The sequence below is a fragment of the Streptomyces rubradiris genome (genome assembly GCF_016860525.1).
GTDB classification, from domain to species: Bacteria; Actinomycetota; Actinomycetes; order Streptomycetales; family Streptomycetaceae; genus Streptomyces; species Streptomyces rubradiris.
This window is the reverse complement of record NZ_BNEA01000015.1, coordinates 3,324,257-4,235,481: the sequence shown is the minus strand read 5'-3', so window position 1 is coordinate 4,235,481 and position 911,225 is coordinate 3,324,257. Positions and strand designations below refer to the sequence as shown.

The window sequence follows — 911,225 nt, the reverse complement described above, 5'->3', positions numbered from 1 at the left end:
GTTCCCGGAAGTGAGTCGGTCATCTCCATGCCACCGCCTGGCAATGCCCAAAGATCGTTGTCCCGTCGGCGCTGAAGGAGAATGCGTCCTTCGTCGTCGGTCACCACGGCGGACGCGGCGACCACCATGCTGTTCGGCTCCGGTGCCGCCGGGTCGTCGTAGTACTCGGTCCTGGCCATGGTCATCCTTCTTCGCTTATCGGCGTCGCGGTTTCCCACACCGCGTCGAAGCTGCTGGCGTAGGTATCGAACATGCCGCCCTCCCCGCTGCGGCGCAGATGCCACACGGGAGCACCGTAGGCGTTCACGCCCCAGACGTGGGCATTGACCAGCGCCTGGTCGTCCGCGCGATAGATCGAGTTGTAGAGCGTGGTGGCATGGGTCCGGACCTCGATGCCGGCGACTTCGGCCAGTGGGCGATAGTGCATGAGGGCGAGTCTGCAGCGGGATTCGATCCCATGCCCGAACTTCTCTTCCTTACCTCGCTGCTGAACGTTCGTGCTGTCCGGGTCGCCGACTGCGATGCGGATCGCGCACCCATCGGCAGCTCGTTCTCGCAGCAGGTCGTTGAGCCGCGGGTACGCCTCGTGCAGGAAGACGGCGGCATACACCAACACGTCGATCCGCTCGCGGGCCTGAGTCAGCATGTCCACGAAGGTCGACACGGGGATGTCTGCCCGCTGGTCGTAGAGGGCCACAAGTTCCGGGCTGACGGCGCGGGCGGGGCGTGCCTGCCGGAGCGCAGGCCATAGAGCGTGCACGTCTTCTCCTAGTGTTTCCGCTGCCAGCATGGCCGTGGCTCGACGCGGCGTACGCCCCAGATTGACCCACCGTTCGACGGACTTGGGATCGACCTCGACCTTGTCCGCGAGGGCGGCGTACGTCCATCCGCCGGCGACCATGGCAGCACGTAGCCTCTCGTTCGGCATCCCAATCTCTCCTAATACGCGGGGACGGCACTAGGGACGTTCTACCCGACGCAGGACGTCCCAAAGTGGGGTGCGTCGGGGGTTCTGGCGTCCCGCTGAGTGGCGGGATGCTCTGCCGCATGGCGAGCAACCAGCAGACCAGACCAGGCATCGGTGAACTGGCGAAAGACACTGCCAGTGGACGGATCGGCGTCGTCATGGATGAGGTCGGCGCCAGGGTGCAGATAAGGCCCATCGGCGGCGGTGTCGAGTGGGACGCCCTGCCGAACAACCTGGTGGCGCCCACCGCGCGGGAGGAACTGAGCGTCCGCCTTGCCATCAAGAACGGCAACAGCCGGGGTGGCCTGTGATGCGCGCCATCGGCCGGTTCGCGAGGGGTCTTTCGTCATCGTGGTCAGTGGGTCCTGCGGCCTGGTGATCGGTATGGCCCTCGGTATCAGCCAGTAGACCGGCCGCCCCGAACGGGATGACACCTTCCTTGGCTCCCCCTCCCCCGTTCGGGGCCGGCCTTCCAATCCCCCGGTGGCCCGTGGTCCACGCCTCGGCGACCGGTGCGGACGCAAGTGCCAGAGCACAGCGACACTCAAGGAGCTCGCATGACGGCAACGGCCAACGACCAGAAGACCGGTCGCGCGGTGGCTGGTGAGGAACTGCTCGACAGCCTCATCCACTTCTTGGTGGTCCACAACGGACAGCCGCACGAGCGCGCCGAGCGGATCGCGGACCAGGCGGTGGCCTTCGTGGTGACCGCGGCGACCGCCACCGTGCCCATGGTCCCGTCGGACGATGTGGACCTCGGCCTCCATGCGCTCATCCTGCACACCAAGGAGTACGCCGAACTGTGCGATCGGTTCGCGGGCCGCTTCCTCCACCACAACCCCAAGCCGGGTGAAGGGGCGCGTGATCCGAAGAAGGTCGCCGCCTCCGCACACGCGATGAAGGCGGCCGGGTTCATGGTCTTCGACGACCTCTGGACCGTGGACGGCACGAACCTCGCGCAGTGCGACGCGGACTGCGGCCGTCCGTACGGTCAGGCATAGGGACACGACACCAGCGACGCGGCCGGCCTCGTGTACGTCGTCGGCCGCGTCGCTCGGAAGGAGAACAGACGTTGCCTGGGACACCCCCCGAACTGCCGATCGTCGTGCTCGACGCACTCATGCCCACGGCTCAGCGCCTGGTCCTCAATCGTCGGGGCTCCATGGTCTGGGAAGTCGAAAGCCATCGTGGCCACTACGCCGTGAAGGTCGGATACCCCATCGAGGCAACGGCCGACTGGCCGGCCCAGCCCTGGACGGCGCTCGCACCCGCACGCGAGGGCGCCGTGCTGTACCGCCTCGGCTTCCACGACTTCGCGTACGGCGAGTGGGACGGCGGCACCTGGAACTTCCAGCCGTGGCGCGAGGGGCCGGACCTCTATCGGCGGTGGGAACCTTGCCGCGATCCGGAGTCGCGCATCGAACCGGACCCCAGCGTGGCTCTGGGTTGTGTGGAAGCCCTGGCCGAACTGCACGCGAAAGGCTGGGCCCACGGTGACGTACAGCCCGCGCACTTCATCATCGGTCCGGATCGAACGCACCTGATCGACCTGGCGTTGGCGAGCGGTGGTCGCGTGCCCGAGGGGTACGACTTCCCGTTCCGGGGTTGCCTCGTCCACTACGAAGCACCGGAGATCGCGCGCAGGGTGCTCGCGACCGGAGTGGCAGAGCCCACGCGCGAAGCCGACATCTATGCGCTCGGCGCCGCACTGCTCATCTCCGCCACGGGTTGGCGGGCGGTCGACTACCCGGACGACGCCCCGCGCCCCGTGCAGCGAAAGGCCGTGGCGGACGGCAAGCGCCGACCCGTCAAGGTGCAGGGCGAGATGGGGGAACTGATCGAGGCCATGCTCAGCCACGCGCCCGGGGACAGGCCGACGATCTACGAGGTCGGCAAGGCCCTGAGCTGAATCCAGGGCCAGGCGCTTCCCAACGCCGCCATCCCACAACGAGACCCAGTCGTCCAAAGACCGGACCACCCCTCAGCCTGGACAGCATTCCGGGTGGTCCGGTCGCGGAAGCCCTGATCAGGACCCCGATGCCGATGGTACCGGGGCGATTGGCGCGCTCGGATGCGGGCGCCGCCGCACCCCGGGCCCTTGTCAGTGCACTGGAGAGGGGCCTTGACATGAGCCACCGAAAGTCGACCACGACGGTGGGTGCGCCGAACGAGCACCCGTCACGTGTGTCTCCAGCAACCCCGTACCGGCCTCAGCCACGCTTCTTTCGTGCGTCGCGGCCCATGCCCCGATCCTGCCTGGGCGTTGGTGACACGGCCGGGCAACACGGCACGACCTGTGGTTCGCGGTCCCTGCGGCTCTGAATCGGCGAGCGGTTGAGGGGAGTGATCGCGCCTGGCGCAAGGTCGGCTTGCTCCTGGTGCTCGGACTGGTCGAGACGCTGTTGGCGAGCAAGGGGAACGTGGACGGCACCTGAAGGCGTTCTTCGGCTGCCTCTACTACGCGGCCAACCGCCCTGGGGAGGCGGCCAACCTCCGGGAAGAAGACTTCACCTTGCCCGAAGAGGGCTGGGGGGAAGTACTGCTGTCCACGAGCACGCCCCGCGTCGGTTCCGGCTGGACCGACACGGGCGAGTCGTTCGACACACGCGGCCTGAAGAAGCGGGCCCGCAAGGCGACCCGGCCTGTGCCGATTCCGCCCGTCCTCGTGCGCCTGGTCCGTGAGCACATCAAGGAGTTCGGCACCGCTGAAGACGGCCGGCTTTTCCGTGCGGTCCAGGGTGGTGGCCTGCTGTCCAAGGAGTACGGGGAGGTCTGGAAAGCGGCTCGACTCGCGGTGCTGACAGAGTCCGAGGCTGCCTCACCGCTGGCAGACGTGCCGTACTCCCTGCGCCACGCGGGCGTATCGCTCTGGCTTGAGTCCGGTGTCTCCCCGGCCGAGGTCGCGCGCCGGGCCGGACAGAGCATCGCGGTTCTGTTCCGGTTCTACGCCAAGGCGATTCACCGCAACCAGCAGCGCTCGAACGAACAGATTGAGCGGGCGCTTGACGCTGCCGACGAAGAGTAAGCCAGTTCGAAGCACAGACAGCGCCACCTTCTGCCCGCGTCGGGCAAGGTGGCGCCTTCACGTCCTTCGGTGGCCCATCCGCGTTGAGCGGGACTCACCCGAGCTTTGAGGGACAGGCCGCCCCGCTAGACGGACTACTTCCGTAGAAGCTCCTCCAGAAGAGTCACCACCGCGATGGCTGTTCCGAGCGCTGCCCCTATGGCCGGGTCCTCCAAGACCAAGTAGACCGTGAAGACCCCAGCGAACAGGAGTAGAAGAGTGCGCGTGCTGATCTGATCCATGTACCTCTCCAAGTAGATGCCCTGGAATCAGCTTCAGCAGTGGTCAGCTTCAATTGACGGCTTCTGACAGTCGCTCATGATCTCTTACAGTCCCTGACAGTGCATGACGCTAGGTGACATCATGGGCAAGCCATGTGGGGCGACAGTCAGGGGGTAACACATGCCACAGTGGCTTAGGCCAAAGCTTCCTGAAGGACCCCTCCGGGTCTTCAATCGCGAACTGCATGCGCTGCACGGCAAGGCGGGATACCCCTCAGCCCGAAAGCTCTACCTAGCCGTAGGGAAGGTCGTCAGCCACACGAACATCCACCACGCCTTTGTGAAGCCCGCTCTGCCGTCGTGGGGTGTGGTTGAAGTGGTGGTGGAACAGCTGGCTCAGCTAGCCAGACCTCGGCTTGCAGCTGAAGCAGAGGTCAACCGCTTCAAGGCTCTCTGGGACCAAGCCCATGCCGCGGTCCAGCTCTCGTTGGCGCCGACCAAAGCCCCTGGGCCACAGTCAGCGAGCAACCACGGGTCTCCGCCTGACGCAGCTCGCCCGGCCTTGACGGCCGGTGCTTTCTTCAGCAACCGAAATGCTCTGATCTTTCAGGCGATCGTTGATCTCCATCGAGCGGGGGGGCCGGTAAGCGTGCCCCAAGTCGCTGCAGAGCTCCAGAGACGCGGCCAACTCGAACTTTGCGGCGGTGAGGACTACCTGTTCGAGTGCGTGAAGGCCGTCATCCAGGGGGCCTACGAGGCAGGCATGAGCGTGCACGAGTTCGGTGTCCTGAGCGCGCGGAAGGTCCGTGCAGCCGCAGACGCTCGCGAGCGACTGGTGACCTCGCGGGTCGAACCAGTCCCGTACGCCGGCCGCGTGCAGAGGACAGTGGACCAGGCAGCCAAGCCACATCCGCACCGGGCAGGCCAGCAGCCTGAAAAAGCCACATGATCCTGACTCCCTCCTCCTAAGGCACCCGATCAAGAGGATCGAGCTTCGACACGCTGACGATTCTGGGTCTTGCAGCCTCACCCCGCCTCGACGGGGCGAGGCTGTTGCGTTTCTGTAGTTCGTTTCCGAACTGCCTTGAGTTGAGCCCTAGTTTCCAGTCATACGCTATGCTCTTGGACGTGCCCACGGTGGAGCTGCGAACTCCTGTGAGCACCAAGCAAGATCACTCTTGCCGTTCTTGGCCTGTGATCCGCACTCGATGTGCGGGGAGTTCCAGGTCAGTGGGCGGGCTGTCGAGTGGGTTAGTCCCTTCGAATGGAGGTGAGGCCCGCTCATCCGATGTCGGCCAGCCGTAGCGGTGTGTGATCACGCTTGCCCACAGCATCAAACCTTGATCATCACCCTATTGATTCACGGCGGGGCTCAAGACCTGCCGACTGAGATACCCGGCGATACGTCGGACGCAGGGCTTCTCAGTTCGACCACTCACGCAGTGGCCGAGCTGACGAATGCCCTGTGCATGAGCCAAGGCTCGGTCACGTTACCTCGGAAGGTACTGAGACCGTTGGACACGGCTGTGACGATCGCAATCACCACTGTGGCCGCGATTCTCATCGCGCTGAAAACCACCCTTGATCAACTTTCGGGCCTGCTCGAATCAGCTGCCCAGACTCGCGACGCATGGCGGCGTTTCCGCGACAAGGAGACCCGGACGTCGCAGAGCAACGAGCAAGCTCCCCCGACGGACCAGGGAGAGCCACCTGCCGCCGCATGATGCCGTTGTGACGTCGCTGTCGCTTCAGACGGTGGAACCTTGGTCCACACCTGGTCCACACACAGTGATCCACAACGCTACAGAGCTGGGTCAAGGTGAGACAGGCCCCACCTAGAAGGGGTGTCCCTCAAGAGGGGCACCCCTTCTGACCTGCATGCTTATGACCTCTGCGGAGGCGGTGGGATTTGAACCCACGGTGACATCGCTGCCACGACGGTTTTCAAGACCGTTCCCTTCGGCCGCTCGGGCACGCCTCCCCGCGCCGGCGGAGACCGACGGCGCGGGTACAGATTACCGGCCCGCCGGCCGCGGCGGGCGGCCCCGTCAGCTGTCGCCCTCGCGCGCGCCCAGCGTCAGGTCCGCCGTGTGCTCCTGGCCGCCCCGCTTGTACGTGATCTTGACCTTGTCGCCGGGCTGGTGGGTCCAGATCTCGCCGATCAGGGTGGGGCCGCTGTCGATCACGTGGTCATCGAGCTTGGTGATGACGTCGCCGGGCTTCAGGCCGGCCTTGTCCGCCGGGCCGCCGGACTCGACCGCGGCGGCGCCGCCCGTGCCCTGATCGGTGATCTTCGCGCCGTCGGAGGAGTCCTCCAGGGAGACGGACGCGCCGATCTTGGCGTACACCGGCTTGCCGGTCTTGATCAGCTGCTGGGCGACGTACTTCGCCTGGTTGATCGGGATGGCGAAGCCCAGGCCGATCGATCCGGACTGGCCGGAGCCGAAGCCGCCGCTGCCCGAGGACTGGATCGCGGAGTTGATGCCGATGACCGCCCCGGAGGCGTCCAGCAGCGGGCCGCCGGAGTTGCCCGGGTTGATGGACGCGTCGGTCTGCAGGGCGCTCATGTAGGACGCCTTGCTGGTGGAGCTGCCGTCGCTGGAGGCCACCGGACGGTCCTTGGCGCTGATGATGCCCGTCGTCACCGTGTTGGACAGGCCGAAGGGCGCGCCGATGGCGATGGTCTCGTCGCCGACGGCCACCTTGTCGGAGTCGCCGAGGGCGAGCGGCCGCAGGTCGGAAGGAGCGTTCTTGAGCTTGATGACCGCGACGTCGTAGCCCTGTGCGTGGCCGACGACCTCGGCGTCGTACTTCTTCCCGCTCGGGAAGGTGGCGGTGAGCCGGCCGCCGTCCACCGCCTCCGCGACCACGTGGTTGTTGGTGACGATGTGGCCCTGGGTGTCGAAGACGAAGCCGGTGCCGGTGCCGCCCTCGCCGTCGCTGCTCTCGGCCTGGATCGTCACCGTGCTGGGCAGCGCCTTGGCGGCCACGTTGGCGATCGTGCCCGGCGCGCGCTTGACCTGCGTGGCGCTGTCGGGGGCGGAGACCGTGGTGGAGCCGCGGTCGTCCCGGTCCTTGGCCAGGGTGTAGCCGAGGCCGCCGCCCAGACCGCCCGCGACCAGCGCGGCCACCAGGACCGCCGCCACCAGGCCGCCGCGTCCGCCGCGCGGCTTGGGCGCGGGCTGCTGCCAGGAGGCTCCCCAGCCGGCGCCCGGGCCCCCGGCGTCACCGCCGTAGGACGGACCGCCACCGCCGTACGCGGCTCCGTCGCCGTAGGAGCCGTAGGAGCCGTAGGAGGGGCTGGCCTGGGGCGGGGGCGGCCAGGAGCCGTCGGGGGCCGGACCCGCCGGCGCCGCACCCTGGCCCGCCGGGGCCGCTCCGTGGGCGGCCGGGGGCTGGTCGGACGCGGGGGCGGCGGGCGGGGCCGCCGGGTTCTCCTGGGGCACGGACGAGCGGGTCGCCCCCTGGGCGTTCCCCTCGGGCGCGGCGCCCTGCGGGGAAGCGTCGGGAGAGGCCACCGGCACGGGAGGTGCGGACGGCGCCGGGGGTACCGCGTTGCCCTCGTTCTCGGTGCTCACAGCTCTTCTCCTCGGTCCACGCCTGTTGTCGTCGGTCGCACTGGTCTTGCGGTCAGCTTTTCCCACGGGCCGTCAGAGCACCATAAGCCGTGGCTGTGGGTCCGGCAGTCCTCTTTATATAGGATCTGTTGGGGCATTCACCTTAAAAGTTATATAAGCGATCAGGGCACCGCTCGTTCGTCGCCCGGTCGCCTCCGTCCCGCCCCGTTCGCCCGGCGACGATGGCACCATGACGCGGTGACCCACGCACCACAGCGCTCCATCCAGGTCGTCGCCCACCGCGGTGCCTCCGAAGACGCCCCCGAGCACACCCTCGCCGCCTACCGGAAGGCCATCGAGGACGGCGCCGACGCCCTGGAGTGCGACGTACGGCTGACCGCGGACGGCCATCTGGTCTGCGTCCACGACCGACGGGTGAACCGTACCTCCAACGGCCGCGGCGCGGTCTCCGCGCTGGAACTCGCCGACCTGGCCGCTCTCGACTTCGGCTCCTGGAAGACGCGCGAGGCCTGGCACGGGCGGGACGAGGAGCCCGACTGGGAGCACCGCCCGGAGGACCGCGAGGCCACCTCCGTCCTCACCCTGGAGCGACTGCTGGAACTGGTCGCGGACGCCGGCCGGCGGGTGGAGCTGGCCATCGAGACCAAGCACCCCACGCGCTGGGCGGGTCAGGTCGAGGAACGGCTGCTGGCCCTGCTGAACCGTTTCGGCCTCGCCGCGCCGGCCTCCGCCGCCGAGTCACCGGTCCGGATCATGAGCTTCTCGGCCCGTTCGCTGCACCGTGTGCGCACGGCGGCTCCGATCCTGCCGACGGTCTATCTGATGCAGTTCGTATCGCCCCGGCTGCGCGACGGCCGGCTCCCGGCGGGCGTGGGCATCGCGGGGCCCTCGATCCGCATCGTGCGCAACCACCCCGCCTACGTGGAGCGGCTGCGGCAGGCCGGCCATCAGGTCCACGTGTGGACCGTGAACGAGCCCGAGGACGTCGACCTCTGCGTCGAGCTGGGCGTCGACGCCATCATCACCAACCGCCCGCGCGCGGTGCTCCACCGGCTGGGCCGCTGAACCACCGCCCCCACCGGCGAACGGCAGTGTCCGGGACCCGTCACACGAGACCGTCAGGTCCGCCGCGGCGACCGGCCGGCTCCGTCACGCGAAACCGTCGGGGCCGCCACGCGAAGCGTCGGGCCCCGTCACAGGGAGTGCACCGGCGCGTTCGCCGCGTGTCCGGCCGTGCCGAGTGCGTCACCGGAAGAGGACTGGCCGGTTTCCGGTACAGGCCAAGAGGGCATCCACACCGTGGCGTGGGGCGAAGGAGGTCTCGGGGGTGGCGTTGGTGGTGGCACAGGAAGTGCCCACGTCGTCGAGCATGGCCGTACCCCATGGCCCTGCGGGCGTGGGGGAGGCGCGGCACCGGATGCGGGCGCAGCTGCGCGGCGGGGGCGTGGCGGAGTCGGTCATCGACGACGCCGTACTGATCCTTTCGGAGCTGTTGAGCAATGCCTGCCGGCACGGGCGGCCCCTGGGGGACGCGCCGGCCGGAAACGGCGACGTCCGCGCCGCTTGGCGGGTCGACGCGCGCGGGCGGCTCCTCGTGGAGGTCACGGACGGCGGCGGCCCGACCCGCCCGGCACCGGCGACGCCGTCGGTGACCGCGCACGGCGGGCGCGGACTGAACATCATCACGGCGCTCGCCGACGACTGGGGCGTCCGGGACGACGTCGAGGGCGAGGTGACGGTCTGGGTGCTGGTCCACGGGGACGTCCACGATCCTGATGCGGGCCACTCCCATGACGCGTTCGCTACGCGCGTCACCCGGCCCAGGACAGGGAAGACACCGCTCCCGGACCTGGCACTGCCGAGCGTGGCGACGACCTCCGAGGTCGCACTGCCGAGCGTGGCGGCGGCCTCCCAGGCGGCGCTGCCGGGTGCGACGGCGGTCTCCGGGGCGGGCCTGCCGGGTGCGACGGCCGGTGATGTGGCACTGCCTCCCCTGCCCGCCGCGAACGGCGCGCCGCCGGACGCGTCCGGGCGGGACGCGCCCGGGCGGGACGCGCCCGTGCGGGACGCGCCGCTCACGGGCATATCGGAGGCATCCCTGCCGGGCATACCCGACACGACGACGCTGGATACGGCCCTGACGGCCGCTTCGGATACGGCGCTGACGGGCATGACCGCCCCGGACGTGCCCTTGTCCGGCCTGACCGGACCCGGCCTGACCGGACCCGGCCTGGCCTCCCCCGGTCCGTCCCTGCCGGACCTGTCCGGTCTGGACTTCGCCGACGCGTTCGAGGACTTCGAGGACTTGGACTGACCGTTACCGGCACGGCGACGACCGCCCAGGGCGCACGTCGGCAGCCCCCGGCGGGCGACGACGGGCACGGACGCACACCGGCACGCGTCCACCGCCGGGCACCGGCGGCACGCGGGCGGGAACCAGCAGGCCCCGGCCCGCTGTTCCCCCGTATCCCCTTCCCTCATCCCCCTCCCAGCCGTCGAGCGCCCGTACGTTGTCCACAGGTTCCCGTCGGTCATGGCCCGAACGGCTAGGCTCCCGACGTACGAGAAGCGCCGTAACCGGGAGACACCCACCATGGCCAAGAAGCGCCCCCAGACGAAGGCCAAGCCGCAGCTGATCGACGGGGAGATCCCGGTTGTCGGCGCTCGCGAACCCTGCCCCTGCGGCAGCGGCCGGCGCTACAAGGCCTGCCACGGCCGGGCCGCCGCGCACGCCGTGACCGAGCTGGTGCACCGCCCGTTCGAGGGACTGCCCGGCGAGTGCGACTGGGTCGCGCTGCGCGAGCTGGTCCCGGCCGCGACGGCCGAACTGACGCTGCGGGACGGCCTGCCCGAGGGCGTCCCGTCGGTCACGCTCGCCACGGTGCTGCCGATGGCCTGGCCCGCGCTGCGCCGCGACGACGGCTCGGTCCTGCTCGGCCTGCAGAACGACACGGCGTCCGGCGACATCAGCCGCGACCTCGCCGACACCCTGCTGCGCGCCCTGGAGGCCGAGCCGGGCACCCCGGTGCAGGGCCGCCGCGCCCCGGCCGAGGGCCCGCGGCTGCAGGACCTGCTGGACCCGGAGGGCGCTTTCCAGCCGGCCGTGCACAGCGGCTTCGAGTTCTGGGTGCCGGACGCGGAGAACGCCACCCCGGAGGTGGCCGCCTCTCTGGAGCGGGCCAACGCCGCCGCGATCCCGACCGTGCGGCTGTCCGGCGTGGACGCCGCCTACTGGTGCGAGACCCCGGAGAAGAACCACCTGCGCTGGGTCATGCCGCACCCGGAGGAGCAGCTTCTGGACGCTCTCGCGCGACTGCACGCGGCGGGCCGCTCCAGCCTCGGCGAGGGCACCCGGCTCGTGGGCTCCTTCCGTGCTCACGGCCTCACCGTGCCGGTCTGGGACCTGCCGAGCGCCATCTCGGCCAAGGACGTGGAGCGGCCGGCCACCGAGTTCGCCGAGCGTCTCGCCGCCGCCCTCGCCGTGACGGAACCGCTCACTCCGGAGGAGCGCCGGGCCCGCGGCGGACTGACCAACCGGCAGGTCACGCTCAGCTGACGCGCCGTACGCGGGGAGGCCCGGGCGGCCGGCCGGCGAGCCGTGCCGCCGGGCCGCGCGGAGGGTGACTCGTGTCACAACTCGGCGCATCTTCCGGAAAATCGGTGTCCGAATCGGCAAGACCGAATTTGCGAACCGCCGATCTCTTGTTACGGTTCCTGTAGCCCGGTTGCTGGTGCATCCCCCGTCGCCAGCAACCGGGCCTTTCCATGCCCGCGGCCATGCTCCCGGCCTCTTCCGCGCCGGTGTACGGAGCCGGGCGGAGCGTCAACTGCCCGGCAAGCCTCAGGTGTTGCTGCCCGAGCGGAGCAGCAGCGCGCCCCTGCCGCCGCGCTCGGCGAACTCGGTGACGGCCGTGTAGGCGTCCGGCCGGCCCCGCAGGCGTTCGCGCGGTGTCTCACAGGTCGCGGGCTCGTCGTCGGTCCCGGTGGCGCAGCGCGTCTGGACCGTCCGGCCGCCCGGCCCCATCAGGCTCAACAGCGAATCCAGCGCTCTGCCGGTGGCGTTGCGGTAGTAGGTGCGCGCCCAGGTGTCCTCGCCCTGCGTCAGCACACAGGTCTGGGCCTCGATGCCGTCCGGCGAGGTGAGGGCCGGGCCGCAGCGGGCGGCGGTGGCGAGCCCGATGCCGAGCAGGAAGGGGGAGCGGCGGGCGCCGTGCGCGCCGGTCTTCGCGTCGGCCCGGACATCGGCCGGTACGGCGGTCCGGCCGGCCTCGCCCACCTGTCCCGCGGACGCCACGGTCAGCGGCAGCGCGGCCGCGGCCGCCACGACGGCACCGAGGGAGAGCAGCAGCCGCGGCCTGCGCGGGCGCTGCCCGCGGTGGCGCGGCTGTGGGGCGCGGTGGCCACCGGAATGACGCAGCATGCCCGGAAGATAACGAGCGGGCGGGCCCCGCCCGCCCCGGCCGCGCCCGACACCCCTACAACTCCGGCGCGCTCACACCCGTACGAGTGAGGGCGTCGACCACGGCGTCCACCACGGCCTCCACGTCGGGCACCCAGGGCGCGGCCGAGCCGGGCAGCGGGGCGCGCTCCCAGCGGACGGCGCCCTGGCCGGTCTCGGACGGGGGCAGGGCGAGATAGCCGCCCTCCCCGTGGAAGCGCAGGGAGCCGGGGACGAAGTCCTTGGCGTAGAGCAGTTCGCCGAGCTGCTCCATGGAGTACGGCTTCACCAGCAGCGCCCAGCGGGTGGGCGAGGCGACCACCGGGCCGAGCCGCATGCCGCGCCGGTCGAGCAGGGTGAGGGCGCGGGAGGCGGCGAGGGCCGGCAGGCTGACCGCGCAGGGCGCCCGGCCCCCGGTGGCCAGGATGACGGGAGCGCTCGGCCGGTTGGTCCACCACCAGCGCACCATGCGCGCGTCGGTGGTGGCGGCGAGCAGACCCGGGTCGAAGGGGTGGGCACCGGGCACCGTGCACTCCGGGTCGGGGCAGGCGCAGCGGGCCCGCCCCTGCGGGTCCGGCGCCACACCGGGGAGTACCGGCCACTGCCATTCCGTCGCGAAGGTCAGGGCCGCGCCGAGCTGCTCGGGCTTCCCGCCGTTCCGCCTCCGCCTGGACAGGAGCCTGCGTCGCCTTCCGAGGATCTCGCGCATGAGCGCTCGTTCCTTTCCGTTGCACCGCTGGCAACACCGTGGGCTACATCACACCATGTGTCGATCACTTCACTGTGCGTACCTGATGGCGCATCACACCCCGCTCACGGCATGGGTACCCCAAGGGGGTCGAGCGTGGGCCGCGTCCGCGTCCATAGTGCGTCTATCAAAAGCACGGCCGCGGCGTGGGGTGGCGAAGTCTGGCGTTTTGCGTCGCGCGTGTTTCTCTCCGCCTCCGCCACGGGAGGATGGGGCTCGGCCGTCGGTGGCTATGACGCCCGGGTCCGTCGCCAGGTTCCGGGTGGCCCCCAACCACCCCTGGCCTTCTCCGAGTACGTACCCATCACGACCGTTGTGACGCTCCGTGGAGCAAGGCCAGTCGACCGCAATGGACCGATACCTGAGGCAGTTTTCAGCCAACTCGGCGGTAAGGCAAGGGGTTCGGGCAAAACCGCTCCGACCTCTTGGACACCAGGAATCCCGGCAGGACAATGCTGGACATCTCCTCACGAGTGCGTGTACATGTGGAGACACTGCTAGCGGCGCAGAATGACATGGGGGTTTGCGATGCTTTCCAGCAATACGCGCCGGTCTGGAAGCCGGACACCATGAACGCCCCGCACCCTCCGAAAGTGGCTGGAATCGATTCAACAGTTCCCACGCCCGCCCACACTGCGCCGCCAGCCCCTCCCGCCCCCGGCGCCCCTTCCGTCCCAGGCACCGCCGCCGTTCCCGCGCCCCACTCGCCCGCCCCCGGCACCCTGCTCCAGGACCGGCTGGCCGGCTGGGTCTCCGATCTGACGACCCTCCACGAACTCACCGAGCGCCTCTCGCGCACCAGCGCCCTCGACACCGCCCTGCACGAGCTGCTGCGCGCCGGCGCCACCCTGGTCGACGCCCCCCGCGGCCTGGTCGCCCTGGACCCCGCCGACGGCCTCGGCCCCCGCACCAGCCTGGGCCTGGGCCTGGGCCGCGCCGACCTCGGCCACCTCGAGACCGTGCCGCGCGGCTCACTCCCGTACGACACCGGCGGCACCGCCGAGCTGGTCCGCCCCGACCTGCTCGCCGAGGAGGGCCTCGACCCGCGCCACCGCGAGGTGGCCGTCCGCCTCGGCTACGCCGCCAGCTACGCCCTGCCCCTCGTCACCGGCTCCGCCGGCCGGCTCGGCGCCGCGGTGTGGTTCTACGACGAACCGGCCGAGCCGAACGAGCGCCGCCGCCATCTGGCCGGGCTGTACGTCCGGCACGCCACCGAGCACCTGGCCCGGCTGCTGGAAGTGGAACGCACACGCGCGTGCGTGGCGACCCTCACCGACGGACTGCTGCCCACCCGGCTGCCCCGGGTGCCCGGCGTGCAGCTCGCCGCCCGGCACCGCACGAGCGCGCGCGGCGGCGGCGACTGGTACGACGCCCTGCCGCTGCCGGACGCCGCGCTCGGCCTGTCCGTCGGCTCGGTCACCGGCTCCGGGCCCGGCGCGGTGGCCGCCATGGGCCGGCTGCGTGCCTCCCTGCGCGCGTACGCCGTGATGGAGGGCGAGGACCCGGTCGCCGTCCTGTCCGACCTGGAGCTGCTGCTGCGACTGACCGAGCCCGCCCGCTCGGCCACCGCCCTGTTCGCCTACTGCGAGCCCGCGCTCCGCCGGATCACCCTGGCCGGCGCCGGGCACAGCCCGCCACTGCTGATCGGCGAGCGGCGCACCGAGTTCGCCGAGACCTCCGTCTCCGCGCCGCTCGGCATGCTCGCCTGCTGGGAGGCGCCCAGCGCCGAGGTGCAGACGGAGCCCGGCGAGACGGTTCTGCTCTACACCGACGGGCTGCTGCACCGTACCGGCGACCCGATGGACCGCGCCTTCGCCCGGCTGCACGCCGCCGCCACGGGCGTTCCGCGCGCGCTGCGGCACGACCCGGGGGCGGTCGCCGACCACGTCCTGCGCACGGTCCTGCCGGACGGCCTGGACACGGCCGACAGCGAGGAGGACGTGGTCCTGCTGGCGGCCCGCTTCGACTGACGGCCCCGGCGACGGTTCCGGCCGACCGGTATGACCGGGCATAACAGGTCATCCGGCCCCGCCCGCTCCCGGTACGACCGTACGATGATGGAGGCCCCGCTCGGCCACAAGCAGGAGCGCACGGGCCCCGGGGGAGATCACTGGCGTATCGAGGAGGATCACGTGTCCGACGAGCTCAACCCGGCTGTGCCCGACTCCGCTACCGCGGAGGGCCCGGAGACCGAGCCCGAGGAGCCGGTCAAGCAGCGGAAGAACGGCCTGTACCCGGGCGTCTCCGACGAGCTGGCCGAAAACATGAAGTCCGGCTGGGCCGACACGGAGCTGCGTGACCTGGAGCCCGTCGAGCAGGCCGCGCACACCGCGCGCCGCCGCGCCGCGCTCTCCGCCCGCTTCCCGGGCGAGCGCCTGGTCGTCCCGGCGGGCAACCTCAAGACCCGCTCGAACGACACCGAGTACCCCTTCCGCGCCTCCGTCGAGTACGCGTACCTCACCGGCAACCAGACCGAGGACGGCGTCCTGGTCCTGGAGCCCAAGGGCGACGGCCACGAGGCGACGATCTACCTCCTGCCCCGCTCGAACCGGGAGAACGGCGAGTTCTGGCTCTCCGGCCAGGGCGAGCTGTGGGTCGGCCGCCGGCACTCCCTCGCCGAGTCCGAGGCGCTCTACGGCATCCCGGCCGCCGATGTGCGCGAGCTGGCCGACAAGCTCCGCGAGGCCACCGGCCCGGTCCGCGTGGTGCGCGGGTACGACGCCGGCATCGAGGCGGCCCTGACCGACAAGGTCACCGCCGAACGCGACGAGGAGCTGCGCGTCTTCCTCTCCGAGATGCGCCTGGTCAAGGACGAGTTCGAGATCGGCGAGCTGCAGAAGGCCGTCGACTCCACCGTGCGCGGCTTCGAGGACGTCGTGAAGGTCCTCGACAAGGCCGAGGCGACCTCCGAGCGCTACATCGAGGGCACCTTCTTCCTCCGCGCGCGCGTGGAGGGCAACGACGTCGGCTACGGCTCCATCTGCGCGGCCGGCCCGCACGCCTGCACCCTGCACTGGGTCCGCAACGACGGCCCGGTCCGCTCCGGCGACCTGCTCCTGCTGGACGCCGGCGTGGAGACGCACACGCTGTACACCGCCGACGTCACGCGCACGCTGCCCGTCAACGGCTCCTACAGCGAGATCCAGAAGAAGATCTACGACGCCGTGTACGACGCCCAGGAGGCCGGCATCGCGGCCGTCAAGCCGGGCGCCAAGTACCGTGACTTCCACGACGCGGCCCAGCGCGTGCTGGCCGAGCGGCTCGTCGAGTGGGGCCTGGTCGAGGGCCCGGTCGAGCGCGTCCTGGAGCTGGGCCTGCAGCGCCGCTGGACCCTGCACGGCACCGGGCACATGCTCGGCATGGACGTCCACGACTGCGCCGCCGCGCGGACCGAGACCTACGTGGACGGCACGCTGGAGCCGGGCATGGTGCTCACCGTCGAGCCGGGTCTGTACTTCCAGGCCGACGACCTGACCGTGCCCGAGGAGTACCGGGGCATCGGCGTCCGGATCGAGGACGACATCCTCGTGACCGAGGACGGCAACCGGAACCTCTCCGCGGGGCTGCCGCGCCGCTCCGACGAGGTCGAGGCGTGGATGGCCACGCTGAAGGGCTGATCCGCCGGCGAAGGACCCCTCACGCTCACGCGGTGAGCAGCGAGGGGTCCTTCGTCCATTTGAGGATCTTGTCGAAGCTGACCACCGTCCCGCCCAGACCGGGCTTCGCCCCGATGTGGACGTGGTCGGTCAGTTCCTGGATCAGGCACAGGCCGCGCCCGTGCTCGGCGTCCGCACGGGTCGGCCGGAAGTCCTGGGCGCGGGGCAGACCGGGCCCGGAATCGGCCACCTCGATACGGCACTTCTCCCCGTCGAGGTAGGCCGTCACCCGGTAGGCCTGCGAGGCGCCGGGCGCGGCGTCCCCGCCGTGCTCGACCGCGTTCGCGCAGGCCTCGGTGAGGGCCACCGACAGGTCGTAGGAGATGTCCGGGTCGACGCCCGCCGTCTCCATGGTGCCGATCAGCAGCCGTCGCGCGAGCGGCACGCTCGCGGCCTCGCGCCGCAGATGGAGTGACCACCAGATGCTCATGCTCCAGCCTCCTGGCCGCGGCTCGACATACCGTTACGTATTGCCACGCCTGGGCGACCATAAGCACTCCGCCGGCGTCGCCGGGCCCATATGGCCGATGCGCTGGGGCCGGAATCGGTGTATGGGCGGGGCGAACCGGTGATCGGCGACGGCTCGGCCGACCTGCCGTAGGCAGCGGACAGGGGCAGTGGGATGATGAGCCCGCCATGACTGCCCCCCACCCGCGCACGGCGCGTCCCGGAGCCGGGCTCCGGACACTGCGGGCCGCGGTGTTCGCCGCGGCCTGCGTCGCGCTGGCCGCGGGCGGGCACATTCTGGCCTCCTGCGCGGGCGTGCCGCTGTGGACGCTCGGCGCGGGCTTCCTCGGCTGTCTGCTGCTCGTGGCCCCGCTCGCCGGGCGGACCCGCTCGCTGCCGGGCATCGCCGCGCTGCTCGCCCTCGGCCAGACCGTGCTGCACACGCTGTTCGGGCTGGGCCAGCACGGGGCGATGGCCGCGCCGACGGCCGCGATGACCGCCGGGTCCACCGGCTCGGCGCTCAGTGACCGCGCGCTGGTGGAACAGGCCACCCGGCTCCTGTGCGGGTCGACCCCGTCGTCCCTCACCCCCGGGCACGCCTACCGGCTGCTGCTCGACGCCCGGCTGATCGACCGTTCGGCCCGGCCGACGCCGGCCCTGGGCACCCTGGAGCACGTCCACGGCGCCGCGGGCGCCCCGGCCGGTCTGCTCCCCTCGCTGCCGATGCTGCTCGGCCATGTGCTCGCGGCGGTGGCCGCGGGCTGGCTGCTGCGCCGCGGGGATCTGGCCGTGCTGCGGCTGATCGAGCTGTCGGCGCACGGAGCCCACGGAGTCGCGGAGACGGCACTCATACGGTCTCTGCGCGCCGCGCTCGCGCTGGTGCGCGCCCTGTGCGCCGGGCTGCTGCCCGACGCCGGGCCCGGCCCGCGCGGCCACCGCCCCGAGCGGGACGACACCCCGGCCCCGCACACCGCCGTACTCCAGCACACGGTGATCCGGCGCGGCCCGCCCGCCGCCGCCTTCCTCCTCGCCGCCTGACACGACGCGACGACCACCGCCACCGGATCCGAGAGAGCCGGGCGGGAGGCGCCGCCGTCGTGCGGCACACGCGCGTGCGCACACCGGTACCGGCCGCTCCGAGCGGCACGGCCCGCGCACGCGTACTCCCGATCACCCACGCATCTCACCCGGAGTGGAGTACTCCCTGCCATGAAGGCTTCTCGTATCGCCGCCGCCACCGTCGCCGCCGGCTCGGCCGTCCTCGCCCTGTCCGTCCCCGCGTTCGCGCACGTCACCGTGCAGCCCGAGGGCACCGCGGCCAAGGGCGGCTACGCGGTCGTGAACGTCAAGGTCCCGAACGAGCGCGACGACGCCTCGACCACCAAGGTCGAGCTCAGCCTGCCGGCCGACCACCCGATCGCCTCGGTCATGCCGCAGCCGGTGCCCGGCTGGAAGGCCACCGTCACCAAGGCCAAGCTGGACAAGCCGCTGACCATGCACGGCGAGAAGATCGACGAGGCCGTCAGCAAGGTCACCTGGACCGCCGACGGCAAGGGCATCGAGCCCGGTTTCTTCCAGAAGTTCCCGCTCTCCCTGGGCGCCCTGCCCGAGAACACCGACCAGCTGGTGTTCAAGGCCCTCCAGACCTACTCCAACAAGGAAGTGGTGCGCTGGATCGAGGTCCCGCAGGAGGGCCAGGACGAGCCGGAGAGCCCCGCGCCGGTGCTGAAGCTGGCCGCCGCCGAGGACGAGCACGGCTCGGCGAGCGCCGCGAACGCCACCGACAAGTCCGGCAAGACCGAGGAGACGGCCGCCGCGGACTCCGGTGACGGCACCGACACCACCGCGCGCGTGCTCGGCGTGGCCGGCATCGTCATCGGCATCGCGGGCGTGGCCTACGGCGTCTTCGCGGGCCGCCGCCGCACCGCCGCCTGATCCTCGTTCCACAGCGTGTACCGGGCGTCGCGCGGGGCCGTCCCCGCGCGGCTCCGCGCGACCCCGGTGCGCGCCGGAGTTCACACATCTGGGACATTTTCCTATGCGCAAGAAGACGTTCGCCGCGGCGGCGCTGCTCGCCGCCGCCACCCTGACCCTCTCCGCCTGCGGCAGCGGGAACGACGACAACGCACCGATCGCCGTGGTCTCGGGCGGCACCGAATCGAACAAGCCCGCCACCGTCCTCGACCAGCCGTTCGACAAGCCGGCCCTGGTCCTCACCGACAGCCACGGCGAGAAGTACGACCTCCGCAAGGAGACCAAGGGCCACCCGACCCTCGTCTACTTCGGCTACACCCACTGCCCGGACATCTGCCCGGCCACGATGAGCAACATCGCCGTCGCCAAGAAGGCGCTGCCCAAGGCCGAGCAGGACGCCCTGAAGGTCGTGTTCATCACCACCGACCCCGACCGCGACACCCCCGCCGAGCTGGGCAAGTGGCTCAAGGGCATCGACCCCGGGTTCATCGGGCTGACCGGCGACTTCGCCAAGGTGCAGGCCGCCGCCCGGTCCCTCGGCATCGCCGTGGAACCGACGAAGAAGGACAAGAACGGCAAGCTCGTCTCCATGCACGGCACCCAGGTCGTCGCCTTCTCCCCGAAGACCGACGCCGGTTACGTCCTCTACGGCGAGAACGCCTCGGCGGACGACTACACCAGGGACCTGCCCAAGCTCGTCAAGGGAGCCAACCCGTGAGGCGCCGGGCCGTCCTGACCGCGGGCGCGCTCGCCGCCGCGCTGGCCCTCACCGGCTGCTCCGCCTCCGCGGCGGACTCGGACTCCAAGGCGGCGCGGTTGTCCGTCAGCTCTCCGTACATGCCCCAGCCCGTCTCCGCCGACATGGCCGCCGGATTCCTGACGATCACCAACGAGGGCGGGGCCGGCGACGAGCTGACATCGGTCAGCAGCGATGTCGCCGGGCAGGTCACCATGCACAGCACCACCGGCGGGGCCATGGCGGAGGAGTCCTCCTTCCGCATACCGGCGCACGGCCGGCTGGTGTTCCGCAGCGGGGGCAACCACCTGATGTTCGAACAGCTGAAGCGTGCGCCGAAGCAGGGCCAGACGGTCAGCGTGAAGCTCACCTTCGCCAAGTCCGGGCCGCTCACCGTCGAGATGCCGGTGAAGTCCGCGACGTACAACCCGTCGACCGGCCACTGAGGGAGGGACCACCGTGAACCGGACCACCGCCCCCCGTCTGCGGACCCTGCTGCTGCTCCTGCTCGCCGTCACCGGCGCGCTGCTGGCGGGCGCCTCACCCGCCTCCGCCCACGCGGCGCTGACCGGCAGCGAACCCGCGCAGGGGGTGGTGGCCGGCACGGCACCCAGCCAGGTGTCGCTCACCTTCTCCGAGACGGTGGCCATGGGCGACGACTCCGTGCGCGTCCTCGACCCCCAGGGCAAGCCGGTGCAGACGGGCAGCCCCGCCAACGTGAGCGGGACGACGTACGCCGTGAAGCTCAAGAGCGGCCTGGCCAAGGGCACCTACACCGTCACCTACCAGGTCGTCTCCGCGGACAGCCACCCCGTCGCCGGCGCCTTCACCTTCTCCGTCGGCGCGCCCTCGCAAACCGTCGTGACCGGCACCGCGCCGGCCGCGGGCGGCGGGGTCGTGGGCGGGCTCTACGCGTTCGGCCGGTACGTGTCGTACGCCGGTTTCATCGTGCTCGCCGGCGGCGCGGCCTTCGTGCTCGCCTGCTGGCGGCGCGGCGCGGGGGTACGGGCCGTGCAGCGGCTCGTCGTCGGCGGCTGGATCGCGCTGACCGCGGCCACCCTGTGGCTGCTGCTCCTGCGCGGCTCGTACACCACCACCGGAAAGTTCGCCGACGTCTTCGACCTCGACCTGCTCGGTCAGGTGCTCCAGACCAAGACCGGGGCCGCGCTGGTCTCCCGGCTGCTGCTGCTCGCCGCCGCCGCGCTGTTCGTCGCCGTCCTCTTCGGCACCTACACCCGGCGCGAGGACGCCGCCGAGAAGCGCGACCTGACCTTCGGGCTCGCGGTCGGCGGAGTGGTCGTCGCGGCCGGGCTCGCCACCAGCTGGGCCATGGCCGAGCACGCCTCCACCGGGCTCCAGCCGGGCCTGGCCATGCCGGTGGACGTCGTCCATCTGCTGGCCGTCGCCGCCTGGCTGGGCGGGCTCGCCACCCTGCTGACCGCGCTGTACCGGGCGCCCGCCGAGCACCCGGTCGAGGCCGCCGCCGTCCGGCGCTTCTCCCGGCTGGCCTTCGGCTCGGTCCTCGCGCTGGTCGCCACCGGCGTCTACCAGTCCTGGCGGCAGCTCGGCTCCTGGTCGGCGTTCACCGAGACCCGCTACGGGCAGCTGCTGCTGGCCAAGATCGCCCTGGTGGTGGTGCTGGTCGGCATCGCGGGCCTGTCCCGCCGGTGGACGGGACGGCTCACCGACCGGAGCGCGGACGCGGAGCGGGCGCGCACGGACCGGGTCCCGGCCGCCACGCCGACCGGTGGCGGCGGCGCGGAGGAGAACGCCGGTGGCGGTGGCTTGGAGGAGAACGCCGGTGGCGGTGGCTTGGAGGGGAAAGCCGACGAACCCATCGGTGACGGCAGCGCGGACGGGAAGGCCGGTGACCCCACCGGCGGCGGCGCGGACGGGACGGCCGGTGACCCCGGTGACGCCCGGCGGGCCGCCCAGCTCGCCCGGCAGCGCGCGGCCGTCGACGCCGCCCGGCGGAAGCGGCTGCGCGACGCCGACGAGAACCGCTTCGGACTGCGCCGCTCGGTGCTCGCCGAGGCCGGTGTCGCCCTGGTACTGCTCGCCGTCACCACCGCGCTGACCCAGACCGAGCCGGGCCGTACCGAGCAGGAGGCCAAGGCGGCCACCTCGTCCTCGGCCGGCTCCGGCACCTCGGCGGCCTCCGGCGCGCTCACCCTGGACATGCCGTTCGACACCGGCGGCACCGACGGCAAGGGCGTCGTCCGCGTCGACCTGGACCCCGCGCGGGTGGGCGGCAACACGATGCACGTCTACGTCCAGCGGCCCAACGGCCGGGCCTTCGACGTCCCGGAGGTGAAGATCTCCTTCACCCTGGAGGCACAGAAGATCGGCCCGCTTCCCGTGAACCCGGACCACATCACCACCGGCCACTGGTCGGCGAACGGGGTGCAGCTTCCCGTGGCCGGCGACTGGAAGATCTCCGTCACGGTCCGCACTTCCGACATCGACCAGGCCACCGTCTCCAAGAACGCGCAGATCGGCTGAACCGCACCATGCCCGACCAGTCCCTCTCCCAGGTCCGCACCCCCGACGCCCCGGCGGCGGAGCCCGTGGCCCGCGCGAGCGGTGTCTCCCGGCGCGCGCTGCTCGGCACCGCAGGCGCCACCGGGCTCGTGCTCGGCGCGGCCGGCGGGGCCGTGGGCTATGCCGCCGCGCCCGCCGGGGCCACCCCGCTGACCGCGCTCGGTGCCGGCCGGGCGATGTTTCACGGGAAACATCAGCCCGGCATCACCGAGGGCCTCCAGGCACGTGGCCATCTCGTCGCGTTCGACCTGGTGGCGGGCGCGGGCCGCAAGGAGGCGGCGGCCCTGCTGCGCCGCTGGTCGGCCACGGCCGAGCGGCTGATGGCGGGCGAGCCCGCCCCGCACGACGACACCGATGTGGCCCGGGACGCGGGGCCGTCCTCGCTGACCGTCACCTTCGGCTTCGGGCACAGCTTCTTCGGCAGGACCGGGCTTGAGAAGCAGCGGCCGGCCGCGCTGGACCCGCTGCCGGACTTCTCCTCCGACCGGCTCGACAAGGCCCGCAGCGACGGCGACCTGTGGGTGCAGATCGGGGCGGACGACGCCCTGGTCGCCTTCCACGCGCTGCGCGCGATCCAGAAGGACGCGGGGTCGGCCGCCCGGGTGCGCTGGCAGATGAACGGCTTCAACCGCTCCCCGGGGGCCACCGCGCACCCCATGACGGCCCGCAACCTCATGGGCCAGCTCGACGGCACGGGCAATCCGAAGCCGTCGGACGCCGACTTCGACAAGCGGATCTTCGTGCCCGCCTCGGGCGAGCCGGCGTGGATGGCGAACGGCTCCTACGCCGTCGTACGCCGCATCCGCATGCTCCTGGACGACTGGGAGAAGCTGTCGACCACGGCCCAGGAGCAGGTCATCGGGCGCCGCAAGGCCGACGGGGCGCCGCTGTCCGGCGGTGGCGAGACGACCCCGATGGACCTGGAGAAGGCCGACGCCAACGGTGACTACCTGGTCCCGCTCAACGCGCACGCCCGGATCACCCGGCCCGACCGCAACGGCGGCGCGGCCATGCTGCGGCGGCCCTTCTCCTACCACGACGGCATCGACGCGGACGGCACCCCGGACGCCGGTCTGCTCTTCATCTGCTGGCAGGCCGATCCGCTGCGCGGCTTCGTCCCGGTGCAGCGCAAGCTCGACCGGGGCGACGCGCTGTCGCAGTTCATCCGGCACGAGGCGAGCGGACTGTTCGCGGTGCCGGGCGGGGCGGCGAAGGGCGAGTACGTGGGTCAGCGGCTGCTGGAGGGATGACCGCGGTCGACTGAGGCTGCCTGAGGACGCCTGCGGACGCCTGCGGACGCCTGCGGACGCCTGCGGACGCCTGCGGACGCCTGCGGACGCTCGGATGGCCGAACCGAGGCCGCTTGGGGGACTAACCGGGTTCAAACCACCCGGCCGAGTGGTATTCCCGAGACACCCGCGACGGGTCTCCCCGCGGCCATTAGGGTGAGGACCATGCCAGCCAGCTATGCCTATCTCGGCCCGGAGGGCACCTTCACGGAGGTCGCCCTGCGCACGCTTCCGGAGACGGCCACCCGGGAGCTGATCCCGTACGTGTCGGTGCAGTCGGCGCTGGACGCGGTCCGGGCCGGCGAGGCCGAGGCCGCGTTCGTGCCGATCGAGAACTCCGTCGAGGGCGGCATCACCACCACCCTGGACGAGCTGGTCGCGGGCGAACCGCTGATGATCTACCGCGAAGTACTGCTGTCGATCACCTTCGCGCTGCTGGTCCGGCCCGGCACGAAGCTCGCGGACATCAAGACGGTCTCCGCCCACCCGGCGGCCCAGCCCCAGGTGCGCAACTGGATGCGCGCCCACCTGCCGGACGCGGTCTGGGAGTCGGCCGCCTCGAACGCGGACGCCGCCCGCCTGGTCCAGGAGGGCCGCTACGACGCGGCTTTCGCGGGCGAGTTCGCCGCCGCCCGGTACGGCCTGGAGGCGCTGGAGACCGGCATCCACGACGCGGAGAACGCGCAGACCCGTTTCGTGCTGGTCGGCCGACCGGCCCGGCCCGCCGCGCCCACCGGTGCCGACAAGACCTCGGTGGTGCTGTGGCAGCGGGACGACCACCCCGGCGCGCTGCGCGACCTGCTCGGCGAGTTCGCCTCGCGCGGCATCAACCTGATGCTGCTCCAGTCCCGGCCGACCGGAGCGGGCATCGGCAACTACTGCTTCTGCATCGACGCCGAGGGCCACATCGCCGACCGGCGGGTGGCGGAGGCGCTGATGGGGCTGCGGCGGATCTGCCTCCAGGTGCGTTTCCTCGGTTCCTATCCGCGGGCGAACATGACGCCGGGCGAGGCCCGGCCGACCCTGCCGGGGACGTCGGACGAGGAGTTCATGGCGGCGGCGGACTGGGTGGCGCGCTGTCAGGACGGCCGCTTCTGACCGGTCGTACGGCCTGACGAACGTTATCCACAGAAGTTATCCACAGGTGCCCTTCTCGACCTGGGGACAAGTCGACAGCGGGCGGGCACAGGGTCGACAAATCGCCCTACCGCGGCCGGTCGAGGTCATCGCTCCCTGACCCGCTCTTCGTCCACCCGTTTCCACTGGTTCATCTTTCAGGGCGACCGTTTTCCACCCGAACGTGGGCGTCGACGACGTTTGACCCGGGAATTCTTCGGCCCGCCGAGACTTTCCCCAGTGATCAATTCCGGAGTCCACAGATCTTCCACACAGCCTGTGGATAACTCTTGGGAGGGTGTGGATCTCTGTGGACAACCGGCCCGCCAAATCCCGTTCTCCACAAGGGAATCGGGTCAACCGGACACCCGCGCCCTGCTCCGTCCCAGGGAGTGAGACACTTTCGGCTTGACCTGCGGCGCACCGGAGGGAACACCTCCGGCAATTACCGCATAACGGAACGTAAGCCTCGAATGCGAACTCACCGTAATAGTGATTCGTGAGCCGAGACCCGGCACCGGTAGCCTTGGCCTCGTGATTGACCTTCGCCTGCTTCGTGAGGACCCCGACCGTGTGCGCGCGTCCCAGCGCGCCCGTGGAGAGGACGTCGCGCTCGTCGACTCCCTCCTGTCTGCCGACGAGCGGCGCAGGTCCTCCGGCGTCCGCTTCGACGAGCTGCGCGCCGAGCAGAAGCAGCTCGGCAAGCTGATCCCCAAGGCCGCCGGCGAAGAGAAGGCAGAACTCCTCAAGCGTGCCGAGCAGCTGAAGGCCGACGTCAAGGCCGCCGACGCCGAGCGCGACGCGGCCGACGCCGAGACCCAGGAGCTGCTGCTCCGGCTCGGCAACCTCGTCCACCCCGACGTGCCCGTCGGCGGCGAGGAGGACTTCGTCACGCTGGAGACGCACGGCACGATCCGCGACTTCGCCGCCGAGGGCTTCGAGCCCAGGGACCACCTGGAGCTGGGCCAGCTGCTCGGCGCGATCGACGTCGAGCGCGGTGCCAAGGTCTCCGGCTCCCGCTTCTACTTCCTCACCGGTGTCGGCGCCCTGCTGGAGCTGGCCCTGGTGAACGCGGCGATCGCGCAGGCGACCGCGGCCGGCTTCACCCCGATGCTGACCCCCGCGCTGGTGCGCCCGCAGTCCATGGCGGGCACCGGCTTCCTCGGCCAGGCCGCCCAGGACGTCTACCACCTCGACAAGGACGACCTGTACCTGGTCGGCACCTCCGAGGTCCCGCTGGCGGCCTACCACATGGACGAGATCATCGACGCCGACCGGCTGCCGCTGCGCTACGCGGGCTTCTCCCCGTGCTTCCGCCGCGAGGCCGGCTCGCACGGCAAGGACACCCGGGGCATCTTCCGCGTGCACCAGTTCGACAAGGTCGAGATGTTCTCGTACGTCGCCCCCGAGGACTCCCAGGCCGAGCACCAACGCCTGCTGGAGTGGGAGAAGCAGTGGCTGACCTCGCTGGAGCTGCCGTACCGCGTCATCGACGTCGCCTCCGCCGACCTCGGCTCCTCGGCCGCCCGCAAGTTCGACTGTGAGGCGTGGATCCCGACCCAGGGCAAGTACCGCGAGCTGACCTCGACCTCGGACTGCACCGAGTTCCAGTCCCGTCGGCTGTCCATCCGGGTCCGCGACGGCAAGCAGGTCAAGCCGCTGGCCACGCTCAACGGCACGCTGTGCGCCGTGCCGCGCACCATCGTGGCGATCCTGGAGAACCACCAGCAGGCCGACGGCTCCGTCCGCGTCCCCGAGGTGCTGCGCCCGTACCTGGGCGGCCGCGAGGTCCTGGAGCCGGTGTCCCGGTGAGCTTCCCGTACGGGCTCATCGCCACCGACCTCGACGGGACGCTGCTGCGCTCCGACGAGTCGATCTCGCAGCGCACCCGTGACGCGCTCGCCGCGGCCACCGCGGCGGGCGCGGCCCACATCGTCGTCACCGGCCGCGCGGTCCCCTGGACCCGGCACGTCCTGGACGACCTCGGTTACGACGGTCTGGCCGTCTGCGGCCAGGGCGCCCAGGTGTACGACGCCGGCGCGCACCGCCTGCTGACCTCGGTCACCCTGGACCGGCAGCTGGCGGGCGTGGCCCTGGCCAAGATCGAGGCCGAGGTGGGGCCGCTGTATCTGGCGGCCAGCCGGGACGGTCTGGACGGCGAAGTGCTGGTCGGCCCGGGCTACGCGATCACGGGCCAACTGCCCGGCACCCCGCTCACGGACGCCTCCGACCTGTGGGCGGCGCCGCTGAACAAGATCTACATACAGCATCCGACGCTGGCCGACGACGAGCTGGCGGAGGCGGCCCGGCAGGCGGCCGGCGGCTTCGTCACGGTGGTCATGGCGGGCGCGGGCATCGTGGAGCTGCTCCCGCTCGGCCTGTCCAAGGCCACGGGTCTGTCGCTGGCGGCCCGCCGCCTGGGCCTGAAGGCGGCCGACACGATCGCCTTCGGCGACATGCCCAACGACATCCCGATGTTCGCCTGGGCGTCCCGGGGCGTGGCCATGGCCAACGCCCACGCGGAGCTGAAGGCGGTGGCCGACGAGATCACGGCCTCCCACGACGAGGACGGCATCGCGGTGGTCCTGGAACACCTGCTGGCGTAGCCCGTCGGCCGACAGCGCCCGAAGGGGCGCGGGCCGTGTCCGACATGCGGCTCCGCCGCGTGCGCGTGCCCGGCCACAGGGGTCCCGCATCAGACAACGAACCCCGGCCCGGGCAGGCGCGCCTCTGAAGGAGCGCGGGACTGTGTCCGATGTGCGGCTCCGCCGCATGGGCGCGCTCGGCCGCACCACCCTGCACTGGGCAACGAACCCCGGCCGAGGCGGCCGAGCCCCAGTGGCAACGTCTCGCGGAGGATGCACGGATCGAACGTGCGCGGGCTTTCCAGCCCGACCACGGCTTAGCAAGCCGGTGCCTTGCCACTCGGCCAATCCTCCGGGTGGGCGGCCTCACGCGAGCGTGGTGCTCGCGTGCTCGAAGCGGCCGCCCCGGGCGGTTCCCTGGCTCTACGGAGAGATGGCGAACTACTCCGGAGCCGGCCTCGGGCCGCCCTGACGGGAGCCGGGCGTACTGCCGTGCATGGACATCGCCCACCTCCACTCCCGGTTCATGTCGCCGGGGCGGTCCCGGCGGACGGTGCACGACCACTGTGCCCCGCCGCCGAAACGGACGCCACCGAATAAAGGACGCGTGGAGAAGGGCCGGACAGGAGGCGGCTCCGGCTTGCTCACTCCTCGCCGGCGAGCGTCAGCGACCGCAGCTTCTGACCGGCGTACCAGGTGGCCAGGACGGTCACCGCCACCAGCAGCACGGTGGCCGTCGGCAGGCCCACGTCGGAGGTCACCAGCGGTCCGTCGGCGATCTTGTGGGCGACGGCCAGCGACCACTGCTGGACGCTCAGGGTGCGCGCGCCCGGCACCAGGGATCCGAACAGCGCTTCCCAGACCAGGGCGTAGACGAGCCCGAACACCACCGCGTGCCGGGAGACCGTGCCCAGCAGCAGGAACAGCGCCGAGTAGGCGATGGAGGAGACCAGCGCGGCGACCGTGTAGGCGACGGCGACCTGCTGGCCGTTGCCGTTCAGGATCAGGCCCGCGATCAGCGTCGGCACGGCCGAGAAGACCATGGTGACGGCGATGGCGACGATGAGCTTCGTGAAGATGATCGTGGGCCGCTTCAACGGCTTGGACAGCAGATAGACCACGGAGCCGTCGTCGATCTCGGGGCCGATCGCGCCCGTGCCCGCGATGACGCCGATGATCGGGACCATGGTGGCGAGTGCGAAGCCGCCGAGGACGTCGGAGGCGGTCTGGTCGTCGGCCCCGGTCAGGGCGCGCACGGCCACGGAGATCACGATCAGCAGCAGCGGCAGCGCGCCGAGGATGAGGGCCCGGCGACGGCCGAGCAGGGCCCGGTAGGTGAGCCGGGCGACGGTGGGGTCGTACATCTTCGGCCTCCTACGCCGCGACCAGGTACGAGAAGACGGACTCCAGGGACTCGTCGGACGGCGAGACCGTGAGGAGCCGGATGCCGTGGTCCCTGGCGACCTTCGGCAGCAGGGCGGTGAAGCGGCCGAAGTCGACGGCCTGGATGCGCAGCGCGCCCTCGGCGTGGTCGACCTCGATGCCGGCCGTGGAGGGATCGGCGATCAGCGCGGCCGCGAGGGCGCGGTCGTCGCTGGAGCGCACCAGGTAGCGGTGCGGGCGGTCGGTCATCAGACGGCGGATCCGGCGGAAGTCGCCGCTGGCCGCGTGCCGTCCGGCGACGACGACCTCGATGTGCCGGGCGAGCTGCTCGACCTCTTCGAGGATGTGCGAGGAGAACAGCACCGTGCGGCCCTCGTCGCCCATCTTGCGCAGCAGGTCCATCAGTTGCATGCGCTGGCGCGGGTCCATGCCGTTGAACGGCTCGTCCAGCAGGAGCAGCGACGGGTCGTGCACCAGGGCGCTCGCCATCTTCACGCGCTGCCGCATGCCCTTGGAGTACGTGGCGATCTTCCGGTCCTGCGCGTACTCCATCTCCACCGTGGCCAGGGCGCGCTGGGCGGCCTTGGCGTCGAGGCCGTGCAGTTCGGCGTTGGCGAGGACGAACTCGCGGCCGGTGAGGAAGTCGTACATCGCCTCGCGTTCGGGGACGATGCCGATGTGCCGGTAGATGGCCTCGTTGCGCCACACCGGCTGGCCGTCGAGGGTGACGCTGCCGGTGGAGGGGGCGAGGAAGCCGCCCATCATGTTGATCAGGGTGGACTTGCCGGCGCCGTTGGGGCCGAGCAGTCCGGTGACACCGGGGCCGATGGTCATGGTGATGTCGTTGACGGCGACCACGTTGCCGAACCAGCGGGAGACGTGGTCGATGTTCAGGGTGGTCACAGTCCCACCTTGCGGTAGCGGCGGACGAGGATGCCGTAGCAGGCGGCGATCAGGCCGAGGACGAACAGGACGTGGGCCACGCCCTGGCCGGCGGAGGGACCGCTGCCGCCCGGATAGGCGGAGCTGCCGCCGAGGAACGCGGACTGCACGCCGTCGATCAGCGTGATCGGCGAGAACAGCCCGATCCACGGCACGGCGGAGCCGCTGCCCTGGGTGTCGGCGATGGCCTGGAGGGTGGAGACCGCGCCGTAGGAGATGGTCAGTACGGCGATCACGGCGGCGATGCCGAAGCCACGGCGCGGGGTGAAGGCGGCGATGACCAGACCGATGCCGGCGAAGAGCAACGAGAGGAGGGCCACGGAGACCAGTCCCTGGGCGAATTCCTTGGTCTGATGGGCGAAGTCCATCTTGGACAGCAGCGCGCCCACGTACATCACCAGCAGCGGGGCGCCGGTGAGGATGAAGAGCGCGGAGGCCAGCGCCGCGAACTTGGCGCGGACGTAGTCGGCGGTCTCGATGGGCCGCGAGAAGTACAGCGGCACGGTCTTGAAGCGCAGGTCGCGGGAGACCGCCTGGGGTGCCTGCGAGGCGACGTACAGGCTGATCACGGCCTGGGTGACGATCGCGTACCGGGTGTAGGACACCGGCAGTTCGTGTGCCTTGGTGACGACGGCGACGGCCACCATGATGGCGGCCGGCACGCACATCACCGCGAACAGCAGCATCGGCAGCACCTTGGACTTCACCGAGCGGCCGAGGCCGTAGGCGCCGCGCAGGGACTGCGAGTACAGCGAGCGGCGGGCGTAGGAACGGCCGAGGCGGGGGCCGTCGTAGCCGCGGTAGCCGATGTCGTGGATGCGGCTCTGGTCGCCGGCGGGCGTTGCCGGGGGATGCTCAACGGCCATGGCCGACGGCCTCCTTCCGCTGTTCGTCGCTGCTGGTGAAGACCTCGGAGATGTGGTGCCGGCGCTGCTCCATGCGCACCAGGCCGAGGCCGAGGTCGGCGACCACGTCGCGGACCAGGTCGTACGTCTCCTCGCCGGTGGCGGTCAGCAGCAGGATGTGCCCGGCGCCGGGCAGTCCGCCGGCCTCCGCGTGGGCCACGGCACCGCGCGCGTGCAGCGCCTCGCGGAGCGCGCGGGTGCCGTCGGGGTGTGCGTCGCTGTCGGTGACCTCGATCGCGAGGGTGGTCGTGGTCTGGGTGAAGTCGGTGGTGGAGCTGGAGCGCAGCAGCTTGCCGCCGTCGATGACGACGACGTGGTCACAGGTGCGCTCCAGCTCGCCCAGCAGATGCGAGGTGACCAGGACCGAGATGCCGAAGTCGCTGTGGATGCGGCGGATCAGACCGAGCATCTCGTCCCGGCCGACCGGGTCGAGTCCGTTGGTCGGCTCGTCCAGGAAGACCAGCTGGGGGTCGTGCACCAGGGCCTGGGCGAGCTTCACGCGCTGCTTCATGCCGGTCGAGTAGCCGCCGATGGGGCGGTAGCGCTCCTCGTACAGCCCCACGTGGCGCAGGGTGTCGGCGGTGCGCTCGCGTGCGGCGGTGGGCGGCAGGCCGGACATGCGGGCCATGTGGACGACGAACTCGGTGGCCGAGACGTCCGGCGGGAGGCAGTCGTGCTCCGGCATGTACCCGACGCGCTCGCGGATGGCGGCGCCCTCGCCGGCGACATCGAGGCCGAGCACCTCGGCCCGGCCCTCCGTGGCGGGGGACAGCCCCAGCAGGATCTTGATCAGGGTGGACTTGCCGGCGCCGTTGGCCCCGACGAGTCCGGTCACACCGGGTCCGATGTCCACGGACAGCCGGTCGAGCGCGGTCACCCGGGGGAACCGCTTGCTCAGGCTTTCGGTCGCGATCACAGTCACGCCTTCGACGGTAGTGATCCGGACCACGTTCGTCGTCAGACCTCAGAGCCGTTTCCTCGTCCGCCCCAGGTATTACGGGACCCTAAGGGTCACCCACCCAGGGGGGCACGGGCGCGGCGGACGGCCGTGGTCCACGCCCCTTGATCCCGCCTATTGACGCCGCCTCTAACAAGTGCCAGATTCGCGTGTGTCAAGTTACGGACGCGTAGCGCGCTCGACGGGACGGGGCGGCATGACGACGGCAGTGAGCAGCGAACCCTCCGTGGACCTGCGGGGATTCAAACGGGTGCAGCGCCTGGCCTACGAATGCGCGGAGGCCGTCGCGGCCCGGCTCGAACCGGGGGTGACCGAGCGCGAGGCGGCGCGGATGCAGCGGGAGTGGCTGCGCGAGCGCGGGGTGCGGGACTGGTTCCACCTCCCCTTCGCCTGGTTCGGCGACCGCACGGCCTTCGCGCACTTCCGCATACCGCTCCAGTTCTTCCCCACCGACCGCGCCCTGGAGCCGGGGATGCCGTTCATCCTGGACCTGGCGCCGGTGTACGAGGGCTACCCGGCGGACGTCGGCTACTCCGGCTCGCTGGGCGTGAACCCGGTGCAGGACCGCCTGATGGCCGACTTGGAGGCACACCGGGAGCTGATCCTGCGCGAGGTGCGCGAACGACGCCCGCTGCGCGAGATATACCAGGACGTGGACCGGCTGATGGTCCGCCAGGGTTACGCCAACCGGCACCGCGCCTACCCCTTCGGGGTGATCGCCCACAAGGTGGACCGGGTACGGCCGCGCCGCTGGTCGCCCCATCTGTTCGGCTTCGGCACGCAGTCCCTGAGGGGCCTGGCCTCCGACGCGCTGCACGGCCACCGCGAGGGCTGGTCGCCGCTGTGGTCGCCGTACCGCTTCTCGGACCACCCGCCGCAGCCGGGCCTGTGGGCGGTCGAACCGCACCTCGGCTTCCGGGGAACGGGCGCGAAGTTCGAGGAGATCCTGGTGGTCACCGACTCCCGGGACGCCGAGGAGAGCGCGTTCTGGCTGGACGACGATCTGCCGCACGTGCGGCGCTGGGCGGAGGAGAAGTGACCTTGGAGGGTGCACGCGAGCGCCGGGTGCGTACCGGCGGGGTCGACCTGTGCGTGGCCGAGCTGGGCGACCCGGCCCAGCCGACCGTCGTACTGGTGCACGGCTATCCGGACAGCAAGGAGGTCTGGTCGGAGGTGGCCGTACGGCTCGCCGAACGCTTCCACGTGGTGCTCTACGACGTCCGCGGCCACGGCCGCTCCACCGCGCCACGACCCCTGCGCGGCGGCTTCACCCTCGCCAAGCTCACCGACGACTTCCTGGCCGTCGTGGACGCGGTCAGCCCGGACCGGCCGGTGCACCTCGTCGGGCACGACTGGGGCTCGGTGCAGTCCTGGGAGTTCGTCACCGTCGGCCGCACGGAGGGCCGCATCGCCTCGTTCACCTCGATCTCGGGGCCGTCCCTGGACCACTTCGGGCACTGGATCGACGCGCGGGTGAAGCGTCCGACGCCCCGGCGGGTGGGCCAGCTCCTCGGCCAGGGCGCCAAGTCCTGGTACGTCTACCTGCTGCACATCCCGGCCCTGCCCGAACTGGCCTGGCGCGGCCCGCTCGGCAAGCGCTGGCCCGGGATCCTGGAGCGGGCCGAGGGGGTCCCGGCCGGCGACTACCCGACCGCCTCCCTCCCCTCGGACGCGGCGCACGGCGCCTGGCTCTACCGGGACAACGTCCGCGCCCGGCTGCGCCGGCCCCGCCCGGACGCCTACGCCCACGCGCCCGTGCAGCTCATCACCCCCCAGGGGGACGTGTTCCTGTCGGAGCGGCTGTACGACGACCTGGACCGGTGGGTGCCCCGGCTGACCCGCCGCACGCTGCCCGCCGGGCACTGGGTGCCGCGCACCCGCCCCGATCAGCTGTCGGCGTGGATCGAGGAGTTCGTCGTGTCCGTGGAAGGCGGCAGGCCCGTCCCGCGGCCCACCGGCCGGCACGCCGAACGGTTCGCCGGGCAGCTGGTGCTGATCACGGGCGCGGGCAGCGGCATCGGACGGGCCACGGCGTTCGCCTTCGCGGAGGCCGGCGCGCGGGTGATCGCCGTCGACCGCGACGCCGAGTCCGCGGCCCGCACCGCCGAGCTGTGCCGGCTGGTCGGCGCGCCCGAGGCGTGGGCCGAGCCGGCCGACGTCTCCGACGAGCAGGCCATGGAGAAGCTCGCCGAGAAGGTGCACCGCGCCTACGGCGTGCTGGACGTGCTGGTCAACAACGCGGGCATCGGCCTGTCGGGCTCCTTCTTCACCACGACGACCGACGACTGGCGCTCGGTGCTGGACGTGAACCTGTGGGGCGTCATCCACGGCTGCCGGCTCTTCGGGGCCCGCATGGCCGAGCGCGGCCAGGGCGGCCACATCGTCAACACTGCCTCGGCCGCGGCCTACCAGCCCTCCCGCCTGCTGCCGGCCTACAGCACCTCCAAGGCGGCGGTGCTGATGCTCTCCGAGTGCCTGCGCGCGGAGCTGGCCCCGAGGGGGATCGGGGTCACGGCGGTCTGCCCGGGCATCGTCAACACCAACATCACCGCCACGGCCCGCTTCACCGGCGTGGACGCGGCCGAACAGCGCCGTCGCCAACAGCGGTCCGCCCGCCTGTACGGCCTGCGGAACTATCCGCCGGAGAAGGTGGCCGACGCGATCCTGGACGCCGTCGCCCGCGACAAGCCGGTGGCTCCGGTGACCCCGGAGGCCAAGGGTGCCCATCTGCTGTCCCGGCTCGCGCCGGGGCTGCTGCGGAGGATCGCGCGGGTGGAACCGAGGCTGTGAGGGCGGGGGACGGGTGCCCCCGGGCGTCACGTCCCCGCCGGTTGTCCACAGTTTCGTCAATTCGCCTGTGGATAACCGCACTTCGTTGTGGATCAAACCTGCGGCCGGGAAAACCCGCGTGATCTGCGTCTCCTCCGGCGGCTCCCTCACGCGCCCCCGCGCGGTGACTGTTTTCGTCCGACACCGACGGGCCCGCTTACGCTCGGACCCATGAGTCTGCGTCTGAGCACCGTGATCCTTCCGTACCGCCGCTGGCACGAAGGCGCCCGTTCGGCGTGGGTGCGCGCCGAGCAGCTCGGCTTCCACGCGGCGTACACCTACGACCACCTGTCCTGGCGCAGCTTCCGTGACGGCCCCTGGTTCGGTGCCGTCCCGACCCTGACGGCCGCCGCCGCGGTCACCGACCGGCTGCGCCTGGGCACACTGGTCACCTCGCCCAACTTCCGCCACCCGGTGACCCTCGCCAAGGAACTGATCTCCCTGGACGACATCTCCGGCGGCCGGATCACCCTGGGCATCGGCGCGGGCGGCACCGGTTTCGACGCGACCGCCCTCGGCCAGGAGCCCTGGAGCCCGCGTGAGCGCGCGGACCGGTTCACCGAGTTCGTCTCCCTCCTCGACCGGCTGCTCACCGAGGACGCGGTGACCTACGAGGGGCGCTTCTACTCGGCCCACGAGGCCCGCAACATCCCGGGCTGTGCACAGCGGCCCCGGCTGCCGTTCGCCGTGGCGGCGACCGGCCCGCGCGGTGTGAAGCTCGCCGCGCAATACGGCCAGGCGTGGGTGACCACCGGCGACCCGAAGCTGTACGAGACCGGCACGCCGGAGCAGTCCGTCGAGGCGCTGCGCGGCCAGATCGGCAGGCTGGCCGAGGCCTGCGAGGCCGCCGGGCGGGACGTGGCCGGACTGGACAAGGTGCTGCTCACCGGCTTCACCCCGGACCGCGGCCGGCCGCTGTCGTCCCTGGACGCCTTCGTGGACTTCGCCGGCCGCCACCGCGAGCTGGGCTTCACCGAGATCGTGATCCACTGGCCCGTCCCGGACTCCGGCTTCGCGGCGGACGAGAAGGTCTTCGAGCGGATCGCCATGGAGGCGCTCGCCCAGCTCGACTGACGGGGGAGGCGGGCGCTTCCGCCCCTCTCCGGCACGTCGCGTGTGTCTCATCCGTGCGCGGTCGCGCACGGCCGTGCGGACGCCTGCGCGAGAATGGCCGGGTGACCTCAGCGACCAGACAGCCCGGGACCCCTGCCGCCGCCCTGCCGGCGCGGCTGATCGCCACCGACCTCGACGGCACTCTGCTGCGCGACGACAAGTCGGTCTCCGCGCGGACCGTCGCCGCGCTGGCCGCCGCCGAGGAGGCCGGGATCGAGGTCTTCTTCGTCACCGGCCGGCCCGCCCGCTGGATGGACGTGGTCAGCGACCACGTCCACGGCCACGGCCTGGCGATCTGCGGCAACGGCGCCGCCGTGGTCGACCTGCACGGCGGCCCCGGCGCCCACCGGTTCGTCAAGGTCCGCGAGCTGGCCCGGGAGAACGCCCTGGCCGCCGTACGGCTGCTGCGCGAGGCGGCCCCCGGCACGGTGTTCGCGGTCGAGCAGACCTACGGCTTCCACCAGGAGCCGGACTATCCCAAGCTGCACATGGAGATACCGGACACCGTGCTGCCCGCCGAGGAGCTGCTCGCCACCGACGGCTCGACCGCCGACCAGCCGGTCCTCAAGATCCTCGCCTACCATCCCTCCCTCGACCCCGACGCCTTCCTCACGCTGGCCCGCCTGGCGGTCGACGGCCACGCCAACGTCACCCGCTCCAGCCCCAGCGCCCTGCTGGAACTGAGCGGCCCCGGCGTTTCCAAGGCCAGCACCCTCGCCCTGTGCTGCGCCGAGCGCGGCATCTCGCACGAGGAGGTCGTGGCCTTCGGGGACATGCCCAACGACGTCGAGATGCTGACCTGGGCCGGGCGGTCGTACGCGATGGGCAACGCCCACCCGGACGCCGTCGCCGCCGCGTCGGGCCGTACCGTCGCCAACAACGACGACGGCGTGGCAGTGGTGATCGAACGGCTCCTCGCCGACCGCGGGTAGCCGGCGGACGCGCCGGTCCGCGCCACTCCCACACCGCCCGGCACGCGTCAGCGCACCCCGCCGGCGCCTCCCGCGATCCGTGACGGCACGCCTCAGCGCGTTCCCGCCAACGCCTCCGTCTCGGACTCCCGGACGGCCATCTCCCGCAGCGGACCGTCCTCGGCCAGCAGCCGCCGGTACGGCCCGCGCTGCACCACCCGGCCCGCGTCGAGCACGATCACCTCGTCCACCGCGTCGAGCCCCGCCAGCCGGTGGGTGATCAGCAGCGTGGTGCGGCCCTCGGTCGCGGCCAGCAGATCGGCGGTCAGCGCGTCCGCCGTCGCCAGGTCCAGGTGCTCCGCGGGCTCGTCCAGGACCAGCACCGGGAAGCCGGCCAGCAGCGCCCGGGCCAGCGCCAGCCGCTGCCGCTGCCCGCCGGACAGCCGGGCCCCGTGCTCGCCGACCAGCGTGTCCAGACCGTCGGGCAGCGACCGGACCCAGTCCAGCAGCCGGGCCCGGGCCAGCGCCTCGCGCAACTCCGCCTCGGTCGCGTCCTTCCTGGCCAGCAGCAGGTTCTCGCGCACCGAGCTGTCGAAGAGGTGCGCGTCCTGCGCACACAGTCCGACGAGCCGCCGTACGTCGTCCCCCGCCACCGCGCACGCGTCCACCCCGGCGAGCGTGTACGAGCCCGCCTGCGGTTCCAGGAACCGCAGCAGCACCTGCGCGAGGGTCGTCTTACCGGAACCGGAGGCCCCCACCACCGCGATCCGGCGCCCCCGCTCCAGCGTCAGGTCCAGCCCGGCGAGCGCCTCCCGCCGCTGTCCCTCATACCGTGCGACCACGCCCTTGAGGACCACTGGGAACGGTGTGACGGGCGCCGGCCGGGGCTGCTCCGGCTCGCGTACGGGCTCGGCGGCGTCCAGGATCTCGTACACCCGCTCCGCGCTGCGCCGCACCCGCTGCCGGTGCCGCACGGCGAGCGGCAGCCCCAGGACGGCCTCGAAGGCGGCCAGCGGGGTCAGTACGACCACGGCCATCGCCACGCCGCCCAGCCGGCCCGCCGCCACCGCCTGGGCGCCGAAGACCGCGGTGGCCGTGACGGTGAGCCCGGAGATCAGCGCGGTCAGCCCGTCCCCGAGCCCGGTGACGGCGGCGGCGCGCGCGGCGATCCCGGTGAGGACGCGGTCCGCTCGCCGTGCCGCGTCCGTCCGGGCCGGCAGCGCGCCGGCGACGGTCAGTTCCGCGGTGCCGGTGAGCAGATCGGTCACCCGGGTCGCGAGGACGCCACGGGCGGGCGCCAGCCGCCGCTCGGTCCGCCGGGCCACGGCAGCGGTCAGCAGGGGCACACCGGCGCCCGCCGCCAGCAGGCCCGCCGCGAGGACGGCGCCGGCCTCGGGCAGCAGCCAGGCCGTGAAGCCGACGGAGGCGGCGGAGACGGCGACGGCGGCTCCGGCGGGCAGCAGCCAGCGCAACCAGTAGTCCTGGAAGGCGTCCACGTCCGCGACCAGCCGGGTGAGCAGATCGCCGCGCCGGGTGCCGCGCAGCCCCGCCGGGGCGAGGCGTTCCAGGCGCCGGTACACCGCCACCCGGGTGTCGGCCAGCATCCGCAGGACGGCGTCGTGCGAGACCAGCCGCTCGGCGTAGCGGAAGACGGCCCGCCCGATACCGAAGGCGCGGGTCGCGGTCACGGCCACCATCAGATACAGCACCGGGGGCTGCTGCGAGGCCCGCGAGATGAGCCAGCCGGAGGTCGCCATCAGCCCGACGGCACTGCCCAGCGCCAGACTCCCCAGCAGCAGCGCCACGGCCAGCCGCCCCCGGGCTCCGCCGCCCAGCGCGCGCACCCGCGCCAGCACACGCCGCCCCCACAGGCCGGCATCGCCGTCCAGCCGACCTTCCCCAGCCGCTCCCCCAGGGCCGCCTTCCGGCAGGCCGAGCAACGACTCCCTCGGTTCACCTTCCAGCCCACCGATTCGGGTGGCGGGTGGGCGAGGACAGGGGTCCAGGGGACGGAGCCCCCTGGAAGTCCGGCCGGCCCCCGCGGGCTCCGCGCCATCCGCCCCACCCAGCCGTACGACCCTGTCGGCCACCCCCAGCAACGCGGGCCGGTGCACGACCAGCAGCACGGTCCGCCCGGCGGCCAGCCTGCGCACCGCCGCCACGACGTCCCCCTCCGTCGCCCCGTCCAGCGCGGCCGTCGGCTCGTCCAGCAACAGCACGGGCCGGTCCGCGAGGAACGCCCGGGCCAGCGCGAGCCGCTGCCGCTGCCCCGCCGACAACCCGGCCCCGTCCTCCCCGAGCACGGTGTCGACCCCGTCCGGCAGCGCCGCCACGAACTCCCAGGCGCCCGCGTCCCGCAACGCCCGCCGCACGGCACCGTCATCGGCCCCGGGCCGGGCCAGCCGCACGTTCTCCGCGATGGTCCCGGCGTACAGGTGGGGCCGCTGCGGCACCCAGGCGATCCGCGACCGCCACTCCTCCAGGTCCAGGCCGGCGAGGTCGGCGCCCCCGACCCGCACCCGCCCCCCGGTGGGCCGTACGAATCCCAGCAACACGCCCAGCAGCGTGGATTTGCCCGCCCCGCTCGGTCCGACCAGCGCCACGGTCTCACCAGGTTCCACCCGGAACGACACACCGGTCACCGCGTCCGACGAGCGCCCGGGATAGCGGACACTGACGTCCTCGAAGGCCACGGCGCCCGCCGGCACCGGGCCCGTACCCGACGCCGGAACCGGCGTCTCCAGCACGGAGAAGATCTCCTCCGCGGCGGCAAGGCCCTCCGCCGCCGCGTGGTACTGCGCCCCCACCTGCCGCAGCGGCAGATACGCCTCGGGCGCCAGCACCAGGATCACCAGCCCGATGTACAGATCCATGTCCCCGTGGACGAGCCGCATCCCGATCGTCACGGCGACCAGCGCGACGGACAGCGTGGCCAGCAGTTCCAGCGCGAAGGAGGAGAGAAAGGCGATCCGCAGGGTGCGCAGCGTGGCCTGCCGGTACTCCCCGGTGATCCGCCGGATGGACTCGGCCTGTGCCTTGGCCCGGCCGAACACCTTCAGCGTCGGCAGGCCCGCGACCACGTCCAGGAAGTGACCGGACAGCCGGGACAGCAGCCGCCACTGACGGTCCATCCGGGACTGGGTAGCCCAGCCGATCAGCACCATGAACAGCGGAATCAGCGGCAGGGTGCCGACGATGATCGCCGCCGACACCCAGTCCTCCGTGACGATACGCGCCAGCACCGCCACCGGCACGACCACGGCCAGCCCCAGCTGCGGGAGATAGCGCGAGAAGTAGTCGTCCAGGGCATCGACCCCGCGCGTGGCCAGGGTGACCAGCGAGCCGGTCCGCTGCCCGCTCAGCCACCCCGGGCCGAGCGCCGCCGCCCGGTCCAGCAGCCGTCCGCGCAGCTCCGACTTGACCGCCGCGCCGGCCCGGTGTGCCGCGAGTTCGGTGAGCCACGCGACCAACGACCGTCCGACCGCGACGGCCGCCAGCAGCAGCAGGGGGGTGCGCAGGCCGGCGGCCGACTCACCGCGCTGGAACGCGCCGACGACGATCTCGGCGACGAGCATCGCCTGCGCGATGACCAGCCCGGCCCCCAGAGCCCCCAGGCCGATGACGGCCACGAGGAAGAGACGGGTGGCGCGGGCGTACCGCAGAAGGCGTGGGTCGATTGATTTCACGTGAAACATGCCCTTCGGTCCAGAGGGTGTGTTTCACGTGAAACACACCCTCGGCGGACTCAGTGAGCGGCGTCGGGAGCGATGTGCTGCGTGCCGATCCGCTTGCGGAACACCCAGTAGGTCCAGCCCTGGTAGAGCACGACGAGCGGGGTGGCGATCGCCGCCAGCCACGTCATGATCTTGAGGGTGTAGGGGCTCGACGAGGCGTTGGTGACCGTCAGGCTCCAGTCCCCGTTCAGGGTGGACGGCATGACGTTCGGGAAGAGCGAGAAGAAGAGCACCGCCACGGTGGCCACGATGGTGACCCCGGAGAGCGCGAACGCCCAGCCCTCCCGTCCGGCCTGGTTGGCCACCAGCGCGGCGGCCAGGGCGGCGACGGCCAGGATCACGGCGACCAGACTCTTGCCGTCACCGCTGTCGGCCTGCGTCCACAGCAGGAAGGCCAGCGCCACGATGGTCGCCACCAGACCGACCCACCGGGCCAGCTTCCGCGCCCGCACCCGGATGTCGCCGACGGTCTTGAGCGCGGTGAAGACCGCTCCGTGGAAGGTGAACAGCGTGAGCGTCACCAGGCCGCCGAGCAGGGCATAGGGGTTGAGCAGATCCCAGACGTCACCGACGTACTCGAAGTGCTGGTCGATCTTCACCCCCCGCACGATGTTCCCGAAGGCCACGCCCCACAGGAACGCCGGGAGGAGCGAGCACCAGAAGATCGCCGTCTCCCAGTTGCGCTGCCACTTCTCCTCGGGCCGCTTGACCCGGTACTCGAAGGCGACACCCCGGACGATCAGGCAGACCAGGATGAGCAGCAGCGGCAGGTAGAAGCCGGAGAAGAGGGTGGCGTACCACTCGGGGAAGGCGGCGAAAGTGGCGCCGCCCGCGGTGAGCAGCCACACCTCGTTGCCGTCCCAGACCGGGCCGATGGTGTTGATCAGCACCCGGCGCTCGGCTCGGTCGCGCGCCAGCAGCTTGGTGAGAACGCCGACTCCGAAGTCGAAGCCCTCCAGGAAGAAGTAGCCGGTCCACAGGACGGCGATCAGGACGAACCAGACGTCGTGAAGTTCCATGACTGTTCCCCCGGCCTAGTACGAGAAGGCCATCGGCTTGTCGGCGTCACGGGTGTCGCCGCCGATCTTCGTGGGCGGGTTGAGGTCGGCCTCGGTGAGGTCGGGCGGGCCGGCCTTGACGTACTTCGCGAGCAGCTTCACCTCGACCACGGCGAGGATCGCGTACAGCGCGGTGAAGACGGCCATCGAGGTGAGGACCTCGCCCTGGGAGACACCGGGGGAGACCGCGTCCCGGGTCCGGAGGACGCCGTAGACGACCCACGGCTGGCGGCCCATCTCGGTGAAGATCCAGCCCCAGGAGTTGGCGATCAGCGGGAAGGCCATCGTCCAGGTCGCGATGCGCCAGTACCAAGGGGTGAGCTTCGGACCGAGCGCCTGGTTCTTGAACAGCACCAGGTGCGGCACCTCGTCCTCGCCGACCCTGAGGTGCTGCGGCAGCATGAACTTCTTGCGGGTCAGCCAGAGTCCGGCCAGCCCGATGGCGAAGGAGGCCATGCCGAAGCCGATCATCCAGCGGAAGCCCCAGAAGGCCACCGGGATGTTGGGCCGGTAGTCGCCGGGCCCGAACTTCTGCTGCTCGGACTTGTTGACGTCGTTGATGCCGGGGACGTACGAGGTGAAGTTGTCGTCGGCGAGGAAGGAGAGCAGGCCCGGGATCTCGATGGCCACGCTGTTGTGGCCCTTCTCCACGTCGCCGTAGGCGAAGATCGAGAACGGCGCGGGCTTCTGGCCGTCCCACAGGGCCTCGGCGGCGGCCATCTTCATCGGCTGCTGCTTGAACATCACCTTGCCGAGGGTGTCGCCGCTGACCGCGGTGAGCAGACCGGCGATGGCCACGGTGATGAGACCGAGCCGCAGCGAGGTCTTCATCTCGCGGATGTGCTTCTTGCGGGCCAGGTGGTAGGCGGATATGCCCACCATGAAGGCGCCACCGGTCAGGAAGGCCGCCGAGAGCGTGTGGAAGGCCTGAGTGAGGGCGGTGTTCTGGGTCAGCACGGCCCAGAAGTCGGTCAGCTCGGCCCGCCCCCTGGCCTTGTCGATCTTGTACCCGACCGGGTGCTGCATCCAGGAGTTGGCCGCGAGGATGAAGTACGCCGACAGGATCGTGCCGATCGAGACCATCCAGATGCAGGCCAGGTGGATCTTCTTCGGCAGCTTGTCCCAGCCGAAGATCCACAGGCCGATGAACGTGGACTCGAAGAAGAACGCGATCAGCGCCTCGAAGGCGAGCGGGGCGCCGAAGATGTCACCGACGAAGCGCGAGTAGTCCGACCAGTTCATGCCGAACTGGAACTCCTGCACGATGCCGGTGACCACGCCCATGGCGATGTTGATCAGGAAGAGCTTGCCCCAGAACTTGGTCGCTCTGAGGTACTTCTCCTTCTCCGTGCGCACCCAGGCCGTCTGCAGCCCGGCCGTGAGCGCGGCCAGGGAGATCGTCAACGGAACGAACAGGAAGTGGTAGACGGTGGTGATGCCGAACTGCCAGCGCGCCAGTGTTTCCGGCGCCAAAGCCAGGTCCACGTCGTCACTCTCCTTACTACGGCGTGGTCAGCGGCGGTTTGCCCCAGTTTGGTGCTCACATACAGGAGCAAACGGGACGCGCTTGTGAACGCGTTCACATTCACAAGCCATTATGACGCACTGATTCTCGGCTGAACCAGGGGGGTCCCCCCTATCGCCGTGGTGTCAAGACCTTGGCAGTGACTTCAACATCTTGTTGAATTGCCCGCCATGCAGATACGCATTTCCTGGCCCGCGGGCAGCATCACCGCGAGCCTCGACGCAAGCACCCCGACCGCGCAGGCCCTCGCCAAGGCGCTGCCCCTCGCGTCGACCGCGAGCACATGGGGTGAGGAGGTGTATTTCGACACAGGCGTCTCCGTTTCACGTGAAACGGACGCCCGTCAGGTCGTGGAGCCGGGCACGGTGGCCTTCTGGACGGAAGGCAACGCCCTTGCCCTCCCCTACGGACCCACGCCGATCTCGCACGACGGGGAGTGCCGGCTCGCGAGCCCGTGCAACATCCTCGGCAGCCTGGACGGGGACGCCGGCCTCCTGGCGACCGTACGAGCCGGCGACCCCATCCGTCTGGAACTGATCGAGGACTGATCCCGCCGCGGGATCACAGTTCCTTGTGGCGCTCCCGCGCCACCGGGGAGCCACAGCTCCCACGGCACCGGGCGCTACCGCCGAGTCACCGCTCCTTGCGGAACGCCTCCGCCACCTTCAGGAAGATGTCGTTCGCCTCGGCCTCGCCGACCGTCACCCGCACACCCTCGCCCGGGAACGGCCGGACCACCACCCCGTGCTCCTCACAGGCTTGCGCGAACGCGACGGTGCGCTCCCCCAGCCGCAGCCACACGAAGTTGGCCTGCGTCTCCGGGACCGTCCAGCCCTGGCCTCGCAGCGTGTCGACCACACGCGTGCGCTCACACACCAACGAGCCGACCCGGCCCAGCAGCTCGTCCTCGGCCCGCAGCGAGGCGATCGCCGCCTCCTGCGCGAGCTGACTCACCCCGAACGGCACCGCCGTCTTGCGCAGGGCCGCCGCCACCGGCTCATGGGCGATCGCGAAACCGACCCGCAGCCCGGCCAGCCCGTAGGCCTTGGAGAAGGTCCGCAGCACACAGACGTTGGGCCGCTGCCGGTACAGCTCCACGCCGTCGGGCACCTCGGGGTCACGGATGAACTCCCGGTAGGCCTCGTCCAGCACCACCAGCACATCCCGGGGCACCCGGTCGAGGAACCGTTCCAGCTCGGCCCGCCGCACCACCGTGCCGGTCGGGTTGTTGGGGTTGCACACGAAGATCAGCCGCGTCCGGTCGGTGATCGCGTCCGCCATCGCGTCGAGGTCGTGCACATCGCCCGGCGTCAACGGCACCTGAACCGGCCGGGCGCCGCTGATCCGCGTGATGATCGGGTACGCCTCGAACGACCGCCATGCGTAGATCACCTCGTCACCGGGGCCACTGGTGGCCTGGAGCAGCTGCTGGGCGACCCCCACCGAGCCGGTCCCGGTCGCCAGGTGGGACAGCGGCACACCGAAGCGGTCGGACAGCTCGTTCATCAGCCCGGTGCAGGACATGTCCGGGTAGCGGTTGAGGTCACAGGCCGCGGCGGTCACGCTCTCCAGCACGCCCGGCAGCGGCGGGTACGGGTTCTCGTTGGAGGACAGCTTGTAGGCGACCGGACCGTCGGCCGCGGCCGGCTTGCCCGGCTTGTAGGTGGGGATACCCTCCAGCTCGGCGCGCAGCTTGGGGCTTGTCTCGCTCACCGCAGTCCTCCTCGCGACCACCGGCGGACCGTCGACGCCGCCGGCTTCCAATACTCCTCACCATAAGAGGATTCGGCCCGGCTGAGTACCGGCACGGTGCTGCCGGAACCGCAGCGCCCCGGCCCGGGGAAGGCGCGGTTCGCGCGGCTCCCGTCGGCATCGGGGGCATCACCGCACGAAGACGCGCGTTTCGGGGGCGCGCCGTACATATATCTATGCGCCGGTGGCTTGCGCCCTGGCGCGCGTCGCCCGTGCAGGTGAGTTGAGACCTCTTCGAAACATCGGGCGCTTGGCAGGTCCGTACGCCTCGGCAAGTCGCGTCTTACCCTGAGAACACCGAACAACCTTTGTTTCTAAGGGACTTGACACCAAATGCCCATGCAGAAACGTGCCTCCCGAGGTGTGCATATGCGTCCGCACCACCCCACCGTGTGAGCCCTACTATCGGCTCGCCATGACAGCAGCAGGGAAGCACCAGGTGAGCCGCGCGGAAACCTCACGTCGAGGCAGTCGGCCGGGCCGGGCGGGCATCAGAGACGTCGCCGCCGCCGCCGGGGTCTCCATCACGACCGTGTCCGACGCCCTCAACGGCAAGGGCCGGCTCCCCGATGCCACCCGGCGCCACGTCCGCGAGGTCGCCGACCGCCTCGGGTACCGGCCCTCGGCCGCCGCCCGAACCCTCCGTACGGGCAAGTCGGGCCTGATCGGCCTGACCGTGACGACCTACGGGGATGAACCTTTCACCTTCACGGAGTTCGCGTACTTCGCGGAGATGGCCCGGGCCGCCACCTCGGCCGCGCTCGCGCGCGGCTACGCGCTGGTCATCCTGCCCGCGACCTCCCGGCACGACGTCTGGTCCAACGTGGCCCTGGACGGCACGGTCGTCATCGACCCCTCCGACCAGGACCCGGTCGTCAGCGAACTCGTCCGGCAAGGACTGCCGGTCGTCTCCGACGGCCGCCCGGCCGGCTCCCTCCCCGTCACCGCCTGGGTCGACAACGACCACGAGGCCGCCGTACTCGGCATCCTCGACCATCTCGCCGACGCCGGCGCCCGCCGCATCGGCCTGCTCACGGGCACCTCGACGGACACCTACACCCATCTGTCCACCACCGCCTACCTGCGCTGGTGCGAACGGGTCGGCCAGGACCCGGTCTACGAGGCGTACCCGGCGCACGACCCGTGCGCGGGCGCCGTCGCCGCCGACCGGCTGCTCGCCCGCCCCGACCGGCCCGACGCGGTCTACGGGCTGTTCGACCCCAACGGCACCGATCTGCTCGCCGCCGCCCGCCGCTACGGCCTGCGCGTCCCCGACGACCTGCTGCTGGTGTGCTGCAGCGAGTCGACCATGTACGCCAGCACCGAGCCACCCGTCACCACGCTGTCGCTGAAGCCACGCCGCATCGGCACCGCCGTCGTCCAGCTCCTCATCGACGCGATCGAAGGCGTCGAGTCCGAGCAGCCGGTCGAGCAGGTGATACCGACCGAACTGATCGTGCGCACCTCCTCCCAGCGGCGGTCGCCGCGCACGACGGTCAGCCCGCCGCGCACCCCGGACGACCGGTAGCGGCCCGGACACCCGGGGCGGCGCGGGGCCCGACGGACGCGGCACGGGGCGCGTCCGGTGCGGCACGAGAACGGTCGGCCGGAGGATCGACCGGTCGACAGCCAGTCGAACATCTGCCCAAACAGGGCGAAAGCCGCGGTGAACCGGAGTCTTGTTCCGATTCACCACCCCTGGGTCATCACACGGCGCGACGCGCATTCCTATGATGGGCCCCACGACACCGCGGACCGCTGCGACCAGGCAGTCCGAAGCGGTGCAGATGCGGCGCGATGGTGGAGGGGTCTGATGACTCAGGGGGCCGGTCAGGGACCCGAGGCGGAGCGGACGGCGACGCTGCGCGACTTCCGGGTACCCGCGTACGTGCACGAGACCGGTCCGTACGCCGGCGGCACCCACCCCGGCAACGCCGTCCCGGCCGGTGACGAGACGTACCCCGAGGGCTACACCCCCACCCAGCGCGACCTGCCGGTCATCAACCGCGGCGACACCCTCCAGCTCCCCGTCGAGCCGGTCCCCGCCCCGCCGGCCCCACAGCCCGCGACCGGGCCCGGACCGCTCTACGTCGTCGGCGACGTCCACGGCTACCTGGACGAGCTGGTGGCCGCTCTCCAGGAGCAGGGCCTGATCGACGCCTCGGGCCAGTGGTGCGCCGGTACCACCCGGCTGTGGTTCCTCGGCGACTTCACCGACCGTGGCCCGGACGGCATCGGCGTCATCGACCTGGTCATGCGGCTGTCCGCCGAGGCCGCCGCGGCAGGCGGTTACTGCAAGGCCCTCATGGGCAACCACGAACTGCTGCTGCTCGGCGCCAAGCGGTTCGGCGACACCCCCGTCAACTCCGGTGCGGGCACCGCCACCTTCCAGGCGGCCTGGTTGCTCAACGGCGGCCAGAAGACCGACATGGACCGCCTCCAGGACCACCATCTGCAGTGGATGGCCCGGCTCGACGCCGTGGAGGTGGTCGACGGTTATCTGCTCATCCACTCCGACACCACCGCCTACCTCGACTACGGCGACTCCATCGAGGCGGTCAACGACACCGTCCGCGAGACCCTGACCCGTAACGACGCCGACGAGGTCTGGGACCTGTTCCGCAAGTTCACCAAGCGCTTCTCCTTCCGGGACGAGGGCGGTGCCGAAGCCGTGCGCACCCTCCTCGACACGTACGGCGGCACCCGCGTCGTTCACGGGCACAGCCCCATCCCCTACCTCCTGGGCGAGGTCGGCTCCGAGGACGGCGAGGAGGGCACCGGCCCGGTCGTCGAGGGTCCGCACGTCTACGCCGACGGGCTCGCCATCGCCATGGACGGCGGAGTGACCATGGCCGGAAAGCTGCTGGTCCAGCAACTCCCGCTGAACGACTGAGCGTTCCCAGGCAGGCGTCTCCCGGGGCGCGTACGCGCGGCCCCGAGCCCTACGGAGCATCGGGGGACGCGGACCGGTCCTCGCCGTACTGGTGCCCGTCCTCTCCGGACAGCCGCGACGGTCTTCCTGGTCGTCGGCTACGTCCTGCGGGCGGTGAGCTCCGGGCAGCCCGGCCGCGTACCGGCGTACCCCTGCCGGACACCGGCCTGGCCCGGCCGTACACCGGGCCACCCGGTCGCGCACCGCGCACGGCCGAGCCGACGCGGTGCGCTCACGGTGGGCCGGTTCAGTCGGCGATGGGCAGGTACACCCGGTTGCCGGCCGCCGCGAACTCCTGTGACTTCTGTGCCATGCCCGCCTCGATCTCGGCCCGGCTGCCGCCGTGCTCCCGCCGGATGTCCTGCGAGATCTTCATGCTGCAGAACTTCGGACCGCACATGGAACAGAAGTGGGCCGTCTTGGCGGGCTCGGCCGGCAGGGTCTCGTCGTGGAACTCCCGTGCCGTGTCGGGGTCCAGGGCGAGATTGAACTGGTCCTCCCACCGGAACTCGAAACGGGCGTCGGACAGCGCGTCATCCCACTCCTGCGCCCCGGGATGTCCCTTGGCGAGGTCCGCCGCGTGTGCGGCGATCTTGTAGGTGATGACGCCGGTCTTGACGTCGTCCCGGTTGGGCAGGCCCAGGTGCTCCTTGGGCGTGACGTAGCAGAGCATCGCCGTACCCCACCAGGCGATCATCGCGGCACCGATGCCGGAGGTGATGTGGTCGTACGCCGGCGCGACGTCCGTGGTCAGCGGGCCGAGCGTATAGAACGGGGCCTCGTCGCAGATCTCCTGCTGAAGGTCGATGTTCTCCTTGATCTTGTGCATCGGCACGTGCCCGGGGCCCTCGATCATCGTCTGCACGCCGAAATTCCTGGCGATCCGGTTGAGTTCGCCGAGCGTCCGCAGCTCCGCGAACTGCGCCTCGTCGTTGGCGTCGGCGATGGAACCGGGCCGCAGGCCGTCTCCCAGCGAGTACGTGACGTCGTAGGCGGCGAGGATCTCGCACAGCTCCTCGAAGTTCTCGTACAGGAACGATTCCTTGTGGTGCGCCAGGCACCACGCGGCCATGATGGAGCCGCCGCGCGAGACGATGCCGGTCTTGCGGTTGGCGGTGAGCGGGACGTACGGCAGCCGGACGCCCGCGTGGACGGTCATGTAGTCCACGCCCTGCTCAGCCTGCTCGATGACGGTGTCCTTGTAGATCTCCCAGGTCAGTTCCTCGGCCTTGCCGTCGACCTTCTCCAGCGCCTGGTAGAGCGGCACGGTGCCGATGGGGACGGGGGAGTTGCGCAGCACCCACTCGCGGGTGGTGTGGATGTTGCGACCGGTGGACAAGTCCATGACCGTGTCGGCGCCCCAGCGGGTCGCCCAGGTCATCTTCTCGACCTCCTCCTCGATGGAGGACGTCACCGCCGAGTTGCCGATGTTGGCGTTCACCTTCACCAGGAACCGCTTGCCGATGATCATCGGCTCGATCTCCGGGTGGTTGACGTTGGCCGGCAGCACGGCCCGGCCCGCCGCGATCTCCTCGCGGACCACCTCGGGCGACACGTTCTCCCGGAGGGCCACGAACTCCATCTCCGGGGTGATCTCACCCCGGCGGGCGTACGCGAGCTGCGTCACCGCCTGACCGGCGCGCCCCCGCCTCGGCTGGCGCGGGCGGCCAGGGAAGACCGCGTCCAGGTTGCGCAGCCCACCGCGCGGCGAGGTGTGCTTGATCCCGTCGTCCTCGGGACGGACGGGCCGGCCCGCGTACTCCTCGGTGTCGCCGCGGGCGATGATCCAGTTCTCGCGCAGCGGCGGCAGACCCCTGCGGACGTCGGTTTCGACGAGTGGATCGGTGTACGGGCCCGATGTGTCGTACAGCGTGACCGACTGCCCGTTGGTGAGGTGCACCTGACGGACCGGCACCCGGAGGTCGGGGCGTGAACCCTCGACATACGCCTTGTGCCAGCCGATGGACTTCCCGGCCTCCGTGGACTTCTCGTCCTGAGCGGAGGCAGGCGTGCGTGCGTCCTTGTTGGTCATGAGACCTACTCCCTACGCCGGCATTACCCGGTAACAGGTTCGGCGGTCGACGCAGCGGTTTCCGTCGGCCGACATCCCCCGCGGAACATCGCTCGTTCCACGTGAAACATCGCAACCACGGAGGTCAGCGCCCTCTCAGCCCGGTGCTCCGAGCTCCCGCGTGTGCAAAGGTGCCTCCACGCTAGCGCCATGTATGGCGCGGTGAACAGTGGGCCCCCCTGCGTTCTTGGGATGATCGGGCGGTGACCAGCATGGAGCAGTACCCCTATCAGCCGCCCGAGCCGCACCGCCGAGACGGCGCGGCACAGGGCACCGGGCACGGTCACGAGGCCGCCGGGACCGGCCATGGAGCCGCTTCCGGACACGGACACGCGCACGGCCACAGCCACAGTCACGGCCCCGCCGCTCCCGTCTCCCAGCACCTGCGCAAGGTCATCGCGGCGATCCTGGTCCCCTTCACCGCGGCGGTCCTGGTCGGTCTCGTGGTGCTCTGGCCCGGACAGGCCCCGGCCCACAAGCGCACCGGCGTCGGCTTCGACCGGCAGACCCAGCAGGCCACGGTCACCCGGGTCGTCGAGCTGAGCTGCGCGTCGGCGAACGCCTCCGGTGTGCCTCCGACCGGCGACACCTCCACGGCCGAGGGCAGTTCGGCGCAGCAGCGCGCCGACGGCACCTGCAAGAAGGCCACCATCCGGGTCGACACCGGCAAGGACAAGGGCCGTACCTTCACCGAGATCGTGCAGCCGGACCAGTCGCGCCAGCTCCACCAGGACGAGAAGGTCGTCGTCGCCTACGAGCCCTCGGCACCGAAGGACCTGCAGTACGCGGTGACCGATGTGAACCGGAAGTTCCCCATGACGCTGCTCGCGGGGGTCTTCGCGGTGGCCGTGGTCCTGGTGGGCCGGCTGCGCGGTGTCATGGCGCTGATCGCGCTGGCCGTCAGCTTCCTGCTGCTGACGCTGTTCATCCTGCCGGCGATCCTCGAGGGCTCGAACCCGCTGCTGGTGGCCGTGGTCGGGTCGAGCGCCATCATGCTGATCGCCCTGTACCTGTGTCACGGGCTGTCGGCCCGCACCTCGGTGGCGGTGCTCGGCACGCTGATATCGCTGGCGCTGATCGGTGTGCTCGGCTCGCTGTTCATCGGCTGGGCCGCGCTGACCGGCAACACGGACGACAACACCGGTCTCATCCACGGCCTGTATCCGTCGATCGACATGAGCGGTCTGTTGCTGGCCGGGGTCATCATCGGTTCGCTCGGCGTCCTGGACGATGTGACGGTGACCCAGACTTCGGCCGTCTGGGAGCTGCACGAGGCCAACCCGTCGATGGGCTGGCGCGGGTTGTACCGGGCGGGCATCCGGATCGGCCGCGACCACATCGCGTCCGTGGTCAACACCCTGGTGCTCGCCTACGCCGGTGCCGCGCTGCCGTTGCTGCTGCTGTTCTCGATCGCGCAGAGCAGTGTCGGGACTGTGGCCAACAGCGAGCTGGTGGCCGAGGAGATCGTGCGCACGCTGGTGGGCTCGATCGGTCTGGTCGCCTCCGTCCCGGTCACCACGGCGCTGGCCGCGCTGGTGGTGTCGGCCGACCGCGCCGCCCCGGACTCCGGAGTGGCCGGGGCATCCGCCGGGGCCCGGCCCGCGCCGGCGGGGGCCGGGGCATCCGCCGGGGCCCGGCCCGCGCCGGCGCGCGGCGGCCGGGGACGGCGCCGGAAGCGGTGAGCGCCGCCGGGACCGGCCCCGGCGCGCAGAAGCGTTCCTGCGGCGCACCGCGCGAAACCGGCGGTGCGCCCCTCGCGGGTGACGCTTCAGCCGGCGCTCTGCTCCTCGGCCAGGATGCGGTCCAGGGCCTCGTCCAGATGTGCGTCGAAATCGGCCAGGGCGCCCTCCTGTCCGAGCGGCACCAGCTTGTCCGTGCGGTCGAGGAAGGCCACCAGCGGGGGTGCCGACGAGCGGAAGACGGCGTGGTCGCCGCCTACCTGAAGGCGGATCAGCACCTCGCCCAGCACCTCGGAATCGGCGGGGGAGATGCGCACGTCTCCCTCCCCGCACGGACGGCCGACCCCGTCGACCAGCAGCTCGCGCCCGAAGGCCCAGGTCACCGGCGCGTCGCCGGGCAGATGAAAGGTGAGCCGCACGGCATAGGGATCACTGGTTTCGTAGCGCAACTCCACCGGGATGCGGAAGGAGAGCTCCTCCGACACGAGAAAGCTCATCATGACTTCTGCCTGTACGGACTCGCGCATTGACTACCCCGTCATATGACGTCGACTGGCCGGGATCGATCCCTCTGACCGTGCTCAAATCTTGCTGAAAGTACACAGTGGATTACAAGGAGTGAGTTTTCAGATACTGATAGCGAGCGTGAGCGACCCCAGGTGACGCCCGATCTCCGTCTGGAGCCGGCGGGCGGCGGGCAGCAGCCGGTCGGCCTGGTGGGCGGGGAGCGAGATGGCCACCGTGGCCGCGGTGGCGCCGACCGTGATGGGGACCGCCGCGCAGACCGTCCCGACGGCGTACTCCTGACGCTCCACCGTCGGTTCCATCCGGCGGGTCCGGGCCAGCCGCCGTAGCAGCGCGTCGTCGTCCCGCACGGTGTACGGCGTGATGGGCCGGACGGGATAGCGCGCGAGATGGTCGCGCCGCGCCTCCTCGTCCAGCTGGGAGAGCAGACACTGTCCGATGGCGTGGGCATGGCCGGTCTCGCGGAAGTCCGCCCATTCCTCGACCGCCGGTGCCTGCCGGGAGGCGGAGACGCACATGACCTCGATCTCGCCGTCCCGGTACATCGCGTAGTAGACCGGCACACCGATGGAATCGCGCCAGTGCGCGAGCGTGTCCGCCACCATGCTGCGACGTTTCTGCTGTGCTCCGCCGCGGGCCAGACGTTCCGCTGCGTCACCGAGGAAGAACAGCCCCTTGTCCCGGTGCAGATAGCCCTCGTGCACCAGGGTGCGCAGCAGGTGGTAGGTGGTGGGCAGGGCGAGCCCGGTCTCGCGGGCGAGTTGTTTGGCGGGGGCGCCGTAGGGGTGCGAGGCGACGGTCTCCAGCAGTCGCATGGCGCGCTGGACGGAGCCGATGAGCGTGCCGGCGGGCGCGGCCGCGGACCGCGGTGCCGGCCGGCCGGCGGAGGACGGTGGCCCGCAGGCATCCGCGCCGGGCGGCAGGCCGGGGCTGTCCGCCGTGTGCGCGCCGCCCTGTCCGGGGACGAGCGGGGACGGCGGTCGCTGGAGAGGAGGTCCGCAGGGGCGCGGTGCGACGGCGGGTGCGGGGGGTGCTGCCGGTGCGGTGTCGACGATGGCCAAGGGGGTCACTCCCGAAGCGCGAGGGGGGGAGCCCGTGCGAGAGGACATGCACGGGGTTGGCGCCGCCCACGGAGCCGGAGCCGGTGGGGGGTTCCGGACTTTAACCGTCCGCCACCGCGCCGGGACCGCTCCGGACCGAAACTTCCCTCCCCCGAGGGAACCGCCCTGTCACCGCTGACCGATGACCGGGTGCCTCACCACCCGCTGCGCGACGAGGAGTTGCCGGTGAACTTCCGCACGATGTAGATCAGGCCGCCGACCAGCGCGACGAAGACCAGCACCTTGAACAGCAGGCCGATCACGAACCCGACCACGCTCGCTATCAGGCCGCCGAACACGACCAGGGCGATGACCGGCACCGCAACCCACTTCACCCACCACGGCAGCCCCGCGAAGATCTCTCGCATCGCCTCGTCCTTTGCGCTCTCGTGCGTCGTCTGTGGTACGCACTCGATGCTAGGGCCGCGAAGGTTCCGGACGGGGGCCCGGCAACCCTTGTCCTGCCCTGATCCGTCCCCTAGGGAACCCGGGGAACCCGGCTCACGCCTCGGGCGGAGAGAACACGACGAGCACCCTGAGGTCCTCGCTGATGTGATGGAACTTGTGCGGGACCCCGGCGGGCACGTACACGACGCTGCCCCGCGCCACCTGCGTCGTCTCCAGGCCGACCGTGAGCGAGGCCCGGCCGCTGACCACGAAGTACACCTCGTCCTGGTTGTGCGGCTTCTGCGGGTCGTGCTCACCCGCGTCGAGGGCGTACAGACCGACCGACATGTTCCGCTCGCGCAGGAACTGCAGGTAGGCGCCCTCGTTGGCGACGCGTTCCGCCTCCAGGTCATCCAGTCGGAATGCCTTCATCGCCGCTGCCGTCCTCGCTTCGCTGCTCACCGTTGCCCTGCTCCTCGCGGTCCCGCCGGCCACCGTCCGGCCGGGTTCCGCCCGGTCTGCCACGATCAGACACATGAGGAATTTCCTAGTCAAGACGATCGCCAACGCGGGCGCCCTGGCGGTCGCGGTATGGGCTCTCGACAAGATCACCCTGACCGGTGACAGCACCGCCAAGAAGGCCGGCACGCTGATCGCCGTCGCGTTGATCTTCGGCTTGGTCAACTGGCTGGTCAAGCCGATCGTGAAGGTACTCACCTTCCCGCTGTTCATCCTGACCCTCGGCCTGATCACCCTGGTCGTGAACGCGCTGATGCTGCTGCTGACCTCCTGGGTGTGCGGCAAGCTCGACCTCAGCTTCCATGTGGAGGGCTTCTGGACGGCCGTGCTCGGCGGTCTGATCGTCTCCGTCGTCTCCTGGGCGCTGCACGTCGTCCTGCCCGACGAGGACTGAGCGCACCATGACCTACCGCGTCTGTTTCGTGTGCACCGGCAACATCTGCCGCTCCCCGATGGCCGAATCCGTCTTCCGCGCGCGCGTGGCGGAGGCCGGTCTGGAGGATCTGGTGGTGGTCGACAGCGCCGGCACCGGCGGCTGGCACGAGGGGGAGCCGGCCGACCCGCGCACCGTCTCGGTCCTGGAGGAACACGGCTACGACAGCGAGCACACGGCCCGCCAGTTCCTGCCGTCGTGGTTCTCCCGGCTCGACCTTGTGATAGCCCTCGACACCGGCCACCTCCGGGCCCTGCGCCGTCTCGCGCCCACCGAGGAGGACGCCTGCAAGATCCGCCTGCTGCGTTCCTACGACCCCGCCGCCGGCCCCGACCTCGACGTACCCGACCCGTATTACGGGGGCCGGGAGGGCTTCGAGGAGTGCCTTGAGATGGTGGAGGCGGCGAGCACCGGGCTGCTCGCCGCCGTACAGGACGAACTGGAAGGACGGGCCGCATGAGCGAGGGCACGAAGGACGAGGGCCGCACGGGCGACGGCACGCGCGCGGTACGGGCGGGGCTGCCCGAGCCGGCCAAGAACGAGCCGACCCTGCCCGGCCCGGTGTTCGCGGCACACTTCCACCTGCCCGGTGAGGTGGCGGGACCGTACTCGTACGGCCGTGACGACAATCCGACCTGGACCTTGCTGGAGCGGGCCATAGGCGAGCTGGAGGCGCCGGGGCGGGAGGACGTCGAGACGCTGGTGTTCGCCTCCGGCATGGCGGCGATCTCCTCCGTGCTGTTCTCGCAGCTGCGCGCCGGAGACGCGGTCGTGCTGCCCTCCGACGGTTACCAGGTACTGCCGCTGGTCCGCGCCCAGCTGGAGGCCTACGGCATCGAGGTGCGCACCGCGCCGACCGGCGGCGATGCCCAGCTGGAGCTGCTGGACGGGGCGCGGCTGCTGTGGATCGAGACCCCGTCGAACCCCGGGCTCGACGTCTGCGACATCCGGCGGCTGGCCGATGCGGCACACGCGCGTGGCGCGCTGGTCGCCGTGGACAACACCCTCGCCACCCCGCTCGGGCAGCGCCCGCTGGAGCTGGGCGCCGACTTCTCCGTGGCCAGCGGCACCAAGCAGCTCACCGGGCACGGTGATGTCCTGCTGGGCTATGTGACCGGCCGCGACGCCGAGGCGATGGCCGCCGTGCGCCGCTGGCGCAAGATCGTCGGCGCGATTTCCGGGCCCATGGAGGCCTGGCTCGCGCACCGGTCCATCGCCACGCTCCATCTGCGCGTCGACCGGCAGAACGCCACCGCCCTGGCGGTCGCCGAGGCGCTGCGGCAGCGGCCCGAGGTCTCCGGTCTGCGCTACCCGGGTCTGCCCGACGATCCCTCGCACCCGGTCGCGGCACGGCAGATGCGCCGCTACGGCTGTGTCGTGTCCTTCACGCTGCCCACGCGCGCGCGTGCCGAGCGTTTTCTCGCGGCCCTGCGTCTGGTGGAGGACGCGACGAGCTTCGGCGGGGTGCGCTCCACGGCCGAGCGGCGACGCCGCTGGGGCGGGGACGACGTCCCGGAGGGCTTCATCCGGATGTCCGTCGGCGCGGAGGACCCGGAGGACCTGGTGGCCGACGTTCTGCGCGCCCTGGACGAGTCCGCCGAGTAGCGCCTTCCGCGGTGGCCGACCACCGGTTCCCGGACGGTCCGAGCCTCCCCCCCTCGTGGCTCGGACCGTCTGCGGCCTGGGTGGAAAGACCGCCCGGACAAGGCTAGTTGACTCTGCGTCAGTGTCCAATCACAGTAGCGACAGGGACGTATCGACATATTTATAGTTGGTGCCTGCCTGGCGGCCGGCGGAAGGGCGAGGAGGGCAGGGACAGGGAGGGCACGCCATGGATCTGGCCTTGCTGCGGACCTTCGTCACCGTGCACAGGGCTGGTTCCTTCACCCGCGCCGCCGCTCTGCTCGGCCTCTCCCAGCCGGCCGTCACCTCGCAGATCCGCACGCTGGAGCGCCAGCTCGGCAGGCCGCTCTTCCTCCGCCAGGCGCGGGGAGTGACCCCGACGACCATCGGTGACGAACTCGCCCACCGGGCCGCGCCCCATCTCGACGCCCTGGTGGAGATAGCGGAATGCGGACTGGACGACGACTCCTCGCCCCGGACGCTGTACCTGGCCGGCCCTCCGGAGTTCACCACCGAACGCGTGCTGCCCGTCCTCACCGGGCTGACCGGCGAGGACGGCCAGGGCTTCACGTTGCGCGTCTCCTTCGGCACGGCGGAGGAGACGCTGGAGGGACTGGCCTGCGGCCGGCACGACCTGGCCATCAGCACGACCCGACCGCGCGGGGCCCTGCTGTCCGCCACTCCGCTGTGTGACGAGGAGCATGTGCTGGTCGCGGCCCCGCGCTGGGCGGAGCGGATCGGCGCGGACACCGTACGGCTGAAAGGCGCGCCGGCCCTGGAAGACATGCCCGTGATCGACGTCCACGAGTCGCTGCCGTTCGTCTCGCGCTACTGGGCTTCCGTGTTCGACTGCACCCCGGCCGCCACGGGCACGGTGATCGTCCCGGATCTGCGGGCGGTGCTGTCCTGTGCAAGCGCCGGGACCGGGCTGGCGGTGCTTCCCCGCTATCTGTGCGCGCATGCGCTGGAGCAGGGCACGGTCGTCACCCTGCTCGACCCGGTGGTGGCGCCGTTGCGCACGTACTTCCTGGTGGTGCGGACCGGAACACTTCCCCTGCCGCATGTCGCGCGGGCTCACGAGTGGCTCCAGCGTGCGGCCACGGCCTGGTGCTGAGGCCGCCGGGGTGGGGTGCACGCACGGCGGTCGGCTCGTGGCGCTTTGCGATGTTTCACGTGGAACCAGCGGGGCCACATTTCTCCCATGACCGTCCGACCCGTGGTCAAGCGCACCGCCCGTGCCGTTCTCCTGGACGGTGACGACCTGATCCTGATCAAGCGCACCAAGCCCGGCGTCGATCCCTACTGGGTCACTCCCGGTGGCGGGGTCGAACCCGGGGACTCGACCGTCGTGGACGCCCTGCACCGAGAGGTGTACGAGGAACTCGGCGCCAAGATCACCGATGTGGTGCCGTGTTTCGTGGACACGGTGGAGCACATCGGTGAGGACGGCGGCGCGACCGGTGTGAAGGTGCAGCACTTCTTCGTCTGCCGGCTGGAGTCCATGGACCCGGCCCTGCGCCACGGCCCCGAAGTGGAGGAGCCGGCTGGTGAGTACGAGATCGTCCGGGTCCCGTTCACCCGCGTCGGCATCGCCTCCGTCCACCTCGTCCCGCTGTCCCTGCGCCACTACCTGGACGGGAACATCGAGGGAGTACGGGCCATGCACGCCCCCGACCTCGGGTAAGCGGGGTCAGCGAACAGGAGCGCGACTCCGGGTGCCGGAACACGTCCCTTGGGACTACTGTGCCGGCCCGACCAGTTCATAGGCTTCCCACAGGTCCCGTCCCGAGTAGGAGTGGGTGGCGAGGTCGGCCACGTGGGAGTCGGCGTTGACCGCCACGGACACCGGCACGGCGGCGAACAGCTCCTTGTCCGACGCCGAGTCGCCGTACGCCACGCAGTCCGCGCGGGTCACGCCGAATTCCGCGCAGAGCCGTTCCGCGATGACCACCTTGGCGGCGGCGTTGAGCACCCCGGACGGGTCGACGGGCTCGGTGAACGGTACGGCCGGGAAGCGGGAACCGTGCGCCGCGTGGGCACCCCACTCCAGGAGGCGTTCGACGAAGAAGGAGGGCGAGAGGGACACCACCGCGCAGTATTCACCCGCGTTCCTGATCTGCGCCCACACCTCGCGGATCCGGGCCAGCCAGGGAGCCGCCTCGAACGCGGCCCGCACATGCGCGTCGGTCAGGCCGGCCCACAGGTCGTACACCTGCGCGGCATACTCCGGCGGCCCGATCCGCCCGTCCGCGATCGCCCGTTCCAAGGCCACCGTCTCGCGCTCCAGGCCCAACTGGCGCGATATCTCCAGCGGAGCGGTGGTCCCGTGCAGCAACGTCCCGTCCATGTCGAACAGATGAAGTCTGGTCATGACGCCGAGGCTAGTGAGGCTGCGCGATGTTTCACGTGAAACACCGCACAACTGTCCGAGGGCTGTACGGATGGCCATGAGATGGCCAAAAGCACGTGCGTCTGCATCGAAACAGGTGGACGGCAGGGGCGCCGTTCGGACAGCCTGACCTGCGTGCCAACTCCTTCCCTCGCCCATCTGCCCATCCGCCGTCTGACGCTTCGCGATCTCACCGCCTGCGCCGACCTGTCCGAAGACCGGGGGTGGCCACGCGAGGAACACAAGTGGGGCTTCCTCCTCACCGCCGGGAAGGGATACGGCATCGACGACCCCGAGGGCGGCCTGGTCGCCGCGTGCGTCGTCACGGAGTACGGCGGGTGGGGGCGGCCGGATCTCGGCGCCATCGGCATGGTCCTGGTGGCCGAGCGCCATGCCCGTCAAGGGGTCGGCCGCCGTTTGATGCGGCACGTCGTCTCGGTCATGGGAACCACCCCGCTGACCCTGCACGCCACCCCCAACGGGCGTCCCCTCTACGAGGAGCTGGGCTTCAAGGTGACGGGCCGGGCCGAGATGCTGAGGGGCCGCTTCACTCCCGGCGGCCCGGAGTCCGCGGTCGTCACGCGTGCCGCCACCGCGGAGGACCTCCCGGCGATCGTGCGCCTCGACGAGGAGGTGTTCGGCACCGATCGCACGCCTCTCATCACCCGGTTGCCCGCCTTCGCCGATCAGCTGCGGGTCGCCGAGGAGGCCGGCCGGCTCATCGGCTACACCGCCGCGTGGCCCAACATGGACACCCATGTCGTCGGCCCGCTGATCGCCCGGGACACGGAGACCGCCAAGGCGCTCATCACCTCGCTGGCGGCCCGTACCGAGCGCCCCCTGCGCACCGACATCGACGTGCGCCACGAGGAGCTGCTGACCTGGGCCAAGGAGCGGGGGCTGGCCTCCGTGGCCTTCAACTCGGTGATGACCTACGGCATCCCGGACCTGCCAGGGGACTGGACCCGGCGGTTCGCACCCCTGACCGTCGCCGCGGGCTGACCCGCGTAGGGACGTGCGCCGGCCCCGCCGCCCGGGGCGGCGGGGCCGGCGTCGCGAGGTCGGCTACCGGGTCAGGCGAGCGCCTCCACGGCCGCGGTGGCGAACCCGTGGTCCTGCTCCGGCGCACCGCCGCCGACGCCGATGGCGCCGATCAGCCGGCCGTCCCGGCGGATGGGGACACCGCCCGCGATGAACAGCAGGGGCCGGTCGAGAGCGGTGGGCAGGGTGTGGAAGAGGCCGCCGGGCTGGACGGCGTCGACGAGGTCGGCGGTGGGCGCGTTCAGCTGGAGGGCCGTGTACGCCTTGCGGGTGCTGGTCTCGCCGGAGATCAGCACGGCCCGGTCGTCCCGGCGGAAGGCGAGCAGGTGGCCACCGGCGTCCAGGACGGTGACGCTGACGGTGACTCCGGCGTCCTCTGCCGCCCGGCGGGCCGTGGCGACGAGCAGTTCGGCGTCCTCGATGGTGAGCGGGGCGACGGCGGTGGTGCTCATGGAGCTGTCTCCTTGGATGGTGCTTGGGGTTGGTGCTTGGCCGTACCGGGACGCAGGCCCGGTACGGACGTCTGTGGGGTCGCGGGGAGTGAGGCGTCCGGAGTGCGGGCGGCTCAGTGGTGGACGGTGGTCCGCCGCTCGGCCGGCGTCCCGGAGGCGATCACGGTGCCGGGCGTACCGTCCCGGCGCTCCAGGGCGGCCGAGAGGAAGGCGAGGAGCAGCGCGGCGGCGGCGAGGACGGCACCGACCCAGTTGGGGGACGTGTAGCCGAAGCCGGCCGCGATCACGACACCGCCGAGCCAGGCGGACAGGGCGTTGCCCAAGTTGAAGGCGCCGATGTTCACGGCGGACGCGAGCGTCGGAGCGCCGTGCGCCTGGTCGAGGACGCGCTTCTGCAGCGGCGGCACGGTGGCGAAGCCCAGGGCGCCGATCAGTGCGATGGTCACCGCCGCCGCGATCTTGTTGTGGGCGGTGAGCGTGAAGAGCGCCAGGACGACGGCCAGGGCGCCCAGGGAGATGTACAGCATCGGCATCAGGGCGCGGTCGGCGAACTTGCCGCCGACGAGATTGCCGCCGACCATGCCGAGGCCGAACAGGACCAGCAGCCAGGTGACCGATCCGTCGGAGAATCCGGCGATGTGGGTCATCATCGGCGCGATGTAGGTGATGGCCGCGAAGACACCGCCGAAACCGAGAACGGTCATCGCCATGGCGAGCAGCACCTGGGCGTTCTTGAAGGCGGCCAGTTCGTGGCGCAGCCGCACGCCCTCCGGGCGGGGCAGCTCGGGAACGAGCTTGGCGATACCGGCGAGACCGACGACGCCGAGCGCGGCGACGATGCCGAAGGTGACGCGCCAGCCGACGCTCTGCCCGATGAGCGTGCCCAGCGGTACGCCGACGACATTGGCGACGGTCAGGCCGGTGAACATCATGGCGATGGCTCCGGCCTTCTTCTCCGGTGCGACCAGTTCGGCGGCGACGACCGAGCCGATGCCGAAGAAGGCACCGTGGGCGAGGGAGGCGATCACCCGTCCGAGGAGCATGATCGCGAAAGCCGGGGCCACCGCGGAGAGCAGGTTGCCGGCGATGAAGAGGCCCATCAGCAGCATCAGCATGCGCTTGCGCGGGACCTTGGTGCCGAGCACGGTCATGATCGGCGCGCCGATGACGACGCCGAGGGCGTAGCCGGTCACGAGCAGGCCCGCCGTGGGGATGGAGACCCCGAAGTCGCTCGCGACCTCGGGCAGCAGTCCCATGATCACGAACTCGGTCGTTCCGATTCCGAAGGCCCCGATCGCGAGGGCCAGAAGCGCGAGAGGCATGTGGGGGTACACCTTCCCAGAAGATTGCAAGAGCGCTTAGCTTGCGCCCACAATAGTTGCAGACGCTGGCTAATTGCAAACGCCGACTATTGCGTCAGTGCTCTACCCTTGTGGGAGCCGCTCCGGACGGAGGAAACGCCAATGACAGCGACGGACCCAGCGCTCACCGCCCTCGCCCAGGGCTGGTGCGCCCTATCTGCGCTGCACGGAAGGATCGAGGCGCACATCGAACGCGCCCTGCAGGCCAAGCACGATCTGAGCGTGCGCGAGTACTCGCTGCTGGACGTGCTCAGCAGGCAGCACGCCGGCGAAGGCGGACATCTGCAGATGAAGCAGGTCGCCGACGCGGTCGTACTCAGCCAGAGCGCCACCACCCGCCTGGTGAGCCGGCTGGAGGACCGCGGCCTGCTGGAGCGCTACCTCTGCCCCACCGACCGCCGAGGCATCTACACCAACGTCACCCCGGCGGGCCTGCGCCTGCTGGAAGAGGCGCGGCCCACCAATGACGCCGCCCTGCGTGAGGCCCTGGACGACGCCGCGAAGGTCCCCGAACTGGCTCCGCTGGTCCGGGTGGTGGAGTCGCTGAACGTGTCCGCATAGGGTGCGCGCATGGGAGATCTTGAGATACGCGCCGCGACCGCCGACGACCTTCCGGCGATCGTCGCGATGCTCGCTGATGATCCGCTCGGCGCCCAGCGCGAGTCACCGGACGACCTGACGCCCTACCGGACCGCGCTGGCACGCCTCGCCGCCGATCCGAACCAGCACCTGGTCGTCGCCGTGCGCGAAGACCGTGTCATCGGCACCTTGCAACTCACGATCATCCCCGGACTCTCCCACCGGGGAGCCACCCGCGCGCTCATCGAGGCCGTGCGCATCCACGCCGACGAACGGGGCAGTGGGCTCGGCAGCAGGCTGATCGAGTGGGCGATCGACACCTCCCGGCGGCTCGACTGCCGGATGGTGCAGCTGACGTCCGACAAGACCCGCACCGACGCCCACCGCTTCTACGAACGGCTGGGCTTCACGGCCTCGCACGAGGGCTTCAAACTGCGGCTCTGACCGCGCACCGGGGCGCCGCCACGGTCAAAGGGGTGTGTTTCACGTGAAACACACCCCGGTCGGCCGAGGGTCAGCCGATGCCCCGCCACCCCTGCGCGTCCACGCCTCCGGGCACCGCGGCCTCGGGGTCGTACGGCTGCCGAGTGAACACAAACGAGCCGAGGTCGAGATGGCTCAGGGAGCCGTCCAGGCGCCGCACGGGCCGCAGCAGTTCACCGGCGTAGTAGCCCTCCAGCCCGGTCCAGGTACCGTCCCCGTTCCCGCGGAAGCGGGCCCTGCGGCCTCCCCCGGTCAGCGGCGCCAGGAGGAGCAGCCCGTCGGCGGTCGCGCGCAGGCCGAAGGCGTGCGTCCCCCAGTACCACTGCCCCACCAGTTCCAGCACCGCCGGATCGACCTCGCGCAGCGGCCGCCAGGGCTCGGGGATGCGGGGTTCCGCCTCGGCGACGATCCGCACCAGGTCCGCCGCCACCGCACCCGGCAGCGGACCGCTGGTGCAGTTGGTGAGCACCACCGCGGCGACATCGTCCGCGACGCTGATGGTGAGACTTGCCAGGAAGCCCGGCAGCGAACCGGAATGCCCGACGAGCAACCGGCCGTTCCGGTGCTGGATCTGCAGCCCGAGGCCGTACGTGATCCCGTCCACCACGTCCGCGCTCTCAGCCGGTGCCGCGGGCCTCCGCATCTCTGCCACCGACTCCGCACCGAGGACCCGGTCGTCTCCCCGGGCCAGAAACACGGCGAACCGCGCCAGATCCCCGGTGGTCGACCAGAGCTGACCGGCCGGCGCCATCCGGCCCAGGTCCTCCAGCGGCTCGGGCAGCAGCGCGTCGGCCCACGGATGCACGGCCCAGCCGCCCGCGTGCGGCGCCCGCGGTCGCGTACTCGTCCGGTGCAGACCGAGCGGCTCCAGGATCTCCGCGCGCAGCACCTCCTCCCAAGGGGCGCCGCGCACCTCCTCCACCAGGGCACCGAGCAGGGCATAACCCGGGTTGGAGTAGTGGTGCCGCCGTCCGGCGGGATGCAGCAGGGGCTGCTCGCCCAGCACATCGCTCAGCTCGGGCCGCAGCGAACCGGGCGTGCGCTCCCACCAGGGCGCGGGCGATTCTGCCGCCAGCCCCGCCGTGTGGGCGAGCAACTCCGCGATGGTCGCCTCCCCCACGCCGGTGCCCGGCAGATGCTTCTCCAGCGGATCACCGAGGTCGAGCAGGCCCTCGTCACGCAGCCGCAGCACCAGCACGGCGGTGAAGGTCTTGGTGATGGACCCGATCCGGTACTGCACCGTCTCGTCCGGTCCGTGTCCGTCCACCGAGGTCCGTGCCCCGTGCCACACGGCCCGTCCGTCCCGCACGACGGCGGCCACCAGCGACGGAGCCCGCCCCTCGGTCTGCGCGACGGCGATCCGGTGCAGCAGCGCACGCCGGGTGCCCGGCAGCAGCGATTCCTGATGTGTCGTCATGGGCCCAGTCCACCCCGTGCCGACGGCGGCCGTCGAATCATTGATCCGTGCCGGGCCGCCGTGGCGCCTCCTGCCGTCGTACGGCTCGTCGCGTTCGCGGGCCGCTCAGTCCAGGCAGAACTCGTTGCCCTCGATGTCCTGCATCACGATGCAGGAATCATGGCCGTCGTACAGCAGTCGCTGGCGCACCGCCCCGAGCGGGACCAGTCGCGCGCACTCCGCTTCGAGCGCGGCCAGGCGCTCTTCACCGACGAGCCCGGTGCCGACCCGTACGCACAGGTGCACCCGGTTCTTGACGACCTTGCCTTCGGGAACGCGCTGGAAGAACAGTCGCGGCCCCACGCCGGAGGGATCGACGCAGGCGTACCGCGAACCCTGGACCTCGGGCGGAAGCGAGCGGTCGAATTCGTCCCAGCTGGTGAAACCCTCCGGGGGCGGCGGCACGACGTACCCCAGCACCTCACACCAGAAACGAGCGAGCCGCTCCGGTTCCGCGCAGTCGAAGGTGACCTGGAACTGCTTGATCGACACCATCGGGCCACCATAGTGGCGTGCACGGTGTGCCGGAACCCTGGAGCGTCATCGCCGCCGGGCCGAGACCTCGCACGTCACGAGGACGTCAGGTCTGGGCCATGTCCACGAAGCGGGAGTAGTGGCCCTGGAAGGCGACCGTGATGGTGGCCGTGGGGCCGTTTCGGTGCTTGGCGACGATCAGGTCCGCCTCGCCCGCGCGCGGGGACTCCTTCTCGTAGGCGTCCTCGCGGTGGAGCAGGATGACCATGTCGGCGTCCTGCTCGATGGAACCGGACTCACGCAGGTCGGAGACCATCGGCTTCTTGTCGGTGCGCTGCTCGGGGCCACGGTTGAGCTGGGAGAGCGCGATGACCGGGATCTCCAGCTCCTTGGCAAGCAGCTTGAGGTTACGGGACATGTCCGAGACCTCCTGCTGACGGCTCTCGGCGCGCTTGGAGCCGCCGGACTGCATCAGCTGGAGGTAGTCGATGACGACGAGCTTCAGGTCGTTGCGCTGCTTCAGGCGCCGGCACTTGGCCCGGATCTCCATCATCGACAGATTCGGGGAGTCGTCGATGTAGAGCGGCGCGGCCGACACGTCCGGCATCCGGCGGGCGAGACGCGTCCAGTCCTCGTCCGTCATCGTGCCGGACCGCATGTGGTGGAGGGCGACCCGGGCCTCGGCGGACAGCAGACGCATCGCGATCTCGTTGCGGCCCATTTCGAGCGAGAAGATCACGCTCGGCAGGTTGTGCTTGATGGACGCGGCCCGGGCGAAGTCCAGCGCAAGCGTCGACTTGCCCATGGCGGGACGGGCGGCGATGACGATCATCTGCCCGGGGTGGAGGCCGTTCGTGAGGGAGTCGAAGTCGGTGAACCCGGTGGGCACGCCCGTCATCTCGCCGCTGCGCGAGCCGATCGCCTCGATCTCGTCGAGGGCGCCCTCCATGATGTCGCCGAGCGGGAGGTAGTCCTCACTGGTGCGCTGCTCGGTGACGGCGTAGATCTCGGCCTGGGCGCGGTTGACGATCTCGTCCACGTCACCGTCGGCCGCGTAACCCATCTGTGTGATGCGCGTACCGGCTTCGACCAGGCGGCGCAGGACGGCCCGCTCGTGGACGATCTCCGCGTAGTACTCGGCGTTGGCCGCCGTCGGGACGGTCTGGACGAGGCTGTGCAGATACGCGGCGCCGCCGACCTTGTTGATCTCGCCGCGCTTGGTCAGCTCGGCGGCGATGGTGATCGGGTCCGCCGGCTCACCCTTGGCGTAGACGTCCAGGATGGCCTGGTAGATCGTCTCGTGCGCGGGCTTGTAGAAGTCGTGGCCCTTGAGGATCTCCACGACGTCGGCGATGGCGTCCTTGGACAGCAGCATGCCGCCCAGCACGGACTGCTCGGCATCCAGATCCTGCGGCGGCACCCGCTCGAAGGAGGAGGCTCCGCCGTCCCAGCCGCCGGACTCACGGCCACGGTCGTGCTGCTCGTCCCGGCCCCGGCCGCCGTCACCCCGCCGACGGGAGGCCGGCAGACGATCACTGGGTCCGCTGTCGGCCCACGGATCGTCCAAGGGCTCGGAAATGCTCACCGAGCCACCTCCTCCCGTCCGCACGGCGGACCTCGCCGTGGCCTCTTTTGTACGCCACGACACTGACAAATCGAGAAGCCCGACTCCGGTTCTCGCGCGTCGGATTTGTGACCGTTCCCAGGCCGGAAGAGGGTCTCTCGCCGGGCCGTGGGAAGGAGCGGGCGCCGCACCACGGTAGGCCCGTCGGCACCGTCAGCCAATCTGGTTATCCACAGGCCATGTGGACGACGGGCCCGATGCTGTGGAGAACTCGCCGAAACCTGTGCACGACCCGGTGGACAGCCCTGTGAACAAGCCCTCGATCTTCCCGGCATCACGTCCCTGACCTGGGCGTTTACGATCCACCGGCTGTGCAGAAGAAAAACTTCCCCGGTCGGGCCAAGATCGCTTCGAACGGTACCCGAAACAACACCGCCCGAGACGAGAGGTAAGGAGCAATAGACAGTTGCATCACTTACCTGTGGACGATTAGATTGATGCGCATGACAGAGGCTCCTGACATACCCAAGGCCACCCGGCGGCGGCACGACCGAGAAATCGTCGCGCTGGCCGTCCCGGCCTTCGGCGCCCTCGTCGCCGAGCCTCTTTTCGTCATGGCCGACAGCGCGATCGTCGGCCACCTCGGGACCGCCCAACTGGCCGGCCTCGGCGTCGCCTCGGCGCTCCTGACCACCGCCGTGAGCGTGTTCGTCTTCCTCGCCTACGCCACCACCGCCGCGGTGGCCCGTCGCGTGGGCGCCGGCGATCTCCCCGCGGCGCTCCGACAGGGCATGGACGGCATCTGGCTGGCGCTGCTGCTCGGCATCGCCGTCATCGCCGTATTCCTGCCGCTGGCCCCCGGTATCGTCGACCTCTTCGGCGCCTCGTCCACCGCGGCCCCCTACGCCACAACCTATCTGCGCGTCTCCGCGCTGGGCATCCCCCCGATGCTCGTCGTCCTGGCCGCGACCGGCGTACTGCGCGGCCTGCACGACACCAGGACCCCGCTCTACGTCGCCGTCGCCGGCTTCGTCACCAACGCCGCCCTCAACGCCGTACTGGTCTACGGCGCCGGACTCGGCATCGCCGGCTCGGCGTGGGGCACGGTCATCGCGCAGTGCGGCATGGCCGCCGTCTATCTGACGGTGGTCGTCCGCGGGGCCCGTCGGCACGGCGCCTCCCTGCGGCCCGACGCCGCCGGAATCCGTGCCTCGGCGCAGGCCGGCGTACCCCTCCTGGTCCGTACGCTCTCCCTGCGGGCGATGACCATGATCGCCACGGCGGTCGCGGCCCGCCTCGGGGACGCCGACATCGCCGCGCACCAGATCGTCCTCTCCCTGTGGAGCCTGCTGTCCTTCGCGCTCGACGCCATAGCGATCGCGGGGCAGGCCATCATCGGGCGCTACCTGGGCGCTGAGGACGCACAGGGAGCCCGTCAGGCCTGTCGTCGCATGGTCCAGTGGGGCATCGCGACCGGTGTCGTCCTGGGCGTGCTCGTGGTGGTAGCGCGTCCGCTCTTCCTGCCGCTGTTCACCGGTGACTCCGGGGTGAAGGACGCCGCGCTGCCGGCCCTGCTGCTCGTGGCGCTCGCACAGCCCGTCTGCGGAATCGTCTTCATCCTGGACGGTGTCCTGATGGGCGCGGGAGACGGTCCCTATCTGGCCGGGGCCATGGTTCTCACCCTGGCGATATTCGCGCCGGTGGCCCTGCTGGTGCCCACGCTCGGCGGCGGCCTCACCGCGGTCTGGGCGGCGATGGCCCTGATGATGACGGTCCGCATGCTGACGCTGTGGCTGCGCACCCGCTCGGGCCGCTGGATCGTGACGGGCGCTACCCGCTGACTGATCCGCACGGCTTCCTTCCGTTTCACGTGAAACATGCCGCGGTGACCACCCCTGACCCGGGACGCACGGTCATGCGAAAGGGGCCGCACCCTTCACGGATGCGGCCCCTCTCAAGGGCTCAAGCGAGCACTGCGATCACGCGGCGATCAGGCCGCGACGACCTCGATGTTGACCTTGGCGGCAACCTCGGGGTGCAGACGCACGGACGTCTCGTGGGCGCCCAGGGTCTTGATCGGAGCACCGAGCTCGATGCGGCGCTTGTCGACCTCGGGGCCACCGGAGGCCTTGATCGCGGACGCGATGTCGGCCGGGGTGACGGAACCGAAGAGACGGCCGGCGTCGCCGGAGCGGACGGCCAGGCGGACCTTGACGCCCTCGAGCTGGGCCTTGACCTGGTTGGCCTGCTCGATGGTCTGGATCTCGTGGATCTTACGGGCGCGGCGGATCTGCTCGACGTCCTTCTCGCCACCCTTGGTCCAGCGGATGGCGAACTTCCGCGGGATCAGGTAGTTGCGAGCGTAACCGTCCTTGACGTCGACGACGTCGCCCGCGGCACCGAGGCCGGAGACCTCGTGGGTGAGGATGATCTTCATGAGTCGGTCACCCTTCCCTTATCGCGCGGTGGAGGTGTAGGGCAGCAGCGCCATCTCACGGCTGTTCTTGACGGCCGTGGCGACGTCACGCTGGTGCTGCGTGCAGTTGCCGGTCACGCGGCGGGCACGGATCTTGCCGCGGTCGGAAATGAACTTCCGCAGCATGTTCGTGTCCTTGTAGTCCACGTACGTGACCTTGTCCTTGCAGAAAGCGCAGACCTTCTTCTTCGGCTTGCGCACAGGCGGCTTCGCCATGGTGTTTCTCCTGTGTGATCAAGAAGTGGGGGTACGACCCGCCCTCGGCCCGGACCGGCCCGGAAGGCCTGGCCCGAAGGCTTAGAAGGGGGGTTCGTCCGAGTAGCCGCCACCGCCGCCGGAGCCGCCGCCCCAGCCGCCGCCACCCTGGTTGCCACCGGCGGGAGCACCGCCGGTCGCCCACGGGTCCTCGGCCGGAGCGCCGCCCTGACCGCCACCGGGGCCACCGCCCCAGCCGCCGCCCTGGCCGCCACCGCCGCCGTAACCGCCCTGGCCACCGCGGCCACCGCCACCGGCGGTCTTGGTGACCTTGGCCGTGGCGTTACGCAGGCTGGGGCCGACCTCGTCGACGTCCAGCTCGTAGACCGTGCGCTTGACGCCCTCGCGGTCCTCATAGGACCGCTGCTTCAGCCGGCCCTGCACGATGACGCGCATGCCTCGCTGGAGCGACTCGGCGACGTTCTCCGCCGCCTGGCGCCAGACCGAGCAGGTCAGGAAGAGGCTCTCGCCGTCCTTCCACTCGTTCGTCTGGCGGTCGAAGGTGCGGGGAGTGGACGCGACGCGGAACTTCGCGACCGCCGCACCGGACGGGGTGAAGCGCAGCTCGGGGTCGTCGACAAGATTGCCGATGACCGTGATGACGGTCTCGCCTGCCATGGGGGAACCTCTCGGCGGGTTTGCTGCTCTGGCTGCTTGGTTGCTGCTACTCGAATCCCGGGATCAGCTGAGCGCGGGGCTCAGTGGGTCTCGGGACGGAGGACCTTGGTCCGGAGGACCGACTCGTTCAGGTTCATCTGGCGGTCGAGCTCCTTGACGACCGCAGGCTCGGCCTGCAGGTCGATGACCGAGTAGATGCCCTCGGGCTTCTTCTTGATCTCGTAGGCGAGACGACGACGGCCCCAGGTGTCGACCTTCTCAACCTTGCCGCCGCCGTCACGGACGACGGACAGGAAGTTCTCGATCAGCGGGGAGACAGCGCGCTCCTCGAGATCGGGGTCGAGGATGACCATCACCTCGTAGTGACGCATGTGGAACCCACCTCCTTTGGACTCAGCGGCCACGGTCGTTCCGTGGCAGGAGGGTTGTGATGCGTACGCAACGGTATCGGCCGCCACTGACAATCGGGGTTCCCTCAGGGGAGCCGGTCGGTGTGACCTGGAAAGGTCTGGGCAGACACCAGTGCAGACGGTACAGACTACCCGCACACCCGCTTCCGGTTGAAATCCGGCCGCCGGGCCGGACAATCTGTACACAACGGGTGCGTACGGCGCTACGATGCGCCGCCTTCCGCAGGAGGTGCCCATGGCACAGGCATTGCAACCCAACACCGCCGGTTCCCTCTTCGCCACGGACGGCAAGCCTCATCCGCTGCAGGACGCCCTGATGGCGGTGACGCTCGTCCTGGGCGTGCTGTCCTTCATCACCGCCTTCTTCCACGGCCTCCACCTGCTGACCTCGTGGGCGGGCCTGGTGGCGCTGTGCACCGGCGCGTACGGCCAGTGGATCTCGGTGACCACGCGGGAGCGGTTCGGCCTCATCCTGGGACTCGGTGCCGCGGGGGTCGGCTTCCTGATCGGCATGGCGCACGGTGGTCTGTTCGGCGGTGTCGTCGGCTGACTTCCCGGCCTCCAGGCCCGTATGCCCAGTCGGGGCGCTCGCGAGGCGCAGTAGGCTTCGGCGCGAGAGCCGGAGCCCCTGAACCCATGGGGACACACCAGCCCGAGGAGCGCCCCGAATGAGCCTGACCCTGAGGACCATCAGTCGCGAGCAGCATCTGGCCTTCATCCAGAGCCTGCCGGCGGCGAGCCACATGCAGGTCCCGGCCTGGGCCGATGTCAAGGCGGAGTGGCGCTCGGAGAACCTCGGCTGGTTCGACAAGAGCGGTCACCTGGTCGGCGTCGGTCTGGTCCTCTACCGCCAGCTGCCGAAGATCAAGCGTTACCTCGCCTATCTGCCCGAGGGCCCGGTCATCAACTGGTACGCCCCGAACCTGGACGACTGGATCCAGCCGATGCTGGCGCACCTGAAGCAGCAGGGTGCCTTCTCCGTGAAGATGGGCCCGCCGGTGATCATCCGCCGCTGGAACGCCGACACGATCAAGCGGGGCATCCAGGACCCGGACGTCAAGCGGCTGCGCGACATCCAGGCCGACTACATCGAGCCGCGTGCCTTCGAGGTGTCCGACAAGCTGCGCCGCATGGGCTGGCAGCAGGGCGAGGACGGCGGCGCCGGCTTCGGTGACGTGCAGCCCCGGTACGTCTACCAGGTGCCGCTGGCCAACCGCTCCCTGGAAGAGGTCCACAAGAACTTCAACCAGCTGTGGCGCCGCAACATCAAGAAGGCGGAGAAGGCGGGCGTCGAGGTCGTCCAGGGCGGCTACCAGGACCTGCCCGAGTGGCAGCGGCTGTACGAGATCACGGCCGTCCGTGACAAGTTCCGGCCGCGCCCGCTGTCGTACTTCCAGCGCATGTGGACCGCCCTCAACACCGAGGACCCCAACCGCATGCGGCTGTACTTCGCGCGCCACAACGGCGTGAACCTCTCCGCGGCGACGATGCTGATCGTCGGCGGGCACGTGTGGTACTCCTACGGCGCCTCCGACAACATCGGACGCGAGGTCCGGCCGTCGAACGCGATGCAGTGGCGGATGCTGCGCGACGCCTACGCGATGGGCGCCACCGTCTACGACCTGCGCGGTATCTCCGACTCCCTGGACGAGACCGACCACCTCTTCGGCCTGATCCAGTTCAAGGTGGGTACCGGCGGTCAGGCGGCCGAGTACCTCGGCGAATGGGACTTCCCGCTGAACAAGCTGCTCCACAAGGCGCTCGACATCTACATGTCGCGCCGCTGAGCCGCCGGCGTTTGATTCCATAGCCTTCACAGCTCTTCCCTCTCTGATCCACCCCAGCCACGAGAAAGGTCCCGGGTCCGGCCATGGCGCTCACGCTCTACGTCGACACCGCGCGCTGGCGGGCGCACCACAAGCACGTGCAGGAGCAGTTCCCAGGGCTCGTCCCGGTCTGCAAGGGCAACGGCTACGGCTTCGGGCACGAACGGCTGTCGGAGGAGGCCACACGGCTCGGCTCCGACCTGCTCGCGGTCGGCACCACGTACGAGGCCGCGCGCATCAAGGACTTCTTCGGCGGTGACCTGCTGGTGCTGACGCCGTACCGGCGCGGTGAGGAGCCCGTCCCGCTGCCCGACCGGGTGATCCGCTCGGTGTCGTCCGTCGACGGCGTCTACGGCCTCGTGGGCGCCCGTGTCGTCATCGAGGTGATGTCCTCGATGAAGCGGCACGGCGTCAGCGAGCACGACCTGCCGCAGCTGCACCAGGCCATAGAGAACGTCCGGCTGGAGGGCTTCGCCATCCACCTGCCGCTGGACCGCACCGACGGCTCGGACGCCGTCGAGGAGGTCATCGGCTGGATGGACCGCCTGCGCGCGGCCCGGCTGCCGCTGCACACGATGTTCGTCAGCCACCTCAAGGCGGAGGAGCTGATCCGCCTCCAGCAGCAGTTCCCGCAGACCCGGTTCCGCGCCCGTATCGGCACGCGGCTGTGGCTGGGGGACCACGATGCCACGGAGTACCGCGGCGCGGTCCTGGACGTCACCCGCGTGGCGAAGGGCGACCGATTCGGCTACCGGCAGCAGAAAGCGGCTTCCGACGGCTACCTGGTGGTCGTGGCGGGCGGCACGTCGCACGGGGTGGGCCTGGAGGCCCCGAAGGCCCTGCACGGCGTCATGCCGCGGGCCAAGGGCGTCGCCCGGGCCGGCCTGGCCACGGTCAACCGGAACCTCTCCCCGTTCGTCTGGGGCGGCAAGCAGCGCTGGTTCGCCGAGCCGCCGCACATGCAGGTGTCGATCCTGTTCGTGCCCTCGGACGCCCCCGAGCCGCATGTGGGCGACGAGCTGGTGGCCCACCTGCGGCACACCACGACCCAGTTCGACCGCATCGTGGACCGCTGAGGCAGGTCACGACGGCGGGAAGGCCGTACCCGGAGTCCCGGGTACGGCCTTCTGCGTGCCACGCCGACGGGCGCGCGGTGCTCTCAGAGCGGGCGGTCGTGGGACGGCGGGCCGGGGCGGCCCCAGTCCACCGGCGGTGCCCCGAACCGGGTATCCCGTTCCGGCGGCCCCTCTGCCGCAGCCCCGAGCGCGAAGGCGTCCGGCGCCCCGTCGAGCACCCCGCCGGAGGGATCGTCGTCCCCGGACCGGCGCACCACGTCCCGCTCCGGCATGAGGATGTCCCGTACGACGACGGCGCACAGGTACAGCGTGCCCAGCAGGTGCACCACGATCGCCCAGTGGTAGCCCTGCGTCGGCAGTCCCTTGTGGGCGTCTCCGCTGGTCGTGTAGGCGAGGTACATCCAGATGCCCAGGAAGTACGCCACCTCGCACGCCTGCCAGATCAGGAAGTCCCGCCACCTGGGCCGGGCGAGGACCGCCAGCGGCACCAGCCACAGGACGTACTGCGGCGAGTAGACCTTGTTGGTGAGGACGAAGGCGGCCACCATCAGGAAGGCGAGCTGGGCGAAGCGCGGCCGGCGCGGGGCGGTGAACGTCAGCGCGGCGATGGCGAGGAAGCACAGCGCCACCAGCACGGTGGCCGCGTTGTTGATGAAGCCGGTGGTGGGCGGGTCGCTGGAGTTCTGCGCCCAGATCAGCCAGAAGGAGCCGAAGTCGACACCGCGCTCCTTGCTGAAGGTGTAGAACTTCGCCCAGCCCTCGCGGATGTGGAAGCCCGACGCGTCGTGGGCGAGCATCACCGGCAGGTTCACCACGAGCCAGGCGCCCACCGCGCCCGCCAGGGCCTGGAAGAACGCGCGCCACTTCCCGGCCCGCCAGCACAGCACCAGCAACGGGCCGAGCAGCAGGAAGGGATACAGCTTGGCGGCCGTGGCGAGGCCCAGCAGGATGCCGAAGGCGAGGGCCCGGCCCCGCGACCACATCAGCATCGCGGCGGCCGTCAGCGCCACGGCGAGCAGGTCCCAGTTGATGGTCGCGGTCAGGGCGAAGGCGGGCGCCAGGGCGACCAGCAGGGCGTCCCAGGGGCGCCGGCGGTGGGTACGGGCCACGCTGACGGCGATGACGGCGGCGCACGCCATCAGCATTCCGGCGTTGACGAACCAGTACCACCGCTCCTGGTGCTGGAGGGAGCCGCTGTGCGGGGTCAGCCAGGAGGCCACCTCCATGAACACGCCGGTGAGCACCGGGTATTCGAGGTAGTCCATGTCGCCGGGGATCTTGTCGAAGTACGGCACGAGATCGTCGGCGAATCCGCGGCCCTGGTAGAGGTGCGGGATGTCCGAGTAGCAGGAGTGGGTGTACTGGCTGCTCGCGCCGAAGAACCAGGCGTTGTGGTAGCAGGGTGCCTTCTGGACCAGGCCGAGGGCGAACATGCCGATGGCCACGAGCGCCACGATCCGCACCGGGGTCCACCAGGAGGACCCGGGCAGGGCGCGCCGTCCCAGGGGACCGCCGATCAGCTCACTGCCGACGGCGGCGACCTCGTCCTCCCTGGTCGGCGGCACCGGTTCTGCCACGGCGGCCCGCACAGGCTCGGGCTCGTGCTGACTCGAGGGCGTCGTCTCTGCACTGGGCATGGGGCACATCCTGCCGTACCTGCCTGGGAAGCCGTACCCGTCCAGGAACACGCCGAGGGCCGCCGCACCTCGTGGGTGCGACGGCCCCTGTTTCACGTGAAACGCTCCGGGCAGGCTGTACCGCGCCAGCCGGCCGGAACCGGTCTAGCCCTCCTGCCCCGCGAACCAGCCTCCGCCGTCGCTGCCGTTGCCATTGCCCCGGCTGTTGCCGGGCCGGGTGGTCTCCGTGCCGGTGGGCGTCGGGAAGGTGCCTCCGTCGGTACCGCCCGTGTCCGTGCCTCCGATGCCGTCGCCGCCACCGTCGGCGCCGCCGATGCCGCCACCGTCGCCGTTGTCACCGCAGTCGTCGCCCCACCCGAAACCGCAGGTCGCGCTCGCGGAGGGGGTCGGCGTGGGCGTCGTCTTGCTGGGAGTGGGGGTCGGCGTGGCGCTCGGGGTCCGGCTCGGAGTGGGGGTGAAGCTCGGGGTCGGCGAGGGAGCCCCCGCCTGGTCCTGGACCGTGCCGATGGGGGTGGCCTTCGGGAAGCCCGGGTCGTTCTGGCCCTTGAGCGCCGCCTTCATGTAGTCGGTCCACACCTGCGTCGGGATGTCACCGCCGTGGATGGAATCCGTGTTCGCGGTGCCCTTCATGGGCAGCAGCCTGTGGTCCTTGGGGTTCTCGCGGAACATCGCCACCGAGGTCGACAGCTGCTGGGTGTAGCCGACGAACCAGGCCGACTTGTTCTCGTCGGTGGTACCGGTCTTGCCCGCCGCCGTACGACCGAGAGCAAGGGCCTTCTTGGCGGTGCCGTTCTGGATGACGTTCTCCAGGACGTCCGTGACGTTGTTGGCGATGTTGGAATCCATCGCCTCCTTGGGGGCGGGCTTCGGCTTGACGAAGCTGGGCGCGTCGGTGCCGTTGTGCTTGACAGCCGTCACGGAGTACGGCTCCGTCTGCTGACCCGACGCGGCGAAGGTCGCGTAGGCGTCGGCCATGCGGATCGCGCTGGGTGTGGACGTACCGATGGCGAAGGACGGGTTGAGGTCCTGCGACATGCTCTGGGGGAGGATGCCGGCCGCCTTGGCGACGTCGCGGACCTTGGACATCCCCACATCGACGCCGAGCTGCACGAAGGGTGTGTTGACGGACTGCTCCATCGCCTTGCGCAGGGTGATGTAACCCCAGGGATGGTCGCTCTCGTTCTCCTGGAAGAAGTAGGAGTTGTCCTTGTTGAGGTAATACGTCCCATCCGGCTTGCGGACCTTGAGATGGTCGTCGCCGTTGTACTTGCTCAGCGGGGAGACGCCCTGCCCGCCGGACTTGTACGTGCCGTGCTCCATGGCCGCGGCGAGCACGAAGGGCTTCCAGGTCGAGCCCACGGGGACGCCGGAGGTGTCGGCGTTGTTGGTGAAGTGCCCCTTCTCGTAGCCGTCACCGCCGTACAGCGCCACGATCGCGCCGTCCTTGGGCTTCACCGAGGCCGCACCGAACTGGACGTACTTGTCCAGCTCCCGGTGTTCCGGGTCGAGCTTCTCCTCCTGCACGTTCTTCACGGCCTCGGCCAGCGCGCTGACCTTGTCCCTCTCGAAGGTCGTGTAGATCTGGTAGCCGCCCCTGTCGAACTGCGCCTCCGTGATGTCGGAGTGGGCGAGGACGTACTTCTTCGCCGTGTCGACCAGGTAGCTGATCTGGCCGACCATGCCCCTGGTCGCCTTGCGGCCGTCGGGCTTGGGGTACTGGGCGATGGCTTCCTTGTACTCGGCGTCACTGAGGTGCTTGTCCTTGTGCATCTCGCCGAGGATCCACGCCCAGCGCTCCTTGGAGCGCTTCTCGTTGGCCTGCGGGGTCGCCGTCTTGTCGAGGTCCTGGTTACCCGCGGGGTCGTAGTACGTCGGGCCCTTGAGCAACGCGGCCAGGACGGCGCACTCGCTCGGCTTGAGGTCGACGGCGTTCTTGCCGTAGTAGGTCTGCGCCGCGGCCTGGATGCCGTACGCGCCACGCCCGAAGTACGAGGTGTTCAGATAGCCCTGGAGAATCTGGTTCTTGTCGAGCTTCGTGCCCACCTTTATGGAGATGAACATCTCCTTGAACTTGCGGGTGACGGTCTGCTCCTGGCTCAGGTACGTGTTCTTCACGTACTGCTGGGTGATCGTCGAGCCACCCTGCGTCTGACCGCCCCGGGCCATGTTGGCCATGGCGCGCGCGATGCCCATGGGGTCGACGCCGGAGTCCTGGTAGAAGGACTTGTTCTCGGCGGAGATCACCGCCCACCGCATCGCCTCGGGGATCTGGTCGATGCTGACGTTCTGCCGGTTGACGCCGGTGCCCGTGGCCACCATCTGGGTGCCGTCGGACCAGTAGTAGACGTTGTTCTGTGACTTCGCCGCGTCGTTCTCATTGGGGATCGACACCATGGCGTAGCCGACACCGACCATCACCACCAGGCCGCCGACGAAACCGACGAACAGCCCGCTGACCAGCTTCCAGGACGGCACCCAGCGCCGCCAGCCGCCCTTGCCGGCCCGGGGATAGTCGATGAACCGCTTCTTGCCGGGTGCCGTCGCCGCGCGGCCCCTGCCGCGTCCGGGGCCGGTGTTGTCGGCCCCTCTGCGCCGGCCGCCTCTCTGCGCCGCACGGCGCGCCTCGGCCCGGCCGCCGTAGGGCCGCTCCTGGCCCCCGGGGCCGGCGGAGTCCGGCTCATGGGAACGGAATCCATAGGAGTCGGCAGGAGACCCGGTGGCGCCTCGCGGTGCCGCACGGCGGCCGGAGGACGAGCCGGACTGGCCGCGTCGGGCCGCGGCACGTCCGCCTCCCTGCGGCTGCGGCGGTTTGCGACGGTGCTCGCTCATCGAACGATTACTCCTCGGGCAGGCGCACCCGTGCGCGCCTGGAACGGCGGCTGGTTTCCGGTCCCCCCGGAGTACGGATGTGGTCGGTTCCGCATTCACCCGTACTGCACCGGGGACGAGGACGCTCCCCAGGCGTCACGCGGTTCCCGGTGGTGTCCATGCCGCACAGACTACGCAGCGCCAAAACCCACCGAGCCCCGAAGTTCACCCCAAACCACGCAACTTGCCTCCTACGAATCGGTGATGTGATCCCGTTCACCGCCGTCCCCCTTGTCGCATGTGACGGGCCGTTCTATCGTCGTGATGTATCGAACCGATACATCAGCGCGAGATAAAGCGCTGACAGGCACTGCGAGACCTGCGGGACCGCCCCGCGGGGCCGGGAGGAGGCGACGATGAGCCGGCGCTCCGGCATCCTCGAGTTCGCCGTGCTCGGCCTGCTGCGGGAGTCCCCGATGCATGGCTATGAGCTGCGCAAACGGCTGAACACGTCGCTGGGTGTGTTCCGTGCGTTCAGCTACGGGACGCTCTACCCCTGCCTCAAGACGCTGGTCGCCAACGGCTGGCTGATCGAGGAGCCGGGCAACACCCATGACGACGCCCTCGCCGCTCCCCTCGCCGGACGCCGCGCCAAGATCGTTTACCGGCTGACGGCGGAAGGCAAGGAACACTTCGAGGAGCTGCTCTCGCAGACCGGCCCCGACGCCTACGAGGACGAACACTTCGCCGCGCGGTTCGCCTTCTTCGGGCAGACCTCCCGCGATGTGCGCATGCGCGTCCTGGAGGGCCGGCGCAGCCGCCTGGAGGAGCGCCTGGAGAAGATGCGCGCCTCGCTGGCGCGCACCCGGGAGCGACTCGACGACTACACGCTTGAGCTCCAGCGCCACGGGATGGAGTCCGTGGAGCGCGAAGTGCGCTGGCTGAACGAGCTCATCGAGAGCGAGCGGGCCGGGCGGGACCTGAGGGGTTCCGCGTCCGGGGGGGCCGCTCAGCAGGACACCACCAATGGATCGACGGGCGGCCTGCCCCGTCGCGGGGAGGCCCCCCGCACGGATACGCCCGACGACACCGCCACGTGAGACCCGGTCAGGGCCTCACTCGTACACACAGGGAGCAACCGGAATGGGTTCGGTTCGCGTAGCCATCGTCGGCGTGGGCAACTGCGCCGCGTCGCTGGTGCAGGGAGTCGAGTACTACAAGGACGCCGACCCGGCGTCCAAGGTCCCCGGCCTGATGCACGTGCAGTTCGGTGACTACCACGTGCGCGACGTCGAGTTCGTCGCGGCGTTCGACGTCGACGCCAAGAAGGTCGGTCTGGACCTCGCGGACGCCATCGGCGCCTCCGAGAACAACACCATCAAGATCTGCGACGTGCCCAGCACCGGTGTCACGGTCCAGCGCGGCCACACCCTCGACGGCCTCGGCAAGTACTACCGCGCCACCATCGAGGAGTCCGCCGAGGAGCCGGTCGACGTCGTCCAGGTCCTGAAGGACAAGCAGGTCGACGTCCTGGTCTGCTACCTGCCCGTGGGCTCCGAGGACGCGGCGAAGTTCTACGCCCAGTGCGCCATCGACGCCAAGGTCGCCTTCGTCAACGCCCTCCCGGTCTTCATCGCCGGCACCAAGGAGTGGGCGGACAAGTTCACCGAGGCCGGCGTGCCGATCGTCGGTGACGACATCAAGTCCCAGGTCGGCGCGACCATCACGCACCGCGTCATGGCGAAGCTGTTCGAGGACCGCGGTGTCATCCTCGACCGCACGATGCAGCTGAACGTCGGCGGCAACATGGACTTCAAGAACATGCTTGAGCGCGAGCGCCTGGAGTCCAAGAAGATCTCCAAGACGCAGGCCGTCACCTCCCAGATCCCCGACCGGGACCTCGGCGAGAAGAACGTCCACATCGGCCCGTCCGACTACGTGGCCTGGCTGGACGACCGCAAGTGGGCCTACGTCCGCCTGGAGGGCCGCGCCTTCGGTGACGTCCCGCTGAACCTGGAGTACAAGCTGGAGGTCTGGGACTCCCCGAACTCCGCCGGTGTCATCATCGACGCCCTGCGCGCCGCGAAGATCGCCAAGGACCGCGGCATCGGCGGCCCGATCCTGTCGGCCTCCTCGTACTTCATGAAGTCCCCGCCGGTCCAGTACTTCGACGACGAGGCCCGCGAGAACGTCGAGAAGTTCATCCGCGGCGAGGTCGAGCGCTGAGGCGCTGAGGACCGCTCGCACGAAACGCTCCTGCCAGGGCAGTGAAGGTCCCCGGGTCACGTGACCCGGGGACCTTCCGCATATGTGAGGCTGTCGCCCATGCCCGTCGTTCGTGACCTGCGCCTGCTGTGGAGCCTGCGGCGTTTCCGGCACCTGCTGTACGTCCGCCTCCTGTCCCAGGGCGCCGACGGTGTCTACCAGGTCGCGCTCGCCGCATACGTCGTCTTCTCCCCGGAGAGACAGGCCTCGGCCGCCGCCATCGCCTCGGCCACGGCCGTCCTGCTGCTCCCCTACTCCCTGGTCGGCCCCTTCGCCGGTGTCCTGCTGGACCGCTGGCGGCGCCGGCAGGTCTTCGTGTACGGCAACCTGCTGCGGGCCCTGCTGGCGGCGGCCACCGCCCTGTTGATCACGAGCGGAGCTCCCGACTGGCTGTTCTACGTCTCCGCGCTGTGCGTCACGGCCGTCAACCGCTTCGTACTCGCCGGGCTCTCCGCCGCCCTGCCCCGGGTCGTCGACGACGAGCGCCTGGTGCTGGCCAACTCGCTCTCCCCGACGGCCGGCACCCTGGCCGCGACCGCCGGAGGGGGTCTGGCCTTCGCGGTCCGGATGGTGGCGGCGGACTCCGACGCGGCGGTGGTCCTGTGCGGAGCCCTCCTGTACCTGAGCGCGAGTCTCGCGTCCCTGCGTCTGCCCCCCGGCCTCCTCGGCCCCGACCGGCGCCCGGCCCGTCCCCGTCTCGGCACGGCGCTCGCCGTGACCGCGCGCGAGCTGCCGGCGGCCCTCCGGCATCTGACGGCACCCCGGCGCCGCGAGGCGGCGTGGGCGCTGGCCGCCATGACGCTGATGCGCTTCTGCTACGGGGCGCTGCTCGTCCTGCTGCTCATGCTCTGCCGCCACGCCCTGGCCGACACCCCCGAGGAAGGGCTACGGCTGCTGGGGGTGGCGCTGGCACTGTCCGGGGCCGGGTTCTTCGCGGCGGCCGTGATGACGCCCTGGGCGGCGGGACGGCTCGGACCCCGCCGCTGGATCGTGACGTGCTCCGGTGCGGCCATGGTGCTGGAGCCCGCACTGGGGCTTCCGTTCGCCACCGGACCGCTCATGGCCGCCGCCTTCGTCCTGGGGCTGATCACCCAGGGAGCCAAGATCGCCACGGACACGATCGTCCAGGCGTGCGTGGAGGACGGCTTCCGCGGTCGTGTCTTCTCCGTGTACGACGTCCTCTTCAACGTCGCCTTCGCCGGTGCGGCGGGGGTGGCCGCGCTGATGCTGCCTCCGGACGGCCGCTCGGCGCCGCTGGTGGTGCTCGTCGCCCTCCTCTACGGCGTGATCGCCGCGGCCCTGGCCCGCTTCGGGCGACGGTGAGCCGACGAGCCGCCCGGAGCCCCGGCAGGACAGAGCGAGGGCCGATGTTTCACGTGAAACATCGGCCCTCGGTGCCACCGTCCCGGACGGATGTTTCACGTGAAACACCGCCGGGGCCCGGCTCAGCTCTGTGTGGACCACCACTCCTTGAGGGCCGCCACCGCGGCATCGTGATCCATGGGGCCGTGTTCCAGGCGCAGCTCCAGCATGTGCTTGTACGCCTTGCCGATGGCCGGCCCCGGGCCGACCCCGAGGATCTCCATGATCTGGTTGCCGTCGAGGTCGGGACGGATGGCGTCCAGCTCCTCCTGCTCCTTCAGCTGGGCGATCCGCTTTTCCAGGCCGTCGTAGGCCCGGGACAGCGCCGCCGCCTTCCGCTTGTTGCGCGTGGTGCAGTCGGAGCGGGTCAGCTTGTGCAGCCGGTCCAGCAGCGGACCCGCGTCACGGACGTAGCGGCGGACCGCCGAGTCCGTCCATTCCCCGGTGCCGTAGCCGTGGAACCGCAGATGAAGTTCCACCAGCCGGGAGACGTCCTTCACCAGCTCGTTGGAGTACTTCAGGGCGGTCATGCGCTTCTTGGTCATCTTGGCGCCGACCACCTCATGGTGGTGGAAGGAGACCCGGCCGTCCTTCTCGAAGCGGCGGGTGCGCGGCTTGCCGATGTCGTGCAGCAGCGCGGCCAGCCGGAGAGTGAGGTCGGGACCGTCCTCCTCCAGCGCGATCGCCTGCTCCAGGACGATCAGCGTGTGCTCGTAGACGTCCTTGTGCCGGTGGTGCTCATCGCTCTCCAGGCGCAGTGCCGGCAGCTCGGGCAGGACGTACTCGGCGAGCCCGGTGTCGACCAGCAGCGTCAGCCCCTTGCGCGGGTGCGCGGACAGCAGGAGCTTGTTGAGCTCGTCCCGGACCCGCTCCGCCGAGACGATCTCGATCCGCCCGGCCATCTCCGTCATCGCGGTGACGACCTCGGGGGCCACCGTGAAGTCCAGCTGGGCGGCGAACCGGGCGGCCCGCATCATGCGCAGGGGGTCGTCCGAGAAGGACTCCTCGGGCGTGCCCGGCGTCCTCAGCACACGGGCCGCGAGGTCCTCCAGGCCGCCGTGCGGATCGATGAAGGTCTTCTCCGGCAGCGCCACAGCCATCGCGTTGACCGTGAAGTCGCGGCGGACCAGATCCTCCTCGATGGACTCGCCGTACGACACCTCCGGCTTGCGCGAGGTGCGGTCGTACGCCTCCGACCGGTAAGTGGTGATCTCGATCTGGTAGCCGCCCTTGTGCGCGCCGACCGTACCGAAGGCGATCCCCACCTCCCAGACGGCGTCCGCCCATGGCCGGACGATCTTCAGGACGTCCTCGGGGCGGGCGTCGGTGGTGAAGTCCAGGTCGTTGCCGAGCCGGCCGAGCAGCGCGTCCCGGACCGATCCGCCGACCAGGGCGAGCGAGAACCCGGCCTCCTGGAAACGGCGGGCGAGGTCATCGGCGACGGGGGCCACCCGCAGCAGCTCGGCGACCGCGCGCTGCTGCGCCTGGCTCAGGGCAGAGGGAGTGTCTTCGTTGGGGTTCGGCACAACAGAAGAGGGTACGTGCCCCGCGCGTCCGGAGGCGGCCCGGCCGGGGACGGTCATCGGCGTGCGCCCGCGCCGGAGCACCTCGTCGGGACAGGGGGACGGCTCCCGGCATACCCACCGCAAGCACAGCTCTCGCGGCGTACGGCCGCTCTCCCCCGATACTGGATATAGAGGACGCGGCACGACTGTTCGCCGATCTTGTGAAGGAGACCGCGGCACTTCCGTTCAGCGCGCATCGTTACCATGCGTGGACGCACATTCCGACGACCACTGACGACGACGAGGGACGGGCGAGCGCGTGGCCGAGGCGGCTGACTTCCAGGGGACCAGTGCCTCACCTGCCCGCCGGTGGCTGCTGCGCGCCGGAGCACTGCTCACCGGAGCGCCACTGCTGGCCGGTCTGCTCCAGCTGCCCGTCACCGCGCCCGCTGAGGCCGCCTCCTCCGACACGGTGTCCGTCTCGTTGGACTCCCTCACCCCCAGTGCCCCCACGGACGGCGACACCCTCACCGTGTCCGGCACGGTGACCAACAACGGCAAGCAGGCCGTCACCGACGCCCATGTGGGCCTTCGGGTCGGCCCCCAGCTGACCACCCGCTCGGACATCGACTCCGTCGCCCGGCACTCCGACGATCCGCAGGGCAGCACCGGCTCCGAGATCGGCGACAAGTACGAGGAGAAGTTCGACAAGCTCGCCCCGGGCGTCGCCCAGCACTTCAGCCTCTCCGTCCCCGTCGACAAGCTCGGCCTCGACGACGACGGCGTCTACGAGTTGGGGGTCGCCCTCTCCGGCGAGACCTCCGCCCGGCCCTGGCCCCGGGTGCTCGGCATCCAGCGGACCTTCCTGCCGTGGCAGCCGTCGGACGCCGGGACCAAGACCAAGACGACGTTCCTGTGGCCGCTGCTGTCCACGGTCCACATGACGGCCAAGACCGGCGCGGGCGACCTCCAGACACCGGAGTTCCTGAACGACGACCTAGCGAAGGAACTGGCACCCGGCGGCCGGCTGGCCCAGATGGTGGACCTGGGCAAGGACCTCGACGTCACCTGGGTGATCGACCCGGACCTGCTGGCCTCGGTCGACGCGATGGCCGTGGGCAACTACCGGCTCCAGGCCGCCGACGGCACCAGCACGCCCGGCCCGCGCGAGCACCAGGCGCTCGCCAAGCAGTGGCTGGCCGCCTTGCAGAAGGCGGTGGCCGGCAAGGAGGTCGTCGCCCTGCCCTTCGCCGACCCCGACCTGGCCTCCCTCGCGCACAACGGCACCAGCGTCACCGGCTCGCTCAGCCACCTCAAGGACGCCACCGACGTCGCCGCGACCACCGTCAAGACCGTGCTCCACGTCACCCCGAGCACCGACTTCGCCTGGCCGGTCGACGGCGCCGTGGACCGCTCGATCATGAAGGTCGCGACCTCCGCCGGGGCCGATCGGGTGATCGCCCGCAGCGACAGCCTCCAGGAGACCGCCGGGCTGCCGTACACGCCGTCCGCCGCCCGCCCGGTCGGCGGGGGCACCACGGCCGTGGTCGCCGACAGCCGGCTGTCCACGGCGTTCGAGGGCGATCTGACGAAGGCGGGCGCGGCCACCCTGGCCGTGCAGCGGTTCCTGGCCCAGAGCCTGGAAGTGAACTCGCAGACCGAGAAGCAGCGCAGCATTCTCGTCGCTCCGCAGCGCATGCCCACGGCGAGCCAGGCGCAGGCGATGGCGGCAGCCGTGAAGGCACTCCAGGGCGGCGCCTGGTCCCAGCCCCAGGACCTCACCGCGACCGCCAAGGACAAGCCCGACCCGGCCGCCACCACCCGCATCCCCCCGGCGTCCGCCTACCCCTCCTCGCTGCGCCGGCAGGACCTGCCGCGCACGGCCTTCGAGCAGATCGCCCGCACCCAGGGCAAGCTCGACAACTTCCGCGTGATCCTCAGCGACCAGTCCCGCGTCGTCACCCCGTTCGGGCGGGCCATAAACCGGGACATGTCCACGTCCTGGCGGGGCCACCGTGGCGCGGCGGAAGGGTACCGGGACGGCGTGGAGGCCTGGCTCGACGAGCTGGCCGACCAGGTCAAGCTGATCGACAAGTCCGAGACCAAGCTCTCGGGCCGCAGCGCCACCATCCCGGTCACGGTCCAGAACAACCTGGTCCAGCCCGTCGGCCACCTGGTGCTGCGCCTGGAATCCACGATGCCCACCCGGCTGGAGATCGGCGGCAAGGCCTACTCCGAACAGCGCGTGGAGATCTCCGGCGGGCACAGCCAGTCGGTGAAGTTCACCACCTCGGCCAACGCCAACGGCCGCGTCGCGGTCACCGCCCAGCTGTACACCGAGGACGGCCGCAAGTACGGCGAACCCGTCACCTTCGACGTGAAGGTCACGGAGGTCACCCCCACCGTGATGCTGGTCATCGGCGGTGGCGTCCTGCTCCTCGTCCTCGCCGGCTTCCGCATGTACACCCAGCGCAAGCGCGCCGCCGCCCGGCAGCCCGAGGACGACGGCCCCGGCACTGCGGCTAAGGGCCCGGACGAGCCCGGGAACCCCGGGGCGCCCGAGGGCCGTCTCCCCCAGGAGTCCGATTCCGGCTCCGGGGCAGCCGACCCGGAGCAGCCGAGTGACCCTGCGCCGGACACCGCACCGGAAAGCACCGACCCGTCCGGGACGGGTGAGAGAGTGGACCGTTGAGCGATGTCGTGGCCGGTGGGCCCGGGACGATGAGGTGGGGTAAGCATGAACGCGCCGTACGACGGTGACCGCGGCCAGGGCGCGGCCGGCTCGGGCTACCCCGAGCCGCCGCCCGAGCCCGGCCAGGTGCCGCCGCAGCACGCGGCGGACATGTATCTCCAGGACGCCTACGAGCAGGACCCCTACCGGGCGCACGACCTGGCCGCCCAGGACCCGGTCGCCGAGGCGCTCTACGACCGTGCCGCGCACCCGCCACCGCCCCCGGGCTCGTACGAAGCGCAGCAGCCGCTGTACGCACCGCCAGCCCAGTCGCCCTACGCGCCCGACCCCCGCGTGTGGGCGCAGCCGCCCGCGCCCGAGCCGGGCGCCACCCAGTACCTGCCGTACGGCGAGGACCCGCGCACGACCCAGTTCGTGGGCGTGGACGATCTGGTCACGCACTCCGGCGAGGAGTACCACGAGCCGGACGCCTTCGCGCATCTCTTCAAGGACCAGCAGCACGGCGGCGGACACGCGCCGATGGATCCCCCGGCCGTCCACGGCCAGTACCCGCAGCAGTACGGGCAGAGCCCGCAGCAGGGCCACGCGTACGCCGGCGGGTACCCGGCCGGTCCCGCGGCGCCCGGTTATCCGGCGCAGTCCACGGACCCCGCGCCGGCCGTCGCCGCGGACTCCGGCTCCGTCCAGCCGGAGGTCCCCGCGTCCGGTGACACCCCCTCCGGTGCCGTGGCTCCGGTGGCACCGGTGGCTCCCGCCAAGAAGGGCGGGAAGGCCGCCGGACTGCTCAAGTCCAGCGCCGTCATGGCGGCGGGCACGATGGTCTCCCGCCTGACCGGTTTCATCCGCTCCGCGCTGATCGCCGCCGCGCTCGGCCTCGGCTTCCTCGCCGACTCCTTCCAGGTGGCCTACCAGCTGCCGACCATGATCTACATCCTCACCGTCGGCGGCGGCCTGAACTCGGTGTTCGTGCCCCAGCTCGTGCGCTCCATGAAGGAGGACGAGGACGGCGGCGAGGCCTTCGCCAACCGGCTGCTGACCCTGGTGATGGTCGCGCTGGCCGCGCTGACCGGGCTCGCGATGTTCGCCGCGCCGCTGCTGGTGCGCCTGCTGGCCAACCCCGTGGCCAGTGACCCCGCGGCCAACGAGGTCGCGGTGACCTTCACCCGCTACTTCCTGCCCTCGATCTTCTTCATGGGCATCCACGTGGTGATGGGGCAGATCCTCAACGCGCGCGGGAAGTTCGGCGCGATGATGTGGACCCCGGTCCTGAACAACATCGTCATCATCGTGACGCTCGGCATGTTCATCTGGGTCTACGGCACCGCCGCCAACTCCCACATGGACGTCACCAGCATCCCGCCGGAGGGCCAGCGGCTGCTCGGCGTCGGTGTGCTGCTCGGCTTGGTCGTCCAGGCCCTGGCGATGATCCCCTACCTGCGCGAGACCGGTTTCCGGATCCGGCTGCGCTTCGACTGGAAGGGCCACGGCCTGGGCAAGGCCGCCATGCTCGCCAAGTGGACGGTCCTGTTCGTCCTCGCCAACCAGGCGGGCGCCATGGTGGTGACCCAGCTGTCGACCGCCGCCGGCTCGGACTCCGGCGTCAAGGGCACCGGCTTCGCCGCCTACGCCAACGCCCAGCTGATCTGGGGCCTGCCGCAGGCCATCATCACCGTGTCCCTGATGGCCGCGCTGCTGCCGCGGATCTCGCGCTCGGCCTCCGAGAACGACACGGGTGCCGTCCGCGACGACATCTCCCAGGGCCTGCGCACCACGGCCGTCGCCATCGTGCCCATCGCCTTCGGATTCGTCGCGCTCGGCGTCCCGATGTGCACCCTGATCTTCGGCTCCGCCGGCACGGGCGCCGCCACCAACATGGGCTACATGCTGATGGCCTTCGGCCTCGGCCTGATCCCCTACTCCGTGCAGTACGTCGTCCTGCGCGCCTTCTACGCCTACGAGGACACCCGCACCCCCTTCTACAACACGGTCATCGTGGCCGCCGTCAACGCCGGCGCCTCGGCCCTGTGCTACTTCGTGCTGCCGGCGCGCTGGGCGGTCGCGGGCATGGCCGCCGCCTACGGCCTCTCCTACGCCATCGGGGTGGGCATCGCCTGGCGCCGGCTGCGCAAGCGGCTGGGCGGCGACCTGGACGGGTCCCGGGTGGTGCGTACGTACGCGCGCCTGGGCATCGCCTCGGTGCCGGCCGCCCTGCTCAGCGGCGCGGCCTGCTACGGCGTCGGGCACACTCTGGGCCTGGGCGTCGTCGGCTCCTTCGCCGCGCTGATCGCCGGCGGTGCCGTCCTGGTCGGCGTCTTCTTCGTCGCCGCCCGGCGGATGCGCATCGAGGAACTCAACTCGCTCGTCGGAATGGTGCGGGGACGTCTGGGGCGCTGAGGCGGGGGTAGGCGCACAACCATCGTCCGCCGCCGTGTGTCGTGCATAGCGGCGGACTGTGGGCACAATTGGTTTCGGCGTCGGACAGCGTGCAACGGATGGGGAGGCAGGGACGACGGTGGCGGAACGGAGCACGGCTGCCGTCGACGTGGCAGACAACAGCGGTGAGCAGCCGCTGACCGCCAAGGCGGACCAGGCCACGGCCGACGGGGTGGCCAAGAACCCGGAGCGGGACACGGACAGCGACGAGGCACAGGGGAGCGGCGCCACTGAGGGTCCCGGACGGAAGACCTCCACACCGGAGTTGCACAGCGGTCACAAGCTCGCAAGGCGCTACCGGCTGGAAGAGTGCGTCACCCGTCTGGACGGGTTCAGCAGCTGGCGCGCGGTCGACGAGAAGCTCCGCCGGGCCGTCGGCGTCCACGTCCTGCCCGCAGACCACGCCCGGGCCCGCTCCGTCCTCGCCGCCGCCCGTTCCTCCGCACTCCTCGGCGACCCGCGCTTCGTCCAGGTCCTCGACGCCGTCGAGGAGAACGACCTCGTCTACGTCGTCCACGAGTGGCTGCCCGACGCCATCGAGCTGTCCACCCTCCTCACCGGCGGACCGCTGGAGCCGCACGACGCCTACCAGATGGTCAGTCAGGTCGCGGCGGCCATGGCCGCCGCGCACCGGGAGGGCCTCGCCCATCTGCGGCTGAACCCGAACGCCGTCCTGCGCACCTCCACCGGCCAGTGGCGCATCCGCGGCCTCGCCGTGAACGCGGCGCTGCGCGGTATCAGCTCCACCACCCCGCAGCGCGCGGACACCGAGGCGATCGGAGCCCTGCTCTACGCCGCGCTGACCCAGCGCTGGCCGTACGAGAACGACGCCTACGGCCTGGCCGGCCTTCCCAAGGACATCGGTCTCATCCCTCCGGACCAGGTGCGGGCCGGTGTGCACCGCGGGCTGTCCGAGCTGACCATGCGCGCCCTGGTCAACGACGGTGCCACGGCGTCCCGGCACGAGGCGCCGTGCACCACGCCGGAGGAGCTGGTGAAGGCGATCGGCGAGATGCCGCGCATCCGCCCGCCCGAGCCGGCGTTCACGGCCCCGCCGGACTACCAGCGCACGACCTACCAGCAGGGCAGCTACGGCCGCCCGGCTGCGCACGCCGGTGTCACCCAGCCCATCGTGCCCCCGCCGCCCCCGTTGCAGAGCCGCACCGGCAAGGCCCTGAAGTGGGCGGTGTCGGCCCTGCTCATCGCCGCGCTGGGCCTGGGCAGCTGGCAGCTGGCGGACGCCCTGATGGACCACGGCGACAAGTCGGACGACACCAACAAGAGCCAGACCACGGACGGCGGCGGCAAGAACGCCGTGAAGCCGAAGCCGGTGCCGATAAAGATCCAGAACGGCCAGGAGTTCGTCGCCAAGGGCGAGCTCCAAAGCCCCGGGAACGTCCCCAACACCTACGACGGTGACGCGTCGACGTACTGGAAGACCAAGAGCTTCAACGAGGGCCCGCCGATCGCGCCGTTCAAGCCCGGTGTCGGCATCGTGTACGACCTCGGCTCGGCCAAGAAGCTCAGCACGGCCACCCTCGACCTGCGTTACGGCGGCGACCACACCACGGTCGAGCTGTACGCGGCGGACTCGCTGTCGCCGGCCTCCCTGGACTCCATGACGAAGATCGGCGAGGGCACGACCACGGGCACCACCGCCACGGTGAAGGTGACCAAGCAGCTCAAGACGCAGTACGTCCTCGTCTGGCTGACGGCCGTGCCGAATTCGGGCTACGACTCCACCCTGTACTCCCGTGCGGGTTACAAGCAGGCCATCGGCGAAGTGAAGTTCACGGGCTGACGTCTCACCCGGACCGGAGGGGGCAGATGGCGGAGGGCGCCGGATACGACGGGGTGAGCGACCGGGACCTGCTCGCCCGCCACGTGGACGGCGACCCCGAGGCCTTCGGCGAGATCGTGCGACGGCACCGGGACCGGCTCTGGGCCGTGGCCCTGCGGACGCTGGGGGACCGTGAGGAAGCGGCGGACGCCGTGCAGGACGCCCTGGTGTCGGCCTACCGGGCCGCCCACACCTTCCGTGGCCAGGCGGCCGTCACGACCTGGCTGCACCGGATCACGGTGAACGCCTGCCTGGACCGGGCGCGGAAGGCCGCCTCCCGCAAGACGGCTCCGGTGGACGACACCGAGCGACTGGAGCAGCTGCTGGAGCCGCACGAGTCCGCCTCGGCGCCGGCCGAGCGGAAGGACGTGCACCGCCAGCTCCTCGAAGCGCTCGGCATCCTCCCGCCGGAGCAGCGCGCCGCTCTGGTCCTGGTGGACATGCAGGGTTACCCCGTGGCGGAGGCAGCGCGGATGCTGGATGTGCCGACGGGAACGGTGAAGAGCCGGTGCGCGCGGGGCCGGGCCAGGCTGCTGCCCCTGCTCACGCACCTACGGCCCGAAGGCGGCGGAGATCCACGGCCAGGCGGCACCGGGGGCGCGAAGGAAAACGCCCCGGGAGGGAACCGGCGGCAAGGGCCGTCCGTCCCACCGGCGACGGGGTCACCGAGCGGACATTCCGAGGGCGCGGGACCGACCGATTCAGCGGTAGTGAAGGGCGGAGGTGGGCGAGCGTGACATCGACGACGGACACGACCGGGCACCCGGACGTCGCGGAGATCTCCGACCTCACCGAGGGCCTGCTCGCACCGGACCGGGCCAGGGACGTGCGACGCCACCTGGACGGGTGCGCCTCATGCGCGGACGTGTGCGCCTCGCTGGAAGAGATCCGGGGCCTGCTCGCTTCCCTGCCGGAGCCGGAGCGCATGCCGGACGAAATCGCCGTACGCCTCGACGCCGCCCTTGCCGCCGAGGCCGCACGGAACACCGGTGCCGGGAACGCGCACAGTGCCGGTACCGAAGACGCCACGGGTCATGTTTCACGTGAAACATCGCTCACCGCGGACCACCGTGCCGACCGTCCAGCCGATCAACCCGCCGACCGCCCCGCAGGGCGCCCCCGTGCGGCGACCGGACCGGGGCGGAAGGGCACCGAGCGCGGTCGGCGACGCGGCAGGATCGCCCTGGGCGCCGTTCTCACAGCCGCGGTCCTGGGCGCCGGAAGCCTGCTCGTGACGGCCCTGTCCGGCACCTCCGACCACTCGTCGGCCCATGGGACACCGACCGCCTCGTCCGGCGTCTTCTCCGGCGACAGCGTGGCGAACCAGGTCCATTCCCTTCTCACCGCTGAGAAGACGCTGCCGCACGGTGGCGACAGGCCCCGGCAGCGCCCGGACGACGAGCCCCGGTCGTTCGGGTCCACCGACGGGCCGCACACCTTGATCCAGACCGCTGTCCCGGTCCCCGACTGTGTCCGGCAGGCGCTCCGGCAGAGTTCCGACGTGCTCGCGGCCAAGACGGGAACGTACGCGGGCAGGTCGGCCTACCTCGTCGTGGTGGCCGACGCCCGTGACAGCGCGCGGGTCACGGCCTATGTGGTCGAAGCGTCCTGCGTGCAGCACCAGCCCCCGTCGGCCGGCAAGGTCCTGCTCAAGCAGTCCCTCGCGCGTCCCTAGGCCGCTGGACCACTCCTTCGGGCGCCCCGGGGCAGGCGTGTGCCCGGACACACCGGGAATGCACGCCCCGTAGGATCCGTTGGGTGGGGTGAGAGTCCCGAAAGGGGCTCCCACCGGTCGACTGACGCAGACCAGAGACGAGGAATCAAGCCGTGAGCGATGTCCGTAACGTGATCATCATCGGCTCCGGGCCCGCAGGCTACACGGCGGCGCTGTACACCGCCCGTGCATCGCTGAAGCCCCTGGTGTTCGAAGGGGCCGTCACCGCGGGCGGTGCGCTGATGAACACCACCGAGGTCGAGAACTTCCCGGGCTTCCGCGACGGCATCATGGGGCCGGACCTCATGGACAACATGCGCGCCCAGGCCGAACGCTTCGGTGCCGAGCTCGTTCCGGACGACATCGTCTCCGTCGATCTGACCGGTGAGATCAAGACCGTCACCGACACCGCGGGCACCGTGCACCGGGCAAAGGCCGTCATCGTCACCACCGGCTCCCAGCACCGCAAGCTGGGCCTGCCGAACGAGGACATGCTTTCGGGCCGTGGTGTCTCCTGGTGCGCCACCTGTGACGGGTTCTTCTTCAAGGAGCACGACATCGCCGTGATCGGCGGCGGCGACACCGCGATGGAGGAGGCCACGTTCCTCTCGCGGTTCGCCAAGTCGGTCACGATCGTCCACCGCCGGGACACCCTGCGCGCCTCCAAGGCGATGCAGGAGCGCGCCTTCGGCGACCCGAAGATCAAGTTCGTCTGGGACAGCGAGGTCGCCGAGATCCAGGGCGACCAGAAGCTCTCCGGTCTGAAGCTGCGGAACGTCAAGACCGGCGAGCTGTCCGAGCTGCCCGTGACGGGCCTGTTCATCGCCATCGGCCACGACCCGCGCACCGAGCTGTTCAAGGGCCAGCTGGACCTGGACGAGGAGGGTTACCTGAAGGTCGCCTCGCCGTCCACCCGTACCAACGTGACCGGTGTGTTCGCCGCCGGTGACGTGGTCGACCACACCTACCGCCAGGCGATCACCGCCGCCGGTACCGGCTGCGCCGCCGCTCTGGACGCCGAGCGATACCTCGCCGCCCTCGCGGACGAGGACCAGGCGGAGCCCGAGAAGACGACTGTCTGACCTTCCCCTTCCCCGCCCCACCGCGTAACCGAGGTAAGGAGCCCACTGTGGCCGGCAACGTGAAGACCGTGACCGACGACAACTTCGAGGAGGAGGTCCTCAAGAGCGACAAGCCCGTTCTGGTGGACTTCTGGGCCGAGTGGTGCGGTCCGTGCCGCATGATCGCCCCCTCCCTGGAGGCGATCGCGGCCGAGCACGGCGACAAGATCCAGATCGTCAAGCTCAACATCGACGAGAACCCGAACACGGCCGCCAAGTACGGCGTCATGTCCATCCCCACCCTGAACGTGTACCAGGGCGGCGATGTCGCCAAGACGATCGTGGGTGCCAAGCCGAAGGCGGCGCTCCTGCGCGACCTGGACGAGTTCATCACGAAGTGATGTTTCACGTGAAACACGATGGGGCCGATCCGCTGGGGTCGGCCCCATCGCTATAACGGCCTCGCGCTAGAGCGGCCTCGCGCTAGAGCGGCCGCAGCGCGGGTTCCTTCTGGACCGCTCCCAGAAGCCGGTCCAGTGCCATCTCCACGTCTTCCTTCCAGGAGAGCGTGGACCGCAGCTCCAGCCGCATCCGCGGATGGGTGGGATGCTGCCGGACCGTCTTGAAGCCGACGGCCAGCAGGTGATCGGCGGGCAGCAGGCAGGCGGGCTGCTCCCAGCGGGCGTCTCCGAACGCCTCGACCGCTTTGAAGCCCCGGCGCAGCAGATCCTTGGCGACCGTCTGCACCAGCACCCGGCCCAGCCCCTGCCCCTGATAGGCGGGCAGAACGTACCCGGTGATCAGCTGCACGGCGTCCGGCGCCACCGGGCTCGTGGGGAAGGCCGTCGAGCGCGGCACGTAGGCCGGCGGGGCGTAGAGCACGAAACCCGCCGGGACGTCGTCGACATACACCACCCGGCCGCACGATCCCCAGTCCAGCAGGACGGCGGAGATCCAGGCTTCCTTCTCCAGCGCGGTGGTGCCCGCCGCCACCGCCGCCTCGCCGCTGACGGGGTCCAGCTCCCAGAAGACACAGGAGCGACAACGATGGGGAAGATCCTGAAGGTTGTCCAGCGTGAGCGGCACGAGCCGACGCCCCATGAAGGCTGATCCTCGCTTCCTTCGCCCGCCGCATCGCGAGCGGCTGTCAGCTGCTGACCGGTGGATATGCCCTAGCTGATCGCATCGTATCCACGATCCGATTCACTCGATACCGTGCCAAAGCAAAGAGCGGGCCGTGTTCCGGTACACACCGGACACGGCCCGCTCCACTGCCCCGAAGGACACGAACGACCGGGAATCAGTCCTGGCTCTCGTCGCCGTCGCCGTCCTGAAGGCTCTTCTGCAGGGCCAGCTTCTCGCCCGGGGCGAACGTGCTGAGGATCCTTTCGAGGTCCTCGGCGGAGGCGAACTCGACGGTGATCTTGCCCTTCTTCTGTCCCAGCTCGACCTTCACCCGCGTCTCGAACCGGTCCGAGAGCCGGGTGGCCAGCTCGCTCAGCGCCGGGGAAGGCACGGAACCGGCCCGGGGCCCCCGGGACCGCGAGGCCTTCTGAGACCGTGAGCCCATGAGGGTCACGATCTCTTCCACGGACCGCACCGACAGTCCCTCGGCGACGATCCGGTGGGCCAGCCGGTCCTGTTCCTCGGAGTCCTCCACAGCCAGCAGCGCCCGGGCGTGACCGGCCGAAAGCACCCCGGCGGCCACCCGCTTCTGCACGGTCGGCGACAGCTTCAGCAGACGCAGCGTGTTGGAGACCTGCGGGCGGGAGCGCCCGATCCGGTCGGCCAGCTGGTCGTGGGTGCAGTTGAAGTCCTTCAGCAGCTGGTCGTAGGCAGCGGCCTCTTCGATCGGGTTCAGCTGCGCACGGTGCAGGTTCTCCAGCAGCGCGTCCAGGAGGAGCTTCTCGTCCTCCGTGGCCCGCACGATCGCCGGGATGGCCTCCAGGCCGGCTTCACGGCACGCGCGCCAGCGGCGCTCGCCCATGATCAGCTCATACCGGCCGGGACCGAGCTGCCGCACCACGACGGGCTGCAGCAGGCCGACCTCCTTGATGGAGGTGACCAGCTCCTGAAGCGCGTCCTCGTCGAAGATCTCGCGCGGCTGGCGCGGGTTCGGTGTGATGGCGTCCAGGGGGATCTCGGCGAAGTGGGCGCCCAACGGGGGTGCCGGCACCTCGACGGCGGGGCTCGCCGGAACCGCCTCGATGTCCTGTGCGGCGGGCGGCAGCGTGGCCACCTTGGCCGCGGCCACTCCGCGGTCACTCGTCAGTACCGGGACGGCCGCGGGGGAGGTGGAGCCTCCACCCCCCAGCGCGGCGGAGGCCGGCGTCCTCTCGGTCGGGGCAGCGGGGATCAGTGCGCCGAGACCACGGCCCAGCCCCCTCCGTCGCTCGCTCACTGAATCCCCTCCACCATGCTCTGGTCTTTCTGGGCGCCGATGTGGGCCTGGCTCGCGTCATAGCTGATGCCGACGCCCCTCAGCGCGATTTCCCGGGCCGCCTCAAGATAGGAGAGGGCGCCGCTCGATCCTGGATCGTAGGTCAGCACCGTCTGCCCGTAACTCGGCGCCTCGGAGATACGGACCGAGCGGGGAATGCTCGTCCGCAGCACCTCGTCACCGAAGTGGCTGCGCACCTCTTCCGCGACCTGGGAGGCGAGACGCGTCCGGCCGTCGTACATGGTGAGCAGGATGGTCGACACATGCAGGGCGGGGTTGAGGTGCCCCCGCACCAGGTCGACGTTGCGCAGGAGCTGACCGAGGCCCTCCAGCGCGTAGTACTCGCACTGGATCGGGATCAGCACCTCGGCGCCCGCGACGAGCGCGTTGACCGTCAACAGGCCCAGCGAAGGCGGGCAGTCGATGAGGATGTAGTCCAACGGCTGCTCGTACGCCTGGATGGCCCGTTGCAGCCGGCTCTCCCGGGCCACCAGGGACACCAGCTCGATCTCCGCACCTGCGAGATCGATGGTGGCCGGAGCGCAGAAGAGGCCCTCGACGTCGATGACGGGCTGGACCACCTCGGCGAGAGGCTTGCTCTCCACCAACACGTCGTAGATGGATGGGACTTCGGCGTGGTGGTCGATCCCGAGGGCGGTGGACGCGTTGCCCTGCGGGTCGAGGTCGATCACCAGGACCCGGCCACCGTGCAGGGCCAGCGAGGCGGCAAGGTTGACGGTCGTCGTCGTCTTGCCCACGCCGCCCTTCTGGTTGGCGACCACGATGACTCGGGTCTGCTCCGGTCGCGGCAGGCCTGCGCCGGCGCGGCCGAGAGCCTCCACCGCCAGTTGGGCCGCTCGACCGATGGGAGTGTCGTCCATCGGGGGCGGTGTTTCACGTGAAACATCCGCTCCCATCGACTCGGTACGGGGACCGGGGACCGGATCGGTCATCGGTCCCGCGATGTTGGCGTCGGACCGCAAGGATTCACTCTCCTCGACTTCAGGCTCGCGATGAACAGAGCCTCCCATGTCTTCGGGGTCGTGAACCAGTGAGGTCTGACCATCTGTGGAGAAATCCACCTCTGTGGACAACTCCGTGCCCCTGGAGAGGGACGCAGTCTCCGAGGAGCGGTGCGTAGCCTCCGGGGCACGGGGCGAGGGCTCCGGAGGGCGAGGCGAAGCCCCCAAGGAGCGGGACAGGACCTCCGGGGAAACGGGATCCTCCCCGAGCGCACCGAGGGGCTTCCGGTCGCGAGGTTCGGCCGCAGCGCGGCCACGACTGATGATGCCGTGCAGCAGTGAGCGACGTTTCACGTGAAACACGATGCACAGCCGCTGCGACCCGGCCTTTGCGACACTCCGGCTCGCCTGGGTCCGGCAGCTTGTGTGGAGTACGTCCCGTCGTCAGGACGGGTCAGCGTCGGCCGGCCCCTCCGGCCCGCCGACGCCCACCCGTCCTCCGGCTCACCGGCGTCGGCGAGCCCGACCCGTGCGGGCGGCCTTGGCTCGCTTGGCAGCGAAACGCACACCGCCCGGGCTCTCGCCGACCTCTACCCGTACGACGGTGGACAGCGGGTCCACCACGCCCTCACCCACATGCAGAATGGACGTCTCCACCGCTCCGAGCTTGCTCAGCGCGGTGGCCGCCGCCTTCAGCTCGTCCTCGGCGGTGTCCCCCTTGAGCGCGAGCATCTCGCCGTACGGGCGCAGCAGCGGAATGCCCCAGGTGGCCAGACGGTCCAGCGGAGCCACGGCCCGTGCCGTCACCACATGGACCGGCGGCAGCTTGCCCATGACCTCCTCGGCCCGGCCGCGCACCACGGTGACATGGTCCAGGCCGAGCAGCTCGACGACCTCGGTGAGGAAGTTGGTGCGCCGCAGCAGGGGTTCCAGCAGGGTGATGTTGAGGTCGTCGCGGACCAGGGCCAGCGGGATACCCGGCAGCCCCGCACCGGAGCCGACGTCGCAGACCGTCACCCCCTCCGGAACGGCCTCGGAGAGCACCGCGCAGTTCAGCAGGTGCCGCTCCCACAGGCGCGGCACTTCCCGCGGACCGATCAGGCCGCGCTGCACGCCTGCCTCGGCGAGCAGCTCCGCATAGCGGACCGCATCGGCGAAGCGCTCACCAAACACTTCCCGCGCCTGCTCGGGCGCGGGGGGAAGCTCCGCTGCCTCCGTCACGGGGACCGTCCTTCCGTACAGCGCCGGCGCTTCGCGCACCGGCCACCAGAACTACCAGGCTGACAAAGTTCGGCCCCGCCTGCTCAACAGACGGGGCCGGTGGAACGGGGGCCGATCAGGCGGGCAGCACGACGACGAAGCGCTGCGGCTCCTCGCCCTCGGACTCGCTGCGCAGCCCCGCGGCCTTGACCGCGTCGTGCACGACCTTGCGCTCGAACGGGGTCATCGGCTTGAGCTTCACGGGCTCGCCGGTGCTCTTCACCTCGGCGGCGGCCTTGGCGCCCAGCTCGGACAGCTCGGCGCGCTTCTTGGCGCGGTAGCCCGCGATGTCCAGCATCAGCCGGCTGCGGTCACCGGTTTCCCGGTGCACGGCCAGCCGCGTCAACTCCTGCAGTGCCTCCAGCACCTCGCCGTCCCGGCCGACCAGCTTCTGCAGGTCGCGGCTGCCGGTGTCGCTGATGATCGACACGGAGGCGCGGTCGGCCTCGACGTCCATGTCGATGTCGCCGTCGAGGTCGGCGATGTCCAGCAGACCCTCCAGGTAGTCCGCCGCGATCTCGCCCTCCTGCTCCAGGCGGGTGAGGGTGTCTGCACCCTCGGCAGCGGCGGAGGTGGTGCCTTCCGTCACGGGATGGGCTCCTTCTTACTTCTTGGACGGGGACTTGGGCCGCTGCGGTCCACCCTTGCGCTGGCCGGACTGGGCCTTGCTGCGGGTGCCGGAGCCGGGCTTCTGGGGCTGCTTGGCAGCCGCGGGCTTGGCGTCCTGCGGCGCGTCGGACTTCTCCAGCGACGGGGCGTCACCCGCCTTGGTCCCGCCGGACTGACGCTGGGACTTGCTCTGGCGCTTGGGCTGCTGACGCCGGGGGGCGGTGGCGGTGGCCGTGGCGGTGCCGACGGCGGCACCGTCCTCGGACTGTGCCGCGGCCTGGGCCACGCTCTTGGTCACGGTGCCGTCGGGCTGGGCGGCGAGACCGGCCTTGTTGAGCGCGTTGACGAACTTGCGCTCGGACTCGTTGCGGTCGCGGCCCTTGGCGACGATCGCCTTCACGATGGCCTTCTCGCTGCGCCGACGGATCTTGCCGTGCTGCGTGACGTGCTTGGTCAGGCGCTCCAGGTAGGCGGCCTGGGCCTTGGAACCCGGGGTCGGGTTGTTGTGGATGACGTACATCTGCTGGCCCATGGTCCACACGTTGGTGGTCAGCCAGTAGATGAGGACACCGACCGGGAAGTTCACACCGAGGACGGCGAACATGACCGGGAAGATGTACATCAGCATCTTCTGCTGCTGCATGAACGGCGTCTTCACGGTGGTGTCGACGTTCTTCGTCATCAGCTGGCGCTGCGTGTAGAACTGCGACGCCGACATCAGCACGATCATGATCGCGGTCACGACGCGGACGTCGGTCAGCGAGGCGTGCAGGGCGCTGACCTGGCTGTCGCTGCTGAAGAACTTGGCGGCCAGCGGAGCGCCGAAGATGTGCGCGTTCCGCGCGCTCTCGAGCAGGCCGGCGTCGATGACGCCGATCTTCTTGCCCGACGCGATGGCGGCGAGCACGTGGTACAGGGCGAAGAAGAACGGGGACTGCGCCAGGATGGGAAGGCACGAGGAGAGCGGGTTGGTGCCCGACTCCTTGTACAGCTTCATCATCTCTTCGGACTGACGCTGCCGGTCGTTCTTGTAGCGCTCCTGGATCTTCTTCATCTCCGGCTGGAGCGTCTGCATCGCGCGGGTCGCCTTGATCTGCTTCACGAAGAGCGGGATCAGGCAGATGCGGATCAGGATCACCAGGGACACGATGGACAGGCCCCAGGCCCACCCGGTGTCAGGTCCGAAGATCGCCCCGTACACCTTGTGGAACTGGACGATGACCCAGGAGACGGGCCAGGTGATGAAACTGAAAAGGCTGGCAATCGTGTCCACTAATCATGCTCCTTGGGCATGGGACGAGGTCTCTGCGGCCGGGCTCGAAGGAGACTCCGTTGGTGGCTTCGCTTCGGTGGCCGTTTCGGCGGCGGAGGACCCGCCCCTGCGTGCGCGCCAGGCGTCGCGCAGCATTTCGTGCCACCGCGGACGCTTGCGCGGCGGAACATGGTCCACGCCACCCGGCGACCACGGATTGCACCGCAGGATGCGCCAGGCGGTCAGTGCGGTCCCTTTGACTGCACCGTGCCGGTCGATGGCCGTGTAGCCGTAGTGGGAGCACGACGGGTAGTACTTGCATACCGGCCCCAGCAGCGGACTGATCGTCCACTGGTACAGCTTGATCAGAGCCAGCAGCGGGTACTTCATCGCGCGCCCCCTCCCAGGAGCCGCTGAAGAGCGGCGTCCAGGTCTCGGGCCAGCTGTGCGTGGTCTGCGTCGCCCGCTCCGGGCAGCGCTCGTACGACTACCAGGCTACCGGGGGGGAACAGGCCGACTCGGTCACGCATCAGGTGGCGCAGTCTGCGCTTCACTTTGTTGCGCACGACCGCGCCACCCACGGCCTTGCTGACGACGAAACCCGCACGCGTCGGGGGAGCGCTCTCCCCAGGCGCGTGCGGGTCCGTGGCACCGCTTCGAAGGTGGACGACGAGCGTCGGGCGGCCTGCCCGGCGGCCTCGTCGGACCGCGGTCGCGAAGTCCTCGCGCCGCCTCAGCCGGTTCTCGGTGGGCAGCACGATGTCATGACCTGACCGGGATCAGGCGGACAGACGGGCGCGACCCTTGCTACGGCGGGACGCGAGAATCGCGCGGCCGGCACGGGTGCGCATACGCAGCCGGAAGCCGTGGGTCTTCGCGCGACGACGGTTGTTCGGCTGGAAGGTGCGCTTGCTCACTCGGGGGCTCCAGAAAATCGGTAGTGGCGGGGTGCCGTCCTGGCTGTCACCGTGCGCCCACGAGTAGCTCGCGTCACGCCCGAGTGCACCGCTTCCCGATCACCTGACGTGACCTGTGCCCATCGGAGGCAGGCGGCAGCAGCCATCGACAACTCGACCTGGTTACGGTACGCGGGGCCGAGCCGTCCGGTCAAACCGAGGGCTGCCGGGAGACACTGTCCACAGGCTGGGGACAACAACTTGAACCGCAGCCGTCGCGCTGACTACCGTGGCTGGACTCCGATTCGTTCCCTTATCCCCGCCCGACCGATTTTCATCCCGACCCGTCCCCGAACCACACGTTCGTGGGACCTGTGAGAGAGCGTGCCCTGTGGCTGACGTACCTGCCGATCTTGCCGCAGTGTGGCCGCGAGTACTGGAACAGCTGCTCGGTGAGGGCCGCGGACAGGGTGTGGAGGCCAAGGACGAGCACTGGATCCGGCGCTGCCAGCCGCTCGCGCTGGTCGCGGACACCGCCCTTCTCGCCGTGCCGAACGAATTCGCGAAGAACGTTCTGGAGGGCCGTCTGGCGCCCGTCGTCAGCGAGACCCTGAGCCGGGAGTGCGGCCGTCCCATCCGGATCGCGATCACCGTGGACGACTCCGCGGGCGAACCCCCGGCGCCTCCCGTCCAGCAGCCGGCGAAGCCGCGCTACGAGGAGCCGGAGCTGCCCTCGGGGCCGTACGAGGGCTACGGCCGGCCCCGTGGCGGGGAGCAGCCGGGCGGCGATCAGCACTCCGAGCAGCACCCGGCCGGCCGCCCCGACCAGCTCCCCACGGTCCGCCCGGTCTACCCGTCCGAGTACCAGCGGCCCGAGCCCGGCGCCTGGCCGCGCCCCGGGCAGGACGACTACGCCTGGCAGCAGCCCCGGCTCGGCTTCCCCGAGCGGGACCCGTACGCCTCGCCGTCCTCCCAGGACGGCTACGGCTCCGGCGCGGACCCGTACGGCGCGCCGTCCCAGGACTACCGCCCGCAGGGCATGGACCGGCCGCCATACGAACAGCCGCGCGGCGAGTACGACTCCGCGCGGGGCGAGTACGACCCGTCCCGGACCGAGTACGACCAGCGCGACCCGGTCCGCCGTGAGCTGCCCGACCCGGCGGCGCACCGCGGCGGCCCCGGCCGTCCGGAGGGGCCCTCCACCGGCGCCCCCGGCCCGCTGGCCGCGCAGCCGGCGCCCGCGAGCGGCCCCGGCGAGCCGACCGCGCGACTGAACCCCAAGTACCTGTTCGACACGTTCGTGATCGGCGCCTCCAACCGCTTCGCGCACGCGGCGGCGGTCGCGGTCGCGGAGGCGCCGGCGAAGGCGTACAACCCGCTGTTCATCTACGGGGAGTCCGGGCTCGGCAAGACCCATCTGCTGCACGCCATCGGGCACTACGCGCGCAGCCTGTACCCGGGCACGCGCGTGCGGTACGTCAGCTCGGAGGAGTTCACCAACGAGTTCATCAACTCCATCCGCGACGGTAAGGGCGACAGCTTCCGCAAGCGCTACCGCGAGATGGACATCCTGCTCGTCGACGACATCCAGTTCCTCGCGGACAAGGAGTCGACGCAGGAGGAGTTCTTCCACACCTTCAACACCCTCCACAACGCCAACAAGCAGATCGTGCTCTCCAGCGACCGGCCGCCCAAGCAGCTGGTCACGCTGGAGGACCGGCTGCGCAACCGTTTCGAGTGGGGCCTGATCACCGACGTCCAGCCGCCCGAGCTGGAGACGCGGATCGCGATCCTGCGCAAGAAGGCGGTCCAGGAGCAGCTGAACGCGCCGCCCGAGGTGCTGGAGTTCATCGCCTCCCGGATCTCGCGGAACATCCGTGAGCTGGAGGGCGCGCTGATCAGGGTGACGGCGTTCGCGTCGCTCAACCGGCAGCCGGTGGACCTGGGCCTGACCGAGATCGTCCTGAAGGACCTCATCCCCGGCGGCGAGGACAGCGCGCCGGAGATCACCGCGACGGCGATCATGGGGGCCACCGCGGACTACTTCGGGCTGACGGTGGAGGACCTGTGCGGCACCTCGCGCGGGCGCGCGCTGGTGACCGCGCGGCAGATCGCGATGTACCTGTGCCGCGAGCTGACGGACCTGTCGCTGCCGAAGATCGGTGCGCAGTTCGGCGGCCGGGACCACACGACCGTGATGCACGCCGACCGGAAGATCCGCGCGCTGATGGCCGAGCGGCGCTCGATCTACAACCAGGTCACCGAGCTGACCAACCGCATCAAGAACGGCTGAGCCGGCCGTACGCGGGCGCGCAGGGCGCTCCGGGGCACACCACCGCCTCCGGGGCGCCCTTCGCCGTTCCGAGCCCCACCAAGCCCCACCAAGCCCCACCGGGCCGTGCCCACCAAGCCCCACCGGGCCGTGCCCCGCCAAGCCCCACCGGGCCGTGCACCACCAAGCCCCACCGAGCCGTGCCCGCCGAAACGCCCCGGCCGACTCCGGCGCCGCCAGGCACCCCGCGCGGCCGCACACCCCCGCTGAGGCCGCTGAAGGGCGTCCGAAGGGGCGTTGGAGGGCTGCCGGGTGAGTCGCGAAGGACTGCTGGAGGGGGCGCGGCATGGGCCTGGCTGCGTCCGGCGCCCCGGATGCGGCGCTGCGGGCCGTTTCCTCCCCGTCATCCCTTGTTCGATTACCTGCCTGGTTACGGCCTTCCTCCACAGATTCGGCGACTTTCTTCCGTCCACAGACTGGGGACTGCGAAGTTGTCCCGAACTGTGTCCACAGGGAGGCTGGCTCCAGGACATCCGCCCAGTTCAAGGGCCTGTGGATTCGTGGACGAACGATCTCCACAGACTGTGGATAACTACGTCGTCCCCAGGCCGGGCGTCGCGTTTTCCACCGGTGCCCCACAGGCTGGGGGCGGTTGTCCCCAGCGAACCCGGGCTTCTCCACATGGCTGTCCACTGTTCGGCAACCCGACGCTCCCGCTCACCGCGTCGAGTGAAAGGCGTCACAGGAAGCTGCCGGATTGGGCTGTGGGAAACCTGGGTATTCCTGGGGACACAGCTGGGGAGAACTGCCCTCAGCCTGTGGGCGGTGTGTGCAGAACTTTCCGTTCTCCACAGAGGGCCCAGGTTGTCCACTGCCTCCACCCACAGGGCCAGTGGATAAAAAACCCGCGCTGAGCTGGGCAAACGTGGTTATCCACCGTATCCACAGGCCCTACTACTACTCCCGACTAGAGAGAGCTCGGCAATCGTTTTGAAGCGGGGGCTGTGCACAACTCGCCCTCTCGCGCCCGGCTGCCGCTCGGACCGACTTGACCCCGACGGGCACCTACTGTCAGTGCCGTGCGTCAGACTGGTCCCCGGTGTCCTTCCCGTCCCAGGCGGCGGTGACACCGAGTCGGAGGACTCAGTAGCAACAGCAGGAGGCGGCTTACGGTGAAGATCCGGGTGGAACGCGACGTACTCGCGGAGGCAGTGGCCTGGGCGGCACGCAGCCTCCCGGCCCGTCCGCCGGCGCCTGTCCTCGCCGGCCTGCTGCTCAAGGCCGAGGACGGCCAGCTGAGTCTGTCGAGCTTCGACTACGAGGTCTCCGCGCGGGTGAACGTCGATGCGGAGGTCGAGGAGGAGGGCACCGTCCTCGTCTCCGGTCGGCTGCTCGCCGACATCTCGCGCGCCCTCCCCAACCGGCCGGTGGAGATTTCCACAGACGGTGTACGGGCGACCGTGGTCTGCGGCACCTCCCGGTTCACCCTCCACACCCTGCCCGTGGAGGAGTACCCGGCCCTGCCGCAGATGCCGAACGCGACCGGCACCGTCCCCGGCGAGGTCTTCGCCGCGGCCGTCTCCCAGGTGGCCATCGCCGCCGGCCGTGACGACACGCTGCCGGTGCTCACCGGTGTGCGCATCGAGATCGAGGGCGACACGGTCACCCTGGCCTCCACCGACCGCTACCGCTTCGCGGTCCGCGAGTTCCTGTGGAAGCCGGAGAACCCGGACGCCTCCGCGGTCGCCCTGGTCCCGGCCAAGACGCTGCTGGACACCGCCAAGTCGCTGGGCGCCGGGGACAGCGTCACGCTGGCGCTGGCCGGTGCCGGTGCCGGCGAGGGCCTGATCGGTTTCGAGGGCGCCGGGCGGCGCACGACCACGCGTCTGCTGGAGGGCGACCTGCCCAAGTACCGGACGCTGTTCCCGACCGAGTTCAACTCCGTCGCCGTGATCGAGACCGCGCCGTTCGTCGAGGCGGTCAAGCGTGTGGCCCTGGTCGCCGAGCGGAACACCCCGGTGCGGCTGAGCTTCGAGCAGGGCGTGCTGATCCTGGAGGCCGGGTCCAGCGACGACGCACAGGCTGTGGAAAGGGTCGACGCCCAGCTGGAGGGCGACGACATCTCGATCGCCTTCAACCCGACGTTCCTGCTGGACGGCCTGAGCGCGATCGACTCGCCGGTGGCGCAGCTGTCGTTCACCACGTCCACGAAGCCCGCGCTGCTCAGCGGGAAGCCGGCGGTGGACGCGGAGGCCGACGACGCGTACAAGTACCTGATCATGCCGGTCCGGCTCAGCGGCTGACGTTTTCCACAGGTGTGCACGGCGCCGGACGTCCCTGTGGATGCCCGGCGCCGTGACCGGATGGGTGCCGCGGCCCCCGCGCGCGGGGTGGACCGCGACCGCTCCTGGCCACGTTTCCCCAGGTCAGCGCGGGTCTCGCATGAGCGCGTATGCCCACAGCTGTGCGTGAGCGGCCGGGTTTAGGCTCGGCTCGGCACCTCGGTGCCTCTCATGCCACACAGCAACCTAAGGAACACAACTGATGGAGCTCGGTCTCGTCGGCCTCGGCAAGATGGGCGGCAACATGCGCGAGCGGATTCGCCGCGCGGGCCACACCGTCATCGGGTACGACCGCAACGCGGACGTCGCGGATGTCCACAGCCTGGAAGAGCTTGTGGGCAAGCTCAGCGGCCCGCGCGTGGTCTGGGTGATGGTCCCGGCGGGCGAGCCCACCCAGTCGACCATCGACCGGCTCGCCGAGCTGCTGGAGCCCGGTGACGTGGTCGTGGACGGCGGGAACTCCCGCTGGACCGACGACGAGCGGCACGCCGAGGAGCTGGCCGCCAAGGGCATAGGCTTCGTCGACTGCGGTGTCTCCGGCGGCGTGTGGGGCCTGGAGAACGGGTACGCGCTGATGTACGGCGGCGACGCGGAGAACGTCGCCAAGGTGCAGCCGGTCTTCGACGCCCTGAAGCCGGAGGGTGACTTCGGCTCGGTGCACGCGGGCAAGGTCGGCGCGGGCCACTTCGCGAAGATGGTCCACAACGGCATCGAGTACGCCATGATGCAGGCCTACGCCGAGGGCTGGGAGCTGCTGGAGAAGGTCGACTCCGTGGAGAACGTCCGCGAGGTCTTCCGCTCCTGGCAGGAGGGCACGGTCATCCGGTCCTGGCTGCTGGACCTCGCGGTCAACGCCCTGGACGAGGACGAGCACCTGGACGCCCTGCGCGGTTACGCACAGGACTCCGGTGAGGGACGCTGGACGGTGGAGGCGGCCATCGACAACGCCGTGCCGCTGCCGGCGATCACCGCCTCGCTGTTCGCGCGGTTCGCCTCCCGGCAGGAGGACTCGCCGCAGATGAAGATGATCGCCGCGCTGCGCAACCAGTTCGGCGGTCACGCCGTAGAGAAGAAGTAATCCGCAGCACAAGCAGGGAGGTCGGCGGGACGACCATGCACGTCACGCATCTTTCGCTGGCCGACTTCCGCTCGTACGCCCGGGCCGAGGTTCCGCTCGACCCGGGCGTCACCGCCTTCGTCGGCCCCAACGGGCAGGGCAAGACCAACCTGGTGGAGGCGGTCGGATACCTGGCCACGCTCGGCAGCCACCGGGTCGCCTCCGACGCGCCGCTGGTGCGCGTGGGCGCCGAGCGGGCGATCGTGCGGGCCCAGGTCCGCCAGGGCGACCGGCAGCAGCTGATCGAGCTGGAGCTGAACCCCGGCAAGGCCAACCGCGCCCGGATCAACCGGTCCTCGCAGGTCAGACCGCGGGACGTGCTGGGGATCGTACGGACCGTGCTGTTCGCGCCAGAGGACCTCGCCCTCGTCAAGGGCGACCCGGGAGAGCGGCGGCGGTTCCTCGACGACCTGGTCACCGCGCGGTCCCCGCGGATGGCGGGCGTGCGCTCCGACTACGAACGGGTGCTCAAACAGCGCAACACCCTGCTGAAGTCGGCCGCGCTCGCGCGCCGGCACGGTGGTCGGTCCATGGACTTGTCCACGCTCGACGTGTGGGACCAGCATCTGGCGCGCGCGGGCGCCGAGGTGCTCGTCCAGCGGCTCGACCTGATCGCGGCGCTTCAGCCGCTGGCCGACAAGGCGTACGAGCAGCTGGCCCCCGGCGGCGGCCCGGTCGCGCTGGAGTACAAGCCGTCCGCGCCGGGCGAGGCCCACACCCGCGAGGAGCTGTACGAGCAGCTGATGGCGGCCCTCGCCGAGGCGCGCAAGCAGGAGATCGAGCGGGGCGTCACCTTGGTCGGTCCGCACCGGGACGACCTGGTGCTGAAACTCGGCCAGCTGCCCGCCAAGGGCTACGCCTCGCACGGCGAGTCCTGGTCCTACGCCCTCGCCCTCCGGCTGGCCTCCTACGACCTGCTGCGCGCGGAGGGCAACGAGCCGGTGCTGATCCTGGACGACGTCTTCGCGGAACTGGACGCCCGCCGCCGGGAACGGCTGGCGGAACTGGTCGCCCCCGGCGAGCAGGTGCTGGTCACCGCCGCCGTGGACGACGACGTACCCCATGTGCTGGCCGGCGCTCGGTACGCGGTGGCCGGCGGGACGGTGGAGCGCGTATGAACGCCGAGGACCCGGCGGCGGGCACCCCTCGGGCGGCGCGGGCCCCGGGCCCGAAGGAGCCCTCCGGTGTCGACCTCGCGCGCGTGGCGTTGCGCGCCGCGAAGGAGCAGGCACGCGCGCGTGGGGACGCGGCACGGCAGAAGAAGCAGGCCCGGCGCGGCGGCGGCCTGCGTTCCGGTGCCCGCGCCGACGGACGCGACCCGCTGGCGCTGGGGGCGGCGATCAACCGGCTGATCACCGAGCGCGGCTGGGAGACGCCCGCGGCGGTGGGCGGGGTGATGGGCCGCTGGCCGCAGATCGTCGGCGAGGACCTGGCCAAGCACTGCGTGCCGCAGCGGTACGACGAGGACGAGCGGGTGCTGGTCGTGGCCTGCGACTCCACGGCCTGGGCGACCCAGCTGCGGCACCTCGCGCCCGCGCTGGTGGCCCGGCTCAACCAGGATCTCGGGCAGGGCAGCGTACGGATGATCAAGGTGCTCAACCCGGGCGGCCCGGCCCGCCGCTACGGCCCGCTGCGGGCGCCGGGCAGCACCGGTCCCGGCGATACGTACGGGTGACGTACCTCACGTCCGCGAGGGTGCGCGGGAAGGTCGCCGCAGCCGTACGAGGCAGTGGTGACCGGGCCCGGATCGTCCCCGGACCGCCTTCTGACCCGCCAGTAGCCACGGGTTGACGGCGCGAAGCGCTGAGTGCCGCTGTGAGCCCCTTGGAGCCCCCATCCGCATATCGGGACCCGCCCGAGACCGGTTCAGGGCGGCACATGGGAGCTCAGGTGCCCGCAAACCCCCATCGATGTCAGTGCTACCGGTAGACTGGAAGACAATCCCGCCCCAACGTGGGGACCGCCCGGGAAAAGCTGAGCAACGCTGATCAAGGCTTACCAACGCAACATGCCGCAGCCGCTCCGGCAACCTGCCGACGAGCCCGGCTCGTGCTGTGCCAGAAAGGGCGCTTCGTGGCCGATTCCGGCAACCCCAACGAGAACATCCCGTCCACCGACGCCGGCGTGAACGGCGAGGCCACCGAGTCCGGCGCGGCCTCAGCCTCGTACGACGCCAGCGCCATCACCGTGCTCGAAGGGCTGGACGCGGTCCGCAAGCGGCCCGGCATGTACATCGGCTCCACGGGCGAGCGCGGTCTGCACCACCTGGTGTACGAGGTCGTCGACAACTCGGTCGACGAGGCGCTGGCCGGCTACGCGGACACCATCGACGTCACGATCCTCGCCGACGGCGGGGTGCGCGTCGTGGACAACGGCCGTGGCATCCCGGTGGGCATCGTGCCCTCCGAGGGCAAGCCGGCCGTCGAGGTCGTGCTGACCGTGCTGCACGCCGGCGGCAAGTTCGGCGGCGGCGGCTACGCCGTCTCCGGCGGTCTGCACGGTGTGGGCGTGTCCGTGGTGAACGCGCTGTCCACGAAGGTCGCCGTCGAGGTCAGGACCGACGGCCACCGCTGGACGCAGGACTACAAGATGGGCGTGCCGACGGCCCCGCTGGCCAAGCACGAGGCGATCGAGGAGACCGGCACGTCGGTCACCTTCTGGGCCGACCCGGAGATCTTCGAGACCACCGAGTACTCCTTCGAGACGCTGTCCCGGCGTTTCCAGGAGATGGCGTTCCTCAACAAGGGCCTGACGATCCGGCTCACCGACGAGCGCGAGTCGGCCAAGGCCACCAGCGGCGCGGACGAGGCGGGCGCCGACGAGAAGGCCGAGGTCAAGACCGTCACGTACCACTACGAGGGCGGCATCGTCGACTTCGTGAAGTACCTCAACTCCCGCAAGGGGGACGCGGTGCACCCGACGGTCGTCTCGCTGGAGGCCGAGGACAAGGACAAGAGCCTGTCCCTCGAGGTCGCCATGCAGTGGAACAGCGGCTACAGCGAGGGCGTGTACTCCTTCGCGAACATCATCCACACCCACGAGGGCGGCACCCACGAAGAGGGCTTCCGCGCGGCGCTGACCAGCCTGATCAACAAGTACGCGCGCGACAAGAAGCTGCTGCGCGAGAAGGACGACAACCTCACCGGCGACGACATCCGCGAGGGCCTGACCGCGATCATCTCGGTCAAGCTGAGCGAGCCGCAGTTCGAGGGCCAGACGAAGACCAAGCTGGGCAACACGGAGGCCAAGACCTTCGTGCAGAAGGCGGTCTACGAACACCTCAACGACTGGCTGGACCGCAACCCGGTCGAGGCCGCGGACATCATCCGCAAGGGCATCCAGGCGGCCACCGCGCGCGTGGCGGCCCGCAAGGCGCGCGACCTGACCCGCCGCAAGGGTCTGCTGGAGACGGCGTCGCTGCCGGGCAAGCTGGCCGACTGCCAGTCCAACGACCCGGCCAAGTGCGAGATCTTCATCGTCGAGGGCGACTCCGCCGGCGGCTCGGCCAAGTCCGGCCGGAACCCGCAGTACCAGGCGATCCTCCCGATCCGCGGCAAGATCCTGAACGTGGAGAAGGCGCGGATCGACAAGATCCTGCAGAACCAGGAGATCCAGGCGCTGATCTCGGCCTTCGGCACGGGTGTGCACGAGGACTTCGACATCGAGAAGCTCCGCTATCACAAGATCATCCTGATGGCGGACGCCGACGTCGACGGCCAGCACATCAGCACCCTGCTGCTGACCTTCCTGTTCCGCTTCATGCGGCCGCTGGTCGAGGCCGGGCACGTGTACCTGTCCCGCCCCCCGCTGTACAAGATCAAGTGGGGCCGGGACGACGTGGAGTACGCCTACTCGGACCGCGAGCGCGACGCGCTGATCGAGATGGGCCGCCAGCGCGGCAAGCGCATCCGCGAGGACTCCATCCAGCGCTTCAAGGGTCTCGGCGAGATGAACGCCGAGGAGCTGCGCGTGACCACCATGGACCAGGAGCACCGGGTCCTCGGCCAGGTCACCCTCGACGACGCCGCCCAGGCCGACGACCTGTTCTCGGTCCTCATGGGCGAGGACGTGGAGGCCCGCCGCCAGTTCATCCAGCGCAACGCCAAGGACGTCCGCTTCCTCGACATCTGAGTCGGTCTCAGCTGACCGCACCAGGAAGGATCTTCACCAGCAATGGCCGACGAGAACACTCCCGTCACCCCGGAAGAGGGCGGCGAACTCGCGATGCGTGTCGAGCCCGTCGGGCTCGAGACGGAGATGCAGCGTTCGTACCTCGACTACGCGATGTCCGTCATCGTCTCCCGCGCGCTGCCGGACGTCCGGGACGGTCTCAAGCCCGTCCACCGCCGCGTGCTGTACGCGATGTACGACGGCGGCTACCGCCCCGAGCGCGGCTTCTACAAGTGCGCCCGCGTCGTCGGCGACGTCATGGGCAACTACCACCCGCACGGCGACTCCTCGATCTACGACGCCCTGGTGCGCCTCGCCCAGCCGTGGTCGATGCGGATGCCGCTGGTGGACTCCAACGGCAACTTCGGCTCCCCGGGCAACGACCCGGCGGCGGCCATGCGCTACACCGAGTGCAAGATGGCGCCGCTGTCCATGGAGATGGTCCGCGACATCGACGAGGAGACCGTCGACTTCACGGACAACTACGACGGCCGCTCCCAGGAGCCGACCGTCCTGCCGGCCCGCTTCCCGAACCTGCTGATCAACGGCTCGGCCGGCATCGCGGTCGGCATGGCCACCAACATCCCGCCGCACAACCTGCGCGAGGTCGCGGCCGGCGCCCAGTGGTACCTGGAGAACCCGGACGTCTCCCACGAGGAGCTGCTGGACGCGCTCATGGAGCGCATCAAGGGCCCGGACTTCCCGACCGGCGCCCTGGTCGTGGGCCGCAAGGGCATCGAGGAGGCGTACCGCACCGGGCGCGGCTCCATCACGATGCGCGCGGTGGTCGAGGTCGAGGAGATCCAGGGCCGTCAGTGCCTGGTGGTCACCGAGCTGCCGTACCAGGTGAACCCGGACAACCTGGCACAGAAGATCGCCGACCTGGTGAAGGACGGCAAGATCGGCGGCATCGCGGACGTCCGCGACGAGACGTCGTCCCGTACCGGCCAGCGCCTGGTGATCGTCCTGAAGCGGGACGCGGTCGCCAAGGTCGTGCTGAACAACCTGTACAAGCACACCGACCTGCAGACGAACTTCGGCGCCAACATGCTGGCGCTGGTGGACGGCGTGCCGCGCACGCTGTCGCTGGACGCGTTCATCCGGCACTGGGTGACGCACCAGATCGAGGTCATCGTCCGCCGGACCAGGTTCCGGCTGCGCAAGGCCGAGGAGCGGGCGCACATCCTGCGCGGTCTGCTCAAGGCCCTGGACGCCATCGACGAGGTCATCGCGCTGATCCGGCGCAGCGAGACGGTCGAGATCGCGCGCGGCGGCCTGATGGACCTGCTGGAGATCGACGAGATCCAGGCCAACGCCATCCTGGAGATGCAGCTGCGGCGCCTTGCGGCCCTGGAGCGGCAGAAGATCGTCCAGGAGCACGACGAGCTCCAGGCGAAGATCAACGAGTACAACGAGATCCTGGCCTCGCCGGTCCGCCAGCGCGGGATCGTCAGCGAGGAGCTGGCCGCGATCGTCGAGAAGTACGGCGACGACCGCCAGACCAAGCTGATCCCCTACGAGGGCGACATGTCCATCGAGGACCTGATCGCCGAGGAGGACATCGTCGTCACCGTCACGCGCGGCGGTTACGTCAAGCGGACGAAGACGGACGACTACCGGGCGCAGAAGCGCGGCGGCAAGGGCGTGCGCGGCACGAAGCTGAAGGAAGACGACATCGTCGACCACTTCTTCGTCTCCACCACGCACCACTGGCTGCTGTTCTTCACCAACAAGGGCCGGGTGTACCGGGCGAAGGCGTACGAGCTGCCCGAGGCCGGCCGGGACGCGCGCGGCCAGCACGTGGCGAACCTGCTGGCCTTCCAGCCGGACGAGGCGATCGCGGAGATCCTGGCGATCCGGGACTACGAGGCGGCGCCGTACCTGGTGCTGGCGACCAAGTCCGGTCTGGTCAAGAAGACGCCACTGAAGGATTACGATTCGCCCCGCTCCGGCGGTGTCATCGCGATCAACCTGCGCGAGCGCGAGGACGGCGGCGACGACGAGCTGATCGGTGCCGAGCTGGTCTCCGCCGAGGACGACCTGCTGCTGATCAGCAAGAAGGCGCAGTCGATCCGGTTCACCGCTTCGGACGAGTCCCTTCGCCCGATGGGCCGCGCCACCTCGGGTGTCAAGGGCATGAGTTTCCGCGAGGGCGACGAGCTTCTCTCGATGAATGTCGTCCGACCCGGTACGTTCGTGTTCACTGCCACCGACGGTGGGTACGCGAAGCGGACCGCCGTCGACGAGTACCGCGTCCAGGGCCGCGGCGGCCTCGGCATCAAGGCCGCCAAGATCGTGGAGGACCGCGGTTCGCTCGTCGGCGCGCTGATTGTCGAGGAGCACGACGAGATCCTCGCGATCACCCTCTCCGGCGGTGTGATTCGCACGCGAGTCAGCGAGGTCAGGGAGACGGGCCGTGACACCATGGGCGTCCAACTGATCAACCTGGGCAAGCGCGATGCCGTGGTCGGTATCGCACGTAACGCCGAGGCCGGGCGCGAGGCGGAGGAAGTCGACGGCGACGTGGCCGTGGACGAGACCGCCGAGGGTGCCGCGACCACCGGCACGGACGAGGGTGAGGCACCCTCGGCCGAGTAGCACGAGGAGTGAGTCATCGTGAGCGGAGCCACGGGCGCCGGATCGGCCGGTACCTCCACGGGTACGGAAACGGACGGCGGCGGCCGTGGCTCCGCCGCGCGTGCGGCGAGTGCGAGCGACCCGCACACGACCAACCTGAAGCCGGTGAAGGGGTCCGAGGCGGACTCCTCCCGTACGACTGGATCCCAGGGGGGAACGGTGACGGACACCCGAGGCCCGGCCGGCGAGGCACGGGAGGCGTCGCCGCTGCCCGGCGAGCGGCACCCGGAGCAGCCCGCCGGCCCGTACCACCCGCCGCAGGCCTACCCGGCGCAGGGCGCGGTCCGCAGGCCGCGCACGGGGGTGCGGCCGACCGCGCCGCGCACGCGCAAGGCGCGGTTGCGGGTGGCCAAGGCCGATCCGTGGTCGGTGATGAAGGTCAGCTTCCTGCTCTCCATCGCGTTCGGCATCTGCACGATCGTCGCCTCGGCGGTGCTGTGGATGGTGATGGACGCCATGGGGGTGTTCTCGACGGTCGGCGGCACGATCTCGGAGGCGACCGGCTCCAACGAGGCCAACGGCTTCGACCTCCAGGCGTTTCTGTCCCTCCCGCACGTCCTGACGTTCACGTCGGTCATCGCGGTCATCGACGTGGTCCTGGCGACCGCGCTGGCGACCCTCGGCGCGTTCATCTACAACCTTTCCGCCGGCTTCGTGGGCGGCATCGAGCTGACCCTCGCGGAGGACGAGTGACGCGCCGACCAGCGGCGTCCTGACGGTCCCCCGACAACCGATTTTGGGACTCGCGGTGTCGTGCGCTAATCTTCAGGAGTCAGCGCGCGGGACACACACCGCAAAGCGCGGCGGGGCTATAGCTCAGTTGGTTAGAGCGCATCCCTGATAAGGATGAGGCCACAGGTTCAAATCCTGTTAGCCCCACCAGCGAGAAGACCCCCGGTCCATTGGGCCGGGGGTCTTCTGCTGTTCCGGGGCGCGGTGCGGGAACGGAAAAGACCCGACCGCTGGCGACGGGGGATGCACCAGCGATCGGGCTATGGCCAAGGGTAACAAGGTTGGCGGGTGTGTGGGGCCAAGTCCAGGGAAAATCAAGCGGGTTGGCTGATCACTGGGCGCACGGGGGGTCGTAGGAGAGGCGTGGGAGGTACTCCTGCCAGCGCTGCTTCGTCAGGACGCCCCGGGTGACCGAGCAGATGTGGCGGATCGCCGTGTCCGCGTCCAGGCTCCACAGGCGGACCGTGTCGGTGCCGCTGGAGACGCCGAGGACGTGACTGTTGGGGCTGAAGGAGAGGAAGTGGCCGGTCTTGGCGTTGGGGCTCATGGACTGGCCGATCGGGGTCGTCCGGGCCGGGTCGGTGACGTTCCACAGGCGGACCGTGTTGTCGTTGCCGCCGCTGGCCAGGGTGTGGCCGACGGTGCTGAAGGTCAGGGACGTCACCGCCTCGCTGTGGCCGGTGAGCGGCCTGCCGAGCGGCTCGGCGTGTCCGGGGTCGGCGACGTTCCACAGGCGGACCGTGTCGTCGTCGCTGCCGCTGGCCAGGGTGGCCCCGTCGGCGCTGTAGGCGAGCGCGTTCACCGGGCCCGAGTGCTCGGCCAGCGGGGTGCCCAGGGGGACGGCGCGCGCGGGGTCGGTGACGTTCCACAGCCGGATCTCGCTGTCCGCGCTGCCGCTGGCCAGGGTGTGGCCGTCGGGGCTGAAGGCGAGCGCGTTGACGTAGCCCCGGTGACCGGTGAGCGGTCTGCCGAGCGGTACGGCGTGCGCGGGGTCGGTGACGTTCCACAGCTGGATGGTGCGGTCGTCGTAGGCGGTGGCCAGGGTGCGTCCGTCCGGGCTGTAGGCCAGCGCGTCCGGTCCCATGAAGCGGGTCCGCAGGGCCAGCGGTGGGCCCGCGGCGACCGGGCGGGCGGGGTCGGAGACGTCCCACAGGTGCACCGTGCGGACACCGGTGAGGACGGCCAGGGTGCGGCCGTCGGGCGAGAACACCATGGACCGCTGGTCGCCGTCGGCCCGCATGAACGGCTCGCCCAGCAGTACGGGGCGGCCGGGCCGGGTCACGTTCCACAGCCGCAGCCGGCCGTCCCGGGCGGCGGTGGCCAGCACCCGGCCGTCCGGACGGAACGCCCCGCTGCGGCCGACCATGTCGGAGGTCGGGACCGACCACAGCCGCACCTTGCCGTCCCCGCTGCCGGTGGCGAGGGTACGGCCGTCCGGGCGGAAGCCCAGGGCGTACATCTCCCCGCTGCTGCCCGCGAGCGGCTCGCCGACCTGGGACGGGGACGCGGGGTCGCCGACGTTCCACAGGCTGGCCGTGCTGTCCGCGCTCGCGGCGGCCAGCCGGTGCCCGTCCGGGCTGAACGCCACCGACCAGATCGGCCCGGTGTGCCCGGTCAGCGGGGAGCCGAGCGCCCTCGCCCGGTCGGGCCGGCGCACGTCCCACAGCCGGATGGTGTCGTCCGCGCTGCCGCTGGCCAGGGTGCGCCCGTCGGGGCCGAAGGCCACCGAGTGCACCAGGTCCGTGTGCCCGCGCAGGGTCTTCAGCGGCTCCGGCCGGCCCGGGTCGGCCACGTTCCACAGGCGGATCGAGTTGTCGTCGCCGCCGGCGGCGAGGGTGCGCCCGTCCGGGGAGAAGGTCACGCAGCGCACGGCGGCGGTGTGCCCGCGCAGGGTCGTGAGCGGCTTCGGCCGGCGCGGGTCGGTCACCTGCCACAGCCGTACCGTGTGGTCCTCCCCGGCCGAGGCCAGGGTGCGGCCGTCCGGGCTGAACGCCACCAGGTAGATCGTGCCTCGGTGGCCGGTGATCGGCTCGCCGAGCGGCACGGGGTGCGCGCGGTCGGTGACGTCCCACAGCCGGATCGTGCCGTCGTCGCCGGCCGAGGCCAGGGTGTGGCCGTCCGGGCTGAACACGGCGCTGCTCACCCAGCTGGCGTGGCCGGTCAGCGGCTTGCCGAGCGGTTCCGGGCGGTTCGGGTCGGCGACGTTCCACAGCCGGACCGTGCGGTCGTAGCTGGCCGTGGCCAGGGTGCGGCCGTCGGGGCTGAAGGAGGTGAGGTAGACCGCGCCGGTGTGCCCGGACAGCGGGGTGGCCAGCGGAGCGTTCACGATCGACAGCAGGCGGCTGTACGTGCCCTCGTCACCGGGGCGCAGCTGGTGCGCGACCAGGTCCAGCTGGGCGGCCAGCGACGGGTCGGTGTGCTGGACCCGGTCGGCCTCGGCGAGGACCTGCTCGAACACCGCGTCGTCGCGCTGCTTCCAGGCGATCACGGCGGAACCGGCGGCCAGCACGGCCAGCACCACCAGCGCCGCCACCGCGGCCCGGCTCAGCCACACCGTCCGCTTGCGCAGCCGCACCGAGGCGGCCAGGAACTCCATCGCGCTGCGGGTCAGGTAGGTGTCCCCGGCGGACCGGGCCCAGCTGCGGGCCTGCTCCAGCCGCGACCCCCGGTACAGCAGCGAGCTGTCCCGGCCCGAGTCCTCCCAGGCCCGGCCGTCCTCCTCCAGCCGCTGGCGCAGCAGATGGTCGCCGCGGCCCTCGTCGATCCAGTGCCGCAGCCGGGGCCAGGCGTGCAGCAGCGCCTCGTGGGTGATCTCCACGGTGTCCGCGTCCAGCGTCACCAGCCGGGCCCGCACCAGGGCCTCCAGCGACTCCTCCGTCTTGCCGGGGTCCGCCGACTCCTCGGCCAGCTGCCGCCGGGTGCCGCGCCGCCGGGTGGCCTGGGTGTCCTCGCCCAGCCGGACCAGCCGCAGCAGCAGCAGGCGGGCGGCGGTCCGGGCCGCCGGGTCCAGGCCGGACCAGGCCCGTTCGGCGGTCGCCGCGACCGCGCCCTGGATGCCGCCGGCCGCGCGGTAGCCGGCCAGGGTCAGCTTTCCGGCCTTGCGGCGCTGCCAGGTGGCCAGCAGGGCGTGCGACAGCAGGGGGAGCACGCCCGCGTCGTGCGCCCCGCGCGGGCCGTCGGCGCTCACCTCGCGCACGATCAGCTCGGTGAGCCCCGGCTCCAGCTCCAGGCCCACCGCCTTGGCCGGTCCGGTCACCGCCTCGCGCAGCTCGGTGCTGGTCAGCGGGCCGAGCACCATGTGCCGGTGCTGGAGCGCGTCGGCCAGGTCCGGGTAGCCGAGGCACTGCTCGTAGAAGTCGGCCCGTATGCCGAGGACGACCCGGACGGGCGCGGGGTCCGCGGAACCGGCCGGCGGGGTGCAGGCGGCGTGCAGGAACTGGATGAAGGAGCGCCGGTCCGCCTCGTCGGCGCAGAGGGTGAACGCCTCCTCGAACTGGTCCACGATGACGACCGGCCGGGTGCCCGGGGTGAACGCCCGGCGGGACCAGGCCGCGACCGCCGCGCGCACGGCCCGGGTGATGTACGGGGCGTCGCTGCCCGGCAGCGCCGGGTTCCGCGCCGCCTCCCGCTCGGCCCGCCGTGCCTCGGCGGCGACGGCGGCCAGTTCGGGGATCCGGCGGACCAGCTCGCCCAGCGGATCGGCGCCGGGGACGAGCTGGAGGACGGGCTCGGGGGATTCCGAGGGCTCAAGAGGATGGGGGGACTCGCCGGTGGCCGGTGGGTCCTGCGGGGCGGGGGCCGTGCCGTCGTGCAGGGCGCCGTCCCGGATCGCGGGGACGAGACCGGCGTTCAGCAGGGACGACTTCCCCGCGCCCGAGGCGCCGACCAGCATGACCAGGCCGCCGGACCGCTCGGCCGCGCGGAGCTGGGCGACGAGGGCCTTCGTACTGCGTTCCCGGCCGAAGAACCACCGGGCGTCCTCGCGGCGGTACGGGGCCAGCCCCCGGTACGGGCACACGCCCCCGGTGACCGGCGGCGCCTGGGCCGGGGGCCGCCGGTTCTCCTCCGCGGGCGGCGCGGCCCGGTCGCCGACCGGACCGGTCAGGGCCAGCTCCCACAGCCGCTGCCAGTGGGCGAGGTCGTACAGGCCGGCCGAGACGGGGGTGGGCCGCAGCCGCCGGGCCTCCGGGATCAGGATGTGGAGGACCGCCGCGAGGGCGGCGAACTGGGCCGGTACGTTCCGGGCCCGCCGCCAGTCGCTGATCCGCTGCGCGGACACCCGTACGGGCCGGCCGCGCTCGTCGACCCGCTGGAGCCGTACGACGGCCTGGGCGACGCTTTTGAGGGGAGGATTTCCGGCCTCCTTGTAGAGCAGCGCGAGCCGCTCGGCGAAGGCTGTGCGTGCCCCTGAGTCGGAACTCAAGGTTCCACCCCTTACTTCCCCCGCGTGTCGGATGTCCGGACCGGAAAACTCACCCTATACGTCTGACCTGCGGTTAAGGGGTGGATCGGGGTCCGGAACCTCCCCGTCGGCGATGACAAATGGCAGGATCCGAACCCGGTAGCGGACTCGTCACACACCGTCCGGACAGGCCACCGGCCCGGTGCTCGCAGAGGCAGCCCATGGCGCCGAACGTTCTCGGTCAAATTCGGCCACTCCGTGCCGCGCCCGGGTGGACGAGTCCGCGAGCGCCCTGGAAACCGTCCTCGCACTTCGACCCGCGCCGCGCCGACATGGCGTGGGTCGACGTTCCCGCACCGTTCGGCACCGGTCCCCGCGAGGGGAGGGACCGGTGCCGGGCGGGCGGGAATCGGAATCAGTCACTCCGCACGGTGGGCTGCCCGCTGGGCCGGGCCGTGAGCACGATCACCGGGCCGGGTATCCGGTGGGGCCGGTCGCCCGGCCGGGCCGTCCGGTCGCAGGCGCTGCGGGACCGCCCGCCGTGGACCCCGTCCGTGCGTCCGCCCCGGCCGCCGCCGCTTCCCGTCCGCTCACCCTCCGGGCGCCATGCCGGCCCCGGAGAGACCAGGCACGCGGGGAGACCAGGCACGCGCGCCGGCGGGAGGCAGCGCACACCCTGGAAATCTGACGGTACGTCAGCTACGGTCGCCTCGCCGGCCGTTCCCGAAGGGGTGAGTGCCCATGCAGAAGCAGCGTCCCCGGTGCCCGCGACCGCCCGGCGAGCCGCGCTGGGTCGCGATGTTCCGGAGTCCCGACGGGGAGACCTGGACGGTGGGCGCGCAGTCCCCCTACCGGGAACCGGTGCTGTACGCCGTCGGCGACATGACCCGGACCCTGCGCGCGCGGGGCGATGAGGTGGCGGTCGCGCTGTGGGGGCCCGAGAACGGCGCCTGGCGCCTCTTCGACACCCCGTCCGCTCCGACACGCGCCCCCGCCCCCGCGCCCGAGCCGTCCGCTCCGCCCGCCGCACCGGAACCGGAGCGGCTGGCCGAGCGCATGACGGACCGCCGGCACCAGGTGCTGCTGGCCGGGCTGGACCGGGCGGGCCTGTACGACCTCGGTCCGGAGGACGGAGAGGCGGTCCGCGTCCTGGCCGACCGGCTCGACGAGCCCACCGTCCGCCGGGTGGCCCACTGGCTGGCCGCCGCGGGCGGGCGGCCGTAGGTCCCCGTCGGCGGGTTGGGAGGGCGGTCCGGCGGGCAGTGACGTCCTGAAGGTCACCGCCGACGGCTGGAGGACGTATGGAGGTCTCCGTCGACCGCGCCCTGTGCTACGGCTCGGCCGAGTGCGCGCACCGGGCACCGGACGTGTTCGCGTTCGAGGACGGCTACGGCGTGGTGCGTCCCGGAGGCGTCCGGGCCGTCGGGGAGCCGCGGATACGGGAGGCGGTCCTGGAGGCGGCGGAGAAGTGCCCGTCGCAGGCCATCACGCTGCGGGAATAGGCCGCCGCGCCAACCGGCCAGGCCGCCGCTAGGCGGACGCGGCAGGCTCGGGGGCCGTCGGCGGGTAGGTCCAGCCGAGGCCGGCGAGCGCGTGGGCCCGGGCCTCGGCGACCGCCGTACGGGCCGCCCGCTCGGTGGGGTCGACGTGGGCCGCCTGGCCGGTGACCTGCCCGTCCCACTTGCGGTACAGCAGACCGGCCCGCGCCGAGAACCAGCCGCGGCTCACCGCGTCCAGCGCCAGCAGCAGCCCGGTGTCCTCGGAGGCCGGCAGCGCCATCCAGCCGCCCAGCGCGAGCAGCAGTTCGCGCCGTACGCACAGGGTCGCCGGATGGACCGGCAGGCGGAAGTCGTTCCGCTTCCAGTGGCCGAGGACGGTGCCGCGCTCCAGCGGGCCGTCGTCGGGGTCGCCCGGGAAGCCGGCCGTGGTGCCGTCGGGCAGCAGGTCCAGCACGCCGGAGGTCGTCCAGCCGACGGCGGGACGCGCCTCCAGCACGGCCAGGTCGCGGGCGAGCGCGCCCGGGGTGAGCCGGTCGTCGGCGTCCAGCACCTTGACGTAGGCGCCGCGGGCGCGGGACAGCGCGATCGTCCGGGCCACGCCGGGACCGCCCGGCCGGCCCTGGCGGAAGGACACCCGCGCGTCGTCCGGGACGTACGGGCGGACCTGGTCCGTCGTCCCGTCCTCCTGCACGACCCACTCCCACTCCCAGCCGTCGGGCAGCCGCTGCGCGCACAGGGACGCGTACGCGTCCGGCAGGAACCGGGCGGACGGGCCGTGGACAGCGGTGACTACGGTGACGCGCCGGCTCACGGCAGCGCTCACCACCTTTCCGTGCGGTCGGAGCCTGTTGTCGCTGCCAGCATGGCGTACGACGGGTCGGGGCACCCGGCGGGTCCCGGGAACAGCGCGAGACCCCCGGCCGGGGCGGCCGGGGGTCTTCCGTGTCGACTGGTGCGTACGCAAGTCGCCTTGTTGTCGAGACGTTGCGGTACTGCGGCGGGGCGGGGCTCAGCAGTCGAGCGCCGCCGGGGCGTGGTCGGGGCTCTGGGTCTCCGCCTCGGCCCGTGTCCGGGGCCGGGTCTGTTGCTGGAGTTCCGTCTCGCTCTGCTGGGTCTCGGTCAGCGGCCGTTGCCGGCAGCTGGGGGACTTTCCGTGGGCCTCGGCCCGGATCCGCTGCTTCATCGTGGGGGGCAGGGCCCTGGCGCGGGACCAGGCCCAGGGATGTGTGACCGGGATCGTCGGGAGGGTGCGGTGCGCGGTGCCGGTGCCGGCGCTCTCGGTCCGGGGTCCGGCCGGGGCGGCGGTGGCGGTGGCGGCGCCGGCGGAGACGAGGCCGAGCGCCGTGCACAGCGCGAGGAAGGCGGTGACGATGGCGGTCCACATCTTCATGACCTTGGTACGGGCCATGATCCCCTCACTTTCGGGTTGGGCGATTTGCGTACTTTGTTCATGATGTGTATGAGGGTCGCGATGTGGTGGACCGACGCCCGTGGCGCGTCGATGTTCCGATGAACACCACTCGGATGGCCGCAAGGAGGGAGAAAACCCTCTAAAAGGCGATGAGTGCGTCCGAAGGGGGAGCAAATTAACCGTCCGTGGGGGCCCGGTCACGCTCCGGTCGGTACGGCGTCCGGCCCCGCCTACTGCGCCGCCGGGTGCGGGAGTTGGGCGCCGACGCAGGTCACCGACCGATATCGGGCGGTGTGTATAGTCGGGCGCCAGAGGTCCCCTACGTCAAGGAAAGACGAGGTCGCGCGGTGAAGAAGCTGCTCCTGGTCGCACTGGCCGCCATCGGCGGGCTCCTCGTGTACCGCCAGATCCAGGCGGATCGCGCCGAGCAGGACCTGTGGACGGAGGCGACTGACTCCGTGCCCACGGGTTCGTGAGTCCCCCTGTCGGAACCGATACCGAATCTGTACAGACCCCGGTCGCCCGAGCGGCCGGGGTTCTGCGTTGTCGGGGGCGTCGCGGGGGCGCCCCCGGGTTGCGGGGGCTCGCGGGCCGGGGTAGCCGGGGCCGTACGTGGCGCCGCGGGGGCCGGACGTTTCGGACGGGTGTACCCGTTGCCCGGATGGCGCAGGGCCGGCCGGGGAAGGATGGAGCCCGCGACGCGGTGCGGTGTCCGACGAGTGGGGGTGTGGCGCGTGCGGGGCCGAGGGGGTACGGCGCGGGGGCGCGGGGGCGCCGCCGCCCGGTGCGCGGTGGTGGTGCTGCTGCTGGGACTCTGGTCCCTCGTCGCCCCGACGGCCGCCCCGACGGCCGCCGCGCGGGCCGATCCGCCGGCCGGGGACGCCTACGCCTTCACGCCCGGTGCCCGTACCGTCGTGGGCGCGCCGGACACCGCGGGCGCCGTTCTGCTGGACGCCCGCCACACCTACCGCAGCTCCCTCCCCCGTGCCGCGAGGCTGTACTACCGCCTCCGGCTCACCGCCGCGGAGACGGCGTACGTCCCCGTCACGGCCGTACCGCCCCCCGACGCGGCCGTCTCCGCCACCGACGGCATCCGCGTCTCGCTCCGGAACGCGAACGGCACCTCCTGCTCCTACGCCTCCGCGCGCTTCGGCGCCGGGATCAGCCCGCGCCCGGTCACGGCCCTGGGGCAGCGCGAGACCGGCAAGGCGCTGTGCCAGGGCAGCGGCACGTACTACCTGCTCGTCGAGCGGCTCGACACCGGGCGGGCGGACGCGACGGCCGGGGCCGCGCGGTGGGACCTGGAGATCGCGCCCGTCACGGAACCGGGCCTGGTCCGGGCCGGCTCCACGACCCCGCCGCGCGACTGGGACTCCGCCAGTCCCGAGCCCCCCTCCGGCCGGCCCCGCGAACGCTCCGGCGGCACCGGGTTCGCGACCGCGCGCACCGTGGGCCAGGGCGTCTGGCGGACGGCGCTCTCCCCCGGCGAGACCCGGTTCTACAAGGTCCCGGTGGACTGGGGCCAAAGGCTGCACGCCTCCGCCGAGCTGGGGGGCGCCCAAGGCCACGGCTACGTCGGCGGGGCCCTGACCCTCTCCCTCCACAACCCCGTCCGCGGCGCCGTCGACGACTCCTCCGCCGGCTACACCGGCACCGCCAAGCCCACCGCGCTCGCCCCGCTGCCGCCGGTGGAGTACGCCAACCGGTACGCCGTACCCGCCGGGGTGACCTCCGTACGGTTCGCCGGTGACTACTACCTCGTCGTGCACCTCAGCACCCGGCTGGCCGAGCCGTTCGGGCAGGGGCCGTACGAGGTGACGCTGCGGGTGCGGGTGGACGGGCGGGCGCACGCGGGTCCCGCGTACGACGGCGGGCCCGTGCCAAAGGACGTCTTCGAGATCAGCGACGCGGACCGCGCCGCCGCGCTGACCGGGGGCCTCGGGAGCGTGGTCACCCCGGCCGCCGAGGGGCGGGGGGACGGGGACGGTGACGGGGTGATGCGGCTGGTCGCCGTCGGGGGGATCGGCTCGGGGACCGCACTGCTGCTGGTCCTCGGCGGCTGGACGGTGGCCGCCCGGCGAGGGCACGCGCGGGCCCGGTGACGGCGGGACCGGTGCCTGCTCAGAGCCGGGTCAGCGCCCAGAAGCCCACCGCGTAGCAGACGAGCGCCAGCAGCAGGAGGGGGATCACGGCCTTCGCCGGGGGGCCCGGACGCCGGAGCGCCCGCCGCCCCCGGTGACGCCGGCCGGGCGCGGGTGACGGGGCCGGGAGGGGCGGGGCCGGGTGCGGGGCGCGGGCGGTGTAGGCGGCGGTGGTGGTGTCGACGGGCGGGACCGGTAAGGCGTTCGGCATTGGTCCGGGCACCTGGACCGGGGGCGTGTACAGGGGCGGGGGCGGGGGCGCGGGTGCGGGCGGGAGGGGACGGGAGCCGGGGGCCGGGTCCGGGGGCTGCTGGGGCGGGGGGATACGGAAGCTTCCGGTGTCCGACAGGGAGCCGGTGGGGGAGGAGACGCTGGGATCCGTATCGGTACGTGAGTCCGTACCCGTGCCTGGTCCCGTACCCGTGCCCGTGCCCGTACCTGTGCCCCCCGCGCCCGTACCTGTGCCGGTGTGCGGGTCCTCCCGCGGGGCTGTGCCGGCGGGCGGGGCCGGGGTGCTGTCGCCGTCGGGGAGCAGCTCCAGGGCGACGCCGGGGGCCTGCCGGAGGGGGCCCTCGGGGCCGAAACCGGGGGGCAGGGGGCCGAGTTGGTCGAAGATCTCGATGAGTTCGTCGTCGATGCCAGGCTCCGGCAGGAGTTCCGCCGCGGCGGCGAGCGCCTTGCGCGCCCCCGTGGCCGTACGGAACCGGTCCGCGGGATCGGGCTGGAGCAGCGAGGCGACGACCTGCCAGAGCGGTTCCGGGATGCCCTTGGGCGGGCCGGGCGTGCCGTTCTCCAGGAAGTACCGCACGAGCGCCTTGGTGTCCGGCTTGGCGCCTTCGAGGAGATAGAGGGCGACCAGCCCCACGGCGAACAGATCGGCCGGGAAGTCTGGTTCGGCGCCCAGCATCTGTTCGGGGGCGAGGTAACCGGGCGTGCCCACCACGAGGTTGGTCTCCGTCAGCCGGGGCTCGCCGAGCCGCATCGCGATGCCGAAGTCGGACAGCCTGAGCCGGGGGCGGCCGGTGCCGGTGGCTTCGAGGAGCACGTTGGCGGGCTTGATGTCCCGGTGGACGACGTCCTCGGCGTGCACGGCGGCGAGCCCGGACAGCAACTGGTCGAGCAGCGTGCACACGAAGGCGGGCGGGAGGGGGCCGTAGTCGCCGACCAGGTGGACCAAGGAGCCGCCGGTGACCAGGTCCATGGTGAACAGCACCTTGTCGTCGTCGGCGGCCCAGCTGGCCGGGGCGAGGACGTGCGGATGGTCGATGCGCAGCCCCTGCTCCCGGACGAAGCGGAGCAGGGAGTGGGCGTCGCGCTGCTGAAGGACCTTGGCGGCCACGTAACGCCGCCGGCGGTGGTCCCAGGCCCGCCACACGGCGCCCACGCCACCGCGCCCGATCGGGTCGGCCAGCTCGTACCGGCCGGCGAAGACCTCACCCATGCAGCCGCCGCTCCCCTCGTGGCCCTGTGCGCCCCGCTGGTGATCTCGTACCCCGTACCCGGTGCACCGTGCCCCGGCCGGCCCGCCCCTCCCGGTGCGCCGGCCCGTGGGTCAGCTCTGGTGGGACTGGTAGTGCGCGACGGCGTCGGCGGTGCGGCCGGCACCGTAGACGCGGAGGAACTCGGCGAGTTCGGGGTGGCTCGGCGCGAGGGCGTCGGCGGCGTCGATGATGTCACCGGCGGCGGCCACCGAGCGGAGCAGCGACTGGATCTCCCGGACCACGCGCTTGACCGTGGGCGCGCCCGAGCTGCCGGCGGTCTGGGTGGTGTTGCTGAGCACGGAGCCTCCCTGTGACTTCTTGATCTCCTCCATGCGCTCGGTCGCCTCGGCGGCGCTGACGCTGCCGTCCGCGACCTGGGAGGCCAACTCCTGCAGCAACTGGACACGCTGGACGACGGCGGGGTTGCCGATCTTGGCGCGCTGGCCGCTCATCAGCTGGGAGAGCATCGGAGCGGACAGGCCGAGGACCGCCGCGAGCCGTGCCTGGTTCAGCCCGAGATCGTCGATGAGCTTACGGAAGAGCGCCCCCAGCGGCTCCCCGTACCAGTTCCGCTGCAGCTCCCGCGCTCTGGCGGTGGCTTCCTGCTGTGCGGCGTCCATTGCGTCTCCCCATCGCTTCCCCTGAAAACCGCGGTTCGCTGTAGCGAACCACGTCGAGCATCTTACGGAGAGTGGTCATCCGCGGGGACCCCCAATCTTTTTGCGGGATACGGGGGGTGACCCGGTACTCTGGTCTGCGGCACGCGCCGGATACTGACCCTTCCGGCCGGCCGCTGCTTTCCCGGGGCCTTAGCTCAGTTGGTAGAGCGCCGTCTTTGCATGGCGGATGTCAGGGGTTCGACTCCCCTAGGCTCCACTTCTTCAGACCCCCTCTGACCTGCGGAAACGCTGGTGAGAGGGGGTTTTGGTCATTCTGGTGTGCGCACCGTGTGCGCACACGGGGTCGGACCCGGTGCTGTGAGGTCGTCGCACCGCCCGGTGGGGTGAGGCGCGATGCTCGCCCTGAGACGGGGCGATGCCCAGTGGTTCCGGGCTCCGGGGAGTGTGGTTGCTCGGCTGGTACCGCTCGCCGAGCCGGGCCGCCGAGGGCTGAGACGGGACTTCTGCCCGGCCTCCCGCTTGCCGCGCGCCCGAGATCTTCACCGACCGCGTAGCTGCCGAGCGCTTCCGGGGCCTGGTGAACGGACACGGTCAGCGGTGGCCTCCCGGCTGGATACGCGGCCATGGGTTCGTGAGCGACCCGCGGAGTCCGCAGGAGATGTTCGAGCCCTTCGCCCTGAAGCGGATTGCTCACCGGTGTCCAGGGTGCCACCAAGGCGAAATACCGGCGGCTGGTCGAGCAGAACATGGCGCCGTGGTCCAAGAGCCGCTTTGTTCGGGACGGAGAAGGCGGTATCACCCGCGAGATGGTCCAGCAGTGGGTCAACGACCCCTCCGCCGGAGCACCGGCCCGCACGGCGGCCGCGCGACCTGCGCCGCCGCAATGGCCGTCCCGCTCTCGCTCAAAGGCTGGGTAAAGATGCAGGACGGAGCATCGCCCTCTTCGGGTCCGACTCCCGGGGCTCCACCTGTTACGGCCCATCTGACCTGTGGAAACGCGGTTGGAGGGGTCTCTTCGTCCCGAATTCGTCTGCTGACGTGTCAGACGGGTGGTGCCGACGTGGGGCCTCAAAAGCCCGATTTCCCGGGGCTGTGGGAAGGGGGCGCTCCCCCGTGGAACCCCTAGGCGGATGTGCCTGGGCCGGCACTTGCTCAGCGGGACCGCAGGGGGTGCGCCGGCAGTCAGTCGAGGAAAGTCACCGTCTCGTCGAGCGGGGCACGGTCCACGCGGACGCACGGTCCGGTCGGATCCGCATGACCCACCGATACGCCGCAGAAGAGGACGAGTGGCTCGGCGGGAGAGACGATGTCGGCAACCGTGCGGTGATACACCGACCATGCCATCTGCGGGCAGCTGTGTAGTCCCTCAGCCCGCAGCAACAGCATGACGGTCTGAAGGTACATGCCGACATCGGCCCACTGGGACGGTCCCATGTCCTGGTCGATGTAGGAGAAAAGAGCGGCGGGCGCGCCGAAGCAGTGCCAGTTCGCGATGACCGCCTCGCGGCGGGCGGCTCGGTCGTCGCGGGAGATGCCGAGAGCGCCGTACCGCTTCTCGGCGGCGGCCCAGCGGCGCTCTCGATAGGGAGATTTGAGATCACGTGGGTACATCTCGTACTGCGGTTCGTCTCCTGGATCCCCCGCTGCAGCTCGCGCGACGGCCTGTTCCTTGAGCTTCTCCAGTCGCTTACCGGTCAGGACATAGGTGTGCCACGGTTGTAGATTCGCTCCGGACGGCGCCCTGGATGCGGCCGAGAGCACTCTCGTGAGCACTTCCTTGGGGACGTGCTCAGAGGTGAATTTCCGCACAGCCCGACGCGTGGCCACCGCATCGTAGACATCCAACGGCCGCACCCTCCTGTGTCGCCTCACCGCCATCAGGCTGCTCCCTGTGCCTGGCAGCAACCCACCTTCTCAACGGTTCGAAGCGCTCAGAGGTGACATCCGGGCGGTGGAATCCGGCCTCATCCGCCCACGACGTAGCGGTCCGACGTGCGGACGTAGTCCGCGGCACCCATGCGGCCGACGGATCCCAGTCGGTCCAGGTCGACGTGGAAGTCGACTTCGTCGATCAACCCCTCCTCCGCAGTGACGTGGACCACCTCTCCGATGACGACGAAGTGGTCCCCGACCGGGACCACCGCGGACGTCCGGCATTCGAAGGCGATGGGGGACCCTTCGATACGGGGGCAGCGGACTCTCCGGCCGGGCAACGGCCGCAGCCCAGCTGATTCGTACTCCGATTGTCCGTACGGCAGCGGTCTCGCGGAGGCGGTGGCGGCCTCGGCATGCTTTTCGATCAGCACATTGATGGTGAACTCTCCGGTGCCCCCTTCGGCCGGCACCCGGGCATTGCGGCACGAGTCCTTCTCGCTGCCGTCGGCCCGACGGCCGACACAGAAGAGCAGGGCCATGGGGGAGTACCCCACAGCCGTGTAGTACGAGAAGGGGGCCAGGTTGATCGCCCCGTGCGAGGAGACCGTACTCACCATGGCCACCGGCCGGGGGACCACGCTCCACAGCAGCAACCGCTCGCGCTGCCGCACCGTCATGTCCGCTACGTCGATGTCCATCATGGATCAGCTGTTCTCGCCGACGGGGGGCCGTACCGGGCCGGCAGCCCGAAGGCTGTGCGGCCGCAGGTCCGTCCACTCACGGTCTATACGGGAGAGACACGCGTCCAGCGTGCTGGTGATTCCTACGGGCGACCAGCCTGCCGGGACGGCCTGGTCTGCCGGCCAGACCGAGTACTGCTGCTCGTCGTTGACGACGACGTGATGGAGGCCGGGGGTCTCGTCCGCTGTCATGAAAACCGCCTTCGTCTCGTGGGGACAGAGTGAAAGTCCCGGTGCCGTGCGTGTCACGCCGGGCTGGCGGCGAGTTCCTCAGCGTGCAGGGCGCCGCGCAGCCGCCGCAGCTCGGGGAAGGGCAGAGTGATCCTGCGCATGAGGTACTCCTCACCGGTCGTTCCACCGGTGCCCCGCTGGCCTCCGACCATCTTCGACATCAGGCCGAGGTGGGCCACCTTCCAGCGCCAGTAGCCGTTGCCGACGTCGAGTAGGGCCTCGGCCACCCGGTGCAAGCCGCCACCGGTGATCCCGAGCCGGCAGACTTCGGCCACGGTGCATCCGTGGTGGTCGGCGCAGTCCTCGAACGCCCGGTACAGTTCGCCCTCCTCACCGCTGTCCCCGAGCAACTCGCCGACCGTCATGAACTGCTGTGACTGCGCCCCGCTGGCCGTGCCGAGATAGGGCCGGAACCGGACAAAGTGGCGCAGTGGGAGGCGTTCCAGGGCGAGTACCTGTTCGTGCAGGACGCGGAGGAGTTCTGCGGACCGCTGTAGGAGTTCCACGCTGGTGTCCACCGTGTCGGCAGGCCGGCCTGTGGAGGACAGCAGGTCCCTGGCCAGGCTCAGGTCCGCCACGACCTGCTTGAGCCACAGCTCGCAGGACTGGTGGGCGACGATAAAGAAGTGCTCGGCCAGGACCACGGTCCGGTCGGCTGTCGCGGGTATCCGTGTCCTCTGGAGCGACAGCAGCACGTCCGTCTGGAGGTAGGAGGAGTAGTTCAACTCGGCCATGATCAGCTCCGCGTCAGTGAGTCCGGGTGGAGTGCGGTGTCGAGGAAGGCGGTGATGTCGGCGAGAAGGTGTTCGGCGTCCTGGAACGGATGGAAGTGGTGCCCTTCCCGTTCCCGCAGGCTGAACGGTCCGGTGGTTACCGAGGCCCAGCCGGACAGCAGGGTGGTGTCCACGAGCGGATCGCGGATGCCGTGGTAGCAGCGGAGCGGGCAGGACAAGGGTGTGGTCGCAGGCTCCGGGCGGTACTCCTCGTGCGCTGTGATGTCCGCACGCAGTACCGGCAGCAGCACTTCCACCAGTTCCGGTTCGTCGGCGACTGCGGGGTCGATCCCGCCCAGGGAGCGGATGAGGGACCATAGTTCGCCGTCGGACACGCCCCTGGCCCTGATCCGGCCCCGCGTGCCGGGAGCCGGGCAGCTCGACACCAACAGACCGCTCGGGGCCCGGCCCAGGGTGCCGAGGGTCAGGGCGGTCTCGTAGGCGACAAGGGCACCGAGGCTGTGCCCGAACAGCACAGTGGGCAACGGCGGCAGGCGCAGCAGTGCGGAGGCGAGTTCCGCACCCAACGTGCGCACATCGGTCGACAGTGGCTCGCCGAAGCGGTCGCCGTGTCCCGGGTACTGCGCCGCGAGCAGCTCTACGCCCGCCGGGACCCCGGCGGCCCATGCTCCATATCCGGCTGCGGTACCGCCGGAGTGCGGAAGGCAGACGATCCTTGCGGTGGGGGCGGACGCTTGGACCAACGTCCGCAGGCAGTGATCCCGGCGTGCAGGAAGCATGAGGTGCTCCTCCGGTTCGGATGTGTTCGTAAGTTCTCACGGCTCACCCGGGCAGGCAGAGCAATCTTTCGTGTCTCCGTCATCACCCCGGGCGCCACGAAAGACTTCTGACACAACTGAAGCGGACCCGTCCGGCCGTCTGTGACGATCTGCTCACCGGAGCCGGCGCCAGGCACTGCGAGCAGTGTGTTTCCCGTCTTCAGTGGGGATTGCGGAAGATGAGCCGAACAGTGGTCGCTTCGCTCGACCTGACCGACGCGCGTACCTTCATGGAGCACGATCCACTCGAATTCTTCGCCGAGGTGAGGGCGAGCGAGCCCGTGTACTGGCACGCGTCCTCGGACGGTCGCCCCGGTTTCTGGGTAGTGACCGGATACACCGACGTCGTCTCCTGTTACGGCGCCTCCGACGCCCTCGCTTCGGGCCGGGGCACGGTACTCGACGTGCTGCTGCGCGGTGACGACTCCGCCGGTGGCAGGATGCTGGCCGTCACCGACCGGCCGCGCCACCGGGAGCTGCGGGCCCTGATGTGGCGCGCCCTGTCGCCGAAGGTGCTCGGCACAGTCGCGCTGAAGATCGAGGAGCGCACAGCCGCGCTCGTCGAAGCCGCCCTCGGCCCGGAGCCCTTCGACTTCGCCACCCGGGTCGCGGAACACGTGCCCATGAACACGATCTGCGACCTGCTGTCGATCCCCGACGCGGACCGGCCCGATCTGCTCCGATGGAGCAAGGGGGCGCTGACCGGCGCCGATGAACTCGACTCACTGGAATCGCGCAACGAACTCCTCCTGTACTTCATGGACCTGGCCCAGCGGCGGCGCGCCGACCCCGGTGACGATGTGATCAGCACGATCGCCACGGGGCTGATCCAGGGGGAGCCGCTGAGTCTCGAAGAGGTCGCGCTCAACTGCTACAGCCTGATCATCGGGGGCGACGAGTCTTCGCGGGTCTCCGCTGTCAGTACGGTCAAGGCCCTCGCCGAGCACCCTGGGCAGTGGCGGGCCCTGCGGGCCGGCGACGTCGATCCGGACACGGCCGTGGAGGAGGCCTTGCGCTGGGCGACGCCCTCGTTCCACTTCGCTCGTACCGCCACCCGCGACCACGTCATCGGAGGCCGGCGGATCCGGGCGGGGGACATCGTGACGCTGTGGAACATCTCGGCCAACAACGACGAGCGGGCGTTCGCCGAGCCGCGCACCCTCGACCTGTCCCGCTCCCCGAACAAGCACGTAGCCCTGGGCCACGGACCCCACTACTGCCTGGGCGCCTTTCTGGGCCGGGCCGAACTACGCGCCCTGCTCAGCGTCCTCGCCAGGACGGTCCGGCACGTGGAGATCACCGGGCCGGCCACCCGGATCGAGTCCAACTTCCTCAACGGCTACCGCTCGCTGCCGGTGCGCTTCCTCCCGGGGTGACGGCACGGCGGCCAAGGGGACGGAAATGCGAACTGAGAAGAGGAACGACATGCGTGTGACGGTCGACCAGGAGCGCTGCATCGGCTCGGGAATGTGTGTCCTCGCCGTGGGTGAGGTGTTCGACCAGCGGGAGGAGGACGGTGTTGTCCGCCTGCTGCGGGAGGATGTGCCGGACGAACTCCGGGACCGGGTGCGCCGTGCCGCCGCGGTCTGTCCCTCACGGGCGATCACGGTACGGCGGGACGCGGAGGCGCAGGCGGGGTGACGGACGCCGTTTCCCCGCGGCCGTACTGCTGCTCGGACGGCTGGCGATGTGATGCGGACTCCCTGCCGTATCGGGTGAGTTGACGGCCGGAATCCTGTTCGGACCGTCAGTGCTCGGCCGGTTGTCCTCCGCTCCCACACCACTGGCTGGGGATGGCACTGACGTCCCAGGCTCATCTCCTGGACGCGGTGTGTCGGTTCGGTGTCGTCCTTCTCGTCGGGACGACCGCCTTGGAGACGGGCACGTCTCGGACGGGAGAGGGTCCTGGCGGGCGTCTCCTGAGGAGACGCCCGGCTCCGTCCTACGCGGTGAAGGCGGCGAAGTCGATCGCGGCTAGGCGTTCCGGGTCGAGCAGGATCTGAACCTGCGAGATCCGGTCCTCGCGCACGGCGAAGCCCATCACCGACACCGGTACGCCGTCCCGGTCGACCAGGACGCCGGGAGATCCGTTGACGAGGACGGCGGTCACCGTCACGCCGGGCTGACGGAACAGCGCGGCCCGCTCCGCCACGAGCCGGGCGCCACGGATCGCAGCCGTGGCGGAGGCGAGCGCCAGGCCGCCGTCCGCGCGAAGCTCGACATCCGGGTCCAGTACGGACACCAGCCCATCGAGGTCGCCGTTTCGCGCCGCGGCGAAGAACGCGTCCACCAGCGTGCGGCGAGTGGCGAAGTCGGCGCACGAATCCGCCTCGCGGGCGTGTTTGACCCGCCGCCGCGCCCGGCTGGCGAGCTGCCGGGTCGCCACCGTCGTACGCCCGATGGCGGTCGCGATCTCCTCGAAGGTCAAATGGAACATGTCGTGCAGCACGAAGGCGACCCGTTCTGCCGGGGCGAGCGTGTCCAGCACGATCAGCAGAGCGAGGCTGACCGAGTCGGTCAGCAGCGCCTCGTCCTCGGGGCCGTGGGACGGCTCTTGCCCGACGACGGGGTCCGGCAGATGCACGCCGACCGGATCCTCCGGGCGCGCGGCGCGTGACCTCAGGACATTCAGACAGATTCTGCTGATCACAGTGGTCAGCCAGGCGGGGAGGTTGTCCACCTCGTCAGCGTCGCTGCGGCTGAGTCTGATCCACGTCTCCTGCACGGCGTCCTCGGATTCGGCATGCGAACCCAGCATTCGGTACGCGACATTCCTCAGGTGCGGCCGGAAGCTCTCGAACCGATCCGCCAGCTGATCGTCGTCGTGCACGGTCACACTCCTCGGTCGTCACGGGTCATCAATAGTGAGCGGTCAACCGACGCGCTGCGTGTGGACCCGACTTGGAGCACGAATGATCACTTCTTCATTGCATATCACAAGGACTTCGCCGGGGTGGTTGACATGAGTCTTTCCCTGACCGAACCGCGGCGGCGCAGGCTGACCCTGTTCGCGATGTGCATGGCCACGTTCATGACCTCACTGGACCTGACCATTGTCAACGTGGCCCTGCCGTCGATGCAGAGTGAACTGCGCATGAGTGCCGCGGAGCTGGAGTGGGTGATCAGTGCGTACTCACTGAGCCTGGCCGCGATCATCCCGGCAAGTGGGGCGCTCGGCGACCGATACGGCCGAAAGCGGGTCTTCCTGACCGGCATGGTCGTCTTTCTGGTCGGCGTGATCGCCTGTGCCGTGGCCTGGAACGCCGCCTCCCTCATTGTCTTCCGCGCCGTGCAGGGCGCAGGCGGCGCCGCGATGCTCGCTCTGGGACTCTCGATCATCACGGAGACCTACCCGAAGGAGCAGCGGGCCGGCGCCATCGGGGCCTGGGCGGCGATCGGAGGCACCGGGTTCGGTGCCGGCCCGGTCGGCGGCGGGATTCTGCTCACCTACTTCACGTGGCCGTCGGTGTTCTGGATCAACCTGCCCTTCGCGGCCCTGGGCATCGTCTGCACGGCTGTCGCGGTGCGCGAGTCGCGCAATCCCCAGGCCCGCGGGCTGGACCTGCCGGGGATGTCACTGAGCTCGCTGGGACTGGTCTGCCTGACGCTGGGCTTCGTCGAATCATCCGACCAGCCGTGGAGCGCCCCCCTGGTGGCGGGGCCCCTGGCCGGCGGGGCGGGCCTGCTGATCGCCTTCTTCTGGTGGGAGCGCCGTGCCCCGCATGCCATGCTGCCGCCGTCCCTGCTGCGGGCACGGAGCTTCGTGAGCGCCTCGGGCATCTACATGCTGACCTACGGCGGGATGAGCGGCGCGCTCTTCTGGGTGACGCTGTACTTCCAGAACGTCGCGGGCTGGTCGGTGATGCGCACCGGACTGTCCTGGCTGTTCATGAACATTCCCTTCCTGACCATGGCGCAGTTCGGCGGACGGCTGGACTCTCGCTTCCGGTCGTCAGTGGTGGCGACCTGGGGAACGCTGGTGGCCGCGGTCGGCGTGTTCCTGCTCAGCCGCGCGGGGACCACTCCGTTCGCCGTCAGCGCCCTCGGCTACGTGCTGTACGGAGGGGGCTTCGGTACCTTCGTGCCGGCCGTGACCCATGTGGCGATGCGCGACGTGCCTTCCGGTGTCTCCGGCGCCGCCTCCGGAGTGCTGAACGCGTCGCGGCAGATCGGCTCCTCGGTGTGTCTCGCAGTGCTCGGCACCGTGGGTGTGAACGCGGCCACCTCCGCCTGGCAGGGCAGGGTGTCCGGGCTGGACGGGGCGGACAAGAGCGCGGCACTGGGGCAGGGCCACAACGTGGGCGGCGGCCGGGTGCACACGGTGGTGGACACGCTCGGCAGCTCTTTCCGGCAGGCCACCGTCGACTCCTTCCTGCACGGCTACCAGCTGGCCGTGGGGATCGCGGCAGCCTGCACCGCCGTGGCCGCGGGTCTCGCCTGGACGGGATTCCGGCACCGAGCCGTGCAGCCGGCGGACGGCGCCACGCACCCGGAGGCGGTGAGGGAAGAGGACGAGGCCACCGTGACCGGAAATGAACCCCATCGGGCCAGCCAGTGATGCGCATCAGAATGGGCTGGAGAGCCGTGGGGGAAGGATGGAGGTGATCCATCCGCCAGGGCGGCGTGCCCGCGCCGCGTGACGGCGCGGGCACGCCGCCCTGAGCCTGCCTTGACAACAGCGTCAGTGAGAACAGGCGACCGGTGCCGGGACCATCCGTGCGAGGACGCTGGCGAGTGCCTGACACAGGCAGCACCGCTATGACGCCTTTGCTATCCCGGCGACATCCCCTCGCCGAGCCCAGAGGCAAGAACCGCAGCATTGCCTGTTTGCCACGGGGAGACACCCTTGAGTAGTCGCGTCAAGTTAATACGCTGGCCAGTAGAAGCCGAGGCGCGTAATTACTGCAGAAGAGCTGGAATTCCCAGGCTGTTGGTCGTGGAGGCCGGCAACGACGCTCCGGTCTGTGTCGACCCCACGGAGGACTGGATACGAGCACCGGCACCCCGAGGCGATGTCGAGGCGCGGATCCAGGCACTGGCACAGCGTGCCTACGGGCGGCAGACACCCACCCTCGACGCCACCGGCATCCTTTACTTCGGCACGGATTCCGTGGCCATCTCCGATACCCAGATGGGAATCATGGAGCATTTTGTCGCCCACTACGGCGAGGTGGTCTACCGGTCGGAGCTCGAACAACAGGTGTCCAAGGCCACTGGAAAGATCACCAGGAACGCCCTTGATCTGCAGATCATGCGGCTGCGCCGCCGCATCGCCTCGGTCGGCCTCAGCATCTGCACCGTCTGGGGCCGGGGCTACATCCTTGAGGCTGCCACCACCTGACGCGCATCGCGCCTTCCCGGCAGTAGCCGGCCGCTCCGTGTGCCCTCTGCCCGTACGTCACACGGGCAGAGGGCGTCCACGGCGGGGCTCCGTGGCTCAGGAGGCCACGAGCGAGGCCTGGACGTCCAGGGAGATCCGCACCGTCTCACCCACCACGGCGGCGGGAAGGTGCGGGGCGAGACCGAAGTCCGTCCGGTCGACCGTCACCGAGGCGCTGACCCCGAGTACCGGTACCTTGCGCACCGGGTCGGTACCGAACCCGCCCGGTTCGGCGACCAAGGTGACGGCCCTGGCCACTCCCCGCATGCTCAACTCGCCGTCGACCAGGAACCGGTCCTCATGCCGACGCACCCGCGTGGACCGGAACAGCAGTTCCTTGTGCTGGTCGGCCGCCAGGACGTCCGCGCCGCGGATGTAGCCGTCGCGGGCCGCGTACCCGGTGTCGATACTGTCCGCCTCGATGCGGGCGGTCACCGAGCACTGGTCGACGCTCTCACCCGTGATGATGGTGCCGCCGAAGGCGTTGAAACGACCATGTACCCGCGTCACCCCCAGATGACGGACGGTGAAGCGGACCTCGGAGTCGGATGTGTCGATGGTCCAGGTCCCCGGGGTGTAGCCAGGAATGGTTTCCGAAATGGTTTCGGACATACCGCCTCTCCTCATCGGTTGCGCGTCACACAGCGCGCGATTCACGGGTCATGAGTACGACGAACCATGACCCGGAAAGGTGACCGATGGACGCGCGTCAATCCTTGGCGGATTGCTTCGAGGAGAACCGCAGGGCCCTGCTCGCACTCTCGTACCGAATGCTCGGCTCCCATGAGGAGGCGGAAGACGCGGTGCAGGAGACCTGGCTGCGCCTGGACCGTGCCGACACGACAGCGGTACGCAACCTGCCGGGTTGGCTGCGCACTGTCACATCCCGTGTCTGCCTCGACATGCTGCGCAGCCGCCAAGGGAGGCGCCAGGACCATGGGGAGGACGACCTCGGACCGGCCAACGTGGCCACGGGCGAGGGCGACCCCGAGCACGAGGTGCTCGAAGCCGAATCCGTCGGCCTCGCCCTGCTCGTCGTGCTCAACACGCTGAGCCCCGCCGAGCGCGTGGCGTTCGTGCTGCACGACATGTTCGGCGTGCCGTTCGACGAGATCGGCGGAATCCTGGACCGCAGCCAGACGACCGCCAAGAAGCTCGCCAGCCGCGCCCGGCACAAGGTGCGCGCCCCGCGTGAGCGGCATCTGGTGGAGGTGGACCAGCACCGCGAGGTCGTGGCCGCCTTCCAGATCGCGGCCTGCACGGGGGACACCTCGATCATTGCCTCCCGTCTCGCCCCGGACGTGGTGCGGCGCGCCGACACGGCAGCCCTGTCTTCGGGCCGCCCGGCCAGGCTGCACGGCGCCGGCTCGGTCGCTCATGAGATCAGCCGGTTCGGGGGCGCCGCACGTCACTCGGATCTCGCCCTGATAGACGGCAGGGTCGGTCTGCTCGTGGCACCCGGGGGCCGGCTCCGTCTAGCCGTGTGCTTCCGCATCGAGGGTGGCCTCGTGAAGGAGTATGAGCTGGTGGCAGACCCCGCCCGGCTCAAGTGTCTGTGCATCAGGCTGCTTCCCGCATCGTGAGTGCGGCCCGCCGCCGTTCGGCCGGCCGGCCGGAGTGTTCTTTCGTAAATCTTTTTCTGCCGGACGGTCCTGCTGCGGCCCGTGCAAAAGTCTGCGTGCAACGTCCAAGGATCTGGCCGCACCCATCAGGACGGAAAACATGATCAAGGACATAGTGATCGTCGGCGGTGGGACCGCCGGCTGGATGACAGCCACGTACCTCAAGGCGAGCTTCGGTGACCGACTGGCTGTCACGCTCGTCGAGTCGAAAGCGGTCTCGACGATCGGCGTCGGCGAGGCCACCTTCAGCACGGTACGGAACTTCTTCCGGCACCTCGGGCTGAGCGAGCCGGAGTGGATGCCCCGCTGTCACGCCTCGTACAAGCTGGCCATCCGGTTCGAGAACTGGCGGGAGAAGGGCCATCACTTCTACCACCCCTTCGAGCGTCCCCGAGTGGTCGACGGGTTCTCCCTCGCCGACTGGTGGCTGCACGAGGAACCGAGCGACCGCTTCGACCAGGACTGCTCGGTGCTGGCCGCGCTGTGCGAAGCCAAGCGCTCGCCCCGCCGGCTCGGCGGAGCTCTGTTCGAGGAGGTCTTCGAGGCCGGAGAGGCCCAGGACATGGCCCGGGCAGTCCCGAAGGGCCTGGGGACGCAGTTCCCCTACGCCTACCACTTCGACGCCACCCTGCTCGCCCAGTTCCTCAGCGAGTACGGTGTGGAACGCGGCGTGCGGCACATCCAGGACGACGTCCTCGATGTGCGCCTCGACCAGGACGGCTTCGTCTCCGAGGTGTTGACCAAGGACCACGGGCCCCTCGCCGGTGACCTGTTCGTCGACTGCACCGGCTTCCGCGGACTGCTGCTGAACAAGGCTCTGGGCGTGCCGTTCGTCTCCTACCAGGAGTCCCTGCCCAACGACAGCGCGGTGGCACTGCGCGTCCCCGTGGACGTCGAGAGCCGCGGCATGCGGCCGTGCACGACCGCCACAGCCCAGGACGCCGGCTGGATCTGGACGATCCCCCTGCTGGACCGGATCGGCACCGGCTACGTCTACTCCAGCGCCTACACCACGCCCGAAGAGGCGGAACGGACGCTGCGGGCGTTCGTCGGGCCCGAGGCTGCCGACCTGCCCGCCAACCACATCAAGATGCGGATCGGCCGCAGCGCCGAGTCCTGGGTGAAGAACTGCGTGGCGATCGGGCTCTCCAGTGGCTTCGTCGAGCCGCTGGAGTCGACCGGAATCTTCTTCATCCAGAACGCCGTCGAGCAGTTGGTCAAACGTTTCCCCTCCACCCGTGACGACGAGTCGCTACGGCGCTCCTACAACCGTCAGGTCGGCGACGTCATGGACGGCGTCCGGGAGTTCCTCTTCCTCCACTACTACGCTGCCGCCCGCTCGGACAACGCGTACTGGCGGGACGCGAAGACCCGCGCCATGCCCGACGGCCTGGCCGAACGCCTCGAACAGTGGCGCTGCGCGCTGCCCGACGAGAACTCCGTCTTCCCGCGCTTCCACGGCTTCGAGCCGTACTCGTACACAGCCATGATCCTCGGCCTCGGCGGACTCGATGTCCGGCCGCTCCCCGTGCTCGGCCGGCTGGACGCGACTGCGGCGCGCCGCGAGTTCCAACGGGTCCGCGACCAGGCATCCGCACTGATCGACCGGCTGCCCAGTCAGCACGAGTACCTCATCCACCAGGCCGCCGGATTCGACGACACCATGACCGGACGCCTGGTACCCAGTGCCTGACGGCAAGCCAGGAGGTGCCTTGTCCATGCTCAGCACCAGGGCGGACCCCGACGACCGCACCGCGGCCGAACCGGTCTCCGCAACCGCGTACCGAACGATGATGGCAGCCTTCCCGGCCGGCGTCGCGGTGGTCACCGCCGCCGACGAGGACGGACAGCAGTACGGGATGACCTGCACCGCCGTCTCCAGCGTGTCCGTCAGTCCGCCCACGCTGCTGGTCTGCATCCAGCACTCCAGCCGCACCCTCGCCGTCCTCAGCAGAACCGGCACCTTCGCCGTAAACCTGCTGGACGACCGAGCCCGCGCGGTCGCCGAACTGTTCGCCGCCCGGAGGCCGGACCGCTTCCAGCACGTGGCGTGGACCGCGCGACCGGGATGCGGCGGACCGCATCTCGCCCACGACGCCCACTCCATCGCCGACTGCCGCGTCACCGGCTCGGTGCCTGTCGCCGATCACGTGGTCGTCTTCGGTGAGGTCTTCGGGGTCACCGGCAAGGACGCACCTCCACACCCGCTGGTCTACGGAATGCGCGAGTACTGGTCCCTCGCCCACACCGGTGACGCTCACCATGCCGCCGCGCGGCCTGGCAAGGCGTCGACCTCGGACCCGGAGAGGAAAACATGACGAGCTACGGGATATCGCTGCTGCCGGACACCGTCCCCCAGCAGCGCAGCGCCAAGGACTACTACGCCAATCTGCTGACGGTGTCCGAGCTGTCCGAGGACCTCGGGCTCGACTACGTCAAGATGACCGAGCACTACCTGCACTCCTACGGCGGGTACTGCCCTGACCCGCTTGCCTTCCTGTCGGCCGTCGCCGCACGCACCAGCACGATCCGGCTGATGACAGGAGGCATCCAGGCCTCCTTCCACCACCCGATCCAGCTCGCCGCCCGCACCGCCCAGCTCGACGCGCTCAGCGGCGGCCGGCTGGACGTCGGCTTCGCGCGTGCCTTCCTGCCCTACGAGTTCGACTCCTTCGGCATCGAGATGGACGGCAGTACGGAGCGCTTCCGCGCCACCGTGGACGCCGTCGTCCGGCTGTGGACCGAAGCCGACGTGAGCGAGGACACGCCCTACTTCCGCTACCAGGACGCCAACTCCCTGCCATTGCCGACCCAGGACCCGCACCCGCCCGTGTGGGCCGCCGCGCTCCTGACCCGTTCCAGCTTCGAGTGGATCGGCGACTCCGGCTACAACCTCCTGATCGCATCGGCGCCCAGCCGCGAACAGGTGCACCAGGTGCGCGAAATGATCGAGGTGTACCGCAGCAGGTTCAGCGCGGCACCGAAGAACGCCGGCAAGCAGCCCCGGGTGGCGATCAGCGTCGCGCTGTATCTGGCCGACTCGCACGAGGAAGCGGTGGAGCAGGGCACCGCGGCACTGCGTCGGCACTGGGACACCTTCGGTTCGGCCGCCACCTCGTGGCGCAGCCGCACCTCGACGTCGTATCAGGGCTACCGCGAGGCCATGGTGGACAAGCATCGGGCCGGCCCGAGCGAGGCCGCTGGACTGGCGGTGATCGGTTCGCCCGACCGGGCGGTCGAGCAACTGCGGCAGATCGAGAGCGAACTCGGCGCGGACATCGTGCTGTTCCAGCTCGACTACGGTCAGCAGTCCCTGGAGTCGATGGAGCGCAGCCTGAAGCTCTTCGCGTCCGAGGTCCGCCCTCACCTGGGCGGGCCACGGTGACCGCGAGGCCGACCGGCCGCACGGTGCCCGAACTGTTCGAGGCACAGGCGGCGCGCTTCCCGGACGCTCCGGCCGTCCTCTACAAGGACACCTCGCTCACCTACCGCGCGCTCAACGAGCGAGCCAACCAGCTGGCCCGGCTGCTGATAGACCGGGGCGTGGGCCCCGACCGCCTGGTCGCGCTGGCCGTGCCACGCTCCGCGGACCTGATCGTGGCCCTGCTGGCGATCCTCAAAGCCGGTGGCGCCTACCTCCCTCTCGACCCCCGCTATCCGGCCGCCCGCAAGGCGTTCATGGTCCAGGACGCCGCCCCGGCCCTGCTCCTGCGGGCCGGAGCGGGCTCGGCCGAGGGCGCGGAACTGGACGAGGTCGTCCTCGACTCAGAGGCGTGCATCGAGTCCTGCTCCCGGTACAGCAACGCGGACGTGCGCCAGGCCGAGCGCATCGAGCCACTGTCGGACCTGCACCTCCTGTACGTGATCTACACCTCCGGCTCGACCGGGACACCGAAGGGTGTCGCGGTCACTCACGAGGGCGTCGCCGACCTGGTAGCCACCCAGGCGGACCGCTTCCGGCCGGCTCCGGGCGAGCGCGTTCTGGCCTGGGCCTCGGTCAGCTTCGACGCGGGATTCTGGGACTTCGCGCTCGCCCTGCTGCACGGAGGCACCCTGGTGGTGGCCGACGACGAGGACCTGCTGCCTGGCGACGCCCTGCACGCGACCCTGCTCAAGCACGAGATCGATCACGCAGTGCTGCCCCCTGCTGCACTGAGCATCACCGACAGCCAGGGAGTGCTGCCCCAGGGCACGATCATGTCCACCGGCGATGCCTGCACCCCGGCGCTGCTGCGCACCTGGGCGGTGGGCCGGCGCATGTTCAACGGCTACGGCCCGACCGAGGTGACGGTCGGCTGCACCATCGCCGGCCCGGTCACCGAGTCGGACGGCGTCGGTATCGGCATTCCGTGGACCGGGGCCCGGGTGTACGTGCTGGACGAGCGGTTGCGACCGGTCGCCGACGGCGAGGAGGGTGAGCTCTACCTCGCCGGCTCCGGGCTGGCCCGCGGCTATGTGGGCCGTCCGGGGTTGACCGCAGCGCGGTTCCTGCCCGACCCTTTCGGGCCGCCCGGCAGCCGCATGTACCGTTCCGGCGACCGCGGCCGACGGGACGCCGAGGGCAGGTTGCACTTCGCGGGCCGGATGGACGGCCAAGTGAAACTGCGGGGATTCCGCGTCGAACCCGGGGAGGTCGAGGCTCGGCTCACGCAGGAACCGGACATCGATCTGGCGGCCGTCGTCGTCGAGGGAGAACTCGCCGACGCCCGGCTCGTCGCGTACGTCACCGCCCGCCCCGGAGGCTTCGTCGACCCCTCCGCTGTGCGGGCCCGATTGGCCGCCGCCCTCCCGGAATTCATGGTGCCGACCCGCATCGAGGTGCTCGACGCCTTTCCCACACTGCCCAACGGCAAGGTCGACCGAGGCGCCCTGGCGACCCGGGGCGGCACCGTCGCACGGCCGCGGACCCGCACCTTCCAGGAAGTCGGCACGCTGGAGGACCGGCTGTACGACACGGTCGCCCGGCTGCTCGACCTGCCGACGGTCGCCCCCGATGCGAACTTCTTCGACCTCGGCGGCAACTCCCTGCTCGCGGGCCGGCTGATCGGCTCGCTGCGCGAGGAGCTGGGTGTGCGCGTGCCCATCCGGGTGGTGCTCGGCGCACGCGACCTGCGGGAGATCGCCCAGTCCCTGAACGGGTGACACACCAAGGACGGCCGCACCGGGGCCGCAGCCCCGGTGCGGCGGAAATGGAGAGTTCCGTGTCCCAGAAGCTGGTCCAGTTCCCGATCCTGAAGGAGCCGGCCTGCCCCTTCGACCCGCCGTCCGCCATGCGTGCGCTCGACGACCCGGTGCAGGTCAGGCTCTGGGACGGCAGCACGCCGTGGCTGGTCACCGGATACGACCTCGGGCGCAGGCTCCTGGTCGACCCCCGGGTCAGTGCCGACTCGACCAGGCCCGGCTATCCGCACTTCGACCTGGGTAGCCGCGAGCGCCGCAAGGACGGACGTTCGTTCGTGGCCATGGACGATCCCGAGCACGCCCGGCAGCGCCGCATGGTGGCCTCGCCGTTCGCCATCCGCCCCATCGAGGCCCTCAGGGGCGATGTCACCGACATTGTCAACGGACTGATCGATGATCTGCTCGCCGGGCCCAACCCGACCGATCTGGTCAGCCGGTTCGCCTTTCCCACCTCCACCCAGGTGATCTGCCGGATGCTCGGGGTGCCCTACACGGACCATGAGTTCTTCCAGGAACAGAGCACCCTGATGCTGCACCGGGACAGCTCGCCGGAGATGGTGGTGAACGCCCAGGAGGCCCTGCGCGGATATCTCCGGGAACTGATCGACCGGCAGATGAAGGAGCCCGCGGACGGCCTGATCTCCTCGGTGATCGAGACCCAGGTGCGCACCGGCGCGTTGAGCCCCGAGCAACTGTCGTACATCTCCATGACGCTGTTGGTCGCGGGCCTGGAGACCACCGGGAACATGATCGCCCTGGGCACACTGGCCTTGCTGCGCAACCCCGACCAGCTGGCGCTCCTGCGGGAGACCGATGACCAGGAGCTGGTCAACCGTGCGGTCGACGAACTGATCCGCTACCTCAACATCTCGCACTCCGGCCGTCGGCGGGTGGCCCTGGAGGACATCCCCCTCGGAGACATCACGATCCGCGCCGGAGAGGGGATCATCCTGGCCAGCGAGCTGGCCAACCGGGATCCGGAGCACTTCCCCGACCCCGACCGGCTGGACATCACCCGCGACGCCGCGCACCACTTGGCCTTCGGTTTCGGCCCTCACCACTGCCTCGGTCGCCCCCTCGCCACCCTCGAACTCCAGGTGGTGTACGGCACGCTCTACCGGCGTGTCCCCACCCTGCGTCTCGCCATCGATTTCGCCGACGTCGCGTTCAAGTACGACGGTGTGGCCTATGGCGTCCGTGAGCTTCCGGTGGCCTGGTAGCCGGACCTGTGTCCGTCCTGTCTCAGGAGGAGCCCAACATGCACGACCCGCGCACCGCCGCGCCCCAGAGAAGGAACGGCATCGTAGTGCTCGGGGCGGGACTGGCCGGTCCGGTCGCCGCGATCTACCTGGCCCGGCGGTTCGGCCGGGTCACCGTGCTGGAACGGCACGCCGACACCCGTCACACCCCGGCCGGGCAGGGCCGGTCACTCATGGTGATCCTTTCGCACCGAGGGTGGCGCGTGCTGCGCGAACTCGGTCTGGAGGAGGCCGTACGCCGGATCTGTGTCCCGCTCACCGCCCGCTGCGGTCATCTGCCGGACGGCAGCACCGTGGTGACTCCGTACAGCCGAGACGGAGCACCCATCTGGGCGGTGGAACGGAACCGGCTGCACCGCCTGCTGCTGGATGCGGCCGAGGCCGAGCCAGGAGTGGACCTCCACTTCGAGCGCCCCGTCCTCGCCGTCGACCTGGACACTCCGGCGTTGCTGGTCCGGGCCGGCACCGCCGAGCGGTGGATCCCCTGCGGGCACGTCATCGGTTGCGACGGCGTCCACTCGGTAGTCCGCGCAGCCCTGGTCGAGCAGGGCGCACACGAGCAGGTGAGCACCCTGGAACTGGCTTACCAGGAGATCGTTCTCGACCTGCCCTCCTGTGATCGTGGGCTCATGCACTACTGGCCGGCCGGTGACGCCCTCTTCGGAGCGTTCCCCCTGGTGTCCTCCCCGCTGTTCGCGGGTTCGGTGTTCTTCCGCAAGGACGGCCCGTGGCCTTCGTACGCCGCCGTGACCGGCGCTCGGGCGCTGGCCCGGCAGTTCACCGACGTCTTTCCGGCCCTGGCCGCCGGCATTCCGGATCTGGAGCAGCAACTGGCGACCAAACCGGTGTCCACGGTGAGGCTCACCCGCTGTGACACCTGGACCTCGGGTGGTCGGGCCGTGCTTGTCGGCGATTCCTGCCATGCCATGGCTCCGTTCATGGGGCAGGGCATGAACTGTGCCTTCGAGGACGTCCGCACGCTCGTGCGCTGTCTGGACCGGGAAGGGGACTGGCAGCGTGCGCTCACGGCCTACGAGCGGTCCCGGAAGAACGACGGCGACGCGATAGCCGACATCTCCTACCAGCACTACCGCACCATGTCACGGCTGCCAGATCCGCGGCAGGAGGCCGAAGAAGCCGTGGCCCGACGGCTGGTGGCCCTGATGCCCGACCGGTTCGTGCCGCTCTACGAGCGCTGCGCCTTCAGCGAGGAGAGCTACAGCTCCGCGCTCGCCGAGGAGCAACAACTGCGCAGCCTGGCTCGCCGGATCATCAGTCAGTACGGTTCCACCGCTGTCGACCTGCCGGATCCGATGCTACGCGCATCCGTCGCGGCCCACTGAGCCGGTGCCGCGCGTCACATGTATTCAACGTCAGAAATTGCCGGGAGGGCACAGTGATTCTCGTCGTCTTCAGGTCGCGTTTCTCCGAACAGGTCGATGACGCGTACGGAACGACTGAAGAGCATCTGGCGAAGAAGGTAAGGGAAATGGCAGGGGACGACCTGGTCCATCTGAAGAACTACGTGGCCGAGGACGGCGAACGGCTGGCTCTGGTGTGGTGGCGGAACCCCGAGACGCTGGAGAAGTGGCGCAACGACCCCGAGCACCAGGATGCCCAGCAGCTCGGCCGGGACAAATGGTATGAGTTCTTCGAGCTCAGCGTCGCCGAGGTCGTTCGCACCAGCTCCAGCAAGGACCCCGAAGAGTACCCGGCACCCTGAGGGCGGGGACCGCCCGTCAGAGGGAGGCAAGCACCGCCTGGGTCACTTGCCGGGTACTCAGTGAACCCCCCAAGTCAGGAGTGACTCGCCCGGCCGCGATCGATCCGGCGACTGCGGCGTCGATCGCGGCCGCCTCGGCCTCGTGCCCCAGATGCCGGATCAGTAGAGCCGTGGTGAGCAGACACGCGAAGGGGTTCGCCACGCCCTTTCCTGCGATGTCCGGAGCTGACCCATGGACCGGCTCGAACAGGCCGAACCCGGTCTGGGGATTGAGACTTGCCGACGGCGCCACACCGATTCCGCCGGCCAGCGCCGCCGCCAAGTCGCTGAGAATGTCGCCGTAGGAATTGCTCGCGACGATCACGTCGAAGCGGTCCGGTTCGGTGACGAGCTTCATCGCGGCAGCGTCGATGTAGAGGTGCCTGGTGGCCGTGCCGGGATGCCGCTCCGCGGCGTGCCGCCAGCACTCCTGCCACAAGCGTCCGCCGGCCCGTACCGCATTGGCCTTGTCCACGAGACAGACCTCGCGGCGCGCCGTCGAGAACGCGAAGTCCAGGATGCGGGAGACGCCGTGCCAGGTGTTGACGTCCGCGTCGATGGCCACCTCCTGGGGCGACGACGCACGAAGGTTGCCACCGATGCCGCTGTACAAGCCCTCCGTGTTCTCGCGAACAATCGCACAGTCGAGCATACGACGCGCGGGATCCCGCAGCGGGCTGAGCCGGTCATGCATCAGCCGGACAGGCCGGTAGTTCGCATACAGGTCGAAGCTGATTCGTAGGCGCAGCAGAACATCGCGTACGTAGCCGGTCTCTTCCACATCGGGCCGTCCGACGGCCCCTAGCAGGACAGCGGAACTCGCGGATATGCGGGAGAGATCCGCCTCGCTCAGTGCCTGTCCTTCACGGCGGTAACGATCGGCATGCACGTGGTCGAGGACATCGATCGACAGGCCGGCATCAAGGGCATCCAGCACCTCTAACGCACACTCGACCACCTCAGGACCGATACCGTCGCCAGGGATGACGGTGATGGAATCCAATGGTCACCTTCTCTGGAGTTGGGAAAGAGAGCATCCGCCGACCGCTGTGTGACTGGGCGCGGCGTAGGGCCAGGGTAGGTTTCGTATTGCTTCGGCCGCCTGCTTCTGTCACGGATCGTTCATTCCGGCAACGGCTTACCCATGCGTGCTGACATGTCAGCACGGAAGGTAACAATTTCTCGACGTAGTACACGCTCTCCTTGAGAGAACGCGCCTTCTCGTAGTCCGAAGCGAGCCGGAGCCCGGTCACTGCTGGCGGACGACAGCCGCTCCGTCCACGGACTGGAGATGCTGACCAGTGATCACTGGTTCGACGGCACTCCGCTGTGGCGGGACCTGGGCCTGCTCCCGGGCCCCGCTTTCGACGGCTCCTTCACCGCGCCGGGCAGCGGGGCGGCAGCCGGCCCACCGAGGCGTACGGTCCTCGGCACCCTTTACTCTCCGGTCGACCAACCGGCGGGCGGTGGGCGATAACGTCCCGCGCGGGCCTTCCGGAGGCATGCCATGAGCTTGGTCAACCTGTTCGACGCGGCCTCGGCGCTGCCCGGGGCATGGAGCTCGCGGCTGCTCGGGGAGATCGGGACCGCTGCGGTGAAGCTGCTGCGCATGGACGGGACGCCGGTGCGGGAGGAGGCGCACGGCACGGCCGAGATCCTGATCGTGCTCGACGGCCGGATGGAACTGGTCGTCCAGGGCGACCCGGTGTCGGTCGGGCCGGGGGAGATGTACCGGGTCCCGGCCGGGACGGCGCACGCCGTGGGTCCGGGCAGCCACGGCAGCCTTTTGATCGTGGAGGTCCCCGAGACGGCCCGATGACGGTCCCGATGCTCATCCTGCTCGCCACCACCAGCGAGGAGTACGCGCGCGACCTCGTCGCCACCGTCCGAGCGGTCCGGGGCTACCGGCGGACGCCCTCCAGCGCCGGGGCCGCCTCGCGCAGGGCCTCCTCGGGGGTCAGACGGGTGCCGTCGGCGAAGGACCGGGTGAAGGCCGCGTCGCCCAGCGCGGCACGGGCCGCCCGCTCGACGCGGTCCACGTCGGTGCGCTCGGCCGGCGGCAGCGGCGCGCCCACGCTGCGCCGGGCCGCGTCGGCCGCGCCGAGCAACAGGGCCGCGCCGGCCGCCGCGGCCCGGGTGCCCCGCAGGGCCGCCGCGCCCGCCAGGCCCTCCAGGGACAGCGCGAGCGCCCGCGGCTCGTCTATCGCACGGGCCACGTCCAGGCCGCGCAGATGGTGCGCCGCGGCCGTGCCGGCGTCGCCGCGCAGTTCGGCGACGAAACCCAGCTCGGCCAGCAGCAGATGATCGCCCGCCTGCGAGGACACATCGGCGTACCCCTCGCGCAGGTGCCGCAGGTGCGCCTCGGCGGCGTCGAGGTCGCCGGAGCGGCGGGCGCCGAGCGCGAGGCCCATCTCGGCATGGATCTCGCCGTATTTGTAGCCCTGTTCGGCGGCGCTGCGCCGGGCCTGTTCGTGCAGGTCGCGGGCGCGGTCCCAGTCGTGGGCCAGCAGCGCCAGACGGCCCAGCCCGGACAGCCGGGCCGACACCTCGGCCGCGAGGCCCAGTTCACGGGCGATCCGCAAGCCCTCGTACTGGCGGTTGACGGCCTCCTCGTACTCGCCCTTGATCTCCGCGAGCGCCGCCAGCGGTGACACCGTCTGGAGTTCTCCCCAGCGGTCGCCGAGTTCGCGGAAGAGCGCGGCACTGCGCCGGCCGTCGCGGCCCAGCCCGGCGAGGTCGCCGCGGACCAGCGCGAGCGTGGCCCGCAGGCCGAGCGCGGCTGCCGTGCCCCACTGGTCGTCCGCGGCGGTGAACAGCGTCAACGCCCGGTCGTTCAGCTCCCCGCTGTCGGCCACCGCACCCGCGCTGAACAGGCCGTACGCGCACAGCCACAGCGACCGGGCCCGTCGTTTCGGGCCAGGCCCGGCGGTGTCGTCGGCGAGCGCGGTGCCGTGGGTGACGGCGGTGTCGTCGGGCAGGGCGGTGGCCGGGTCGCGGTCGCCGGTGAGCAGGGCGAACGCGGCGTGGAGCAGGGTGAGTTCGCGGCGGTCGGCGGCCGTCGTGGTGTCCAGCACCGCGCGCAGGCTGCGGCGGGCCTGGGCGAGCCGGCCGCGCAGCAGCCACCACCAGGCCAGCGCGGTGGCCAGCCGTGCCGCCTGGTCCGGGTCCCCGGCGGCGGCCCGGCGCACGGCCTCGTCCAGGGCCGAGCGCAGATTGCCGGACTCGGCGTCGAGCCGGGCCAGCCAGGACCGCTGCCCGGGGCCGCGCAGCTCGGGTTCGGCGCGTTCGGCGAGCGCGAGGTAGTGGCGCAGATGCCGGTCGCGTACGGCGGCGAGGTCCTCCATCTCGTGCAGCCGCTCGGTGGCGTACGCGGCGACCGACTCCAGGAGGCGGTAGCGCGGGCCGGTGGGCCCGGCCACCACGACCACCAGGGAACGGTCGACCAGCCGCGTCACCAGGTCGGGCACCTCGGCGGAGGCGACCCCGTCGCCCGCGCACACCGCCTCGGCCGCCCTCAGGTCGCAGCCGTCGCTGAACGCTGCCAGCCGGCGCAGCACGATGCGCTCCGGCGCGCTGAGCAGCTCCCAGCTCCAGTCGATCACCGCGCGCAGGGTCTGCTGGCGCTCGGGCGCGCCGCGCCGCCCCGAGGCCAGCAGCTGGAAGCGGTCGCCGAGCCGGGCCGCCAGCTCGCGTACACCGAGCGCGCGGACCCGGGTCGCCGCCAGTTCCAGGGCGAGCGGGATGCCGTCCAGGCGGCGGCAGATCTCGGTGACGGCGGCGCGCTCGGAGTCGTCGCCGGCGTCGGGGGCGAGCGAGAAGCCGGGGGCCGCGGCGGCGGCGCGCTGGGTGAACAGCCGTACCGCGTCGTCGGGGGGCAGCGGCTCGACCAGGAACACCTCCTCGCCCGGCAGGCCCAGCGGTTCCTGGCTGGTGGCCAGCACGCGCAGACCGGGCGCGGTGCGCAGCAGGAGGGTGGTGAGTTCGGCGGCGGCGTCCACGACATGCTCGCAGTTGTCCAGGACGAGCAGCGTGCGGCGGTCGCGCAGGACGGCGGCGAGATGGTGCGCGGGGGACCGGGTGCCGGTGCCGGAGACCGGTACCGCGGAGGGCGCGTGGTCGCTGATGCCGAGGGACGCGGCGACGACCTGGGCGAGGTCGGCGACGGCCCCGCCGCGGACGCCGGCGAACTCCACGAACCAAGCACCGTCGGGGAGTTCAGGCGCGGAGGCGGCTCCGAGGAGGGCGTCGGCCGCCGCCACCGCCAGCCGGGTCTTGCCCACGCCGCCGGGGCCGGTGAGGGTCACCAGGCGGGCGGCGCCGAGGAGTCCGGTCACCCGGTCGAGCGCGTCGCGGCGGCCGATGAGGGGGGTGAGGGACGCGGGCAGGTTGGAGGGGGCGGGCGTCGGGGGCGCGGCGGGCGCCTCGGCCTCCCCGGGTGCGGCTTCGGCGGTGCGCGGTGCGACCGAGAGCGCGGGGTCCTGGCGGAGCACCGCCTGGTGCAGCGCGGCGAGTTCGGGGCTCGGTTCGACACCCAGCTCGGCCACGAGCCGGGCGCGCAGGTCCTCGTAGGCCGCGAGGGCCTCGCTCTGCCGGCCCGCCGCGTACAGCGCCCGTATGAGGAGCGCGCGCAGCCGTTCCCGCAGCGGGTGCCGGGCCACCAGGTCGGCCAGCTCCCCGGCGAGCAGCACGTGTTCGCCGGCCGCCAGGCGGGCCTCGGCCTGCTCCTCCAGCACTGACAGCCGCTGGTCGGTCAGGCGCCGTGCCGCCGCGCGCGCGAAGTCCTGGTCGGCGAAGTCGGCGTAGGCCGGTCCGCGCCACAGTCCGAGGGCCTCGGTGAGCAGCGCGACCCGGTCGCCCGGGGCATCGACGGCGCGAGCCCGGTCCACCAGGTCGCGGAACCGTACGGCGTCCACCTCGTCGGTGTCGTCCAGCCGCAGCCGGTAGCCGGCCGGCTGGAGCTGTACCCGGTCCCGGCCCAGCACCCGGCGCAGCTGGGAGACCTTGGCCTGGAGGGCGCCGGCGGGCCGGCCCGGCGGGCGGTCGCCCCACAGGTCGTCGATCAGCCGGTCCGCGGAGACCGGGCCGCCGTCGTGGGCGAGCAGGTCGGCGAGCAGCGCCCGGACCTTCGCCTCGGGAACCCTGACGGCCACCCCCTCGTCGTCCCACACCGTCAGTGGGCCGAGCACCCCAAACCGCATGCGCGTCACTGTACGTCACGGTGCCGATCCGTTGGGGGGACCGTTCGGGCGTGCGGCGGCCACCAGCGGTCTCGCCTATCGCCGGGTGTTCCGCCCACCGGTCGCCCACCGGCCGTGAGCCGTAGGCCGGCCGGTCCCGGGTGCCCGTGAGCCACCCGTGAGCCGCACGTCAGCCGGTCCGGACCGCTCGTGAGCCGGCCGTGAGCCGTCCCGAAGGTTTTCCGAAGCGCCCGGGCGCAAGGTCGTTCCCACCGAGCCGTTGTGGCAGGTGCGGCGCAGGAAGAGGAAGCAGCATGACCAAGTACGCGGGCCGGACGGCCGTAGTCGTCTCAGAGGCCACCGCCATCGGACTGGCCGTGGCCAAGCGTCTGGTGGAGGGCGGCGCCCACGTCGTGCTGACCGCCCGGACCGCGACGGAGCGGGACCGCCTGGGCGGGGAACTGGGCTCGGCGGCCCGGGTCGTCGCGCCCTCCGACGTGACCGCCTGCCTGGGGCCCGGCGGCGATGTAGACCTGCTGTTCGCGGATGTCGTGACCACGGCCCGGCCGCTGCTGCCGCGGCTCAGGGACGGTGGCGCGGTCGTGCTGATGACCCCGGCGCCCTCGCCCGCCGCCGTGCACGCGCTGGCCGACGAGCTGGTCTCCCGGGGTATCCGCGTCAACGCCGTGGCGCCGGGCTGTATCGAGGCGCCGGGCGGCGACGGGGTGCCCCTGCCGCCCCTGGGCCGCCTCGGCGCCGCCGAGGAAGTGGCCCGGGCCGCGCTGTTCCTCGCCACCGACGCCACGTTCACCACCGGGGCCCGCCTGCCGGTCGACGGGGGCCTGACCCGGCCATGACGGCGTACCGGACCCGGCCGACGGACCGGAGGCGACGGCCGGCGTACCAGCGGTCCCGGCCGACGAGCCCCCGGCCTCCCAGAGCATCCGGTGCACCCGGCTCCCCGGCCCCACCCCGAGCGTTCACCCACTCCGTCCCCGACCCCCTGGAGCACATTTCATGAGCACCACACCCGATACCGCGGCCGGTTCGCCCGTGCGGACCGGCACCGAGGCGACCCCGGCGGGCGCCGGTGAGCGGCAGAAGCTGCCCATGTTCGCCCTGCTGGCCCTCGCGACCGCCGTGTTCATCACGAGCCTCACCGAGACCCTGCCCGCCGGTCTGCTCCCGGCGATGAGCGACGACCTGCACGTGAGCGAGTCCGCGACCGGGCAGACCGTCACGATCTACGCCCTCGGCACCGCGCTGACCGCGATCCCGCTGACCGCGGCGACGGCCGGCTGGCGGCGCAAGCGGCTGCTGCTGACCTCCATGGCCGGCTTCGCCGTCGCCAACACCGTCACCGCGCTGTCGTCCGTCTACGGGCTGACCATGGTGGCGCGCTTCGTCGCCGGTGTCGCGGCGGGCCTGGCCTGGGCGCTGCTCGCCGGGTACGCGCGCCGGCTGGCCCCGGTGCCGTTGCAGGGCCGGGCGATCGCGGTCGCGATGGCGGGCATCCCCGTCGCGCTCTCCCTCGGTGTGCCCGCCGGCACCTTTCTGGGCAAGGTGACCGACTGGCGCGTGGCGTTCCTCGCGATGACCGCGCTGACCGTCGTCCTGCTGGCGTGGATCGCCGCCGCCGTACCGGACCACCCGGGCCAGGAGCGCGGCGAGCGGCCGAAGATGCTGCACGCCCTGCGGGTGCCCGGCGTCGTGCCGGTGCTGTTCGTGACGCTGGTCTTCGTCCTGGCGCACACCATCATCTACGCGTACATCGCCACCTTCCTCGACGACCTCGGCATGGGCGGCAACACCGACCTGGTGCTGCTGGTCTTCGGCGCCGCCTCGCTGGCGAGCATCTGGATCGTCGGCGCGCAGATCCACCACCGGCTGCGCGTGCTGACGATCGCCAGCTCGCTGCTGGTGGCGGTGTCCGCCGCGGTGCTGGCGGTGCTGGCGGACCAGACGGCGTTCGTCTACCTCGCGGCCGTGCTGTGGGGCCTGGGCTGGGGCGGGGTGCCGACCCTGCTGCAGACCGCGGCCGGTGACGCGGGCGGCGAGAAGGCGGCCGACGCGGCCCAGGCCATGCTGGTGACGCTGTGGAACGTCGCCATGGCGGGCGGCGGTGTCATCGGCGGTGTGCTGCTCGACCTGAACGGCAGCGACTCGCTGCCGTGGAGCGTGCTGCTGTTGATGCTGCCGGTGATCGCCGTCGTCGTGCTGGCCCGCGGCCACGGCTTTCCCGCCAAGCGCCCGGTGGCGTAGGCGCGGCGTACGGCGGCGGGGACGGCCGGCTCTCCCCGCCGTACCGTCGTCACCGCCCCGCCGCCACCGCCCTTGAGAAGGGCGTCCACCGGCGCGACCGCACCGGCCCGGCCCCGCGCGACCACCTGGGCCCGCCGCCCGGCCCGGAGCGCACCCCATACCTCCGGAGCGCACCCCCTATCTGAGGAGACCCCGTGACCGCGCCCCCGCTGCACCTCGCCGTCGCCCTGGATGCCGCCGGCTGGCACCCGGCGGCCTGGCGCGCCGACGACGCCCGCCCCGCCGAGCTGTTCCGCGCGGACTACTGGGCGGACCTGGTCACCGAGGCCGAGCGCGGCCTGCTGGACTTCGTCACCTTCGAGGACGCGCTCGGGATGCAGTCGGCCGCCTTCCACCGGCCCGACGACCGCGTCGACCAGGTCCGCGGCAGACTGGACGCGGTGCTGCTGGCGGCCCGGGTGGCGCCGCTGACCACGCGTATCGGGCTGGTCCCGACCGCGAACGTCACCCATACCGAGCCGTTCCACGTCGCCACCCGCATCGCCGGCCTCGATCACGCGAGCACCGGCCGGGCCGGCCTGCGTCCGCAGATCGCCTCGCGCGCCGCCGACGCCGCCCACTTCGGCCGCCGTACGACCCCGCAACTGACCGACGAGGACGTGCGCGACCCGGAGCGGATCGGCCGGCGGCTGAGCCCGCTGTTCGTCGAGGCCGCCGACGCGGTGGAGGCCGCCCGGCGGCTGTGGGACAGCCGGGAGGACGACGCGGGGATCGACGCCGCCACCGGCCGCTTCATCGACCGCGACAAGGTCCACCACATCGACTTCGAGGGCGAGCACTTCAGCGTCCGCGGCCCCGCGATCACCCCGCGCCCGCCGCGGGGACGGCCACCGGTGATGAGCCTGGCGCACGCCGACGTGCCGTACGAGTTCGCGGCGCGCGCCGTCGACGCCGTGTGGGTCACCCCGCACGACCGGGCCGGAGCGGCGGCGATCCTCGCCCGGGTGGACGCGGCCGTGCGGCGCACCGGCCGGGACACCCGCGCCCGGCCGCTGCTGCGGTTCGCGGAGGTCCTGGTCTTCCTGGACGCCGAGCGGGGCGCCGCCGCCCGCCGCAAGGCCCGCCTGGACGACCTGGACGGCGCGGAACTCGGCTCCGACGCCGAGGTGTTCACCGGCACCCCCGGAGAACTGGCCGACCTGCTGCTGGACTGGCGCGAGGCCGGGCTGGACGGCTTCCGGCTGCGCCCCGGCGCGCTGCCGCACGACCTGCTGGGGATCACCCGCGGTCTGGTGCCGGAGCTCCAGCGGCGCGGGGTGTTCCGCACGGCGTACGACGCGACGACCCTGCGGGGCCACCTGCGCCTGCCGCGCCCCGGAAGCCGCTACGCGCGGCCGAGCGGAACCGGCCGGTGAGCGCACACGACCCCGGCAACCCCTGAGCGGACGACCGCGGCCACCGGCACAGCCGTCGGCGCGGAGCCCACCCGGCGCCGGCGATCGTCCCGGTGGTGCTGCTCATCGGCGCCCCGGCAGCCCGGGAGGCGCTCCGGCGGCCCGGGAGGCGCTCCGGCGGCCCGGGAGGCGCTCCGGCGGCCCGGGAGGCGGCCCGGCGGCCCGGGAGGCGGCCCGCCGGGACACCCCCGGGCGCCCGGGAGAAGAAGGTGCCGACGAAGAGCACGCCGACGGCCACCCGGATCGTCCTTGCCGTAGGGCGCCACGCGCGCGCCGAGCCGGCATCGCGGCGTACGCCGAGCGGTGACACGGAGGAGCCCCCGCCCAAGGGGTGGGGGCTCCTTTGGGGCTCAGGACTCGTCGTCCTGGTCGGTCGCGTCCTGGTCGGCCTGCTTGGCCCGCACCTCGGGGTCGAGCTCGCCGGGCTCGGTGCCGTCCACGGAGGCGAGCCGGGGCGAGTCGGCGGGTACCTCGGTCGGGGCGGGCGGCTCGACCAGCCAGTCGGGGTTGGCCTGCTTGTCCCACCACTTCCAGGCCGCGAAGGCGCCGCCCGCCAGGACGGTCAGCACCGCGCAGATCTTCACGGTCCGGCCGGTCCGGGACCGCCGCTCCTGGCGCCGGACCAGCTTCTGGATGTCCTCGGCCGAGACCTGTCCGCGCAGCGCGGCCATCGCGGCGGCACCGCGCGCGGCGGCCTCGTCACGCACGGGCGCGGTCGCGGCCACCGCCTGCTCGATCTTCGGACGCGAGTACAGGGCGGCCTGCCGGGCCGCCTTCCGGGCACGCAGGGCGGCCTCCTGGGCGGCGAGGTCGACCTTCGGCGGCACATGGGTGAGCGCCTGCTCCAGGCGGGGGGCGAGCCGGGCGTCGTACTGCACGCGGGCCTGCTCCGCGGCCTGCGACACCACGGGCGCCAGCCGTACGCGTGCCTCCTGCGCGTAGTACGCGGCACGCTCCTTGGCCGTGTCGGCGTAAGGCGCCACCACTTCCGCGGCGTGCAGCACGCTGTCCTTCGCCGAGCCGGTCGCGGCGCGCACGCTGTCAATGCGGGTCACGGGTTCCTCCTCCTCGGTGGCGTACGGTATTTCGACTTTCCACCCTTTTACGGATCATGCCTTCAGGAGGCCGGTGCGGCACGCGCGGGCGGGCATATGGGTGCCGGTCGCCTTTCCCGGCGGTATCCGGGCGGTGGCGGCCGGGCGTCGGGCGGGCGGCAGCGTGGAAGGATCGGAGCACCGCGGCGGAACGACGACGGAAGGCGGACCGTGGCCGAGCAGCTCTACGCCACCCTGAAGACCACTTTCGGTGACATCGAGATCCGGCTCTTTCCGTCGTACGCGCCCGTCACGGTCAGAAACTTCGTGGAACTGGCGCGCGGCGAGCGCGAGTGGACGCATCCCGGTACCGGCGTGCGCAGCAGTGACCGGCTCTACGACGGCACGGTCTTCCACGCGGTGATGGGCGGCTTCATGATCCAGGGCGGCGATCCCCTGGGCAACGGCCTCGGCGGCCCCGGCTACGGCTTCGAGGACGAGTGCCATCCCGACCTGGCCTTCGACAGGCCGTACCTGATGGCGATGGCCAGCGCCGGCCCGGGCACCAACGGCTCGCAGTTCTTCATCACCGTCACCCCGAGCACCTGGCTGAACGGCAAGCGCACCATCTTCGGCGAGGTCAGCACCCCGGCCGGCCGCAAGGTCGTGGACGCCATCGCGCGCGTGCCGACCGGGCGCAACGACCGGCCGCTGTCCGACGTGGTGCTCCGCACGGTGCTGATCGAGACCCGCGCGGAGTGAACGCCGCCCGCCCCGGACCGCCCGCCCCGGACCGCTCGCGCGGGGAACCGGACACCGCGCTCGTCCGTAAGGATGAAGGGGGCAGGATAGTGCCGTCAGGCACGGACACGACCACGGACACGACGAGCAAGGGGATCTGATGGAGCAGCCCGCAGGGAGCGCGCAGGACGCCCACAGCGCGCCCGGGTGCTACCGGCACCCGGACCGCGAGACCGGCGTGCGCTGCACCCGCTGTGAACGGCCCATCTGCCCCGACTGCATGGTCAGCGCCTCGGTCGGCTTCCAGTGCCCGGACTGCGTCCGCGGCGGCACCGGCGAGGGCCCCGCCCCGCAGGCGTCCCGGCCCCGTACGCTCGCCGGCGGCACGGTCACGGCGGACCCCCGGCTGCTCACCAAGATCCTGATCGGGATCAACCTCGCGGTGTTCGTCGCGATCAAGGCCGATCCCTCGTTCCTGAACGACGTCTGGCTCTACGGCGGCTGGCCGAAGGCGCCGTTCAGACCGGCATCGGGAGTCGCGGGCGGCGAGTGGTACCGCTTCCTGTCGTCGATGTTCGCGCACGAGGCGTACTGGCACATCGGCTTCAACATGCTCAGCCTGTGGTGGGTCGGCGGCCCGCTGGAGGCGGCCCTGGGCCGGGCCCGCTACCTTGCGGTGTACTTCGTCTCCGGGCTGGCCGGCGGTGCGCTCGCCTATCTGCTCACGCCGCCCGATGCGGCCGTGCTCGGCGCCTCGGGCGCGCTGTACGGCCTCTTCGGCGCCACCGCCGTGCTGATGCGCCGGCTCAACTACGACATGCGGCCGGTCGTCGCGCTGCTGGTGATCAACCTGATCTTCACCTTCAACGGGTCCCTGAACATCTCCTGGCAGGCGCACATCGGCGGGCTCGTCGCCGGTGTCGTCACCGGGTACGCCATGGTGCACGCCCCGCGCGAGCGGCGGGCGCTGGTGCAGTACGGCACCTGTGCCGTGGTCCTGGCGCTGGCCCTGGCGCTCGCGTTGATCAGGACCGCCCAGCTCACCTGACCGGGCTGGGGAACACGCTCTCCCCGAACCGTTGTCCACAGCTTGTGCCCGATCTTGTGCACACCGTGCGGGCACAGCTGTGCCCCCTGTCGCTCGGATGTGTTTCCGCAGGTAGGACAGGGGGCGAACGGATGTCTGAACGGTGTTGTACCAGTCACACCGGCGTCAACATCCGGCAGGTTATCCACAGATCGTCGTTCTTTTTCCCCACTGTGGACAACGGCTGTGGATAACTCAGTGGATAACCCTGGGCAGAGCTGTGGGCGGGGCTACTTCCACTGCGTGGAGACACCGAACCCGGCGGCGATGAAGCCGAAGCCGACCACGATGTTCCAGTTGTCCAGGCTGTCGACGGGCAGCGAGCCGTCCGTCACATAGAAGACGACGATCCAGGCCAGGCCGATCAGGAACATGGCCAGCATGACCGGTGCGACCCAGGCCCGGTTGGTCAGCCTGATGGCCTGCGCCTGCTTCGCCGGCGGCGGCGTGAAGTCGGCCTTCTTGCGGATACGTGACTTCGGCACGAGGGTCTCTCCTGTCGATGCGCTGCGTGGCCGCGCAGGGAACTGGGTCGGGCTCGGGGCAGCGTACAAGGGGCCAACATGACGACTCTGTGTGCTCCCCCGGACGTCCGTTAGCGTAGTGCTTCCGTGGCGCCGAAGGAGATAAGGGTACGTTGAGCAATTCTGCCGACTCCCCCGGGACGGGAGCAACGGGCTCCGGCCCCGCCCGCAGGCCGCGCCTCCGTCCGGTGCGGATCCTCACGGCGGCCGTCTTCGCCCTCGCCGGACTGATCTTCTTCACCAGCTTCGACACGGCCAAGGGCACCGACATCCGCCAGGACGCCTCCCTGCTGAAGCTGTCCGACCTGATCCAGGAGCGCAGCCGCAAGAACAAGGGCCTGGACGAGTCCAACGCCACCCTGCGCGACAGCGTGGAGTCGCTGGCCGAGAGCGACGACGGCAGCACCAAGGCCGAGGACGAGAAGCTCAGCGGGCTGGAGAAGAGCGCGGGCACCCACGAGCTGACCGGCAAGGCCGTCACCGTCACCCTGAACGACGCCCCGCCCGACGCCACCGCCAAGCTCCCCGGCTACCCGGAGCCGCAGCCCGACTACCTGGTCATCCACCAGCAGGACCTCCAGGCCGTCGTCAACGCGCTGTGGCAGGGCGGCGCCAAGGGCATCAAGGTCATGGACCAGCGGCTGATCTCCACCAGCGCGGTGCGCTGCGTCGGCAACACCCTGATCCTCCAGGGCCGCGTCTACTCGCCCCCGTACAAGATCACGGCGGTCGGCGACCCGGACCGGCTCAAGCAGGCCCTCGCGGACAGCAAGGCGATCCAGACCTACATGGTCTACGTCAACGTCTACGGCCTCGGCTGGAAAGTCACCGACGACGGCACGGTGACTCTTCCCGGCTACTCCGGCACAGTGGACCTGCACTACGCGAAGCCAGTGGGGTAGCCGTCCGTCCGGGAGCCGCCGGTGCGCGTGATCGTCAGAAGCCTCAGCGAACTGTGCATCACCGCCGGCACCCTGATCGTGCTCTTCGTCGGCTACGTCCTGTTCTGGACCGGCGTCAGGGCCGAGGGCGCGATGAACGACCAGATGGACCGACTGCACGCCGAGTGGTCGGGGGAAAGCGGCCGGGCCCGTCCCGTGGCGGAGGCGGCGCCGAAGCCCTACGAACCCGGCGAGCCCTTCGCCATCATGTACGTCCCGCGCCTCGGCGCCGCCTGGCACAAGCCGGTCCTTCAGGGCACCGGCACCGGCACCCTGAAGAAGGGCCTCGGCCACTACGCGGGCACCGCCCGGCTCGGGGAGACCGGCAACTTCGCGGTCGCCGGCCACCGGCGCACCCACGGCGACCCCTTCAAGGACTTCCCGCTACTGCGCCCCGGCGACGCCGTGGTGCTGACCGACGGGACCACCTGGTACACGTACCGGATCGACAAAGGGCCGTACCGCACCGTGCCGACGGACGTCGCGGTGATCGATCCCGTGCCGCGCGTGCCGGGGTACGCCCGCCCCGGCCGCTATCTGACCCTGACGACGTGCGACCCGGAGTGGGGCCACAGCCACCGGCTGATCGTGTGGGCGCATCTCGATGCCACCCAGCCTGTGGACACCGGCCAACCGGAGGCCCTGCGCCGCTAGTCTGGTGACGTACGGCGTGGGTCTGGTGCCGTAGGGGATACGGAAGGGACGGCATGTACGGCTGGATCTGGCGGCATCTGCCGGGGAACGCGTGGGTGAAGGCACTCATCTCGCTCGTACTGATCCTGGCCGTGGTCTACGTCCTCTTCCAGTACGTCTTCCCGTGGGCCGAGCCACTGCTGCCCTTCAACGATGTGACGGTGGACAACCAGTGAGTGCGCGGATTCTCGTCGTCGACAACTACGACAGCTTCGTCTTCAACCTCGTGCAGTACCTGTACCAGCTGGGCGCCGAGTGCGAGGTCCTGCGCAACGACGAGGCGACGACCTCCCACGCCCAGGAGGGCTTCGACGGCGTCCTGCTCTCCCCCGGGCCCGGGACGCCCGAGGAGGCGGGCGTGTGCGTGGACATGGTCCGGCACTGCGCGGCCACCGGTGTGCCGGTCTTCGGCGTGTGCCTCGGCATGCAGTCGATGCAGGTGGCGTACGGCGGCGTGGTCGACCGGGCGCCCGAGCTGCTGCACGGCAAGACCTCGCTGGTCGAGCACGAGGGCAAGGGCGTCTTCGCCGGGCTGCCCAGCCCCTTCACGGCGACCCGCTACCACTCCCTGGCCGCCGAACCGGCCACGGTCCCGGCCGAGCTGGAGGTGACCGCCCGCACCCAGGACGGCATCATCATGGGCCTGCGGCACCGGGAGCACCGCGTCGAGGGCGTGCAGTTCCACCCCGAGTCGGTGCTGACCGAGCACGGTCACCGGATGCTGGCCAACTGGCTGGCGGAGTGCGGTGACCACGAGGCCGTGGCACGGTCGGTGGGGCTCGCCCCGGTGGTGGGCAGGGCCACGGCGTGACCGCGCTGCGCCCCGAGCGCGAGGACGTGTACGGCGGCGGGAGCCCGTACGAGCCCTCCGCCGGTGCGCGACCGCACCCGCCCGTCCGCCCCACCGGGCGGCCCGCCGACCCGCCGACAGCCCCCTTGCCCCCACTGACGGACGACGCCCGGACGGCTCCGCTCCCCCGGGTGACCGGGGAGCCCACGCCCGCCCGTCCGCCCCGGGCGGCCGGGGAGCCCCGGACGGCGCCGCGGCGCCCGGCGACCGCCGGCCGTGGGAGCGCGCCGGGTGCCAGGGCGGCCGAAGACCCCGCGACCGCACCGATGCCCCGGGTCACGGACGAGCCGCCGGCGGCCCCGTTTCCGGCCGTCGACGACGAGACGATGGCGCTGCGAGTGGTGCCGGGGCGGGCGGGCGAGTCCGTGGGTGCCTCTGCGGCCTCCTCCGCCCCGGCGGCCGCTCCCGTCACACCGGGCGGCCGTGCGGCCCGCAGAAAGGCCGCCAAGCGGCGTGGCGGGCGCCGGACCGGTGCCGGGGCCCGGACGGCGTCGGCGCCCCCCGCCGAACGGGACCCGCAGCGCCCCCTGACCCGGGTGGAGGCCCGGCGCCAGGCCCGGCTGCGCAAGCCCAGCCCGGCGACCCTGGCGAGCCGGGCCATCGGCGAGCTGTTCATCACCACCGGCGTGCTGATGCTGCTGTTCGTCACCTACCAGCTGTGGTGGACCAACGTCCGCGCGCACGCGCAGGCCGGCAGCGCCACGCACCGGCTCCAGGACGACTGGGCCAGCGGCAAGCGCAGCCCGGGCGTCTTCGAGCCGGGCCAGGGCTTCGCCATCCTGCACATCCCCAAGCTGGACGTGGTCGCCCCCATCGCGGAGGGGATCAGCAACAAGCGGGTGCTCGACAAGGGCATGGTCGGGCACTACGGCGAGGCCCCGCTGAAGACGGCGATGCCCCAGGACAAGACCGGCAACTTCGGTCTCGCGGCGCACCGCAACACGCACGGCGAGCCCTTCCGGTACGTCAACCGGCTCACACCCGGTGACGCGCTCGTGGTCGAGACCCAGGACACCTACTTCGTGTACGAGGTCACCTCCTCGCTCCCGGTGACCTCGCCGTCCAACATCAGCGTGCTGGACCCCGTCCCGCCGGGCTCCGGCTTCACCCGCCCCGGCCGCTACATCACCCTCACCACGTGCACACCCGAGTTCACCAGCAAGTACCGGCTGATCGTCTGGGGCAAGATGGTCCAGGAACGCCCGCGCGCCAAGGGCAAGCCGGACGCGCTCATCGAGTAGGGCTCACCGAGTAGGGGCAGAGGAACTGTGGCAGCGACCGCCGACGAGACCGAAGAGACCACGGACGCGCCCGGACCCGGCCCGGCCCCGCGACGCCGACGCCCCGGCCGGATCGCCCTGGCGGTCAGCGTCTTCGGCGAACTCCTCATCACGGCGGGTGTGCTGCTCGGCCTGTTCGTCGCCTACTCGCTGTGGTGGACGAACGTGATAGCGGACCGCAAGGCGGACCAGAAGGCCGACAAGGTGCGCGAGCACTGGGCGCGGCAGCGGGACACGGGCCCGGGCGCGCTCGACACCGGTGACGGCATCGGCTTCCTGCACGTCCCGGCGATGCGCAACGGCGAGGTGCTGGTCGAGAAGGGCACGGACACGGACGTCCTCAACGACGGCGTGGCCGGCTACTACACGAAGCCGGTCAAGGCGACGCTGCCCACCTCCGGCAAGAACGGCAACTTCACCCTCGCCGCGCACCGGGACGGCCACGGCGCGAAGTTCCACAACATCGACAAGCTGGAGAAGGGCGACCCGATCGTCTTCGAGACCCGGGACGAGTGGTACGTCTACAAGGTTTACTCGATCCTCCCCGAGACCTCGAAGTACAACGTCGGGGTCCTCTCCCCGGTCCCCGGCGGGTCCGGCCGGAAGCAGCCCGGCCACTACATCACCCTGACGACCTGCACCCCCGTCTACACCTCCCGCCACCGCTACGTGGTCTGGGGCGAACTGGTCCGGGTGCAGAAGGTCGACAGCGAGCGCACCCCGCCGGCGGAACTGCGCTGACACCGGCCCCGGAACGGCGCGTGGCCCCGCAGGGATGCCGGCGGGGCCACACGGAGGCGGGGGGGGGGCGTCAGTTGCCCCAGCCGCCGAAGAAGTCCGTCCCGTTGTCGCCGTCGTCGTTGTTGCCGTTGCCGTTGCCGTTGTCGCGGCCGCGGCCGAACCCGACCGTGGTCAGCGTGACCGTGGTGCCGTTCGGGTCGGCCTGGCTGTTCGGCGACGGGTCCTGCTGGGTGACGATCGCGTTGTCGTCACCGGAGCTGCCGGGCGCGAACTGGATGTTGTTGAAGCCGGCCTGCTGAAGCATCTGCCGGGCCTCGTTCACCCGTCGGCCGACGACACCCGGCACCGACGACTGCTGCTGCTGGGCCTTGCCGACGTTGATCACCACATTGGTGTTCTTGACGACCTGCTGGCCCGCCGCCGGGTTCGTGTTCTGCGCCTTGCCGTCCTGGGCGGGGTCGGTGACCGGGGTCTCGGTGCAGCTCGGCACCAGACCCTGGGCCTGGAGCGTGGCCTTCGCCTCGTCACAGGACTTGCCGGTGACATCGGGAACCGCGATCTTCTCCTCCGGCTTGGCGACCGTGAGGGTGATCGTGGTGCCCTTCTCCTTGCTGACACCGGGCTCCGGGTCCTGGGTGATGACGACGCCCGGCGTGCGGTCCGACACCTCCAGCTTCTTCTCGACCTCGAAGCCCTTCTCCTTGAGCTGGGTCTCCGCCTGGTCGAACTGGGCCCCGCGCACGTCCGGCACCTGGACCTTGGGCGCGCCCGTGGAGATCACCAGGTCGACCGTGCTGTTCTTGTCGACCTTCTCACCCTGCTGCGGGGTCTGCGAGCACACATTGCCGGTGGCCTGGTCCTCGCACTCCTTCTTGCTGATCGACACCTTGAGGTCGACGTTGGCGGCCATCTTCTCGGCCGTCTGCTGCGGCTTGCCCACGAACGCCGGCACGGGCACCTTGCCGTCGCCCGTGTTCTTGCCGCCGAACGCGTACATGCCGATCAGGATCGCGCCGACCAGCACCAGCAGGCCCGCGATCACCAGCAGGACCGTGCCGGTGCTGGACTTCTTCTTCTGCTGGCGGCGGCGGTCCGGGCGGTCGTCGTAGCCGTAACCGCCGTCGTCGGGGTTCATCGGCGGCAGCACGGTGGTCGCGCCCGCGTCCGCGCGCAGCGCGGTCGTCGCCTGTTCCTCGGGGTAGCCGCCGTAACCCACCGCGCCCAGCGCGGCCGTGGCCGCGACCGGCTGGCCGTCCAGGCACGCCTCGATGTCGGCGCGCATCTCGTCGGCCGACTGGTAACGGTAGTTCGGGTCCTTGACCAGCGCCTTGAGGACGATCGCGTCCATCTCGGGCGTGATCTCGGGGTCGAAGACCGACGGCGGCTGGGGCTCCTCGCGCACGTGCTGGTAGGCCACGGCCACCGGGGAGTCGCCCACGAAGGGCGGCCGTACCGTCAGCAGTTCGTACAGGAGGCAGCCGGTCGAGTACAGGTCCGAGCGGGCGTCGACCTGCTCGCCCTTGGCCTGCTCCGGGGAGAGGTACTGGGCGGTGCCGATGACCGCGGCGGTCTGGGTCATGGTCATGCCGGCGTCGCCCATGGCGCGGGCGATGCCGAAGTCCATCACCTTGACCTGGCCGTTGCGGGTCAGCATGACGTTGGCCGGCTTGATGTCCCGGTGGACGATGCCGCTGCGGTGCGCGTACTCCAGGCCCTGGAGGATGCCGATGGTCATCTCCATCGCCCGCTCGGGCAGCAGCTTGCGGCCGGAGTGCAGCAGCTCGCGCAGCGTGGAACCGTCGACGTACTCCATCACGATGTACGGGATGGAGACCCCGTCGATGTAGTCCTCGCCCGTGTCGTAGACCGCCACGATCGCGGGATGGTTGAGCGAGGCGGCCGACTGGGCCTCCCGGCGGAACCGGGCCTGGAAGGACGGGTCGCGCGCGAGGTCCGCGCGCAGCGTCTTCACCGCCACGGTGCGGCCGAGCCGGGTGTCGTGCGCGAGGTAGACCTCGGCCATGCCACCGCGGCCGAGCACCTGGCCCAGCTCATACCGGCCGCCGAGGCGACGCGGCTCTTCCATAGCTACCTACCAGCCCTCTCCGTCGGTCTCGGCCGCGCCCCTGTGCGCGGCCGGAGGCGCTGCCGTCCGGGCCTACCGTACCCGGCTCGCTCCGTGTGACCTGGCCAAGCCCGTAACCCGATACAGGACCGGTATCGCAACGTGCGACTATGTGAAAGACGTGTGAGCGGCGTCACTTGAGGGGCCGCTCACCGCCGGGGCCGGTCACTTCTTGGCGTTGACGACCGCCTCCATGACGTTCCTCGCGATCGGCGCGGCCAGGCCGCCACCGGAGATGTCGTCGCGGTTGGCGCTCTCGTCCTCGATCACCACGGCCACCGCCACCGGCGAACTTCCGTCGGACAGCTTGGCGTAGGAGATGAACCACGCGTACGGGTTCTCGCTGTTCTCCACGCCGTGCTGGGCGGTACCCGTCTTGCCGCCGACCTTGACGCCGTTGATCCGCGCGTTCGTGCCGGTGCCCTTCTCGACCACCGTCTGCATCATGTCCTGCAGGATCTGCGCGTTCTTCGGCGACAGCGGCCGGCTCAGCTCCTCCGGCTCGGTCTTGGCGACCTCGTCCAGGTTGGAGGACTGGAGCGTGTCGACCATGTACGGCTTCATCAGCTTGCCGTCGTTGGCGACCGCCGAGGCCACCATCGCCATCTGCAGCGGGGTGGCGGCGGTGTTGTACTGGCCGATGGAGGACAGCGCGGTCTGCGACTGGTTCATGTCGTCGGAGAACACCGAGGCGGTGGCGCGGACCGGGGTGAACTGCTCGGAGTCGAAGCCGAACTTCTTCGCCTCCTCCAGCATCTTGTCGTTGCCGAGGTCGGAGCCGATCTTGCCGAAGACGGTGTTGCAGGAGAACTGGAGCGCGACCCGCATGGTCGCGTTCTCGCACGGGATGTTGCCCTCGTTCTTCAGCTCGGTCCTGGTGCCCGGCATGACCCAGGGCAGCGGCGTGTCGGTCCGCTCGTCGGCCGAGGTGTACTTGCCGTTCTCCAGCGCGGCGGCGGCCGTGACCACCTTGAAGGTCGAGCCCGGCGGGTAGGTCTCGCGCAGCGCCCGGTTCAGCATCGGGTCGTTGGGGTCGTATTTCTTCTGGAGCTTCTTCCAGGCCGCCGCGTCGTCGTCGGTGTTGCCCGCGAAGGACGAGGGGTCGTACGACGGGTAGGAGGCCAGCGCCAGGATCTTGCCCGTGGAGGGCTCCAGCGCGACCACCGCGCCCTTGCCGCCCTGCTTCTTCAGGCCGTCGAACGCGGCCTTCTGCGCGGCGGCGTTGAGCGTGGTGACGACGTTGCCGCCCTGCTGCTCCTTGCCGGTGATCATGTCCAGGGTCTTGCGGAAGAACAGCCGGTCGTCGTTCCCGGTGAGGATGCCGTCCTCGAGGGCCTCCAGCTGGGTGGCGCCGAAGGCCTGCGAGGCGTAACCGGTGACCGGCGCCCACATGGGGCCGTTCTTGTACGTCCGCTTGTACTTCAGGTCGTTCAGACCGCTCTTGCTGGTCTCGGTGGACCCGGTGATCGGATCGCCGCCGACGATGATGTCGCCGCGCGGGTTGGCGTAGCGGGCGATCGTCACACGACGGTTCTTCGGGTCGTCCTTGAGACTGTCGGCCCTGACGTACTGGAGGTAGTTGTCCCGCAGCAGCAGGGTCAGCACGAGCAGGCCGCAGAAGATCGCGATGCGGCGCAGGGGCTTGTTCATGACGGGCGGACCACCTGGGTCATCTCGGCGTCGGGGCTGCTCGCGGGGGCGGGCGCCGGGCGGCGGGCGGTGTCGCTGATCCGGATCAGGATGCCGATCAGTGCCCAGTTGGCCAGCACGGACGAACCACCGTACGCGAGGAACGGCATGGTCATACCGGTCAGCGGGATGAGCCCCATGACACCGCCGGCCACCACGAAGACCTGGAGGGCGAAGGCGCCGGACAGGCCGATGGCGAGCAGCTTGCCGAACGGGTCGCGGGCGGCGAGGGCGGTGCGCACACCGCGCTCCACGATCAGGCCGTAGATCAGCAGGATCGCCATGATCCCGGCCAGGCCCAGCTCCTCGCCGAAGGTGGCGAGCACGAAGTCGGAGTTGGCGGCGAACCGGATCAGGTCCGAGTGCCCCTGACCCCAGCCGGACCCGAGGGTCCCGCCGGAGCCGAAGGCCCACAGGGCCTGCTGGAGCTGGTCGGAGTGTCCGGTTTGGCCCTGACGGCTGAGGGTGTACTCCCTCATCGGGTCGAGCCAGGCCTGGACGCGGCTCTTCACGTGCGTCTCGACGCTCGCCACACCGACCGCGCCGACCGCGGACATCAGCAGACCGAAGACGATCCAGCTGGTCCGCTCGGTGGCGACGTACAGCATGATGACGAACATCCCGAAGAACAGCAGCGAGGTGCCGAGGTCCGTCTCCAGGACCAGGATGAGGATCGAGACCGCCCAGACGACCAGGATCGGGCCCAGGTCGCGGCCGCGCGGCAGGTACAGGCCCATGAAGCGGCGGCTGGCGAGGGCCAGGGCGTCGCGCTTGACCATCAGGTAGCCGGCGAAGAAGACGGCGAGGACGATCTTGGCGAACTCACCGGGCTGGAGGGAGCCGAGACCGGGGATGTTGATCCAGATCTTCGCGCCGTAGATGTTGGCCCCGAGGCCCGGCACCAGCGGCAGGATGAGCAGCACCAGGGCGCTGAACATGGAGATGTAGGTGTAGCGCTGGAGGACGCGGTGGTCCTTCAGGAAGATCAGCACCACGACGAACAGCGCGATGCCGAGCGCGGTGTACAGCAGCTGGCGGGGCGCGGCCGTGACGAAGTTCGGCAGTGACTGGAGCAGCTTGGACTGGTCCAGCCGCCAGATCGCGACCAGCCCCAGCCCGTTGAGCAACGTGGCCAGCGGCAGCAGCAGCGGGTCGGCGTACGGCGCGAACTTCCGTACGGCGAGATGGGCGACGCCGGCCAGCAGCCCGAGGCCCAGGCCGTAGCTGAGCAGCCCGGACGGGACCTGGTCGCTGATGGCCAGGCCCACGTTGGCGTAGGCGAACACCGGGATGGCCACGGCGAAGACCAGCAGGGCCAGCTCGGTGTTGCGGCGGCTCGGCGCGCCGATGGCGCCGATCGTGGACGTGTGATGCGTCGGCGAATTCGTAGAACTGCTCATCGTGTGACGGGGCCTCTCACGGCTTGCCTACTGCTTACCGCACAGCGAGACGACCTTCTGCTCATCCTCCGAGAGAGTGGGGCCGGGGCTGGGGGTCGCGGACGGGGTCGTGGACGGAGACTTCGAAGGGACCGCCGGGGCCGTCTTCGAGGCCGACGGGTTCGGGGCCGGGGTGGCCTTCGTGACGAGGGAGACCCGGTCGAGGGTGACGACCGGCGCGGCGGGGTCCCCGGCGAACGCGGCGCGCGTGCCCGTACCCGCGGTGGTGCCGGTACCGGTGCCGGTACCCGTGGTGCCGCCGGTTCCCGTGGTGCCGCCGTTGCCGGTGCCGCCGGTTCCGGCGGTGCCCTTGTCGGCGTCGGTGCCGGCGGTCCCGCCCTTGTCGTTCTTCGCGTCGCGCGCGGCCTCGTCCGCGGCCTTGCGCTCGGCCTGCTTCCGGCATGCGGAGGCCTGCACGGCCAGCTCTTGGACCTTCGTCCGGGCCGCCTCCAGACCGCCCTCCGCGATCGTGGCCTTCACCTGCTTCTGCTGGTACGGCGGCAGGTACTTGAGTTCGATCTCGGGGTGGTCCTTCTCCACCTCCGACAGCGACACCCAGGCCAGGTCCTGGCTGATCCCGCGGTACAGCGCCACGTGCTCGTCCTTGACGCCGACGTAGTACTGCGTCTGCGTCCAGCGGTAGCCGCCGTACAGACCGCCGCCCACGACGGCCAGGGCGAGGGCGCCGTACAGGGAGGTCTTCAGCCACCTGCGCGGCTTGCGCCCCTTGGTGAAGTCCTCGTCGCCGTACTCGCCGAAACCGCCGGCCGGGAGGTAACCGGTGTCACCCGAGCCGGGCGGCCCGAACTCGCCGCCGCCCTGTCCCCGCCGGCCCAGGTGGGCGGCGCGGCCGGCCGGGGTCTGCATGATCCCGTTGTCCTGCGGGTGGTGCTGGTTCTCGGCGACCGCGCCGACCACCACCGGCTGGTCGGACAGCTGACCGGCGAGGGTGTCGCCCTGGTCCAGGTCCAGCACGTCGGCGACGATGACCGTGATGTTGTCGGGGCCGCCGCCGCGCAGCGCGAGCTGGATCAGCTCCTGCACGGTCTCCTGCGGGCCCTGGTAGCTGGCGAGGGTCTCCTCCATCGTCTGGTGGGAGACCACCCCGGACAGGCCGTCCGAGCAGATCAGATAGCGGTCGCCGGCGCGGACCTCGCGGATGGAGAGGTCGGGCTCGACGTGCTCGCTGCTGCCGAGGGCGCGCATCAGCAGGGAGCGCTGCGGGTGGGTGGTGGCCTCTTCCTCGGTGATCCGGCCCTCGTCGACCAGCCTCTGCACCCAGGTGTGGTCCTGGGTGATCTGGGTGAGGACGCCGTCGCGCAGCAGATAGGCGCGCGAGTCGCCGACGTGGACCAGGCCGAGCCGCTGCCCGGTCCACAGCAGGGCGGTCAGGGTGGTGCCCATGCCCTCCAGCTGCGGGTCCTCCTGGACCATGGCGCGCAGCTGGTCGTTGGCGCGCTGCACGGCGGTGCCGAGGGAGGTGAGGAGGTCGGAGCCGGGCACGTCGTCGTCGAGCGGGACGATGGTGGAGATCACCTCGGAGGAGGCGACCTCGCCGGCCGCCTGGCCGCCCATGCCGTCGGCGATGGCCAGCAGGCGCGGGCCGGCGTAGCCGGAGTCCTCGTTGTGCCCGCGGATCATGCCCTCGTGCGATCCGGCGGCGAAACGCAGTGACAGACTCATGCGCACCTCGCCCGTCGGCTCCGAATGCAGCCGGTCGTGTCGAGCCACACTGCCCACCCTCCGGTCGGGAGCGCGCCGGAGACCGGGTGGCGGCCTGCCGCGGCGTGCTCGCTCCGCTCGCGCTTATTCATGACGTGGCACTACTTCCGCAGCTCGATCGCGGTCTTGCCGATGCGGATCGGCTTGTCCAGCGGGATCGGTGTGGGGGACGTCAGCCGGGACCGGTCCAGGTAGGTGCCGTTGGTGGAACCGAGGTCCTCGATGATCCACTGGCCGCTCTGGTCCGGGTAGATCCTGGCATGGCGGCTGGAGGCGTAGTCGTCGTCCAGCACGATCGTGGAGTCGTGCGCCCGGCCCAGGGTGATGGTCTGTCCCTGGAGCGCGACGGTGGTGCCGGTCAGTGTGCCCTCGGTCACGACCAGCTTGGTGGGGGCGTTGCGGCCGCGCCGGCCGCCGCCCTGCTGGCCGCGCTGCGGCGGCGGGGCGGCCTGCTGCCGGGCCTGCTGCCGGGTCTGCTGGCGCCCGGACTGCTGCGGCCGGGCCGCCTCCCTACGCGATCCGCGCTGGGTGACGCGCGTACCGAACAGGTCGCTCCGGATGACCTGCACGGCCACGATCACGAACAGCCACAGTACGGCCAGGAAACCCAGCCGCATGACCGTGAGGGTCAGCTCTGACATTGCCCCCGCTTCACCCTTCGGCTTGCCTATAGATAACGGTGGTGCTGCCCACGACGATCCGCGAGCCGTCGCGGAGCGTAGCGCGGGTGGTGTGCTGCCCGTCCACCACGATGCCGTTGGTGGAGCCGAGATCCTGGATCGTCGAGGGCGTTCCGGTCCGGATCTCGCAGTGCCGGCGGGAGACGCCGGGGTCGTCGATCCGCACGTCGGCGTCGGTGCTGCGGCCCAGCACCAGCGTCGGGCGGGAGATCTGGTGGCGGGTGCCGTTGATCTCGATCCAGTAGCGGGTGCGCGCGCCGCTCATCGGTGCCGCGGCGGGCCGCTGGGTGGCGGGCTGCGGATAGCCGTAGCCGCCGGGCCGGGCGCCGGGCGGCGGCGTCGACGGCATCGGGGGCGCGCCGGCGGGCGGGGCGGCCGGCGGGTAGCCGTAGCCACCGGGGGCACTGGCCGCGGGGCGGCCGGGGGCCGGGGCGGGCGGCGCCTGCTGGCCCTGCTGGCTGCTGGAGGAGGCCAGGGTGCGCGAGCGCACCCGGTACAGGCCGGTGTCCAGGTCGTCGGCCTTCTCCAGATTGACCTTGATCGGTCCCATGAAGGTGTAGCGCTGCTGCTTGGCGTAGTCGCGCACCATGCCGGCCAGCTCGTCGCCGAGCTGCCCGGAGTAGGGGCTGAGGCGCTCGTAGTCCGGCGCGCTCAGCTCCACGATGAAGTCGTTGGGTACGACGGTGCGGTCGCGGTTCCAGATCGTGGCGTTGTTGTCGCACTCCCGCTGGAGCGCTCCGGCGATCTCCACGGGCTGGACCTCGGACTTGAAGACCTTGGCGAAGGTGCCGTTCACCAGACCTTCGAGACGCTGCTCGAACTTCTTCAGGACTCCCATGGGGCACCTCCTCCGTCCCTGCCGTCGTCTTGCCTTGCTCTGTGCCGCTGCCTTGCCGGGGTACTGCTGGGTACTGCTTACTGATCGTATCTACGCGCCCGCCAATCAGCCGGTTCCCCCAGCGGCTCCCCTTCGAACTCCGGGTGCGTGTCCTGCTGCCCCTGGATCGTAGAGGCGGGCGAAGACCAGTGTCCCGCACCGGGCTGTGCGCCCGGCCCGCCTTCGGGGGAGACGGCCGGGACCGGTACGAGGTTGATACGTGAACCGCGTCTCCCTGAGACGGACGGGCACGGGCGGGACGCGTGAGGGCGCGGGCACCGGCCGCCGCGGGGGCGCGCCGGCGGCGGCCGCGGGGGGCGCCCGGGAAGGGATGTGAATCCACCCCGGACGGCGTGCTAATGTTCTCGATGTCGGAAGGGGCCAGCCCGAAAGGGAAGGGACCGGAAGACACACCCAATGCGCGGGTGGCGGAATAGGCAGACGCGCTGGATTCAGGTTCCAGTGCCCGCAAGGGCGTGGGGGTTCAACTCCCCCCTCGCGCACAACGAATGAGCGGCATCGTGATTACGGTGCCGCTCATTTCTGTTTCCCTCGGATGTGATGCCCGTCTCGGGTAAGGGCGAAGCGGACCATCGGCGGCTGTGGGTCGTCGATGGTCCGCTTTCGCGTGGTGGATCTTGACTGGGCGGTGGTCGGGACGAGCGAGGTTGTGACGAAGGTCTCAGGTCGGGGTGGCGAGGCCCTTGGGGGTCCAGGTGCCGAGCGCTGGTGCGCCCCCAGGCAGTGATCGCCCGGGGACCCGAGGGCCCGGTCACGCCACCGACGGAACCCGAACGGACGAAGAGCATGGAAGAGCACGCGGAGCCGGCGGGCTGGATCGAAGCGGTGGGCTGGTTCAGCCTGAGCGTGGCCTTCGCCCGCGCGCACCGGCGGTCGAGGAGCGCGGCATGCCGGACCCGGACAAGCCGCCGGACTGGAACGTCCAGTCCAAGGCGGTCAGCCACTGCGGAGCCGGCTGCGCCCTCGGCGACATCGCCGCCGAACGGCTGGTCTTCGCGACCTCGCTCACCCTGGCCGGCAAGGCCCTCTTCGCGGACTTCGCCCTGGACCTCGCCTTCGCCTGGATTCTGGGCGTCGTCTTCCAGTACTTCACCATCGTTCCTTGGCGGAGCCAGGTGCTCCAGTCGGTCGGGCCGGAGCGCGTTGCCGGTCACCGGCCGGATTGGCTAACCTCCCGGGGCCGCACACCGTCAAGGACGCGTCAACGGGTGCGGCCCAGGAGTGGGGGAGGAAGTGGTGGCGGAGTCGGACCCGGCCGAGTACCTGCGCGGGTACGCGGGGCTCCTGGCCGAGGTCTGTGCCACCGGGCGCCGGCTCACCCGGGCGGAACTGGACGAGCGCCGCGCCCTGGGCGAGCGGGCCGCCGAAGCCGGGCTCAGCCTGCGCGGCCTCGTGCGGCTGCACCTGGCCGAGACCCGGGTGTCCTGGCCCGGCCGGACGGCACCGGACGCGGTGGAGGGTGTGCTGGCCGCCGTCGAGCAGGCCGTCGACGCCTTCGCCGAAGGGTACGAACGGGCGCAGCGGCTGGCGGTGCGGCAGGAGGAGGGCGCGCGCCGGGAGTTCATCGACGATCTGCTGTACGGGCGGAGCGACCTGGGCCGGCTCGCCGAGCGGGCGGAGCGCTTCGGTCTCGTCCTCTCCCGCGCGCACGCGGTCGCGGTGGCCGCCGGGCCCGAGGCCTACGAGGACACCTCCCCGGTCACCCGCCGGGTGGAGACGGCGGTCAACGCCCGGTTCGGTGACCGGCGCGTCCTGCTGGCCACGAAGAACGGTCAGCTGATCTGCATCGCCCCCGGCGATCAGGAGGAGGTCCTGACGTACTTCGCCAAGCAGGCGCACGCGGTGACGGACGGCAACCGGGTGGCCATCGGCCGGCCCCAGCCCGGCGCGGGCGGCGTGGTGCACTCCTACGAGGAGGCGCTGGGCACCCTGGAACTCGCCGACCGGCTGGACCTGGACGAACCGCTGGTGCGCGCGGCCGATCTGCTCGTCTACCCCGTGCTGACCCGTGACCGCCAGGCCATGGCCGACCTCGTGCTCAGCGCCCTGGGACCGCTGCGGGGCGCCCGCGGCGGGGCCGAGCCGCTGCTCAGGACGCTGGAGGTGTACTTCGACACGGGGTGCGTCGCGGCCGAGGCGGCACGCCGGCTGTCGCTGAGCGTGCGCGCCCTCACCTACCGGCTGGAGCGCATCCACCAGCTGACCGGGAGCAATCCCGCCGATCCCCCGCACCGCTACAGCCTGCAGACCGCGGTCATCGGGGCCCGGTTGCTGGGGTGGCCGGCGCAGGAGATCTGAGCCCGCACGCGACGGCGTGCCGTGCGGGTCCCGCCACCTCGGGGGGCGGTCCCGCACGGCGGCCGGGTGCTCAGGTGGTGATCTCGATCTTGCCGTTGGGCCGGGTCGTCGGCGCGGCGGGCTCGCTGCCGGAGGTCTGCCGGGTCAGGCCCTTCAGCAGCTCGGTCAGGTCGACACCGGTGGTGGAGCCGAGCAGCTCCAGGCCCTGGGCGACGTTGTCGGCGACCGCCCGCGGCAGCCGGCCCGCGCCGTCGGTGGAGATCACCGTCATCTTGTCCACGGCGCTGAGCGGCTCGGACGCCTTGGCCACGACCTGGGGCAGCACCTCGACGAGCATCTGGAGGATCGCGGCCTCGCCGTACTGCCCGTAGGCGTCGGCCTTCTTCCGCATCGCGTCGGCCTGCGCACCGCCCTTCGCCGCGATCGCCGCCGCCTCGGCCTCGCCCTCCAGCCGGACGGCCTCCGCGATCGCCGCACGCCGGGACCGCTCGGCCTCGCCCTGCTTGATGCCCTCGATGGCTTCCGCCTCGGCCAGCGCCGACCGGCGCTGCTTCTCGCCCTCACCGGTCAGCCGGGACCGCTCGGCCTCCGCCTGCGCGGCGGCGATCCCGGCCGCCCGCTCGGCCTCGGCCTGCTTGACCCGGGCGACCCGCTGGGCCTCCGCCTCCTGCTCCGCGGCGTAGCGCTGGGCGTCGGCGGGCTTGCGGACCTGGGTGTCGAGCTGGCGGTCGGTCAGGGCCGCCTGCCGCTCGGCGACCTTCTCCTGCTCGGTGAGGATCTCCTGCTGCCGCGCCGCCTCGGCGAGCGGCCCGGCGGCGTTGGCGCGGGCGGCGGCCTGGTCGGTCTCGGCCTTGATCTCGGCCTGCCGGAGGTAGAGCGTGCGCTGCGCGACCGCGATCTCCTCCTCCGCCTTCAGCCTGGCCTGCTCGGCGGCCCGCCGCGCCTCGGCCTCGGCGATGTCGGCCTCCTGCTTGGCCCGCGCGGCCTCCGGGCGGCCGAGGTCCTCCAGATAGGAGCCTTCCGTGGTGATGTCCTGGATCTGGAAGGCGTCCAGCACCAGGCCCTGCCCGGAAAGGCTGGCCTCGGCCTCCTCGGCCACCTGCCCGGCGAACGCGGCACGGTCGCGTATGACGTCCTCCACCGACATCCGGCCCACGATCGCCCGCAGCGCTCCGGAGAGCACCTCCTGGGTGAAGCCCACGATGCCGTCCTGCTGCATCAGGAACCGCTGGGCCGCCGCGCGGATGGCGTCCTCGGTCCCGCCGACCTTGACGATCGCGACACCGTCCAGGTTGGCCTTCACGCCCCGCAGGGTGACCGCGCCGCGCACCGCGACCGGGATGTGCCGCGAGGACAGGTCGAGGGTGAACTTCTGCTGCACGAACGGCACGACGAACACGCCGCCGCCCACGACCACCTTCTGCCCGCTGTTGTCGGTGAAGATCCGGCCGGTCTCGGGATCGGTGGCTTTCTTGCCGCGCCGGCCGGTGACGATGAACGCCTCGCTCGGACCGGCCACTTTGTAGCGGCTGGCGACGACCAGCGCCAGCAGGACGAGAAGGACGACGACTCCGACGACGGCGAAGACGACAGGATTCATGACATGCCCCCAGACACGTTGCACCCCGGAGGGTAGGAAGGAGCCCCGGACGGGGCGGCGGGCAGACGGGCGGCCGGAGCGGGGTGACCGCTCAGCGGTCGACGGGACGTATCAGCGGTCCATGGGACGTATCAGCGGTCTACGGTTCGTATCAGTGGTTTACGGGACGTACCAGTACGCAGCTCGCGGACTGTACGGCCTCCACCCACACCTCGGCGCCCCGGGCCACCGGCGCGGCAGCCCGCGCGGCGAACTTCGCGGGCTGGCCCGCGAGGTGCACGATGACCTCGCCGAACCCGCCGGCCGGGATCGCGGTCACCACCTTGCCGGAAGCGCCGATCAGGTCGTCCCCGGTGGGCGCCAGGGCCGTCTGGGCGCGCATGAGGGCACGGCCGAAGCGGTACGTCAGCCACGCCGTGCCCACCCCCGTCAGCGCGCCGACGCCGGCGGCACCCGCGAAGGGAACACCCAGGGCCGCCTGGGCGATGACCCCGCCGAACCCGGTCATCGCCAGGAACCCGGCGATCACCGGCAGCGACAGCCACCCGTCGAGGCTGCCGCCCAGCGCACCGTCGAACGCGCCGTCCAGCAGCCCGTCGAAGACGAGCGACAGGGCGAGCAGCACGACCCCCGTGATGCCGAGTCCCAGGAACCAGGCCATGCGTGCCGTCCCCCTCTCACCCGTCGCTCGTCTCCGGCTGGACGGATACTCACACGGTGCGGCGCGGCCTTTCATTTCCTGGTTCCGGCAATCTTTACGCGTCTTTAATGCCGACCTTCGCCGTGCCGGCCCGTACGGGCTTCATCGGTGTCGGCGACGCAAGCCCACATGATGAAGGAGGTCACAGGGCTCGTCGGCAGGGCTCGGGCGGCCGATGCGGGCGGCGCCGCGGCACCCGTCGCCGCACGGCACACGGCCGCGAACGCGCGCCTCCGGCAGCGAGGGCTGTCCGCCCGCGGAAGAACGGCGACTGCCGGCGTGCGCGGGCCCAGCGGCCAGCGTCATCGCCTATCGGGCCCGCCCTGGGCCCGTCCTGAGCTCGTTCTGGGCCCGTTCTGGGCTCGTCCTGGGCTCGTCCTGGGACCGCTCGCACGGCGCCGCGACCCGGCCGGGCAGCCGGCCGGTCAGAGGCGGAGTCCGCCGAGGCGGTCCAGTGCCCGGGCGAACAGGGCCGTGAGGCCCGGTTCGCCGTCGTGCTCCGCCCAGTACATGAGCGTCTCGGTGGTCACCGCGACGAGGACGGCGGCGCCCAGCCGGACCTCGTACGCGTCCGCGTCCCTGCCCGCGCGGCGGGCGAGCAGTGCCGCCGTGTGCGCCACCTGCGCTTCCTGGTGCTGCCACAGGCGTGCGCGCAGCGACCGCACCCGCGCGGCCAGCCTGAGCCGCGCCAGCGTGGTGTCCGGGTCCGGGCCGACGCGCCGGGCGAGCAGGTCGTGGAGCGTGGCCCGCACCGCGTCGGTCATCGGCGGCTCCGCAGGATCGCCCGCGTCGGCCGGCTCCGGCTCCTCGGGGTACGGGCCGGGGTCGTCCATGAGGACCACGTCTTCCTTGGCCGGGAAGTAACGGAAGAACGTGCTCGGCGAGACGTCGGCCGCGTCACAGATCTGTTCGACGGTGGTGTGGTCGTACCCCTGCGCCACGAAGAGACGGAGGGCTTCCTGCTGGAGAAGGCGGCGGGTCTTGGCCTTCTTCCGCTCCCGCAGGCCGGGTCGGGTGGTCATGGGCCTGTACCTTCCTGACGCATGCGGCCGCCGCCCATTGTCCCACCGGCGTCGCGGCGATCGGGGCCGGTCAGCGGCCGGTCAGCGGTCGGCGGGGCCTGGTCGACGGCGTCGACGTCCGGTCGGCCCAAGCCGTCCTCGGGGCCACCGGTTGTACCGTCTCCCCGAGTTGATGTTCGTACCTACGTCCGTTCGAGGGCGTGCGGGGCAGTGCGGGGAGGCGGTCGCGGTGACCGGGAGCGGTGAGCCTGTGGCGGGCACGGCGGGCCGGGGCGCGCGCCGACTGCCCCCGGTGCGGGGGTTCGCTTCCTGGCCGCCGCGGGGGGAGCCGGGCGAGGCGGCGGGGCCGGGTGCGGAGGGTGCGGCAGGTACGGCGGATTCCGCGGGTATGTGTGGTTCGCCGGGTTCGCCGGGTTCGCCGGGTTCGCCGGGTTCGCCGAAAAAAGAGGGCAAGGCTTTGCGGCGGAGTGTGCCGCGTTCCGCCCACCGCGCGTTCGACCCGGACCCCGGCCGCCCCGACGCGGTGACCGCGGTCCGGGAGTCCGGCGCCGGGCGCATCCCCGAGCTGATCCCGCTGCGTGTGGGCCGGATGGCGGCCGGACCGTTCGCCTTCCTGCGCGGCTCGGCCGGTCTCATGGCGTACGACCTCGCCCGCACCCCCATGACCGGGATCGCCACCCAGATATGCGGCGACGCGCACGCGGCCAACTTCGGCCTGTACGGCGACGCCCGGGGCGACCTCGTCATCGACCTCAACGACTTCGACGAGACCGCGCACGGTCCCTGGGAGTGGGACCTGAAGCGGCTCGCGGCCTCCCTGGTGCTGGCGGGGCGGGAGACGGGCGCCGACGAGGACACCTGCCGCGCGGCGGCCCGCGACGCGGCCGGCTCCTACCGCCGCACCATGCGGCTGCTCGCCAGGATGCCCGCGCTCGACGCCTGGAACGCCATCGCCGACGAGGAACTGGTCTCCCACACCGACGCCCACGACCTGCTCGGCACCCTGCGGCGGGTCTCGGAGAAGGCCCGGTCCAACACCAGCGGCCGGTTCGCGGCGAAGTCGACGGAGCCCGTCGCGGGCGGCGGGCGCCGGTTCGTGCCCGCCCCGCCGGTGCTGCGTGACATACCGGACGCCGAGGCCGCGGCGGTCGCCCTGGCCCTGGAGGAGTACGTCGGCACGATCGGCGAGGACCGCCGTCCGCTGCTCGCCCGGCACGCCGTGCACGACGTGGCCTTCCGGGTGGTCGGCACCGGCAGCGTCGGCACCCGGTCCTACGTCGTCCTGCTGCTGGACCACCGCGGGGAGCCGCTGATCCTCCAGGTGAAGGAGGCCCGTCCCTCCGCGCTCGTCCCACATCTGGCCACGGCCGGTTTCCCGGTGCGGCCGGTGGCGCACGAGGGCCGCCGGGTGGTCCTCGGCCAGCAGCGGATGCAGGTGGTCAGCGACATCCTGCTGGGCTGGACCACCGTCGAGGGGCGCCCGTACCAGGTGCGGCAGTTCCGCAACCGCAAGGGCAGCGTCGACCCGGCGGCCCTCCCCGCCGACCAGCTCGACGACTACGGCCGGATGACCGGCGCCCTGCTGGCCCGCGCCCACTCCCACAGCGCCGACCCGTGGCTGATCGCCGGCTACTGCGGCAAGAACGAGGAACTGGACGAGGCCATCGCCACGTTCGCCGTCGCCTACGCCGACCGCACCGAGTCCGACCACGCCACCCTCCTGACCGCCATCCGAGCAGGCCGCATCGAGGCGGAGACGGGTGTATGAGCCTCGTTCCGCACGCACGGGGAATTCCCGGGGGCGCGGGGGACTGCGCGCCCAGCCCCTACGCACCCGCACTCGGCAGTACACCCGCACTCCTCCGGCGAGAGACCCCGCCCACCTCCGTCCGGGCCGGGCTGCCGAGAGCCGGGCGGCAAGCCTCGGCCGGGTCCGGCGGAGCGATACGCTGAACGCGTGACCACCCCCGAAGCCGGCCAGTTCCAGGCGCCGCGCCCCGAAGAGCGGCTGGAACAGGCCGTCCGGGCCGCCGAGCAGGCGCTGATCGAGTACGAGATCGCCGTGGAGACGTTCCGCGTCGAGGTGGAGAACTTCTCCCGCCTGCACGACCAGCGGCTCGGCCCGCTGTACTCCCGGATCGAGGAACTGGACGCGCAGATCGCCGAGGCGCGGGCCGCCCGCACCGGCGATCCCGAGGACGTCCGCCGCGCCGCCGAGGCCCGCGCCCGGGTGCTGCCGCTCCCGGACGTGGAGGAGCTGATGCACGGCTGGATGGACGGTGACGGCCTGTTCCCGGAGGCCACCGCCATGCTCACCGGCCAGGCGGTACGGCCCCCGCAGCGGGTGCGCCCCAGTGAGCAGGCCCGCAAGCTCTACCGCGACCTCGCCCGCAAGGCCCACCCCGACCTGGCCCAGGAGGAAGCGGAGCGCAAGCGGCGCGAGGAGTTCCTCAGCCGGGTCAACGCCGCCTACGCCCGTGGCGACGAGGCCCTGCTCACCGAGCTGGCCGCCGAGTGGGCCGCCGGTCCGGTGCCGCCCGAACGCCGGCCGAGCCCCGCCGAGGAGCTGTACGCCCGCCTCGAATGGCTCGCCCAGCGCAAGGAACTGATCACCCTCGTCGCCCGCGAGCTGGAGGAGGGCGCGATCGCCGGGCTGCTCCGGCTCGCCCCGGACGACCCCGACGCGCTGCTCGAGGAGATCGCCGGCCGGCTGCGTGCCGACATCGCCCAGCGGGAGGCGGAACTGGCCGGGCTGCTGGGACAGGGCTGAGCCGGGCTTCGGGTAGCGTCGGAGCCATGAATTTCGGAGCTGGTGTGCCCACGGTCCAGGTGACGGACGTCAAGGACGGTGCCTTTCTGCTGGATGTCCGCGAGGACGACGAGTGGCAGGCGGGCCACGCCGAGGGGGCGCTGCACATCCCTCTCAGCGAGTTCGTGGCCCGCTACGGCGAGCTGACCGAGGCCGCCCCGCAGGACGGCCGCGTCCACGTCATCTGCCGCTCGGGCGGCCGCTCGGCACAGGTCACCATGTACCTGGTCCAGCAGGGCGTCGACGCGGTGAACGTCGACGGCGGCATGCAGGACTGGCAGCGGGCCGGCCGCCCGGTCGTCACCGACGACGGCACCCCGGGATTCGTCGCCTAGCCGTCCCCCGGGTTCAGCCGTTCCCCGGCGGGAGCTGTCCGTCAGCCGAGCGGATGGGTGGCCAGCAGGTCCCCGAGCCGCTCCTCGTACGCCGCCGCGGGACCGAGCGCCAGTTCCAGGTGCTTGGCCCAGGCGTGGTAGCGGTGCAGCGGGTAGTCGGTGTCCGCGCCGAAGCCGCCGTGCAGATGCTGTGCCGTCTGCACCACCCGCCGCACCCCCTCCGCCGCCCAGATCTTGGCCACGGCGACGTCCCCGGCGGCGGGCAGCGTCCCCGGCGCACCGGAGGCGATCCGCCAGGCAGCCTGCCAGAGGGTGGCCTCCATGGCCCGCAGGTCGATGTACCGGTCCGCGGCCTGTACGGCCACCGCCTGGAACGTCGCGATCGGGTACCCGAACTGCTCCCGCCTGCCGGTGTACTCGCCGGTCATCCGCAACACCCGCTCGCCCAGCCCGAGCGCCAGCGCGCACGTCCCGGTCACCAGCAGCGCGTGCAGCCACTCCCAGGCGCCCTCGGCCTCGATCACCTCCTCCGGTCCGACCCGGACCGACCGCAGTCGCAGCTCGGCCAGCCGCTCACCGCTGGTGGAGACCTGCTCGGCCGCCTCCAGCCCGTCCGCCCCGCGCGGTACCAGCGCCAGCACGGTCCGCTCGCCACCCGCACTCCCGAGGTGCGCCGGTACGACGATCAGGTCCGCGTCGAACGCCCACGGCACCGCCGTCTGCACGCCGTCCAGCAGCCACGCCCGCCCGTCCCGCCGCGCGACGACGGCCGGCTCGGCCGGGTCGTGGCCGGTACGCCCGTTCGCCGCGACGGTCAGCACCAGCTCGCCCCGCCCCGCCCGGGCCAGCAGCCGCTCCGCCTGCTCCGGACCGCCGTGGCGCTGCACGGCCGCCATGGCGGCGCTGTGCTCCAGCAGCGGCACCCGGGCCAGCACCTTGCCGGCCTCGCGCAGCACCAGGCACAGCGCGATGGCGTCGAGCCCCGCCCCGCCGTGCGCCTCGGCCGACAGCAGACCCAGCAGATCCGCCTCGGCGAGCCGGGACCACAGCGCACGGTCCAGTCCCTCGGCCACGGCACCGGTGGTGAGTGCGGGGCTGGGCACCTCGTCCGGCGCCACCCCGGCGAACACCCCCCGCGCCGCCTCGGCCGCCGCCTGCTGCTCCTCGGTGAAGGTGAAGTCCACGGCCTGTCCTCCCGGCGGGTACCGTCGTCTGACGGTCCGTCAAGATAGAACAGGTTCTAGGAGAAGGGAACGGGCGGTACGGCGGCGGCCGGAGCCGGCGGGTCAGCGGTCGAAGTCCAGCTCCACTCTTTCCGTCAGCGGATGCGACTGGCAGGCCAGCACATATCCGGCCTCCGTCTCCTCCGTCTCCAGCGCGAAGTTGCGGTCCATGCGCACCTCGCCCGCGACCAGGAAGGCCCGGCAGGTCCCGCACACCCCGCCCTTGCAGGCGTAGGGCGCGTCGGGCCGGTTGCGCAGCACCGTCTCCAGCAGCGACTCGCCCTCCCGCACCGGCCAGGTGCCGCCGCGCCCGTCCAGCCGCGCGGTGACGGTGCTGTGCGCGGGAGCCGACACCGTCGCCGCGGGGGCCGAGCCCGCGTCCACGTGGAAGATCTCCTGGTGGATCCGGTCACGTGCCACGCCCAGGTCGCGCAGCGCCCGCTCGGCGCCCGCCACCAGCCCGTACGGCCCGCACAGGAACCAGCCCGCCACCTCCTCCACCGGCAGCAGCGCGGGCAGCAGCCCCGCCAGCCGTGCCCGGTCGAGCCGGCCCGACGGCAGGCCCGCCTGCTGTTCCTCCCGGGAGAGCACGGTCACCAGCTGAAGCCGCTCGGGATAGCGGTCCTTCAGGTCGGCGACCTCCTCCAGGAACATCGTCGAGGCGGCCGTCCGGTCGCTGCGTATCAGACAGAACCGGGCCCTTGGTTCGCGGGCCAGCAGCGTGGCGACTATGGACAGCACCGGGGTGATGCCGCTTCCACCGGCCACCGCCGCGTACCACCCCGGTGCCGGATCAAGCGTGAAGCGGCCCGCCGGGGTCATCACGTCCAGCTCGTCCCCGACGTTGATCTCCTTCAGCGCGTACGTGGAGAAGGCCCCTCCCTCCACGAGCCGGACCCCCACCCGCAGGGTGGCCGGCCCCTCGCCCGCCGGATCGGGGGCGGGGGAGCAGATCGAGTAGGTGCGGCGGAGCTCCGTGCCGTCCACCCGGCGGCGCAGCGTGAGGTGCTGGCCGGGCGCGTGCCGGTACTGATCGCGCAGTTCCGGCGGGACGGACAGGGTGAGGGCGACGGAGTCGTCCGTGATTCGGTCGACCGCGGCCACCGGGAGCGGGTGGAAGCGCGCCATCACAACTCCTTGAAGTGGTCGAACGGTTCGCGGCAGCTCAGGCACCGGCGCAGTGCCTTGCACGCGGTCGAGGAGAACCGGCTCAGCAGCTCGGTGTCGGCCGAACCGCAGCGCGGGCAGCGGACCGGTTCGGTGCCGGTCTCCGGGGACGGGGCCGCGCTCGTGGCCGAGTTTGTAGTTGTATCCGTGGCCGTGCGGGCGTTCGTGGCCGTGGCCCGTGTGCGGGTCGGGCCCAGGGGCAGCGGGACCGGGCCGGTGGCCCGCCGGGTGCGGGGCGGTGCGATGCCGAACTCCCGGAGCTTCTCGCGCCCTTCGGGGGTGATGTCGTCGGTCGACCAGGCGGGGCTGAGCACCGTGCGGACGGTGACCTCGCGCATGCCGTGGGCGCGCAGTACCCGCTCTATGTCGACACTCATCGCCTCGATGGCGGGGCAGCCGGTGTAGGTGGGAGTGAGATCGACCTCCACCGCGTCCGTGCCGTGGACGTGCACCGCGCGGAGCACGCCCAGCTCCCGCAGCGTGAGCACGGGCAGCTCGGGGTCGGGCACCGCCCCGGCCAGCTCCAGCAGTTCCGCCTCCAGGGCGGTGCCGGTCACCATGTCGCCCCCGGGTGGCTGCGGTGCAGGTGCTGCATCTCGGCGAGCATCCGGCCGAACGGCTCGGTGTGCAGGCCCTGCCGGCCGGCCCCCGCCGACCAGGCACCGGTGCGCGACCCCTCGGGCAGGGCGAGGGTGGCACGGGTCAGCACGTCGGTGATGGACTCCAGCCACCGCTCCTCCAGCCGCGCCCAGTCGGCGGCCAGGCCCTCCACCGGCTGGAACATCTCCCCGGTGTACCGCCACAGCGCGGCGCATGCCCGGGTCATCCGCTCGTGGCTGGTCTCCGTGCCGTCGCCCAGCCGGAGCGTCCACTGCTCGGCGTGGTCGCGGTGGTAGGCGACCTCCTTCACCGCCTTCGCGGCCAGCGGCGCGAACGGGCCGTCGCCTGCGGCCAGGTCGGCGTAGAGCAGGTGCTGGTACGTGGAGAAGTACAGCTGGCGGGCGATGGTGTGCGCGAAGTCGCCGTTCGGCTGCTCGACCAGCTGGAGGTTGCGGAAGGCCCGTTCCTCGCGCAGGTAGGCCAGTTCGTCCTCGTCGCCGGCCAGCGACAGCAGCACCCGGGCCTGGCCGAGCAGGTCCAGGGCGATGTTGGCGAGGGCGACCTCCTCCTCCAGGACGGGGGCGTGCCCCGCCCATTCACCGAGGCGGTGGGAGAGCACCAGGGCGTCGTCGCCGAGGGCGAGCGCGGCGGTCACCGGGACGGTGGCGGGGCCGGTGGCGGTCACAGGTGTTTCACCCCTTCCGGGATCTCGTAGAAGGTCGGGTGCCGGTAGGGCTTGTCGGCGGCCGGCTCGAAGAAGGGGTCCTTCTCGTCCGGCGAGGAGGCGGTGATGGCGGCGGCCGGGACGACCCAGATGGAGACGCCCTCGCCGCGCCGGGTGTACAGATCGCGGGCGTTGCGCAGGGCGAGCTCGGCGTCGGGTGCGTGCAGGCTGCCGGCGTGGGTGTGGGACAGGCCGCGCCGGGAGCGTACGAAGACCTCCCACAGGGGCCAGTCGGTGGTGCTCATGCTCGCGTCGCTCCCGTCCCACCGGTGTCGCCGGTGTGCTTGGCCGCGTAGGCCGCGGCGGCTTCCCGTACCCACGCGCCCTCGTCATGGGCGCGCCTGCGCTGGGTGAGGCGCTGTTCGTTGCAGGGGCCGTTGCCCTTGAGAACCTCCCAGAATTCCGTCCAGTCGATCGGGCCGAAGTCGTAGTGCCCCCGCTCCTCGTTCCACCGCAGTTCCGGGTCGGGGAGGGTGAGGCCCAGGGACTCGGCCTGGGGGACGCAGATGTCCACGAAGCGCTGGCGCAACTCGTCGTTGGAGTGGCGCTTGATCTTCCACTCCATCGACTGCGCGGAGTGCTGGGACTCGTCGTCGGGCGGGCCGAACATCATCAGCGACGGCCACCACCAGCGGTCCACCGCGTCCTGGGCCATGGCGTGCTGCTCCGGTGTGCCCTTGCTGAGCGCCAGCAGCAGTTCGTAGCCCTGGCGCTGGTGGAAGGACTCCTCCTTGCAGATCCGGACCATCGCGCGGGCGTACGGGCCGTAGGAGCAGCGGCACAGGGGGACCTGGTTGGTGATCGCGGCGCCGTCCACCAGCCAACCGATCGCTCCCACGTCGGCCCAGGTCAGGGTCGGGTAGTTGAAGATCGAGGAGTACTTCTGGCGGCCGGCGTGCAGTTTGTCCAGCAACTCGTCACGGCTGGTGCCTAGCGTCTCGGCCGCGCTGTACAGGTACAGGCCGTGGCCGGCCTCGTCCTGGACCTTGGCCATCAGGATCGCCTTGCGGCGCAGGGAGGGCGCGCGGGTGATCCAGTTGGCCTCCGGCTGCATGCCGATGATCTCGGAGTGCGCGTGCTGGGCGATCTGCCGGACCAGGGTCGCGCGGTAGGCGTCCGGCATCCAGTCGCGCGGTTCGACGCGCTCGTCGGCGGCCACGGCCGCGTCGAAGGCGCGCTGGTAGGCCGTCGTGTCGGCGGTGTCAGGCGCGCCGTCCGCCCCGGTACGGGCCGTGCGCTGCGCGGCTGCTGTGGCCATGCGGTCCCCCTGACCTCGGCTTTGCGGTGAACACTGTCCTTCCCGCCCGGCCCGACCGATCGTTCGGTCCGTGCGCAATCCATGGTGTGCCGGGCCGCCGCGGGGTGTCAACCGCTGTGGAAAACTCCCGCCGCGACCTGTGGACAACGTGCGGTGAGGCGGTGTGCGGGCCGGTCCGAGCGGTGGCGGGAGACGTCGCGAGGGCTGGGAGAGAGGTGCGGGCGTGCCTCGGCGGGGGATGGCGGGAGCCAGAGCCGGCAGAGGGGCGTGCCTCGGCGGGGATGGCGGGAGCGAGGGCTGGGTGGGCAACAGCGGTGACGGCGGCAGGCCGTGCCCGGTCACCGCGTCGGGCCGAAGCGCCGGAGCAGTGTCCGCCGTGCTCGGTCACCGCGTCGGCCGAAGCGCCGGAGCAGTGTCCGCCGTGCTCGGTCACCGCGTCGGCCGAAGCGCCGGAGCCGTGTCCGCCGTGCTCGGTCACCGCGTCGGCCGAAGCGCCGGAGCCGTGTCCGCCGTGCTCGGTCACCGCGTCGGCCGAAGCGCCGGAGCAGTGTCCGCCGTGCCCGGTCACCGCGTCGGCCGAAGCGCCGGAGCCGTGTCCGTCCTGTTCCCGCGGGGCGCCCGTGGGGTGGGCCACGTCCCCGGTTCGTACCCGGGGCTGCGCCCGGTGCCCCCGGCTGAGTACCGTTCCGTGCGGGCGCCGAGAGGCGGCGCTCGTGCGGCATGCGGCGCCTGTGACGAACCCGGCGTCGACGGCCGCCCCCGCCCGGCCGACGCCGGGCGGACGAGACCGAGCGGAACGACCGGGCCGAACGACGATGAGCCGAAACGGGGGACGGGACCCAATGGACGCGTACGACGAGGACTCGCGGGAACCACAGGCTCCCGACGGGCCGGCCGGGACGCGTCTCCCGGAACAGCCACCACGACCGGCCCCGCCACCGGCCGCCACGCCCGAGCCCCGTCCCCCCGCGTCCACGCCCGAGCCCCGTACGCCCGCGTCCACGCCCGAGCCCCGTACGCCCGAGTCCGGCGCCCGCGCCGCCGGCACCGGTTCCCGCGCCGACGGGCCGACCGCCGCGCCCCGCGCTGATGTCACCTGGCCTGATGCCCGTGCCGGTCTCCCCGCGTCCGAGTCCCGCGTGGGCGTCGCCGGGACCGGCCCCCGTACCGCAGTGCCCGCGTCCGAGGCCCGCGCCGGTGTCGCCGCGGCCGAGGCCGACCCGCGTACCGGTAGGACCGTGCCCGGTCCCCGTACCGGCGTAGCCGCTCTTTCCCCTTGCTACCAGGTCGTCGCCGCGCTCGCCCTCGCCGTGGTCGCAGTGGGCGCCTGTGTGCATCTGCTGATGGTGTTCCTCACCCTCACGCCCTCCAACACCGTGACGAAGCGGCACGGCGAGGCGATAGAGGACTGGGTCTACCCCGAGTTCGAGCAGAACTGGAAGCTGTTCGCCCCGAACCCGCTCCAGCAGAACATCGCCGTACAGGTGCGCGCCGAGGTCCGGATGCCCGACGGCGGGCTGCTCACCACCGGATGGACCGACCTGTCCGCCCAGGACGGCGCCGCCATCGACGGCAATCCGGCGCCGAGCCACACCCAGCAGAACGAGCTGCGCCGGGCCTGGGACTTCTTCGCCGGCACGCACGGCGCCGACAATCGCGCCATCGGTATGCGCGGCTCGCTGTCCGAGCAGTACCTGCGCCGGATCGTGGTGATGCGCCTGTACCGGAGCGATCCGGCGAGCAGGGAAGGCGTGATCCAGCGCGTGCAGGTCCGTTCCAGGACCACCAATGTGCAGCCGCCGCCCTGGAGCCGTGAGCGCGTGTCCGACAAACCCGTCTACCGCCTGCTGCCCTGGTGGTCCGTGACGTCCGACGAGGCCGCGGGAGGCGTGCGGTGAACCGTCTGTCCCTGACGCTGTCGCGCGGTGTCGCCCAGGTCACCGGCGCGGCCCTCGGGCCGTACCAGAGCGCCGTGATCCGGATCGGGTTCGCCGGGACCTGGCTGCTGTTCCTGCTGCGCGAGTTCCCCCACCGCCAGGAGCTGTACGGTCCCTCCGGACCGTGGGGCTGGAACCTCGCCAAGCAGCTGACCGCCGACAACCACGCCTTCTCGGCGCTGCTGTGGTCCGACGGGCGGCTCTGGTTCGAGATCTGCTACGCGCTGGCCGTCCTCGCTTCCGCGGCCCTGGTGCTCGGCTGGCGTACCCGGACCGCGTCCGTGCTGTTCATGATGGGCGTGCTGTCGCTGCAGAACCGCAGTGTCTTCGTCGGCGACGGCGGTGACAACGTCCTGCACCTGATGTCGATCTACCTGGTGTTCACGCGCTGCGGACAGGTGTGGTCCCTGGATGCCCGCCGCGCGGCCCAGGCGGACGCGGCACGCGCGCGGGGCGAGCGGGTGCCCGCCGACCTGGTGGGGCCGGTGCTGTGGGCGGTGCTCGGCCTGGCGCTCGGTACGGCGACGCTGACCGGGCGGTTCGACAACAACGGCTGGCAGATGCCGGTGCTGCTGTGGACGGTGTGGGCGGGGCACGCTCTGCGGTGGGCCGTCGAACGGTGGTCGGCCCGGCATGACCCCCGGCTCCTGCTGGACGTCATCGCCAACGTCCTGCACAACGCCGCCCTGGTCGTGATCATGGCCGAGGCGTGCCTGATCTACGCCACGGCCGGCTGGTACAAGGTCCAGGGCTCGCGCTGGCAGGACGGCACCGCCGTCTACTACCCGCTCCACCTGGACTACTTCTCGCCCTGGCCCGCGCTGGCGGACCTGATGTCCTCCAGCGGCACGATCATGATGATCGTGGCCTACGGGACGGTCATGGCGCAGGTCGCCTTCCCGTTCACCCTGTTCAACCGGCGCGTGAAGAACGTCCTGCTGGTGGTGATGATGGCCGAGCACGCGGTGATCGCGGTCGTCCTCGGACTGCCGTTCTTCTCGCTGGCGATGATCGCCGCCGACGCGGTGTTCCTGCCGACGTCCTTCCTGTGCCGGATCGGCGGCCTGGCGGCACGCGCGCGGGGGCGGCTCGTCCGGGGTGCCGGCCGCGCGGTCCCCGCACCGCGTCCCACGGAAGAGAGCACGGCCGACCACGTAGGGTTCACCGCATGACCGACCCGCTGAGCCGCTGGCGCGCGCACGCTCAGGGCGCCGTCCTGCTCGACGGTTTCCACGCCCTCAAGCACGCGCTGCGCTTCGGCGCCGAGGTGCCGGTCGCGGTCACCACCGACCGGCGGGCCGCGCTCGCCCTCGCCGAGGAGCTGGCCGGGGACGTCCGCGACACCCTGGACGGCCTGCTGACGGAGGTGTCCGGGCCGGAGTACGCCGGCCTCGTCCCGCGCCCGCATCCGACCGGTGTGGCGGCCCTGGCCGTACGGCCGTCCCGCGCGGCGCAGCTGCGCGCGCTCGCCCGTACGCCCCGCACCGCCCCCGTCGTGGTCCTGGACAACCCGCGCAACCTGGGCAACGCCGGTGCCGTGATCCGGCTCGCCGCCGGGTTCGGGGCGACCGGGGTGGTCACCACGGGCACGCTCGACCCCTGGCACCCCACTGTGGTGCGCGGCGGCGCGGGTCTGCACTTCGCGACCGCCGTGGAGCGGCTGGACCTCGACGACCTGCCCGCCGGGCCGCTGTTCGCGCTCGACCCGGAGGGCGAGGACATCCGTGGCACCCGGCTGCCGGACGACGCCGTCCTGGTCTTCGGCTCGGAACGCACCGGCCTGTCGGCTCCGCTGCGCGCCCGCGCCGACCACCTGCTGCGCCTGCCGATGCGCCCCCAGGTCTCCAGCTACAACCTCGCCACCAGCGTGGCGATGACGCTGTACCACTGGAGCGCGACCGGGGGCGTGCCACTGGTTTAGGCCGGGCTCAGGCCTCCCGCCGCACCTCCACCATCCGGAAGCGGCCGGCCACGAAGGCGCTGTCGGTCAGGGCCGCGTTGGCCGCCGGGTTGCCGCCGGAGCCGTGGAAGTCGGAGAAGGCGGCCGTCTGGTTGACGTAGACCCCGCCGGTCAGGTTCAGCGAGAGCTGGGCCGCCTCCTCCAGGCAGGCCTCCTCGACGGCCTGCTCGGTCACGGCGTCCGTGGTGTACGCGCCGACCGTCATCGCGCCCTTCTCCCGGACGGTGCGGCGCAGCAGCTCCACGGCGTCGGCCGCCGAGTCGACGGCTACCGCGAAGGAGACCGGGCCGAAGCACTCGCTCATGTACGCGGCCTCGTCGTCCGGCTTGGCGCCGTCCAGCTTGACGATGACGGGGGTGCGCACCACCGCGTCCGGGAACTCAGGGTTGGTGATCTCGCGGGAGGCGAGGGCGACTTCGCCGAGACCGGCCGCTGCCTCCAGGCGGGCCTTGACGTCCGGGTTGACGATCGCGCCCAGCAGCGCGTTCGCCCGGGCGTCGTCACCGAGCAGGCCGTCGACCGCGCGCGCGAGGTCGGCGGTGACCTCGTCGAAGGACTTGTGGCCCTGGTCGGTGGCGATGCCGTCGCGGGGGATGATCAGGTTCTGCGGGGTGGTGCACATCTGGCCGCTGTACAGGGACAGCGAGAACGCCAGGTTGGACAGCATGCCCTGGTAGTCGTCCGTGGAGTGCACGATCACCGTGTTGACGCCGGCCTTCTCCGTGTAGACCTGCGCCTGGTGGGCGTTGGTCTCCAGCCAGTCGCCGAACGCCGTCGACCCCGTGTAGTCGATGATCTTGATTTCGGGGCGCAGCGCGAGGGTCTTGGCAATGCCCTCGCCGGGTCGCTCGGCGGCCAGGGCGACCAGGTTCGGGTCGAAGCCGGCCTCGGCGAGCACGTCCCGGGCGATCCGGACGGTCAGCGCGAGCGGCAGCACCGCGCGCGGGTGCGGCTTGACCAGGACCGCGTTGCCGGTGGCCAGGGAGGCGAACAGGCCGGGGAAGCCGTTCCAGGTCGGGAAGGTGTTGCAGCCGATGACCAGGCCGATGCCGCGCGGGACCGCGGTGAACCGCTTGGTGAGGACCAGCGGGTCGCGCTTGCCCTGCGGCTTGGTCCACTCCGCCTGCTCCGGGGTGCGGATCTGCTCCGCGTACGCGTACGCCACCGCCTCCAGGCCGCGGTCCTGGGCGTGCGGACCGCCCGCCTGGAACGCCATCATGAACGCCTGGCCGGAGGTGTGCATGACCGCGTGCGCGAACTGGTGCGTGCGGTCGCTGATCCGCTTCAGGATCTCCAGGCAGACCACGGCCCGCAGCTCGGGGCCCGCGTCCCGCCAGGCGCGCTGCCCGGCCCGCATGGCGGGCAGCAGCACGTCGATGTCCGGATGCGGGTAGGTCACGCCCAGCTCGATGCCGTACGGGGAGACCTCCCCGCCCACCCAGTCGTCGGTGCCCGGCTGGTCGGTGAGGTCGAGGCGGTTGCCCAGCAGGGCGTCGAAGGCGGCCTTGCCCGCCGCCGCGTCCAGGCTGCCGTCCTCGCCGTACGCCTTCGGGTGCTCGGGGTGCGGGGACCAGTACGCGCGCGTGCGGATCGCTTCCAGCGCCTGGTCGAGCGTGGGCCGGTGCTTCCGGAGCAGCTCGTGGGCGGTCGGTTCGGCGGCCATGCGGGACCAACTCCTCGTCTGGAGAGCCTCTTCGTCGAGTCCGTGACCTGGGCAGGGACTGCCCGTCAGAGCTAGAGTAACCGAACGATCGGTCGGGACAAGGGGGTCCGCCGCATCTGTGGAAAACGTCGTGCGGGAGGATCGCGCACATGACAGCACTCGACCTCAGCAGCCCCGTGGCCGTCGTCGGCACCGGCACCATGGGCCAGGGCATCGCCCAGGTCGCGCTGGTCGCCGGCCATCCCGTACGGCTCTACGACGCCGTACCCGGGCGGGCCCGGGACGCGGCCGAAGCGATCGGCGCCCGGCTCGACCGGCTCGTGGAGAAGGGCCGGCTCTCCGCCGGCGCCCGGGACGCGGCCCGCGCCCGCGTCACGCCCGCGGACGGCCTCGCGGAGCTGGCCGACTGCGCCCTGGTGGTGGAGGCCGTCCTGGAACGGCTGGACGTCAAGCAGCGGCTCTTCGGCGAGCTGGAGGAGATCGTCGCCGAGGACTGCCTGCTGGCCACCAACACCTCCTCGCTGTCGGTGACGGCCATCGGCGGCGCCCTGCGCCACCCGGGCCGCTTCGTCGGCCTGCACTTCTTCAACCCGGCGCCGCTGCTGCCGCTGGTGGAGGTGGTCTCCGGGTTCGCCACCGACTTCACGTCGGCCACGCGCGCGTACGAGACCGCCCGCGCCTGGGGCAAGACCCCCGTGGCCTGCGCCGACACCCCCGGCTTCATCGTCAACCGCATCGCCCGGCCCTTCTACGCCGAGGCGTTCGCCGTCTACGAGGCCCAGGCCGCCGACCCCGCGACCATCGACGCGGTCCTGCGCGAGTCGGGCGGTTTCAAGATGGGCGCCTTCGAACTGACCGACCTGATCGGCCAGGACGTCAACGAGTCCGTCACCCACTCGGTGTGGCAGTCCTTCTTCCAGGACGTGCGCTTCACTCCTTCCCTGGCCCAGCGCCGGCTGGTGGAGTCCGGCCGGCTCGGCCGCAAGAGCGGGCGCGGCTGGTACGACTACACCGAGGGCGCGGAGCGGCCCGAGCCGCACACCGCCGACAAGGAGCGCCCGCCCGCCCACGTCGTCGCCGAGGGCGGCCTGGGCCCGGCGGCCGAGCTGCTCACGCTGATCCGCGAGGCGGGCATCGAGGTCCGCGAGGAGGACGAGAACGAGGGCACCCGCCTGGTGCTGCCCGGCGGCGGCGACCTGGTCCTGGCCGACGGCCAGACCTCCGCCGAGTTCCGGGACGTCGTCTACTTCGACCTCGCCCTGGACTACCGCGCGGCCACCCGCGTCGCCCTGTCCGCGTCCCCGGACACCTCGCCGCGGACCCTTGCCGAGGCCACCGGGCTGTTCCAGGCGCTCGGCAAGGACGTCAGCGTCATCGGCGACGTCCCCGGCATGATCGTCGCGCGCACCGTCGCCCGGATCATCGACCTCGCCCACGACGCCGTCGCCAAGGGCGTGGCCACCGAGGAGGACATCGACACCGCGATGCGCCTGGGCGTCAACTACCCGCTCGGGCCCTTCGAGTGGGGCCGCAGGCTCGGCCGCGACTTCGCCTTCGACATCCTGGACGAGATGCACGAGCGCGACCCTTCCGGACGCTACGCGCCCTCCCTCGCGCTCTACCGTCACGCCTATGCCAACGACCGGCGGGAGAGCACCTCATGACCACGGGCAGACGCGACACCTACACCCCCGAAACGCTGCTCTCCGTCGCCGTGCGGGTCTTCAACGAGCGCGGCTACGACGGCACCTCCATGGAGCACCTGTCCAAGGCGGCCGGCATCTCCAAGTCGTCGATCTACCACCACGTCAGCGGCAAGGAGGAGCTGCTGCGCCGGGCCGTCAGCCGCGCCCTGGACGGGCTGTTCGCCATCCTGGACGAGGAGCACGCGCGCGTGGGGCGCGCCGCCGACCGGCTGGAGCACGTCGTGCGCCGCATGGTCGAGGTGCTCACCGCCGAACTGCCCTATGTGACGCTGCTGCTGCGCGTGCGCGGCAACACCGAGACCGAGCGGTGGGCGCTGGAGCGGCGCCGCGACTTCGACCACCGGGTGGCCGAGCTGATGAAGGCCGCGGCGGCCGACGGGGACATACGCGGCGACGTGGAGGTGCGGCTGGCCACCCGGCTGGTCTTCGGGATGATCAACTCCATCGTGGAGTGGTACCGGCCGGAGGCGCGCGGCGCGAACGGCCCGGAGATGGCCGACGCCGTCGTCCGGCTGGTCTTCTCGGGACTGCGCCGGGGCTGACCTCAGCCCTCCGGCTCCAGGTCCTCCTCCTCGAACACCAGCAGCGTGCGGGTGCTGAGCACCTCGGGGATCGCCTGGAGCCGCGTCAGCACCAGCTCGCGCAGCGCCCGGTTGTCGGGCGTGTGCACCAGCAGCAGCACGTCGAAGTCGCCGCCCACCAGGGCGATGTGGGAGGCGCCGGGTAGCTGCCGGAGCTGTTCGCGGACCGTGCGCCAGGTGTTCTGCACGATCTTCAATGTGATGTACGCGGACGTGCTGTGGCCTGCCCGTTCGTGATCCACGCGGGCGCTGAAACCCCGGATCACCCCGTCCTCGACGAGCCGGTTGATCCGCGCGTAGGCATTGGCGCGCGAGACGTGTACGCGTTCGGCGACGGACCGTATCGAGGCGCGGCCGTCGCCCTGGAGGATCCTCAGGATGTCCTGGTCGATGGCGTCCAGCGGGCGCGGGGGCGGCGGCGCGCCGCCACCCTGCGGTCCGTAGGCCATTTGTTCAGGCGCCATGTCCCCCCGCTTCCTCGCCGTGGACGTCCTGCGCTCATTCCAGGCTGTGGAAAACCGTTTGTCCACAGCCCTGGGCCGCCTGTAGCCAAAATGCGCCGTCAACCGAACAATCGGTAGGTGAGACGGGTCACAGCCGCCCCGTCTCCTCAGCCACTCCCACGAGGAGGTGCCGTCATGACGGTTCTGGAGCAGCGGGGCGCGTACCGGCCGTCGCCGCCGCCCGCCTGGCAGCCCCGTACGGACCCCGCGCCGCTGCTGCCCGACGCCGAGCCCTACCGCGTCCTCGGCACCGAGTCGGCCGCCAAGGCCGATCCCGGCCTGCTGCTGCGGCTCTACGCCCAGCTGGTGCGCGGACGCCGCTACAACGCGCAGGCCACCGCGCTGACCAAGCAGGGCCGGCTCGCCGTCTACCCGTCCAGCACCGGCCAGGAGGCCTGCCAGATCGGCGCCGCCCTGGCCCTCGAGGAACGCGACTGGCTCTTCCCCAGCTACCGAGACACGCTCGCCGTCGTCGCCCGGGGCGTGGACCCGGTCCAGGCGCTCACCCTGCTGCGCGGCGACTGGCACAACGGCTACGACCCCTACGCCCACCGGGTGGCCCCCCTCAGCACCCCGCTGGCCACCCAGCTGCCGCACGCCGTCGGCCTCGCCCACGCCGCTCGCCTCAAGGGCGACGACGTGGTGGCGCTGGCCATGGTCGGCGACGGCGGTACCAGCGAGGGCGACTTCCACGAGGCGCTGAACTTCGCCGCCGTGTGGCAGGCCCCGGTCGTCTTCCTGGTCCAGAACAACGGCTTCGCCATCTCCGTCCCGCTCGCCAAGCAGACCGCCGCTCCCTCCCTGGCCCACAAGGCCGTCGGGTACGGCATGCCGGGCCGGCTGGTCGACGGCAACGACGCCGCCGCCGTGCACGAAGTCCTCGCCGAGGCCGTACGGCACGCGCGCGCGGGCGGCGGCCCGACCCTGGTGGAAGCGGTGACGTACCGCCTGGACGCCCACACCAACGCCGACGACGCCACCCGCTACCGACAGGACGCCGAGGTCGCGGCCTGGCGCGCGCACGACCCGGTCGAACTGCTGGAACGCGAACTGACCGCCCGCGGACTGCTGGACGAGGCCGGCATCGAGGCCGCCCGGCAGGACGCCGAGACCATGGCCGCCGCCTTGCGCGAACACATGAACCGGGACCCCGAACCCGACCCCATGGACCTCTTCGACCACGTCTACGCGGACACCACCGCCCAGCTGCGCGAACAGCGTGCCCTGTTGCGGGCCGAGCTGGAGGCCGAGCAGGAGCAGTCCGGCGCCGGCGAGCGGCCCGGGGCGCGGGAAGGCGGCACCCGATGACCACCGTCGCCGTCAAGCCCGCCACCCTGGCCCAGGCGCTCAACCGCGCCATGCGCGACGCCATGGCCGCCGATCCCGCCGTGCACGTCCTGGGCGAGGACGTCGGCACCCTCGGCGGGGTCTTCCGCGTCACCGACGGGCTCGCCAAGGAGTTCGGCGAGGACCGCTGCACCGACACCCCGCTCGCCGAGGCCGGCATCCTCGGCACCGCCGTCGGCATGGCCATGTACGGCCTGCGCCCGGTCGTGGAGATGCAGTTCGACGCCTTCGCCTACCCGGCGTTCGAGCAACTGGTCAGCCATGTCGCCCGGATGCGCAACCGCACGCGCGGCCGGATGCCCCTGCCGATCACCGTCCGCGTCCCCTACGGCGGCGGCATCGGCGGCGTCGAGCACCACAGCGACTCGTCCGAGGTTTACTACATGGCCACCCCGGGCCTGCACGTCGTCACCCCGGCCACCGTCGCCGACGCCTACGGACTGCTGCGCCGGGCCATCGCCTCCGACGACCCGGTGGTCTTCCTCGAACCCAAGCGGCTGTACTGGTCGAAGGACACCTGGGACCCCGAGCGGCCCACGGACGTGGCGCCCATCGGACGCGCGGTGGTGCGCCGCCCCGGCAGCGGCGCCACACTGATCACCTACGGCCCCTCCCTGCCGGTCTGCCTGGAGGCGGCCGAGGCCGCGCAGGCCGAGGGCTGGGACCTGGAGGTGATCGACCTGCGCTCCCTGGTGCCCTTCGACGACGAGACGGTCTGCGCGGCCGTCCGGCGCACCGGCCGCGCGGTCGTCGTCCACGAGTCCACCGGATTCGGCGGCCCGGGCGGCGAGATCGCGGCCCGGATCACCGAGCGCTGCTTCCACCACCTGGAGGCACCGGTGCTGCGCGTGGCCGGCTTCGACATCCCCTACCCGCCGCCCATGCTGGAGCGGCACCACCTGCCCGGCGTCGACCGCATCCTGGACGCCGTGGCCCGGCTGCAGTGGGAGGCCGAGGGCTGATGGCTCAGGTGCTGGAGTTCAAGCTGCCCGACCTCGGCGAGGGGCTCACCGAGGCGGAGATCGTCCGCTGGCTGGTCCAGGTCGGCGACGTGGTCGCCGTCGACCAGCCGGTGGTCGAGGTGGAGACGGCCAAGGCGATGGTCGAGGTGCCCTGCCCCTACGGCGGCGTGGTCACCGCCCGCTTCGGCGAGGAGGGCACCGAACTGCCCGTCGGCGCACCACTTCTGACGGTCGCCGTCGGCGCACCGGAGGACGGCCCCGAGGGCTCGGGCAACGTCCTGGTGGGCTACGGCACCCAGGCACCGGCGGCCCGTCGGCGCCGGGTCCGGGCGGGCACGGCCGCCGCCGACGGACAGGCCCGGAAGCAGGGAACCGCCGAACACGCCCCGCACGTGCGCGTGGCCGCGCCGACCCCGGCGGCCGCCCCCGCACCCGTCGGGGGGCCGGTCCCCGTGATCTCCCCGCTCGTGCGCAAGCTCGCCCGGGACAACGACGTCGACCTCAGGCAGCTGACCGGTTCCGGCCCGGACGGCCTCATCCTGCGCGCGGACGTCGAGAACGCCCTGCGCACCCGGACCGCGCGCGCGGGTACGGCCGCAGGCCCCGCCGTACCGACTCCCGCCGGTACGGCGGGCGAGCAAGCCGCGGCGGCACCCCGCGCCGAGGACGGGGAACGCATCCCCCTCAAGGGTGTCCGCGGCGCCGTCGCCGACAAGCTCTCCCGCAGCCGCCGGGAGATCCCGGACGCCACCTGCTGGGTCGACGCCGACGCGACCGAACTCATGCGTGCCCGGACCGCGATGAACGCCACCCCGGGCGCGAAGATCTCCCTCCTCGCGCTGCTCGCCCGGATCTGCACCGCCGCGCTGGCCCGGTTCCCCGAGCTGAACTCCACCGTCGACACCGAGGCCCGCGAGATCGTCCGGCTCGACCGCGTCCACCTCGGGTTCGCCGCCCAGACCGACCGGGGGCTGGTCGTGCCGGTCGTCCGGGACGCCCACACGCGCGACGCCGAGTCCCTGACCGCCGAGTTCGCCCGGCTCACCGAGGCCGCCCGCACCGGGACGCTGACCCCCGGGGAGCTCACCGGCGGCACCTTCACGCTGAACAACTACGGGGTCTTCGGCGTCGACGGCTCCACGCCGATCGTCAACCACCCCGAGGCGGCCATGCTCGGCGTCGGCCGCATCGTGCCCAAGCCGTGGGTGCACGAGGGGGAGCTGGCAGTCCGGCAGGTCGTGCAGCTCTCGCTCACATTCGACCACCGGGTGTGCGACGGCGGCACGGCGGGCGGCTTCCTGCGCTACGTGGCGGACTGCGTGGAACAGCCGGCGGTGCTGCTGCGCACCTTGTGAGAGAGGGGCGTGCGCGTCCTGTGACCCACACCCGGTCCGGAAGCAGGGGCCAGCGGGACATACTCGTGGGGTGACCGATGCCGCACCCGCCGCCCCCGGGACCGCCGCCCCGTACGACGCCGTCGTACTGGCCGGCGGTGCCGCCAGGCGGCTCGGCGGGGCCGACAAACCAGGTGTGCGGGTCGGCGGCCGGGCGCTGCTCGACCGGGTGCTCGCGGCCTGCGCGGACGCCCGGACGACCGTCGTCGTGGCCGCGCCCCGGCCCACCGCCCGCCCGGTGCGCTGGGCCCGCGAGGAGCCGCCCGGCGGCGGGCCGCTCGCCGCGCTGGCGGCCGGACTGCGGCACACCACCGCCGGGCACACCGTCGTCCTCTCCGCCGACCTGCCCTTCCTCCGGCCCGGTACGCTCCGGCGGCTGCTGTCCGCCCTGCGGGACACCGGTGCCGACGGTGCGCTGCTCACCGACGCGGACGGCCGCGACCAGCCGCTCGTGGCCGCCTACCGCTCCGCCGCCCTGCGCCGCGAGCTGGCCGCTCTCGCCGCCGACGGTCCCCTCACCGGGCTCCCCCTGCGCCGGCTGACCGGAACCCTCCGCCTCACCCGTGTCCCGGACCCGCTCGCGTCGTTCGACTGCGACACCTGGGACGACATCGCCGACGCCAGGGCACGCATCAGGGAGCATGGGCACGTGTTGGATGAATGGATCTCCGCAGTCAAGGACGAGTTGGGCATCGACCTGGACGTCGACACCGGCGTCCTGCTCGACCTGGCCCGTGACGCCGCCCACGGCGTGGCCCGTCCCGCCGCCCCGCTGACCACCTTCCTCGTCGGCTACGCGGCGGCCCGGGGCGCGGGCGGCCCCGAGGCCGTCGCCGAGGCCGCCCGCAAGGCCGCCGCGCTGGCCCTGCGCTGGCAAGAGGAGGACGACGCGGCCGGGAAGAGCGCGAGCGGCGGGGGCCCGAGCGCCCCGGACGCCGGATGACCGCCTCCGGCACCCCGGCCGGGGCGCCCGCCGCCGACACCGACGACCTCGACGTCGAGGAGGCCCTGGCGCTGGTGCGGGAACCCCACCGGGAGCCCCAGGACGACGGCGCCGCCCGATCGCCCGGTGGTCCGGCCGCCCGGCAGCCCGGTGAGCGGCCCGCCGGGCACCACTCGGCCATCCCTTGGCCCCACGCCCGCGAGATCGCCGCCCGCGCAGCCCGGTCCGTGCGCGCCCACGGCCGGCAGAGCACGGCGGACAGCCCCGCCGGGGACCGGCGCGCCCCCGTCTCCGTGCCCCTCGGCGACGCCCTCGGACTGGTGCTGGCCGCCCCCCTGGACGCGCTCACCGACCTGCCCTCCTTCGACACCTCCGCGATGGACGGCTGGGCGGTCGCCGGGCCCGGGCCCTGGCAGGTACGGGAGGAAGGAGTGCTCGCCGGGCACGCCCAGCCCGAGCCGCTCACCGACGGCACGGCGGTCCGCATCGCCACCGGCGCCCGCGTTCCCGCCGACACCACCGCCGTGCTGCGCACCGAGCACGGCCGGACCGACGCCCAGGGCCGGCTGCACCCCACCCGCGAGATGTTCCACGGCCAGGACATCCGGCCCCGGGGCCAGGAGTGCCGTACCGGCGACCAGTTGCTGCCCGTCGGCACCCTCGTCACCCCCGCCGTCCTCGGCCTCGCCGCGGCGGCCGGCTACGACTCGGTCACCGTCGTTCCCCGCCCCAGCGCCGAAGTCCTGATCCTCGGCGACGAGTTGCTGACGGAGGGCCTGCCGCACGACGGGCTGATCAGGGACGCGCTCGGTCCCATGCTGCCGCCCTGGCTGCGCGCGCTCGGCGCCGACGTCGTGGCCGTGCGCCGGATCGGCGACGACGCCCGGGCGCTGCGCAAGGCGGTCACCGCCTCCCGGGCCGACCTCGTCATCACCACGGGCGGCACCGCCGCCGGACCCGTCGACCACGTCCACCCGGTTCTGGAGCGCCTCGGCGCCGAACTCCTCGTGGACGGCGTCAAGGTGCGGCCGGGCCACCCCATGCTGCTGGCCCGCACCAAGGAGCACCAGCACCTCGTCGGCCTGCCCGGCAACCCCCTCGCGGCCGTCTCCGGCCTGCTCACGCTCGCCGAACCGCTGCTGCGGACCCTCGCCGCCCGCCCCGCCCCCGAGCCGTACACCCTGCCCCTGAAGGAGGCGGTACAGGGGCACCCGTACGACACCCGTCTCATCCCCGTGGTGCTGCGCGGCGACCACGCCGTGCCGCTGCACTACAACGGCCCGGCGATGCTGCGCGGCATCGCCGCCGCCGACGCGCTGGCCGTCGTACCGCCGGGCGGGGCCCGGCAGGGCGAGGAGGCGGAGCTGCTGGACCTGCCATGGGCGACCGCCGGAATCGGGGTGTGTTTCACGTGAAACTTCCGGGCCATGACGCCATCGCCCGCCAAGCGGACGAGCATCTCGTGACCCATCGGGTGAAACTCCCGAGAAAAGTGGTGGAGCGCCCGATCCGCCAGGTTGTCAGGCGACTGCTCATGGCGTTGGCGGTGCTGGTGGCCACCGCGTTCATCGTCTACGCCGACCACGAGGGCTACAACGACAACGCCGACGGCTCCGTGGACCTGCTCGACGCGTTCTACTACGCGACCGTGACCCTCTCCACCACGGGATACGGCGACATCACGCCGGTCAGCGACGGCGCCCGGCTCACCAACATCTTCCTCATCACGCCCCTGCGCGTGCTGTTCCTGATCATCCTGGTCGGCACCACGCTGGAAGTCCTCACCGAACGCACCCGTGAGGAATGGCGCCTGAACCGCTGGAGGTCCGTCTTGCGCGATCACACCGTTGTCGTCGGCTTCGGCACGAAGGGGCGGTCGGCCATCCAGACCGTCTGCGCGACCGGGCTGAAGAAGGAGCAGGTCGTCGTGGTCGACCCCAGCTCCAAGGCGATCGACGCGGCGACCGCCGAGGGGTTCGCCGGGGTGATAGGCGACGCCACCCGCAGTGATGTGCTCAAGCGGGCCGAGGTGCACAAGGCGAGGCAGATCATCGTCGCCCCACAGCGCGACGACACCGCGGTCCTCGTCACCCTGACCGCCCGCCAGCTCAACCGCGGCGCCAAGATCGTGGCCGCCGTCCGCGAGGAGGAGAACGCCCCGCTGCTGCGGCAGTCCGGCGCCGATGCCGTCATCACCAGCTCCGGCGCGGCCGGCCGGCTGCTCGGCCTGTCCGTGCTGAGCCCGGCCGCCGGCATGGTGATGGAGGACCTCATCCAGCAGGGCAGCGGCCTGGACCTCATCGAACGGCCGGTGGTGCGCGGCGAGGTGGGCAAGACGCCCCGCGAGACGGACGACCTGGTGGTGAGCGTCGTACGCGGGCACCGGGTGCTGGGCTACGACGACCCGTCCGTCGGCACCCTTGAGCTGACCGACCGGCTGATCACCATCGTCCGGGCCACCCCGGGCAACCAGGTCACTCCGGACACCCGCCCCCTGCCACACGGCTGACCGGGCCGGCGGGGAGTAGCGTCACCGGCATGCATGCGATCACGATTCCCCAACCCGGTGGTCCCGAGGCCCTGGTGTGGACGGACGTCCCCGATCCGGTGCCCGGCGAGGGCGAGGTGCTGGTCGAGGTGGCGGCCAGCGCCGTCAACCGTGCCGACATCCTCCAGCGCCAGGGCGCCTACTCCCCTCCGCCCGGCGCCTCCCCCTACCCCGGCCTGGAGTGCTCCGGCAGGGTCGCCGCGCTCGGCCCCGGCGTCTCGGGCTGGGCCGTCGGCGACGAGGTGTGCGCGCTGCTCGCGGGCGGTGGCTACGCCGAGAAGGTCGCCGTACCGGCCGGGCAACTGCTGCCCGTGCCCGAGGGACTGTCCCTCCGGCAGGCGGCGGCGCTGCCCGAGGTGGTCTGCACGGTCTGGTCCAACGTGTTCATGATCGCCCATCTGCGGCCGGGCGAGACGCTGCTGGTGCACGGCGGCTCCAGCGGCATCGGCACCATGGCGATCCAGCTGGCCAAGGCCCTCGGCGCCAGGGTCGCGGTGACCGCCGGAACGAAGGAGAAGCTGGAGCGCTGCGCCGAGCTGGGCGCGGACGTGCTCATCAACTACCGCGAGCAGGACTTCGTCGCCGAGATCAAGCAGGCCACCGACGGCGCGGGCGCCGACGTCATCCTCGACAACATGGGGGCCAAGTACCTGGACCGCAACGTCCAGGCCCTCGCCGTCAACGGGCGCCTGGCGATCATCGGTATGCAGGGAGGGGTGAAGGGCGAGCTGAACATCGGCGCGCTGCTCGGCAAGCGGGGCGCGATCAGCGCGACCTCGCTGCGCGGCCGGCCGCTGGGCGAGAAGGCGGCCATCGTCGCCGCCGTCCGCGAGCACGTGTGGCCGCTGCTCGCCGCCGGGGACGTCCGGCCGATCGTGGACCGCGAGCTGCCGATGCCGGAGGCGGCCGAGGCGCACCGGCTGGTGGAGGCGAGCGGTCACATCGGCAAGGTGCTGCTGGTGGCGCCGTAGCGAGAGCCGGACGGACCCCGCCACGGCGGGGCCCGACCGGTCAGCTCCTGCGCAGCCTCAGACCCAGCAGGGCCAGGCCGAGACCCAGGCCGATGAGCACCAGGCCGCTGCCCAGCGGCAGAATCCGCAGGACCGGCTCCGTCACGGCCTCGCTCTGCCGGCTCGCCTGCCGGGTGCCGGGCCGCGGCGCGGGCGGGGTGGAGCCCGGGCCGGCCTCCTGGACCGGCTCCTCCGAGGCGGCGGGCACGTCCATCGTCTCCGGTTCCGCCGGCTGGACGGCCGGGGTGGCGGCGGAGTCGTCCTCGTCCTCCGTCTCCGCGTCGGGCGGGTCCGGCCGGCCCGGGCGCATCCGCCCCTCGCCGGCCCGGCTGCCCGCCCGGGTGGGTTCGGTCCAGGCCAGGGAGCGATAGGGGTGGACCGAGGCCGAGGCGGAGTCGGACGGCATGGGCACGGGGGTGGCGGAGTCCTTCTGCGCGGGGCCGGCGGAGGCGGAGGGCCCCCGGCCGGGCCGGTCATGGCCCGGGTGGTCCTGGCCTTGGTGGTGCCGGCCGGGCTGGTCGGGTTCCGCGTCGTCCCGCTCCCCGTCGTGCCGTTCCGTGTGGTTCCGGTCCGCGTCGTCCCGTCCCGTGTGGTCCCGGTCCGGGCGCTCCTGCGCCGGGGTGTTGTGGTCCGCGTCCGGAGGCCGGTCGTGCGGGGGCGCCCCGGCGGGCTGGGCGCCGGTGGAACGGGCCCCGGCGGAGTGGCCCGGGGACGGGTGCTCCGGCACCGCCCGCACCGGTGGCGCGTCCCGGGCGGGTCCCTCCCGCCTCTCGCCGTGGCTCGGGGCGGACGCGGTGGCCGGGCCCGGTTCGGCGGCGTGCGCGGGCGGACCGCCGTGTACGACGGCGATGCCGCACCACGGCAGCGTCGCGGCCGTGAGGACGGCCGGCAGCCGCAGACAGCGCGACGTGAGTCGCAGGCGTGGAGTCACGTCGGTGACCTCCCGGAGCCCAGGTGTCGTGACCGATGGATAACCGACGGGAACCAGCCTCACATCCCCTCCCGAAGAGGGCATTCCGGATTGGTCCGTCGGGACGAAACGGCGGATCCGCGCCACGCGGGGGCACCACGGTGGTGAGGTGGTGGCGTGCGAGAGAATGACGGCATGGAGATGCCGAGGAACGAACGGTCGCCGGAGAATCCCCAGATCCTCGTCGTGGGTCAGGACGGGATGGCACTCGGCGGCGGGGACGAGGACTCCCGTGAGACCCCGGTGACCGAGCAGGTGGAGCAGCCGGCCAAGGTCATGCGGATCGGCAGCATGATCAAGCAGCTGCTGGAGGAGGTGCGGGCGGCTCCCCTCGACGAGGCCAGCCGGGTGCGGCTGAAGGAGATCCACGCCAGCTCCGTGAAGGAGCTGGAGGACGGACTGGCCCCCGAGCTGGTCGAGGAACTGGAGCGGCTCTCCCTGCCGTTCACCGACGACGCCACTCCGAGCGACGCGGAACTGCGGATCGCTCAGGCACAGTTGGTGGGCTGGCTGGAGGGCCTCTTCCACGGGATCCAGACGACGCTGTTCGCCCAGCAGATGGCCGCGCGGGCCCAGCTGGAGCAGATGCGCCGCGCGCTCCCGCCGGGTGTGACCGGTCACGAGGGCGGCGACGAGCCCCACGCGGGCGGCCGTTCGGGCGGGCCCTACCTGTAACCCGTCGTACCCCGCGTGATCCGCGCCCGGAGCGGCCCACGCGATCCGATCCGACAACGGAAGGGCCCGGCGGACGACCGCCGGGCCCTTTTCATGTTCCGTGACCGCGGGCGCGTGTGCGCGCGAGAGCCGCGCGCTGCCTGCCCGTCACCGCGGGGGCGGGCGGTGCTGCCGGCCCGGCGGGGGACGGTCCGGGCCGTCGGGAGCGGCCGGGGCCCGGCCGACGGCTACTGCGGGGGATTGCCCGTCGACACGCCCAGCTCGATGGTGCCCACGTCGTCCGGGTCGACATCGGTGCCCTGGGCGGGGAACTGCTTCAGGACGGTGCCGTCTCCCCAGGTGTTGTCGTCCTCTTGGTTGATCTTCCACTTCCAGCCCGCGGCCTGGAGGCACTCCTTCACGGAGTCGATGTCCTTGTACCGGAAGTCGGGCAGCTCGATCTTGGACGAGTCCTGCCATGACTCCTGCGGGTCGGTGCACTCGCTCTCGTCGATCCGCCGGGTGTGGTCCGGCCCGCGGTAGCCCGCCCGGTGGGGCGCGGACGCCGAGGGGACGGCCTCGCCGCCCTCGGCGTCCGTTCCGTCGTCCTTCAGCGTCAGCGCGGCGGTCACCCCGGCGACCACGATGGCCGCCACCGCGACCGAGGCGATGATCACCGGCCGCCTGCCGCGCCCGGAGCCGCCGGCCGGCCGGGACGGCTGGGCCGGCCGGGGCGCCATCGTGTACGGCGGCGGGGTCTGGGCGGCGGCGCCCTGCGGGCCGTAGGCGGCGGGCGGGGCCGGGTAACCGGTCCGCGGCGGGTAGCCGTAGGCCGGGGCGGGCGGTGTCGGCGAGCCGTACGGGTGCGGTGCCGGTGCGGGCGCCGGCTGGTACGGCGTCAACGGCTGCCCCTGCGGCGCCGGGTTCGCCCGGTCGACCGGCGGGAACACCGCGGCACCGACGCCCGAACCGCTCTGCCGCGGCCCGGCGTCCGGCACGATGCTCGGCGTCGCCGCCTGGAGGGAGGCCGCGACGCGCAGGCACTCGGCGCGCATGGCCTCGGCGCTCGGGAACCGTTCGTTCGGGTTCTTCTTCAGCGCGCGGGCGACCAGCGCGTCCACGGCGGGCGGCAGCGCGCGGTTGACCGAGGAGGGCGCCACCGGCTCCTCCTGCACATGCGCGTACGCGATCGCCAGCGGCGAGTCCGCGTCGAACGGCAGCCGGCCGGTGACCAGTTGGAACAGCATGATGCCGACCGAGTACAGGTCGGAGCGGGCGTCCACGCCACGGCCGAGGGCCTGCTCGGGCGAGAGGTACTGCGGGGTGCCCACGACCATGCCGGTCTGCGTCATCGAGGTGACGCCGGACTGCATGGCGCGGGCGATGCCGAAGTCCATGACCTTGACCACACCGCGCTTGGTCGTCATCACGTTGCCCGGCTTGATGTCGCGGTGGACCAGCCCCATCTCGTGGCTGATCTCCAGGGCGGCGAGCACGTCGGCGGTGACCTTCAGCGCCTTGTCGGCGGGCATCGCGCCGTACTGCCGGACGTCCTCCTCCAGGACCGAGCCCAGCGGCCGGCCCTCGACGTACTCCATGACGATGTACGGCGTGGCCATGCCGTTCAGCTCGTCCTCGCCGGTGTCGAAGACGGAGACGATGTTGGTGTGCGTGAGCTTGGCCACGGCCTGCGCCTCGCGGCGGAAGCGCTCGCGGAACGCCTGTTCCCGGCCGAGTTCGGTGTGCAGGGTCTTGATCGCGACCGGACGGTCCAGCACCGTGTCGTGCGCCAGGTGCACCGAGGCCATGCCGCCCTCGCCGAGCAGGTCGCGCAGCTGGTAGCGGCCCTGGGCCAGGGCCTGCCCCGCGTACCGGCCCGGTGCGCCGTGCTGGCTCATCTCTCCGCGTCCCCCACTGGCCGTCCGGCGCCGTGATCCAGCGAACAGGCCTTGATCGAATGTCTCATTCCCGGCCAAGTCTGCCGGAGGGCACCGACACGTCAAGCTCGGTGCCCGTTCCGTGACCGTACGCGCAGGAAGCGTCGCGCAAGCGTTACAGGGGACGTACGACCGGCGCACAGAATTTGCACGACAGCGCCTGCTGGAGGTTTCATGACCGGTCCGTCTCGGGTCCGTCCCGGTTGCGGTTCCGGACCGGCGGCCCCCACGAAGGCTGTAGCGTGGCCGACGGAGACCGTAACAACACCGCGCGCACCGCGGGCAGAAACGACGGCGAGGACTGATGGCACAGACGCAGCGCTCTCAGGGCCCGTCCGACCCCGAGGCGACTGGCGGCGGCATGTCGGACGCGCCGGAGCTGTGGGGCAACGGCGGGCTCGTCGGCGACGGGCGGTACCGGCTCACGCACCGGCTCGGCCGGGGCGGCATGGCCGAGGTGTTCGCCGCCGAGGACGTCCGCCTGGGCCGCACGGTCGCGGTCAAGCTGCTCCGCGCGGACCTGGCCGAAGACCCGGTCTCCAAGGCGCGGTTCACCCGTGAGGCGCAGTCGGTCGCGGGGCTGAACCACCACGCGATCGTCGCCGTGTACGACTCCGGCGAGGACATGGTGGGCGGCCAGTCCGTGCCGTACATCGTCATGGAGCTGGTCGAGGGCCGCACCATCCGCGACCTGCTGATGAACGCCGAGGCGCCGGGCCCCGAGCAGGCCCTGATCATCGTCTCGGGGGTGCTGGAGGCGCTCGCCTACTCGCACCAGCATGGCATCGTGCACCGTGACATCAAGCCGGCGAATGTCATCATCACCCACAGCGGTGCCGTCAAGGTGATGGACTTCGGCATCGCCCGCGCCCTGCACGGCGCGTCCACGACGATGACGCAGACCGGCATGGTCATGGGCACCCCGCAGTACCTCTCCCCGGAGCAGGCGCTCGGCAAGGCCGTCGACCACCGTTCCGACCTGTACGCGACCGGCTGCCTGCTGTACGAACTGCTCGCGCTCAGGCCCCCGTTCACCGGCGAGACGCCGCTGTCCGTGGTCTACCAGCACGTCCAGGACATGCCGGTGCCGCCGTCGCAGGTCGTCGACGGCACCTGCCCGCCCGAGCTGGACGGCCTGGTGATGCGCTCCCTCGCCAAGGACCCCGACGACCGGTTCCAGACGGCCGAGGAGATGCGCGGCCTGGTCCAGTACGGCCTGCAGATGCTCTACGAGCAGGGCGGCCACACCGGCACCTGGAACACCGGCCTGGTGGAGGCGCCCGACGCCCGGCACACCCCGTCGGCCGGCTTCGCGGGCACGACCGTCATGCCGCACCCGGTGGACGCGGGCGGCACCGCGCAGATCCCGCAGCCGATCCTGCCCACGGGCTACGGCAGCGGTGACGACGGCGCCTTCGAGGGGCACGGCAACCGGGGCAGCGGACGCGGCAAGCTGTGGATCCTCGCCGTCCTCGCGGTCATCGCGATCTCCGCGGGCGTGGCGCTGGCGTTGAACAGCGCGAACGACGACGGAGGCAAGGGCGGGTCCGACACCAAGCCGTCCGCGACGCACTCCAAGAACACCGAGAAAGAGTCGCCCTCCGCGACCCCGACCGACGAGGACACCGGCGAGCCGTCGGACACCTCGGCGGGCACCGGTGAGTGGAACACGAGCGGCGGCGGCTCCGGCGGGGTGCCGGCGACCACGCCGTCGTACACCCAGTCGCAGTCGGCCTCCCCGCCCCCGAGCAAGCAGCCGTCGAGCCCGCAGACCACGCCGTCGCAGCCGACGGGCACGGTGAACGGCGGCACCGACGCCGGCACCGGTGACGGCGGCACGGACGAGGGCACCAGCGAGGGCAACACCGACGAGGGCACCACCGAGGGCGACAGCACCGAGGGGACCACGACCGTCGGCACCACCACCGGCGACTCCGCCGGTTGAAGCGCACCGGCGACGACCGGGCCGGCGACACCCTGAGGTGACGCCGGCCGCTCACCGCGCGCATTGAGGTGACGCCGCCTGTTCACCGCGCGGATTGAGGCGACGCCGGCCGTTCACCGCGCGGGGGCGGCGTCGGCCGTTCATCGTACGAACGCGTCGCACACCGCGTCGTACTCGCGCGTCCACCACACCGCGAGCGCCGACGCGGCCGGGAACTGGCAGTCCGCGCGGGTGTCGCCGCGTTCGTAGTGCCAGCGCAGCATCCAGAAGTCGTTCAGCCGCTCCCACCACACCCGGTGCACGGCCGCCGCCAGCTCCGAGGGCGTGGCACCGGCCGCGCGCCGGTACGCGCGCGCGTAGGCCCGTACTTTCGGCAGGTGCAGCCGTCCGGAGGGCCGCACGAAGAAGATGGCGGCGGCGCGTACGGCCTCCTCCGCGCGCGGCTGTACCCCGAGCCGGTCCCAGTCCACGATGGCGGCCGGGGCGTCGTCCTTGTAGAGCAGGTTGAACGGGTGGAAGTCGCCGTGCACCCAGCCCACCGAGCCGCCGCGCGGCGGGCGCCGGCCCGCGTGCTGCTCCAGCAGGGCGCGGCGCTCCAGCAGCCGGTGCCGGGCGAGTTCGTCGAAGGCGTCGGCGGGCCGGTGCCGGCGCACGTGCGCCAGCAGGTCGTCGATGAGGGCGAAGGTGTCGGCCGGGTCGGCGCTCTCCACGGGGTGCGGGCTCGTCGCCGGGCGGGTACGGCCCTTGGGCGGCATCACCCGCTCCAGACAGGCGTGTACGGCGCCCAGGAGCGCGCCGAGGCGGGCGCTCTCCGCGCGGGTGAGCTGACCGCCGTGGCGGTGTCCGCCGTCGATCCAGGGGTGCAGGGCGTAGGCGTGGCCGCCGACGACCGCGACCGTGCGGCCCTCGCGGTGCGCGAGCGGCGGGGCGACCGGGACACCGAGGTCGGCCAGGCGCTGGGTGGCCCGGTGCCGGCGCTCGATGGCGGCCGGGTCGGCGGTGTCCGGATCGAAGTGGTGCTTGAGGAAGTAACGGCCGCGGGTCGTGCACAGCCGGTAGCCGCGGTTGAGCAGCCCCTGGTCGACCGGCTCGCAGGTGAGGGCGGTACCCGCGGCGTACAGGCGCAGCAGGGCGCCCAGAGGGGGCGCGTGAGGCACGACAGGTGGTACACATGAGCGCGGCACGCGCCAGATGTTAGGGCACGCGCGGAGCCCGTGAGCTGGGCGTTGTCACAGGCAGTCGCCGACGGTCGCTTTCGGTCATGGCTCGGGCATGTGCTCGTACATCCGGGTGACAGTGAAGACTTCCCGGTAACGCCATCGCTTTCCGGCCCCGGGTAACCGGGCGGTAATAACGGGATTTCTCCTGCTTCGCCTACGAGTCCCGTCTCACATTGAACTCTTCCCGTGACCTGGGTCGGCGGGATAACGTGCGCTTGCTCGGGCCTGTCGCAAGGCTGTGACCAGCATGCTTTCCCATCCCCTCGATTTACTTGGAAATCCAAGCAAAATCGCAGGTCAAACGGGGTTTCACAGAAATGTGGGGCACTGGGTAACGTGATGGTTGCAGGGCGCTCGCCGGGGCACCTGTCACGCCTGTTCCCGGCCGAGTGGCACCCACCCCGTGCCCGGTGGTCGAAACAGGTGAGCCGCACTGGCCTACCGGCAACCCCGGGGGCCGGAACGACGGAGGAGCACACGTGACCGTGGAGAGCAGTGCCGCGCGCAAGCCGCGACGCACCGCCGCAGGCAAAGCCGGCACCACCGGCGGCAAGACCGGAACCACCGGCACCAAGCGCACCACCCGTACCACCCGCAGTACCGCGAAGAAGAGCACCGAGCCCGACCTCGTACAGCTCCTGACGCCGGAGGGCGAGCGGGTCGGGAACGCCGAGTACGACGCCTACGTCGCCGGCATCACCCCCGAGGAACTGCGCGGCCTGTACCGCGACATGGTGCTCACCCGCCGCTTCGACGCCGAGGCCACCGCGCTGCAGCGCCAGGGCGAGCTGGGCCTGTGGGCCTCCCTGCTGGGACAGGAGGCCGCCCAGATCGGCTCGGGCCGCGCCACCCGCCCGGACGACTACGTCTTCCCGACCTACCGCGAGCACGGCGTCGCCTGGTGCCGCGGCGTCGACCCGACCAACCTGCTCGGCATGTTCCGCGGCGTGAACAACGGCGGCTGGGACCCGAACAGCAACAACTTCCACCTGTACACGATCGTGATCGGCTCCCAGGCGCTGCACGCCACCGGCTACGCGATGGGCGTGGCCAAGGACGGCGCGGACTCGGCGGTCATCGCCTATTTCGGTGACGGCGCCTCCAGCCAGGGCGACGTGGCGGAGTCGTTCACGTTCTCCGCGGTCTACAACGCCCCCGTGGTGTTCTTCTGCCAGAACAACCAGTGGGCGATCTCCGAGCCGACCGAGAAGCAGACCCGCGTCCCGCTGTACCAGCGCGCCCAGGGCTACGGCTTCCCGGGCGTCCGGGTCGACGGCAACGACGTGCTGGCCTGCCTCGCGGTCACCAAGTGGGCGCTGGAGCGGGCCCGCAACGGCGAGGGCCCCACCCTGGTCGAGGCGTACACCTACCGCATGGGCGCCCACACCACCTCCGACGACCCCACCCGCTACCGGGGCGACGAGGAGCGGCTGGCCTGGGAGGCGAAGGACCCGATCCTGCGCCTGCACCGCTATCTGGAGGCGTCGAACCACGCGGACGAGGGATTCTTCGCGGAACTCGAGGCCGAGTCCGAGGCGTTGGGCAAGCGAGTGCGCGAAGCGGTCCGCACCATGCCCGACCCGGACCGGTTCGCCCTCTTCGAGAACGTGTACGCGGACGGACACGCGCTCGTGGACGAGGAGCGCGCCCAGTTCGCTGCCTACCAGGCGTCGTTCGCCGATGAAGGGGGTCACTGAGATGGCCGAGAAGATGGCGATGGCCAAGGCCATCAACGAGTCGCTGCGCCGCGCCCTGGACGCCGACCCCAAGGTCCTGATCATGGGCGAGGACGTCGGCAAGCTCGGTGGTGTCTTCCGGGTGACGGACGGCCTGCAGAAGGACTTCGGCGAGGGCCGGGTCATCGACACTCCGCTGGCCGAGTCCGGCATCGTCGGCACCGCGATCGGCCTGGCCCTGCGCGGCTACCGCCCGGTGGTGGAGATCCAGTTCGACGGCTTCGTCTTCCCGGCCTACGACCAGATCGTCACCCAGCTGGCGAAAATGCACGCCCGCTCGCTGGGCAAGGTCAAGCTGCCCGTCGTCGTGCGCATCCCCTACGGCGGCGGCATCGGCGCGGTCGAGCACCACTCCGAGTCGCCGGAGGCGCTGTTCGCCCATGTGGCGGGCCTGAAGGTGGTCTCGCCGTCGAACGCCTCGGACGCGTACTGGATGATGCAGCAGGCCATCCAGAGCGACGACCCGGTGATCTACTTCGAGCCCAAGCGGCGCTACTGGGACAAGGCCGAGGTCGACCCCGAGGCCATCCCGGCCCCGCTGCACAAGGCGCGCGTGGTCCGTGAGGGCACGGACCTGACCCTGGCGGCCTACGGCCCGATGGTGAAGCTGTGCCAGGAGGTCGCGGCCGCGGCGGCCGATGAGGGCAAGCACCTGGAGGTGCTGGACCTGCGCTCGGTCAGCCCGCTGGACTTCGACGCGATCCAGGCATCCGTGGAGAAGACCCGCCGCCTGGTCGTGGTGCACGAGGCGCCGGTGTTCTTCGGCTCCGGCGCGGAGATCGCCGCGCGGATCACCGAGCGCTGCTTCTACCACCTGGAGGCACCGGTGCTCCGGGTCGGCGGCTACCACGCCCCGTACCCGCCGGCCCGGCTGGAGGAGGAGTACCTGCCCGACCTGGACCGCGTGCTCGACGCCGTCGACCGCTCGCTGGCGTACTGAGGAGGGGACGTGACGACGATGACGGATGCGTCCGTACGCGAGTTCAAGATGCCCGACGTGGGCGAGGGGCTCACCGAGGCCGAGATTCTCAAGTGGTACGTCCAGCCGGGTGACACGGTCACCGACGGCCAGGTGGTCTGCGAGGTGGAGACGGCGAAGGCCGCCGTCGAGCTGCCCATCCCCTACGACGGCGTGGTGCGCGAGCTGCGCTTCCCCGAGGGCACCACGGTGGACGTGGGCACGGCCATCATCACCGTCGCCGTGGGCGGCGGCGCCGCGCCCGAGGCCCCCGAGGCGCCCGCCGAGCAGCCCCGGGCGGAATCCGCGCCGGCCGCGGAGGAGCCGAAGCCGGAGGGCCGCCAGCCGGTCCTGGTCGGCTACGGCGTGGCCACCACCTCGACCAAGCGCCGCCCCCGCAAGGGCCCCCAGGCCGATGTGCCGCCACCGGCGCAGGCGATCCAGGCCGAGCTGAACGGCCACGGCGGCACCCTCGCCGAGAAGCCGCGCCCGCTGGCCAAGCCCCCGGTGCGCAAGCTGGCCAAGGACCTCGGCGTCGACCTGGCCTCGATCACCCCGTCCGGCCCGGACGGCGTCATCACCCGCGAGGACGTCCACGCGGCGGCCGCCCCGCGCGCCGCCGAACCGGTCACCGAGGCCCCGGCCGCCGCACCGGCGGCCCCGGCCGCCGCCCCCGCGGCCCCGGTGCCCGTGGCGTCGTACGACACCGCGCGCGAGACCCGCGTCCCGGTCAAGGGCGTCCGCAAGGCCACCGCGCAGGCGATGGTCGGCTCGGCGTTCACGGCACCGCACGTCACCGAGTTCGTGACGGTGGACGTGACCCGCACGATGCGACTGGTCGAGGAGCTGAAGCAGGACAAGGACATGCAGGGCCTGCGGGTCAACCCGCTCCTGCTCATCGCCAAGGCCCTGCTGGTCGCCATCAAGCGCAACCCGGACATCAACGCCTCCTGGGACGAGGCCAACCAGGAGATCGTGCTCAAGCACTACGTCAACCTGGGCATCGCCGCGGCCACCCCCCGCGGGCTGATCGTGCCGAACATCAAGGACGCGCACGACAAGACGCTCCCGCAACTGGCCGAGGCGCTCGGCGAACTGGTGACGACGGCCCGCGAGGGCAAGACCTCACCGGCGGCGATGCAGGGCGGCACGGTGACCATCACCAACGTCGGCGTCTTCGGCGTCGACACCGGCACGCCCCTGCTGAACCCGGGCGAGTCCGCGATCCTCGCGGTCGGCGCGATCAAGCTCCAGCCGTGGGTCCACAAGGGCAAGGTGAAGCCGCGTCAGGTCACCACCCTCGCCCTCTCCTTCGACCACCGCCTGGTCGACGGCGAACTGGGCTCCAAGGTCCTGGCGGACGTGGCGGCGATCCTGGAACAGCCGAAGCGGTTGATCACCTGGGGCTGAGGCCCCGTCGGTGGGTAACCTCCGACAGATGAAGGGGACGGTCGCAACCAGCCTTCGCGACCGCCCCCTTCGTCATTCAGTGCCGGTCGGGCTTGTTCGAGCACGTCAGGTCTCGGCCCCACTTTCTCCCTGCACTTTCTACCTGCGGAAATGCCGAGACCGTAAGCTCCACTCACGGTTTTGAACGTCTTTCGGTGCTCTAGGGGCATGCGGTCGGCGAGAGCCTTCCGGGTGTTGCTGTGCCCGGGTTCCTTGCAGACATCCACCGCCGGCGACCAATGGCTTCCGTCCGGCATGGACCGGCGAAGCGGCCCGGTCAGTCGGTGGACGGCCGGGTGCGGAGGGTGTTGAGGAGGGCCGCTCCCCGTTCCGCGTCGTCCACGCTGACTGCGAAGTCGGCGCGGCGGCCCCGGGGCCGGATGACCAGGCAGTCGCCGGCGCGGAGCATGACCGTCGTGCCGAGGCCGCTGATCCGGTATCCCCAGCCGCCGACCTGGGACGGCCGCCGCTGCTCGGCGCGGGCGGTCTCGATGGCGTCCGGGGACCAGCGGCGGACGGGCCAGCCCAGCGGGCCGAACGACACCTCCAGGCCCGCCTCCGACACCTTCGCCTGGACCGAGGAGAACGTGGCGCAGCTGAGCGAGACGACGACGGACGCCGCGCACGTCGTCCCCAGCCCGGCGGGGCCGGCCAGACCCATGGCCAGGGCGACCAGCGCGACGACGGCCACCAGCCCGGCGACCGCCGCCAGCAGCCCCAGCCAGGGGTTGGCCGTCCGGGAGAACCACACCAGGCGTTCGCCCTCGGGCACCTCCAGCGTGGGCGCGGCGGCCGGGCCGGCGGCGGGCCGCGGGGCGAGCCGCCAGGTGGCCGCCACCGCGACCGCCGCCAGCGCGCCGATCAGCACCACTCCGAGCACCGGCTGGCGGGCCTGGTGCCAGTCGGTGTGGTCCAGGTTCGCCCGGACGACGGACACCTGGGCGCCGACGAGCACCGCCCCCATGGGCGCCAGCGTCATCGCCCGCCAGGGGTGCGCGGTCGTGCCGGAGCGGCGCGGGCGCACGCTCGTCGCGAGGACGGCCAGCAGCCAGACGCCGGCCGGGACCAGGCAGGCCGCCCACAGGGGGAGCGAGCCGTCGGGGGTGCCGCCACCGCTCCAGTGGGTCGCCGGCCGGTCGGGCAGCCGGTCCCGCAGGGCCCAGGGCAGTCCGGCGAGCACGGCCGTGACGCCCGCCGTCGCGCCGATCGGCCACCATCGCGCGGTACGGCTCCGGGACACCGGCCCGGTTTCCCCGCCCGTCATGTCAACCCCCGGATCATCTCGATGACATCGGTCCGGCTGTAGCCCAGCCGGGACGCTTCCGCGACCAGCTCACGCACCCTGATCTGGAGGCCGGAGCGGCGGGCCGCCCCCTGGGCGACCGTGATGCCCCGGCCGCGCCGGAACTCCAGCAGGCCCTCGTCGCGCAGCTCGCGCAGTCCGCGCAGCACGGTGTTGACGTTGATGTCGAGGGCCGCGGAGAGGTCCCGGGCGGAGGGCAGCCGATCGCCGGCGCGGCACTCGCCCTCGGCGATGGCCCGCCGGACCGCCGCGGCGACCTGTTCGTGCAGCGGGCGGGTGTCGGACGTGTCCAGACGCAGCAGCATGGTGCCAATGAAACTAGCACCATGCGTGCCAATGAGGAACCGGGTACAGCGAGAAGGGGGCCCGCCGCGGCAAGCGACGGGCCCCCTACGGGCGAGTGGGACGGTGTCAGCCCAGGCGGGCGAAGCCGTAGTTGAGGAGCTTCTTCGCGTCCGCCTCGCGGTTGGCGATGGAGGAGGAGGCGAGGACGGTGCCGATGACCGTCTTGTTCTTCCGGGTCGCGGCGAAGACCAGGCAGTACTTGGCCTCCGGGCCGGAGCCGGTCTTCACGCCGATGGTCCCGCTGTAGCTGCTGAGCAGCCCGTTGGTGTTCTTCCAGGGGGCCATCGTGCGGGTGCCGCCCGACTTGGTGCGGGTCTTGGCGGTGTACGTCTTGGTCTTGACGATCGCGCGGAACGTGGAGTTCTTCATCGCGCTGCTGGCGATCTTCGTCAGGTCGCGCGGCGTCGAGTAGTTGCTGCCGTTGCCGATGCCGTCGAAGGAGTCGAAGTGGGTGTTCTTCAGGCCCAGGTTCTTGGCGGCGGTGTTCATCTTGCCGATGAAGTTCTTCACGCGCGCCGCCCGGGTCGAGCCGGAGCCGTACTTGTCGGCGAGCGCGTAGGCGGCGTCGCAGCCGGACGGCAGCATCAGGCCGTACAGCAACTGCCGGACGGTCACCTGGTCGCCGACGATCAGATGGGCCTGGGAGGCGTTGTTCTTGACGACGTAGTCGCTGTACGCCTTCTGGATCGTGACCTTGGCGTCGAGGTTGAGGTTCGGCTGGGCGAGCACGACCTTGGCGGTCATGATCTTCGTGGTGGAGCCGGTGGAGAGCCGGGTGTCCGCCTTCTTGCCGTACAGCGTCGAGCCGCCCGCGTTGTTCATCAGGTACCCGCCCTTGGCCACGATCGAGGGCGCGGTGACGGCCTGCGCGGGCGCCGCGGTGAGGGCGCCGGTGGCGGCCAGCGCGCCGGCGGTGACGGTGACGACGGCGGCCCTGCGGAGACTGGTGCCCTTAATGCCGGTAATCAACTGATGTACCTCGAATGTGTTGAATGCCCCTGATGTGCGGCCGAGTTGAGGTGGGTGCGCAAGAGGGCCGCATGTGTGTGACACGTAAGTAGCACAGATGGTTGTGCGGTCGCCGGGGGAGGGACGTTTCCAGGCCGCGGGGGTCCGCATGGTGGACGGCCCACCACTTGCGCACGTGTTGTATCTATCCTGTGGGCATGAGAACGGCCGTCGAGCATCCCGCGTCCCAGTCCCTCAAACAGCCACCCGCCGCCGAACGCGTGTACACCCACGTCAAGCAGGGCGTGCTCGACCGCCGCTACGAGGGCGGCACCCTGCTGACCGAGGGCGAGCTGGCCGAGGCCGTCGGGGTCTCGCGCACGCCCGTCCGGGAGGCGCTGCTGCGCCTGGAGGCCGAGGGCCTGATCCGCCTCTACCCGAAGAAGGGCGCCCTGGTCCTGCCGGTCTCCGCGCAGGAGATCGCGGACGTGGTGGAGACCCGGCTGCTGGTCGAGGAGCACGCGGCCCGCAAGGCGGTACCCGCCCCGCCGGGTCTGCTGGAGCGGCTGGCCGAGCTGCTGGAGCGGCAGAAGGCGCAGGCCGCCGCCGGGGACCTGGCCGCCGCCGCGGTCACCGACCGCTGCTTCCACGCCGAGATCGTGCGCAGCGGGGGCAACGAGATCCTCTCCCGGCTCTACGACCAGCTACGCGACCGCCAGTTGCGGATGGGCGTCGCCGTCATGCACTCCCATCCCGACCGGATCGCCAAGACGCTCGCCGAGCACGAGGAGATCCTGGACGCGCTGCGTGCCGGGGACGCCGAGACGGCCGTCGGGGTCGTGCACCGGCACGTGAGCTGGGTCTCCAACCTCGCGCGGGGTGAGGTCCGATGAGCGCCCCGGGGCGCGACGCCACCCTCCCGGGCGACCCCCCGGGCGGCCGCCGGGCGGTCGTCGTCTGGTCCATAGGCGTGGCGGTCTACTTCGTCGCCGTCATCTTCCGCACGTCGCTGGGGGTGGCCGGGCTCGACGCGGCCGACCGCTTCCACGTGGGCGCCTCCGCCCTCTCCACCTTCTCCATACTCCAGCTGCTGGTCTACGCCGGCATGCAGATACCCGTCGGCCTGCTGGTCGACCGGCTCGGCACCAAGAAGGTGCTGAGCATCGGCGCGCTGCTGTTCACCGTCGGACAGCTGGGCTTCGCCTTCTCCCCGTCCTACGGCACCGCGCTCGCCTCCAGGGCCCTGCTGGGCTGTGGCGACGCGATGACCTTCATCAGCGTGCTGCGGCTGGGCACCCGCTGGTTCCCGGCCCGCCGCGGCCCGATGGTCGCGCAGCTCGCGGGGCTGGTCGGCATGGCGGGCAACCTGGTCTCCACCCTGGTCCTGGCCCGGCTGCTGCACGGCGTCGGCTGGACCCCGGCGTTCGCGGGCAGCGCGCTGGCGGGCGCGCTCGTCCTGGTGCTGACCCTGCTGTTCCTGAAGGACCACCCCGAGGGCATGGAACCGGAGCCGTCCCCGCACCGGGGCGCCGCCTACGTCCGCGGGCAGATCGCCGCCGCCTGGCGCGAGCCGGGCACCCGGCTGGGCCTGTGGGTGCACTTCACCACCCAGTTCCCGGCGATGGTGTTCCTGCTGCTGTGGGGCCTGCCGTTCCTCGTCGAGGCGCAGGGGCTCAGCCGGGCCACGGCGGGCGAGCTGCTCACCCTCGTCGTGCTGTCCAACATGGTGATCGGCCTGGTGTACGGCCAGATCGTGGCCCGGCACCACGCGGCGCGGCTGCCGCTGGCGCTGGGCACGGTGGGCGCGACCGCGCTGCTGTGGGCGGCGACCCTGGCCTACCCCGGGCGGCACGCGCCGATGTGGCTGCTGCTGGTGCTGTGCGCGGTGCTCGGCGCGTGCGGGCCGGCGTCCATGCTCGGCTTCGACTTCGCCCGGCCGGCCAATCCGCCCGAGCGGCAGGGCACGGCGTCCGGCATCACCAACATGGGCGGCTTCATCGCCTCCATGACGACGCTGTTCGCGATCGGCGTGCTGCTGGACGCGACCGGGGACGACTACACCGTGGCCTTCGGCTCCGTGTTCGTGCTCCAGGCGCTCGGGGTGAGCCAGATCCTCCGGCTGCGGGGGCGGGCGGCCCGGCGGGAGCGGGAGCAGTTGATCTCCAGCCGCATAGAGACGGTGCACGTGCCCGCGTAGCCCTACGGCGAGAGTGCGCTTTTGGTGGCAGGGCTTACGGGGTGACCGCGAAGTTGCGCAGGATGGCCGCCGCCAGCTCCTGGTCGCCCTCCGTCTTCACCCGGTCCGCCACCGCCTCGGGGGAGACCCGGCCGCAGGCCAGGCGGACGTAGGTCTCCCAGTCGAGGGTGAGGGTGGCGGCCGGGCCGAGGGCGGGGACGGTCTCCACGGTGCCGCGGCCCTGGATGTCGACGCGGACGGTGCGCAGGAACTCGACCGGGCCGTGCACGTCGAACACGATCGCCGAGCTGCGCGGGGCGTTCGCGTCCCGCGCGACGACCTTGGGCAGCGCATCGAGCAGCACGTCCCGGGTGACGTACGCGCCCGGCGAGTCCAGGCTGCCGGGGCGGCCGAGGGCCGTGCGCAGGTCCTGCTCGTGCACCCACACGTCGAACGCCCGCATGCGGTAGGCCTGCTCCAGGGTGATCTCCTTGCCGAGCGGGCCGCGCACCAGGGTGCCGGGGTCCCGGGACTCGCCCCGTATCTGGCGGTTGCGGCGGATGACCGTGTACTCCAGCTCGGCCGTCATCTCCGGCGCGGTGTGGTGGCGGCGGACGTCGACCTGCATCTCCATGTAGCGCTGGTGCTCGGTGGCGACGTGGAAGAGGTCGCGCGGCAGGGCGTGGATGGGGCGCGGGTCGCCGAGCATCTCGCAGTCCATGCCGATGACGTGGGAGATGATGTCGCGCACCGACCAGCCGGGGCACGGGGTCCGCCGGTTCCACTCGCCCTCGACGAGTGACTGGGCCATCTCGGATATCGCTTCGATGGAGTGCGTCCAGGCGTCGGCGTAGGGCTGGAGAGTGGGATGCAGACTCACGGAACGGGACCCCTCGGCGGTCGGTACACGGGCGGGTTTGCGGCGGTTTCACCGGCGGACGGCGGCTGCACTTCGGCGGGTGTCTTGAGACGCTAAGTTACGCTGCGGAAAGGCACCCCGGCAGTGCTTTCGTGTGACGATCGTAGGCCCGTATGGACGACTCGAATCCCAGGACGGTGGTAGTGTGCGCGCCTCGCTGATCCAAGCAGCCGTGGACGAGCGGGAACCGGCCGACTCCCGGCGCCGGCGCCTGGCCGCGCTGGTGCGCGAGCAGAGCGGCGCCGACCTCGTCGTCCTGCCGGAGCTGTGGACCACCGGTGCCTTCGCCTACGAGGAGTTCGGCCGCGCGGCCGAGCCGCTGGAAGGGCCGACGTACGAGGTGATGGCCAAGGCGGCGAGCGACGCGGGCGTGTGGCTGCACGCGGGCTCCATCCCGGAACGCGACCCCGAAGGCCCCCTCTACAACACCTCGCTCGTCTTCTCCCCCTCCGGTGAACTGGCCGCGGCCTACCGCAAGATCCACCGCTTCGGCTTCGACAAGGGCGAGGCCGTGCTGATGGGCGCGGGCCGGGACCTGGTGACGGTCCGGCTGCCGGAGACCACGCTCGGCCTGGCCACCTGCTACGACCTCCGTTTCCCCGAACTCTTCCGCGCGCTGGCCGACGCGGGCGCCGAGACGCTGGTGATCCCGGCGGGCTGGCCCGAGCGGCGACGCGCGCACTGGACGCTGCTGGCTCAGGCGCGGGCGGTGGAGAACCAGGCGTTCGTCCTCGCCTGCGGAACGGCCGGGACGCACGCCGGAGTTCCCCAGGCGGGTCACTCGATCGTGGTGGATCCGTGGGGCGAGGTGCTCGCGGAGGCCGGCCCCGGCGAGGAGGTCCTCACGGTCGACATCGACCCGGTGAAGCCGGCCGCGACCCGGGAGCAGTTCCCGGCGCTGAAGGACCGCGTCCTGGGCCTGGAACCGCCCCGGCACCGGGCCTGAGCCTCCTCGCGGCCGGGGCCGGGCCCCTCTCGTGGCCTCGGTCGGGCCCCTCCCGCGGCCGTAGTCAGTCCTCTCCCGCGGGGCCGGGATCAGTACTCTCTCGCGGCCGGTATCAGTCCTCCTCGCCCTCCTTCTCGGCGAGGTGGATCACGCACACCGCGACCGCGATCAGCAGTGCCGGATCGGCGTCGTCCCGGACGACGTCCACGCCGTAGGTGTCGCGGACGGTCAGCCAGCGGCGGGTGATCACCGCCAGGAGTTCGCCGTCGTACTCGACGGCGAACTCGCGGTCCAGGACTCTGCCGCTCACGTCCAGCTCGGTGCCGTCCGCCAGGGCGACCCGGTAGTGGTTGCGGAGCAGGGACAGCCGCTTGCGCCGGACGCGGGCCAGGGCCTCGCCGTCCCGTTCGATCACCATGGTGTCGCGCAGCGCGAACATCTTCTGGTGGATGTCGATCAGGACCCGCCCCTCGGTGTCCTTCAGCTCGAAGGTGTCCCGCAGCCGCATGGCCTTGCCGTCGACGAGGTAGGTCTTCCGGCCGTGCTCGTCCTCGATCCACCAGTCGTCACCGATGCCGAGGATCCGGTCGCGTACGAGGAATCTCATACGGTGCATGCTTCCCCGGCGCTGGGCGGTCGTCACAAAGCCGTCATACGGGCACGGCCCCCTCTCCCGGCACCCCGCCGAACCGCTTGCGGTACGCCGACGGGCTCAGCCCCGTCTGGCGGCGCAGCCGGGCGCGCAGGTTGGCCGCCGTGCCCAGGCCGCTGCGCGCCGCCACCACGTCCAGCCGCTCCTCGCCCCGCTCGATCAGCCGGCAGGCCAGCGCCACGCGCTCCCCGGTGAGCCAGGCCAGCGGTGTCGTGCCGAGCTGGCTGCGGAAGCGGCGGTGCAGGGTGGCCGGCGAGACGGCGGCGCGGGCGGCGAGAGCGGCGACGGTCAGCGGCTCGCCCAGGCGTTCCTGCGCCCAGGCCAGCAGCGGGCCGAGGGACTCGTCGGGCACCTCGGGCACCGGGCGCTCCACGAACTGGCGTTGCCCGCCGTCGCGGTGGGCGGCGAAGACCAGGCGCCGGGAGACGGCGTTCGCCATCTCCGCCCCGTGGTCGCGGCGCCAGATGTGCAGCCCGAGGTCGAGCGCCGCGGCGCTGCCCGCCGCGGTGAGGATGTCGCCCTCGTCGACGAACAGCACATCGGGCTCCAGCCGCACCGCGGGATGCAGGTCCCGGAAGGTCTCCGCCCACATCCAGTGGGTGGTGGCCCGGCGGCCGTCCAGCAGCCCGGCCTCGGCGAGCGCGAAACTGCCGGTGCAGAAGCTGACGACGCGGGCGCCCCGCGCGTGGGCGCGGCGGATCGCGGCCAGGACGTCCGGCCCGCGCGGCACGACGTTGTCCGGGCGGCCGGGCACGATCAGGGTGCCGGCGGTGTCCACCGCTTCCAGGCCGGACAGGCCGCCCATGGTGAAGAAGCCGTGGTTCATCCGGATCTCGGGGCCGGGCGCGCACAGCGTCACCTCGTAGAGGGGCCCGTTCAGGCCCAGTTCGGGGCGGGGCAGCCCGAACATCTCGGTGGCGACACCGACCTCGAACGGGTTGGTGCCCGCGTCGACGAGCACCGCCACCCGGTGCGGGGCCTGAGAGGATTCTTGCGGCATATGCGATTCCTAGCACTCGTACGGCGGCCCGGCCACCCGCACGATGAGCGCATGGCACACACGGAACACACAGCACCGGTCCTCCTCGCGCAGGCCCTCGCCTCCTTCACCGAGCAGTGGAGCCCCCGCATCGTCACCACGGTCAACGACTACGACGTGCGCGTGGCGAAGGTGGAGGGCGAGCACCTCTGGCACGTGCACGAGAACACCGACGAGTTCTTCCTGGTCCTGTCCGGGGAGCTGCACATAGGTCTGCGCGAGCCGGCCGGCGAGCGCACGGTGGTGCTGCCCAGGGGCTCGGTGTTCACCGTCCCGCGCGGCACCGAACACAAGCCGTACGCGCGCGTGCCCACCGAGATCATGCTCTTCGAGCCCGCCGGCACCCTCACGGTGGGCGACCGGCACGAGGAGGTACCGGACCACGTGGACGTCACCGCGGGCCACGCCCTCGGCTGACCGGGCGGTGGAATCCACCCGGCGTCGGAGCGGCGGGCCGGTGAACTTCTCGCGTTGTCACGGAAGTCGCCCAACCAAGCGGGAGCAGTCCGAGTCGGAAGGTGCGTAAGACGCACGGTCGCGCACGTCCTCTCGGAGGTTTGCCATGCTCGCTCGTCCCGCCCGCCGCCGGGTGCTCCGCGCCGTCCCGGTGACGGCCCTCGTCCTCGGTACGGCCCTGGCCGTCCCGCTCACCCTGGCCGGCCCGGCCGGTGCCGCGCCGGCTCCGGCCACCGCCGAGGTCAACCAGTACGACTGGCAGCTCGCCTACAAGGCCGCCGCCGGCCAGGCCAACAAGGTCACCGTCACCGCCTCGCTCACCGCCGACCGCACGGGCATCACCTATCTCATCGACGACGTGGTGCCGGTCGGGGCGGGCCACGGCTGCGGCCACCCCGTCGCCGCGGACCACACGAAGGTCTCCTGCACGGTCACCCTCGTGGACAGCCAGGACCCCTACGCCGCCCTGGTCATGGACCTCGGCGACCGCGGCGACACGGTCGCCTACAAGAACGCCACCGACCAGATCTACTCCTACGCCGAGATCTCGCTGGGCGCCGGCGACGACAAGGCGACCGACTCGGGCCGCCTCGACGGCGCCTACGTTTCGGGCGACGCGGGCGACGACACCCTCACGGTCGGCAAGGAGGGCCTGGCCTGGGGCGGCGACGGCAACGACACGATCAACGCGGCCGGCGGCGGCAACATCGCGCAGGGCGGCAAAGGCAATGACACGCTGCGCGGCGGTGCCGGGTCCCAGTCCCTGTCCGGCGACGACGGCAGGGACACGATCACCGGCGGCACCGGCGCCGACGAGCTGTACGGCGGCAAGGGCGACGACGTCCTGTACGGCAACAGCGGCAACGACAAGCTCTACGGCAACAGCGGCAACGACCGGCTCTACGGCGGCCCGGGCCGCGACACCCTCTCCGGCGGCCCCGGCCGGAACGTGGTCCGCCAGGACTGAGGGCGCCGGGCCGCCCTTATCCACAGCCGGGTCGGGCCGGCAGAGTTGTCCACAGCCGGGCCGGCCCGGAAACAGTGACGGGAACAGTTGTCCACAGGCGCCGGAACGTCCGTCGGCGCGAGGTGGCACCCTGGATCCATGACCGACCCCGCACCCCGACGCACCCGAGTACGCGCCCCCGAGCTGATCGGCAAGGGCGGCTGGCTGAACACGGGAGACCAGCAGTACACCCTTGCCGACCTGCGTGGACGCATAGTCGTCCTGGACTTCTGGACCTTCTGCTGCATCAACTGCCTGCACGTCCTGGACGAGCTGCGCGAGCTGGAGGAGAAGCACCGGGACACGCTCGTGGTGATCGGGGTGCACTCGCCGAAGTTCGTGCACGAGGCCGACCACCAGGCCGTCGTGGACGCCGTCGAGCGCTACGGCGTGGCGCACCCGGTCCTGGACGACCCGGAGCTGGCCACCTGGAAGCAGTACGCGGTGCGCGCCTGGCCCACCCTCGTGGTGATCGACCCCGAGGGCTACGTCGTCGCCCAGCACGCCGGCGAGGGCCACGCGCACGCCATCGAGCGGCTGGTCGAGGAGCTGGAGGCCGAGCACGAGGCGAAGGGCACCCTGCGCCGCGGCGACGGCCCCTACGTGCCGCCGGAGCCCGAGCCGACGACGCTGCGCTTTCCCGGCAAGGCGCTGCTGCTGCCCTCGGGGAACTTCCTGGTCAGCGACACCACCCGGCACCAGCTGGTGGAGCTGGCCGAGGACGCCGAGACGGTTCTGCGGCGGCTCGGCACCGGCACGCGCGGCTTCGCCGACGGCGGCCCGGACCAGGCGTCCTTCAACGAGCCGCAGGGTCTCGCCCTGCTGGACGACGGCTCCGTGGTGGTCGCCGACACCGTGAACCACGCCCTGCGCCGCCTGGAGCTCGCCACCGGCGAGGTGACCACCCTGGCGGGTACCGGCAGGCAGTGGTGGCAGGGCTCGGCCACCTCCGGCCCGGCCCGCGAGGTGGACCTCTCCTCCCCGTGGGACGTGGCGGTCTTCGGCGGCAAGGTGTGGATCGCGATGGCGGGCGTGCACCAGCTGTGGACCTACGACCCGGACGGCGGGACGGTGGCCGTGGCGGCCGGCACCACCAACGAGGGCCTGGTGGACGGTCCCGGCGCCGAGGCCTGGTTCGCCCAGCCCTCCGGCCTCGCGGCCACCGCCGACCGGCTGTGGCTCGCCGACTCCGAGACGAGCGCCCTGCGCTGGGTGGACACCGACGGGCACGTGCACACCGCCGTGGGCACCGGGCTGTTCGACTTCGGCCACCGGGACGGCGCCGCCGGCCAGGCGCTCTTGCAGCACCCGCTGGGCGTGACCGCCCTGCCGGACGGCTCGGTCGCCGTCGCCGACACCTACAACCACGCCCTGCGCCGCTACGACCCCGCCACCGGCGAGGTCACCACGCTCGCCACCGATCTGCGCGAGCCCAGCGACGCCGTCCTCGTCGGCGAGGACATCGTGGTGGTGGAGTCGGCCCGGCACCGGCTGACCCGGCTGCGGCTGCCCGAGGAGGCGGTGCGCGTGGAGTCGGTCGCCCACCGCACCCGGCGGGCGGCCACCGAGGTAGCCCCCGGCCGCCTTCGCCTGGACGTGATCTTCCAGGCCCCGGCCGGCCAGAAGCTCGACACCCGCTACGGCCCCTCGACCCGCCTGCTGGTCTCCGCCACCCCGCCCGAGCTGCTGCTCAAGGGCGAAGGGGCGGACACGGACCTGTCCCGCGAGCTGGAACTGAACCCGGCCGTGTCCGAGGGCGTCCTGCACGTCTCCGCGATGGCCGCCAGCTGTGACGACGACCCCGCCACCCAATACCCCGCCTGTCACGTGCACCAGCAGGACTGGGGTGTCCCGCTGCGCCTCACAGCGGGCGGGACGGACCGTCTGCCGCTCGTCCTGGCGGGCATGGACGAGCAGTAGGCGGACGGCGCGTCAGACGCCGTAGCCGTCCGAGTAGCCGTCGACGCGGTGGTGGCGGTGGGGCTCCTCCTCCACCACCGGTGTCGTCGGCGGGACGACCACGCGGCGGCGGCGGGCGATCCCGCTGAACGTCGCGACGCCGATCAGGCCCACAGCCATCAGGATCAGGCCGACGACGGTGACGTTGACGCCCTTCATGTGCCAGTCGGTCGCGAACGTCAGAATGGCCCCCACGCCGATGAGGATGATGCATCCGCCGAGACCCATGAGACCTCGCCTCCCCTTCCGGTTCCGGAATCTCCGGTGCCGTCCGGGTACCCGGCGGGGTCCCGGCTAGGCCCTGGGGGCAGGACCTAGCCCTCCAGGAAGGCCGTCAGGGCGTTCGCGAGGAGGAACGGGTCGTCCGCGCCGCACAGTTCGCGGACGCTGTGCATGGACAGGATCGCCACGCCGATGTCGACGGTGCGGATGCCGTGCCGGGCCGCGGTGATCGGGCCGATGGTGGTGCCGCACGGCATGGAGTTGTTCGACACGAAGCTCTGGAAGGGCACGCCCGCCTTCTCGCAGGCGGCGGCGAACACCGCGCGGCCCGAACCGTCGGTCGCGTAGCGGTTGTTGACGTTGACCTTGAGGATCGGTCCGCCGTTGACCCGCGGGTGGTGCGTCGGGTCGTGCCGCTCGGCGTAGTTGGGGTGCACGGCGTGACCGGTGTCGGAGGACAGGCAGACCGAGGCGGCGAAGGCGCGGGCCCGGTCCTCGAACGACCCGCCGCGCGCGAGCACCGAGCGCTCCAGGACGGAGCCGAGCAGCGGGCCGTCCGCGCCGGTGTCCGACTGGGAGCCGTTCTCCTCGTGGTCGAAGGCGGCCAGCACCGGGATGCGGGTGAGCGGGGCGCCGGAGGCCGCGACGGCGGTGAGGGCGGCGGCGCCGGCGTGCACGGACAGCAGGTTGTCCATGCGCGGGCCGGCGACCAGCTCCCGGTCCCGGCCGAGGTAGGCCGGCGGCTCCACCGGATGGGTCATCAGGTCCCAGCCGGTCACCGAGCCCTCGGTCAGCCCGGCCTCCTGCTCCAGGAAGGCGATGAGGTCGCCGTCGCCCACCTGGTCGCCGAGGCCCCACACCGGCTGGAGGTGCCGCTGCTTGTCGAGTTTGAGCCCCTCGGTGCCGACCGAGCGGTCCAGGTGGATGGCGAGCTGCGGCACCCGCAGCAGCGGCCGGTCCACGTTGACCAGGACGGACGAGCCGTCGCGCAGGGTCAGCCGGCCGGCCAGCCCGAGGTCCCGGTCCAGCCAGGAGTTGAGCAGCGGGCCGCCGTAGATCTCCACGGCGACCTGACGCCAGCCGTGCGCCCCGCTGTCCGGGCGCGGCTTGACCCTCAGGCTGGGGGAGTCGGTGTGCGCGCCGATGATGTGGAAGGGGGTGTGCGCCTCGGCGCCCTCGGGCACGTACCAGGCCACGATCGCGCCGCCGCGCAGCACGTACTTGCCCCCGTGCGTCCCGTCCCAGGCGTCCGTCTCCGCGACCTGCCGGAAGCCCGCCTTCTCCAGCCGCTCGGCGGTGTTCGCCACGGCGTGGTACGGCGACGGGCTCGCCGCCAGGAAGGACATCAGGTCGTCGGTGTGGCCGCGGTCGAAGGTGAGAGGCGCGCGCGCAGCGCTCGCTGAAGGGGCGGCGTCGGGTGACGGGCGGGATGGTGCGCTCATGGGATTCACCTTAACGACGTGCACGGGCCCGCTCCCGGAAAGAGAGCGGGCCCGTGCGAGGAATCGACGGGGACGTCCGGAACGTCGGGAAACCGGGCGCCCGGGACGCCGGGGCCTAGAACGCGGCCTCGTCCAGTTCCATCAGGTCCAGCTCCACGTTGCCGGCGACCTTGCGGGCGAGGGTGACGCCCGGCAGGACGTTCGCCGCGAAGAACTTCGCCGCGGCGATCTTGCCGGTGTAGAAGGCCTTGTCCTTCGCCGAGGCGGTGGCCAGCTTCTCGGCGGCGACCGCGGCGCCCTTGAGGAGGAGGTAGCCGACGACCACGTCACCGGAGGCCATGAGCAGGCGGGTGGTGTTCAGGCCCACCTTGTAGATGTTCTTGGTGTCCTGCTCGGTGGCGGCCAGGTCGGTCAGCATCAGGCCGACGATCGCCTCCAGCTCCACGGCCGCCTTGGCCAGCTGCTCGCGGGCGCCGGCCAGCTCCTCGCCGCCGGTGCCGAGCGCCAGGAACTTCTTGATGTCCTCGGCGAGTGAGTTCAGCGCGGCGCCCTGGTTGCGGACGATCTTCCGGAAGAAGAAGTCCTGGCCCTGGATCGCCGTGGTGCCCTCGTACAGGGTGTCGATCTTGGAGTCCCGGATGTACTGCTCGACCGGGTACTCCTGGAGGAAGCCGGAGCCGCCGAAGGTCTGCAGCGACTGGGCGAGCTGCTCGTAGCCCTTCTCGGAGCCGTAGCCCTTGACGATCGGCAGCAGCAGGTCGTTCAGCGCGTGCTCGGCGGAGGCGTCCTCGCCGTTCGCCTCCTTGATCTGGATGGCGTCCTGGACCGAGGCGGTGTACAGCACCAGGGCGCGCATGCCCTCCGCGTACGCCTTCTGCGTCATCAGCGAGCGGCGCACGTCGGGGTGGTGGGTGATGGTGACCTTGGGCGCGGTCTTGTCCATGAAGTTCGCCAGGTCCGGGCCCTGGACGCGCTCCTTGGCGTACTCCAGCGCGTTCAGGTAGCCGGTGGACAGCGTGGAGATCGCCTTCGTGCCGACCATCATGCGGGCGAACTCGATGATGCGGAACATCTGGCGGATGCCGTCGTGCTTGTCGCCGATCAGCCAGCCCTTGGCGGGGTGCTGGTCGCCGAAGGTCATCTCGCACGTGTTGGAGACCTTCAGGCCCATCTTGTGCTCGACGTTGGTGGCGTAGACGCCGTTGCGCTCGCCCAGCTCGCCGGTCTCGAAGTCGAACAGGTACTTCGGCACGAGGAAGAGGGACAGGCCCTTGGTGCCGGGGCCGGCGCCCTCGGGACGCGCGAGCACGTAGTGAAGGATGTTCTCCGACATGTCGTGCTCACCGGAGGTGATGAAGCGCTTCACGCCCTCGATGTGCCAGGAGCCGTCCTCCTGCTGGACGGCCTTGGTGCGGCCGGCGCCCACGTCGGAGCCCGCGTCGGGCTCGGTGAGCACCATGGTGGAGCCCCACTGCTTCTCGGTGGCGATCTTGGCGATGTGCTTCTGGACCTCGTTGCCCTCCTCGAAGAGGATGCCGGCGAACGCGGGGCCCGAGGAGTACATCCACACGGCCGGGTTGGCGCCCAGGATCAGCTCGGCGTAGGCCCAGATCAGGGAGCGCGGCGAGGTGGTGCCGCCGATCTCCTCGGGCAGGCCGAGCCGCCAGTACTCGGAGTCCATGAAGGCCTGGTAGCTCTTCTTGAAGGACGCCGGGACCGGCGCGGTGTTGGTCTCGGGGTCGAAGACCGGCGGGTTGCGGTCGGCGTCGGCGAAGGACTCGGCCAGCTCGTTCTCCGAGAGGCGGGTCATCTCCTCCAGGATGCTCTTGGCGGTGTCGACGTCCATCTCCTCGAACGGGCCGGTGCCGTACACCTTGTCGCGCCCGAGTACTTCGAAGAGGTTGAACTCGATGTCGCGGAGATTCGACTTGTAGTGCCCCATGGCGACGGCTCCGTAGAGGGATCGGCGAGGCACTGACTCCTCGCACCTAGTTCACGTACCAACAAGTAGCTACGATGATGCTACCCGTCGGTAATAAGACGCAACCCCGATCCGGGCATCTGTGACGCGTCTCAAGTGGCGCTGAGGGCGCCTTGTACATGCCAGGTGCATGCCCCCTGAGCGCCCCGTGAACACCCCCGCGCGCCCTCGCCGTTCGGGTGGGGCCGGTGCCCGGCGCTCCTCCCCGGCCGGCGCGCGGAGTTCCTGTGCCGTAGTCCATCCGGGTGGCGGGGCGGCTCGGTACGCTTCTGCTCATGTACGGCTACGACCAGAACGTGGGCGCTCAGCAGCAGTACGCCCCGCCGCAGCAGCAGATGCCGGGCGGTGTCGGCGGGTACGGCCAGCAGCCGCCGCTCTATCCGGAGCCGTCCCCGCCCTCGCTCGCGGACGCGGTGCGCGCCTTCACCACCGGGCAGATGGCCGCCGAGGACTTCCAGCAGATCTTCGCCACCTCCAAGGTGTACTGCCCGCGCGGCGACACCCCGGGCTTCCTCGCGCTGCACAACACCCAGCAGCCGGTGATCCCGATGTTCACCTCGCTGAAGGAGCTGCGCCGGTACGCGGGCAAGGAGTCCAAGTACTTCGTCATCACCGGCGCCGAGGTGATCGACCTGCTGCCCACCGGTTACGGCTTCGTCCTGGACATGGAGGGCGAGCACCGGATCGTGTTCGACGCCAAGGCGGTCGAGCAGATGGTCGACTTCGCGATGCGGCGCATGTACGGCGGCGGCTGAGCGGTCACCCGGACGCGGTCCCGGAGGGAATTCTCTCCGGGCCTCTTCTGTTGTGGGCGACAAGAAGTTCAACGCTCAACTAAAGTGGGCGTACCAAGGAGGTACCCGCCATGCCCGCAGTGACCGTCGAGAACCCGTTGACGCTGCCCCGTGTGACCGCTCCCGCCGATGCCGTGGCACGTCCCGTGCTCGCCGTCACGACCGCCCCGAGCGGTTTCGAGGGTGAGGGATTCCCGGTGCGCCGGGCGTTCGCCGGGATCAACTACCGCCACCTCGACCCGTTCATCATGATGGACCAGATGGGGGAGGTGGAGTACGCGCCGGGCGAGCCCAAAGGCACCCCCTGGCACCCGCACCGCGGCTTCGAGACCGTCACCTACATCATCGACGGCGTCTTCGACCACCAGGACTCGCACGGCGGCGGGGGCACCATCACCAACGGCGACACCCAGTGGATGACGGCCGGCTCCGGCCTGCTGCACATCGAGGCCCCGCCGGAGTCGCTGGTCGTGTCCGGCGGCCTCTTCCACGGTCTCCAGCTGTGGGTGAACCTCCCCGCCGAGGACAAGATGATGGCCCCGCGCTACCAGGACATCCGCGGCGGCAACGTCCAGCTGCTGACCACGCCCGACGGCGGCGCGCTGCTGCGTGTGATCGCCGGTGAGCTGGACGGGCACGCCGGGCCCGGCGTCACGCACACGCCGATCACGATGATCCACGCGACGGTGGCACCGGGTGCGGAGGTCACGTTGCCGTGGCGGGAGGACTTCAACGGGCTGGCGTACGTCCTCGCGGGCCGCGGCAGCGTCGGCAGGGAGCGCCGGCCGATTCACCTCGGCCAGACGGCCGTCTTCGGCGCGGGAGGCTCGCTGACCGTGCGCGCGGACGAGCGGCAGGACTCCCACACCCCGGACCTGGAGGTCGTCCTCCTCGGCGGCCGGCCGATCCGTGAGCCGATGGCCCACTACGGCCCGTTCGTCATGAACACCCGCGAGGAGCTCCAGCAGGCGTTCGAGGACTTCCGCAAGGGCCGCCTGGGGACCGTTCCGGCCGTGCACGGGATGACCGAGGGCGGAATGTAGGAACGGGCTCCGGCGGCCGGGTACCGAGGACGGGAGGCGACCGGTCGGCACCGGCTCTCCGGGGACGTGAGCGGAAACGCTCCGCTTCCCGCCTACTCCGCGCGGTGCGGCTTGTGGCGGGTGACGTGGAGGCGTACCTCCGTGGGCGGGTCGGGCCGGCCGGTGGACCGGCGAGCGGTGCGGAGGGGGCCTTCGCAGAGGGCGCCGAGGGTGGCGCCCGGCGCGGCCCCGGGAGCGAGGGTGAGCCCGACGCGGGTGTGGTGGCGGGCGGGCCGGCCGGTGATGCGTACGGTCGCGTGGTCGACCCCCGGCAGGGCCCCGGCCTCGGCCGCGATCGCGTCGCTCAGCGCCCGGTCGCGCAGTTCGACGCCTTCCTGCGGGGGTGTGCCGCCGACGGGCAGGGAGCCGGGGCGGCGCCGGCGCAGCTGGGCGAGCAGCCACCACAGGGCGAGCAGGGCGACGAGGGCGAGCGCGGCGATCACCGCGGGCCACCACCACCAGCCCTGGCCGCTCCAGCGGGTCCGGTCGGCGGACCCGAGCAGGACGTCGGCCGGGGCGGTCAGGGGCCAGCCGTCGGGCGGGACCAGACCGCGCCGCCGGTACAGGTCCAGCCCGGCGAAGAGGATCAGCAGCCCGCCCCCGAGCAGGACCAGTCCGGCGAGGCCCAGCAGACTGCGGTTGAGGATGGATCGCGGCGTCATGACGGGCTCCGGTGCTGCGTCGGTCAGTCGGTGCGTCGCCGCACGCGTACGGCGACGCGGGGAGGACGGGCGAGGGCCAGCCGGTCGCACTCCTCGTCGAGGGCGGCGGTGAGGTCCTCCTTCACCTGCCGGGGGTCTCGGAAGCGGACGTCCGCGCGGGCTTTGACGCGGTGGCGGCGTACCCGGACGCGCGCCGCGCCGACCCCGGGGACCCGCGTCGCGGCGTCCCGCAGCAGGGCGGCGGCCCCGTCCCGGTCCAGGGCGGCCCGCAGCCGGGGGCAGTCGGCGGGGCGGCGCAGGGGCAGCCAGTGCCGTAGACCGGGAGTGAGGGCCAGGACGAGCAGCCAGACGCCGGCGGCGGCGGCCACGGCGGCGCCCGTGAGCATCCACACGTCGTCCACGGGGCGGGTGGCCAGCGCGTCGGCCAGGTGCCGTCGCCACGCCGCCGCCGGGCGTCCCGCCCGTACGGCGATGACGTCGGCCAGCGCCGCGACCGCCGCGACGACGACCACCGCGGCGACCAGCGCGGCCGGGACGCGGCGCGCGGACCACGGCCGGCGGGTCCGGCGCCCGCTGCCGCGCCCACCGCCCGGCACGTCGCGTCCGGGCGGAGCGGGCTCCTTCGTCAGCGGCACCGTGGCACGCTGCGCGGAGCGGTCGGGGCCCGGGTCGGGTGTCATCGGGCTGCCCCTTCCCGCGTGGCGCGCCCGGTGGCCGGGACCGCCGTGCGGCCGGTCACCGGACCCGCCCCCGGCCCGTTCCGGCGGCGGTCACCAGCCGCCGGACGGTGAGGGTGACCTCTCCCACCCGCAGGCCGGTCAGCTGGGCCACCCGGTCGGCGACGTCCCGCCGGATTCGCGCACAGACCTGGGGGATGTCGGTGGGATAGGGCAGGTCCAGGGCCAGGTGCAGGCGCACCGACCCGGTACGGACGGCGGCGGTGGCGCTGGGTGCCGTCGGCCCGCCACGCTCCGGCGGTACGGCGGCGCGCCGGGACTGGGCCGTGCGCGCGGCCTGGGTCGCGATACGGGCGACCACCCGGTCCGGGATGACGGTGGCGCCCCGGTCGGCCGGAGGCGGCAGACCGGCACCCGGCGCCGGTTCCCCCGACGCCCCGCCGGGGGAGCCGCGCCCGGTCCTCACCGCTGCCTCCGGGCCCGGAGGTCGAGGTCGCCCTGTACGCCGAGACCGGCGAGCAGCCCCACCGCGCCCAGGACCAGCACCAGCAGAAAAGCCCAGAAGCCGCCGAAGTAACCGGCGAAGCCCAGGGCCATGCCGGCCGCGAGGCCCGTCGTCGCTGCGTTCATCGTGTACTCACCTCACGCGGCCCTCGTCCGGTTCGGCCTCTTCCTCGTCGTCGGGCAGCCGGACATCGTCGACGGCGACGTTCACCTCGACGACCTCCAGGCCGGTCATCCGCTCCACGGCGCCGATGACGTTGGTGCGGACGTTGCCCGCGACGTCGACGATGGAGACGCCGTACTCGACGACGACGTCCAGGTCCACCGCGGCCTGACGCTCGCCGACCTCGACCTTCACTCCCCGTGTGACGGCTCCCGCGGCTCCTCCGGGGACGCGTTCCCGCATGGCGCCGAAGGCGCGGGCCATCCCCGCTCCCAGGCTGTAGATGCCCGGCACCTCGCGGGCGGCCATGCCCGCGATCTTGGCCACCACGCCGTCCGCGATGGTGGTCCTCCCCCGTGTCTCGGCCGGAGCCCCGGCTCCGGTACGGCCCTTGAGCGCGCTCACGCCCGTGTCGGGCCCGCCGCCCCCGCCGACGCTGGTGATGTTGTCCGTCATGGCGGTCGCCTCGATCGGTCGCTCGGTCGGACACCGGTGTGGCGCCCGTCGCAGAGTTGGACATAACGGGCAGCGCGTTCCTCACGCGAATGAAGTGTGACGTGCATCACAACTCCCTCCCGGGTACCCGGACGGCCCCGAGCCTCGTGCGGGGCGTCATGATCGAACGCACTGTCCCACCACCACCGGAACCCGGCCTGCCAGTGCGCGACCTGCCGGACGGCTTGCTGGCCGTACGGGCGGCCGAGGGGGACGAGGACTCCTTCGCCGTTCTCGTCCAGCGGCACGGCCGGCCCCTGCTGGCCCTGGCCCGCTGCATGCTCGGCGACCCCCAGGACGCCGAGGAGGCCGTTCAGGACGCCTTCGTCAGCGCCTGGCGGCGGCTCCCGGAATACCGCCACGGCGCGGAGTTCCGTACCTGGATGCACCGGATCACCGTCAACCGCTGCCTGACCATGCGCCGTCGCCGGCCGTCACCGCTCCCGCTGGACGCCGTCGCCGAGCCCGCGGCGAAGGACGCCTGGAGCCAGCCCGCCCGGTTCGCCGAGCAGGACGCGGCCACCGCCGCCCTGTGCCGCGCGCTCGGCGATCTGGCCGCCGGGCAGCGGATCTGCTGGATCCTGCGGGAGGTGCAGGGCCTGTCCTACAAGGAGATCTCCCAGGTGACCCGGACCAGCGAACAGACGGTGCGCGGCCGGCTGTTCCGGGCCCGCCGGTCCCTCCAGGAGGCGATGAGCCCATGGCGCTAGACGGCCCGCGGACGCGGCCTTCCGAACCGCCCGCCGCCGACGGACCTCCGTTCGAGGGCGATGAGGTACTTTCCTGCGGCCGGCTGCTCAGCCGGGCCTGGGAACAGGCCCGGGACGCGGTGCCGGCCGCCGATCCGCACACCCGCTCCTGCCCCCACTGCCGTGAGGCCGCCGAGGGACTGGCCGCGGTGAGCGCGGCCACCCGGGCGCTGCGCGCCGAGGACCCGCCCGGCCTCCGCGCGCTCGCCGCACGCGTCATGGACACCGTCAGGGCGGAGGTACGGCGCGGCCGGCTGCTGCCCGTGGCCGGCCCCGGCCGGGAACCGCGCATCGCCGAGAGCGCCGCGGCGAAGGTGCTCCGGCGGGCCGCCGACACGGTCCCCGGTGCCAGGGCCGCCGCCTGCCGGCTCGTACCCGTGGGCGACGGCATCGGCGTGCGGGTGACCATGACCCTGGCCGCCGCTCTCGACCACCCGCTGCCCGAGCGGGTCCACCAGGTGCGCCGGACGGTCCTCCGCTCGGCCGGACAGGACCTGGGCATGGCGGTCACGGCCGTCGACATCGCCGTGATCGACGTTTTGGAGCCGGAGCCGGTGTGGGAGCCGTTCCGCCGTCCCGGCTCCCCGGGTGGCGGTGGTACGTGACGACCGGGGGCGGCCGGCCCGGCCCCGTTCGGCGGAACAGCGGGCGGTGCGCGTGATCGGCTGGGACGGTGCTCCCGTTGCCCACCCGTGCGCCGGCTCGCCGCTTGGTGCGTTGTGCTGCTGCTCGGCGCGCGGCCTGGCCGCCGGCCGCGCCCGGCAGTTAGGCGTGCCGCCGGAGCGGGCGGAGTTCTTCCAGGGCTCCCTGGCCTCCACCGGGCTGCCCTCCCGGTACGCGGACGGCCTGGTCTGCGTAGACGCCATCGGGTTCGCGCGGGACCGGCGCGCGGTGCTGGAGGAGAGCCGGCGGGTGCTCAAGCCCGGCGCCCGGGCGGTCCTCACCTCCGGTCGCAACCGGACCCGGCCGGTCCTGCCACCGTGGAAGGAACAGGCGGCGGGCACCGGGCTGATCCTGGACGCCGAGGAGGAACGGCAGCACGAACCAGCGATGTGGCAGCGCCTCTACCAACTGTGGATCGAGCACGAGGCGGAGCTGCGCGCCCAGCTCGGCAACGACCAGGCGGACAGCATGCTCACGGAGGCCAGGACGCGCGGGCCGGCTCTCGCGGGCCGGCAGGCGGTCACGGTTGCATTGAGGCGCCCCGAGGACTGAAGGAGTCACCCTTATGTCTCGTCGCGTTGCCGTCTACGGAGCCGGATCGTGGGGAACCGCGTTCTCCCTCGTCCTGGCCGACGCCGGTTGCGACGTCACCCTGTGGGCGCGGCGGGCGGACCTGGTGAATGCCATCAACCGAACGCACGATCCGTAGCGTCGGCAGTACCCCTGATCCGCGTGCCCTGTTCTCGCCTGCGAGCGGGAGGGGGCCTTTCACCGTGCCCGGTACCCTGCCCGCATGATTCGCGCTGTGATCTTCGACGTCGGGGAGACACTCGTTCGAGACGATCGGTACTGGGCATCGTGGGCTGACTGGCTGGACGTCCCCCGCCACACGCTCTCCGCGCTCGTCGGAGCGGTCGTTGCGCAGGGCCGCGATAACGCTGACGCCCTCCGCCTCGTCCGACCCGACATCAACGTCACAGCCGAGTACCGGGCACGGGAGGCCGCCGGCCGTGGCGAGCACCTGGACGACAGTGACCTGTACGACGACGTCCGGCCCGCACTGGCCGAGCTGCGTCGACTCGGCGTCCGGGTCGTCATCGCCGGGAACCAGACCGCCCGCGCTGGTGATCTGCTTCGGGCCCTTGACCTGCCGGCGGACGTGATCGCGACGTCCGGTGAGTGGGGCGTAGCCAAGCCGCAACCGGAGTTCTTCCAGCGGGCCGTCGAGGCCGGGCAGGCCCCGGCCGAGGAGACGCTGTATGTCGGCGACCACCCGGCCAACGACGTATTCCCCGCGGCGGCAGCCGGACTACGGACCGCGCACCTGCGCCGGGGACCATGGGGGCATCTCTGGGCCAGTGACCCGGACGTCATCGCGACGGCGGACTGGCGAATCGACCGACTGACCGACCTGGCCGCTATCGTCAGCGACTGAATCGCCACTCTCAGCCGGGGCAGGGGCCGGGGCTGTTCCGCCGTCCCGGACTCCCGGGCGGCCGGGGTACGTGACGGCCGGGGGCGGCGGGGCCCGAGTCCTCCCGAGGCCGGCGGGCGTGCCTCGCCCGTACGGCCCCGTGCGGCTGCCTCGCCCGTACGGCCCCGTGCGGCGGGACAGCGGGTGGTGTGTGTGTTCGGCTGGGACGGTGCTCCCGCTGCCCGAACCCGTGCGTCGCCTCGCCGCCTGGTGTGTCGTGCTGCTGCTCGTCGCGGGGGTGGGCTGGGTCGGCGTACGGCTGTGCGGTGAGCTGCGGACGGCCGTCACGCCGGTGCTGCTCGCCCTGCTCGGCACCGCGCTGCTCGGACCGCTGTACCGGCGGCTGGTGCGGGCGGGGGTGCGGGCGTCGGTGGCGGCCGGGCTTACCTGTGCCGCCGTCGTGGCCGTCGTCGGCGGCGCCGTGTACATCGTCGTCGCCGCGCTCGTCGACAGCGGCGCGGAGATCAGCGCCTCGCTGCGGGACGCCGCCAAAGGGGTCGCCCGGCACTTCGGGGCCGCGGGGGCCGGCCTGGACGACCTCGTGGCCAAGGCGCCCGAACTGCTGCGCAGGTTCGGCGGGACGGCCGTGTCCAACGTCGTCAGCGGGGTCGGTGCGGTCGCCGAGGGCGTCGCCATGGCCGTCCTCGCACTGCTGCTCGTCTTCTTCTTCCTGCGCGACTCCCGCCGCGCCCTCGTGGCCCTGCGCGCCGTCGCGCCCGGTGGCAGCGCCGACACCCTGGAGGCCATCGCCCGGCGGGCCTTCGCCGCGGTGGAGGGGTTCATGCGCGGGACGACCTTCATCGCGCTCATCGACGCCCTGTGCATCACCGTCGGCCTGCTGGTCCTCAGGGTGCCCGGCGCGATCGGGCTCGGCGCGCTCGTCTTCGTGGGCGCCTACATCCCCTATCTCGGTGCCTTCATCTCCGGCGCGGTGGCCGTGCTGGTCGCCCTCGCCGACCGGGGCCTGGTGATCGCCCTGTGGGCGCTCGGGGTGGTGCTCGCGGTGCAGGTGCTGGAGGGGCATGTGCTGCAACCGGTGATCCAGAGCCGGACCGTGCAGATGCACCCGGCCGTGGTGCTGGTGGCGATCACCGCGGGCGCCTCCGTCGCGGGCATCCTCGGCATGCTCCTCGCGGTACCGGTGACCGCGGCGGCCTTCGGGGTCTGGGCGGAGCTGCGGGACCGCCGCGGCGAACCGCCGGACCGCCCGGAGCAACCGCCGGGCGGCCGGCCGGGCGACCGCTAGCGTGCCTACGGGACGTACGAGCCCGGCGGGGTCCCGGGCGCTTTCGCCCCCGTCCGTTCCCCCAGTTCGAACCAGATGCTCTTGCCCTCGCCCCGGGGGACCACCCCCCACGTGTCCGCGAGGAGTTCGATCAGCATCAGGCCGCGGCCGGAGGAGGCCAGTTCGCCGGGGCGGCGCTTGTGCGGGAGGTCGTCGCCGGTGTCGAAGACCTCCACCCGCAGCCGCCGCCCGCCCTCGCCGCAGAGGACCTCGGCGAGCAGCAGCGCGTCGGCGTCGGTGTGCACCAGCACGTTGGTGACCATCTCGGAGACCAGCAGCACCGCCGAGTCCACCTGCTCGGGCGAGGCCCAGTCGTGCAGCAGCTCGCGCAGGTGCTGGCGGGCCTCGGCGATCCGGTCCGGCTCGTCCTGGGCCACCGACAGCAGGGTGCGCCGCACCGGGGGCCCGGCCGTGGCGGTGCCGTCGCGTCCGCAGGCCGCGGCCGGCCGGCACAGCAGCACCAGCGCGATGTCGTCCTCGCGGCGGTCGGCCAGCGGGCCGGTGGTGTGGTGCGAGGACGGCCCGTGCACCGCCTGCACCAGCGCGTCGGCCAGCTCCTCCAGGTCCTCCTGGCGGTACTCCCCCGGGCGGTGGTCCTCCAGCAGCACCCGCAGCCTGCGCCAGCCGCTCTCCAGGTCGTGCCCGCCGGTCTCGATCAGGCCGTCGGTGCACAGCATCAGCGTCTCGTCGGGTTCGAGGGTGAACCGGGTCGTCGGGTAGTCGGCGTCCGGGTCGACGCCCAGCGGCAGCCCGCCCGCCGTCGGCCGCATCATCACCGTGCCGTCCGCCATCCGGATCACCGGGTCCGGGTGCCCGGCGCGGGCGACCTCCAGCAGGCCGGTCACCGGGTCGGCCTCCACGTACAGGCAGGTCGCGAAGCGCGGGTCGGCGGGGGCGCCGGGCCCGGAGCCGTCGGTGACCCCGTTCAGGAAGCGGGAGGCGCGGGAGAGCACGGCGTCCGGCCGGTGTCCCTCGGCGGCGTAGGCGCGCAGCGCGATCCGCAGCTGGCCCATGATCCCGGCGGCGCGCACGTCATGGCCCTGGACGTCCCCGATGACCAGGGCGAAGCGGCCGGAGGGCAGCGGGATCATGTCGTACCAGTCGCCGCCCACCTGGAGTCCGCCGCCGGTCGGGATGTACCGGGCGGCGATCCGCATCCCCGGGACCTCGGGACCCAGCGACGGCAGCATGGAGCGTTGCAGGCCCTCCGCCAGCTCCCGCTCCGACTCGGCGGCACCGGCCCGGGACAGCGCCTGGGCGAGCATCCGGGCGACCGTGGTGAGCACCGCGCGCTCGTCGGGCGTGAACGCCACCGGGTAGGTGAACGCGGCCATCCAGGCGCCCATCGTGCGCCCGGCGGCCGTCAGCGGCAGGAACGCCCACGAGTGGCGGCCGAAGCGCCGGGCGAGCGGCCAGGTGGCCGGGTAGCGGTCCCGGTACTCCTCCGGGGAGGACAGGTAGACGGCCCGCCCGGTGCGGACCACCTCGGCGGCCGGGTAGTCGGTGTCCAGCGGCATGTTGGAGAAGGGGTTCATGTCGCCGGGGTGGTGTCCGTGCTGGCCGGTGATCGTCAGCCGGTCGCCCTCCACGCCGTAGACCACGAGCCCGTCCGGGGAGAAGCCGGGCATCGACAGGCCCCCCGCCACCCGCAGCACCTCGGCCGTGGACCGCGCCTCGGCCAGCGCCCGGCCCGCGTCCAGCAGGAACGCCTCCCGGGAGCGCCGCCAGTCGCCGGTGACCGCGCTGCGGGCCGCGGCCGTGCCCGGGGCGGGCTCGGTCACCTCCTGGAGGGTGCCGAAGAGTTCGTAGGTGCGCCGCTCGGGGTCGAAGGACGGCTTGGAGCGGCTGCGGACGACCCGCAGGATGCGGCCGTCGGCGTCCATGACCCGGATGCGGACCTCGGCGAGGGTGCCCTCGGCGGCGGCCAGCCGCACCACCCCGGCGACCTCGTTCCAGTCGACGGGGTGCAGCCGGGCCCGGGCCTGGGCCTCGGTGAGGGTGACCGGCCGCGCGGGCAGCCCGAGCAGCCGCGCCGCCTCCGCGTCCAGGGTGACCAGGCCGGCGGCCGTGTCCCAGTGCCACAGCCCGGTCGCGAGGGCGGCGAGGACCTCCCCGACGGACGGCAGGGGCTCGCCTGTGCGCATTGCCCCACTTTATGGATAGGTGTCCGATGGGTGCCACCTAGGCGGTCGGACAGTAATCCCGGGGAGCCGTTCATGGGGTGCCCGGTACCCTTGGGATGGCCTAGGCCGTACCCGCCTGGCGACACCCGATCCGCACAGACTGGATGAACGACGATGCATCGGTACAGGTCCCACACCTGCGGCCAGCTCCGCGCCTCTGACGTCGGCACCGACGTCCGGCTGAGTGGCTGGCTGCACAATCGGCGCGACCTGGGCGGCATCCTCTTCATCGATCTGCGCGACCACTACGGCATCACGCAGCTGGTCGCCCGCCCCGGCACCCCGGCGTACGAGGCCCTGGACAAGATCTCCAAGGAGTCCACGGTCCGGGTCGACGGCCGCGTGGTTTCACGTGGAACCGAGAACGTGAACCCCGACCTGCCCACCGGTGAGGTCGAGGTCGAGGTCGCCGAGGTCGAGCTGCTCGGCGCGGCCCAGCCGCTGCCCTTCACGATCAACACCGAGGACGGGGTCAACGAGGAGCGGCGCCTGGAGTACCGCTTCCTGGACCTGCGCCGCGAGCGCATGCACCGCAACATCATGCTGCGCACGGCGGTCATCGCCGCCATCCGCCAGAAGATGACGGCGCTCGGCTTCAACGAGATGGCCACCCCGATCCTGACGGCGACCTCCCCCGAGGGCGCCCGTGACTTCGTGGTCCCCTCCCGGCTGCACCCGGGCAGGTTCTACGCCCTGCCGCAGGCCCCGCAGCAGTTCAAGCAGCTGCTGATGATCTCCGGCTTCGACCGCTACTTCCAGATCGCGCCCTGCTTCCGCGACGAGGACGCCCGCGCCGACCGTTCGCCGGGCGAGTTCTACCAGCTCGACGTCGAGATGAGCTTCGTCGAGCAGGAGGACGTCTTCCAGCCGATCGAGCGGCTGATGACCGAGCTGTTCGAGGAGTTCGGCGGCGGCCGTCACGTCACCTCGCCGTTCCCGCGTATCCCGTTCCGCGAGGCGATGCTCAAGTACGGCTCCGACAAGCCGGACCTGCGCGCCAAGCTGGAACTGGTGGACATCACCGACATCTTCGAAGGCTCGGAGTTCAAGGCGTTCGCCGGCAAGCACGTGCGCGCCCTGCCCGTGCCGGCCGTCCAGGACCAGCCGCGCAAGTTCTTCGACCAGCTCGGCGACTTCGCCGTGTCGCTGGGCGCCAAGGGCCTGGCCTGGGTCCGGGTCGGCGAGGACGGCACGCTGACCGGCCCGATCGCGAAGTTCCTCACCGAGGAGAACGTCGCCGAGCTGACCAAGCGCCTGTCGCTGGCCCCCGGCCACGCCGTCTTCTTCGGCGCGGGCGAGTTCGACGAGGTCTCCAAGATCATGGGCGCGGTCCGCGTCGAGGCCGCCAAGCGCGCCGGCCACTTCGAGGAGAACGTCTTCCGGTTCTGCTGGATCGTCGACTTCCCGATGTTCGAGAAGGACGAGGACACCGGGAAGATCGACTTCTCGCACAACCCGTTCTCGATGCCGCAGGGCGGCATGGAGGCGCTGGAGACGCAGGACCCGCTGGACATCCTGGCCTGGCAGTACGACATCGTCTGCAACGGCGTCGAGCTGTCCTCCGGCGCGATCCGGAACCACGAGCCGGACATCATGCTCAAGGCGTTCGAGATCGCGGGCTACGACCGCGAGACCACCGAGCGCGAGTTCGCGGGCATGCTCCGCGCGTTCCGCTTCGGCGCCCCGCCGCACGGCGGCATCGCCCCGGGCGTGGACCGCATCGTCATGCTCCTCGCGGACGAGCCGAACATCCGTGAGACGATCGCCTTCCCGCTCAACGGCAACGCCCAGGACCTGATGATGGGCGCCCCCACCGAGCTGGAGGAGTCCCGCCTGCGCGAGCTGCACCTGGACATCCGCAAGCCGCAGCCGAAGTAGGCGAAACCACCGGGGCTCAGGCGCCCTGATCGTCGGACGGCGCGTCCGGGGACGCGCCGTCCTCCAGCAGCCGTTCGGCGATGTCGTCGGACCAGGCTTGCGCCCAGGCGCGCAGGGCGGCGATGTCGTCCTCGGCCAGGCCGTACCGGAGGAAGTCCCGGTCGGCGTAGAAATCCGTGCCCGTCAGCCGCGACTGGAGGGTGGGCAGGTCGAACGGGTCGTGGGCGTGCCGGCGGCCCAGTTCCTCCAGGTCCGGCAGCGAGAAGCGGGCCGCGCAGGCGCGGGCGTCGACGAGGTCGACGGCCGCGCCCCGGTCGTACAGCGCCCGGATCTTCGTGCCGACGGCGTCCGCGAGGCAGAGCGCCGGGCCGTAGCCGGTCGGCTCCGGCGGCTGCCAGAACGTCTCCTTGTGCAGCGCCAGCGCGCACGGCTCGCCGGTGGGCGGATCGGTCACCGTCAGCCGCATGGTCAGCGCGGTGACCGCGCCGGTCGTCACCCGCCGCCCCCGCTCCTGAAGGGCCGCGCCGACGGCGGCGGCGATCCGCTCCATGGGCTCGGCGCTCTCGGTGGCCAGGTCGACATCGGCGTGCGGGCGGCTCAGCAGACCGTGCGCCTGGAGGGCGTAGCCGCCGGCCAGCACCAGACCGTACGGGCCGCCCGCACAGGCGGCGTCCGCGAGGAGCCGGCGATGGGGTTCGGGGATGTCCACACGGACGATTCTCCGGCCTGCCGGCCCCGGGGCGCGACACCTGACCAGGCCGTACGGGAAATTCCCGCGCCGACGGCAACCTCCCGGCGCCGGGCGGCCACTGAGGAGTCGTAAGGCTTGTACGACAGAACCTAAGGACTCCTCCGTGGCAGCTCCCTCCCACCGCCGGTCCCTCCGCAAGCGGCGCCTCGCCGTCGTGTCCGCCGCCGTCGTGGCCGCGGGCGTGGGCGCCGGGGTGTTCGTGCTGAACGCGAACGCCGACGGCGTCGACCTGTACCACCAGACCCTCCCCGCCAAGGACGGCTGGGCCGCCTCCGGCACGGGGACCACCGGCGGCGCGAAGGCCGACTCCGCGCACACCTTCACCGTCTCCACCCGCGCCCAGCTCGTGAAGGCGCTCGGCTCGGCCTCGGACACCACGCCCCGCATCATCAAGGTCAAGGGCACGATCGACGCCAACACCGACGACAGCGGCAGGAAGCTGACCTGCGCCGACTACGCGGCCGGCACCGGCTACTCGCTGTCCGCCTACCTCAAGGCCTACGACCCGGCCACCTACGGCCGCTCCAAGCTGCCCTCGGGCACCCAGGAGAAGGCCCGCGCCGCCGCCCAGGCCAAGCAGGCGAAGACCATCGTCTTCAAGGTGCCGGCCAACACCACGATCGTGGGTGTGCCCGGCACCAATGCCGGGATCACCGGCGGCATGCTCCAGATCCAGAACGTGGACAACGTCATCGTCCGCAATCTGACCTTCTCCGCCACCGAGGACTGCTTCCCGCAGTGGGACCCCACCGACGGCGACGACGGCAACTGGAACTCCGACTACGACTCGGTCACCCTGCGCGGCGCGACCCACGTCTGGGCGGACCACAACACGTTCACCGACGCCCCCCACTTCGACAAGGCCAACCCGAAGTACTTCGGCCGCGAGTACCAGATCCACGACGGGGCCCTGGACATCACCAAGGGCTCCGACCTGGTGACCGTCGAGCGCAACCGGTTCACCGACCACGACAAGACGATGCTGATCGGCTCCAGCGACAAGGACAGCACCGGCAAGCTGCGCGTGACGATCCACCACAACGTGTGGAAGGGCATCGTCCAGCGGGCCCCGCTGGCGCGCCTCGGCCAGATTCACCTCTACAACAACGTGTACGACACGACGACCGTCAACGGCTACGCGCCCCAGTACAGCGTCAACTCCCGCGCGAAGGCCCAGGTGGTCGCGCAGGCCAACTACTGGACGGTGCCGAGCGGCGGCAAGGTCGCCAAGCTGCTCAGCGGCGACGGCACCGGCTCGGTCGCGGGCAGCGGCAACCTGGTCAACGGCACGGTCACCGACCTGGTCGCCGCGTACAACGCCGCGAGCTCCAAGAAGATCAAGACGACCGTGAACTGGACCCCGGCGCTCACCGCGGGCCTTGAGACCTCGGCGAAGAACCTGCCGGCGGAGCTGGAGAACACCACCGGCGCGGGCGTGCTGAAGTAACCCCGCCGTACGCGAAAGGGCGCCGGGCCGCGAACGGCCCGGCGCCCTCCTCACGCGGACGGGGGCGGCGGGGTCAGCCCTCCTCGCCGCCGAAGCGCTCCTTGTACGCGGCCAGGTCGTCGTCCGTCAGCTTGGCGAACAGCACCGGCGGCACCGTGAACGGGGTGCCGGCCGGGACGGCGGCCAGGGCCTTGGCCTCCTCGGCGGTGACCCAGGCGGCGGTGTCGTCCGGCAGCGCGAAGGCGCCGCGCATCGCCGCCGAGGTGGCCGGGATCAGCGGCTCGGAGACCACCGCGTACAGGTGGATCAGGTTCATCGCCGTGCGCAGGGTGAGGGCGGCGCCCTCCTTGTCCGTCTTGATCTCCAGCCAGGGGGCCTTCTCCTCCAGGTAGGAGTTGCCGGCCGACCACAGGGCGCGCAGCGCGGCGGCGGCCTTGCGGAACTGCAGGGCCTCCATCTGCTGCTCGTACTCGGCGAGCAGCCGGGCGATCTCCTCGCCGAGCCGCGCCTCCGCCTCGCCGGGCTCGCCGCCGGCCGGGACCTCCTCGCCGAACCGCTTCTTGCTGAAGGACAGCACGCGGTTGACGAAGTTGCCGAGGGTGTCGGCCAGGTCCTTGTTCACCGTGGCGGTGAAGTGCTCCCAGGTGAACGACGAGTCGTCCGACTCCGGGGCGTTGGCGATCAGGAAGTAGCGCCAGTAGTCGGCGGGCAGGATGTCCAGGGCCTGGTCGGTGAAGACACCGCGCTTCTGCGAGGTGGAGAACTTGCCGCCGTAGTACGTCAGCCAGTTGAACGCCTTGACGTAGTCGACCTTCTTCCACGGCTCGCGCACGCCCAGCTCGGTGGCCGGGAACATCACCGTGTGGAAGGGGACGTTGTCCTTGGCCATGAACTCGGTGTAGCGGACGGTGTCGTCGGCGTCGTACCACCACGCCTTCCAGTCCCGGTTCTCCGGGTCCTGGTCCGCCCACTCCTTCGTCGCGCCGATGTACTCGATCGGGGCGTCGAACCAGACGTAGAACACCTTGCCCTCGGCGGCCAGCTCCGGCCAGGTGTCCGCCGGGACCGGGACGCCCCAGTCCAGGTCGCGGGTGATCGCGCGGTCGTGCAGGCCCTCGGTCAGCCACTTGTGGGCGATGGAGGAGGCGAGCTGCGGCCAGTCCTTGTCGTGCCGGGAGACCCACTCGCGGACCTCGTTCTCCAGCTTGGACTGGAGCAGGAAGAGGTGCTTGGTCTCGCGGACCTCCAGCTCGGTGGAGCCGGAGATCGCCGAGCGCGGGTCGATCAGGTCGGTCGGGTCCAGCACACGGGTGCAGTTCTCGCACTGGTCGCCGCGCGCCTTGTCGTAGCCGCAGTGCGGGCAGGTGCCCTCGACGTAGCGGTCCGGCAGGAAGCGGCCGTCGGCCGGGCTGTAGACCTGCCGGATCGCCCGCTCCTCGATGAAGCCGTTCTCGTTCAGCTTGCGGGCGAAGTGCTGGGTGATCTCGACGTTCTCCGGGCTGGAGCTGCGGCCGAAGTAGTCGAAGGCGAGCGCGAAGCCGTCGTAGACCGCCTTCTGCGCGTCGTGCGCGCGGGCGCAGAACTCGTCCACGGGCAGGCCCTGCTCCTTGGCGGCCAGCTCCGCGGGGGTGCCGTGCTCGTCCGTCGCGCAGATGTAGAGGACGTCGTGGCCGCGCTGGCGCAGATAGCGGGAGTAGACGTCCGCCGGGAGCATGGACCCCACCATGTTGCCCAGGTGCTTGATCCCGTTGATGTACGGAAGGGCGCTGGTGATGAGGTGTCGAGCCATCGTGGCTGCTCCCAGGTCGCTGCTTTTCTGCGGTTTCGAACCTTCAAATCGTAGCCGACACGGGTGGGCCGCCCGCTTCCCGTTTCGCTGGGTGGGAAGGGGCGGCCGGGTCGCTACGGTGCGTTACGGGCGCCAGTCGGCGAGGACACCCTCGTACAGCTCGGCGTCCGTCAGCTCGCGGGGGGTGGGGCCGGCGTGGAAGAAGGACGCGTTGGGGGTCTTCAGCCTGCGGAGGTAGTCGAAGGCCTTGTTGTCGTGGTCGCCGAAGGCGACGAAGGAGAAGAAGACGCCCGGGTGGGTCTTCGCGGCCTCGGTGAGGGCCTGGGTGGCGGGGGTCTTGGCGTCGGGGGCGCCGTCGGTCTGGAAGACGACGAGGGCGGGGACCGTGTCGCTGTTGACGTTGACGTTGACGTTGACGTTGAGGTGCGTGTCGTAGTGGTCGAGTACGGCGGCCACGGCGGCGTGGTAGCTGGTGCGGCCCATGCGGCCGAGGCCGGCGTGCACGTCGTCGATCTTCGTGTCGTGGCCGGGGGCGAGGGCGAGGTCGGTGGTGCCGTCGACCTCCGTGGAGAAGAAGACGACGTGGACCGAGGGGTCGGGGCCGGGGTCGAGGTGGGCGGCGAGGGCGAGGGTCTGGTCGGCGAGGGACTGGGCGGAGCCGTCCTTGTAGTACGGGCGCATGCTCGCGGAGCGGTCCAGCACGAGGTAGAGCTTCGCTCGGGTGCCGGTGAGGTTCTTCTTGCGGAGGGTGGTGGTGGCGGCCTTGTAGGCGGTGGTGAGGGCGGGGGTGCGGGACTTGACCCTGGTGAGGGGGGTGGCGGGTTTGGGCTTCGGGGCCGCGTCGGCTTCGCCTTCGGCGGTCGTGTTCCCACCCGCACCACCCGTGCGGGTTGCGTGGTCGCGTGCGGGTGGCCCCTGTGGGGCGGTCTCGCCGTCGGCGGCCTGCGGGTCCGTCTCCGCCGACGGTTCGGGCTGCGGGTCCGCGGGGGCCGCCGCCTCCGCCTCCGGCGCGGGTGCGGCTTCCGTCTCCGGTTCGGCTGCTGCCGCCGTGGGCTCCGGCTCGGCTGCCGCCTTCGGCTCGGGCTCGGATTCGGCTGCTGCCGCTGACACGGGCTTCGGGCCGGCTGCCGTCTTCGGCTCCGGTTCGGCCGCTGCTTCCGCCACGGGCTCCGGGTCTGCTGCTTCCGGCTCCGGCTCCGGCTCCGGGTCTGGCGCGGCCGTCGCCTTCGGCTCCGGTTCGGCGGCTGCTTCCGGCTCCGGCTTTGGCTCGGCCGTCGCCTTCGGCTCCGGTTCGGGGGCGGCTGCCGTCTCCGTCGCTGCTTCAGGCTCGCGGCCGGTCTCCGTCACGGTTTCCGGCTCGCGGCCGGTCTCCGTCACGGCTTCCGGCTCCGGTTCGGTCGGGGCCGTTGTCTCCGGTGCCTCCTCCGGCTTCGGGGCCGTCTCGGCCTCTGCCTTCGGCTCCGGTTCAGGTTCGGCTGTTGTTTCCGCGATGGGCTGCGGCTCGGCTGCCGTGTTCGGCTCCGTCGGTTCCGGCTCGGCTGTCGGCCTCGGCTCGTTCGTCTCCGGCTCCGCCGGCGGCTTCGGCTTCGCCGTTTCCGGGTTCGTGGTGGGGGACTCGTCGGTCCGCTGATCCGCCGGAGGCGTCTGGTGGGGGACCTGGACCTTGTCGAAGGCCGCTGCCACCAGGTCGTGCTCCTCGGCCGGGGACCGGCGGGGCTCCGGGACCGGGGGCTGCTCGTGGGACTCGGAGGTCTCGGAGGTCTCGGGGGTCTCGGGGGTCTCGGGGGTCTCCAGGGCACCCTCCGGCTCGGTGGCTCGTGGCTTGCGTGAGCGGCCGAACGCGTTCCGCAGGAGAGTGAGAATGCCCATGTGCGCAACCCTTCGCGTGAGTTGTAGCCCGTCGATCGCTGGCCAGGACGGACACGTAAGGTTAGCGGCCCACTGCTGTGGGACCGCTCAACGCGGCGACGTGATCGAGCGGGCCGCCGCCACCTCCTGGCGCAACGGTTCCAGCACACTCTCCGCCGGCCCGGTGAGATCGCTGCGCACGGCGGTCAGGGTCCGCGCCCGCCGTACGCCTTCGGCCAGCTCCCGCAGTTGCAGGGTCACCTGAGCGATCTCCGCCGGTGTCGGGGGCGCGGCGCCGTGCTTGACGCGGACCCGGGCCGCCGTCGTGGCGTCGACGATGCGCTCCACCGCCACCACCAGCGGCCACCACGCGGCGGCCCGCCGGCCGGTCGGCGGTGGCTCGGTCAGAGCCCGCTGGAACTCCGTGCGGATGACGGACAGGTCCCGGTAGAGGCGGCGGCGCATCCGGGCCCGCGCGGCCGGATCGACGCCGGGGCCGAACGCCCGCTCGACGTAGAGCGCCGTGTCGGCCACCGCGTCGGCCAGTCGGTCGCCCACCCGGGTGTGCCAGCTCTCCGGCCAGCACAGGTAGCCGGCCGTCAGGGCGATCGCGCAGCCCAGCAGCGAGTCGTTCAGCCGGGGCAGCAGCAGGGCTGTGCCCTGGCGGTTGAGGACGTCGGACAGCAGGAGGATCACCGGGGTGATGGCCGCGGTCTGGTAGCCGTAGCCCCGCGGGGTCAGGGCGGGGATCAGGGGCGCGAGGAGGAACAGGACCGGCACGTCCCACCAGCCCAGGGGGACCTCGGCGAGGACCACCGCCGCCACCACCAGGCCGGCCACTGTGCCCACGGCGCGCATGAGGGCGCGGGAGAACACCGAGCCGAAGTCCGGCTTGAGGACGAAGGTGACGGTCAGCGCCACCCAGTAGGAGCGGGGGACCGGGACCAGGGAGACCAGCGCCTGGGCGAGGCCGATGCAGAGCGCCAGCCGGACGCCGTAGCGCCAGGAGTTGGCGGACAGCACGACGCTGCGCGCGGCCCGGGCCGTGCGGACGCCGAGCGTGGCCGGGCGGCCCAGGCGGTCGTCGATGCCCCGGGGGTCCACGTCGGGCGCGGCGACGACCTCGGCGGTGTGGCGCAGGGCGTGGTCCACCGCACGGGCCGTCTCGGTGGCCGGCACGGGAAGGTCCAAGGGAGGCGCGGGAGCCGTGCCCGCCGCCACGTCGCGGGCCAGGGCGCGGACCGCTTCGGGGAACCGCGGGGGCAGTGGGCGGGCCGCCAGGTGGGCGGCGGGGGCCGCCTCGATCACCGGGGTGATCGCGTTCAGCTGGGCCAGCAGCCGGGTCAGGTCCGGGCTGCGGCCGTGGTGGCGGGCGCGCCGGGCGAGGATCAGGTCGTAGGACTCGTTCAGGGACTGGGTGACCGTGCGGCGGGCCTCCTCGTAGGCCTCGGTGCGGTCGGTGCCGGCGGTGGCGAGCAGGTCGGCGACCGCGCGGTAGGTGGCGGCGACCGCGGTCCGCTCGGGGACCCCCGCGCGCAGCGGCCAGGCGAGCAGGGCGAGGAGCAGGACCAGCAGGCCGCCGCCGGTCATCAGGGCCGGGGCCAGCCACCAGGGGGAGGGCAGCGGCAGGCCCGCGCCGACCACGCAGTTCAGGAGCAGCAGCAGGCCGGAGACCGAGGCCACCGCGCCGATCGTGGAGATCATGCCGGAGACCAGCGCGACGCCGGTGACGGCGGCGACCGCGTACCAGCCGTGCCCGTACACCAGGGTGCCCAGGGTCACCCCGACCGCGCCGAAGAGCTGGGGGACGGCGATGTTGAGGATGCGCATCCGGTAGGCGTCGGCGGTGTCGCCGATGACCCCGGACAGGGCGCCCATGGAGGCGAGGGCACCGTACGCCGGGCGGTCCGCGGCGAGGCCGACGGCCAGCGGGAGGGCCATGGCGACGGCGGCGCGGGCCACGGCGGCCCAGTTGACCGGCGCCTGCTGGGGTCTGAGGTTCCGCACCAGCCAGTCGGGAGGGGTCAGGCCGATGGGGAACTCTCGGGGCATGGGCCCATTATGGGGGAGTGGTGGTTTTTGGGGCGTTTCCCGCCGGGCGGGGGGCGGGCCCGTGGGCCGTCGGACGAGGGCCGGGGCGGGGCTACGCGGTCTCGTCCAGGCGGGTCAGGAACGCGGCGAGGTGCCGGTTGAACTCCTCGGGGCGCTCCAGGTTGGGCAGGTGGGCGGCGCCCTCGACGACGTGCAGGACCGAGTCGGGCAGGGCCGCGTGCATCTCCTCGGCGTCGGCGACGGGCGTGTAGGTGTCGTCGGCGCCGACCAGGACCAGGGCGGGCACGGTGACCCTCGTCAGCAGGGCGCGGTAGTCGGGGCGTTCGGCCCGGCCGCGCAGGGCCGCCGCGGCGCCCTCGGGCGGGGTGGCCGTCATCATGCGGTGCACGTGCGCCTTGACCCCGGCGTCGGCGTAGGGGGCGACCATCTTCTCCAGCACCTCGTCGGCGTAGCCCCGCATGCCCTCGGCCAGCAGCCGGTCCGCCATGGCGTTGCGGCCCCGTTTCCCCTCGGGGGTCTCGGCGGCGGGGAAGGTGTCGGCGAGGACCAGGCCGCGGATCCGGTCGCCGAAGCGGTCGTGGCACTCCATGACGATCTGGCCGCCCATGGACAGACCGGCCAGGACGAAGGAGTCCACGGCCAGGTGGTCCAGCAGCTCGGCGATGTCCTCGGCGTGGCGGGAGAGCGGGACCGTGCCGGGGGTCACCGGTGAGGCGCCGTAGCCGCGCAGGTCGGGGGCGATCACCCGGCGGCCGGCGGAGAACTCCGCGAGCTGCGGGTCCCACATCGTGCGGTCGAAGGGGTGGCCGTGGACGAGGACGAGGGGGACCCCGGGAGAGTTTTCGGGGCCTTTGTCGGTGTATGCGAGGAAGGGGGGCATGGGCACGACCCTAGGTGTGGCCCTTCGCTCGGCGCAATAAGATCTTTGCCCTCGGTGCAATCCAACGCGCCGGAGAACAGGGGGACTTGTGGACGACTACCGGCGCATCGCCGACCGGATCGCGGCCGACATCACCGGCGGACGGCTCCGCCCCGGCCAACGGCTGCCACCACAGCGGGCGTTCGCCCGGCGGCGGGGCATCGCGCCGTCCACGGCGGGGCGGGTGTACGCCGAACTCGTGCGCCGGGGGCTGGTGGTGGGCGAGGTCGGGCGCGGCACGTTCGTCCGGGCCACCGCGCCGGACGGACAGCCGGGGCTCGCCCTCACCGAGGCGGCCGGTGCCCCGCTGGTGAACCTGGAGCTGAACTACCCGTCCGCGCCCGGCCAGGCCGAGCTGCTGGCCCCGGCCCTCGCCACCCTGCTGCGGCCGGACGCCCTCGGCCAGGCGCTGCGGCCGGCCGCAGCCGCGGGCACCCAGGCGGCCCGGGAGGCGGTCGTCGCGCTGCTGGCCCAGGGCGGGCTGCGGGCCGGGCCGGAGCGGATCGTGTTCACCGGCAACGCCCGCCAGGCGATCGCCGCCGCGCTCGCCTCGCTGGTGCGGCCCGGCGGCCGGGTCGGGGTGGAGCCGCTGACGTATCCGCTGGTCAAGGAGATCGCGGCGCGCCTCGGCCTGGTCCTCGTGCCGCTCGCCACGGACGCCGAGGGGCCGGTGCCCGAGTCGGTGGCCGACGCCCACCGCGCGGCGCCGCTGTCGGCCCTCTACCTCCAGACCGCCCTGCACAACCCGACCTCGCTGACCACGAGCGCCGGGCGGCTGCGGCAGCTCGCCGACTGTGTCCACAGGCTGGGGATACCGGTGGTGGAGGACCGGATCTGGGCCTTCCTCCAGCCGGGCGGCACACCTCCGCTCGCCGCGCTCGCGCCCGGCCTGGTGCACCTGGTGGACAGCCTGTCCAAGCGGATCGCGCCCGGCCTCACCGCCGGTTTCGTCGTCGCGCCCCGGGACCGCGCCGAGGCGGTGGCGCGGGCCGTCCGGTCCGGCGGGTGGAGCGCGGGCGGCTTCGCGCTGGAGGCGGTGGTGCGCTGGCTCGGCGACGGCACGGTGGACCGGCTGGTGACCGCCAAGCGGCAGGACGCCCGGCGCCGCCAGCGGCTGCTCGCCGAGAAGCTGGCCGGGTTCGCCGTACGCTCCGACCCGGCCGCCTACTTCGCCTGGTGGGAGCTGCCGGCGCCGTGGCGGGCGGACACCTTCACGGCCGCCGCGCTGGACCACGGGATCGCCGTCACCCCAGGCACGGCCTTCGCCGTCGGCACCGGCCGCGCCCCGGACGCGATCAGGCTCGGCCTCGGCTCGGCACCGGAACGGGAACTGGCGCGGGCGCTGGCGACGCTGGCCGGGGTGGCGCGGGAGGGGGTGGACGGGGGTGGTGGGTGAGCCGGGGACGCTGTCGGTACCGGTCAGGCTTGTGCTCGGGTCGGGGCCGGGGCGGGGGCGGCCGGTGCGGGTGCCGGTGCCGATGCCGGTGCCGGTCGGCGGTGTCGTGCGGGGCGGGGCAGCCGTAGCCGGCGGGTGAGCCAGACGGTGAGGGCGACGGCGAGGCCGAGGCCGAGCAGCAGCCAGGCGGCCGTGCGCAGGGAGCCGGTCAGGGCGTCGTAGACCGCGCCCGCGGCGCCGTGCGACACGCCGGCCGGCAGGTCGGCCAGGGTCAGGGCGCGGCCGACGCGGAGGGCGAGCACCAGCAGCGCGCCGCCCAGGGCCGTGCCCAGGGCGGTGGCGGCCACCGCCCGGCGGCGCCGGACGGCGAGCGCGATGCCGCCGACGGCGAACGCCACGGACGCGGCCGGCAGCCAGGTACCGGCGACTTCGAGCACGTGGAACCCCTTCCGGAACGCGGCCAGCCGGTGCGCCGGGAGCACGGCGACCGCGGTGTGCTCCACCGGGATGCGCGCGGCGAGCGGCACGTGGTCGCGGGCGAGCTGACGTTTGACCTGGGCGGTGACGGGGGCCAGGTCGACGGTGACGGCGCCCTCGTCCCCGGCCCGCAGGGCGCGCAGCACGGCGTCGTGGGTGACCCGGTTGCCGGTGTCCCAGGCCAGCCGGAACGCCCGGGTCTGGGTGAAGGAGCGCACCGCGTCGCGCACGAACGGGCGCACCGTGCCGGGCGCCGGGCGGACGTCCAGGCGCTGGTCCACCGCGCGCAGGAGGCCGTCGCCGACGGTGTCCGCGACGGCCTCCCGCACGGCCGGGTCGGTGGCGAGCGGCGCCATGGCGGTGACGTACCGGCCCGTGTCGGCCAGCCCGTACGCCGCCCAGGCCGCCAGCGCGCCGAACGGGGCGAGGAGGCAGGACAGGGTGATCAGCACGGCCGACAGGGCGCTCCTGAGGCGTCGTGAGGGCACATGTCCAGGCAAGGGCCCCTGGGGCCGGGGCGCGAGCGGGAGCACTGCGTTCGGGCGGCGGGACGACCCGCTCGGCGCAATCGCGGGTCCGCTCGGCGCGATCGCGGGCCCACCTGGCGTGATCGCGGGCCGCTCGGCGTGAGCGCGGACCTTGCCTGGCGGAACGCCGGACCCGCGGGACGGCGCGGAAGGGGCCGGCCTCCGGTCCTCCGGTGGAGAGTTCACCCGGACGGGTGTTTGCTGGTGCGGGGTGGTTCCGGCGCGGCCGGCTTCTCATGGGTCGTGGAGCCGGACCGGGCCCGGAACCACGCCCGCGCACGCCGGGGCGTACGGCGCCCAGCGGCCGCGTGCGTCCAGCGCGGGGGCGCCGCTCAGCGGATCCGGCGTCCGAAGGCGTCCTCCCGCGTGTAGTAGCGGTAGAAGAACGCGATGAAGGTGGCCGCCGCGATCAGCAGGGAGATCAGGATCGTCCGGAGCACCGGCCTGCCGCTCTGGGCGTACAGGAAACCGAACGCGCAGCCGACGAACGCCGTCCACAGCAGCGCGTGCGCCTCCCGGATCATCCGGGGCCCCAGCGCCAGCAGCGCCATGCACAGCACCGCGAACACCAGCGCGCTGACGAAGCCGAGCAGCAGGTTCCAGCCGGTGATCGGGCCGCCGGAGCGGTTGTTGGCCGCGACCCAGTAGCCGTAGACCAGGCCCAGCACGACCGGCACGACGATCCGGGCCAGCTTGTGGGTGCGGGCGTCGAAGACGTCGGGCGGGCGGGCCCGCACATCGCTCGCCCGGCCCTCCACCTCGGGCGTGCGGCCGGGCCGGGACATGCCGCCGGGCGCGGGTGTGGCGTGAGCCATGAGGGCACTCCTCTCTCCTCGCCCCCGATCTGCCTCCGCTACCAGGGCACACCGGCCCGCGGGGCCCGGCAACTCGGCCGGGAGAGTGCCGGGTTCCCGGATGCGTCCGGTTCTCCCCCGTGCTTCGCTGAGGACATGGAGGGCTGCCGGCCGTGACATGGATGGAGTACGGACGGCGACCGCTGCTGCGGGTGGGCGGGCGGAGCGTCGCCTGGCTGCTCCCGCTGCTGCTCCTCGCCGGCGTCGTCGTGGCGGACTTCACCACCGGCGAGAGACTGCGGATGATCTCCTGGATCGTCCTGGTCCCGGGCATCTCCTCGGCGATCTGCGGGGCGTGGACGACGGCCGGGTACGGGCTGCTGGCGGTGGCCACGTACGTCTTCGTGGACACCGCCTGGCCCGAGCAGTACCAGGCCGGGCTCGGCGACTTCATCCTGGTCGCCGTCGGCGGCGCCCTGGCCACCCTCGCCGCCGCCGTGCGCGTGCGCCGGGAACGGCAGGTCGTGCACATCCGGGACATCGCCGACACCACCCGGCGCACCGTGCTGCGCCCGCTGCCGCCCGACTGGGCCGGGCTGGAACAGGCGGGGGTGTACCTGGCCGCCGACGTCGAGGCCCGGGTCGGCGGCGACTTCTACGACATCCAGCCCAGCCCGCACGGCACCCGCGTCCTCGTCGGCGACGTGCAGGGCAAGGGACTCGGCGCGGTGGAGGCCGCCGCCGCGCTGCTCGGCACGTTCCGCGAGGCCGGGTACCACGAGAAGGATCTCGCGACCGTCGCCGAGCGGCTGGAGATCCGGATGCTGCGGCACCGCTCCCACACCGTCGCGCTCGGCGGGGCCGACGGCGACCGGTTCGCCACGGCCGTCCTGATCGCCTTCCCCGGGGACGCGCCGCAGACCCTGGAGATGGTCAACTTCGGCCACGAACCGCCGCTGGTCGTCGGTCCGCGCGGGGTCCGCGAGCTGCCCAGCGGCGAGGGCCTGCCGCTGGGCTGCGCCGATCTCGCGGGCGGCCTGCTGCCGCCGGTGCGCCGGGTGCCGCTGGCGGTGGACGAGACGCTGCTGCTGGTCACCGACGGGGTGACCGAGGCCCGCGACGGGCCCGGCGACTTCTACGACCTGACCCGCGAGGTCGCCCGCGCGGTCCGCGCCGACCCGCGCCGGGCCGCCCCGCACCGGCTGGTCCGCCGGGTCCGCGACGGCGTGCTGCGGCACAGCGGGGGCCGGCTGGAGGACGACACCACGATCTTCGCGGTGCGCCGGCTGCCCGGCGGCGGGGGCCCGCCGGGCGAAGACCTCGAACAGGGACGTTTGCGGTACTGAGGCCCCGGTGCGCGGTGCCAGCGGTTACGGTGCTGGCTGGAGAGCGGATCTACGGAGCCTCGGGACCGACGGGGCCCACGGGGTGACAGGGGGAGGCACGATGCCCGGAACCGTGCTGCTGCTCGCGGCCTCGCCGGTGGGCCGGGGGCGCCTGGTGGACGCGGCCGGTGTCCTGCCGGTGCTGGCGGCCGTCGCCCCCGCCGTGCTGTCCGGCGCCGACACCGCGAACGTCGTGGAACTCGCCGACCCGCTGGAGCCGCAGGCCGTCCTGACCCGGCTGCGGGCCGCGGCGGCGGCGCCCGGACCGCTCACCGTGTACCTCACCGGGCAACTGCACCTGGACCGCCGCCAGCACCGGCCCCACCTGGCCCTGGCCCGTACCACGGCGGCCACCGTCCGCTACACCGCGCTGCCCTGGCACTGGATCCGCGAGGAACTGCGGCTGCGCTCGGCCGCGGACACCGCGCTCGTGGTCGATCTGCACGCCGACGCCGAGACCTGGAAGCACATCACCGAGCGCGGCCTCGACTGCGGCCCGTACACCGCGGTGTACGGCCGTGTCGCCCCGCCCGCCCGGCGGGGCCTGGCCGAGCCGGTGTACATGAAGACGGTCGCCACCCTGCTGCGCAGCGGCCACCGTCCCCCGCTGGGCACCCTGCACGAGCAGGCCCTGAGCCGGATCCCGGAGGAGACCCGGGGCAACTTGCTGCTGGCACACCCGGGAGGCCGGGCGGTGGGACCGGCAGCGCCGCCGGCTCCGGGAGGCCAGGCGGTGGGCGGGGCAGCACCGCCGGCCCCGGCCGGGCTCGCCGTACCGCCCGGCGCGGGGCCGGCCGGCGGGGTGCCGGGATCGCAGGTGCCGGGGTTTCCAGCGCCGGGACCGTCGGGGCCGGGACCGTCGGAGCCGGGGCTGTCGGGGCCGGGGCTGCCGACGCCGTGGGGTCCGGCCGCAGACCGGCCCGACGACGGGCTCGACGACGGGCTCGGCGATCCGTCCGGGGACCGCCTCGACGGCCGCCCCGGTGATCCCTTCCCCGTCCCGTCCGGCGAGCCGGCCGACCGGCCGCCCGTCGGTCCCGATCCGCACGCCGCCATCAGCGCCGCCGTTCAAGGTGGTCTGCACGGCGAGGCGGACGGGCTGGCCGCGCGGTACGAGGAGGCCGCCGTGCGGGCGTACGGTGCCGGGTCCGAGGAGGCGTTGCACTGGCGGGAGGTGCGGGCCGATCTGGCGATGTTCGCCGGGGACCCGGTGCGCAGTTGCCGGGCCTGGCTCGCGGTGGCCGAGGCGCGGCTGGCCGCCGGGCAGGCGGCGGACGCGCCCGCCGTGGAGGCGGCCGTGGACCGTGCCCACCACCAGTGGGGTCGCATCGACGATCCCGCGCGGGCCCGCGAACTCGGCCCCGCGCTCGCGCGGTTGCGCCTCAGGGTGCCCGGACGCAGGCGCGGCGCGCTGGAGAACATCCAGCGGCAGCTGGGCCGGCTCCAGGCCGCACCGTAGGCCGCGAGCCCGCGCTCAGGCCGTCCAGGAGAAGACGGCCGCCATGCGCTGGTCCGACGGGGCCGGCCGGTGTGACAGGTCGCGCCGGGCCCCGGGCCGGCGCGGTTCTTCACCCCGCGCACTGAGACGGACCGGCCCCGCGTCCGTACCGCTTGGGTGTCCGGGCCCGCGTACCGCCGTGCGTCCGGGCCGACGACGGAAGATCCCCGGCAGGAGGCATGGTGCGCTTTTCGCGGAACGCGACCGGAACGCTGTTCGTGGGCGGTGCGATGGCCCTGACCCTCGCCGCGCTCGCCTACCCGGCCATGCTCGGCCTGAGCCAGGTCTCCGGCGCCCCGGACCGTGTCATCGCGAGCACCCGGTGGGGGCCGCTGACCGAGCAGGACCGGGACTTCGTGGTGAAGGTGCGGGCGGCGGGGCTGTGGGAGTACCCCGTCGGGCAGATCGGGCTGCGCAAGGGCGGCTCCGAGGCGGTGATCACGGCCAGCCGGCACCTGGTCGACGGACACGCGGCGCTCGACACCACCTGCCGCGCGATCGCCCCGCTGCTGAACATCACGCTGCCCGACGAGGCGAGCCCCCAGCAGCGGGGCTTCGTGCGGCAGCTGGACGGGGAGAGCGGCAGGCGGTTCGACACCGACTTCGCCAACATCCTGCGGATGACGCACGGTTCCATCTTCAACACGGTGGCGAAGATCCGGTCCACCACGAAGAACTCGCTGGTGCGGGCCCTGGCCGACCAGGCCAACGACACCGTGCTGGACCACATCTCCATGATGGAGAAGACGGGCCTGGTGGACTTCGACCGGACCCTGTTCCAGCAGACCACCTCGCCCAAGCTGCCCGACTCCGACCTGACCCCGCCGCCCCCGGCCGCCGGCCGGCCGGAGGTGGTCCTCACCCCGCCGCCGTCGGCCACCTCCACCCCGGTGGACATCGACGCCCTCGCGGGCGGCGGCACCGGGGCGGGACCGAGCCCGGCCCCGCCGGCCGGCTAGCCGCGGCGCGGCCGGGCGGTCCTAGGCCAGCCACACGGTGGTGTCCGGCGGCAGCACCCCGCCGCCGGGCAGCGGGGTGCTGCTCAGCAGGACCTCGCCGGGCGGCAGCGGCACCGGCTCGGTGCCCAGGTTGGTGACGCTGCGCCAGGCCTCGGTGCGGGTGAAGTCCAGCACGCCGGCCGGGGCGCCCGGGGTCCAGGTCAGCGTCTCGCCGTCCAGCAGCTTGCGGCGCAGCCGCAGGGCCGTGCGGTACAGCTCCAGCGTGGAGCCCTCCACACCGGCCTGCGCCTGGACCGCGTAGCCGGCGAAGGACGCGGGCTGCGGCAGCCAGCCGGCGCCGGGCCCGAAGCCGTAGGACGGCCCGGACGTCGTCCACGGCAGGGGCACCCGGCAGCCGTCGCGGCCCTTGCGGGTGTGGCCGGTCTGCTCCCAGATCGGGTCCTGGAGCACCTCCGTGGGCAGGTCCGCGACCTCGGGCAGGCCGAGTTCCTCGCCCTGGTACAGATACGCCGAGCCGGGCAGCGCCAGCATCAGCAGGGTCGCCGCCCGGGCCCGGCGCAGCCCGGCGGCCGGATCGACGGCGGGCGCCGCGCCGTGGGCGAGCAGCCAGGACTCCGGGTCGGTGCCGGGCGGCAGCATGAGCCGGGAGGCGTGCCGTACGACGTCGTGGTTGGACAGTACCCAGGTCGCGGAGGCACCGGCCGCGCGGGCCGTGGCCAGCTCGCCGGCGATGATCTCCCGCAGCTCGTCCGCGTCCCAGCGGGCCTGGAGGTACTCGAAGTTGAAGGCCTGGCCGAGTTCGTCGGGGCGGGCGTACAGGGACCGGCGGCCGCCCGGGACCCAGGCCTCGGCGACGGCCATGCGGGGCGGGCGGTAGGCGTCGAAGATCTTGCGCCAGTCGCGGTAGATCTCGTGCACCTCGTCCCGGTCCCAGTACGGGTGGCTGCCCGGCGGCAGGTGCAGCAGGGCCGCCTCGCCGGCCGTGCCGAGGGTGCCGAGGTCCCGCAGCGGCTCGGTGAGGTCCTTGGCCAGGCCGTGCGCGACGTCCACGCGGAAGCCGTCCACGCCCCGGTCGCACCAGAACCGCAGGGTGGTGCGGAAGTCGGCGCGGACCTCCTCGTTGTCCCAGTTCAGGTCGGGCTGCTCGGGGGCGAACAGGTGCAGGTACCACTCCCCGTCGGCCACCCGCTGCCAGGCGCTGCCGCCGAACACCGACTGCCAGTCGGTGGGCGGCAGTTCCCCGTGCGCGCCGCGTCCCGGCCGGAACACGTACCGCTCGCGGGCGGCCGATCCGGGCCCGGCGCGCAGCGCCTCCCGGAACCAGCGGTGCAGATGGGAGGTGTGGTTGGGGACGATGTCCACGACGACCTTCAGGCCCAGCCGGTGCGCCTCGCCCACCAGGGCGTCGAAGTCGTCCAGCGTGCCCAGGCGTTCGTCGACACCGCGCGGGTCGATGACGTCGTAGCCGCCGTCGGCGAGCTCGGAGGGGTAGAAGGGGCTCAGCCACAGGGCGTCGACGCCGAGCGTGGCGAGGTGCGACAGCCGCTGGGTCAGGCCCCTGAGGTCACCGAGACCGTCACCGTCGGCGTCGGCGAAACTGCGGGGATAGATCTGGTAGATGACGGCCTGGCGCCACCAGTCGGGGTTCCTGGACGAGAGGTCCGGCGGACGGTCTGCCATACGGGCTCCCATGGGACGGACGGCGGTACGGATGGGTATCTGTCCACATTGCCCGAAAGGGAACCTTTTCCGGGGCGATCAGGCGGCGCAGTGCTCCAACAGGCCCCTCACGTCCTCGTCCACCACCCGATAGCGCACCACGCGCCCCTCTTTCTCCCCCGCCACGACCCCGGCCGCGCGCAGCAGCCGCAGGGCCTGCGAGACGGCCGGGTCGTTCATGCCCGTGGCGATCGCCAGGTCCGAGACGGCCAGCGGCCCGGTCCGGTGCAGGGCGAGCAGCAGCGCGAGCCGGTTGGCGTCGGCCAGCAACGAGAAACGGTCGGCCCAGGTGCGCAGACGCCCCGCGTCGCCGATCGCGGCGATCGCCTCGCACACCCGGTGACCGTCGATGGTGCGACGATCGGCCCGGTCGGCAGGAACGAGATGCATGCCCCCATCCTGGCAGGCGGCGATGTGATCTTGCATACCTGCCCGACTGCGCAGCTATGCAGGCAACCGTGTGCCCCTCTACCGTGGGCGGGCCGTGGTGTTCGGGAAGCCGGTGTGAGACCGGAGCGGCCCTCGCCACTGTGATCGGGGAGTTCCCGTTCCGTCCGGCACCCGCCGGGCCACTGGTCGAAAGGCCGGGAAGGCAGGAACGGCGGACGCGTGACCCGTAAGCCAGGAGACCGGCCACGGCAGCTCACGAAGTGATCCACGAGGTGCTGGAGCGTGAACCCGATGGCTGATGCCGCTTCTTTCCGCTGGCGACGCGAGGACACCGTCAAGACGGCGGGGCTGCTGGTGGTGATCCTCGCCCTGCATGTCGTCGCCTTCGGGATTCTCTGTCTGCTGGTCGCCCCGCGGCACTTCGAGGTCGGTTCACAGGTGTTCGGCGTGGGGCTGGGCATCACCGCCTACACCCTCGGCATGCGCCACGCCTTCGACGCCGACCACATCGCGGCGATCGACAACACCACCCGCAAGCTGATGGCCGACGGCAAGCGGCCGGTGTCGGTGGGGTTCTGGTTCGCGCTCGGGCACTCCAGCGTGGTCGTGCTGCTGGCCCTGCTGATCGCGGGCGGCACCTCGCTGGCCGGGAAGGTGATGAACGAGGGCTCCACCACCCACCAGGTGCTCGGGGTGGTCGGTACGACGATCTCCGGGTCCTTCCTCTACCTCATCGCCGCCCTGAACCTGGTCGCCCTGGCGGGCATCCTGAAGGTGTTCCGGGCGATGCGCGCGGGCGGGTACGACGAGACGGAGCTGGAGAGGCACCTGGAAGGCCGCGGGTTCATGAACCGGCTGCTGGGGCGGCTGACGAAGTCCGTGTCCCGGCCGGGGCAGATGTACCCGCTGGGCTTCCTGTTCGGCCTCGGCTTCGACACGGCCACCGAGGTCAGCCTGATGGTGATGGCCGGCTCGGGAGCGGCGGCCGGCCTGCCCTGGTACGCGATCCTGTGCCTGCCGCTGCTGTTCGCCGCCGGGATGAGCCTGTTCGACACCCTCGACGGCACGTTCATGAACTTCGCCTACCAGTGGGCGTTCGCCAACCCCGTCCGCAAGGTCTTCTACAACCTCGCCATCACCGGTCTGTCCATCGCCGTGGCCTTCTTCATCGGCACGATCGAACTGGTCGGCGTGCTGCACGAGAAGGCCGGCCTCAGCGACCCGGTGACCGGCTGGGTGGCCGGGCTGAACCTGGACAGCGTCGGCTATCTCATCGTCGGCCTGTTCGTGGTGGTGTGGGCGGCGGCGCTGGCGTACTGGCGGCTGGCACGGGTGGAGGAGCGCTGGTCGGTGCGGGCGGCGCCGTCCGACTGAGGCGGCGGGCGAGCGCGGCACAGACCACCAGCTGGAGGGTGTGGTAGAGCATCAGCGGCAGGACGGTCATGGCGACCTCGTCCGCGGGGAACAGCACGGAGGCCATCGGCAGCCCGCTGGCCAGGCTCTTGGTCGCCCCGCAGAAGACCGCCGTCACCCGGTCCTCGCGGGGCAGCCGCAGCGCCCGCGCGGAGCGGTCGGCGAGCAGCAGCGCGGCGGCGAGCAGGACCGCGATCAGCACGCCGAGCAGGACCAGGCGGCCGGGGGACACCCGCTGCCAGATGCCGGTGGTCATGCCCCGGCTGAACGCCGCGTAGACGACGAGCAGGATGGAGCCCCGGTCGCAGAGCCCGATCACCTTGCGGTGCCGGCCGAGCCAGCCGGAGATCCACCGCCGCACCGCCTGTCCGGCGGCGAACGGCAGCAGCAATTGGACGGCGATGTCGACGAGTTGACCCGCGCCGATCGGGATTCCGCCGCCCTCGCCGCCGCCGATCAGCGCGACGGCCAGCACCGGGGTGAGCACCACGCCCAGCACCGTGGAGAAGGACGCGGAGCACAGGGCCGCGGCCACGTTGCCGCGGGCCAGGGAGGTGAGGGCGATGGAGGACTGCACGGTGGACGGCAGCACGGCCAGGAAGAGGACACCGGCGGTCAGTTCGGCGCCGAGCCACCCGTCCGGCAGCAGCCGCGCCGCCAGGCCGAGCAGCGGGAAGGCGGCGAACGTCAGGGCGAGCACCGGGAGATGCAGCCGCCAGTGCCGTACGCCGTCCAGCGCGGCCTGCGGGGAGAGCCGGGCGCCGTAGAGGAAGAACAGCAGGCCGATCGCCAGCTTGGTCAGCCACGAGACGGCCTCGGCCGCCGTGTCCTCGGCCGGGACGAGCGCGGCGATCCCGATCGCGCCGAACAGCGCGACGATGTACCAGTCGACACGGCGCGCCAGACCGCGGACCGAGCCTGTGAGCGTCTGAGACATGCGCTCCTGCCTTGGAAGCGGGTGGCATGGGACGGGGGATGCCTCTGTGGGCCTCACCCATGGGTTTCGTCCATGGGGTTCGTCCATGGGGTTCGTCAACCGGTGGGGCCCGCGTGCCGGCGGCGCGCGGGCCCCTGTGGTGGATCAGGTCACGCCGGGGTGTGCACGTGGTGCCGGCTGATGTTCTTCTCCAGCAGGGCCAGGCACTCGGCGACCCCCACGCTGTCCGGCCCGGTCTGCGGCAGGCGGCCGTCGGCCTCCTTCAGCTCGGTCAGGGCCCGGTCGATGGCGGTCTGCGCGGCGAACAGGCAGGGCGTGCTGTAGATGGCGACGTCGACGCCCAGGTCGGACAGCTCGCTCAGCGACAGCCGCGGCGACTTGCCCCCGGCTATCTGGTTGAACAGCAGCGGCTTGTCCCCGATGACCTTGCGCACCTTGTGGATCCAGTCCACGCTGCGGACCCCGTCGACCAGCACCACGTCGGCGTCGGTCGCGGCGAGCGCCTTGGCGCGGCGCAGGATCTCGTCCTCCTCGGTGGCGTCGGTGCGGGCGACCACCACCAGGTCGCGGCGGGACTGCAGGACCAGTTCCAGCTTCTCCAGGTACTCCTCCAGCGGGAGTATCTGCTTGCCGTCGACGTGTCCGCAGCGCCGGGGCCGCTTCTGGTCCTCCAGGATGACGCCGGAGGCGCCGACGGCCTCCAGGTTCTGCACGACGTGGCACGCGGTCTCCGGGTCCACGTAGCCGTCGTCGATGTCCACCAGCAGGTGCTGCGCGGGGAACGCCATGCGCAGGCGCTGGACGAAGGCGATGATGTCGGGCCAGGCGATGAAGCCGATGTCGGGCAGGCCGTAGTGGGAGGCGGCGAAGCCGAAGCCGGAGACGAACATGCCGTCGTAGTGCTGCGCCGCGACGGACGCGGAGAACATGTCGAAGACGCCGATCAGAGGGGTGGTGCCGTCCGAGTGAATGGCATCGCGTAGCCGGTTGGGGTGGCTCACGGTATCCTCCGTGGTTGCTGGTTGCGTGGGCTGTGCGCCGCTGCGACCGTCTGCCCGCCAAAGCTGTTGGCCGCGCGGCATGTTCCGCACCAGACCGGCCGGGTGCCCTTCCTCGTGAGAGGCGCCCGGTCTACAGCTGTCCAGCCCGGTGGCCCGAAGATTAGGAAACCCTTTGCCGAGCCACAACCATCTCTTTGCGTTCGCGGTCTGAAACGTGCCGTTCCGGAACGCCCGTTCAGGCACATGAACGCCTGCTCACCCATGTGATCGACCGGCTCCCGACCGGACCGAGGGGCCGTACGATGGCCGAATCGGGTCTCCCCGACGAGCCGGACACCCTTTTTGTAAAGGGCGTTGCATTGATCCGGCTCGGGTGAGGGGCGTTGCCGCGGCCCGGCCCGGCGGACGCTAGGGCCGTGCCACCGTCTCCAGGTACAACTTCACGTACCGCTCCACGTCCACGTCCAACGCCACGTCCACCAGGGCCCGTTCGGAGTCGTCGGCGTGGAACTCGGCCTCGCCGGGGCCGGGCCGGAGGTCCACGACGGTCTGGCCGCGGGCCGGGCCGGGCGCCAGGCAGACCTCGACCGGCAGCAGCCGGGTGGTGAGGCCCGCCGGATCGGCCACCGCGCACACCGCGCCCGCGTCACCGAGGCCGCCGGCCTCCTCCGCTCCCGGCGCACGGCCCTGCCGGGTCGGCCGGCACGCGAGGAGGTCCCCGGCCAGCCGGGCGCCGGGCTCGTCGCTCGCGCGCAGCCGGCGCACCTCGGCGCCGGGTACGACGACCCGCCGGAAGACGTCCAGGCCGTACATGGTGATCGGCACCCCGGCCGTCAGCAGCACCGCCGCGGCCTCCGGGTCGTGCCAGACGTTGAACTCGGCGACCGGGGTGGCGTTCCCGGTGGTCACCGCCCCGCCCATGAACACGATCCGCTCGATGTTCCGGGTGACCTCCGGGTGGGTGCGCAGCAGCAGCGCGATGTTGGTCAGCGGGGCGGTCGGAACCAGCGTCACGGGGCGCGGGCAGGCGAGGATCTCCCGGCGCAGCAGGGTGACCGCGTCCACGTCCGCCGGGCCCCGGGCGGGTGCCGGCAGCCCCAGGTCGCCCATGCCGTCGGCGCCGTGCACCGGCGCACGGCGGGCCGGCTCGATCAGCGGGCGCTCGGCACCCCGCGCCACCGGGACGGCGGGGGCGCCCGCCCGCTCCAGCACGGTCAGGGTGTTGCGGACCACGCCGTCCACGCCGGTGTTCCCGGCGACACAGGTCACGGCCCGCAGATCGAGCCCCGGGTGGCGCACGGCGAAGAGCAGGGCCAGGGCGTCGTCGACGCCGGTGTCACAGTCGATGATCACGGGCACGGGCTGACCGGCCACGGCGGCCTCCTTTCCGTCCAGCCGACCTTAGAGCAGCGGGTCCCCGTCCCACAGCGCGGTGGAGTGGGCCGCCACCCGTGCGGTGATCCGGCGCAGCAGTTCCGGGGCCGGCAGCGCGCCCGGTCGCCGTCCGTCCCGCAGCCGCAGGGCGGCCAGTCCGGCGCCGGCCTCCCGGGGGCCGATCACCGCCTGGTACGGCACCAGCCGCGCGGCCCGGATCCTGGCCCCTAGGGTGCCCTGGGCGGGCCCGGCGAGTTCGGCGCGCAGGCCGGCCGCGACGGCCTCCCGGACCAGCGGCTCCGCCTGCTCCAGCTGGTCCTCGGTCACCGGCAGGACGACCAGCTGGACCGGTGCCAGCCAAGCGGGGAAGGCTCCGCCGTGGGTCTCGACGAGGTGGGCGACGGCCCGCTCCACGCTGCCGATGACGCTGCGGTGCACCATCACCGGCCGGTGCCGGGCGCCGTCGGGGCCGGTGTAGCGCAGGCCGAAGCGGGCGGGCTGGTGGAAGTCGATCTGCACGGTGGACAGGGTGGACTCGCGGCCCGCCGGGTCGGCGATCTGTACGTCGATCTTCGGACCGTAGAACGCGGCCTCGCCCGGCGCCTCCTCGTACGCCACCCCGGCCTCGGCCAGGACCTGCCGCAGCAGCGCGGTGGCCCGCCGCCACAACCCGGGGTCGGCGACGTACTTGCCGCCCGCGCCGGGCAGGGAGAGGCGGTGGCGTACGGCCTTGATGCCGAGGTCGGCGTAGGCCCGGCCGATCAGCTCCAGGGCGGCGCGGGCCTCGGCCACCGCCTGGTCCAGGGTGCAGAAGACGTGGGCGTCGTTGAGGTGGATGGCGCGCACCCGGGTCAGGCCGCCGAGCACCCCGGACAGCTCGGCGCGGTGCATGGTGCCCAGCTCGGCGATGCGCAGCGGCAGTTCCCGGTGGCTGCGGGCGCGGGAGCGGTAGATCAGCGCGTGGTGCGGGCAGAGGCTGGGCCGCAGGACGGCCTCCTCGCCGCCGAGCCGCATCGGCGGGTACATGTCGTCGCGGTAGTGGTCCCAGTGCCCGGAGATCTCGTACAGCTCCCGTTTGCCGAGCACGGGCGAGTACACGTGCCGGTAGCCGGCCCGGCGTTCGGCCTCCCGGATGTACTCCTCCAGGGCGTGCCGCACGGCCGCGCCGTCGGGCAGCCAGTACGGCAGTCCGGCCCCCATCAGCGGGTCGGTGCCGAAGAGGCCGAGCTCGCGGCCGAGACGGCGGTGGTCGGGGCGGTCGGGTCGGCCGCAGTGGTCGGGCTGGTCGGGGTGGCCGGGCTGGTCGGGGTGGCCGGGCTGGTCGGGCCGGTGGTCCATGGGTGTCCTTCCGTCGGGGTGGACGGGGGCGGACGGCCCGGGACACGCGGAAGCCCCGGGGCGTGCGCCCCGGGGCTTCGGTGCTGGTCAGGTGTCAGCGCGCCGGGACGGTCTCCGGCGTCGTCGTGCTCGACGGGCACTGCGGGGCGCGCTGCATGGACGGGACGGTAACAGGGGCCGTACGGGCCGCTCCACGGAATTTCCCCGGGTGCCCGGCGGCACACCGGCCGTACCCCTCACCCGTACGGCTCCGAGCGCTGGTGGGCCGCCCGGCCCGGTGGTGCCGTGAGACCAGGCACCCCGGCCGCCACGCAGTCCAGGAGGCACCGATGTCCCCCGCGATATCCCCGCGCGTCCCCCGCCTCCCCCGTGCCGTCGCACTGCCCCTCCTCGCCACCGGCCTGCTGCTCGGCGGCGGCTGCGCGGCCCTCGGGCTGAACCATCCGGCGAGCGCCCCGCACCCGCTGCCCACGCCCGACCGGCCGGCGCCGGCGTCCGCGGCGCCCCGGCGGGCCGACGGCTCCACGCTCAGCGACGAGCAGGCGCGGGCCGCGCTGATCACCCCGACCGACCTCGGCGCCCCCTGGACCGCCACGCGCGGTGCGGCCACCTGGCGGGACGGGCTGCTCAAGAGCCGCACCACGGCCGGGGAGTGCCAGCGGCTGCTGGACGCCCTCTACAGCGACGAACTCCTCGGCGCCCCGGCGCGCGTCGCCGTCGGCCTGGACGACACCGGCACCGAGGCCCAGCTCCGGTTCCAGATCGGCGCCCGCCGCCCGGCGGACGTCGACGCCGTGCTGGCCTGGCTGGGGGAGATGCCGGTGCGCTGCGCCCGGTTCACGGCCACCACGCAGCTGGGGCTGCTGGAGGACGTGCAGGTGCGCAGCGCCTTGCTGCCGGAGGTCGGGGACGCGCGCCAGGGGTTGCGCATCACCTGCGCCGCTACCGACCCGGAGGGGCGGCGGTCCCTGCTCACGATGGACGTGGCCGCCGTCCGGGTCGGCGAGGACGCCTTCGCGCTCACCAACGCCGGCCTGGGCGACGTACCGAACGAGGCGACCCAGGCCGCCGTCCAGATCGGCGCCCTCCGGCTGGCGGACATCCGCCGCCAGGGCCGCGCGGAGGTGTGAGGGTCACAGCGGATACCGGTCCGGGGCGGGGGTGCGGATCACAGCGGGTACCGGTCCGGGGCCGGGGGCGCGGGCCACAGCGGGGGCTGGGCCGGGGCCGGGCCCAGGGTGGTGGTGCCGGGGGCGGTGCGGTGGCCCAGGCCGGTGCGGTAGGCGTCCAGGGCGGCCTCGGTCCGGCCGGTTCGGCGCAGCAGGTCCCCCAGCAGCCGGCACAGGTCGGCGAGGTCACCGGCGGCGCCCGCGCGTTCCAGGAGGCTGAGGGCGCGCACGTAGTGCTCCTCGGCGGCCTCGGTGTCCCGGGCGTCCTCGGCGATGATGCCGAGCAGGCGGTGCGCGGCGGCGGCGTGCACGGCGCCGCGCTCGGAGGAGAAGTCCCCGAGGACCCCCTCCAGCAGCTCGGCGGCCTCCGCGGAGCGGCCCCGGCGGTGCAGCACGTCGGCGAGTTCGACGGCGGCCTGGCTGCGGTACAGGGCGGCCCTGGTCCGCGCGAGCATGGTGTGCGCCTGGCGCAACTCCGTCTCGGCCCGCTCCAGTTCGCCGTTCTGCGCGCAGACGTAGCCGCGCATCCAGTGGCAGTTGGCCAGCTCGGTGTGCAGCCGCAGCTGGGCGTACAGCTCGGCCGCCTTGGCCAGGGAGGCGTCGGCCTCGGCGACGCGGCCCTCGGCGAGCAGGGTGCGGGCGACCGAGCGGTGCATCCGGGCGATCAGCGCGGGGTCGCCGGCCCGGGGGGCGAGCGCGAGGGCGAACTCGGCGGCCTGGGCGGCGCGGGCGTGGGCGCCCATGTCCATGTACGGGCCGATGACGCTGGCGTAGAGCAGCAGCAGCGCGTCCGGGTCGTGCAGTCCGCCGCGGTTCAGTTCGTCGAGCGTGGACTCCAGGAGGTAGACGGCGTACCGGAGTTCGCCGGCGAGGTAGTGGGCGACGGCCCGGCCGCGCACCGCGGGCACCCGTACCGGCAGGGCCTGGCCGGCCAGGTGTTCCTCGGCCCGTTCGAAGCAGTCCCGCGCCTCGCTCAGCGCGCCGGTCTCCAGGGCGCATTCGCCGAGGCCGAGCAGCGCGTCGGCCTGTTCGCGCACGAGCCCGTGGGCCGCCGCCTCGGCGCGCACCAGGCCGTACTGGACGGCGGCCTCCTCGGCCCGGCCGTCGGCGAGGATTCGCTGGGCCTCGGTGAGCCGCAGCCTGAGGCCGGTGGCGAGGTGGGCGGGGCGGCCGACGGCCAGCTCCTCGAAGCTGACCCCGAGCCGGTCCGCGATGTGCCTGAGCGCCTCGTCGGAGGCCCGGACCCGGCCCGCCTCCAGGGTGGAGATGTAGGCGGGGGTGTACGCCGGTTCCGCCAGCTGCCGCTGGGTCAGCCCCCGCTGGGCGCGCAGTCGCTGCACCCGCCGCCCGACGACCTCCGGCTCGTCCCGCTCCCGCATGCCCGCCCGCCCCCCAACTCGGCCTGCCGCCCTTGCCGTTGGGCGGCGACAGCACCTAGGTTAAACGGCGGATTAAGCATGCTTGACACTCCGCTGTTGTGTTGCGAGGTCGCCGTGTCCGGACGTACATCCGCACCCTACGCATCCCACACCCGCCCCCGCGTCCGTCCGTCCGGACGGGGCTCCGCCGCCCGGGGCGTCACCGCGGCCGTGATAGCCGCGTCCGGTCTGCTGCTGGCGGCCAACGTGGGCCCGGCCGGCGCCGCCGACACCCCGCAGGCACCGGCGTCGGTGGTCCGGCAGGCGGGCGGCTGAGACCGCGGTGGCCACCCCCTGGGGGTCGCCCTTGCGAGTGGCCGGGAGCGTTCGCCCTGCGGGGAGTGACGTTGTGGGCCAATATGGGGACATTGGCCGCATCGCTCTCTTCCAAGGGGGCCTTTATGGCTGTGGACACCCCTCCGCTCGTCAAGACGTCCCGGCTCAGGAGCCGGGGCGGTCTGCTGGGCGAGTGCATGGCGGAGTTCCTCGGGACCTTCGTCCTCATCTCCTTCGGCTGCGGCGTGGTCGCGATGGCGGTCGCCGCGCTGCCCGGTTCCGGCCGGGCCGCCACCTCCACCACGATCTTCCTGGCGGCCGGTGACTGGCTGCTCATCGCCTGGGGCTGGGCCTTCGCCGTCATGTTCGGCGTCTACGTCGCCGGCGGGATCAGCGGCGCCCACCTCAACCCGGCGGTGACCCTGGCCATGGCCCTGCGCCGGGGTTTCTCCTGGGCCAAAGTGCTGCCGTACTGGTTCGCCCAGTTCGTGGGCGCCCTCACCGGCGCGGCGCTGGTCTACCTCGTCTACCACGACGCGATCAACGCCTTCGACCGCACCGTGGCCGGACCGAAGGTGAACGGGCACACGAACACCACCTTCTCCATCTTCGCCACCTTCCCGGCCCCCTACTTCCACGGTGGCGTCTGGGGCCCGCTGATCGACCAGATCGTGGGCACGGCCTTCCTGCTGATGCTGATCGCCGCCGTCATTGACCTGCGCAACCAGGCCGTGCGGGCCAACCTCGGCCCCCTGATCACCGGCCTCGTCGTCGCCGCCATCGGCATGTCCTACGGCGCGAACGCGGGCTACGCCATCAACCCGGCCCGCGACTTCGGCCCCCGCCTGTTCACCTACGCGGCGGGCTGGGGCAGCCTGGCGTTCCCGGGCAGCGTGTCCGGCGCCTTCAGCGGCTACTGGTGGATCCCGATCGTCGGCCCGCTGATCGGTGGCGCGCTCGGCATCCTGCTCTACGACCTCTTCATCGGCGACGTCCTGCTCGCCCGCACCGAACTGGCCCAGCTGCCCCCGCCGGGCCGCTCCACCCCGTCCCGCACCCGCCCCGAGCAGTGAGCACCGGCCCCTGCCCGCGGCGGCCGGCTAGGTGCCGGTCCCGGTGATGGTGATCCGGGTGCCGACGGAGGTGTGCTCGTACAGCCAGCGGGCGTCGTCGGTGCGCAGCCCGATCACGCTCAGTGTGGACGGGCGGCGCCCGGGGACGTCGGTGGCGGTGTCGTCGGCGCCGTAGAGGTAGTGCGGCTCCCGCTCGGGGCCGCTGAAGGCCATCACCCAGTCGTGCCGCCGGATCTCGCCCGTCGGCGAGACGCTGAACCGGGCGTGCCGCAGGCGTTCGGTGACCCGGGCGACCGCGGCACCGCGGAACGGCCGGTTCATACCGGGCGCGGAGATGGGGAACGTCCTTCCCCCGGCCCGCAGTTCCAGTGCCGTGAGGTCGATGCGGATGTCGTCGACGGCGGTGTCGCCGTCGGGGGACGGGGGCGGTGCCGGGGCGGTGGTGGAAGCGGTGGCGGCGGGCGGCGCGGGCCGTTCGGCGCCGCCCAGCAGGGTCGTGGCGGTGAGGACGGCCGCGCCCGCGACGACGAGGCCCGCCGACACCAGCCCGGCCCGGCGGGTACGGCGGCGCAGCACGGCCCGGCGGCGCACGGCGGCACCCGGGCCGGGCGCGGGGCGCCGGCCCTGCTCGGCGACCTCGCGCAGCGCGTGCGTCAGCCGGTCGGCGCTCTCCCCGGGCGCGGCCGGGCCCGTCGGGTCATGGGGCATGCGTGGCCTCCTTCGTCCCGGTCATGGTCTCGGCCTCCTCGGGCGACAGATGACGGGCGAGCGCGGCGCGGCCCCGGGCCAGCCGCGCCTTGACCGTGCCGGCGGGCGCGCCGGTCTCCGCGGCGATCTGTTCCACGCTCAGGTCGCACACGTGGTACAGGACCACGGCCAGCCGTTGCGCCGGGGGGAGGGCGCGCAACGCGGCGACGAGGGCGACGTGTTCCGGTCCGGGCCCCGGGACCTGTTCCCGGGGGGTGTCCTTGCGGACGAGTTCCAGCCAGCGCCGGGCGCGCCGGAACCGGCTGACCGCGAGCCGGGTGGCCACCGTGCGGATCCACGCCTCCGGCGCCTCGGCCGAGTCGAAGGACGTCCGCCGGTCCCAGGCCCGTACGAACGCCTCCTGCACGACGTCCTGCGCCTCGGCGTGGTCACCGGTGAAGGCGTAGAGCTGGCCGACCAGACGGGGGAAGGCAGCCGTGTAGAAGGCGTCGAACTCCTCCTCCGTCATGCCGGCTCCCGTGCTGTTCGTCCCGAAAGGGTGCATCCTACGGCGCGTGAGGCGCCGGAGATTTCGCCCGGTCCCGATGCAACCCGGGCGCCGCGCCGTGCGTACAGACCATGTCCGTACGCATCCCAGGGGGGACCTTCCGTGTCCACGCACGCGCATCGCTCACGTATCCCGCACGACCCGTCAGCCCGCCCGGCCACCGGCCGCCCGACCGCCGGCCACCGGGCCGTCCGCCGTCCGAAAGCCGTCGCCGGTGCCCTCGCGGCGGCCTGCGCGCTGGTGCTCGCCGCGACCGGCTGCGGGGCCACCGCCTCCACGGCCGCGACCGAGCCGGCCGTCCCGGCCGCCGCACACACCTCCACCGCGCCCCGTCCCGCCGTGCCCGCCGTCCCCGAGCCGGCCGCGCTCGCCGACGCGGAGGTCAACGTCGGCGAGGGGGCCACCGTGGGCGTGGGCATGCCGATATCCGTCACCTTCCCGCGCCCGGTGCCGCGCTCGGAGCGGGCCGCGGTCGAGCACTGGCTCGGTGTCGCCACCCAGCCCGCCGTCACGGGCGCGTGGAGCTGGGTCAAGGACCGCAACCTGTTCGACGGACAGCGCGTCGACTACCGCCCGCCGTCCTACTGGAAGCCCGGCACCCGCGTCACCCTGCGCGTCGGCAGCCACGCCGTACGGCACTTCTCCATCGGCCGTTCCCTGACCGCGACCGTCGACGTGCGCACCCACACGATGACCGTCACGGAGGACGGCAGGCCCGACACCCGCATCCCGGTCACCGCCGGCCGCCCCGGCCTGGACACCTGGAACGGCACGATGGTCGTGATGGACAAGCAGCCCAAGGTCTACATGGACTCCCGGACCGTCGGCCTCGGCGACGCCTACCACGGCTACTACGCCTGGGCCGTGCACACCACCGCGTCCGGCACCTACGTCCACCAGAACCCGGCCGCGAACACCCACGCCGGCCGGGCCAACGTCACCCACGGCTGCGTCGGCCTCGCCACCGACGGCACCGCCGAACGCTTCTACCGGCGGGTGATCCCCGGTGACGTCATCCGCGTCACCGGTTCCAAGGAGACGGTCGAGGCCGGCAACGGCTACGGCGACTGGAACCTCACCTGGTCCGAATGGCTCGCCCACAGCGCGACCCGGCACGGCGGCGACGGCCGGTGAGACGCCGAGGCACGGCGGGGGCACAGGACGAGCCGGCGGGGGCCACGGGGCGAGCCGCCTGGGCTCACAGGGCGAGCAGCAGCGCGGTCAGCGCGGTGCAGCCCGCGCACACCGCGAGCACCACGGCCAGACAGCGCCGCCGCAACTCCTGGTAGCGGTGCTCGTACTCGGCCCGCAGCGACACGCAGCGGGCCGCGACGCGCTCCAGGTCGGCGCGGGCCCGGCGCAGGCTGTCGGCGGTGTACTGCCGCTCGACCTCCTCGCGCTGGGCCGTCGTCAGCCAGTCCAGGGGCCCGGTGAACTCGCGGGCGCGCTGCTCCGCCTCCGCGACCCGGGCCTGCCACAGCAGGTAGCCCTCGACCTCGTTGCCGAGGTCGCCGCCCGTTCCGGTCCCCCGCTTGCGCAGGCCGCTCATCCGCGGGGCCGGTCGCTGGTGGCGATCTCGTAGCCCTCCTGCTCCCGCGCCGCGATGTCCGGGTGGTGCAGGTCGAAGGCCGGGGATTCGCTGCGGATACGGGGCAGGGTGACGAAGTTGTGCCGGGGCGGCGGGCAGGAGGTGGCCCACTCCAGGGAGCGGCCGTAGCCCCACGGGTCGTCCACGCCGACCGGGGTGCCGAACCTCGCGGTCTTCCACACGTTGTAGAGGAACGGCAGCATCGACAGGCCCAGCAGGAAGGAGCTGATGGACGACAGCGTGTTCAGCACGGTGAAGCCGTCGGAGGCCAGGTAGTCGGGGTAACGGCGGGGCATGCCCTCGGCGCCCAGCCAGTGCTGGACCAGGAAGGTGCCGTGGAACCCGACGAACAGGGTCCAGAAGGTGATCTTGCCGAGGCGTTCGTCGAGCAGCTTCCCGGTGAACTTGGGCCACCAGAAGTGGAATCCGGCGAACATCGCGAAGACGACCGTGCCGAAGACCACGTAGTGGAAGTGGGCGACGACGAAGTACGTGTCGGAGACGTGGAAGTCCATGGGCGGCGAGGCGAGGATGACGCCGGTCAGCCCGCCGAACAGGAACGTCACGAGGAAGCCGGCCGCCCACAGCATCGGGGTCTCGAAGGAGAGCGAGCCCTTCCACATCGTGCCGATCCAGTTGAAGAACTTCACCCCGGTCGGCACGGCGATGAGGAAGGTCATGAAGGCGAAGAAGGGCAGCAGCACCCCGCCGGTGACGTACATGTGGTGGGCCCACACCGTGATGGACAGGCCGGCGATGGCGATCGTCGCGGCGACCAGGCCCATGTAGCCGAAGATCGGCTTGCGGGAGAAGACCGGGATGATCTCGGTGATGATCCCGAAGAACGGCAGGGCGATGATGTAGACCTCGGGATGCCCGAAGAACCAGAACAGGTGCTGCCACAGCAGGGGGCCGCCGTTGGCCGGGTCGTAGACATGGGCGCCGAAGATGCGGTCGGCCGCCAGGGCGAACAGGGCGGCGGCCAGCACCGGGAAGGCCAGCAGGACCAGCACACCGGTCAGCAGCACGTTCCAGGTGAAGATCGGCATGCGGAACATGGTCAGGCCGGGGGCGCGCATGCAGATGATCGTGGTGATGAAGTTGACGGCGCCGAGGATCGTGCCGAACCCGGAGAAGGCCAGGCCCAGAATCCACAGGTTCCCGCCGAGCCCGGGGGTGCGGGTGGCGTCCGACAGCGGGGTGTACGCGAACCAGCCGAAGTCGGCCGCGCCGTTCGCGGTGAGGAAGCCGCCGACCGCGATGAGCGAGCCGAACAGGTACAGCCAGTAGGCGAACATGTTCAGCCGGGGGAAGGCCACGTCGGGCGCGCCGATCTGGAGCGGCATGATCCAGTTGGTGAACCCGGCGAACAGCGGGGTGGCGAACATCAGCAGCATCACGGTGCCGTGCATCGTGAACATCTGGTTGAACTGTTCGTTGGAGATGACCTGGAGGCCCGGACGGGCCAGCTCGGCGCGCATGATCAGCGCCATTACCCCGCCGAACAGGAAGAACGCGAACGACGTCGTCAGATACAGGGTGCCGATCGTCTTGTGGTCGGTGGTCGTCAGCCACTTCACCACGACATTGCCGGGCTGCTTGCGCCGGACCGGCAGCTCGTTCTCGTACGACTCCTCGGCCGCCGCGCCTCCGCCCTGGGGTTCGTTCAGGATGCTCACAGGTCGTCCGTCTCCCGGTCCTCGCGTCCGCCCGTGCCGTGACGGCGCTCCATCCGCCATCCTCACCGCACGGGCACGCACCAGGGGGCTTCTGAGCGCCCGATATGCGGCCGTCCGGGTGACCGATACACCCGGACGCAGCAGCGCACCGCCCGCCGGACCCCGCCGGGGCGGTCCCGGCGGCGCCGGGCCGCACACTCTGTGCGGCCCGGCACCGGGTTGCCTTTCAGGCGTTTCGCCGGACGGGGGTCAGGCGGGGTTGAGCGTCCAGGTGGACGTCGAAGCCGGCCCGCCCGCCCTGCGGCATTCAGCCCGCCCGGTCCGGTTCAGCCCGCCCAGTCCAGGAGGCGTTCGCCCGTTTCGGGGGCCCGTAGCCGGAGGAGGGACTCCTTCTCCAGCTGGCGTACGCGTTCCCGGGTCAGTCCCACCCGCTCGGCCACCTGTTGGAGGGTGCGCGGGTGCCCGTCGTGCAGCCCGTAGCGCAGGCTGAGGATCATGGCCTCGCGCGGGGCCAGCACGCCCAGCGCGTCCCGGAGGTCCTCGGCGAGCGCGCGGTACTCGGCGACCTGGGGCGCCTGGAGGACGTCGGTGGCCGGGATGAGGTCGCCGACGACGGTCTCGCCGGTGTCGTCCACGGGTGTGTCCAGGCTGATCGTCTGCCGGCCGACCCGGCGCAGCCAGGCGACCCGGTCCTCGGCGAGGCCGCTCTCCCGCGCCACCTCGTCGTCCGACGGCTCGTGCCCGATGCGCAGCTGGAGCTGCCGCTCGACCTTCGCCAGCTTCTGCAGCTGCTCCACGACGTGCATGGGCAGCCGGACGGTACGGGCGTGCTGGGCCAGGCCCCGCTCGATCGCCTGGCGGATCCACCAGGTGGCGTACGTGGAGAACTTGAAGCCCTTGGTGTGGTCGAACTTCTCCACGGCCCGCATCAGCCCGAGGTTGCCCTCCTGGATCAGGTCCAGCAGGGGCACCCCGCGGTGGGCGTGCCGTTTGGCGATCGACACCACGAGCCGCAGATTGGCCCGGATCATGTGGTCCTTGGCGTGCCGGCCGTCGCGTACGGCCGCCTCCAGCTCGTGGCGCCGGTGCGCCGGGAGCCGGTGCGCGGCGTCCCGCTCCAGTTCCCCGGCGGCGTACCGGCCGGCGTCGATGAGCCCGCCGAGGCGGACCTCGTCCTCGGCGTCGAGCAGCGGGGTCGCGGCGATCTGGTTCAGGTACTGGCCGAGCAGATCGGCCTCGTCACCGGTTTCGGGGACCCGGCTCCGCGGGCGGGCGGACCGGGCCGCGGTACGGCGGCGCTGCCGCGGGTCGGCCGTGGTGGTGCGTGCCGGACCAGGCATTGTCTCCGGCCTCCGACTCCTGTCGCTTCGGCTCTGTGCACCAGAGCCCCGGGCTTCCAGCGACCGCCGGGTACCCGGCCCCGCTCCCGGGATGCGCACCGGTCGCCTCGGCGGCGGGTGGCACCGGCGGGCGCGGGACGGACAGGGCGTGCCGCGGACCGGCGAGGGGACCTAGCCCAGCGGGGTGTCCGCCCAGGGCAGGGCCGAGGGCTCGCGGTGCTCCGGCGGGCGGGGCGCCGCGGCCTCGTGGCAGGTGAAGCCGAGCCTGGTCAGCGCCCGGCTCACCTCGGCCGCCGTGAAATCGCGGCGGTCCTGTCCGGTGATGACCTGCCCGACCTGCTTGACCGGGTAGACCCGGCTGCCGACGGTCACGCAGACGCCGACGGCGGGCTCGGGGGAGACGCCCTCCATCGACTGCTCGACCTCGGACTTGGTCAGGTCGAAGGGGAAACGGGCGATGACACAGCGCATGGTGCCTCCAGCGGAGCGGTCGGGTGGGGACGGGGCCGCCGGGGGCGCGAGTCCGCCCGGCGGCACGGGGTGCGTGCGGTCAGCGGCCGCCCTCGGCGGCGGGACGCCCGGACGGGGCGCGCCGGGCTCCCCGGCCCCGCCGGGACCGCCCGCCCCGGCCACGCCCGGCGGACCCGGCGGCGCCGGTGCGCTGGGGGCGTTCGGCGGCCGGTACGGCGACGGTGACGGGCACTCCGGAGGGCGTGCGGGCGCCGGTGATCCGGTGCAGCTCGGGCTCGCCCGGGCGTACGCGGGTGGTGTGCGCGGTGACGCCGGCGGTGCTCATGAGGCGGTCCACGGCGCGCCGCTGGTGCGGCAGCACGAGGGTGACGACCGTGCCGGACTTGCCGGCGCGGGCGGTGCGGCCGCCACGGTGCAGGTAGTCCTTGTGGTCGGCGGGCGGGTCGACGTTCACCACGAGGTCGATGTCGTCGATGTGCAGGCCGCGGGCGGCGACGTTGGTGGCCACCAGGACCGTGACGTGGCCGTCCTTGAACTGGGCGAGGGTGCGGGTGCGCTGCGGCTGGGACTTGCCGCCGTGCAGCGCCGAGGCCCGTACGCCCACCGACAGCAGGTGCTTGGCCAGCCGCTCCGCCGCGTGCTTGGTGTCCAGGAACATGATCACCCGGCCGTCGCGGGCGGCGATCTCGGTGGCGGCGGTGTGCTTGTCGTCGTCATGGACGTGCAGCAGGTGGTGTTCCATCGTGGTGACCGCGCCCGCCGACGGGTCGACCGAGTGCACGACGGGGTCGTGCAGGTACCGGCGCACCAGGAGGTCGATGTTGCGGTCGAGGGTGGCGGAGAACAGCAGCCGCTGGCCGTCCGGGCGCACCTGGTCGAGCAGGGCGGTGACCTGGGGCAGGAAGCCCATGTCGGTCATCTGGTCGGCCTCGTCCAGGACGGTGACGGCCACGCGGTCCAGGCTGCAGCCGCCGCGGTCGATGATGTCCTTGAGCCGGCCGGGGGTCGCCACGACGATCTCGGCACCGGCGCGCAGCGCGGCCGTCTGGCGGCCGATCGACATGCCGCCGACCACGGTGACCGAGCGCAGGCGCAGCGCCCGTGCGTAGGGTGCCAGGGCGTCGGTGACCTGCTGGGCCAGTTCCCGGGTGGGTACGAGGATCAGGGCGAGCGGCTGCCGGGGCTCGGCCCGCTGTCCGGCCAGGCGGGCCAGCAGGGGGAGACCGAAGGCGAGGGTCTTGCCGGAGCCGGTGCGGCCGCGGCCGAGGACGTCCCGGCCGGCCAGCGTGTTCGGCAGCGTCGCCGCCTGGATGGGGAAGGGCGCGGTCACGCCTTCGGCGCGCAGCGCGTCCCGCAGGGGCGCGGGCAGGTCCAGCTCGGCGAAGTCCTCCGCCGGCGGCAGCGCCTCGGTGAGGGTGACGGGCAGGGTGAACTCACCGCGGGGTGCCCGGCGGGCTCCCGGGTTCTTTCCCTGCGGGCCCTTCGCGCGCGTGGTGGTCCGGGCGGACCGGAAAGGGGCGGAGTCGTTGCCGGTACGGCGACCGTTACCGCTGTTTCCTGCGGCGCCACGGGTACGACGGGCGCGGTTCATGATGAGGAACCTCCTCGATGTGCACGGCACGTGTCGAGGAATTCCTTTCGGCGGTGCGCAACCGCGGCAGAATTCACAAGAATGAGCCGAAGAAAGAGCCGGAAGGCCAGGAGAGGGCCGGTCGGCGGGTAAAAGGGGGGCCCGGCGTCCGCCGGGCAAACGGACCGGGGCCCGCACCCCAAGAGCGCGGGCCCCGTCCTCGTAGAACGCGTCAGCGTCAGGCGGGAACGATGTTCTCGGCCTGCGGGCCCTTCTGGCCCTGCGTGACGTCGAAGGTAACCTTCTGGCCTTCCTGAAGCTCGCGGAAGCCGGTGGTGGCGATGTTCGTGTAGTGCGCGAACACGTCGGCGCCGCCGCCGTCCTGCTCGATGAAGCCGAAGCCCTTTTCCGCGTTGAACCACTTCACGGTGCCAGATGCCATATTGAATCTCCCTAGGGGCATGCCGTGTCCCGCACTGTGCGGGTCACGAGTTGCCGCGATGATCACCCCTTAGGGGCCGGAAAATCCGGAAATCAAAACTGCAACTGTTATCACGGTAGCACGGCCCGGCCCGATGCACCCAGCTTTTTCGTCTTTCGGCCCCGGCGGGGGCGATATCCTCAAGCGGCTCCGCCGGAAAACCTTTCGGCGCGCTGCGGGCAATTCTTCAGCGGCGAGGACAGATACGCGCCGTGCTCAGCGGCCGTCGCCGACGCCGGGCCCGTCCAGCCGGCTGCGCAGCTCCTCGTTGTCCCGCAGCGCCTCGCCGAGCCGGTCCTCCAGGTCGATGATGCGGCACGCTGCCTCGATGGGGGTGCCCTGGTCGACCAGCTCGCGGGCCCGGGCGGCGATGCGCAACTGCTGGCGGGAGTACCGCCGGTGGCCGCCCTCCGAGCGCAGCGGAGTGATCAGCCCCGCCTCGCCGACGGCCCGCAGGAACGCGGGCGTGGTGCCGAGCAGGTCGGCGGCGCGGCCCATCGTGTAGGCGGGGTAGTCGTCGTCGTCCAGATGGCCGGCGGGCGGGTTGTCGGGCATGGCACCTTCGGTTGGGGGCCGGGGTCCGTGTGGTCCCCCGGTACCTCCAACCCTAACGGCGGCGCGTACGCGTATGTGAAGCCGCCGCGACAGATTTGCGGTGTGCGGCCCCGGCGCGGCTCACCGGCACCGTCCAGGGCGGCCGGCGCCCGGCTCGCCGGGCACCGCCGCGCGCACGCGGAACCGCCGCCCCGGGGGAGGCTGCGCGGCCCCCGGAACGGCGGTTTCCGGTCTCTTGCCATCTGTTTCCGGTCGTAGCAAGATCAAACTCTTGGCAGATACACCCAATATCGCCCCACAATGCCTTCGAGTATGAGGCTGGAGTTACTGGGCGGTACGGCTGAGTACCCCACTCACGTTCACGACCTCGTGGCACCCCTGCGCCTGGCGCCCGGAGGCCGGAGTGCCGGGCTTCTCGCAGGTCACTTCGACGGTCACGGTGTCGTTCTCGGGGATCTTGATGGGGGTCACCCAGTGGTAGTCCTGGTTGCGGAAGGTCTCCAGCGCGATGGTGGTGATCTTGCGGTCCCCGAAGCTGATGGTCATCAGGCCCTCGTCACCCTGGAAGTTGGCGATGACGATGTCCGTGACCTCGAAGACGCTGTCCTCGGGCACCGGATAGGTGCCCGGCACGGTCTGTCCGCGGTTCGACTTCACGTCGATGGTCTGCGAGATCTGTCCGCCGCCGACCCCGGTGCCGTTGCGGGCCGACGTGCCGGTACCGCCCGTCCCGCCCGGACCGCCCGTGCCCTGGCCCCCGGAACCGGCGCCGGGTGCCGTGCCCGTACCCGCGTTCGGGCCCGTACCCGTGCCGGGAGCGGTGCCCGGGGCCTGCCCGTCCGCGCCCTGTTCCCCGGCGGGTGTGGGCCGCGGCTGGACCGCCTCGGTGGCCGCTTCCTGGGCGGCACTGCGCACCGCCGGACGGACCAGCATGAACCAGGCGAGCAACAGCGCGAGCAGCGCCGCGAGCAGGGCGAGCAGCCACTTGGGGAAGATCGGGATCTGGACGAACTCGGCGTCCAGCGGGGCCCGTACAGGGGGCTCCTCCGGCCGGGGGGCGTCCTGCTCACCGGTCTCGGAGACCTCGGCGGCGTCCACGGTGAACGGCCACACCACCGGGGCGCCGAACCACACCGGCTTGCCGGTGCGGACCCGCAGCCCGATCTCCGCCGACTCGCCCGGCTCCAGCGGGTGCCGCTCCGGGGTGAAGGCGAACGCCAGCTCCTCGCCCGCCTGTCCGGCGGTGAAGCCGACCCGCACGGGGGTGTTGCCCTGGTTGCGCACCGCCAGCCGGTACCGCCCGCGCAGCCAGCCGCGCCGCCTGCGCGGGGCCAGCTCGCTGTGCAGCTCGTGGAACGCCCCGATGCGCACGGTGGTTTCCAGCACGCGCACCGACTCGGGGTGCTCGGCCGGCAGCACCCGTACGCCGAGGGGCACCTCGCCGGCCCGGACCTCCGGGGACCGCGGTGGCTCCAGCCGGAGCGTCACCGTCTCGGACGTGCCCGGATACAGGGAGACCCGCGCGGGCTCCACGGTGGTCCAGGCGGCGCAGTCCCCGACGATCTCCAGGCTGTACGCCTCGACGATGTCGCTGTCATTGCGCACGGTCACGGTGGTCGTGGCGATGTCCCCCGGCGCCACGGTCACTTCCGGGATGTCGAGTCCGGGAGCGCCGGGGCTGGAAGCGGCTGCAGAAGGCGTCACGCCAGCACGGTAGACCGGGCCCGGCCACGCGAGGAGAAGCGCGAGGGCAATGCCCGGGCAGTCCCGGTGCCCCTGAGGTCACCCATCAACTCCCCGAGGGCAGCGGACCGTTGAGCGGCCGTTGCCCCGGGTGCGCCGTACCGCGGCGCTTGTCCCCGCCCCTGCGACCTCCGACCAGTACTCATCAGACAGGTACCCCTTATGTCCAGCTCTGAACAAGCCGGGCCGGCCATGCCCGCCGCCACCTCCCCTGGGCCGGCCCCGGCCTGGGCCGCGCACCGCACCCCGACCGCCGACCGTTCCGAACGGGTCACCGTGGCCGTGTACGCCGCCGACCCGGTGCTGCGCCTGGGCGTCGTCCAGCAACTGCGGCAGCGCCCCGAGATCGACCTGCTCGCCGACGCCGACGCCGAGCGGGCCCAGGTGTCGCTGGTGGTGGTGGACCACGTCGACGACGACGTGGCCGCGCTGCTGCACCGGCTGCGGCACAACACCGCCACCCGTACCGGCCTGGTGGTCGCCACCCTCGGCTCCGGCTCGCTGCAACGCGTCATCGAGTGCGGGGTCGCGGCGGTGCTGCGGCGCGCCGAGGCCGACCAGGACCAGCTGCTGCGGCTCGTGCTGGCCATAGCCAACGGCGAGGGTGTCCTGCCCGGCGACCTGCTCGGCAAGCTCCTCAGCCACGTGGGCAGCCTCCAGCGGTCGGCGCTCGATCCACGGGGGCTGTCCCTGTCCACGCTGACCACCCGGGAGGCGGACATGCTGCGGATGGTGTCGGAGGGCCTGGACACCGCCGAGATCGCCCGCAAGACCTCGTACTCCGAACGGACCGTCAAGAACATCCTCCACGAGGTCATCACCCGGCTCCAGCTGCGCAACAGGGCCCACGCGGTCGGCTACGCCCTGCGCAACGGGCTGATCTGACGGAACGGCCCGCCCGCACAACGGTTGATCCGACGGAACGGCCCGCCCGCACAACGGGCTGATCCGGCGGTACGTCCGGCCGGGCAACACGCGCTGCCCGAAAGCGCACCGCGTGTTTCCCCCGGGTATGGCCCCGCCGCCCTCCCGCGCCGCGCGCGCCCGGGACAGGGTGGCGGGGGCACACCCGGATTGCCGCACCAGACTGCGAGGGGGACCTTGATGGGAACCGCTGGCCCCGGCGGGCGGTACCGCCTGGGGCGGCTCGGCGCGACGGCGCTGTTGCTGATCCCCCTGCTCGGCGCGACCGCGGCCTCCGGCGAGAACGGCACCGTCGACGCCTCGCCGCGGGTGGCCACCACGGCCGCGGAGACCCGGATCGCGTTCGCCGGCACCCGGCACCGCAGTCTCGGCGCGTCCACCTCCGACAGCAAGAAGAGCGCCCCGCTGTTCGACGACGGCCCGGCCCACAACGACATCCAGCCGTCCGCCATGGGCGAGCAGATGGTCTTCGCCAGCCGCCGTGACGAGAAGGACCCGCAGATCTATCTGCGGGCCGCGGGCGGCCAGGTGTCCCGCCTCACCACAGGCATGGACGCGGCCCACCCCCGGCTGGCGCCGGACGGCGCCTTCGTGGTCTTCGACGCGGCCGGGCCCGGTGGCCCGGACGGCAAGAAACAGCGCGACCTGTGGCGGATCGGCACCGACGGCAAGGGACTGAAGCAGCTCACCGACACCCCCGCCGACGAGACGTACCCGACGGTCTCTCCGGACCTGAAGCAGCTGGCGTACTCCAGCAACGAGGACGCGGCGGTCGGAGCGCAGATCTACGTACGGCCCCTGGAAGGCGACACCGCCCCCCGCCGGGTCACCGAACGCGCGAACGGCACGGCCACCGAGCCGGTGTGGAACCCGGTGAACGACGATGCCCACCGCGGCCTCATCGTGTACACCGCCACCAAGGGCGACCGGTCCCACCTGAGGGAGACGAACGGCCCCGGCACGACCGACGGGCCGCTGCTCGGCGGCGGCCGGGAGGAGTGGCGGGCGCACGCCCCGGCCTGGATGCCGGGTGGGGACGAGGTGCTGTTCCTCAGCCCCGAGATCACCTGCCAGTGCGAGGGCAACTACGACCACGTGTTCCGGGCCAAGCGGCACGACACCGGGACCCCCGGGCTGGTGCTGGACGAGGACCGGGACGTCTCCTCGCCCGCCTGGCTCGGCCCGCTGGACGGCGGCCGGGCGGTGGTGGAGCACCTCACGGCCGACGGCCCGCACACCGTGACGCTCCAGGACATCCGGGCGGACGGGGCCGACCCCCGCGACCTGAACCTGACGATCCTGAACGAGGACCCTGAGGCCGACACCAATATCGACCCGAAGAAGGACCCGCTCTTCCAGCCCCGGCCCGACTACGACCCGTGGACCGAGCGGCAGAGCTACACACCGGACGGCCGCCGGATCGTGGTGACCCGTTTCCTGGGTGAGCGTGGCAGCCGCGTCGAGGAGATCTGGCTGGCGGACGCCGACGGCACCCACCCGCAGGCGCTGAAGCTCGACGGACGCGGACCGCGCGACCGGGACACCGACCCGGCGTTCTCCCCGGACGGCAAGTACCTCGCCTTCACCCGGATCTCACCGGGCACCGACGGGGCCGCGACCACCAGCAAGGTGCTCATCGCGGACGTCGCCTCCGGCAGGATCACCGGCGAGATCGTCCCGCCCGACGAAGAGCTCAAGGGCCAGGACGCCCAGCCCGCCTGGTCCTCCGACGGCACGATGCTGGCCTTCACCCGCAACGAACTGGTCTACGGCACCGGCGGCAGCAAGCACATCTGGACCGTGCCCGTGAACGACCTGGGCAAGCAGGACGACCTGAGCAAGAGGATCTGCCCGGGTACCTGCGCGGTCATCGACGACAGCCCCGCGTTCTCCCCCGACGGAAGCAGCATCGCCTTCAACCGCAAGAACGATGCCTCCCGGATCGACGAGCGCAACGGCATCATCGTGACCTCCGTGTCCGGCAAGGACTGCCGGGTGCTCCTCCCCGGCTCCGCCCGTGACGTGAACGACGCCTGCCGCCGCGAACTGCCGGAGAACCCCGGCCCGTTCCAGCCCCGGGACGCCGCCTGGACGCCCGACGGCACGTCCCTCGTGCTCAGCTCCCGCCCCAGCCAGCCGGTCAACAGCCCCGAGAAGCTGAAGGTGCTGAACGTCGTGACCGGCGAGCTGACCAAGCTCACCAACGACCTGCCGGGCCGGCACAAGGAGCCCAGCGTCCAGCAGTCCGTCGACCTCGCCGTCCGGGCGCCCGGCACCGTCCCGGACGTGACCGTCGGCGACTCCACCACCGTCCGCGTCGAGGTGGTGAACAACGGCCCCGCCGCCTCTCCCGGCACCCGGCTCACCATCGCCCCGCCCGCCGGGGTCACCGTCACCCGGATCACCAAGCCCGACGGCTCTTGCGTCCCCACGTCCCTCCAGTGCGGCCTGGGCGTGGTGCGGCCCGGTACGACGGTCCCGGTGGACGTCACCCTCACCGGGGTCACGCCGGGGGACGCGCCGGTCGGCTGGTCGGTCGACGGTACGGTCCTCGACCCGCGGCCCAGCGACAACGCGGGCCGGACCGTGGTGCCGGTGCGCACGCCCCCGCCGCCGACCCCGACCCCGACCCCGACTCCCACGCCTACCCCGACCCCGACCCCTACCCCTACCCCGACCCCCACCTCGCCCCCGGCTCCCACTCCGAGGCCGACACCGCCGCCCACCGTGCCGCCGGTGCCGCCGCAGCCGCCGGCGCCGAAGGCCGGGCCCGGCGTGCGCGTCACGGCCCAGCCGAACCCCGGCTACGTCGGCGGACGGGTCGTGGTGACGTACACCGTCAGCAACGGCCGCAACGCGCTGGCCACCGGACTGCGGCTGCGCATCGGACTGCCCGCCGGCATCCCCGACAGCGGGCCCCCGCCGGGCTGCGACGCCTCCTGGCTGTGCGCGCTGCCGGACCTCCAGCCGGGCGCGAGCACCGTCGTACGCGTCGTCCTCAGCCCCAAGAAGGCGATGACCGGCCAGGTCACCGGCGTGCTCACCACCACCGGCACGGACGCCGACCGCGGTGACAACACCGCCCGGCAGCGGCTGCGCATCCTCCAGCCGCGCATCGTCGCCGTACCGGACATCGGCAAGCCCGGCTTCGTCACCTCCGTGCGCGGCAAGGACTTCCCGCCCGGAGTCCCGGTGCGCTTCACCTGGAAGCCGGGGATCACCGCGGCGGCGGCGCCGACCATCCCCAAGCCCGACGGCACCTTCATCGGCCAGCTGCTCATCCTCGCCAAGGACCAGACCGGGCCGCGCGTCATCATCGCCAAGGGCCCCGGATTCTCCCCGGTGCAGACCGACTTCCTGGTGGTCAGCGGCAGCATCCAGCCGCCCGACGAGGTGACCCGCCGGTGATCCACGAGGTCGACGAGGGGCTGCGCCGGCTGCTCGGCGAGTGCGGCCTGGAGGCGTCGGGCGTCGAGATCGTCTTCGACGCCCCCACCCGGGACTGGGCCGCGCGCCGCAGCGCGCCCACCGTGTGTGCCTTCCTGTACGACATCCGGGAGGACGCCACCCGGCGCGGCAGCGGCGCGGGGGAGGTGTACGACGCGGACGGGCAGCTCGTGGCGCGGCGCACCCCGCCCCGCTGGTTCGACCTGACGTACCTGGTCACGGCGTGGGCGAGCCGCCCGCAGGACGAACACCGGCTGCTGTCGCAGGTGCTCTCCTGCCTGGTGGCCGTCGACACGCTGCCCGCGCGGCTGCTCACCGGCACGCTCGCCGAACTGGGCCTGACCGTGGGCCTGGACGTCGCCGGGGCCGCCACCGACGTACCGGCCGCCGCCGATGTGTGGTCGGCGCTCGGCGGCGAACTGAAGGCGTCGCTGGGCGTACGGGTACGGGCGCCGCTCGCCGGGGCGGTCACGGCCGTCGCGCCGCCGGTCACCGAGGGACTCGTCGTACGTTCCGCCGCCCGGCGCGCGGACGGGCAGGCGGACCCCGGGCGCAGGCTGCGCTACACGGAGGTGAGCGACCCCGGCCCGCAGGGCTTCGCCGGCCCCCGCGAACGGGGCCCGGCCCCCGCCCGCCGCCGCCACCGGGGGGACCGCCAGCCGTGACCCGCAGGACCGGGACGACCGGGACGATCGACACCCGCGACAACTCTGAGACCGCCGAGACCGCCGAGACCGGCGAGACCGGCGAGACCGCCGAGAGCACCGAGAGCACCGAGACTTCCGTGTCGCACCGCGCCGCCGCCGAGCCGCCCGTGGAGCCGCCCGTGGAGCCGGGCACCCGGGTGGACGCCCTGTGGGAGCGGCTGCGGGCCGTGGAGGAGCGGGTGCGGTGGGCGGTGCAGGAGCGGCGGGCCGGGGACCCCGACCCCGACGACCCGTACCGGGGGCAGTACCTCACCCCCGACGCGGCGGCGCGCATCCTGGACGAGCCGGGCGGGCTCGGCCTGCCCGGCACCGACGCCTGGCAGCCGCCGGCCGGTTCCGTCCTCGCCCCTCTCGCCGCGCGGTTCGGGCTGTCACCGCTGGATCTGGACCTGCTCCTGGTCGCGGTGGCGCCCGACCTCGACGCGCGGTTCGAGCGGCTCTACGGCTACCTCAACGACGACCTGACCCGCCGCCGGCCCACCGTCGGACTCGCCCTGGAGCTGTGCGGGCTCGCCGGGGCGGCACCCGCGCGGTTCCGGCTCGCCCCCGGAGCCCCGCTGGTCGCGGGCGGCCTGGTGGAGGTCACCGAGCCGGACCGGCCCCCGCTGTCCCGCGTCCTGGTGGTCCCCGACCGGGTCACCGCCCACCTCCTCGGCAACGCGAGGCCCGACGCCCGGCTGGCCGGCGTGCTCGACGAGGCCCGCGAGGACCCGACCGCCGAGCCCGAGGCGGTGCGCCGCACGGCGGCGGCCGCCCGGACCGGCACCGGCCTGGTCCACCTGCGCGGCCGGGGCGACACCGGCGGCCTGGCCGTCGCCGCGCTCGGCGCGGCGGGCCTGCGCCCCCTGGTGCTGGACGCGGCGGCGCTCGCCCGGCGCTCCGGCGACGTCCCGGAGCTGGCGCGGGTGGCCGCCCTCGAAGCCCGGCTGACCGGCGCCGGAGTGGTCCTCGGCCCGCTGGAGGCGCTGCCCGACGAACCCGCCGAACGCGCCCGCACGCTGCGGACGCTGTGCTCGGCGCTGCGCGGCATCCCGCTGCTGACCCACGGCATCCCCGGCTGGGACCCGCTGTGGGCCGCGGACACCCCCGTCGTCCTGACCGTGCCGGCCCCCTCGCCCGAGCGGCAGGCGGCACGCTGGCGGCACGCCCTGGAGCGGGCCGCCGGTGACGGCTCGGTACCGGGTGACACCGAGGACCTCGCCCGTGCGGTGGCCGCGCACCGCCTGGACTCCGGGCAGGTGCGCCGCGCCGCCGACGTGGCCGTGCGCACCGCCGCCCTCGCGGGCCGCCCGGTCCACCCCGACGACCTGCGCGCCGCCGTGCGCGCCCAGAACGGCGCGGGCCTGGACCGGCTGGCCCGCCGGGTGGAGCCCTCGGTCGGCTGGGACGACCTGGTGCTGCCGCCGCTCACCCACCGGCGGCTGCGCGAACTCGCGCTGCGCGCCCGCCACCGGGAGCAGGTCCTCGGGCAGTGGGGGATGCGGCCCGGCGGCGGACGCGGGCGCGGGGTGATCGCGCTGTTCGCGGGCGAGTCGGGCACCGGCAAGACCATGTCCGCCGAGGTCGTCGCGGCTGACCTGGGCATGGACCTGTACGTGGTGGACCTGTCCACGGTGGTCGACAAGTACGTGGGCGAGACCGAGAAGAACCTGGAGCGGATCTTCACCGAGGCGTCGGCGGTCAACGCCGTGCTGCTCTTCGACGAGGCCGACGCGATCTTCGGCAAGCGCTCGGAGGTGAAGGACGCGCACGACCGGCACGCCAACATCGAGTCGGCGTACCTGCTCCAGCGCATGGAGTCGTTCGACGGGATCGCGGTGCTGACCACCAACCTGCGGGCCAACCTGGACGAGGCGTTCACCCGCCGGCTGGACGTGATCGCCGACTTCCCGGTGCCCGACGCCGGCCAGCGGCTCGCCCTGTGGGAACGCTGCCTGGGCGACCGCCTGCCCCGGGCCGGCGACCTGGACCTCGGCTTCTGCGCCGACCGCTTCGAACTGGCCGGCGGCTCGATCCGGGCCTGCGCGGTGACCGCGGCCTACCTCGCGGCGGAGTCCGGCGCGCCGCTCACCATGAGCCAGCTGGTGACGTCGATCGCCCAGGAGTACCGCAAGCTGGGCCGCCTGGTCCTGGAGACCGAGTTCGGCCCGTACCTGTCGGAGGCCGTGCGCGCCTGAGGAGCGGGGGGGCCGGGGGAAGCGGTTCCCCTCGGACACGGGCCGCCGCAACTCCCCAGGGGCGCGGGCCGTACCGATATGCGGCTCCGCCGCGTGGGCGCGACCGGCGACAGCGCACCCGTACCCGGCAGCGCACCGGCACCCCTACGGCGAGACCCGCGTCAGCGGCCCGTCGGCGACCCAGTGCACCGCCCGGGTGTCCGGCATGTCCAGGGGCGTAGGGGCAGAGCCGGGGCAACGGGTGAGGGCGGGTGGGCGGTCGGGGCGGGATGGGAAAGGCAGCGGTCCTGCCCCCGGTCGGGTCCGCAGGTCCCTGTCCCCGCGCCGCATCCACCCCGCAGACTCGGCCTGGACACAGGTGACCCACCCGCAAGGACCCCGAAGGAGCGAGCATGCCGACGTACCTCACCCCGGGCGTGTACGTGGAGGAGGTGCAGTCCGGTGCCCGACCGATCGAAGGAGTCGGCACCGCCGTCGCCGCGTTCGTCGGGTTCGCCGAGACCGGCCCGTTCCACACCCCGACGCTGGTCACCAGCTGGGACCAGTACACCCAGCTGTTCGGCGGCTTCACCGAGGGCACCTACCTGGCCCACTCGGTCTACGGCTACTTCGCCAACGGCGGCGGCGCCGCCTACATCGTGCGCATCGGCGGTTCCGCCCAGGACGCCTCCGCCCCGGCGGCCGGCGCCGGCGGGCGGCGCGAGGCGCGGGCGGCCCAGCCGGCCGAGCTGGGCGGCTTCCTGATCGCGGCCCGGCCGGGCGTCACCGGCGTGTCGGTGGAGATCGCCGACGCCGACGGCGAGAACCCGCCGGAGGACCGCTTCAAGCTGCTGGTCCGCCAGGGCGACCAGGTCGCGGAGACCTACGAGGCCTCCACCCGGAAGAACGTCAAGGGATACCTGGTCACCCAGGCCCGCGGCTCCCGGCTGATCGAGGTCACCGAGCAGCAGGGCGCCACCCAGTCCCGGCCCGCCAACCAGACCGTGCCGCTCGCCGAGGCCCCGGCCGCGCCCGCTCCGGCCGGCTCCGGCGCGGTGGCCCGCCTCGACCCGTCCGAGTACGTCGGCGACGCCGCGGCCCGCACCGGGTTCGGCGGCCTGGAGACCATCGACGAGATCACCATGGTCGCGGTGCCGGACCTGATGAGCGCCTACCAGCGCGGCGACATCGACGCCGAGGGCGTGCGCACCGTGCAGCTCGCCGTGATCTCGCACTGCGAGCAGATGGGCGACCGGGTCGCGGTCCTGGACACCCCGCCCGGGCTCAACGCCCAGCAGGTGCGCGCCTGGCGCAACGACGAGGCGGGCTACGACTCCCGGTACGCCACCCTGTACTACCCGTGGGTGCGGGTCTTCGACCCGGCCGCCGGACGCAACACCACCGTCCCGCCGAGCGGTCACATCGCCGGTGTGTGGGCGCGCAGCGACGCCGAGCGCGGCGTGCACAAGGCGCCCGCCAACGAGGTGATCCGCGGCGCGGTCGACCTGGAGCTGCGGCTCAGCAAGGGCGAGCAGGACCTGCTCAACCCGATCGGCGTGAACTGCGTACGCGCCTTCCCCGGCCGGGGCATCCGGATCTGGGGCGCCCGCACCCTCTCCTCCGACCCGGCCTGGCGCTACCTGAACGTGCGCCGGCTCTTCAACTACCTGGAGGAGTCGATCCTCCTGGGCACCCAGTGGGTGGTCTTCGAGCCGAACGACGACCGGCTGTGGTCGAGCATCCGGCGCAACGTCACCGCGTTCCTCACCGAGGAGTGGCGCCGGGGCGCGCTGTTCGGCCGCACCGCCGAAGAGGCGTTCTACGTCAAGTGCGACCGCGACAACAACCCGCAGGAGTCCATCGACCAGGGCCGGGTCGTCTGCGAGATCGGCGTCTCGCCGGTCAAGCCCGCGGAGTTCGTGGTGTTCCGGCTGGCCCAGTTCTCCGACAGCACCAGTCTCATCGACGAGTGAGACGAGCCAGACCAGTGACCCGCGGGTCCAGCAACGGAAGGTGACAGACAGTCATGGCAACGGGCGATGCTCTTTCCACCCACGTCTTCGGCGTGCAGCTCGGTGGCTACCTGGTCGAATCGATCCAGGAGATCAGCGGGCTGACCGTCGAGGAGGACGTCGTCGAGGTCAAGCAGGTCACCGCTGAGGGCAAGCAGATCATCCGCAAGCAGCCCGGCGGCCGGCAGGCCGGCGAGATCACGATCACCCGGGGACTCGACCAGAGCAGCGAGTTCACCAACTGGATCAAGGAGACCCTGAACAACGGGGCCGTGAACGCCGCCCGGCAGAACCTCACCATCGAGATCAAGGACACCGAGGGCAACACGGTCCGCCGGATCCAGCTGATGCAGGGCTGGGCCTCCAAGTGGGAGGGCCCCTCCCTCAAGGCCGGCGAGTCGGCCGCGGCCACCGAGTCCGTCACCATCGTGTTCGAGGAGATCATCGTCGAATGAGGCGTCGTACCGTGACGGCGGGCAACCTGGAGGAGATCCTCCAACTGACGACGCCCGCCCCGGCGACCGAGCAGGCGGCGGCGGCACCCCCCGCCGCCGCTCCGGCCCCGCCGCCCCGCGAGGAACCGCACGGGCTGCGCACCGAGTTCGAGTTCGTGCTGCCGCGCGGCTACGTCGACGAGGCGGGCACGGTGCACCGCGAGGGCGCGATGCGCCTGGCCACGGCCCGGGACGAGCTGCGCCCGCAGATCGACCTGCGGGTCAAGGAGAACCCGGCGTACCTGAGCGTGGTGCTGCTGAGCCAGGTGATCACCCGGCTCGGCACCATCACCGACGTGCACGCCGGGATCGTGGAACGGATGTACGCCACCGACGTGGCCTTCCTCCAGGACTTCTACCGCCGTGTGAACAGCGAGGGCCACACCCGGGCGGCGGTGACCTGCCCGCACTGCGAGGGCGGCTTCGAGGTCGACCTCTCGGGTGGGCGCCTGGGGGAATCGTGACGTACGCCCTTCCCCGGCTCCGGGAGGAAGTCGCGTACATCGCCTATCACTTCCACTGGTCGAGGGAGGAAGTCCTCGACCTGACGCATGACGAACGACGGCAGTGGGTGGCCGAGATCGCCCGTATCAACACCCGCGTGAACGAAGGCGGTTGAGCACATGGCATGGCGGGACAGGCTGCGCCGCCGGTCCGCCGGGACGGGGGGAGTGCGGCGCGGGGAGCGTGACGGCGCCCCGGCCGCCGCCGTGCCCGGTGCTCCGGCCGCCGCCGCGCCGGACGCGCCGGCCGCCTCCGTGCCCGCCGACTGGGACGGCGGCTGGCGCCGTACCGCGCCGCCGGAGCTGACCGTGTCCCGGGCGCCGCTCGGCGTCAGCGACGGTCTCGCCTTCCGGTCCGGCCTCGCCGCCTGGCAGAACCCGTCGTTCGACTCCGGCCTCGCCCACGCCCTGCTGCCCACGGCCCCTACGGGCCTGGTGCACGGCGTCACCCACCGCCCGGCCACCCCCCGGGCCGCCCGCACCGAAGGCGGCCCGCTGCTGCTGCGGGCGCTGCGGCGGGAGGGGGACCGGGAGGCGCCGGACGGGCCGACGGCGGCTGCTCCGGCTCCGGCTTCCTCGGGCTCGACGTCGTCGGGTTCGGCCGCTCCGGTCGTACGGCCCGGGGCTTCCCGTGCTTCCCGTGGTGGCGCCGCGGGGGAGGGACGTACTACGGGGGGCGCCTCGCCGAGCCGTGGCCTCGCGTCCGGTGGTTCCCCCGCCGTGTTGTCCTCGTCGTCCCCCGCCGTCCAGCGGTCGGTCGGGCCCGGCGCCGGTCCGGTGGTGGCTCCGGCCGAGGCAGGCCATCGGCCCGCCGCGCCGGAGATCCCGGTGGTGCGCCGGGTGACGGCGGTCCCGGGCGCGGTCGTCGGTACGGCCGCGTCGGGCGGGTCCGCCACTCAGGCGCGGTCCGGCTCCGGAGGCGGTGCGCGGGCACAGGCGTCCCGTGCCCCCGGCTCCGACGTGCCCGACGTGCCCCGGCCGACCGTCCGGCCCCGCCCGACGAGCCCCTCCCTGACCGTGGCCCGCCGCCCGGCCGGCCCCGTGCGCCGCGTTCCCGTACTGCGGCCTCCGGCTCCGGCTCCGGTCAAGGGCACGCAGGCACCGGCCCGCCCCGCCGCCGACAAGGCGCCCGAGGCACCCGGCGGCCATTCCGCCCCATCCGCCGGGGCCGGGACGCGGGCGCGCCCGGCCGACCCCGCGCAGGGTACGGCGACCCGTGCGCCCCTTGGCGCCCCGCTCACCGAACTTCCCTCCACCGCACGTCCGTTGACCGACGACAGTCCGGTCCAGCGCGCCACGCCCGGCCCCGCTCCGGCGCTCCCCGTCGTGCAGCGCCAGGCCGAGGGCGGGTCCGGTACCCCGGGCTCGTACGACGGCGGGTCCAAGGGCACGGCCCAGCGCGCCCCGGACGGCCCCGCCGGTGGCCCGGGCCGGTCCCCCGCCCGCGGCGGGGCGCGCGCACGCGGCGGCCTGGGCGCGCCGCTGCCCGCGCTGCCGCCGAGCGCCGACATCCCGGGCGGCCGGGGTGACCGGCGTGCTCGGGCACGGCAGGACCGGGCACCCGGAGCCACGCCGGACCAAGCACGTACGCCCACCGGGGCCACGCCGCCCGCGACCGGAGGAAACGGCACGGGCGCACCGCTGCCGGGCCCCGGCGCCGTGCAGCGCCGCCCGGCGGACGCCCCCGGCGCCGGGAGCGCGCCGGGGGCCGGTACCCCCGCGCACCCCGGGAGCGGCCCGGACGCGCCGCTGCTGGGCAAGGGCGCGGTGCGGCGGAGCCTGGCGGCGGACTCCGTCGGCGGGAGCGCTCCGGAGGCCGGTAGCCGACCCGAGAACGGCCCGACCGCACCGTTGTCGGGCAAGGGTGTCGTGCAGCGGAGTGCGTCGGCGGACCCGGCCGACGGGGGCGTGCCGGAGGCCGGTACCCGTGCCGGAAGCGGCCTGCACGCGCCGCTGGTGGAGAAGCCCACCGTGCAGCGAAGCGCCGTGGGGGACACGGGCGCCCGGGAGACCGGCCGGCCGTCGCGCTCGGGCGGCGCTCAGGACGCGCCGGCAGCCGAGAAGGGTGCCGTACAGCGTCGTTCGGCGGGGGGTGACTCCGGTGCCGGTATGCCGTCGCGTTCGGGCGGTGCTCAGGGTGCGCGGTCGGCTGAGGAGAGTGTCGTACAGCGTCGTTCGGCGGGGGGTGACTCCGGTGCCGGTACGCCGTCGCGCTCCGACGGTGGTCCGGACGCGCCGCTGCTGGGCAAGGGCGCGGTGCGGCGGAGCCTGGCGGCGGACTCCGTCGGCGGGAGCGCCCCCGAGACGGTCGCCCACTCCGCGGACGGTCCCGCCACGCCGCTGGTGACACCGTCCCAGGGCCCGGCCGCCGCCTCCCAGGCCCCCGCCACGCCGTCTCCGACGGCGGCGTCCCCGGCGGGAGACACGCGACGCCCCGGTACGACCCCCGGCGGGCCGCGGCGTGCCGGCTCCGCCGCCGAGACCCCCGTCGTCGTCGCGCGGGCCGTGTCCGAGGGCACGCCCGGTGCCCCGGGCGCTTCGGGCGCCAGGCGTCCGGGAGCGGCCGGGCAGCCCCCGCTCACCGTGGCCCGCTCCGCCCCGGCGGCACCCCGTACCCTCTCCCTGCTCGCCGCGCGCCCGCTGACCCTGAACACCCGGCCCGCGGCGGGAGCGGCAGCGCCCGCCGCGCCCCGCCCCGTCGGCCGTCCCGTGGTGCCGGTCCGCTGGCCCGGCACCCCGCACCACCGAGGTCCCGCCGCCCCCGCCCGGTCCGGTCCCGCCCCCACGGCGCCCGCCGTCCAGCGGGCCCCGGCCGCGCCGGCCCCCGGCTCGCCGGCCCCCGTTCACCGTGCCTCACCTCCGGCGGCCGTACGAAGCACCGCCCCCGCGCACTCCGGCCCGCAGCCCTCGGCCACGGTCCAACGGGTCCCCGTCGTCCGCCCGGCCCCGCCCCGCGCGGAGTCGTCCGGGCCCGGCGCCCCCGCCACCTCGGCGCCCTCCGCGCCCGTACCCGCGCGGGCCCTTCCGGTGACCGCCCCGCAGGCGCCGCCGGTCGCGGAGCGCCCGCCGGCCGGGCCGGCACCGGCGCCCGCGGTGCCCGTGCCCGTGGTCCGGTGGCAGAACCCCGCGCGGGCCGGTGCCACGGCGGGCAAGGCGCCCGTGGTGCAGCGCGCCGGTGACGGCACCAGCCCGGACGCGCCGACGCGCGGCCGTCAGCGGTCGGCCTCCGTGTCCGGCACGTCAACCGGTACGTCATCCGGCAGGCCGTCCGGCACGTCGTCCGGCTCGTCCGGCTCGTCGTCCCGTTCGTCGTCCGTCGGCAGGAACGAGAGCCGGAACGCGACCCGGCGGCCGACCGAGAACCCGCCCGACCCCGGTCTCGACCTGGACGACCTGGCGCGCCGGCTGCTCGACCCGGTGGCCCGGCTGCTCCGTGCCGAACTGCGGCGCGGCCGGGAGCGCACCGGCCGTCCGCACGACGGGCGCCGCTGAGACCACGGAAACGGATGAGGCGACCCGATGTACGACGCCACGCCAACGAAAGCAGGCCCGCCCGAGGCCACGGAACGGATGACGGACCAATGACGGACAACATCTTCGCGACGAGCGTGTTCTTCCGGCTCGCGATCGGCGGCAACGACCTGGGCGCCTTCCACACCTGCTCCGGCATGGGCGCCGAGGTGGAGATCGAGAGCTACGCCGAGGGCGGCAACAACGGTTTCAACTGGCAGCTGCCCGGCCGCGTGACCTGGTCGAACATCACGCTCACCCGGCCGGTCACCGCGGACACGGTGAAGATCGGCCGCTGGCTGGACGACACGCTGAAGCGGGTGGAGCGCAAGGACGGCGAGATCGTGGCGCTGCGGCCGGACCGGACCCCGATCATCAGCTGGCAGGTGTTCGGGATCGTCCCGGTGCGCTGGCAGGGACCGTCCTTCGACCCCAACAGCTCCGAGGCGGCCGTGGAGACCCTGGAGATCGCCCACGAGGGGTTGCGCCCGTCCTGACCCGCCTGCCCCGACCTGCCCGCCCGATGAGCCGTACCCGCCCGTGCCCGTGAGAAAGGAAGTCCCGGCGCATGTCCCCAGCGTTCCGTTCCAGCCGGGCCAGGGCCCAGCTGACCCTGATGGAGCCCCCGGCCTCGGTCGGCGCCAAGCCCGGCGGCACGATCGCGCGGCTGAACCTCCAGTTCAACCCCTCCACCCTGGAGCTGCGCAAGACCACGGAGTGGCGGCGCACCCCCTCCCGGATGGCGGGGCAGTCGGCGCTGCCCGAGTTCGTCGGCAGCGGCCCGCGCGAGCTGAGCCTGGAGGTGTTCCTGGACGCCACCGCCACCCACGACAACTCCGTGGAGCAGGCGGTGGAGAAGCTGATGAAGGGGTGTGTGCCGACCCCGGCCAGCCTGGGCCGGAAGAAGCCGGCCAGCCCCTGGGTGCGGTTCGAGTGGGGCACCGCGCGGACCACCTCGTTCGACGGGGTGCTCTCCAGCCTCTCGGTCACGTACACGCTCTTCGACGTGGACGGCAAGCCGCTGCGGGCCACCTGCGCGCTGTCCATCGAGGAGGCGAGCGTCGACCCGGCGGGCCAGAACCCGACCTCCGGGGCGCGCACCGCCCGCAGCACGCACACGGTGGTGGCGGGCGACAGCCTGGCGATGTTGGCCTGGCGGGAGTACGGCGACCCGACGGCCTGGCGGGTCATCGCGGAGGCGAACGGAATCGACGACCCGATGGCGCTCGTGCCCGGCACCGAACTGGTGGTGCCGGGACTGCGGGACGCCGGCGGTGAGGAGGAGCGGTGAGCACATCCGAGGCGGCGCGGGGCGGCCGGTCGTTCGCGGCGGACCCCGTCATCGAGACGCCCGGCGAGCTGCCGCAGGTCTGGGCGGCCCAGCTGGTGAGCTGCGTGGTGGACGAGAACGTGGGCCTGCCGGACGCGGCACAGCTCACCTTCCGCGACCCCGACCACGAGTTCCTGCGGGCGGTCGGCATCACCATCGGCACCCCGCTCAGGGTGTCGGTGGTGACGGTGAACGGGCAGGCCCGCGAGCGGCTGTTCGACGGTGAGGTGACCGCCCTGGAGGTGGACCGGGACCGTACCGGCTCGTTCACGGTGGTGCGCGCCTACTCCAAGGCGCACCGCCTCCAGCGCGGCCGGAAGGTGGTGGCGTACCGGAACATGACGGCGGCGGCGATCGTCCGCAAGGTGGCCGCCGGGGCCGGGCTGGCCTGCGGCACCGTGGAGGCCGCGCCGGTCACGTACAAGCAGCTGTCCCAGGCGAACGTGTCCGACTGGGACTTCCTGCAGTACCTCGCGGCCGAGAGCGGGGCGCAGGTACGCGTGGACGACAAGGGTGTACTCCAGTTCACCCGGCCGAAGAAGGCGTCCGGGGCGCCCGCGCCGTCGACGTCGGCCACCCGGAACCCGATGGTGCTGGAGTACGGGCGGAACCTGCTGGCGCTGCGGGCCTCGCTGTCGGCGGCGGACGGCGCCGCGCAGGTGGAGGTGCGCGGCTGGGACGTCACCACCAAGCGCCCGCTGGTGGCCCGGCAGCCGTCGGTGGACAGCGACACGGTGGTGCCGGGGCTGAGCCCGGCGTTCGCCGCCCGGTTCGGCAGGCAGTCCAAGCTGACCGTCACCGACACCCCGTACCGCACCCAGGCGGAGACGACCGCCGTCGCCGACGCCGTGGCCGCGCAGGTGAGCGCCGGCTTCGGGGACCTGGAGGCGGTCGCGGAGGGCAACCCGCGGCTGCGGGCGGGCAAGCCGGTCGCGCTCGGCAACGTCGGGCCCGCGTTCTCCGGCAAGTACACGGCGACGGCCGTGCAGCACGTCCTGGAGCCGCACGGCGGGTACCGGACCACGGTGTGGGTGAGCGCCAGCCCCGACCGCTCCCTGACCGGCCTGGTGACCGGCGCCAACGCGCCGAGCCGGGGCCCGCGCATGCCGGGGCTGGCGATCGGCGTGGTCACGGACGTGCGCGAGCCGGGCGGCGCCGAGAGCGGCGCGGTGAAGCTGCGGTTCCCCTGGCTGGACGACACGTACACCACCGACTGGGTGCGCACCGTGCAGTGGGGCGGCAAGGGCGGCGGGGGCGTGGTGAGCCCCGAGGTCAACGACGAGGTCCTGGTCGGCTTCGAACAGGGCCTGCTGGACAGCCCGTACGTCATCGGCGGGCTGTACAACGGCGTCGACAAGCCCTCGCCGCACGACGTCCCGCTGATCGACGGCACCACCGGCAGGGTCAACCGGCGCTCCCTCGTCTCCCGCTCCGGGCACCGGGTGGAGCTGCTGGACGCCAGGGCGCCGGGCCCGTCCGGGCTGCGCCTGCGGACCGCCGACGAGCGCCTCGAAGTGTTCCTGGACGACCGGCGCGACCGGATCGAGCTGACGGTGTACGCCCGGGGCCGGCAGCCCCTCACCTCCGTCGTGCTCGACGGCAAGGGCATCACCCTGGACGCGGGCCGGGGCGATGTGAGCGTGTCGGGCCGGAACGTGGACATCCAGGGCCGGGCCGGGGTGAAGGTCGGCGGCCGGTCGGTGAGCGTCACCGGCAGCTCGGACGTCACCGTCGACGGCGGCCTGCTCGGCGTCCTGAAGGCCAAGCTCATCCGCATCAACTGACCCGCCACCACCCGCAGTCAACCGAAACTCCCGAGGAGCAACGCATGCCGGCCGCAGCCCGTACCGGTGACCCCAGCAGTCACGGCGGTGTGATCACCACCCCGCCGCCCGGCGCCGCCGCGACCGTGGCCCGCGTGCTGATCGGCGGCCGGCCCGCCGCCGTCGTCGGCAGCCAGCACACCTGCGCGATGCCGCCGCACGCGGTCATGGGCCCGGCCAACGTGATCATGCCCAACCCGGTGGCGGCCACCGTCCTGATCGGCGGGCTGCCGGCCGCGCGGGCGCGCGACAAGACCTCGTGCGGCGCCACGATCCTGACCGGCGCCCCCAACGTCCTGATCGGGGGCCTGTGATGAGCGAGCGGTTCATCGGCCGCGGCTGGGCGTTCCCGCTGCGGGTCGGCCCGACCGGCGGCATCGCCCTGGTCGACCGGGAGCGGGAGATCGAGGAGGCGATCCGCCTGGTGCTCGGCACCGCGCCCGGCGAGCGCCCCATGCGCCCCGAGTTCGGCTGCGGCATCCACGACTACGTCTTCGCCCCCGGCGACGGCGCCACCGCCGGACGCATCGCGCAGCAGGTGCGCGAGGCCCTGGAACGCTGGGAGCCGCGCATCTCGGTGGACGACGTGGTCGTCGCCTTCGACGCCGTCGAGGACGGCACCCTCTACATCGACGTGCACTACACCGTGCGCTCCACCAACGACCGGCGCAACCTGGTCTTTCCCTTCTACACCATCCCCTCCGAGGAGGGGGCCGAGGACAGGGGCACGGACTGATGGCACTGCCCTCCCCGAACCTGGACGACCGGCGCTTCCAGCAACTCGTCGACGAGGCCAAGCGGTACGTGCAGCAGCGCGCGCCGGAGTGGACCGACCACAACGTCTCCGACCCGGGCGTCACCCTGATCGAGACGTTCGCCTACCTGGTGGACCAGCTGCTGTACCGGCTGAACCGGGTCCCGGACAAGAACTACACCGCCTTCCTCGACCTGCTCGGCATCCGGCTGTTCCCGCCGGCCGCCGCCGTCGCCGAGGTCGACTTCTGGCTGTCGGCACCGCAACCCGACACGGTCGAGCTGCCCACCGGCACGGAGGTGACCACCGCGCGCGGCGAGAGCGACGACTCGGTGGTCTTCACCACCACCGACCACCTGGACATCCTGCCCAGCGAGCTGACCCGCCTGGTGACCGCGCACCGCACCGGCGAGCAGACCGACCGGACCGGGACGCTCTCCGAGGGCCGCGACATCCCCTGCTTCCAGGCCGCGCCCGAGCCGGGCGACGCCCTGCTGTTCGGCCTGCCGACGGCCGTGCCCCGGTGCATCGTCGCCGTGCGCCTGGACAGCCGGGTGGAGGGCGTCGGCGTGGACCCGCGCCAGCCCCCGCTGGTGTGGGAGGCGTGGGACGGCGGCGGCTGGCGGGTGTGCGAGACCGGCGCGGACACCACCGGCGGGCTCAACCGGCCCGGCGAGGTCATCGTGTACGTCCCGGCCGGGCACACCGCCTCGGTGATCGGCGGCACCCGGGCCGGCTGGCTGCGCTGCCGGGTCACCGAGCCGGAGCCGGGCCAGCCGTTCTACTCCGAGTCCCCGACCGTGCGCGAGGCCGCGGTGTTCACCGTGGGCGGCACCATGACCGTGGAGCACGCCGAGACCGTCACCGACGTGCCGCTCGGCACCTCGGAGGGGGTGCCCGGGCAGACGTTCCGGCTCGGCCGCCCGCCGGTCCTGCTCGACCGCGAACCCCCGGTCGTGGAGGTGTCCACCGCCGAGGGCTGGCAGCGCTGGGAGGTGGTCGAGCACTTCGGCCGCTCCGGGCCCGACGACCGGCACGTCCGGGTCGACGCCACCACCGGCGAGTTCGGCTTCCCGCCCGCGCTGCGCGAGCCGGACGGCACGCTGCGCCTGTGCGGCGCCGTGCCGCCCAAGGGCGCGCAGATCCGGGTGGCCCGCTACCGCACCGGCGGCGGCCCGGCCGGCAACGTCGCCCGCGGCGCGATCTCCGTGCTGCGCAGCTCCGTGCCGTACGTCGCCCGGATCACCAACCGGGAGGCGGCGCGCGGCGGGGTCGCCGGGGAGACCGTCGAGAACGCCAAGCTGCGCGCCCCGCAGGCGCTGCGCATGCAGGAACGCGCGGTGACCGCCGAGGACTACGAGATCATCAGCCGCCAGGCGGCGCCCTCGGTGCGCCGGGTGCGCTGCCTGCCCGCCGCCGAGGGCGCGGGCGCGGTACGGGTCCTGGTGGTGCCGGACGCGGTCGCCGACGAGGGCGACGACCGGCTCCGCTTCGAGCAGCTCATCCCCTCCGACCAGGTGCTCCAGGCGATCACCGCGTCCCTGGACGAGCGGCGCCTGATCGGCACCCGCCTGGTGGTGGAGCCGCCGGTCTACCAGGGCGTCACCGTGGTGACCCGGCTCGCCGCGGCCCCGGGCGACACCGACCGGGTGCGCGACGCGGCGCTCGCCGCGCTGTACCGGCACCTGAACCCGCTGCACGGCGGCCTCGACGGCACCGGCTGGCCGTTCGGGCGGCCGGTGCAGTACGGCGAGCTGTTCGGCGTGCTGCAACGCGCCGTCGGCAACGCGCTGGTGGAGGAGATCCGCCTCTTCCCCGCCGACCCGATCACCGGCCGGCGCGGCGCCCCGACGGACCGCATCGACCTGGCCCAGGGCGCGCTGGTCTTCTCGTACCAGCACCAGGTGGTCGTCACGGCCGTGGACCCGGAGGGCGGACGATGAGCCGCGCCGCGGTCCCCGGCCTGCCGAGCCGTCACCCGATCGGCGAACAGCTGCCGGCCCTGTACGCCGACGACGACTTCGCCCAGCGCTTCACCGCCGGCCTGGACACCGTCCTGGCCCCCGTCTTCCTGACCCTGGACACCCTCCCCGCCTATCTCGACCCCCGGCTGGCCCCGGCCGACTTCCTGACCTGGCTCGGGTCCTGGGTGGGCGCCACCGACGACCCCCAGTGGCCGGAGGAACAGCGCCGGGAGGCCGTCACCCGCGCCGTGGAACTGCACCGCTGGCGCGGCACCGCCCGGGGTCTGACCGAGGCGCTGCGGCTCGCCCTGGGCGTGCGCGCGGAGGTGACCGGGGCGGGCGGGGCGACCTGGTCGGCGACGCCGGGCGCGGACCTGCCGCCGGAGTCCGCGGCGGGGCCCGTGGTGCGGGTGTGGCCGGCGGAAGGGGGCGCCGACGGGCCCGGGGTGGACCCGGCCCGGGTCCGCGAGATCGTCCGGGTGATGTGCCCGGTGCACACCGACTGCCGGGTGGAGATCCTGTCCGGCCCGCCCACCGACGAAGGGAGGTGACGCCGTGCGCGCGTGTCCCTCGTGCGGGGCGTCGAACGGCCCCACGGACGACTTCTGCGGCAACTGCGGCACGTACCTGGGCTGGTCGGACTCCGGCCCGGCGACGAGCACGCCCGCGCGGCCCACTCCCCCGGACCCCGGCCCGGACCCGGACCCGGAGCCCCCGGCCGCCGGCCCCGCACCGGACCCCGCCCCGGCGGACGAGCCGGCGCGTCCCGCACCGCCGCCCCGCGCCTCGTCGCTGCGCTCCCGCCTGACGGGCCGGGCGCGCGGCGAGACGAAGCCGGAGGAGCCGGGGCAGGGGCGGCCGGGGCAGGAGGAGGCGAGGCGGGAGGAGGCGAGGCCGGCCGGGGCGAGGGCGCAGGAGCCGAGGCCGGCCGGGAGCACCCGCCCCGAGGGCGAGCCCCCCGCCACCGCCCCTGACCGGACCGAGTCCGCGAGCGCGCCGACGGGCGGGTCCAGCTCCACGTCCCGCACCGAGCCCCACGGTTCGGGGGCGACGGGCACGGGTACGGCTGCCGACGCCCGCCGTTCGACAGCGGCGTCCGGCGAGTCCCCGGCGGACACGCGGGGTTCGACCGTCCCGCCTGCCGCATCCCCGTCCGCCGCCGGTGGCCCGGCGGCACCCACCGACTCCCGGGCCGGCACGCGAGGGTCGTCGCCGGCGTCCGCCGACTCCCCGTCCGGCGCCCGTGGTTCGGCGGCCGGACCCACCGAGTCCCCGACTGGTACGCGGGGTTCGTCGACCACGCCCACCGAGTCCCCGACTGGCACGCGGGGTTCGTCGACCACGCCCACCGACCCCCCGGCCGACAAGCGTGGTTCGTCCGCCACGCCCGTCGACTCCCCGGCTTCCCGTCGCCGTTCGGCAGCCGCACCCCCCGCCGCCCGCCCGGCACCCGCGCCCGACGACGGCCCCCGCCGCCCCGAACGCACCACCCCCACCACGGCGGCCACACCCCCGGCCCAGCCCCGGCCCCCGCAGCCCCCGGCGGCGGCGCGGCCCTCCGTCGGGCCCCGCGTGCCGTCGGCACCGGACGCACCGGGCCCGCGCTCCCCGTCCGCGCCCGCCCCGGAGGACCCGGCGCCGGAGGCCGTGCTTCCCGTGCGCCCGGCGAAACCGGTGGCCCCGCGCCCCGTCGTACGGCCCGTGGAGGCGCCGGAGGAGGTGGCGGGCAGGCCCTGCCCGTCCTGCGGCACGCCCAACCCGCCGGGCCGCCGTTTCTGCCGCCGCTGCGCGGCCGAGCTGAACCCGGCGGTGAAGCCGGCCCCGCTGCCGTGGTGGCGGACGGTGTGGCCGCTGCGCCGCCGGGTGCGGGCCGGCTCGGGCCGCGGCGTGCGGCTCCTGGTGATCCTGGGACTGCTGGTGGCGCTGTGCGCGGCCGGTCTCTTCCTGCTGCCGGCCGGACGTGCCCTGTTCGAGGACACCCGGGACAAGCTGGGCAAGCCCAAGGCCGTGACCCCGGTGGGCATCAAGGCGAGCGCCGAGGTGCCCGGACACCCGGCACGGAACACCACGGACGAGGTGAGCAACCACTACTGGGGCGCGCCGGCGCCGGGCGCGTCGGTGACCTACACCTTCGGGGAGCCGTTCCGGCTGATCGACGTGATCATCACCAACGGCGCGTCCAAGTCCCCCGAGGCCTACGCCGACGAGGCGCGCGCGCTCCGGATGGACATGGAGGTCACCACGCGGGACGGCGAGGTGCACCGCAAGCAGATCACCCTCGCCGACAAGCCGGGCCCCCAGACGATCCACACCGGATTCAGCCATGTCACCACGGTGCGCCTGGTCCTGAACTCCCCGGCCGGCCTGTCCCCGGGCCGTCACCTGGCCCTCGCGGAGGTGGAGTTCTTCGCCCGGAGCTGACCCGGAAACCCTGCCCGGAGGCCCAGCAAGGGAGTTGCAAGGAGACTGCAAGGAAAGTGCCCTCCGGGCCGGGAAATCCCCTGTCGACCGCTGAACGCGGCGACGAGCGATGGGGGATCGCATGTCCGTCAGCACCACGAAACCAGCACTGATCGAGCAGGGACACTGGCTGACCGTACGAGACTGCAAGAGGGTATTGGTGGTCGTCCACACCGTGACGTTCGCCCAACGCCTCCAGGAAGTCTTCGGTCTGCTGGAGTCCGACCTGCGCGTCCAGCTGGTCTTCACCGCCGCCCCGCACGCCTTCGGCAGCGGGGTCACGCAGTACCTGCACGAGCTGGGCATCACCACGGTGCCCTGGGAGGAGGCCCTACGGACGGAATTCGACCTGGCGTTGGCCGCGGGGTCCCGCGGAGTGCACGAACTGCGCGCTCCGGTCCTGCGCGTCTCGCACGGGGCGGGACACATCAAACTGCTCACCGACGTCAGCGGGCTCGCCCCGGGGGAGCACCGGGCGCCGGGGATGCTGAGCAGGCAGCACCTGCTGCACGAAGGCCGCCTCGTCCCGGCGGCGATCGCCTACGCCCACGAACGGGACGTGGCGGAACTGGCGCGGTCGTGCCCGGAGGCGCTTCCGGCCGCGCACGTGGTGGGCGACCCGTGCGTCGACCGGATCACGGCGGGCCTGCCGCTGCGCGAGGACTACCGCCGGGCACTGGGGATCGAGAGCGGGCAGCGGCTCGTGGTCGTCACCTCCACCTGGGGGCCGGCCTCGACGTTCGGGCGGCTCGACGCCCTGCTCCCGCAGTTGCTCGGCCGGCTGCCGGACGACGGCTACCGCATCGCGCTGCTGGTCCACCCCAACGTGTTCGCGGGCCACGGAACGTGGCAGGTGCGCGGTTGGCTGGCCGGCTGCCGTGACCGGGGTGTCGCGCTGGTGCCCCCGGAGGCGGACTGGCAGGCCCCGCTGATCGCGGCGGACTGGATCATCGGCGACCACGGATCGCTGACCGTGTACGGCGCGCTCACCCAGGCCACGCTGCTGCTCACGCCCGGTCCTCGGCGGGAGGTGTCCGCCTCCTCCCCGACGGCGCTGCTCACGGCCGTCGTGCCCGTGCTCGCCCCGGGGTATCCGCTGGCCGAACAACTGGAGTACGCGGCGCGGTTGCGCCGCCCGGGGCAGTACGACGAGGTGACCGCCTCGCTGTCGTCGGCGCCGGGCGAGTTCCACCGGCGGATGCGCGCGGTCGTCTACCGCCTGCTGGGCCTGGGCGAACCCGCCCTTCCGCCGCTCGTCACCCCGCCCCCGCCGCCGCCTTCGCTGCGGCAGTGGGAGATCCCGGCCGGACGGGGAGCGGAGCGGTGATCCGCCGGTCACCGTCCCCCCGGGTGCACGCGTCGCCTGCCCGGGGCGGGGAGCCGGGGGCCGCGTGGGCCACCGTCTGTTTCCGTCCGCCGCTCACCGGTGCCCTGCCCCGGGAGGCGGGCTTCCGGGGCGGGCCGGCGCTCGTCGTCTGGCGCACGCGGGCGGCGCACGGCCCGGCCCTCGTCCGCTGCGACGCGCTGCCGGTCACGGAGCGGGGGTGTGCGTACCGGCACCCTTCCCCGTGTCTCCACCCGCCCGGCCGGCTGCCGTGCGACACGCACCTGTGGGCGGACGCGGACGGGCCGGCGGAGCTGAGAGAACACGCCGACGTGCTGGTCGGCCGGGTGCCCCGGGCGGTCACCGAGGCCCGGCGGCGGGTGCGGCTGCTGCTCGCGGAGCACCCGGGGTGTCTCGCCGCCGTCGTGCCCGGCTTCGGCGCGGGGTGCGTGGTCGGGGTGCGGCGGGCGGCGGGTGGCCCGTGGTGTGCCGGGCTGGAGCGGGGTGGTTCCCGGGCTCCGGCCTCGCCCCAGGCGGTCGCCTCGGTGGTGCACGCCTGGGTGGCCGCCGGGGGCGCGCCGGACGCGCTGCGCGCCGTCGTACCGGGGTTCCCCGGTTGACGCGGGGGTGGTCGGACGGGCCGGCCGCGGCGGAGGATCACCGCTGCCGCAGCCGGCTCTCCAGGCGGTCGGCGTCGGCCGGGCTGAGCCGGCGCAGGAGGTCCCGGGCCGCCTCGTAATGGCGGGCCGCTTCCGCCGGGTCGCCCCGCGACTCGGCGGCCAGCCCCAGCCACTCCAGGCAGCGCGCCTCCCAGTGCTCCGACCGGGCGCTGCCCGCGCGGAAGCGGGGCAGCGCCTCCCGTAACAGCCGGGTGCCCTCCTCCAGGTCCCCGGCACGGACCAGGACGTGCCCGAGGAGGGCCAGCACCCGGGTGGCTTCGTAGGTTTCTCCCAGCGCGTCCAGGTCCGCCCGCGCCCGCCGCAGGTGGGCGGCGGCCGTGTCCGGGTCGCCGGCGGTCAGCGCGGTCTCGCCGAGGCGCCGCCGGGTGAGCGCCGCCCCGCGCCGGTAGCCGATCGACTCCCGCAGCCGCAGCGCCTCATCGAAGTGGCCGCGCGCCTCGTCGAGCCGGCCGGTCAGCAGGGCGATGTGCCCGAGACCGCTGAGGGCCTGGGCCTGCTGCCGTACGTCCGCGTCCGCGGTGGCCATCTCCAGCGCCCGCCGGTACCAGTCGGCCGCCTCCGCGTACTGACCGGCGTCGCGCAGGCCGATCGCGCCGGAGGTGAGCATGCGGCCCTCCCCGGGCCGGGAACCGCTGCGGCGGGCCGCTTCGAGACCGAGCCGGTGTGCCTCGATCCACATCTCCGTGGGGCGGAGCCGTAGGAAGAGGGGCCAGATGAGGTCCGTCAGCCGCCAGCAGTGGGTGTGCCGGCCGGTCCGCGCGCAGTGCCGGACGGCGCCCATCAGCCCGTTGCGGTGGGTGTCCAGCCAGGCCAGCGCCTCGTCGGGGCCGTCGAGCGGGGTGGGCGGAACCGATTCGCCGGGCAGGACGTCGGGCAGGTCGTGGTCCGCCAGCCGGTGGCTCGGGGTGAGGATGTGCTCCGCCGACGCCGCGGTGGACAGGCACCAGCCGACGAACCGGCGCAGTACCTCCTCGCGCCGGGCGGGCTCCTCGCGCTCCTCGCCCAGCCGGCGGGCGTGCGGCTGGACGAGGTCGTGGAACCGGTAGGTGCCCGGTCCGGTCTCCTCCAGCAGGTTCGCCTCCACGAGGGCGTGGACGGCGATGTCGGTGACGTGTTCCGCGTCCTGCGGCGGCTCGTCGTCGGCCGCGACGGCGGACAGCATGCTGAGGTCGTGGCGGTCCGTGGGCAGCAGTCCCATCCGGCGGTAGAGCCGGGCGCTCGCCTCCGGCAGCGCGTCGTACGCCATGTCCAGCGCGGTCCGCATCACGGCCTCCCCGTCGATACGCAGCAGATCGACCGCCCCCTGCCCACGGGACAGGCGGTCGGCCAGGGCGGACACGGAATGGTGCGGGCGGATGGCGAGCTGCGCGGAGGCGAGGCCGACGGTCAGCGGCAGCCCGCCGCACAGCCGGACCACTTCCTGCGCGGCGGCCGGCTCCCGGGCCACCCGTGCCCCGCCGCCGACGGCCAGCAGCCGTACGGCCGACTCGTCCGGCAGTCCCTCCAGCCGGTGCAGGGACGCCCCGTCGACCCGCAGCCCGGTCAGATTGTTCCTGCTGGTCACCAAGGTGATCCCGGTCGGCGAACCGGGCAGCAGCGGACGTACCTGGGCGGCGGTGAAGGCGTTGTCCAGCAGCACGGCCAGCCGCAGTCCCGAGGTCAGCGAACGCCACAGCGCGCTGCGCTGCGCGGTGCCGGCCGGTAACGAGGACACGCCGAGCGCGATCAGGAAGGCCTCCAGGACGGTGGTGGGCGAGGCCGGCCCGCTCTCCCCGTCGGCGACCGGTCCGGCCAGGTCGGCGTACAGCTGGCCGTCGGGGAAGCTGTCGGCGTGCTCGTGCAGCCAGTGGCAGACGAACGTGGTCTTCCCGACGCCCGCGAGCCCGCTGACCACCACCACCTGGGCCGCGTGCGCGGGGTGCCGGGCGCGCAGCGCGTCCAGGGCCCTGCGGTCCGCCTCCCGGTCCATGAACCGCGCCGTGACCGGCGGGAGCTGGCGGGGAACCGGGGGCCGGGAGCGGGACGCTTCGGCGGGCGGGTGGAAGTGGACGCCGCCGTGGATGTCACGGGCCTGCACGCTGGGGCCGTGGAGTACCGCGTTCCCGCCGATGGCGTTGGCGGTCGTGCCCGGCACCGGACCGGGTGCCGGGGGCGGCGGCGCGGACGGGGCGTGCCGCCGTAACCATGCGGCGAGCGCGTCCCGCGTCGCCGTATCCCGCAGGGCGGTGGCGGCCAGCTCCCGCGCGAGGTCCTGCCAGGGCGGTGCCTCCGGCCGGTACGGGCCCGTCGTGTCCGGGGGCCAGAGCCGGGCCGGCGCCGGGTCCGCGCGCGCCGCGGTGTCCACGACCCGGGCCAGCTCGCGCCAGGCGGGGGTTTCCAGGTCGGTACCGCAGGCGGCCAGGGCCGCCAGCAGCGCCCGCCGCGTGTCCGAAGGAGAAGCTCCCACGAGTGACTCCTTTCGACTCCTGGAGGAATCACTCCCCGCTCCGGAAGGGATGGGAACGAAACTCCGGGAAGGGTGGGAGCGGAAGTCCGGGAAGGGTGGGTGCGCAAGAGATTATTTATCGGTCAATTTTGGACTGGTCAGTTCCGGTTATGGCCTGTGGGAGCGAGTCCATGACACTCTCGAAGACCCGGGCAGGCCCTACCGGCGGGAGGACGCTGGTGGAGTTCGAGATTCGGCTCTCAGGAGCGGTCGAGGTACGAGCGGCCGGCCGGCGCGGTGATCTCCGCTCGACCAAGACCCGGCTCACCCTGGCCGCCCTGGCGTGGGACGCGGGCCGCACCGTGAGCGTGGACACCCTGATCCACCGGGTCTGGGACGACCATCCGCCCGGCAAGGCCCGGGAAGCGCTGCACGCGCACGTCTCCCGCGTCCGCGCCTCCCTGCGGATCGCCGGCAGCGACGCGCCCCCGATCACCAGCCGCACCAACTCCTACGTGCTCCAGGTCGACCCGGACCGGGTGGACCTGCGCTGCTACCAGAGCTGTGTGCACCAGGCCCGTGCCCTCAGGGACAGCGACGACCAGGAGGCCGCCCTGCGCCTGCTGGACCGGGCGGACGGGCTGTGGCGCGGCGAACCGCTGGCCGGGATCGCCGGTTCCTGGGCGGAGCACCTGCGCACCGCCGTCGGCGAGACCAGCCTCGCGGCGGCGATGACCCGGACCGAGATCCTGCTCGGCGAGGGCAGGTTCGCCGACGCCGTCCCCGTGCTGCTGCCCCTGGCCGAGGAGCATCCGGTGGACGAGGCACTGGCCGAGCGGCTGGCCATCGCCCTGTACGGCTGCAACCGCACGGCCGAGGCCACCAGGCTGCTCCAGCGGACGCGGCAGCGCGTCGTGCGCGACATCGGCCTCGACGCCGGACGCTGCCTGCACCGCGTCCACCAGGGCATCCTGTCCGGCACCCCGGCGGCGGATCTGCTCAGGCGCACCGGCGCCGACGAGAAGAAGCCCGCACGGCCGGCCCGCCAGGTCCCGGACAACCTGCCGCGGGACGTCCCGTGGGTCGGCCGGCGCGAGGAGCTGCGCCGGCTCACCTCCGCGCTCTGCGAAGGACAGGGCAGCCCCGGCGTGGTCGTCACGGTGGAGGCGATCGACGGGATGGGCGGCGTCGGCAAGACGGCGCTGGCCGTCCACCTGGGGCACCGATTACGGGACCGCTTCCCCGACGGGCGGATCTTCCTGCACCTGGGCGGGGCCCACCCCGACCGCACGGTCACCGCCCCGGCCCGGGCGCTCACCGAACTGCTGCGGCTGACCGGTCTGGACGCCAAGGAACTGCCCCACGACACGGACGAGTTGGTCGCCCTCTGGCGGGCGACGGCCCGGGACCGCCGGATGCTGGTGATCCTGGACGACGCCGCCGGATCCGACCAGGTCCGCCCGCTGCTCCCGGGAGCCTCCCCGGCGGCGGTCATCGTGACCAGCCGCCGCCGGCTCCCCGGGCTTCCCGGGGTACGGCCGGTCTCCCTCGACGTGCTGCCGCGCGAGGACGCGATGGCGCTGTTCACGAGGCGGCTGGGGGTGCGGCCCGGCACGGATGAGTCGGACATCGCCGAGATCGTCCGGATGTGCGGCTACCTGCCCCTGGCCATCGAGATCGCCGCGAGCCGGCTGCTCGCCCGGCCCTCCTGGGGCACGTCCGACCTGCTGCGCCAACTGCGCACCGGCGGCGCGCACCTGGCCCAACTGCACGACGGGGAACGGGCGATGGTGCGTGTCTTCGACCTGTCCTACCGTGCGCTGAGCGCGGAGCAGCAACTGGTCTTCCGGCGCATCGGGCTGCATGTCGGCACGGAATTCACGCCGCACGCGGTGGCGGCGCTCACCGGCCTGTCCGTCCCGGTGGCCGGGCGGATACTGGAAGAACTCCTGGCGCATCACCTGGTTTCCGAAAAATCTCCGTACCGGTTCACGATGCACGACCTCCTGCGTGACTACGCACGTTCGTTGATGATCGAAGTCGGCGACGTGGAGACCGAGGACGATTGCCGGCGGGCCGTGCGGGCCCTGGTCGATCACTACGTCAACACTGCGGACCGGGCCGACAGGCTGGCCTATCCCTTCCGTTCGCGCATCGCCGACTTTACAGATGTGCCAGTTGTGTCGGGTCCGGAACTCGCCGACGCACAGGCGGCCGAGCAATGGCTGATCGCCGAGGGCGCCAATCTGCTCGACACGCTGGACTGGCTCGCGCATCACGGCACGGAACGCCAACTGGCCATCGCGGTCCATGTGTTGGCTGGTTTCCTGGATATGGAAGGGCACGTCCTCGCGGCCGAGCCGCTGCTGCGGCGGGCCGTCGCCCACTGGGAATCCGCAGGTGACAGCGCGGCCAGGGCCCGCGCCCTGCTCGACCTCGGCGCCGTCCACACCCACAGCTCCCGCTACGCGGAGGCCATCGCGGCCGTGACCGAGGCTTTGGAGGCCGCACGCGACCTCGGCGAATGGGAGCTGCGGAGCGAGTGCGTCCACCAGTTGTCGATTCCGTTGTGGCAGACGGGGCAGTACGCGCAGGCGCAGAAATTGCAGAAGGAGTCGCTTCATTTCCTGTTGCGAACGGACAACAAGCGGAAGATCGCCCGGAGCAGGAATTTGTTGGGCATCCTTCACCTCCACCTCGCCGAAAATCGTGAGGCGTTGGACTGCTTTACCTCGGCGTTGGCTGATTTCACGGAAATAGGTGACGACCGGGGAAGGTACAGCACGCTGAACAACATCGCGGAACTGTGCCAGCGGATGGGAGACCCGGAGGCCGCCGAGAGTGCTTATCGTGAGGCGATGAGTGTGGCGGAGGGAATGGGAAACAAAAGGGACCGGGCCACTCTGGAGATGAATTTGGCGAGTGTCCTGGACACCCTCGGGAAGACCGAGGAGGCCCTCGCCCTGTACGGCAGGGTCCTGCCGGTGCTGCGAGCCGTGGGCGACCGTCGTGGCGAGGCCATCGCTCTCAACCGCATCGGCAGGGCCCACCGCGCGGCCGGCCGCGGCGAGGAGGCCCTGCCCCGGCACATCGCCGCCCTCGCGGTGATCCGCCGCATTCACGCGACAGGTGAAGAGGCCGAAGTGCTGTACGACTTGGCCCTGGCGGAGCGCGACACGGGGCGCACGGAGCAAGCCGTGGCGCACTTGGAGGAGAGCCTCACCGTGAGCCGCAGCATCGGCGCCCCGGTCGAGGAAGCCCGCGCCGCGCGGGCTCTGGCGGAGCTGCGCGGGACACTGAACGAGTCTGTGCAGTAGGGGCGAGAGCGCCCGTATTCGGCATTGAGTCGCCACGGCCGGACAAACCGGGTGGCCGCCGCGTGAGAGGCTTTGCGTACCGGACTTCGGAAGTCCTCTCCGGCGGTCGTGCGGTTGCACGTGATGCGTCGGGATACGATTACCTCGCTGCGGCGCCAACCCACCATCTTCATGGCGGTGTTCCCGTGCGCCTGCGCTCTTCCGCGTTTCCTCCTCTCTTCCGGTCGTGAAAGGTTCGACGACAGAGTGAAGTTCATGCTCGCCATTGGGCTCACATGTATCGCTTACTTTGTGATGGCGAATGGTGGCTCCCCGTCAGCTCCTGGCATATGACAGAGGCAATTTTCTGGACCTGATCGCAGCCACGCGGTCGGGTACCGGACACCGGCCCCACGCGCGGCTGACCGGCCCTCCCACCCCGGGGAGAGGCCGGTTCGCCTTCTCCCCGGTGGGGGCGGGGCTCTGAGACCATGGCGCTCCGATCGGTACCGCTTCGTCGGGGACAAGGAGCGCGGGCATGGACTCGATCTCGGCGGGACTCCTGGTGACGTTGGCGACCGGGGCGGCCGGTGAGGCCGGGCGGCAGTTGTGGGCGGCGCTGAGCGGGCTGGTGCGGAGAAGGCCCGCGGCGGGGGAGGAACCGGAGCCGGTGACCGGAGAGGTCGAACTGGCCTCCCTGGCCGAGGCCCCGCACGATGTCGCGCGGGCGCGGGCGCTGAGCGAGGTCCTCGCACTCCGGGCCGAGCGCGACCCCTGGTTCCTGGCCGGCCTGACGCGATGGCACGAGCAGGCGCGGAGGCTGGGAACCGGCCAGGGGGACACCAGCAACACGATCAGCGGCGGGACGCAGAACGGACCGGTCCTGCAAGGGCGTGACTTCTCCGGGATCACGTTCAACGACCCCGGGCAGGGCGGCGCCCGCTGACCCGCCCGGCCCTCAGCGAGGCGCTGTCGACGGGGACGGGAGCGGGTGTCACACGGTCACCGGCACCCCGATCCGGTGCAGGAAGCCGGTCGTCCTGTGCAGCACCCGGGCGTGCGCGGCCTGCCGTGCCGGATGGTCCAGGAGCCGTTTGCGCAGGCCGGGCCCGTCGGCGAGGCCCGCGTCGCGGTAGGCGGCCGGGCTGTAGAAGGACGCCATGGTCTCCCGCAGGTACTCCGTCAGATGGCGGCCGGTGGCCCGGCGCCCCTCCTCGTCCAGCCCGGACTCCGCCAGCCGCTCCCACAGCAGCCGGACCAGCCGCACCCCGAACGCGATGTGCCGGCCCTCGTCCCGGTGGTGGTTCCGGTTGAGCTGCCGGATGGTGGGGTGCAGGCGGGTGTCCGCCGCGAGCCGTACGTTGTAGTGGTCGACGACCTGCGCGAAGAGCAGAATCCGGGCGAAGACCAGGAAGTCCTCCAGCGCGGGGTCCTGGTCGGCGGAGGGCGGCCGGAGCTTCTTGTCCGGGTAGATCCGGCCGCCGTACTTCAGGCAGAAGGTGGCGAAGAACCACATGTGCTCGTTCTCCTCACCGACGAAGCGGTGGAAGAGCCCGGACGGCACCTCGAATCCGGGGGTGTGGAGGCGCCGCATCACCTCGATGAGCAGTTCACGGATGCCGTGGACGCCGAGGCTGTAGAAGTTGACGCTCTCCCAGCGGCTGAGGACGCACAACTGCTCGTCGCTCAGCTCGTCGGCGTACTCCGTACCGTGCACGGACAGCAGCTCCGGCGAGAACCAGTACTCGTCCCCGGGCAGCGCGGGCGGCCACGCGAGGGCGGTGTACGGGTCGCACTGGTCGCCGCCCGCCTCGGCGGACAGCCGGTCGAGCAGCTTCCGGAAGTCGTGGTCGTCGGTCACGGTGCCTCCCGTCGCGGCGGCCCCGCCGGGTGCTTGTCAGTTCGGCCCGGTTTGCCCGCGCTTCACGCTAACTTGCGCTCCGGAGCCCTTGGAACAGCGCCTTTTCGCCGTTCCAGGGGTGCGTCAGGCGTGACGGGGAGGAGCTGCCGGGGCGCCTGCGGACGGAGCGGCACCGGTGGCGGCAACCCGACAGGAGCCGCCCGCGCGCCTCACCGCGCGGGGTCGGGTACGGGCTCGAGGACGTCGGCCCAGACCCGGTCGGTCCACGGTTCCGCGACCCCGAGGCGGGCCGCGACGACATCGTCGAGGAAGCTCGCGCAGCGGATGGCCACGGTCTCGCCGGGCCACCACATCGAGTCGCACTCGGTGCACAGCAGGAACCGCGCGCCATCGCTCTTGAAGCGGTACGGACGGACCCAGTCCTGCTCACAGCGCGGACAGACCTGATCGAATGGCATGAGGAGGACGTTACCCGGACCGGAGCGCGCCCCTCCCGGGCGCGGGCTACGGTTCCTTGCCGCAGACCTCGCCGGGTTCCAGGCTCGCTATGGCCGACCAGGGGACCGAGACCTTGCCGTTCGTCCCCGTGCGGAGCTCCACGTGGTTCCGGTCGGCGCGGATCAGTTCGCCGCACAGCACGTCGGTGCCGGTCTTCACGATCACCGGCTGCCCGCCGGACCCGGGCGTCGTCACCCAGGCGACGAACAGCGCCGCGACGACCAGGACCACTCCCAGGACGCAGCACAGGCGGGCCCGGACCAGTGCCCGGGTCACCCGTGCCACCTCCCGCTCGGTCCAGCGGCGCAGCGCCTGCCCGCCCAGGAGGATCTCGCGCTCCACGGTGCCGTGCGCCGCCCGTACGGCCAGCAGCGACCCGGCGACCAACAGCACGAAGGCGGTGAACAGCAGCCCGGTGGCGGTCACGCGGGCCGCGTCGGACAGGTCGGCGAGGTTGTCCCGCCCCTTCAGCAGCACGAGGACCGCGAACAGGGCCGTCAGGCCCGTCAGGCCGGTGCGCCACCCTTCCGCCTGCCGGCGCAGTTCCGGAAGCCGGGTGAACTCCAGTTCGCGGGCGAGTTCGGCCCAGCGGCGGTCGGAACGCGTGCTCATCGCCGTATCCGCCAGCTCGCGCCGCATCCGACGTAGTGCGTGTCCGGGGGGCACTGGGGGTGGGCGTGGCCGCACTCGCACAGGTGCACTTCCGCGAGCAGCGGCTCCGGCTCGTCCTGCGCCCGGCTCGTCGTACCCCTTCCGAGGAGCCGTCCCAGTCCGCCCTTCGACCCGGTGCCCGGCCGGGCCCACGGGAACAGCGTCCGGGTGGCGCCGTGACAGCGCGGGCACCTCCCGGAGACGATCACTCCGCTTCCGTCCGGGGCGGGTTCCTGGGTGAACAGGGCGGCGTCGACGTCACCGGCGTCCACGTCGGCGTACGGCACGCCGTGATCGTGCGCCCGCGTCATGCTGTCTCCTCCCGTTCCCCGGACCGCTCTCCCGGGACGTCGGCGGACTCGAACCGGAGCCCGAACATGTCCGCGTACACCTCCAGGCGCCCGCGCACCCACTCGGGCGTCTCGTCCACGGCGCGGGCACACCGCTCGATCCGGTCCCGCCCGACCGGGCCGGTCGCCTGCGGGAGCCGCCCGTCGAGGTGTGCGGAGAGGATCGTCAGGTCCTGCCAGCCGGGTACGACGTCGGGGACGCCGGTGATCGACGGCGGCACCTCCTCCAGGGCGAGGTAGGGGGTGATGCGCCGCTGCCAGGTGTGGCGTACGGACTCGCCGAGCCGGCCGGCGATGCCGACCAGGTCGAGCGGCAGCAGCGGGGTCCCGGGCGGGGAGACGCGGTACGCCGGGTCGACGGCGACCGCGTCGTGGGCGGTGGGCACGTCGTCCGGCAGAGCGGCCCGCGCCTCCTCGGACAGCTCCGGCACGAGCGCGCCGATGGCCCGCAGCGGAGCCAGTGCCCGGTACGCCGCCCGCGCGCCGAGATTGCGGCCGCGGGCGTAGTCCACGAGCCCTTTCGCGGTGAGCGGGGTCCAGCGAGGGGTCTCCCACCACTCGTAGTCCTGGTCCTCGTCCGGGCCCGTGTCGATCAGTACCGCCGTCTCCTCCCAGGTCGGGGCGTACTCCTCCAGCTCCTCGGGCGGGCGCGGGGCGACCAGCCCGGCGCTCAGCCCGAGGTTCCGGGCCTCCCGGTGCGCGGTGTCCCACAGCACCGACAGCTTCTGCCGGAGCCGCTGGCTTCCGGTGAACAGCACGGCCGAGGTCGCCGGTACGGGATAGTCGGCGCCGTCCCAGCTGGGGTCCTCCCCGGAGAACGCGTACCTGCTGGGCGTCGGGAGGTCGTCCCAGGCGCGCAGCAGGCTTCCCGCGTCGGGCAGCCGCACCCTGGCCTCCCTCAACTCGTCCGCGTACCAGGACAGTTCCTCCCACGACGTGTCGTGGGAGCGGACGAACGCCAGGTCCCGCAGCGAGACGCCGTCCTCCAGCCGGATGCCCTCGTCGTGCAGCCACCGCACGAGGTTGCCCGTGTCGGGGGAGGGTGCCGCGTCCCGGCCGGGCGAGCGCCTGGTGTAGCGCCGGCGGAGGACGACTCCGAGGGCCTCCGTCTCGCGGGCCAGGACGCGTTCGGCCTCCCACACGGTGAGCTCGCACTCCGCGGCCAGGTCCACCGTGGCGGCCCACGGCAGCACGGGGCGGCCCGCGCCGTCGTGGCCGAGGTAGTGGCGCAGGACCGGGAACACCTCCGGTGACACGGCATCCCACCGGGCGGCCAGGACCGGATCGGGCGCGGGGCGGCCCAGCCAGGCGAACTCGGCCATCCGGCGCGTCACTTCGGCCGTGCCGAGGCCGGTCGCGGCGGCCACCACCCGTACGTCCCAGGGGTGGATCGCGGGCCGCGCCCGGTGCTTGTCCTCCTTCAGGTAGAGGAGCTTCAGCTCGGCCTCGGAACAGACGTGGTCGCGGTGGTGGTCCGGGACGTCCCCCAGCGGCCGGCCCACGAAGGGCGCGTACCGGGCGCATGTCTCGGCCAGCTCGCCGAGGGGCGTGCCGAAGCGGGCGGAGGCACGGACGATGCCGGAGAGATCGTCCGGGGCGTGCCGGTAGTACATCTCGTCGACGACCCGTCGCTTGCGGGGCACGGACTGCCCCCAGACGCTGATCTTGAGCCTGTCCAGCCCATCGGGCTCGCTGCCCAGGAGCCCCTCCATGACGCACCAGTCGGTGAAGCCCGGTTCCCAGTCCAGGTCGCCGTCGGTGAGCACGGCGGGGCCGGCCAGGCGCGGATGCGCGATGCGCAGGCCACGCGCCACGCGCAGCACCTCCGCCACCGTCATGTCCTGTTCATGGGCGGCCAGCACCGCGTCACGCCAGTCGCCGCCGACGCTCTCCGCGATGTACGACCAGCCGGGCTGCGGAACGGGGTGGCCCGCCAGGGACAGCGGAACCGCCTGGTTTCGGGTCCGGAACCCGGGCCCGAGAGCGGCCAGCCGCCAGGGCCGGACCGCCTGCGAGAGTTTCTTGTCCTGGTGCCCCAGGCGCTCGTCGTCGAGGGACTTGTCCAGCCGGAACCAGCCGACCTCGTCGAGATCCATCCGCCGGCCATGACCGCCCGACACCGGGACGCCGTGCCCGCGCAGCGTCTTCCACAGCACTCGGGCGATCGAGGGCTCACGGGATTCCAGCTCCCACAGCCACTCCAGGCTCAGCGGGGCCCCCGTGGCGAGGGCGCGGGCGCCCCGCGCGAACTGCTCGCGGGCCCACAGGACGTCGTACTTCTCCAGCTTCTTGCGGTTGACGCTGAGTTCGCCCGCGTGCGGGCCCGACAGATTGAGCACGTACCCGAAGGGCCGCTGGTCCGTGGCGATGCCGTCGCTCACGATCGCCCCGTTGCCCGAGACCCACCACAGCGTGCCGGGCACGGCCTCGACGACGAACCGGGTGGAGAACTCGCCGGGCCCGTCACCCGTCTTGAGGCGTCCGGGCTGCCAGGTCTCCCCGGTGCCGTCCTGGTCGCGCACCTCCAGCCGGAACTCGCTGAGCAGGACCAGGGAGCGCAGCACCGCCACCGCGGAGTCGTCGGGCAGCGCGCTCGCGCGCCGCAGGTACAGCCGGACGCGGGTGCCGCCCTCGGGCAGCAGCGTCCCGTCCTGCTCGTCGTCCTCCCGCACCCGGAAGAGGCTGCCGCTGACCGGGATCTCGACGCGCCAGGCGGTCCGGGCGGGGCGGCCGTCCGTGCCGACCGGCCGGGTCACGATCGACATCTCGTCGGCGAGCATGAAGTAGCTGAACACCCCGATGCCGAACCGGCTGTTGGGGTACAGCCGCAGCGAGCTGTCGTGCCGCAGCCAGGCGGCCTGCTCGCGGCGGAAGGCATGGGACTGGTCGAAGCGTCGGCCGGCCCGGGTGAAGGTGTTCCTGAGCTGGTCGACGGTCATGCCGACGCCGTTGTCCACGCACTCGACGTAGCGTCCGCGGGCGTCCTCGCCGGTCTCGATCCGGATCAGGCCCGCCCATGTGGCCGGTTCCCTGCCGAGCGAGCGCAGGTACCTGACCCGCATCTCCCGGTAACGGCAGGCGTCCATGGCGTTCTGGTACAGCTCCCGCAGCGCGAGCGCGGGCTGGCCGTCGTACAGCTTCTCACCCATCAGCAGCCTGCGGATCTCGGTCTGCGCCAGGGAGAACCGCGCGAGCGGCACGTCGTACGCGTCCGTGCCGCGGGCGCGGTCCGGGCGGAGCCGGTGGTCGGCCAGCCGCGCGGGCAGCGCACGGAGCAGCGCGGACTCCTCCCGCGGGAGGTGGCGGGCCGACTCCCGCAGCAGATGGCCGAGGTCGTCGGCGTCCTCGACGACCGAGGCGAGCGCGGCGTGTACCGCCGGGTGCGGGCACACCGCGTCCAGTTGCAGCGTGGGCGGGGTGTTCCCGTCCTGGTCGAGGTCCCAGAAGGCGTCCCGGAGCACGGTGACCACCTCGCCCGGCACCACCGCGTCGGAGACGGCGAGGTGTTCGGCGAGGACCTCCGGCAGACACCGGGTGTCGAAGGCGATCAGACCCGCGAGGCGGAGCAGCGCGGCGAGCGGACGCACCCGCAGGCGCCACGGTGTCCTGCGCACGACGTGGCGGTCCGGCGGCAGCCGCTCGTCGTCCGGCGGGGCCCCGGCGGTGATCCCCGCGGCGACCGCGCGCAGCGCCGTGGACAGCGCCCCGGCCCGGCCGCCGAGCCGCTCGCCCGCCGCCGGCGGGGTGACGTCCAGCAGCCGGGCCACGAACTCGTCGGCCAGTACGGCGGGTACGGGCTCCTCGTCGGTCACGAACCGCTCGGCGATCCAGCGGTGGACCAGCCACAGTGTGACGGCGTGCCGGTCGTCCCCGGGGTCCGCCAGCCACGTGTGGAGGTCCGTGAGTTTCTCGGTGAGCTGCGGGTACTGCTCGGTGATCTGCTCGTAGTGCCGCCGCTGACCGTCGGCGTCCGGGCGGCGCCACACCAGCTGCGGAAGCAGTTCGGCGGCCTGGCTCAGCCGGTCGGCCCAGGCCGTCTCGTGCAACAGGACGCCCGCGATCAGCGCGGTGACCTCCAGGGCGGACAGCTCGGCGCCCTTGGGCAGGAGCTGGGGGAGGCGCTCGGACAGCAGCCGCACCGGATACTCGTCGTCGGCCCAGGGGTCCGGCAGCCGCTCCTGGGCGCGGTGCACATGGCGGGCGGCCTGGGCGGCGAGGCGGGACAGACAGTCCTGGAGATGGGCCACGGCTTCCGCGTCGCCGTCCGGGACCCGCTCCCAGAGGGCGGACGTGCGCACGACGTCCTGCCAGGGTTCGAGCAGCCGCCTGCCCTCGGCGACCGCCAGGGCCCTGGTCCGCTCCGCCAGGTCGTGGCCGTAGTAGACGCCGACCTTCTGCGGCGGGCGCTGAGCCCGTTGGCAGAGCGTGCGGGTCGCGTGTTCGGTCGCCCGGTACACCTGCTCCACCGTCGTGGCCTCGGTCAGCGGGTCGAAGGCACGGGCCAGCGCCGCGGTGAAGAAGCTGCCGGTCTCCGTGAAGCCGCTGGGCTGACCGGGGCCGCAGCTCGTCATCATGGCGAAGCCGCCGTGCGGGGGACCCGCGACCACGTTGCTGCCGAAGGCCACGCCCTGTTCGCCCACGCCCCAGCGGCAGGCGTCGATCACCCACAGCACGGTGCCGGCCGAGCAGTTGGCCAGATAGCGGCTGATGTCGGCTTCCAGGAGCGACTCCCGCACGTGCGGCTGCTCCCACCCGGCCGCGTCGTCGCTCGCGGGGGCACGGGCGTCGGCCGGGACCAGGTAGTCGGTGGTGCCGATCCGGACGCCGTGTCCGGTGAAGTAGAGGAGCACCGTGCTGTCCGGGGGCGCGCCGCCGGAGAAGTCGGCGACGCCCGCCGTGATCTCGTTGCGGGTGGGATTCAGCAGGGTCCGCACCGCGTACCCGCTGCCGCGCAGGGAGGTGCCCAGGACCTCCAGATCCGTGGCGACCGTCTCCGCCAGGGGCGGAAGAAGGTGTTCCGCCCCCGGGTTCGCGCCCACGCCGATGAGCAGGGCCACACGTCCCTTGTCTGCCACTCGCCCCCCTGAACTCCGCCGTTCCGCCCATGGTGACACCCGCCCCGGCCAAGACGGTTCGTTCGGCTTTCCTTTCCCTCTCTCCGCATTGGCTGATTCCAGCCGGTGCGGTGGCGATGAGCCGTGTCCCGGTTCGGGAAAGGGCGGGGCAGCCGCGCGGCGCGGGGCTTCCAGGTGACGAAGGCGAGGTGGTCGTCCCCCGTCCACGCGCGGGACCGGCGGGCCGGCCGGGGACGGGCGTACGGTGACGCGGTCGCCCATGCTCCTCCAGTGGCTGGGGCAGGGGCGCCGCGCGTGGGGCCGGGGCGGGTTCAGCTCGCGGTACGGCCCCGCAGGCCCGTCACGGTGATCAGCGCCCCGGCCAGCAGGGTCAGTCCGCCGACGACGAGCGCCCACCGGGTGCCGCCGGCGTTGGTCGCGGACAGGTTGAGCACCGCACCGAGGACGGCGACACCGAGGGAGGCGCCGACCTGGCGGGCGGAGTTGAGCGCGCCGGCCCCGATGCCGGCCAGCTCGGGCGGTACGGAACTCGCCGTGCCCGCCACCAGCGCGGGCAGGGCGAAGGAGACGCCGAAGCCGAAGGCGAGCAGTCCGGCCACGGTGGCGGTCGGGGCCAGGGCGGAGTCGCCGGTGAACGGCGCCTGGAGCAGCGCGCCGACGCCCATCAGGACGAACCCGGTGGTGGCGGGGCGGCGCGGGCCGATGCGGCCGACCAGCCGCCCGGTGTAGATCGGGTTGAAGGCGGTGGGCAGGGTCAGCGGCAGGAAGGCCAGACCGGCGCTGAAGGAGGAGTAGCCGCGGCTCTCCTGGAAGTACAGCGACAGCACGAACAGCAGCCCGGACAGGCCGAAGTTGGCGAGCAGACCGGAGGCGAGCGCGGCGGAGAAGCCGCGGCTGCGGAACATGCGCAGCGGCAGCATCGCCGCGTCCCCGGCCCGCGACTCGGCGGCGACGAACACCGCGGCGGCCACGGCGGCCAGCACGAGGCCGGCGACCACCGCCCCGGCTCCCCAGCCCTTGGCCGGGCCCTCGATCAGCGCGTACGACAGGGCGCCCAGCGCGACGACCGCGCCGACCTGGCCGGTGACGTCGAGGCCGCCGCGCTCCTTGATGGCGGTCTCCGGGGCCAGGCGCATCGTGATCACGAAACTGACCAGCGCCAGCGGCACGTTGATGAGGAAGATCGCGCGCCAGCCGACGGTGTCGGTGAGCGCGCCGCCGACCAGCGGCCCGGCGGCCAGGGCGAGCCCGGTGATCGCGGCCCAGTTGCCGACGGCACGGGCGCGGTCGGCGGGGTTGCCGTAGGCGTTGGTGATCACCGCAAGCGAGGCGGGCAGCAGCAGCGCCCCCGCCACACCGAGCGCCAGGCGCAGGGCGACCAGCGCGCCGAGGGTGTTCGCGGCGGCACTGACACCGGAGAGGACGCCGAAGGCCGCCAGGCCCCACAGGAAGACCCGGCGCCCGCCGAGCCGGTCCGACAGCCAGCCGGCCGTCAGCAGCAGGGCGGCGAAGGTGATGGTGTAGCCGTTGGTGACCCACTGCAGACCGCTCAGCCCGACGTGGAGGCTGGTGGAGATGGCGGGCAGTGCCACCGAGACGATCGTCATGTCCAGCAGGACCATGAAGTAGCCGAGCGAGAGACCGGCCAGCAGGGTCCGCGAGGGCTTGTCGGTTGGTGCCGGTGCGACGGAGGCCCGGCGCGTTTCCGCCTGCGTCGACATGTGATTCTCCTTCGTCGGACAGCGCGAATTACCGCCGCGGAAAAGGAAGTTGTGCGGGCGGCGCAAACCATTCAAGCGGACCGGAAAGGTGAATTGCCGCTGGTGACGACGGGAATTCCCTATGGGTAACATCGGCTCAGCCGATGGGTCGAGCAAGGGGGAGCCAGGACGTGGAGCTACGACATCTTCGGACGTTCGAGACGGTCGCCCGGACGCTCAGCGTCACCCAGGCGGCCAGGGAACTGCATTACGCGCAGTCCAGCGTCAGTGACCAGATCCAGGCCCTGGAGCGCGAACTGGGGGTGGACCTGCTCGACCGGTCCCAGCGGCGGGTACGGCTGACCCCGCAGGGCATGGTGCTGTCGGAGTACACCGAGCGCATCCTCAAGCTGCTGGAGGAGGCCCGCTGGGCGGTGTCCCGGCCCGGCGCGGAGGTCGCGGTGGGCGCGCTGGAGACGGTGTGCCTGCATCTGCTGCCCGGCGTGCTCGCGCGCTACCGCTCGCTGTACCCGCAGGCGCGGGTCCGCGTCACCCAGGGCAACCGGGGGGAGCTGTACAAGGCGGTGCGCCGCGGTGACGTCGACGTCTGCCTGACCTTCGGCGCCCCGCCGGCGGACGCGGGGCTGCGGGCCGAGACACTCGCCGAGGAGCCGCTCGTGGTGATCGTCCCACCGGGCCATCCGCTGGCCGAGCGCGGCCGGGCACCGCTCGCCGACCTTGCCGAGGAGCCGTTCCTGGCCACCGAACGGGGCTGCGGCTTCCGGGAGATGTACGACGGCGCCTTCTCCGGCGCCGCCAAGGAACCGGTCGCGGAGGTGTCCAGCATCGGCACCCTCGGCGCGTGCGTGGCCGCGGGGATGGGCTGCGCCCTGCTGCCGCACGTCGCTGTGCGGGCCCAGGCGGACCGCCGCGAGGTCGCGGTGATCGAGGTGGAGGACGCCCGCCTGCGCACGGCGGTCACGATGACCTGGCTGGACCGCAACTCGGCCAACCCGAACCTGGTGGGGTTGCAGACGGTACTGCGCGGACAACTGGCGGCTTGACGGCGGGCGGGCGCGGGCGATCTCGCCGGTCGCGGTCGTGGGCAGCGGTCCACGACGACGAGCCGCTCGGGGAGTGTGCGGGTCGCCAGGCCCTCGCCGCACAGGTGCCCGGTGACGTGCTCCAGGGTGGGGCGCGTGCCCGCCCGCGGAGCGACGACCAGGTCGGCAGGCCGGCCGAGGCGCGGGTCGGGCCGGGCGAGGACCGCGTGCTGGGCCGACTGCGCCAGGTCGTTCAGGAGTTCCGCCGTCTCCAGCGCGCTGGGCTTCAGTGCGCCCCGGTTGACCTGGCGGTTTCCGCACTGGGCGCGGTGCGAGGCCCGAAGCCGTTCCCGGGGTCGCAAAGCGCCGTCGCGCGGCCCTGGCGGGGTGGGGTCAGCCGGAGCCGGTGCTGCCCGCCGATTCGCCGGCGGCACGGCGGTACTCGGCGTTGATGCGCTGCGCTTCCTCGAGCTGGTCCTCGAGGATGACGATGCGGCACGCGGCCTCGATCGGGGTCCCTCTGTCGACGAGCTCGCGGGCGCGGGCGGCGATCCGCAGTTGGTAGCGGGAGTACCGGCGGTGTCCTCCTTCCGAGCGGAGCGGGGTGATCAGCCGAGCCTCACCGATGGCCCGCAGGAAGGCCGGGGTGGTACCGAGCATCTCGGCTGCCCGGCCCATGGTGTACGCGGGGTAGTCGTCGTCGTCCAGACGATCATTCAGAGGGTTGTCCGATGTCATGTCACCTCGCTGTGCAACGCGTAGAGGGGCCCTGGCGCCGTACGGCACCAGGGCCCCGAAGGAAATTCAACCATCTGCCGGCCCTGCTGCTGTGCCGACCTTCCGTTTCCGCTGTCCGGCCGGGCGGGGCGGAGGCTGCCACCCGCCGGTCCGTGGCCGGCGGGTCTCGCTCGACCATGTCCACGAGAGAAACGTACTCCTGTCAGCGACAACTATCTACAGTGACAAAAATAGGTTTACTCATTCGACGGCACATGAATCCTTGCGTGACCGACTCCTCGCCGATGGGTCGGCGCCCGCGTCCGGTCGTCCGTGCGACCACTTCCTGCCCCGCGGGCGGTGCGGGGGCGGCCGGGCCGCATAAGCTCTGCTGTCATGTCTAACCCTGATGAGCTGCTCGTCGCCATCTCCGCCGCGGTGGAGTCCGAGCGAAGCAATCAGATGTCGCTGACCGTGGTCGTCGGCGGCGCCGTCATCACCGGCCGGTTGGCTCCCGAGGCCGTGTGGCGGGAGCGAGTGGCGGAGGTCCTGAAGGACTCCGACCGTCTCGGCCCGTTCGCGGGCGTCTTCTCCCGTGACCCACGAGGGTCCCGGCCCGGCCGTGACGAGGCGCCCACGCATCTGCACTTCCACCTCGCCCGCATCCTCCAGGGCAGTCTCGGCATCCCGGAGACGGGAGGCATGTACCGGGTCGCCATCAAGGACGTCAGCGCGTGGTCCGTGGGCGACCTCAGTTACTCCGACCGGTGAGACACGGGCCGGGCCCCTTCGCCCGGCCCGCGGTGTCCGGGCGGACGGCGACACAGCGGTGGGGGCTCTTCCGACACCTGTCGGAAGAGCCCCCACCGGGAAACCGAGGGCGGTTTCCCGCCCGTCGTCATACGGCCACGGGTCCGGGACCGCCGAGCAGTGCCGACGCGGTCCGGAGCGCATCGGGTCCGGCCGCGCCCACGGGTGCGACCCTGGGCACGTCGTGGCAGGTGAAGCCAAGGCGCGTCATGGCCCGGGTGACCTCGCCGGCGCTGAAGTCACGCGGGTCCTGCCGGGTGAGGACCCGGCCGACCTGCTTGACGGGGTAGCGACGGCGTCCGATGGTCACGGACGCGCCCGTGACGGGCTCGGGCCTGACGCCCTTCATCGAGTCCAGCACCCCGGTTCTGGTCAGGTCGAACGGGTACCGGGCGATGACACAGCGCATGATGCCTCACAGAGGAGAAGTCGGGGAAGAGAAGGGGGCGGCCCGGCCAGGCGGATCAGTGCGAGAGGGCGAGCACGCCCGGACTCCGGCCGTGCTCACCGACGTCATCGGGGCGGGCGCAGGGCTCGGGCAGCGATCCGTCGAGGACGTCCCGCAGCCGGATCCGGTCGGTGTACGCGGAACTGTCGCGGAGCACGGCGAGCCGGACACGGGTGATCAGGCCCGTGCTCCGGTCGTCCTCGTCGCACACGGTCAGGTGCTCGACCCGGGCGCCCGCCATGACGGCCAGAGCCACCTCGACGGTCATGCCGTCCCACACCCGGGGCCCGTGCCCTTCGACGTCCCCGTCCGCGGTCACGGGGGCGGGGTCCGGCATGCGGTGCTGCGTCCGTGCTGGCCTCAAGGGTGTCTCCTTCGGTAGAGGCGGGACGGCCTGGGGCCCGTGCGGCCCTGGAGACCGAGGGTCTTCCCGGAACCCGCCGGGCTAGGCGGCCGAGTCGTTGCCGGGCCGCCGCTGCGCCCTGCGGCGCGTTCCCGCGCCGGCGGGCCGGCCCTGGCCGCTGCCGCCCCTACGGTTCCGGGACGGCGACGAGGCGCGGCGGGGGCGTTCCACGACCGGCGCGGTGATGACCACCGGGATACCGGAGGGCGCCTGGGCGCCGGTGATGCGGGTCAGCTCCGCCTCGCCCGATCGGACCGGGGTGATCCGCGGGGTGATGCCGGCCGAGGCCATCAGCCGGGTCATGCCGCGACGCTGGCCGGGGGTCACCAGGGTGACGACGCTGCCGGACTCCCCGGCGCGGGCCGTACGGCCGCCGCGGTGCAGGTAGTCCTTGTGGTCGCTGGGCGGGTCCACGTTGACGACCAGGTCGAGGCTGTCGACGTGGATGCCGCGGGCCGCGACGTTGGTGGCCACCAGGACGGTGACGTGACCGTCCTTGAACTGCGCCAGGGTGCGGGTGCGCTGCGGCTGGGATCGGCCACCGTGCAGGGCCGCGGCGCGGACACCGCTGTTCAGCAGGTGCTTGGTCAGCCGGTCCACCGCGTGCTTGGTGTCCAGGAACATGATCACCCGGCCGTCCCGGGCCGCGATCTCCGTGGTGGTGCGGTGCTTGTCCGTCTCGTGCACGTGGAGTACGTGGTGCTCCATCGTGGTGACGGCACCGGCCGACGGGTCGACGGAGTGCACCACCGGGTCGGTCAGGTAGCGGCGGACGAGCAGATCGACGTTGCGGTCCAGGGTGGCCGAGAACAACAGCCGCTGGCCGTCCGGGCGCACCTGGTCGAGCAGGGCGGTGACCTGGGGCATGAAGCCCATGTCGGTCATCTGGTCGGCCTCGTCGAGGACGGTCACGGCGACGTCGTCCAGCCGGCAGTCGCCCCGGTCGATGAGATCCTTGAGCCGGCCGGGCGTCGCGACGACGACCTCCGCGCCGGTCCGCAGCGCACCGGCCTGCCTGCCGATGGACATCCCGCCGACGACGGTGGCGAGCCGCAGGCTCACGGAGCGGGCGTAGGGCGCGAGCGCGTCGGTGACCTGCTGGGCCAGTTCCCGGGTGGGGACGAGGACCAGGGCCAGCGGCCGGCGCGGCTCGGCACGCCGGCCCGCCGTACGGGCCAGCGCCGCCAGGCCGAAGGCGAGGGTCTTGCCCGACCCGGTACGGCCACGACCGAGTACGTCACGGCCGGCCAGGGAGTTCGGCAGGGTCGCCGCCTGGATCGGGAACGGTACGGTCACGCCTTCCTTGGCGAGCGTGGCCAGCAGCGGCGCCGGCATGGCGAGATCGGCGAACGTCTCGACGGCGGGCAGCGCCGGTGTGACCGTCTTCGGCGGCGCGAACTCGCCCTGCGCGGGCCGTCGGTCGGCGTTACCGCCGGAGCGGCGCGGACCGCCGGAGCGGCCGGCGGTGCCACTTCCGCCGAAGCGGTCGTAGCCGCGGCTGGTGCCGGTGGTGCGGGTGCGAGTGGTACGGGTGCGGTTCATGCGGAACCTTCCTCGATGCGGGCGCGTATCAAGGAATTTCCGCGGCAGTACGAGCGGCGCAGAGAATCGCGAGAACGGGCCGAAAATGACAGGGTCGAATCACCCTGGTAATAAAGCGAGCCGGGGCCCGCACCCCAAGGTGCGGGCCCCAGCTGTGATGTATGCGTCAGTCCCGCGGGTCAGGCGGGAATGATGTTCTCGGCCGTCGGGCCCTTCTGGCCCTGCGCGATGTCGAAGGACACCTTCTGGCCTTCCAGCAGCTCGCGGAAGCCCTGGGTGGCGATGTTCGAGTAGTGGGCGAAGACGTCGGCGCCGCCGCCGTCCTGCTCGATGAAGCCGAAGCCCTTTTCCGCGTTGAACCACTTCACGGTGCCAGTAGCCATTTTGTTTCTCCTTCGGAGACGGTGTCGGGAATACGCCCTGTGCGCATTCCGTGTCGCCGTGATGATCAACCGTCGGAAAAACCTTCTGGCAACCACACCTGCAACTGATGACGACACTAGCACGTCGACGCAGGTCATGCGTTGTACGTAATTCCGTCCCGCCTGTGGTCGTGGGAATATTTATCGCGCGCCGCGTTGATTTCTTACGTTGTCGGTACAGATATTGGTGCGCAGTGGCGCCGTATTACCCCCGGCCGCTTCCGCCCACAGCGCTGTGACCTCCTGCGACGGGCCCGTACGCGGCCCCCTGCCGTCACTGGCGGACGGAACCCCGACGGGCCCCCGGGACTCGTGAAGGAGACGAAGCGCACATGCGGCGTTCGGGGCGGTGGAGGCGGCGGCAACCGCCCATCACGCCCGGCGCGCCTGGCCCGCGTACCCGCGTGCCCGCTACCGGCCCTCGGGGGTCCCGGCCCGTCCGCAAGGGCACAGCATGTTCACACGAGCTCCCCGTAACTGCTTCCCGTAGGGGCACCCGTCCAGGGCTGTCTGCCGGGAAGGAGCCCGAGCATGGCCATCGTCGCGTGCCTGTTGCTGCCGGTCGTGGGACTGCTGCTGTACGGCATGGACCGGGTCGAGGACTGGCTGACGCGTCCGCCGCAGCCACCACGTCGTCTCCCCGCCCGGCACAGCGCCGCCCGGCACCTGCGCCTGATCCGGGGCGGCGGGCAGGCGGCCGGCACCCAAGCGCGCACCGACCGGCGGTCGTCCGACGCCGCCTGAAGCCGCCCGGCACCGGAAGGAACCGGAACGCCGGCCCGCGTGGCGCCTCGCGGTTTCCCGCGATGGCTCCGGACATGCGCCGTACCCCCCTTTCGGAGACATGGCGCACAACCACCGGCAGAACAGGCCGTCACGGGGTATCCGGTTCGTGGAAAGGGCTGTCAGACGCACTGTTGCCGTTTGACAACAATAGCCGTGAGGCAACAAAGTAGCCGTGTCGGACGTGCGCGGGGAAGGACCTGGAATGCTCCGGTGGAGGAAGGTCGCTCCGTGCGCCGGCCGCCATCGCCGAGAGGCAACGGTGGCGCCGGTGCCGCGAACGGTGGTTCAGGCGGTCCGGGTGCCCGAGTCCGGGGCGTCGTCGAGTATCTGCGTCGCCGCCGTGGCGCAGAACGCCTCCAGCCCCTCCAGCAGCGCGATCCGCTTGGCGGCGGGCATATCCGCCAGCACCTTCCGCAACTCCCCCTCCCTGCGGGACCGCAGATCGGCGAGGAAGGCGCGGCCGCGGCCGCTGAGGTGCAGGCGCACCTCGCGCCTGTCCTCCGGGCTCGCCACCCGCTCCACGAAACCGGCGGCCTGCAGCCGGTCGCACAGCCTGCTGGTGGACGGCGGGGTGGACGCCAGGGACTCGGCGAGCGTGCGCAGGTTGATGCCGTCGTGGTGCTCCAGGACGTGCAGCACGCGCAGTTGGGACGCGGAGGTGGGCGCGGTCGAGGCGCGGCCCCACACGACTTCCAGCAGCTCGACGGCCGTGGTGGTCACACGCGCGACCTCATCGGGCTCTGGGCGGCGGCGGAAGGCAGTCACGGTCACACTCTCGCAGGCACTGGGGCGCCTCTCAGCGTACTAGGCACGGGCGCCGGCCCCAGGCGACCGGAGGGGCCCGACAAGGCTCGCGGGAGGGACCGGCCTCGCGGGATGAGGCACGTACGTTGTCCGGCGAAAGAATGGTGATTACTCCCTTATGAACAGATTCGTGGCCGCTGAACGCGCCCTGCGCACGGCGGCTCCCCACGCGTTGCTCGACGCCACCCGTGCCGTACTGGTGGAGCAGTACGGCGCGGAGGACGTCGAGCTGTTCCTGGCCGACTACGGCCTGACCGTGCTCCAGCCGGTGTCGGTCCCGCCGCACACCCTGGAGCAGGTGCCGGTGCACAACAGCCCGGCCGGCCGCGCCTTCGGTTCCCAGCGGCCGTACTGCGAGGACGGGTACGACGGGCGGGCACGGCTGCACCTCCCGGTCAGCGTGCGCGGCGACCGGCTCGGGGTGCTGTCCGTGACCCTGCCCGGCGGCGAGGCCGTCCGCCGCTACGAGGCGGAACTGGCCGACATCGCCGAGGTGCTGGCGCACGAGGTGATCGTGGCCGAGCGCGACACCGACCTGTATCTGCGGGCGCGCCGCAAGGACCGGCTCACGCTGGCCGCCGAGATGCAGTGGCAGTTGCTGCCCGGCCGTTCCTGCTCCCGCCCCGAGTACGAGCTGGGGGCGCAACTGGAGCCCGCGTACGCCATCTTCGGCGACAACTTCGACTGGTCCGCCACCGCCGACCACCTGATGCTGTACGTCACCAACGGCATGGGCGAGGGCATAGAGGCGTCGCTGCTGACGAACCTGGCCATCAACGCGCTGCGCAACGCCCGGCGCGCCGGCATCTCCATCGCCGACCAGGCGGCGCTCGCGGACCAGGCCGTCTACGCCCATTACCGGGGCCGGTGCTATCTGTCCGTGCTGATGTTCGACTTCGACCTGGCGACCGGCCGGGCCAGGGTCGTGGACGCGGGCTCGCCCCGGCTGCTGCGGCTGCGGGAGGGCACCGTGGAGCACGTCACCTTCGACGCGCAGTTGCCGTTGGGCATGTTCGAGGAGACCGACTACGTGGCCCAGGACTTCGAGGTCCGGCCCGGTGACCGGCTCGTCTTCGTCAGCGACGGGGTGCACGCCGTGGCCTCGCCGAAGGGGGAGGCGTACGGGGACGCGGCCCTGTCCAGGGCCATCCACTCCACCCGGCTGCTGCCCGCCGCGGAGGTGCCGCGCGCGATCCTGCGGGAGCTGACCGGCCACCGCGGAAAACCCGTACCCGACGACGACGCGCTGGTCGTGTGCCTGGACTGGCACGGCAGGCCGGCCGGTACGTGAGCGGCGGGGGCCGCCCGAATGTGACGATCGCGTGTTGGCCTCCGTACCCCCTCCCCCTAATGCTTGCCGCGTGGCAATAATTGTCGTATGGCTCGCCTCGGCCGGTCGGGGACCGCACAGCAGGGAGACGATGAAGGTGGCGGAGTACGACACGACACCCGAGGTGGCGCGGGAGCTGGGCGCCTTCATGGAACGGCGCCGCGAGCAGATCGCCCAGCGGTGGGCGGACACCGCGCTGTTCCGCACGGTCTTCACCGTCTCCCGGGACGAGGCGGTCGAGGCGTGCAAGGCCGTGCTGGACGCCCTGGCCGAGGTGGCCCGCACCGGGCATGTCGAGGACACCGGCGCCCCGGGCTTCGCGGCCGTCAGGGAACAGCTCGGCCGCATGGCCGCCGCCCGCTCCCGGGCGGGACTGAGCCCGTCCCGGATCGCGGGCGAGGTGGCCGGCCTGCGCGAACCGGCCCTCGCACTGCTGCGCGCCGAGTTCGAGGACGCCGCCGACGAGCACGCGCACGCGTGCGCGCTGGCGCTGACGGTCCTGATGGGCACGCTCCGGCTGGTGGTCATGGAGACCACCGTTGGCGCCGGCGCGGAACTGATCGAGCGGCAGCGGCAGCACCTGCTGGAGGTGGCCACCCCCGTCATCGAGCTGTGGGAGAGCGTCGTCGCCGTACCGCTGATCGGCACCCTGGACAGCGCGCGCAGCCAGGTGGTGATGGAGTCGCTGCTGGAGGCGATCGTGGACCAGCGGGCCCGGTACGCCATCCTCGACATCACGGGCGTGCCGACCGTCGACACGCTCGTGGCCCAGCACCTGATGAGGACGGTCGCCGCGGCCCGGCTGATGGGCGCGGAGTGCATCGTCTCCGGCATTCGCCCGGCCATCGCGCAGACCATCGTCCACCTCGGCATCGACCTCGGGACGATCATCACCCGGTCCGGCCTCGCCGACGCCCTGGCGTACGCGCTGACCCGGCAGGGCATCGTCCTCTCCCCACCCGTGGGCGCGGGCGCGGGCGCACGGTGACCGGCCTGTCCGCCGACCGTCAGGGCCCGGCACAGGTGCGGGTGCCGCGGTTGGGCGAGGCCCTGCTGCTCACTCCGCGGGGGGAACCACACGACGGGGCGGCCGAACACCTTCCCTGCGGCGTCGCTGGGCACGGCATCGCCGGTGGCGCCACCGCGGGACCGGCGCCCGTGGGCAGTGCGGCGACCGGCGTCTGCGCGGCGGAGACCGCCGGCTCCTTCCCGGATCGGGTCCTGGCCGGGACCGTTGGCCCCTCCCCGGATCGGGTCCTGGCCGGGACCGTTGGCCCCTTCCGCGGTCGCGTCCTGGCCGGGACCATCGACTCCATGTCCGGTCGCGTCCTGGCCGAGATCGCCGACTCCCTCACCGGCCGTGCCCTGGCCGGGACCGCCGCCACCGCGTGTCCGTCGGCCACCCGTGCCGTTCGGGCGGCAACGCGCGCGGCCGTGACCGGCGCCGTGTCCGGGCCGGGCCGCCTCCTCCCCGGCGCCCCGCCCGGGCCGGGCCGCACCCTGCCCGGCGCCCCGCCCGGGCCGGACCCCGTCCTGCCCGGCGGCGGCCCGGACACGGCACCGGACATCGTCAGACCCATGTCCCTCCCGGACCGCGGCCCCTCGGCCATACCACCCGCTCACCCGGAAGAGGGTGCGTGATGCATGCCCCACCCGCCTCGGCCACCCACCTGCCGATCGGCTCGGACGCGGACCTGGCCCAAGTGCGCCGGCACGTGCGCCGGATCGCGGCCGACCTCGGTTTCAGGCTCGTACAACAGACGAAGCTGGTGACCGCCGTCAGCGAACTCGCCCGCAACACCCTGGTCCACGGCGGCGGCGGTCACATGGAGATCACCCGGCTCGGGGAGTGCGGCGCCCGGCGCGGCCTGCGGCTGTCCTTCGTGGACGCCGGCCCCGGCATCCACGACATCGACCTGGCGATGACCGACGGCTACACCTCCGGCGACGGCCTCGGCCTGGGCCTGAGCGGCGCCAGACGGCTCGTCCAGGAATTCGCCCTCGACAGCCGCCCCGGCCGGGGCACCACCGTCACGATCACCGACTGGGTCTCCGGTGTGCCGTCACCCCGTACCGGAGCGCCCTGAGCGCGGTCCGGGACATCCGCGTTCCAGGGGGCCTGGGGTCACCAGGGCCGGTCCGTGACGTCCGCGCCGCCACGGAGCCGTTCGCCGACGGCGGCGACCGGCCTCGTCCGGCGCACCGAGGAAGTACGCGCACGGCCACACCGGTGTCGTGGCGCGGACCGCGGCGAGGCCCCCCGGCCGGTCACGGGCACCACGGTCAGGGGAGCGGCCCGTCGCTCCCCGCACCCGTACCGCCTTGAGCGGTCAGGAAGGCCCGCATGCCCCGCCTCAACGCCTCCCGCGCGGCGGGGTCCATGCCGGCGAGGACCGCGGCGAGCGCCTGTGATCTGCGCTCGGCCACCTCGCTCAGCACCTGCCGGCCGCGCCCCGTGAGGACGAGCTGCACCTCACGCCGCTTGTGCGGATGCAGCAGCCGCTCCAGCAGGCCCGCCGCCTCCAGCCGGTCGCACAGCCGGCTGGCGGTCGGCGGACCTATCTCCATGCCCTCCGCCAGCGCGGTGAGATTGAGTCCCGGCTCGGCCTCCAGGATGCGCAGGGCCCGCAACTGGTGCGGCGACAGCCGCAGACTCGCGCCCTGGGCGGCCACCGCCCACAGGTTCGCCAGACTGTCCACGGCATCGGCGATCTCCCGCGCGACGGCCAGGAGATCCTCCCCCGGTCCGTTCGGCCGGTCGTCCCCGATGCCGCCGAGACGAGTCACGAATACATCGCTTTCAGTAATGGCCTGCCCATGCCGATACCACCCTTATTCACACGCGGTACCCGGCGAGCCGCCGTACAACCACCTCCGGTGGGGCATCGCAGGGACGGGGACGGGACGCCGGCGGTGCGTGCCGAGGCGTGGCGGCCAGGGGCGGTGGTACGCGAAAGCGGCGGACGTGACGCGTGCCGGCCACCCCGGGTGCCGCTGAGGATCGCCCGGCCGCGCGGACGGGGAGCCCGTGGCTCGCTCCGTACGGCCGGCGGCTTCTCAGGCCCATCAAGTCCGATTCGGAGCGGGCCGCTTCAGCGCAGTGGTCCGACAGGACGGCGCGAGTTGTCCGCGACGGTCGTACGCCCGCGCACGCAGTGGTGCGGCGGCGGGCTCACCCGGTGGCGAGCATCCCCGAGCGCAGGCGTGCCACGATGCGGGAGATGAGCCGGGAGACGTGCATCTGCGAGACGCCCAGCTCCTTGCCGATCTCCGCCTGGGTCCGCTCCTCCACGAACCTCAGGTGCAGGATCCGCCGCTCCCGCTCGTCCAGCCCGGCGACGAGCGGGGCGAGGGCGTGGAAGTCCTCGACGAGTTCCAGCGCGGTGTCCTCCTCGCCGATGAACTCGGACAGGGCCGCCTCGCCCTCGTCGGCGTCGCCGGTGATCGCGGCGTCGAGGGAGGCGGAGTTGTAGCCGTTCGCCGCGATCTGGACCTCCACGACCTGCTCCTCCGTGAGGTTCATCAGGGCGGCCAGCTCCGAGACCTTGGGCGCCCGCCCCAGCCGGCTGCGCAACTCCTCGCTGGCCTTGGCGAGTTCGGTACGGGCCTCCTGAAGTCGCCGCGGCACGTGGACCGACCAGGAGGTGTCACGGAAGAACCGCTTGATCTCACCGACGATGTACGGCACCGCGAAGCTGGTGAACTGCACGTCACGGGAGATCTCGAACCGGTCGATCGCCTTGATCAGGCCGATCGTGCCGACCTGGACGACGTCCTCCATGTCCTGGCCGCTGTTGCGGAACCGGCGGGCGGCGAAGCGCACCAGCGACATGTTCATCTCGATGAGCGTGTTGCGCGCGTACTGGTACTCGGGCGTGCCCTCCTCCAGCACGGCGAGCCGGTCCAGGAACGTCCTGGTCAGCTCGCGGGCGTCCTGGGGTGCGATCTTCTGCGGATCCGCGATCTCCGGCAGCTCCGTGATGGAGCCGGTCGCCGTCCCGACGAGTGCCGTCGTCATCCCAGGCCCTCCCTGCCATCCACGCCCGCCCCCGGTGAGCAGGCCCTCACGGGCGCGCCTACCCGATAACAACCACCTCATGTCCCCCCATCGCTCCGGATCACCACCGGACGGCCGGGCGACCGCCCGGCCGACGGTCGCCCGCCCCCCCTGCGAACCGAACGTGAGGCCTCAGTCGCCCCCGGGGCTGCTCAGGAGAAGACGACGGAGCGCAACAGCAGGCGCTCGGACGCCCCCGCGCCAGGCCGCAGGGTGTAGTAGGTGTCGCCCTCGCAGTCGGCGTCGAGGAAGACGGTGGCGGTGGAGTTCGTGAGGTTCTTCGGCGCCCGCGACACCGTGCCGGAACCGGCGCCGGACGTCGGGAGGTTGACGCACTGGCGGCTGGCGGGGTTGTTCAGGAAGCCGACGGCGTCGTACCCCTCGTCGGTGGTGTAGGTGTAGCGGAACTGGCCGGTCGCCGCGGAGGCCGCACCCGGAGCGGTCAGCAGCAGGACGAAGGCACTGCAGGCGGCACCGACGGCCGCGGTGACGGTACGAAGAGACACGGATCTTCCTTCTGTCTGGTACCCGGTAGTGGTTCAGTCCCAGCGATGCCCAGGCAGGGGCGGGTTAGGCGCTTTGTCCCCCGAAAGGGGCTGGGGAGGGTCGGTCATCTCCCCGGGTCCTCCGACCGGCGTTCCCTTGCGCCAGTGGCTTGTCGATCTGCAGGGGCTGATCAGGCACCACCTGCGATGACTGGTCCGGCATCGCCGAGTCCCCTGAAGAGGCGGACGCGGGATCGCTGGAGGAGGGCGTTGCCGAACTCAGGGCAGCCATCGATCGCATTGATCGGGCAACCGGCGAGGTGACGCCGAAGGTGAGGAACTGGACGCTCTCGTCCACTTCATCGCGCGCCGTCTCCCTGGTTCATGGGGGCTGCTTTGCATCGGACTACGTGTCGACGGCTCCCGGCCGCAGACCGGAGCATGAATGCGCGGGTGACGCCTGTCAGTCCCACTGTGTACTGACACGGCCCGTGGCCGCCGCCCCCCGTTCCCCCATGCGGAGTACGCCCGGTCGTGCCGGCGTACAGGCCGGGTGAGGGTGTGGTTACGGCCGCGACCGCCCGTGTCGCCGGCCCTCCCACGTAGCCCGCGAGGGGATCGACATGACGCAGACCACCGATGCCAAGCCGGCCGAGCGGCAGGTCGCGGAGGCCAACGCGGCCGTGCGGGAGCGGTTCGCCTTCGACGACACGCGGGATCTTGAGGACGCGCGGCGCGGTTTCCTGGGCACGGCGGGGGAGAGCGTGATCCAGGACCGCGACGGGCGCGCGGTGTGGGACCTGGGCGCGTACGGGTTCCTCGACCAGGACTGCCCGGAGACGGCCAATCCGAGCCTGTGGCGGCAGAGCCGGCTGTGCTCCGACCACGGATTGTTCGAGGTGACCGAGGGCATCTACCAAGTACGCGGCTTCGACCTGTCCAACATGACGATCGTGGAGGGGGAGCGCGGCATCCTGGTCATCGACCCGCTGCTGTGCGCCGAGACCGCGGCGGCGGGCCTGGCCCTCTACCGTTCCCACCGGGGCGAGCGCCCGGTGAGCGCCGTGCTGTACACCCACAGCCACGCCGACCACTTCGGCGGTGTCCGGGGCGTCGTCACGGACGAGGACATCGCCGGCGGCGTGCCGGTGTTCGCCCCGCAGGGCTTCCTGGAGCACGCGGTCAGCGAGAACGTCTACGCCGGTACGGCGATGGGCCGGCGCGCCGCCTACATGTACGGCGCCGCCCTGCCGAAGGGCGGGCGCGGGCAGATCGGCGCGGGCCTCGGGCAGACCACGTCCACCGGCGCGGTCGGCCTGATCCCGCCGACGGCGGACATCACCCGCACCGGGCAGACGGATACCGTCGACGGCATCCGCATGGTCTTCCAGCTCACCCCGGGCACCGAGGCGCCCGCGGAACTGAACATCCACTTCCCCGACCACGCGGCGCTGTGCATGGCGGAGAACGCCACCCACAACCTGCACAATCTGCTGACCCTGCGGGGTGCGGAGGTCCGCGACCCGCGCGTGTGGGCGCGTTACCTCGCCGAGGCCATCGCCCTGTTCGTGGGATCGAGCGACGTGGCGTTCGCCTCGCACCACTGGCCGACCTGGGGCCGCGACCGCGTGCTGACGTTCCTGAGCGAGCAGCGCGACCTGTACGCCTACCTCCACGACCAGACCGTACGCATGCTCAACCAGGGGCTGACCGGCCCGGAGATCGCCGAGGAGATGAGGCTGCCTCCCGCCCTGGAGCGGGCCTGGCACACCCACGGCTACTACGGCTCGGTCAGCCACAACACCAAGGCGATCTACCAGCGTTACCTGGGCTGGTTCGACGGCAACCCGGCACACCTGTGGGAGCACCCGCCGGTGGAGTCCGCGAAACGGTACGTGGAGTTCATGGGCGGCGCCGACGAAGTGCTGCGCCGGGCCCAGCAGTCCTTCGCCGCCGGGGACTTCCGCTGGGTGGCCCAGGTCGTCAACCACGTTCGTCTTCGCCGACCCGGACAACGCCGACGCCCGCGCGCTTCAGGCCGACGCGCTGGAACAGCTCGGATACGGCAGCGAGAACGGCACCTGGCGGAACTTCTACCTCATGGGCGCGCTGGAGCTGCGCCACGGCTCGGTCGGCACACCGACGGGCACCGCCTCGCCCGACGTGCTGGCGGCCCTGTCCCTGGAGCAGTTGTTCGACTCCCTCGCCTTCCGGGTGGACGGTCCGCGCAGCTGGGACGCGGACATCACCGTGCGCTGGAACGTGACCGGCGGCGAGCCGGTCACCCAGCGGCTGCGCAACGGCGTCCTCATCCATGTCAGGGGCGCGAGCCCGGACGCGACCGAACCGGACACCGAGATCACCCTCACCGAGGGCGACCTGCGGGCCGTCCTGCTCGGCACTCTCACCCCGGAGGAACTGGCGGCCCGGGACACCGTCACGGTCACCGGGGATATCGGCCGGCTGACCGACCTGCTCGGTCATCTCGTCACTCCCGACCCGGACTTCGCCATCGTCACACCGTGAACCGGCTCGGCGGCGATGGCGCTGACCTTCCTGGCCACGACCCAACTGCCCCTCCAGCAGGCCATCGTGCTCGGCGCGATCCTCTCCCTGCTGCTGTACTGCGCGCAGGCCGCCCGCCAGGCCCGGTTCCTGGCGCTCACCCGCGATCCGGAGGGCCGCTGGCACCTGTCCGACCCCCCGGACCGGCTGCCGCCCGGTGACGTCACCGTCCTCTACTACGCCGGTACGAGCTTCTTCGCCGAACTGCCCCGCATCGAGCAGGCCCTCCCACGCGCCGACGACGCCCACGGCGCCGTACTGATCCTCGTGGTGCGCGGAGCACCGGACGTACCCTCCGCCACCATGGCCAAGGTCATCCGCCGCCACGCCCGGGAACTGGACCGGCAGGGCGGCCGGCTGATCCTCGCGGGCGTCACCCCGGGCCTCGCCCGCATCCTGCGCATGACCGGTGTCGACCGGGACCTGGGACCGGGCGGGATCGTCCCGGCGGCGGGGGCCGTCTTCGAACCCCTGGACCGGGCCCTGGCCGACGCGCGCTCATGGATCGCTGCGCGGTCGGGCGAGGCGACGGACGGCACGGCCGGCCTCCGGACACCACCCGACCCGCCGACATGACCCAACCCGGGCCTCCCGCAACCCGGGAGCCCGGTTCCGTCCGCCATCCGCGGGACCCGGCAGGACGGCCACCACCCGTACGGCGGCGCGGATGTGCGGCCGGTCGTCATGACCGGAAGCCTAGAATCCGTCACCGGACCGCACCGAATATCCGCTTTGCATGCTTATGGGCTGGTCCCTCTACGACTCAAGGAGACGGGATGTCGCAGCACGCCGGCCGGACCCGTTGGCGGCGCTTCGCGGTGCTCATGGTCCCCAGCGTCGCGCTCGGCGCGGCCCTCGGCATCGCCATGGCGCAGGGGGCGCTGGCCGCCTCGTTCCTGGTCTCCGGCCAGCGGTTCCAGGTCACCGCGGGCACGATGACCGCCCGCGGGATCAGCATCTACGGCATGGTGGACGTCTCCAAGGACGGCGAACACGTACCCGTGCTGGTCACCGGCACCCAGCACGTGACGATCGACGATCTGTGCCAGTCCGTACCGATCGACATCCCGGGACTGGGAACGTACACGCTGAAACTCACCGGCGGGCAGGAACGCCCGGCCGAGGCGTCGCACATGTTCCTCGACGCGACCTTCGAAGCCGCCGGCCAGGCGGACTTCGAGGACATCGACATCGGCATCGCGCAGGGCGAGATCAGCAAGGGTCCGATCAACCCGGACGACAGGAGCTCGCGCTTCTTCGACCCCAGCGGCTTCGGACAGCAGGCCGACTCGGTCCGCATGACCGACGTCCAGATCACCGCGGCCGCCATCTCCGCCGGGACCTTCAACATCCCCGGGATGCGCGTGCGGATCGAAGAAGGCCACCACGACTGCGGCTGACCACCGCGAAGAAGGCCCGCCCGCACCCCTCCGGAATCCCGGTCGTACGCCACACCGCTGATCAGGACGACACGTGCTCAACCACATCCCCGGCAGCCCCCTCCTGCCGCGCGGCAAAGCCGCGGACGCCCGGCGCAGGTTCGGCACCTGGCGAGGAGAACGCCCCTTCTGGGCGGGCCTGTTCACCATGACGGCCGGCGTTCCCATCCTGTACTGGCCGTACGCGAACCTGGACATGGACGGGGTGCCCCTGGCCCTCGCCACCACCTCCGGCAGCGGCTCCCTGCTCATCGGCGTCCTGCTCATCGCCCTGGGCCTCGCCCTCTGGTACCGCCCCCACCAGCGGGTGTTCGCCGGGCTCGGCACCCTCCTGCTCGCCCTCATCTCCTTTCCCGTCGCGAACTTCGGCGGTCTCTTCCTCGGTCTGGCCGCGGGCCTGGTCGGCGGCTGCCTGGCCTGCTCCTGGGCGCCGCCCGAGCCCGCCGAACCACCACCGGCACCGACCGCCGCCGGGTCCGCACCCCTCCCCACCGGAGACAGCCAACGTGGCGACTGACCACTCCACGCCTCCCACCGGGACGCGACCACGTCCCCGCACGTCCCAACCCGCCCTCTGCGCACTGGCCGCCGCCACCCTCCCCTTGGCCCTGCACTTCCCCACCCCCTGGACGACGAGCCCACCCTCCGCCCCCAGTGCCACAGCGAGTCCCACGGCAGACGAGAACACGTCACCGACCCCGCCGCACACCACACCGCCACCCCAGTCCGGCGCGCCGACACCCCAGTCCGGTATGCCGTCTCCCGGCACCACCCCACACCACTCCACCAGCCCCACGCCCACGACCTCCGGCCCCGCGGCAACACCTACGCCCGCCACCCGGGCGCCCCGGGGCACCCCGCGAGCAACCACGACACCCCCGCCCCGGCGCTCCGCCGCACCGCTCGACCGACCACCGGCGCGACCCGCGCGCACCCCCTGGACCCTGCACGCCGACCGGCTCGTCCTGCGCGCCGTCACCTTCCACGGCACGGTCACCGTGTCCACCGCGGCCGGAGCCCGGCGGGCACTGAAGTTCACCGTCCGGTCGCTGGAGGCCCTCGGCCTCGGCCTCACGGCGGGGAAGGGAGACGCGGCGATCCGGCTGCGGACCGGGCCCACGACCACATCGACGCTCAAGGGGGACGGTGGCAAGGGCGTGGTGACCCTCTACGTCAGCGCGTTGTCCGGCACGGTCACGGCCCTCGGTGGCACGCCGCTCCCGGGGAACCGGCCCGTCACCATCACTCCGGACGCCGTTCCCGCCTGGCTGACCCCCGCCGGCCCCGCCCGCACGATCACCTTCGCCGACGCCACGGTCACCCCCCTCGCCCAGTACGGGGGCAACCTGGCCTTCACAGGGCTGCGCCTGGATTCGTAGCCCCCCAACGGCTCCCGGCCGGCACGAGGCCATCTCACCCGAACGGCTCAGCCCTCGTGGCCGCGAGCCGCTGGGGAGCGGAAGGTCGAAGCACGTGAGGCGGGCCGCCTGGTCGTCGCCCGCCACGGGAGAACGGAGTGCGACCATGTCCGCACAGCCTCACCCGGGAGCGCCGTCCGGCGGTTACGGCCCGCCCCCCACCGGACACAGCGCCTTGGCCACCGGCGGCGCCACCTTCGCCGGCGTCCTGCTGCTCGTCAACGGCATTCTGGCGATCTTCCAGGGCATCTCCGCGATCGCCAAGGACGACGTCTACGCCCGCATCGGCGACTACGTTTACAAGATCAACCTCACCGGCTGGGGCTGGATCCTGCTGATCCTCGGCATCATCGCCGCCATCACGGGCTGGGGCATCCTCTCCCGCGCCTCCTGGGCCCGCCCCGTCGGCATCGCACTGGCGTCGCTGAGCCTGATCGCGCAGTTCCTGTTCCTGCCGTACCAGCCGTTGTGGTCGATCATCGTCATGGCCATCGACGTGTTCGTGATCTGGGCCCTCGCCACCCACCAGCCGGAGCCCACCCGGCGCTGACACTCCGGCCACGCCGGTCCGCCACCGCGACCGTCCGGGCACGTCCCAGCCGTGTCCGTGATCGCCTGCGAGCTGGGAGCGGGGTGCTCGGCACGGCGAGCGCCCTGCCGCTCGGCCACCCGGGCCCTGGACGTGTACGGGCGGTTCGGTTCCGGCAGGTCTGGATCAGCCCGTACACGCCGGGTGTCGTTCAGCCGAGCGGCAGTTCCAGCACGGCTTCCTCTGCCGAGCGTGCCGGCCGGGGCGGTGCCCTGGACGGCCGTGGGCAACGTACGGGCGACGGCGAGCACCGACGGGTTGAGGTCGAGGCCCGCGCCGCGCCAGATGCCGTTACTGGCGATGTCGGCCAGTGTCGCATCGGTGACCGACGCGATCGGCCTTCCGTCTGCCGTTGTCATACGAACTGCCCTTTTCCGGCGAGCGCAGGGCATCCGGGAGGGGACGCCGTCCAGGCGGATCACCGGTCGGCACGCAAGCGCCGAAAGGGAGGGCGGTCGACCGTACCCGAACGAGTGGAAGCCCCAGGCGGCGCCGCTGTCGCAGGCCCGTGCCCGGCAGGTGGGCTCAGGCTCGCAGATAGGCCAGCACCGCCAGGACGCGACGGTGGTCGTCGGGGGCGGCCGGCCGGAGTTCGAGCTTCAGGAGGATGCTCGCGATGCGCTTGGCGACGACGGTGTACGGCGGTGACGGCGAAGCGGCCCTGTCCGCGGCCGGGGTGGCGTCCGGTTTCGCGCAGGTCTACGCCGTGCCCGCGCCCCGCGGCGACACGATCGTCGTCACGGCGGCAGTGGCGGACGCGCACGGCTGGCGGAAGGGCCGTGCCGCCCCACTCACCTTCGAGGACGGCCGTACGCGGAGGTCGCGTGTGACGGCCGTGGTGGACGACTCGATGCCGTACCAGGTCTTCCTCCCGCGCGACTTGGTACGCGACCACGACCCGTCAGCACTGGCGGACGTCGCCTACCGCACCACCCCCGCCCCCACCCCGACACGCCTCCTGGCCGGGCTCCGCGCCGACGAGGTCTCCGTGGAGGCGTACGCGGCCTCGGACGATGCCGAGGAGGACCGGCTGGTGTGGATCTTCACCCTGATGCTCGTCGCCGTATCGGCGGGCTACACGGTGATCGCCGTCGCCTCCACCTTGCTGACGGCCACCGCGGGCCGGGTGCGTGACTTCCGCGTACTGCGCCTGTCCGGTGCGACGCCCCCCCAGGTGCTGCTGGCTCTTGTTGCCGAGACGTGCTGTGTCGTCACCCTGGGCGCGGCCCTGGGCCTGGCGGCGGCCGCACCGGCCCTGTTCGGCACGGTGCACGGCCTTCGCGAAGAACTGGGCCTGCCAGTGGAGTCGTCACTGGCCTGGCCCTGGCTCACGGCCGTGGTGACGAGCTGCCTGCTGCTCGGCACGATGGCCACCGTCCTCCCGGCCCGCGGTGCCCTGAGGCGCATGCGGCGGGCATGAGCAGACCGTCCGCTCGGCCCGCGGAAACCCGCCGCCGAGAGCAGCGGTGGTGTGGCCGCGGGGCCGGGCCGAGCAGTTCGCCCAGGTGGTTGGCGACGGCAATCCGGTCAGGCGTGATGACGACCGCGCCGTTCCTGGGGCTCCCGGTCGACGCCCGGTCACTGCCGGTCCAGGCCGGCCGGCGCCCCGTTCCACGTGAACTCGTACCGGTTCCGTTCCTGGTAGCCCGTCAGCGCCGAGGGACTCAAGGCGGCCGGCCATCTGTTATCTGCCGTCCTACGCGCCCGACCTCGACCCCGTCGAAGGGGCGACGTGCCGCAGTGGACGCCGGCACCGGGATCTTCGGGGAAATCGAGGTGAAAGCGGGGATTCCTACGCTGCGGGCATGGAAATCACGGTCCCTGCGCCGCCGCCCGTGCGGGGTGGGCTTCAGCTTCGTCCGTTTCGTGGGCTGCGCTACGTGCCCGAGCGGGCCGGACGTGTCGGTGCGCTCGCCGCGGTCACCGCAGACGGCGTGCCGGACGCGGAGCCCGGCGATCCGTTCCACATCGTGCGGCTGGTCCTGCCGCGCGGGCGGACCTCCGCCGACCGCACCGCGTACGCCAGGCGGACCCTGACCCACTGGCTGGCGGAGGGGGTCATCGCTGCCGATCCCGTGCCCGCGCTGTACGTCTGCGAGCAGCGGGGGGACGGGTTCGCGCAGTGCGGGATCGTCGGTGCGCTGCGGCTGCCGCGTCAGGGGGAGGATGTGGTGCTGCCGCACGAGGACGTGTTCGAGCACGTGGTGGCGGACCGGGCGGCCGTGCTGAGGGCCACCGCCGTGCAACTGGAGCCGATGTTGCTCGCCTACCAGGGGGACGAGGGGCCGGACGGTGCCGGGGGCGTCATCGAGCGGGCCGTGCGGCGGCCGCCGCTCGTGACCGCGGTCATGGAGGACGGTGTGCGGCACCGGCTCTGGGCCGTGACGGACCCGGCGGAACTGGCCCGGGTGGACGCCGAACTCCGGATCCGGCAAGCGATGATCCTGGACGGGCATCACCGGTGGGCCACGTACCTGCGGGTGCGGGACGAGATGAGGTCGGGGGACCGGGCGGAGGCGGAAGGGAGCTGGGACTTCGGTCTCGCGCTCCTGGTGGACACGAAGCGGTATCCCTTCCGGGTGCGGGCCATCCATCGCGTGCTCCGGCGCCTTCCCGTGGCGCGGGCCCTCGCCGCTGTCGAGGGGGCGTTCCGGGTGAGAGCGGTGGCGGGGGACCTGTCGGCCGTGATGGCGGCCGCCGCCGAGCCCGCGGAGAGCGGAGGGAACGCGCTGGTGCTGGCGGGGGGAGCGGCCAGGGAGTTCCATCTCCTGGACCGCCCCGACCCGGCACTGCTTGAGCGGACCGTGCCGAGCGACCGGCCCGCGGCCTGGCGCGAGTTGGACGCCACCGTGCTGCACCGCACCCTGCTCGACCATGTGTGGGGCGTGCCCGACGTGCCCGACGAGATCGGCTACGTCCATGACGCGGCGGAGGCCGTCGAACAGGCGCGGCGGGAGGGCGGCACGGCCGTGCTGATGCGGCCGGTCGGGGAGCGGACCGTACGGGAGCTCGCCGGCGTGGGTGTGCGGTTGCCCCGCAAGTCGACGTCGTTCGGGCCCAAGCCCGCCGCCGGTCTCGTCATGCGCGGTCTCGACGAGCTGCCCCGGCGGTGACGCCGTGACGCACTGACGCCGTGACGCACTGACGCCGTGACGCACCAGGGGAGGGCGCCTTGCCACCAGGCGCCCTCCCCTTCGCGCGCTCGCGTCAGGCGGCCCGCGGGCCGTCCAGGTGGCGGCTCTCCAGGGCGCCGTCCAGGTACTGCGCGCGCATCGCCGCGCGTTGGATCTTGCCGCTGGTCGTGCGCAGCACAGCCCCGCGCCTGACCAGGGCCACGGCGGCCGGCTTGACGCTGAAGTCACGGGCGATACCGCCCCTGATCCGCGCGGCCAGGCGCGGCAGTTCGTCGGTGCCGACCGAGCCGCGCACCTCGTGCACGACCACGAGCTGCTCCTCGACGGTGCCGTCGGCTCCGGTCACCGGTACGGCGAACGCGGCGCCGAACAGACCCACCAGCTCCGGGTGCAGACGGCGCATCGCGTGCTCCACGTCCTGCGGGTAGATGTTGCGCCCGCGCAGGATCAGCATCTCCTTGAGCCGGCCGGTGACATAGATCTCGTTGTGATGGAGTGTGCCGAGGTCGCCGGTGCGGACGTACCCGCTGTCCCCGGCGAGCGTGCTGACACCGAACGTCGCGCGGGTGGCGTCCTCGCGGCCCCAGTAGCCCTGGGCGACGCTGGGGCCCCGCAGCCAGATCTCGCCGATCCGGCCCGCGGGCAGGGCCTCGCGGGTGGCCGGGTCGACGATCCGCACCGTGTACTCCTCGGCCTTGCCGCAGCTGACGATGGAGCGGCCGGGCCGGTCCTCGGCGACCGGCCGGAACTCGTGCTGTTCCAGGAGGCTCTCGTCGACCCGGGTGACGGCCAGTTCGCGCGGCCCGGTGCCCGAGATGAACACGGTCGCCTCGGCCATGCCGTAGCAGGGCGCCATGGTGTCACTGCGGAAGCCGGCCGGGGCGAAGCGCTTGGCGAACGCGGTGAGGGTGGAGGCCTGCACGGGCTCCGACCCGTTGGCCGCGAACCGCCAGCACGACAGGTCGAGGTCGGCGAGCTGCTCGTCGGTGATCTGCCGGGCACACAGCTCGTACGCGAAGTTGGGCGCGGCCGACCAGTTGACCTGGTACTTGTCGATCATCCGCAGCCACCAGTGCGGCCGCTTCAGGAAGGTCGTCGGGCTCATCAGGACGCAGGAGCCGCCGAGCAGCAGCGGAGGCAGCAGGATCGCGAGCAGCCCCATGTCGTGGTACTGCGGGATCCAGGAGCCGAAGCGGGTCCTGCGGTCCAGTCCGAACGCCGAGCTGAGGGCCGCCGAATTGTGCAGCAGGTTGCCGTGGTGGACCATCACTCCCTTCGGGTCCGAGGTGGAGCCGGAGGTGTACTGGAGCAGGGCGAGGGTGTCCTGGGACACGTCGGGCACCTGCCAGGCCCCGGCGTGCGCGTCGGTGAATCCGGGGCCGTCGGTGACGGCGCAGGTGATCCCCCGTCCCGGGTCGGACGTCGCCCAGTCCAGGACGCTCGCGGCGACGGCCTCGGAGGTGAGGACGACCGCGACGGCCGCGTTCTCGACGATGGAGTCCACGCGGCGGCGCTGGTGGCTGTACTGGCCGGGCAGCGAGGAGGGCACGGCGACCATGCCCGCGTAGAGGCAGCCGACGAACGCGGCGGCGAACTGCAGACTCTCCGGGTACAGAAGCAGCACCCGGTCGCCGGGCGCGTACCTCTCCTGGAGCCAGCCGGCTATCTTGCGGGCCTCGTGGTCGAGTCTGGCGTACGACCATGTCTCGGCCCCCTCCGCCGAGTCGGGGTCGCGGACGAAGATGACGGCCGGATCGTCGGGGGTGTCATGGGCGTTGGTACGGATGCGGGCCGTGGCGCTGCGGGCCTGCAGGAGTGTGTGGTCGTCCGTGAGCATGGAATCCCCAGGGGTAGCAGGAAGCGGATGTGGGTCGGCGGGAACGGTCACCAGTCGGTGGCCTCGCCCAGGGCCAGCAGGTCGTCCAGGTCGTCCGCCTCGACCAGGGCGGCGCCCGCCACCGGCGCGTCCGGGTTTTCGATCGCCTCGTGGAGCAGCCGCACGTAGGAGTCGAGCAGCCGGCGGACGGTGGACTCGTCGAACAGGTCGGTGGCGTAGCGGAACACCGCGGTGAGCGAGGACGCGCTCTGCCGCATCTCGACGTTGATGTCGAACTGGCCCTCCAGCTGGGGAACGTCGATCAGCTCGATGCGCAGGCCCGCGTACTCGGTGTCCGTGCCGCGCGCGGCGGCCTCCGTGACCTGCATCAGGAGGGGTTCGAGTCGGCCGGGTGCCACCATCGTGAAGACCATCCGCACGGGTGGGTTCCGGCTGCTGTACGGCTCCTCGCCGGCGAGGAGGGCGTACGGATAGCCGATGTGCTTCATGGCCCGCAGCACCTGGCGCTGCGCCGTGTGCGCGGCCTGGCCGTACGTGGTCGTCTCGGTGAAGTGCGCGGGCAGAACGAGTGTGTTGACGAGGTATCCGACGACCTCGCGCATCCCGGGACCGCTGCGGGTGGTCGTCGGGCAGCCGATGAGGAAGTCGCGGCGTCCGCTGTAGCGGTGCACGAGCGCCTGGAAGACGCCGAGCGTCAGCGCGAACGGGGTCACCCCCGCCCGTCTGGCGGCCTCGCGCAGCCGCGGCACCAGCTCGTCGGGTATCCGGGCCTCGCAGGTGGCGCCGTTGAAGACGGCCGGCGGACGTGGGGCCCGCGGCCGGTCGGCCGGCAGTTCGGCGGCGGTGGCGCCGGCGCAGAACTCTTCCCAGAACGCCGCCAGTCGTTCCCGTCGCGGGCCTGCGAGCAGTTCCTGTTCGCCCTGTACGTAGTCGTCGTAGTCGCGAGTGAGGGGTGGCGGCGCGGAGCCGGTCGCGTAGGCGTCGAGCAGGTCCTGGAGCAGCAGCCACTGGGAGGTGGCGTCGGTGACGATGTGGTGGGCGGAGACGACGATCACATGGTCGTCGGCGGCGATGCGCAGCAGGAGGGCACGGCACGTGCCCTCCTCGGTCAGGTCGAACGGGGTGTCCCCGAACGCTTTGACGTGCTTCTCCAGCAGTTCGGTGTCGGTGACTCCGGGAACCTCCCGGACCTGGAGGGGGACCAGGTCCGGGAGGCCGATCACGCGCTGCGGTCCCGCCGCGGTCTCGGTGAACGTGGAGCGCAGCACGTCGTGTCGCTCGACGACCGCGCGCAGCGCCCGCCGCAGCCGCGCCTCGTCGAGCGCGCCGCGGACCCGGAGGGCGGCCTGGACGTTGTAGGCGGGGCTGTCGGGCGCCATCCGGTACAGGAACCAGAGCGCTTCCTGCCCGATGGAAAGGGCTCGCTCCCGGGCCATCACCGAGCGGCGAGTTCGGAGTGGATGTGGGCGGTGAGCGCGTCGATCGTGGGGTGGTCCCAGGCCAGGGTGGCCTCGACGAGGATGCCGAACTCGTCCTCCACGTCGCCGCACAGGGTCAAGGCGTACACGGAGTCGAGCCCGATCTCGACCAGCAGGTCGTCCGCGGCGATGTCCTGCGGACGGGCGTCGAGGAAGTAGGCGACGCGCTCGGTCAGCCAGGTGCGGATCGTCTCGACGTCGGCGGTGCCGGCGCCGCCGTTCTCGGAGGTGGTGTTCTCGGGGGTGGTGGCGGGTGTGGCCATGAGGAGGCTCCTGGTGATGTGAAGGGTGTGGAAATTGGTGGGGTAGGGCTTCTGGTCCGGATACGGATAGGGGTCGGGGTGGGCGGGAGCACGGCGGCCGGTGCGGCCGGCCCCGCGGTCAGCCCCGCGCGAGCCGCGAACGGTCGAGGTCGAAGCCGGCACGGTCTTCCTCTCTCGCGGTCAGTTCGGCGAACAGTCGCTGCTCCACGGCTTCGGGCAGGGCGCCCACGTCGTGGCCCAGGCGCGCGGCGATCCGGGTGAGGGCGCCGGTCAGCCAGGCGTCGTCGCGCAGGAAGTCGTCGACGCCGTCCTGGTTGTGCTGCCACACGCCGATGCACGCGGCGGCCATCGACAGGTGTGCGTAGCGGTCGGCCAGGGCGAATCCGGAGCGGCCCGCGACCACCGAGTGCTCGCTCGGCGGCAGCCGGCGGCAGCGCCGGCCGAGGTCGTCCAGGTCGGCGTGGAGCAGGGCGGTGATCCGGGCCGCCGCCGGGGGCAGCGCCGTGCCACCGGCGCGGGTGTGGAGCAGCGCGGTGAGCTGGTCGGCGCCGCGCGAGGTGAGTTCGAGGGCCTGGTAGTCGATGTCGTCGAGCGACGCCGACAGGTCGAAAAGGACGGCGGGCGGCACCTCGGCGGTACCCCAGCTGGTGGCGGCCAGGCGAGGCAGCTGCGGCAGTGTCGTGGCCTGGCAGACGGCCGCGTTGGCGTGCGCGAAGGTGATGGCGGGCAGGTCGCGGAAGAACTTCTGGAAGACACCGTAGCGGCCGTCGCGCCAGTACGAGTTGGCGCCGAGCAGGGTGCCCAGAGTGTGCGACGACCTGTGCAGGACCTTGGGCACGATGTACTTGTTGACCGCGGTGATCACGCTGGTCTGGCCCGGCAGGACGTGCAGGGCGCGGCACGCCACGGTCGCCATGCAGTCCCCGGCGAGCAGGTCGAGGAAGGCGCCGACCAGCGTGGCCCTGGCATGCGGCAGGTCGGCGACGCTGCGGCCGTACAGGGCGCGGTCGAGGGCGAAACGGGTGACGGTGCGCAGCTGGGTGTCGGCGGTGCCGACCATCATGCCGGGCAGTACGGCGCGGGTGGTCTGGAAGGCGCGCAGGACGGTCTCCATGGCGCTGCCCACGGGGCCGACGAGGGCATCCGCCGGAACCTCGAGGTCGGTGAAGTCGGCGCCGCCGATGAGGCAGCCGCGCAGTCCGACGGTGGGGAAGCGGTAGTCCCTGTGCAGCCGGTCGGCGGGGGCCTGCGTGAGGTCCACCCACAGGTGGGAGTGACTGCGGTTTCCGGGGCCCGCGCCCGTCCGGGCGAGCAGGACGACGGCGTCGGCCCGGCCCAGGTTGTTCACGATCTGCTTGCGGCCGTTGATCAGGTAGTGCCTGCCGTCGGCCGAGGGCGTCGCGGCGAGGTCGGTGCGGGTGAAGTCGTTGCCGTGCGGCAGCTCGTTGTAGCCCGCCGCGGTCTTGCCGCCGGACAGCAGGATGTCCGCCATCCGCTTCTGCTGGACGTCGCTGCCCGCGGTCCACATGGCGGACCCGGAGATGTAGTTGGTGAAGCCGTGGCCGAGGGCCAGGGTCGGGTCGCGGCGGGAGACGGTACGCATCATGCGCATCAGGCGGTCGATCCGGCCCAGGCGTCCGCCGAGCCTCCGGGGCACGTACTCCGCGTTGAACCCGTAGGCGTCCAGGGCCGCTTCGCCGGCGGGCAGGATCTCGGCCCGTTCGTCGGCGGCGAGAACGGCCTCGTAGCCCAGCGGGTTGTCCGGATCGTGGGCGTCGCCGAGGGCTCTTTCCAGGACGTCGGGGCCGCCGGGGACGGCGTTCGGGTCGGTCATGACGCCTCCTGGGCGGCGGAGTCGGTCGCCTCGGCGAGCGGGAAGGGCAGCAGGGAGAACATCTCGCCGCTGTCGTACTGGTCGATCAGTAGCGGCATGAGCCGGTCGAGCACCGCCGAGCCGTCGGCTCCGTCCTCGGGCAGCGCCCCGGGCGTCAGGCGTTCGGCGAGCCGGGTCAGCGTGGCCTCGGCCCACAGGCCGTCCTGCCACAGGCCCGCGGTCGCGCTGGTGTCGGCGGCGACGGTGTTCCGGTTGAGCAGCCACACCTGGAGGCAGGCCGCGGCCGCGGAGCACAGGGTGTACCGGTGGGCCAGATCGAAGGCGGTGGCGGGCACGTCACGCGGGCTCGGCCGGTGGGCTGCCATCCGCTCGTGCGTGGTGTCGCTGATGCGCAGCAGGTGCTCGGCGACGGTGAGCAGGGACTCGGGCGCCTCGCCCGCCTTCACCAGTTCGCGCAGTTCCACCACGCTCCGGGGCAGGGACGCCGCGACGCTGTTGCCCGTGCGGGAGGTCAGCAGCAGCCGGGCCGGATCGAAGGCGGGAGTGGGTGCGTCGAGCGCGGCGGCGGCGGCCAGGCCGTCGGCGTCGGTGCGCCCCGCGCGGTAACCGCGGGCGAGGGTGGCGAACTGGTTGATCAGGGCGTTCAGGTTGACCAGAGTGTTGCCGTCGAAGATGCCGACGATCCGATGGTCGCGCTCCAGCTTGGCGAACAGGCCGTGCTCGAACTCCTCGCTGAGGAAGGAACGGGCGCCCAGGAACTGGCCCATGGCGGAGATCAGGTCGTCGACAGTGGTGGGCACCAGGTACTTCACGGCGGCGGACGAGACGCTCATCTCCTCGGTCAGGGTGTGCACCCCCCGCGAGGCGACCAGCGTGACCGCCTCCATGGCGAGCAGGTCGGCGTAGGCCTCGGTCAGCGCCCGGTGGGCCTGCGGCAGGTCGATCAGCCGCTTGCCGTAGAGGCGGTGCTCCAGGCCGAACCCGGTGGCGATCCGCAGCGCGCGATCGCCGGCGCCGAGCGAGAGCGCCGCGCAGATCGTCCGCGTGATCTGCAGGCTGCGCAGGACGGTCTCGATGCCCTCGCCCTCCTCGCCGATCAGCGCGGAGGCGGGCACCACGGCGCCGTCGAAGGCGATGCCGCTGATGTCGGCGCCCCGGATACCGTGCGTCCGGGCCGCCGGGAGGCAGGTGTAACTGCCGTTCTCCAAGCGGGACTTGTCGGCGAGCAGCAGGCTGTAGCCGCGCGTGCCGCCCGTGGGAGAGGTGCGAGCGAGCACACAGACCAGATCGCTCCGGGTGGCGTTGTTGATCAGCCACTTCTCGCCGTCCAGTCGGTAGCCGCCCGCCACGGGGGTGGCGGTCAGCTCGCCGGAGAGCAGATCGCTGCCGTGGGAGCGCTCGGTCAGACCCCAGGAGACGACGGCGCCGGACCTGACGCGGTCGCCCAGCTCCTTGGCCTGTCCGGCGGATCCGCCCACCCAGGTGCTCACTGCGCCCAGATACGTCTTGGTGTGCGCGATCGCCACGGTGAGATCGCGGCGGGCCACCACTCGTACCAACTGGAGCAGTTCCTCGTAGCTGTCGAGTGTGCCGCCGTGCTGGGCCGGCACGTAGTGCGCGGGCAGGCCGAGCGCGTCGAGCCGGGCGACGGCGTCCGTGGGGAACGCCTCGGCGGCATCGAGTTCACGCAGCCGGGCCGCGAAGAACGGCAGGTCCCTGCGGGAAGGGTGGCCGAGTGAGCGGTCGAAGCGGCCGGCCCGGTCGTACGGCGCGTACCGCCGCGGGGGTGCGAGTTGAGGTTCCGTCACGACTCCACCTGAATCTGAGAATGTGAGCACTCCGGGATTTCTGAATGGCCCCAGTCTGGCCACCGCAAGGAGCGCTGTCGCAGGATCTCCGTGTCAGGAAGCTGCGCCTGCATCTGGCTGCCAGCACCGAACCCGTCACCTCCTCCAAAGGCGAACTAGTGTCTCCACTGCACGCCTAACAGGTGAGAGGGAATCCATGCCGAAAACATTTGATTCGGGGATTCTGGGGACGATCGGCGAGACACCTCTGGTGAAACTGGAGAAGATGTTTCCCAGGGAACCCTCACAATTCTTCGCCAAGATCGAGCGGTTCAACCCAGGTGGCAGCATCAAGGACCGAAGCGGCCTCAGCATGCTTCTTGAGGCGCTGCGCAACGGCGAGATCACGCCGGGGCGTTCCGTGGTCGTGGAATCGAGCTCGGGGAACCTGGCGGTCGGGCTCGCGCAGATCTGCCGGTACTTCGATCTGCGGTTCATCTGTGTGGTCGACGCCAAGACCACGGAGCAGAACCTGGCCATCATCCGGGCCTACGGGGCCGAGGTGCAGGTGGTCGACGAGCGGGACCCCGAGACCGGCGAGTTCCTGCCGGTGCGGCTGCGCAGGGTGCGCGAGCTCGTGGCGAGCATCCCGCACGCCTACTCCCCGAACCAGTACGCGAACCTGTCCAACCCGCAGGCTCACGAGCGGACCATGCGGGAGATCGTGGAGGCGCTCGACGGGCGGCTCGACTACCTCTTCTGCTCCGTGAGCACCTTCGGCACGCTGCGCGGCTGCGCCGAGCACCTCCGCAGGGAGGGGCTGCGCACCAAGGTCGTGGCGGTCGACGCCCAGGGCAGCGCCATCTTCGGCCAGCTGCCCACCCGGCGGCTGATCCCGGGGCACGGGGCCTCCGTCGTGCCGGCCCTGATGGACCCGGACGCGGCCGACGAGGTCGTGCACGTCTCCGACCTCGACTGCGTGGTGGCCTGCCGCCGCCTCGTGGCCCGCGAGGCGATCCTCGCCGGCGGGTCCTCCGGGGCGACGCTCGCCGCGGCGGAGCGGATGCTTCCGCGTATTCCGCCCGGCTCGGTCAGTGCACTGATATTCCCCGACGGCGGTGACCGCTATCTCGGCACCGTCTATTCCGACGACTGGGTGCGCGAACACTTCGGTGAGGTCTCGCACCTGTGGAAGGACTGAAACCTCCGATGCTCGTACTGCGCAAGGCAGACGTGGAGAAAATACTCAACGGAAGGGAGAAGGAGCACATCGAGCTGGTCCGGCAGGCTTATTCGCTGCACGACAAAGGTGCGACGGCCGTGCCGCACTCCATCTTCCTGCGTTTTCCCGACCAGCCTGCGAACCGCATCATCGGACTCCCGTCCTACCGGGGCGGTGAGAATCCGGCGGCGGGGCTGAAGTGGATTTCCTCGTTCCCCGCGAACATCCACTCGGGAATCCCCCGGGCCAGCGCGGTGATGGTGCTCAACTCGCTGCGCACCGGACATCCCGAGGCGCTGCTCGAGGCCTCGCTGGTCTCGGCCGCCCGCACCGCCGCGAGCGCGGCCCTGGCCGCCGACCTCCTCACCGAGGGCCGACGCCCGCAGGGCGTCTCCTTCATCGGCTGCGGCGTCATCAACCGGGAGATCCTGCGTTACCTCAAGGCGGTGATCGACACGCTCGGCGAGGTCACCGTCTACGACACCTCACCCGCGCGCGCCGAGGAGTTCGCCCGCGGCTGCCGTGAGCTCCTGCCGGACGCCGAGGTCACCCTCGCCGACACCATCGAGGACGCCCTCGCCGCACAGCGCCTCGTGTCGTTCGCCACCAACGCCGGCGAGCCGCACGTGGACCTCGCCGCCGCCGAACCCGGCACCGTGGTGCTGCACATCTCGCTGCGTGACATCGACCCGCTCTCCATCAACGGCGCGCACAACATCGTCGACGACGCGGACCACGTGTGCCGCGAGCGCACCTCGCTGCACCTGGCCGAACAGATCACCGGCGGGCGCGCTTTCATCGACGCCTCCATCGGCGCCCTGATCAACGGAACCGCCGATTTCGTGCCCGACCCGGACAAGGTCACCGTCTACTCGCCGTTCGGTCTCGGCGTCCTCGACCTGGCCCTCGCCGTCGACGTGCACGACGCCGCCCGCGGGCTCGGCATCGGCGTGGAGATCACGGACTTCCTGTCCTGAGCCGGCCCGCACGCCGCCCGTGCACCGGTCCCGTCCACGAGCCCCGCTCACCGGACCCTGCCGTACGTCCACTTCCTCCATCCACTCCGTACCTCCGAGGAGAACCATGTCCCAGCAGTCCGCCGCCGCCGAGCACCGCGTCGTCCTGAACGCCGAGGAGCAGTACTCGATCTGGCCCGTCGGCCGTGAGCTCCCCGCCGGCTGGAGCGCCGAGGGCACCCAGGGCACCCGCGAGGAGTGCCTCGCCCGCATCGACGAGGTGTGGACCGACATGCGTCCGCTGAGCCTGCGCCGCCGCATGGAGGCTCAGGCCACCGCTTCCTGAACTCCCCCCATCTGAACGGCACTTTCGAGCATCGTCCAGTACGTCAGGTCACTGAAGGAGCACCTGTTGAACGCCGCACAGTTGCCGGGGAACACCCTGAGCGGAACTGTCCCGCCGACCCTGCCCGAGCTCTTCGCCGGGCAGGCGGCCCGCACGCCCGACGCGGCTGCCGTGCTGGACGGCCCACGCACGACGACCTACCGGGACCTGGCCCACGCCGCCGGGCGCACCGCACGAGTCCTGCGCTCGTACGGCGTGGGCCCGGGTTCCCTGGTCGGGGTGTGCCTCCCCCGGGGCACCGAACTCATCGCCACACTCCTCGGGGTGTGGCAGGCGGGAGCGTCCTACCTGCCGCTCGACGCCGGTCATCCGCATGAACGCCTCAGATCCCTCACCGCACAGGCCGGTGCCGAAGTCGTCGTCACCACAGCCGGACTGCGCGGGCCGCTCGGGGAGGACGGCCCGCGCGTCCTGACCACCGAAGACCTGGCCACCACCGTTCCGAGCGACCCCGCGGACCCGGCCCCGGCCGTTCCGGCCGCGCTCGCCTACACCATCTTCACCTCCGGCTCCACGGGCGCCCCGAAGGGCGTACAGATCAGCCACGAGGGCATCGCGAACCGGGTCGCCTGGGCCGTGCGTGCCCAGCGACTGAGCCCCGGCGACCGGATTCTGTTCAAGACGTCCGTCGGCTTCGACGCGGCGGGCTGGGAGATCTTCGCGCCGCTGGTCTGCGGAGCGAGCGTCGTCGTGGCGCCGGACGGCACCGAGAAGGACGCCGCCGCGCTGCTCAAGGCCGTCGCCGACAACGGCGTGACCGTGCTGCAGCTGGTGCCCTCCGTGCTGCGGCTGCTCGTCGAGGAGCCGTCGTGGGAAGGCTGTGGCGCGCTGCGGCTGCTCGCTTCGGCCGGCGAGCCGCTCCACGCCGAACTGGTCGAGCGGGTCAGGGCACTGGCGGGCCCGAACCTTGAGGTCTGGAACACGTACGGGCCCACGGAGTGCTCGATCGACATCACCGCCCACAAGGTGGACCCGGCACAGAAGACCGGGCCCGTCCCGATCGGCCGGCCGCTCACCGGGATGCGGGTCCTGGTGCTCGGCCCGGACGGCAGCCTCGCGCCCAAGGGCGTCACGGGCGAGCTGTACGCGGGGGGTGTCGGCGTCGCGCTGGGTTACGCGGGGCGCCCCGGCCTCACGGCCGAGCGGTTCGTGCCCGACCCGTACGGTCCGCCCGGTGCCCGTCTCTACCGCACCGGCGACCTGGTGCGCTGGAACACGGCCGGTCTTCTGGAGTACCAGGGCCGCGCCGACGGCCAGCTCAAGGTCAACGGCGTACGCATCGAGCCCGGCGAGATCGAGGCCCAGCTCGGCGCGCACCCCGAGGTCACCGGTGCGGCCGTCGTCGCGTACCGCGCGGACGACGACGCGGTGCGCATCGGGGCGGCCGTCACCACGCGCGGGGAGGCGACCGGGAGCGACCTGCGCCGGTTCCTGCGCACCCGGCTGCCCGACAGCCACGTCCCGGCGCTGTTCCGTACGTTCGACGAGCTGCCCCTGACACCGAACGGCAAGATCGATCGTGCGGCGCTGACCACCGCGCTGGAGCAGGGCGACGACCTCACGGGGCAGGGCGCCTATGTCGCTCCGCGCAACGCGGCCGAGGAGAAGGTCGCCGAGGTGTGGGCGGCGCTGTTCGGCCGCGAGAAGATCGGCGCCACCGACGACTTCTTCGCGCTGGGCGGTACATCGCTGCAGCTCACCCGGCTCGCGGCCCGGCTGCGCGCCACCGGTGTCACACTCTCGATGCGCGGCCTGTTCAGCGCCACCACGGTCGAGGCGCAGGCCCGGCTGATCGGCGCGCAGGACGAGGACAACGCCCCGATCCCCGCGACCGACCGTAAGGGCCGCCTGCCGCTCTCCTCCGGGCAGCGCCGGCTGTGGTTCCTCGACCGGATGAACCCGGGCAGCCGCGAGTGGGTGGCCCCGCTGATCCTGCGCCTGCCGGCGGCGACCACACCGGACCAGCTGCGGTCGGCACTGACCGTGCTCGGCGACCGGCACGAAGCCCTGCGCACGCGCTACGTCGACGAGGGCGGCGAGCCCCGTCAGGTGATCGGTGCCGCGGTGCCCATCGAGCTCCGGGTCGTCGACACCGGGCGCGAGCGGCTCGCCGAACACTTCGAGGAGCAGTTCGCGCGCGGCTTCGAGCTGGCGACCGGCCGTCTGTGGCGGGCGCTGCTGGCCCGGATCCCCGGCGAGGACCACGTGCTGCTCGTCACCCTGCACCACATCGCCTGCGACGGCTGGTCCACGGTCGTCCTGGAGCGTGAGCTCCAGGAGCTGTGCGCCGCCGCGCGCGAGGGCCGCGATCCTGTCCTGCCCGCGGTCGCCGTGCAGTACGCGGACTACGCGGCTTGGCAGTCGGGACGGCAGACCGAGGAGTTCGTCGCCGGAGAGCTCGCCCACTGGCGCACCGCGCTGGACGGCATCGCCCCGCTGGACCTCCCCGCCGACCGGCCCCGGCCCGCCGAGCGCGACCCGCGCGGCTCCGTCGTGCCGATCCGGGTCGAACCCGAACTGGCCGCAGCGGTGGAGGAGCTGAGCCGCAAGAACGCGGCGACCCCGTTCATGACGCTGCTCACCGCGTTCGCCACGGTGCTCGCACGGCAGACCGGCCGGTGGGACGTGCCCGTCGGCACCCCCGTCGCCGGCCGTACCCGGCCCGAGCTGTCCGGCACGGTCGGCTTCTTCCTCAACTCCCTCGTGGTGCGCTGCGGGCTGAGCCCGCAGCTGCGGTTCGAGGAAGCTCTGGGACGGGTGCGGGCCGCGGCGACCGCGGCCTTCGCCCACCAGGAACTGCCCTTCGACCGCCTGGTCGACGAGATCAGCCCGGAGCGCGATCTGTCGCGCACGCCGCTCTACCAGGTCGCCTTCGACATGCACAGCGAGGGCGTCACCAGCATCGCCACCGACGCTGCCGACCTGCGTGCCTTCGCCGACGCGTGGACGGTGGCCAAGACGGACCTGTCCGTGTTCATCGGACGCTCGGCGGACGGCGCCCTGGAAGGTGTCCTGGAGTACGCGGTCTCGCTGTTCGACCGGGCGACCGTGGAGCGTGTGCGGGAGCAGTTCGTGCGCCTCCTCGAAGAGGTGACCGCCGACCCGTCGGCGTGCCTGGCCGAGATCCCGCTGCTGTCCGGCGCGGAACGACGCCTGATCGCCACGGAGTGGAACGCCACGGCCGCCGACTTCGGTGACGCGACCGTGTGCGCCCGCTTCGAAAAGCAGGCGGTGCGTACCCCTGAGGCGCCCGCGATCGGTTTCGCCGGTGAAGTGGTCACCTACGCGCAGCTGAATGCGCGTGCCAATCAGGTCGCTCATCATCTGCGTGCCTCGGGGGTGGGCTCCGGGTCGGTGGTCGGTGTGCTGCTGGACCGTGGGCCGAACCTGGTCGCGAGTCTGCTGGGGGTGTGGAAGGCGGGGGCGGCGTATGTGCCGATCGACCCGTCGTATCCGGCGGGGCGTATCGCCTCGATGCTGGAGAGCGCGGGCGCGGTCACGGCCCTGACGCACTCCGCGTACGCGGACCGTTTCGGCGCCGGCATCGGCCTGGTCCTCGTCGACCGGCACGGTCCCCAGCTCGACGCACGACCGCGGTCCGCGCCGGAGCGCACCGATGACGGCGACGCGCTCGCGTATGTCATCTTCACGTCGGGTTCGACGGGCCGGCCCAAGGGGGTGGCGGTCACTCATCGTGGTCTGGCCAACCATGTCGCCTGGGCGGCTCGTGACCTGGCCTCGCGCGGGACGGCCGGTGCGCCGTTGTTCTCCTCGGTCGCCTTCGACCTGGTCGTGCCCAATCTGTGGGCGCCGCTGGTCACCGGCCAGCGGGTGCACACCATCGCGCAGGACACCGAGACCGCCGATTTGGCGCGTGAGCTCGTTGCCGCGGGTCCGTTCAGCTTCATCAAGCTGACCCCCGGGCACGTCGACGTTCTGGCCTCTCAGCTGGACGCGGAGCAGGCCGCCGCGCTGGCGCCGGTGCTGGTGATCGCGGGTGAGGCGCTGACCCGTGCGACGGTGGAGCGGTGGCGGGCCCTGGCGCCGGCCACCGAGCTCGTCAACGAGTACGGGCCCACGGAGGCATCCGTGGGTACTTGTGTCTTCCCCGTTCCCTCCGGCGGGGAGATCGGCGAGGTCGTGCCCATCGGGCGGCCGCTGCCGAACATGACGATGTACGTCCTCGACGCTCGGCTCGCTCTCGCGCCCGTCGGGGTTCCCGGTGAGCTGTATGTCGGTGGTACGGGTGTGGCGCGGGGTTATGCGGGTCGGCCCGGTCTGACGGCGGAGCGTTTCGTGCCGGACCCGTACGGGCCCGCGGGGGCGCGTCTGTATCGCACGGGTGACCTCGCCCGTACCCGTCCGGACGGTGCCGTGGAGTTCCTGGGCCGTCTTGACGACCAGGTGAAGATCCGCGGCTACCGCATCGAACCCGGTGAGATCCAGACCGTCGTCGCCGAACACCCGGCGGTCCGGGAGGCGGTCGTGGTGGCGCGTCGAACGCCGGCCGGTGACCAGCAGCTCGTCGCGTACTACGTCCCGCGGGATGACGCCGACGTGACCGCGGCCGACGACCTCGCCGCGCACTGTGCCGTCCGGCTGCCCGACTACATGCTTCCCGACCACTACGTCCCACTGGCCGAGATCCCCCTCAACGCCAACGGCAAGACCGACCGGCGAGCCCTGCCCGCACCCGACACCGGCGACCCGGGGACCTCGCAGGGCCGGATCGCGCCGCGCACCGTCACAGAGGAACGCCTCGCGGAGATCTGGACCGACCTCCTCAAGGTCGAGCCCGGCATGACGGACAGCTTCTTCCACTCCGGAGGCAACTCGATCCTGGCGATCCGGCTGATCTCCCGCATTCAGGAGGAGTTCGACATCGACTTCGCCGTCCGGACGGTCTTCGAAGGTCCGACGGTGGCCCAGCTGGCCGTCGCCGTGGAGCGGGAGATCCTCGCGGAATCCGACGGACTGGATGCGGCCGAGCCGGCCGGCGGGCCCCGGCTGTCGGACCCGGACGAGGTGGCGGACGCCGACGACCCGTCCGGCATCGCCGAACCGCCGGAGCCCGAGGATCCCTCGAAGCTCGACGACCCGTCCGGTTTCACCGGAACCGCAGACCTGGACGACCCGTCCGGTCTCGCCGACGCACCGATCCACCCCGACACCGCGATCAACGGCCACGCGCCGGTCAAGGAGACAGCATGAGCACCGGTGCCAGCACGCCCCAGGGCATCGACACGGACGAAGCACGCGACGAGCTCGTGCGGCAGCGGCTCGCCGGGCGACGGCGCGCGCGCAGAAGTGCGATACCCAAGGCGGACCGGAGTGCCCCGCTGCGCCTGTCGTACGGCCAGGAGCAGATGTGGTTCCTCGACCGCCTCGACCCCGACAGCACCCAGTACCTCGTTCCACTGCTCGTCCGGCTGACCGGTGCCCTCGACGCCGGCGTCCTGGCCGACGCCTGGCAGCGGCTCACCGACCGGCACGAGATCCTGCGCACCCGGTACGGACTGCACGGCGAGGAGCCGGTGCAGTTCGTCTCGGAGCGCGAGCGGGTCACGCTTCCCCTGGAAGACCTCACGCACCTGCCCGAGGACGCGCGCGAGGCACGCGTCCAGGCCGTCGTCACCGGCGAGCTCTTCGTGCCGTTCGACCTGGAGCGCGACCTGCCGGTGCGCGCCCGCCTGATCCGGCTCGGCGCCGACGAGCACGTGCTCGCCGTCGTCTTCCACCACATCGCCTGCGACGCCTGGTCCACCGAGGTCGTCGGGCAGGAACTCAGCGTCCTGTACACCGCCCTTGTGCGGGGGGAGGAGCCCCGGCTGCCCGAGGTCGCCGTCCAGTACGCCGACTTCGCCGCCTGGCAGCGCGCCGAGATGTCCGGTGCCGTCCTGGCCCGCCACCTCGCTTACTGGAAGGGCGAGCTGGCGGGCCTCACCCCGATCGAGCTGCCCACCGATCGGCCCCGCAAGGCCGTCAGGGACGCCGCGGGGGACGCGGTCGCCTTCGCCGTGCCCGCAGACCTCGCCGAGCGCGTACGGGAATTCGCCCGCGAGCGGGCCGCCACCCCCTTCATGGTGGTGCTCGCCGCGTACCAGAGCCTGCTGGCCCGGTACACCGGCTCCGCCGATGTCACCGTGGGCACGGTCGTGTCGGGGCGGAGCCGCCCCGAACTGCAGGGCATGCTCGGATACGGCATCAACACCCTGGCGCTGCGCGGGCGCTGGGCCGACGGGACCTCCTTCGCCGAGCTCGTCGACGCCACCAAGGACACCGTCCTCGGCGCCTTCGACCACCAAGGTGTCCCCTTCGCCCAGCTCATCGACGCGGTCCAGCCCGAGCGCGACCTGTCCCGCAATCCGCTCTTCGACGTCGCCCTGACCATGCACGGCGAGCGCACGAGCGCCTTCGCCCTGCCGGGCATCGTCGCCGAGCCCTACCGCGCCGAGGGCGACGCCGCCAAGTACGACCTCGACCTGCAGCTGCGCCAGGACGCCGACGGTACCCTGCACGGCAACCTGGAGTACGCCGTCGAGCTGTTCGACCGCGCGACCGCCGAGCGCCTCACCGGCCATCTGGTGCGCCTTCTCGACGCGGCGACCGCGAACCCGGACGCCGACCTGAACCGGCTGCACTTCCTGGGCACGGACGAGGTGCGCCTGCTCACCCAGGGCGCGAACGTCACCGGCGAGGTCACCCGCACCGTCCACCGTGCCTTCGAGGAGCAGGCGGCCCGCACCCCCGACGCCGTCGCCGTGCACTGCGCCGGCGAGGAGCTGACGTACGCCGAACTCAACGAGCGGGCCAATCGCGTCGCCCACCACCTCATCGGTCTCGGCGTCGGCCAGGAGACGCTGGTCGGCGTCTGCCTGGAGCGGGGCCCCGACCTGATACCGACGCTGATCGGCGTGCTCAAGGCCGGCGGTGCCTATCTGCCGCTCGACCCCTCCCAGCCCGCCGACCGCATCGGCTACCTACTCCAGGACGCCGCCGCTCCGGTCGTGGTGACCGAACGCGCGCACGCGGAGCTGTTGAACGGTCTGCACGACGGGCCCGTCCTCGTCCTCGACGGGGACGAGGGGCGGTCCGCCCTCGCCGGCGAGCCGGCCACGAACCCGGTCCCCCGCACGGACGCCGACAGCCTGATCTACGTCATCTACACCTCGGGCTCCACCGGCCGGCCCAAGGGCGTCGGCCTCACCCACGCCAACGTGGAGCGCCTGTTCACGGTCACCCGTGACCAGACCGGATTCCGCGAGGACGACGTGTGGACGCTCTTCCACTCGTACGCCTTCGACTTCTCCGTGTGGGAGATGTGGGGCGCGCTGCTGCACGGCGGCCGGCTCGTCGTCGTCCCCAAGGACGTCGCGCGTGACCCCTCCGCCTTCCTCGGCCTGCTCGTCGAGCAGCGCGTGACCGTGCTCAACCAGACGCCGTCCGCGTTCCGTGCCCTGGTCGCCGCCGCCCGCGAAGGCGACACGCGCATCGACGGGCTGGCCCTGCGCACCGTGGTGTTCGGCGGCGAGAAGCTCGAGGTCGCCGATCTGCGGCCGTGGGCGGACCGGCTCGGCCTGGACGCCCCGACACTCGTCAACATGTACGGCATCACGGAGACCACCGTGCATGTCACGCACCACGTCCTCGACGAGGCCGACCTCGCCCGCGGCTCCGTCAGCCCGGTGGGAGTCCCCCTCGACGACCTCGCGGTCCGCGTCCTCGACGCGCACGGCAACCTGGCGCCGATCGGAGTGCCCGGCGAGATCCACGTCGCGGGGCGCGGCGTCGCCCGCGGCTATCTGGGGCGCGCCGCCCTGACCGCCGAGCGTTTCGTGCCCGACCCGTACGGGGCGCCGGGCGACCGGCTGTACCGCAGCGGCGACGTCGGGCGCCGCCTGGCCGACGGCAGCCTGGAGTTCCTGGGCCGCAACGACGCCCAGGTCAAGATCCGCGGTTTCCGTATCGAGCTCGGTGAGATCAACGCCGCGCTCACGGCCCGGGACGGTGTGCGTGACGCCGTCGTCCTGGTCCGGGAGGACACCCCCGGCGACAAGCAGCTCGTCGCCTACGTCGTAACCGCCGAAGGGCCCGGCCCCGACACCGCGGTACTGCGCACCGCGCTCGCCCGTGAACTGCCCGAGTACATGGTCCCGGCGACGTTCGTCACGCTCGACGCGCTGCCGCTGACCGTCAACGGCAAGCTCGACACCAAGGCGCTGCCCGCGCCCGCCGCGCGCGGGGCCGTGGCGGAGTACACCGCGCCGCGCTCCGGCCTGGAGCAGCGCACCGCGGCGATCTGGGAAGAGGTCCTCGGCGTCGACCGGGTCGGCGTCCACGACAGCTTCTTCGATCTGGGCGGCCACTCGCTGCGTGCCATCACCCTGGCGGGCCGGCTGCGCGAGGCCGGGCTCGACGTCAGCGTCCGCGACCTGTTCGAGCACCGCACCGTGGCCCTCCTGTGCGAACAGCTCGCCGACCGGGCACCGGTCACCGCCACGCACGGCGTACGCCCCTTCGCCCTCGTCGGTGACGAGGACCGGGCCCGGCTGCCCGAAGGTGTCGTGGACGCGTACCCGATGTCGCAGGTCCAGATCGGCATGGTCGTCGAGATGCTCAGCGACAGCGACCGGCACCCGTATCACAACGTCACCTCCTTCCGTGTCCCCGACAGCCGCTCCTTCGACATCGAGGCGCTGCGTGCGTCCGTCGCCTCGGCTGTCGCGCGGCACGAGGTGCTGCGTACGTCGTTCGACCTCAACTCCTATGCCGTTCCGATGCAGTTGGTGCACGGGGACGTCGAGATCCCGGTGCAGGGACGCGATCTGCGCGGGCTCGACGACGAGGCGGTGCGGGACGCCCTGCGCGCCTTCACGCAGGAGGAGCGGTCCCGGCTGATCCCGTTGGACAGTGCACCGCAGCTGCGCCTGTACGGCACGGCGTGCGACGACGGCAGTTGGTGGCTGACCATCACCGAGTGCCACGCGATCCTCGACGGCTGGAGCCACCACTCCCTCCTGATGGAGATCGTCGAGGGCTACCACCGGGCCCGCGACGGGCAGCCCGTGGACGCGTCGGCCGCCCCGGCCGTACGGTTCGCGGACTTCATCGCCGCCGAGGTCGCCTCCCGGGAGGGCGGCGAGGACCGGGCGTACTGGACCGGCATCGTCGAGGGGCACGCGCCGTTCACGCTTCCCGAGGCGTGGGCGGGCGACGGTGTCGCGGGTGCCCCGCACCGGGTGAAGGTTCCCTTCCACGACCTGGAGCCGCAGCTGCGCGCCCTCGCGTCCGCTGCCGGCGCCTCCCTCAAGAGCGTCCTGCACGCCGCCCATCTGAAGGTGCTGAGCACCGTCACCGGTGACGAGCGCTTCTTCACCGGCCTGGTGTGCAACGCCCGCCCCGAGGCCCTCGGCGCCGACGGTCTGTACGGCATGCACCTCAACACGCTGCCGTTCGCCTTCGACGGTGCCTCGGGCACCTGGCGTGACCTGGTGCGGCGGGTCTTCGAGCGTGAGGTCGAACTGTGGCCGCACCGCGGCTACCCGATGCCCGACATCCAGCGGCAGGCCGAGGAGGGGCAGCGGCTCGTCTCCGTCCGGTTCAGCTACCACGATTTCGACCAGGTCGACCGCGACCGGGTGGACTACCTGGCGAGCATCGACGACAGCCCCACCGAGTTCCCGCTCGGCGTCTCGGCCCGCCTCGGCCACCTGTTCCTGACCGGCGGCCGCAAGCACGTCGGTGCCGAAGCCCTGGACCGCCTCGCGGGCACCCTGCGCGAGGTCCTCGTGGCGATGGCCACCGACCCGGAGGGCGACGCGTCCGCCTCGTACCTCCCCACCGCCGTGCGGCGCACGCTTCTGGAGCAGGGCACGGGGGAGACCGCCGGCTTCGGTGACGCGACCGTGTGCGCCCGCTTCGAGGAGCAGGCCGTCCGTACTCCGGACGCGGCCGCTGTCTCGCTCGGCGCCACGACGTGGTCGTACGCGCAGCTCGATGCGCGTGCCAATCAGGTCGCTCATCATCTGCGTGCCTCGGGGGTGGGCTCCGGGTCGGTGGTCGGTGTGCTGCTGGACCGTGGGCCGAACCTGGTCGCGAGTCTGCTGGGGGTGTGGAAGGCGGGGGCGGCGTATGTGCCGATCGACCCGTCGTACCCGGTGGAGCGCATCGCCTCGATGCTGGAGAGCGCGGGCGCGGTCACGGCCCTGACGCACTCCGCGTACGCGGACCGCTTCGGCGCCGGCATCGGCGTGCTGGCCCTGGACCGCGACGAGCAGACACTGGCCGCGCGTCCCGCGACGCCCGTCGAGCGCACGGACGATCCCGACGCGCTCGCGTATGTCATCTTCACGTCGGGTTCGACGGGCCGGCCCAAGGGGGTGGCGGTCACTCATCGTGGTCTGGCCAACCATGTCGCCTGGGCGGCTCGTGACCTGGCCTCGCGCGGGACGGCCGGTGCGCCGTTGTTCTCCTCGGTCGCCTTCGACCTGGTCGTGCCCAATCTGTGGGCGCCGCTGGTCACCGGCCAGCGGGTGCACACCATCGCGCAGGACACCGAGACCGCCGATTTGGCGCGTGAGCTCGTTGCCGCGGGTCCGTTCAGCTTCATCAAGCTGACTCCTGGGCATGTCGATGTCCTGGCCTCTCAGCTGGACGCGGAGCAGGCCGCCGCGCTGGCGCCGGTGCTGGTGATCGCGGGTGAGGCGCTGACCCGTGCGACGGTGGAGCGGTGGCGGGCCCTGGCGCCGGCCACCGAGCTCGTCAACGAGTACGGGCCCACGGAGGCATCCGTGGGTACTTGTGTCTTCCCCGTTCCCTCCGGCGGGGAGATCGGCGAGGTCGTGCCCATCGGGCGGCCGCTGCCGAACATGACGATGTACGTCCTCGATGCGCGGCTCGCTCTCGCGCCCGTCGGGGTTCCCGGTGAGCTGTATGTCGGTGGTACGGGTGTGGCGCGGGGTTATGCGGGTCGGCCCGGTCTGACGGCGGAGCGTTTCGTGCCGGACCCGTACGGGCCCGCGGGGGCGCGTCTGTATCGCACGGGTGACCTCGCCCGTACCCGTCCGGACGGTGCCGTGGAGTTCCTGGGCCGTCTTGACGACCAGGTGAAGATCCGCGGCTACCGCATCGAACCCGGTGAGATCCAGACCGTCGTCGCCGAACACCCGGCGGTCCGGGAGGCGGTCGTGGTGGCGCGTCGAACGCCGGCCGGTGACCAGCAGCTCGTCGCGTACTACGTCCCGCGGGACGACGCCGACGTGACCGCGGCCGACGACCTCGCCGCGCACTGTGCCGTCCGGCTGCCCGACTACATGCTTCCCGACCACTACGTCCCACTGGCCGAGATCCCCCTCAATGCCAACGGAAAGACCGACCGGCGAGCCCTGCCCGCACCGGACGACGCCGGGCTCGACGGCGGCACGTCCTATGTCGCGCCGCGCACTCTCACCGAGGCGCGGGTGGCGGACATCTGGGCGCAGGTACTCGGGCTCGAGCGGGTCGGCGTCCTGGACGGCTTCTTCGACCTGGGAGGCCACTCCATCCGCGCGGTCGCCCTGGTCGGCGCCCTGCGCGCGGTCGGCTTCGACGTCGGCGTGCGGGAGGTCTTCGAGTACCGCACGGTCGCCGAGCTGAGCGAGTTCCTCACCGGGCGCCCGGCACCGCGGGAGACCGCCGCGCCCGTCGAGCCGTTCGCGCTGCTCACCGACGAGGACCGGGCCCGGCTGCCCGAGGGCGTCGTGGACGCGTACCCGATGTCGCAGGTCCAGCTCGGCATGCTCGTCGAGATGCTCGCCGACGAGGAGCGCCGCGTCTACCTCAATGTCGCGTCGTTCCGTATCACCGACGGCACCCCGTTCGACGCGGACGCCCTGCGCGCCGCCCTGGACGTGGTCACCGGGCGGCACGAGATGCTGCGGACCTCCTTCGACCTGGACGCCTTCAGCCGGCCGCTCCAGATCGTGCATCCGCAGGCCCGGATACCGCTGGCCGTCGAGGACCTGCGGCAGCTGTCGCAGGGTGCCCGCGAGTTGCGCGTGCGCGACATCATGGGCGAGGAGCGGACCCGGGGGCTCGATCTCGCGGCGGCCCCGCTGCTGCGCATGACCGCCCAGGTCGAGGCCGACGACTCCTGGCGACTCGTCGTCACCGTCTCGCACGCCATCACCGAGGGCTGGAGTCATCGCGCCCTCCTGATGGAGCTCCTCGACGTCTACCGTGCCCTGCGCGAGGGCGGCGACCCCGCTCCCGCCGAGGCCCCGCCGGTGCGGTACGCCGACTTCATCGCGGCCGAACTGGCCTCCCTGGAGTCGGCGGAGGACCGGTCCTACTGGCAGGACGTCATCGGCCGGTACGCCCCGTTCGCGCTGCCCGTCGGCTGGTCCGGGGACACCGGCGCGCCGAGCGAGAAGTACCGGCTCGCCGTCCCCGTGCACGACCTGGAGCCGCGGCTGCGCGCCCTGGCCACCCAGGCGCGGGTGTCCTTCAAGAGCGTGCTGCTCGCCGCGCACCTGAAGGTCATGAGCACCCTCACCGAGGAGGACGGCTTCTTCAGCGGCCTGGTGTGCAGCGCCCGGCCCGAGTCGCCCGGCGCGGAACGCGTCTACGGCATGTACCTCAACACCCTGCCGTTCGCCTTCGACCGCACCGCGGGCAGCTGGACCGACCTGGCCCGTCAGGTCTTCGCCCGCGAGGCCGAGGTCTGGGACCGCCGGCGTTTCCCGATGCCCGTCATCCAGCGGGAGGCGGCCGCCGGGCGCCTGCTCCACGTCCGCTTCAGCTACCAGGACTTCGACCACGTCGACGACAAGCTCGTCGACACCGGGGCGAGCGGCGGCGAAGGCGGCACCGAGTTCGCGCTGGCGGTCTCCGCGGTCTCCGGGCACCTGCTGCTCACCACCCACACCCACGCGCTGGACCGTACCCGGGGCGAGCTCCTGACGTCCCTGTACCGACAGGTCCTGGAAGCCATGGCGGCCGACCCGCAGGGCAGCGCACAGGACACCTGTCTGCCCGAGCAGGAGCGGGAACGGCTGCTCGCGCGGAACGACACGGCAGCCGACTTCCCGGCCGGGACCGTGCTGCAGCGCTTCGAGGAGCAGGCCGCCCGCACCCCCGACGCCGTCGCCGTGCGGTACGCGGGCGGAGAGCTGTCGTACGCCGAACTCGACGCCAGGGCCACCCGGTTCGCGTACCGGCTGCGTGCGGCGGGCGTCGGCGCCGAGTCCACGGTGGGCGTCCTGCTCGACCGCGGCCCGGACCTGCTCGCGACGCTGCTGGCGGTGTGGAAGGCGGGCGGTGCCTATGTGCCGATCGACCCCTCCTACCCGGCCGAGCGCATCGCCTCCATGTGCGAGAGCGCGGCGGCTTCGCTCGCCGTGACCCAGGAGGGCCGCGCGGACCGTTTCCCGGGGACCGTCGAGGTGCTCGACGTCGCGGACCTCGCCGACGGAAACGGCGAGTTCGGGGCGGTCTCCCGGGTCGACGACCCGGAGCGGCTCGCCTATGTGATCTTCACCTCCGGTTCCACGGGGCGGCCCAAGGGTGTCCAGGTCCCGCACCGGGGCCTGGCCAACCACGTCGCCTGGGCAGCGGACGAGCTCGCTGTGCGCGGCACGGGCGGCGCTCCGCTGTTCTCCTCGGTCGCCTTCGACCTGGTGGTGCCCAACCTGTGGGGACCGCTGGTCACCGGCCAGGCCGTGCACGTCGTCCCGCAGGACACGCCGCCCGCCGACCTGCCGGCCGCGCTGCTCGACGGCGGACCGTACAGCTTCGTCAAGCTGACCCCGGGCCACCTGGACATCCTCACCGAGCAGCTCACCACCGAGCAGGTGGACCGGCTCAGCCGGGTCTACGTCGTCGCCGGCGAGGCCCTGCCGGGCGCCACCGCCAACCGGGCCCTCGAGGTCCTCGGCGCGGGCCGCATGATCAATGAGTACGGGCCGACCGAGGCGTCCGTCGGCTCCACGATCCATCCGGTGACCGACCACGTCGTGCCGGACGTGGTCCCGATCGGCCGTCCCCTGCCGAACATGACGGCGTACGTCCTGGACGCGGCGATGCGCGAGGTGCCGACCGGCGTTGTCGGCGAGCTGTACGTCGGTGGCGCGGGCGTCGCGCGCGGTTACGCGGGCCGGCCCGACCTGACGGCCGAACGGTTCCTGCCCGACCCGTACGGTCCGGCGGGCAGCCGCCTGTACCGCACAGGCGACCGGGTGCGGATGCGGGAGGACGGGGACATCGAGTTCCTCGGGCGCCTCGACGACCAGGTCAAGATCCGCGGCTACCGCGTCGAACTCGGCGAGGTCCAGGCCGTGCTGGCCGCCCACCCGGCCGTCCGGGACGCGGTGGTCGCCGTGCACGAGCCGACCCCGGGCGACAAGCGACTGGTCGCGTACCTCGTGCCGGCCGAGGGGCGGGAGCTCCCCGACGCGGCGGCGCTCGCCGAGGACTGCGGGACGCTGCTGCCGGAGTACATGGTGCCTTCCGCGTTCGTCGCCCTGGACGCGATCCCGCTCAACGCCAACGGCAAGGTCGACCGCAAGGCGCTGGCCGCGCCGGAGCGTTCGGCGATGCGCGCGGGCCGCGAGTTCGTGGCACCGCGCACCGACACGGAGCGCACGCTCGCCAAGATCTGGTCCGAGGTGCTCGGCGTCGACGAGATCGGTGTGCACGACGAGTTCTTCGAGCTCGGCGGGCATTCGATCCTGATGATCCAGGTGCTCGCGGCGGCCCGCCGCGAGGGCCTCGCGGTCTCGGTCTGGCGCATGTACCAGCACGGCACGCTCGTCGACCTGGCCGCGGCCATCGACGAGGACCGGGCGGCCGCCGCCGCGGAGGAGGCCGCCAAGGCCGCCGAGGCGGAGCCCGCACCGGTCGAGGTCCCGGCCGAGCTGCTCGCCGCGCTCCTGGAGCAGGCGGCGGGCGGCGACGCCACACGCCTCGCCGAGGGCCCCCTCGCCCAGGTCGCGGCTCTGCTCGGGAACGGCACACCGGCCGTCGCCGAGGCGGGGGAGGCGGTCGCACTCGACGACCTGGAATCCCTCATGGCCGAGCACCACGTGCCCGGCGTGAGCCTGGCCCTGCTCGGCGCGGACGGCTCGGTGCGCACGCACACGGCCGGCGTGCTCGCGGTGGGCGCCGATCGTCCGGTGACCCCGCAGACGCTGTTCCAGGTCGGCTCGATCAGCAAGCACGTCACCGCGTTCGCGACCCTGCGGCTGGTGGCCGAGGGGCGCGTCGCCCTGGACGACTCCATCGACGCGCACCTGACGTCCTGGCACCTCGACGAACTCGACGCGGCGCCCGGCGCGGTCACCGTCCGGCACCTGCTCGGCCACACCGCCGGTCTCGCCCGGCACCGCAGCGTCGGGTTCCCGCCGGGCGGCGAGGTCCCCACGCTGCGGGATCTGCTGGAAGGCACCGGCGCGGTCTCGACCCCGCGGGTGCGCCGTCAGCTGGTGCCCGGCTCGACGTTCCGCAAGTCCAGCACCCACTACTGGGTTCTCCAGCAGCTCCTGGAGGATGTCACCGGTGAGCCGTTCCAGGACCTCGCGCACCGTCTGGTCCTCGCGCCGCTCGGCATGACGGGCAGCAGCTTCGACCAGGACTTCCCGCGCACGTCGGGGCGCCCGGTGGCGCTGGGCCACCACGTCAACGGCGTGGCCATGGAAGGCGGCTGGCGCGAACGCGCCCACCTCGCCGCCGCCGGTCTGTGGACGACGGCCGAGGACATCGCGAAGCTCGCCCGGCAGGTGCGGGCCTCGCTGCTCGGCCATGACGGGGCACTGCTGCCCCGCGCCATCGCCCAGGAACTGCTCGCCACCCACCCGGGCAGCTTCTACGGCCTCGGCACCATCGTCGACGACACCGGCAGTGACGCGGAGTTCGGCCACGGCGGTGAACCCGCCGGCTACTGGAACCTCTCGCTGTCCCACCTCGGCAGCGGCGTCGGCCTGGTCGCCCTCACCAACTCCGACAGCGGCAAGGGCGTCGTCAAGCATCTGACCGCCCGGCTCGGCAAGGCCGAAGAGGCTTTTGGCAAGGGCGAGCTGATGGCGGACTGGGCGGCCGCGGGCACCGGCTCCGAGGCCCCCGCCGGGCACCCGCTCCTCAGCCCCGTCGTCACCGACGAGGAGCGCGCATGACCACCCATGGCCCGCGAACGGCCACCCCTACCCAGGAGGACCCGGTGCAGTACTCCCGCACACGTCACCTCATCTCCGTGGACGACCTCACCGACGACGATCTGCGCACCCTCGTGGCGGACGGTGTCGCCTTCCGCGCCGCCGACCGCAAGGGCGGCCCGAAACCCCTGCGGGACGAGGTCGTCGGGATCTACTTCAGCAAGACGTCCACCCGGACCCGTACCGCGTTCTCCAGCGGTGCCCTGCGGCTGGGCGCGTCACTGATCACGTACGGTCCGGGAGACCTACAGCTCAACACCGGCGAGACCAGCGAGGACACCGGCACGGTGCTCTCGCGCATGCTCGACGTCCTCGTGGCCCGCACCGCCGGTGACGAGGCGGAGATGCGGGCCTGGGCGAACCAGGAGCGGATGTCGGTCGTCAACGCGATGAGCGCCGGCGAGCACCCCACGCAGGCACTCACCGACCTCACCACGCTGAGCGCGCACTTCGGCCGGCTGGACGGGCTGCGTGTCCTGTACGTGGGAGAGGGCAACAACTCGGCGTCCGCGCTCGCGCTCGCCCTGAGCCGCTTCCCGGGTGCCGAGCTGGAACTGCGCACCCCGCCCGGCTACGGGCTCGACCCGCACTATCTCGCCCGGGCCGAGGCGCACGCCGCCCGCAGCGGCGCGAGCGTGCGCGAACGGCACCACATGGACGACCTGCCCACAGACGTCGACGCGATCTACACCACGCGCTGGCAGACCACGGGCACCACGAAGGCCGACCCCGACTGGCGGAAGATCTTCGCCCCGTTCCAGGTCGGCGCACAGCTGTGGGAGTCCAGCCCGAAGGCGGTGTTCCTGCACGACCTGCCCGCGCATCGCGGCGACGAGGTCACCGCCGAGGTGCTCGACGGGCCGCACAGCATCGCCTTCGAGCAGGCCGAGAACAAGATGCACAGCGCGATGGCTGTCCTGAAGTGGTGCCGGGCGGGCGGCCCTGCCGCGCCGGGAGAGTGAGCGTCACCGACGGCCGGCCGGCTCCCGCGCAGCGGAAGGGGCCGGACCCGGTCCCGCTGCGGCGCAACCGTGACTATCTGATGCTGTGGAGCGGTGCCGGGCTCACCCTGCTCGGCTCCCGCGCCACCTCGGTCGCCTACCCGCTGCTGCTGATCTGGTCCACCGGATCGGCGGCAGCGGGGGCGGCTGCCGCGGTCGCCGCCCAACTGCCGCAACTGCTTGTTCAATTGCCGGCCGGGGCGTTCGTCGACCGGTGGAACCGGCGCCGCACCATGCTCGTGTGCAGCGCCGGCTGCGCGGTGTCCACAGCGAGCGTGGTGATGGCGGTGGCGGTGGGCCAGGTCCATCTGGCACACCTGGCGGCGGCCTCGTTCGCCGAGGGCTCGCTGATGGTCTGCCATCGCCTCGCCGAGCGGGCCTGCGTCCGCCAGGTCGTGCCGGCCGGACAGCTCACCGCCGCGCTCGCCGGGAACGAGGCGCGGGGGCGGGCCGCGGGTCTGCTCGGGCAGCCGCTCGGCAGTGCCGCGTTCGCCGCCGCCAGGTGGTCGCCCTTCCTGCTCGGGAGCGTCGCGCACCTGCTGTCGCTGCTCGCCGTCCTGTGCGTCCGGGCGCCGTTCGGTGCCCGGACGGCCGCCGCCCGGCGCAGGCTCGGTCCCGAGATCGCGGAGGGGGTGCGCTGGCTGTGGCGGCGCCGCTTCCTGCGGCGGATCACGTTGCTGATCTCCGGCAGCAACGTGATCTTCCAGGCGCTCGCCCTGCTGCCCGCCTTCGTCCTGTACGAGGACGGGCTCTCGCCCGCGACGGTCGGCCTGATCGCGGCGATCAGCGGGGCGGGCGGGGCGGTCGGCGCCCTGGGCGGCGGATGGGCCACCCGGCGTATCGGCCTGGTCGGTCTGGTCCGCGGGGCGCTGCTGGCGTGGGCGCTGCTCGTGCCCGCCCTCGCCCTGACCCGGTCGCCGCTGCTCCTCGGAGCGTTGCTGGCCGGGATGAGCCTGGTGGGCGGTGCCGTCAACGTCGCCGGCGGCGTCCACCAGGTCCGCACCACCCCCGATGCCCTCCAGGGGCGCGTCAACAGCGCGCTTCAGCTGGTGGGTTCGGGTGCCAACGCGCTCGGCGCGCTCACCGGGGGGATGCTCCTCGACTCCCTCGGCGCGGCCCGCACGGCCGCCCTGCTCGGCGCGGCGATGGGAGTCCTGGCGCTCGCCGCCGCGCTCTCGGCCCTGCCCCGCCTCCTCACCTCCGAGGAACAGCAGACCTGCCAGGAACAGCAGACCTGCCAGGAACAGCAGCAAGAACCCGTACGAGAACAAGAAGGAGAACGCACCTCATGAACGCGACCCCCATCTGGACCCCGCTGGTCATCACCCCGCAGAGCGCCGGGGTCGAGGCCTCGGCCGCCGGGCTGCTCAAGGTGATCGGCGACACCGCCACCGTCGACGACCAGCTCGTCAAGGAGAAGGCGCTGATCTTCCGCGGCTTCGGTGTCACGCAGGAGGAACTCGACCCGGTCATGGACGAGCTGCTGCCCAACCGGCTCGCGTACGTCCACGGCAACTCGCCGCGCACCAAGGTCGGCAAGAACGTCTACACCTCCACGGAGTACCCGCAGGAGTTCACCATCTCGATGCACAACGAGATGTCGTACGCCCACGCGTGGCCGGCCCGTCTGCTCTTCTTCTGCCAGAAGGCCGCCGAGACCGGTGGCGCCACCCCGGTGACAGACTCCGCGCTGTGGCTGGACTCGCTCGACCCGGAGGTCCGGGAGGCGTTCAAGGGCGGTGTCTGCTACCAGCAGAACCTGCACGACGGCCTCGGCCTCGGCAAGAGCTGGCAGGACACCTTCGAGACCACCGACCGCGCCGAGGTGGAGGCCTTCCTCGGGCAGACCGGCGCCCAGTGGGACTGGAAGCCGGACGGCTCCCTCCGGGTGCGCCAGATCCGGCCCGCGACCGCCGTGCACCCGGTGACCGGCACGGAGGTCTGGTTCAACCAGTCCGACCAGTGGCACCCGGCGGGCCTCGGCGACGACACCGCCGCCGCGCTCGCCCAGATCATGCCGGCCGACGAACTGCCCCAGTCCGTCACCTTCGCCGACGGCACGCCGATCCCCGACGAGTACGTCATCCAGATCCGCGACCGGGGCCTGGACGCGGCCGTGGACTGCGACTGGCGCACCGGCGACCTGATGCTCATCGACAACATGCTGGTCTCGCACGGCCGTCGGCCCTTCACCGGATCCCGTCGCGTGCTCGTCGCGATGTCCGACTGAGGCCCGATGAGTACCGCCGGGCGTGAATACCGCGCCTTGTGCGACAGCGGTGGCGTCGATCTGTGGCAGGGCGCCACGCACGCCCCGCCGTCCGCCGCCGACCTGCGGCTGCTCTCCGCGGCCGAACGCGTGGTGATGCGCCGCAGGTCACGGACGGACGGACTGCGCTACGCGGGTGCCCACATCGCCGTACGGCGGGTGCTCGCCCGGTATCCGGGGGTGGCGCCGGCCGGCATCCGGTTCGGGACGGCGCCGTGCCCGTGGTGCGCGGACCCCCGGCACGGCCGGCCCGTCGTCGAGGCACCGCGCACCGGTCTGGAGTTCAACCTGTCCCACGCGGGGCCGCACTGGGCGCTCGCGGTCACCTGCGCGGCAGCCTGCCGGACGACGGAGCGCGCGAAGCCGCCTTTCTGCGGTGCTGGACCCGCAAGGAGGCAGTCGTGAAGGCGATCGGCGTCGGCATCACCGGGGACCTGAAGGCCCTTGAGGTCCACCCGCAGGACCCGGGTCCGCTCATCGTCTCCAGCGCGGGCACCGACGGCGGCGGTCAGTGGCTCGTCGAAGATGTGCCGAGCCGCCCCGATCTCTTCGTCTCGCTCGCCCGGCCCGCGGACCGCACGGGCCCCGTCGTCCTGCGCACCCGGGGATCCGCGCTCTCCCGTTCCCTGCTCGAACCCTTCACCTCCTCCAGGAGCTGACCACCACCATGACCACTCAGGCGATATCCACCTCGACCGACGTGCCGGCCGGGGGAGTCGACCTTCCGGGCCATCTCCCCAAGGTCTTCTTCACGCCCGGCCCCGGCGTCGAGATCGGCGCGTACCTCAAGCAGCACCGGGCGGCCGTCCGGGCCGCGCTCACCGAGCGCGGCGCGGTCCTGCTGCGCGGCTTCTCGGTCGACGGCGTCGACGGCTTCAACGGCTCGGTGCGCGCCCTGTCGGGCACCGAGCCGCTGACGTACGCGGAACGCTCCTCGCCGCGCTCCACCATCAAGGGGCAGGTGTACACCTCGACCGACTACCCGGCGGACGAGGAGATCTTCCTGCACAACGAGAACTCGTACCAATCGGTCTGGCCACAGACCCTGTACTTCTTCTGCATCGAGCCGGCCCACACCCTCGGCGCCACGCCGCTCGCCGACATCCGCGCCGTCCACGCGGCCATCGACCCCGATGTCCGCGAGGAGTTCACCCGGCGCCGCTGGCGTGTGGTGCGCAACTTCCACGAGGACTTCGGGGTGCCGTGGCAGCAGGCGTTCAACACCGACGACAAGGACCGGGTCGCCGCGTACTGCGCGGGCAAGGGCATCGACGTGGAGTGGACCGCGGGCGGGCTGCGCACCACGGCGGTGCGCGACGCGGTGCACCGGCACCCGGTGACGGGGGAGACCGTGTGGTTCAACCACATCACGTTCTTCCACGTCAGCACGGTCGCCCCCGATGTGCGCGACGGCCTCCTGGAGATCTTCGCGCCCGAGGACCTGCCCACCAACTCCTATTACGGGGACGGGGCGCCGATCCCCGACGACGTCGTCGCCCATCTGCGCCAGTGCTACCGGGACGCGAGCACCCGCTTCGACTGGCAGCGGCACGACGTCCTGGTCGTCGACAACATGCTGGCCGCGCACGGCCGTGAGCCCTTCACCGGTCCGCGCAAGATCGCCGTGGCGATGGCCGAGCCGTCCGACGGCTGACGCCGCGGGGCGGCCGCCCCGACATGGATCCGCCGCCGTACCCGACTCGGGTACGGCGGCGGACTCATGCGCCCCCGCGGGGGATTTCAGGAGCGCATGCCTGTTCTCGCCGCGGCACGCGCACCGACCTGCGCGGCGAGGAGGTCGAGGGTGGCGGGCGAGAGCCGGGGGCGTGGACGCCGTGCGTGATAGACGAACGCCGGCGGCAGGTTGCCCCACACCGTGCGCCCCGGCACCACCTCCTCGAAGGAGGAGCCGAGCAGGCGCCGGAAGCGCCGCGCGGACGCCAGGCACGTCGCGTGCACGTAGCTGAAGGTTGTGAACGCCCCCTGCGGCGCGAGCACCCGGCGTACGGAGTCGAGCGTGGTGCGCTGCGTCGTGCGGTCGAGGCTGGCCCAGGGCAGCCCGCTGACGACGACGTCCGCGGCACCGAACCGGCTCTCCGCGAGCAGCCGGGGCAGCGCGGCCGCCTCGTCGTTCAGGACCTGCACCCGCGGAAAGCGCTCGGCGAGCGAGGAGGCGAACCGGGGGTTGATCTCCACCGCCAGATGATGTCCGCGACCGCCGAGAAGCTCTTGGATCACGCCGGTGAACGCTCCGGTCCCGGGCCCTAGTTCGACGACCACCGGGTGGCCGGACTCGGGCACGGGCAGGACCAGCTCGGTGGCCAGCCGGCGCGAACTGGGAGCCATGGCACCGACCTGCCGGGGACAGCGCAGGAACTCTCTGAACAACGACCCGGGTGCTGCGGTCTGACTCGTCAACGTCTGTGTCTCTCGGGCTCGTAGGGATCGGTCGGTACATCGTCGGAGGGGGCCTACTCGCGCATGCCCGCGAGCTCCACCGGCCGGGTGCGCAGGGCGAAGGAGGCGGGCAGTGCGGCCGCGAGGACCGCGAGGAGGGCGCTGGCGGCGATCACCGCGCCCACCGTCGGCCAGGGCACGACGATCGCGGAGCGCACGTCGAGCAGGCCGAGGGCGGTGCGGACGCCGAGCAGGTTCACCGCCGAGACGGCGAGGCCGAGCACCGCGCCGGCCACCACGACGACCACCGACTCGACCGCGACCAGGCGGAGGACCTGTGGCTTCGTGGCGCCCGTCAGGCGCAGTGCCGCGAGGTCGCGGACGCGGTCGGTGGTGGCCATCACCAGGGTGTTGGCCAAGGCGATGGCCGTGTAGACGAGGGCGATGGCCAGGATCATCAGCAGGCCGAGCCGGGTCGATTCGCTGGAGCGCGGATAGTGCGCGTCGATCCACTGTCCCGCGGCGAGCACTTCCACGCCGTTCGCCTCGCCCGCCGCGCGCAGTCGGCGGTCGACGGCGGCCCGGTCCGCGGTGGACCCGACCTTGATGTCGACGCGGTCGACGCCCGCGCCGGACGCGTTGCGCGCGGTCAGGTAGACGCCGTTGTTGCCGGTGCCGACCGCGAGGACCGCGGCGATCTTGAGGTTCGCCTTGTGGCCGTCGCCCAGCCAGACGGGGACGCGCTCGCCGACGCGGGTGGTCAGCCACTCCTCGTTGACGACGATGCTGTCGTCGTCCAGATTCCTCAACTCACCCGCTATGACCGGGAGGTGGGAGACCTCGGCGAGATCCACCGCACTGCCGACCGCCCGGGCCTCCGAGCGGACCAGGGCCGTACCCTCCTCCAGGACCGTCACCCCGGTGGAGCGGGACGTGCTGACCGTCACGCCGGGCACGGACCGGGCCGCCTCCACGAACGCGGCGGGCAGGGTGCGGCCGGCGTCACCGGCCGAGGCCACGTAGTCGGCCCGCGTCTGGGTGCGGGCCTCGGCGGCCTTGGCCTCGTTGATGGTGGCCGTCGTGCCCATCAGGGAGCAGGCGAGCGCCACCGTGATGATGACCGGTGCGGCCACCGCCGCCGTCCTGCGGACCCCGGCCGCGGCGTTCTCCCGCGCCAGCATGCCCATGGCGCCCGGCAGCCGGGCGGGCAGCCAGGTCAGCAGCCGGATGAGCGGCCGCATCAGGACCGGCGCGAACAGCGCGAACGCCACGATGAGCAGCATGGGCTGGGTGATGTACGTCTTGCGCTTCAGTACGTCGCCGGGGTTCTCGACCAACGCCATCACCAGGAGGCCGAGGCCCGTGAGCAGGACCGCGGCGGCCACCAGGCGGCGGCTCCACGGCATCGTGCCCGTGTCGACGGCGGACTCGCGCAGCGCCACCGTCGGGGCGGTCCGGCCGGCGCGGTAGGACGCCACGACGACGCCGCACAGGGCCACCGTCAGGCCGGTCCAGAAGGCGACGTGCAGCGGCCAGGTCTGTTCGCCGATCCGGAACCAGGCCGGGGCGATGCCCTGCCCAGACATCCACGCGGCCAGCCGCGGCGCCGCCCAGCGGCCCAGCAGGCATCCCGCGCCCGACGCGAGCACCCCGATGACCAGGGCCTCCGCGTACACCATGCGCCGCACCTGACCGGGCGTCGCGCCCGCCATCCGCAGCAGACCGAACTCCCGCCTGCGCTGGGCCACGGCGAAGGTGAACGTCGAGGCGACGACGAAGACGGAGACGAAGGCGGTGATGCCGGCGGCGGTGCCGAGCAGCGCGTTCACGGAGACCAGGGCCTCCTTGTCGCGGTCCGGGTCGGGGTCGGCGCGCCGCCGGTCGTCGCCGGTGAGCACGGTCAGACCCGAACCGGTGCCGAGGGCCGCGCGGACGGCGGCCGGGTCGGCGTCCACCGTCACCCGGTCGATGCGGGGTGACAGGCGCGCGGCCTCGGCCGCGGTGAAGAAGACGGCCGACTCGAACCCGGCCGCGGGAACCGTGCCGACCACCGTGCGGGTTCCGGAGCCCTCGGGAGTGGCGACCTCGACGCGGTCGCCGGTGCGCACCTGCGCGCCTGGCCCGGTCGTGACGACGACCTCGCCGGGCGCTGTGGGGGCGCGTCCGGAGATGAGACGGTACGGCGTGGCGGCGGCGACCGCCCACGAGTGACCCACGAGCGCGCCGGCGTCCGTGCCGAGCCGCCGGTCCGCGTCCGGCACCGCGACCGGGAACGTACGGTCCTCGGCGACGGTGCCCAGGCCGGCCAGCTTGTCCACCAGCTCCCGCGGCACCGGGCGGGGGTCGGTCAGCGTCGACGTCCGCACCCCGATCGGGGTGTCGGCCTTCAGCTCGTCCGTGCCCTGCACCACGACCCGCGCCTCGGCGAACCGCTCGGTGCCGCGTTCCGGCGCGTCGAACGTCGCCGCGAGCGCGAGGCCCGTGGTGGCGATGAGGCCCACGCCGAGCGCGAGCGCGACGAACGAGCCGACGAAGGTGACCCAGCGGGTGCGCATCCCGCGCAGCGCGAGACTCAGCACGACGCCACCGCCGGGGCCTTCGCGGGGACGGCGCTCAGGGTGGTCATCCGCTGGGCGACCCGCTCGGCCGTCGGCCGGTGCAGCTCGTCCTGGACCGTGCCGTCGGCGAGGAAGAGCACCCGGTCCGCGTAGGAGGCGGCGACCGGGTCGTGCGTCACCATGATCACCGTCTGGCCCCTGTCGGTCATCGCCCGCAGCAGTGCCAGCACCTCCCGGCTCGTGGAGGAGTCCAGGGCGCCGGTCGGCTCGTCGCCGAACAGCACCTCCGGCTTGGTGACCAGGGCGCGGGCGAGCGCCACCCGCTGCTGCTGGCCGCCCGACATCTCGCCGGGCCGGTGCTTGGCACGCTCACGCAGGCCGACCTGCTCCAGCACGGAGAGAACCTCCGAGCGCCGGGGGCGGCGGCCCGCGAGACGCAGCGGCAGGCCGACGTTCTGCTCGGCGGTCAGCGCGGGCAGGAGGTTGAAGGCCTGGAACACGAAGCCGATGCGCTGCCGGCGCAGCAGGGTCAGCTTCTTCTCGCTCAGCCGGGTCAGATCGGTCTCCCCGAGGAAGACCTGACCGCCGGTGGGGCGGTCGAGCCCCGCCGTGCACTGCAACAGGGTCGACTTGCCGGAGCCTGACGGGCCCATGACGGCGGTGAAGGTGCCCCGTGGGATGTCGAGGCTGACCTGGTCGAGGGCGGTGACCGCGTTGTCGCCGGCCCCATAGGAACGGGTCACGGAGCGGAGCCGGACGGCTGCTTGATTCATGGTGTCCACTCAATCGGGCCCGCCCGACGGGGACATCGGAGCGGGACGGAGTCTTCGGGGTGGAGGTAGCTCCACCCTCCTGTGCACGATGGCTGCACCCGGCACGGAAAGGCAGAGCGTGCGACGGCAGGAACCTGCACCGGCAGAGTCCTGCCCGCGCCGGCCCTGCCGGCGGGCCCGGACGCGACGGATCATGGCGGGGCCGGCCCGCCGGAGGCCGGGTCACGACAGGGCGAGGGTGGATTCGTATGGGTGTCGCAGGAGCAGGCGGCGTTGCGGGGACCGGTGTCAGGAGTCGATGGTTCCGGCGCTACCCGGCCGTGGACAGGCCCGCGCGGCTGCGCCTCGTCGGTTTCCCGCACGCCGGCGGCACGGCGACCCTCTTCCACGGCTGGGCGGCCCGCCTCCCCGGCGACGTGGAACTGCTCGCCACCCAGTACCCCGGCCGTCAGGAGCGGCTCGCCGAACCCTGCGCCGAGTCCATGGCGGAACTCGCCGACCGTGTCACCGATGCCCTGGAGGACGTCCTCGGCGACGAACTCGCGTCCCCCCTCGCACTGTTCGGGCACAGCCTCGGCTCCGCCGTCGCCTACGAGGTGGCGCGCCGTCTCGACGAGCGGCACGGCATCGTGCCCGAGCGGGTCGTCGTCTCGGGACGCGGCGCCCCGCACACGGAACGCGGCGGCACCCTGCACCTCCTCGACGACGACGCTCTCGTCGCCTCCGCCCGGGGCCTGGGAGACCTGGGATCAGCCGTCTACGACGATCCCGATCTGCGCCCGCTGCTGCTGCCCTCGCTGCGCGGCGACTTCCGCCTCATCGAGTCCTACCGGCCCACCGAGCCGGCACCGCTGCGCGCCCCGATCACCGCGATCGGCGGCGTGGACGACCCCGGTTGTTCCCGGTCCGACCTGCTGTCCTGGCGGACCCTGACCACGTCCGCGTACGAGCACCAGGTCTTCCCCGGCGACCACTTCTACCTCGTGCCGAACGAGGCGCAGCTGCTGAGCTATCTCAACCGGCGGTGGTGAGCCCCGCGCTCGCCTGGGACCTTCTGCTGCTGAGGTACGAGAGCAGCATCGGCAGGGAGCTGGTCAGCAGCAGTACGGCGCTGCCCGCGGCGAGCACGCCCGAGCCGCCCCACTTCTGCCAGGAGCCGCCCGCGAGCAGCCCGACCGCCACACAGCTGGGCGCCCACAGCAGGCTGCCGAGCAGGGACAGACCGAGATAGCGGGCCCAGGGCACGCCGGCCGCGCCGCACATCACGGGCACCAGCGTGCGCAGCGCCGCGTTGAACCGGCCGAGCAGTACCGCCCGCGCGCTGTACGTGCCGACGGTGTGCAGCGCCGCGCGGTAACCGCGCGAGCCGGTGACGCGCGCCGGCAGGTTCGCGGCCAGCCGGGGCCCCCACCGGCGCCCCAACAGATGACCGATCACGTTGCCCGCCAGCGCGCCGAGCACCGCCATCGCGATCGCGGCGGACACCGGTAGCGCGCCGTGGTGCGCGAGCACCCCGCTCGCCATCAGGGCCGTCTGCGAAGGGAGCAGCATGCCGAGCAGCGGAAGCGAGGGCTCCGCCATGGGAAGCAGGAAGACGATCAGCAGCGCCAGCCACGCGGGGACAGCCGCCAACTGTTCCTGGATCCACGCCATTTCGGTCCCCTCGCCGTACCGTCGCCCCGTCGGTCGGAGCTCGTACAGCAGATCGCGCGAGGAGGGCCCGGCACATCGCAGCTGGGCCCAGTCCTGCCCGGTAGCCGGCGCCCACTGCGATGGTGGAGCTAGCTGGGTGGTCCGAGCCGGAAGGGTCTCATAGCGTGCGCCGCATGCACTCTCCGACGATCTGGACCCGCCTCCACGAGCGCGGCTACGTACTCGGCAGCTGGCCCTGGCGCGCGGCGCTGTTCCTGCTGAGCAGCGTGGGTCTCGGCCTGGCCACCCTGCTGACCCTGGTGCTGCTCGCCGTGGTGGGCGGCGTGCTCACCGTCGTGGTCGTGGGGCTGCCGCTGCTCCTCGTCCTCGTCCTCGCCGGGGTGCCGCTGGCCTCGCTCGAGCGCCGCAGGCTGCGGCTGATCGACAGCGAGCCGATCGCCGATCCGCACCGCGAACCCGCTCGCACCGGCCTCACCGCCTGGCTGCGCACCCGGCTCCAGGAACGGGCCACCTGGCGCGAACTCGGCTACGCCGTGCTCTTCGGCTTCCTGCTGTGGCCGCTCGAAGCGCTCGTCGTGGGCTCGGTCCTCCTCGTGTGCGGCGGACTGCTCGCGACGCCGCTGATGATGGCGGCGGACGGCGAGGAGGCGCGGGTCCTGAAGATGTGGATCGTGGACAGCTGGCCCGGCGCGCTCGGGGCCGCGCTCGGCGGGCTGCTCCTGCTGCCCGCCCTCGCCTATCCGCTCGGCGCGATCGCCGCGGGACGGGCCGCGCTGACCCGCTTCCTGCTGGCTTCGCCGACCGGCGAACTGAACTCCCGCATCAAGGAGCTGGGCCGCTCCCGGATGCGTCTGGTGGACGCCTTCGAGGCGGAGCGGCGCCGCATCGAGCGCGATCTGCACGACGGGGCGCAGCAGCGGCTCGTCGCCCTGTCGATGACGCTCGGCCTGGCCCGCCTCGACGCACCGCCAGAGGGGCCGATCGGTCCGCTGCTCGCCAAGGCGCAGGACGAGGCGGCCACCGCGCTCGTCGAGATCAGGGAGCTGATCCGCGGCATCCACCCCCAAGTCCTCACCGACCGCGGTCTGGTGGCCGCCGTCGAGGACCTCGCGGACCGCTCCGCGATCCCCGTCGACGTGGACCTCGACCTGCCGACCCGGCCCCCGGAGGCGATCGAGACGGCCGTGTACTTCGCGGTCAGCGAGGCCCTCGCCAACGTCGCCAAGCACAGCGGCGCGAGCCGGGCGGCGGTACGGGGCCGGCTGACCGGGGGACAGCTGTCCGTGGAGGTCGAGGACGACGGTCACGGGGGCGCCGACACCGCGCTTGGCACGGGTCTGCAGGGCGTCGCCGATCGTGTCTCGGTCCTCGACGGACGCCTGCTATTGTCCAGTCCGCCCGGCGGCCCCACCGTGTTCCGCCTGCGTATCCCCTGCCCAACCGTCTGATCTCATCGCGTGATTGAGGAACTGATGCTGCGCGTCGTGCTGGCCGAGGACAGCGTTCTGCTCCGTGAGGGGCTCGTCGGCCTCATGGAGCGCTTCGGCCACCAGGTGGTCGCCGCGGTGGGTACCGCCGAGGAGCTGACCGAGGCCGTCGCCGCGCACGGACCCGACATCGTGGTGACCGACGTGCGGATGCCGCCCGGCTTCTCCGACGAGGGCCTGCGGGCCGCGCTGGCCCTGCGCCGCAGCCGGCCCGGCCTGCCGATCCTGGTCCTCAGCCAGTACGTCCAGCGGTCCTACGCCGAGGAACTGCTGGACTCCTCCGACGGCACCGGCGTGGGTTACCTGCTCAAGGAACGCATCGGCCACGTCGAGGAGTTCGACGACGCGGTGCGCCGGGTCGCCGAGGGCGGCACCGTCGTCGACCCCGAGGTGGTGCGCCAGCTGATCAGGCACCGCCGCGACCCGCTGGCCCGGCTCACCGCGCGGGAGCAGGAGGTGCTCGCGCTGATGGCGGAGGGCAAGTCGAACGCGTCGATCGCGGCGGCCATGGTGGTGAGCGAGGGCACGGTCAGCAAGCACTTCGGCTCGATCCTGACCAAGCTCGACCTGTCCCTCGACGACACGACCAACCGCCGGGTCCTCGCCGTCCTCGCCTATCTGCGCGGCCGGCCCGGGGCGGACGCGGACCAGACCGCCTGACCGGGATTCACGAACTGCTGCGGGTCCTGCTCATTGCCGTCCGGCAGCCACGAGGCCATGACCTGGACGGACTCGCGGTGACCGTCCGTCGTCAGTCCCCGCAGACAGCGGTCGCCCTTGGCCCGCTGGTCCTCGCGCGGCACCGAGGCGAACACATCCGCCACGAACAACGCCGACGTCGCCCGGACACGGAGCACGTCATGTGCGTCCACACACTCACCGTGCCCCTGAACAAGGTCGACACACAGACCTGACGGAGCCCTACTAGACGGTCAGCAGCCCGCGCTGCGCCGCGACGGCCCCGAGCTGGAAGCGGCTGCGCGCGCCGAGCTTGGTCATCAGCTCGGCGGTGATCCGCCGGCTGGTGCGCACGGAGACCCCGAGCTTGCGGGCGATCACCTCGTCGGTGAGCCCGCCCGCCATCAGGCCGAGCACCGCGCTCTCCTCGTCGCTGAGCTCCTGCGTCCGCCCCGCCGGCCGCTCCTGGCCGAACCGCGACGCCTGCTGCCACACCTGCTCGAACAGGGCGCGCAGCGCGGCCACCGGCCCGGGACTCGACAGCAGGAAGGCACCCCGGTCGGGCTGGTCGGGGTCGAGCGGCACCAGGGCCTTGCTCCGGTCCCAGATCACCATTCTCAGCGGCAGCTGCGGCGCCGTCCTGACCTGCCCGCCCTGCTCGCTCAGCCACTGCGCGTACTCGGTGGTCGGCCGGTCGTTGCGGATGCTGTGCGCGTAGACGCAGCGCACCCGCACGGACCGTTCCAGGAGCATCTGGTCGAGCGGTCTCGCCGCGTGCAGCCGGTCGGCCGGCTGGGCGCCGCCGGGCAGCAGCGCCTCGGCTTCCTCGCGGCACTCCTGACTCACCTTTTCGACGCAGGCCTGGATCGCGTCGGGCCCCTGGGCGAACTGCACCGAATCGATTTCTCGGGAATGGGCTCCGCTGCGATATTCGGAGATGAGTTTCTCGGCCGCCAATTTGCTTTGGGAGAGGGACAGCTGGAGTTTCAGCAGATCTCGCTCCTGGGACTGGACGAGCGACCTGAGGCCCAGTTCCGGATCGACCGCCCGGGTGCCTCCGCGGTGTTCCTGAGACGACTGCACCAGAGACAGCTCGGCGAGCTCGCCCAGGGCGTCGGCGGCCCGGTCGAGCGGCCATCCGAGCTGCGTCGCCACGTCTTGCGCGCTCGCGCCCGGCTGCCTCAGCAGAGCGCGGTAGGCGCGTTCCGCGTCCGCTCCGACGCCAATCTCCTCGAGCACGCTGGTCCCCTCCTCTGTCGGCTTCGGAGGTGACCCTAGCCCGCGGGTGTGTTGGCTCATTTTCTCCGGCCGACGTCCGAAAAAATCGAGGAGAAATAGCGACGACAATTTGCTGCGGTACGGTCTGTGGCAGCTGAAGATTTCAGCGACGGAGGGGATTTCAGACCATGCAGAAGAAGACGGGGCTCGTCGTTTCGGTGCTCGGTGCGGTTGCGGTCAACATCGCGCTGATGAGCGGCACGGCCGGCGCCGAGGACCTGCCCTGGACGAGGGTGGGTACCGAGACCACCGTGACCAGCGTGACCTCCGTCGTGGGCGGCACGCTGGAGGACGCTCTGGGCGACGAGGACCTGCCCTGGACCCGGAGCCGGTAGTCGGGGCGGGCCCAGGTCACCGCGTGGCCAGCAGGTGCTCCAGCGGCACCGGCAGGCCCGCGGCGGCGTCGACGACCTCGGCCAGCCGGGCGGTGCGCTCCTGCCAGGAGGACGCCGACAGCGCGACGAAGGCCTGCTGGGCCCGCCGCAGCCGGTCCCCCGCCGAGGCGCCGCCCCGCAGGGCTTCGGCGCAGGCCCGGTCGGTCTCGATGCGGGCCTGAAGGAAGCGGTCCCCGATGTCCTCGGCGGCGGTGAACGCCTCGCCCAGGGTGGCCTCGGCCGCGTCGTACGCCTCCTGCCGCCACTGGGCCTCGCCCAGGGCGCGCAGCGCGTACGCCTCGCCGAGCCGGTCGCCCTGGGCGCGGGTGAGCTCGATGACCTCGTTGCAGGTCGCGATCACTTCGCGCAGGTCGCCGATGCGCAGATAGGCCTCGGCGAGCCGGTACACGTTCTGCGCCCTGCCGCGCACCGACCCGGTCTCGGCGCTCGCCGTGATGGCCTGCCGGGTCAACGCGATCCCGGTGTCGGTCTCGCCGCGCTCCAGCTCGATCTGGGCCAGGAGCCCGAGCGCGTGCGCGGCACTGACCGGGTCGTCGGTCTCCTGGAAGCGGGCGAGCGCGGCCCGGCAGTGCGCGGCGGCGCCGTCGAGGTCGCCGCGGAAGCGGGCGCACAGCGCGAGGTTGCGCAGCACGACGGCGCGCTCGTGCGGGTCGTCGACCTCGTCGAGCAGTTCCATCGCGGACGTCAGCAGGCCATCGGCGTCCTGGTAGCGCCGCTGGTAGATGGCGAGCGAACCGAGCGAGCGCAGCATGACGGTGGCGCCGAAGGTGTCGCCGGCGAGCCGGGCGCTCTCCAGGGCGCTCTGTGCGGCCTGCTGCCAGTTCTCCTGGTAGTTGCGCATCTCGAACAGGGGCATGGCCCGCGCGGTCAGCTCCCAGGCGTGGGCGGTGGCGGCGTGCTGCGCCGCCGCACCCACCATGGCGAGGATGGTGCCCCGCTCCGCCTCGAACCACTCCAGGGGGTCGGCGAGCAGCTCCGCCACCGCGTCCGCCGGGAGTTCGAGGGTGAGCCGGGCCGAGTGCCCCGGCAGGTGGCCGGCCCCGTAGAGGAGCTGGTGCGCGGAGCCGGCGAGGGTGAGCAGCGTCCCGTAGGCCCGCTCCAAGGCGTCCGCACGCTCCTCGGCCGAGTCCTCCTCATGCACGCGTTCCCAGGCGAACAGGCGCAGCAGCTCATGGAAGCGGAACCGTGCCGACGGCCCCGTCTGCGTCATGCACAGTTCCAGCAGCTGGGCGTCCACCAGCTGTTCGACCAGGTCTTCGGCCTTCATCAGGTCCACGTCGAGCACCGCCGCGCCCGCCCACGCGGCGAACCCTTCCACGGGGAGCAGCGCCAGACGCCGGAAGAGCGTGGCCGCGTCGGGGGACAACTCCCGGTAGCTGAGCCAGAATCCGGCCCGCACCCCGCCGTCGGCGGGGCTGAGCACGTCGAGTCGGCCGGCCCCGTCCTCCAGGCGGGCGGCGAGCCGCTGCAGTGACCGGTAGGGGCGCGGAGTGAGCCGGCCCGCGGCGATGCGCAGGGCGAGCGGCAGATGTCCGCACAACTCCGCGATCCGTGCCGCGGCCTCGGGCTCGGCGGCGACCCGGTCCGGCCCGATCACGGTGGCGAGCATCCGGTTGGCCTCGTGCGTCGTCATCACGTTCAGTGGGAGCTGGACCGCGCCGTAGTCGCTGACCAGTTCGTCCAGCGGGTCCCGGCTGGTGATCAGAACGAGACACCGGCCGCGACCGGGCAGCAGCGGCTGGATCTGGAGGAACGAGCGCACGTCGTCCAGGATGACGAGCAGCTTCCGGTGGTTCAGCAGGGAGCGGTACAGCGCGGAACGCTCCTGGACCCCCGCCGGTATCTGCGCGCTGGACACACCGAGGCCCCGGAGCGCCTGGTCGAGGACGGACAGGGACGACAGCGGCCGGTTGGACTTGTGATAGCCGTGTACGTCGATGAAGAGCTGCCCGTCGGGAAAGTGGTCGGCGATCCGGTTCGCCCAGTGCACGATCAGTGCGCTCTTGCCGATCCCGCTCACACCGGTGATGACGGCCACCGCTGGCGCGGACCCGTCGGCGCTGTCGCGCAGTAGCGCGTCCAGCGCCTCGATCTCGGTCTCGCGGCCGGTGAAAGTGGAGAGAGCGGGCGGCAGTTGAGCGGGGACGCCGGGCGCGGGTCCGGAGGGGGTCGCGGGTGGGGTGGGCGCCTTTGTCGTCGCGCCGGCCGGCCGGGGCTGTTCGGGGCACGGCTCGGGCCGCGGCCCGGGGTCGTCGGAGTTCTGCAGGATTCGGCGGTGCACCTCCTGCAGTACGGGGCCCGGTTCGATGCCGAGTTCCTCGACGAGGGCCTGACGCCCTTCGCGGTAGACCTGAAGGGCGTCGGCGCGCCGTCCGGCCATGTGGTGGGCCTGCATCAGGTGCGCCCGGGCCTGCTCGCGCAGCGGGTTCTCCTTGACCAGTGCCACCAGCTGGCGGCTGACCTTGTGATGGTGGCCGAGCCTCAGCTGGAGGGCCGCGTACTCCTCGCACACATCGAGCCGGAATTCGGCCAGTTGGCCGGAAACATCATCGATGTGAGCTCCGGAGAGGCCGTCGAGTGCGGGGCCCCGCCAGAGAGCGAGAGCGTGCTCGTACAACTTGGTGGCTTCCGCCGCCTGTTCATTGTGGGCCGCCACCATTCGGGCTCGCGCCACCGACTGGTTCAGGTCTTTCAGGTCGATATAGCAGTGCGCGGAGTGAAGTATGTAGCCAGGGTGGCTTGTTTCGATCATTTCCACCGGCACGGATGCCTCGCGGAAAATTTTTCGCAGCGATGTAATACAGATGGCGATCTGGTTGCGCGCGGTGGCCGGTGGGTCCCCTTGCCACACCGCTTCGGTGAGGCTGTCGACCGAGACGACGCGGTCACAGGATAGAAGCAGAGTGGCCAGGACCGATCGCTGACGTGCACTGCTGATCCGGATCGGCCGATCGCCGACGGCTGCCTCAAGTGGTCCGAGCAGCTTGAACGACGCCCTTTCGCGCACAGTGACTTCACATCCCCGTCGGCCGTGCGACGCCTTCTCGCCCCGTCTCCCCATGCCTCACGCATGAGGGAATTGGAAGGGCCGCATCTGTAATGATGATGAAAAGGAAGGGGAAGTCAACTGTGTTCCGGCCGTGCAGGTGCTGCGCTTGATCCGATTCACGGCATTGGTCCGCGATGTGTTCGACATAAAAGCGTGACTTACGTGGTGAAGTATCCCCGCGATCTTGGACACTCGTTCTTTTTGAGTCGAAACCATCTGGTTACCTACCGGAGTGTGTAGCGGACGTGTCGGGCGTGGAAGTGGCGGCGGACGATGTGGCGTTGGCGTCGGCGTCGGCGTCGGTCGAGGAAGAGTGGGGACTCGCGGGCCGGATCGTCGGCCGAGCGGGCGCGTGAGGCGTGGACGTGCCGTTTGATGTCCGCGTTCGAGATCTCGTCGGGATCGAGCTCCGGGCTGTAGCCGGGCATCGGTTGCGGTTCGATGCGCTCAGCGTTCCCGACGGGCCAGGCGCTGACGTTCTCCTGTTGCTGCTGGTAGGCGCGGCGTGCCGGGCGCTGCGGGGTGAAGCCGTGGCGGCGCAGCCATGTGCCCACGCCCTGCTCGGTCATGGTGATGCCGACGACCATCCGGATCGGCCCGGCGACCAGGCCGCGGGTCCACAGCGGGCCGCCGATCAGCAACTCCTGGGGGGGAGTCGGCCATCGCCTGGAACAGCACCGCACGGTCCTCCGGGCTGATCAGCTCGCCCGGACCCGAACGGCCCTGACCGGCGCCGCGACCGACTCCCGGCCCACGGCCTCGTACCTGCGCCACCAGATGCCCGCAGACCTCTCGCAGACGCCGAACACCTCGGCCGCCTGCAGGCACGTCCGTACCTGTCCCGCCTCCAACGCGGCCCCCACCCGCAGCCGCCCCACTTCCTGCGCGGCAGCCGACAGCCGTCGCGCATCCCCCAGCTCGATCACACCTTGGCAACGAGCAAGGCAAGCAGATCAGTTCGCCTCAACAAGCGGCGACACTGACAAATCACGGGGCCATGAGAACGGCTGGATCGAGCGAACCAAGCACGGCCTCCTTCGGCCGGAAGTGGTGCCGTGCCCGAGCCACCGCCGGTCTCCCCGCCGACTTCCGGTTTCTACGACCTTCGTCACACCGGACACACGCTCCCGACCCGTTCCGGCGCCAGCCTGAAGGACACGATGGTCCGTGCCGGTCAGTCGTCCGAGAAGGCCGCGCTGATTCACCAGCACTCCGACGAGGAGCGGCAACGCGACATCGCCGTCGGCCTGAACGACCTGGTCCGCGCCGAGCGCGCGAAGCACCACACCGACAAGAGCGCGCACCACAAGCAGAAGCCCACCGGCAGCTAGCCGCCGCTTGTGGTGCGGATGTGGTGCGCGCCCCGCCCACTGGTCCAGATAACAAACAACCCCCGGGTCTCTGACCTGGGGGTTTCTCATGGAGCGGGTGACGAGAACCGAACTCGCGCTCTCAGCTTGGGAAGCGACGGCGCTTCAACGACCAGACTGTGCCTGACCTCGGCGAATGCGATCTGGTGATGCCCTTATGGGGGCGGCATGGCACCGGTGTTGACCGTACTTGTCCGTCCCGAAGGGCACGCCGGGGGCACGACTACGCAAGGGGTGCGTGGAGTCTTGCGCGCATGGCGCAGGGTTTGCCGTCTGCCGCGCCGCTACGGCCCCGGTCTTCGCAGGCGAGGGCCGCGCCGTCCGCCCTCCAGCGAGTCCACATGAGGCAGTCATGCAGAGTGTCAGGGGCGGGCCAGCGCATCCCTCTCGCACCACTGAGCAGTGACCGGGCTCACCACCGTCCAACAGACTTTTGCTCGGCCTTTGCGCAGCTCACGGACGTGAAGGCGCGACGGCTAACTAGGGTCGAAGGCCCGGGTGGTCAGCGGAGAGGGAGATGTCAAGTCATGAGTGACAGCGGCGAGGTGCTCGACATCAAGATCGAGGATCTCAAGGCGACAGCGCCTCGCTTTCACCATCAGAGCGTTGCCCTCGCGCAAGCGCTCACGAAGTTGAAGCACGGGCTGGCCGCGGCCGGCTCTCCCTGGGGAGACGACGAGCAGGGCGAGAAGTTCCACAAGGCGTACGGCCCGCACGTGAAGCAGATCGAGCAGTCCACCCAGATCCTGGTCGACGGCCTGGCCAGCATCGAGGAGGCCATGGTGGACATGGCCGACGGTCACATCGACAACGAAGAGCTGATCCGAGGCATGTTCAACCGGATCCGCGTCGATCACGGCACCAAGGGCGACGGCAAATGAGCGTCGCGGACAAGGCCCGCGAGGTCGTCCAGGACCTGACGGGCATGTGGTGGCCGGATGCCGACGAGGACGGACTGCGGGATGCCGCGAAGGCGTGGCGGGCCTTCGCCGACGACGTCGACGACGTCACCTCCGGTGCCAACAAGGCGGCGCGCTCCATCATCGAGCACAACAAGGGTGAGGCCATCTCCGCCTTCGCCGACCCGTACTGGCGTCGTTATTACCACGACGGTCATGGTTGGCTGAAGGATCTGGCTGATGCCGCCCGCGACATGGCCAAGGCGCTGGACGCGTACGCGGACGCCGTACACAGCGCGAAGAAGAAGCTGGAACACGAGCTGGAGATCGTCGGCGCCACCCTCGTCGCCGGTACCGCCCTGGCCATCTTCACCGCGGGCATCTCGGAGGGCGCGGCAGCGGCGGCCGCGGTCACTGTCGCGGACATGGCCGCCGGCCTGGGCATCGCGGTGACCGAGGAGATCGCCACCATCGCGGGCACCACCCTGGCCACCGCGGCTTTCGCCGGCGTCGAATCCATCACGGTGGATCTCGCCGTGACCCAGCCCATGTCCATCGCCCTTGGGGAGCAGAAGGGCGGGCTCAGCCTCGATGAGGCACGTGAGGCCGGGCTGTACGGCGCTCTCCTGGGCGGTGCCCTCGGTGGAACCGGGGCAACGGTACGAGCTGCGCGCAACGCGGGAGGCTTCACAGAGCTCCTCGGCGATGTCCGGCTGCCCACCTTCGGCCCGGCGGTGGCCTTGCCCGAGGGGGCGAGCCCCTCTCTGGACGAACTCGGCCTGCTCATCAAGGGAGACGGGGAACCCAACGCTTGGCCGCGCAGCAAACGCAAGGGAAGGGTGAACCCTCAGTACCGGGCGGATGTCGTCGGCGACGAGGGAAAAAGCGGGGCTCACACCCTGGCCAAGCATGTGAAAGTCACGACCCGGGAGCTGCGTGCCCGACTGCGAGCAGAGCCTGCAAGAGAGAGGGTCTCGCGATACGTCGACGAGGCGTCGGCGCAGAGGCACACCGACGGCGTGGTACTCAAGCGTCAAAAGGAGATCGACGCGTGGCTCGCGAAGGATAAGGGACGGAAGCTTGAGCTGGAAGCACATTTCGATGAGCACACCGGCTTGAGCCTATCCCGGGAGAATTTCCGTAACGGGCTACCCCCGGAGTGGGTCAAGGGTGCCAGAGTGATTCTCAAACGTGACCCGTCAGGTGAAACTGGCTACCGCGTACTTACATCTTATCCCGTCCCTTAAAACCGACAGGTCTGACTGCAACGATGACACCGACGAATGACCGATTCCAGGAGCTGCGTCGGCTCCTCCAGGCGTATGAGCAGCCAAGTCATGGCTTCGACGACACGATGGAGGTACCGGGAACGGCGCTGAGCGCATATCTGCGAGTAGCCGCCTTCGTCCCGGAGCGCGCGGCAAGGGCCGTTCGGGAGATCCAGGACCTCCTCGCGGCGGGCCTGTTCAGTGACGAGATCGCTGATGACGTTGATCTGCTGCCCCGCATCCATCCACCCCAAGGCGTCGGTGTCGAGGACTGCCTGCGTGTCATCCAGGCACATCTTGAGCGTTTCCTGGCGGCTCCTCCGCGACCTCGGCCCTCGTTCCGGCCTGCAATCCCCTGGGAGTGGCGCGAGCGTTTCCCTGCCCTGGCTCAATTCCTCGGTGCTTACTTCTACCAGGACAGCCTCAAGCTTGAGTACAACTCACACGCGGAAGCGGTCGACGATTACCTCTCCGGCGAGGCGACCGAGGATATCGAGAAAGCTGCATTCGAAATCGGCGAACTCCTGCATCTGGATCAGTCAGAAGACCAACTGCGCGAGGCAGCTGCCACACTCGGCCTTGAGGAGCCACTTCCGGCCGGGGTCTCCTTGCGCCAGTGGCTTATCGATCTACAGGGTCTGATCAGGTACCACCTGCGCGCGAGCACGTCCTGACGAGGGCCGTGGTTCGCCGCGCAACGGGCCAGGTCGCCGTTCCGCATTCCCGTCCCTGAGATCACCGCTCCCCGCATCGGTGAGTGGCGGGCGGAACGGCTGCGCACCACCAGAGCCAAGACGACTGTCGCCAAGGTTTACCGGCTCCTCAAAGGCATCCTTGAGACGGCCGTGGATGACGGCTTGATCAGTCGCAACCCGTGTCGGATCAAGGGCGCGGGCAAGGAGTCCGCCACCGAGCGGCGCATTGCCACCGTCGCCCAGGTCGACGCCCTCGCCGACGCGATCGGTATCCGCTGGCGGCTCATGGTCTACCTCGGAGCCTACGGCCCCATGCGCCCGGAAGAGCTGGCCGGCCTCCGCCGCCGGGACGTCGACGCCGACAACCTCGTCATCCGTGTCCGCAGGGCCGAGCCGTAGCGGACCAAACGGCAAGCGCCCTCCCGGCCTTCCTCCGCAAGGAGCTGAGGCAGCACCTCGCGTGGTTCACCGACAACAAACAACCCCCGGGTCTCCGACCTGGGGGTTTCTCTCTGGAGCGGGTGACGAGAACCGAACTCGCGCTCTCAGCTTGGGAAGCGACGGCGTTTGGACAACCGCGTCCCTGTTGACCTGTGGTTATGCGATTCTGTGGCGGTCCTGGGAGGGTGCGTTAGCACTGCTGCTGACCGTTGTTGTCCGCTCTCAAGGGCACGCTGTGGGCACGGCGCCGTAGTGCCATGTCGGCGGCAGCCGGGCAGACCCTCCGGTCCGGGTGACCTCGGCTCGCATGTCAAGCACCTCAGCAGAGCCCCGCCTCTCATGACATCTGCTTCAGACCGCGCAGAGCGTCGACGACTCGTACGTGGAGGCTGCCGGTTTGCGCACCCGCTCCGACGCGGAGGCTGGCCTCGACGTCGTTGGTCTGCATGGCCACATGTCCGAACCGGGCCGAGAACCTGACCAGACCGGGCGAGGTTTCCGCATGCACGCCGGGCACCTCTACGGTCAGCTTCACCTCACAGCCCACGCCGTCGGCGTGGGCCGCAAGGATCTCCTCCACGTCACGAACGATCGGCGACAGCGCCTCATCCAGGAGACCATTCGGTATGCCGATCGACCGCCGGGCAATCTCGACGCCACTGCCACGCAGAGTGGTCAGAGTCAGGCAGACGCTCCTGGCGCTGTAAATACCGGGATGGTGCAACACGTACACGGCCGTCAGCGCTGCCTGCACGGCTCCGACAACGGGACCGACGGCCGCCGCCGACTTCAAGTCCCAGGCATGCGCGATTTCGCGAAGCCTGCGCGGAGCCAGCCCGGTGATCATGTTCTCGATGCCTTCGAGCGCACGGTCCCCCATGTGCCAGGAGCCACCGAGACCGAAAGAGAGAAGTTGTCCCTCTTCACCCACAGCAAGTACGGAGTCGTCTTCGGTCACACCGACCGGGAACAAAGCCACGCGGAGCCCGGCGGACAGGTGGTCCAACTTGATGAGCTGGAACCTGGCCTTCTCCGGATCGATGGAAAACCCGATAGAGGCCACCTCCCGGCCCGGTTCCACCGGCCGGTGATCGAGGCCGTAGAACTCACTCAGAAAGGCTTTCGCGGCAGGAAACAGCGACAGAGACATTCCGTAGCTCTCCGTCATCGCTGCAAGCCGCAGCGCTGCCTGCATCGCCTCTTGCTCGGCGTTCCTCCCTGCGGTCCAACCGATCCTCTCCGGAGCCCGGTGGTGCTGAGTCACTCGTCCACCACTTCGATGCCGAGACGCTCCAGCAGAGCTGTGCAAGATCGGCACGGTTTCGCATGACGTCCGTGCTCCGGATCTCCTTCGGGGCGAATCTTTCTCGTCACTATGGCCGACCCCGAAAAATGCCCCGTCGCATCGTCGAGGGTCGTTCTCCCCCCGCTCGGAAGCTGCTCGTCCAAGCCCCACAACTGATCGGAGATAAGTGCGGTCTCCGCGCAGTAACCCATGAACGGTTCCCGCTGCGCGGCAGGAAGCTGCTGAAAAAACTCGGAAACCGCAGGATGTAGATCCGGGTCCGAATCCGCGTCGAGGTCGGCCTGGCTGAAGATCTTGCCGTTCACCAGCAGGGACGCGGCGGTCATCGGAATATGCTCAGGCATAGTAGTCCTCCGCGTGTTCGAGCGGATAGCCACGCGAGTAATTCATGAACGCCGAGTACTTGTCATTTCCGAGGAAGTACTCGCCGCTGTGATGCAGGTAGAAGAACCGCCCCGCTTCGTCCATGAGGATCGTGCCACCGTCGTACGTGTCGTGCGCGACGGGGAAGACCTTTTTCCCCAGTCCGTCGGCGAGTTCTTGAACGTCTTCCGCTGCGCCCCGGTACATGAGGGCCGGAAGGAACATCACGGTGTCTTCGGGAGAGTCGTGCAGGGGTGCCACAAGGCCGACATGCTCGCGCAGAAAATCGAGAGCGGGCTGGATGACGTCAAGACTGCCGCCGTCCCTGCGGAATGATGCCTGACAGTCCTCGATCTCGGTGGCGGCGAGGTCGTCACACCTACGGCCCGGGTGCCATCCGGCCTTCGCCAGCCAGGCGTCAACTGCCTCGGGCGACTTCAATGTGGACACAGTTTTTATCCTTTTCCAGGTCAAACAGCGGTGACGCCGATCAGCGGAAGCATGCGCGCGCAGGAGGCGCAGGGCGGCTTGTACTCCCCGTGGCTCAAGAATCCAGGCTTGTCCGGTTTCATGTCGCCGATCTGCCGCGTATGCACCTGTGCTCCCTCCATCACCCTTCTGATGTCATCGGTGGTCCGTATGTCGACACCGTCACGCTCTGATATAGCGTGCAGTCGGTCGGAGATCAGCGCCACTTCAGCGCACTTTCCGTGCCCGACACCCGTATTTCCACCCTCGGCCTGTGTCTGTCGGTCGATGTCGTCCAGGACGGACTGCAGGGCGGGATGTGTATCCAGATTCTCTTGCGGATCCGGGTTCTGGGGATTCTTTTTCAGCCTCGACACACTGGTGTGTCCCGTCAGGATCCCTTCGTGTCCGGCGATGATCGCGGCGTGGTCGCGGTGGCGGCCCTGGTCGTCGGCCTGGGTGAGCAGGCCGAAGAAGGTGCGCTCGGCGGTCAGGGAGACGGCGGCCAGGGACTCGGAGACGAAGGCTTCGGGCTTGATGGTGCGGATTCGTGCCAAGAGCGGGGCGGTCCTCACTCGGTGGCCAGGGGGCGGGCACCCATGGCTCACCGTCGACGGGGGCGGTGGGGGCGTCAGGTGTGGGGAAGTTGGCCGGCCGGCTGCCGCGCGGCTCGCTGAGCCGACCGCGGCTTTTCCGGGGCTGTCGTCAACATAGCCACACCCAGTGCGGACAAGTCCAGCCCCAAACGGCCAGATCTCTGACGGCAGAAAGGCGGTCGGAAAACAGGTCGGAGAGGGCGGTGGGAAAACGGTAGGGCACGATCGGCCGCTGACCAAATAGTTGCCCAGGAACCCGAGCCAGAAGGATCACATCGACAAACCGTTGACGTCTGCGGGCGGCGAAGCTACAACACAACACCCCACGTCAGACACCCTGTCGGCGCTGCTCGACGCGCGGGCTGACGAGATGGGCGTACCCCCGCGTGCCGTGTGCGCGGGGCGCAACATAGCCGACGATCGCCGGTTAACCAAACCGGCGAGTGCACGCTACAACGGAGCCATGGCAGCACGTTCACTGGAAATCGGCCCAGCCGGAATAAGGGCCGCCCGGAACATCGAAATTCTCCGCACCGAGCGCGGTCTCCCGCAGCGGGAGCTTGCCGCTCGTGTCACCGCTCTCGGCCGGCCGATGTCCAACACGATGCTGTCCCGCATCGAACGCGCGCAGCGCCGCTGCGACATCGACGACCTGGTCGCCATCGCACAGGCGCTGCACGTGCCGGTCCCGGCCCTCCTCCGCGGCCCGGCGACCACCTGAACCCGACTTCGCCACTCCGAGAACCCCCACGCCGCCCCCACCTCCAGAACCGCCGCCCCGCCTCCGCCCCGAGTGAGGAGCCACCGCACTTGCGCCCACCCGCAATACCCCCTGCTCGCTTCCGTCTTCAGCGCGCCCCGAAGGAGGTGATCACCCATGGCTGACCGTCTGCTGACGGTGGGCGAAGCCGCCGAACAACTCGGCACGGGCGAACGGTTCGTGCGCCGCCTCATCGCCGAACGCCGCATCCGCTACGTCAAGCTCGGCCGCCCGGTCCGCATCCCGGAGAGCGCCGTCACCGAGTACATCGAGGCACGCACCGTCGAGCCGGTCCGCCGCACCCGCCTCCGGTACGGGAGGGCAGCCTGATGGCAGGACGCAGACCACAGCGCCGACGCGAGTTCGGCACCGTACGCCGGCTCGCCTCGGGCCGGTGGCAGGCCCGTTACGTCGGCCCGGACGGGACCCGCCACAAGGCCCCCGAGACGTTCGACACCAAGACCGACGCGCAGGACTGGCTCAACCTGGTCCGCGCGGACATCGACCGCAACCAGTGGCGGAACCCGGACGCCGGCGCGGTCAACTTCGAGAAGTACGCCCTGCGGTGGCTGGAAGAGCGCGGCCTGGCACCGACCACGGTCGACCGCTACAGCGGCCTGCTCCGCCTGCACATCCTGCCGGCCTTCGGCGGCAAAGACCTGGACGAGATCACCCCGCCCTCCGTCCGCGCCTGGCGTGCCGAACGGCGAAAGGCGACGGGCGCCACCACGGTCGCCAAGTCGTACCGGCTGCTGAAGGCGATCCTCCAGACCGCGGTCGACGACGACCTGCTCCCGACCAACCCGTGCCGCATCAAGGGCGCCGGCAACGAGGAGGCCGACGAGCGCCCCACCGCGACCGTGGAGCAGGTCTTCGACCTCGCCGACGCCATGGGCCCGCGCTGGCGGCTCATGGTCCTGCTCGGCGCCTTCGCCTCTCTCCGCCCCGAGGAACTGGCCGAGCTGCGCCGGCACAGTGTCGATCTCGACGAGTGCTCCCTGCGGATCACGCACGCCTCGCCGGAGCTGACGAACGGTAAGCGGGTCACCGGCGCCCCCAAGACCCGCGCGGGCAAGCGCACGTGTACCTGCCCGACTTCCTGCTGCCGGAGCTGCGCCGGCACCTTCGGTGGTTCGCGGAGAAGGAGCCGGACGGCCTCCTCTTCGTAGGCGAGAAGGGCGCTCCGTTCCGCCGCTCGACCTTCGGCCGCAAGTGACGCAAGGCCAGGAAGCAGGTCGGCATGCCGGACAACTTCCGCTTCTACGACCTCAGGCACACCGGCAACACCCTCGCCGCCGACTCCGGCGCCAAGCTGAAGGACCTCATGGTCCGCGCCGGCCAGTCCTCGGAGCGCGCCCAGCTGATCTACCAGCACTCGACGGCGAAGCACCAGCGCAAGCTGGTCCAGGGCATCGACGCCGAGGTCCGGCAGCAACTGAGCGAGTCGCTCGCCGACAAGCGCACAGCGCGCGAAGGATGAGGACGCACGCACGCGAGTCCGGCCGGCTACACGCAGGACCAGGTAGAACCTGTCCGGCTCACGGCACAGCACTTCCCGGGTGATGCCCACGGACTTCCTCGGGGTTCGCTGTCACCCGAGGTCACCGTAAAACTGGCCTGGCAGTCTGCCGTTCAGCCACCGCCTTGTCCCCGCCGTACCGCGTGCGGAGGCCAGTAGATCCCCTCACCCTGGAGGTGCCCCTGAGCCCCGACATCCCACTCGATCCCTCCACCCCCGGCCGCGTCCCGGCGATCTGCTGGGTCGGCCCCCGCCACTTGGCCGGCGACGACGGTCGCCTCTACGACACCGTCGCCGACACCCTCACCGCTATGGGCTGGACGAGTCTGACGATGGTCCGCGGCCTGCGGGAGCCGCAGGAGGCACCGGAGGACCGGCAGGTTGTGCGCAGCACCGTCTTGCACCTCAGCCCCGACACACTGCGGTGGGCCCAATGGGTCCTGGCGGACGAGCCGTTCCTGCTCGGCGACCTGCCGATCGCCTGGCACGTATCGGCCCACGCCGACACGAGCAGCCCGCTCGCGCAGTGGTCGGCGTACTTCACCCCCGATATCCCCGGGGAGGCCATCGCCGACTTCCTCGTCGCGCTCGACGCACGCCGGCACCCCGCAACTCCGTTCGGCGGCACCGAGCTGGTCCTTGAGGCGGTCACCGGGCACGGCTGGCTCCTCGACATCGACCAGCCGCACACGGGAGCGATGGACGCGACCTTCACCACCCACCTCAGCTACGGCACGGTGCCGCCCCTCATCCAGGACGGCGACCCCCAGGCCCTCACCCGCGACGAGCTGGACGGGTGGCAGGCGTGGGCCGAGCCGGTGCTCGGCGGGGGATGCCTGTGGGCGGCATCCTTCAGCTCCGGCGTCCCCCACGACCTGGTCGCCGCCTTCGCCCGCTCGGTCAGCACCACCGCGCCAGTCCTGCGCCGGGTGCTCCCGGAGAGCACCCGTGACCGCCTCCTGCGCGCTCCGGCCATCTGACGGCCCAGTCCGATACGGGCGGATAAACCCGAGGGCCTGTGGACCGGGGCCGTTACGCGCCCGAACTACGACATGGCCTCGGTCGCTTCCGCCCCGACCGGAATGGTGAAGCCCGGCATCCCATTGGGTGCCGGGCTTCACCATGCTCGGAAAGCGTGGACATCGCCGAGGGTGGCACGGCAGCCGTCGGGACGTTGGACAACCGCGAGGCTGTGAGCCGGTCCGGGACCTCTGCTGGGCCAAGGGCGTTGAAGGTCCCGCCGCTGCTCTCGCTCGGTCAGCCGAGGCGGAACTGTTGGTGGTTGCCGTCGCTGCCCGGGGCCTGGACTAGGCCGTGTGTCGAAAGTGGATCTTGGGCTGTGAATGATCGTGGTTCATGGGTCGGGGAGATCTCACGGACGAGCAGTTGGCGGTGCTGGAGCCGTTGTTGCCGAAGGGGGCCAGGGCGGGGCGGCCGCCCGTCTGGCCTCGGCGGCGGTTGATCGACCGTGGTCACGGCCGGGCAGCGCGGGACTCTCCGCAGTTCGAACCGGTGCCGGATAAGGTCTGCGTGCCTCGCATTGGGCCCGGCCGGCCACGCATCCGTCCCAGTCGGGTGCGTGCTGACAAGGCGTACGCCTCCCGCAGGAACCGCGCCTACCTGCGTCGGCGAGGGATCCGATGCACCATTCCCGAGAAGGCCGACCAGGCACGCAACCGCCGAAAACTCGGCTCCCGCGGTGGCCGGCCGCCTCATTTCGACCCGGTCGACTACCGCGAGCGCCATGCGGTCGAGTGTGGGATCAACCGCCTCAAGAGACATCGCGCGGTCGCCACGAGATACGGCAAGCTTGCCGTTCGCTACGAGGCCATGGTGCTGGTCGCAGCCATCGGAGAGTGGCTGCGACCAGCACCTTCGCGACACTCGGGCGCCTGACTCTCGCCGGGGACGTTCCACCCTGACCAAGGGGATCTACCCGCAGCGCGGACGAGGCGTCCGCTGGATGACCGCTCACGCTTGCCGGCTCAGCCGAGGTGCTTGCTGAAGAACTCGGCCAGCTTGGCGACGGCGGGAGTCACGTACTGGTCGCGGTCGTACAGGTCAACGTGGGTGGCGCCCTCGACGAGGAACAGCTCGGCGTTGCCGGGGCTGTCGGCGACGGCCTTCTCGGAGAAACCACGGGTCACCGCCTCGGTGCCGGCGATCATGAGCAGCGGGCGAGGCGCGATCTTGGCGACGTCGGCGAAGGAGTCGAACTGGTCGAGGAGATCCGCGCTGCGCACGACCACGTCTCCCGTGGAGCGCGGGTGCCTGCCGCGGGGCGTCTTGTAGTAGTCGATGAACTCGGCGACCGGGGCGGGGGTGTCGGCATCGGCCGTCTCGGGAAGCACGGCAAACGTCGTCGCGGGCTTGCCGGCGGCTTCGGCGCTGCGGAGGTTTCCGGAGTTTGCCACCATCTGCTGCCAGCCCTCGGGGTCGGCGCCGCGGAAGAAGCTGGGAACGTCGGTCCCGGAGACGCCGGCCACGGCCTTCATCCGGTGGTCGGTCTGGGCGGCGTAGGGGGCATAGGCGCCGGAGCCGCACACGCCCATCACGCCGATGCGGTCTGGGTCGATCTCGGGGCGGGTGGTGAGGTAGGTGACCGCCGCGCGGAAGTCCTCGGCGCGCTGGAAGGGGTCCTCCAGGCCGCGGGGCATGCCCTCGGATTCGCCCTGGAAGGCGGCGTCGAAGGTCAGGACGGCGAACCCTTCCTTGACCAGGCGTGTGGCGTACACCGCCGGCGCCTGCTCCTTGACTCCGGTCGTGGGGTGGCCGACGACGATGGCGGCGAGCGGGCCGTCGCTGTCCTCGGGAAGGTAGAGGTGACCGGCGAGCTCCAGGCCGTTGGTGGGGAAACGGACGTCGGTCCTCATGTTCTGCTCCTGGGGGAATCAGTGCCGGCCGGCGATCTGCGGGCCTGTGTCCACTGTCCGGCCGACGGCCGGGGCCCGGGAAGGTCGGGCTGCTTCCTAGGAAGGATCTCTCCCAGGCAGAGCTTTTCCCTCGGTGCCATGCTGGAGGAATGGCTGATTCCGCGCATCTTCGTGAGCTCGGTGAGTTCCTCAAGCACCGCCGTGGCGAGCTCACACCGGCGCAGGTCGGGCTCCCCGAGCGCACCCACACCCGACGCCGCGTGCGGGGACTGCGCCGCGAGGAAGTGGCTGAGCTCGCCGCGATCAGCACCGACTACTACGTACGCATCGAGCAGGGCCGGCTGGCACCGTCGCCGCCGGTGCTCGAGTCCCTCTCGCGGGAGCTGCGGCTGGACGCCGACCAGAGGACGTACGTGGAAGGACTGGTCGACCAGGCCGCGCGCGCCGGACACCGCAAGACGCCGCGCCGGTCCCCGCGCCCCAAGGTGCACCCGCACCTGACCCGGCTGCTCGGCCAGCTCACCGGTACACCCGCCATCGTCTTCGGCCCACGCCTCGACATCCTCGCCTGGAACCCACTGGCAGCACAGCTGCTGTGCGACTTCGCGGCCGTGCCCGAGCCCGAGCGCAACTACGTCCGCATGGTCTTCACCGACCCCGTGATGCGCGACATCTACCCGGACTGGGAAGACGTGGCCCGCACATGCGTCGAAGTCCTGCGGATGGAAGCCGGAACGAATCCGACGGACCCAGCCCTCACAGCTCTCGTGGGCGAGCTGGCCGTCGCCGATCAGCAATTCCGGGTCTGGTGGGCCGAGCACCGCGTCGCGCACCAGGACTTCGGCAGCAAACGCATCACCCACTCCCTCGTCGGTGAACTCGCCCTCGACTGGGACACCTTCCGCTACGCCGGTGCACCAGAACAGCAACTCGTGCTCTGGTCGGCCGAACCCGGCACCCTCGACGCGGAACGACTGGCCGACCTGGCCCACGGCACGGCCCAGAGTCCGCAACCTTCGTGAGCATCACTGCTACTGATCTTTTCGAGGAGCAGCGAACCGTCGCCACTTTCGATACACCCCCTAGTTCGGTGCCGCTCAAAAGCGACTCCGCACGGACGACGTGATGGGCGAACGGCCTCCTCAGTGCCGACGAGTACGCCGAGTACATCGCGGAAGACCCGCCTGTTCTCGGCGATCACTGGGCCCGCGGCCGGGTGGGGGCTCCTGTCCGTGGACGGGACGATTGCCGAGGGCCGCCCCGGCGCCGGTCGCCGCAGTGACGCCCTCGGGGAAAAGAGAGCCCGCTCCTCCCTCTTGGACGACCTCTACTGGATGAGGTCCGGCACCAACGGCAGTCCGCGAACGGATGCTAGGAGTGGTCCGCACCGTCCTCGATTTCCGTTGCTGGACGAGGGCCGGCCCATCACGGCCCTGGACGCAGCCGCACCCGGCTTCGCGTACGCGACTTCACACGAACCCGGCCCGCTTGTGGCGCGGATCACGCGAAACCGATCTCGCGATGCGAGATAACCCGGGACCGCATGGCTCTCAACTGCCATGCAAGGCCCCTCGGCCCCTCCCGTTCGCCTCGACTTAGGGCACGCGAAGGGCGCCTACCCCGAATTGGACTAGACAACAAACAAACCCCAGGCCGCTGACCTGGGGCTTCTCTCTGGAGCGGGTGACGAGAATCGAACTCGCGCTCTCAGCTTGGGAAGCTGATGTTCTACCATTAAACTACACCCGCGTATGTACGGACATGGGGTCTGAGGAATCCCTTGTCCGGACGCTCGCTCACTCTACATCATCGCGGAGTCCTGGTGTTCCAGGGTCGGGGATCCGGCTGAGGGTGACGCGAGTTGGGGCGTACCGTGGGGGCCGGAGTGCCGCCTGGAGAGTCGTCTCTTTGATCCCGTAATGTGGCTTTTGGCGTCCGGGCAGAACGCCGGACGCGGCTCTTGGGGAAGGGACTTGAGGGACTTGATGCAACGCACCGTCGTCCGCTGCGCGGACGGGCACGTCTTCAGCACCGCTTCGTTCCCGATGCAGCAGGCCGAGCGGCTCGGCCCCGGCCGGCTCGTGCGGTGTCCGCGATGCGCCCGGCTGCGCAGCGCGGTGCCTGTCGTGCTGGAGAAGCGGTAGGCGGGAGAGCAGCGCACACCGGGCGTAGCCGGGGCGTGACAGGGAGCGCGCGGGGCCGTCGTGATTGCGATGGTTCCGCGCGCCTTGCGTATCCTCGCTACGTGCTTCTCTCAGACAAGGACATCCGGGCCGAGATCGACGCCGGGCGGGTACGGATCGATCCCTATGACGAATCCATGGTGCAGCCGTCGAGCATCGACGTGCGGCTGGACCGTTACTTCCGGGTGTTCGAGAACCACCGCTACCCGCACATCGATCCCTCCATCGAGCAGGCGGACCTGACGCGGCTGGTGGAGCCCGACGGGGACGAGCCGTTCATCCTGCACCCCGGGGAGTTCGTGCTCGCCTCCACCTACGAGGTCATCACGCTGCCCGACGACCTCGCCTCGCGGCTCGAGGGGAAGAGCTCGCTCGGGCGGCTCGGACTGGTCACGCACTCCACCGCCGGGTTCATCGACCCCGGCTTCAGCGGGCACGTCACCCTGGAGCTGTCCAACCTCGCCACGCTTCCCATCAAGCTGTGGCCGGGCATGAAGATCGGGCAGCTGTGCATGTTCCGGCTGACCTCGCCCGCCGAGTCCCCGTACGGCAGTGAGCGCTACGGCTCGCGGTACCAGGGGCAGCGCGGGCCGACCGCCTCGCGGTCCTTCCTCAATTTCCATCGGACCCAGGTGTGAGGGCGACTACAGCATGAGCAGCGCAGACGTGCGGGAGAATCTGACCTACGAGCGGTTCGGCACCGCCATCCGGGAACTGGCGCAGACCATCGCCGACGACGGGTACGAGCCCGACATCGTGCTGAGCATCGCCCGGGGCGGTGTCTTCGTCGCCGGCGGGCTCGCCTACGCCCTCGACTGCAAGAACATCCACCTGGTCAACGTGGAGTTCTACACCGGCGTGGGGACCACCCTGGAAATGCCGGTCATGCTCGCCCCCGTGCCCAACGTGATCGACTTCTCCGACAAGAAGGTCCTGATCACGGACGACGTCGCCGACACCGGCAAGACGCTCAAGCTCGTCCGTGACTTCTGCCTGGACACCGTCGCCGAGGTGCGCTCCGCGGTGGTCTACGAGAAGTCCCACTCGCTCGTGAAGTGCGAGTACGTGTGGAAGCGGACCGACGACTGGATCAACTTCCCCTGGAGCGTCGAGCCGCCCGTCGTGAAGCGGGCCGGGCAGGTTCTCGACGCCTAGCCTCCGGCGCGCAGACATGGGAAAGGGGCCCCCGCGGGGGCCCCTTTCCCATGCGCCGGTACCTAGAACGTGCCGAGCTTCACGATCGACAGCAGCGCGATCAGCTGGATCGCCGCCGCTCCCAGCGCCCTCGGCCAGGGCAGGTCGTGGGAGCGGGAGACCATCAGGGTCAGCAGGGCGCCGGCGCCGATCCAGGTGGCCCAGCCGAGGATCTGGACGAAGCCGGCGTCGCCGCCGAAGAACATGGCGACGATCAGCCGGGGCGCGTCGGTGAGGGCCGTGATCAGCATGGACAGGCCCACCGTGGGCTGCCAGGCGCCGTCGCCGCCGAGCTGGCGGGCCAGGGTGTGGGTGACCGCGCCCAGGACGAACAGGCCCAGCACCATCACGATCGCCGTCACCAGCACGATCGGCACCGCGTTGGACAGCGTCGCGCTGATCGCGTCCTCGCGGGCGCCGTCGAAGCCGAAGACGGCGAGCAGGCCGTAGAGGAAGGTCACGATGAGGGCGGGGATCCACATCGTGTAGTCCCGCATGCGCAGGAACGTCTCGTTCGGGGCGAGCACGATCCCCTTCAGCAGGTCCTTCCAGTGCAGCGGCGGGCCGATCGGGGCGGCCGGCGCGGGGGCCGAGCCGGCCTGGTAGGTCGCCCCCTGCGTGTAGGCCGCGGCCTCGTCGACCGAGAACGCCTGGGTGTGGCCCGGCTGGTTCGCCGCGTAGGGGTCGTGCCCGCCGTGGCCGCCGCCCTGGTGGCCGCCGTCGCCGAAGTACTCGGGGCCGTCGTCCGAGGGGCCCGGGTAGCCGTAGGGCTGTCCCTGATGCGGGTACGGCGGCTGTGGCGCCGACGGGTAGCCGTACGAGGGGCCCGCGGGCGCCGAGGGGCCCGGGCGGCCGTACGGCGGCTGTCCGTACGCCGGTCCCCCGGGCTGCGCGGGGCCGTGCCCGTGTCCGTACGCCGGTCCCTGGGGCGCCTGCTGTCCTTGGGGGGTACGGTCGTCCCGGCCCCCGCGTCCGATCCTGAATCCAGCCACGTCATCGAACGTACCTGGTCCGGGCGGCCCGCGTGACGGGGCCTGTGGCCTTCGCCCGGCTTTGCGGCCGACCTGTGACATCCCCTAAGGGGCCGTCAGGCACCGAACCCCGAATCCCCTCGGGGTTCCGCGCTGTTCGGCGGGGGCTCATGGTCCAGGATGGGTTCATGAGCGTAGTGAAGATCAACGTGCTGACCGTTCCCGCCGAGCAGCGGGAGGTGCTGGAGAAGCGGTTCGCCTCGCGGGCCCACGCGGTGGAGAACTCCGACGGCTTCGAGTGGTTCGAGCTGCTGCGGCCCGTGGAGGGCACCGACCAGTACCTCGTCTACACCCGCTGGCGGGACGAGGAGTCCTTCCAGGCGTGGATGGAGGGGCCGATGAAGGCCGCGCACCAGGGTGGCGGCGAGGGCGGTGGCGAAGGCGGCGAGCGTCCGAAGCCGGCGGCCTCCGGCTCGACCCTGTGGTCCTTCGACGTGGTCCAGCAGGCCGGTCCCAAGGGCGCCTGAGCCGTACGCCCCCGCAGAGACCCCGCAGAGACCCCGCGGAGGCCCTCGCAGAGACCCCGCGGAGACATGACGGCGCCCCCTGCCTGTGCGAAGCAGGGGGCGCCGTACGCCGGGGGAGCGGAGCTACTTCACCGGCTCCGGCTCCGGCGCGCTCTCGGCCTCCGCGTCGCCCGCCGGGTCGACCGGCGTCTTGACGGATTCGAGCAGCAGCTGGGCGACGTCCACGACCTGGATGGACTCCTTGGCCTTGCCGTCGTTCTTCTTGCCGTTCACCGAGTCGGTGAGCATGACCAGGCAGAACGGGCAGGCGGTGGAGACGATGTCGGGGTTGAGGGACAGGGCCTCGTCGACGCGCTCGTTGTTGATGCGCTTGCCGATCCGCTCCTCCATCCACATCCGCGCGCCGCCGGCGCCGCAGCAGAAGCCGCGCTCCTTGTGGCGGTGCATCTCCTCGTTCCTGAGGCCCGGGACCTTGCCGATGATCTCGCGCGGGGGCGTGTAGATCTTGTTGTGGCGGCCCAGGTAGCAGGGGTCGTGGTAGGTGATGATGCCCTCGACCGGGGTGACGGGGATGAGCTTGCCCTCGTCCACCAGGTGCTGGAGCAGCTGGGTGTGGTGGATGACCTCGTAGTCGCCGCCGAGCTGCGGGTACTCGTTGCCGAGCGTGTTCAGGCAGTGCGGGCAGGTGGCGACGATCTTCTTCGCGGACTTCGGCTTCTTGGTCGCCGGGTCCTCGTCATCCTCGCCGAACGCCATGTTCAGCGCGGCGACGTTCTCCATGCCGAGTTCCTGGAACAGCGGCTCGTTGCCCAGGCGGCGGGCGGAGTCACCGGTGCACTTCTCGTCGCCGCCCATGATCGCGAACTTCACGCCCGCGATGTGCAGCAGCTCGGCGAAGGCCTTGGTGGTCTTCTTGGCGCGGTCCTCCAGGGCACCGGCGCAGCCGACCCAGTACAGGTACTCGACCTCGGTGAGGTCCTCGATGTCCTTGCCGACGACCGGGACCTCGAAGTCGACCTCCTTGGTCCACTCCAGGCGCTGCTTCTTCGCCAGGCCCCAGGGGTTGCCCTTCTTCTCCAGGTTCTTGAGCATCGTGCCCGCCTCGGAGGGGAAGGCGCTCTCGATCATCACCTGGTAGCGGCGCATGTCCACGATGTGGTCGACGTGCTCGATGTCCACCGGGCACTGCTCGACGCAGGCGCCGCAGGTGGTGCAGGACCACAGCACGTCCGGGTCGATGACGCCGTTCTCCTCGGCGGTGCCGATCAGCGGGCGCTCGGCCTCGGCCAGCGCGGACGCGGGCACCGAGGCGAGCTGCTCCTCGGTCGCCTTCTCCTCGCCCTCCATGGTCTTGCCGCCGCCCGCGAGCAGGTACGGCGCCTTGGCGTGCGCGTGGTCCCGCAGGGACATGATCAGCAGCTTCGGCGAGAGCGGCTTGCCGGTGTTCCAGGCGGGGCACTGCGACTGGCAGCGGCCGCACTCGGTGCAGGTGGAGAAGTCCAGCAGGCCCTTCCAGGAGAACTGCTCGACCTGGGAGACGCCGAAGACGTCGTCCTCGCCCGGGTCCTCGAAGTCGATCGGCTTGCCGCCCGAGGTCATCGGCTGGAGCGCGCCGAGCGCGGTGGAGCCGTCGGCGTTGCGCTTGAACCAGATGTTCGGGAAGGCCAGGAAGCGGTGCCAGGCCACACCCATGTCGGTCTTCAGCGAGACCGTGATCATCCAGATGAAGCTGGTCGCGATCTTCAGGCCGGCGAAGAAGTAGGTGAGGTTCTGGAGCGTGGAGAGGTCCATCCCGCGCAGCCAGGCGACGACCGGGTACGAGATGAAGAACGAGGCCTCGTAGCCGTCCACGTGGTGCTGGGCGCCTTCGAGGGCGTGCAGCATGAAGATGCAGACGCCGACGATGAGGATGACGGTCTCGACGAAGTAGGCCTGGCCGAAGTTGGAGCCGGCGAAGCGGGACTTGCGGCCCGGGTCGCGCGGGTGGCTCAGCTGGCGGACCGCGATCAGCACGAGGATGCCGAGCACGGTCATCGTGCCGATGAACTCGACGTAGACGTTGTACGGGGCCCAGTCGCCGATGACCGGCAGGATCCAGTCCGCCTCGAACAGCTGCCCGAAGGCGTTGACGATCGTCAGCAGCAGGGTGAAGAAGCCGACGGCGACGAACCAGTGCGCCACGCCGACGATGCCCCAGCGGTTCATGCGGGTGTGGCCGAGGAACTCCCGGACCACGGTCATGGTGCGCTGTGTGGGATCGTTGGTCCGCGTGCCGGCCGGTACCGGCTGGCCCAGCCGCATGTGGTTGTAGATCTGGAGGAGGGCGCGGCCGAACAGTGCCACGCCGACCACGATCAGGACCAGCGACACGATGATCGCGGCGAGTTGCATTGGGGCTCCTGAAGCGGCCTCGGTCGGAACGAGCTGTCTGGGCTGACGGACATTACTAAGCGGTAACTTATGTAGTCCGTCTGAGACTACCCCCATCTTCCGTCGGGATGCAGCAGAGCGCGGGGTGATCTGGGTCGCCGCCAGGCAATCGGATCGTGTTATTCGTACCGAATTGATACTTTCGCCCCTACCTTAGAGCCGTGCTCTACGGGATCGCCGCCGCTACCGCCGCCCTGCTCCTGACCGCCGTGCTCACCGCGGCGCTCCGGGCGCCCGCCCTGCGGGCCGGCATCCTCGACCGGCGTCGGCAGCGTCCCCTCCCGCTGCTCGGCGGGCTCGCCGTGGTGGCCGTCACCTGCCTGGTCGCCGGGATGGGGCAGTGGAGCCGGGTGGCGCCGCTCGGGGAAGGGGTCGGGGAGCTGCTGACGGCCGCCGCCGCGGTCGCCGCCCTGGGCCTGGTGGCCGACGTGTGGCGGCTGCGCGCCCGCGTGCTCGCCGCCGGAACCGCCGTGGCGGCGGTCTGCGTGGTGCCCTACGACGACACCGGCCTGCCCGGCGGGGCGCTGGCCGTCGGCTGGATCGTGCTCACCACCCTCGCCTTCCGGGGGCTGGACCACGCCGACGGGCTGGCCGGGACGGTCGGGGTGATCACCGCCTTCGGGGTGGGCGCCTGCGCCGCCGCCGAGGTGATGGACGGCCTCGCCGTGCTGCTGAGCGTGGTCGCCGCCGCCCTCACCGGCTTCCTGATGCACAACTGGCATCCCGCGCGGATCGGCCTCGGCGCGTGCGGTTCGCTGTTCACCGGGTTCGTGCTGTCCTCCGCCGTCGTCTTCACGCGCGCGGGGTACGCGCTCGGCCCGAGCGCGGCGGTGGTGTTCTGCCTGGGTGCCGTCGCCGTCGCCGACGCCCTGCTCGTGGTGCTCGCCCGGACCACCGCCCGGCGCCCGCTGCTGCGGCGCGGCCCGGACCACCTCGCGCACCGGCTGCGCCGGCTCGGGCTCACCCCGCCGGGGTCGGTCGTGCTGCTGGGGGCCGCCTCGTTCTCCTCCGTGCTCGTGGGGGTACTGGTGCACGCGGGGTGGACGGGGGAGGGTGCCGCGCTCTGGGTGGCCGGCGCGGTCGCCGTCACCGTGATCGTCCTCGTACTCCTTCGGATGCCTGTGCCGCCACCTCAACGCACGGCGTCTACGCAGGTCAGCGGGCCGTTGCGTGTAAGGAGCGGATAAGAGTTGAGCCTGATTGACTCAGGTCTGTTGACCCCGCGGGTCTCCTCGGGCACACTTGAGCCTGTTCCACTCAAGTCAGCTGGAGGAATCAACCATGGCACGTGCGGTCGGCATCGACCTGGGCACGACTAACTCCGTCGTCAGCGTTCTGGAGGGCGGCGAGCCCACCGTCATCACCAACGCCGAGGGTGCCAGGACCACGCCGTCCGTCGTCGCCTTCGCCAAGAACGGCGAGGTGCTCGTCGGCGAGGTGGCCAAGCGCCAGGCGGTCACCAACGTCGACCGGACCATCCGGTCCGTCAAGCGCCACATGGGCACCGACTGGAAGATCGGGCTGGACGGGAAGGACTTCAACCCGCAGCAGATCTCCGCGTTCATCCTGCAGAAGCTGAAGCGGGACGCCGAGGCCTACCTGGGCGAGAAGGTCACGGACGCGGTCATCACCGTCCCGGCCTACTTCAACGACTCCGAGCGCCAGGCGACGAAGGAGGCCGGCGAGATCGCCGGTCTGAACGTCCTGCGGATCGTCAACGAGCCGACCGCCGCGGCGCTCGCCTACGGCCTCGACAAGGACGACCAGACGATCCTCGTCTTCGACCTCGGTGGCGGCACCTTCGACGTGTCGCTGCTGGAGATCGGTGACGGCGTCGTCGAGGTGAAGGCCACCAACGGCGACAACCACCTCGGTGGTGACGACTGGGACCAGCGCGTCGTCGACTACCTGGTCAAGCAGTTCCAGTCCGGCCACGGCGTGGACCTGTCCAAGGACAAGATGGCCCTCCAGCGCCTGCGCGAGGCCGCCGAGAAGGCCAAGATCGAGCTGTCCTCCTCCACCGAGACCTCGATCAACCTGCCGTACATCACGGCGTCCGCCGAGGGCCCGCTGCACCTGGACGAGAAGCTCACCCGCGCCCAGTTCCAGCAGCTGACGGCCGACCTGCTGGAGCGCTGCAAGACGCCGTTCCACAACGTCATCAAGGACGCCGGCATCTCCATCAACGACATCGACCACGTCGTGCTCGTCGGTGGCTCCACCCGTATGCCCGCCGTCGCCGAGCTGGTCAAGGAGCTGACCGGCGGCAAGGAGGCCAACAAGGGTGTGAACCCGGACGAGGTCGTCGCCATCGGCGCCTCGCTCCAGGCCGGTGTCCTCAAGGGCGAGGTCAAGGACGTCCTGCTGCTCGACGTCACCCCGCTGTCCCTCGGCATCGAGACCAAGGGCGGCATCATGACCAAGCTGATCGAGCGCAACACCACGATCCCGACCAAGCGCTCGGAGATCTTCACCACGGCCGAGGACAACCAGCCGTCGGTGCAGATCCAGGTCTACCAGGGCGAGCGCGAGATCGCGGCGTACAACAAGAAGCTCGGCATGTTCGAGCTGACCGGTCTGCCGCCGGCGCCGCGCGGCGTCCCGCAGATCGAGGTCTCCTTCGACATCGACGCCAACGGCATCATGCACGTCACGGCGAAGGACCTCGGCACCGGCAAGGAGCAGAAGATGACCGTCACCGGCGGCTCCTCGCTCCCCAAGGAAGAGGTCGACCGCATGCGCGAGGAGGCCGAGCGCTACGCGGAGGAGGACCACAAGCGCCGCGAGGCCGCCGAGACCCGCAACCAGGGCGAGCAGCTCGTCTACCAGACCGAGAAGTTCCTCAAGGACAACGAGGACAAGGTCCCCGGCGAGGTCAAGACCGAGGTGGAGTCCGCCGTCGCCGAGCTGAAGGAGAAGCTCAAGGGCGAGGACACCGCCGAGATCCGCACCGCCACCGAGAAGGTCGCGGCCGTCTCGCAGAAGCTGGGCCAGGCCCTGTACGCCGACGCCCAGGGCGCCCAGGCCGCCGGCGGCGCCCCCGCCGGTGACGCCAAGGACGACGACGTCGTGGACGCCGAGATCGTGGACGACGAGCGCAAGGACGGTGCCGCGTGACGGAGGAGACCCCGGGCTTCGAGGAGAAGCCCGACGTCCCCTCCGGCGCCACCTCCGACGACGCCGAGCCGAAGGCCGCCTCCGAGGAGGGGGCGGCCCCGGCCGGGGACGGGAACGCAGAGAACGCCGGGCTGGTCGCCCAGCTGGACCAGGTGCGTACGGCGCTCAGCGAGCGCACGGCGGACCTCCAGCGCCTCCAGGCCGAGTACCAGAACTACCGCCGCCGCGTCGAGCGCGACCGGGCCGCGGTCAAGGAGATCGCCGTGGCGAACCTCCTGACCGAGCTGCTCCCGGTGCTCGACGACATCGGCCGGGCCCGGGAACACGGCGAACTGGTCGGCGGCTTCAAGTCGGTGGCCGAGTCGCTGGAGACCGTCGCGGCCAAGATGGGCCTGCAGCAGTTCGGCAAGGAGGGCGAGCCCTTCGACCCGACCATCCACGAGGCCCTGATGCACAGCTACGCGCCGGACGTCACGGAGACGACCTGCGTGGCGATCCTCCAGCCGGGGTATCGCATCGGCGAGCGCACCATCCGCCCCGCGCGGGTGGCCGTGGCCGAGCCGCAGCCCGGCGCGCAGACCGTCAAGGCGGACCAGGCGGAGGACGCCGCCGAGGAGAAGACCGCGGCGGACGGCGACAAGGAGAACGGTGGCCCGGACGAGGGCTGACGTGACGGCACAGGGGAAGGAGGGACGTCGGGGATGAGCACCAAGGACTTCATCGAGAAGGACTACTACAAGGTCCTCGGCGTCCCCAAGGACGCCACCGAGGCCGAGATCAAGAAGGCGTACCGGAAGCTCGCCCGCGAGTTCCACCCGGACGCCAACAAGGGCAACGCCAAGGCCGAGGAGCGCTTCAAGGAGATCTCCGAGGCGAACGACGTCCTCGGCGACCCCAAGAAGCGCAAGGAGTACGACGAGGCGCGCGCGCTGTTCGGAAACGGCGGCTTCCGCCCCGGACCGGGCGCGGCCGGCGGCTCCTTCAACTTCGACCTGGGCGACCTGTTCGGCGGCGCCGCCCAGGGCGGAGGCTTCGGCGGCGGCATCGGTGACGTCTTCGGGGGCTTGTTCAACCGGGGCGGCGCCGCGGGTCCGCGGACCCAGCCCCGGCGCGGCCAGGACGTCGAGTCCGAGGTGACGCTGAGCTTCACGGAGGCCATCGAGGGCGCCACGGTGCCGCTGCGGATGTCCTCCCAGGCGCCCTGCAAGGCCTGTTCGGGCACCGGCGACAAGAACGGCACACCGCGCGTGTGCCCGACCTGCGTCGGCACCGGACAGGTCGCGCGGGGCTCCGGCGGCGGCTTCTCGCTCACCGACCCCTGCCCCGACTGCAAGGGCCGCGGCCTGATCGCCGAGCACCCCTGCGAGGAGTGCAAGGGCAGCGGGCGCGCCAAGTCGTCGCGGACGATGCAGGTCCGCATCCCCGCGGGGGTGACCGACGGCCAGCGCATCCGGCTGCGCGGCAAGGGCGCGCCCGGCGAGCGGGGCGGCCCGGCCGGCGATCTGTACGTGGTCGTCCACGTCCGGGAGCACCCGGTGTTCGGGCGCAAGGGCGACAACCTCACCGTCACCGTGCCGGTGACGTATCCCGAGGCGGCCCTCGGCGGCGAGGTGCGGGTGCCGACCCTCGGCGGCCCGCCCGTCACCCTGAAACTGCCCCCGGGCACCCCGAACGGCCGTACGATGCGGGCCCGGGGCAAGGGCGCGGTCCGCAAGGACGGCACCCGCGGCGATCTGCTGGTCACCGTGGAGGTGCGTGTTCCCGAGGACCTGTCGGGGAAGGCTCGTGACGCGCTGGAGGCGTATCGCGAGGCGACCGCGGGCGAGGACCCGCGGGCGGAGCTGTTCGAGGCCGCGAAGGGAGCTTGAGAGAGATGGATGGCCGTCGTCCCCGCCAGCGCGGGGGTTTCTCACCGTACGAACTGACCGACGAGACCCCGGTCTACGTCATCTCGGTGGCGGCCCAGCTCTCCGGACTCCACCCGCAGACGCTGCGCCAGTACGACCGCCTGGGCCTGGTCTCCCCCGACCGCACCGCCGGCCGGGGCCGGCGCTACTCGGCCCGTGACATCGAACTGCTCCGCCAGGTGCAGCAGTTGTCGCAGGACGAGGGCATCAACCTGGCCGGTATCAAGCGGATCATCGAGCTGGAGAACCAGGTCGCCGCGCTCCAGTCCCGGGTCGCGGAGCTGGAGGCGGCCCTGGACGGCGCGGCGGCGGCGATGCGGCAGCGCGAGGCCGCGGTGCACGCCTCCTACCGGCGCGATCTGGTGCCGTACCAGGAGGTCCAGCAGACCAGCGCGCTGGTGGTGTGGCGGCCCAAGCGGCAGCAGCAGGACTGAACGCGTACAGCGCGTGGAGAGGGGCCCGGTGTGTACCGGGCCCCTTTCGCGTTGTCCGGCGCGCTGGCCGGAATCATTCGTTCTCCTGACCGGTCCGGAGCCCGGCCCGGGGCCGCCGGTGATCACCACTCGTGGTGAACCGGGCCGGTTGTGCGGATCTGGTCCGCCGCGTGAACTTCCTTGAGATGGAGGGTGGGTAAAGGGCCTTTGCAGGCGGTTTCGCGTGACCTTCACAGGGTCAGCCGAGCGTGGTGTTGCGCACTCGTTAAGTGATTTTTCTTGACGCCGGGTGGGCGCTGCGCGTTGTCTTTTCAGACATCTGGTCGTAGCGCAGTACCCCTCCGTACCACACCTGAAGTGAGCCCCCGAATGCGTCGTATCGCCATGTCCGTGGCCGCCTCCACGATGACCCTCTCGCTCGCCGGCTGCGGCGTGCTGAACGCGACGGAGGACGGGGCGAGCGCGAGCCCGACCAAGGGCGACGACATCACCGTGGGCCTGCTGCTGCCGGAGAAGGCGAACACCCGCTACGACAAGTTCGACTACCCCATCATCAAGCGCAAGGTCGCCGAACTCACCCACGACAAGGGCAAGGTCGAGTACGCCAACGCCGAGGCGAGCGCCGCCCGCCAGGCCGAGCAGCTGCGCAACATGATCGACGCCAAGGCCGACGTCATCCTGCTGGACGCCGTGGACGCGCACGCCATCGCCGGCGAGGTGCAGAAGGCCAAGGACGCCGGCATCCCGGTCATCGCCTACGACCGCCTGGCCGAGGGGCCGATCGACGCCTACGTCTCCTTCGACAACGAGCTGGTCGGCGAGGTGCAGGGCCGGACCCTGCTGGAGGCGCTGGGCTCGACCGCCGACACCTCCGACAAGATCGTGATGATGAACGGCTCGCCCACCGACCCCAACGCCAAGCAGTTCAAGCAGGGCGCGCTCTCCGAGCTGAACGGCAAGGTGACGATCGCCGACAGCTACGACACCACGGACTGGAAGCCGGAGAACGCCGAGGCGAACATGGCCAAGGCGATCGCCAAGCTCGGCAAGGCCGGCATCGCCGGTGTCTACTCGGCCAACGACGGCATGGCGGGCGGTGTCATCAAGGCCCTGAAGGCGGCGGGCGTCACCAGCCTGCCCCCGGTCACCGGCCAGGACGCCGACCTGGACGCGGTGCAGCGGGTCGTGGCCGGCGAGCAGTACATGAGCGTCTACAAGTCCTACCCGGACGAGGCCGAGGCCGCCGCGCAGATGGCCGTCATGCGCATCCAGGGCAAGGGCATCCAGTTCGACGCCCTCACCCGGGACCGGGTGGACAGCCCCACCACCAAGGACATCCCGGCGCGGCTGCTCCAGGTGAGCGCGCTGACCAAGGACACCATCAAGGACACGGTCATCGCGGACGGCATCTACTCGGCCGGTGACATCTGCACCGCCAGGTACAAGACGGCCTGCGCGGCGATCGGGCTGAAGTGACCGGTCCGGTGCGTGTCCGGCGGTGCCGGAGCCACCGGTGCGCCGCCCTCGCCACCCCGGTGTGATGTGATGGCCGGGCACCCCCCCAAACCCGGGCGGACCGGGATCACTTGGGTGGCGCCGTCGGGGCACCCGTGTTGCGGAGCCGGTCGGCGCCGCGCATAGTTGCGCTGCGGAAGTGGCAGCACACCGGGGGTGAAATGGGCGATGGCCGGGCACGGGGCGGAGGAGCATCCTCACGGTGCCGACCGGCTGTGTGAGGCCGGGGATCGGGTGTACTCCCGTGCCGTGCGCCGGGGGCGGGTGCCGCGCTCGGACGCCGGGCCCGTGCCCTGCCTGCTGGACCTGGCGCTGCTGCACCCCGACCCCGACGACATGGACTGGCTGGTGCCGACCTCCCCGCAGGAGGTCATGACCCGGCTGCTGCGCGGGGTCTACGACGAGGTCAGCGCGAGCCAGCGGCGGGTGGGCTCCGCGGTGTCCGCTTTCGAGTGGTACGCGGGCCTGGGCCGGCAGCGCGACGCCCTGGCGGCACCGGCCGAGGGCAGCGCCATCCGGGTCCTGGACGGGCTGGCCCGCATCCAGACCGCGATGGACGAGGCGACCGAGGCGTGCACCACCGAGGTGCTCACCGTGCAGCCCGGCGGCATCCGGCGGGAGGCGGAACTCACCGAGGGCCTGCACCGGGCGCTGGCGCTGCGCGGCCGGGGCGTGCGCATGCGCGACCTGTACACGCACGTGGCGCGGCACGGGCAGGGGCTGCTGAACTACCTGGAGCTGATGGGCGACACGGTGGAGGCCCGGACCCTGGACGAGGTCATCGACCGGCTGATCCTCTTCGACCGCACGGTGGCCTTCATCCCCGCCAACGCCGACCGCACGATGGCCCTGGAGCTGCGCCACCCGGCGCTCGTGGAGTACCTGGTGACGGTCTTCGAGCGGCTGTGGCGGCTGGCCATCCCGCTGACGGCGCCGCTGCCGGACACCGGCATCGAGGGGATCTCGCACCGGGAGCAGTCCATCGCCGCGCTGCTGGCGGAGGGCCACCAGGACGCGGTGATCGCCGAGCGGCTGGGCATCAGCGTGCGTACCTGCCGGGCGCACATCGCCCGGCTGTCGGAGACCCTGGGCGCGGCCAGCCGCACCCAGCTCGGTGTGCGCATCGCCCAGGTGGGCCTGGACGGGCACCGTCCGCCCCGGCCGGCCGGGGCGATGGCCGGCGCGGACCCGGAACCCCCGGCGGGCTGAACCGGCCGGGCCGGCTCAGTGGTCGCGGTCCAGGATGCCGGACTGGGCGATGAGATAGCCGAGTTGGGCACGGCTGCCGCTGCCGAGGGCGTGGGCCAGCTTGGCGATGTGGGCCCGGCAGGTGCGCACGTTCATGCCGAGGCGGCGGGCGATGGCCTCGTCCACGTGCCCCTCGACCAGCAGCTTGGCTATGGAGTGCTGGACCTCGGTGATGCCGTCGGAGGCGGTCTCGTAGGGGGCGCCGGCGCTCAGCGGGACCGCGCGGGCCCACATGAACTCGAAGACCTTGACCAGGTAGCGGACGAGCCCGGGATGGCGCAGTTCGAGCGCGACCTCCCCGTCGTCCCGGGTGGGGATGAAGGCCACCGTCTCGTCGCAGATGATCAGCCGCTCGGCCAGTTCGTCGATCGTCCGGTACTCCACCTTGCCGTCGGCGAACTGGGCCACGTAGGCCAGCGTCTCGGGGCTGTAGCGGGCGGGGTGCTGGTAGAGGGTGCGGATGCGGCAGCCGCGCTCGATCAGCGGGCGGTCGCGCTCCAGGGCCTTGGCGAGGGTGTGTTCGAGCCGTCGGCGGCTCGGCTGGACCGTGAGCATCTCGCTCTGGCACTGGGAGGTGGCCAGGTCCAGCGCGGCGTTGATCCGGTCCAGGCCCTCCAGCACGGTGATCGAGTGGGTGGTCGCCGTCGGCTGGGCGCTGATGCTCATGAACGGCTCGAAAGCGTCGGCGAGTTCGATGGACTCCCGGCGGCGCTGGGTGATCTCCTGCTCGATCGGGTTGAGCCGCTGGGCCAGGGCGATGGACGGGGGGACCGGGCGCAGCCAGTTGGGGTCGTCGGGATCGGGGTGGAGGAGGGCGAACTCCATCAGGCAGGGGGCGGCTTCCACGTCGGCGCGGGCTATGCGCCCCGTTCGGAGGGCATTCCCGTACAGACGGCTCCCTTCCTCGCACAGGTCGGTCAGACCGTGGGGATGTGTCCGTTTAATCTCGTTTATCGCCAAATCTCCACCCCCCAGGGTCATGAACGTGCAGGAACATGATGCATCGTTTGTGTGGCCATGACGTGCCGGAATGGGCCATCGTCGTATCCGGACGGGGGAGAGGTGACCTTCACATGAGGACGAAGCCGACTATGCATAAGACAATGCTTCGCTCGGCGCTTGTCGCCGCCTTCTCCGCCGCCTTGGCCTTCGGCGTACTGACCGGTCATGCGGGGACGAAGGATGCTGTCGCGCAGGACAGCAGTTGGCGCGTACAGGCCGCTGTTGGTCCCGGCGCCGGTGACAGCAGCTGGGTGATCGTGGCGTCCGGTGTCCCGGGCGACAGCTCGTGGGTCCCGCCGGCGGACAGCAGTTGGGCCGTGGAGTCATGACCACCCCACCCGACGACCGTTCCTTCCGTCGTGAAATGGCCACCGCCTACCGGTCCGGCTGGCACTTCATCGACCTGGTCACCGCCATCCCCCACAGCGGTGATTCGCTGATGGTGACCGTGTTCGGCGAACCGGTCGTCGTCACCCGGGGCGAGGACGGGGACGTGCGGGCGTACCGGTGCCTGCGCAGGCCGCGTGGTGCCCCGCAGCCGGTGCGGTGTGCCATCCGGTACGGAATGATCTTCGTGAACCTGGACCAGCGGGACCACCGGCTGACCGAGCCGGCGGAGTCCGATCTGACGACCATCTCGGCCACCCCCCGCAGTGCCTGACGCGATTCCCCCGTCGTAAAAGATCGCTCAGGTACTTCCCCCCCGCAGCGGCGTCACCGTGACCTGAACACGGTGACGCCGCTGCCGTTTGCGGGGATATATCGGAGTATGCAGATATTTCCATGCTGGCCGAAAATCGCCGTTCATCAGGCGTTGCCGAGCGTCCGGGACACCTCGATCTCGATCACCACGCGCGCCGGATTCGGCCGGGGCGACCGCTGATAGCGCTCGGCGTAGCGCCGCTCCGCCTCGGCCACCCGGTCCGGTTCGGTCCGCACCCGCGCCCGTCCCTCCAGCGTCGCCCAGCGCCGGCCGTCCACCTGGCACACCGCGACCCGGGCGCCCGCCTCGCCCGCCGCCGCCACGTACCGGGCCTTCGCGCTGGTCCCACTGGTGATCACCCGGGCCAGCCGGGCCCCGGCGTCGTACGTCACCCCCACCGGCACCACGTGCGGACTGCCGTCCGGGCGCAGGGTCGTCAGGGTGCACAGATGCCGTTCCCGCCAGAAGGCGAGGTACGACTCGCCGGGGGCACCCGGGCTCATGGAGTTCCTCGTCATGCGCGCAACCTAGCCCCTCGGCACTCCCGTTCGAAGCTTGAGCGGAATAGACTCAACTTTGTGTACGCTGGTTAAGTCAGCACTGGGAAGCGGTCGAGGAGGAGAACGCAGACGTGGACGCCGAGCTGACCAACAGGAGCCGGGACGCGATCAACGCCGCGAGCAATCGCGCAGTGACCGGGGGGCACCCGGACCTCACCCCCGCCCACCTGCTGCTGGCTCTGCTCCAGGGGCGGGACAACGAGAACATCACCGACCTGCTCGCCGCGGTCGACGCCGACCAGGCCGCCGTGCGCTCCGGCGCCGAGCGGATCCTGGCCGGGCTGCCCAGCGTGACCGGGTCCACCGTGGCGCCGCCGCAGCCCAACCGCGAGCTGCTGGCCGTCATCGCCGACGCCGGCGAGCGCGCCAAGGAGCTGGGTGACGACTACCTGTCCACCGAGCACCTGCTGATCGGCATCGCCGCGCAGGGCGGTGCCGCGGGCGAACTGCTCACCCGGCAGGGCGCCGACGCCAAGAAGCTGCTGGAGGCCTTCAAGAAGGCCAGGGGAGGACGCCGCGTGACCACCGCCGATCCCGAGGGCCAGTACAAGGCCCTGGAGAAGTTCGGCACCGACTTCACCGCCGCCGCCCGCGAGGGCCGCCTGGACCCGGTCATCGGACGGGACCAGGAGATCCGGCGGGTCGTCCAGGTGCTCAGCCGCCGCACGAAGAACAACCCGGTCCTCATCGGCGAGCCCGGCGTCGGCAAGACCGCCGTCGTGGAGGGGCTGGCCCAGCGGATCGTCAAGGGCGACGTGCCCGAGTCGCTGAAGGACAAGCGGCTGGTCGCGCTCGACCTCGGCGCGATGGTGGCCGGCGCCAAGTACCGCGGCGAGTTCGAGGAGCGGCTGAAGGCCGTCCTCGCCGAGATCAAGGACTCCGACGGCCAGATCATCACCTTCATCGACGAGCTGCACACCGTCGTGGGCGCCGGCGCCGGCGGCGACTCGGCCATGGACGCGGGCAACATGCTCAAGCCCATGCTCGCCCGCGGCGAGCTGCGCATGGTCGGCGCCACCACCCTGGACGAGTACCGGGAGCGGATCGAGAAGGACCCCGCGCTGGAGCGCCGCTTCCAGCAGGTCCTGGTCGCCGAGCCGTCCGTCGAGGACACCATCGCCATCCTGCGCGGACTGAAGGGCCGCTACGAGGCCCACCACAAGGTGCAGATCGCCGACAGCGCGCTGGTGGCCGCCGCCACCCTGTCCGACCGGTACATCACCTCCCGCTTCCTGCCGGACAAGGCCATCGACCTGGTGGACGAGGCCGCCTCCCGGCTGCGCATGGAGATCGACTCCTCCCCGGTGGAGATCGACGAACTCCAGCGCGCCGTCGACCGGCTGCGGATGGAGGAGCTGGCGATCGGCAAGGAGACCGACCCGGCCTCCCGCGAGCGGCTGGAGAAGCTGCGCCGCGACCTCGCCGACAAGGAGGAGGAGCTGCGCGGCCTCACCGCCCGCTGGGAGAAGGAGAAGCAGTCCCTCAACCGGGTCGGCGAGCTGAAGGAGAAGCTGGACGACCTGCGCGGACAGGCCGAACGGGCCCAGCGCGACGGCGACTTCGACACCGCGGCCAAGCTGCTGTACGGCGAGATCCCGCAGCTGGAGAAGGAGCTGGAGGCCGCCTCCGCCGCCGAGGAGGAGGCCGCCCGGGACACCATGGTCAAGGAGGAGGTCGGCGCCGACGACATCGCCGACGTGGTCGCCGCCTGGACCGGCATCCCGGCCGGCCGGCTGATGGAGGGCGAGACGCAGAAGCTGCTGCGCATGGAGGAGGAGATCGGCAAGCGGCTGATCGGCCAGAGCGAGGCCGTGCGCGCCGTGTCGGACGCCGTGCGCCGCTCCCGCGCCGGCATCGCCGACCCCGACCGCCCCACCGGCTCCTTCCTCTTCCTCGGCCCGACCGGCGTCGGCAAGACCGAACTGGCCAAGGCGCTCGCGGACTTCCTCTTCGACGACGAGCGGGCCATGGTCCGCATCGACATGTCGGAGTACGGCGAGAAGCACAGCGTGGCCCGGCTGGTCGGCGCGCCCCCCGGCTACGTCGGCTACGAGGAGGGCGGCCAGCTCACCGAGGCCGTGCGGCGGCGCCCGTACAGCGTGGTGCTGCTGGACGAGGTGGAGAAGGCCCACCCGGAGGTCTTCGACGTCCTGCTCCAGGTGCTGGACGACGGCCGGCTCACCGACGGCCAGGGCCGCACGGTCGACTTCCGCAACACGATCCTGGTGCTCACCTCCAACCTGGGCAGCCAGTTCCTGATGGACCCGCTGACCGGCGAGGAACAGAAGCGGGAGCAGGTGCTGGAGGTGGTGCGGGCCTCGTTCAAGCCCGAGTTCCTCAACCGGCTGGACGACCTGGTGGTCTTCTCCGCGCTGACCAAGCCCGAGCTGGAGCGGATCGCCCGGCTCCAGATCGACCGGCTCGCCCGGCGGCTGGCCGAGCGGCGGCTCACCCTGGAGGTCAGCCCCGAGGCGCTGGCCTGGCTCGCGGAGGAGGGCCTGGACCCGGCCTACGGCGCCCGCCCGCTGCGCCGCCTGGTGCAGAGCGCCATCGGCGACCGGCTGGCCAAGGAGATCCTGTCCGGCGAGGTCAAGGACGGCGACACGGTCCGTGTGGACCGCTTCGGCGAGGGGCTGCTGGTGGGCCCCGCCACCGGCAAGACGCTCTGACGCGCCCCCGGGCCCTGGGGTGAGCGGTCCGGGGCCCCTCGGCCCGGGGCCGGGCGCTGTGACACGGCCCTTCAGCTCAGGGCGGAGCGGCGGGTCGGGGCTTGCCACGCCCCTCCCCGCATGGGGGAGGATGGCGGCATCCGCATGAAGGGAAAAACACGGTGAGCATCGACCCGTCCTCGATTCCGAACTTCGGGGGCCAGCCCGAACCGCAGCCCCAGGGACCGGCGGGCCCCGTCCTCCCGGATCAGGACCTGGTGAAGCAGCTTCTCGACCAGATGGAGCTGAAGTACGTCGTCGACGAGGAGGGTGACCTCGTCGCGCCGTGGGAGCAGTTCCGCACCTACTTCATGTTCCGCGGGGACGAGCCCGAACAGGCGATCTTCTCGGTGCGGACCTTCTTCGACCGCCCGCACGCGATCGAGGACAAGCCGCGGCTGCTGGAGACCGTGGACGAGTGGAACCGCCGCACCCTGTGGCCCAAGGTGTACACCCACACCCACGAGGACGGCACCGTCCGGCTGATCGGCGAGGCCCAGATGCTGATCGGCACGGGCGTCGACATCAACCACTTCGTCTCCTCCACGGTCAGCTGGGTGCGGGCCGCGATCGAGTTCGACAAGTGGCTGGTGGAGCAGCTCGGCCTGGACCCGGAGGGCGGCGAGGACGACACGCCCGAGGGCGACGCCGAGTAAGGCGACTGCCCGCTCCGGCCCGGGTTTCCGCCCCGGCCGGAGCGGCATCGCGCTCACATGGCCCGCAGCCGTTCCGCCGCCTCCCGCAGCACGTCCTCGCGCTTGCAGAAGGCAAAACGTACGAACGGTGCCCCCGCCTCCCGGTCGTCGTAGAAGACCGCGTTCGGGATGGCCACCACGCCCGCCCGCTCCGGCAGGGCCCGGCAGAAGGCGAAGCCGTCCTTCTCGCCGAGCGGCCGGATATCGGTGGTGATGAAGTAGGTGCCGGCCGGCCGGAACACCTCGAACCCGGCCGCCGTGAGCCCCTCGGCGAGGATCTCCCGGCGGGCCAGCATGCCCCGGCGGAACTCCTCGTAGTAGCTGTCGGGCAGCGCGAGCGCCTCGGCGACCGCGTACTGGAAGGGCCCGGAGGCGACGTAGGTCAGGAACTGCTTGGCCGAGCGGACCGCGCCGACCAGCTCCGGCGCGGCCGTCACCCAGCCGACCTTCCAGCCCGTGAACGAATAGGTCTTGCCCGCCGAACCGATGCTCACCGTGCGCTCGCGCATCCCCGGGAACGTGGCGAGCGGCAGGTGCTCGGCGTCGTCGAAGACCAGGTGCTCGTACACCTCGTCGGTCACCACCAGCAGGTCCCGCTCCACCGCCAGCTCGGCGACGGCGGCCAGCTCGGCGCGGGTGAGGACGGTGCCGGTCGGGTTGTGCGGGGTGTTGACCAGCAGCAGCCGGGTGCGGTCGGTGACGGCCGCGCGCAGCTCGTCCAGGTCCAGCCGGAAGCGGCCCTCGTGCGGCCGCAGGGTCACCGGCACCCGCCGGCCGCCCGCCATCGCGATGCTCGCCGCGTACGAGTCGTAGTACGGCTCCAGCGCCACCACCTCGTCCCCCGGCTCGACCAGCGCCAGCAGCGCGGCGGCGATCGCCTCCGTCGCGCCCGCCGTGACCAGCACCTCGGTGTCGGGGTCGTAGGACAGGCCGTAGCGGCGCTCCTGGTGCGCGGCGATCGCGGTGCGCAGCTCAGGGACGCCGGGGCCCGGTGGGTACTGGTTGCCGCGCCCGTCGCGCAGCGCCCGCACGGCGGCCTCCCGGATCTCCTCGGGGCCGTCGGTGTCCGGGAAGCCCTGGCCCAGATTGATCGACCCGGTCGCCACGGCGAGCGCCGACATCTCGGCGAAGATCGTGGTCCCGAACTCGGCGAGCCGGCGGTTGAGATGAGGGCGTGCGCTGGAGGTCATGCCCGTCATCCTGCGCTCAAGCTCTGGAGTTCCTCAACTCCGCTTTGGCCGCCGGCCCGGCCGGGAAATTCCCCGGCACCGCGCGAGACGCGGTGACACGGCGAGGCGCCCACGGGGGGCCGCTTCGGGGGAACGGAAGGAGGGTGACGCCATGTCCCAGGGCAACTTCCTGGCGCTGGTCGTGGTGGCGCTCATCGCGGTGGCGGTCATCTCGGAGAGGCTGGGCCGCTACCTCCGGCGGACGAGGCCGGCGGCCGGCCGGGGACGCGGCGGGGCGTACCGCAGGTCGTCGTCCTCGTCCGGCGCGGTCTACGGCGGTTCGGAGTCGGGCAGCTGGTGGGCCGACGGTGACTCCGGCTCGTCGGGGCACCACGGCGGGCACCACGGGGGACACGGGCACGGCGGGCACTCCTGTGGCGGGGGTTCGTCCTGTGGCGGGGGTTCGTCGTGCGGCGGGGGCTCGTCGTGCGGCGGTGGTGGCGGTGGCGGGGGCGGATGCGGGGGAGGCGGCTGACACGGGGCAGCCGGCGCCCTGGGAGAGGGGGAACCGCATCCAGGCCGCACCGCGCCGGGCGCCTGCCGGACAAAGATCCGGCAGGCGCCCGGCGTGTCTTATTCACGACCGGCGCACGCCGTAGTTGAACACGTGAGCTGTGAGCCCCCCGAGGGATGGAAACCCAACGAAGTTGGGTAAAAACCCTGTGGCGGCAGCCTTGTTCATGGTTCCCTCTAAACGCCAACGCAGCCCCTCGAACGCCCCCTGACTCCCCATTCCGGCCGGGCCGGCTGGGCTGAAATTGGCTGATTTCCCCCCATTGCGTGTTAGCGGAGCCGATCCATGCTCACGACCCTGAACACCTCCTATACCGATACGCGCGCTGCCGACCTCGCCTGGGCCCTGGGCCGTGAACCGCTGCCCGCCCTGGCCACCCTCGATCTCGAACTCACCGGCGCCAGACTCCAGTTGCGGCTGCTCGGCGCCTCCCACCAGGTGCTCCTGGAGGAGGAGCGCGGCAACTGCTCGGAGACGGTCGCGTGCATCCCGGGCTCCAGCACCCCGCTGCCGCTGGGCGTCGCCAAGCGGGTCGGCGACTGGGAGTACCAATTCGCCGCCCGCGTCGAGGTGCTCACCCCCGGCTCGTTCGCGGGCCGCGCCCAGGAGCTGCTGGCCCTCGTCTCCGACCATCCGCACGGCCTCGCCGGAGTCTTCCCGGGCAGCCCGCACGCCTTCACCGCGATGCTGGCCCAGCGGTACGAGGGCCAGGTGCACTGGCGCACCTGGCACGCCTATCCGCAGGACGGACAGCTGGTGGCCACCCGGACCCGGGTCGGCGAGCGGGCGCGGGTGGCCCAGCCGAGCTGAGCCTTCTCCGGCGACATAAACCCGCAATGCGTCAACCGCCCCCAGATCCACACGTGTGGGTGACGAAGCGTGGCCGGGATGTGACGTAACGTCGCAGCGTGATCGAACCGCACGCCCCCGCGCCCCCAGGCGCCCCGCCTTCCTGGACGAGCCCCGCACGGCTGCCCGTCCGGCCCGGCACCGGGCGGTTCCTGGTCCTCGCGTGCGTCTTCGTCTGCGCCGCCTGCGGACTCGTGTACGAACTCGAACTGGTCGCGTTCGCCTCGTACTTGACCGGCGACTCGGTCACCCAGGCGTCCGTGGTGCTGTCCGTGATGGTGTTCGCCATGGGCATCGGCTCCCTCGGCGCCAAACGGCTGCGCTGTCACGCGGCGGCCGGCTTCGTCGCGGTGGAGACGGCGCTCGCACTCGTCGGCGGATGCAGCGCCATGGCGCTGTACGCCGTGTTCGCCTGGACCGCCGGCTGGGGCGGGGTCTGGGCCGCCGGACCGTGCTGCCTGCTCGTCGCCTTCTCCCTGGCCATCGGCCTGCTCATCGGCGCCGAGGTGCCGCTGCTGATGGAGCTGATCCAGCGCATCCGGCGGCAGGACGCGGGCGGCGCGGTGGCCGACCTGTTCGCCGCGGACTACGTAGGCGCCCTGGTCGGCGGCCTCGCCTTTCCCTTCCTGCTTCTGCCGTTCCTCGGTCAGCTGACCGGCGCGCTGCTGACCGGCACGGTCAACGTGGTCGCGGGCGGCGCCCTGGTCCTCGGCCTGTTCCGGCGCGACCTCGGCCGCCGCGCCCGCCGGCTCCTGCTGTGCACCGGCCTGCTCGTCCTCGGCGTCCTCGCCTGTGCCGCCGCCCTCGCCGGGGACTTCGAACGGGCCGCCCGCCGCGCCGTGTACGGCGGCGATGTCCGGGTGGCCGTGCGGACCGGCGTGCAGGAGATCGTCCTGGCCGGCGGCACCCACGGCCGGCCCCTCGACCTCTTCCTGGACGGCCGGCTGCGCGTCGGCGGCCGCGACGAACGCCGCTACCACGAGGCCCTGGTCCACCCGGCCCTGACCGGCCCGCACGCGCGCGTGCTGATCCTCGGCGGCGGCGACGGACTGGCCGCCCGCGAGGTGCTGCGCCACCGCGACGTACACCGCGTCGACCTCGTCGAACTGGACCCGGGCCTGCTGGAGCTGGCCCGCCGCGACCCCGGCCTCGCCGCTGCCAACGCGCACGCTTTCGCCGACCCGCGCCTCCACGCCACCACCGCCGACGCGCTCGCCTGGCTGCGGGGGACGCGCGTGCGGGCGTACGACGTCGTGATCGCCGACCTGCCCGATCCGGGCATCACCGCCGGCGCCAAGCTGTACTCCCAGGAGTTCTACGGCCTGGCCCGCCGGGTGCTGGCCCCGCACGGCCGCCTGGTGGTGCACGCCGGTCCCGTCACCACCCGGCCGCGCGTCTACTGGACCGTCGCCGCGACCCTCCGCGCGGCCGGTTTCGGCGTCTCCCCGTACCGGGTGCCTGGCCACGACAGCGGCTCCGCGGCCGGCCCCGACCGCTCGGCGGGCGCGTCCCGGGCCCCGCACGACTGGGGCTTCCTGCTGGCGGCCCCGGGCCGCACCCCGCCGCCCCTGCGCCTGGGCACCTGGCGGCCGGGCACGCTGACCCAGGCCCGGCTGACGGCGGACGCGCGGGCCGCCGACCGCACCCGGATCGACGGGCTGCGGGCCTCCACACTGGTGCGTCCGCGGTACTGAGGCGCCGCCCCGGGGAAGCCGACGGCCGCCTTCCCGCCGGGCGGACCGGTGGGCGCGTGCGCGAACGGGGGGCCGGGCGCGGAGCCGTCCGCACGCCCGGGTGAGTTCCGGCCGCGAGTGGGTAGGCTCCCGGACCATGGAGCACCAGGTCTTCGTCCAGGCTTCCACCGACCGGCTCGGCGCCGCCCTGACCGACCCCGCTCGCGTCGCCCGCGCCGTTCCCGGGCTGCAACGGGACGCCGGTGCCGAACCGATCACCGGCCGCCTGAAACTCCGCGTCGGTGGGCACTCCGTGACCTACCGCGGCACGGCCCGGGTGACCCCGCGCGCCGACGGCACCTACGGTGTCGAGGCCGACGCCACCGAGGCCCGCGGCACCGGCTCGGTGAAGCTGTCCCTGACCCTGCGCCTCGCGGACGCCGAGGACGGCTGCACGGTCACGGCCGAGGGCACGGCGACCGCGTCCGGCCGGATCACCGAACTCCCGGCGGAGTCGGTGACATCGGCGGCGACGAGGCTGCTGAGCCGGTTCCTGGAGTCGCTGGCGGCGGAGGAGACGCCGGCGGGCGACGAGTCAGGGGCTGCGGACGAACCGTCGGTGGAGCACGAGCCGGCGGTCGACGAGCCGGGTGAGCCTTCGTCGGCGGACGAGCACCCGGGGGCCGGGAAGCTCTCCCGGGCCGATGGGTCGTCGGAGACCGATGAGACCTCCGAGACCGACGAGACCGCCGAGACCGACGAGACCGCCGAGAACGGGGAGACGCACGAGGCTCACGAGCCCCAAGAGGCCGACGTTGCCGATCGGGACGCGGTGGCGGGCGAACCCCACCGCTCCGTCTTCGACACCGAGGTCCCGCCGCCCTCCCTCGACCGCGACGCGGACGAGCTGGACGGGGACGCGGACGCGGACGACGGCACCGTAGAGGCCGATGCCACCGAAGACACCGGCCCCGTTCCCTCCGACGTGCTCGCCGAGGACTTGGAGGGCACCGGAGAGCCGCTCGCCGAGGCCGCGCATGCCCGGCGGACGATGATCGGGCGCAGCGCCGAGGAGGTCGACCACGCCCCGCCGCGCGGCCGGTACGCCCCCGTGCCCGCCCCCCAGACCGTCGTCGGTAACCCGGCCCTGCGCTGGGCCGCCCCCGCCGCGGCCTTCGCCCTGGCCTCGGCGATCGTGGTCACCCGCGCCCTGCGCAGACGACGCTGACCGGCGCCCGCGCACCCGCCGCGCGCCCCAGTAGTGTCGTCCCGTGAGCAACGAAGACATCACGCTGACCGCAGGCGAAGCGGAAGTACGCGTCAGCCCCGCGAACGGCGGCCGGATCAGCGGGCTCAGGATCGGCTCCCTGGAGCTGCTGCGGCAGGGCCCGCGCTACGGCTGCTTCCCGATGGTGCCCTGGTGCGGCCGGATCCGCGACGGCCGCTTCCTGGACGGCGGCACCGTCCGCCGGATGCCGCTCAACTCCCCGCCGCACGCCATCCACGGCACCGCGCGCGACGGCGCCTGGCGCACCGCGCGCGTCTCGGCGGACGAGGCGGTGATCACGTACGAGCTGACCGACCCCTGGCCGCACCCCGGGCGCGTCACCCAGGTCGTCGCGCTCACCGAGGACGGCCTGACCCTGACCATGTCCGTGGAGGCGTACGACGACTCCTTCCCGGCGCAGCTCGGCTGGCACCCGTGGTTCAACCGGAACCTCGACGGCGCGGACGTACGGCTGGACTTCGCGCCCGCCTGGCAGGAGGAGCGCGGCGCCGACCACCTGCCCACCGGCAATCGGACCGACCCCCGGCCGGGCCCCTGGGACGACTGCTTCGGCATGCCCGGCGGGGTGGACGTCACCCTCACCTGGCCGGACCGGCTGGAGCTGAAGGTGGCGAGCCGCGAGGAGTGGGTGGTGGTCTACGACGAACAGGCCGAGGCCGTCTGCGTGGAGCCGCAGACCGGCCCGCCCAACGGCCTGAACACCCTTCCGCGCCTGGTCACCCCGCTTCAGCCGCTGGAGGCGAGTACGACCTGGAGCTGGCGCCGGCTCTAAGCTGGTCGGCATGACGGACGACGTGCGCGGCGCGCTGCTGCAGCAGATCAAGGACAAGGCCGTGGTGCACGGCAAGGTGACCCTCTCCTCCGGCCTGGAGGCCGACTACTACGTCGACCTGCGCCGCATCACCCTCGACGGCGAGGCCGCCCCGCTGGTCGGCCAGGTGCTGCTGGACCTGACCGCGGACCTGGAGTTCGACGCGGTCGGCGGGCTCACCATGGGCGCCGACCCGGTGGCCGCCGCCATGCTGCACGCCGCCGCCGCGCGCGGCCGGCGCCTGGACGCGTTCGTGGTCCGCAAGGCGGCCAAGGCACACGGGCTCCAGCGGCGCGTCGAGGGTCCGGACATCGCGGGCCGCCGGGTCCTGGTGGTCGAGGACACCTCCACCACCGGCGGTTCCCCGCTGACCGCCGTGGAGGCCGTGCGGGAGGCCGGCGCGGAGGTCGTCGCCGTCGCCACGATCGTGGACCGGGCGACCGGAGCCGCAGAGAAGATCGAAGCGGGAGCTGGTGTTCCCTACCGCTTCGCCTTCTCGAAGGACGAACTGGGGCTGGACTGACGATCCGGACGTTCCGGTCTTGACCGGCGCGTGGACCATCGGGTCATGTCTGGGAAGATGGGGCCGACGATGACGTCGCCCCCCCAGGTCTAGGTCAGGGCCGTAACGCAGAACCCCTACCCGCAACACAAGGAGCGGACAGATGCCCATCGCAACCCCCGAGGTCTACAACGAGATGCTCGACCGGGCGAAGGCAGGCAAGTTCGCCTACCCGGCCATCAACGTGACCTCCACGCAGACCCTGAACGCGGCGCTGCGCGGTTTCGCGGAGGCCGAGAGCGACGGCATCGTCCAGATCTCGACCGGCGGTGCGGAGTTCCTCGGCGGCCAGTACAGCAAGGACATGGTGACCGGCGCGGTCGCGCTCGCCGAGTTCGCGCACGTCATCGCCGAGAAGTACCCGGTCAACATCGCCCTGCACACCGACCACTGCCCGAAGGACAAGCTCGACGGGTACGTGCGTCCGCTGCTCGCGCTGTCCAAGAAGCGCGTCGACGCCGGTCTCACCCCGCTGTTCCAGTCGCACATGTGGGACGGCTCCGCCGAGACCCTCGCCGACAACCTGGAGATCGCGCAGGAGCTGCTGGAGCAGGCCCGCGCCGCCAAGATCATCCTGGAGGTGGAGATCACCCCCACCGGCGGTGAGGAGGACGGCGTCACCCACGAGATCAACGACGAGCTGTACACCACCGTCGACGACGCCATCCGCACCGCCGAGGCCCTGGGCCTGGGCGAGAAGGGCCGCTACCTGCTGGCCGCGTCCTTCGGCAACGTGCACGGCGTGTACAAGCCGGGCAACGTCGTGCTGCGTCCCGAGCTGCTGAAGGAGCTGAACGAGGGCGTCGCCGCCCGGTTCGGCAAGGAGTCCCCGTTCGACTTCGTCTTCCACGGCGGCTCCGGCTCCACCGAGCAGGAGATCCTGACCGCGCTGGAGAACGGCGTGGTGAAGATGAACATCGACACGGACACCCAGTACGCCTTCACCCGTCCGGTCGCCGCCCACATGTTCCAGAACTACGACGGCGTCCTGAAGGTCGACGGCGAGGTCGGCAACAAGAAGGCCTACGACCCGCGTACCTGGGGCAAGCTGGCCGAGGCGAGCATGGCCGCGCGCGTCGTGCAGGCCACGCAGCACCTGCGCTCGGCGGGCAACAAGATCAAGTAAGCGGTACCCCACGGCGGGCCCGGCGGCTGTCCCTGCCGCCGGGCCCGCCGTACACCTGGGGCATACCCGACGCCCGGCCGGCCTCGCCCCAGGGCAGGTGGCTGCTGTTCACCACCGTCCTCGGCTCCGCCATGGCGATGCTGGACTCCACCGTCGTCAACGTCGCCCCGCCGCGCATCGGCCGCGACCTGGACACGGGCCGCGCCGCCTCCAGTGGACCGTCAACGCCTACCTGGTCACGCCGGCCGGCCTGAGCCTGCTCGGCGGCTGGCTGGTGGCCGGGCCCGGCCGGCGCCGGGGGTTCCTGCTCAACGTGCCGCTGGCGGCGCTGTCCGTGCCGGTCGCGCTGCGGCACGTCCCGGAGCCCGCCGGCGCCCCCGCCCGCGGCTGCTTCGACGTCCTCGGCGCCACCCTGGTCCGTCGCCCGGCCCCGGACTGCCGCCGCCCGGCATGCCGGACCCATGGCAATGTGACGGCTCCGCGCTGGAGGGGGGCCGGTAGGCACGGCCGCTTCCCGGGTGCGGCTCTTGTGTGCGGTGATCTTCCGGGTGCGGCCCGGTGGTGGGTTGCCCGCGCAGTTCCCCGCGCCCCTAGCAGGGCGCTGTCCGTACCCCCTGCCGCGCACGCCCGCACACCCCCGTGAGACACACTGAACCCATGACGATTCACCAGAACCTTCTCGGCGGACCGCCCCCGACCCACCTCCCCGACGACCCCGGGCCCCGCGAGGCGCTCGCGGCCGGTACCGCGCCGGCGGAGGTCGCCGCCCAGCACCCCACCTCGTCCCTCGCCTGGGCCCGGCTGGCCGACGACGCGTTCGAGCGGGGCTCGGTCGTGGAGTCGTACGCCTACGCCCGTACCGGCTACCACCGCGGCCTGGACGCGCTGCGCCGCAACGGCTGGAAGGGCCACGGCCCGGTCCCGTGGGAGCACGAGCCGAACCGCGGCTTCCTGCGCGCGCTGCACGCCCTCGCCCGCGCCGCCCAGGCGATCGGGGAGCAGGAGGAGTACGAGCGCTGCTCCCAGTTCCTGAAGGACTCCTCGCCGACGGCGGCCCAGACCCTGGGCTGACCGGCGGGACGCACGTCACCGGTGTGGCCCGTCTGGCGACAGGCGGGCCTTGCCGTCCCCCGGGGCATTGCGGAGGATGGCGGGGTGGGGACCGGGGCCCCCGTGCCGGCATCGGCAGGGGCGGACCGCTACCCGGAGTAATACAGGAGACAGCGATGTCCCAACAGGCTCACCACCCTCACCAGGCCGCTGAGCCCGAGACCCCGAACCTGGATTTCGCGGGGACGACGCCGTACGAGGACTACGTCAAGGCCGACGTCCTCACCCACCTCCAGCACACCCTCTCCGACGACCCCGGGGAAATGGTCTTCCTGGTGACCACCCAGGTCATGGAGCTGTGGTTCACCGTGATCGTGCACGAGTGGGAGACGGCCGCCCATGCGCTCCGTTCGGACGACGTACCGACGGCGCTCGCCGCGCTGAAACGTTCCGTGCGGGAGCTGGAGGCGCTGAACGCCTCCTGGAAGCCGCTCGGCCAGCTGACCCCGGCGCAGTTCAACGCCTACCGCGGCGCGCTCGGCGAGGGCTCCGGCTTCCAGTCGGCGATGTACCGGCGCCTGGAGTTCCTGCTCGGCGAGAAGTCCGCCTCCATGCTCGTACCGCACCAGGGCGTCCCGCGCGTCCACGCGGAACTGGAGAAGGCCCTGCACGAGCCCAGCCTGTACGACGAGGCGCTACGGCTCCTCGCGCGGCGCGGGCACCCGATCCCGGACTCCGTGCTGCACCGGGACCTGGCCGCCCGGTACGAGCCGTCCCAGGCCGTGGAGGCCGCCTGGACCGCCGTCTACGCGGGCGACGAGAGCGACGAACTCGCCCGGCTGGGCGAGGCGTTGACGGACGTGGCCGAACTGGTGTGGCGCTGGCGCAACGACCACCTGGTGGCCACCCGGCGCGCGATGGGCGCCAAGCCCGGCACGGGCGGCTCCGCCGGCGTGGCCTGGCTGGAGAAGCGCGCCCGCAAGAACGTGTTCCCCGAGCTGTGGACGGCGAGGTCCCATGTCTGAGTTGGCCCTGCACGCGGAGAAGCTGGACGCGGAGGACGGACTCGCGCCCCTGCGGGACCGGTTCGTCCTCGACGACGTCGTGTACCTGGACGGGAACTCCCTGGGCGCCCTGCCCGCGCACGTCCCCGGCCGGCTGGCGGACGTCGTCCGTCGCGAGTGGGGCGAACTGCGCATCCGCTCCTGGGAGGAGAGCGGCTGGTGGACGGCGCCCGAGCGGGTCGGCGACCGGATCGCCCCGCTGGTGGGCGCGGCGCCGGGCCAGATCGTCGTGGGCGACTCGACCAGCGTCAACGTCTTCAAGGCGCTGGTCGCGGCGGTCCGCATGGCGGGCGACGGCCGTGACGAACTCCTGGTCGACGCCACGACGTTCCCCACGGACGGCTACATCGCCGCCTCGGCGGCCCGGCTGACCGGCAGCACCCTGCGCCCGGTCACCCCGGCCGAGGTGCCGGGCGCGCTGTCCGGCCGTACGGCCGCGGTCCTGCTCAACCACGTCGACTACCGCACCGGCCGGCTGCACGACCTCCCGGCGCTCACCGCCGCGGTCCACGCCTGCGGCGCCCTCGCGGTGTGGGACCTGTGCCACAGCGCGGGCGCGCTGCCGGTGGGCCTGGACGAGCACGGCGTGGACCTCGCGGTCGGCTGCACCTACAAGTACCTGAACGGAGGCCCGGGTTCACCGGCGTACCTGTACGTCCGCGAGGAGCTGCAGGACCGCTTCGACTCCCCGCTGCCCGGCTGGAACTCCCACGCCGAGCCGTTCGGGATGAGCCCCGAGTACGCCCCGGCGGCGGGCGCCGTGCGAGGGCGGGTCGGCACGCCGGACATCCTCTCCCTGCTGGCGCTGGAGTCCGCGCTCGACGTGTGGGACGGGGTGTCCGTCACCGCCGTCCGCGCCAAGTCCCTGGCGCTGACGGACTTCTTCCTGCGGTGCGTGGCCGCGTACACCGAGCCCGGCCGGGTGGAGTGTGTGACCCCCGAGCGGCACGCGGAGCGGGGCAGCCAGATCGCCCTGCGCTGCCCCGACGCGGGTGAGGTGATGAAACGCCTGATCGGGCGGGGTGTCGTGGGCGACTTCCGGCACCCGGACATCCTCCGCTTCGGCTTCACCCCGCTGTACGTGGGGTTCCGCGATGTGGAGCGGGCGGCGCGGGTGCTGGGGGAGGAGTTGGCTTAGGGGGTTCGGGTTCGGGTTCAGGTTCGGGTTCGGGTTCAGGTTCGGATTCGGGCCCGGGTCCGGGTGCGGGCGTGAGGGGGAGGCGGGGGCCGGACGGGTTCCCGTCAGCTTCGCGCTCCGCTTCCCCTCGACGTGCGGGAAATGCCCGTGTCCCCGCACGTCACCGGCCTGGTACCGTCCCGGCCGACGGCCGTTTCCCACCTGGTCCGCCATCCCCGTTCCGTAGCTGAGAGGTTGGAGCATGCCGGACGACGCCGCAGCAGCCCGCGCCGCCGCCGAAGAGGAGTCGGCCTTCTCGCACCCGCCGGTCGACCCCGATGCCACGGCCGCGTACGGCGACCTCCCCGACCAGGTGATCGACTTCTACGTCCCCCGCCCCGGCCCGGACGCCACCGCCCCCGCGGCCCACGCCCCGCTGGTCGTCCTCCTGCACGGCGGTGCCTGGCGAGCGCGCTACGACCGCCGTCATGTCACCCCGTTCGCGGCCTATTTGGCCCGTAGGGGGTTCGTGGTGGCCAACGTCGAGTACCGCAGGGGCGGCGAGGAAGGCGGGGAGGGGGTGGGCGGTGCCGGTGGTGGTGCTGCCGGTGCGGCCGGTGAGGGGAGCGCGGGGAGCGTGCCTCCCGCCGGCCGCTGGCCCGACACGTTCGACGATGTCGCGGCGGCCCTGGACGCCCTGCCCGCGCTGGCCGGCGAGGTGGTTCCGCAGGCGGACACCGGCCGTACGGTGCTGACCGGGCACTCGGCGGGCGGCCACCTGGCGCTGTGGGCGGCGGCCCGGCATGTGCTCCCGGCGGACGCGCCATGGCGTACCGACCGCCCGGCGCCGCTGCGCGGTGTCGTCGCGCTGGCGCCGATCGCGGACTTCCAGGTGGCGGAGAAGCTGGAGGTGTGCGACCACGCGGCGCGGCAACTGCTGGGTGGGCAGGGGGTGTTCGCCGAGCGCTGCCGGTACGCGGATCCGGCGCGGCTGCTGCCGACGGGTATCGCCACGACGCTGGTGCAGGGGCGGGCCGATGTCACGGTGCCGCATCAGGTGGCCGAGTCGTACGCGGACGCGGCGGCGAAGGCGGGGGAGGTGGTCGGGCTGACGCTGCTGGAGGACGTGGGCCACTTCCCGCTGATCGACCCGGCGGCGGACGCCTGCGCGGTGGTGGCGGAGGAGATCGCCCAACTGGCCTGGTGATACCCGTAGTACCTGAGAGCTACGCGCCACAACAGCTCCCTGGCGGGACGCCGACGACACCCCCCGATCCGTAATTTCCTTCCCAGTCAAGCCCGACGGCCGGGCGACCGGAAAGGAAGCCACCATGGGGGCCCACCCGCGACCCACGACGCTCCCGCAGCTGCCGACGGTGGTGGCGCCGTACGAGGGTGTCCCGCGTCCGGTGTCCATTGCCGCGGGGTCGGTGCGTGGGGAGGGCGAGCCCGCGTTGTTGCCGCGGCCGCCGGTGGTGATGGGGCCCCATGAGGGCGTTCCGCGCCCGGCACCGACCCCCGCACGGTCGGCGCGGCCGGAGGACAAGCCCACGACGCGCCCGCAGCCGCCGACGGCGAATGCTCGTCATGGGGGTCACCCGCATCCGACGACGATTGCCGCGCGAGTGGTCCGGATGGGTACCTCTCCCGCGGCGCACCCGCAGCCGCCGACGGCGAACGCCCCCCATGGGGGCCACCCGCACCCGCACCGTAACCCCCACCGGCACCCCCAGCCCCTCCGCCGTGCCCTTCTCCGTCTCCTGCTCCCCGCCCTCCTGACCGCCGCCATAGTCCTCCCCCTCGCAGGCGCGGCCCGCCCCACCGTTCCCGCTCCGCCCCCCGCGGCCCTCACCACCCCCCTCACCCCCGCCGCCCTCCCCGCCGCCTACGAGGCGAACCGGAAGAACGCCGGCGAGGCCGCCCGCATGGCCGCCGCGCACGGTGATACCCACCGCGCCGCGGCCGACCGTGCCCTCGCCGCCCCCTCCCGTCACCTCCTCGCTTTCGACGGCCGGGGAAACGGACAAGTCACGGAGGTCATGGGCGACTTGGCCCACGCCCGTCACATCGCCGTACTGGTCCCCGGCTCGGACACCACCCTCGACACCTACCCCCGCTTCCACCGCGCCGCCGCGTCCCTGTACGCGGCCCTCACCCACCGCCCCGGTGAAAGCCGTACGCCCGGAAACGCGGTCGCCGTCATAGCCTGGCTCGGCTACGAGACCCCGGCCACGGTCAGCACCACCGTCACCACGACCGCCCGCGCCGACGAAGCCGCCCCGCGCCTGCGCGCCTTCGTCCGCGACCTGCGCACCGCCGCGCCCGCCGGCGCCCACCTCACCCTCCTGTGCCACTCCTACGGCTCCGTGGTCTGCGGCCGGGCCGCCCCCGGCCTCGCCGCCGACGACATCGCCCTGATCGGCAGCCCCGGCACCGGCGCCGGCTCGGCCACCGCCCTGCACACCCGCGCCCGCGTCTGGGCGGCCCGCGGCGCCGCCGACTGGGTGGCGCACGTCCCCCACGTCCGGACCGGCCTGCTCGGCACCGGCGTCACCGTCGGCTTCGGCACCGACCCCGTCTCCGCCGCCTTCGGCGCCCGGGTCTTCGACGCGGCCGGCGCCGACCACAGCGGCTACTTCACCCCGGGCTCGGCCTCGCTCGCCAACCTGGCCCGGATCGCCCTCGGCGAGACCTCGGAGGTGACCCGTGCCTGAGCAGACCCCCGGGGCCCACGCTCCGCGCCGCCCCCTGGACGCCCTTCGCCGGCGCACCCGCGTCCCGGCCGCCTTCGGCCCGGCCGCCTTCGGCCTCGCCACCCTCCGCCGGGGCGCCCGGCGCCTGGACGCCGCCACTCCCGCCTCCCGGGACCGCGCGGTCGACGCGCTACGGGCCCTCGCGATCCTCGGTGTCGTCCTCGGCCACTGGCTGGTCACCGCCCTGGTCGCACAGGACGGCGCCCTGCACACCGAGAGCCCGCTGCGCCACCAGCCCTGGCTGGCCCCGCTCTCCTGGCTGTTCCAGACCCTGGCCGTGTTCTTCCTGGTCGGCGGCCATGTGGCGACCCGCAGTCTGGCCACCGCCCAGGGCCGGGGGGACTCCTACGGTCGCTGGCTGCGCGCCCGCACGGCCCGGCTGCTCCGCCCGGTCACCGCCCTGCTGGCCCTGTGGACAGTGACCGCCGCCGCCCTGCTGCTCAGCGGCACGCCCTTGGCCACTGTCCACAGCCTGGTGAAACTCGCGCTGTCCCCGCTGTGGTTCCTGGTGGTGTTCGCCGCGCTGACGGCCGCCACCCCGCTCGTCGCCCGGCTCAACCCCCTCTGGCCGCTCGCCGTGGTCCTGCACGTGGACCTGCTCCGCTTCGGCCTGCACCTCGGCCCGTCCTGGCTCGGCTGGACCAACCTGGCCGCCGGCTGGCTGGTGCCCTACACCCTGGGCGCGGCCTGGGCCCGGGGCGAGCTGCGCAGCCGCCGTTCGGCCCGGGCCCTGCTGCTCGGCGGTACGGCGGCCACGGCGCTCCTCATCGGCTGCGCCGGCTACCCGGCGTCCATGGTCGGCGTCCCCGGCGACGCGGTCTCCAACCTGAACCCGCCGACCCTGGCGGCCGTCACGTTCGGCCTGGCCCAGTGCGGGCTGGCGCTGCTGCTGCGCGACCGGCTGCGCCGGGCGGCGGCCCGCCCCCTGGTCTGGGCGGCGGTGGCCCTGGTCAACCTCTCGGCGATGACGGTCTTCCTGTGGCACCAGACGGCGATGATGGCCACCACCGCCACCGGGCTCGCGGCCGGCCGCCTGCCCGGTCTGCACACGGCGCCCGATTCCCCGCTCTGGGTGGCGTACCGGCTGGCCTGGCTGCCCGTGTTCGCCGTGGCGCTGGCCCTGTGCCTGGCGGCCTTCCGCCACCGCGAGCGGGGCCCGCGCCGCACGCGCCGCCGTTCGTCCCGGATCGTCCACCGCCATCTGCCGCCGACGAAGTCCCCGCACCATGCCTAAGGTTGACCCCGTGCAGCCCGAGGACCCCACCACCCCCGCCGAGGGCCCTCGTACCCCGCCCCGCACCACCGCCCTCCTGCGGGTCTGGCTGGGCGAGGCCCCCGTCCGTCACTCGCCCCCCTACTCCCGGTACCGCTGGGCCCGCCTGCTCACCTACTTCCTGCTCGGCTGGATCGCGCTGGCCATCGCCGTGGGCGGCGGCGCCGAGGTCTCCGACTCCTACGGCATCGCCTTCCCCCTCGCCCTCACCACCACCGCCCTCCAGGCCGCCGCCCTCCTCCTGGCCGGCTGGCGCCCGCTGCCCGCCTGGGCGCTGTCCCTGACCGCCGCCACCGCCACCGCCCTGCTCGCCCGCCCCCACCTCGCCGCCCTCCCGCCCGACGGCCCCGGCACCAACTGGCCCTGGACCACGCCCACGGTGATCGCCCACATGGCGGTCTTCCTGCTGCTCGCCCTGCGTGTCCGGCTGGGTGGTGTGGTGGCCGCGCTCGCCGTGACCACGGCGGTGACCTGGGTTGTCCAGGGCGGCCTGGCGGCGGGCCACTACTCCGGCACCGGCACGCTGACGGTGGCCCTGTGCGCCGTCATGGCCGTCACCGGCGCCGCCCTGCGCAGCCGTCAGGAGGCCCGTAGCGAACTGGTCCAGCAGACGACGATCAGCGTGGAGGAGCGGGCCCGCCGCACCCTGCTGGAGGAGCGCAGCCGGATCGCCCGGGAGCTGCACGACGTGGTCGCCCACCACATGTCGGTGATCTCCATCCAGGCCCAGGTCGCCCCGCACCTGGTGGAGAACCCCTCCCCGGAGCTGCTGGAGAACCTCTCCGGCATCCGCGCCAACGCGCTGGAGGCGCTGACCGAGCTGCGCCGGGTCCTCGGGGTGCTGCGGTCCGAGCACCCCGAGAACCCCGAGGACCCCTACGGGCTGGGTGCCCCCGGCACCGGAGCGGCCCCGGACGCCCCCCAGCCCACGCTGGACCGGCTCGGCGCGCTGATCGAGAACACCCGCGCGGCGGGACTGGACGTGACCGCCGAGGTCGTGGGCGGCGCACGGCCCTACGCGCCGGGCGTTGAGCTGTCGGCGTACCGGATCGTGCAGGAGGCGCTGAGCAACGCCCTGCGGCACGCGCCCGGGTCCCGGGTGCGGGTCGAGGTCGGGCACCTCCCGGACGGTCTGCGGCTGAAGGTGGACAACTCCCCGCCCCGGCACCCCGTCCCGCCGTCCCCGGGCGCCGGTCACGGGCTGCTCGGCATGCGGGAGCGCGTGGCCATGCTCGGCGGCCGTCTCGTGGCGGGCGGCACCGAGGGCGGCGGCTTCAGCGTCACGGCCTTCCTCCCCGGGGACGTCCCGGACCCGCCCGACCAGCGCCCGACAGGAGAACAGACCCCATGACGAGCGGTACCGGCAGCATTCGTGTCCTGATCGCCGACGACCAGCAGATGGTCCGGCAGGGCTTCACCGTGCTGCTCAACGCCCAGAGCGACATCGAGGTGATCGGGCAGGCGGTGGACGGCCGGGACGCGATCGCCCGGACCGCCGAGCTGTCCCCGGACGTGGTGCTGATGGACATCCGGATGCCGGAGCTGGGCGGCATCGAGGCGACCCGCCGCATCACCGAGGACCACCCCGGCGTACGGGTGCTGGTGCTGACGACGTTCGACCTGGACGAGTACGTGTACGACGCGCTGCGGGCGGGCGCCTCCGGCTTCCTGCTCAAGGACGCCTCCGCGGACCAGCTGGCCGAGGCGGTCCGGGTCGTGGCCGCGGGCGACGCCCTGCTGGCCCCCGGCATCACCCGGCGGCTCATCGCGGAGTTCTCCCGCCTGGACGGCGGCGGCCGGACCCCGCTCAGACGGCGCGTCGGCGAGCTGACCGAGCGGGAGACGGAGGTGCTGGCGCTGATCGCGCAGGGCCTGTCGAACGCGGAGATCGCCGAGCGGCTGGTCGTGGCCGAGCAGACCGTGAAGACGCATGTGGGCCGAATCCTGGTGAAGCTGGGCCTGCGCGACCGTACGCAGGCCGCGGTCTACGCCTACGAGTCCGGAGTGCCTACGAGTCCGGAGTGGTCCGCCCCGGCACCCGCTGACAGTCCCGGCACCCGCTGACAGCGGGCGGGACCGTGCGGAGGCCGGGCACGCGGGCTGGGCTCGGACTGAGGCTGGCCGCGCGGGCCGGGTTCGGGTGGAGGTCGGGCACACGGGCCGGGTCCGGGTGGAGGCTGGCCACGCAGGGTGGGCCCGGGTGGAGGCTGGGCACGCGGGCCGGGCCCGGGCTGAGGCTGGCCGCGCGGGCCGGGCCCGTGCGGAGGCCGGGCACGCGGGCTGGGCCCGGGCTGAGGCTGGCCACGCGGGCCGGGTCCGGGTGGAGGCTGGCCACGCGTGGCGGGACGGGCTAGCGTCCGTTCATGGCAGCCGCTGCGGACCACGTCTTCGACCCCTGGGACCCGGCGTTCGTCGCCGACCCCTACCCGGCCTACGCCGAGCTGCGCGCCCGCGGCCGGGTGATCCGGTACGAACCGAGCGACCAGTGGCTGGTGCCGCACCACGCGGACGTCTCGGCGCTGCTGCGGGACCGCCGGCTCGGCCGCACCTACCTGCACCGGTTCACGCACGAGGAGTTCGGCCGCACCCCGCCCCCGCCCGGGCACGAGCCCTTCCACACCCTCAACGACCACGGGATGCTGGACCTGGAGCCGCCGGACCACACCCGGATCCGGCGCCTGGTGGCGAAGGCGTTCACCCCGCGCACGGTGCAGCGGCTGAGGCCGTACGCGCACGCGCTGGCCGACGAGCTGGTGGCCGCCCTGGTCGGCAACGGCGGCGGCGATCTGCTGACGGACGTGGCCGAACCGCTGCCGGTCGCGGTGATCGCCGAGCTGCTCGGCATCCCCGCGGCGGACCGGCCCCTGCTGCGGCCGTGGTCGGCGGACATCTGCGGGATGTACGAGCTGAACCCGTCCGAGGAGGCGGCGGCCCGGGCGGTGCGGGCGTCGGTGGAGTTCTCCGGCTACCTCCGGGAGCTGATCGCGGCCCGCCGCGCCGAGCCCGGCGAGGACCTGGTCTCCGCCCTGATCGCCGCCCACGACGAGGGCGACCGCCTCACCGAGCAGGAACTGGTCTCCACGGCGGTGCTGCTCCTCAACGCGGGCCACGAGGCGACCGTCAACGCCACGGTGAACGGCTGGTACGCCCTGTTCCGCCACCCCGGGCAGCTCGCGGCCCTGCGCGCCGACCACTCCCTGGTGCCGTCCGCGATCGAAGAACTGCTGCGCTACGACACCCCGCTCCAGCTCTTCGAGCGCTGGGTCCTGGACGACATCGAGATCGGCGGCACCACGATCCCGAGAGGCAGCGAGGTCGCCCTGCTCTTCGGCTCCGCCAACCACGACCCGGCCGTCTTCGCCGCCCCCGGCCGCCTGGACCTCGCCCGCGCGGAGAACCCGCACATCTCCTTCGGGGCCGGCATCCACTACTGCGTCGGCGCGCCCCTGGCCCGTATCGAGCTGGCGGCCTCCCTGACGGCCCTGCTGGAGCGGGCGCCCACGCTCGCCCTCGCGGCGGAGCCGGAACGCCGCCCGAACTTCGTGATGAGGGGACTGCGGGGGCTGCGCGTGGAGCTGCGCTGAGTTCCCCACGGGAATTCAGCGCCCGGCGGGCAGGACCAGGCCCCAGGCGCCCTCCACCACCCGCCAGGTCCGCCGGCGCACCGGCCCGGACACCGCCGCGTCCGCGCGGTAGCGGAACTCCGCCCCGGTGACCGTCACCGTGTGCCCGGTGGCCAGCAGCGGGGTCGCCTCCGCGCCCAGCGACAGCGGCCGGACCTCCACCGAGGCCACCCCGGCCGCGCCCGGCGTCACCGAGACCGCCTCCACCGGCTCGTCCGTGTCGACCACCGGCCGCCCGTCGACCTCCACCCGCAGCCGGGCCGCGTGCGGGGCGGGCACGGCGGTCAGCCGGGTCGGGCGGGCGGCGAGCGTGCGGACCAGCGAGCGGTACCAGGGCCGGCCCGCGGAGAGCGGCACCGGGGAGGCGGCGCCCGCCCGCACCGGCACCGGCGGGATGCGCAGCGCGCCCAGCACCACGCCGTCGCCGTCGTCCACCAGCAGGTCCAGCCGCCGCTCCACGCCGTCCAGGACCGCCCGGGCCGCCGCCACCGCCCCGCCGGGCACCCCGAGCGACTCGGCGAGCGCCGTGTCCCCGACCGGCACCACGGACAGCGCGCATCCGGTCAGCTCCCCGCGCCGGTGCAGCAGGGTGACGGCCCGCGTCAGCGCCCGGCCGTCCCCCACCACGACCGGCCGCCGCGACCCCCTGCGGGCCAGGGCGCGGGCGAATTCCTCCGGGCCGTCCGGCAGGCACAGCTTGGCCGACGCGCCCGCGCTGAGCACGTCTTTCGCGATCCGTACGGACTCCCCGTCCGTCTGCCGTGCCGCCGGATCGATGATCACCAGCAGCTGATCGGACGTCGCGGAAGTCGCCACCTCGGTCCTGCCTCGCTTCCTCGGGTAGCATCTTTGTGCAAGAGCCCCTTGCGCTATTGCGCCAGGGGCTTCGTCTATTCCGGGGCATCCGGTCCGACGGTTGTGCGACCGACGACGGTCGCGGTGGTACGCGGCGGTGAACGTTACGCCCATGCCCCCGACCTTGGACATGCCCCGCCCGGAAGGGGTGTACGCGCGTGCCCGCACTTGTGCTGCTCGGTGCTCAGTGGGGTGACGAAGGCAAGGGAAAGGCGACGGATCTCCTCGGTGGTTCCGTCGATTACGTGGTGCGTTACCAGGGTGGCAACAACGCCGGCCACACGGTCGTCGTGGGCGACCAGAAGTACGCACTGCACCTCCTCCCTTCCGGAATCCTGTCGCCCGGCTGTACGCCGGTCATCGGCAACGGTGTCGTCGTCGACCCGTCGGTCCTGCTCTCCGAGCTGAGCGGTCTGAACGAGCGTGGCGTCGACACGTCCAAGCTCCTGATCAGCGGTAACGCGCACATCATCACGCCGTACAACGTGACCGTCGACAAGGTGACGGAACGCTTCCTCGGCAAGCGCAAGATCGGTACGACCGGCCGCGGCATCGGCCCGACCTACGCGGACAAGATCAACCGCGTGGGCATCCGGGTCCAGGACCTGTACGACGAGTCGATCCTCCAGCAGAAGGTGGAGGCGGCCCTCGACGTCAAGAACCAGATCCTGACGAAGCTGTACAACCGGCGCGCGATCGCCGCGGACCAGGTGGTCGAGGAGCTGCTGGGCTACGCCGAGCAGATCCGGCCGTACGTCGCCGACACGGTGCTGGTCCTGAACCAGGCCCTGGAGGACGACAAGGTCGTGCTCTTCGAGGGCGGCCAGGGCACGCTGCTGGACATCGACCACGGCACGTACCCCTTCGTCACCTCCTCGAACCCGACCGCGGGCGGCGCCTGCACGGGCGCGGGCGTGGGCCCGACGAAGATCAGCCGGGTGATCGGCATCCTGAAGGCCTACACGACCCGTGTCGGCGCGGGCCCGTTCCCGACGGAGCTGTTCGACGAGGACGGCGAGGCGCTGCGCCGCATCGGCGGCGAGCGGGGCGTCACCACCGGCCGGGACCGCCGCTGCGGCTGGTTCGACGCGGTCATCGCCCGCTACGCCACCCGCGTCAACGGCCTGACCGACTTCTTCCTCACCAAGCTGGACGTCCTCACCGGCTGGGAGCAGATCCCGGTCTGCGTCGCCTACGAGATCGACGGCAAGCGGGTCGAGGAGCTGCCCTACTCGCAGACCGACTTCCACCACGCGAAGCCCGTCTACGAGATGCTGCCGGGCTGGTCCGAGGACATCAGCAAGGCGAAGACGTTCTCCGACCTGCCGAAGAACGCCCAGGCGTACGTCAAGGCCCTGGAGGAGATGTCCGGCGCCCCGATCTCCGCGATCGGCGTGGGCCCGGGCCGCGACGAGACGATCGAGATCAACTCGTTCCTGTAGGCCGAGCGCCCGCACAGGACGCCCTGCCGGGCCGGCCGGCAGGGCGTCCGCCTGTTCCCGCGCGGCCCGGCCGCGAGCCGAGCGCCCGGGGGAGCTCAACTCGCGCTCATCCCCCGGTCCGGCCACCGTGCCCGCTCGTCGTACACGGCGTTGATCCTCCGGGACGCCTTGAGGAAGGTGTGGTCGAGGACGCCGTCGTCCGGCCGGGCCGTCCGTGTGCGCGTGTTCATGGTCAGGAGCCGAGTCATCGCGCCGGGGTCCTCACCGAAGGAATAGCGGATGACGACCCCGTCCCCGTCCCTGTCCTCGGACTCCTTCTCGAAGTAGGCGAGGGACGCCATCATCACCCTCCGGTCCTCCGGGCCTGTGGCACGTCAGCTGAACACGATCATCGAACCCTGGGCCAGGGAGCGGGTCGCTGCTGCGTGGAGGCCCAGCCAGACGTGGCGTTCGCGGGCGAAGGGGCTGGGGTCGTAGGGGGCCGGGACCGCCGGTTCCTCCAGCTCCGTGGGGGCCGGGGGCGGGGCGGGGGCGGCCGGGGGGTTGGCCGGATCGATGCCGATCACGGGGGCCACGTACTGGAGTTCCCGCAGCAGGGTCTGGGAGGAGCCCAAGGGGCCGCCGCCCGCGAGGAGTTCGTCGTTGGACAGCGGGTGCGGGAAGTCCACGGGGACGTAGGCGCCCGCGTGGTCGTAGTGCCAGACCAGGTGTGACCGCTGGGCCGTCGACTCGAACATCTCCAGCAACTGCTCGTAGTCGCCACCCAGTTCGTCCACCGGTGTCACCGGCAGGCCGCAGACCTGGAGCAGGTAGGCGCGGCGCAGGAAGTGCAGGGCGTCGTAGTCGAAACCGGCGACCGGGGCGACGTCGCCGGACAGGCCGGGCATGTACTGGTACACCGGCACCGTCGGCAGACCGGCCTCGGCCAGCGCCTTGTCGTACTGCGCGAGTTCCTCGGCGAAGGGGTTGTCCGGGGTGTGGCACAACACGTCCACGAGCGGTACCAGCCACAGGTCACAGGCCAAAGAGGGCTCCTCGCATCGGCGGGCGCGCCGTCACGCGCGGCGGCGGGTGGTCAGGGAAGGGTAGTCGCTGCGGCCCGGGGACGCTCCCCCGCGGGGCCCGTATCGGTCGTCTACCCGCCCGCCAGGCGTTCCAGCAGCGCCAGCGAGTGCGCGCTCGCGTCGGCGACGATCGCGCGGGCCGTCTCCGCCTCGCGCCGGGCGAGCGCGTCGACCAGTTCGGTGTGCCGGTCCCAGAGCCGGCCGCGCAGCTCCGGCAGGCGCAGCAGGTACTGCACCGCGCACACCCAGGACTGCACGCGCAGCCGGTGCAGGAAGTCGCCGAGGTAGGGGTTGCCGAACAGGGCGCTCAACTCGCGCCAGAAGCGCAGGTCGTAGCCGATGAGGACGGTCAGGTCGCCGGCCGTGGCCGCCCGCTGGGCCTCCTCGCCGCGGCGCCGCACGGTGCTCAGGGCGGCGCCCGTGCGGGGGTCCTCCGGCGGGGTGCGGAAGGCGGGGTGGTCCGCGGTGAGCGCCCGGAACATGCCGTCGGTGACCAGGCCGCGGGCCTCGATCATGTGCCGGTAGTCGCCGACCGAGTACTCGGGCACCCGGAAGCCGCGGTGCTGGTCGGCCTCCAGGATGCCCTGCGCGGACAGGTCGACCAGCGCCTCGCGGACCGGTGTGGCGGAGACGCCGTACTGGTCGGCTATCTCCTTGACGGTGAACGCCCGGCCCGGGCGCAGCCGTCCCCCCAGCACCTCGTCACGGAGCGCGTCCGCGATCTGCTGGCGCAGGGTGCTGCGCGTCACGGGGCCGTTGCCGGGCATGCTCCGTGCCTCTCCTCACACGTCCGGATGCGGTGCTCGTGAGGACCCGCGACAGCCGCGGGTCCCTCTTCCCTTACGAGCACGTCACCTTACGCGTTCGAACAGGTGTTGCGGCAGTTACGGTCACACGGTGTGTTCGTCGGCGACGGTCAGCGCGGCGTCGAGCGCGGCCAGGCCCTCCTTCAGTTCGGCCTCGGTCGCGGTGCACGGCGGGGCGACGTGGGTGCGGTTCATGTTCACGAACGGCCACAGGCCGTGCCGCTTGGCGGCGGCGGTGAAGGCGGCCATGGGGGCGTTCGCCTCGCCGGTCGCGTTGTACGGCACCAGCGGCTCGCGGGTCTCCCGGCTGCGCACCAGCTCCAGTGCCCAGAACATGCCGACGCCGCGCACCTCGCCGACGCTCGGGTGGCGGGCGGCCAGCTCGGCCAGGCCGGGGCCGACGACGCTCTCGCCGAGCCGCCTGGCGTTGTCCACGACGCCCTCCTCCGCCATCACGTTGATCGTGGCGACGGCGGCGGCGCAGGCCAGCGGGTGCCCGGAGTAGGTGAGGCCGCCGGGGTAGGGGCGCTTGCCGAAGGTCTCGGCGATCTGCGCCGAGATGGCGACACCGCCGAGGGGCACGTAACCCGAGTTCACCCCCTTGGCGAAGGTCATCAGGTCGGGGACGACACCGAACAGGTCGGCCGCGAACCACTCGCCGGTCCGGCCGAAGCCGGCCATGACCTCGTCCAGGATGAAGACGATCCCGTACTTGTCGCACAGCTCGCGCACGCCGGCCAGATAGCCGGGCGGCGGCACCATGATCCCGGCGGTGCCCGGGATGGTCTCCAGGATGATCGCGGCGATGGTCCCCGGGCCCTCGAAGGCGATCGTCGTCTCCAGGTGCTCCAGCGCCCGGGCGCACTCCTGCTCCTCGGTCTCGGAGTAGAAGCGGGAGCGGTAGAGGAACGGTGCCCAGAACCGGGCGACCCCGTTCGAGCCGCTGTCGTTCGCCCAGCGGCGCGGGTCACCGGTGATGTTCACCGCCTGCTGGGTGCCGCCGTGGTACGAGCGGTAGGCCGAGAGCACCTTCGGGCGGCCGGTGTGCAGCCGGGCCATGCGCACCGCGTGCTCCACGGCGTCCGCGCCGCCGTTGGTGAAGAAGATCTTGTCCAGGTCGCCGGGGGTCCGCTCGGCGATCAGCCGGGCCGCCTCCGAGCGGGCCTCGACGGCGAACGCGGGCGCGAAGGTGGTCAGCTTCGCGGCCTGCTCCTGGATCGCCGCGACGACCTTGGGGTGCTGGTAGCCGATGTTGGTGAAGACGAGCCCGCTGGTGAAGTCCAGGTAGCGGGTGCCGTCGTAGTCCCAGAAGTACGACCCCTCGGCGCCGGCGACGGCGAGCGGGTCGATGAGGTCCTGCGCGGACCAGGAGTGGAAGACGTGCGCGCGGTCGGCGGCCTTCACTGCGGCGCCGGCTTCGGGGCTGGGCTGAGGGGTCATGCCGGTGAGGGTAAATGTCCGCGATGCGGAAGGCATATCGGCGTCTTGTTCCGTGGACGGGGGGAATCCGCGACAGGTTGTCGACGGGCGGGGCTTCGGGCGGAGGTGGCGCGTTTCCGGTGGCGTCCGGTGTGGCCGGTTCCCGGCGCGGCCGGCCCCTGTTACGGAACCGTGGAACCGGTACCGGACCCGGTGCCGTACCGGCGCACTATTGTCGGGCGTTGCAGACCTATGGGGGGAGGCGGCGCGGGGATGGAGAAGCTGGGACCGGGGGATCCGCCGGCGATCGGGGCCTACCGGTTGCTGGCACGGCTCGGCGCGGGCGGCATGGGACAGGTCTACCTGGCCCGGTCGGACCGGGGCCGGACCGTCGCCGTGAAGCTGGTCCGCGCGGAGCTGGCCGAGCGGGAGGAGTTCCGGGCGCGGTTCCGGCAGGAGGTGCACGCCGCGCGCCGGGTCGGCGGGTACTGGACCGCGCCGGTGCTGGACGCGGACACCGAGGCGGACGTGCCGTGGGTGGCGACCGGGTACGTGGCCGGGCCGAGCCTGCAACAGGTCGTCGGGCACGACCACGGGGCGCTGCCCGAGCGGTCGGTACGGATCCTGGCGGCGGGGCTCGCGCAGGCGCTGGCGGACATCCACGCGGCCGGGCTCGTGCACCGGGACCTCAAGCCGTCGAACGTGCTGGTCACCATCGACGGGCCGCGCGTGATCGACTTCGGGATCGCGCGGGCGCTGGAGACGACGGCGCCGGGCGAGGAGGGGCTCACCCGCACCGGGGCGCTGGTCGGGTCGCCCGGGTTCATGGCGCCCGAGCAGGTGCGCGGCGACCGGATCACGCCCGCGTCCGACGTGTTCTGCCTCGGCTCCGTGCTCGCCTACGCGGCCACCGGGTCGCTGCCCTTCGGGACCGCCGACAGCGGGGTCCACGCGCTGATGTTCCGCATCGCCCAGGAGGAGCCGGACCTGACCGGGGTCCCGGAGGGGATCGCCGACCTCGTACGGGACTGCCTGCGCAAGGACCCGGCGAGCCGGCCCTCGCCGGCGGAGATCCTGGAGCGCACCGGGATGGAGGACACGGTGACCGGGGGCCGCTCCCGCGATCCCTGGCTGCCCAGCGCCCTCGTGGCCCAGCTCGGCCGGCACGCCGTGCGGCTGCTGGAGGCGGAGAACCCGGAGGGCGCCGGGGGAGCGCCGGCGCCGGGGCCGGCCGCGCACGGGAACGGAACGGCACCGCCGGCCGGCGCGGACGCGCTCGGGGGGCCCGGTGTGCCCCACGGGGCCGGTGCGTCGCAGGAGTCATGGGCGCACGGCGCCGGCGCGTCCCACGGGCCAGGGGTGCCGCAGGGGTCCGGGGTGCAGGGGTCCGGTGCCTCGTACGGGACCGGTGTGTCTCAGGGGCCTGGTGCCTCGTACGGGACCGGTGTGTCTCAGGGGCCTGGTGCCTCGTACGGGACCGGTGTGCCTCACGGGCCCGGTGCCCCGGAGGGGCCCGGTGTGCCCCACGGCGCCGGGGTGTCCTTCATGGCGGCCAACGGGTCCCCCGAGCACGCCCCCGTCTCCGACGGCGGAGCCCCCGAGCCCGTCGACCACCAGCCCGCCGCTCCCACCCCCCGGGTTCCGCCGCCGCCCACCGCACCTCCGGCACCGCACGGCTTCGGCCCGGCGTACGGTGCTCCGCCACCGCGGTCGTACCCGCAGCCGCAGCAGCACCCCACCGGCTACGGCTATCCGCAGCAACCCGGCGCCGGTGCCGGTGCCTGGGGCTACGGCCCGTACGCCGGCGGACCCGGCGCCACACCGCCGTACGGTTCCCCGGACCCCGCCGTGCCGGAGGAGCCGGAGCGGCGCAGCGGCCGGTCCACCGCGCTGCTCGTGGTCGTCGCGCTGGTCGTGGCGGTGGGTGCGGGTGGCTCGGTGTACGCGCTGATGAACAACGGCGGCACCGACGAGAAGGCCGGCGGCACCGTCGGCACGGCCCCCGCCCACCGCTCCGCGTCCCCGGACGGCCCGGCGGCGCCCCCCACCTCCGCCGCGCCCACCCCGACCGCCTCGAAAACGCCGGCCGCCGGGGCGATACCCGACGCCTACCTGGGCACCTGGCGGACCGCCATCGGCGGCGAGAGCGGCACAGGCACCCGTGAACTGACCATCCGCCAGGGCGAGGTGGGGGACACCGTGCTGACCCTGGTCGCGGACGGGCCGACCGAGGGCGGCGGCTCGTACCACTGTGTCTTCGAGGCCGAGCTGACCGCAGCACCCGGCGCGGACGGGCCGCTGCGGATCGGGCCGTCCACCGTCACCACCGGGGAACCGGCCTCCTCCTGCACCCCGGGCGAGGCCACCGAGGTCACCCTGCTGCCGGACGGCAGGCTGGAGCGGACGAAGGCGGGCGGCGGGGAGAGCCTGACGTACCGCAAGGAGTAACGACCCGTACGGCGAGGAGCGACGGCCCCGGGTGTGACCGTCAGCGGGGTTCCGGGGGGCGCTGTCTCGGCATGTTCGGGCGGCTACCGTTCGCCGGGGGCAGCGGGAAACGCGCCCCGCCCGCGGTGCCCGCCTCCTGCCGGGGCACCGTGGCCGACGCCGTCTGGACGCCCAGCGGGGTCGGGCCCGTGCGGAACTGCACCATCCAGTCGGTGGTCTCCGCGCGCACCAGCTCCGCGATGTCCTCGCAGAAGCGCCGCAGCACCGTCAGGCACCGCTCGGCCGCCTCGCTCGCCGTGCCCTCCGCGGGGCCCAGCACCTCCCGCACGCTCTCCGACGCCCAGTCGAACTGGAGGGCTTGGAGCCGCCGCTGCACCGCCTGGGCCGTGGCCACGTCCCGCATCCAGCCGGACGTGCACCCGAAGAACCGGTCGACGCCGAGGCCGGCACCCGCGAGCAGCAGCGCCAGACAGCCCCACGGCGCCACCCCGGCGGCCACCCCGGTGAGGTCCAGCAGCGGCAGCGCCGCCCCGGCCACCGCCCCGGCCGCCGCGGTGATCCGCAGCGCGCGCGCCCCGCGCCGCTTCCAGAGCCGGTCCCGCAGGTACCAGTCGGCCGTCTCCAGCCCCCGGCGCTCCACCCACCGGTACAGCTCGTCCAGCCGCTCGGCGGGTTCGCCCCAGTCCCCGAGCGGGAACGTCCGCCCGGTCAGATCGCCCGGCCGCAGCCCGGCCGCGTCCTCGCCCCGCCCGTCCTGAGTCGGACCCTCGGGCTGCATCTCCGGCTGACCCACCCGGCACTCCCTACTGATCACGACCGGTCGCGTTGCGTGACATTCCATGCCGACGCGCGGCCACCTTCCTACCGCCCAACGGATGACGGAGAGGGAGGTTTCCCCGTTTTTCCGCCCGGAAGAGGGCCTTGATCAGGTATAGGACAGCCGCCTTTCTCACCCGAAAGAGTGGCAGGGCAGGGACCGCGTGGACCACGTAGGCTCATTGACGACTGAGAAAAACGTCGGAGACGACAACGGCAACGACGACAACGACGACAACGACGATGACGACACGGAAGACGGCGAGGAGCTGATCGTGATCCCCGGTGGCCAGCCCAACATGCAGCAGTTGCTCCAGCAGGCCCAGAAGATGCAGCAGGACCTGGCGCGCGCGCAGGAGGAACTGGCGAACACCGAGGTCGACGGACAGGCGGGCGGCGGCCTGGTGACGGCCACCGTCACCGGCGCCGGTGAGCTGCGCGCGCTGAAGATCGACCCGAAGGCGGTGGACCCGGAGGACACCGAGACCCTCGCCGACCTGATCCTGGCGGCCGTCCAGGCGGCCAACCAGAACGCGCAGACGCTCCAGCAGCAGAAGCTCGGCCCGCTGGCCCAGGGCCTGGGCGGCGGCAGCGGCATTCCGGGCCTGCCGTTCTGACCCGCTCCGCCGCACCGCCTTCCGGGCGGAGGCGGAAGCCAACTACCGTACGTACCGAAAGGTCTCCAGGAAGGGCAGTCCGTTGTACGAAGGCGTGGTCCAGGACCTCATCGACGAACTGGGGCGGCTGCCCGGCGTCGGTCCCAAGAGCGCGCAGCGGATCGCCTTCCACATCCTCCAGGCGGAGCCGGTCGACGTGAAGCGGCTCGCGCACGCCCTGATGGAGGTCAAGGCGAAGGTCCGCTTCTGCGCGACCTGCGGCAACGTGGCGCAGGAGGAGCTGTGCGGCATCTGCCGCGACCCGCGCCGCGACCCCGCCGTCATCTGTGTGGTGGAGGAGCCCAAGGACGTCGTCGCGATCGAGCGCACCCGCGAGTTCCGGGGCCGCTACCACGTGCTCGGCGGCGCGATCAGCCCCATCGAGGGCGTCGGACCCGACGACCTGCGTATACGGGAACTTCTCGCGCGGTTGGCCGACGGGACGGTCACGGAGCTGATCCTGGCGACGGACCCGAATCTGGAAGGCGAGGCCACGGCCACGTACCTCGCTCGCATGATCAAGCCCATGGGCCTGAAGGTCACCCGCCTGGCCAGCGGCCTCCCGGTGGGTGGCGACCTGGAGTACGCGGACGAGGTGACCCTCGGCCGCGCCTTCGAGGGGAGACGATTGCTGGATGTCTGACGCCACGCTGCATGCCACGACGCAGAACCCGGACGACTTCGCGGTGCAGATCGCGGACCAGGTGGAGAGCTTCCTGGTGGCCGTCACGGAGGTGGCCAGGGGCGACGAGCCGGGCTCGGCGGTCCCCTTCCTCCTCCTGGAGGTCTCCCAGCTGCTGCTCGCCGGCGGCCGGCTGGGCGCCCACGAGGACTTCGTCCCCGACGAGCGCTACGAGCCCGACCCGGGCCCCGAGCCGGACGTGGACGGGCTGCGTGAGAACTTCGCCCGGCTGCTGGACCCGGTCGACGTCTACTCCGAGGTCTTCGACCCGTACGAGCCCCGCAAGGCGCCCGTGCCGGCCCGGATCTCCGACGACCTCGCCGACATCATCACCGACCTCAGGCACGGCATGGCCCACTACCGCGCGGGCCGTGCCACCGAGGCGCTGTGGTGGTGGCAGTTCTCGTACTTCTCCAACTGGGGGGCGACGGCCTCGGCGGTGCTGCGCGCCCTGCAGTCCGTCCTCATCCACGTCCGGCTGAACCAGCCGCTGGAGGAGCTGGACGGCCTGGACACCGACCAGGCCGACATCGGCGACGAGACGCTGGAGTTCGAGGCCGGCCGGGTCATGGCCCAGGAGATCGGCGCGCCGCTGGGCATCCGGCCGGTGAAGTAGCGGCCGGGCGGCCGTTTGTGAGCCGGGGCACTTTCGGAGTGGTGCGCGGCCCGCTGGGCAGGGTCGGACCTGGGCGGACGATGTCTCACCATGCGGGAGCAGGTGGGTGGAATTCGGACGCTCGATAGACTGAGCCGACACAAACGAACCGAGCGAGGAGCGCACGTGGGCCTTGTCGTGCAGAAGTACGGAGGCTCCTCCGTAGCCGATGCCGAGGGCATCAAGCGCGTCGCCAAGCGGATCGTGGAAGCGAAGAAGAACGGCAACCAGGTTGTCGTCGTCGTTTCCGCGATGGGCGACACGACGGACGAGCTGATCGATCTCGCCGAGCAGGTGTCTCCGATGCCTGCCGGCCGGGAGTTCGACATGCTGCTGACCGCCGGAGAGCGGATCTCCATGGCCCTGCTGGCGATGGCGATCAAAAACCTGGGCCACGAGGCCCAGTCGTTCACCGGCAGCCAGGCGGGCGTGATCACCGACTCGGTCCACAACAAAGCCCGGATCATCGACGTCACGCCGGGCCGCATCCGCACCGCGCTGGACGAGGGCAACATCGCGATCGTCGCCGGGTTCCAGGGCGTCAGCCAGGACAAGAAGGACATCACCACGCTGGGGCGTGGCGGGTCCGACACGACGGCCGTGGCGCTGGCCGCCGCGCTGGACGCCGAGGTCTGCGAGATCTACACCGACGTCGACGGCGTGTTCACCGCCGACCCGCGGGTGGTGAAGAAGGCCCGGAAGATCGACTGGATCTCCTTCGAGGACATGCTGGAGCTGGCCTCGTCCGGGTCCAAGGTGCTGCTCCACCGCTGTGTGGAGTACGCCCGCCGTTACAACATCCCGATCCATGTCCGGTCCTCGTTCAGCGGACTGCAGGGCACGTGGGTCAGCAGTGAGCCGATTGGGGACAAGAAGGTGGAGCAGGCCATCATCTCCGGTGTCGCGCACGACACCTCCGAGGCCAAGATCACGGTCGTCGGTGTGCCGGACAAGCCGGGTGAGGCCGCCGCGATCTTCCGGACCATCGCCGATGCCGAGGTCAACATCGACATGGTCGTGCAGAACGTGTCCGCCGCCTCCACCGGGCTGACGGACATCTCCTTCACCCTGCCGAAGACCGAGGGCCGCAAGGCCATCGACGCGCTGGAGAAGAACCGCCCCGGCATCGGCTTCGACTCGCTGCGCTACGACGACCAGATCGGCAAGATCTCCCTGGTCGGCGCCGGCATGAAGACCAACCCGGGCGTCACCGCCGCGTTCTTCGAGGCGCTGAGCAACGCGGGCGTGAACATCGAGCTGATCTCCACCTCCGAGATCCGCATCTCGGTCGTCACGCGCGCCGACGACGTGCCCGAGGCCGTCCGCGCCGTGCACACCGCCTTCGGGCTCGACTCCGACTCCGACGAGGCCGTCGTCTACGGAGGCACCGGCCGATGAGCCGGGGTACGGCCCGATGACCGGTGGGCCGACGCTCGCGGTCGTGGGAGCGACCGGGGCCGTCGGCACGGTCATGCTCCGGATCCTGTCCGAGCGCGCGGACATCTGGGGCGAGATCCGGCTGATCGCCTCCGCGCGCTCGGCCGGCCGCAAGCTGACCGTGCGCGGGGTGCAGGTCGAGGTCACGGCCCTGTCGGAGGACGCCTTCGACGGGGTCGACATCGCGCTGTTCGACGTGCCCGAGGAGGTCGCCGCCGCCTGGGCGCCGGTCGCCGCCGCGCGCGGCGCGGTCGTCGTCGACCGCTCCGGTGCCTTCCGGGCCGACGCGGACGTGCCGCTCGTGGTGCCCGAGGTCAATCCGCACGCGCTGCGCTCCCGCCCGCGCGGGATCGTCGCGAGCCCCGGCAGCACCACCCTGACGATGATCGTCGCCCTGGGCGCGCTGCACGCCGAGTACGGCCTGCGCGAGCTGGTGGTGTCGTCGTACGAGGCGGCGAGCGGGGCCGGGCGGGCCGGGGTGGACGCCCTGCGGGCCCAGCTGGCCCTGGTGGCCGGGACCGAGCTGGGCACGCAGCCGGGGGACCTCAGGCGGGCCGTCGGGGACGCCGCCGGGCCGTTCCCGGAGCCGGTCGCGCTGAACGTCGTGCCGTGGGCCGGGCCGCCGCGGGCGGACGGCTGGTCGGCGCGGGAGCTGGCGGTGCGCGAGGAGTCCCGCAAGGTCCTCGGCCTGGCCGCGCTGCCGGTCGCGGTGACCTGCGTCCAGGTGCCGGTGGTCACCACGCACTCGATGACCGTGCACGCCCGCTTCCAGCGCGAGGTCGCGGTCGACGGCGCCCGGGAGATCCTCGCGACCGCGCCGGGCGTGGTGCTGTGCGACGACCCGGCCGCCGGCGAGTTCCCCACCCCGGCCGACGTGGTGGGCACCGATCCGACCTGGGTCGGGCGGCTGCGCCGGGCCCTGGACGATCCGGCCGCGCTGGAGTTCTTCGTGTGCGGCGACAACCTGCGCAAGGGCGCCGCCCTGAACTGTGTGCAGATCGCGGAGCTGCTCGCCGGGCCGGCCGACGGGGAAGAGGCCGGGGCGGCCGGCCGGGTGTGACGGCTTTGTAGGATCCGCGTAAGAAGTGTGGCCGGGAGCATGGTCCAATTCCCTTGAACCGTCCCTCTTGGCAGCAGAGGATTTCACTCCCCGTCTTCCGCAACCGTACGGAGGGCGGGGAGCGTCTTTGCGGTCACCCTTGCGGGGCCTGGGGGCGTGTTGATCCTGGCGTGGGGACGCCGTGATCGGGGCGTGGGGACGCCCGTTCAAATGGGACATAAGGGAAGAGCGGGACGCATGACGGCACTTGAGGCACGGCCGGTTGTCGCACATGTGACGCCCGGCACGTACAACCCCCGAGGGGGGAGGCGTGTCCAACTGGCGTGGCAGAGGTACTCGAACTCAGTGTGGCCCCCGGCGGCGCGGCCCTGCGGCCGCGTCCGGCGCTCCGGCCCCGCACGTCCGGCGGCATGCCGGTGATCGCGCCCATGCCCGCAGCGCGGCCCGCCCGCATACCCAGTCAGCGTGACGGCGCCGAGGAGACTCCGGGCGCCGTGACGGCCGAGGCCGCCGGGACCACCGTCGACCACCTCACCGAGACCTACCGGGCGCACTACCGCTCGCTGCTGGGTCTCGCCGCGCTCCTCCTCGACGACACCGCCTCCTGCGAGGACGTCGTCCAGGAGGCGTTCATCCGCGTCCACTCGGCCCGCCGACGCGTCCGCGACCCCGAGAAGACCCTCGCCTACCTGCGGCAGACGGTCGTCAACCTCTCCCGGTCCACGCTGCGCCGCCGCATCCTCGGCCTGAAGCTGCTCTCCAAGCCGATGCCCGACGCCGCGAGCGCGGAGGAGGGCGCCTACGACCAGCTGGAGCGCCGGGACCTCATCAAGGCGATGAAGGGCCTCCAGCGCCGCCAGCGCGAGGTGCTCGTGCTGCGGTACTTCGCGGACATGACCGAGGCCCAGGTCGCCGAGACGCTCGGCATATCCCTCGGCTCGGTGAAGGCGTACGGCTCGCGCGGCATCGCCGCGCTGCGGGTGGCCATGAGGACACCGGCATGAGCGACCACGCCGAAGGGGGCGACCCCCATGAACGTCACGAGCCCCGCGCCTGGCACGAGCCGGCACGCCGCGACGGGCAACCGCACACGCCAACGCACGCTGGGAACGGAACTGTGAACCACGGCCCCGACGGCACGGGCCCCGCAAGGCCCGGCCCGGTCACCGACTCACCGGACGGCCTCTTCGGACCCGACGCGGACGAGCCGGATTTGCGCCGCCTGCTGCACTCGGCGGTGGAGGACATCGAGCCGCGCGGGGACACCCTGGAGCATCTGCGCCGGGCGATCCCCGCCCGCCGCGCCCGCAAGCGCCAGGCGGTGGTCGGCGTGGCGGCGGCGGCCCTGTTCGTCGGCACCGCGATCCCCGCCCTGGTGCACGTCTCGAACTCCGGTGGCTCCGGCCCCAACACCGCCATGGCCGGCCAGACCTCGCAGGCCCAGGGCGGCACCGGCCAGGGCAAGGACAAGGGCCCCGTCGGCGAGGACGGCGAGAAGGACACCGGGAGTACGAAGACCAAGCCCGGCAAGAAGCCGGACAAGGGCGGCGGGAAGGACCACGAGGACGGCCACCGCGCCGGCTCCCCCGGCGGCGCCGGACCCTCGGCCAGCGCGGCCACCGGCATCCCGGCGTGCTCGCCGGACCGGCTGGGCTCCGCGAGCGGCACCGTGAACGCCCCCGACTCCGCGGGCGTGGTCTCCGGCATCTTCCGCATCGTCAACGTCTCCGGCACGGCCTGTACGGTGTCCGGCCCGGGCAGCGTCACCACCGCGGCCCAGGGCGCGGCGGACCCGGCCAAGGTCGGCGCCGTACGGCACACCGCGGGGGACCAGGCGGCCACGGCCCTGCCCGACCCCTCGCTGGAGGTCGCCTCGCTGGTCCTCGAACCCGGGGCGGCCTACGAGGAGAGGTTCGCCTTCGTGCCCTCCGAGACCTGCCCCGTCACCGGCGGCGACGGCACGGACGGGGGCTCCGGCACGGGCGGTCCGTCACCGGATCCGTCGCCGACCCAGGAGGCGGGCGCCGCCGGCGGCTCGACCGACACCGGTACCGGCACCGGGTCGCCGGGCGTCACGACGCAGCTGGTCGCCGAGGGCGGCACGGCCGACGGCAGCGTCGCGGTCACCCACACGGCGCAGGACGGCGCACCGTCGGCTACCGCGGTGGTGCCGGGGGCGTGCGCGGGGACGGTGTACTACACGGGGCTGCTGGCGGGCGGGTAGGCATCGCGGCCGGTTCCGGCCTGTTCCTGCCGGTTCCGGCCTGTTCCTGCCGGGCGCGGGCCCTGCCGGGTCAGCCGCTGGGGACCGGCGTCCGCTCCGCGTCCTCCGGGACCAGGCCCAGCGCCGCGTCCCGCTGGAACTCCAGCTCCCGCCGCAGCAGCCGGAACCACATGAACACCACGAACCCCGCGAACACGAACCACTCGCCGGTGTAACCGAGGTTCTGGAACGCCTTCAGGTCCAGCCCCGTACCGCTCGGCGCGCTCGCGGGCACGGCCTTCATCCCGGCGTCGCCCTCGTCCAGCGTCACCCACGCGTCGTACAGCCGGTCCGGCACCAGGTTGACCAGCGACGCGGTGCTGATCGCCGCGGTCTGCCCGGCCGGCAGCCCGCCCTGCGCGGCGACCCCGTTGTCCCCCGGGGTCTCGGACGCCTGGAGCGCGCCGGTGACGGTGACCTCGCCGGCGGGCGGGGCGGGAGCCTTGGCGGGGTCCGCCGTGCCCGGCAGCCAGCCCCGGACCACGGGCAGCGCCTTGCCGGAGTCGGTGCGCAGCAGGGTGAGGACGTAGAAGCCGCGCTTGCCGTCCAGCTCCCGGCCGGGCACCAGCAGCTGCCTGCCGTAGTGCCCGCTGGCCGTGACCCGCCGGCCGGAGGTGCTCTTGTCGACGGGCAGCATGGAGGCCAGCGGGCGCGCGGCCTCGGCCCGGCCGGACGTGGCCTGTTCGGTCGCGGAGCGGTGGTCCTGCACCCGCCCCTCGAACCGGCTCAGCTGCCACGACCCCATGAAGACGCAGAACGGGATGGCGAGCAGCACGAAGACGTTGATGCCCCACCAGCGGGGTGTCAGCAGAAACCGGTACACGCCCTCCACGGTACGGCGCCCGCCCCGGTGCCCCGGCCTCGGGTCAGCTCTTGCTCGCCTTCAGGGAGTAGATCAGCGGGACGCGCGGATGGCCCGCGGGGAAGCGGTGGTAGCCGTCGCGGACCTCGAAGTTCGCGAAGCGCGGGAAGAGCGAGACGTCGTGCTCGTGCAGGAACTCCACGCGCAGCCCGGCGGCGGCGAGCGCGGAGACGACGTCCCCGAGGGTGTGCTGCCACTCCACGCTGCGGTTGTGGACGGTTGCGGCGTCCCGGTCGGCGTAGGTGCCCGGGTCGTCCCACACCTGCGCGTCCCGGGCGAAGTAGTCCCGCACGATCCGGGTGCCGGTCTCGTCGTCCAGGGACTCGGTGATCGGGTGGAACTCGGCGAGGTACAGGAACCCGCCGGGCGCGACAAGGGAGGCCGCCGTCTCCGCCCAGCGCCGGATGTCCGGCAGCCAGCACAGGGCGCCGAGCCCGGTGTAGACGATGTCGTACGACGGCTCGGGCACCGCCTCGGCCGCGTCGTACACGTCACTGGTGACGAAGGCCGCCCGCTCGGGGCCGTAGCCGAGGTCGGCGGCGAGGGCGCGGGCCGCCGCCACGGCGGGGGCGGAGAAGTCCAGGCCGACGACGCGGGCGGCGCCCCGGTGGGCCCAGGAGAGGGTGTCGGTGCCGATGTGGCACTGCAGGTGCAGGAGCGTCTTGCCGGTGACGTCACCGACCTCCGCCGTCTCGAAGTCGCGCAGGTCGTCGCGGCGGGTGCGGAAGCCGGCGAGGTCGTAGAAGGGACCGGCGACGTGGAGCGGCACCCGCTCGTCCCACATGGCCCGGTTGTCCTCGCGCCAGCCGTCGGGAACGCGGGCGTCGGGAGTGTGACCGTCGGCGGCGCGGGCGTCGGGAATGTGGCCGTCGGCGGCGCGGCCGTAGGGAATGTGACCGTCGGTGGCGCGGCCGTCGGTGGCGCGGGCGTCGGGAATGTGGCCGTCGAGGCCGGACGGAGAGGACCCTTCGGCGCCGGATCCGTCGGATATGGGCGAGGAGGCGGCGGAAATGCTCATGCCCGGAAGTTATCCACAGGCTGCGCACACCCGCCACCCAATTGTCGGCGCGGCCAGGCAGTATGGGCGCATGACTGGGGCCATGAGTGAGAGCAGGACGCCGGACACACCGGACATGCCGGACTGGGAGCAGCGTTTCAGGGCGCCGCGGGTCTCGCTGCCCGACTGGGCGGAGGACGCGCCGGACCGCGCCCTGTTCGTGTCGAACGCGACGGGGACGTACGAGCTGTACGCGTGGGACCGCGCGACGGGCGAGCGGCGGCAGGTGACCGACCGGCCGAACGGCACGACGGACGGCGTGCTCTCCCCGGACGGCGCGTGGATCTGGTGGTTCGACGACAAGGACGGCGACGAGTTCGGCATCTGGCGCCGCCAGCCCTTCACGGGCGGCCCGGACGAGCCGGCCGTGCCCGGCCTGGCCCCGTCCTACCCGGCCGGCCTGGCCCTGTCCCGCGACGGCCGCACGGCGGTCGTGGGCCGCTCCACGGACGACGACGGCACGACGGTCCACCTGGCGCGCGAGGGCGCGGAGACGGTGGAGATCTACCGGCACCGCGAGTCGGCGGGCGTCGGCGACCTCTCCCACGACGGCTCGCTGATCGCGATCGAGCACACCGAGCACGGCGACGCCATGCACGCGGCCCTGCGGGTGCTGCGCCCGGACGGCACGACGGTCGCCGAGCTGGACGACACCAAGGGCGGTGTCGAGGAGCTGGGCCTGGAGGTGCTGGGCTTCGCCCCGGTCGACGGCGACACCCGGCTGCTCGTCGGCCATCAGCGCCGGGGCCGCTGGGAGCCGATGGTGTGGGACGTGGCGACGGGCGAGGAGACGGACCTGGCGCTGGACCTGCCGGGCGACCTCGGCGCCGAGTGGTACCCGGACGGCTCGGCGCTGCTCGTCGTGCACGGCTTCGAGGCCCGCAGCGAGCTGTTCCGGTACGACCTGGCGGCCCGCGAGCTGACCCGCATCCCGACCCCGCCCGGCACGGTCTCCGGCGCGACGGCCCGCCCCGACGGCAGCGTGGAGTACCTGTGGTCGTCGGCCGCCGAACCCCCGGCGGTGCGGTCCACGGCGGGCGGTGTGGTGCTGGACTCCCCGGGCATGGCGTGCCCGCCGTCGGTGCCGGTGGAGGACGTGTGGGTGGAGGGCCCCGGCGGCCGCATCCACGCCCTCGTCCAGAAGCCGGCGGGCGCCACGGGTCCCCTCCCCACCGTCTTCGACCTGCACGGCGGCCCGACCTGGCACGACAGCGACTCCTTCGCGGCGGGCCCGGCGGCCTGGGTCGACCACGGCTACGCGGTGGTCCGCGTCAACTACCGCGGCTCCACCGGCTACGGCCGCGCCTGGACCGACGCCCTCAAGCACCGGGTGGGCCTGATCGAGCTGGAGGACGTGGCCGCGGTGCGTGACTGGGCGGTCTCCTCGGGCCTCGCCGATCCCGCGCGCCTGGTCCTCACCGGCGCGTCCTGGGGCGGCTACCTCACCCTGCTCGGCGTCGGCACCCAGCCGGACGCCTGGGCACTGGGCATCGCGGTGGTGCCGGTCGCGGACTACGTCACGGCGTACCACGACGAGATGGAGGCCCTGAAGGCCATGGACCGTACCCTGCTGGGCGGCACCCCCGAGGAGGTCCCGGACCGCTTCGCCGCGTCCTCCCCGCTCACCTACGTCGACCAGGTCAAGGCCCCGGTCTACATCTCGGCGGGCGTCAACGACCCCCGCTGCCCGATCCGCCAGATCGACAACTACGTCAAGAGACTCGAAGCCCGCGGCGCGGTCCACGAGGTCTACCGCTACGACGCGGGCCACGGCTCCCTGGTGGTGGACGAACGCATCAAGCAGGTGAGACTGGAACTGGACTTCGCGGCGCGGTATTTGCCGTCCTGACCGGTCCGAGCTTGGCCTGCCGGCTCACCGGCCGGGGTGTGGGGAACCCCGGCCGGCATGCCGACCGGGGCCCTCGACGACCGAGCCACCGAGGGCCCCTTGCGGAAGACCTTCCCCGTGCCGTGTGCCGCTACGGGAGATCCGGCCGTATGGCACCGGCGCCTCGCACCTCCGCGGCCTCACGATGCTCGAACCAGACGGCTTTCGACCGCGGGGAAAAGCCGCCGAAGAACGTGATACCCCAGCGGGCGGCATGCGCCTCGACCAGGGCGAGGCCGCGTCCGTGCTCGAACTCCTCGTGCGGGGGCTGCTTGGGCGCGGGGGCCTTTGTCCGGGGGCCGTCCGATGGCCCTGTCGTTTCGCGGCGGGGACGTTGGTGGACGTGACGGTCGAACCGCTGGACGCTCAAGGTCTGTCGCTCAGGTGGTATTCGATCATCCCGTCTCGGAATCCGAGCCGTGTGAATCCAGCCTTGATCAACACCCGGCCCGAGGCGGGGTTTTCGGGGTGGTGCCTGCCCCCCAGAGATTCGAGGCCGGCGGTGGTGAAGGCGAAGAGGATGAGTTCCTGGACGGCGCTCGTCGCGTAGCCCCGGCCCCAGCAGTCTTCGCGAAGGACGTAGCCCAGTCGTCCGTGCCCGTCGGGACGGCGGCCCAGCTTGACGACGCCGGCCAGGTCCCCGGCGACATCCACACCGAGGATGTATTGCTCGGTGGGTTCGGCGTTGGCCCATTCCTGCACGCGCACTACGTACCCCTCGGCCTCTTCGCCGGTCATCGCGGGGCGTCCGAGGAACGTGACGGCGGCCCCGCTGTAGATGTGGCGGATGGCCGGGGCATCGGAGGACGTAAGCGGTCGGAGGGAGATCATGAAGTGGTGAGGAGGGCGGCCAGATCGGTGGCGGACGGCCGATTCTCCGGGGCTGGGGCCAGGCACGCGCGGATTGCTGCCTCGAACTCGGGGAACGCCCAGGGACGGACGTCGTTGAGCGGTAGCGTGGCTGTCTTTGCGATGGCCTTGAGCTTGTCCTCGCGCGGGGTGTCGTCCTCGTAGGAGACCGGTCGGCGTCCGGTCCAGCACCAGAACAGCGAAGCGCCCAGTCCCCAGATGTCGGCCGGTGGCTCTGCCTGGATGTGAGTGTCGGCAGTGGTGGCGAGAATGGCGTCCGCGATCTCGGGGGCGGTGGTGTGGGTGAGCGCGCCACGGTAGGGCAGACGTGGCCCGTCGTCGGGGCCGCATGCAAGGGCGTAGTCGATGACCTCGGCGTGGCCGTCGTTCGCGATCAGGGTGTTGGTGGGCTGGACGTCAGCGTGAGCCCACCCGGCGACGTGCATCCGCGCCAAGCGCTCGGCCCACGTCCGGGCGACGCCCAGGAGCCAGGGGCGCACCGAGGGGCGGTCACCTTCGGGTCCACGTGCCAGGGCGAACGCCCGCCACACCGGAACGCCGTCGACCCACCGCACCGCGAGCCACCGGCCACCCTCCCAGGCTCCGGCGTCGACTCGGTAGCCGGGGTTCAGCGCGCCGGCCCCAATGAGGCGCACCAGGTGGTTGTCTTCCTGCACCATCTCGGTGGCCTTGTCCCGTGCAGGGTCTCCGTCGGGGTTGTTCGCCTTCAACGCGACGGCACCCCGGGGGCCCTCTATCTTCCAGGCCCGGGAGCCGCGCCGGTCACTCAGCAGCCGGGTCGTGAAGGGCTCGCCGACGCGGTCTCTCAGGAGACCGACGGCTTCAGCGGGGGGAGGAAGCGCTTCGCCCATGTGCGGATCTCCGTCCAGTCGTAGGGGATGTGCTCGAAGACATCGCGGCCGTCGTCGTCGGCCACGGCGAGCGCGGCGGCCAGGTCGGGGGTTGCGTGGAGGAACTGCGGGTCGCGTCGGCGGATCGCGGCTCTCACAGGGAGGAACGAAACGGGGGCGGCCGGGATGCGTTCGCCGGCCCGCGTGTTCTCCTCCTCGCCCGCGTGGAACTTGCCGAACATGATCCCGACAGGGCTGTACAGGTTCTTGAGGGCCCAGTGCGGCCACGTCAGCAGGTCGCGGTGCCGGGCGCCGGGAACCTCGCCCAGGATCACGATGTTCTCGCACCGCAGGAACCCGTGCGGCCGGTGGATCAGGGGGCGCAGCCACTCGGCGGCTTGTGCGCCGGCATGGAACAGCTCGGCTTCCACGGCGTCCGCGCTTCCGTCGGCGTGGTAGACGGTCCAGGTGGTCAGCCCGCGCTCGGCAGAGGGGGACAGGTAGGGGCAATGGGCCGTCATCTGTTCCGCGTACCCGGTGATATCGATGGATCGCGGCCTGGTGGTGCTGGCCTCAACGAGGCGGAGCGCCCCAGCGGTCGACCGGGACGCTCCGTTGACGCGGGTGAGGGTCACCGGCTGCCCGGCGCGGCGTCGTCGCCGTCACCGGTGGTGGGACCGCAGTCCCACTCGGCCACGACCTTGCCGGTCTCCTTGTAGCGGGCGAGCGCGTCCTCGTCGAGGACGCCGTCAGCGTCGGTGAACCACATCTCGGGCAGCGGGCCGTATGCCTCCTCGTACGCTGCCACCCAGGCGATCGGGCCGGAGCCGCTCATCTCGCGGTGCCCGAGGACGGCGCCGGCATGCTCGGTGCTGAACTCGGCGTACTGGGGGGTGGCGAGCATCTGGTGCCACGCGGCATCCACAGCCGGCGAGAACATCTCGGCGGGGCCCTCGCCGTTCCTGAATCGCTGCCCAGAGATGGCCAGGAAGCGGCCGAGTTCGCGGCGTTCGATGGTGGTGGTGCTCATGGTGGTGCTCCTTTCGACGGTCTTGCGAGTGGTACGGGATCGTGCAACCGCTTCGTCCGGTGGGCGGGCGCAAGTCTGCTAGTCCACCGTCGGGCGTTTCGGCGATGGCCGGTGGGACCACGGCGACGGTGGCGACGCCGATGCCAGAACGGCGAGTTGCTGGCGCCACTCGGGCCAGAGACTCATCGAGTCACGGCACGAGCCGGACGTTGTCGCCTGAGGTCGTCCACTCCACCCCGTTCTCGGGCCGGATGTGCGCGGCCCGGACCCCGCCGTGGCTGTGGAACTCGTGTGTGTCGGCGCGGACCAGTTCGGAGGTTCGTCACTCGGTCGCTCCTCTCGGACGGGGCAGCAGCGGGTCGTGGCTTGGATGGGACATGGCGCGACCCGCTGCCTCGGGACCGCCCGGAGGGTCCTGCGACCGCTTGGGCGTATGACCAGTCAACGACTTTGCGACGGCGGCGCACAGGAAAGGTCGCCGTCGACTTCCTCGCAGCGAACCGGAAGACTTTGCGTCCGTATTACTCCGTTGCTGGTTCCGGCAGTGGGCTCACGGCTACGTTCTGTGGCATGGGAGCGAACGTCATCCTCAAAGGCCGGATGGACGAACTCGGCCTCACGCAAGACGAATTAGCACGTCAGATGAACGTCGCGCTCGAAGCGCTCGGGGGTAAGCCGGGCGATGTGTCCGCGCGGACGGTGCGGAATCTGCTCAGCGGGAGCACCCGCAGGCCGATCGGTCGCACCTGCGCCGCGCTGGAAGCGGTGTTCGGGTGTCCAGTGTCGGCTTTAGGGTTCGACCCACCACGTACTGCCGCACAAGCGGAGGACCCAGTGCACCGCCGTACTTTCCTTGTCTCAGCGACCGGAGCTGTCGTCGCCACCGCGACCCCGGCACGACGCTCGCGGCTGGGGTGGTCGGACGCCGACCGATTTCACCTGGAGTACGCCAGCCTGCTTGGCGACGACTCGCGGCTCGGCGGGACGCGGCGGATCGAGCACAGGAGCGTCGAACTCGCGGCGCGTATTCAGTCCTCGCTCGCTGACGGTGGTGCCTCGGACCGCGTCCGGCGTCAGTTGTACCGACTCGCGTCCGACGTCACGTGCTTGGCGGCCTTCGCCGCCATCGACGCGAGCGCTCCGCATCGTGCGCGTACCCACCTGGACAAGGCCCTCACTCTCGCGGGACTCGCACGCGACAGCGAGGCCATGTTCCGGGTCTGGGACCACCTGATGCTCACCTCCAGCCAGCGGGAGAACCACGCCGAGGCGGCGGCCGGCGCGGAGGTGATGAAGCGGTCGTCGGTGGCTCGGCGCGACCCGTCGTACGCGTCGCTGGCGCACATGCGGCACGCCAACGCCATGGCCAGGCTGCACCGGCCCGTGGCGGCGGTGCGGGCCCTGAACCTCGCGGAGAGGGCTTTCGAACGGCCCCGGGACGAGCGGCCGTCCGCCTGGATCGGGTTCTACGGTCGGGCCGAGTTCGACGCCCTGTCGTCGTACGTCTGGACGGCGCTCGGGGAGCACGAGCGGGCCGAGTCCTGCCTGCACCGCACGCTCGCGGCCATCCCCGGCGGCATGGTCCGTAACCAGGCGCTCTACACGGCGCACCTGTCGCTGTCCCAGGCGAGGCAGGGGGAGGCCGAACTGGCTTGCGCCACCGGACGGCGGGCCTTCGACATGCTGCTGCTTGCGTCCGGGTCGCAACGTACGACGAACACGCTCGCCAGAACGCGCCAAGTCATCGAAGCCACGGGCACGAAGGCGCCCGAGGTCGTGGACTGGATCGAGGAGTCGCGCCGATGGATCTGAAGTGGTACGCGCATGCCGACGCACCGGACGTCCGCTCCCTGCTCCTGGACATTCACGACGAGGTGTACGCGAACGATCCCGACCCTTTTCACTCGCGCGAAAGATTCTCGTACTTCGTCGACCTGTGGTCAGGGCGCGAGGACTGGCGCTGCGTCTCGGGCTGGGAGGACGGTGGCCCGGTCGGGTACGCGTACGGTTCGACGTTCAAACCGGGCGGCTGGTGGAAGGGAACGGTCCGGCCCAGGGGCGTGCGCGGCCGGATCTTCGCCCTGTCCGAGCTGATGGTGGTGCCCCAGTGGCAGGGCACCGGCCGGGCACGGCAGATCCATGACGCGCTGATCCACTCGGTCGACGTCGACTTCGTGACGCTCCTCGTCGATTCCACGCACGCCAAGGTGCAAGCTCTGTACGAGAAGTGGGGCTACGAGAAGCGGGACGAGGCGAAGCCCTCCCACGACTCTCCCGTGTACTCGGTGATGGTGCGCACGCTGCGGACCGACTGACCCGGAAGCGGCGGGCTTCTGAACGGCTCCGCGTCAGCGCAGTTCCGCCAGGCCCGTGCGGGTCGCCGCCACGACCACGCGGTCCCCCTTCTCCAGTACGTGGTCGGAGGAGGTGTCCGGGTGGCCCAGGCGGGCCAGGGCGCGCCAGGAGCCGGTGTGGAAGGCCTCGCGCAGGGTGCGGCCCTCCAGTTGGGGGTGGCCGTCGACGTCGACCGCGGCGAACAGCAGCACGCGCCGTTCCACCGCGATCGCGCCCAGGACCTGCCGGCCGAGCATCGCCCCGGCGAACGCGGGCGCGGCCAGATGGGTGACGCTGCGGCTGCGGGTCAGGGCGTTGGGGTGGGCGGCGCGCAGGGTGCGGTAGACGGCGGTGGCGAAGTCGTCGTCGTACAGCCGCAGCACCACCCGGAGGTCGGGGCGGACCGTGCGGGCGTAGAGCGCGGCCTCCAGGTTGGTGGTGTCGGCGCTGGTCACCGCGAGCAGCGTCCGCGCCCGGTGGATCTGGGCCGCCTCCAGGACGCCCTCCTGGGTGACGTCCCCGAGGACCACCGGCACCCGCAGCCGGCGGGCGGTGGCCAGACCGCGTGCCTCCGGGTCGGACTCGACGCACACCACGGGGACGTTCAGCTCGCGCAGCCGGGCCAGTACCCGGGTGCCGATCTTGCCGAGGCCCAGCAGCACCACGTGCCCGCTCAGCCCGCGGGGCGGCCGGCGCAGGGTGGAGGCGGTGCGGAAGGTGCCGAACGCCTCCAGCGCGGCGGCCAGCAGCACCGGCAGCAGGAGCAGTCCGACGAGTGCGGACAGGAGCTGGAGGACCTGACGGCCGAGGGGTTCCTTGAACGCCGGGTCGTCGATGGCGAACAGGTCGAGGAGGGTGATGTAGCAGGCGCGCAGCAGATCGATGCCGGTGACCAGCCACAGGGCGACGGCCAGGGCGATCACGCAGCCGGCCAGTCCGGCCAGCGACCAGCGCAGCCGCCGGGAGAAGAGCGAGGCGAGCGGCATGGCGCCGGTCAGCCGGCGGACGGGCGCGGCGGACTCCGCGTCCGTGGGGGAGGAGACGTGTTCCAGCACCACTGCCTGCCGGCCGGCGGCCCGCCGTACCTGCTCGTCGCCGGGGAGCAGCACCGGTGGCTGCTCGCCGTCGGACAGCAGGGCGAGGGTGGACAGCCCGGCCCCGTCCTCCCCGGGCAGCGGGCGTTCCACGGCCCGCAGCAGCAGGCCCTCGGTCTGTACGACCCTGCTGGTGCCGGTGACGGCGGTGGCCGCGAGCGCGGGCGCGGCGGTGTCGGCGTCCGACAGCACGGTCGTGGATGCCTCCAGCCCGGCGCCCGGGCCGGCCACCCCGTCCCCGGCGGCCAGCGCGGCGGCCTGGTCGAGGAGTTCCTCGATGTGCCCGCCCAGCCGCCGGTTGTAGAGCCGGAGGACCAGCCGCAGCCGGGGGTTGAGCCGGCGGGCGGTCAGCGCGGCGCGGATGTTGGTCTCGTCGTCGTCGTACACGAGGGCCAGTGCGGCGGCCCGCGCCACCCCGGCCTCCGCGAGTACCGCCTCGGACGGCTCGGCGGCCTCCAACACGCTTTCGGCGTCCGCGCGTTGGCCGGCCGACGGACCTGTGGTGGGCTGCCCGGCCGCGCCCGCCCGGCCGACCGTCCCCACCGCCGCGCTGACCATCCGGTCGAACAGCGCCGCCGACGCGGCCCGGGCCCGGCCGACCACCGGGGGCCGCGCGGTGCGCCGGTTCGGCGGTACGACGAGGGTCACCTGCTCGTCGTAGACCCCGCGCAGCTCGGCGGCCAGCCGGTGCGCGAGCCCGTCGTCACCGCACACCACCATGTGTGCCTGCGGGACTCCTGGTCCCCCCTGATACGGAACGCTCGCCACGAGGGGAAAGAGTGGCCGAAGCCGGAGCCCGGTTCCAGGCGGCTAGCGGGCCTCGGCCGCCGCCGCGTCGAAGTCGAAGCGGGCCAGGTCGCGCAGCCACGACTCCGCGTTGCCGTCCGAGGGGGCGCGCCAGTCGCCGCGCGGGGAGAGCGAGCCGCCGGCCGAGACCTTGGGCCCGTTCGGCATCGCGGAGCGCTTGAACTGCGAGAACGCGAAGAAGCGGCGGCAGAACACCTCCAGCCAGTGCCGGATCTCGGCGAGGTCGTACGCCACCCGCTTGGCCTCGGGGAAGCCGGGCGGCCAGGCGCCGGCCTCCGGGTCGTGCCAGGCGTGCCAGGCCAGGAAGGCGACCTTCGAGGGCCGGAAGCCGTAGCGCAGCACCTGGAAGAGGGTGAAGTCGTGCAGCGCGTACGGGCCGATCTTGGACTCGGTGGACTGCATCTCCTCGCCCGGCACCAGCTCCGGGCTGATCTCGGTGTCCAGGATGGCGGACAGGACCTTGCCGGTCTCGTCGTCGAACTGGCCGCTGGCGATGACCCAGCGGATCAGGTGCTGGATGAAGGTCTTCGGCACCCCGGAGTTGACGTTGTAGTGGCTCATCTGGTCGCCGACGCCGTACGTGGACCAGCCGAGCGCCAGCTCGGAGAGGTCGCCGGTGCCCAGCACGATGCCGCCGCGCTGGTTGGCCAGCCGGAACAGGTAGTCGGTGCGCAGGCCCGCCTGGACGTTCTCGAAGGTGACGTCGTAGACCGGCTCACCGGCGGCGAAGGGGTGGCCGATCTCCTTCAGCATCAGCCGTGCGGTCGGCGTGATGTCCAGCTCGGCGGCGGTGACGCCGAGCGCGCGCATCAGCTTGTGCGCGTTGTCCTTGGTGTGGTCGCTGGTGGCGAAGCCGGGCAGGGTGAAGGCCAGGATGTCGCTGCGGGGGCGGCCCGCGCGGTCCATCGCCCGGGCGGCGACGATCAGCGCGTGCGTGGAGTCCAGGCCGCCGGAGACGCCGATGACGACCTTGGGCCCGCCGATCGCCGCGAGCCGCTGCTGGAGCCCGGCGACCTGGATGTTGTACGCCTCGTAGCAGTCCAGGGCGAGCCGGTCGGGGTCGGCGGGCACGAACGGGAACCGCTCGACGCGGCGGCGCAGCCCGAGGTCGGTGCGCGGCGGGTCCAGCTCGAAGGAGACGGTCCGGAAGTCCCCGGTGCGCGCGGCGTGGGCCCGGCGGTTGTCGTCGAAGGTGCCCATCCGGTGGCGTTCCTGCCGCAGCAGGTCGAGATCGACGTCGGCGACGGTGTACTGGTCGCCGAGCGGGAAGCGCTCGGACTCGGCGAGCAGCACCCCGTTCTCGTAGATCATGGTCTGTCCGTCCCAGGACAGGTCGGTGGTGGACTCGCCGAGGCCGGCCGCCGCGTAGACGTAGGCGGCCAGGCAGCGGGAGGACGCCGAGCGGCACAGCAGTGCGCGGTCCTCGGCGCGGCCGACGGTGATGGGGCTGCCGGAGAGGTTGACCAGGACGGTGGCCCCGGCGAGGGCGGCCTCGGCGCTGGGCGGCACCGGCACCCACATGTCCTCGCAGATCTCGGTGTGCAGCACCAGTCCGGGCACGTCCTCGGCCGCGAACAGCAGGTCCACCCCGAACGGCACCTCGGCGCCGGCGACGCGGATGGTCCCGCCCCGCTCGTCGTGGCCGTCGGCGATCTGCCGGCGCTCGTAGAACTCGCGGTAGTTCGGCGGGTACGACTTCGGTACGACGCCGAGGACGCGGCCCCGGTGGACGATGACCGCGCAGTTGTAGATCCGGTGGCGGTGGCGCAGCGGGGCGCCGACGACCACGACGGGCAGCAGCTCGGCCGAGCCGGCGACGACCGTGTGGAGCGCCGCCTCGACCTGGTCGAGCAGCGCGTCCTGGAGGAGCAGGTCCTCGATGGAGTAGCCGGTCAGGCCCAGCTCGGGGAAGACGGCGACGGCGACGCCCTCGTCCGCGCACCGGCGGGCCTGGCGCAGGACCGCCTCGGCGTTGGCGTGCGGGTCGGCGATGACGGTGTGGCCCGTGCACGCGGCGATGCGCGCGAAGCCGTGGCTGTACAGCGACCAGAAGTTCAACGGGGCTTCCTTCATGTTTCAACAGACCGCACTGACGAAGCGAATCTCCTCCTGAGGGAAGCCTAGATCCCGGCCGCGCGGAGCCCGGGACCCGGCCATGTGCTCGGCGGGTGCCCGGGGGCTGGTAGGCGGCCATGTACCTGGCGGGTGCCCGGGGGCCGGTACTCGGGCACGTACGTGGCGGGTGCCCGGGGCCGTACTCGGGCACGTACTCGGGTGCGGCTGAGTATCTGTCCCCTGTGCGCGGGCGGCGCGCGGCGCGACGGTGGAGGCATGCGAAAACGAGCAGGGAAATCCACGCGCACGGCCCTCAGGGCGCTGCCGGTCCTCGCGCCCGCCGTGGTCGCGCCGCTGGCGTGGGCCGGCTGGCTGGGCTGGGACCAGCAGCGGGACGTCCACGCCGACGGCACGACGACCGGCCCGTACCAGGCATGGCAGGTGCTCGGGCTGGTCCTGACCCAGCTGGCGCCGGTGTACTGGGCCACCGCCCGCCGCCACCCCCTCGCCGCCGTCCTCGGCACCTCGGCCGGCCTGACCGCCGCCGCGTACTACGACTGGTCCGACGACGCCAGCGGCCTGTTCGTGATCGGCGTGGGCCTGGTGACACTCGGCAGCCTCGCCGCGACCGCCGCCGCGACGGGAGCGATCACCTTCGCACGCCGCGCCCGCGCCGGCGGCGAGCCACCCACCGTCGGGCACCTGTCGTAGGGGGCGTGCGTCCGCGCGCCGGCCATCACCAGCACGCGGGGACGGGCGGAAGGCACCGGTCCGGAAGAAAAGACGCCGCGATCCGGAGACTGGCGGGGCGGGCCGCGCCGCGGTGGGCCGCTTCGGGGGTGCCGTGGGCCGGGGTCAGTCCGCCTCGCCGAGCTCGGCGAGGCGGGCGCGCAGGCGGGCGTTCTCCTGCTCCAGGGCGTCCATGCGGGCGCGGACGGGGCGGAGGGCGGTCTCCAGCTCCTCCTCGGAGTAGCGCGGGGTGATGTGCTGGTGGCAGTTCCAGTTGAAGCCCTCGACCTCGACGATCATCAGGCGCTCCACCTTGCCGTCGGTGCGCGGCTTGCCGAGCCGTTCGGTGAGCGCGGCATCCTCGTCGAGCCCCTGGGTGCGGGCCCGGCCCAGCAGCTTCAGGCGGGCCTGCCGGGCGTAGTCCATGAAGAACAGCGCGACCCGGCCGTCGGTCCGCAGATTGCCGGTGGTGATGTACTGCCGGTTGCCGCGCACCTCCGCCCAGGCCAGCCGCCGCTCGTCCAGGACGTGGACGAAACCGGCGGGGCCGCCGCGGAACTGGATGTAGGGCCAGCCGGTCTCGCCCGTGCTGGCCAGGTAGAACCCGTCCCGGCTGGTGAGGAACGCGGCCTCGTCGGGACCGAGTTCGTCCGGGCCGGTGTCGGGCTGGGCGAGGGCGCGCACCCCTAACAGGCCGCTGCCCTGCTCCTCCTGGACGCGGCGCACGCTGTCCGTGTAGGCGAGGTGTGCGAACCGTCCCATCTAGCGCTCTCCCTCCCCGACGTCCGAGGCCGCGCCCTGCCGCGCGGCCGGTGTGGCACCCAGGACGGAGGCGAGCAGGCCGGGGAAGCGCCGCTCCAGCTCCTCGCCACGGATCCGGCTGACCCGGGTGTTGCCCCGCAGACGGGTCTCGACGAGGCCGCTCTCGCGCAGGGTGCGCAGGTGGTGGGAGACGGTGGAGCGCCCGACCGGCAGCTCCAGCGCGCCGCAGGGCGCCTCGCCGACGGTGTCGAGCAGCCGCACGATCTGCAGCCGTACCGGGTCCGCGAGGGCTTGCAGCACGGTGCCGATCTCCACTGTGGCGAGATCCGGCTGCGGCAGCCGGGTCTCCTCCGTCATTCGCATCCTGCCTCCAGGCTCTTCCCGCCTCGCGCGGCCCGGCGGCACCGGGGCGAGGGAGGCGAGGTCGCGCGACTATGGCGAGGTCACGCGTCTATGGCGATGTCGCTCGACATCTACGATACACATCGAACCTCTATTACGATCTGCGTCGACATACCCGACGCTCATCGAAACTCAGGTGCTTCCATGACCCCTCCCGCCGCACAGCAGGGGCGCGCCTGGCGGACCCACGCCTGTGTGCTCGCGCTCGGCACGTTCGCCGTCGGCACCGACGCCTTCGTCATCGCCGGTCTGCTGCCCGACCTCAGTGACTCCCTCGATGTCTCCGTGGGCGCGGCGGGCCAGCTCGTCAGCGTCTTCTCGCTGGCCTACGCCCTGCTCTCCCCGGTGCTCGCCGCGTTCACCGCGCGTTGGTCACGCCGTACGGTGCTGATCACGGGCCTCGGCGTGTTCGCCGTCGGGAACGTGGTGACCGCCCTCGCCCCCGACTACGCGCTGGTCCTGGCGTCCCGGGTGATCGCCGCGGCCGGCGCCGCGATGTTCACCCCCAACGCGGGCGCCACCGCGGCGACCCTGGCCGGACCCGAGCACCGGGGCCGGGCGATCGCCATCGTCACCGTGGGGCTGACCGCCTCGCTCGCGCTGGGCGCGCCGCTCGGCACCGTCATCGGCGAGGCGCTGGGCTGGCAGGCCACCATGTGGTTCGTCACCGCGCTCGCCCTGGTGGTGGCCCCGGTCATCGCCCTGCGGCTGCCCGACGTCACTCTCGGCGGCCCGACCCAGCTGCGCCGGCGCCTCGCCCCGCTCGCCGACCGCAAGGTCGCCATGGTGCTGGCCGGCACGCTGGTCGCGTTCATCGGCATCTACCTGCCCTACACCTACATCAGTGCCGTCTTCGAGCCCGCCACCGGCGGGGACGGCGGCAAGGTCGCCGTGCTGCTGCTGGTCTTCGGCGTGGCCGGGACCGCCGGCAACCTCACCGCGGGCCGGCTCGCCGACCGCAAGGGGCCGCGCACGGTCGTCATCGGCGCGACGCTGCTGCTCACGGTGGTGTTCGCGGCCATGGCCGGCATCCGCTCCTCCTACCCGGCGGCCATCGCGCTGACGGCGGTGTGCGGCATCGCCTCCTGGTCGGTGACCGCGCCGCAGCAGCAGCGCGTCATGGCGCTGGCCAGCCCCGGCAGCGAACCCCTGGCCGTCTCCCTCAACGCCGCCGTGATGTACCTGGCGATCTCGCTGTCCAGCGCGCTGGGCGCCGGGATCCTCGGCGCGGCGGGCGCCGTGTGGATCGCCTGGGCGGGCGCCGCGTTCGCCGTGGCCGCGGCGCTGGTCACGGCCGCCGCCGCCCGCACCGAACGGGCCGGGGCGGGAGCCGGGGAGCCGGAGCCGGCCGGGGCCCAGGAGGTGTCCGCTGGTCAGCGGCCCGTCCGCCGGAACTGAACAAGCGCTGGTTTTCGAACAGGCGCTGGTTTTCCCGGAGCGATTGTCGCGTCGTCGACGCATCGCGCCGGAGAGGGAGTCGGCGAGTGCCCGGCCGTGCGGCAGGCGCGAAACGGCCTGCGCGACCCCCGTCGGCCGGGGCTCCCCGGCTCCATTCCGCGCGCACGCGTACGGACGAACGGACGAACAGGACCTGGTGCCGACTGGAGCGCGACGCCGGATTCCTGGCCTCGCACAGCCGGCGGGCCGCCCGGTTCCTACGTCCTGCCCGGCCCACCGTGTAGGACCGCGCGCCGCCGTCGGCCACCGGTGGACCCCCCCCGCTCCAGCGCACCGGATTCCGCGACGAGGTCACCGGATGGGCGGCATCGGCGCGGGCGCCAGGGTGGTACGGATGGGGAACGGGTGGCAGTCACTGTTGGCGCCGGTGCGGTGCGCCGGGGAAGGGATCTCGAAATGAGTCTGCGCAAGGTGCTCATCGCCAACCGTGGCGAAATCGCTGTCCGCGTGGCCCGGGCCTGCCGGGATGCCGGGATCGCGAGCGTGGCCGTCTACGCCGACCCGGACCGGGACGCTGTGCACGTCCGTGCCGCGGATGAGGCGTTCGCCCTGGGCGGTGACACCCCGGCCACCAGTTACCTGGACATCGAGAAGGTGCTGCTGGCCGCCAAGCAATCCGGCGCGGACGCGATCCATCCGGGTTACGGCTTCCTGTCGGAGAACGCCGAGTTCGCGCAGGCCGTGCTGGACGCGGGTCTGATCTGGATCGGCCCGCCGCCGCAGGCGATCCGCGACCTCGGCGACAAGGTCGCCGCCCGGCACATCGCCCAGCGTGCCGGCGCCCCCCTGGTCGCCGGTACACCCGACCCGGTGTCGGGTGCGGAGGAGGTCGTGGCCTTCGCCCGCGAGCACGGCCTGCCGATCGCGATCAAGGCCGCCTTCGGTGGCGGCGGGCGCGGCCTGAAGGTCGCCCGCACCCTCGAAGAAGTCCCCGAACTCTACGACTCCGCCGTCCGCGAGGCCGTCGCCGCCTTCGGCCGCGGCGAGTGCTTCGTCGAGCGGTACCTGGACCGGCCGCGGCATGTGGAGACGCAGTGCCTGGCCGACAAGCACGGCAACGTCGTCGTGGTCTCCACCCGTGACTGCTCCCTGCAGCGCCGCCACCAGAAACTGGTCGAGGAAGCCCCCGCCCCGTTCCTGTCCGAGGAGCAGATGGCGGAGCTGTACCGGGCGTCGAAGGCCATCCTGAAGGAGGCCGGTTACGAGGGCGCGGGCACGTGTGAGTTCCTCGTCGGGCAGGACGGCACGATCTCCTTCCTGGAGGTCAACACCCGCCTGCAGGTCGAGCACCCGGTCACCGAGGAAGTCGCCGGCATCGACCTCGTGCGCGAGATGTTCCGTATCGCCGACGGTGAGGAACTGGGCTACGACGACCCGGTGCTGCGCGGTCACTCCTTCGAGTTCCGGATCAACGGCGAGGACCCGGGCCGGGGCTTCCTGCCCGCCCCCGGCACCGTCACCACCTTCGAGGCACCTTCCGGTCCGGGTGTGCGGCTGGACGCGGGTGTGGAGGCCGGCAGCGTCATCGGCCCGGCCTGGGACTCCCTGCTGGCCAAGCTGATCGTGACCGGCCGCACCCGCAAGGAGGCCCTTGAGCGGGCCGCCCGCGCGCTGGAGGAGTTCCGTGTCGAGGGCATGGCCACCGCCGTTCCCTTCCACCGCAAGGTCGTCACCGACCCCGCCTTCGCCCCCGAACTGACCGGCTCCGACGAGCCGTTCACGGTCCATACCCGGTGGATCGAGACCGAGTTCGTCAACGACATCAAGCCTTTCACCGCCCCGGCCGATGCCGAGGCCGACGAGGAGTCGGCCCGTGAGACGGTCGTGGTCGAGGTCGGCGGCAAGCGCCTGGAGGTCTCCCTCCCGGCGTCCCTGGGCATGAGCCTGGCCCGCACCGGGCTCGCGGCCGGGGCCAAGCCCAAGCGGCGCGCGGCGAAGAAGTCCGGCCCCGTCGCCTCCGGCGACACCCTGACCTCCCCCATGCAGGGCACCATCGTCAAGATCGCCGTCGAGGAGGGCCAGGAAGTCAAGGAAGGCGACCTCGTCGTCGTCCTGGAGGCCATGAAGATGGAACAGCCCCTCAACGCCCACAAGGCCGGCACCATCAAGGGCCTGACCGCCGAAGTCGGCGCCTCCCTGACCCCTGGTGCCGCCATCTGCGAGATCAAGGACTGACGGGATCGAGGCCGGGGCGAGGGGGTACCACCCTCTCCAGGTCGGTCAGGAGCGTGCGCGGATGCCCGCGCCGCGAGGGGATGCCGAGGGGCGCCGGAGCCGCTCGGCGCCCCTCGGGCCACGGAAGCCGGCGTCGGCGGGACGCGACACCGGTGGACGCGCCGTGCCGACGGGACACGGCGTCCGCCCGGTGCGGGCGCTTCCGGTCAGCGCCGGCGCATGGCACGGCGGCCGGGCGGGACTCGATGACCGAGCGGACTCGGCCGGCGAGCGGGACCCGGCGGCCGGCCGGGGAGGAGCCGGGCGCTGTTCACGCCGTCCATCGAAGCCGTCCCGCGCACCCCGGACAAGCCGGAACCGGGAACCATGACACGTCCCTGACGCCCGCATACGGCTCCTTGACGGCGGCTCCGTGACGTCACCCGGGGCCGTACGAAACGACTCCGGGGCGGTGTACGCCGGCGTGGTGCCGGACGTACACCGCCCCGGAGCGGGACGCGTCAGCGGGGACGGCCGTTACTTCGGTTCGCGGGCGAAGAGCGAGGTGGACCAGACGTAGCCGAGCACCGCCAGCCCGACGCACCAGGCGACGGCCAGCCACCCGTTGTGGCCGATCTCGGTGCCGAGCAGCAGTCCGCGCAGGGTCTCGATGGCCGGGGTGAACGGCTGGTACTCGGCGATCGGCTGGAACCAGCCCGGCATCGCGTCGACCGGCACGAACGCGCTGGACAGCAGCGGCAGCACCATCAGCGGCAGGGCGTTGTTGCTGGCCGCCTCGGCGTTCGGGCTGGACAGGCCCATGCCGACCGCGATCCAGGTGAGCGCCACGGAGACGAGCGTCAGCAGTCCGACGGCCAGGAGCCACTCCAGGGCGGTGGCGTCCGTGGCCCGGAACCCGATGGCCACCGCGACGGCCCCCACGAGCACCACGCTCATCACGCACTGGAGCACGCTGCCGACGACGTGCCCGACGAGCACCGACCCGCGGTGGATCGCCATCGTGCGGAAGCGGGCGATGATGCCCTCGGTCATGTCCGTGGCCACGGACACCGCACTGCCGATCGTGGTGCTGCCGATGGTCATCAGCAGGACGCCGGGGACGAGATAGGCGAGGTACGCGGACCGGTCCGCCCCGCCGTTGCCGATGCCCGCGCTCATCACGTCACCGAAGATGTAGACGAAGAGCAGCAGCAGGACGATCGGCGAGAGCAGCAGGTTCAGCGTCAGCGACGGGTAGCGGCGGGCGTGCAGCAGATTGCGGCGCAGCATCGTCGAGGAGTCGCGCACGGCGAGGGAGAGGGAGCTCATCGGACATCCTCCGGGGACAGGGCCGGCTGGTCGGCGCCGGCGGTGAGGGCGAAGAACACGTCGTCGAGGTCGGGGGTGTGCACGGTCAGCTCGTCCGCCTCGATGCCGGTGGCCTCCAGCCAGTCGAGCAGGGAGCGCAGTTCGCGCTGGCTGCCGTCGCTGGGGACGCGCAGCGCCAGTGCCTCGTCGTCCGGTGTGGCCTCGCGCAGCAGGGAGGCGGCGGACCGGTACGCGGACGGGTCGGCGAAGCGGAGCCGCACGTGTCCGCCGGGGACGAGGCGCTTGAGCTGGTCGGCGGTGCCCTCGGCGGCGATCCTCCCGCCGTTGAGCACGGCGATGCGGTCGGCGAGCTGGTCGGCCTCCTCCAGGTACTGCGTGGTGAGGAAGACGGTGACGCCGTCCGCGACCAGCTCGCGGACGATCTGCCACATGGAGTGCCGGGAGCGCGGGTCGAGGCCGGTGGTCGGCTCGTCGAGGAAGATGATCCGCGGGGAGCCGACGAGGGTCATGGCGATGTCCAGACGGCGCTTCATGCCGCCGGAGTAGCTCTGGGCGGGCTTCTTGGCGGCCTCGGCCAGTCCGAACCGCTCCAGCAGCCCGGCGGCGACCCGCCGCCCCTCGCGCTTGGACAGGTGGTGCAGGTCCGCCATGAGGAGCATGTTCTCCTCGCCGGTGATCAGCCCGTCGACGGCGGAGAACTGCCCGGTGACCCCGATCGCGGCGCGCACGGCCTGCGGTGCGGCGGCGAGATCGTGGCCCGCGACCCGGGCCTGCCCGCCGTCGGCGGTGACGAGCGTGGAGAGGATCTTCACGGTGGTGGTCTTGCCGGCGCCGTTCGGTCCGAGCAGCGCGAACACGGAGCCGGCGGGGATGTGCAGGTCGAGGCCGTCCAGGACGGTCTTGTCGCCGTAGGACTTGCGGAGCCCGACGGCGGAGATGGCGGCGGCCGACCGCTCCGTGTTGGACGTGGGCATGACAGACATGTCGATGGAGCCCTCCCGTTCGAGCCGAGGAAGCGGATGGAGTGGTGGAGCAAGCGGGGAAGCAGAGGACAAGCGGGGAAGCAGAGGAAGCGAGCGGGGAAGCCGGCGGGCCGTGGCCCGGTGCTCAGCTGCGGGCGCGGCGGATGTCGATGTTGCCGTAGCGGGTGCGGGCGCGGACCTGGACGGTGTCCTCGGCGGTGTCCGGGGCGTCGGAGGCGGTGAGCGCGTTGCGCACCTGCCCGGCACCGGAGCTGACGTCGAGCCAGGCGGCCGTGCCCTCGCGGATGCCGAGGTCGATGGCGCCGTAGGAGGTCTCCAGCTGGACGGTGCCGCGGGCCACGTCACCCACGCGCACGGTGCCGTGGGCGGTGGTGGCGGTGACCGAGTCCTCGGCGCGCCGCACCTCGATGTCGCCGTTGGCGTTGCTCACCCGCAGCGCACCGGTCGCGACGTCGACGGACGTGCCGCCGTGCGAGTTCTTCAGCACGGCCGGGCCGTCGAGGAGGCCGACGCGCAGACTGCCGGTGCTGGTGCTGATCTCGGCCCGGCCCGCGACCCGGTCCACGGTGATCGAGCCGTGCGAGGCGGTCAGCTCCAGCGGTCCGGTCGCGTCCAGGCGGACATCGCCGGAGGAGGTCTTCACCCGCACCTCGCCGAGCCGGCCCTCGCCGAGCACCTGGGTCCAGGCCCCGGTCATGTCGACGCGGGAGCCCGCGGGCAGCTCGACCGTCACGTCCACCACGCCGGAGCGGCCGAACAGGTTGGACTTGGGCGTCCGGATGGTCAGCGCCCCACTCGCGTAGGAGACCTCGGTCTGGTCGGCCGTCCGTACGTCCAGGTCCTTCTTCGGGTTGCGGGCCCGCACCTCCACCACGGTGTCGAGGCGGTCGCTCGCGGTGAACTGGATGGAGCCGGCGTCCACCCGGGCGGTGACCGAGATCGGTTCGGGAGTGTCGAAAGAAGGCATGGCTGTCCCGTCCTCGTGAGTCTTGGGAACGTCCCCGCAGGTGGGACGCGGTGTGAGTGAAGTGAGGTGAAGTGGCGCGGGCGGGGTGCGGCTAGCGCACCCAGCCCGTGAAGCGCTGTCCGACGGTCTGGCTCTTCTCCGGCGTACGCGGCCTGGAGCCACCGTCGACCGCGGCCGACACGGCCCGCACCAGCCAGGCGTTGACCGACAGCCCCTCGCGGCTCGCGGCCTCCTCGGCCCGGGCCTTGAGCTGGGCGGGCAGCCGCAGATTGACGCGGGCGGTCCCGCCCTCGTCCCCCTCGGCCGGCGCCTTGAAGGCCTCGACGGGCGCGGTCGCCTCCGCGGGGCCCCCGGCTTCGACGGCCGGCAGCGCCACCACGAATTCCGGGTCGAGCCCGCGCAGCCGCACGTCCACCGAGCCCGGGGCGAGTTCCCGGGTGACTTCGTCCATGGCGGCGGACAGCACGTTCAGCATGGTCAGCCGAGCCGCCGACTCCAGCGGAGCGGTCAGCCTCTCGGCCAGCTCCCGGGCATCCTCCCCACCGGCTTCAGCGGCCACCGCGAGTTCGCGGCGGAGGGTTTCGACATAGGGCGTGAGGTCCATGACGCCATCATGACACCATCGTGGCGCCATAAGCAACCCTGTGGTGCCATTAGTGGGGCCATGAGTGGCGCCGACTCCGTATACGCCCAGGTCAGACCAGGTGCTGAAGCGACTCGACAGCCCTACCAATCGGTGTCAAGGCGTCCTGCGGGGCCGGGCGACACCACCATCCGGCGCCACAGTGACACCACTTGGTGCCAAGCAGGCGCCGAGATGCGCGGGGATGAAGGTCTGTCTGCACGTCCGGCAGACTTCGATAGCCACGGCACCAGGGCACCAGGGATGGCATGGCGAAGGGGTGGGCATGGAGTACGTCACGGCCGGCTGGGACGACGGCGGCTTCCACGTGGACGCGAGTGCCTACCTGGCCGAGCTGCCGCGGCTGCGCGCCGGCCTGCCCCCGGGCGCCCGGACCTTCGCCACCGACCCCGGCCACTACGACATCCCGGGCGCCACCCGCTGCGTGAAGGACCTGGAGCTGGCCGGGATCCACCTCGCCACCGACAAGAGCGGCGGACTGGTCCTGGACTTCGCGCCGAACGCGTTCAAGCACGACTTCGGCCTGCGCATCAGCTACTCGGGCGTGCGGCACTTCGCCATCGACTACGACCACTCGATCGACTGGATGAGCGTCGACACCGTACTCCTCGACGAGATCCTCCCCGACGGAAACGGCGGCTGCCGGCACGAGATCGCGCTCACCGACGCGTCGATCACCATCCAGTGCGAGGACCTGCGGGCCGTGTGGGCACAGGGGCACCGGCCGACACGCGGCTGGGGCACCTGAAGGCGTGCCGTACCCGATCCGCCAGAGCCGGAACGCCGAGCCAACTCGCCCACAACGAGGCGGTGTCCAGTCCCTGCGGGGCGTTCCTTCAGTCCCCCAGTCGAAGGACGGCCCGGACGGGCCGGGCCCGCCGCCTGGGTGATGGTCTCGCGAGAGAAGAACCGGCCGACCTCGTCCATGAGGACCGTTCCGCCACCGTACGTGTCGTGCGCGACCGCGAAGACCTTCTTCCCCCGCCCGTCGGCGAGTTCTTGCACGTCTTCTGCCGCGCCCGGTACATGAGACGCGGAGAGGCCAGGAAGGTGCTGGGTGCAGTGCCCGCCTGACCTGCTCGCGTGTGTACCGTCGTCGCCCCTCTGATGTGCCAGGGTGCCGTCCTTGACCGTCGCGCCGGTCTGTCACGGAAGCGAATCCGTGCCGACATGATCGCGGCGTCTCAGTACTATGTTGCGCCATCGTTCCCGGGTCTGTCGTTCCCCGTCGATCCATCGTGCTCGTACGGTGTTCGGGGGGAGTGGGAGGTCGCCCATGAAGTGCGCGATTTCGACGTAGTAGGCGTAGTAGCCGTTTTGCGTGAGCTCGCGCAAGCGGGCGATGTCAGCCGCGAGGTCGTCCCGGGCATCAACGACCGCGTGGTGGAAGCACAGGGCCAATTGCAGTTTGGCCGCGGCGTAGGAGATGCCGGAGACGCCGATTTCCGCGAGCTGGACGGCCGCCCGGTCAGGCAGGTCCGCGGCGAATCCCGCGTCGCGCACGAGCGTGGCGATGTGAGCGGTCATTTCGTCGGAGCGCAGACTCAGGGGCGACAGCAGGCGGCTCGCGAGGTCGAGTTCGTCATCGGCCCGGAGCGGGTCGACGAAGGACACGACGAAGGCGAGATGGGCCTGGGCCACGGCGGTCTCGCCGACCGCACCGTGTTCCTCCGCCTCACTCCGGGCCGCCAGATACGCGACCGCCGCCCGCTCCATGTCTCCCTGCACCCACCAGACGTCCCCCAGCACCCGATGGTGCCGCCCGGCCCAGCCCAGCCTCCCGGCGGCCTCCACCACCTCCGGGAAATCTCCGGACACTCGGCTCAGGTGCGCCAGACCCCGCCGAGCGGCGGAAGCGAGCCGACCGCCGGCGGAGGCGACACGCTGCATGCCGCGACGGGAATCGTCGGTCCGCCCGAGGTCCCGCTGAGCCTTCGCCTGGTAATACGTGGTCAGTTCGACCAGTTCATCAGGGAGCAGCCCCGACGCGAGGACGGCGGAGAGCCGGCTGACTGTGCGTTCACGGTGCTCGTGCTGGCGCCGGGCGATGGCAAAGGGTGGTCGCACGTGGCACCGCAGACAGGCGAGCCCAATGTCGTACTGGCGGGGTGCCTCGACGAACTCGGGTGGAGCCCGAAGGCGCTCGCTCGCAAGCTCACCCGAGTGTTCGGCGCGGGGACGGTGGCCGAGTCGGCGCCGTACCACTGGCGGGACGCCGGCTCCCTGCCGCGTTCGCCATTGCCGATGATGGCCGCCTACGTGCTCTCCCAGGAGCTGGGTAGGAATGTCTCGGTGGCCGAACTGTGGCAGGGCCGTGTGGGCGACTCGTCAGCGCTCGCCCCCGCGGACACGGATCTCGCGCGACCCTGGACCGCGCAGGGCATGGAGGCGATCGTGGAGGACTGGGTGATGGGAGGGCTTGTCGACCGTCGCCGGTTCCTCGCGATCTCGGGCGCGGGACTCCTCGCGATCGTCGCCCAGTACCTCGACGGCGCCGCGGGACGTGGTCAGTACACGCCTCGGATGACGTCGTCACTCGGCACCGATCCGCTCGTGGACCAGGTCGAGCAGCATCTCCCCATGCTCCAGTTGCTCGATGACGAGCACGGAGGGGCACGTCATCTGCCCTATGTCGGAGCCCAGTTCCGGGCTGTCGGGCTGCTGATTCGCGAAGGCGGCCACTCTCCGGCTGTCGGGAGCCGTCTGATCCGCGCGCTCGCGGAGATCGGTCAGCTGGCCGGCTGGATGGCCTTCGACGCGGCCGACCACGGACTGGCGCAGCGCTACTTCGTCACGGCGCTTCGGGCCGCGCATCAGGTCAATGATCTTCCCCTGTGTGCCCACATCCTGGGCGACCTGTCCTTCCAGGCGGCGAGTCGAGGACACCCCGCGGACGCCATCGCCCTCGGAGAGGCCGCCCGCCGTGCGAGTGACGCCGCTCCGCTGGCTGTCCGGGCGTCCGTCCTGTCCCGGCTCGCCTACGCGTACGCCGCCGCCGGCCGTGACAACGACTTCGCCCACACTCGTGGCGCTGCCCGCGAACTGGTCGCAGGCCGGGACGGCGGCCAAGAAGAGCCCCGCTGGATGTACTTCCTCACCGACAACCACCTGGACTGTCAGGCCGGTTACGGCCTCATCCAGATGGGTCGTGCTCAGCAGAAGGCGGAGAGCGGAAAGAAGAGCCGCCGCTTCCTCGCCCAGGGGACCGAGATGCTCAGATCGGGGCGTACGACGTCCCGCGCGGCGACCCAAGCCAGCGCCGAGCCCTGTTCGAGGGAGCCTGGCTGGCCCTGGGCCACAGCGCGCACGGAGACCTGGAGGCAGCCTGCGAGATCGGCCAGATCGCCGCCGACCGCCTTGATGTCGTCCGCTCGCCTCGCAGCGCGGCACTGCTCCACCAGCTTGCCGCCGACCTCCGTCGCCGACAGCGCAACCCTCACGTGCGCGGCTTCCTGCCAGCCCTGGAGAACGCCCTCGCCCAACACGCCCCATCGACGCAACCCGGCCGTTAGGGTCAGGTTCGTGACCGCAGGGGAGTGCGTTGTCGTCGTCGGGGCTGGGGTGGCTGGGCTCACCACGGCCGTCGTTCTCGCCGAGGCCGGGGCTTCGGTGCACGTGATCGCCGAGCAGGTGCCGGGGGGCACGTCGCTGGCGGCCGGGGCGATGTGGGGCCTTACCTGGTCGAGCCGAAGGACAAGGTCGACCCGTGGGGGCAACGGTCCCTGGAGATCTTCCGGGAACTGGCCCAGGACCCGGCGACGGGCGTCCGGCTCACCAGTGGCATCGAGGCATCCCGCACGGCCGAAGCCGCGCCGGACTGGGCCACCACTTTGCCGGGTTTCCGACCGTGCGAGCGGGCCGAACTTCCGGCCGGGTTCACGGCGGGTTACCGGTTCACCGTGCCACTGATCGACATGCCCACCTACCTCGACTACCTCCTGCGCCGGCTCCGCGACGCCGGGGGTGTGGTCGAGCGGCGACGGCTGACTTCGCTCTCGGACGCCGGTCCGGCTTCGGCAATCGTCAACTGCGCGGGCCTCGGGGCACGCGGCCTGGTCCCGGACCCTGACCTCCGGCCCATCCGCGGCCAGCACGTCGTCGTCACCAACCCCGGGCTGACCGAGTTCTTCTCCGAGGACACCGGCCTCTCCCCGGACCTCCTGTGCTTCTACCCCCACGGCGACACTGTCGTCCTGGGCGGCACAGCGATCGACGGCGAATGCGATCTGGCTCCCGACGACAAGGCGGCGGCCGGCATCCTCGTTTGCTGTGCCGAGGTCGAGCCCCGCCTCGCCGAGGCCCGTGTCCTGGAGCACCGGGTCGGCGCTCGACCGACCCGCGCCACGGTTCGTGTGGAGGAAGAGGTGGGGGAGGACGGCACTGTGGTCGTGCACAACTACGGGCATGGCGGTGCTGGCGTCACGCTGTCGTGGGGGTGCGCCGAGGAGACTCGGGATTTGCTGTCGATCGCGTGATCTGCATGTGGAGGCACAGACGTTGCGACGTCCGCAGCGCGGGATCGCTCAGGGCGCCCCGGCACGCTGGTAGCCGATCCACAATCGGCCACCGGTCTGCCCGAGCACCTCGTCCGCGACGGTCACGAGGGGCTCGACTCTCCCGTCCAGTGCCTCCTGTAGGCCGTGGTGGAGGCGTGTGTTGAGCCCTGGCGCGGTCGTCTCAAGGCGGCGTGCCAGCCACTTTCCATCGCCATTCCACGAGGCGCCAACGGCCAGTGCCAGCTCACCGGTTGCGTCGCACAGGCATTCACGAACGCGCAGGTCCGAGTGCCCTCAGCCGTCGCACTTCAGACGGCCTCACCGGCCACCCCCTGGGAGAAGCCGACCAAGATCTTCTCCCAGGTTTCTCCCAAACGGTCCCCGGAAACCACTCAGGGGCCTGATCCACTTAGTGAATCAGGCCCCTGACCTGGTACTACGGCGTCGGGGTGGCGGGATTTGAACCCACGACCTCTTCGTCCCGAACGCGATTCCGTGCCTGTGCGACCTTGGAACGGCGCTGTCCCGCTTGCTCCCTGGGCGGCGTGGCAGTCCATTACAGTCCGGGAGCGTCCTCGCGGGTTCGCCTCATTTGACCCCCCGTTTGGCCCCCCGCGCCAGCGGCAATGGGGCGGTGGACAGCCGTCACCAAGGTGATGGGCGCACCCTCATCGCTCGGTCTCTGGGCCTGCCTGTTGGCTGCTCGCGCGCGTGTGCAAGGCAGCAAGGGCCTGGGGCACCGTCATGGGCGTGTCCCTGAGAGCACCCCACCGTTCCATCACGCCGGCCGAAGCTGTCGCCAGTTCCGAGGGCAACCCCGCCTCATCGAGCGCGCGGGCCACTTGCTCCATCTCGGGAGCCCACCGCCACGCCCGAGCCGCGACCTTCGGGAAGTACGCGGTCTCGGCGAGGTAGCTGGTCGTCCGGCCCTGTGCGATCTCGTCCAGCTCCTCTTCCACCCCATGCTCGGCGGCCAGGGCGTGGGCGACTGCCGCCAGCGCGCGGCTGGCCTTCTGATAGCTGCTGTAGGACAGCTTCAGTGCGGACGCCTGGCCGAGAGGGCCCGGCAGCAGACGTACGTGCACCGCCGAGCCCGAGAAGACAGACGCCACCGCGGCCACTGGCTCACGCGGGCCAGCAAGGTACAGGCGGGTGGACTTCGAGGCTGACGGCGGGGAGCCGATCACCGAGCCGTCAACGACCGTGGCCCCGCTCTGGTCGAACAGCGTGCTGATGCGGTCCATGGTCGCCGGGGAGATCGCGTTCCCGTCGACATAGACGCCGGAGAACGGCTGAGCGGCCACCGCCGCGGCGACTTCCACCGCGTGAGCGGGAGGGCAGATACTCAGGATTATGTCGGCCTGGTCGGCCATCGCCGCGAGACTGCCGACGGGCTCAAGTCCATACTTCCCCGCGCGTTCGCTGCTCGCCGAGCTGCGGCCCGAAGGACACCAGACGACCTTGGCCCCGCTCTGCTTGGCCTGAGCCGCGATCGCGGCGCCCATGCTACCGGGGTGCAGGATGCCGACGACGGTCACCCGACCAGCCCCCGAATGTCACGAACTTGGGCGGCCACGCCGGCCGCCCGCGCTTTGTCGATCGACTGCGCGGCCTGAGCAGCGGTGACCTGATCGGTACGGATCACGAGAGACCACGGTTCACCCGCGTGGTTCAAGAGGTCCTGCCGGGTCTCGTGCCAGACCTTGAGCCGAGCGTCGACGTCCTTGTCACCGCGACGGCTGCACCGGGCCCGCGTGGTCTCCTCGGGACACCACAGCAGCACCTTGACCCAGTGCGTGGGGAACACCTCAACGGCGCGTGCGCCGGCGACCTGGCCCATGTGCAGTACAGGGATGCGTCCCGCGGCGAGCAAAGCCGACACCTCGCCGCGATCGATGGCGTATTCGGCTCCGTAGCGCGCGTTCCGGTAGAGCAGTTCCCCGGAGCGCGCCAGGTTTTCGATGTGCTCGGCGGTCGTAAGGCGGTAGCTGGTACTACGTCCGGGGCCAGCCTTGAGTCGCTGGAAGAGGGTGAACGCTGGCCGCAGCCGCGAGAACTCTGCCGACACCGTGTCCTTACCCGAGCCCGGCGGGCCGTACAGGATGACTCCAGATGAGGTCACAGTCCGCCCCCGCTCAGCACGTCCCTGGCTTCGTCGACGAGTGCGACGGCGGCGCCGAGGCGGTTGTCGACGACGAAGTGCGGTCCTTGCGGTCGCAGCGTGAGGTCCAAGTCGGCCACGTACTCATCCCACGCCTGTACCTTCCAGGCGTCGCGGGCGGCGCCTCGGAACTCGATGTACTCACGCATCGACTCCGGGTCGCACTCAACCCAAATGGTCGCCACGGATACGCGCTTGGAGCGGCACCGATTGTGAAAGCGCTGCATCCATTCGGCCTGCGAGAACTCCGAGATGAACGGGGCGTCGAGGATCGTGGAAATGCCACAGTCGACGTTGTCCCAAGCCGCCTCCATGAGGCATCGGTATTCGAGCGGCCGGACCTTTTCTCGGTACAGGTCTGAGCTTCGATCATTTGCTTCTCCGTCAAGCGCGACCAAGAGCTGATCCACCAGTGGCCGAGTGAGTGATTCTTTGCCGAGAATGGGCCACCCGGTGAGGCCGCCGAGGAACTTGGCGAACTCAGACTTGCCAGAGCCAGCGAAGCCGCCGACGAGGACGACGGACGGTCCGTCGAGGGAGCCGCCGGTCGTGCGACGCTTCCATGCGTCCATTACACGGCTGATCAGAGTGCCGCTGTCGACATTCTGCGTTCCCTCGCGGATGCTGCTGAGTGCCTGGCGAACCGCCTGAGGCTGGTCGGGAAGTGCTGGATTCCTGGGCGCGGGTACGGGGACGGACTCCATTGGAGCATCCTCTCCGGGCAGTGCTCGGCGGAACCCCAATTGGGCTTCGTTCCGACGATAGAGGCGACAATATGCCCGACGGTAGTGAGGGCCGGGATATACCGAGCCTTTCTCGTGGCCCCAGATCGTCTGGAAGTTGGCCGCAATGTTGAAGCCGTGCCGCTCCGCAATTTCTCGGAGCTTTTCCCTCGTCTCTTCCAGGGGTAGCTCGATCTCTTCTCTGTGCTGCCGCAGAAGATCGGGATTCCAATCCGGGTGCTTCCGAGCCATCTACCCCTCCTAGATAGCTAGCCGGAGTCGCGAGTGTAGCGGTTCGACTAGGCCCATGAAAACAGCGATAGAGCATGTGTAAGCGGATGTATAAATCCTGTGAGTCTCAGTCAGCCAGGGCGACGTGATACAGGTTTGTAGGCCGCAGCAGTGAAATAGGACACGTCCGAGCGAGGAGGTGTTCATGTCTCACTACTGCGGCCATGGCGGGTCGGGTGAGGGGCGGCGGAGGTCAGTTGCCTTCGAGTGCTGCTACGCGCTCCCGCAGGTCGCCGACCTCGGTCCGAAGCCGGGCGACCTCCTCCTGCAGCTCTGTGATCGCGCCGACCGGGTCCGCAAGCTTCGCGGCCGTGGTGGCGTCACGGGTGAGGAACGCTCCCTTGCCCTGGTGGCTCACCGCAAGCCCGTCGGTCCGGAGCTGCCGGATCGCGTCGCCGCCTCGTTCCCCCGGAGTACATCGAGCGGTACGTCGAACTGCTCAAGCGCGAGGCGGAGGCTGCCGCCTGAAGCTCTCATCACTCAATTGCGCAGGGTCCGCGCCCATCGGGGCGCGGCCCTGCCCTATGGAGGCTCAACACAGCATGACCGACACCCCGCAGCGCGCCCGCCGGGCTGGCCACGGGGAGGACACCATCTACTGGGACGCGGCCAAGAACCGATACGTCGGGGCGGTCTCCCTGGGGTACGCCCCGAACGGGAAGCGTCGCCGGCCGAAGGTGTACGGCAAGACGAAGACCGAGGTCCGGCAGAAGATCCGGGACCTGAAGAAGGAGGTCCAGGCGGGCGTCAAGTCGCCGGCGAACTACACCGTGGCCGACGCCGTGAACGACTGGTTGGAGCGCGGACTCAAGGGGCGCGACGAGAAGGGAACCATCGGCAAGAACCGCTCGATGGCGAACAAGCACCTGATCCCGCTCATCGGTAAGGCGAAGCTGAAGGATCTCAGCGCGGACGACGTGGACGACTGGTTGGACGACAGGGCGGAAGTGCTGGCGACCCGGAGCCTGCGTGACCTGCTCGCCATCTTGCGCCGCTCCATCGCACACGCTCAGCGCAGGGACAAGGCCGCCCGCAATGTCGCGCTGCTGGTGACCGTGCCGGAGGGCCGTCCCGGTCGGCCGAGTAAGGCGCTCGACCTGGAGCAGGCGAAGGCCGTTCTTGCCGCGGCCCGTCCGTCTCGCCTGTACGCCTACCTAGTGCTTTCGCTCCTCAGCGGCGTACGCGCGGAAGAGGCACGACCACTCACCTGGGACCACGCCTTTCTGGAGCCGAAGGAAGGTATCCCGCCTCACGTCGCGGTGTGGCGTTCCGTACGCAAGCACGGCGAGACCAAGACCAGGAAGAGCCGTCGGACCATCGCCCTGCCGAGGCAGGTGGTCGACGTGCTCGAAGAGCACAAGCGATGGCAGAAGCAGGAGCGTGCATCCCGCGGGATGGAGTGGAGCCCGACCGGCCGTGTCTTCACCACTCGGAGCGGCGAGCCGCTCGATGCCGCGAATGTCCGGCGCGACTTCAAGGCCATCGTGAAAAAGGCGGGTCTGAAGCCGGAGTGGACCCCCCGAGAGCTCCGACACAGCTTCGTGTCACTGCTCTCCGATCACGGCATCCCTCTGGAGCGCATCGCGCTCCTGGTCGGCCACAGCAGCCAGGCCACCACGGAAGCGGTCTACCGGAAGCAGCTCAGGCCCGTGATCACAGAGGGCGCCGAGGCCATGGATGACATCTTCGCCGAAGATCAGGAAGAGGAGGACGCGGAGGACGACGAAGAGGGCGACGCGGTGGCCTGATCAACTTCGGTTGGCCCCCTGAGCACGACAGAGGCCACATACGACAATTCGTATGTGGCCTCTGTCCAGCGTCGGGGTGGCGGGATTTGAACCCACGACCTCTTCGTCCCGAACGAAGCGCGCTGCCAAGCTGCGCTACACCCCGGTGTCGCTGCTCTCGCGGCGACGACGTTTACTTTAGCCCACTGGGGGCTGTAGACGAAATCCGGTTCAGAGGCGGTGGCGGGTCGGGGTCGGGCGGGTGTGGTCCAAGGCCACCAGGAGGACCGACAGGGCGTAGATCCCGAGGCCCAGGAGGAGGGCGTTCGCCAGGGTGCCGCGGTAGCCGTGGGCCGTCGCGTCCAGGAAGGGATAGAGGTGGCGGGACGGGGCGGACGGTGACAGGAGCGCGCCCCGGATGAAGGTGAAGGCCAGGTAGGCCAAGGGGTACAGGAGCCAGGCCGCGGTCTGGCGGAGGCGCAGGCGGGCCGCGGGGGTGAGCAGCAGCCAGTCCAGTACCGCCGCCGCCGGGACCAGTACGTGGAGAATCTGGAGCGCCGTCCACTGGGCGTGCCAGCGTTCCGGGGCCGTCGTCGCGCCGGTCATGGAGAACGGCGGCGTCGTGTGGGCCAGGAGCAGGTGGTAGATCAGGGCGCCGATCACGACGTAGAGGAGCGCGGCGCCGGTCACCGCCGGCGGGAGCGGGCGGCGGGCCCGCCAGGCCCTCGTCGCCGACAGGAACGTGATCACGGCCAGCAGCGCGGTGGCCTGGACGCTGAAGTAGCTCAGCATGCGGGCCGGACCGCCCAGCAGTAGTTCCAGCGCGACCCCGACCGCCGCCGTCACGGCGATCAGCAGACGGAACACCGCGGCCGTCGGGCGGCGCACCGGGGCCACCACCGCCGTGGCCGGGACGGGGGCGGGCAGCAGGACGGGCGGGCCCGGGACCGCGGGCAGGTCCGGGATGTCCCTGGGTATCGGGGCGGTCATGCCCTCACGCTAGGAGCGGGGGAGGGGGGCGGCCAGACGGATTGGGCCAGGTGGGTTACGGGACGATCACCGGCCTCTCCGCCGTCCCGGTCTCTCCCTTACCCCGGTGTCTCCGTCGTCCCGGCTTCTCCGTTACCCCGGTGTCTCCGTCGTCCGGCTTCTCCGTTACCCCGGTCTCTCCGTCATCCGGTCGCTCCGGCGTCCCGGCCTTCCGTCATCGAGCGTCGGCCGAATGGGCTGCCGGGGCCCCCTCCGGCCCGTTACCGCTTCTCCACCAGCGTCAGCAACGTCGCCTCCGGCGGGCACGCGAAGCGGACCGGGGTGTAGCGGTTCGTGCCGCAGCCGGCCGAGACGTGGAGGTAGGACGTACGGCCCTCCACGGTGTGCGTGGACAGGCCCTTCACGCGGTCCGTGTCCAGGTCGCAGTTGGTGACCAGGGCGCCGTAGAAGGGGATGCACAGCTGGCCGCCGTGGGTGTGGCCGGCCAGGATCAGGGGGTAGTCGTCCGCCGTGAACGCGTCCAGTACCCGCAGGTACGGCGCGTGGACCACGCCCATCGAGAAGTCGTGCCCCTCTGACGGGCCGCCGGCCACCCGGGCGTAGCGGTCCCGCTTGATGTGCGGGTCGTCCAGGCCGGTCATCTCGATGGAGACGCCCTCGATCTTGAGGGTTCCCCGCGTGTTGGTCAGGTTCAGCCAGCCCGCCGCGTCGAAGCCGTCCCGCAGGTCCTCCCACGGGTTGTGGATCGCGCCCACCGCCGGCGCGTTGCCGTTCAGCCCGTGGCGTCCGCTCGCCTTCTCCAGCAGGTAGCGGGCGGGGTTGCGCAGCTTGGGGCCGTAGTAGTCGTTGGAGCCGAAGACGTAAGCGCCCGGGAACTCCATCAGCGGGCCCAGCGCGTCCAGCACTTCCGGGACGCCCTCGGGGTCCGACAGGTTGTCCCCGGTGTTGATCACGAAGTCGGGGCGCAGCCCGGCCAGCGACTGCAGCCAGCGCTGCTTCTTGCGCTGGCCGCCGACCATGTGGATGTCGGAGACCTGGAGCACGCGCAGCGGGCGCATGCCCGGGGGCAGGACGGGGACGGTGACCCGTCGGAGGCGGAAGGAACGGGCCTCGAAGCCCGCCGCATAGACCAGGCCGGCGGTGCCGGCCGCCACGATTCCCAGGGGGATTCCGTATCGCGCGCGCATCTGTCCATCGTGTCAGACGGGTTGGGCGCGCCGAGACCGGCCGCCCCAGCCGAACGGACGGCCGCCCCCAGCCGAGCGGACGGCCGCCCCCAGCCGAGCGGACGGCCGCGCCGGCTGAGCGGACGGCCGCCCCGGCCGAGCGACGGTTATGGCGGTTATGAGGGGCGGACCCGGGCGATCGCGCGCCCGCGGCTAAATGCGCAGGCACGGGTGACCGCGCACCTGCGACAATCGGGCCATGACCACCACGCTCAAGTCGAAGCTGCAGGACGACCTCAACGCCGCGATCAAGGGGCGCGACGAGCTCCGCTCCTCGACGCTCCGGCTGACCCTCGCCGCGATCACCAAGGAGGAGGTCGCGGGCAAGGAGAAGCGGGAGCTGTCCGACGACGAGGTCCTCAAGGTGATCACCCGCGAGGCGAAGAAGCGCCGTGAGGCGGCCGAGGCCTTCGCGCAGGGCGGCCGTGCCGAGCAAGCCGAGCGGGAGAAGGCCGAGGGCGAGGTACTCGCCGACTACCTGCCCAAGCAGATGTCCGACGAGGAACTGGACGCGATCGTCGCCCAGGCGGTGGCCGAGGCGAAGGCGGCCGGTGCCGAGGGGCCGCGGGCCATGGGCGCCGTCATGAAGATCGTGAACCCGAAGGTGGCCGGTCAGGCCGAGGGCGGCCGGGTCGCCGCCGCGGTGAAGAAGCACCTCCAGGGCTGAGCTCCCGGACCGGCCTCCTCCTGAGCCGGCCTCTTGCTGGACCGGCCTCCTTCTGGGCCGGCCTCCTTCTGGACCGGCTCCCTGGGCGGCCTTCTCTCCGGTGGCCGCGTGCGCTGTCCTCCAGAGCTGGCCTTCTGCAGTGCCGGCCGCATAGGTACCGCGTCTCTACGGCCGCGGGGTCGCACCCCTTCCCAGAGGTGCGACCCCGCTCATCCGGCGCCGGACACGATCGGCCGTACCCGGCCCGTCCTAGTGCCCCCGGCCCCCGCGGCCGTTGCCGCCGTTGCCACCGTTTCCGCCGATCCCCCCGTTCCCGCCGTTCCAGCCATCCCCCTGCCCCTGGATGAAGTTCTCGGGGAGGGAGAACGTCGGTGTCGGGAAGGAGCCGCCGAGGGCGCCCGCGGTGGTGCCGCCGTCAGCGGTGCCGCCGTTCGTCAGGCCGCCGATCAGTCCCCCGGTCGTCCGCCCCGTCGTGTCCCCGTTGCGGTCGTCGGTCTCCTCCCGGTCGCCTTTTCCCCGGTCGTCCTCGTCGTGGCCGTCGTCGGGAAGGTCGACCAGATGGAAGTCCGGAGCGGGCCTGTTCTCCAGCGCGCCGGACATCATGTCGCGCCAGATCGGCCCCGGGACCTCGCCGCCGTAGACCTTGTCGTGCGGGACGCCGCCGATGGTGATGTTGGTCATCTTGCGCTTGTGCTGCGGGTCGCCGACCCAGACCGCGCCCGCCATGTTCGGGGTGTAGCCGACGAACCAGGCTGCGAAGCGCTCGTCCGTCGTACCCGTCTTGCCCGCGCTCGGGCGGCTGCCGAGGCCGGCCTCCTGGCCCGTGCCGTCCTCGACCACGCCCTTGAGGAGCGTGCTGATCGTGTCCGCGGTGTTCTCCGACATCGCCCGTGAGCAGGTCGACTTCGGCACCGGAAGGGACTTCTGCTCGCTGCCGATCTTCTGGGTGACCGACTCGATGGCGACCGGGGTGCAGTACATGCCGCGCGAGGCGAAGGCGGCGTAGGCGCTCGCCATCGTCAGCGGGGACACCTCCTGGGTGCCGAGCGCGATGGAGGGCGCCTGGACGATCTTGCGGCCGTCCGCGCGCGCCACGCCCATCTTCTTGGCCATGTCGATGACCGGGCAGATGCCGATGTCGCTGATCAGCTGCACGTAGTAGGTGTTGACCGACTTCGCGGTGGCCTCCGCCATGCCGTACGGGCCGCGCTCGGAGTCGTTCTCGTTCTTCAGCTTCTCCGGCCGCCTCGGGTCGTTGCGCCAGACCTTGCCGCCGCACGCGGTCACCGGGCTCGGGTACGCCATCTCGTACGGCGACGAGTACTCCTGCCCCGGGGACTTGCCGCCCTCGACGGCCGCCGCGGCGACGATCGGCTTGAACGTGGAGCCGGGCTGGTAGCCGGCGCCGCCGCCCATGTCCTGGTTCACGGACAGGTTGATCGTCGTCTCGCCGTCGTTGACGTTGACGCCGTACGGGCGGGACTGGCCCATGGCGAGGATCTTGCCGGTGCCGGGCTCGACGATGGTCGCGGCGGTGGCCACGGCGTCGCTGCGGTAGACGTGGTCCTTGACGGAGTCCTGCACGGATTCCTGCGCCTGCGGGTCGAGCGTCGTACGGACCGTCAGGCCGCCCCGGTTCCAGAGCTTGGCCCGCGCTTCCTTCGTCTTGCCGAAGACCGGGTCGGTGAGGATGACCTGGCGGACGTAGTCACAGAAGAAGCCGGCGCCCTTGACCGCGGTGATGCAGCCGTTCTTGGGGCGGCTGGTGTGCAGGCCGAGCGGTTCGCGCTTCGCCTCGTCGGCCTCCTGCTGGGAGATGTCGCCCAGCTCCGCCATCCGCTGGAGCACGATGTTGCGCCGCTTGGTGGCCTCGGCCTCGTCGTTGACCGGGTCGTACCGGCTCGGGGACTGCACGATGCCGGCCAGCAGTGCCGACTCCTGGAGGTTGAGGTCCTTGGCGTGCTTGGAGAAGTAACGCTGGGAGGCGGCCTCGACGCCGTAGGCCTGCTCGCCGAAGAACGTGATGTTCAGATAGTTCTCGAGGATCTTCTTCTTGCCGAGCTTGTCCTCGATCTGGATGGCGTACTTCAGCTCGCGGATCTTGCGGCCCAGTGTCTGCTGGGTGGCCTCGGCGACCTTCGTCGGGTCGTCGCCGGCCTCCTCGATGAAGTAGTTCTTCACCAGCTGCTGGGTGAGTGTGGAAGCGCCCTGGGCGACCCCACCCTCCTGCGCGTTCTTGTTCAGGGCGCGCAGCACGCCCTTGAGGTCGACGGCACCGTGCTTGTAGAAGCGCGAGTCCTCGATCGCGACGATCGCCTTCTGCATGTACGGCGAGATGTCCTTGAGGTCCACCACCGTACGGTCGCGGGAATAGACCGTCGCGATCTGCTTCCCCTGGCTGTCCAGGATGGTGGTGCGCTGGCTCAGCTGGGGGCTCTTCAAGTCGGCCGGGATCTCGTCGAAGCCCTTGACCGAGCCCTTGGCCGCGAGGCCCAGCGCTCCGGCCGCGGGCAGCGCGATGCCCGCCATGACGGCTCCGGCGAGCACACTGACACCGAGGAACTTGGCGGCCTGCTGCATGGGCGACAGACCACCGCCCGAGCGCTTCTTTGGCATGGGGGCAGCCTAATCCGTACTGTTGAGCGTTCCGAGGGAGCGACCGCTTCTCGGGATGTTCCGAGTGCCGATCGTGACGTATCCCCCGAGGGATCGCCGGGGCACCGGCCTCCGTCATGGTCACGCAAAGAGGGGATGTCCGCCTCCCCATTCGCCGGACACGCGCACAGGCATTGGCCTAAGCTGCTCTCGACTGTCACAACCGTGCGGTCACCCATTCCTGCGTGCGGCTACCCCGGATCGTTCCGGACACGGCCGGGAATTCCCGGGAAACGGCCTTGTTTCCCTGCCAGGGGCGGTCCCGGGCGCGCCCCTGGTGCCGTCCGGCGCCCGGTGTGGCCCACCGCGACTGCCCCGGTTTGCCGGGATGATCACGCATGTCGCCAGCTCACTCCCGTGGGTGATCTGCCGCTTACCCATAGTCCGTTCGGGCCATTCAAGATTGGGCCCGAAGGGGGTGTTGCACGGTCCCCACCTTCCGTAACGTCCTCAACTGGCGGCGGTGAATATGCCGCTGCCGCCGTGGGGGAGCCTCGATTCGGGAGAGGACGGCGCCGGTATGGGCTGGGTAACCGACTGGAGTGCGCAGGCCGCCTGCCGCACTACCGATCCGGATGAACTGTTCGTTCAGGGAGCAGCGCAGAACAGGGCCAAGGCGGTGTGCACCGGATGTCCGGTGCGTACCGAGTGCCTGGCCGACGCGCTGGACAACCGCGTGGAGTTCGGCGTGTGGGGAGGCATGACGGAGCGTGAGCGCCGTGCGCTGCTGCGCAGGCGGCCCACCGTGACCTCCTGGCGCAGACTCCTGGAAACCGCCCGCTCGGAGTACGAGCGGGGAGCGGGGATCGTATCCCTCGACAACGACGAGGTGTACGAGAACTACGCCGCGGTGAGCTGAGGGCTTCCCCGCTCAGCTCACCACGTCAGGGCTCGGGTTCGGTGCGGGGGCCGGTACGGCCGGCCGCACGACGGGTGTACGGCTGTGGCGTCCGCAGCCGCGAGCGCGTCTTTCGCACGCCTCTGTGGGTCGCCTGCATGCGCCGGTATGCGTCGTACGCGTGCCTGCTCACGCGACGTAAGCCACGACATGAGCCACTACGTAAGCCGTACGCGCGGCTCCCCGCGTGTCGCAAGCCGTGACGAAAGCCCTGTGCGTGCCCGTCCGCGCGACGCAGGTCCTGTGCGTGCCCGTCCGCGCGACGCAAGTCCTGTGCGTGCCCGTCCGCGCGGCGTGAGCCCCGACGGGGGCCGTATGCGCGCCTGTACGCGCCGGCGTAAGTCCGTAGTGCGGTGCGCCTATATGTGCTCCGTCCGTTCAGGCCGTTGGGCCGCCAGTCGGTCCCCGATGTCGCGCAGGCCCGCGAGGTCGTGGACATCGCCGGGCAGCGCGGGTACCTCGACCATCGCCACCTCGGGGTGCCGGGCGGTGAAGCGGTCGCGTGTGCGCCGCTCGCGGGCGAGCAGCCGCATGCGCTCGGCGTGCAACCTCAGCAGGCCCGCGGTGAGCCGGTCGACCGAGCGCTCCGTGTCGGCGGGGGAGCCTTCCTCGGGAGCAGGGGCAGCGGTCTCCGGTGCGGAAGATTGTGAACTGCCTTGCGTGTCGGGAGAGTTACGATGTCCAGCTTTCCCGCCCGCCTGATCCACAATGCGGGGGTCCGCAAGATTTTCCGCGGCCGCGAGCGCCCGCTCGGCCGACAGCCGGCCGGCCCCGCTGCCATGGACGCGGTTCAGCACCAGGCCCACCAGCGGCATGCTCTCCGCGGCCAGCCGCTCCACGAAGTACGCGGCCTCACGCAGAGCGTCCCGCTCCGGGGCCGCAACCACCAGGAACGCCGTACCGGGCGCCTGGAGAAGCTTGTAGGTGGCGTCCGCGCGGGTGCGGAAGCCGCCGAACGTGGTGTCCATCGCGGCCACGAACGTCTGCACGTCCTTCAGCAGCTGACCGCCCAGCAGCTTGCCGAGCGTGCCCGTCATCATCGACATGCCGACGTTGAGGAAGGCCATCCCGGCCCGGCCGCCCAGCTTCGCCGGAGCGGTCAGCAGGCGGATGAGCCGGCCGTCCAGGAAGGAGCCGAGCCGCTTGGGCGCGTCCAGGAAGTCCAGCGCCGAGCGGGACGGCGGGGTGTCGACCACGATGAGGTCCCACTCGTCCCGCGCCCGCAGCTGGCCCAGCTTCTCCATCGCCATGTACTCCTGCGTGCCAGCGAAGCCCGCCGAGAGTGACTGGTAGAAGGGGTTCGCCAGGATCGCGGCGGCCCGTGCCGGGTCCGCGTGCGCCTCCACGACCTCGTCGAAGGTGCGCTTCATGTCGAGCATCATGGCGTGCAGCTCGCCGTCGCCCTCGGTGCCCTTCACCCTGCGGGGCACGTTGTCGAGGGAGTCGATCCCCATCGACTGGGCCAGCCGCTTGGCCGGGTCGATGGTCAGCACGACCACCTTGCGGCCCCGCTCGGCGGCCCTGAGCCCGAGCGCCGCCGCGGTCGTCGTCTTGCCGACCCCGCCCGAGCCGCAGCACACCACGATCCGGGTCTTCGGGTCGTCCAGCAGCGGGTCCACGTCCAGCTCGCGCGCGGAAGACAGGCGGCGGGCCTGCTCGGGCTCCTGTGCCGCCTCGGATGCCTCGGCCGGGTCCGGACTCATGACAACCCCTGCTTCCGCAGCTCGGTGGCGAGTTCGTACAGGCCCGCCAGGTCCATGCCCTCGGCGAGCAGCGGGAGTTCGTGCAGCGGCAGGCCCAGCTCGGTGAGGACCGCGCGCTGCTCCTGCTCCAGCGTGTACCGCTCGGCGTACTCCGCGGCCTGCTCCAGCAGCGGGTCCACCAGTTTCTCGGCGTTCCCGCCGGGCCGGGCACCGCCCAGGCCCGCCGCCGAGAGCGCCTGCGCCACGGAGGAACGCTCCACGGTCCGTACGAGTTCCAGGTCGGCCGCGTCCAACACCTGCGGCCGGACCATGTTCACGATGACCCGGCCCACCGGCAGCCGGGCCGCGCGGAGTTCGGCGATGCCGTCGGCGGTCTCCTGGACCGGCATCTCCTCCAGCAGCGTCACCAGGTGCACCGCCGTCTCCGGCGACTTCAGCACCCGCATCACGGCCTGCGCCTGATTGTGTATCGGGCCGATCTTCGCCAGGCCCGCCACCTCGTCGTTCACGTTCAGGAAGCGGGTGACACGGCCGGTCGGCGGGGCGTCCATGACCACGTAGTCGTACGCGAACCGCCCCGAGCGGTCCTTGCGGCGCACCGCCTCACACGCCTTGCCGGTCAGCAGGACGTCCCTGAGGCCGGGCGCGATGGTGGTGGCGAAGTCGATCGCGCCGAGCTTCTTCAGGGCCCGGCCCGCGCCCCCGAGCTTGTAGAACATCTGGAGGTAGTCCAGGAGGGCCAGTTCGGGGTCGATGGCGAGGGCGTACACCTCCCCGCCGCCCGGAGCGACCGCGATCTTCCGCTCTTCATAGGGCAACGCCTCCGTCTCGAAGAGTTGTGCGATGCCCTGCCGGCCCTCGACCTCCACGAGAAGCGTCCGCTTCCCCTCGGTCGCGAGGGCCAGCGCGAGTGCGGCGGCGACCGTCGTCTTTCCGGTCCCGCCCTTGCCGCTGACGACCTGGAGCCTGCTCACGTCTTCGAGACTAACCAGTCCGGCCGACGGTCACGCGCGAGGCTGTGGATAACGCAGGTCACCGTCCCCGTGGCCACAGCGGCTACAGTCGGCCCATGACCAAGTGGGAATACGCAACCGTGCCGCTGCTCGTCCACGCCACGAAGCAGATTCTGGACAACTGGGGCGAGGACGGCTGGGAACTCGTCCAGGTCGTGCCCGGGCCGAACCCGGAGCAGCTGGTGGCCTACCTGAAGCGGGAGAAGCAGGCGTGAGCGCGGTCGAGGCCAGGCTGGCCGCGCTGGGCCTGACCCTGCCGGAGGTGGTGCCGCCGCTGGCCGCCTACCAGCCGGCCGTGCGGTCCGGGGCGTACGTGTACACCGCCGGGCAGCTGCCGATGGTGGAGGGCAAGCTGCCGGTCACCGGCAAGGTGGGCGCCGAGGTCACCCCCGAGGAGGCCAAGGAGCTGGCCCGCGTCTGCGCGCTGAACGCGCTGGCCGCCGTGAAGTCCGTCGTCGGCGACCTGGACCGCGTCGCGCGCGTGGTGAAGGTCGTCGGCTTCGTCGCCTCGGCGTCCGACTTCACCGGGCAGCCCGGTGTCGTCAACGGCGCCAGCGAGCTGCTCGGCGAGGTCCTGGGCGAGAAGGGCGTGCACGCCCGCAGCGCGGTCGGCGTCGCGGTGCTGCCGCTGGACGCGCCGGTCGAGGTCGAGATCCAGGTCGAGCTGGCCGAGTAGCCGACCGGTGTCCCCGCCGGCCCGGGCACCTCTCGAACAATCGCCCGGCACGGGATAGCCTCCGGCCATGGCGAACGGTCAGTGGTATCCCCCGGAGTGGCCGGACCGCATCCGCGCGCTCGCGGACGGTTCGCTCACCCCGGTGGCCCCCAGGCGCGCGGCCACGGTGCTGCTCCTCAAGGACACCCCGGACGGCCCCGTCGTCCACATGCTGCGCAGACGCGCCTCCATGGCCTTCGCCGGGGGCGCGTACGCGTATCCCGGAGGCGGTGTCGACCCACGCGACGACGACCGTCGGGTCCGCTGGGCGGGCCCCACGCGCGCGTGGTGGGCACAGCGGCTCGGCGTCGGCGAAGCGGCCGCCCAGGCGATCGTGTGCGCGGCCGTACGGGAGACCTACGAGGAGGCCGGCGTACTGCTCGCCGGCCCCGGCCCGGACTCGGTCGTCGGCGACACCACGGGGGACGACTGGGAGGCCGACCGCGCCGCCCTGGTCGCGCGTGAGCTGTCCTTCGCGGAGTTCCTCGACCGGCGCGGCCTGGTACTGCGCTCGGACCTGCTGGGCGCCTGGGCCCGCTGGATCACCCCGGAGTTCGAGGCCCGCCGCTACGACACGTGGTTCTTCGTGGCCGCGCTCCCCGAGGGGCAGCGCACCCGCAACGCCTCCACGGAGGCCGACCGCACGGTGTGGATCCGCCCCGCCGAGGCCGCCGCCGGGTACGACAGGGGCGAGCTGCTGATGATGCCGCCCACCATCGCCACCCTGCGCCGGCTGCTGCCCTACGGCACCGCCGCCGAGGCACTGGCCGCCGCGCCCGCGCGCGAGATGACGCCGGTACGGGCGACCGCCCGCCTCCAGGGCGACGAGATCGTCCTGTCCTGGCCGGGGCACGAGGAGTTCACCAAGCACATCCCTGCGGCCGCGGAGCCGACGGGAGCGGTGGCCGCGGAACCGGCGGGGCGGACGGTTGCGGGGCCGACGGGGCCGACGGGGCCGACGGAGCCTACGGGGCCTACGGCGGCCGAGCCGACGTGGCCGTCGACCGGCGAGCCGGCGCGGCCCACGGCGTCGGAGTCAGCCGCGGGGCCTACGACGGCTACGACACCTGCGACGCCTACGAGGTCCGAGACGTCCATGACAGCGACGACGATGCCTACGGCGTCCGGGAAGCCCGGGGCGCCGGAGGCGTCGGCGGACGGTCCGGCCGGCGGCCCGGCGGATTCCCCGGCCGGTACCCGCCCGGCCGCGCCCACGACCACGCCCTCCGCCACCTCCTCGACCACGGCCTCGCCCACCCCTTCGACCACCGGTGGAGGTCCCGCATGACCGACGCGAGCGCGCTGCCGGGCCAGCCCCGGGGCGGAGCCCTGTCCGGGCCGGCCACCGCGCGGGCGGTCAACGTCCTCGCGCCCAACGCCTCCGCGATGACCCTGGACGGCACCAACACCTGGATCGTCGCCGAGCCCGATTCCGGCCTGGCCGTGGTGATCGACCCCGGTCCGCTCGACGACGGACACCTCCGCAACGTCGTGGACACGGCGGAGAAGGCCGGCAAACGCATAGCCCTGACCCTGCTGACCCACGGTCACCCCGACCACGCCGAGGGCGCCGCCCGGTTCGCCGAGCTGACCGGCACGCGCGTGCGCGCGCTGGACCCGGCCCTGCGGCTCGGCGACGAGGGCCTGGCCGCCGGGGACGTGGTCAGTGTCGGCGGTCTGGAGCTGCGGGTCGTACCCACCCCCGGGCACACCGCGGACTCGCTGTCCTTCCACCTCCCGGCCGACCGGGCGGTGCTGACCGGCGACACCGTCCTCGGGCGCGGTACGACGGTCGTGGCGCACCCGGACGGCAGGCTCGGGGACTATCTGGACTCCCTGCGGCGGTTGCGGTCCCTGACGGTGGACGACGGCGTGCACACCGTCCTGCCGGGCCACGGGCCGGTCCTGGAAGACGCCCAGGGTGCCGTGGAGTTCTACCTCGCCCACCGCGCCCACCGGCTCGCCCAGGTGGAGACCGCGGTCGAGAACGGTCACCGCACCCCGGCCGAGGTCGTCGCCCACGTCTACGCCGACGTGGACCGTTCGCTGTGGCCGGCGGCGGAACTGTCGGTCCGGGCCCAGCTGGACTACCTCAGCGAGCACGGGCTGATCTAGCCCGGGCACGACAGCGGGGCCCGGCTCGTGCGAGCGGGGCCCCGGAGACGTACGGCCGAGGCCGGCGTCAGCGCGACCGCTTGGCCAGTCGCTCCACGTCCAGCAGGATCACGGCGCGCGCCTCCAGGCGGAGCCAGCCGCGCTGGGCGAAGTCGGCGAGGGCCTTGTTCACGGTCTCGCGGGAGGCGCCGACCAGCTGGGCCAGTTCCTCCTGGGTCAGGTCGTGGACGACGTGGATGCCCTCCTCCGACTGCACGCCGAAGCGGCGCGAGAGGTCCAGCAGGGCGCGGGCCACCCGGCCGGGGACGTCGGAGAAGACCAGGTCGGACATGGCGTCGTTGGTCTTGCGCAGACGGCGGGCGACGGCCCGCAGCAGGGCGCCGGCCACCTCGGGGCGGGCGTTCAGCCAGGGCTGGAGGTCACCGTGGCCGAGACCGAGCAGCTTGACCTCGGTCAGCGCGGTCGCGGTGGCGGTGCGGGGGCCCGGGTCGAACAGCGACAGTTCGCCGATGAGTTCGCCGGGGCCGACGACGGCGAGCATGTTCTCCCGGCCGTCGGGGGAAGTGCGGTGCAGCTTGACCTTGCCTTCGGTGACGACGTACAGCCGGTCCCCGGGGTCGCCCTCGTGGAACAGGGAATCGCCGCGTGCGAGGGTCACCTCACTCATGGAGGCGCGAAGCTCCGCGGCCTGCTCGTCGTCGAGAGCCGCGAAGAGCGGGTTGCGCCGCAGAACGTCGTCCACGAGTTCTCTCCTTGTCGACCTGCTCAGGGGATCTTGCTCCCCCGTGTGCCAGGGGACCGTGTTCCCCATTTTGCCGGACGGTCCAAACAGTGTGATCTGTCACAAGGATGCCGCACCCGTCTCCCGGGGTAAGCGTCAGGGGTCCGATCGGGGGCCGCTCCGCCGGGTCCGGGGCGGATGTCGGTGCCGGGCTTTAGGCTGGCCGGGTGTCCAAATCGCCGGTGACAGCACAGGACAAGGGGGCTGGACGGGTGGTTGTACGTCGCGATTCCGCTGTGGGCGAACGCGCGCCTGATGGAAGTAGTAAAACAGGCAAATCGGCTAAAAAGGCTGTCGGGGCGGAGGGGGAGACCTCACCCGCGAAGAAGGCGGCGAAGAAGGTCACGAAGCGGGCCGCGAACCCCGCCGAGACACCTGCTGAGAAGCCCGTCGAGAAATCCCCCGGGACGCCCGCCGGGAAGAAACCGGCACCGGCGGCCAAGAAACCGGCACCGGCGGCCAAGAAGACGGCTCCCGGCAAGAAGGCCGCGTCCGCGAAGAAGACGCCCGCCGCGAAGAAGACGCCCGCCGCCAAGAAGACCGCGCCTTCCGAGACCGCCGCCACGAAGACGACCTCCGCCAAGAAGACCGCGGTCGCCAAGAAGGTGAAGCCGGCCGACGTGGTCCTCCCCGCCGAAGCCGTCGTCGAGAAGGCCGCGCCCGTCAAGAAGATCGCCGTCCGGCCGCCGGGCGGCGAGTCCCCCACCGCCCTGGTCCGGCGTGCCCGCCGCATCAACCGCGAGCTGGCCGAGGTGTACCCCTACGCCCACCCCGAGCTGGACTTCGAGAACCCCTTCCAGCTGCTGGTCGCCACCGTGCTGTCGGCCCAGACCACCGACCTGCGCGTCAACCAGACCACCCCGGCGCTCTTCGCCCGGTACCCCACCCCGGAGGACCTCGCCGCAGCCGACCCGGACGAGGTCGAGCAGATCCTGCGGCCCTGTGGCTTCTTCCGGGCCAAGACGAGGTCGGTCATAGGGCTCTCCAAGTCGCTCGTCGAGAACTTCGACGGCGAGGTGCCCGGACGGCTGGAGGACCTGGTCACGCTGCCCGGCGTGGGCCGCAAGACGGCCTTCGTCGTCCTCGGCAACGCCTACGGCCGCCCCGGGATCACCGTCGACACCCACTTCCAGCGGCTCGTGCGGCGCTGGAAGTGGACCGACGAGACCGACCCCGACAAGATCGAGGCCGCCGTCGGCGCGCTCTTCCCGAAGAGCGAGTGGACCGACCTGTCCCACCACGTCATCTGGCACGGCCGGCGCATCTGCCACGCCCGCAAGCCCGCCTGCGGCGCCTGCCCCATCGCCCCGCTGTGCCCCGCGTACGGCGAGGGCGAGACCGACCCGGAGAAGGCGAAGAAGCTGCTCAAGTACGAGAAGGGCGGCTTCCCGGGCCAGCGCCTGAACCCGCCGCAGGCCTATCTCGACGCCGGCGGCAGACCGGCGCCGCCCCTGGGGGCCGCGTGACGGAACGATCTCGGTGTCCTCGGGCGTTGGAGAGGGCAGGACGACGGGGGTGGCGATGACGAGGACGAGCGGCACGCAGGACGGTCCGCTGACGCTCAGCGGCGCGGGGCTGCCGGACTGGCTGGCGCCGGTCCTGCGCGTCGCGGAGACGGTCGAGCCGGCGCAGATGAGCCACTTCCTGCCGCCGGAGAACGGCTCGGGACGGCAGTCGGCTGTGCTGATCCTGTTCGGCGAGGGCGAGCGCGGCCCGGAGCTGCTGCTCATGGAGCGCGCGAGCTCCCTGCGCTCGCACCCCGGCCAGCCGTCCTTCCCGGGCGGCGCGCTGGACCCGGAGGACGGCGATCCGCGGGGCGACGGGCCGCTGCGGGCCGCGCTGCGCGAGGCGCGCGAGGAGACCGGTCTTGACCCGTCGGGCGTGCAGCTCTTCGGCGTGCTGCCCCGGCTGTACATCCCGGTCAGCCGCTTCGTCGTCACACCCGTGCTGGGCTGGTGGCGCGAGCCCAGCCCGGTCGGCGTGGTCGACCCGAACGAGACGGCCCGGGTCTTCACCGTGCCCGTGGCGGATCTCACGGACCCCGCCAACCGCGCCACCGCCGTCCACCCCAGGGGCCACAGCGGCCCGGCGTTCCTGGTCGCATCGGCTCTGGTGTGGGGCTTCACGGCCGGGGTGATCGACCGCCTGCTGCACTTCGCGGGCTGGGAGCGTCCCTGGGACCGGGGCAAGCGGGTCCCGCTCGACTGGCGCGCGTGACAGGGTGATCCCCGTGCTGAATCCCCGGGGGGCGGCCCCGGGGCCCGGCCGAGCTGCTGGGAGCGGAGTGAGTAGGCGAGGCCTGAAGCAGTGAACGTGCTGGACATCCTGTTGCTCGTCGCGGCCGTGTGGTTCGCGGTGGTGGGTTACCGCCAGGGCTTCGTCGTCGGCATCCTGTCGGTGACCGGGTTCCTCGGCGGCGGTCTGCTCGCCGTGTACACGCTGCCCGTGATCTGGGACGCCACGACCGGCAAGGAGGAGGTCGGCACCACCGCCGCCGTCGTGGCCGTGATCGTCGTGATCGTCTGCGCCTCCGTGGGCCAGGCCCTGACCACCCACCTGGGCAACAAGCTGCGCCGGCACATCACCTGGTCCCCGGCCCGCGCCCTGGACGCCACCGGCGGCGCCCTGGTCAACGTCGTCGCGATGCTCCTGGTGGCCTGGCTGATCGGGTCCGCCCTGGCCGGTACGACCCTGCCCACGCTCGGCAAGGAGGTCCGGGGCTCCAAGGTGCTGCTCGGTGTGTCCCGGGCGCTGCCCGAGCAGGCCGACACCTGGTTCGCGGACTTCTCCTCGGTGCTCGCGCAGAACGGCTTCCCGCAGGTCTTCAGCCCGTTCGCCGACGAGCCGATCAAGGACGTGCTGCCGCCCGACCCGGCCCTCGCGGGCAGCCCGGTCGCCCAGCGCGCCCGCAACTCCATCGTCAAGGTCACCGGCACCGCCCACAGCTGCGGCAAGGTCCTGGAGGGCACCGGCTTCGTGTTCGCCGACCGGCGCGTGATGACCAACGCGCACGTGGTCGGCGGTGTCGACGAGCCGCGGGTGCAGATAGGCGGCGAGGGCCGCAAGTACGACGCCCGGGTCGTGCTGTACGACTGGGAGCGCGACATCGCCGTGCTCGACGTGCCCGACCTGCGCGCGACCGCCCTGCGGTTCACCCGTGAGGACGCGGCCGGAGGGGACGGCGCGATCGTCGCGGGCTTCCCGGAGAACGGCGCGTACGACGTGCGCGCCGCGCGCGTGCGCGGGCGCATCACGGCCAGCGGCGCGGACATCTACCACCGCGGCACGGTCCGCCGCGATGTCTATTCCTTGTACGCCGTCGTCCGGCAGGGCAACTCCGGTGGCCCGCTGCTCACTCCGGACGGGGAGGTGTACGGCGTGGTGTTCGCCAAGTCACTCGACGACGCGGACACGGGGTACGCGCTGACGGCGGACGAGATCCGGGCCGACATCGAGCGGGGTCGCACGGCGAACGAGCAGGTGGGCACGGACAGCTGCGCCCTGTAGGGCGGCGCGGTGGCGGTCAGCCCCGCGGGTGACGCAGACGTACCGAGACCCAGCGGGCCCGGCGGCGCAGGATGCGCGGAATCCCCACCCTGGGGTCTGCCACCGCGAGTTGCGGTGTGACCCGCTGGGGCGTGCCCGGGCCCGTGGCCGAGCGGCGGTTGCGGGGTGCGTCACTGTAGTCGTGCGTCCAGCCCATACCCCGACGTGTGCCCCCGCCCAAAGGTCGATAACCGCCCGCGCGCCCCCTAATTGGCCTATGCGCAAGGCATGTGGCGTCTCACGGGGCACGGGTGGGGAGCCGGATGCCGAACGCACCGGAAACCGCCCCCGACGGTCACCGGTCCGGCTCGGGATCCTTCAGCCAGTTGACCAGTTCCGCGGAGAACGCGGCCGGGTCCTCCTCGTGCGGGAAGTGCCCGAGACCGTCGAACAGGCGCCAGCGGTACGGGGCTTCGACGTACTCCCCGGAACCGGCCGCGCTGCGGGTCCGGGTCACCGGGTCCAGCGAGCCGTGCAGATGCAGCGTCGGCACCCGTACGGGCCGCTTCATCCTGCGGTAGAACTGCACACCGTCGGGGCGGGCCAGGGAGCGCACCAGCCAGCGGTACGGCTCGATGGAGCAGTGCGCCGTGGAGGGGATGCACATGGCCCGCTGGTACGTCTCCACGTCCGCGTCCTCCGGCGGCCGCGGCCCGGACCAGTCCCGGATCAGCCGGCCCACCAGCGCGCCCCCGTCGGCGGTCAGTTGGCGCTCGGGCAGCCACGGCCGCTGGAATCCCCAGATGTAGGAGCTGGCGGCCGTCTGCCGGGCGTCCCGCAGCATCGCCGCGCGCCAACGCCGCGGGTGCGGCATGGACACCACCGCCAGGCGCCGGACCAGCTTGGGCCGCATGGCCGCCGCCGTCCACGCCAGGTAGCCGCCGAGGTCGTGGCCGACCAGCGCGGCGTCGGGCTCGCCGAGCGAGCGGATCACCCCGGTGACGTCCAGCGCCAGGTTGGCCGGGTCGTACCCGCGGGGCGTGCGGTCGCTGCCGCCGACGCCCCGCAGGTCCATCGCCACCGCCCGGTAGCCCGCGCCGGCGAGCGCGGTCAACTGGTGCCGCCACGTCCACCAGAACTGCGGGAAACCGTGCAGGAGCAGCACCAGGGGCCCGTCGCCCAGCTCCGCGATGTGGAAGCGGGCGCCGTTGGCGGCGACATCCCGGTGCGTGACCCGTGTCCCGTCCGGGAGGTCGATCCGTACGGGCGAGGGGGCGGCTGGGTCCGTCATGACGACGAGCGTGCCACAGCCTCGATGGCGGCGGGAGCCGGTTCCCCGGGCAGCTCCGGACGCGGGTGCGGCTTGGCGTTCTGCAGGACGCCCGCCGACTCCTTCATCGAGGCGGCCACCTTCTGCGGGCCCTTGCCCTTCTTGGCCTTCTTCGCGAACACCACGCCGATGAGCCCGAGCAGGCCGGCGACCAGCACGTTGGCCGCGAAGGACAGCACGAAGCAGATCGCCAGGTTCCAGTGGCTCCAGGTGCGGATGCCGTACGCCAGGGCGAAGTTGAGCATCGGCAGGGAGAACACCAGGACCGCGCCCGCCATGGAGAAGGCGCCGCCGCTCACCGCGCCGCGCTTCACGTCCTGCTTGAGCTGGGCCTTGGCCAGCGCGATCTCGTCGTGCACCAGCGCCGACAATTCGGTCGTCGCCGAGGCGAACAGCTGGCCGATACTGCGTTCGGCGCCGACCGGGCTGCCGTCGGGTGCGCTCATCGCGTTCTCCCTCAGAGGTCTCGTGCCACACATGTGCTGTGGGGACGGCCGTGCTGCTCGTACGGCCGTCCGGGTAGCCGTCGCGCGCGTGCGGCCGTCTTGTTTTGTACCGTCTCGTCAGATCATGCCGGACGGTCGCCCTCCTCGCCTGCCCCGCCCGGCACTTCCGCAAGCCCGCGGCGTGCCTCGGCGGCCAGCCGCCGGTGCTCGGCGGCCTTGCGCTCGTGGATCTCGGCCATCCGGAGGTGGTACGCCGGGTTGCCCTGTTCGTAGACGTCCGGGATGCCGTCGAGGTCCTCGTCGCGCTCCTCTTCCTCGCACAGCCTGCGGTACCGGTCGTTGCGCAGCTTCAGCAGCATCGTCGCGCACAGCGCCGCGATCAGCGATCCGATGAGGACGGCCGCCTTCACCTCGCCGGTCAGTACGGTGTCGCCCCCGAAGGCCAGCTCGCCGATCAGCAGTGACACCGTGAAGCCGATCCCGGCGAGCGAGGACATCGCGAAGACGTCGGCCCACGCCAGCTCCTCGCTGAGCCGCGCGCGGGTGAAGCGGACGGTCAGCCAGGTGCCGCCGAAGATCCCGATCGTCTTGCCCACGACCAGGCCGAGGACGACACCGAGCGTCTCGGGCTTCGCGAACACGTCCCCGAGCGCCCCGCCGGATATCGACACGCCTGCGCTGAACAGGGCGAACAGCGGTACGGCGAGCCCGGCCGACAGGGGCCGCACCAGATGCTCGATGTGCTCGCCCGGCGAGTGCTGCTCACCCTCCCGGGTGGTGCAGCGCAGCATCAGGCCCATCGCCACACCGGCGATGGTGGCGTGCACGCCGCTGTTGTACATCAGCGCCCAGGTGACGACGGCGAGCGGTATGTACACGTACCAGCCGCGTACGCCCTTGCGCAGCAGCAGCCAGAAGACGGCGAGCCCGGCGGCGGCCCCGCCGAGGGCGGCGAGGTTCAGCTGGTCGGTGAAGAAGATGGCGATGATCAGTATCGCGAAGAGGTCGTCGACGACCGCCAGGGTGAGCAGGAAGGCGCGCAGGGCGCTGGGCAGGGAGGTGCCGATGACCGCGAGCACGGCGAGCGCGAAGGCGATGTCGGTGGCGGTGGGCACGGCCCAGCCCTGGAGGGAGCCGTTCCCGGCGAGGTTGGTGAGCGTGTAGACGAGCGCGGGGGCGGCCATTCCGCACAGGGCCGCCACCACGGGCAGCACGGCCGCCTTCGGGTCGCGCAGGTCCCCGGCGACCAGCTCGCGCTTGAGTTCGATGCCGGCGACGAAGAAGAACAGCGCGAGCAGCCCGTCGGCGGCCCAGTGGGCGACGGACAGGTTCAGGCCTATCGCGCCGGGGCCGAGGTGGAAGTGGCTGACCGTCTCATAGCTGTGGCGCAGTCCGGGGACGTTCGCCCAGAGCAGCGCGGCCACGGCGGCCAGGAGCAGCAGGACACCACCGACGGTCTCGGTGCGCAGCGCGTCCGCGATGAAGGTCCGCTCGGGCAGGGACAGGCGTCCGAGGGCCTTGCGGACGGTGGTGGGGGTGCGGGGCGCGGTCACGGGAGACCTCCGGAGGCAGGCAGGCGGAATCACATGCCGACCAGACTTCCCGGCGCACCTGATGTGTCACGTGCCGCGACACTTTCCTTAGTTTACCTAAAGTAGCGTGCGCCGGTCCGATGATCTTCACCGTAGCCGTCCCCGGGCCACCCGGCACGTTCACCGGCCGAGTGCCCCGCAGGACGCCGTTCGACTCCTCCCGGTCTGCTCAGTCCTCGCTGGAGGTGGCGGGCAGCTTGGCCTGGATGAGATCCATGACGGTGCTGTCCGTGAGGGTGGTCACGTCGCCGAGCTGGCGGTTTTCGGCGACGTCCCGCAGCAGGCGGCGCATGATCTTGCCCGAGCGGGTCTTCGGCAGCTCGGCCACCGGCAGGATCCGCTTGGGCTTGGCGATCGGGCCGAGGGTGGCGCCGACGTGGCCTCGCAGCTCGCCGATGAGCGTCTCGGTCTCCGACGCCGAGCCGCGCAGAATGACGAAGGCGACGATGGCCTGCCCGGTGGTCTCGTCGGCGGCGCCCACGACGGCGGCCTCGGCGACCGCCGGGTGGGAGACCAGTGCCGACTCGACCTCGGTGGTGGAAATGTTGTGCCCGGAGACGAGCATCACGTCGTCCACCCGGCCCAGCAGCCAGATGTCGCCGTCCTCGTCCTTCTTGGCGCCGTCGCCGGCGAAGTACCTGCCCTCGAAGCGGGACCAGTAGGTGTCGAGGAACCGCTGGTCGTCACCCCAGATGGTGCGCAGCATCGACGGCCACGGCTCGGTCAGCACCAGGTAGCCACCGCCGCCGTCGGGCACCTCGTTCGCCTCGTCGTCGACGACCGTCGCGCTGATGCCGGGCAGCGGGCGCTGCGCCGAACCGGGCTTGGCCTCGGTGACGCCGGGCAGCGGCGAGATCATCATCGCGCCGGTCTCGGTCTGCCACCAGGTGTCGACCACGGGCGTGCGGTCGGCGCCGATGTGCTTGCGGTACCAGATCCACGCCTCGGGGTTGATGGGCTCGCCCACCGAGCCGAGGACCCGCAGGGAGGACAGGTCGTACTTGGCGGGGATGTCGTCGCCCCACTTCATGAACGTCCGGATCGCGGTGGGCGCGGTGTAGAGGATCGTGACCTTGTACTTCTGCACGATCTCCCAGAACCGGCCCTGGTGCGGGGTGTCCGGCGTGCCCTCGTACATCACCTGCGTCGCGCCGTTGGCCAGCGGGCCGTACACGATGTACGAGTGGCCGGTGACCCAGCCGACGTCGGCCGTGCACCAGTACACGTCCGTCTCCGGCTTGAGGTCGAAGACCGCCCAGTGGGTGTAGGCCGCCTGGGTGAGGTAGCCGCCGGAGGTGTGCAGGATGCCCTTCGGCTTCCCCGTCGTGCCGGAGGTGTAGAGGATGAACAACGGGTGCTCCGCCTCGAACGCCTCCGGGGTGTGCTCGGCGGACTGCCGGCCCACCACGTCGTGCCACCACAGGTCCCGGCCCTCGGCCCAGGCGACCTCCTGACCGGTACGGCGCACCACCAGCACGTGCTCGACCTGGTCGGCCTTGCTCAGCGCCTCGTCGACGGCGGGCTTGAGGGCGGACGGCTTGCCGCGCCGGTACCCGCCGTCGGCGGTGATGACGACCTTGGCGTCCGCGTCCTGGATGCGGGTCGCGAGCGCGTCCGCCGAGAAGCCGCCGAAGACGACCGAGTGGGCCGCGCCGATCCTGGCCGAGGCCAGCATCGCGATCGCGGTCTCCGGGATCATCGGCATGTAGATGGCGACCCGGTCGCCCTTGCGTACGCCGAGCTCCAGCAGGGCGTTGGCGGCCTTGGAGACCTCGTCCTTGAGCTCCGCGTAGGTGATCGCGCGGCTGTCCCCGGGCTCGCCCTCGAAGTGGATGGCGACGCGGTCGCCGTGACCGGCCTCCACATGGCGGTCCACGCAGTTGTAGGCGACGTTCAGCTCGCCGTCCTTGAACCACTTCGCGAACGGCGGGTTGGACCAGTCCAGCGTCTCGGTCGGTTCCTTGGCCCAGGTCAGCCGGCGGGCCTGCTCGGCCCAGAAGCCGAGCCTGTCAGCCTTGGCCTGCTCATACGCCTCCGCCGTGACATTGGCGTGTGCGGCCAGGTCGGCGGGGGGCGCGAACCTGCGTTCTTCCTTCAGCAGGTTGGCCAGGCTCTCATTGCTCACGACATCTCCCTTTCCAAGGGTGTCCGTTGTGTCCCAGGCCACAGCTCATCAGACCCGGGGGGCCGATGACAAGGGTCGCCCGGAAAATTGGTTTAGACCTGTCGGAAGGCTGTTGTCTGTCACCTCCGGCTTCCGGGGCGCCAGTTGGCAGGACCGCGCCCGGCCGCGCGGAAGGCTGTCGCGTGGTTGCGGCTGGAGGGGGTGGAGGGCGGGCGCCGACGGAATGGTCGGGGTTTGGTAAAAGAATCGTAATGCCACGTAAAGGTCTGGAATAGGATTTCGGAGTAAATGGAGGAAGAGATCACCTCTGGGTGTGAATTAATCATTTGATCGGCTTGTCATCCTCATCCCTTCTCGGCCCCGTGCGACCTTGGCCGCGCCGCCGGAGCAAGCCCGGCATATCGCCAGAAACGGCCCAAGTCAGCGTGTGCCTGAGAGAAGGAAGAAGGTGGGCGGAACATGGCCGCCACCCAGAGGATCGCCGTCGGCGCCATGGTCGCCGCGGCCTGTGCGGCGTCACTCGCCGGCTGTGCGGGAGACGCCACCGCCGTGCGACCCGGGGCGCCCGGCCCGGAGCAGGGTGCGCCGGCGCCGGGCAGCGTGTTCCGGCCGATCGGCGACGGATCGACCGCGTACACCGGAGCCCAGCCGCATCTGCCCAGGCCGGAACGGCTGAGCCCGGGTCAGAAGCCCCCGCAGTTCGTCGTGTTCTCCTGGGACGGCGCGGGCGAGGACAGCCAGAGACTGTTCTCGCACTTCCGCGAGGTCGCCAAGGAGAACAACGCGACCATGACGTACTTCCTCAGCGGGGTGTACCTGCTGCCGGAGGAGAAACGCGACCTCTACAAGCCGCCGCAGCACTCCGCGGGCCTCTCCGACATCGGGTTCAACGATGAACGGGGCATCACCGACACCCTTGAGCAGCTGCGGCTGGCCTGGCTGGAGGGCAACGAGATCGGTACCCACTTCAACGGCCACTTCTGCGGGCCCGACGGCGGGGTGGGCACCTGGTCGGTGGACGAGTGGAAGAGCGAGATCGACCAGGCCAAGAGGTTCGTGAAGTCCTGGCGGTCCAACACCGGCATGCGGGGTGAGGATCCGCTGCCCTTCGACTACGACAAGGAGCTGATCGGTGCCCGCACCCCCTGCCTGGAGGGGCGGAAGAACTTCGTGAAGGCCGCCCGTGACCTCGGCTTTCGCTACGACTCCAGCGGAGTCAACGACCAGGTCTGGCCCAAGAAGAAGGAGGGTCTGTGGGACCTGTCGATGCAGTTGGTGCCCTTCCCCGGTCACACCTATGAGCAGCTGACCATGGACTACAACTTCATGGTCGGCCAGTCCGGCACCCAGACCCAGGGCGACCCCGACAAGTTCGACTACTGGGGCGACCAGATGCGCGACGGCCTCCTCAAGGGCTTCTACCGCGCCTACGACGGCAACCGCGCGCCTCTGGTCATCGGCAACCACTTCGAGTCCTGGAACGGCGGCACCTATATGCGCGCCGTGGAAGAGGTGGTGAAGGAGGTGTGCACCAAGCCCGAGGTCCGCTGTGTCTCCTTCCGGCAACTGGTCGACTGGCTCGACGCCCAGGACCCGCGGACGCTGGCGCGGCTGCGTTCTCTGGAGGTCGGCGAGGCGCCCCGGCAGGGCTGGGCGTCCTTCCTGTCCGGCAGCCCGGCCCCGGCGCCCAAGGGCGTGCCCGGGGCGCCGGCGGTCCAGCGGTAGGCGTCAGGCGGGGGTCACCACGCCCTCGCCGAGCACGAAGCCGGGGTCGACCTGCGCCGCCAGGTCGGCCCCGGTGCGCTCGTTCCCCCAGGACTCGGCGTTCTTCAGGTGGAAGTGCACCATCTGACGGGTGTAGCGCTCCCAGTCGCGCCGTTCGTAGGTGGCGTCCACGGCGGCCCGGAGGGTCTCCAGGGCGCGGGCGTTGGCCTCTTCGAGGAGGTCGAACCGGGGCGGCCGGCCCTTCTCCATGGCGCGCACCCAGTCCGAGCGCCCGACCGTCACGAGCAGGTCGTCCCCGACCTCCGCGCGCAGGAAGTCGATGTCGTCCGGTTCGTGGATCTTGTTGCCGACGACCTTCAGGGCCACGCCGAAGTCCCGGGCGTACTCCTTGTACTGGCGGTAGACGGACACGCCCTTCCGGGTGGGCTCGGCGACGAGGAACGTCATGTCGAAGCGGGTGAACATGCCGGAGGCGAAGGAGTCCGAACCGGCCGTCATGTCGACCACCACGTACTCGTCGGGGCCGTCGACGAGGTGGTTCAGATACAGCTCCACCGCTCCCGTCTTGGAGTGGTAGCAGGAGACCCCCAGGTCGGCGTCCGTGAAGGGGCCCGTGACCATCAGGCGGACGGCGCCGCCGTCGAGTTCCACCGGGCGCGCGCAGGCGTCGTAGACCGGGTTGGGCTCGCGCACCCGGACCAGCCGCGATCCCTCGCCGGGCGGGGTCGTCTTGATCATCGTCGCGGCCGAGGCGATGCGCGGGTTGGTGCCGCGCAGATAGTCCTTGATCAGCGGGAGCTGTTCGCCCATGGCGGGCAGCGCCGCCGCCTCCTCCTCGCCGAGGCCGAGGGCGGGGCCGAGGTGCTGGTTGATGTCCGCGTCGATGGCGACCACCGGGGCGCCGGCGGCGGTGAGATGGCGGATGAAGAGGGAGGAGAGCGTCGTCTTGCCGCTCCCGCCCTTCCCGACGAAAGCAATTTTCATGTTCACCAAGGGTAGCGGGATGATCGCTGTATGTGTCACGGGGAAGTGAAGAAGACCACTCCTTCGTGGGGCGGGCCGCCGGGGTGCGTACTGTCGTACCCATGAGTACGACAGGCGCGACCGCCGACCCGCTCTCCGCCTTGGGCTCGCTGCCCGGTGTTGCCGAATCCGTGGAGTCCGTACGCAAGGCCGTGGACCGGGTCTACGGCCACCGTGTCATGCGGCGCCGCAGCAACGAGATCACCTCCGAGGCGGCCCTGCGCGGCGCCCGGGGCTCGGCGGCGCTGTCCGGGGCGGACTGGGCCCTGGAGGAGGTGCGGCGGCGCACCGACTTCGGCGTCGACGCGGAGGCCCGCGTGATGGGCGCGGCCCTGCGGCTCACCGCCGAGGCGGGGCAGCTGCTGTCCATCTGGCGCCAGTCGCCGCTGCGGGTGCTGGCCCGGCTGCACCTGGTGGCCGCGGCCGACGGCGCCGAGCAGGTGGGCAGGCCGCGTCAGGCCGGCGAGCCGGTGGACGAGCCGCTCGTCGAACTGCCGCTGCCCGACGCCGGGGAGGTCTCCGGCCGGCTGGAGGGGCTGGCGGACCTGATCATCGCCGGCACCTCGGCCCCGGCGCTGGTGACGGCCGCCGTCGTGCACGGCGAGCTGCTGGCGCTGCGCCCCTTCACCTCGTACAACGGCCTGATCGCGCGCGCGGCCGAGCGGATCGTGCTGGTCGGCAGCGGCCTTGACCCGAAGGCCGTCTGCCCGGCCGAGGTCGGCCACGCCGAACTGGGCCGCGCCCCCTACCTGGCCGCCCTGGAGGGCTACGTATCCGGCACGCCCGAGGGTATGGCGGCGTGGATCGCCCACTGCGGGCGAGCGGTCGAGCTGGGCGTGCGCGAGTCGACGGCGGTCTGCGAGGCGCTCCAGCGCGGCGCTGCCTGAGCGGACTGCCTGAGCGGGAGAAAGAGATGCGGCGGTACGAATTGTCGTACCGCCGCTGGCATGCTCACCGGGTTACCAGGCGTCCTCGATATGTCGCCCATCAGGTCGGGGTGCTTTGCCCGTCCTGGTGCGGCTGGCCCGTAATCGACGGGTCGACGTCGCGTGGGTGCCCGGTGTTCATGCGAGGTCCGTGGGCCAAGTGCGTAGACAGGGAATCCTCCCGGATGTCCTTTTGGTCTCGCGGGCCTAGGTTCTTTGTACCGCGAGCCGGGAGGAAGCGGAACCCCTCCCCGCACTTCTTTACTTTCGCCTTCGAACAGGGCGGAACGGGCGCGGCTCAGGCCGTGGCGCGGCGCCGGCTGGCGTACCAGACGAGCCCGGCGGTCGCCGCCGCCGCGCCTATCGCCGCCGCCGCGACCAGCGCGGGGCGGGGCGGTACCGAGAACGTCGGCAGCCGCTTCTTGAGCGGGACCGGGCGGCGGAACTCCAGGACCGGCCATCCCTGCGCGAGGGCCTCGCGCCGCAGTGCGCGGTCAGGGTTCACCGCGTGCGGGTGCCCGACGGTGCGCAGCATCGGCAGGTCGGTCGCCGAGTCGCTGTAGGCGTAGCAGCGGTCGAGGTCGTAGCCCTCGGACGCGGCCAGCTCCCGGATGGCCTCGGCCTTGGTCGGGCCGTAGGCGTAGTACTCCACCTCTCCGGTGAAGCAGCCGTCCTCGCCCACGACCATGCGGGTGGCGACCACCCGGTCCGCCCCCAGCAGTTCGCCGATCGGCTCGACCACCTCCGCGCCGGAAGTGGACACGATCACGACATCGCGGCCGGCCGCGTGGTGCTCCTCGATGAGGGAGGCCGCCTCGTCGTAGATGATCGGGTCGATCAGGTCGTGCAGGGTCTCGGCCACGATCTCCCGCACCTGCTGGACGTTCCAGCCGCGGCACAGCGCGGAGAGATACTCGCGCATCCGCTCCATCTGGTCGTGGTCCAGACCGCCGGCCAGGAAGACGAACTGGGCATAGGCGGTACGCAGGGCGGCCCTGCGGTTGATCAGGCCGCCTTGGTAGAAGGACTTGCTGAAGGTGAGCGTGCTCGACTTCGCAATGACCGTCTTGTCCAGGTCAAAGAAGGCCGCCGCGCGGGGCAAGGAGTGGTTTTCCACACCCTTGAGCATAGGGGCCCACCATTCGGCGTAAGGTGGGGCGCGTGGGTTTGCCTGAGAGGGCTCTCGGGTACACCATGGAAGTCACGGATCGTTCGCGACCGTGCTAACCCGGTCCGACTCCTCCCCCCCCGAGTCGGCCGTGGGGACGACCCCCGCTCTCCCCCCCGGCGGGGGTCGTCGCATGTCCGGGCGGGTTTTCTCGCTCTTCCCCGTTCTTCACGCGGCCGTACGGCCGGCGTCACGCCGCCGTTGCCGCTCCTTCGGCATGCCCATGATTCGTTACCCAGGGTAATCGCTGGACTGCTCTGGGGAAGTCGCCCGCGGATCGGTGCAGGGGTCACCGGTATGGGTGACGAAGTTATTCACAGGACCTGCGTTGTCCACAGTTTTCCACCAAGATCCACATTATTTCGCGGATCGGTCCACGGTGTTTCCAGCGCGCTCCGGCCGCGGCGAGTTCTTGGCCGGTTCCGATTGCCCGCAGCGCGTATGGCCGGTTTCCGCCGGCCGTTCACAGGGAGGCCGCTCGGCGGTTCTTCACACCTTTGGGAATCGCGTGGCCCGAGCAAGCCGCGCGGCCCGTACAGCGAAGGGGGAACACCCGTGACCGGAACCGTCACCCACGACCCGCCGCCCGGCCCCGCGGACCGGCCCGGACGGCCGCTCATCATCACCGAGGACGCCGACCTCCTGGACGATCTGCTGCGCCTGTGCGCGGCGGCGGGCGCCACCCCGGAGGTGCGCCACGACGTGCCGGACTCCGGCGACGGCTGGACGACGGCCCCGCTCGTGCTCGTCGGCGACGACGCCGCCCGCCGGGTGGGCGGGGCCGCGCGCCGGCCCGGCGTGGTCCTGGTCGGCCGCGACCAGGACGACCCCGACGTGTGGAAACGCGCCGTCCTGATCGGCGCCGACCACGTCCTGATGCTCCCCGACGGCGAGGCCTGGCTGGTCGACCGCATCGCCGACGTCGCCGAGGGCATCGGCCGTCCGGCCCTCACCGTCGGGGTGATCGGCGGCCGGGGCGGCGCCGGGGCGTCCACCCTCGCGTGCGCGCTCGCCGTCACCTCCGCGCGCGAGGGAGTGCGCACCCTGCTGGTCGACGCCGATCCGCTGGGCGGCGGACTCGACGTGCTCCTCGGCGGCGAGAGCGCCGACGGGCTGCGCTGGCCCGCCTTCGCCGCCTCCCGCGGCCGGGTCGGCGGCGGTGCCCTGGAGGAGTCGCTGCCCGAACTGCACTCCCTGCGCGTGCTCAGCTGGGACCGCGGGGACTGCGTCGCCGTGCCTCCACCCGCGGTGCGGGCGGTGCTGGCGGCCGCCCGGCGGCGCGGTGGCACGGTCGTGGTCGACCTGCCCCGCCGTCTCGACGACGGGGTGGCCGAGGCCCTCGCCCAGATCGACCTGGTCCTCCTCGTCGTCCCGGCCGAACTGCGGGCGGTCGCCGCGGCCGACCGGGTCGCCGCCGCCGTCGGCATGGTCGTCCGCGATCTGCGGGTGGCGGTCCGCGGACCCTACGCACCCGGGCTGGACGACCACGAGGTGGCCCGGCTGCTCGGCCTGCCACTGGCCGGCCAACTGCCCGTCGAACCGGGGTTGCTCCGCCCGCAGGCGAGTGCCAAGGCCCCCGGCGCGACCGGGCGCGGCCCGCTCGCCCGGTTCTGCGCGCACTTCTGGGAGCGCGTGCTGGTCGAGTCGGGAGGCACCCGATGAGCCTGCCCGGACTCGACCGGGCCGACGGCGCGGCCCTGCTCGACGGCGTCCGCCGCTGGCTCGCCGAGAGCGGTGCCGAACCCACTCCCGCGCGCGTGGCCCAGGCGCTGCGCGAACAGGGCCGGGTGCTCGGCGACGCCGAGGTGCTCGGCACGGCCGAACGCCTGCGGTCCGAACTCGTGGGCACCGGCCCCCTGGAGCCACTGCTCGCCGACCCGGACGTCACCGACGTGCTGGTGTCCGCCCCCGATCGGGTGTGGGTGGACCGCGGCGGCGGCCTGGAGCTGACCACGGTCACCTTCCCGGACGCGGCGGCCGTACGGCGTCTCGCGCAGCGGCTGGCCGCGGTGGCCGGACGCCGGCTGGACGACGCCCGGCCCTGGGCGGACGCCCGGCTGCCCGACGGCACCCGGCTGCACGCGGTGCTGCCCCCGGTCGCCGTCGGCTGCACCTGCCTCGCCCTGCGCGTGGTGCGGCCCCGGGCGTTCACCGTCGGGGAACTCGTCGCGGCGGGCACGGTGCCGCCCGGTGGCGAGCGAATCCTGGAAGCGCTGATCGAGGCCCGGCACTCGTTCCTCGTCAGCGGTGGCACCGGTTGCGGCAAGACCACCTTGTTGAGCGCCCTGCTGGGGCTGGTCGGACCGGGCGAGCGGATCGTGCTCGCCGAGGACTCGGCCGAGCTGAGGCCGGACCACCCGCACGTGGTCCGGCTGGAGACCCGGCCCGCCAACCAGGAGGGGGCCGGCCTGGTCACCCTTGAGGACCTCGTACGACAGGCGCTGCGGATGCGGCCGGACCGGCTGGTCGTCGGCGAGGTGCGGGGCGCCGAGGTCGTGCATCTGCTCGCTGCCCTCAACACCGGCCACGGCGGCTGCTGCACGGTCCATGCCAACGCCGCCGCCGACGTACCGGCCCGACTGGAGGCGCTCGCCACGGCCGCCGGGCTGGACCGGGCCGCGCTGCACAGTCAGTTGGCGGCAGCCCTCTCGGTGGTGGTGCACCTCGTGCGGGACCGCTCCGGGCGGCGCCGGATCGACGAGGTCCACGTCCTGGAGCGGGACCCCACCGGGCTGGTGCGGACGGTACCGGCCCTGCGCTGGGGCGAGCGGGCGTTCGTCCGGGAGCGGGGGTGGGGGCGGTTGCGGGAGCTGCTGGGGCCGTGCGCGGAGGCCGGGGGCGGATGAAGAGCGGCGGAGGGGGAGCGGGGTGAACGAGATCCCGGCCGGTGCGGGCTGGGGACGGACGCGGTCCGGAAGGGGTGTGCACCGAGGACGGACGGCGTCCGCCAGGAGGCCGTGCCGGGAGCGAGGGGAGAGGCGATGGAAGCGATCGGACGGATGGCGATGGAAGTGATCGGTGAGGTGTCGACAGGAGGCGCCCTGCTCTGCCTCGGCGCGTTGGCCTGGCTGCTGGGCGGCCGGCACTACGGGGTCCGGCGGGCCCGGCTGGTGCTGGCCGGCGGCCCGGTGGTGGCGACCGGACCGCCCGCCTGCCAGCAGGCCCTCATGGACCTGCGCCGATGGCGCGGCCGGTGGGGTGCCGAGTGGGCGGCCCTCGGCGCCGGGCTGGTGATCGCGCTGTGGGGCGCTTCGGTGATCCCGGTCCTCGCGGGGGCGGCAGGGGTGCCGGTGCTGCGCCGGGTGCGGCTGGCCCGGCAGGCCCGGGACGCCCGGGAGCGGCGGGCCGACGCGGTGATCGCCCTGTGCGGGGTGCTCGCCGGGGAGGTCCGGGCCGGGCGGCAGCCGGGGGCGGCGCTGTTGCGGGCCGCGCGGGACTCCGCCGGGCTCGGTGACGCGCAGGCCGCGGTGGTGGCGGCGGCGCGGTTCGGCGGAGACGTGCCGGGCGCGCTCGCCGCGGCGGCCCGGCAGCCGGGTGCCGAGGGGCTGCTCGGACTCGCCGCGTGCTGGCGGGTGGCCGTGGACCAGGGCGCCGGACTCGCCACGGGCCTGGACCGGCTGGACGGTGCCCTGCGCGCCGAGCGGGACGGCCGGGCCGACCTGCGTGCCCAGTTGGCGGGCGCCCGGGCCACCGCCGTGCTGCTCGCCGTACTGCCCGTCCTCGGACTGCTGCTCGGCACGGCCATGGGCGCGGACCCACTGCGCGTACTGCTGCACACCGGGGCCGGCCTCGGCTGCCTGATGGCCGGGGCGGTGTGCGAAGCGGCCGGGATGTGGTGGGCGACACGGATCGTACGAGGGGCGGAGGCGGTGTGAGGGCGGATCGGCGGGTTCCGGGGAAGCGGCCGGTCCGCGAGGCGGGACGGCCAGGGAGGTCCGGGATGCGAGAGGGGCGGGTCGGGTGAGCGGGGACGTTGTCCACAGGCTGGGGATGGCCGGGGCCGCCGTACTGGTGCTCGGCTGGGGTGCCCGGCGGCTGGAGCTGGCACGTCGGCGGCGTCGGGCGCGGCGCCGGGTGGCCGGGTTGCTGGGGTACGAGGTGCCGTCGGGACCGGCGGGCGCGGTGCCGTTCGCGCTGCCGCGCGGCGCACGCCGGTTGCTGGCACCGGCCGGCGCGGCGTGCGGGGCGTGGGTGCTGGTCGGCGGGGCCGCCGGAGTGGTGCTGGGACTGGGCGTCGGTGCCGCGCTCTGGCGGTGGCGGGACCGGCAGACGGCGGCGGCCGGGCGGTCCGAGGCGGTCGACATCGCCGGGGCCGCGCGCAGGCTCCCGCTCGCGGCCGACCTGCTGGCCGCCTGCATCGCCGCCGGTGCCGCCCCGGTGCTCGCCGCCCAGGCCGTGGGAGAGGCCCTCGGCGGGCCCGTCGGGCAGGCGTTGGCGCGCGGTGCCGCGGAGGTCCGGCTCGGCGGCGCGCCGGCGGACGCCTGGCGGAGCCTCGCCCTGCTGCCCGGTGCCGGAGCCCTGGCGCGGCTGCTGGAGCGGGCCGACGACTCCGGGTTCGCCGCGGCCGGCCCGGTCGCCCGTCTCGCGTCGGACGCGCGCGCGGAGTGGGCCCGTACGGCGACGGCTCGGGCGCGGCGGGCGGCCGTACTGATCTCCGCTCCGGTCGGACTGTGCTTCCTGCCCGCGTTCGTCGCGGTCGGGGTGGTGCCTGTCGTGATCGGTCTGGCGGGCGGGGTGACGGGAGGGGGGTGAGCGCGAGGCGGACGAGAGCGGACGGGCAGGAAGCCGTCCGGCGAGCACGGAGAACGACTACAGACCCGAAACCTTACGGGGGTTGAGATGTTCGGAAAGATCAGGAAAGTAGCGGCGAGGCTGCGCAGGGTGTGCCGGCAGGACACCGGAATGGTGACGTCCGAGTACGCCATGGGAATCGTCGCGGCCGTCGGGTTCGCGGTGCTGCTCTACCAGGTCGTCACCAGCGGCCAGGTCCAGGCGGAGCTCCAGGCCATCGTGAAGAAGGCCCTCAGTGCCCGGATGTGAGGAAGGAGGAACGCGGGGCGGGGACCACGGGTTCGTGACCGTGGAGGCGGCCATGGCGCTGTCCGTGCTGGTGGCGTTCACGATGGCGCTGGTCTCGGGGCTGCTCATGATGGCGGCGCGGATCGAGTGCGTGGACGCGGCCCGCGCGGGCGCCCGGGCCGCCGCCCGGCAGGACCCGCCCGGCGCGGTGGTGCGGGTGACGCGGGATACGGCTCCGCGAGGAGCGCGGGTGACCGTCGCACGCGAGGGCGACCGGGTCCGGGTCACGGTGGTGGCCCGGCCCCCGCTTCTGAGCGGGCTGCCCGTCGAGGTACGCGAGGAGGCGGTGGCGCTTGCCGAGGACACCGTGCGCACGGGGGAGGCGCTGCCGTGAGGCGCGGGTACGAGCTGACCGGCGAACAGCGGCCCGCCGACGGCGTACGGGAAGACACGAGGGCGCCCGGGGGTGGACGCGGCCGACTGGGCCGGTGGCGGGCCGGCCGGGGGCACCGTGAGGAAACGCCCGGGCAAGGGCGTGGCCGGCGGGAGTGTGGTCGGCGGAGGTGTGCCGCGACCCGGGAGTCTGGGCGTGGGGTGCCGGGCCGGTGGATCTGCGTGGAGGCGGCGCGGGCGGTGTCCCGGTGGTCGTGGTTCGGCCGGGGACGTCGTGCGTCGGTGCCGGGCCGCGTGCACGCGGGCGTGGCGTGGCGGTGGGGGGCCGACCGGGGGTCGGCCACCGTGTGGAGCCTGGGGGCGATGGCCTTGTTGTGCGCGGTGTTCGGCGCGGTGCTCTTCTACGGGCAGGCCGTCGCCGTACGGCACCGGGCGGCCGGCGGCGCGGACCTGGCGGCGCTCGCGGCGGCGGACCACTGGGCCGAGGGCGGCACCGTGGCCTGCGCCCGCGCCGGGCGGCTGGCGGCGGCCCAAGGGGTACGGCTGGTGCGGTGCGCGATCGTGGGTGACACCTCGGACGTGACGGCGGCCGTAGGGAGAGGGCCGTTCGCGGCGGAGGTCAGGGCGAGAGCGGGCCCGCCGGGGCCGGTGCCGCCGATGATCCCGGACGGGTTCCGGGGCGTGCCGCCCGCCGGACCGGGAGCGCACCCGGAACCGCCCAGCCCCTGACCAGCCCCTGGCCACAACCCTGACCAGCCTTGGTTCCCCCTCCGCCCCTAACCCGCACCCACCCCGTCCGCCGGCTCCGCCGCCGCTCCCCGCAGCAGCACCGTGAGAAGTCGTACCGCCCCCCGCTTGTGCAGTGGGTCGTTGCCGTTGCCGCACTTGGGGGACTGGATGCAGGACGGGCAGCCGGCCTCGCACTCGCAGGAGGCGATGGCCTCGCGGGTGGCGGACAGCCAGGTGCGGGCGGTGTGGAAGGCGCGCTCGGCGAAGCCCGCGCCGCCGGGGTGGCCGTCGTAGACGAAGACCGTGGGCAGGAGGGTGTCGGGGTGCAGCGGCACGGAGACTCCGCCGATGTCCCAGCGGTCGCAGGTCGCGAAGAGGGGCAGCATGCCGATGGAGGCGTGCTCGGCGGCGTGCAGGGAGCCGCCGAGGATCTCCGGGGTGATCCGGGCCTCGTCCAGCTGGTCCTCGGTGACCGTCCACCACACCGCGCGGGTGCGCAGCGTACGAGGAGGGAGGTCGAGTTTCGTCTCGCCCAGCACCTCGCCGGTGATGAGGCGCCGACGCAGATAGGAGACCACCTGGTTGGTGACCTCCACCGAGCCGAAGCACAGGCGGCCGGAGCCCCACGGGATCTCGGTGTCCGTCTCCAGGATGGAGATCGACGTGGTGTCGCGGGCGACGGTCGAGTACGGCGGGTCGGCCTGCTCGACCAGGGCGACGGAGTCCTCCAGGTCCAGGGAGCGCACCAGGTAGGTGCGGCCCTGGTGCAGGTGGACGGCGCCCTCGTGGACCGAGGAGTGCGCGGCGCCCGCGTCGACCGTGCCGAGCAGCCGGCCCGTGCCGGACTCCACGATCTGCACCGGGCGGCCCCCGGCGCCGCGGATGTCGGTGAGGTCGGCGGCCCGCTCCCGGCGGGTCCAGTGCCAGGCCCGGGTGCGGCGGCGCAGCAGCTTCGCGGCCTCCAGCTGCGGCAGCACGTCCGCGCAGCCGGGACCGAAGAGCTCCAGGTCCTCCTCGGTCAGCGGCAGCTCCGCGGCGGCGGCGCACAGGTGCGGGGCGAGGACGTAGGGGTTGTCGGGGTCGAGGACCGTCGACTCCACCGGTTGGTCGAACAGGGCCTCGGGGTGATGGACGAGGAAGGTGTCCAGCGGGTCGTCGCGGGCGACGAGGACCGCCAGGGCGCCCTGGCCGGAGCGGCCCGCGCGACCCGCCTGCTGCCACAGGGACGCGCGCGTGCCCGGGTAGCCGGCGATCACCACCGCGTCCAGGCCGGAGACGTCCACGCCCAGCTCCAGGGCCGTCGTCGCCGCGAGACCGAGGAGTTCGCCGGAGTGCAGGGCGCGTTCCAGGGCGCGGCGTTCTTCGGGGAGGTAGCCGCCGCGGTAGGCCGCGACACGCCGGACCAGGGAGCGGTCGACCTCGGCGAGCCGCTCCTGGGCGATGACCGAGATCAGCTCGGCGCCGCGCCGGGAGCGGACGAAGGCGACCGAGCGCACGCCCTGCACGGTCAGGTCGGTCAGCAGATCGGCGGTCTCGGCGGTGGCGGTGCGCCGTACGGGAGCGCCCTTCTCGCCCTGCAACTCGGTGAGCGGGGGCTCCCAGAGGGCGAAGACCAGCTCACCGCGCGGGGAGGCGTCGTCGGCGACCTCCAGCACCGGCAGGCCGGTCAGCCGGCGGGCGGAGGCCGCGGGCTCGGCGGAGGTCGCCGAGGCCAGCAGGAACACGGGGGAGGAGCCGTAGCGGGCGCACAGGCGGCGCAGTCGGCGCAGCACCTGGGCGACGTGCGAGCCGAACACACCGCGGTAGGTGTGGCACTCGTCGATGACGACGTACCGGAGCGACTTCAGGAAGGAGGACCAGCGAGGGTGGGAGGGAAGTATCCCGCGGTGCAGCATGTCCGGGTTGGTGAGGACGTAGTTGGCGTACTGCCGGATCCACTCCCGTTCCTCGAACGGGGTGTCGCCGTCGTACACGGCGGGGCGTACCGAGGTGCCGAGAGGTTGTGAAAGTTCCTTCACCGACCGGCACTGGTCCGCCGCGAGCGCCTTGGTGGGCGCCAGGTAGAGGGCGGTGGTGCCGCGTCCGTTCGGGGCCTCGGACCCGTCCAGGAGGGTGGACAGGACGGGCACGAGATAGGCGAGGGACTTGCCGGAGGCGGTGCCGGTGGCGACGACCACGGAGTTGCCGTCGAGGGCGTGCTCGGCCGCCTGTGCCTGGTGTGCCCAGGGATGCGCGATTCCGCACGCCTGGACGGCCGCGATCACCTCGGGGCGAATCCGGTCAGGCCAGACGGCATGGCGGCCCGCGCGCGGGGGCAAGTGCTCCGTATGAGTGATGCGCGCAGCCCGGCTCGGCCCGGAGGCGAGCCGGTCCAGGACCGCGCCCGGAGACGGTCGGGACGCCGGGCCCGCCGGGGTTCGATCGGATCGGTGATTCTTGGCCATCGGCACCGAGTGTGTCACTGGTGTGACGGACAATGGAGTCAAGGCGTCGTGCACGCCTGCCGGTAAGTGATTGAATGCCATCGCGGCTGGCGAAGCGTCCCGGGGGCCGCAAGCCGAGGTGCCCGAGGGACAAACGCTCGATAGCAAGGTGCTGGAGGATCCGTGGACCTGTCCCTGTCGACCGAGACCGTCGGCGATCGTACGGTCGTCCGAGTCGGTGGCGAAATCGACGTGTATACCGCGCCCAAGCTGCGCGAGCAGCTGGTCGAGCTGGTGAATGACGGGAGTTTCCACCTCGTCGTCGACATGGAGGGCGTGGACTTCCTCGACTCCACCGGGCTCGGCGTGCTGGTCGGCGGCCTGAAGCGGGTGCGTGCCCATGAGGGCTCGCTGCGCCTGGTCTGCAACCAGGAGCGCATTCTCAAGATCTTCCGTATCACCGGCCTCACCAAGGTGTTCCCGATCCACACCACGGTCGAGGAAGCGGTGCAGGCCACCGACTGATCGGCCGCAGGCCGATTCCGGGACCGGTCGCCGGCGCCGGGCTCCCTCCGGGGCCCGTCGTCGGCCGGTCCCGTCCTGGGCCGCGCCGACGACGCGGACGCCGACGACGCGGATGACGCAGACCAGACGCTGCGGACAGGGCGGCCCGGGGTAGAGCAAGGACACCAGGGGGTGCGGTCGCCCGGCGGCGGCCCCGTCCCCGACCGCACGCCCGTAGTCGCGAGGGGGATGCATGGCCACCGTCGAACTCCGCTTCAGCGCGCTGCCCGAACACGTCCGGACCGCCCGGCTGGTGGCGGCAGCGGTGGCACGCAGGGCGGGAGTGGACGAGGCCGTCCTGGACGAGGTGCGCCTGGCCGTGGGGGAGGCGTGCTCCCGCGCGGTGGGACTGCACCAGAGCAGCGGCGTCACGGCACCGGTGAAGGTGGCGCTGATCGAAGAGGAGAAACAGTTCTCCATCGAGGTCGGCGACGAGGCGCCGCACGCCGTCGCGGGCGGTGACGCGCCCGGCACCGCACGGGACGGCGAGACCGAGGTCGAGGAGGACGAGATGGGCCTGGCGGTCATCAGCGGCCTCGTCGACGACGTGGAGGTCACCACCGGACCGAACGGCGGACTGATCCGCATGACCTGGCCGACGACACCGCCGGCCACGGCGCTCGTCTGACCGACGGCGCAGCCGCACCCGCGAGGGCCCTGCTCAGCAGGGCCCTCGTCGTATTTTCCGGCCGCTCCGGAATTCGTGAAGGAATTCACGATCAATAGCCCGATAATTTGATCAAGCGCCAATGCGGCCGTCAATGCCCTGAGGGCATTACTTCTTTCGGGTTCCATGTCGTTCTCTCGATCATTTGCTGAAGAGCGCGAGCAGGCCGAATCCGTTTACCGTCCCCTGTTTAGATCACTCCGGGGTACCTACAATCCGTCCACATCTTGAGCTCAGCCCAAGCGTCAAGGAGGACGAATGGCGGGGCTTTCTACCCCTCATCTGGGTCATCCCACTTCTCTCGCAGCAGCGGTCCTGACCGACGACAATCGGATCATCGTCGCCGTTATCGCGGCCGTCGCCCTGGCCGCGCTGGTGGTCGCGGGGGTCCTGGTCCGGCAGGTACTCGCGGCGGGCGAGGGAACCGACAGCATGAAACGGATCGCCGAGGCGGTCCAGGAAGGCGCCAAGGCCTATCTCGCCCGGCAGTTGCGCACGCTCGGCGTATTCGCCGTCGTCGTGTTCTTCCTGCTCATGCTGCTGCCCGCGGACGACTGGAATCAGCGGGCCGGCCGCTCGGTGTTCTTCCTGATCGGAGCGGCGTTCTCGGCGGCCACCGGCTATATCGGCATGTGGCTCGCCGTGCGCAGCAACGTGCGGGTCGCCGCGGCGGCCCGGGAAGCGACTCCCGCGGAAGGCGAACCGCGAAAGGATCTCACCACCGTCTCGCACACCGCGATGAAGATCGCGTTTCGCACGGGCGGCGTCGTCGGCATGTTCACGGTGGGGCTCGGCCTGCTGGGCGCCTCCTGCGTGGTGCTGGTGTACGCCGCCGACGCGCCGAAGGTGCTGGAGGGCTTCGGCCTCGGCGCCGCCCTGATCGCCATGTTCATGCGGGTGGGCGGCGGCATCTTCACCAAGGCCGCCGACGTCGGCGCCGACCTGGTCGGCAAGGTCGAGCAGGGCATTCCGGAGGACGACCCGCGCAATGCCGCGACCATCGCCGACAACGTGGGCGACAACGTCGGCGACTGCGCGGGCATGGCGGCCGACCTCTTCGAGTCGTACGCCGTGACCCTGGTGGCCGCGCTGATCCTCGGCAAGACCGCCTTCGGCGACTTCGGACTGGCCTTCCCGCTGCTGGTGCCCGCCATCGGCGTGATCACGGCGATGATCGGCATCTTCGCGGTCGCCCCGCGCCGCGCCGACCGCAGCGGCATGACCGCGATCAACCGCGGTTTCTTCATCTCCGCGGTGATCTCGTTGGCGCTGGTCGCGGTGGCCGTCTTCGTCTACCTGCCGGGAAGCTACGCCGGCCTGGACGGCGTCACCGACGCGGCGATCAAGGGCAAGGACGGCGACCCGCGCGTCCTCGCGCTGGTCGCGGTCGCCATCGGCATCCTGCTCGCCGCCGTCATCCAGCAGCTGACCGGCTACTTCACCGAGACCACCCGCCGCCCGGTGCGGGACATCGGCAAGACCTCCCTGACCGGGCCGGCCACCGTCGTCCTGTCCGGCATCTCGGTCGGACTGGAATCGGCCGTGTACACCGCCCTGCTCATCGGGCTCGGGGTGTACGGCGCGTTCCTGCTCGGCGGTACGTCGATCATGCTGGCGCTGTTCGCGGTGGCCCTGGCCGGCACCGGCCTGCTCACCACGGTCGGCGTGATCGTCGCCATGGACACCTTCGGGCCGGTCTCCGACAACGCGCAGGGCATCGCCGAGATGTCCGGTGACGTCGAGGGCGCGGGCGCGCAGGTGCTCACCAACCTGGACGCGGTCGGCAACACCACCAAGGCCATCACCAAGGGCATCGCCATCGCCACCGCCGTGCTCGCCGCGGCGGCGCTGTTCGGGTCGTACCGCGATGCGATCACCACCAACGTGCAGGACGTCGGCGCCAAACTGACCGGGCCGGGCTCGCCGCTCAGCCTGTCGCTGGACATCTCGCAGCCCAACAACCTGGTCGGGCTGGTCGCGGGCGCCGCGGTCGTCTTCCTGTTCTCCGGGCTGGCCATCAACGCCGTTTCGCGCTCGGCCGGTTCGGTGGTGTTCGAGGTGCGGCGGCAGTTCCGCGAGAAGCCCGGGATCATGGACTACACCGAGAAGCCCGAGTACGGCAAGGTCGTCGACATCTGCACCAAGGACGCCCTGCGCGAGCTGGCCACGCCCGGTCTGCTCGCCGTCATGGCGCCGATCTTCATCGGGTTCACGCTCGGTGTCGGCGCGCTCGGCTCCTACCTCGCCGGTGCCATCGGCGCGGGCACGCTGATGGCGGTGTTCCTCGCCAACTCCGGCGGCGCCTGGGACAACGCCAAGAAGCTGGTGGAGGACGGCCACCACGGCGGAAAGGGCAGCGAGGCGCACGCGGCCACGGTGATCGGGGACACGGTCGGCGACCCCTTCAAGGACACCGCCGGACCCGCGATCAATCCGCTGCTGAAGGTCATGAACCTGGTCGCGCTGCTCATCGCGCCGGCGGTGATCAGGTTTTCCTACGGCGACGACAAGAACCTCGGTGTGCGGATCGGTATCGCGGTCTTCGCGCTCCTGGTGATCATCGTGGCCGTGTACGTCTCCAAGCGGCGTGGCATCGCCGTCGGTGACGAGGACAACGCCGAGCGGGTCACCAACTCGCCCGACGCGGCGGTGGTTTCCTAGCCCGGACCGGCAGGACCCGGGTGACGGACGGGCGGCCGGCGCGTGCTGACGCGCCGACCGCCCGTCTTGCCGTGTGGGCCCGGCCACGTCGTGAGCCTTCTCTCCCATGGCACAAAAGGTCATAAAAGCTGGCTGATCTCTCGCCCGGTAGCGGGGGCGAGGCCGCCCGCCGTGTAGATTCCGGGGGCCGAGAGCCATGGAAGGGACCAATCCGGTGAACAAGAAGCTCGCGGCCGCACTGTCCAGCGGTGCGGTACTGGCAGTCGCGCTGACGGGGTGCGGCGGCAGCGAAGACAAGGGGCCCGACCCCAAGCTGGTGTCCTGGGCCAAGACGGTGTGCGACGCCGTGCCCGCCCAGAGCGCCAGGATCAAGTCGGCCAACGCGTCGATCGCGTCCATCGCCACGGACAGCAACCTTCCGCCCAAGGAGGCCCAGAAGACGTACGTCGAGGCCTTCCAGAACCTCGCCGACGGCTACAAGGCCCTCGCGGGCGCCCTCGACAGCGCCGGCGCGCCCCCCGGCATCGACGGCGGAGCCAAGCTCCAGAAGGACGCCGCCAGGAACCTGGCCGGCCTTGCCACGTCGTACACCGAGCTGAAGAAGACGGTCGAGGGGCTCGACACCAAGGACCAGGGCAAGTTCGCCAAGGGCCTGAAGACGGTCGCCGGGCAGACCAAGGAGGTCGGCAAGCAGGGCGACGACGGCACCGAGGCGCTGAAGCGGCTGGAGCAGGGCGAGGTCAAGGAAGCCATGGCCGAGCAGCCCAGCTGCAAGGTCGCCGCGTCCGCGGCGGCACAGCCCACCGGCTCGGCGGCGACCGGCTGACGTCGGCGAACGGCCCGCGCGGAGTCCGCCCCGGCGGCCCGCCGCGGGCCACAATGGGGGCGTGACTGACACCGGACCCGCTTCCCTGCCCGCCGCCGACCGGCCCGACATCGCCGCGCGCCTGAGGGACGCGCTGCTGGCCGCCTCCTTCACCGCCGACGGACTGCTCGACCTGCTCGGCGCGCCCGCGTACGCGGCCCTGGCCCGCAGCGAGACCGTGCCCGCCCTGCGGGCGACCCGCGGCGACACGCCGCTGGAGACGCTCGTACGGCTGTTCCTGCTCCAGCAGCCGGTGCCGCACGCGCGCGTGGCGGCCGTGCTGCCCGTCCAGGAGGCGCTGGAGGCCGGCTGGCTGCGACGCGTGGGCGGCGACGAGGTGGCCGCGACCGTGGACGTGCGGCCCTACGGCGGTCCCGGCGGCGAGGACTGGTTCATCGTCTCCGACCTCGGCTGCGCGGTCGGCGGGGCCGGCGGCATCGGGCAGCACGAGGAGGGCGTCGTGCTGGGCGTCGGCGGCGCCTCCACCACCCTCGCCGGCATCACCGTGCGCACCCCCGTCGCCTCCGCCCTGGACCTCGGCACCGGCTCCGGCATCCAGGCGCTGCACGCCGCCCAGCACGCCACGCGCGTGACGGCGACCGACCTCAACCCGCGCGCGCTGCACATCACGGCGCTCACGCTGGCGCTGTCCGGGGCGCCCGCCGCCGAGCTGCGCGAGGGCTCGCTCTTCGAGCCGGTCCGCGACGACGAGACGTTCGACCTGATCGTCTCCAACCCGCCGTTCGTGATCTCCCCGGGCGCCCGGCTGACGTACCGGGACGGCGGCATGGGCGGGGACGATCTGTGCCGCTCGCTCGTTCGGCAGGCGGGGGAACGGCTGGCCGAGGGCGGGTTCGCGCAGTTCCTCGCGAACTGGCAGCACGTGGCGGGGGAGGACTGGCAGGACAGGCTCAGGTCGTGGGTGCCGCGCGGCTGCGACGCCTGGATCGTGCAGCGCGAGGTGCAGGACGTCACACAGTACGCCGAGCTGTGGCTGCGGGACGCCGGTGACCACCGCGGCGACCCGGCGGAGTACCAGGCGCGCTACGACGCCTGGCTCGACGAGTTCGAAGCGCGCAAGGTCAGGGCGGTCGGCTTCGGCTGGATCACCCTGCGCAAGACCGGCTCCGCCGAGCCCGTCGTCACCGTGGAGGAGTGGCCGCACCCGGTCGAGCAGCCGCTCGGCGAGACGATCCGGGCGCACTTCGACCGGCTCGACTACCTCCGGGACCACGATGACGCGGCGCTGCTGGACAGCCGTTTCAAGCTCGCCCCCGAAGTGGTCCAGGAGCAGGTCGGGCTGCCCGGCGCCGAGGACCCCGAGCATGTCGTGCTGCGCCAGCACCGCGGGATGCGGCGGGCGACGAAGGTGGACACGGTCGGCGCCGGGTTCGCGGGCGTGTGCGACGGCACGCTGAGCGCGGGCCGCATCCTGGACGCCATCGCCCAGCTCGTCGGCGAGGACGCGGTACTGCTCCGCGACCGCACCCCCGCCCAGATCCGGCTGCTGGTGGAGCAGGGCTTCCTGGAGCCGGCGGCGCACTGAGCGGCCGCGCGCACCGGTCGTACACCGCGAGCCGGGGCCCGGAAAGGGTCCCGGAGGCGCCGGGGCGCGCCGCTCTTCGTAAAACGGCCGGAAAAATATGGCCGAGGAATCCGGAGAGTGTCCCCTCGCTCGTATGTTTGATTATGCGTCGATCTTCCGTTCACCCTGATGTCGCCCGCCCGTCTCCCGTGCGTGCCACTCTCCCCGCGCCGGGCGGAACCGGCGGCGGGAAAGGGGTGGGCGGGCGATGGAGAGTGGGCCGACGATCTTCGCGGGAGCGGTGTTCGCCCTGTTCGGGGCCGGTCTGCTGGCGTGGACCTGGGCGCGGCTGCGGCGCGGGGAACCGGTGGGCCTCGGTGTGAACCGGATCGCATCCTCCGCCCTCGCGGCCATGGCCGGAACCGTCGCCCTGGCCCTCGGCGGGTACTGCCTGACCCGGCTCTGAGGCCGTGGAACGCGGCTCCGGCGGGTAAGAGGAGCGTTACGCTCCGGACAGGGGTGCGGAGGCGGCCGGGTGGTCCGGGCGGCAGGAATGGCGGTAGTCGGGTTACCGTTCGAGTGGCCGTTGTGGGCTTTTCCCGTTTGACACGGGGGCGGGATGTAGCGTCACACTCCGCAGCGTCACACGAGCCAGCAGTACGCCGCGACCCCGGGACCAAGGCCTGGGGAGGCCCCAGCGTCGACCGGAGAGAAGAGCGAAGTTGTCCCCGACCAGCGAGACCGCACACGGCGGTCGCCGACTCGTCATCGTCGAGTCGCCTGCCAAGGCGAAGACGATCAAGGGCTACCTCGGCCCCGGTTACACCGTCGAGGCGAGCGTCGGGCACATCCGCGACCTTCCCAACGGTGCCGCCGAGGTGCCCGAGAAGTACACCGGCGAGGTCCGCCGCCTCGGTGTGGACGTAGAACACGACTTCCAGCCGATCTATGTCGTCAACGCGGACAAGAAGGCCCAGGTAAAGAAGCTCAAGGACCTGCTGAAGGACTCCGACGAGCTGTTCCTCGCCACCGATGAGGACCGGGAGGGCGAGGCGATCGCCTGGCACCTCCAGGAGGTCCTGAAGCCGAAGATCCCGGTCAAGCGGATGGTGTTCCACGAGATCACCAAGGACGCGATCCGCGCGGCCGTCGCCAACCCGCGCCAGCTCAACCAGAAGCTGGTCGACGCCCAGGAGACCCGCCGCATCCTCGATCGCCTCTACGGCTACGAGGTCTCCCCGGTGCTGTGGAAGAAGGTCATGCCCCGGCTGTCGGCCGGCCGCGTGCAGTCCGTCGCCACGCGGCTCGTCGTGGAGCGGGAACGCGAGCGCATCGCCTTCCGCTCCGCCGAGTACTGGGACCTGACGGGCACCTTCGCCACCGGCCGCGCCGGAGACCCGTCGGACCCGTCGTCGCTGGTCGCGCGCCTCCAGACCGTCGACGGCAGGCGGGTCGCGCAGGGCCGCGACTTCGACTCCGTGGGACAGCTCAAGAGCGCGGGCACTCTCCACCTCGACGAGGCGACCGCCCGTGGCCTCGCCGCCGCCCTGGAGAACACCCGCTTCTCCGTGCGCTCCGTCGAGTCCAAGCCGTACCGCCGCTCGCCGTACGCGCCGTTCCGCACGACGACGCTCCAGCAGGAGGCGAGCCGCAAGCTCGGCTTCGGCGCCAAGGCGACGATGCAGATCGCGCAGAAGCTGTACGAGAACGGCTACATCACGTACATGCGTACGGACTCCACGACCCTGAGCGACACCGCGATCTCCGCGGCCCGCGCCCAGGTCACGCAGCTGTACGGCGCCGACTACCTGCCGCCGCAGCCCCGCACGTACGCCGCCAAGGTCAAGAACGCGCAGGAGGCCCACGAGGCCATCCGTCCGTCGGGTGATCGTTTCCGCACGCCCGCGGAGACCGGTCTGACCGGCGACCAGTTCAGGCTCTACGAACTGATCTGGAAGCGGACCGTCGCCTCCCAGATGAAGGACGCGACCGGCGACAGCGTCACGGTGAAGATCGGCGGCACGTCCGCCGACGGCCGGGACGTCGAGTTCAGCGCGTCCGGCAAGACGATCACCTTCCACGGCTTCCTGAAGGCCTACGTCGAGGGCGCCGACGACCCGAACGCCGAGCTCGACGACCGCGAGCGCCGGCTGCCGCAGGTCGCCGAGGGCGACGCGCTGTCCGCCGAGCGGATCACGGCCGACGGCCACGCCACCAAGCCCCCGGCCCGCTACACCGAGGCCAGCCTGGTCAAGGAGCTGGAAGAGCGCGAGATCGGCCGCCCGTCCACGTACGCGTCGATCATCGGCACGATCCTGGACCGCGGCTACGTCTTCAAGAAGGGCACCGCCCTGGTGCCGTCCTTCCTGTCCTTCGCCGTGGTCAACCTGCTGGAGAAGCACTTCGGGCGGCTCGTCGACTACGACTTCACCGCCAAGATGGAGGACGACCTCGACCGGATCGCCGCGGGCGAGGCGCAGGCCGTGCCGTGGCTGAAGCGCTTCTACTTCGGCGAGGGCCGGGGCGTCGGCAGCGCGGCCGAGGCGGGCAACGGCGACGGCGACCACCTCGGCGGCCTCAAGGAGCTGGTGACCGACCTGGGCGCGATCGACGCCCGCGAGGTCTCCTCGTTCCCGGTGGGCAACGGCATCGTGCTCCGTGTCGGCCGCTACGGCCCGTACATCGAGCGCGGCGAGAAGGACACCGAGGAGCACCAGCGCGCCGACATCCCGGACGACCTGGCGCCGGACGAGCTGACCGTCGAGCTGGCCGAGGAACTGCTGGCCAAGCCGAGCGGCGACTTCGAGCTGGGCACCGACCCCGAGACGGGCCACCAGATCGTCGCCAAGGCCGGCCGCTACGGCCCGTACGTCACGGAGGTGCTGCCCGAAGGCACCCCGAAGACCGGCAAGAACGCGGTCAAGCCGCGGACGGCCTCGCTGTTCAAGTCCATGTCGCTCGACACGGTGACGCTCGAGGACGCGCTGAAGCTGATGTCGCTGCCGCGTGTCGTCGGCACGGACGCCGACGGCGTGGAGATCACCGCGCAGAACGGCCGCTACGGCCCGTACCTGAAGAAGGGCACGGACTCGCGTTCACTGCAGTCCGAGGACCAGATCTTCACGATCACGCTGGAAGAGGCCCAGGCGATCTACGCCCAGCCGAAGCAGCGGGGGCGGGCCGCGGCCAAGCCGCCGCTGAAGGAGCTGGGGGAGGACCCGGTCTCCGGGAAGCCGGTCGTGGTCAAGGACGGCCGCTTCGGTCCGTACGTCACCGACGGCGAGACGAACGCGACCCTGCGCTCCGGCGACAGCGTCGAGACGATCACTCCTGAGCGTGGTTTCGAGCTGCTCGCCGAGAAGAGGGCGAAGGGACCGGCCAAGAAGACCGCGAAGAAGGCGACGGCCAAGAAGACCGCTCCGGCGAAGAAGACCGCGGCCAAGAAGACGACCGCCAAGAAGACGACGGCCGCCGCGAAGAAGACGACCGCCAAGAAGACGACCGCGAAGAAGACCACGGCTGCCAAGGCGTCGGGTTCCGGGGCGGAGGACTGACGACGGAGCCGGGGCGGGGGCCGGCTGAGGCCTTCCTCGCGGGTGAGCGGGCGTCTCTTTCGCAGGGGTGTCCGCTCACGGCATTCCGTCGCCGTGCACTCGGCCTTGCCTGCCGTGTCGCGCTTCGCGTCCGGCTTCGCGAAACGTACGCCCGCCCCGGCGCCCGCACGGCGCCGGGGCGGACGTGCGTCCGGACACGCGAGGTGTGGTGTCAGCGGCTGCGGATAGGCTGAACGCATGACGCGAGCCGAGCAGCCAACGGCCCACCCCACAGCCCCGGACGACGCCCTGGTCGCGGACTCCCGCGAGCGCGCCGTCCGTTCCCTGCTGCGCCGACCGCAGTTGAGGCGCCTGTGGAGCGCGCAGCTGGTGAGCGGTGTCGGCGACACCCTGTCCCTCCTCGTCCTCGTCGTGCTGGTCCTCCAGGCGTCGGTCGCCGAGGACGCCCTCGGCGGCGGCTACCGAGGCGTGGCATTCGCAGTGGCGACGGTCTTCGCCGCGCGCATCCTCGCCACGCTGCTCTTCGGCGCCGTCCTCCTCGGCCCGCTGACCTCCCTCACCTCCGAGGAGGGCCCGCTCGACCGCCGCTGGACCATGGTCGGCGCCGACGGCCTGCGCGCCGCGCTGCTGATCGTCGCGCCCCTGTGGATCGACTGGATCCACGGTGACGCGCTCGCCGTCCTGCTGGTCACCGCCTTCGTCACCGGCGTCGCCGAGCGGCTGTGGACGGTGTGCCGGGAGAGCGCCGCCCCCGCCCTGCTGCCGGCCCCGCCCCCGGAGGGCGCGACCGTGCGGCCGCTGCCGGACCACCTGGACGCCCTGCGCCGCCTGGCCCTGCGCACCACCTTCCTCGCGGTCCCGCTGGCCGCGGCGGCCCTGATCGTCGCCGCCCTGCTGAACAACCTGCTGGGCACCGGCGTGGACTGGTTCGACCAGCACCAGGCGGCCCTCGGGTCGTATGTCGCGGCGGGCCTGTTCGCCGCCTCCCTGTCCGTGCTGACGTCCCTGGAGGTGCCCGGCGCGCGCACCCCGCGCGCGCGGTCCCCGCTGGAGGGTCTGCGCCGCCCGCGCACCGGCACCGGCGTCGACAAGGGCCGTACGGGCGTCGCCCCGCTGCTGGTCCTGGCCTGTGCCGGAGTCGCCGGCGCGATCGCCGCGGCCGTCTCGGTGTGCGTGCTGCACGCCCGGGACCTGGGCGGCGGCCCGGTCCTCTACGGCCTGTTGGTGCTGGGCCTGACCGGCGGTGTCGCCGCCGGCATCCGGATCGCCCCCGCGCTGCTGCCCTCCCTGTCCCGGCGCCGCCTGCTGGCCCTGGCGATCGCCGTCGCCGGCATCGCGCTGCTGGCCGCCGGACTGGTCCCGGACGTCACCACGGTCGTGCTGATCGTCACGCTGGCCGGTGCCGCCGCGGGCGTCGCCGCGAACACCGGGCACACCCTGCTCGACCAGGAGACCGAGGACTACCGCCGGGCGCGCACCACCGAGCACCTGCACGCCGTGGTCCGCGTCTTCATAGCGCTCGGCGTCCTGATCGCGCCGCTGTTCGCGGCGCTGATCGGCCCGCACCGGCTGGAGAACGGCAAGTTCGTCTTCGCGCACGGCGGCGCCGCCTTCACGCTCATGCTCGTCGGCGCGCTGCTGCTGCCGGTGGCCGCGCTGGTGCTCGCCAAGGTCGACGACCGCTCCGGCGTCCCGCTGCGCCAGGACCTGCGGGACGCGCTGCTCGGCGGCGACGATCCGGTCACGGCACCGGCGGCCGGCGGCTTCTTCATCGCCCTGGAGGGCGGCGACGGCGCCGGCAAGTCCACCCAGGCCGAGGCCCTCGCCGAGTGGATCCGCGCCAAGGGCCACGAGGTCGTGGTCACCCGCGAACCCGGCGCCACCCCGGTCGGCAAGCGGCTGCGCTCCATCCTGCTGGACGTGTCCTCGGCGGGGCTGTCGCACCGCGCGGAGGCGCTGCTGTACGCCGCCGACCGCGCCGAGCACGTCGACACCGTCGTACGGCCCGCCCTGGAGCGCGGCGCGGTGGTCATCTCGGACCGCTACATCGACTCCTCCGTCGCCTACCAGGGCGCCGGCCGGGACCTGTCCCCGACCGAGGTCGCCCGCATCAACCGCTGGGCCACCAACGGCCTGGTCCCGCACCTCACCGTCCTGCTGGACGTCTCCCCGGAGACCGCCCGCGAGCGGTTCACCGAGGCGCCGGACCGGCTGGAGTCGGAGCCGGCGGAGTTCCACGCGCGCGTGCGGGCCGGTTTCCTCACGCTGGCCGCGTCCGACCCCGGCCGCTATCTGGTGGTGGACGCCGGACAGGAGCCCGAGGCCGTCACCACCGTGATCCGGCACCGGCTGGACACCGTGCTGCCGCTGTCCGAGGCCGAGATCAAGGCCCAGGAGGAAGCCCGGCGCAAGGCCGAGGAGGAGGCCCGCCGCAAGGCCGAGGAAGAGGCCGCCCGCAAGGCCGAGGAAGAGCGTCTGGAGCGGGAGCGCCAGGAGCAGCTCGCCCGGTTGCGCGCCGAGGAGGAGGAGCGCAAGCGGCGCGAGCTGGAGGAGGCGCAGCGGCGCGAGGCCGAGCGGCAGGCGGAGGAGGCCCGGCAGCGGGCCGAGGAGGCGCGCCGGCGCGCGGAGGAGGAGCGGCAGCGGCTGCTCGCCGAGGAGAAGGCGCGCGCCGAGGCCGAGGCCCGCCGCAAGGCCGAGGAGGAGCAGCGCCGCAAGCAGGCCGAGGAGGAGGCCCGGTTGCGCGCCGAGGAGGAGGCCCGGCAGGCGAAGCTGCGTGCCGAGGAGGAGGCGCGGCGGCTGGAGGCGCAGCGCAAGGCCGAGGAGGCGCTGCTGCGTGCCGAGGAAGCCCGGCGGCAGGCCGCCGAGGCCGCGGCGGTGGCCGACGCGGCGGCCCGCAGGCCCAGCGCGCCGCTTCCCACGGCCCCGGGCGCGGCCCACGGCGCCGAGGGCGTCGCGGAGATCGAGGAGACCGTCCCGACGCCGGCGGTGTCGCCGGACGCGCGGACACCACGGACACCGGGTACGACGGGGCGGCGTACGGACGGACCGGCCACGGACGACACGACGGTGCTGCGACCGGTGCGCGAAGAGCGCGACCGGCCCGCCGACGGCCCCCGGGACGCCTACTCCGACTCCGAGGTGACCGCCGAACTGCCGCAGCCGCCGGCGCCGACCGGGCCGGGGGAGGAGACGGCGGTGCTGCCGCAGGTGACACCGGGGGCGGCGGACGAGACGGCCGTACTGCCGCCGGTGGCCGACGGATCGGCCGACCCGCGGTCGGCGCGTCCGGCACCGGGGGACGCGACAGCCGTACTGCCGCCGGTGGCTCCAGGGGCGGCGGACGAGACGGCGGTGCTGCCGCCCGTACGCGGTGACGACCCGGCGGACCGGGTGCCGCCCGGCTACTTCCGCGACGAACGCCCCGCGGCGAGCCCCGACGGCTCCGAGGCCCGCACGCGTGAGATGCCCCAGCTCGACGCCGACGGCACGCCCCGCCGCCGCCCGCGCCCCGACTGGGCCGAGGAGACCCCGCTGGACGACCTGCCGTCGCTGGCCGACGAACTGCTCGGGTCGTACGACGAGGGGGAGTACGGCGAGCGGCAGTACGGCGACGGGGGCGAGAGCGAGGAGCAGGGCGGCCGGGGCCGAGGCCGGGGCCGGGGACGGCGGGGCTGACCGGGCGTCCCGACGCCTTAGGCCCCCGACGCCTTCGGCCGGTGCTCCGTTGCCCTTGGCGGGCGCCCCGTAGCCCTTGGTAGGCGTCCCGGCGTCCTCGGCCGACGCCCCGTGACCCCTCGATCGGCACCCCGGCGTCCTCGGTCGGCGGCCCCTTGTCAGTGGTCACCCGCACAATGGATTCCGGAACGCGGAACGTGACGGAAGGGCGGCGTGACCCATGACCGTGTGGGACGACCTCGTCGGGCAGGAGAAGGTGAGCGCGGTGCTCGATGCGGCCGCGCGGGACGCCGACGCCCTCGTCACGGCCGCCTCGGCGGACCAGCCGCTGCCCGAGGCGTCGAAGATGACCCACGCCTGGCTGTTCACGGGCCCGCCCGGCGCGGGCCGGAACCAGGCGGCCAGGGCCTTCGCCGCGGCCCTGCAGTGCGTGAGCCCCGACCGCGCGCTCGGCGGGGCCCCCGGCTGCGGCTTCTGCGACGGCTGTCACACGGCGCTGCTCGGCACCCACGCGGACGTCACGACGGTCGCCGCGGTCGGCGCCGAGATCCTGGTCAAGGACATGCGGGACACGGTCCGCAAGTCCTTCACCGCCCCGGCGAACGGCCGCTGGCAGATCATCCTGGTCGAGGACGCCGAGCGGCTGAACGAGAAGTCGGCCAACGCCGTCCTCAAGGCCGTGGAGGAGCCCGCCCCGCGCACGGTCTGGCTGCTGTGCGCCCCCTCCATCGAGGACGTCCTGCCCACCATCCGCTCCCGCTGCCGCCACCTGAACCTGCGCACGCCGTCCGTCGACGCGGTCGCCGACATGCTCGTACGGCGCGACGGCATCGAGCCGGAGGTCGCCGCGTCCGTCGCCCGCGCCACCCAGGGCCATGTCGACCGGGCCCGCCGGCTGGCCACCGACCCGGCGGCCCGCGAGCGCCGCGCCGCCGTGCTGCGGCTGCCGTCGCGGCTGGACGAGGTGGGCGCCTGCCTCAAGGCCGCCCAGGAGCTGGTCGACGCGGCGGCGGAGGACGCCAAGCAGCTCGCCGAGGAGATGGACGGCAAGGAGACCGAGGAGCTCAAGGCGGCGCTCGGCGCGGCCCAGGGCGGTCGGCTGCCGCGCGGGACGGCGGGGGTGATGAAGGACCTGGAGGACATGCAGAAGCGCCGCAGAACCCGCACGCAGCGCGACAGCCTGGACGTGGCCCTGGGCGACCTCACCGCCTTCTACCGCGATGTCCTCGCCCTCCAGCTCGGCACGCGCGTCGCCATCGCCAACGCCGACGCCGAGGACGCCCTGGAGCGGCTGGCGCGCGGCAGCAGCCCCGAGTCCACGCTCCGCCGCATCGAGGCGATCTCCGCGTGCCGCGAGGCCCTGGACCGCAATGTGGCCCCGCTGCTCGCGGTCGAGGCGATGACGATGGCGCTGCGGGCGGGCTGAGACGGTGGCACCGCGGTGCTGAAGCGCTCAGGGGTGTGAAGTCAGCGGGGAGCGCCGACCGGTCCGGGTGGCGTGCGTGTCCCCCGTAGGAGGCACAAAGCCCACGCACCGCACCTGATCCGTCGCGGAGCGTTACGCTCGCCTGATGCGAACCAGGCCATCTCCCCGTACCCGCGGTTCCCGCCGCGCCCACCGGATCCGAGGCACCCGCCGCCGGGCGACGGCCCGTCTCACGGCCGCTCTCCTCGGGGCCGCCGCACTGCTGGTGTCCGCGTGCTCTCCCGGGAACCCGGCCACGCCGTCCGGCCGGACGGTGCAGGCGGCGCTCGCCGCGCTGCCGCGTACGACGCCGGCGGCGCTGACGCCGTACTACGGTCAGCGGCTGCGCTGGCGCGAGTGCGGTGTCCCCGGATTCGAGTGCGCGACGATGAAGGCCCCGCTGGACTACGCCGATCCCGACGCGGGCACCGTCCGGCTCGCCGTCGCCCGGAAGAAGGCCACCGGTACGGCCGGGCGGCTGGGCTCGTTGCTGGTCAATCCGGGTGGTCCGGGCGGCTCGGCGGTGGATTACCTCCAGCAGTACGCGGGCCTCGGCTACCCGGCGCGGATCCGCGCCCGCTACGACATGGTGGCGATGGACCCGCGGGGCGTCGCCCGCAGCGAGCCGGTGAAGTGCCTCGACGGGCGGCGGATGGACGCGTACACGCAGACGGACATGACACCCGACGACCAGCGGGAGCGGGACGCGCTGGTCGCGGCGGACCGGAGGTTCGCGGAGAGCTGCGGGGCCCACTCGGCGCGGCTGCTGCGGCACGTCTCCACGGTGGAGGCGGCCCGGGACATGGACATCCTGCGGTCGGTGCTCGGGGACCGGAGGCTGAACTACGTGGGGGCGTCGTACGGCACGTTCCTCGGGGCGACGTACGCGGGGCTTTTCCCCGAGCGGGTCGGCCGGATGGTGCTGGACGGCGCGATGGACCCGTCCCTGGACGCTCGCAGGATGAACCTGGACCAGACGGCGGGCTTCGAGACGGCGTTCCAGGCGTTCGCGAAGGACTGCGTACGGCGGTCCGACTGCCCGCTCGGCGGCAGGGGTGCGACGCCCGCGCGGGTCGGCGACCGCCTGCGGGCGTTCTTCCGCGAGCTGGACGCCCGCCCGCTGCCGGCGGGCGACGCGGACGGCCGCAGGCTGGGGGAGGCGCTGGCCACGACCGGGGTGATCGCGGCGATGTACGACGAGGGGGCCTGGGCGCAGTTGCGCGAGGCGCTCACCTCGGCGATCAAGGAACGCGACGGCGCGGGCCTGCTGTCCCTCGCGGACACCTACTACGAGCGGGGCGCCGACGGCCACTACAGCAACCTGATGATGGCCAACGCGGCCGTGAACTGCCTGGACCTGCCGTCGGCGTTCTCGGGCCCCGAGGAGGTCGAGAAGGCGCTGCCCGCGTTCGAGAAGGCGTCCCCGGTCTTCGGGCCCGGCCTGGCCTGGGCCTCGCTGAACTGCGCGTACTGGCCGGTGCGGGCCACGGGGGAGCCGCACCGCATCGAGGCGAAGGGGGCGGCGCCGATCGTGGTGGTCGGCACGGTACGCGACCCGGCGACGCCCTACCGCTGGGCCCGGTCCCTGGCCGGCCAGCTCTCCTCGGCCCGCCTGCTGACCTACGCCGGCGACGGCCACACGGCGTACGGGCGGGGCAGCGGCTGCGTGGACACGGCGATCGACACCTACCTCCTCCGAGGCACCCCGCCACCCTCCGGAAAGCGCTGCTCCTGACCTCACCCCCCACCCCGGGCCCCTCCGCTCCGGGGTGGGTACGAAGCACCCTCGGAAACTGTGTAGACTTACCGACGTTGCCGATCGCACCATGGTGCGAGCAGCACGCCGCTTTAGCTCAGATGGCCAGAGCAACGCACTCGTAATGCGTAGGTCTCGGGTTCGAATCCCGAAAGCGGCTCACATTAGGCCCAGGACAGACATCGTCTGACCTGGGCCTTATGCTTCTCAAGATCGGTCCGCAGAGGTAGAGGCCCCTCGGGCAAGCGCCATGATCGCTTCCGGTGGACAGCCGGTGGACATGCGGACAACGAGCATGCGGCACGGTCGACGAGCGGACGTCTGAGGGCGTTCGTCGGCCGAGCGGTGCCAAGCGCGCCTTCGTGCTCCAGGAGCCGCGGCAAGCTCGAGCCACTCGGGGGAGTGTGCCTCCTCGTCATGGACGGCCAGCACCTCACCGGCATCATCACCGCCCGCGACATCGCACGGTCGCACAAGCCTGGTCAGCTGCCACACACCAGCCTTCCGCAGCATCCGCGCTCTTCACCGCACCTGCCGTCCTGGCCGCCTGCGCCCACGACTTGGCCGGTCGCTGACTCGGTCACATCACCGGTGCCCGCCATCAGCTCGGGTGCGGTGTCCACCGCGATCAAGCACCTCATCCCCGTCGGCCTGGTCGAGCGGGTCCCGCCCCCGGCAGTCGGCATGACCACTACCGCTTTCGCGAGGGCGCCTGGGCAACGCTCATGTCCCAGCAGAACACCATGCTCGAAGCGGCACGGGAAGGCATCGACGCGGCGGCGGGCGGCTCCCTCACCGTCATCCGCCTACAGGAGATGCAGGACTTCTACGCGTACATGGGCCGCGAACTGCCCGCCCTGATCGAGAACTGGCGCAAGCAGTACCGAAGGTGAGACCGAACGTATGACCTTGCGAGGCGCGGGTTGGCGGGCTGCGCCCGTTGGTCATCGAGTGGCGGGTCCCGTCACACCGGAGCAGACCGTGACCAGCTACTCCCCCTACCGCACAGGCTGGTACCTGTGGGAAAGCTGAGCCCTCTCGCATACGCGACCACTTTGACCGCCGTAGCGGTTCTCGCCGTCGTCGGCTGCAGCAGCGATGACAGCCACGCACCCGACGCCGGTCGCAAGGAGTCCGCTCGCCCCTCGTCCTCAACGGCACACGCACCGGCACCGGGTCGTGCCGAACACATCCCCGGTGAGACCGTGACCAAGGCACCTACCCTTCCGGACGGCGAAGTCGTCGCTCAGGCTGTGAACAGGCCGTTGTAGGTCAGCGCAAGTCCCATGGTGGTGTTGCTGGTCAGAGCGACCTCGCTGGCCTGTCCGCCGACGTACTCGGCAGCCTCGGCGCGGACGGAGCGCCACAGCATGTCCTCTTCCCGGGCGAACATGTTGTCGTCGAGGAAGCTGCGCGGGTTCTCGTCGAACGCGCGCCGGTAGTTCGTGATGGCGTCACGGACAGGCGTCGGGTTCGAGGCGAGGTAGAAGTTGTCGCAGGGCGCGGGCAGGCTCCCCCCGGCTCTTTCGGCTGCGGGTTGCTCCGACACTGATTTCCAGGTGGGCGGCGACCTCCGGGTACCCCCAGAGCTGCTGGTCGTCGGTCATGTGTCCTCCTCGTGGCTCTGGCCACGAGAATGGACGGCGCTTCGACAGCACATTGGAAGGCGCCTGAATTCGAATACTCGGATGCAGATGTACACGCGTTTCGACAGCAGCACGGCCGGCACGACCGCGGGTGGGCAGCCGGAGCCGTGTATGGTTGTTGTGTTCGTATTTGATCAGGAGCTGAGTAGTAGGGAGGTGAGGTTGATGACCGCGCTCAAGGCCACCGTGCGTAGCGCCCGGGTCTGCCTCACGTCCCGGGCCGTGGCCTGACTCTCCTGCCCGCCCTTGCCGAGAGCGTGAGCTTGCGGGGCAATCACACGAACATCTTCCGAAACGGATCTTCCATCGTCATGGGCAACACCTGGATCACGCGCGCCGAAACCAGCGCCGACATCCCCGCCATCCGCGATATCAACCTCGCCGCCTTCCCCACCCCGGCGGAGGCCGACCTCATCGAGAGCCTGCGCGCCGACCCGACCGCCTGGATCGAGGGACTCTCCCTCGTCACAGCGGACGAGACCGGCCACGCGGTGGGCCACGCCCTGCTGACCCGCTGCCACATCGACACCACACCGGCCCTGTGCCTGGCCCCGTGCGCCGTCCGCCCGGAACACCAGCGCACCGGTGCGGGCACCGCGGCCATCCGCGCCGCCCTGGCCGCGGCGAATGCGCTGGGCGAGCACCACGTGGTCGTCCTCGGCCATCCGGCCTACTACCCCCGGTTCGGGTTCACCCGTGCCTCAAACCACGGCATCGGCCTGACTATCGACGTCCCCGACGAGGCCCTGATGGCACTCAGCCTCGACGCCGACCACCCGCTCCCCAGCGGCACCGTCCACTACGCCGCTGCGTTCGGTATCTGACCCAACCTGTGCCGCGCGGGGGCTCCCGCCTCCGCGCGGCACGCCCCACCGGCTGCCGATCTCGGGGCAACCTCGTTTTCCGGAGAGCTGTTGGAACGAGTGACTGTTGGGTCTCGGCAAGCGCGTAAGAGTCAAGCGCGTCAGAGTAGGGAACCAGCCGAGTCTTCACGGTGCCAGCGTGCCAGCAGGTGCTCACCACGTGCTGAACGGGGTTTCCCTCCGGTGGACAGCCGGTGGACAGACGCCTTCGGACGGGGCAGTACCAGGCAGCATGGGGAAACCGAGTGCACACGGTCTGATCAGGAGAAACGTCATCAGGCGGCACTGTGCGGTACTACACGTCATGAACGCTCTCGGTCTCGTAATGCGTAGGTCTCGGGTTCGAATCCCGAAAGCGGCTCAGTGAAATCCCAGGTCACATTGCCCGTGGCCTGGGGTTTTCTGTCGCCGTGGCGAGTGGCGGTCAACGGCCCGTTGTGACGAAGCGTATGTATCGGCGCAGGCCATAGGCGCGGCGGTGCTCCATGCGGGCCGTGGCGAGCTGGGTGACCAGACGGCCGTGCGTGGTGGTGGCGTCGGCGAGTTGGCTCTGGCGCTGAAGCAGCACCGCGCGCTGCTGCTGGGTGGTCGCCTGGTGCTGCTGCTTCTCCTTGTTGATCTGCTGCAGACGGGTGGTGATGCGCTGCTGGAGCTGATCACGCTCGTGTCGGGCCGCGCTCTCGGCCTGCGTGATGTCTGTTTCGTACCTCTTCTTCTGTGCGGCGAACTGTTGCCGGATCGCGGCCCGTTCCTGGGCGCTCACACTGGTGGGGGCCGACTTCCGGGCCCGCTGCTCCAGTGAGGCCCGCCAGCTTTCGAGCGCCGCCGCCCGGACCTCGCCGACGCCCGGGACCTTGACCTTGTATCCGTTGGGGCGGACGAGGTACGCGTCACGATTGCCGTGTCTGCTGCCCTGTACGTACCGGACCCCCGTGAAGTCGGCGGCTGTGCGGATACCGGCGGCGATCAGGTTCGTGACCGTTCCGCTGCCCATGTTGGAGAGCTTCTTGACGTCCTGGACGGACGTCCGGCGCAGCGTGTCCTGGATGTGCGTCCTTACCGCCGACGCCAGCGCGGCATCCAGTCGCTGCTGCTCCTTGGCGGCGAGACCGCTCAGCTTGGTCCTGAGTTCGCCGGTCTCCTTGTTGAGCCTGACGGTGATCCGCGACTGCTCGTCGCGCAGCTGGGTCTGCAGGCTCTTGATCTGCCGGCTGATCTCCGTGTCCCGGCTCGCGCCGGCCGCGTTCAGGGATTCGATCTCCTGGTCGATCTTCTGCGCCGCCGCCACGGAGTCGGCCAACGCGTCCACCTGTTGCCGGAGCACCAGTATCCGGGCCTTCGAAGCCCGGGCTTCGGGGCGGGAGCGCCGGGTGGCGTGGAGGGCGCCGCCGGACAGGAGCAGCGCTCCCAGCTGAGCGGCGGCCATGGAGCCGGTCGGCAGCGTGCCGATGGCCGTCAGCGTGGCCGGTGCCGCCGATCCGGTCAGCGCGAAGATGCCGGCGAGGATGTCTCCGGGGCGTCGGCGTGCGAAGCCCGCACCGGCGGCCGTACCCGTACCCGTACTCGCGCCGCTTGCCGCAGGGGCGTTCCGGGGCTGCGGAATGTGCCCTGCCAGCCAGGAGGGGGTTCCGCCCTGCTGGTTCACCGCAGGGGCCGGACGCGGGGTCGGGGCCGCCTTTGACGTGGTCAGCGGAGGTACTGCCGGCGCGGCCGCCGTGAGGTGCCCGTGCGTCTGCGCGGCCAGCGCCCGCAGGTCCGGGTCCGCATGGGTCAGCAGCAGGCTCCAGGCCGGTGAGGATCGCGGTTCCTTGAAGTCGTCCTCTTTCAGGATCAGGAACTCACCGTGGGCTTCGTGCAGTTGGTCCCAGATCGCGGGGTCGGTGGCGATCGCGACGAGGCTGAGGTAGATGACCCAGGCCGAGAACCGGTCCATGGCAGGGCCGAAGTCCGCGCTCGTACGCGTCGGGGACTGGTAGTTGCGGTGACCGTTCTCCGTGGCGCCCTGCCCCTTCAGAGCGGGCACGTACATCCCGTCGTAGTCGACGAGACGGAATGTGCCGTCGGCGGCGACCAGGAGATTGCCGTGCTGGAGGTCGCCGTGGGCGACGCCGAGCCTTTCCAGGTCGGCGACCAGCGCGGCGAAGCGTTCAGCCATCTTGTGAACGGCCGTCGTGTCCCGGATGTTCCGCTCGATCCACGTGATCAGGTTGGTGCCCTCCACCCAGGCCATCTTCAGGGCCGGGTACCACTCACCGGCGACGAGGACGCCCCTCGGCAGGTACTCGATGCCGACCGGCCAGGGCTGGGACAGCTTGGCGGGCTCAAGGCCGGCGAGCTGCCCGCTGATGGCCTGGTAGCGGGCCTCCAGCGTGCTGCTGTCGCGGGTGAAGCACTTCAAGGCGTACCGCTGTCCGCCCGGGGCGGTGATGGAGAAGACGCTTGCGAAATTTCCGGAGATCGCCTTCGGGCCGAGTACGGGGCTCTGCTGGACCGTCCCGTGCTTGAGGTCCGGGTCCTCGAAGCACAGTGTGGGGTTCTGGAGGGTTTCCACGTAGTTCGCGCCGGTCGGGAATTTCCGTCCGGCGGCAGGTCCGCCGGTGCGGGAGACCGCCATTACCCCTCCGTCTTCACCCGCACGCGAATGAGGGCCACGTCGTCGTTGCGCATCCGGGACTTGTCGCGCTCGCTCTGGACCCACTCGGCGAAGGTCTCTTCGCCCAGATCGGCGAGCTTTCCGAGTTGTCTGCCGGGTCCGCCCGAAGCGAGCTCAGGGTGTGCGAGCAGCCATGCGGCCAACGCGTCGGTCGTCAGCAGCAGCTCGTCGTCCGCGCGCAGTTCGCCGGTCGCGGTCGACGCGCGGTCGGTGATCAGGGCGGCGTCCCGGTTGCGGCTGCCGAGCAGCTGCGGGGTGATGCCGAAGCCGTCGCCGTCCGCGATGGGGAACGAGGCGATCAGCCGGCCCTCGCGGAGGTGGAAGAGGCAGCTGTCGCCGAGGGCGAAGGCGTGCCAGGTCCAAGGCCGCGGGGCCGTGGGGTCTTCCGGGACGGCTGGTGCCGCCCGGACGTGGGCGGCCAGGAGCGTGGCGAAAGCCCCTTTGTCCAGCCCCGGCTGCTCGTACCAGGTGATGGGCCGGCCGCGGGCCGCCCGCTCGGTCCGGTACTCCGCGATGTAGCCGTCCCACTGGTCGACGGTGCGGGCCAGGAGGTCCTCGACGAAGGACTCGGACCGGCTGTTCTCCGTGTCGTGCCGCCGGTCGTCGGCAGCCGCCATCGAGGCGACGGCACCTCGTACGAGCTTCCTGGCCCACGCTCCGGAGAGCAGGCTCTCGGACGCCCCGTCGGACACGGCGGCGAAGACGGAATGCTCGTCGGGTGAGGACGCGACGTAGGTGGCGTCCTCACATTCCTCGGGGAGGCTGCCTGCCTTGGGCACCAGGAAGCAGTGGAGGTCGATGGGCGTCGGGTGTGCGCCCATGCTGATCAGCGCAGCTCCGTGGCGCGCGTACCGATGTCGAGGAACTCGACGATGGAGGTGATGTCGGCGTTGTAGACGAAACCGCGTGTGGTCTCGCTGACCCGGTGGCCCTGCGAAGCGGCGTAGGAGCGCATGTGGCTGGGCAGCACGCTCGACATGTGGAAGAGCAGCCGGGAGTAGGTGTCCGGGAGTTCGGCCTCGCTGTCCGGGAACGTGACGGGGGTCCCGCCGGCCCCGGACACGTGCAGGTTGAACAGGAGCACTGATCCGTCGGCGGTGGCGTGCGAGGCGAGCCCGATGGCCGCGCTCGTGGGGTCGCCGTCGGTGGACTCGCCGTCGGTCAGGTTGAGAACGATGGGCGGAAAACCGCCCGGGTGCTCATCGACCCAGCGGGCCACCAGGGAGTCGGCGTAGCCGAGGGCGCGGGTCATCGGAGTGCCGCCGTTGGTGACCGGGTCCATCCAGACGGGGAACTGAACGGTCGTCTCGACGAGGCCGCCGGCGCCGTCCGGAACCTTCTTCATACGGCTCTCCAGACGGGCGGGGTTGTTCGCGATCTCGCTCAGCGGTACGAGGTCCCGGCCGGCGAGCGCGCCGGTGAAGGCGGAACCGACCTGGTTGTGGCCGTAGCCGATCACCGCGACGTGGAAGTAGTCGCGGACGCCCTCTTCCTTCGCGCACTTGACCGAGAGCTCGGTCAGCAGCCGGTTGATGGCGTCCGAAACGACCTGGGCGCGCTGCTGCACCGCCTCACCGCTGCCGATGGGATCGCTCATCGACGCCGACTGGTCCACGAGGAAGATGAAGCAACCGGGGTTGGTCCGGCTGATCTCGGCGGTGTACGGCATCTCGGCGACCAGCTCCTCCGCAAGACAGGGGTGAGCGCCACGGCATAGGACACGCGCGGAAACCTGACCCCCCAGGGAGGCTGATGGTAGCGGATGCCGTGCAGCTCGGTTAGCGGGATCGGACGGCTTCGCATGGTCCGGAAGGCATGATGTTCCGGACTCACGCGTCACGACCTGAGGCTTCTGGTATCGGCAGGGCCCATCGGCGCAGGTGACGGTCTGGGATACGGGAGTTCAGGGGCGTACTGGGCGTGGGCTTGATGTGCCGGCGCCTTGCGGGGCTGGTGACGGGGCGGAAGGGTGGCATCGCGTCGATCGCGGCCTTCATCGCCTTGGGGCGGGCGTGGTTCGCCGCGCTTTCCAGTCACAGGAGGGGCGGGACGGGGCCCCGGTCGTTCACCTCCGCCGGCCGGGGCCCTTGTCGTCCCCGGATCCGGCCTGCGGCGACACTCCCCCGAGTTACGCGACATACGCGCGCGCCGTCGAGCCAGATCCGATGGAATGATCACATCAGGATTCGCCAACGGATCGCTAACATGTGGCCAACGGTTCGTCGGTAGGCCGCTGAACGGCTGGCTCGAACTCGCCCTTCGGGAGCGGGAACGGTCCCTCGAACGAGGGTGGTTCCGCAGGACGTTCGGTGGGCAGGAAGTGGCGGGAAACCGTTGTGGACGGGGCGGGTTTCCGCCAGACGACGGCGGGCAGGCGCTTGCCGCGGAGCGCGGTCGGCCCGGCCGCGCGGGAAGGCTGTGGAGCGGCGTGATGCGGCGGTGCGAGCTGCGCTTCGGACTGCTGGGACCGCCGGTTCTCTACGACCGACCGTCGTACGGAGTCTCGTACGAGCCCTCACCCGGGGCCCCGGACGCCGCCTCGCCCCGGGCCTTTGGTCCCGTGGCTTCCCGCCGTGTCACCGGGAAGGCCGGTGAGTCCGGGGCCGACGTTCCCGCCCGTCACGTCCGTTCCATCGGCAGCCCCAAGGTCCGCGCCCTGCTCGCCGCGCTGCTGCTGGAGCCCGGCCGGGTCGTCTCCGTCGAGGTGCTGAAGGACGCGCTGTGGGGCGGCGCGCCGCCCGTCTCCGCGCGGGCGTCCCTGCACAACCACGTCACCCGGCTGCGCCGGCTCCTGGACGATTCCGAGCGGCTCAGAGCCGTACCGCCGGGCTATGTGCTGCGGGTCGACCACGGCGAACTAGACGTGCACGTCTTCGACGCCCGGGCCGCCGAGGCGCGGGCCGCGCACGCCCGGCGGGACTGGCCGGGCGTGCTGCGGTCCTGCGCCGACGCGCTCGCGCTGTGGCGCGGCACCCCGCTCAGCGGGCTCCCCGCCGACATCGGCGGCTACGCCTTCGTGCAGCGCCTGGAGCAGGCCCGGCTGCTCCTGCTGGAATGGCGGTACGACGCCGAACTCGCCCTCGGCGGCACCCGCCTGTCCGCCCTCGTCCCGGAGTTGACGGCCCTGGCCGCCGAGCATCCGCTGCGCGAGGCGTACCACCGTCAGCTGATGCTCGCCCTGCACCGCACCGGGCGCCAGGCCGAGGCCCTCGCCGTCCACCGCGACCTGCGCGCCCGTCTGGTGGAGGAACTCGGTATCGAACCCGGTCCGGCGGTCCGCGAGGCGCATGTCGAGGTGCTGCGCGACCGCTGTGGGCAGGCGCGTGACGACTTCCGGCCGGAGCCCTGGCCCGGGGAGGAGCCGCGTGTCGCTGACGCCGGTGCGCCGGCCGCCGCCGGGAGGGCCGGTACCGACGACGGCACCGGCTCGGGCACTACTGATGACGATGCCGTCGGCCTCGCGAGCGCCGTTGACGGAACCGCCTCCCCCGCGGACCCGGCCCCACAGCTGTGCCCACGCACCGACTCCGGTCCCACGGACCCCGGTCCCACGGCCACTGGTCCCGCGACCTCCGGTCCCTCGGTCTCCGGTTCCCCGCAGGACGGCGCCGCCCGGCCCGTGCCGCAGACGCCGCCTCCGGCCCAGTTGCCCGCGCCGCCGGCCCACTTCACCGGGCGGGCGGACGTACGGCGCGAGTTGCGCCGGGCGCTGACCGGGCCGCCCGCCTCCGTCCCCGCCGTCGCGGTGATCAGCGGCATGGCCGGGGTCGGCAAAAGCGCCCTGGCCCTGCACGTGGCCCATGAGCTGCGGGAGCTTTTCACCGACGGTCAGCTCTACGTCAATCTGCACGGCGCCACCCCCGGCGTGACCCCGCTCACCGCCGCCCAGGCACTCACCGCGCTCCTGCGCGACCTCGGCGTGGGCCCCCGGAACATCCCCGAACACCCCGACGCCGCGGCCGCGTTGCTCCGTTCGCTGCTCGCCCCCGCGCGCCTCCTGCTGGTGCTGGACGACGCGGCGAACGCGGCCCAGGTCCGGCCCCTGCTGCCGGCCGGGCCCGGTTGCGCGGTGATCGTCACCAGCCGTTCGCCGCTCACCGCACTCGACGGCGCCCGGCGCTTCCCGCTCGCCCCGCTGACCGGCGAGGACAGCGCTGCCCTGCTGCGCGCGGTCAGCGGACGCGCGGGGCTGGACGCGGGCCACCCGCTGGTCGAGCTGACCGGCCGGCTCCCGCTGGCGCTGCGCGTGGTCGCCGCCCGGCTCGCCGCCCGCCGCGCCCTCACCCCGGACGTGCTGGCCGGTCAGCTGGCCGATACCGGCAGCCGGCTGCACCATCTGGAGTACGACGATCTGAGCGTCCGCCGCTCCCTGGCCGTCGCCCACGACGCGCTCGCCGCCGCCGAGCGCGAGGCCGACCGGGACGCCGCCCTCGCCCTGCGCCGCATCGGCGCGCTCGACCTGCCGACATACGGTGCCTCGCTGATCGCCCGTCTCACCGGCACCGACGAGCGGCGCGCCGAGGCCGCGCTGGACCGCCTGGTCGACGTGGCTTTGCTGGAGGAGACGGCGTACGGCCGTTACGCGCCCCACGACCTGGTCCGCGACTTCGCCCGCGAACTGGCGGACGCCGACGCGCGGGCCACCCACGTTCAGTCCGCCGCCCCTGCGCAGTCCGCCACCGTCGCGCAGTCCGCCACCCATACACAGGCCGGCCCCGCGGAGGCCACCCCCGCGCGGACTGATCCGGCGCGGGCCGCCGCCGGGCACGCGATCCCGGAGGCGGGCGAGTCCCGCACCACCGCCCTTCACCATTGGGCCGACCTCGTCGCGCTGCGCTGGTACGCCGCCGTGTCCGAGCGGGCGCTGGAGGCGATCGTGGAACCCGGCATCGACCAGGACGACCGGCGGCGGCCGACCGCGGCGCAGCCGGCCGAGCACGCCACGGACGTGGCCGCCCTCGCGCACTTCGAGTCTGCCGAGCAGGCGTTCGCCTGGGGCGAGACGGAGCTGGAGAACATCGTCGCGCTGGTGGCACGGAACGCGGACACCGACGACCCGCGCACGGCCGCCTGCCTCTCGGTGCTCACACGACTGCTCTCCCCGTACGTGCAGCGCAGCGGCCGGGTCGCCGAGATGGAGGTGCTGGGCCGGGCCGGGCTCGGCGCGGCACGTCGGCTGGGCGACCCGGTGGCCGAGGGGTACGCGCTGTGCGACCTCGCCGCGCTGCACTTCCTGACGGGCCGGCAGAACGACTCCCTCGCCCTCACCGACCAGGCCCTGGAGATCTGGGGGCGGCTGGGCATGGTCTCCCGGATCCGGCGCTGCCTGAACAACCGGGGGCTGCTGCTGGAGGGGCTCGGGCGGTTCGCGGAGTCGGGGGAGACGCTGCGCCTGAGCCTCGCCTACTCGCGGATGCTGAACGACCCCTACGGCGAGGCCGTCACCCGCAGCCACCTCGGCAACCTCTACGAGCACACCGACCCGCGTGCCGCCATCGAGCAGCACCGGCGCTCGCTGGCGATCGGGGACAGGATCGGCGCGGTCATCGTGCGGCACTCGGCGCACTGCAACATCGGCTACGCCCATCTCACCCTCGGCGAACCGGAGTCCGCCGCCCGGCACTTCGAGGAGAGCCTGCGCATCCTGGGCGGCCACGGCGACTGGCACGGCGAGGCCCAGTCCCGGCTCGGTCTGGTCCGCGCGCTGCGGCAACTGGGGCGGACCGAGCGGGCAGCCGAGGAGTGCGCCGAGCTGCTGCGCCGGGCCGACGCCCGCGCCGACCGCTACACGGGCGGACTGGCCCTGCACCAGCACGGGCTGCTGCTGCGTGAGCAGGGGCGGCGGAGGGAGGCCTACGACGCCTGGCGCGCGGCACGCGCGGCACTGGACGGCACGGACGAGCAGGCGGTCCTGGCGGAGCTGCGGGACCTGCTGGGCGACGGTTCCGACGCGTCCGAAGCCGCTGACGCCGCGCACGCTGCTGACACCGCTCATGCCACTGACGCCGCTGTCCGAGCGGGGCCGTCGGGCGGCGGTCCGGGCGCGGTCGGCGGACGGGGCGGGGTCGGCGGACGGGGCGGGGCCCCGGACGGCGGGGGCCTTGGCGGTTCCGGTGAACCGGTTCCGCCGAGCGAGAACCCGGAGACCGGCTGAACGGGACCGAGCCCCCGCCTGCCCGCCCACTGAACTCCGGCCGACCGCCGAGCCCTCACTCGCCGCCGAGCCGGCCACCCGCTGAGCTCCGGCCGACTGCCGAACCCCTGCCCGCCACCGAGCCCTCACTCGCCGCCGAGCCGGCCGCCCGCTGAGCTCCGGCCGACTGCCGAACCCCTGCCCGCCGCCGAGCTCCCACTCGCCGCCGAGCCGGCCGCTCGCTGAGCTCCGGCCGACTGCCGAACCCCTGCCCGCCGCCGAGCCCTCACTCGCCGCCGAGCCGGCCACCCGCTGAGCTCCGGCCGACCGCCGAACCCCCGCCCGCCGCCGAGCCCCCACTCGCCGCCGAGTCGGCCGCCCGCTGAACCCCGCTCGGCCAGTGAGCCCGGACCACCGCCGACGAGCCCCCACGGTCCACCGCATCCCTTCACTTGGCGTCGGCATAGCACTCCACCACCGCCGTCGTGAACGGGAACCGCACCGGGGTGTCGCCGAAGGTCAGCCGGCCGGCCAGGGCGGCGGAGTCGCGGATGGCCCGGACGACCGCCTCGGCCTCCTCCGCGGGGCAGTGCACGATCACCTCGTCGTGCTGGAAGAAGACCAGCTCGGCCGCCATGTCCCACAGCGCCCGGCGCAGCGCGGCGAGCAGCAGCAGGGCCCAGTCGGCGGCGCTGCCCTGAACGACGAAGTTGCGCGCGAAGCGGCCCCGCGCGCGGGTGTCGGCCGAGGCGTATCCGGGGACCCAGCCGGACTGGCCCTCGCTCTCCTCCTCGCCGCCCGGGATGCCCGCCTCCTCCGCGGTGTCCTCGCCCGACCCGGCGGCCGGCGGGCAGGTGCGGCCCAGCCAGGTGCGCACCAGCCGGCCCTCCTCGCCCGCGCGGGCGGCCTCGTCGACGTAGGCGACGGCCTTCGGGAAGCGGCGGCGGAGCGCGGCGAGGTTCTTCAGGCCGTCGCCGGAGGTCTGGCCGTAGACCGCGCCGAGCACGGCGAGCTTGGCCTGCGCGCGGTCGCCGGAGAAGGCGCGGTCGGAGACGGACTGGTAGAGGTCGCCGTCGCGGCCGGCCACCTCCATCAGGCCGGGGTCGCGGGAGATCGCGGCGAGTACGCGCGGCTCCATCTGGTCGGCGTCGGCCACCACCAGCCGCCAGCCGGGGTCGGCGACCACGGCCCGCCGGACCACCTTGGGGATCTGCAGACCGCCCCCGCCGTTCGTCACCCAGCGGCCGGTGACCGTGCCGCCGGCCAGGAACTCGGGGCGGAAGCGGCCGTCGCGCACCCAGTCCTGGAGCCAGGACCAGCCGTGTGCCACCCAGATGCGGTACAGCCTCTTGTACTCCAGCAGGGGGGCGACGGCCGGGTGGTCGACGGACTGGATCTCCCAGCGGCGGGTGGACCTCACCTTGATCCCGGCCTGCGCGAAGGCCTTGACCACATCGGCGGGCAGGTCCGGCCGCACCCGGCGGCCGAAGGCCGCGGACACCTCGTCGGCCAGCTCGGCGAGGCGGCGCGGCTCGCCGCCGCCCGCGTACCGCTCGCCGAGCAGTTCGTGCAGCAGTGCGCGGTGCACCTCGGCGCGCCACGGCAGGCCGGAGCGGTTCATCTCGGCGGCCACCAGCATGCCGGCCGACTCGGCGGCGGTCAGCAGCCGCATCCGGTCCGGGTGGGCGGCCTTCTGGTGGCGGCGCTGCTGCTCGGCGTAGACCGCGAGCAGGTCCGGCAGGGGCAGAGGGGCGCCGGCGGGTTCGAACAGCGGGGACTGGGCGCCCGGTTCGGCCGCGCGCTGCGGCGGATCGGGCGGGACGGGGCCGCCGCGGAGGCGGGCCAGGGCGGCGGCGGCCGAGCGTGGCTCGCCGTACCGGCCCTCGTGGCCCAGCAGGAGTGTCTCGGCGTCCTCGATGTCGTAGCACCGCTCCACTCGCACCCCCGTGGCGAGCAGACGCGGATAGACCTCGGCGGTCGACCGCCACACCCAGCGCGTCACCTCCGGGCGGCTCCGCACCGCCCCGGCGGGATCGCTCTCCCGCCGCACCGGTCCGGCGGGCAGCCCGTCCGGGCCGAGGGGGGCGACGTCCACGCCTCCGTCCTCGGCCGGTGCGAGCGCCCACCGGTCCGTCATGTCCGCGAGTGTGGCAGGCGGGTCTGACAATCGACCGTGATCTCGGGCTTGACCTGCGGATCTACCCCTGCGAGCCGCCCGCTTCCGGGGTGTTCTCCAGCAGCAGTGCCAGCATCTTGTGCAGTTCCTCCTCGGTGGCCGGCTTGGTGATGCCCAGGCCGCTGAGGACGCCCTGGCCGTTCTCGTGCTCCAGCAGGGCCAACAGGATGTGCTCGGTGCCGATGTAGTTGTGGCCGAGCCGGAGGGCCTCGCGGAAGGTGAGTTCCAGGACCTTCTTGGAGTCGGGGGCGTAGGGGACGAGGTCGGGGACGTCGTCCGCGGCCGGCGGCAGCGCGGCGGTCGCGGCCTGGCGTACGGCGTCCAGGAGCACGCCCTGGGAGGTGATCGCCTTCGCGGCCAGGCCCCCGGGCTCGGACAGCAGGCCGAGGACCAGGTGCTCGGAGCGGATCTCGGTGTTGCGGGCGGCCAGCGCCTCGTTGTGCGCGGCCGTGACCACGTTGCGCGCGCGGGGGGTGTAGCGGCTGAAGCCCTGGCTGGGGTCGAGGTCGGTGGACTCCTTGGGCACGAACCGCTTCTGCGCCGCCTGCCGGGTGACGCCCATGCTGTGGCCGATGTCGGTCCAGGACGCGCCCGAGCGGCGGGCCTGGTCGACGAAGTGCCCGATCAGGTGATCGGCCACGTCACCGAGGTGATCGGCGGCGATCACCGCGTCCTCAAGCTGGTCGAGGGGTTCGGGGTGGGCATTTTTGATGGCCTCGATGAGGTCGTCGAGGCGCACGGAAGACGTGATCTTCTGATTGGTCGCCATGTCGTCAACCGTAGGTTGCGCCCTCTGGGGTGTCAACCGGTGGTTGACATGTGGTTCCGTCTGACTGCTTGGGTGTGGCCGGCCGTATCGCGAGTCCGGCGAACACCGTCCCGCTGAAGCAGTCCAGGCCGCGCGCCACCCGTCGACTGCGCCGCGGCAGCGCGGCGAGCCCGCCGGAGAGCAGCCCGACCGAGCCGTCCACCAGGAGTCCCATCGCCGTGATCGTGCGGCCCGGCAGGAGGAACTGCTCCTGTACGTGGCCCAGGGCGGGGGTCACGGACTGGGGCAGGAAGGAGACGTTGAAGAGGATCACCTTCGGGTTGAGGAGGTTGGTGACGGCTCCCCGCCAGAAGGCCCGCCGCCGCGCCGGCCCCGCCTTCGGGCCCGCTCCCTCGTCCGGCGCCGGCCCGGCCCCGGCCGGCTCGCCGTCGCCCCGGAACGCCCTGACCGCGAACGTGTCGATCATGCGGCCACGCTCGGCACCGGCCCGCGCGCGGGGGCGGGATTCCGGAAGGTGAGACAGTGGCCCGGGGTCACTCCCGCCCGGCCGGGCGGGAGTGGCGGCATCGGGCGTGCGGGCGCCGTACGGGCGCAGGAGCCGTACGGCGTCACGCCCACCGGTCCGGACTCTCGTACGGCGTCACGCCCCTGCGTAGGAGCCGTAGGACTCCTCAGGCGTGCTGGGGCCTACCGCCGAGCCGGCCCCGAGGTCCGCCTCCGCCCGCAGCAGCTCGGCGGGCACCGCGTCGTCGGCGTCGACCAGCCGGACGGTCACGTACGGGAGTTGTCCACAGCCTGTGGACAGCCGCCCCCGCCTGTCGGTGGCGCGTGGCACGATCGGGTCTGTGACCAGTACTGCCAGCACCGTCGAGCGGGCCTTCCGGGCCGCTCTCTACGACGACACCGACACCGGGCTCGACACGGGCGCCTCCCTGCTCGCCGCCGATCCGGAGGCCGACGCCGAACTCGCGCGGCGCGGTGAGGAGTTCGTGGCGGCGGCCTGGAGACGCGGCTGGCAGCCCGCCGATGTCGTACGACTGGTGCGGCGCGAGCTGGAGGACCCGCACGTCCACCTGACCGCCTCGCTCATCCGGGCGCAGGCCGGGCGGGACCGTCCGCGCGGGCGCCGCTGGGCCGATCAGCTGGCCGCGCTGCCCGCCGGCCCCGACCGTGCCACGGACCGCTTCTCGCACGCCACCACCGTCCTGGAGCTGTACCGCCTGCTGCTGCGCCTGCCCGCCCTGGAGCCGCTGGACGACGAGCCCCGGCGCGCCCCCGGCCCGGCCGCGTCCCGGATGCTCACCCGCATCCGCGCGCTGCTCGCCAAGGCCGAGGCCACCGGGTATCCCGAGGAGGCGGAGGCGCTCAGCGCCAAGGCGCAGGAGCTGATGGCCCGGCACAGCGTCGACGAGGCGCTGCTCGCCGCCGAGGCACCCGCGCCGGACGCGCCCGGCGCCTGCCGGATCGGCGTCGAGCCGCCGTACGAACAGGCCAAGGCCGTCCTGCTGGACGCGGTGGCCACGGCCAACCACTGCCGCGCGGTGTGGAACGAACCGCTCGGCTTCTCCACGGTCGTCGGCTTCGAGGCGGACCTGGAGGCCGTCGAGCTGCTCTACACCTCGCTGCTGGTGCAGGCCACGCACGCCATGACCAGGGCCGAGGCGGCCCAGCGGGCCGGCGGGCGCAAGCGGACCAAGACCTTCCGGCAGTCGTTCCTCGCGGCCTACGCGCACCGCGTGGGCGACCGGCTCGCGGCCGCCGCGGAGACCCAGGTGCCCCAGGACCTGCTGCCGGTGCTGGCCACGCGCGCGATAGCCGTCACCGGCCGGCTGGAAACCATGTTCCCGCAGACCACGACGACCCGGCTCAGGGGCGTCAGCGACGCGGCCGGCTGGACCGAGGGCGCACGCGCGGCGGACCAGGCCCAGGTCAGGGCCCGGCCGCGACTGGAGTGAGCCTCGCTGCCGAAGCGCGTCTTACCTGTCCCCGGCCTCAGTCGCCGACCTGCTGGAAGGCGCTCACCGAGGCGTCCGGCCCGCTCCCGTCGGCCTTCCCGGCGACCGGGCCGTACTTCCACGGGAAGCTGCGGCCGGTGTCCGTACCGGGCAGGGTGATCTTCACGGTCTTCGCCGCGAGGGAGTTCTCGGCGCCGTCCTTGCCGCGTACGTAAGTGAGGGAGAAGGACGCGGAGTCGCCCTTGGCCAGCTTCAGCTTCTGCGCCTTCGCGCCCTTGAGCGTGGGCACGGTGGCGTCGCTGCCGCCGCCGCTCAGCACGACGCCCGGGAAGTGGTCCAGGGTGCAGGGCGCGCTCTGGTTGGTGAGGCTGACCGGGATCTCGCCGGTGTCCCCGGCGGCCGGAGCCACGCTCGCCGAGCCGATCTGCACGGAGACCCCGCCGAACTCGCAGGCCGAGTCGGCGCCGTTCCCCTTCTTTCCGCCACCGTCGTCGCAGGCGGTCAGCAGCAGGGCGGCGGCGAGAGCGGTGACGGTGAGCGGAATGGCGCGCATGGGCGGGTCCCTGTCCTGGTGGTGACGGTGCCCTTGCATCATGGCGCCTGCCCCCGAACCCCGTACGCCCGCCCCTCCGGAACCCGGGCCCCGGCCCCGCGAAGCCCGCGCGGCCGGGGCACCTTCCGGGCACCCCACCGCCCACGGCCACCTCCGTGAGCCCGCGCCCGCGCACCCGCGCGAGCCGCAGGAACGCACCTGACGGCGCGACCAGCCGCGCCCCCGCCGGTCGCGGCCCGCACTGCCGGCAACTGTCGACTGAGCTGCCGCCGGTCGCGGCCCGCCCGCCGAACGGCCCGCTGCCGGTAGCGGACCGCCTTCAACGGCCCGCAGCGGGCCCCGGCCGCCGCCCCCCGACGGCTGCCGACCGACCTCCACCGGTCGCGGCTCGCCCTCCGAAGCGCCCGTGGCCGGGCCCGGTCAACCGCCGCTCACCACGACGACTTGCGAACCCCGGGCAGGAAGCCCTGGTGTGCCAGCGTTCGCAGGTTCACCCGGGACAGGCCGAAGGCGCGCAGGTGGCCGCGCGGGCGGCCGTCGATCCGGTCGCGGTTGCGGACGCGCGTGGCGCTGGCGTCCCTCGGCTGTGCGCGCAGTTCCCGCTGGGCGGCGAGCCGTTCGGCCTCGGGCGTGGAGGGCCGGCGGATGATCTCCTTCAGCTCGGCGCGGCGCTCGGCGTACCGGGCGACGATCTCCCTGCGCCGCTCGTTCTTCGCGATCTTGCTCTTCTTCGCCATCAGACCCGTACCCCCCGGGCGCGGATGCGGGCGACGGCCGCCTCCACACCGATGGCGTCCACCGTCTTGACCCCCTTCGCGCTCAGCCGCAGCCGGACGTACCGGCCCTCGCCGGGCAGCCAGTAGCGCTTGGTCTGGATGTTGGGGTCGAAGCGGCGGGAGGTGCGCCGGTGGGAGTGGGAGACGCGGTTGCCGAAGCCCGGCCGGGCCCCGGTGAGCATGCAGTGCGCGGACATGGTGACGTAGCTCTCCTCGTATCGAGTCAGCAAATGGAATTCATTTTCAGTAAGGTAGCAGCATGCCACGCAACGAGCTGCGCCCGGTCATCAAACTCCGGTCCACCGCCGGGACCGGCTACACCTACGTGACCCGCAAGAACCGCCGCAACGACCCGGACCGTCTGACGCTGCGCAAGTACGACCCCGTCGCCGGCCGGCACGTCGACTTCCGAGAGGAGCGCTGAACCCCCGCCATGCGCAAGGGAATCCACCCCGCCTACGGACCGGTCGTCTTCCGCGACCGCGCCGCCGGCCACGCCTTCCTCACCCGGTCGACGATGACGAGCGACAAGACGGTGGAGTGGGAGGACGGCAACACCTACCCGGTCGTGGACGTCGAGATCTCGAACGTCAGCCACCCCTTCTACACCGGCACCGCGCGCGTGCTGGACACCGCCGGACGCGTCGAGCGCTTCGAGCGCCGGTTCGGGAAGCGGGGCAGGGCGTGAGCCTGGCCGTGGCCGTCGTCGGCGGGCTGCACGCCGCGGCCCGCACGGCGGCCGTCGACCGGCTGCTCGCCGACGTGCCCGGGAGCGTCGTCCTGCACCACGACCTCTCCACGGCCCCCGCCGGCCGGGTCGCGCGGACCGTCCGGGACCGCGACGGCATCGTGTCGCGCGGCGAGACGCCTCTGGTCAACGACTGCGCCTGCTGCGCGCTGCGCGAGGACCTGGTGCCCGAACTGCGGCGGCTGGCCGACGCGGCGACCACCCGGCTGGCGATCGTCGAACTGTGGGACTCGGTCGAGCCGAAGGCGATGGCCGAGGTGATCGCCTCCGGCGGGCTGACCGTCACGTCCGTGATCACGGCCGTGGACCCGGCGCTGGTGCTGCCGTACCTGGGCAACGGCGACGACCTCGCCGAGGCCGGGCTCGCCGCGGCGGCCACCGACCGGCGCACGGTCGCCGACACCTTCGCCCGCCAGCTGGAATACGCCCCCGTGCTCGCCCTGGCCGACTCCCCGGAGGCCGACGACGAGGACATGGAGCTGCTGGCGCAGCTGCACCCGACGGCCCGCCGGGTGCCGATCGACGCGCCCGCCGGGGACGGAGGGCCGCCGGCGCGGCCGCGTTCGACGGCCCGGCCGGTCCCGGGCGGCGCGGACGCCGGGAATCCAGGAGCCGGGGACCCGGGAGCCGGGGACCCGGGTCCGCTCGCCCGGGCCGCCCTCGCCGGCTTCGACGTGGAGGCCGCCGCCGCTGCCCAACACCCGGCCTGCGCACTGCTGCCCCAGGAGGCCGACGACCACGGCGTCTCCACCCTGGTCTGGCACCGCCGCCGGCCCTTCCACCCGGAGCGGCTGTACGCGGCGCTGGAGGACCTGACCTGCGCCGCCGCCCGCAGCCGGGGCCGGTTCTGGCTCGCCGACAAGCCGGACTCGCTGCTGCACTGGGACGCGGCGGGCGGGGCGCTGTGCGTGGAGAGCGCGGGCCCCTGGCTCGCCGCGCTGCCGGACGCGGCCTGGGAACTGGTGCCGCCGGTGCGCCGCGCCGCCGCCGCGCTCGACTGGCACCCCGAGCACGGCGACCGCTGCAACCACCTGGTGTTCACCTCGCCCGGCCTCGACCGCGAGGGACTGACCGGGTTGCTGGAGTCCTGCCTGCTCACCGACGCCGAGTACGCCGCCGGGCGGGAGTCCTGGCGCCGGCTCCCGCCCGCCTTCGACACCCTGCTGGAGGTCTGATGCCCCGCAAGAGCGAACGCCCCTCCGTCCGCAACCGCCCCAACCCCTTGGACGAGGCCGGGATCACCTACATCGACTACAAGGACACCGACCTGCTGCGGAAGTTCATCTCCGACCGCGGCAAGATCCGCAGCCGCCGCGTCACCCCGGTCACCGTCCGCCAGCAGCGGCTGCTCGCGCGGGCCGTGAAGAACGCCCGCGAGATGGCGCTGCTGCCGTACGCCGGCCGCTGAAGCCCCCCGCACAGGCAGGCGCCGCCCTACGCTCCCCCGTAGGGCGGCGCCTGTCTCTTGCCGTGCCGCCGGTGCCGGTCGCGGACCGCCCCGGGGTGCTACGCCGACCGGTACCGGATGATCTCCGTCACGTGTCCCGGCGCCCGCGTCCCGCTGTCGTAGCGGCGCGGCGGCGGGTCTACGCCACCATGCGGAGGCCGTCCCTCCGGTGGACGGACGCCGTTCCGGCCAGTCCGCCGGGCCGACCGGTTGCCGGGCAGGGGAACATGAGCGGTGCGGTACGCGTCTCATCCGGTGCGGGGCGAGGCATGTCCTGCCTGCTCCGGGGCAGTCGGCGGAGCAGCTCTGGTAAAGCACACGTCAAAGGTGTAATCACGGGAGCACTGCTCGTGCACGTGCATCTGCTCATGCATCTGCACGTGAACAGAGTTATGATCCGGGTCAGTTGACCACAGCACCTATGGCCACACCAGCCAGTGCACCACCGGGGAGCGACCTGTGGACCGCGACGTTGACAGCGTGTACGGGGGGTACGACGTGTACAACGGCATGGCTGCCACGCAGCTGGACGGAGTGGCCTGGCAGAAGAGCAGGCACAGCAACTCGCAGGGTTCCTGCGTGGAGTTCGCGCGGCTGCCGGGCGGTGATGTCGCCGTGCGCAACTCGCGCTTCCCGGACGGGCCGGCGCTCGTCTACACGCGCGCGGAGATCGAGGCCATGCTCCTCGGGGTCAAGGACGGCGAGTTCGACCATCTGATCGCGAGCTGACGACCGCCTTCGCCGTCGTGCACGTGCATATGACAATGGCACGCGCGCCCACCTGACGGCCGGCATGCTTGCCCACAGGGCGACCGGCACGCCTGCCCACGCGGCGACCGTCACGCGCGGCCACGTCACACCAGCACGCGCACGCATCGGTGAGCCATGGGTGTACGCGCGTAGAAACCGGGCGTGCGCCCGCGCGGTAACGGGACTCAGCCCGCCGGCTGCATCCGGAACAGCGCCCAGACCACCTTGCCGTGGAGGGTGCCCGCGAGCGGGTGCCAGCCCCAGCTGTCGGCGAAGGAGTCGACGAGGAAGAGGCCGCGGCCCGATTCGGCCGAGAAGTCGTCCGAGTCCCTCGGCGCCGGCGTCTCGTGGCTCGGGTCGCGCACCGCGCACACCAGCCGCTCGCTCCAGCGCATCAGGTGCAGCCGCACGGACGGGAGGCCGTCGGCGGGACAGGGGTCCGTCGGCACGGCGTGGCGCAGGGCGTTGGTGACGAGTTCGGAGACGACGAGGCACACGTCGTCGAAGCGGTCGCCGACGTCCCACCGGCCCAGGGTGTCGCGGGTGAAGCGCCGGGCCTCGCGCACCGCCTCGTAACGGGCGGGGAGGGCGCAGGAGGCGGCATCGGACACGGCCGCGGGATCCAGCGGCGGAAGGCCCTGCCGTAACGGCTTGAGCATGGTCGATCCATTCGTCCCCATGCGAGGCACTCCCGGGAATTCGCGGTCGTTGCGATGCAGCGGTGGCGCGGCACCCATGGTTTCGGATGCGCAGAGCAGATGCAAGGGCAGATGCACGTGCACGCGGCCGAAATGGCACAGCCCGTACCGCTTCTTGGCCATTTTTTCCGCCGACTTCGCCCGGGAAGCCGCCAGAGGTCCGGACCTCTGGCCCGGTCCGGGCACGGTGGAAACGGCCGAGCTCTTTCCGTTTCCGTAACCGTGCGAGTACTGCTCGGAGTGTTTTAGTGGCAGACTTCGGCCCCTGAGAGACGGTTGGGGAGGCTGGCGAAAGTGAGCGCGGGAGAGCCCGGATCGGTGGTGCGGCGGATGCTGCTCGGCTCGCAACTCAGGCGACTGCGGGAAGCGCGGGGGATCACGCGCGAGGCGGCGGGATACTCGATCCGCGCCTCAGAGTCGAAGATCAGCCGGATGGAGCTGGGCCGGGTGAGCTTCAAGACCAGAGACGTCGAGGACCTGCTGACGCTCTACGGCATCACCGACGAAGCGGAGCGCGAGTCGCTGCTGTCCCTCGCCCGGGAGGCCAACGTGGCGGGCTGGTGGCACAGTTACACCGACGTCCTGCCCAGCTGGTTCCCCACCTATGTGGGCCTGGAGGGCGCCGCCTCGCTGATCCGGGTCTACGAGGTGCAGTTCGTGCACGGCCTGCTCCAGACCGAGAGTTACGCCCGCGAGGTGGTCCGGCGCGGCATGAAGGGCGCGAGCGCCGCCGACATCGAGCGCCGGGTCGCCCTGCGCCTGGAGCGGCAGCGGCACCTGCTCTCCGACAACGCCCCGGAACTGCACATCGTTTTGGACGAGGCCGCCCTGCGCCGCCCCTACGGCGACCGGGACGTGATGCGCGGCCAGCTCCAGCACCTGATCGACATCTCCGGGCGGCCCAACGTGCGGCTCCAGGTCATGCCGTTCAGCTTCGGCGGGCACTCCGGCGAGAGCGGCGCCTTCACCATCCTCAGCTTTCCCGAGTCCGACCTGTCCGACGTGGTCTACCTGGAGCAGCTGACCAGCGCCCTGTACCTGGACAAGCGCGAGGACGTCGCCCAGTACGAGCAGGCCCTGAAGGAGCTCCAGCAGGACAGCCCCGGCCCGGACGAGAGCCGGGACCTGCTCCGCGGCCTCCTGCAACTCTCCTGACCCAGGAGGGCTCTCAACTCGCTGTACCCACCAGTACGATGACGTCCTGTCAGACACGGCGTAGATCTGGTGTCCGCTAGCGATTGAGGGATCACATGTCGTCCTACTTCAGCGACCTGGCCCAGCAGTACATCGACGGCGAGTGGCGCCCGGGCACGGGCTCCTGGGACGTCATCGACTTCAACCCCTACAACGACGAGAAGCTGGCCTCGATCACCGTGGCCACCGTCGAGGAGGTGGACCTGGCCTACCGGGCCGCCGCCCGTGCCCAGAAGGAGTGGGCGGAGACCAACCCCTACACCCGGCGGGCCGTGTTCGAGCGCGCGCTGCGGCTGGTGGAGGACCGCGAGCAGGAGATAGCCGACCTGATCATCGCGGAACTGGGCGGCACGCGCGTGAAGGCCGCCTTCGAACTCCACCTCGCCAAGGAGTTCCTGCGCGAGTCGATCCACCTCGCGCTGCGCCCCGAGGGCAGGATCCTGCCCTCCCCGGTCGACGGCAAGGAGAACCGCGTCTACCGGGTGCCGGTCGGCGTCGTCGGTGTGATCAGCCCCTTCAACTTCCCCTTCCTGCTGTCGCTGAAGTCGGTCGCCCCGGCCCTCGCGCTCGGCAACGGCGTGGTGCTCAAGCCGCACCAGAACACCCCGATCGCCGGCGGCACCCTGATCGCGAAGATCTTCGAGGACGCCGGGCTGCCCGGGGGGCTGCTGAACGTCCTGGTGACCGACATCGCCGAGATCGGTGACGCGTTCCTCGAACACCCCGTCCCGAAGGTGATCTCCTTCACCGGCTCCGACAAGGTCGGCCGGCACGTCGCCACCGTCTGCGCCAGGCACTTCAAGCGCTCGGTCCTCGAACTCGGCGGCAACAGCGCCCTGGTGGTGCTGGACGACGCCGACATCGACTACGCGGTGGACGCGGCGGTCTTCAGCCGCTTCGTGCACCAGGGCCAGGTCTGCATGGCCGCCAACCGGGTCCTGGTGGACCGCTCCGTCCAGGAGGAGTTCACCGAGAAGTTCGTCGCCAAGGTCAGGAGCCTGAAGACCGGCGACCCGCGCGACCCGCAGACCGTGATCGGCCCGATGATCAACTCCGCGCAGGCCGCCGCGATCTCCGGGACCGTCGAGCAGGCGATCGCCGAGGGCGCCACCGCCCTGGTGCACGGCGGCACGACGAACAACCTGGTCGAGCCGAGCGTGCTGACCGGTGTCCCGGCCGAGTCCCCGCTGCTCCAGCAGGAGGTCTTCGGCCCGGTCGTCTTCCTCATCCCGTTCGACGGCGAGGAGGACGCGGTGCGGATCGTCAACGGCACCCCGTACGGCCTGAGCGGCGCCGTCCACACCGGGGACATCGAGCGCGGTGTGGCCTTCGCCAAGCGGATCGACACCGGCATGTTCCACGTGAACGACGGCACCGTCCACGACGAACCGATCGTGCCCTTCGGCGGGGAGAAGCACTCCGGGGTCGGCCGCCTCAACGGCGAGACCACGATGGAGGCGTTCACCACCGTCAAGTGGATCTCGATCCAGCACGGCCGCAGCGGATTCCCGTTCTAGCCGCGGCACCTGTCCCGCCCGGGGCCATTGCGGTCAGGATCCGACCGCAATGGCCCCTAGCGTCTCTCCCGTCGGGGTGACCGCCCCGGCGGACGGCCAGACGAGAGGCGGCGGGCCATGGTCACGCACGTGCCGGCGGAGGACAAGGGCGACGAGCGGGGAGCGCTGCTCGCGTTCATCGAGGAACAGCGCGGCGGGATCCGCAGGGCGCTGCTCGGGCTGACCGAGGAGCAGGCCCGCAGCCGCCCGAGCGCGAGCGAGCTGTCCCTGGGCGGCCTGCTCAAGCACGTCGTCGAGGTGGAGCAGGGCTGGGTGGCCCGGGCGCGGCAGGAGCCGCCCGCCGTGCAGCGCGACGCCTCCGACTGGCACGAGACGTTCCGGCTGACGGACGGCGAGACGGTCGCCGCGCAGCTGGCGTACTGGGAGCGGGTGGCCGCCGGGACGGAGGAGCTGATCCGCTCCGCGCCCAGCCTGGACGACACCTTCCCGCTGCCGCCCGACCCGTGGTTCCCGCCCGAGGGCCGCGTCTCGCTGCGCTGGCTGTGCCTGCACCTGATCCGCGAGACGGCCCGGCACGCCGGCCACGCCGACATCATCCGCGAGTCGCTGGACGGCAGGACCGCGTTCGAGCTGGTGGCCCGGGAACAGGGCGGCTCTCCGGCCTGAGCGCGGGTCCTAACCTGGACCCCATGTCAGCGATCCGTCTCCTCGTGCTGGGCGCGGTCCGCCAGCACGGCCGGGCCCACGGCTACCAGGTGCGCAACGACCTGGAGTACTGGGGCGCGCACGAGTGGTCCAACGCCAAGCCCGGCTCGGTCTACCACGCCCTGAAGCAGATGGCCCGGCAGGGACTGCTGCACGCGCACGAGACCGCGCCGTCCACGGCCGGCGGACCGCCGCGCACCGAGTACGAGATCACCGGCCGCGGCGAGGAGGAGTTCTTCCGGCTGCTGCGCGAGTCCCTGGTCTCCTACGACCAGAAGCCCGACGTCCGGTCGGCGGCCATCGGCTTCCTGGTCGAGCTGCCCCGCGCCGAGGCCCTGGAGCTGCTGCGGGAGCGGATCCGCCGGATCGGGCGGTGGCGGGACTCGGTCACCGGGGAGTACCTCCCCGAGGGCGGCCCGCAGCAGCTCGGTCACATCGGCGAGATCATGCGCATGTGGATCCACACGGCCGACTCCGACGCGGCCTGGACCCAGGGCCTGATCGACCGCCTGGAGGCGGGCGCGTACACCTTCGCGGGGGAGGGCGAGCCGTTCGTCGGGGTCCTCGCCGAGGGGCAGGAGAACCCGTACGCGACGGGGGAGCGGCACCCGGAGGACGACCGCTGAGCGGCTCCGGCCCCGGGGCCGGAGCGACCGGCTTGCACCTCACGCGACGTGAGGCCCCAGGGTGGACGGCGTACCGACCGAAGGAGCGGAAGAAGTGAGCCACCCTGTGGGACAGGACCGGTCACCGGGCGGGGTCTACTCCGTGGGGCAGGTCGCCGGTTTCGCCGGGATCACGGTGCGCACCCTGCACCACTACGACGAGATCGGATTGCTCGTGCCCGGCGCGCGCACCCACGCCGGGCACCGGCGCTACACCGACGCCGATCTCGACCGGCTCCAGCAGATCCTGTTCTACCGGGAGCTCGGCTTCCCGCTCGACGAGGTCGCGGCCCTGCTCGACGACCCGGACGCGGACCCGCGCGCGCACCTGCGCCGCCAGCACGACCTGCTGACCGCCCGGATCGAGAAGCTCCAGCAGATGGCCGCGGCCGTGGAGCACGCCATGGAGGCACGCAGGATGGGCGTCAACCTGACCCCGGAGGAGAAGTTCGAGGTCTTCGGCGACTTCGACCCCGACGAGCACGCGGACGAGGTGGAGCGGCGCTGGGGGCACACCGAGGCCTACCGGCAGTCGCAGCACCGGACCGCCGCCTACACCAAGGAGGACTGGAAGCGGCTCACCGCCGAGCTGGACGCGATCCACGGCCGGATGGCCGGCCTGCTCGCCGAGGGCGTGCCCGCGGACTCGGAAGCGGCCATGGAGGTCGCCGAGGAGCACCGCCGGTTCATCACGGGCGCGTACTACGACTGCGGGCACGAGCTGCACGCGTGCCTCGGCGAGATGTACGTCACCGACGAGCGGTTCACCGCCACGTACGAGGCCGTCCGTCCCGGTCTGGCCCGTTATCTGCGGGACGCGATCGTGGCGAACACGGCCCGGCACACCGCGTCCTGAGTGGTGCCGGCCCGGGAGCGCGCGGAGTTCGCTCCCGGGCCCGACCCCAGAAGTCCCCTGCGTCACAGCTTTCTCAGGGGTCTCGCACAGGGCATCCTGGTGCCACCGGTGGAACCTGGGGCGGTCACGTCGCGTTGATAGCTTTGTGCGGCCGCACTTGGACGCCGTAGCCGCCCTCACCCCCTCAGGAGCCCGGACCCGTGATGACACTCGCCCTAGGCCCGAGCTGGCTCGATCCCGACTACCTGCTGAACACCTACAGCATCTGGGGCCTGCTGCTCATCGTCTTCGCCGAGTCCGGCCTGCTCATCGGCTTCTTCCTGCCGGGTGACTCGCTGCTGTTCACCTGCGGCCTGCTGATCACCTCCGGCGAGCTGGACTTCCCGCTGTGGGGGGCGATCGCCCTGATCTGCCTTGCCGCGATCCTGGGCGACCAGGCGGGCTACATGTTCGGCAAGAAGGTCGGCCCGTCCCTGTTCAACCGCCCGGACTCCCGCCTGTTCAAGCAGGAGAACGTCACCAAGGCGCACGAGTTCTTCGAGAAGTACGGCCCGAAGTCCCTGGTCCTGGCCCGTTTCGTGCCGATCGTGCGCACGTTCACGCCGATCATCGCGGGCGTCAGCGGCATGCGGTACCGCTCGTTCCTGATCTTCAATGTCATCGGTGGCGTCCTGTGGGGGGCCGGCGTCACCCTGCTCGGCTCCTGGCTCGGCAACATCGAGTTCGTCAAGACCAACATCGAGGCGATCCTCATCCTGATCGTCCTCATCTCGGTGATCCCGATCGCGATCGAGTTCCTGCGCGCCCGCGGCAAGCAGAAGAAGGCAGCCCAGTCCCGGCCGCAGCCCCAGCCGGTGCCGGCCCAGCAGCCCGCCTACCAGCAGCCCCAGCCGTCGTACCGGCAGCAGCCCCCGGTGATGGACGACGCCACGACCCAGCTGCGGCGCGTCCAGCCGGAGCAGCCGCACTACGAGGAGCAGCGGTACGAGCAGCCCGGTTACCAGCAGCCGCAGCAGCCCCAGCAGCAGGACTGGAACCGGCAGCAGGGCTACGACCAGTACTACGACGGGCAGCAGCAGTACCAGCAGCCGTACCAGCCGCAGCAGTACCCGCAGCAGCAGAACTGGGACCAGCAGCAGGGCTACGACCAGCACCGCAGCTACGACCAGCAGCGGTACGACGAGAACGGTTACCCGTACGACCAGCGCCGCCAGTAGCCCCCGGGGCCCCGGGCCGTACGGCGCTCAGAATCCCCTGGTCCGCTTCGCCGCCCGGCGCTTGCCGGCGGAGCCGATGCGCAGGAACATCCGGGAGATCTCCGACCCCAGGTTGACCCCGATGGCGATGGCCATGGCCAGCGACACGGCCTTGGCCAGCGACACCAGCCCCTTGTCGATGTCGTTCTGCGCTATGGACAGCAGCCCGAAGTAGGTCGCGGAACCGGGCAGCAGCGGCCCGATCGCGGCTGTGGTGTACGGCAGCGCGGAGGCGAACCGGTAACGGGCCAGCAACTGCCCGAACAGGCCCACCAGGCCCGCCGCGACCGCCGTGGAGGCCACCGGTGAGATGTCGCCGGCGTAGTGCATCGCGCCGTACACCGACCAGGCGACGCCTCCGTTCAGGGTCACCCAGAGCACGGTGGAACGTTCCTGCTGGAGCAGGACGGCGAACGTCAGGGACAGCAGCATCGAGGCCGCGATCTGGAGCAGTGGCTCCTCCGAGACCCTCAGCGCGGCCTCCGGGTCCAGCTTGCCGCCGATCTTCACGCCGAAGTACAGGACGGTCAGCACCCCGGCGACGATGCCGACGAAGAAGTACATGACCTCCAGCAGCCGCGCGGAGGCGGTGATGTAGAAGCCGGTCAGCCCGTCCTGCACCCCCGCGACCAGCGCCCGCCCCGGCAGCAGCGCGAACAGCCCACCGGTGATCACCGCCGAGCCCTGCACGTCCACGTGGGCCAGGGTCAGCGCCACCCCGATCGCCGCGGGCGGCATCGCGGCCACCGTGAACTGGTAGAACTCCGGCAGCCCGCGCCCCGCGCACAGCCACGCCAGCCGGTCGCCGAGCATGGCGCCGACGGCCGCCGCGAGGAACACGACCGGGTCGCCCCTGCCCGCCACCAGCAGAGAGGCCGCACCGGCCAGCAGCCCGCCGGCCAGGGTCAGCGCCCAGCCGGGGTAGGGGTGCCGGTTGCGGCGGATCTCCGCCAGGCGCCGGTAGGCCTCCTCCAGGGAGACCTCGGTCTCCGGGTCGCTGAGGTCGTCCACGAGGTGGAAGACGGCCGCCAGCCGGGTGTAGTCGGTGCCCCGCCGCCGTACCGTCCTGGACGCCGTCACCGGGTCCTCCACCAGCGACGGCTGGTGCGAGATCGACAGCAGCGTGAAGGTGACGTTCGGCTCGCACCGGTCCAGGCCGTAGGACCGGCACACCGCGAACATCGCGGCCTCCACGTCCTCCGCGCCCTCGCCGCCGGCCAGCAGCAGCTCGCCGATGCGCAGGGTCAGGTCCAGCACGCGCGGGACGGCGGGGCCGCCCTCCTCCTCGCGCTGCACCGGCTCCGGGGCCGGCCGCTCGGTCACCGGCATGCGCAGCATCGTGCGCATCCGGTCCTGCCAGGGCGCGTCCTTGATCAGGCTGACCAGCGGCACCCCGGTCGCGGGCGTGAACGCGGCCGGCGCTTCCTTGGCGCTGTAGGTGCGCGGCGGCGTGAACGCCGAACCCTCCGGCTCGGCACCGGGCGGCTGCGGTGTCTGTAGCCCCTCCGGCACCGCGAACTCGGAGGTCGTCTCGCTCTCACCGCCGGTCTTCGGGACGTCGAGACCCTCGGGGATGGCGAACTCGGAGGTGATCTCCGGGTCGTACCGAGCCTCGTCCGACCGGGGCTTGCGGTCCTCCGCCTCCGTCACTTCGCACCGCTCCCTGCACCACACCTCGCGTAGCCCTCAGTATGCGCACACGTACCCCGATGGGGCGCATGCGTGCACACATGCGAACGGGCCGCACGCCTGCGCGTGCGGCCCGTCAACGGAGCGGGGGTCAGTGACCGCCCTGCTCCTTGAAGCGCTTGTAGGACCGCTCGATCTCCGCCTCGGCGTCCGTCCGGCCCACCCAGTTGGCGCCCTCGACCGACTTGCCGGGCTCCAGGTCCTTGTACACCTCGAAGAAGTGCTGGATCTCCAGGCGGTCGAACTCCGACACGTGGTGGATGTCACGCAGGTGCTCCACACGCGGGTCGGTGGCCGGGACGCACAGCAGCTTGTCGTCGCCGCCCGCCTCGTCCGTCATCCGGAACATGCCGATCGCACGGCAGCGGATCAGGCAGCCCGGGAAGGTCGGCTCGTCCAGGATGACCAGCGCGTCCAGCGGGTCGCCGTCCTCGCCGAGGGTGTTCTCGACAAAGCCGTAGTCGGTCGGGTAGGCGGTCGAGGTGAAGAGGCGACGGTCCAGGCGGATCCGGCCGGTCTCGTGGTCCACCTCGTACTTGTTCCGCGAACCCTTCGGGATCTCGATCGTGACGTCGAACTCCACCGGTGGCTCCTCCATGATCAGCACATAGTTCTGGTGGTTAAGTGTCCCTCACGCAGGTGTGTGATCGCGAAAGGGGCTGGTGGTCGTGCCAGAGCTGGGGCCTTGGCGAGCCGCGGGACCGCGGGTGGCGCGGCTCGCGAACGCCGTCCGACCGAGTCTCACGCGCGCCGTGACGGCCGTGCGGCCGCCGCTCGCGCGGCTGTCGCGGGCCGTGCGGACCGGCCCTGTGCACCTCCCCCGTCTCCCCCGTCCGCGTACCGTCCGGACCTGGCAGTACACCGCGGGCGCCGCCACCGCCGGCCTGGCACTGGCCGCCGGTGTGGTGACCGCGGCCGGACCCTGGGACGCCTCGGGTCAGCGTACGGCCGAGCGGGACCGCGCCGCCGCCCTGGAGCGTGCGGGTGGCGCAGATCACGGCCGCCCCGGTGCGCCGCCCCGGCCCGCGCCGAGCGCCGGACCCGTCCTCGCGGGCCTGGGCGGCGTCACGGGCGCCGTGGGCACCAAACGGACCGCGCCGGACGCGCAGGCCGTCTCCGACGCCCTGGAGCCCTTCCTGGACGCCCCCGCGCTCGGCGACAGCCACGCGGCGGCCGTCGTGGACGCCACGACCGGCGAACGCCTCTACGACACCGACGCCGGCAAGGCCCTCGTCCCCGCCTCCACCACCAAGCTCGCCACCGCCGTCGCCGCCCTGTCCGCCCTCGGCCCGGACCACCGCCTCACCACCCGCGCCGCCCTGGAACCCGACACCCGGGAACTCGTCCTGGTCGGCGGCGGCGACCCCACCCTCACCGCGCGCGCCCGCGGCGGCGGCTGGGCGAGCCTGCGGACGCTGGCCGCGGACACCGCGAAGGCCCTGCGCGAGCGCGGCATCCGCGAGATCACCCTGTCCTACGACACCACCCTGTTCACCGGCCCCGCCCTGCACCCCATCGGCGTCAACGACAACCTCGCCCCGGTCAGCGCCCTGGCCGCCGACGAGGGCCGCACCGACGACTCCACCAGCGGCCCGGCGATCCGCGTGGGCGACCCGGCGGCGGACGCGGCGGCCCGGTTCGCGGGCTTCCTGAAGCAGGCCGGCATCACGACCACGCCCCCCGGCCCGTCCAAGGCCGGCACGCGCGCGCAGACCCTCGCCCAGGTCTCCTCGCCCCCGCTGTCCGCCCTGGTCGAGCGGATGCTGACCAACAGCGACAACGACATCGCCGAGGCCCTGGCCCGGCACACGGCCCTGGCCGGCGGGCGTCCGGCGAGTTTCGCCGGCGGCGGCGAGGCCATCGCCACGCAACTGCGGGGGCTGGGCCTGCCGGTGGCGGGCGCCGTCTTCCGCGACGGCAGCGGCCTGGACCGCGCCGACCGGCTCACCGCCGACCTGCTGACCGGTCTCCTGGTCCGGGCGGCCGACCCGGACCGCCCCGGCCTGCGCCCGGTCCTCACCGGCCTGCCGGTGGCCGGCTTCACCGGCACCCTGAGCAATCGTTTCGCCGACGGCGCGTCCGGCGTCGTACGCGCCAAGACCGGCACCCTGACCGGCGTGAACGCCCTCGCCGGCACGGTCGTGGACGACACCGGCCACCTCCTCGCCTTCGCCTTCCTGGCCTCCGGCACCACGGACCCCACGCGGGCCCAGTCGACCCTGGACGAGGCGGCGACGGCACTGGCGAGGTGAGCACCGCCACCGGGTCCCATGGCGACTCCCCCGGCCCCTGCCGACCCGCCACGGCCTGCCCCAAGCGGCGGCGAGCACGTACGGTTGACAACATGACTGGCTTCGGTGGCACCGCATCTCCCGGGATGGTCGACTGGAACCTCGCGGTGGCGACCGCGACACGGCTCGCACGCCCCGGCCCCGACGTCAGCCGCGACGAGGCCAGGGCCGTCGTCGCGGAGCTGCGCCGGCACGCCAAGGCCTCGGAGGAACACGTCCGTGGCTTCACCCGGATGGGAACGGAGGAGACCCACGACACCCCCGTCCTCGTGGTCGACCGCCCCGGCTGGGTCCGCGCCAACGTCGCGGGCTTCCGGGAGATCCTCAAACCGCTGCTGGAGAAGATGCAGGAACGGCGCGGCGGCGGCCCGGGCGGCGCCGTCCTGGGCGCCGTCGGCGGCAAGGTCACCGGCGTGGAGCTGGGCATGCTCCTGTCGTTCCTGTCCTCCCGGGTCCTCGGCCAGTACGAGACCTTCGCCCCCGCCGGCCGCGACCTGCCGGCCGGCTCGAACGGCGGCGGCCGGCTGCTGCTGGTGGCGCCCAACATCGTCCACGTGGAGCGCGAACTCGACGTCGAGCCGCACGACTTCCGCCTGTGGGTGTGCCTGCACGAGGAGACCCACCGCACCCAGTTCACCGCCGTGCCCTGGCTGCGCGACCACCTGGAGGGCGAGATCCAGTCGTTCCTCGCGGAGACCGACGTCGACCCGATGACCTTCCTGGAGCGCATCCGGGACGCCGCCCAGTCCCTGGCCGGCGGACGTCCCGAGGGCGAGGAGGAGGACGGCGGGCGCTCCTTCGTGGAGCTGGTGCAGACCCCGGCCCAGCGGGAGATCCTCGGGCGGCTCACCGCCGTGATGTCGCTGCTGGAGGGTCACGCCGACTACGTCATGGACGGCGTCGGCCCCAGCGTCGTGCCGAGCGTCGCCGAGATCCGCGAGAAGTTCCAGCAGCGCCGTGCCAAGGGCGCCTCCCGCCTGGACGCCGCCCTGCGCAAGCTGCTGGGCCTGGATGCCAAACTGAGGCAGTACCGCGACGGCGAACGGTTCGTGCGAGCCGTCGTGGAACAGGTGGGTACCGACGGCTTCAACCGCGTGTGGACCTCGCCCAACACCCTTCCGACCAAGGCGGAGATCGCCAAACCGGCGGACTGGGTCGCGCGGGTGCACGGCAGGGCCGAGGGGTGAACGGCGCGGCGGAGTCGTGAAGGGAGTCCGGCCGACGGCAGGCGAACGCCCCTCCAATCACCCGTCCGAGGGACCGTATGCCATGCGTAGGCGTGCGATGCTCGGGGAACACCCCGGTTCTGTCACCATCTACACACTCTGAGTGACCGAACCGGGCTCGCCCCCCGGAAAACTTCATGAAGGGAACCGGACATGGGTCCCCATCCTGCGGTCGCGGCGATACGCCTGGCGGTCCGCCGCGTCCTCCACGACATTCTGAACGACCAGACCTCCCGCGCCCCCGCGGGCCCGACGGCCGAGCGGCTCCCCTCCCCGCTCGTCCTCGTCGCGTGCTCCGGCGGCGCCGACTCCATGGCCCTCGCCTCCGCCCTCGCCTTCGAGGCCCCCAAGCTCGGCGTCCGCGCCGGCGGGGTCACCGTCGACCACGGCCTCCAGCCCGGCTCCGACCTCCGCGCCGAGGAGGTCGTCGTGCGGCTGCGCGAGCTGCGCCTCGACCCGGTGGAGTCCGTCGCGGTGACCGTCGGCCGCGAGGGCGGCCCCGAGGCCGCCGCCCGGGACGCCCGCTACGCCGCCCTGGACGCCGCCGCCGAACGCCACGGCGCGACCGCGATCCTGCTCGGCCACACCCGCGACGACCAGGCCGAAACCGTCCTGCTGGGGCTCGCCCGCGGCTCCGGCATCCGCTCCCTGTCCGGCATGGCCGCGGTCTCGGGGGCCGGCGGCCGTTACCGGCGGCCCTTCCTGCACCTGGACCGGCAGACCGCCCGCAAGGCCTGCATGGTGCAGTCCCTGCCGGTGTGGGACGACCCGCACAACGCCGACCCGGCCTACACCCGCTCCCGGCTCAGGCACGAGGGGCTGCCCGCCCTGGAGAAGGCCCTCGGCAAGGGCGTGGTGGAGGCGCTGGCCCGCACCGCCCAGCTCTCCCGCGACGACGCCGACGCCCTGGACACCTGGGCCAGGCAGGCCGAGGCATCCGTACGGGACGCGGCCGGCCTGCTGGAGTGCGCCAAGCTGTACGCCCTGCCGCCCGCCGTACGCCGCCGGATCCTGCGCCGCGCGGCCATCGAGGCGGGAGCCCCGGCCGGTGCGCTGTTCGCCCGCCACATCGAGGAAGTCGACCGCCTGATCACCGGCTGGCGCGGCCAGGGAGCCATCAACCTCCCCGGCAAAGTCGTCGCCCAGCGGCAGGGTGGCAGACTGGTGATTCGGCAAGGCTGACGACCGGCCCCCGCGGAGTGCCCACACCCGGTGCCCTCCGGCGGGCCGGGCGGCCCCGGGGGCCGTACACGCGGCCCCAGCCGGTGGCCGCGCACGCGGCCGTAAGTGCGGGACGACCGAAAGTGATGCGGGTGGACGCGAAAGACATGGGTGCCGACCTCCAGCGGGTGCTCATCACCAAGGAAGAGATCGACGCGAAGCTGGCCGAGCTGGCCGCGAAGATCGACGCGGAGTACGAGGGCAAGGACCTGCTCATCGTCGGCGTCCTCAAGGGCGCGGTGATGGTCATGGCGGACCTCGCCCGAGCGCTGTCCACCCCCGTCACCATGGACTGGATGGCCGTGTCCTCCTACGGCGCGGGCACCCAGTCCTCCGGTGTGGTCCGCATCCTCAAGGACCTCGACACCGACATCAAGGGGCGGCACGTCCTGATCGTCGAGGACATCATCGACTCCGGCCTGACCCTGTCCTGGCTGATCAACAACCTCGGCTCGCGCGAGCCCGCCTCCCTGAAGGTGTGCACGCTGCTGCGCAAGCCGGAGGCCGCCAAGGTCGCCATCGACGTCGAGTGGGTCGGCTTCGACATCCCGAACGAGTTCGTCGTCGGCTACGGCCTCGACTACGCCGAGAAGTACCGCAACCTGCCGTTCGTGGGTACGCTCGCGCCTCACGTCTACGGCGGCTGAGCCACTCGGCCCAAGCCCTGTAGGACGATCGGGAACCCCAGCGGGTTCCGCGCCGTTGAAGCAAGCGGAGACGGGTTTTCCCAGCCGTCGAATCGGCTCCGTGCGGCTTCGGGCAACAATGCTGGGGTACCGTCAGAAGAACTGTCTTATCAAACTCACTATGGCAGGAGGGACGGGGCGGCACCGCTCCGTATGGATGGACGTGAAGCGATACTTCCGTGGGCCGGTCATGTGGATCGTGCTGGCCGTCCTTGCCGTGGTCGTGTTGATGCAGGTCGTCGGCTCGTCCGGCGGCTACAAGACGGTGGACACCGGCCAGGTCGTGGCGGCGATCAACGCGAACAAGGTCGAGTCGGCCAAGCTCACCACCGGTGACGAGCAGAGCATCAAGGTCACGCTCAAGGACGGCTACAAGGTCGAGGGCAGCTCGAAGATCCAGGCGAGCTACATCGGCGACCAGGGTGTGCAGCTCGCCGGCACGCTGCAGACCAAGTACCAGGAAAAGCAGATCACGGACGGCTACACGGTCTCGCCGTCCAAGCAGAACCCGTTCGTCGGCGTCCTGCTCTCCCTGCTCCCCTTCGTCCTGATCGTCGTCGTCTTCCTGTTCCTGATGAACCAGATGCAGGGCGGCGGCTCCCGGGTCATGAACTTCGGCAAGTCCAAGGCGAAGCTCATCACCAAGGACACCCCGAAGACGACCTTCTCCGACGTCGCCGGCTGTGACGAGGCCGTCGAGGAGCTCCAGGAGATCAAGGAGTTCCTCCAGGAGCCGGCCAAGTTCCAGGCCGTCGGCGCCAAGATCCCCAAGGGCGTGCTGCTCTACGGCCGCCCGGGTACCGGCAAGACCCTGCTCGCGCGTGCCGTCGCGGGCGAGGCGGGCGTCCCGTTCTACTCGATCTCCGGTTCCGACTTCGTCGAGATGTTCGTCGGTGTCGGCGCCTCCCGGGTGCGTGACCTGTTCGAGCAGGCCAAGGCGAACGCCCCGGCGATCGTCTTCGTGGACGAGATCGACGCGGTCGGCCGCCACCGCGGCGCCGGCCTCGGCGGCGGTCACGACGAGCGCGAGCAGACCCTGAACCAGCTGCTGGTCGAGATGGACGGCTTCGACGTCAAGGGCGGCGTCATCCTGATCGCGGCCACCAACCGGCCGGACATCCTCGACCCGGCGCTGCTGCGGCCGGGCCGCTTCGACCGGCAGATCGCGGTCGACCCGCCGGACCTCCAGGGCCGTCTGGAGATCCTCAAGGTCCACCAGAAGGGCAAGCCGGTCGCGCCCGACGTCGACCTGTCCGCCGTGGCCCGCCGCACCCCGGGCATGACCGGTGCCGACCTCGCCAACGTGCTGAACGAGGCCGCGCTGCTCACCGCCCGCGGCGACCAGAAGCTGATCGACAACAAGGCGCTGGACGAGGCGATCGACCGCGTGGTCGCGGGCCCGCAGAAGCGGACCCGGATCATGTCGGACAAGGAGAAGAAGATCACCGCGTACCACGAGGGCGGTCACGCCCTGGTCGCGGCGGCCTCGCCGAACTCCGACCCGGTCCACAAGATCACGATCCTGTCCCGCGGCCGTGCCCTCGGTTACACGATGGTCCTGCCCGACGAGGACAAGTACTCGACCACCCGCAACGAGATGCTCGACCAGCTCGCCTACATGCTGGGCGGCCGGGCGGCCGAGGAACTGGTCTTCCACGACCCGACCACCGGTGCCGCCAACGACATCGAGAAGGCCACCAACCTGGCCCGCGCGATGGTCACGCAGTACGGCATGACCGAGCGTCTCGGCGCGATCAAGTTCGGCGGCGACAACAGCGAGCCGTTCCTCGGCCGTGAGATGGCCCACCAGCGGGACTACTCGGAAGAGGTCGCCGCGCTGGTCGATGAAGAGGTCAAGAAGCTCATCGAGACCGCGCACAACGAGGCCTGGGAGATCCTGGTCGAGAACCGCGACGTGCTCGACAACCTCGTTCTCCAGCTGCTGGAGAAGGAGACCCTGGGCAAGGAGGAGATCGCCGAGATCTTCGCCCCGATCGTCAAGCGCCCGCCGCGGCCCGCCTGGACCGGCTCCTCCCGCCGCACCCCGTCCACCCGCCCGCCGGTGCTCTCCCCGAAGGAGCTGGCACTGACCAACGGCGCGAACGGCGCGACGGCGTCGATCAGCACCGCGAAGTCGACGGCGGCGGAGTCCGCCCCGGTGACGGACCAGTCCCCCGAGGACCGTTCCGACAGCTGACCGCCCCGCGGACACACGGCCCGGAATGAATGCCGCGCCCCCCAGGTTCTAGCCTGGGGGGCGCGGCATTTCGCATGTCCGCAGTTTCGGCAAGGCGAGACAGACGCGCGTCATGGCGCGGGAACGAGGAACCAGATGACCGACCCGGTGACGCTGGACGGCGAGGGCCGCATCGGAGAATTCGACGAGAAGCGCGCCGAGAACGCCGTGCGGGAGCTGCTGATCGCGGTCGGGGAGGACCCGGACCGCGAGGGGCTCAGGGAGACGCCGGCCCGGGTCGCGCGCGCCTACCGGGAGATCTTCGCCGGTCTGTGGCAGCGGCCGGAGGAGGTCCTGACCACGACGTTCGACCTCGGTCACGACGAGATGGTCCTCGTGAAGGACATCGAGGTCTACTCGACCTGCGAGCACCACCTGGTGCCGTTCCGGGGCGTCGCCCACGTCGGCTACATCCCGTCCGAGAGCGGCAAGATCACCGGGCTGTCCAAGCTGGCCCGTCTCGTCGACGTCTACGCCCGCCGGCCGCAGGTGCAGGAGCGCCTGACCACGCAGATCGCGGACTCCCTGATGGAGATCCTGGAGCCGCGGGGCGTCATCGTCGTCGTCGAGTGCGAGCACATGTGCATGTCGATGCGCGGCATCCGCAAGCCGGGCGCGAAGACCATAACGTCCGCCGTGCGCGGTCAGCTGCGCGATGTGGCCACGCGCAACGAGGCCATGAGCCTGATCATGGCGCGCTGACCCGGCCGCCGGGCGCGGCGGGCGGTCAGGCCGCCGGCTGCGCCCCCGGAGGGTTCTGGTCGTCGTCCTCGGGGAGCCGGCACACCCGCTCCAGGAACAGGGCGGCCGCTATCACGGCGAAGCCGGCCAGGGCCGAGAATCCGGCGTAGATCGCCTGGTCGCGGCGGGCCGGGAAGTCCAGCAGCTCCAGCAGGAAGACGCCCGCGCCGCCGTACATGCCGGCGACGAGGGCCGCGACCAGGGCGCTGGCCTGGCCGAAGACGACGGCGCGGGCGGCCATCAGCGGATCGACGCCCTTGGCGCCGGGCCGGCGCTCGCGCTGCGCCTTCAGCCGGGCGCGCAGGGAGAGCGCCGTGGAGAGCAGCACCACCGCGATCAGCGCGAGGACCACGGGGGCGGCCAGTGGGACGCTCGGCAGGGTCCCGATCGAGTTCCAGAGGCGGGCGCCCGCCCAGGACAGGACGCCGGCCACGACGAACACGCCCGCCAGCACCCTGATGCGCAGCTCTCTCACGGTGTCCCTTCAGTTGTTCCCCCGGACCGTCCCGGACGGTGGTCGTTCTTGGTCTCGACCCGACTCGACCTTAACGACTACTCGGGCAGCCGGAGTTCCAGGTCCTTCCGGTGCGCCACACCCTCACGGGTGATCGCGGTCAGCAGTTCGGCGACCGCGCCGCGGCCGGGGAGCTGGGCCTGGGGGTCCACGTCGTGCCAGGGCGCCAGCACGAAGGCGCGCTCGTGGGCGCGCGGATGGGGCAGGGTGAGTCCCGGGTCGTCCGAGGTGACGTCGGCGTAGGCGACGATGTCGACGTCCAGCGTGCGCGGGCCCCAGCGCTCGTCGCGGACGCGGTGGAAGGCCTCTTCGACGGCGTGCGCCCGCTCCAGCAGGGAGACGGGGGGCAGGGTCGTCTTCAGGACCACGACCGCGTTGAAGTACGACGGCTGGCTGCCGGGCTCGACGCCCCACGGCTCGGTCTCGTACACCGGCGAGACGGCCTTCACCCGGACGCCCGGGGTGTCCTCCAGGGCGTCCACGGCCCCCTGGAGGGTCTCCAGGCGGTTGCCCAGGTTGGAGCCGAGGGAGATCACGGCCCACTGGGGGTTGTGCAGGGTCGTGTCGGCTGCGTCCACCTTCTCGACGACCGACGCGGGTACCGGCTGGACGGTCGGGTCGCTGTGACCCTGGCGGAAAGGTCGGGTCATACTCGGCTCCGGGTGATGGTGACGGTCACGTCGTCGAAGGGGACGGTGATCGGCGCGTCCGGCTTGTGGACGCACACCTCGACCTCCTGAACCCCTTCGTGCTTCAGGCAGGTCCGGGCGATCCGCTCGGCGAGGGTCTCGATGAGGTCCACCGGGTCGCCCTCGACCACGGCCACGACCTCCTCGGCCACGATGCCGTAGTGCACGGTCTTCGACAGGTCGTCGTCGGCCGCGGCCGGCCGGGTGTCCAGGCCGAGCACGAGGTCCACGATGAAGGTCTGGCCCTCCTCGCGCTCCTTGGGGAACACCCCGTGGTGCCCACGGGCCTTGAGGCCGCGCAGCGCGACACGGTCCACGCGAATCACTCCTGCAATCGTCGGGAACGACCGGCCCGTACCACGTGCGGGCGGCACGCCGGTCTGAGACGAATCTACCCGCGGGCACCGACAGGGCCCGGCCGAGGGGCGCGGGGCCGGGCCGGAACCCGCAGGGTTCACCGACGGTTTCCCCCGCGGAACCCGGCCCAGTCACGGACCGGTCGCCGCTGCTACCCGGTGGTAGGTGATTCCGGCCACGTGCCCGTCCCCCGGCCGGTCCGCCGCCGGGGGCGGATTCCCCCGTCAGGCGAGGGAGCCGTCGTCCGGGTCCACGCCGTTCGCACCGGTGTCGTCGTCCTCGGCGGTCTCGGCCAGGACCGGGGAGGCGTGGTGCGACCACAGCTTCCAGCCCGAGGGGGTGCGCCGGAACACGTTCGTGGCGACGACGAGCTGGCCGACCAGCGGCCCCAGCTCCGCGCCCTCCTCCGGGGCGGGTCCGCCGCTGAGGATGTTCTCGGTGCACGTCACCAGCGCGGTGTCGCCGGTCACGGAGACGTGCACATCGGTGAGGAAGAACTGGATGTAGTCGGTGTTGGCCATGATCAGGGCGTACGACCTGAGGACCTCGCCGCGGCCGGTCAGCACCGGCCAGCCGGGGTGCACGCAGGAGATCACGCCGGTGTCCGCGGGGTCGTGGTACGTCTCGTCCACGCCCAGTTCCGCGGGCGTCAGCCACAGCGCGGAGACCTCCTCGAAGTCGCCGCGCTCCAGTGCCTCGTAGAAGGCGGTGTTGGCGGCTTCCACCTGCTCGACGTCGGTGTGGGGGGCGCTCACCGGGCTCCTTCCGGCCCGTGCTCGCCGTCCGCGCCGGGCGTGCGTTCCGTGCCGCGCGCCTCTTCCACGGCTCGCGCGACCCGTACCGCGTCCGCCGTGGCGCGCACCTCGTGGACGCGTACCGCCCACGCGCCGGCGTGCGCGGCGAGCGCGGAGACGGCGGCCGTGGCCGCGTCCCGCTCCCGGGCCGGCGGGGGCGGGCCCTGCGGTCCGGCCAGCACCCGGCCGAGGAACCGCTTGCGGGAGGCGGCGACCAGCAGCGGGTGCCCGAGGCCGCGCAGCCGGTCCAGGTGGGCGAGGAGGGCGAGGTCGTGCTCGGCCTCCTTGGAGAAGCCCAGGCCCGGGTCGATGACGACGCGGTCCGGGGCGACGCCGCCCGCCAGCACGGCCTCCACGCGCGCGTGGAGCTCCTGGACGACCTCGGCGACCACGTCCGCGTAGACGCCCTTGACGTTGCCGCCCTGGAGGAAGCCGCGCCAGTGCATGACGACGAAGGGGGCGCCCGCGGCGGCCACCACCGGGATCATCGCGGGGTCGGCCAGGCCGCCGCTGACGTCGTTGACGAGGGCGGCACCGGCCGCGAGGGACTGTTCGGCGACGGAGGCGCGCATGGTGTCGACGGAGACGACGACCCCCTCGGAGGCCAGGCCGCGCACCACGGGGACGACCCGGCGCAGCTCCTCGGCCTCGTCCACGCGGGTGGCGCCGGGCCGGGTGGACTCGCCGCCCACGTCGACCAGGTCCGCGCCCTCGGCGACCAGGTCGAGGCCGTGCTTGACGGCGACGGTGGTGTCGAACCAGCGGCCGCCGTCGGAGAAGGAGTCGGGGGTGACGTTCACGACCCCCATGACCGCGCACCGGTCCCATGCCGGAAGGCCGGCCACCCGGCCGCGCCCGCTGATGCTGTTCATACGTTCAGCGTAGGCCCAGGCCGGTGCCGGGAACGCGCGGCGGCCCCCTCGGCGAGGGGGCCGGTCAGCGGGCCGTGACGCCCGGTACGCGGAGCTCAGGCGGCCCGGACGTCCCGCTCGCCCACGTGCCCGCACGGGCGTGGCGGCGCGGGGCGGCGCCGGCGCAGGAAGCGCGGCAGCGGCACGGCGAGGGTGACGAAGCCCTCGGCCTGCATGGCGGCGAAGCCGATGCGGGGCAGGTCGGCGGGGGCCCGGTAGACCAGGAACCGCGGTTCCCAGCGCGGCTGGAACTTGGCGTTGAACTTGTACAGCGACTCGATCTGGAACCACCGTGAGAGGAACACCAGCAGCCCGCGCCAGGCCCGCAGCACCGGACCGGCGCCGATCTTCTCCCCGCGCGCGAGCGCGGAGCGGAACATCGCGAAGTTCAGCGAGACCCGGGTGATGCCGAACTTCCCGGCGGCCTGGAGGGCGGCGACGATCAGCAGCTCGTTCATGCCCGGGTCGGCGGAGCGGTCGCGGCGCATCAGGTCCAGCGAGACGCCGTCCTCGCCCCACGGCACGAAGTGCAGGATCGCCTTCAGGTCGCCGTACTCGCCCGGCTCGTCGTCCTGCTTGTGCGCGGTGGCGATCAGGCAGTCGCCGTCGGCCGGGTCGCCGATGCGGCCGAGCGCCATGGAGAAGCCGCGCTCGGTGTCCGTGCCGCGCCAGTCCTCCGCCGCCCGGCGGATCCGCTCCAGCTCGGCCTCGCCGAGGTCACGGATGCGCCGCACCCGGGTTTCGTAGCCGGCCCGCTCGATGCGCTTGACCATTTGGCGCACATTGCGCATCGCGCGTCCGGCGAGCGAGAAATCCGCCACGTCCACCACCGCCTCGTCGCCCAGTTCCAGGGCGTCCAGGCCGGTCTCGCGGGTCCACACCTCGCCGCCGGTCTCCGAGCAGCCCATGACGGCGGGCGTCCAGGAGTGGGCCCGGGCCTCGTCCATGAAGCGCTCGATGGCGCCCGGCCAGGCCTCGACGTCGCCGATGGGGTCGCCGCTGGCGAGCATCACCCCGGAGACGACCCGGTAGGTGACCGCGGCCTTGCCGCTCGGCGAGAACACCACCGCCTTGTCGCGGCGCAGCGCGAAGTGGCCGAGCGAGTCGCGCCCGCCGTGCCTGGCCAGCAGGGCGCGCAGCTTCTCCTCGTCCTCCTCGGTGAGGCGGGCGGCCGGGTGCTCCGGGCGGAAGGCCAGGTAGATGGTGGTCACCGCGGTGATCCAGCCGAGCGCGCCGAGGGAGAAGGCGACCGTCCAGGACGTGTTGCCCCGGTAGTCGACCGGGCCCTCGAAGCCGAACAGGCCGTAGATGACGTGGGTCAGCCGGTCGGCCAGGCTCGGGTCGCCGATCGTCCGGCCCGGGTGGACGCTGACGATGACGAGCCCGAGGAGGACCGAACCGGCGCTCATGAGCACGAAGTTGGCGAGGGCGCGCCACCGGCTGCGCGGATCGGGCAGGGCGGCGAACTGGTCCCGGTGGCGCAGCAGCGGCACCAGCAGGGCGACCGCGATGAGCGCGCCGACGATCGAGTGCCGGTAGGCGAACTGGGCCGCCGCGCCCGCCGGGAGCAGCGCCACCGCGGCCCGCCACGCCCGGCGCTTGCGCCGCTTGAGCCCGTGCGCGAGCAGCAGCAACAGCACGCCCGCGCTGAGCGAGAGCGCCGCCGCGAACGGCCCGAACGAGCCCGGCAGCACCTCGGCCAGGGCGTGCATGCGGCTGTGCCGGAAACGCGGGAAGACACCCGCGGCGATGTCCAGGAGGCCTACGAGCGTGGCCGCCCGGCCGACCAGAACGGGAACGGACTCGGGGCGCGGACCGCGCAGCAGGCGCCGCCCGCGGCTTGATCGGCCCGGAACCCCGCCCGACACTTCCCCATCTATCCTGACAGACATCGCATCCCGTAGTTCTGCGAGAGACCTTGAATCCGGTGCCATCGGGGCATCCGGCGACATTGCGCCCTCTAGGACGATGTCTGGGGGAGGGAGGTTCACTCCCCACCGGAAAGTCGGGTCAAAGGCCAAGGAAAGCCCCGGGCAAGCGCGCGCACCAGGCGTGGGTACGGCACGGGCGGAAAGCGCGGACAGGAAACAGCCCATGGGTCTCACGAGCAACAAAGTGCTGTGGCTGGCGATAGTGATCGCCGCCGTGCTGTTCATCGGCACGGTGTGGCTGTGGCCGCGCCTGGCCCGGCAGCACTGGCGGTCCGTCGGCGGGCGGGTCGGTCTGCTGCTGGCCACCCAGGTGGCGCTGTTCGCCTCCGTCGGGCTCGCCGCCAACCAGGCCTTCGGCTTCTACGCCAGCTGGGCCGACCTGTTCGGTACGGAGACCGGGCAGGGCGTGGTGGTCGACCACTCGGCGCACGGCGGCAGCGGCGGCCCGCTCCAGGTGGTCTCCACCTCCGAGGTGCCCGGTGTGCACTCCGCGCGGCCGGAGCGGGGCGGGCAGATCCAGAAGGTGGACATCGTCGGCCGTACGACGCACATCGCGACCCCGGCGTACGTGTACCTGCCGCCGGAGTACTTCCAGCCGCAGTACCGCACCCGCACGTTCCCGACGACCGTCGTGCTGACCGGCTACCCGGGCACCGCGTGGTCGCTGGTGGACAAGCTGGACTACCCGAGCACCGCGCAGCGGATGGCCAGGGACGGGCGCGTGCAGCCGATGATCCTGGTGATGCTGCGGCCGACCGTGGCGCCGCCGCGGGACACCGAGTGCGTGGACATCCCGGGCGGGCCGCAGACGGAGACGTTCTTCGCCAAGGACCTGCCCGACGCCGTCCTCGGTCACTACCGGGCCGGCAAGCGGCCGGGCGGCTGGGGCATCGTCGGCGACTCCACCGGCGGCTACTGCGCGCTCAAGCTCGCCATGCACCACCCGCGCGTGTACGCGGCCGGCGCCGGCCTGTCGGCGTACTACAAGGCGCCGATCGACCCCACCACCGGCGACCTCTTCCACGGCGACGCCAAGCTGCGCAACCGCGCCGACCTGTTCTGGCTGCTGCGGCACGAGCCCGCGCCGGACACCTCGCTGCTCGTCACCAGCAGCAAGGTCGGTGAGCACAACTACAAGGACACGCTGGACTTCATCCAGCGGGTGCGGGACACCGACCGGACCCGGATCTCGTCGATCATCCTCGACAGCGGCGGGCACAACTTCAACACCTGGCGGCGCGAGATCCCGCCGACGCTCCAGTGGCTCAGCGGGAGGCTGGGCGGCCACTGAGCCGGCGTACGTCCTGACGCCTCGTGAGACGCCTGGTGTGGCCGTGTTTTTACGGGCCGGGGCCCACGATCTCCCTACGCGCGGTAAGTTTCTGGCCATGCCACGTGGACGCCACCGCCATTCCTCTCCTCTGCACCGGCTGTTGCCTCCCTCGGCGATCGCCGGCGTCTCCGTCGCCTGCGCGTCGGCTCCCTGGGTGTTCTCCGAGGCCGCGGTGTTGCGCGCGCTGGCCGCCGCGGCAGCGGCGACAGCGGTCGTCGGCGCGTTCGTGATGCGCCGCTGGGACGTGCAGGCGGGCCGGCGGGTCGCCGAGCTGACGCGCGCGCGTGCCGGTGACGAGTGGCGCTTCGAGGAACGCGTCGCCGAGCTGGAGACCGACCTGGAGGAGTCCCGCGAACTGCGCGCGAAGCTGGAGCAGCGGCTGCGCGCCAAGCGCGCCGAGCTGGCCGGCCTGCGCAACGAGCACGCGGCCCTGCTGCGCCGGTACGCCACCGCCGAGACCGAGCGGGCCAGCGCCCTGGAGGGCCGCCGGCTGCTGGAACTCGAAGCGGCGGCGCCGGAGCCGGCCCCCGCGCGCCCGTCGGCCCCCGCGCTGCCGCCCGCGCGCGCCGGCGAGCCCTCCCGGCCCGCCGAGGCCGCCCCGACGGCGCCCGCGGTGTTCTCCCCCGAGGGCGCCCGGCTGTACCGGCGGGCCCTCACGGCACTGGCCCGCTTCGAACGGCAGACTCCGGGCGAACCCGGGGGCGGCCCGGAGGGCAAGCGGGACACGGGGGCGGAGACCGCTTCCGAGGCCGAGTCAGGGGCGGTTGAGTCCGGGCCGGCTGAGGCAGGGTTCGCTGCGTCCGGGTCGGCTGAGGCCGGGGCCAATGAGGCAGGGTCCGTTGCGTCCGGGTCGGCTGAGGCCGGGGCCAATGAGGCTGGGGCCGCTGAGGCCGGGGTTCGGGAAACCGTGACCGGGGATGCCGGGTCTGGGGGCTCCGGGACTGGGGATTCTGTGACTGGGGCGTCCGGGGTGGCGGAGCCCTTGGCGGAGAAGCCGGGTGCGGAGGAACTCGGGGCCGGAGTGCCTGGTGCGGTGGCGCCGGTGGCCGGTCCGGCGGGGGCCCCCGGGCAGGCGGACTCCGCAGGTGGTGAGGGCACGGCCGGGTCCGCTCCGGTTGCCGGGTCCGTGTCCGGCGCTGCTCCCGCCTCCCGGCCCGGTCCCGTTGAGCAGGCGCAGGGCGTCGCGGCCCGGCCGTACGGCGAGGTCGAGGCCGTACCGCCGGCCGGCGGGCCCGTGACGCCGTCCGCCGGGAACCTCGGGGTGCCGCCCGCCGTGGCCGTCGTACCGGCCGCGCCCGCGCGGCGGCCGGTGACCGAGGGCGGGTTCGACTTCTTCGGCACGCAGAAGGGCACCCCGAAGGCCGCGCTGGACTCCGTGCAGAACGAGGACCTGGCCGACGTCGTGGGCCCCGAGGCGCTCGCCGTGCACAAGGCCGAGGCGGAGGCCGGGTTCAAGTCCGCCGACGAGCGGTCCCGTGGGGTCGGTCAGATCATCGACCTGACGGCGCACGACGAGACCGAGCAGATCGATGTCCAGGGGCTGCGCAGCGCGGCTTCCTGAGCCACCGGCGACAGCACCGCGACGGGCCCGGCCTCCCTTGAGGGAGCCGGGCCCGAGCCGTGTCGGCGCGCCGGTCGCGCGGCGGTCAGCGTGCTGTCATCCAGCGGTCCGGTGGGGCGTCCCTGCGGCCCGTGCGGGATCTCTCCGCCTGCTCGGTGAGGAGGCGCGCGGCCTCCCCGGCGTCGCGCAGCCGGGCCGTGACGGTCTTGTCGGCGCCGGTGTCCACGTGTACGTCGGCGAGCCCCCAGCGGCGCTCCCAGGGTCCCTGGGTGAGCCGTACGCTCTGCACCTTGGCGTGCGGCACCAGCGAGAGCCGGCGGCACAGCAGGCCGCCGCGGGCGGCGAACACCGGGCCGGTGACCGCCAGCCGGTGCCCGCGCCACCACACCGGCACGCACCAGCGGGCCCGGCGCGGCACGGGCGACAGTTCGGGCGGCACCGACGCCCCGGGCAGCACGTGCGCGAGGACCGCCTCGGCGACCGCGCGCGGGGCGACCGGGACCAGCACGGAGTTGTCGGATCCGGCCACATCGAGTTCGACCCGGACCCAGCCGCGCCACCGCCACAGCAGCGGTTCCACGATCCGTACCGTCTGCACCCGGCCCGGCGGCACCGTCTCGTGGGCGCGGTCCAGCAGCCCGCGGTCGATGCGCAGCCCGTCCGGCGACTCGCTCACCGTCCAGTCGAACTCGGTGACGAACCGGCCCACGCTGCTCGCCCCGGCCGTGCCGAGCAGTGGCAGGGCGGTGACGAGGACCGTCCACACGTTGTCCGTGAAGAGCCACAGCAGGGTGGGGACGATCAGCGCGGCGCACAGCGAGCCCCAGGTGGCGCCCGTCAGCAGCAGGGAGCGCGCCAGCTCGCGCGGGGGCACGCGCAGCAGGACGTGCGCCGGTGCCTCTCCGACCTCACGCGCCGTCTCGGGCGCGAAACCGGCCGCGCGCGCGAGCAGCTCCGCGCGCAGGGCGCGCGCCTCGCGCTCGCTGAGAAAGGCCAGTTCGTCCTTGTCGTCGGTGCCTACGACGTCGATGCGCAGCTTGGCGACGCCCGCCACGCGCGCGAGGAGCGGACGGGAGACGTCCACGGCCTGGACGCGCTCCAGCCGGATGTGCGCGGTGCGCCGGAACAGCAGTCCGGTGCGTATGCGCAGCTCGGTGTCGGTGACCGCGTAGTGCGTGAACCACCAGGACAGGAAGCCGTAGAGGCCGGCCGCCGGCACCAGTACCGCGATGCCCAGCAGGAGCATGGTGTCCGTGAGCCGTGCGAGCTGCTCCTGCGCCGCGTTCGGGTCGTGCACCGCCCAGCCGGCCAGCACGGCGAGCGGCGCCCACGCCCGGCGCAGGGGCGTGACCGGGTGCAACCGGCGCTCGACGACGGGTCCGTGCCCACCCACACCACCGTCCGCGCGCTGGGTTCCCTCGGGTATGCCGGTGTCCGCGCCCTCGGCCCGCTCCGATGCACTGCCCTCCGCGCGCTCGGCCCGCCCGGGTATGCCGCCGCTCACGCGCTCGGCCCGCTCCCGGGATGTCACAGGCCCGCCGATCGTGCCTCGCCCAGCTCGGTGAGCCGGTCGCGCAGCCGTTCCGCCTCGGCCGGGTCAAGGCCGGGGATGGTCGCGTCGGTCGCGGCGGCGGCCGTGTGCAGCTGTACGGTGGCCAGCCCGAAGCGCCGCTCCACCGGCCCGGAGGTCACCTCCACCAGCTGCATCCGCCCGTACGGCACCACCGTCTCCTCGCGCCACAGGACACCGCGGCTGATCAGCAGGTCGTCGGCGCGCTCGGCGTACCGCCAGGAACGCCAGTTGCGCTCCAGCAGCCGCCAGCACACGGCGGCGCACGCCGGTGGCAGCAGCGCGCACGCGGCCCACGCCGGGCCCGCGAAGAGCCCCGGCAGCACCCCGGCCGCCACCGCGAGCACCCCCGCCCACACCACCAGCAGCAGCCGCCGCACGCGCAGCAGCCCCGGCTCCGGCCGCCGCCACACCGGCCGCTCCGCCGGCGCTCCGGTCCCGTCCAGGCTCCCCGTTTCCATGTGCCCAGCGTACGTAGGGGAAACTGGGCCCATGACTCCTACGACGGAGACCACGGTCGGCATCGGCGGTGCGGCGGAGAGCACCGACATGGTGCTCAACATCGGGCCCCAGCACCCGTCCACGCACGGCGTGCTGCGGCTCAGGCTCGTGCTGGACGGGGAGCGCATCGTGCGCGCGGAGCCGGTGATCGGCTACATGCACCGGGGCGCCGAGAAGCTCTTCGAGGCGCGCGACTACCGGCAGATCATCGTGCTCGCCAACCGCCACGACTGGCTGTCGGCGTTCTCCAACGAGCTGGGCGTGGTCCTCGCCGTGGAGCGGATGCTCGGCATGGAGGTCCCCGGACGGGCGGTGTGGACGCGCACCCTGCTCGCCGAGCTGAACCGGGTGCTGAACCACCTGATGTTCCTCGGCTCCTACCCGCTGGAGCTGGGCGGGATCACGCCGGTGTTCTACGCGTTCCGGGAGCGCGAAGTGCTCCAGAACGTGATGGAGGAGGTCTCCGGCGGCCGCATGCACTACATGTTCAACCGTGTCGGCGGCCTCAAGGAGGACCTGCCGGCGGGCTGGACGGCCCGCGCGCGTGCGGCCGTCGCCGCGGTGCGCTCGCGCATGGACGTCTTCGACGACCTGGTGCTCGGCAACGAGATCTTCCGGGGGCGCACGCGCGGGGTGGGGGCGCTCGCGCCCGAGGCGGTGCACGCCTACGGCGTGAGCGGACCCATCGCGCGCGCCTCGGGCGTCGATTTCGACCTGCGCCGCGACGAGCCGTACCTGGCCTACGGCGATCTCCAGGACGTGCTGAAGGTGGTGACCCGTACCGAGGGCGACTGCCTCGCCCGCTTCGAGGTGCTGCTGGGGCAGACCCACAACGCCCTGGACCTCGCCGACGCCTGCCTGGACCGGCTCGCCGAACTGCCCCCCGGGCCGATCAACCAGCGGCTGCCGAAGGTGCTGAAGGCGCCCGAGGGGCACACGTACGCGTGGACCGAGAACCCGCTCGGCATCAACGGCTACTACCTGGTGAGCAAGGGCGAGAAGACCCCGTACCGGCTGAAGTTGCGCTCGGCCTCGTACAACAACATCCAGGCGCTGACCGAGCTGCTGCCGGGAACGCTGGTGGCGGACATGGTCGCGATCCTGGGCTCGATGTTCTTCGTGGTCGGCGACATCGACAAGTAGGCCCCGCCGGGCCCGCCCGGGGCCTACGCGTCCGCTTCCAGAGGGTCCGGGATGCCGGCCGGCTGGAGCAGCCAGCCGAAGTCGCCGAGGCCGCCCGCCGCCGTGAGTTCGGCGGCCTCCCCGGCGCTCGCGAGGGCGCGTACGTAGCCGGCGGGGTCCGTGGAGGCCAGCGTGAGCGGGGGGCGCGCGCCGGTGATGTCCAGGGCGCGCAAGGCGGCGCGCTGCGTGAGCAGGCGCGGGCGGGGCAGTACGCGCGCTGTTCCGGGAGTTCCGTGCGCTGTTCCGGGAATTCCGTGCGCCGCCTCGGAGGACGCCGGAGCCGGAGCCGACAGCGGGTGCGGCCTGCCCGCCGGGTAATACGCGCTCGGTGCCGCCGCGCACGCGTCCAGCGCGACGTGCGCCGTGATGTCGCACGAGCCGTCCGGCACGGGTGCCGTCTCGCGTCCCTCCCGGAAGCCGGTGAGCGTCCCGAAGGGCGGGCGGGTGTCCACGGTGTGCGCGTAGTCCACGGCCACCGCGAGCCCCCGCGCCAGCCGCGCCACGGCCGACGCCCAGGCCTCGTCCCGGGGCAGCCCGATCTCCGCCCGCAGCCCCTCCTCGGCCGGCAGCGGCCACCAGCGCGCGAGCCAGTCGGCCGCCGCCCCCGCCACCGGCTCCCCGAGCCGCTCGGAGCCGTCCCGCGCGACGAGCACCAGCCGGGGCACCCCGGCCGCGTCCACCTCCACGACGTCCACGGGGACGTTGTCCAGCCACTCGTTGGCGAACAGCAGCCCGGTGACCCCGTCCGGGAGCTCGCCGCACCAGATGATCCGTTCGTCCAGGCCGGCCGGGCGCTCGGCGATCTCGACGGCGTACGCGCGCGTGCGTGCGCCCACCTCGGCCGGCAGCGCGGCGAGCACCCCGCGGGCCAGTTCCCCCCGCCCGGCGCCCATGTCGACGAAGTCCAGCACGCTGGGCCGGCCGAGCGCCGCGTCGACCCGGCACAGCAGCCGGGCCACGGCCCGCGCGAACAGCGGGGAGGCGTGCACGGAGGTGCGGAAGTGACCGGCCGGCCCCTCCGGGCGCCGGTAGAAGCCACCCGGCCCGTACAGCGCCGCCCCGGCCGCCGCGCGCCAGCCGCGCGGGCCCGGGTCCCCGGGGAACGCCCCCGTCGTCTCATCCGTCACGGAGCCAGACTAGGCGCGCAGGTGATCACGGCATCCACCTTGCGGAGTACGCGCGCGGGTGCGGATCGGCCCTCCGGTTGACCCCTACACGCACCCGGTTTCCCTACGCTGGGTTACGTGCAGCGCCTCTATGACTTCCTCCGTCGCCACCCGACCTGGGTCGACACCTTCTGGGCCGTCGTCCTGTTCGGGATGTCCGGCCTGAGCGAGGTCAGCTGGGACGGATCGCCGCATCACCACGGGTCGCTGCCCGCCGGTCTGGCCGTGTCCGCCGTCCTGTCCGTGGTCGTGGCGCTGCGCCGCCGTTTCCCGGAGCCGATGCTGCTGGTCGCCCTGGTGACCGGGCTGGCCCAGCTCGTCCTGGACGTCGAGACGACCGTCGCCGACTTCGCCATGCTGGTGATCACGTACACGGTCGCGGCGGTCGGCGCGCGCTGGGCCTCCCGGCTCGCGCTCACCGTCAGCCTCTGCGCGGCGACCGCGGCCCAGATCCGCTGGCCGCAGGAGCAGGCCAGTTTCGGCGGGCAGATCGCCATCGCGGTGTTCCAGACGGTGCCCTTCGCCCTCGCCTGGGTGCTCGGTGACTCCATGCGCACCCGGCGCGCCTACTTCGCCCAGCTGGAGGAGCGCGCGGCCCGCCTGGAGAAGGAGCGCGAGGCGCAGGCGAAGGTCGCGGTCGCCGCCGAGCGCGCCCGCATCGCTCGCGAGCTGCACGACGTGGTCGCGCACAACGTGTCGGTGATGGTGGTGCAGGCCGACGGCGCCAACTACGTCATGGACACCGCGCCCGACCAGGCGAAGAAGGCCCTGGAGACGATCTCCTCCACCGGCCGCCAGGCCCTGGCCGAGATGCGCCGCCTGCTGGGCGTGCTGCGCACCGGCGAGCACCAGGAGACCGGGGAGTACGTCCCGCAGCCCGACGTCGGGCAGATCGACGACCTGATCGAGCAGTGCCGCAGCTCCGGGCTGCCGGTCGACTTCAAGGTGGAGGGCACCCCGCGCCCGTTGCCCAGCGGGGTGGAGCTGACGGCGTACCGGATCGTGCAGGAGGCGCTCACCAACACCCGCAAGCACGGCGGGCCGGGCGCGGGCGCGAGCGTACGGCTGGTCTACTTCGACGACGGCCTGGGCCTGCTGGTCGAGGACGACGGCAAGGGCGCCCCGCACGAGCTGTACGAGGAGGGTGGCGCCGATGGCCGGGGGCACGGCCTGATCGGCATGCGCGAGCGCGTCGGCATGGTCGGCGGCACGCTGGACGCGGGACCGCGCCCCGGCGGAGGATTCCGCATCAGCGCCCTGCTGCCGCTCAAGCCGGCGCACTGATCTCGGCGCACGCCCCCGCGCGCCCCACCGCACCATCAAGACGGCAACCGAAAAGACACGGAAGAGGACCCATGACGATCCGCGTGATGCTCGTCGACGACCAGGTGCTGTTGCGCACCGGGTTCCGGATGGTGCTCGCCGCCCAGCCGGACATGGAGGTCGTCGCGGAGGCGGGCGACGGCGTGGAGGCCCTCCAGGTGCTGCGGTCCACCGCCGTCGACGTCATCCTGATGGACGTCCGGATGCCGAAGCTGGACGGCGTGGAGGCCACCCGGCGGATCTGCTCCGAGCCCGACCCGCCGAAGGTGCTCATCCTGACCACGTTCGACCTGGACGAGTACGCCTTCTCCGGGCTGAAGGCGGGCGCCTCCGGCTTCATGCTCAAGGACGTGCCGCCCGGCGACCTGCTGGCCGCGATCCGCGCCGTGCACAGCGGTGACGCGGTCGTCGCGCCCTCCACCACCCGGCGGCTGCTGGACCGCTTCGCGCCGATGCTGCCCTCCACCGGCAAGGAGCCCCGGCACAAGGAGCTGGAACGGCTCACGGAGCGCGAGCGCGAGGTCATGGTGCTGGTCGCGCAGGGCCTGTCCAACGGCGAGATCGCGGCCCGGCTGGTGCTGAGCGAGGCGACGGTGAAGACCCACGTGGGCCGCATCCTGACCAAGCTCGGCCTCCGGGACCGGGTGCAGGTGGTGGTCCTGGCGTACGAGACGGGACTCGTGCGCGCGGGCGGCCACGGCTGACGGAAACGGCCGGCTCCGGGCGGTGGCCCGGCGCGGGGCGCCCTGGCGGGTTGCGGCCGGTGGTTCGGGCGATGTTCTCGGCGGGTTGTGGCTGCTGGTTCGGGGGGTGTTCGCGGCGGGTTGCGGCCGGTGGTTCGGCGCGGGATGTTTTCGGCCGGTCCCGGGCCGGTGGGTCAGCGCAGGACGCCCTCGATGAAGTCGCTGCCCAGCCGGGCCACCGCGGTCAGGTCCAGCTGGTGCTGGACGTACCGGCCGCGCCGGCAGTCGGTGATCAGGCCCGCCTTCTTCAGCACCGACAGGTGCCGGGATATCTCGGGCGCGGTCATGCCGTGCGCCTCGGCCAGCTCGCTGGTGGTGTGCGGGGAGCGCGCCAGGTGCCGGCACAGCCGCATCCGCACCGGGTGCGCCAGCGCTTCCAGCCGGCGCGTGAGCTGCTCCACGGACGGGGCCTGCGGCCGGGGACCGCTCGCCGGATAGGTGATCGTCGGCTGCCAGCCGTACCGGTGCAGGACCATCACGTGCGGCCAGCCGAGGCTGGTCGGCACCAGCACCAGGCCGCCGTCGCCGGTGGCGGTCCGGCCCACCAGGAGCTTGTCGACCGTGATCACCCGGCCCTCCTCGTCCAGCGACACCGCCCCGGACAGGGAGCCGAGGGCTTCCCCGAGCCCCTTGCGGCGCAGCAGCTCGGTCTTGTGCCGGGCGTCCGCGGCCAGCTGGGGCTGGATACGGGCCCAGGTGTCGGCGAAGAAAGCGTCGTCGCAATCGAGCATCAGCTGCCGGAACCAGGCGCGCACGGCCGGCGGGTCCGACAGCAGACGGCGGGTGAACCGCTCCTGCACGGACCCGCGCGCGGCGGCCAGCTCCAGGGAGCGCCGGCGCAGCTCCGGATCGTCCAGCGGACCGGCCTCCTGGACGTCGTAGCGCAATTGGCAGGTGAACTCCAGGGCCGCGTGGACGAACTGCTCGTCCGTCAGCTTGTCCAGCAGGTCCAGCTCTTCGGCGAGCGTGGCCCCGGGCATCGCGCGCCCGCCCGGGATGCCGGCGAACGGCGCGAAGACGTCCGAGAACGTCGAACGCCACAGGAAGTCCGCCTCGCACAGCCGGTCGGCCAGGCAGGGCTCCAGCCGGGAGGAGACCGCGGTCGCCCAGCCCCGCAGGTCGGGATGGTGGCCGGGCTCGCTCAGCGCGTGCAGCGCCATCCCCAGCTCCGCCAGCGGAGACGGCACGACGGCGACCCGCTCCAAGGGCAGTCCGGTGATGTCGATGGTCACGCTCATGCCCCCATCGTGCACCCGCCCACTGACAACGCCTCCGTCGATTGACGGCTGCTGTCAATCGACGGGACAACCGCACGGGACGGACAGCAGGCTGAGGGCACCGGGGCAGCCGCGGAGCCCGATCAGTCACCCGGTCAGCCACGTCCCGAGAAGGCGGTCCGCCATGAGCATCACCCAGCAGTACCTCCTCGACAGCTACCGCGCCCACCGGCACGGCGAGCCCGAACCGCCCGTGCCGGGCCGGCACGACCTGGCCGCGCTGCGTGAGGTGCGGGAGTACCGGCGCTTCAGCGCCGTCGTCGCCGAGCGCCCGGCCCGCGGCCGGCTGCGGTACGCCCTGCGCCGGTGGCTGAGCCCGAGAGCGCTGTGACGGCCCGCGCGGTCCGCGGTCGCGGCGGCCGGGCCACCGGAGAACGTGTCACCGACGGTCGTGTCACCGACGGCCCCGCCACCGGAGAACGTGTCACCGACGGCCCCGCCACCGCCCGCCGCCGCGCTGCCGTGGTGTGCCACGGTTCCGGCCCGCGGGCGCGGCAGCGCACCCGCCCCCGCCGACGGCCTCTTCCGGGCACCGGGCGCACCGGGCAGGCACGGTCAGCCGCCGGGCAGCCGGCGGGCGAAGTCGGCGACGGCTGCCCGTACGTCGTCCGCCGTCCAGCCCAGGCCCTCCGCGCGCACCGAGACCTCGGTGGACGCCAGCCCCGGCCCGCCCTGGTCCCAGGGGTCGGTGAAGAGGAACGTGCCCGTCGCCTCGGCCTGGGACACGGCGGCCTCCATCAGCACGTCGGCGTCGTACGGCAGCCAGACCCGGAACTCGTGGGTGTGCGGCTCCTCGGGGTGCACACGGGCCCACGGCACCCCGGCCGCCACGAAGCCCTCGCGCAGGGCGGCGGCGACCACGCGCGCGTGTCGCACGTAGTCCGGCAGCCGGGGCAGCTCGCGCTCCAGCCCGACGAGCGCGGACAGCACGGTGGGGAACTGCTGGAAGACCGCGCCGCCGTACCGGTGCCGCCAGGTCTTGGCCTCCTCCACCAGCGTTCCCGGGCCGGCCAGCGCGGCCCCGCCGAAGCCGTCGAGTGACTTGTAGAACGACACGTAGACGCTGTCGGCCAGGCCCGCGATCTCCGCCAGGGACCGGCCGAAGTGGGGCGTGCACTCCCACAGGCGCGCGCCGTCGAAGTGCACCACCGCGTCGCGCTCCCGCGCGGCCTCGACGACCTCGGTCAGCTCCTCCCAGGTGGGCAGCACGAAACCGGCGTCCCTCAGGGGCAGTTCCAGCATCAGCGTCCCGAAGGGCTCGGGGAAGTCGCGTATCTCGGCCGCCGTGGGCAGCCGGGGCGCCCCGGTCACGCGCACCGGCCGCAACCCGCTGACCTGGCTGAACGCATGCCGTTCGTGCACCTCGGGGTGGGCCAGGGCGTGCAGGGCCACCGTGGGGTCGCCGGTGCGGCCCGCCCAGCAGCGCAGGCCCACCTGCTGGGCCATCGTGCCGGTCGGGAAGAACGCGGCGGCCTCCGTGCCGAGCAGGTCCGCGACCCGCTGCTCCAGGTCCTCCACGATCCCGTCGCCGTACATGTCCACGTACCGGTCCAGGTCGTACACCTCGGACGCCGCGTCCAGGTCCGCCAGCCGCTCGCGGACCGTGCGCCGGAAGCCCGGCCGCCACAGCACCCGTTCCGCCGCCGCGAAGGCGGCCCGGCGCCGCTCCCGCATCCGCTCCGCCGCCGTGGGCTCCGCGCCCGCCGACCGGTCGTCGTCCTCGTGTCCGTCCGGTACCACCGTGTCAGTCATGGGCGGATCATGCCGTCCCACGCGCGCGCGGGCAGTCGGATTTCCGTGCCGGAGGGTGTGGACAAAACCACAGCCTGTGGACAACCGGCCGCCGCCCCACCCGATAGCGTTAACATGACGAGAAATCGTCCGGTACCCAGAGCGGACTGGAACGGGAAGGCCGCCGTCGCGTGAGTACAGTCCACCAGCCAGACCTCAAGGACCGCCCCGCGCGGCTCACCGTCGGTGTCGTCGGCGCCGGCCGCGTGGGCCCCGCGCTGGCCGCGTCCCTCCAGCTCGCCGGGCACCGCCCGGTGGCCGTCTCCGGGGTCTCCGACGCCTCCCGCAGGCGCGCCGAGGCCATGCTCCCGGACGTCCCGCTGGTGCCGCCGGCCGAGGTGCTCCAGCGCGCCGACCTGGTGCTGCTCACCGTCCCCGACGACGCCCTGCCCGGCCTGGTCGCCGGCCTCGCCGAGACCGGCGCGGTGCGGCCGGGACAGCTGCTGGTGCACACCTCCGGCCGGTACGGCGCGAAGGTCCTGGACCCCGCCCTGCGCGCGGGCGCGCTGCCGCTGGCCCTGCACCCGGCGATGACCTTCACCGGCACCCCCGTGGACGTGCAGCGCCTGGCGGGCTGCTCCTTCGGCGTCACCGCGCCCGAGGAGCTGCGGCTGGCCGCCGAGGCCCTGGTGATCGAGATGGGCGGCGAACCGGAGTGGATCAGCGAGGAGAACCGCCCGCTGTACCACGCGGCCCTCGCCCTCGGCTCCAACCACCTGGTGACCCTGGTCGCCCAGGCCATGGACCTGCTGCGCACGGCCGGCGTCGGCGCGCCCGACCGGATGCTCGGCCCCCTGCTCGGCGCCGCCCTGGACAACGCGCTGCGCTCCGGCGACGCCGCCCTGACCGGCCCGGTCGCCCGCGGGGACGCCGGCACGGTCGCCGCGCACATCACCGAGCTGCGCAAGCACGCCCCGCAGACCGTGGCCGGCTATCTGGCGATGGCCCGCGCGACCGCGGACCGCGCGCTGGCGGCCGGCCTGCTGAAGGCGGAACTCGCCGAGGACCTCCTCGGGGTACTCGCCGACGGGGGCCACCCGGACCAGGGAGACGACGGCACGACCGGCACCGAGGGGAACGACCGATGACCACCGCCCTGCTGAGCACCGCCGAAGAGCTGCACGCGCGCGTGCGCCACGGCCGCCGCGCCGTCGTGATGACCATGGGCGCCCTGCACGAGGGCCACGCGACCCTGATCCGCTCCGCGCGCGAGATCGCGGGCCCGGACGGCGAGGTCGTCGTCACCGTCTTCGTCAACCCGCTCCAGTTCGGCGCGGGCGAGGACCTGGACCGCTACCCGCGCACCCTGGACGCCGACCTGGAACTCGCCGGGCGGGCCGGCGCGGACGCCGTGTTCGCGCCCTCCGTGGACGAGGTGTACCCCGGCGGCGAGCCCCAGGTGCGGGTCTGCGCCGGGCCCATGGGGGAGCGCCTGGAGGGTGCCGCGCGGCCCGGCCACTTCGACGGCATGCTCACCGTCGTCGCCAAGCTGCTGCACCTCACCCGCCCCGACGTCGCCCTGTTCGGGCAGAAGGACGCCCAGCAGCTGGCCCTGATCCGGCGCATGGTGCGGGACCTGAACTTCGGCGTCGAGATCGTCGCCGTACCGACCGTGCGCGAGGAGGACGGGCTCGCCCTGTCCAGCCGCAACCGCTACCTGTCGCCGGACGAGCGCCGGACCGCGCTCGCGCTGTCCCGCGCGTTGTTCGCCGGCCGGGACCGGCACGCGGCCCAGGAGGCGCTGCGCGCGCGGGCCCGGGAAGTGCCCTCCACGCACGCGCGTGCCGAGGCGCTGAGCGCCATAGGCGAGTCCCGCGCGGCGGCCGACGCGCACGCCGTGGCCACCGCCGCGCCCGGCGGCCCGGCGGCCGTGCGCGCCGCCGCCCGCCAGGTGCTGGACGAGGCCGCCCGCCTCGACCCGCCGCTGCGGCTGGACTACCTGGCGCTGGTCGACCCCGCCGACTTCACCGAGATCGGCGACGACTTCACCGGCGAGGCCGTCCTCGCCGTCGCCGCCCGGGTCGGCTCGACCCGGCTGATCGACAACATTCCCCTCACCTTCGGAGCCGCCTCGTGACCAGCACAGGCATACGACTGCACGCTCCCGCCCCGGGCTGGGCCATCTCCGCGGACGTCGTCGTCGTCGGCTCCGGAGTGGCCGGCCTGACCGCGGCCCTGCGCTGCCAGGCCGCCGGCCTCACCACCGTCGTGGTCACCAAGGCCCGGCTGGACGACGGCTCCACGCGCTGGGCGCAGGGCGGCATCGCCGCCGCCCTCGGCGAGGGCGACACACCCGAACAGCACCTTCAGGACACCCTCGTGGCCGGCGTGGGCCTGTGCGACGAGGAGGCCGTGCGGATCCTCGTCACCGAGGGCCCCGACGCGGTCCGGCGGCTGATCTCCACCGGCGCCCACTTCGACACCGACGACGAGGGCGACATCCACCTCACCCGCGAGGGCGGCCACCACCGGCGCCGCATCGCGCACGCCGGCGGCGACGCCACCGGCGCGGAGGTCTCCCGCGCCCTCGTGGCGGCGGTCCGCGCGCGCGGGCTGCACACCATCGAGAACGCGCTGGTCCTGGACCTGCTGACGGACGCCGACGGCCGTACGGCCGGTGTCACCCTGCACGTGATGGGCGAGGGCCAGCACGACGGCGTGGGCGCCGTGCACGCCCCCGCGGTGGTCCTCGCGACCGGCGGCATGGGCCAGGTGTACTCCGCGACCACCAACCCGTCGGTGTCGACCGGCGACGGCGTGGCGCTGGCGCTGCGCGCGGGTGCCGAGATCTCCGACCTGGAGTTCGTGCAGTTCCACCCGACCGTGCTGTTCCTCGGCGCGGACGCCGAGGGCCAGCAGCCGCTGGTCTCCGAGGCGGTGCGCGGCGAGGGCGCCCACCTGGTCGACGGCGACGGCGTGCGCTTCATGGTGGGCCGGCACGAACTGGCCGAGCTGGCGCCGCGCGACATCGTCGCCAAGGGCATCCTGCGGCGGATGCTGGAGCGGGACGCCGAGCACATGTACCTGGACGCCCGGCACTTCGGCGCCCGAATGTGGGAGCAGCGCTTCCCGACCATCCTGGCCGCCTGCCGCGCCAACGGCATCGACCCGGTCACCGAGCCCATCCCGATCGCCCCGGCCGCCCACTACGCCTCCGGAGGCGTCCGTACCGACGCCCACGGCCGCACCACCGTGCCCGGCCTGTACGCGTGCGGCGAGGTGGCCTGCACCGGCGTGCACGGCGCCAACCGGCTCGCCTCCAACTCCCTGCTCGAAGGGCTCGTCTACGCGGAGCGGATCGCCGCCGACATCGCCGCCGAGCGGGCGGCGGGCGGCCTGCACGCGCGCGTGCCCGTGCCGGTCCCGCAGCCGGGCCAGCCGGACCACCCGCTGCTCGCCGCCGAGACCCGGTTCGCCATCCAGCGGATCATGACCGAGGGCGCGGGCGTGCTGCGTTCCGAGGAGTCCCTCGCCCGGGCCGCCGGAGAGCTCCAGCGGCTGCACACCGAGGCCCGCCAGGCGCTGGAGGAGAACGGCAAGACCGCCGAGCCCGGCGTGGACACCTGGGAGGCCACCAACCTCCTGTGTGTGGCCCGGGCCCTGGTCGCCGCCGCCCGGCTGCGCGAGGAGACCCGCGGCTGCCACTGGCGCGAGGACCGCGCCGACCGCGACGACACCCACTGGCGGCGCCACATCGTCGTACGGCTCAACCCCGACCGGTCGCTGGCCGTACGCACCACCGACACCGCAGACTTCCCCCCTACCCGGCAGACCCAGCGCCCCCAGGAGCAGTGACAGACGTGAGCACCGACGACCTTCCTCTCGCCCCCACCGGAGGCTGCGGCGACGGCTGCGGCTGCGGCGCCGAGGGCGACGAGGAGTACCTGGAGTGCGGGCTTGACCCCGCGCTCGCCGAGCTGCTGACCGCCGCCGGGCTCGACCCCGTCGAGGTCGAGGACATCGCCACCGTCGCCATCCAGGAGGACCTGGCCGGCGGCGTGGACGTGACCACGGTCGCGACCATCCCCGAGGACGCGGTGGCCACCGGCGACTTCACCGCACGCGAGGCGGGCGTCGTGGCCGGCCTGCGGGTCGCCGAGGCCGTGCTCTCCGTGGTCTGCACGGACGAGTTCGAGGTCGAGCGGCACGTGGAGGACGGCGACCGCGTCGAGGCCGGGCAGAAGCTGCTGTCGGTCACCACGCGCACCCGCGACCTGCTCACCGCCGAGCGCAGCGCCCTGAACCTGCTGTGCCGGCTGTCCGGCATCGCGACCGCCACGCGCGCGTGGGCGGACGCGCTGGAGGGCACCAAGGCGCGCGTGCGCGACACCCGCAAGACGACTCCGGGCCTGCGCGCGCTGGAGAAGTTCGCCGTCCGCTGCGGCGGCGGCGTCAACCACCGCATGTCGCTGTCCGACGCGGCTCTGGTGAAGGACAACCACGTGGTCGCCGCCGGCGGCGTCGCACCGGCCTTCAAGGCCGTACGGGAGGCCTTCCCGGACGTGCCGATCGAGGTCGAGGTCGACACCCTGCACCAGCTGCGCGAGGTGGTGGACGCGGGCGCCGACCTGATCCTGCTGGACAACTTCACGCCCGGCGAGTGCGAGGAGGCCGTCGGCATCGTCGGCGGCCGGGCGCTGCTGGAGGCCTCCGGCCGGCTGACGCTCGCCACCGCGCGCGCGTACGCCGACACGGGCGTGGACTTCCTGGCCGTCGGCGCGCTCACCCACTCCTCGCCGATCCTGGACATCGGCCTGGATCTGCGCGAAGCGGAGTAACGCCCATGCTGCTCACCATCGACGTCGGCAACACGCACACCGTCCTCGGCCTGTTCGACGGCGAGGACATCGTCGAGCACTGGCGCATCTCCACGGACGCGCGCCGCACGGCGGACGAGCTCGCGGTGCTGCTCCAGGGCCTGATGGGCATGCACCCGCTGCTCGGCGAGGAACTGGGCGACGGCATCGACGGCATCGCGATCTGCGCGACCGTGCCGTCGGTGCTGCACGAGCTGCGCGAGGTCACCCGGCGGTACTACGGCGACGTACCCGCCGTCCTGGTCGAGCCGGGCGTGAAGACGGGCGTGCCGATCCTCACCGACAACCCCAAGGAGGTCGGCGCCGACCGGATCATCAACGCGGTCGCGGCCGTCGAGCTGTACGGCGGCCCGGCGATCGTCGTCGACTTCGGCACGGCGACCACCTTCGACGCGGTCTCCGCGCGCGGGGAGTACGTCGGCGGGGTGATCGCGCCCGGCATCGAGATCTCCGTGGAGGCGCTGGGCGTCAAGGGCGCGCAGCTGCGGAAGATCGAGGTGGCCCGGCCGCGCAGCGTGATCGGCAAGAACACGGTCGAGGCCATGCAGGCGGGCATCGTGTACGGGTTCGCCGGCCAGGTCGACGGGGTGGTGGACCGGATGGCCCGGGAGCTGGCCGACGACCCGGACGACGTGACGGTGATCGCCACGGGCGGGCTCGCTCCGATGGTGCTGGGGGAGTCCTCGGTGATCGACGAGCACCAGCCGTGGCTGACGCTGATCGGACTGCGCCTGGTCTACGAGCGGAACGTGTCCCGGCTCTGAGGAGGCGCCGGCGAGACCGCCGGCCCGCCCCGGGGCGCCCGGCGGTCTCGCCGGTGGCCCCGGACGGGGGAACCACGGAGCGACACGCAGCGACAAAACACCCCTTTCGGTCACTTTTGTCCGATTAGCGATAGCGTCGCCGCATGCCCACGCCATACGGATCCCGCGGCGGCATGGCGTTCGGCGCGGAGGAGCTGCGTGTGCTCCGCCGCGCCCTCGCCCTCGCCCTCCACCCCGGCCACGCCTCCGCCGAGGACGTGCAGGACTGCCTCCGGCTCGCCGAATCGCTGGACGAGGCGCTGAGCGAGGGCGCCAGACTGCGCGCCTTCCTGGTGGCCGACCTGGGCCGGTACCGGGCCGCTCTGCCGGGTACGGCCGCCGGTTATCTCGCCCTTCTGGAGGAGGCCCTCGGGGCCGGGCACCGCCCGACGCCGGACGATCTCGCCGCGCTGCGGGCGCTGCGCGGGAACCGGGTGGCGGCGGTGCTGCTGGACCGCTGCCAGGCGCTGGCCGAACAGGACGTACGGGCGCGGTTCGCCCAGGGCGCGCGCAGGGTGCCGGCGCCCGCCGTGCCGCCCGCGCGGACACGCCTGCTGGCCCTCGCGGGCGGCGCGGGGGAGCCCGGGGCGCGTCGGGACGACGGGGCGGCCGAGGAGCCGCCGACGCCTCCGGCGGAGCGGCCGGGTGCGGAACCGGGGAAGGGGAAGCCGGGGGAGCCGAAGCGGCCCATTCCCACGCCGGGGGAGGTCTTCCCGCGGCGCAAGCCGATGCCGCCGGCCGCTCCGCAGCAGCTGGCCGCGGTCTGACCCGGCTTCCGGCCGGGCACGTTGTTCCCACCGGCACCACCCGTGCGGCTTTCGCGGCCGGGTGCGGGCGGCTCCGCCGGGAGTTGGGCGCCGTCGGTCGGTGCGGGTCGGTGGGTGGTGGGCTTTCCCGCCCGCGCCGCGCCTGTGCGGGTTGGTGTGGTGGGGGCGTCGGGGGCTGGTCGCCGCCGGCGGGTGCGGGGTGGTGGGTTTCGCTGTCCGCGCTGTCCGCGCTGTCCGCGTCGTCCGCGTCGGCCCCGTGTCGGTTCGTGACCGGCTCCGGGTGGCCTTGCCGGGGGGGGCTTGTCGCCGTTGGCGGCCGTGGCCTTTGGTGAGGGATTGGCGGAGTGCTGGTACGCCGGCTGGCCGGGACACGTGGTGCGGGGTTCGTGTACCCCGCCCCTTTCGCCCGTTCCGCCGTGGCTACTCTGGAGGGCATGGACTACGTCTCCGCGCTTGTGCCGCCGGTCGTCATGGCCGCGTTCTTCATCGGTGTGGTCAGGGTGATCGTGAAGACCCAGGGTGGGGCCGCCAAGACCAAGGAGGACGCGGCCGTCGACGCCGCGCTCGCCCGCACGGACGGTGCGCCCGAGAGCCCCGCCGGCGCCTGAGCAGCCCCCGGCCGGACGGACAGAGCCCCGGCCGAGCACCCGCCCCGGTGATGCGGGCCCGCGACGCGGAGGGCCCGGCCGTGGTTCCCGCCCGCGCTCAGCCGCCGGTGTCCCCTCGGCGGTGATCCCGGCGTGCCCACCGCCACCAGGCCCGCTCTTTCCGGCCATGCGCCCTTTTTGTTCTGGTTTGTAGTCTTAGCGCACGTCCGGCACGCCATCGGGCGGATCTCCCACTATTGTTCTGAGCTGTGCCTCGCCCATTGGGAGAACTCGAAGACGCGGTCATGACGCGGGTGTGGAAGTGGAACCGCCCGGTGACCGTTCGAGAAGTCCTGGAAGACCTCCAGCAGGAACGGTCGATCGCGTACACCACCGTGATGACCGTTTTGGACAATCTCCATCAGAAGGGCTGGGTGCGTCGTGAGGCGGAAGGCCGGGCCTATCGATATGAGGCCGTGTCGACACGCGCCGCGTACGCCGCGGCCCTGATGAACGACGCCTGGTCCCAGAGTGACAACCCGGCCGCCGCTCTCGTCGCCTTCTTCGGCATGATGAGCGAGGAACAGCGTCAGGCCCTCAGAGACGCCGTACGCATCGTCCAGGGCCCGGAAGAAACCCGGGAAGCGCCCGAAGCCCGGCAACCCCGAGCCGCCGAAGCCCCGCAAGAGGAGAACCCCGGCTCGGCGGAGGACGCCGACGGGCGATAGCGTCCGCTCATGTCAGCAGAGCGTCCCGAAGTCTCCGCAAAAGCCATCACCGTCCGGCGGGCCCGGACCAGCGATGTCCCGGCCGTGCGCCGCCTCCTCGACGCCTACGTCCGCGACCGCATCCTGCTCGACAAAGCGACCGTCACGCTTTACGAGGACATCCAGGAGTTCTGGGTCGCCGAACGCGATGACAACGCCGAGGTGGTCGGCTGCGGCGCGCTGCACGTCATGTGGGAGGACCTGGCGGAAGTGCGGACTCTGGCGGTGAAGCCCGGCCTCAAGGGCGCCGGCGTGGGCCATCAGTTGCTGGAGAAGTTGCTGGAGACCGCACGCTGGCTCGGCGTTCGCCGGGTTTTCTGCCTGACCTTCGAAGTGGACTTCTTCGGGAAGCACGGCTTCGTGGAGATCGGCGAGACGCCGGTCGACACCGATGTCTACGCGGAGCTGTTGCGTTCCTATGACGAGGGCGTCGCGGAGTTCCTCGGTCTCGAACGAGTGAAGCCGAACACCTTGGGCAACAGCCGGATGCTTCTGCATCTGTGATCGCCAATGCCCTGGTGCCCTATGTCCGAAACGCGCATGTTTCCGGGCGGGGCCGGGGTGCCGAGGTGCCGCCGAGGGTTTGTGTTTTTCCGGCAAAAGCGGTTTGCTTTCCGACGTACTGCAGTACTGCATATAACAGGGGCGGCGAAACGGCGGACGCCGCACACCCCTGGTCCTCAACGTTATCGATGAAAGGAAATGCGGTGGCACAGAAGGTTCAGGTCCTTCTTGTCGACGACCTCGACGGCGGCGAGGCGGACGAGACCGTGACGTTCGCGCTGGACGGCAAGACGTACGAGATCGACCTCACGACCGCCAACGCGGACAAGCTGCGCGGTCTTCTGGAGCCCTATGTGAAGGGCGGACGCCGTACCGGTGGCCGTGCTTCCGGCGGGCGTGGAAAGGCGCGTGCCGCTTCCGGCGGCAACCAGGACACCGCGGCCATCCGCGCCTGGGCGAAGGAGAACGGTTACGAGGTCAACGACCGCGGCCGTGTTCCCGCGTCGATCCGTGAGGCCTACGAGAAGGCCAACGGCTGATCCCGCCGGCCGGCGGGGCGCCCGGCGCACCCGCGCCGCAGCCGGACCCGGTGACAGTGCGCTGCCACCGTGTCCACCAGCCGCACCAGATCGGGGGTGCTCCCCTCGCGCCCCACGGCCGGAGCGGCCGTCGTACCCGGCATGCCCGGCATGGCCGGCAGCGAGGTCTCGACGGCCTCGCGTCCCGGCCCGGGGGGCCGCAGCCACACAGCGGCCCCCTGCGCTGACGCCGGCCGCCCGGACGCGGCCCACGCGGGGCCGGCCGGTGTCGGAGCCTCCAACGCGCCGCCGGGCCCCAGGGCCCGCAGGTCCAGGGAGACCGGGCCCCACTCCAGCCACTCCAGCAGTCCCGGCAGCTCCTCCGCGCTGCCCGGGGCCACCAGCAACTCCATGCGGTCGCCCCGGAGGATCACCGGGGAGCCCGGCGCGAGATGCCGGAGCGCTCGCGCGCCCGCCTCGGCCGGCACCTCCAGCACGTCGAACCGCACCCCCGTGACCAGCCGCAACGGCCGTCCGGGCGCGGTCGGCCAGCCCAGTTCCTCCTCGTACCAGCGCCGGGCCCCGGTGTCCGGACCGACGTCGGTGCCGGGACCGCCGGTCGCCGGTGGGTCCGGGGCGGCGGAGGGGCGGCGGGGGAGGGGGAGCACGGGTGTCGCGGGGACCGGGCCAGCCATGCCAAGTGCAACCGCCGCAGCGGCATTCGGGTTACGCTGGGTGCCCCAACGGCTGCGCTCAGTGCCGGAGGAGGGGGTGCGTGGGGGTCCGGGGAGGCGCAAGGCTGTTCGCCCATAGCGGAGGGAACCGGTGCGCGCGGCATGGAGTGTCAGTCCGTGCGGGTAAGACATCCCTAGTGGGAGGGGGCGACACGCAGGACGGGCCGTCTCACGTTCGCCAACGGCGTACTGGCGAGTGGGGTAACTGCCTGGCCTGCGGGAACATCGTCTCGCACCATCGGGTTGGAGCAGATGTCGGCGCACACGGTCAGGAGGCCATCGACGGTGTCGGCAGTTGGAATGAGCGGTCCCCGCTTGCGGGACTAAGCTGCGGAAGGACAGGGAGGGGAAGTTCCCCCCACTGCCTGACCGCTCTGAGGAGCGATTAACGATGTTCGAGAGGTTCACCGACCGCGCGCGGCGGGTTGTCGTCCTGGCTCAGGAAGAAGCCCGGATGCTCAACCACAACTACATCGGCACCGAGCACATCCTCCTGGGTCTCATCCACGAGGGCGAAGGTGTCGCCGCTAAGGCCCTGGAGAGCCTCGGCATTTCGCTTGAGGCGGTCCGCCAGCAGGTGGAGGAGATCATCGGTCAGGGCCAGCAGGCCCCGTCCGGCCACATTCCCTTCACCCCCCGTGCCAAGAAGGTCCTGGAGCTGTCGCTCCGCGAGGCCCTTCAGCTGGGCCACAACTACATCGGCACGGAGCACATCCTGCTCGGCCTGATCCGCGAGGGCGAGGGCGTCGCCGCCCAGGTCCTGGTCAAGCTGGGCGCAGACCTCAACCGGGTGCGGCAGCAGGTCATCCAGCTGCTCTCCGGTTACCAGGGCAAGGAGACCGCCACCGCGGGCGGCCCGGCCGAGGGCACCCCCTCGACCTCTCTCGTCCTGGACCAGTTCGGCCGGAACCTCACCCAGGCCGCTCGTGAGTCCAAGCTCGACCCGGTCATCGGGCGCGAGAAGGAGATCGAGCGGGTCATGCAGGTGCTGTCCCGCCGTACGAAGAACAACCCCGTCCTGATCGGTGAGCCCGGCGTCGGCAAGACCGCCGTCGTCGAGGGCCTCGCCCAGGCCATCGTCAAGGGCGAGGTGCCCGAGACGCTCAAGGACAAGCACCTCTACACCCTGGACCTCGGCGCCCTGGTCGCCGGCTCCCGCTACCGCGGTGACTTCGAGGAGCGCCTGAAGAAGGTCCTCAAGGAGATCCGCACCCGCGGCGACATCATCCTGTTCATCGACGAGCTGCACACGCTGGTCGGTGCGGGTGCCGCCGAGGGCGCCATCGACGCCGCGAGCATCCTGAAGCCGATGCTGGCCCGCGGCGAACTCCAGACCATCGGTGCGACCACGCTGGACGAGTACCGCAAGCACCTGGAGAAGGACGCCGCCCTGGAGCGCCGCTTCCAGCCCATCCAGGTCGCCGAGCCGTCCCTGCCGCACACGATCGAGATCCTCAAGGGCCTGCGCGACCGGTACGAGGCGCACCACCGTGTCTCGATCACCGACGAGGCCCTGGTCCAGGCGGCCACCCTGGCCGACCGCTACATCTCGGACCGCTTCCTGCCGGACAAGGCGATCGACCTGATCGACGAGGCCGGCTCCCGGATGCGCATCCGCCGGATGACCGCTCCGCCGGACCTGCGCGAGTTCGACGAGAAGATCGCCGCCGTCCGCCGGGACAAGGAGTCCGCGATCGACTCGCAGGACTTCGAGAAGGCCGCCTCCCTGCGCGACAAGGAGAAGCAGCTCCTGGCCGCCAAGGCGAAGCGGGAGAAGGAGTGGAAGGCCGGCGACATGGACGTCGTCGCCGAGGTCGACGGCGAGCTGATCGCCGAGGTCCTCGCGACGGCCACCGGCATCCCGGTCTTCAAGCTGACCGAGGAGGAGTCCAGCCGCCTGCTCCGCATGGAGGAGGAGCTGCACAAGCGGGTCATCGGCCAGAACGACGCCGTCAAGGCGCTGTCGAAGGCGATCCGCCGTACGCGCGCGGGCCTGAAGGACCCGAAGCGTCCGGGTGGTTCGTTCATCTTCGCCGGCCCCTCCGGTGTCGGTAAGACCGAGCTGTCCAAGGCGCTCGCCGAGTTCCTCTTCGGTGACGAGGACGCGCTGATCTCCCTCGACATGTCGGAGTTCAGCGAGAAGCACACGGTCTCCCGCCTCTTCGGTTCGCCCCCCGGCTACGTGGGCTACGAGGAGGGCGGTCAGCTGACGGAGAAGGTCCGCCGCAAGCCGTTCTCGGTCGTCCTGTTCGACGAGGTCGAGAAGGCCCACCCGGACATCTTCAACTCGCTGCTGCAGATCCTGGAGGACGGTCGGCTGACCGACTCCCAGGGCCGGGTCGTGGACTTCAAGAACACGGTCATCATCATGACGACCAACCTCGGCACCCGGGACATCTCCAAGGGCTTCAACCTCGGCTTCGCCGCCGCGGGTGACACGAAGACCAACTACGAGCGCATGAAGAACAAGGTGTCGGACGAGCTGAAGCAGCACTTCCGCCCCGAGTTCCTCAACCGCGTCGACGACGTGGTCGTCTTCCCGCAGCTGACGCAGGAGGACATCCTGCGGATCGTCGACCTGATGGTCGGCAAGGTGGACGAGCGCCTGAAGGACCGGGACATGGGCATCGAGCTGTCCCAGTCCGCCAAGGAGCTGCTGTCCAAGAAGGGTTACGACCCGGTGCTGGGCGCCCGGCCGCTGCGCCGCACGATCCAGCGCGAGATCGAGGACACGCTCTCGGAGAAGATCCTCTTCGGCGAGCTGCGTCCCGGTCACATCGTGGTCGTGGACACCGAGGGCGAGGGCGACGCCGCCACCTTCACCTTCCGCGGTGAGGAGAAGTCGGCCCTGCCGGACGCCCCGCCGATCGAGCAGGCCGCGGGTGGGGCTGGTCCCAACCTGAGCAAGGACGCGTAAGCCTCCGGCGGTTCAGCCGGGTGAAGGGGCCGGTGCCTTCGGGCGCCGGCCCCTTCAGTCTTGTTCGAGGGTGACTTCGGCGTGGGGGAAGAGGGGCTCGAAGTGGGACACCGGGACGGAATCGCCGAGGCGTGCGGTCAGGACCACCGTGTGCAGGCCGGGCAGCCGGGCTGCCAGAGCGGACAGGTCCTCGGCGCTGATCGTTGAGGAGGCGCGCAACCGCTGGACAACCGGGAGTTGCGGCATGGCGTCCAGTGAGCCCGGGAAGCCCCAGGGGAAGCTCCCGGTGAGGTGGAGTTCGGTCAGACTGGGTAGTTCGGCGACCCGCCTCCAGTCGGCGGCCGTCAGTTCCGTGGTCAGCGGTCCGAGACTCAGCGTGTGCAGTCCCGGCCAGTGCTCCAGCCCGCGCAGCCCTGTGCTGTCGGTGCTGTGCTCGCCGAGGTGCAGGAACCCCAGCGGCGCGTCAAGCGGCAGGGTGTCGCGGAGGTCGGTGCCCGGCAATCGCTGGCGCACGTCGAGCCTGGTGAGCGACCTCAAGGCACGCAGCCCGGTCGGATCGGCGATGCCGGAGCAGCCGAACTGCGTGAGCGGCAGCTCGGCGAGGCGTTCCACACCGCCTGCCGCAGGGCAGTCGTGCACTATCAGCCTGAGTAGTGAGCGAATCGGCGACAGGACGCCCAGATCCGTGAGATAAGGGTTGTCCGCCAGGATGAGTAGCTCGGGTGCCGGTGCTGCGGCGAGGATGTCTTCGACCTGGTGTCCACCTTGGAAATGCAGGGAGCGCCACGGGCGCATCCGGGACAGAGTCGCGCGCTGTACCGCTGACTCGCAGGTCAGCACGAGGCGTGTACGGTCCAGATGGTCCAGGACCTCCGCCGCGTAAACACCGGCGTCGAAACGCCACCACGTCCCCACCAGTTGCCGCCGTACGTTCAGGTCCGGATGCTTCCGGAACCGTCGCAGTACCGCCAGCGCCCCCTCCGGCTCCTCCTCGCCGAGCAGGGACGCGGTGACCGTGACCCCGTGTGCCTCCTCGGCCGTCAGGCCCTCCGGGCCCGGCAGCAGTTCCAGCACCAGGGGGCCCGCCTTCGCCAGGGCCTTCGCGTCCTCTGTCGTGCGGGGTGGGATCAGCGCGCTCGCCCGTTCCTCGATCTCCGCCCGGACGCCCGGGTCCACCGCCGTCGCGTGTTCCAGGCAGGCCAGGGCCAGCAGGGTCAGGCGAGGGGTGTCACGGGCCAGCAACCGCCGGAGGACCGAGGCCCGTTCACGTGGTCTCGCGTGGGCCACCGCCATGCGGATGACGTCCTCCCACTGGGTGTCGTCGGCGTGGCTGACGAGGACATCGAGGTGGCCCTCCTCCACCGCGTAGCGGGCGCCGAGGTAGTCCTGGAAGGTGCGGTGGACGAAGTCGACCACGCCCTCCGCCGGCTGTCGCAGCAGGCCGCTGCGCAGCAGCAGCGCGCGCAGTACCGTCGCCGCGTCCCCGGACGCCGACGCGATCGTGGGGAGGCAGCGTTCCACGATCCCCTCGGCCGTGTCGAGGTCCATCTCCGTGCGGCCGCTCAGCACCAGCGCGTACGCCAGTCGCTGGAGCAGCTCCAGCTGCGCCTCCTCGCCCAGTTCGGTGCCCATGCCCCGCTCCCGGTCCCGGCGGGCGAGGAGCATGGTGAGGGCGGCGTCGTACAACTCCTTGCGGCCGGTGGGGAGGTAGCCCCGGCGCTCGCGGTGCAGGGCGCAGATCAGGCCGCACATCAGGGGGTTGGTGGCCAGCCGGGCCAAGTCGCGCTTGGTGCGCAGGGAGTCCAGGAGCGGCTGCTCGTACTCCGGTGCCCGCGCGGCCTCGTGCCAGCGGTGCACGAACGTCGCCACCTCGGCGCGGCGCATCGGGGCCAGGGTCAGTTCCCGGAAGCCCTCCTCGGCCAGCCAGTCGGGGCGTACGGCGGTCGGGCGGGAGGTCAGGAGGGCGGCGTTGCCGGGGTAGGCCGCGAGCAGGGAGCGCAGCCAGTCACGGGTGCGGTGGCGGTCGGCGGCCGGGATCTCGTCCAGGCCGTCGACCAGGATCAGGCCCCGGCCCGCGGCCAGCACGCGCTCGGCCCAGCCCTGGGGCGGGGTCAGCGGACAGCCCACCGCCGCCAGGAAGCCGTCCGGCGCGGGCAGCGGGCCGGTGCGGATCAGGGTGCGCAGTGGCAGGACGTACGGGATACGGCCGGCCTCGCGGGCCGCGGTGACCGCCAGCCACTGCACCAGCGTCGTCTTGCCGGAGCCGGCGTCCCCGCGCAGCAGTACCCGGGAGCCGCCGGTCAGCGCCTCCTCGGCGGGCAGCCGGGCGGGCGTGGCGGGCGGGTGCCCATGGGGCTCCAGGCCGGACGGCCGCTCGTCGTCGGTGGTCGCCTCCAGGCTCAGATAGGCGACTTCGAGCGGCCAGCGGTCGGGGGAGTCGCGCAGGTCGACGCCGTAGATGGTGATGTGGTCGTGGCGGTCGGCGAGATAGGGGAGGTAGCGGCGTTCGAAGGCCGCGTCGCGGGCGTCGGGGCGCGGGGTGCGGGCGATCAGCTCGTCCACCTTCGCTATGAGCTCCGCCTGCGCCCGGCTCTGCTCGACCAGGGTGCGGGCCACGAAGGTGGACCTGCGGGTGAAGAACTCCAGGATGTGCAGGCAGGCCCACTCGGTGGCGGAGTCCAGGAATGCGTGGGCGTCGGCGGACAGGCCGTCCGGCGGCGGGGCGTGGCGCAGCAGCAGCCGGGCGAGTTCCGCGCTGCCGAGCCGTACGGCCTGCACGTCGTCCGTCTCCAGGTCGCCGAGGGCGAGCAGGCGGCGGGCGAGCGCGTCGGCCACGGCCGCCCGCTCGTCGGCGGGGAACGGGGGCTCGCCCGGCGATTCCACCGCCTGGGTCACGATCCGTTCGGCGAGCCGGTGGACCTCCTTCTCGCCCAGCGTCCGCTTCTCGCCCCGGAACGACACCAGTGCCGACAGCCGTACCGGCCGGTCGACCAGGCCCGCGCCCGGACCGTCCTGGACGAACAGCTTCCGCACCAGCGGGCCGATCAAGCCGGAGACCAGCTTGCCGCCCAGTACGACCGGCTCCATCCGTCACCCCCGTGTGCATACCGCGTACGGAGGGAGCCTAGCCAAGGGTGCGCGGCGAGGGTTACGACAACTGGCCGTCGTAGTCGGGCAGCTTGAAGGTCTTCTCGGCGTGCCCGCCGGAGAGGTCCGTGGCGTTGTTGCCGATGTTGGCGATGATCGTGTAGCCGTCGTTCTCGATGCCGACGCGCTGGGCGGTCTTGTAGGCGGCGACGTCCTTGAAGAGGTCGGTCAGGCCGCGGACGTGCAGGCCGGAGACCTCGTAGCCGTCGTGTTCGAGGTTGTACTCGGTGGGCCAGTACAGGACGCCGGGGCGGGCGGTGACGAAGAAGAGGGAGACGCCGTGCTCCTGGGCGTAGCGGGCGGCGTCCAGGACGGGCCGGTTGGCCGGCTGGGGGTAGCTGAAGCCGAAGTCGGTCTCCAGCGCGGTGTTGTCTATGTCGAGGACGATCGCCTGCTTCTCGCCGGGCCGGGCGGCGGCGATGCGCTGCTTCAGGTAGGGCAGGGCCTGGTCCATGACCGCCTGGCAGTCCTTCTGCCAGGTGGCGTAGTCGACCTTCGCGGCGGTGGCGGCGGTCACGGAGGCGGCCGGGGCGGTGGCCGCGGAGCGTGCCGTCGGCGTGCCGTCCGCCGCCTGTACGGCCGGGGCGGTCTGTACGGCCAGGGCGGCCAGCGCGGCCACGGAGACGGCGGTCACGGAGCTGCGGCGCGCCCAGGGGCGTCTGGTCATCGGTGGGGGTCCTCTCACGTCCGGACGCGCGTCCGTACGCGTCCTGAATGTCAGGGGCATGATCTGAGCCGAGGGTGGCGCGAGAGGAACCGTAGGGTTACCGGACGGTAGGTGAATAGAGGTCTGCGTCACAATTCCGAGTTCGCCGGGTTATCCGGCCGGTGATGTGCCGCACAGGACGTAAGTCACCTACTAAGGCACCTGGTGGATGGAAATAGGGGCATAAAAGGGACTTTTGTCATCTAAATCATGGGGGGCGGTGAAGGGAACTTCGACGTCAGGGGCGGTGTCCGCCCGAGTGGGACCGTGCCGGGAATTGGCCGTTTTGGTAGGCATCTACTACTCGGCGCCGTAGATGAGCCCTTTGTCAGGCTTCGGGGTGCTCGGTTACCAAGTAATGGCCGCTCCGGTGGATGTCCTCGTGGACGTCCGCGCACCGGGTGGCCGACCAGTCCCCGAATTCACGAGGTCACGATGTTCCGACGCTTCACGTCCCGCTCCGCCCGTATGTCCTCGCTCCGCACCCGCGTGGCCGTCCTGGCCGCCGGTTTCGGCGCCACGGCCGTGCTGGGCACCGGGGTCGCGAGCGCCGCCACCGCGTCCGCCACGTCCTGGGTCGACCCGGTGAAGCACTACACGCTCTCCGCCGGCTACATGCAGGCCGGCAGCCACTGGGTCGCCAAGCACAGCGGTCAGGACTTCGCCGTGCCGACCGGCACCGAGGTCGTCGCCGTGCACGGCGGCACCGTCGTCAAGGCCGGCCCCAACGGTGCCGGTGACGGCCCGGCGTACGGCAACGCCATCGTCATCAAGCACGGCAACGGCACCTACTCGCAGTACGCGCACCTGTCCCGCATCGACGTGCGGGTCGGCCAGGTCGTGGCGACCGGCCAGCACATCGCGCTGTCCGGCTCCACCGGCAACTCCACCGGCCCCCACCTGCACTTCGAGATCCGCACCACCCCGAACTACGGCTCCGCCGTCAACCCGGCCGCGTTCCTGCGCGCCCACGGGGTGAAGGTCTGACCTAGTCCCCCTTGTGGCGGGCGTGTTCGTGCGCCTGCCGGATCATGTCCAAGGCGACTTCGAGAACGGCCTCGCGCTTCTTCTCGGAGTCGCCTTCGAGGTCCCGCATCACGAACATCCCGGCGTGCAGCGTGAACATCGCGCTGACCGAGCGGACTTGGTCCACCAGCTCCGCGTCGGGGTCGATGAGGATGTCCCGCAGCCCGCGCATCCAGTCCTTGAAGGTGTCGCCGATGCGCAGTTCGCGGACCGTCGCCTGGTTCTCCTGCATGAAGCGGAAGAGCGGTTCCGCGCCCGCGAGCGCCTCGCCGTAGCGGCGGATGATCTCCTCTTTGGTCTCCAGGGTGCCCGGCTGTCGTCTGCCCCACTCGATCAGGTCTTCGATCGGTTTCGTCAGGTCCTCGAAGAGGCTGACGATGATCTCTTCCTTCGTCTTGAAGTGGTAGTACAGCGCCGCCTTGGTGACGTCGAGGCGCTCGGCGATCTCCCGCAGGGAGGTCTTCTCGTATCCCTGCTCCGCGAAGAGCCCGAGGGCAACGTCCTGGATGCGCTGGCGGGTGTTGCCGCGGCGCTGCTGCTTGGTGCCGTCCATGGTGCCGCCCATCCTCGTACTCCTCGGGCCTCCATGGAAACTTACTTGACGCCCGGCTAGTAATCCCTCTAGCGTCCCAGTGTACTGAGAGCTAGCCGGGCGGCAAGTAAGTGCCGCCCCGGGGGGAACGGAAAGACGATGGCGGACACGGCGGACCGCGTCATAGCGGGCAAACGCCCCCGAAGCGTGCGAGTGGTGCTGCTCGCGCTCATGATCGCGATGATGCTCGCGATGCTCGACAACATGATCGTCGGTACGGCGATGCCCACGATCGTGGGCGACCTGGGCGGCCTGGAGCACCTCTCCTGGGTCGTCACCAGCTACACCCTGGCCACCGCGGCCTCCACGCCGGTCTGGGGCAAGGTCGGCGACATGTACGGGCGCAAGGGAGCCTTCCTCGGCTCCATCGTGATCTTCCTCATCGGCTCGGCGCTGAGCGGTATGGCCCAGGACATGGGCCAGCTGATCGGGTACCGGGCGGTGCAGGGGCTCGGCGCCGGCGGTCTCATGGTCGGCGTCATGGCGATCATCGGTGACCTGGTGCCGCCCCGGGAGCGGGGCAAGTACCAGGGCATGATGGCCGGTGTCATGGCGCTGGCCATGATCGGCGGGCCGCTGGTCGGCGGCACCATCACCGACAACTGGGGCTGGCGCTGGGCCTTCTACATCAACCTGCCGCTGGGCGCGATCGCCCTCGTGCTGGTCACCGTCGTGCTCCAGCTTCCGAAGAAGCGGTCCAAGGCGGGCATCGACTACCTGGGCGTCGTCCTGCTGACCGTCGGCATCACCGCGATCGTGCTGGTCACCACCTGGGGCGGCACCGAGTACGCCTGGACCTCCGCGCGGATCATGGAGCTGACCGGCATCGGTGTGGCCGCGCTGATCGGGTTCGTGTTCTGGCAGACCAAGGCCGCCGAGCCGGTGGTGCCGCTGCACATCTTCAAGAGCCGCAACTTCACCCTGATGGCCGTCATCGGCTTCATCACCGGCTTCGTGATGTTCGGCGCCACCCTCTTCCTGCCGCTGTACCAGCAGGCCGTGCAGGGCGCGTCCGCGACCAACTCCGGTCTGCTGCTCCTGCCGATGCTCGGCGCGATGCTCCTGACCTCGATGGTCGCGGGACGGATCACCACCAACAGCGGCCGGTACAAGGTGTTCCCGATCGTCGGCGGTGCCCTGATGATCGTCGGCCTGTACCTGATGTCGACGATGGACACCGGCACGACCCGGTTCGTCTCCGGCGTCTACATGGCCGTGGTGGGCGCGGGCATGGGCTGCCTGATGCAGATCACCATGCTGGTCGCGCAGAACAGCGTGCAGATGAAGGACATGGGCGTGGCCTCGTCCTCGGCCACCCTGTTCCGTACGCTCGGTTCCTCCTTCGGCGTCGCCATCATGGGCGCGCTGTTCAACCACCGCGTCCAGGACGTCATGGCCGAGCGGGCCGGCGCGATCGGCGCGCAGATCACCGCCAAGTCGGCGCAGCTGGACGCGGACAGCCTGGACAAGCTGCCGGCGGCGGCCCGCGAGGCCTACCAGCACGCGGTGTCCTCGGGAACGCACTCCGCGTTCCTGCTCGGTGCCGTGGTAGGGGTGCCGGTGCTGATCGCGGCCCTGTTCGTCAAGGAGGTGCCGCTGAAGGGCGGTCCGAAGGCGGCCGACGAGGGCGCCGACGCGGCACCGCAGCCGATGGCCGAGGCCGTCTGACCCTCCCGGTCCGGAAGGCTCCGGCGGGCGCGTGTCCGCCGGAGCCGCCCCTGTCCCTGAGACCCCGGTCTTACAGGTCCCCAGTCGCGAAGGCCCCGGCGCGTGTCCGCCACCGGGGTCTTCGGCCGTTTTCCGGGGTCTTCGGCCGTCTCCCAGGGCGGTGGAGACCTGAGGTGTCCCTCGCGTCGCCGTGCGGGTCAGCGCAGTGTGTAGCCGCCGTCGGGGTACAGCGTCGAGCCGGTCGTGAAGCCGTTGGTGAACAGGAACACCACGGCCTGCGCGATCTCGTCCTCCGTGCCGAGCCGGTGCAGCAGCGTGTCCCCGCGGTACTGCGTGAACGCGGCCTCCCGGTCCGCGGCGGGACGGCCCGCCCACAGGTTGCCGTCGACGGTGCCCGGCGAGACCACGTTGACCCGGACCGGCGCCAGCTCGACCGCCAGGCCGCGCCCCAGCCCCTCGATCGCGGCGTTGCAGGCCGCGTAGGCGGGCGCGGGCGCCGGCGGGCGGGCACCGGCCGCGCCGGACATCAGGACCACCGAGCCGTCGGCGGACAGTTTCGGCGCGGCGTGCCGGACGGCGTGGTACTGCCCCCAGAACTTGGAGACGAACGGGCTCTCGGCGTCCTCGTCGCTCAACTCCAGCATGGGGCCCACCCGGTAGGAGGCGGCGGAGGTGAACAGGTGGTCCACCCGCTCCAGCGGGGCGAAGAACGTGGCCAGCGAGGCCCGGTCGGTGATGTCCACGGTCCGCCAGGAGGCCGCCGGTCCCAGCCGCCGCGCGGCGTCGGCCAGCCGGCCCGGTGTCCGCCCGCCGAGCACCACCTCGGCACCCGCCGCCACGACCTGGTGCGCCACCCGCAGCCCGATGCCCGAACCCCCGCCGATCAGGACCACGGTGCGCCCCCGCAGGGCCGGGGTGCCTGGCACGGGCCCGGGGGAGGGGACGGGACTGCTCATCGGGGGCTCCGTTTCCGTGGGCGGACGGGGTCGACCGTGATCAACTGGCCCGCGCCCGGCGGTATTCCGCGTCCCCGACGCGCTAACCCGCCCCGGACACCGGCAGCACCGGATAGCTGCCCGTGTTGGTCGGGGCGTGCTCCGGCAGCCACAGGACGGCCACCGCGCCCTCCGCGGGCAGGCCGGCGGGGATGCCCACGGGGCGTACGTTGCGGAAGGTCAGCCGGGCGCCGAGGACCCGGGCCTGGCCGGCCGCGATGGTCAGCCCCAGCCCGTGTCCCTGCCCGGCGCGGTCCTTGCTGCCGGTGCGGAACCGGCTCGGCCCCTCGGCCAGCAGTTCCTCGGGGAAGCCGGGGCCGTGGTCGCGCACCCGGATGACCCGGCCCTCCACGCTGACCTCGATCGGCGGCCGGCCGTGCCGGGCGGCGTTGGCGAGCAGGTTGAACAGCACCCGCTCCAGCCGCCGCGGATCGGTGGTGACCTCGGACTCGTGCACCACGTGTACGGCGATGTCCGGGTCCTTGGCCGCCACCCGGCGGGCCACGAACTCGCCCAGCATGATGTCCTGGAGTTCCGCCCGCTCCGAGGCGCTGTCCAGCCGGGCCACCTCCAGCACGTCCTCGACCAGCGTGCGCATCGCCTTGGCCCGGTCCAGGACCAGCTCCGTGGGCCGGCCGGGCGGCAGCAGCTCGGCCGCCGTCAGCAGCCCGGTCACCGGGGTGCGCAGCTCGTGCGCGATGTCGGCCGTGACCCGCCGCTCGGCCTCCAGCCGCTGCCGCAGCGCGTCCGCCATGGCGTCCACCGCGCGTGCCAGATCGTCGGTCTCGTCCCGTACGACCCCGCCGATGGCCTCCCGCACCCGCACGTCGGTCTCGCCCTTGGCGACCCGGTTCGCCGCCGCCGCGGCCTTGCGCAGCCGGCGGGACAGCTGGCCGCCGATCAGCACGCCGAGCGCGCTGCCGCCGAGCACCACCGCGACCGAGCCGATGACCAGGGCCTGGTCCAGGTCCCTGAGCATGTCGACGCTGCGGTCGGGCAGGTGCATGTGCACGGACAGCACATGCCCGCCCTTGACCGGCACGGCCGCCCAGATGTCCGGGTCCGTGCCGTGCCGGGAGACGTCACTGGCCCGCCGGCTGCGCCCGACGCTCTCGCGCAGCGCGTCCGGCAGCTCGGGGTCGTCCACCTTGACGTAGGGGAAGACCGGTCCCCGGTTCAGCTCGTAGTTGCGCTGGGCCAGCACCAGCCGGTCGTTGGCCAGCTCGCGCGCGTTGTCCAGCATCGAGACCCGGGCCGCGTTGTGCACGACCAGGCTGAGCACGACCGCCACCAGACCGGCCACCAGCGCGATCGCCGCGCTCAGCTTCCATCTGAGCCCCGTGCGCAGTCCCGCGCGCTCCATGCGCCGGACCGGGTGCCGCAGGATTCCCCGCATACCGCCCCGCTCAGGCCTTCAGCTTGTAGCCGAAGCCGCGGACCGTCTCGATCCGGTCCTGGCCGATCTTCTGCCGCAGCCGCTGGACGTGCACGTCCACGACCCGGGTGTCCCCGCCCCAGCCGTAGTCCCACACGCGTTCCAGCAGCTTGTCGCGGGAGAGCACGGTGCCCGGCGCGGAGGAGAACTCCAGCAGCAGCCGCATCTCGGTCGGGGTGAGCGCCACCGGTTGCCCGGCCCGCCGTACCTCCATGCCGTCGGTGTCGATCTCCAGGTCCCCGAAGGCCAGCGTGCCGGTGACCGCGGCCCCGGACTCCTGCGCCCGCTCCCCGCCCGCGTGCCCGAAGCGGCGCAGCACGGCCCGGATCCGGGCGACCAGCACGGCACCGTCGAACGGCTTGGTCACGTAGTCGTCGGCGCCCGCCTCCAGGCCGAGGACGACGTCGATGGAGTCGGCGCGCGCCGACAGCATGATCACCGGCACGGTGGACTCGTCCCGGATCCGCCGGCACAGGCTGACCCCGTCCAGGCCCGGCACCATGACGTCCAGCAGGGCGATGTCGGGACGGTTCGCCCGGAACGCCTCCAGGCCCGACAGGCCGTCGGGCATCGCGGTGACCGCGAAGCCGTCCCGCTCCAGGGCGAGCTGGGTGGCCTCGCGGATGACGTCGTCGTCCTCGACGAACAGGACGTGGGTCTGGTCTGCCATCCCGGTGCTCTCAGTCCTCGTGGTGTGCGTGTGGGGGATCAGGTGCTCGGTACGGGCCGCGGGGACCCGTCGGCGGACTTGCCGTACTCGTTGCGGGTGGGTTTGCCCGGGACGAACCGCCCGGACTTCCAGGTGTAAGGGGTCACGACGTCCCCGGACGGGCTGGAGATCGGGTCGTCCTGCTCGTAATACTGCCTGGTCACCGACAGGGTGCCGCGGTCGATCTCCGCGTAGACCGGGGACTCCTCGCTCTTGAAGACGTTTCTGAACACGCCGTCGTCGTCGCGGTACACGTACGAGCCGATGCCGACCCAGTCCGCGCAGGTCATCACGTTGATGACGACGTCGTCCACCGGGGCGTCGGTGAGATCTCCGTACGAGACGTCCACCTGGTAGTCGTCGCCGTCGCACGGCTTCAGCTCCCGTTTGACCGCCGGCGACACCTGGGGGTCGCGTTTGAGCAGCGCCACGGCGTCCACCCGCCGGAACTTGCCGAAGGCGCTCGCCGAGGGGGAGGCGCCGGCCACCGCCGCGGCCGAGGCGTGCGCCGGGCCCTCGTCCCGGGCGCCGGTGCCCCCGCTGCCGCAGGCGGCGAGGAAAAGGGCGAGGGCGGCGAGCGCGGCCCCCACCGCGATCACCGCCTGTGAACTCCTACGGACCCCTTCGGGTCCGGCCCCGGTCAGGCCGCGCAACGCTCCCGCTCCTCACGCTCCAGCGCGCGTGCGTCCAGATCGCGGGCCTCCAGCTCCTCCCGGAGCCGGGCGAGCGCCCGGTGCAGCGTGCTCTTGACCGTACCGGCCGACATGCCGAGGGCCGCGGCCGTCTCCTCTGTGGACATCTGCTCCCAGTGTCGCAGCACCACGACACTGCGCTGCTTCGGTGCGAGCACCTTCAAGACGTCCATCAGCAGGGCCCGGTCGGCGTGCTGCTCGGTGGAGTCGTCGACGGAGGCGTCCGGCAGCTGCTCGGTCGGCACCTCTTCCAGCTTGCGCGCCCGCCACCACTCGGTCCGCGTGTTGATCATGACCCGGCGCAGATAGGCGTCGGCGAGCCGCTTGTCGGCTATGCCCTCCCAGCGGCCGTACGTGCGCACCAGAGCGGTCTGCAGCAGGTCCTGGGCGTCGACCGGGTCCGGGACCAGCCGGCGGGCGCTGCGCAGCAGCGCGTCCTGCCGGGTGCGGACGTACTCCTCGAACTCGAGCACCTCGCCCTGCGCCATGATCAACCGCCTCCGTTCCCCGTCGTGCCCCCGGCTCGTGCCGGAGGTCCCGCTGTCCCCGCGCCCGGTGGTCCGCCGGGCACGGAGAAGAAGCTACGGAGTGGTTGTCACGGGGCTGTGCGGACCAGCCTGCGGCCGGCAATCGGCTATCCGTCGGTTGTGTAACGGAAGCCGCAACAGGGAAGACAGTGCGGGGATTACGTCCCATTATGGAAGGTTTTGCCGCTTCGGATCCTTCGTAACGGGACGCCGTGGGACTGTGACCTGGCTGTGCGTCAGCCCAGCGGCAGCCGGTACAGACCGCCGGGCAGCGGCTCCACCAGACCGTCCGCGACCAGCCCGTCCAGCGCGCGGGCCCGCTGCACCGGCTCGTGCCACACCCGGTCCAGCACCGCCTGCGGCACCGGCGCGAGCGCCTCCCGCAGCACGGCCAGCAGCTTGCCGCGCACCTGCCGGTCCGTACCGGCGTACGTCTGCCCGCGCCGCGGCGGCCCGGAGTGCTCCGGCTTGCCCGCCAACCGCCAGGCGCACTGCCCGGCGATCGGGCACCGCCCGCACCCCTCGTTCTTCGCCGTGCACACCAGCGCGCCCAGCTCCATGGAGGCGGCGGCCCAGCGCGCGGCGGTCCGCTCGTCCTCGGGCAGCAGTTCCCGCGCCAGGCGGCGCTCGGCGGCCGTGGTCGCGTTCGGCGGGTACTGCACCCCGGTCACCGCCCGTGCGATCACCCGCCGCACATTGGTGTCCAGCACCGGGTGCCGCTGCCCGTACGCGAACGAGGCGACGGCCGCCGCCGTGTACTCGCCGATCCCGGGCAGTGCCAGCAGCTGTGCGTGGTCCGTCGGCACGTCCCCGCCGTGCCGCTCCGTTATGGCGACCGCGGCGCCGTGCAGCCGCAGGGCCCGGCGCGGGTAGCCGAGCCGGCCCCAGGCGCGCACCGCCTCGCCCGGCGCCTCCTTCGCCAGGTCGGCGGGGCGCGGCCAGCGGGCCAGCCATTCCTCGTAGACGGGCAGGACCCGGTTCACCGGGGTCTGCTGGAGCATGAACTCGCTGACCATCACGCCCCACGGGCCCGCCTCCGGGCGGCGCCAGGGGAGGTCACGGGCATGGGCGTCGAACCAGGCGATCACGGGGGCGTGGAGCTTCTCAGTCATGGCCCTTCGATCCTGCCACGGGTGGCCGGGCGTCGTGCGTGAGGGCGCGGTCACCGAGCGTGGCGAAAGACGAAGAACCGTGCCGCCCAACGCAGTTACCAGGATGATGATCCGGAAAAGTTCACTTCGGCGCGGCGGGTGACGCGAGCAAGCGCGGCGATCTCTCGTACAGTTTGCGCGTGGGATCTCTGCGCAATCCGGTCGGGCCGCTTCCCTCCTCCATCTACTGGCGTCGGAGGGTCGTACTGCTGTCCGTGGTCGCCCTGTTGGCGCTCGTGATCACGCTGATCGTCACCACCGGTGGCGGGGGCGGCAAGAAGGACACCACCGGATCCGACGGCAAGAACCCCACGCACGTCATCACGCCCGGACCGAGCCAGTCCGGCCCCGCGATCAGCCAACACCCGGGCGGACGCGACGAGTCGGGCGACGGTGACACCGGCGGCGGAGCGGACTCCGGGGGTTCCGGCGGCGGCGCCACGGGGTCGGCCGGCGGCTCCGGCGGCTCGTCCGGCGCCGGTGGTTCCTCCGGCTCGGCCGGTTCCACCGGTACGGGTACGGGTTCCGGTGCCGCCGTCGCCGCGGGCGACGCGCTCCCCGCATCCTCCACGCTGCCCGACTGCCCTTCCAGCGCCGTGGAGTTCGGCCTGCGCAGCGTGCGCAACTCCTACTCGCCGGACCAGACTCCGACCTTCGAACTCACCGCGAAGAACGGCTCGTCGGCGGACTGCAAGGTCGATCTCGGCCCGAGCCGCGCGGTGTTGACGATCACCCCGGCGGACGGTGACGACACCTTCTGGTCCTCGGACGACTGCCCCAAGGGTCCGGGCAGCCTGGCCTTCCGGGTGCCGGCCGGCCAGAGCATCACCTACACCGTCGAGTGGGACCGCAAGCCGAGCGCCGCCCACTGCGGCACCCCGGCCGGCGGCCCGGCCAAGCCCGGCACCTACCTGCTGGAGGCCAAGGCCCCCGGCCACGGCAAGCTCCAGGCGTCGTTCGTACTGTCGGCGGACTAGGGTACGTAGGCCGCGCCCCAAAGGGGCGCGGGGAACGGCGCGAGCAACCACGACGATCCCGCAGCCGCCGTACGACGCGAGGGCCCGAGCTCTCAGGCGCCCGGCCGAATCTCAGACGTACCGCTCCAGGATCGACGACTCGGCCAGCCGCGACAGCCCCTCCCGTACGCTGCGCGCCCGCGCCTCGCCCACGCCGTCCACGGTCTGCAGATCGTCCACGCTCGCGGCCAGCAGCTTCTGCAGGCCACCGAAGTGCTCCACCAGCCGGTCGATGATCGCACCCGGCAGCCGTGGCACCTTCGCCAGCAGCCGGAAGCCGCGCGGCGAGACCGCCGAGTCCAGCGACTCGGGCGACGCGGTGTAGCCCAGCGCACGCGCCACCGTGCCCAGTTCCAGCAGCTCCGCGTGGGTCAGCGCGTCCAGCTCGGCCAGCGCCTCCTCGACCGTGCGGGACCGCTTGGCCGTCGGCTCGGGCACGTAGTCGCGGACGACCAGCTCGCGGTCCGGCTCGACCCCCGCGATCAACTCCTCCAGCTGGAGCGCGAGAAGCCGGCCGTCGGTGCCCAGCTCGACCACGTACTCGGCGATCTCGGTGGCGATCCGGCGGACCATCTCCAGCCGCTGCGCGACCGCCGAGACGTCCCGGACCGTCACCAGGTCCTCGATCTCCAGCGCCGACAGGGTGCCCGCGACCTCGTCCAGCCGCAGCTTGTACCGCTCCAGCGTCGCCAGCGCCTGGTTCGCGCGGGAGAGGATCGCCGCCGAGTCCTCCAGGACGCGCCGCTGACCGTCCACGTACAGGGCGATCAGCCGCATCGACTGGGAGACCGAGACCACCGGGAAGCCGACCTGCTTGCTCACCCGGTCCGCCGTGCGGTGCCGCGTGCCCGTCTCCTCCGTGGGGATCGTCGGGTCCGGCACCAGCTGGACGCCCGCGCGCAGGATCTTCGACAGGTCCGACGACAGCACGATGCCGCCGTCCAGCTTGCACAGCTCCCGCAGTCGGGTGGCCGTGAACTCGACGTCCAGCACGAACCCGCCCGTGCACATCGCCTCGACCGTCTTGTCCGACCCGAGGACGATGAGACCGCCGGTGTTGCCGCGCAGAACCCGCTCCAGGCCGTCCCGCAGGGGCGTGCCCGGCGCCACGGCGCTCAGCGAGGCGCGCATCAGACCGTCGGAACCGGCACTCCCACCGGACTTGCCGGGAGCCGCTGCCCGGTCGTTGGCTGCCACTGCACTCCTCCGGTCGCAGGTTCTGACGCGCTCCCGCGCCCGCACTCGGTTCGTACGGACGGGCGAGACCAGGGCAAAGTCTACCGGCGCTCCTCCGTCTCCCGTGGGGCCTCTCGGCGACGGGAGCGCGGCAGAACCCGCAGCGCGTCCCCTATGTCGGCGACCTCCAGCACCTTCATGCCGGGCGGCACCTTCCCCGGATCGGAGGGCACGAGGGCGTGCGTGAAGCCCAGCCGGTGCGCCTCGGCGAGCCTGCGCTGCACCCCCGTGACCCGCCTGACCTCGCCGGCCAGGCCCACCTCGCCGATCGCCACCAGGTTCTTCGGCAGCGGGGTGTCGCTGGCCGCGGAGGCCAGGGCGAGCGCGACGGCGAGGTCGGCGGCGGGCTCCGACAGCCTCACCCCGCCGACCGTCGCCGAGTAGATGTCCCGCTTGCCGAGCGCGCTGATCCGGCCACGCTGCTCCAGCACGGCGAGCATCATCGACACCCGCGAGGTCTCCAGGCCGGACGTCGTACGCCGGGGGGAAGGGATCTGCGAGTCCACGGTCAGCGCCTGCACCTCGGCCACCAGCGGGCGGCGGCCCTCCAGGGTGACGGTCAGGCAGGTGCCCGGCACCGGCTCGGCGCGGCGGGTCAGGAACAGGCCGCTGGGGTCGGCGAGGCCCGTGATGCCCTCGTCGTGCAGCTCGAAGCAGCCGACCTCGTCCGTGGCCCCGTACCGGTTCTTCACGCCCCGCACCAGGCGCAGGCGCGCGTGCCGGTCGCCCTCGAAGTGCAGGACGACGTCCACCAGGTGTTCCAGCAGGCGGGGGCCGGCGATGGCGCCGTCCTTGGTGACGTGGCCCACCAGCAGCGTGGACATGCCGCGCTCCTTGGAGGCGCGGATCAGGGCGCCGGCCACCTCCCGGACCTGCGCCATGCCGCCGGGCGCGCCGTCGATCTCGGGCGAGGCGACCGTCTGCACCGAGTCGAGGATCAGCAGGGACGGCTTGACCTCGTCCAGGTGGCCGAGGACGGCGGCCAGGTCGGTCTCCGCCGCCAGGTACAGATGGTCGTCCAGGGCGCCGATGCGGTCGGCGCGCAGCCGCACCTGGCTCGCGGACTCCTCGCCGGTGACATAGAGGGTGCGGTGCTCGGCGCTCGCCGACTTGGCGGCCACGTCCAGCAGCAGGGTGGACTTGCCGACGCCCGGCTCGCCCGCGAGCAGGACCACCGCGCCCGGCACGAGACCGCCGCCGAGCACCCGGTCCAGCTCGGGCACGCCGGTGGTGCGGGCGGTGGCCTGCCGGCCGTCGACCTGGCCGATGGGCAGCGCGGAGGCGCTCACCCGGCCCGGCGCCGTGGTGCGGACCGCGGGCGCGCCGTACTCCTCGACCGTGCCCCACGCCTGGCATTCGGGGCAGCGGCCGAGCCACTTCGCCGTCTGCCAGCCGCACTCCGTGCAGCGGTACGACGGACGGTCCTTGGTGGTCTTGGTACGGGCAGCCATGCGCAAACCGTAGCCCGCGGCACTGACAACGCGGCGGGAACGATCACTTCCCGGCCGCTGCCTACCGGATCGGGCCCTGGAACAAAGCCTTCCTGTCCCCTTATGAGGGATCGTTTCACCCGTATGGATTAAAACTGCTCAAGGTTCCGGAACGAGCACTCCACCGACGCCTACGGTCGCACGGGTGATGAGCAGCAGCCCGGAGACCACCACCCGCACGACGGGGGCGCGCCAGGCGCACAGCGAGGCGTGTGACGCACGACGAGAGGCCCGTGAGGCTGGAGAAGCGGGCGAGGCCCATGAGGCTCGACAAGCACGCGAGGCCCGTGAGGCGCGCGACCGCGCCGCCACGCGCGCCATCGCCCAGCGCCAGCCGACTCGCTACGAGCCGTATCTGGACGGCCTGTTCACCTACTGTCTGTCGGTGCTGTGCGACCACGACGCGGCCACCACCGCCCTCGCCGACGCCCTCACGGTGGCCGAGCGGCGCCGTCACCGCCTCCCCGACTCCGCCGACGACCTCAGAGCCTGGCTGTACGCCCTCTCCCGCTGGGCGTGCCTGCGCAAACTGGCCGAGCCGAAGCAGAAAGGCCAGCGCGCGCACGCGGCTGGACGGGGCGGAGTGGAGAGGGGCGCGGGAAGAGGGGCCGGGGCGGGGGGAGGCGCAGGGGGGTCGTTGGGCGCGAGTGCCGCCGGGGCCGGAGCCGGGGTCGGAAGAGGCGGCGGAAGAGAGGGCGGGAAAGGGATCGGGAAAGCGGCCGGGAACGGCGTCCCGGAGGAGGCGGCTCTCGCACCGGAGGCCGAGGAGCGCAGGTGCCGTGAACTCGCCCTGCTGGCCTGGCCGGAGGCGGCCGGCACCACCCCCGAGCAGCGTGAGGCACTGGAACTCGCCGTCCGTCACCACCTCTCCGCCCACGAAGTCGCCGCGGTCCTCGGCTTGCAGCCCGCCGCCGCGCGCGACCTGCTCGCCTCCGCCGCCTGCGAGGTCGAGCGCACCCGCGCGGCCCTCGCCGTCGTGGAGGCGGGCGGCTGCCCCGGCGTGGCCCACCTCACCGGCGACGGCCGGCTGGTCCTGGGCACCGCCCTGCGCCGCGAGCTGGTCCGGCACGTGGACGACTGTCCGCGCTGCCGCCGTACCGCCGAACGTGCCGTCCCCGGCCGCTGGCCCGGTGCCATGGTCACCCCCGCCGAGCTGCCCGTGCTGGAGGCCCCGCGCGCGGCCCTCCACATGGTCCTGGCGCATCAGCCACGCGCGCGTGGCGCGGCCGTACCCCGTTTCGACCGGCGCGGCTTCCCGATGGGCCCCAAGGACCGGGCGGCCCGCCGCGACCGGTTGCGGGCGCGGGCCGTCACGACGACGGTGGTCGCCACGGTCGTCGCCGCACCGGTCCTGGCGCTGTGGGCCGCGTACCGGGGCGGGCCGGCCGGGGAGGGCGACGGCCCGTCCGCGACCGCGCGCGAGGCACAGGGCCCCGACGCGCTCGGCGACGGCCCGGCCGGGGCCTACGAGAACGCCGGGAGCACCAAGGCCAAGGCGGGCCCGCGTATCCGCAGCGACGGCAAGGCGGACGTCTCCGTGGATGTCGTCAGCGTCGGCGGAAGGGGACGCGGGGACGCGGCACGGCTGACGGTCGGCGCGGCGAACGACGGGGACACCACGCTGATCACCCTCACGGCGTCCCCGGGGTCGTCCGACATCCGCTGGTCGGTCTCCACGTCGGCCGCGTGGCTGTACTTCAGCCGGTCCTCGGGGACCCTCGCCCCCGGCCGGACACTGACGATCAAGGTGTACGTCGATCACCTCCGCGAGCCGTCCGGTCCCTGGCACGCGCGCGTGGCGGTGGCCCCGGCGGGCGCGGTGGTCTCCATCGACGGCTACGGCACGGCACCGTCCCGCCCGGCCCCGCGCCCGCCGGCCACACCGTCCTCTCCGGCCCCGTCGACCCCCGCCACCACTCCGCCGACGAGCTCCACACCAACCCCGGCCCCGACCCCGCTCCCGTCGAGCCCACCCCCGACCACCCCGGAGACCCCGGCCCCGCCGCCACCGGAAACGGAACCACCGAGCCCTTCGGGGAGTTAGGCGGCGGGAAAGCGGAGCGGGTCAGGCCGCCCGTCGGCCAAGGGGCAGGGCCAGGGACAGGCGGGCGCGCTCACCCCTGGCCCCGACCGAATCGACGGCCCCGGCCCACCCGCTCGCCCTCGGGATCAGCTCACCGGGTTCCGCAGGCCCCCGGCTCGCCCGCTCCTGGGATCAGTCCACCGGGTTCCGCAGGCCCCCGGCTTGCCCGCTCCTCGGCTTCAGCTCACCGGGTCCGCAGGATGGGGTGCCACCAGGGGCAGCTGGGAGGCCAGGCGCTGTTCGCAGAGTTCGACCAGGCGGTCGTAGCCGGCCTTGCCCATCAGTTCCGTCAGTTCGGCGCGGTAGGAGACGTAGACCGGCTCGCCCGCCCCGTGGGCCGAGGTCGCCGAGGTGCACCACCAGTGCAGGTCGTGACCGCCCGGCCCCCAGCCCCGGCGGTCGTACTCGCCGATGGACACCTGGAGCACGCGCGTGTCGTCCGGGCGGTCGATCCAGTCGTAGGTCCGCCGGATCGGCAGCTGCCAGCACACGTCCGGCTTGGTCTCCAACGGCTCCCGGCCCTCCTTGAGCGCCAGGATGTGCAGCGAGCAGCCCGCGCCGCCCGCGAACCCCGGCCGGTTCTGGAAGATGCACGAGCCCTGGAACGGCCGCGTCTGCCGGGAGCCCTCCTCGTCCTCGGAGATCCAGCCGCCGCGCGTGCCCTCGTCGTGGTGCTGCCAGATCTCCGGGGTGAGCCGCGCGACGTGCTCGGCGACCCGCTTCTCGTCGTCCTCGTCGGAGAAGTGCGCACCCAGCGAGCAGCACCCGTCGTCGGCGCGACCCGCCTGGATGCCCTGGCAGCCGCTGCCGAAGATGCAGTTCCAGCGAGAGGTCAGCCAGGTCAGATCGCACCGGAAGACCTGCTCGTCGTCCGCCGGGTCCGGGAACTCCACCCAGGCGCGGGCGAAGTCGAGACCCTTCTCGTCGCTCACCCTCGCCTCCTCGGGAGCCATGGCGGACTTGCGCTTTCTGTCCGCCTTGTCGACCTTGCCAGTCTTGTCGGACTTGGCCTTTTTCGTCTTTGGCACCCGTCCAGGGTAAGTGGCCGGGGACCACCGGGGACACCGAGGACGGTGACTCTGGCAGTAGCGTTCCGTACATGAGACTCGGTGTCCTGGATGTGGGTTCGAACACGGTGCATCTGCTGGTGGTGGACGCCCACCCCGGCGCGCGCCCACTGCCCGCGCACTCCCACAAGGTCGAACTCCGGCTCGCCCAGCTCCTCGACGACAGCGGTGCCATCGGCGACGACGGCATAGACAAGCTGATCGACGTCGTACAGGACGCGCTCCAGGCCGCCGAGGACAAGGGCGTCGAGGACCTGCTGCCGTTCGCGACCTCCGCCGTCCGCGAGGCCCGCAACGCCGACGACGTCCTGGGGCGCGTGGCCGACAAGACCGGCGTACGGCTCCAGGTCCTCAGCGGCGCCGAGGAGGCCCGGCTCACCTTCCTCGCCGTACGCCGCTGGTTCGGCTGGTCCGCCGGAAAGCTGCTGGTCCTGGACATAGGCGGCGGCTCCCTGGAGATCGCCTACGGCCTGGACGAGGAGCCGGACGCGGCGGTCTCCCTGCCGCTCGGTGCCGGCCGCCTCACCGCCGGCTGGCTGCCCGGCGACCCGCCCGCCCCGGAGGACGTCCGGGCCCTGCGCCGCCACGTCCGCGCCGAGATCGCCCGCACGGTCGGCGAGTTCGCCCGCTTCGGCGCCCCCGACCACGTGGTGGCCACCTCCAAGACGTTCAAGCAGCTCGCCCGCATCGCCGGCGCCGCCCGCAGCGGTGACGGCCTTTACGTCCAGCGGGAACTCAAACGCCAGTCCCTGGAGGCATGGGTCCCGAAGCTCGCGGGCATGACCGCCGAACAGCGCGCCGGACTCCCCGGGGTGTCGGTGGGCAGGGCCGGTCAGCTGCTCGCGGGCGCCCTGGTGGCCGAGGGCGCGATGGACCTCTTCGGCGTGGAGAGGCTGGAGATCTGCCCCTGGGCCCTGCGGGAGGGCGTGATCCTGCGGCGCCTCGACCACATGGGCTCCGCTTAGCACCCCGGCCCGCTTGGCGCTTCGTATCCGCTCAGCGCTCGGCGTCCGCTTGGCGCCTCGTATCCGCTCAGCGCTCGGCGTCCGCTTGGCGCCTCGCGTCCCCTTGGCGCCACGCATCCGCTCAGCGCTCCGCGTCGGCTTGGCGCCCCGCGCCCGCGTAAACCCTCCCGCGCCCGCACCCCACCCGGGCAAATGGCGAACGTCACAAGGGTGAACGGGCGCACAGCACCCGGGCCGCCCGACGCCGTATGGTGACGAGCGTGGCTGAACCAACGGACGTGCGCATCGCGCTCTCGACCGCCTCCGTCTACCCGGAGTCCACGGCGACGGCCTTCGAGATCGCCGCGCGCCTCGGTTACGACGGTGTCGAGGTCATGGTGTGGACCGACCCGGTGAGCCAGGACATCGAGGCGCTGCGCCGCCTGTCGGACTACCACGGCGTCCCCATCCTGGCCGTCCACGCCCCCTGCCTGCTGATCACCCAGCGGGTGTGGACCACCGACCCCTGGACGAAGCTGACGCGGGCCCGGGCGGCGGCGGAGAAGCTCGGTGCCTCCACCGTCGTCGTCCACCCGCCGTTCCGCTGGCAGCGGCAGTACGCCCGGGGCTTCGTCGAGGGCATCTGGCGGATGGCGGACGAGACGGACGTGCGGTTCGCCGTCGAGAACATGTACCCCTGGCGCTACCGCGACCGCGAGATGCTCGCCTACGCCCCTGACTGGGACGTCACCAACAACGACTACCGGCACTTCACGATCGACCTCAGCCACACGGCGACGGCCCGCACCGACGCCCTGGACATGGTCGACCGCATGGGCGACCGGCTCGGGCACGTCCACCTCGCCGACGGCCGGGGCTCGGCCAAGGACGAGCACCTGGTGCCCGGCCGTGGCACCCAGCCCTGCGCCGAGCTGCTGGCACGCCTGGTGCGCACCGGCTTCGACGGCCACGTGGTGATCGAGGTCAACACCCGGCGCGCGATGTCCGGCGCCGAGCGCGAGGCCGACCTCGCCGAGGCCCTGGCCTTCACCCGCGCCCACCTGAGCGCGGCGGCCGTACGGGTGCCCCGCCGATGACCCCGCCCGGCCCCCCGGCCACGGGCGGCACCGCTCCCCGCCCCCCGGCGACGCACAGCAGTGCCCCGCGTTCTCCGGAGGCGGCCGGCAGTGCCCCGCGTCCTCCGGAAACGGACGACAGCGCCCCCCGTCCCCCCGCCCGCCGCCGGGGCCGCCCCCCGCGGACCGAGTCCGCCGGCACCCGGGACCGCATCCTCGCCGCAGCCCGCGAGGAGTTCTCCGCGCGCGGGTACGAGAAGACGTCCGTGCGTGGCATCGCCAAGGCCGCCGGGGTGGACTCCGCGCTGGTGCACCACTACTTCGGCACCAAGGAGCAGGTCTTCGAGGCGGCGGTCGAGGTCGCCTTCGCCCCCGCGCTGGCCGCGCCCGACGCGATCGCCGAGGGCCCGGCGGACGGCGTCGGCGAGCGGCTGGCCCGGTTCGTGCTCGGCATCTGGGAGGACCCCGCCACCCGGGCCCCGCTGCTGGCGATCGTGCGCTCGGCCGTCGACAACGACACGGCCGCCGCCGTCCTGCGCCGCCTGGTCGCCGCCCAGCTGATGCGCCGCATCGCCGCCCGGCTGGAGCTGCCGGACGCGGAGCTGCGCGCCGAACTGGCCGCCGCCCAGCTGGTGGGCTGTGCCATGCTGCGGTACGTGATCAGGCTGGAGCCGCTGGCGTCGGCGGACCTGGAGCAGATCATCGCCCGCGTCGCACCCGTCGTACAGGTCCATCTGACGGCCCCCTGAGGGGTCGTCCGGAGCCCGCCGTGAAACAGGTGTCCCGGGATTCGGACACCTCGTCCCGCCAGCTGGATGAGCGGCGTACGCTCGACAGAAGGCACACCCGTCTGAAGGAGCGAGCGACGATGCCCGAGCTGAGGTCCCGCACAGTCACCCACGGTCGCAACATGGCGGGCGCCCGCGCCCTTATGCGCGCCTCCGGTGTACCCGGTGCGGACATCGGCCGGAAGCCGATCATCGCCGTCGCGAACTCCTTCACCGAGTTCGTGCCCGGCCACACCCACCTCCAGCCGGTCGGCCGGATCGTCAGCGAGGCGATCAAGGAGGCCGGCGGCATCCCGCGCGAGTTCAACACGATCGCGGTCGACGACGGCATCGCCATGGGCCACGGCGGCATGCTGTACTCCCTGCCGTCCCGCGACCTGATCGCGGACTCGGTCGAGTACATGGTCGAGGCGCACTGCGCCGACGCCCTGGTCTGCATCTCCAACTGCGACAAGATCACCCCGGGCATGCTGATGGCGGCCCTGCGCCTGAACATCCCGACGGTGTTCGTCTCCGGCGGCCCCATGGAGTCCGGCCGCGCCACCCTGGTCGACGGCACGGTCCGCACGCTCGACCTGGTCGACGCGATCTCCGACGCCGTCAACGACAAGATCTCCGACGAGGACATCCTCCGCATCGAGGAGAACGCCTGCCCGACCTGCGGCAGCTGTTCCGGCATGTTCACCGCCAACTCGATGAACTGCCTGACCGAGGCCATCGGCCTGTCCCTGCCGGGCAACGGCTCGGTCCTCGCCACCCACACCGCCCGCCGCGCCCTGTACGAGAACGCGGCCCGCACGGTCATGGACCTCACCCGCCGCTACTACGAGCAGGACGACGACACCGTCCTGCCCCGCAGCATCGCCACCTTCCAGGCCTTCGAGAACGCCATGGCCCTGGACATCGCGATGGGCGGCTCCACCAACACGATCCTGCACCTGCTGGCCGCCGCCCAGGAGGCGGGCGTCCCGTTCGGCCTGGACGAGATCGACGCCGTCTCCCGCCGCGTGCCCTGCCTGGCGAAGGTCGCCCCGAACGTCGCCAAGGACCGCACGTACTACATGGAGGACGTGCACCGCGCCGGCGGCATCCCGGCCCTGCTGGGCGAGCTGCACCGGGCCGGCCTGCTCAACGAGGACGTGCACGCCGTGCACAGCCCGTCCCTGGCCGACTGGCTGAAGACCTGGGACGTCCGCGGCGGCTCGCCCTCGCCCGAGGCGGTCGAGCTGTGGCACGCGGCGCCCGGCTGCGTCCGCTCCGCCGAGGCCTTCTCCCAGTCCGAGCGCTGGGAGGCCCTCGACGAGGACGCCGAGAACGGCTGCATCCGCTCCGCCGAGCACGCCTACTCCAAGGACGGCGGCCTGGCCGTGCTGCGCGGCAACCTCGCGGTCGACGGCTGCGTGGTGAAGACGGCCGGCGTGGACGAGTCGATCTGGACCTTCGAGGGCCCGGCGGTCGTCTGCGAGTCCCAGGAGGAGGCCGTCCAGCGCATCCTCACCCAGGAGGTCAAGGACGGCGACGTCGTCGTCATCCGCTACGAGGGCCCCAAGGGCGGCCCCGGCATGCAGGAGATGCTGTACCCGACCTCGTACCTGAAGGGCCGCGGCCTGGGCAAGACCTGCGCCCTGGTCACCGACGGCCGCTTCTCCGGCGGCACCTCGGGCCTGTCCATCGGCCACGCCTCCCCCGAGGCGGCCTCCGGCGGCACCATCGCCCTGGTCCAGGACGGTGACCGCATCCGCATCGACATCCCGAACCGCACGATCGAGCTGCTGGTCGACGACGCCGAGCTGGCCCGCCGCGAGCAGGCCCTGAACGGCGTCTACGCCCCGAAGAACCGCGACCGCAAGGTCTCCGCCGCCCTGCGCGCCTACGCCGCGATGGCCACGAGCGCCGACAAGGGCGCGGTGCGCGACGTGTCCCGCCTGGGCTGACCGCTCACCGACAAGGGCCGCCTCCCCCGGGAGGCGGCCCTTTCGCCGTCGGCCTCCGCCTCACCAGGCCCCCGGCGCGCGGCCGTCCACGGCGAACACCGTGCCGTCCGGCGCGGTCGCGCAGATCCGGGTGCCCACGGGCACCGGAGCGGGCGGTGTGCTCATGACCCGCGCCGAGTCGGCGCCCAGCCGCGCGGGCGTCTGCCCCACCAGCCGCCCCTTCGCCGCGTCCACGGCGAGCAGCCGGCCGTCGCCCGCGGTCAGGTACACCCGCCCGTTCCGCGCGACCGGCAGCGAGCCACGGCTCACCGATGTCTCCAGATGCCACAGCCGCCTGCCCGCCGCCACGTCCACGGCGTCCAGGGAACCGCCGGTGGCCAGCACGTAGACGACGTCCCCGCGCACGGTGGCGTGCGCCCCGTCAAGCACGGCGGGCAGCGCGACCCGCCGGGTCGCGCCGCTCGCGGGGGTGTAGCGGACGACCTCCCGGGCGCCGTAGCCGCTGTCCATCGCCAGGAAGAACACCGACCCGTCGGCCGCCCGGTCGGCGACCGGCTTGAGCCAGCCGCGCAGCCGCACGTCCCACCGCACCCGGCCGCTCGCCGGATCCACGGCGGTCACCCGGGTGTGCCCGCCGTCGGCGGACGTACGGGTCGCGTAGGCCGAGGTGCCGCCGGGGAACGCGGCGAGGGACGGCGCGCCCTGCCCGGGCACGGCCCCGTGCCAGCGGGTACGGCCGGTCGCGCCGTCCACGCCGGTGACCGTGCCGTCGGCACCGGTGAGCAGCGCCGTGTCACCGGCGTACCGCACGGTCGTGCCCGCGGGCAGCCGGCGCCGCCACACCTCCTCGCCCGTGGCCGGGTCGAGCCCGGCGAGCCGGGAGCCGCCGTCGGTGTACGGCTGCACCAGGCCGCCGGAGACGGCCGGCGGACCGCTCGTGGTCCGGGTGTCCACCGTCTGCCGCCACAGCAGCCGGCCGTCGGCGGCGCCGAGCGCGTAGACGACGCCCGGCCGCGCGCAGAACAGCTTCCCGGCGTCGTACGAGCACTGCGGCATGCCCGCGCCGCCGACCGCGGGCCGGGCCGTCCAGCCGCCGGAAGCCGCCGTCAGGGCCGGCGCGTCCGGCGGAGCCTGATCGTCTCGCCCGGTCACCCACACCGCGGCGAGCCCGCCGGCCAGCGTCAGCCCCAGCACCCCGGCCGTCAGCGCCGCCGCCCGCCCCCGGCCGGGCCGCCACCCCGGGCGCCGCCCGGCACCGGCGGCCACCGGCTCCGACACGGGCCGCGCCGCCACCCGGCCGCGCCCCGGGCGCCACACCCGGCGCCGCCCGGCCGGCGGGGAGTCGGACGCCGGTGCGGGGGTGTCCTCACCCGTCCGCTGTGCCGGTATGAACGCCTGGGTGTCGTACGAGGCCGCCACCGAGCGCAGTTCCCGCATCAGCTCGTCCGGCGTGGGCCGGTCCTCGGGCTCCTTGGCCAGGCACCGCCGCACCAGCGCCGCGAGCCCGAGCGGCACGCCGGTCAGATCGGGCTCGTCGTGGACGACCTGGTAGGCGACGACGTAGGGACTGTCGGAGTCGAACGGGCCGCGCCCGGTGGCCGCGTGCACGATCACCGAGCCCAGCGCGAAGACATCGGCGGCCGGACCGACCTCGCGGGGCCGCCGGAACTGCTCGGGCGCCATGAACGGCGGGGTGCCGATCAGCTTGCCCGTCTCGGTGCGCAGTTCGCTGTCCTTGGGCCGGGAGATCCCGAAGTCGATGACCTTCGGCCCGTCCTCGGCGAGCAGCACGTTGCCGGGCTTCAGATCCCGGTGCACCACCCCGACCCGGTGGATGTCGCGCAGCGCCTCGGCCAGCCCCGCCATCAGCCGGCGCAACTGCTCCGGGGTCATGGGGCCGTTCCGCTTCACGTGTTCGGAGAGGGTCGGCCCGGGGATGTACAGGGTGGCCATCCAGGGCCGCTCGGCCTCCGGATCGGCATCGACGACGGGCGCGGTGAAGGCGCCGCTGACCCGGCGGGCGGCGGCCACCTCCTGCCGGAAACGGCCTCTGAACTCGGGATCCCGGGCGAACTCCGCGTGCACGACCTTTACCGCGAGCTTCATCCCCGAGGTGCTGCGGGCCAGGTGGACGACCCCCATGCCGCCGGAGCCCAGACGGGACTCCAGCCGGTAGTGGCCGGCGTATTCCGGAAGTTCCGCTTCCGCATTCGCTTCCGCGTTCGCTCCGGCGTTGCGCTGTGGCGCCATGGACCACCCCCGTGCTGTTCGTCCGCGCGCGCGACGCACGGAGCCTAATCGATGACTCGTACGGGACTAAGGCGGCTTGCTAGCGTCTGTGCCCGAGTCGCGCACATGGTTCGCGCCGGCTCTCACCGAGTTCGCGAGCGACGGGGGAGGACCACTTTCATGTCTGTCGACACACAAGAGGCCGGAGGCGTGGACGAGGGCCAGGCCGGCCTGACCACGCAGGCGGCCGCGGCCGTACGCACCTACGCCGTCGCCCCGGGCGTCCGGCTGAACGTCCGCAGCGGTCCGGGCACCCAGTACAACCTGGTCCGCGTGCTGCCGGTGGGCGTCCGCCTGCCGATCTACTGCCAGACCCCCGGCACCACGGTCTCCGGCCCCTACGGCACCACCAACATCTGGGACCTCATCGACAACGGCGAGTACGTCTCGGACGCCTACGTCCACACCGGCAGCGACGGCTACGTCGCCCCCCGCTGCGGCTGACGGCGCGCACCGGGCCGGGCCCCGGCCGGGAGTCCGTCCACGGCCGGGGCGATAATCGTGCCCGTGAGCGACGAAACCGGCACCCCGGACAGCGCGGCGGGCTCCACCGGCGACACGGAGCAGGGCGGCGGCCCCCGCCCCGAGCCCCTGCGCTTCTTCGGCACCTCCTGGGTCGGCCACGACAACGGCTACGCGGCCCGCCGCGCCGGGGTCGCCATCGGCTCCCTCGCCGCCGCGGCCGTCTCCTGCCTGGTGCTCCGCCTCGCCTACCAGGGCATCCGGATCGCCGACACCGGCCCCTTCGTGAGCGTCCTCATCGTGGTGATGTTCGCGATCTGCAGCGCGTTCGCCTTCCGCAACACCTGGGAGGGCTTCGGCAAGCGGCACGACCCGCAGCGCCAGGCCTCCCTGCGCGGAATGCTCGCCATCGGCTTCGTCGGCTCCCTCCTCGCCTACTTCGTCCGCTCCCTCATCGAGGCACCGGGCGAGAAACTGCACCGCGAGGAGTACGAGAAGGCCCGCGAGGCCCACGCCCGCCGCGCCACCCGCCGCACCGGCAACCCGTCCCGCAAGAAGCGCCGCCGCTGAACCGCCGCCCGGGCTTTCCGCGCATCACCGGGATGCCGTAGACCTGAGCACATGACAGCCGCCCCGCCGCCGCCCGCCGACCCGCAGGCCCAGCACACCGCCCGCGCCGGTTCCTTCAACGCCGTCGCCGCCCGGTACGCCGCGAACCGGCCCTCCTATCCGCCCGCCCTCCTCGACGCCGTCGAGGAACTGGCCGGCCGCCCCCTGTCCGGCGCCAGGGCCGTGGACGTCGGCGCCGGAACCGGTATCGCCAGCACCCTGCTGCACGCCCGCGGCGCCGACGTCCTCGCCGTCGAACCCGGCGCGGGCATGGCCGCCGAGTTCCGCCGCGCCCTGCCGCACATCCCGCTCGTCCGGGGCGACGGCAACGCCCTGCCCGTCGCCGACGCCACCGCCGACCTGATCACCTACGCCCAGGCCTGGCACTGGACCGACCCGGCGCGCTCGGTGCCGGAGGCGCTGCGCGTCCTGCGCCCGGGCGGCGCGCTGGCCCTGTGGTGGAACACCAACGCCCTGGACGTCGACTGGATCGCCGAGGCCGCCGGCCGGGCCGGCCGCTTCCTCGGCACCGACGTCGCCGGCGAACAGCGCAAGGCCGGCGAACGCGTCGAACAGGCCGACCCCAGCGGACGCCTGGACTTCACCCGCCGCACGGTCCGCTGGAGCCGCCGGGTGCCGGTCGACACCCACCTCGCCAACGTGGCCACCCACTCCGCCTTCCTCGTCATCCCCGAGGAACGGGCGGCCGCCTTCCTGGAACAGGAGCGCGCCCACCTCCTCGAGGTCTTCCCGGACGGCATGGTCGAGGAGACCTACGACGTCCTCCTCATCGTCGCCCGCACGCCCTGATCCCCGCCGTTCCGCCCACCGGACAACCGGCCCGCACGGCGCACGCCGGTGCCAGACTGATCCACATGAGCCAGAAAGTCGCAGTCCTCGGCACCGGCAAGATCGGCGAAGCCCTGCTCAGCGGAATGATCCGGGCCGGCTGGGCCCCCGCCGACCTCCTGGTGACCGCCCGCCGCCCGGAACGCGCCGAAGAACTCCGCGCCCGCCACGGCGTCAACCCGGTCACCAACACCGAGGCCGCCAAGACCGCCGACACCCTGATCCTCACGGTCAAGCCGCAGGACATGGGCGCCCTCCTGGACGAACTCGCCCCGCACCTGCCCGCCGACCGCCTGGTCATCAGCGGGGCCGCCGGCATCCCCACCTCCTTCTTCGAGGAGCGCCTGGCGCCGGGCACCCCCGTCGTGCGGGTCATGACCAACACCCCCGCCCTCGTGGACGAGGCCATGTCGGTCATCTCGGCCGGCAGCCACGCCACCGAGCGGCACCTCGCGCACGCCGAGGAGATCTTCGGCGGGGTCGGCAAGACCCTGCGCGTCCCCGAGAGCCAGCAGGACGCCTGCACCGCGCTGTCCGGCTCCGGCCCGGCCTACTTCTTCTACCTGGTCGAAGCCATGACCGACGCCGGCATCCTGCTCGGCCTGCCCCGCGACAAGGCCCACGACCTCATCGTCCAGTCCGCGATCGGCGCCGCCGTGATGCTCCGCGACAGCGGCGAGCACCCCGTCAGGCTCCGGGAGAACGTCACCTCCCCGGCCGGCACCACCATCAACGCCATCCGCGAGCTGGAGAACCACGGCGTACGGGCCGCGCTCATCGCCGCCCTCGAAGCCGCCCGCGACCGCAGCCGCGAACTCGCCTCCGGCAAGAAGGAGTGACCGTCCCGGGCCCCCGCGGGCGGCCACCGCCGCCCACGGAAACCCCGTCTGCAAGGCGGTGTCTACAGCGCGGTGCTCAGCGAGGGCTCCGCCACGGGCGGCAGCAGCCCGATCGCCCGGTAGGCAGTATCGACCGTCGGCCGGGCCAGCGCCCGCGCCTTCTCCGCACCGGCGCGCAGCACCCCCTCCACATACGCCGGATCGGCGCACAGCTCCCGGTGCCGGTCCCGCACCGGCCGCAGCACCTCCACCACGGCCTCCGCGGTGTCCTTCTTCAAGGAGCCGTACGAGTCGTACCCGGCCGCCAGCGCCTCGGGGTCCCCGCCCGTGCACGCGGCGAGAATGTCCAGCAGATTGGCGAGGCCCGGCCGCGCCGCCCGGTCGTATACGACCTCCCGCCCGCTGTCCGTCACCGCCCGCAGCACCTTCTTGCGCACCACGTCCGGTTCGTCCAGCAGATAGACGACGCCGGTCCCCGACTCGTCCGACTTCCCCATCTTCCGCGTCGGGTCCTGGAGGTTCATCACCCGCGCGGCGACCGGGGGCAGCGTCGTCCGCGGCACCACGAACGTGTGCCCGTAGCGCTGGTTGAACCGCACCGCCACGTCCCGGGCCAGCTCCACGTGCTGCGTCTGGTCCTCGCCGACCGGCACCTCGTCCGTGCCGTACGCCAGGATGTCCGCGGCCATCAGCACCGGGTACGTCAGCAGCGACAGCCGCAGGCTCCCCCCGCGCTCCCGCTGTTTCGCGGCCTTCTCCTTGTACTGGATCATCCGCCGCATCTCGCCGTCGGTCGCCACGCACTCCAGCAGGTACGACAGCCGGGTGTGCTCGTCCACATGGCTCTGCAGGAACAGGGTGCACACCTCGGGATCGAGCCCGGCCGCCAGCAGCAGCGTCGCCGTCTGCCGGCTGAGCCTGCGCAACCGCGCCGGATCGTGCTCCACGGTCAGCGCGTGCAGGTCCACCACGCAGAACAGCGAATCGGCCCGGTGCTGGTCCACCTCGGCCCAGCGCCGCATGGCTCCCAGGTAGTTGCCGAGGGTCAGGTGCCCGGTCGGCTGGATCCCGCTGAAAACCCGGGTCATGTCCACTCCACCTTCTGGTCGGGACCGCCGCCCCTGCGGCCGGCCCCCTCAGACCCGGAGGGAGAGACGAGAACGGCCGCCGAGGCGGCGGCCGTTGAGTGCATACGTGAGTACGGCCGCCGTCAGGCGGCCCACCAGAACTGGGTACACGTACGCGTCATCACGCCGTCCACAGTACGCCTCGGGAGTGCTCCACGGCAGTGGGTTGACACGGCCCCTGCCGATCCGTAGTGTTCTCCGAGTTGTCCGACGTGAGCGCCGACTCCGGTCGGTCCCCGGACAGCCATTCCGCAAGCACCACCCACTCATCGACGCTCCGGCGCCGACTGCTTTGGTGTGCGTATTTGCGAAATGAGGAATCCGCGTTCGAAAGAACGCCGGCCCCCGATTAGCTCGGGAGCCAGGAATCCGCTAAAGTCTCACTCGTCGGAACGGCCCAACGGCCGCGAAGACAAACCCCGCTGACCGGGGATCAGACGCCGAAAGGATCTGATAGAGTCGGAACCGCCGGAAAGGGAAACGCGAGAGCGGGAACCTGGAAAGCACCGAGGAAATCGGATCGAGAAAAGATCTGATAGAGTCGGAAACGCAAGACCGAAGGGAAGCGCCCGGAGGAAAGCCCGAGAGGGTGAGTACAAAGGAAGCGACCGTTCCTTGAGAACTCAACAGCGTGCCAAAAGTCAACGCCAGATATGTTGATACCCCGTCTCCAGCATCCGCTGGGACGAGGTTCCTTTGAAAAAACACAGCGAGGACGCTGTGTGCGAGGGGACTATTCCTCCTCTCGCACCGCTCTCGTGATGTGTACACCGGATTACCGGTAAACATTCACGGAGAGTTTGATCCTGGCTCAGGACGAACGCTGGCGGCGTGCTTAACACATGCAAGTCGAACGATGAACCTCCTTCGGGAGGGGATTAGTGGCGAACGGGTGAGTAACACGTGGGCAATCTGCCCTGCACTCTGGGACAAGCCCTGGAAACGGGGTCTAATACCGGATATGAGCCTGGGAGGCATCTCCCGGGTTGTAAAGCTCCGGCGGTGCAGGATGAGCCCGCGGCCTATCAGCTTGTTGGTGAGGTAACGGCTCACCAAGGCGACGACGGGTAGCCGGCCTGAGAGGGCGACCGGCCACACTGGGACTGAGACACGGCCCAGACTCCTACGGGAGGCAGCAGTGGGGAATATTGCACAATGGGCGAAAGCCTGATGCAGCGACGCCGCGTGAGGGATGACGGCCTTCGGGTTGTAAACCTCTTTCAGCAGGGAAGAAGCGAGAGTGACGGTACCTGCAGAAGAAGCGCCGGCTAACTACGTGCCAGCAGCCGCGGTAATACGTAGGGCGCAAGCGTTGTCCGGAATTATTGGGCGTAAAGAGCTCGTAGGCGGCTTGTCACGTCGGTTGTGAAAGCCCGGGGCTTAACCCCGGGTCTGCAGTCGATACGGGCAGGCTAGAGTTCGGTAGGGGAGATCGGAATTCCTGGTGTAGCGGTGAAATGCGCAGATATCAGGAGGAACACCGGTGGCGAAGGCGGATCTCTGGGCCGATACTGACGCTGAGGAGCGAAAGCGTGGGGAGCGAACAGGATTAGATACCCTGGTAGTCCACGCCGTAAACGGTGGGCACTAGGTGTGGGCAACATTCCACGTTGTCCGTGCCGCAGCTAACGCATTAAGTGCCCCGCCTGGGGAGTACGGCCGCAAGGCTAAAACTCAAAGGAATTGACGGGGGCCCGCACAAGCGGCGGAGCATGTGGCTTAATTCGACGCAACGCGAAGAACCTTACCAAGGCTTGACATACACCGGAAAGCATCAGAGATGGTGCCCCCCTTGTGGTCGGTGTACAGGTGGTGCATGGCTGTCGTCAGCTCGTGTCGTGAGATGTTGGGTTAAGTCCCGCAACGAGCGCAACCCTTGTCCCGTGTTGCCAGCAGGCCCTTGTGGTGCTGGGGACTCACGGGAGACCGCCGGGGTCAACTCGGAGGAAGGTGGGGACGACGTCAAGTCATCATGCCCCTTATGTCTTGGGCTGCACACGTGCTACAATGGCCGGTACAAAGAGCTGCGATACCGTGAGGTGGAGCGAATCTCAAAAAGCCGGTCTCAGTTCGGATTGGGGTCTGCAACTCGACCCCATGAAGTCGGAGTCGCTAGTAATCGCAGATCAGCATTGCTGCGGTGAATACGTTCCCGGGCCTTGTACACACCGCCCGTCACGTCACGAAAGTCGGTAACACCCGAAGCCGGTGGCCCAACCCCTTGTGGGAGGGAGCTGTCGAAGGTGGGACTGGCGATTGGGACGAAGTCGTAACAAGGTAGCCGTACCGGAAGGTGCGGCTGGATCACCTCCTTTCTAAGGAGCATCTAGCTGCCGCAAGGCAGCCAGAGCCACTACGTCGGCGAATGTTCGACGGTGGTCAGCTCATGGGTGGAACGTTGACTACTCGGCACACTTGACCTTCTCTGGTCGCTAGTACTGCTTCGGCGTGGAACGTGAGATGGAGAGGCGAGGGTGTCGGGCACGCTGTTGGGTGTCTGAGGGAATGAACTTTCCTCAGTTGCCGGCCCCAGTGAACTTCGGATTCGTCCGGGGGTGATGGGTGGCTGGTCGTTGTTTGAGAACTGCACAGTGGACGCGAGCATCTGTGGCCAAGTTTTTAAGGGCGCACGGTGGATGCCTTGGCACCAGGAACCGATGAAGGACGTGGGAGGCCGCGATAGTCCCCGGGGAGTCGTCAACCAGGCTTTGATCCGGGGGTTTCCGAATGGGGAAACCCGGCAGTCGTCATGGGCTGTCACCCGCTGCTGAACACATAGGCAGTGTGGAGGGAACGCGGGGAAGTGAAACATCTCAGTACCCGCAGGAAGAGAAAACAACCGTGATTCCGGGAGTAGTGGCGAGCGAAACCGGATGAGGCCAAACCTTCGACGTGTGAGACCCGGCAGGGGTTGCGTCGTGGGGGTTGTGGGATCTCTCTTCTACGGTCTGCCGGCCGTGGGACGAGTCAGAAACCGTTGATGTAGGCGAAGGACATGCGAAAGGTCCGGCGTAGAGGGTAAGACCCCCGTAGTCGAAACGTCAGCGGCTCGTTTGAGAGACACCCAAGTAGCACGGGGCCCGAGAAATCCCGTGTGAATCTGGCGGGACCACCCGCTAAGCCTAAATATTCCCTGGTGACCGATAGCGGATAGTACCGTGAGGGAATGGTGAAAAGTACCGCGGGAGCGGAGTGAAATAGTACCTGAAACCGTGTGCCTACAAGCCGTGGGAGCGTCGGACATCAGCTTGCTGGTGTCTCGTGACTGCGTGCCTTTTGAAGAATGAGCCTGCGAGTTTGCGGTGTGTTGCGAGGTTAACCCGGGTGGGGAAGCCGTAGCGAAAGCGAGTCCGAATAGGGCGGTTTTAGTAGCACGCTCAAGACCCGAAGCGGAGTGATCTAGCCATGGGCAGGTTGAAGCGGAGGTAAGACTTCGTGGAGGACCGAACCCACCAGGGTTGAAAACCTGGGGGATGACCTGTGGTTAGGGGTGAAAGGCCAATCAAACTCCGTGATAGCTGGTTCTCCCCGAAATGCATTTAGGTGCAGCGTCGTGTGTTTCTTGCCGGAGGTAGAGCACTGGATAGGCGATGGGCCCTACCGGGTTACTGACCTTAGCCAAACTCCGAATGCCGGTAAGTGAGAGCGCGGCAGTGAGACTGTGGGGGATAAGCTCCATGGTCGAGAGGGAAACAGCCCAGAGCATCGACTAAGGCCCCTAAGCGTACGCTAAGTGGGAAAGGATGTGGAGTCGCAGAGACAACCAGGAGGTTGGCTTAGAAGCAGCCACCCTTGAAAGAGTGCGTAATAGCTCACTGGTCTAGTGATTCCGCGCCGACAATGTAGCGGGGCTCAAGCGTACCGCCGAAGTCGTGTCATTGCAGCGTATAGCCCTAACGGGTGTTGTGATGGGTAGGGGAGCGTCGTCTGCCGGGTGAAGCGGCACTGGAAGGTAGTCGTGGACGGTTGACGAGTGAGAATGCAGGCATGAGTAGCGATACAAACGTGAGAAACGTTTGCGCCGATTGACTAAGGGTTCCTGGGTCAAGCTGATCTGCCCAGGGTAAGTCGGGACCTAAGGCGAGGCCGACAGGCGTAGTCGATGGATAACCGGTTGATATTCCGGTACCCGCTGTGAAGCGTCAAACATCGAATCCAGTGATGCTAAGGCCGTGAAGCCGCCCTGGAGCCTTCGGGCAAAGGGGAGTGGTGGAGCCGCTGACCCAAGTTGGTAGTAGGTGAGTGATGGGGTGACGCAGGAAGGTAGTCCATCCCGGGCGGTGGTTGTCCCGGGGTAAGGGTGTAGCCCGAGTGGTAGGCAAATCCGCCACTCTTGCAGGGTGAGACCTGATGCCGAGCCGATTGTGGTGAAGTGGATGATCCTATGCTGTCGAGAAAAGCCTCTAGCGAGTTTCATGGCGGCCCGTACCCTAAACCGACTCAGGTGGTCAGGTAGAGAATACCGAGGCGTTCGGGTGAACTATGGTTAAGGAACTCGGCAAAATGCCCCCGTAACTTCGGGAGAAGGGGGGCCACGTCTGGTGATCGGCTTTGCGCCGTGAGCTGGGGGTGGCCGCAGAGACCAGCGAGAAGCGACTGTTTACTAAAAACACAGGTCCGTGCGAAGCCGTAAGGCGATGTATACGGACTGACGCCTGCCCGGTGCTGGAACGTTAAGGGGACCGGTTAGCTCACTTTCGGGTGGGCGAAGCTGAGAACTTAAGCGCCAGTAAACGGCGGTGGTAACTATAACCATCCTAAGGTAGCGAAATTCCTTGTCGGGTAAGTTCCGACCTGCACGAATGGCGTAACGACTTCTCGACTGTCTCAACCATAGGCCCGGTGAAATTGCACTACGAGTAAAGATGCTCGTTTCGCGCAGCAGGACGGAAAGACCCCGGGACCTTTACTACAGTTTGATATTGGTGTTCGGTTCGGCTTGTGTAGGATAGCTGGGAGACTGTGAAGCTCGCACGCCAGTGTGGGTGGAGTCGTCGTTGAAATACCAGTCTGGTCGTGCTGGATGTCTAACCTGGGTCCGTGATCCGGATCAGGGACAGTGTCTGATGGGTAGTTTAACTGGGGCGGTTGCCTCCTAAAGGGTAACGGAGGCGCCCAAAGGTTCCCTCAGCCTGGTTGGCAATCAGGTGTTGAGTGTAAGTGCACAAGGGAGCTTGACTGTGAGACCGACGGGTCGAGCAGGGACGAAAGTCGGGACTAGTGATCCGGCGGTGGCTTGTGGAAGCGCCGTCGCTCAACGGATAAAAGGTACCCCGGGGATAACAGGCTGATCTTCCCCAAGAGTCCATATCGACGGGATGGTTTGGCACCTCGATGTCGGCTCGTCGCATCCTGGGGCTGGAGTCGGTCCCAAGGGTTGGGCTGTTCGCCCATTAAAGCGGTACGCGAGCTGGGTTTAGAACGTCGTGAGACAGTTCGGTCCCTATCCGCTGTGCGCGTAGGAGTCTTGAGAAGGGCTGTCCCTAGTACGAGAGGACCGGGACGGACGAACCTCTGGTGTGCCAGTTGTTCTGCCAAGGGCATGGCTGGTTGGCTACGTTCGGGAGGGATAACCGCTGAAAGCATCTAAGCGGGAAGCCTGCTTCGAGATGAGGACTCCCACCCACTTGATGGGGTAAGGCTCCCAGTAGACGACTGGGTTGATAGGCCGGATCTGGAAGCACGGTAACGTGTGGAGGTGACCGGTACTAATAGGCCGAGGGCTTGTCCTCAGTTGCTCGCGTCCACTGTGTTGGTTCTGAAACCACGAACAGCCTTCGGTTGTTGTTTGTTTCATAGTGTTTCGGTGGTCATAGCGTGAGGGAAACGCCCGGTTACATTCCGAACCCGGAAGCTAAGCCTCACAGCGCCGATGGTACTGCAGGGGGGACCCTGTGGGAGAGTAGGACGCCGCCGAACAATTTTTGAGGGAGACCCCCGCACCTTACGGTGCGGGGGTTTTCCGCGTTTCGGGTCCATGCGCCATGGGTCCATTAAGGTCGACGGCATGCGCTATGACCTCGTCATCTTCGACAACGACGGTGTCCTCGTGGACAGCGAGCCCCTTTCCAACCGGCTCCTGGCCGGCTATCTCACCGAGCTCGGACACCCGACGTCGTACGAGGACTCCATCCGCGACTACATGGGCTCGGCGATGCACCGCGTCCACGATCTGGTGCTGGAGCGCACGGGCCAGCGGCTGCCGGAGGACTTCGACGAGGTCTTCCACGCGCGGGTGTTCGCCGCGTTCGAGCGGGAGTTGCGGCCCGTGCCCGGGGTGACGGACGTACTGGAGAAGCTGGTCGCGGACGGGGTGCCGTACTGCGTGGCCTCCTCCGGGAGCCACGAGCGGATACGGGTGGGGCACCGTACGACCGGGCTCGACCGGTGGTTCACCGACGAGCGGATCTTCAGCTCCGAGGACGTCGGTCGGGGCAAGCCGGCGCCGGACCTGTTCCTGTACGCGGCCGAGCGGATGGGGGTGGCCCCCGGGCGGTGCGTGGTCGTGGAGGACTCCCCGCTGGGCGTCCAGGCGGCCGTGGCGGCCGGGATGGACGTGTACGGGTTCACCGCGATGACACCGCCGGAGCGGCTAGAGGGCGCCGGTCGACTCTTCGCGGACATGGGCGAGTTGGCCGGTCTGCTGATGTGACCCGGGTCCGGGGACCGGGCTGACATTTGTCATGCGGAGCCGGGGACGATCGTTTCTACTGCCGGACCCCGCCCGAAGGCGATGCTGAGGGCATGATGAAGACCACGGGGAACCAGGACGGTACGCCGAGCGCGCTGGACAACTTCAAGCCACTGCTCATCGATGTGGCGGTGCCGCTCGGCTCGTACTACCTCCTCAAGGAAGCCTTCGGGACGAGCACCTTCGCGGCGCTCGCCTGGAGCAGCGTCGTACCGGCCTTGCGGACCGTATGGGCCCTGGTGAAGGAGCGCCGTACCAACGCGCTCGCCGTCCTGATCCTCGCCGTCAACGTCGTCTCGCTGCTGCTGAGTTTCGTCTCCGGCGACCCGCGGCTCATGCTCGCCAAGGACAGCGGGGTCAGCAGCACGGTGGCCATCGGCATCCTGGTCTCCGTCGGGCTGGGGAAGCCGATGATGACCGAGGCCATGAAGCCCTTCCTAGTGAAGGGCGACCCGGCCAGGGAAGCCGCCTTCCGGCGGCTGACGTCCGGGGCCGCGGCCGGATCCGCCGCCTTCCGGCGCAAGGAGCGGGTCTTCTCCGTGGTGTGGGGGCTGGTCCTGCTGGCCGAGTGCGTGGTGCGGGCCGTGGGCGCCTACACCGTTCCGGTGGACACCATGGTGTGGCTGGGCTCGGTCCTCCTGGTCGCGGCCATGGCGATCGGGTTCCTGCTCAGCGGCGGCCTGGCCGCCGGACCGATGGAGGACATGCTCACGGCCGAGGTGGAGGCCGGCCGGGCCGAGCGTCCGGCGGTGGCCGCCGCGGTCTGACTCCGCCGCGGACCCGGTGGAGCTGACGGAAATTCACCTTTGGCTGGATCTACCCACGGGTACCCGGGGGCCCTACCCTCGCCGCCATGACCGATGTGCTGCGGCGCGGCAGAGCCTCGCTCGCGTTCGCCTTCTTCGCGCAGGGCGCCGCCTTCGCCCTGCTGGTGACGCGCATCCCGGCCGTCCAGGACCGGTACGGAGTCTCCGACGCGCTGCTCCCCGTCTTCCTGGCCGCCGTACCGGTCCTCGCCGGGGCCGGCAGCGTGGCCACGGAGTGGCTGGTGCGGCGGGTCCGGCCGAGCCGGGTGCTGCGCTGGTCCCAGCCGGTGGTGCTGCTGGCCCTGCTCGGGGCCGGGGCGGGCGGAGCCGGGCAGGTGGCCGTGCTGGCGGTGGCGCTGGGCGTCTTCGGCCTGGCGGTGGGCGCGCTGGACGCGTCCATGAACATGCTCGGGGTCAGCCTCCAGCGGTCGTACGGGCGCAGCATCATGCTGGGTTTCCACGCCGTCTACAGCCTGGGCGGGATCGTGGGGGCCTCGCTCGCCTGGGCCGGGGCGCACTGGCAGCTCGCGCTGTGGGTGTCGTACCTGCCGGTGGTGGCCGTGCTGCTGCCGGCGGCGCTGCTGGGGAGCCGGTGGTACGTCGACGGGGAGCCGACGCCGGTGCGGGAGACACCGGGAGACGGCGGTGGCGTCGGCTTCAGGCTGCTGTTGCCGCTGTGCCTGGTGATGACCTTCGCCTACATCGGGGACTCCACCGTCTCCAACTGGAGCGCGAAGTACCTGAAGGACGTGCTGGGCGGCTCGGAGCAGCTCGCGACCGTGCCGTACAACGTGTACATGGTGACCACGCTGGCCGGGCGGGCCGTCGGGGACCTCGGGGTGCGGCGGTTCGGCGCGGTGGCGGTCGTCCGGCTCGGGGCGCTGGTCGCGGCCGGCGGGTTCGCGGTGGTGGCGCTGGCGCCCGGCCCTGGATCGGGGATGCTCGGGTTCACGCTGCTGGGCCTCGGGCTGTGCGTGCTCGTGCCGCAGACCTTCGCTGCGGCCGGGCGGCGCGCGTTCGAGCGGCACGGCCCGGGGGCCTCGGACGCGGCGATCGCGCGACTGAACATCTTCAACTACGTGGGTTTCCTGATCGGTTCGCCGTTGGTGGGGGCCCTGGGGGACGCCTGGAGCTACCGGGGCGCGATGCTGGTGCCGATGGTGTTGGTGCTGGTGACCCTGGGGTACGCCAGGTCGTTCGCGGCTCAACCGGACCGATACGGTGGCGGGCATGAGCGGCCGCGCACAGCTGGTGTGGGACGAGGCAGTAACGGGCTATGACTTCGGTCCGAGCCATCCGATGGACCCGGTCCGGCTGGAGTTGACCCGCCGGCTGGTCGGTGCCTTCGGGCTCGACCGGGAACTGGCGGTCGTCGCGGCCAGACCGGCCGGCGAGTCGACGCTGAAGCTGGTGCACCGGCAGGACTACATCGACGCGGTGAAGGCCGCCTCGGCGGACCCGGCGGGGGCCGACGGGTCGTACGGGCTCGGCACGCTCGACGATCCGGCGTTCGCCGGGATGCACGAGGTGTCCGCGCTGATCGCGGGCCAGTCGGTGGGGGCCGCCGAGGCGGTGTGGCGGGGGGACGCCGAGCACGCGGTGAACTTCGCGGGCGGGCTGCACCACGCGATGCCGGGCGGCGCGTCGGGGTTCTGCGTGTACAACGACGCGGCGCTCGCGATCGCGCGGTTGCTGGAGCTGGGCGCCGAGCGGGTCGCCTACGTGGACGTCGACGTGCACCACGGGGACGGGGTGCAGGCCGCGTTCTGGGAGGACCCGCGGGTGCTGACGATCTCGCTGCACGAGCACCCCGGCACGCTGTTCCCGGGGACCGGGTGGCCGCAGGAGACGGGCGCGGACGCGGGCCAGGGCGCCGCGGTGAACGTGGCGCTGCCCGCCGGCACGGGGGACGCGGGGTGGCTGCGGGCGTTCCACGCCGTGGTGCCGGAGCTGCTCGCCGATTTCCGGCCGCAGGTCCTGGTGTCCCAGCACGGCGCCGACACCCACTTCGAGGACCCGCTCGCGCACCTGGCCGTCTCGCTGGACGCGCAGCGGGCGGTGCAGCTGGCGTGCCACGAGCTGGCGCACGCGTACGCGGGCGGCAAGTGGGTCGCGCTGGGCGGGGGCGGATACGCGGTCGTCGACGTCGTACCGCGTTCGTGGACGCACCTGGTGGGGATCGTGGCGGGCCGGCCGGTCGAGCCCGGGACGGAGATCCCCGAGGGCTGGCGGCGGGACGTGTTCGCCCGGACCCGGCAGCTCGGCCCGCAGCGGATGACGGACGGGCGGTGGCCGGTGGAGTACGGCGACTGGGAGACGGGCTACGACCCCGCCGACCGGATCGACCAGGCCGTACTGGCCACCCGCCGGGCGGTGTTCCCCCTGCGGGGCCTGCTGCCGTAAGGCTGCCCGCCCCTGGCCAGGTCGGCCGCCGGTGACGCCCGCCACCCGGCCCGGTCGGCCGCCGTCCGTTGCCCGGCGCCCGGCGGCAGAGCCCCCGCGGTGTGACTGCCCGCAGCCACGCAGGCAACCGTGCGGCAGTCGGCGCGCTCAGGGGGCCGTGAGCCGTCCCCGTACGCGGGCAGCGTTGGGCCAGCGGCAGTCGGCGCGCACAGGCGGCGGTGAAGCCGTCCCCGCACGCGGACAGTCGTTAGGCCATCCGCGCGAATCCCGCTGTTTCCGCCCCGTCCCGGGCTCCGATGGGCCACCATCGCATCCGTGTCGTCCCCCGCCCGGCTCCGCGCCCACCTGGTGGCCGCCGGGCTGGCCGGGGCGGTGGCGACCTCACGGGAGGAAAGCCTGCGCAGTTACCGGCTGTTCGCGGCCCGGGACCCGCGCGTGCTGATCGGGATCGATCCCGAGGGCGCCTGGGAGTTCCCCGACCTGCTCGCCCTGATGGCGCGCAGGTGCGGGGTCTCGGCCGACCCGCGCCACACGAGCGGGCCGGACGTGATCGATCCGGAGCGGACGCTCGCCGCGCTGGACGCCTTCGCCGGGCGGATCCGGGCGGCGGCCCGGCGCGGCGCGCCCGTGCTGCTGGGCACCGGGCACCCCCGGCGACTGCTCGGTTTCTACGCCGCTCTGGCGGACGCGCTGTCAACGGCGGGATGTGAGATCCTCACCCCTGCGCAGGGTCGTTGTGTCGACATATTGACCCGGTTCGGCCTACGTCCGCATCGCCTCGACTACGTACGAGGGGTTGCCCTGATGCGGGAACCGGCGAGCGGGCGCCCCGGTTGTGAGCCGGGTGCCCACAGCCACTCACCGCTGCCGGTTCGGGTCGCGCTGGAGGCCGCGGCACAGGCCGGCGGGCCGCTGCCCGAGCTGGTGGTCGGCGATCACGGATGGGTCTGCGGCGCAGGTCAGCTGGGGTTCGAGGCCATCGGGCTGGCCGACACCGACGACCCGGCGCCGTTCGTCGGCGAGGCCGAGGGACGGGTGGCCGTCGTCGTTCCGGTTGATGACGCAGTCCGGTCTGGTCACTACCGGCCGCTGACCCGCTACGTGCTCAATCGGGCCTGTCTGTCACAGTAGGCCGCCGATGGGTGCACCTCTTCCCCACTCGCATCACCCGCCCCTAGTCTGGGGAGTGAGCACGCAACGACGAAGAGTCACCGGAAGGGGAAGCCGGTGGCCGTCGAGTGCGGAAGGTTCAGGTGTGTCATGGCTGCAGCTGGCGAGAGGCCTCTGAACGAGGTTCAGTTCCTTACCGTGGCGGAAGTCGCCTCGGTGATGCGAGTGTCCAAGATGACCGTGTACCGCCTGGTGCACAGCGGTCATCTGCCCGCGATCCGGGTGGGGCGGTCCTTCCGCGTCCCCGAGCAAGCGGTACACGAGTACCTCCGCGACAGCTATGTGGGGGTGGAGACGGCCTGACGGCGACCCCCGGGTGACCAGGGGAAACCCCCTCGATTACGACCTCGGCGTTCGGTTGGGTAGGCTAGCCCCTCGTAGGTCGTGTGGGCCCATGGCGCCCAAACAACCGAGTGATGAGAAGTGAGCGAGGGTAGTCGTGGGCTCTGTTATCAAGAAGCGGCGCAAGCGGATGGCCAAGAAGAAGCACCGCAAGCTGCTCAAGCGCACGCGCGTTCAGCGTCGCAACAAGAAGTAAGCGGTCCCCCGCGCAAGCGGGTGTCCGTGAGCGACGCCGCGAGAGCGTGACACCTGTGGCCCCCCACCAGCAGTGGTGGGGGGCCGCAGGCATGTTCCGGGCATGTGCCGACGGGGGAAATTCCGTCCCCCCGCGCCCCTCGGGTCCTCCCACCGCACAGCCGACCGGCTAGGTTGGCCGCACACGGGGAACGCGGGATACCGGATACGCGGGAGGGAGGCGCCGATCGTGGGAAGGGTCGTGCTCGTCACCGGGGTGGCCCGGCAGCTCGGCGGCCGGTTCGTGCGGCGGATCCAGCGGGACCCGGAGGTGGACCGGGTGATCGCCGTGGACGCCGTGCCGCCCGAGCACCATCTGGGCGGCGCCGACTTCGTCCAGACCGACATCCGGCAGCCGTCGATCGCCCGCGTGCTCGCCGAGTCCGGCGCCGACACGGTCGTCCACCTGGACGTGACCGGCACCGCGCTGGGCGGCGGCAGCCGGGCCACGGTCAAGGAGACCAATGTCATCGGCACCATGCAGCTGCTCGGCGCCTGCCAGAAGTCGCCGGCCGTGCGCCGGCTGGTGGTGAAGTCCAGCACGAACGTCTACGGCTCGGCGCCGCGCGATCCGGCCGTGTTCACCGAGACGACCCCGCCCAAGTCGCTGCCCAGCGGCGGCTTCGCCAAGGACGCCGTCGAGGTCGAGGGGTATGTGCGCGGGTTCGCGCGGCGGCGGCCGGACGTCGCCGTGTGCGTGCTGCGGTTCGCCAACATCCTCGGCCCCACCGTGGAGACCCCGCTCGCCTCCTACTTCTCGCTGCCCGTCCTGCCGACCGTGTTCGGCTACGATCCGCGGCTGCAGTTCGTGCACGAGGACGACGTCATCGAGGTGCTGCGAATCGCCTCGCACGAGCCGCGCCGGTCCACCCTCAACAGCGGCACCTTCAACATCGCCGGGGACGGCGTGCTGCTGCTGTCGCAGTGCTCCCGGCGGCTGGGCCGGCCCACCGTGCCGCTGCTGCTGCCCGCGGTCACCTGGGCCGGGTCCCTGGTGCGTACGCTCGGTATGACGGACTTCTCACCGGAGCAGATCCGGCTGCTCACCCACGGGCGGGTGGTGGACACCGGCCAGATGCGCGAGACGCTGGGCTTCACCCCCCGCTACACGACGGCCGAGACGTTCGCGGACTTCGCGCACGCGCTGGGCCCGGGGCTGCTGCCGCCTCAGACCCTCGCCGGGGCCGTCGACCGGGTCGCCGAGCTGTCCGCGAGGGCGGTCGGCCACCCCCAGACGCACAGCGCCAACTGAGGAGCGGCAACGATGGCGGACGCCAAGGTCATTCCGTTCGACGACGACCGGTCCCGGGGGAGCGCCGCACAGCGCCAGGCACGCCGCCGCGGCGGGGGCGGCCGGCGCGGCGCGCTCGGGGAGCCGGGCGAGATGGGCGCGGTCCAGCCGCTGCCGGGCCGCGAGCGGGCAGGGGAGGACGAGCAGGTGGAGCCGCCGGGGAGCGACGGGCAGGGCGACGGCCGGGGCGGCGGTCTGGAGCGGCGGGTGGCGGCCGGGCTGGCCTTCCTGCGGCGCCGGCTCACCGGGGACTACGAGGTCGACGATTTCGGTTACGACGAGGAGCTGACCGACCAGCTCCTGATGTCGCTGCTGCGGCCGGTGTACGAGAAGTACTTCCGGGTCGAGGTGAAGGGCATCGAGAACATCCCGGCCGAGGGCGGGGCGCTGATCGTCGCCAACCACTCCGGGACGCTGCCGCTGGACGGCCTGATGATGCAGGTGGCGGTGCACGACCACCATCCGGCCGGCCGGCACCTGCGGCTGCTGGCGGCCGACCTGGTCTTCGTGCTGCCGGTGGTCAACGAGTTGGCCCGCAAGCTGGGCCACACCCTCGCCTGCGCGGAGGACGCGGAACGCCTGCTGGGCCAGGGCGAGCTGGTCGGGGTGATGCCGGAGGGCTTCAAGGGCATCGGGAAACCCTTCGGCGAGCGCTACAAGCTCCAGCGGTTCGGCCGGGGCGGCTTCGTCTCCACGGCGCTGCGCCAGGGCGTGCCGATCGTGCCGTGCTCGATCGTCGGGGCGGAGGAGATCTACCCGATGATCGGCAACGCCAAGACGCTGGCCCGGGTGCTGGGCATCCCGTACTTCCCGCTGACGCCGACGTTTCCCTGGCTGGGCCCGCTGGGGGCGATCCCGCTGCCGACGAAGTGGACGATCCAGTTCGGCGAGCCGATCCCGACGGACGGTTATCCGCCGGAGGCCGCCGAGGACCCGATGCTGATGTTCAACCTGACCGATCAGGTCCGCGAGCAGATCCAGCACACGCTGTACAAGCTGTTGGTGCAGCGGCGGTCGGTGTTCTTCTGAGCCTTTCTTCCGCGCGTTCCGCGAAAGGGCGTACGGCCGCGGGGCGCCCCTGCTCGGAAAGGGGCGCCCCGCGGCCGTGGCCGTACCGGGCTAGTCCGCGTCCTGGCCGTCGATGCCGAGGTCGGGGAGCAGGTCCGGGATGAGCGGCGGGATGGTGACGTCCGGCGGGGCCGACGGCGACTTGCCGGCGGACGGGGAGCTGCCGGTGGTGCCGCTCTTCGGCGGGTCGAGCAGGCCGCCGGTGTCGCCGCCGAGGAGGCCCTCGCCGCCGCTGCCGGTGGCCGGGTCGCTCGGCGCGTCGGTGCCGGTGTGCCGGCCGGGGGACGGGGCGTCGTGGCCGGTGGAGCCGGGCGGGGCCGACCGGTCGGTGCCGGAGGAGCCCGGGGACGCCGGTCCGGAGCCGCCCTGGTGCCCGCCCTCGCCGGGCCGGGCCGGCTGCTGCGGGAGCAGCGACTGCAGCGGAGCGACCTCTTCGTCTATGGCGTCGAAGACCGAGGACACCTCCTGCTTGACGTCACCGAGCTGGACGGGGAGCTTGTCGCTGAGCGTGCTCCACGCCTGGCGGTGGGACCGGGAGAAGGCGTCCAGCGCCTGGATGGGGCCCAGGGAGTCCGGGTCGGCCTGATAGGCCGCGTGCAGCAGCCGGTGGCCCTCGGTGACGTCGTGCCGCATCCCGGACAGGGTGCGGCGGATCTCGCCGATGGACTCGTGGTCCAGGTGACCGCCCCGGCCGCGCTCCAACAGCCGGCGGACCTCGCCGAGCCGGGTGGCGGCCTGGTCGAGGTAGCTCTGGCCGCGCTGGTCGTCGCCGTCGGTCAGGTAGTTGAGCTTGAAGTCCTCGATGCCGCGCTTCAGGCCGTACAGCGAGTCGCCGGGCAGGGCGTCGGAGCTGGCGGCGGCGACCCCGCCGAAGGCCCCGGCGGCCACGCCGACGCTGAGCCCGCCGGCCGCGAGCCCCTTGGTCAGCCTGGTGCGCGGGCGGAACTTGCCGAGCGGGCCCGCCCGGTGCTCGCCCCTCGCCCGGTGGGAACGCTGTTCCGGTACCGACGTGTCCGCCGCCCCGGTCCCCTCCTGGAGCATGGCCTCCATCGCGGCCACCAGCTGGGCCCGCTGGACGGCCTTGACCTCCGGGTCGAGCTGCGGCCTGGGCAGCGCGCCGAGTCCCGCCGCCAGGGCCAGCAGCTCGCCCTGTCCGGTCGGTTCCTCGGCGGTCGGCGGGGAACCCGCCGGGTCTTCGGACTGCTCGGCCGCCGTGTCCCGGTCGGACTGCTCCTCCAGGGCCTGGGCGAAGGCGTTCGCCCGCCGGTGCGCCGATACGTTCGCGATCACTGGCGGCACCTCCTCTCGTCATGACGGTCGACTCCCCAGGGGGTCCTGAGGGTTGCACGCCCACGGCCGGGTCCCCGGATCGGGTGATCAGGGAGGGCCGGGACGTGACCACAGGGAGCCTGTATCCCGCACAACGACTGGCGCGGCACTTGGGTTACGGACGGCGGGCGGCCGGTTCGGAAAGGCAACACGCCTTGACAGAACGTGAGTTGAGCACCACCCACCGTCGCCCACCGTAGCCCGCTGTCGCCCGCTGCCCTCCCGCTCAGCGGGCGTCGTCGGGCAGCAGCCGGGCGAGGGTGCGCACGGCGCGGTACTGGAGGGTCTTGATGGCGCCCTCGTTCTTGCCCATGACGCGGGCGGTCTCGGCGACCGAGAGGCCCTGGAGGAAGCGGAGCGTCACACACTCCTGCTGCTGGGGGTTGAGCCGTCGTACGGCGTCGAGCAGGGCGGCGTTGGACAGGGACTCCAGGACGGAGTCCTCCGGGGAGCGCTCGACCTCGTTGGCGTCGAGCATCTCGCCGGTGGTGACCTCCAGGCGGAAGCGGCTGGACTTGAAGTGGTCGGCGACCAGGTTCCGGGCGATGGTGACCAGCCAGGCGCCGAAGTCGCGGCCCTGCCAGGTGAAGGTGCCGATCCGGCGCAGCGCCCGCAGGAAGGTCTCGCTGGTGAGGTCCTCGGCGGTGGCCCGGCCGCCGACGCGGTAGTAGATGTACCGGTAGACGGTGTCGCTGTACTGGTCGTAGAGGCGCCCGAAGGCCTCGGCCTCGCCGGACTGGGCGCGTTCGACGAGGTCCATCATGCGGGCGCTGTCGCTGTCGGCGGCCGGCCGGCGGGCGGTGGCCGCGCCGGTGGCACGCCCCCGTCTGCCGACGGCGGCGCTGCCGTCGGCCAGTGCGTAGCACGGGCCCGCGGGCGCGGCGGCTGCGAAGGCGGGGACGGCGTACGCGGTGGGGACGAAGCCGCGCAGTGTTTCCTTGACCGTCGCGACCGTTGCGCGCAGCGTAGCCAGGCCCGAGGCGTCAACCCCGACGTGTGGGTACACGGGACTCCCAGAGGCAGAGCTTCCATCACGTGCAGTGCGGGACCGTTCACCCGTCGTAGCGACGGAGGGGTTCCGGTTTGCGTCTGAGGAGAATAACGCTTCGTACAGGCGCTGCTACACCGAGTTGCTCAAATCGTCGTTTGCGTCGCTTCTGTTGCCGTTTGATGCCCGATCAAGTTCAAGAATCTGATCGGTTGTTGAACGAAAAGAGGCGTGTTTCGGTGAAGTACGCGACGTGTTGAAATGGCCGCGGCACAATCGTGCGCGCGGACGGGAGTGCGGACGGGGGTTTCCGGGAGCCCGGACGGGGGTTTCGCGGCCGGTCCTCGGCTACCGGCGCCGTCGGCTCAGGGCGATCGCGGCCGCGGTGCCGCCGGCGACCGCGCCGACGCCCGCGGCGGCCGGGATGCCGACCTTCGCCGCCTTGCGTCCCGTGCGGTAGTCGCGCAGCCGCCAGTCCTGCTCGCGGGCGTGCCGGCGCAGCTTGGCGTCCGGGTTGATGGCGTAGGGGTGGCCGACCAGGGACAGCATCGGGATGTCGTTGTGGCTGTCGCTGTAGGCCGCGCAGCGGGAGAGGTCCAGCCCCTCGGCGGCGGCCAGCGCGCGCACCGCCTCCGCCTTGGCGGGTCCGTGCAGCGGTTCGCCGACCAGCCGTCCGGTGTAGACGCCGTCGACCGACTCGGCCACCGTGCCGAGGGCGCCGGTCAGGCCGAGGCGGCGCGCGATCACCTGGGCGATCTCCACCGGGGCCGCGGTGACCAGCCACACCTTCTGGCCCGCGTCCAGGTGGGCCTGGGCCAGGGCGCGGGTGCCGGGCCAGATCCGGTCGGCCATGTACTCGTCGTAGATCTCCTCGCCGATCGACTCCAGCTCGGCGACCCGGTGGCCCTTGACGATCGACAGCGCCGAGTCGCGGGCGTCCTGCATGTGCTCGGGGTCCTCGACGCCGGCCAGCCGGAACCAGGCCTGCTGCCAGGCGAACCGGGCGAGGTCGCGGGTCTCGAAGAACTTCCGCTTGTACAGCCCGCGGCCGAAGTGGAAGAGCGCGGCGCCCTGCATGACCGTGTTGTCCAGGTCGAAGAAGGCGGCGGCCTTGTCGTCGCCGATCACCGGGAACACCGGTTCCTCGGGCGTGGCGGTCTCCTGCGAGGACTTGCGGGCGGCCTCCGCCGAAGCCTCGCCTGCCAACACGCTCCGCGCCGTGGCGGAGCGCCTACGGGGAGTGAGCCATCCGAGAGCGGCCATGACGCGAGCATAGCCACTGTGTCCGAAGGTTCCGGAGTCGAGAGGTTGGCGTGGTGTGAACGCCGGGCGAAGGGGAGGCCGGGGCGCGCGAGAATGGCCGGTATGAGTCCGCTCTTCCGACGCAAGGCAGAGCCGCGAGCGCGGCTGGTGACCCTGATCCGCAAGCCCGGCTGCCACTTGTGCGACGACGCGCAGGCGGTGGTCGAGAAGGTGTGCGGCGACCTCGCGGTGCCGTGGGAGGCCAAGGACATCACGCGGGACCGGGAGCTCCACGACCGCTACTGGGAGCAGATCCCCGTGGTCCTGGTCGACGGCGAGCAGCACACCTTCTGGCGCGTGAACGAGGAGCGGCTGCGCCGGGCACTGACCGACTAGTCCAAACCAGGCGGAAAGTCGCTTAGGATCGACGGCGGTTTGGTCTCGGGGGCGGGATTCGTGAGGAGTGTGTGCGGTTTTGCCCCCAGTAACGAAGGAACGGCGGCGCGTGTGCGCCGGTTCCCGCTCCGGGCGTGAAAATGGCGTGACCCCGGTCACTTCTGCGGGGCAAATCGGACACCATCTTTGTGCACGCGTTCACAAAGACATAGCCTGCTGTCGACGGGGCGGTCTGGGGACGTGTGACCGCCTACAGCCCCGCTCTACCCGCAGGAGCACCGTGGCAACTGGCCGAACACACCGACCGGCGACCCGTAGCCGAGGGATTCCCGAGGCCACCGTCGCCCGGCTTCCGCTGTACCTCCGAGCGCTGACCGCTCTGTCTGAGCGCTCGGTCCCCACGGTCTCCTCCGAGGAGCTGGCCGCGGCGGCGGGGGTCAACTCCGCCAAGCTGCGCAAGGACTTCTCGTACCTGGGCTCCTACGGGACGCGTGGGGTCGGTTACGACGTGGAGTATCTCGTCTACCAGATCTCCCGCGAACTCGGCCTGACCCAGGACTGGCCGGTTGTGATCGTCGGCATCGGCAACCTCGGCGCCGCCCTGGCCAACTACGGCGGCTTCGCCTCCCGTGGCTTCCGGGTCGCCGCGCTGATCGACGCCGACCCGGCGATGGCCGGCAAGCCGGTCGCGGGCATCCCGGTGCGGCACACCGACGACCTCGAGAAGATCATCAAGGACAACGGGGTCTCCATCGGCGTGATCGCCACCCCGGCGGGCGCCGCCCAGCAGGTCTGCGACCGGCTCGTGGCCGCCGGCGTGACCTCCATCCTGAACTTCGCGCCGACCGTGCTGTCCGTCCCGGACGGCGTGGACGTGCGCAAGGTCGACCTCTCCATCGAGCTGCAGATCCTCGCCTTCCACGAGCAGCGCAAGGCCGGCGAGGAGACCCCCGCGGGCGACGGCGCCCTGCCCGCCGCCACCCCCCGCGGGACCTCCGCCGACCAGGGGCCCGACGGGGACGTCCCCGCCGTGATGCCGGCATGAGCCTCCTCGTCGTAGGCCTCAGCCACCGCAGTGCCCCGGTCAGCGTGCTGGAGCGGGCCGCGCTGAGCGCGGACGCCCAGGTCAAGCTGGTCCAGGACACGGTCGCCACCGAGCCCGCCACCGAGGCCGCGGTGCTCGCCACCTGCAACCGCATCGAGCTGTACGCCGACGTGGACAAGTTCCACGCCGGTGTCGCCGAGCTGTCCACGCTGCTCGCCCAGCACAGCGGGGTCGGCCTGGAGGAACTGACGCCGTACCTCTACGTGCACTACGAGGACCGGACCGTCCACCACCTGTTCTCGGTGGCCTGCGGGCTGGACTCGATGGTGGTCGGCGAGGGCCAGATCCTCGGCCAGATCAAGGACTCCCTGGCCCGCGCCCAGGAGCTGCACACCGCCGGCAAGCTGCTGAACGACCTGTTCCAGCAGGCCCTGCGGGTCGGCAAGCGCGCCCACTCCGAGACCGGCATCGACCGCGCCGGCCAGTCCCTGGTCACCTTCGGCCTGGAGCAGCTGGCCGTGGGCGCGGCCGTGCCCGACTGGGCCCGCGGCAAGAAGGCGCTGGTCATCGGCGCCGGATCGATGTCGTCCCTGGCCGCCGCCACGCTGGCGCGCGCCGGTGTCGCCGAGGTCGTCGTCGCCAACCGCACCTTCGAGCGCGCCGAGCGGCTCGCCCGGATCCTGCTGGAGGCCGACGACAACGCCGTCACCGCCCGCGCGGTGCCGATGGACGCGGTCGCCGACGAGCTCACGCGCGCCGACGTCGTCGTCTCCTGTACCGGGGCGACGGGCCTGGTGCTCACCGCGGAGGCGGTCGCGCACGCGGTCGAGGGCCGCACCGGGCACCCCGCCGCGGAGACCGGCTTCACGGCCGTGAAGCCGACGGCCCCGCAGCGCCACACCGGCCTCGGCGCCGACGACAACTGCCCGCTGGACCTGGCCGCCGTACAGCCCGGCTTCTCCGTCATGGGCGAGGCCGCCGTGGCCGGCATGGACGCGGCCACCCTGGAGCAGCACGCGGCCTGGGTCGCCGGCGGCAGCACGGCCGAGCGCCGCGAGCGGCGCAGCCCCGAGGCGGACGCCGAGCTGATCAGCGCGCTCGCCGCGACCGCCGCCACCGTCGGCCGGGTCCCCGAGCGGCGCAAGCCGGAGCCGGTGGCCGAGCGTCCCGCGCCCTTCTTCTTCCTGCTCGACCTGGCCATGCCCCGCGACATCGACGCGGCCGTGCACCGGCTGGCCGGGGTCCGTCTGGTGGACATCGAGTCGCTGGCGGAGGCCTCCGCCGACGCGCCGATGGCCGCCGACGTGGACCAGGTCCGGCGCATCGTCGCCGACGAGGTCGCGGCCTTCGGCGCCGCCCTGCGGGCGGCGCACATCACCCCGACCGTGGTCGCGCTGCGCTCCATGGCCGCCGACGTGGTCGCCGGCGAGCTGGCCCGCCTGCACGGCCGCCTGCCCGACCTGGACGAACGCCAGCGCGGCGAGATCCGGCAGACCGTGCACCGGGTCGTCGACAAGCTGCTGCACGCGCCGACCGTACGGGTCAAGCAGCTCGCGGCCGAGCCCGGCGGCGCCGGGTACGCGGACGCGCTGCGCACCCTGTTCGACCTCGACCCCGAGACGGCCGCCGCCGTAGGGGCCGGGAACAGCACGCGGAACAAGAACCGAGGGCCAGCATGAGTGAGAAGGCACTGCGGCTGGGGACCAGGCGGAGCAAGCTCGCCATGGCCCAGTCCGGGCAGGTGGCCGAGACCGTCCGCGAGGTGACCGGCCGGCCCGTCGAGCTGGTCGAGATCACCACGTACGGCGATGTGTCCCGGGAGGCGCTGGCGCAGATCGGCGGCACCGGTGTGTTCGTCACCGCGCTGCGGGACGCGCTGCTCAAGGGCGAGGTCGACTTCGCGGTTCATTCGCTCAAGGACCTCCCGACCGCGCAGCCCGAGGAACTGGTCCTGGCGGCCGTACCGGAGCGCGAGGACCCGCGGGACGTGATCGTGGCGCGCGACGCGCTGAAGTTCACCGACCTGCCGCGCGGCGCCCGCATCGGCACCGGCGCGCCGCGCCGCATGGCGCAGCTGAACGCGTACGCCCGCGCGCACGGACTGGACATCGAGACGGTCCCGATCCGCGGCAACGTCGACACCCGCATCGGGTACGTCCGCGACGGCGAGCTGGACGCGGTCGTGCTGGCCGCCGCCGGCCTCAACCGGATCGGCCGCATCGGCGAGGTGACCGACTTCCTGTCGGTCGACACGGTTCTGCCCGCCCCCGGCCAGGGGGCCCTGGCGATCGAGTGCGCCGCGGACAACGCGGAACTGATCGCCGCGCTCGGTGAGCTGGACGACCCGTTCACGCGGGCCGCCGTCACCGCCGAGCGGTCACTGCTCGCCGCCCTGGAGGCCGGTTGCAGCGCACCTGTAGGGGCGCTGGCCGACCTTCTGGTCGACGGGCAGATCGTCAAGGAAATGCGCCTGCGCGGCGTCGTCGGCACGACCGACGGCACCCGCATGGTGCAGCTGTCCACCACCGGTCCCGTGCCCCAGACGCACGACCAGGCGTGGGCACTCGGTCGCGAACTCGCCACCGAGATGCTCGCCCAGGGCGCGGCCGGTCTGATGGGGGAGCGAGCACATTGAGCCCCACCGCCCTTCCTGCCGCCGGTCCGGAACACGGGCACGTCACCTTCCTAGGTGCCGGACCCGGGGATCCGGGACTGCTGACTCTGCGCGCCGTGGAGGCGCTGTCGAACGCGGACGTCCTGGTCGCCGAGCACGAGGTGCTCGACGTCATCCGGACGCACGCCCGACAGGGCGTCTCCGTCGTGCAGACGGACGCCGATCCCTCTTCGGTCTCGCCGCCGGGCACGGGCACGCCCCAGCTGACGGTAGTTGACGGCACGTCAACACCCGCCGCTGTCCCGGGCGCTGCCCCGGATGCCGCTCATCTTGTCATGGAGGCCGCGCGGGGCGGCAGGCGGGTCGTGCGTGCGGTGTCCGGGGACCCGGGACTGGACACATGCGCTGCGGAGGAGATGCTCGCGTGCGCCGCGGCCGGGGTGCCCTTCGAGGTCGTCCCCGGGGTCGCGGCGGCGGTCGGCGTGCCCGCGTACGCCGGTGTGCCGCTGCGGGACGCCGACGGCGCGGACGTCCGGTTCGTGGACGCCCGGGCCGCCTCCGAGCGGTGCTGGTCGGAGGTCGGCACGTCGGACGGCACGGTGGTCGTCTCCACGACGCTGGACTCGGTGGCCGCCGCGGCGGCCGAGCTGGTCTCGGCGGGCCGCAAGCCGGACACCCCGCTGTCGGTGACGATCGCCGGTACGACGACCCGCCAGCGCACCTGGACGGCGACGCTCGGCACGATCGCCCAGACGCTGAAGCAGGCCAAGGTGCTGCCGTCGCCGGACGGCGGCCGGCCGGTGATAGCCGTGGTCGGCGAGCGTTCCGCCGCGGCCCGGCGCGACCAGCTGTCGTGGTTCGAGTCCAAGCCGCTGTTCGGCTGGAAGGTGCTCGTGCCGCGGACCAAGGAGCAGGCGGCCTCGCTCTCCGACCAGCTGCGGTCCTACGGCGCGGTGCCGCACGAGGTCCCGACGATCGCGGTGGAGCCGCCGCGCACCCCGCAGCAGATGGAGCGGGCGGTCAAGGGCCTGGTCACCGGCCGCTACGAGTGGATCGCGTTCACGTCGGTCAACGCGGTCAAGGCGGTCCGGGAGAAGTTCGAGGAGTACGGCCTCGACGCCCGTGCCTTCGCGGGCATCAAGGTGGCCGCGGTGGGCGAGCAGACCGCCAAGGCGCTGGTCGCCTTCGGCGTGAAGCCGGACCTGGTGCCGAGCGGCGAGCAGTCGGCGGCCGGCCTCCTGGAGGACTGGCCTCCCTACGACCCGGTGTTCGACCCGATCGACCGCGTCTTCCTGCCGCGCGCCGACATCGCCACCGAGACCCTGGTGGCCGGGCTGATCGACCTGGGCTGGGAGGTGGACGACGTCACGGCCTACCGCACCGTGCGCGCCTCGCCGCCGCCGGCGGAGACCCGTGAGGCGATCAAGGGCGGCGGCTTCGACGCGGTCCTGTTCACCTCCTCCTCCACGGTCCGCAACCTGGTCGGCATCGCGGGCAAGCCGCACAATGTGACGGTGATCGCCTGCATCGGCCCGGCCACGGCCAAGACGGCCGAGGAGCACGGGCTCCGGGTGGACGTGATGGCTCCGGAGCCGTCGGTGCACAAGCTGGCCGAGGCGCTGGCCGACTTCGGCATGAAGCGCCGCGCGGCGGCGCTGGAGGCGGGCGACCCGGTGACCCGCCCGAGCGAACGCCGCCCGGGGGCACGCAGGCGCCGTTCGACCACCTGAGACAGCACGGCCGGGGGCCGGCGGGCACGTCCCGTCGGCCCCCGGCCGTCTCGTCTCCGGGCCGACTCGGCGTCGGCAAAGGCACGGGTGGGGCGGGCGTAGCGTAGATGGCATGACGAAGTACGGATCCTTTCCCGGTACGCGTCCCCGGCGGCTGCGGACCTCGCCCGTCATGCGGCGGATGGTCGCCGAGACACGGTTGCACCCCGCCGACCTCATCCTCCCGGCGTTCGTCCGGGAGGGCGTGAGCGAGCCGGTGCCGATCGGCTCCATGCCCGGGGTCGTGCAGCACACCCGGGACAGCCTGAAGAAGGCCGCGCTGGAGGCGGTGGAGGCCGGGATCTCCGGGATCATGCTGTTCGGCGTGCCGGAGGAGTCGAAGAAGGACGCCCGGGGCACGGTCGGCACCGACCCGGACGGGATCCTCCAGGTCGCCCTCAGGGACGTGCGCGCCGAGGTCGGCGACGACCTGCTCGTGATGTCCGACCTGTGCCTGGACGAGTTCACCGACCACGGGCACTGCGGGGTCCTGGACGCCGAGGGCCGGGTCGACAACGACGCCACCCTGGAGCGGTACGCCGAGATGGCGCAGGTCCAGGCCGACGCCGGCGCCCATGTCGTGGGCCCCAGCGGGATGATGGACGGCCAGATCGGCGTCATCCGTGACGCGCTGGACCAGATCGGCCGCGAGGACGTGGCGATCCTCGCCTACACCGCCAAGTACTCCTCGGCGTTCTACGGCCCGTTCCGCGAGGCCGTCGCCTCGTCGCTGCAGGGCGACCGCAAGACCTACCAGCAGGACCCGGCCAACTGGCGCGAGTCCCTGCGCGAGCTGGAGCTGGACCTCGCCGAGGGCGCCGACATGGTGATGGTCAAGCCGGCCGGCCCCTACCTGGACATCCTCGCCCGGGTCGCGGACGCCGTGGACGTGCCGGTGGCCGCGTACCAGATCTCCGGCGAGTACGCGATGATCGAGGCCGCCGCCGAGAAGGGCTGGGTGGACCGGGACCGGGCCATCCTGGAGACCCTGACCGGCATCAAGCGGGCCGGCGCCCGGAACATCCTCACCTACTGGGCCACCGAGGTCGCCCAGAAGCTCCGCTGACTCTGCGGCCCCTGGGTTCGCCGGGCCGGCGGGCCGGCGAACCCACGGGAGCTGCGTCGCGGCCTCAGGCGTCGGTCAGGGTGATGCGGTCACCCAGCACGGCCCACCGCTGTCCGGGTTCGTTGGCGCAGAGCCTGGTGCGGACCTCGGGCGTGCCCCAGGTGTTCGACAGGCAGTAGTGGGGGTCGGCGGCCAGCACGACGTGGTCGCCGACGAGCTTCCACCGCTGTCCGGGTTCGTCGGCGCAGAGCCTGGTGCGGACCTCGGGCGTCCCCCACGTGTTGGACAGACAGTAGTGGGGGTCCGCGGCCAGCACGACGTGGTCGCCGGCGATCCTCCAGCGTTGTCCGGGTTCGTCGGCGCACACCCTGGTGCGGGCCTCCGGTGTCCCCCACGTGTTGGACAGGCAGTAGTTGCCGATCCTGGATGCGCCGGCCTCCGGCGCGGCGGCCGTGGCGGCGGCCGACGGGAGGGCGGCGGCCGCCAGCGCGAGAGCGAGGACGCCGAGGGACTTGCGGAACGCGAAAGCCATGAAGGGTCGCCTTTCATCCAGCGGGTTGCGGAGACCGGGGCCGTGGCGTCGTGCGACGCCGGCGGCCGAGGCGCTCCGAGGGGCATGCGCCGGGAGCCTTTCCCCGACGCATGCCCCGAATGCGGCAAACCGCCCTTAGAGGTGATATGCGGATGAAGGCGTTGCCGTTCACCAGTTGGAGATGGCGCCCAGGTCCTTCTGCCAGTACGTCACCTTGAGCGTGCTGTCGTAGTAGACGCCCTTGGCGGGCAGGGTCGGCGTCGCGGACGGGCCGCCGTCGCTGTTCGGGGACATTCCCTGGAAGCCCACCGTCAGCTTGTGCGCGGTCATCCCGCCGCTGCCGCTGCCGTCGGCGGCCGACAGCAGCACACCCGCGTACCCCGACTCGCCGGGCGCCAGCGAGACCACGGACTGCGGCTGGGTGCCCTCGTCGGCCTGCGGCACCCACTGCATCTCGTCGAAGCGCAGGACCGGGTAGTAGGGCAGGTCGCAGGTCTTGCCGCCGGTGTTCTTCACCGTCAGCAGCATGTGGTTCAGCGGCCGGTTGAGCAGCTGGGCGGTGACGGACGTGTTCGTGCCGTTGCACAGCACCACGGAGCGTCCGGCGCTCTGCCCCTTGCGGGCGGTGGGGGCGGCCGGCTTGGCGCTGGGCGCGTCGGTACGGGCCACGGGGGAGGCGTCGGCGGTGCCGCCGCCGGTGGCTTCCTTCGCCGGGGTGGTGCTCTCGGGCGACTTCGAGACGTCCGCCGTCGCCGCCGCCACCGTCGCCTTCGGGCGGGCGGCGCCCTCGTCCTCGGTGCCCGTGCCGTTGTCGCACGCGGTGAGGGCAAGGGCGGCCACGGCGGTTCCGGTAGCGGCGATCAGACGAATGTGGCGCATACGCATGGCAAGTCCTCTTTCGGGCTGGGCCGGTTGTCGTGCTTGGATGACCAACAGCCTGTGGGCGAACTCGTCCCGACGGCCAGCGTTGGCCGCCAATCCGGGATGCTGGAACGCCGGAACCGGCTTTGACCTGCGGAAACAACACCTCCCTGGAACGCCGGGGTGGGACGAGGGGGACTGGAGGAACGGTGTCGGATGGCATCCCCGAAAGCGGTTTCGCCGAGCTGCTGCGGGAGTTGAAGAACCGCTCCGGGCACAGCTACGGCACGCTCGCCAAGCGGCTCCACATGAGTACGTCGACACTCCACCGCTACTGCAACGGGGACGCCGTACCGACGGACTACGCCCCCGTGGAGCGGCTCGCCCGGCTCTGCAAGGCCACGCCCGGGGAACTGGTGGAACTGCACCGCCGGTGGGTCCTGGCGGACGCGGGGCGGGGCCGGAAGGGGGCCGAGCCGGTCGTAGCACCGGAGACGGCTCCGGAGGTGGTGGCAGCCCCGGTACCGGACGCGGCCCCGGAGGTGGTGGCTCAGGGGGCCCCGGAGGCGGAGGCCGCGCCGGAACCAGGACTGGCGGCGGCAGCCGTACCCGGACCAGGGCCGGCGGCGGCAGCCGTACCCGGACCAGAGCCGGTGGCGGCAGCCGTACCCGGACCAGAGCCGGCGGCGGCAGCCGTACCCGGACCCGAATCCACACCCACGACCCGGTGGCGTCGGAGCCGGTCCCTGATCGCGGGTGGCCGCCGCACCGCCTTCCTGGCGGCCGTCACGGTCACCGCGCTGGTCGTCGGCGGCACGGTGTTCGCCCTCAACCGGCCGTCGGACGAGGGCGAGCGGCGGAACGACGCGAAGGCCGTGACAGCCACCGTGGGCTCCGCGCTCGTCCAGGACAGCGCCACCCCCCGGCCGTCGAAGTCCGGGAGCCCGAGCCCTTCGGCCACTCGTTCGGCCTCCCCCTCGGCCTCTGCCTCCGCCAGGGCGCGGGACCTGGCCCCCGACACCACCGACGGGAAGCACACGGGCAAGCCGTCGGCCACCGCGCGCCAAGAAGCGTCGGGAGCAGCGCCGTTGACGGTCAACACCAACCCCTACAGCTGGCTGAGCCCCTGCTCGCAGCACTACCTGATCGACCGTCCGCCGACCGCCGTGGGCCCGCCGCCGACGGAGCAGCAGGCGCCCGCGTGGGTGGCCGTCAACAAGGCGGTGTCGGCGGGGGAGCAGTTCATCACGTTCACCGTGCAGGGCACCGGAAACCAGACGGTCGTCCTGGAGCGGCTGTCGGTCCACATGGCGGGCAAGCGTTCGCCGCTCCCCTGGAACGACTACGCCATGGGCTACCCGGGTGTCGGCTGCGGCGGTGGCGTGCCGACGCATTCCTTCACGGTCTCCCTGGACGCGATGCGCCCGTCACCCGTACCGGAGGCGGGGAGCGACAACTTCCCCTTCAAGGTGAGCCAGTCGGACCCGGAGGTCTTCTACGTCACGGCGGACGCGTCGGCGTACGACGTCAGCTGGTTCCTGGAGCTGACGTGGTCCAGCGGTGGCCGCCACGGCACGCTGGTGATCGATGACGCCGGCCATCCGTTCCGCACCAGCGGGAACAACAGCCGGCCGGCGTACGCGTTCCCGCTGGGCGGACAGAAGTGGAAGCCGGCGTCGGAGTTCGAGTGACTCAGTCCCACCAGAAGGCCCAGCTGGTGGCGCCGAGCAGCGTCTCGGCGTACGCCCGCACGCTCCCCGGACCACTCTGTACGACGGCGTGCGGGCACAGGGCGTAGTGCTCGGCGGCGAGGACCTCGGCGTCGGCGAGGGTGCCGGGCGGGGCGGCGACGGACACCACGAGGGCGTCGAGCCCGAGCGCCACGACCCGGATGCCGAACCGGTCTTCCCAGGACCGCAGGACGGCGCAGACGCGGGCCACGTCGTGGTCGTAGTTCAGGGCACCGGTCCAGCCGATGGCGGCGGGTATGTCGGCGGACCGGCGCGCGGGGACGAGGGCCAGGTGCGGTTCCTCTATCCACTCCGCCCATCGCGCCGGCTCCTGGTGGAGGGCGTCGGCGACCGTGGCGGCGCGGGTGTCGGGGTCGGCGTTCGGCACGCCGGGGGAGGCGAGCCCCGGCCACTCGGTGCCGAACGGCTCGATCTCACCGCTGTCCTGCCCGTCGGTCTCCTCCTCCCAGTACTCCGAGAGCACGTCGTCGGCCAGGTGGTCCCCCGGGTACGAGGCGTCGCCCGGCAGCAGCCCCCAGTCGTCCACGCCGACCCGGCAGCCGGCCAGGTCCACGAGCACGGGCAGCAGCCCGGCACGGGCCGCCGGTGCGCCCAGGGCCTTCCAGGTGCCGGGGGAGGAGGGCTTTTCCGCGTGCCACAGGAGGGGTTGGTGCCAGGGCCCGTCGTCCGTCGCGTCGACCAGCCTGCCGGGCGGCAGTTGAAGCCCCAGGGAACGACCGCTGGGATCGGTGGCCAGTTTGGGCAGCGGGTTGGGAAGAGTCGCCATGCCGCCGACTGTAGGGGCAGGCACTGACAACGGCGTTGAGCTGGGCCGGGGTTGTCCGGCTGCCGTGGGGCCGCCCGCTTCTCGGCGATTGTCGTGCCTCCGCGAGCTGAGTCAAGGGCGCGTTCCGCGTCGCCTTCGGCGATGGGCCTTCGGCCCACCCTTGACACACCTCGCTCCAGCACGGGGGAGAAGCGAGCGGGCGGCCAGGGGAAAGTGGCCGGCTGGACTTGGTTGGGCCCTGCGGTGGGCTGCGTTCGCATCCTGGGTCGGGGGCGCGCTCGCGTCTCGCCTGCACGCCGGGTGGGCTTAGCGGCTTGCGGCCCGGTGGGAGGCGGGGGCGCCGGAACGTGGGGAGGGTTGTTTTGGAATGAGTGGTGCAGAAGGAGGGGTGGCAGGGGGAGCCAGGATCACCCGCAGGCCGCCGAACCGGCCCGGCGTGCTGGCGAGACGCGGGTGCGCCCCTCACCGACGGGGCCTGGTCGGCTCGCCTGGGGCCCGGTGCCGGGCTGGGCCACTGTCCTTCCGGGCCGCTCGCTCGCTTCTACCTCGTGCTGGAGCGGGTCGGGTCAAGGGTGGGCCGCAGGCCCATCGGCGCAGCCGACGCGCAGCGCCCTTGAGGCGGGCCGTGGAAGCACGACACTGACCAAGAAGCGAGCGGCCCAACGGTCACTTGAGGGAAGAGGTGAACACGTCCCACGTGACAGGGCTGATGCAGAGGGTGCGGTGCTGGGTGGGGGTTTCCTTGGAGTCCCGGATGTGCACCGCACCGGGAGACGCGGCCACTTCAAGGCACTGACCGCCTTCGCTGCTGCTGTAGCTCGACTTGCTCCATGTGAGGGCGACTTCGAGGCACTGGCCGCCCTCGTCGCCGCTGTAGGTCGACTTGAACCACTGAAGTGCTTCGTAGCTCATCGCTCTCCTAGCAAGCTGTCGAGCAGGCCCTTCGTGTATTCGGTGTTCAGAGCCTGTGTCCGCAGCATCGCATACTTGCGCGCCAGGATGGACATCTCTTCCGGGTCGGACACCCATTGGCTGCCGCGTTGCGACTCGGTGTAGGCGAGGTGCTGGTGATCTGGAGTCTCGATGAGAGTGAATGGGCCGTTGAGACCTGCGTGAAGGGGACTGTCCAGTGTCAGCACTTGCAGTGAGACGCAGGGGAGTTCGAGCATCTCTCGCAGGAGCTGCAACTGCTCCCTGCGGATCTCCTCGGTGCCGATTTGTAGGAGCAGCGCCGGTTCCCACACCACAAAGCTGAGCGTTGGCGGGTGCTTGCGGTGCAGGATCTCCTGACGGTCGAGCCGCAGTCGTAGGGCCTTCTCCAGCTCCTCGTCCTCGTACGCCGGGACTCGGTTCCGCAGGACGGCGCGAGCGTACGCTTCACTCTGGAGCAGACCCGGGATGACGGCGTTGTCGTACCAGGACAGCGAGATGGCGACCTTCTCCTGATCCATGTACTCCTCCGCCCACAACGGAAACTGATCCACCTCCGGCAGGTTGGCCACCCCCGCCGCCAGCATTCCCTTGGTCTCCAAGAACTCGTCGAACAGCTCGGCCATGTCCAGCTTCAGCACCCGCCGGCCTTGCTCGATGCTGGCCACCGTTTCCTCGTGGATGTTCAGCGCTGAGGCCAGGCCGGGCTGACTCAACCCCTTCGCGCGACGGGCCGCAGCGAGTTGACGGCCCAGCATCTTCATGGCCGACTGGTTCTTCCTCCGTGTAGGCGTCATGCCTGCTGAACTCCCCACGCTGGCCGGTGCACCACCCCGCAGCAACCCGTACAAAAACCTTGTACGGGACTACGCGCTGAACCAGAGTAGTTACGCTGCGCCACATTCGTCCCGTGAACGAGCACATTGAACTCCCCTGCCACCGCGACCAGTTCTACGTCCGCAACCGCCGCTCGGTCCCGGCGGCCAGGCAGCTCACCGAGGGGTCGCTGAAGGACTGGGGGTTGGAGTCCTGGAACCGGTCTCACGACCTGTCGCTCTGCGTGAGTGAGCTGGCCACGAACGCCCTGCTGCACGGCGTACCGAGGGGCCGGGGCTTTTTGCTCCGCCTGCGGTACGACGGCGAGCTGGTCCGCGCCGAGGTGCACGACAGCGGCCCCGGCACCCCTCGCGTCCCGGACGAGCCGTGTGGGCCGGAGAACGAGGGAGGCAGGGGCCTGCTGCTGGTGGCGGCGCTCAGCGACAAGTGGGGGGTGGGGGAGCGTACGCCGGGGAAGATCGTGTGGTGCGAGTTCGCCGTGCCGTGAGCGGGCCCGGCGTCAGGTCATGGTCGTGATGCAGAACGGGTGCCCGGCGGGGTCGAGCAGGACCCGCCACCGTTCCGGCTGAGGCTGGTCGTCCGGCTTGATCGCGCCCCGGGCGAGCAGGTGGGCCTCGGCGGTGTCCAGGTCGTCGACGCCCACCTCCATGTGGGCCTGCTTCTCCTGGGTGGGGTCGGGCCAGGTGGGCCGGCGGTAGTCGGCGAGGCGGGTGAATCCGAGGCCGGGCGTGCCGTCGTCGCCGCCGAGGTAGACGAAGTCGTCGGTGGAGTAGGTGACGGGCAGGCCGAACATGTCGCCGTAGAAGCGGGCGAGTTCGGCGGGGTCGGCGCAGTCGAAGGTGACGGCGACATAGCGGAAGGCGGGTGCGGACGTGGTTTCCGTGCTCATGGGGAGGACGGTAGGGCGTGACCCGGACAGGTTCGGTCCTGGTTGGGGCGGGCGGTATGAAAAACTTCCGCCCGTGCTGAGCGCGTCCGCCCGTCTGCTGCGTCTGCTGTCGTTGCTCGCCGCCCGGCCCTCGTGGACGTGCGGCGAGCTGGCCGAGCGGATGGGGGTCACGGACCGCACGGTGCGGCGGGACGTCGCGAAGCTGCGGGAGCTGGGGTACAGCGTCGATTCCGAGGCCGGGCCGTGGGGCGGTTACCGGTTGCGGGCCGGTTCGCGGGTGCCGCCGCTGATCCTGGACGACGAGGAGGCGCTGGCCGTGGCGGTCGGCCTGCGGGAAGTGGCGTTCGGCGGCATCCTCGGCGGGGACCAGGCCGCGCTGTCGGCGCTGCTGAAGCTGCGGCAGGTGCTGCCGGCGGGGGTGGCCGGGCGGCTGGGGGAGTGGGACGAGGCGCTCGTACGGCTGCCGTGGCCGGAGGAGGGACGGTTGCGGCCGGGGATGCTGCTGGAGCTGGCGGCGGCGTGCCGGCGCGGGGAGCGGGTGCGGTTGTCGTACTGCGACGGGAAGGGACGGAACACGGTCCGGGACGTGGACCCGTACCGGCTGGTGCACACCGGCAGGCGCTGGTACTTCGTGGCGCGGGACGTGGCCCGGGGGTGGCGGACGTTCCGGGCGGACCGGGTGGAGCACGTGAACCCAACCGGGCAGCAGGTTGAGATCACCGACCCGCCGGACGCGGCACAGCTGGTGTCCCACAACACGGCGAACGGCCCGTACCCCCTGTCGGCGAGGATCCGCCTCCCGCTCCCCCTGCGGGAGGCTCAACGCCTGATCCCCCCGACCATCGGCACCCACTACCCCGACGGCCCCGAGGCGACGGTGGTCGACATCGGCGGCCCGGACCCGGACGGCCTGGCCCGCTACCTCCTCGGCCTGGCCACGCCCCTCCAGGTCCTGTCCCCCGACTCGGTCCGCGAAGCCCTGATCCATCGGACCCGGGAACTCCTGAGCAGCGTTGACCGGAGTGCCTGAGCGCTGTCCCGTCATCGTCGCTTCGTGTCGGCTGGGCCGGACTCAGAAGCTTTCCGAGGCGGAGGCGCGATCCGCCGCCACTTGGACGGCGGGGATCAGGTCGGCGATCCGTTCGAGTTGGTCGCGCTGGGAGCGCAGGTCGGGGGCACCGAGGCGGGCGACGATGTGCCGAGCACCGGCGGCGACGTACCGTCCTAGGTGTTCAAGCACTTGGTCCGCGGAGCCGGTGACAACTGCCTGGTTCTTTTCCAGCTCCTCCAGTGGCATGCCGTATGTGGCCCGCGCGTAGTCGTCCAGTGCCCGACGGCCGCTCTCGATGTCGTTGTCGATCCGTACCGAGACGAAGAGTGCGGGGGTGATGTCCTCGGTCTCACGTCCTGCGTCGGTTGCCGCTTCGTGGACGCTGCGGAGGCCGGACGCGTAGTCGGCGGGGTCGGGCGGATAGGGCAGCCATCCGTCGTACAGTCGGCCAGTGCGGGCCAGCGCTGCGGGGGTCGCACCGCCGAGCCAGATGGGCGGGCCACCGGCTCGGGGCGGCCTGGTCGTGGGCGGGATGTCGTCGAACCGGAGGATCTCGCCGTGGAAGGCGTCGGCGCCGTCCCACAGGGCCCGCCACAGCGCGACAGTCTCGTCCAGGCGGGCGAAGCGCCTATCCCACGGCAGCTCGGACAGTGCGTAGAGGGGACGTCCGAAGCGGCCGGGGAAGCCGGCGCCGACGGTCACGGTGAGCCGGCCACCGGACAGCAGGTCGATCGACGCGAGTGCCTGCGCGGCCTGGATCGGCCGACGCAGGAACGGCATCAGTGCGGCTGTGCCCAGCGTCACGGCCTCGGTCACCGGAGCGAGTGCGGCCAGCATCGTGAGCGCCTCGACGCGCGGGCTGAGCAGAGAATCGTTGGCGAAGAGCGAGGAGAAGCCCGAGCGTTCGGCGTAGCGGCCGAAGGCAACCAGCTCGCGAGGGTCGTCGGCGGGGCCCCACTGGGCGGTTCCGGTCGGAAGCAGTACACCGATGTCCATGTCGGCCATGTTCACGACCGGTACGAGTGGCGACAATTCCCTGCGGGGAATGGCCTGGGACCCTCCGCCGCCGTTACAACAAGCTCGTGGACTTCCCTCGTGCGCTTCGTGAACGTCGTACCCGCCGTCATGTCAGCCAGCTCGATCTGGCGCTCCGAGCGGGCACCACCCAGCGCTACCTCAGCTTCATCGAGTCCGGCAGGTCAGTCCCGGGCCGGAACATGGTCGTGCGCCTGGCCGAGTCGCTGGAGTTGCCGCTGCGGGAGCGCAACGAGTTGCTGCTGGCCGCCGGGTACGCGCCCGCCTACGCGGAGAGCTCACTGGACGATCCGGTGCTGGCCCCCGTGCGCACGGCGATCGACCACATCCTCCGCGGGCATCTGCCGTATCCGGCGTTGGTTGTGGACCGGGGCGGTGACCTGGTCGCCGCGAATACCGCATTCGACTTGATCACCGAGGGGGCGGCTGAGGAGCTGGTGGGTCCGGGCACGAATATCTACCGCCTGGCGCTGCATCCCGACGGGCTGGCTCCCCGCATTCTCAACCTCGCCGAGTGGGCGCGCCACATCTTGGTGCGCCTTGGCCATCTGGAGGAGTTGCGTGCCGAGCTCACCGGGTACGTTCCCGAGCTGGAGCCGTCCGCCGGGCAACTCGGTTTCGCGGTGCCGCTCCGCCTGCGGTCCTCGTACGGTGAGCTCCGTCTGATGACTACTGTGACGACCTTCGCCACCGCCGTCGACGTGACGCTTGCCGAGCTGAAGCTGGAGGCGTTCCTGCCGGCCGACCCGGCGACAGCCGAGGCTCTCTCAGCAGCGGCCGGGTAATCGGAACGACTGCCGAGCCTGGGCCGAGTCCGGCGCCAAGGCCGCCGTGGGTAACACCACTACGATCGCCGACGGCGACTGTCGGGGAACCGGCAGCACCGCCGCCGCAAGCGCGAGGAACTCCCGGCAGCAGAACGATCATGCACGGGACACCCTTCAGGTGAAGACCCCGCCTTCAAGGTTGTCGAACAGTTCCACCCATTCGCTGTGTTCGTGGGCGAAGGGAAGGGGATCGGTCCGGCGGATCGCGTCCAGCAACGCGCCGACTTCACGCTTCCGGCGGGCGTACTCCTCGTCGTCGTCCTCGTCCTCGCCCCGGCTGTAGGACGAGATGTAGCCGAGAAAGGACACCATGGTCTTCACCAGTGAGGAGACGTCGCCATGGAGGGGGATCACCTCTCGGACGGCGTCGGTGTACTGGTACACGGTCCCGGTGCCCGGATCCACCACGACCGCGTTGACCGGCAGATTCCCGATCTTCACGACCTTCTCCACCCCGTCGGGGAAGGTCCAGCCGTTCTTCGTCTCCTCCGCGCAGTCCCAGACGTACCTCGCGTCGAACTCGACGGGCAGGCCGAACGAGAACTCGAAGTCCTCGGCGCTCGGAATCCCGGTGCGCACAAGGAAGTCGAGAGTCTCGCCGGCGAAGCCGTACCGTGCCGCCGTCGGTTCGGGCAGCCGTGACACCTCGGCCTCGCCGGCCGGCGTCTCGTGATCGATGTCGAAGAGCATGCCCTCAGGGTCTCTCAAAACCCCAAGGGCTGAGCGTCAGAGCTTCTCGGGGGTGCGGATGCCCAGGAGGGTCATGCCCTGGTGGAGGGTGCGGGCCGTGAGGTCGGAGAGGAAGAGGCGGTTCTCCACCTGCTCCGGCGTCTCGGCGCGCAGCACCGGGCACTTGTCGTAGAACGTCGTGAACAGCGAGGCCACCTGGTACAGGTACGCCGCCAGCTTGTGCGGGGCGTACTCCGCGGCCGCCTCCCGGACCGTCTCCGCGAAGGAGTCCAGGTGCAGGCCGAGGGCGCGCTCGGCGTCCGCCAGGGGCAGCTCGGGGTGGGCCGCCGGGCGGACCTCGCCGGCCTTGCGGAGGATGGACTGGATGCGGGCGTAGGCGTACTGGAGGTAGACGGACGTGTCGCCGTTCAGCGAGACCATCTGGTCCAGGTCGAACTTGTAGTCCCGGTTCGCCGACGTCGACAGGTCCGCGTACTTCACCGCGCCGATGCCCACCTGGGTGCCCCGCTCGGCGATCTCCTCCTCGGACAGGTCCTGCGCCTTCTCCCGGACCACGGCCGACGCCCGGTCGATCGCCTCGTCCAGCAGGTCGACCAGGCGGACCGTCTCGCCCTCACGGGTCTTGAACGGCTTGCCGTCCTTGCCGAGGACCGTGCCGAAGGCGAGCTGGACCGCCGTGACGTCGTCGCCCAGCCAGCCGGCCCGGCGCGCGGTCTCGAAGACCATCCGGAAGTGCAGGGCCTGCCGGGCGTCCACCACGTACAGCAGGGTGTTCGCCTTCAGGTTGAAGACGCGGTCGCGGATCGCGGACAGGTCGGTGGCCGCGTAGCCGTAGCCGCCGTCCGACTTCTGCACGATCAGCGGGACCGGCTTGCCGTCCGGGCCCTTGATGTCGTCGAAGAACACGCAGAGCGCGCCCTCGGAGCGGACCGCGACGCCCGACTCCTCCAGCAGGCGGCAGGTCTCCGCGAGCATGTCGTTGTACCCGGACTCGCCGACGATGTCCGCGTCCCGGATCTCCATGTCCAGCTTCTCGAAGACGGAGAAGAAGTAGATCTTCGACTCGTCCACGAACTTCTGCCACATGGCGAGCGTGTGCGGGTCGCCGGCCTGGAGGTCCACCACCCGGCGGCGGGCCCGCGTCTTGAACTCCTCGTCGGAGTCGAATTTCTTCCGCGCGGCCTTGTAGAGGCGGCCGAGGTTCGACATCGCCTCCTCGCCGGTCACCTGGTCGTCCTTGTGGTCCAGCTCGTGCGGGTGCTCGTCCAGGTACTGGATGAGCATGCCGAACTGGGTGCCCCAGTCGCCGATGTGGTGGCGGCGGATCACGTTCTCGCCGGTGAACTCCAGCAGCTGGGCGACCGAGTCGCCGATCACCGCGGAGCGCAGGTGGCCGACGTGCATCTCCTTCGCCACGTTCGGCTGGGCGTAGTCGATCACCGTCGTGCCGGGGTCGGCGGCGGTGGGCACGCCGAGGCGGCCCGTGTCGTCCGCGTACCGCGCGGCCAGGTTCGCGGTGATCGCCTTGTCCGCGACCGTGATGTTGAGGAAGCCGGGGCCGGAGACCTCGACGTCCTTGATCACGTCACCCGTCACCACCCGGTCGACGACCTGGGTCGCCAGCTCCCGGGGGTTCGACTTCGCCTTCTTGGCCAGGGCCAGGATGCCGTTGGCCTGGAAGTCGGCCCGGTCGCTTCGTCGCAGCAGCGGGTCCGCGCCGGCGGCCTCGGGCAGGGTGGCCGCGAGGGCGGACGCGAGGTGCTGCTGGACGTTGTCGCTGAGGGACGTGACCGAGGCCATGGGTGTGGGTGCCGTTCTCCTCGTGGATGGATAGACCCATCCAGTATCCCATGGGGGGTAAAGCCGTTTTCCCGGTCGACGGGCGGTCTGTGAGAATGGAGGCTCACCCCGTTCAGAAAGAAGGACGTGCCGATCGTGGCTCAGAGCACCGAGACCACCGACTGGGTCTCCCGTTTCGCGGATGAGGTCATCGAGGAGTCGGAGCGTCGGGCCCCGGGCAAACCGGTCGTCGTCGCGTCCGGACTCTCCCCCTCCGGTCCGATCCACCTCGGCAACCTCCGCGAGGTCATGACCCCGCACCTGGTCGCCGACGAGATCCGCCGCCGTGGCCGCGAGGTCCGGCACCTGATCTCCTGGGACGACTACGACCGCTACCGCAAGGTGCCGGCCGGCGTCCCCGGTGTGGACGAGAGCTGGGCGGAGCACATCGGCAAGCCGCTGACCTCGGTCCCGGCGCCGAAGGGCTCGGCGTACCCGAACTGGGCCGAGCACTTCAAGGCCGCCATGGTCGAGGCGCTGGCCCAGCTCGGCGTGGAGTTCGACGGGATCAGCCAGACCGCGCAGTACACCTCCGGTGTCTACCGCGAGCAGATCCTGCACGCCATGAAGCACCGGCACGACATCGACGCGATCCTCGCCCAGTACCGGACGAAGAAGGCGCCGAAGAAGCAGCAGCAGAAGGCGGTGGACGCGGCCGAGCTGGAGGCCGAGGAGGGCTCCGGCGCCGCGTCCGAGGACGACGGCAGCTCCGGCTCCGCCGGGTACTTCCCGTACAAGCCGTACTGCGGCGGCTGCGGCAAGGACCTGACGACGGTCACCTCCTACGACGACGACACCACCGAGCTGTCGTACACCTGCACCGCCTGTGGCTTCGCCGAGACCGTCCGGCTCAGCGAGTTCGACCGCGGCAAGCTGGTGTGGAAGGTCGACTGGCCGATGCGCTGGGCGTACGAGGGCGTGATCTTCGAGCCGAGCGGTGTGGACCACTCCTCGCCCGGCTCCAGCTTCCAGGTCGGCGGGCAGATCGTGCCGATCTTCGGCGGCGAGCAGCCCATCGGCCCCATGTACGCGTTCGTGGGCATCTCCGGCATGGCGAAGATGTCGTCCTCGCGCGGTGGCGTGCCCACCCCGTCGGACGCGCTGAAGATCATGGAGCCGCAGCTGCTGCGCTGGCTGTACGCCCGCCGCAAGCCCAACCAGTCCTTCAAGATCGCCTTCGACCAGGAGATCCAGCGGCTCTACGACGAGTGGGACAAGCTGGCCGCGAAGGTCGCCGACGGCTCCGCGCTGCCGGCCGACGTCGCCGCCCACACCCGCGCCGTCGGCACCGCCGCCGGTGAGCTGCCGAAGACGCCCCGCCCGCTGCCGTACCGCACGCTGGCGTCCGTCGCCGACATCACCGCCGGTCACGAGGACCAGGCGCTGCGCATCCTGTCCGAGCTGGACCCGGAGCAGCCGCTGGCCTCGCTGGACGAGGCGCGCCCGCGCTACGACCGGGCCGAGGCGTGGATCAACACGTACGTGCCCGCCGACCAGCGGACCATCGTGCGCGAGGAGCCCGACGCCGAGCTGCTGAAGTCCCTGGACGAGGCGTCCCGGCAGTCCGTGCGGCTGCTGCTGGACGGGCTCGCCGACCACTGGTCGCTCGACGGGCTGACCCACCTCGTGTACGGCGTGCCGAAGGTGCAGGCCGGGTTCTCCGCCGACGCCACGCCGAAGGAGCTGCCGCCGGAGATCAAGACGGCCCAGCGGACGTTCTTCGCCCTGCTGTACCACCTGCTCGTCGGCCGCGACACCGGCCCCCGCCTGCCCACCCTGCTGCTGGCCGTGGGCCAGGAGCGGGTACGGACGCTGCTCGGGGAGTAAGCCGTACGGAGACAGGGGTCCTCTTCCTTTCGGAGAGGGCCCCTTTTTCCATGCCCGCGCGCCTCTTGGTACGGCCCTCCCCACCCTCGTTCCGGGGGCCTGCCGCAGTGCCTGGGCCCCGTCGCGCGTGATCGGCTGGGCGGTACGGGAATCGTGTGACGGCAGGGGGAGAAGTGAAGGTTCGGATCGCCGGTGCCGCGTGGCTCGCCGGTGTGGCGCAGTTCTTCGTGGTGCACGGGATCGTGCAGTCGGCCTGGGAGCGGCCGTACAGCTGGGCGCGGAACAACATCAGCGACCTGGGCAACGCCCGGTGCGCCCTCCAGCCCGATCCCACGCCCCGCTACGTGTGCTCGCCCGAGCACGGCCTGATGAACGGCTCGTTCGTCGTCCTGGGCGCGCTGCTCGTCGTCGGCGCCGTGCTGTCCGGGCCGCTGTGGCGGCGCGGGGCCACCGCCCGGGTGGCCCGGGTGCTCCTGGCCGGCGCGGGCGCGGGCTTCGTGCTCGCCGGGCTGGCACCGGCGGACACCAGCGAGAACCAGCACGTTCTCGGCGCCCTGCTCATCATGGGTACCGGCAACATCGGGCTGCTGGCGGCGGGGTCCGGCCTGGCCCCCGAGGCCCCGGCTCTCCTGCGCCGGGCCGGCGGCCTGCTGGGAGTCGTGGCGCTCGGCGCGTGGGGGCTCTTCCTCTCCGGGAACTACCTCGGGATGGGCATGGGGGGCATGGAGCGGGTCGCGGTGTTCCCCCTGCTGGTGTGGGCGTCGGTCGTCGGGGCGTACGGGCTGGTGGGCCCGGCCGTCACGCGATGTGGTCCTCTTCCAGCTCCGCGTTGAAGCGGTTGGTGAAGCGGTTGACCATGCGCTCGGCGTCGCGCGGGGCCAGCGTGATGCGGTACGTCGCCTCGACCGCCTCGGCGTACTGGTGCGGGGTGGGGAAGCTGCCGTCGATGGACTTGCGGAAGACCTGGTAGTAGTCCTCCTCCGTCGGGTCCGGCTCCGGGCTGCCGCCGCCCTCGCCGAGTTCGCGGGTGCGGGTCGCGCTCACCGGGATCGGGAAGCTGCCGGTCTCCTCCGGGGAGGGCTGCTGGAAGTCCTCCGGGGCCTGCTCCTCGTACCAGCCCTCGTACTGCTCCTCGGGGGCGTACTGGGGTTCCTGGAGCATCGGGTCGTAGGTGGGGTCGTAGCCGCCGTGGTACTCGACCTCGCGCGGGGCCTGGAACCAGGGGCTCTCCTCGTCGGCCGGGGGCGCCTCGGCGGGCCGCCGCGCGGCGGCGGGGTCCGGCCGGTGCGGGGCCGCCTCGGCCGGGCGGTCGGCTGCGGCGGCGCGGTCGGCCGTGGCGGCGCGGTCGGCCGTGGCGGGGGCGAGGGCCTGCGGGCGCGGGGCCGCGGGGAGCAGGACCGGGTCGATGCCCGCCGCGGCCAGGCCCGCCGGGGCCGTGTCCGCGAGCGGGACGCCGTAGCGCGCCAGGCGCAGCGGCATCAGGGACTCCACCGGGGCCTTGCGGCGCCAGGCGCGGCCGAAGCGGGAGCGCAGCCGGGCCTGGTAGACGAGACGTTCCTGCTCCAGCTTGATGACCTGGTCGTAGGAGCGCAGCTCCCACAGCTTCATGCGGCGCCACAGCAGGAACGTCGGCAGCGGGGAGAGCAGCCAGCGGGTGAGGCGGACGCCCTCCATGTGCTTGTCCGCCGTGATGTCGGCGATGCGGCCGACCGCGTGCCGGGCCGCCTCGACCGCCACCACGAACAGCACCGGGATCACCGCGTGCATGCCCACGCCCAGCGGGTCCGGCCAGGCGGCGGCGCCGTTGAACGCGATCGTCGCCGCCGTCAGCAGCCACGCCGTCTGGCGCAGCAGCGGGAAGGGAATCCGGATCCAGGTCAGCAGCAGATCCAGGGCGAGGAGGACACAGATGCCCGCGTCGATGCCGATCGGGAACACATAGGAGAAGTTCCCGAAGCCCTTCTTGACGGCCAGCTCACGGACGGCCGCGTACGAACCGGCGAAGCCGATACCGGCGATGATCAGCGCACCGGTCACGACCACGCCGATGAGAACGCGGTGCATCCGAGTCAGCTGCGGTGGCCCGGCCACTCGTACTCCCCTCCCGTTGCGTGTTGTTGCGCGCAACAGAGTGGCACACGTGTACGGCGAACGCGGTACCGGTCACCCGCTACGCCCGTACGGTCAGACCTTCTTGCCGGCCGTCTCGGACGCGGACGCGCTCGGCGAGGACGACTCCGAAGGCTTCCCGGACGCGGAGTCCGACGGCTGCGAACTCGGGTCGGCGGACGCGCCGTTGGCCTTCGACACCGACGCCACGGCCTCCTTCAGCGCCTGCTGCGCGTCCTTCATCAGGTCGTCGGCGTCCGGCGTCTTCTCGCCCGCGAGACCGGCGCCGTTGTAGTCCAGGGTGACCACGACGTTCTCCACCCGGGCGACGACCGTCTGCTGCTTGAAGAGGCCCTCCTTCTTCTTCAGGTCGTAGCGCACCGCCGCCGCCTCCGCGCCGGTCCCGGACAGCGGCACCATCTTGGTGTCCTTCGCGCCGTCCACCGACTGGGCGTCCTGCACCTGCCGGCTGAAGTACGCGTGCGCCTGCTCGTCGGCGGCGCCCCGCGTGACGTCCGAGTCGAAGCGCAGCAGGGAGACGTTCAGCCAGCGGAACTGCGAGCCCTTCACGCCGTTGTTGGCCAGGCTGTCCCAGGCGCAGGAGGCCCGCGACGACGGCTCGTCGGAGCCGCCCTTCTTGCCCGACTTCGATGCCTTGGGGACCAGGTCGCCCAGGGTCTTCTGCGACAGCGCGGTGCACGGGTCGGGCAGCTTGCCGTACGCGGCGGGCCGTACGGTCGGCGACGCGCTCGCGGACGGCTTGGTGCTGCCGCTCGCCGTCTCGCCGGCGCTCTCGCCGGTCTTGGCCTTGGAGTCACCGGAGTCCGAGGAGCAGCCGGCGGTGATCAGGACCGCCGGAACGGCTGCCGCGCAGACCAGCGCGTGGCGCAGGCGCTTGGCTCGCTGGTGTCGCTGGGCACGGTCGTCTCGCTGGGCTGCTCGCTGCATGGTTCCTTCACTCATGACGCTCGGTGTTCGTGCGGGTTCCTGCGGGGCCACGGTACGCGGTGCGCGGGCCGTGCGGTGCCCGTCCGCGGGCCGGGCGGCGGGTCCGGCCGGGCGGTCAGCCGCCGAGCGCGTCGTCCAGCCGGGCGGCCAGGTCACGGGCCCTGTCCTGCATTTCCTTGCTGTCCGGGACCGTTCCGGTGGCCGTCGGCTGCTCCTCGTACTGGAGGGTGACGACGACGTTGGACGTGCGGAACACCACAGTCACCGTGCGCTGTTCGGCGGTCGGACCGGAGGTGCTGAGCTGGTCGTCCAGGTACGCCTCGTCACCGAGGTCGGACAGGGTGCGGGGCTGGAGCTCGGCGGAGGCGTCGGCGGAACCGGACGGCGTGGCCGAGGCGGAGCCCGAAGTGGTCGAGGAAGAGGGGGAGTTGCCGGACGGGTCCTTCGCCGACGGGGACGCGCCGCCGCTCGGGGAGCCCTTCGCGGACGCCGTCGGCGTGGGCGTCGCGGGCGGTGCCGTGTCCCCGCTCGTCGCGGGCAGGTCGGCGGCGGCCTGCTTCTCCTGGAACAGCCGCTGCGCCTGGTCGTCGTCGCTGACCGCGTTGTCGTACGACACCACGCGCTCGAAGTCGACGGAGAGACGGTCGGTGACGTCGGCCGACTCGACCTTCCAGCGGCAGCCCACCTTGCGGTCGGTGTCGAAGGTCAGCTCGGCATCGCCCTGGTAGGCCCGGTCCCGCTGGACGGGGTCGGTGATCCGCTGGATGCCGGGCAGCAGCGTGTCCAGGGCGTCGTGGCCGACCGCGCCGCAGGGCTCGGGGAGGGTGCGGTACTTGCCGGGCTGCGCGGCGACGGCCGCCCGGCCGGTGTCGCCGGGGTTGGCGTTGTCCGCCTGGCCGGCGTCCCCGGAGCCGCTCGTGCAGCCGGCCAGCAGCGCCGCGAGGAGGGCGGCGGTGCCGGTTGCGTAGGCCTTCCGCTGCACGGTCGGGCTCCTCTCGACGGTGTGTGCGCACTCGGTGCTCCAGTGTCCCCGCCGGTTATTCGCTTGCCGCGGCGGGGCGTCTCTTGCAGACAATGTGTATCGCACGCACTGCCGTGGCCGCCGGTCCCTCGTCGCTTTCGCCGACCTTGGCGCCTTTTTGCGTTTTGCTGCTTTCAAGTCTTTTGTTGTCATTTCCGGGGGGAAAGAGGAAGACATGTCGTACGTGGAGATACCGGGCGCGAAGGTGCCGATCCGGATGTGGACGGACCCGGCGACGGTCGAGGACGTGGCCCTGCGCCAGCTCCAGAACGTGGCGACCCTGCCGTGGATCAAGGGCCTGGCCGTGATGCCGGACGTGCACTACGGCAAGGGCGCGACGGTCGGCTCGGTCATCGCGATGCGGGACGCGGTGTGCCCGGCGGCGGTGGGCGTGGACATCGGCTGCGGGATGTCGGCGGTCAAGACCTCCCTGACCGCGAACGACCTGCCCGGCGATCTGTCCCGGCTGCGGTCGAGGATCGAGCAGGCCATCCCGGTGGGCCGGGGGATGCACGACGACCCGGTCGAGCCCCGGGGCTTCCACGGACTGGCCACGGCCGGCTGGGAGGACTTCTGGGCGCGGTTCGACGGGGTCGCCGAAGCGGTCAGGTTCCGTCAGGAACGTGCCTGGAAGCAGATGGGAACGCTCGGCAGTGGAAACCACTTCATCGAGGTGTGCACCGACACGGACGGTTCCGTGTGGCTGATGCTCCACTCCGGCTCCCGCAACATCGGCAAGGAACTCGCCGAGCACCACATCGGCGTCGCCCAGAAGCTCCCGCACAACCAGGGCCTGGTCGACCGCGACCTCGCCGTCTTCGTCGCGGACACCCCGCAGATGGCGGCCTACCGCAACGACCTGTTCTGGGCGCAGGAGTACGCCAAGTACAACCGCATGCTCATGATGGCGCTCCTGAAGGACGTGATCCGCAAGGAGTTCAAGAAGGCCAAGCCGGTCTTCGAGCAGGAGATCTCCTGCCACCACAACTACGTGGCGGAGGAGCGGTACGACGGCATGGACCTGCTCGTCACCCGCAAGGGCGCGATCCGGGCCGGCTCCGGGGACTACGGCATCATCCCCGGCTCGATGGGCACGGGCTCGTACATCGTGCGCGGCCTCGGCAACGAGCTGGCCTTCAACTCGGCCTCGCACGGCGCCGGCCGGCGGATGAGCCGGAACGCGGCCAAGCGGCGCTTCTCCACGAAGGACCTGGAGGAGCAGACCCGGGGCGTGGAGTGCCGCAAGGACTCCGGTGTCGTGGACGAGATCCCGGGCGCCTACAAGTCGATCGACCAGGTCATCGACCAGCAGCAGGACCTGGTGCGGGTGGTGGCCAAGCTGAGGCAGGTCGTCTGCGTCAAGGGCTGATGCCGGGACCGGCCCGCAGCGAGTCCAGCCAGTGCAGCAGGCGGGTGGCCTCGCGGGTGGTGACGGACGGGTCGCGCAGGGCGTGGGTCAGGGCGGACATGCCCTGGTGGGCGGAGACCAGGGTGCGGGCGTGGTCGTCGGGGTCGGGGACGCCCCAGGCGCGGAACTGGGCGGCGGTCCAGTCCGACAGGCGGCGGAGCACCGCGCCGGCCTCGGCGTGCAGGGAGTCGTCCGCCCGCTTGCCGAGTTCGGCGGCCAGGGTGCCGGTCGGGCAGCCGTACCGGGCGGTGGTCTCGCGCTGGGACACCCAGGTCTCGACCAGGGCCCTGAGGCGGTCGTGCGGGGCCGGCAGCCGGTCCAGCCCGGCGGTGAGCTCGTCCAGCCGGTCGCGGTGCTCGCCCAGCGCCGCCCGGACCAGCTCGTCCTTGGTCTTGAAGTAGTAGTAGACGTTCCCGACCGGGACGCCGGCCTCGTGCGCGATGTCGGCGAGGGTGGTGCGCTCGATGCCCTGCTCGTGCAGGACCCGGGCCGCCGCCGCCGCGAGGCGGCGGCGCTTCTGTGCCGCCTGCGTCCGACGGTCAACTGAGTTCGTCATCCGACCGACTATATGCAGCGATGTCCTGGATGCTACTTCGCGTGCCGTACCGCGTAGATCATGACGAACGCCAGGAAGTGGATGCCGAAGAGGAAGTAGGCCAGGAAGTACCAGACCTGGCGTTCGTCCTTCGTCTCCTGGGCCAGCCTGCGCTGCTCCAGGGACTCGGCCGGGCCGTCCGCCGGGGGCGCGCCGTCGGTCACCGCTGTTCCCGGTGCACCTTGGTGTTGGACGCCTGGGCGCGCGGGCGCACCACCAGCAGGTCGATGTTGACGTGGCTGGGGCGGGTCACCGCCCAGGTGATCGTCTCGGCCACGTCGTCGGCGGTGAGGGGCTCGGCCACGCCCTCGTACACCTTGGCCGCCTTGTCCGCGTCGCCGCCGAAGCGGGTCAGCGCGAACTCCTCCGTGCGGACCATGCCGGGCGCGATCTCGACGACCCGGACCGGCCGGCCGACGATCTCCAGGCGGAGGGTCTCGGCGAGCACGTGCTCGCCGTGCTTGGCGGCGACGTAGCCGGCGCCGCCCTCGTAGGTGCCGTGGCCGGCGGTGGAGGAGACGACCACGACCACGCCGTCGCCGCTCGCCTCCAGCTTCGGCAGCAGCGCCTGCGTCACGTTCAGCGTGCCGATGACGTTCGTCTCGTACATCGCGCGCCAGTCCGCCGGATCGCCGGTGGCCACCGGGTCCGCGCCGAGGGCGCCGCCCGCGTTGTTCACCAGGACGCCGATCGTCTTGAAGGCGGAGGCGAACTCGTCCACGGCCGCGCGGTCGGTCACGTCGAGCTGATAGGCCACCGCCGAGTGCCCGGCCTTCGTCAGCTTCTCGGCGAGGGCCTCGATGCGGTCCTTGCGGCGGGCGGTGAGGACGACGCGGTAGCCGGCCGCGGCGAGCCGCCGGGCCGTGGCGGCGCCGATGCCACTGCTCGCGCCGGTGACGACGGCGATGCGGGAGGCGGCGGACGGGGCGGCGGTGGCCATGGCGGCTCCTGGGCTTGCGTCGGGACGGTTCCGTCCAGCGTATGTGAGGTCTCAGCCGCCGTTCCGGGGTGCCCACATGATGATCGCCATCCCGGCGAGGCAGACCAGCGCGCCGGCGATGTCCCAGCGGTCGGGCCGGTAGCCGTCGGCGACCACGCCCCACAGGATCGAGCCGGCCACGAAGATCCCGCCGTAGGCGGCGAGGATGCGGCCGAAGTGGGCGTCGGGCTGGAAGGTGGCGACGAAGCCGTACGCGCCGAGCGCGAGGACGCCCCCGGTGATCCACAGCGGGCCCCGGTGCTCCCGTACGCCCTGCCAGACCAGCCAGGCGCCGCCGATCTCGAACAGCGCGGCGACGGCGAACAGGGCGGCGGAGCGGAGGATCGGCATGCGGGCAGCTTGGCATGTGGCGCCCGTGGGGCTTGCGCGCGCCCGCGGGGGCCGGGAGGAATACCCGGGCCGGGGCGACCGTTGGGGGAGGTGTAGTTGAACGATCAACCAAATGGAGGCGGTCATGCAGTTCGGGATCTTCAGCGTCGGGGACGTGACCACCGACCCGACCACCGGACGGACGCCGACCGAGGCCGAGCGGATCAAGGCGATGGTCACCATCGCGCTGAAGGCGGAGGAGGTCGGGCTGGACGTCTTCGCCACCGGTGAGCACCACAACCCGCCGTTCGTGCCGTCGTCCCCGACCACGATGCTCGGCTACATAGCCGCCCGCACCGAGAAGCTGATCCTGTCCACCTCCACCACCCTGATCACCACCAACGACCCGGTGAAGATCGCGGAGGACTTCGCGATGCTCCAGCACCTGGCCGACGGCAGGGTGGACCTGATGATGGGGCGCGGTAACACCGGGCCGGTGTACCCGTGGTTCGGCCAGGACATCCGGCAGGGCATCAACCTCGCCATCGAGAACTACGCCCTGCTGCGCCGGCTGTGGCGCGAGGACGTCGTGGACTGGGAGGGCAAGTTCCGCACCCCGCTGCAGGGCTTCACCGCCACGCCCCGCCCGCTGGACGGCGTCCCGCCGTTCGTCTGGCACGGCTCCATCCGCTCCCCGGAGATCGCCGAGCAGGCCGCGTACTACGGCGACGGCTTCTTCCACAACAACATCTTCTGGCCCGCCGACCACACCAAGCGGATGATCGAGCTGTACCGCGCGCGCTACGCCCACCACGGGCACGGCACCCCGGAGCAGGCGATCGTCGGCCTGGGCGGCCAGGTGTTCATGCGGAAGAACTCCCAGGACGCGGTGCGGGAGTTCCGCCCGTACTTCGACAACGCCCCGGTCTACGGCCACGGGCCCTCGCTGGAGGACTTCACCGAGCAGACCCCGCTCACCGTGGGCTCCCCGCAGCAGGTGATCGAGAAGACGCTCTCCTTCCGCGAGTACGCCGGCGACTACCAGCGCCAGCTGTTCCTGATGGACCACGCCGGCCTGCCGCTGAAGACCGTCCTGGAACAGCTCGACATGCTCGGCGAGGAGGTCGTGCCCGTGCTGCGCGAGGAGTTCGCCAAGGACCGTCCGGCGGACGTGCCGGACGCGCCCACCCACCAGTCCCTGACCACCGCCGCGCGGAAGAAGGAGGCCGTCGCATGAAGCTCGTCGTCGTGTCGGCGGGACTGAGCGTCCCGTCCTCCACCCGGCTGCTCGCCGACCGGCTGGCCGCCGCCGTCCACGGGCACACCCCGGTGGACGTCCGGGTGGTCGAGGTGCGGGACCTCGCCGTCGAGGTCGCGCACCGGTTCACCAACGGCTTCCCGGGCAAGGCCCTCGCCGCCGCGCAGGACGCGGTGGCGGAGGCCGACGGGCTGATCGTGGTCACGCCGGTGTTCAGCGCGTCGTACAGCGGGCTGTTCAAATCCTTCTTCGACGTGCTGGACAAGGACGCGCTGGCGGGCAAGCCGGTGCTGATCGCCGCGACCGGGGGCTCGGCACGGCACTCGCTGGTGCTGGACCACGCCCTTCGGCCGCTGTTCGCCCACCTGCGGGCCGTGGTCGTACCCACCGCCGTGTACGCCGCCTCCGAGGACTGGGGCGCCGAGGGACTGCCCGAGCGGATCGAGCGGGCGGCGGGGGAACTGGCCGCGCTGATGCCGGCGACGGCGGCCCGGCGCGCGGCGGACGAGGATGTGGTGCCGTTCACCGAGCGGCTGGCGGCGCTGGGGCAGTGACGGACCACGGGCCACCGTCGCCCGTCCTGGCCGGCGGGGACGGCGGGGAGGTCCGTGTCGGCCGGGGCGGGTGGCTCGGGACGGGTGCCCGTGGGCCGGGGCGGGTGGCTCGGGACGGGCGCCCGTGGGCCGGGGCGGGTGGCTCGGGACGGGTGTCTGTCGGATCGGGATGATGGTGGTCCGGGTGGCTCGTGGGCCGGGCGGGTGGCGGGTTGCGTGGCCTGCCGGGGCGGGTGGCCGGTGCGGGTGGCCTGTTCGGTTCGTGCGGGCCGTTCGGGCTCCCGGGGCGGTGAGGGGCCGCCGGGCCTCGGTGAGCGGCCGGCGGGCAAAGCGGGCGGGCGGTGGCCGGTGAGAGGGCGGTAAAAAGCGTGCTCTGGGGCCATCGTGTCCGGCCGGGCTGCCGGAGGCCTTGGCAGACTGGGGGCGTGCCCCAGACTGTGCTGCTCGCCGAAGACGACCGTGCCATCCGCCATGCCCTGGAGCGTGCCCTGAGGCTGGAGGGGTACGAGGTCACGGCGGTCGCCGACGGAGTGGAAGCGCTGGCGCAGGCTCACACCGACCCGCCGGACGTGCTCGTCCTCGACGTGATGATGCCCGGCATCGACGGCCTCCAGGTGTGCCGCGTGCTGCGCGCCGAGGGGGACCGCACCCCGATCCTGATGCTCACCGCCCTGGTGGAGACCGCCGACCGCATCGCGGGCCTGGACGCCGGCGCCGACGACTACGTGGTCAAGCCGTTCGACGTCGAGGAGGTCTTCGCGCGGCTGCGCGCGCTGCTGCGCCGCACCAGCCCCGCCCCGGCCGCTGCCGCCGTCCCCCCGGAGGGCCCGGCGCGGGAGGCGGCGCAGGCCGCGGGCCGGCAGCTGGAGGCCGCCGGCCTGCGCATGGACCTCCAGGCCCGCCGGGCCTGGCGCGGCCGGCGCGAACTGGAGCTGACCCGCACCGAGTTCGAGCTGCTGGAGCTGCTGGTGCGCAACGCGGGCATCGTCCTGGACCACTCCACCATCTACGACCGGATCTGGGGCTACGACTTCGGCCCCGGCTCCAAGAACCTCGCCGTCTACGTCGGCTATCTGCGCCGCAAGCTGGACGAGCCCGGCGCCCCGCAGCTGATCCACACCGTGCGGGGCGTGGGCTACGTGCTGCGGGAGGACTAGATGGGTCCGCGTCGGCGGCTGCCGGAGCGGCCACGGCCCAGGCTGATCTCCCTGCGCACCACCTTCGCGCTCTCCTTCGCCGCCGTCACCGCCGCCGTCACGGTCCTCGTCGGCATCCTGTCGTACAACTCCGCCGCGCGGCTCGTCCGGGTCGACCAGCAGTCGGTGTTCACCCAGGTCATGCAGGACGTCCGGGACGAGGTCCGGCAGCAGCCGATGAGCCCCGACGACTTCTCCTCCTCCCGTCCCGGGCACGACCTGGTCCGCCCCGCCCGCACCGACGTCCAGGTGCTCGGCGCGTCCGGGCAGATCGTGGACCACGGCACTCCGGTACTGCCCGTCACCGCCCAGGACCGTGCGGTGGCCGTCGCCCTGCGGGCCGGGGAGGTCGTCGAGCACAAGGACGTACGGGTGGAGGCGGACCTGTTCCGCATCGCCACCGTCTCGCTCGGCGACGGGCGGGGCGCGGTGCAGGTCGCGCAGGAGTTCAGCGACACCGAGGACCTGCTGCGGGCCCTCCAGCAGCGGACGCTGATCCTGATGGCGGCGGTCGTGGTGGCGGCCGGGCTGTTCGGCTGGTGGCTGGCCCGGCGCATCACCCGCCGGCTGGTGGTGCTGACCTCGGCCGCCGAGGACGTGGCCCGCACCCGGCGGCTGGGCATCCAGGTGCCGGTGACCGGGCTGGACGAGGTCGGGCGGCTGGGCCGCGCCTTCGACCGGATGCTGGGGCGGCTCGCGCAGTCGGAGGAGGACCAGCGCCGGCTGGTGCAGGACGCCGGGCACGAACTGCGCACCCCGCTCACCTCCCTGCGCACCAACATCTCGCTGCTGCGGCGCATCGACGAGCTGCCGCCCGAGTCCCGGGAGGAACTGGTCGCCGACCTCACCCAGGAGGCCCGGGAACTGACCGACCTGGTCAACGAGCTGGTCGACCTCGCCGCCGGGCAGTCCGACGCCGAGCCGCCGCAGCGGGTGGACCTCGCCGACCTCGCCGAGGACGTGGTCGGGCTGGCCCGGCGCCGTACCGGGCGGCAGGTCGTGCTGCGCGTGAGCGGTGAGACGACGGCCCACGGGCGGTCCGGGATGCTCCAGCGGGCCATCTCCAACCTGGTCGAGAACGCCGCCAAGTTCGACCGGGACGGCACCGCGCCGATCGAGGTGGGCGTCACCGGGCCGGCCCGGCCGGGCACGGTACGGGTGGAGGTGCTGGACCGGGGGCCGGGGATCGCCGACGGCGACCTCGTGCGCATCTTCGACCGCTTCTACCGTGCCGCCGACGCCCGCTCACTGCCCGGCTCCGGGCTCGGCCTGTCCATCGTCCGCGAGGTCGCCCGGGCCCATGGCGGAGCGCCGTTCGCCTACCGCCGCGAGGGCGGCGGCTCGGTCATCGGCTTCACGGTGGGCGGCGGGCCGGTGGGGGGCGGCGGGGGTGGTGGCTGAGCCGGGTGCGGACGGGAGCGGTGGCCGGGTACGAGGGCCTGCCCGGGGCGGTGGCTGAGTACGGGTACCTATCCCGAGCGGGTAGTCATGCCCATCCCCGGGCCGTCCCGAGCGCCGTAGCGTCGCCGTATGCCCGACAAGATCACACCGGCCGGCACCGGCACCGGCACCCGTACCGGCACCGGGGCCGCGCGGAAGCTGGGCCTCGGCTGCCTGGGCTGCGGGGGGCTGGTCGTCGCCCTCGTCCTCGCCCTGGTCGCCGTGCTCGCCTGGAACGCCGGGGCCGGGACGGACCTGCCCCGGGCCGCGCCCCAGGACAGGGCGGACCGCGCCTTCGGGTACTCCCGGGAGGCGTACGACGTCCTGGGCTTCACCCGCGCCCTGCCGCCGGGCACCGGCGGGACCGGCAGCCGCGCGCGGAACGTGTTCGGCGCGGAGTACTGCCACGACGGCGGGCTGCTCGGCATGGAGGACAAGACCGTCGACGGCGCCTACCGGCTGTACCACGAGTGGGCGCTGGACCACGTCCCCGCCGATCAGGCCGTCCCCGGTCTGCGGCGGCTGCACCGGCGGCTGGCGGACGACGGCTGGAAGGTCACGTCGTACACCGAGGGCGGGGCGGGCAAGGACTGGTCGCTGTACGTCCAGCGGGACCACCGGGCCGAGTGGATGACCTTCACCTGGGACCCGGAGCAGCGGTACTTCACGGGCGGCGCGGGCGTGCCCTGCGCCTACGACCCCGCCTGGACGCACGGCGACAGCGACACGTACGACACCGACACGTACGACCCGGACACCGCCGCCGAGGCCGTGACACCGTCCGTGCTCGGACCGGGCGGCCGGTGAGCGTCAGGCGGTCGTCGCGTGAGCGTCAGGCCCCGCCGCCCGCGTCCCCCTCGCGGCGCCGGGCCGCCGTCAGCAGCCAGGCCAGGTTGCCCACCGCGGCTCCGGCGGCGACCGCGGCGGCGATCACCCCGCCGGTCGCCAGGCCGTCACTGAACAGGTGCGGGCGCCGGTCCAGGCTGTGCAGCCCGAAGCCGCACAGCTGGTACACGCCGACGGCGGCGATGACCAGGCTGACGACCAGCACGGCCACCGTCGGCGCGAGACTGTGCGCACAGACCTCCGTGCCGGGCTCCGTCTCGGTCGTGTCCTGCATGCGTCCCCCGTTGAACAGGCGTGTGAACGGCCCGGTAGTTGTCGGCGGTTGGGAACCTACAATACGTAGGGCCGGTTAGGGTCGACGCCGTGCGGATCTACATCAGCGCGGACATGGAGGGCGTCACCGGGCTCGTCGACGCGGACGACGTCCAGCCGGGCGGCCGGGACTACGAGCGGGGCCGCGCCAAGATGGCCGAGGACGTGAACGCCGCCGTACGGGGCGCGCTGGCCGCCGGCGCCGCCCACGTCCTGGTCAACGACGCCCACGGCCCGATGCGCAACCTCCTCCCCGAGGCCCTGCACCCGGCGGCCCGCCTGGTGCGCGGCAGGCCCAAGCAGCTCGGCATGCTGGAGGGGCTGACCGGCGAGTACGACGCCGTGCTCTGCGTCGGCTACCACTCCCGGGCCGGTGCGCCGGGCGTGCTCAGCCACAGCTTCATGGGGCACGAGATCGAGGACATGTGGCTGGACGGCCGCCCGGTCGGCGAGATCGGGCTCGCGCAGGCCACGGCGGCGGCCCTCGGCGTGCCCGTCGTGGCCCTCACGGGTGACGACGCGGCGTGCGCGGAGATGACGGAGTGGGACCCCTCGGTCGCCACCGTCCCGGTGAAGTACGCCCGCGACCGGTTCGCGGCCGAGCTGCGGCCCGAGGCGGAGGCGCGCGAGGCGATCGAGGAGACGGTGGCCGCCGCGCTCACCCCGGCCCCGCGCCGCCCCGCCCCGTCCGCCGCCGAGGCCACCCTCGCCGTCCGCTGGCAGTCCGCGTCGGTCGCCGCGACCCTGCTCGGCATCCCGGGTGTGACGGCCGACGACCCCCGGACGGTCCGGGCGAGCGGTCCGCTGCCCGCGCTGTACCGGCAGTTCGGGGTGTGGATGCGGGTGGCGTCCTCGCTCACCAACCAGCCGCCGTACTGCTGAGGACTCACCAGCGGGCCCGTCACCGGTGGCGGGGCGTGCGCAGGAACACCGCGCTGCCCACGGTGCCGACGAGGGCGAGTGCCGCGTTCAGCGCGATCGCGGTCTTCAGGCCGCCGAGGACCGCCAGGGTGCCCGTACCGGTCATGGCGGCGGTGGCGACGGCGCTCATCACCGGCGTGCCCATGGTGATGCCGACCTGCTGGGTCATCGTCGCGAGCCCGGTGGCCAGGCCCTGTTCGTCGTCGGCGAGACCGGACGTGGCGGTCACCATGAACCCGACGATGACCAGCATGTTGCCCACTCCGCCCGCGAAGGTCGCGGCCAGGAGCAGCCACAGCGAGGCGTGCCCGGTGCCGAGGCCGAGCAGGGCCGCCGTGGACAGGGCCTGCACCAGGCCGCCGGCCAGCAGGGTCCGGGTCGCGCCGGACCGGCCGATCAGCCGCGGGGCGAGCGCGCCGCCGACCACGGTCCCCGCGCCCAGCACGCCGAACGACAGCCCGGCCGCGAGCGGGGAGAAGCCCAGCACCTCTTGGAGGTAGAGGGTCAGCAGGAACACCAGGGACGTCTCGGTGAGGAACGCGATCAGCCCGGCGAGGTTGCCCCATGCCACCGACCGCCGGCCCAGCACCCGGGGCGGCACCAGCGGCGCGGACACCCGGCGCTCCACGACCGCGAACACCCCGAGCAGCACCACCCCGGCCGCGAGCGGCAGCAGTGTGGCCGGCGCGCCCCAGCCGTGCTCCCCGGCCTGGGTCAGACCGAGGATGACCGCCAGCAGCCCGAGGGTGACCGTGACGGCACCCGGTACGTCCAGCTTCGGCCGCTCGGCGGGCCGGGACTCGGCGATGACGGCGGGCGCGACGAGGAGTACGGCGAGGGCCACGGGCACGTTGACGAAGAACGCCCAGCGCCACGACAGCAGGTCGGTCAGCAGGCCGCCGAGGATCGCGCCGGTGGTGAAACCGGCCGACATCAGCGCCCCGTTGAGACCGAGCGCCTTCTCCCGCAGCGGGCCCTCCGGGAAGGAGGTCGTCAGCAGGGACAGCCCGGCCGGGGTGACCGCCGCGGTGGCCAGCCCCTGGAACACCCGGGCCGCGAGCAGCACCTCCGGGCTCTGCGCCAGCCCGCCGGCCAGCGAGGCCGCGCCGAGGACGACGAGGCCGCCGAGGAACAGCCGACGGCGGCCGAAGAGATCGGCGACCCGCCCGAACAGCAGGGTGAACCCGGCCGCGCACAGGGCGAACGCGGTGCCGATCCACTGGAGGCGGTCGAGGGAGAAGCCGAGGCCCGCGCCGATCACCGGCAGGGCCACGTTCAGGATGGAGAAGTCCACGGCCAGCATGAACTGGGCCGCGAGCAGCAGCACCAGCACCAGGCGCAGCCGCGGGGTCAGCGCGGCGGGCGCGGCGTCGGCCGGTCGTGTCGCTGTGGCGGACATGACGGGTCCCTTCTGTACGGCGGGGTCGGGGCGTCGGGGGATACGGCGAACTCGCCCACGAGCAGCGGGAGTCGCCGTGCAGAAGACTCGTCCGCCGCGGCCGGCGCAGCCAGCACCGCCGTGGGACCGGTCGCCGTGAGGGTGGTCATCGCGTGACCACCCTCGGGCATCTCGTTCGCGCCGCCGGGCGGGCAGGATGGACGAAGGCCGCGGTACGACGACCGCGGTATCCGCCGTACTCGCCGTCGGAGTACGCCGCACGCCCCGGAGGCAGCCATGGACGCGTCGTCCGAGCTCGGAGAGTTCCTGAAGTCACGCCGTGCCGCGCTGCGGCCTCAGGACGTCGGGATCGCGACCGCGCCGGCCCGCCGCCGGGTGGCCGGGCTGCGCCGCGAGGAACTGGCCCTGCTCGCGGGCGTCAGCATCACCCACTACACCCGCCTCGAACAGGGCCGCGCGGCCGGTGTCTCCGACTCCGTGCTGGAGGCGATCGCCCGCACCCTGCGGCTCACCGAGGACGAGACCGCCCACCTGAAGGACCTGGCCCGTCCCGCCGCCCCGCGCCGCCCGGCCGCGCCCCGCGCCGGGCACGCGTCCCCCTCGGCCCGCCGGCTGCTCGCCGCGATGACGGACGTCCCCGCGCTCCTCCTGGACCGGCGGGGCGACGTCCTGGCCTGGAACCGGCTCGGTCACGCCCTGCTCGCCGCGCATCTGCCGTGGGAGGCTCCGGAGACTCCCGGCGGCCGGCCCAACCTGGTGCGGATGCTGTTCCTGGACGACGAGTACCGGGCGAGGTACACCGACTGGAAGGAGGAGGCGCACCTCGCGGTCGCCTCCCTGCGCCTGGTCGCCGGCCGGCACCCCGACGACCGCGCGCTGGCCGAGCTGATCGGTCAACTGTCCATCCGCAGTGAGGAGTTCACCGCGCTGTGGGCCAGGCACCCGGTCCGTACCTGTGTCTCCGGCACCAAGTCCCTGCGCCATCCGGCGGTCGGCACCCTGGAGCTGGGCTTCGAGAACCTGTGCCTGCCGGGCACCGCCGGCCAGCGCGTGATCACCTACACCGCCGAGCCCGGCTCCCCGTCCGACGCGGCCCTGCGCCTGCTGGCCGCCACGGCGGTACCGCCCGTACGGGAGGACCTGCCCGCGCCGGACGCGCGCCGGACCGTTTGACGCCGCCCCGAGGCGTGCGGTGCGTCAGGTCCGCGGTCCGGCCCCGAGGACGTCGAGCATGGCCCGGGTCGCCGGGCTCGGCGGGAAACGGCTCCAGGCCAGGTACTCCACGCGGCGCGGTCCGTCGGCCACCGGGACCAGTGTCAGCCCGGGGCCGGCGGCGGCCAGCGGCCGGACGAACGCCGAGGGCAGCAGCGCGACGCCGAGCCCGCGCCGGATCAGCCCGGTGATCAGCTCCACGACCCCCGCCTCGTAGGCGACCTCGCGGACCAGGCCCGCCGCGGCGAACGCCTGGTCCGACTGGGCCCGGGCGGGCGTCCCGGCCACGAAGTCCACGAACGTCTCCCCGGCGATGTCCCGCAGCGTGACCCGTTCCGCGCCGGCCAGCCGGTGCCCGGCCGCCATCACCAGCACATGCTCGTCGTGGTCGAGCACCACGCTCTCCACCCCCGTGGGCCGCTCGCCCTCCGGCAGCCCGAGGAAGGCGATGTCCAGCTCGCCGCGGCGGATCGCCGCCGCCAGCTCGTCACTGCGCCCGGAGCGCAGCAGCACCCGCACCTCCGGGTGCCGGGCGCGGTAGCGCTGCAACACCTCCGGCACGTCCACGGCGGCGGTGGTCACGATCACGCCGACGGCGAGCCGGCCACGCACCACGCCGGTCGCGGCGGCGGCGTCGGCCACCGCGCGGTCGGCGGCGGCCAGCGCCTCGCGCGCCCGTGCCACGAACGCCTCGCCCGCGTCGGTGAGTTCGACCCGGCGGCTGGAGCGGGCGAACAGTCGTACCCCCAACTCCCTTTCCAGGCCCGCGATCCGGTGGCTGAGCGAGGACTGCGTCACGTAACACCGTTCGGCGGCGCGGGTGAAGTTACGGGTCTCGGCCACGGTGACGGCGTACCGCATCTGCTGGAGGTCCACCCGGCCATGGTTTCCGTACATGGCTGCGATGGCAACCATGTCTTGGACGCATGGCGGGGGAGCGGCCGAGACTCCTCGCATGTCCTCGTCCGCCCACCCACCGGCCACCGTCCCGCCGACCGCTCACCGGCCGGTCTCCGCCCTGTCGGCCGCTCACCGGCCGGCCACCGTCCTGCTGACCGCGCTCGCCCCCGCCGCCTGGGGCACCACCTACATCATCACCACCGAACTCCTCCCGCCCGGGCACCCGTTGTTCGCGGGCCTCATGCGCTCCCTGCCCGCGGGGCTGGCCGGACTGGCGCTCACCCGGGTGCTGCCGCGCGGGGACTGGTGGTGGAAGGCCGTCGTCCTCGGCCTGCTCAACATCGGCGGCATGCCCCTGCTGTTCGTGTCGGCCGAACGGCTCCCCGGCGGGGTCGCCGCCACCCTCGGCGCGGTCCAGCCGCTGCTGGTCGCCGGGCTGGCCCTCCTCGTCCTGCGCGACCGGCCGACGCCCTGGCGGCTGGCCTGGGGCGTACTCGGCGTGGCCGGCGTCGGACTCGTGGTCCTCGGTCCCGACGCCCGGCTGGACGCCGTGGGCCTGCTCGCCGGCCTCGGCCATACGGCGACCATGGCGGGCGGGGTCGTCCTGACCAGGCGCTGGGGCCGCCCGCCGGGGGTCGGTCCGCTGGCCCTGGCCGGCTGGCAGCTCACGGTCGGCGGCCTGCTCCTGCTCCCGGTGACCCTGGCCTTCGAAGGTGTGCCGGAGCGGATCGACGCCGGCGCGGCGGGCGGCTACCTGTGGCTGGGCAGCATGGGCGGCCTGATCGCGTACACGCTGTGGTTCCGCGGCATAGCCACCCTTCCGGTGGGGGCCATCGCGCCCCTGGTCCTGCTGTCCCCCCTGGTCGCCACGGCCATCGGCGTGACGCGGGGCGAATCCCTGAGCCCGGCCCAGGCCTGCGGCTTCGCCCTGTCCCTGGCGGCGCTGCTCGCCGCGCAACTGAACCCGCCCCACCACGGAAGGAGCACCTCCCCGATGACCTCCGCCCTGACGATCGCGGTCCTCGGCGCCACCGGAACGGTCGGCAGCCGGATCACGGCCGAGGCCGCCGCGCGCGGGCACCGGGTACTGGCCCTCGCCCGCAAGCCGGCGAGCGGCCACCCGGCCGTGACCCCGGTCCCGCTGGACGCGGCGGACCCGGACGCCGTACGCCGGGCGCTGACGGACTCCGGCGCACACGCGGTGGTGCTGGCCCTGCGGACGTACCCGGCGGACGAGGACTTCCTGGTCGGCGTGACCCGGACCGTCCTGGACACCGCGGCCGGACTCGGCATCCGGGTCCTGGTGATCGGCGGCGCCGGCGCCCTGCGCACCCCCGGCATCCCGGACCTCCTCCTGGCCGACAACCCGGCCTACGTCCCCGCGGAGCTGCGCCCGGTCGCCGCGGCCGGAGTGGCCCAGCTGCGCGCCTGCCGCGCCCACGCCCACCCCGACTGGACCTACCTCAGCCCCCCGGCCCTCCTCGAACCCGGCACCCGTACCGCCCGCTACCGCCGCGGCACGGACACGCTGCTCACCACTCCCGACGGCCGCTCCCGGATCAGCGCGGAGGACCTGGCGGCGGCGGCCGTGGACGAACTCGAACAGCCGGGCATGGACCGGCACTTCACGGTCGTGCAGGCCGCTCCGGAGTGACCGCGTGCCCGTACCCTCGGTGGTCAGGCCGCCGCGGCGGGGCGCGGTTCGCCGTGGAAGACCTGTCGGGTGTGCCAGTCGCGGTGCGCGGCGGCGACCGGGCGGGTGCCGGGCTGGGGGCCGGTGAGCGGCCGGCCGGCGAGGGCTGTGACGTGCTGCCGGGCGGCGGCGCTGTGCCCGACGAAGCGCCGGCTGACCAGGACGCGGTGATCGTCCCCCACCCCGAGGACCCCCTTGTCGAAGAGCTTGTGGTGCAGCGAGCACAGGCACAGCCCGTTGTCGACCTCGTCCGGGCCGCCGAACGCCCACCAGCGCACATGGGCGGCCTCCAGCCCGACCGGTACCGAGCCGATCCGGCCGTCGTAGCCGCAGAAGGCGCACCGGTACTCGTAGGCGGTCAGCACCAGTTCCCGCATCCGCCGGTCCCGCTGCCTGCGCGCCGGCACCAGCCGCTCGGACTCGGCCGGCTCCAGCTCCAGTCCGACGGCCTCGCACAGTTCACCGTGGAGGGAGGGCGGGAAGTGCAGGTCGAGCAGCAGCCGCGCGATCCTGCCGAGCAGGTCCGGTTCGCGCCGCAACGCCGCCCGCAACTCCGGCGCGAGCCGCCCGGTCGCACCCGTCTCCCGCAACTCCCGCACCCCGCTCCCGGGGCTGCCGCCTCCCCGGTCGGTACGCACCTCCCACACCCCGTCACTGACCAGGTGATGGAAGGGGTAGGCGGGCGTCGTCCTGTTGGGCGGACCGTACTCGGCGAGCAGGCTCTGCAGGTCGTGCTCCACCGCGGTGTACCGCAGCCCGCCGTCGGCGTCCTCCTGGAACCGCGCGAGGGCGTACAGAAGCAGCAACGGCTTGTGCGGAGCCCGCGTTCCGTTCCTGGCCCACTGACGCAACGCCGCTATTCGGTCCAACCAGTCCATGGGGGGTGATCGTAGAGGGGTGTCGCGGCTTGGCCGGTGTCTTACGGCTGGTACCAGTCGTCGTCGCCGGTCCGGAGCGCACGGCCGAGGTAGTCCCGCAGGTCCCTGGCCACCCAGCGGCGGCTGTCGCTCTCGTGCTCCCAGACGAAGATGTCGGGACGCTCGGGCTTCCGGACGAAGGCGAACTGGTCGCCGCCTCCGTTGTCCCCGAAGAAAAGAAGGGCGTCGAACGGCATGTACAACTGGGCGAACGTCTCGTCGGACCGGAAGTAGAGGTTCGTCTCGACGATCCGGTCGAGGGACCAGACGGTGTTCACGAGAAAGTGCCCGATCACCCCGTTGCTTTCGAGGAGCAACTGCCGCAGCTCGGCCGGCACGCTTCGCCCGAGCCGTTTCTCCGCCGTGACGAGGTCGGACGGCTCCGCCGGTTCCCGGAGGCCCACGCCCGGGAAGACCTCTGTCACTGCCTGTCTCCACATGATCGAAAGCCTAGTCACATCGCCTGACTGCACGGCTCCAGCCGCCGATTGGGAGTTCCCGCGTGACCGAGCCGACCGCCCCGGACAAGAAGCCCTTCCTGTACGTCGTCGTGTGCGCGGCGGGCGTTGCCGGTGATGTCGGCAAGCTGATCACGGCTGCCCAGGAGGCGGACTGGGACGTCGGTGTCGTGGCCACGCCTCAGGGGCTCGGTTTCATCGACGCCGAGGCGGTCGAGGCGCAGACCGGTCACCCGATCCGCTGCGCCTGGCGTTCGCCGGGGGAGCCGCGCCCCCTGCCCCCGGCGGACGCGATCGCGGTGGCGCCGGCCACGTTCAACACGGTCAACAAGTGGGCCGCCGGGATCTCGGACACCCTCGCCCTGGGCATCCTGTGCGAGGCGTACGGCATGGGCGTTCCGACCGTGGCCCTGTCCTACCTGAACTCCGCCCAGGCCGCCCACCCCGCTTACCGGCAGAGCCTGGACCGGCTGCGCGGGATGGGGGTCCTGATCGGCTCGTGCGAACCGCACCGGCCGAAGGCCGGCGGCGCCGCGGAACGGTTCCGCTGGGAGGAGGCGCTGGAGTTGCTGGGGCCTGTGGTCGGCGCGGCGCGGTGACGCCGTCCGCCACCCGGTGAGCACGAAGTTTGGCGAAGGGCGTCCACCCGGCTCAGCGGCAGCGCAGCGCGGCGAGCGTCGCGTCGAGGCCGGCTGCGCGGGGCCGGTTGTGCGGCAGCTTGCCGAGCACGGCCGCCATCCCGCAGGTGTCGGTGAGGGCGGAGAAGACGAGGCCGCCCGCGATGCCGGCGGAGAGCAGCTGGAACGCCGGGTGCGCGAGCAGGCCGAGCAGCAGCCCCAGGAGCACCACCGCTCCGGCGGTGAAGCGGACCTGCCGTTCCATGCTCCAGCGGGCCCGGGTGGCGCACGCGGCGGGCCGGTGCAGGTCGTACCCCTGCGCGGCCCACCCGTTGGTGCCGCCCGCGAGGCCGGCGGCCGGGATGCCCTGCTCGGCCAGGAGCGCGCAGGCGTTCTCCGAGCGGGCACCGGAGGCGCACACCACGAGCACGTCTCGCCGGCCGGCCGCGTGCCGGAGTTCGGGCAGTGCGCGGCGGATGTGGTCCAGGGGGATGTTGAGGGCGCCCGGCAGGTGACCCGAGGCGTATTCGCCGGGGGTGCGGACGTCGATGACGGTGAGTTCGTGGAGCCGCTCCCGGACCTGGTCGGTGCCGAGCGTGGTGGGGGCGAGGGGGCTGGTCATGGCAGCGGTGATCCTTGTCGTGTCGGTGATCGTCTGAGTGTCCGATCGGCCCCGTCCGCGCAACCGGGGACGTAAAGTACCCCTAGGGGTATAGGCGGAGGAGTGACCGTGGAACTGGAGCTTGAGGGCGCGTCCCTGAAGGCCGTGCTGAACCGGCTGCGCAGGGCGCAGGGGCAGATCTCCGGGGTGATCCGGATGATCGAGGAGGGGCGGGACTGCGAGGAGGTCGTCACCCAGCTGGCGGCGGCCTCGCGGGCGCTGGACCGGGCGGGTTTCGCGATCATCGCCACCGGGTTGCAGCAATGCGTCGCGGACATCGAGTCGGGCAGGAAGAACGGGGAGGACGCGGAGGCGATGCGCGCGCGGATGGAGAAGCTGTTCCTGTCCCTGGCGTGAGGGCCGCGGTCACGCCACCGCGTCGACCGGCATGAAGCCGGCCACCGCGAGCAGGACGAGCGCGAAGACGCGTTGCAGGGTCTCCCCGGGCAGCTTGGCCGACAGGCGTTCGCCGTCCCAGGCGCCGAGGATCGCCGAGCCGGCGAAGGGGCCGACTGGCGGCCCGGTTCAGGCCGCTCGCCGTGCCGGCGCGCACGGCCGGCGCCGCGAGCGAGTCGACGGTGATGACCAGCAGGCTGGTGCCCACCGCCGCGCGCATGCGCAGGCCGAGGACGTCGACCAGTGCCGGTACGGCGAGGAAGCCGCCGCCCACGCCGAGCAGTTCCCGCCGTGCCCGTCCACCACCGGCAGACCGGTGACGGCCCGGTCCCGTGTGCCACCGGTCACGTCGGCGGCCTCCACGGAGCGGTGCGACACGGCGGGACCCGTACGGCGTCGCGCCCCCGGGACCGCAGGACCGGCAGCCCCTGGCGAGCAGGGGTCCGGCCGCCCGCCGCGAGCGGCCGCACTCGTCGCGTACGTCGAGCGGCGGAGCGGCACCGACCCGTCCGGTGGGCCGCGCGGCGTCCCGCACCGCCACCCGTGTGCCGACGAAGAACATGCGCTCCTCCGCTCCGTCCCAAATTACCCCCGGGGGTATTCGACGGTAGCATGGTTACCCCGGGGGGTATTCAAGGAGTCATGGAATGTCCCGTGGCGCGCTTCACGCCGCGGACGTACGAGCTTGGCCAGGCGAGAGGGCCACGCTCCTGCGTCACAGCGGAGCGGCGGACGAGGGGGAGCTTCACAGGCGCCGTCGTGCGTGGTGCCAGGAGTAACGTGGCAGGTGCGGGGCGGAGTCCCGTCGTCGCACCGGTCCTACAGACGGGTGGTCGTCATGACCGGCTCGGATACACCACCTGTTCCCCCGTGTCTGCCCAGCGGCGTCCACGAGGCCGTGCGGCCGGGGTGCGCGCTTCTGCGGCTGGAGACGACCGCATCACGCGAAGGCGTCCTCGACGGTGCGTGGTGGCCGCGCTCGCGCGACATCGGTGCCGAGCTGCCCACCCTGTTGAGTGCCCTCGTCGCCCACCTCGGCCCCGTGACCCGTGTGGGGCTGGACGCCGCCGCCTGGGAGGGTCTCCCGACGCGTATCATCGTGGACGACCACGTGGTGCGCGTCGATTCCTTCCCGGTTGGTGACGACACGGTCCTGATCACCCGGGGCGACAGGGACATCTTCTCGCTGCTGGTGGTCCCGCCGGACGCGGCACCGGACGCCGCCCGCGCCGCGATGGCCCAGGCGGTCCGGGCGGACAACAGCAGCCAGGCGGAGCAGATCCTCATCGAGACCGGGAGCGGGCGCGGTCCGTCCGGCTGACGGGCCCGCCGCCGGGCGCGACCCGCGCAACGGCGTCGTACGGCGAGCGGAGGTCAGCCGCGCCACTCCACCACGAGCAGCGTCGCGTCATCGCTGGTCTGGCCGCCCCGCGCCCGCTTGAGCGTGTGGGACAGCGAGCGCGTCACCGCCCGGATGCCGCGCCCGGTCCGCTCCAGTCGGTTCACGCAGTCGATCAGCTGGTCCTCACCGAACTCCTCCCCACCGCTCTCGTGCTCCTCGACCACTCCGTCGGTGAAGCAGAGCACGCGGTCCCCGGGCACCAGCCCCAGCTCGCTCACCCGGGGCTCCGCACCACCCAGGCCGACGGGGAGCGTCGTCGGGGAGACCAGACGCTGTGCGACGCGGTGGTCGCGGACAAGGATCGGCGGGGGGTGCCCGGCGTTGACCCACTGCACCCGCCCCGTCGTCGTGTCCAGCTGCAGCATCTGCGCGGTGACGAAGTGCTCGGGACCGAATTGCCCGGCCACGGCGCGGTCCATGAACGCGTAGATCTCCGACAGTCCGATACCGGCGCGGCGGGCGTGGCGGTAGGAGCCGATGGCCACCGTGGCCATCGTGGCCGCGTCCAGCCCGTGACCCATCGCGTCGATCATGGCCACGTGGAGGACGTCGTCGTTCAGCGCGTAGTCGAAGCTGTCGCCGGCCACGTCGTAGGCGGGTTCCAGGATCCCCGCCACGGCGACCCGGGGCATGATCATGGCCAGCGGTGGCAGCACGGACCACTGGATCTCCGCCGCGACGCTCATCGCCTCACCGCGTCGGACGTTGAAGAACAGGTCGGAGTAGCCGTGCTTGGTCACCAGGAGGTCGGCCACCAGGCCGGAGATCCGGAACAGCAGGCGGCGGTCGTCGTCATCGATGCTGTCCAGCGTCACCGCCATGACCCCCACCTGGTCACCGCCGTCCAGGAGGGGCAGATGGACCCGGACGCCGTCCTCCTGGGGTACCTCCACGGGGGCCGCGTCGAGAAAGCAGCGGCCCGCCTCGGAGTCGTCGATCACCTGCGGTTCCCCGCCCGTGAGGCCCTCACCGGGCAGCGGTACGAGCAGCAGCTGGCCGTAGTCCTGCAACAGCACCTGCGGACGGCGGCCACCGAGCCGCTGCACCACATCGGCCACCAGGGGCCCGATGAGATGGGGCGGGAGTGAGTGCGCGCTGTCGAGGATCTTTCCGAGGAGAGCTTCCCCCAAGCTCTCGGACCGGTCCGCGCGCCGTCCCGCCGTCATTCCCTCGCCCGCCTCGGTCACGCTCGGAGCGGGCTGGGACGCCACAGGATCCGTCGGTTCCATGGGGCTCCATCACGGGGTCGGTCGTGGACGCCCGGCCTTCCGGTCGGGCGGAGTCGGCCGGGTCGGGCTGCTCACCTGGGTCCGGCTCCTCCTTCCGTGCCCCATGCCTCCTGTCCGTCCGGGCCGCTCTCGGCGCAGGCCAGCAGGCGCGGAGCCGTCAGTGGGTTCCCGGGGGCGGCGGCGGTCGGCAGCCGGGTGATCACTCCGGCCGGCTCGTGCGGGGGTACCACCAGCAGTTCCCAGCGTCCCACGCTGCCGCAGTCCACGGTGATGGCATGCGCCTCGGCGGCGTCGTCGCTCAGGGCCACCTCGATCACATGCCCCGGCGCCGTCACCTGCCGCGGGGCACCGGGCCAGACGGCCCTCCCCACGGTCACGCGGGTGACGGTGCCGACGCCCGGGTCCGAGGAACCGACCAGCGCGGGCGGCTCCGGTTCCAGTGCGTCACAGCGCGGCCACCACGCGCCGTCCAGCGAGCCATGGCTGACATCCGGCGTGAGGCGCAGCCGGGGCAAGGGCATCCCGTAGGAGTGTCCCGATTCTGGTGCCGTACCTTCGGCGGGCTTTGTGGTGGTGTCCATCGTGCGATCCCGTTCCGGGCCGTGCGTTTTCCGGCTGCCCGTGTCTGACACTCGCCGGGAACGGCGCCACCGTGATCGTGCGCCCGAAAGTTCTCGGTACCTGTCAGGCTACTCCCGGCCGTGACGGGCGGCGTGGCGCGCGGCCATCGCGTGGAGGGGCCGACGGCCATCGCGTGGAGGGGGGCCGACGGCCATCGCGTCGCGACACGCCCGTACGGCGGACGGCGGGTGGCGTGAGTCGCCCCGGCCGGTACGACCGCCGGCCCATCGTTCCCCTGCCACGTCATCGGTGTGCCGGGGGCTGCCCTTCGACGGACAGGGTCAAGAGGGCTGTCCTTCGACGGACAGGGCCAGTACGCACGGGGCGACGGCGCCGGGCAGCCCCACGACCTCACCCATGTTCTGCCAGCCCCAGGACGAGAAGGCGGCCTGTCCCGCCTGGTCGGCGGGGTGCAGCAGGGTGACCCCGACAGAGGAGCGCAGGTCCGTGAGCAGACGCTGTTGCAGACGGTGGGCGATATCGCGGTGCTGAACGTGCGGATGGGCCACGACCTGGGTGAGGACGACGAACCGCGCTCGGGAGGTGAGCCGCTGGATGATCTCCTGGAGCGTTCCGTCGGACCCCCGGGGGCCGGAGCCGTCGGAGCCCATCGGAAAACCGAAGGCGCAACCGACCAGCACTGTCGTCTCGGCGACCAGCAGGGCGAAGCCGGGCCGGTGGGCGGTGACCGCCAAGCGGTGCAGGAAGGCGCCTCGGTTGTGGTACGCCTCGCCGCCGGTGCCCGCGACGGACGCCGCAGCCAGGTCCGCGATGTCCTCGCGCATGTCTTCCGCCTGCCCGCGGGTCAGCCGGCGAAGCCGGATCCCGCCCCTGGGGACCGGACTCGCGGGGGCCGTAAGGAGCAGCGCACTCGATCCGGTGGCATCGAGGAGCCGGGCGATCTGCGCGCACGGATGGTGCAGCCGCAGGCGAGCGTGGACCCGGCCGGCGCGCTGTGCTGCCGACAGCAGGACGTCCAAGCCCTTGGCGTCACAGGAACCGACCGTGGCCAGGTCGATGTCGATCACGGTGACACCGTCCAGCAGGCACCGCTCCACCGCGGCCCGCAGCAGCGGCGTCGTGGCCGGCCCGATGTCTCCGGCGAGCGTGACGAGGGTTCGCTCTCCTCGGTTCCGCCGATGGATGTCCAGCCGGGAAAGGGTCATCACGCCTCCCCTCGGCGGGGTGGCGGGCCCGCGTGGGCGCTCGGTGCGGCCCCTGCCGTGAAGGGCTCGCGCGGGGTTGCTTCGACCGTGGCGGACATGGTGCCGACCCGTCTCCGCGCCGGCCACGGGGGCGGCCCGGATCCACTCGTCTCTCGCCGAGGACGACCCGGCGTGGCGGCCGGAGTGCGTGATGCCCTCGGTACTTCAACCGTACGTGATCCGCCTGCCGGGCTGTCGGCCGAGCACCCGGTCGAGGTGCCGGCCTGGGTCGCACTGCCGCCCACCGCTCGGGCCGGCGGGACCCGAGGGCCGCTCAGCGCCGCCCGGCCCCGTGCACCCCCGGCTCACGGCCACACCAGGCAATAAGGCTGGTGTCCCGCTTCGTGCAGTCGTACCGAGAAGTCCTGCCACTTGTGCAGCGAATGGGAGGGGTGGGGCGGTGACCTGGGGTATCTTCGCAATGTGTGCGTTGACCTGGGAAAACTCCTCTCCGTAGTTCTCACCCGTCAACGCCGTTACCCAGGCTCATGTGCCCTGGAAGCGCTCCTGGTGGGGTTGTGCCCGAGCCGGACGGCCAAGGTTGCTTGGGCTGCCGAAGCGCCTACCCGACACCCGCTTTAGGGGTTTTCCCTCGGCAGGGCTGTGACTTGCGGAAACATCGGGTAAGCCGTGGCCTGGGGAAACAGCCCTCCGTAGTTCTCGCATGTTCACGAGGCTACCCGGCTTCATGTGTGCTGCATCCGTTTTGCGCCAGCTTTGTGCACGCTCCGTCGGCCGTGCGATGGATGCAGCACTCTCGTGAGGTGAGGGTTTCAGCGTCCGTGGCGCTGTTCCGCGATGTCGGCCTGATTCAGCCAATAGGCGATGTTGTCGTTGATGGTGGAGAGGACGGGATGAGCAGGGTCTACGAGGCGTCGTGTACCGGTGAGCATCCGGATGAGGAAGTGGACTGCTTCTCTGGGGTGGCCCGCGCGTCCGCGCCACATGGCGAGTTTGTTGAGTACCGAGAGTGCGGCGAGGTGATCAGGGCCGAGGTGGCGCTCGATCTGGGTCAGCAGGGTTTGGTAGGTGTCGCTTGCCGCCTGTGCGTCGCCCGTTGTGCCCTGCAGGCGGCCGAGGTCTTCTAAGGTCGCCAGGGCTTGGGGGTGGCCAGGGCCCAGGATGCGCTCCTGATCGGGGAGGAGCTCTAGAAGCTCGGCGATGGCTGCCTGGGGTGCTCCTGCATAGCCACGCATGACGGCGAGGCTGTGACGGGTGCTGAGAGTGCCTGTGTCTTCTGGTGCGAGATGGTGTCGCTGGTCACGGAGGACGTCTTCCAGCGCTTGTACAGCTTTCTGCGGCCTTTCTGCCCAGCCCAGACACAAGGCGTGGCCCTGTCGGGAGCTGAGTGTGTCGCGGTGGTGGGGGCCCAGGACTCGGGTTCTGTCGGCAATGACGGCGGCGAAGTTTTCGCCTGCGGCGGCCGGATCGCTTCTTGCCTGCAAATAGGCGAGGTTGTGCCGGGATGTGAGCAGCTCGGGATGGTCAGGGCCCAGGGCTTCCCTCATGTCGGGGATCAACGCTTGATAACCGGCGATTGCTTTGTCTGTCTCGCCCGCTGAGCCCTGCCAACGGGCAAGGCTTTGCCGGGTGATCAGGGTGCGCAGGTGCCGGGGCCCGAGCGCTCGTGTCTGGTCGGGTAGCAGCGCTTCGAGCAAGCTGACGGCCTCGGCAGCGTTGCCTGATTCGCCCAGCCAGCGGGCCAAATTATGGCGGGCGGTCAGTGTGCCATCGGCATCGGCACCGAACTCCTCTCCCATGAGAGGGATCAGCCTGCGGTAAGCGGAAGCAGCCTCTGCTGCGTCACCCGCGACGCCCATCCAATAGCAAAGGTTGTGGAGAGTGGCGAGTATCGCCCCACGGCTCGCTCCGTTGCGCTGGCGGACAGCGAGTACCTCTTTGAGGGCAGCGATGGCGCCGCCCACGTCGCCCGCCTCACCCCGCTCGACTGCAAGGTTGTGACGAGTCACGAGTGTCTCGGGGGCCTCGTAGCCGAACAACCGGATGTGGTCAGCCTCAAGACGTTCCAGGGTTCGGACTGCTCCGGCATGATCTCCGGTTCGGCTTTGCCAGCGAGACAGCTCGCTGCGGGCGAAAAGGGCGTGCGGGTGGTCGGCTTCAAGGTGCTGGTGGGCGAGGGAGCAGAGCGCGTCGAAATGGGCGCGTGCCCAGGCAATGTCGCCGGATTCACCTGCACTCGTGCCCAGCCGGAAGAGGAGGGTGTATGCGGTGTCGTCCTGCCACAGCGGGTGGCTCTCTCCGACCTGATCGTGGATGGCCAGCGAGCGGGCACTGGCCCGCAGCCGCTGTGCGTGGTCCTGGTCGTGCCCAGTGTCGGGCCAGATGTCAAGCAAGGCGTGGGCAGCCGCCGGCAGGACTGCGTTCCTGCGCTGTGACCGAATGTCGGGCGATGAACCAGGAGGTTCATGTTCATGCACGGCACGCTGAATGAGCTGGTGCATACGGACCAGCCATGCGTCATCACAATCCTCGCCCGGGGTGTGATCGATGAGGTGGAGTCGGTCCAGCGTTGCCAGGGTGTGCTCGGCATCGAACTCGTCGACGGGGCGGTCTGCTCTGCTGCGCTCGGTCAGCCAATTACGGGCGGTGTCGCTGGTGAACAGAGGGGCGGGAATGCCGGTTGCCCCGTCGAGGACGGCGGCCAGTTCGAGCATAGGCCGGGCCAGCATGCCGGTGTGCTGGTCGGCCTGCTCGACAGAGATGTCCCACAGCGCTGCCAGTGAGTTCGTTGCAGCACTGCCGCGCACCGCAGGGATCAGTCGTTCGAGGGTGAGCCGACGGTCCGCGAGCAGGCGTCGGTAACGGACGATGCTGCAAGAGGCGTTGTAGTCGAGGTATGCGGCCGCCCGCGACAGGGCCAGGGGAAGATGACCGAGATCGTCGGCGAGTCCCGCCAGCTCCGCGTCCGCACCGGCTGGCACGGCTCGTTGCAGTGTGTTGCGTAGGTGCGTGAGGGATTCCTCGGGAGTGAAGACGCCAACGGACAGGAACGGATGGCCGCTCGCTGCGGCGAGGTCGCTTTCGCGGCTGCGGGTGGTGACGATGACCCTGCCGCGACCGGCGGTGCGTCGAGGCGGCCGTAGTCCCTCCAGCACGCCAGCGGAGTGCACGTCGTCGAGGACGATGAGCCAGCTGCGATCGGTGATGCGGAGCCAGTTGAGGAACTGTTCAGCGGCGGATGCGGTGTTCTCGCTACTGGGTACCAGCTCAAGCTCGCGGGATGCCTGGGCATAGGCACCGGTCACGGCTGGAGTGGTGTTTGCCGTCACCCATATCAACACGTCCACTCCACCGTTTGCCTCGTCGGCGGCACTGCGGCAGTAGTCGGCGGCCAGGCAGGTTTTCCCGACGCCCCCGGTTCCTGTGATCACGCGCCCCCTAACGGCTGCGCCGGATGCGTCCCCGAGGTCACTGTCCTCGGGGCCGTCCAGAGCACGCGCTAGGGCCTCGCGATGTGCCCGATCGACGAGCACATCGGCTGTGTCGGGGACCAGACCAATGCGCAGTGGCCGTGCGCTGCGGAGTTTATCGCCATGCTGCCTCTGCGTGCGGGGCCCGGTCGCCGCACTGTCCCGGCGAGCTGTGGCCCTGCTTCGCTCGGCCGCTCGGCGCAGATTCTCCCACCGAGCGCGGGACCGTGGCCCGGGCCTCGAATCGGCTCGGCTTTCGAGGAGTTCGGTCAGGAAGACAAAAGCGCGTCCGGCCCGCGGAACACTCTGAGCGTTGAACCATGCACTGAGGGTGCTCTTGGTCAGGGTGACGGGAGGAGACTGCCGCTCGCCCTGCCGGATGATCTGACCGAACGAGAGCCCAGATGCTTGCCGACTTGCCCTCAGTTCCTCGGCCAGGCGCGATGCTGCCGCCGGGACGTCCACCATGCCGTTCCCCGTTCGTTCCGAACCTTCTGCGAACCTTATTCCTTGCCTGTCCGACCAGCACATACCTGTAGTCCGGTATGAGGTGCTTCTCGTCGAACCCCGCTCCGAACAGGTCAGGTGGCGTGTGACCGATCGCTTGGTTGGTCAAGTCCACGGATGGGACGGGCAATGCGCAATCTCTGTCGTAAGGCGCGGTACGTGTGGCGCACGCCAAGGCTTCGGCGGCGGATGGCCGCACTCGTTGTGCGGTGGATGGCCGGCGTCGTGCTGAGGGAACTGGCGGTCCTCTTGTTGCGGTGGTGGACCAGCCTGTGACACAGCTCAGGGCCGGGTTGGTCGTTGCCATCACAGACGGCACGGGTAGGGGGCTGATCCAGTCGCGGCCCCGATGTCCTCCGAATCGCTGCTAAGAAAGCTGTCGGGTCACGTCCCGCGGAGTGGTGCAGCGAGGCGGAGTGGGCGACTCCATGGTGCCCTGCCCGCGCTGACCACAGCGCCGGCAGGGCACCGCTGCGAGCGACGGCCTCATGGTGTTCCGCAGTGATTCCACCACTCAGGTCGTGATTTTCGGTCAATTCCTGAGATAAACCGGTCGGTTGCTGAAGACCATCGGCGCTTGATCTCTGTTACGAGGGACCATCTATCGGTCACGGACGCGCGTAGCACTGTGCTCCGCATCTACCTCGGGGGTCTTCCACGTGCTTGATGCAGCAGCCCTAGCCGTTGCCACCGGCGCCGCCGGTAACGTTCTGGCCTACCTGCTTCAGGGTCAGACCGACGCCCTGCGCACCCGGATCTCCGCGATCTTCCAGCGCGGGACCGCGAGGGAAGAGTCGGTTGCGTTGCGTGCGCTTGAAGAGCATGCCGAGGCTCTGGAACAGCGGCGGGTTACCCAGGCCGAGGTCACTGCCCAGTGGAGCAGTCTGCTGACCGCGTTCCTCACTGCCTATCCCGAAACCCGAGCCGATATCGAGGCGCTGCGCTCGTCGTTGCCCTCTGGTACGAAGACGGTCCACATCGGATCTCAGCACAACCACGGGCGCGGCACCTTCATCGGTGGCGACAACCACGGCACCATCCGTGTCGATGGGCAGGAGGAACGGTGACGGATATTGGTCCGGAGCCGCAGCGGCACATCACCGAGCAGCACAATCACGGGGACGGTGCCTTCGTCGGTGGTGACAACCACGGCGAGATCCGCATCGAGGCGGTCGATGCGAAGACCAAAGCGGTGCTCAAAAAGATTTCCAAAGATTCACCCGCCCTGGCCCAGCTGCTTGAAGAGGCTTTGGACGATGGGGTCATTTCCCCCGATACCGCGAGGCTGCTCGCGCTCGCGGCGCGCAGCATCAACGAAGATGTCGCCCACACTCTCTGGCAGGCTTCCCAGCGCATCAACGAAGACGTCGCTGGGTTGCTCACGCGCGCGAGCTACAGCATCAACGAGGATGTCGCAGGCCAGGTGTCCAACGCCGCAGAGACCTTCGACAAGGCGTCCAAGCAGTTCGACCTCCATGAATTCGACAGGATTGTTAGTCGTTTAGAGGGGACCGTCAGCTCGCGCAGCAAGGAAGACCTCAGCAGCTTGGTTACGCGTTTTGAGGGCAGTCTGAGTTCCCTGGACCAACTGGTCAGGGACATGGACAGATTACAAAACGGAGACAAGCCTCTCGGTCGAATCGAGGAGATAGGGATCGCACTCAATGGCGTGGCTGAGCGGATCGAGGCCACGGTGACCCCACCTCCACCGGTGATCCTTCCTGACCACCGGGCGCGAGCCGTCGCTTTCTTCTGGGGCCTCGGTATAGGCGCAGCCTTCATCTTCTACCTGGTGAACCGTTGAGCTGTTCGGCCTACAGCCCGGAAGTGAACTCTGGGCACACCGTCTCTCTTGGTGAAGCACGGGACGGGCCCTTCATTCGGCGGTCGCGTCACCTGGTCCTTACGTAAAGGCGAGTTCGCGGAAGGTGTTGCGGACATCGGCCAGCGGCTCGCGGTCGCGGGTGTAGTAGAGCTTGTTGGTCAGGAGCACCGCCCAGCGGTCCTTGGTGGGGGAGATCCACATGCCTGTGCCGGTGAAGCCGTAGTGGACCCAGACGTCCTCCTCGGCGGTGGTGCCGGGAGCGGGGTGCCAGAACAAGCCACGAGCGGGCTGGAGTTGGCCAGTGTGGATCGTCAGGGAGCGGGTGATCCACTCGCTCCCGAAACCAGCCCGGAACTGGGAAGCGGCAGGGGCGAGCATGTACCGGAGGAAGGCGGCTAGATCGTCGACGACAGTGAAGGCGCCGGCGATGCCGCAGACGCCTCCCAGGAGGCGGGCAGAGAAGTCGTGGGCGACTCCCTTGAGGTGGGTGTCGGTGTCCTGGTCGAGCTCGGTCGGTGCGCAGCGGGCGGCGACGTCGGCGGGCAGGGGGCCGAAGCGGGTGGAGGTCATGCCCAGTGGGTGCCAGGTGCGGGTGGTGGCCAATTGATCCAGGGGCTGTCCGGAGAGGTGTTCGGCGAGGTAGCCCAGGATGAGGGCGGCCCGGTCGGTGTACTCGACTGCCTCACCTGGAGGTCGGTGCAGCTGTTCGCGGAGGACGCCTCGGCGGATCTCCTCGGGGTTGGTGCCGTAGAGGTTCTTCAGTTGGGCTCGTAGCGGGACACCGGCGGTGTGGGTCAGCAATTGTTGGGTGGTGACGATGCCGAGTGGGTGGCCGGCGACGTCGGGCCAGAACGTGCCGAGCGGTTGGTCGAGGCCGAGGCTTCCCTCTTGCCACAGGGCCCCGATGGAGGACCAGACGGCCAGGATCTTGGTGAGGCTGGCGGCGTCGAAGACGGTGTCGGTGCGCATCGGCACGTCCGGCTCGTCGGGGTCGAGGACGCCGGAGGTGCCCTGGGCGAGGGTGCCGGTGGCGTCGCCGAGGGCCCACACGGCGCCCGGGTACACCTTGTCGCGGACTCCTTCGTCGAGCAGGGCTTCGATACGGTCGCGGTCGTACGTCATGGTCTCCCTCTTCGCCGGGGTGTCCCGTCGGTCAGCGTAGTGACGTTCGCGGAGCGGTTCGCGTAGTGACGTGTCGGGTCGTCTGGCGGTCGGTTCACGTGAGCTGTCGGCCGAGGTCGGTCAGGGTTCGTGCGGTCGCCGAGAGGGGATAGCGTGCTGCGTTTGCATAGCCGGCCTGTCGCAGGGCGGTCAGCAGTCCGGGTGTCTTTCTCAGCCGGTCGAGGTCGCGCGCGAGTACGGCGGAGTGGGTGAAGTCGGTGGCCATGCCGGAAGCGGCGAGCGCTTCGCTGAGGCCGGGTACGGGCTGGTAGAGGACGGGTAGTCCGCGTGCCTGGGCTTCCAGCGCGACTAGTCCCATGGCCTCCAGGGTGGTGGACGGCACGACCAGCACGTCGTGATCGGTGAAGGCTTTCCACAGCTGTGGGCGGCGGAGCCAGCCGAGGTAGCGCACTCGTACGCCGGTTCGTTGCAGCAGCGGGGCCAGTGCGTGGAACTGGGCTCTGGGCGCCGCAACGCTCAGCTCGACGCCGGGCACGGGAGCCAGACACTTGATCAGCATCTCTCCACCCTTTTCGGCGGTCAGGCGACCTGCGTACAGAAGGCGAAGGTGGCTGGTGGACGTGCGCACAGGTCGAGCCGGCGGGTTCGTGAGCAGGTGGTCGGGGATGCCCCAGGGGATGTGGGTGATCTTTCGGTGTTCGATCTGCGGGGCGAGCCTGAGGAGGCGATCGGCCATTGCGTTGGTGGGGACCACGATGGCGTCAGCGGCCCTCGCTGTTTCGCGCAGCACTTGGAGCTGTTCTCGGTGGGTCTCGGCGAAGAGGAGATCCGTGCCGTGGACGAGGGCTATCCGAGGATGCGCGGGCAGAGCGCGGATGAGGGCGGGTGTGGCGCCGAACGTAAGGTGCTGCAAGTGAAGGACGTCGATCTGTGTGGGATCGAGCGTGGCTGTAAGCGCTCTGCGCAGGGTGGCGACGTAGCGGCTGAAGGCGGTTCCTTCCAGGCATTTGCCCGCCACGGGGAGCACGTTGAGTCCGGCGGGTGGACGAGGAACGTGACCGGATGGTGCGAGCATGAAAGCGCGGGCCGGGATGAGGGGCTGCTGGCCGGTGTAGAGGTCGAGGAAGAGCTCGACGCTGCCGCCGGGGCTTCCGACGGGGAGGTCCAGGAAGGTGGCGGCCATCGGGCGAGCGTTCACCGCGTGCCTCCGTCGATCTCCTCGTAAAGGCGCGAAATGTCGATGCCTTCCGTGGTCGCGTACTTTGCGGGCCGTTGCTGGTAGCTGGCCGGTGCGCCGAAGGTGGTGAGGAAGACGAGCTTGCCGAAGGTCATGCCCGGATACAAGCGCACCGGTCGGGCGGCGCGAATTTCCAGCGTCCACCGGATCGCATGGCCCTGGTGTCCGAGCGGAGCCGACACGTGGACCCAGATGCCCAGGGAGCCGGTGGTGCGGTCGCCGTTCAGCAGCTGCGCGTACGTCTCCGAACCGGTCCGCTCCAGGGTGATGCCGAGGTAGAGCAGGCCAGGGCGCAGCACGAAGCCGGCGTCGGGGATGGACTGCTCGGTGAAGGCGGTGGGGGTTGCGGCGTCGAGGTCGCCATCGCAGACGCGGATGGTGGCGCCCAGCCGCCAGTCGTAGGCGTTGGGGGAGACGCGGCTGGGCTCGTACGGCTCAATGGTGATCTCGCCGGCCTGGACGGCGGCGGCAATGGCGGGACCGGTGAGGATCACGATGCCACCACCTGGAGTCGGGCGAGGTCTCGCCAGTAGGCGGAGGGCTGCGGTCCTGTGGCGGCCTGGTACTTGCCGCGGTAGAGGTCCACGGCACCGGTGGAGACGAAGAACATGATCTGCCCGATCTTCATGCCGGCGTACACGCGCAGCGGTCGGATCGGGGAGAGCATGAGTGTCCACTGGCCGTGGAAGCCGATATCGCCGATGGGGGCGGTGATCTCGACGAACAGGCCGAGGCGGCCGACGGAGGAGCGGCCGAACAACAGTGGCACGAAGGTGTCGGAGCCGACCTCTTCTAGGGTGTGGCCGAGGTAGAGCTCGCCTGGCTGGAGGACGTGCCCGTCTGCGCCGATGGTGGTTTCGTGGGTGGGGTTGGGCCGGTGGGCGTCCAATACGGGGCCTGTGTAGGTGATCAGGGCGGGGCCCAGACGCACGTTATAGCTGTTGGGGTTGACCTGGTCGGCGGCGAACGGGGTGATGCGGAGGCGGCCGTCATGGGCGGCAGCGGTGATCTCCGGGCCGGTGAGGATCATTACCTGCCTCCTTTCGTGGTGTTAGGAGCGGTAAGGACGTGCTGGACGGCCTGGTCCAGACGCAGGCCGGCCTCGTGCGTGCGCTCACCGAGGTAGGTGTCGGCGAGGTAGTCGGTGGTCAGCACGGTGGTGACGGAGTCCGGCAAGGGATCGGGAGCGGTGACGAGCGGGCCGGTTTGGGTGGTGAGCTGTGACAACCAGCCTGGGAGGTCGCTTCGTGCTGGATCCGGCACGTGGGCGTGCACCAGCTGGTTGCCGAACGGCTCGATGGAGAGCAGGTCGCCCTGGGTGAGGTTGCCGCCGAGGAGTACGGCGCGTAGCGCCGTCTCGTTGAGGATGACCGCGTCCGCGCCGAGCCCCGTGCGCAGGCGGGCGGTGAGGTCCAGGAGCAGGCTGCGCCGGTCGAGGGCCTGGTGGCGGTATGCCGGACTGATCGGGCCGAGGACGTCGGCCAGCTGCTGCTTGACGTCTTCGATGCGGGAGCGTAGATCCGCAAGCTTCGTCGGAATGACGCTCGTGGCCCGATCGGGGAAGGATGTGGTGTCCGCACCCCATCCCGTACCCACGGGCATGGCGATCGCATAGCCGCCGGCGAGTTCCTGGCCCTTGACGACCAGGGTGCCGTCGACTCGGACCGGGCCGTACTGATCGCTGTGGCAGTGCCCTGCGAAGACCACGTCGAGGAAGGGACAGGCCGCCGCGATCTCCCGGTCTTCGGCGAAGCCGGAGTGACTGAGTAGGACCCAGCTGTCCACCTCGTGGTGGTGGGCGAGAATCACCTCGTCCAGGGCCTGGAGGGGATCGGTGACGCAGTGGCCGGCTCGCTGGGTGGCAGGGATCGAGCGGAAGGCTTGCCGGCCGATCACAGCGGTTACGCCGACGCGCCGTCCGTCGATGGTGGCGATGTACAGGCGGCGGAACAGAGCGTCGCCGGTGTTGGCACCGACGGCGTTGGCGCAGACAGTGCGCTGGTGAAGGTCGGGTTCGAAGTGGTGGGGCCAGCCGTGGTTGCCAGGGGCCAACACGTCGTACAGCCCGAGCAGGATCTCCCGCTCGATCACGCCGCGAGCGAGGCGGTAATACCCGCTGCCTTCGAAGAAGTCGCCACAGTCCACGATGAGCGAGGTCCGGCGGAGTGCGTGGAGGTGGGTCAGAAACGGTGCGGCGTTGTCGAAGGCGGAGTGGACGTCCGTCGTGGCGACGATCTGGCGCAGGTTCCGGCCGTCGGCGGTCACGGGGTGACCTCGCAGATGTCGGCACCCAGGGCGCGCAGCTTGCCGGACAGGTCGGCGTGGCCGCGGCGCAACTGGTCGAGGCCGCCGATGGTGGTGACGCCTCGGGCGGTGAGGCCGGCGACCATGAGGGCGGACCCGGTCCGGATGTCGGTGGCTTCGGCGCCCGTGCCCGTCAGCTGCTGGGGCCCGGTCAGGCGGCATTCGGTGGCGGAAATCTCCTCGATCTCGGCGCCCAGGCGGCTCAGCTGCGGTAGCAGGTTGCCGTGGCGGCCGGGATTGATGGCGTCGGCGAACAGGTGCGTGCCGGGCAGTCCGAGGGCGAGTGCCATGAGCGGTGGTTCGAAGTCGGCGTCCAGGCCGGCCGGGCTCAGGGAGGCGATGGCCCGCAGGGGACGACCAGTGAGGGCTGCCTCCTGGGCGCGGACGGTAAGGCCATCCGGCTCCGCGTCCACGGGCATGCCGAGCTGATGCAGGGCAGCTATGAACGGGCCGACGTCCTTGCCCTGCACACCATTGATACGGGCAGTGCCGCGCGTCGCGGCGATCGCGCAGGCCAGCGTAGCTGCCTCGATCTTGTCTCCGGGCACCGTCCAGGCAACGGGGGCAGCCGACGGCGAGGAGGGCGGTGAGAGAGTGAGTACATGCTCGCCGGCGCGCGTCTCCCAGCCCACCGAACTCAGGGCGTCGAGCACGCTCAGGACTTCGGGCGAGAGGTTGGGCTGGCCCAGCCGTAAGGGGCGGCCGGTCGTGAGGGCGCGCAGTGTCGCGGCCACGGTCGCACCGCGAGAGCGGAACGGCAGTGTGATGGAGACGGTGCCGGTGTGAGAGGTGAGCGCCTCGATGCCGTAACCGGAGCTGCCCTGCCGGCTCCGGTCGCCGAATGCCTCGTACACCTTGAAGTGCAGCTCCATCCCGCGCGCACCGATCCGGCAGCCGCCCGGCCAGGGCAGCCGTGCCTGGCCGTAACGCGCGAGCAGGGCGGGGACGAGGTAGTACGAGGCTCGGATGTGGGCTGCCTGCGCAAGTTCGGGCAGCCCCCGAGATGCCTCCGTTGGCAGGACCACGTAAGTGGTCGGTTCGTCGGCGGGCTGCGCGGCATGCCAGCCTGCCTGGTGCAGAAGAGTGAGCATGATCTGGACGTCGGTGCTGTGCGGGACGTTGCTCAGTCTGAGCGGGCGACCGAGGGCCGCCGCGGCGGCCAGGAGCGGCAGAGCGGCGTTCTTGGAGCCGTCGACGCTCACGGTGCCGGCGAGTGGCGGCCCAGGGCGTACGGCGATCACCTCGGCGGCCACGCTGGGGGCGTGGGTGGTCGTCATCATCAACTCCTCTGGAAGGGAAGGAAACAGGCGACTTCCTGGCTGGGTTTGCTGGGCAGGTCGATTTCGGCCCAGCAGCGCTTGCCGGTCTCGGTCGGTTCGGCGTGGCACCGGTCGGCGAGAGCGGCGACGAGGAACAGGCCCCGGCCGCCCTCGCTGTCCGCGTCGGGCAGGGTCGGCTGGGGCAGCACCGGGTTCGTGTCGCAGACCTCGATCCGCAGGACGGTCTCGTCGAGACAGACCACGAGTGAGACGGATCCGGTGCCGGCGTACTGGACCGCGTTGGTGACGAGCTCGCTGACCAGCAGTTCGGCCGCGTGCACCACCTCGGTGCCCAGTCCCAAGCCCCAGCCCGCTATAGCGTCCACGGCCTGGTGCCGGGCCTCGCTTGCTGCGGCGAGCGTCGCGGGTAGGAAGAAAGCGAGCTGGTGCGCTTCCATGAGCGGCCTCCCGGTGTAGGTGGGGCCACACCAAGCAACCAGTCCGTCGCCGTGAGTCGCGATCCCTGACGCGGGCGCTGCATGACTTATGCAGGAGCTGCATCACCGCCAACTAGGTCTGACCTATGCTCGATTGAGCAGGCAGGATCAGCGACGGCGGAAGGAGCCGTGGCAGATGGCCGATGCGCATGGCGAAGCGAGACGGATCGGAGAACGGATCCGTCGGGCACGGGTGTTACAGCGGCGTTCACAGCACGACGTGGCCGAAGCGCTCGGGTATCACCAGTCCAAGGTGAGCCGTCTGGAGAGCGGTCGCGGCACGGAGGACATCCGCGTACTACGCGCCATCGCCCAGGAACTAAACATCCCGCCTCATGAGTTGGGCCTCGCCCCATCTCAGGACGTCTCCGCCGCCGATCAAGAAGCTGACGACATGCACCGCCGCACCTTCCTCGCCGCGAGCATCGCAGCGCTCGCGGCCCCGGCCGGCTCTTCGGCCTCGCACACCGCCCTCGTCCAGGCCCTCCTGCCCGGTCCCGGCCCTGCAGGCACCGGTGGCCCACGGGACACGGCAGTCCTCTACGAACGCGTCGGATCAGCACTCAGGCTCTTCCATACCTGCCACTACACGGAGCTGGAGCGCACCCTCCCGAGCCTGATCGCCGACCTGCGGATGGCTACCAGCGATGCGACGGACAGGGACCTCGTGTCCCGGCTCCTGGCCACGGCGTATCAGACGACGACGAGCCTGTTGCTCAAGCAGCACGACCAGGGCAACGCATGGCTCGCCGTCGGCCGGGCGATGGCCGAGGCCGAACGTTCGGGGGATCCGGTGGTCCTCGCCTCCAGCGTCCGCGTCCAGGCCCATGTGCTGGTCCGAGAGAAGCACGCCACTGAGGCCGTCACCTTGGTCCGGCACACCGCTGACCAGCTCACCGGCTCCTACGACCGGCGCTCTCCGAAGTACCTCGCCGCTGTCGGACTGCTGCTCCTGCGCGGTGTGACTGCGGCCAGCAGCCTCGGTGATCGCGCGGCCACAAAGGAATTTCTCAGCGAGGCGAAGGAAGTCTCGCGGTACGTCACTCTCGACCGGCCCGACGCCTGGGCCACCTTCAGTCCGACCAACGTCGCCCTGCACGAGCTCAGCGCTCTGGTGGCCTTTGGCGACGCGGGCCTCGCCCTTCAGGCGGCCCGGCCCCTCATGCGCCGGCACATCCCGGTGCCCGAACGCCGCGCCGCACTATGGGTGGAGGCGGCCCGCGCCTATAGCCAGCAGGGCCGCCTGGCCGACGGCTACCAAGCCCTACGCATCGCCGAGACCTGCGCCGCCCAGGACATCCGCCGCCCCGACGTCCGCCACCTGGTCGCGGATATGGTCGCCCGCGACCGCCGACGTACCCTGCCGGAACTGCACCACTTCAGCCGCCAACTGGGAGTCCCCGCGTGACCGAACCGACCGCTCCGGACAAGAAGCCCTTCCTGTACGTCGTTGTGTGCGCGGCAGGCGTGGCCCGTGACGTCGGCAAGCTCATCACCGCCGCCCAGGAGGCCAACTGGGACGTCGGCGTCATCGCCACACCACAGGGGCTTGGCTTCATCGACACCACGGCGATCGAGGCACAGACCGGCTACCCGATCCGCTCCGCCTGGCGTTCACCGGGAGACCCGCGCCCCCTGCCCCCGGCGAACGCGATCGCCGTAGCTCCCGCCACCTTCAACACGATCAACAAGTGGGCCGCCGGGATCTCCGACACCCTCGCCCTGGGCATCCTGTGCGAGGCGTACGGCATGGACATCCCGACCGTGGCTTTGCCTTACCTGAACTCCGCCCAGGCTGCCCACCCCGCCTACCAGCAGAGCCTGGACCGGCTGCGAGGGATAGGCGTCCTGATCGGTTCCTGCGAACCGCACCGGCCGAGGGCCGGCGGTGCGGCGGAGCGCTTCCGCTGGGAGGAAGCACTGGAGTTGCTGGAGACTATGGTCAGCACGGCGCGGTGACTCCGTCCGTCACTTGCTAAGAAGGTGCATCCCCATGGCTGACGGTCTCGACGCGCGAGGCCGTCAGTGCCGGGATTACCGGTGTCGCGTGGGGGCCGCAGGCCCCGGCTGTGACGGGCTCGGTCGTGTCTGGCCGGAGTGTGCCGGTCGTGGTGTCACCCATGTACGGGCTTGGGCGGCTCGTGCTCGATCGCTGAGGGACTGCCGGGCAGCGAGGCGTTGGATGTGCCAGGTGAGGGTTCTGGCGGTGGAGCGGGCGTCGTCCAGGGTGTGCTGCCGTGCGGCGTGCTGGTGGAGTTGTTCGGGGTCGTGGCCAGTGGTCTCGGCTTCGGTCAGGGCGGCGGCCAGTGCGGGCCAGGCGGGGTCGTCGAGGACCTGTTGGGCGTGGTCGGGCAGGATCGCGATGATGCGCTGGGCGTGGCGTTCCATGGTGCGGGTGGCTGGCGCTGGGCCAGGGCGGCCAGCGGCTCGGCAGCAGCCTGTTGATAGGCGGCCTGGAGATGCGGACGTACACGCACCTGCTGCCGACCAGCGAGACCCGCACCCGCAAGGCGATCGACGACGCCTTCACCGCGGATCCGGCACCGCAAGGCCAGGGCACGTCACTGCCCCCGGCGAAACCGATGTGCCCTGAATGTGCCCTGGCTGCCCGAAGGCCCCTCCCGGCACATGAAGAGGGTGGGGTCCGAAAACCCCGCCCGCTACCAGAGAAACCCCAGGTCACGGCCACACCAAGCAATAAGGCTGATGCCCCGCCTCATGCAGCCGTACCGAGAAGTCCTGCCACTCGTGCAGCAGCTGGTACACGTTGAACGCGTCCCGGGGGCCGCCGCGGTCCGGGACCGTGGACCAGATGAAGGCCGCCGCGCCGACCGCCTCCTCGCCGACGCCGCGCAGGGGGTCGACGACCGTCATGGGGAGTTTGACGACGGCGTAGTCGGGGTGCAGGACGACGAGTTCGAGGGGCGGCACCTTGTGCAGGGGGACGCCCTGGATGCCGGTGAGGACCATCGCGGCCATCGTCTCCGGCTTGATCTTCGTGAACATGCCGTTCATGCCCAGCTCGTCGCCGCCGAGTTCCTCGGGACGCATCGAGATCGGGACGCGGGCCGCGGTCGCCCCGTCCGGCGCGCCGAAGTACTTGTACGTCACCCCCACCCGACCACCGCTTCCGCTCCCCGCGCGGAGGGGCTGCCGGTCGTACCGCTCGGGCTCACCCGGTCCACCCTGTGTCCGACGTGTCTCGGTCGTTTCCTCCGCGTCGCGCCGGTGCCTTCCCCGCCGGGCACGTCGAGGACCCAGGTCATCAGTCCCCTCGCCCAGTCCGCCACCGCGATGCATATCTCCACCCGACTGCTTTTCTAGGACGCGTGGCCCCCGCCGCGCAACCCGATCATCGTGTAGTGACCTCCCCCGCGTCCGCCTGCCGAAACGTACGGTGGAACGGCGATCCGCGCGGAAGATTCCCGGCTCTGATCATTACGTGCGTACGAGCCGTGTGTATCAGTTCTCAGTCTCGCAGACGAGGGATGGCGCCGCTTCGGTCCCGAGGGCGGGGGCGGCCTCGCCGGGGCGCGGCCTACCCTGAGGAGGTCACCCCGCAACCGGAGCCGAGAAGCCGGAGTAGCCGCACGTCATGAGTGCCATGAGCGAAACGCCCTATCCCTACGACGCGCCCGTCTCGCAGGCGCTCTTCGACCGCGCGTCCGCCGTGACGCCGGGCGGAGTGAACTCGCCGGTGCGCGCCTTCCGCGCGGTCGGCGGCACGCCGCGCTTCATGGTGTCGGGCCGGGGGCCCTACCTCACCGACGCCGACGGGCGCGAGTACGTCGACCTGGTCTGTTCCTGGGGACCGATGATCCTCGGGCACTCGCACCCCGAGGTCATCGCCGCCGTGCAGGAGGCCGTCGCCCGTGGCACGTCCTTCGGCACGCCCGGTCAGGGCGAGGTGGAGCTGGCCGAGGAGATCGTCGCCCGGGTCGAGCCGGTGGAGCAGGTGCGGCTGGTCAGCAGCGGCACCGAGGCCACCATGTCGGCCATCCGGCTCGCCCGCGGCTTCACCCGGCGCTCGAAGGTGATCAAGTTCGCCGGCTGCTACCACGGGCACGTCGACTCGCTGCTCGCCGCCGCCGGCAGCGGCGTGGCCACGTTCGCGCTGCCCGACACGCCCGGTGTCACGGGGGCGCAGGCCGGTGACACGATCGTGCTGCCGTACAACGACCTGGAGGCCGTCCAGGAAGCCTTCCACCGGTACCCGGGCGAGATCGCCTGTGTGATCACGGAGGCATCGCCGGGCAACATGGGCGTGGTGCCGCCGGACCCCGGGTTCAACCAGGGCCTGAAGGACGCCTGTGGCAAGAACGGCGCCCTGTTCATCTCCGACGAGGTCATGACCGGCTTCCGCACCAGCCGCGCCGGCTGGTACGGCGTGGAGGGCGTCAAGCCCGACCTGATGACCTTCGGCAAGGTCATGGGCGGCGGGTTCCCGGCCGCCGCGTTCGGCGGGCGGGCCGATGTGATGGCCCACCTGGCGCCCGCCGGCCCCGTGTACCAGGCCGGCACCCTGTCCGGGAACCCGGTCGCCACCGCCGCCGGCCTCGCCCAGCTGCGGCTGCTCGACGACGCCGCGTACGCCAAGGTCGACGCCGTCTCCGAGCAGATCCGGACGCTGGTGAGCGAGGCGCTGACCAAGGAGGGCGTCGCGCACCGGGTGCAGACCGCCTCCAACATGTTCTCGGTGTTCTTCACGGACCGGCGGGTACGGGACTACGAGGACGCCAAGCGGCAGGAGTCGTACCGCTTCACCGCGTTCTTCCACGCGATGCTGGCGAACGGCGTCTACCTGCCGCCGTCGTCCTTCGAGTCGTGGTTCGTGTCCACGGCCCACGACGAGCGGGCCGTGCAGAAGATCGCCGACGCCCTCCCGGCGGCGGCCCGGGCTGCCGCGGAGGCCACGGCCGAATGAGCGAGAGCAAGGACATCACCGTCGTCCACCTCATGCGGCACGGCGAGGTGGAGAACCCGGAGGGCATCCTGTACGGCCGGCTGCCCGGCTACCACCTGTCCGAGCTGGGCCGGAAGATGGCCGACCGGGTCGCCGAGCACCTCGCCTCCCGGGACGTGACCCACGTCTGCGCCTCGCCGCTGGAGCGGGCGCAGGAGACCGCCACCCCGATCGCCAAGGCGCACGGGCTGGACCTGGCCACCGACGCGCGGCTGATCGAGGCCGACAACGTCTTCCAGGGCAAGACCTTCGGCGTCGGCGACGGCGCGCTCCAGCGGCCGGAGAACTGGAAGCACCTCGTCAACCCGTTCCGGCCGTCCTGGGGCGAGCCGTACATCGACCAGGTCGTGCGGATGATGGGCGCCCTGGACGCGGCCAGGGACCAGGCGCGCGGGCACGAGGCGGTGCTGGTCAGCCACCAGCTGCCGATCTGGATCGTGCGGTCGTACGTCGAGCGGCGGCGGCTGTGGCACGACCCGCGCAAGCGGCAGTGCACGCTCGCCTCCCTGACGTCGTTCACCTACCAGGGCGACAAGATCGTCTCCGTCGGGTACAGCGAGCCCGCCATCGATCTCGTCCCGGTGCACCTGCGGGCCGGTGCCAAGCCGCAGAAGGGCAAGGGGACGGCTCAGGGGAAGGCCTTCGGCGCCTGAGGAAGCCGGCCGGACGGGCGCCGATGGTCACAGAGCGTCCGTTTGGCGTGGCTTAGCGCACCGTTGCGCACCTTATTGCGAAAAAGCAGAACAAGTAGCGGAACCTCCCCGATCTTCCTGTCCTCTGACTGGGTGACCAGCAGGCAGTGATGATCGGGGATTTCCATGCGCACCATCTCCCGGACCCTTTCCCGGCGGGGAGCACTCGGCCTCGGCGCGGGCGCGGCCGCCGCCGTGTCGCTCGCCGGGTGCGGCGGCTCCACGTCCTCGGACGACGCCGGGCGACCGGGCGGTTCCAGGACCCAGGGGAGCAGGGGCGAGGCGCGCCCGGCGCGGCCCATCGGCGACGGCTCCACCTCCTTCACCGGCAGTCAGCCGCACCAGCCGGCGGCGCCCGAGCCGCTGGAGCCGGGGCAGACCCCGCCGCAGTTCGTCGTCTTCTCCTGGGACGGCGCCGGCGAGGTCGGCAACGGCCTCTTCCCGCGCTTCCTGGACCTCGCCAAGGAGCACGGCGCGTCCATGACCTTCTTCCTCTCGGGGCTGTATCTGCTGCCCGAGTCGAAGAAGCGGATGTACGAGCCCCCGAACAACCCGCGCGGCGCCTCCGACATCGGCTACCTCACGGACGAGCACATCAAGGCCACGCTCGCCAACGTGCGCCGGGCCTGGCTGGAGGGGCACGAGATCGGCACCCACTTCAACGGGCACTTCTGTGCGGGCGGCGGCACGGTCGCGCACTGGACCCCGCAGCAGTGGGCCAGCGAGATCCGGCAGGCCAAGGCGTTCGTGAAGGAGTGGCGCACCAACACCGGCTGGACCGATCTGCCGTCGCTGCCGTTCGACTACGACAAGGAGCTGGTCGGCGGCCGTACGCCCTGCCTGCTCGGCCAGGACAACCTGCTGCCCACCGCCCGCGAGCTGGGCTGGCGCTACGACGCCTCCTCGCCGGGCGGCCGTCAGGTGTGGCCGGTCAAGCGCCAGGGCCTGTGGGACCTCCCCCTTCAGCAGATACCTTTCCCCGGACGTTCGTTCGAGGTCCTGTCCATGGACTACAACATGCTCGCCAACCAGTCGGTCAACTCGACCAAGGCGCCCGCGCACAACTACCCGGGCTGGCGCAAGCAGTCCGCCCAGGCGTACATCCAGGGATTCCAGCGGGCGTACGAGACGAACCGGGCGCCGTTCTTCATCGGCAACCACTTCGAGCAGTGGAACGGCGGCATCTACATGGACGCCGTCGAGGAGGCCTTCAAGCACATCGCGCGCGAGAAGGAGAAGGGGGCCGATGTGCGGCTGGTCTCCTTCCGGCAGTTCGTGGACTGGATCGACGCGCAGAAGCCCGAGGTGCTCGCCAAGCTGCGCACGCTCGGGGTCGGGCAGCGGCCCGCCGGGGGCTGGAAGGAGTTCCTGCGAGAGGCCAAGGGCGCTGCGTCCAACGTCGCCTGATGTCCGTGATGTCCCGTGTAAATACGCCCTGAAATGCGGTTTTCCGCCCGGCAGGGGGGCGCGCGAAATCGCCGGAACGGTCATGCGAAACTTTTCACATGAGTACCCGTAGCCGCGCCGTCCTGCTCACCGCCGCGGCCGCCGCAGCGGCCCTGGCCCTGTCCGCGTGTGGCAAGGGCGGTGTCTCCGGTGGCGGTGGCGACACCCACTTCGTCACCGGCAAGAACGGCATCGACACCGTCGCGGCGGCCAAGCGCGCCACGGCTCCGGACCTGTCCGGCAAGACCATCGACGGCAAGACCCTGGACGTCGCCGACTACAAGGGCAAGGTCGTCGTCATCAACGTCTGGGGCTCGTGGTGCGGACCGTGCCGCAGCGAGGCCAAGTACTTCGCCAAGGTCTCCAAGGAGTACGCGGACAAGGGCGTGCAGTTCGTCGGCATCAACACCCGCGACACCAGCACCACCCCGGCCGTGAACTTCGAGAAGGAGCACGGCGTCGAGTACCCGAGCCTGTACGACCCCACGGGCAAGCTGATGCTGCGCTTCGAGAAGGGCACGCTCAACCCGCAGATCGTCCCCTCCACCCTCGTCATCGACCGGCACGGGAAGGTCGCCGCGCGGGCCCTGGAGGCGCTCGACGACACCGGGCTGGTGGAGATGATCAAGCCGGTCCTCGCGGAGAAGTGACGTGAGCGCACTGCTGACGCTGGCCGCGGAGACCGGCCGGAACCAGACGGTCCTGCACGGCGCCCTGCTGGTCGCCCTGCCGATCGCCCTGTTCGCCGGTCTCGTGTCGTTCTTCTCGCCCTGCGTACTGCCCCTGGTCCCCGGCTACCTCTCCTATGTGACCGGCGTCGCGGGCACCGACCTGGCCGAGGCCAAACGGGGCCGGATGGTGGCCGGCGCCTCCCTGTTCGTGCTCGGCTTCAGCGCCGTGTTCGTCTCCAGCGGGGCCCTGTTCGGCTACTTCGGCTCCAACCTGCTGAGCTACCAGAGCGTCCTGTCCAAGGTGCTCGGCGCGCTCATGATCGTCATGGGTGTGTTCTTCATGGGCCTGACGCCCTGGTTCGCCATGCGCGAGTTCCGCTTCCACAAGCGGCCGACGGGCGGCCTGGCCGGGGCGCCGGTGCTCGGCGCGCTCTTCGGCGTCGGCTGGACGCCCTGCATGGGCCCGACGCTGTCCTCGGTGAACTTCCTCTCCATCCACGAGTCGAGCGCCGCACGCGGCTCCCTGCTGATGGTGGTCTACTGCCTCGGCCTCGGCGTCCCGTTCGTCGTCACCGCCATCGCCTTCCGCAAGGCGCTCGGCGCCTTCGCCTGGGTCAAGCGTCACTATGTCTGGGTGACGCGCATCGGCGGCTCGATGATGATCGTGACCGGTGTGCTGCTGCTCACCGGCGCCTGGGCCGAGCTGGTGCAGCAGATGCAGACCTGGACCAACGGCTTCGATGTGGGGATCTGACCGATGAGCAAGACCGATACCGGCACCGGCCGGGACCGGGAGGAACTGGGCGCGGCCGGCTCCCGGCTGTCCACCGCCCCGCAGGAGGAGGCGGTGAGCCTGCCGGGCCTCGGTGTCATCGGCTGGGCCCGCTGGTTCTGGCGGCAGCTGACCTCCATGCGGGTCGCGCTGCTGCTGCTCCTGCTGCTCTCGCTCGGCGCGATCCCCGGCTCGCTGATCCCGCAGACCGGCGCGGACGCCACCAAGGTCGAGGACTTCCGCGCCGCGCACAAGACGCTGGCGCCGGTCTACGACAAGCTCGGCCTGTTCCACGTGTACAGCTCGGTGTGGTTCTCCGCGATCTACATCCTGCTGTTCGTCTCCCTCATCGGCTGCATCATCCCCCGCACCTGGCAGTTCGTCGGCCAGCTGCGCGGCCGGCCGCCGGGCGCCCCCAAGCGGCTGGACCGGCTGCCCGCCTACACCACCTGGACCACCACCGCGGACCCCGAGCAGGTCCGCGCCGCCGCGCTCGGCCTGCTGAAGAAGCGCCGCTTCCGCACCCACGCCGTCGGTGACGCGGTCGCCGCCGAGAAGGGCTACCTGCGCGAGCTGGGTAACCTGGTCTTCCACATCGCCCTGATCGTGCTGCTGATCGCCTTCGCCTCCGGCCAGCTGTTCAAGTCGGACGGCACCAAGCTGATGGTGGAGGGCGACGGCTTCTCCAACGCGCTGCCGATGTACGACGACTTCAAGTCCGGCAGCCTCTTCGAGCCGGACGACCTGGTCCCGTACAGCTTCGACCTGGAGGACTTCAAGGGGACCTACGAGCTGACCGGCCCCAACCGGGGCACCCCGCGCACCTTCCAGGCGAAGATCCGCTACAGCGAGGGCGCCTACGGCAAGGAGACCGAGACCACCGTCAAGGTCAACGAGCCGCTGGAGATCGACGGCTCCAAGGTCTACCTGGTCAGCCACGGCTACGCACCCGTGATCACCGTCCGGGACGGCAAGGGCAAGGTGGTCTACCACGACGCCGTGCCGCTGCTGCCGCTCGACGGCAACGTCACCTCCCAGGGCGTCGTCAAGGTCATGGACGGCTACCGCGACGCCAAGGGCAAGAAGGAGCAGCTCGGCATCAAGGCGTTCTTCCTGCCGACCTACGGCGGGGCCGGCATGGAGATCGCCTCGGCGTTCCCCGCGCTGCTGAACCCGGTGCTGAACCTGGAGCCGTACCACGGTGACCTGGGCGTCGACTCGGGCCTGCCGCAGAGCGTGTACCAGCTCGACAAGACCCACATGAAGGACTACAAGGACGCCAAGGGCGCGCAGCTGAGGGTCAACCTCAAGCCCGGCGAGTCCATGAAGCTGCCGAACGGCGCCGGTACCGTGACCTTCGAGAAGGACGTCAAGGAATGGGCCGGCTTCCAGATCGTGCAGGAGCCGGGCGGCGGCTGGGCGCTCGGCGGCGCCGTCGCGGCGATCTTCGGTCTGGCCGGGTCCCTGTTCATCCAGCGCCGCCGCGTGTGGGTGCGGGCGGTGCGCGGCGACGACGGCGTCACGGTGGTCGAGATGGCCGGCCTCGGCCGCAGCGAGTCGGCGAAGGTGCCCGAGGAACTGGGCGAGCTCGCCGGACAGCTCTACGACCGGGCGCCGGGCGCACCGGACCCCGGCGACGAACCCTCCGCACCCACACCAGACCGCCACGTCGTACCTGCCGAAGGGGCTGAGAAGTGACTCTCGCCGCCGCGACCAACGAACATCTCGCGAGCGTCAGCAACACGCTGATCTACTCGTCGATGGCCGTCTACACCCTGGCCTTCTTCGCCTACATCGCCGAGTGGCTGTTCGGCAGCCGCAGCAAGGTCGCCCGGACGGCCGCCGCGCTCACCGCCGACGGCGCCCGGACGACGGCCGGCCCCGCCGTCGCGGTCCGCAAGGGCGGCGGCACCGCGGTGCTGGAGCGGCCCAAGGTCGTCGTCCGCTCGGCCGCCGGCGCGCGGGACGTGCCGGACGGGCCCGGCGCGCACGGCGGTGACGAGCAGGGCGACCTGTACGGCCGGATCGCCATCTCGCTGACCGTGCTCGCCTTCCTGGTGGAGCTCTCCGGTGTCATCGCCCGCGCGGCGTCCGTGGAGCGGGCGCCGTGGGGCAACATGTACGAGTTCAACATCACCTTCTCCACGGTGGCCGTCGGCGTGTACCTGGCGCTGCTGGCGCTGAAGAAGAACGTGCGCTGGCTCGGGCTCTTCCTGATCACCACGGTCCTGCTCGACCTCGGCCTCGCGGTCACCGTGCTGTACACGGCCAGCGACCAGCTGGTGCCGGCCCTGCACTCGTACTGGCTGTACATCCACGTCTCCACCGCGATCTTCTGCGGCGCGGTGTTCTATGTCGGCGCGGTCGCCACGATCCTGTACCTGTTCAAGGACTCGTACGAGAACAAGCTCCAGGCCGGCGGCAAGCCCGGCGGGTTCGCCCGGTCGGTGCTGGAGCGGCTGCCGGCCTCCGCGTCCCTGGACAAGTTCGCCTACCGGATCAACGCGGCCGTCTTCCCGCTGTGGACGTTCACGATCATCGCGGGCGCGATCTGGGCGGGCGACGCCTGGGGCCGGTACTGGAACTGGGACCCGAAGGAGACGTGGTCCTTCATCACCTGGATCGCCTACGCCTGCTACCTGCACGCGCGGGCCACGGCCGGCTGGAAGGGCCGCAAGGCCGCCTACCTGGCGCTGATCGCGTTCGGCTGCTGGCTGTTCAACTACTACGGCGTCAACATCTTCGTCTCCGGCAAGCACTCCTACGCGGGCGTGTAAGCCCCGCACCGGCACGAGGCCGGTCTCCGTGGCGCGGGTCACGGGGACCGGCCTTTCGCCGTTCCGGGACAGGCGTGCGTGAACCCATGGCCGGGGGCACGCTGGAAACATGAGCGGTGCCATCGCACAGGGTTCCAGCCAGACCCACGGGAACACGCACATCCTGCACTTCGTCGTGCGGCTCCCGCGGCGCATGGAGGACGTCTGGCCCGCGGTGTCCACGCCCGAGGGGCTGGCCGCCTGGTGGACCCCCGCCGAGGTGCTCGAACCCCGGCTCGGCGGCGCGGTCACCCTGGGCGGGCTGGGCAGCGGGCACGTCACCGCGTGGGACGTGGACCGGGTCGCGGAGTACACGGTCGAGGGCGGTGGCCGGATCCGGTTCCACCTGGAACGCGAGGGGGACGACGGCAGCGCGCTCCGCTTCACCCACGAGTTCCAGGGCGAGGAGGAGACGGAACAGCGCTGGCGGGACCGGTTCGAACGACTGATCGAACTCCAGGGAGGGGGCCGGCCCCGGCCCGGCGCGGACCCCCGGTGACCTACGACACGGCGGACAGGCTGCCGTCGGCCACCGAGACGATCCGGTCCCGCAGCCGCTCCGCGTACAGCCGCATGTTCTTCGCCGCGACGTCCGTGTCCGGGTACCGGCTCGCCAGCCACAGACCCTCGGGCAGCCGGTTGACCCACACGCACACCTGGTCGCCGTACGACACCCGCAGCAGCCCGTACGCCTTCAGCTCGGCCCACCGCCGCGCGCCCGGCAGGTCGCGGGTGTCGACGTAGGAGACGATCGAGCACGGGTCGGGGGAGATCAGCGGGAAGTCGGCGCCGAGCAGGCGCAGCACCCGGGCCAGCGGCATCCGGGCCAGCGCCCGGTTGGCCCGCAGCTCCGCCCGTACCGCCCGCAGGGCCTCCGGGAAACCGCGGGTGCTGCCGACGGGCACCTCGATGGGGGCGCCGCCCACGTACCAGCCCACCGACTCGTTCCAGCGGGACCCGGCCCGGGTGTGGAAGGGCACCACCGTCCGGTACACCGGCTGTCCGCCGAGTTCGTGCACGATCAGCCCGGTGGCGGCCAGCAGCCCGGTCATGCTGCCGCCGTAGGGCCGGCAGTACGCCTCGAACGCCGCGGCCGTGTCCGCGTCGGCCAGCGGCTCGGCCAGCATCCGCTGCCGGGGCAGCGGATCACCCGGCGCGAGGCCGAGGTCGACCGGGAAGCCCGGCAGGGTGCCGTCGCAGCGGCGGATGAACTCCCGCCACCGCTCCACGACCGCGTGCCGCCCGTCCACGCCGTCGGCGCGCGACCGCTCGATCTCGCAGAAGTCGACGTAACTGGCGGCCGTGGGGACGGCGTCGGAGCCGGCCGCGCCCGTGCCCGCCGTGTACAGCTCGTGGATCTCGGCGGGCATCCGCTGCACCGAGTAGGCGTCGACGTTGCTGTGGTCGAAGGCCAGGTACACGCTCGCGCCGTCGTCCCGGACGACCGCCGCGTACACGAGGTTCGGCCAGCGAAGCGCGTCCGCGATCGTGTCGAAGCGGTCCTGGAGGTGCTGGACGAGGGCGTCGGCGTCGGCGAAGTGGCCCGCCTCCCGCCGGTGCAGGGACACGTCGGCCGCGTCCAGGGTGAACCGGCGCAGCTCGTCACCGGCCCAGCGGAAGCCGCTGCGCAGCGTCTCGTGCCGTACGGTCCAGGTGTGCAGGGCCCGTTCCAGCGCGTCGAGGTCGACCGGGCCGGGCAGGTCGAAGGCGGTGCCGAGCCAGGTCGGCACGAACAGCCCGTCCTCCCGCAGGGACCGGGCCGTCCGGATGTGCCGCTCCTGGTTGTAGGCGGGGGGCCGGGAGTCCTCGGGGAGTGCCGCCGCCGCCGCGACGGTCGCCGGGCTCAGCGTCCACTCGACGAGCCGTCCCGGCCGTACCCCGCAGCGCTGGATGTCAGTGATTCGCACGCGTCTCCCATCGAAGAAGGGGCCCCTGGTTGCGGGCCCCCTCCAAGGCAATGCCGTGGGACGCGGCCGGGACATGCCCGTTCGGTCCATTTCAACGGAACGGGTGGCGGGCCGAACGCGGAAGTGATTAACGGTCGGTGACCGTCCGATCCCGGACGACGGCCTGCCCCACCCCTGTGACCTGCGCGTTCAAGGTTTCCCGCAAGGTTCGTCCCAGGACGGTCGGCCAAGGTGGGTGACGTGGTCCCGGCAGTCGGCCGGCGAGCGGCCCACGGGGGTGCCCACGGGGGACGGTACGGGGAGGGACACCTCCCCGTACCGGGGCTCAGCCGAGGGCGTCGAGCAGGGCGCGGGTCTGGGCCACGCGGGCGGGGTTGACCTCCATGTCCCGGAAGACGTCGAGGGCCTGTTCGTAGCAGCGGCGGGCGGCCCCGCGGTCGCCCAGGGCCTGATGGGCCTCGCCCAGGTGGACCAGGGCCTCCGCCTCGTTGAAGCGGTGGCCCAGGGCGCGGTTCAGCTCCAGGCACCGCTCGTGGCACAGCAGGGCCTGGGCGTGCTCGCCGAGCTGCTGGTAGGCGTAGCCGAGGGTGTCCAGGGTGTCGGACTGGCCGCGCAGGTCGCCGAGTTCGTCCTGGAGGGCCAGGGCCTCCTCGCAGCGGGCCACGGCCTGCCGGTGGTCGCCGGCCTGCACGTGGTCCCACGCCACCGCGTTCAGAGCGCGGGCCAGCCCGGCCCGGTTGCCGAGCCGGGCGAAGAGCCCGACGGCCAGCTCGTCCTGGCGCAGCGCCGCCGCACGGTCGCCCATGTGCTCGTACAGCCAGCCCAGGGTCAGCCGGGTGTGCGCCTCGGACAGGGCGTGGCCGCTGCTCTCGGCCAGGGCCAGCGCCTGGTCCAGCCGGTGCCGCGCCGAGGCGTGGTCGCCCGCCTCGATGCGTTCCAGCGCCAGCACCCGGTACGACTCGCCCCGCGCGACCGGGTCGCCGAGCCGGGTCGCGGCCCGCAGCGCCGTGGTGTGCACGGCGGCGGCGTCGCTCCACCGGCCGCGCCGGGTCAGGAAGGTGGTCACGGCCCAGGCCAGCTGCCAGGCGTGGGTGTCGTGGCCGTGCCGCGCGGCCAGGTGCACGGCGGCGGCCAGCGCCGGCTGCTCCCGGGCGAACCACGCCATGGCCCGGTCGTGCGTGGTGATCTCCTCGGGCCGTACCCCGTCGGCCGCCGGCGGCAGCCGGATGGGGTCCCGGTGCGGCAGCAGCAGCCGGTCCGCCGACCAGGCGGTGCGCAGGTAGTGGTCCAGGACCCTCAGCCGGGCGGCCCGCGCCTCCGTCTCGTCCCCGGCGGCGGCCTCCAGCGCGTAGGCGCGCAGCAGGTCGTGGCCGGCGAACCGGCCGGGGGCGTGCTCCTGGAGCAGGTGGCGGGTGCGCAGCCGGTGCAGCGCCTGGAGCGCCCGCGCCGGCCCGAGCCCGGTGAGGCTGCCGGCCGCGGGCACGCCGATGTCGGGGCCGGGCGCCTGCACGAGCTGCCGGAAGACCCGGGCGGTACCGGCGTCGAGCGCCCGGTAGGACGCGGCGAGTACGGCCCGTACGTCGGTGGCGTCCTCGCCGGTGCTCAGCGCGTCCAGGCGGCTGCTCTCGCGCAGTTCCTCGCTCAGGGCGGTCAGGGTGGCGACCGGGTTGGTGGTGACGCGCCCGGCCAGCACGCTCAGGGCGAGCGGCAGTCCGGCGCACTGGCCGACCAGTTCGGCGGCGGCCTCGGGTTCCGCGGCGACGCGTTCCGCGCCCAGCCGGCCGGCCAGCAGCTCGTGCGCCGTGGCGGGGTCGAAGGCGTCGACGGTCACGTGGGTGACCTGGTGCGCGGCGGTCAGCCCGGTGAGCTGGTCGCGGCTGGTGACCAGCACCGCGCAGCCGGGGGTGCCCGGCAGCAGCGGCAGGACCTGCGCGGAGTCCCGGGCGTTGTCCAGGACGACGAGCACCCGGCGGTCGGCCAGCAGGCTGCGGTACAGCGCGGCCTGGGCGTCGAAGGCCGCCGGGATGCGCCCGGGCGCGGCGCCGAGCGCGTCGAGGAAGCCGCGGATCACCACCCGGGGATCGGCCGGTTCTTCCGACGGGGTGAAACCGTGCAGGTCGACGAAGAGCTGCCCGTCGGGGAATCGGTGCCGGCGGCGGTGCGCCCAGTGCAGCGCGAGGGAGGTCTTGCCGACCCCGCCGATGCCGCAGACCACCGTCACCGGCAGGGTGGCGCGCGGCCCGGCCTGGGCGGCCAGCGCCTTGTCCAGGACGGCGAGTTCGGCGTCCCGGCCCACGAAGTACGGGGGCGGGGCGAGCAGTTGCCGGGGTGTGGTGGAGCGTTCCTCGGCGGGCGGGGCCGGCTCGGGCGGGGACAGCCCGGGGTCGTTGGCGAGGACGCGCTGGTGCAGCGCGAGCAGCCGCGGGCCCGGGTCGGCGCCCAGCTCCTCGGCCAGCCGGTGCCGCAGCTCCTGGTAGTGGGCGAGGGCCTCGGAGGGGCGGCCGGCCCGGTACAGGGCGAGCATCAGCTGACCGGCCAGCCGTTCGTCCAGCGGGTGTTCGCGGGCCTTCACGGCCAGCTCGGACAGCAGCTCGCCGTGGTCCCCGGCGTCCAGGCGGAGGTCGATGTGGTCCAGCTCGGCCGCGAGCCGCTCGCGCAGCAGGGCCTGGCGCTGGTCGTCGAACCACGGGACGTCCACGGTGGCGAACGGCTCCCCGCGCCACAGCCCGAGCGCCCGCCGCATCAGCGCCACCGCCTCGCCGCCGTCGGCCGCGCGGGCCCGCCCGACCAGGTCACGGAACAGGTGCAGGTCCACCGAGAGCGGATCGGCGTCCAGGACGTACCCGCCGGGGCGCCGGGCGACGGTCACCTCCGGGGCCGGGCGCAGCGCCTGCCGCAACCGGGACAGGTAGCCGTACAGCGTGTCCTTGGTGCGCTGCGGCGGCCGGTCGCCCCACACCCGGTCGACGAGCGTGTCCGCCGGGACCGCCCGGCCCACGTCCACGAGCAGCGCGGCCAGCACGCACCGCTGCCGCATGTGTCCCACGTCCACCGTGCGACCCCCCAGCCGCACCTCGATCACGCCCAGCAGGCCGAACTCCACCGCCATCGCGTCCCTCCCCCTGCCCCTGCCCCACCGTGGCACACGGTCCCCGCCCCCGCCATCCGTCCGACGGCCGCCGGCCGGGTGAACGAGGGCCTCCACAACTGTCTGACGGACGTTCACTTCGCTTATCGCGCCCGTTGGTTGAGCGTTCCGTCGGCCGTCGTCCCGCCCGTGCACGATCCTGCCCCCGCCGACGCAGGAGAACCGGGTGGACACTCACAGATCCGACAGCGACAGCCCCCGGCCGGGCCGCGAGCCCCGGCTGAAGGTCGGCGCCCCGGCGGTCACGCCCGCGCGCCGTTCCCTGGCCCGCAGGCTCCTGCCGCGCGCCGTCGCCGCCGCCACCGCGCTGTGCGCGATCGTCGTCCTCGTCCAGGGGCACGCGGCGCTGCCGTTCGAACGGATCGTCACCATCCAGGCCAAGATGGCCTCCAAGGCCGACTTCTTCGAGGACCCCGAGGTCCGGCGGCTGCTCGTGCGGCACGGCTATCGCGTCCACCTCACCCGCATGGGCTCCCGGGGCATCGCCACCCAGCGCTACGACGGCTACGACATCGTCTTCCCGTCCGGACAGCCCGCCGCCGACCTGATCACCTCCCGCCGCGCGGCCGAGGGCCACCCGGCGACGACGTACCGCCCGTTCGTCAGCCCGATCGTGCTCGGCACCTACCGGGAGTACGCCGAGACCCTCCGGGAGGCCGGGATCGCCACCCCGCTGCCCGGCGTCCCGGCCGGGGCGAAGCCGATGTACTACTCCCTGGACATGCGGAAGTTCCTCGGCGCGTCCGCCGCCGGACGCCGCTGGGACGACCTCGGCACCGACCCGCGTGGCCGGGCCGTCGGCATCGGCCGGCACGGCATCCACAACGGCAACAAGGTCCTCGCCCAGACCTCCGACATCTGCCAGGCCAACTCCGCCGGCACCTATCTCGGCCTGGTCTCCTACGTCTGGAACCACGAGGACATCCCGCAGACCCCCGCCGAGGCCACCCGCTTCGCCGAACGCATCCGGCTCCTCCTCAACGACCAGGGCATGCCGTCCTCGGAGAAGAACGAGACCTACGTCTCCGCCGAGGGCAAGAGCATCTCCCCGATCGCCGTGATCTACGAGCACCAGTTCCTCGCCCACCAGATCGCCACCCGGTCCGCCACCGGACACGTCGACGCCGGACGGGTCCTGCTCTACCCCTCGGCCCGCTTCGTCAGCGAACCCCAGCTCATCGCGCTCACCCCGCGCGGCGACGCGCTCGGCGAGCTGATCACCAGGGACCCCGCGCTGCAACGGCGCGCCATGGAACTCGGCTTCAGGGTCCGCGACGCCCAGGGCGGCTCGGCCACCAGTGACGCCCTGGCCCGCTTCCTGACCGGGCGCGGCATCCAGGCCCCCGTGCTCTCCGACGACGACACCAAGGCCGTACTGCCCCGCCTCGACCTGCTGGAACGCATGATCGAAACCGTCGGCGACTGTCCCCCGGCCGCCCCCGCCACATCCTCCGGGGAGACCCCATGACACCCGCCCCCCGCACCCTGCCGCTCGGACCGCTGTGCCTGTGCCTGGTGCTGGCCGTGGTGCTCGGCGGGCTCTCCTCCTGCTCCGGCGACGGCGGCTCCAGGACCACCCTGCGCGTCCTGGCCAGCGACGAACTCACCGACATGAAGCCGCTGCTCGACCGGCTCCGTAAGGACACCGGCGTCCGCCTGGACATGGACTACCGCGCCACCAACGACGCCTCCGACACCCTGCTCACCGGCCGCCACTCCTACGACCTGGCCTGGCTCTCCTCCGACCGCTACCTGCGCCTGCGGGCCAAGCACGCCTCCGCCGGAGCCACCCCCGCCACCGGAGTGCAGAGCGCCTCCATCATGCGCTCCCCGGTCGTCGTCGGCCTCACCCCCGGCACGGCCCGCACCCTGGGCGCGGGCACCCCCGGCAAGCGCCTGTCCTGGGCCGACATCGCCGACGCCGCCGCCACCGGCACCGTACGCTTCGGCATGGCCGACCCCCGCCGCAGCAACAGCGGCCTGGCCGCCCTGGTCGGTGTCGCCACCGCCGCCGCCGGCACCGGCCGCGCCCTGCGCCCCGCCGACGTCAGCTGCGACCGGCTGCGCGGCTTCCGCTCCGGCCAGACCCTCACCGCCGCCGGCTCCCGCGCCCTGCTGGACGCCTTCGCCACCCGCCCCGGCCGCACCAACGCCCTGATCACCTACGAGTCCGAACTGCTCGCCCTGAACGCCTCCGGCCGGCTCCGCGAACCCCTGCGCATCGTCCACCCCGCCGACGGCATGGTCCTGGCGGACTACCCGCTGCTCCTGCTCGACCCCGGCCGCCGCGACGCCTACGACCGGGTGGTGGACTGGCTCACCGCCCCCGGCCACCAGCGCGAGATCATGCGCCGCACCCTGCGCCGCCCGGTCAGCACCGAAGTGCCCCGCGACGCCCGGCTGACCGCACCCCTGGACAACGCCCTCTACTACCCGGACGACCCGGCCGTCCTCGACCGCCTCCTCGCCGACTACGGCGACCCGGCCCGCCGGGGCGCCGACCAGGTGATCTTCCTATTGGACTTCTCCACCTCCATGCGCGGCGCCCGCACCCGCGCCCTGCGCGCCGCGTTCGCCGCGCTCAGCGGCGCGGACGGCTCCGCCCGCGCCAAGTTCGTCCGCTTCCACCAAGGGGAGCGGCTGACCGTCGTCCGCTTCGGCGGCCGCCCGCTGGCCGAGCGCACCGTCACCGTGCGCGGCCCCGCCGACCTGGAGGCGCTGGCCGGCTTCGTCGCCGAGGACGGCTACGACGACTCCACCGCCGTCTGGTCCGCCCTGGACCACGGCTACCGCACCGCCGAACGGGCCCTGCGCGCGGACCCCGGCCGGCTGGTGTCCATCGTGCTGATGACGGACGGCGAGAACAACGCGGGCATCGGCCCGGCCGCCTTCGCCGCCCGCCACCGCTCCCGCCCCGCCGACGTCCGCGCCGTGCGCACCTACCCCATCGGCTTCGGCGACGCCGACGCGGACGGGCTGCGCCGGGCCGCCGAGCTGACCGGCGGGCGCCTGGTCGACGCCCGCTCCCCTGCCCAGTCTTCCCAGTCCTCCCTGTCCACCGCGTTCAAGGAGATCCGTGGCTGTTCTTGACGGCACCTGGTGGAGCGCCTGGTGGGGCCCGATGACCTGGTGGCTGCTGGCCCTCGCCGGCCTGCTCGCGCTGGCCGGGCGGGCGCTGCGGCGCGGCCTCGCCCGGCTCGGCAAGACCACCGCCGACCCCGCCTACCTGCCCCTGTACCTCGACAACGACGCGGTCATGGGCCTGTTCAAGATGGGCAACTACAAGGCGGCCCTGCGCAAGGAGGTCGAGGAGCGGCGCATCCGCAACGCCGGCTGCCTCGCCGTCATCCCGCTGGTCTCCCTGCTGCTGAAGGTGACCGGCGGCAGCACCACCGAGGTGGTCGCCAAGTACGTGGAGAAGGCCGAGCCCATCTCCGTGATCGGCCTGCTGCTGTCCGTGCTGCGCCGGGGCGACGCCCTGGTGGAGGTCCGGCTGCGGCCCGGCTCCGGGACCGTCGTCCCCAACCGCGCCCTCCTCGGCGAGCTGGCCCGCACCGGGCCGGCCACCGAGGTGCCGCTCAGCGAGATAGGGGAGTTCGTCATGGTCACCGGCCGGTTCGAGGCGGGCGACAGCCGGGGCGAGACCCTGCTGATGCGGGCCCCCTACGCCGACGGCGGCCCCACCGCGCACCTCAGGGTCGTGCTGCGCGGCGACGGCCTGCTCACCCCGGACAAGGAACTGCCCGAGGGCCAGTTCCAGGCGCACTGCCTGGGCAAGGTGACCAGCTGGGACCCCGACGCCCGGGAGGTCGTCCTCCAGTACCCGGTCGCCGTCTTCCGCTGACCCGGCCGCACGCCGGAACCGGGGGGTGGGCCCCGGGACAAAGCGGTACGTCGGCGATACTGGGGCACATGGCTTACGACGATCTTCGCTCCCTGCTCCGGGCGCTGGAGCGCGAGGGCGACCTCAAGCGCATCAAGGCCGAGGTCGACCCGTATCTGGAGGTCGGGGAGATCGTCGACCGGGTGCAGAAGTCCGGCGGTCCGGCGCTGCTCTTCGAGAACGTGCGCGGCTCGGACCTGCCCCTCGCCATGAACGTGTACGGCACCGACCGCCGGCTGCTGAAGGCGCTGGGCCTGAAGTCGTACGACGAGATCTCCGACAAGATCGGCGGCCTGCTGCGGCCCGAGCTGCCGCACGGCTTCGTCGGCGTGCGCGAGGCCTTCGGGAAGCTGGGCGCGATGGCCCACGTCCCGCCGAAGAAGGTCAAGGAGGCGCCGGTCCAGGAGGTCGTCCTGCAGGGTGACGACGTGGACCTGGAGCGGCTCCCGGCGCTGTTCACCTGGCCCCAGGACGGCGGCTCCTTCTTCAACCTCGGCCTGACCCACACCAAGGACCCCGAGAGCGGCGTCCGCAACCTGGGCCTGTACCGCCTCCAGCGCCACGACAAGCGCACCATCGGCATGCACTGGCAGATCCACAAGGACAGCCGGAACCACTACCAGGTGGCCGCGCGCCGGGGCGAGCGCCTGCCGGTGGCCATCGCCTTCGGCTGCCCGCCCGCCGTGACCTACGCCTCCACGGCCCCCCTCCCCGGCGACATCGACGAGTACCTCTTCGCCGGCTTCCTCGCGGGCAAGCGGATCGAGATGACCGACTGCAAGACGGTCCCGCTCCAGGTGCCCGCCCACGCCGAGGTGGTCCTGGAGGGCTGGCTGGAGCCCGGCGAGATGCTGCCCGAGGGCCCCTTCGGCGACCACACCGGCTTCTACACCCCGCAGGAGCCGTTTCCGGCCCTGCGGATCGACTGCGTGACCATGCGCAGGCGCCCGCTGCTCCAGTCGATCGTCGTCGGCCGCCCGCCGACGGAGGACGGCCCCCTCGGCCGGGCCACGGAACGCTTCTTCCTGCCCCTGCTGAAGATCATCGTCCCGGACATCGTGGACTACCACCTGCCCGAGGCCGGCGGCTTCCACAACTGCGCGATCGTCTCGATCGACAAGAAGTACCCCAAGCACGCGCAGAAGGTGATGCACGCCGTCTGGGGGGCGCACATGATGTCCCTCACCAAGCTGATCGTGGTCGTGGACGCCGACTGTGACGTCCACGACCTGCACGAGGTCGCCTGGCGGGCCCTCGGCAACACCGACTACGCCCGTGACCTCACGGTCGTGGAAGGCCCCGTCGACCACCTCGACCACGCCTCCTACCAGCAGTTCTGGGGCGGCAAGGCGGGCATCGACGCCACGCGGAAGTGGCCGGAGGAGGGCTACACCCGCGACGGCGGGTGGCCGGAGATGGTCCTGTCGGACCCGGACACGGCCGAACGGGTGACCCGGCGCTGGAAGGAGTACGGACTGTGAGCAGCGAGGTCATTGTCGGAGAGGGGAGCGCGAATGGTCCCCGCGCCCGTGGGGGTGTTTCGGCGTTCCTCCGCCTGGTGATGATCGAGCACTCGGTCTTCGCGCTCCCCTTCGCCTACATCGCCGCCCTGACGGCGATGTACGAGTGGGACGAGAACATCCACTGGGGCCGGCTGCTCCTGGTCACCGTCTGCATGGTGGGCCTGCGCACGTTCGCGATGGCGGTCAACCGGATCATCGACCGCGAGATCGACGCCCGTAACCCGCGCACCGCGCACCGGGAACTGGTGACGGGCGCGATGTCGGTCCGGCACGCCTGGACCGGCGCGCTGATCGCCCTCGTGGTCTTCCTGGGCGCGGCGGCCCTGCTCAACCCGCTGTGCCTGGCCCTCGCCCCGGTGGCCGTGGTGCCGATGGTGGTCTACCCCTACGGCAAGCGGTTCACCAACTTCCCGCAGGCCATCCTCGGTCTCGCCCAGGCCATGGGTCCGGTCGGCGGCTGGCTGGCGATCAGCGGGGAGTGGTCGTGGAACGCGGTGATCCTCGGCCTGGCCGTGGGCATCTGGATCGGCGGGTTCGACCTGATCTACGCCTGCCAGGACGTGGAGACGGACCGCGAGATCGGCGTGAAGTCGGTCCCGGCCCGCTTCGGCATCCCGGCCGCGATCTGGGGCGCCCGCGCCTGCCACACGGTCACCACGGCCCTGTTCGTCTGGTACGCCCTGGCCACCGGCGCGGGCGCGTTCTTCTGGCTGGGCCTGGTGATCGTCGCGGCGGCCTTCGTCTACGAGCACAGGATCGTCCGCCCGCACGACCTGTCCCGCCTGAACAGGGCGTTCTTCTCGGTCAACGGGTTCATCGGAATCGCCTTGTTCGTGTGCGCGCTGCTCGATCTCCTGGTGCGCGGTCTGACCGTCTGAAAAACGGAAGCCTCGCGGTGGGCGTCTCCCGCCCGCCCCGAACCCCCACCGGTCCTGAGCCCCTGTGCGCGCGCCGGTACTCTCAAGGTGTGAACGCAGGAGAAACGCAGCGCGTGCCTTGGATCGTGGGGGTGTCCGGAGCTTCCGGGACGCCGTACGCGGCGGCCGTGCTGCGAGCGCTGCTGGCGGCCGGGGAAGCGGTGGACCTGGTGGTCAGCCGGGCCTCGCGGCTGACGCTGCTGGACGAGACGGGTCTGCCCTTCCGCGACGCCCACTGGCAGGACGACCTCGCGGAATGGCTGGCCCGCGGCGCCGACGGCAAGCCCGGGACCTTCGACGTGGACGTCAGCGGCGTCCGCCACTGGAGGGCGGGCGACCTCGCGGCCGGGCCGTCCTCCGGCTCGTACCCGGCCCGCGGCATGATCGTCGTGCCCGCCTCCACCGCCTGCGTGGCCGGTGTGGCGCTCGGCCTGTCCAAGGACCTCCTCCAGCGCGCGGCGAGCGTCACGCTGAAGGAGCGCCGCCCGCTGGTGGTGTCCGTACGGGAAGCCCCGTTGAACGGCCAGACGCTGCGCCACCTCGTCACCCTGGACGACGCCGGCGCCTCGGTCGTCCCGGCCTCGCCCGCCTTCTACGCGGGCGCCACCCACATCCAGGACCTGGTGGACTTCGTGGCCGGCCGGGTGCTGGACGCGGCGGGCGTCACCCACGGCCTGTACCGGCGCTGGCGAGGAGACCTGGGCGGCGGCCTGACGGACGGCACCCGGGGCGATTAGCAGTACGTACCTCTCATCACTTCAGGAACTTTCACCGGAAGGCTTCGATCGCATGGACGCGGTGGACAGGCAGCTCATCCAGGCCCTGAGGGAGAACGGCCGGGCCTCGTACGCGGAGCTGGGGCGCCTGGTCGGCCTGTCGGGCCCCAGCGTCACCGACCGCATCAACCGGCTGGAGGCGGCCGGTGTCATCACGGGCTACCGGGCCACGGTGGACTCGGCCTCGCTCGGCCTCGGTGTCACCGCGCTGATCGGCATCTCGCTGTCCGACGCGGCCGACCACGAGGACGTCGCCCAGCGGCTGCGGGACCTGCCGGAGATCGAGGACTGCTGGTTCATCGCGGGCGACGACTCGTACATGCTCAAGGTCCGGGCGTCGGACGTGGACGGGCTGGAGCGGACCATCCGCCGGCTCAGCGGCACCAAGGGCGTCTCCCGGACCCGTACCACGATCGTGCTGTCCACGAAGTGGGAGAACCGGGTCGGGGAACTGCCGGAAGAGGTGTAGGGATACCGTTGGTCGGGCTGTCGTAGAAAGGTGTTGCCATGGACGTCGGGCTCAAGCGCGAGCTGGAGGAGAAGGTCCGTTCCGGGGAGCGGCTGACCCGCGAGGACGGCATCGCGCTGTACGAGTCGGACGACCTGGCCTGGCTCGGCGGCCTGGCCCACGAGGTGCGGACCCGCAAGAACGGTGACGTGGTCCACTTCAACGTCAACCGTCACCTCAACATGACGAACGTGTGCACCGCGTCCTGCGCCTACTGCTCGTTCCAGCGCAAGCCGGGCGAGAAGGACGCGTACACGATGCGCATCGAGGAGGCCGTCAAGCTCGCCAAGGCGATGGAGTCGGAGAACCTCACGGAGCTGCACATCGTCAACGGTCTGCACCCGAACCTGCCGTGGCGGTACTACCCGCGGTCGCTGCGGGAGCTGAAGAAGGCGCTGCCGAACGTCTCGCTGAAGGCGTTCACGGCGACGGAGATCCACCACTTCGAGACGATCAGCGGCCTGTCGGCGTCCGAGATCCTGGACGAGCTGATCGACGCGGGCCTGGAGTCGCTGACCGGTGGCGGCGCGGAGATCTTCGACTGGGAGGTCCGGCAGCACATCGTGGACCACCGCACCCACTGGGAGGACTGGTCCCGCATCCACCGGCTGGCGCACGAGAAGGGCCTGAAGACCCCGTGCACCATGCTGTACGGCCACATCGAGGAGCCGAAGCACCGGGTCGACCACGTGCTGCGGCTGCGTGAGCTGCAGGACGAGACGAACGGCTTCCAGGTCTTCATCCCGCTGCGCTACCAGCACGACTTCGTGGACATGAAGGACGGCAAGGTACGCAACACGCTCCAGGCGCGGACCTCGATGGCGACCGGCGCGGAGGCGCTGAAGACGTTCGCGGTGTCCCGGCTGCTGTTCGACAACGTGCCGCACGTGAAGGTCTTCTGGGTGATGCACGGTGTGCAGACCGCCCAGCTGGCCCTCCAGCACGGCGCGGACGACATGGACGGCTCGGTCGTCGAGTACAAGATCACCCACGACGCGGACAACTACGGCACGCCGAACAAGCTGACCCGGGAAGACCTCCTGGAGCTGATCCGCGACGCCGGCTTCCGCCCCGTGGAACGCAACACCCGCTACGAGATCATCCGCGAGTACGAGGGCCCGAACCCGTCCCGCCGCGACGAGCCCCAGCCGATGCGCGTCTGACCCACCGGCCTGCCCACCCACCCGACTCGGTGGGCAGAAAGGCTGAACGGGGAACCACAGCGCGACGCCCCCGTACCGGGCGGCGGCGCCTGGCCCACCAAGGGGCGCGGGGCCGCGTGGGCGCATCCAGGCCCGGCGCGGGCCCCATGCAAGCCGACGGTGCCTGGTCCCGGCGCGGGGCCGTGTTGGACATGCGGCTCCACCGCGTGGGCGCGACAAGCCACGACGCAGCCGCAGCCGGGCGACGGCGGGCACGACCCCCTCGCTTCTCCGCCGGAACGAGGGGTACTCGCCCGGCATGCCAGCAGCGAAGGCACCCGAGGACGCGTACACCGCGGCCCCCTTCGTCCCCGAGGGCGCTGATCTGCCCGCCCTCCGCCAAGCCGCCGCAGGCTGTCGCGGTTGCCCCCTCCACCGCCCCGCCACCCAGACGGTCTTCGGCGCCGGAAGCGCCGACGCCCGCGTCATGCTCGTCGGGGAGCAGCCCGGCGACCAGGAGGACCGTCAGGGAAAGCCGTTCGTCGGCCCGGCGGGCAAGCTGCTCGACCGGGCGCTCGAAGAGGCCGGTATCGATCCCGCCGAGGCCTACGTGACGAACGCGGTGAAGCACTTCAAGTTCACCCAGGCCGAACCCCGCAAGCGCCGCATCCACAAGGCGCCGAGCCTGCGGGAGATGACGGCCTGCGGCCCCTGGCTCGCGGCGGAGCTGGCGCTGGTGGAGCCGGAGCTGATCGTGATCCTGGGCGCCACGGCCGGAAAGGCCCTGCTGGGCTCGTCGTTCCGGGTGGGCGAGGTACGCGGCACGGTGCTGGAGCGGGAGATCCACGGACGCCCCGAACGCCTCGTACCGACCGTGCACCCCTCCTCGGTGCTGCGGGCGCGGGACGACGACCGCAGGGCCGCGTACCAGGGCCTGGTGGCCGATCTGGAGGTGGCCGCACGCACCCTCGGGTAATGGTTACACTCCCTTGGTGCCTCTTACCTTCACCTTGGATCCAGCGATCACCCCCGCCCTGCGCGAGGGCATCCTCGACCTGTGGACGGACGTCTCGAACGCGGGCGGTTCCGTCGGCTTCGTACCCCCGGTGACCTCCGACGAGATACGGCCCGAGCTGGTGCGCCACTTCGTGGCGATGGCCGAGGGCCGCACCCGGCTGCTCGTCGGACACGACGAGGCCGGCCGGGTGGCCGCGACCGCCTTCCTCGCCCGCAACACCCACCGGCTGATGACGCACTGGCTGTGGCTGTACACGGTGATGGTCCACCCCCGCCACCAGGGCCGGGGCTACGGCCGCGACCTGATGGCCGCCGCCGAGGAGGCGGCCCGCGGCCTCGGGGGCATCGAGGCGATCCGGCTGACCTGCCGGGGCGGGCACGGCCTGGAGCGGTTCTACGCCTCCTGCGGCTACAAGGAGGTCGGCCGGGTCCCGGACGCCATCCGGGTCGGGCCCGGCGACGACCGTGACGAGATCGTCATGCTGCTGCCGCTGCGCTGACCCGGCGCACGGCGCCCGTACCACTCCCTTGCGCGACCCCCTTGCATGATCGCCACCGGGTCGTGCTCTACTGGACGATGACCCTATTTGGAATCGGACGAGTGGATTGAGATGCTCCGCTACACGCTGATGCGCCTCGGTATCTTCGCGGGCTGCCTCGTGATCGTCTGGGGAGCCGTCTACTCGGGCATCTTCCCGCGCGGCTTCGGTGACTCCAACCTCCTGTGGGTGCTGCTGCTCTCCCTGATCCTGTCGGCGCCGATCAGCTGGGTGGTGCTGCGCAAGGAGCGGGACCGGGCCTCGGTGCGGATCGTGAAGAAGGTCGACCGGATGAAGGCCAACCTGGAGGCCAACCGCAGCCAGGAGGACTTCGCCGACGACGTCGCGCGGGCGCAGGGCGGGGCCACCGCGTCCAGCTAGCGCGTGCCCGGGCCGACGGGACGCTCCCGGCCGATGGGCCGCTCCCGGCCGACGCGTGCTCGGCCGGGTACGGCACCCGGCCGAACTAGGCTTGCCCCATGGGTGCCGTGAAGACCAAGCGGATGCCGCGGGCGGTGCGCGAGCGGCAGATGCTCGACGCCGCCGTGCGGATCTTCGGGCAGCGCGGGTACACGGCCGCGTCGATGGACGAGATCGCCGAACTCGCGGGCGTGTCCAAGCCGTTGGTCTATCTGTACCTGAACTCGAAGGAAGACCTCTTCACCGCCTGCATCCGCCGGGAGGCCGCCGCGCTCACGGCGGCCGTGCGCGCCGGGGTCCGCCAGGACCTGCCCGTCGAGCGGCAGTTGTGGGAGGGCCTGCGGGCGTTCTTCGCGCACACCGCCGAGCATCCGGACGGCTGGTCGGTGCTGTACCTCCAGGCCCGCAGGCACGGTGAGCCGTTCGTGTCCGAGGCGGCGGCGATGCGCGCGGAGATCGTCGCGTTCGTGACCCGGCTGGTGGCGGTGGCGGCGCGGGAGGCGCACCGCGATCCCGGCCTGCCGGAGCGCGAGGTGGCCGGGCTCGCCGAGGCGCTGGTCGGCGCGGCGGAGTCGCTCGCCGCGTGGGCCAACAGCACCCCGCAGGTGACGGCCCAGCAGGCCGCGTCCACCTTGATGAACTTCGCCTGGTCGGGCCTGGGCAACCTCATGGGGGGCAAGGTCTGGGCCCCGCCGCCGGAGCGGGAGTAGCGCGACCGGCGCCCCTCAGCTTTTTCCGACCGTTCCCTTCAGGCACAGCCTTCCGTCCTCGCCCCGCAGTTCGAACCGTCCCGCGCCGTCCGCCCCGTAGGCCACCGTCCCGGGCAGCGGTACCGGCGCCCGGAACCGGGCCCGTACGGCGGTCGCGGCCGGGGTGCCGTGCGCGGCGAGGCAGCGGGCGAGGGTCCACATGCCGTGGGCGATGGCCCGGGGGAAGCCGAAGAGCCGGGCGGTGAGCGGGTGCAGGTGGATGGGGTTGCGGTCCCCGGACACGGCCCCGTACCGCCGCCCCACGTCCGCGCCGAGCCGCCACTCGGCGAGGGTGGGCAGCCGCTCCCCGTCGTCCGCCGGGCCCCGGCGCCGCGGCTCGCCGGTCCGGGCCAGGTAGGCGCTGCGGGACGACCACACCACCTCGCCCCGTGACCGTACGGCCGTCGCCACCACCGCCTCGGTCCCGCGCCGGCGTGCCGCCAGTTCCTCCACCCACACGGAGAGCTCGTACTCCGCGTCGGCCGGCAGCGCGGAACCTTGCTCGATCTCGACGGACGTGTGGACCAGGCCCAGCAGCGGCAGCGGGAAGTCCCGGCCGCTCATCAGCCGCATGGCCAGCGGGAAGCCGAGGACGTGCGGGTAGGTGAGGGGGAGGGCGGGCTCGCCGGTGGGGAAGCCACAGACCCGCTCGTAGGCGGCCAGGCGCGCGAGGTCGACGCGTACGCCGGGCAGCACCAGCCGGGTGCGGGGGACGGGGGCGTCGGGGGCCGGGTGTTTGAAGGGGGAGCGCAGGGCGCCGCGGGCCAGCAGGGGGCCGAGCGCGGGCGGCGCGGCGAGGGTCACGGTGTGCATCGGGTCACGCCCCAGCGGTCTCTCCGGATTGCCTACTCTGAAGTAACGTTACCGGAGGTAAGTCGGGTGGGTGCTCACTCCCCGAGGCTGCACATCCCCGGCCCCGGACCCGCCCGGAACCCGCACAACCCCCTCACAGTGGAGCCGTACGATCACCAGGCCTGACCAGCGGTAACCCCGCCCGCACCGGGGCCCGCCGCCGGTGCACGCACGCAGGAGGAGCCGCCCGTGTCCACGTCGTACCCGAACGCCCCCGCCTCCTCCGGCGCCCCCGTCTCCGCCGTCGACTACGACGGCCGGCCGGTCCTCGTACAGCCCGACATCCGGCGGCTGGACGGCGCGGTGCGGGAGGTGTCGGTGCCGCCGTTCGCGCCCCCGGTCACCCACGGCTCCCTCGCCGACCTGCCGTACGACAACGCCGAGTCGGCCCCCGACGCGGTCGTGATCGGCCGCAAGCTGCCCGGCGGCCGCTGGACGGACCTGACGGCCGCGCGGTTCGCCGCCGAGGTGCAGGCGGTGGCGAAGGGGCTCATCGCCGAGGGCCTGAGGCCCGGCGAGCGGATCGCGATCATGGCCCGTACCACCTACGAGTGGACCCTGCTGGACTTCGCCGCGTGGGCGGCCGGGCTGGTCACCGTGCCGGTGTACCCGACCTCGTCCGCCTACCAGACCCGCTGGATCCTGCACGACTCCGGCGCGGTCGCCCTCATCACGGAGACCGCCGCCCAGGCCGCCGCGATCGGCCCCGAACTCCCGCACCTGCCCGACCTGCGCCACGTGTGGGTGATGGAGAAGGAGCACGTGGCCCGGCTCGCCGACGCGGGCGCGGCGGTGCCGGACGGGGAGGTGGGCGTACGCCGGGGCATGCTCGTCCCCGACACGCTGGCCACCCTGATCTACACCTCCGGGACCACCGGCCGCCCCAAGGGCTGCGCCCTGACGCACGGCAACTTCTTCGCCGAGGTGGACAACGCCGTCGAACTGCTCCACCCGGTGTTCAAGGCGCGCGACCACGACCCGTCGGTGCTGCTCTTCCTGCCCATGTCCCACGTCTTCGGCCGGATGGTGGCCATCGCCTGCGTCCGCGCCCGGGTCCGCCTCGGCCACGCCCCCAGCCTGGCCCCGGACGACCTGCTGCCGGACCTCGCCGCCTTCCGGCCCACCGCGCTGCTGACGATCCCCTACATGCTGGAGAAGGTGTACAACTCCGCGCGGGCCGGCGCGGAAGCCGGCGGCCGGACGGCGGTGTTCGACCGGGCGGCGGCCGTGGCCCGGCGCTACGGCGAGGCGCTGGAGGCCCGCCAGACCGGTACCGGCACCGGGCCGAGCCGCGCCCTGAAGACCCAGCGCGCCTTCTACGACCCGCTGGTCTACCGCCGCATCCGCACCGCCATGGGCGGCCGCGTCCGGTACGCGATCTGCGGCGGCTCCCCGCTCGGCCGGCGCCTCGCCGCCTTCTACGCGGGCGCGGGCATCGAGATCTTCGAGGGCTACGGCCTGACCGAGACCACCGGCGCGTCCACGGTCACCCCGCCGCTCCAGCCCCGGCTGGGCACGGTGGGCTGGCCGCTGCCCGGCACCCGGGTGCGGATCGCGGCGGACGGCGAGATCCTCGTCGCCGGCGACCACGTGCTGCGCGGCTACTGGGACGCCCAGGCGGGCGGTGTGGTCCCCGCGACCCGCGACGGCTGGCTGCCGACCGGCGACCTCGGCACGCTGGACGACGAGGGGTACCTGACCATCACCGGCCGCAAGAAGGAGCTGCTGATCACGGCGGGCGGCAAGTCGGTGGCCCCGGCCCCGCTGGAGAACTGGCTGCGCCAGCACCCGCTGATCTCCCAGGTGATGCTGGTGGGCGACGGCCGCCCCTACGTCGGCGCGCTCATCACCCTCGACCCCGACGGCATCACCCACTGGCGCCAGATGCTCGGCAAGCACCCGGTGCCGCCGGAACTCCTGATCGGAGACGAGGAGCTGACGGCCGTCCTCCAGCGCGCGGTGGACGAGGCGAACAAGCTGGTCTCCCGCCCGGAATCCATCCGCCGCTTCGCCGTCCTGCCGACGGACCTCACCGAGGCGTCCGGCCACCTGACCCCGTCGATGAAACTCCGCCGGGACCGCGTCCTGGAGGACTTCGCGGCGCAGGTGGAAAGCCTGTACGAGCGCTTGGAATAGCGCTGTACGAGCGCCTGGAACAGGCCGTACCCTGCCGGAACGCAGACACATCGGGGGAGTACATGAGCGACATGAACGGCACCGGCGCGCCGCCGCCGCCCCCACCGCCCGCCCCACCGTCCGGACCGCCGCCCCCGTCCCCTCAGCCGCCCTCGGGGCCGACGCGAGGCGTCCTCGTGCTGCGGGTGAGCCGCCGCATGCTGTGGGTGGGCTCGGCGGCCTTCCCGCTGCACAACATCACCATGGTCGACGCCTTCAGGCTGAAGCCCGACCGGGGCTCCGCCCTCGGCCGTTTCATGAAAGGGCTGTTCGGCGCCTTCGTGATCTATGTCGTGATCAATCTGATGGCCGGTGGTGAGGCGCGTATCGGGGACAACGGCAATCCCGCGCTCATCACCGTCCTGATCATCGTGGTCCTGTTCATCACCTTCAAGGACCTGTTCGCGGAGGACAAACCGGTGCTGGCCGTTCAGGTGGCCAGTGGCTCGACGGTGACCGTGACCCTGCCGAACATGGAGGAACTGCGGCAGATCGCCGGCCGGATCGCGTACGCGATCGACAACCCGGAGGCCGAGTTCACCGCGGTCGTGCACCAGTACAACACCAACAACTACGGGCCGGTCGCCAACCTCAACGGCGGTCAGGGGAACACGGGGTTCAAGCTGTGAGCGACACGACGAACTACTACGGTCCGGTCGCCAACGTCAACGGCGGCCAGGGCAACGTCGGCTTCAACTACGGCACGGTCGGCGGACCCACCGGAGATCCCGAACTCCGCGCGGCCGTGGCGGAACTGACCCGCGGCCTGGCGGAGCTGCGCCGCCACCTCACCCCGGAGCAGGACCGGACCGTGGAGGAGGCCCTGCCCGCGCTGACCCCCGACCGCGCCGCGCTGCGCGAGCGCGGTCTGGTCCTCGCGTCCATCGCCCAGATCGCCGCCGCCGTCGGCGCGGTCGGCGAGCCCGTCGTGACCGCGGTGGGGCGCCTGATCGCGCTGCTGGGCCAGGGCTGACCGAGCGGTCGGCACCGGCTGACCGAGGGGGTCGGCACCCGCTCCCCGCACATCCCGCGTCGTCCGGACTCGGCGGGGCGGGGAGCAGGGTTGCCGCCTGGGTCGGTCGCGGCCCGGGAACGATCCTCGTACGACACCAACACCCAGTCAATCCTGGGGTTTTCTTCCCAGACCCAAGCATTACCTTGGGTGTCATGACTCTGGACGACCTCCGTGTGTTCGTGGCCGTGTGCCGCGCGGGCAGCCTCAGTTCGGTTGCCCGCGACCTCGGCCGCACCCAGTCCGCCGTCAGCCAGCACGTGAAGCGGCTGGAGCGGGAGACCGGCGTCGCCCTGCTGGAGCGCCGCCCGCGCGGGGTCGTCCCGACCCGGGCCGGCCGGATACTGGAGACGGCGGCGGCCGAGGGCATCAACGGTCTCGACCTGGCCGTACGGCAGCTCCGCGACCTCCTCGACGGCCACAGCGGCCACGTCCGCGTCGCCACCGGCGCGACGACCGTACGGCACTTCATGTCCGAGGCGGTCGTGTCCTTCCGGCGCAGCCACCCCAAGGTCAACCTGGAGTTCCGCACGGTCAGTTCGGGCCGGGGCAGCTTCGACGCCCTCGCCGACGGCACCCTCGACCTCGCCTGGATCACCATCGGCCCCCCGGTCCGCGGCATCGAGCAGCGGACCGTCGTGGAGCTGCCCTGGCTCCTCGCCGTACCGGCCGACGACCCCTTGGCGGACCGCCCCCACCTCGACCCCGCCGAACTCACCGACACCCGGCTCATCCGGCTCCCGCCCAACTCCGCCTCCGCCGCCCACCTGGAGGCGGCCTGCGCGGAACGGGGAGTCCGGTTCGCCTACGAGCCGAGCGTGGCCGACTGGGACACCGCCCTGCTCCTCGCCGAACTCGGCGTCGGCAGGGCGGTCGTCCCCGCCGTACCCGGCCTGCCCGTCCCCGGCGACGGCCCCCTCCGGCTGATCCCCCTGCCCGGCCTGCGCCCCCTCCCCGTCGGCTGGGCCGTACGCCGCTGGGACGCGCTCAGCCCACCGGCCCGCGCCTTCGCGGACACGGTCACCGCCGTGCGCTGAGCGGCAGTTCGGCCCACACGGTCTTGCCGACGTCCCGCTCCGCGACGCCCCACAGCCGGGCCTGCACCCGCACGATGACCAGCCCGCACCCGCACTCGTCCTCCGGCCGCCCGTCAAGGAACCGGAGTCGGCGCCACATCCGCGGCTCCCAGGGCCCCGCCCCCACCTCACCCCCAAGACCTGGTCAGCCCTTCTTCTGGGCGAGAAGGAACGCCTGCGGGGCTGACTCCCCGTGTTCGGCCACCCGCTCGCGCACCGTGCTGGAGCGGACGGCGAAACCGGCGCCCCTCAGCAGTTCGGCCATCCGCTCGGGGCGGCGCCGGTGGAAGTCCAGGGAGACGGGGTGGCCCCAGGGCTGGTCCAGGTGGAGTGGTTCGTCGCCGGTCTGGAAGGCGAGGAGGAGCCGGCCGCCGGGGGACAGGACACGGTGGAACTCGGTGAACAGGGCGGGAAGTTCGGCCGCGGGCGTGTGGATGCTGGAGTACCAGGAGACCACCCCGGCCAGCGAACCGTCGGCCAGGGAAAGGTCCCGCATCGAGCCCTGCTCGAACCGCAGCCCGGGATACCTGCGGCGGGCGACCGTGATCATCGACTCGGACAGATCGAGGCCGAACACGGACAGACCGAGTCCGTCGAGGTGCGCGGTGATCTCACCGGGACCGCAGCCGAGGTCGGCGACCAGGCCGGAGGGCCCGACCTGTTCGGCGTACGCGGCGAGCAGGGCCCGCTCCAGCGGCCGGTGCGCGAGCTGGTCGCGGAAGTGGACGGCGTAGTCCTCGGCGATGGTGTCGTAGAAGGCACGGGTGTCGGACATGGGGAGGGACCCTAGCGGCCCGGACCGACAACCCCCGTACCTGATGGCCGTTGGCCGGAACATGACGTGCGGGGTTACGGGCCGATGGTCCAGACGAGGACACGGCCTAGCCGGTCCCCGCCAGCCGCAGCAGCGCCGTCGTCGCGGCGGCGGTCAGCACCACCGCGGCGAACGGGGCCCGGCGCCAGGCCAGCGCGGCGCCGACCAGGACCCCGGCCGGGCGGGCCCAGCCCGCGAACCGCCCGGACTCGGTCAGTGTGCCCGTGGCCAGCAGGGCGACCAGTATGACCACCGCGCCCGCCGACGCCAGCTCCTGCACACGCGGCGGCACGGTGACCCGGCCGTGCAGGGCCGGGCCGACCATCCGGAAGGCGTACGTGCCGACGGCCAGGGCGACGATCACGGTGACGGTCGCGTTCATACGGCGGCTCCGGAGACCGCGCGGCGTCTGTGCGCGAACAGGCCGGCCAGGGCGAGCAGCACCGGGACGCCGGCCGGGACGGCGGGCGTGACCGCCAGGGCGAGCCCGGCGCCGAGCAGGGCGCAGCGCCGTACCGTCGCGTCCGTGCGCAGGGCGGGCAGCACCAGGGCGGCCAGGACGGCGGGGAAGGCGGCGTCCAGGCCGTAGCGGCCCGTGTCGCCGAGGGCGCCGCCCGCGAGCGCGCCGGCCAGGACGCCCAGGTTCCACACCGCGTACAGGCCGAGCCCGACGATCCAGAAGGCCCGGCGCCGACGGGCCGGGTCCGGCTCGGCGAGGGCGAAGGCGACCGTCTCGTCGGTGACCAGGTGGGCGCCGAGGAACCGGCTCACCCGGCCGGAGCCGATGATCTCGGCCACGGCCAGGCTGAAGGCGGCCGTGCGGGTGTTGAGCAGCAGCCCGGCGGCCACGGCGGCGGCCGGGCCGCCCCCGGCGAACAGCACGCCGACCGCGCTGAACTGGGCCGCTCCCGCGTACACCACCACGGACATCAGCACCGGCACCCACAGCGGCAGCCCGCCCCCGACGGCCACGGCGCCGAAGGACAGGCCCACGATGCCGCCGGCCAGCCAGACGAGCGCGCTGTCCCGGACGAGGGCGCGGTCGTCGGCGGTTTCCGTGGACCCGGCGGGGTCCGTTCGCTGTGCCGAACGCATGTTTTCTACGATGAACGCTGAGCACATTGTCCGTCAAGACACACGTTCGTGTGATGGAGTGAACGACATGTCCGAGGCCACCCCCGTCCGACTCCCCCTGGAATGGCTCGCCGCCGCCCTGAAGCGGGAACGCGGCCGTGCCGGGCTGTCCCTGTCCGAGCTGGCCAGGCGGGCCGGCGTCGCCAAGTCGACGCTGTCCCAGCTGGAGGCGGCGAGCGGGAACCCGAGCCTGGAGACCGTCTGGGCGCTCGCGGTGGCACTCGGCGTGCCCTTCAGCGCGCTGGTCGAGCCGCCCGCGTGGCAGGTCCGGGTGATCCGGGCCGGACAGGGGCCCGTGGTCCGCTCCGAGCAGTCCGGCTACGCGGCCTCCCTGCTCTCCACGTGCCCGCCGGGCGCCCGCCGGGACCTGTATTCCGTGTGGCTGGAGCCGGGGGCCGTGCGGGAATCGGAGCCCCATATTCCGGGGAGCGTGGAACACCTGGTGGTGAGTGAGGGCGCGGTGAAAGCGGGGCCGCGCGGGGAGACCGTGGAACTGGGGCCGGGGGACTACATGTCCTACCGGGCGGATGTGCCGCACTCCTATGAGGCGCTCGCGGACGGGGCCAAGCTCGTGCTCCTCATGCAGCACATGTGAGACGCGGCGGGCCCATGGGGCCGGTGTGGTTTGTGAACGGGAAATGAACGGGAAAAGGCAGGAGCCCCGTCGCCGGATGGCGTGGGGCTCCTTGGGTACTGCTCTCAGGTTCTGCGATCAGGCAGGGAATCAGGCGGGGGTGACGTTCTCCGCCTGCGGGCCCTTCGGGCCCTGCGTGACGTCGAAGGTCACCGCCTGGTTCTCCTCAAGGGAGCGGAAGCCGGTGGCGTTGATCGCGGAGTAGTGAACGAAGACGTCGGGGCCGCCGCCCTCCTGGGCGATGAAGCCAAAGCCCTTTTCGGCGTTGAACCACTTAACGGTTCCGGTAGCCATAAGCCCTCCTTGGGCTCAAAAGGGTTGCCCTGCTCCAGAACCTGCAAGTGTGAAACGGTGCCGCACCACTGCATACTTCTGAAAACGACGAGAGCCCGCGGTCACATGCTCCGCAGGCTCTGTACTGCAAGGGAAACCAAACTGCAACTTGCGGCGAGCCTAGCACGGGGGCGCCGGAAAGCAATAGAGGTCAAGATCACTTCACCCGGATGTTTGAACGCTCGTTAGGCCGTTCGGGGCCGGGTTGGTCCAAGCGCCGTACCGTACGGGGGCTAGTCTCGCGATGTGGACAATTCTCGCACCCGGCCGCGTGTCGGCCACATCCAGTTCCTGAACTGCCTGCCCCTGTACTGGGGGCTCGCGAGAACCGGCACGCTTCTCGACTTCGAGCTGACCAAGGACACCCCGGAGAAGCTCAGCGAGCGGCTGGTGCGCGGCGAGCTGGACATCGGCCCCGTCACCCTCGTCGAGTTCCTCCGCAACGCCGACGACCTCGTCGCCTTCCCGGACATCGCCGTCGGCTGCGACGGGCCGGTGATGTCCTGCGTGATCGTCTCCCAGGTGCCGCTCGACCGGCTGGACGGTGCCCGGGTCGCCCTCGGTTCGACCTCCCGCACCTCGGTCCGGCTCGCCCAGCTCCTGCTCGCCGAGCGGTACGGGGTGCGGCCCGACTACTACACCTGCCCGCCCGACCTCAGCCTGATGATGCAGGAGGCCGAGGCCGCCGTCCTCATCGGCGACGCGGCCCTGCGCGCCAACCTCGTGGAGGGGCCCCGCTACGGCCTGCAGGTGCACGACCTCGGCGCGCTCTGGAAGGAGTGGACCGGGTTGCCGTTCGTCTTCGCGGTCTGGGCGGCCCGCCGGGACTACGCCGAGCGAGAGCCGGGGATCACCCGCCGGGTCCACGAGGCATTCCTCGACTCCCGCAACCTCTCCCTGGAGGAGGTCGCCAAGGTCGCCGAACAGGCCGCCCGCTGGGAGGCGTTCGACGAGGCCACCCTGGAGCGGTACTTCACCACCCTCGACTTCAGCTTCGGCGCCCCCCAGTTGGAGGCGGTCGCCGAGTTCGCCCGCCGGGTGGGGCCGACGACCGGCTTCCCGGCCGACGTACGGGTGGAACTGCTCCAGCGGTAGGAGGGGAGGGCACGTGGGTGCGGCGACCGCGGGGTCACTGGCGCTCGTAGCCGGGGTGTGGGGCGCGCTGACCGGACTGCTGCTGCCCCGGGCCGCGTACCGCTTCTCCGTCCCGCCCGGCGAACCCTGGCGCGACCGGTGCCCGGCCGGCGCCCACCCGCTGCGGGGCTGGCTGGGCGGAGCCCGATGCGCGGCGTGCGGGAGCGCACGGGGGCGCGCGGAGCCCAAGGGGGGCGCTGAGGCCGGTGAGGCGCGCTCCGGGGCAGTCGCTCGTGAGGGGCGGTCCGGGCCCGACGGCGGTGAGGGGCGTTCGGGTTCTGCCGGGGGTGAGGGGCGGTCCGGGCCCGACGGCGGTGAGGGGCGTTCGGGTTCTGCCGGGGGTGAAGGGCGGTCCGGGCCCGACGGCGGTGAGGGGCGTTCGGGGTCTGCCGGGGGCGAGGCGCACTCCGGGCCCGTCGGCCGTGCGGCGGGCTCGGCATCCGCCGGTCGTCAGGTGCCGTCCGGGCTGCCGCTCGCTCTCGTCACCGCGCTCGTCTGCGCCGTCCTCGCCGCGGCCACCGGGACCCGGCCCGAGCTGGGGGTCTGGCTGTTGCTCGCGCCCGTCGGGGTGCTGCTGGCCGCCGTGGACCTGCGGGTGCGCCGGCTGCCCGACCCGCTGACCCTGCCGCTCGCCGCCGCCGCCCTCGCCCTGCTCGGTGTCACCGCCCTGCTCCCCGAGCACACCGGCCACTGGCCCACCGCCCTCTGTGCCGCCCTCGCCCTCACCGCCGGCCTTTTCGCGCTGCACCTCCTCAACCCGGACGGCATGGGCTTCGGCGACGTGAAACTGGCCGCCGGGACCGGCGCCGTGCTCGGCTGGTACGGCTGGCCCACCGTGCTGCTCGGCACCTTCGCCGCGTTCCTGCTCGGCGCCCTCTACGGCGGCGCCCTCGTCCTCGCCCGGCGCGCCGGGCGCAAGACCGGCGTGCCGTTCGGCCCGTTCCTCCTCGCCGGCACCCTCGCCGGGCTGCTGACCGGGGCGTTCGCGGCCTGACGTCGGCCCCCGAAACCGCCTGGCGTAGTCTGGCGTACGTCCGTCCACAACCCCTTACGAAACCTTGCGAAAGGGACGCCGGTGACCGAGAAGGCCGACCTCCAGTCCGTCCTCGACCGCGCCGCGGCGGGCGGACGCATCACCCCCGAGGAAGCGCTCGCCCTCTACCGTGACGCCCCTCTGCACGCCCTCGGCTCCGCCGCCGACGCCGTGCGCCGCCGCACGTACGCGGGCACCGAGCACATCGCCACGTACATCATCGAGCGGAACATCAACTACACGAACGTGTGTGTCACGGCGTGCAAGTTCTGCGCCTTCTACGCGGCTCCCAAGGACACCGAGAAGGGCTGGACCCGCGACCTCGACGACATCCTGCGCCGCTGCGCGGAGACCGTCGAACTCGGCGGCACCCAGATCATGTTCCAGGGCGGTCACCACCCGGACTACGGCGTCGAGTACTACGAGAAGCACTTCAAGGCCATCAAGGAGGCCTTCCCGCAGCTGGTGATCCACTCCCTCGGCGCGTCCGAGGTCGAGCACATGGCCCGGATCAGCGGCGTTTCGGTCGAGGAGGCCATCACCCGGATCCACGAGGCGGGCCTGGACTCCTTCGCCGGCGCGGGTGCCGAGCTGCTGCCGGAGCGGCCGCGCAAGGCCATCGCCCCGCTGAAGGAGAGCGGCGAGCGCTGGCTGGAGATCATGGAGACCGCGCACCGGCTGGGCGTGGAGTCCACCTCGACCATGCTCATGGGCACCGGCGAGACCAACGCCGAGCGCATCGAGCACCTGCGGATGATCCGGGACGTACAGGACCGCACGGGCGGCTTCCGCGCCTTCATCCCGTACACCTACCAGCCCGAGAACAACCACCTGAAGGGCCGCACCCAGGCGACCCTGTTCGAGTACCTGCGGATGATCGCCATCGCCCGCCTCTTCCTGGACAACGTCCGGCACATCCAGGGCTCCTGGCTCACCACGGGCAAGGAGATCGGCCAGCTGTCCCTGCACTACGGCGCGGACGACCTCGGCTCGATCATGCTGGAGGAGAACGTCGTCTCCTCGGCCGGCGCCAGGCACCGCTCCAACCGCCTGGAGATCATCGACCTGATCCGCAAGGCGGGCCGCGTCCCGGCGCAGCGCTCCACCACGTACGAGCACCTCGTCGTGCACGACGACCCGGCGAACGACCCCGTGGACGACCGTGTGGTCTCCCACATCTCCTCCACGGCCATCGAGGGCGGCACCGCCCACCCCGAGCTGAAGCTGCTCGCCTCTAACTAGCCCGCGCCGGGAGAAACCAGGACCGCCGTGCTGACGCTGCACACGGACTCCAGGGGCCACGCCCACCTCGTCCGGGGCGAACGGATCGAGGCCGTGGGGCCCCTGGAGGAACTGGCCGCCGCGCACCCGCACGCGCGCGTGCGCCGCTGGCCGGGCATCCTCACGCCCGGGTACGTCAACCCCCACGGCAACGAACTGCTGGAGCGGACGTACCACCCGGACCCGCGGGAGGCCGACGCCCTCGGCACCGAGCCGCTGACCGGCGCCGCGCTCGACGCGCTCCCCATGGACGACGCCCGCTGGGGCGCGAGCGCCCGGCGCGGGGTCCAGCGCATGCTGGCGTACGGCACGGTCGCCGTGGCCTGTGAGCCGCTGCGCCTGCGCGCGGTCCAGGACGCCGTGCGCCGCACCGGCATCGCCGTCGTACCCCGCCCGGTCCCCGCCCCCGGCACCCCGTCCCTGGACCCCTTCGCCCACCACCCCGAGGCGGCCCCGCCCCGCGGGCCGGGCTCCGCCGCCCACTTCGCCGTCTTCGACGTCGAGGACGAGGCGGAACTGGCGGCGCGGGGAGCCCTGACGTGCGTGGCGACGGTCCTCTCGGGCCGTCTGGTCTTCCGCCGCCGCTAGCCGCCCCCACGCGGCAAGCCGCCGCCCGGGCCGTGCGACCCGGCTGCAACAATGGGCGGGTGACCCGCGCTTCCCTGAACAAGCAGCCGCACGAAGTCGCCTCGATGTTCGACGACGTGGCGGAACGGTACGACCTGACGAACGACGTGCTGTCACTCGGCCAGGACCGCCGCTGGCGCAGGGAGGTGGCGAAGGCCGTCGACGCCCGCCCCGCGCAGAAGGTCCTGGACCTCGCCGCCGGCACGGCCACCTCCTCGCTCCCCTTCACCCGGACCGGCGCGTACGTCGTCCCCTGCGACTTCTCCCTGGGCATGCTCCAGGTCGGCAAGAAGAAGCACACCTGGCTGCCGTTCACCGCGGGCGACGCGACGCGGCTGCCGTTCAAGGACGACACCTTCGACGCGGTGACGATCTCCTTCGGGCTGCGCAACGTCCAGGACACGGACGCCGCCCTGCGCGAGATGTACCGCGTCACCCGCCCCGGCGGACGCGTGGTGATCTGCGAGTTCTCCCACCCGACCTGGGCGCCGTTCCGCACCGTCTACACCGAGTACCTGATGCGCGCGCTGCCGCCGGCCGCCCGCGCGGTCTCCTCGAACCCGGAGGCGTACGTCTACCTCGCCGAGTCCATCCGGGCCTGGCCCGACCAGCCGGGCCTCGCCGAGCGCCTGCGCAAGGCGGGCTGGTCGAAGGTCGCCTGGCGCAACCTCACCGGCGGCGTGGTGGCACTGCACCGGGGCTTCAAGGAGGGCCCGGGCCTCAAGGAGAGCTGATCCCGGCCACCTCGTACGGGTCGTGCGGCGGGTCCAGTTCCCGCCCCGGCCCCCCGCGCGGCGGTGCCGGCACGCGCGGCTCGCGCACGCCCCCGCCTCCCTCGCCCTCCGCGAAGTCGAACCACACGTACACCTTCGAGTCCCGCGGCACCTCGGTGCCGGGCTGCGGGTGCTGGCGTACGACGTAGTCCACGACGGCGAGGTGGAAGTCCGGGCGGTCCGGCGCGTCCAGGGACAGGCCCCGTGCCCGGGCGGTCTCGCGCGCGTCCACGGCCATCAGACCGACCAGACGCGGGACGCGCACTTCGGGTGTCTTGGGTGGTATGTGCACAGATGTCACCCCCAGTGGTACTGGCAGGGTAGCCCCGGCCCGCGCCACCCGGAAGGCGCTGATGTCTTTCCGTGACAGACGGGCACGAAGAGTGACCATCGCCGGGGGGTGGCCCTTCGGCGGCGCGGCCAACTGCGCTGAATAGACTGCCTATGTCCCGTGCCGGCCGGCACACACCATTCGACCTTGGGGAGATCCCGCCGTGACCGTCGTGACCGAGCCGCTCTCCGAGAACACCGCCGACGTGATCGTCGTGGGCGCGGGGCCGGCCGGCTCCACGACCGCGTACCACCTCGCCAAGGCCGGACTCGACGTGCTGCTGCTGGAGAAGACCGAGTTCCCGCGCGAGAAGGTGTGCGGCGACGGCCTCACCCCGCGCGCGGTCAAGCAGCTCGTCGCCATGGGGATCGACATCTCCGAGGAGGCCGGCTGGCTGCGCAACAAGGGGCTGCGCATCATCGGCGGCGGCGTCCGCCTCCAGCTCGACTGGCCGGACCTCGCCTCCTTCCCGGACTACGGCCTGGTCCGCAAGCGCGACGACTTCGACGAGCAGCTCGCCCGCAACGCCCAGAAGGCGGGGGCGCGGCTGTACGAGCGGTGCAACGTGAGCGGCCCGATCGTGGACGACCGCACCGGCCGCATCACCGGTGTCACCGCCAGGCTCGGCGAGGACAAGCGCGAGGTCGCCTTCCGCGCGCCGTTGGTCGTCGCCGCCGACGGTAACTCCACCCGGCTGTCCCTCGCCATGGGCCTGCACCGCCGCGAGGACCGCCCGATGGGCGTCGCGGTCCGGACCTACTTCGAGAGCCCCCGCCACGACGACGACTATCTGGAGTCCTGGCTGGAGCTGTGGGACCGGCGCGGCCCCCAGGACCGGCTGCTGCCCGGCTACGGCTGGATCTTCGGCATGGGCGACGGCACCTCGAACGTGGGCCTCGGCGTGCTGAACACCTCCGCCTCCTTCAAGGAGCTGGACTGGCGGGAGATCCTCAAGGCGTGGTGCGCCTCCATGCCGGAGGACTGGGGCTACACGCCCGAGAACATGACCGGCCCCATCCGCGGCGCCGCCCTCCCCATGGCCTTCAACCGCCAGCCGCACTACACGCGCGGCCTGCTGCTCGTCGGCGACGCCGGCGGCCTGGTGAACCCCTTCAACGGCGAGGGCATCGCCTACGCCATGGAATCCGGCCAGATCGCCGCCGACGTCATCGTGCAGGCCCACGCGCGCGCCACGCCCGCCCAGCGCGAGACCGCCCTCCAGCGCTACCCGCGCGTCCTCAAGGACACCTACGGCGGCTACTACACCCTCGGCCGCGCCTTCGTGAAGCTCATCGGCAACCCGAAGGTCATGCAGATCGCCGCCCAGCGCGGTCTGACCCACCCGATGCTGATGAAGTTCACCCTCAAGCTCCTCGCCAACCTCACCGACCCCACGGGCGGCGACGCGATGGACCGCATCATCAACGGCCTGACCAAGGTGGCCCCGAAGGCCTGACGACCGACGGGGCCGGACGGCGCCGGGGCCCGCCCAGGGGCGTCCGGCGCCGCCACGGCTCCGAAGGGGGTCACGCGCCGAAGGTGGTCTCCTTGGCGGCGCGGCGGGCGTACACCTCGTCCCGGCGGTCCGTCATCTGCCGCAGCGCGTCCTTCCGTTCCCGCTTGGACAGCCGGTCCAGGTAGAGCCGGCCGTTGGTGTGGTCGGTCTCGTGGGCGAGGCAGCGGGCGAAGTACCCGGTGCCCTCGACGACGACCGGCCGGCCGTCCCGGTCCTGCCCCCGCACGACGGCCCGGTCCGGCCGCGGCACGGCCATCACGGCGCCGGGCACCGACAGACAGCCCTCGCCCTCGTCCAGCAGCCGTCGCTCAGTCGTGGGCGTTTCGAGCATCGGGTTGACGATGTGTCCGACATGCCGGACACCGTCGTCGTCCGGGCAGTCGTACACGAACAGCCGCAGCCCGACGCCGACCTGATTCGCCGCCAGCCCCGCGCCCTCGGCGACGTACATCGTGCGGAACATGTCGTCGATCAGCGCGGCGAGATCGGGTCCGAACTCCGTGACGTCGCGGCACGGCTTGTGCAGCACCTCCTCGCCCACTTCGGTGATGCGCCGCACCGCGCCACGCCCGGCCTCGGGGGCGTAGCGCGGGTAGTAGCCGGCGGGATTTCCCTGTACGAACACGCGTGGCATCGCGTGCCCTCCTTCGCTCGAACGCGGACCGCCGGACGGCGGCCCGAGCAGAGCATGGCAGGGAACGCGCGAGGGCCGCTGCCCGGGGGCAGCGGCCCTGTGGTGCGCGCGAGGGGCGCGGAGTGCGCTCAGAGCACCCGTACGGCGCCGGTGGGCGGGTCGTAGGACAGCGGGCGCTCCACGACACCGGTGGAGGAGTTCTGCGCGCCCACGAACATGCCGCCGCCGACGTAGACGCCGACGTGGTAGGCGCTGCCCGCGCTGCCCCAGTACAGGATGTCGCCCGGCTGGAGGTTGCTCAGCGAGACCTGGGTGCCGGCGGTCGACTGGTCCTGCGACACGCGCGGCAGGCTGACGTTGATCTGCCGGAAGGCCGTCTGCACCAGGCCGGAGCAGTCGTAGGCGGACGGGCCGGTGGCGCCGGGGACGTACGCCTTGCCGACCTGCGCCCTGACGAAGTTGACGATCGTCGCTGCCGAACCGGTGGCCGTGGACGTGCTGGTGCTGGTGCTGGTGCCGGCGTCGGCGTCCGAGCCGGTGCCGCTGCCGCCGAGGACGGTGCCGGTGCCCGCCGAGGCGGAGAGCGTGGTCCGCTCCGCGGTGCGCGACGCGCGGGCGGCGGCCTCCCGGCGGGCTTCCTCCTCGGCCTTCTTCTTGGCCTCGGCCGCCTTCTTCTTGGCCTCGGCGAGGTCCGCCTCGGCCTTCTTCGCGGCCTTGGCGGCGGCCGCGTCACGCTCCGCCTGCAGCTGGTAGTTCGCGGCGGCCTGCTCGGTCGCGTCCGCGGACTGGGCCGCCTGAGCGGCCAGGTCGGCCGTCAGGGTGGGCAGTTCGAGGGTCTGCGTCACCGGCTCGGCCGCGTTCGCCGACCCGGACGCCCCGGCGACTGCCAGGGTGCTGAGGACGCCACCGGCAACTCCGGCCCGCACGGCGAGGGTCGACGCGCTGCGGCGGGGCTTCCGGTGGCTGCGTATGTGAGCGGTGTGGGACATGGGAACAACCGGTACCAGGGGCTCCTTCATATCTTCAAGAAACGTGTCGTGCGCCACAGTTGCTCAATCGATACCTGGAAACCCGGGCGTGTCGCGCTTTATTGACGCCGTAACGGACATTGCGGACCGTCGTGATCAAGCCCTTGATCACGGCCTTTGATCATTACGTCCGAATTGCCCCGCGCTTACCACTGGTTGGGGTCGTTGGCCAACCCCGGTTCTCATCGCCCTCTCATGGACGTGACGGAGGTCACGGAACGGCCGGTGGAACTCCGGCGTCCGGCGCGTGCGGACTTCGTGAACGCGTGCACGCGCCGGGTTCCGCGTTCACACCCGCCGCGGAGTCCGCTCCGGGATGTGAACGGGGCCCACTATCAGATGCCTGCGCCCAGCACCAATTTGCATGCAGGCGAACTCTCTTGATATTGAGACGACCCCTCTCGCCTGCGGTGATAAGTAGGAATGTCACTTCTGGTGATCAACTGAACGCTTCCGGTGTGTAGATCACCCATCATCCGACTTCATGATCCTTCGTCAGGTGGTGGAGATCACAAAGCTTGTGCAATACCCCGTGTCGCAGATCACAGAGCGACAGGCATAAGATGCGAGGCAGTCGGGCTTGTGACCTGCTTCACATGTTCTCGATCTTCGCCCGGGACGAGCGGGGTTCGTGGGACCGGTGAGGCGCGTGAGCCCAGTGATCCGCCAGCAGTCAGTGCCGACTGAGAGGAGCGAGGAGCGGTGAACGCGTATGCGCCCATCCTCGTACTGGGAGCCCTCGGGGCAGGCTTTGCGATCTTCTCCGTGGTCATGGCCACGCTGATCGGTCCGAAGCGGTACAACCGCGCCAAACTCGAAGCCTACGAGTGCGGCATCGAGCCGACCCCCACGCCGGCCGGCGGCGGGCGCTTCCCCATCAAGTACTACCTGACGGCGATGCTCTTCATCGTCTTCGACATCGAGATCGTCTTCCTCTATCCCTGGGCCGTCACCTTCGACGCCCTGGGGATTTTCGGGCTCGTGGAGATGCTGCTCTTCGTGCTCACCGTCTTCGTCGCGTACGCGTACGTATGGCGGCGCGGCGGCCTGGAATGGGACTGAGGGGCCTTTAACGACATGGGACTCGAAGAAAAGCTGCCGAGCGGCTTCCTGCTCACCACCGTCGAGCAGGCCGCGGGCTGGGTGCGCAAGGCGTCCGTCTTCCCGGCCACCTTCGGCCTGGCCTGCTGCGCCATCGAGATGATGACCACCGGCGCCGGCCGCTACGACCTCGCACGCTTCGGCATGGAGGTCTTCCGCGGCTCGCCGCGCCAGGCCGACCTGATGATCGTCGCCGGCCGGGTCAGCCAGAAGATGGCGCCCGTCCTGCGGCAGGTCTACGACCAGATGCCCAACCCCAAGTGGGTGATCTCCATGGGCGTCTGCGCCTCCTCGGGCGGCATGTTCAACAACTACGCGATCGTCCAGGGCGTCGACCACATCGTCCCGGTCGACATCTACCTCCCCGGCTGTCCGCCCCGGCCCGAGATGCTCATGGACGCGATCCTCAAGCTCCACCAGAAGATCCAGTCCTCCAAGCTCGGCGTGAACGCCGAGGAAGCGGCCCGGGAGGCGGAGGAAGCGGCGCTGAAGGCCCTGCCCACGATCGAGATGAAGGGGCTGCTGCGGTGAGCGACGCGAAGAACGGCACCCAGGGCGCGAACGGGTCCGCGCACGCGAACGGTTCCGCGAACGGGGTCAACCCCGAGAAGGACCTCGCCGCGGCCAACCTCCCCGGCCGGCGCGGCCAGGGCGGCGAGGAGATCCGCGTCCAGCGCGGCATGTTCGGTGCCAACAACGGCGGCGACACCTCCGGCTACGGCGGCCTCGTCCGCTCGGTCCGGCTCCCGGGACCGGCGACCCGGCCCTACGGCGGCTGGTTCGACGAGGTCGCCGACGAACTCGAAGGCGCCCTGGAGGAACAGGGACTCCTGCCGGAGAACGCCATCGAGAAGACGGTCGTCGACCGCGACGAACTGACCTTCCACATCGAACGCGAGCACCTGGTCCGCGTCGCCCGCGTCCTGCGCGACGACCCGGCCCTGCGCTTCGAGCTGTGCACCGGCGTCAGCGGCGTCCACTACCCGAACGACAAGGGCCGCGAGCTGCACGCCGTCTACCACCTGCGCTCGATCACCCACAACCGGTTGATCCGCCTGGAAGCCAGCGCCCCCGACGGCGACCCGCGCATCCCGTCCCTGGTCTCCGTGTACCCGACCAACGACTGGCACGAGCGCGAGACCTACGACTTCTTCGGAATCGTCTTCGACGGTCACCCGGCCCTGACGCGGATCATGATGCCGGACGACTGGCAGGGCCACCCGCAGCGCAAGGACTACCCCCTCGGCGGCATCCCCGTCGAGTACAAGGGCGCCCAGATCCCGGCTCCGGACCAGCGGAGGTCGTACTCGTGAGCAGCACCCAGTCAGCAGCCGCCCGGGAAACCACCGAGGGCACCGTCTACACGGTCACCGGTGGCGACTGGGACGAGGTCGTCCAGTCCGCGGCCCGCGCCGACGACGAACGCATCGTCGTCAACATGGGTCCCCAGCACCCCTCCACCCACGGAGTGCTCCGCCTCATCCTGGAGATCGAGGGCGAGACGGTCACCGAGGCCCGCTGCGGCATCGGCTACCTCCACACCGGCATCGAGAAGAACCTCGAATACCGCACGTGGACGCAGGGCACCACGTTCGTGACGCGCATGGACTACCTGACGTCCTTCTTCAACGAGACCGCCTACTGCCTCGCCGTCGAGAAACTCCTCGGCATCGAGGACCAGATCACCGAGCGCGCCGAGATCATCAGGGTGCTCCTGATGGAGCTGAACCGGATGTCCTCCCACCTGGTGTGCATCGCCACCGGCGGCATGGAGCTCGGCGCCACCACGATCATGATCTACGGATTCCGTGATCGTGAAATGATTCTCGACCTCTACGAGCTCATCACGGGCCTGCGCATGAACCACGCGTACATCCGGCCCGGCGGACTCGCCCAGGACCTGCCGCCCGGCGCGGTGGACCAGATCCGCGAGTTCGTGAAGAAGATGAAGAAGAACCTCCCGGAGTACGACAAGCTCGCCACCGGGAACCCCATCTTCAAGGCCCGCATGCAGGACATCGGCTACCTCGACCTGGCCGGCTGCATGGCCCTCGGCGCCACCGGCCCGATCCTGCGCTCCACCGGCCTCCCGCACGACCTGCGCAAGGCCCAGCCGTACTGCGGCTACGAGAACTACGACTTCGACGTCCCGACCGCCGACTCCTGCGACGCCTACGGCCGCTTCCTCGTCCGCCTGGAGGAGATGCGCCAGTCGCTCAGGATCATCGAGCAGTGCCTGGACCGGCTCCAGCCCGGCCCGGTCATGGTCGCGGACAAGAAGATCGCCTGGCCCGCCCAGCTCGCCCTCGGACCGGACGGACTCGGCAACTCCCTCGACCACATCAAGAAGATCATGGGCACCTCCATGGAGGCCCTCATCCACCACTTCAAGCTGGTCACCGAGGGCTTCCGGGTCCCGCCGGGGCAGGCGTACACGGCCGTCGAGTCGCCCAAGGGCGAACTCGGGGTGCACGCCGTCTCCGACGGCGGCACCCGCCCCTACCGGGTCCACTTCCGCGACCCGTCCTTCACCAACCTTCAGGCCATGGCGGCGATGTGCGAGGGCGGCCAGGTCGCCGACGTCATCGTCGCCGTCGCGTCCATCGACCCCGTGATGGGAGGCGTCGACCGGTGACCACCTCTTCTTCGGAGCGGGGCATCAGCCTGGGCATGCCCGAACTGCCCGCACCGGCCTACCCGGACGACGTCCGGGCCCGGCTGGAGGCGGACGCGCGCGAAGTGATCGCGCGCTACCCCGACTCCCGCTCCGCCCTGCTGCCGCTGCTCCACCTCGTGCAGTCCGAGGAGGGCCACGTCACCCGCACCGGGATGCGGTTCTGCGCGGACATGCTCGGCCTGACCACGGCCGAGGTCACCGCGGTCGCCACCTTCTACACCATGTACCGGCGCCGGCCCTCCGGCGACTACCAGGTCGGCGTGTGCACCAACACGCTGTGCGCGGTCATGGGCGGCGACGCCATCTTCGAGACCCTCCAGGAGCACCTGGGCGTCGGCAACGGCGAGACCACCGGCGACGGCAAGGTCACCCTGGAGCACATCGAGTGCAACGCGGCCTGCGACTACGCGCCGGTCGTGATGGTCAACTGGGAGTTCTTCGACAACCAGACCCCCGCGAGCGCCAAGCGCCTGGTCGACGACCTGCGCGCCGGGCGCCCCGTACAGCCCACGCGCGGGGCGCGCCTGTGCACCTTCAAGGAGACCGCGCGCATCCTGGCCGGCTTCCCCGACGAGCGGCCCGGGGCCGTCGAGGAGGGCGGCAGCGCGGGACCCGCCTCGCTGGTGGGCCTCCGCCTGGCCAAGGGAGAGGCCGCGCCCGCGCGCGTGGTCCATCCGCGGGTCCAGCAGTCCCCGGACGCCCCGTCGGCGGGCCAGGCAGAAGAGGAGGGGGAGTGATGACCGTGGTATCCGAGGTCAAGGACCCGAGCCCCGAGAAGCTGCTCGCACCCGTGCTGTCGGCCTTCTGGGACGAGGACCGGTCCTGGACTCTGGACGTCTACCGGAGGCACGAAGGGTACGAGGGGCTCCGCAAGGCCCTCGCCATGCCGCCGGACGACCTGATCGCCTACGTCAAGGAATCCGGGCTGCGAGGCCGCGGCGGCGCCGGGTTCCCGACCGGGATGAAGTGGCAGTTCATCCCCCAGGGTGATGGAAAACCGCACTATCTCGTTGTCAACGCCGACGAGTCGGAGCCCGGGACGTGCAAGGACATCCCGCTCCTCTTCGCGAACCCGCACAGCCTCATCGAGGGCATCGTCATCGCGTGCCACGCCATCAGGTCGTCGCACGCCTTCATCTACCTGCGTGGTGAAGTCGTCCCCGTACTGCGGCGGTTGCACGAGGCCGTGCGCGAGGCCTACGCGGCGGGCTACCTCGGCGAGAACATCCTGGGCAGCGGGCTCGACGTGAAGCTCACCGTGCACGCCGGCGCCGGCGCGTACATCTGCGGTGAGGAGACCGCGCTGCTCGACTCGCTCGAAGGCCGCCGTGGTCAACCGCGGCTGCGTCCCCCCTTCCCCGCCGTGGAAGGCCTCTACGCCTGTCCGACTGTTGTGAACAACGTCGAGTCGATCGCGTCGGTTCCCGCCATCCTGAAAAACGGCAAGGAATGGTTCAGGTCGATGGGCAGCGAGAAGTCCCCGGGCTTCACGCTCTACTCGCTCAGCGGCCACGTCGCCAGCCCCGGGCAGTACGAGGCCCCGCTCGGCATCACCCTGCGCCAGCTCCTCGACATGAGCGGCGGCATGCGGCCCGGCCACCGGCTGAAGTTCTGGACGCCGGGCGGCTCCTCCACGCCGATGTTCACCGACGAACACCTCGACGTCCCCCTCGACTACGAGGGCGTCGGCGCCGCCGGCTCCATGCTCGGCACCAAGGCCCTGCAGTGCTTCGACGAGACGACCTGCGTGGTGCGGGCCGTCACCCGCTGGACCGAGTTCTACGCCCACGAGTCCTGCGGCAAGTGCACCCCCTGCCGGGAGGGGACGTACTGGCTGGTGCAGCTGCTGCGGGACATCGAGGCCGGCAAGGGCGCCCTGTCCGACCTCGACAAGCTCGCCGACATCGCCGACAACATCAACGGCAAGTCCTTCTGCGCCCTCGGCGACGGCGCCGCGTCCCCGATCTTCTCCTCGCTGAAGTACTTCCGCGAGGAGTACGAACAGCACATCACGGGCCGGGGCTGCCCCTTCGACCCGGCCAAGTCCACGGCCTGGGCGGACCGCCCGGAGGTGAACGCATGACCGTGACCACGAGCGCTCCCGCCGGCGGGGGCGAGGCGGCCCTCCCGCCGGAAGACCTCGTCACGCTGACGATCGACGGCATCGAGATCAGCGTGCCCAAGGGCACCCTGGTCATCCGCGCCGCCGAACAGCTCGGCATCGAGATCCCCCGGTTCTGCGACCATCCCCTCCTGGACCCGGCCGGCGCCTGCCGCCAGTGCATCGTCGAGGTCGAGGGCCAGCGCAAGCCGATGGCGTCCTGCACCATCACCTGCACCGACGGCATGGTCGTCAAGACCCACCTCACCTCCCCGGTCGCCGAGAAGGCCCAGCAGGGCGTGATGGAGCTGCTGCTCATCAACCACCCGCTGGACTGCCCGGTCTGCGACAAGGGCGGCGAGTGCCCGCTGCAGAACCAGGCGGTCTCGCACGGCAACGCCGAGTCCCGCTTCGAGGGCCGCAAGCGGACCTACGAGAAGCCCGTCGCGATCTCCGCACAGGTGCTGCTCGACCGCGAGCGGTGCGTGCTGTGCGCCCGCTGCACCCGCTTCTCCACCCAGATCGCGGGCGACCCCATGATCGAGCTGATCGAGCGGGGCGCGCTCCAGCAGGTCGGCACCGGCGAGGGCGACCCCTTCGAGTCGTACTTCTCCGGCAACACCATCCAGATCTGCCCGGTCGGCGCGCTCACCTCGGCCGCGTACCGCTTCCGCTCCCGTCCCTTCGACCTCGTCTCCTCGCCGTCGGTGTGCGAGCACTGCGCCGGCGGCTGCGCCACCCGCACCGACCACCGGCGCGGCAAGGTCATGCGGCGGCTCGCCGCCAACGACCCCGAGGTCAACGAGGAGTGGATCTGCGACAAGGGACGCTTCGCGTTCCGCTACGCGCAGCAGCGCGACCGCCTCGACACCCCGCTGGTGCGCAACGCCGAGGGGGTGCTGGAGCCCGCGTCCTGGCCCGAGGCGCTCCAGGCGGCGGCCCAGGGCCTCGCCGCCGCGCGCTCCCGGGCCGGCGTCCTCACCGGCGGCCGGCTGACCGTCGAGGACGCCTACGCCTACAGCAAGTTCGCCCGCGTGGCGCTCGACACCAACGACATCGACTTCCGCGCGCGCGTGCACAGCGGCGAGGAGGCCGACTTCCTCGCCGCCCGGGTCGCCGGCCGCGGCCGTGACCTGGACGGTACGGGCGTCACGTACGCCTCCCTGGAGAAGGCGCCCGCCGTGCTGCTGGTCGGCTTCGAGTCGGAGGAGGAGGCCCCCGGCGTCTTCCTGCGGCTGCGCAAGGCATGGCGTAAGCACAAGCAGCGGGTGTTCGCGCTGGCCACGCACGCCACCCGGGGCCTGGAGAAGGCCGGCGGCACGCTGCTGCCGGCCGCCCCCGGCACCGAGACCGAGTGGCTGGACGCCCTGGCGAGCGGCGTCGGCCTGGAGGAGCCGGGCACGCGTGCCGCCGAGGCGCTGCGCGCCGACGGCGCCGTCATCGTCGTGGGGGAGCGGCTGGCCGCGGTCGCGGGCGGTCTCACCGCCGCCGTGCGCACCGCTGCCGCGACCGGCGCCGAGCTGGTGTGGATCCCCCGCCGGGCCGGTGAGCGCGGCGCCGTGGAGGCGGGCGCGCTGCCCTCCCTGCTGCCGGGCGGCCGGCCCGCGACCGACCCGCGCGCGCGGGAAGAGGTCGCCGCCGTCTGGGGGCTCGCCGAACTCCCCGCGGGCTACGGCCGCGACACCCACCAGATCCTGGCGGCCGCCGCGGCCGGGGAACTGTCCGCGCTGCTGGTCGCCGGGGTGGAGGTCGCCGACCTGCCCGACCCGGCACGCGCGCGTGAGGCACTTCGAAGCGTCGGCTTCCTGGTGTCGCTGGAGCTGCGGCCCAGTGAGGTCACCGCGCACGCCGACGTCGTCCTGCCGGTCGCCGCGGTCGCCGAGAAGTCCGGCTCCTTCCTCAACTGGGAAGGCCGGGTGCGCCCCTTCGAGGCCGCCCTCAAGCCCGACCAGATGACCCGCCGGCTCGCCCCGGCCGACACCCGCGTGCTGCACATGCTCGCCGACGCCATGGACACCCACCTGGGCCTGCCGGACCTGCGCACCACCCGCGCGGAGATCGACCGGCTCGGCCTCTGGGACGGCCCCCGCGCCCTGCCGCCGATGGAGTCCGCGGGCGCCCTGCCCCGCCCGGCGGCCGGCGAGGCCGTACTGGCCGGGCACCGGCTCCTGCTCGACCAGGGTGTCCTGCAAGAGGGCGACGAGGCGCTCGCCGGGACCCGGCACGCCGCGCTCGCCCGCCTGTCCGCGGCCACGGCCGCCGAGGCGGGCGTCGCGGACGGCGACACCCTGGCCGTCACCGGACCCGCCGGCACGGTCGAACTGCCCCTTCGGATCACCGAGATGCCCGACCGGGTGGTCTGGCTCCCGCTGAACTCCGCCGGCGGCGGCGTCGCCTCCGACGCCGGGGCGCGGCCCGGCTCCCTCGTCCGCATCGGCCCGCCGGCCACCGCCGGGACGGCCCCCAAGGAGGTGGAGGCATGACCGCGTACCTCGCCGCTGAAGACCTCTCGATGTTCGGCCGCGACCCCTGGTGGCTGATCGTCGTCAAGGCCGTCTTCTGCTTCGCCTTCCTGATGGTGACCGTGCTGTTCTCCATCGTCTGGGAGCGCAAGGTCGTCGCCTGGATGCAACTGCGCATCGGCCCCAACCGGCACGGCCCCTGGGGCATGCTCCAGTCGCTCGCCGACGGCATCAAACTGATGCTCAAGGAGGACCTCGTCGTCAAACGCGCGGACAAGGTGGTCTACGTCCTCGCGCCGATCGTCGCGGCCATCCCCGCCTTCATGGCGATCGCGGTGATCCCCTTCGGCCCGGCCGGCAACGAGATCTCGGTCTTCGGCCACCGCACCACGATGCAGCTCACCGACCTGCCGATCGCGATGCTCTACATCCTCGCGGTCGCCTCCGTCGGCATCTACGGCATCGTGCTGGCGGGCTGGAGCTCCGGATCCACCTATCCGTTGCTGGGCGGCCTGCGCTCCTGCGCGCAGATGATCTCCTACGAGATCGCCATGGGTGCCGCGTTCGCCTCCGTGTTCCTCTACTCGGGGTCGATGTCGACGTCCAGGATCGTGGAGGCGCAGGCCGACCGCTGGTACATCCTGCTGCTGCCGGTCTCCTTCATCCTGTACATCGTCACGATGGTCGGCGAGACCAACCGCGCCCCCTTCGACATGCCGGAGTCCGAGGGCGACCTGGTCGGCGGCTTCAACACCGAGTACTCGTCGATCAAGTTCGCGATGTTCATGCTCGCCGAGTACGTCAACATGGTGACGGTCTCGGCCGTCTCCGCCACCCTCTTCCTCGGCGGCTGGCGCGCCCCCTGGCCGATCAGCACCTTCTGGGAGGGCGCCAACCACGGCTGGTGGCCGCTGCTCTGGTTCGTCGTCAAGGTCCAGTTGCTGCTGTTCTTCTTCATCTGGCTGCGCGGCACCCTCCCGCGCGTGCGCTACGACCAGCTGATGAAGCTCGGCTGGAAGGTCCTCATCCCGGTCTCGGTGACCTGGCTGATGCTCGTCGCGACCGTCCGCGCGCTGCGCAACGAGAACTACGACTTCGCCGACATCGCCCTCTACGTCGGCGGCGGTGTCCTCGCCCTGCTGCTCGTGTCCTTCGTCGCCGACATGTTCCGCGAGAAGAACAGGACCGCCGGGCCGCCCGCCGCCCGGGAGCCGGTCTTCGATCCCATGGCGGGCGGATTCCCCGTACCGCCGCTGCCCGGACAGCAGCTGCCGCCGGTGCCCAGGCGCCGCCCGCGCCGGGAGCGGGAGCTGATTGTCAGTGGTGGGCCGGACACTGTCAGTGACGGAACTTCGGATGGAAAGGAGGCGTCCGATGGCTGAGGAGCCCCAGGAGTCCGGGCAGATCAAGCCCGGCTTCCAGAACCCCGTGGCCGGCTTCGGCGTGACCTTCAAGGCCATGTTCACGAAGCGGCTGACCGAGCAGTACCCGGAGCAGAAGAAGACCACGGCTCCGCGGTTCCACGGACGGCACCAGCTCAACCGCCATCCGGACGGCCTGGAGAAGTGCGTCGGCTGCGAGCTGTGCGCCTGGGCCTGCCCCGCCGACGCCATCTATGTGGAGGGCGCCGACAACACCGACGAGGAACGCTACTCGCCGGGCGAGCGCTACGGCCGCGTCTACCAGATCAACTACGCCCGCTGCATCCTGTGCGGCCTGTGCATCGAGGCGTGCCCCACGCGCGCGCTGACGATGACCAACGAGTTCGAACTGGCCGACTCCAGCCGGGCCAACCTCATCTACACCAAGGAGCAGCTGCTCGCCGGCCTCGAAGAGGGCATGGTCGACACCCCGCACGCCATCTACCCGGGGATGGACGAACAGGACTACTACCGCGGCCTGGTCACCCACGCCGCGCCCGGCACCGTCCGGCAGCCCGCCGTCTCCAAGGGCGAGGGTCCGCAGGAGGCCGCCGCCACCTTCGGCGAGGACGAGCCGGCCTCGCAGGAGGTGATCGGCCGATGAGCGCGCAGCACCTCGCCGCCTACACCACCTCCACCGGTGAGGCCTTCCAGTTCTGGGTTCTCGGCACCATCGCGGTGATCGGCGCCCTGTGCACCGTCTTCATGAAGAAGGCCGTGCACAGCGCGCTCTGCCTCGCCGGCACGATGATCGTCCTGGCGGTGTTCTACCTCGCCAACGGCGCCTACTTCCTCGGCATCGTGCAGATCGTCGTCTACACCGGCGCGATCATGATGCTGTTCCTGTTCGTGGTGATGCTCGTCGGCGTCACGGCCGCGGACTCCCTGAAGGAGACCATCAAGGGCCAGCGCTGGCTGGCCCTGCTGTGCGGGGTCGGCTTCGGCGTCCTGCTGTTCGCCGGCATCGGCAACGCCTCCCTGAAGGAGTTCAACGGCACCGGCCAGGCCAACGCCGGCGGCAATGTCGAGGGGCTGGCGTCGCTGATCTTCACCAAGTACGTCTTCGCCTTCGAGATCACCGGCGTGCTGCTCATCACGGCCGCCGTCGGCGCCATGGTGCTCACCCACCGGGAGCGCACGGAGCGCGCCAAGACCCAGCGCGAACTGTCCGAGCAGCGCATCCGCGAGGGCACGTACATCCCGCCGCTGCCCGCCCCCGGCGTCTACGCCCGGCACAACGCGGTCGACATCGCGGGCCTGCTGCCCGACGGCACCCCGTCCGAGCTGACCGTCAACAAGACGCTGCGCGCCCGCGGCCAGATCCGGGACGTGTCCACCGAGGCGCTCAACGACCTACGGGCGCTGGAGCAGCGCGCGGAGGAACGCCTGGAGCGCAGGGCGATCGAACCGGAGACGTTCAAGCGGCCCGAGGAGGCGTCGAAGTGAACCCGGTCAACTACCTCTACCTCGCTGCCCTGCTGTTCACGATCGGCGCGACCGGCGTCCTCATCCGGCGCAACGCCATCGTGGTCTTCATGTGCGTCGAGCTGATGCTGAACGCCTGCAACCTCGCGTTCGTCGCCTTCTCCCGGATGCACGGCAACCTCGACGGCCAGATCATCGCCTTCTTCACGATGGTCGTCGCCGCCGCGGAGGTCGTGGTGGGCCTCGCGATCATCGTGTCGCTGTTCCGTACCCGCCACTCGGCCTCGGTCGACGACGCCAGCCTGATGAAGCTGTAAGGGGTCGGAAGAATCGTGGAGAACCTGATCGCGCCGCTCATCGCGGCACCCCTGCTCGGAGCGGCCGTCCTCCTGGTCGGCGGCCGGCGCCTGGACCGCGGCGGCCACTGGGTCGGTGTCCTGCTGTCGTTCGTCTCCTTCGCCCTCGGGCTCGTCCTCTTCGCCGACCTGCTCGGCAAGGGCGCCGGACACCGCACGCTCACCCAGCACCTGTTCAGCTGGATCCCGGTGGCCGGCTTCCAGGCGGACATCACCTTCCGCCTGGACCAGCTGTCGATGACGTTCGTCCTGCTCATCACGGGTGTCGGCTCGCTGATCCACCTGTACTCGGTCGGGTACATGGCGCACGACGAGCGCCGCCGCCGCTTCTTCGGCTACCTGAACCTGTTCCTCGCGGCGATGCTGCTGCTCGTCCTCGCCGACAACTACCTGCTGCTGTACGTCGGCTGGGAGGGCGTCGGCCTCGCCTCGTACCTGCTGATCGGCTTCTGGCAGCACAAGCCCAGCGCCGCCACGGCCGCGAAGAAGGCCTTCCTGGTCAACCGCGTCGGTGACATGGGCCTGTCGATCGCGATCATGCTGATGTTCACCACCTTCGGCGGCTTCGCCTTCGGCCCGCTCCTCGGCACGCACGAGGAGCCGGGACTCGTCGGCGACGCCTCCGAGGGCAAGCTGACCGCGATCGCCCTGATGCTGCTGCTCGCCGCCTGCGGCAAGTCCGCCCAGGTGCCGCTGCAGTCCTGGCTCGGGGACGCCATGGAGGGCCCGACCCCGGTCTCCGCCCTCATCCACGCGGCGACCATGGTGACCGCGGGCGTCTATCTGATCGTCCGCTCCGGCGCGATCTTCAACGCGGCGCCCGACGCCCAGCTGGCCGTCACCGTCGTCGGCGCGGTCACGCTGCTGTTCGGTGCGATCGTCGGTTGCGCCAAGGACGACATCAAGAAGGCGCTGGCCGGCTCGACCATGTCGCAGATCGGCTACATGGTCCTCGCTGCCGGTCTCGGCCCCATCGGCTACGTCTTCGCGATCATGCACCTGGTGACGCACGGCTTTTTCAAGGCCGGGCTGTTCCTCGGCGCCGGTTCGGTGATGCACGGCATGAACGACGAGGTCGACATGCGCCGCTACGGCGGCCTGCGCAAGTACATGCCGGTCACCTTCATCACCTTCGGCCTCGGCTACCTCGCCATCATCGGCTTCCCCGGACTGTCCGGCTTCTTCTCCAAGGACAAGATCATCGAGGCGGCGTTCGCCAAGGGCGGCACCGAGGGCTGGATCCTCGGCGGCGCGGCCCTGCTGGGCGCGGCCATCACCGCCTTCTACATGACGCGCGTGATGCTGATGACGTTCTTCGGAGAGGAACGGTGGCGCAACGCCCCCACCCCGTCCCCGGCCGAGCCCAGCGTGGAACCGGCCGCCGAGACCGGGGGCGCGCACACCGAGCCGCACCCGCACGAGTCCCCGAAGGTCATGACGATCCCGATGATCGTCCTCGCCGTCGGCTCGGTCTTCGGCGGTGCCTTCTTCAGCATCGGCGACCGCTTCCTGAACTGGCTGGAGCCGGTCACCGGGCACGACCACGGCGACGCGCCGCTCAGCGCCGGGGTGATCACCGGGGCCACCATGGTGTGCCTGGTCGTCGGGGTCGCCCTCGCCTGGGCCCAGTACGGCCGGAGGCCCGTCCCGGCGGTCGCTCCGCGCGGCTCGCTGCTCACCCGCGCGGCCCGCCGCGACCTGCTCCAGGACGACTTCAACCACGTGGTCCTGGTGCGGGGCGGCGAGCACCTGACGCGCTCCCTGGTCTACCTCGACCACTCCCTGGTGGACGGTGTCGTCAACGGCACGGCGGCCGGCTTCGGCGGCCTGTCCGGACGGCTGCGCCGGCTCCAGAACGGCTTCGCCCGCTCCTACGCGGTCTCTATGTTCGGCGGCGCGGCACTCCTGGTCGCCGCGACCCTGCTGATGAGGGCGGTCTGATACCGATGTCCTTTCCCCTGCTGACAGCGACGGCGGCGCTCCCGGCCCTCGGGGCCGTCGCCACGGCCGCCGTACCGGCCGCCCAGCGCACCGCCGCCAAGTGGCTGGCGCTGCTCTTCTCGCTCGCCACGCTCGCCCTGGCCGTCACCGTCCTGGTCCGCTTCGACCCGGACGGCGAGCGCTACCAACTCACCGAGAACCACGCCTGGATCAGGGACTTCGGGGTCAGGTACGAACTGGGCGTCGACGGCATCGCGGTGGCGCTGATCGCGCTGACCGCCCTGCTGATCCCGTTCATCATCCTCGCCGGCTGGCACGACGCCGACCCGCTGGAGACCGGCAGCCGCCGCTGGCGGCCCACCCAGGGCTTCTTCGCGCTGATCCTGGCGGTGGAGGCGATGGTGGTCATCTCGTTCGAGGCCACCGACGTCTTCGTCTTCTACATCTTCTTCGAAGCCATGCTCATCCCGATGTACTTCCTCATCGGCGGCTTCGGGGACCGCGCGCACGCGCAGGGCGAGGAGACGGCCGCCACCCAGCGGTCGTACGCGGCGGTGAAGTTCCTGCTCTACAACCTGGCCGGCGGTCTGATCATGCTGGCCGCGGTGATCGGGCTCTACGTGGTCGCCGGGACCTTCTCGCTCACCGAGATGGCCGACGCCCGCGCGAACGGCACGCTGCACATGGCGACGAGCACCGAACGCTGGCTGTTCCTGGGCTTCTTCCTCGCCTTCGCGGTGAAGGCGCCGCTGTGGCCGCTGCACACCTGGCTGCCCAACGCCATGCAGGAGGCCACCGCGCCGGTCGCCGTCCTCATCACCGCGGTGGTCGACAAGGTGGGCACGTTCGCGATGCTCCGCTTCTGCCTCCAGCTGTTCCCGGAGGCCAGCAAGTGGGCGACGCCGGTGGTCCTCGTCCTGGCCCTGATCAGCATCATCTACGGCGCGCTGCTCGCCGTCGGCCAGCGGGACATCAAGCGCCTGGTGGCCTACGCGTCGATCTCGCACTTCGGCTTCATCATCATGGGCGTCTTCGCGATGACCAGCCAGGGCCAGTCCGGCGCCACGCTGTACATGGTCAACCACGGCATCTCCACCGCCGCGCTGATGCTCGTCGCCGGTTTCCTCATCTCCCGGCGCGGCTCGCGGCTCATCGCCGACTACGGGGGCGTGCAGAAGGTCGCCCCGGTGCTCGCCGGCACCTTCCTGATCGGCGGCCTGGCCACGCTGTCGCTGCCCGGCCTCGCCCCGTTCGTCAGCGAATTCCTGGTGCTGGTCGGCACGTTCGCGCGCTACCCGGTGATCGGGATCATCGCCACCTTCGGCATCGTCCTCGCCGCCCTGTACACCCTGGTGCTCTACCAGCGGACGATGACGGGCCCGGTGAAGCCGGAGGTCTCGGCGATGCCCGACCTGCGCGCGCGTGAGGTGCTGGTCGTGGCCCCGCTGATCGTGCTGCTGATCTTCCTGGGCGTCTATCCGAAGCCGGTCACGGACATCGTCGACCCGGCGGTCAAACAGACCCTGTCCGACGTACACAAGCAGGACCCCCAGCCCGAGGTGGAGGCGGCCAAGTGAGCGCAACAGCCGTCCACAGCCTGTGGACAACCGCGGCCGAACCGATCTCGAAGATCGACGCGCCGAAGATCGAGTACGCACAATTGTCGCCGACGCTGGTCGTCGTCGGCGCGGCGCTGGTGGGGGTGCTGATCGAGGCGTTCGTGCCGCGCCGGTCCCGCTACTACGCGCAGGTGTTCGTGTCCGTCGTCGCCCTGTGCGCCGCGTTCGCGGCGGTCGTCGCGCTGGCGGCCGACGGGTTCGGCACCACGAAGGCGCACATCGCGGCCATGGGCGCGATCGCGGTCGACGGCCCGGCCCTCTTCCTCCAGGGCACCATCCTGCTGGCCGGCCTGGTCGGCCTGTTCACCTTCGCCGAACGGCGCCTGGACCCGGCGGCGCACGGCAACCGGGTCGACTCCTTCGCCGCGCAGGCCGCGTCCGTGCCCGGCAGCGACAGCGAGAAGGCCGCGGTGCGGGCGGGTTTCACCACCACCGAGGTCTTCCCGCTGCTCCTCTTCGCGGTCGGCGGCATGCTGATCTTCCCGGCGGCCAACGACCTGCTGACCCTGTTCGTGGCCCTGGAGGTCCTCTCCCTGCCGCTGTACCTGCTGTGCGCGCTGGCCCGGCGCAAGCGGCTGATGTCGCAGGAGGCCGCGGTCAAGTACTTCCTGCTGGGCGCGTTCGCCTCGGCGTTCACCCTGTTCGGCATCGCGCTGCTGTACGGCTACGCGGGCTCGGTGTCGTACGCCCGCATCGCCCAGGTGGTCGACGGCACCGTCACCGACGTCGACCCGGCACTCGCGGGCACCATGGGCAACGACGCGCTGCTGCTGATCGGCGGCGCCCTGCTCGTCATGGGCCTGCTGTTCAAGGTGGGCGCGGTGCCGTTCCACATGTGGACCCCCGACGTCTACCAGGGCGCGCCCACCCCCGTGACCGGGTTCATGGCGGCGGCGACGAAGGTGGCCGCGTTCGGCGCGCTGCTGCGCCTGCTCTACGTCGTCCTGCCCGGCCTGCGCTGGGACTGGCGGCCGGTGATGTGGGCGGTGGCGATCATCACCATGCTGGGCGGTGCGATCGTCGCCATCACCCAGACCGACATCAAGCGCCTGCTGGCGTACTCGTCCATCGCGCACGCGGGGTTCATCCTCGCGGGTGTCATCGCCACGTCCAAGGACGGCGTGTCGTCGGTCCTCTTCTACCTCGCGGGCTACTCCTTCGTGACGATCGGCGCGTTCGCCGTGGTCACGCTGGTGCGGGACGCGGGCGGCGAGGCGACCCACCTGTCCAAGTGGGCGGGCCTCGGCCGACGCTCGCCGCTGGTGGCGGCCGTGTTCGCGGTGTTCCTGCTGGCCTTCGCCGGCATCCCGCTGACCTCCGGGTTCGCGGGGAAGTTCGCCGTGTTCAAGGCGGCGGCGGACGGCGGCGCGGTCCCGCTGGTCATCGTGGGTGTGGTCTCCTCGGCGATCGCCGCGTTCTTCTACATCCGGGTGATCGTCCTGATGTTCTTCAGCGAGCCGAAGCCGGAGGGCCCGACCGTGGCCGTCCCGTCCCCGCTGACCATGCTGGCGATCGGCATGGGCGTGGCCACCACCCTGGTCCTCGGCATCGCCCCCCAGTACTTCCTGGACCTGGCCGGTCAGGCAGGAGTCTTCGTCCGCTGACGCCCGCCTCTTGCGCGCCACTGCCCGGCACCCCGTTCGGGGGCCGGGCAGCGGCATTCGGTGGGCTCACTGACTCCTGTCGCGGCGCGTCTTGATCTGGGTGAGGTCCAGGTCCATCGAAAACGGCACGTCCAGCTTCATCCGCTCGCGGAAGATGCCGGTGCTCGTGTAGGTGCCGGTCGTCGGCTCCAGCTCGAAGACGTGCACGGCGGCCCTGCCGTTCTCGTTCTCGACCCGCCAGTAGTGGGGGATCTTGGCGCGGGCGTACTTGAGGGGCTTGGTCTCGCGGTCCAGGGAAAGGGTCTCCGGCGACACGACTTCGACGGCCAGCACCACGGATGTCGCGGGGACCCTGGTCTGATCGTGGCTCCGCAAAGCCTCTGCCCGTAGGACGATCACGTCAGCTTCCGGCCTGTTCTGCCGGTCGATGTCGAAGGTGAACCGATGCAGGGCCTCAAGCCCGGCCGGCGCGGCACTGTGGAGCTGATGGCCGCAGAAACTCATGGCGCGCTCGTGGAACAGCGACTGGGGGCACGGGAAGACGAGGCTCGCGTCGATCAATTGTGTGTGCGGCGGTAGACCCGAAAGGGTGTCCAGGTCGTCGGCGGTCCACCCGCCTTCGGGCGGAACCGGCCAGACAGGCGCCGAGGCTTCGAGGGCCGCGCTCATGGGTGCTCCGTGGACTCGATCTTGGCTTGTGGCTTCAAGTTATCGAGTGATGACGGTGGAGAACGGGCGAACCTGTGGATAACTCCTGGCTGTCGGCGCGGGCCCCTATCGTTGAGGGAGCGGTCGAGGGACGGCACACGGGGGACCGACGGGGGACAAGGCGATGGGCGTGATGGGCGGGATCAGCGAGATGGCACAGGTGACCGAGGGGCCGGGCGCGGCCGACGGCGAGGCGTTGGCCACGCTGCACCGGGTCTTCGGATTCGACGCCTTCCGGGGCGAGCAGCAGGCGATCATCGAGCATGTGGTGGCGGGCGGCGACGCCGTCGTGCTCATGCCGACCGGCGGCGGAAAGTCGCTGTGCTACCAGATCCCGGCCCTGGTCAGACCGGGTACGGGCGTGGTGATCTCCCCGCTGATCGCGCTGATGCAGGACCAGGTGGACGCCCTGCGCGCCCTCGGTGTCCGGGCCGGCTTCATGAACTCCACGCAGGACTTCGACGAGCGGCGCGTGGTCGAGGCCGAGTTCCTGGCGGGCGAGCTGGACCTGCTCTACCTGGCACCGGAGCGGCTGCGCCTGGACGCCACGCGGGACCTGCTCTCCCGCGGCAAGATCTCCGTCTTCGCGATCGACGAGGCGCACTGCGTGTCCCAGTGGGGCCACGACTTCCGCCCCGACTATCTCGCCCTGTCCCTGCTCGGCGAGCGCTGGCCGGACGTCCCGCGGATCGCCCTCACCGCCACGGCGACCCGCGCCACGCACGAGGAGATCACCCAGCGGCTGAACCTGCCGGCGGCCCGGCACTTCGTCGCCAGCTTCGACCGGCCCAACATCCAGTACCGGATCGTGCCCAAGGCCGACCCCAAGAAGCAGCTCCTCGCCTTCCTGCGGGAGGAGCACCCGGGCGACGCCGGCATCGTCTACTGCCTGTCGCGGAACTCGGTCGAGCGCACGGCCGAGTTCCTGACCGCCAACGGCATCCAGGCGGTGCCGTACCACGCGGGCCTGGACGCGGCCACGCGCGCGGCGCACCAGTCCCGGTTCCTGCGCGAGGACGGCCTGGTCGTGGTCGCGACCATCGCCTTCGGCATGGGCATCGACAAGCCGGACGTGCGCTTCGTCGCCCACCTGGACCTGCCCAAGTCGATCGAGGGCTACTACCAGGAGACCGGCCGCGCGGGCCGCGACGGACTGCCGTCCACGGCCTGGATGGCGTACGGCCTGAACGACGTCATACAGCAGCGCAAGCTGATCCAGTCCGGCGAGGGCGACGAGGCGTTCCGCCGCCGGGCCGCCGCCCACCTCGACGCCATGCTCGCGCTGTGCGAGACCGCCCGGTGCCGCCGCGGCCAGCTGCTCGCCTACTTCGGCCAGGACGCCGACGCGGAAGCCTGCGGCAACTGCGACACCTGCCTCGCCCCGCCGGAGACCTGGGACGGCACGGTCGCCGCGCAGAAGGTGCTGTCCACGGTGGTGCGGTTGCAGCGGGAACGCGGACAGAAGTTCGGCGCGGTGCAGATCGTGGACATCCTGCTCGGCAAGCGCACCGGCAAGGTGATCCAGTTCGACCACGACCAGCTGTCCGTCTTCGGTATCGGCCAGGACCTCACCGAGGGCGAGTGGCGGGGCGTCATCCGGCAGTTGCTGGCCCAGGGGCTCCTCGCGGTCGAGGGGGAGTACGGCACGCTGGTGCTCACCGAGGCGAGCGGCGCGGTGCTGCGGCGCGAGCGGGAGGTGCCGCTGCGCAAGGAGCCGAAGAAGCCGGCCGCCTCCCGGTCCCGGTCCGCCGGCGGCTCCGGTGCCGCCGGCGCCGGCAAGGCCAAGGCCGCCGCGGCCGAGCTGCCCGAGGCGCTGCTCCCCGCCTTCGAGGCCCTGCGGGCCTGGCGCGCGGAGCAGGCCCGGGAACAGGGCGTCCCGGCGTACGTCATCTTCCACGACGCCACCCTCCGGGAGATCGTGACCCGGTGGCCCGGCTCGGTGCGGGAGCTGGGCACGGTGAACGGCGTCGGCGAGAAGAAGCTGGCGACGTACGGCGAAGGCGTGCTCCGGGTGCTGGCCTCCCTGGACGGCGCCGCACCGCCCGCCCCCGCCGCCGCACCGGACGACGCGGACTGGCCCGAGCCGGCCGACGAGCCCGAGCCGGAGCCCGACTGGGCGTAGCCCGCCCTCGCCCCCAGGGCGCCTGGTACAGCGTCGTCAGGACAGCGCCGTCAGCCCGGGAGCGAAGGTGATCAGCAGCGGCAGCAGCGGGACCAGCGCGGCCACCGTCGTGGTCAGCGCCCGGTGCCGGCGCAGCAGCCGCGGCGGCGGCTCCAGCAGCCGGTCCACGCGCTCGCCCAGCAGCCGGCGGCTGGAGGCGCAGGAGAGCACGCCCCGGTGCTGGTTCAGCTCGATCAGGGCGAGCGCCGTGGTGAGGTGCCCGCAGCGCCGGGAGGCCGCGTCGTCGGCTGCCAGCTCGACCAGGCGGTGTGTCTGGTCACAGAAGTGGGCGAAGAGCGGCACGCGCGGGAAGCCCGTGGCGAGCGCGGCGGACAGGTGCAGCAGCCAGTCGTGGTGGGCGCGGGCGTGTCCGCGCTCGTGGGTGAGGACGGCGTCGAGCTGGAGGTCGGTGAGGCGGTGCAGCGCCCCGGTGGTGACGACCAGCTGCGGCGGGTGCCCCGGCATCCACCAGGCGTCCGGGTACTCGTCCTCCAGCACCAGCATCGGCCCGCGCGGCGCCCGCAGTCCCGGCGGCAGTTCGGGGGCGCGTTCGCGCAGTTGCGCCCGGGCCTGGCCCCGGCTGCGGCGGGCCTCGAAGAGCTCCCGGGCCAGCATCGCCGTCGTCCAGGCGGCCCCGCAGGCCAGCAGCAGGGTGAGGGCGGTGGCCCAGACGGGGGTGGCGGACAGGTCGTAGGCGGCGGTGACGGCGGGCGGCGCGGGGGCGAACACGTGGTCGCGGACGGTGTGGAAGACGGCCGCCGCGCCCAGGACCAGTGCGGTCAGGCAGCACAGCAGGACGGTGGCGACCAGACACTGCCACACCCACAGCGCGACCACGGGTTCCCGTTCGGGCCAGGCCGCCCGGGTCAGCGCGCGCGGCGCCGGTACGGCGGCCGTCAGGGCGACGGCGCTCAGCAGGAGCAGGCAGACGGTCATGCCGGGGCTCCGGTTCCTGGTCGGAAGGCGTGCGGGTGCTGGGTGGTGCGGGGCACGCATCGCACGGCCGCGCGGGGTGCGGACGCGTGTCCCTGTCAGTATGGCGAAGAAGGGCGGTGTGAGTCAGGTGTCGGCGGCGATCCGACCGGGGAAGACGGCGAGATCCCAGGTGGGGCACGCGAGTTCGGCGGGGCCGGGACCCTGTCCCGGCCCCGTCGGCGGGGCCGGCCGCCGTGCCGTGGCTCAGTCCGCCACGACGCGGCCCGTGACCTCGCCCAGCCCGATCCGGTGGCCGTCCGGGCCCGGAGCCCAGGCGGACAGGGTCACCACGTCCCCGTCCATCAGGAACGTCCGCTTTCCGTCGGGGAGTTCGAGCGGGTCGCGGCCGTTCCAGGTCAGCTCCAGCAGCGAGCCGCGCTGGTTTTCGGCCGGGCCGCTCACCGTGCCCGAGCCGTACAGGTCGCCGGTGCGCAGCGAGGCGCCGTTCACCGTCATGTGGGCGAGCTGCTGGGCGGCGGTCCAGTACATGGTGGAGAACGGCGGTTCGGAGACCACATGGCCGTTGACCGCGACGGAGACGCGGAGGTCGTAGCCGCCGGGTTCCACGCCGGGGGCCGAGTCGTCCAGGTAGGGCAGCAGCGGGTGGGTGCGCTCGGGAGGTGCCACGCGCGCGTGCTCCAGCGCCTCCAGCGGGGTGATCCACGCCGAGACGGAGGTCGCGAAGGACTTGCCGAGGAACGGGCCGAGCGGGACGTACTCCCAGGCCTGGATGTCCCGCGCGGACCAGTCGTTGAGCAGGCACAGCCCGAAGACGTGCTCGCGGAAGTCGCCGAGCGCCACCGGGCGGCCCTGCTGGGACGGCACGCCCACCACGAAGCCGACCTCGGCCTCGATGTCCAGCCGGATCGACGGGCCGAAGACGGGCGCCGGGTCGGCGGGGCCCTTGCGCTGCCCGGCGGGCCGTACGACGTCCGTGCCGGAGACGACGACCGTGCCGGCGCGGCCGTGGTAACCGATCGGCAGGTGCTTCCAGTTGGGGGTGAGGCTGTCCTCGGCGTCCGGGCGGAAGATCTGCCCGACGTTGCGGGCGTGGTGTTCCGAGGCGTAGAAGTCGACGTAGTCCGCCACGTCGAAGGGCAGGTGCAGGGTCACCTCGGACAAGGGGTGGAACAGCGGTTCGACGGCCGGGCGGTGCGCCGGGTCGGTGACCCAGGAGGTGACGGCGCGCCGTATCTCCGACCAAGTGGCGCGGCCGGCGGCCAGCAGCGGGTTGAGGGTGGGGGCGGCGAGCAGCGCCTGGTGGGGCGAGCCGACCGCCGCCGCCGTGGCGCCCGCGTCGAGGACGTGGTTCCCGAGCCGGACGCCGATCCTCCGCTCCGTGCTGCCGGTGGGCGAGAACACGCCATAGGGGAGGTTGTGCGGGCCGAAGGGGTCGCCCTCGGGGACGTCGAAGGGGGGCATGGGTGCTGCCTCACTCTCATCCGTGCCATGCATGGCGAAGCGTTCCATGTGGTCGGGCCACACGTTACGGCCGACACGCGTGTCATGGGCAGTGGTCTTTGTGTCCCGGGGCTTGCTCGAAAGAGTGCTCGCACGGGCCCGCGACAGTTCCGTGGGCGTCCGTCACCGGGCGTGCCGTGGGCGGCAGTTGGGGACGGGCGGTACGACGGGAGCGGGGAACGGGGGAGGAGTCGGCGGGGCCCGGGGTCCGTATTCTCTGGGCATGGCATCCACCCCGGCATATGCCCTCATCGCCACTGACCTGGACGGAACACTGCTGCGCGGCGACGACACCGTCTCCGACCGGTCGCTCGCCGCGCTCGCGCGGGTGGCGCGGGCCGGGGCCCGGCACCTGGTGGTCACCGGCCGCCCGGCGCCGCGGGTGCGGTCCCTGCTCGCGCGCCTCGGCTGCACCGGGCTGGCGGTGTGCGGGCAGGGAGCGCAGGTCTACGACGCCCGGGCCGGCCGGCTGCTGTGGTCGGTCCAACTCGACCGTGATCTCGCGGAGACCGCGCTCGGCAAGGTCGAGGCGGAGGTGGGGCAGGTGTTCGCGGCGGTCGACCAGGACGGCGAGGACGGGCGCACGCTCATCGAGCCCGGCTACCGGATGCCGCACCCGACGCTGCCCGCGGTGCGGGTCGGCCGGCGCGCCGACCTGTGGGCCGAGCCGATCAGCAAGGTGCTGCTGCGGCACGCCGAGCTGTCCGACGACGAGTTGGCGGCCGTGGCGCGCTCGGCGGTGGGCTCGCTGGCGACCGTCACCATGTCGGGGCCGGGCACCGTGGAGCTCCAGCCGAGCGGGGTGACGAAGGCGACCGGTCTGGCGCTGGCCGCCGAGTGGCTGGGGCTCGGTCCCGAACGGGCCCTCGCGTTCGGTGACATGCCCAACGACATCCCCATGTTCCGCTGGGCGGCGCGCGGTGTCGCCATGGCCGGCGCGCACCCCGAGCTGAAGGCGGTGGCCGACGAGGTCACGGTGTCGAACGAGGACGACGGCGTCGCCGTCGTCCTCGAAAGACTGTTCCCGGCCGCCTGACCGCGGGACGGGCTGGGCGGCCGGGCCGGTCAGTAGGCGCCGAAGACGTTGTCGATCGACCCGTACCGGTCCGCCGCGTAGTTGCAGGCGGCGGTGATGTTCGCGACCGGGTCGTAGATGTCGAAGGACGTCCCGTCGACGTGGTACGCGTTGAAGGTGGGGTCGATGACCTGGAGCAGGCCCTTGGACGGGATGCCCTTGGCCGCGTTGGAGTCCCAGAGGTTGATGGCCGCCGGGTTGCCGGAGGACTCGCGGATGATGTTGCGGTGGATGCCGTTGTAGGTGCCCGGGATCTTCTTCTCGGCCATGATCGCGAGCGATTCGCGGATCCAGCCGTCGAGGTTGTCCGGGTATCCGGCGGGGGTGGTGCCCACGGTCGGGGCCGCGGTGGTGGCGGCCGACGCGCCGGTCGCGCCGATGAGTGGCAGGGCGAGCACGGCGGCGCCGGTGCCGGCGGCGGTGAGGGCGCGGACGAGGCGGGTGTTCCGGGTACGGCGGTGCTGAGCGGCAGCAGGCATCGAAAGTTCCTCTCCGGCGCCTGCGAGGTGAGCTGTCGGGTTCGGGCGGGGAGGTGCCCGGCCGTGCCCGGAAGGAGGCACGGCTTCACCCCGAGCCGTTCCGGTGCGGCGGATGCCGTCCGGCGCGGCGACTTACCTGGGTCCCCCGCTCCTGCCGTACGAATGAGTTCGTGAATGGGTTGCGCGGGCGGCGGCAGGATTCGGCGTCCGCCCGACGGCCCGGAACGTATGCGAGAGCACATGTCGGGAACAAGTACCGGATTCATACAACGCGCCATTTGGCCTTGATCGTCGCCGTATGGGGTGCTTGATCCTTTGCGGTTGCCAATCCTCAACTGGCCGACGGAGCAAGGGTGACGGCGGGGGTGGAGGGCGGCGCGGGCGGGTCGGCCGAGTGACTCAATTCACGAAATAGCAAAAGACTTCAAATCAGACATGGGGGATTAGGGGGATTCACGTCTGAAGTCCGAGTCGTGGTGGAACCCGGGGAGTGGTGCGCGTCGTTGTCGTAGGGGCCGGCGGGGGAGGGGGGAGTGAGGAAGGTGTGGAGAGGTCGCGACACGGTATCCGGATTAACGTTAAGTCGATATATGTCCCTTTATTACCGTGTGATCAAAGTCATGGCGGTCATGATCCGATACCACCCAGGCTGGACCGGTGGGCGCTATCGGTGATCGAAACAGGACCGGATACGCTGACTTGAGTGATGGCAGCGACCTATCGACAAACCGTGTAATCGCCAGCAGACACCAGCAGACAGGAGACCCCTCGTGACCGTCGTCGGGCCGTTCGGGCTGAGCGTGCGGGACCAGGCTCTGGAAGCCGATGTCCAGGCCGGATTGGCGGCTGTCGAGGAAGGCTTGCTCGATGCCACCAAGAGCGAGGTCCCGTTCATCACCGAGGCCGCGCAGCACCTCGTGCGGGCCGGCGGGAAACGATTCCGGCCACTGCTCGTGATGCTCGCCGCCCAGTTCGGCGACCCGTACGCGCCGGGCGTCGTGCCGTCGGCCGTGGTCGTGGAGCTCACCCACCTGGCCACGCTGTACCACGACGACGTCATGGACGAGGCGGCCGTACGGCGCGGGGTGGACAGCGCCAACACCCGCTGGGGCAACTCCGTCGCGGTCCTCACCGGCGACTTCCTCTTCGCCCGCGCCTCCCAGATCCTCGCCGACCTCGGTCCGGAGGCGGTCCGGGTGCAGGCCCTGGCGTTCGAACGGCTGGTCACCGGGCAGATCCTGGAGACCGCGGGCCCCTCGGACGGCCGCGACCCGGTCGAGCACTACCTGGACGTGCTGGCCGGCAAGACCGGCTCCCTGGTGGCGGTGTCCTGCCGGTTCGGCGCGATGATGTCCGGCGCCGGCGAGCGGGTCGTGGACGTGCTCACCCAGTACGGCGAACGCCTCGGCGTCGCCTTCCAACTGGCGGACGACGTCCTGGACATCGCCTCCGACTCCCACGAGTCCGGCAAGACCCCGGGCACCGACCTGCGCGAGGGCATCCCGACGCTGCCGGTGCTCCGGCTGCGCGAGCGGGCCGCCCGGCTCGGGCTGGCCGAGGACATCGCGCTGTGCGAACTGCTGGACTCCGACCTCAGCGACGACGCCCGGCACGCCCGTGCGCTGGCCGCGCTGCGCGCCCATCCCGCGCTGGAGCAGGCCCGCCGGGACACGGTCCGGTACGCGGAGGAGGCGCGGGCCGCGCTGGCCCCGCTGCCGGAGTGCGACGCCAAGGCCGCGCTGATGGAGCTGTGCGACGCGGTGGTCCACCGCGCCGGCTGACCCGGCCGGGCCCACCCGGGCCGAACGCCCCACCGTCCCGGCTCGACCGGCGTACGAGTGCACGTCTGTTCGACCGTACGACCCATGACGGACTGCCGTACGGCCGACTTCCGCACGGTCCCGCCGGACCCCGGTGTCCCTCCGTGGCCGGATCCCGGCGTCCCTCGCATGGGCGCGGCCTCCTGCACGACCCCTACGGGTCGCGGGGTGACGCGGCCGCCGGGTGTCATACCGCAGGCGTAGGCGCAGTTGCCTCCGAGGGGTGACGCTTCCGCGCGGCGGATTTGGTCATATGGAAACCGCACGCATCACCACTCCTCACCGATTCGGGTGAGAATGGCGGCTCAGGGTTGACCAGCGTGAGAGCAGCCGCCGCCGACGACGGAGGTAAGGCACACATGGCACCGTACGAATCCGACGACGCAGTGGGCGCCGCGCACGAGGGGGCCGCGCGGGACGGGGCTTCGCGCTCCGGCCGACGCAAGGCCGCCCGGTACGCCGTTCCCGTCGCGGTGGTGGGGGTGGCGGCGGCCACGATCGGGCTCGTCCCGGCGCTCGCCGACTCCGGCGCCCCCGACCTGCCGGAGATCACCGCGCAGCAGCTCATCGACAAGATGGCCAAGTCGGACGTGCAGCAGCTGTCCGGCACCGTGAAGATCACCACCGACCTCGGCCTGCCCGACCTCGGCGGCCTGGGGGACGGCCTGCTCTCCGGTGACGGCGACGGCGACAGCCACGGCGGCTCCGGCGACGGCTCCTCCGCCGACCCGCGCTCCAGGCTCACCGAGCTGGCGTCCGGCATGCACACCCTGCGGGTCGCCGCCGACGGCCCGGACCGGCAGAAGGTGTCGCTGCTGGAGCGCGGCGCCGAGTACAGCCTGATCCACGACGGCAAGGACGTCTGGGGCTACGACAGCAAGAGCAACGAGGTCTACCACTCCACCGCGGCCGGGTCCGGCGAGGACCGCCGGGCCGAGCCGCCGGCCACGCCCGAGGACTTCGCCGACGAGGCGCTGAAGGCGGTGGACGACACCACGTCCGTCACCGTCGACGGCACCGCGCAGGTGGCCGGCCGCGACGCCTACAAGCTGCTGATCCGGCCCCGGCAGTCCGGCACCACGGTCGGCGCCATCAGCATCGCCGTGGACGCGAAGACCTACATGCCGCTGAAGTTCACCCTCACCCCGAGGAGCGGCGGGGCCGCCGTGGTCGACGCCGGCTTCACCCAGGTCTCGTTCGCCCGGCCGTCCGCCTCCACCTTCGACTTCACCCCGCCGAAGGGCGCGAAGGTCACCGAGGAGAAGGACACGGCGGACAGGACCCCGGCGCCCGAGCACGACAAGGACCTCGCCGGGGGCCTCGGCGGGCTGGAGGTCCTCGGCAAGGGCTGGACGTCCGTCGCCACCGTCGACACCGGTGCCAAGGGCGGCCTGCCCACCGGTTCCCAGGGCGGTGACCTCGGCGGCTTCCTCAACTCGCTCGGCGACCCGGTCTCCGGGAAGTTCGGCAAGGGCACGGTCTTCTCCACCCGCCTGGTCAACGCCCTGGTCACCGACGACGGCAAGGTCTACGCCGGCCTGGTGACGAAGGAGACCCTGGTGAAGGCGGCCGACGCGGGGAAGTGACCCCAGGGGACCGAGGAAACGAGGGGAAGCCGATGGACGGACGTGAGCGCGGCGGCCCGCCGGACGGTGATCCGGCGAGCGTGATCGACACGCGCGGGCTCACCAAGCGCTACCGCGGCGGGCAGCTCGCCGTGGACGGTCTCGACCTGACCGTCCCGGCGGGCAGCGTCTTCGGCTTCCTCGGCCCGAACGGCTCCGGCAAGACCACCACCATCCGGATGCTGATGGGGCTGATCGAACCGACCGCGGGCACGGTCCGGCTGCTCGGCCGCCCCATGCCGCGGGCGGCCCGTACGGTCCTTCCGCAGGTCGGGGCCCTCATCGAGGGCCCCGCTCTGTACGGCTTCCTCTCCGGCCGGGACAACCTGGTGCGCTACGACTGCGCCGACCCCACCGCCGACCCGCGCACCCGGCACGCGCGCGTGGCCGCCGCGCTGGACCGGGTCGGCCTGACGGCGGCCGCCGGCAAGAAGGCGAGGGCGTACTCGCTCGGCATGAAACAGCGCCTCGGTCTGGCCGCCGCGCTGCTCCAGCCGCGCCGGCTGCTCGTGCTGGACGAGCCCACCAACGGCCTCGACCCGCAGGGCATGCGCGAGATCCGCACCCTGATCAGGGAGCTGGCCGCCGACGGTACGACCGTGTTCCTCTCCTCCCACCTGCTGGACGAGATCGAGCAGGTGTGCACCCACGCGGCGGTCATGGCGCAGGGCCGGCTCGTCACCCAGGGCGAGGTGGCCGAGCTGGCGGCCGGGGCGCGCGGCCGGCTGGCCGTGACCACACCGGACCCGGCCGAGGCGGCCCGGGTGCTGAAGGAACTGGGCGTCGCGGACGTGACCGCCGACGGCGACCGGGTCACCGGGGAACCGCCCGGCCGGGACCTCGCCGAGGTGACCGCGGCCCTGGTCGCCGCCGGGGTCCGGGTCCGGGGCCTGACCGTGGAACGCGCCTCGCTGGAGGACGCGTTCGTGGCGCTGACCGGGGAGGGTTTCGATGTCGCGGGCTGACCACCCGTCCGGGGTCGCCGCCGTGCGCCGGCCGAATCCGCTGTGGGCCCTCGGGCTGCTGCGCAGCGAGCTGGTCACCACCGTCCGGCGGTGGCGCACGCTCGCCCTGCTCGGGGTGCTGGCCGCGGTGCCGGTGCTGGTGGGGGTCGCGGTGCGGATCGAGACCCGGGGCGGCGGGCAGGTGGGCGGCGGGGGCGGCGAGGGCCCGGCCTTCATCGCGCAGATCACCAACAACGGACTCTTCCTGGTGTTCACCGCGCTGGCCGCGACCCTGCCGTTCTTCCTGCCGATGGCGGTCGGCGTCGTGGCCGGCGACGCGATCGCCGGGGAGGCGGGCGCGGGCACCCTGCGCTATCTGCTGGTGGCCCCGGCCGGCCGCACCCGGCTGCTGCTCACCAAGTACGCGACCGTGCTGGCCTTCTGCCTGCTGGCCACGCTGGTGGTCGCGGTCTCGGCGCTGGCCGTGGGGGCACTGCTGTTCCCGCTCGGCGAGCTGACGACGATCTCCGGCACCCGGATCGGCCTCGGCGAGGGGCTGGCCCGCGCGGCCCTGATCGCCCTGGTCGTCGCGGCCTCCCTGGTGGGGGTGGCGGCCCTCGGCCTGTTCGTGTCGACCCTCACCAACAGCGGCATCGCGGCGATGGCGACCACGGTCGGGCTGCTCATCACCGTGCAGATCGTGGACCAGATACCCCAGCTGCACGCGGTGCAGCCGTACCTCTTCTCGCACTACTGGCTGTCGTTCGCCGACCTGATGCGCGACCCCGTCTACTGGGACGACCTGCTGCGCGACCTCGGCCTCCAGGCGCTGTACGCGGCAGTGTTCGGCTCGGCGGCGTGGGCGCGGTTCACGGCGAAGGACATCACCGCCTAGGGCCGCCCGCGGGCGGGCGGCCGGCGGCGCGGGGTCAGACGGCGCCGACCGTCTCGTACGGGAAGCGCGCGAGGGGCGCGTCCTGCGCGAAGAAGGTCTCGGCGCGCGTCAGCGCCCCGGTGTCGTTCAGGACGTCGCCCGGCTTGCTGCCGCTGCCCAGCAGGACCCCGCCGAACCGCATCCCCATGTAGGCGGCCGAGTTGCGCAAAGTGCCGGCGTACGGGTCGGCCACGGACAGCTCCTCGTCGGCGAGTGCGGCGACGCCCCAGAGGGTGCGGCCGGCCATCCTCGCCTTGAAGTCGAGGCCCGGGATGCGCAGCCAGCCGGACCAGTGATCCAGGTAGCGCTTGGTCTGGGCGGAGACCGAGTACCAGTACACCGGCGAGGCGATCACGATGTCCGTGGCCGCGAGCGTGGCGTCCAGCAGCAGTCCGGTCGGGGTGCTGGACGGCGGCCGTACGTGGTCGCTGTCGTGCCGCAGGTCCTCGAAGTCGGGCAGCGGCTGCTCGGCGAGGTCGATCCAGCGCTGTTCGACGTCGGCGGGGAGCCGCTCGGCGGCCCGGCGGGCCAGCAGCTCGGTGTTGCCCTCGGCGCGGGCGCTGCCCAGGACGAAGAGAAAGCGACGGCTCATGAGATCCCCCAGGTGCGTCAGGTCGGACCAACGAACAAGGTGCGCATGCATTTTATGCACACGCATCCAACTGGCGCCAGGGGTCGCTGGTGCGAGGCTGTGACGTCGCGGTGACCCGGCAGCCGTGGGCAGCCGACACACTGGTGGACAGGATGCGTAGGACCGGATCGCGACGCCGGGGGAGTGGAGGGGCACCGATGGCTGGACTCAGCTTCGAGAAGAAGCGGGCGCCGCGGACCGTGGGGTACCCGGCGGCGGTGCCCGTCCGGGTGTACGGCCCGGGGAACGCCTCCGTGGACGGGGTACCGGTCGCCGCTGCGCCCGGCGAGGAGATCCAGCAGGCCGTCCTGAACCGCCTCCAGAGCCTGGCCATCAGCGTCGGGGCGCCCATACAGGCCACGGTCCACGACGACCTCGCGGGCTGTGTGGTGCCCCTGGAGGTCTCGGCCGACGGCTCCAGCCGGGTGACCGGGGAACCGGTCCGGCTGACGGCGCCCCGGACACCGGACACGGCCGCCGCGGCACCCACCGGGCCGGGAGCCCCGCAGGCGCCGGCCGGCCCGTCCGGCCCTCCGCCGGCACCGGACGCGCGGCCCGCGACCGCCGGCACGCGGGGCGCGGGTACGGGTGCGGGTGCGGGTGCGCGTACGGCCTCAGGCATGGGAATGGGCACGGGTACGGCCTCGGGCGCGGGTACGAGCACGGGCACGGCCTCGGGCGCGGGCACGAGTGCCGGTACGGCCTTGGGCTTGGGGCTTCCCTACGACGAGCCCGCCCCCGCGCAGACGCCGGCCCATGGCTTCGACGCGGTCGCCGAGGAGGTGCTCGGGGACGGGCCGCTGACCGAGACCGCCGAGGGCGCGGAGCTGCTCGCCGAGCCGCTGGGCCGGATCAACGAGGCCGTGCGCGCGGGCCGGGTCGACGCGGCGGCGGAACTGGCCGAGCGGACACTCGCCGAGGCCTCCGCCGTGTTCGGCCCGCACCACGCCGAGGTGCTGCACGTGCGCGAGCTGTCCGCCTACATCGCCTACCTGGCGGACGATCCGGTGCGCGCCTGCCGGCTGTCGCTGGAGCTGGCCGGGCTGCGCCGCCAGGCCGGGGACGGCCAGGCCGCCTACGGCAACCTGCAGAGCGCGGCGACCGCCTGGCGTGCGGTGCGCGACCCCGAGGAGGGCCTGCGGCTGGGCCGTGACCTGATCGGCCTGTGGACGGACCTCGGCGCCGAGCCGGGCCCCGCCGCGGACGATCCCCGCCCGCTGGAGGCCGCCCGCGCCCGCATGATCCGTCTGACGGACCGCGCGGCGAAGGCGGCACAGGGCTGATCGCCCCGGCACCTGCCCGTAGGACCCGTAGTACCCGTAGGACCCGTAGGGCCGGCAGGTAGTACCTGAGGTGCCCGTACTACCCGTAGTACTCGCGGGTCAGGCGTCCGCGGGTGCCGACGCGGGCGCCTCGGTGGTGCGGGGCGCCGGTACGGAGAGCGGGCGCGGGCGCCGGGAGAAGCGCAGCGCGTCGGCCGTGAGCAGCACCAGCGCCAGCCAGACCAGCGCGAACCCGGCCCACCGCTCGGCCGGCATGGCCTCGTGGAAGTACAGGATGCCGAGCAGGAACTGGAAGACCGGGGCCAGGTACTGCAACAGGCCCAGCGTGGACAGCGGCACGCGGATCGCCGCCGCGCCGAAGCAGACCAGCGGCACGGCGGTGACCAGGCCGGTGGAGGCGAGCAGGGCGGCGTGTCCGGCGCCCTCGGCCGCGAACGTGGCGTCCCCCTGCGCGGCCAGCCAGATCAGATAGCCCAGCGCCGGCAGGAACTGGATCGCGGTCTCGGCGGCCAGCGACTCCACCCCGCCGAGGTCGACCTTCTTCTTCACCAGCCCGTAGGTGGCGAAGGACAAGGCGAGGCAGAGCGAGATCCACGGCGGGCGGCCGTAGCCGACGGTGAGGACGACGACGGCGGCGAGGCCGACCGCGACCGCCACCCACTGCGCGGGCCGCAGCCGCTCCTTCAGGATCAGCACGCCCATCGCGATGGTGACCAGCGGGTTGATGAAGTAGCCCAGCGAGGCCTCCACGACGTGGCCCGCGTTGACCGCCCAGATGTACACGCCCCAGTTGACGGTGATCACGGCGGCCGCCACGGCGACCAGACCGAGCCGCCGGGGCTGGCGCAGCAGCTGTCCGGCCCAGGCCCAGCGGCGCACGCAGAGCAGCGCGACGGCGACCACCGCCAGGGACCACACCATGCGGTGGGCGAGGATCTCCATGGCCCCGGCCGGTTTCAGCAGGGGCCAGAACAGGGGCACCAGGCCCCACATCCCGTAGGCGGCGAAGCCGTTCAGCAGGCCTATTCGGTGCTCACCCTCGGATTTCCCGGCCACCGGCCCCTCCCTCTCGCTCGCGCGCCCGTGCGGACGCGCGAGCACGAAGGTAGCGCCGGACACCCTCCGGTGTCATGTTCGTTTCGTCATACGCTCATGACAGGGGAGGGTGGGACGGCTGAGCAGGCCCTTCGGTCAGGTCGGCCTTTTGGTCAGGTCGGCCTTTTGGCGGGTCGGCCCTTCGGCCAGGCCGTCCCTTCGGTCAGGCCGTCCCTTCGGTCAAGTCGGTCGGCCGGGTCAGTTCTTCAGCGCGGCCGTGACGGCCTCGGCCAGCGGAGTGGTGGGGCGGCCGATCAGCCGGGACAGGTCGCCGGAGGGGACGACCAGCTCGCCTTCGGCGATCGAGGCGTCCACGCCGGCGAGGATCGCGGCCACCGGCGCGGGCAGCCCGGCACCGGTGAGGATGCCGGTGAGGTCCGCCACCGAGACCTGCCGGTACACGATCTCCCGGCCGGTCTGCCGGCTCAGCTCGGCCGCGTACTCGGCGAAGCTCCACGCCTCGTCGCCGCCCAGCTCGTAGGTGGCGTTCTCGTGGCCCTCGCCGGTCAGCACCGCGACCGCGGCGGCGGCGTAGTCGGCGCGGGCGGCCGAGGAGACCCGGCCGTCGCCGGCGGCCTGCACGACCGCGCCGTGCTCCAGCACCGGCGCCAGGTGCTCGGTGTAGTTCTCGTGGTACCAGCCGTTGCGCAGCAGGGTGTAGGGCAGGCCGGAGGCGAGCAGTACCTTCTCGGTCGCCCGGTGGTCGGCCGCCAGCGCGGCCGTCAGGGTGCCCGGCGCGCTGGTGTAGGCGAGCAGCGCCACGCCGGCCGCCTTGGCCGCGTCGATGACGGCCGTGTGCTGTGCCACCCGGTCCTTGTCGACCTCGCTGCCGGAGATCAGCAGGACCTTGTCGCCGGCTGCGAACAGGCCGTCCAGGGTCTCGGGCGCGTTGTAGTCGGCGACGGCCAGCCGCACGCCCCGCGCGGCGAGGTCGGCGCCCTTCGCCGCGTCCCGCACGACGGCGGTGATCCGCTCCGCCGGGACCTTCTCCAGCAACTGCGCCACGACATGACGGCCGAGGTGTCCGGTGGCTCCGGTGACGACGATGCTCATGGTTTCCCGCTCCTTGGGGTCGATGTCCTGATGACACTGACCGTACGGGAAGCGCTGTGGATGAGAAAGTACCCACTTTGAAGTAAGGTACTGGCATGCCGGTAAGTAATCGTGGGGCGGACGTGGAGGCGCTGTGCCCCCACCGCCTGGTACTGGAGCACGTCACCAGCCGCTGGGGCGTGCTCGTCCTGATCGAGCTGCTGGAGCGGTCGTACCGGTTCAGCGAGCTGCGCCGGGCGGTCGGCGGCTCCGGCCGGACCGTCAGCGAGAAGATGCTCACCCAGACCCTCCAGACCCTGGAGCGCGACGGCCTGGTGCACCGCGACGCCAAGCCGGTCATCCCGCCCCGCGTCGACTACTCGCTCACCGCTCTCGGCCGCGAGGCGGCGGAGCAGGTGCGGGCCCTCGCCCGGTGGACCCACGAGCGCATGGACCGGGTCGAGGCCGCCCGCCGGGCGTACGACGAGGCCCGGGACGCCGGCCGGGCATACGACGAGGCCCGGGACGTCCGGTCCCGGGCCTCGTGAATCGGCGGGCGGGTCAGCCGACGACCGTCCAGGTGTCGCCGCCCGCGAGCAGCGCGGCGAGGTCGCCCTTGCCGTGCTGGTCCACGGCGGTGTCGAGCTGGTCGGCCATCAGGGTGTCGTAGACCGGCCGGTCGACCGAGCGGAACACCCCGACGGGGGTGTGGTGCAGGGTGTCGGGGTCGGCGAGGCGGGACAGGGCGAAGGCGGTGGTCGGGGACGCGGCGTGGGCGTCGTGGACCAGGATGTCCGCCTCGTTCTCCGCCGTCACGGTGACCACCTTCAGGTCCCCGGTGGCCCGGTCGCGTACGACGCCCCGGGCGCCGTCGGCGCCGAACCGGATGGGCCGGCCGTGCTCCAGCCGGATCAGCGCCTCCTCGGCGCGCTGCTTGTCCTTCAGGGAGTCGAAGGCGCCGTCGTTGAAGATGTTGCAGTTCTGGTAGATCTCGATGAGCGCCGTGCCCGGGTGGGCGGCGGCGGCGCGCAGCACCTCCGTCAGGTGCTTGCGGTCGGAGTCGATGGTGCGGGCGACGAAGGACGCCTCCGCGCCGAGCGCGAGCGACACCGGGTTGAACGGGGCGTCCAGCGAGCCCATCGGCGTCGACTTGGTGATCTTGCCGACCTCGGAGGTGGGGGAGTACTGGCCCTTGGTCAGGCCATAGATCCGGTTGTTGAACAGCAGGATCTTCAAATTGACGTTGCGGCGCAGGGCGTGGATGAGGTGGTTGCCGCCGATGGACAGGGCGTCGCCGTCGCCGGTGACGACCCAGACGCTCAGGTCGCGGCGGGAGGTGGCCAGGCCGGTGGCGATGGCGGGGGCGCGGCCGTGGATGGAGTGCATCCCGTAGGTGTTCATGTAGTACGGGAAGCGGGAGGAGCAGCCGATGCCGGAGACGAAGACGATGTTCTCCCGGGCCAGGCCCAGCTCGGGCATGAAGCCCTGCACGGCCGCGAGGATGGCGTAGTCACCGCAGCCGGGGCACCAGCGCACCTCCTGGTCCGACTTGAAGTCCTTCATCGACTGCTTGGCCTCGGCCTTGGGGACCAGCTGGAGCAGCCCGTTGGTGGCGTCAGTCATCGATGGCCTCCTTCAGCGCCGCGGCGAGCTGTTCCGCCTTGAACGGCATGCCGTTGACCTGGTTGTAGGAGTGGGCGTCGACCAGGTACTTCGCCCGGATCAGGGTCGCGAGCTGCCCGAGGTTCATCTCGGGGATCACCACCCTGTCGTAGCCCTTGAGGACCGTGCCGAGGTTGCGCGGGAAGGGGTTGAGGTGGCGCAGATGGGCCTGGGCGATCGACTCGCCGGCCGCCCGCAGCCGCCGTACCGCCGCCGTGATCGGGCCGTAGGTGGAGCCCCAGCCCAGGACGAGGGTCTTCGCGCCGTGCGGGTCGTCGACCTCGATGTCGGGGACGTCGATGCCGTCGATCTTGGCCTGCCGGGTGCGGACCATGAAGTCGTGGTTGGCCGGGTCGTAGGAGATGTTGCCCGTGCCGTCCTGCTTCTCGATGCCGCCGATGCGGTGCTCCAGACCCGGGGTACCCGGGATCGCCCACGGCCGGGCCAGGGTCTGCGGGTCCCGCTTGTACGGCCAGAACACCTCGGTGCCGTCGGCCAGCGTGTGGTTCGGGCCCTGCGCGAACCGGACCTTGAGGTCGGGCAGTTCCTCCAGCTCCGGGATGCGCCACGGCTCGGAGCCGTTGGCCAGGTAGCCGTCCGACAGCAGCATCACCGGCGTGCGGTACGTCAGCGCGATCCGCGCCGCCTCCAGGGCCGCGTCGAAGCAGTCCGCCGGGGTGCGCGGGGCGACCACCGGCACCGGCGCCTCGCCGTTGCGCCCGTACATCGCCTGGAGCAGGTCGGCCTGCTCCGTCTTGGTCGGCAGACCCGTGGAGGGGCCGCCGCGCTGGATGTCCACCACCAGCAGCGGCAGCTCCAGGGAGACCGCCAGGCCGATCGTCTCGCTCTTGAGGGCGACACCGGGCCCGGAGGTGGTCGTCACCGCCAGGGAGCCGCCGAAGGCCGCGCCCAGCGCCGCGCCGATGCCGGCGATCTCGTCCTCGGCCTGGAAGGTGCGCACCCCGAAGTTCTTGTGCCGGGACAGCTCGTGCAGGATGTCCGAGGCCGGGGTGATCGGGTACGAGCCCAGGAACAGCGGCAGGTCCGCCTGGCGGGAGGCGGCGATCAGGCCGTAGGCCAGGGCGAGGTTGCCGGAGATGTTGCGGTAGGTGCCCACCGGGAAGGCCTTGGCGGCCGGCGCGACCTCGTAGGAGACCGCGAAGTCCTCCGTGGTCTCACCGAAGTTCCAGCCCGCCCGGAACGCCGCGATGTTCGCCGCCATGATCTCGGGCTTCTTCGCGAACTTCGACTTCAGGAACTTCTCGGTGCCCTCGGTGGGCCGGTGGTACATCCACGACAGCAGGCCCAGCGCGAACATGTTCTTGCTGCGCTCGGCCTCCTTGCGGGAGAGGTCGAACTCCTTCAGCGCCTCCACGGTCAGCGTGGTCAGCGGCACGGGGTGGAGGTGGTAGCCGTCGAGCGAGCCGTCGTGCAGCGGGTCGCTGTCATAGCCGACCTTCTGCAGGGCGCGCTTGGTGAACTCGTCGGTGTTGACGATGATCTCGGCGCCGCGCGGCAGATCGCCCACGTTCGCCTTCAGGGCGGCCGGGTTCATCGCCACCAGGACGTTCGGCGCGTCCCCGGGGGTGAGGATGTCGTGGTCGGCGAAGTGGAGCTGGAAGGACGACACCCCGGGCAGCGTGCCGGCGGGGGCACGGATCTCGGCGGGGAAGTTGGGGAGCGTGGAGAGGTCGTTGCCGAAAGAAGCGGTCTCCGAGGTGAACCGGTCTCCGGTGAGCTGCATGCCGTCACCCGAGTCCCCCGCGAACCGGATGATCACCCGGTCCAGGCGCCGTACGTCCTTCGCGTCGCCCGGTTTGCGCTGCTCTCCCACGACGGTTCCGTCGGTCTGCTCCGCTGGGCTGCTGACCTGGCTGGTCACTGAACTGGACCTCCTTCGAGGCGGCTGTCCGGGGCCTGGTCGTCCCACGGACCATCCCAGGATCAACCCTACGTCGGTCAGGGGCGCCTTCCCGGGGCCAACCGCGGATTGGATGACATTTCGACAGCCGGTCGTGCTGGCTTCACATCATGTCCCGCATCGCTGAAGGGTCGCTCGTACCGCTTCCGCGCGTCTTGAGGGGGTTCCGCCACAGCGGGCCGTCTCAGGAGTTCAGGTAGGTGAGGACGGCCAGCACGCGCCGGTGGTCGCCGTCGCTCGGGGCCAGGCCGAGTTTCAGGAAGATGTTGCTGACGTGCTTCTCCACGGCGCCGTCACTGACCACGAGCTGCCGGGCGATCGCCGAGTTCGTCCGCCCTTCCGCCATCAGCCCGAGCACCTCGCGCTCCCGGGGGGTCAGCCCGGCCAGCACGTCCTGCTTGCGGCTGCGGCCCAGCAACTGCGCGACCACCTCCGGGTCCAGCGCCGTACCGCCCTCGGCCACCCGCACCACCGCGTCGACGAACTCCCGCACGTCCGCGACCCGGTCCTTGAGCAGATAACCCACGCCCCGGCTGGAACCGGCCAGCAGCTCGGTGGCGTAACGCTCCTCCACGTACTGCGACAGCACGAGCACCCCGAGCCCCGGGTGGACCCGGCGCAGCGTCACGGCCGCCCGGACGCCCTCGTCGGTGTGCGTCGGCGGCATCCGCACGTCCGCCACGACCACGTCCGGCAGCTCGCCCCGGCCGTCCAGGTCGGCGATGGTCTTCACCAGTGCGTCCGCGTCGCCGACGCCGGCCACGACGTCGTGCCCGCGGTCGGTCAGCAGCCGGGTCAGGCCCTCTCTGAGCAGCACCGAGTCCTCGGCGATGACCACCCGCACCCTGTCCTCCACGATCTTCCGGCCCCCCAGCACGATCCGTCACGGCGGCGTCCGCCCCGGCCGCCCGCCGTCCTACGGAAGACCAGCATTCCAGGCTTCGGGCCGCGGCGCCGCCGGACCAGGGGAAAGATCGGGGATCGGGAGCGTGGGTCGCAGGGCGTCGTCAGGGAAAGATCCGGGGGCGGACGGGGGTTTCGCGCACAGCCGTGTCGTGTCGCGCACAGCCGTGTCAGGGACCGGCCGGCACCGGATCCGGCCACGCCGGAACGGGCCGGCCATGCTGGTTCGTCCGTGCTGGTTCGTGCGAGCCGGCTTGTGCGTGCCGGTTCGTGCGTGCCGGTTCAGCCGCGCCAGGGCAGTTCCGCCGTCACCCGGGTGGGGCCGCCCGCCGGGGAGTCCACCACGAGGACGCCGTCCACCGCGTCCAGCCGGGCCGCGAGACCGGCCAGCCCGGAGCCCCGGGCGGGGTCGGCGCCGCCCCGGCCGTCGTCGCTCACCTGGAGCAGCAGCCGGTCGTCCGCCCGCCACACGTCGACCGAGGCGGACCGGGCCCCGCTGTGCTCGCTGACGTTGCGCAGCAGCTCGGAGACGGTGAAGTAGGCGATGCCCTCGATGGCCGGGGCCGGCCGGGCCGGCAGGTCGACCTCCACCCGGACCGGCACTGCGCAGCGGGAGGCGACCGCCGACAGCGCCGCGTCCAGACCGCGGTCGGTGAGCACGGCCGGGTGGATGCCCCGGGCCAGGTCGCGCAGCTCCTGCAGGGCCGTCTTCACCTCGCCGTGCGCCTCCTCCACCAGCCGCGCCGCCGCCCCCGGGTCATCCCGCAGCTTCTCCTTCGCCAGCCCCAGGTCCATGGCCAGACCGGCCAGCCGGGCCTGGGCGCCGTCGTGCAGGGCCCGCTCGATGCGGCGCAGATCGGCGGCGGCCGTGTCGACCACGACCCCCCGGTCCGACTCCAGCTCCACCACCCGCGCCGACAGCGGCGACGGCCCGAGCAGCCCGCGCACCAACAGACCGTCCACGGTCGTCAGGGCCCGCACCAGCCATGGGCAGACCAGTGTGAACGCCAGCCCGACCAGCGCGGCCAGCCCGATCTCGAAGGGGTTGTCCAGGTAGACGCTGTGGTGGTGGTCGCCGTACAGCTGGAGGCCGCCCTGACCGGCGTACACCGGGAACACCCAGAACCACAGCGGGTACGTCAGCAGCGACCAGCCGACGCTCCAGAAGGTCACCACCACCGAGAACGAGAACACCGCCCACGGGAACTGCACCAGCGCGTACAGCGCCTGCCGCCAGGAGGAGCCGCTCTTCAGCACCGCCCCCGTCCAGGCCAGCGGGCCCGGCTTGGGCGGACGCAGCGGCTCCGGGTCGGCCACCCGCAGGCCCAGCAGCGCCCGCGCCCGCGCCCGCTCCAGCACCCCGAACCCCCGGCAGCCGGCCAGCGCCGCCGCCAGCACCGGGATGCCGAGGAAGGTCACCAGCAGGCCCGCGCCGAGGGAGACCATCGTGACCGTCCAGCAGAACAGCACGATCGCCACCGGCAGGCTCAGCAGCACATACCCGAACTCCCGCCAGCTGCGCGCCTCGAACGGCGCCCGCAGTCCGGCCGGCAGCCGGTGCGGCCGCTCGCTGCGGTAGGCGTACCCGTGTCCGTACTCCGTCGCCATCGGTGTCGTCCCGTTCTCCTCGTCCACGCGGCGGTTCAGCCGTACGTCCAGGGTGGTCCGCCGCGCGCCGCCGGGACATGGAGGCCGTCGGCGTCTTGAGCGGGGGGTTTTCCCCACCCCCCGCGCCCGCGGCCGGCCCTGAGCCGCCAGGGCGGCTGCGCCCGGTCTACTCCTGCCGGTCCCGCCAGGGCAGCTCCGCCGTGATCACCGTCGGGCCGCCGGGCGGGGAGTCGACCACGAACAGGCCGTCCACCGCGCCCAGCCGCTCCGCCAGGCCCCGCATGCCGGTGCCCCCGTCGAGCCGGGCGCCGCCCCGGCCGTCGTCCCGCACCTGGAGCATCAGCCGGTCGTCCGCCCGCCAGGCTTCTACGGAGGCGGTCCGGGCCCCGCTGTGCTTGCTGACGTTCTGCAGCAGCTCGGAGACGGTGAAGTAGGCGATGCCCTCGATGGCCGCCGCAGGCCGGGCCGGCAGGTCCACGCTCACCTTCACCGGCACCGTGCAGCGGGAGGCGACCGCCGACAGCGCCGCGTCCAGACCGCGGTCGGTGAGGACCGCCGGGTGGATGCCCCGGGCCAGGTCGCGCAGCTCCTGGAGGGCCAGCTTCACCTCGCCGTGCGCCTCGTCCACCATCGCCGCCGCCGCGTCCGGGTCCTCCAGCAGCTTCTCCTTGGCCAGGCCCAGCCCCATGGCCAGGTTCACCAGTCGCGCCTGGGCGCCGTCGTGCAGGTCCCGCTCGATCCGGCGCAGGTCCGCCGCCGCCGTGTCCACCACGATCCCGCGGTCGGACTCCAGCTCGGCGATCCGGCGCTCCAGCTCGTCCGAGGGCGACAGCAGCCCGCGCACCATCGCCCGGTCCAGGTTCGCCATCAGCCGCGCCAGGTACGGCAGCACCGGCCACAGCACGAACAGCGAGGTCAGCACGGTGACGAAGGTGAGAATGCCCCACGGCAGGCGGATCACGTCGTACAGCAGCGTGCGCCAGCCCACCGGGTCCTTCAGCGCCGTCCACACCCGCTGCGCCGGTCCCCCGCTCCTGGCGAGCGGCAGCGGCGACGGCTCCTCCACCCGCACCCCGAGCAGCGCCCGGGCCCGGGCCCGCTCCGCCTTGCCCAGCTGGCGGGCGATCAGCAGGCACACCGCGAGCAGCGGCAGCCCGATCACGGTGAGGGTGAGGGTGCCGCCGACCACCACCACGGTGAACGCGTACGTGAAACCGATCACCGCCACCGGCAGGTTCAGCAGCAGGTGCGCGATCTCCTTCCAGGTGTGCGCGTCGTAGGCCGGCCGGGGCGGAGGCAGCCGGTGGGAGCCGGCGCGTCCGTCGTCTGCGTCGGGGCCACCGATCGGGGCGGCGGCGGGGCGGGGAGCGGTCATAGCGGTCAGCCTGCCGTGCCGGGCACCGTTCCCGCCATGTGGTACGCCGCCCTGCCCCTCCGGGGGAAATCCCCACCCCCGGCCCGCCCCGGCGTCTCACGCCGTGACGGGCCGCTTACCCGCTCTTTATCAGGGCCTAGACTCGCGTGCGTACAGATCCTCGAACCACGAGGCATCACCCAGTGCACTAATTCACCACGGTCACGAGGTCAGGGAGCGAGGGACGGACGGTGCGGGAGACGTTGGGGGACTCGGCGGCCGCCGCGGGGCACGTCGTCGCGGCCGGCTACTTCCGGTCCTACTCGGTGGTCGGGCTGCTCGCCCTCGTCGGCGTGCTGTTCGTCGCGGTCGCCTTCGGTGCCGGCCGCCTGCTGCGCCCGGTCGTCCCGACCCCGGAGAAACTGCTGACCTACGAGTGCGGTGTCGACCCCGTCGGCGAGGGCTGGGCCCACACCCAGGTCCGCTACTACGTCTACGCCTTCCTGTACGTGATCTTCGCGGTCGACTCGATCTTCCTGTTCCCCTGGGCGACGGTCTTCGCCGCCCCCGGCTACGGCGCGGCGACCCTGGTGGAGATGTTCGTCTTCCTCGGTTTCCTCGCCGTGGGCCTGCTGTACGCATACAAGAAGGGCGTCCTGGCATGGACGTGAACCCGGACCCCGTTCTCCTGCCCGAGCCCAAGCGGCTGGGGGCGCTGGCGCGGCTGGCGCCCGAGCCGATGAAGGTGGTCCTGAACTGGGGCCGCCGCTACTCGCTGTGGGTGTTCAACTTCGGCCTCGCCTGCTGCGCGATCGAGTTCATCGCCGCGTCGATGGCCCGGCACGACTTCATCCGGCTCGGCGTCATCCCCTTCGCACCGGGCCCCCGCCAGGCCGACCTGATGGTGGTCTCGGGCACCGTGACGGACAAGATGGCCCCGGCCGTCAAGCGCCTGTACGAGCAGATGCCCGAGCCGAAGTACGTCATCTCCTTCGGCGCGTGCTCCAACTGCGGCGGCCCCTACTGGGACTCCTACTCCGTCACCAAGGGCGTCGACCAGATCATCCCGGTGGACGTCTACGTCCCCGGCTGCCCGCCCCGCCCCGAGGCGCTGCTCCAGGGCATCCTCAAGCTCCAGGAGAAGATCGCCCGCGAGTCGCTCGGGGAGCGGTACGGCGACGGACCCGCCGGCCGGCCGTCCGCCGCGGCCCTGCAGAGCGGCCTGGTGCGGCCCCCGGCGCCGGCCGGTGAGGAGGGCCCGCGATGAGCACCGCCGCCGGCTGGCTGCCCGCCCCCGCCGAGGAACTCTTCGGCCCGGACGCCACGGCGGAGGAGTCGTACGACCTCCTGACCGTGGACGTACCGCCGTCCGCCTGGCTCACCGCCCTGGAGACGGCCCGTACGACCCTGGGCTGCACCTACTTCGACTGGCTGAGCGCGGTCGACGAACCGGGCACGGGCTTCCGGGTCGCCGCGCACGTCGTCGCCCTGCACCCGGTCCGCCGCCTCCTCGTCCGTACGACGGTCCCGCACGAGACCCCCGTCCTGCCCTCCGCCACCGGCGTCTACGCGGGCGCGGGCTGGCACGAGCGCGAGACCCACGAGATGTTCGGCGTCGTCTTCGAGGGCCACCCGGGCCTGGAGCACCTGCTCCTCCCCGAGAACTTCGAGGGCCACCCCCTCCGCAAGGACTTCGTCCTCGCCGCCCGGGTCGCCAAGGCGTGGCCGGGCGCCAAGGAGCCCGGCGAGTCCGAGCACGGCGGTCCCAAGCGCCGCCAGATGCTGCCGCCGGGCGTCCCCGACCCCAACGAATGGGGCCCTCTGAAGGGTCAGCTCCCCCCGGCCCCGGCCCGCCCGGCCAGGGCGGCGGCGCCCCGCGCGACAGGCGACCGCCCGGTACGCCGCACCCGCTCGGCCTCCGAGGGCTCGGCCAGCCAGACGGCCCAGCCGGGGTCTTCCTCCGGTGAGGCCGCCGCCTCGGGTGCGGAGCCGGGGGCGGGTGCGCCTGCTCGGCCGCGGCGGATGCGGAGCGCGAGCGAGGGTTCGGCGAGCCAGGTGGGCCAGCCGGGAGCTGCCGCTTCGGGTGTGGCGTCGGGTGCGGACGCGGGTGCGCCCGCTCGGCCGCGGCGGATGCGCAGCGCCAGTGAGGGTTCGGCGAGCCAGCAGGCGGCCCGGGCCGAGGACGCGGCGCCGCGCAAGGAGGCCGCGGCCGAGGGCGATGCCACGGGTGCGGCGGCGCAGGGACCGGCGGAAGGCCCGGCCGCCGAGGCATCGGTGGCCTACGAGCCCGGCCCCGCGCCCGCCTCGACGCGCCGCGCCCGCAGCGCCTCGGAGGGCTCGGCCTCCCAGCGCGCCCGCGCCCCGCGCAGCTCGGACGCCCCCTGGCACCACGCCCGCCCGGCCTTCGACGAGCCCGAACCGGCCCCCGAACCGGAGCCCCGCAAGGCGACCGAGCCGGAGCGGACCGGGATGCCGGAGCGGGCTTCGGAGCCGCAGCCGGAGTCACAGCGTGAGCCGACACAGCAGCGTGAGCCGGCACAGCAGCCTGAGCCGAAGTCGCAGCCTGAGCCGAAGTCGCAGCCTGAGCCGAAGTCGCGGCGTGAGCCGGGACCGCGGCCTGAGTCGGAAACGCGGCGTGCGCCAGCACCGCAACCGGCACCGGGCGAGGCCCCCTCAGCCGAGTCCGCCCCCGCCCCCGGCCACCCCCGCACCCCAGCCACCCCCGCCGACACCGACCCCGGCACCGATACCGATCCCGGCACCGACCCCACAGGAGGCCCGCAGTGAACGACGTGCTGGACGTCGCGCTGCGACTCCTCGTCGTGTTCGCCGTCTTCCTCACCTTCCCGCTGATCGTCGGCCAGACCGAGCACAAGGTGATGGCCCACATGCAGGGCCGCCTCGGCCCGATGTACGCGGGCGGATTCCACGGCTGGGCCCAGCTGATCGCCGACGGCGTGAAGTTCGCGCAGAAGGAGGACGTGGTCCCGGCGGGCGCCGACCGCCGGGTCTTCCAGCTCGCCCCCGCCGTGGCCCTGCTGCCGTACCTCCTCGTCCTGCTCGCCATCCCGATCGGCCCGGGCGAGGGCGCCGTCGGCCAGGTCATCGACGCCGGCGTGTTCTTCGTCCTCGCGGTGATGGGTGTCGGCGTGCTCGGCTCGCTGATGGCCGGCTGGGCCAGCGCCAACAAGTTCTCCCTGCTCGGCGGACTGCGCACGGCCGCCCAGCTGCTCTCCTACGAACTGCCGATGCTGCTGGCGGCGGCCTCGGTCGCGATGGCGGCCGGCACCGTCTCCCTGCCCGGCATCCTGCACGCCTTCCACTGGTGGTGGCTGCCGTGGCAGATCGTCGGCGCGATCGTCTTCTTCGTCGCCGGACTCGCCGAACTGCAACGCCCGCCGTTCGACATGCCGGTCGCCGACTCCGAGATCATCTTCGGCGCGTACACCGAGTACACCGGTCTGCGCTTCGCCCTGTTCCTGCTCGCCGAGTACGCGGGCATCGTCATCCTGTGCGGCCTGACCACCGTCCTCTTCCTCGGCGGCTGGCACGGCCCGTGGGGCGCCGACGGCCTCGGCTGGGTGTGGACCCTGCTGAAGACCGCGATCCTCGCCTTCCTCGTGATCTGGCTCCGCGTGACCTACCCGCGGCTGCGCGAGGACCAGCTCCAGAAGCTGTCCTGGACCCTCCTCGTCCCCCTCTCCCTCGCCCAGATCGCCCTCACCGGCATCGTCAAGGTGGTGATCTCCTAAATGGCCCCCATCCCCGGCTCCGGCCTCGCCAAGGGCCTGGCCGTCACCCTGCGCACGATGACGAGGAAGTCCGTCACCGAGCAGTACCCGGACGCCCTGCCCGAGCTGCCGCCCCGCACCCGCGGGGTGATCGGACTGTTCGAGGAGAACTGCACGGTCTGCATGCTGTGCGCCCGCGAGTGCCCGGACTGGTGCATCTACATCGACTCCCACAAGGAGACCGTCCCGCCCGCCGCCCCCGGCGGCCGGGAGCGCAGCCGCAACGTCCTCGACCGGTTCGCGATCGACTTCTCCCTGTGCATGTACTGCGGTATCTGCATCGAGGTCTGTCCTTTCGACGCGCTGTTCTGGTCCCCGGAGTTCGAGTACGCCGAGACCGACATCCGCGACCTCACCCACGAGCGGGACAAGCTCCGCGAGTGGATGTGGACCGTGCCGGCCCCGCCCGCCCTCGACCCCGGCGCCGAGGAACCCAAGGAGATCGCCGCGGCCCGCAAGACCGCCGAGAAGCTGGCCGCCGCGCAGGCGCAGCCGGGGGAGGGCACGTCATGACGCTCGCCCAGGCCCCGCACGGCTTCCTGTCCCCGACCGGCGTCGAGATCGCCTTCCTGCTCGTCGGCCTGGTCACCCTCGGCGCCGCGCTGGTCACCGTCACCACCCGGCAGCTGGTGCACGCCGCCCTGTGGCTGGTGGTCGGGCTCGGTGGCCTCGCCGTGGAGTACCTGCTGCTCACGGCCGAGTTCATCGCCTGGGTGCAGGTGCTGATCTACGTCGGCTCCGTCGTCGTCCTCCTGTTGTTCGGTCTGATGCTCACCAAGGCCCCCATCGGCCGCTCCCCGGACGCCGACTCCGGCAACCGCTGGGCCGCCCTGACCGTCGCGGTGGCCGCCGCCGTCGCCCTGGTCTGGGTGGTCGTGGACGCCTTCCGCGCCACCTGGATCGACTTGGACGGCCCGGCCGCCGGCACCACGAAGGTCACCGGCGCGAGCCTGTTCCGGCACTGGGTGCTGCCGTTCGAGGCCCTGTCCGTGCTGCTCCTCGCGGCACTGGTCGGCGCGATCGTGCTGTCCCGCAAGGCCAAGGCCGACGCCGTGCCCGCGGCCCCCGGGAAGGAAGGCGCCCGCTGATGCACCTCGCCTATCCCGCCGTACTCTCCGCCCTCCTGTTCTGCACCGGCCTGTACGGCGTCCTCGCCCGCCGCAACGCGATCCTGGTCCTGATGTCGGTCGAGCTGATGCTCAACGCCGTCAACCTCAACCTGGTCGCCTTCGACGTGTGGCTCAGCCGGACCGCGCGGGAGACCCTGCACTCCGGTCAGGCCCTGACCCTGTTCACCATCGCCATCGCCGCCGCCGAGATCGGCATCGGCCTGGCGATCGTGCTCGCGGTGTACCGCAACCGCGGCACCTCCGACATCGACAAGCTCCGCGACACCGCCGAGGGCCCCGACGCGGAAGGCCCCGACAGCGACCACCCCGCGGCCGAGAAGGCTGAGGCCACCGCGTGACCACGACCACCCTCGCCGTCCTCGTCCCCCTCCTGCCGTTCCTGGGCGCCGCGGCCGGCCTGCTGCTCGGCCGCACCGCCCCCGGATTCGTCCGCCCGCTCGCCGTGCTCCCGCCACTGGCCTCGCTGGTTTTGGCCGCGCTGGTCGCCGCGCGCCAGGGCGGCGGCACGGCCGTGGACGCCCACACCGAGCTGACGCCCACCGGGTCCGTGCCCATCGAGCTGGCCCTGCACATCGACGGTTTCGCCGCGCTCGTCGCCGTCCTGGTCACCTGCGTCGCGGCCTGCGTGCAGATCTACTCCACCGGCTATCTGCGCGACGACCCGCGCTACCCGTCGTACGCCGCGCTCGTCTCCCTGTTCACCTCCGCGATGCTCCTGGTCGTCTACTCCGGCGACCTCATGGTGCTGCTGGTCGGCTGGGAAGTGATGGGCATCTGCTCCTACTTCCTGGTCGGCCACTACTGGGAGACCCCCGAGGCCCGCGCCGCCTCCCTGAAGGCCTTCCTGGTCACCAAGCTCGGCGACGTGCCGTTCCTGATCGGCCTGTTCGCGCTGGCCGGCGACGCCGGGTCGTTCCGGCTCACCCGGATCCTCGGCGCCGTCACGAGCGGCGGCATCGACCACCCGACACCGGTGGCGCTGCTGCTGCTCGCGGGCGTTGCGGGCAAGTCGGCGCAGTTCCCGCTGCACACCTGGCTCCCGGACGCGATGGCGGGCCCGACGCCCGTCTCCGCGCTGATCCACGCCGCGACGATGGTCGCCGCCGGTGTCTACTTCATCGCCCGTCTCCTTCCGCTGTTCGAGGCATCCCGGGCCGCGATGGTGGTCCTCGCCGTCATGGCCGCCGTCACGATGACCGGCTCCGCCCTCGCCGCGCTCGCCCAGGACGACATCAAGCGCGTCCTCGCCTACTCGACCGTGGGCCAGCTCGGCTACATGACCGGCGCCCTCGCCGTCGGCGACCGCGGTGCCGCCGTCTTCCACCTCCTCGCGCACGGCGCCTTCAAGGCGCTGCTGTTCCTCGCGGCCGGCGTGGTCATCCACGCCGCCGGCACCAACTCGCTCGCCGCCATGTCCCGCATGCGGGGCCTGCGCGACCGCGTCCCGGACGCCTACTGGACGATGACCGTGGCGCTGCTCGCGCTCGCCGCGATCCCGCCGTTCAGCGGCTTCTTCTCCAAGGAGTCCGTCCTCGGCGCCGCCGAACACGTCACCCAGGGCCACACCGGGCACGCCCCCGGCGCGGCCGGCTGGATCGTGCTCGTCGCGGGCCTGCTCACCGCCCTGCTGACCGCCGCCTACGCCGCCCGGCTGTGGCTGCTCGCCTTCCGGGGCCGGGGCACCGAGGACCCGGACCTTCCCCAAGCTCTCAACTCCGTTCGAGCAGGGGAGACCCCGACACGCCAGCCGCTGTCGATGACCGTGGTGCTCTGGGTCCTCGCGATCCCCTCCCTCGCCCTCGGCGGGCTCGCCTACCGCGTCCTGCCCGACTGGTTCGACGGCCGCGACCTCACCCCGACCCTGCTCACCTCCATCCTCGGCACGGGCCTCGCCCTGGTCGGCGGGCTGCTCACCTACGGCGCCTGGCAGCGCACCACCGCGCTCGCCGCCCGCTCCCCGCTGGGCGCGGTCGCCGCCCACCCCGAGGCCGACGCCGGCCTGGTCGAGGCCGAGGCCATCGCCACCCACCGCCCGGCCTACGGCGACATCGCCTCCGCGCCCGACCCGGCGGACCCCGGACGGCTGCTGCTCGGCCCGCTGCACCGGCCCGCCGCGGCGGGCTTCCACCTGGACGCCGTGTACGCGGCGCTGTTCGTCCGCCCGGTGCGGGCAGGGGCGAGCCTGGTGCGGTTCCTGGACCGCGAGGTCGTCGACACCTACGTGCGCGGCGCCGCCGCCCTGCCCCGGCTGCTGGGGGCCGCCGTCCGGCGTGCGCAGACCGGCAATGTGCAGACCTATGTGAGCGCGCTGCTCGCCGGCACCGTCGTCCTGGCGGTCGCCGTCCTCCTCGTCGCCACGGGAGCGTGAGCAGGCGTGATCGATATCAACGAGTCCGTGATGCAGTTCCTTCTGGCATTCGTCGTCGTCGGCCCGCTCCTCGGCGCCGTGGCCGCGCTCCTCCCGGCCCCGCCCGGACTGAAGGGGAAGTCGCCCGAGCAGGCCGTGCTGCGGCACGGCGTGACCGTCACCGGCGCGATCCTCGCCGCCGCGATCGTCCTCGCGCTCGGCTTCGACCACGACCATCCGTCGAGGATGCAGGCCACGACCGACATCAGCTGGATTCCCGCGCTCGACGTGCGGATCCACCTCGGCACCGACGGCATCTCCCTCCCCCTCCTGGTCCTGACCGCGCTGCTGACCTTCCTCTGCGCGCTCTACTCCTACTTCAAGCCGCCGGCGGGCCCGGCCCCGAAGGCGTTCGTCGCACTCCTGCTGCTGCTGGAGTCCGGCACCCTCGCCACCTTCGCCGTGCTCGACCTGCTGCTGTTCTTCCTCGCGTTCGAGATGGTGCTCATCCCGATGTACTTCCTCATCGCCCGCTGGGGCGGTGCGGGCCGGACCCGGGCCGCGTGGAAGTTCATCCTGTTCACGCTGCTCGGTTCCGTGGTCATGCTGCTCGGCCTGCTCCTGATCGGGATCAAGGCGGGCACGTTCGACATGGTGGCACTCGCCACTGACAACGGCCGGTCGCTGACCACATCCGTGCAGGTCATCGCCGTTCTGGCGATCGGGATCGGGCTCGCGGTGAAGACGCCGATGTGGCCGCTGCACAGCTGGCTGCCCGACGCCCACACCGCCGCGCCGACCGTCGGCTCGGTCCTGCTGGCCGGCGTCCTGCTGAAGATGGGTACGTACGGGTTCGTCCGGATCGTCCTGCCGGTCGCGCCGGACGGCTTCCGCACCTTCGCGCCGTACCTCGCCGCGTTCGCCGTCGTCGGGATCGTCTACGGCTCCCTGGCCTGCCTCGCCCTCGCCCGGCAGGGCGCCAAGGGCGACCTCAAGCGGCTGATCGCCTACTCCTCCGTCGGCCACATGGGCTTCGTCCTGCTCGGCATCGCCAGCACCACCCCGACCGGCGTGAACGGCGCCCTGTTCGCCAACATCGCCCACGGCCTCATCACCGGCCTGCTGTTCTTCCTGGTCGGCGCGCTGAAGGACCGCACCGGCAGCACCGACCTGGACACCCTGGCCAAGGAGACGGGCGCCGCCCTGTACGGCAGGGCCCCGCGCCTCGGCGGTCTGCTCGCCTTCGCCGCGGTCGCCTCGCTCGGGCTGCCCGGACTCGCCGGGTTCTGGGGGGAGATGCTCGCCCTGTTCGGCTCCTTCCGGCCCGCCGCCGACCTGAGCCGGCCGGCCTTCCTCACCTTCATGGCGATCGGCGCGTTCGGCACCCTGCTCACCGCCGCGTACATGCTGATCGTGGTCCGCCGCGTCAGCATGGGCGGCGCGGACCGCGAGACGGCGAAGCTCGCCGACGTCCACGGCTACGAGCTCGCCGCCTGGACCCCGCTGGTCGTCCTCACCGTCCTCGCCGGACTGTGGCCGAAGGCCCTGCTCGGCCTGACCGACCCGGCCGTGCAGCAGCTCCTCGCAGGAGGCACCCGATGAGCGCCCAGCCGCTTGCCGAGTCGCTGGTCCAGTCCGTCGACTGGCTCGCGATCGCCCCGCCCACCCTCGCCGCCGTCGTCGCGCTCGCCGTCCTCGTCGCCGACCTGTTCGTGCCCGAGTCCCGCAAGGCCGTGCTCGGCTGGATCTCGGTCGCCGGGCTCGCCGCGGCGACCGCGCTGCTGCTGCCCCTCCTGAACGGCGACCGCGCCACCTTCTGCACCAGCGCCCCCGCGCGCGCGTGCAGCTACACCGCCGACCACTTCACCCTCGTCATCCAGTTCCTGGTGCTCGGCGGCGCCCTGCTCGCGGCGCTGCTGTCCGTCACCCACCTGGACGACGAGCGGCGGCGCGTCCCGGCGGGCGAGTTCTGGTTCCTGCTGCTGTCCTCCGCGGCCGGTGCCGCCCTGCTGCCCGCCTCCCGCGACCTGGCCACGCTGATCGTCGCCCTGGAGGTCGCCTCGCTGCCCGCGTTCGCCCTCGTGGGCATCCGGCACGGCGACAAGCGGTCCTCCGAGGCCGCGCTGAAGTTCTTCCTGTCCTCGGTCACCGCCACCGCGGTCAGCCTGATGGGCATCAGCTTCGTCTACGCCTCCACCGGCACCCTCCACCTCACCCAGGTCGCCGAGCGCCTGGCGCACGTCGACGGGCAGCTGCACACCCTCGCCCAGGCCGGTGTCGTACTGACCCTCGTCGGCTTCGCCTTCAAGACGGCCGCCGCGCCCTTCCACTTCTGGGTGCCCGACACCTACGTGGGCGCGCCCCTGCCCGTCGCCGCCTATCTGTCGGTCGTCGGCAAGGCGGTCGGCTTCTCCGGCCTGATCCTCGTCACCGTCGTCGGGTTCCCGTCGTACGCCGACGTCTGGGGGCCGGCGCTCGCCGTCCTGGCCGCCCTCACCATGACCGCCGGCAACGTCGCCGCCCTGCGCCAGCGGGCCACGCGCGCGTACAGCGCCGTACGGCTGCTCGCCTGGTCCTCCGTCGGCCAGGCCGGCTATCTGCTGGTGCCGATCGCCGCCGCCGGATACACCAAGGACGCCGAGCGGGCGATCGGCTCCACCGTCGCGTACGCCCTGATGTACGCCGCCGTGAACCTCGGCGCCTTCGCCGTGGCCGCCCTGGTGGGCCGCGGCCGGGCGCTGAACCGGATCGCCGACTACCGGGGCCTGTACGCCACCAACCCGCTCAGCGCGCTGCTGCTGGCCTTCTTCCTGCTGTGCCTGGCCGGGCTGCCGCCGGGCGTCATCGGCCTGTTCGCCAAGGTCACCGTGTTCTCGGCGGCCGTCGACGCGGGCCTGGGCTGGCTCGCCGTGGTCATGGCCGTCAACGTCGTGATCGCCCTCTTCTACTACCTCCAGTGGACGGCCCTGCTGTTCCGAGCCCCCGAGGGCGAGCCCGTCCGGCACCGGGCCCCGGCCCCCCTCACGGCCGCGCTCGCCCTGACCGGAGTCCTCGGCGTCGCCCTGTCCGGAGCGCCCCAGCTGGTCCTCCGTTTCGCGTCCGGCGGACTGTTCTAGGAGTCGGCACGCGCGCGCGGGGCACCCGTCGGACCCCGCGCGCGTACGGTCGAAAGGCCACGTCAACCGCCCCGCCGGGGCGGGCGGCCGCAGGTGCGCGGGAACTCGTGGGCCTCGCCCGGCGTTGTCCGAAGCGGGAGGGTCCACCGGATCGGAGTGATCCCCAGCAGCACGACTTGGAGGGCGCACCGTGCACCGCCGGCACAACGGGCTCAGGACGGCCGTACTCCTCGGAGGGCTGTCCGCGCTCATCATCGTCATCGGAGGCTTCTTCGGCCGCACCGGGCTGGTCGTCGCCGTCCTGGTCGCCCTGGGCACGAACGCGTACGCGTACTGGAACAGCGACAAGCTCGCGCTGCGCGCGATGCGTGCCCGCCCGGTCAGCGAGTTCGAGGCCCCGGCGCTGTACCGGATGGTGCGGGAGCTGTCCACGCAGGCCCGCCAGCCCATGCCCCGGCTGTACATCTCGCCGACGGAGGCCCCGAACGCCTTCGCCACCGGCCGCAATCCGCGCAATGCGGCCGTGTGCTGCACCGAGGGCATCCTGCGCCTGCTGGACGAGCGCGAGTTGCGCGGCGTCATCGGTCACGAGCTGAGCCACGTCTACAACCGGGACATCCTCATCTCCTCGGTCGCCGGCGCGCTCGCCTCCGTGATCATGTTCCTGGTGAACTTCGCCTGGCTGATCCCGGTCGGCCGCTCGGACGACGACGAGGGGCCCGGCCTGTTCGGCATGCTGCTGATCATGATCCTCGGCCCGCTCGCCGCCTCCCTGATCCAGCTGGCCATCAGCCGCTCCCGGGAGTACGAGGCGGACGCCTCCGGCGCCCAGCTCACCGGCGACCCGCTCGCCCTCGCCAGTGCCCTGCGCAAGCTGGAGACGGGCACCAAGCAGCTTCCGCTGCCTCCCGAGCCCCGGATCGAGACGGCGAGCCACATGATGATCGCCAACCCCTTCCGCCCGGGCCAGGGGATGTCCAAGATGTTCTCCACGCACCCGCCGATGACGGAGCGCATCGCCCGCCTCGAAAGGATGGCAGGACAACCGTGAAGACCATCCTGAACGTCATCTGGCTCGTCCTGTCCGGCTTCTGGCTGTTCCTCGGGTACCTCTTCGCCGGTGTCCTGCTGTGCGTCACGGTCATCGGCATCCCCTTCGGGATCGCCGCCTTCCGTATCGGCGCCTACGCCCTGTGGCCCTTCGGGCACACCACGGTCGAGCGGCGCGACGCGGGGGCGCCCTCCTGTGTGGGCAACGTGCTGTGGCTGGTCCTGGCCGGCTGGTGGCTGGCGCTCGCCCACATCGTGACCGGCGTCCTGCTGTGCGTCACGGTCATCGGCATCCCGTTCGGCATCGCCAACTTCAAACTGATCCCGGTCTCCCTGCTGCCGCTGGGCCGCGAGATCGTCCCCACCGACCGGCCGTTCGCCGCCCGCTGACCGCCGGCGAGCGGCCCGCGCCGGCGTCCGTACGTGTCGAACGCCGCATCCCGCCGAGCGCGGCAACCAGCGGACGGACCGCGGGCGTCTTCCTTCTCGACACGGCAGGAACACGCGCGCGTGCCGCGCACCGGTCCCACGGCGGTGAACCGGGGCACGGACGGCGCGGACACAGCGCGGGAGGGCAGGTTCACGGCATGGGCATCATCAGCTGGATCATCCTGGGACTGCTGGCCGGAGCCATCGCCAAGCTCCTGCTGCCGGGCCGCGACCCCGGCGGCTTCATCGGTACGACCCTCATCGGCATCGCGGGCGCGTTCATCGGCGGCTGGATCTCGGCGCGCTGGCTGGACCACCCGGTCAGCAAGCACTTCTACGACGGCGCGACCTGGGCGGCGGCCATCGGCGGCTCCCTGGTGCTGCTGATCGTCTACCGCATCCTGTTCGGCAACTCGCGGGACTGATCCGGCGACTCGCGCGACCGAGCGCGGCCGGAAGCGCTCCGGGCAGCGCGGAAGGGCGGGTGCCCCACGGCACCCGCCCTTTCCGCGTTCCGCGCGCCTAGCGGTAGTTCACGAACTGCAGCGCGAAATCGAAGTCCTTGCCCTTCAGGAGGGCGATCACGGTCTGGAGGTCGTCGCGGCTCTTGGAGCTGACGCGCAGTTCGTCACCCTGGACCTGCGCCTTGACGCCCTTCGGGCCCTCGTCGCGGATGATCTTCGCCACCTTCTTGGCGTTCTCCTGGGAGATGCCCTCCTGGATCGACGCGAAGATCTTGTACTCCTTGCCGGAGAGCTGCGGCTCGCCCGCCTCCAGCGCCTTCAGCGAGATGCCGCGCTTGATGAGCTTGGACTCGAAGACGTCGAGGACGGCCTTCACCCGGTCCTCGGAGTTCGCCTCCATGAGGATCTTGTCGCCGGACCACGAGATCGAAGCCCCCACGCCCTTGAAGTCGTAGCGCTGCGAGATCTCCTTGGCGGCCTGGTTGAGGGCGTTGTCGACCTCCTGCCGCTCGACCTTCGAGACGATGTCGAAACTGGAGTCGGCCATGTCCTGTGGCTCCTTGCATCGGGTTGCGGATGGGGTGGGTGCCGGCGGCGCGGCGGCGACCGCCGGGCCCGGTGGAGCACCGGGCCGCATCCGCACCAGCCTAGCCACCCCGCGCCCCCGCGTGCGGAGATCAACCAGGTGGCGAAGCACCCCCGCGCATCGGGTATTGTTTACGTCGTTGCCGGGGAACACCGCCGAAAGCGGGTTCGAAGCGGCAGCGATACCCGGCGGTGTGCCCGAGCGGCCAAAGGGAGCAGACTGTAAATCTGTCGGCTATGCCTACCCAGGTTCGAATCCTGGCGCCGCCACACGGGAACGATGGCCCCGTGACCTGCGTGAACAGCAGGTCACGGGGCCATCGTCGTACGCGGGTCAGGCCGGTGGGCCGGGGCGCAGGGCGAGCAGGGCGATGTCGTCGGTGGTGTCGCGGCCGAACCTGAGGATCAGCTCGTCGCAGAAGACGTCCAGCGGGGTCCGCGCCTGGGCGGCGGTGGACCGGCGGAGCCTGCTCATGGCCTCGTCCAGCGACTCACCGCGGCGTTCGATGAGGCCGTCCGTGAAGAACAGCAGCGTCGAGTGGGGCGGCAGCAGCTCCCAGGCGGACCGGCGGGGCAGCTGCGGGTCCATCCCGATCAGCAGGCCCCGGCCCCCGTCCAGGTACCGCGTCGCGCCCTCCCGGGTGGTCAGCAGGGGCGGCAGGTGGCCGGCCGAGGAGTAGTGCAGGTACGTCGTGTGGGCGTCGCTCTTGACCAGGCCGTACACGCAGGTGGCGGTGGACTGCGGGCTCAGGGTCTGGCTCGCCAGGTCCAGGCGGCGCAGGACCTCCTCGGGCGGTTCCTGCCGGTCGACGGCGATACCGCGCAGCATGTTGCGCAGGGTGCTCATGGCGACCGCGGCCTGGAGATCGTGACCGGACACGTCCCCGATGACCAGCACGATGTCACCGCCCGGCAGCGTGAAGGCGTCGTACCAGTCGCCGCCGACCTCGGCCGTGGTGCTGGACGGCACATAGCGGGCGGCCAGCTCCAGACGGTCGGCGCGGGGCAGCTCGGGCAGCAGCGCGCGCTGGAGGTGTTCGGCGTTGGAGCGGGCGTGCTGGTGCAGACGGGCGTTGTCCACCCCGAGCGCGACGGCGCGGACCAGCTCCGCGATCAAGGGCACGTCCTCCTTGGCGAACGGGTGCCCGGCATCGTTACGGACCATGGTCAGGGCGCCGAACACCGCGCGCTCGGCCCGCAGCGGAGCGACGACCGCGCTGCTCCCGCCCAGCCGCCGCACGAGGTCGTGCTGCCGGGCGTCCAGGGGGCTCGGCGGGTCGTCGGGCGGGGTGATGTCGGTGACCAGCAGCGGGCCGGCGCCGCGCACCACCCTGAGCAGCGAGCTCTGCGTGCCCCCGGACGCCGGCGGGAGCGTGCCGAGGTGGTTCCCGGACACCGGCACCTGGGGGTCGCGGTGCACGACACAGACCCGCTCCAGCCGCCCCTGCTCGTCGACCAGGTCCGCCACGCACCAGTCGGCCAGGCTCCGCGTCAGGACATGGCACACCCGGCGCAGCCGCTCGTCCGGATCGAGGGTGCTGGTCAGCGCCATGCCGGTGTCGGCGAACAAGGACAGCCACTCCGGCGCCGCCGCTTCCGTGCTCAGCGTCTTCGTCTTCTTGGTGCTGGTCGGCAGGTGCACCGGGCCAGGCACCGGCCGGGTGGCGGGCCGGCCGTCCCCGGGGCCGTCCGGCGGGACGGGGGGCGCCGTCGTCGTGGCGAGCTGGGCGACGAACACGGACCGCCCGTCGATCGCCTCCTGCGTCTGGATGGTGAGGCGGATCGGGACCACCCGGCCGTCCCGGTGCAGCGCGGGCACCGGTATCGGGCGGCCCAGGATGCGGGACTCCCCGGTGAGCAGCAGCGAGGTGAAGGCCGACACGTGGCGTCGGCGGAGGTGTTCGGGCATGAGCACGGTCAGCGGCCGGCCGACCAGGTCGTGCGCCGGCCAGCCCAGCAGACCCGACGCGGCGTCGTTCACCGCGACGATCCGGTTGGTGTCGTCGGCCGCGACGGTCGGCACGAGGGCCGCCTCCACCTCACTCGCGTCCCAGGGCGCCAGATCCGTCGGGTTGGCGCCCGGGGCGCCGGTGACCTGCGTCCACGAGGTGGGCTGTCCGCCGAGCAGCTGGCCGGCGATCTGGTCGAGCAGCCAGTGCCGGAAGGCCCGGATGTGCGGCAGGGGCGGCAGGGCCAGCAGGCTCTCCTGCTGTGCCGCGGTTTCGGCGGCGTCGAGGACCCGGCGCAGCGTCGCGATGCGGGGCGCCGCGTCCGCCGCGAACGCCACCCGCAGGGAGAGCGTCGAACTGTCGGGGGTCTCCTGCTCCACCGCCGCCGTCATGGACGCGCAGATCATGCTGCTCGTGTCCTGGGCGGCGGCGAGGTCCTCCGGCCGCACCCCGGCCCACAAGGCGCCGGACCGGGCGAGGAACAGTTCGCGCAGCAGCCCCTCCCACTGCTGCTGGGCCGCCCAGTAGAGGGCGTACGGTACGTCGTTCAGCGTCACGGTGACGGTCCGGCCGGGCGGCGCCACGGTCTCCCAGGCGGACGCCGGCGGCGCCGGTGCCTCGGGCCACACCTCGAACCAGACCGTCTTGCGGTCCTCCCCGCTGTGGACGCCATGGCTGGTGGCCAGCTCCTCGACCAGGGCCAGGCCCCTGCCGGTACAGGCGTACAGGTGGCGGACGTGCGGCACCAGCCCGTAGTCCGGGCGGTGATCGCTGACCCGCACATGGGCCTGGCCCTCGACGGTCCAGACCTCCACCTCGATCCCGGTGCGCGCGTGGACGACCGCGTTGGTCACCAGCTCGCCGGTCAGCAACTCGGCGGTGGCCACCACGTCCGGCACCAGACCGCCCAGCACCGACCGTACGAACCTCCGGGCCACCACGACGTTCTCCGGCGCGGGAGACAGGTGCCGTGCCGACGCCCCCGGAGGAATCGGGCTGCCCATACCGGCTGGGTGCCCAGAACCCCGCACATGAAGTCCGCCCGCCCGGGAAAAGGGTCGCCGGCCCCCTCCGGCGCCGCGTACGTTCGTGCGCATGGCCGACGACTGCTTCGCGCATCCACGTCTCGCCGCGCTCTACGACGCGCTCCACAACGGCCGGGCGGACCTCGACGCGTATCTGGGCATGGCGGAGGAGTTCGGGGCGCGCCGCGTGCTGGACATCGGCTGCGGGACCGGGGTGTTCGCCCTCCTCCTGGCCGGGCGCGGCATCGAGGTCGTCGGCGTCGACCCCGCCCGGGCCTCCCTGGACGTCGGCCGGGCCAAACCGGGTGGTGAGCGCGTCCGCTGGATCCACGGCGACGCGACCGGCCTCCCGCCGCTCCGGGCGGACCTGGCGACGATGACGGGGAACGTCGCCCAGGCCATCGTCGACCCGCACGCGTGGCGGGAGACGCTGCGGGGAGCCCGGGAAGCGCTGCGGCCCGGCGGACGGCTGGTCTTCGAGACCCGCGACCCGGCCCGGCGCGGCTGGGCGGAGTGGACCCGTGAGCGGTCGTACTCCGTGACGGAGGTCCCCGGCGCCGGAACGGTCGAGTACTGGGTCGAGCTGACCGAGGTGAGCGGGCCGCTGGTGACCTTCCGGCAGAGCTACGCCTTCGCGGCGGACGGACAGGTGCTCACCTCGGACTCCACGCTGCGCTTCCGGGAGCGGGCGGAGGCCGAGCGGGACCTGCTCGCCTGCGGCTACGTGGTGGAGGAGGTCCGCGACGCCCCCGACAGACCGGGAAGGGAACTCGTCTTCGTGGCCCGCCGCGCATGAACCCCAAAGCGCTCCCGGAGTCCTGGTTCCACCGCCGCCTTCAGGAGACAGCCGGCCGTCGGACGACCGGCCCGGGTGCGCGTCCGGGCGGTCCGGACGATGCTGGAGCCATGGCCGGGAAGCGTCCCATCATCGTGCACCTGCCGTCCCCGACCGGCGGTCGCCGGGTACGGGTCGACGGCGAGATCCTCGGACTCGCGCACAACGTGCGCGACTTGGTGGAGTTCCTGCGCCGGGCGGGGCTGGAGATCGAACCGGAGGAGGTCGCCGACTCGCCGCTGATCGACTGGCGCGGAGTGGGCCCCGACCGGTGGGAGGCGGAGACCCGGACCTGACCGCCCGGCCACACCCACCCGGCAGCCCCGGCCGTCCCATCCGGCAACCGCCCCTTCCGCCTTCCGCCACCGCCCGTACGCGACCTGACGGCCGGTCGAGATCCCGGCGCGCCGGCGGGCACACTGGCGGCATGTCCTCCCGACGCAGAACCTGCCCCGTGTGCCACCGCGACATCGCCGTCGTAGCCGGCCGCTTCGCGCGCCACGACCCGCCCGGGGCGCGGGCGAACGGCGACCTCGTCTCCTGCGCCGGCTCCCGGCGGCACGCGCAACTCGGCGCCGCCCAGCCCTCCTTGGACGGCTACGTCGTACCGGACTTCCCCGGCCAGCTGCCCCTTTTCTGAGTCCGCTCAGTTCCCTGCCACCGACTTGACCGCGACCGACACCGGCGTGGAACCGCTGATCAGCTCCAGCGTGAGACCGGCCGTCGCGGGGGTGTCCACCAGCTCCGCGAGGACGGTCGCGACGTCGTCCCGGGGGATCGAGCCGCGCCCGGTGCGCGCCTCCATGCGGACCAGCCCGGTGCCCGGATCGTCCGTCAGCGCGCCGGGGCGCAGGATCGTCCAGTCCAGCGCCTCCTGCCGGGTGATGTAGGCGTCGGCCTCGCCCTTGGCGCGCAGATACGCGTCGAAGACCTCGTCCCCCTGGTGCGCGGGGTCCGCGCCCATGGCGGACACCACCAGGAAGCGCCGTACGCGCGCGCGTACGGCCGCGTCCGCGAACAGCACCGCCGCGCCCCGGTCCACCGTGTCCTTGCGGGCCGCGCCGCTGCCCGGACCCGCGCCCGCCGCGAAGACCGCGGCGTCAGCGCCCTGCAGATGCGCCGCGACCTCCTCCAGCAGGGCCGACTCCAGGTCGAGCAGGACCGGTTCGGCCCCGGCCGCCCGCAGGTCGTCACCCTGCTCCGGGTTGCGGATGATCCCCGCCACCTCGTCACCGCGCGCGGAGAGCAGGCGCTCCAGCCGCAACGCGATCTGACCATGACCACCAGCGATGACAATGCGCATGAATCCGACCGTACGCCCGAAGGGCCACACCCGCCGCACGAGTCGACCGGCGTGACACCGGCCCCGCGCACGAGCGTGGCCACGCGCTCGCGTGCCCCCTGCCGGACCCCGCCCGGCCCCCCTGTCGGACCCACCCGGCGCCTCTGCCGGTCCCCACCCGGCGCCTCCTCAGGACAGCTCTCCGCGGCCCTGCCGGGGCAGTCCCGCTTCCCCCGTCCCCGTCGAGTGGCAGTACTCGCGTACCGCGCTCGTACGGGCCACCACGCGGCCCCGGTGGACCACGATCCTGCTGTAGGCGAGGGAGAGCGCCCCGGCCAGCCGGTCACCGCGTACGGCCAGCAACTCGGCCGGGAAGCCCGCCTCCACCCGCACATCCGGCAGGCCCAGCGCCGCACGGGCCGAGCCGGACACCGCGTCGTAGGCGTCCTCCGGGCGCAGACCGTGCACCGACGCGAGGAGGTACGCCGCCTCCAGAGGGTCGCCGCGGCCGACGGGGTTGGAGATGTCGCGCAGCGCCCCGCCGCCGGCCGTCACCCGTACCCCGGCCGCGCGCAGCAGCCGTACCGGTGCCGTGCCCCGCCGGCCGGCGCCGCCGCAGGTGCCCTGGGGCAGGCAGACCACCGTCACGCCGGCCGCCGCGAGCCGGTCGGCGGCGCGCGAGGCGACCTGGGCGGGCAGGCGCGCGAGAGCGGCGCACGGCCCGATCGTCACGCCGGGGCGCAGGCCCCCGGCCATGGCCGCGAGCCGGGCCAGCCGGGCCGGGTCGGCGGCGTCGGTGTGCAGGTCGACCGGACAGCCGTGTTCGGCGGCCACTTCCAGGACCGCCTCCACGTATCCGGTGGGATCCGGGTCGAGGTCGGGGCAGCCGCCCACCACCGAGGCGCCCATCTTCACCGCGTCCCGCAGCATCGCCAGCCCGTCGGCCCCGGCCGCCCCGGTCAGCAGCCGGGGCATCGCCACCGTCGTCAGCTCCGCCAGCCCCCGCAGCGACCGCCGGGCCCGCAGCACCGCGCCGAGCGCGCCGAGCCCCTGGACGTCGCCCACGCGCACGTGCGCGCGTACCGCCGTCGCGCCGAGCCCGAGGTACAGCAGGGCCGCCTGAGTCGCCCGGCGCTGGACGTCCTCGGGGGAGTACGACACCGGACCGGGGTGCTCGGCGGACAGCGCGGTGTCCCCGTGGGCGTGCGGTTCGGCCGGGGCCGGCAGCAGCAGATAGCCGCTCAGGTCCACGCGGGTGAGGCCCGTGCGGCGGTCCCGGCCCGGCGCGAGGCTGCCGGCCGTGCCCACCGCCTCGATGCGCCCGCCGCCGAGCCGTACGTCCACGGTCCGGCCGTCGGCCAGCCGCGCCCCGCACAGCAGCAGGCCGGCCGGGCCGGACGGCCCCGGGCCCCCCGGCGGGCCCGGCGGGTTCGAGGGCGGTTGCGGCTGCGGCTGGCTGTCGGGCATCGCGCTCCAGGGTCGGCGGGAGGGGCTCGGTCGGGCCGGCGTGAGGCGTGGGGCGCGTGCGTCGCCCCAAGATCACGCAGGGCGAGTCGAGCCTAGGCTCGCGAGCCGCGCGGATCTGGCAGGAGCGCAATAGTCGTACCGGTGTGGTCCGCCCTCTCCAGGCACCTCTCCGCCCTCTCCGGGCCACCTCGCGGAGGGCTGCCGGGCGGGCGGCGGGATACGGATTTGGGTGAACGGCGGCGGACCGTGTAATGTCTTCATCGCTCGCCCCAATAGCTCAGTCGGCAGAGCGTCTCCATGGTAAGGAGAAGGTCAACGGTTCGATTCCGTTTTGGGGCTCTGATGTGAGAGGTTCCCGTCGCAAGACGGGAGCTGATCTCATCAAAGCGGTGTAGCTCAGTCGGTAGAGCAAGCGGCTCATAATCGCTGTGTCACCGGTTCAAGTCCGGTCACCGCTACTGACAGTAGCCGATTGCGGGGTCGGTCCTTCGATCGGCTACTCTTTCTTGCGTTGAACCAGTCCATCCGTTCGTCTTAGGAGCACTCACGTGGCTGCCACCGACGTCCGCCCGAAGATCACGCTGGCCTGCGTGGAGTGCAAGGAGCGGAACTACATCACCAAGAAGAACCGGCGTAACAACCCGGACCGTCTTGAGATGAAGAAGCACTGCCCGCGTTGCAACGCGCACACCGCGCACCGCGAAACGCGATAAATCAGGCTCGTCCGTGAGGCCGTCCCCTTCCGAGGGGGCGGCCTCACGGCGTTTCCACGGCCCCTCCCGCATCGAGCCTCCCCCCACCGGTCCCCTGCGCATTCCGCGACCGGTTTCCGGCTAACTTGGGGCCATCACAGGAGAGATCAGGAGGTGCCGGGCCATGGCGCTCGACCAGTCCTTCGTGGGACGGACCTACCCGCCCACCGCGCCCTACGAGGTGGGCCGGGAGAAGATCCGTGAGTTCGCCGAAGCGGTGGGCGAGACCAATCCGGTGTACACCGATCCCGAGGCCGCCAAGGAATTCGGTCACCCCGATGTGATCGCCCCGCCCACCTTCGTGTTCTCCATCACTTTCCGGGCCGCCGGACAGGTCGTCCAGGACCCGCAGCTCGGCCTGGACTACAGCCGCGTGGTGCACGGCGACCAGAAGTTCGCCTACGCCCGCCCGGTGCGCGCCGGCGACCGGCTCACGGTCACCTCCACCATCGAGGCGGTCAAGACCCTCGCGGGCAACGACATCCTGGACATCCGCGGTGAGGTCCACGACGAGTCCGGCGAGCTCGTCGTGACCGCCTGGACCAAGCTCGTGGCCCGCGCGGCCGAGGAGGCGTGAGAATCCGATGACGGCGAAGATCGCGTACGACGAGGTCGAGGTCGGCACCGAGCTGCCGGCGCAGAGCTTCCCGGTGACACGCGCCACGCTGGTGCGCTACGCCGGTGCCTCCGGGGACTTCAACCCGATCCACTGGAACGAGAAGTTCGCCAAGGAGGTGGGCCTGCCGGACGTCATCGCGCACGGCATGTTCACCATGGCCGAGGCGATCCGCGTGGTCACGGACTGGACCGGGGACCCGGGGGCGGTCGTGGAGTACGGCTGCCGCTTCACCCGGCCCGTCGTCGTCCCGAACGACGACCAGGGCGCGCTGATCGAGGTCAGCGGCAAGGTCGCGGCCAAGCTGGACGACCACACCGTCCGGGTGGACCTCACGGCGACGAGCGCCGGCCAGAAGGTGCTGGGCATGTCCCGGGCGGTCGTACGCCTGGCCTGACGGAGCCGGAGCCGATGTAAGGGGCGCCCTCTCTTGAGGGACGCCCCTTACGCATCGCTGGGACGCCCCTTACCCGCCGGTCCGCCTCCGCGGCTTCGCCGATGTGCGGCAACGGGCACGCGCGCGTGCGTGGCGTTCCCGAGGGCAGGTGCTCCCCGCCTGCCCGGACCCCTCGGTGACGTCTCGTACGCTTGGCCCCGTGCAGGTACTCCACGACGCCCCCCTTGCCCCGCTGACCACCTTCCGGCTCGGCGGCCCCGCGACCCGGCTGGTCACGGCCGGCACCGACGCCGAGGTGATCGCCGCGGTGCGCGAGGCCGACGACAGCGGCACGCCACTGCTGGTCATCGGTGGCGGCTCGAACCTGGTCATCGGCGACAAGGGGTTCGACGGCACCGCGCTGCGCATCGCCACGCGCGGGTTCGAACTGCGCGGCAACACCCTGGAGCTGGCGGCCGGCGAGGTGTGGAGCGACGCCGTCGCCCGCACCGTGGAGGCCGGGCTCGCCGGGATCGAGTGCCTGGCCGGCATCCCCGGCTCCGCGGGCGCCACCCCGATCCAGAACGTGGGCGCCTACGGCCAGGAGGTCTCCTCGACGATCACGGAGGTGATCGCGTACGACCGCAGGGCCGGCCGGACCGTCACCCTGGCGAACGAGGAGTGCGCCTTCTCGTACCGCCACAGCCGTTTCAAGGCCGACCCTGACCGCTATGTCGTGCTCCGGGTCCGTTTCGGCCTGGAGGACGCGGACGGGCTGTCCGCGCCGCTGAAGTACGCCGAGACCGCCCGCGCGCTCGGCGTGGCGACCGGCGACCGGGTGCCGCTCGCCGACGCCCGCGAGACCGTGCTGAAGCTGCGCGCCGGGAAGGGCATGGTGCTGGACCCCGAGGACCACGACACCTGGTCCGCCGGTTCCTTCTTCACCAACCCGATCCTCACCGACGAGCAGTTCGCCGCCTTCCACGCGCGCGTGCGCGAGCGGCTGGGCGAGGGCGCCGAACCGCCCGCCTACCCGGCGGGGGAGGGCCGTACGAAGACCTCCGCGGCCTGGCTGATCGACAAGGCGGGCTTCACCAAGGGCTACGGCACCGGCCCCGCCCGCATCTCCACCAAGCACACCCTCGCCCTGACCAACCGCGGCGGGGCCACCACACAGGACCTGCTCGCCTTGGCCCGCGAGGTGGTCGACGGGGTCCGCGCGGCCTTCGGCGTCACGCTCGTCAACGAGCCGGTGACCGTCGGCGTGAGCCTGTAGGGACAAGACCGGCGGGAGCCGCCGGGCCGGCTCAGTAGGCCACTCCCACGCCCTGCCGCACGGTCTCCTTGGCGTCGATCATCGACAGCATCGCGTGCGCGACGTCCGCGCGCGCGAGGAAGCGGCCCTTGACGGGGCTGCCGCCGACGACCGTGCGGTAGCGGCCGGTGAGCGGCTTGTCCTGGAGCCGCGGCGGCCGTACGCACGTGAAGTCGGTGCCGCCGCGGGACAGGTCGGCCTCCATCTCGCGCAGATCGGCGTAGACGTCCCTCAGGACCGCCGACACGATGCCCCGCACCGCGCGGTCCAGGGGGCCGTCGCCCTCGGGTGCCGGGCCGACCGGGGCGGCACTGACCACCAGCAGCCGGCGCACCCCCTCCGCCTCCATGGCGCGGACGATCGTACGGGTCAGCCGGGCGGTCACCCCGTCGGCCCTGCGGCCGCGCGGTCCCAGGCCGGACAGGACGGCACGGCGGCCCCGGACCGCGGCGCGCAGCTCCTCCGGGTCGTCCAGGCCGCTGCGGACGACCTCCAGGCGGTCCCCGGACACCGGGAGCCGGGCCGGGTCCCGTACGACCGCCGTGACCTCGTGACCGGCGTCCAGGGCCTGGCGGACCAGCTCGCGGCCGGTCCCGCCGGTGGCACCGAAAACAGTGAGTTTCATGGTGTTCCCCGATTCCCGTGCGCGTATCCCAGGGGTGAGTGAGTGCTCACTTACCTGCGTGGCTCCTAGAGTGAGTAATCACCCACCCGCCCGTCAAGGCCGATTAGGAGTTCCATGGAGCCCGTGGAGACGAAGCCCGCGCGTGTGCGCATCCTCGACGCCGCCCACGAGTTGATGCTCACCGTCGGACTCGCCCGCGCCACCACCAAGGAGATCGCCCGCGCGGCCGGCTGCTCCGAAGCGGCCCTCTACAAGCACTTCGACAGCAAGGAAGAGCTCTTCGTACGGGTCCTCACCGAGCGGCTGCCCCGGCTCACCCCGCTGCTCGACAGCCTCGCCGCCGCACCGGGACGGGCCACCCTGGAAGAGAACCTCACCGGGATCGCCCGCCAGGCCGCGCTCTTCTACGAGCAGAGCTTCCCGATCGCCGCCTCCCTGTACGCCGAGACCCAGCTCAAACGGCGCCACGACGACACCTTGCGCGCCCTCGGCTCCGGCCCGCACATGCCCATCCAGGGCGTGGACGCCTACCTGCGCGCCGAACAGGCCGCCGGCCGGGTCCGCGCCGACGCCGACACCTACGCCGCCGCCTCGCTCCTCCTGGGCGCCTGCGCCCAGCGGGCCTTCGCCTACGACGCCACCGAGACCGGCCGACGGCCACCGGTGGACGAGTTCGCCGCCCGCCTCGCCCGGACCCTCCTCGGCGGCATCCGCGCCCCGCAGGAGCCCGCCGGGTGACCCCGGGCCCCGTCAGGCGGTCCGGACAGCCGGACGGGTCAGCCAGTCGTCCACGCCCGCCAGCAGCCGCGCCTTGACCTCCTCGGGCGCGGCCGAGCCCCGCACCGACTGCCGGGCCAGCTCGGCGAGCTCCGCGTCCGAGAAGCCGTGGGCGTGCCGGGCGATCTCGTACTGAGCGGCCAGCCGCGAGCCGAACAGCAGCGGGTCGTCCGCGCCCAGCGCCATCGGCACGCCCGCCTCGAAGAGGGTGCGCAGCGGGACGTCCTGCGGCTTCTCGTACACGCCGAGCGCCACGTTCGAGGCCGGGCACACCTCGCAGGTCACGCCCCGGTCGGCCAGCCGCTTCAGCAGCCGCGGGTCCTCGGCGGCCCGCACCCCGTGCCCGATCCGCGTGGCGTGCAGGTCGTCCAGGCAGTCCCGGACCGACGCCGGGCCGGACAGCTCGCCGCCGTGCGGGGCCGACAGCAGGCCGCCCTCGCGCGCGATGTGGAAGGCCCGGTCGAAGTCCCGCGCCAGGCCCCGCCGCTCGTCGTTGGAGAGCCCGAAGCCGACCACGCCCCGGTCCGCGTAGCGCACCGCCAGCCGGGCCAGTGTGCGCGCGTCCAGCGGGTGCTTCATGCGGTTCGCGGCGACCAGGACGCGCATGCCGAGGCCGGTCTCCCGGGACGTGGTCTCGACCGCGTCCAGGATGACCTCCAGGGCCGGGATCAGACCGCCCAGCCGGGGGGCGTACGACGTCGGGTCCACCTGGATCTCCAGCCAGCCCGAGCCGTCCCTCAGGTCCTCCTGCGCGGCCTCCCGGACCAGGCGCTGGATGTCCTCCGGGGCGCGCAGGCAGGAGCGGGCGGCGTCGTACAGCCGCTGGAAGCGGAACCAGCCCCGCTCGTCCGTGGCGCGCAGCCGGGGCGGGTCCCCGCTGACCAGGGCGTCCCTCAGCGTGTCGGGCAGCCGTACGCCGTACTTGTCGGCCAGCTCCAGCACGGTCCCTGGTCGCATCGACCCGGTGAAGTGCAGGTGCAGATGGGCTTTCGGCAGCTCAGAGAGATCACGTACACGCTCCATTCCCAGATCCTGCCGTACGTCACCGCCTTCCCGGTAGCCGTTTCACCGTAGGTGGGCTTGCCCGTACACACGAACGGGCCGCCTCCCTACGGGGAGACGGCCCGCACGCGCGCGTGGCGGCCGGGAACTAGTCCCGCGCCTCCGCCAGCAGCTTCTGGACGCGGCTCACGCCCTCGACGAGGTCCTCGTCGCCGAGCGCGTACGACAGCCGCAGGTAGCCCGGCGTGCCGAAGGCCTCGCCCGGGACGACCGCGACCTCGGCCTCCTCCAGGATCAGCGCGGCCAGCTCGACGGTGTCCTGCGGGCGCTTGCCGCGGATCTCCTTGCCGAGCAGCGCCTTGACCGAGGGGTAGGCGTAGAACGCGCCCTCGGGCTCCGGGCAGACCACGCCGTCGATCTCGTTGAGCATCCGCACGATGGTCTTGCGGCGCCGGTCGAACGCCTCGCGCATCTTCGCCACGGCCTCCAGGCCGCCCGAGACGGCGGCCAGGGCGGCCGCCTGGGCCACGTTGGAGACGTTGGAGGTGGCGTGCGACTGGAGGTTCGTCGCGGCCTTGACGACGTCCTTCGGGCCGATGACCCAGCCCACGCGCCAGCCGGTCATGGCGTACGTCTTCGCCACGCCGTTGACCACGACGCACTTGTCGCGCAGCTCGGGCAGGAGCGCCGGCAGGGACACCGCGGCGGCGTCGCCGTAGACCAGGTGCTCGTAGATCTCGTCGGTGAGCACCCACAGGCCGTGCTCAAGGGCCCAGCGGCCGATCGCCTCGGTCTCGGCCTCGGAGTACACCGCGCCGGTCGGGTTGGACGGGGAGACGAAGAGGACGACCTTCGTCCGCTCCGTGCGCGCCGCCTCCAGCTGCTCCACCGAGACCCGGTAGCCGGTGGTCTCGTCCGCGACGACCTCCACCGGGACACCGCCGGCCAGGCGGATGGACTCCGGGTACGTCGTCCAGTACGGCGCCGGGACGATGACCTCGTCGCCCGGGTCGAGGATCGCGGCGAAGGCCTCGTAGATGGCCTGCTTGCCGCCGTTGGTGACCAGGATCTGGGAGACGTCGGGCTCCCAGCCGGAGTCGCGCAGCGTCTTGGCGGCGATCGCGGCCTTCAGCTCGGGCAGGCCGCCGGCCGGGGTGTAGCGGTGGAACTTGGGGTTCTTGCAGGCCTCGACGGCCGCCTCGACGATGTAGTCCGGGGTCGGGAAGTCGGGCTCACCGGCGCCGAAGCCGATCACCGGACGCCCGGCGGCCTTCAGGGCCTTGGCCTTGGCGTCCACGGCGAGGGTGGCGGACTCGGAGATCGCGCCGACGCGGGCGGAGACCCGGCGCTCGGTGGGAGGGATTGCAGCGCTCATGCGGCCCATCGTTCCAGACCGGAAACGCCCCCGGCACACGGGTTTCACAGACTGGGCAGCCGGGGACCGAGGGGCGAACAGGGGTCCGGATCCGGCCCCCGGCCAGGACGATCTTCCGTTCCGGGATCCCGACGGGCGCTTTCTGTTCGACGCCGGGCCCCGGACCACGTACACTCTCACCTCGTTGGCCTCTCGACGGCCGCCGCCGAGCCGGTGCACATCGGGCACCCGGTCGGATGCGGTACGTTGGGGGACACACAAAGGGTCGTAGCTCAATTGGTAGAGCACCGGTCTCCAAAACCGGCGGTTGGGGGTTCAAGTCCCTCCGGCCCTGCTACACACACCGCCAGGATGTGTGCGCATGTACGTACAGCAATGCACCGCCGTGCGGCTCAGAAACCGGGCGCGGCACGGCCACGACCCGGGATCAGGTGAGGACTATGACGGACGCCGTAGGCTCCATCGACACGCCTGATGCCCGGGACGAGGTGCCCGAGTCCAAGAAGGCCCGCAAGGGCGGTAAGCGCGCCAAGAAGGGCCCGCTGAAGCGCCTCGCCACCTTCTACCGCCAGATCATCGCGGAGCTCCGCAAGGTCGTCTGGCCGACGCGCAACCAGCTGACTTCGTACACCACCGTGGTGATCTTCTTCGTCGTCATCATGATCGCTCTGGTGACCGTGATTGACTATGGGCTCGACCACGCGGCCAAGTACGTCTTCGGCTGAGCCAAAAGCGAAGGGCGCCGTGGTACCGGCGCCCCTTTTCGCATGTTCCACCCCTATGTATCCAGGAAGAAGCAGCCATCGTGTCTGACCCGAACCTGAACGACGACGCCACTGAGCCCCGCGGGCTGGCTGCCGAGACGGTGGACGACGAGCTCGACATCGTCGAGGGCGCGGACGACCAGGACGAGTTCGAGGCTGCCGAGGCCGAGGCGGGGGAGCCGGCCGAGGAGGCCGCCGTGCACGCCGAGGACGCCGAGGACGACGACGTCTCCGAGGACGAGGGCGACGAGGCCGCCGAGGAAGCCGTCGCCGAGACCGCCGCCCCGGTCGACCCGGTCCAGGCCCTGCGCGAGGAACTGCGCACCCTGCCCGGCGAGTGGTACGTCATCCACACCTACGCCGGTTACGAGAACCGCGTGAAGACCAACCTGGAGCAGCGCGCCGTCTCGCTGAACGTCGAGGACTACATCTTCCAGGCCGAGGTGCCGCAGGAGGAGGTCGTCCAGATCAAGAACGGCGACCGCAAGACGATCAAGCAGAACAAGCTGCCGGGTTACGTCCTGGTCCGCATGGACCTGACGAACGAGTCCTGGGGCGTCGTCCGCAACACCCCGGGCGTCACCGGCTTCGTCGGCAACGCCTACGACCCCTACCCGCTGACCCTGGACGAGATCGTCAAGATGCTCGCCCCGGAGGCCGAGGAGAAGGCCGCCCGCGAGGCCGCCGAGGCCGAGGGCAAGCCCGCCCCGCAGCGCAAGGTCGAGGTCCAGGTGCTGGACTTCGAGGTCGGCGACTCGGTCACCGTCACCGACGGCCCGTTCGCCACGCTCCAGGCGACCATCAACGAGATCAACCCCGACTCCAAGAAGGTCAAGGGCCTGGTCGAGATCTTCGGCCGGGAGACCCCGGTCGAGCTGTCCTTCGACCAGATCCAGAAGAACTGAGCACACTCCCCGGAAGCGCCCCGCCGGTGACCACCGGACCGGGGCGCTTCCGCCGTGTCCGGCCCGCCCTCGTCGCCGCGGCCGTGCTGGTGCCGCTGGTCTGGCTGTACGCCGTCTGCGTGCCGGCGGCCCGGCAGCGCACCGGACTGCGTGGCGCCGAGCCGGTCGCGGCCACCTTCCACGACGGGGCCTGCCTCCTCGGCCGCTGCGCGGTGACGTACTCCGTCGCGGGGGAGCGGGTGACGGCCGCCCTGCCGGCCGGTACGCGCGCGTGGGGCCACACCGAGGGTGACGCGGTGTCCGTGCGCGCCGCGCCCGGCGAGCCGGAGCGGGTGGCGCTCGCGGACGACACCGGGCGCGGGGCCGTCGCCGCGCTGCTCGCCGTGCCCGTGGGCGCCAGCTTGCTCGCGTTGCTCGCCGCGGCCGTGCACGTGCTGCGCGACCAGCGCCCCGAGGAATCCGCGCAGGGTGCCTGACCTGGGGGATTTCTTGTCTCGTGGGGACAGCGGCTATCGTTGTGCGGTATGCCATCTGCGGGATCATGCAACGGCATGGATCCGCCAGTCGCAGACGGCCATCAACCTCTCAGTAAGGACCCGGAGAGAGCATGCCTCCCAAGAAGAAGAAGGTCACGGGGCTCATCAAGCTCCAGATCCAGGCCGGCGCCGCCAACCCGGCCCCGCCGGTCGGCCCGGCGCTGGGCCAGCACGGCGTCAACATCATGGAGTTCTGCAAGGCCTACAACGCCGCGACCGAGTCGCAGCGCGGTTGGGTCATCCCGGTGGAGATCACGGTCTACGAGGACCGTTCCTTCACCTTCGTCACCAAGACGCCGCCGGCCGCGAAGATGATCCTCAAGGCCGCGGGCATCGAGAAGGGCTCCGGCGAGCCGCACAAGACCAAGGTCGCCAAGATCACCGAGGCGCAGGTCCGCGAGATCGCCCAGACCAAGATGCCCGACCTGAACGCGAACGACCTGGACGCCGCCGCGAAGATCATCGCCGGTACCGCGCGTTCCATGGGCGTCACGGTCGAGGGCTGAACCCCACCTTCGTAGCAGTCATGCGGCTGCCTGCATTTCGCGGCCGCACGTGGCAGGGCCTGCTCGGCCCAGGGACCACGACTCCTTTCAGAACACACAGGAGCAAGTTGTGAGCAAGCGCAGCAAGGCTCTCCGCGCTGCGGACGCCAAGGTCGACCGGGAGAAGCTGTACGCCCCGCTCGAGGCCGTCCGTCTCGCCAAGGAGACCTCCACGACCAAGTTCGACGCCACCGTCGAGGTCGCCTTCCGTCTGGGTGTCGACCCGCGCAAGGCCGACCAGATGGTCCGTGGCACCGTGAACCTTCCGCACGGCACCGGTAAGACCGCCCGGGTCCTGGTCTTCGCGACCGGCGACCGTGCCGAGGCCGCGCGTGCCGCGGGCGCCGACATCGTCGGTGCCGACGAGCTGATCGACGAGGTCGCGAAGGGCCGTCTGGACTTCGACGCCGTCGTCGCCACCCCGGACCTCATGGGCAAGGTCGGCCGCCTCGGCCGCGTCCTCGGCCCGCGTGGTCTGATGCCGAACCCGAAGACCGGCACCGTCACCCCCGACGTGGCCAAGGCCGTCACCGACATCAAGGGCGGCAAGATCGAGTTCCGCGTCGACAAGCACTCGAACCTGCACTTCATCATCGGCAAGGCGTCCTTCGACGACTCCAAGCTGGTGGAGAACTACGGCGCCGCGCTGGAGGAGATCCTCCGTCTGAAGCCGTCCGCCGCCAAGGGTCGCTACATCAAGAAGGCCGCCATCACCACCACGATGGGCCCCGGCATCCCGGTCGACCCGAACCGCACCCGCAACCTCCTCGTCGAGGAGGACCCGGCCGCCGTCTGAGCCCCGGCTCAGCGCGGTAGCCGCGTCAGGGACGCGTGAACGAAAAGGGCGGGCCCTGGAACCTCTCCGGTTCCGGGCCCGTCCTTTCTGTGTACGTCCTTTCGAAGGACTGTCAGTGGCCTGGGCTACGGTGCAGGCACAGGACACACAACAGGGGTGGGAGCAGATGAAGAGCACGACCGTGCGCCGGGCGACCCTTTCCATCGCGGTGGTGGCCGCGCTGACCGGAGTGGCCGCCTGCGGCTCCTCCGACTCCGGCAAGGGCGACGACAAGGCTGCCGGCAAGGGCGCAGACAAGGGCGCGATACACCTCAGCCCGATCGCCGCGCTGCGGTCCGTGGAGAAGTCCACCGACCAGGCCGACTCGGCTAAGGTGCGCTCCACGACGTCCCTCGGCGACGTCATGTCGATGACCGCGAACGGCGCGCTGACCTGGAGCGACGGTCTCAAGGGCAACCTGACCATCACCTACACCGGTGGCCAGATGGCCGAGCTGATGAAGAAGGCCGGCAACCAGTCGATGGAGGCCCGCTATCTGCAGGACGCCTACTACGCGCACATGAGCGAGGCGTACGCCCAGCAGGCGGGCGGCGGCAAGCACTGGATCAAGTACTCCTACGACGACCTCGCCAAGTTCGGCGGCCCGTCCGGGTCGTACATGAAGGACCAGCTCCAGAACGCCACGCCGAACCAGTCCGTGAAGATGCTGCTGGCCTCCGGCGACGTGAAGAAGGTCGGCGAGGAGAAGGTCTCCGGCGTTCAGACGACGCACTACTCCGGCAAGGTCGATGTCGCCGACCTCGCCGACAAGACCAGCAACCTCGGCGCCGACCAGATGGCGGCCCTGAAGAAGCAGCTCAGCCAGGCCGGCATCACCACGGAGACCATCGACGTCTGGGTCGACGACCAGGACCTCCTGATCAAGAAGACCGAGAAGGCCACCACCGCCAACGGCACGCTGAACAACACGACGTTCTACTCCGACTACGGCGTGAAGGTCAGCGCCGAGGCCCCGCCGGCCGACGACACCAAGGACTTCGGCGAGATGATGAAGTCCGGCGGCATGGCCACGGGCGGGACGGGCACGGCCTCCTGAGCCCGAGGCCGGCCCTGAGCCGGCCGGGCACCTCCCCAGGCACCATCCGGAGCCTCGGAGCCCGCCCCACGGCCACACAGCGCCCTGCGCCACGCTGGTGGGCTCTGGAGGAGCGCTGCCCCGGCCCCGGCGCTCACCCGCCCGCGGGGAGCCCTTGCCGGGGCCGCCCAGGCCCCACGGGACCCGCGCCGGGGCTCACGGCCGCGCCACGGGACCCGCGGCGCGCCGGGGCTCACCGGCCGCGCCACGGGACCCGCGTCGGCTCACCGACCGCCTCCGGGGCCGGAGGGGCCGCTCTGCCCTCTGGCCCCCGCCCACCGCCCCGGGGCCGGCCCTGGCCGGCCGCCCTGTCCCCACCGCAGCCACCCCCGAACGGCCCGATTTGCTCCGTGGCGTTCCGGTCCCGTACTCTCTCGGAGAAGCCAAAGACCGCTGGTCGTTGCCGTGCGCTCGTGTGAGGGTGCGGTGGCCGAAGGATCCGCTGAAAAGTGGACGACCCGCGCAGGTGACAGTGGAAGTACTCCCGGAGTGCCCGCCGAGCGCGTGCAAGATCCGGTCGAGTCCGCCCCGTGCGCCTGCGCCGGGGCGTTTCGTTTTCCCCAGTCCTCCTTCGGGTCCGCGCGGTCCGAATCACCCGGAAGGAGGCCGAGGCTCTATGGCGAGGCCCGACAAGGCTGCCGCGGTTGCGGAGCTGACGGACAAGTTCCGCAGCTCCAACGCCGCCGTGCTGACCGAGTACCGCGGTCTCACCGTGGCGCAGCTCAAGACGCTGCGCCGGTCGCTCGGTGAGAACGCCCAGTACGCCGTGGTGAAGAACACGCTGACCAAGATTGCGGCCAAGGAGGCCGGGATCACGCTGGAGGACCAGCTCTTCGCTGGCCCGACGGCCGTCGCCTTCGTCACCGGTGACCCGGTGGAGTCGGCGAAGGGTCTGCGTGACTTCGCCAAGGAGAACCCGAATCTCGTCATCAAGGGCGGTGTCCTTGACGGCAAGGCGCTGTCCGCCGACGAGATCAAGAAGCTTGCGGACCTCGAGTCCCGCGAGGTTCTGCTCAGCAAGCTGGCCGGTGCCTTCAAGGCGAAGCAGTCCCAGGCTGCCTCCGTCTTCCAGGCGCTGCCGTCGAAGCTCGTCCGCACCGTGGACGCGCTGCGCGCCAAGCAGGCCGAGCAGGGCGGTGCCGAGTAATTCGGCTCGCATCATGACCGCAGCCGTCAGGCAGCGGTCGTAGCGGGCCGAACGTACGCCCGCCATTCATGTACATCCGGCACCAGCCGATTTAGTGGAAGGAAAGCCATCATGGCTCTCACCCAGGACGAACTGCTCGCCGAGTTCGAGGGCATGACCCTGATCCAGCTCTCCGAGTTCGTGAAGGCGTTCGAGGAGAAGTTCGACGTCACCGCTGCCGCCGCTGCCCCGGTCGTCGTGGCCGGCGGTGCCGCTGGTGGCGGCGAGGCCGCCGCCGAGGAGGAGAAGGACGAGTTCGACGTCATCCTCACCGGCGCCGGCGACAAGAAGATCCAGGTCATCAAGGTCGTGCGTGAGCTGACCTCCCTGGGTCTGAAGGAGGCCAAGGACCTCGTCGACGGCACCCCGAAGCCGGTCCTCGAGAAGGTCAACAAGGAGGCCGCTGACAAGGCCGCCGAGGCCCTCAAGGGCGCCGGTGCCTCCGTCGAGGTCAAGTAAGACCTTCGCGAGCGCCACAGCGGCCCGCTAGGGCTGTAACGCGAACGCACCGAAGGGCGATCATCCATCCGGGTGGTCGCCCTTCGGCGTTCCCCGGAGTCTGGCGAGGGCCGCCTTGCACCTGTGTTCGTGCGGGGTAAGGTGATCTTCATCGTGTCTCCGGACGCCCCGGTTCCGGCAAGGAACCCTTGACGAACCGCACGCAGCGCGCAATTCTCAGGACGCGTCGTCACAAGGATCCGAATCCGAGGCATGGATCGACGACGAAGAGGGCAGTATCAACGTGCGTTGAGGGCAGGATGCCGAGGGCGTTGAGAGAGGCGTTGAGCACAACGAGGGTCTTCGAAAACCCGCGCTGGACATCAGTGTGCCAAGTGGCTACACTGACCCTTTGCGCTGCCTGTTAGCTGTCCCCTGCCCGTCACCAGGGGTCTGCCCTCACTTGAGCACAGTCGACCGAAACTCCCTGACCTGGGGTTTCCGTCCCTGTGTACAGGAGAGGGACCGGTACGCGCGTAGTGAGTCCGAGCCCTCGGAAGGACCCCCTCTTGGCCGCCTCGCGCACTGCCTCGACCGCGAATACGAACAACGGCGCCAGCACCGCCCCGCTGCGCATCTCCTTTGCAAAGATCAAGGAGCCCCTCGAGGTTCCGAACCTGCTCGCGCTGCAGACCGAGAGCTTTGACTGGCTGCTCGGCAACACCGCCTGGCAGACTCGGGTCGAGGAGGCTCTGGAGAACGGTCAGGACGTCCCCACCAAGTCCGGTCTGGAGGAGATCTTCGAGGAGATCTCCCCGATCGAGGACTTCTCCGGGTCGATGTCGCTGACGTTCCGGGACCACCGCTTCGAGCCGCCGAAGAACTCGATCGACGAGTGCAAGGAGCGCGACTTCACGTACGCCGCCCCGCTCTTCGTCACCGCCGAGTTCACCAACAACGAGACCGGTGAGATCAAGTCCCAGACCGTCTTCATGGGCGACTTCCCGCTCATGACGAACAAGGGCACTTTCGTCATCAACGGCACCGAGCGTGTCGTGGTGTCGCAGCTGGTCCGTTCCCCCGGTGTCTACTTCGACTCCAGCATCGACAAGACGTCCGACAAGGACATCTTCTCCGCCAAGATCATCCCGTCCCGGGGTGCCTGGCTGGAGATGGAGATCGACAAGCGCGACATGGTCGGTGTCCGCATCGACCGCAAGCGCAAGCAGTCGGTCACCGTGCTGCTGAAGGCGCTCGGCTGGACCACCGAGCAGATCCTTGAGGAGTTCGGCGACTACGAGTCGATGCGCGCCACCCTGGAGAAGGACCACACCCAGGGCCAGGACGACGCGCTGCTCGACATCTACCGCAAGCTGCGCCCGGGCGAGCCCCCCACGCGCGAGGCCGCGCAGACGCTGCTGGAGAACCTCTACTTCAACCCCAAGCGCTACGACCTCGCCAAGGTCGGCCGCTACAAGGTCAACAAGAAGCTGGGTACGGACACCCCGCTGGACGCGGGCATCCTGACCGTCGAGGACATCATCTCGACGATCAAGTACCTGGTGAAGCTGCACGCCGGCGAGACCGAGACCACCGGTGACAACGGCGAGACGGTCGTCGTCGAGACGGACGACATCGACCACTTCGGCAACCGCCGCCTGCGCAGCGTCGGCGAGCTGATCCAGAACCAGGTCCGCACGGGTCTGGCCCGTATGGAGCGCGTCGTGCGCGAGCGCATGACGACCCAGGACGTCGAGGCGATCACGCCGCAGACCCTGATCAACATCCGGCCGGTCGTCGCCTCCATCAAGGAGTTCTTCGGCACCAGCCAGCTGTCGCAGTTCATGGACCAGAACAACCCCCTGTCTGGTCTGACGCACAAGCGCCGTCTGTCGGCGCTCGGCCCCGGTGGTCTGTCCCGTGAGCGGGCCGGCTTCGAGGTCCGTGACGTGCACCCCTCGCACTACGGCCGCATGTGCCCGATCGAGACGCCCGAAGGCCCGAACATCGGTCTGATCGGCTCGCTCGCCTCCTACGGCCGGGTCAACGCGTTCGGTTTCGTCGAGACCCCGTACCGCAAGGTCATCGACGGCCAGGTCACCGACGAGGTCGACTACCTGACCGCCGACGAGGAGGACCGCTTCGTCATCGCGCAGGCCAACGCGCCGCTGACCAGCGACCTCCGCTTCGAGGAGAACCGCGTCCTGGTCCGCCGCCGTGGCGGCGAGGTCGACTACGTCGGCCCCGAGGACGTGGACTACATGGACGTCTCGCCGCGCCAGATGGTGTCGGTCGCGACCGCCATGATCCCGTTCCTCGAGCACGACGACGCCAACCGTGCCCTCATGGGCGCGAACATGATGCGCCAGGCCGTTCCGCTGATTAAGTCGGAGGCCCCGCTCGTCGGTACCGGCATGGAGTACCGCTCCGCCGTCGACGCCGGCGACGTCGTCAAGGCCGAGAAGGCCGGTGTGGTCCAGGAGGTCTCCGCGGACTACATCACCACCGCCAACGACGACGGCACGTACATCACGTACCGCCTGGCCAAGTTCGCCCGCTCCAACCAGGGCACCTCGGTCAACCAGAAGGTCATCGTCAACGAGGGCGACCGCGTCATCGAGGGCCAGGTCCTCGCCGACGGCCCGGCCACCCAGAACGGCGAGATGGCCCTCGGCAAGAACCTGCTCGTGGCGTTCATGCCGTGGGAGGGTCACAACTACGAGGACGCGATCATCCTGTCGCAGCGCCTCGTGCAGGACGACGTCCTCTCCTCGATCCACATCGAGGAGCACGAGGTCGACGCCCGTGACACCAAGCTCGGCCCCGAGGAGATCACCCGGGACATCCCGAACGTCTCCGAGGAGGTCCTCGCCGACCTCGACGAGCGCGGCATCATCCGCATCGGTGCCGAGGTCATCGCCGGTGACATCCTCGTCGGCAAGGTCACCCCGAAGGGTGAGACCGAGCTGACGCCCGAGGAGCGCCTGCTGCGCGCGATCTTCGGTGAGAAGGCCCGTGAGGTCCGTGACACCTCGCTGAAGGTGCCGCACGGCGAGACCGGCAAGGTCATCGGCGTGCGCGTCTTCGACCGCGAGGAGGGCGACGAGCTGCCGCCGGGCGTGAACCAGCTGGTCCGCGTCTACGTGGCGCAGAAGCGCAAGATCACCGACGGTGACAAGCTCGCCGGCCGCCACGGCAACAAGGGTGTCATCTCCAAGATCCTGCCGATCGAGGACATGCCGTTCCTGGAGGACGGCACCCCGGTCGACATCATCCTCAACCCGCTGGGTGTGCCGTCCCGAATGAACCCGGGACAGGTCCTGGAGATCCACCTCGGCTGGCTCGCCAGCCGCGGCTGGGACGTCTCCGGCCTCGCCGACGAGTGGGCGCAGCGCCTGCAGGCCATCGGTGCCGACAAGGTCGCCCCGCGCACCAACGTCGCCACCCCGGTCTTCGACGGTGCCCGCGAGGACGAGCTGGCGGGTCTGCTGCAGCACACCATCCCGAACCGCGACGGCGAGCGCATGGTGCTCCCGTCCGGCAAGGCGCGGCTGTTCGACGGCCGTAGCGGTGAGCCGTTCCCGGACCCGATCTCGGTCGGCTACATGTACATCCTGAAGCTGCACCACCTGGTCGACGACAAGCTGCACGCCCGTTCGACCGGCCCGTACTCGATGATCACCCAGCAGCCGCTGGGTGGTAAGGCCCAGTTCGGTGGCCAGCGGTTCGGTGAGATGGAGGTGTGGGCACTCGAGGCCTACGGCGCCGCTTACGCGCTGCAGGAGCTGCTGACCATCAAGTCCGACGACGTCACCGGCCGCGTGAAGGTCTACGAGGCCATCGTCAAGGGCGAGAACATCCCCGAGCCCGGCATCCCCGAGTCCTTCAAGGTGCTCATCAAGGAGATGCAGTCGCTCTGCCTGAACGTGGAGGTGCTGTCCAGCGACGGTATGTCCATCGAGATGCGCGACACCGACGAGGACGTCTTCCGCGCTGCGGAGGAGCTCGGTATCGACCTGTCCCGGCGCGAGCCGAGCAGCGTCGAAGAGGTCTGACGGGAGCCGGCGGGGCCCCTGACCGACCAGGGGCCCCGCCGACCCCCAGGCCCCCGTACAGACCACAGACTTACGACCCTGAGAGGGATTGACGCATAGTGCTCGACGTCAACTTCTTCGACGAGCTCCGGATCGGCCTGGCCACCGCTGACGACATCCGTCAGTGGAGCCACGGCGAGGTCAAGAAGCCCGAGACCATCAACTACCGCACCCTCAAGCCCGAGAAGGACGGACTCTTCTGCGAGAAGATCTTCGGTCCGACCCGGGACTGGGAGTGCTACTGCGGCAAGTACAAGCGCGTCCGCTTCAAGGGCATCATCTGCGAGCGCTGTGGCGTCGAGGTCACGCGCGCCAAGGTGCGCCGTGAGCGGATGGGCCACATCGAGCTGGCCGCCCCCGTCACCCACATCTGGTACTTCAAGGGTGTCCCCTCGCGCCTCGGCTACCTGCTGGACCTGGCGCCGAAGGACCTCGAGAAGGTCATCTACTTCGCGGCGTACATGATCACGTACGTCGACGAGGAGCGCCGTCAGCGCGACCTGCCCTCCCTGGAGGCGCACGTCTCGGTCGAGCGTCAGCAGATCGAGAACCGCCGCGACGCCGACCTGGAGGCCCGCGCCAAGAAGCTCGAGACCGACCTGGCCGAGCTGGAGGCCGAGGGCGCCAAGGCCGACGTGCGCCGCAAGGTGCGCGAGGGCGCCGAGCGCGAGATGAAGCAGCTGCGCGACCGCGCGCAGCGCGAGATCGACCGCCTCGACGAGGTGTGGAACCGGTTCAAGAACCTCAAGGTCCAGGACCTTGAGGGCGACGAGCTGCTCTACCGCGAGCTGCGCGACCGCTTCGGCACCTACTTCGACGGCTCGATGGGCGCCGCCGCGCTGCAGAAGCGCCTGGAGTCCTTCGACCTCGACGAGGAGGCCGAGAAGCTCCGCGAGATCATCCGCACCGGCAAGGGCCAGAAGAAGACCCGCGCCCTGAAGCGGCTGAAGGTCGTCTCCGCGTTCCTGCAGACCTCCAACAGCCCCAAGGGCATGGTCCTGGACTGCGTCCCGGTCATCCCGCCGGACCTGCGTCCGATGGTGCAGCTGGACGGTGGCCGCTTCGCGACCTCCGACCTGAACGACCTGTACCGCCGTGTGATCAACCGCAACAACCGCCTGAAGCGGCTTCTCGACCTCGGCGCGCCCGAGATCATCGTGAACAACGAGAAGCGCATGCTCCAGGAGGCCGTCGACGCGCTCTTCGACAACGGCCGTCGTGGCCGCCCGGTCACGGGCCCCGGCAACCGTCCGCTGAAGTCCCTCAGCGACATGCTGAAGGGCAAGCAGGGTCGTTTCCGGCAGAACCTGCTCGGTAAGCGTGTCGACTACTCGGCGCGTTCCGTCATCGTCGTCGGCCCGCAGCTGAAGCTGCACCAGTGCGGTCTGCCCAAGGCGATGGCGCTGGAGCTGTTCAAGCCGTTCGTGATGAAGCGCCTGGTCGACCTGAACCACGCGCAGAACATCAAGAGCGCCAAGCGCATGGTGGAGCGCGGCCGCACGGTCGTGTACGACGTCCTCGAAGAGGTCATCGCCGAGCACCCGGTGCTGCTGAACCGTGCTCCCACCCTGCACCGCCTCGGCATCCAGGCCTTCGAGCCGCAGCTGGTCGAGGGCAAGGCCATCCAGATCCACCCGCTCGTGTGCACCGCGTTCAACGCGGACTTCGACGGTGACCAGATGGCCGTGCACCTGCCGCTGTCCGCGGAGGCGCAGGCCGAGGCCCGCATCCTGATGCTGTCCTCGAACAACATCCTCAAGCCGGCCGACGGCCGTCCGGTGACGATGCCGACCCAGGACATGGTCCTCGGTCTGTTCTTCCTCACCACCGACGGCGAGATGCGGGACGTCAAGGGCGAGGGCCGCTCGTTCGCGTCCGTGGCCGAGGCGATCATGGCGTTCGACGCCGGCGAGCTGTCGCTGCAGTCGCGCGTGGACATCCGCTTCCCGGTGGGCACCATCCCGCCGCGCGGCTGGACCCCGCCGGCGCGCGAGGAGGGCGAGCCGGAGTGGCAGCAGGGTGACAGCTTCCGGCTGAACACCACGCTGGGCCGCGCGCTCTTCAACGAGCTGCTGCCCGAGGACTACCCGTTCGTCGACTACGAGGTGGGCAAGAAGCAGCTCTCCGAGATCGTCAACGACCTCGCCGAGCGCTACCCGAAGGTCATCGTGGCGGCGACGCTCGACAACCTGAAGGCGGCCGGCTTCTACTGGGCGACCCGTTCCGGTGTCACCGTGGCCATCTCCGACGTCGTCGTTCCCGAGGCGAAGAAGGAGATCGTCAAGGGCTACGAGGCGCAGGACGAGAAGGTCCAGAAGCAGTACGAGCGCGGTCTGATCACCAAGGACGAGCGCACGCAGGAGCTCATCGCGATCTGGACCAAGGCGACCAACGAGGTCGCCGAGGCGATGAACGACAACTTCCCGAAGACCAACCCGATCTTCATGATGGTGAACTCGGGTGCACGAGGCAACATGATGCAGATGCGTCAGATCGCCGGTATGCGTGGTCTGGTGTCGAACGCGAAGAACGAGACGATCCCGCGTCCGATCAAGGCGTCGTTCCGTGAGGGCCTGTCCGTGCTGGAGTACTTCATCTCCACGCACGGTGCCCGTAAGGGTCTGGCGGACACCGCTCTGCGTACCGCCGACTCGGGTTACCTCACCCGTCGTCTGGTCGACGTCTCGCAGGACGTCATCATCCGCGAGGAGGACTGCGGCACCGAGCGCGGTCTGCGCCTGATGATCGCCGAGCGCGGCGCCGACGGCGTGCTGCGCAAGGCGGAGAACGTCGAGACGTCCGTGTACGCGCGCTGCCTCGCCGAGGACATCGTGGTCGACGGTCAGGTGCTGGCCCCGGCCGGCACCGACCTGGGTGACGTCCTCATCGAGGAACTGGTCTCCCGTGGTGTCGAGGAGGTCAAGACCCGTTCGGTCCTGACCTGCGAGTCCGCCGTCGGTACCTGCGCGATGTGCTACGGCCGTTCGCTCGCCACCGGCAAGCTGGTCGACATCGGTGAGGCGGTCGGCATCATCGCCGCCCAGTCCATCGGTGAGCCCGGTACCCAGCTGACGATGCGTACCTTCCACACCGGTGGTGTGGCCGGTGACGACATCACCCAGGGTCTGCCGCGTGTCGTCGAGCTCTTCGAGGCCCGTACCCCGAAGGGTGTCGCCCCGATCTCCGAGGCGTCCGGTCGCGTCCGCATCGAGGAGACCGAGAAGACCAAGAAGATCGTCGTCACCCCGGACGACGGCAGCGACGAGACGGCGTACCCGATCTCGAAGCGTGCCAAGGTCCTGGTCCGCGAGGGCGACCACGTCGAGGTGGGCCAGCAGCTCACCGTGGGTGCCACCAACCCGCACGACGTGCTGCGCATCCTGGGCCAGCGTGCCGTCCAGGTCCACCTGGTCGGCGAGGTCCAGAAGGTCTACAACTCGCAGGGTGTGTCGATCCACGACAAGCACATCGAGATCATCATCCGGCAGATGCTGCGCCGCGTGACGATCATCGAGTCCGGCGACGCCGAGCTGCTGCCCGGCGAGCTGGTCGAGCGCTCCCGCTTCGAGCAGGAGAACCGTCGTGTGGTCCAGGAGGGCGGTCACCCGGCCTCCGGTCGTCCGCAGCTGATGGGTATCACCAAGGCCTCGCTGGCGACGGAATCCTGGCTGTCGGCCGCCTCCTTCCAGGAGACGACCCGAGTCCTGACGGACGCGGCGATCAACGCCAAGTCCGACAGCCTCATCGGCCTCAAGGAGAACGTCATCATCGGTAAGCTCATCCCGGCCGGTACGGGTCTGTCCCGCTACCGCAACATCCGGGTCGAGCCGACCGAGGAGGCCAAGGCCGCGATGTACTCGGCCGTCGGCTACGACGACATCGACTACTCGCCGTTCGGCACCGGCTCCGGCCAGGCCGTCCCGCTGGAGGACTACGACTACGGTCCGTACAACCAGTAAGCGAGCAGCCTGAAGGGCGGCCACTCCGTTGGGGGTGGCCGCCCTTCGGCGTGTCCGGGCCTGCTCAGTGCCCTTGCGGAGCGAGGTACGGCTGGAGGTGGTGCAGCCGGGTGTGGTAGTCCGGGTGCGAGGTGAGCAGTTTGGCGAGCGGGCTCCGTGCGACCGGGACACCGCCGTTGCGGAGGGTGAGGGCGGCCTGGACCTGCTGCTCCTCCTGGTGCATCTTCTCCAGCACCGCCGCCAGCATGGAGGCGAAGCCGAGGGCCGCGGCGTGCTGGTCGGCGCGCAGCTCGGCCCGTCGGCCGACGGCGGCGAGCGCGTAGGGCACGCCGAGGATCAGCAGCGGCAGGCCGTACAGGGAGCTGATCGTGACGTACGCGAGGCCCATGACCGCCATGCCGAAGAAGGCGATCCCGAAGCAGGAGAAGGCGCGCGAGACCTTGTACATCACGGTGGTCACGCCCCGCAGCAGCCGCCAGGCGAGCCGGCCCGGCAGCGCGTACCAGTAGCCGAGCAGCCCGGCCCAGGCGTGGCCACCGACGTGGTGGCCGAGTTCGTGGGCCATGACGGCGGCGAGTTCGCCGTTGGGCAGCCGGTCCATGGCGAACCGGGTGACGCCCACGATGTGCCCGGCCGCCGCGACCGCGTTCAGGTGGTCGCTGTCCTCGACCCACAGCTCGTAGGTACGGCCGTCGACCCCGGCCCGGGCCGTGACCTCCCGCCAGACCGGTTCGAGTTTGGCTCGTTCTTGTGGAGTGGGGTAGCGCAGCCGAAGCACATGGCGCGCGAGGGCGCTTTCGGTGGGCCGGTGGAAGATGAGTGCGCCGCTGGCGAGCCAGAGCAGGATCACCAGGAAGCCGAGGCCGCCGAGGAAGAGCGAGAGCAGGCCGACGACGAAGAGGCTGCCCAGGAAGTTCGGCAGGTGCAGCAGCAGGCTGCCGACGGCCGTGGCGTCGGTGCGGCGCTGCTGGGCGGCGAGGTGGATGCGGCCGTGATCGGTGCTGATGTGGTGCGGATGCCGCGGATCGTGCGGATCGCCGGCGCCCGGCGGCAGAGGCGGCATCGGCGGCAGCGGCGGAACGTTCGGCGGCGCCGGGGCGGATACGGGCGGCGCGGATACGGGCGAGGCCGGCGCTGCGTAGGGCGCGGCCTGCGGGTGCTGCGGAGGCGTCGGGTACGCCGGGGACTGCGGATACGACGGCCGGCCCGGGGCCGGCCGGGCCGGGGGCCGGACGGGTGGAGCGGGCGGCGGCTGCTGCGGGTAGCGGGGTGGCTCGGGATACTCCGGTGCGGCGGGCGGGTGGGTCATGCTGGTTCCTTCGATGGGTGGGGACGGTGGCCGGTCGGTCAGCCGATCAGCAGGGACGCGGGCACCAGGACCGTGCCGGCGCAGAACGCGATCAGGCCGGAGCGGATCCACTGGTGCTTGCGGGCGGCGATCGCGCTGTTCGCGGCCAGCGAGGCGAGCAGACCGGCGGCGGGGTCGCGGACGGTGTCGTCGAGCGCCGCCTCCAGCCGGCCGGTGCGGGCGGCCTGCCGGATGTCGCCGAAGTACGACAGCGGCTGTCCCGGCGCCCAGGTCACCGGGCGGTAGCGCGGCAGCACGGCGAGCAGCAGGGAGAACAGCGAGAGCACCAAGCAGACGGTCCCGGCCCACCACAGGAGGGCCCCGGCGGCGGAGAGCCGGTCCGGTGCCCAGTTCCGCCCGGCCAGCAGGCCGCTGAGCAGCCCGGCGGTCATCCCGAGCGCCGCGACCAGCACGGAAGCCTTGCTGTCGGCCCGGGCTATCTCGGTGCGCAGATCGGTGAGCAGCCGCTCGCACAACCGCAGCCGGTCGAGGGCCCGGTCGGCGGAGCCGTCCGGGGGGCCGGTCACCGTCATCCGCCGGCACCGTCCTCGTCGTCCGGGGTGCCGGCGGCCGGCGGGTGCACGGGCGGCGGCGGTACGGCCGGGGGAGCGGCCGGCGGCTGCGCGGGCGCCGTCGGCACCGAGCCGTACCCGGGCGGCGGCTGCCAGCCGGCCGGCTGGGCCGGAGGAGCCGCCGGCATGGGCGGCGGGTAGAAGCCGCCCGGCTGCGTGTGCTGCATCGGCTGAGTCGGGTACGGCGAGTGGGGTGCCGGTGCCTGAGGTGCCGTTGCCGCCGCCGGCACTCCGGTGAACGGCTGCGCGGCCGCGTACGGAGACGGCGATGGCGCGTACGGGGCCGGCGGCGGCGCGTACGGCGGGGTGTACGAGGCCGGGGGAGGGGCGTAGGGCGCCTCAAGGCCGGGCCGCTGCCCACCGGGCGGAGTCCCGTCCTCGGTGACCGCTTCCGCGTCGTCGCCCCCGCTGTCCGGTGCGAGCTGTTCCGCGCCGCCCTCGGTGATCTCGCCCGGCGCCGGTGCGCTCCGCGGGTCAGGGCCCGGCGGGATCAGCGGTGGGTTCTGGGCCACGCCGGGCAGCCGCTGGTTGAGGATGTCGGTGACCGTGCGCAGGGCCAGCTGCTTGGGGCCCTCCAGCTCGAACTTCTCCGCGTTGTCCCCGGCCAGCAGCTCCTTCACCAGCTCCATCTGCGCCTGGATCATGCGCAGTTGGTCATCGCGCATGGCGGTCATGACCAGCCCGGTGTCCTCGGGGTGTTCGGCGAGGTGCAGCGCCCAGGCCTGTACTCCGCCTTGCTGGAGGTGCCACTGGTAGAAGGCCACCTTCTGGGCCTCGTACTGCTGCATCGCCAGGGCGTGCTGGGTCTGCTGCACGGCGAGCTGGTGCTGCCAGTGCTGCTGCTGGAGGGCGAGTTCCTGGTGCCGGTGGCCGTAGGCCATGGCCCGTTCGATCTGCAGCCGGTCCTGTTCCCGGGCCCGGCGGTCCAGCTCGGTGTCGATCTCCGCCCCCCGCTGGGCCACCCGGATCTGTTCCGCGGCGGAGTGGTCGATCGCCTGGAGCCGCCGCTGGTGCTCGATGTCGGCCTGGTCCCGCCGCAGCCGCAGCGTCCAGGTGACCTGGAGGCCCGCGTCCGAACCCAGTGTGCCGAGCGGGGCGAGGGCGGTCAGCAGCTCCCGTTCGGCCGACGCGCTGTCGGTGATCGGGAACCGCCGGGACACCGGCCGGGCCGCCTGCTGGAGCATGCCGACGAGCAGTCCGGGCACGTCCCGGTGGCCGCTGCGCACGAATCCGGCGGGGTCGAGCACCTGCCAGGAGAAGTCGACCTCGGCGGTGAACTCGAACGCGTCGTTGTCACTGGGCAGGGTGAACGTGCCGGTGAAGGGGTGCACGCCCATGTCCACCTCGTACACGGCCGTGTAGCGGTGGGCGACGATCTCGCTCCGGGTCGGGCGGTGCGGCGGCAGGTACGCGTCGTAGCCGCCCTTAGGGGTGGCGAACACCAGCGCGTGGTCGATCCGGACGATGTGCTTGAGCGAGAACTCGAAGCGGGACAGCTGCCGCACGGTGAGCACCGGGTCGGACAGCCGGGTGTGCCGGTCCGCCGGCTGCTGCCACTCGGGCGGGCGGGTGAAGCTGGACATGGGCGGGTCTCCTCGGGACGTGCTCGGGACGTGCGCGCGCACGGGCCGTCAGCGGGGCGGAAGCGTGGTCAGCAGTCGGGCCGCCACCTGTGGGGGCGGTGCGCCGTCCCGGCCGGGCATCGTGCGCAGCAGGTGGCTCAGGCGCTGGTACTCGGTGGGCGTGGTGACGAGCTGCGGCAGCAGGGCGGCCAGCGCCCACTCGGTGCCGGGCGACCGGTCGGCGATCAGCACCCAGTCGCTCAGGGCGTCGAGCGCGGGCCGGGTGGTGTGCCGGTCCGCGAGCGCCCTGCGCCACAGGAAGGCGAGGCCGCCGGCGGCCGCACCGCCCGCCGTGGCCGCGTCGGCGTACCAGGCGAGGACGGTCGGCCGGCCGGCCGGGTCGCCGTCCTCCTCCTGGTGGTCACAGGCGTTGACGAAGGCGTTCAGCGTGAGCGCGTTCACCGCGGGGTCGTCGTCGAGGTGCGTCAGCAGCTCCTTGAGGACCTGGTCGTGCGCGGGGGAGAGCAGCAGCAGCGCCACCGCGTCGGACAGCTCGCCCACCATCTCCAGGTCGAACTCGTCGGGTTCGGCGAGGTCGGCGTACAGGCTGCGGGCGGCCTCGCGCAGCGCGGCGAGCGCCTGGCCGGGCAGCTCCGGGCCGATCAGGGCGTACGCCCGCGCGGCCACCCAGCGCAGGGCACGGTCGTCACCGCTGGACCAGCCGTCCAGGATGCGCGGGATGTTGGGCGTGCCGACGAGGTGGGCGAGGGTGAGGGAGTTGACCGCGACCAGCCGGTGCCGGAACAGGCGTGAGGTGGCCCACGGCCCGATGACCAGGGCCATCGCGGAGGGCAGGTCGGTGCGGGCGAGGACGGCGACGGTGGCGGCGGCGCGGGTGCGCACCAGCGGGCGGCCGTCGTCGGCGAGCCGGCGCAGCCACTCGATGAGCGCGGGCCGGGCCGACGGGTGGCCCGTCCACACCAGGCGCAGCAGCACCAGGGGGACCCGCTCGTCGAGGAACTTCGCCTTGAACTGGGTCACCGGCCCCCACTCGGTGTGCTCGTCGTCCTCGTAGCCCTCCGCGCGGGCCAGCTGGAGGCGTTTTTCGATGTGGGTGCCGAAGACGGGGACCTCGGCCGGCCGGCCCGGGTGCTGGGTGTCGAGCAGGAAGCGGTAGAGCAGGTCGCTGAGTTCGGCGGTCAGGGCGTAGGGCCCGCCGTCGAACGCCGCGAGGGCGACGAGGAACGCCTTGTCGCGCAGGTGGAGCGTGCTCTCGTCCTCCTCGAACCACTCCTGGACCTGGTTCTCCAGCGAGATCCGGGAGAACGCCGTGATCTGCTCCTCGGCCACCTCCCCGGCGGCGTACCGGGCCAGCAGCCGGGCGAAGGCGGCGGTCTCGCGCAGCCGGTGGCCGCGGGCCAGGAAGTCGGTGACCGCGGGGAGGCGGAGCAGGCCGGTGGCGGTGTCCGGGTCCACGTGGGTGCGCAGGTGGGCCGCGAGCACCTCCGCCCCGGCCGGCGGCTGCCAGGGGACGGCCGTGACGTCCTCGAGTACGGCGGTGTGGCCCACGGTGATGACCAGGTACGCGTCCTGCTCCGCGAGCCGGTCGCGGGCGGCCAGCAGGTGGGGTTCGCGCAGCGGGTTCCCGCGCCGGGTGGCCAGGTCGCCCAGTACATAGCCGCGCGCCTGCCGCTCCCCGGTGCCGCGGCCGGTGCCGGTGAGCCGGTCAGCGAGGGAGCCGGGCGCGGTGTCCCGGTCGAGGACGTGCACGGGGACGGCGCCGAGCCGGTGCAGCAGTACCAGCGCGGCCGTGCGGCGGCCGGAGAAGCGGGTGCCGGACAGCACCAGGACGCGGTCGCGGCGCAGCCGGTCCAGCAGTTCCCCGACGGTCTCCTCGGCGGCGGTGAACGAGGCGTCCAGCCGCTCCAGCCGCTGCGGCGGCACCTCGCCGGAGACGGTGGCCGACCCGGTCAGGCCGGCGAAGCCCCAGTGGATCTCCGTCTTGCCGCCCAGGAAGACATCGCCGGTGATCTGGTTGCCGGCCAGGTTGTTCTGGTCGCCGTGGACCGTGCCGCCGCCGAACCGGGTCCGGGCGCCGATGTTCATGGTGCGGGGACTGTGGTCGACGAGGTCGCGCCGGGCCGCCCAGACGTCCTGCGGCTGGTCGCGCTCCTCGGCCTCCTCGCCGGTACCGGCGGCCTTGGGCTGCTCCGCTTGTGCCTCGGGGGCCGGCGCGTCCGGGGCCGGGCCGGGCGGGGAGCCGGGGCGTTCGGCCTGGGGTTCGCTCACGCCTCCTCACCCCGTTCCCGGCGCCGCCCGCCGCCCAGGTGGATGTCGCCGGTGATCTGGTTGCCGGTGAGGTTGTTCTGGTCGCCGTGCACCGTGCCGCCGCCGATCGTGACGGGACCGCGGAAGCAGGGGCCCGGTGCCATGACCCCCCAGCGCCCCTCCGGCGCCGCCGGGGTCGCGGTGGCGGGGCCCGGCGCGGGGAGCGGCGCCGGGCGGTCCCCCGATCCGCCCGGCGCCTTCCCCTCCCCCGTGTCACCGTGGTCCGCGCCGGTGCCCAGGGCGGGGCCGGACGCCTCGTCCGCCGCCGTGCCGGGCACCGGTCCGTACAGCCAGGCCGTGAGCGGGCCGTTCTTGCTCGCCACCGACACCCGGTGGAAGCCGTCGGCCGGGACGCCCGGGTGGTCGTGCCGTACGACTCCGGCGTACAGGGCGTCCGAGACGCACAGCGCGAAGTCGTCGGAGCGCTCGCGCAGGGCGTCGCGCAGCACCTCGGCGTCCAGCAGCCGGCAGGCGTGGTTCAGGTCGGAGCCGACCCAGCCGGCGTGCTTGTCGATGGCGACGAAGCCGTTTGCGACCACCCCGCGCAGCCGGATCTGTGCCGAGCTGGACGCCATGCGGTTGACCGCCCGCAGCTCGGCCGGGACCTCGGTGAGCAGGGCCCGCAGCAGGGCGGTGACGGAGGCGTTGGCGTCGATCAGCTCCATGACCGAGTCGCCGCGGTCGGCCCGTAGCCGCAGTGTCTCGTCGATGCCGGCGCTGTGCAGCGCGCGGTCGGTGATGTCGTAGAGCATGCGGCGCAGATAGGCCTGTTCGACGTCGTCCCGGTGGCTGAACCTCTCGATGTCCAGCAGCAGGATCGTGCGGTTCACGGGGTCGGTCATGGCGGCCTTTCGCAAGGGGTGGTGTGCTGGGCAGCAGCGTGCTGTTCGGCGGGGCGCGGTGGTGAGGGCGGATGACGCACACCGACTGTGACCGTGTGCACAGAACGGCTTCCGGGGCGCGTGGGGCAGGGCGGCGCGGGGCTGTCCACCGGGGCTCGGGCGGGCCAGGGCAGGCGTTTCCGGCCCTGGGCACGGGGCCGGGCGCGAGACGGGGTCCGGGCGGGCCGGGGCGGCGGATACGCGAGCCTCGGGGCTCAGTCGTCCCTTGGAACCGCGTGGGACGCCGGGTAGGGGAGCGCCGCGGTGATGCGGCGCAGGATGTCCGGGCGGCGGATGAGGAGCGCGCGGCGGCCGGTGACCACCACCTCCTTGTCGCGCAGTTCCTTCAGCAGCCGCTGCACCATCTCCCGGGAGGCGCCGACGGAGCCGGCGAGTTCCTGCTTGCTGAGCGGCACGGCCAGTTCGATGCCGTCCGGGACGCGCTGGCCGTGGGTGCGGGCGAGGTCGAGGAGCAGGACGGCGAGCCGTTCCCGCACGTTCATCGACGCGAACTCCAGCCGCCGCCGGTCGGCCGCCCGGGTACGGTCCGTGGTGAGTCCCAGCAGGGCGAAGGAGGCGGCGGGGGAGTCGCCGAGGAAGTCCCGGAACCGCTCCCGTTCGACGGCCACCGCGCGGACCCGCTCCAGGGCGGTGACCGTCGCGGAGCGCGGCCGTCCGGTCAGCGCGGCCGACTCGCCGATGATGTCGCCGGGTCCGCGCAGCGCGAGCAGCGCCTCGTAGCCGTTGGCGGCGGACGCGGTGACCTTGGTCCAGCCGTCGACCAGGAACAGCACGTGGGAGGACGGTTCGTGCTGGTGGAGCAGGATCGTGCGGGGAGCGAAGGTGAGCGTCATGCCGAGGTCGAGCAGTGCCGAGCGGTCCTCGCTCTCCAGTCTGGCCAGGAACGGAACCCGGTCTTCCAGACCGCCGTCGTCCGGCGAGTACGCCGGCGTCCTTGTTGTCATGCCCATCCCCCGGGAGTCAGCGGACGCATCAACGTACTGAACACGCAAGATCGCCGAGTCGCGAAGAGTACGTTTCGGCCACTCGCGAGCCACCGGACAACCCGGACGAAAGTCAAGGAAGGAGGTGGAGAGTCCGGCGTGTCGTAGAGCACTTCATTTGTTTTGACCGAAGTCCGTGAGGTAGGTACGCTCAGACCTTGTGCCTGGGGTGTGCCCTGGCTCCTGTGCGTGCCTCCAAACCGTGCGGCGAGTCACGAGCGGCCACCGTAATTCGCGCCTTTTTCGCCTTGCGGCGGGAGTCCGGCGGATTCGACACACCCGACCGCGTGGGTCGGCGACGTTCCAGGTTAGCTGTACCCATCGGCACACAGAAACCGGAGAAGTAGTGCCTACGATCCAGCAGCTGGTCCGCAAGGGCCGGCAGGACAAGGTCGAAAAGAACAAGACGCCCGCACTCGAGGGTTCCCCCCAGCGTCGCGGCGTCTGCACGCGTGTGTTCACGACCACCCCGAAGAAGCCGAACTCGGCCCTCCGCAAGGTCGCGCGTGTGCGTCTGACCAGCGGCATCGAGGTCACCGCTTACATTCCGGGTGAGGGACACAACCTGCAGGAGCACTCCATCGTGCTCGTGCGCGGCGGCCGTGTGAAGGACCTGCCGGGTGTTCGCTACAAGATCATCCGCGGTTCGCTCGACACCCAGGGTGTCAAGAACCGCAAGCAGGCTCGCAGCCGTTACGGCGCCAAGAAGGAGAAGTAAGAATGCCTCGTAAGGGCCCCGCCCCGAAGCGCCCGGTCATCATCGACCCGGTCTACGGCTCTCCTCTGGTGACCTCCCTGATCAACAAGGTGCTGCTGAACGGCAAGCGCTCCACCGCCGAGCGCATCGTCTACGGCGCCATGGAGGGCCTGCGCGAGAAGACCGGCAACGACCCGGTCATCACGCTCAAGCGCGCTCTTGAGAACATCAAGCCGACCCTCGAGGTCAAGTCCCGCCGTGTCGGTGGCGCCACCTACCAGGTGCCGGTCGAGGTCAAGCCCGGCCGCGCCAACACCCTGGCGCTGCGCTGGCTGGTCGGTTACTCCCGCGCCCGTCGCGAGAAGACCATGACCGAGCGTCTCCTCAACGAGCTTCTCGATGCCTCCAACGGCCTCGGTGCGGCCGTGAAGAAGCGCGAGGACACCCACAAGATGGCCGAGTCCAACAAGGCCTTCGCGCACTACCGCTGGTAGTCGCTACCCACATCGAGACCGAGAGAAGACTGAAGCCTTATGGCTACCACTTCACTTGACCTGGCCAGGGTCCGCAACATCGGGATCATGGCCCACATCGACGCGGGCAAGACGACCACCACCGAGCGGATCCTGTTCTACACCGGTGTGTCTTACAAGATCGGTGAGGTCCACGACGGCGCTGCCACCATGGACTGGATGGAGCAGGAGCAGGAGCGTGGCATCACGATCACCTCTGCTGCCACCACCTGCCACTGGCCGCTGGAGAACGTCGACCACACCATCAACATCATCGACACCCCGGGTCACGTCGACTTCACCGTCGAGGTGGAGCGCTCCCTGCGCGTGCTCGACGGTGCCGTGACGGTGTTCGACGGTGTCGCCGGCGTTGAGCCGCAGTCCGAGACCGTGTGGCGTCAGGCGGACCGCTACGGCGTTCCGCGCATCTGCTTCGTCAACAAGCTCGACCGCACCGGTGCCGAGTTCCACCGCTGTGTCGACATGATCTCCGACCGTCTGGGCGCGCAGCCGCTGGTCATGCAGCTGCCGATCGGTGCCGAGGCGGACTTCAAGGGTGTCGTCGACCTGGTGACGATGAAGGCGTTCGTCTGGTCCGCCGAGGCGACCAAGGGCGAGATGTACGACATCGTCGACATCCCGGACACCCACACCGAGGCTGCCGAGGAGTGGCGCGGCAAGCTGCTCGAGGCCGTGGCCGAGAACGACGAAGAGATCATGGAGCTGTACCTGGAGGGCGAGGAGCCTTCCGTGGAGCAGCTGTACGCCGCGATCCGTCGCATCACCATCGCCTCCGGCAAGGGCACCGGCACCACGGTGACCCCGGTGTTCTGCGGTACCGCGTTCAAGAACAAGGGCGTCCAGCCCCTGCTCGACGCGGTCGTGCGCTACCTGCCGTCCCCGGTTGACATCGAGGCCATCGAGGGCCACGCGGTCAACAACCCGGAGGAGGTCGTCAAGCGCAAGCCGTCCGACGACGAGCCGCTGTCGGCGCTGGCGTTCAAGATCATGAGCGACCCGCACCTCGGCAAGCTCACCTTCGTCCGCGTGTACTCCGGCCGCCTGGAGTCCGGCACCGCCGTGCTGAACTCCGTCAAGGGCCGCAAGGAGCGCATCGGCAAGATCTACCGCATGCACGCGAACAAGCGTGAGGAGATCGAGTCGGTGGGCGCCGGTGACATCGTCGCCGTCATGGGCCTGAAGCAGACCACCACCGGTGAGACGCTCTGCGACGAGAAGAACCCGGTGATCCTGGAGTCCATGGACTTCCCGGCGCCGGTCATCGAGGTCGCGATCGAGCCGAAGTCGAAGGGTGACCAGGAGAAGCTGGGTGTCGCTATCCAGCGTCTCGCGGAGGAGGACCCCTCCTTCCAGGTGCACACCAACGAGGAGACCGGCCAGACCGTCATCGGCGGTATGGGCGAGCTCCACCTTGAGGTCCTCGTCGACCGCATGCGTCGCGAGTTCAAGGTCGAGGCCAACGTCGGCAAGCCGCAGGTGGCCTACCGCGAGACGATCCGCAAGGCCGTCGAGCGCGTCGACTACACCCACAAGAAGCAGACCGGTGGTACCGGTCAGTTCGCGAAGGTGCAGATCGGCATCGAGCCGCTCGAGGGTGGCGACACCTCGTACGAGTTCGTGAACAAGGTGACCGGTGGCCGTATCCCGAAGGAGTACATCCCTTCGGTGGACGCCGGCTGCCAGGAGGCCATGCAGTTCGGCATCCTCGCCGGCTACGAGATGACCGGTGTCCGTGTCATCCTCCACGACGGCGCCTACCACGAGGTCGACTCCTCCGAGCTCGCCTTCAAGATCGCCGGTTCGCAGGCCTTCAAGGAGGCCGCGCGCAAGGCCAGCCCCGTGCTGCTCGAGCCGATGATGGCCGTCGAGGTCACCACGCCCGAGGACTACATGGGCGAGGTCATCGGCGACATCAACTCCCGCCGTGGCCAGATCCAGGCCATGGAGGAGCGGGCTGGTGCCCGCGTCGTGAAGGGCCTCGTGCCCCTGTCGGAGATGTTCGGCTACGTCGGCGACCTCCGCAGCAAGACGTCGGGTCGCGCAAGCTACTCGATGCAGTTCGACTCCTACGCCGAGGTTCCGCGGAACGTCGCCGAGGAGATCATCGCGAAGGCCAAGGGCGAGTAACGCACCGCGTAAACACGCCGTAGGCTTGACTCCGGAGCCTCCAAGGGCAAACGTCCGCAATCGCGAGCGTTTGCCCCGGGTTCCGGGCCTTTACAGCAAAGATCACCTGGCGCCGATGAAGTAAGGCGTACAGAACCACTCCACAGGAGGACCCCAGTGGCGAAGGCGAAGTTCGAGCGGACTAAGCCGCACGTCAACATCGGCACCATCGGTCACATCGACCACGGTAAGACGACCCTCACGGCCGCCATTACCAAGGTGCTGCACGACGCGTACCCGGACCTGAACGAGGCCACCCCGTTCGACAACATCGACAAGGCGCCCGAGGAGCGTCAGCGCGGTATCACCATCTCCATCGCGCACGTCGAGTACCAGACCGAGGCGCGTCACTACGCCCACGTCGACTGCCCGGGTCACGCGGACTACATCAAGAACATGATCACGGGTGCGGCGCAGATGGACGGCGCCATCCTCGTGGTCGCCGCCACCGACGGCCCGATGCCGCAGACCAAGGAGCACGTGCTCCTGGCCCGCCAGGTCGGCGTTCCGTACATCGTCGTCGCCCTGAACAAGGCCGACATGGTGGACGACGAGGAGATCCTGGAGCTCGTCGAGCTCGAGGTCCGTGAGCTCCTCTCCGAGTACGAGTTCCCCGGCGACGACGTTCCGGTCGTCAAGGTCTCCGCGCTCAAGGCCCTTGAGGGCGAGCAGCAGTGGGTGGACTCCGTCCTCAACCTGATGAAGGCCGTCGACGAGTCGATCCCGCAGCCGGAGCGCGACGTCGACAAGCCGTTCCTCATGCCGATCGAGGACGTCTTCACCATCACCGGTCGCGGTACGGTCGTCACCGGCCGTATCGAGCGTGGTGTCCTCAAGGTCAACGAGAACGTCGACATCATCGGCATCAAGCCGGAGAAGACCTCCACCACGGTCACCGGCATCGAGATGTTCCGCAAGCTGCTCGACGAGGGCCAGGCCGGTGAGAACGTCGGTCTGCTCCTCCGTGGCATCAAGCGCGAGGACGTCGAGCGCGGCCAGGTCATCATCAAGCCGGGCTCGGTCACCCCGCACACCGAGTTCGAGGCGCAGGCCTACATCCTGTCCAAGGACGAGGGTGGCCGCCACACGCCGTTCTTCAACAACTACCGTCCGCAGTTCTACTTCCGCACGACGGACGTGACCGGCGTGGTGACCCTCCCCGAGGGCACCGAGATGGTCATGCCGGGTGACAACACCGAGATGAAGGTGGAGCTCATCCAGCCCGTCGCCATGGAAGAGGGCCTGAAGTTCGCCATCCGTGAGGGTGGCCGCACCGTGGGCGCCGGCCAGGTCACCAAGATCGTCAAGTAAGTTCCGCTTGCTTGAGGGTCAGCACCTGACCTAAGGGGAGGCCCGTACGACTCCGGTCGTACGGGCCTCTTCTGCTTTTCCGCCCGCCGGCCCGTCAGCCCGCCGGCTTTTCCGCCCGCTCGAAACTATTCGGTGCGTCCGACCCGTTCCCCGACGCCGTAGCCTCGCCCACTATTTGTCATGCCGCTGAGCAAATAGGGAGCGTGTGGGGAAGTGGAGGAGTGCCGTATGTCGTCTGCGCACGTCAGCCGTAGGACGGTCCTGGGCGGGACGGTTCTGGGCGCCGGGCTGGCCGCGGTGTCGGGGCCGGTGGCGGGGGCCGCGTCCGGGGCGGAGTCCGGGTCCGTGTCCGGGGCCGGGGCCGGGTCCGGGGGAGGGCTGCGGGTGACGGACCCGGGGTCGTACATCTCGTTCACCGGCGGGGTGTTCTCCCTGGTGGGCGCGCCGGTGGTGGTCAGCCAGGAGGATCACCCCGGAGTCGTACGGGTCGCAGGGGATCTGCGGGACGACCTCGCGCGGGTGACGGGGGTCCGTCCGGGTTCGACGATCGGCCGCTTCCCGGTGCTGGTCGGCACGATCGGCCGCAGCCCGCTGATCGACGGCCTGATCCGGTCCGGCAAGCTCGACGTGACCGGCGTGCGCGGCAAGTGGGAGACCTCGCTCCAGACCGTCGTGGACCACCCGATGCCGGGCGTGGAGCGGGCGTTCGTCATCGCGGGCAGCGATCCGCGGGGCACGATCTTCGGGGCGTACGACGTCTCGTACGGCATCGGGGTCTCGCCCTGGCACTGGTGGGACGACGTGCCGCCGACACGCCGGAGCCAGGTGTGGGTGAAGCCGGGCCGTTTCACCCAGGGGACCCCGGTGGTGAAGTACCGGGGCGTCTTCATCAACGACGAGAACCCGGCGCTCGGCACCTGGGCCCCGGCCTACTTCGGCCCCGGGAAGGCGCCCGGGTACCCCGGAGGCTTCACCGCCGACTTCTACGCGAAGGTCTTCGAGGTCCTGCTGCGCCTGAAGGGCAACTACCTGTGGCCGGCGGTCTGGGGCAGGGCGTTCGCCGAGGACGACCCGGAGAACCATCGCAGGGCCGCCCAGTACGGGATCGTCATGGGTACCTCCCACGAGGCGCCGATGATGCGCGGCATCGAGGAGTGGAACCGGCACGCGGGCTCGGGGTCCGACCCCTACGGGGGCACGGGCGAGTGGTCGTACCGCCGCAACGCGGAGGCGATCCGCGCGTACTGGCGCGCGGGCATCCAGCGCATGGTCGACGAGGGGTTCGAGGGGGTCGTCACCCTCGGCATGCGCGGCAACGGCGACACCAGCCTGCCCGACGGCGACGGCATCGAACTGATGCAGCAGATCATCGCCGACCAGCGGAAGATCATCGAGGAGGTGACCGGAAGACCGGCCGCCGAGACCCCCCAGGTCTGGACCCTCTACAAGGAGGTGCAGCGCTACTGGGACCGGGGCCTGCGCGCCCCCGACGACGTCACCGTGGTCCTCACGGACGACAACTGGGGCAACATCCGCAAGCACCCGGACGGCCCGCGCACCGGCGGCTACGGCCTGTACTACCACTTCGACTATGTCGGCGACGGCCGCAACTACAAGTGGGTCGACACCGCGAACCTCCGCAACGTCTGGGACCAGCTCCACCAGGCGCACGCCTACGGCAACCACGGCCTGTGGGTGGTCAACGTCGGCGACCTGAAGGGCAACGAACTGCCCACGGAGTTCTTCCTCAATTACGCCTGGGACCCGGACCGCCTGCCCCTGGAACGCCTCGGCGCGTGGGAGGAACGTTACGCCCGGCAGAACTTCGGCGAGGCGCAGGCGAAGGAGATCGCGGCGCTGCTCGCGGAGTACGGCCGGCTCCAGGCCCGCCGCAAACCGGAGCTGCTGAACCGCCGGATCACCCTCTCGGGCGACCGCATCGTCTACGACGACCAGCAGACCCCGTACTACTTCGCGCACCGGGAGCTGGAGCGGGTCACCGAGGAGTGGCGCGAGCTGGGCCGCCGCGCCGAACGGGTGGAGCGCCGGCTGCCGGAGCGGCTGCGGGACGCGTGGTTCGAGCTGGCCGGCTACGAGGTGACGGCGACCGCGAACCTGTACGAGCTGCGGCAGGCGGAGTTCACCAACCTGCTCTACGCGGCGCAGGGCCGGGCCGCGACGAACGACCGGGCGGCCCAGGCGGAGGCGGGCCTCGACCGGGACTTCGCCCTCGCCGACCGCTTCAACTCCCGTGTGGCGAATGGCAAATGGCAGGGCTTCCAGACCCAGCCGCACATCGACTACGGCGATGTGGAGCGCTACGGCCCCAACGCGGGCTGGCAGCAGCCGGAGAAGGACAACGTGGCCATACCCGACGTGCTCTTCCCGGCGGTGCGGCGCATCGAGGTGCCGGAGGCGGCGGAGCTGGGCGTGTCGGTGGACGGCGCGGAGGACAAGGGCGAGTGGTGGCCCGGAGGCGCGTCGGGGGAGGCGGCTCTGCCGCCGTTCAGCCCGTACCAGACCCGCCCCCGCCAGTACGTGGAGATCTTCAACCGGGGCCGTACTCCCTTCCCCTACGAGGTGTCGGTCTCGGCGCCCTGGCTGCGGGTGGACCGGCCGCGCGGCCGGGTGGACAAGCAGGTCCGCCTGGAGGTGGAGGTCGACTGGTCCCGGGCCCCCAAGGGGCGCGCGGAGGCGACCCTGACGGTGCGGGGCGCGGGAGCGTCGGTCCCGGTCCGCTGCGTGGCGGAGCGCCCGTCGGGCGTGCGGCCGCGGGGCTTCGTGGAGGCCGGCGGCTACGTGGCGATCGACGCCGGGCACTATGACCGTGCGGTCGGCCAGTGGCGCCGCATCGACGGCATCGGCCGCACGAGTGCGGGCATGACACCGTGGCCGGTGACGTCCCCGAGCCGCACTCCGGGTGGCGCCTCCCCCCGCCTGGAGTACGAGGTGACGCTGCTGTCCGCCCCCGGTGAGGTGACGGTGTGGGCGTACCTGTCCCCCGGCAACCCGGCGCTGCCCGGGGTCTCGGGCCTGCGCTACGGCGTCTCCCTGGACGACGGCCCGATCCGCACGGTGGACATCACCGAGGGCGCGGACGACGGCGCGCTGAACACGGTGTGGGCCCGCAACACGTCGGACAACATCAACCGCACGGCCACCCGCCACACGGTGACCTCACCGGGCGTCCACCGCCTGAAGTTCTGGATGGTCGACCCGACGGTGGTGGTCCAGCGCCTGCTGATCGACACGGGCGGCCTGCCGGAGCTGTACCTGGGGCCGCTGGAGAGCCGGCGGTTGTGACGACCGCGTAGAGCTGCGTCGGATCCTCCCGGGGTACGACACGGTCCGTCCCCGGGAGACCGGCTCCCCGAACCCTTGGGGGAGTCCCCCTCTCCTTACTCCTGCCCGATGCCGTGCGGTATCCCGGCCAGGGGCCCGGCGCCCAGCGGCACGTCCTCCCGGCGCTCCAGCAGCCCCGAAATGGACACTTCCAGGATCTGGCGGACGACGCCGGCGAAGTCGACGTGCATGGCCGCCACCACCGGATCGTCCGGGTACTCCGCCGTCAGGGCCTGTGACGGCTGGATGTAGGGCCAGGCCGCACTGGCCGCCAGCGAGATGAAGCCCGTCAGCCGGAAGGCGTCCTCCGGGCCGAGTTCGGGAAGGCAGCGGCGGGCCAGCCCGGCCAGGGCGCGGAAGCTGCGCAGCGTCGCGTACTTGTGCTCGATGGCCACCTGGGCCGAGACGTTGCGTTCCAGCACGGCGGCCTGGGCGCTGATGAGGTCGCACAGTACCGGTCGCTCGGCCAGGGTCTCGGCCAGCACCCGGGCGAGCCGGTCTCCGCGCTCGCGGGGCGTTCCCTGGACGGGGGTGAGCGCTTCCTCCAGCTCGGTGAGCCAGTCCCGCAGCTCGGCGTCCAGCAGCTGGAGCAGGATCGCCTCGCGTGATTCGAAGTACCGCAGCACGTTCGCCTTGGCCAGGCCCACACGCCGGCTCAGCTCGTTCAGGCTCAGCTGCGCGACCGGCATCTCGGTCAGCATCCCGGCCGTCACCTCGAGGATGTGCCGCCGTCTCTGGGCGCGCTGTTCGTCGCTGCGGGCGCGTTGGAAGTCCACGGGAGCAGCGTACAGACCACCGGTCCGTTGATAAGTGACCGGTGGTTCGTTACGGTGGGGACCGAGACAAGATACCGGTGGTACCTAAGCAGGGGAGTCGGCTGTGCGGGAAGGAAGGGCCTCCCGCGCGCCCCCGGCGGTGCCCTCCCGAAAAGAACTTATATGTACGAATACGAGTACTTCTTCATCGAGGGCCAGTGGCAGAAGCCGGCCGGTGCCTTGATGACCGACGTGATGTCCCCCTCCACCCAGGAGGTGGTGGGCCGGGCGCCGCTGGGCGTCACCGACGACATCGACCTGGCCGTCGGAGCGGCGCGCCGGGCGTTCGACCAGGGTCCGTGGCCGCGGATGTCGCCGAGTGAGCGGGGCGTGATCCTGCGCCGGCTGGCGGAGAACCTGACCGCATCCGGAGAGGCGATCGCCGATGTGATGACCGACGAGGTCGGCACCACGCGCGCCAACAACCTGTGGATCGGCCAGGCGGGCGCCGGCCTGCTCCAGTACTACGCCGACATGGCCGAGAGGGACGGCATGGAGGAGGTACGGACCGGTCTGACCGGAACCGAGTTCACCGTGCGCCACGAGCCGGTCGGCGTGGTCGCCGCGATCGTGCCGTGGAACAGCCCGCTGTTCCTGTTGCTGGCCAAGGTCGCTCCGGCGCTGGCGGCCGGCTGCACGGTCGTCGCCAAGGCGCCTGAGGAGACACCGCTGGAGTTCTACTTGCTGGCCGAAGCGGCGCGGGCGGCCGGCCTGCCGCCCGGTGTGCTGAACATCGTGGCCGCCGACCGCCACGTCAGCGAGTACCTGGTGCGCCACTCCGGCATCGACAAGGTGTCCTTCACCGGCAGCACACGCGCAGGGCGCAGGGTCGGCTCCCTCTGCGGCAACGATCTCAAGCGTGTGAGCCTGGAGCTGGGCGGGAAATCCGCGGCCGTCGTACTGGACGACGCCGATCTGGGCACGGTGGTCCAGTACGCCCTGGCCGGCGGCATCGTGCCCAACAACGGCCAGGCGTGCATGGCACTCACCCGCATCCTGCTGCCGCGCGCCCGCTACGAGGAGTTCGCCCAGGCCATCACCGCCGCCGTCAAGACGCTGAAGGTCGGCGACCCGTGGGACGAGGACACCCGGATCGGCCCGCTGATCTCCGAGCGGCAGCGGGACCGCGTCGAGGGCTACATCGCCGCCGGTCTCGCCGAGGGCGCGCGCATCACCACCGGCGGCGGCCGCCCGGAGGGGCTGGAGCGCGGCTGGTACGTGGAACCGACCGTCTTCACCGGCGTCGACAACGGCATGACGATCGCTCAGGAGGAGATCTTCGGCCCCGTGCTGGCGCTGATCCCGCACGACGGTGACGACGACGCCGTCCGCCTGGCCAACGACTCGGCCTACGGTCTGGGCGGAGCGGTCTTCAGCGAAGACGCGGAGCGGGCCTTCGCGGTCGCCCGGGCGGTGCGCACCGGCACCATGGGCATCAACGGCTACGCGCCGGACTTCGGTGCGCCGGGCGGCGGCTTCAAGGCGTCGGGCATCGGCCGCGAGATGGGCAAAGAGGGCCTGGCCGGTTACCGCGAGACCAAGACCATCTTCGGGGTGGCCCCGGCCCGCGACTGAGCACCGCGTGCACCGAACGCAGGCGGCCGGGGGCGGGCGCCCGTGAGGGAAGCGTCAGAGCCGCATATCAGCACATCAGTGCGACACGCCGCTTGTTAGTGGGACGAAGCACGCCAGAGGGGCGGACGAGGGGTGGGTGGCATGGCGGGCAGTGACACGGGAGCGGGCGGGGGGCGGCCGGACCTCGCCTCGTCTCCCGCCGAGAAGACGGCCGCGGCGAACAAGCTTCAGAGCGAGATCGGGCCGCGCACCGAGGCGGCGGGCCAGTGGGCGGACGAGGAGACGCACGCCGCGGTGAAGGCGTTCGACGCGAAGGACGGGTACGGCTGGCTCACGTCCGGTGCCCTGAAGAAGGCGCACGCCACCTGGGGCGAGCAGGTCAAGAACCTGCTGAACCGGCTGGCGGGGGACGAGTCGGCCCTTCGCGACAACGCCAAGGCGCTGAGCGGGACGGACCTGCTGGTGGGCGGTACGGCGCGCCAGGTGTCGGTGTTCGACACCTACACGCCGCCGACGGGCGGCTGAGCCTTCTCACACCGGTACGAGAAACAACGGGGACCCATGCCGACCTATCACGAGATCCTGACGACCGACCTGTCCACGCTCACCACGGCCGCCGAACGCTGGGACGGCATGGCGAAGGAGCTGCACAAGCAGGAGACGGCCTACCGGGACGACGTACACGGGATCACCCTGCGCCCGACGTTCCTGGGGGAGAGCCGGCAGGCCGCCAACGCGCGCTTCGGCGTCAGGATCGCCGAGTACCAGAGCGCCCAGACGGAGGCCAAGGCGGTCGCCTCGCTCCTCCGTGACGCGCACGCCCAGTTCACGGACCTGCGCAAGCGGCTGGAGTCGGCGCGAGACGACGCGATCGCCGCCGGCATGAAGGTGTCGGACCAGGGTGTCGTTTCGCTGGACGAGGGCAAACTCAGCGCCCGGGACCGCCAGTTGCTCGGGACGGACACGGAGGACCCGGTGCCGGCTTTTCCGTCACCGGTCCCAAGTACGGCAAGGAGGGTTCCCTCAAGGCCTACGGCGACCTCTTCCACGCGACTGCGGAAGGCACCCTGACCAACGGGAACTTGAGACTCGCGGGGATAGCCGACGGCTATGGCGGAGCCAGGGCCACCGCGAACTACGGGTTCAACAAAAAGGGTGTCGTGGGCAAGGCCGAGGTGTCCGCCGGGGTGCGGGCACTCACTGAAGGACGTGCCGAGTACGGCCCCTACGCCGGTGGCTACCTTCGGGGCGAAGGGTTCGCCGGTGCTGAGGCGGGAGTCAATGCGAAGCTGACCAAGGAAGAGGTCACTGTCGGGGCGAAGGCGTTCGCGGGGGCGAAAGGAACCGTAGCCGGGGGCGGTGAAGTCGCGGGCATCGGTGTCGGCGTTACGGGCGAGGGCTGGGCCGGCCCCGGAGCGGAGGCTTGGTGGGGCTACAAGAAGGATGATGACGGCATATACCATCTCGGCGGCAAAGCCGGAGCTTCCCCGGTCTTCGGCGGGGCGGTGGGCGTGGAGATCACCGTTGACCCGGACAAGCTGACGAAGACCGCAGGCGCCGCGGCCGACGCGCTGGGCGATGTGGCTGACACGGTCGGAGACGGCCTCAGCTCCGCCAAGGACACCGTCACCAGTTGGTTCTGATCCGCTTCGCCTGGAAGGAGGGCCGAGATGCCCGCCACACTACCGACGCCCATCGAGTTCCGGTTGCCGGAGGGCTGGCTTCCGGCCGGCCCGGACAGGCCCGACGCGGAGCACGCGGCCTTCGTGGCGGTGCACCCGCGGCCGGACGCCGGCTTCACCGCGACCATCGCCATCGACGGCGAGAGGCTGCCGGACGGGGCGACGCCGGCTCACCTCGCGGACGAGTCGGTGGAGCGTCTGCGTGAGCTGGCCGTGTCGGTGGACGTGACCGACCGCCGCGAGGTGGGGACCGCCGAGGCACCCGCCCTGACGCAGCGGCTGGCCTTCTCCGCGGTCGTGGACGGCGCACTTCGTGATCTCGTCCAGTCACAGGTGTACCTGTTCGTGTCGGATGTCGAAGACGTGCGTAAGCAGGCGGTGATCCGGTTGATCCTCACCGCCTCCGTCGCCCAGCACGACACGGTCCTGCGGGACTTCCAGGAATTCGTTCGCACGGTTCGTCCGGACACGGGGGCGGGGTTGTAGCCATGGGGCGTCTGTGGGACAAGCTGGCCGGTACGAAGCGCCCTGATGCCGGTGTCACCCCGCTGTCGGCCGAGGAGGTCCGGACGGTTCTCTTCGGGCTCAACGGGCCGGACGTGCCGTACCGGGTGCGCAATGCCTCGCCTGACGAGAAGGCCGACGTGGTGGCGGAGTGCAGGCTTCCGAGAGTGGGTGTGGCCCTCAGGACGCGGATGCGACTCGTCCCTGAGAAGCGGGAGGTGCGCGTTGTGGAGGAGCGGTGGGAGAACCGTTCGTCCGACCAGGCCAACGCCCAGTACGGACGCGGGCACGCGCCCGCGGTGTACCGGCAGTGGGAGACGAAACAGGGCCCTGACGGCCGCAAGCAAAGGGTCGAGGTGTTCCGCTTCGACACCCGGGAGATGACCGACCCCCTGCGAGACGCTGTCCTCGGCGCGGGCTGGGTCTGGCGGGGCGTGTACAAGCTCTGATACGGACATGCGTCATGTCGTCCGGTCGTAGAGCGGCAGGCCCTGGGTCGGGATGGTCCAGTCGGCGATCGTCACGTTCTCGCCGTAGACGAAGTCCTTCCGGGTGGCGTAGCGAGGGCCGGCCGGGGTGGGATGGATGTCGGTGAAGACGGCGCCGGTGCCGGTGCGTGGATCGAAGACCGCGTAGACGGGGATGCCCATCAGGGCGTAGTCGCGCACCTTGCCCACCCAGTCGTTGTCCGGGTTGGACCGGGAGACGATCTCGATGGCGGCGAGGACGGTACGGGGGTCGATGGAGCCTTCGGTGTCGAGGTCTTCCCAGGCGATCACCGTCACGTCGGGGTGCCGCAGGATGTTCCCGGGCTCGTCCTCCACGTCCGGGGTGCCGTTGTGGGCCAGCAACTCGTCCGGCATGACCTTCTCCAGATGCTTACGGAGAAGCAGTCGGGTCAGCTCGTGGTGGCCGTTGGGCGAGATCAGGTCGTGGACGATTCCCTCCCAGGTGATCTCGAACTTGCCGGGGAGGGTGTCTTCCATCGAGCGGAGGGCATCACGCAGGGCTCGGTAGTGGTTGGGCCGCACCTTACGCGGCCTCCAGCACGCCGGTCCGGCAGTCGCGGCAGTGGCCGGGATCGGGGGATCGGAAGGCTCGGTCGCAGGTTTCGCAGGTCTGGAGGGGGTGGCGGACCGGTGGGGGTGGTTCGGGGGTGCGGTAGGGGGGAAGCGGGGGGAGGCCCGTCGTCAGGCGGTGGGCCAGGAGGGCTGCCGGGCGGGTCAGGGGGTCCGGGGGGAGGTTGCTGGTCAGGGCCTCGCGTACGGCCGTGGGGGGCACGTCGCGTTCCAGCCAGGCCGCTACCCCTGGGGCCAGGTGTTCGGCCTCCGTGGCGGACAGGAGCAGGCGGGGGTCCCTGCGGCGCAGGCCCGCCAGGACGTCCGTGGCCAGGCGGAGTAGCTCCGGGGAGGGGTACGCGGGTTTCGGTACGGCCGGGAGGGCTGTACGGCGGGGTTGTTGCCGACGCCGGGGTGCGGGTGGGTCCTCGGCGCGGCGGCCGGGCTGGTTGCAGGAGATCGTGCGGGTGACGATCCGGCCGCCGGGGACGCGGGTGCGTTCGCGGCGCAGGTAGCCATAGGTCTCCAGCTCCCGCAGGGCCGCCGCGATGCGGATCGCGCCCTCGGGGAACCGCGCGGCCAGGGTCTTGATGTCGACGCGGGCACCCGGTGGCAGCGACTGGATGTGGCACGCCAGGCCGATCGCGAGGAGTGACAACTCCGCGTGCTGGACGAGGTGGTTGCCGATCACCGTGAAGCGGGTGGTGTGGCGGGTGTGGTCGTGGACGAGTCCGCCGGTGTGAGGGCCCCGGTTCGGGTGGTTGTTTGCGGTAACGCGGGACTGGGTGCGCGCGGGCGCGCTAGGGTCTTCGATATCCATCGGGAAGTTCATGCCTTCCTCGGTGGTCAGGCCCTCGCATTGGGAACGCTACTCCCGGCGAGGGCCGACTCATGTCTGCGGTGGTGTTGCGCTGAGCGTAGGGCAGACAACCAGCCCCAAATCCAGCCAAGTTGGTGATGTTCACCCTCCTGAGTGAGTTTGCTCCGTGGGCGGGAGGGGTGGGGCTTGGTGGGGTTCTTTCACCCTGGTGTTCCTTGGGGAATTGCCGCCCGTGTCACCGGAGCACGGTCCGCCGGGTCCCGGTGCGGGAGGGTCACCTCGGCCCACACCGTCTTGCGCGGGCGACGACCCACGGCTACGCCCCACCTGTCGGCCAGCGCCTCCACGAGGAGCAGTCCGCGCCCGGCCTCCCCGTCCTCGCTCGGGAGTCGCAGCCGGGGGAGACGGTCGTCGCGGGTGTCGGTGACCTCGATACGGAGCGTGTGGCCGACGACGTAGATCAGGAGCTGGAAGTCCCGGCCGGGTACGCGACCGTGCGTGACGGCGTTCGCGGCCAGCTCGGCGACGATCTGCGTCACCTGCTCCACCGGCAGCCCCCACGAGCGCAGATGCTGTTCGGCGAGCAGCCGGGCGAGTCGGGCACCGCGGGGTGTGGGGGACAGCCGGATGTCGAAGGTGGGGATGTGGCCGGTGAGGTGATTTTCAGGGGCACCCATTTCTTGGTTCACATCACAGAGCGTGGCGAAGGCTGGTTCCGTAGGGGAGTGACAACGCCTGTACGTACAGTCACTGTCTCCCGTTTTGTCTCGGCTGTCTCGGCTGTCTCCGGCGTTGTACGGGTAAAGCTGCGCGCCGAAGGAGGAGCCATGAGTGAGGGTGTGGACGAGGCCGGTTGGGACGTCGAGCCGGGCGACGAGATCGAGCCGGTCGTCCAGGCGGTGGGCCGACTGCTCAAGGTCTGCCGCGAGTCGGCCGGCGTGAGCGTCCCCGAACTGGCGGAGGCCCTGGGCTACGGCGAGGACATGATCCGCAAGATCGAACGCGGGGCGCGTATCCCGAGGCCCGAGTTCCTGGACAACGCGGACACGTTCCTGAAGGCCCAAGGGCATCTACGGGCCTTCCGGGAGGACATGAGGAAGGCGCGGTACCCGAAGAAGGTACGGGAGCTGGCGGAACTGGAGGGGCGGGCGGTGGAGATGCTCCTCTACAGCAACCACAACATCCACGGGCTGTTGCAGACGGAGGAGTACGCGCGAGCGCTGCTTCGCACTTGGCGCCCGGCTTACTCGCCCGACCAGTTGGAGCGCATGGTGGGTGCCAGGATGGCCCGCAAGTCCGTCTTCGACCGCTCGCCCGCACCCGAGCTGAGTTTCGTCCAGGAAGAGGTGACGCTCCGGCGTCCGGTCGGGGACAAAATGGTGCTGCGTCGGCAGCTCGAACACATGCTGGAGGTGGCCCAGTTGCCGTTCGTAGAGCTTCAGGTGATGCCGACCAGTCGCGCGAATCACCCTGGCACGGGAGGCCGCATCCAAGTGCTGAAGTTCGCTGATGGTACGGGAATGGGCCGTACCGACGGTGACTTCTCGGGTCGACCCGTCTCGAACCCGAGGCAGCTCCGCGTCCTCGACCTGCGCTATGGCATCATCCGGGCTCAGGCGCTCCCACCAGAGGAGTCTCTGGACATCATCGAGAAAGCGCTGGGAGAACTATGAGCACCCCGGAACTCCGCTGGTTCAAGAGCAGCTACAGCGACAGCAGCAATGGACACGACTGCGTCGAGGCGGCCCTCTCCTGGTCCAAGAGCAGCTACAGCAGCAGTAGCAATGGCCATGACTGCCTCGAAGTCGCCCCCACCCCCTCCACCATCCACATCCGCGACTCCAAGAACACCGAGGGCCCGTGCCTCACCGTCGCCCCGGCCGCCTGGGCCGACTTCGTGGCCTACGCTTCGCGCGGCTGACCGAGGCAAACGCTGAGAGACGGACCTCGGTCAGTCGATGCCTTCGACTATGCGGAAGTCGCGTTCGACGCCGTCGGCGAGGGCGGCCAGCGCCTCCTGGTAGGCCGCGCTCTCGCGCGTCGCGACGGCCTGCTCGTAGCTGTCGAACTCGACCAGGACGGTGCGCTCGGCGATTCCGGCGTCGTACGCCTCGACCCGACCGCCGAGGACGAAGGTCCGGCCGCCCCCGGCCTCGACGGCCAGGCGGGCGAGCTTGTTGTAGGCGGCCAGCTTCTCGGGGTCCGAAATGGTGCGGTAGACGCTGACCCAGTAGCCCTTGGGCATGGAACCTCCAGTGTGGGATGAGTGCATCTGACTTACGGGTTGGTCTCGGACACGCGTCGGCGGGCGAGAGCGAGGCTTGTCAGCGTCGTGATCGCCATGGCGCCGAGGCCGGCCAGCGCCGCGGTGGTGTAGGCGCTGTCGTCGGGGAAGAGTCGGCCGGGGCGGGTGCCCGCGGCGAGGATCAGGCCGCCGATGGCGCTGCCCAGGGAGTACCCGACGCTGCGGACGACGTAGTTGAAGCTCATGGCGCTCGACGTCTCGCTCTTGGGGGTGACGGCCAGGATGACGCCGGGCATCGCGGCCGAGAAGCCGCCGACGCCGAAGCCGAGCACGCCCATCGCCGTGAACAGTTCGGCCAGGTCCGACCGGGCCGCCGCGAACAGGGCGAACCCGCCGCCGACCACGACGGCGCTGCCTGCCAGGAGCAGGGGGCCGGCGATCCGCGTCCGGAGCCGCGGTGTGAGCTTGCCGGCGACGAACCCGAGCACCGAGAACGGGACGAGGACGAGCCCGGCGACGAAGGTCGTCAGCCCGAAGCCGTAGCCGGCGCCGTGTGGCGTCTGCGCGTACCGGGTGATGAGCGTGAGCAGGAGGTACATGCCGATCCCGCCGACGAACATGGCGAGGTTCGCCCCGGCGACCGCCGGGTGCCGCACCGCCCGTACACCGACCAGGGGCGTGGTGCCGCGCAGCTCGATGACGGCCCAGACGCAGAGCAGCACCACCGCGACGACGGCGAGGCCCGCCGCCACGGCGAGGTGCCGGGTCCACAGGCTCCGTTCGCCGGCGAGGAGCAGTACCAGGAGCAGCGCGGCGGCCAGGACGACCGCGCCTGCCACGTCCACGTGGGCGGAGCGGCCTTCGGGGGCTTCGGGTATGGAGCGCCACGCGGTCAGGAGGGCGGCGGCGGTGACGACCAGGCCGAGGCCGTAGGCGGCCCGTACCCCGCCGAACTCGGCGAGCAGTGCGGCCAGCGGGTAGCCGACCCCGGCCCCGATGATCGACACCACCGAGATCAGGGCGATCACGGCCGCGCCGCGCTCCTCGGGGAGGTGGTCCCGGGCCACGCCCATCATCAGCGCCGTCAGCCCGAGCCCGATGCCCTGGGCCGCCCGGCCTGCCAGCAGCCACGCGAACGGCAGCGGCAGCACGGTGAGCGCGCTGCCGGCGACGACGACCGCCAGCGTGGCGAGGATGGTGGCCCGCCGGTGCGGACCGGCTCCGAGCCGGCCCAGGACCGGCGTGGCGACGGCACCGCTGAGCAGCGCGACGGTCAGCGTCCACTGCGCGCTGCCGAGCGAGACGTGGAACGAGGTCGCCACGCTGGTGATGAGCGGCGTCCCGAGGCTGCCGACCGCCGCCACGACCAGAGCGATGAACATCAGGGCGGGGACGAGCGGCCGCGCCTCGGAACGCGCCACCGGTAACGCCTTCGCCGCGCCCCCGCCGACCGGCTGTCCGGTCACCGCTTCCGCTCTTCGCGGTCCTGGCTTTCGAGTTCTGCCAGATGCCTCAGCGCCGGAAGGGCCGCCGCCAGCGCCTCGATCTCGTCGCCGGTGAGCTTGCCGATCAACCGTTCGAACGCGTGGACGCCCGCCTGGCGGCGCGCCCGGACATAGGAGGCGCCGGCCTCGGTCAGGCACACCAGCTTGACCCGCTTGTCGGACGGGTCGTCCCGCCGTTCGACCAGGCCGGACTCCTCCAGCACCCGGACCAGGGCGGTCATCGCGGGCTGGGTGACGCCCTCGACCGCGGCCAGATCGGTGACGCGCCGCGGGCCGGTCCGGTCCAGGGTGGCCAGGGTGGCGGCGGACGTCAGGCTCATGTCCCGGGGCAGGCGCCTCGCGGCCCTGGTGGCCAGGCTGTAGAGGGCTGCCCCGATGGCGGCGGACGCGCCAGGAGCGGTGTCTTGACGACTCATGGCCGAAGCATAGCGCTTTTATATTTATAGCTTATGTAAATCTTCGTCACCCAGGCGCCGTCTGGGTCGGCACGACCCGACAGAATGAGCACGATGCAGACGAAATCCGGACTCCGGCCCAGGCACGCCGGGTGGTACGCGGGAGCCCTCCTGCTGGTCCTGGCACTTCTGGGGCTCGTCCTCTACGGCACCGGGGTCATCGGCTCGGGAGGCGACGACGACTCCGCGGACCGGGCGTGCGACGGCTCGCTGGCACAGGGCGGGCTCAGCGCGGCGCTGCACTCGTCGCGGCTGAGCGCGGAGGACCTGGACGACGGCGACTACCTGGCCTCCTGCCGCGTCCGCACCGAGGCATCCGGGGCGGAGCGCGGTGCGCTGGAAGTGAAGCTGCGCTGGAGCACCTCGAAAGCCCCCGCGTCGACCCTCGTCTGGTACAACGCGAACTACAACGGCGTCCGGGACCGGGCGGCGCCCCTGGGGCACGGCTGGCCGGGCGTCCTCCGCCACGAGAGCGGCACCTACCAGGTCATGGTCGCGCTCGACTGCGTGAACCAGCGGAACAAGGCCCTGGTCGCCTACGGTGACCTGCTCGGGGTGGCGAACAGTACGACCCTGACCGGTCTCGGGCAGGTGACCACCGAGACCGCCCGCGAGGCCGCGGAGAAGCACGGCTGCCAGGTGGAAGCCGGCCAGCGGATCACCGGCCTGTCCCCGGGCCTCCTGGGCCGGTCCGGCGCGGCCGAGCCGCTGCGGCAGGCCGACGGCTCGTGCGCGGCGCTGCGCGACACGGAGGCGGCACGCAACGGCACCCCGGACGTCCTGGAGTACCCGGCGGACCCCGACACGCCGCAGGTCAACTGCTACCTGGTCACGAAGGCCGGAAAGCCGGGCTACGGCCTGTACGCCTACTACGGCGCGTCGGCCAAGGACTTCCTGGCCAGTGAGGAAGCGGCACTGAAGGCGGCGACCGGGCCCTACGGCGAGCACGACTACACCTGGGCCACCTCGACGTGCCGGTCGGCCCAGCCCGCCGTGTTCGCGCTGTACCGCCTCTACGACGAGGACACCGGCGGCTACCTGGTCCCGCACTACTCCGACTCCTTCGCCCGCTCGGCCCTGACGGCCTTCGCCGCCCACGAGGCGAAGCAGCGCGGCTGCGGCAGCGTGCGGACGGCCGCCCAGCCCTGACCCCGCGGGGCGTCGTGCGGTCAGAACACCGGTAGTGCCGTGAGCGTGCCGCCGTCCACCAGGAACACGCGGTTGGCGTCGGCCGTCAGCCAGTAGTCGTCGGGGTTCTTGATGACGCGGAAACTCCAGGTCGTCTTGTTCAGCATGGAGTCGGGGTCCCTGGAGAGGCTGCCGCCGTCCGGTCCGTCGACCACGTTGAGGACGTTGACCGCGCCCTCCTTCGTGTTGACGGCGACCGACCAGAAGCCGTGGCCCTGGACCACCAGCGGGCTGTACGGGTCGCACAGCTGCTGGAGGTCGTAGGGCCAGCCGCTCTGCTTGCCGTCCTTGATGTCGAAACGGAGCGGCGCCCCGAGCGCCGCCGCGAAGACGTAGGGGCCGTGGACCGCCGCGGGGCCCCAGAACACCTTGGTGCCGTCCGCCCGTCTCAGGTCGGGGCGCCACAGCTGCTTGCCGTCGGTGATGCGACGGGCGGTGAAGTACGGGCTGCCGCTCACGAACAGGGTCCCGCCCGACGCCGTGATCGCCGGTCTGTCGTCGTCCTGGTCGCGCAGCAGCCACCGCTGCCGGCCGGTGCGCGTGTCGACGGCGAGCACGTGCCCCGCCTCCGTCGCGACGGCCAGGACGCCCCGGGCCGCGACGCCCCGCGCCGTGCCCGCAGCACCGAGGTCCGTACCGGGCTTCGCGGTCCAGCGGATCCGCGCGTCGGAGCGGCCCACCGCGCGCAGTCGGCCGTCCCGGGTGACGACGTACACCGCCTCCGCGTCGGCCGCGAGGACACTGGCGGCCTCGGCGGGCGCCGTCCACTTGGGGGCGCCGGTGGACGCGACGAAGGTCCGCAGCGTGCCCTCGCCGTCCACGGCGGCTATCAGGCGGTCGGAGAGCGAGACGAAACGGCCTTTCGCCCTCGCTTCGGGGGCGGACCAGCGGGGTTTGCCGTCCACCACGCCGTGCGCCGTGATGCCGCCCTTGGGATCGCCGACGACCAGGACGTCCCGTACGGGCAGCGGGGCAGGGGAGCCGGAGCCGATGGCGGAGGGGCGGCTCCACAGCGGGGCGGGTGCCTGACCGAGGACGTAATCCCCCTTTTCCGCCGACAGCAGGCGTGCCTTCGGGGTCGCGGCGGCGGGCGGGATGTCGAAGGGGTCCTCGCCGCTGCCGCGCAGGAACCACCACGTCGCCGCACCCCCGCCGGCGAGGGCGACCGGGCCGCCGACCGCGAGGGCCGTCAGCACGCGGCGCCGCGAGGCCCCGCGCGGGGTGACGCCCGTTCCCGGCAGGGTGGTCAGCTCGTGCAGGGCGCGTTCCCGGCGCCGTACCTCCTCGGCCAGCGCGCCGGAGCGCCACACGCGGTCGGCGCCGGGCGGCGGGGCGAAGGCATGCGCGATCGCCTCCGGGGCGGGCCGGTGCGCGGGATCCTTGGCCAGGCACGGGCCGATGAGCGGCTGGAGGACGGGCGGGACCCCGTCCATGCGCGGTGCGCCGTGGACGACCTCGTACTGCACCGCGGCGACGTGCGAGCCGGTGAACGCCCGTCGCCCGCTCGCCGCGTACACCAGCAGGGCACCCAGCGAGAAGACGTCGGCGGCCGGGCCCACCCGCTGCCCCAGAGCCTGTTCCGGCGCCCCGTACCCGGGGGTGACCGGCACCTGCCCGGTGGTGGTGAGGGTCAGGCCGTGCTCGGGGCGGGCTATGCCGAAGTCGATGACGCGCGGGCCCCCCGAGGTGAGCACCACGTTGGCCGGCTTCAGATCGCGGTGCACCAGACCGGCGGCGTGGATGTCCCGCAGCGTGAGCGCGAGTGCCGCCGCGAGCGCGCGCACCCCGTTCTCGTCCAGCGGGCCGTACGCGCGGATCACGTCTTCGAGGTCCGGGCCGCTGAGGAACTCGGTCGCGATCCACGGGCGCCCGCCCTCGGTCTGTGCGTCCAGGACCCTGGCCACTCCCGGGCTGCCGACCGCCTGGGCCATCCGGGCCTCGCGCACGAAGCGCTGACCGAGGTGCGGATCGTCCGCCAGATGGCGGTGCAGGACCTTCACCGCGGCCGACCGCCCGTCACTGTCCTGTCCCACGTACACCTTGCCCATGCCGCCCTCGCCGAGCACGCCGAGGACGCGGTACGGGCCCAGGCGGAGCGGGTCTCCGGTACCCAGTGGCTTCATCTTTCCCGACCTTGCATCTCAGAGGAGCGGATAACCGGCGGCATAGCCCTCGCCCAGGGCGATCAGGCGCCTGGAGGCGGGGTGGGCGAAGTAGCGGGCCGTCGCGGGGGCGTCCACAGGACGGGACGTGGCACCGTCGGCCAGGGCGACCGCCCTCAGCCGCGAGGACGCCCTGCGGTACACATGCGTGACGCCGACGACGGGCGGCTCCGCGAGGTCGGCGGTGGTCGCACCGCCGCCCTTCTCCGCCCAGCGGGATTCGCCGCCGCCCGCGTCGAGCGCGACGACGCCGCGGCCCGACTCCACCGCGTACACCACCCCGTCGTGGACGGCGGGCGGGCTGTAGGCGGTGCCCTTGCCGCGCCGCCAGACGACCTTCCCGTCGTCCAGGCCGAGCGCGAGCAGCCCGTCCGCCGCCGGGTACACGTGCCGGTCGTCCACGGCCGGACGGGTCCGGCCGGAGGACGGCGACGCGCTGTCGAGGGGACGGTCCCACAGCAGGCGCCCGGTGCCGGTGTCCCGTACGACGAGCCGGGTGGCGCCGTCGGCCGACTGCTGGACGAGCACCAGGCGTTCCCCCGACACCTGGGCCGACAGGAAGTGCAGCCGCGTGCTGCCGTCGGGGCGCGCCGGAAGCGGGACCTCCCACAGCTTCCGGCGGGCGTGGACGTCCAGGGCGACCAGGTGCCAGGACTGGCCCGCGCGAAAGGTGTCGTTGCGCGACGAGTCGATGGGCCGCGAACTACGGCCGCCGACCACGTAGACGGCGTTGCCCGAGGCGCACAGCAACTGGGTGCCGTGGAGACCGCCGTGGAAGTCCTTCAGCTCCAGATACGGATCCCCGACCCGGCCGTCGGCCAGGCCGACCGGGCACAGGGACAGCGGATCGGCCTTGTCCAAGGTGTAGTCCAGCGTGTGGATCCGCGCGCCGTCGGTGACCGTGCGATGCCCGAAGTACACCTCGGGGTCGGCCCACAGCGTCTTTCCCGTCCGCGGGTCCACCCCCTTGAGATCGGTTCCGCCCACGACCACCAGGCGGTCGAGCAGCAGCGGGAACGGCGGCACGGGCGGATCGGTGAAATCGGCCGACACCTGCCAGAGCAGACCCCACGCCGGCTTTGCCGAGACGGTCGGCGGAGTCGGCCGCGCCGGTTCGGATCCGCCGCGCCGCCCGAACCAGACCCAGGTGCCCGCGCCCGCCGCGGCGACACCGAGGGCCGCACCCCCGCCGACGGACAACAGCCGGCGGCGGGACATCCCGGCCCGGGTGCCGACGGACGCGTCGCCGCGGTCTTCCCCGGCTTCCCCGGCCGGGGGCGGCAACCGGTGCGGCGTGACCCGCCAGACGTCGGCGGCCCGCCGGGCGATGTCCGCGAGGACGGGCTCCGGCAGGCAGTCCGCGAAGTCCTGTTCCCCGCCGCCCAGCAGGGCACACAGCCGGTCGGTCGTGGGCCGTTGCCGCGGGTCCTTGGCGAAGCACGGAAGCAGTACGGGGAGGAGGCCGGCCGGCACCCCGGTCAGGTCCGGTTCCGCGTACCGCACGCGGTACAGCAGGTCCGCCGCCTGTCCGGTACCGAACGGCCCCCGGCCCGTGGCGGCGTGGACCAGTACCCCGGCCAGGGCGAACACGTCACCGGCCGGGGTGTGCTCCTCGCCCGCCGCCTGCTCGGGCGACATGAAGGCGGGGGTGCCCGCCGCGGATCCGGCCCGGGTGAGGCGGTCGTCGCCGAGGGCCCGCGCGATCCCGAAGTCGATGACCTTGGGACCGTCGGCCGTCACCATGATGTTGGACGGCTTCAGGTCCCGGTGGACCACCTCCGAGTCGTGCAGCCGGGCGAGCGCGGCGCACAGGCGGGCGCCGACGGCCCGGACCGTTCGCTCCGGCAGGGGACCGTTCAGCCGGACGGCTTCGTCGAGGGGCGGCCCGATCAGGTACTCGGTGGCCAGCCAGGGCGTCTCGTGGGCGAGGTCGGCGTCGAACACCCGGGCCCCGTACTCGCCGCCGATGACCCGGGCCGCGTCCGTCTCCAGCCGGAACCGGGTCCGCAGCACGGGATCCGCGGCGGAGCGGGCGTGCATCGTCTTCAAGGCGACGGTCCGCCCGGAGTCCGAGCGGGCCAGGTAGACCGTGCCCATGCCGCCGCTGCCGAGGCGGGCCGTCAAGTGGTAGGAGCCGAGCCGGGCGGGATCGTGGTGGGTGAGAGGGGTGAACATCAGGGCTGTCCCGCCTTCCGGGCGTGCGCGGGCGGAAGGGCCACGAGGACGTCCGCCGACTGACGGGCGAGGGCCGCGACGATCCTGCCCGGGAGGGGGAAGCGGCGGACGTCGACCACTGTGGGGACGGGGGCCGGCGGCTGTGTCGTGCCGGGCGCCGCCAGCAGGGCCGCGAGACCGGCTGCCGACGGCCGGTGAGCGGCGTCACGGGACAGGCAGGCGGTGACCAGGTCCCGCAGCGACTCCGGAAGCTCCTCCCGCTCCGGCACGGTGTGCCCGGTGCTCGCGTAGGCGAGCACGGCGCCGAGGCCGTACACGTCACCGAGCGGCCGGGGCCGGCCGCCCTGCGCCTGCTCCGGTGCCAGGCACCCCGGGTCGAGCGCGGGGCTGCCCAGCCGCCGCTCGCCGTCCGGCGCCACGGCGCGCACGGCGCCGAAACAGGCCAGCGACGGACCGTCCACGCCGAGCAGTACGGCCGCCGGGGACACACCCGCGTGGGTCACGCCCTGCGCGTGGGCCGCCGCCAGCGCGCCGGCGAGAGCTGCCCCGAGCGCCCGTACGACGGGTTCCGGCAGGGGACCGCCATGGGCGGCCAGCACCGCGGGCAGGGGGAGTACAGGGGTGTAGGGGGTGACGTACCAGGGCGGGACAGCCGTCCCGGTCACCTCGGTCACGGGTGCGAAGCCCGGCACGGACAGCCGCCGGGCGGCCTCGGCCTCGGCGGCCCAGCGGGCGGGATCGATGCCGGGATGCGGCAGGTGGACCAGGACCGTGCGCCGTCCGTCCGCACTCCGGGCGATGTACCGGCGCTCGGGCGCCCGCCGCCGTTCCTGCTCCTCGTCCAGCCCGCCCAGCACCGCGTACGGTCCGATCAGCGGCGGGTCGTCCTGACGCAGCCGCTCCATGCGCGCGTTCCCCCCGATTGCCGGCACAGGCCGATGATCTTACCGGCCGTGTCGGAAGCACCCCGGGCGACGGCCTTCGCCGCGCGCGAGGCGGAGCAGGATGATCACATGAGCCTTCTCGACCGCTTCACCGGCACCAAATATCCCGACCCCGCCGTCCCGCCCCGGCCCGCCTCGGAAGTCCGCGCCGCCCTGCTCGCCGTCGGCGGGCCGGACGTGCCGTACGTCGTGCGGGAAGGGGTCGGCGGCGGGGCCGATCTCGTGGCGGAGTGGCGCATCCGGGAGCCCGACTGGCACGGCTTCTTCGCGCGGGCCAAGGTGAGCCGGTCGCTGGAGACCCGGATGCGGCTGGTCCCGGAGAAGCGCGAGGTGCGCGCTCTGGACCGGGAGTGGGAGGTCACCTGGGTCGGGGACAGGCCCAGGCTGATCCTGTCGGCGGAGCACTCCCGGGGGCAGGTCAGGTCCGTGTCCCGGAGCTGGACGGTCGATCGGGGGCCCGACGGGAAGGTCCGGTTCACGGAGGACTACCGCTTCGACACCGCCGAGCTGAAGACGCCCTTGCAGGAGGCGGTCCTCGGCGCCGGGTGGACCTGGCGCGGGGCGCTGTTCAGGCTCTGAACCGTCGTTCGCGGTCCCAGGTGCGCAGGAGCGCCAGCGCGTAGGCGACCCGGACGTCCAGGCGCCGGGGATCGTGGCGGTACGTCCTGCTCACGCCCCGGTAGTCCAGGATCGTGCCGGTGCCGGGGGCGCGCCAGCGGGTGCGGGCCGGGCTGCCGAAGGTGAAGTCTTCCGGGCTGCCGTCGAAGAAGGAGTACACCGTCGCGCAGAGCACCCACAGGAGCCAGACGGGCGACGTGACCACGTAGAGCAGCCAGGCGTACCAGGTGCCCGCCTTGCCCGTGATCCGCTGGGACGGGTAGACGACCTGCGCGGTCCAGCGGGTCCGGCGGGGCCAGGGGAGCAGGCGGCCGGGGCGGCGGGTGACGCGGGCCAGGGGAGTGCCGTCGGACGCGTGGAGGTCGTAGGTGTCCGGGCCCGCGGGGGTGACCGAGCAGAGCGGGCGGTCGTCGCGGGCGGAGTGGAGCCAGAACGGGTGTCCGGACGTACGGCCCGCACAGACCCGCGCCAGCGGTGCGTTCCCGGGGTGGCGAGAGACCGTCGCGATCAGCTCCGCGTCGGGGGGCAGGGGCGCCGGGGCGGGGCCGGGCAGCGGTATCGGGTTGTTCGCCGAGATCCGGAAGGCGTACGGGATGGTGTCGTGCACGCTGTCATCCTCGGTGCCGGTGATCTCGACCCGGTAGTCACGGCCCGGGACACCGGCACTCCGGTTTGACCTACGTCACCTTCGGGGTAATCTCTTCGGCCCGATTGGCACAGCACCTGCCCCGTATGGCAGACTGTCGGAGTTGCTCGGTCGAGTGTTGATGCTGCGCGCCTCCCGCCGGGAGGACCGGAAGCGAGTCCCACAGTACTCGTCGTCCTAACTGCCCTCGGGCAGCACTGGGGCGGACGTACGGGAATCTTCCGGGAAGCGTGGGCGCGACACCGGCCAGGCGCCCGGTGGGCCCAAGGTCCCCGGTCCGCGGTTCCGGAAGGGCCGTGTCAATCCCGCAGGGATGTTCGGACAAGGGACATTCATGTCAGCGGGAGCGCGACACGCCCGACCGCGTGGGTCGGAGAGTGAAGGGTCACGCACGAGAAACACCGGGTTCCAGAGCGTTAGAGAGACAGGACTACTGAGTAGCCATGGCGGGACAGAAGATCCGCATCCGGCTCAAGGCCTACGACCACGAGGTCATCGACTCCTCGGCGAAGAAGATCGTCGAGACGGTGACCCGCACTGGTGCGTCGGTCGCGGGCCCGGTGCCGCTGCCCACTGAGAAGAACGTGTACTGCGTCATCAAGTCGCCGCACAAGTACAAGGACTCGCGCGAGCACTTCGAGATGCGCACGCACAAGCGCCTGATCGACATCCTCGACCCGACCCCCAAGACCGTTGACTCTCTGATGCGACTCGACCTGCCGGCCGGTGTCGACATCGAGATCAAGCTCTGAGGCTGGTGGGCTGAGAATGGCTAAGCAGATCAAGGGCATCCTGGGCGAGAAGCTCGGCATGACGCAGGTGTGGGACGAGAACAACCGTGTTGTTCCGGTCACCGTCGTCAAGGCCGGCCCCAACGTCGTGACCCAGGTTCGTACCAACGACGTCGACGGCTACGAGTCGGTCCAGATCGCCTTCGGCGAGATCGACCCGCGCAAGGTGAACAAGCCCCTCAAGGGTCACTTCGCCAAGGCCGACGTCACCCCCCGTCGCCACCTCGTCGAGATCCGCACCGCGGACGCCTCCGAGTACACGCTGGGCCAGGAGATCACCGCTGCGGTGTTCGAGGCCGGCGTGAAGGTCGACGTCACCGGCAAGAGCAAGGGCAAGGGCTTCGCCGGTGTCATGAAGCGTCACAACTTCGGTGGCCTCGGCGCCGGTCACGGCACCCAGCGCAAGCACCGCTCGCCCGGTTCCATCGGTGGCTGCGCCACCCCGGGCCGTGTGTTCAAGGGCCTCCGCATGGCGGGTCGCATGGGCAACGAGCGGGTCACCACCCAGAACCTGACCGTCCACGCCGTTGACGCGGAGAAGGGTCTGCTGCTCATCAAGGGCGCGGTTCCCGGTCCGAACGGCGGCCTCGTCCTGGTCCGCACCGCGGCCAAGGGGGCCTGAGGTAACCGATGAGCACTGTTGACATCCTTTCGCCGGCGGGCGAGAAGGCCGGTTCCGTCGAGCTCCCCGCGGAGATCTTCGACGCCAAGGTCAGCGTCCCGCTGATCCACCAGGTCGTCGTCGCGCAGCTGGCCGCTGCCCGCCAGGGCACGCACAAGACCAAGACCCGCGGTGAAGTCCGTGGTGGTGGCAAGAAGCCGTACCGCCAGAAGGGCACCGGTCGCGCCCGCCAGGGTTCGACCCGCGCGCCGCAGTTCGCCGGTGGTGGCGTCGTGCACGGTCCCGTGCCGCGTGACTACTCGCAGCGGACCCCGAAGAAGATGAAGGCCGCCGCCCTGCGCGGTGCCCTCACCGACCGGGCGCGTCACAACCGCATCCACGTCGTCTCCGGCGTGGTCGAGGGCCAGATCTCCACGAAGGCCGCGAAGAGCCTGTTCGGCAAGATCTCGGAGCGCAAGAACCTGCTCCTGGTCGCCGAGCGCTCCGACGAGGCCGCGTGGCTGTCCGCCCGCAACCTGCCCCAGGTCCACATCCTGGAGCCGGGCCAGCTGAACACGTACGACGTTCTCGTCTCGGACGACGTGGTCTTCACCCAGGCCGCTTTCGAGTCCTTCGTCGCCGGCCCGAAGGCCAACGACACCGAAGGGAGCGAGGTCTGATGGCCATCCGTCACCCCGCTATCGCCTCGAAGGCCGCCAAGGCCGCCAAGGCCGCGCGCGTCGCCAAGGCGCGTCGCCACGCCACCGAGGGCAAGAACACCGTCGAGACCCCGCTGAGCAAGTCGTACACGGACCCCCGTGACGTCCTGCTGAAGCCGGTCGTCTCCGAGAAGAGCTACGCGCTCCTCGACGAGAACAAGTACACGTTCATCGTCGACCCGAACGCCAACAAGACCCAGATCAAGCAGGCCGTCCAGGCGGTCTTCGACGTCAAGGTCACCGGGGTCAACACGATCAACCGCGCCGGCAAGCGCAAGCGGACCCGCACCGGGTTCGGCCAGCGTGCCGCCACCAAGCGCGCGATCGTGACCCTCGCCGAGGGCGACCGTATCGACATCTTCGGCGGTCCGACCGCCTAAGGGCGGTCCGGATCGTCCGATATCGGACGAGGACTGAGAAATGGGAATCCGCAAGTACAAGCCGACTACGCCGGGCCGTCGTGGCGCCAGCGTTGCCGACTTCGTCGAGGTCACGCGGTCCACGCCGGAGAAGTCGCTGGTTCGCCCGCTGCACAGCAAGGGCGGCCGTAACAACGCCGGTCGTGTGACCGTTCGCCACCAGGGTGGCGGACACAAGCGCGCCTACCGAGTGATCGACTTCCGTCGTCACGACAAGGACGGCGTGCCGGCGAAGGTCGCGCACATCGAGTACGACCCCAACCGCACCGCGCGCATCGCGCTGCTGCACTACGCCGACGGCGAGAAGCGCTACATCCTCGCCCCGCGCAACCTGCAGCAGGGCGACACCGTGGAGAACGGTCCCGGGGCCGACATCAAGCCGGGCAACAACCTCGCCCTGCGCAACATCCCGGTCGGTACCACGATCCACGCGATCGAGCTCCGTCCCGGTGGCGGTGCCAAGTTCGCCCGCTCCGCGGGTGCCTCCGTGCAGCTGCTCGCCAAGGAGGGCGCCTACGCCCACCTGCGCATGCCGTCCGGTGAGATCCGCCTGGTCGACGTGCGCTGCCGCGCCACCGTCGGCGAGGTCGGCAACGCCGAGCAGTCGAACATCAACTGGGGCAAGGCCGGCCGTAAGCGGTGGCTGGGCGTTCGCCCGACCGTCCGTGGTGTGGTCATGAACCCGGTCGACCACCCGCACGGTGGTGGTGAGGGCCGTACCTCCGGTGGCCGCCACCCTGTGTCCCCGTGGGGCAAGAAGGAAGGCCGTACTCGTTCGCCCAAGAAGGCGTCGAACAAGTACATCGTCCGCCGCCGCAAGACGAACAAGAAGCGCTAAGGACGGGTTGAGATGCCTCGTAGCTTGAAGAAGGGGCCCTTCGTCGACGACCACCTGATGAAGAAGGTGGACGCCCAGAACGATGCCGGCACCAAGAACGTCATCAAGACCTGGTCCCGTCGCTCGATGATCGTCCCGGCCATGCTCGGCCACACGATCGCGGTGCACAACGGCAAGACCCACATCCCGGTGTTCGTCACCGAGTCGATGGTCGGCCACAAGCTCGGCGAGTTCTCGCCGACGCGCACCTTCCGGGGCCACGTCAAGGAAGACCGGAAGTCGAAGCGCCGCTAGTAGCGGATCGCATTCAGACACGTAAGTAACTGAAGGGACAACCATGGAAGCCAGGGCCCAGGCGCGGTACATCCGCGTCACGCCCATGAAGGCCCGCCGCGTGGTGGACCTCATCCGTGGCATGGACGCCACGGAGGCCCAGGCCGTCCTGCGATTCGCTCCGCAGGCCGCCTCGGTGCCGGTGGGCAAGGTGCTGGACAGCGCCATCGCCAACGCCGCGCACAACTACGACCACACCGATGTCGACAGCCTCTTCGTTTCCGAGGCCTACGTCGACGAGGGCCCGACCCTGAAGCGGTTCCGGCCGCGCGCCCAGGGCCGTGCCTACCGGATCCGCAAGCGGACCAGCCACATCACCGTGGTCGTCAGCAGCAAGGAAGGAACCCGGTAATGGGCCAGAAGGTAAACCCGCACGGGTTCCGGCTCGGTGTCACGACCGACTTCAAGTCGCGTTGGTACGCCGACAAGCTGTACAAGGACTACGTCAAGGAAGACGTCGCCATCCGTCGGATGATGACGTCCGGCATGGAGCGCGCCGGCATCTCCAAGGTCGAGATCGAGCGCACCCGTGACCGCGTCCGCGTGGACATCCACACCGCTCGCCCGGGCATCGTCATCGGCCGCCGCGGCGCCGAGGCCGACCGCATCCGCGGTGACCTGGAGAAGCTGACCGGCAAGCAGGTCCAGCTGAACATCCTCGAGGTCAAGAACCCGGAGACGGACGCTCAGCTGGTGGCCCAGGCCGTCGCCGAGCAGCTGTCCTCCCGCGTCTCCTTCCGTCGGGCCATGCGCAAGAGCATGCAGTCCGCCATGAAGGCCGGCGCCAAGGGCATCAAGATCCAGTGCGGTGGCCGTCTCGGCGGCGCCGAGATGTCCCGCTCGGAGTTCTACCGCGAGGGCCGCGTGCCCCTGCACACGCTCCGCGCGAACGTGGACTACGGCTTCTTCGAGGCCAAGACGACCTTCGGCCGCATCGGCGTGAAGGTCTGGATCTACAAGGGCGACGTCAAGAACATCGCCGAGGTCCGCGCCGAGAACGCTGCCGCCCGTGCGGGTAACCGCCCGGCCCGCGGTGGCGCCGACCGCCCGGCCCGTGGTGGCCGCGGTGGCGAGCGGCGCGGTCGCAAGCCGCAGCAGGCTGCCGGTGCCGAGGCCCCCAAGGCCGAGGCCCCCGCGGCTGCCGCTCCGGCTGAGAGCACCGGAACGGAGGCCTGACCGAAATGCTGATCCCCCGTAGGGTCAAGCACCGCAAGCAGCACCACCCGAAGCGCAACGGTATGTCCAAGGGTGGGACGCAGGTTGCGTTCGGCGAGTACGGCATCCAGGCGCTGACCCCGGCCTACGTCACGAACCGCCAGATCGAGGCGGCCCGTATCGCGATGACCCGCCACATCAAGCGTGGCGGCAAGGTCTGGATCAACATCTACCCGGACCGTCCCCTCACCAAGAAGCCGGCCGAGACCCGCATGGGTTCCGGTAAGGGTTCCCCGGAGTGGTGGATCGCGAACGTCAAGCCCGGACGTGTGATGTTCGAGCTGTCGTACCCCAACGAGAAGATCGCCCGTGAGGCGCTGACCCGTGCGGCCCACAAGCTGCCGATGAAGTGCCGGATCGTCAAGCGCGAGGCAGGTGAAGCGTGATGTCGGCCGGTACCAAGGCGTCCGAGCTGCGCGAGCTGGGCAACGAGGAGCTTCTGGCGAAGCTCCGCGAGGCCAAGGAAGAGCTGTTCAACCTCCGCTTCCAGGCGGCCACGGGTCAGCTCGAAAACCACGGCCGGCTGAAGGCCGTCCGTAAGGACATCGCGCGGATCTACACCCTGATGCGCGAGCGCGAGCTGGGCATCGAAACGGTGGAGAACGCATGAGCGAGAACAACGTGACTGAGCAGAACACCGAGGCGCGCGGCTTCCGCAAGACCCGTGAGGGCCTCGTCGTCAGCGACAAGATGGACAAGACCGTCGTCGTCGCCGTCGAGGACCGCGTCAAGCACGCGCTGTACGGCAAGGTCATCCGCCGTACGAACAAGCTCAAGGCGCACGACGAGCAGAACGCCGCGGGCGTCGGCGACCGCGTCCTCCTCATGGAGACCCGGCCGCTGTCCGCGACGAAGCGCTGGCGCGTCGTCGAGATCCTCGAGAAGGCCAAGTAATTCCTGCGGGCAAACCCGCAGGTCAGTTCCGCCAGGCTCGGCAGGGGTCCTCGTGATTGAGGCCCCTGCCGGGAACCGGCAGACGATCAGGAGATAGACGTGATCCAGCAGGAGTCGCGACTGCGTGTCGCCGACAACACTGGTGCGAAGGAGATCCTTTGCATCCGTGTGCTCGGTGGCTCCGGTCGCCGCTACGCGGGCATCGGTGACGTCATCGTCGCCACCGTCAAGGACGCGATCCCCGGTGGCAACGTGAAGAAGGGTGACGTCGTCAAGGCGGTCATCGTTCGCACCGTCAAGGAGCGCCGCCGTCCGGACGGCTCGTACATCCGCTTCGACGAGAACGCCGCCGTCATTCTGAAGAACGACGGCGACCCTCGCGGCACCCGCATCTTCGGCCCGGTCGGCCGTGAGCTGCGCGAGAAGAAGTTCATGAAGATCATCTCGCTCGCGCCGGAGGTGCTGTAAGCATGAAGATCAAGAAGGGCGACCTGGTCCAGGTCATCACCGGCAAGGACAAGGGCAAGCAGGGCAAGGTCATTGCCGCTTACCCGCGCGAGGACCGCGTCCTGGTCGAGGGTGTCAACCGGGTCAAGAAGCACACCAAGGCCGGTCCGACCGCCAGCGGTTCCCAGGCCGGCGGCATCGTGACCACCGAGGCGCCGATCCACGTCTCCAACGTCCAGCTGGTCGTGGAGAAGGACGGCAAGAAGGTCGTCACGCGTGTCGGCTACCGCTTCGACGAAGAGGGCAACAAGATCCGCGTTGCCAAGCGGACGGGTGAGGACATCTGATGGCTACCACCACCACTCCGCGTCTGAAGCAGAAGTACCGCGAGGAGATCGCGGGCAAGCTGCGTGACGAGTTCAAGTACGAGAACGTCATGCAGGTTCCCGGCCTCGTCAAGATCGTGGTCAACATGGGTGTCGGCGACGCCGCCCGTGACTCGAAGCTGATCGAGGGCGCGATCCGCGACCTGACCACCATCACCGGTCAGAAGCCGGCCGTCACCAAGGCCCGCAAGTCCATCGCGCAGTTCAAGCTGCGTGAGGGCCAGCCGATCGGTGCCCACGTCACGCTCCGTGGCGACCGCATGTGGGAGTTCCTGGACCGCACCCTGTCGCTCGCGCTGCCGCGCATCCGCGACTTCCGCGGCCTGTCCCCCAAGCAGTTCGACGGCCGTGGCAACTACACCTTCGGTCTCACGGAGCAGGTCATGTTCCACGAGATCGACCAGGACAAGATCGACCGCGTCCGGGGTATGGACATCACCGTGGTGACCACGGCGACCAACGACGAAGAGGGCCGTGCCCTTCTCCGTCACCTCGGCTTCCCGTTCAAGGAGGCGTGAGCGAGATGGCGAAGAAGGCTCTCATCGCGAAGGCTGCTCGCAAGCCCAAGTTCGGTGTGCGTGGCTACACCCGCTGCCAGCGCTGCGGTCGTCCGCACTCCGTGTACCGCAAGTTCGGCCTGTGCCGCGTGTGCCTCCGTGAGATGGCTCACCGTGGCGAGCTGCCGGGCGTGACCAAGAGCTCCTGGTAATCCCCTCATTTAGGGATTCCTGGACCTCTCGGTAAGCAACCGGGACGGCAGGGCCCGAACCCCGCATGCCGTAGGCTGGTGGGGTTGGGCTCTGCCGCCCTGAACGACTTACTACGCCGTAGGTCCCCGCACCGCACCCGTCCCGTCTGCAGAAGTACGGGGAGAGGGATGGCGCATATAGGAAACCCCGGCGAGAAAGGCCACAGGCCAATTCATGACCATGACTGATCCGATCGCAGACATGCTGACGCGTCTGCGGAACGCGAACTCGGCGTACCACGACTCGGTGTCGATGCCGCACTCCAAGATCAAGTCGCACATCGCGGAGATCCTCCAGCAGGAGGGCTTCATCACGGGCTGGAAGGTCGAGGACGCCGAGGTCGGCAAGAACCTCGTTCTCGAGCTGAAGTTCGGCCCCAACCGTGAGCGCTCCATCGCGGGCATCAAGCGGATCTCGAAGCCCGGTCTCCGGGTCTACGCGAAGTCCACCAACCTGCCGAAGGTGCTCGGCGGCCTGGGCGTGGCGATCATCTCCACGTCGCACGGGCTCCTCACCGACAAGCAGGCCGGCAAGAAGGGCGTGGGTGGGGAAGTCCTCGCCTACGTCTGGTAGCAGAAGGGAACGGAGGAAACAGCTATGTCGCGCATCGGCAAGCTCCCCATCGCGGTTCCCGCCGGCGTGGACGTCACCATCGACGGCCGTACGGTCTCGGTCAAGGGCCCCAAGGGCTCGCTGACCCACACCGTTGCCGCGCCGATCGACATCGCTAAGGGCGAGGACGGCACCCTGCAGGTGCTGCGCCCGAACGACGAGCGTCAGAGCAAGGCCCTGCACGGCCTCTCCCGCACGCTGGTGGCGAACATGATCACCGGCGTGACCCAGGGTTACGTGAAGAAGCTCGAGATCAGCGGTGTCGGTTACCGAGTGACCGCCAAGGGTTCCAACCTGGAGTTCGCTCTCGGTTACAGCCACCCGATCGTGGTCGAGGCCCCCGAGGGCATCACCTTCAAGGTGGAGTCCCCGACCCGTTTCTCGGTCGAGGGCATCGACAAGCAGAAGGTCGGCGAGGTTGCGGCCAACATCCGCAAGCTGCGCAAGCCCGACCCGTACAAGGCCAAGGGTGTCAAGTACGAGGGCGAAGTCATCCGCCGCAAGGTCGGAAAGGCGGGTAAGTAAGCCATGGCATACGGGCAGAAGATCCTCAAGGGCGACGCCTACAAGCGCGCCGCGATCAAGCGCCGTCACATCCGGATCCGCAAGCGGATCTCCGGTACGGCGGAGCGCCCCCGTCTGGTCGTGACCCGCTCCAACCGCCACATCGTGGCGCAGGTGATCGACGACCTGAAGGGCCACACCCTGGCGTCGGCGTCCACGCTGGACGCGTCGATCCGCGGTGCCGAGGGCGACAAGTCCGCGCAGGCCAAGCAGGTCGGCGCCCTGGTCGCCGAGCGTGCCAAGGCCGCCGGTGTCGAGGCCGTCGTGTTCGACCGTGGTGGCAACCAGTACGCCGGCCGCATCGCGGCCCTGGCGGACGCCGCCCGCGAAGCCGGGCTCAAGTTCTGAGCCGCTTGTAGCTAGCGGAAAGAGAGAGGTAATCCAATGGCTGGACCCCAGCGCCGCGGAAGCGGTGCCGGTGGCGGCGAGCGGCGGGACCGGAAGGGCCGTGACGGCGGCGCTGCTGCCGCCGAGAAGACCGCGTACGTTGAGCGCGTCGTCGCGATCAACCGCGTCGCCAAGGTTGTGAAGGGTGGTCGTCGCTTCAGCTTCACCGCGCTGGTCGTGGTGGGCGACGGTGACGGCACCGTGGGTGTCGGTTACGGCAAGGCCAAGGAGGTGCCGGCCGCCATCGCCAAGGGCGTTGAGGAGGCCAAGAAGCACTTCTTCAAGGTCCCCCGTATCCAGGGCACCATCCCGCACCCGATCCAGGGTGAGAAGGCTGCCGGCGTCGTGCTGCTCAAGCCCGCGTCGCCCGGTACCGGTGTGATCGCCGGTGGCCCGGTGCGTGCCGTGCTCGAGTGCGCCGGTATCCACGACGTGCTGTCGAAGTCGCTCGGCTCCGACAACGCCATCAACATCGTGCACGCGACCGTGGAGGCCCTGAAGGGCCTGCAGCGTCCCGAGGAGATCGCGGCCCGCCGTGGTCTGCCGCTCGAGGACGTCGCCCCCGCGGCTCTTCTCCGTGCGCGTGCCGGGGCGGGTGCGTAATCATGGCGCAGCTCAAGATCACGCAGGTCAAGTCCTACATCGGCAGCAAGCAGAACCACCGTGACACCCTGCGGTCGCTTGGTCTCAAGGGGATCAACACCGTGGTCGTCAAGGAGGACCGCCCCGAGTTCCGCGGCATGGTGCACACCGTCCGCCACCTCGTGACGGTCGAGGAGGTCGACTGATCATGGCGGAGAACAACCCGCTGAAGATCCACAACCTCCGTCCGGCCCCCGGCGCCAAGACCGCCAAGACCCGTGTCGGTCGTGGTGAGGCGTCGAAGGGTAAGACGGCCGGTCGTGGTACCAAGGGCACCAAGGCCCGCTACCAGGTTCCGGAGCGCTTCGAGGGTGGCCAGATGCCGCTCCACATGCGCCTCCCGAAGCTGAAGGGCTTCAAGAACCCGTTCAAGACCGAGTACCAGGTCGTGAACCTCGACAAGCTGGCCGCGCTCTACCCGGAGGGTGGCGAGGTCACCGTCGAGTCGCTGGTGGCCAAGGGCGCCGTTCGCAAGAACAGCCTCGTCAAGGTCCTCGGCCAGGGCGAGATCTCCGTGGCGCTGCAGGTGACGGTCGACGCCGTCTCCGGTTCCGCCAAGGAGAAGATCACCGCCGCCGGCGGCACGGTCACCGAGCTCGTCTGAGTTACTCAGGCGGAGCGTCGATGACGTAAACGATCCCGACCGGGGATACCTCACAATGAGGTATCCCCGGTCGGTCGTTCCTAGGGGGGCATGGTCGCCGGTAAGGTGGCCTGCACTGTTCTTTTTCGTATTCGTCGAACCTCAGACCGTCACCCTTGACGCAGTTGCGCGGGGGTCGCAGGAGGCACCGTGCTCACCGCGTTCGCCCGGGCGTTCAGGACGCCCGACCTGCGCAAGAAGCTGCTCTTCACGCTGGGCATCATCGTGGTCTACCGGGTCGGTACCCACGTCCCGATCCCCAACGTCAACTACCAGGCCGTCCAGCAGTGCGTGAAGGAGGCCGGCGCCAACCAGGGCCTGTTCGGCCTCGTGAACATGTTCAGCGGCGGCGCGCTGCTCCAGATCACGGTCTTCGCGCTCGGCATCATGCCGTACATCACCGCCAGCATCATCCTTCAGCTGCTGACCGTGGTGATCCCGCGCCTGGAAGCCCTGAAGAAGGAGGGCCAGGCCGGCACGGCGAAGATCACGCAGTACACCCGTTACCTGACCGTGGCGCTCGCCATCCTCCAGGGCACCGGCCTGGTGGCCACCGCCCGCAGCGGCGCGCTCTTCAACGGCTGCTCGGTCGCCACGAGCATCGTCTCGGACCAGGCGATCTTCGCGACCATCACGATGGTCATCTGCATGACCGCCGGTACCGCCCTGGTGATGTGGCTCGGTGAGCTGATCACCGACCGCGGCATCGGCAACGGCATGTCGATCCTGATGTTCATCTCGATCGCCGCGACCTTCCCGTCCGCGCTGTGGGCCATCAAGAAGCAGGGCTCGCTGGCCGGCGGCTGGATCGAGTTCGGCACCGTCATCGCGGTCGGCCTGGTCATGGTCGCGCTCGTCGTCTTCGTCGAGCAGGCCCAGCGCCGCATCCCGGTGCAGTACGCGAAGCGGATGATCGGACGCCGGTCCTACGGCGGTACGTCCACGTACATCCCGCTGAAGGTGAACCAGGCGGGTGTGATTCCCGTCATCTTCGCCTCCTCGCTGCTCTACATCCCGGCGCTGATCGCGCAGTTCGCGGGGGGCAACTCGGGCTGGAAGACCTGGATCGAGCAGAACCTCACCAAGGGCGACCACCCGATTTACATCACTTCGTACTTCTTGCTCATCGTTTTCTTCGCGTTCTTCTACGTCGCTATCTCCTTCAACCCCGAGGAAGTAGCCGACAACATGAAGAAGTATGGTGGCTTCATCCCGGGCATCCGGGCTGGCCGACCGACCGCTGAGTACCTGAGCTACGTGCTCAACCGGATCACCTGGCCGGGTTCGCTGTATCTGGGTCTGATCGCTCTCGTACCGACAATGGCGTTGGTGGGCTTTGGGGCAAGCCAGAACTTCCCCTTCGGCGGGACCAGCATCCTCATCATCGTGGGTGTCGGCCTCGAGACGGTGAAGCAGATCGAGAGCCAGCTCCAGCAGCGCAATTACGAAGGGTTCCTCCGCTGATGCGTATCGTCCTCGTCGGGCCGCCGGGTGCCGGTAAGGGAACGCAGGCCGTCCGGCTCGCAGAGAAGCTGGGCATCCCGCACATCTCCACGGGCGACCTGTTCCGCGCCAACATCAGCCGGCAGACGGAGCTGGGCAAGCTCGCCAAGTCCTACATGGACGCCGGCAACCTCGTCCCCGACGAGGTGACCATCGCGATGGCCAAGGACCGCATGGAGCAGCCGGACGCGGAGAAGGGCTTCCTGCTGGACGGCTTCCCGCGCAACGTCTCGCAGGCGGAGGCGCTGGACCAGCTGCTCCAGGACGAGCACATGACGCTGGACGCCGTCCTCGACCTGGAGGTCCCCGAGGACGAGGTCGTCAAGCGGATCGCCGGCCGGCGCATCTGCCGCAACGACTCCTCGCACGTCTTCCACGTGACCTACAGCCCGGCCAAGCAGGAGGGCGTCTGCGACGTCTGCGGCGGCGAGCTGTACCAGCGCGACGACGACTCCGAGGACACCGTCCGCAAGCGGCTGGAGGTCTACCACACGCAGACCGAGCCGATCATCGACTACTACAAGGCGCAGGAGCTGGTCGTGACGATCTCCTCGCTGGGCCCGGTGGACGAGATCACGCAGCGGGCGCTGGAGGCCCTCAAGCGCGAGAAGGCCGAGAAGTAGATCCCGGCCCTTCCGGCCGCGGTGCCCTCCCCGGGCGCCGCGGCCGTACTGTTGTACAGGTACCCCAGTCGATGTGAGTGACGGAGAGCGCAGGCCCCCCATGGTGCAGATCAAGACCCCCGAGCAGATCGCGAAGATGCGGGCGGCGGGCCTGGTCGTAGCCGCCATCCACGCGGCGACGCGTGAGGCCGCGGTGCCCGGCGCGACCACCCGGGACCTGGACGAGGTGGCCCGCAAGGTCCTCGCCGAGCACGGCGCGAAGTCGAACTTCCTCGGCTACGGCGGCTTCCCGGCCACCATCTGCACCTCCGTGAACGACGTGGTCGTGCACGGCATCCCCTCCGACGACGTCGTCCTGAAGGACGGCGACATCATCTCCATCGACTGCGGCGCGATCATCGACGGCTGGCACGGTGACGCGGCCTACACGGCCTTCGTCGGCTCCGGTCACGCCCCGGAGCTGATCGAGCTGTCCCGGGTGACCGAGGAGTCGATGTGGGCCGGCATCGCGGCCATGAAGCAGGGCAACCGCCTGGTCGACATCTCCCGGGCGATCGAGACGTACATCCGCCGCCAGCCGAAGCCCGGCGGCGGTCGCTACGGCATCATCGAGGACTACGGCGGCCACGGCATCGGCACCGAGATGCACATGGACCCGCACCTGCTGAACTACGTCGACCGGCGCCGCGGCAAGGGTCCCAAGCTGGTCCCCGGCTTCTGCCTGGCCATCGAGCCGATGGTCTCCCTCGGCACCCCGAAGACCGAGGTCCTGTCCGACGACTGGACGGTCATCACGACCGACGGCACCTGGTCCTCGCACTGGGAGCACTCGGTGGCCCTGACCGAGCAGGGGCCGCTGGTGCTCACCGCCCCCGACGGCGGCAAGGCGAAGCTGGCCGAGTACGGTGTGGTGGCCGCGCCGGACCCCTTGGGCTGAGCGGGGCCGAGCCCGCGAGAGCGGCATCCAGAAATCGGGCCCGAGGTCCTGTCCGATGACTGACGGTCATCACGACCGACGGCACCTGGTCCTCGCACTGGGAGCACTCGGTGGCTCTGACCGAGCAGGGGCCGCTGGTGCTCACCGCCCTTGATGGCGGCAAGGCGAAGCCGGCCGAGTTCGGCATCACGGCGGCGCCGGACCCGCCGGCGTAAGCGCCCGCCGTTCGTTTCCCGCCGTTCGTTTTCTGCCGGCCGGTCGCCCCGCGCGGCCGGTCCGCGCCGTTGTGCCGCCCCGGTCGCATAAGAATCACCCCCATGGGGCAGACTTCCTCGATTCGCCTTTCCGGGTGCGCCGACGTAGACTGACTCGTCGGCTCTTGTGCACCCGCATGCCTGCATGCTCACAATCGGTGCACGGCGGAGTCGATCAAGGTAGTCGATTCGAAGGGCGAAGCGTGGCCAAGAAGCAAGGTGCCATCGAGATCGAGGGCACTGTCGTCGAGTCTCTGCCGAACGCCATGTTCAAGGTCGAGCTCCAGAACGGCCACCAGGTCCTGGCACACATCAGCGGCAAGATGCGCATGCACTACATCCGTATCCTCCCTGACGACCGGGTCGTGGTGGAGCTGTCTCCGTACGACCTGACGCGTGGCCGGATCGTCTACCGGTACAAGTAGATCTTGCCCGCGCCCCGGGCCCGCCCGGAGCGATGGCACTGACCCGGAGAACCTCACCCCATGAAGGTCAAGCCGAGCGTCAAGAAGATCTGCGACAAGTGCAGGGTGATCCGCCGTCACGGCCGGGTCATGGTCATCTGCGAGAACCCGCGCCACAAGCAGCGCCAGGGCTGACGCACGACCGTTTCCCTCTGCACCTCTATCGCAGAGTTTCGCGCGACGCGAGCTGAATATGTTCATACGCAGAGCCCGAGCCATCCAGCTCGACACCCCCGGTTCGGAGGCCGGGGACCCGGTTCGTACCTGGTACGGCGGCCGGGAGCCGGTTCTGTGGAAGACCTCCGAAGATTCACCAGGAGCCATTGAATGGCACGCGTTTCCGGTGTTGACATCCCGCGCGAAAAGCGCGTGGAGGTCGCCCTCACCTACGTGTTCGGCATCGGCCGGACCCTCTCCAAGGAGACGCTGGCTGCGACCGGCGTCGACCCGAACACCCGCGTCCGCGACCTGACGGAAGAGCAGCTCGTCGCGATCCGCGAGTACGTCGACAACAACATCAAGACCGAGGGTGACCTCCGTCGCGAGATCCAGGCCGACATCCGCCGCAAGGTCGAGATCGGCTGCTACCAGGGTCTCCGTCACCGTCGCGGTCTGCCCGTCCGCGGTCAGCGCACCAGCACCAACGCCCGTACCCGCAAGGGCCCGCGTCGCGCCATCGCCGGCAAGAAGAAGCCGGGCAAGAAGTAGTCCGCAGCGGACGCCTGTCCACGGTCTTCGCTGTAGGACCGACCACCTCCCGTAGGAGTTAATAGATGCCCCCCAAGGGTCGTCAGGGCGCTGCCAAGAAGGTGCGCCGCAAGGAAAAGAAGAACGTCGCTCACGGCCACGCGCACATCAAGAGCACGTTCAACAACACGATCGTCTCGATCACGGACCCGTCCGGCAACGTGATCTCCTGGGCCTCCGCCGGCCACGTCGGCTTCAAGGGCTCCCGGAAGTCCACGCCGTTCGCCGCGCAGATGGCCGCCGAGTCGGCCGCCCGCCGCGCCCAGGAGCACGGCATGCGCAAGGTCGACGTGTTCGTGAAGGGTCCGGGCTCCGGTCGCGAGACCGCGATCCGTTCCCTCCAGGCCACGGGCCTCGAGGTCGGCTCCATCCAGGACGTCACCCCGACCCCGCACAACGGCTGCCGCCCGCCGAAGCGTCGTCGCGTCTGACGCACGCCGCTTCGACTGGCTGGGGTTCCGGGCGGTACGGCTCTTTCGGGTCGTGCCGCCCGTACCCTTGCAGTACCCGCGCTTTTCCCGGGCGCGGTCTCCGTCGGACGTCAAATAGCGGGCGTCCACGAAAGAAGGATCTGATCCACACATGCTGATCGCTCAGCGTCCCTCGTTGACCGAAGAGGTCGTCGACGAGTTCCGCTCCCGGTTCGTGATCGAGCCGCTGGAGCCGGGCTTCGGCTACACCCTCGGCAACTCCCTGCGCCGTACGCTCCTCTCCTCGATCCCGGGTGCCGCCGTCACCTCGATCCGGATCGACGGTGTCCTGCACGAGTTCACCACCGTGCCGGGCGTCAAGGAGGACGTCACCGACCTGATCCTCAACATCAAGCAGCTGGTCGTCTCCTCGGAGCACGACGAGCCGGTCGTGATGTACCTGCGCAAGCAGGGCCCGGGTCTGGTCACCGCCGCCGACATCGCGCCCCCGGCCGGTGTCGAGGTGCACAACCCCGACCTCGTCCTCGCCACGCTGAACGGCAAGGGCAAGCTGGAGATGGAGCTGACCGTCGAGCGCGGTCGCGGCTACGTCTCCGCCGTGCAGAACAAGCAGGTGGGCCAGGAGATCGGCCGCATCCCGGTCGACTCCATCTACTCGCCGGTGCTGAAGGTCACGTACAAGGTCGAGGCCACGCGTGTCGAGCAGCGCACCGACTTCGACAAGCTGATCGTCGACGTCGAGACCAAGCAGGCGATGCGTCCGCGTGACGCCATGGCCTCCGCCGGCAAGACCCTGGTCGAGCTGTTCGGTCTCGCCCGCGAGCTGAACATCGACGCCGAGGGCATCGACATGGGCCCGTCCCCGACGGACGCCGCCCTGGCCGCGGACCTGGCGCTGCCGATCGAGGAGCTGGAGCTCACCGTTCGGTCGTACAACTGCCTCAAGCGCGAGGGCATCCACTCCGTGGGTGAGCTGGTCGCGCGCAGCGAGGCCGACCTGCTGGACATCCGCAACTTCGGTGCGAAGTCCATCGACGAGGTCAAGGCGAAGCTGGCCGGCATGGGCCTGGCCCTGAAGGACAGCCCGCCCGGATTCGACCCGACGGCCGCCGCGGACGCCTTCGGCGCGGACGACGACGCGGACGCGGGTTTCGTGGAGACCGAGCAGTACTGAGCGCTCCGCGGGGAGGCCGTACTGCGTCTGCGGGCCGGTCGTGGCCGGTCGCGCAGTTCCCCGCGCCCCTTCCAGGCCCTTCGGGGCCTGGATCTCCGACGGGCAACCGCTCGCTCGGATACTGACCCCGGTACCTGATACGGCCGGGGCAGAGACACAGGAGAGACAACATGCCGAAGCCCACCAAGGGTGCCCGTCTGGGCGGCAGCGCCGCGCACGAGAAGCTGCTCCTCGCGAACCTCGCGAAGAGCCTCTTCGAGCACGGCAAGATCACGACCACCGAGGCGAAGGCCCGCCGCCTGCGCCCGTACGCCGAGCGTCTGATCACCAAGGCGAAGAAGGGTGACCTTCACAACCGCCGCCAGGTGCTTCAGGTGATCACGGACAAGAGCGTCGTCCACACGCTCTTCACCGAGATCGGCCCGCGCTACGAGAACCGCCCGGGTGGTTACACCCGCATCACCAAGATCGGTAACCGCCGTGGCGACAACGCGCCCATGGCCGTCATCGAGCTGGTCGAGGCGCTGACGGTGCAGCAGAACGCCGTGGGCGAGGCCGAGGCCGCGACCAAGCGTGCGGTCAAGGAGGCCGAGGAGGCCAAGGCCGAGCAGACGAAGGCCGAGGAGACCGAGGCCGCCGAGGCTCCCGCCGAGGAGTCGAAGGACGCGTAAGCGTTCTGCCGGGGAGCGGCCGTCGGCGGCTGCGGCTCCGTCGTGGCTTGTCGCGCAGTTCCCCGCGCCCCTTTAGGGCGTTGGCGGGCCCGTTCCTTTCGAGGAGCGGGCCCGCTTTCGTGTTTTGAGAGGATTCCCCCGTGAGTGACGAAGTACAGCCCGGTTACGTCCGTGTCCGTCTCGATCTGTCCTACGACGGCTCCGCCTTCCACGGCTGGGCCAAGCAGGCCGGGGGCAGGCGGACCGTGCAGGGGGAGATCGAGGACGCGCTGCGGACGGTCACGCGGTCCAAGGAGACGTACGAGCTGACCGTGGCCGGGCGCACCGATGCCGGGGTGCACGCCCGGGGGCAGGTGGCGCACGTCGATCTGCCCGGGGAGCTGTGGCGCGAGCACCACCAGAAGCTGCTGAAGCGGCTGGCCGGCCGACTGCCGAAGGACGTCCGGGTGTGGGCGCTGCGCGAGGCGCCGAGCGGGTTCAACGCGCGGTTCTCGGCGGTGTGGCGGCGCTACGCCTACCGGGTCACCGACAATCCCGGGGGAGTGGACCCGCTGCTGCGGAACCACGTGCTGTGGCACGACTGGCCGCTCGACGTGGACGCCATGAACGAGGCCGCGCGGGCGCTGCTCGGGGAGCACGACTTCGCCGCCTACTGCAAGAAGCGCGAGGGCGCGACCACGATCCGTACGCTCCAGGAGCTGAGCCTGGTGCGGGGCGAGGACGGGATCATCACCGCGACCGTGCGGGCGGACGCCTTCTGCCACAACATGGTGCGCTCGCTGATCGGCGCGCTGCTGTTCGTCGGGGACGGGCACCGGGGGCCGGAGTGGCCGGGGAAGGTGCTGGCCGCGGGCGTACGGGACTCCGCCGTGCATGTCGTACGGCCGCACGGGCTGACGCTGGAGGAGGTCGGCTATCCGGCCGACGAGCTGCTGGCGGCCCGGAGCAAGGAGGCCCGGAACAAGCGCTCGCTTCCCGGACTTCCGGGATGCGAAACCTGTTAGTTACGTCGCATTTCGCAGCGCTTACGTCCCATATCCGGACTTGCAGGGCGTATTGGCCCTTACTGACTCTTACGCGTTTCATACCGCTCGGATACAGTTGCGCGTTCCGGCCACACGTTCGATCACGCGGCCGGGTTTGGCTGGGGGGTCGACGGGTCGGTAGGGCCCGGGGTGGGACAACGGAATGACTTCAGTGGATTCCGTGCGGGCCGGGGGGCGTCGCGCGGCACGGCAAAGTGGCGGGCGGCGACGGGCCGGGCGGGGCGGAACGGCCGCGCTGGGACTGCTGCCGCTCCCGCCGACCGACAAGGAGAAGTACTCCTACGCGCGACGGCACCTGTGGATCCTGACGATCAGCTCGCTGATCAGCTTCTGCTGCCTGGTGCTGAGCCAGTTCAAGCTGGCGGCGTCCACCCCGGTGCTGTGGATCTACACGCCGCTGCTCGCCTTCACGGTGATCTACTACCTGGTGTCACTGCGGGTGAACGGCTTCACCCGGGACTTCGACATCGCCCACCACCGACGGCTGGTGCAGAACTGGCGGCCCGAGGTGTACCCGAGCGTGGACGTGTTCCTGCCGGTGTGCGGTGAGCCCATCGAGGTGCTGCACAACACCTGGCGGCACGTGCGCGCGATGGCCGACCGGTACCCCGGGGTCTGCGTGCCGTTCGTGCTGGACGACGGCGCGAGCCCCGAGCTGGCGGCGATGGCCCGGGACTTCGGCTTCCGCTACGGCACCCGGAAGAACCGGGGCTGGTTCAAGAAGGCCGGCAACCTCCACTTCGGCTTCGCCCAGTCCGACGGCGAGTACATCCTCATCCTGGACGCCGACTTCACCCCGCGCGCCGATCTGCTTCAGGAACTGCTGCCGTACATGGACGACGATCCGCGGATCGGCATCGTCCAGTCCCCGCAGTACTTCCGGGTGCTCGACTCGCAGAACTGGATCGAGCGCGGCGCGGGCGCGGTGCAGGAGCTGTTCTACCGCTCCGTGCAGGTCTCCCGGCAGGGCAGCGACGGCGCCATCTGCGTCGGCTCCTGCGCGATCTACCGGCGGGCGGCGCTGGAGACCAACGGGGGCACGACGCTGATCGAGCACTCCGAGGACGTGCACACCGGGTTCGATCTGCGCGGGCTCGGCTGGGACCTCAGGTATGTGCCGGTCGCGGTGTCCACCGGGGTCTGCCCGGACAGCGCGGGTGCCTTCTTCAACCAGCAGTACCGCTGGTGCTCGGGCTCGATGAGCCTGCTCGGCAGCCGTAAGTTCTGGCAGGCGAAGATCAAGCTGTCCAGCCGGCTGTGCTACATGTCCGGCTTCTTCTACTACATCCACACCGCGCTGTTCACCTTCGCGGCCCCGGTCATCCCGATCGTGCTGCTGCTGGTGATGCCGGAGAAGCTCAAGGTCGAGCATCTGCTGCTGGTGCTGCCCAGCATCCTCTACACCACGATCATCTTCCCGATGTGGCACCGGGCGCCCTACCGCCTGGAGGCCTGGGCGACCCGGATGATGTACGGCTGGGCGCACGTCTTCGCCATCTGGGACATCCTGCGCAAGAACCGCATGGGCTGGCAGCCGACGGGTTCCTCCGGCGCCAAGAAGAACAAGACGCGGCGGTTCTGGATCGGCATGTGGGTCTGGAGCGGCGGCACGGCGCTGGTGTGGGTCACCGCGGCGGTGTACCGGACGTTCACCATGAACGCCCCGGACTTCGCCCTGATCCTGTCCTCGGGGCTGTTCTACGCGCTGGTCGTCGGCCGTGTGCTGGTGCAGCCGCGGTCCGGGGCGGAGGCCGCCTGATGCGACTGAGGAAACGATTCCGTATGACCGGCGCGGCCCTGGCCTGCGCCCTGGCCGGCGTTCTCGCGCTCGGCGGCTGCTCGCTGCTCGGTGACGACTCCGGGGGCTCTTCGGAGACCGGCGGCGCGGGCGCCCCGCGCTCCTCGGCGAGCCCCCAGGACATCCCCTACGACGTCACGCCCCTGATCAAGCCGGCGAAGAAGTACTACGGGGCGGCCGTGCCGGGCGCGCCGATCTCCATGAAGAACATCGACGTGTACACGTCGAGGACCGGCAAGCAGCCCAACCTGATCGAGTACTACGCCGCCTGGGGCGACGGCTTCGACGCCACCGGTGTGCGCAACGCCTGGGCCGAGGGCGCCCTGACGCTGATGTCCTGGGAGCCCTTCGACACCTCCCTCGCCGACATCGCGGCGGGCAGGTCGGACGCGTACATCAAGGAGTACGCGACCGCCGTGCGCAAGCTGAACCTGCCCGTGGTGATGGACTTCGCGGACGAGTTCAACGGGCACTGGGAGAAGTGGGGCACGAAGCACGCGACCCCGGCCCAGTACGTGGCCGCCTGGCGCCACATCCACCAGACCTTCGTCGACGTCGGCGCCACCAACGTCATCTGGGCCTGGGCGCCCAACATCGTCAACCCGGTGAAGAACGTACGGCTCAAGCCGTACTACCCGGGTGACGCCTACGTGGACTGGATCGGTCTGGTCGGCTACTTCACGATCGGCCAGGACAACGCCTTCGACAGCGTCTTCGGGCCGACCCGCGACGAGATCCGCACCTTCACCAAGAAGCCGATGCTGCTGCTGGAGACCGCGGCCATGCCCGGCGAGCGGCGGCGGGCCGATGTCCGCAACCTGTTCGCGGGCGTCGCGGCGGACGACGACATGCTCGGTTTCATCTGGTTCGACTACAAAAAGCGCGCCGACTGGCGGCTGGAAGCGAGCCCGCTGGCGCTGGAGGAGTTCAAGCGCCTGGCCGCCGACGACCGTTTCGGCTTCGACGTACGGAAGCCGTCATGACCTCTCGTCCCGAGTACTACACCCCGCAGCCCTACGACCCGTACGCCGAGGAGGAGCAGCAGGGCGGCTGGTTCAACTCCGACGGCTACCTCCCGCGCCGGCCGCAGGGGCACGAGGTCCCGCAGGGGTACGAGGTCCCGCAGGGCTACTACGAGATCCCCCAGGGGTACGACACCCCGCAGGACTACGGGGTCGCCCAGGGGCACCCGGTCCCGCAGGGGTACGACACCCCGCAGGGCTACCAGCAGGTCCCTCAGGAGTACGACACCCCGCAGGGCTACCCGCACGTCCCCCAGGAGTACGACGTACCCGAGGCGTACGGGTACGACCCCGGGGTCCACGCGTACCAGCAGCCGGCCGACCAGCCGGCGTACCCCGCGCAGACCGCCGAGGAAGAGCCGGCCGCACCCGCCGAGCCCGGGTACCACGTGCCCGAGACACCCGAGGTCGGCTGGGACATGGCCGCCAGCCGACGGCGCGCCTGGGTCAGCCGGGCCGTGCTGCTGTGCGTGCTGGCCGTCCAGGCGGTGCTCTCGCTGCGCCTGGCCAACACCGCGTTCCAGGACGAGGCCCTCTACCTCGCGGCCGGCCACGCCGAGCTCCAGCACCTGCTGCACGGCACCCCGCTGCCCATCGACTACGCGGCCTACTTCTCCGGCTCGCCGCAGCTGTACCCGGTGCTCGCCGCCGCCGTGGACGACGTGCTCGGGCTCACCGGGGCGCGCCTGCTGAGCCTGGCGTTCATGCTGGGCACCACCGGGCTGCTGTACTCCTTCACCCGGCGGCTGTTCAACGAGCGGGCCGCGCTGGCCGGCGCCGCCCTGTTCGCCGTGGTGCAGTCCACGGTCGTCATGGGCTACTTCGCCACCTACGACGCCGCCGCGGTGTTCCTGCTGGCCCTGGCCACCTGGATCGTCGTACGCACCGACCGGGCGCCGGTGGCCGCCGTGCTGCTCGCCGTCCCCGTCGCCGTCCTCGCCGTCGGCGTGAAGTACGCGGCCGGCCTGTACCTGCCGACCATCGTCGTGCTCGCGCTGCTCACCGGCTGGCCGCACCAGGGGCGCAAGGCGTTCCTCCGCATGCTGCTGCTCGCGCTCGGCATCGGCGCGGTGCTGGGGATCGGCATGTACGGCACCGACCTGATGGACGGCGTGCGGCAGACCACCACCGACCGCGACCACGGCTCCGACAGCGCAGCCTTCCTGCTCCGGCGGTCCGGCGAGTGGGGCGGGCTGATGTTCCTCACCGCCGTCGGCGGCGCGGTCTCCTACGTGCGGCGCAGCCGGATGAACGAGTCCCCGGCCGCCCAGCGGCTCGGCAACCCCGGATGGCGCTGGCGGGCGCTGCTCGGCCTGCTGCTGTGCGGCACCGCGCTGCTCGCGCCCGCCTACCAGATGCACCTGGGCACCGTCGTCTCGCTGTTCAAGCACGTCGGCTTCGGCCTGCTGTTCGCCGCCCCGATGGCCGGGGTGGGCGTCACCCGGCTGATCGGCGCCCACTTCCGCTACCCCCAGCTCGGCATCATGCTGTGGACCGCGACGCTCTGCCTCGGCATCTCGCAGGCGGACTGGCGCTTCGGCGTCTGGCCCGACTCCTCGAAGATGATCCGGGCCATCGACTCCCACGTGGACCGCGAGGGCCACTACCTCGCCTCCACCCCCGAGGTGCCCGTCTACTACCTGCGGGACAAGACCACCCACCGGCAGTGGCAGGGCGTGTTCGCCCTGGAGTACACGGACAAGAAGGGCACGTACCACCAGGGCGACGACGCCTACCGGGCGGCGCTGCGCGACGGCGAGTTCGACCTGATCGTCCTGGACGGCCTCACCAACCCGCGGGTGGACGCCATCGTCGCGGACGCGGTCAAGGGCAACCCGCACTACCGGCTCCTGGCCGACCTGCCCTTCCGCAACTCCAGCGGCACCGGTCACTACCGCATCTGGACCAAGACCTCCTGACCGCGGGTCCGAAGCGAGAAAGGCCGTCCTCATGCGGCTCACCGTCATCGGCACCGGCTATCTCGGTGCCACCCACGCCGCCTGCATGGCCGAACTGGGCCACGAGGTGCTCGGCGTCGACGCCGACCCGGAGAAGGCCGCCGCGCTCGGCGCCGGGCGGGTGCCCTTCCACGAGCCGGGCCTGCCCGAGCTGATCGCGCGGCACACCGCGAGCGGCAGGCTGCGGTTCACCACCTCCTACGCGGAGGCCGGGGCCTTCGGCGAGGTCCACTTCGTGTGCGTGGGCACCCCGCAGCGCGCCGGCAGCGACGCCGCCGACCTGAGCCAGGTGGACGCGGCCTTCGCCGCCCTGGCCGCGCACGCCGCGCCGGACGCGCTGCTCGTCGGCAAGTCGACCGTGCCCGTCGGCACGGCCGAGCGGCTGGCCCGGACGTACGACGCGGAGATCGCCTGGAACCCGGAGTTCCTGCGCGAGGGCTTCGCCGTCCAGGACACACTGCGCCCGGACCGGCTGGTGTTCGGCGTGGCGTCACAGCGCGCCGAGGCTGTGCTGCGCGAGGTGTACGCGCCGGTCCTCGCCGCCGGCACCCCGCTGGTCACCGCCGACTTCCCGACCGCCGAGCTGGTCAAGACGGCCGCCAACGCCTTCCTCGCCACCAAGATCTCCTTCATCAACGCGATGGCCGAGGTCTGCGAGGCGGCCGGCGGCGACGTGCGCACGCTCGCCGAGGCGCTCGGCCACGACGACCGGATCGGGGCGAAGTTCCTGCGCGCCGGTGTGGGATTCGGCGGCGGCTGTCTGCCCAAGGACATCCGCGCCTTCGCGCACCGGGCCGGCGAGCTGGGCGTCCCGCTCGGGCTGCTGCGCGAGGTGGACGCGATCAACATGCGGCGCCGGGACCGGGTGGTGGAGCTGGCCCGCGAGCTGTGCGGGGGAGCGGTGCTCGGCGCCCGGGTCGCCGTCCTCGGCGCCGCCTTCAAGCCCGGCTCGGACGACATCCGCGACTCGCCCGCACTGGCCGTGGCCGCCCGGCTGCGGCTGGAGGGCGCCGACGTCACCGTGTACGACCCTCAGGCCGCGGACAACGCGCGCAAGGCGTTCCCGCTGCTGGGATACGCGGGCACCGTCGAGGACGCGCTGCGCGGGGCCGACCTGGTCCTGCATCTGACCGAGTGGCCGCAGTTCCGGGAGATCGACCCGGAGCGGGCGGCGACGCTGGTGGCCCGGCCGCGCATCGTGGACGGGCGAGGGGGGCTCGACGCGGACCGCTGGGCCGCGGCGGGCTGGTGGTTCCGGGCACCGGGCAGGCCGGTGCCCGCAGGGGAGGGACAGTGATGGCACAGAGCGAGGCGGCCCGGGTCACCGTGGTGATGCCGACCTACAACGAGGCGGCGAACCTGCCGGGCATGGCCGAGGCCGTGCTCGGGCTGGAGCTGGACGGGCTCCAGCTGAAGATCGTCGACGACTCCAGCCCGGACGGCACCGGGCGGATCGCCGAGGAGTTGGCCGAGAAGTACAACGGCGACGGCCGCACCCGGATGAGCGTGCTGCACCGCACCGAGAAGGACGGGCTGGGCCGGGCGTACACCGCCGGGATGTCCGCCGCGCTGGACGAGGGCGCCGAGTACGTCGTCCAGATGGACGCCGACGGCAGCCACCCGGTGGAGGCGGTGCCCCGCATGCTCCAGGCGGCCCTCGACTCCGGCGCCGGGCTGGTGGTCGGCAGCCGCTACGTCGAGGGCGGGTCGCTGGACGAGGAGTGGGCCGCCCACCGGGTGCTGCTGTCCCGGTTCGCCAACCGGTACGCGCGCGCCGTCCTCGGCACCGACATCCAGGACATCACGGCCGGGTTCAACCTGTGGTCGGCGCGGACCCTGCGGGACGTCGGCCTGACGTCCCTGGACAGCGCCGGCTACAGCTTCCAGGTGGAGCTGAAGTACCGGGCCGTCCGGGCCGGGCACACGGCCGTGGAGATCCCCATCCGGTTCGCCGAGCGCACCGAGGGCGAGTCCAAGATGACGCTGCGCACCCAGCTGGAGTCGGCGGTGCTGCCGCTGCGGCTGCGGCTGAAGCGGTACTAGCGGCCGGGGGCGGCAACCGGCCGGTGCGGCCGCCGGGCGGGCCGGCTACCGGGCGGCGGCCTCGGCCTGCTCCTGGCCGCGGCGGTGGATCTGGTTCACGGTGAACTGGGCCAGGCTGTTGCCGGCGCCGAAGACGGCGGTGTCGTTCTTGGTGACGTCCTTGCCGGTGGTGAAGCCGGAGATGGTGAAGTAGGCGTAGCGGCCGTAGGCATTGCGCGTGGAGCGGCAGAAGGCCCCGTCGCAGAAGGGCTTGACGCCGCCCTTGCCGTACAGCGAGCGGACGATGGACCGGTCGTCGGTCTGTGCCTTGGCCCGGCCGGCCCGCGCCGCGTCGTCGAAGACGGCGACGCCCACGGTGACCGCGATGTCGCCGTGGGTGTAGGTGGCGCGCAGCAGGCGGGTGCAGCCGTTGGCGGTGAGGACGCGCGGCAGGGTGCCGCCGGCGACCGAGGCGCAGGCGGAGGTGTCGTCCGTGGCGCCCTTCGTGTACACGGTGTCGCCGAGGGTGAGCTGCTTGCCGGGGAAGAGCGTGTCGGGGCCGAGCGGAGCGGTGTCCTTCTTGGCGCTGGATATGAAGTCCGCGGGGTTCAGCGGCGGCGGCGCGCTGGTCGGTTCGAAGGACGGCGTCGCGCTGCCGGTGCCGGGTATGGAGGCGGTGGCGGGCAGGTTGCTCGGGCCGGCCTCGGGGTCACCGCCGTTCGCGGAGACCACGGCCACGGCGACCGCGGTGCCTATCGCGACCGTGGCCAGCGCCCCGCCGGCTATGAACAGCAGCTTGCGGCGCTTGTTCCGGGTCTCGGAGGCCTCGGCGAGCGCGGCCCAGTCGGGCGTCCCGTCGTCTTCTCCGCTGTTCCACGGCTGCTGCTGGGAATGCGGTTTCCAGGGATCCCACTGAGACTGGGGTCCCCCCTGCCCGTAACTCATGGGGCGCATCTTAGACGGGGGCCCGGTGGCACGGGGGCCGTCCGGTGGCCCGCCTCGTTTTGACCCGCCCGGGGGCCAGCCGGTAACCTGCTTCTTCGTTGTGTATTGGCTTGCTCATTCTCACGGGACGGGCCCTTACACCGGTCCACCGGGCCGATGACCAGCGACCCCACGCACGCGGTTTGCGTCGCCGCCGTGGGTCAAGGCTGTCGTGATCGTTTCGGTGACCTTGTTTAGGACCATTCACTCGAAGCGAAGGCTACGAACCGTGCGTACGTACAGCCCCAAGCCCGGCGATGTGACGCGCCAGTGGCACGTCATCGACGCTCAGGACGTTGTCCTGGGCCGTCTCGCCACCACTGCTGCGACCCTCCTCCGGGGCAAGCACAAGCCGATCTACGCGCCGCACGTCGACGCTGGTGACTTCGTCATCATCATCAACGCCGACAAGGTGCACCTGTCCGGCAACAAGCGGACCCAGAAGATGGCCTACCGCCACTCCGGCTACCCGGGTGGTCTGCGCTCCGTCCGTTACGACGAGCTGCTGGACAAGAACCCGGAGAAGGCCATCGAAAAGGCCGTCAAGGGCATGCTCCCCAAGAACTCCCTGGGCCGTCAGATGCTCTCGAAGCTGAAGGTCTACAAGGGTGACCAGCACCCGCACGCGGCCCAGCAGCCGGTGCCGTTCGAGATCACCCAGGTCGCGCAGTAAGTCCGGCCACCCCCTAAGACTGAAGAGAATCTGAGGAGAATCGTGGCCGAGACCACTGCCGAGCAGCCGCTCGAAGAGCTTGACATCGACAGCTACACCACCGAGTCCGAGGTCCCCGTCGAGGGCGAGTACACCTCGGAGTCCCTGGCCTCCCGCTTCGGCGAGCCGCAGCCGGCCGCCGGCCTGGGCCGCCGCAAGAACGCCATCGCCCGCGTCCGGATCGTCCCGGGCACCGGCAAGTGGAAGATCAACGGTCGCACCCTTGAGGACTACTTCCCGAACAAGGTGCACCAGCAGGAAGTCAACGAGCCGTTCAAGGTCCTTGAGCTCGACGGCCGTTACGACGTCATCGCCCGCATCGCCGGTGGCGGTGTCTCCGGCCAGGCCGGTGCGCTCCGTCTCGGTGTCGCCCGCGCGCTGAACGAGGCCGACGTCGACAACAACCGCGGCCCGCTGAAGAAGGCCGGCTTCCTCAAGCGCGACGACCGTGCGGTCGAGCGGAAGAAGGCCGGTCTGAAGAAGGCCCGCAAGGCTCCGCAGTACAGCAAGCGCTAAGCTTCGCTGCCTGCTCGTACGTGGTACGGGCTTCGGCCCCGCGTACTCCGAACGCCCCGGCGGCACGCCACATGTGCCCCCGGGGCGTTCGCTTATCCCAGCCAAGGGCGTATAACGGCACAAGACGCTCAAAGGCTTGTGTGATCGGATACCGGGTCGCCTGCCACCCGACGCGGCGCGGTCCGCTTCCGACAACGATGCTTCCTCAGGAGGACAAGTGGGACGACTCTTCGGCACGGACGGCGTGCGCGGTGTCGCCAACGCGGATCTGACGGCCGAGCTGGCGCTGGGCCTCTCCGTCGCCGCGGCGCATGTGCTGGCCGAGGCGGGCACCTTCGAGGGCCACAAGCCGACGGCGGTGGTCGGACGGGACCCGCGCGCGTCCGGGGAGTTCCTGGAGGCCGCGGTGGTGGCCGGGCTGGCCAGCGCGGGCGTCGACGTCCTGCGGGTCGGCGTGCTGCCGACGCCCGCGGTGGCGCACCTGACCGGCGCGCTCGGCGCCGACCTCGGCGTGATGCTCTCCGCCAGCCACAACGCCATGCCGGACAACGGCATCAAGTTCTTCGCCCGCGGCGGCCACAAACTCGCCGACGAGCTGGAGGACCGGATCGAGGCGGTCTACGACTCCCACCGGCACGGTGAGCCCTGGCAGCGGCCGACCGGGGCCGGCGTCGGCCGCGTACGGTCGTACGACGAGGGCTTCGAGCAGTACATCGCCCACCTGCTGGCGGTGCTGCCCAACCGGCTCGACGGCCTGAAGATCGTCCTGGACGAAGCGCACGGCGCGGCCTCGGGGGTCTCGCCGGAGGTGTTCGCCCGGGCGGGCGCCCAGGTCGTCACGATCGGTGCCGAGCCGGACGGGCTCAACATCAACGACGGCTGCGGCTCGACCCACCTGGACCTGCTCAAGGCCGCGGTCGTCGAGCACGGCGCGGACCTCGGCATCGCGCACGACGGTGACGCCGACCGCTGCCTGGCCGTGGACCACACCGGCGAGGAGGTGGACGGGGACCAGATCCTCGCCGTGCTCGCGCTGGCCCTGCGGGAGCGGTCCGCGCTGCCCGCCGACACGGTGGTGGCCACCGTGATGTCCAACCTCGGCTTCAAGCTGGCGATGGAACGCGAGGGCATCCGGCTCGTGCAGACGGCCGTGGGCGACCGGTACGTCCTGGAGGAGATGAAGGAGCACGGCTACGCCCTCGGCGGCGAGCAGTCCGGGCACGTCATCATCCTCGACCACGCCACCACCGGCGACGGCACGCTGACCGGCCTGCTGCTGGCGGCGCGGGTCGCCCAGACCGGCCGTACGCTGCGCGAGCTGGCCTCCGTCATGGAGCGGCTGCCGCAGGTCCTGATCAATGTGCCGGACGTGGACAAGTCGCGGGTGAGGACATCCGCGGACCTCGCCGCCGCGGTCGCCGAGGCGGAGCACGAACTCGGCGAGACCGGGCGGGTGTTGCTGCGGCCGTCGGGTACCGAGCCGCTGGTGCGGGTGATGGTCGAGGCCGCGGACATCGAGCAGGCGCGGGCGGTCGCGGGGCGGCTGGCCGACGCGGTGAAGGCGGCGCTCGGGTAGGGCCGCCGGGTCCCGGGTCCGGGGCGGTGGGGGCTGTGCGTTGCGGGCCGCGGGTTCGTCGTGGCCGGTCGCGGCCACGCGGCGGAGCCGCACATCGGCACAGCCCCGCGCCCCTTCAGGAGCGCTTGAGCCGGCGCTCCCAGAAATGCTTCTGGGCGAGCAGCGTGAGGGTCCCCGCCAGCACGATGCCCAGCAGGTTCAGCAGGAGCTGGACGGTCGAGCCGCTGGTCTGTGACGTGTCGCCGTAGGCCAGCGCCACCGCCGCGTTGGCCGCGGCCGGGACCGTGGTCACGGAGATGGCCACGCCCACCAGGGCGCCCGACTTGGCGGAGGTCAGGGACAGGATGCCGGCGACGCCGGCGAGCACGGCCACGACGAAGGAGAACCAGTCGGGGGCGTAGATGAACCCGGTGTTCGGCCGGGCGCCCTCCAGTCGGTCCTCGCTGAACAGCCCGGTCGCGTCCATCAGCAGGCTGAACGCGCTGGTCAAGGCCATGGCCACCGCGAAGCCCACCAGCAGTGCGAGCAGCGAGCGCCAGGCCAGGCGCGGACGGCGCCGTACCAGGGCCGCGCTGATGCCGGCCAGCGGGCCGAACTCCGGGCCGACCGCCATCGCGCCCACGATCAGGATCGCGTTGTCCAGCACCACACCGCAGGCGGCGATCATCGTGGCCAGGGTGATGAAGGCGAGGTAGGTGACCGAGAGCGTCGACTCCTCGTGGGTGGCCTCGATCAGGCCCTCCCACAGCACCGCGTCCGCGCCCTCGCCGGGCGCCTCCTTCTCGGCCTCCTCGGCCCGCCGGGACAGCGACAGGCCGATGTCCTCCACGGCTATGGAACCGGTGTCCTCCAGGCCCAGCCGCCGCAGTCCGGCGATGAGTTCGTCGGCCGCCTCGCGCGCCACGTCGCACAGGACGAGGTCGCCGACGGGGTCGCGGGCGGTGCCGGGCAGGACGACGAGGTGGGTGGTGCCGACCGTCCGCTCGATCAGCCGCACCACCTCCTCCGTCTGCCCGGCCGGGGTGATCAGGCGCAGATGCAGCATGCGCCCATCCAACCGGACCGGCTACAGCTTGCGCAGCCGCAGCCGCTGCACCTTGTGGTCCGGGCCCTTGCGCAGGATGAGGGTGGCCCGGCCCCGGGTCGGGGCGATGTTCTCCACCAGGTTCGGCTGATTGATGGTCCGCCAGAGCATGCGCGCGTAGTCCAGGGCCTCCTCCTCGGAGACCTGGGTGTACTTGCGGAAGTACGACGACGGGTCCTGGAAGGCGGTCTGCCGCAGCTTCCGGAAGCGGCTGAGGTACCAGCGCTCGATGTCCTCGGTGCTCGCGTCGACGTACACGCTGAAGTCGAAGTAGTCGGCGAGACCGACCCGGGTACGGCCGTCCTTGCCGGGCAGCGCGGGCTGGAGGACGTTCAGCCCCTCGACGATGAGGATGTCCGGGCGGCGGACGACGAGGCGCTCGCCCGGCACGATGTCGTAGATCAGGTGGGAGTAGACCGGTGCCGACACCTCGTCCTTGCCGGCCTTGATGTCGGCGACGAAACGGGTCAGGGCCCGGCGGTCGTAGGACTCGGGGAAACCTTTCCGCGACATCAGGCCGCGGGCCTCCAGCTCCCGGGTGGGCAGCAGGAAGCCGTCCGTCGTGACCAGTTCCACGCGGGGGTGCTCGGGCCAGCGGGAGAGCAGGGCCTGGAGCAGGCGGGCGACGGTGGACTTGCCGACGGCCACGGAGCCGGCGACGCCTATCACGAAGGGGGTGCCGGACTGGGAGCCCTTCTCCCCGAGGAAGGTGTTCAGCGCGCCGCGCAGACCGTCCGTGGCGCCGACGTAGAGGTTGAGGAGCCGGGAGAGCGGGAGGTAGATGTCCCGCACCTCGTCCAGGTCGATGACGTCACCCAGACCGCGGAGCTTCTCCACCTCCTCGGCGCTGAGCGGCAACGGCGTCTTGTCGCGCAGCGCGCTCCACTCGGCGCGGGTGAGATCGACGTAGGGAGTCGCCTCCGGCCTGTGCCGGTGGGCGCTCCGGGGCATCGAGGAGACCGGTGAGATCACAGTCCATTGTTAACGGAGTTTGAACGGGGCGGCGGGGTGGGGTGCGTCACGTGGCCTCCGGGCAGATCCGGCGGTGTCCCTTCCCTACCCGTCCGGGGAGGGTCACCATCCGTCCCGCTACGGCCGCACGACCAGGTACTTCGCGTTGTCCACGACGAACTCGCCGTACCGGAGGGCCGATCCGACGGCTTCCAGCCTCCGGTACCGCTCCCGGGACAGCGAAGCGTCCGGCGCGTGCGTCATCGTCCTCAGCAGCACCCGGAACGCCAGGTCCGGGGTGCACCGGCGCGCGCAGTCGGTGAGCGCCGTACGGACCTCGGGGGCCAGGAACCGCGCCGCGTCGATCTCGTCGAGGACCGCGTCGAGGCAAGCGGCGCCGTCCTCCGCGTCCGCGCCCGTGCACGGGCGTACCTCCGAGGCCGACAGCCGCGCGTCACACAGCCGGACGAGCGTTCGCGTCCACTCGGCCGCGCCTCCCAGCCACTCGATGTTCGGCATGTGTTCCGCACCGGCGTACCACAGCACCTTCAGCGCGGGTGAGGGAAGGAGGCCGAGAGTCCGGGCGTCCCGGCGCAGCGCCAGTGCCTCCTCGTCGCACGAGGCCGCGAGCTGTCTTGCGACGACATCGGCGGCGTTGTCGCCGTCGTGATACCAGTCCTGATGGAAGTAGCCCATCACTCGGGAGACACCGAAGTCGAAATCCGTGTAACGCGGCATGCGACTCTTCTCTCATCCCGGGCAGCACGTCTCGGTGGGGAGTGTGCCCCCATGACCCTTCGTACGACGGTGGGAATTTCTGATTTCGGGCAAGGTAGGGCCGTTTCTGATCGGTTGTGGACCTTAGGCTGCCGCTCATGTGCGGAATCGTGGGATACGTAGGGTCACAGTCGGCGCTGGATGTCGTGATGGCCGGGCTGAAGCGGCTGGAGTACCGGGGCTACGACTCGGCGGGGGTCGCCGTGCTCGCGGACGGCGGGCTGGCCGCCGCGAAGAAGGCCGGGAAGCTGGTCAACCTGGAGAAGGAGCTGGTCGAACGGCCGCTGCCGACCGGCTCGACCGGCATCGGGCACACCCGCTGGGCCACCCATGGCGGGCCCACGGACGCCAACGCGCACCCTCACCTGGACAACGCGGGCCGGGTCGCCGTGGTGCACAACGGCATCATCGAGAACTTCGCCGTGCTGCGCGCCGAACTCGCCGAGCGCGGGCACGAGTTGACCTCCGAGACGGACACCGAGGTCGTCGCCCACCTGCTCGCCGAGGAGTTCTCGGTCACCGCCGACCTCGCCGAGGCGATGCGGCTGGTGTGCCGCCGCCTGGAAGGCGCGTTCACCCTGGTCGCGGTGCACGCCGACGCACCGGACGTGGTGGTCGGCGCCCGCCGCAACTCCCCGCTGGTGGTGGGCGTCGGCGAGGGCGAGGCGTTCCTGGCCTCCGACGTCGCCGCGTTCATCGCCCACACCCGCTCCGCGATCGAGCTGGGCCAGGACCAGGTGGTCGAACTGCGCCGGGACGGCGTCACGGTGACCGGCTTCGACGGCCGCCCCGCCGACATCCGCTCCTACCACGTGGACTGGGACGCCTCCGCCGCCGAGAAGGGCGGCTACGACTACTTCATGCTCAAGGAGATCGCCGAGCAGCCCAAGGCCGTCGCCGACACCCTGCTCGGCCGCATCGACCCCAGCGGCTCGCTGACCCTGGACGAGGTGCGGATCAGCCCCTCCGAACTGCGCGAGGTCGACAAGGTCGTCATCGTCGCCTGCGGTACGGCCTTCCACGCCGGCCTGATCGCCAAGTACGCCATCGAGCACTGGACCCGCATCCCCTGCGAGGTCGAGCTGGCCAGCGAGTTCCGCTACCGGGACCCGATCCTGGACGGCCGCTCCCTGGTGATCGCCATCTCCCAGTCCGGCGAGACCATGGACACCCTGATGGCGCTGCGCCACGCCCGCGAACAGGGCTCCAAGGTGCTGGCGATCTGCAACACCAACGGCTCGACCATCCCCCGCGAGTCCGACGCCGTGCTCTACACGCACGCCGGCCCCGAGGTCGCCGTCGCCTCGACCAAGGCCTTCCTCACCCAGCTCGTCGCCTGCTACCTGGTCGCCCTGTACCTCGGCCAGGTGCGCGGCACCAAGTGGGGCGACGAGGTCCACGCGGTCATCAAGGACCTGTCCCGGATCTCGCACGAGGTGGAACGGGTCCTGGAGACCATGGAGCCGGTCCGGGCGCTGGCCCGCACCCTGGCCACGAAGAACACCGTCCTCTTCCTCGGCCGGCACGTCGGCTACCCGGTGGCCCTGGAAGGCGCGCTGAAGCTCAAGGAACTCGCCTACATGCACGCCGAGGGCTTCGCCGCCGGCGAGCTGAAGCACGGCCCGATCGCGCTGATCGAGGAGGACCTTCCGGTGGTGGTGGTCGTACCGTCCCCGCGCGGCCGGTCCCTCCTGCACGACAAGATCGTGTCCAACATCCAGGAGATCCGCGCGCGTGGCGCCCGTACCATCGTCATCGCCGAGGAGGGCGACGAGACGGTGGTCCCCTACGCCGACCACCTGATCCGCATCCCGGCCACGCCGACGCTGCTCCAGCCACTGGTGGCCACCGTGCCGTTGCAGGTCTTCGCCTGCGAACTGGCCACGGCCCGGGGCAACGAGGTGGACCAGCCCCGGAACCTGGCGAAGTCCGTCACCGTGGAGTGAGGGGGCGGTGCGGGGCGCACGGCCGGACACCGTTCGCCCCGTACCGTTCCGCCCGGTCGGGCCGGGCCGGTGGTCACCAGTTGATGCAGGTCTTCGGCACCCAGCCGGTCTTCTTCTCGCCGCCGTAGTACCACAGGTTGCTCTTCTTGCCGCAGGCCGTGTACGAGCCGCCCTTGTAGGCCTTGCCGTCGTTGCACAGCGTGCCCTTGCGGCCCTTGCCCCAGATGCCGACGGCCGTGGCGGTCGTCTTCGGGGACGTGCGGACGTTGACGGTCTCCTTGGCCTTGACGTTGACGATCGCCTTGCTGCAGTCCTTCGGCAGGGACGCCGCGGAGGCGGAACCGGCGCCGACGACGGTCCCGGTGAGGGCCGTGCCGACGAGAACGGCGGTGGTGAGCGCGCTGCCCAGGAACCTCGACTTCAAGGTGCTGTCCTCCCGTTGTGTGCGTGGGCGCCGAGCTGACGTGCGCGACGCCGGTCACCGGGAAGGCTACTGGGCCACCGCCCGGTCGTGATCTTGAGGGCGGTGCGCGCGGACGCTCAGTGGACGGACAGGCCGCCGTCCACGTGGATCGACTGGCCGGTGACATAGGCGGAGGCGCCGCTCGCCAGGAACACGGCCGCGCCCGCGAAGTCCTCGGCCAGGCCGTTGCGGCCGGTCATCGTGCGCGCGGCCAGGGCCGCCACCCGCTCGGGGTCGGCCGACAGCCGCGCGTTGAGCGGGGTCATCACGAAGCCCGGCACCAGGGTGTTGCAGGTGACCCCGTACGGTGACCAGGCCTCGGCCTGGGAACGGGCCAGCGACTCCAGCCCGCCCTTCGACACGCCGTAGGCACCGCTCTGCACGAACGCCCGGTGCGCCTGCTGGGAGCTGATGTGGATGATCCGGCCGAAGCCCCGCTCGGCCATCCCCGGCCCGAACCGCTGCCCCAGCAGGAACGGCGCCTCCAGGTTCACCGCCATGGTGGCGTCCCACACGTCCTCGCCCAGCTCGCCCAGCGGCGGACGGAGGTTGATCCCGGCGGAGTTGACGAGGATGTCGGGCTCCCCGAACACGGCCGCCGCGTCCTCGGCGACCGCGCGCACCCCGTCCCGGCTGCCCAGATCACCGCTCACCCAGGCCGCCCGGCAGCCGTCGGCCGTCAACTCCGCGACCGTGTCGGTGAGTTCGCGCTCACGCCGGGCCACGATCACGACGCTCGCCCCGGCCCGCGCCAGCGCCCCCGCGACGGCCCGCCCGATGCCAGAGCTGCCGCCGGTCACCAGCGCGACACGGCCGTCCAGCGAGAACAGGCCGGAGAGATAAGCGTTCGTTGAGGTCATGCCCGCAGCGTAGGCGACGTGGTGTCGCCGGTATGCCGTCGGCCCGGGCCGTAGGGTGCTCGGCATGAGCATCATCGGGGTGGGCATCGACGTCGCCGAGATCGACCGGTTCCGGGCATCCCTGGAGCGGACGCCGGGGCTGGCCGGCCGGTTGTTCGTGGAGCGTGAACTGCTGCTGCCCAGCGGGGAACGGCGCGGCATCGCCTCGCTGGCGGCCCGGTTCGCCGCCAAGGAGGCGCTGGCCAAGGCGCTGGGGGCACCGCCGGGACTGCACTGGACCGACGCTGAGGTGTACGTGGAGGACAGCGGCCAGCCCCGCCTGCGGGTCAAGGGCACGGTGGCCGCGCGCGCGGCCGAGCTGGGCGTGCGGGCCTGGCACGTGTCGCTCAGTCACGACGCCGGGGTGGCCTCGGCCGTGGTGGTCGCCGAGGGCTGACCGGGCCCGCGCCGGGTGTGGACGGCCCCGGTTCGGGGGCAGACTCGGTGCCATGCGTACTGCGTACAGCGTGGAGACGGTAAGGGCGGCCGAACGGGCCCTGATGGCACGGCTGCCGGAGGGCGCGCTGATGCGGCGGGCCGCCGCCGGACTGGCCGCCGCCTGCGCCGGACTGCTCGGGCGGGTGTCCGGCAGCCGGGTGGTGCTGCTGGTGGGCAGCGGGGACAACGGCGGGGACGCCCTGTACGCCGGGGCCCGGCTGGCCCGGCGCGGCGCCGGGGTGACCGCCGTCCTGCTCGCGCCCGGACGCACCCACACCGCCGGGCTCGCCGCGCTGCGCCGGGCGGGCGGCCGGGCGGTCACGGCGGACCGGGGTGAGGCGGCGGTCGCGCGGGCCCGCCTGGTCGTGGACGGCATCGTCGGCATCGGCGGCAAGGGCGGGCTGCGGCCGGACGCGGCACGGCTCGCCGAGGCGGTCGAGCGGTCCGGGGCCGCCGTCGTCGCCGTGGACCTGCCCAGCGGCGTCGACGCGGACACCGGGGAGGTGCGGGGGGCCGCGCTGCGCGCCGACCTGACCGTCACCTTCGGCGCGTACAAGCCCGGACTGCTGGTGGACCCCGCGCGGGAGTACGCCGGAGTGGTCCGGTTCGTCGGCATCGGCATCGAACCGCCGCCCGCCGACGCCGTACTGCAAGCCCTGCAACACGCGGACGTGGCGCGGCTGTTGCCGACCCCGGAGGCGGAGAGCGACAAGTACCGGCGCGGGGTGGTCGGGATCGCGGCGGGCTCGGCCCGGTACCCGGGCGCGGCCGTGCTGGCGGTGTCCGGGGCGCTGCGCGGCGGGGCCGGGGCCGTGCGGTACGTCGGCCCGGCCGGGGACGCGGTCCTCGCGCGCTACCCGGAGACCCTGGTCTCCGACGCCGGACCCGCCAAGGCCGGCCGGGTGCAGGCGTGGGTGACCGGGCCGGGCGCCGGGGACGACGCGGCGACCGTGGCCGAGGTGCTGGCGACGGACGTGCCCGTGCTGCTCGACGCGGACGGGCTGCGGCTGGCCGACCGGGACGCCGTACGGGGGCGCGGCGCGCCGACGCTGATGACCCCGCACGCGGGCGAGGCCGCCGCGCTGCTGGGGGTGCGGCGCGAGGAGGTCGAGGCCGCCCGGCTGGCCGCGGCGCGCGAACTGGCCGCGCGGTACCGGGCGACGGTCCTGCTGAAGGGCTCCACCACCCTGGTCGCCGGCCCCGACGGCGGACCGGTACGGGTCAACCCCACCGGCACCCCCTGGCTGGCCACGGCCGGCAGCGGCGACGTGCTCTCCGGCCTCGCCGGTTCCCTGCTGGCGTCCGGCCTGGACCCGCTGGACGCCGGGAGCGTGGCCGCGTACCTGCACGGCCTGGCGGGCCGCTTCGCCGCGCAGGGGGCGCCGACGGGGGCCCACGACGTGGCGGCCCGGATTCCGGAGGCGTGGCGGAACGTACGGGGTTGAGCCGTCGCGGTCCGGTACCTGGGCGCGTCGCGGGTACGGGGTTCCCGGGCGCGCCGGGTGCGTTGCGCGTACGGGATTCCTGACAGGCCGGGTGTGTTGCGCGTACGCGAATCCTGGCGGGTCGGGTGCGTTGCCGGTACCTGGTCCCCGGTGGCCGGACGTGCTGCGGGTACAGGTTTCCGGGCGGGCCGGGCGTGTTGCGGGTACCGGGTTTCCGGGCGGGCCGGGCGTGCCGCGGGCACCGCCTCCCCGGCCCGGCCGGGTGTGTCGTGAGGCTGGGCGCTCGCCGGTGGTTGTCGGGGGCCGGGCGGTCGTGGGGGAGCCCGGTCGCCGGGCCCGGGCCCCGTGGGCCGTCGGCGGCCTCTGAGAGACTGGGGCGCGATGACTGAGACAGCAGCTGAGCCGACCGCCGCCCTGCGCGCCCGCGCCGAGATCGATCTGGGCGCCCTGCGCGCCAATGTGCGCGCCCTGCGCGCCCGGGCGAAGGGCGCCGCCGTGATGGCCGTCGTCAAGTCCGACGCGTACGGCCACGGCGCGGTGCCGTGCGCCCGCGCCGCCCTCGCGGCCGGTGCCACCTGGCTCGGCACGGCCACCGCCGAGGAGGCCCTCGCACTGCGTGCCGCCGGGCTGTCCGGCCGCCTGCTGTGCTGGCTGTGGGTGCCGGGCGGCCCCTGGCGGGAGGCCGTCGAGGCCGACATCGACGTGTCGTTGAGCGGCATGTGGGCGCTGCGCGAGGTCACCGCCGCCGCCCGCGCGGCGGGCCGCCCCGCGCGCGTGCAGCTCAAGGCCGACACCGGGCTCGGCCGCAACGGCTGCCAGCCCGGCGCCGACTGGGCCGAACTGGTCGGCGAGGCGCTGCGCGCCGAGGCCGAGGGGCTGGTCCGGGTCACCGGACTGTGGTCGCACTTCGCGTGCGCCGACGAGCCGGGGCACCCCTCCATCGCCGCCCAGCTCACCCGGTTCCGGGAGATGGTGGCGTACGCCGAGGAGCGGGGCGTACGGCCCGAGGTGCGGCACATCGCCAACTCGCCGGCCGCCCTCACCCTGCCCGAGAGCCACTTCGACCTGGTCCGCACCGGCATCGCGATGTACGGCGTCTCGCCCAGCCCGGAACTGGGCACCCCGGCGGACTTCGGGCTGCGCCCGGTGATGACGCTCAGCGCCTCCCTCGCCCTGGTCAAGCACGCACCGGGCGGCCACGGCGTCAGCTACGGCCACCACTACGTCACCCCCGGCGAGACCACCCTCGGCCTGGTCCCGGTCGGCTACGCGGACGGCATCCCGCGGCACGCCTCGGGCAGTGGCCCGGTGCTGGTCGACGGCAAGTGGCGGACGGTCGCCGGGCGGGTCGCCATGGACCAGTTCGTGGTGGACCTCGGCGGTGACGAGCCCCCGGTGGGGACCGAGGCGGTGCTCTTCGGACCGGGCGACCGGGGCGAGCCCACCGCCGAGGACTGGGCGCAGGCCTGCGGCACGATCGCGTACGAGATCGTCACCCGCATCGGCACCCGGGTCCCGCGCGTCCATGTGGACGAGCGGGAAGCGGGGTAACCCGTCCCGGAGCGACGGCCCCGGACCACCGGCCGCACCGGCACGCGGCCCGGGACCACCGGCGTCACCATCCGTTTCGCCCGTCCAGGCGAACTCCAGCAGGGGAAAGAGGAGCGGTACGTGAGCGAGAGCAGCGCGGAGACCGTGGCGGACCTCGTCGCCTCGGCCGCCTCCGCCTCCGCCGCGGGGGCGGCCGGGAGCTGGCGCCGGGCGACCGGCATCGCCGGTGCCGCGCTGGGCGTGCTCGCCGCGGGCGCGGCGGCCGGTGTCGCCGTGGAGCGGATGACGGTGGGGCGCGAGGTGCGCCGCAAGGCCCGGCTGGCGCTGGACGCGGCCGGCCCGTACGGCACCCTGCGCGGCACCCCCGGCACGGCGTACGCCGACGACGGCACCGAGCTGTACTACGAGGTCGACGAGGCCGAGCCCGACCAGGGCCCGGAGGTCTCCCCGCGCCGCCGCCGGCTCTTCGGCAGCAAGGCGCCCGCCCCGGTCACCGTCGTCTTCTGCCACGGCTACTGCCTCAGCCAGGACTCCTGGCACTTCCAGCGGGCCGCCCTGCGCGGGGTCGTACGGACCGTGTACTGGGACCAGCGCAGCCACGGCCGGTCCGGGCGGGGCGTGGCCCAGACCCGGGACCGGGTGCCGGTCACCATCGACCAGCTCGGCCGGGACCTGAAGGCCGTGCTGGACGCCGCCGTCCCCGACGGCCCGGTGGTGCTGGTCGGCCACTCGATGGGCGGGATGACGGTGATGGCGCTGGCCGCCCAGTACCCCGAGCTGATCCGGGACCGGGTGGCCGCCACCGCCTTCGTGGGCTCGTCGTCCGGGCGGCTCGGCGAGGTCAACTTCGGGCTCCCGGTGGCCGGGGTCAACGCGGTGCGCCGGATCCTGCCCGGGGTGCTCCGGGCGCTCGGCCGGCAGGCGGAGCTGGTGGAGAAGGGGCGCCGGGCCACCGCCGACCTGTTCGCCGGGATCATCAAGCGGTACTCGTTCGCGGGCGGGGAGGTCGACCCGTCGGTGGAGCGGTTCGCCGAGCGGATGATCGAGTCCACGCCGATCGACGTCGTCGCCGAGTTCTACCCGGCCTTCACCGACCACGACAAGACCGAGGCGCTCGCCCGCTTCCGGGACCTGCCGGTGCTGGTGCTGGCCGGGGTGCAGGACCTGGTCACGCCCAGTGAGCACAGCGAGGCCATCGCCGGCCTGCTGCCCGACGCCGAGCTGGTGCTCGTGCCGGACGCCGGGCACCTGGTGATGCTGGAGCACCCCGAGGTGGTCACCGACCGGCTCGCCGACCTGCTCACCCGCGCGGGAGCGGGGCCCGCAGGGGCTACCGTAAGTGGCTATGGAACGACCAGCAGCACCAGCAGCGCACGCGGCCGCTGAGATCCGGCTGACGATCACCTCCCCCGAGCAGATGCGGGAGCTGGGCCGGCGGCTGGCCGGGCTGCTGCGCGCGGGCGACCTGGTGATGCTCAGCGGGGAGCTCGGCGCGGGCAAGACCACCCTGACCCGGGGGCTCGGCGAGGGGCTCGGGGTACGCGGCGCGGTCACCTCGCCGACCTTCGTCATCGCCCGGGTGCACCCGTCCCTCGGCGACGGCCCGCCCCTCGTGCACGTCGACGCCTACCGCCTGGCCGGCGGCCTGGACGAGATGGAGGACCTGGACCTCGACGTCTCGCTGCCGGACTCGGTGATCGTCGTGGAGTGGGGCGAGGGCAAGGTCGAGGAACTGGCCGAGGACCGCCTCCAGGTCGTCATCCACCGCGCGGTCGGCGACACGACGGACGAGGTCCGGCACGTGACGCTGACCGGGCTGGGGGAGCGGTGGGCCGAGGCGGGCCTGGGGACGCTGGCGGGCTGAGCGCCCGCGCCCGGCCGCCGGGGCGTCGCATCCGGCGGCCGGCCCGGCGTCCTACCGGATCACCACCACCGGCACCCCGATGGTGGCGAACCGCCACAGCGCGTCGCCGTCCGCCCGGCTCTCCCGGATCCCGCCCGTCTTCACGTTCGGGTCGGCCACCGGGCCCGACTCGCTGTGCACGGCCGCGCTGAACCCGATCACCACCTCGTCCACGCTGGTGAACCGCACCACGTGCTCGACGGGCAGGCCGTCGGTGCCGGTGGCCGTGTTGGAGCGGGAGGTGACCCAGTACGTGCCCGGCGCCGGGTCGACGCTGCCCGGACGCACCGTGAAGGTGCGCCGCACCCGGTCGCCGGCGGCGACCAGCCAGACCCGGTCGTCGTCCACCGAGTACACCACCCGTTCACCCGTTCCGGAGCCGTCCGGCAGGGCGGTCGGGTGCCGCCGGTCCCGGGGCGCCTTCGCCTTCGCCGCCGCGGACGCGCTCGCCGCCGGCCCGTCGCGCAGCGCGGCCGGTACGGTCGCCTGGGCCCGCAGCGCCAGGAAACCGACCGTTCCCAGGGCCGCCGCGGTGAGGCCGGCCACGATCGCCGAGCTGGTCCCTGCCACCTGCGCCCACCTCTGCTTCGCGTCCGCTTCGAGCCTGTTTTGAGGCATATGTCGTATTCGTGGAGACCGTAGCAGCCGGTGGCCGTTCGTCCCGGGCGGCCGTGCGCGAGCCGCGGGCGCCGTAGGCTGTTCGCGTGCTCTTGCTCGCTCTGGATACCGCAACACCCGCCGTCACCGTCGCGCTGCACGACGGCACGGACGTCATCGCCTCGACGAGCCAGGTGGACGCGCGCCGGCACGGAGAGCTGCTGCTGCCGGCCGTCGACCGGGTCCTCGCCCGGGCCGGACTGAAGCTGGAGTCCGTCACCGGCGTCGTCGTCGGCACCGGACCCGGCCCCTACACCGGCCTGCGCGTCGGCCTGATGACCGCGGACACCTTCGGCCTCGCGCTCGGTGTCCCGGTGCACGGCGTGTGCACGCTGGACGGCCTCGCCTACGCCGCCGACATCGAGAAGGGCCCCTTCGTCGTGGCGACCGACGCCCGGCGCAAGGAGGTCTACTGGGCGACGTACGCCGACTCCCGCACCCGGCTGACCGATCCGGCCGTGGACCGCCCCGCCGACATCGCCGAGCGGGTCGCGGGCCTGCCCGCGGTCGGCGCGGGCGCGCTGCTCTACCCGGACACGTTCCCGAGCGCCCACGAGCCCGAGCACGTGTCCGCCGCCGCGCTCGCCTCGCTCGCGGCGGAGCGGCTGGCCGCGGGCGGCGAACTGCCCGCGCCCCGGCCGCTGTACCTGCGCCGCCCGGACGCCCAGGTCCCCAAGAACTACAAGGTGGTCACCCCCAAGTGACACAGCCGGCACCTCCCCGACTGCGCGAGATGCGCTGGTGGGACATCGACCCGGTCCTGGAGCTGGAGCGGGACCTGTTCCCCGAGGACGCCTGGTCCCGCGGGATGTTCTGGTCCGAGCTGGCCCACGCCCGGGGCCCCGAGTCCACCCGGTGCTACCTCGTCGCCGAGTCCGCCGACGGCCGGATCGTCGGGTACGGGGGCCTGGCCGCGGCCGGTGACGTGGCCGACGTCCAGACCATCGCCGTCGCCCGCGACCACCAGGGCACCGGCCTCGGCGCCCGCCTGCTGGCGGAACTGCTGCGCGCGGCGACCGCGTTCGAGTGCCCCGAGGTGATGCTCGAATGCCGGGTCGACAACGTCCGCGCCCAGAAGCTCTACGAACGCTTCGGCTTCGTCCCCGTCGGTTTCCGGCGCGGCTACTACCAGCCCGGCAACGTGGACGCCCTGGTGATGCGCCTGACCACGGGATCCGACAGCGGCACCGCCGCCGGGTCCGACCCAGTACAAGGAACCGAGATCAATGACTGACGAACCTCTCGTCCTCGGCATCGAGACCTCCTGCGACGAGACCGGCGTCGGCATCGTCCGCGGCACCACCCTGCTGGCGGACGCCGTCGCCTCCAGCGTCGACGAGCACGCCCGGTTCGGTGGTGTCGTACCGGAGGTGGCGTCCCGGGCCCACCTGGAGGCGATGGTCCCCACCATCGACCGCGCGCTGAAGGAGGCGGGAGTCAGCGCCAAGGACCTGGACGGCATCGCGGTCACCGCGGGCCCCGGCCTCGCGGGCGCCCTGCTCGTCGGCGTCTCGGCGGCCAAGGCGTACGCCTACGCCCTCGGCAAGCCCTTGTACGGCGTGAACCACCTCGCCTCGCACATCTGCGTGGACCAGCTGGAGCACGGCCCGCTGCCCGAGCCGACGATGGCCCTGCTGGTCTCCGGCGGCCACTCCTCGCTGCTGCTGTCCGCGGACATCACCTCCGATGTGCGCCCGATGGGTGCGACCATCGACGACGCGGCCGGCGAGGCCTTCGACAAGATCGCCCGCGTGCTGAACCTGGGCTTCCCCGGCGGCCCCGTCATCGACCGCTACGCCAAGGAGGGCGACCCGGCGGCCATCGCCTTCCCGCGCGGCCTGACCGGCCCCCGCGACCCGGCGTACGACTTCTCCTTCTCCGGCCTGAAGACCGCCGTGGCCCGGTGGATCGAGGCCAGGCGCGCGGCCGGCGAGGAGGTCCCGGTCCGTGACGTCGCCGCCTCCTTCCAGGAGGCCGTGGTCGACGTGCTGACCCGCAAGGCCGTCCGCGCCTGCAAGGACGAGGGCGTGGACCACCTGATGATCGGCGGCGGTGTCGCGGCCAACTCCCGGCTGCGCGCCCTCGCCCAGGAGCGCTGCGAGGCGGCCGGCATCCGGCTGCGCGTGCCGCGCCCCAAGCTGTGCACGGACAACGGCGCGATGGT

General features: G+C 71.8%; 819 protein-coding genes, 12 tRNA genes, 3 rRNA genes, 20 pseudogenes and 2 riboswitches (2 of these 856 running past the window's edge). Of the genes and pseudogenes, 522 read left to right on the top strand and 332 right to left on the bottom strand.

Going from position 1 to position 911,225, the window contains the following annotated elements; translation table 11 throughout:
• Together Srubr_RS31970 and Srubr_RS31965 are read right to left on the bottom strand one after the other, a co-directional pair.
• On the bottom strand, positions 1-179 hold the start of the coding sequence (locus Srubr_RS31970) for an NUDIX domain-containing protein (protein ID WP_189994791.1). The gene continues 292 nt to the left of window position 1, outside the view; the window shows 179 of its 471 coding nt (coding positions 1-179); the start codon lies at positions 177-179; its stop codon lies beyond the left edge, outside the window.
• 2 nt (positions 180-181) lie between these two features.
• Positions 182-928: a helix-turn-helix domain-containing protein gene (locus Srubr_RS31965; protein WP_189994792.1), complete on the bottom strand. Its 747-nt coding sequence runs from the start codon at positions 926-928 to the stop codon at positions 182-184.
• A gap of 119 nt (positions 929-1,047) precedes the next feature.
• Between Srubr_RS31965 and Srubr_RS31960 the strand changes: the two genes are divergently transcribed.
• The 6 genes from Srubr_RS31960 to Srubr_RS31935 all read left to right on the top strand — a co-directional run bounded on the left by Srubr_RS31960 (position 1,048) and on the right by Srubr_RS31935 (position 5,976).
• On the top strand, positions 1,048-1,278 hold the full coding sequence (locus tag Srubr_RS31960) for a hypothetical protein (RefSeq protein WP_229924279.1): 231 nt from the start codon (positions 1,048-1,050) through the stop codon (positions 1,276-1,278).
• Between the two features lie 246 nt (positions 1,279-1,524).
• Positions 1,525-1,968, top strand: coding sequence for a glycine-rich domain-containing protein (locus Srubr_RS31955; protein WP_189994794.1), 444 nt, complete (start codon positions 1,525-1,527; stop codon positions 1,966-1,968).
• Positions 1,969-2,039: 71 nt separating this feature from the next.
• On the top strand, positions 2,040-2,876 hold the full coding sequence (locus tag Srubr_RS31950) for a protein kinase family protein (RefSeq protein ID WP_189994796.1): 837 nt from the start codon (positions 2,040-2,042) through the stop codon (positions 2,874-2,876).
• Positions 2,877-3,479: 603 nt separating this feature from the next.
• On the top strand, positions 3,480-3,992 hold the full coding sequence (locus tag Srubr_RS31945; protein ID WP_189994798.1) for a site-specific integrase: 513 nt from the start codon (positions 3,480-3,482) through the stop codon (positions 3,990-3,992).
• A 441-nt stretch (positions 3,993-4,433) separates the two neighbouring features.
• Positions 4,434-5,201, top strand: coding sequence for a DnaB-like helicase N-terminal domain-containing protein (locus Srubr_RS31940; RefSeq protein ID WP_189994800.1), 768 nt, complete (start codon positions 4,434-4,436; stop codon positions 5,199-5,201).
• Between the two features lie 391 nt (positions 5,202-5,592).
• Complete coding sequence (locus Srubr_RS31935; RefSeq protein ID WP_189994803.1) at positions 5,593-5,976, top strand: hypothetical protein; 384 nt, start codon at positions 5,593-5,595, stop codon at positions 5,974-5,976.
• Positions 5,977-6,146: 170 nt separating this feature from the next.
• On the opposite strand, the gene Srubr_RS31930 is transcribed toward Srubr_RS31935, so the two are convergent.
• Positions 6,147-6,233, bottom strand: a tRNA-Ser gene (locus Srubr_RS31930).
• A gap of 67 nt (positions 6,234-6,300) precedes the next feature.
• Positions 6,301-7,830: a S1C family serine protease gene (locus tag Srubr_RS31925; RefSeq protein WP_189994805.1), complete on the bottom strand. Its 1,530-nt coding sequence runs from the start codon at positions 7,828-7,830 to the stop codon at positions 6,301-6,303.
• Between the two features lie 237 nt (positions 7,831-8,067).
• Between Srubr_RS31925 and Srubr_RS31920 the strand changes: the two genes are divergently transcribed.
• From Srubr_RS31920 to Srubr_RS31910, 3 genes and pseudogenes are all read left to right on the top strand, one after another.
• A complete protein-coding gene (locus Srubr_RS31920; RefSeq protein WP_189994808.1) occupies positions 8,068-8,895 on the top strand; it encodes a glycerophosphodiester phosphodiesterase in 828 nt (275 codons plus the stop codon).
• Positions 8,896-9,070: 175 nt separating this feature from the next.
• Positions 9,071-9,685: pseudogene (locus Srubr_RS31915) on the top strand (ATP-binding protein); the annotation flags it as partial.
• Between the two features lie 738 nt (positions 9,686-10,423).
• Positions 10,424-11,386, top strand: a complete 963-nt coding sequence (locus Srubr_RS31910) for a DUF5926 family protein (RefSeq protein WP_189994810.1) — start codon at positions 10,424-10,426, stop codon at positions 11,384-11,386.
• Between the two features lie 285 nt (positions 11,387-11,671).
• Here Srubr_RS31910 and Srubr_RS31905 read toward each other — a convergent pair whose 3' ends face one another.
• Positions 11,672-12,250, bottom strand: coding sequence for a hypothetical protein (locus Srubr_RS31905; RefSeq protein ID WP_229926657.1), 579 nt, complete (start codon positions 12,248-12,250; stop codon positions 11,672-11,674).
• A gap of 55 nt (positions 12,251-12,305) precedes the next feature.
• Positions 12,306-12,977 carry a bifunctional DNA primase/polymerase gene (locus Srubr_RS31900; protein WP_189994812.1) on the bottom strand — a complete coding sequence of 224 codons (672 nt, stop codon included), beginning with the start codon at positions 12,975-12,977 and terminating at the stop codon, positions 12,306-12,308.
• A gap of 491 nt (positions 12,978-13,468) precedes the next feature.
• Between Srubr_RS31900 and Srubr_RS31895 the strand changes: the two genes are divergently transcribed.
• Entirely contained in the window at positions 13,469-14,986 is a 1,518-nt protein-coding gene (locus tag Srubr_RS31895; RefSeq protein ID WP_189994814.1) for a PP2C family protein-serine/threonine phosphatase, read from the top strand.
• A 162-nt stretch (positions 14,987-15,148) separates the two neighbouring features.
• Positions 15,149-16,633: an aminopeptidase P family protein gene (locus Srubr_RS31890; RefSeq protein ID WP_189994816.1), complete on the top strand. Its 1,485-nt coding sequence runs from the start codon at positions 15,149-15,151 to the stop codon at positions 16,631-16,633.
• A gap of 25 nt (positions 16,634-16,658) precedes the next feature.
• Here the strand turns inward: Srubr_RS31890 and Srubr_RS31885 are convergent, their stop codons facing one another.
• Positions 16,659-17,102: an ATP-binding protein gene (locus Srubr_RS31885; protein WP_189994818.1), complete on the bottom strand. Its 444-nt coding sequence runs from the start codon at positions 17,100-17,102 to the stop codon at positions 16,659-16,661.
• Between the two features lie 206 nt (positions 17,103-17,308).
• On the opposite strand from Srubr_RS31885, the gene Srubr_RS31880 reads away from it, so the two are divergent.
• From Srubr_RS31880 to Srubr_RS31840, 9 genes are all read left to right on the top strand, one after another.
• Positions 17,309-18,157 (top strand): hypothetical protein, encoded by an 849-nt coding sequence (locus tag Srubr_RS31880; protein WP_189994820.1) that lies wholly within the window; start codon positions 17,309-17,311, stop codon positions 18,155-18,157.
• Between the two features lie 171 nt (positions 18,158-18,328).
• A complete protein-coding gene (locus tag Srubr_RS31875; RefSeq protein ID WP_189994822.1) occupies positions 18,329-19,054 on the top strand; it encodes a YcnI family copper-binding membrane protein in 726 nt (241 codons plus the stop codon).
• 103 nt (positions 19,055-19,157) lie between these two features.
• Positions 19,158-19,811: an SCO family protein gene (locus Srubr_RS31870; RefSeq protein WP_189994824.1), complete on the top strand. Its 654-nt coding sequence runs from the start codon at positions 19,158-19,160 to the stop codon at positions 19,809-19,811.
• Positions 19,808-20,275, top strand: coding sequence for a copper chaperone PCu(A)C (locus Srubr_RS31865; protein WP_189994826.1), 468 nt, complete (start codon positions 19,808-19,810; stop codon positions 20,273-20,275). The genes Srubr_RS31870 and Srubr_RS31865 overlap by 4 nt, the downstream gene beginning before the upstream one ends.
• 13 nt (positions 20,276-20,288) lie before the next feature.
• Positions 20,289-22,331: a copper resistance CopC/CopD family protein gene (locus Srubr_RS31860; protein WP_189994828.1), complete on the top strand. Its 2,043-nt coding sequence runs from the start codon at positions 20,289-20,291 to the stop codon at positions 22,329-22,331.
• An 8-nt stretch (positions 22,332-22,339) separates the two neighbouring features.
• Positions 22,340-23,620 (top strand): iron uptake transporter deferrochelatase/peroxidase subunit, encoded by a 1,281-nt coding sequence (gene efeB, locus Srubr_RS31855; RefSeq protein ID WP_189994830.1) that lies wholly within the window; start codon positions 22,340-22,342, stop codon positions 23,618-23,620.
• A 204-nt stretch (positions 23,621-23,824) separates the two neighbouring features.
• Positions 23,825-24,757 carry a prephenate dehydratase gene (gene pheA, locus Srubr_RS31850; protein ID WP_189994833.1) on the top strand — a complete coding sequence of 311 codons (933 nt, stop codon included), beginning with the start codon at positions 23,825-23,827 and terminating at the stop codon, positions 24,755-24,757.
• 552 nt (positions 24,758-25,309) lie between these two features.
• Complete coding sequence (serS, locus tag Srubr_RS31845; RefSeq protein WP_189994835.1) at positions 25,310-26,587, top strand: serine--tRNA ligase; 1,278 nt, start codon at positions 25,310-25,312, stop codon at positions 26,585-26,587.
• Complete coding sequence (locus tag Srubr_RS31840) at positions 26,584-27,381, top strand: HAD family hydrolase (RefSeq protein WP_189994837.1); 798 nt, start codon at positions 26,584-26,586, stop codon at positions 27,379-27,381. The genes serS and Srubr_RS31840 overlap by 4 nt, the downstream gene beginning before the upstream one ends.
• 246 nt (positions 27,382-27,627) lie before the next feature.
• On the opposite strand, the gene Srubr_RS31835 is transcribed toward Srubr_RS31840, so the two are convergent.
• The 5 genes from Srubr_RS31835 to Srubr_RS31815 all read right to left on the bottom strand — a co-directional run bounded on the left by Srubr_RS31835 (position 27,628) and on the right by Srubr_RS31815 (position 31,506).
• Positions 27,628-27,714, bottom strand: a tRNA-Ser gene (locus Srubr_RS31835).
• A gap of 290 nt (positions 27,715-28,004) precedes the next feature.
• A complete protein-coding gene (locus Srubr_RS31830; protein WP_189994839.1) occupies positions 28,005-28,724 on the bottom strand; it encodes an ABC transporter permease in 720 nt (239 codons plus the stop codon).
• 10 nt (positions 28,725-28,734) lie between these two features.
• Positions 28,735-29,646, bottom strand: coding sequence for an ABC transporter ATP-binding protein (locus Srubr_RS31825; RefSeq protein ID WP_189994841.1), 912 nt, complete (start codon positions 29,644-29,646; stop codon positions 28,735-28,737).
• Positions 29,643-30,551, bottom strand: a complete 909-nt coding sequence (locus tag Srubr_RS31820; RefSeq protein ID WP_189994843.1) for an ABC transporter permease — start codon at positions 30,549-30,551, stop codon at positions 29,643-29,645. Before Srubr_RS31820 ends, Srubr_RS31825 begins: the two co-directional genes overlap by 4 nt.
• Positions 30,541-31,506: an ABC transporter ATP-binding protein gene (locus Srubr_RS31815; RefSeq protein ID WP_189995316.1), complete on the bottom strand. Its 966-nt coding sequence runs from the start codon at positions 31,504-31,506 to the stop codon at positions 30,541-30,543. Before Srubr_RS31815 ends, Srubr_RS31820 begins: the two co-directional genes overlap by 11 nt.
• A 238-nt stretch (positions 31,507-31,744) precedes the next feature.
• Between Srubr_RS31815 and Srubr_RS31810 the strand changes: the two genes are divergently transcribed.
• The 4 genes from Srubr_RS31810 (at position 31,745) to Srubr_RS31795 (ending at position 36,422) form a co-directional block, all read left to right on the top strand.
• Positions 31,745-32,587: a M24 family metallopeptidase gene (locus tag Srubr_RS31810; RefSeq protein WP_189994845.1), complete on the top strand. Its 843-nt coding sequence runs from the start codon at positions 31,745-31,747 to the stop codon at positions 32,585-32,587.
• Positions 32,584-34,338 (top strand): SDR family oxidoreductase, encoded by a 1,755-nt coding sequence (locus Srubr_RS31805; protein ID WP_189994847.1) that lies wholly within the window; start codon positions 32,584-32,586, stop codon positions 34,336-34,338. Before Srubr_RS31810 ends, Srubr_RS31805 begins: the two co-directional genes overlap by 4 nt.
• Before the next feature lie 210 nt (positions 34,339-34,548).
• Positions 34,549-35,451, top strand: a complete 903-nt coding sequence (locus Srubr_RS31800; protein WP_189994849.1) for an LLM class flavin-dependent oxidoreductase — start codon at positions 34,549-34,551, stop codon at positions 35,449-35,451.
• Positions 35,452-35,552: 101 nt separating this feature from the next.
• A complete protein-coding gene (locus Srubr_RS31795; RefSeq protein WP_189994851.1) occupies positions 35,553-36,422 on the top strand; it encodes an HAD-IIB family hydrolase in 870 nt (289 codons plus the stop codon).
• Positions 36,423-36,514: 92 nt separating this feature from the next.
• Here the strand turns inward: Srubr_RS31795 and cydD are convergent, their stop codons facing one another.
• From cydD to Srubr_RS31780, 3 genes are read right to left on the bottom strand one after another with little or no spacing between them, the layout of a single operon-like run.
• On the bottom strand, positions 36,515-40,087 hold the full coding sequence (gene cydD / locus Srubr_RS31790) for a thiol reductant ABC exporter subunit CydD (RefSeq protein ID WP_189994853.1): 3,573 nt from the start codon (positions 40,085-40,087) through the stop codon (positions 36,515-36,517).
• A 59-nt stretch (positions 40,088-40,146) separates the two neighbouring features.
• Positions 40,147-41,154, bottom strand: coding sequence for a cytochrome d ubiquinol oxidase subunit II (gene cydB / locus Srubr_RS31785; RefSeq protein WP_189994855.1), 1,008 nt, complete (start codon positions 41,152-41,154; stop codon positions 40,147-40,149).
• A 15-nt stretch (positions 41,155-41,169) separates the two neighbouring features.
• Complete coding sequence (locus Srubr_RS31780; protein ID WP_189994858.1) at positions 41,170-42,678, bottom strand: cytochrome ubiquinol oxidase subunit I; 1,509 nt, start codon at positions 42,676-42,678, stop codon at positions 41,170-41,172.
• Between the two features lie 210 nt (positions 42,679-42,888).
• Here Srubr_RS31780 and Srubr_RS31775 point away from each other — a divergent pair, with 210 nt between their 5' ends.
• On the top strand, positions 42,889-43,266 hold the full coding sequence (locus Srubr_RS31775; protein WP_189994860.1) for a cyclophilin-like fold protein: 378 nt from the start codon (positions 42,889-42,891) through the stop codon (positions 43,264-43,266).
• Between the two features lie 85 nt (positions 43,267-43,351).
• On the opposite strand, the gene hisC is transcribed toward Srubr_RS31775, so the two are convergent.
• Positions 43,352-44,431, bottom strand: coding sequence for a histidinol-phosphate transaminase (gene hisC / locus Srubr_RS31770; RefSeq protein WP_189994862.1), 1,080 nt, complete (start codon positions 44,429-44,431; stop codon positions 43,352-43,354).
• A gap of 454 nt (positions 44,432-44,885) precedes the next feature.
• Here hisC and Srubr_RS31765 point away from each other — a divergent pair, with 454 nt between their 5' ends.
• Positions 44,886-45,998, top strand: coding sequence for a LacI family DNA-binding transcriptional regulator (locus Srubr_RS31765; RefSeq protein WP_030786254.1), 1,113 nt, complete (start codon positions 44,886-44,888; stop codon positions 45,996-45,998).
• Between the two features lie 285 nt (positions 45,999-46,283).
• The gene (locus Srubr_RS31760; protein ID WP_189994864.1) at positions 46,284-47,363 is read left to right on the top strand and encodes a metallophosphoesterase; all 1,080 of its coding nucleotides are present in this window, start codon (positions 46,284-46,286) and stop codon (positions 47,361-47,363) included.
• Between the two features lie 286 nt (positions 47,364-47,649).
• Here Srubr_RS31760 and thiC read toward each other — a convergent pair whose 3' ends face one another.
• The gene (gene thiC / locus Srubr_RS31755; RefSeq protein WP_229926658.1) at positions 47,650-49,434 is read right to left on the bottom strand and encodes a phosphomethylpyrimidine synthase ThiC; all 1,785 of its coding nucleotides are present in this window, start codon (positions 49,432-49,434) and stop codon (positions 47,650-47,652) included.
• Positions 49,435-49,685: 251 nt separating this feature from the next.
• Here thiC and Srubr_RS31750 point away from each other — a divergent pair, with 251 nt between their 5' ends.
• The gene (locus Srubr_RS31750) at positions 49,686-51,155 is read left to right on the top strand and encodes a YibE/F family protein (protein WP_189995319.1); all 1,470 of its coding nucleotides are present in this window, start codon (positions 49,686-49,688) and stop codon (positions 51,153-51,155) included.
• 86 nt (positions 51,156-51,241) lie between these two features.
• Here the strand turns inward: Srubr_RS31750 and Srubr_RS31745 are convergent, their stop codons facing one another.
• The 4 genes from Srubr_RS31745 to Srubr_RS31730 all read right to left on the bottom strand — a co-directional run bounded on the left by Srubr_RS31745 (position 51,242) and on the right by Srubr_RS31730 (position 53,596).
• On the bottom strand, positions 51,242-51,679 hold the full coding sequence (locus Srubr_RS31745; protein ID WP_189994866.1) for an SsgA family sporulation/cell division regulator: 438 nt from the start codon (positions 51,677-51,679) through the stop codon (positions 51,242-51,244).
• Positions 51,680-51,778: 99 nt separating this feature from the next.
• A complete protein-coding gene (locus Srubr_RS31740; RefSeq protein ID WP_268257582.1) occupies positions 51,779-52,513 on the bottom strand; it encodes an IclR family transcriptional regulator in 735 nt (244 codons plus the stop codon).
• A 419-nt stretch (positions 52,514-52,932) separates the two neighbouring features.
• Positions 52,933-53,145 (bottom strand): DUF5326 family protein, encoded by a 213-nt coding sequence (locus Srubr_RS31735; protein WP_189994868.1) that lies wholly within the window; start codon positions 53,143-53,145, stop codon positions 52,933-52,935.
• Positions 53,146-53,278: 133 nt separating this feature from the next.
• Positions 53,279-53,596 carry a cupin domain-containing protein gene (locus Srubr_RS31730; protein WP_189995323.1) on the bottom strand — a complete coding sequence of 106 codons (318 nt, stop codon included), beginning with the start codon at positions 53,594-53,596 and terminating at the stop codon, positions 53,279-53,281.
• 103 nt (positions 53,597-53,699) lie between these two features.
• On the opposite strand from Srubr_RS31730, the gene Srubr_RS31725 reads away from it, so the two are divergent.
• The 5 genes from Srubr_RS31725 (at position 53,700) to Srubr_RS31705 (ending at position 57,423) form a co-directional block, all read left to right on the top strand.
• Positions 53,700-54,077, top strand: coding sequence for a phage holin family protein (locus tag Srubr_RS31725; RefSeq protein WP_030786272.1), 378 nt, complete (start codon positions 53,700-53,702; stop codon positions 54,075-54,077).
• A 7-nt stretch (positions 54,078-54,084) separates the two neighbouring features.
• Complete coding sequence (locus Srubr_RS31720) at positions 54,085-54,576, top strand: low molecular weight protein-tyrosine-phosphatase (RefSeq protein WP_189994870.1); 492 nt, start codon at positions 54,085-54,087, stop codon at positions 54,574-54,576.
• Positions 54,573-55,721 carry a cystathionine gamma-lyase gene (locus Srubr_RS31715; RefSeq protein WP_189994872.1) on the top strand — a complete coding sequence of 383 codons (1,149 nt, stop codon included), beginning with the start codon at positions 54,573-54,575 and terminating at the stop codon, positions 55,719-55,721. Before Srubr_RS31720 ends, Srubr_RS31715 begins: the two co-directional genes overlap by 4 nt.
• Positions 55,722-55,947: 226 nt before the next feature.
• Positions 55,948-56,853: a LysR family transcriptional regulator gene (locus Srubr_RS31710; RefSeq protein ID WP_189994874.1), complete on the top strand. Its 906-nt coding sequence runs from the start codon at positions 55,948-55,950 to the stop codon at positions 56,851-56,853.
• Between the two features lie 87 nt (positions 56,854-56,940).
• Entirely contained in the window at positions 56,941-57,423 is a 483-nt protein-coding gene (locus tag Srubr_RS31705) for an NUDIX domain-containing protein (RefSeq protein ID WP_184967877.1), read from the top strand.
• Between the two features lie 54 nt (positions 57,424-57,477).
• On the opposite strand, the gene Srubr_RS31700 is transcribed toward Srubr_RS31705, so the two are convergent.
• Positions 57,478-58,110, bottom strand: coding sequence for an HAD family hydrolase (locus Srubr_RS31700; protein WP_189994876.1), 633 nt, complete (start codon positions 58,108-58,110; stop codon positions 57,478-57,480).
• A 153-nt stretch (positions 58,111-58,263) separates the two neighbouring features.
• Here Srubr_RS31700 and Srubr_RS31695 point away from each other — a divergent pair, with 153 nt between their 5' ends.
• Positions 58,264-59,130 carry a GNAT family N-acetyltransferase gene (locus Srubr_RS31695; RefSeq protein WP_189994878.1) on the top strand — a complete coding sequence of 289 codons (867 nt, stop codon included), beginning with the start codon at positions 58,264-58,266 and terminating at the stop codon, positions 59,128-59,130.
• Positions 59,131-59,201: 71 nt separating this feature from the next.
• On the opposite strand, the gene Srubr_RS31690 is transcribed toward Srubr_RS31695, so the two are convergent.
• Both Srubr_RS31690 and Srubr_RS31685 read right to left on the bottom strand, forming a co-directional pair.
• The gene (locus Srubr_RS31690) at positions 59,202-59,621 is read right to left on the bottom strand and encodes a GlcG/HbpS family heme-binding protein (protein ID WP_189994881.1); all 420 of its coding nucleotides are present in this window, start codon (positions 59,619-59,621) and stop codon (positions 59,202-59,204) included.
• 113 nt (positions 59,622-59,734) lie between these two features.
• Positions 59,735-60,943: an MFS transporter gene (locus tag Srubr_RS31685; protein WP_189994883.1), complete on the bottom strand. Its 1,209-nt coding sequence runs from the start codon at positions 60,941-60,943 to the stop codon at positions 59,735-59,737.
• A 141-nt stretch (positions 60,944-61,084) separates the two neighbouring features.
• Between Srubr_RS31685 and Srubr_RS31680 the strand changes: the two genes are divergently transcribed.
• Both Srubr_RS31680 and Srubr_RS31675 read left to right on the top strand, forming a co-directional pair.
• A complete protein-coding gene (locus Srubr_RS31680; protein WP_189994885.1) occupies positions 61,085-61,543 on the top strand; it encodes a MarR family winged helix-turn-helix transcriptional regulator in 459 nt (152 codons plus the stop codon).
• Positions 61,544-61,552: 9 nt separating this feature from the next.
• Positions 61,553-62,005 carry a GNAT family N-acetyltransferase gene (locus Srubr_RS31675; protein ID WP_189994887.1) on the top strand — a complete coding sequence of 151 codons (453 nt, stop codon included), beginning with the start codon at positions 61,553-61,555 and terminating at the stop codon, positions 62,003-62,005.
• A gap of 70 nt (positions 62,006-62,075) precedes the next feature.
• Here Srubr_RS31675 and Srubr_RS31670 read toward each other — a convergent pair whose 3' ends face one another.
• From Srubr_RS31670 to dnaB, 3 genes are all read right to left on the bottom strand, one after another.
• The gene (locus Srubr_RS31670; protein WP_189994888.1) at positions 62,076-63,461 is read right to left on the bottom strand and encodes a serine hydrolase domain-containing protein; all 1,386 of its coding nucleotides are present in this window, start codon (positions 63,459-63,461) and stop codon (positions 62,076-62,078) included.
• A 105-nt stretch (positions 63,462-63,566) separates the two neighbouring features.
• Entirely contained in the window at positions 63,567-63,995 is a 429-nt protein-coding gene (locus Srubr_RS31665) for a VOC family protein (protein ID WP_189994891.1), read from the bottom strand.
• An 85-nt stretch (positions 63,996-64,080) separates the two neighbouring features.
• A complete protein-coding gene (dnaB, locus tag Srubr_RS31660; protein ID WP_189994892.1) occupies positions 64,081-65,559 on the bottom strand; it encodes a replicative DNA helicase in 1,479 nt (492 codons plus the stop codon).
• 482 nt (positions 65,560-66,041) lie between these two features.
• Here dnaB and Srubr_RS31655 point away from each other — a divergent pair, with 482 nt between their 5' ends.
• Positions 66,042-67,379 (top strand): MATE family efflux transporter, encoded by a 1,338-nt coding sequence (locus Srubr_RS31655; RefSeq protein ID WP_189994895.1) that lies wholly within the window; start codon positions 66,042-66,044, stop codon positions 67,377-67,379.
• A 149-nt stretch (positions 67,380-67,528) separates the two neighbouring features.
• Here the strand turns inward: Srubr_RS31655 and rplI are convergent, their stop codons facing one another.
• The 4 genes from rplI to rpsF form a co-directional block, all read right to left on the bottom strand.
• Entirely contained in the window at positions 67,529-67,975 is a 447-nt protein-coding gene (gene rplI / locus Srubr_RS31650) for a 50S ribosomal protein L9 (protein ID WP_030938854.1), read from the bottom strand.
• Positions 67,976-67,993: 18 nt separating this feature from the next.
• Complete coding sequence (rpsR, locus tag Srubr_RS31645) at positions 67,994-68,230, bottom strand: 30S ribosomal protein S18 (RefSeq protein ID WP_003949403.1); 237 nt, start codon at positions 68,228-68,230, stop codon at positions 67,994-67,996.
• Positions 68,231-68,311: 81 nt separating this feature from the next.
• Entirely contained in the window at positions 68,312-68,887 is a 576-nt protein-coding gene (locus Srubr_RS31640; protein WP_189994897.1) for a single-stranded DNA-binding protein, read from the bottom strand.
• 80 nt (positions 68,888-68,967) lie between these two features.
• A complete protein-coding gene (gene rpsF, locus Srubr_RS31635; protein ID WP_014673750.1) occupies positions 68,968-69,258 on the bottom strand; it encodes a 30S ribosomal protein S6 in 291 nt (96 codons plus the stop codon).
• A gap of 274 nt (positions 69,259-69,532) precedes the next feature.
• On the opposite strand from rpsF, the gene Srubr_RS31630 reads away from it, so the two are divergent.
• The 3 genes from Srubr_RS31630 to Srubr_RS31620 all read left to right on the top strand — a co-directional run bounded on the left by Srubr_RS31630 (position 69,533) and on the right by Srubr_RS31620 (position 72,199).
• Positions 69,533-69,847: a hypothetical protein gene (locus Srubr_RS31630; RefSeq protein WP_189994899.1), complete on the top strand. Its 315-nt coding sequence runs from the start codon at positions 69,533-69,535 to the stop codon at positions 69,845-69,847.
• 118 nt (positions 69,848-69,965) lie between these two features.
• The gene (locus Srubr_RS31625; RefSeq protein WP_189994904.1) at positions 69,966-71,084 is read left to right on the top strand and encodes a lipid II:glycine glycyltransferase FemX; all 1,119 of its coding nucleotides are present in this window, start codon (positions 69,966-69,968) and stop codon (positions 71,082-71,084) included.
• Positions 71,085-71,167: 83 nt separating this feature from the next.
• Positions 71,168-72,199, top strand: a complete 1,032-nt coding sequence (locus tag Srubr_RS31620; RefSeq protein ID WP_189994906.1) for an alanine racemase — start codon at positions 71,168-71,170, stop codon at positions 72,197-72,199.
• 83 nt (positions 72,200-72,282) lie between these two features.
• Here the strand turns inward: Srubr_RS31620 and Srubr_RS31615 are convergent, their stop codons facing one another.
• Together Srubr_RS31615 and Srubr_RS31610 are read right to left on the bottom strand one after the other, a co-directional pair.
• Positions 72,283-73,845 carry a glycosyltransferase family 87 protein gene (locus Srubr_RS31615; RefSeq protein ID WP_189994907.1) on the bottom strand — a complete coding sequence of 521 codons (1,563 nt, stop codon included), beginning with the start codon at positions 73,843-73,845 and terminating at the stop codon, positions 72,283-72,285.
• A gap of 135 nt (positions 73,846-73,980) precedes the next feature.
• The gene (locus Srubr_RS31610; protein WP_189994908.1) at positions 73,981-76,665 is read right to left on the bottom strand and encodes a transglycosylase domain-containing protein; all 2,685 of its coding nucleotides are present in this window, start codon (positions 76,663-76,665) and stop codon (positions 73,981-73,983) included.
• A gap of 395 nt (positions 76,666-77,060) precedes the next feature.
• On the opposite strand from Srubr_RS31610, the gene Srubr_RS31605 reads away from it, so the two are divergent.
• From Srubr_RS31605 to Srubr_RS31595, 3 genes are all read left to right on the top strand, one after another.
• Positions 77,061-77,744, top strand: a complete 684-nt coding sequence (locus Srubr_RS31605; protein WP_189994909.1) for a PadR family transcriptional regulator — start codon at positions 77,061-77,063, stop codon at positions 77,742-77,744.
• Between the two features lie 43 nt (positions 77,745-77,787).
• Complete coding sequence (locus tag Srubr_RS31600; protein ID WP_181792762.1) at positions 77,788-78,870, top strand: inositol-3-phosphate synthase; 1,083 nt, start codon at positions 77,788-77,790, stop codon at positions 78,868-78,870.
• Positions 78,871-78,969: 99 nt separating this feature from the next.
• Positions 78,970-80,232 (top strand): MFS transporter, encoded by a 1,263-nt coding sequence (locus Srubr_RS31595; RefSeq protein WP_189994910.1) that lies wholly within the window; start codon positions 78,970-78,972, stop codon positions 80,230-80,232.
• Positions 80,233-80,354: 122 nt separating this feature from the next.
• Here the strand turns inward: Srubr_RS31595 and Srubr_RS31590 are convergent, their stop codons facing one another.
• Positions 80,355-81,797 carry a CCA tRNA nucleotidyltransferase gene (locus tag Srubr_RS31590; RefSeq protein ID WP_189994911.1) on the bottom strand — a complete coding sequence of 481 codons (1,443 nt, stop codon included), beginning with the start codon at positions 81,795-81,797 and terminating at the stop codon, positions 80,355-80,357.
• A gap of 298 nt (positions 81,798-82,095) precedes the next feature.
• Here Srubr_RS31590 and Srubr_RS31585 point away from each other — a divergent pair, with 298 nt between their 5' ends.
• The 7 genes from Srubr_RS31585 (at position 82,096) to trxA (ending at position 91,917) form a co-directional block, all read left to right on the top strand.
• Entirely contained in the window at positions 82,096-84,468 is a 2,373-nt protein-coding gene (locus Srubr_RS31585; RefSeq protein WP_189994912.1) for a DUF6049 family protein, read from the top strand.
• A 45-nt stretch (positions 84,469-84,513) separates the two neighbouring features.
• Positions 84,514-86,862 carry a murein biosynthesis integral membrane protein MurJ gene (gene murJ / locus Srubr_RS31580; protein ID WP_189994913.1) on the top strand — a complete coding sequence of 783 codons (2,349 nt, stop codon included), beginning with the start codon at positions 84,514-84,516 and terminating at the stop codon, positions 86,860-86,862.
• A 118-nt stretch (positions 86,863-86,980) separates the two neighbouring features.
• A complete protein-coding gene (locus tag Srubr_RS31575) occupies positions 86,981-88,702 on the top strand; it encodes a protein kinase family protein (RefSeq protein ID WP_189994914.1) in 1,722 nt (573 codons plus the stop codon).
• A gap of 26 nt (positions 88,703-88,728) precedes the next feature.
• Entirely contained in the window at positions 88,729-89,478 is a 750-nt protein-coding gene (gene sigM / locus Srubr_RS31570; RefSeq protein ID WP_189994915.1) for an RNA polymerase sigma factor SigM, read from the top strand.
• Entirely contained in the window at positions 89,475-90,416 is a 942-nt protein-coding gene (locus Srubr_RS31565; protein ID WP_189994916.1) for an anti-sigma factor family protein, read from the top strand. Before sigM ends, Srubr_RS31565 begins: the two co-directional genes overlap by 4 nt.
• A 152-nt stretch (positions 90,417-90,568) precedes the next feature.
• Positions 90,569-91,537, top strand: coding sequence for a thioredoxin-disulfide reductase (trxB, locus tag Srubr_RS31560; RefSeq protein WP_189994917.1), 969 nt, complete (start codon positions 90,569-90,571; stop codon positions 91,535-91,537).
• A 47-nt stretch (positions 91,538-91,584) separates the two neighbouring features.
• Complete coding sequence (gene trxA, locus Srubr_RS31555; protein WP_189994918.1) at positions 91,585-91,917, top strand: thioredoxin; 333 nt, start codon at positions 91,585-91,587, stop codon at positions 91,915-91,917.
• Between the two features lie 82 nt (positions 91,918-91,999).
• On the opposite strand, the gene Srubr_RS31550 is transcribed toward trxA, so the two are convergent.
• The 9 genes from Srubr_RS31550 to rpmH all read right to left on the bottom strand — a co-directional run bounded on the left by Srubr_RS31550 (position 92,000) and on the right by rpmH (position 98,956).
• The gene (locus tag Srubr_RS31550) at positions 92,000-92,617 is read right to left on the bottom strand and encodes a GNAT family N-acetyltransferase (RefSeq protein WP_189994919.1); all 618 of its coding nucleotides are present in this window, start codon (positions 92,615-92,617) and stop codon (positions 92,000-92,002) included.
• Positions 92,618-92,816: 199 nt separating this feature from the next.
• Positions 92,817-93,917: a ParB/RepB/Spo0J family partition protein gene (locus tag Srubr_RS31545; RefSeq protein WP_189994920.1), complete on the bottom strand. Its 1,101-nt coding sequence runs from the start codon at positions 93,915-93,917 to the stop codon at positions 92,817-92,819.
• On the bottom strand, positions 93,914-94,987 hold the full coding sequence (locus Srubr_RS31540; RefSeq protein ID WP_189995325.1) for a ParA family protein: 1,074 nt from the start codon (positions 94,985-94,987) through the stop codon (positions 93,914-93,916). Before Srubr_RS31540 ends, Srubr_RS31545 begins: the two co-directional genes overlap by 4 nt.
• A gap of 435 nt (positions 94,988-95,422) precedes the next feature.
• Positions 95,423-96,139, bottom strand: coding sequence for a 16S rRNA (guanine(527)-N(7))-methyltransferase RsmG (gene rsmG, locus Srubr_RS31535; RefSeq protein WP_189994921.1), 717 nt, complete (start codon positions 96,137-96,139; stop codon positions 95,423-95,425).
• A gap of 115 nt (positions 96,140-96,254) precedes the next feature.
• Positions 96,255-96,767, bottom strand: coding sequence for a Jag family protein (locus Srubr_RS31530; protein ID WP_189994922.1), 513 nt, complete (start codon positions 96,765-96,767; stop codon positions 96,255-96,257).
• A 15-nt stretch (positions 96,768-96,782) separates the two neighbouring features.
• Positions 96,783-98,060, bottom strand: a complete 1,278-nt coding sequence (gene yidC, locus Srubr_RS31525; RefSeq protein WP_189994923.1) for a membrane protein insertase YidC — start codon at positions 98,058-98,060, stop codon at positions 96,783-96,785.
• Positions 98,061-98,063: 3 nt separating this feature from the next.
• Positions 98,064-98,429: a membrane protein insertion efficiency factor YidD gene (gene yidD / locus Srubr_RS31520; protein ID WP_078637607.1), complete on the bottom strand. Its 366-nt coding sequence runs from the start codon at positions 98,427-98,429 to the stop codon at positions 98,064-98,066.
• Positions 98,426-98,797: a ribonuclease P protein component gene (gene rnpA, locus Srubr_RS31515; RefSeq protein ID WP_078637608.1), complete on the bottom strand. Its 372-nt coding sequence runs from the start codon at positions 98,795-98,797 to the stop codon at positions 98,426-98,428. Before rnpA ends, yidD begins: the two co-directional genes overlap by 4 nt.
• A gap of 21 nt (positions 98,798-98,818) precedes the next feature.
• The gene (gene rpmH, locus Srubr_RS31510) at positions 98,819-98,956 is read right to left on the bottom strand and encodes a 50S ribosomal protein L34 (protein ID WP_003956500.1); all 138 of its coding nucleotides are present in this window, start codon (positions 98,954-98,956) and stop codon (positions 98,819-98,821) included.
• Between the two features lie 370 nt (positions 98,957-99,326).
• On the opposite strand from rpmH, the gene dnaA reads away from it, so the two are divergent.
• From dnaA to Srubr_RS31465, 9 genes are all read left to right on the top strand, one after another.
• Positions 99,327-101,228 (top strand): chromosomal replication initiator protein DnaA, encoded by a 1,902-nt coding sequence (gene dnaA / locus Srubr_RS31505; RefSeq protein ID WP_189994925.1) that lies wholly within the window; start codon positions 99,327-99,329, stop codon positions 101,226-101,228.
• Between the two features lie 1,151 nt (positions 101,229-102,379).
• The gene (gene dnaN, locus Srubr_RS31500) at positions 102,380-103,510 is read left to right on the top strand and encodes a DNA polymerase III subunit beta (protein WP_189994928.1); all 1,131 of its coding nucleotides are present in this window, start codon (positions 102,380-102,382) and stop codon (positions 103,508-103,510) included.
• 241 nt (positions 103,511-103,751) lie between these two features.
• Positions 103,752-104,627: a phosphogluconate dehydrogenase (NAD(+)-dependent, decarboxylating) gene (gene gnd / locus Srubr_RS31495; RefSeq protein ID WP_181792778.1), complete on the top strand. Its 876-nt coding sequence runs from the start codon at positions 103,752-103,754 to the stop codon at positions 104,625-104,627.
• 35 nt (positions 104,628-104,662) lie between these two features.
• Positions 104,663-105,784, top strand: a complete 1,122-nt coding sequence (gene recF, locus Srubr_RS31490) for a DNA replication/repair protein RecF (RefSeq protein WP_189994930.1) — start codon at positions 104,663-104,665, stop codon at positions 105,782-105,784.
• The gene (locus tag Srubr_RS31485) at positions 105,781-106,341 is read left to right on the top strand and encodes a DciA family protein (RefSeq protein ID WP_189994932.1); all 561 of its coding nucleotides are present in this window, start codon (positions 105,781-105,783) and stop codon (positions 106,339-106,341) included. Before recF ends, Srubr_RS31485 begins: the two co-directional genes overlap by 4 nt.
• A gap of 374 nt (positions 106,342-106,715) precedes the next feature.
• Positions 106,716-108,797 (top strand): DNA topoisomerase (ATP-hydrolyzing) subunit B, encoded by a 2,082-nt coding sequence (gene gyrB / locus Srubr_RS31480; RefSeq protein WP_189994934.1) that lies wholly within the window; start codon positions 106,716-106,718, stop codon positions 108,795-108,797.
• Between the two features lie 42 nt (positions 108,798-108,839).
• On the top strand, positions 108,840-111,434 hold the full coding sequence (gyrA, locus tag Srubr_RS31475; protein WP_189994936.1) for a DNA gyrase subunit A: 2,595 nt from the start codon (positions 108,840-108,842) through the stop codon (positions 111,432-111,434).
• Positions 111,435-111,452: 18 nt separating this feature from the next.
• Entirely contained in the window at positions 111,453-112,166 is a 714-nt protein-coding gene (locus Srubr_RS31470; protein WP_189994939.1) for a DUF3566 domain-containing protein, read from the top strand.
• A gap of 112 nt (positions 112,167-112,278) precedes the next feature.
• Positions 112,279-112,355, top strand: a tRNA-Ile gene (locus Srubr_RS31465).
• 181 nt (positions 112,356-112,536) lie between these two features.
• On the opposite strand, the gene Srubr_RS31460 is transcribed toward Srubr_RS31465, so the two are convergent.
• Positions 112,537-116,628 carry a WD40 repeat domain-containing protein gene (locus Srubr_RS31460; RefSeq protein WP_189994941.1) on the bottom strand — a complete coding sequence of 1,364 codons (4,092 nt, stop codon included), beginning with the start codon at positions 116,626-116,628 and terminating at the stop codon, positions 112,537-112,539.
• 720 nt (positions 116,629-117,348) lie between these two features.
• Between Srubr_RS31460 and Srubr_RS31455 the strand changes: the two genes are divergently transcribed.
• Positions 117,349-117,831 (top strand): hypothetical protein, encoded by a 483-nt coding sequence (locus Srubr_RS31455; RefSeq protein ID WP_189995358.1) that lies wholly within the window; start codon positions 117,349-117,351, stop codon positions 117,829-117,831.
• A gap of 77 nt (positions 117,832-117,908) precedes the next feature.
• A complete protein-coding gene (locus tag Srubr_RS31450; RefSeq protein WP_189994943.1) occupies positions 117,909-118,109 on the top strand; it encodes a ferredoxin in 201 nt (66 codons plus the stop codon).
• Between the two features lie 28 nt (positions 118,110-118,137).
• Here Srubr_RS31450 and Srubr_RS31445 read toward each other — a convergent pair whose 3' ends face one another.
• Entirely contained in the window at positions 118,138-118,929 is a 792-nt protein-coding gene (locus Srubr_RS31445; RefSeq protein WP_229926661.1) for a glycosyltransferase family 2 protein, read from the bottom strand.
• Between the two features lie 186 nt (positions 118,930-119,115).
• A complete protein-coding gene (locus Srubr_RS31440; RefSeq protein ID WP_189994945.1) occupies positions 119,116-119,514 on the bottom strand; it encodes a DUF6344 domain-containing protein in 399 nt (132 codons plus the stop codon).
• A gap of 350 nt (positions 119,515-119,864) precedes the next feature.
• On the opposite strand from Srubr_RS31440, the gene Srubr_RS41110 reads away from it, so the two are divergent.
• Both Srubr_RS41110 and Srubr_RS31430 read left to right on the top strand, forming a co-directional pair.
• Positions 119,865-119,993 carry a DLW-39 family protein gene (locus Srubr_RS41110; RefSeq protein WP_003999697.1) on the top strand — a complete coding sequence of 43 codons (129 nt, stop codon included), beginning with the start codon at positions 119,865-119,867 and terminating at the stop codon, positions 119,991-119,993.
• Between the two features lie 258 nt (positions 119,994-120,251).
• Positions 120,252-121,619, top strand: coding sequence for a hypothetical protein (locus Srubr_RS31430; RefSeq protein WP_229926662.1), 1,368 nt, complete (start codon positions 120,252-120,254; stop codon positions 121,617-121,619).
• 19 nt (positions 121,620-121,638) lie between these two features.
• Here Srubr_RS31430 and Srubr_RS31425 read toward each other — a convergent pair whose 3' ends face one another.
• Entirely contained in the window at positions 121,639-123,099 is a 1,461-nt protein-coding gene (locus Srubr_RS31425; protein ID WP_189994947.1) for a serine/threonine-protein kinase, read from the bottom strand.
• A gap of 111 nt (positions 123,100-123,210) precedes the next feature.
• The gene (locus Srubr_RS31420; RefSeq protein ID WP_189994949.1) at positions 123,211-123,759 is read right to left on the bottom strand and encodes a helix-turn-helix domain-containing protein; all 549 of its coding nucleotides are present in this window, start codon (positions 123,757-123,759) and stop codon (positions 123,211-123,213) included.
• A gap of 183 nt (positions 123,760-123,942) precedes the next feature.
• On the opposite strand from Srubr_RS31420, the gene Srubr_RS31415 reads away from it, so the two are divergent.
• Positions 123,943-124,015 (top strand) — tRNA-Ala (locus Srubr_RS31415).
• Positions 124,016-124,941: 926 nt separating this feature from the next.
• Here the strand turns inward: Srubr_RS31415 and Srubr_RS31410 are convergent.
• From Srubr_RS31410 to Srubr_RS31390, 5 genes are all read right to left on the bottom strand, one after another.
• Positions 124,942-125,604: a nitroreductase gene (locus Srubr_RS31410; RefSeq protein WP_189994951.1), complete on the bottom strand. Its 663-nt coding sequence runs from the start codon at positions 125,602-125,604 to the stop codon at positions 124,942-124,944.
• 119 nt (positions 125,605-125,723) lie between these two features.
• A complete protein-coding gene (locus tag Srubr_RS31405) occupies positions 125,724-126,335 on the bottom strand; it encodes a flavin reductase family protein (RefSeq protein ID WP_189994953.1) in 612 nt (203 codons plus the stop codon).
• A 3-nt stretch (positions 126,336-126,338) separates the two neighbouring features.
• A complete protein-coding gene (locus tag Srubr_RS31400; protein WP_189994961.1) occupies positions 126,339-126,566 on the bottom strand; it encodes an MbtH family protein in 228 nt (75 codons plus the stop codon).
• A gap of 53 nt (positions 126,567-126,619) precedes the next feature.
• The gene (locus tag Srubr_RS31395) at positions 126,620-127,339 is read right to left on the bottom strand and encodes a tryptophan 2,3-dioxygenase family protein (RefSeq protein WP_189994963.1); all 720 of its coding nucleotides are present in this window, start codon (positions 127,337-127,339) and stop codon (positions 126,620-126,622) included.
• Between the two features lie 2 nt (positions 127,340-127,341).
• On the bottom strand, positions 127,342-128,118 hold the full coding sequence (locus Srubr_RS31390; protein WP_189994965.1) for a thioesterase II family protein: 777 nt from the start codon (positions 128,116-128,118) through the stop codon (positions 127,342-127,344).
• A gap of 218 nt (positions 128,119-128,336) precedes the next feature.
• Between Srubr_RS31390 and Srubr_RS31385 the strand changes: the two genes are divergently transcribed.
• Positions 128,337-129,533, top strand: a complete 1,197-nt coding sequence (locus tag Srubr_RS31385) for a cytochrome P450 (RefSeq protein ID WP_189994967.1) — start codon at positions 128,337-128,339, stop codon at positions 129,531-129,533.
• Between the two features lie 49 nt (positions 129,534-129,582).
• Entirely contained in the window at positions 129,583-129,798 is a 216-nt protein-coding gene (locus Srubr_RS31380) for a ferredoxin (protein WP_189995331.1), read from the top strand.
• Between the two features lie 301 nt (positions 129,799-130,099).
• Here the strand turns inward: Srubr_RS31380 and sigJ are convergent, their stop codons facing one another.
• A complete protein-coding gene (gene sigJ / locus Srubr_RS31375) occupies positions 130,100-130,987 on the bottom strand; it encodes an RNA polymerase sigma factor SigJ (RefSeq protein WP_189994969.1) in 888 nt (295 codons plus the stop codon).
• Between sigJ and Srubr_RS31370 the strand changes: the two genes are divergently transcribed.
• Together Srubr_RS31370 and Srubr_RS31365 are read left to right on the top strand one after the other, a co-directional pair.
• On the top strand, positions 130,937-132,715 hold the full coding sequence (locus Srubr_RS31370) for an MFS transporter (RefSeq protein ID WP_189994971.1): 1,779 nt from the start codon (positions 130,937-130,939) through the stop codon (positions 132,713-132,715). The two genes, sigJ and Srubr_RS31370, sit on opposite strands and share 51 nt — an antisense overlap.
• Before the next feature lie 378 nt (positions 132,716-133,093).
• Complete coding sequence (locus tag Srubr_RS31365) at positions 133,094-133,498, top strand: winged helix-turn-helix domain-containing protein (RefSeq protein WP_189994973.1); 405 nt, start codon at positions 133,094-133,096, stop codon at positions 133,496-133,498.
• A 96-nt stretch (positions 133,499-133,594) separates the two neighbouring features.
• On the opposite strand, the gene Srubr_RS31360 is transcribed toward Srubr_RS31365, so the two are convergent.
• Positions 133,595-134,149: a YceI family protein gene (locus Srubr_RS31360; RefSeq protein WP_189994975.1), complete on the bottom strand. Its 555-nt coding sequence runs from the start codon at positions 134,147-134,149 to the stop codon at positions 133,595-133,597.
• An 86-nt stretch (positions 134,150-134,235) separates the two neighbouring features.
• On the opposite strand from Srubr_RS31360, the gene Srubr_RS31355 reads away from it, so the two are divergent.
• From Srubr_RS31355 to Srubr_RS31320, 8 genes are all read left to right on the top strand, one after another.
• The gene (locus Srubr_RS31355) at positions 134,236-135,120 is read left to right on the top strand and encodes a sigma-70 family RNA polymerase sigma factor (protein ID WP_189994977.1); all 885 of its coding nucleotides are present in this window, start codon (positions 134,236-134,238) and stop codon (positions 135,118-135,120) included.
• 139 nt (positions 135,121-135,259) lie between these two features.
• On the top strand, positions 135,260-136,852 hold the full coding sequence (locus Srubr_RS31350; protein ID WP_189994979.1) for a tryptophan halogenase family protein: 1,593 nt from the start codon (positions 135,260-135,262) through the stop codon (positions 136,850-136,852).
• A gap of 25 nt (positions 136,853-136,877) precedes the next feature.
• Entirely contained in the window at positions 136,878-137,477 is a 600-nt protein-coding gene (locus tag Srubr_RS31345) for a flavin reductase family protein (protein WP_189994981.1), read from the top strand.
• On the top strand, positions 137,474-138,544 hold the full coding sequence (locus Srubr_RS31340) for an LLM class flavin-dependent oxidoreductase (RefSeq protein ID WP_189994983.1): 1,071 nt from the start codon (positions 137,474-137,476) through the stop codon (positions 138,542-138,544). Before Srubr_RS31345 ends, Srubr_RS31340 begins: the two co-directional genes overlap by 4 nt.
• A gap of 23 nt (positions 138,545-138,567) precedes the next feature.
• Entirely contained in the window at positions 138,568-140,301 is a 1,734-nt protein-coding gene (locus Srubr_RS31335; protein WP_230426671.1) for a non-ribosomal peptide synthetase, read from the top strand.
• 47 nt (positions 140,302-140,348) lie between these two features.
• On the top strand, positions 140,349-141,560 hold the full coding sequence (locus Srubr_RS31330; RefSeq protein ID WP_189994987.1) for a cytochrome P450: 1,212 nt from the start codon (positions 140,349-140,351) through the stop codon (positions 141,558-141,560).
• Positions 141,561-141,598: 38 nt separating this feature from the next.
• Positions 141,599-142,942 carry an FAD-dependent oxidoreductase gene (locus Srubr_RS31325; protein WP_189994989.1) on the top strand — a complete coding sequence of 448 codons (1,344 nt, stop codon included), beginning with the start codon at positions 141,599-141,601 and terminating at the stop codon, positions 142,940-142,942.
• Positions 142,943-143,088: 146 nt separating this feature from the next.
• Positions 143,089-143,322 carry an antibiotic biosynthesis monooxygenase family protein gene (locus Srubr_RS31320; protein ID WP_229926664.1) on the top strand — a complete coding sequence of 78 codons (234 nt, stop codon included), beginning with the start codon at positions 143,089-143,091 and terminating at the stop codon, positions 143,320-143,322.
• Positions 143,323-143,338: 16 nt separating this feature from the next.
• Here the strand turns inward: Srubr_RS31320 and Srubr_RS31315 are convergent, their stop codons facing one another.
• Positions 143,339-144,364 (bottom strand): isocitrate/isopropylmalate dehydrogenase family protein, encoded by a 1,026-nt coding sequence (locus Srubr_RS31315; RefSeq protein WP_189994993.1) that lies wholly within the window; start codon positions 144,362-144,364, stop codon positions 143,339-143,341.
• Positions 144,365-144,868: 504 nt separating this feature from the next.
• On the opposite strand from Srubr_RS31315, the gene Srubr_RS31310 reads away from it, so the two are divergent.
• Positions 144,869-145,180: a cupin domain-containing protein gene (locus Srubr_RS31310; RefSeq protein ID WP_189994995.1), complete on the top strand. Its 312-nt coding sequence runs from the start codon at positions 144,869-144,871 to the stop codon at positions 145,178-145,180.
• Positions 145,181-145,262: 82 nt separating this feature from the next.
• Here Srubr_RS31310 and Srubr_RS31305 read toward each other — a convergent pair whose 3' ends face one another.
• Positions 145,263-148,559 carry a BTAD domain-containing putative transcriptional regulator gene (locus Srubr_RS31305; protein WP_189994996.1) on the bottom strand — a complete coding sequence of 1,099 codons (3,297 nt, stop codon included), beginning with the start codon at positions 148,557-148,559 and terminating at the stop codon, positions 145,263-145,265.
• Between the two features lie 293 nt (positions 148,560-148,852).
• On the opposite strand from Srubr_RS31305, the gene Srubr_RS31300 reads away from it, so the two are divergent.
• The 3 genes from Srubr_RS31300 (at position 148,853) to Srubr_RS31290 (ending at position 152,215) form a co-directional block, all read left to right on the top strand.
• Positions 148,853-149,395 (top strand): SDR family NAD(P)-dependent oxidoreductase, encoded by a 543-nt coding sequence (locus Srubr_RS31300; protein WP_189994998.1) that lies wholly within the window; start codon positions 148,853-148,855, stop codon positions 149,393-149,395.
• 160 nt (positions 149,396-149,555) lie between these two features.
• On the top strand, positions 149,556-150,800 hold the full coding sequence (locus Srubr_RS31295) for an MFS transporter (RefSeq protein WP_189995000.1): 1,245 nt from the start codon (positions 149,556-149,558) through the stop codon (positions 150,798-150,800).
• A gap of 194 nt (positions 150,801-150,994) precedes the next feature.
• On the top strand, positions 150,995-152,215 hold the full coding sequence (locus Srubr_RS31290; protein ID WP_189995002.1) for an LLM class flavin-dependent oxidoreductase: 1,221 nt from the start codon (positions 150,995-150,997) through the stop codon (positions 152,213-152,215).
• Between the two features lie 389 nt (positions 152,216-152,604).
• Here the strand turns inward: Srubr_RS31290 and Srubr_RS31285 are convergent, their stop codons facing one another.
• Entirely contained in the window at positions 152,605-153,309 is a 705-nt protein-coding gene (locus tag Srubr_RS31285; RefSeq protein ID WP_189995004.1) for a DUF5324 family protein, read from the bottom strand.
• A 210-nt stretch (positions 153,310-153,519) separates the two neighbouring features.
• On the opposite strand from Srubr_RS31285, the gene Srubr_RS31280 reads away from it, so the two are divergent.
• Positions 153,520-154,050 (top strand): peptidylprolyl isomerase, encoded by a 531-nt coding sequence (locus tag Srubr_RS31280; RefSeq protein WP_189995006.1) that lies wholly within the window; start codon positions 153,520-153,522, stop codon positions 154,048-154,050.
• A gap of 139 nt (positions 154,051-154,189) precedes the next feature.
• Entirely contained in the window at positions 154,190-155,077 is an 888-nt protein-coding gene (locus tag Srubr_RS31275) for a rhomboid family intramembrane serine protease (protein ID WP_189995008.1), read from the top strand.
• Positions 155,078-155,346: 269 nt separating this feature from the next.
• Here Srubr_RS31275 and crgA read toward each other — a convergent pair whose 3' ends face one another.
• Positions 155,347-155,601, bottom strand: coding sequence for a cell division protein CrgA (gene crgA, locus Srubr_RS31270; RefSeq protein WP_030609281.1), 255 nt, complete (start codon positions 155,599-155,601; stop codon positions 155,347-155,349).
• A gap of 152 nt (positions 155,602-155,753) precedes the next feature.
• Here crgA and Srubr_RS31265 point away from each other — a divergent pair, with 152 nt between their 5' ends.
• Genes Srubr_RS31265 through Srubr_RS31240 form a run of 6 tightly spaced genes read left to right on the top strand, consistent with a single transcriptional unit; the run spans position 155,754 to position 160,145 of the window.
• Positions 155,754-156,542, top strand: a complete 789-nt coding sequence (locus Srubr_RS31265; RefSeq protein WP_189995010.1) for a DUF881 domain-containing protein — start codon at positions 155,754-155,756, stop codon at positions 156,540-156,542.
• A 21-nt stretch (positions 156,543-156,563) separates the two neighbouring features.
• A complete protein-coding gene (locus tag Srubr_RS31260) occupies positions 156,564-157,235 on the top strand; it encodes a class E sortase (RefSeq protein WP_189995018.1) in 672 nt (223 codons plus the stop codon).
• A gap of 53 nt (positions 157,236-157,288) precedes the next feature.
• Positions 157,289-157,450, top strand: coding sequence for a hypothetical protein (locus Srubr_RS31255; RefSeq protein ID WP_030609287.1), 162 nt, complete (start codon positions 157,289-157,291; stop codon positions 157,448-157,450).
• Positions 157,447-158,085 (top strand): aminodeoxychorismate/anthranilate synthase component II, encoded by a 639-nt coding sequence (locus tag Srubr_RS31250; protein ID WP_189995020.1) that lies wholly within the window; start codon positions 157,447-157,449, stop codon positions 158,083-158,085. The genes Srubr_RS31255 and Srubr_RS31250 overlap by 4 nt, the downstream gene beginning before the upstream one ends.
• Positions 158,082-159,365: a class E sortase gene (locus tag Srubr_RS31245; protein WP_189995022.1), complete on the top strand. Its 1,284-nt coding sequence runs from the start codon at positions 158,082-158,084 to the stop codon at positions 159,363-159,365. The genes Srubr_RS31250 and Srubr_RS31245 overlap by 4 nt, the downstream gene beginning before the upstream one ends.
• Before the next feature lie 27 nt (positions 159,366-159,392).
• Complete coding sequence (locus Srubr_RS31240) at positions 159,393-160,145, top strand: class E sortase (protein ID WP_189995024.1); 753 nt, start codon at positions 159,393-159,395, stop codon at positions 160,143-160,145.
• Between the two features lie 70 nt (positions 160,146-160,215).
• On the opposite strand, the gene pknB is transcribed toward Srubr_RS31240, so the two are convergent.
• The 6 genes from pknB to Srubr_RS31210 form a co-directional block, all read right to left on the bottom strand.
• Positions 160,216-162,231: a Stk1 family PASTA domain-containing Ser/Thr kinase gene (gene pknB, locus Srubr_RS31235; RefSeq protein ID WP_189995026.1), complete on the bottom strand. Its 2,016-nt coding sequence runs from the start codon at positions 162,229-162,231 to the stop codon at positions 160,216-160,218.
• 204 nt (positions 162,232-162,435) lie between these two features.
• Entirely contained in the window at positions 162,436-163,920 is a 1,485-nt protein-coding gene (locus tag Srubr_RS31230) for a peptidoglycan D,D-transpeptidase FtsI family protein (RefSeq protein WP_189995034.1), read from the bottom strand.
• Positions 163,917-165,359 carry an FtsW/RodA/SpoVE family cell cycle protein gene (locus tag Srubr_RS31225; protein ID WP_189995036.1) on the bottom strand — a complete coding sequence of 481 codons (1,443 nt, stop codon included), beginning with the start codon at positions 165,357-165,359 and terminating at the stop codon, positions 163,917-163,919. Before Srubr_RS31225 ends, Srubr_RS31230 begins: the two co-directional genes overlap by 4 nt.
• 27 nt (positions 165,360-165,386) lie before the next feature.
• Positions 165,387-167,081, bottom strand: coding sequence for a Stp1/IreP family PP2C-type Ser/Thr phosphatase (locus Srubr_RS31220; protein ID WP_373313499.1), 1,695 nt, complete (start codon positions 167,079-167,081; stop codon positions 165,387-165,389).
• A gap of 140 nt (positions 167,082-167,221) precedes the next feature.
• Positions 167,222-167,761 carry an FHA domain-containing protein FhaB/FipA gene (locus Srubr_RS31215; RefSeq protein WP_189995039.1) on the bottom strand — a complete coding sequence of 180 codons (540 nt, stop codon included), beginning with the start codon at positions 167,759-167,761 and terminating at the stop codon, positions 167,222-167,224.
• Between the two features lie 10 nt (positions 167,762-167,771).
• Positions 167,772-168,638 (bottom strand): FhaA domain-containing protein, encoded by an 867-nt coding sequence (locus Srubr_RS31210; RefSeq protein ID WP_189995041.1) that lies wholly within the window; start codon positions 168,636-168,638, stop codon positions 167,772-167,774.
• A 458-nt stretch (positions 168,639-169,096) separates the two neighbouring features.
• On the opposite strand from Srubr_RS31210, the gene Srubr_RS31205 reads away from it, so the two are divergent.
• The 3 genes and pseudogenes from Srubr_RS31205 to Srubr_RS31195 all read left to right on the top strand — a co-directional run bounded on the left by Srubr_RS31205 (position 169,097) and on the right by Srubr_RS31195 (position 170,996).
• Positions 169,097-169,180 (top strand) — tRNA-Leu (locus Srubr_RS31205).
• 405 nt (positions 169,181-169,585) lie between these two features.
• Positions 169,586-169,744: pseudogene (locus Srubr_RS41105) on the top strand (DUF4396 domain-containing protein); the annotation flags it as partial.
• Positions 169,745-169,934: 190 nt separating this feature from the next.
• A complete protein-coding gene (locus Srubr_RS31195) occupies positions 169,935-170,996 on the top strand; it encodes a PucR family transcriptional regulator (protein WP_189995043.1) in 1,062 nt (353 codons plus the stop codon).
• A 70-nt stretch (positions 170,997-171,066) separates the two neighbouring features.
• Here Srubr_RS31195 and Srubr_RS31190 read toward each other — a convergent pair whose 3' ends face one another.
• The 3 genes from Srubr_RS31190 to Srubr_RS31180 form a co-directional block, all read right to left on the bottom strand.
• Positions 171,067-172,596: a flotillin family protein gene (locus tag Srubr_RS31190; RefSeq protein WP_189995045.1), complete on the bottom strand. Its 1,530-nt coding sequence runs from the start codon at positions 172,594-172,596 to the stop codon at positions 171,067-171,069.
• 151 nt (positions 172,597-172,747) lie between these two features.
• Positions 172,748-173,257: an NfeD family protein gene (locus Srubr_RS31185; protein WP_189995047.1), complete on the bottom strand. Its 510-nt coding sequence runs from the start codon at positions 173,255-173,257 to the stop codon at positions 172,748-172,750.
• A gap of 464 nt (positions 173,258-173,721) precedes the next feature.
• Complete coding sequence (locus Srubr_RS31180; RefSeq protein ID WP_189995049.1) at positions 173,722-174,318, bottom strand: TetR family transcriptional regulator; 597 nt, start codon at positions 174,316-174,318, stop codon at positions 173,722-173,724.
• Positions 174,319-174,490: 172 nt separating this feature from the next.
• On the opposite strand from Srubr_RS31180, the gene Srubr_RS31175 reads away from it, so the two are divergent.
• The 3 genes from Srubr_RS31175 (at position 174,491) to Srubr_RS31165 (ending at position 177,462) form a co-directional block, all read left to right on the top strand.
• Positions 174,491-176,086 carry a DUF2252 domain-containing protein gene (locus tag Srubr_RS31175; RefSeq protein ID WP_373313500.1) on the top strand — a complete coding sequence of 532 codons (1,596 nt, stop codon included), beginning with the start codon at positions 174,491-174,493 and terminating at the stop codon, positions 176,084-176,086.
• Between the two features lie 189 nt (positions 176,087-176,275).
• Positions 176,276-177,088 (top strand): hypothetical protein, encoded by an 813-nt coding sequence (locus tag Srubr_RS31170; RefSeq protein ID WP_189995053.1) that lies wholly within the window; start codon positions 176,276-176,278, stop codon positions 177,086-177,088.
• 44 nt (positions 177,089-177,132) lie between these two features.
• Positions 177,133-177,462 (top strand): rhodanese-like domain-containing protein, encoded by a 330-nt coding sequence (locus tag Srubr_RS31165; protein WP_189995333.1) that lies wholly within the window; start codon positions 177,133-177,135, stop codon positions 177,460-177,462.
• 41 nt (positions 177,463-177,503) lie between these two features.
• Here the strand turns inward: Srubr_RS31165 and Srubr_RS31160 are convergent, their stop codons facing one another.
• The 6 genes from Srubr_RS31160 to paaA form a co-directional block, all read right to left on the bottom strand.
• Entirely contained in the window at positions 177,504-178,646 is a 1,143-nt protein-coding gene (locus tag Srubr_RS31160) for an acyl-CoA dehydrogenase family protein (protein ID WP_189995055.1), read from the bottom strand.
• Positions 178,647-178,748: 102 nt separating this feature from the next.
• Positions 178,749-179,813, bottom strand: a complete 1,065-nt coding sequence (locus Srubr_RS31155; RefSeq protein ID WP_189995057.1) for a 2Fe-2S iron-sulfur cluster-binding protein — start codon at positions 179,811-179,813, stop codon at positions 178,749-178,751.
• On the bottom strand, positions 179,813-180,412 hold the full coding sequence (paaD, locus tag Srubr_RS31150; protein ID WP_189995059.1) for a 1,2-phenylacetyl-CoA epoxidase subunit PaaD: 600 nt from the start codon (positions 180,410-180,412) through the stop codon (positions 179,813-179,815). Before paaD ends, Srubr_RS31155 begins: the two co-directional genes overlap by 1 nt.
• Positions 180,406-181,137: a 1,2-phenylacetyl-CoA epoxidase subunit PaaC gene (gene paaC, locus Srubr_RS31145; protein ID WP_189995062.1), complete on the bottom strand. Its 732-nt coding sequence runs from the start codon at positions 181,135-181,137 to the stop codon at positions 180,406-180,408. Before paaC ends, paaD begins: the two co-directional genes overlap by 7 nt.
• Complete coding sequence (paaB, locus tag Srubr_RS31140) at positions 181,134-181,421, bottom strand: 1,2-phenylacetyl-CoA epoxidase subunit PaaB (RefSeq protein WP_014673816.1); 288 nt, start codon at positions 181,419-181,421, stop codon at positions 181,134-181,136. Before paaB ends, paaC begins: the two co-directional genes overlap by 4 nt.
• On the bottom strand, positions 181,418-182,434 hold the full coding sequence (gene paaA / locus Srubr_RS31135) for a 1,2-phenylacetyl-CoA epoxidase subunit PaaA (protein WP_189995064.1): 1,017 nt from the start codon (positions 182,432-182,434) through the stop codon (positions 181,418-181,420). The genes paaB and paaA overlap by 4 nt, the downstream gene beginning before the upstream one ends.
• A 1,172-nt stretch (positions 182,435-183,606) precedes the next feature.
• On the opposite strand from paaA, the gene Srubr_RS31130 reads away from it, so the two are divergent.
• Genes Srubr_RS31130 through Srubr_RS31120 form a run of 3 tightly spaced genes read left to right on the top strand, consistent with a single transcriptional unit; the run spans position 183,607 to position 186,292 of the window.
• Complete coding sequence (locus Srubr_RS31130) at positions 183,607-184,332, top strand: DUF5819 family protein (protein WP_308439900.1); 726 nt, start codon at positions 183,607-183,609, stop codon at positions 184,330-184,332.
• Positions 184,329-185,543: an HTTM domain-containing protein gene (locus Srubr_RS31125; protein ID WP_189995069.1), complete on the top strand. Its 1,215-nt coding sequence runs from the start codon at positions 184,329-184,331 to the stop codon at positions 185,541-185,543. The genes Srubr_RS31130 and Srubr_RS31125 overlap by 4 nt, the downstream gene beginning before the upstream one ends.
• Positions 185,540-186,292, top strand: a complete 753-nt coding sequence (locus Srubr_RS31120) for a TrmH family RNA methyltransferase (protein WP_189995071.1) — start codon at positions 185,540-185,542, stop codon at positions 186,290-186,292. The genes Srubr_RS31125 and Srubr_RS31120 overlap by 4 nt, the downstream gene beginning before the upstream one ends.
• A gap of 7 nt (positions 186,293-186,299) precedes the next feature.
• Here the strand turns inward: Srubr_RS31120 and paaN are convergent, their stop codons facing one another.
• Positions 186,300-187,994 (bottom strand): phenylacetic acid degradation protein PaaN, encoded by a 1,695-nt coding sequence (gene paaN, locus Srubr_RS31115; RefSeq protein WP_189995073.1) that lies wholly within the window; start codon positions 187,992-187,994, stop codon positions 186,300-186,302.
• A gap of 149 nt (positions 187,995-188,143) precedes the next feature.
• Here paaN and Srubr_RS31110 point away from each other — a divergent pair, with 149 nt between their 5' ends.
• On the top strand, positions 188,144-189,658 hold the full coding sequence (locus Srubr_RS31110; RefSeq protein WP_189995075.1) for a 3-hydroxyacyl-CoA dehydrogenase: 1,515 nt from the start codon (positions 188,144-188,146) through the stop codon (positions 189,656-189,658).
• Positions 189,655-190,242 carry a TetR/AcrR family transcriptional regulator gene (locus tag Srubr_RS31105; RefSeq protein WP_189995077.1) on the top strand — a complete coding sequence of 196 codons (588 nt, stop codon included), beginning with the start codon at positions 189,655-189,657 and terminating at the stop codon, positions 190,240-190,242. Before Srubr_RS31110 ends, Srubr_RS31105 begins: the two co-directional genes overlap by 4 nt.
• A gap of 2 nt (positions 190,243-190,244) precedes the next feature.
• Here Srubr_RS31105 and Srubr_RS31100 read toward each other — a convergent pair whose 3' ends face one another.
• Entirely contained in the window at positions 190,245-190,745 is a 501-nt protein-coding gene (locus Srubr_RS31100; protein WP_189995080.1) for an Lrp/AsnC family transcriptional regulator, read from the bottom strand.
• 174 nt (positions 190,746-190,919) lie between these two features.
• On the opposite strand from Srubr_RS31100, the gene pdhA (Srubr_RS31095) reads away from it, so the two are divergent.
• The 7 genes from pdhA (Srubr_RS31095) to Srubr_RS31065 all read left to right on the top strand — a co-directional run bounded on the left by pdhA (Srubr_RS31095) (position 190,920) and on the right by Srubr_RS31065 (position 198,949).
• Positions 190,920-192,092 carry a pyruvate dehydrogenase (acetyl-transferring) E1 component subunit alpha gene (gene pdhA, locus Srubr_RS31095; protein WP_189995082.1) on the top strand — a complete coding sequence of 391 codons (1,173 nt, stop codon included), beginning with the start codon at positions 190,920-190,922 and terminating at the stop codon, positions 192,090-192,092.
• Positions 192,089-193,093 carry an alpha-ketoacid dehydrogenase subunit beta gene (locus Srubr_RS31090; RefSeq protein ID WP_189995084.1) on the top strand — a complete coding sequence of 335 codons (1,005 nt, stop codon included), beginning with the start codon at positions 192,089-192,091 and terminating at the stop codon, positions 193,091-193,093. The genes pdhA (Srubr_RS31095) and Srubr_RS31090 overlap by 4 nt, the downstream gene beginning before the upstream one ends.
• Complete coding sequence (locus Srubr_RS31085; RefSeq protein ID WP_189995085.1) at positions 193,093-194,448, top strand: dihydrolipoamide acetyltransferase family protein; 1,356 nt, start codon at positions 193,093-193,095, stop codon at positions 194,446-194,448. Before Srubr_RS31090 ends, Srubr_RS31085 begins: the two co-directional genes overlap by 1 nt.
• A 70-nt stretch (positions 194,449-194,518) precedes the next feature.
• Positions 194,519-195,430 (top strand): NTP transferase domain-containing protein, encoded by a 912-nt coding sequence (locus Srubr_RS31080; protein WP_189995087.1) that lies wholly within the window; start codon positions 194,519-194,521, stop codon positions 195,428-195,430.
• Positions 195,427-196,845, top strand: coding sequence for a molybdopterin molybdotransferase MoeA (locus Srubr_RS31075; protein WP_189995089.1), 1,419 nt, complete (start codon positions 195,427-195,429; stop codon positions 196,843-196,845). Before Srubr_RS31080 ends, Srubr_RS31075 begins: the two co-directional genes overlap by 4 nt.
• The gene (locus tag Srubr_RS31070) at positions 196,842-197,939 is read left to right on the top strand and encodes a potassium channel family protein (RefSeq protein WP_189995090.1); all 1,098 of its coding nucleotides are present in this window, start codon (positions 196,842-196,844) and stop codon (positions 197,937-197,939) included. Before Srubr_RS31075 ends, Srubr_RS31070 begins: the two co-directional genes overlap by 4 nt.
• A 29-nt stretch (positions 197,940-197,968) precedes the next feature.
• Positions 197,969-198,949, top strand: coding sequence for an NAD(P)H-quinone oxidoreductase (locus tag Srubr_RS31065; RefSeq protein ID WP_189995091.1), 981 nt, complete (start codon positions 197,969-197,971; stop codon positions 198,947-198,949).
• A 40-nt stretch (positions 198,950-198,989) separates the two neighbouring features.
• Here Srubr_RS31065 and Srubr_RS31060 read toward each other — a convergent pair whose 3' ends face one another.
• The gene (locus Srubr_RS31060) at positions 198,990-199,919 is read right to left on the bottom strand and encodes a hypothetical protein (protein ID WP_189995092.1); all 930 of its coding nucleotides are present in this window, start codon (positions 199,917-199,919) and stop codon (positions 198,990-198,992) included.
• 174 nt (positions 199,920-200,093) lie between these two features.
• Between Srubr_RS31060 and Srubr_RS31055 the strand changes: the two genes are divergently transcribed.
• Positions 200,094-200,633 (top strand): bacterial proteasome activator family protein, encoded by a 540-nt coding sequence (locus Srubr_RS31055; RefSeq protein WP_189995335.1) that lies wholly within the window; start codon positions 200,094-200,096, stop codon positions 200,631-200,633.
• A gap of 227 nt (positions 200,634-200,860) precedes the next feature.
• Here Srubr_RS31055 and Srubr_RS31050 read toward each other — a convergent pair whose 3' ends face one another.
• A complete protein-coding gene (locus tag Srubr_RS31050) occupies positions 200,861-202,510 on the bottom strand; it encodes a protein kinase domain-containing protein (protein ID WP_189995093.1) in 1,650 nt (549 codons plus the stop codon).
• Positions 202,511-202,853: 343 nt separating this feature from the next.
• Between Srubr_RS31050 and Srubr_RS31045 the strand changes: the two genes are divergently transcribed.
• The gene (locus Srubr_RS31045) at positions 202,854-204,494 is read left to right on the top strand and encodes a protein kinase domain-containing protein (RefSeq protein WP_189995094.1); all 1,641 of its coding nucleotides are present in this window, start codon (positions 202,854-202,856) and stop codon (positions 204,492-204,494) included.
• A gap of 140 nt (positions 204,495-204,634) precedes the next feature.
• Here the strand turns inward: Srubr_RS31045 and Srubr_RS31040 are convergent, their stop codons facing one another.
• Positions 204,635-205,651 carry a phosphotransferase gene (locus Srubr_RS31040; RefSeq protein ID WP_189995096.1) on the bottom strand — a complete coding sequence of 339 codons (1,017 nt, stop codon included), beginning with the start codon at positions 205,649-205,651 and terminating at the stop codon, positions 204,635-204,637.
• Positions 205,652-206,193: 542 nt separating this feature from the next.
• On the opposite strand from Srubr_RS31040, the gene pdhA (Srubr_RS31035) reads away from it, so the two are divergent.
• From pdhA (Srubr_RS31035) to Srubr_RS31025, 3 genes are read left to right on the top strand one after another with little or no spacing between them, the layout of a single operon-like run.
• Positions 206,194-207,411 carry a pyruvate dehydrogenase (acetyl-transferring) E1 component subunit alpha gene (gene pdhA / locus Srubr_RS31035; RefSeq protein ID WP_189995099.1) on the top strand — a complete coding sequence of 406 codons (1,218 nt, stop codon included), beginning with the start codon at positions 206,194-206,196 and terminating at the stop codon, positions 207,409-207,411.
• A 1-nt stretch (position 207,412) separates the two neighbouring features.
• Positions 207,413-208,390 (top strand): alpha-ketoacid dehydrogenase subunit beta, encoded by a 978-nt coding sequence (locus Srubr_RS31030; RefSeq protein ID WP_189995101.1) that lies wholly within the window; start codon positions 207,413-207,415, stop codon positions 208,388-208,390.
• A gap of 9 nt (positions 208,391-208,399) precedes the next feature.
• On the top strand, positions 208,400-209,818 hold the full coding sequence (locus Srubr_RS31025; protein ID WP_189995103.1) for a dihydrolipoamide acetyltransferase family protein: 1,419 nt from the start codon (positions 208,400-208,402) through the stop codon (positions 209,816-209,818).
• A 316-nt stretch (positions 209,819-210,134) separates the two neighbouring features.
• Here Srubr_RS31025 and Srubr_RS31020 read toward each other — a convergent pair whose 3' ends face one another.
• The 3 genes from Srubr_RS31020 to Srubr_RS31010 all read right to left on the bottom strand — a co-directional run bounded on the left by Srubr_RS31020 (position 210,135) and on the right by Srubr_RS31010 (position 212,474).
• The gene (locus Srubr_RS31020) at positions 210,135-211,121 is read right to left on the bottom strand and encodes an SdpI family protein (protein ID WP_229926666.1); all 987 of its coding nucleotides are present in this window, start codon (positions 211,119-211,121) and stop codon (positions 210,135-210,137) included.
• The gene (locus Srubr_RS31015; RefSeq protein ID WP_189995107.1) at positions 211,118-211,465 is read right to left on the bottom strand and encodes a GntR family transcriptional regulator; all 348 of its coding nucleotides are present in this window, start codon (positions 211,463-211,465) and stop codon (positions 211,118-211,120) included. Before Srubr_RS31015 ends, Srubr_RS31020 begins: the two co-directional genes overlap by 4 nt.
• 106 nt (positions 211,466-211,571) lie before the next feature.
• Positions 211,572-212,474 carry a D-alanyl-D-alanine carboxypeptidase family protein gene (locus Srubr_RS31010; protein WP_189995109.1) on the bottom strand — a complete coding sequence of 301 codons (903 nt, stop codon included), beginning with the start codon at positions 212,472-212,474 and terminating at the stop codon, positions 211,572-211,574.
• A 197-nt stretch (positions 212,475-212,671) separates the two neighbouring features.
• On the opposite strand from Srubr_RS31010, the gene Srubr_RS31005 reads away from it, so the two are divergent.
• The gene (locus Srubr_RS31005; RefSeq protein ID WP_189995111.1) at positions 212,672-213,346 is read left to right on the top strand and encodes a GntR family transcriptional regulator; all 675 of its coding nucleotides are present in this window, start codon (positions 212,672-212,674) and stop codon (positions 213,344-213,346) included.
• On the top strand, positions 213,343-214,650 hold the full coding sequence (locus tag Srubr_RS31000; RefSeq protein ID WP_189995113.1) for an MFS transporter: 1,308 nt from the start codon (positions 213,343-213,345) through the stop codon (positions 214,648-214,650). Before Srubr_RS31005 ends, Srubr_RS31000 begins: the two co-directional genes overlap by 4 nt.
• Positions 214,651-214,684: 34 nt before the next feature.
• Here the strand turns inward: Srubr_RS31000 and Srubr_RS30995 are convergent, their stop codons facing one another.
• Positions 214,685-215,509 carry a maleylpyruvate isomerase family mycothiol-dependent enzyme gene (locus tag Srubr_RS30995; protein ID WP_189995115.1) on the bottom strand — a complete coding sequence of 275 codons (825 nt, stop codon included), beginning with the start codon at positions 215,507-215,509 and terminating at the stop codon, positions 214,685-214,687.
• 184 nt (positions 215,510-215,693) lie between these two features.
• Between Srubr_RS30995 and Srubr_RS30990 the strand changes: the two genes are divergently transcribed.
• Positions 215,694-216,494, top strand: a complete 801-nt coding sequence (locus tag Srubr_RS30990; protein WP_189995118.1) for a carbon-nitrogen family hydrolase — start codon at positions 215,694-215,696, stop codon at positions 216,492-216,494.
• Positions 216,495-216,606: 112 nt separating this feature from the next.
• On the opposite strand, the gene Srubr_RS30985 is transcribed toward Srubr_RS30990, so the two are convergent.
• Positions 216,607-217,101, bottom strand: a complete 495-nt coding sequence (locus Srubr_RS30985) for an LURP-one-related/scramblase family protein (RefSeq protein ID WP_189995120.1) — start codon at positions 217,099-217,101, stop codon at positions 216,607-216,609.
• Positions 217,102-217,144: 43 nt separating this feature from the next.
• On the bottom strand, positions 217,145-218,146 hold the full coding sequence (locus tag Srubr_RS30980) for a helix-turn-helix domain-containing protein (RefSeq protein WP_189995122.1): 1,002 nt from the start codon (positions 218,144-218,146) through the stop codon (positions 217,145-217,147).
• Between the two features lie 51 nt (positions 218,147-218,197).
• Between Srubr_RS30980 and Srubr_RS30975 the strand changes: the two genes are divergently transcribed.
• The 3 genes from Srubr_RS30975 (at position 218,198) to Srubr_RS30965 (ending at position 221,567) form a co-directional block, all read left to right on the top strand.
• Positions 218,198-218,602 (top strand): cupin domain-containing protein, encoded by a 405-nt coding sequence (locus tag Srubr_RS30975; RefSeq protein ID WP_229926667.1) that lies wholly within the window; start codon positions 218,198-218,200, stop codon positions 218,600-218,602.
• 145 nt (positions 218,603-218,747) lie between these two features.
• The gene (locus Srubr_RS30970; RefSeq protein ID WP_189995125.1) at positions 218,748-219,608 is read left to right on the top strand and encodes a calcium-binding protein; all 861 of its coding nucleotides are present in this window, start codon (positions 218,748-218,750) and stop codon (positions 219,606-219,608) included.
• A gap of 138 nt (positions 219,609-219,746) precedes the next feature.
• Positions 219,747-221,567, top strand: coding sequence for a thioredoxin-like domain-containing protein (locus Srubr_RS30965; protein ID WP_189995126.1), 1,821 nt, complete (start codon positions 219,747-219,749; stop codon positions 221,565-221,567).
• A gap of 12 nt (positions 221,568-221,579) precedes the next feature.
• On the opposite strand, the gene Srubr_RS30960 is transcribed toward Srubr_RS30965, so the two are convergent.
• From Srubr_RS30960 to Srubr_RS30950, 3 genes are all read right to left on the bottom strand, one after another.
• The gene (locus Srubr_RS30960; protein WP_030609484.1) at positions 221,580-221,834 is read right to left on the bottom strand and encodes a hypothetical protein; all 255 of its coding nucleotides are present in this window, start codon (positions 221,832-221,834) and stop codon (positions 221,580-221,582) included.
• Positions 221,835-221,920: 86 nt separating this feature from the next.
• On the bottom strand, positions 221,921-223,270 hold the full coding sequence (locus tag Srubr_RS30955) for a M18 family aminopeptidase (RefSeq protein WP_189995127.1): 1,350 nt from the start codon (positions 223,268-223,270) through the stop codon (positions 221,921-221,923).
• 115 nt (positions 223,271-223,385) lie between these two features.
• Complete coding sequence (locus Srubr_RS30950; protein ID WP_189995338.1) at positions 223,386-225,212, bottom strand: acyl-CoA dehydrogenase; 1,827 nt, start codon at positions 225,210-225,212, stop codon at positions 223,386-223,388.
• Positions 225,213-225,526: 314 nt separating this feature from the next.
• Between Srubr_RS30950 and Srubr_RS30945 the strand changes: the two genes are divergently transcribed.
• On the top strand, positions 225,527-226,006 hold the full coding sequence (locus tag Srubr_RS30945) for an SseB family protein (protein ID WP_030609496.1): 480 nt from the start codon (positions 225,527-225,529) through the stop codon (positions 226,004-226,006).
• 110 nt (positions 226,007-226,116) lie between these two features.
• Positions 226,117-227,088 (top strand): pirin family protein, encoded by a 972-nt coding sequence (locus Srubr_RS30940; RefSeq protein ID WP_203855066.1) that lies wholly within the window; start codon positions 226,117-226,119, stop codon positions 227,086-227,088.
• Between the two features lie 92 nt (positions 227,089-227,180).
• On the opposite strand, the gene Srubr_RS30935 is transcribed toward Srubr_RS30940, so the two are convergent.
• Genes Srubr_RS30935 through Srubr_RS30915 form a run of 5 tightly spaced genes read right to left on the bottom strand, consistent with a single transcriptional unit; the run spans position 227,181 to position 229,589 of the window.
• A complete protein-coding gene (locus Srubr_RS30935) occupies positions 227,181-227,789 on the bottom strand; it encodes an alkaline shock response membrane anchor protein AmaP (protein ID WP_189995128.1) in 609 nt (202 codons plus the stop codon).
• Between the two features lie 23 nt (positions 227,790-227,812).
• Entirely contained in the window at positions 227,813-228,469 is a 657-nt protein-coding gene (locus tag Srubr_RS30930) for a DUF6286 domain-containing protein (protein WP_229926669.1), read from the bottom strand.
• 55 nt (positions 228,470-228,524) lie between these two features.
• Positions 228,525-228,932 carry an Asp23/Gls24 family envelope stress response protein gene (locus Srubr_RS30925; RefSeq protein WP_189995129.1) on the bottom strand — a complete coding sequence of 136 codons (408 nt, stop codon included), beginning with the start codon at positions 228,930-228,932 and terminating at the stop codon, positions 228,525-228,527.
• Positions 228,929-229,096, bottom strand: coding sequence for a hypothetical protein (locus Srubr_RS30920; RefSeq protein ID WP_189995130.1), 168 nt, complete (start codon positions 229,094-229,096; stop codon positions 228,929-228,931). The genes Srubr_RS30925 and Srubr_RS30920 overlap by 4 nt, the downstream gene beginning before the upstream one ends.
• Before the next feature lie 7 nt (positions 229,097-229,103).
• On the bottom strand, positions 229,104-229,589 hold the full coding sequence (locus Srubr_RS30915; protein ID WP_189995132.1) for an Asp23/Gls24 family envelope stress response protein: 486 nt from the start codon (positions 229,587-229,589) through the stop codon (positions 229,104-229,106).
• Positions 229,590-229,747: 158 nt separating this feature from the next.
• Between Srubr_RS30915 and Srubr_RS30910 the strand changes: the two genes are divergently transcribed.
• From Srubr_RS30910 to Srubr_RS30885, 6 genes and pseudogenes are all read left to right on the top strand, one after another.
• A complete protein-coding gene (locus tag Srubr_RS30910; RefSeq protein ID WP_189995133.1) occupies positions 229,748-230,338 on the top strand; it encodes an RNA polymerase sigma factor in 591 nt (196 codons plus the stop codon).
• Positions 230,329-230,982, top strand: a complete 654-nt coding sequence (locus Srubr_RS30905; RefSeq protein WP_189995134.1) for a hypothetical protein — start codon at positions 230,329-230,331, stop codon at positions 230,980-230,982. The genes Srubr_RS30910 and Srubr_RS30905 overlap by 10 nt, the downstream gene beginning before the upstream one ends.
• Positions 230,966-231,592, top strand: coding sequence for a class I SAM-dependent methyltransferase (locus tag Srubr_RS30900; RefSeq protein WP_189995135.1), 627 nt, complete (start codon positions 230,966-230,968; stop codon positions 231,590-231,592). Before Srubr_RS30905 ends, Srubr_RS30900 begins: the two co-directional genes overlap by 17 nt.
• 13 nt (positions 231,593-231,605) lie before the next feature.
• Positions 231,606-231,737, top strand: a pseudogene (locus tag Srubr_RS30895) (2-dehydropantoate 2-reductase N-terminal domain-containing protein); the annotation flags it as partial.
• Positions 231,738-231,833: 96 nt separating this feature from the next.
• Positions 231,834-232,475 (top strand): HAD family hydrolase, encoded by a 642-nt coding sequence (locus tag Srubr_RS30890; protein ID WP_189995136.1) that lies wholly within the window; start codon positions 231,834-231,836, stop codon positions 232,473-232,475.
• Between the two features lie 208 nt (positions 232,476-232,683).
• A complete protein-coding gene (locus Srubr_RS30885) occupies positions 232,684-233,760 on the top strand; it encodes an AI-2E family transporter (protein WP_189995137.1) in 1,077 nt (358 codons plus the stop codon).
• A gap of 5 nt (positions 233,761-233,765) precedes the next feature.
• On the opposite strand, the gene Srubr_RS30880 is transcribed toward Srubr_RS30885, so the two are convergent.
• A complete protein-coding gene (locus Srubr_RS30880) occupies positions 233,766-235,943 on the bottom strand; it encodes a SpoIIE family protein phosphatase (protein WP_189995138.1) in 2,178 nt (725 codons plus the stop codon).
• A gap of 153 nt (positions 235,944-236,096) precedes the next feature.
• Here Srubr_RS30880 and aspS point away from each other — a divergent pair, with 153 nt between their 5' ends.
• Entirely contained in the window at positions 236,097-237,860 is a 1,764-nt protein-coding gene (aspS, locus tag Srubr_RS30875; protein WP_189995139.1) for an aspartate--tRNA ligase, read from the top strand.
• 16 nt (positions 237,861-237,876) lie between these two features.
• Here aspS and Srubr_RS30870 read toward each other — a convergent pair whose 3' ends face one another.
• The gene (locus Srubr_RS30870; RefSeq protein WP_189995141.1) at positions 237,877-238,569 is read right to left on the bottom strand and encodes a nucleotidyl transferase AbiEii/AbiGii toxin family protein; all 693 of its coding nucleotides are present in this window, start codon (positions 238,567-238,569) and stop codon (positions 237,877-237,879) included.
• Between the two features lie 145 nt (positions 238,570-238,714).
• On the opposite strand from Srubr_RS30870, the gene Srubr_RS30865 reads away from it, so the two are divergent.
• Positions 238,715-240,058, top strand: a complete 1,344-nt coding sequence (locus tag Srubr_RS30865; protein ID WP_189995142.1) for a pectate lyase family protein — start codon at positions 238,715-238,717, stop codon at positions 240,056-240,058.
• 73 nt (positions 240,059-240,131) lie between these two features.
• Here Srubr_RS30865 and metG read toward each other — a convergent pair whose 3' ends face one another.
• From metG to Srubr_RS30845, 4 genes are all read right to left on the bottom strand, one after another.
• Positions 240,132-241,847: a methionine--tRNA ligase gene (gene metG, locus Srubr_RS30860; protein WP_189995143.1), complete on the bottom strand. Its 1,716-nt coding sequence runs from the start codon at positions 241,845-241,847 to the stop codon at positions 240,132-240,134.
• Between the two features lie 123 nt (positions 241,848-241,970).
• Positions 241,971-243,716 carry a VWA domain-containing protein gene (locus tag Srubr_RS30855; RefSeq protein ID WP_189995144.1) on the bottom strand — a complete coding sequence of 582 codons (1,746 nt, stop codon included), beginning with the start codon at positions 243,714-243,716 and terminating at the stop codon, positions 241,971-241,973.
• A gap of 87 nt (positions 243,717-243,803) precedes the next feature.
• Positions 243,804-245,747 carry an FUSC family protein gene (locus Srubr_RS30850; RefSeq protein WP_189995145.1) on the bottom strand — a complete coding sequence of 648 codons (1,944 nt, stop codon included), beginning with the start codon at positions 245,745-245,747 and terminating at the stop codon, positions 243,804-243,806.
• 91 nt (positions 245,748-245,838) lie between these two features.
• Positions 245,839-246,627 carry an alpha/beta fold hydrolase gene (locus Srubr_RS30845; protein WP_189995146.1) on the bottom strand — a complete coding sequence of 263 codons (789 nt, stop codon included), beginning with the start codon at positions 246,625-246,627 and terminating at the stop codon, positions 245,839-245,841.
• Positions 246,628-246,715: 88 nt separating this feature from the next.
• On the opposite strand from Srubr_RS30845, the gene Srubr_RS30840 reads away from it, so the two are divergent.
• Complete coding sequence (locus Srubr_RS30840) at positions 246,716-248,062, top strand: aminotransferase-like domain-containing protein (RefSeq protein WP_189995147.1); 1,347 nt, start codon at positions 246,716-246,718, stop codon at positions 248,060-248,062.
• 23 nt (positions 248,063-248,085) lie between these two features.
• Here Srubr_RS30840 and Srubr_RS30835 read toward each other — a convergent pair whose 3' ends face one another.
• Both Srubr_RS30835 and Srubr_RS30830 read right to left on the bottom strand, forming a co-directional pair.
• Positions 248,086-249,027, bottom strand: coding sequence for a hypothetical protein (locus tag Srubr_RS30835; protein WP_189995149.1), 942 nt, complete (start codon positions 249,025-249,027; stop codon positions 248,086-248,088).
• Positions 249,028-249,398: 371 nt separating this feature from the next.
• Positions 249,399-249,881, bottom strand: a complete 483-nt coding sequence (locus tag Srubr_RS30830; RefSeq protein ID WP_189995150.1) for a hypothetical protein — start codon at positions 249,879-249,881, stop codon at positions 249,399-249,401.
• 161 nt (positions 249,882-250,042) lie between these two features.
• Here Srubr_RS30830 and Srubr_RS30825 point away from each other — a divergent pair, with 161 nt between their 5' ends.
• From Srubr_RS30825 to Srubr_RS30815, 3 genes are all read left to right on the top strand, one after another.
• Positions 250,043-251,206: a PP2C family protein-serine/threonine phosphatase gene (locus Srubr_RS30825; protein ID WP_189995340.1), complete on the top strand. Its 1,164-nt coding sequence runs from the start codon at positions 250,043-250,045 to the stop codon at positions 251,204-251,206.
• Positions 251,207-251,306: 100 nt separating this feature from the next.
• Entirely contained in the window at positions 251,307-252,704 is a 1,398-nt protein-coding gene (locus Srubr_RS30820; RefSeq protein WP_189995151.1) for a hypothetical protein, read from the top strand.
• A gap of 218 nt (positions 252,705-252,922) precedes the next feature.
• On the top strand, positions 252,923-253,702 hold the full coding sequence (locus Srubr_RS30815; protein WP_229926671.1) for a DUF4142 domain-containing protein: 780 nt from the start codon (positions 252,923-252,925) through the stop codon (positions 253,700-253,702).
• Between the two features lie 21 nt (positions 253,703-253,723).
• Here the strand turns inward: Srubr_RS30815 and Srubr_RS30810 are convergent, their stop codons facing one another.
• Both Srubr_RS30810 and Srubr_RS30805 read right to left on the bottom strand, forming a co-directional pair.
• The gene (locus Srubr_RS30810; protein WP_189995152.1) at positions 253,724-255,382 is read right to left on the bottom strand and encodes a glycoside hydrolase family 13 protein; all 1,659 of its coding nucleotides are present in this window, start codon (positions 255,380-255,382) and stop codon (positions 253,724-253,726) included.
• Positions 255,383-255,460: 78 nt separating this feature from the next.
• A complete protein-coding gene (locus tag Srubr_RS30805) occupies positions 255,461-255,811 on the bottom strand; it encodes an ArsR/SmtB family transcription factor (RefSeq protein WP_181797697.1) in 351 nt (116 codons plus the stop codon).
• Between the two features lie 78 nt (positions 255,812-255,889).
• Positions 255,890-256,073: riboswitch (cobalamin riboswitch) on the top strand.
• A 29-nt stretch (positions 256,074-256,102) separates the two neighbouring features.
• Between Srubr_RS30805 and nicT the strand changes: the two genes are divergently transcribed.
• The gene (nicT, locus tag Srubr_RS30800) at positions 256,103-257,185 is read left to right on the top strand and encodes a Nickel transporter NicT (protein WP_189995153.1); all 1,083 of its coding nucleotides are present in this window, start codon (positions 256,103-256,105) and stop codon (positions 257,183-257,185) included.
• Here the strand turns inward: nicT and Srubr_RS30795 are convergent.
• From Srubr_RS30795 to thrS, 4 genes are all read right to left on the bottom strand, one after another.
• On the bottom strand, positions 257,082-258,161 hold the full coding sequence (locus Srubr_RS30795) for a bile acid:sodium symporter family protein (RefSeq protein WP_203855065.1): 1,080 nt from the start codon (positions 258,159-258,161) through the stop codon (positions 257,082-257,084). The two genes, nicT and Srubr_RS30795, sit on opposite strands and share 104 nt — an antisense overlap.
• 149 nt (positions 258,162-258,310) lie before the next feature.
• Positions 258,311-259,162, bottom strand: a complete 852-nt coding sequence (locus Srubr_RS30790; protein ID WP_189995156.1) for an isocitrate lyase/PEP mutase family protein — start codon at positions 259,160-259,162, stop codon at positions 258,311-258,313.
• Between the two features lie 408 nt (positions 259,163-259,570).
• Complete coding sequence (locus Srubr_RS30785; protein WP_189995158.1) at positions 259,571-260,536, bottom strand: nucleoside hydrolase; 966 nt, start codon at positions 260,534-260,536, stop codon at positions 259,571-259,573.
• 27 nt (positions 260,537-260,563) lie between these two features.
• The gene (gene thrS, locus Srubr_RS30780) at positions 260,564-261,874 is read right to left on the bottom strand and encodes a threonine--tRNA ligase (RefSeq protein WP_189995160.1); all 1,311 of its coding nucleotides are present in this window, start codon (positions 261,872-261,874) and stop codon (positions 260,564-260,566) included.
• A 329-nt stretch (positions 261,875-262,203) separates the two neighbouring features.
• On the opposite strand from thrS, the gene Srubr_RS30775 reads away from it, so the two are divergent.
• Positions 262,204-263,004: a hypothetical protein gene (locus Srubr_RS30775; RefSeq protein WP_229926672.1), complete on the top strand. Its 801-nt coding sequence runs from the start codon at positions 262,204-262,206 to the stop codon at positions 263,002-263,004.
• A gap of 38 nt (positions 263,005-263,042) precedes the next feature.
• Here Srubr_RS30775 and Srubr_RS30770 read toward each other — a convergent pair whose 3' ends face one another.
• Complete coding sequence (locus Srubr_RS30770) at positions 263,043-264,422, bottom strand: helix-turn-helix domain-containing protein (protein ID WP_189995162.1); 1,380 nt, start codon at positions 264,420-264,422, stop codon at positions 263,043-263,045.
• A 114-nt stretch (positions 264,423-264,536) separates the two neighbouring features.
• Between Srubr_RS30770 and Srubr_RS30765 the strand changes: the two genes are divergently transcribed.
• Entirely contained in the window at positions 264,537-264,737 is a 201-nt protein-coding gene (locus tag Srubr_RS30765) for a hypothetical protein (protein WP_189995164.1), read from the top strand.
• 125 nt (positions 264,738-264,862) lie between these two features.
• A complete protein-coding gene (locus tag Srubr_RS30760) occupies positions 264,863-265,810 on the top strand; it encodes an MIP/aquaporin family protein (protein WP_189995166.1) in 948 nt (315 codons plus the stop codon).
• 27 nt (positions 265,811-265,837) lie between these two features.
• Here Srubr_RS30760 and Srubr_RS30755 read toward each other — a convergent pair whose 3' ends face one another.
• Together Srubr_RS30755 and Srubr_RS30750 are read right to left on the bottom strand one after the other, a co-directional pair.
• Positions 265,838-266,518 carry a L,D-transpeptidase gene (locus Srubr_RS30755; protein WP_189995168.1) on the bottom strand — a complete coding sequence of 227 codons (681 nt, stop codon included), beginning with the start codon at positions 266,516-266,518 and terminating at the stop codon, positions 265,838-265,840.
• A complete protein-coding gene (locus Srubr_RS30750; protein WP_189995169.1) occupies positions 266,508-267,026 on the bottom strand; it encodes a SigE family RNA polymerase sigma factor in 519 nt (172 codons plus the stop codon). Before Srubr_RS30750 ends, Srubr_RS30755 begins: the two co-directional genes overlap by 11 nt.
• Before the next feature lie 141 nt (positions 267,027-267,167).
• On the opposite strand from Srubr_RS30750, the gene Srubr_RS30745 reads away from it, so the two are divergent.
• The gene (locus Srubr_RS30745) at positions 267,168-268,199 is read left to right on the top strand and encodes a L,D-transpeptidase (protein ID WP_229926673.1); all 1,032 of its coding nucleotides are present in this window, start codon (positions 267,168-267,170) and stop codon (positions 268,197-268,199) included.
• A 64-nt stretch (positions 268,200-268,263) separates the two neighbouring features.
• Here Srubr_RS30745 and Srubr_RS30740 read toward each other — a convergent pair whose 3' ends face one another.
• The 8 genes from Srubr_RS30740 to Srubr_RS30705 form a co-directional block, all read right to left on the bottom strand.
• Positions 268,264-268,614, bottom strand: a complete 351-nt coding sequence (locus Srubr_RS30740; RefSeq protein WP_189995170.1) for a cytochrome C oxidase subunit I — start codon at positions 268,612-268,614, stop codon at positions 268,264-268,266.
• Positions 268,611-270,332 carry an aa3-type cytochrome oxidase subunit I gene (gene ctaD / locus Srubr_RS30735; RefSeq protein ID WP_189995171.1) on the bottom strand — a complete coding sequence of 574 codons (1,722 nt, stop codon included), beginning with the start codon at positions 270,330-270,332 and terminating at the stop codon, positions 268,611-268,613. The genes Srubr_RS30740 and ctaD overlap by 4 nt, the downstream gene beginning before the upstream one ends.
• A gap of 326 nt (positions 270,333-270,658) precedes the next feature.
• Positions 270,659-271,672: a sigma-70 family RNA polymerase sigma factor gene (locus tag Srubr_RS30730; RefSeq protein ID WP_189995172.1), complete on the bottom strand. Its 1,014-nt coding sequence runs from the start codon at positions 271,670-271,672 to the stop codon at positions 270,659-270,661.
• Between the two features lie 171 nt (positions 271,673-271,843).
• Positions 271,844-272,143, bottom strand: a complete 300-nt coding sequence (locus Srubr_RS30725) for an SCO5918 family protein (protein ID WP_189995173.1) — start codon at positions 272,141-272,143, stop codon at positions 271,844-271,846.
• A 79-nt stretch (positions 272,144-272,222) separates the two neighbouring features.
• A complete protein-coding gene (locus tag Srubr_RS30720; RefSeq protein WP_189995174.1) occupies positions 272,223-273,734 on the bottom strand; it encodes a DEAD/DEAH box helicase in 1,512 nt (503 codons plus the stop codon).
• A 217-nt stretch (positions 273,735-273,951) separates the two neighbouring features.
• Positions 273,952-274,155, bottom strand: a complete 204-nt coding sequence (locus Srubr_RS30715; protein WP_189995175.1) for a cold-shock protein — start codon at positions 274,153-274,155, stop codon at positions 273,952-273,954.
• Positions 274,156-274,410: 255 nt separating this feature from the next.
• Complete coding sequence (locus tag Srubr_RS30710) at positions 274,411-274,749, bottom strand: MerR family transcriptional regulator (RefSeq protein ID WP_189995177.1); 339 nt, start codon at positions 274,747-274,749, stop codon at positions 274,411-274,413.
• 324 nt (positions 274,750-275,073) lie between these two features.
• Entirely contained in the window at positions 275,074-276,453 is a 1,380-nt protein-coding gene (locus Srubr_RS30705; protein ID WP_229926674.1) for a COG1470 family protein, read from the bottom strand.
• Between the two features lie 231 nt (positions 276,454-276,684).
• Here Srubr_RS30705 and Srubr_RS30700 point away from each other — a divergent pair, with 231 nt between their 5' ends.
• The 19 genes from Srubr_RS30700 (at position 276,685) to Srubr_RS30610 (ending at position 300,520) form a co-directional block, all read left to right on the top strand.
• A complete protein-coding gene (locus Srubr_RS30700; RefSeq protein ID WP_189995347.1) occupies positions 276,685-277,377 on the top strand; it encodes a helix-turn-helix transcriptional regulator in 693 nt (230 codons plus the stop codon).
• Positions 277,378-277,596: 219 nt separating this feature from the next.
• The gene (locus Srubr_RS30695) at positions 277,597-280,824 is read left to right on the top strand and encodes a DUF11 domain-containing protein (RefSeq protein ID WP_189995178.1); all 3,228 of its coding nucleotides are present in this window, start codon (positions 277,597-277,599) and stop codon (positions 280,822-280,824) included.
• Positions 280,821-281,528: a Pvc16 family protein gene (locus tag Srubr_RS30690; RefSeq protein WP_189995179.1), complete on the top strand. Its 708-nt coding sequence runs from the start codon at positions 280,821-280,823 to the stop codon at positions 281,526-281,528. Before Srubr_RS30695 ends, Srubr_RS30690 begins: the two co-directional genes overlap by 4 nt.
• Positions 281,529-281,647: 119 nt before the next feature.
• Complete coding sequence (locus Srubr_RS30685; protein ID WP_373313511.1) at positions 281,648-283,747, top strand: ATP-binding protein; 2,100 nt, start codon at positions 281,648-281,650, stop codon at positions 283,745-283,747.
• Positions 283,748-284,139: 392 nt separating this feature from the next.
• The gene (locus Srubr_RS30680; RefSeq protein WP_189995180.1) at positions 284,140-285,699 is read left to right on the top strand and encodes a phage tail sheath family protein; all 1,560 of its coding nucleotides are present in this window, start codon (positions 284,140-284,142) and stop codon (positions 285,697-285,699) included.
• A gap of 53 nt (positions 285,700-285,752) precedes the next feature.
• Positions 285,753-286,193 carry a phage tail protein gene (locus Srubr_RS30675; protein ID WP_189995181.1) on the top strand — a complete coding sequence of 147 codons (441 nt, stop codon included), beginning with the start codon at positions 285,753-285,755 and terminating at the stop codon, positions 286,191-286,193.
• Entirely contained in the window at positions 286,190-286,696 is a 507-nt protein-coding gene (locus tag Srubr_RS30670; protein WP_189995182.1) for a zinc-ribbon domain-containing protein, read from the top strand. The genes Srubr_RS30675 and Srubr_RS30670 overlap by 4 nt, the downstream gene beginning before the upstream one ends.
• Positions 286,693-286,851, top strand: coding sequence for a DUF6760 family protein (locus Srubr_RS30665; RefSeq protein WP_167345732.1), 159 nt, complete (start codon positions 286,693-286,695; stop codon positions 286,849-286,851). Before Srubr_RS30670 ends, Srubr_RS30665 begins: the two co-directional genes overlap by 4 nt.
• A gap of 4 nt (positions 286,852-286,855) precedes the next feature.
• Positions 286,856-290,227, top strand: coding sequence for a hypothetical protein (locus Srubr_RS30660; RefSeq protein WP_189995183.1), 3,372 nt, complete (start codon positions 286,856-286,858; stop codon positions 290,225-290,227).
• Positions 290,228-290,316: 89 nt separating this feature from the next.
• Complete coding sequence (locus Srubr_RS30655; protein WP_189995185.1) at positions 290,317-290,742, top strand: phage tail protein; 426 nt, start codon at positions 290,317-290,319, stop codon at positions 290,740-290,742.
• Positions 290,743-290,813: 71 nt separating this feature from the next.
• A complete protein-coding gene (locus tag Srubr_RS30650; protein WP_189995187.1) occupies positions 290,814-291,536 on the top strand; it encodes a CIS tube protein in 723 nt (240 codons plus the stop codon).
• On the top strand, positions 291,533-293,359 hold the full coding sequence (locus tag Srubr_RS30645; RefSeq protein WP_189995189.1) for a VgrG-related protein: 1,827 nt from the start codon (positions 291,533-291,535) through the stop codon (positions 293,357-293,359). The genes Srubr_RS30650 and Srubr_RS30645 overlap by 4 nt, the downstream gene beginning before the upstream one ends.
• Before the next feature lie 44 nt (positions 293,360-293,403).
• The gene (locus tag Srubr_RS30640; RefSeq protein ID WP_189995192.1) at positions 293,404-293,712 is read left to right on the top strand and encodes a PAAR domain-containing protein; all 309 of its coding nucleotides are present in this window, start codon (positions 293,404-293,406) and stop codon (positions 293,710-293,712) included.
• Positions 293,712-294,134, top strand: a complete 423-nt coding sequence (locus tag Srubr_RS30635) for a GPW/gp25 family protein (RefSeq protein ID WP_189995194.1) — start codon at positions 293,712-293,714, stop codon at positions 294,132-294,134. Before Srubr_RS30640 ends, Srubr_RS30635 begins: the two co-directional genes overlap by 1 nt.
• The gene (locus tag Srubr_RS30630) at positions 294,134-296,095 is read left to right on the top strand and encodes a putative baseplate assembly protein (protein WP_189995196.1); all 1,962 of its coding nucleotides are present in this window, start codon (positions 294,134-294,136) and stop codon (positions 296,093-296,095) included. The genes Srubr_RS30635 and Srubr_RS30630 overlap by 1 nt, the downstream gene beginning before the upstream one ends.
• Positions 296,092-296,667: a phage tail protein gene (locus Srubr_RS30625; RefSeq protein ID WP_189995199.1), complete on the top strand. Its 576-nt coding sequence runs from the start codon at positions 296,092-296,094 to the stop codon at positions 296,665-296,667. The genes Srubr_RS30630 and Srubr_RS30625 overlap by 4 nt, the downstream gene beginning before the upstream one ends.
• A gap of 1,021 nt (positions 296,668-297,688) precedes the next feature.
• The gene (locus Srubr_RS30620; protein ID WP_268987385.1) at positions 297,689-298,537 is read left to right on the top strand and encodes a zinc ribbon domain-containing protein; all 849 of its coding nucleotides are present in this window, start codon (positions 297,689-297,691) and stop codon (positions 298,535-298,537) included.
• A gap of 121 nt (positions 298,538-298,658) precedes the next feature.
• A complete protein-coding gene (locus Srubr_RS30615; protein ID WP_189995201.1) occupies positions 298,659-299,903 on the top strand; it encodes a hypothetical protein in 1,245 nt (414 codons plus the stop codon).
• Positions 299,904-299,926: 23 nt separating this feature from the next.
• Positions 299,927-300,520, top strand: coding sequence for a hypothetical protein (locus Srubr_RS30610; protein ID WP_189995203.1), 594 nt, complete (start codon positions 299,927-299,929; stop codon positions 300,518-300,520).
• Positions 300,521-300,557: 37 nt separating this feature from the next.
• On the opposite strand, the gene Srubr_RS30605 is transcribed toward Srubr_RS30610, so the two are convergent.
• Positions 300,558-303,026: an ATP-binding protein gene (locus Srubr_RS30605; RefSeq protein WP_189995205.1), complete on the bottom strand. Its 2,469-nt coding sequence runs from the start codon at positions 303,024-303,026 to the stop codon at positions 300,558-300,560.
• A gap of 218 nt (positions 303,027-303,244) precedes the next feature.
• On the opposite strand from Srubr_RS30605, the gene Srubr_RS30600 reads away from it, so the two are divergent.
• Both Srubr_RS30600 and Srubr_RS30595 read left to right on the top strand, forming a co-directional pair.
• Positions 303,245-306,322 (top strand): AfsR/SARP family transcriptional regulator, encoded by a 3,078-nt coding sequence (locus tag Srubr_RS30600; protein ID WP_189995207.1) that lies wholly within the window; start codon positions 303,245-303,247, stop codon positions 306,320-306,322.
• A gap of 517 nt (positions 306,323-306,839) precedes the next feature.
• Positions 306,840-307,247, top strand: a complete 408-nt coding sequence (locus Srubr_RS30595; protein WP_189995209.1) for a hypothetical protein — start codon at positions 306,840-306,842, stop codon at positions 307,245-307,247.
• Between the two features lie 48 nt (positions 307,248-307,295).
• Here the strand turns inward: Srubr_RS30595 and Srubr_RS30590 are convergent, their stop codons facing one another.
• The 6 genes from Srubr_RS30590 to Srubr_RS30565 all read right to left on the bottom strand — a co-directional run bounded on the left by Srubr_RS30590 (position 307,296) and on the right by Srubr_RS30565 (position 316,457).
• On the bottom strand, positions 307,296-308,162 hold the full coding sequence (locus tag Srubr_RS30590; RefSeq protein ID WP_189995211.1) for a diiron oxygenase: 867 nt from the start codon (positions 308,160-308,162) through the stop codon (positions 307,296-307,298).
• Positions 308,163-308,371: 209 nt separating this feature from the next.
• Positions 308,372-308,620 (bottom strand): hypothetical protein, encoded by a 249-nt coding sequence (locus tag Srubr_RS30585; RefSeq protein WP_189995213.1) that lies wholly within the window; start codon positions 308,618-308,620, stop codon positions 308,372-308,374.
• A 46-nt stretch (positions 308,621-308,666) separates the two neighbouring features.
• Positions 308,667-309,272, bottom strand: a complete 606-nt coding sequence (locus Srubr_RS30580) for a hypothetical protein (protein ID WP_189995215.1) — start codon at positions 309,270-309,272, stop codon at positions 308,667-308,669.
• Positions 309,269-309,622 (bottom strand): hypothetical protein, encoded by a 354-nt coding sequence (locus tag Srubr_RS30575; RefSeq protein WP_189995217.1) that lies wholly within the window; start codon positions 309,620-309,622, stop codon positions 309,269-309,271. The genes Srubr_RS30580 and Srubr_RS30575 overlap by 4 nt, the downstream gene beginning before the upstream one ends.
• Positions 309,619-314,736 carry an HD domain-containing protein gene (locus Srubr_RS30570; RefSeq protein ID WP_189995219.1) on the bottom strand — a complete coding sequence of 1,706 codons (5,118 nt, stop codon included), beginning with the start codon at positions 314,734-314,736 and terminating at the stop codon, positions 309,619-309,621. Before Srubr_RS30570 ends, Srubr_RS30575 begins: the two co-directional genes overlap by 4 nt.
• A 311-nt stretch (positions 314,737-315,047) precedes the next feature.
• Positions 315,048-316,457 (bottom strand): DHA2 family efflux MFS transporter permease subunit, encoded by a 1,410-nt coding sequence (locus Srubr_RS30565; protein ID WP_189995221.1) that lies wholly within the window; start codon positions 316,455-316,457, stop codon positions 315,048-315,050.
• 170 nt (positions 316,458-316,627) lie between these two features.
• On the opposite strand from Srubr_RS30565, the gene Srubr_RS30560 reads away from it, so the two are divergent.
• Entirely contained in the window at positions 316,628-317,500 is an 873-nt protein-coding gene (locus Srubr_RS30560; protein WP_189995223.1) for a LysR family transcriptional regulator, read from the top strand.
• Between the two features lie 372 nt (positions 317,501-317,872).
• Here the strand turns inward: Srubr_RS30560 and Srubr_RS30555 are convergent, their stop codons facing one another.
• Positions 317,873-318,217, bottom strand: a complete 345-nt coding sequence (locus Srubr_RS30555; protein WP_189995225.1) for a helix-turn-helix domain-containing protein — start codon at positions 318,215-318,217, stop codon at positions 317,873-317,875.
• Positions 318,218-318,592: 375 nt separating this feature from the next.
• Between Srubr_RS30555 and Srubr_RS30550 the strand changes: the two genes are divergently transcribed.
• Positions 318,593-318,967: a hypothetical protein gene (locus Srubr_RS30550; protein WP_189995227.1), complete on the top strand. Its 375-nt coding sequence runs from the start codon at positions 318,593-318,595 to the stop codon at positions 318,965-318,967.
• A 127-nt stretch (positions 318,968-319,094) separates the two neighbouring features.
• Here Srubr_RS30550 and Srubr_RS30545 read toward each other — a convergent pair whose 3' ends face one another.
• The 4 genes from Srubr_RS30545 to Srubr_RS30530 form a co-directional block, all read right to left on the bottom strand.
• A complete protein-coding gene (locus Srubr_RS30545; RefSeq protein ID WP_189995229.1) occupies positions 319,095-319,415 on the bottom strand; it encodes an SCO5918 family protein in 321 nt (106 codons plus the stop codon).
• Positions 319,416-319,470: 55 nt separating this feature from the next.
• Positions 319,471-319,791 carry a CBS domain-containing protein gene (locus Srubr_RS30540; RefSeq protein ID WP_189995351.1) on the bottom strand — a complete coding sequence of 107 codons (321 nt, stop codon included), beginning with the start codon at positions 319,789-319,791 and terminating at the stop codon, positions 319,471-319,473.
• A gap of 108 nt (positions 319,792-319,899) precedes the next feature.
• Positions 319,900-321,399 (bottom strand): DEAD/DEAH box helicase, encoded by a 1,500-nt coding sequence (locus Srubr_RS30535; protein ID WP_189995231.1) that lies wholly within the window; start codon positions 321,397-321,399, stop codon positions 319,900-319,902.
• Between the two features lie 179 nt (positions 321,400-321,578).
• Positions 321,579-321,782 carry a cold-shock protein gene (locus tag Srubr_RS30530; RefSeq protein ID WP_184905941.1) on the bottom strand — a complete coding sequence of 68 codons (204 nt, stop codon included), beginning with the start codon at positions 321,780-321,782 and terminating at the stop codon, positions 321,579-321,581.
• A gap of 570 nt (positions 321,783-322,352) precedes the next feature.
• Between Srubr_RS30530 and Srubr_RS30525 the strand changes: the two genes are divergently transcribed.
• Positions 322,353-322,565, top strand: a complete 213-nt coding sequence (locus Srubr_RS30525) for a hypothetical protein (protein ID WP_189995233.1) — start codon at positions 322,353-322,355, stop codon at positions 322,563-322,565.
• A 327-nt stretch (positions 322,566-322,892) separates the two neighbouring features.
• On the opposite strand, the gene Srubr_RS30520 is transcribed toward Srubr_RS30525, so the two are convergent.
• A complete protein-coding gene (locus Srubr_RS30520) occupies positions 322,893-323,327 on the bottom strand; it encodes a MarR family transcriptional regulator (RefSeq protein ID WP_189995235.1) in 435 nt (144 codons plus the stop codon).
• 202 nt (positions 323,328-323,529) lie between these two features.
• Between Srubr_RS30520 and Srubr_RS30515 the strand changes: the two genes are divergently transcribed.
• From Srubr_RS30515 to Srubr_RS30500, 4 genes are all read left to right on the top strand, one after another.
• Positions 323,530-324,702: a PP2C family protein-serine/threonine phosphatase gene (locus Srubr_RS30515; RefSeq protein ID WP_189995236.1), complete on the top strand. Its 1,173-nt coding sequence runs from the start codon at positions 323,530-323,532 to the stop codon at positions 324,700-324,702.
• A 130-nt stretch (positions 324,703-324,832) separates the two neighbouring features.
• Entirely contained in the window at positions 324,833-325,729 is an 897-nt protein-coding gene (locus tag Srubr_RS30510) for an STAS domain-containing protein (RefSeq protein ID WP_189995354.1), read from the top strand.
• Positions 325,730-326,055: 326 nt separating this feature from the next.
• Positions 326,056-326,382, top strand: a complete 327-nt coding sequence (locus tag Srubr_RS30505; RefSeq protein ID WP_189995238.1) for a hypothetical protein — start codon at positions 326,056-326,058, stop codon at positions 326,380-326,382.
• Positions 326,382-326,828, top strand: a complete 447-nt coding sequence (locus Srubr_RS30500) for an anti-sigma regulatory factor (protein WP_189995240.1) — start codon at positions 326,382-326,384, stop codon at positions 326,826-326,828. Before Srubr_RS30505 ends, Srubr_RS30500 begins: the two co-directional genes overlap by 1 nt.
• Before the next feature lie 196 nt (positions 326,829-327,024).
• On the opposite strand, the gene Srubr_RS30495 is transcribed toward Srubr_RS30500, so the two are convergent.
• The 3 genes from Srubr_RS30495 to Srubr_RS30485 form a co-directional block, all read right to left on the bottom strand.
• The gene (locus Srubr_RS30495) at positions 327,025-327,528 is read right to left on the bottom strand and encodes a MarR family winged helix-turn-helix transcriptional regulator (protein ID WP_189995242.1); all 504 of its coding nucleotides are present in this window, start codon (positions 327,526-327,528) and stop codon (positions 327,025-327,027) included.
• Between the two features lie 385 nt (positions 327,529-327,913).
• Positions 327,914-328,759, bottom strand: a complete 846-nt coding sequence (locus Srubr_RS30490; protein ID WP_189995244.1) for an RNA polymerase sigma factor SigF — start codon at positions 328,757-328,759, stop codon at positions 327,914-327,916.
• A gap of 191 nt (positions 328,760-328,950) precedes the next feature.
• Positions 328,951-329,304, bottom strand: a complete 354-nt coding sequence (locus Srubr_RS30485; RefSeq protein ID WP_189995246.1) for a hypothetical protein — start codon at positions 329,302-329,304, stop codon at positions 328,951-328,953.
• 200 nt (positions 329,305-329,504) lie between these two features.
• On the opposite strand from Srubr_RS30485, the pseudogene Srubr_RS42135 reads away from it, so the two are divergent.
• The 7 genes and pseudogenes from Srubr_RS42135 (at position 329,505) to Srubr_RS30455 (ending at position 335,255) form a co-directional block, all read left to right on the top strand.
• Positions 329,505-329,728: pseudogene (locus tag Srubr_RS42135) on the top strand (hypothetical protein).
• Positions 329,729-329,906: 178 nt separating this feature from the next.
• Positions 329,907-331,809 (top strand): annotated as a pseudogene (locus Srubr_RS30480) (alkyl/aryl-sulfatase).
• A gap of 15 nt (positions 331,810-331,824) precedes the next feature.
• On the top strand, positions 331,825-332,424 hold the full coding sequence (locus Srubr_RS30475) for a SulP family inorganic anion transporter (RefSeq protein WP_189995248.1): 600 nt from the start codon (positions 331,825-331,827) through the stop codon (positions 332,422-332,424).
• 200 nt (positions 332,425-332,624) lie between these two features.
• Positions 332,625-333,248 carry a DUF6230 family protein gene (locus tag Srubr_RS30470; protein ID WP_189995250.1) on the top strand — a complete coding sequence of 208 codons (624 nt, stop codon included), beginning with the start codon at positions 332,625-332,627 and terminating at the stop codon, positions 333,246-333,248.
• 73 nt (positions 333,249-333,321) lie between these two features.
• Positions 333,322-333,804, top strand: a complete 483-nt coding sequence (locus Srubr_RS30465) for a DUF6114 domain-containing protein (protein WP_189995252.1) — start codon at positions 333,322-333,324, stop codon at positions 333,802-333,804.
• Positions 333,805-334,039: 235 nt separating this feature from the next.
• Positions 334,040-334,666 carry a hypothetical protein gene (locus Srubr_RS30460; protein ID WP_189995255.1) on the top strand — a complete coding sequence of 209 codons (627 nt, stop codon included), beginning with the start codon at positions 334,040-334,042 and terminating at the stop codon, positions 334,664-334,666.
• Between the two features lie 145 nt (positions 334,667-334,811).
• Entirely contained in the window at positions 334,812-335,255 is a 444-nt protein-coding gene (locus Srubr_RS30455) for a DUF7144 family membrane protein (protein ID WP_189995257.1), read from the top strand.
• 564 nt (positions 335,256-335,819) lie between these two features.
• On the opposite strand, the pseudogene Srubr_RS41090 reads toward Srubr_RS30455, so the two are convergent.
• A pseudogene (locus tag Srubr_RS41090) lies at positions 335,820-335,924 on the bottom strand (DNA-binding response regulator); the annotation flags it as partial.
• On the opposite strand from Srubr_RS41090, the gene Srubr_RS30450 reads away from it, so the two are divergent.
• On the top strand, positions 335,902-336,714 hold the full coding sequence (locus tag Srubr_RS30450) for an FtsX-like permease family protein (protein WP_308445535.1): 813 nt from the start codon (positions 335,902-335,904) through the stop codon (positions 336,712-336,714). The pseudogene Srubr_RS41090 and the gene Srubr_RS30450 sit on opposite strands and share 23 nt — an antisense overlap.
• Before the next feature lie 385 nt (positions 336,715-337,099).
• Positions 337,100-338,407, top strand: coding sequence for a DUF1015 family protein (locus Srubr_RS30445; protein ID WP_189995261.1), 1,308 nt, complete (start codon positions 337,100-337,102; stop codon positions 338,405-338,407).
• Positions 338,408-338,501: 94 nt separating this feature from the next.
• On the opposite strand, the gene Srubr_RS30440 is transcribed toward Srubr_RS30445, so the two are convergent.
• The 5 genes from Srubr_RS30440 to Srubr_RS30420 all read right to left on the bottom strand — a co-directional run bounded on the left by Srubr_RS30440 (position 338,502) and on the right by Srubr_RS30420 (position 345,648).
• Entirely contained in the window at positions 338,502-340,265 is a 1,764-nt protein-coding gene (locus Srubr_RS30440) for a fatty acyl-AMP ligase (protein WP_189995264.1), read from the bottom strand.
• Between the two features lie 47 nt (positions 340,266-340,312).
• Entirely contained in the window at positions 340,313-341,701 is a 1,389-nt protein-coding gene (locus tag Srubr_RS30435; protein WP_189995266.1) for a condensation domain-containing protein, read from the bottom strand.
• On the bottom strand, positions 341,701-342,006 hold the full coding sequence (locus Srubr_RS30430; protein WP_189995268.1) for an acyl carrier protein: 306 nt from the start codon (positions 342,004-342,006) through the stop codon (positions 341,701-341,703). The genes Srubr_RS30435 and Srubr_RS30430 overlap by 1 nt, the downstream gene beginning before the upstream one ends.
• A gap of 118 nt (positions 342,007-342,124) precedes the next feature.
• On the bottom strand, positions 342,125-343,840 hold the full coding sequence (locus Srubr_RS30425) for an acyl-CoA dehydrogenase (RefSeq protein ID WP_189995270.1): 1,716 nt from the start codon (positions 343,838-343,840) through the stop codon (positions 342,125-342,127).
• Positions 343,837-345,648 carry an acyl-CoA dehydrogenase family protein gene (locus Srubr_RS30420; protein WP_189995272.1) on the bottom strand — a complete coding sequence of 604 codons (1,812 nt, stop codon included), beginning with the start codon at positions 345,646-345,648 and terminating at the stop codon, positions 343,837-343,839. The genes Srubr_RS30425 and Srubr_RS30420 overlap by 4 nt, the downstream gene beginning before the upstream one ends.
• Before the next feature lie 196 nt (positions 345,649-345,844).
• Here Srubr_RS30420 and sbnA point away from each other — a divergent pair, with 196 nt between their 5' ends.
• The 11 genes from sbnA (at position 345,845) to Srubr_RS30370 (ending at position 369,319) form a co-directional block, all read left to right on the top strand.
• Positions 345,845-346,828, top strand: a complete 984-nt coding sequence (gene sbnA / locus Srubr_RS30415; RefSeq protein ID WP_189995274.1) for a 2,3-diaminopropionate biosynthesis protein SbnA — start codon at positions 345,845-345,847, stop codon at positions 346,826-346,828.
• An 8-nt stretch (positions 346,829-346,836) separates the two neighbouring features.
• A complete protein-coding gene (sbnB, locus tag Srubr_RS30410) occupies positions 346,837-347,826 on the top strand; it encodes a 2,3-diaminopropionate biosynthesis protein SbnB (protein WP_189995276.1) in 990 nt (329 codons plus the stop codon).
• A gap of 106 nt (positions 347,827-347,932) precedes the next feature.
• Entirely contained in the window at positions 347,933-348,151 is a 219-nt protein-coding gene (locus tag Srubr_RS30405) for an MbtH family protein (RefSeq protein ID WP_189995285.1), read from the top strand.
• A gap of 66 nt (positions 348,152-348,217) precedes the next feature.
• Positions 348,218-353,422, top strand: a complete 5,205-nt coding sequence (locus tag Srubr_RS30400; protein ID WP_230426670.1) for a non-ribosomal peptide synthetase — start codon at positions 348,218-348,220, stop codon at positions 353,420-353,422.
• A complete protein-coding gene (locus Srubr_RS30395) occupies positions 353,419-364,356 on the top strand; it encodes a non-ribosomal peptide synthetase (RefSeq protein ID WP_203855064.1) in 10,938 nt (3,645 codons plus the stop codon). The genes Srubr_RS30400 and Srubr_RS30395 overlap by 4 nt, the downstream gene beginning before the upstream one ends.
• A complete protein-coding gene (locus tag Srubr_RS30390; RefSeq protein WP_189998861.1) occupies positions 364,353-365,357 on the top strand; it encodes an ornithine carbamoyltransferase in 1,005 nt (334 codons plus the stop codon). Before Srubr_RS30395 ends, Srubr_RS30390 begins: the two co-directional genes overlap by 4 nt.
• Positions 365,354-366,688 (top strand): MFS transporter, encoded by a 1,335-nt coding sequence (locus Srubr_RS30385; protein WP_229926948.1) that lies wholly within the window; start codon positions 365,354-365,356, stop codon positions 366,686-366,688. The genes Srubr_RS30390 and Srubr_RS30385 overlap by 4 nt, the downstream gene beginning before the upstream one ends.
• The gene (locus tag Srubr_RS30380; RefSeq protein ID WP_189998863.1) at positions 366,685-367,626 is read left to right on the top strand and encodes a TauD/TfdA family dioxygenase; all 942 of its coding nucleotides are present in this window, start codon (positions 366,685-366,687) and stop codon (positions 367,624-367,626) included. Before Srubr_RS30385 ends, Srubr_RS30380 begins: the two co-directional genes overlap by 4 nt.
• 6 nt (positions 367,627-367,632) lie before the next feature.
• The gene (locus Srubr_RS41085) at positions 367,633-368,070 is read left to right on the top strand and encodes a 4'-phosphopantetheinyl transferase family protein (protein WP_229926949.1); all 438 of its coding nucleotides are present in this window, start codon (positions 367,633-367,635) and stop codon (positions 368,068-368,070) included.
• Positions 368,067-368,324, top strand: coding sequence for a hypothetical protein (locus tag Srubr_RS41080; protein ID WP_229926950.1), 258 nt, complete (start codon positions 368,067-368,069; stop codon positions 368,322-368,324). Before Srubr_RS41085 ends, Srubr_RS41080 begins: the two co-directional genes overlap by 4 nt.
• Before the next feature lie 8 nt (positions 368,325-368,332).
• Complete coding sequence (locus Srubr_RS30370; RefSeq protein ID WP_189998867.1) at positions 368,333-369,319, top strand: TauD/TfdA family dioxygenase; 987 nt, start codon at positions 368,333-368,335, stop codon at positions 369,317-369,319.
• A gap of 86 nt (positions 369,320-369,405) precedes the next feature.
• Here the strand turns inward: Srubr_RS30370 and Srubr_RS30365 are convergent, their stop codons facing one another.
• The 3 genes from Srubr_RS30365 to Srubr_RS30355 all read right to left on the bottom strand — a co-directional run bounded on the left by Srubr_RS30365 (position 369,406) and on the right by Srubr_RS30355 (position 373,393).
• Positions 369,406-370,011, bottom strand: a complete 606-nt coding sequence (locus Srubr_RS30365; protein WP_189998869.1) for a class I SAM-dependent methyltransferase — start codon at positions 370,009-370,011, stop codon at positions 369,406-369,408.
• Positions 370,012-370,136: 125 nt separating this feature from the next.
• A complete protein-coding gene (locus Srubr_RS30360) occupies positions 370,137-372,641 on the bottom strand; it encodes an ABC transporter permease (RefSeq protein WP_189998871.1) in 2,505 nt (834 codons plus the stop codon).
• Positions 372,635-373,393: an ABC transporter ATP-binding protein gene (locus Srubr_RS30355; RefSeq protein WP_189998874.1), complete on the bottom strand. Its 759-nt coding sequence runs from the start codon at positions 373,391-373,393 to the stop codon at positions 372,635-372,637. Before Srubr_RS30355 ends, Srubr_RS30360 begins: the two co-directional genes overlap by 7 nt.
• A gap of 320 nt (positions 373,394-373,713) precedes the next feature.
• On the opposite strand from Srubr_RS30355, the gene Srubr_RS30350 reads away from it, so the two are divergent.
• Positions 373,714-374,424, top strand: coding sequence for a thioesterase II family protein (locus Srubr_RS30350; protein ID WP_229926951.1), 711 nt, complete (start codon positions 373,714-373,716; stop codon positions 374,422-374,424).
• Here Srubr_RS30350 and Srubr_RS30345 read toward each other — a convergent pair.
• A complete protein-coding gene (locus tag Srubr_RS30345) occupies positions 374,408-375,046 on the bottom strand; it encodes a DedA family protein (RefSeq protein WP_189998878.1) in 639 nt (212 codons plus the stop codon). The two genes, Srubr_RS30350 and Srubr_RS30345, sit on opposite strands and share 17 nt — an antisense overlap.
• Before the next feature lie 173 nt (positions 375,047-375,219).
• On the opposite strand from Srubr_RS30345, the gene Srubr_RS30340 reads away from it, so the two are divergent.
• Positions 375,220-376,494: a sensor histidine kinase gene (locus tag Srubr_RS30340; RefSeq protein ID WP_189998880.1), complete on the top strand. Its 1,275-nt coding sequence runs from the start codon at positions 375,220-375,222 to the stop codon at positions 376,492-376,494.
• A 24-nt stretch (positions 376,495-376,518) separates the two neighbouring features.
• Positions 376,519-377,160: pseudogene (locus tag Srubr_RS30335) on the top strand (response regulator transcription factor); the annotation flags it as partial.
• On the opposite strand, the pseudogene Srubr_RS30330 reads toward Srubr_RS30335, so the two are convergent.
• Positions 377,117-377,405 (bottom strand): annotated as a pseudogene (locus tag Srubr_RS30330) (transposase); the annotation flags it as partial. The pseudogenes Srubr_RS30335 and Srubr_RS30330 sit on opposite strands and share 44 nt — an antisense overlap.
• A 52-nt stretch (positions 377,406-377,457) precedes the next feature.
• Positions 377,458-378,450, bottom strand: a complete 993-nt coding sequence (locus tag Srubr_RS30325) for a helix-turn-helix transcriptional regulator (protein ID WP_229926952.1) — start codon at positions 378,448-378,450, stop codon at positions 377,458-377,460.
• A 167-nt stretch (positions 378,451-378,617) separates the two neighbouring features.
• Here Srubr_RS30325 and Srubr_RS30320 point away from each other — a divergent pair, with 167 nt between their 5' ends.
• On the top strand, positions 378,618-378,824 hold the full coding sequence (locus Srubr_RS30320) for a hypothetical protein (RefSeq protein WP_189998884.1): 207 nt from the start codon (positions 378,618-378,620) through the stop codon (positions 378,822-378,824).
• 16 nt (positions 378,825-378,840) lie between these two features.
• On the opposite strand, the gene Srubr_RS30315 is transcribed toward Srubr_RS30320, so the two are convergent.
• Together Srubr_RS30315 and Srubr_RS30310 are read right to left on the bottom strand one after the other, a co-directional pair.
• The gene (locus Srubr_RS30315) at positions 378,841-381,945 is read right to left on the bottom strand and encodes an AfsR/SARP family transcriptional regulator (protein WP_308439949.1); all 3,105 of its coding nucleotides are present in this window, start codon (positions 381,943-381,945) and stop codon (positions 378,841-378,843) included.
• A 212-nt stretch (positions 381,946-382,157) separates the two neighbouring features.
• Positions 382,158-382,574, bottom strand: coding sequence for a winged helix-turn-helix domain-containing protein (locus Srubr_RS30310; RefSeq protein WP_189998888.1), 417 nt, complete (start codon positions 382,572-382,574; stop codon positions 382,158-382,160).
• Positions 382,575-382,963: 389 nt separating this feature from the next.
• Between Srubr_RS30310 and Srubr_RS30305 the strand changes: the two are divergent.
• The 5 genes and pseudogenes from Srubr_RS30305 to Srubr_RS42130 form a co-directional block, all read left to right on the top strand.
• Positions 382,964-383,264: pseudogene (locus tag Srubr_RS30305) on the top strand (tyrosine-type recombinase/integrase); the annotation flags it as partial.
• A gap of 566 nt (positions 383,265-383,830) precedes the next feature.
• Complete coding sequence (locus tag Srubr_RS30300; RefSeq protein WP_189998890.1) at positions 383,831-384,184, top strand: hypothetical protein; 354 nt, start codon at positions 383,831-383,833, stop codon at positions 384,182-384,184.
• Positions 384,181-385,449, top strand: a complete 1,269-nt coding sequence (locus Srubr_RS30295) for an RNase A-like domain-containing protein (RefSeq protein WP_189998892.1) — start codon at positions 384,181-384,183, stop codon at positions 385,447-385,449. The genes Srubr_RS30300 and Srubr_RS30295 overlap by 4 nt, the downstream gene beginning before the upstream one ends.
• Before the next feature lie 23 nt (positions 385,450-385,472).
• Complete coding sequence (locus Srubr_RS30290; protein WP_189998894.1) at positions 385,473-386,144, top strand: contact-dependent growth inhibition system immunity protein; 672 nt, start codon at positions 385,473-385,475, stop codon at positions 386,142-386,144.
• Positions 386,145-386,189: 45 nt separating this feature from the next.
• Positions 386,190-386,558: pseudogene (locus Srubr_RS42130) on the top strand (site-specific integrase); the annotation flags it as partial.
• 385 nt (positions 386,559-386,943) lie between these two features.
• Here the strand turns inward: Srubr_RS42130 and Srubr_RS30280 are convergent.
• From Srubr_RS30280 to Srubr_RS30265, 4 genes are read right to left on the bottom strand one after another with little or no spacing between them, the layout of a single operon-like run.
• Complete coding sequence (locus Srubr_RS30280; protein WP_189998896.1) at positions 386,944-387,870, bottom strand: SUKH-3 domain-containing protein; 927 nt, start codon at positions 387,868-387,870, stop codon at positions 386,944-386,946.
• Complete coding sequence (locus tag Srubr_RS30275; protein ID WP_308439951.1) at positions 387,867-388,238, bottom strand: YwqJ-related putative deaminase; 372 nt, start codon at positions 388,236-388,238, stop codon at positions 387,867-387,869. Before Srubr_RS30275 ends, Srubr_RS30280 begins: the two co-directional genes overlap by 4 nt.
• 10 nt (positions 388,239-388,248) lie before the next feature.
• On the bottom strand, positions 388,249-388,725 hold the full coding sequence (locus tag Srubr_RS30270; RefSeq protein WP_189998899.1) for an SUKH-3 domain-containing protein: 477 nt from the start codon (positions 388,723-388,725) through the stop codon (positions 388,249-388,251).
• Between the two features lie 20 nt (positions 388,726-388,745).
• Positions 388,746-389,300: a YwqJ-related putative deaminase gene (locus Srubr_RS30265; protein WP_189998901.1), complete on the bottom strand. Its 555-nt coding sequence runs from the start codon at positions 389,298-389,300 to the stop codon at positions 388,746-388,748.
• Between the two features lie 502 nt (positions 389,301-389,802).
• Between Srubr_RS30265 and Srubr_RS30260 the strand changes: the two genes are divergently transcribed.
• The 5 genes and pseudogenes from Srubr_RS30260 (at position 389,803) to Srubr_RS42125 (ending at position 393,514) form a co-directional block, all read left to right on the top strand.
• On the top strand, positions 389,803-390,060 hold the full coding sequence (locus tag Srubr_RS30260; protein ID WP_027758422.1) for a helix-turn-helix domain-containing protein: 258 nt from the start codon (positions 389,803-389,805) through the stop codon (positions 390,058-390,060).
• Positions 390,061-390,216: 156 nt separating this feature from the next.
• Positions 390,217-390,429: an excisionase family DNA-binding protein gene (locus Srubr_RS30255; RefSeq protein ID WP_019983959.1), complete on the top strand. Its 213-nt coding sequence runs from the start codon at positions 390,217-390,219 to the stop codon at positions 390,427-390,429.
• Positions 390,429-391,579 (top strand): annotated as a pseudogene (locus Srubr_RS30250) (tyrosine-type recombinase/integrase). Before Srubr_RS30255 ends, Srubr_RS30250 begins: the two are co-directional and overlap by 1 nt.
• Before the next feature lie 209 nt (positions 391,580-391,788).
• Complete coding sequence (locus Srubr_RS30245) at positions 391,789-392,598, top strand: SPDY domain-containing protein (protein ID WP_189999012.1); 810 nt, start codon at positions 391,789-391,791, stop codon at positions 392,596-392,598.
• A gap of 376 nt (positions 392,599-392,974) precedes the next feature.
• Positions 392,975-393,514, top strand: coding sequence for a transposase (locus Srubr_RS42125; RefSeq protein ID WP_189998903.1), 540 nt, complete (start codon positions 392,975-392,977; stop codon positions 393,512-393,514).
• A gap of 89 nt (positions 393,515-393,603) precedes the next feature.
• Here the strand turns inward: Srubr_RS42125 and Srubr_RS30235 are convergent, their stop codons facing one another.
• Positions 393,604-394,491 (bottom strand): alpha/beta hydrolase, encoded by an 888-nt coding sequence (locus tag Srubr_RS30235; protein ID WP_189998905.1) that lies wholly within the window; start codon positions 394,489-394,491, stop codon positions 393,604-393,606.
• Between the two features lie 149 nt (positions 394,492-394,640).
• On the opposite strand from Srubr_RS30235, the gene Srubr_RS30230 reads away from it, so the two are divergent.
• Entirely contained in the window at positions 394,641-395,513 is an 873-nt protein-coding gene (locus Srubr_RS30230; protein ID WP_189998907.1) for a helix-turn-helix domain-containing protein, read from the top strand.
• 653 nt (positions 395,514-396,166) lie between these two features.
• On the opposite strand, the gene Srubr_RS30225 is transcribed toward Srubr_RS30230, so the two are convergent.
• A tRNA-Gly gene (locus tag Srubr_RS30225) sits at positions 396,167-396,240 on the bottom strand.
• 236 nt (positions 396,241-396,476) lie between these two features.
• On the opposite strand from Srubr_RS30225, the gene Srubr_RS30220 reads away from it, so the two are divergent.
• The 3 genes from Srubr_RS30220 (at position 396,477) to Srubr_RS30210 (ending at position 397,829) form a co-directional block, all read left to right on the top strand.
• Entirely contained in the window at positions 396,477-396,635 is a 159-nt protein-coding gene (locus tag Srubr_RS30220) for a hypothetical protein (protein ID WP_181797373.1), read from the top strand.
• 101 nt (positions 396,636-396,736) lie between these two features.
• Positions 396,737-397,312, top strand: a complete 576-nt coding sequence (gene dcd / locus Srubr_RS30215; protein WP_030620657.1) for a dCTP deaminase — start codon at positions 396,737-396,739, stop codon at positions 397,310-397,312.
• A 13-nt stretch (positions 397,313-397,325) separates the two neighbouring features.
• On the top strand, positions 397,326-397,829 hold the full coding sequence (locus Srubr_RS30210) for a phosphoribosyltransferase (RefSeq protein WP_181797374.1): 504 nt from the start codon (positions 397,326-397,328) through the stop codon (positions 397,827-397,829).
• A gap of 62 nt (positions 397,830-397,891) precedes the next feature.
• Here Srubr_RS30210 and Srubr_RS30205 read toward each other — a convergent pair whose 3' ends face one another.
• Entirely contained in the window at positions 397,892-398,941 is a 1,050-nt protein-coding gene (locus Srubr_RS30205) for a Yip1 family protein (protein ID WP_189998909.1), read from the bottom strand.
• Between the two features lie 86 nt (positions 398,942-399,027).
• Here Srubr_RS30205 and Srubr_RS30200 point away from each other — a divergent pair, with 86 nt between their 5' ends.
• The gene (locus Srubr_RS30200) at positions 399,028-399,366 is read left to right on the top strand and encodes an antibiotic biosynthesis monooxygenase family protein (protein ID WP_030620648.1); all 339 of its coding nucleotides are present in this window, start codon (positions 399,028-399,030) and stop codon (positions 399,364-399,366) included.
• 123 nt (positions 399,367-399,489) lie between these two features.
• On the opposite strand, the gene Srubr_RS30195 is transcribed toward Srubr_RS30200, so the two are convergent.
• Positions 399,490-401,757 carry a (Fe-S)-binding protein gene (locus tag Srubr_RS30195; protein WP_189998911.1) on the bottom strand — a complete coding sequence of 756 codons (2,268 nt, stop codon included), beginning with the start codon at positions 401,755-401,757 and terminating at the stop codon, positions 399,490-399,492.
• A gap of 200 nt (positions 401,758-401,957) precedes the next feature.
• On the opposite strand from Srubr_RS30195, the gene Srubr_RS30190 reads away from it, so the two are divergent.
• The 7 genes from Srubr_RS30190 to Srubr_RS30160 all read left to right on the top strand — a co-directional run bounded on the left by Srubr_RS30190 (position 401,958) and on the right by Srubr_RS30160 (position 409,978).
• A complete protein-coding gene (locus Srubr_RS30190) occupies positions 401,958-402,983 on the top strand; it encodes an MraY family glycosyltransferase (RefSeq protein ID WP_189998913.1) in 1,026 nt (341 codons plus the stop codon).
• A gap of 94 nt (positions 402,984-403,077) precedes the next feature.
• Positions 403,078-404,913 (top strand): molecular chaperone DnaK, encoded by a 1,836-nt coding sequence (gene dnaK, locus Srubr_RS30185; protein ID WP_189998915.1) that lies wholly within the window; start codon positions 403,078-403,080, stop codon positions 404,911-404,913.
• Positions 404,910-405,581: a nucleotide exchange factor GrpE gene (gene grpE, locus Srubr_RS30180; protein ID WP_189998917.1), complete on the top strand. Its 672-nt coding sequence runs from the start codon at positions 404,910-404,912 to the stop codon at positions 405,579-405,581. Before dnaK ends, grpE begins: the two co-directional genes overlap by 4 nt.
• Before the next feature lie 33 nt (positions 405,582-405,614).
• Complete coding sequence (gene dnaJ / locus Srubr_RS30175; RefSeq protein WP_189998918.1) at positions 405,615-406,781, top strand: molecular chaperone DnaJ; 1,167 nt, start codon at positions 405,615-405,617, stop codon at positions 406,779-406,781.
• 5 nt (positions 406,782-406,786) lie between these two features.
• Positions 406,787-407,254: a heat shock protein transcriptional repressor HspR gene (locus Srubr_RS30170; protein ID WP_030790825.1), complete on the top strand. Its 468-nt coding sequence runs from the start codon at positions 406,787-406,789 to the stop codon at positions 407,252-407,254.
• A 369-nt stretch (positions 407,255-407,623) separates the two neighbouring features.
• Entirely contained in the window at positions 407,624-408,730 is a 1,107-nt protein-coding gene (locus Srubr_RS30165) for a sugar ABC transporter substrate-binding protein (RefSeq protein WP_189998919.1), read from the top strand.
• 207 nt (positions 408,731-408,937) lie between these two features.
• Positions 408,938-409,978, top strand: a complete 1,041-nt coding sequence (locus Srubr_RS30160) for a helix-turn-helix transcriptional regulator (protein ID WP_189998921.1) — start codon at positions 408,938-408,940, stop codon at positions 409,976-409,978.
• Positions 409,979-409,993: 15 nt separating this feature from the next.
• Here Srubr_RS30160 and Srubr_RS30155 read toward each other — a convergent pair whose 3' ends face one another.
• Positions 409,994-410,998 carry a helix-turn-helix domain-containing protein gene (locus Srubr_RS30155; RefSeq protein WP_189998923.1) on the bottom strand — a complete coding sequence of 335 codons (1,005 nt, stop codon included), beginning with the start codon at positions 410,996-410,998 and terminating at the stop codon, positions 409,994-409,996.
• A gap of 346 nt (positions 410,999-411,344) precedes the next feature.
• Here Srubr_RS30155 and Srubr_RS30150 point away from each other — a divergent pair, with 346 nt between their 5' ends.
• On the top strand, positions 411,345-411,680 hold the full coding sequence (locus tag Srubr_RS30150; RefSeq protein WP_189998926.1) for a Rieske (2Fe-2S) protein: 336 nt from the start codon (positions 411,345-411,347) through the stop codon (positions 411,678-411,680).
• Positions 411,681-411,826: 146 nt separating this feature from the next.
• On the opposite strand, the gene Srubr_RS30145 is transcribed toward Srubr_RS30150, so the two are convergent.
• Positions 411,827-412,240: a PPOX class F420-dependent oxidoreductase gene (locus tag Srubr_RS30145; RefSeq protein WP_189998928.1), complete on the bottom strand. Its 414-nt coding sequence runs from the start codon at positions 412,238-412,240 to the stop codon at positions 411,827-411,829.
• A 113-nt stretch (positions 412,241-412,353) separates the two neighbouring features.
• Here Srubr_RS30145 and clpB point away from each other — a divergent pair, with 113 nt between their 5' ends.
• Both clpB and Srubr_RS30135 read left to right on the top strand, forming a co-directional pair.
• Entirely contained in the window at positions 412,354-414,951 is a 2,598-nt protein-coding gene (gene clpB, locus Srubr_RS30140; RefSeq protein WP_189998930.1) for an ATP-dependent chaperone ClpB, read from the top strand.
• A 161-nt stretch (positions 414,952-415,112) separates the two neighbouring features.
• A complete protein-coding gene (locus Srubr_RS30135; protein ID WP_189998932.1) occupies positions 415,113-415,646 on the top strand; it encodes a YbjN domain-containing protein in 534 nt (177 codons plus the stop codon).
• Positions 415,647-415,699: 53 nt separating this feature from the next.
• Here the strand turns inward: Srubr_RS30135 and Srubr_RS30130 are convergent, their stop codons facing one another.
• Positions 415,700-416,884, bottom strand: coding sequence for a pyridoxal phosphate-dependent aminotransferase (locus Srubr_RS30130; protein ID WP_189998934.1), 1,185 nt, complete (start codon positions 416,882-416,884; stop codon positions 415,700-415,702).
• Positions 416,885-417,713: 829 nt separating this feature from the next.
• Here Srubr_RS30130 and Srubr_RS30125 point away from each other — a divergent pair.
• The 16 genes and pseudogenes from Srubr_RS30125 to Srubr_RS30050 all read left to right on the top strand — a co-directional run bounded on the left by Srubr_RS30125 (position 417,714) and on the right by Srubr_RS30050 (position 434,578).
• A complete protein-coding gene (locus tag Srubr_RS30125) occupies positions 417,714-418,238 on the top strand; it encodes a DUF2617 family protein (RefSeq protein ID WP_189998936.1) in 525 nt (174 codons plus the stop codon).
• Positions 418,239-418,336: 98 nt separating this feature from the next.
• A complete protein-coding gene (locus Srubr_RS30120; protein WP_189998938.1) occupies positions 418,337-419,971 on the top strand; it encodes a polyamine aminopropyltransferase in 1,635 nt (544 codons plus the stop codon).
• A gap of 136 nt (positions 419,972-420,107) precedes the next feature.
• Complete coding sequence (locus Srubr_RS30115) at positions 420,108-421,178, top strand: SRPBCC family protein (protein WP_189998940.1); 1,071 nt, start codon at positions 420,108-420,110, stop codon at positions 421,176-421,178.
• A gap of 43 nt (positions 421,179-421,221) precedes the next feature.
• The gene (locus Srubr_RS30110) at positions 421,222-422,010 is read left to right on the top strand and encodes an aldose epimerase family protein (RefSeq protein ID WP_189998942.1); all 789 of its coding nucleotides are present in this window, start codon (positions 421,222-421,224) and stop codon (positions 422,008-422,010) included.
• Positions 422,011-422,020: 10 nt separating this feature from the next.
• On the top strand, positions 422,021-422,572 hold the full coding sequence (gene pyrE, locus Srubr_RS30105) for an orotate phosphoribosyltransferase (protein ID WP_030620592.1): 552 nt from the start codon (positions 422,021-422,023) through the stop codon (positions 422,570-422,572).
• Positions 422,573-422,714: 142 nt separating this feature from the next.
• Positions 422,715-423,737 (top strand): class II fructose-bisphosphate aldolase, encoded by a 1,023-nt coding sequence (gene fbaA / locus Srubr_RS30100; RefSeq protein ID WP_189998944.1) that lies wholly within the window; start codon positions 422,715-422,717, stop codon positions 423,735-423,737.
• A 62-nt stretch (positions 423,738-423,799) separates the two neighbouring features.
• Positions 423,800-424,152: pseudogene (locus tag Srubr_RS30095) on the top strand (hypothetical protein); the annotation flags it as partial.
• A gap of 242 nt (positions 424,153-424,394) precedes the next feature.
• Positions 424,395-424,808, top strand: a complete 414-nt coding sequence (locus Srubr_RS30090) for a DUF3151 domain-containing protein (RefSeq protein WP_189998946.1) — start codon at positions 424,395-424,397, stop codon at positions 424,806-424,808.
• A gap of 155 nt (positions 424,809-424,963) precedes the next feature.
• Positions 424,964-425,812 carry a tryptophan 2,3-dioxygenase family protein gene (locus Srubr_RS30085; RefSeq protein ID WP_189998948.1) on the top strand — a complete coding sequence of 283 codons (849 nt, stop codon included), beginning with the start codon at positions 424,964-424,966 and terminating at the stop codon, positions 425,810-425,812.
• Positions 425,805-426,989: a kynureninase gene (kynU, locus tag Srubr_RS30080; RefSeq protein WP_189998950.1), complete on the top strand. Its 1,185-nt coding sequence runs from the start codon at positions 425,805-425,807 to the stop codon at positions 426,987-426,989. The genes Srubr_RS30085 and kynU overlap by 8 nt, the downstream gene beginning before the upstream one ends.
• A gap of 241 nt (positions 426,990-427,230) precedes the next feature.
• Positions 427,231-428,175: an alpha/beta hydrolase gene (locus tag Srubr_RS30075; RefSeq protein WP_189998952.1), complete on the top strand. Its 945-nt coding sequence runs from the start codon at positions 427,231-427,233 to the stop codon at positions 428,173-428,175.
• Between the two features lie 427 nt (positions 428,176-428,602).
• Positions 428,603-429,682, top strand: coding sequence for an alpha/beta hydrolase (locus Srubr_RS30070; RefSeq protein WP_189998954.1), 1,080 nt, complete (start codon positions 428,603-428,605; stop codon positions 429,680-429,682).
• 124 nt (positions 429,683-429,806) lie between these two features.
• Entirely contained in the window at positions 429,807-430,955 is a 1,149-nt protein-coding gene (locus Srubr_RS30065) for an acyltransferase family protein (protein WP_229926960.1), read from the top strand.
• Entirely contained in the window at positions 430,948-432,345 is a 1,398-nt protein-coding gene (locus tag Srubr_RS30060) for a sensor histidine kinase (protein WP_189998956.1), read from the top strand. Before Srubr_RS30065 ends, Srubr_RS30060 begins: the two co-directional genes overlap by 8 nt.
• Positions 432,342-433,058 carry a response regulator gene (locus Srubr_RS30055; RefSeq protein WP_203855063.1) on the top strand — a complete coding sequence of 239 codons (717 nt, stop codon included), beginning with the start codon at positions 432,342-432,344 and terminating at the stop codon, positions 433,056-433,058. Before Srubr_RS30060 ends, Srubr_RS30055 begins: the two co-directional genes overlap by 4 nt.
• A gap of 299 nt (positions 433,059-433,357) precedes the next feature.
• Positions 433,358-434,578, top strand: coding sequence for a cytochrome P450 (locus tag Srubr_RS30050; protein WP_189998959.1), 1,221 nt, complete (start codon positions 433,358-433,360; stop codon positions 434,576-434,578).
• Between the two features lie 15 nt (positions 434,579-434,593).
• Here the strand turns inward: Srubr_RS30050 and Srubr_RS30045 are convergent, their stop codons facing one another.
• Positions 434,594-435,433: a diacylglycerol kinase family protein gene (locus Srubr_RS30045; RefSeq protein ID WP_189998961.1), complete on the bottom strand. Its 840-nt coding sequence runs from the start codon at positions 435,431-435,433 to the stop codon at positions 434,594-434,596.
• A gap of 197 nt (positions 435,434-435,630) precedes the next feature.
• Between Srubr_RS30045 and Srubr_RS30040 the strand changes: the two genes are divergently transcribed.
• Complete coding sequence (locus Srubr_RS30040) at positions 435,631-436,914, top strand: adenylosuccinate synthase (protein WP_189998963.1); 1,284 nt, start codon at positions 435,631-435,633, stop codon at positions 436,912-436,914.
• 95 nt (positions 436,915-437,009) lie between these two features.
• Here Srubr_RS30040 and Srubr_RS30035 read toward each other — a convergent pair whose 3' ends face one another.
• The 4 genes from Srubr_RS30035 to Srubr_RS30020 all read right to left on the bottom strand — a co-directional run bounded on the left by Srubr_RS30035 (position 437,010) and on the right by Srubr_RS30020 (position 440,224).
• On the bottom strand, positions 437,010-437,261 hold the full coding sequence (locus Srubr_RS30035; RefSeq protein WP_189998964.1) for a hypothetical protein: 252 nt from the start codon (positions 437,259-437,261) through the stop codon (positions 437,010-437,012).
• A gap of 27 nt (positions 437,262-437,288) precedes the next feature.
• Positions 437,289-437,939, bottom strand: a complete 651-nt coding sequence (locus Srubr_RS30030) for a hypothetical protein (RefSeq protein ID WP_189998967.1) — start codon at positions 437,937-437,939, stop codon at positions 437,289-437,291.
• 110 nt (positions 437,940-438,049) lie between these two features.
• Positions 438,050-438,745 (bottom strand): GntR family transcriptional regulator, encoded by a 696-nt coding sequence (locus Srubr_RS30025; protein WP_189998969.1) that lies wholly within the window; start codon positions 438,743-438,745, stop codon positions 438,050-438,052.
• A gap of 123 nt (positions 438,746-438,868) precedes the next feature.
• Positions 438,869-440,224 (bottom strand): aspartate aminotransferase family protein, encoded by a 1,356-nt coding sequence (locus Srubr_RS30020; RefSeq protein ID WP_189998970.1) that lies wholly within the window; start codon positions 440,222-440,224, stop codon positions 438,869-438,871.
• Between the two features lie 252 nt (positions 440,225-440,476).
• Here Srubr_RS30020 and Srubr_RS30015 point away from each other — a divergent pair, with 252 nt between their 5' ends.
• Entirely contained in the window at positions 440,477-442,651 is a 2,175-nt protein-coding gene (locus Srubr_RS30015) for a serine/threonine-protein kinase (RefSeq protein ID WP_189998972.1), read from the top strand.
• Between the two features lie 40 nt (positions 442,652-442,691).
• Here the strand turns inward: Srubr_RS30015 and Srubr_RS30010 are convergent, their stop codons facing one another.
• Entirely contained in the window at positions 442,692-443,444 is a 753-nt protein-coding gene (locus Srubr_RS30010; RefSeq protein ID WP_189998973.1) for an SLATT domain-containing protein, read from the bottom strand.
• Positions 443,445-443,742: 298 nt separating this feature from the next.
• On the opposite strand from Srubr_RS30010, the gene Srubr_RS30005 reads away from it, so the two are divergent.
• The 7 genes from Srubr_RS30005 (at position 443,743) to Srubr_RS29975 (ending at position 450,181) form a co-directional block, all read left to right on the top strand.
• Positions 443,743-444,084, top strand: coding sequence for a YbaB/EbfC family nucleoid-associated protein (locus Srubr_RS30005; protein ID WP_189999016.1), 342 nt, complete (start codon positions 443,743-443,745; stop codon positions 444,082-444,084).
• A gap of 82 nt (positions 444,085-444,166) precedes the next feature.
• Positions 444,167-444,766 carry a recombination mediator RecR gene (gene recR / locus Srubr_RS30000; RefSeq protein ID WP_189998975.1) on the top strand — a complete coding sequence of 200 codons (600 nt, stop codon included), beginning with the start codon at positions 444,167-444,169 and terminating at the stop codon, positions 444,764-444,766.
• Positions 444,759-445,421 carry a DUF5063 domain-containing protein gene (locus tag Srubr_RS29995; protein ID WP_189998977.1) on the top strand — a complete coding sequence of 221 codons (663 nt, stop codon included), beginning with the start codon at positions 444,759-444,761 and terminating at the stop codon, positions 445,419-445,421. Before recR ends, Srubr_RS29995 begins: the two co-directional genes overlap by 8 nt.
• Before the next feature lie 165 nt (positions 445,422-445,586).
• Complete coding sequence (locus Srubr_RS29990) at positions 445,587-446,858, top strand: aspartate kinase (protein WP_181794916.1); 1,272 nt, start codon at positions 445,587-445,589, stop codon at positions 446,856-446,858.
• Between the two features lie 16 nt (positions 446,859-446,874).
• Positions 446,875-447,957 (top strand): aspartate-semialdehyde dehydrogenase, encoded by a 1,083-nt coding sequence (locus Srubr_RS29985; protein WP_189998979.1) that lies wholly within the window; start codon positions 446,875-446,877, stop codon positions 447,955-447,957.
• Positions 447,958-448,280: 323 nt separating this feature from the next.
• Entirely contained in the window at positions 448,281-448,961 is a 681-nt protein-coding gene (locus tag Srubr_RS29980) for a SigE family RNA polymerase sigma factor (RefSeq protein WP_189998981.1), read from the top strand.
• A gap of 113 nt (positions 448,962-449,074) precedes the next feature.
• Complete coding sequence (locus Srubr_RS29975) at positions 449,075-450,181, top strand: hypothetical protein (RefSeq protein WP_189998983.1); 1,107 nt, start codon at positions 449,075-449,077, stop codon at positions 450,179-450,181.
• A 70-nt stretch (positions 450,182-450,251) separates the two neighbouring features.
• Here Srubr_RS29975 and Srubr_RS29970 read toward each other — a convergent pair whose 3' ends face one another.
• Together Srubr_RS29970 and Srubr_RS29965 are read right to left on the bottom strand one after the other, a co-directional pair.
• Complete coding sequence (locus tag Srubr_RS29970) at positions 450,252-451,043, bottom strand: SURF1 family protein (protein WP_189998984.1); 792 nt, start codon at positions 451,041-451,043, stop codon at positions 450,252-450,254.
• A 43-nt stretch (positions 451,044-451,086) separates the two neighbouring features.
• Positions 451,087-451,866: a class I SAM-dependent methyltransferase gene (locus Srubr_RS29965; RefSeq protein WP_189999018.1), complete on the bottom strand. Its 780-nt coding sequence runs from the start codon at positions 451,864-451,866 to the stop codon at positions 451,087-451,089.
• A 316-nt stretch (positions 451,867-452,182) separates the two neighbouring features.
• Between Srubr_RS29965 and Srubr_RS29960 the strand changes: the two genes are divergently transcribed.
• Complete coding sequence (locus tag Srubr_RS29960) at positions 452,183-453,988, top strand: S9 family peptidase (RefSeq protein ID WP_189998986.1); 1,806 nt, start codon at positions 452,183-452,185, stop codon at positions 453,986-453,988.
• A 405-nt stretch (positions 453,989-454,393) separates the two neighbouring features.
• Here the strand turns inward: Srubr_RS29960 and Srubr_RS29955 are convergent, their stop codons facing one another.
• The 4 genes from Srubr_RS29955 to Srubr_RS29940 form a co-directional block, all read right to left on the bottom strand.
• A complete protein-coding gene (locus Srubr_RS29955; protein ID WP_189998988.1) occupies positions 454,394-454,858 on the bottom strand; it encodes a GNAT family N-acetyltransferase in 465 nt (154 codons plus the stop codon).
• Positions 454,855-455,748 carry a protein kinase domain-containing protein gene (locus tag Srubr_RS29950; RefSeq protein WP_189998990.1) on the bottom strand — a complete coding sequence of 298 codons (894 nt, stop codon included), beginning with the start codon at positions 455,746-455,748 and terminating at the stop codon, positions 454,855-454,857. Before Srubr_RS29950 ends, Srubr_RS29955 begins: the two co-directional genes overlap by 4 nt.
• A complete protein-coding gene (locus Srubr_RS29945; RefSeq protein WP_229926955.1) occupies positions 455,703-456,248 on the bottom strand; it encodes a DUF6875 domain-containing protein in 546 nt (181 codons plus the stop codon). Before Srubr_RS29945 ends, Srubr_RS29950 begins: the two co-directional genes overlap by 46 nt.
• 110 nt (positions 456,249-456,358) lie before the next feature.
• Positions 456,359-456,757, bottom strand: coding sequence for a hypothetical protein (locus Srubr_RS29940; protein ID WP_189998994.1), 399 nt, complete (start codon positions 456,755-456,757; stop codon positions 456,359-456,361).
• A gap of 570 nt (positions 456,758-457,327) precedes the next feature.
• On the opposite strand from Srubr_RS29940, the gene Srubr_RS29935 reads away from it, so the two are divergent.
• The gene (locus Srubr_RS29935) at positions 457,328-458,569 is read left to right on the top strand and encodes a helix-turn-helix domain-containing protein (protein WP_229926956.1); all 1,242 of its coding nucleotides are present in this window, start codon (positions 457,328-457,330) and stop codon (positions 458,567-458,569) included.
• The gene (locus tag Srubr_RS29930; RefSeq protein WP_189998996.1) at positions 458,560-459,072 is read left to right on the top strand and encodes a GNAT family N-acetyltransferase; all 513 of its coding nucleotides are present in this window, start codon (positions 458,560-458,562) and stop codon (positions 459,070-459,072) included. Before Srubr_RS29935 ends, Srubr_RS29930 begins: the two co-directional genes overlap by 10 nt.
• A 33-nt stretch (positions 459,073-459,105) precedes the next feature.
• Here the strand turns inward: Srubr_RS29930 and Srubr_RS29925 are convergent, their stop codons facing one another.
• Together Srubr_RS29925 and Srubr_RS29920 are read right to left on the bottom strand one after the other, a co-directional pair.
• The gene (locus Srubr_RS29925; RefSeq protein WP_189998998.1) at positions 459,106-460,905 is read right to left on the bottom strand and encodes a potassium channel family protein; all 1,800 of its coding nucleotides are present in this window, start codon (positions 460,903-460,905) and stop codon (positions 459,106-459,108) included.
• Positions 460,906-460,995: 90 nt separating this feature from the next.
• Positions 460,996-463,065, bottom strand: coding sequence for an NAD(+) synthase (locus Srubr_RS29920; RefSeq protein ID WP_189998999.1), 2,070 nt, complete (start codon positions 463,063-463,065; stop codon positions 460,996-460,998).
• A 258-nt stretch (positions 463,066-463,323) separates the two neighbouring features.
• Between Srubr_RS29920 and Srubr_RS29915 the strand changes: the two genes are divergently transcribed.
• A complete protein-coding gene (locus tag Srubr_RS29915) occupies positions 463,324-463,758 on the top strand; it encodes a hypothetical protein (protein WP_189999001.1) in 435 nt (144 codons plus the stop codon).
• Between the two features lie 144 nt (positions 463,759-463,902).
• Here Srubr_RS29915 and Srubr_RS29910 read toward each other — a convergent pair whose 3' ends face one another.
• Together Srubr_RS29910 and Srubr_RS29905 are read right to left on the bottom strand one after the other, a co-directional pair.
• Positions 463,903-464,538: a pyridoxamine 5'-phosphate oxidase family protein gene (locus tag Srubr_RS29910; protein ID WP_189999003.1), complete on the bottom strand. Its 636-nt coding sequence runs from the start codon at positions 464,536-464,538 to the stop codon at positions 463,903-463,905.
• Positions 464,539-464,901, bottom strand: a complete 363-nt coding sequence (locus Srubr_RS29905; RefSeq protein ID WP_189999005.1) for an ArsR/SmtB family transcription factor — start codon at positions 464,899-464,901, stop codon at positions 464,539-464,541.
• Positions 464,902-465,084: 183 nt separating this feature from the next.
• On the opposite strand from Srubr_RS29905, the gene Srubr_RS29900 reads away from it, so the two are divergent.
• Together Srubr_RS29900 and Srubr_RS29895 are read left to right on the top strand one after the other, a co-directional pair.
• The gene (locus Srubr_RS29900; RefSeq protein ID WP_189999007.1) at positions 465,085-466,338 is read left to right on the top strand and encodes an MFS transporter; all 1,254 of its coding nucleotides are present in this window, start codon (positions 465,085-465,087) and stop codon (positions 466,336-466,338) included.
• Positions 466,339-466,800: 462 nt separating this feature from the next.
• A complete protein-coding gene (locus Srubr_RS29895; RefSeq protein ID WP_203855089.1) occupies positions 466,801-468,573 on the top strand; it encodes an acetyl/propionyl/methylcrotonyl-CoA carboxylase subunit alpha in 1,773 nt (590 codons plus the stop codon).
• Positions 468,574-469,089: 516 nt separating this feature from the next.
• Here Srubr_RS29895 and Srubr_RS29890 read toward each other — a convergent pair.
• The 4 genes from Srubr_RS29890 to Srubr_RS29875 all read right to left on the bottom strand — a co-directional run bounded on the left by Srubr_RS29890 (position 469,090) and on the right by Srubr_RS29875 (position 472,435).
• Positions 469,090-469,881: an ABC transporter permease gene (locus Srubr_RS29890; protein ID WP_189997923.1), complete on the bottom strand. Its 792-nt coding sequence runs from the start codon at positions 469,879-469,881 to the stop codon at positions 469,090-469,092.
• Positions 469,878-470,855 carry an ATP-binding cassette domain-containing protein gene (locus tag Srubr_RS29885; RefSeq protein ID WP_189997922.1) on the bottom strand — a complete coding sequence of 326 codons (978 nt, stop codon included), beginning with the start codon at positions 470,853-470,855 and terminating at the stop codon, positions 469,878-469,880. Before Srubr_RS29885 ends, Srubr_RS29890 begins: the two co-directional genes overlap by 4 nt.
• A gap of 133 nt (positions 470,856-470,988) precedes the next feature.
• The gene (locus tag Srubr_RS29880; RefSeq protein WP_189997921.1) at positions 470,989-471,831 is read right to left on the bottom strand and encodes a DUF4097 family beta strand repeat-containing protein; all 843 of its coding nucleotides are present in this window, start codon (positions 471,829-471,831) and stop codon (positions 470,989-470,991) included.
• Positions 471,832-471,922: 91 nt separating this feature from the next.
• Complete coding sequence (locus tag Srubr_RS29875; RefSeq protein ID WP_189997920.1) at positions 471,923-472,435, bottom strand: toxin-antitoxin system HicB family antitoxin; 513 nt, start codon at positions 472,433-472,435, stop codon at positions 471,923-471,925.
• A 304-nt stretch (positions 472,436-472,739) separates the two neighbouring features.
• Here Srubr_RS29875 and Srubr_RS29870 point away from each other — a divergent pair, with 304 nt between their 5' ends.
• On the top strand, positions 472,740-473,222 hold the full coding sequence (locus Srubr_RS29870) for a hypothetical protein (protein WP_189997919.1): 483 nt from the start codon (positions 472,740-472,742) through the stop codon (positions 473,220-473,222).
• A gap of 398 nt (positions 473,223-473,620) precedes the next feature.
• Here the strand turns inward: Srubr_RS29870 and Srubr_RS29865 are convergent, their stop codons facing one another.
• Complete coding sequence (locus Srubr_RS29865; protein ID WP_189997933.1) at positions 473,621-474,541, bottom strand: hypothetical protein; 921 nt, start codon at positions 474,539-474,541, stop codon at positions 473,621-473,623.
• Here Srubr_RS29865 and Srubr_RS41730 point away from each other — a divergent pair.
• Both Srubr_RS41730 and Srubr_RS29850 read left to right on the top strand, forming a co-directional pair.
• Positions 474,542-475,986: pseudogene (locus Srubr_RS41730) on the top strand (carph-isopro domain-containing protein). It abuts the gene before it with no gap.
• Between the two features lie 10 nt (positions 475,987-475,996).
• A pseudogene (locus Srubr_RS29850) lies at positions 475,997-476,949 on the top strand (FAD-dependent oxidoreductase).
• Between the two features lie 48 nt (positions 476,950-476,997).
• Here the strand turns inward: Srubr_RS29850 and Srubr_RS41065 are convergent.
• The 5 genes and pseudogenes from Srubr_RS41065 to Srubr_RS29830 all read right to left on the bottom strand — a co-directional run.
• Positions 476,998-477,222: pseudogene (locus Srubr_RS41065) on the bottom strand (nucleotidyltransferase domain-containing protein); the annotation flags it as partial.
• 416 nt (positions 477,223-477,638) lie between these two features.
• Positions 477,639-478,508, bottom strand: a complete 870-nt coding sequence (locus Srubr_RS29845) for an NAD(P)-dependent oxidoreductase (RefSeq protein ID WP_189997918.1) — start codon at positions 478,506-478,508, stop codon at positions 477,639-477,641.
• Positions 478,505-479,038, bottom strand: a complete 534-nt coding sequence (locus Srubr_RS29840; RefSeq protein WP_229926882.1) for a guanylate kinase — start codon at positions 479,036-479,038, stop codon at positions 478,505-478,507. Before Srubr_RS29840 ends, Srubr_RS29845 begins: the two co-directional genes overlap by 4 nt.
• Positions 479,039-479,088: 50 nt before the next feature.
• On the bottom strand, positions 479,089-480,105 hold the full coding sequence (locus Srubr_RS29835; RefSeq protein ID WP_189997916.1) for a P-loop nucleotide/nucleoside kinase family protein: 1,017 nt from the start codon (positions 480,103-480,105) through the stop codon (positions 479,089-479,091).
• Between the two features lie 232 nt (positions 480,106-480,337).
• Positions 480,338-480,502 (bottom strand): hypothetical protein, encoded by a 165-nt coding sequence (locus tag Srubr_RS29830; protein WP_189997915.1) that lies wholly within the window; start codon positions 480,500-480,502, stop codon positions 480,338-480,340.
• A gap of 184 nt (positions 480,503-480,686) precedes the next feature.
• On the opposite strand from Srubr_RS29830, the gene Srubr_RS29825 reads away from it, so the two are divergent.
• Positions 480,687-481,892, top strand: coding sequence for a site-specific integrase (locus Srubr_RS29825; RefSeq protein WP_189997914.1), 1,206 nt, complete (start codon positions 480,687-480,689; stop codon positions 481,890-481,892).
• Positions 481,893-481,963: 71 nt separating this feature from the next.
• Here the strand turns inward: Srubr_RS29825 and Srubr_RS29820 are convergent.
• The 3 genes from Srubr_RS29820 to Srubr_RS29810 form a co-directional block, all read right to left on the bottom strand.
• Positions 481,964-482,037 (bottom strand) — tRNA-Pro (locus Srubr_RS29820).
• Between the two features lie 65 nt (positions 482,038-482,102).
• Positions 482,103-482,861, bottom strand: coding sequence for a Pr6Pr family membrane protein (locus Srubr_RS29815; RefSeq protein ID WP_189997913.1), 759 nt, complete (start codon positions 482,859-482,861; stop codon positions 482,103-482,105).
• A 260-nt stretch (positions 482,862-483,121) separates the two neighbouring features.
• On the bottom strand, positions 483,122-484,048 hold the full coding sequence (locus Srubr_RS29810) for a metallophosphoesterase (RefSeq protein ID WP_189997912.1): 927 nt from the start codon (positions 484,046-484,048) through the stop codon (positions 483,122-483,124).
• A gap of 238 nt (positions 484,049-484,286) precedes the next feature.
• Here Srubr_RS29810 and Srubr_RS29805 point away from each other — a divergent pair, with 238 nt between their 5' ends.
• Complete coding sequence (locus tag Srubr_RS29805; protein WP_189997911.1) at positions 484,287-484,754, top strand: GatB/YqeY domain-containing protein; 468 nt, start codon at positions 484,287-484,289, stop codon at positions 484,752-484,754.
• Between the two features lie 249 nt (positions 484,755-485,003).
• On the opposite strand, the gene Srubr_RS29800 is transcribed toward Srubr_RS29805, so the two are convergent.
• The gene (locus Srubr_RS29800) at positions 485,004-487,370 is read right to left on the bottom strand and encodes a transglycosylase domain-containing protein (protein ID WP_189997910.1); all 2,367 of its coding nucleotides are present in this window, start codon (positions 487,368-487,370) and stop codon (positions 485,004-485,006) included.
• Positions 487,371-487,929: 559 nt separating this feature from the next.
• Here Srubr_RS29800 and wblA point away from each other — a divergent pair.
• Positions 487,930-488,268, top strand: a complete 339-nt coding sequence (gene wblA / locus Srubr_RS29795; protein WP_030606400.1) for a transcriptional regulator WblA — start codon at positions 487,930-487,932, stop codon at positions 488,266-488,268.
• 398 nt (positions 488,269-488,666) lie between these two features.
• On the opposite strand, the gene Srubr_RS29790 is transcribed toward wblA, so the two are convergent.
• Complete coding sequence (locus tag Srubr_RS29790) at positions 488,667-490,010, bottom strand: ArsA family ATPase (RefSeq protein ID WP_189997909.1); 1,344 nt, start codon at positions 490,008-490,010, stop codon at positions 488,667-488,669.
• Positions 490,007-490,984: an ArsA family ATPase gene (locus Srubr_RS29785; RefSeq protein WP_189997908.1), complete on the bottom strand. Its 978-nt coding sequence runs from the start codon at positions 490,982-490,984 to the stop codon at positions 490,007-490,009. The genes Srubr_RS29790 and Srubr_RS29785 overlap by 4 nt, the downstream gene beginning before the upstream one ends.
• A 95-nt stretch (positions 490,985-491,079) precedes the next feature.
• Here Srubr_RS29785 and Srubr_RS29780 point away from each other — a divergent pair, with 95 nt between their 5' ends.
• The 4 genes and pseudogenes from Srubr_RS29780 (at position 491,080) to Srubr_RS29765 (ending at position 493,853) form a co-directional block, all read left to right on the top strand.
• Entirely contained in the window at positions 491,080-491,238 is a 159-nt protein-coding gene (locus tag Srubr_RS29780) for a DUF4177 domain-containing protein (RefSeq protein WP_086024262.1), read from the top strand.
• Positions 491,235-491,699 carry a RidA family protein gene (locus Srubr_RS29775; protein ID WP_189997907.1) on the top strand — a complete coding sequence of 155 codons (465 nt, stop codon included), beginning with the start codon at positions 491,235-491,237 and terminating at the stop codon, positions 491,697-491,699. Before Srubr_RS29780 ends, Srubr_RS29775 begins: the two co-directional genes overlap by 4 nt.
• A 67-nt stretch (positions 491,700-491,766) precedes the next feature.
• Positions 491,767-492,648 (top strand): annotated as a pseudogene (locus tag Srubr_RS29770) (NUDIX hydrolase); the annotation flags it as partial.
• Between the two features lie 374 nt (positions 492,649-493,022).
• Positions 493,023-493,853, top strand: coding sequence for an MBL fold metallo-hydrolase (locus Srubr_RS29765; protein ID WP_189997906.1), 831 nt, complete (start codon positions 493,023-493,025; stop codon positions 493,851-493,853).
• Positions 493,854-493,920: 67 nt separating this feature from the next.
• On the opposite strand, the gene Srubr_RS29760 is transcribed toward Srubr_RS29765, so the two are convergent.
• Entirely contained in the window at positions 493,921-494,595 is a 675-nt protein-coding gene (locus tag Srubr_RS29760) for a Crp/Fnr family transcriptional regulator (RefSeq protein ID WP_014674022.1), read from the bottom strand.
• A gap of 275 nt (positions 494,596-494,870) precedes the next feature.
• Between Srubr_RS29760 and nth the strand changes: the two genes are divergently transcribed.
• The 3 genes from nth (at position 494,871) to Srubr_RS29745 (ending at position 498,141) form a co-directional block, all read left to right on the top strand.
• Positions 494,871-496,100 carry an endonuclease III gene (gene nth / locus Srubr_RS29755; RefSeq protein WP_189997905.1) on the top strand — a complete coding sequence of 410 codons (1,230 nt, stop codon included), beginning with the start codon at positions 494,871-494,873 and terminating at the stop codon, positions 496,098-496,100.
• A gap of 55 nt (positions 496,101-496,155) precedes the next feature.
• Complete coding sequence (locus Srubr_RS29750; RefSeq protein ID WP_189997904.1) at positions 496,156-496,851, top strand: NUDIX hydrolase; 696 nt, start codon at positions 496,156-496,158, stop codon at positions 496,849-496,851.
• A gap of 90 nt (positions 496,852-496,941) precedes the next feature.
• Positions 496,942-498,141 carry a MarP family serine protease gene (locus tag Srubr_RS29745; RefSeq protein ID WP_189997903.1) on the top strand — a complete coding sequence of 400 codons (1,200 nt, stop codon included), beginning with the start codon at positions 496,942-496,944 and terminating at the stop codon, positions 498,139-498,141.
• A gap of 16 nt (positions 498,142-498,157) precedes the next feature.
• Here the strand turns inward: Srubr_RS29745 and Srubr_RS41060 are convergent, their stop codons facing one another.
• The 5 genes from Srubr_RS41060 to acs all read right to left on the bottom strand — a co-directional run bounded on the left by Srubr_RS41060 (position 498,158) and on the right by acs (position 503,613).
• A complete protein-coding gene (locus tag Srubr_RS41060) occupies positions 498,158-498,337 on the bottom strand; it encodes a hypothetical protein (RefSeq protein WP_229926881.1) in 180 nt (59 codons plus the stop codon).
• Between the two features lie 138 nt (positions 498,338-498,475).
• Positions 498,476-499,411 carry an alpha/beta fold hydrolase gene (locus tag Srubr_RS29740; RefSeq protein WP_189997902.1) on the bottom strand — a complete coding sequence of 312 codons (936 nt, stop codon included), beginning with the start codon at positions 499,409-499,411 and terminating at the stop codon, positions 498,476-498,478.
• The gene (locus Srubr_RS29735; RefSeq protein ID WP_030606372.1) at positions 499,408-499,896 is read right to left on the bottom strand and encodes a phage holin family protein; all 489 of its coding nucleotides are present in this window, start codon (positions 499,894-499,896) and stop codon (positions 499,408-499,410) included. The genes Srubr_RS29740 and Srubr_RS29735 overlap by 4 nt, the downstream gene beginning before the upstream one ends.
• A 122-nt stretch (positions 499,897-500,018) precedes the next feature.
• Positions 500,019-501,449: a Na+/H+ antiporter NhaA gene (nhaA, locus tag Srubr_RS29730; RefSeq protein WP_189997901.1), complete on the bottom strand. Its 1,431-nt coding sequence runs from the start codon at positions 501,447-501,449 to the stop codon at positions 500,019-500,021.
• A 208-nt stretch (positions 501,450-501,657) separates the two neighbouring features.
• On the bottom strand, positions 501,658-503,613 hold the full coding sequence (gene acs / locus Srubr_RS29725) for an acetate--CoA ligase (RefSeq protein ID WP_189997900.1): 1,956 nt from the start codon (positions 503,611-503,613) through the stop codon (positions 501,658-501,660).
• 459 nt (positions 503,614-504,072) lie between these two features.
• On the opposite strand from acs, the gene Srubr_RS29720 reads away from it, so the two are divergent.
• Positions 504,073-505,338, top strand: a complete 1,266-nt coding sequence (locus Srubr_RS29720) for a polysaccharide deacetylase family protein (RefSeq protein WP_189997899.1) — start codon at positions 504,073-504,075, stop codon at positions 505,336-505,338.
• 3 nt (positions 505,339-505,341) lie between these two features.
• On the opposite strand, the gene Srubr_RS29715 is transcribed toward Srubr_RS29720, so the two are convergent.
• The gene (locus Srubr_RS29715; protein WP_189997898.1) at positions 505,342-506,322 is read right to left on the bottom strand and encodes an ATP-binding protein; all 981 of its coding nucleotides are present in this window, start codon (positions 506,320-506,322) and stop codon (positions 505,342-505,344) included.
• 101 nt (positions 506,323-506,423) lie between these two features.
• Between Srubr_RS29715 and Srubr_RS29710 the strand changes: the two genes are divergently transcribed.
• Entirely contained in the window at positions 506,424-507,248 is an 825-nt protein-coding gene (locus Srubr_RS29710; RefSeq protein ID WP_189997897.1) for a Fic family protein, read from the top strand.
• 337 nt (positions 507,249-507,585) lie between these two features.
• On the opposite strand, the gene Srubr_RS29705 is transcribed toward Srubr_RS29710, so the two are convergent.
• Complete coding sequence (locus tag Srubr_RS29705) at positions 507,586-508,416, bottom strand: HAD family hydrolase (protein ID WP_189997896.1); 831 nt, start codon at positions 508,414-508,416, stop codon at positions 507,586-507,588.
• Positions 508,417-509,010: 594 nt separating this feature from the next.
• Between Srubr_RS29705 and ssd the strand changes: the two genes are divergently transcribed.
• The 7 genes from ssd (at position 509,011) to Srubr_RS29670 (ending at position 514,596) form a co-directional block, all read left to right on the top strand.
• The gene (ssd, locus tag Srubr_RS29700) at positions 509,011-510,117 is read left to right on the top strand and encodes a septum site-determining protein Ssd (RefSeq protein ID WP_189997895.1); all 1,107 of its coding nucleotides are present in this window, start codon (positions 509,011-509,013) and stop codon (positions 510,115-510,117) included.
• A complete protein-coding gene (locus tag Srubr_RS29695) occupies positions 510,114-511,301 on the top strand; it encodes a TadA family conjugal transfer-associated ATPase (RefSeq protein WP_189997894.1) in 1,188 nt (395 codons plus the stop codon). The genes ssd and Srubr_RS29695 overlap by 4 nt, the downstream gene beginning before the upstream one ends.
• Before the next feature lie 135 nt (positions 511,302-511,436).
• On the top strand, positions 511,437-512,330 hold the full coding sequence (locus tag Srubr_RS29690; RefSeq protein WP_373313606.1) for a type II secretion system F family protein: 894 nt from the start codon (positions 511,437-511,439) through the stop codon (positions 512,328-512,330).
• An 85-nt stretch (positions 512,331-512,415) separates the two neighbouring features.
• Positions 512,416-513,207: a type II secretion system F family protein gene (locus tag Srubr_RS29685; RefSeq protein ID WP_229926880.1), complete on the top strand. Its 792-nt coding sequence runs from the start codon at positions 512,416-512,418 to the stop codon at positions 513,205-513,207.
• An 87-nt stretch (positions 513,208-513,294) separates the two neighbouring features.
• Complete coding sequence (locus Srubr_RS29680; RefSeq protein WP_189997893.1) at positions 513,295-513,495, top strand: DUF4244 domain-containing protein; 201 nt, start codon at positions 513,295-513,297, stop codon at positions 513,493-513,495.
• A gap of 34 nt (positions 513,496-513,529) precedes the next feature.
• Positions 513,530-513,868 carry a TadE family type IV pilus minor pilin gene (locus Srubr_RS29675; protein WP_189997892.1) on the top strand — a complete coding sequence of 113 codons (339 nt, stop codon included), beginning with the start codon at positions 513,530-513,532 and terminating at the stop codon, positions 513,866-513,868.
• A gap of 281 nt (positions 513,869-514,149) precedes the next feature.
• Positions 514,150-514,596: an Rv3654c family TadE-like protein gene (locus Srubr_RS29670; protein WP_308439937.1), complete on the top strand. Its 447-nt coding sequence runs from the start codon at positions 514,150-514,152 to the stop codon at positions 514,594-514,596.
• Between the two features lie 47 nt (positions 514,597-514,643).
• On the opposite strand, the gene Srubr_RS29665 is transcribed toward Srubr_RS29670, so the two are convergent.
• Positions 514,644-517,121 (bottom strand): DEAD/DEAH box helicase, encoded by a 2,478-nt coding sequence (locus Srubr_RS29665; protein WP_189997890.1) that lies wholly within the window; start codon positions 517,119-517,121, stop codon positions 514,644-514,646.
• 81 nt (positions 517,122-517,202) lie between these two features.
• Between Srubr_RS29665 and bldG the strand changes: the two genes are divergently transcribed.
• The 12 genes from bldG (at position 517,203) to Srubr_RS29605 (ending at position 534,644) form a co-directional block, all read left to right on the top strand.
• Entirely contained in the window at positions 517,203-517,544 is a 342-nt protein-coding gene (gene bldG, locus Srubr_RS29660) for an anti-sigma factor antagonist BldG (RefSeq protein WP_189997889.1), read from the top strand.
• Positions 517,545-517,776: 232 nt separating this feature from the next.
• A complete protein-coding gene (locus tag Srubr_RS29655) occupies positions 517,777-518,211 on the top strand; it encodes an ATP-binding protein (RefSeq protein ID WP_189997888.1) in 435 nt (144 codons plus the stop codon).
• 297 nt (positions 518,212-518,508) lie between these two features.
• On the top strand, positions 518,509-520,911 hold the full coding sequence (locus Srubr_RS29650) for a sodium-translocating pyrophosphatase (RefSeq protein ID WP_189997887.1): 2,403 nt from the start codon (positions 518,509-518,511) through the stop codon (positions 520,909-520,911).
• Positions 520,912-521,107: 196 nt separating this feature from the next.
• Positions 521,108-521,737 (top strand): small secreted protein, encoded by a 630-nt coding sequence (locus Srubr_RS29645; RefSeq protein ID WP_189997886.1) that lies wholly within the window; start codon positions 521,108-521,110, stop codon positions 521,735-521,737.
• Between the two features lie 61 nt (positions 521,738-521,798).
• The gene (locus Srubr_RS29640; RefSeq protein WP_189997885.1) at positions 521,799-523,322 is read left to right on the top strand and encodes a N5-glutamine methyltransferase family protein; all 1,524 of its coding nucleotides are present in this window, start codon (positions 521,799-521,801) and stop codon (positions 523,320-523,322) included.
• 247 nt (positions 523,323-523,569) lie between these two features.
• Positions 523,570-523,767: a hypothetical protein gene (locus tag Srubr_RS29635; protein WP_189997884.1), complete on the top strand. Its 198-nt coding sequence runs from the start codon at positions 523,570-523,572 to the stop codon at positions 523,765-523,767.
• Between the two features lie 256 nt (positions 523,768-524,023).
• A complete protein-coding gene (gene topA / locus Srubr_RS29630) occupies positions 524,024-526,855 on the top strand; it encodes a type I DNA topoisomerase (protein ID WP_189997883.1) in 2,832 nt (943 codons plus the stop codon).
• 237 nt (positions 526,856-527,092) lie between these two features.
• On the top strand, positions 527,093-530,530 hold the full coding sequence (gene tmk / locus Srubr_RS29625; protein ID WP_189997882.1) for a dTMP kinase: 3,438 nt from the start codon (positions 527,093-527,095) through the stop codon (positions 530,528-530,530).
• Between the two features lie 220 nt (positions 530,531-530,750).
• On the top strand, positions 530,751-531,956 hold the full coding sequence (locus Srubr_RS29620; RefSeq protein ID WP_189997881.1) for a DNA polymerase III subunit delta': 1,206 nt from the start codon (positions 530,751-530,753) through the stop codon (positions 531,954-531,956).
• Positions 531,957-532,101: 145 nt separating this feature from the next.
• Entirely contained in the window at positions 532,102-533,730 is a 1,629-nt protein-coding gene (locus tag Srubr_RS29615) for an alpha/beta hydrolase (protein WP_189997880.1), read from the top strand.
• Positions 533,731-533,837: 107 nt separating this feature from the next.
• A tRNA-Thr gene (locus tag Srubr_RS29610) sits at positions 533,838-533,911 on the top strand.
• Between the two features lie 565 nt (positions 533,912-534,476).
• On the top strand, positions 534,477-534,644 hold the full coding sequence (locus tag Srubr_RS29605) for a hypothetical protein (RefSeq protein WP_189997879.1): 168 nt from the start codon (positions 534,477-534,479) through the stop codon (positions 534,642-534,644).
• 353 nt (positions 534,645-534,997) lie between these two features.
• Here Srubr_RS29605 and Srubr_RS29600 read toward each other — a convergent pair whose 3' ends face one another.
• On the bottom strand, positions 534,998-535,300 hold the full coding sequence (locus Srubr_RS29600; protein ID WP_229926878.1) for a hypothetical protein: 303 nt from the start codon (positions 535,298-535,300) through the stop codon (positions 534,998-535,000).
• A 408-nt stretch (positions 535,301-535,708) separates the two neighbouring features.
• Here Srubr_RS29600 and Srubr_RS29595 point away from each other — a divergent pair, with 408 nt between their 5' ends.
• Positions 535,709-536,221 (top strand): GNAT family N-acetyltransferase, encoded by a 513-nt coding sequence (locus Srubr_RS29595; protein ID WP_189997878.1) that lies wholly within the window; start codon positions 535,709-535,711, stop codon positions 536,219-536,221.
• 463 nt (positions 536,222-536,684) lie between these two features.
• Here Srubr_RS29595 and Srubr_RS29590 read toward each other — a convergent pair whose 3' ends face one another.
• The 3 genes from Srubr_RS29590 to Srubr_RS29580 are packed head-to-tail and all read right to left on the bottom strand — an operon-like array spanning position 536,685 to position 540,582.
• A complete protein-coding gene (locus Srubr_RS29590; RefSeq protein ID WP_189997877.1) occupies positions 536,685-538,874 on the bottom strand; it encodes a hypothetical protein in 2,190 nt (729 codons plus the stop codon).
• A complete protein-coding gene (locus tag Srubr_RS29585; protein ID WP_189997876.1) occupies positions 538,874-539,734 on the bottom strand; it encodes a hypothetical protein in 861 nt (286 codons plus the stop codon). The genes Srubr_RS29590 and Srubr_RS29585 overlap by 1 nt, the downstream gene beginning before the upstream one ends.
• A gap of 5 nt (positions 539,735-539,739) precedes the next feature.
• Complete coding sequence (locus Srubr_RS29580) at positions 539,740-540,582, bottom strand: vWA domain-containing protein (RefSeq protein ID WP_189997875.1); 843 nt, start codon at positions 540,580-540,582, stop codon at positions 539,740-539,742.
• 762 nt (positions 540,583-541,344) lie between these two features.
• Here Srubr_RS29580 and Srubr_RS29575 point away from each other — a divergent pair.
• Positions 541,345-545,067 carry an AfsR/SARP family transcriptional regulator gene (locus Srubr_RS29575; protein WP_229926877.1) on the top strand — a complete coding sequence of 1,241 codons (3,723 nt, stop codon included), beginning with the start codon at positions 541,345-541,347 and terminating at the stop codon, positions 545,065-545,067.
• A gap of 427 nt (positions 545,068-545,494) precedes the next feature.
• Here Srubr_RS29575 and Srubr_RS29570 read toward each other — a convergent pair whose 3' ends face one another.
• From Srubr_RS29570 to Srubr_RS41475, 4 genes are all read right to left on the bottom strand, one after another.
• Positions 545,495-547,183 (bottom strand): bifunctional 3'-5' exonuclease/DNA polymerase, encoded by a 1,689-nt coding sequence (locus Srubr_RS29570; protein ID WP_189997874.1) that lies wholly within the window; start codon positions 547,181-547,183, stop codon positions 545,495-545,497.
• Between the two features lie 61 nt (positions 547,184-547,244).
• Positions 547,245-547,991, bottom strand: coding sequence for a Clp protease N-terminal domain-containing protein (locus tag Srubr_RS29565; protein ID WP_189997873.1), 747 nt, complete (start codon positions 547,989-547,991; stop codon positions 547,245-547,247).
• Between the two features lie 4 nt (positions 547,992-547,995).
• Positions 547,996-548,457: a LysE family translocator gene (locus Srubr_RS29560; protein ID WP_189997872.1), complete on the bottom strand. Its 462-nt coding sequence runs from the start codon at positions 548,455-548,457 to the stop codon at positions 547,996-547,998.
• A 174-nt stretch (positions 548,458-548,631) separates the two neighbouring features.
• Positions 548,632-548,766 carry a hypothetical protein gene (locus tag Srubr_RS41475; RefSeq protein ID WP_268257600.1) on the bottom strand — a complete coding sequence of 45 codons (135 nt, stop codon included), beginning with the start codon at positions 548,764-548,766 and terminating at the stop codon, positions 548,632-548,634.
• Between the two features lie 70 nt (positions 548,767-548,836).
• Here Srubr_RS41475 and Srubr_RS29555 point away from each other — a divergent pair, with 70 nt between their 5' ends.
• Positions 548,837-549,946 (top strand): DUF2786 domain-containing protein, encoded by a 1,110-nt coding sequence (locus Srubr_RS29555; protein ID WP_189997871.1) that lies wholly within the window; start codon positions 548,837-548,839, stop codon positions 549,944-549,946.
• A 37-nt stretch (positions 549,947-549,983) separates the two neighbouring features.
• Here Srubr_RS29555 and Srubr_RS29550 read toward each other — a convergent pair whose 3' ends face one another.
• From Srubr_RS29550 to rpmB, 3 genes are all read right to left on the bottom strand, one after another.
• Positions 549,984-550,499, bottom strand: a complete 516-nt coding sequence (locus Srubr_RS29550) for a DUF4232 domain-containing protein (RefSeq protein WP_189997870.1) — start codon at positions 550,497-550,499, stop codon at positions 549,984-549,986.
• 431 nt (positions 550,500-550,930) lie between these two features.
• Positions 550,931-551,236 carry a 30S ribosomal protein S14 gene (gene rpsN, locus Srubr_RS29545; protein WP_189997869.1) on the bottom strand — a complete coding sequence of 102 codons (306 nt, stop codon included), beginning with the start codon at positions 551,234-551,236 and terminating at the stop codon, positions 550,931-550,933.
• Positions 551,236-551,472 (bottom strand): 50S ribosomal protein L28, encoded by a 237-nt coding sequence (rpmB, locus tag Srubr_RS29540; RefSeq protein WP_189997928.1) that lies wholly within the window; start codon positions 551,470-551,472, stop codon positions 551,236-551,238. Before rpmB ends, rpsN begins: the two co-directional genes overlap by 1 nt.
• 62 nt (positions 551,473-551,534) lie before the next feature.
• Between rpmB and rpmG (Srubr_RS29535) the strand changes: the two genes are divergently transcribed.
• The 5 genes from rpmG (Srubr_RS29535) (at position 551,535) to Srubr_RS29515 (ending at position 554,199) form a co-directional block, all read left to right on the top strand.
• Positions 551,535-551,699, top strand: coding sequence for a 50S ribosomal protein L33 (gene rpmG / locus Srubr_RS29535; RefSeq protein ID WP_030606219.1), 165 nt, complete (start codon positions 551,535-551,537; stop codon positions 551,697-551,699).
• A 9-nt stretch (positions 551,700-551,708) separates the two neighbouring features.
• Positions 551,709-551,963: a type B 50S ribosomal protein L31 gene (locus Srubr_RS29530; protein WP_189997868.1), complete on the top strand. Its 255-nt coding sequence runs from the start codon at positions 551,709-551,711 to the stop codon at positions 551,961-551,963.
• The gene (locus tag Srubr_RS29525) at positions 551,960-553,198 is read left to right on the top strand and encodes a CobW family GTP-binding protein (RefSeq protein ID WP_189997867.1); all 1,239 of its coding nucleotides are present in this window, start codon (positions 551,960-551,962) and stop codon (positions 553,196-553,198) included. The genes Srubr_RS29530 and Srubr_RS29525 overlap by 4 nt, the downstream gene beginning before the upstream one ends.
• Positions 553,198-553,431 carry a 30S ribosomal protein S18 gene (gene rpsR / locus Srubr_RS29520; RefSeq protein ID WP_189997866.1) on the top strand — a complete coding sequence of 78 codons (234 nt, stop codon included), beginning with the start codon at positions 553,198-553,200 and terminating at the stop codon, positions 553,429-553,431. Before Srubr_RS29525 ends, rpsR (Srubr_RS29520) begins: the two co-directional genes overlap by 1 nt.
• 498 nt (positions 553,432-553,929) lie before the next feature.
• Complete coding sequence (locus tag Srubr_RS29515) at positions 553,930-554,199, top strand: DUF397 domain-containing protein (RefSeq protein ID WP_189997865.1); 270 nt, start codon at positions 553,930-553,932, stop codon at positions 554,197-554,199.
• Between the two features lie 206 nt (positions 554,200-554,405).
• On the opposite strand, the gene Srubr_RS29510 is transcribed toward Srubr_RS29515, so the two are convergent.
• The gene (locus Srubr_RS29510; protein WP_229926876.1) at positions 554,406-554,879 is read right to left on the bottom strand and encodes an ATP-binding protein; all 474 of its coding nucleotides are present in this window, start codon (positions 554,877-554,879) and stop codon (positions 554,406-554,408) included.
• A gap of 369 nt (positions 554,880-555,248) precedes the next feature.
• Here Srubr_RS29510 and Srubr_RS29505 point away from each other — a divergent pair, with 369 nt between their 5' ends.
• The 6 genes from Srubr_RS29505 (at position 555,249) to Srubr_RS29480 (ending at position 561,072) form a co-directional block, all read left to right on the top strand.
• Positions 555,249-556,073, top strand: coding sequence for a helix-turn-helix domain-containing protein (locus Srubr_RS29505; RefSeq protein ID WP_189997927.1), 825 nt, complete (start codon positions 555,249-555,251; stop codon positions 556,071-556,073).
• A 95-nt stretch (positions 556,074-556,168) separates the two neighbouring features.
• Positions 556,169-557,629: an aldehyde dehydrogenase family protein gene (locus tag Srubr_RS29500; RefSeq protein WP_189997863.1), complete on the top strand. Its 1,461-nt coding sequence runs from the start codon at positions 556,169-556,171 to the stop codon at positions 557,627-557,629.
• Between the two features lie 117 nt (positions 557,630-557,746).
• The gene (locus Srubr_RS29495; RefSeq protein WP_189997862.1) at positions 557,747-558,295 is read left to right on the top strand and encodes a DinB family protein; all 549 of its coding nucleotides are present in this window, start codon (positions 557,747-557,749) and stop codon (positions 558,293-558,295) included.
• A gap of 23 nt (positions 558,296-558,318) precedes the next feature.
• Complete coding sequence (locus Srubr_RS29490) at positions 558,319-558,960, top strand: PadR family transcriptional regulator (protein WP_189997861.1); 642 nt, start codon at positions 558,319-558,321, stop codon at positions 558,958-558,960.
• Positions 558,961-559,054: 94 nt separating this feature from the next.
• Positions 559,055-559,855: a MerR family transcriptional regulator gene (locus tag Srubr_RS29485; RefSeq protein WP_229926875.1), complete on the top strand. Its 801-nt coding sequence runs from the start codon at positions 559,055-559,057 to the stop codon at positions 559,853-559,855.
• A 200-nt stretch (positions 559,856-560,055) separates the two neighbouring features.
• Complete coding sequence (locus Srubr_RS29480; RefSeq protein ID WP_189997860.1) at positions 560,056-561,072, top strand: DedA family protein; 1,017 nt, start codon at positions 560,056-560,058, stop codon at positions 561,070-561,072.
• 27 nt (positions 561,073-561,099) lie between these two features.
• Here the strand turns inward: Srubr_RS29480 and Srubr_RS29475 are convergent, their stop codons facing one another.
• Positions 561,100-562,761 (bottom strand): threonine/serine exporter family protein, encoded by a 1,662-nt coding sequence (locus Srubr_RS29475; RefSeq protein WP_189997859.1) that lies wholly within the window; start codon positions 562,759-562,761, stop codon positions 561,100-561,102.
• A 130-nt stretch (positions 562,762-562,891) separates the two neighbouring features.
• Entirely contained in the window at positions 562,892-563,383 is a 492-nt protein-coding gene (locus Srubr_RS29470) for an inorganic diphosphatase (RefSeq protein ID WP_029381130.1), read from the bottom strand.
• A 79-nt stretch (positions 563,384-563,462) separates the two neighbouring features.
• Here Srubr_RS29470 and dacB point away from each other — a divergent pair, with 79 nt between their 5' ends.
• From dacB to folE, 6 genes are all read left to right on the top strand, one after another.
• Complete coding sequence (gene dacB / locus Srubr_RS29465; protein WP_189997858.1) at positions 563,463-565,052, top strand: D-alanyl-D-alanine carboxypeptidase/D-alanyl-D-alanine endopeptidase; 1,590 nt, start codon at positions 563,463-563,465, stop codon at positions 565,050-565,052.
• Between the two features lie 92 nt (positions 565,053-565,144).
• Positions 565,145-566,278 carry a zinc-dependent metalloprotease gene (locus tag Srubr_RS29460; protein WP_189997857.1) on the top strand — a complete coding sequence of 378 codons (1,134 nt, stop codon included), beginning with the start codon at positions 565,145-565,147 and terminating at the stop codon, positions 566,276-566,278.
• A gap of 192 nt (positions 566,279-566,470) precedes the next feature.
• Positions 566,471-567,499 carry a tRNA lysidine(34) synthetase TilS gene (gene tilS / locus Srubr_RS29455; protein ID WP_189997856.1) on the top strand — a complete coding sequence of 343 codons (1,029 nt, stop codon included), beginning with the start codon at positions 566,471-566,473 and terminating at the stop codon, positions 567,497-567,499.
• A 125-nt stretch (positions 567,500-567,624) separates the two neighbouring features.
• On the top strand, positions 567,625-568,185 hold the full coding sequence (gene hpt / locus Srubr_RS29450) for a hypoxanthine phosphoribosyltransferase (protein ID WP_189997855.1): 561 nt from the start codon (positions 567,625-567,627) through the stop codon (positions 568,183-568,185).
• 196 nt (positions 568,186-568,381) lie between these two features.
• Positions 568,382-570,421 (top strand): ATP-dependent zinc metalloprotease FtsH, encoded by a 2,040-nt coding sequence (ftsH, locus tag Srubr_RS29445; protein ID WP_189997854.1) that lies wholly within the window; start codon positions 568,382-568,384, stop codon positions 570,419-570,421.
• A gap of 135 nt (positions 570,422-570,556) precedes the next feature.
• On the top strand, positions 570,557-571,162 hold the full coding sequence (folE, locus tag Srubr_RS29440) for a GTP cyclohydrolase I FolE (RefSeq protein ID WP_189997853.1): 606 nt from the start codon (positions 570,557-570,559) through the stop codon (positions 571,160-571,162).
• Between the two features lie 25 nt (positions 571,163-571,187).
• Here the strand turns inward: folE and Srubr_RS29435 are convergent, their stop codons facing one another.
• From Srubr_RS29435 to Srubr_RS29410, 6 genes are all read right to left on the bottom strand, one after another.
• Positions 571,188-571,676, bottom strand: a complete 489-nt coding sequence (locus Srubr_RS29435) for a DUF3180 domain-containing protein (RefSeq protein WP_189997852.1) — start codon at positions 571,674-571,676, stop codon at positions 571,188-571,190.
• Between the two features lie 77 nt (positions 571,677-571,753).
• On the bottom strand, positions 571,754-572,365 hold the full coding sequence (folK, locus tag Srubr_RS29430; protein ID WP_189997851.1) for a 2-amino-4-hydroxy-6-hydroxymethyldihydropteridine diphosphokinase: 612 nt from the start codon (positions 572,363-572,365) through the stop codon (positions 571,754-571,756).
• The gene (folB, locus tag Srubr_RS29425) at positions 572,362-572,721 is read right to left on the bottom strand and encodes a dihydroneopterin aldolase (protein ID WP_189997850.1); all 360 of its coding nucleotides are present in this window, start codon (positions 572,719-572,721) and stop codon (positions 572,362-572,364) included. The genes folK and folB overlap by 4 nt, the downstream gene beginning before the upstream one ends.
• Positions 572,722-572,985: 264 nt before the next feature.
• Entirely contained in the window at positions 572,986-573,516 is a 531-nt protein-coding gene (locus Srubr_RS29420; protein WP_189997849.1) for a nuclear transport factor 2 family protein, read from the bottom strand.
• On the bottom strand, positions 573,513-574,427 hold the full coding sequence (folP, locus tag Srubr_RS29415) for a dihydropteroate synthase (RefSeq protein ID WP_189997848.1): 915 nt from the start codon (positions 574,425-574,427) through the stop codon (positions 573,513-573,515). The genes Srubr_RS29420 and folP overlap by 4 nt, the downstream gene beginning before the upstream one ends.
• A 95-nt stretch (positions 574,428-574,522) precedes the next feature.
• Positions 574,523-576,358, bottom strand: coding sequence for a phosphatidylglycerol lysyltransferase domain-containing protein (locus Srubr_RS29410; protein ID WP_373313603.1), 1,836 nt, complete (start codon positions 576,356-576,358; stop codon positions 574,523-574,525).
• Between the two features lie 202 nt (positions 576,359-576,560).
• Between Srubr_RS29410 and Srubr_RS29405 the strand changes: the two genes are divergently transcribed.
• Both Srubr_RS29405 and Srubr_RS29400 read left to right on the top strand, forming a co-directional pair.
• Positions 576,561-577,688, top strand: coding sequence for an alpha/beta hydrolase (locus Srubr_RS29405; protein ID WP_189997846.1), 1,128 nt, complete (start codon positions 576,561-576,563; stop codon positions 577,686-577,688).
• Positions 577,689-577,785: 97 nt separating this feature from the next.
• On the top strand, positions 577,786-579,291 hold the full coding sequence (locus tag Srubr_RS29400) for a hypothetical protein (protein WP_189997845.1): 1,506 nt from the start codon (positions 577,786-577,788) through the stop codon (positions 579,289-579,291).
• Positions 579,292-579,376: 85 nt separating this feature from the next.
• On the opposite strand, the gene Srubr_RS29395 is transcribed toward Srubr_RS29400, so the two are convergent.
• The gene (locus Srubr_RS29395) at positions 579,377-580,717 is read right to left on the bottom strand and encodes a PH domain-containing protein (protein ID WP_229926883.1); all 1,341 of its coding nucleotides are present in this window, start codon (positions 580,715-580,717) and stop codon (positions 579,377-579,379) included.
• Between the two features lie 101 nt (positions 580,718-580,818).
• A complete protein-coding gene (locus Srubr_RS29390; protein ID WP_189997843.1) occupies positions 580,819-581,322 on the bottom strand; it encodes a PH domain-containing protein in 504 nt (167 codons plus the stop codon).
• Between the two features lie 31 nt (positions 581,323-581,353).
• Between Srubr_RS29390 and Srubr_RS29385 the strand changes: the two genes are divergently transcribed.
• Complete coding sequence (locus Srubr_RS29385; RefSeq protein ID WP_189997842.1) at positions 581,354-582,505, top strand: NADH-quinone oxidoreductase subunit D; 1,152 nt, start codon at positions 581,354-581,356, stop codon at positions 582,503-582,505.
• A 23-nt stretch (positions 582,506-582,528) separates the two neighbouring features.
• Here Srubr_RS29385 and Srubr_RS29380 read toward each other — a convergent pair whose 3' ends face one another.
• Positions 582,529-583,671, bottom strand: a complete 1,143-nt coding sequence (locus Srubr_RS29380; RefSeq protein WP_189997841.1) for an SAM-dependent methyltransferase — start codon at positions 583,669-583,671, stop codon at positions 582,529-582,531.
• Between the two features lie 117 nt (positions 583,672-583,788).
• Between Srubr_RS29380 and Srubr_RS29375 the strand changes: the two genes are divergently transcribed.
• Both Srubr_RS29375 and Srubr_RS29370 read left to right on the top strand, forming a co-directional pair.
• Positions 583,789-584,994, top strand: a complete 1,206-nt coding sequence (locus Srubr_RS29375) for a sensor histidine kinase (protein ID WP_189997840.1) — start codon at positions 583,789-583,791, stop codon at positions 584,992-584,994.
• Between the two features lie 71 nt (positions 584,995-585,065).
• Positions 585,066-585,737 (top strand): response regulator, encoded by a 672-nt coding sequence (locus tag Srubr_RS29370; RefSeq protein ID WP_189997839.1) that lies wholly within the window; start codon positions 585,066-585,068, stop codon positions 585,735-585,737.
• 173 nt (positions 585,738-585,910) lie between these two features.
• On the opposite strand, the gene Srubr_RS29365 is transcribed toward Srubr_RS29370, so the two are convergent.
• Complete coding sequence (locus tag Srubr_RS29365) at positions 585,911-587,014, bottom strand: DUF5937 family protein (protein ID WP_189997838.1); 1,104 nt, start codon at positions 587,012-587,014, stop codon at positions 585,911-585,913.
• Between the two features lie 163 nt (positions 587,015-587,177).
• Between Srubr_RS29365 and Srubr_RS29360 the strand changes: the two genes are divergently transcribed.
• Positions 587,178-587,384: a hypothetical protein gene (locus tag Srubr_RS29360; protein ID WP_189997837.1), complete on the top strand. Its 207-nt coding sequence runs from the start codon at positions 587,178-587,180 to the stop codon at positions 587,382-587,384.
• A 224-nt stretch (positions 587,385-587,608) separates the two neighbouring features.
• Here the strand turns inward: Srubr_RS29360 and Srubr_RS29355 are convergent, their stop codons facing one another.
• A complete protein-coding gene (locus Srubr_RS29355; RefSeq protein ID WP_189997836.1) occupies positions 587,609-588,805 on the bottom strand; it encodes a threonine aldolase family protein in 1,197 nt (398 codons plus the stop codon).
• A gap of 170 nt (positions 588,806-588,975) precedes the next feature.
• Between Srubr_RS29355 and Srubr_RS29350 the strand changes: the two genes are divergently transcribed.
• The 10 genes from Srubr_RS29350 to Srubr_RS29305 all read left to right on the top strand — a co-directional run bounded on the left by Srubr_RS29350 (position 588,976) and on the right by Srubr_RS29305 (position 597,628).
• Positions 588,976-589,932, top strand: coding sequence for a Rossmann-like and DUF2520 domain-containing protein (locus Srubr_RS29350; protein ID WP_189997835.1), 957 nt, complete (start codon positions 588,976-588,978; stop codon positions 589,930-589,932).
• Positions 589,929-590,921 carry a pantoate--beta-alanine ligase gene (gene panC, locus Srubr_RS29345; protein WP_189997834.1) on the top strand — a complete coding sequence of 331 codons (993 nt, stop codon included), beginning with the start codon at positions 589,929-589,931 and terminating at the stop codon, positions 590,919-590,921. The genes Srubr_RS29350 and panC overlap by 4 nt, the downstream gene beginning before the upstream one ends.
• Positions 590,918-592,639, top strand: a complete 1,722-nt coding sequence (locus Srubr_RS29340; RefSeq protein ID WP_189997833.1) for an L-aspartate oxidase — start codon at positions 590,918-590,920, stop codon at positions 592,637-592,639. The genes panC and Srubr_RS29340 overlap by 4 nt, the downstream gene beginning before the upstream one ends.
• A gap of 5 nt (positions 592,640-592,644) precedes the next feature.
• Positions 592,645-593,622 (top strand): carboxylating nicotinate-nucleotide diphosphorylase, encoded by a 978-nt coding sequence (gene nadC / locus Srubr_RS29335; RefSeq protein WP_189997832.1) that lies wholly within the window; start codon positions 592,645-592,647, stop codon positions 593,620-593,622.
• Positions 593,623-593,627: 5 nt separating this feature from the next.
• Positions 593,628-594,425: a type III pantothenate kinase gene (locus Srubr_RS29330; RefSeq protein WP_030606136.1), complete on the top strand. Its 798-nt coding sequence runs from the start codon at positions 593,628-593,630 to the stop codon at positions 594,423-594,425.
• Positions 594,426-594,598: 173 nt separating this feature from the next.
• Positions 594,599-595,231 (top strand): hypothetical protein, encoded by a 633-nt coding sequence (locus Srubr_RS29325; protein ID WP_189997925.1) that lies wholly within the window; start codon positions 594,599-594,601, stop codon positions 595,229-595,231.
• Positions 595,232-595,665: 434 nt separating this feature from the next.
• Positions 595,666-595,839 carry a hypothetical protein gene (locus tag Srubr_RS29320; protein WP_189997831.1) on the top strand — a complete coding sequence of 58 codons (174 nt, stop codon included), beginning with the start codon at positions 595,666-595,668 and terminating at the stop codon, positions 595,837-595,839.
• 284 nt (positions 595,840-596,123) lie between these two features.
• On the top strand, positions 596,124-596,546 hold the full coding sequence (locus tag Srubr_RS29315; RefSeq protein ID WP_229926874.1) for a BlaI/MecI/CopY family transcriptional regulator: 423 nt from the start codon (positions 596,124-596,126) through the stop codon (positions 596,544-596,546).
• A gap of 9 nt (positions 596,547-596,555) precedes the next feature.
• Positions 596,556-597,089 carry an amino-acid N-acetyltransferase gene (locus tag Srubr_RS29310; protein WP_030781644.1) on the top strand — a complete coding sequence of 178 codons (534 nt, stop codon included), beginning with the start codon at positions 596,556-596,558 and terminating at the stop codon, positions 597,087-597,089.
• A gap of 203 nt (positions 597,090-597,292) precedes the next feature.
• The gene (locus tag Srubr_RS29305) at positions 597,293-597,628 is read left to right on the top strand and encodes a histone-like nucleoid-structuring protein Lsr2 (RefSeq protein ID WP_030606126.1); all 336 of its coding nucleotides are present in this window, start codon (positions 597,293-597,295) and stop codon (positions 597,626-597,628) included.
• On the opposite strand, the gene Srubr_RS29300 is transcribed toward Srubr_RS29305, so the two are convergent.
• Complete coding sequence (locus Srubr_RS29300) at positions 597,607-598,302, bottom strand: SCO3374 family protein (protein ID WP_189997829.1); 696 nt, start codon at positions 598,300-598,302, stop codon at positions 597,607-597,609. The genes Srubr_RS29305 and Srubr_RS29300 overlap by 22 nt on opposite strands.
• Positions 598,303-598,732: 430 nt before the next feature.
• Between Srubr_RS29300 and Srubr_RS29295 the strand changes: the two genes are divergently transcribed.
• On the top strand, positions 598,733-601,258 hold the full coding sequence (locus Srubr_RS29295; RefSeq protein WP_189997828.1) for an ATP-dependent Clp protease ATP-binding subunit: 2,526 nt from the start codon (positions 598,733-598,735) through the stop codon (positions 601,256-601,258).
• 54 nt (positions 601,259-601,312) lie between these two features.
• Here the strand turns inward: Srubr_RS29295 and Srubr_RS29290 are convergent, their stop codons facing one another.
• Together Srubr_RS29290 and Srubr_RS29285 are read right to left on the bottom strand one after the other, a co-directional pair.
• Positions 601,313-604,345, bottom strand: a complete 3,033-nt coding sequence (locus Srubr_RS29290) for an NACHT domain-containing protein (protein WP_189997827.1) — start codon at positions 604,343-604,345, stop codon at positions 601,313-601,315.
• A gap of 61 nt (positions 604,346-604,406) precedes the next feature.
• Complete coding sequence (locus Srubr_RS29285; RefSeq protein WP_189997826.1) at positions 604,407-605,072, bottom strand: HAD family acid phosphatase; 666 nt, start codon at positions 605,070-605,072, stop codon at positions 604,407-604,409.
• A 474-nt stretch (positions 605,073-605,546) separates the two neighbouring features.
• Between Srubr_RS29285 and Srubr_RS29280 the strand changes: the two genes are divergently transcribed.
• Positions 605,547-606,098: a M23 family metallopeptidase gene (locus Srubr_RS29280; protein ID WP_189997825.1), complete on the top strand. Its 552-nt coding sequence runs from the start codon at positions 605,547-605,549 to the stop codon at positions 606,096-606,098.
• 1 nt (position 606,099) lies between these two features.
• On the opposite strand, the gene Srubr_RS29275 is transcribed toward Srubr_RS29280, so the two are convergent.
• Positions 606,100-606,702, bottom strand: coding sequence for a TetR/AcrR family transcriptional regulator (locus tag Srubr_RS29275; RefSeq protein WP_189997824.1), 603 nt, complete (start codon positions 606,700-606,702; stop codon positions 606,100-606,102).
• Positions 606,703-606,828: 126 nt separating this feature from the next.
• Between Srubr_RS29275 and Srubr_RS29270 the strand changes: the two genes are divergently transcribed.
• Positions 606,829-608,397, top strand: a complete 1,569-nt coding sequence (locus Srubr_RS29270; protein WP_189997823.1) for an MDR family MFS transporter — start codon at positions 606,829-606,831, stop codon at positions 608,395-608,397.
• A 197-nt stretch (positions 608,398-608,594) separates the two neighbouring features.
• On the opposite strand, the gene Srubr_RS29265 is transcribed toward Srubr_RS29270, so the two are convergent.
• The 6 genes from Srubr_RS29265 to Srubr_RS29240 form a co-directional block, all read right to left on the bottom strand.
• Positions 608,595-609,353: an SDR family oxidoreductase gene (locus tag Srubr_RS29265; RefSeq protein ID WP_189997822.1), complete on the bottom strand. Its 759-nt coding sequence runs from the start codon at positions 609,351-609,353 to the stop codon at positions 608,595-608,597.
• An 82-nt stretch (positions 609,354-609,435) separates the two neighbouring features.
• Positions 609,436-610,788: a two-component system sensor histidine kinase CseC gene (gene cseC, locus Srubr_RS29260; RefSeq protein WP_189997821.1), complete on the bottom strand. Its 1,353-nt coding sequence runs from the start codon at positions 610,786-610,788 to the stop codon at positions 609,436-609,438.
• 10 nt (positions 610,789-610,798) lie between these two features.
• Positions 610,799-611,497 (bottom strand): two-component system response regulator CseB, encoded by a 699-nt coding sequence (gene cseB / locus Srubr_RS29255; RefSeq protein ID WP_189997820.1) that lies wholly within the window; start codon positions 611,495-611,497, stop codon positions 610,799-610,801.
• Positions 611,498-611,535: 38 nt separating this feature from the next.
• Positions 611,536-612,135, bottom strand: coding sequence for a hypothetical protein (locus Srubr_RS29250; protein WP_189997819.1), 600 nt, complete (start codon positions 612,133-612,135; stop codon positions 611,536-611,538).
• Positions 612,136-612,176: 41 nt separating this feature from the next.
• On the bottom strand, positions 612,177-612,716 hold the full coding sequence (locus tag Srubr_RS29245; RefSeq protein WP_030781607.1) for a SigE family RNA polymerase sigma factor: 540 nt from the start codon (positions 612,714-612,716) through the stop codon (positions 612,177-612,179).
• A gap of 275 nt (positions 612,717-612,991) precedes the next feature.
• Complete coding sequence (locus tag Srubr_RS29240; RefSeq protein WP_189997818.1) at positions 612,992-613,867, bottom strand: A/G-specific adenine glycosylase; 876 nt, start codon at positions 613,865-613,867, stop codon at positions 612,992-612,994.
• Positions 613,868-614,046: 179 nt separating this feature from the next.
• On the opposite strand from Srubr_RS29240, the gene Srubr_RS29235 reads away from it, so the two are divergent.
• Positions 614,047-614,883 carry a hypothetical protein gene (locus Srubr_RS29235; RefSeq protein ID WP_189997817.1) on the top strand — a complete coding sequence of 279 codons (837 nt, stop codon included), beginning with the start codon at positions 614,047-614,049 and terminating at the stop codon, positions 614,881-614,883.
• Positions 614,884-614,994: 111 nt separating this feature from the next.
• On the opposite strand, the gene disA is transcribed toward Srubr_RS29235, so the two are convergent.
• Entirely contained in the window at positions 614,995-616,119 is a 1,125-nt protein-coding gene (disA, locus tag Srubr_RS29230; protein ID WP_030781598.1) for a DNA integrity scanning diadenylate cyclase DisA, read from the bottom strand.
• An 80-nt stretch (positions 616,120-616,199) separates the two neighbouring features.
• Positions 616,200-617,609 (bottom strand): DNA repair protein RadA, encoded by a 1,410-nt coding sequence (gene radA / locus Srubr_RS29225; protein WP_189997816.1) that lies wholly within the window; start codon positions 617,607-617,609, stop codon positions 616,200-616,202.
• Between the two features lie 187 nt (positions 617,610-617,796).
• Here radA and Srubr_RS29220 point away from each other — a divergent pair, with 187 nt between their 5' ends.
• Positions 617,797-619,692 (top strand): BACON domain-containing protein, encoded by a 1,896-nt coding sequence (locus tag Srubr_RS29220; RefSeq protein ID WP_373313602.1) that lies wholly within the window; start codon positions 617,797-617,799, stop codon positions 619,690-619,692.
• 218 nt (positions 619,693-619,910) lie between these two features.
• Here the strand turns inward: Srubr_RS29220 and Srubr_RS29215 are convergent, their stop codons facing one another.
• Positions 619,911-620,759: a hypothetical protein gene (locus Srubr_RS29215; protein WP_189997814.1), complete on the bottom strand. Its 849-nt coding sequence runs from the start codon at positions 620,757-620,759 to the stop codon at positions 619,911-619,913.
• Between the two features lie 71 nt (positions 620,760-620,830).
• Here Srubr_RS29215 and Srubr_RS29210 point away from each other — a divergent pair, with 71 nt between their 5' ends.
• The 4 genes from Srubr_RS29210 (at position 620,831) to ilvD (ending at position 625,540) form a co-directional block, all read left to right on the top strand.
• Positions 620,831-621,763: a Ppx/GppA family phosphatase gene (locus tag Srubr_RS29210; protein ID WP_189997813.1), complete on the top strand. Its 933-nt coding sequence runs from the start codon at positions 620,831-620,833 to the stop codon at positions 621,761-621,763.
• A 248-nt stretch (positions 621,764-622,011) separates the two neighbouring features.
• Positions 622,012-622,839, top strand: coding sequence for a sugar phosphate isomerase/epimerase family protein (locus tag Srubr_RS29205; protein ID WP_189997812.1), 828 nt, complete (start codon positions 622,012-622,014; stop codon positions 622,837-622,839).
• Positions 622,836-623,567, top strand: coding sequence for a TetR/AcrR family transcriptional regulator (locus Srubr_RS29200; RefSeq protein WP_189997811.1), 732 nt, complete (start codon positions 622,836-622,838; stop codon positions 623,565-623,567). The genes Srubr_RS29205 and Srubr_RS29200 overlap by 4 nt, the downstream gene beginning before the upstream one ends.
• A 119-nt stretch (positions 623,568-623,686) precedes the next feature.
• Entirely contained in the window at positions 623,687-625,540 is a 1,854-nt protein-coding gene (gene ilvD / locus Srubr_RS29195; protein WP_189997810.1) for a dihydroxy-acid dehydratase, read from the top strand.
• 60 nt (positions 625,541-625,600) lie between these two features.
• Here the strand turns inward: ilvD and Srubr_RS29190 are convergent, their stop codons facing one another.
• Positions 625,601-627,790 (bottom strand): serine/threonine-protein kinase, encoded by a 2,190-nt coding sequence (locus Srubr_RS29190; RefSeq protein ID WP_189997809.1) that lies wholly within the window; start codon positions 627,788-627,790, stop codon positions 625,601-625,603.
• Positions 627,791-627,949: 159 nt separating this feature from the next.
• On the opposite strand from Srubr_RS29190, the gene Srubr_RS29185 reads away from it, so the two are divergent.
• The 4 genes from Srubr_RS29185 to proC all read left to right on the top strand — a co-directional run bounded on the left by Srubr_RS29185 (position 627,950) and on the right by proC (position 630,588).
• Complete coding sequence (locus Srubr_RS29185) at positions 627,950-628,273, top strand: SH3 domain-containing protein (protein ID WP_189997808.1); 324 nt, start codon at positions 627,950-627,952, stop codon at positions 628,271-628,273.
• A 63-nt stretch (positions 628,274-628,336) separates the two neighbouring features.
• Positions 628,337-628,861 carry an EamA/RhaT family transporter gene (locus Srubr_RS29180; protein WP_189997807.1) on the top strand — a complete coding sequence of 175 codons (525 nt, stop codon included), beginning with the start codon at positions 628,337-628,339 and terminating at the stop codon, positions 628,859-628,861.
• Between the two features lie 51 nt (positions 628,862-628,912).
• On the top strand, positions 628,913-629,710 hold the full coding sequence (locus tag Srubr_RS29175; protein WP_189997806.1) for a class I SAM-dependent methyltransferase: 798 nt from the start codon (positions 628,913-628,915) through the stop codon (positions 629,708-629,710).
• A 65-nt stretch (positions 629,711-629,775) separates the two neighbouring features.
• Positions 629,776-630,588 (top strand): pyrroline-5-carboxylate reductase, encoded by an 813-nt coding sequence (proC, locus tag Srubr_RS29170; protein WP_189997805.1) that lies wholly within the window; start codon positions 629,776-629,778, stop codon positions 630,586-630,588.
• 62 nt (positions 630,589-630,650) lie between these two features.
• Here proC and trpS read toward each other — a convergent pair whose 3' ends face one another.
• Positions 630,651-631,676 (bottom strand): tryptophan--tRNA ligase, encoded by a 1,026-nt coding sequence (trpS, locus tag Srubr_RS29165; RefSeq protein ID WP_189997804.1) that lies wholly within the window; start codon positions 631,674-631,676, stop codon positions 630,651-630,653.
• Positions 631,677-632,503: 827 nt separating this feature from the next.
• On the opposite strand from trpS, the gene Srubr_RS29160 reads away from it, so the two are divergent.
• The 12 genes from Srubr_RS29160 (at position 632,504) to Srubr_RS29105 (ending at position 645,681) form a co-directional block, all read left to right on the top strand.
• A 16S ribosomal RNA gene (locus Srubr_RS29160) occupies positions 632,504-634,030 on the top strand.
• Positions 634,031-634,324: 294 nt separating this feature from the next.
• Positions 634,325-637,447 (top strand): 23S ribosomal RNA (locus Srubr_RS29155).
• A 70-nt stretch (positions 637,448-637,517) separates the two neighbouring features.
• A 5S ribosomal RNA gene (rrf, locus tag Srubr_RS29150) occupies positions 637,518-637,634 on the top strand.
• Together the 16S, 23S and 5S rRNA genes form the textbook arrangement of a ribosomal RNA operon.
• 88 nt (positions 637,635-637,722) lie before the next feature.
• Positions 637,723-638,367 carry an HAD family hydrolase gene (locus Srubr_RS29145; protein WP_189994501.1) on the top strand — a complete coding sequence of 215 codons (645 nt, stop codon included), beginning with the start codon at positions 637,723-637,725 and terminating at the stop codon, positions 638,365-638,367.
• Between the two features lie 92 nt (positions 638,368-638,459).
• Positions 638,460-639,173: a VC0807 family protein gene (locus Srubr_RS29140; RefSeq protein WP_189994499.1), complete on the top strand. Its 714-nt coding sequence runs from the start codon at positions 638,460-638,462 to the stop codon at positions 639,171-639,173.
• An 86-nt stretch (positions 639,174-639,259) separates the two neighbouring features.
• The gene (locus Srubr_RS29135) at positions 639,260-640,492 is read left to right on the top strand and encodes an MFS transporter (protein ID WP_189994497.1); all 1,233 of its coding nucleotides are present in this window, start codon (positions 639,260-639,262) and stop codon (positions 640,490-640,492) included.
• Positions 640,443-641,615 carry an acetoin utilization protein AcuC gene (locus Srubr_RS29130; protein ID WP_189994496.1) on the top strand — a complete coding sequence of 391 codons (1,173 nt, stop codon included), beginning with the start codon at positions 640,443-640,445 and terminating at the stop codon, positions 641,613-641,615. Before Srubr_RS29135 ends, Srubr_RS29130 begins: the two co-directional genes overlap by 50 nt.
• 315 nt (positions 641,616-641,930) lie before the next feature.
• Positions 641,931-642,746 carry a phosphatase gene (locus tag Srubr_RS29125; RefSeq protein ID WP_189994494.1) on the top strand — a complete coding sequence of 272 codons (816 nt, stop codon included), beginning with the start codon at positions 641,931-641,933 and terminating at the stop codon, positions 642,744-642,746.
• A 129-nt stretch (positions 642,747-642,875) separates the two neighbouring features.
• Positions 642,876-643,088, top strand: coding sequence for a helix-turn-helix domain-containing protein (locus tag Srubr_RS29120; protein WP_121791081.1), 213 nt, complete (start codon positions 642,876-642,878; stop codon positions 643,086-643,088).
• Between the two features lie 136 nt (positions 643,089-643,224).
• Positions 643,225-643,323, top strand: a complete 99-nt coding sequence (locus Srubr_RS29115) for a 30S ribosomal protein bS22 (protein WP_003948845.1) — start codon at positions 643,225-643,227, stop codon at positions 643,321-643,323.
• A gap of 228 nt (positions 643,324-643,551) precedes the next feature.
• On the top strand, positions 643,552-644,613 hold the full coding sequence (locus Srubr_RS29110) for an NAD-dependent epimerase/dehydratase family protein (RefSeq protein WP_189994492.1): 1,062 nt from the start codon (positions 643,552-643,554) through the stop codon (positions 644,611-644,613).
• A 12-nt stretch (positions 644,614-644,625) separates the two neighbouring features.
• Positions 644,626-645,681 carry a lysophospholipid acyltransferase family protein gene (locus tag Srubr_RS29105; protein WP_189994490.1) on the top strand — a complete coding sequence of 352 codons (1,056 nt, stop codon included), beginning with the start codon at positions 644,626-644,628 and terminating at the stop codon, positions 645,679-645,681.
• Positions 645,682-645,771: 90 nt separating this feature from the next.
• Here Srubr_RS29105 and Srubr_RS29100 read toward each other — a convergent pair whose 3' ends face one another.
• The 3 genes from Srubr_RS29100 to Srubr_RS29090 form a co-directional block, all read right to left on the bottom strand.
• Positions 645,772-647,010: a DUF5667 domain-containing protein gene (locus Srubr_RS29100; protein WP_189994488.1), complete on the bottom strand. Its 1,239-nt coding sequence runs from the start codon at positions 647,008-647,010 to the stop codon at positions 645,772-645,774.
• A gap of 265 nt (positions 647,011-647,275) precedes the next feature.
• Complete coding sequence (locus Srubr_RS29095; RefSeq protein ID WP_189994486.1) at positions 647,276-648,055, bottom strand: ECF subfamily RNA polymerase sigma factor, BldN family; 780 nt, start codon at positions 648,053-648,055, stop codon at positions 647,276-647,278.
• 330 nt (positions 648,056-648,385) lie between these two features.
• On the bottom strand, positions 648,386-649,300 hold the full coding sequence (locus tag Srubr_RS29090) for an HAD family hydrolase (protein ID WP_189994484.1): 915 nt from the start codon (positions 649,298-649,300) through the stop codon (positions 648,386-648,388).
• Between the two features lie 93 nt (positions 649,301-649,393).
• Between Srubr_RS29090 and Srubr_RS29085 the strand changes: the two genes are divergently transcribed.
• The 6 genes from Srubr_RS29085 to hemB all read left to right on the top strand — a co-directional run bounded on the left by Srubr_RS29085 (position 649,394) and on the right by hemB (position 656,169).
• Positions 649,394-649,675 (top strand): glutaredoxin family protein, encoded by a 282-nt coding sequence (locus tag Srubr_RS29085; RefSeq protein ID WP_189994482.1) that lies wholly within the window; start codon positions 649,394-649,396, stop codon positions 649,673-649,675.
• Positions 649,676-649,955: 280 nt separating this feature from the next.
• A complete protein-coding gene (locus tag Srubr_RS29080; RefSeq protein ID WP_189994480.1) occupies positions 649,956-650,720 on the top strand; it encodes a redox-sensing transcriptional repressor Rex in 765 nt (254 codons plus the stop codon).
• Positions 650,717-652,399 carry a glutamyl-tRNA reductase gene (locus Srubr_RS29075; protein ID WP_189994478.1) on the top strand — a complete coding sequence of 561 codons (1,683 nt, stop codon included), beginning with the start codon at positions 650,717-650,719 and terminating at the stop codon, positions 652,397-652,399. Before Srubr_RS29080 ends, Srubr_RS29075 begins: the two co-directional genes overlap by 4 nt.
• A complete protein-coding gene (gene hemC, locus Srubr_RS29070; RefSeq protein WP_189994476.1) occupies positions 652,396-653,355 on the top strand; it encodes a hydroxymethylbilane synthase in 960 nt (319 codons plus the stop codon). The genes Srubr_RS29075 and hemC overlap by 4 nt, the downstream gene beginning before the upstream one ends.
• Positions 653,352-655,064, top strand: coding sequence for a bifunctional uroporphyrinogen-III C-methyltransferase/uroporphyrinogen-III synthase (locus Srubr_RS29065; protein WP_189994474.1), 1,713 nt, complete (start codon positions 653,352-653,354; stop codon positions 655,062-655,064). The genes hemC and Srubr_RS29065 overlap by 4 nt, the downstream gene beginning before the upstream one ends.
• Before the next feature lie 112 nt (positions 655,065-655,176).
• Positions 655,177-656,169: a porphobilinogen synthase gene (gene hemB / locus Srubr_RS29060; RefSeq protein ID WP_189994472.1), complete on the top strand. Its 993-nt coding sequence runs from the start codon at positions 655,177-655,179 to the stop codon at positions 656,167-656,169.
• A gap of 64 nt (positions 656,170-656,233) precedes the next feature.
• On the opposite strand, the gene Srubr_RS29055 is transcribed toward hemB, so the two are convergent.
• Together Srubr_RS29055 and Srubr_RS29050 are read right to left on the bottom strand one after the other, a co-directional pair.
• A complete protein-coding gene (locus Srubr_RS29055) occupies positions 656,234-656,701 on the bottom strand; it encodes an RICIN domain-containing protein (protein WP_189994470.1) in 468 nt (155 codons plus the stop codon).
• A gap of 168 nt (positions 656,702-656,869) precedes the next feature.
• Positions 656,870-657,580, bottom strand: coding sequence for a DUF4232 domain-containing protein (locus tag Srubr_RS29050; RefSeq protein WP_189994468.1), 711 nt, complete (start codon positions 657,578-657,580; stop codon positions 656,870-656,872).
• Between the two features lie 191 nt (positions 657,581-657,771).
• Between Srubr_RS29050 and Srubr_RS29045 the strand changes: the two genes are divergently transcribed.
• Entirely contained in the window at positions 657,772-659,253 is a 1,482-nt protein-coding gene (locus Srubr_RS29045) for a transcriptional regulator (protein ID WP_229926644.1), read from the top strand.
• Between the two features lies 1 nt (position 659,254).
• Here Srubr_RS29045 and Srubr_RS29040 read toward each other — a convergent pair whose 3' ends face one another.
• The 3 genes from Srubr_RS29040 to Srubr_RS29030 form a co-directional block, all read right to left on the bottom strand.
• A complete protein-coding gene (locus tag Srubr_RS29040; RefSeq protein ID WP_189994466.1) occupies positions 659,255-660,079 on the bottom strand; it encodes a DUF4253 domain-containing protein in 825 nt (274 codons plus the stop codon).
• Positions 660,080-660,745: 666 nt separating this feature from the next.
• Positions 660,746-660,991 carry a DUF397 domain-containing protein gene (locus Srubr_RS29035; RefSeq protein ID WP_189994464.1) on the bottom strand — a complete coding sequence of 82 codons (246 nt, stop codon included), beginning with the start codon at positions 660,989-660,991 and terminating at the stop codon, positions 660,746-660,748.
• Positions 660,988-661,773, bottom strand: coding sequence for a helix-turn-helix domain-containing protein (locus Srubr_RS29030; RefSeq protein WP_189994462.1), 786 nt, complete (start codon positions 661,771-661,773; stop codon positions 660,988-660,990). The genes Srubr_RS29035 and Srubr_RS29030 overlap by 4 nt, the downstream gene beginning before the upstream one ends.
• Before the next feature lie 146 nt (positions 661,774-661,919).
• Between Srubr_RS29030 and Srubr_RS29025 the strand changes: the two genes are divergently transcribed.
• Entirely contained in the window at positions 661,920-662,333 is a 414-nt protein-coding gene (locus Srubr_RS29025; protein ID WP_189994460.1) for an ATP-binding protein, read from the top strand.
• Positions 662,334-662,345: 12 nt separating this feature from the next.
• On the opposite strand, the gene Srubr_RS29020 is transcribed toward Srubr_RS29025, so the two are convergent.
• Entirely contained in the window at positions 662,346-662,735 is a 390-nt protein-coding gene (locus Srubr_RS29020) for a VOC family protein (RefSeq protein ID WP_189994458.1), read from the bottom strand.
• A gap of 73 nt (positions 662,736-662,808) precedes the next feature.
• On the opposite strand from Srubr_RS29020, the gene Srubr_RS29015 reads away from it, so the two are divergent.
• Complete coding sequence (locus Srubr_RS29015) at positions 662,809-663,765, top strand: helix-turn-helix transcriptional regulator (RefSeq protein ID WP_189994456.1); 957 nt, start codon at positions 662,809-662,811, stop codon at positions 663,763-663,765.
• Between the two features lie 42 nt (positions 663,766-663,807).
• Here the strand turns inward: Srubr_RS29015 and Srubr_RS29010 are convergent, their stop codons facing one another.
• Positions 663,808-664,782: an LLM class flavin-dependent oxidoreductase gene (locus Srubr_RS29010; protein WP_189994454.1), complete on the bottom strand. Its 975-nt coding sequence runs from the start codon at positions 664,780-664,782 to the stop codon at positions 663,808-663,810.
• 86 nt (positions 664,783-664,868) lie between these two features.
• Here Srubr_RS29010 and Srubr_RS29005 point away from each other — a divergent pair, with 86 nt between their 5' ends.
• Together Srubr_RS29005 and Srubr_RS29000 are read left to right on the top strand one after the other, a co-directional pair.
• Positions 664,869-665,606 carry a helix-turn-helix domain-containing protein gene (locus Srubr_RS29005; protein ID WP_189994452.1) on the top strand — a complete coding sequence of 246 codons (738 nt, stop codon included), beginning with the start codon at positions 664,869-664,871 and terminating at the stop codon, positions 665,604-665,606.
• A pseudogene (locus Srubr_RS29000) lies at positions 665,602-665,700 on the top strand (IS5/IS1182 family transposase); the annotation flags it as partial. The gene Srubr_RS29005 and the pseudogene Srubr_RS29000, both read left to right, overlap by 5 nt.
• 62 nt (positions 665,701-665,762) lie before the next feature.
• Here Srubr_RS29000 and Srubr_RS28995 read toward each other — a convergent pair.
• A complete protein-coding gene (locus Srubr_RS28995; RefSeq protein WP_189994450.1) occupies positions 665,763-666,338 on the bottom strand; it encodes an SUKH-4 family immunity protein in 576 nt (191 codons plus the stop codon).
• A gap of 36 nt (positions 666,339-666,374) precedes the next feature.
• On the bottom strand, positions 666,375-668,138 hold the full coding sequence (argS, locus tag Srubr_RS28990; RefSeq protein ID WP_189994448.1) for an arginine--tRNA ligase: 1,764 nt from the start codon (positions 668,136-668,138) through the stop codon (positions 666,375-666,377).
• A gap of 126 nt (positions 668,139-668,264) precedes the next feature.
• Here argS and lysS point away from each other — a divergent pair, with 126 nt between their 5' ends.
• The gene (gene lysS / locus Srubr_RS28985; RefSeq protein ID WP_189994446.1) at positions 668,265-670,004 is read left to right on the top strand and encodes a lysine--tRNA ligase; all 1,740 of its coding nucleotides are present in this window, start codon (positions 668,265-668,267) and stop codon (positions 670,002-670,004) included.
• Between the two features lie 173 nt (positions 670,005-670,177).
• Complete coding sequence (locus Srubr_RS28980) at positions 670,178-670,837, top strand: DUF998 domain-containing protein (protein WP_189994444.1); 660 nt, start codon at positions 670,178-670,180, stop codon at positions 670,835-670,837.
• On the opposite strand, the gene Srubr_RS28975 is transcribed toward Srubr_RS28980, so the two are convergent.
• The 3 genes from Srubr_RS28975 to Srubr_RS28965 form a co-directional block, all read right to left on the bottom strand.
• Positions 670,803-672,068: a DUF2637 domain-containing protein gene (locus tag Srubr_RS28975; RefSeq protein WP_189994442.1), complete on the bottom strand. Its 1,266-nt coding sequence runs from the start codon at positions 672,066-672,068 to the stop codon at positions 670,803-670,805. The two genes, Srubr_RS28980 and Srubr_RS28975, sit on opposite strands and share 35 nt — an antisense overlap.
• Positions 672,069-672,188: 120 nt before the next feature.
• Positions 672,189-673,061: a DUF3558 family protein gene (locus Srubr_RS28970; RefSeq protein WP_229926643.1), complete on the bottom strand. Its 873-nt coding sequence runs from the start codon at positions 673,059-673,061 to the stop codon at positions 672,189-672,191.
• 115 nt (positions 673,062-673,176) lie between these two features.
• On the bottom strand, positions 673,177-674,043 hold the full coding sequence (locus Srubr_RS28965; protein ID WP_189994438.1) for a DUF3558 domain-containing protein: 867 nt from the start codon (positions 674,041-674,043) through the stop codon (positions 673,177-673,179).
• Between the two features lie 214 nt (positions 674,044-674,257).
• On the opposite strand from Srubr_RS28965, the gene Srubr_RS28960 reads away from it, so the two are divergent.
• On the top strand, positions 674,258-675,451 hold the full coding sequence (locus tag Srubr_RS28960) for an RtcB family protein (protein WP_189994436.1): 1,194 nt from the start codon (positions 674,258-674,260) through the stop codon (positions 675,449-675,451).
• Here the strand turns inward: Srubr_RS28960 and Srubr_RS28955 are convergent.
• Genes Srubr_RS28955 through Srubr_RS28940 form a run of 4 tightly spaced genes read right to left on the bottom strand, consistent with a single transcriptional unit; the run spans position 675,441 to position 677,415 of the window.
• Positions 675,441-676,046 carry a TetR/AcrR family transcriptional regulator gene (locus Srubr_RS28955; protein ID WP_189994434.1) on the bottom strand — a complete coding sequence of 202 codons (606 nt, stop codon included), beginning with the start codon at positions 676,044-676,046 and terminating at the stop codon, positions 675,441-675,443. The two genes, Srubr_RS28960 and Srubr_RS28955, sit on opposite strands and share 11 nt — an antisense overlap.
• A 32-nt stretch (positions 676,047-676,078) precedes the next feature.
• Positions 676,079-676,249, bottom strand: a complete 171-nt coding sequence (locus tag Srubr_RS28950) for a hypothetical protein (protein WP_189994432.1) — start codon at positions 676,247-676,249, stop codon at positions 676,079-676,081.
• Positions 676,246-677,025 (bottom strand): SDR family NAD(P)-dependent oxidoreductase, encoded by a 780-nt coding sequence (locus tag Srubr_RS28945; RefSeq protein WP_189994429.1) that lies wholly within the window; start codon positions 677,023-677,025, stop codon positions 676,246-676,248. Before Srubr_RS28945 ends, Srubr_RS28950 begins: the two co-directional genes overlap by 4 nt.
• 51 nt (positions 677,026-677,076) lie before the next feature.
• Positions 677,077-677,415: a YnfA family protein gene (locus Srubr_RS28940; RefSeq protein ID WP_189994427.1), complete on the bottom strand. Its 339-nt coding sequence runs from the start codon at positions 677,413-677,415 to the stop codon at positions 677,077-677,079.
• Positions 677,416-677,539: 124 nt separating this feature from the next.
• On the opposite strand from Srubr_RS28940, the gene Srubr_RS28935 reads away from it, so the two are divergent.
• The 5 genes from Srubr_RS28935 (at position 677,540) to Srubr_RS28915 (ending at position 682,649) form a co-directional block, all read left to right on the top strand.
• On the top strand, positions 677,540-678,631 hold the full coding sequence (locus Srubr_RS28935; protein ID WP_189994425.1) for an LLM class flavin-dependent oxidoreductase: 1,092 nt from the start codon (positions 677,540-677,542) through the stop codon (positions 678,629-678,631).
• Complete coding sequence (locus Srubr_RS28930) at positions 678,628-679,206, top strand: CE1759 family FMN reductase (RefSeq protein WP_189994424.1); 579 nt, start codon at positions 678,628-678,630, stop codon at positions 679,204-679,206. The genes Srubr_RS28935 and Srubr_RS28930 overlap by 4 nt, the downstream gene beginning before the upstream one ends.
• Positions 679,207-679,643: 437 nt before the next feature.
• The gene (locus tag Srubr_RS28925) at positions 679,644-680,363 is read left to right on the top strand and encodes a response regulator transcription factor (protein WP_308439899.1); all 720 of its coding nucleotides are present in this window, start codon (positions 679,644-679,646) and stop codon (positions 680,361-680,363) included.
• Positions 680,364-681,803, top strand: coding sequence for a sensor histidine kinase (locus Srubr_RS28920; RefSeq protein ID WP_189994421.1), 1,440 nt, complete (start codon positions 680,364-680,366; stop codon positions 681,801-681,803).
• Positions 681,804-681,932: 129 nt separating this feature from the next.
• Complete coding sequence (locus Srubr_RS28915) at positions 681,933-682,649, top strand: hypothetical protein (protein ID WP_189994419.1); 717 nt, start codon at positions 681,933-681,935, stop codon at positions 682,647-682,649.
• Between the two features lie 25 nt (positions 682,650-682,674).
• On the opposite strand, the gene Srubr_RS28910 is transcribed toward Srubr_RS28915, so the two are convergent.
• Positions 682,675-682,962: a hypothetical protein gene (locus tag Srubr_RS28910; RefSeq protein WP_189994417.1), complete on the bottom strand. Its 288-nt coding sequence runs from the start codon at positions 682,960-682,962 to the stop codon at positions 682,675-682,677.
• 89 nt (positions 682,963-683,051) lie between these two features.
• Here Srubr_RS28910 and Srubr_RS28905 point away from each other — a divergent pair, with 89 nt between their 5' ends.
• On the top strand, positions 683,052-683,882 hold the full coding sequence (locus tag Srubr_RS28905; RefSeq protein WP_189994415.1) for a M55 family metallopeptidase: 831 nt from the start codon (positions 683,052-683,054) through the stop codon (positions 683,880-683,882).
• Positions 683,883-683,901: 19 nt separating this feature from the next.
• Here the strand turns inward: Srubr_RS28905 and Srubr_RS28900 are convergent, their stop codons facing one another.
• Positions 683,902-685,320, bottom strand: a complete 1,419-nt coding sequence (locus tag Srubr_RS28900) for an MFS transporter (protein ID WP_189994407.1) — start codon at positions 685,318-685,320, stop codon at positions 683,902-683,904.
• 276 nt (positions 685,321-685,596) lie between these two features.
• Between Srubr_RS28900 and Srubr_RS28895 the strand changes: the two genes are divergently transcribed.
• The gene (locus Srubr_RS28895; protein ID WP_189994405.1) at positions 685,597-686,493 is read left to right on the top strand and encodes a helix-turn-helix transcriptional regulator; all 897 of its coding nucleotides are present in this window, start codon (positions 685,597-685,599) and stop codon (positions 686,491-686,493) included.
• 24 nt (positions 686,494-686,517) lie between these two features.
• Here Srubr_RS28895 and Srubr_RS28890 read toward each other — a convergent pair whose 3' ends face one another.
• Positions 686,518-687,408, bottom strand: a complete 891-nt coding sequence (locus tag Srubr_RS28890; RefSeq protein WP_189994566.1) for a LysR family transcriptional regulator — start codon at positions 687,406-687,408, stop codon at positions 686,518-686,520.
• A gap of 79 nt (positions 687,409-687,487) precedes the next feature.
• Here Srubr_RS28890 and Srubr_RS41725 point away from each other — a divergent pair, with 79 nt between their 5' ends.
• Positions 687,488-689,086: an EamA family transporter gene (locus Srubr_RS41725; protein WP_189994403.1), complete on the top strand. Its 1,599-nt coding sequence runs from the start codon at positions 687,488-687,490 to the stop codon at positions 689,084-689,086.
• Positions 689,087-689,109: 23 nt separating this feature from the next.
• Here the strand turns inward: Srubr_RS41725 and Srubr_RS28875 are convergent, their stop codons facing one another.
• Positions 689,110-690,003: a phosphorothioated DNA-binding restriction endonuclease gene (locus Srubr_RS28875; RefSeq protein ID WP_189994401.1), complete on the bottom strand. Its 894-nt coding sequence runs from the start codon at positions 690,001-690,003 to the stop codon at positions 689,110-689,112.
• A 41-nt stretch (positions 690,004-690,044) separates the two neighbouring features.
• Complete coding sequence (locus Srubr_RS28870) at positions 690,045-690,482, bottom strand: SMI1/KNR4 family protein (RefSeq protein ID WP_189994399.1); 438 nt, start codon at positions 690,480-690,482, stop codon at positions 690,045-690,047.
• Between the two features lie 62 nt (positions 690,483-690,544).
• Between Srubr_RS28870 and Srubr_RS28865 the strand changes: the two genes are divergently transcribed.
• Complete coding sequence (locus Srubr_RS28865) at positions 690,545-691,099, top strand: flavoprotein (protein WP_189994397.1); 555 nt, start codon at positions 690,545-690,547, stop codon at positions 691,097-691,099.
• Between the two features lie 52 nt (positions 691,100-691,151).
• Here the strand turns inward: Srubr_RS28865 and Srubr_RS28860 are convergent, their stop codons facing one another.
• On the bottom strand, positions 691,152-691,739 hold the full coding sequence (locus Srubr_RS28860; protein ID WP_189994395.1) for a rhodanese-like domain-containing protein: 588 nt from the start codon (positions 691,737-691,739) through the stop codon (positions 691,152-691,154).
• A gap of 108 nt (positions 691,740-691,847) precedes the next feature.
• Here Srubr_RS28860 and Srubr_RS28855 point away from each other — a divergent pair, with 108 nt between their 5' ends.
• Positions 691,848-692,135: a metal-sensitive transcriptional regulator gene (locus Srubr_RS28855; protein WP_030778221.1), complete on the top strand. Its 288-nt coding sequence runs from the start codon at positions 691,848-691,850 to the stop codon at positions 692,133-692,135.
• 9 nt (positions 692,136-692,144) lie between these two features.
• On the opposite strand, the pseudogene Srubr_RS41055 reads toward Srubr_RS28855, so the two are convergent.
• A pseudogene (locus Srubr_RS41055) lies at positions 692,145-692,502 on the bottom strand (TSUP family transporter); the annotation flags it as partial.
• 510 nt (positions 692,503-693,012) lie between these two features.
• Here Srubr_RS41055 and Srubr_RS28850 point away from each other — a divergent pair.
• Positions 693,013-693,495 (top strand): DUF5994 family protein, encoded by a 483-nt coding sequence (locus tag Srubr_RS28850; protein ID WP_189994393.1) that lies wholly within the window; start codon positions 693,013-693,015, stop codon positions 693,493-693,495.
• Between the two features lie 53 nt (positions 693,496-693,548).
• Here the strand turns inward: Srubr_RS28850 and Srubr_RS28845 are convergent, their stop codons facing one another.
• From Srubr_RS28845 to Srubr_RS28830, 4 genes are all read right to left on the bottom strand, one after another.
• On the bottom strand, positions 693,549-694,742 hold the full coding sequence (locus tag Srubr_RS28845; protein WP_189994564.1) for a PP2C family protein-serine/threonine phosphatase: 1,194 nt from the start codon (positions 694,740-694,742) through the stop codon (positions 693,549-693,551).
• A 134-nt stretch (positions 694,743-694,876) separates the two neighbouring features.
• A complete protein-coding gene (locus tag Srubr_RS28840; protein WP_229926642.1) occupies positions 694,877-695,386 on the bottom strand; it encodes a DUF5994 family protein in 510 nt (169 codons plus the stop codon).
• 321 nt (positions 695,387-695,707) lie between these two features.
• A complete protein-coding gene (locus Srubr_RS28835; RefSeq protein WP_189994391.1) occupies positions 695,708-696,592 on the bottom strand; it encodes an STAS domain-containing protein in 885 nt (294 codons plus the stop codon).
• 812 nt (positions 696,593-697,404) lie between these two features.
• A complete protein-coding gene (locus Srubr_RS28830) occupies positions 697,405-700,023 on the bottom strand; it encodes a tetratricopeptide repeat protein (protein WP_189994390.1) in 2,619 nt (872 codons plus the stop codon).
• Positions 700,024-701,228: 1,205 nt separating this feature from the next.
• Between Srubr_RS28830 and Srubr_RS28825 the strand changes: the two genes are divergently transcribed.
• Together Srubr_RS28825 and Srubr_RS28820 are read left to right on the top strand one after the other, a co-directional pair.
• Positions 701,229-701,636 carry a hypothetical protein gene (locus Srubr_RS28825; RefSeq protein WP_189994389.1) on the top strand — a complete coding sequence of 136 codons (408 nt, stop codon included), beginning with the start codon at positions 701,229-701,231 and terminating at the stop codon, positions 701,634-701,636.
• A complete protein-coding gene (locus tag Srubr_RS28820; RefSeq protein WP_189994387.1) occupies positions 701,633-702,373 on the top strand; it encodes a hypothetical protein in 741 nt (246 codons plus the stop codon). Before Srubr_RS28825 ends, Srubr_RS28820 begins: the two co-directional genes overlap by 4 nt.
• 99 nt (positions 702,374-702,472) lie before the next feature.
• Here the strand turns inward: Srubr_RS28820 and Srubr_RS28815 are convergent, their stop codons facing one another.
• The 7 genes from Srubr_RS28815 to Srubr_RS28785 form a co-directional block, all read right to left on the bottom strand.
• On the bottom strand, positions 702,473-703,516 hold the full coding sequence (locus Srubr_RS28815) for a serine hydrolase domain-containing protein (RefSeq protein ID WP_189994386.1): 1,044 nt from the start codon (positions 703,514-703,516) through the stop codon (positions 702,473-702,475).
• A 94-nt stretch (positions 703,517-703,610) separates the two neighbouring features.
• Entirely contained in the window at positions 703,611-704,699 is a 1,089-nt protein-coding gene (locus tag Srubr_RS28810; protein ID WP_189994384.1) for a glycosyltransferase family 4 protein, read from the bottom strand.
• An 11-nt stretch (positions 704,700-704,710) separates the two neighbouring features.
• Positions 704,711-705,247 carry a dCTP deaminase gene (locus Srubr_RS28805; protein ID WP_189994382.1) on the bottom strand — a complete coding sequence of 179 codons (537 nt, stop codon included), beginning with the start codon at positions 705,245-705,247 and terminating at the stop codon, positions 704,711-704,713.
• Positions 705,244-705,783: a dCTP deaminase gene (gene dcd, locus Srubr_RS28800; protein WP_189994380.1), complete on the bottom strand. Its 540-nt coding sequence runs from the start codon at positions 705,781-705,783 to the stop codon at positions 705,244-705,246. The genes Srubr_RS28805 and dcd (Srubr_RS28800) overlap by 4 nt, the downstream gene beginning before the upstream one ends.
• Positions 705,783-707,018 carry a metallophosphoesterase gene (locus Srubr_RS28795; protein WP_189994378.1) on the bottom strand — a complete coding sequence of 412 codons (1,236 nt, stop codon included), beginning with the start codon at positions 707,016-707,018 and terminating at the stop codon, positions 705,783-705,785. The genes dcd (Srubr_RS28800) and Srubr_RS28795 overlap by 1 nt, the downstream gene beginning before the upstream one ends.
• Positions 707,015-708,334 (bottom strand): UDP-N-acetylglucosamine 1-carboxyvinyltransferase, encoded by a 1,320-nt coding sequence (locus tag Srubr_RS28790; RefSeq protein ID WP_189994376.1) that lies wholly within the window; start codon positions 708,332-708,334, stop codon positions 707,015-707,017. The genes Srubr_RS28795 and Srubr_RS28790 overlap by 4 nt, the downstream gene beginning before the upstream one ends.
• Before the next feature lie 2 nt (positions 708,335-708,336).
• Positions 708,337-708,774 (bottom strand): ATP-binding protein, encoded by a 438-nt coding sequence (locus Srubr_RS28785; RefSeq protein ID WP_189994374.1) that lies wholly within the window; start codon positions 708,772-708,774, stop codon positions 708,337-708,339.
• A 175-nt stretch (positions 708,775-708,949) separates the two neighbouring features.
• Between Srubr_RS28785 and Srubr_RS28780 the strand changes: the two genes are divergently transcribed.
• The 4 genes and pseudogenes from Srubr_RS28780 to Srubr_RS42115 all read left to right on the top strand — a co-directional run.
• Entirely contained in the window at positions 708,950-710,221 is a 1,272-nt protein-coding gene (locus Srubr_RS28780; RefSeq protein ID WP_189994372.1) for a helix-turn-helix domain-containing protein, read from the top strand.
• Entirely contained in the window at positions 710,218-710,772 is a 555-nt protein-coding gene (locus tag Srubr_RS28775) for a flavoprotein (protein ID WP_189994370.1), read from the top strand. Before Srubr_RS28780 ends, Srubr_RS28775 begins: the two co-directional genes overlap by 4 nt.
• 285 nt (positions 710,773-711,057) lie before the next feature.
• Complete coding sequence (locus tag Srubr_RS42120; RefSeq protein ID WP_203855061.1) at positions 711,058-711,258, top strand: hypothetical protein; 201 nt, start codon at positions 711,058-711,060, stop codon at positions 711,256-711,258.
• A 5-nt stretch (positions 711,259-711,263) separates the two neighbouring features.
• Positions 711,264-711,422 (top strand): annotated as a pseudogene (locus Srubr_RS42115) (site-specific integrase); the annotation flags it as partial.
• A 70-nt stretch (positions 711,423-711,492) separates the two neighbouring features.
• On the opposite strand, the gene Srubr_RS28765 reads toward Srubr_RS42115, so the two are convergent.
• Positions 711,493-712,113 carry a hypothetical protein gene (locus Srubr_RS28765; protein WP_189994368.1) on the bottom strand — a complete coding sequence of 207 codons (621 nt, stop codon included), beginning with the start codon at positions 712,111-712,113 and terminating at the stop codon, positions 711,493-711,495.
• Between the two features lie 304 nt (positions 712,114-712,417).
• Between Srubr_RS28765 and hemL the strand changes: the two genes are divergently transcribed.
• The 8 genes from hemL (at position 712,418) to Srubr_RS28725 (ending at position 720,672) form a co-directional block, all read left to right on the top strand.
• Positions 712,418-713,737 carry a glutamate-1-semialdehyde 2,1-aminomutase gene (hemL, locus tag Srubr_RS28760; protein WP_189994366.1) on the top strand — a complete coding sequence of 440 codons (1,320 nt, stop codon included), beginning with the start codon at positions 712,418-712,420 and terminating at the stop codon, positions 713,735-713,737.
• A complete protein-coding gene (locus Srubr_RS28755; protein WP_189994364.1) occupies positions 713,734-714,429 on the top strand; it encodes a histidine phosphatase family protein in 696 nt (231 codons plus the stop codon). Before hemL ends, Srubr_RS28755 begins: the two co-directional genes overlap by 4 nt.
• A gap of 165 nt (positions 714,430-714,594) precedes the next feature.
• Positions 714,595-715,875 carry a polysaccharide deacetylase family protein gene (locus tag Srubr_RS28750; protein ID WP_189994362.1) on the top strand — a complete coding sequence of 427 codons (1,281 nt, stop codon included), beginning with the start codon at positions 714,595-714,597 and terminating at the stop codon, positions 715,873-715,875.
• Between the two features lie 98 nt (positions 715,876-715,973).
• Positions 715,974-716,564 carry a TlpA family protein disulfide reductase gene (locus Srubr_RS28745; protein WP_189994361.1) on the top strand — a complete coding sequence of 197 codons (591 nt, stop codon included), beginning with the start codon at positions 715,974-715,976 and terminating at the stop codon, positions 716,562-716,564.
• A 1-nt stretch (position 716,565) separates the two neighbouring features.
• Positions 716,566-717,339 carry a cytochrome c biogenesis CcdA family protein gene (locus Srubr_RS28740; protein WP_189994359.1) on the top strand — a complete coding sequence of 258 codons (774 nt, stop codon included), beginning with the start codon at positions 716,566-716,568 and terminating at the stop codon, positions 717,337-717,339.
• A 3-nt stretch (positions 717,340-717,342) separates the two neighbouring features.
• On the top strand, positions 717,343-719,055 hold the full coding sequence (gene resB / locus Srubr_RS28735; protein WP_189994357.1) for a cytochrome c biogenesis protein ResB: 1,713 nt from the start codon (positions 717,343-717,345) through the stop codon (positions 719,053-719,055).
• Positions 719,052-720,134: a c-type cytochrome biogenesis protein CcsB gene (ccsB, locus tag Srubr_RS28730; protein ID WP_189994355.1), complete on the top strand. Its 1,083-nt coding sequence runs from the start codon at positions 719,052-719,054 to the stop codon at positions 720,132-720,134. Before resB ends, ccsB begins: the two co-directional genes overlap by 4 nt.
• 109 nt (positions 720,135-720,243) lie before the next feature.
• Positions 720,244-720,672, top strand: a complete 429-nt coding sequence (locus tag Srubr_RS28725) for an SRPBCC domain-containing protein (protein ID WP_189994353.1) — start codon at positions 720,244-720,246, stop codon at positions 720,670-720,672.
• 1 nt (position 720,673) lies between these two features.
• On the opposite strand, the gene Srubr_RS28720 is transcribed toward Srubr_RS28725, so the two are convergent.
• Positions 720,674-722,080 carry a condensation domain-containing protein gene (locus tag Srubr_RS28720; RefSeq protein WP_189994351.1) on the bottom strand — a complete coding sequence of 469 codons (1,407 nt, stop codon included), beginning with the start codon at positions 722,078-722,080 and terminating at the stop codon, positions 720,674-720,676.
• A 325-nt stretch (positions 722,081-722,405) separates the two neighbouring features.
• Positions 722,406-725,189: an AfsR/SARP family transcriptional regulator gene (locus Srubr_RS28715; RefSeq protein ID WP_229926641.1), complete on the bottom strand. Its 2,784-nt coding sequence runs from the start codon at positions 725,187-725,189 to the stop codon at positions 722,406-722,408.
• 205 nt (positions 725,190-725,394) lie between these two features.
• Between Srubr_RS28715 and Srubr_RS28710 the strand changes: the two genes are divergently transcribed.
• From Srubr_RS28710 to Srubr_RS28655, 12 genes are all read left to right on the top strand, one after another.
• On the top strand, positions 725,395-726,696 hold the full coding sequence (locus tag Srubr_RS28710) for a hypothetical protein (protein ID WP_229926640.1): 1,302 nt from the start codon (positions 725,395-725,397) through the stop codon (positions 726,694-726,696).
• Positions 726,693-728,318 carry a vWA domain-containing protein gene (locus Srubr_RS28705; RefSeq protein ID WP_189994349.1) on the top strand — a complete coding sequence of 542 codons (1,626 nt, stop codon included), beginning with the start codon at positions 726,693-726,695 and terminating at the stop codon, positions 728,316-728,318. Before Srubr_RS28710 ends, Srubr_RS28705 begins: the two co-directional genes overlap by 4 nt.
• On the top strand, positions 728,305-729,072 hold the full coding sequence (locus Srubr_RS28700; RefSeq protein ID WP_189994347.1) for a hypothetical protein: 768 nt from the start codon (positions 728,305-728,307) through the stop codon (positions 729,070-729,072). Before Srubr_RS28705 ends, Srubr_RS28700 begins: the two co-directional genes overlap by 14 nt.
• A 68-nt stretch (positions 729,073-729,140) precedes the next feature.
• Positions 729,141-730,592 carry a menaquinone biosynthesis decarboxylase gene (locus Srubr_RS28695; protein ID WP_189994344.1) on the top strand — a complete coding sequence of 484 codons (1,452 nt, stop codon included), beginning with the start codon at positions 729,141-729,143 and terminating at the stop codon, positions 730,590-730,592.
• Positions 730,589-731,512 (top strand): menaquinone biosynthesis prenyltransferase MqnP, encoded by a 924-nt coding sequence (gene mqnP / locus Srubr_RS28690; protein WP_373313479.1) that lies wholly within the window; start codon positions 730,589-730,591, stop codon positions 731,510-731,512. Before Srubr_RS28695 ends, mqnP begins: the two co-directional genes overlap by 4 nt.
• A 113-nt stretch (positions 731,513-731,625) precedes the next feature.
• Positions 731,626-732,288, top strand: coding sequence for a UbiX family flavin prenyltransferase (locus Srubr_RS28685; protein ID WP_189994342.1), 663 nt, complete (start codon positions 731,626-731,628; stop codon positions 732,286-732,288).
• 52 nt (positions 732,289-732,340) lie between these two features.
• The gene (locus Srubr_RS28680) at positions 732,341-732,796 is read left to right on the top strand and encodes an Lrp/AsnC family transcriptional regulator (RefSeq protein WP_189994340.1); all 456 of its coding nucleotides are present in this window, start codon (positions 732,341-732,343) and stop codon (positions 732,794-732,796) included.
• Between the two features lie 38 nt (positions 732,797-732,834).
• A complete protein-coding gene (mqnE, locus tag Srubr_RS28675; protein WP_189994338.1) occupies positions 732,835-733,998 on the top strand; it encodes an aminofutalosine synthase MqnE in 1,164 nt (387 codons plus the stop codon).
• 298 nt (positions 733,999-734,296) lie between these two features.
• Positions 734,297-734,953 carry a UdgX family uracil-DNA binding protein gene (locus tag Srubr_RS28670; RefSeq protein WP_189994336.1) on the top strand — a complete coding sequence of 219 codons (657 nt, stop codon included), beginning with the start codon at positions 734,297-734,299 and terminating at the stop codon, positions 734,951-734,953.
• A gap of 16 nt (positions 734,954-734,969) precedes the next feature.
• Complete coding sequence (locus tag Srubr_RS28665) at positions 734,970-735,494, top strand: GNAT family N-acetyltransferase (protein WP_189994334.1); 525 nt, start codon at positions 734,970-734,972, stop codon at positions 735,492-735,494.
• A gap of 111 nt (positions 735,495-735,605) precedes the next feature.
• Positions 735,606-735,914 (top strand): DUF4229 domain-containing protein, encoded by a 309-nt coding sequence (locus Srubr_RS28660; RefSeq protein ID WP_189994332.1) that lies wholly within the window; start codon positions 735,606-735,608, stop codon positions 735,912-735,914.
• A 98-nt stretch (positions 735,915-736,012) separates the two neighbouring features.
• Positions 736,013-736,663, top strand: a complete 651-nt coding sequence (locus Srubr_RS28655) for a TetR/AcrR family transcriptional regulator (RefSeq protein ID WP_189994330.1) — start codon at positions 736,013-736,015, stop codon at positions 736,661-736,663.
• Between the two features lie 15 nt (positions 736,664-736,678).
• Here Srubr_RS28655 and Srubr_RS28650 read toward each other — a convergent pair whose 3' ends face one another.
• On the bottom strand, positions 736,679-737,515 hold the full coding sequence (locus tag Srubr_RS28650) for a MaoC family dehydratase (protein ID WP_189994328.1): 837 nt from the start codon (positions 737,513-737,515) through the stop codon (positions 736,679-736,681).
• Between the two features lie 228 nt (positions 737,516-737,743).
• Between Srubr_RS28650 and Srubr_RS28645 the strand changes: the two genes are divergently transcribed.
• The 4 genes from Srubr_RS28645 (at position 737,744) to Srubr_RS28630 (ending at position 741,778) form a co-directional block, all read left to right on the top strand.
• On the top strand, positions 737,744-739,690 hold the full coding sequence (locus Srubr_RS28645) for an AMP-dependent synthetase/ligase (RefSeq protein WP_189994326.1): 1,947 nt from the start codon (positions 737,744-737,746) through the stop codon (positions 739,688-739,690).
• A gap of 62 nt (positions 739,691-739,752) precedes the next feature.
• Positions 739,753-740,358 (top strand): DUF6232 family protein, encoded by a 606-nt coding sequence (locus tag Srubr_RS28640; RefSeq protein ID WP_229926639.1) that lies wholly within the window; start codon positions 739,753-739,755, stop codon positions 740,356-740,358.
• On the top strand, positions 740,355-740,702 hold the full coding sequence (locus Srubr_RS28635) for a hypothetical protein (protein WP_189994324.1): 348 nt from the start codon (positions 740,355-740,357) through the stop codon (positions 740,700-740,702). The genes Srubr_RS28640 and Srubr_RS28635 overlap by 4 nt, the downstream gene beginning before the upstream one ends.
• A 194-nt stretch (positions 740,703-740,896) precedes the next feature.
• Entirely contained in the window at positions 740,897-741,778 is an 882-nt protein-coding gene (locus Srubr_RS28630; protein ID WP_189994322.1) for a LysR family transcriptional regulator, read from the top strand.
• On the opposite strand, the gene Srubr_RS28625 is transcribed toward Srubr_RS28630, so the two are convergent.
• The 4 genes from Srubr_RS28625 to Srubr_RS28610 form a co-directional block, all read right to left on the bottom strand.
• Entirely contained in the window at positions 741,762-741,917 is a 156-nt protein-coding gene (locus Srubr_RS28625) for a hypothetical protein (RefSeq protein ID WP_229926638.1), read from the bottom strand. The genes Srubr_RS28630 and Srubr_RS28625 overlap by 17 nt on opposite strands.
• Positions 741,918-741,962: 45 nt before the next feature.
• Positions 741,963-742,592 (bottom strand): class I SAM-dependent methyltransferase, encoded by a 630-nt coding sequence (locus tag Srubr_RS28620; protein WP_189994320.1) that lies wholly within the window; start codon positions 742,590-742,592, stop codon positions 741,963-741,965.
• A 106-nt stretch (positions 742,593-742,698) separates the two neighbouring features.
• Positions 742,699-743,013 (bottom strand): AzlD domain-containing protein, encoded by a 315-nt coding sequence (locus Srubr_RS28615; protein WP_189994318.1) that lies wholly within the window; start codon positions 743,011-743,013, stop codon positions 742,699-742,701.
• A complete protein-coding gene (locus Srubr_RS28610) occupies positions 743,010-743,726 on the bottom strand; it encodes an AzlC family ABC transporter permease (protein ID WP_189994316.1) in 717 nt (238 codons plus the stop codon). The genes Srubr_RS28615 and Srubr_RS28610 overlap by 4 nt, the downstream gene beginning before the upstream one ends.
• A 67-nt stretch (positions 743,727-743,793) precedes the next feature.
• Here Srubr_RS28610 and Srubr_RS28605 point away from each other — a divergent pair, with 67 nt between their 5' ends.
• Positions 743,794-744,360 (top strand): helix-turn-helix domain-containing protein, encoded by a 567-nt coding sequence (locus tag Srubr_RS28605; RefSeq protein WP_189994315.1) that lies wholly within the window; start codon positions 743,794-743,796, stop codon positions 744,358-744,360.
• A gap of 129 nt (positions 744,361-744,489) precedes the next feature.
• On the opposite strand, the gene Srubr_RS28600 is transcribed toward Srubr_RS28605, so the two are convergent.
• On the bottom strand, positions 744,490-744,693 hold the full coding sequence (locus tag Srubr_RS28600; protein WP_030778293.1) for a cold-shock protein: 204 nt from the start codon (positions 744,691-744,693) through the stop codon (positions 744,490-744,492).
• A 285-nt stretch (positions 744,694-744,978) separates the two neighbouring features.
• Between Srubr_RS28600 and Srubr_RS28595 the strand changes: the two genes are divergently transcribed.
• The 5 genes from Srubr_RS28595 (at position 744,979) to Srubr_RS28575 (ending at position 749,541) form a co-directional block, all read left to right on the top strand.
• Positions 744,979-745,827 (top strand): menaquinone biosynthetic enzyme MqnA/MqnD family protein, encoded by an 849-nt coding sequence (locus Srubr_RS28595; RefSeq protein WP_189994313.1) that lies wholly within the window; start codon positions 744,979-744,981, stop codon positions 745,825-745,827.
• A gap of 37 nt (positions 745,828-745,864) precedes the next feature.
• Positions 745,865-746,860, top strand: coding sequence for a prepilin peptidase (locus Srubr_RS28590; protein ID WP_189994553.1), 996 nt, complete (start codon positions 745,865-745,867; stop codon positions 746,858-746,860).
• An 81-nt stretch (positions 746,861-746,941) separates the two neighbouring features.
• The gene (gene mqnC / locus Srubr_RS28585; RefSeq protein ID WP_189994311.1) at positions 746,942-748,141 is read left to right on the top strand and encodes a cyclic dehypoxanthinyl futalosine synthase; all 1,200 of its coding nucleotides are present in this window, start codon (positions 746,942-746,944) and stop codon (positions 748,139-748,141) included.
• A 27-nt stretch (positions 748,142-748,168) separates the two neighbouring features.
• The gene (locus tag Srubr_RS28580; RefSeq protein WP_189994309.1) at positions 748,169-748,768 is read left to right on the top strand and encodes an imidazolonepropionase-like domain-containing protein; all 600 of its coding nucleotides are present in this window, start codon (positions 748,169-748,171) and stop codon (positions 748,766-748,768) included.
• A 59-nt stretch (positions 748,769-748,827) separates the two neighbouring features.
• Positions 748,828-749,541 carry a demethylmenaquinone methyltransferase gene (locus Srubr_RS28575; RefSeq protein ID WP_189994307.1) on the top strand — a complete coding sequence of 238 codons (714 nt, stop codon included), beginning with the start codon at positions 748,828-748,830 and terminating at the stop codon, positions 749,539-749,541.
• On the opposite strand, the gene Srubr_RS28570 is transcribed toward Srubr_RS28575, so the two are convergent.
• Entirely contained in the window at positions 749,528-749,845 is a 318-nt protein-coding gene (locus tag Srubr_RS28570; protein ID WP_268257579.1) for a PASTA domain-containing protein, read from the bottom strand. The genes Srubr_RS28575 and Srubr_RS28570 overlap by 14 nt on opposite strands.
• A gap of 229 nt (positions 749,846-750,074) precedes the next feature.
• Between Srubr_RS28570 and Srubr_RS28565 the strand changes: the two genes are divergently transcribed.
• On the top strand, positions 750,075-751,367 hold the full coding sequence (locus tag Srubr_RS28565; RefSeq protein WP_189994304.1) for a geranylgeranyl reductase family protein: 1,293 nt from the start codon (positions 750,075-750,077) through the stop codon (positions 751,365-751,367).
• A gap of 70 nt (positions 751,368-751,437) precedes the next feature.
• On the opposite strand, the gene def is transcribed toward Srubr_RS28565, so the two are convergent.
• Together def and Srubr_RS28555 are read right to left on the bottom strand one after the other, a co-directional pair.
• Positions 751,438-752,061, bottom strand: a complete 624-nt coding sequence (def, locus tag Srubr_RS28560) for a peptide deformylase (protein WP_189994302.1) — start codon at positions 752,059-752,061, stop codon at positions 751,438-751,440.
• Positions 752,062-752,189: 128 nt separating this feature from the next.
• Positions 752,190-753,050: a C40 family peptidase gene (locus Srubr_RS28555; RefSeq protein ID WP_189994300.1), complete on the bottom strand. Its 861-nt coding sequence runs from the start codon at positions 753,048-753,050 to the stop codon at positions 752,190-752,192.
• A 741-nt stretch (positions 753,051-753,791) separates the two neighbouring features.
• Between Srubr_RS28555 and Srubr_RS28550 the strand changes: the two genes are divergently transcribed.
• The 14 genes from Srubr_RS28550 to nuoN are packed head-to-tail and all read left to right on the top strand — an operon-like array spanning position 753,792 to position 769,796.
• A complete protein-coding gene (locus Srubr_RS28550) occupies positions 753,792-754,151 on the top strand; it encodes an NADH-quinone oxidoreductase subunit A (RefSeq protein ID WP_003992243.1) in 360 nt (119 codons plus the stop codon).
• 15 nt (positions 754,152-754,166) lie between these two features.
• The gene (locus tag Srubr_RS28545; protein ID WP_007383964.1) at positions 754,167-754,721 is read left to right on the top strand and encodes a NuoB/complex I 20 kDa subunit family protein; all 555 of its coding nucleotides are present in this window, start codon (positions 754,167-754,169) and stop codon (positions 754,719-754,721) included.
• On the top strand, positions 754,718-755,503 hold the full coding sequence (locus Srubr_RS28540; protein WP_189994299.1) for an NADH-quinone oxidoreductase subunit C: 786 nt from the start codon (positions 754,718-754,720) through the stop codon (positions 755,501-755,503). Before Srubr_RS28545 ends, Srubr_RS28540 begins: the two co-directional genes overlap by 4 nt.
• The gene (locus Srubr_RS28535; protein ID WP_189994297.1) at positions 755,500-756,825 is read left to right on the top strand and encodes an NADH-quinone oxidoreductase subunit D; all 1,326 of its coding nucleotides are present in this window, start codon (positions 755,500-755,502) and stop codon (positions 756,823-756,825) included. The genes Srubr_RS28540 and Srubr_RS28535 overlap by 4 nt, the downstream gene beginning before the upstream one ends.
• Positions 756,822-757,604, top strand: a complete 783-nt coding sequence (nuoE, locus tag Srubr_RS28530; protein ID WP_189994295.1) for an NADH-quinone oxidoreductase subunit NuoE — start codon at positions 756,822-756,824, stop codon at positions 757,602-757,604. Before Srubr_RS28535 ends, nuoE begins: the two co-directional genes overlap by 4 nt.
• Positions 757,604-758,950: an NADH-quinone oxidoreductase subunit NuoF gene (gene nuoF / locus Srubr_RS28525; RefSeq protein ID WP_373313476.1), complete on the top strand. Its 1,347-nt coding sequence runs from the start codon at positions 757,604-757,606 to the stop codon at positions 758,948-758,950. The genes nuoE and nuoF overlap by 1 nt, the downstream gene beginning before the upstream one ends.
• A complete protein-coding gene (locus tag Srubr_RS28520) occupies positions 758,947-761,451 on the top strand; it encodes an NADH-quinone oxidoreductase subunit G (protein WP_189994291.1) in 2,505 nt (834 codons plus the stop codon). The genes nuoF and Srubr_RS28520 overlap by 4 nt, the downstream gene beginning before the upstream one ends.
• Positions 761,448-762,812, top strand: coding sequence for an NADH-quinone oxidoreductase subunit NuoH (gene nuoH, locus Srubr_RS28515; RefSeq protein WP_189994289.1), 1,365 nt, complete (start codon positions 761,448-761,450; stop codon positions 762,810-762,812). Before Srubr_RS28520 ends, nuoH begins: the two co-directional genes overlap by 4 nt.
• Positions 762,805-763,455 carry an NADH-quinone oxidoreductase subunit NuoI gene (nuoI, locus tag Srubr_RS28510; RefSeq protein WP_189994287.1) on the top strand — a complete coding sequence of 217 codons (651 nt, stop codon included), beginning with the start codon at positions 762,805-762,807 and terminating at the stop codon, positions 763,453-763,455. Before nuoH ends, nuoI begins: the two co-directional genes overlap by 8 nt.
• Complete coding sequence (locus Srubr_RS28505) at positions 763,452-764,297, top strand: NADH-quinone oxidoreductase subunit J (protein ID WP_189994284.1); 846 nt, start codon at positions 763,452-763,454, stop codon at positions 764,295-764,297. The genes nuoI and Srubr_RS28505 overlap by 4 nt, the downstream gene beginning before the upstream one ends.
• Positions 764,294-764,593 carry an NADH-quinone oxidoreductase subunit NuoK gene (gene nuoK, locus Srubr_RS28500; RefSeq protein ID WP_030778338.1) on the top strand — a complete coding sequence of 100 codons (300 nt, stop codon included), beginning with the start codon at positions 764,294-764,296 and terminating at the stop codon, positions 764,591-764,593. The genes Srubr_RS28505 and nuoK (Srubr_RS28500) overlap by 4 nt, the downstream gene beginning before the upstream one ends.
• A gap of 15 nt (positions 764,594-764,608) precedes the next feature.
• Positions 764,609-766,573 carry an NADH-quinone oxidoreductase subunit L gene (gene nuoL / locus Srubr_RS28495; protein ID WP_189994282.1) on the top strand — a complete coding sequence of 655 codons (1,965 nt, stop codon included), beginning with the start codon at positions 764,609-764,611 and terminating at the stop codon, positions 766,571-766,573.
• Between the two features lie 5 nt (positions 766,574-766,578).
• Positions 766,579-768,150, top strand: coding sequence for an NADH-quinone oxidoreductase subunit M (locus Srubr_RS28490; RefSeq protein ID WP_189994280.1), 1,572 nt, complete (start codon positions 766,579-766,581; stop codon positions 768,148-768,150).
• Positions 768,147-769,796 (top strand): NADH-quinone oxidoreductase subunit NuoN, encoded by a 1,650-nt coding sequence (gene nuoN / locus Srubr_RS28485; protein WP_189994278.1) that lies wholly within the window; start codon positions 768,147-768,149, stop codon positions 769,794-769,796. The genes Srubr_RS28490 and nuoN overlap by 4 nt, the downstream gene beginning before the upstream one ends.
• Positions 769,797-769,862: 66 nt before the next feature.
• On the opposite strand, the gene Srubr_RS28480 is transcribed toward nuoN, so the two are convergent.
• Entirely contained in the window at positions 769,863-770,465 is a 603-nt protein-coding gene (locus tag Srubr_RS28480; RefSeq protein ID WP_189994276.1) for a Uma2 family endonuclease, read from the bottom strand.
• Positions 770,466-770,628: 163 nt separating this feature from the next.
• Between Srubr_RS28480 and recQ the strand changes: the two genes are divergently transcribed.
• Positions 770,629-772,626, top strand: a complete 1,998-nt coding sequence (gene recQ, locus Srubr_RS28475) for a DNA helicase RecQ (RefSeq protein WP_230426669.1) — start codon at positions 770,629-770,631, stop codon at positions 772,624-772,626.
• Between the two features lie 36 nt (positions 772,627-772,662).
• Here recQ and Srubr_RS28470 read toward each other — a convergent pair whose 3' ends face one another.
• Together Srubr_RS28470 and fahA are read right to left on the bottom strand one after the other, a co-directional pair.
• Entirely contained in the window at positions 772,663-773,601 is a 939-nt protein-coding gene (locus tag Srubr_RS28470) for a M56 family metallopeptidase (RefSeq protein ID WP_189994274.1), read from the bottom strand.
• A gap of 243 nt (positions 773,602-773,844) precedes the next feature.
• Positions 773,845-775,062 (bottom strand): fumarylacetoacetase, encoded by a 1,218-nt coding sequence (gene fahA, locus Srubr_RS28465; protein WP_189994273.1) that lies wholly within the window; start codon positions 775,060-775,062, stop codon positions 773,845-773,847.
• A 262-nt stretch (positions 775,063-775,324) separates the two neighbouring features.
• On the opposite strand from fahA, the gene Srubr_RS28460 reads away from it, so the two are divergent.
• A complete protein-coding gene (locus Srubr_RS28460) occupies positions 775,325-776,137 on the top strand; it encodes an HAD family hydrolase (RefSeq protein ID WP_189994271.1) in 813 nt (270 codons plus the stop codon).
• A 29-nt stretch (positions 776,138-776,166) separates the two neighbouring features.
• Here the strand turns inward: Srubr_RS28460 and Srubr_RS28455 are convergent, their stop codons facing one another.
• Positions 776,167-776,655 carry a transglycosylase SLT domain-containing protein gene (locus tag Srubr_RS28455; protein ID WP_189994269.1) on the bottom strand — a complete coding sequence of 163 codons (489 nt, stop codon included), beginning with the start codon at positions 776,653-776,655 and terminating at the stop codon, positions 776,167-776,169.
• A 2-nt stretch (positions 776,656-776,657) separates the two neighbouring features.
• A riboswitch (cyclic di-AMP (ydaO/yuaA leader) is annotated at positions 776,658-776,834 on the bottom strand.
• 591 nt (positions 776,835-777,425) lie between these two features.
• On the opposite strand from Srubr_RS28455, the gene Srubr_RS28450 reads away from it, so the two are divergent.
• The 4 genes from Srubr_RS28450 to Srubr_RS28435 all read left to right on the top strand — a co-directional run bounded on the left by Srubr_RS28450 (position 777,426) and on the right by Srubr_RS28435 (position 781,939).
• Positions 777,426-778,436 (top strand): polyprenyl synthetase family protein, encoded by a 1,011-nt coding sequence (locus Srubr_RS28450; RefSeq protein ID WP_189994261.1) that lies wholly within the window; start codon positions 777,426-777,428, stop codon positions 778,434-778,436.
• Between the two features lie 398 nt (positions 778,437-778,834).
• A complete protein-coding gene (locus Srubr_RS28445) occupies positions 778,835-780,061 on the top strand; it encodes a LolA family protein (RefSeq protein WP_189994260.1) in 1,227 nt (408 codons plus the stop codon).
• A 32-nt stretch (positions 780,062-780,093) separates the two neighbouring features.
• The gene (locus Srubr_RS28440; RefSeq protein WP_189994259.1) at positions 780,094-781,065 is read left to right on the top strand and encodes an ABC transporter ATP-binding protein; all 972 of its coding nucleotides are present in this window, start codon (positions 780,094-780,096) and stop codon (positions 781,063-781,065) included.
• Positions 781,052-781,939 carry an ABC transporter permease gene (locus Srubr_RS28435; RefSeq protein ID WP_189994258.1) on the top strand — a complete coding sequence of 296 codons (888 nt, stop codon included), beginning with the start codon at positions 781,052-781,054 and terminating at the stop codon, positions 781,937-781,939. The genes Srubr_RS28440 and Srubr_RS28435 overlap by 14 nt, the downstream gene beginning before the upstream one ends.
• 34 nt (positions 781,940-781,973) lie before the next feature.
• Here the strand turns inward: Srubr_RS28435 and Srubr_RS28430 are convergent, their stop codons facing one another.
• Positions 781,974-782,570: a flavodoxin family protein gene (locus Srubr_RS28430; protein ID WP_189994257.1), complete on the bottom strand. Its 597-nt coding sequence runs from the start codon at positions 782,568-782,570 to the stop codon at positions 781,974-781,976.
• A gap of 197 nt (positions 782,571-782,767) precedes the next feature.
• Between Srubr_RS28430 and Srubr_RS28425 the strand changes: the two genes are divergently transcribed.
• Complete coding sequence (locus Srubr_RS28425) at positions 782,768-783,892, top strand: hypothetical protein (RefSeq protein ID WP_229926637.1); 1,125 nt, start codon at positions 782,768-782,770, stop codon at positions 783,890-783,892.
• Positions 783,893-783,991: 99 nt separating this feature from the next.
• Here the strand turns inward: Srubr_RS28425 and rarD are convergent, their stop codons facing one another.
• Together rarD and Srubr_RS28415 are read right to left on the bottom strand one after the other, a co-directional pair.
• Entirely contained in the window at positions 783,992-784,948 is a 957-nt protein-coding gene (rarD, locus tag Srubr_RS28420; protein WP_189994256.1) for an EamA family transporter RarD, read from the bottom strand.
• 237 nt (positions 784,949-785,185) lie between these two features.
• Positions 785,186-786,040, bottom strand: a complete 855-nt coding sequence (locus Srubr_RS28415) for an SDR family oxidoreductase (RefSeq protein WP_189994254.1) — start codon at positions 786,038-786,040, stop codon at positions 785,186-785,188.
• A gap of 95 nt (positions 786,041-786,135) precedes the next feature.
• Here Srubr_RS28415 and Srubr_RS28410 point away from each other — a divergent pair, with 95 nt between their 5' ends.
• On the top strand, positions 786,136-786,567 hold the full coding sequence (locus Srubr_RS28410; protein WP_189994252.1) for a winged helix-turn-helix transcriptional regulator: 432 nt from the start codon (positions 786,136-786,138) through the stop codon (positions 786,565-786,567).
• Between the two features lie 13 nt (positions 786,568-786,580).
• On the opposite strand, the gene Srubr_RS28405 is transcribed toward Srubr_RS28410, so the two are convergent.
• From Srubr_RS28405 to Srubr_RS28385, 5 genes are all read right to left on the bottom strand, one after another.
• Positions 786,581-787,642: a 2-oxoacid:ferredoxin oxidoreductase subunit beta gene (locus Srubr_RS28405; RefSeq protein ID WP_189994251.1), complete on the bottom strand. Its 1,062-nt coding sequence runs from the start codon at positions 787,640-787,642 to the stop codon at positions 786,581-786,583.
• Positions 787,635-789,563, bottom strand: coding sequence for a 2-oxoacid:acceptor oxidoreductase subunit alpha (locus tag Srubr_RS28400; RefSeq protein WP_189994249.1), 1,929 nt, complete (start codon positions 789,561-789,563; stop codon positions 787,635-787,637). The genes Srubr_RS28405 and Srubr_RS28400 overlap by 8 nt, the downstream gene beginning before the upstream one ends.
• A gap of 223 nt (positions 789,564-789,786) precedes the next feature.
• Positions 789,787-790,446: a response regulator transcription factor gene (locus Srubr_RS28395; RefSeq protein ID WP_280842467.1), complete on the bottom strand. Its 660-nt coding sequence runs from the start codon at positions 790,444-790,446 to the stop codon at positions 789,787-789,789.
• 341 nt (positions 790,447-790,787) lie between these two features.
• Positions 790,788-792,113: a sensor histidine kinase gene (locus Srubr_RS28390; RefSeq protein WP_189994247.1), complete on the bottom strand. Its 1,326-nt coding sequence runs from the start codon at positions 792,111-792,113 to the stop codon at positions 790,788-790,790.
• A 166-nt stretch (positions 792,114-792,279) separates the two neighbouring features.
• On the bottom strand, positions 792,280-793,488 hold the full coding sequence (locus tag Srubr_RS28385) for a sensor histidine kinase (protein ID WP_189994245.1): 1,209 nt from the start codon (positions 793,486-793,488) through the stop codon (positions 792,280-792,282).
• 230 nt (positions 793,489-793,718) lie between these two features.
• Between Srubr_RS28385 and Srubr_RS28380 the strand changes: the two genes are divergently transcribed.
• The 13 genes from Srubr_RS28380 (at position 793,719) to Srubr_RS28320 (ending at position 805,755) form a co-directional block, all read left to right on the top strand.
• Positions 793,719-794,138, top strand: coding sequence for an NADH-quinone oxidoreductase subunit A (locus Srubr_RS28380; RefSeq protein WP_189994244.1), 420 nt, complete (start codon positions 793,719-793,721; stop codon positions 794,136-794,138).
• On the top strand, positions 794,129-794,734 hold the full coding sequence (locus Srubr_RS28375; RefSeq protein WP_030601416.1) for an NADH-quinone oxidoreductase subunit B: 606 nt from the start codon (positions 794,129-794,131) through the stop codon (positions 794,732-794,734). The genes Srubr_RS28380 and Srubr_RS28375 overlap by 10 nt, the downstream gene beginning before the upstream one ends.
• On the top strand, positions 794,731-796,254 hold the full coding sequence (locus tag Srubr_RS28370; RefSeq protein WP_189994242.1) for an NADH-quinone oxidoreductase subunit C: 1,524 nt from the start codon (positions 794,731-794,733) through the stop codon (positions 796,252-796,254). Before Srubr_RS28375 ends, Srubr_RS28370 begins: the two co-directional genes overlap by 4 nt.
• Positions 796,251-797,219 (top strand): complex I subunit 1/NuoH family protein, encoded by a 969-nt coding sequence (locus tag Srubr_RS28365; RefSeq protein WP_189994240.1) that lies wholly within the window; start codon positions 796,251-796,253, stop codon positions 797,217-797,219. The genes Srubr_RS28370 and Srubr_RS28365 overlap by 4 nt, the downstream gene beginning before the upstream one ends.
• Positions 797,220-797,771: a NuoI/complex I 23 kDa subunit family protein gene (locus Srubr_RS28360; protein WP_189994238.1), complete on the top strand. Its 552-nt coding sequence runs from the start codon at positions 797,220-797,222 to the stop codon at positions 797,769-797,771.
• Positions 797,768-798,346, top strand: a complete 579-nt coding sequence (locus Srubr_RS28355; protein ID WP_189994236.1) for an NADH-quinone oxidoreductase subunit J family protein — start codon at positions 797,768-797,770, stop codon at positions 798,344-798,346. The genes Srubr_RS28360 and Srubr_RS28355 overlap by 4 nt, the downstream gene beginning before the upstream one ends.
• A complete protein-coding gene (gene nuoK, locus Srubr_RS28350; RefSeq protein ID WP_189994234.1) occupies positions 798,346-798,726 on the top strand; it encodes an NADH-quinone oxidoreductase subunit NuoK in 381 nt (126 codons plus the stop codon). The genes Srubr_RS28355 and nuoK (Srubr_RS28350) overlap by 1 nt, the downstream gene beginning before the upstream one ends.
• On the top strand, positions 798,723-800,756 hold the full coding sequence (locus tag Srubr_RS28345) for an NADH-quinone oxidoreductase subunit 5 family protein (protein WP_189994233.1): 2,034 nt from the start codon (positions 798,723-798,725) through the stop codon (positions 800,754-800,756). Before nuoK (Srubr_RS28350) ends, Srubr_RS28345 begins: the two co-directional genes overlap by 4 nt.
• 6 nt (positions 800,757-800,762) lie before the next feature.
• Positions 800,763-802,337 carry an NADH-quinone oxidoreductase subunit M gene (locus tag Srubr_RS28340; protein ID WP_189994231.1) on the top strand — a complete coding sequence of 525 codons (1,575 nt, stop codon included), beginning with the start codon at positions 800,763-800,765 and terminating at the stop codon, positions 802,335-802,337.
• Positions 802,334-803,851 carry an NADH-quinone oxidoreductase subunit N gene (locus Srubr_RS28335; RefSeq protein ID WP_189994229.1) on the top strand — a complete coding sequence of 506 codons (1,518 nt, stop codon included), beginning with the start codon at positions 802,334-802,336 and terminating at the stop codon, positions 803,849-803,851. Before Srubr_RS28340 ends, Srubr_RS28335 begins: the two co-directional genes overlap by 4 nt.
• Before the next feature lie 190 nt (positions 803,852-804,041).
• Complete coding sequence (htpX, locus tag Srubr_RS28330) at positions 804,042-804,902, top strand: zinc metalloprotease HtpX (protein WP_189994227.1); 861 nt, start codon at positions 804,042-804,044, stop codon at positions 804,900-804,902.
• Positions 804,899-805,291 carry a YccF domain-containing protein gene (locus Srubr_RS28325; RefSeq protein WP_189994225.1) on the top strand — a complete coding sequence of 131 codons (393 nt, stop codon included), beginning with the start codon at positions 804,899-804,901 and terminating at the stop codon, positions 805,289-805,291. Before htpX ends, Srubr_RS28325 begins: the two co-directional genes overlap by 4 nt.
• 197 nt (positions 805,292-805,488) lie before the next feature.
• On the top strand, positions 805,489-805,755 hold the full coding sequence (locus tag Srubr_RS28320; RefSeq protein ID WP_189994223.1) for a GlsB/YeaQ/YmgE family stress response membrane protein: 267 nt from the start codon (positions 805,489-805,491) through the stop codon (positions 805,753-805,755).
• A gap of 97 nt (positions 805,756-805,852) precedes the next feature.
• Here the strand turns inward: Srubr_RS28320 and Srubr_RS28315 are convergent, their stop codons facing one another.
• The gene (locus Srubr_RS28315; protein WP_030601390.1) at positions 805,853-806,341 is read right to left on the bottom strand and encodes a YajQ family cyclic di-GMP-binding protein; all 489 of its coding nucleotides are present in this window, start codon (positions 806,339-806,341) and stop codon (positions 805,853-805,855) included.
• A 226-nt stretch (positions 806,342-806,567) separates the two neighbouring features.
• Between Srubr_RS28315 and Srubr_RS28310 the strand changes: the two genes are divergently transcribed.
• Positions 806,568-806,649: transfer RNA gene (locus Srubr_RS28310), tRNA-Tyr, on the top strand.
• A 64-nt stretch (positions 806,650-806,713) separates the two neighbouring features.
• On the opposite strand, the gene Srubr_RS28305 is transcribed toward Srubr_RS28310, so the two are convergent.
• Complete coding sequence (locus Srubr_RS28305) at positions 806,714-809,332, bottom strand: SpoIIE family protein phosphatase (protein ID WP_189994221.1); 2,619 nt, start codon at positions 809,330-809,332, stop codon at positions 806,714-806,716.
• Positions 809,333-809,423: 91 nt separating this feature from the next.
• Between Srubr_RS28305 and Srubr_RS28300 the strand changes: the two genes are divergently transcribed.
• The 3 genes from Srubr_RS28300 to Srubr_RS28290 all read left to right on the top strand — a co-directional run bounded on the left by Srubr_RS28300 (position 809,424) and on the right by Srubr_RS28290 (position 810,828).
• Positions 809,424-810,149 carry a class I SAM-dependent methyltransferase gene (locus Srubr_RS28300; protein ID WP_189994212.1) on the top strand — a complete coding sequence of 242 codons (726 nt, stop codon included), beginning with the start codon at positions 809,424-809,426 and terminating at the stop codon, positions 810,147-810,149.
• Between the two features lie 110 nt (positions 810,150-810,259).
• The gene (locus Srubr_RS28295; RefSeq protein ID WP_030641125.1) at positions 810,260-810,484 is read left to right on the top strand and encodes a hypothetical protein; all 225 of its coding nucleotides are present in this window, start codon (positions 810,260-810,262) and stop codon (positions 810,482-810,484) included.
• 131 nt (positions 810,485-810,615) lie between these two features.
• Positions 810,616-810,828: a hypothetical protein gene (locus tag Srubr_RS28290; RefSeq protein ID WP_189994210.1), complete on the top strand. Its 213-nt coding sequence runs from the start codon at positions 810,616-810,618 to the stop codon at positions 810,826-810,828.
• Positions 810,829-810,834: 6 nt separating this feature from the next.
• On the opposite strand, the gene Srubr_RS28285 is transcribed toward Srubr_RS28290, so the two are convergent.
• Both Srubr_RS28285 and Srubr_RS28280 read right to left on the bottom strand, forming a co-directional pair.
• On the bottom strand, positions 810,835-811,491 hold the full coding sequence (locus Srubr_RS28285; RefSeq protein WP_189994208.1) for an SDR family oxidoreductase: 657 nt from the start codon (positions 811,489-811,491) through the stop codon (positions 810,835-810,837).
• A gap of 168 nt (positions 811,492-811,659) precedes the next feature.
• The gene (locus Srubr_RS28280) at positions 811,660-812,937 is read right to left on the bottom strand and encodes an amidohydrolase family protein (protein ID WP_189994207.1); all 1,278 of its coding nucleotides are present in this window, start codon (positions 812,935-812,937) and stop codon (positions 811,660-811,662) included.
• A gap of 266 nt (positions 812,938-813,203) precedes the next feature.
• On the opposite strand from Srubr_RS28280, the gene Srubr_RS28275 reads away from it, so the two are divergent.
• The 6 genes from Srubr_RS28275 to Srubr_RS28250 all read left to right on the top strand — a co-directional run bounded on the left by Srubr_RS28275 (position 813,204) and on the right by Srubr_RS28250 (position 815,957).
• Positions 813,204-813,276 (top strand) — tRNA-Thr (locus Srubr_RS28275).
• Between the two features lie 46 nt (positions 813,277-813,322).
• Positions 813,323-813,395 (top strand) — tRNA-Met (locus Srubr_RS28270).
• 90 nt (positions 813,396-813,485) lie between these two features.
• A complete protein-coding gene (gene rpmG / locus Srubr_RS28265) occupies positions 813,486-813,650 on the top strand; it encodes a 50S ribosomal protein L33 (RefSeq protein ID WP_003948671.1) in 165 nt (54 codons plus the stop codon).
• Positions 813,651-813,813: 163 nt separating this feature from the next.
• Positions 813,814-814,266, top strand: a complete 453-nt coding sequence (locus Srubr_RS28260; protein WP_189994205.1) for a MaoC family dehydratase N-terminal domain-containing protein — start codon at positions 813,814-813,816, stop codon at positions 814,264-814,266.
• A gap of 7 nt (positions 814,267-814,273) precedes the next feature.
• Positions 814,274-814,702, top strand: coding sequence for a MaoC family dehydratase (locus Srubr_RS28255; protein ID WP_189994203.1), 429 nt, complete (start codon positions 814,274-814,276; stop codon positions 814,700-814,702).
• A 199-nt stretch (positions 814,703-814,901) separates the two neighbouring features.
• On the top strand, positions 814,902-815,957 hold the full coding sequence (locus Srubr_RS28250; RefSeq protein WP_189994201.1) for a UDP-N-acetylmuramate dehydrogenase: 1,056 nt from the start codon (positions 814,902-814,904) through the stop codon (positions 815,955-815,957).
• 31 nt (positions 815,958-815,988) lie between these two features.
• On the opposite strand, the gene Srubr_RS28245 is transcribed toward Srubr_RS28250, so the two are convergent.
• Positions 815,989-816,621: an NAD(P)-dependent oxidoreductase gene (locus Srubr_RS28245; protein ID WP_189994200.1), complete on the bottom strand. Its 633-nt coding sequence runs from the start codon at positions 816,619-816,621 to the stop codon at positions 815,989-815,991.
• Positions 816,622-816,735: 114 nt separating this feature from the next.
• Here Srubr_RS28245 and Srubr_RS28240 point away from each other — a divergent pair, with 114 nt between their 5' ends.
• Positions 816,736-817,359 carry a TetR/AcrR family transcriptional regulator gene (locus Srubr_RS28240; RefSeq protein WP_189994198.1) on the top strand — a complete coding sequence of 208 codons (624 nt, stop codon included), beginning with the start codon at positions 816,736-816,738 and terminating at the stop codon, positions 817,357-817,359.
• Between the two features lie 12 nt (positions 817,360-817,371).
• Here the strand turns inward: Srubr_RS28240 and Srubr_RS28235 are convergent, their stop codons facing one another.
• On the bottom strand, positions 817,372-818,421 hold the full coding sequence (locus Srubr_RS28235; protein ID WP_189994196.1) for an adenosine deaminase: 1,050 nt from the start codon (positions 818,419-818,421) through the stop codon (positions 817,372-817,374).
• A gap of 127 nt (positions 818,422-818,548) precedes the next feature.
• The gene (locus Srubr_RS28230; RefSeq protein ID WP_189994194.1) at positions 818,549-819,775 is read right to left on the bottom strand and encodes a pyridoxal phosphate-dependent aminotransferase; all 1,227 of its coding nucleotides are present in this window, start codon (positions 819,773-819,775) and stop codon (positions 818,549-818,551) included.
• Between the two features lie 261 nt (positions 819,776-820,036).
• On the opposite strand from Srubr_RS28230, the gene Srubr_RS28225 reads away from it, so the two are divergent.
• From Srubr_RS28225 to Srubr_RS28175, 11 genes are all read left to right on the top strand, one after another.
• Positions 820,037-820,109: transfer RNA gene (locus Srubr_RS28225), tRNA-Trp, on the top strand.
• A gap of 106 nt (positions 820,110-820,215) precedes the next feature.
• Positions 820,216-820,500 (top strand): preprotein translocase subunit SecE, encoded by a 285-nt coding sequence (gene secE, locus Srubr_RS28220; RefSeq protein ID WP_189994192.1) that lies wholly within the window; start codon positions 820,216-820,218, stop codon positions 820,498-820,500.
• Positions 820,501-820,580: 80 nt separating this feature from the next.
• Positions 820,581-821,444 (top strand): transcription termination/antitermination protein NusG, encoded by an 864-nt coding sequence (nusG, locus tag Srubr_RS28215; RefSeq protein WP_189994191.1) that lies wholly within the window; start codon positions 820,581-820,583, stop codon positions 821,442-821,444.
• A 26-nt stretch (positions 821,445-821,470) separates the two neighbouring features.
• Positions 821,471-821,920: a hypothetical protein gene (locus Srubr_RS28210; RefSeq protein ID WP_189994189.1), complete on the top strand. Its 450-nt coding sequence runs from the start codon at positions 821,471-821,473 to the stop codon at positions 821,918-821,920.
• A 131-nt stretch (positions 821,921-822,051) separates the two neighbouring features.
• Positions 822,052-822,486 carry a 50S ribosomal protein L11 gene (gene rplK, locus Srubr_RS28205; RefSeq protein WP_023547415.1) on the top strand — a complete coding sequence of 145 codons (435 nt, stop codon included), beginning with the start codon at positions 822,052-822,054 and terminating at the stop codon, positions 822,484-822,486.
• A gap of 109 nt (positions 822,487-822,595) precedes the next feature.
• Complete coding sequence (rplA, locus tag Srubr_RS28200; protein ID WP_189994187.1) at positions 822,596-823,321, top strand: 50S ribosomal protein L1; 726 nt, start codon at positions 822,596-822,598, stop codon at positions 823,319-823,321.
• Between the two features lie 166 nt (positions 823,322-823,487).
• Positions 823,488-824,417, top strand: a complete 930-nt coding sequence (locus Srubr_RS28195) for an SCO4651 family lipoprotein (protein ID WP_189994185.1) — start codon at positions 823,488-823,490, stop codon at positions 824,415-824,417.
• A 655-nt stretch (positions 824,418-825,072) separates the two neighbouring features.
• The gene (gene rplJ / locus Srubr_RS28190) at positions 825,073-825,603 is read left to right on the top strand and encodes a 50S ribosomal protein L10 (protein WP_030601305.1); all 531 of its coding nucleotides are present in this window, start codon (positions 825,073-825,075) and stop codon (positions 825,601-825,603) included.
• A gap of 111 nt (positions 825,604-825,714) precedes the next feature.
• Positions 825,715-826,101, top strand: coding sequence for a 50S ribosomal protein L7/L12 (gene rplL / locus Srubr_RS28185; RefSeq protein WP_373313474.1), 387 nt, complete (start codon positions 825,715-825,717; stop codon positions 826,099-826,101).
• A gap of 548 nt (positions 826,102-826,649) precedes the next feature.
• Positions 826,650-830,135: a DNA-directed RNA polymerase subunit beta gene (rpoB, locus tag Srubr_RS28180; protein WP_189994183.1), complete on the top strand. Its 3,486-nt coding sequence runs from the start codon at positions 826,650-826,652 to the stop codon at positions 830,133-830,135.
• A 98-nt stretch (positions 830,136-830,233) separates the two neighbouring features.
• Complete coding sequence (locus Srubr_RS28175; protein ID WP_189994181.1) at positions 830,234-834,133, top strand: DNA-directed RNA polymerase subunit beta'; 3,900 nt, start codon at positions 830,234-830,236, stop codon at positions 834,131-834,133.
• Between the two features lie 64 nt (positions 834,134-834,197).
• On the opposite strand, the gene Srubr_RS28170 is transcribed toward Srubr_RS28175, so the two are convergent.
• The 6 genes from Srubr_RS28170 to Srubr_RS28145 form a co-directional block, all read right to left on the bottom strand.
• Positions 834,198-835,196 carry a M48 family metalloprotease gene (locus Srubr_RS28170; protein ID WP_229926636.1) on the bottom strand — a complete coding sequence of 333 codons (999 nt, stop codon included), beginning with the start codon at positions 835,194-835,196 and terminating at the stop codon, positions 834,198-834,200.
• A gap of 284 nt (positions 835,197-835,480) precedes the next feature.
• A complete protein-coding gene (locus tag Srubr_RS28165; RefSeq protein ID WP_229926635.1) occupies positions 835,481-836,014 on the bottom strand; it encodes a Pycsar system effector family protein in 534 nt (177 codons plus the stop codon).
• Entirely contained in the window at positions 836,011-837,636 is a 1,626-nt protein-coding gene (locus Srubr_RS28160; RefSeq protein WP_189994172.1) for a hypothetical protein, read from the bottom strand. The genes Srubr_RS28165 and Srubr_RS28160 overlap by 4 nt, the downstream gene beginning before the upstream one ends.
• A 48-nt stretch (positions 837,637-837,684) precedes the next feature.
• Positions 837,685-839,904: a hypothetical protein gene (locus Srubr_RS28155; RefSeq protein WP_189994170.1), complete on the bottom strand. Its 2,220-nt coding sequence runs from the start codon at positions 839,902-839,904 to the stop codon at positions 837,685-837,687.
• Positions 839,901-840,785 (bottom strand): hypothetical protein, encoded by an 885-nt coding sequence (locus tag Srubr_RS28150; protein ID WP_189994168.1) that lies wholly within the window; start codon positions 840,783-840,785, stop codon positions 839,901-839,903. The genes Srubr_RS28155 and Srubr_RS28150 overlap by 4 nt, the downstream gene beginning before the upstream one ends.
• A gap of 254 nt (positions 840,786-841,039) precedes the next feature.
• The gene (locus Srubr_RS28145; RefSeq protein WP_189994166.1) at positions 841,040-841,789 is read right to left on the bottom strand and encodes a Crp/Fnr family transcriptional regulator; all 750 of its coding nucleotides are present in this window, start codon (positions 841,787-841,789) and stop codon (positions 841,040-841,042) included.
• Between the two features lie 385 nt (positions 841,790-842,174).
• On the opposite strand from Srubr_RS28145, the gene rpsL reads away from it, so the two are divergent.
• From rpsL to Srubr_RS28120, 5 genes are all read left to right on the top strand, one after another.
• Positions 842,175-842,546: a 30S ribosomal protein S12 gene (gene rpsL, locus Srubr_RS28140; protein WP_003948652.1), complete on the top strand. Its 372-nt coding sequence runs from the start codon at positions 842,175-842,177 to the stop codon at positions 842,544-842,546.
• Between the two features lie 2 nt (positions 842,547-842,548).
• Positions 842,549-843,019, top strand: a complete 471-nt coding sequence (gene rpsG, locus Srubr_RS28135; protein ID WP_003998848.1) for a 30S ribosomal protein S7 — start codon at positions 842,549-842,551, stop codon at positions 843,017-843,019.
• Between the two features lie 39 nt (positions 843,020-843,058).
• Complete coding sequence (fusA, locus tag Srubr_RS28130; RefSeq protein ID WP_189994165.1) at positions 843,059-845,185, top strand: elongation factor G; 2,127 nt, start codon at positions 843,059-843,061, stop codon at positions 845,183-845,185.
• A 156-nt stretch (positions 845,186-845,341) separates the two neighbouring features.
• Positions 845,342-846,535 (top strand): elongation factor Tu, encoded by a 1,194-nt coding sequence (gene tuf / locus Srubr_RS28125; RefSeq protein ID WP_189994162.1) that lies wholly within the window; start codon positions 845,342-845,344, stop codon positions 846,533-846,535.
• A 228-nt stretch (positions 846,536-846,763) separates the two neighbouring features.
• On the top strand, positions 846,764-849,838 hold the full coding sequence (locus tag Srubr_RS28120) for a glycosyl hydrolase 115 family protein (RefSeq protein WP_189994160.1): 3,075 nt from the start codon (positions 846,764-846,766) through the stop codon (positions 849,836-849,838).
• 95 nt (positions 849,839-849,933) lie between these two features.
• Here the strand turns inward: Srubr_RS28120 and Srubr_RS28115 are convergent, their stop codons facing one another.
• Positions 849,934-850,653, bottom strand: coding sequence for a TetR/AcrR family transcriptional regulator (locus tag Srubr_RS28115; protein ID WP_229926634.1), 720 nt, complete (start codon positions 850,651-850,653; stop codon positions 849,934-849,936).
• Between the two features lie 162 nt (positions 850,654-850,815).
• Here Srubr_RS28115 and Srubr_RS28110 point away from each other — a divergent pair, with 162 nt between their 5' ends.
• From Srubr_RS28110 to Srubr_RS28090, 6 genes are all read left to right on the top strand, one after another.
• Entirely contained in the window at positions 850,816-852,267 is a 1,452-nt protein-coding gene (locus Srubr_RS28110; protein WP_189994158.1) for an aldehyde dehydrogenase, read from the top strand.
• A gap of 141 nt (positions 852,268-852,408) precedes the next feature.
• A complete protein-coding gene (locus tag Srubr_RS28105) occupies positions 852,409-852,792 on the top strand; it encodes a hypothetical protein (RefSeq protein ID WP_189994156.1) in 384 nt (127 codons plus the stop codon).
• A 36-nt stretch (positions 852,793-852,828) separates the two neighbouring features.
• Positions 852,829-853,338: a hypothetical protein gene (locus Srubr_RS41045; protein ID WP_229926633.1), complete on the top strand. Its 510-nt coding sequence runs from the start codon at positions 852,829-852,831 to the stop codon at positions 853,336-853,338.
• A gap of 11 nt (positions 853,339-853,349) precedes the next feature.
• Positions 853,350-853,910: a hypothetical protein gene (locus tag Srubr_RS41040; RefSeq protein WP_229926632.1), complete on the top strand. Its 561-nt coding sequence runs from the start codon at positions 853,350-853,352 to the stop codon at positions 853,908-853,910.
• 27 nt (positions 853,911-853,937) lie between these two features.
• Positions 853,938-854,435: a hypothetical protein gene (locus tag Srubr_RS28095; RefSeq protein ID WP_189994155.1), complete on the top strand. Its 498-nt coding sequence runs from the start codon at positions 853,938-853,940 to the stop codon at positions 854,433-854,435.
• Positions 854,436-854,437: 2 nt separating this feature from the next.
• Positions 854,438-854,902 (top strand): hypothetical protein, encoded by a 465-nt coding sequence (locus Srubr_RS28090; protein ID WP_189994153.1) that lies wholly within the window; start codon positions 854,438-854,440, stop codon positions 854,900-854,902.
• A 12-nt stretch (positions 854,903-854,914) separates the two neighbouring features.
• Here the strand turns inward: Srubr_RS28090 and Srubr_RS28085 are convergent, their stop codons facing one another.
• The 3 genes from Srubr_RS28085 to Srubr_RS28075 all read right to left on the bottom strand — a co-directional run bounded on the left by Srubr_RS28085 (position 854,915) and on the right by Srubr_RS28075 (position 857,020).
• The gene (locus Srubr_RS28085) at positions 854,915-855,484 is read right to left on the bottom strand and encodes a Uma2 family endonuclease (protein WP_229926631.1); all 570 of its coding nucleotides are present in this window, start codon (positions 855,482-855,484) and stop codon (positions 854,915-854,917) included.
• A 1-nt stretch (position 855,485) separates the two neighbouring features.
• Complete coding sequence (locus Srubr_RS28080; RefSeq protein WP_189994149.1) at positions 855,486-856,331, bottom strand: helix-turn-helix domain-containing protein; 846 nt, start codon at positions 856,329-856,331, stop codon at positions 855,486-855,488.
• A gap of 200 nt (positions 856,332-856,531) precedes the next feature.
• Positions 856,532-857,020, bottom strand: a complete 489-nt coding sequence (locus Srubr_RS28075; RefSeq protein WP_229926630.1) for an ATP-binding protein — start codon at positions 857,018-857,020, stop codon at positions 856,532-856,534.
• A gap of 138 nt (positions 857,021-857,158) precedes the next feature.
• Here Srubr_RS28075 and Srubr_RS28070 point away from each other — a divergent pair, with 138 nt between their 5' ends.
• The gene (locus Srubr_RS28070; protein WP_189994147.1) at positions 857,159-858,004 is read left to right on the top strand and encodes a helix-turn-helix domain-containing protein; all 846 of its coding nucleotides are present in this window, start codon (positions 857,159-857,161) and stop codon (positions 858,002-858,004) included.
• On the top strand, positions 858,001-858,252 hold the full coding sequence (locus Srubr_RS28065; RefSeq protein WP_189994145.1) for a DUF397 domain-containing protein: 252 nt from the start codon (positions 858,001-858,003) through the stop codon (positions 858,250-858,252). Before Srubr_RS28070 ends, Srubr_RS28065 begins: the two co-directional genes overlap by 4 nt.
• Before the next feature lie 30 nt (positions 858,253-858,282).
• Here the strand turns inward: Srubr_RS28065 and Srubr_RS28060 are convergent, their stop codons facing one another.
• Genes Srubr_RS28060 through Srubr_RS28050 form a run of 3 tightly spaced genes read right to left on the bottom strand, consistent with a single transcriptional unit; the run spans position 858,283 to position 860,497 of the window.
• Complete coding sequence (locus tag Srubr_RS28060; protein ID WP_189994143.1) at positions 858,283-858,576, bottom strand: DUF1330 domain-containing protein; 294 nt, start codon at positions 858,574-858,576, stop codon at positions 858,283-858,285.
• 32 nt (positions 858,577-858,608) lie between these two features.
• Positions 858,609-860,042 carry an MFS transporter gene (locus Srubr_RS28055; protein WP_189994141.1) on the bottom strand — a complete coding sequence of 478 codons (1,434 nt, stop codon included), beginning with the start codon at positions 860,040-860,042 and terminating at the stop codon, positions 858,609-858,611.
• A complete protein-coding gene (locus Srubr_RS28050) occupies positions 860,039-860,497 on the bottom strand; it encodes a MarR family winged helix-turn-helix transcriptional regulator (RefSeq protein WP_308439898.1) in 459 nt (152 codons plus the stop codon). The genes Srubr_RS28055 and Srubr_RS28050 overlap by 4 nt, the downstream gene beginning before the upstream one ends.
• Positions 860,498-860,590: 93 nt before the next feature.
• On the opposite strand from Srubr_RS28050, the gene Srubr_RS28045 reads away from it, so the two are divergent.
• Complete coding sequence (locus Srubr_RS28045) at positions 860,591-861,685, top strand: hypothetical protein (RefSeq protein WP_189994139.1); 1,095 nt, start codon at positions 860,591-860,593, stop codon at positions 861,683-861,685.
• 20 nt (positions 861,686-861,705) lie between these two features.
• Here the strand turns inward: Srubr_RS28045 and Srubr_RS28040 are convergent, their stop codons facing one another.
• The 3 genes from Srubr_RS28040 to Srubr_RS28030 are packed head-to-tail and all read right to left on the bottom strand — an operon-like array spanning position 861,706 to position 866,966.
• Positions 861,706-863,847 carry a serine/threonine-protein kinase gene (locus tag Srubr_RS28040; RefSeq protein WP_189994137.1) on the bottom strand — a complete coding sequence of 714 codons (2,142 nt, stop codon included), beginning with the start codon at positions 863,845-863,847 and terminating at the stop codon, positions 861,706-861,708.
• Between the two features lie 18 nt (positions 863,848-863,865).
• On the bottom strand, positions 863,866-866,061 hold the full coding sequence (locus Srubr_RS28035; RefSeq protein WP_189994135.1) for a protein kinase domain-containing protein: 2,196 nt from the start codon (positions 866,059-866,061) through the stop codon (positions 863,866-863,868).
• Positions 866,061-866,966 (bottom strand): protein kinase family protein, encoded by a 906-nt coding sequence (locus Srubr_RS28030; protein WP_189994133.1) that lies wholly within the window; start codon positions 866,964-866,966, stop codon positions 866,061-866,063. The genes Srubr_RS28035 and Srubr_RS28030 overlap by 1 nt, the downstream gene beginning before the upstream one ends.
• Positions 866,967-867,074: 108 nt before the next feature.
• On the opposite strand from Srubr_RS28030, the gene Srubr_RS28025 reads away from it, so the two are divergent.
• Complete coding sequence (locus Srubr_RS28025; RefSeq protein ID WP_189994131.1) at positions 867,075-867,584, top strand: hypothetical protein; 510 nt, start codon at positions 867,075-867,077, stop codon at positions 867,582-867,584.
• Here the strand turns inward: Srubr_RS28025 and Srubr_RS28020 are convergent.
• Positions 867,574-868,230, bottom strand: coding sequence for a hypothetical protein (locus Srubr_RS28020; RefSeq protein WP_189994129.1), 657 nt, complete (start codon positions 868,228-868,230; stop codon positions 867,574-867,576). The two genes, Srubr_RS28025 and Srubr_RS28020, sit on opposite strands and share 11 nt — an antisense overlap.
• A gap of 482 nt (positions 868,231-868,712) precedes the next feature.
• Here Srubr_RS28020 and rpsJ point away from each other — a divergent pair, with 482 nt between their 5' ends.
• The 37 genes and pseudogenes from rpsJ (at position 868,713) to Srubr_RS27835 (ending at position 893,180) form a co-directional block, all read left to right on the top strand.
• Positions 868,713-869,021, top strand: coding sequence for a 30S ribosomal protein S10 (gene rpsJ, locus Srubr_RS28015; RefSeq protein ID WP_003948644.1), 309 nt, complete (start codon positions 868,713-868,715; stop codon positions 869,019-869,021).
• A gap of 16 nt (positions 869,022-869,037) precedes the next feature.
• On the top strand, positions 869,038-869,682 hold the full coding sequence (gene rplC, locus Srubr_RS28010) for a 50S ribosomal protein L3 (protein WP_030601213.1): 645 nt from the start codon (positions 869,038-869,040) through the stop codon (positions 869,680-869,682).
• Positions 869,683-869,690: 8 nt separating this feature from the next.
• Positions 869,691-870,341, top strand: coding sequence for a 50S ribosomal protein L4 (gene rplD / locus Srubr_RS28005; protein WP_189994128.1), 651 nt, complete (start codon positions 869,691-869,693; stop codon positions 870,339-870,341).
• On the top strand, positions 870,341-870,760 hold the full coding sequence (gene rplW, locus Srubr_RS28000; protein WP_030778513.1) for a 50S ribosomal protein L23: 420 nt from the start codon (positions 870,341-870,343) through the stop codon (positions 870,758-870,760). Before rplD ends, rplW begins: the two co-directional genes overlap by 1 nt.
• Positions 870,761-870,800: 40 nt before the next feature.
• Positions 870,801-871,637 (top strand): 50S ribosomal protein L2, encoded by an 837-nt coding sequence (gene rplB / locus Srubr_RS27995; protein WP_030601203.1) that lies wholly within the window; start codon positions 870,801-870,803, stop codon positions 871,635-871,637.
• Between the two features lie 12 nt (positions 871,638-871,649).
• Positions 871,650-871,931 (top strand): 30S ribosomal protein S19, encoded by a 282-nt coding sequence (rpsS, locus tag Srubr_RS27990; RefSeq protein WP_059252070.1) that lies wholly within the window; start codon positions 871,650-871,652, stop codon positions 871,929-871,931.
• 43 nt (positions 871,932-871,974) lie between these two features.
• Complete coding sequence (rplV, locus tag Srubr_RS27985; protein WP_030778516.1) at positions 871,975-872,322, top strand: 50S ribosomal protein L22; 348 nt, start codon at positions 871,975-871,977, stop codon at positions 872,320-872,322.
• On the top strand, positions 872,322-873,146 hold the full coding sequence (gene rpsC / locus Srubr_RS27980) for a 30S ribosomal protein S3 (RefSeq protein WP_010036723.1): 825 nt from the start codon (positions 872,322-872,324) through the stop codon (positions 873,144-873,146). The genes rplV and rpsC overlap by 1 nt, the downstream gene beginning before the upstream one ends.
• Positions 873,147-873,151: 5 nt before the next feature.
• Positions 873,152-873,571 carry a 50S ribosomal protein L16 gene (gene rplP, locus Srubr_RS27975; RefSeq protein ID WP_009190136.1) on the top strand — a complete coding sequence of 140 codons (420 nt, stop codon included), beginning with the start codon at positions 873,152-873,154 and terminating at the stop codon, positions 873,569-873,571.
• Positions 873,571-873,795, top strand: coding sequence for a 50S ribosomal protein L29 (gene rpmC / locus Srubr_RS27970; protein WP_007494763.1), 225 nt, complete (start codon positions 873,571-873,573; stop codon positions 873,793-873,795). The genes rplP and rpmC overlap by 1 nt, the downstream gene beginning before the upstream one ends.
• The gene (gene rpsQ, locus Srubr_RS27965) at positions 873,792-874,079 is read left to right on the top strand and encodes a 30S ribosomal protein S17 (RefSeq protein ID WP_020941675.1); all 288 of its coding nucleotides are present in this window, start codon (positions 873,792-873,794) and stop codon (positions 874,077-874,079) included. Before rpmC ends, rpsQ begins: the two co-directional genes overlap by 4 nt.
• 99 nt (positions 874,080-874,178) lie before the next feature.
• Positions 874,179-874,547, top strand: coding sequence for a 50S ribosomal protein L14 (rplN, locus tag Srubr_RS27960; protein WP_003998823.1), 369 nt, complete (start codon positions 874,179-874,181; stop codon positions 874,545-874,547).
• A 2-nt stretch (positions 874,548-874,549) separates the two neighbouring features.
• Positions 874,550-874,873, top strand: coding sequence for a 50S ribosomal protein L24 (gene rplX, locus Srubr_RS27955; RefSeq protein ID WP_181793587.1), 324 nt, complete (start codon positions 874,550-874,552; stop codon positions 874,871-874,873).
• On the top strand, positions 874,873-875,430 hold the full coding sequence (gene rplE, locus Srubr_RS27950) for a 50S ribosomal protein L5 (protein ID WP_030345436.1): 558 nt from the start codon (positions 874,873-874,875) through the stop codon (positions 875,428-875,430). The genes rplX and rplE overlap by 1 nt, the downstream gene beginning before the upstream one ends.
• Positions 875,431-875,435: 5 nt before the next feature.
• On the top strand, positions 875,436-875,621 hold the full coding sequence (locus tag Srubr_RS27945) for a type Z 30S ribosomal protein S14 (RefSeq protein ID WP_003948630.1): 186 nt from the start codon (positions 875,436-875,438) through the stop codon (positions 875,619-875,621).
• Between the two features lie 214 nt (positions 875,622-875,835).
• Positions 875,836-876,234: a 30S ribosomal protein S8 gene (gene rpsH, locus Srubr_RS27940; protein WP_014674378.1), complete on the top strand. Its 399-nt coding sequence runs from the start codon at positions 875,836-875,838 to the stop codon at positions 876,232-876,234.
• A gap of 24 nt (positions 876,235-876,258) precedes the next feature.
• Positions 876,259-876,798: a 50S ribosomal protein L6 gene (gene rplF / locus Srubr_RS27935; RefSeq protein WP_030641195.1), complete on the top strand. Its 540-nt coding sequence runs from the start codon at positions 876,259-876,261 to the stop codon at positions 876,796-876,798.
• Between the two features lie 3 nt (positions 876,799-876,801).
• A complete protein-coding gene (rplR, locus tag Srubr_RS27930; protein WP_189994126.1) occupies positions 876,802-877,185 on the top strand; it encodes a 50S ribosomal protein L18 in 384 nt (127 codons plus the stop codon).
• Positions 877,186-877,221: 36 nt separating this feature from the next.
• On the top strand, positions 877,222-877,827 hold the full coding sequence (gene rpsE / locus Srubr_RS27925; RefSeq protein ID WP_019753099.1) for a 30S ribosomal protein S5: 606 nt from the start codon (positions 877,222-877,224) through the stop codon (positions 877,825-877,827).
• A gap of 2 nt (positions 877,828-877,829) precedes the next feature.
• Complete coding sequence (gene rpmD, locus Srubr_RS27920; RefSeq protein ID WP_003998814.1) at positions 877,830-878,012, top strand: 50S ribosomal protein L30; 183 nt, start codon at positions 877,830-877,832, stop codon at positions 878,010-878,012.
• Between the two features lie 2 nt (positions 878,013-878,014).
• Positions 878,015-878,470, top strand: a complete 456-nt coding sequence (gene rplO, locus Srubr_RS27915; protein WP_030601181.1) for a 50S ribosomal protein L15 — start codon at positions 878,015-878,017, stop codon at positions 878,468-878,470.
• Between the two features lie 189 nt (positions 878,471-878,659).
• Positions 878,660-879,973: a preprotein translocase subunit SecY gene (secY, locus tag Srubr_RS27910; RefSeq protein ID WP_189994124.1), complete on the top strand. Its 1,314-nt coding sequence runs from the start codon at positions 878,660-878,662 to the stop codon at positions 879,971-879,973.
• Positions 879,973-880,635: an adenylate kinase gene (locus Srubr_RS27905; RefSeq protein WP_189994122.1), complete on the top strand. Its 663-nt coding sequence runs from the start codon at positions 879,973-879,975 to the stop codon at positions 880,633-880,635. The genes secY and Srubr_RS27905 overlap by 1 nt, the downstream gene beginning before the upstream one ends.
• Positions 880,636-880,735: 100 nt before the next feature.
• Complete coding sequence (gene map / locus Srubr_RS27900; RefSeq protein ID WP_189994120.1) at positions 880,736-881,572, top strand: type I methionyl aminopeptidase; 837 nt, start codon at positions 880,736-880,738, stop codon at positions 881,570-881,572.
• A gap of 42 nt (positions 881,573-881,614) precedes the next feature.
• Positions 881,615-881,787, top strand: a pseudogene (locus Srubr_RS27895) (type I methionyl aminopeptidase); the annotation flags it as partial.
• 242 nt (positions 881,788-882,029) lie between these two features.
• Complete coding sequence (infA, locus tag Srubr_RS27890; RefSeq protein ID WP_003948620.1) at positions 882,030-882,251, top strand: translation initiation factor IF-1; 222 nt, start codon at positions 882,030-882,032, stop codon at positions 882,249-882,251.
• Positions 882,252-882,311: 60 nt separating this feature from the next.
• Entirely contained in the window at positions 882,312-882,425 is a 114-nt protein-coding gene (gene rpmJ / locus Srubr_RS27885; RefSeq protein WP_003998809.1) for a 50S ribosomal protein L36, read from the top strand.
• Between the two features lie 192 nt (positions 882,426-882,617).
• Complete coding sequence (rpsM, locus tag Srubr_RS27880; RefSeq protein WP_023547369.1) at positions 882,618-882,998, top strand: 30S ribosomal protein S13; 381 nt, start codon at positions 882,618-882,620, stop codon at positions 882,996-882,998.
• A 65-nt stretch (positions 882,999-883,063) separates the two neighbouring features.
• Positions 883,064-883,468, top strand: a complete 405-nt coding sequence (gene rpsK / locus Srubr_RS27875; RefSeq protein WP_003956432.1) for a 30S ribosomal protein S11 — start codon at positions 883,064-883,066, stop codon at positions 883,466-883,468.
• Between the two features lie 151 nt (positions 883,469-883,619).
• Positions 883,620-884,642, top strand: a complete 1,023-nt coding sequence (locus Srubr_RS27870; protein ID WP_003966937.1) for a DNA-directed RNA polymerase subunit alpha — start codon at positions 883,620-883,622, stop codon at positions 884,640-884,642.
• 170 nt (positions 884,643-884,812) lie between these two features.
• On the top strand, positions 884,813-885,313 hold the full coding sequence (rplQ, locus tag Srubr_RS27865) for a 50S ribosomal protein L17 (protein ID WP_189994119.1): 501 nt from the start codon (positions 884,813-884,815) through the stop codon (positions 885,311-885,313).
• 140 nt (positions 885,314-885,453) lie between these two features.
• Entirely contained in the window at positions 885,454-886,317 is an 864-nt protein-coding gene (gene truA / locus Srubr_RS27860; protein ID WP_189994117.1) for a tRNA pseudouridine(38-40) synthase TruA, read from the top strand.
• 382 nt (positions 886,318-886,699) lie between these two features.
• Positions 886,700-888,118, top strand: a complete 1,419-nt coding sequence (locus tag Srubr_RS27855) for a glycosyltransferase family 2 protein (protein ID WP_189994537.1) — start codon at positions 886,700-886,702, stop codon at positions 888,116-888,118.
• Entirely contained in the window at positions 888,118-889,140 is a 1,023-nt protein-coding gene (locus tag Srubr_RS27850) for a glycoside hydrolase family 26 protein (RefSeq protein ID WP_189994116.1), read from the top strand. The genes Srubr_RS27855 and Srubr_RS27850 overlap by 1 nt, the downstream gene beginning before the upstream one ends.
• Positions 889,137-891,098: a glycosyltransferase family 39 protein gene (locus Srubr_RS27845; protein ID WP_189994113.1), complete on the top strand. Its 1,962-nt coding sequence runs from the start codon at positions 889,137-889,139 to the stop codon at positions 891,096-891,098. Before Srubr_RS27850 ends, Srubr_RS27845 begins: the two co-directional genes overlap by 4 nt.
• Before the next feature lie 31 nt (positions 891,099-891,129).
• Positions 891,130-892,434 (top strand): UDP-glucose dehydrogenase family protein, encoded by a 1,305-nt coding sequence (locus tag Srubr_RS27840; protein WP_189994111.1) that lies wholly within the window; start codon positions 891,130-891,132, stop codon positions 892,432-892,434.
• Complete coding sequence (locus Srubr_RS27835) at positions 892,434-893,180, top strand: polyprenol monophosphomannose synthase (protein WP_189994109.1); 747 nt, start codon at positions 892,434-892,436, stop codon at positions 893,178-893,180. The genes Srubr_RS27840 and Srubr_RS27835 overlap by 1 nt, the downstream gene beginning before the upstream one ends.
• A gap of 45 nt (positions 893,181-893,225) precedes the next feature.
• On the opposite strand, the gene Srubr_RS27830 is transcribed toward Srubr_RS27835, so the two are convergent.
• A complete protein-coding gene (locus Srubr_RS27830; RefSeq protein WP_189994107.1) occupies positions 893,226-894,104 on the bottom strand; it encodes a hypothetical protein in 879 nt (292 codons plus the stop codon).
• A gap of 268 nt (positions 894,105-894,372) precedes the next feature.
• Between Srubr_RS27830 and rplM the strand changes: the two genes are divergently transcribed.
• From rplM to glmM, 3 genes are all read left to right on the top strand, one after another.
• Entirely contained in the window at positions 894,373-894,816 is a 444-nt protein-coding gene (gene rplM, locus Srubr_RS27825) for a 50S ribosomal protein L13 (RefSeq protein ID WP_014674395.1), read from the top strand.
• Between the two features lie 42 nt (positions 894,817-894,858).
• The gene (gene rpsI / locus Srubr_RS27820) at positions 894,859-895,371 is read left to right on the top strand and encodes a 30S ribosomal protein S9 (protein WP_030601145.1); all 513 of its coding nucleotides are present in this window, start codon (positions 894,859-894,861) and stop codon (positions 895,369-895,371) included.
• 217 nt (positions 895,372-895,588) lie between these two features.
• Positions 895,589-896,947: a phosphoglucosamine mutase gene (gene glmM / locus Srubr_RS27815; protein ID WP_189994105.1), complete on the top strand. Its 1,359-nt coding sequence runs from the start codon at positions 895,589-895,591 to the stop codon at positions 896,945-896,947.
• A 115-nt stretch (positions 896,948-897,062) separates the two neighbouring features.
• On the opposite strand, the gene Srubr_RS27810 is transcribed toward glmM, so the two are convergent.
• From Srubr_RS27810 to Srubr_RS27800, 3 genes are all read right to left on the bottom strand, one after another.
• On the bottom strand, positions 897,063-897,992 hold the full coding sequence (locus Srubr_RS27810) for a DUF389 domain-containing protein (RefSeq protein WP_189994103.1): 930 nt from the start codon (positions 897,990-897,992) through the stop codon (positions 897,063-897,065).
• A gap of 21 nt (positions 897,993-898,013) precedes the next feature.
• A complete protein-coding gene (gene coaA, locus Srubr_RS27805; RefSeq protein WP_189994534.1) occupies positions 898,014-898,982 on the bottom strand; it encodes a type I pantothenate kinase in 969 nt (322 codons plus the stop codon).
• A gap of 138 nt (positions 898,983-899,120) precedes the next feature.
• Positions 899,121-899,720, bottom strand: coding sequence for a hypothetical protein (locus Srubr_RS27800; RefSeq protein WP_189994100.1), 600 nt, complete (start codon positions 899,718-899,720; stop codon positions 899,121-899,123).
• Between the two features lie 137 nt (positions 899,721-899,857).
• Here Srubr_RS27800 and glmS point away from each other — a divergent pair, with 137 nt between their 5' ends.
• Positions 899,858-901,705: a glutamine--fructose-6-phosphate transaminase (isomerizing) gene (gene glmS, locus Srubr_RS27795; RefSeq protein ID WP_189994098.1), complete on the top strand. Its 1,848-nt coding sequence runs from the start codon at positions 899,858-899,860 to the stop codon at positions 901,703-901,705.
• A 73-nt stretch (positions 901,706-901,778) separates the two neighbouring features.
• On the opposite strand, the gene Srubr_RS27790 is transcribed toward glmS, so the two are convergent.
• Together Srubr_RS27790 and Srubr_RS27785 are read right to left on the bottom strand one after the other, a co-directional pair.
• Positions 901,779-902,129 carry a hypothetical protein gene (locus Srubr_RS27790; RefSeq protein WP_189994096.1) on the bottom strand — a complete coding sequence of 117 codons (351 nt, stop codon included), beginning with the start codon at positions 902,127-902,129 and terminating at the stop codon, positions 901,779-901,781.
• 116 nt (positions 902,130-902,245) lie between these two features.
• On the bottom strand, positions 902,246-903,028 hold the full coding sequence (locus Srubr_RS27785) for an SDR family NAD(P)-dependent oxidoreductase (RefSeq protein ID WP_189994094.1): 783 nt from the start codon (positions 903,026-903,028) through the stop codon (positions 902,246-902,248).
• A gap of 64 nt (positions 903,029-903,092) precedes the next feature.
• Here Srubr_RS27785 and Srubr_RS27780 point away from each other — a divergent pair, with 64 nt between their 5' ends.
• The 5 genes from Srubr_RS27780 (at position 903,093) to tsaE (ending at position 908,365) form a co-directional block, all read left to right on the top strand.
• Positions 903,093-903,464: a holo-ACP synthase gene (locus tag Srubr_RS27780; RefSeq protein ID WP_189994091.1), complete on the top strand. Its 372-nt coding sequence runs from the start codon at positions 903,093-903,095 to the stop codon at positions 903,462-903,464.
• A 52-nt stretch (positions 903,465-903,516) separates the two neighbouring features.
• Positions 903,517-904,950 carry an NAD(P)H-hydrate dehydratase gene (locus Srubr_RS27775; RefSeq protein ID WP_189994089.1) on the top strand — a complete coding sequence of 478 codons (1,434 nt, stop codon included), beginning with the start codon at positions 903,517-903,519 and terminating at the stop codon, positions 904,948-904,950.
• 381 nt (positions 904,951-905,331) lie between these two features.
• Positions 905,332-906,501: an alanine racemase gene (gene alr / locus Srubr_RS27770; RefSeq protein WP_189994087.1), complete on the top strand. Its 1,170-nt coding sequence runs from the start codon at positions 905,332-905,334 to the stop codon at positions 906,499-906,501.
• A 120-nt stretch (positions 906,502-906,621) separates the two neighbouring features.
• Positions 906,622-907,887: an alpha/beta fold hydrolase gene (locus tag Srubr_RS27765; RefSeq protein ID WP_189994085.1), complete on the top strand. Its 1,266-nt coding sequence runs from the start codon at positions 906,622-906,624 to the stop codon at positions 907,885-907,887.
• Positions 907,847-908,365 carry a tRNA (adenosine(37)-N6)-threonylcarbamoyltransferase complex ATPase subunit type 1 TsaE gene (gene tsaE, locus Srubr_RS27760; RefSeq protein WP_189994083.1) on the top strand — a complete coding sequence of 173 codons (519 nt, stop codon included), beginning with the start codon at positions 907,847-907,849 and terminating at the stop codon, positions 908,363-908,365. The genes Srubr_RS27765 and tsaE overlap by 41 nt, the downstream gene beginning before the upstream one ends.
• 51 nt (positions 908,366-908,416) lie before the next feature.
• Here the strand turns inward: tsaE and Srubr_RS27755 are convergent, their stop codons facing one another.
• Positions 908,417-908,974, bottom strand: a complete 558-nt coding sequence (locus tag Srubr_RS27755) for a hypothetical protein (protein ID WP_189994077.1) — start codon at positions 908,972-908,974, stop codon at positions 908,417-908,419.
• A 134-nt stretch (positions 908,975-909,108) separates the two neighbouring features.
• On the opposite strand from Srubr_RS27755, the gene tsaB reads away from it, so the two are divergent.
• The 3 genes in view from tsaB to tsaD are tightly spaced (at most 29 nt apart) and all read left to right on the top strand, a layout consistent with a single transcriptional unit that may run on beyond the window.
• Positions 909,109-909,765 carry a tRNA (adenosine(37)-N6)-threonylcarbamoyltransferase complex dimerization subunit type 1 TsaB gene (gene tsaB / locus Srubr_RS27750; protein WP_189994075.1) on the top strand — a complete coding sequence of 219 codons (657 nt, stop codon included), beginning with the start codon at positions 909,109-909,111 and terminating at the stop codon, positions 909,763-909,765.
• 29 nt (positions 909,766-909,794) lie between these two features.
• Entirely contained in the window at positions 909,795-910,295 is a 501-nt protein-coding gene (gene rimI / locus Srubr_RS27745) for a ribosomal protein S18-alanine N-acetyltransferase (protein ID WP_189994532.1), read from the top strand.
• On the top strand, positions 910,288-911,225 hold the 5' portion of the coding sequence (tsaD, locus tag Srubr_RS27740; protein ID WP_189994073.1) for a tRNA (adenosine(37)-N6)-threonylcarbamoyltransferase complex transferase subunit TsaD. 154 nt of this gene lie beyond the right edge of the window; the window shows 938 of its 1,092 coding nt (coding positions 1-938); its start codon is at positions 910,288-910,290; the stop codon falls past the right edge of the window. The genes rimI and tsaD overlap by 8 nt, the downstream gene beginning before the upstream one ends.

What these genes read in the sequence shown, in the direction of transcription:
- Srubr_RS31965 (WP_189994792.1), bottom strand. Translation starts at nt 928, where the DNA reads ATGCCGAACGAGAGGCTACGTGCTGCCATGGTCGCCGGCGGATGGACG.
- Srubr_RS31960 (WP_229924279.1), top strand. Translation starts at nt 1,048, where the DNA reads ATGGCGAGCAACCAGCAGACCAGACCAGGCATCGGTGAACTGGCGAAA.
- Srubr_RS31955 (WP_189994794.1), top strand. Translation starts at nt 1,525, where the DNA reads ATGACGGCAACGGCCAACGACCAGAAGACCGGTCGCGCGGTGGCTGGT.
- Srubr_RS31940 (WP_189994800.1), top strand. Translation starts at nt 4,434, where the DNA reads ATGCCACAGTGGCTTAGGCCAAAGCTTCCTGAAGGACCCCTCCGGGTC.
- Srubr_RS31910 (WP_189994810.1), top strand. Translation starts at nt 10,424, where the DNA reads ATGGCCAAGAAGCGCCCCCAGACGAAGGCCAAGCCGCAGCTGATCGAC.
- Srubr_RS31905 (WP_229926657.1), bottom strand. Translation starts at nt 12,250, where the DNA reads ATGCTGCGTCATTCCGGTGGCCACCGCGCCCCACAGCCGCGCCACCGC.
- Srubr_RS31900 (WP_189994812.1), bottom strand. Translation starts at nt 12,977, where the DNA reads ATGCGCGAGATCCTCGGAAGGCGACGCAGGCTCCTGTCCAGGCGGAGG.
- Srubr_RS31895 (WP_189994814.1), top strand. Translation starts at nt 13,469, where the DNA reads ATGCTGGACATCTCCTCACGAGTGCGTGTACATGTGGAGACACTGCTA.
- Srubr_RS31885 (WP_189994818.1), bottom strand. Translation starts at nt 17,102, where the DNA reads ATGAGCATCTGGTGGTCACTCCATCTGCGGCGCGAGGCCGCGAGCGTG.
- Srubr_RS31880 (WP_189994820.1), top strand. Translation starts at nt 17,309, where the DNA reads ATGACTGCCCCCCACCCGCGCACGGCGCGTCCCGGAGCCGGGCTCCGG.
- Srubr_RS31875 (WP_189994822.1), top strand. Translation starts at nt 18,329, where the DNA reads ATGAAGGCTTCTCGTATCGCCGCCGCCACCGTCGCCGCCGGCTCGGCC.
- Srubr_RS31870 (WP_189994824.1), top strand. Translation starts at nt 19,158, where the DNA reads ATGCGCAAGAAGACGTTCGCCGCGGCGGCGCTGCTCGCCGCCGCCACC.
- efeB (WP_189994830.1), top strand. Translation starts at nt 22,340, where the DNA reads ATGCCCGACCAGTCCCTCTCCCAGGTCCGCACCCCCGACGCCCCGGCG.
- pheA (WP_189994833.1), top strand. Translation starts at nt 23,825, where the DNA reads ATGCCAGCCAGCTATGCCTATCTCGGCCCGGAGGGCACCTTCACGGAG.
- Srubr_RS31830 (WP_189994839.1), bottom strand. Translation starts at nt 28,724, where the DNA reads ATGTACGACCCCACCGTCGCCCGGCTCACCTACCGGGCCCTGCTCGGC.
- Srubr_RS31820 (WP_189994843.1), bottom strand. Translation starts at nt 30,551, where the DNA reads ATGGCCGTTGAGCATCCCCCGGCAACGCCCGCCGGCGACCAGAGCCGC.
- Srubr_RS31810 (WP_189994845.1), top strand. Translation starts at nt 31,745, where the DNA reads ATGACGACGGCAGTGAGCAGCGAACCCTCCGTGGACCTGCGGGGATTC.
- Srubr_RS31800 (WP_189994849.1), top strand. Translation starts at nt 34,549, where the DNA reads ATGAGTCTGCGTCTGAGCACCGTGATCCTTCCGTACCGCCGCTGGCAC.
- cydB (WP_189994855.1), bottom strand. Translation starts at nt 41,154, where the DNA reads ATGGAACTTCACGACGTCTGGTTCGTCCTGATCGCCGTCCTGTGGACC.
- Srubr_RS31775 (WP_189994860.1), top strand. Translation starts at nt 42,889, where the DNA reads ATGCAGATACGCATTTCCTGGCCCGCGGGCAGCATCACCGCGAGCCTC.
- Srubr_RS31765 (WP_030786254.1), top strand. Translation starts at nt 44,886, where the DNA reads ATGACAGCAGCAGGGAAGCACCAGGTGAGCCGCGCGGAAACCTCACGT.
- Srubr_RS31760 (WP_189994864.1), top strand. Translation starts at nt 46,284, where the DNA reads ATGACTCAGGGGGCCGGTCAGGGACCCGAGGCGGAGCGGACGGCGACG.
- thiC (WP_229926658.1), bottom strand. Translation starts at nt 49,434, where the DNA reads ATGACCAACAAGGACGCACGCACGCCTGCCTCCGCTCAGGACGAGAAG.
- Srubr_RS31750 (WP_189995319.1), top strand. Translation starts at nt 49,686, where the DNA reads ATGGAGCAGTACCCCTATCAGCCGCCCGAGCCGCACCGCCGAGACGGC.
- Srubr_RS31745 (WP_189994866.1), bottom strand. Translation starts at nt 51,679, where the DNA reads ATGCGCGAGTCCGTACAGGCAGAAGTCATGATGAGCTTTCTCGTGTCG.
- Srubr_RS31735 (WP_189994868.1), bottom strand. Translation starts at nt 53,145, where the DNA reads ATGCGAGAGATCTTCGCGGGGCTGCCGTGGTGGGTGAAGTGGGTTGCG.
- Srubr_RS31730 (WP_189995323.1), bottom strand. Translation starts at nt 53,596, where the DNA reads ATGAAGGCATTCCGACTGGATGACCTGGAGGCGGAACGCGTCGCCAAC.
- Srubr_RS31725 (WP_030786272.1), top strand. Translation starts at nt 53,700, where the DNA reads ATGAGGAATTTCCTAGTCAAGACGATCGCCAACGCGGGCGCCCTGGCG.
- Srubr_RS31720 (WP_189994870.1), top strand. Translation starts at nt 54,085, where the DNA reads ATGACCTACCGCGTCTGTTTCGTGTGCACCGGCAACATCTGCCGCTCC.
- Srubr_RS31715 (WP_189994872.1), top strand. Translation starts at nt 54,573, where the DNA reads ATGAGCGAGGGCACGAAGGACGAGGGCCGCACGGGCGACGGCACGCGC.
- Srubr_RS31710 (WP_189994874.1), top strand. Translation starts at nt 55,948, where the DNA reads ATGGATCTGGCCTTGCTGCGGACCTTCGTCACCGTGCACAGGGCTGGT.
- Srubr_RS31705 (WP_184967877.1), top strand. Translation starts at nt 56,941, where the DNA reads ATGACCGTCCGACCCGTGGTCAAGCGCACCGCCCGTGCCGTTCTCCTG.
- Srubr_RS31700 (WP_189994876.1), bottom strand. Translation starts at nt 58,110, where the DNA reads ATGACCAGACTTCATCTGTTCGACATGGACGGGACGTTGCTGCACGGG.
- Srubr_RS31690 (WP_189994881.1), bottom strand. Translation starts at nt 59,621, where the DNA reads ATGAGCACCACCGCCGTCGCCCCGCTCACCATCGAGGACGCCGAACTG.
- Srubr_RS31685 (WP_189994883.1), bottom strand. Translation starts at nt 60,943, where the DNA reads ATGCCTCTCGCGCTTCTGGCCCTCGCGATCGGGGCCTTCGGAATCGGA.
- Srubr_RS31680 (WP_189994885.1), top strand. Translation starts at nt 61,085, where the DNA reads ATGACAGCGACGGACCCAGCGCTCACCGCCCTCGCCCAGGGCTGGTGC.
- Srubr_RS31675 (WP_189994887.1), top strand. Translation starts at nt 61,553, where the DNA reads ATGGGAGATCTTGAGATACGCGCCGCGACCGCCGACGACCTTCCGGCG.
- Srubr_RS31670 (WP_189994888.1), bottom strand. Translation starts at nt 63,461, where the DNA reads ATGACGACACATCAGGAATCGCTGCTGCCGGGCACCCGGCGTGCGCTG.
- Srubr_RS31665 (WP_189994891.1), bottom strand. Translation starts at nt 63,995, where the DNA reads ATGGTGTCGATCAAGCAGTTCCAGGTCACCTTCGACTGCGCGGAACCG.
- Srubr_RS31655 (WP_189994895.1), top strand. Translation starts at nt 66,042, where the DNA reads ATGACAGAGGCTCCTGACATACCCAAGGCCACCCGGCGGCGGCACGAC.
- rplI (WP_030938854.1), bottom strand. Translation starts at nt 67,975, where the DNA reads ATGAAGATCATCCTCACCCACGAGGTCTCCGGCCTCGGTGCCGCGGGC.
- rpsR (WP_003949403.1), bottom strand. Translation starts at nt 68,230, where the DNA reads ATGGCGAAGCCGCCTGTGCGCAAGCCGAAGAAGAAGGTCTGCGCTTTC.
- Srubr_RS31640 (WP_189994897.1), bottom strand. Translation starts at nt 68,887, where the DNA reads ATGGCAGGCGAGACCGTCATCACGGTCATCGGCAATCTTGTCGACGAC.
- rpsF (WP_014673750.1), bottom strand. Translation starts at nt 69,258, where the DNA reads ATGCGTCACTACGAGGTGATGGTCATCCTCGACCCCGATCTCGAGGAG.
- Srubr_RS31630 (WP_189994899.1), top strand. Translation starts at nt 69,533, where the DNA reads ATGGCACAGGCATTGCAACCCAACACCGCCGGTTCCCTCTTCGCCACG.
- Srubr_RS31625 (WP_189994904.1), top strand. Translation starts at nt 69,966, where the DNA reads ATGAGCCTGACCCTGAGGACCATCAGTCGCGAGCAGCATCTGGCCTTC.
- Srubr_RS31620 (WP_189994906.1), top strand. Translation starts at nt 71,168, where the DNA reads ATGGCGCTCACGCTCTACGTCGACACCGCGCGCTGGCGGGCGCACCAC.
- Srubr_RS31615 (WP_189994907.1), bottom strand. Translation starts at nt 73,845, where the DNA reads ATGTGCCCCATGCCCAGTGCAGAGACGACGCCCTCGAGTCAGCACGAG.
- Srubr_RS31610 (WP_189994908.1), bottom strand. Translation starts at nt 76,665, where the DNA reads ATGAGCGAGCACCGTCGCAAACCGCCGCAGCCGCAGGGAGGCGGACGT.
- Srubr_RS31605 (WP_189994909.1), top strand. Translation starts at nt 77,061, where the DNA reads ATGAGCCGGCGCTCCGGCATCCTCGAGTTCGCCGTGCTCGGCCTGCTG.
- Srubr_RS31600 (WP_181792762.1), top strand. Translation starts at nt 77,788, where the DNA reads ATGGGTTCGGTTCGCGTAGCCATCGTCGGCGTGGGCAACTGCGCCGCG.
- Srubr_RS31595 (WP_189994910.1), top strand. Translation starts at nt 78,970, where the DNA reads ATGCCCGTCGTTCGTGACCTGCGCCTGCTGTGGAGCCTGCGGCGTTTC.
- murJ (WP_189994913.1), top strand. Translation starts at nt 84,514, where the DNA reads ATGAACGCGCCGTACGACGGTGACCGCGGCCAGGGCGCGGCCGGCTCG.
- sigM (WP_189994915.1), top strand. Translation starts at nt 88,729, where the DNA reads ATGGCGGAGGGCGCCGGATACGACGGGGTGAGCGACCGGGACCTGCTC.
- Srubr_RS31550 (WP_189994919.1), bottom strand. Translation starts at nt 92,617, where the DNA reads ATGGGGCGTCGGCTCGTGCCGCTCACGCTGGACAACCTTCAGGATCTT.
- Srubr_RS31540 (WP_189995325.1), bottom strand. Translation starts at nt 94,987, where the DNA reads ATGGGAGGCTCTGTTCATCGCGAGCCTGAAGTCGAGGAGAGTGAATCC.
- yidD (WP_078637607.1), bottom strand. Translation starts at nt 98,429, where the DNA reads ATGAAGTACCCGCTGCTGGCTCTGATCAAGCTGTACCAGTGGACGATC.
- gnd (WP_181792778.1), top strand. Translation starts at nt 103,752, where the DNA reads ATGGAGCTCGGTCTCGTCGGCCTCGGCAAGATGGGCGGCAACATGCGC.
- recF (WP_189994930.1), top strand. Translation starts at nt 104,663, where the DNA reads ATGCACGTCACGCATCTTTCGCTGGCCGACTTCCGCTCGTACGCCCGG.
- Srubr_RS31485 (WP_189994932.1), top strand. Translation starts at nt 105,781, where the DNA reads ATGAACGCCGAGGACCCGGCGGCGGGCACCCCTCGGGCGGCGCGGGCC.
- gyrA (WP_189994936.1), top strand. Translation starts at nt 108,840, where the DNA reads ATGGCCGACGAGAACACTCCCGTCACCCCGGAAGAGGGCGGCGAACTC.
- Srubr_RS31455 (WP_189995358.1), top strand. Translation starts at nt 117,349, where the DNA reads ATGCAGAAGCAGCGTCCCCGGTGCCCGCGACCGCCCGGCGAGCCGCGC.
- Srubr_RS31450 (WP_189994943.1), top strand. Translation starts at nt 117,909, where the DNA reads ATGGAGGTCTCCGTCGACCGCGCCCTGTGCTACGGCTCGGCCGAGTGC.
- Srubr_RS31440 (WP_189994945.1), bottom strand. Translation starts at nt 119,514, where the DNA reads ATGGCCCGTACCAAGGTCATGAAGATGTGGACCGCCATCGTCACCGCC.
- Srubr_RS31425 (WP_189994947.1), bottom strand. Translation starts at nt 123,099, where the DNA reads ATGGGTGAGGTCTTCGCCGGCCGGTACGAGCTGGCCGACCCGATCGGG.
- Srubr_RS31420 (WP_189994949.1), bottom strand. Translation starts at nt 123,759, where the DNA reads ATGGACGCCGCACAGCAGGAAGCCACCGCCAGAGCGCGGGAGCTGCAG.
- Srubr_RS31405 (WP_189994953.1), bottom strand. Translation starts at nt 126,335, where the DNA reads ATGATGGACATCGACGTAGCGGACATGACGGTGCGGCAGCGCGAGCGG.
- Srubr_RS31400 (WP_189994961.1), bottom strand. Translation starts at nt 126,566, where the DNA reads ATGACAGCGGACGAGACCCCCGGCCTCCATCACGTCGTCGTCAACGAC.
- Srubr_RS31395 (WP_189994963.1), bottom strand. Translation starts at nt 127,339, where the DNA reads ATGGCCGAGTTGAACTACTCCTCCTACCTCCAGACGGACGTGCTGCTG.
- Srubr_RS31390 (WP_189994965.1), bottom strand. Translation starts at nt 128,118, where the DNA reads ATGCTTCCTGCACGCCGGGATCACTGCCTGCGGACGTTGGTCCAAGCG.
- Srubr_RS31385 (WP_189994967.1), top strand. Translation starts at nt 128,337, where the DNA reads ATGAGCCGAACAGTGGTCGCTTCGCTCGACCTGACCGACGCGCGTACC.
- Srubr_RS31380 (WP_189995331.1), top strand. Translation starts at nt 129,583, where the DNA reads ATGCGTGTGACGGTCGACCAGGAGCGCTGCATCGGCTCGGGAATGTGT.
- Srubr_RS31360 (WP_189994975.1), bottom strand. Translation starts at nt 134,149, where the DNA reads ATGTCCGAAACCATTTCGGAAACCATTCCTGGCTACACCCCGGGGACC.
- Srubr_RS31355 (WP_189994977.1), top strand. Translation starts at nt 134,236, where the DNA reads ATGGACGCGCGTCAATCCTTGGCGGATTGCTTCGAGGAGAACCGCAGG.
- Srubr_RS31350 (WP_189994979.1), top strand. Translation starts at nt 135,260, where the DNA reads ATGATCAAGGACATAGTGATCGTCGGCGGTGGGACCGCCGGCTGGATG.
- Srubr_RS31345 (WP_189994981.1), top strand. Translation starts at nt 136,878, where the DNA reads ATGCTCAGCACCAGGGCGGACCCCGACGACCGCACCGCGGCCGAACCG.
- Srubr_RS31340 (WP_189994983.1), top strand. Translation starts at nt 137,474, where the DNA reads ATGACGAGCTACGGGATATCGCTGCTGCCGGACACCGTCCCCCAGCAG.
- Srubr_RS31330 (WP_189994987.1), top strand. Translation starts at nt 140,349, where the DNA reads ATGGAGAGTTCCGTGTCCCAGAAGCTGGTCCAGTTCCCGATCCTGAAG.
- Srubr_RS31325 (WP_189994989.1), top strand. Translation starts at nt 141,599, where the DNA reads ATGCACGACCCGCGCACCGCCGCGCCCCAGAGAAGGAACGGCATCGTA.
- Srubr_RS31320 (WP_229926664.1), top strand. Translation starts at nt 143,089, where the DNA reads ATGGCAGGGGACGACCTGGTCCATCTGAAGAACTACGTGGCCGAGGAC.
- Srubr_RS31310 (WP_189994995.1), top strand. Translation starts at nt 144,869, where the DNA reads ATGAGCTTGGTCAACCTGTTCGACGCGGCCTCGGCGCTGCCCGGGGCA.
- Srubr_RS31305 (WP_189994996.1), bottom strand. Translation starts at nt 148,559, where the DNA reads ATGCGGTTTGGGGTGCTCGGCCCACTGACGGTGTGGGACGACGAGGGG.
- Srubr_RS31300 (WP_189994998.1), top strand. Translation starts at nt 148,853, where the DNA reads ATGACCAAGTACGCGGGCCGGACGGCCGTAGTCGTCTCAGAGGCCACC.
- Srubr_RS31295 (WP_189995000.1), top strand. Translation starts at nt 149,556, where the DNA reads ATGAGCACCACACCCGATACCGCGGCCGGTTCGCCCGTGCGGACCGGC.
- Srubr_RS31275 (WP_189995008.1), top strand. Translation starts at nt 154,190, where the DNA reads ATGGAGCAGCCCGCAGGGAGCGCGCAGGACGCCCACAGCGCGCCCGGG.
- Srubr_RS31255 (WP_030609287.1), top strand. Translation starts at nt 157,289, where the DNA reads ATGTACGGCTGGATCTGGCGGCATCTGCCGGGGAACGCGTGGGTGAAG.
- pknB (WP_189995026.1), bottom strand. Translation starts at nt 162,231, where the DNA reads ATGGAAGAGCCGCGTCGCCTCGGCGGCCGGTATGAGCTGGGCCAGGTG.
- Srubr_RS31230 (WP_189995034.1), bottom strand. Translation starts at nt 163,920, where the DNA reads ATGAACAAGCCCCTGCGCCGCATCGCGATCTTCTGCGGCCTGCTCGTG.
- Srubr_RS31225 (WP_189995036.1), bottom strand. Translation starts at nt 165,359, where the DNA reads ATGAGCAGTTCTACGAATTCGCCGACGCATCACACGTCCACGATCGGC.
- Srubr_RS31220 (WP_373313499.1), bottom strand. Translation starts at nt 167,081, where the DNA reads ATGAGTCTGTCACTGCGTTTCGCCGCCGGATCGCACGAGGGCATGATC.
- Srubr_RS31215 (WP_189995039.1), bottom strand. Translation starts at nt 167,761, where the DNA reads ATGTCAGAGCTGACCCTCACGGTCATGCGGCTGGGTTTCCTGGCCGTA.
- Srubr_RS31210 (WP_189995041.1), bottom strand. Translation starts at nt 168,638, where the DNA reads ATGGGAGTCCTGAAGAAGTTCGAGCAGCGTCTCGAAGGTCTGGTGAAC.
- Srubr_RS31190 (WP_189995045.1), bottom strand. Translation starts at nt 172,596, where the DNA reads ATGAATCCTGTCGTCTTCGCCGTCGTCGGAGTCGTCGTCCTTCTCGTC.
- Srubr_RS31185 (WP_189995047.1), bottom strand. Translation starts at nt 173,257, where the DNA reads ATGGCCTGGTTCCTGGGACTCGGCATCACGGGGGTCGTGCTGCTCGCC.
- Srubr_RS31180 (WP_189995049.1), bottom strand. Translation starts at nt 174,318, where the DNA reads ATGACCACCCGACCCGGCCTGCGGGAGCGGAAGAAGGCCAAGACCCGC.
- Srubr_RS31175 (WP_373313500.1), top strand. Translation starts at nt 174,491, where the DNA reads ATGTTCGTACCTACGTCCGTTCGAGGGCGTGCGGGGCAGTGCGGGGAG.
- Srubr_RS31155 (WP_189995057.1), bottom strand. Translation starts at nt 179,813, where the DNA reads ATGGCGCGCTTCCACCCGCTCCCGGTGGCCGCGGTCGACCGAATCACG.
- paaD (WP_189995059.1), bottom strand. Translation starts at nt 180,412, where the DNA reads ATGGTGACCGGCACCGCCCTGGAGGCGGAACTGCTGGAGCTGGCCGGG.
- paaB (WP_014673816.1), bottom strand. Translation starts at nt 181,421, where the DNA reads ATGAGCACCACCGACTGGCCCCTGTGGGAGGTCTTCGTACGCTCCCGG.
- paaA (WP_189995064.1), bottom strand. Translation starts at nt 182,434, where the DNA reads ATGGCCACAGCAGCCGCGCAGCGCACGGCCCGTACCGGGGCGGACGGC.
- Srubr_RS31120 (WP_189995071.1), top strand. Translation starts at nt 185,540, where the DNA reads ATGACCGACCCGCTGAGCCGCTGGCGCGCGCACGCTCAGGGCGCCGTC.
- paaN (WP_189995073.1), bottom strand. Translation starts at nt 187,994, where the DNA reads ATGGCCGCCGAACCGACCGCCCACGAGCTGCTCCGGAAGCACCGGCCC.
- Srubr_RS31110 (WP_189995075.1), top strand. Translation starts at nt 188,144, where the DNA reads ATGACAGCACTCGACCTCAGCAGCCCCGTGGCCGTCGTCGGCACCGGC.
- Srubr_RS31105 (WP_189995077.1), top strand. Translation starts at nt 189,655, where the DNA reads ATGACCACGGGCAGACGCGACACCTACACCCCCGAAACGCTGCTCTCC.
- Srubr_RS31100 (WP_189995080.1), bottom strand. Translation starts at nt 190,745, where the DNA reads ATGGCGCCTGAACAAATGGCCTACGGACCGCAGGGTGGCGGCGCGCCG.
- pdhA (WP_189995082.1), top strand. Translation starts at nt 190,920, where the DNA reads ATGACGGTTCTGGAGCAGCGGGGCGCGTACCGGCCGTCGCCGCCGCCC.
- Srubr_RS31090 (WP_189995084.1), top strand. Translation starts at nt 192,089, where the DNA reads ATGACCACCGTCGCCGTCAAGCCCGCCACCCTGGCCCAGGCGCTCAAC.
- Srubr_RS31085 (WP_189995085.1), top strand. Translation starts at nt 193,093, where the DNA reads ATGGCTCAGGTGCTGGAGTTCAAGCTGCCCGACCTCGGCGAGGGGCTC.
- Srubr_RS31075 (WP_189995089.1), top strand. Translation starts at nt 195,427, where the DNA reads ATGACCGCCTCCGGCACCCCGGCCGGGGCGCCCGCCGCCGACACCGAC.
- Srubr_RS31065 (WP_189995091.1), top strand. Translation starts at nt 197,969, where the DNA reads ATGCATGCGATCACGATTCCCCAACCCGGTGGTCCCGAGGCCCTGGTG.
- Srubr_RS31055 (WP_189995335.1), top strand. Translation starts at nt 200,094, where the DNA reads ATGGAGATGCCGAGGAACGAACGGTCGCCGGAGAATCCCCAGATCCTC.
- Srubr_RS31050 (WP_189995093.1), bottom strand. Translation starts at nt 202,510, where the DNA reads ATGAGCCAGCACGGCGCACCGGGCCGGTACGCGGGGCAGGCCCTGGCC.
- Srubr_RS31045 (WP_189995094.1), top strand. Translation starts at nt 202,854, where the DNA reads ATGGCACAGACGCAGCGCTCTCAGGGCCCGTCCGACCCCGAGGCGACT.
- Srubr_RS31030 (WP_189995101.1), top strand. Translation starts at nt 207,413, where the DNA reads ATGGCCGAGAAGATGGCGATGGCCAAGGCCATCAACGAGTCGCTGCGC.
- Srubr_RS31020 (WP_229926666.1), bottom strand. Translation starts at nt 211,121, where the DNA reads ATGACGGGCGGGGAAACCGGGCCGGTGTCCCGGAGCCGTACCGCGCGA.
- Srubr_RS31015 (WP_189995107.1), bottom strand. Translation starts at nt 211,465, where the DNA reads ATGCTGCTGCGTCTGGACACGTCCGACACCCGCCCGCTGCACGAACAG.
- Srubr_RS31005 (WP_189995111.1), top strand. Translation starts at nt 212,672, where the DNA reads ATGAGAACGGCCGTCGAGCATCCCGCGTCCCAGTCCCTCAAACAGCCA.
- Srubr_RS31000 (WP_189995113.1), top strand. Translation starts at nt 213,343, where the DNA reads ATGAGCGCCCCGGGGCGCGACGCCACCCTCCCGGGCGACCCCCCGGGC.
- Srubr_RS30985 (WP_189995120.1), bottom strand. Translation starts at nt 217,101, where the DNA reads ATGAGATTCCTCGTACGCGACCGGATCCTCGGCATCGGTGACGACTGG.
- Srubr_RS30980 (WP_189995122.1), bottom strand. Translation starts at nt 218,146, where the DNA reads ATGCCGCAAGAATCCTCTCAGGCCCCGCACCGGGTGGCGGTGCTCGTC.
- Srubr_RS30975 (WP_229926667.1), top strand. Translation starts at nt 218,198, where the DNA reads ATGGCACACACGGAACACACAGCACCGGTCCTCCTCGCGCAGGCCCTC.
- Srubr_RS30970 (WP_189995125.1), top strand. Translation starts at nt 218,748, where the DNA reads ATGCTCGCTCGTCCCGCCCGCCGCCGGGTGCTCCGCGCCGTCCCGGTG.
- Srubr_RS30965 (WP_189995126.1), top strand. Translation starts at nt 219,747, where the DNA reads ATGACCGACCCCGCACCCCGACGCACCCGAGTACGCGCCCCCGAGCTG.
- Srubr_RS30960 (WP_030609484.1), bottom strand. Translation starts at nt 221,834, where the DNA reads ATGGGTCTCGGCGGATGCATCATCCTCATCGGCGTGGGGGCCATTCTG.
- Srubr_RS30955 (WP_189995127.1), bottom strand. Translation starts at nt 223,270, where the DNA reads ATGAGCGCACCATCCCGCCCGTCACCCGACGCCGCCCCTTCAGCGAGC.
- Srubr_RS30950 (WP_189995338.1), bottom strand. Translation starts at nt 225,212, where the DNA reads ATGGGGCACTACAAGTCGAATCTCCGCGACATCGAGTTCAACCTCTTC.
- Srubr_RS30945 (WP_030609496.1), top strand. Translation starts at nt 225,527, where the DNA reads ATGTACGGCTACGACCAGAACGTGGGCGCTCAGCAGCAGTACGCCCCG.
- Srubr_RS30940 (WP_203855066.1), top strand. Translation starts at nt 226,117, where the DNA reads ATGCCCGCAGTGACCGTCGAGAACCCGTTGACGCTGCCCCGTGTGACC.
- Srubr_RS30935 (WP_189995128.1), bottom strand. Translation starts at nt 227,789, where the DNA reads ATGACGCCGCGATCCATCCTCAACCGCAGTCTGCTGGGCCTCGCCGGA.
- Srubr_RS30930 (WP_229926669.1), bottom strand. Translation starts at nt 228,469, where the DNA reads ATGACACCCGACCCGGGCCCCGACCGCTCCGCGCAGCGTGCCACGGTG.
- Srubr_RS30920 (WP_189995130.1), bottom strand. Translation starts at nt 229,096, where the DNA reads ATGAACGCAGCGACGACGGGCCTCGCGGCCGGCATGGCCCTGGGCTTC.
- Srubr_RS30915 (WP_189995132.1), bottom strand. Translation starts at nt 229,589, where the DNA reads ATGACGGACAACATCACCAGCGTCGGCGGGGGCGGCGGGCCCGACACG.
- Srubr_RS30910 (WP_189995133.1), top strand. Translation starts at nt 229,748, where the DNA reads ATGATCGAACGCACTGTCCCACCACCACCGGAACCCGGCCTGCCAGTG.
- Srubr_RS30905 (WP_189995134.1), top strand. Translation starts at nt 230,329, where the DNA reads ATGGCGCTAGACGGCCCGCGGACGCGGCCTTCCGAACCGCCCGCCGCC.
- Srubr_RS30890 (WP_189995136.1), top strand. Translation starts at nt 231,834, where the DNA reads ATGATTCGCGCTGTGATCTTCGACGTCGGGGAGACACTCGTTCGAGAC.
- Srubr_RS30880 (WP_189995138.1), bottom strand. Translation starts at nt 235,943, where the DNA reads ATGCGCACAGGCGAGCCCCTGCCGTCCGTCGGGGAGGTCCTCGCCGCC.
- aspS (WP_189995139.1), top strand. Translation starts at nt 236,097, where the DNA reads ATGCATCGGTACAGGTCCCACACCTGCGGCCAGCTCCGCGCCTCTGAC.
- metG (WP_189995143.1), bottom strand. Translation starts at nt 241,847, where the DNA reads ATGGCTCGACACCTCATCACCAGCGCCCTTCCGTACATCAACGGGATC.
- Srubr_RS30855 (WP_189995144.1), bottom strand. Translation starts at nt 243,716, where the DNA reads ATGGGCATTCTCACTCTCCTGCGGAACGCGTTCGGCCGCTCACGCAAG.
- Srubr_RS30850 (WP_189995145.1), bottom strand. Translation starts at nt 245,747, where the DNA reads ATGCCCCGAGAGTTCCCCATCGGCCTGACCCCTCCCGACTGGCTGGTG.
- Srubr_RS30845 (WP_189995146.1), bottom strand. Translation starts at nt 246,627, where the DNA reads ATGCCCCCCTTCCTCGCATACACCGACAAAGGCCCCGAAAACTCTCCC.
- Srubr_RS30830 (WP_189995150.1), bottom strand. Translation starts at nt 249,881, where the DNA reads ATGGCTCACGCCACACCCGCGCCCGGCGGCATGTCCCGGCCCGGCCGC.
- Srubr_RS30825 (WP_189995340.1), top strand. Translation starts at nt 250,043, where the DNA reads ATGGAGTACGGACGGCGACCGCTGCTGCGGGTGGGCGGGCGGAGCGTC.
- Srubr_RS30820 (WP_189995151.1), top strand. Translation starts at nt 251,307, where the DNA reads ATGCCCGGAACCGTGCTGCTGCTCGCGGCCTCGCCGGTGGGCCGGGGG.
- Srubr_RS30815 (WP_229926671.1), top strand. Translation starts at nt 252,923, where the DNA reads ATGGTGCGCTTTTCGCGGAACGCGACCGGAACGCTGTTCGTGGGCGGT.
- Srubr_RS30810 (WP_189995152.1), bottom strand. Translation starts at nt 255,382, where the DNA reads ATGGCAGACCGTCCGCCGGACCTCTCGTCCAGGAACCCCGACTGGTGG.
- Srubr_RS30805 (WP_181797697.1), bottom strand. Translation starts at nt 255,811, where the DNA reads ATGCATCTCGTTCCTGCCGACCGGGCCGATCGTCGCACCATCGACGGT.
- nicT (WP_189995153.1), top strand. Translation starts at nt 256,103, where the DNA reads ATGGCTGATGCCGCTTCTTTCCGCTGGCGACGCGAGGACACCGTCAAG.
- Srubr_RS30795 (WP_203855065.1), bottom strand. Translation starts at nt 258,161, where the DNA reads ATGTCTCAGACGCTCACAGGCTCGGTCCGCGGTCTGGCGCGCCGTGTC.
- thrS (WP_189995160.1), bottom strand. Translation starts at nt 261,874, where the DNA reads ATGGACCACCGGCCCGACCAGCCCGGCCACCCCGACCAGCCCGGCCAC.
- Srubr_RS30775 (WP_229926672.1), top strand. Translation starts at nt 262,204, where the DNA reads ATGTCCCCCGCGATATCCCCGCGCGTCCCCCGCCTCCCCCGTGCCGTC.
- Srubr_RS30770 (WP_189995162.1), bottom strand. Translation starts at nt 264,422, where the DNA reads ATGCGGGAGCGGGACGAGCCGGAGGTCGTCGGGCGGCGGGTGCAGCGA.
- Srubr_RS30760 (WP_189995166.1), top strand. Translation starts at nt 264,863, where the DNA reads ATGGCTGTGGACACCCCTCCGCTCGTCAAGACGTCCCGGCTCAGGAGC.
- Srubr_RS30755 (WP_189995168.1), bottom strand. Translation starts at nt 266,518, where the DNA reads ATGCCCCATGACCCGACGGGCCCGGCCGCGCCCGGGGAGAGCGCCGAC.
- Srubr_RS30750 (WP_189995169.1), bottom strand. Translation starts at nt 267,026, where the DNA reads ATGACGGAGGAGGAGTTCGACGCCTTCTACACGGCTGCCTTCCCCCGT.
- Srubr_RS30740 (WP_189995170.1), bottom strand. Translation starts at nt 268,614, where the DNA reads ATGAGCGGCCTGCGCAAGCGGGGGACCGGAACGGGCGGCGACCTCGGC.
- Srubr_RS30730 (WP_189995172.1), bottom strand. Translation starts at nt 271,672, where the DNA reads ATGCCTGGTCCGGCACGCACCACCACGGCCGACCCGCGGCAGCGCCGC.
- Srubr_RS30725 (WP_189995173.1), bottom strand. Translation starts at nt 272,143, where the DNA reads ATGCGCTGTGTCATCGCCCGTTTCCCCTTCGACCTGACCAAGTCCGAG.
- Srubr_RS30720 (WP_189995174.1), bottom strand. Translation starts at nt 273,734, where the DNA reads ATGAACCGCGCCCGTCGTACCCGTGGCGCCGCAGGAAACAGCGGTAAC.
- Srubr_RS30715 (WP_189995175.1), bottom strand. Translation starts at nt 274,155, where the DNA reads ATGGCATCTGGCACCGTGAAGTGGTTCAACGCGGAAAAGGGCTTCGGC.
- Srubr_RS30710 (WP_189995177.1), bottom strand. Translation starts at nt 274,749, where the DNA reads ATGCCCGACAACCCGCCCGCCGGCCATCTGGACGACGACGACTACCCC.
- Srubr_RS30700 (WP_189995347.1), top strand. Translation starts at nt 276,685, where the DNA reads ATGCCCGCCGCCACCTCCCCTGGGCCGGCCCCGGCCTGGGCCGCGCAC.
- Srubr_RS30695 (WP_189995178.1), top strand. Translation starts at nt 277,597, where the DNA reads ATGGGAACCGCTGGCCCCGGCGGGCGGTACCGCCTGGGGCGGCTCGGC.
- Srubr_RS30680 (WP_189995180.1), top strand. Translation starts at nt 284,140, where the DNA reads ATGCCGACGTACCTCACCCCGGGCGTGTACGTGGAGGAGGTGCAGTCC.
- Srubr_RS30675 (WP_189995181.1), top strand. Translation starts at nt 285,753, where the DNA reads ATGGCAACGGGCGATGCTCTTTCCACCCACGTCTTCGGCGTGCAGCTC.
- Srubr_RS30670 (WP_189995182.1), top strand. Translation starts at nt 286,190, where the DNA reads ATGAGGCGTCGTACCGTGACGGCGGGCAACCTGGAGGAGATCCTCCAA.
- Srubr_RS30660 (WP_189995183.1), top strand. Translation starts at nt 286,856, where the DNA reads ATGGCATGGCGGGACAGGCTGCGCCGCCGGTCCGCCGGGACGGGGGGA.
- Srubr_RS30655 (WP_189995185.1), top strand. Translation starts at nt 290,317, where the DNA reads ATGACGGACAACATCTTCGCGACGAGCGTGTTCTTCCGGCTCGCGATC.
- Srubr_RS30650 (WP_189995187.1), top strand. Translation starts at nt 290,814, where the DNA reads ATGTCCCCAGCGTTCCGTTCCAGCCGGGCCAGGGCCCAGCTGACCCTG.
- Srubr_RS30640 (WP_189995192.1), top strand. Translation starts at nt 293,404, where the DNA reads ATGCCGGCCGCAGCCCGTACCGGTGACCCCAGCAGTCACGGCGGTGTG.
- Srubr_RS30635 (WP_189995194.1), top strand. Translation starts at nt 293,712, where the DNA reads ATGAGCGAGCGGTTCATCGGCCGCGGCTGGGCGTTCCCGCTGCGGGTC.
- Srubr_RS30630 (WP_189995196.1), top strand. Translation starts at nt 294,134, where the DNA reads ATGGCACTGCCCTCCCCGAACCTGGACGACCGGCGCTTCCAGCAACTC.
- Srubr_RS30625 (WP_189995199.1), top strand. Translation starts at nt 296,092, where the DNA reads ATGAGCCGCGCCGCGGTCCCCGGCCTGCCGAGCCGTCACCCGATCGGC.
- Srubr_RS30615 (WP_189995201.1), top strand. Translation starts at nt 298,659, where the DNA reads ATGTCCGTCAGCACCACGAAACCAGCACTGATCGAGCAGGGACACTGG.
- Srubr_RS30595 (WP_189995209.1), top strand. Translation starts at nt 306,840, where the DNA reads ATGGACTCGATCTCGGCGGGACTCCTGGTGACGTTGGCGACCGGGGCG.
- Srubr_RS30585 (WP_189995213.1), bottom strand. Translation starts at nt 308,620, where the DNA reads ATGCCATTCGATCAGGTCTGTCCGCGCTGTGAGCAGGACTGGGTCCGT.
- Srubr_RS30580 (WP_189995215.1), bottom strand. Translation starts at nt 309,272, where the DNA reads ATGAGCACGCGTTCCGACCGCCGCTGGGCCGAACTCGCCCGCGAACTG.
- Srubr_RS30575 (WP_189995217.1), bottom strand. Translation starts at nt 309,622, where the DNA reads ATGACGCGGGCGCACGATCACGGCGTGCCGTACGCCGACGTGGACGCC.
- Srubr_RS30565 (WP_189995221.1), bottom strand. Translation starts at nt 316,457, where the DNA reads ATGTCGACGCAGGCGGAAACGCGCCGGGCCTCCGTCGCACCGGCACCA.
- Srubr_RS30555 (WP_189995225.1), bottom strand. Translation starts at nt 318,217, where the DNA reads ATGACATCGGACAACCCTCTGAATGATCGTCTGGACGACGACGACTAC.
- Srubr_RS30550 (WP_189995227.1), top strand. Translation starts at nt 318,593, where the DNA reads ATGTCTAACCCTGATGAGCTGCTCGTCGCCATCTCCGCCGCGGTGGAG.
- Srubr_RS30545 (WP_189995229.1), bottom strand. Translation starts at nt 319,415, where the DNA reads ATGCGCTGTGTCATCGCCCGGTACCCGTTCGACCTGACCAGAACCGGG.
- Srubr_RS30540 (WP_189995351.1), bottom strand. Translation starts at nt 319,791, where the DNA reads ATGCCGGACCCCGCCCCCGTGACCGCGGACGGGGACGTCGAAGGGCAC.
- Srubr_RS30535 (WP_189995231.1), bottom strand. Translation starts at nt 321,399, where the DNA reads ATGAACCGCACCCGTACCACTCGCACCCGCACCACCGGCACCAGCCGC.
- Srubr_RS30530 (WP_184905941.1), bottom strand. Translation starts at nt 321,782, where the DNA reads ATGGCTACTGGCACCGTGAAGTGGTTCAACGCGGAAAAGGGCTTCGGC.
- Srubr_RS30525 (WP_189995233.1), top strand. Translation starts at nt 322,353, where the DNA reads ATGGCCATCGTCGCGTGCCTGTTGCTGCCGGTCGTGGGACTGCTGCTG.
- Srubr_RS30515 (WP_189995236.1), top strand. Translation starts at nt 323,530, where the DNA reads ATGAACAGATTCGTGGCCGCTGAACGCGCCCTGCGCACGGCGGCTCCC.
- Srubr_RS30510 (WP_189995354.1), top strand. Translation starts at nt 324,833, where the DNA reads ATGAAGGTGGCGGAGTACGACACGACACCCGAGGTGGCGCGGGAGCTG.
- Srubr_RS30505 (WP_189995238.1), top strand. Translation starts at nt 326,056, where the DNA reads ATGTCCGGTCGCGTCCTGGCCGAGATCGCCGACTCCCTCACCGGCCGT.
- Srubr_RS30500 (WP_189995240.1), top strand. Translation starts at nt 326,382, where the DNA reads ATGCATGCCCCACCCGCCTCGGCCACCCACCTGCCGATCGGCTCGGAC.
- Srubr_RS30490 (WP_189995244.1), bottom strand. Translation starts at nt 328,759, where the DNA reads ATGACGACGGCACTCGTCGGGACGGCGACCGGCTCCATCACGGAGCTG.
- Srubr_RS30475 (WP_189995248.1), top strand. Translation starts at nt 331,825, where the DNA reads ATGGCGCTGACCTTCCTGGCCACGACCCAACTGCCCCTCCAGCAGGCC.
- Srubr_RS30470 (WP_189995250.1), top strand. Translation starts at nt 332,625, where the DNA reads ATGTCGCAGCACGCCGGCCGGACCCGTTGGCGGCGCTTCGCGGTGCTC.
- Srubr_RS30460 (WP_189995255.1), top strand. Translation starts at nt 334,040, where the DNA reads ATGCCGTCTCCCGGCACCACCCCACACCACTCCACCAGCCCCACGCCC.
- Srubr_RS30455 (WP_189995257.1), top strand. Translation starts at nt 334,812, where the DNA reads ATGTCCGCACAGCCTCACCCGGGAGCGCCGTCCGGCGGTTACGGCCCG.
- Srubr_RS30450 (WP_308445535.1), top strand. Translation starts at nt 335,902, where the DNA reads ATGCTCGCGATGCGCTTGGCGACGACGGTGTACGGCGGTGACGGCGAA.
- Srubr_RS30445 (WP_189995261.1), top strand. Translation starts at nt 337,100, where the DNA reads ATGGAAATCACGGTCCCTGCGCCGCCGCCCGTGCGGGGTGGGCTTCAG.
- Srubr_RS30440 (WP_189995264.1), bottom strand. Translation starts at nt 340,265, where the DNA reads ATGCTCACGGACGACCACACACTCCTGCAGGCCCGCAGCGCCACGGCC.
- Srubr_RS30435 (WP_189995266.1), bottom strand. Translation starts at nt 341,701, where the DNA reads ATGGCCCGGGAGCGAGCCCTTTCCATCGGGCAGGAAGCGCTCTGGTTC.
- Srubr_RS30430 (WP_189995268.1), bottom strand. Translation starts at nt 342,006, where the DNA reads ATGGCCACACCCGCCACCACCCCCGAGAACACCACCTCCGAGAACGGC.
- Srubr_RS30425 (WP_189995270.1), bottom strand. Translation starts at nt 343,840, where the DNA reads ATGACCGACCCGAACGCCGTCCCCGGCGGCCCCGACGTCCTGGAAAGA.
- sbnA (WP_189995274.1), top strand. Translation starts at nt 345,845, where the DNA reads ATGCCGAAAACATTTGATTCGGGGATTCTGGGGACGATCGGCGAGACA.
- sbnB (WP_189995276.1), top strand. Translation starts at nt 346,837, where the DNA reads ATGCTCGTACTGCGCAAGGCAGACGTGGAGAAAATACTCAACGGAAGG.
- Srubr_RS30405 (WP_189995285.1), top strand. Translation starts at nt 347,933, where the DNA reads ATGTCCCAGCAGTCCGCCGCCGCCGAGCACCGCGTCGTCCTGAACGCC.
- Srubr_RS30395 (WP_203855064.1), top strand. Translation starts at nt 353,419, where the DNA reads ATGAGCACCGGTGCCAGCACGCCCCAGGGCATCGACACGGACGAAGCA.
- Srubr_RS30390 (WP_189998861.1), top strand. Translation starts at nt 364,353, where the DNA reads ATGACCACCCATGGCCCGCGAACGGCCACCCCTACCCAGGAGGACCCG.
- Srubr_RS30380 (WP_189998863.1), top strand. Translation starts at nt 366,685, where the DNA reads ATGAACGCGACCCCCATCTGGACCCCGCTGGTCATCACCCCGCAGAGC.
- Srubr_RS41085 (WP_229926949.1), top strand. Translation starts at nt 367,633, where the DNA reads ATGAGTACCGCCGGGCGTGAATACCGCGCCTTGTGCGACAGCGGTGGC.
- Srubr_RS30370 (WP_189998867.1), top strand. Translation starts at nt 368,333, where the DNA reads ATGACCACTCAGGCGATATCCACCTCGACCGACGTGCCGGCCGGGGGA.
- Srubr_RS30365 (WP_189998869.1), bottom strand. Translation starts at nt 370,011, where the DNA reads ATGGCTCCCAGTTCGCGCCGGCTGGCCACCGAGCTGGTCCTGCCCGTG.
- Srubr_RS30355 (WP_189998874.1), bottom strand. Translation starts at nt 373,393, where the DNA reads ATGAATCAAGCAGCCGTCCGGCTCCGCTCCGTGACCCGTTCCTATGGG.
- Srubr_RS30345 (WP_189998878.1), bottom strand. Translation starts at nt 375,046, where the DNA reads ATGGCGTGGATCCAGGAACAGTTGGCGGCTGTCCCCGCGTGGCTGGCG.
- Srubr_RS30340 (WP_189998880.1), top strand. Translation starts at nt 375,220, where the DNA reads ATGCACTCTCCGACGATCTGGACCCGCCTCCACGAGCGCGGCTACGTA.
- Srubr_RS30320 (WP_189998884.1), top strand. Translation starts at nt 378,618, where the DNA reads ATGCAGAAGAAGACGGGGCTCGTCGTTTCGGTGCTCGGTGCGGTTGCG.
- Srubr_RS30315 (WP_308439949.1), bottom strand. Translation starts at nt 381,945, where the DNA reads ATGGGGAGACGGGGCGAGAAGGCGTCGCACGGCCGACGGGGATGTGAA.
- Srubr_RS30300 (WP_189998890.1), top strand. Translation starts at nt 383,831, where the DNA reads ATGAGTGACAGCGGCGAGGTGCTCGACATCAAGATCGAGGATCTCAAG.
- Srubr_RS30295 (WP_189998892.1), top strand. Translation starts at nt 384,181, where the DNA reads ATGAGCGTCGCGGACAAGGCCCGCGAGGTCGTCCAGGACCTGACGGGC.
- Srubr_RS30290 (WP_189998894.1), top strand. Translation starts at nt 385,473, where the DNA reads ATGACACCGACGAATGACCGATTCCAGGAGCTGCGTCGGCTCCTCCAG.
- Srubr_RS30275 (WP_308439951.1), bottom strand. Translation starts at nt 388,238, where the DNA reads ATGACCGCCGCGTCCCTGCTGGTGAACGGCAAGATCTTCAGCCAGGCC.
- Srubr_RS30260 (WP_027758422.1), top strand. Translation starts at nt 389,803, where the DNA reads ATGGCAGCACGTTCACTGGAAATCGGCCCAGCCGGAATAAGGGCCGCC.
- Srubr_RS30255 (WP_019983959.1), top strand. Translation starts at nt 390,217, where the DNA reads ATGGCTGACCGTCTGCTGACGGTGGGCGAAGCCGCCGAACAACTCGGC.
- Srubr_RS42125 (WP_189998903.1), top strand. Translation starts at nt 392,975, where the DNA reads ATGGGTCGGGGAGATCTCACGGACGAGCAGTTGGCGGTGCTGGAGCCG.
- Srubr_RS30235 (WP_189998905.1), bottom strand. Translation starts at nt 394,491, where the DNA reads ATGAGGACCGACGTCCGTTTCCCCACCAACGGCCTGGAGCTCGCCGGT.
- Srubr_RS30230 (WP_189998907.1), top strand. Translation starts at nt 394,641, where the DNA reads ATGGCTGATTCCGCGCATCTTCGTGAGCTCGGTGAGTTCCTCAAGCAC.
- Srubr_RS30220 (WP_181797373.1), top strand. Translation starts at nt 396,477, where the DNA reads ATGCAACGCACCGTCGTCCGCTGCGCGGACGGGCACGTCTTCAGCACC.
- Srubr_RS30210 (WP_181797374.1), top strand. Translation starts at nt 397,326, where the DNA reads ATGAGCAGCGCAGACGTGCGGGAGAATCTGACCTACGAGCGGTTCGGC.
- Srubr_RS30205 (WP_189998909.1), bottom strand. Translation starts at nt 398,941, where the DNA reads ATGTCACAGGTCGGCCGCAAAGCCGGGCGAAGGCCACAGGCCCCGTCA.
- Srubr_RS30200 (WP_030620648.1), top strand. Translation starts at nt 399,028, where the DNA reads ATGAGCGTAGTGAAGATCAACGTGCTGACCGTTCCCGCCGAGCAGCGG.
- Srubr_RS30195 (WP_189998911.1), bottom strand. Translation starts at nt 401,757, where the DNA reads ATGCAACTCGCCGCGATCATCGTGTCGCTGGTCCTGATCGTGGTCGGC.
- dnaK (WP_189998915.1), top strand. Translation starts at nt 403,078, where the DNA reads ATGGCACGTGCGGTCGGCATCGACCTGGGCACGACTAACTCCGTCGTC.
- dnaJ (WP_189998918.1), top strand. Translation starts at nt 405,615, where the DNA reads ATGAGCACCAAGGACTTCATCGAGAAGGACTACTACAAGGTCCTCGGC.
- Srubr_RS30170 (WP_030790825.1), top strand. Translation starts at nt 406,787, where the DNA reads ATGGATGGCCGTCGTCCCCGCCAGCGCGGGGGTTTCTCACCGTACGAA.
- Srubr_RS30165 (WP_189998919.1), top strand. Translation starts at nt 407,624, where the DNA reads ATGCGTCGTATCGCCATGTCCGTGGCCGCCTCCACGATGACCCTCTCG.
- Srubr_RS30160 (WP_189998921.1), top strand. Translation starts at nt 408,938, where the DNA reads ATGGCCGGGCACGGGGCGGAGGAGCATCCTCACGGTGCCGACCGGCTG.
- Srubr_RS30155 (WP_189998923.1), bottom strand. Translation starts at nt 410,998, where the DNA reads ATGACCCTGGGGGGTGGAGATTTGGCGATAAACGAGATTAAACGGACA.
- Srubr_RS30150 (WP_189998926.1), top strand. Translation starts at nt 411,345, where the DNA reads ATGACCACCCCACCCGACGACCGTTCCTTCCGTCGTGAAATGGCCACC.
- Srubr_RS30145 (WP_189998928.1), bottom strand. Translation starts at nt 412,240, where the DNA reads ATGACGAGGAACTCCATGAGCCCGGGTGCCCCCGGCGAGTCGTACCTC.
- Srubr_RS30130 (WP_189998934.1), bottom strand. Translation starts at nt 416,884, where the DNA reads ATGACGGGCATGACCTCCAGCGCACGCCCTCATCTCAACCGCCGGCTC.
- Srubr_RS30125 (WP_189998936.1), top strand. Translation starts at nt 417,714, where the DNA reads ATGCTCACGACCCTGAACACCTCCTATACCGATACGCGCGCTGCCGAC.
- Srubr_RS30115 (WP_189998940.1), top strand. Translation starts at nt 420,108, where the DNA reads ATGGAGCACCAGGTCTTCGTCCAGGCTTCCACCGACCGGCTCGGCGCC.
- pyrE (WP_030620592.1), top strand. Translation starts at nt 422,021, where the DNA reads ATGACGGACGACGTGCGCGGCGCGCTGCTGCAGCAGATCAAGGACAAG.
- fbaA (WP_189998944.1), top strand. Translation starts at nt 422,715, where the DNA reads ATGCCCATCGCAACCCCCGAGGTCTACAACGAGATGCTCGACCGGGCG.
- Srubr_RS30090 (WP_189998946.1), top strand. Translation starts at nt 424,395, where the DNA reads ATGACGATTCACCAGAACCTTCTCGGCGGACCGCCCCCGACCCACCTC.
- Srubr_RS30085 (WP_189998948.1), top strand. Translation starts at nt 424,964, where the DNA reads ATGTCCCAACAGGCTCACCACCCTCACCAGGCCGCTGAGCCCGAGACC.
- kynU (WP_189998950.1), top strand. Translation starts at nt 425,805, where the DNA reads ATGTCTGAGTTGGCCCTGCACGCGGAGAAGCTGGACGCGGAGGACGGA.
- Srubr_RS30075 (WP_189998952.1), top strand. Translation starts at nt 427,231, where the DNA reads ATGCCGGACGACGCCGCAGCAGCCCGCGCCGCCGCCGAAGAGGAGTCG.
- Srubr_RS30070 (WP_189998954.1), top strand. Translation starts at nt 428,603, where the DNA reads ATGGGTACCTCTCCCGCGGCGCACCCGCAGCCGCCGACGGCGAACGCC.
- Srubr_RS30060 (WP_189998956.1), top strand. Translation starts at nt 430,948, where the DNA reads ATGCCTAAGGTTGACCCCGTGCAGCCCGAGGACCCCACCACCCCCGCC.
- Srubr_RS30055 (WP_203855063.1), top strand. Translation starts at nt 432,342, where the DNA reads ATGACGAGCGGTACCGGCAGCATTCGTGTCCTGATCGCCGACGACCAG.
- Srubr_RS30050 (WP_189998959.1), top strand. Translation starts at nt 433,358, where the DNA reads ATGGCAGCCGCTGCGGACCACGTCTTCGACCCCTGGGACCCGGCGTTC.
- Srubr_RS30025 (WP_189998969.1), bottom strand. Translation starts at nt 438,745, where the DNA reads ATGCCCGGCAACGGCCCCGTGACGCGCAGCACCCTGCGCCAGCAGATC.
- Srubr_RS30020 (WP_189998970.1), bottom strand. Translation starts at nt 440,224, where the DNA reads ATGACCCCTCAGCCCAGCCCCGAAGCCGGCGCCGCAGTGAAGGCCGCC.
- Srubr_RS30015 (WP_189998972.1), top strand. Translation starts at nt 440,477, where the DNA reads ATGGAGAAGCTGGGACCGGGGGATCCGCCGGCGATCGGGGCCTACCGG.
- Srubr_RS29995 (WP_189998977.1), top strand. Translation starts at nt 444,759, where the DNA reads ATGTCTGACGCCACGCTGCATGCCACGACGCAGAACCCGGACGACTTC.
- Srubr_RS29985 (WP_189998979.1), top strand. Translation starts at nt 446,875, where the DNA reads ATGACCGGTGGGCCGACGCTCGCGGTCGTGGGAGCGACCGGGGCCGTC.
- Srubr_RS29965 (WP_189999018.1), bottom strand. Translation starts at nt 451,866, where the DNA reads ATGTGGGACGAGCGGGTGCCGCTCCACGTCGCCGGTCCCTTCTACGAC.
- Srubr_RS29960 (WP_189998986.1), top strand. Translation starts at nt 452,183, where the DNA reads ATGAGTGAGAGCAGGACGCCGGACACACCGGACATGCCGGACTGGGAG.
- Srubr_RS29955 (WP_189998988.1), bottom strand. Translation starts at nt 454,858, where the DNA reads ATGATCTCCCTCCGACCGCTTACGTCCTCCGATGCCCCGGCCATCCGC.
- Srubr_RS29950 (WP_189998990.1), bottom strand. Translation starts at nt 455,748, where the DNA reads ATGGGCGAAGCGCTTCCTCCCCCCGCTGAAGCCGTCGGTCTCCTGAGA.
- Srubr_RS29945 (WP_229926955.1), bottom strand. Translation starts at nt 456,248, where the DNA reads ATGACGGCCCATTGCCCCTACCTGTCCCCCTCTGCCGAGCGCGGGCTG.
- Srubr_RS29940 (WP_189998994.1), bottom strand. Translation starts at nt 456,757, where the DNA reads ATGAGCACCACCACCATCGAACGCCGCGAACTCGGCCGCTTCCTGGCC.
- Srubr_RS29935 (WP_229926956.1), top strand. Translation starts at nt 457,328, where the DNA reads ATGGGAGCGAACGTCATCCTCAAAGGCCGGATGGACGAACTCGGCCTC.
- Srubr_RS29930 (WP_189998996.1), top strand. Translation starts at nt 458,560, where the DNA reads ATGGATCTGAAGTGGTACGCGCATGCCGACGCACCGGACGTCCGCTCC.
- Srubr_RS29925 (WP_189998998.1), bottom strand. Translation starts at nt 460,905, where the DNA reads ATGGTGGTGTGCGGTGACGACGGGCTCGCGCACCGGCTGGCCGCCGAG.
- Srubr_RS29920 (WP_189998999.1), bottom strand. Translation starts at nt 463,065, where the DNA reads ATGAAGGAAGCCCCGTTGAACTTCTGGTCGCTGTACAGCCACGGCTTC.
- Srubr_RS29915 (WP_189999001.1), top strand. Translation starts at nt 463,324, where the DNA reads ATGCGAAAACGAGCAGGGAAATCCACGCGCACGGCCCTCAGGGCGCTG.
- Srubr_RS29910 (WP_189999003.1), bottom strand. Translation starts at nt 464,538, where the DNA reads ATGGGACGGTTCGCACACCTCGCCTACACGGACAGCGTGCGCCGCGTC.
- Srubr_RS29905 (WP_189999005.1), bottom strand. Translation starts at nt 464,901, where the DNA reads ATGCGAATGACGGAGGAGACCCGGCTGCCGCAGCCGGATCTCGCCACA.
- Srubr_RS29900 (WP_189999007.1), top strand. Translation starts at nt 465,085, where the DNA reads ATGACCCCTCCCGCCGCACAGCAGGGGCGCGCCTGGCGGACCCACGCC.
- Srubr_RS29890 (WP_189997923.1), bottom strand. Translation starts at nt 469,881, where the DNA reads ATGAGCTCCCTCTCCCTCGCCGTGCGCGACTCCTCGACGATGCTGCGC.
- Srubr_RS29885 (WP_189997922.1), bottom strand. Translation starts at nt 470,855, where the DNA reads ATGCCCACGTCCAACACGGAGCGGTCGGCCGCCGCCATCTCCGCCGTC.
- Srubr_RS29880 (WP_189997921.1), bottom strand. Translation starts at nt 471,831, where the DNA reads ATGCCTTCTTTCGACACTCCCGAACCGATCTCGGTCACCGCCCGGGTG.
- Srubr_RS29875 (WP_189997920.1), bottom strand. Translation starts at nt 472,435, where the DNA reads ATGGACCTCACGCCCTATGTCGAAACCCTCCGCCGCGAACTCGCGGTG.
- Srubr_RS29870 (WP_189997919.1), top strand. Translation starts at nt 472,740, where the DNA reads ATGGAGTACGTCACGGCCGGCTGGGACGACGGCGGCTTCCACGTGGAC.
- Srubr_RS29835 (WP_189997916.1), bottom strand. Translation starts at nt 480,105, where the DNA reads ATGGCTCGGAAGCACCCGGATTGGAATCCCGATCTTCTGCGGCAGCAC.
- Srubr_RS29825 (WP_189997914.1), top strand. Translation starts at nt 480,687, where the DNA reads ATGACCGACACCCCGCAGCGCGCCCGCCGGGCTGGCCACGGGGAGGAC.
- Srubr_RS29815 (WP_189997913.1), bottom strand. Translation starts at nt 482,861, where the DNA reads ATGACCGCCCCGATACCCAGGGACATCCCGGACCTGCCCGCGGTCCCG.
- Srubr_RS29810 (WP_189997912.1), bottom strand. Translation starts at nt 484,048, where the DNA reads ATGCGCGCGCGATACGGAATCCCCCTGGGAATCGTGGCGGCCGGCACC.
- Srubr_RS29805 (WP_189997911.1), top strand. Translation starts at nt 484,287, where the DNA reads ATGACCACCACGCTCAAGTCGAAGCTGCAGGACGACCTCAACGCCGCG.
- Srubr_RS29800 (WP_189997910.1), bottom strand. Translation starts at nt 487,370, where the DNA reads ATGCCAAAGAAGCGCTCGGGCGGTGGTCTGTCGCCCATGCAGCAGGCC.
- wblA (WP_030606400.1), top strand. Translation starts at nt 487,930, where the DNA reads ATGGGCTGGGTAACCGACTGGAGTGCGCAGGCCGCCTGCCGCACTACC.
- Srubr_RS29790 (WP_189997909.1), bottom strand. Translation starts at nt 490,010, where the DNA reads ATGAGTCCGGACCCGGCCGAGGCATCCGAGGCGGCACAGGAGCCCGAG.
- Srubr_RS29780 (WP_086024262.1), top strand. Translation starts at nt 491,080, where the DNA reads ATGACCAAGTGGGAATACGCAACCGTGCCGCTGCTCGTCCACGCCACG.
- Srubr_RS29765 (WP_189997906.1), top strand. Translation starts at nt 493,023, where the DNA reads ATGACCGACGCGAGCGCGCTGCCGGGCCAGCCCCGGGGCGGAGCCCTG.
- Srubr_RS29750 (WP_189997904.1), top strand. Translation starts at nt 496,156, where the DNA reads ATGACGAGGACGAGCGGCACGCAGGACGGTCCGCTGACGCTCAGCGGC.
- Srubr_RS41060 (WP_229926881.1), bottom strand. Translation starts at nt 498,337, where the DNA reads ATGGGCTGGACGCACGACTACAGTGACGCACCCCGCAACCGCCGCTCG.
- Srubr_RS29740 (WP_189997902.1), bottom strand. Translation starts at nt 499,411, where the DNA reads ATGACGGACCCAGCCGCCCCCTCGCCCGTACGGATCGACCTCCCGGAC.
- Srubr_RS29735 (WP_030606372.1), bottom strand. Translation starts at nt 499,896, where the DNA reads ATGAGCGCACCCGACGGCAGCCCGGTCGGCGCCGAACGCAGTATCGGC.
- Srubr_RS29720 (WP_189997899.1), top strand. Translation starts at nt 504,073, where the DNA reads ATGGCCGCCACCCAGAGGATCGCCGTCGGCGCCATGGTCGCCGCGGCC.
- Srubr_RS29715 (WP_189997898.1), bottom strand. Translation starts at nt 506,322, where the DNA reads ATGAAAATTGCTTTCGTCGGGAAGGGCGGGAGCGGCAAGACGACGCTC.
- Srubr_RS29710 (WP_189997897.1), top strand. Translation starts at nt 506,424, where the DNA reads ATGAGTACGACAGGCGCGACCGCCGACCCGCTCTCCGCCTTGGGCTCG.
- Srubr_RS29705 (WP_189997896.1), bottom strand. Translation starts at nt 508,416, where the DNA reads ATGCTCAAGGGTGTGGAAAACCACTCCTTGCCCCGCGCGGCGGCCTTC.
- Srubr_RS29695 (WP_189997894.1), top strand. Translation starts at nt 510,114, where the DNA reads ATGAGCCTGCCCGGACTCGACCGGGCCGACGGCGCGGCCCTGCTCGAC.
- Srubr_RS29690 (WP_373313606.1), top strand. Translation starts at nt 511,437, where the DNA reads ATGGAAGCGATCGGACGGATGGCGATGGAAGTGATCGGTGAGGTGTCG.
- Srubr_RS29680 (WP_189997893.1), top strand. Translation starts at nt 513,295, where the DNA reads ATGTTCGGAAAGATCAGGAAAGTAGCGGCGAGGCTGCGCAGGGTGTGC.
- Srubr_RS29665 (WP_189997890.1), bottom strand. Translation starts at nt 517,121, where the DNA reads ATGGCATTCAATCACTTACCGGCAGGCGTGCACGACGCCTTGACTCCA.
- Srubr_RS29655 (WP_189997888.1), top strand. Translation starts at nt 517,777, where the DNA reads ATGGCCACCGTCGAACTCCGCTTCAGCGCGCTGCCCGAACACGTCCGG.
- Srubr_RS29650 (WP_189997887.1), top strand. Translation starts at nt 518,509, where the DNA reads ATGGCGGGGCTTTCTACCCCTCATCTGGGTCATCCCACTTCTCTCGCA.
- Srubr_RS29645 (WP_189997886.1), top strand. Translation starts at nt 521,108, where the DNA reads ATGGAAGGGACCAATCCGGTGAACAAGAAGCTCGCGGCCGCACTGTCC.
- Srubr_RS29635 (WP_189997884.1), top strand. Translation starts at nt 523,570, where the DNA reads ATGGAGAGTGGGCCGACGATCTTCGCGGGAGCGGTGTTCGCCCTGTTC.
- tmk (WP_189997882.1), top strand. Translation starts at nt 527,093, where the DNA reads ATGACGCGAGCCGAGCAGCCAACGGCCCACCCCACAGCCCCGGACGAC.
- Srubr_RS29620 (WP_189997881.1), top strand. Translation starts at nt 530,751, where the DNA reads ATGACCGTGTGGGACGACCTCGTCGGGCAGGAGAAGGTGAGCGCGGTG.
- Srubr_RS29615 (WP_189997880.1), top strand. Translation starts at nt 532,102, where the DNA reads ATGCGAACCAGGCCATCTCCCCGTACCCGCGGTTCCCGCCGCGCCCAC.
- Srubr_RS29605 (WP_189997879.1), top strand. Translation starts at nt 534,477, where the DNA reads ATGTCCCAGCAGAACACCATGCTCGAAGCGGCACGGGAAGGCATCGAC.
- Srubr_RS29595 (WP_189997878.1), top strand. Translation starts at nt 535,709, where the DNA reads ATGGGCAACACCTGGATCACGCGCGCCGAAACCAGCGCCGACATCCCC.
- Srubr_RS29590 (WP_189997877.1), bottom strand. Translation starts at nt 538,874, where the DNA reads ATGGCGGTCTCCCGCACCGGCGGACCTGCCGCCGGACGGAAATTCCCG.
- Srubr_RS29585 (WP_189997876.1), bottom strand. Translation starts at nt 539,734, where the DNA reads ATGGGCGCACACCCGACGCCCATCGACCTCCACTGCTTCCTGGTGCCC.
- Srubr_RS29580 (WP_189997875.1), bottom strand. Translation starts at nt 540,582, where the DNA reads ATGCCGTACACCGCCGAGATCAGCCGGACCAACCCCGGTTGCTTCATC.
- Srubr_RS29575 (WP_229926877.1), top strand. Translation starts at nt 541,345, where the DNA reads ATGCGGCGGTGCGAGCTGCGCTTCGGACTGCTGGGACCGCCGGTTCTC.
- Srubr_RS29570 (WP_189997874.1), bottom strand. Translation starts at nt 547,183, where the DNA reads ATGACGGACCGGTGGGCGCTCGCACCGGCCGAGGACGGAGGCGTGGAC.
- Srubr_RS29565 (WP_189997873.1), bottom strand. Translation starts at nt 547,991, where the DNA reads ATGGCGACCAATCAGAAGATCACGTCTTCCGTGCGCCTCGACGACCTC.
- Srubr_RS29560 (WP_189997872.1), bottom strand. Translation starts at nt 548,457, where the DNA reads ATGATCGACACGTTCGCGGTCAGGGCGTTCCGGGGCGACGGCGAGCCG.
- Srubr_RS29550 (WP_189997870.1), bottom strand. Translation starts at nt 550,499, where the DNA reads ATGCGCGCCATTCCGCTCACCGTCACCGCTCTCGCCGCCGCCCTGCTG.
- rpsN (WP_189997869.1), bottom strand. Translation starts at nt 551,236, where the DNA reads ATGGCGAAGAAGAGCAAGATCGCGAAGAACGAGCGGCGCAGGGAGATC.
- rpmB (WP_189997928.1), bottom strand. Translation starts at nt 551,472, where the DNA reads ATGTCCGCGCACTGCATGCTCACCGGGGCCCGGCCGGGCTTCGGCAAC.
- rpmG (WP_030606219.1), top strand. Translation starts at nt 551,535, where the DNA reads ATGCCACGCAACGAGCTGCGCCCGGTCATCAAACTCCGGTCCACCGCC.
- Srubr_RS29530 (WP_189997868.1), top strand. Translation starts at nt 551,709, where the DNA reads ATGCGCAAGGGAATCCACCCCGCCTACGGACCGGTCGTCTTCCGCGAC.
- rpsR (WP_189997866.1), top strand. Translation starts at nt 553,198, where the DNA reads ATGCCCCGCAAGAGCGAACGCCCCTCCGTCCGCAACCGCCCCAACCCC.
- Srubr_RS29510 (WP_229926876.1), bottom strand. Translation starts at nt 554,879, where the DNA reads ATGCTCAAGCCGTTACGGCAGGGCCTTCCGCCGCTGGATCCCGCGGCC.
- Srubr_RS29505 (WP_189997927.1), top strand. Translation starts at nt 555,249, where the DNA reads ATGCTGCTCGGCTCGCAACTCAGGCGACTGCGGGAAGCGCGGGGGATC.
- Srubr_RS29500 (WP_189997863.1), top strand. Translation starts at nt 556,169, where the DNA reads ATGTCGTCCTACTTCAGCGACCTGGCCCAGCAGTACATCGACGGCGAG.
- Srubr_RS29495 (WP_189997862.1), top strand. Translation starts at nt 557,747, where the DNA reads ATGGTCACGCACGTGCCGGCGGAGGACAAGGGCGACGAGCGGGGAGCG.
- Srubr_RS29490 (WP_189997861.1), top strand. Translation starts at nt 558,319, where the DNA reads ATGTCAGCGATCCGTCTCCTCGTGCTGGGCGCGGTCCGCCAGCACGGC.
- Srubr_RS29460 (WP_189997857.1), top strand. Translation starts at nt 565,145, where the DNA reads ATGACTGGCTTCGGTGGCACCGCATCTCCCGGGATGGTCGACTGGAAC.
- tilS (WP_189997856.1), top strand. Translation starts at nt 566,471, where the DNA reads ATGGGTCCCCATCCTGCGGTCGCGGCGATACGCCTGGCGGTCCGCCGC.
- hpt (WP_189997855.1), top strand. Translation starts at nt 567,625, where the DNA reads ATGCGGGTGGACGCGAAAGACATGGGTGCCGACCTCCAGCGGGTGCTC.
- ftsH (WP_189997854.1), top strand. Translation starts at nt 568,382, where the DNA reads ATGGACGTGAAGCGATACTTCCGTGGGCCGGTCATGTGGATCGTGCTG.
- folE (WP_189997853.1), top strand. Translation starts at nt 570,557, where the DNA reads ATGACCGACCCGGTGACGCTGGACGGCGAGGGCCGCATCGGAGAATTC.
- folK (WP_189997851.1), bottom strand. Translation starts at nt 572,365, where the DNA reads ATGACCCGACCTTTCCGCCAGGGTCACAGCGACCCGACCGTCCAGCCG.
- folP (WP_189997848.1), bottom strand. Translation starts at nt 574,427, where the DNA reads ATGAACAGCATCAGCGGGCGCGGCCGGGTGGCCGGCCTTCCGGCATGG.
- Srubr_RS29410 (WP_373313603.1), bottom strand. Translation starts at nt 576,358, where the DNA reads ATGTCTGTCAGGATAGATGGGGAAGTGTCGGGCGGGGTTCCGGGCCGA.
- Srubr_RS29405 (WP_189997846.1), top strand. Translation starts at nt 576,561, where the DNA reads ATGGGTCTCACGAGCAACAAAGTGCTGTGGCTGGCGATAGTGATCGCC.
- Srubr_RS29400 (WP_189997845.1), top strand. Translation starts at nt 577,786, where the DNA reads ATGCCACGTGGACGCCACCGCCATTCCTCTCCTCTGCACCGGCTGTTG.
- Srubr_RS29390 (WP_189997843.1), bottom strand. Translation starts at nt 581,322, where the DNA reads ATGGAAACGGGGAGCCTGGACGGGACCGGAGCGCCGGCGGAGCGGCCG.
- Srubr_RS29385 (WP_189997842.1), top strand. Translation starts at nt 581,354, where the DNA reads ATGACTCCTACGACGGAGACCACGGTCGGCATCGGCGGTGCGGCGGAG.
- Srubr_RS29370 (WP_189997839.1), top strand. Translation starts at nt 585,066, where the DNA reads ATGACGATCCGCGTGATGCTCGTCGACGACCAGGTGCTGTTGCGCACC.
- Srubr_RS29365 (WP_189997838.1), bottom strand. Translation starts at nt 587,014, where the DNA reads ATGAGCGTGACCATCGACATCACCGGACTGCCCTTGGAGCGGGTCGCC.
- Srubr_RS29360 (WP_189997837.1), top strand. Translation starts at nt 587,178, where the DNA reads ATGAGCATCACCCAGCAGTACCTCCTCGACAGCTACCGCGCCCACCGG.
- Srubr_RS29355 (WP_189997836.1), bottom strand. Translation starts at nt 588,805, where the DNA reads ATGACTGACACGGTGGTACCGGACGGACACGAGGACGACGACCGGTCG.
- panC (WP_189997834.1), top strand. Translation starts at nt 589,929, where the DNA reads ATGACCACCGCCCTGCTGAGCACCGCCGAAGAGCTGCACGCGCGCGTG.
- Srubr_RS29330 (WP_030606136.1), top strand. Translation starts at nt 593,628, where the DNA reads ATGCTGCTCACCATCGACGTCGGCAACACGCACACCGTCCTCGGCCTG.
- Srubr_RS29325 (WP_189997925.1), top strand. Translation starts at nt 594,599, where the DNA reads ATGGCGTTCGGCGCGGAGGAGCTGCGTGTGCTCCGCCGCGCCCTCGCC.
- Srubr_RS29320 (WP_189997831.1), top strand. Translation starts at nt 595,666, where the DNA reads ATGGACTACGTCTCCGCGCTTGTGCCGCCGGTCGTCATGGCCGCGTTC.
- Srubr_RS29315 (WP_229926874.1), top strand. Translation starts at nt 596,124, where the DNA reads ATGACGCGGGTGTGGAAGTGGAACCGCCCGGTGACCGTTCGAGAAGTC.
- Srubr_RS29310 (WP_030781644.1), top strand. Translation starts at nt 596,556, where the DNA reads ATGTCAGCAGAGCGTCCCGAAGTCTCCGCAAAAGCCATCACCGTCCGG.
- Srubr_RS29300 (WP_189997829.1), bottom strand. Translation starts at nt 598,302, where the DNA reads ATGGCTGGCCCGGTCCCCGCGACACCCGTGCTCCCCCTCCCCCGCCGC.
- Srubr_RS29295 (WP_189997828.1), top strand. Translation starts at nt 598,733, where the DNA reads ATGTTCGAGAGGTTCACCGACCGCGCGCGGCGGGTTGTCGTCCTGGCT.
- Srubr_RS29290 (WP_189997827.1), bottom strand. Translation starts at nt 604,345, where the DNA reads ATGGAGCCGGTCGTACTGGGCGGCAAGCTGGTCTCCGGCTTGATCGGC.
- Srubr_RS29285 (WP_189997826.1), bottom strand. Translation starts at nt 605,072, where the DNA reads ATGACCAGACGCCCCTGGGCGCGCCGCAGCTCCGTGACCGCCGTCTCC.
- Srubr_RS29280 (WP_189997825.1), top strand. Translation starts at nt 605,547, where the DNA reads ATGTTCCGACGCTTCACGTCCCGCTCCGCCCGTATGTCCTCGCTCCGC.
- Srubr_RS29275 (WP_189997824.1), bottom strand. Translation starts at nt 606,702, where the DNA reads ATGGGCGGCACCATGGACGGCACCAAGCAGCAGCGCCGCGGCAACACC.
- Srubr_RS29270 (WP_189997823.1), top strand. Translation starts at nt 606,829, where the DNA reads ATGGCGGACACGGCGGACCGCGTCATAGCGGGCAAACGCCCCCGAAGC.
- Srubr_RS29265 (WP_189997822.1), bottom strand. Translation starts at nt 609,353, where the DNA reads ATGAGCAGTCCCGTCCCCTCCCCCGGGCCCGTGCCAGGCACCCCGGCC.
- cseC (WP_189997821.1), bottom strand. Translation starts at nt 610,788, where the DNA reads ATGCGGGGAATCCTGCGGCACCCGGTCCGGCGCATGGAGCGCGCGGGA.
- cseB (WP_189997820.1), bottom strand. Translation starts at nt 611,497, where the DNA reads ATGGCAGACCAGACCCACGTCCTGTTCGTCGAGGACGACGACGTCATC.
- Srubr_RS29245 (WP_030781607.1), bottom strand. Translation starts at nt 612,716, where the DNA reads ATGGCGCAGGGCGAGGTGCTCGAGTTCGAGGAGTACGTCCGCACCCGG.
- Srubr_RS29240 (WP_189997818.1), bottom strand. Translation starts at nt 613,867, where the DNA reads ATGACTGAGAAGCTCCACGCCCCCGTGATCGCCTGGTTCGACGCCCAT.
- radA (WP_189997816.1), bottom strand. Translation starts at nt 617,609, where the DNA reads ATGGCTGCCCGTACCAAGACCACCAAGGACCGTCCGTCGTACCGCTGC.
- Srubr_RS29220 (WP_373313602.1), top strand. Translation starts at nt 617,797, where the DNA reads ATGAGCAGCAGCCCGGAGACCACCACCCGCACGACGGGGGCGCGCCAG.
- Srubr_RS29210 (WP_189997813.1), top strand. Translation starts at nt 620,831, where the DNA reads ATGAGACTCGGTGTCCTGGATGTGGGTTCGAACACGGTGCATCTGCTG.
- Srubr_RS29205 (WP_189997812.1), top strand. Translation starts at nt 622,012, where the DNA reads ATGGTGACGAGCGTGGCTGAACCAACGGACGTGCGCATCGCGCTCTCG.
- Srubr_RS29200 (WP_189997811.1), top strand. Translation starts at nt 622,836, where the DNA reads ATGACCCCGCCCGGCCCCCCGGCCACGGGCGGCACCGCTCCCCGCCCC.
- ilvD (WP_189997810.1), top strand. Translation starts at nt 623,687, where the DNA reads ATGCCCGAGCTGAGGTCCCGCACAGTCACCCACGGTCGCAACATGGCG.
- Srubr_RS29190 (WP_189997809.1), bottom strand. Translation starts at nt 627,790, where the DNA reads ATGGCGCCACAGCGCAACGCCGGAGCGAACGCGGAAGCGAATGCGGAA.
- Srubr_RS29185 (WP_189997808.1), top strand. Translation starts at nt 627,950, where the DNA reads ATGTCTGTCGACACACAAGAGGCCGGAGGCGTGGACGAGGGCCAGGCC.
- Srubr_RS29175 (WP_189997806.1), top strand. Translation starts at nt 628,913, where the DNA reads ATGACAGCCGCCCCGCCGCCGCCCGCCGACCCGCAGGCCCAGCACACC.
- proC (WP_189997805.1), top strand. Translation starts at nt 629,776, where the DNA reads ATGAGCCAGAAAGTCGCAGTCCTCGGCACCGGCAAGATCGGCGAAGCC.
- trpS (WP_189997804.1), bottom strand. Translation starts at nt 631,676, where the DNA reads ATGACCCGGGTTTTCAGCGGGATCCAGCCGACCGGGCACCTGACCCTC.
- Srubr_RS29145 (WP_189994501.1), top strand. Translation starts at nt 637,723, where the DNA reads ATGCGCTATGACCTCGTCATCTTCGACAACGACGGTGTCCTCGTGGAC.
- Srubr_RS29140 (WP_189994499.1), top strand. Translation starts at nt 638,460, where the DNA reads ATGATGAAGACCACGGGGAACCAGGACGGTACGCCGAGCGCGCTGGAC.
- Srubr_RS29135 (WP_189994497.1), top strand. Translation starts at nt 639,260, where the DNA reads ATGACCGATGTGCTGCGGCGCGGCAGAGCCTCGCTCGCGTTCGCCTTC.
- Srubr_RS29130 (WP_189994496.1), top strand. Translation starts at nt 640,443, where the DNA reads ATGAGCGGCCGCGCACAGCTGGTGTGGGACGAGGCAGTAACGGGCTAT.
- Srubr_RS29120 (WP_121791081.1), top strand. Translation starts at nt 642,876, where the DNA reads ATGGCTGCAGCTGGCGAGAGGCCTCTGAACGAGGTTCAGTTCCTTACC.
- Srubr_RS29105 (WP_189994490.1), top strand. Translation starts at nt 644,626, where the DNA reads ATGGCGGACGCCAAGGTCATTCCGTTCGACGACGACCGGTCCCGGGGG.
- Srubr_RS29090 (WP_189994484.1), bottom strand. Translation starts at nt 649,300, where the DNA reads ATGGCCGCTCTCGGATGGCTCACTCCCCGTAGGCGCTCCGCCACGGCG.
- Srubr_RS29085 (WP_189994482.1), top strand. Translation starts at nt 649,394, where the DNA reads ATGGCCGGTATGAGTCCGCTCTTCCGACGCAAGGCAGAGCCGCGAGCG.
- Srubr_RS29075 (WP_189994478.1), top strand. Translation starts at nt 650,717, where the DNA reads ATGAGCCTCCTCGTCGTAGGCCTCAGCCACCGCAGTGCCCCGGTCAGC.
- hemC (WP_189994476.1), top strand. Translation starts at nt 652,396, where the DNA reads ATGAGTGAGAAGGCACTGCGGCTGGGGACCAGGCGGAGCAAGCTCGCC.
- hemB (WP_189994472.1), top strand. Translation starts at nt 655,177, where the DNA reads ATGACGAAGTACGGATCCTTTCCCGGTACGCGTCCCCGGCGGCTGCGG.
- Srubr_RS29055 (WP_189994470.1), bottom strand. Translation starts at nt 656,701, where the DNA reads ATGGCTTTCGCGTTCCGCAAGTCCCTCGGCGTCCTCGCTCTCGCGCTG.
- Srubr_RS29050 (WP_189994468.1), bottom strand. Translation starts at nt 657,580, where the DNA reads ATGCGCCACATTCGTCTGATCGCCGCTACCGGAACCGCCGTGGCCGCC.
- Srubr_RS29040 (WP_189994466.1), bottom strand. Translation starts at nt 660,079, where the DNA reads ATGGCGACTCTTCCCAACCCGCTGCCCAAACTGGCCACCGATCCCAGC.
- Srubr_RS29035 (WP_189994464.1), bottom strand. Translation starts at nt 660,991, where the DNA reads ATGAGCTACGAAGCACTTCAGTGGTTCAAGTCGACCTACAGCGGCGAC.
- Srubr_RS29030 (WP_189994462.1), bottom strand. Translation starts at nt 661,773, where the DNA reads ATGAAGATGCTGGGCCGTCAACTCGCTGCGGCCCGTCGCGCGAAGGGG.
- Srubr_RS29020 (WP_189994458.1), bottom strand. Translation starts at nt 662,735, where the DNA reads ATGAGCACGGAAACCACGTCCGCACCCGCCTTCCGCTATGTCGCCGTC.
- Srubr_RS29010 (WP_189994454.1), bottom strand. Translation starts at nt 664,782, where the DNA reads ATGGACATCGGTGTACTGCTTCCGACCGGAACCGCCCAGTGGGGCCCC.
- Srubr_RS28995 (WP_189994450.1), bottom strand. Translation starts at nt 666,338, where the DNA reads ATGCTCTTCGACATCGATCACGAGACGCCGGCCGGCGAGGCCGAGGTG.
- argS (WP_189994448.1), bottom strand. Translation starts at nt 668,138, where the DNA reads ATGGCCTCGGTCACGTCCCTCAGCGACAACGTCCAGCAGCACCTCGCG.
- Srubr_RS28975 (WP_189994442.1), bottom strand. Translation starts at nt 672,068, where the DNA reads ATGCACCGCGTTCTCATCGGCGTGGTCGTGACCGGTGCGCTGATCATC.
- Srubr_RS28970 (WP_229926643.1), bottom strand. Translation starts at nt 673,061, where the DNA reads ATGCAGCGAGCAGCCCAGCGAGACGACCGTGCCCAGCGACACCAGCGA.
- Srubr_RS28960 (WP_189994436.1), top strand. Translation starts at nt 674,258, where the DNA reads ATGTCGTACGTGGAGATACCGGGCGCGAAGGTGCCGATCCGGATGTGG.
- Srubr_RS28955 (WP_189994434.1), bottom strand. Translation starts at nt 676,046, where the DNA reads ATGACGAACTCAGTTGACCGTCGGACGCAGGCGGCACAGAAGCGCCGC.
- Srubr_RS28945 (WP_189994429.1), bottom strand. Translation starts at nt 677,025, where the DNA reads ATGGCCACCGCCGCCCCGTCCGCCGCCTCCCGCATCGCCGTCGTCACC.
- Srubr_RS28940 (WP_189994427.1), bottom strand. Translation starts at nt 677,415, where the DNA reads ATGCCGATCCTCCGCTCCGCCGCCCTGTTCGCCGTCGCCGCGCTGTTC.
- Srubr_RS28935 (WP_189994425.1), top strand. Translation starts at nt 677,540, where the DNA reads ATGCAGTTCGGGATCTTCAGCGTCGGGGACGTGACCACCGACCCGACC.
- Srubr_RS28930 (WP_189994424.1), top strand. Translation starts at nt 678,628, where the DNA reads ATGAAGCTCGTCGTCGTGTCGGCGGGACTGAGCGTCCCGTCCTCCACC.
- Srubr_RS28920 (WP_189994421.1), top strand. Translation starts at nt 680,364, where the DNA reads ATGGGTCCGCGTCGGCGGCTGCCGGAGCGGCCACGGCCCAGGCTGATC.
- Srubr_RS28915 (WP_189994419.1), top strand. Translation starts at nt 681,933, where the DNA reads ATGCCCGACAAGATCACACCGGCCGGCACCGGCACCGGCACCCGTACC.
- Srubr_RS28910 (WP_189994417.1), bottom strand. Translation starts at nt 682,962, where the DNA reads ATGCAGGACACGACCGAGACGGAGCCCGGCACGGAGGTCTGTGCGCAC.
- Srubr_RS28900 (WP_189994407.1), bottom strand. Translation starts at nt 685,320, where the DNA reads ATGTCCGCCACAGCGACACGACCGGCCGACGCCGCGCCCGCCGCGCTG.
- Srubr_RS28895 (WP_189994405.1), top strand. Translation starts at nt 685,597, where the DNA reads ATGGACGCGTCGTCCGAGCTCGGAGAGTTCCTGAAGTCACGCCGTGCC.
- Srubr_RS41725 (WP_189994403.1), top strand. Translation starts at nt 687,488, where the DNA reads ATGTCCTCGTCCGCCCACCCACCGGCCACCGTCCCGCCGACCGCTCAC.
- Srubr_RS28875 (WP_189994401.1), bottom strand. Translation starts at nt 690,003, where the DNA reads ATGGACTGGTTGGACCGAATAGCGGCGTTGCGTCAGTGGGCCAGGAAC.
- Srubr_RS28870 (WP_189994399.1), bottom strand. Translation starts at nt 690,482, where the DNA reads ATGTGGAGACAGGCAGTGACAGAGGTCTTCCCGGGCGTGGGCCTCCGG.
- Srubr_RS28860 (WP_189994395.1), bottom strand. Translation starts at nt 691,739, where the DNA reads ATGACCAGCCCCCTCGCCCCCACCACGCTCGGCACCGACCAGGTCCGG.
- Srubr_RS28850 (WP_189994393.1), top strand. Translation starts at nt 693,013, where the DNA reads ATGACCGGCTCGGATACACCACCTGTTCCCCCGTGTCTGCCCAGCGGC.
- Srubr_RS28845 (WP_189994564.1), bottom strand. Translation starts at nt 694,742, where the DNA reads ATGACGGCGGGACGGCGCGCGGACCGGTCCGAGAGCTTGGGGGAAGCT.
- Srubr_RS28840 (WP_229926642.1), bottom strand. Translation starts at nt 695,386, where the DNA reads ATGGACACCACCACAAAGCCCGCCGAAGGTACGGCACCAGAATCGGGA.
- Srubr_RS28835 (WP_189994391.1), bottom strand. Translation starts at nt 696,592, where the DNA reads ATGACCCTTTCCCGGCTGGACATCCATCGGCGGAACCGAGGAGAGCGA.
- Srubr_RS28815 (WP_189994386.1), bottom strand. Translation starts at nt 703,516, where the DNA reads ATGACGTACGACCGCGACCGTATCGAAGCCCTGCTCGACGAAGGAGTC.
- Srubr_RS28810 (WP_189994384.1), bottom strand. Translation starts at nt 704,699, where the DNA reads ATGGCCGCCACCTTCCTGGACCTCCCCGTCGGAAGCCCCGGCGGCAGC.
- dcd (WP_189994380.1), bottom strand. Translation starts at nt 705,783, where the DNA reads ATGATCCTCACCGGCCCGGAGATCACCGCTGCCGCCCATGACGGCCGC.
- Srubr_RS28790 (WP_189994376.1), bottom strand. Translation starts at nt 708,334, where the DNA reads ATGACGACCACCCACGCCCCCAGCGTGGCCGCCGAGGTGATCGCCGTA.
- Srubr_RS28785 (WP_189994374.1), bottom strand. Translation starts at nt 708,774, where the DNA reads ATGGAAGCGCACCAGCTCGCTTTCTTCCTACCCGCGACGCTCGCCGCA.
- Srubr_RS28780 (WP_189994372.1), top strand. Translation starts at nt 708,950, where the DNA reads ATGGCCGATGCGCATGGCGAAGCGAGACGGATCGGAGAACGGATCCGT.
- Srubr_RS28765 (WP_189994368.1), bottom strand. Translation starts at nt 712,113, where the DNA reads ATGCATCGCGGTGGCGGACTGGGCGAGGGGACTGATGACCTGGGTCCT.
- hemL (WP_189994366.1), top strand. Translation starts at nt 712,418, where the DNA reads ATGAGCGAAACGCCCTATCCCTACGACGCGCCCGTCTCGCAGGCGCTC.
- Srubr_RS28755 (WP_189994364.1), top strand. Translation starts at nt 713,734, where the DNA reads ATGAGCGAGAGCAAGGACATCACCGTCGTCCACCTCATGCGGCACGGC.
- Srubr_RS28750 (WP_189994362.1), top strand. Translation starts at nt 714,595, where the DNA reads ATGCGCACCATCTCCCGGACCCTTTCCCGGCGGGGAGCACTCGGCCTC.
- Srubr_RS28745 (WP_189994361.1), top strand. Translation starts at nt 715,974, where the DNA reads ATGAGTACCCGTAGCCGCGCCGTCCTGCTCACCGCCGCGGCCGCCGCA.
- resB (WP_189994357.1), top strand. Translation starts at nt 717,343, where the DNA reads ATGAGCAAGACCGATACCGGCACCGGCCGGGACCGGGAGGAACTGGGC.
- Srubr_RS28725 (WP_189994353.1), top strand. Translation starts at nt 720,244, where the DNA reads ATGAGCGGTGCCATCGCACAGGGTTCCAGCCAGACCCACGGGAACACG.
- Srubr_RS28715 (WP_229926641.1), bottom strand. Translation starts at nt 725,189, where the DNA reads ATGGCGGTGGAGTTCGGCCTGCTGGGCGTGATCGAGGTGCGGCTGGGG.
- Srubr_RS28705 (WP_189994349.1), top strand. Translation starts at nt 726,693, where the DNA reads ATGACACCCGCCCCCCGCACCCTGCCGCTCGGACCGCTGTGCCTGTGC.
- Srubr_RS28695 (WP_189994344.1), top strand. Translation starts at nt 729,141, where the DNA reads ATGGCTTACGACGATCTTCGCTCCCTGCTCCGGGCGCTGGAGCGCGAG.
- Srubr_RS28680 (WP_189994340.1), top strand. Translation starts at nt 732,341, where the DNA reads ATGGACGCGGTGGACAGGCAGCTCATCCAGGCCCTGAGGGAGAACGGC.
- mqnE (WP_189994338.1), top strand. Translation starts at nt 732,835, where the DNA reads ATGGACGTCGGGCTCAAGCGCGAGCTGGAGGAGAAGGTCCGTTCCGGG.
- Srubr_RS28670 (WP_189994336.1), top strand. Translation starts at nt 734,297, where the DNA reads ATGCCAGCAGCGAAGGCACCCGAGGACGCGTACACCGCGGCCCCCTTC.
- Srubr_RS28660 (WP_189994332.1), top strand. Translation starts at nt 735,606, where the DNA reads ATGCTCCGCTACACGCTGATGCGCCTCGGTATCTTCGCGGGCTGCCTC.
- Srubr_RS28655 (WP_189994330.1), top strand. Translation starts at nt 736,013, where the DNA reads ATGGGTGCCGTGAAGACCAAGCGGATGCCGCGGGCGGTGCGCGAGCGG.
- Srubr_RS28650 (WP_189994328.1), bottom strand. Translation starts at nt 737,515, where the DNA reads ATGCACACCGTGACCCTCGCCGCGCCGCCCGCGCTCGGCCCCCTGCTG.
- Srubr_RS28640 (WP_229926639.1), top strand. Translation starts at nt 739,753, where the DNA reads ATGAGCGACATGAACGGCACCGGCGCGCCGCCGCCGCCCCCACCGCCC.
- Srubr_RS28630 (WP_189994322.1), top strand. Translation starts at nt 740,897, where the DNA reads ATGACTCTGGACGACCTCCGTGTGTTCGTGGCCGTGTGCCGCGCGGGC.
- Srubr_RS28625 (WP_229926638.1), bottom strand. Translation starts at nt 741,917, where the DNA reads ATGTGGCGCCGACTCCGGTTCCTTGACGGGCGGCCGGAGGACGAGTGC.
- Srubr_RS28620 (WP_189994320.1), bottom strand. Translation starts at nt 742,592, where the DNA reads ATGTCCGACACCCGTGCCTTCTACGACACCATCGCCGAGGACTACGCC.
- Srubr_RS28615 (WP_189994318.1), bottom strand. Translation starts at nt 743,013, where the DNA reads ATGAACGCGACCGTCACCGTGATCGTCGCCCTGGCCGTCGGCACGTAC.
- Srubr_RS28610 (WP_189994316.1), bottom strand. Translation starts at nt 743,726, where the DNA reads ATGCGTTCGGCACAGCGAACGGACCCCGCCGGGTCCACGGAAACCGCC.
- Srubr_RS28605 (WP_189994315.1), top strand. Translation starts at nt 743,794, where the DNA reads ATGTCCGAGGCCACCCCCGTCCGACTCCCCCTGGAATGGCTCGCCGCC.
- Srubr_RS28600 (WP_030778293.1), bottom strand. Translation starts at nt 744,693, where the DNA reads ATGGCTACCGGAACCGTTAAGTGGTTCAACGCCGAAAAGGGCTTTGGC.
- def (WP_189994302.1), bottom strand. Translation starts at nt 752,061, where the DNA reads ATGCCACGCGTGTTCGTACAGGGAAATCCCGCCGGCTACTACCCGCGC.
- Srubr_RS28555 (WP_189994300.1), bottom strand. Translation starts at nt 753,050, where the DNA reads ATGTCCCACACCGCTCACATACGCAGCCACCGGAAGCCCCGCCGCAGC.
- Srubr_RS28545 (WP_007383964.1), top strand. Translation starts at nt 754,167, where the DNA reads ATGGGACTCGAAGAAAAGCTGCCGAGCGGCTTCCTGCTCACCACCGTC.
- nuoF (WP_373313476.1), top strand. Translation starts at nt 757,604, where the DNA reads ATGACCGTGGTATCCGAGGTCAAGGACCCGAGCCCCGAGAAGCTGCTC.
- Srubr_RS28520 (WP_189994291.1), top strand. Translation starts at nt 758,947, where the DNA reads ATGACCGTGACCACGAGCGCTCCCGCCGGCGGGGGCGAGGCGGCCCTC.
- nuoH (WP_189994289.1), top strand. Translation starts at nt 761,448, where the DNA reads ATGACCGCGTACCTCGCCGCTGAAGACCTCTCGATGTTCGGCCGCGAC.
- nuoI (WP_189994287.1), top strand. Translation starts at nt 762,805, where the DNA reads ATGGCTGAGGAGCCCCAGGAGTCCGGGCAGATCAAGCCCGGCTTCCAG.
- Srubr_RS28505 (WP_189994284.1), top strand. Translation starts at nt 763,452, where the DNA reads ATGAGCGCGCAGCACCTCGCCGCCTACACCACCTCCACCGGTGAGGCC.
- Srubr_RS28490 (WP_189994280.1), top strand. Translation starts at nt 766,579, where the DNA reads ATGTCCTTTCCCCTGCTGACAGCGACGGCGGCGCTCCCGGCCCTCGGG.
- Srubr_RS28480 (WP_189994276.1), bottom strand. Translation starts at nt 770,465, where the DNA reads ATGAGCGCGGCCCTCGAAGCCTCGGCGCCTGTCTGGCCGGTTCCGCCC.
- recQ (WP_230426669.1), top strand. Translation starts at nt 770,629, where the DNA reads ATGGGCGTGATGGGCGGGATCAGCGAGATGGCACAGGTGACCGAGGGG.
- Srubr_RS28470 (WP_189994274.1), bottom strand. Translation starts at nt 773,601, where the DNA reads ATGACCGTCTGCCTGCTCCTGCTGAGCGCCGTCGCCCTGACGGCCGCC.
- fahA (WP_189994273.1), bottom strand. Translation starts at nt 775,062, where the DNA reads ATGCCCCCCTTCGACGTCCCCGAGGGCGACCCCTTCGGCCCGCACAAC.
- Srubr_RS28460 (WP_189994271.1), top strand. Translation starts at nt 775,325, where the DNA reads ATGGCATCCACCCCGGCATATGCCCTCATCGCCACTGACCTGGACGGA.
- Srubr_RS28455 (WP_189994269.1), bottom strand. Translation starts at nt 776,655, where the DNA reads ATGCCTGCTGCCGCTCAGCACCGCCGTACCCGGAACACCCGCCTCGTC.
- Srubr_RS28445 (WP_189994260.1), top strand. Translation starts at nt 778,835, where the DNA reads ATGGCACCGTACGAATCCGACGACGCAGTGGGCGCCGCGCACGAGGGG.
- Srubr_RS28440 (WP_189994259.1), top strand. Translation starts at nt 780,094, where the DNA reads ATGGACGGACGTGAGCGCGGCGGCCCGCCGGACGGTGATCCGGCGAGC.
- Srubr_RS28435 (WP_189994258.1), top strand. Translation starts at nt 781,052, where the DNA reads ATGTCGCGGGCTGACCACCCGTCCGGGGTCGCCGCCGTGCGCCGGCCG.
- Srubr_RS28430 (WP_189994257.1), bottom strand. Translation starts at nt 782,570, where the DNA reads ATGAGCCGTCGCTTTCTCTTCGTCCTGGGCAGCGCCCGCGCCGAGGGC.
- Srubr_RS28425 (WP_229926637.1), top strand. Translation starts at nt 782,768, where the DNA reads ATGGCTGGACTCAGCTTCGAGAAGAAGCGGGCGCCGCGGACCGTGGGG.
- Srubr_RS28415 (WP_189994254.1), bottom strand. Translation starts at nt 786,040, where the DNA reads ATGAGCATCGTCGTCACCGGAGCCACCGGACACCTCGGCCGTCATGTC.
- Srubr_RS28410 (WP_189994252.1), top strand. Translation starts at nt 786,136, where the DNA reads ATGCCGGTAAGTAATCGTGGGGCGGACGTGGAGGCGCTGTGCCCCCAC.
- Srubr_RS28405 (WP_189994251.1), bottom strand. Translation starts at nt 787,642, where the DNA reads ATGACTGACGCCACCAACGGGCTGCTCCAGCTGGTCCCCAAGGCCGAG.
- Srubr_RS28390 (WP_189994247.1), bottom strand. Translation starts at nt 792,113, where the DNA reads ATGGCGACGGAGTACGGACACGGGTACGCCTACCGCAGCGAGCGGCCG.
- Srubr_RS28385 (WP_189994245.1), bottom strand. Translation starts at nt 793,488, where the DNA reads ATGACCGCTCCCCGCCCCGCCGCCGCCCCGATCGGTGGCCCCGACGCA.
- Srubr_RS28375 (WP_030601416.1), top strand. Translation starts at nt 794,129, where the DNA reads ATGGACGTGAACCCGGACCCCGTTCTCCTGCCCGAGCCCAAGCGGCTG.
- Srubr_RS28370 (WP_189994242.1), top strand. Translation starts at nt 794,731, where the DNA reads ATGAGCACCGCCGCCGGCTGGCTGCCCGCCCCCGCCGAGGAACTCTTC.
- Srubr_RS28360 (WP_189994238.1), top strand. Translation starts at nt 797,220, where the DNA reads ATGGCCCCCATCCCCGGCTCCGGCCTCGCCAAGGGCCTGGCCGTCACC.
- Srubr_RS28355 (WP_189994236.1), top strand. Translation starts at nt 797,768, where the DNA reads ATGACGCTCGCCCAGGCCCCGCACGGCTTCCTGTCCCCGACCGGCGTC.
- nuoK (WP_189994234.1), top strand. Translation starts at nt 798,346, where the DNA reads ATGCACCTCGCCTATCCCGCCGTACTCTCCGCCCTCCTGTTCTGCACC.
- Srubr_RS28335 (WP_189994229.1), top strand. Translation starts at nt 802,334, where the DNA reads ATGAGCGCCCAGCCGCTTGCCGAGTCGCTGGTCCAGTCCGTCGACTGG.
- Srubr_RS28320 (WP_189994223.1), top strand. Translation starts at nt 805,489, where the DNA reads ATGGGCATCATCAGCTGGATCATCCTGGGACTGCTGGCCGGAGCCATC.
- Srubr_RS28315 (WP_030601390.1), bottom strand. Translation starts at nt 806,341, where the DNA reads ATGGCCGACTCCAGTTTCGACATCGTCTCGAAGGTCGAGCGGCAGGAG.
- Srubr_RS28305 (WP_189994221.1), bottom strand. Translation starts at nt 809,332, where the DNA reads ATGGGCAGCCCGATTCCTCCGGGGGCGTCGGCACGGCACCTGTCTCCC.
- Srubr_RS28300 (WP_189994212.1), top strand. Translation starts at nt 809,424, where the DNA reads ATGGCCGACGACTGCTTCGCGCATCCACGTCTCGCCGCGCTCTACGAC.
- Srubr_RS28295 (WP_030641125.1), top strand. Translation starts at nt 810,260, where the DNA reads ATGGCCGGGAAGCGTCCCATCATCGTGCACCTGCCGTCCCCGACCGGC.
- Srubr_RS28290 (WP_189994210.1), top strand. Translation starts at nt 810,616, where the DNA reads ATGTCCTCCCGACGCAGAACCTGCCCCGTGTGCCACCGCGACATCGCC.
- Srubr_RS28285 (WP_189994208.1), bottom strand. Translation starts at nt 811,491, where the DNA reads ATGCGCATTGTCATCGCTGGTGGTCATGGTCAGATCGCGTTGCGGCTG.
- Srubr_RS28280 (WP_189994207.1), bottom strand. Translation starts at nt 812,937, where the DNA reads ATGCCCGACAGCCAGCCGCAGCCGCAACCGCCCTCGAACCCGCCGGGC.
- Srubr_RS28260 (WP_189994205.1), top strand. Translation starts at nt 813,814, where the DNA reads ATGGCGCTCGACCAGTCCTTCGTGGGACGGACCTACCCGCCCACCGCG.
- Srubr_RS28255 (WP_189994203.1), top strand. Translation starts at nt 814,274, where the DNA reads ATGACGGCGAAGATCGCGTACGACGAGGTCGAGGTCGGCACCGAGCTG.
- Srubr_RS28245 (WP_189994200.1), bottom strand. Translation starts at nt 816,621, where the DNA reads ATGAAACTCACTGTTTTCGGTGCCACCGGCGGGACCGGCCGCGAGCTG.
- Srubr_RS28240 (WP_189994198.1), top strand. Translation starts at nt 816,736, where the DNA reads ATGGAGCCCGTGGAGACGAAGCCCGCGCGTGTGCGCATCCTCGACGCC.
- Srubr_RS28235 (WP_189994196.1), bottom strand. Translation starts at nt 818,421, where the DNA reads ATGGAGCGTGTACGTGATCTCTCTGAGCTGCCGAAAGCCCATCTGCAC.
- Srubr_RS28230 (WP_189994194.1), bottom strand. Translation starts at nt 819,775, where the DNA reads ATGAGCGCTGCAATCCCTCCCACCGAGCGCCGGGTCTCCGCCCGCGTC.
- secE (WP_189994192.1), top strand. Translation starts at nt 820,216, where the DNA reads ATGACGGACGCCGTAGGCTCCATCGACACGCCTGATGCCCGGGACGAG.
- rplK (WP_023547415.1), top strand. Translation starts at nt 822,052, where the DNA reads ATGCCTCCCAAGAAGAAGAAGGTCACGGGGCTCATCAAGCTCCAGATC.
- Srubr_RS28195 (WP_189994185.1), top strand. Translation starts at nt 823,488, where the DNA reads ATGAAGAGCACGACCGTGCGCCGGGCGACCCTTTCCATCGCGGTGGTG.
- rplJ (WP_030601305.1), top strand. Translation starts at nt 825,073, where the DNA reads ATGGCGAGGCCCGACAAGGCTGCCGCGGTTGCGGAGCTGACGGACAAG.
- rplL (WP_373313474.1), top strand. Translation starts at nt 825,715, where the DNA reads ATGGCTCTCACCCAGGACGAACTGCTCGCCGAGTTCGAGGGCATGACC.
- Srubr_RS28170 (WP_229926636.1), bottom strand. Translation starts at nt 835,196, where the DNA reads ATGCCGCCTCTGCCGCCGGGCGCCGGCGATCCGCACGATCCGCGGCAT.
- Srubr_RS28165 (WP_229926635.1), bottom strand. Translation starts at nt 836,014, where the DNA reads ATGACGGTGACCGGCCCCCCGGACGGCTCCGCCGACCGGGCCCTCGAC.
- Srubr_RS28160 (WP_189994172.1), bottom strand. Translation starts at nt 837,636, where the DNA reads ATGTCCAGCTTCACCCGCCCGCCCGAGTGGCAGCAGCCGGCGGACCGG.
- Srubr_RS28150 (WP_189994168.1), bottom strand. Translation starts at nt 840,785, where the DNA reads ATGACCGACCCCGTGAACCGCACGATCCTGCTGCTGGACATCGAGAGG.
- Srubr_RS28145 (WP_189994166.1), bottom strand. Translation starts at nt 841,789, where the DNA reads ATGACAACAAGGACGCCGGCGTACTCGCCGGACGACGGCGGTCTGGAA.
- rpsG (WP_003998848.1), top strand. Translation starts at nt 842,549, where the DNA reads ATGCCTCGTAAGGGCCCCGCCCCGAAGCGCCCGGTCATCATCGACCCG.
- fusA (WP_189994165.1), top strand. Translation starts at nt 843,059, where the DNA reads ATGGCTACCACTTCACTTGACCTGGCCAGGGTCCGCAACATCGGGATC.
- Srubr_RS28120 (WP_189994160.1), top strand. Translation starts at nt 846,764, where the DNA reads ATGTCGTCTGCGCACGTCAGCCGTAGGACGGTCCTGGGCGGGACGGTT.
- Srubr_RS28110 (WP_189994158.1), top strand. Translation starts at nt 850,816, where the DNA reads ATGTACGAATACGAGTACTTCTTCATCGAGGGCCAGTGGCAGAAGCCG.
- Srubr_RS28105 (WP_189994156.1), top strand. Translation starts at nt 852,409, where the DNA reads ATGGCGGGCAGTGACACGGGAGCGGGCGGGGGGCGGCCGGACCTCGCC.
- Srubr_RS41045 (WP_229926633.1), top strand. Translation starts at nt 852,829, where the DNA reads ATGCCGACCTATCACGAGATCCTGACGACCGACCTGTCCACGCTCACC.
- Srubr_RS28095 (WP_189994155.1), top strand. Translation starts at nt 853,938, where the DNA reads ATGCCCGCCACACTACCGACGCCCATCGAGTTCCGGTTGCCGGAGGGC.
- Srubr_RS28090 (WP_189994153.1), top strand. Translation starts at nt 854,438, where the DNA reads ATGGGGCGTCTGTGGGACAAGCTGGCCGGTACGAAGCGCCCTGATGCC.
- Srubr_RS28080 (WP_189994149.1), bottom strand. Translation starts at nt 856,331, where the DNA reads ATGGATATCGAAGACCCTAGCGCGCCCGCGCGCACCCAGTCCCGCGTT.
- Srubr_RS28070 (WP_189994147.1), top strand. Translation starts at nt 857,159, where the DNA reads ATGAGTGAGGGTGTGGACGAGGCCGGTTGGGACGTCGAGCCGGGCGAC.
- Srubr_RS28065 (WP_189994145.1), top strand. Translation starts at nt 858,001, where the DNA reads ATGAGCACCCCGGAACTCCGCTGGTTCAAGAGCAGCTACAGCGACAGC.
- Srubr_RS28060 (WP_189994143.1), bottom strand. Translation starts at nt 858,576, where the DNA reads ATGCCCAAGGGCTACTGGGTCAGCGTCTACCGCACCATTTCGGACCCC.
- Srubr_RS28050 (WP_308439898.1), bottom strand. Translation starts at nt 860,497, where the DNA reads ATGAGTCGTCAAGACACCGCTCCTGGCGCGTCCGCCGCCATCGGGGCA.
- Srubr_RS28045 (WP_189994139.1), top strand. Translation starts at nt 860,591, where the DNA reads ATGCAGACGAAATCCGGACTCCGGCCCAGGCACGCCGGGTGGTACGCG.
- Srubr_RS28040 (WP_189994137.1), bottom strand. Translation starts at nt 863,847, where the DNA reads ATGAAGCCACTGGGTACCGGAGACCCGCTCCGCCTGGGCCCGTACCGC.
- Srubr_RS28035 (WP_189994135.1), bottom strand. Translation starts at nt 866,061, where the DNA reads ATGTTCACCCCTCTCACCCACCACGATCCCGCCCGGCTCGGCTCCTAC.
- Srubr_RS28030 (WP_189994133.1), bottom strand. Translation starts at nt 866,966, where the DNA reads ATGGAGCGGCTGCGTCAGGACGACCCGCCGCTGATCGGACCGTACGCG.
- Srubr_RS28025 (WP_189994131.1), top strand. Translation starts at nt 867,075, where the DNA reads ATGAGCCTTCTCGACCGCTTCACCGGCACCAAATATCCCGACCCCGCC.
- rpsJ (WP_003948644.1), top strand. Translation starts at nt 868,713, where the DNA reads ATGGCGGGACAGAAGATCCGCATCCGGCTCAAGGCCTACGACCACGAG.
- rplC (WP_030601213.1), top strand. Translation starts at nt 869,038, where the DNA reads ATGGCTAAGCAGATCAAGGGCATCCTGGGCGAGAAGCTCGGCATGACG.
- rplD (WP_189994128.1), top strand. Translation starts at nt 869,691, where the DNA reads ATGAGCACTGTTGACATCCTTTCGCCGGCGGGCGAGAAGGCCGGTTCC.
- rplW (WP_030778513.1), top strand. Translation starts at nt 870,341, where the DNA reads ATGGCCATCCGTCACCCCGCTATCGCCTCGAAGGCCGCCAAGGCCGCC.
- rplB (WP_030601203.1), top strand. Translation starts at nt 870,801, where the DNA reads ATGGGAATCCGCAAGTACAAGCCGACTACGCCGGGCCGTCGTGGCGCC.
- rpsS (WP_059252070.1), top strand. Translation starts at nt 871,650, where the DNA reads ATGCCTCGTAGCTTGAAGAAGGGGCCCTTCGTCGACGACCACCTGATG.
- rplV (WP_030778516.1), top strand. Translation starts at nt 871,975, where the DNA reads ATGGAAGCCAGGGCCCAGGCGCGGTACATCCGCGTCACGCCCATGAAG.
- rpsC (WP_010036723.1), top strand. Translation starts at nt 872,322, where the DNA reads ATGGGCCAGAAGGTAAACCCGCACGGGTTCCGGCTCGGTGTCACGACC.
- rplP (WP_009190136.1), top strand. Translation starts at nt 873,152, where the DNA reads ATGCTGATCCCCCGTAGGGTCAAGCACCGCAAGCAGCACCACCCGAAG.
- rpmC (WP_007494763.1), top strand. Translation starts at nt 873,571, where the DNA reads ATGTCGGCCGGTACCAAGGCGTCCGAGCTGCGCGAGCTGGGCAACGAG.
- rpsQ (WP_020941675.1), top strand. Translation starts at nt 873,792, where the DNA reads ATGAGCGAGAACAACGTGACTGAGCAGAACACCGAGGCGCGCGGCTTC.
- rplX (WP_181793587.1), top strand. Translation starts at nt 874,550, where the DNA reads ATGAAGATCAAGAAGGGCGACCTGGTCCAGGTCATCACCGGCAAGGAC.
- rplE (WP_030345436.1), top strand. Translation starts at nt 874,873, where the DNA reads ATGGCTACCACCACCACTCCGCGTCTGAAGCAGAAGTACCGCGAGGAG.
- Srubr_RS27945 (WP_003948630.1), top strand. Translation starts at nt 875,436, where the DNA reads ATGGCGAAGAAGGCTCTCATCGCGAAGGCTGCTCGCAAGCCCAAGTTC.
- rpsH (WP_014674378.1), top strand. Translation starts at nt 875,836, where the DNA reads ATGACCATGACTGATCCGATCGCAGACATGCTGACGCGTCTGCGGAAC.
- rplF (WP_030641195.1), top strand. Translation starts at nt 876,259, where the DNA reads ATGTCGCGCATCGGCAAGCTCCCCATCGCGGTTCCCGCCGGCGTGGAC.
- rplR (WP_189994126.1), top strand. Translation starts at nt 876,802, where the DNA reads ATGGCATACGGGCAGAAGATCCTCAAGGGCGACGCCTACAAGCGCGCC.
- rpsE (WP_019753099.1), top strand. Translation starts at nt 877,222, where the DNA reads ATGGCTGGACCCCAGCGCCGCGGAAGCGGTGCCGGTGGCGGCGAGCGG.
- rpmD (WP_003998814.1), top strand. Translation starts at nt 877,830, where the DNA reads ATGGCGCAGCTCAAGATCACGCAGGTCAAGTCCTACATCGGCAGCAAG.
- rplO (WP_030601181.1), top strand. Translation starts at nt 878,015, where the DNA reads ATGGCGGAGAACAACCCGCTGAAGATCCACAACCTCCGTCCGGCCCCC.
- Srubr_RS27905 (WP_189994122.1), top strand. Translation starts at nt 879,973, where the DNA reads ATGCGTATCGTCCTCGTCGGGCCGCCGGGTGCCGGTAAGGGAACGCAG.
- map (WP_189994120.1), top strand. Translation starts at nt 880,736, where the DNA reads ATGGTGCAGATCAAGACCCCCGAGCAGATCGCGAAGATGCGGGCGGCG.
- rpmJ (WP_003998809.1), top strand. Translation starts at nt 882,312, where the DNA reads ATGAAGGTCAAGCCGAGCGTCAAGAAGATCTGCGACAAGTGCAGGGTG.
- rpsM (WP_023547369.1), top strand. Translation starts at nt 882,618, where the DNA reads ATGGCACGCGTTTCCGGTGTTGACATCCCGCGCGAAAAGCGCGTGGAG.
- rpsK (WP_003956432.1), top strand. Translation starts at nt 883,064, where the DNA reads ATGCCCCCCAAGGGTCGTCAGGGCGCTGCCAAGAAGGTGCGCCGCAAG.
- Srubr_RS27870 (WP_003966937.1), top strand. Translation starts at nt 883,620, where the DNA reads ATGCTGATCGCTCAGCGTCCCTCGTTGACCGAAGAGGTCGTCGACGAG.
- rplQ (WP_189994119.1), top strand. Translation starts at nt 884,813, where the DNA reads ATGCCGAAGCCCACCAAGGGTGCCCGTCTGGGCGGCAGCGCCGCGCAC.
- Srubr_RS27850 (WP_189994116.1), top strand. Translation starts at nt 888,118, where the DNA reads ATGCGACTGAGGAAACGATTCCGTATGACCGGCGCGGCCCTGGCCTGC.
- Srubr_RS27845 (WP_189994113.1), top strand. Translation starts at nt 889,137, where the DNA reads ATGACCTCTCGTCCCGAGTACTACACCCCGCAGCCCTACGACCCGTAC.
- Srubr_RS27840 (WP_189994111.1), top strand. Translation starts at nt 891,130, where the DNA reads ATGCGGCTCACCGTCATCGGCACCGGCTATCTCGGTGCCACCCACGCC.
- Srubr_RS27835 (WP_189994109.1), top strand. Translation starts at nt 892,434, where the DNA reads ATGGCACAGAGCGAGGCGGCCCGGGTCACCGTGGTGATGCCGACCTAC.
- Srubr_RS27830 (WP_189994107.1), bottom strand. Translation starts at nt 894,104, where the DNA reads ATGAGTTACGGGCAGGGGGGACCCCAGTCTCAGTGGGATCCCTGGAAA.
- Srubr_RS27810 (WP_189994103.1), bottom strand. Translation starts at nt 897,992, where the DNA reads ATGCTGCATCTGCGCCTGATCACCCCGGCCGGGCAGACGGAGGAGGTG.
- coaA (WP_189994534.1), bottom strand. Translation starts at nt 898,982, where the DNA reads ATGCCCCGGAGCGCCCACCGGCACAGGCCGGAGGCGACTCCCTACGTC.
- Srubr_RS27800 (WP_189994100.1), bottom strand. Translation starts at nt 899,720, where the DNA reads ATGCCGCGTTACACGGATTTCGACTTCGGTGTCTCCCGAGTGATGGGC.
- glmS (WP_189994098.1), top strand. Translation starts at nt 899,858, where the DNA reads ATGTGCGGAATCGTGGGATACGTAGGGTCACAGTCGGCGCTGGATGTC.
- Srubr_RS27785 (WP_189994094.1), bottom strand. Translation starts at nt 903,028, where the DNA reads ATGACCTCAACGAACGCTTATCTCTCCGGCCTGTTCTCGCTGGACGGC.
- Srubr_RS27780 (WP_189994091.1), top strand. Translation starts at nt 903,093, where the DNA reads ATGAGCATCATCGGGGTGGGCATCGACGTCGCCGAGATCGACCGGTTC.
- Srubr_RS27775 (WP_189994089.1), top strand. Translation starts at nt 903,517, where the DNA reads ATGCGTACTGCGTACAGCGTGGAGACGGTAAGGGCGGCCGAACGGGCC.
- alr (WP_189994087.1), top strand. Translation starts at nt 905,332, where the DNA reads ATGACTGAGACAGCAGCTGAGCCGACCGCCGCCCTGCGCGCCCGCGCC.
- tsaE (WP_189994083.1), top strand. Translation starts at nt 907,847, where the DNA reads ATGGAACGACCAGCAGCACCAGCAGCGCACGCGGCCGCTGAGATCCGG.
- rimI (WP_189994532.1), top strand. Translation starts at nt 909,795, where the DNA reads ATGCGCTGGTGGGACATCGACCCGGTCCTGGAGCTGGAGCGGGACCTG.